At 75.8% G+C, this 922,746-nt stretch carries 824 protein-coding genes, 6 tRNA genes, 1 other RNA gene, 18 pseudogenes and 3 riboswitches (2 of these 852 only partly in view); of the genes and pseudogenes, 379 read left to right on the top strand and 470 right to left on the bottom strand.

Annotated features, from left to right (window positions below; all coding sequences use genetic code 11):
• The 8 genes from P9841_RS17755 to P9841_RS17720 form a co-directional block, all read right to left on the bottom strand.
• A protein-coding gene (locus tag P9841_RS17755) for a serine/threonine-protein kinase (protein ID WP_283319903.1) crosses the window boundary here: on the bottom strand, positions 1-416 show its start. Its footprint begins 1,162 nt before the window's first position; only the first 416 of its 1,578 coding nucleotides appear in the window; it begins with the start codon at positions 414-416; its stop codon lies beyond the left edge, outside the window.
• Positions 413-1,927 (bottom strand): FHA domain-containing protein, encoded by a 1,515-nt coding sequence (locus P9841_RS17750; RefSeq protein WP_283319902.1) that lies wholly within the window; start codon positions 1,925-1,927, stop codon positions 413-415. Before P9841_RS17750 ends, P9841_RS17755 begins: the two co-directional genes overlap by 4 nt.
• Entirely contained in the window at positions 1,924-2,751 is an 828-nt protein-coding gene (locus tag P9841_RS17745; protein WP_283319901.1) for a PP2C family protein-serine/threonine phosphatase, read from the bottom strand. The genes P9841_RS17750 and P9841_RS17745 overlap by 4 nt, the downstream gene beginning before the upstream one ends.
• A 64-nt stretch (positions 2,752-2,815) precedes the next feature.
• The gene (locus P9841_RS17740; RefSeq protein WP_349306910.1) at positions 2,816-4,282 is read right to left on the bottom strand and encodes an alpha/beta hydrolase family protein; all 1,467 of its coding nucleotides are present in this window, start codon (positions 4,280-4,282) and stop codon (positions 2,816-2,818) included.
• A 131-nt stretch (positions 4,283-4,413) separates the two neighbouring features.
• Complete coding sequence (gene era / locus P9841_RS17735; RefSeq protein ID WP_283319900.1) at positions 4,414-5,316, bottom strand: GTPase Era; 903 nt, start codon at positions 5,314-5,316, stop codon at positions 4,414-4,416.
• An 11-nt stretch (positions 5,317-5,327) separates the two neighbouring features.
• Complete coding sequence (locus P9841_RS17730; protein WP_283319899.1) at positions 5,328-6,638, bottom strand: hemolysin family protein; 1,311 nt, start codon at positions 6,636-6,638, stop codon at positions 5,328-5,330.
• Positions 6,635-7,087, bottom strand: a complete 453-nt coding sequence (ybeY, locus tag P9841_RS17725) for an rRNA maturation RNase YbeY (RefSeq protein WP_222169812.1) — start codon at positions 7,085-7,087, stop codon at positions 6,635-6,637. Before ybeY ends, P9841_RS17730 begins: the two co-directional genes overlap by 4 nt.
• Entirely contained in the window at positions 7,084-8,094 is a 1,011-nt protein-coding gene (locus P9841_RS17720) for a PhoH family protein (protein ID WP_222169813.1), read from the bottom strand. The genes ybeY and P9841_RS17720 overlap by 4 nt, the downstream gene beginning before the upstream one ends.
• Positions 8,095-8,311: 217 nt before the next feature.
• Here P9841_RS17720 and ppdK point away from each other — a divergent pair, with 217 nt between their 5' ends.
• Complete coding sequence (gene ppdK / locus P9841_RS17715; RefSeq protein ID WP_283319898.1) at positions 8,312-11,023, top strand: pyruvate, phosphate dikinase; 2,712 nt, start codon at positions 8,312-8,314, stop codon at positions 11,021-11,023.
• Between the two features lie 304 nt (positions 11,024-11,327).
• Here the strand turns inward: ppdK and P9841_RS17710 are convergent, their stop codons facing one another.
• Positions 11,328-12,668 (bottom strand): S1C family serine protease, encoded by a 1,341-nt coding sequence (locus tag P9841_RS17710; protein ID WP_283319897.1) that lies wholly within the window; start codon positions 12,666-12,668, stop codon positions 11,328-11,330.
• A 118-nt stretch (positions 12,669-12,786) separates the two neighbouring features.
• Positions 12,787-14,013, bottom strand: a complete 1,227-nt coding sequence (locus tag P9841_RS17705) for an amidohydrolase (RefSeq protein ID WP_283319896.1) — start codon at positions 14,011-14,013, stop codon at positions 12,787-12,789.
• Here P9841_RS17705 and P9841_RS17700 point away from each other — a divergent pair.
• Both P9841_RS17700 and P9841_RS17695 read left to right on the top strand, forming a co-directional pair.
• A complete protein-coding gene (locus P9841_RS17700; protein ID WP_283319895.1) occupies positions 14,012-15,073 on the top strand; it encodes a ketopantoate reductase family protein in 1,062 nt (353 codons plus the stop codon). The genes P9841_RS17705 and P9841_RS17700 overlap by 2 nt on opposite strands.
• 329 nt (positions 15,074-15,402) lie before the next feature.
• Positions 15,403-15,783: an RNA-binding S4 domain-containing protein gene (locus P9841_RS17695; protein ID WP_283322002.1), complete on the top strand. Its 381-nt coding sequence runs from the start codon at positions 15,403-15,405 to the stop codon at positions 15,781-15,783.
• Between the two features lie 284 nt (positions 15,784-16,067).
• Here the strand turns inward: P9841_RS17695 and P9841_RS17690 are convergent, their stop codons facing one another.
• A complete protein-coding gene (locus tag P9841_RS17690; RefSeq protein ID WP_283319894.1) occupies positions 16,068-16,958 on the bottom strand; it encodes a DUF72 domain-containing protein in 891 nt (296 codons plus the stop codon).
• A gap of 157 nt (positions 16,959-17,115) precedes the next feature.
• Here P9841_RS17690 and P9841_RS17685 point away from each other — a divergent pair, with 157 nt between their 5' ends.
• Both P9841_RS17685 and P9841_RS17680 read left to right on the top strand, forming a co-directional pair.
• The gene (locus P9841_RS17685; protein WP_283319893.1) at positions 17,116-18,591 is read left to right on the top strand and encodes an MFS transporter; all 1,476 of its coding nucleotides are present in this window, start codon (positions 17,116-17,118) and stop codon (positions 18,589-18,591) included.
• The gene (locus P9841_RS17680; protein ID WP_283319892.1) at positions 18,588-19,556 is read left to right on the top strand and encodes an alpha/beta hydrolase; all 969 of its coding nucleotides are present in this window, start codon (positions 18,588-18,590) and stop codon (positions 19,554-19,556) included. The genes P9841_RS17685 and P9841_RS17680 overlap by 4 nt, the downstream gene beginning before the upstream one ends.
• Positions 19,557-19,678: 122 nt before the next feature.
• Here P9841_RS17680 and P9841_RS17675 read toward each other — a convergent pair whose 3' ends face one another.
• Entirely contained in the window at positions 19,679-20,287 is a 609-nt protein-coding gene (locus tag P9841_RS17675; protein WP_283319891.1) for a TetR/AcrR family transcriptional regulator, read from the bottom strand.
• 100 nt (positions 20,288-20,387) lie between these two features.
• Here P9841_RS17675 and P9841_RS17670 point away from each other — a divergent pair, with 100 nt between their 5' ends.
• From P9841_RS17670 to mtnN, 4 genes are all read left to right on the top strand, one after another.
• Entirely contained in the window at positions 20,388-21,221 is an 834-nt protein-coding gene (locus P9841_RS17670) for an alpha/beta fold hydrolase (protein WP_283319890.1), read from the top strand.
• Positions 21,222-21,286: 65 nt separating this feature from the next.
• Positions 21,287-22,297, top strand: a complete 1,011-nt coding sequence (locus P9841_RS17665; RefSeq protein WP_283319889.1) for a DNA-3-methyladenine glycosylase family protein — start codon at positions 21,287-21,289, stop codon at positions 22,295-22,297.
• 110 nt (positions 22,298-22,407) lie between these two features.
• Entirely contained in the window at positions 22,408-22,860 is a 453-nt protein-coding gene (locus P9841_RS17660) for an S-ribosylhomocysteine lyase (RefSeq protein WP_283322001.1), read from the top strand.
• Complete coding sequence (gene mtnN / locus P9841_RS17655; protein WP_283319888.1) at positions 22,857-23,594, top strand: 5'-methylthioadenosine/S-adenosylhomocysteine nucleosidase; 738 nt, start codon at positions 22,857-22,859, stop codon at positions 23,592-23,594. The genes P9841_RS17660 and mtnN overlap by 4 nt, the downstream gene beginning before the upstream one ends.
• Positions 23,595-23,606: 12 nt before the next feature.
• On the opposite strand, the gene P9841_RS17650 is transcribed toward mtnN, so the two are convergent.
• The 5 genes from P9841_RS17650 to P9841_RS17630 all read right to left on the bottom strand — a co-directional run bounded on the left by P9841_RS17650 (position 23,607) and on the right by P9841_RS17630 (position 30,268).
• Complete coding sequence (locus P9841_RS17650) at positions 23,607-25,034, bottom strand: PAS domain S-box protein (RefSeq protein WP_283319887.1); 1,428 nt, start codon at positions 25,032-25,034, stop codon at positions 23,607-23,609.
• Positions 25,035-25,155: 121 nt separating this feature from the next.
• Positions 25,156-26,922 (bottom strand): glycoside hydrolase family 35 protein, encoded by a 1,767-nt coding sequence (locus P9841_RS17645; RefSeq protein WP_283319886.1) that lies wholly within the window; start codon positions 26,920-26,922, stop codon positions 25,156-25,158.
• Positions 26,923-27,009: 87 nt separating this feature from the next.
• On the bottom strand, positions 27,010-28,326 hold the full coding sequence (locus tag P9841_RS17640) for an ABC transporter substrate-binding protein (protein ID WP_283319885.1): 1,317 nt from the start codon (positions 28,324-28,326) through the stop codon (positions 27,010-27,012).
• Positions 28,327-28,394: 68 nt separating this feature from the next.
• Entirely contained in the window at positions 28,395-29,333 is a 939-nt protein-coding gene (locus P9841_RS17635; protein ID WP_283322000.1) for a carbohydrate ABC transporter permease, read from the bottom strand.
• 5 nt (positions 29,334-29,338) lie between these two features.
• On the bottom strand, positions 29,339-30,268 hold the full coding sequence (locus tag P9841_RS17630) for a carbohydrate ABC transporter permease (protein ID WP_502848019.1): 930 nt from the start codon (positions 30,266-30,268) through the stop codon (positions 29,339-29,341).
• Between the two features lie 279 nt (positions 30,269-30,547).
• Between P9841_RS17630 and P9841_RS17625 the strand changes: the two genes are divergently transcribed.
• Positions 30,548-31,591 (top strand): LacI family DNA-binding transcriptional regulator, encoded by a 1,044-nt coding sequence (locus P9841_RS17625; RefSeq protein ID WP_283319884.1) that lies wholly within the window; start codon positions 30,548-30,550, stop codon positions 31,589-31,591.
• A gap of 6 nt (positions 31,592-31,597) precedes the next feature.
• Here P9841_RS17625 and P9841_RS17620 read toward each other — a convergent pair whose 3' ends face one another.
• Positions 31,598-32,536 (bottom strand): universal stress protein, encoded by a 939-nt coding sequence (locus P9841_RS17620; protein WP_283319883.1) that lies wholly within the window; start codon positions 32,534-32,536, stop codon positions 31,598-31,600.
• An 84-nt stretch (positions 32,537-32,620) separates the two neighbouring features.
• Entirely contained in the window at positions 32,621-33,550 is a 930-nt protein-coding gene (locus P9841_RS17615; protein WP_283319882.1) for a M15 family metallopeptidase, read from the bottom strand.
• Positions 33,551-33,798: 248 nt separating this feature from the next.
• Between P9841_RS17615 and P9841_RS17610 the strand changes: the two genes are divergently transcribed.
• Positions 33,799-35,445, top strand: a complete 1,647-nt coding sequence (locus P9841_RS17610) for an endo-1,4-beta-xylanase (RefSeq protein WP_283319881.1) — start codon at positions 33,799-33,801, stop codon at positions 35,443-35,445.
• Here the strand turns inward: P9841_RS17610 and P9841_RS17605 are convergent.
• Genes P9841_RS17605 through P9841_RS17595 form a run of 3 tightly spaced genes read right to left on the bottom strand, consistent with a single transcriptional unit; the run spans position 35,442 to position 38,496 of the window.
• Positions 35,442-35,882, bottom strand: a complete 441-nt coding sequence (locus P9841_RS17605; RefSeq protein WP_283319880.1) for a hypothetical protein — start codon at positions 35,880-35,882, stop codon at positions 35,442-35,444. The two genes, P9841_RS17610 and P9841_RS17605, sit on opposite strands and share 4 nt — an antisense overlap.
• Before the next feature lie 29 nt (positions 35,883-35,911).
• The gene (locus tag P9841_RS17600; RefSeq protein WP_283319879.1) at positions 35,912-37,519 is read right to left on the bottom strand and encodes a SpoIIE family protein phosphatase; all 1,608 of its coding nucleotides are present in this window, start codon (positions 37,517-37,519) and stop codon (positions 35,912-35,914) included.
• Complete coding sequence (locus tag P9841_RS17595) at positions 37,516-38,496, bottom strand: EamA family transporter (RefSeq protein WP_502848015.1); 981 nt, start codon at positions 38,494-38,496, stop codon at positions 37,516-37,518. Before P9841_RS17595 ends, P9841_RS17600 begins: the two co-directional genes overlap by 4 nt.
• A 123-nt stretch (positions 38,497-38,619) precedes the next feature.
• Here P9841_RS17595 and P9841_RS17590 point away from each other — a divergent pair, with 123 nt between their 5' ends.
• Positions 38,620-39,162 (top strand): MarR family winged helix-turn-helix transcriptional regulator, encoded by a 543-nt coding sequence (locus tag P9841_RS17590; protein WP_283319878.1) that lies wholly within the window; start codon positions 38,620-38,622, stop codon positions 39,160-39,162.
• Positions 39,163-39,310: 148 nt separating this feature from the next.
• Here the strand turns inward: P9841_RS17590 and P9841_RS17585 are convergent, their stop codons facing one another.
• Positions 39,311-40,198, bottom strand: a complete 888-nt coding sequence (locus tag P9841_RS17585) for an LLM class F420-dependent oxidoreductase (RefSeq protein WP_283319877.1) — start codon at positions 40,196-40,198, stop codon at positions 39,311-39,313.
• 170 nt (positions 40,199-40,368) lie between these two features.
• On the opposite strand from P9841_RS17585, the gene P9841_RS17580 reads away from it, so the two are divergent.
• Positions 40,369-40,773 (top strand): helix-turn-helix domain-containing protein, encoded by a 405-nt coding sequence (locus P9841_RS17580; protein WP_283319876.1) that lies wholly within the window; start codon positions 40,369-40,371, stop codon positions 40,771-40,773.
• Positions 40,774-40,820: 47 nt separating this feature from the next.
• Here the strand turns inward: P9841_RS17580 and P9841_RS17575 are convergent, their stop codons facing one another.
• The 11 genes from P9841_RS17575 to P9841_RS17525 form a co-directional block, all read right to left on the bottom strand.
• Positions 40,821-41,435 carry a ClpP family protease gene (locus P9841_RS17575; protein WP_283319875.1) on the bottom strand — a complete coding sequence of 205 codons (615 nt, stop codon included), beginning with the start codon at positions 41,433-41,435 and terminating at the stop codon, positions 40,821-40,823.
• On the bottom strand, positions 41,435-42,049 hold the full coding sequence (locus P9841_RS17570) for a ClpP family protease (protein ID WP_283319874.1): 615 nt from the start codon (positions 42,047-42,049) through the stop codon (positions 41,435-41,437). The genes P9841_RS17575 and P9841_RS17570 overlap by 1 nt, the downstream gene beginning before the upstream one ends.
• A gap of 238 nt (positions 42,050-42,287) precedes the next feature.
• A complete protein-coding gene (locus P9841_RS17565) occupies positions 42,288-43,100 on the bottom strand; it encodes a PP2C family protein-serine/threonine phosphatase (RefSeq protein WP_283319873.1) in 813 nt (270 codons plus the stop codon).
• Positions 43,101-43,221: 121 nt separating this feature from the next.
• Positions 43,222-44,424, bottom strand: a complete 1,203-nt coding sequence (locus P9841_RS17560; RefSeq protein ID WP_283319872.1) for an NAD(P)/FAD-dependent oxidoreductase — start codon at positions 44,422-44,424, stop codon at positions 43,222-43,224.
• Between the two features lie 68 nt (positions 44,425-44,492).
• Positions 44,493-45,704 (bottom strand): amidohydrolase family protein, encoded by a 1,212-nt coding sequence (locus P9841_RS17555; protein WP_283319871.1) that lies wholly within the window; start codon positions 45,702-45,704, stop codon positions 44,493-44,495.
• Between the two features lie 24 nt (positions 45,705-45,728).
• Positions 45,729-46,928, bottom strand: a complete 1,200-nt coding sequence (locus P9841_RS17550; protein ID WP_283319870.1) for a type III PLP-dependent enzyme domain-containing protein — start codon at positions 46,926-46,928, stop codon at positions 45,729-45,731.
• A complete protein-coding gene (locus tag P9841_RS17545; protein ID WP_283319869.1) occupies positions 46,925-48,547 on the bottom strand; it encodes an N-acyl-D-amino-acid deacylase family protein in 1,623 nt (540 codons plus the stop codon). Before P9841_RS17545 ends, P9841_RS17550 begins: the two co-directional genes overlap by 4 nt.
• Positions 48,544-49,335 carry an ABC transporter permease gene (locus P9841_RS17540; RefSeq protein WP_283319868.1) on the bottom strand — a complete coding sequence of 264 codons (792 nt, stop codon included), beginning with the start codon at positions 49,333-49,335 and terminating at the stop codon, positions 48,544-48,546. The genes P9841_RS17545 and P9841_RS17540 overlap by 4 nt, the downstream gene beginning before the upstream one ends.
• Complete coding sequence (locus P9841_RS17535) at positions 49,332-50,117, bottom strand: ABC transporter permease (RefSeq protein ID WP_283319867.1); 786 nt, start codon at positions 50,115-50,117, stop codon at positions 49,332-49,334. Before P9841_RS17535 ends, P9841_RS17540 begins: the two co-directional genes overlap by 4 nt.
• On the bottom strand, positions 50,114-50,965 hold the full coding sequence (locus tag P9841_RS17530; RefSeq protein WP_283319866.1) for an ABC transporter ATP-binding protein: 852 nt from the start codon (positions 50,963-50,965) through the stop codon (positions 50,114-50,116). Before P9841_RS17530 ends, P9841_RS17535 begins: the two co-directional genes overlap by 4 nt.
• A complete protein-coding gene (locus P9841_RS17525; RefSeq protein ID WP_283319865.1) occupies positions 50,962-52,035 on the bottom strand; it encodes an ABC transporter substrate-binding protein in 1,074 nt (357 codons plus the stop codon). The genes P9841_RS17530 and P9841_RS17525 overlap by 4 nt, the downstream gene beginning before the upstream one ends.
• Before the next feature lie 374 nt (positions 52,036-52,409).
• Here P9841_RS17525 and add point away from each other — a divergent pair, with 374 nt between their 5' ends.
• Entirely contained in the window at positions 52,410-53,492 is a 1,083-nt protein-coding gene (gene add / locus P9841_RS17520; protein WP_283319864.1) for an adenosine deaminase, read from the top strand.
• Positions 53,493-53,501: 9 nt separating this feature from the next.
• Complete coding sequence (locus P9841_RS17515; protein ID WP_283319863.1) at positions 53,502-53,960, top strand: PPC domain-containing DNA-binding protein; 459 nt, start codon at positions 53,502-53,504, stop codon at positions 53,958-53,960.
• A 15-nt stretch (positions 53,961-53,975) separates the two neighbouring features.
• Here P9841_RS17515 and P9841_RS17510 read toward each other — a convergent pair whose 3' ends face one another.
• Positions 53,976-55,520 (bottom strand): PucR family transcriptional regulator, encoded by a 1,545-nt coding sequence (locus tag P9841_RS17510; protein WP_283319862.1) that lies wholly within the window; start codon positions 55,518-55,520, stop codon positions 53,976-53,978.
• Between the two features lie 89 nt (positions 55,521-55,609).
• Here P9841_RS17510 and P9841_RS17505 point away from each other — a divergent pair, with 89 nt between their 5' ends.
• A complete protein-coding gene (locus P9841_RS17505) occupies positions 55,610-56,941 on the top strand; it encodes an NYN domain-containing protein (protein ID WP_283319861.1) in 1,332 nt (443 codons plus the stop codon).
• A gap of 159 nt (positions 56,942-57,100) precedes the next feature.
• Here the strand turns inward: P9841_RS17505 and P9841_RS17500 are convergent, their stop codons facing one another.
• On the bottom strand, positions 57,101-57,523 hold the full coding sequence (locus tag P9841_RS17500; RefSeq protein ID WP_283319860.1) for a VOC family protein: 423 nt from the start codon (positions 57,521-57,523) through the stop codon (positions 57,101-57,103).
• Between the two features lie 147 nt (positions 57,524-57,670).
• On the opposite strand from P9841_RS17500, the gene P9841_RS17495 reads away from it, so the two are divergent.
• Entirely contained in the window at positions 57,671-58,675 is a 1,005-nt protein-coding gene (locus tag P9841_RS17495; protein WP_283319859.1) for a phosphodiester glycosidase family protein, read from the top strand.
• Between the two features lie 3 nt (positions 58,676-58,678).
• Positions 58,679-59,761 carry a glycosyltransferase gene (locus P9841_RS17490; protein WP_283319858.1) on the top strand — a complete coding sequence of 361 codons (1,083 nt, stop codon included), beginning with the start codon at positions 58,679-58,681 and terminating at the stop codon, positions 59,759-59,761.
• Between the two features lie 18 nt (positions 59,762-59,779).
• Here P9841_RS17490 and P9841_RS17485 read toward each other — a convergent pair whose 3' ends face one another.
• Positions 59,780-61,027, bottom strand: coding sequence for an FAD-dependent oxidoreductase (locus P9841_RS17485; RefSeq protein ID WP_283319857.1), 1,248 nt, complete (start codon positions 61,025-61,027; stop codon positions 59,780-59,782).
• 49 nt (positions 61,028-61,076) lie between these two features.
• Entirely contained in the window at positions 61,077-61,979 is a 903-nt protein-coding gene (locus P9841_RS17480; protein ID WP_283319856.1) for a LysR family transcriptional regulator, read from the bottom strand.
• 154 nt (positions 61,980-62,133) lie between these two features.
• Here P9841_RS17480 and P9841_RS17475 point away from each other — a divergent pair, with 154 nt between their 5' ends.
• The 4 genes from P9841_RS17475 (at position 62,134) to P9841_RS17460 (ending at position 64,084) form a co-directional block, all read left to right on the top strand.
• Positions 62,134-62,487, top strand: a complete 354-nt coding sequence (locus tag P9841_RS17475) for a CBU_0592 family membrane protein (RefSeq protein ID WP_283319855.1) — start codon at positions 62,134-62,136, stop codon at positions 62,485-62,487.
• Positions 62,488-62,551: 64 nt separating this feature from the next.
• Positions 62,552-62,779, top strand: coding sequence for a FitA-like ribbon-helix-helix domain-containing protein (locus P9841_RS17470; RefSeq protein ID WP_283319854.1), 228 nt, complete (start codon positions 62,552-62,554; stop codon positions 62,777-62,779).
• Positions 62,776-63,198: a type II toxin-antitoxin system VapC family toxin gene (locus tag P9841_RS17465; protein ID WP_283319853.1), complete on the top strand. Its 423-nt coding sequence runs from the start codon at positions 62,776-62,778 to the stop codon at positions 63,196-63,198. Before P9841_RS17470 ends, P9841_RS17465 begins: the two co-directional genes overlap by 4 nt.
• Positions 63,199-63,247: 49 nt before the next feature.
• Complete coding sequence (locus P9841_RS17460; RefSeq protein ID WP_283319852.1) at positions 63,248-64,084, top strand: hypothetical protein; 837 nt, start codon at positions 63,248-63,250, stop codon at positions 64,082-64,084.
• A gap of 16 nt (positions 64,085-64,100) precedes the next feature.
• Here P9841_RS17460 and P9841_RS17455 read toward each other — a convergent pair whose 3' ends face one another.
• From P9841_RS17455 to P9841_RS17445, 3 genes are read right to left on the bottom strand one after another with little or no spacing between them, the layout of a single operon-like run.
• Positions 64,101-64,403: a DUF1905 domain-containing protein gene (locus P9841_RS17455; protein ID WP_283319851.1), complete on the bottom strand. Its 303-nt coding sequence runs from the start codon at positions 64,401-64,403 to the stop codon at positions 64,101-64,103.
• 35 nt (positions 64,404-64,438) lie between these two features.
• Positions 64,439-64,675 carry a hypothetical protein gene (locus P9841_RS17450; protein ID WP_283319850.1) on the bottom strand — a complete coding sequence of 79 codons (237 nt, stop codon included), beginning with the start codon at positions 64,673-64,675 and terminating at the stop codon, positions 64,439-64,441.
• Positions 64,676-64,703: 28 nt separating this feature from the next.
• A complete protein-coding gene (locus tag P9841_RS17445) occupies positions 64,704-64,991 on the bottom strand; it encodes a DUF1905 domain-containing protein (protein WP_283319849.1) in 288 nt (95 codons plus the stop codon).
• Positions 64,992-65,095: 104 nt separating this feature from the next.
• Between P9841_RS17445 and P9841_RS17440 the strand changes: the two genes are divergently transcribed.
• A complete protein-coding gene (locus P9841_RS17440) occupies positions 65,096-66,460 on the top strand; it encodes an FAD-binding oxidoreductase (protein ID WP_283319848.1) in 1,365 nt (454 codons plus the stop codon).
• Between the two features lie 25 nt (positions 66,461-66,485).
• Here the strand turns inward: P9841_RS17440 and P9841_RS17435 are convergent, their stop codons facing one another.
• Both P9841_RS17435 and P9841_RS17430 read right to left on the bottom strand, forming a co-directional pair.
• Positions 66,486-67,451, bottom strand: a complete 966-nt coding sequence (locus P9841_RS17435) for a DUF5692 family protein (RefSeq protein ID WP_283319847.1) — start codon at positions 67,449-67,451, stop codon at positions 66,486-66,488.
• Positions 67,452-67,509: 58 nt separating this feature from the next.
• On the bottom strand, positions 67,510-68,124 hold the full coding sequence (locus P9841_RS17430; RefSeq protein ID WP_283319846.1) for a TetR/AcrR family transcriptional regulator: 615 nt from the start codon (positions 68,122-68,124) through the stop codon (positions 67,510-67,512).
• Positions 68,125-68,227: 103 nt separating this feature from the next.
• Here P9841_RS17430 and P9841_RS17425 point away from each other — a divergent pair, with 103 nt between their 5' ends.
• Positions 68,228-68,626 carry a VOC family protein gene (locus P9841_RS17425; RefSeq protein ID WP_283319845.1) on the top strand — a complete coding sequence of 133 codons (399 nt, stop codon included), beginning with the start codon at positions 68,228-68,230 and terminating at the stop codon, positions 68,624-68,626.
• Between the two features lie 16 nt (positions 68,627-68,642).
• Here the strand turns inward: P9841_RS17425 and tehA are convergent, their stop codons facing one another.
• Together tehA and P9841_RS17415 are read right to left on the bottom strand one after the other, a co-directional pair.
• Positions 68,643-69,614, bottom strand: a complete 972-nt coding sequence (gene tehA / locus P9841_RS17420) for a dicarboxylate transporter/tellurite-resistance protein TehA (protein WP_283319844.1) — start codon at positions 69,612-69,614, stop codon at positions 68,643-68,645.
• A 144-nt stretch (positions 69,615-69,758) separates the two neighbouring features.
• The gene (locus P9841_RS17415) at positions 69,759-70,646 is read right to left on the bottom strand and encodes an HNH endonuclease (protein ID WP_283319843.1); all 888 of its coding nucleotides are present in this window, start codon (positions 70,644-70,646) and stop codon (positions 69,759-69,761) included.
• A 129-nt stretch (positions 70,647-70,775) separates the two neighbouring features.
• Between P9841_RS17415 and P9841_RS17410 the strand changes: the two genes are divergently transcribed.
• Positions 70,776-71,204, top strand: a complete 429-nt coding sequence (locus tag P9841_RS17410) for a type II toxin-antitoxin system PemK/MazF family toxin (RefSeq protein WP_283319842.1) — start codon at positions 70,776-70,778, stop codon at positions 71,202-71,204.
• Positions 71,205-71,257: 53 nt separating this feature from the next.
• Here the strand turns inward: P9841_RS17410 and P9841_RS17405 are convergent, their stop codons facing one another.
• Positions 71,258-72,238: a helix-turn-helix transcriptional regulator gene (locus P9841_RS17405; RefSeq protein WP_283319841.1), complete on the bottom strand. Its 981-nt coding sequence runs from the start codon at positions 72,236-72,238 to the stop codon at positions 71,258-71,260.
• An 89-nt stretch (positions 72,239-72,327) separates the two neighbouring features.
• Between P9841_RS17405 and P9841_RS17400 the strand changes: the two genes are divergently transcribed.
• On the top strand, positions 72,328-72,738 hold the full coding sequence (locus tag P9841_RS17400; protein WP_283319840.1) for a VOC family protein: 411 nt from the start codon (positions 72,328-72,330) through the stop codon (positions 72,736-72,738).
• A 103-nt stretch (positions 72,739-72,841) separates the two neighbouring features.
• Here P9841_RS17400 and P9841_RS17395 read toward each other — a convergent pair whose 3' ends face one another.
• The 5 genes from P9841_RS17395 to ssrA all read right to left on the bottom strand — a co-directional run bounded on the left by P9841_RS17395 (position 72,842) and on the right by ssrA (position 77,126).
• On the bottom strand, positions 72,842-74,899 hold the full coding sequence (locus P9841_RS17395) for a fibronectin type III domain-containing protein (RefSeq protein ID WP_283319839.1): 2,058 nt from the start codon (positions 74,897-74,899) through the stop codon (positions 72,842-72,844).
• Positions 74,900-75,075: 176 nt separating this feature from the next.
• The gene (locus P9841_RS17390) at positions 75,076-75,639 is read right to left on the bottom strand and encodes a TetR/AcrR family transcriptional regulator (RefSeq protein WP_283319838.1); all 564 of its coding nucleotides are present in this window, start codon (positions 75,637-75,639) and stop codon (positions 75,076-75,078) included.
• Positions 75,636-76,367, bottom strand: coding sequence for a DUF998 domain-containing protein (locus P9841_RS17385; RefSeq protein ID WP_283319837.1), 732 nt, complete (start codon positions 76,365-76,367; stop codon positions 75,636-75,638). The genes P9841_RS17390 and P9841_RS17385 overlap by 4 nt, the downstream gene beginning before the upstream one ends.
• Before the next feature lie 47 nt (positions 76,368-76,414).
• The gene (locus P9841_RS17380) at positions 76,415-76,537 is read right to left on the bottom strand and encodes a hypothetical protein (RefSeq protein WP_283319836.1); all 123 of its coding nucleotides are present in this window, start codon (positions 76,535-76,537) and stop codon (positions 76,415-76,417) included.
• A 221-nt stretch (positions 76,538-76,758) separates the two neighbouring features.
• Positions 76,759-77,126: a transfer-messenger RNA gene (gene ssrA, locus P9841_RS17375) on the bottom strand.
• A gap of 236 nt (positions 77,127-77,362) precedes the next feature.
• Between ssrA and P9841_RS17370 the strand changes: the two genes are divergently transcribed.
• A complete protein-coding gene (locus P9841_RS17370) occupies positions 77,363-77,968 on the top strand; it encodes a DUF6328 family protein (protein WP_283319835.1) in 606 nt (201 codons plus the stop codon).
• 12 nt (positions 77,969-77,980) lie between these two features.
• Here P9841_RS17370 and P9841_RS17365 read toward each other — a convergent pair whose 3' ends face one another.
• Positions 77,981-78,838: a TetR/AcrR family transcriptional regulator gene (locus tag P9841_RS17365; RefSeq protein ID WP_283319834.1), complete on the bottom strand. Its 858-nt coding sequence runs from the start codon at positions 78,836-78,838 to the stop codon at positions 77,981-77,983.
• Positions 78,839-78,982: 144 nt separating this feature from the next.
• On the opposite strand from P9841_RS17365, the gene P9841_RS17360 reads away from it, so the two are divergent.
• Together P9841_RS17360 and P9841_RS17355 are read left to right on the top strand one after the other, a co-directional pair.
• Complete coding sequence (locus P9841_RS17360) at positions 78,983-79,948, top strand: ABC transporter ATP-binding protein (RefSeq protein ID WP_283319833.1); 966 nt, start codon at positions 78,983-78,985, stop codon at positions 79,946-79,948.
• Entirely contained in the window at positions 79,945-80,679 is a 735-nt protein-coding gene (locus tag P9841_RS17355; RefSeq protein ID WP_283319832.1) for an ABC transporter permease, read from the top strand. The genes P9841_RS17360 and P9841_RS17355 overlap by 4 nt, the downstream gene beginning before the upstream one ends.
• Before the next feature lie 57 nt (positions 80,680-80,736).
• Here the strand turns inward: P9841_RS17355 and P9841_RS17350 are convergent, their stop codons facing one another.
• Complete coding sequence (locus P9841_RS17350) at positions 80,737-82,500, bottom strand: methyl-accepting chemotaxis protein (RefSeq protein WP_283319831.1); 1,764 nt, start codon at positions 82,498-82,500, stop codon at positions 80,737-80,739.
• A gap of 233 nt (positions 82,501-82,733) precedes the next feature.
• Here P9841_RS17350 and P9841_RS17345 point away from each other — a divergent pair, with 233 nt between their 5' ends.
• The 3 genes from P9841_RS17345 (at position 82,734) to P9841_RS17335 (ending at position 87,439) form a co-directional block, all read left to right on the top strand.
• Positions 82,734-83,801, top strand: coding sequence for an ATP-dependent DNA ligase (locus P9841_RS17345; protein WP_283319830.1), 1,068 nt, complete (start codon positions 82,734-82,736; stop codon positions 83,799-83,801).
• Between the two features lie 84 nt (positions 83,802-83,885).
• The gene (locus tag P9841_RS17340; protein ID WP_283319829.1) at positions 83,886-85,271 is read left to right on the top strand and encodes an NAD(P)/FAD-dependent oxidoreductase; all 1,386 of its coding nucleotides are present in this window, start codon (positions 83,886-83,888) and stop codon (positions 85,269-85,271) included.
• A 47-nt stretch (positions 85,272-85,318) separates the two neighbouring features.
• The gene (locus tag P9841_RS17335) at positions 85,319-87,439 is read left to right on the top strand and encodes a thioredoxin domain-containing protein (RefSeq protein ID WP_283319828.1); all 2,121 of its coding nucleotides are present in this window, start codon (positions 85,319-85,321) and stop codon (positions 87,437-87,439) included.
• 36 nt (positions 87,440-87,475) lie between these two features.
• Here P9841_RS17335 and smpB read toward each other — a convergent pair whose 3' ends face one another.
• From smpB to prfB, 5 genes are all read right to left on the bottom strand, one after another.
• Complete coding sequence (gene smpB, locus P9841_RS17330; protein ID WP_283319827.1) at positions 87,476-87,946, bottom strand: SsrA-binding protein SmpB; 471 nt, start codon at positions 87,944-87,946, stop codon at positions 87,476-87,478.
• 97 nt (positions 87,947-88,043) lie between these two features.
• On the bottom strand, positions 88,044-89,387 hold the full coding sequence (locus tag P9841_RS17325) for a peptidoglycan DD-metalloendopeptidase family protein (RefSeq protein ID WP_283319826.1): 1,344 nt from the start codon (positions 89,385-89,387) through the stop codon (positions 88,044-88,046).
• A 1-nt stretch (position 89,388) separates the two neighbouring features.
• Positions 89,389-90,306: a permease-like cell division protein FtsX gene (gene ftsX, locus P9841_RS17320; protein WP_283319825.1), complete on the bottom strand. Its 918-nt coding sequence runs from the start codon at positions 90,304-90,306 to the stop codon at positions 89,389-89,391.
• Between the two features lie 13 nt (positions 90,307-90,319).
• Positions 90,320-91,009 (bottom strand): cell division ATP-binding protein FtsE, encoded by a 690-nt coding sequence (gene ftsE / locus P9841_RS17315; protein WP_283319824.1) that lies wholly within the window; start codon positions 91,007-91,009, stop codon positions 90,320-90,322.
• Between the two features lie 173 nt (positions 91,010-91,182).
• Complete coding sequence (gene prfB / locus P9841_RS17310; RefSeq protein WP_283319823.1) at positions 91,183-92,295, bottom strand: peptide chain release factor 2; 1,113 nt, start codon at positions 92,293-92,295, stop codon at positions 91,183-91,185.
• 101 nt (positions 92,296-92,396) lie between these two features.
• Between prfB and P9841_RS17305 the strand changes: the two genes are divergently transcribed.
• Positions 92,397-93,305, top strand: a complete 909-nt coding sequence (locus P9841_RS17305; protein ID WP_283319822.1) for an aldose 1-epimerase family protein — start codon at positions 92,397-92,399, stop codon at positions 93,303-93,305.
• 75 nt (positions 93,306-93,380) lie between these two features.
• Here P9841_RS17305 and P9841_RS17300 read toward each other — a convergent pair whose 3' ends face one another.
• The 3 genes from P9841_RS17300 to P9841_RS17290 form a co-directional block, all read right to left on the bottom strand.
• Positions 93,381-94,241 (bottom strand): M15 family metallopeptidase, encoded by an 861-nt coding sequence (locus P9841_RS17300; protein ID WP_283319821.1) that lies wholly within the window; start codon positions 94,239-94,241, stop codon positions 93,381-93,383.
• A 235-nt stretch (positions 94,242-94,476) separates the two neighbouring features.
• A complete protein-coding gene (locus tag P9841_RS17295; protein WP_283319820.1) occupies positions 94,477-95,523 on the bottom strand; it encodes a hemolysin family protein in 1,047 nt (348 codons plus the stop codon).
• Positions 95,520-96,848: a hemolysin family protein gene (locus P9841_RS17290; protein WP_283319819.1), complete on the bottom strand. Its 1,329-nt coding sequence runs from the start codon at positions 96,846-96,848 to the stop codon at positions 95,520-95,522. Before P9841_RS17290 ends, P9841_RS17295 begins: the two co-directional genes overlap by 4 nt.
• Positions 96,849-97,035: 187 nt before the next feature.
• Between P9841_RS17290 and P9841_RS17285 the strand changes: the two genes are divergently transcribed.
• The 4 genes from P9841_RS17285 (at position 97,036) to P9841_RS17270 (ending at position 100,789) form a co-directional block, all read left to right on the top strand.
• Positions 97,036-97,815 (top strand): response regulator transcription factor, encoded by a 780-nt coding sequence (locus P9841_RS17285; RefSeq protein WP_283319818.1) that lies wholly within the window; start codon positions 97,036-97,038, stop codon positions 97,813-97,815.
• Positions 97,812-98,897, top strand: coding sequence for a HAMP domain-containing sensor histidine kinase (locus tag P9841_RS17280; RefSeq protein WP_283319817.1), 1,086 nt, complete (start codon positions 97,812-97,814; stop codon positions 98,895-98,897). Before P9841_RS17285 ends, P9841_RS17280 begins: the two co-directional genes overlap by 4 nt.
• Positions 98,898-98,996: 99 nt before the next feature.
• Positions 98,997-99,980, top strand: coding sequence for an ABC transporter ATP-binding protein (locus tag P9841_RS17275; RefSeq protein WP_283319816.1), 984 nt, complete (start codon positions 98,997-98,999; stop codon positions 99,978-99,980).
• A complete protein-coding gene (locus P9841_RS17270) occupies positions 99,977-100,789 on the top strand; it encodes an ABC transporter permease (protein ID WP_283319815.1) in 813 nt (270 codons plus the stop codon). The genes P9841_RS17275 and P9841_RS17270 overlap by 4 nt, the downstream gene beginning before the upstream one ends.
• A 10-nt stretch (positions 100,790-100,799) precedes the next feature.
• Here P9841_RS17270 and P9841_RS17265 read toward each other — a convergent pair whose 3' ends face one another.
• A complete protein-coding gene (locus P9841_RS17265; RefSeq protein WP_283319814.1) occupies positions 100,800-101,255 on the bottom strand; it encodes a MarR family winged helix-turn-helix transcriptional regulator in 456 nt (151 codons plus the stop codon).
• Between the two features lie 108 nt (positions 101,256-101,363).
• Here P9841_RS17265 and P9841_RS17260 point away from each other — a divergent pair, with 108 nt between their 5' ends.
• Positions 101,364-102,650 (top strand): multidrug effflux MFS transporter, encoded by a 1,287-nt coding sequence (locus P9841_RS17260; RefSeq protein WP_283319813.1) that lies wholly within the window; start codon positions 101,364-101,366, stop codon positions 102,648-102,650.
• A gap of 210 nt (positions 102,651-102,860) precedes the next feature.
• Positions 102,861-106,751 (top strand): multifunctional oxoglutarate decarboxylase/oxoglutarate dehydrogenase thiamine pyrophosphate-binding subunit/dihydrolipoyllysine-residue succinyltransferase subunit, encoded by a 3,891-nt coding sequence (locus P9841_RS17255; protein WP_283319812.1) that lies wholly within the window; start codon positions 102,861-102,863, stop codon positions 106,749-106,751.
• A 66-nt stretch (positions 106,752-106,817) separates the two neighbouring features.
• Here P9841_RS17255 and P9841_RS17250 read toward each other — a convergent pair whose 3' ends face one another.
• Both P9841_RS17250 and P9841_RS17245 read right to left on the bottom strand, forming a co-directional pair.
• Positions 106,818-107,963 (bottom strand): GNAT family N-acetyltransferase, encoded by a 1,146-nt coding sequence (locus P9841_RS17250; protein ID WP_283319811.1) that lies wholly within the window; start codon positions 107,961-107,963, stop codon positions 106,818-106,820.
• 103 nt (positions 107,964-108,066) lie between these two features.
• Entirely contained in the window at positions 108,067-109,047 is a 981-nt protein-coding gene (locus P9841_RS17245) for a GlxA family transcriptional regulator (RefSeq protein WP_283319810.1), read from the bottom strand.
• 91 nt (positions 109,048-109,138) lie between these two features.
• On the opposite strand from P9841_RS17245, the gene P9841_RS17240 reads away from it, so the two are divergent.
• A complete protein-coding gene (locus P9841_RS17240; protein ID WP_283319809.1) occupies positions 109,139-109,288 on the top strand; it encodes a hypothetical protein in 150 nt (49 codons plus the stop codon).
• Positions 109,289-109,430: 142 nt separating this feature from the next.
• Positions 109,431-110,030, top strand: a complete 600-nt coding sequence (locus P9841_RS17235) for a GDSL-type esterase/lipase family protein (protein ID WP_283319808.1) — start codon at positions 109,431-109,433, stop codon at positions 110,028-110,030.
• A gap of 7 nt (positions 110,031-110,037) precedes the next feature.
• Here P9841_RS17235 and P9841_RS17230 read toward each other — a convergent pair whose 3' ends face one another.
• From P9841_RS17230 to P9841_RS17220, 3 genes are all read right to left on the bottom strand, one after another.
• Complete coding sequence (locus P9841_RS17230; protein WP_349306909.1) at positions 110,038-110,727, bottom strand: PadR family transcriptional regulator; 690 nt, start codon at positions 110,725-110,727, stop codon at positions 110,038-110,040.
• Entirely contained in the window at positions 110,727-111,596 is an 870-nt protein-coding gene (locus P9841_RS17225; RefSeq protein WP_283319807.1) for a DUF4097 family beta strand repeat-containing protein, read from the bottom strand. Before P9841_RS17225 ends, P9841_RS17230 begins: the two co-directional genes overlap by 1 nt.
• 70 nt (positions 111,597-111,666) lie before the next feature.
• The gene (locus P9841_RS17220; protein ID WP_283319806.1) at positions 111,667-112,755 is read right to left on the bottom strand and encodes a type IV pilus twitching motility protein PilT; all 1,089 of its coding nucleotides are present in this window, start codon (positions 112,753-112,755) and stop codon (positions 111,667-111,669) included.
• A gap of 159 nt (positions 112,756-112,914) precedes the next feature.
• Between P9841_RS17220 and P9841_RS19200 the strand changes: the two genes are divergently transcribed.
• Positions 112,915-112,989 (top strand): 50S ribosomal protein bL37, encoded by a 75-nt coding sequence (locus P9841_RS19200; protein WP_123371254.1) that lies wholly within the window; start codon positions 112,915-112,917, stop codon positions 112,987-112,989.
• Between the two features lie 74 nt (positions 112,990-113,063).
• On the opposite strand, the gene rsrA is transcribed toward P9841_RS19200, so the two are convergent.
• Positions 113,064-113,363, bottom strand: a complete 300-nt coding sequence (gene rsrA / locus P9841_RS17215) for a mycothiol system anti-sigma-R factor (RefSeq protein WP_283319805.1) — start codon at positions 113,361-113,363, stop codon at positions 113,064-113,066.
• On the bottom strand, positions 113,360-114,142 hold the full coding sequence (locus P9841_RS17210; RefSeq protein WP_283319804.1) for a sigma-70 family RNA polymerase sigma factor: 783 nt from the start codon (positions 114,140-114,142) through the stop codon (positions 113,360-113,362). Before P9841_RS17210 ends, rsrA begins: the two co-directional genes overlap by 4 nt.
• Positions 114,143-114,219: 77 nt before the next feature.
• Here P9841_RS17210 and P9841_RS17205 point away from each other — a divergent pair, with 77 nt between their 5' ends.
• The 4 genes from P9841_RS17205 to hisN all read left to right on the top strand — a co-directional run bounded on the left by P9841_RS17205 (position 114,220) and on the right by hisN (position 118,176).
• Positions 114,220-114,834 carry a DoxX family protein gene (locus P9841_RS17205; RefSeq protein ID WP_283319803.1) on the top strand — a complete coding sequence of 205 codons (615 nt, stop codon included), beginning with the start codon at positions 114,220-114,222 and terminating at the stop codon, positions 114,832-114,834.
• A gap of 101 nt (positions 114,835-114,935) precedes the next feature.
• On the top strand, positions 114,936-116,255 hold the full coding sequence (gene aroA, locus P9841_RS17200; protein ID WP_283319802.1) for a 3-phosphoshikimate 1-carboxyvinyltransferase: 1,320 nt from the start codon (positions 114,936-114,938) through the stop codon (positions 116,253-116,255).
• A 52-nt stretch (positions 116,256-116,307) separates the two neighbouring features.
• Positions 116,308-117,354, top strand: a complete 1,047-nt coding sequence (rsgA, locus tag P9841_RS17195; RefSeq protein ID WP_283319801.1) for a ribosome small subunit-dependent GTPase A — start codon at positions 116,308-116,310, stop codon at positions 117,352-117,354.
• A gap of 27 nt (positions 117,355-117,381) precedes the next feature.
• Positions 117,382-118,176: a histidinol-phosphatase gene (gene hisN, locus P9841_RS17190; protein WP_283319800.1), complete on the top strand. Its 795-nt coding sequence runs from the start codon at positions 117,382-117,384 to the stop codon at positions 118,174-118,176.
• 82 nt (positions 118,177-118,258) lie between these two features.
• Here the strand turns inward: hisN and P9841_RS17185 are convergent, their stop codons facing one another.
• Positions 118,259-118,741 (bottom strand): DUF6912 family protein, encoded by a 483-nt coding sequence (locus tag P9841_RS17185; protein WP_283319799.1) that lies wholly within the window; start codon positions 118,739-118,741, stop codon positions 118,259-118,261.
• A 263-nt stretch (positions 118,742-119,004) separates the two neighbouring features.
• Here P9841_RS17185 and P9841_RS17180 point away from each other — a divergent pair, with 263 nt between their 5' ends.
• Positions 119,005-119,748: an Rv3235 family protein gene (locus tag P9841_RS17180; protein ID WP_283319798.1), complete on the top strand. Its 744-nt coding sequence runs from the start codon at positions 119,005-119,007 to the stop codon at positions 119,746-119,748.
• A gap of 51 nt (positions 119,749-119,799) precedes the next feature.
• Here P9841_RS17180 and secA read toward each other — a convergent pair whose 3' ends face one another.
• From secA to mtrA, 7 genes are all read right to left on the bottom strand, one after another.
• On the bottom strand, positions 119,800-122,628 hold the full coding sequence (secA, locus tag P9841_RS17175; protein WP_283319797.1) for a preprotein translocase subunit SecA: 2,829 nt from the start codon (positions 122,626-122,628) through the stop codon (positions 119,800-119,802).
• 139 nt (positions 122,629-122,767) lie between these two features.
• On the bottom strand, positions 122,768-124,096 hold the full coding sequence (locus P9841_RS17170; protein WP_283319796.1) for a winged helix-turn-helix domain-containing protein: 1,329 nt from the start codon (positions 124,094-124,096) through the stop codon (positions 122,768-122,770).
• A 154-nt stretch (positions 124,097-124,250) separates the two neighbouring features.
• Positions 124,251-124,910, bottom strand: a complete 660-nt coding sequence (gene hpf, locus P9841_RS17165) for a ribosome hibernation-promoting factor, HPF/YfiA family (protein ID WP_283319795.1) — start codon at positions 124,908-124,910, stop codon at positions 124,251-124,253.
• Between the two features lie 167 nt (positions 124,911-125,077).
• The gene (locus tag P9841_RS17160; protein WP_283319794.1) at positions 125,078-125,380 is read right to left on the bottom strand and encodes a ComF family protein; all 303 of its coding nucleotides are present in this window, start codon (positions 125,378-125,380) and stop codon (positions 125,078-125,080) included.
• A 668-nt stretch (positions 125,381-126,048) separates the two neighbouring features.
• On the bottom strand, positions 126,049-127,767 hold the full coding sequence (locus P9841_RS17155; protein WP_283319793.1) for an LpqB family beta-propeller domain-containing protein: 1,719 nt from the start codon (positions 127,765-127,767) through the stop codon (positions 126,049-126,051).
• Positions 127,764-129,530 carry an MtrAB system histidine kinase MtrB gene (mtrB, locus tag P9841_RS17150; RefSeq protein ID WP_283319792.1) on the bottom strand — a complete coding sequence of 589 codons (1,767 nt, stop codon included), beginning with the start codon at positions 129,528-129,530 and terminating at the stop codon, positions 127,764-127,766. Before mtrB ends, P9841_RS17155 begins: the two co-directional genes overlap by 4 nt.
• 53 nt (positions 129,531-129,583) lie before the next feature.
• Complete coding sequence (gene mtrA, locus P9841_RS17145) at positions 129,584-130,267, bottom strand: MtrAB system response regulator MtrA (RefSeq protein WP_283319791.1); 684 nt, start codon at positions 130,265-130,267, stop codon at positions 129,584-129,586.
• Positions 130,268-130,463: 196 nt separating this feature from the next.
• On the opposite strand from mtrA, the gene P9841_RS17140 reads away from it, so the two are divergent.
• From P9841_RS17140 to P9841_RS17110, 7 genes are all read left to right on the top strand, one after another.
• Positions 130,464-131,876 carry a DUF7847 domain-containing protein gene (locus tag P9841_RS17140; RefSeq protein WP_283319790.1) on the top strand — a complete coding sequence of 471 codons (1,413 nt, stop codon included), beginning with the start codon at positions 130,464-130,466 and terminating at the stop codon, positions 131,874-131,876.
• Complete coding sequence (locus P9841_RS17135) at positions 131,873-132,565, top strand: DUF4129 domain-containing protein (RefSeq protein WP_283319789.1); 693 nt, start codon at positions 131,873-131,875, stop codon at positions 132,563-132,565. Before P9841_RS17140 ends, P9841_RS17135 begins: the two co-directional genes overlap by 4 nt.
• A complete protein-coding gene (locus P9841_RS17130) occupies positions 132,562-133,857 on the top strand; it encodes a DUF4350 domain-containing protein (protein WP_283319788.1) in 1,296 nt (431 codons plus the stop codon). Before P9841_RS17135 ends, P9841_RS17130 begins: the two co-directional genes overlap by 4 nt.
• Positions 133,854-134,915 carry an AAA family ATPase gene (locus P9841_RS17125; protein WP_283319787.1) on the top strand — a complete coding sequence of 354 codons (1,062 nt, stop codon included), beginning with the start codon at positions 133,854-133,856 and terminating at the stop codon, positions 134,913-134,915. Before P9841_RS17130 ends, P9841_RS17125 begins: the two co-directional genes overlap by 4 nt.
• 7 nt (positions 134,916-134,922) lie before the next feature.
• Positions 134,923-136,215 carry a DUF58 domain-containing protein gene (locus P9841_RS17120; protein WP_283319786.1) on the top strand — a complete coding sequence of 431 codons (1,293 nt, stop codon included), beginning with the start codon at positions 134,923-134,925 and terminating at the stop codon, positions 136,213-136,215.
• A 52-nt stretch (positions 136,216-136,267) separates the two neighbouring features.
• Entirely contained in the window at positions 136,268-137,425 is a 1,158-nt protein-coding gene (locus P9841_RS17115; RefSeq protein ID WP_283319785.1) for a winged helix DNA-binding domain-containing protein, read from the top strand.
• A 167-nt stretch (positions 137,426-137,592) separates the two neighbouring features.
• Positions 137,593-138,114: a CoA-binding protein gene (locus tag P9841_RS17110; protein ID WP_283319784.1), complete on the top strand. Its 522-nt coding sequence runs from the start codon at positions 137,593-137,595 to the stop codon at positions 138,112-138,114.
• Between the two features lie 28 nt (positions 138,115-138,142).
• Here P9841_RS17110 and P9841_RS17105 read toward each other — a convergent pair whose 3' ends face one another.
• The gene (locus P9841_RS17105; protein ID WP_502847974.1) at positions 138,143-140,035 is read right to left on the bottom strand and encodes an ABC transporter ATP-binding protein; all 1,893 of its coding nucleotides are present in this window, start codon (positions 140,033-140,035) and stop codon (positions 138,143-138,145) included.
• Between the two features lie 68 nt (positions 140,036-140,103).
• On the opposite strand from P9841_RS17105, the gene P9841_RS17100 reads away from it, so the two are divergent.
• Positions 140,104-140,544, top strand: a complete 441-nt coding sequence (locus P9841_RS17100) for a MarR family winged helix-turn-helix transcriptional regulator (protein WP_283319783.1) — start codon at positions 140,104-140,106, stop codon at positions 140,542-140,544.
• A 10-nt stretch (positions 140,545-140,554) separates the two neighbouring features.
• Here the strand turns inward: P9841_RS17100 and P9841_RS17095 are convergent, their stop codons facing one another.
• The 6 genes from P9841_RS17095 to P9841_RS17070 form a co-directional block, all read right to left on the bottom strand.
• The gene (locus P9841_RS17095) at positions 140,555-141,475 is read right to left on the bottom strand and encodes an ABC transporter ATP-binding protein (RefSeq protein WP_502847971.1); all 921 of its coding nucleotides are present in this window, start codon (positions 141,473-141,475) and stop codon (positions 140,555-140,557) included.
• Positions 141,472-142,566, bottom strand: coding sequence for a FecCD family ABC transporter permease (locus tag P9841_RS17090; RefSeq protein WP_502847969.1), 1,095 nt, complete (start codon positions 142,564-142,566; stop codon positions 141,472-141,474). The genes P9841_RS17095 and P9841_RS17090 overlap by 4 nt, the downstream gene beginning before the upstream one ends.
• Entirely contained in the window at positions 142,563-143,624 is a 1,062-nt protein-coding gene (locus tag P9841_RS17085) for an iron chelate uptake ABC transporter family permease subunit (protein WP_283319782.1), read from the bottom strand. The genes P9841_RS17090 and P9841_RS17085 overlap by 4 nt, the downstream gene beginning before the upstream one ends.
• Positions 143,625-143,634: 10 nt before the next feature.
• Entirely contained in the window at positions 143,635-144,534 is a 900-nt protein-coding gene (locus tag P9841_RS17080) for a siderophore-interacting protein (protein WP_283319781.1), read from the bottom strand.
• Positions 144,531-145,493: an ABC transporter substrate-binding protein gene (locus tag P9841_RS17075; RefSeq protein ID WP_283319780.1), complete on the bottom strand. Its 963-nt coding sequence runs from the start codon at positions 145,491-145,493 to the stop codon at positions 144,531-144,533. The genes P9841_RS17080 and P9841_RS17075 overlap by 4 nt, the downstream gene beginning before the upstream one ends.
• Positions 145,494-145,652: 159 nt before the next feature.
• A complete protein-coding gene (locus P9841_RS17070) occupies positions 145,653-146,387 on the bottom strand; it encodes a helix-turn-helix domain-containing protein (RefSeq protein ID WP_283319779.1) in 735 nt (244 codons plus the stop codon).
• A gap of 89 nt (positions 146,388-146,476) precedes the next feature.
• Between P9841_RS17070 and P9841_RS17065 the strand changes: the two genes are divergently transcribed.
• Together P9841_RS17065 and P9841_RS17060 are read left to right on the top strand one after the other, a co-directional pair.
• Positions 146,477-148,066: an ABC transporter transmembrane domain-containing protein gene (locus tag P9841_RS17065; RefSeq protein WP_283319778.1), complete on the top strand. Its 1,590-nt coding sequence runs from the start codon at positions 146,477-146,479 to the stop codon at positions 148,064-148,066.
• On the top strand, positions 148,063-149,916 hold the full coding sequence (locus P9841_RS17060) for an ABC transporter ATP-binding protein (RefSeq protein WP_283319777.1): 1,854 nt from the start codon (positions 148,063-148,065) through the stop codon (positions 149,914-149,916). The genes P9841_RS17065 and P9841_RS17060 overlap by 4 nt, the downstream gene beginning before the upstream one ends.
• Here P9841_RS17060 and gdhA read toward each other — a convergent pair.
• Complete coding sequence (gene gdhA, locus P9841_RS17055) at positions 149,876-151,216, bottom strand: NADP-specific glutamate dehydrogenase (RefSeq protein ID WP_283319776.1); 1,341 nt, start codon at positions 151,214-151,216, stop codon at positions 149,876-149,878. The genes P9841_RS17060 and gdhA overlap by 41 nt on opposite strands.
• Positions 151,217-151,356: 140 nt before the next feature.
• Complete coding sequence (locus P9841_RS17050) at positions 151,357-152,178, bottom strand: RDD family protein (RefSeq protein WP_283319775.1); 822 nt, start codon at positions 152,176-152,178, stop codon at positions 151,357-151,359.
• A gap of 68 nt (positions 152,179-152,246) precedes the next feature.
• On the opposite strand from P9841_RS17050, the gene P9841_RS17045 reads away from it, so the two are divergent.
• Positions 152,247-153,236, top strand: coding sequence for a stage II sporulation protein M (locus P9841_RS17045; protein ID WP_283319774.1), 990 nt, complete (start codon positions 152,247-152,249; stop codon positions 153,234-153,236).
• Positions 153,237-153,260: 24 nt separating this feature from the next.
• On the opposite strand, the gene P9841_RS17040 is transcribed toward P9841_RS17045, so the two are convergent.
• On the bottom strand, positions 153,261-154,055 hold the full coding sequence (locus P9841_RS17040; RefSeq protein ID WP_283319773.1) for a hypothetical protein: 795 nt from the start codon (positions 154,053-154,055) through the stop codon (positions 153,261-153,263).
• Positions 154,056-154,400: 345 nt separating this feature from the next.
• Between P9841_RS17040 and P9841_RS17035 the strand changes: the two genes are divergently transcribed.
• The 9 genes from P9841_RS17035 to P9841_RS16995 all read left to right on the top strand — a co-directional run bounded on the left by P9841_RS17035 (position 154,401) and on the right by P9841_RS16995 (position 164,151).
• Positions 154,401-156,035: an ABC transporter substrate-binding protein gene (locus P9841_RS17035; protein ID WP_283319772.1), complete on the top strand. Its 1,635-nt coding sequence runs from the start codon at positions 154,401-154,403 to the stop codon at positions 156,033-156,035.
• Positions 156,036-156,160: 125 nt separating this feature from the next.
• Entirely contained in the window at positions 156,161-157,183 is a 1,023-nt protein-coding gene (locus tag P9841_RS17030) for an ABC transporter permease (RefSeq protein ID WP_283319771.1), read from the top strand.
• Positions 157,180-158,058, top strand: coding sequence for an ABC transporter permease (locus P9841_RS17025; RefSeq protein WP_283319770.1), 879 nt, complete (start codon positions 157,180-157,182; stop codon positions 158,056-158,058). Before P9841_RS17030 ends, P9841_RS17025 begins: the two co-directional genes overlap by 4 nt.
• Positions 158,055-158,852 (top strand): ABC transporter ATP-binding protein, encoded by a 798-nt coding sequence (locus P9841_RS17020; protein ID WP_283319769.1) that lies wholly within the window; start codon positions 158,055-158,057, stop codon positions 158,850-158,852. The genes P9841_RS17025 and P9841_RS17020 overlap by 4 nt, the downstream gene beginning before the upstream one ends.
• Positions 158,839-159,666 (top strand): ABC transporter ATP-binding protein, encoded by an 828-nt coding sequence (locus P9841_RS17015; protein ID WP_283319768.1) that lies wholly within the window; start codon positions 158,839-158,841, stop codon positions 159,664-159,666. The genes P9841_RS17020 and P9841_RS17015 overlap by 14 nt, the downstream gene beginning before the upstream one ends.
• Entirely contained in the window at positions 159,663-160,736 is a 1,074-nt protein-coding gene (locus P9841_RS17010) for a TIGR03619 family F420-dependent LLM class oxidoreductase (protein ID WP_283319767.1), read from the top strand. Before P9841_RS17015 ends, P9841_RS17010 begins: the two co-directional genes overlap by 4 nt.
• Entirely contained in the window at positions 160,733-161,926 is a 1,194-nt protein-coding gene (locus P9841_RS17005) for a M24 family metallopeptidase (RefSeq protein WP_283319766.1), read from the top strand. The genes P9841_RS17010 and P9841_RS17005 overlap by 4 nt, the downstream gene beginning before the upstream one ends.
• A complete protein-coding gene (locus tag P9841_RS17000; protein ID WP_283319765.1) occupies positions 161,923-163,176 on the top strand; it encodes a threonine synthase in 1,254 nt (417 codons plus the stop codon). The genes P9841_RS17005 and P9841_RS17000 overlap by 4 nt, the downstream gene beginning before the upstream one ends.
• Positions 163,177-163,179: 3 nt before the next feature.
• A complete protein-coding gene (locus P9841_RS16995; RefSeq protein ID WP_283319764.1) occupies positions 163,180-164,151 on the top strand; it encodes an LLM class flavin-dependent oxidoreductase in 972 nt (323 codons plus the stop codon).
• Positions 164,152-164,207: 56 nt separating this feature from the next.
• On the opposite strand, the gene P9841_RS16990 is transcribed toward P9841_RS16995, so the two are convergent.
• Both P9841_RS16990 and P9841_RS16985 read right to left on the bottom strand, forming a co-directional pair.
• Positions 164,208-165,494: a PucR family transcriptional regulator gene (locus P9841_RS16990; RefSeq protein WP_283319763.1), complete on the bottom strand. Its 1,287-nt coding sequence runs from the start codon at positions 165,492-165,494 to the stop codon at positions 164,208-164,210.
• A gap of 109 nt (positions 165,495-165,603) precedes the next feature.
• Complete coding sequence (locus P9841_RS16985; protein ID WP_283319762.1) at positions 165,604-166,488, bottom strand: MurR/RpiR family transcriptional regulator; 885 nt, start codon at positions 166,486-166,488, stop codon at positions 165,604-165,606.
• A gap of 126 nt (positions 166,489-166,614) precedes the next feature.
• Between P9841_RS16985 and murQ the strand changes: the two genes are divergently transcribed.
• Genes murQ through P9841_RS16970 form a run of 3 tightly spaced genes read left to right on the top strand, consistent with a single transcriptional unit; the run spans position 166,615 to position 170,238 of the window.
• Positions 166,615-167,529, top strand: a complete 915-nt coding sequence (gene murQ / locus P9841_RS16980; protein WP_283319761.1) for an N-acetylmuramic acid 6-phosphate etherase — start codon at positions 166,615-166,617, stop codon at positions 167,527-167,529.
• Positions 167,530-167,543: 14 nt separating this feature from the next.
• Positions 167,544-169,088: a PTS transporter subunit EIIC gene (locus tag P9841_RS16975; RefSeq protein WP_283319760.1), complete on the top strand. Its 1,545-nt coding sequence runs from the start codon at positions 167,544-167,546 to the stop codon at positions 169,086-169,088.
• Positions 169,089-169,137: 49 nt separating this feature from the next.
• Positions 169,138-170,238 (top strand): MupG family TIM beta-alpha barrel fold protein, encoded by a 1,101-nt coding sequence (locus P9841_RS16970; RefSeq protein ID WP_283319759.1) that lies wholly within the window; start codon positions 169,138-169,140, stop codon positions 170,236-170,238.
• On the opposite strand, the gene P9841_RS16965 is transcribed toward P9841_RS16970, so the two are convergent.
• Complete coding sequence (locus P9841_RS16965; protein ID WP_283319758.1) at positions 170,219-170,941, bottom strand: winged helix-turn-helix transcriptional regulator; 723 nt, start codon at positions 170,939-170,941, stop codon at positions 170,219-170,221. The genes P9841_RS16970 and P9841_RS16965 overlap by 20 nt on opposite strands.
• 75 nt (positions 170,942-171,016) lie before the next feature.
• Between P9841_RS16965 and P9841_RS16960 the strand changes: the two genes are divergently transcribed.
• Together P9841_RS16960 and P9841_RS16955 are read left to right on the top strand one after the other, a co-directional pair.
• Positions 171,017-171,919, top strand: coding sequence for an alpha/beta fold hydrolase (locus tag P9841_RS16960; RefSeq protein ID WP_283319757.1), 903 nt, complete (start codon positions 171,017-171,019; stop codon positions 171,917-171,919).
• Positions 171,916-172,284 carry a hypothetical protein gene (locus P9841_RS16955; RefSeq protein WP_283319756.1) on the top strand — a complete coding sequence of 123 codons (369 nt, stop codon included), beginning with the start codon at positions 171,916-171,918 and terminating at the stop codon, positions 172,282-172,284. The genes P9841_RS16960 and P9841_RS16955 overlap by 4 nt, the downstream gene beginning before the upstream one ends.
• A gap of 42 nt (positions 172,285-172,326) precedes the next feature.
• On the opposite strand, the gene P9841_RS16950 is transcribed toward P9841_RS16955, so the two are convergent.
• From P9841_RS16950 to P9841_RS16935, 4 genes are all read right to left on the bottom strand, one after another.
• The gene (locus tag P9841_RS16950; RefSeq protein ID WP_283319755.1) at positions 172,327-173,610 is read right to left on the bottom strand and encodes an acyltransferase family protein; all 1,284 of its coding nucleotides are present in this window, start codon (positions 173,608-173,610) and stop codon (positions 172,327-172,329) included.
• A gap of 167 nt (positions 173,611-173,777) precedes the next feature.
• The gene (locus P9841_RS16945; protein ID WP_283319754.1) at positions 173,778-174,518 is read right to left on the bottom strand and encodes a hypothetical protein; all 741 of its coding nucleotides are present in this window, start codon (positions 174,516-174,518) and stop codon (positions 173,778-173,780) included.
• A 401-nt stretch (positions 174,519-174,919) separates the two neighbouring features.
• Positions 174,920-175,585: a response regulator transcription factor gene (locus P9841_RS16940; RefSeq protein ID WP_283321993.1), complete on the bottom strand. Its 666-nt coding sequence runs from the start codon at positions 175,583-175,585 to the stop codon at positions 174,920-174,922.
• Between the two features lie 44 nt (positions 175,586-175,629).
• Positions 175,630-176,985: a sensor histidine kinase gene (locus P9841_RS16935; protein WP_283319753.1), complete on the bottom strand. Its 1,356-nt coding sequence runs from the start codon at positions 176,983-176,985 to the stop codon at positions 175,630-175,632.
• Between the two features lie 585 nt (positions 176,986-177,570).
• On the opposite strand from P9841_RS16935, the gene P9841_RS16930 reads away from it, so the two are divergent.
• The 3 genes from P9841_RS16930 (at position 177,571) to P9841_RS16920 (ending at position 180,814) form a co-directional block, all read left to right on the top strand.
• Positions 177,571-178,905, top strand: a complete 1,335-nt coding sequence (locus P9841_RS16930; protein WP_283319752.1) for a quaternary amine ABC transporter ATP-binding protein — start codon at positions 177,571-177,573, stop codon at positions 178,903-178,905.
• A 38-nt stretch (positions 178,906-178,943) separates the two neighbouring features.
• Entirely contained in the window at positions 178,944-179,801 is an 858-nt protein-coding gene (locus P9841_RS16925) for an ABC transporter permease (protein ID WP_283321992.1), read from the top strand.
• 89 nt (positions 179,802-179,890) lie between these two features.
• Positions 179,891-180,814, top strand: a complete 924-nt coding sequence (locus P9841_RS16920; RefSeq protein ID WP_283319751.1) for a glycine betaine ABC transporter substrate-binding protein — start codon at positions 179,891-179,893, stop codon at positions 180,812-180,814.
• 60 nt (positions 180,815-180,874) lie between these two features.
• Here the strand turns inward: P9841_RS16920 and P9841_RS16915 are convergent, their stop codons facing one another.
• Both P9841_RS16915 and P9841_RS16910 read right to left on the bottom strand, forming a co-directional pair.
• On the bottom strand, positions 180,875-181,648 hold the full coding sequence (locus tag P9841_RS16915) for a TetR/AcrR family transcriptional regulator (RefSeq protein WP_283319750.1): 774 nt from the start codon (positions 181,646-181,648) through the stop codon (positions 180,875-180,877).
• Positions 181,641-182,903, bottom strand: a complete 1,263-nt coding sequence (locus P9841_RS16910; protein ID WP_283319749.1) for a metal-dependent hydrolase family protein — start codon at positions 182,901-182,903, stop codon at positions 181,641-181,643. The genes P9841_RS16915 and P9841_RS16910 overlap by 8 nt, the downstream gene beginning before the upstream one ends.
• 229 nt (positions 182,904-183,132) lie before the next feature.
• Here P9841_RS16910 and P9841_RS16905 point away from each other — a divergent pair, with 229 nt between their 5' ends.
• From P9841_RS16905 to P9841_RS16865, 9 genes are all read left to right on the top strand, one after another.
• Entirely contained in the window at positions 183,133-184,731 is a 1,599-nt protein-coding gene (locus P9841_RS16905) for an ABC transporter substrate-binding protein (RefSeq protein ID WP_283319748.1), read from the top strand.
• Between the two features lie 83 nt (positions 184,732-184,814).
• Positions 184,815-186,536 (top strand): ATP-binding cassette domain-containing protein, encoded by a 1,722-nt coding sequence (locus P9841_RS16900; protein ID WP_283319747.1) that lies wholly within the window; start codon positions 184,815-184,817, stop codon positions 186,534-186,536.
• Positions 186,533-187,453 (top strand): ABC transporter permease, encoded by a 921-nt coding sequence (locus P9841_RS16895; RefSeq protein ID WP_283319746.1) that lies wholly within the window; start codon positions 186,533-186,535, stop codon positions 187,451-187,453. Before P9841_RS16900 ends, P9841_RS16895 begins: the two co-directional genes overlap by 4 nt.
• A 55-nt stretch (positions 187,454-187,508) precedes the next feature.
• Positions 187,509-188,507: an ABC transporter permease gene (locus P9841_RS16890; RefSeq protein ID WP_283319745.1), complete on the top strand. Its 999-nt coding sequence runs from the start codon at positions 187,509-187,511 to the stop codon at positions 188,505-188,507.
• A 124-nt stretch (positions 188,508-188,631) separates the two neighbouring features.
• Positions 188,632-189,273, top strand: a complete 642-nt coding sequence (locus tag P9841_RS16885; protein WP_283319744.1) for a cysteine hydrolase family protein — start codon at positions 188,632-188,634, stop codon at positions 189,271-189,273.
• Between the two features lie 11 nt (positions 189,274-189,284).
• Positions 189,285-190,118 carry an urea amidolyase associated protein UAAP1 gene (locus tag P9841_RS16880; RefSeq protein ID WP_283319743.1) on the top strand — a complete coding sequence of 278 codons (834 nt, stop codon included), beginning with the start codon at positions 189,285-189,287 and terminating at the stop codon, positions 190,116-190,118.
• A gap of 2 nt (positions 190,119-190,120) precedes the next feature.
• Positions 190,121-190,816: an urea amidolyase associated protein UAAP2 gene (locus tag P9841_RS16875; RefSeq protein ID WP_283319742.1), complete on the top strand. Its 696-nt coding sequence runs from the start codon at positions 190,121-190,123 to the stop codon at positions 190,814-190,816.
• Positions 190,813-192,579 carry an allophanate hydrolase gene (atzF, locus tag P9841_RS16870; RefSeq protein ID WP_283319741.1) on the top strand — a complete coding sequence of 589 codons (1,767 nt, stop codon included), beginning with the start codon at positions 190,813-190,815 and terminating at the stop codon, positions 192,577-192,579. Before P9841_RS16875 ends, atzF begins: the two co-directional genes overlap by 4 nt.
• Complete coding sequence (locus P9841_RS16865) at positions 192,576-193,919, top strand: MFS transporter (protein ID WP_283319740.1); 1,344 nt, start codon at positions 192,576-192,578, stop codon at positions 193,917-193,919. Before atzF ends, P9841_RS16865 begins: the two co-directional genes overlap by 4 nt.
• 12 nt (positions 193,920-193,931) lie before the next feature.
• On the opposite strand, the gene P9841_RS16860 is transcribed toward P9841_RS16865, so the two are convergent.
• The gene (locus P9841_RS16860; protein ID WP_283319739.1) at positions 193,932-194,585 is read right to left on the bottom strand and encodes a TetR/AcrR family transcriptional regulator; all 654 of its coding nucleotides are present in this window, start codon (positions 194,583-194,585) and stop codon (positions 193,932-193,934) included.
• Between the two features lie 122 nt (positions 194,586-194,707).
• Between P9841_RS16860 and P9841_RS16855 the strand changes: the two genes are divergently transcribed.
• Together P9841_RS16855 and P9841_RS16850 are read left to right on the top strand one after the other, a co-directional pair.
• The gene (locus tag P9841_RS16855) at positions 194,708-196,897 is read left to right on the top strand and encodes a beta-glucosidase family protein (RefSeq protein ID WP_283319738.1); all 2,190 of its coding nucleotides are present in this window, start codon (positions 194,708-194,710) and stop codon (positions 196,895-196,897) included.
• A gap of 137 nt (positions 196,898-197,034) precedes the next feature.
• Positions 197,035-198,297: an MFS transporter gene (locus P9841_RS16850; RefSeq protein WP_283319737.1), complete on the top strand. Its 1,263-nt coding sequence runs from the start codon at positions 197,035-197,037 to the stop codon at positions 198,295-198,297.
• Positions 198,298-198,449: 152 nt separating this feature from the next.
• On the opposite strand, the gene P9841_RS16845 is transcribed toward P9841_RS16850, so the two are convergent.
• From P9841_RS16845 to P9841_RS16825, 5 genes are all read right to left on the bottom strand, one after another.
• Positions 198,450-199,376: a cation diffusion facilitator family transporter gene (locus P9841_RS16845; RefSeq protein ID WP_283319736.1), complete on the bottom strand. Its 927-nt coding sequence runs from the start codon at positions 199,374-199,376 to the stop codon at positions 198,450-198,452.
• A 74-nt stretch (positions 199,377-199,450) separates the two neighbouring features.
• On the bottom strand, positions 199,451-199,645 hold the full coding sequence (locus P9841_RS16840; protein ID WP_222169956.1) for a Trm112 family protein: 195 nt from the start codon (positions 199,643-199,645) through the stop codon (positions 199,451-199,453).
• A 3-nt stretch (positions 199,646-199,648) separates the two neighbouring features.
• Entirely contained in the window at positions 199,649-201,106 is a 1,458-nt protein-coding gene (locus tag P9841_RS16835) for a phosphomannomutase/phosphoglucomutase (protein WP_283319735.1), read from the bottom strand.
• 72 nt (positions 201,107-201,178) lie between these two features.
• Positions 201,179-201,472, bottom strand: coding sequence for a hypothetical protein (locus P9841_RS16830; RefSeq protein ID WP_283319734.1), 294 nt, complete (start codon positions 201,470-201,472; stop codon positions 201,179-201,181).
• A gap of 5 nt (positions 201,473-201,477) precedes the next feature.
• A complete protein-coding gene (locus P9841_RS16825; RefSeq protein ID WP_222169958.1) occupies positions 201,478-201,858 on the bottom strand; it encodes a DUF3499 domain-containing protein in 381 nt (126 codons plus the stop codon).
• Between the two features lie 73 nt (positions 201,859-201,931).
• Here P9841_RS16825 and P9841_RS16820 point away from each other — a divergent pair, with 73 nt between their 5' ends.
• Together P9841_RS16820 and P9841_RS16815 are read left to right on the top strand one after the other, a co-directional pair.
• Positions 201,932-202,411, top strand: coding sequence for a metallopeptidase family protein (locus P9841_RS16820; protein ID WP_283319733.1), 480 nt, complete (start codon positions 201,932-201,934; stop codon positions 202,409-202,411).
• A 12-nt stretch (positions 202,412-202,423) separates the two neighbouring features.
• Entirely contained in the window at positions 202,424-203,329 is a 906-nt protein-coding gene (locus P9841_RS16815; protein ID WP_283319732.1) for a glycosyltransferase, read from the top strand.
• A gap of 36 nt (positions 203,330-203,365) precedes the next feature.
• Here the strand turns inward: P9841_RS16815 and P9841_RS16810 are convergent, their stop codons facing one another.
• From P9841_RS16810 to P9841_RS16800, 3 genes are read right to left on the bottom strand one after another with little or no spacing between them, the layout of a single operon-like run.
• A complete protein-coding gene (locus tag P9841_RS16810) occupies positions 203,366-205,024 on the bottom strand; it encodes a DUF5719 family protein (RefSeq protein WP_283319731.1) in 1,659 nt (552 codons plus the stop codon).
• Positions 205,021-208,791, bottom strand: coding sequence for a glycosyltransferase (locus P9841_RS16805; RefSeq protein ID WP_283319730.1), 3,771 nt, complete (start codon positions 208,789-208,791; stop codon positions 205,021-205,023). The genes P9841_RS16810 and P9841_RS16805 overlap by 4 nt, the downstream gene beginning before the upstream one ends.
• A gap of 27 nt (positions 208,792-208,818) precedes the next feature.
• Positions 208,819-209,157: a WhiB family transcriptional regulator gene (locus tag P9841_RS16800; protein ID WP_283319729.1), complete on the bottom strand. Its 339-nt coding sequence runs from the start codon at positions 209,155-209,157 to the stop codon at positions 208,819-208,821.
• A 175-nt stretch (positions 209,158-209,332) separates the two neighbouring features.
• Between P9841_RS16800 and P9841_RS16795 the strand changes: the two genes are divergently transcribed.
• Positions 209,333-210,097, top strand: coding sequence for a TIGR03089 family protein (locus P9841_RS16795; RefSeq protein WP_283319728.1), 765 nt, complete (start codon positions 209,333-209,335; stop codon positions 210,095-210,097).
• Between the two features lie 6 nt (positions 210,098-210,103).
• Here the strand turns inward: P9841_RS16795 and P9841_RS16790 are convergent, their stop codons facing one another.
• From P9841_RS16790 to P9841_RS16770, 5 genes are all read right to left on the bottom strand, one after another.
• Positions 210,104-212,221 (bottom strand): hypothetical protein, encoded by a 2,118-nt coding sequence (locus P9841_RS16790; RefSeq protein WP_283319727.1) that lies wholly within the window; start codon positions 212,219-212,221, stop codon positions 210,104-210,106.
• Positions 212,222-212,225: 4 nt separating this feature from the next.
• Positions 212,226-213,428, bottom strand: a complete 1,203-nt coding sequence (gene manA / locus P9841_RS16785) for a mannose-6-phosphate isomerase, class I (RefSeq protein ID WP_283319726.1) — start codon at positions 213,426-213,428, stop codon at positions 212,226-212,228.
• A 73-nt stretch (positions 213,429-213,501) separates the two neighbouring features.
• The gene (locus tag P9841_RS16780; protein ID WP_283319725.1) at positions 213,502-214,722 is read right to left on the bottom strand and encodes a polysaccharide pyruvyl transferase family protein; all 1,221 of its coding nucleotides are present in this window, start codon (positions 214,720-214,722) and stop codon (positions 213,502-213,504) included.
• Positions 214,719-215,687 carry a lysylphosphatidylglycerol synthase domain-containing protein gene (locus P9841_RS16775; RefSeq protein ID WP_283319724.1) on the bottom strand — a complete coding sequence of 323 codons (969 nt, stop codon included), beginning with the start codon at positions 215,685-215,687 and terminating at the stop codon, positions 214,719-214,721. Before P9841_RS16775 ends, P9841_RS16780 begins: the two co-directional genes overlap by 4 nt.
• Positions 215,677-216,765: a nitroreductase family protein gene (locus P9841_RS16770; RefSeq protein WP_283319723.1), complete on the bottom strand. Its 1,089-nt coding sequence runs from the start codon at positions 216,763-216,765 to the stop codon at positions 215,677-215,679. The genes P9841_RS16775 and P9841_RS16770 overlap by 11 nt, the downstream gene beginning before the upstream one ends.
• 151 nt (positions 216,766-216,916) lie before the next feature.
• On the opposite strand from P9841_RS16770, the gene P9841_RS16765 reads away from it, so the two are divergent.
• The 5 genes from P9841_RS16765 (at position 216,917) to P9841_RS16745 (ending at position 228,453) form a co-directional block, all read left to right on the top strand.
• A complete protein-coding gene (locus P9841_RS16765) occupies positions 216,917-219,985 on the top strand; it encodes a YfhO family protein (RefSeq protein ID WP_283319722.1) in 3,069 nt (1,022 codons plus the stop codon).
• A 198-nt stretch (positions 219,986-220,183) separates the two neighbouring features.
• Positions 220,184-221,083 (top strand): NAD-dependent epimerase/dehydratase family protein, encoded by a 900-nt coding sequence (locus P9841_RS16760; RefSeq protein ID WP_283319721.1) that lies wholly within the window; start codon positions 220,184-220,186, stop codon positions 221,081-221,083.
• Positions 221,084-221,201: 118 nt separating this feature from the next.
• On the top strand, positions 221,202-225,647 hold the full coding sequence (locus P9841_RS16755; protein WP_283319720.1) for a rhamnan synthesis F family protein: 4,446 nt from the start codon (positions 221,202-221,204) through the stop codon (positions 225,645-225,647).
• A gap of 188 nt (positions 225,648-225,835) precedes the next feature.
• The gene (locus P9841_RS16750; RefSeq protein WP_283319719.1) at positions 225,836-226,873 is read left to right on the top strand and encodes a CAP domain-containing protein; all 1,038 of its coding nucleotides are present in this window, start codon (positions 225,836-225,838) and stop codon (positions 226,871-226,873) included.
• Between the two features lie 230 nt (positions 226,874-227,103).
• Positions 227,104-228,453 (top strand): hypothetical protein, encoded by a 1,350-nt coding sequence (locus P9841_RS16745; RefSeq protein WP_283319718.1) that lies wholly within the window; start codon positions 227,104-227,106, stop codon positions 228,451-228,453.
• A 72-nt stretch (positions 228,454-228,525) separates the two neighbouring features.
• Here the strand turns inward: P9841_RS16745 and rfbD are convergent, their stop codons facing one another.
• A complete protein-coding gene (gene rfbD / locus P9841_RS16740; protein ID WP_283319717.1) occupies positions 228,526-229,374 on the bottom strand; it encodes a dTDP-4-dehydrorhamnose reductase in 849 nt (282 codons plus the stop codon).
• An 87-nt stretch (positions 229,375-229,461) separates the two neighbouring features.
• On the opposite strand from rfbD, the gene P9841_RS16735 reads away from it, so the two are divergent.
• Together P9841_RS16735 and P9841_RS16730 are read left to right on the top strand one after the other, a co-directional pair.
• The gene (locus tag P9841_RS16735; protein ID WP_283319716.1) at positions 229,462-230,079 is read left to right on the top strand and encodes a dTDP-4-dehydrorhamnose 3,5-epimerase family protein; all 618 of its coding nucleotides are present in this window, start codon (positions 229,462-229,464) and stop codon (positions 230,077-230,079) included.
• A 123-nt stretch (positions 230,080-230,202) separates the two neighbouring features.
• Positions 230,203-232,122, top strand: a complete 1,920-nt coding sequence (locus P9841_RS16730; protein WP_283319715.1) for a hypothetical protein — start codon at positions 230,203-230,205, stop codon at positions 232,120-232,122.
• Here the strand turns inward: P9841_RS16730 and P9841_RS16725 are convergent.
• Positions 232,109-233,428 carry a lipopolysaccharide biosynthesis protein gene (locus tag P9841_RS16725; RefSeq protein WP_283319714.1) on the bottom strand — a complete coding sequence of 440 codons (1,320 nt, stop codon included), beginning with the start codon at positions 233,426-233,428 and terminating at the stop codon, positions 232,109-232,111. The genes P9841_RS16730 and P9841_RS16725 overlap by 14 nt on opposite strands.
• A gap of 173 nt (positions 233,429-233,601) precedes the next feature.
• Between P9841_RS16725 and P9841_RS16720 the strand changes: the two genes are divergently transcribed.
• Positions 233,602-235,236, top strand: coding sequence for a DUF2142 domain-containing protein (locus tag P9841_RS16720; RefSeq protein ID WP_283319713.1), 1,635 nt, complete (start codon positions 233,602-233,604; stop codon positions 235,234-235,236).
• A gap of 98 nt (positions 235,237-235,334) precedes the next feature.
• Here P9841_RS16720 and P9841_RS16715 read toward each other — a convergent pair whose 3' ends face one another.
• The 3 genes from P9841_RS16715 to P9841_RS16705 are packed head-to-tail and all read right to left on the bottom strand — an operon-like array spanning position 235,335 to position 237,372.
• Positions 235,335-236,219 (bottom strand): glycosyltransferase family 2 protein, encoded by an 885-nt coding sequence (locus P9841_RS16715; RefSeq protein WP_283319712.1) that lies wholly within the window; start codon positions 236,217-236,219, stop codon positions 235,335-235,337.
• Positions 236,216-236,632, bottom strand: a complete 417-nt coding sequence (locus P9841_RS16710; RefSeq protein ID WP_283319711.1) for a DUF2304 domain-containing protein — start codon at positions 236,630-236,632, stop codon at positions 236,216-236,218. Before P9841_RS16710 ends, P9841_RS16715 begins: the two co-directional genes overlap by 4 nt.
• Complete coding sequence (locus tag P9841_RS16705) at positions 236,629-237,372, bottom strand: glycosyltransferase family 2 protein (RefSeq protein WP_283319710.1); 744 nt, start codon at positions 237,370-237,372, stop codon at positions 236,629-236,631. Before P9841_RS16705 ends, P9841_RS16710 begins: the two co-directional genes overlap by 4 nt.
• A gap of 101 nt (positions 237,373-237,473) precedes the next feature.
• Here P9841_RS16705 and P9841_RS16700 point away from each other — a divergent pair, with 101 nt between their 5' ends.
• The 9 genes from P9841_RS16700 to P9841_RS16660 all read left to right on the top strand — a co-directional run bounded on the left by P9841_RS16700 (position 237,474) and on the right by P9841_RS16660 (position 249,806).
• On the top strand, positions 237,474-238,595 hold the full coding sequence (locus P9841_RS16700) for a glycosyltransferase family 4 protein (protein WP_283319709.1): 1,122 nt from the start codon (positions 237,474-237,476) through the stop codon (positions 238,593-238,595).
• A gap of 107 nt (positions 238,596-238,702) precedes the next feature.
• Positions 238,703-241,540 (top strand): N-acetylmuramoyl-L-alanine amidase, encoded by a 2,838-nt coding sequence (locus tag P9841_RS16695; RefSeq protein WP_283319708.1) that lies wholly within the window; start codon positions 238,703-238,705, stop codon positions 241,538-241,540.
• 145 nt (positions 241,541-241,685) lie between these two features.
• Positions 241,686-242,261, top strand: coding sequence for a hypothetical protein (locus P9841_RS16690; protein WP_283319707.1), 576 nt, complete (start codon positions 241,686-241,688; stop codon positions 242,259-242,261).
• Positions 242,258-244,675 (top strand): hypothetical protein, encoded by a 2,418-nt coding sequence (locus P9841_RS16685; RefSeq protein WP_283319706.1) that lies wholly within the window; start codon positions 242,258-242,260, stop codon positions 244,673-244,675. Before P9841_RS16690 ends, P9841_RS16685 begins: the two co-directional genes overlap by 4 nt.
• A 22-nt stretch (positions 244,676-244,697) precedes the next feature.
• Positions 244,698-245,558 (top strand): glucose-1-phosphate thymidylyltransferase RfbA, encoded by an 861-nt coding sequence (gene rfbA, locus P9841_RS16680; RefSeq protein ID WP_283319705.1) that lies wholly within the window; start codon positions 244,698-244,700, stop codon positions 245,556-245,558.
• Between the two features lie 57 nt (positions 245,559-245,615).
• Entirely contained in the window at positions 245,616-246,599 is a 984-nt protein-coding gene (locus tag P9841_RS16675; protein ID WP_283319704.1) for a GDP-mannose 4,6-dehydratase, read from the top strand.
• Entirely contained in the window at positions 246,596-247,555 is a 960-nt protein-coding gene (locus P9841_RS16670; protein WP_283319703.1) for a GDP-mannose 4,6-dehydratase, read from the top strand. Before P9841_RS16675 ends, P9841_RS16670 begins: the two co-directional genes overlap by 4 nt.
• Positions 247,552-248,655, top strand: coding sequence for a glycosyltransferase family 4 protein (locus P9841_RS16665; protein ID WP_283319702.1), 1,104 nt, complete (start codon positions 247,552-247,554; stop codon positions 248,653-248,655). The genes P9841_RS16670 and P9841_RS16665 overlap by 4 nt, the downstream gene beginning before the upstream one ends.
• A gap of 83 nt (positions 248,656-248,738) precedes the next feature.
• Positions 248,739-249,806, top strand: coding sequence for a glycosyltransferase family 2 protein (locus tag P9841_RS16660; RefSeq protein WP_283319701.1), 1,068 nt, complete (start codon positions 248,739-248,741; stop codon positions 249,804-249,806).
• On the opposite strand, the gene P9841_RS16655 is transcribed toward P9841_RS16660, so the two are convergent.
• Positions 249,766-250,725, bottom strand: coding sequence for a glycosyltransferase family 2 protein (locus tag P9841_RS16655; RefSeq protein WP_283319700.1), 960 nt, complete (start codon positions 250,723-250,725; stop codon positions 249,766-249,768). The two genes, P9841_RS16660 and P9841_RS16655, sit on opposite strands and share 41 nt — an antisense overlap.
• 7 nt (positions 250,726-250,732) lie before the next feature.
• Positions 250,733-253,231, bottom strand: coding sequence for a glycosyltransferase (locus tag P9841_RS16650; protein WP_283319699.1), 2,499 nt, complete (start codon positions 253,229-253,231; stop codon positions 250,733-250,735).
• 190 nt (positions 253,232-253,421) lie between these two features.
• Here P9841_RS16650 and P9841_RS16645 point away from each other — a divergent pair, with 190 nt between their 5' ends.
• The 5 genes from P9841_RS16645 (at position 253,422) to P9841_RS16625 (ending at position 259,583) form a co-directional block, all read left to right on the top strand.
• Positions 253,422-254,324 carry an ABC transporter permease gene (locus P9841_RS16645; RefSeq protein WP_283319698.1) on the top strand — a complete coding sequence of 301 codons (903 nt, stop codon included), beginning with the start codon at positions 253,422-253,424 and terminating at the stop codon, positions 254,322-254,324.
• On the top strand, positions 254,325-255,518 hold the full coding sequence (locus tag P9841_RS16640) for an ABC transporter ATP-binding protein (RefSeq protein WP_283319697.1): 1,194 nt from the start codon (positions 254,325-254,327) through the stop codon (positions 255,516-255,518).
• Positions 255,519-255,574: 56 nt separating this feature from the next.
• The gene (gene rfbB, locus P9841_RS16635) at positions 255,575-256,570 is read left to right on the top strand and encodes a dTDP-glucose 4,6-dehydratase (protein WP_283319696.1); all 996 of its coding nucleotides are present in this window, start codon (positions 255,575-255,577) and stop codon (positions 256,568-256,570) included.
• Positions 256,571-256,737: 167 nt separating this feature from the next.
• Complete coding sequence (locus P9841_RS16630) at positions 256,738-258,048, top strand: LCP family protein (protein WP_283319695.1); 1,311 nt, start codon at positions 256,738-256,740, stop codon at positions 258,046-258,048.
• A gap of 2 nt (positions 258,049-258,050) precedes the next feature.
• The gene (locus P9841_RS16625; RefSeq protein WP_283319694.1) at positions 258,051-259,583 is read left to right on the top strand and encodes an LCP family protein; all 1,533 of its coding nucleotides are present in this window, start codon (positions 258,051-258,053) and stop codon (positions 259,581-259,583) included.
• Here P9841_RS16625 and P9841_RS16620 read toward each other — a convergent pair.
• The 3 genes from P9841_RS16620 to P9841_RS16610 form a co-directional block, all read right to left on the bottom strand.
• On the bottom strand, positions 259,505-260,734 hold the full coding sequence (locus tag P9841_RS16620; protein ID WP_283319693.1) for an acyltransferase family protein: 1,230 nt from the start codon (positions 260,732-260,734) through the stop codon (positions 259,505-259,507). The two genes, P9841_RS16625 and P9841_RS16620, sit on opposite strands and share 79 nt — an antisense overlap.
• 125 nt (positions 260,735-260,859) lie before the next feature.
• Complete coding sequence (gene purE / locus P9841_RS16615; RefSeq protein ID WP_283319692.1) at positions 260,860-261,399, bottom strand: 5-(carboxyamino)imidazole ribonucleotide mutase; 540 nt, start codon at positions 261,397-261,399, stop codon at positions 260,860-260,862.
• A gap of 42 nt (positions 261,400-261,441) precedes the next feature.
• On the bottom strand, positions 261,442-262,605 hold the full coding sequence (locus P9841_RS16610) for a 5-(carboxyamino)imidazole ribonucleotide synthase (RefSeq protein ID WP_283319691.1): 1,164 nt from the start codon (positions 262,603-262,605) through the stop codon (positions 261,442-261,444).
• Positions 262,606-262,743: 138 nt separating this feature from the next.
• On the opposite strand from P9841_RS16610, the gene P9841_RS16605 reads away from it, so the two are divergent.
• On the top strand, positions 262,744-263,346 hold the full coding sequence (locus P9841_RS16605; protein WP_283319690.1) for a GtrA family protein: 603 nt from the start codon (positions 262,744-262,746) through the stop codon (positions 263,344-263,346).
• A gap of 8 nt (positions 263,347-263,354) precedes the next feature.
• Here the strand turns inward: P9841_RS16605 and P9841_RS16600 are convergent, their stop codons facing one another.
• The 3 genes from P9841_RS16600 to P9841_RS16590 form a co-directional block, all read right to left on the bottom strand.
• Complete coding sequence (locus P9841_RS16600) at positions 263,355-264,569, bottom strand: hypothetical protein (RefSeq protein ID WP_283319689.1); 1,215 nt, start codon at positions 264,567-264,569, stop codon at positions 263,355-263,357.
• Positions 264,570-264,771: 202 nt separating this feature from the next.
• Complete coding sequence (locus tag P9841_RS16595) at positions 264,772-266,103, bottom strand: sensor histidine kinase (RefSeq protein ID WP_283319688.1); 1,332 nt, start codon at positions 266,101-266,103, stop codon at positions 264,772-264,774.
• A gap of 3 nt (positions 266,104-266,106) precedes the next feature.
• Entirely contained in the window at positions 266,107-266,799 is a 693-nt protein-coding gene (locus tag P9841_RS16590) for a response regulator transcription factor (RefSeq protein ID WP_283319687.1), read from the bottom strand.
• 157 nt (positions 266,800-266,956) lie between these two features.
• Here P9841_RS16590 and P9841_RS16585 point away from each other — a divergent pair, with 157 nt between their 5' ends.
• The 4 genes from P9841_RS16585 to P9841_RS16570 all read left to right on the top strand — a co-directional run bounded on the left by P9841_RS16585 (position 266,957) and on the right by P9841_RS16570 (position 272,642).
• Positions 266,957-268,246, top strand: coding sequence for a sensor histidine kinase (locus tag P9841_RS16585; RefSeq protein WP_283319686.1), 1,290 nt, complete (start codon positions 266,957-266,959; stop codon positions 268,244-268,246).
• A 10-nt stretch (positions 268,247-268,256) separates the two neighbouring features.
• Positions 268,257-268,970 carry a response regulator gene (locus P9841_RS16580; protein WP_283319685.1) on the top strand — a complete coding sequence of 238 codons (714 nt, stop codon included), beginning with the start codon at positions 268,257-268,259 and terminating at the stop codon, positions 268,968-268,970.
• A gap of 154 nt (positions 268,971-269,124) precedes the next feature.
• Positions 269,125-269,937: an ABC transporter ATP-binding protein gene (locus tag P9841_RS16575; RefSeq protein WP_459349111.1), complete on the top strand. Its 813-nt coding sequence runs from the start codon at positions 269,125-269,127 to the stop codon at positions 269,935-269,937.
• Complete coding sequence (locus tag P9841_RS16570; protein WP_283321990.1) at positions 269,937-272,642, top strand: ABC transporter permease; 2,706 nt, start codon at positions 269,937-269,939, stop codon at positions 272,640-272,642. The genes P9841_RS16575 and P9841_RS16570 overlap by 1 nt, the downstream gene beginning before the upstream one ends.
• Before the next feature lie 155 nt (positions 272,643-272,797).
• Here P9841_RS16570 and P9841_RS16565 read toward each other — a convergent pair whose 3' ends face one another.
• The gene (locus P9841_RS16565; protein WP_283319684.1) at positions 272,798-273,220 is read right to left on the bottom strand and encodes a hypothetical protein; all 423 of its coding nucleotides are present in this window, start codon (positions 273,218-273,220) and stop codon (positions 272,798-272,800) included.
• Positions 273,221-273,881: 661 nt separating this feature from the next.
• On the opposite strand from P9841_RS16565, the gene P9841_RS16560 reads away from it, so the two are divergent.
• Positions 273,882-274,130 (top strand): WhiB family transcriptional regulator, encoded by a 249-nt coding sequence (locus P9841_RS16560; protein WP_122151410.1) that lies wholly within the window; start codon positions 273,882-273,884, stop codon positions 274,128-274,130.
• Between the two features lie 507 nt (positions 274,131-274,637).
• Here the strand turns inward: P9841_RS16560 and P9841_RS16555 are convergent.
• On the bottom strand, positions 274,638-276,122 hold the full coding sequence (locus P9841_RS16555) for a sensor histidine kinase (RefSeq protein ID WP_283319683.1): 1,485 nt from the start codon (positions 276,120-276,122) through the stop codon (positions 274,638-274,640).
• Positions 276,123-276,242: 120 nt separating this feature from the next.
• On the opposite strand from P9841_RS16555, the gene P9841_RS16550 reads away from it, so the two are divergent.
• The 5 genes from P9841_RS16550 to P9841_RS16530 all read left to right on the top strand — a co-directional run bounded on the left by P9841_RS16550 (position 276,243) and on the right by P9841_RS16530 (position 281,571).
• Positions 276,243-276,749: a DUF2505 domain-containing protein gene (locus tag P9841_RS16550; protein ID WP_283319682.1), complete on the top strand. Its 507-nt coding sequence runs from the start codon at positions 276,243-276,245 to the stop codon at positions 276,747-276,749.
• A 240-nt stretch (positions 276,750-276,989) separates the two neighbouring features.
• On the top strand, positions 276,990-278,282 hold the full coding sequence (locus tag P9841_RS16545; protein WP_283319681.1) for an ABC transporter substrate-binding protein: 1,293 nt from the start codon (positions 276,990-276,992) through the stop codon (positions 278,280-278,282).
• A 118-nt stretch (positions 278,283-278,400) separates the two neighbouring features.
• Complete coding sequence (locus P9841_RS16540) at positions 278,401-279,498, top strand: carbohydrate ABC transporter permease (RefSeq protein ID WP_283319680.1); 1,098 nt, start codon at positions 278,401-278,403, stop codon at positions 279,496-279,498.
• Positions 279,495-280,427, top strand: coding sequence for a carbohydrate ABC transporter permease (locus P9841_RS16535; protein ID WP_283319679.1), 933 nt, complete (start codon positions 279,495-279,497; stop codon positions 280,425-280,427). The genes P9841_RS16540 and P9841_RS16535 overlap by 4 nt, the downstream gene beginning before the upstream one ends.
• A gap of 112 nt (positions 280,428-280,539) precedes the next feature.
• Positions 280,540-281,571 carry a LacI family DNA-binding transcriptional regulator gene (locus tag P9841_RS16530; RefSeq protein WP_283319678.1) on the top strand — a complete coding sequence of 344 codons (1,032 nt, stop codon included), beginning with the start codon at positions 280,540-280,542 and terminating at the stop codon, positions 281,569-281,571.
• A gap of 54 nt (positions 281,572-281,625) precedes the next feature.
• On the opposite strand, the gene P9841_RS16525 is transcribed toward P9841_RS16530, so the two are convergent.
• Positions 281,626-284,991 carry a proline dehydrogenase family protein gene (locus P9841_RS16525; protein ID WP_283319677.1) on the bottom strand — a complete coding sequence of 1,122 codons (3,366 nt, stop codon included), beginning with the start codon at positions 284,989-284,991 and terminating at the stop codon, positions 281,626-281,628.
• A gap of 111 nt (positions 284,992-285,102) precedes the next feature.
• Between P9841_RS16525 and P9841_RS16520 the strand changes: the two genes are divergently transcribed.
• The 6 genes from P9841_RS16520 to P9841_RS16495 all read left to right on the top strand — a co-directional run bounded on the left by P9841_RS16520 (position 285,103) and on the right by P9841_RS16495 (position 291,438).
• Positions 285,103-285,975, top strand: coding sequence for an AraC family transcriptional regulator (locus P9841_RS16520; RefSeq protein WP_283319676.1), 873 nt, complete (start codon positions 285,103-285,105; stop codon positions 285,973-285,975).
• Positions 285,972-286,763, top strand: coding sequence for an aldo/keto reductase (locus tag P9841_RS16515; RefSeq protein WP_283319675.1), 792 nt, complete (start codon positions 285,972-285,974; stop codon positions 286,761-286,763). Before P9841_RS16520 ends, P9841_RS16515 begins: the two co-directional genes overlap by 4 nt.
• Before the next feature lie 209 nt (positions 286,764-286,972).
• Positions 286,973-287,896, top strand: a complete 924-nt coding sequence (locus P9841_RS16510; RefSeq protein WP_283319674.1) for a M15 family metallopeptidase — start codon at positions 286,973-286,975, stop codon at positions 287,894-287,896.
• 136 nt (positions 287,897-288,032) lie between these two features.
• Positions 288,033-289,334: a Glu/Leu/Phe/Val family dehydrogenase gene (locus tag P9841_RS16505; protein WP_283319673.1), complete on the top strand. Its 1,302-nt coding sequence runs from the start codon at positions 288,033-288,035 to the stop codon at positions 289,332-289,334.
• Between the two features lie 459 nt (positions 289,335-289,793).
• Positions 289,794-290,825, top strand: coding sequence for an LLM class flavin-dependent oxidoreductase (locus P9841_RS16500; RefSeq protein WP_283319672.1), 1,032 nt, complete (start codon positions 289,794-289,796; stop codon positions 290,823-290,825).
• Between the two features lie 247 nt (positions 290,826-291,072).
• The gene (locus tag P9841_RS16495) at positions 291,073-291,438 is read left to right on the top strand and encodes an META domain-containing protein (RefSeq protein ID WP_283319671.1); all 366 of its coding nucleotides are present in this window, start codon (positions 291,073-291,075) and stop codon (positions 291,436-291,438) included.
• A 21-nt stretch (positions 291,439-291,459) separates the two neighbouring features.
• Here P9841_RS16495 and hemQ read toward each other — a convergent pair whose 3' ends face one another.
• From hemQ to P9841_RS16450, 9 genes are all read right to left on the bottom strand, one after another.
• Entirely contained in the window at positions 291,460-292,197 is a 738-nt protein-coding gene (gene hemQ / locus P9841_RS16490; RefSeq protein ID WP_283319670.1) for a hydrogen peroxide-dependent heme synthase, read from the bottom strand.
• A complete protein-coding gene (locus P9841_RS16485; protein ID WP_283319669.1) occupies positions 292,194-293,417 on the bottom strand; it encodes a ferrochelatase in 1,224 nt (407 codons plus the stop codon). Before P9841_RS16485 ends, hemQ begins: the two co-directional genes overlap by 4 nt.
• An 85-nt stretch (positions 293,418-293,502) precedes the next feature.
• Positions 293,503-294,507: a carbohydrate ABC transporter permease gene (locus P9841_RS16480; protein WP_283319668.1), complete on the bottom strand. Its 1,005-nt coding sequence runs from the start codon at positions 294,505-294,507 to the stop codon at positions 293,503-293,505.
• Positions 294,504-295,445, bottom strand: a complete 942-nt coding sequence (locus tag P9841_RS16475; protein ID WP_283319667.1) for a carbohydrate ABC transporter permease — start codon at positions 295,443-295,445, stop codon at positions 294,504-294,506. Before P9841_RS16475 ends, P9841_RS16480 begins: the two co-directional genes overlap by 4 nt.
• Before the next feature lies 1 nt (position 295,446).
• Positions 295,447-296,838 (bottom strand): ABC transporter substrate-binding protein, encoded by a 1,392-nt coding sequence (locus tag P9841_RS16470; protein ID WP_283319666.1) that lies wholly within the window; start codon positions 296,836-296,838, stop codon positions 295,447-295,449.
• A 125-nt stretch (positions 296,839-296,963) separates the two neighbouring features.
• Positions 296,964-298,643 carry a glycoside hydrolase family 13 protein gene (locus P9841_RS16465; protein WP_283319665.1) on the bottom strand — a complete coding sequence of 560 codons (1,680 nt, stop codon included), beginning with the start codon at positions 298,641-298,643 and terminating at the stop codon, positions 296,964-296,966.
• 388 nt (positions 298,644-299,031) lie between these two features.
• Complete coding sequence (locus P9841_RS16460; protein WP_283319664.1) at positions 299,032-300,042, bottom strand: LacI family DNA-binding transcriptional regulator; 1,011 nt, start codon at positions 300,040-300,042, stop codon at positions 299,032-299,034.
• Between the two features lie 67 nt (positions 300,043-300,109).
• On the bottom strand, positions 300,110-300,619 hold the full coding sequence (locus P9841_RS16455) for a flavodoxin domain-containing protein (RefSeq protein ID WP_283319663.1): 510 nt from the start codon (positions 300,617-300,619) through the stop codon (positions 300,110-300,112).
• A gap of 151 nt (positions 300,620-300,770) precedes the next feature.
• Positions 300,771-301,295: a MarR family winged helix-turn-helix transcriptional regulator gene (locus tag P9841_RS16450; RefSeq protein WP_283319662.1), complete on the bottom strand. Its 525-nt coding sequence runs from the start codon at positions 301,293-301,295 to the stop codon at positions 300,771-300,773.
• A gap of 167 nt (positions 301,296-301,462) precedes the next feature.
• Here P9841_RS16450 and P9841_RS16445 point away from each other — a divergent pair, with 167 nt between their 5' ends.
• The 3 genes from P9841_RS16445 to P9841_RS16435 are packed head-to-tail and all read left to right on the top strand — an operon-like array spanning position 301,463 to position 303,157.
• Positions 301,463-302,026, top strand: coding sequence for an NYN domain-containing protein (locus P9841_RS16445; protein ID WP_283319661.1), 564 nt, complete (start codon positions 301,463-301,465; stop codon positions 302,024-302,026).
• Between the two features lie 57 nt (positions 302,027-302,083).
• On the top strand, positions 302,084-302,674 hold the full coding sequence (locus tag P9841_RS16440) for a DUF1697 domain-containing protein (RefSeq protein ID WP_283319660.1): 591 nt from the start codon (positions 302,084-302,086) through the stop codon (positions 302,672-302,674).
• Between the two features lie 36 nt (positions 302,675-302,710).
• On the top strand, positions 302,711-303,157 hold the full coding sequence (locus P9841_RS16435) for an HIT family protein (protein ID WP_283319659.1): 447 nt from the start codon (positions 302,711-302,713) through the stop codon (positions 303,155-303,157).
• A gap of 40 nt (positions 303,158-303,197) precedes the next feature.
• On the opposite strand, the gene P9841_RS16430 is transcribed toward P9841_RS16435, so the two are convergent.
• The gene (locus P9841_RS16430) at positions 303,198-304,022 is read right to left on the bottom strand and encodes an SDR family NAD(P)-dependent oxidoreductase (RefSeq protein WP_283319658.1); all 825 of its coding nucleotides are present in this window, start codon (positions 304,020-304,022) and stop codon (positions 303,198-303,200) included.
• A gap of 126 nt (positions 304,023-304,148) precedes the next feature.
• Here P9841_RS16430 and nhaA point away from each other — a divergent pair, with 126 nt between their 5' ends.
• Complete coding sequence (gene nhaA / locus P9841_RS16425; RefSeq protein WP_283319657.1) at positions 304,149-305,537, top strand: Na+/H+ antiporter NhaA; 1,389 nt, start codon at positions 304,149-304,151, stop codon at positions 305,535-305,537.
• A gap of 16 nt (positions 305,538-305,553) precedes the next feature.
• On the opposite strand, the gene P9841_RS16420 is transcribed toward nhaA, so the two are convergent.
• The 4 genes from P9841_RS16420 to P9841_RS16405 are packed head-to-tail and all read right to left on the bottom strand — an operon-like array spanning position 305,554 to position 307,833.
• Complete coding sequence (locus P9841_RS16420) at positions 305,554-306,063, bottom strand: DsbA family protein (RefSeq protein ID WP_283319656.1); 510 nt, start codon at positions 306,061-306,063, stop codon at positions 305,554-305,556.
• Positions 306,064-306,080: 17 nt separating this feature from the next.
• On the bottom strand, positions 306,081-307,112 hold the full coding sequence (locus P9841_RS16415; protein WP_283319655.1) for an NAD-dependent epimerase/dehydratase family protein: 1,032 nt from the start codon (positions 307,110-307,112) through the stop codon (positions 306,081-306,083).
• On the bottom strand, positions 307,109-307,645 hold the full coding sequence (locus P9841_RS16410; RefSeq protein WP_283319654.1) for a hypothetical protein: 537 nt from the start codon (positions 307,643-307,645) through the stop codon (positions 307,109-307,111). The genes P9841_RS16415 and P9841_RS16410 overlap by 4 nt, the downstream gene beginning before the upstream one ends.
• Complete coding sequence (locus P9841_RS16405) at positions 307,642-307,833, bottom strand: hypothetical protein (protein WP_283319653.1); 192 nt, start codon at positions 307,831-307,833, stop codon at positions 307,642-307,644. Before P9841_RS16405 ends, P9841_RS16410 begins: the two co-directional genes overlap by 4 nt.
• A gap of 134 nt (positions 307,834-307,967) precedes the next feature.
• Here P9841_RS16405 and mqo point away from each other — a divergent pair, with 134 nt between their 5' ends.
• Positions 307,968-309,629: a malate dehydrogenase (quinone) gene (gene mqo / locus P9841_RS16400; protein ID WP_283319652.1), complete on the top strand. Its 1,662-nt coding sequence runs from the start codon at positions 307,968-307,970 to the stop codon at positions 309,627-309,629.
• 195 nt (positions 309,630-309,824) lie between these two features.
• Here the strand turns inward: mqo and adhP are convergent, their stop codons facing one another.
• Entirely contained in the window at positions 309,825-310,844 is a 1,020-nt protein-coding gene (gene adhP, locus P9841_RS16395; RefSeq protein ID WP_283321989.1) for an alcohol dehydrogenase AdhP, read from the bottom strand.
• Between the two features lie 177 nt (positions 310,845-311,021).
• On the opposite strand from adhP, the gene P9841_RS16390 reads away from it, so the two are divergent.
• Positions 311,022-311,750, top strand: a complete 729-nt coding sequence (locus tag P9841_RS16390) for a histidine phosphatase family protein (RefSeq protein ID WP_283319651.1) — start codon at positions 311,022-311,024, stop codon at positions 311,748-311,750.
• Entirely contained in the window at positions 311,743-312,615 is an 873-nt protein-coding gene (locus P9841_RS16385; protein WP_283319650.1) for an NAD(P)H-hydrate dehydratase, read from the top strand. Before P9841_RS16390 ends, P9841_RS16385 begins: the two co-directional genes overlap by 8 nt.
• 1 nt (position 312,616) lies before the next feature.
• On the opposite strand, the gene P9841_RS16380 is transcribed toward P9841_RS16385, so the two are convergent.
• The 5 genes from P9841_RS16380 to P9841_RS16360 are packed head-to-tail and all read right to left on the bottom strand — an operon-like array spanning position 312,617 to position 316,946.
• Complete coding sequence (locus tag P9841_RS16380; RefSeq protein WP_283319649.1) at positions 312,617-313,831, bottom strand: CU044_5270 family protein; 1,215 nt, start codon at positions 313,829-313,831, stop codon at positions 312,617-312,619.
• Positions 313,828-314,484: an RNA polymerase sigma factor gene (locus tag P9841_RS16375; RefSeq protein WP_283319648.1), complete on the bottom strand. Its 657-nt coding sequence runs from the start codon at positions 314,482-314,484 to the stop codon at positions 313,828-313,830. Before P9841_RS16375 ends, P9841_RS16380 begins: the two co-directional genes overlap by 4 nt.
• Positions 314,485-314,503: 19 nt before the next feature.
• Positions 314,504-314,890, bottom strand: a complete 387-nt coding sequence (locus P9841_RS16370; protein ID WP_283319647.1) for a peptidase inhibitor family I36 protein — start codon at positions 314,888-314,890, stop codon at positions 314,504-314,506.
• 56 nt (positions 314,891-314,946) lie between these two features.
• Positions 314,947-316,296 carry an ATP-binding protein gene (locus P9841_RS16365; RefSeq protein ID WP_283319646.1) on the bottom strand — a complete coding sequence of 450 codons (1,350 nt, stop codon included), beginning with the start codon at positions 316,294-316,296 and terminating at the stop codon, positions 314,947-314,949.
• A complete protein-coding gene (locus P9841_RS16360; RefSeq protein ID WP_283319645.1) occupies positions 316,293-316,946 on the bottom strand; it encodes a response regulator transcription factor in 654 nt (217 codons plus the stop codon). The genes P9841_RS16365 and P9841_RS16360 overlap by 4 nt, the downstream gene beginning before the upstream one ends.
• 94 nt (positions 316,947-317,040) lie before the next feature.
• On the opposite strand from P9841_RS16360, the gene P9841_RS16355 reads away from it, so the two are divergent.
• The 3 genes from P9841_RS16355 to P9841_RS16345 are packed head-to-tail and all read left to right on the top strand — an operon-like array spanning position 317,041 to position 320,139.
• Positions 317,041-318,285: a LolA family protein gene (locus P9841_RS16355; protein ID WP_283319644.1), complete on the top strand. Its 1,245-nt coding sequence runs from the start codon at positions 317,041-317,043 to the stop codon at positions 318,283-318,285.
• Complete coding sequence (locus tag P9841_RS16350) at positions 318,282-319,265, top strand: ABC transporter ATP-binding protein (protein ID WP_283319643.1); 984 nt, start codon at positions 318,282-318,284, stop codon at positions 319,263-319,265. The genes P9841_RS16355 and P9841_RS16350 overlap by 4 nt, the downstream gene beginning before the upstream one ends.
• Entirely contained in the window at positions 319,252-320,139 is an 888-nt protein-coding gene (locus P9841_RS16345; protein ID WP_283319642.1) for an ABC transporter permease, read from the top strand. Before P9841_RS16350 ends, P9841_RS16345 begins: the two co-directional genes overlap by 14 nt.
• A gap of 28 nt (positions 320,140-320,167) precedes the next feature.
• Here P9841_RS16345 and P9841_RS16340 read toward each other — a convergent pair whose 3' ends face one another.
• On the bottom strand, positions 320,168-320,563 hold the full coding sequence (locus P9841_RS16340; protein ID WP_283319641.1) for a DUF1304 domain-containing protein: 396 nt from the start codon (positions 320,561-320,563) through the stop codon (positions 320,168-320,170).
• 72 nt (positions 320,564-320,635) lie between these two features.
• Between P9841_RS16340 and P9841_RS16335 the strand changes: the two genes are divergently transcribed.
• The 5 genes from P9841_RS16335 to P9841_RS16315 all read left to right on the top strand — a co-directional run bounded on the left by P9841_RS16335 (position 320,636) and on the right by P9841_RS16315 (position 324,746).
• A complete protein-coding gene (locus tag P9841_RS16335; RefSeq protein WP_283319640.1) occupies positions 320,636-320,986 on the top strand; it encodes an ArsR/SmtB family transcription factor in 351 nt (116 codons plus the stop codon).
• Entirely contained in the window at positions 320,983-321,471 is a 489-nt protein-coding gene (locus P9841_RS16330; protein ID WP_283319639.1) for an SRPBCC family protein, read from the top strand. Before P9841_RS16335 ends, P9841_RS16330 begins: the two co-directional genes overlap by 4 nt.
• A 130-nt stretch (positions 321,472-321,601) precedes the next feature.
• Entirely contained in the window at positions 321,602-322,354 is a 753-nt protein-coding gene (locus P9841_RS16325; RefSeq protein ID WP_283319638.1) for a YoaK family protein, read from the top strand.
• A gap of 140 nt (positions 322,355-322,494) precedes the next feature.
• Positions 322,495-324,054, top strand: a complete 1,560-nt coding sequence (locus P9841_RS16320; protein WP_283319637.1) for an ATP-dependent DNA ligase — start codon at positions 322,495-322,497, stop codon at positions 324,052-324,054.
• A 518-nt stretch (positions 324,055-324,572) separates the two neighbouring features.
• Positions 324,573-324,746 (top strand): hypothetical protein, encoded by a 174-nt coding sequence (locus P9841_RS16315; protein WP_283319636.1) that lies wholly within the window; start codon positions 324,573-324,575, stop codon positions 324,744-324,746.
• Positions 324,747-324,900: 154 nt separating this feature from the next.
• Here the strand turns inward: P9841_RS16315 and ligD are convergent, their stop codons facing one another.
• The 4 genes from ligD to P9841_RS16295 all read right to left on the bottom strand — a co-directional run bounded on the left by ligD (position 324,901) and on the right by P9841_RS16295 (position 329,196).
• Positions 324,901-326,652 carry a non-homologous end-joining DNA ligase gene (gene ligD, locus P9841_RS16310; protein ID WP_283319635.1) on the bottom strand — a complete coding sequence of 584 codons (1,752 nt, stop codon included), beginning with the start codon at positions 326,650-326,652 and terminating at the stop codon, positions 324,901-324,903.
• A gap of 10 nt (positions 326,653-326,662) precedes the next feature.
• A complete protein-coding gene (locus P9841_RS16305) occupies positions 326,663-327,520 on the bottom strand; it encodes a DUF4118 domain-containing protein (protein ID WP_283319634.1) in 858 nt (285 codons plus the stop codon).
• Positions 327,521-327,700: 180 nt separating this feature from the next.
• Entirely contained in the window at positions 327,701-328,360 is a 660-nt protein-coding gene (locus P9841_RS16300; protein WP_283319633.1) for a YdeI/OmpD-associated family protein, read from the bottom strand.
• Between the two features lie 77 nt (positions 328,361-328,437).
• Positions 328,438-329,196: an SDR family oxidoreductase gene (locus tag P9841_RS16295; RefSeq protein ID WP_283319632.1), complete on the bottom strand. Its 759-nt coding sequence runs from the start codon at positions 329,194-329,196 to the stop codon at positions 328,438-328,440.
• A gap of 101 nt (positions 329,197-329,297) precedes the next feature.
• On the opposite strand from P9841_RS16295, the gene P9841_RS16290 reads away from it, so the two are divergent.
• Complete coding sequence (locus P9841_RS16290) at positions 329,298-330,146, top strand: helix-turn-helix transcriptional regulator (protein ID WP_283319631.1); 849 nt, start codon at positions 329,298-329,300, stop codon at positions 330,144-330,146.
• A gap of 6 nt (positions 330,147-330,152) precedes the next feature.
• Here the strand turns inward: P9841_RS16290 and P9841_RS16285 are convergent, their stop codons facing one another.
• Complete coding sequence (locus P9841_RS16285; protein ID WP_283319630.1) at positions 330,153-331,118, bottom strand: AraC family transcriptional regulator; 966 nt, start codon at positions 331,116-331,118, stop codon at positions 330,153-330,155.
• Between the two features lie 122 nt (positions 331,119-331,240).
• Here P9841_RS16285 and P9841_RS16280 point away from each other — a divergent pair, with 122 nt between their 5' ends.
• Together P9841_RS16280 and P9841_RS16275 are read left to right on the top strand one after the other, a co-directional pair.
• Positions 331,241-332,017 carry an SDR family NAD(P)-dependent oxidoreductase gene (locus P9841_RS16280; protein WP_283319629.1) on the top strand — a complete coding sequence of 259 codons (777 nt, stop codon included), beginning with the start codon at positions 331,241-331,243 and terminating at the stop codon, positions 332,015-332,017.
• Positions 332,014-332,826 carry an SDR family NAD(P)-dependent oxidoreductase gene (locus P9841_RS16275; protein WP_283319628.1) on the top strand — a complete coding sequence of 271 codons (813 nt, stop codon included), beginning with the start codon at positions 332,014-332,016 and terminating at the stop codon, positions 332,824-332,826. The genes P9841_RS16280 and P9841_RS16275 overlap by 4 nt, the downstream gene beginning before the upstream one ends.
• Before the next feature lie 104 nt (positions 332,827-332,930).
• Here P9841_RS16275 and P9841_RS16270 read toward each other — a convergent pair whose 3' ends face one another.
• The gene (locus P9841_RS16270; RefSeq protein ID WP_283319627.1) at positions 332,931-333,956 is read right to left on the bottom strand and encodes an alpha/beta hydrolase; all 1,026 of its coding nucleotides are present in this window, start codon (positions 333,954-333,956) and stop codon (positions 332,931-332,933) included.
• On the bottom strand, positions 333,953-334,285 hold the full coding sequence (locus tag P9841_RS16265) for a putative quinol monooxygenase (protein ID WP_283319626.1): 333 nt from the start codon (positions 334,283-334,285) through the stop codon (positions 333,953-333,955). Before P9841_RS16265 ends, P9841_RS16270 begins: the two co-directional genes overlap by 4 nt.
• 240 nt (positions 334,286-334,525) lie before the next feature.
• On the opposite strand from P9841_RS16265, the gene gad reads away from it, so the two are divergent.
• Both gad and gadC read left to right on the top strand, forming a co-directional pair.
• Positions 334,526-335,932 (top strand): glutamate decarboxylase, encoded by a 1,407-nt coding sequence (gene gad / locus P9841_RS16260; protein ID WP_283319625.1) that lies wholly within the window; start codon positions 334,526-334,528, stop codon positions 335,930-335,932.
• A 39-nt stretch (positions 335,933-335,971) separates the two neighbouring features.
• Positions 335,972-337,627, top strand: a complete 1,656-nt coding sequence (gene gadC, locus P9841_RS16255) for a glutamate/gamma-aminobutyrate antiporter GadC (RefSeq protein WP_283319624.1) — start codon at positions 335,972-335,974, stop codon at positions 337,625-337,627.
• Positions 337,628-337,691: 64 nt separating this feature from the next.
• On the opposite strand, the gene P9841_RS16250 is transcribed toward gadC, so the two are convergent.
• Entirely contained in the window at positions 337,692-338,264 is a 573-nt protein-coding gene (locus P9841_RS16250) for a TetR/AcrR family transcriptional regulator (RefSeq protein WP_283319623.1), read from the bottom strand.
• A 93-nt stretch (positions 338,265-338,357) separates the two neighbouring features.
• Between P9841_RS16250 and P9841_RS16245 the strand changes: the two genes are divergently transcribed.
• Positions 338,358-339,380, top strand: a complete 1,023-nt coding sequence (locus tag P9841_RS16245) for an aldo/keto reductase (protein ID WP_283319622.1) — start codon at positions 338,358-338,360, stop codon at positions 339,378-339,380.
• Positions 339,381-339,513: 133 nt separating this feature from the next.
• Here P9841_RS16245 and P9841_RS16240 read toward each other — a convergent pair.
• Positions 339,514-339,587 (bottom strand) — tRNA-Met (locus P9841_RS16240).
• 159 nt (positions 339,588-339,746) lie between these two features.
• Complete coding sequence (locus tag P9841_RS16235; protein WP_283319621.1) at positions 339,747-342,779, bottom strand: UPF0182 family membrane protein; 3,033 nt, start codon at positions 342,777-342,779, stop codon at positions 339,747-339,749.
• 249 nt (positions 342,780-343,028) lie between these two features.
• On the opposite strand from P9841_RS16235, the gene P9841_RS16230 reads away from it, so the two are divergent.
• Positions 343,029-343,649, top strand: coding sequence for a PPA1309 family protein (locus tag P9841_RS16230; RefSeq protein ID WP_502847895.1), 621 nt, complete (start codon positions 343,029-343,031; stop codon positions 343,647-343,649).
• 15 nt (positions 343,650-343,664) lie between these two features.
• Here the strand turns inward: P9841_RS16230 and P9841_RS16225 are convergent, their stop codons facing one another.
• Positions 343,665-344,837 carry a YlbL family protein gene (locus tag P9841_RS16225; RefSeq protein ID WP_349306908.1) on the bottom strand — a complete coding sequence of 391 codons (1,173 nt, stop codon included), beginning with the start codon at positions 344,835-344,837 and terminating at the stop codon, positions 343,665-343,667.
• Positions 344,838-344,978: 141 nt separating this feature from the next.
• Between P9841_RS16225 and P9841_RS16220 the strand changes: the two genes are divergently transcribed.
• Both P9841_RS16220 and P9841_RS16215 read left to right on the top strand, forming a co-directional pair.
• Positions 344,979-346,490 carry a zinc-dependent metalloprotease gene (locus P9841_RS16220; protein WP_283319619.1) on the top strand — a complete coding sequence of 504 codons (1,512 nt, stop codon included), beginning with the start codon at positions 344,979-344,981 and terminating at the stop codon, positions 346,488-346,490.
• Between the two features lie 280 nt (positions 346,491-346,770).
• Entirely contained in the window at positions 346,771-350,676 is a 3,906-nt protein-coding gene (locus P9841_RS16215; protein WP_283319618.1) for an nSTAND1 domain-containing NTPase, read from the top strand.
• A gap of 7 nt (positions 350,677-350,683) precedes the next feature.
• Here P9841_RS16215 and P9841_RS16210 read toward each other — a convergent pair whose 3' ends face one another.
• Positions 350,684-351,220: a SprT-like domain-containing protein gene (locus tag P9841_RS16210; protein WP_283321987.1), complete on the bottom strand. Its 537-nt coding sequence runs from the start codon at positions 351,218-351,220 to the stop codon at positions 350,684-350,686.
• A 255-nt stretch (positions 351,221-351,475) separates the two neighbouring features.
• On the opposite strand from P9841_RS16210, the gene P9841_RS16205 reads away from it, so the two are divergent.
• Positions 351,476-351,634, top strand: coding sequence for a DUF5679 domain-containing protein (locus tag P9841_RS16205; RefSeq protein WP_283319617.1), 159 nt, complete (start codon positions 351,476-351,478; stop codon positions 351,632-351,634).
• Between the two features lie 83 nt (positions 351,635-351,717).
• A complete protein-coding gene (locus P9841_RS16200) occupies positions 351,718-352,695 on the top strand; it encodes a ThiF family adenylyltransferase (protein WP_283319616.1) in 978 nt (325 codons plus the stop codon).
• 22 nt (positions 352,696-352,717) lie between these two features.
• On the opposite strand, the gene P9841_RS16195 is transcribed toward P9841_RS16200, so the two are convergent.
• The 3 genes from P9841_RS16195 to P9841_RS16185 all read right to left on the bottom strand — a co-directional run bounded on the left by P9841_RS16195 (position 352,718) and on the right by P9841_RS16185 (position 355,626).
• On the bottom strand, positions 352,718-353,065 hold the full coding sequence (locus P9841_RS16195; RefSeq protein WP_222170126.1) for a WhiB family transcriptional regulator: 348 nt from the start codon (positions 353,063-353,065) through the stop codon (positions 352,718-352,720).
• Between the two features lie 134 nt (positions 353,066-353,199).
• Positions 353,200-353,403, bottom strand: a complete 204-nt coding sequence (locus tag P9841_RS16190) for a hypothetical protein (protein ID WP_222170127.1) — start codon at positions 353,401-353,403, stop codon at positions 353,200-353,202.
• A 153-nt stretch (positions 353,404-353,556) separates the two neighbouring features.
• Complete coding sequence (locus P9841_RS16185; RefSeq protein ID WP_283319615.1) at positions 353,557-355,626, bottom strand: ATP-dependent helicase; 2,070 nt, start codon at positions 355,624-355,626, stop codon at positions 353,557-353,559.
• Between the two features lie 119 nt (positions 355,627-355,745).
• Between P9841_RS16185 and P9841_RS16180 the strand changes: the two genes are divergently transcribed.
• The gene (locus tag P9841_RS16180) at positions 355,746-356,012 is read left to right on the top strand and encodes a mycoredoxin (RefSeq protein WP_222170129.1); all 267 of its coding nucleotides are present in this window, start codon (positions 355,746-355,748) and stop codon (positions 356,010-356,012) included.
• A gap of 94 nt (positions 356,013-356,106) precedes the next feature.
• Here P9841_RS16180 and nudC read toward each other — a convergent pair whose 3' ends face one another.
• Positions 356,107-357,252, bottom strand: coding sequence for an NAD(+) diphosphatase (gene nudC / locus P9841_RS16175; protein WP_349306907.1), 1,146 nt, complete (start codon positions 357,250-357,252; stop codon positions 356,107-356,109).
• A gap of 195 nt (positions 357,253-357,447) precedes the next feature.
• Between nudC and P9841_RS16170 the strand changes: the two genes are divergently transcribed.
• On the top strand, positions 357,448-358,383 hold the full coding sequence (locus P9841_RS16170; RefSeq protein ID WP_283319614.1) for a phosphotransferase: 936 nt from the start codon (positions 357,448-357,450) through the stop codon (positions 358,381-358,383).
• A gap of 115 nt (positions 358,384-358,498) precedes the next feature.
• Here the strand turns inward: P9841_RS16170 and P9841_RS16165 are convergent, their stop codons facing one another.
• Together P9841_RS16165 and P9841_RS16160 are read right to left on the bottom strand one after the other, a co-directional pair.
• Positions 358,499-362,062 (bottom strand): ATP-dependent helicase, encoded by a 3,564-nt coding sequence (locus P9841_RS16165; RefSeq protein ID WP_283319613.1) that lies wholly within the window; start codon positions 362,060-362,062, stop codon positions 358,499-358,501.
• Entirely contained in the window at positions 362,059-365,475 is a 3,417-nt protein-coding gene (locus tag P9841_RS16160) for an ATP-dependent helicase (RefSeq protein ID WP_283319612.1), read from the bottom strand. The genes P9841_RS16165 and P9841_RS16160 overlap by 4 nt, the downstream gene beginning before the upstream one ends.
• A 143-nt stretch (positions 365,476-365,618) precedes the next feature.
• On the opposite strand from P9841_RS16160, the gene P9841_RS16155 reads away from it, so the two are divergent.
• Together P9841_RS16155 and P9841_RS16150 are read left to right on the top strand one after the other, a co-directional pair.
• Complete coding sequence (locus P9841_RS16155) at positions 365,619-366,314, top strand: TetR/AcrR family transcriptional regulator (RefSeq protein WP_283319611.1); 696 nt, start codon at positions 365,619-365,621, stop codon at positions 366,312-366,314.
• Between the two features lie 43 nt (positions 366,315-366,357).
• Positions 366,358-366,582, top strand: a complete 225-nt coding sequence (locus P9841_RS16150) for a DUF3107 domain-containing protein (protein WP_222170135.1) — start codon at positions 366,358-366,360, stop codon at positions 366,580-366,582.
• A gap of 111 nt (positions 366,583-366,693) precedes the next feature.
• Here the strand turns inward: P9841_RS16150 and P9841_RS16145 are convergent, their stop codons facing one another.
• Positions 366,694-367,425: a ferritin-like fold-containing protein gene (locus P9841_RS16145; protein WP_283319610.1), complete on the bottom strand. Its 732-nt coding sequence runs from the start codon at positions 367,423-367,425 to the stop codon at positions 366,694-366,696.
• A gap of 102 nt (positions 367,426-367,527) precedes the next feature.
• Between P9841_RS16145 and P9841_RS16140 the strand changes: the two genes are divergently transcribed.
• Together P9841_RS16140 and P9841_RS16135 are read left to right on the top strand one after the other, a co-directional pair.
• Complete coding sequence (locus tag P9841_RS16140) at positions 367,528-368,859, top strand: MFS transporter (RefSeq protein WP_283319609.1); 1,332 nt, start codon at positions 367,528-367,530, stop codon at positions 368,857-368,859.
• 336 nt (positions 368,860-369,195) lie between these two features.
• Positions 369,196-370,881 carry a DEAD/DEAH box helicase gene (locus P9841_RS16135; protein ID WP_502847886.1) on the top strand — a complete coding sequence of 562 codons (1,686 nt, stop codon included), beginning with the start codon at positions 369,196-369,198 and terminating at the stop codon, positions 370,879-370,881.
• An 89-nt stretch (positions 370,882-370,970) separates the two neighbouring features.
• On the opposite strand, the gene P9841_RS16130 is transcribed toward P9841_RS16135, so the two are convergent.
• From P9841_RS16130 to P9841_RS16120, 3 genes are read right to left on the bottom strand one after another with little or no spacing between them, the layout of a single operon-like run.
• Positions 370,971-371,852 carry an oxygenase MpaB family protein gene (locus tag P9841_RS16130; protein WP_283319608.1) on the bottom strand — a complete coding sequence of 294 codons (882 nt, stop codon included), beginning with the start codon at positions 371,850-371,852 and terminating at the stop codon, positions 370,971-370,973.
• A 55-nt stretch (positions 371,853-371,907) separates the two neighbouring features.
• Positions 371,908-372,531 (bottom strand): MarC family protein, encoded by a 624-nt coding sequence (locus P9841_RS16125; protein ID WP_283319607.1) that lies wholly within the window; start codon positions 372,529-372,531, stop codon positions 371,908-371,910.
• Complete coding sequence (locus tag P9841_RS16120) at positions 372,528-373,370, bottom strand: PHP domain-containing protein (protein ID WP_283319606.1); 843 nt, start codon at positions 373,368-373,370, stop codon at positions 372,528-372,530. The genes P9841_RS16125 and P9841_RS16120 overlap by 4 nt, the downstream gene beginning before the upstream one ends.
• Positions 373,371-373,436: 66 nt before the next feature.
• Here P9841_RS16120 and P9841_RS16115 point away from each other — a divergent pair, with 66 nt between their 5' ends.
• Positions 373,437-374,993: an aminopeptidase P family protein gene (locus tag P9841_RS16115; RefSeq protein WP_283319605.1), complete on the top strand. Its 1,557-nt coding sequence runs from the start codon at positions 373,437-373,439 to the stop codon at positions 374,991-374,993.
• Positions 374,994-375,047: 54 nt separating this feature from the next.
• Here the strand turns inward: P9841_RS16115 and P9841_RS16110 are convergent, their stop codons facing one another.
• A complete protein-coding gene (locus tag P9841_RS16110; RefSeq protein ID WP_283319604.1) occupies positions 375,048-375,938 on the bottom strand; it encodes a YflT domain-containing protein in 891 nt (296 codons plus the stop codon).
• A gap of 65 nt (positions 375,939-376,003) precedes the next feature.
• Here P9841_RS16110 and P9841_RS16105 point away from each other — a divergent pair, with 65 nt between their 5' ends.
• The 6 genes from P9841_RS16105 to galK all read left to right on the top strand — a co-directional run bounded on the left by P9841_RS16105 (position 376,004) and on the right by galK (position 382,450).
• Positions 376,004-377,338: a magnesium transporter MgtE N-terminal domain-containing protein gene (locus P9841_RS16105; RefSeq protein WP_283319603.1), complete on the top strand. Its 1,335-nt coding sequence runs from the start codon at positions 376,004-376,006 to the stop codon at positions 377,336-377,338.
• Complete coding sequence (locus tag P9841_RS16100; RefSeq protein WP_283319602.1) at positions 377,331-377,885, top strand: DUF1003 domain-containing protein; 555 nt, start codon at positions 377,331-377,333, stop codon at positions 377,883-377,885. Before P9841_RS16105 ends, P9841_RS16100 begins: the two co-directional genes overlap by 8 nt.
• 35 nt (positions 377,886-377,920) lie before the next feature.
• Complete coding sequence (locus tag P9841_RS16095) at positions 377,921-379,087, top strand: Mrp/NBP35 family ATP-binding protein (protein WP_283319601.1); 1,167 nt, start codon at positions 377,921-377,923, stop codon at positions 379,085-379,087.
• 76 nt (positions 379,088-379,163) lie between these two features.
• Positions 379,164-379,973: a DeoR/GlpR family DNA-binding transcription regulator gene (locus P9841_RS16090; RefSeq protein WP_283319600.1), complete on the top strand. Its 810-nt coding sequence runs from the start codon at positions 379,164-379,166 to the stop codon at positions 379,971-379,973.
• 78 nt (positions 379,974-380,051) lie between these two features.
• Positions 380,052-381,206, top strand: coding sequence for a galactose-1-phosphate uridylyltransferase (gene galT / locus P9841_RS16085; RefSeq protein WP_283321985.1), 1,155 nt, complete (start codon positions 380,052-380,054; stop codon positions 381,204-381,206).
• Positions 381,203-382,450: a galactokinase gene (galK, locus tag P9841_RS16080; protein ID WP_283319599.1), complete on the top strand. Its 1,248-nt coding sequence runs from the start codon at positions 381,203-381,205 to the stop codon at positions 382,448-382,450. Before galT ends, galK begins: the two co-directional genes overlap by 4 nt.
• A gap of 51 nt (positions 382,451-382,501) precedes the next feature.
• Here the strand turns inward: galK and P9841_RS16075 are convergent, their stop codons facing one another.
• Positions 382,502-383,068 carry an ArsR/SmtB family transcription factor gene (locus P9841_RS16075; RefSeq protein ID WP_283319598.1) on the bottom strand — a complete coding sequence of 189 codons (567 nt, stop codon included), beginning with the start codon at positions 383,066-383,068 and terminating at the stop codon, positions 382,502-382,504.
• A 56-nt stretch (positions 383,069-383,124) separates the two neighbouring features.
• Between P9841_RS16075 and P9841_RS16070 the strand changes: the two genes are divergently transcribed.
• Positions 383,125-384,426, top strand: coding sequence for an MFS transporter (locus P9841_RS16070; protein WP_283319597.1), 1,302 nt, complete (start codon positions 383,125-383,127; stop codon positions 384,424-384,426).
• 91 nt (positions 384,427-384,517) lie between these two features.
• Complete coding sequence (locus P9841_RS16065; RefSeq protein ID WP_283319596.1) at positions 384,518-385,720, top strand: hypothetical protein; 1,203 nt, start codon at positions 384,518-384,520, stop codon at positions 385,718-385,720.
• Between the two features lie 61 nt (positions 385,721-385,781).
• On the opposite strand, the gene P9841_RS16060 is transcribed toward P9841_RS16065, so the two are convergent.
• The gene (locus P9841_RS16060) at positions 385,782-386,579 is read right to left on the bottom strand and encodes an exodeoxyribonuclease III (protein ID WP_283319595.1); all 798 of its coding nucleotides are present in this window, start codon (positions 386,577-386,579) and stop codon (positions 385,782-385,784) included.
• Positions 386,580-386,755: 176 nt separating this feature from the next.
• On the opposite strand from P9841_RS16060, the gene P9841_RS16055 reads away from it, so the two are divergent.
• From P9841_RS16055 to P9841_RS16045, 3 genes are read left to right on the top strand one after another with little or no spacing between them, the layout of a single operon-like run.
• On the top strand, positions 386,756-387,937 hold the full coding sequence (locus tag P9841_RS16055) for a MalY/PatB family protein (RefSeq protein WP_283319594.1): 1,182 nt from the start codon (positions 386,756-386,758) through the stop codon (positions 387,935-387,937).
• 35 nt (positions 387,938-387,972) lie between these two features.
• Positions 387,973-389,523, top strand: a complete 1,551-nt coding sequence (locus tag P9841_RS16050) for a purine-cytosine permease family protein (RefSeq protein ID WP_283319593.1) — start codon at positions 387,973-387,975, stop codon at positions 389,521-389,523.
• A complete protein-coding gene (locus tag P9841_RS16045) occupies positions 389,520-390,365 on the top strand; it encodes a cysteine hydrolase family protein (protein WP_349306906.1) in 846 nt (281 codons plus the stop codon). The genes P9841_RS16050 and P9841_RS16045 overlap by 4 nt, the downstream gene beginning before the upstream one ends.
• A 346-nt stretch (positions 390,366-390,711) precedes the next feature.
• Here P9841_RS16045 and P9841_RS16040 read toward each other — a convergent pair whose 3' ends face one another.
• From P9841_RS16040 to P9841_RS16030, 3 genes are all read right to left on the bottom strand, one after another.
• A complete protein-coding gene (locus P9841_RS16040) occupies positions 390,712-391,590 on the bottom strand; it encodes a bifunctional methylenetetrahydrofolate dehydrogenase/methenyltetrahydrofolate cyclohydrolase (protein ID WP_283319592.1) in 879 nt (292 codons plus the stop codon).
• Positions 391,591-391,603: 13 nt separating this feature from the next.
• A complete protein-coding gene (gene glyA, locus P9841_RS16035) occupies positions 391,604-392,893 on the bottom strand; it encodes a serine hydroxymethyltransferase (RefSeq protein WP_283319591.1) in 1,290 nt (429 codons plus the stop codon).
• A 64-nt stretch (positions 392,894-392,957) separates the two neighbouring features.
• A riboswitch (ZMP/ZTP riboswitch) is annotated at positions 392,958-393,046 on the bottom strand.
• Between the two features lie 74 nt (positions 393,047-393,120).
• Entirely contained in the window at positions 393,121-393,627 is a 507-nt protein-coding gene (locus P9841_RS16030) for a GNAT family N-acetyltransferase (protein ID WP_283319590.1), read from the bottom strand.
• A 119-nt stretch (positions 393,628-393,746) separates the two neighbouring features.
• On the opposite strand from P9841_RS16030, the gene purU reads away from it, so the two are divergent.
• Complete coding sequence (gene purU / locus P9841_RS16025) at positions 393,747-394,601, top strand: formyltetrahydrofolate deformylase (protein WP_283319589.1); 855 nt, start codon at positions 393,747-393,749, stop codon at positions 394,599-394,601.
• Positions 394,602-394,643: 42 nt separating this feature from the next.
• Here the strand turns inward: purU and P9841_RS16020 are convergent, their stop codons facing one another.
• From P9841_RS16020 to P9841_RS16010, 3 genes are all read right to left on the bottom strand, one after another.
• A complete protein-coding gene (locus P9841_RS16020; protein ID WP_283319588.1) occupies positions 394,644-395,417 on the bottom strand; it encodes an ATP-binding cassette domain-containing protein in 774 nt (257 codons plus the stop codon).
• A 49-nt stretch (positions 395,418-395,466) separates the two neighbouring features.
• Positions 395,467-396,585, bottom strand: a complete 1,119-nt coding sequence (locus P9841_RS16015) for an ROK family transcriptional regulator (protein WP_283319587.1) — start codon at positions 396,583-396,585, stop codon at positions 395,467-395,469.
• Positions 396,586-396,824: 239 nt separating this feature from the next.
• Entirely contained in the window at positions 396,825-398,042 is a 1,218-nt protein-coding gene (locus P9841_RS16010; protein ID WP_283319586.1) for an NADP-dependent isocitrate dehydrogenase, read from the bottom strand.
• Positions 398,043-398,182: 140 nt separating this feature from the next.
• Between P9841_RS16010 and P9841_RS16005 the strand changes: the two genes are divergently transcribed.
• Positions 398,183-399,259 carry an aquaporin gene (locus tag P9841_RS16005; RefSeq protein WP_283319585.1) on the top strand — a complete coding sequence of 359 codons (1,077 nt, stop codon included), beginning with the start codon at positions 398,183-398,185 and terminating at the stop codon, positions 399,257-399,259.
• Between the two features lie 98 nt (positions 399,260-399,357).
• On the opposite strand, the gene P9841_RS16000 is transcribed toward P9841_RS16005, so the two are convergent.
• A complete protein-coding gene (locus P9841_RS16000) occupies positions 399,358-399,912 on the bottom strand; it encodes a DUF3017 domain-containing protein (protein WP_283319584.1) in 555 nt (184 codons plus the stop codon).
• Positions 399,913-400,010: 98 nt separating this feature from the next.
• Between P9841_RS16000 and P9841_RS15995 the strand changes: the two genes are divergently transcribed.
• Positions 400,011-401,336 carry an FAD-dependent oxidoreductase gene (locus P9841_RS15995; RefSeq protein ID WP_283319583.1) on the top strand — a complete coding sequence of 442 codons (1,326 nt, stop codon included), beginning with the start codon at positions 400,011-400,013 and terminating at the stop codon, positions 401,334-401,336.
• Positions 401,337-401,384: 48 nt separating this feature from the next.
• Here the strand turns inward: P9841_RS15995 and P9841_RS15990 are convergent, their stop codons facing one another.
• The 5 genes from P9841_RS15990 to P9841_RS15970 form a co-directional block, all read right to left on the bottom strand.
• Entirely contained in the window at positions 401,385-402,431 is a 1,047-nt protein-coding gene (locus tag P9841_RS15990) for a DsbA family protein (RefSeq protein ID WP_283319582.1), read from the bottom strand.
• Positions 402,432-402,581: 150 nt separating this feature from the next.
• Entirely contained in the window at positions 402,582-405,701 is a 3,120-nt protein-coding gene (locus tag P9841_RS15985) for an alpha-mannosidase (protein WP_283319581.1), read from the bottom strand.
• A gap of 53 nt (positions 405,702-405,754) precedes the next feature.
• Complete coding sequence (locus P9841_RS15980) at positions 405,755-406,660, bottom strand: carbohydrate ABC transporter permease (protein ID WP_283319580.1); 906 nt, start codon at positions 406,658-406,660, stop codon at positions 405,755-405,757.
• Positions 406,660-407,592: a carbohydrate ABC transporter permease gene (locus P9841_RS15975; protein WP_283319579.1), complete on the bottom strand. Its 933-nt coding sequence runs from the start codon at positions 407,590-407,592 to the stop codon at positions 406,660-406,662. Before P9841_RS15975 ends, P9841_RS15980 begins: the two co-directional genes overlap by 1 nt.
• Positions 407,592-408,950, bottom strand: coding sequence for an extracellular solute-binding protein (locus tag P9841_RS15970; RefSeq protein WP_283319578.1), 1,359 nt, complete (start codon positions 408,948-408,950; stop codon positions 407,592-407,594). The genes P9841_RS15975 and P9841_RS15970 overlap by 1 nt, the downstream gene beginning before the upstream one ends.
• A 208-nt stretch (positions 408,951-409,158) precedes the next feature.
• Here P9841_RS15970 and P9841_RS15965 point away from each other — a divergent pair, with 208 nt between their 5' ends.
• From P9841_RS15965 to P9841_RS15955, 3 genes are read left to right on the top strand one after another with little or no spacing between them, the layout of a single operon-like run.
• Positions 409,159-409,584, top strand: a complete 426-nt coding sequence (locus P9841_RS15965) for a hypothetical protein (RefSeq protein WP_283319577.1) — start codon at positions 409,159-409,161, stop codon at positions 409,582-409,584.
• Positions 409,578-409,805, top strand: coding sequence for a helix-turn-helix transcriptional regulator (locus tag P9841_RS15960; RefSeq protein WP_283319576.1), 228 nt, complete (start codon positions 409,578-409,580; stop codon positions 409,803-409,805). Before P9841_RS15965 ends, P9841_RS15960 begins: the two co-directional genes overlap by 7 nt.
• Entirely contained in the window at positions 409,802-410,800 is a 999-nt protein-coding gene (locus P9841_RS15955) for an NAD(P)-dependent alcohol dehydrogenase (protein ID WP_283319575.1), read from the top strand. The genes P9841_RS15960 and P9841_RS15955 overlap by 4 nt, the downstream gene beginning before the upstream one ends.
• Here the strand turns inward: P9841_RS15955 and P9841_RS15950 are convergent.
• The 3 genes from P9841_RS15950 to purN form a co-directional block, all read right to left on the bottom strand.
• Positions 410,763-411,992, bottom strand: a complete 1,230-nt coding sequence (locus tag P9841_RS15950; RefSeq protein ID WP_283319574.1) for an ROK family transcriptional regulator — start codon at positions 411,990-411,992, stop codon at positions 410,763-410,765. The genes P9841_RS15955 and P9841_RS15950 overlap by 38 nt on opposite strands.
• Positions 411,993-412,125: 133 nt before the next feature.
• A complete protein-coding gene (gene purH / locus P9841_RS15945) occupies positions 412,126-413,760 on the bottom strand; it encodes a bifunctional phosphoribosylaminoimidazolecarboxamide formyltransferase/IMP cyclohydrolase (protein ID WP_283319573.1) in 1,635 nt (544 codons plus the stop codon).
• Positions 413,761-413,810: 50 nt separating this feature from the next.
• Positions 413,811-413,899, bottom strand: a riboswitch (ZMP/ZTP riboswitch).
• Positions 413,900-413,902: 3 nt separating this feature from the next.
• A complete protein-coding gene (gene purN, locus P9841_RS15940; protein ID WP_283321983.1) occupies positions 413,903-414,550 on the bottom strand; it encodes a phosphoribosylglycinamide formyltransferase in 648 nt (215 codons plus the stop codon).
• Positions 414,551-414,828: 278 nt separating this feature from the next.
• Between purN and P9841_RS15935 the strand changes: the two genes are divergently transcribed.
• A complete protein-coding gene (locus tag P9841_RS15935) occupies positions 414,829-415,308 on the top strand; it encodes a hypothetical protein (RefSeq protein WP_283319572.1) in 480 nt (159 codons plus the stop codon).
• 40 nt (positions 415,309-415,348) lie between these two features.
• On the opposite strand, the gene P9841_RS15930 is transcribed toward P9841_RS15935, so the two are convergent.
• The 3 genes from P9841_RS15930 to sucC all read right to left on the bottom strand — a co-directional run bounded on the left by P9841_RS15930 (position 415,349) and on the right by sucC (position 418,996).
• On the bottom strand, positions 415,349-416,770 hold the full coding sequence (locus tag P9841_RS15930) for a cell division protein PerM (RefSeq protein ID WP_283319571.1): 1,422 nt from the start codon (positions 416,768-416,770) through the stop codon (positions 415,349-415,351).
• A 100-nt stretch (positions 416,771-416,870) separates the two neighbouring features.
• Positions 416,871-417,767 (bottom strand): succinate--CoA ligase subunit alpha, encoded by an 897-nt coding sequence (gene sucD, locus P9841_RS15925; protein WP_283319570.1) that lies wholly within the window; start codon positions 417,765-417,767, stop codon positions 416,871-416,873.
• Positions 417,768-417,811: 44 nt separating this feature from the next.
• Positions 417,812-418,996, bottom strand: coding sequence for an ADP-forming succinate--CoA ligase subunit beta (gene sucC, locus P9841_RS15920; RefSeq protein WP_283319569.1), 1,185 nt, complete (start codon positions 418,994-418,996; stop codon positions 417,812-417,814).
• Between the two features lie 182 nt (positions 418,997-419,178).
• Between sucC and P9841_RS15915 the strand changes: the two genes are divergently transcribed.
• The 6 genes from P9841_RS15915 to P9841_RS15890 all read left to right on the top strand — a co-directional run bounded on the left by P9841_RS15915 (position 419,179) and on the right by P9841_RS15890 (position 422,214).
• Positions 419,179-419,403, top strand: a complete 225-nt coding sequence (locus P9841_RS15915; RefSeq protein ID WP_283319568.1) for a helix-turn-helix domain-containing protein — start codon at positions 419,179-419,181, stop codon at positions 419,401-419,403.
• Between the two features lie 23 nt (positions 419,404-419,426).
• The gene (locus P9841_RS15910) at positions 419,427-419,966 is read left to right on the top strand and encodes a Clp protease N-terminal domain-containing protein (RefSeq protein WP_283319567.1); all 540 of its coding nucleotides are present in this window, start codon (positions 419,427-419,429) and stop codon (positions 419,964-419,966) included.
• 90 nt (positions 419,967-420,056) lie between these two features.
• Positions 420,057-420,752 carry a hypothetical protein gene (locus P9841_RS15905; protein ID WP_283319566.1) on the top strand — a complete coding sequence of 232 codons (696 nt, stop codon included), beginning with the start codon at positions 420,057-420,059 and terminating at the stop codon, positions 420,750-420,752.
• Positions 420,749-421,048: a type VII secretion target gene (locus P9841_RS15900; protein ID WP_283319565.1), complete on the top strand. Its 300-nt coding sequence runs from the start codon at positions 420,749-420,751 to the stop codon at positions 421,046-421,048. Before P9841_RS15905 ends, P9841_RS15900 begins: the two co-directional genes overlap by 4 nt.
• Before the next feature lie 12 nt (positions 421,049-421,060).
• Positions 421,061-421,798, top strand: a complete 738-nt coding sequence (locus P9841_RS15895; RefSeq protein WP_283319564.1) for a hypothetical protein — start codon at positions 421,061-421,063, stop codon at positions 421,796-421,798.
• Complete coding sequence (locus P9841_RS15890; protein ID WP_283319563.1) at positions 421,795-422,214, top strand: hypothetical protein; 420 nt, start codon at positions 421,795-421,797, stop codon at positions 422,212-422,214. Before P9841_RS15895 ends, P9841_RS15890 begins: the two co-directional genes overlap by 4 nt.
• Before the next feature lie 40 nt (positions 422,215-422,254).
• Here the strand turns inward: P9841_RS15890 and P9841_RS15885 are convergent, their stop codons facing one another.
• The 6 genes from P9841_RS15885 to P9841_RS15860 all read right to left on the bottom strand — a co-directional run bounded on the left by P9841_RS15885 (position 422,255) and on the right by P9841_RS15860 (position 428,565).
• Positions 422,255-422,920: an AIM24 family protein gene (locus P9841_RS15885; protein WP_283319562.1), complete on the bottom strand. Its 666-nt coding sequence runs from the start codon at positions 422,918-422,920 to the stop codon at positions 422,255-422,257.
• 70 nt (positions 422,921-422,990) lie between these two features.
• Entirely contained in the window at positions 422,991-425,534 is a 2,544-nt protein-coding gene (gene pcrA, locus P9841_RS15880) for a DNA helicase PcrA (protein ID WP_283319561.1), read from the bottom strand.
• A 72-nt stretch (positions 425,535-425,606) separates the two neighbouring features.
• A complete protein-coding gene (locus P9841_RS15875; RefSeq protein ID WP_283319560.1) occupies positions 425,607-426,092 on the bottom strand; it encodes a DUF456 domain-containing protein in 486 nt (161 codons plus the stop codon).
• Between the two features lie 28 nt (positions 426,093-426,120).
• The gene (locus P9841_RS15870; RefSeq protein ID WP_283319559.1) at positions 426,121-426,471 is read right to left on the bottom strand and encodes a hypothetical protein; all 351 of its coding nucleotides are present in this window, start codon (positions 426,469-426,471) and stop codon (positions 426,121-426,123) included.
• 103 nt (positions 426,472-426,574) lie between these two features.
• Complete coding sequence (locus P9841_RS15865; protein ID WP_222170187.1) at positions 426,575-427,234, bottom strand: LuxR C-terminal-related transcriptional regulator; 660 nt, start codon at positions 427,232-427,234, stop codon at positions 426,575-426,577.
• Entirely contained in the window at positions 427,231-428,565 is a 1,335-nt protein-coding gene (locus tag P9841_RS15860; RefSeq protein ID WP_283319558.1) for an ATP-binding protein, read from the bottom strand. Before P9841_RS15860 ends, P9841_RS15865 begins: the two co-directional genes overlap by 4 nt.
• Before the next feature lie 135 nt (positions 428,566-428,700).
• On the opposite strand from P9841_RS15860, the gene P9841_RS15855 reads away from it, so the two are divergent.
• Positions 428,701-430,107, top strand: coding sequence for a PspC domain-containing protein (locus P9841_RS15855; protein ID WP_283319557.1), 1,407 nt, complete (start codon positions 428,701-428,703; stop codon positions 430,105-430,107).
• On the top strand, positions 430,104-430,691 hold the full coding sequence (locus P9841_RS15850; protein ID WP_283319556.1) for a hypothetical protein: 588 nt from the start codon (positions 430,104-430,106) through the stop codon (positions 430,689-430,691). Before P9841_RS15855 ends, P9841_RS15850 begins: the two co-directional genes overlap by 4 nt.
• A gap of 67 nt (positions 430,692-430,758) precedes the next feature.
• Here the strand turns inward: P9841_RS15850 and P9841_RS15845 are convergent, their stop codons facing one another.
• The 3 genes from P9841_RS15845 to P9841_RS15835 all read right to left on the bottom strand — a co-directional run bounded on the left by P9841_RS15845 (position 430,759) and on the right by P9841_RS15835 (position 433,648).
• The gene (locus tag P9841_RS15845; protein WP_283319555.1) at positions 430,759-431,250 is read right to left on the bottom strand and encodes an aromatic ring-opening dioxygenase LigA; all 492 of its coding nucleotides are present in this window, start codon (positions 431,248-431,250) and stop codon (positions 430,759-430,761) included.
• A gap of 319 nt (positions 431,251-431,569) precedes the next feature.
• Entirely contained in the window at positions 431,570-433,186 is a 1,617-nt protein-coding gene (gene guaA / locus P9841_RS15840) for a glutamine-hydrolyzing GMP synthase (RefSeq protein ID WP_502847858.1), read from the bottom strand.
• Between the two features lie 42 nt (positions 433,187-433,228).
• On the bottom strand, positions 433,229-433,648 hold the full coding sequence (locus P9841_RS15835) for a MerR family transcriptional regulator (RefSeq protein WP_502847856.1): 420 nt from the start codon (positions 433,646-433,648) through the stop codon (positions 433,229-433,231).
• A 212-nt stretch (positions 433,649-433,860) separates the two neighbouring features.
• Between P9841_RS15835 and P9841_RS15830 the strand changes: the two genes are divergently transcribed.
• Entirely contained in the window at positions 433,861-434,991 is a 1,131-nt protein-coding gene (locus P9841_RS15830; RefSeq protein ID WP_283319554.1) for an acyltransferase family protein, read from the top strand.
• Here P9841_RS15830 and P9841_RS15825 read toward each other — a convergent pair.
• Entirely contained in the window at positions 434,906-435,319 is a 414-nt protein-coding gene (locus P9841_RS15825) for a DUF3817 domain-containing protein (protein ID WP_283319553.1), read from the bottom strand. The two genes, P9841_RS15830 and P9841_RS15825, sit on opposite strands and share 86 nt — an antisense overlap.
• Before the next feature lie 125 nt (positions 435,320-435,444).
• Between P9841_RS15825 and P9841_RS15820 the strand changes: the two genes are divergently transcribed.
• Positions 435,445-437,331: an ABC transporter transmembrane domain-containing protein gene (locus P9841_RS15820; protein ID WP_283319552.1), complete on the top strand. Its 1,887-nt coding sequence runs from the start codon at positions 435,445-435,447 to the stop codon at positions 437,329-437,331.
• Complete coding sequence (locus tag P9841_RS15815; protein ID WP_283319551.1) at positions 437,312-439,045, top strand: ABC transporter ATP-binding protein; 1,734 nt, start codon at positions 437,312-437,314, stop codon at positions 439,043-439,045. Before P9841_RS15820 ends, P9841_RS15815 begins: the two co-directional genes overlap by 20 nt.
• Positions 439,046-439,067: 22 nt before the next feature.
• On the opposite strand, the gene P9841_RS15810 is transcribed toward P9841_RS15815, so the two are convergent.
• Positions 439,068-439,931 carry an SURF1 family protein gene (locus tag P9841_RS15810; RefSeq protein WP_283319550.1) on the bottom strand — a complete coding sequence of 288 codons (864 nt, stop codon included), beginning with the start codon at positions 439,929-439,931 and terminating at the stop codon, positions 439,068-439,070.
• Between the two features lie 262 nt (positions 439,932-440,193).
• Here P9841_RS15810 and P9841_RS15805 point away from each other — a divergent pair, with 262 nt between their 5' ends.
• From P9841_RS15805 to P9841_RS15790, 4 genes are all read left to right on the top strand, one after another.
• On the top strand, positions 440,194-442,680 hold the full coding sequence (locus P9841_RS15805) for a phosphoketolase family protein (RefSeq protein ID WP_283319549.1): 2,487 nt from the start codon (positions 440,194-440,196) through the stop codon (positions 442,678-442,680).
• Between the two features lie 209 nt (positions 442,681-442,889).
• Positions 442,890-444,971 (top strand): phosphate acetyltransferase, encoded by a 2,082-nt coding sequence (gene pta / locus P9841_RS15800; RefSeq protein ID WP_283319548.1) that lies wholly within the window; start codon positions 442,890-442,892, stop codon positions 444,969-444,971.
• Positions 444,968-446,155 carry an acetate/propionate family kinase gene (locus P9841_RS15795; protein WP_283319547.1) on the top strand — a complete coding sequence of 396 codons (1,188 nt, stop codon included), beginning with the start codon at positions 444,968-444,970 and terminating at the stop codon, positions 446,153-446,155. Before pta ends, P9841_RS15795 begins: the two co-directional genes overlap by 4 nt.
• A gap of 165 nt (positions 446,156-446,320) precedes the next feature.
• Positions 446,321-448,024, top strand: a complete 1,704-nt coding sequence (locus P9841_RS15790) for a diguanylate cyclase (RefSeq protein ID WP_283319546.1) — start codon at positions 446,321-446,323, stop codon at positions 448,022-448,024.
• An 81-nt stretch (positions 448,025-448,105) separates the two neighbouring features.
• Here the strand turns inward: P9841_RS15790 and P9841_RS15785 are convergent, their stop codons facing one another.
• The 6 genes from P9841_RS15785 to P9841_RS15760 all read right to left on the bottom strand — a co-directional run bounded on the left by P9841_RS15785 (position 448,106) and on the right by P9841_RS15760 (position 455,276).
• Complete coding sequence (locus P9841_RS15785) at positions 448,106-449,743, bottom strand: succinic semialdehyde dehydrogenase (protein WP_283319545.1); 1,638 nt, start codon at positions 449,741-449,743, stop codon at positions 448,106-448,108.
• Positions 449,744-449,836: 93 nt separating this feature from the next.
• Positions 449,837-451,570: a phosphoenolpyruvate--protein phosphotransferase gene (gene ptsP / locus P9841_RS15780; RefSeq protein WP_283319544.1), complete on the bottom strand. Its 1,734-nt coding sequence runs from the start codon at positions 451,568-451,570 to the stop codon at positions 449,837-449,839.
• A gap of 64 nt (positions 451,571-451,634) precedes the next feature.
• Complete coding sequence (locus P9841_RS15775; protein WP_283319543.1) at positions 451,635-452,612, bottom strand: 1-phosphofructokinase family hexose kinase; 978 nt, start codon at positions 452,610-452,612, stop codon at positions 451,635-451,637.
• Complete coding sequence (locus P9841_RS15770) at positions 452,609-453,370, bottom strand: DeoR/GlpR family DNA-binding transcription regulator (RefSeq protein WP_283319542.1); 762 nt, start codon at positions 453,368-453,370, stop codon at positions 452,609-452,611. Before P9841_RS15770 ends, P9841_RS15775 begins: the two co-directional genes overlap by 4 nt.
• Before the next feature lie 158 nt (positions 453,371-453,528).
• Positions 453,529-454,653 carry a GuaB3 family IMP dehydrogenase-related protein gene (locus P9841_RS15765; protein WP_283319541.1) on the bottom strand — a complete coding sequence of 375 codons (1,125 nt, stop codon included), beginning with the start codon at positions 454,651-454,653 and terminating at the stop codon, positions 453,529-453,531.
• A 68-nt stretch (positions 454,654-454,721) separates the two neighbouring features.
• Complete coding sequence (locus P9841_RS15760; protein WP_283319540.1) at positions 454,722-455,276, bottom strand: type 1 glutamine amidotransferase domain-containing protein; 555 nt, start codon at positions 455,274-455,276, stop codon at positions 454,722-454,724.
• A 208-nt stretch (positions 455,277-455,484) separates the two neighbouring features.
• Here P9841_RS15760 and P9841_RS15755 point away from each other — a divergent pair, with 208 nt between their 5' ends.
• Positions 455,485-456,270: an exonuclease domain-containing protein gene (locus tag P9841_RS15755; protein WP_283319539.1), complete on the top strand. Its 786-nt coding sequence runs from the start codon at positions 455,485-455,487 to the stop codon at positions 456,268-456,270.
• A gap of 175 nt (positions 456,271-456,445) precedes the next feature.
• Positions 456,446-457,981 (top strand): helix-turn-helix domain-containing protein, encoded by a 1,536-nt coding sequence (locus tag P9841_RS15750; protein ID WP_283321980.1) that lies wholly within the window; start codon positions 456,446-456,448, stop codon positions 457,979-457,981.
• 159 nt (positions 457,982-458,140) lie between these two features.
• Here the strand turns inward: P9841_RS15750 and guaB are convergent, their stop codons facing one another.
• The 3 genes from guaB to P9841_RS15735 form a co-directional block, all read right to left on the bottom strand.
• Positions 458,141-459,670, bottom strand: coding sequence for an IMP dehydrogenase (gene guaB, locus P9841_RS15745; RefSeq protein ID WP_283319538.1), 1,530 nt, complete (start codon positions 459,668-459,670; stop codon positions 458,141-458,143).
• 68 nt (positions 459,671-459,738) lie between these two features.
• Positions 459,739-460,416 (bottom strand): LuxR C-terminal-related transcriptional regulator, encoded by a 678-nt coding sequence (locus P9841_RS15740; protein WP_283319537.1) that lies wholly within the window; start codon positions 460,414-460,416, stop codon positions 459,739-459,741.
• 100 nt (positions 460,417-460,516) lie between these two features.
• Entirely contained in the window at positions 460,517-461,698 is a 1,182-nt protein-coding gene (locus tag P9841_RS15735; RefSeq protein ID WP_283319536.1) for a MerR family transcriptional regulator, read from the bottom strand.
• A gap of 326 nt (positions 461,699-462,024) precedes the next feature.
• Here P9841_RS15735 and P9841_RS15730 point away from each other — a divergent pair, with 326 nt between their 5' ends.
• On the top strand, positions 462,025-462,321 hold the full coding sequence (locus P9841_RS15730; RefSeq protein ID WP_283319535.1) for a WhiB family transcriptional regulator: 297 nt from the start codon (positions 462,025-462,027) through the stop codon (positions 462,319-462,321).
• 240 nt (positions 462,322-462,561) lie between these two features.
• Here P9841_RS15730 and groES read toward each other — a convergent pair whose 3' ends face one another.
• Positions 462,562-462,858, bottom strand: coding sequence for a co-chaperone GroES (gene groES, locus P9841_RS15725; protein ID WP_222170211.1), 297 nt, complete (start codon positions 462,856-462,858; stop codon positions 462,562-462,564).
• A gap of 225 nt (positions 462,859-463,083) precedes the next feature.
• Here groES and P9841_RS15720 point away from each other — a divergent pair, with 225 nt between their 5' ends.
• Both P9841_RS15720 and P9841_RS15715 read left to right on the top strand, forming a co-directional pair.
• Entirely contained in the window at positions 463,084-464,283 is a 1,200-nt protein-coding gene (locus tag P9841_RS15720; RefSeq protein ID WP_283319534.1) for a class I SAM-dependent methyltransferase, read from the top strand.
• Positions 464,280-465,428 (top strand): glutamate--cysteine ligase, encoded by a 1,149-nt coding sequence (locus tag P9841_RS15715; protein ID WP_283319533.1) that lies wholly within the window; start codon positions 464,280-464,282, stop codon positions 465,426-465,428. The genes P9841_RS15720 and P9841_RS15715 overlap by 4 nt, the downstream gene beginning before the upstream one ends.
• A gap of 19 nt (positions 465,429-465,447) precedes the next feature.
• Here the strand turns inward: P9841_RS15715 and tsaD are convergent, their stop codons facing one another.
• Positions 465,448-466,506: a tRNA (adenosine(37)-N6)-threonylcarbamoyltransferase complex transferase subunit TsaD gene (gene tsaD / locus P9841_RS15710; protein WP_283319532.1), complete on the bottom strand. Its 1,059-nt coding sequence runs from the start codon at positions 466,504-466,506 to the stop codon at positions 465,448-465,450.
• A 105-nt stretch (positions 466,507-466,611) separates the two neighbouring features.
• Here tsaD and P9841_RS15705 point away from each other — a divergent pair, with 105 nt between their 5' ends.
• A complete protein-coding gene (locus P9841_RS15705; RefSeq protein WP_283319531.1) occupies positions 466,612-467,247 on the top strand; it encodes a malonic semialdehyde reductase in 636 nt (211 codons plus the stop codon).
• Between the two features lie 33 nt (positions 467,248-467,280).
• On the opposite strand, the gene rimI is transcribed toward P9841_RS15705, so the two are convergent.
• From rimI to P9841_RS15675, 6 genes are all read right to left on the bottom strand, one after another.
• Positions 467,281-467,796 (bottom strand): ribosomal protein S18-alanine N-acetyltransferase, encoded by a 516-nt coding sequence (rimI, locus tag P9841_RS15700; RefSeq protein ID WP_283319530.1) that lies wholly within the window; start codon positions 467,794-467,796, stop codon positions 467,281-467,283.
• On the bottom strand, positions 467,793-468,494 hold the full coding sequence (gene tsaB, locus P9841_RS15695; RefSeq protein ID WP_283319529.1) for a tRNA (adenosine(37)-N6)-threonylcarbamoyltransferase complex dimerization subunit type 1 TsaB: 702 nt from the start codon (positions 468,492-468,494) through the stop codon (positions 467,793-467,795). Before tsaB ends, rimI begins: the two co-directional genes overlap by 4 nt.
• A gap of 93 nt (positions 468,495-468,587) precedes the next feature.
• Entirely contained in the window at positions 468,588-469,121 is a 534-nt protein-coding gene (gene tsaE / locus P9841_RS15690) for a tRNA (adenosine(37)-N6)-threonylcarbamoyltransferase complex ATPase subunit type 1 TsaE (RefSeq protein ID WP_283319528.1), read from the bottom strand.
• Positions 469,118-470,296, bottom strand: coding sequence for an alanine racemase (alr, locus tag P9841_RS15685; protein WP_283319527.1), 1,179 nt, complete (start codon positions 470,294-470,296; stop codon positions 469,118-469,120). Before alr ends, tsaE begins: the two co-directional genes overlap by 4 nt.
• Positions 470,297-470,410: 114 nt before the next feature.
• Positions 470,411-471,043: a nucleoside/nucleotide kinase family protein gene (locus P9841_RS15680; protein ID WP_459349150.1), complete on the bottom strand. Its 633-nt coding sequence runs from the start codon at positions 471,041-471,043 to the stop codon at positions 470,411-470,413.
• Positions 471,044-471,134: 91 nt separating this feature from the next.
• On the bottom strand, positions 471,135-472,712 hold the full coding sequence (locus tag P9841_RS15675) for a bifunctional ADP-dependent NAD(P)H-hydrate dehydratase/NAD(P)H-hydrate epimerase (RefSeq protein ID WP_283319526.1): 1,578 nt from the start codon (positions 472,710-472,712) through the stop codon (positions 471,135-471,137).
• Between the two features lie 63 nt (positions 472,713-472,775).
• Between P9841_RS15675 and P9841_RS15670 the strand changes: the two genes are divergently transcribed.
• Positions 472,776-473,762 (top strand): LLM class F420-dependent oxidoreductase, encoded by a 987-nt coding sequence (locus tag P9841_RS15670; protein ID WP_283319525.1) that lies wholly within the window; start codon positions 472,776-472,778, stop codon positions 473,760-473,762.
• A gap of 217 nt (positions 473,763-473,979) precedes the next feature.
• Positions 473,980-474,918 carry a putative endonuclease domain-containing protein gene (locus P9841_RS15665; protein WP_283319524.1) on the top strand — a complete coding sequence of 313 codons (939 nt, stop codon included), beginning with the start codon at positions 473,980-473,982 and terminating at the stop codon, positions 474,916-474,918.
• 775 nt (positions 474,919-475,693) lie between these two features.
• On the opposite strand, the gene P9841_RS15660 is transcribed toward P9841_RS15665, so the two are convergent.
• Genes P9841_RS15660 through glmS form a run of 3 tightly spaced genes read right to left on the bottom strand, consistent with a single transcriptional unit; the run spans position 475,694 to position 478,220 of the window.
• A complete protein-coding gene (locus P9841_RS15660; protein ID WP_222170221.1) occupies positions 475,694-476,047 on the bottom strand; it encodes a holo-ACP synthase in 354 nt (117 codons plus the stop codon).
• The gene (locus P9841_RS15655; protein WP_283319523.1) at positions 476,044-476,364 is read right to left on the bottom strand and encodes a MazG nucleotide pyrophosphohydrolase domain-containing protein; all 321 of its coding nucleotides are present in this window, start codon (positions 476,362-476,364) and stop codon (positions 476,044-476,046) included. The genes P9841_RS15660 and P9841_RS15655 overlap by 4 nt, the downstream gene beginning before the upstream one ends.
• The gene (gene glmS / locus P9841_RS15650) at positions 476,364-478,220 is read right to left on the bottom strand and encodes a glutamine--fructose-6-phosphate transaminase (isomerizing) (RefSeq protein WP_283319522.1); all 1,857 of its coding nucleotides are present in this window, start codon (positions 478,218-478,220) and stop codon (positions 476,364-476,366) included. Before glmS ends, P9841_RS15655 begins: the two co-directional genes overlap by 1 nt.
• Before the next feature lie 108 nt (positions 478,221-478,328).
• Here glmS and coaA point away from each other — a divergent pair, with 108 nt between their 5' ends.
• A complete protein-coding gene (gene coaA / locus P9841_RS15645) occupies positions 478,329-479,291 on the top strand; it encodes a type I pantothenate kinase (RefSeq protein WP_283319521.1) in 963 nt (320 codons plus the stop codon).
• 8 nt (positions 479,292-479,299) lie between these two features.
• Here coaA and P9841_RS15640 read toward each other — a convergent pair whose 3' ends face one another.
• From P9841_RS15640 to P9841_RS15610, 7 genes are all read right to left on the bottom strand, one after another.
• Positions 479,300-479,998 carry a hypothetical protein gene (locus P9841_RS15640; RefSeq protein ID WP_283319520.1) on the bottom strand — a complete coding sequence of 233 codons (699 nt, stop codon included), beginning with the start codon at positions 479,996-479,998 and terminating at the stop codon, positions 479,300-479,302.
• Positions 479,999-480,141: 143 nt separating this feature from the next.
• Positions 480,142-481,236, bottom strand: a complete 1,095-nt coding sequence (locus P9841_RS15635) for a DedA family protein (RefSeq protein WP_283319519.1) — start codon at positions 481,234-481,236, stop codon at positions 480,142-480,144.
• A 282-nt stretch (positions 481,237-481,518) separates the two neighbouring features.
• Positions 481,519-482,217: a peptide deformylase gene (locus P9841_RS15630; RefSeq protein WP_283319518.1), complete on the bottom strand. Its 699-nt coding sequence runs from the start codon at positions 482,215-482,217 to the stop codon at positions 481,519-481,521.
• A 2-nt stretch (positions 482,218-482,219) separates the two neighbouring features.
• Entirely contained in the window at positions 482,220-483,569 is a 1,350-nt protein-coding gene (gene glmM / locus P9841_RS15625) for a phosphoglucosamine mutase (protein WP_283319517.1), read from the bottom strand.
• Positions 483,570-483,723: 154 nt separating this feature from the next.
• The gene (rpsI, locus tag P9841_RS15620) at positions 483,724-484,212 is read right to left on the bottom strand and encodes a 30S ribosomal protein S9 (RefSeq protein WP_222170227.1); all 489 of its coding nucleotides are present in this window, start codon (positions 484,210-484,212) and stop codon (positions 483,724-483,726) included.
• Between the two features lie 41 nt (positions 484,213-484,253).
• Positions 484,254-484,700 carry a 50S ribosomal protein L13 gene (rplM, locus tag P9841_RS15615; protein WP_222170228.1) on the bottom strand — a complete coding sequence of 149 codons (447 nt, stop codon included), beginning with the start codon at positions 484,698-484,700 and terminating at the stop codon, positions 484,254-484,256.
• 202 nt (positions 484,701-484,902) lie between these two features.
• Complete coding sequence (locus P9841_RS15610) at positions 484,903-486,597, bottom strand: ATP-binding cassette domain-containing protein (protein WP_283319516.1); 1,695 nt, start codon at positions 486,595-486,597, stop codon at positions 484,903-484,905.
• An 87-nt stretch (positions 486,598-486,684) separates the two neighbouring features.
• Between P9841_RS15610 and P9841_RS15605 the strand changes: the two genes are divergently transcribed.
• Positions 486,685-487,104, top strand: a complete 420-nt coding sequence (locus P9841_RS15605; protein WP_283319515.1) for a DUF5709 domain-containing protein — start codon at positions 486,685-486,687, stop codon at positions 487,102-487,104.
• 73 nt (positions 487,105-487,177) lie between these two features.
• Here the strand turns inward: P9841_RS15605 and truA are convergent, their stop codons facing one another.
• Positions 487,178-488,155 carry a tRNA pseudouridine(38-40) synthase TruA gene (gene truA, locus P9841_RS15600; RefSeq protein ID WP_283319514.1) on the bottom strand — a complete coding sequence of 326 codons (978 nt, stop codon included), beginning with the start codon at positions 488,153-488,155 and terminating at the stop codon, positions 487,178-487,180.
• Positions 488,152-489,525, bottom strand: a complete 1,374-nt coding sequence (locus P9841_RS15595) for an ADP-ribosylglycohydrolase family protein (protein ID WP_283319512.1) — start codon at positions 489,523-489,525, stop codon at positions 488,152-488,154. Before P9841_RS15595 ends, truA begins: the two co-directional genes overlap by 4 nt.
• Before the next feature lie 43 nt (positions 489,526-489,568).
• Between P9841_RS15595 and P9841_RS15590 the strand changes: the two genes are divergently transcribed.
• Entirely contained in the window at positions 489,569-490,336 is a 768-nt protein-coding gene (locus P9841_RS15590; RefSeq protein ID WP_283319511.1) for an ROK family protein, read from the top strand.
• 30 nt (positions 490,337-490,366) lie between these two features.
• On the opposite strand, the gene P9841_RS15585 is transcribed toward P9841_RS15590, so the two are convergent.
• The 63 genes and pseudogenes from P9841_RS15585 to P9841_RS15265 form a co-directional block, all read right to left on the bottom strand.
• Positions 490,367-491,404 (bottom strand): zinc-binding dehydrogenase, encoded by a 1,038-nt coding sequence (locus tag P9841_RS15585; protein WP_283319510.1) that lies wholly within the window; start codon positions 491,402-491,404, stop codon positions 490,367-490,369.
• Entirely contained in the window at positions 491,404-492,873 is a 1,470-nt protein-coding gene (locus P9841_RS15580) for an aldehyde dehydrogenase family protein (protein WP_283319509.1), read from the bottom strand. The genes P9841_RS15585 and P9841_RS15580 overlap by 1 nt, the downstream gene beginning before the upstream one ends.
• Entirely contained in the window at positions 492,870-493,724 is an 855-nt protein-coding gene (locus tag P9841_RS15575) for a sugar isomerase domain-containing protein (protein WP_283319508.1), read from the bottom strand. Before P9841_RS15575 ends, P9841_RS15580 begins: the two co-directional genes overlap by 4 nt.
• Before the next feature lie 28 nt (positions 493,725-493,752).
• A complete protein-coding gene (locus P9841_RS15570; RefSeq protein ID WP_283319507.1) occupies positions 493,753-494,487 on the bottom strand; it encodes a nucleoside phosphorylase in 735 nt (244 codons plus the stop codon).
• A 4-nt stretch (positions 494,488-494,491) separates the two neighbouring features.
• A complete protein-coding gene (locus P9841_RS15565) occupies positions 494,492-495,409 on the bottom strand; it encodes a carbohydrate kinase family protein (protein WP_283319506.1) in 918 nt (305 codons plus the stop codon).
• The gene (locus P9841_RS15560) at positions 495,406-496,059 is read right to left on the bottom strand and encodes a cysteine hydrolase family protein (RefSeq protein ID WP_283319505.1); all 654 of its coding nucleotides are present in this window, start codon (positions 496,057-496,059) and stop codon (positions 495,406-495,408) included. Before P9841_RS15560 ends, P9841_RS15565 begins: the two co-directional genes overlap by 4 nt.
• A complete protein-coding gene (locus P9841_RS15555) occupies positions 496,056-496,958 on the bottom strand; it encodes an ABC transporter permease (protein ID WP_283319504.1) in 903 nt (300 codons plus the stop codon). The genes P9841_RS15560 and P9841_RS15555 overlap by 4 nt, the downstream gene beginning before the upstream one ends.
• Complete coding sequence (locus P9841_RS15550) at positions 496,955-498,028, bottom strand: ABC transporter permease (protein WP_283319503.1); 1,074 nt, start codon at positions 498,026-498,028, stop codon at positions 496,955-496,957. Before P9841_RS15550 ends, P9841_RS15555 begins: the two co-directional genes overlap by 4 nt.
• Positions 498,025-499,545: an ABC transporter ATP-binding protein gene (locus tag P9841_RS15545; RefSeq protein ID WP_283319502.1), complete on the bottom strand. Its 1,521-nt coding sequence runs from the start codon at positions 499,543-499,545 to the stop codon at positions 498,025-498,027. Before P9841_RS15545 ends, P9841_RS15550 begins: the two co-directional genes overlap by 4 nt.
• 99 nt (positions 499,546-499,644) lie before the next feature.
• Positions 499,645-500,718 (bottom strand): BMP family lipoprotein, encoded by a 1,074-nt coding sequence (locus tag P9841_RS15540; protein WP_283319501.1) that lies wholly within the window; start codon positions 500,716-500,718, stop codon positions 499,645-499,647.
• Entirely contained in the window at positions 500,651-501,478 is an 828-nt protein-coding gene (locus tag P9841_RS15535; RefSeq protein ID WP_283319500.1) for a GntR family transcriptional regulator, read from the bottom strand. The genes P9841_RS15540 and P9841_RS15535 overlap by 68 nt, the downstream gene beginning before the upstream one ends.
• A 173-nt stretch (positions 501,479-501,651) precedes the next feature.
• Complete coding sequence (locus tag P9841_RS15530; protein WP_283319499.1) at positions 501,652-502,389, bottom strand: alpha/beta fold hydrolase; 738 nt, start codon at positions 502,387-502,389, stop codon at positions 501,652-501,654.
• 136 nt (positions 502,390-502,525) lie between these two features.
• A complete protein-coding gene (rplQ, locus tag P9841_RS15525; RefSeq protein ID WP_283319498.1) occupies positions 502,526-503,056 on the bottom strand; it encodes a 50S ribosomal protein L17 in 531 nt (176 codons plus the stop codon).
• 67 nt (positions 503,057-503,123) lie between these two features.
• Positions 503,124-504,134 carry a DNA-directed RNA polymerase subunit alpha gene (locus tag P9841_RS15520; protein ID WP_222170234.1) on the bottom strand — a complete coding sequence of 337 codons (1,011 nt, stop codon included), beginning with the start codon at positions 504,132-504,134 and terminating at the stop codon, positions 503,124-503,126.
• Positions 504,135-504,275: 141 nt separating this feature from the next.
• Positions 504,276-504,677, bottom strand: a complete 402-nt coding sequence (gene rpsK, locus P9841_RS15515; protein ID WP_222170235.1) for a 30S ribosomal protein S11 — start codon at positions 504,675-504,677, stop codon at positions 504,276-504,278.
• A 93-nt stretch (positions 504,678-504,770) separates the two neighbouring features.
• Complete coding sequence (gene rpsM, locus P9841_RS15510; RefSeq protein WP_122147671.1) at positions 504,771-505,151, bottom strand: 30S ribosomal protein S13; 381 nt, start codon at positions 505,149-505,151, stop codon at positions 504,771-504,773.
• A gap of 192 nt (positions 505,152-505,343) precedes the next feature.
• Positions 505,344-505,457 carry a 50S ribosomal protein L36 gene (gene rpmJ, locus P9841_RS15505; protein ID WP_013117849.1) on the bottom strand — a complete coding sequence of 38 codons (114 nt, stop codon included), beginning with the start codon at positions 505,455-505,457 and terminating at the stop codon, positions 505,344-505,346.
• A gap of 84 nt (positions 505,458-505,541) precedes the next feature.
• A complete protein-coding gene (infA, locus tag P9841_RS15500; protein WP_146838576.1) occupies positions 505,542-505,763 on the bottom strand; it encodes a translation initiation factor IF-1 in 222 nt (73 codons plus the stop codon).
• Positions 505,764-506,391: 628 nt separating this feature from the next.
• Complete coding sequence (locus P9841_RS15495) at positions 506,392-509,265, bottom strand: SdrD B-like domain-containing protein (protein WP_283319497.1); 2,874 nt, start codon at positions 509,263-509,265, stop codon at positions 506,392-506,394.
• Positions 509,184-514,748: an RHS repeat domain-containing protein gene (locus tag P9841_RS15490; protein ID WP_283319496.1), complete on the bottom strand. Its 5,565-nt coding sequence runs from the start codon at positions 514,746-514,748 to the stop codon at positions 509,184-509,186. The genes P9841_RS15495 and P9841_RS15490 overlap by 82 nt, the downstream gene beginning before the upstream one ends.
• A gap of 163 nt (positions 514,749-514,911) precedes the next feature.
• Positions 514,912-515,746 (bottom strand): annotated as a pseudogene (gene map, locus P9841_RS15485) (type I methionyl aminopeptidase).
• 14 nt (positions 515,747-515,760) lie between these two features.
• A complete protein-coding gene (locus tag P9841_RS15480; protein ID WP_283319495.1) occupies positions 515,761-516,339 on the bottom strand; it encodes an adenylate kinase in 579 nt (192 codons plus the stop codon).
• Positions 516,336-517,634: a preprotein translocase subunit SecY gene (secY, locus tag P9841_RS15475; protein WP_283319494.1), complete on the bottom strand. Its 1,299-nt coding sequence runs from the start codon at positions 517,632-517,634 to the stop codon at positions 516,336-516,338. The genes P9841_RS15480 and secY overlap by 4 nt, the downstream gene beginning before the upstream one ends.
• Before the next feature lie 214 nt (positions 517,635-517,848).
• Positions 517,849-518,550: a 50S ribosomal protein L15 gene (gene rplO / locus P9841_RS15470; RefSeq protein WP_283319493.1), complete on the bottom strand. Its 702-nt coding sequence runs from the start codon at positions 518,548-518,550 to the stop codon at positions 517,849-517,851.
• Positions 518,551-518,552: 2 nt separating this feature from the next.
• On the bottom strand, positions 518,553-518,735 hold the full coding sequence (rpmD, locus tag P9841_RS15465) for a 50S ribosomal protein L30 (protein WP_013117860.1): 183 nt from the start codon (positions 518,733-518,735) through the stop codon (positions 518,553-518,555).
• Positions 518,735-519,373: a 30S ribosomal protein S5 gene (gene rpsE / locus P9841_RS15460; protein ID WP_283319492.1), complete on the bottom strand. Its 639-nt coding sequence runs from the start codon at positions 519,371-519,373 to the stop codon at positions 518,735-518,737. Before rpsE ends, rpmD begins: the two co-directional genes overlap by 1 nt.
• A 37-nt stretch (positions 519,374-519,410) precedes the next feature.
• Positions 519,411-519,782, bottom strand: coding sequence for a 50S ribosomal protein L18 (gene rplR, locus P9841_RS15455; RefSeq protein ID WP_222170243.1), 372 nt, complete (start codon positions 519,780-519,782; stop codon positions 519,411-519,413).
• Positions 519,783-519,785: 3 nt separating this feature from the next.
• Positions 519,786-520,325, bottom strand: a complete 540-nt coding sequence (gene rplF, locus P9841_RS15450) for a 50S ribosomal protein L6 (RefSeq protein ID WP_283319491.1) — start codon at positions 520,323-520,325, stop codon at positions 519,786-519,788.
• Between the two features lie 25 nt (positions 520,326-520,350).
• Positions 520,351-520,749, bottom strand: a complete 399-nt coding sequence (rpsH, locus tag P9841_RS15445) for a 30S ribosomal protein S8 (protein WP_222170245.1) — start codon at positions 520,747-520,749, stop codon at positions 520,351-520,353.
• 79 nt (positions 520,750-520,828) lie between these two features.
• The gene (locus tag P9841_RS15440) at positions 520,829-521,014 is read right to left on the bottom strand and encodes a type Z 30S ribosomal protein S14 (protein ID WP_122147680.1); all 186 of its coding nucleotides are present in this window, start codon (positions 521,012-521,014) and stop codon (positions 520,829-520,831) included.
• Between the two features lies 1 nt (position 521,015).
• Entirely contained in the window at positions 521,016-521,594 is a 579-nt protein-coding gene (gene rplE, locus P9841_RS15435; RefSeq protein ID WP_283319490.1) for a 50S ribosomal protein L5, read from the bottom strand.
• A pseudogene (rplX, locus tag P9841_RS15430) lies at positions 521,594-521,942 on the bottom strand (50S ribosomal protein L24). Before rplX ends, rplE begins: the two are co-directional and overlap by 1 nt.
• A 2-nt stretch (positions 521,943-521,944) precedes the next feature.
• Positions 521,945-522,313 carry a 50S ribosomal protein L14 gene (gene rplN / locus P9841_RS15425; protein ID WP_213281382.1) on the bottom strand — a complete coding sequence of 123 codons (369 nt, stop codon included), beginning with the start codon at positions 522,311-522,313 and terminating at the stop codon, positions 521,945-521,947.
• 79 nt (positions 522,314-522,392) lie between these two features.
• A pseudogene (gene rpsQ, locus P9841_RS15420) lies at positions 522,393-522,682 on the bottom strand (30S ribosomal protein S17); the annotation flags it as partial.
• A gap of 7 nt (positions 522,683-522,689) precedes the next feature.
• A complete protein-coding gene (rpmC, locus tag P9841_RS15415) occupies positions 522,690-522,929 on the bottom strand; it encodes a 50S ribosomal protein L29 (protein ID WP_109130752.1) in 240 nt (79 codons plus the stop codon).
• Between the two features lies 1 nt (position 522,930).
• Complete coding sequence (gene rplP, locus P9841_RS15410) at positions 522,931-523,347, bottom strand: 50S ribosomal protein L16 (RefSeq protein ID WP_154728249.1); 417 nt, start codon at positions 523,345-523,347, stop codon at positions 522,931-522,933.
• A 3-nt stretch (positions 523,348-523,350) separates the two neighbouring features.
• Positions 523,351-524,184 (bottom strand): 30S ribosomal protein S3, encoded by an 834-nt coding sequence (gene rpsC, locus P9841_RS15405; RefSeq protein WP_222170247.1) that lies wholly within the window; start codon positions 524,182-524,184, stop codon positions 523,351-523,353.
• A gap of 1 nt (position 524,185) precedes the next feature.
• Entirely contained in the window at positions 524,186-524,551 is a 366-nt protein-coding gene (rplV, locus tag P9841_RS15400) for a 50S ribosomal protein L22 (RefSeq protein ID WP_146838613.1), read from the bottom strand.
• 56 nt (positions 524,552-524,607) lie between these two features.
• On the bottom strand, positions 524,608-524,889 hold the full coding sequence (rpsS, locus tag P9841_RS15395; protein WP_146838615.1) for a 30S ribosomal protein S19: 282 nt from the start codon (positions 524,887-524,889) through the stop codon (positions 524,608-524,610).
• Between the two features lie 15 nt (positions 524,890-524,904).
• Positions 524,905-525,741, bottom strand: a complete 837-nt coding sequence (gene rplB, locus P9841_RS15390; protein ID WP_222170248.1) for a 50S ribosomal protein L2 — start codon at positions 525,739-525,741, stop codon at positions 524,905-524,907.
• Positions 525,742-525,774: 33 nt separating this feature from the next.
• Entirely contained in the window at positions 525,775-526,047 is a 273-nt protein-coding gene (rplW, locus tag P9841_RS15385; RefSeq protein ID WP_502848927.1) for a 50S ribosomal protein L23, read from the bottom strand.
• 25 nt (positions 526,048-526,072) lie between these two features.
• A pseudogene (gene rplD, locus P9841_RS15380) lies at positions 526,073-526,767 on the bottom strand (50S ribosomal protein L4).
• A gap of 5 nt (positions 526,768-526,772) precedes the next feature.
• A pseudogene (gene rplC / locus P9841_RS15375) lies at positions 526,773-527,430 on the bottom strand (50S ribosomal protein L3).
• A gap of 22 nt (positions 527,431-527,452) precedes the next feature.
• On the bottom strand, positions 527,453-527,761 hold the full coding sequence (gene rpsJ, locus P9841_RS15370; protein ID WP_012867945.1) for a 30S ribosomal protein S10: 309 nt from the start codon (positions 527,759-527,761) through the stop codon (positions 527,453-527,455).
• Positions 527,762-528,224: 463 nt separating this feature from the next.
• Positions 528,225-528,392, bottom strand: a complete 168-nt coding sequence (locus tag P9841_RS15365; protein ID WP_283319489.1) for a hypothetical protein — start codon at positions 528,390-528,392, stop codon at positions 528,225-528,227.
• A gap of 17 nt (positions 528,393-528,409) precedes the next feature.
• Positions 528,410-529,180 carry a type IV toxin-antitoxin system AbiEi family antitoxin gene (locus P9841_RS15360; protein WP_283319488.1) on the bottom strand — a complete coding sequence of 257 codons (771 nt, stop codon included), beginning with the start codon at positions 529,178-529,180 and terminating at the stop codon, positions 528,410-528,412.
• A 304-nt stretch (positions 529,181-529,484) separates the two neighbouring features.
• On the bottom strand, positions 529,485-530,675 hold the full coding sequence (tuf, locus tag P9841_RS15355; RefSeq protein ID WP_222170252.1) for an elongation factor Tu: 1,191 nt from the start codon (positions 530,673-530,675) through the stop codon (positions 529,485-529,487).
• 119 nt (positions 530,676-530,794) lie between these two features.
• Positions 530,795-532,912: an elongation factor G gene (gene fusA / locus P9841_RS15350; RefSeq protein ID WP_283319487.1), complete on the bottom strand. Its 2,118-nt coding sequence runs from the start codon at positions 532,910-532,912 to the stop codon at positions 530,795-530,797.
• 42 nt (positions 532,913-532,954) lie between these two features.
• A pseudogene (gene rpsG, locus P9841_RS15345) lies at positions 532,955-533,424 on the bottom strand (30S ribosomal protein S7).
• 4 nt (positions 533,425-533,428) lie between these two features.
• Positions 533,429-533,797: a 30S ribosomal protein S12 gene (rpsL, locus tag P9841_RS15340; protein ID WP_147794366.1), complete on the bottom strand. Its 369-nt coding sequence runs from the start codon at positions 533,795-533,797 to the stop codon at positions 533,429-533,431.
• A gap of 440 nt (positions 533,798-534,237) precedes the next feature.
• A pseudogene (locus tag P9841_RS15335) lies at positions 534,238-538,101 on the bottom strand (DNA-directed RNA polymerase subunit beta').
• Positions 538,102-538,222: 121 nt separating this feature from the next.
• A complete protein-coding gene (rpoB, locus tag P9841_RS15330; protein ID WP_283319486.1) occupies positions 538,223-541,729 on the bottom strand; it encodes a DNA-directed RNA polymerase subunit beta in 3,507 nt (1,168 codons plus the stop codon).
• Between the two features lie 769 nt (positions 541,730-542,498).
• Positions 542,499-542,894, bottom strand: coding sequence for a 50S ribosomal protein L7/L12 (rplL, locus tag P9841_RS15325; protein ID WP_146840772.1), 396 nt, complete (start codon positions 542,892-542,894; stop codon positions 542,499-542,501).
• An 80-nt stretch (positions 542,895-542,974) separates the two neighbouring features.
• Positions 542,975-543,505, bottom strand: a complete 531-nt coding sequence (gene rplJ / locus P9841_RS15320; protein ID WP_283319485.1) for a 50S ribosomal protein L10 — start codon at positions 543,503-543,505, stop codon at positions 542,975-542,977.
• 263 nt (positions 543,506-543,768) lie between these two features.
• Positions 543,769-546,688, bottom strand: a pseudogene (locus P9841_RS19195) (FAD-binding and (Fe-S)-binding domain-containing protein).
• Positions 546,689-546,834: 146 nt separating this feature from the next.
• Positions 546,835-547,062 (bottom strand): hypothetical protein, encoded by a 228-nt coding sequence (locus P9841_RS15300; RefSeq protein WP_283322043.1) that lies wholly within the window; start codon positions 547,060-547,062, stop codon positions 546,835-546,837.
• A complete protein-coding gene (locus P9841_RS15295; RefSeq protein ID WP_283322042.1) occupies positions 547,059-547,205 on the bottom strand; it encodes a hypothetical protein in 147 nt (48 codons plus the stop codon). Before P9841_RS15295 ends, P9841_RS15300 begins: the two co-directional genes overlap by 4 nt.
• A gap of 164 nt (positions 547,206-547,369) precedes the next feature.
• Positions 547,370-547,645, bottom strand: a pseudogene (locus P9841_RS19030) (ferrous iron transporter B); the annotation flags it as partial.
• Positions 547,567-549,078 carry a ferrous iron transport protein B gene (feoB, locus tag P9841_RS15285; RefSeq protein ID WP_283319482.1) on the bottom strand — a complete coding sequence of 504 codons (1,512 nt, stop codon included), beginning with the start codon at positions 549,076-549,078 and terminating at the stop codon, positions 547,567-547,569. The gene feoB and the pseudogene P9841_RS19030, both read right to left, overlap by 79 nt.
• The gene (locus P9841_RS15280; protein ID WP_283319481.1) at positions 549,075-549,314 is read right to left on the bottom strand and encodes a FeoA family protein; all 240 of its coding nucleotides are present in this window, start codon (positions 549,312-549,314) and stop codon (positions 549,075-549,077) included. The genes feoB and P9841_RS15280 overlap by 4 nt, the downstream gene beginning before the upstream one ends.
• A 114-nt stretch (positions 549,315-549,428) precedes the next feature.
• Positions 549,429-549,866 (bottom strand): OsmC family protein, encoded by a 438-nt coding sequence (locus P9841_RS15275; protein WP_283319480.1) that lies wholly within the window; start codon positions 549,864-549,866, stop codon positions 549,429-549,431.
• A gap of 51 nt (positions 549,867-549,917) precedes the next feature.
• Complete coding sequence (locus P9841_RS15270) at positions 549,918-550,646, bottom strand: M15 family metallopeptidase (RefSeq protein ID WP_283319479.1); 729 nt, start codon at positions 550,644-550,646, stop codon at positions 549,918-549,920.
• Between the two features lie 1,022 nt (positions 550,647-551,668).
• Positions 551,669-551,875, bottom strand: a complete 207-nt coding sequence (locus P9841_RS15265) for a hypothetical protein (protein WP_283319478.1) — start codon at positions 551,873-551,875, stop codon at positions 551,669-551,671.
• Between the two features lie 257 nt (positions 551,876-552,132).
• Between P9841_RS15265 and P9841_RS15260 the strand changes: the two genes are divergently transcribed.
• Positions 552,133-554,409 carry a S8 family peptidase gene (locus P9841_RS15260; protein ID WP_283319477.1) on the top strand — a complete coding sequence of 759 codons (2,277 nt, stop codon included), beginning with the start codon at positions 552,133-552,135 and terminating at the stop codon, positions 554,407-554,409.
• Positions 554,410-555,021: 612 nt separating this feature from the next.
• Positions 555,022-556,146 (top strand): Ig-like domain-containing protein, encoded by a 1,125-nt coding sequence (locus tag P9841_RS15255; protein ID WP_283319476.1) that lies wholly within the window; start codon positions 555,022-555,024, stop codon positions 556,144-556,146.
• Positions 556,147-556,374: 228 nt separating this feature from the next.
• Here P9841_RS15255 and P9841_RS15250 read toward each other — a convergent pair.
• The 5 genes and pseudogenes from P9841_RS15250 to P9841_RS15230 all read right to left on the bottom strand — a co-directional run bounded on the left by P9841_RS15250 (position 556,375) and on the right by P9841_RS15230 (position 561,257).
• Positions 556,375-557,371: pseudogene (locus P9841_RS15250) on the bottom strand (5'-3' exonuclease).
• A gap of 137 nt (positions 557,372-557,508) precedes the next feature.
• Entirely contained in the window at positions 557,509-558,087 is a 579-nt protein-coding gene (locus tag P9841_RS15245; protein WP_283319475.1) for a hypothetical protein, read from the bottom strand.
• A 201-nt stretch (positions 558,088-558,288) separates the two neighbouring features.
• Positions 558,289-559,833: a hypothetical protein gene (locus P9841_RS15240; protein WP_283319474.1), complete on the bottom strand. Its 1,545-nt coding sequence runs from the start codon at positions 559,831-559,833 to the stop codon at positions 558,289-558,291.
• 63 nt (positions 559,834-559,896) lie between these two features.
• Entirely contained in the window at positions 559,897-560,529 is a 633-nt protein-coding gene (locus P9841_RS15235) for an RNA polymerase sigma factor (protein WP_349306905.1), read from the bottom strand.
• Between the two features lie 98 nt (positions 560,530-560,627).
• A complete protein-coding gene (locus tag P9841_RS15230) occupies positions 560,628-561,257 on the bottom strand; it encodes a nucleotidyltransferase family protein (RefSeq protein ID WP_283319473.1) in 630 nt (209 codons plus the stop codon).
• A gap of 57 nt (positions 561,258-561,314) precedes the next feature.
• Between P9841_RS15230 and P9841_RS15225 the strand changes: the two genes are divergently transcribed.
• The gene (locus P9841_RS15225) at positions 561,315-562,085 is read left to right on the top strand and encodes an endonuclease/exonuclease/phosphatase family protein (RefSeq protein ID WP_283319472.1); all 771 of its coding nucleotides are present in this window, start codon (positions 561,315-561,317) and stop codon (positions 562,083-562,085) included.
• Positions 562,086-562,110: 25 nt separating this feature from the next.
• Here the strand turns inward: P9841_RS15225 and P9841_RS15220 are convergent, their stop codons facing one another.
• Positions 562,111-562,557 (bottom strand): ATP-binding protein, encoded by a 447-nt coding sequence (locus P9841_RS15220; RefSeq protein ID WP_283319471.1) that lies wholly within the window; start codon positions 562,555-562,557, stop codon positions 562,111-562,113.
• A gap of 149 nt (positions 562,558-562,706) precedes the next feature.
• On the opposite strand from P9841_RS15220, the gene P9841_RS15215 reads away from it, so the two are divergent.
• Positions 562,707-564,158 (top strand): DHA2 family efflux MFS transporter permease subunit, encoded by a 1,452-nt coding sequence (locus tag P9841_RS15215; protein WP_283319470.1) that lies wholly within the window; start codon positions 562,707-562,709, stop codon positions 564,156-564,158.
• Between the two features lie 44 nt (positions 564,159-564,202).
• Positions 564,203-564,448 (top strand): hypothetical protein, encoded by a 246-nt coding sequence (locus P9841_RS15210; RefSeq protein ID WP_283319469.1) that lies wholly within the window; start codon positions 564,203-564,205, stop codon positions 564,446-564,448.
• Between the two features lie 24 nt (positions 564,449-564,472).
• On the opposite strand, the gene P9841_RS15205 is transcribed toward P9841_RS15210, so the two are convergent.
• Together P9841_RS15205 and P9841_RS15200 are read right to left on the bottom strand one after the other, a co-directional pair.
• Positions 564,473-564,868, bottom strand: coding sequence for a PspC domain-containing protein (locus P9841_RS15205; protein ID WP_283319468.1), 396 nt, complete (start codon positions 564,866-564,868; stop codon positions 564,473-564,475).
• Positions 564,869-564,986: 118 nt separating this feature from the next.
• A complete protein-coding gene (locus P9841_RS15200; RefSeq protein ID WP_283319467.1) occupies positions 564,987-565,700 on the bottom strand; it encodes an HAD-IA family hydrolase in 714 nt (237 codons plus the stop codon).
• Positions 565,701-566,105: 405 nt separating this feature from the next.
• Between P9841_RS15200 and P9841_RS15195 the strand changes: the two genes are divergently transcribed.
• From P9841_RS15195 to P9841_RS15180, 4 genes and pseudogenes are all read left to right on the top strand, one after another.
• Complete coding sequence (locus P9841_RS15195) at positions 566,106-569,099, top strand: helix-turn-helix transcriptional regulator (RefSeq protein WP_283319466.1); 2,994 nt, start codon at positions 566,106-566,108, stop codon at positions 569,097-569,099.
• A 117-nt stretch (positions 569,100-569,216) separates the two neighbouring features.
• On the top strand, positions 569,217-569,894 hold the full coding sequence (locus tag P9841_RS15190) for an alpha/beta fold hydrolase (protein WP_283319465.1): 678 nt from the start codon (positions 569,217-569,219) through the stop codon (positions 569,892-569,894).
• A 67-nt stretch (positions 569,895-569,961) separates the two neighbouring features.
• Positions 569,962-571,651: pseudogene (locus tag P9841_RS15185) on the top strand (long-chain-fatty-acid--CoA ligase).
• A gap of 80 nt (positions 571,652-571,731) precedes the next feature.
• Entirely contained in the window at positions 571,732-572,940 is a 1,209-nt protein-coding gene (locus P9841_RS15180) for a cobalamin-independent methionine synthase II family protein (protein WP_283319464.1), read from the top strand.
• 214 nt (positions 572,941-573,154) lie between these two features.
• Here the strand turns inward: P9841_RS15180 and P9841_RS15175 are convergent, their stop codons facing one another.
• A complete protein-coding gene (locus P9841_RS15175; protein WP_283319463.1) occupies positions 573,155-575,833 on the bottom strand; it encodes a phosphoenolpyruvate carboxylase in 2,679 nt (892 codons plus the stop codon).
• Positions 575,834-576,046: 213 nt separating this feature from the next.
• Between P9841_RS15175 and tkt the strand changes: the two are divergent.
• The 6 genes and pseudogenes from tkt to P9841_RS15145 all read left to right on the top strand — a co-directional run bounded on the left by tkt (position 576,047) and on the right by P9841_RS15145 (position 582,586).
• Positions 576,047-578,211 (top strand): annotated as a pseudogene (tkt, locus tag P9841_RS15170) (transketolase).
• A 585-nt stretch (positions 578,212-578,796) separates the two neighbouring features.
• Complete coding sequence (gene nrdI / locus P9841_RS15165) at positions 578,797-579,231, top strand: class Ib ribonucleoside-diphosphate reductase assembly flavoprotein NrdI (RefSeq protein ID WP_283321977.1); 435 nt, start codon at positions 578,797-578,799, stop codon at positions 579,229-579,231.
• Between the two features lie 147 nt (positions 579,232-579,378).
• Positions 579,379-580,520, top strand: a pseudogene (locus P9841_RS15160) (DNA polymerase domain-containing protein).
• Between the two features lie 116 nt (positions 580,521-580,636).
• Positions 580,637-580,969, top strand: a complete 333-nt coding sequence (locus P9841_RS15155) for a hypothetical protein (protein ID WP_283319461.1) — start codon at positions 580,637-580,639, stop codon at positions 580,967-580,969.
• A complete protein-coding gene (locus tag P9841_RS15150) occupies positions 580,966-581,346 on the top strand; it encodes a DUF5701 family protein (RefSeq protein WP_283319460.1) in 381 nt (126 codons plus the stop codon). The genes P9841_RS15155 and P9841_RS15150 overlap by 4 nt, the downstream gene beginning before the upstream one ends.
• 112 nt (positions 581,347-581,458) lie before the next feature.
• A complete protein-coding gene (locus tag P9841_RS15145; RefSeq protein WP_283319459.1) occupies positions 581,459-582,586 on the top strand; it encodes a hypothetical protein in 1,128 nt (375 codons plus the stop codon).
• Between the two features lie 10 nt (positions 582,587-582,596).
• On the opposite strand, the gene P9841_RS15140 is transcribed toward P9841_RS15145, so the two are convergent.
• From P9841_RS15140 to P9841_RS15095, 12 genes and pseudogenes are all read right to left on the bottom strand, one after another.
• A complete protein-coding gene (locus P9841_RS15140) occupies positions 582,597-583,442 on the bottom strand; it encodes a sulfurtransferase (RefSeq protein WP_283319458.1) in 846 nt (281 codons plus the stop codon).
• 93 nt (positions 583,443-583,535) lie between these two features.
• A complete protein-coding gene (locus P9841_RS15135; RefSeq protein WP_283319457.1) occupies positions 583,536-583,979 on the bottom strand; it encodes a DoxX family membrane protein in 444 nt (147 codons plus the stop codon).
• A 158-nt stretch (positions 583,980-584,137) separates the two neighbouring features.
• Positions 584,138-584,554, bottom strand: a complete 417-nt coding sequence (locus P9841_RS15130) for an outer membrane protein assembly factor BamB family protein (protein WP_283319456.1) — start codon at positions 584,552-584,554, stop codon at positions 584,138-584,140.
• A 322-nt stretch (positions 584,555-584,876) separates the two neighbouring features.
• On the bottom strand, positions 584,877-585,569 hold the full coding sequence (locus P9841_RS15125; protein WP_283319455.1) for a hypothetical protein: 693 nt from the start codon (positions 585,567-585,569) through the stop codon (positions 584,877-584,879).
• Between the two features lie 41 nt (positions 585,570-585,610).
• Positions 585,611-585,994 carry a DUF898 family protein gene (locus tag P9841_RS15120; protein WP_283319454.1) on the bottom strand — a complete coding sequence of 128 codons (384 nt, stop codon included), beginning with the start codon at positions 585,992-585,994 and terminating at the stop codon, positions 585,611-585,613.
• 220 nt (positions 585,995-586,214) lie between these two features.
• A tRNA-Thr gene (locus tag P9841_RS15115) sits at positions 586,215-586,287 on the bottom strand.
• 78 nt (positions 586,288-586,365) lie between these two features.
• Positions 586,366-586,559: pseudogene (locus tag P9841_RS19025) on the bottom strand (alpha/beta hydrolase).
• The gene (locus P9841_RS19020; protein ID WP_349306904.1) at positions 586,478-587,428 is read right to left on the bottom strand and encodes an alpha/beta fold hydrolase; all 951 of its coding nucleotides are present in this window, start codon (positions 587,426-587,428) and stop codon (positions 586,478-586,480) included. The pseudogene P9841_RS19025 and the gene P9841_RS19020 overlap by 82 nt, the downstream one beginning before the upstream one ends.
• A gap of 20 nt (positions 587,429-587,448) precedes the next feature.
• Complete coding sequence (locus P9841_RS19015; RefSeq protein WP_349306903.1) at positions 587,449-587,928, bottom strand: hypothetical protein; 480 nt, start codon at positions 587,926-587,928, stop codon at positions 587,449-587,451.
• An 89-nt stretch (positions 587,929-588,017) separates the two neighbouring features.
• Positions 588,018-589,155: pseudogene (locus P9841_RS15105) on the bottom strand (DNA polymerase III subunit delta').
• Positions 589,152-589,802, bottom strand: a complete 651-nt coding sequence (gene tmk / locus P9841_RS15100; protein WP_283321976.1) for a dTMP kinase — start codon at positions 589,800-589,802, stop codon at positions 589,152-589,154. Before tmk ends, P9841_RS15105 begins: the two are co-directional and overlap by 4 nt.
• A gap of 151 nt (positions 589,803-589,953) precedes the next feature.
• Positions 589,954-590,956 (bottom strand): annotated as a pseudogene (locus tag P9841_RS15095) (Gfo/Idh/MocA family protein).
• Positions 590,957-591,100: 144 nt separating this feature from the next.
• Between P9841_RS15095 and P9841_RS15090 the strand changes: the two are divergent.
• The 3 genes from P9841_RS15090 (at position 591,101) to bsh (ending at position 594,789) form a co-directional block, all read left to right on the top strand.
• Positions 591,101-592,258, top strand: coding sequence for a glycerol dehydrogenase (locus P9841_RS15090; RefSeq protein ID WP_502847802.1), 1,158 nt, complete (start codon positions 591,101-591,103; stop codon positions 592,256-592,258).
• A gap of 150 nt (positions 592,259-592,408) precedes the next feature.
• A complete protein-coding gene (locus P9841_RS15085) occupies positions 592,409-593,935 on the top strand; it encodes an alpha-amylase family protein (RefSeq protein WP_283319453.1) in 1,527 nt (508 codons plus the stop codon).
• Positions 593,839-594,789, top strand: a complete 951-nt coding sequence (bsh, locus tag P9841_RS15080) for a choloylglycine hydrolase (protein ID WP_283319452.1) — start codon at positions 593,839-593,841, stop codon at positions 594,787-594,789. Before P9841_RS15085 ends, bsh begins: the two co-directional genes overlap by 97 nt.
• Before the next feature lie 19 nt (positions 594,790-594,808).
• Here bsh and topA read toward each other — a convergent pair.
• From topA to P9841_RS15065, 3 genes and pseudogenes are all read right to left on the bottom strand, one after another.
• Positions 594,809-597,573: pseudogene (gene topA, locus P9841_RS15075) on the bottom strand (type I DNA topoisomerase).
• Between the two features lie 155 nt (positions 597,574-597,728).
• The gene (locus P9841_RS15070; RefSeq protein WP_283319451.1) at positions 597,729-598,013 is read right to left on the bottom strand and encodes a hypothetical protein; all 285 of its coding nucleotides are present in this window, start codon (positions 598,011-598,013) and stop codon (positions 597,729-597,731) included.
• Positions 598,010-598,735 carry a phosphatase PAP2 family protein gene (locus tag P9841_RS15065; protein WP_283319450.1) on the bottom strand — a complete coding sequence of 242 codons (726 nt, stop codon included), beginning with the start codon at positions 598,733-598,735 and terminating at the stop codon, positions 598,010-598,012. The genes P9841_RS15070 and P9841_RS15065 overlap by 4 nt, the downstream gene beginning before the upstream one ends.
• A 177-nt stretch (positions 598,736-598,912) precedes the next feature.
• Between P9841_RS15065 and P9841_RS15060 the strand changes: the two genes are divergently transcribed.
• From P9841_RS15060 to P9841_RS15045, 4 genes are all read left to right on the top strand, one after another.
• Positions 598,913-599,293 (top strand): VOC family protein, encoded by a 381-nt coding sequence (locus P9841_RS15060; RefSeq protein ID WP_283319449.1) that lies wholly within the window; start codon positions 598,913-598,915, stop codon positions 599,291-599,293.
• A 73-nt stretch (positions 599,294-599,366) separates the two neighbouring features.
• On the top strand, positions 599,367-600,101 hold the full coding sequence (locus tag P9841_RS15055) for a response regulator transcription factor (RefSeq protein ID WP_283319448.1): 735 nt from the start codon (positions 599,367-599,369) through the stop codon (positions 600,099-600,101).
• A gap of 330 nt (positions 600,102-600,431) precedes the next feature.
• The gene (locus P9841_RS15050; protein ID WP_283319447.1) at positions 600,432-601,115 is read left to right on the top strand and encodes a histidine kinase dimerization/phospho-acceptor domain-containing protein; all 684 of its coding nucleotides are present in this window, start codon (positions 600,432-600,434) and stop codon (positions 601,113-601,115) included.
• Entirely contained in the window at positions 601,091-601,684 is a 594-nt protein-coding gene (locus tag P9841_RS15045; RefSeq protein WP_283319446.1) for a sensor histidine kinase, read from the top strand. Before P9841_RS15050 ends, P9841_RS15045 begins: the two co-directional genes overlap by 25 nt.
• Before the next feature lie 19 nt (positions 601,685-601,703).
• Here the strand turns inward: P9841_RS15045 and P9841_RS15040 are convergent, their stop codons facing one another.
• Both P9841_RS15040 and radA read right to left on the bottom strand, forming a co-directional pair.
• Positions 601,704-602,330 carry a hypothetical protein gene (locus tag P9841_RS15040; RefSeq protein ID WP_283319445.1) on the bottom strand — a complete coding sequence of 209 codons (627 nt, stop codon included), beginning with the start codon at positions 602,328-602,330 and terminating at the stop codon, positions 601,704-601,706.
• A gap of 491 nt (positions 602,331-602,821) precedes the next feature.
• Positions 602,822-604,264, bottom strand: a complete 1,443-nt coding sequence (gene radA / locus P9841_RS15035; RefSeq protein ID WP_283319444.1) for a DNA repair protein RadA — start codon at positions 604,262-604,264, stop codon at positions 602,822-602,824.
• 115 nt (positions 604,265-604,379) lie between these two features.
• On the opposite strand from radA, the gene disA reads away from it, so the two are divergent.
• Entirely contained in the window at positions 604,380-605,456 is a 1,077-nt protein-coding gene (disA, locus tag P9841_RS15030; RefSeq protein WP_283319443.1) for a DNA integrity scanning diadenylate cyclase DisA, read from the top strand.
• A gap of 9 nt (positions 605,457-605,465) precedes the next feature.
• On the opposite strand, the gene P9841_RS15025 is transcribed toward disA, so the two are convergent.
• Complete coding sequence (locus tag P9841_RS15025) at positions 605,466-606,062, bottom strand: hypothetical protein (protein ID WP_283319442.1); 597 nt, start codon at positions 606,060-606,062, stop codon at positions 605,466-605,468.
• A 117-nt stretch (positions 606,063-606,179) separates the two neighbouring features.
• Here P9841_RS15025 and P9841_RS15020 point away from each other — a divergent pair, with 117 nt between their 5' ends.
• Positions 606,180-607,148: an iron-sulfur binding domain-containing protein gene (locus tag P9841_RS15020; RefSeq protein ID WP_502847795.1), complete on the top strand. Its 969-nt coding sequence runs from the start codon at positions 606,180-606,182 to the stop codon at positions 607,146-607,148.
• Here the strand turns inward: P9841_RS15020 and P9841_RS15015 are convergent.
• Positions 607,130-607,687 (bottom strand): amino-acid N-acetyltransferase, encoded by a 558-nt coding sequence (locus tag P9841_RS15015; protein ID WP_283319441.1) that lies wholly within the window; start codon positions 607,685-607,687, stop codon positions 607,130-607,132. The two genes, P9841_RS15020 and P9841_RS15015, sit on opposite strands and share 19 nt — an antisense overlap.
• Before the next feature lie 88 nt (positions 607,688-607,775).
• Positions 607,776-608,726, bottom strand: a complete 951-nt coding sequence (locus tag P9841_RS15010) for a sugar-binding transcriptional regulator (protein ID WP_283319440.1) — start codon at positions 608,724-608,726, stop codon at positions 607,776-607,778.
• A 169-nt stretch (positions 608,727-608,895) separates the two neighbouring features.
• Here P9841_RS15010 and P9841_RS15005 point away from each other — a divergent pair, with 169 nt between their 5' ends.
• The 3 genes from P9841_RS15005 to glpK all read left to right on the top strand — a co-directional run bounded on the left by P9841_RS15005 (position 608,896) and on the right by glpK (position 613,263).
• On the top strand, positions 608,896-610,713 hold the full coding sequence (locus P9841_RS15005) for a glycerol-3-phosphate dehydrogenase/oxidase (protein WP_283319439.1): 1,818 nt from the start codon (positions 608,896-608,898) through the stop codon (positions 610,711-610,713).
• A 100-nt stretch (positions 610,714-610,813) separates the two neighbouring features.
• Positions 610,814-611,560, top strand: coding sequence for an MIP/aquaporin family protein (locus P9841_RS15000; RefSeq protein WP_459349123.1), 747 nt, complete (start codon positions 610,814-610,816; stop codon positions 611,558-611,560).
• Between the two features lie 182 nt (positions 611,561-611,742).
• Positions 611,743-613,263 (top strand): glycerol kinase GlpK, encoded by a 1,521-nt coding sequence (glpK, locus tag P9841_RS14995; protein WP_283319438.1) that lies wholly within the window; start codon positions 611,743-611,745, stop codon positions 613,261-613,263.
• Positions 613,264-613,339: 76 nt separating this feature from the next.
• Here the strand turns inward: glpK and P9841_RS14990 are convergent, their stop codons facing one another.
• The 3 genes from P9841_RS14990 to P9841_RS14980 all read right to left on the bottom strand — a co-directional run bounded on the left by P9841_RS14990 (position 613,340) and on the right by P9841_RS14980 (position 616,224).
• Positions 613,340-614,440: a sugar kinase gene (locus P9841_RS14990; RefSeq protein ID WP_283319437.1), complete on the bottom strand. Its 1,101-nt coding sequence runs from the start codon at positions 614,438-614,440 to the stop codon at positions 613,340-613,342.
• Positions 614,441-614,539: 99 nt separating this feature from the next.
• The gene (gene eda / locus P9841_RS14985) at positions 614,540-615,175 is read right to left on the bottom strand and encodes a bifunctional 4-hydroxy-2-oxoglutarate aldolase/2-dehydro-3-deoxy-phosphogluconate aldolase (protein ID WP_283319436.1); all 636 of its coding nucleotides are present in this window, start codon (positions 615,173-615,175) and stop codon (positions 614,540-614,542) included.
• Positions 615,176-615,438: 263 nt separating this feature from the next.
• Entirely contained in the window at positions 615,439-616,224 is a 786-nt protein-coding gene (locus tag P9841_RS14980; protein ID WP_283319435.1) for an IclR family transcriptional regulator, read from the bottom strand.
• A 62-nt stretch (positions 616,225-616,286) separates the two neighbouring features.
• Here P9841_RS14980 and recQ point away from each other — a divergent pair, with 62 nt between their 5' ends.
• Entirely contained in the window at positions 616,287-618,425 is a 2,139-nt protein-coding gene (gene recQ, locus P9841_RS14975; protein ID WP_502847789.1) for a DNA helicase RecQ, read from the top strand.
• A 110-nt stretch (positions 618,426-618,535) separates the two neighbouring features.
• Here recQ and P9841_RS14970 read toward each other — a convergent pair whose 3' ends face one another.
• Genes P9841_RS14970 through mgrA form a run of 3 tightly spaced genes read right to left on the bottom strand, consistent with a single transcriptional unit; the run spans position 618,536 to position 621,004 of the window.
• On the bottom strand, positions 618,536-619,012 hold the full coding sequence (locus P9841_RS14970; protein WP_283319434.1) for an acetyltransferase: 477 nt from the start codon (positions 619,010-619,012) through the stop codon (positions 618,536-618,538).
• Between the two features lie 58 nt (positions 619,013-619,070).
• The gene (locus P9841_RS14965; RefSeq protein ID WP_283319433.1) at positions 619,071-619,967 is read right to left on the bottom strand and encodes an alpha/beta fold hydrolase; all 897 of its coding nucleotides are present in this window, start codon (positions 619,965-619,967) and stop codon (positions 619,071-619,073) included.
• Positions 619,964-621,004, bottom strand: a complete 1,041-nt coding sequence (gene mgrA / locus P9841_RS14960) for an L-glyceraldehyde 3-phosphate reductase (protein WP_283319432.1) — start codon at positions 621,002-621,004, stop codon at positions 619,964-619,966. Before mgrA ends, P9841_RS14965 begins: the two co-directional genes overlap by 4 nt.
• 77 nt (positions 621,005-621,081) lie before the next feature.
• Between mgrA and P9841_RS14955 the strand changes: the two genes are divergently transcribed.
• From P9841_RS14955 to P9841_RS14925, 7 genes are all read left to right on the top strand, one after another.
• Positions 621,082-621,546 carry a tRNA (cytidine(34)-2'-O)-methyltransferase gene (locus tag P9841_RS14955; RefSeq protein ID WP_283319431.1) on the top strand — a complete coding sequence of 155 codons (465 nt, stop codon included), beginning with the start codon at positions 621,082-621,084 and terminating at the stop codon, positions 621,544-621,546.
• Between the two features lie 104 nt (positions 621,547-621,650).
• Positions 621,651-623,171, top strand: a complete 1,521-nt coding sequence (locus P9841_RS14950; RefSeq protein WP_283319430.1) for an amino acid permease — start codon at positions 621,651-621,653, stop codon at positions 623,169-623,171.
• Between the two features lie 79 nt (positions 623,172-623,250).
• Complete coding sequence (locus P9841_RS14945) at positions 623,251-623,769, top strand: hypothetical protein (protein WP_283319429.1); 519 nt, start codon at positions 623,251-623,253, stop codon at positions 623,767-623,769.
• 367 nt (positions 623,770-624,136) lie between these two features.
• Positions 624,137-625,972 (top strand): gamma-glutamyltransferase family protein, encoded by a 1,836-nt coding sequence (locus tag P9841_RS14940; protein ID WP_283321971.1) that lies wholly within the window; start codon positions 624,137-624,139, stop codon positions 625,970-625,972.
• Positions 625,973-626,441: 469 nt separating this feature from the next.
• On the top strand, positions 626,442-626,948 hold the full coding sequence (locus P9841_RS14935; RefSeq protein WP_283319428.1) for a MarR family winged helix-turn-helix transcriptional regulator: 507 nt from the start codon (positions 626,442-626,444) through the stop codon (positions 626,946-626,948).
• A 122-nt stretch (positions 626,949-627,070) separates the two neighbouring features.
• A complete protein-coding gene (locus P9841_RS14930; protein WP_283319427.1) occupies positions 627,071-628,807 on the top strand; it encodes an MFS transporter in 1,737 nt (578 codons plus the stop codon).
• Positions 628,808-628,896: 89 nt separating this feature from the next.
• A complete protein-coding gene (locus P9841_RS14925; protein WP_283319426.1) occupies positions 628,897-629,361 on the top strand; it encodes a MarR family winged helix-turn-helix transcriptional regulator in 465 nt (154 codons plus the stop codon).
• Positions 629,362-629,403: 42 nt separating this feature from the next.
• Here P9841_RS14925 and P9841_RS14920 read toward each other — a convergent pair whose 3' ends face one another.
• From P9841_RS14920 to P9841_RS14905, 4 genes are all read right to left on the bottom strand, one after another.
• Positions 629,404-630,357 carry an NERD domain-containing protein gene (locus P9841_RS14920; RefSeq protein ID WP_283319425.1) on the bottom strand — a complete coding sequence of 318 codons (954 nt, stop codon included), beginning with the start codon at positions 630,355-630,357 and terminating at the stop codon, positions 629,404-629,406.
• Between the two features lie 66 nt (positions 630,358-630,423).
• Positions 630,424-630,840, bottom strand: a complete 417-nt coding sequence (gene msrB / locus P9841_RS14915) for a peptide-methionine (R)-S-oxide reductase MsrB (RefSeq protein WP_222170314.1) — start codon at positions 630,838-630,840, stop codon at positions 630,424-630,426.
• Positions 630,841-631,062: 222 nt separating this feature from the next.
• On the bottom strand, positions 631,063-632,724 hold the full coding sequence (locus P9841_RS14910) for a DEAD/DEAH box helicase (protein WP_283319424.1): 1,662 nt from the start codon (positions 632,722-632,724) through the stop codon (positions 631,063-631,065).
• A gap of 76 nt (positions 632,725-632,800) precedes the next feature.
• A complete protein-coding gene (locus P9841_RS14905; RefSeq protein WP_283319423.1) occupies positions 632,801-633,448 on the bottom strand; it encodes a PilZ domain-containing protein in 648 nt (215 codons plus the stop codon).
• Positions 633,449-633,769: 321 nt separating this feature from the next.
• On the opposite strand from P9841_RS14905, the gene P9841_RS14900 reads away from it, so the two are divergent.
• The 5 genes from P9841_RS14900 (at position 633,770) to P9841_RS14880 (ending at position 638,329) form a co-directional block, all read left to right on the top strand.
• Positions 633,770-635,674 (top strand): putative bifunctional diguanylate cyclase/phosphodiesterase, encoded by a 1,905-nt coding sequence (locus P9841_RS14900; protein ID WP_283319422.1) that lies wholly within the window; start codon positions 633,770-633,772, stop codon positions 635,672-635,674.
• Positions 635,675-635,757: 83 nt separating this feature from the next.
• Positions 635,758-636,393, top strand: coding sequence for a hypothetical protein (locus P9841_RS14895; RefSeq protein WP_283319421.1), 636 nt, complete (start codon positions 635,758-635,760; stop codon positions 636,391-636,393).
• A gap of 25 nt (positions 636,394-636,418) precedes the next feature.
• Complete coding sequence (locus tag P9841_RS14890; RefSeq protein ID WP_283319420.1) at positions 636,419-637,153, top strand: S24/S26 family peptidase; 735 nt, start codon at positions 636,419-636,421, stop codon at positions 637,151-637,153.
• Positions 637,134-637,415 (top strand): hypothetical protein, encoded by a 282-nt coding sequence (locus tag P9841_RS14885; RefSeq protein WP_283319419.1) that lies wholly within the window; start codon positions 637,134-637,136, stop codon positions 637,413-637,415. Before P9841_RS14890 ends, P9841_RS14885 begins: the two co-directional genes overlap by 20 nt.
• A 191-nt stretch (positions 637,416-637,606) precedes the next feature.
• Positions 637,607-638,329, top strand: coding sequence for a phosphoribosyltransferase (locus P9841_RS14880; RefSeq protein ID WP_283319418.1), 723 nt, complete (start codon positions 637,607-637,609; stop codon positions 638,327-638,329).
• On the opposite strand, the gene P9841_RS14875 is transcribed toward P9841_RS14880, so the two are convergent.
• From P9841_RS14875 to P9841_RS14850, 6 genes are all read right to left on the bottom strand, one after another.
• Positions 638,322-639,344 (bottom strand): glycosyltransferase family 2 protein, encoded by a 1,023-nt coding sequence (locus P9841_RS14875; protein ID WP_283319417.1) that lies wholly within the window; start codon positions 639,342-639,344, stop codon positions 638,322-638,324. The two genes, P9841_RS14880 and P9841_RS14875, sit on opposite strands and share 8 nt — an antisense overlap.
• Entirely contained in the window at positions 639,341-639,985 is a 645-nt protein-coding gene (locus tag P9841_RS14870; protein ID WP_283319416.1) for a hypothetical protein, read from the bottom strand. The genes P9841_RS14875 and P9841_RS14870 overlap by 4 nt, the downstream gene beginning before the upstream one ends.
• A gap of 37 nt (positions 639,986-640,022) precedes the next feature.
• Complete coding sequence (locus P9841_RS14865) at positions 640,023-642,488, bottom strand: glycoside hydrolase family 3 C-terminal domain-containing protein (protein ID WP_283319415.1); 2,466 nt, start codon at positions 642,486-642,488, stop codon at positions 640,023-640,025.
• Positions 642,489-642,836: 348 nt separating this feature from the next.
• A complete protein-coding gene (locus tag P9841_RS14860) occupies positions 642,837-645,842 on the bottom strand; it encodes a glycoside hydrolase family 3 protein (RefSeq protein WP_283319414.1) in 3,006 nt (1,001 codons plus the stop codon).
• A gap of 164 nt (positions 645,843-646,006) precedes the next feature.
• The gene (locus P9841_RS14855) at positions 646,007-646,426 is read right to left on the bottom strand and encodes a hypothetical protein (RefSeq protein WP_283319413.1); all 420 of its coding nucleotides are present in this window, start codon (positions 646,424-646,426) and stop codon (positions 646,007-646,009) included.
• A gap of 101 nt (positions 646,427-646,527) precedes the next feature.
• Entirely contained in the window at positions 646,528-648,906 is a 2,379-nt protein-coding gene (locus P9841_RS14850) for a glycoside hydrolase family 3 protein (protein ID WP_283319412.1), read from the bottom strand.
• 368 nt (positions 648,907-649,274) lie between these two features.
• Here P9841_RS14850 and glf point away from each other — a divergent pair, with 368 nt between their 5' ends.
• Positions 649,275-650,423: a UDP-galactopyranose mutase gene (glf, locus tag P9841_RS14845; protein ID WP_283319411.1), complete on the top strand. Its 1,149-nt coding sequence runs from the start codon at positions 649,275-649,277 to the stop codon at positions 650,421-650,423.
• A 6-nt stretch (positions 650,424-650,429) separates the two neighbouring features.
• On the opposite strand, the gene P9841_RS14840 is transcribed toward glf, so the two are convergent.
• The 6 genes from P9841_RS14840 to P9841_RS14815 all read right to left on the bottom strand — a co-directional run bounded on the left by P9841_RS14840 (position 650,430) and on the right by P9841_RS14815 (position 656,908).
• Positions 650,430-651,785, bottom strand: a complete 1,356-nt coding sequence (locus tag P9841_RS14840) for an ATP-binding protein (protein WP_283319410.1) — start codon at positions 651,783-651,785, stop codon at positions 650,430-650,432.
• Positions 651,782-652,495, bottom strand: a complete 714-nt coding sequence (locus tag P9841_RS14835; RefSeq protein WP_283319409.1) for a LytR/AlgR family response regulator transcription factor — start codon at positions 652,493-652,495, stop codon at positions 651,782-651,784. The genes P9841_RS14840 and P9841_RS14835 overlap by 4 nt, the downstream gene beginning before the upstream one ends.
• Before the next feature lie 178 nt (positions 652,496-652,673).
• Positions 652,674-654,101, bottom strand: a complete 1,428-nt coding sequence (locus tag P9841_RS14830; RefSeq protein ID WP_283319408.1) for an ATP-binding protein — start codon at positions 654,099-654,101, stop codon at positions 652,674-652,676.
• Positions 654,102-654,171: 70 nt separating this feature from the next.
• Positions 654,172-654,906, bottom strand: a complete 735-nt coding sequence (locus tag P9841_RS14825; RefSeq protein ID WP_283319407.1) for an alpha/beta fold hydrolase — start codon at positions 654,904-654,906, stop codon at positions 654,172-654,174.
• Between the two features lie 102 nt (positions 654,907-655,008).
• Positions 655,009-655,278, bottom strand: a complete 270-nt coding sequence (locus P9841_RS14820) for an acylphosphatase (RefSeq protein WP_283319406.1) — start codon at positions 655,276-655,278, stop codon at positions 655,009-655,011.
• Positions 655,279-655,513: 235 nt separating this feature from the next.
• On the bottom strand, positions 655,514-656,908 hold the full coding sequence (locus P9841_RS14815) for an FAD-binding oxidoreductase (protein ID WP_283319405.1): 1,395 nt from the start codon (positions 656,906-656,908) through the stop codon (positions 655,514-655,516).
• 136 nt (positions 656,909-657,044) lie between these two features.
• Between P9841_RS14815 and P9841_RS14810 the strand changes: the two genes are divergently transcribed.
• Entirely contained in the window at positions 657,045-658,175 is a 1,131-nt protein-coding gene (locus P9841_RS14810) for a helix-turn-helix transcriptional regulator (RefSeq protein ID WP_283319404.1), read from the top strand.
• Positions 658,176-658,201: 26 nt separating this feature from the next.
• On the opposite strand, the gene P9841_RS14805 is transcribed toward P9841_RS14810, so the two are convergent.
• Positions 658,202-658,624 carry a hypothetical protein gene (locus P9841_RS14805; RefSeq protein WP_283319403.1) on the bottom strand — a complete coding sequence of 141 codons (423 nt, stop codon included), beginning with the start codon at positions 658,622-658,624 and terminating at the stop codon, positions 658,202-658,204.
• 41 nt (positions 658,625-658,665) lie between these two features.
• The gene (locus P9841_RS14800; protein WP_283319402.1) at positions 658,666-659,814 is read right to left on the bottom strand and encodes a GNAT family N-acetyltransferase; all 1,149 of its coding nucleotides are present in this window, start codon (positions 659,812-659,814) and stop codon (positions 658,666-658,668) included.
• A gap of 197 nt (positions 659,815-660,011) precedes the next feature.
• On the opposite strand from P9841_RS14800, the gene P9841_RS14795 reads away from it, so the two are divergent.
• On the top strand, positions 660,012-660,848 hold the full coding sequence (locus P9841_RS14795) for an HAD hydrolase family protein (RefSeq protein WP_283319401.1): 837 nt from the start codon (positions 660,012-660,014) through the stop codon (positions 660,846-660,848).
• Between the two features lie 18 nt (positions 660,849-660,866).
• Here P9841_RS14795 and P9841_RS14790 read toward each other — a convergent pair whose 3' ends face one another.
• From P9841_RS14790 to P9841_RS14775, 4 genes are read right to left on the bottom strand one after another with little or no spacing between them, the layout of a single operon-like run.
• Entirely contained in the window at positions 660,867-662,525 is a 1,659-nt protein-coding gene (locus tag P9841_RS14790) for a dipeptide ABC transporter ATP-binding protein (protein ID WP_283319400.1), read from the bottom strand.
• Positions 662,522-663,472, bottom strand: a complete 951-nt coding sequence (locus P9841_RS14785) for an ABC transporter permease (protein WP_283319399.1) — start codon at positions 663,470-663,472, stop codon at positions 662,522-662,524. Before P9841_RS14785 ends, P9841_RS14790 begins: the two co-directional genes overlap by 4 nt.
• Positions 663,469-664,428 carry an ABC transporter permease gene (locus tag P9841_RS14780; RefSeq protein WP_283319398.1) on the bottom strand — a complete coding sequence of 320 codons (960 nt, stop codon included), beginning with the start codon at positions 664,426-664,428 and terminating at the stop codon, positions 663,469-663,471. The genes P9841_RS14785 and P9841_RS14780 overlap by 4 nt, the downstream gene beginning before the upstream one ends.
• A 31-nt stretch (positions 664,429-664,459) precedes the next feature.
• Entirely contained in the window at positions 664,460-666,025 is a 1,566-nt protein-coding gene (locus P9841_RS14775) for an ABC transporter substrate-binding protein (RefSeq protein ID WP_283319397.1), read from the bottom strand.
• 154 nt (positions 666,026-666,179) lie between these two features.
• Between P9841_RS14775 and P9841_RS14770 the strand changes: the two genes are divergently transcribed.
• Positions 666,180-666,902: a DUF1028 domain-containing protein gene (locus P9841_RS14770; protein ID WP_283321970.1), complete on the top strand. Its 723-nt coding sequence runs from the start codon at positions 666,180-666,182 to the stop codon at positions 666,900-666,902.
• A 10-nt stretch (positions 666,903-666,912) separates the two neighbouring features.
• Here P9841_RS14770 and P9841_RS14765 read toward each other — a convergent pair whose 3' ends face one another.
• Positions 666,913-667,488 (bottom strand): helix-turn-helix domain-containing protein, encoded by a 576-nt coding sequence (locus P9841_RS14765; RefSeq protein ID WP_283319396.1) that lies wholly within the window; start codon positions 667,486-667,488, stop codon positions 666,913-666,915.
• A 111-nt stretch (positions 667,489-667,599) separates the two neighbouring features.
• Here P9841_RS14765 and P9841_RS14760 point away from each other — a divergent pair, with 111 nt between their 5' ends.
• From P9841_RS14760 to P9841_RS14740, 5 genes are all read left to right on the top strand, one after another.
• On the top strand, positions 667,600-668,610 hold the full coding sequence (locus P9841_RS14760; protein WP_283319395.1) for an ABC transporter substrate-binding protein: 1,011 nt from the start codon (positions 667,600-667,602) through the stop codon (positions 668,608-668,610).
• Positions 668,607-669,371 carry a class I SAM-dependent methyltransferase gene (locus tag P9841_RS14755; protein WP_283319394.1) on the top strand — a complete coding sequence of 255 codons (765 nt, stop codon included), beginning with the start codon at positions 668,607-668,609 and terminating at the stop codon, positions 669,369-669,371. Before P9841_RS14760 ends, P9841_RS14755 begins: the two co-directional genes overlap by 4 nt.
• Positions 669,343-670,380: a FecCD family ABC transporter permease gene (locus P9841_RS14750; protein ID WP_283319393.1), complete on the top strand. Its 1,038-nt coding sequence runs from the start codon at positions 669,343-669,345 to the stop codon at positions 670,378-670,380. The genes P9841_RS14755 and P9841_RS14750 overlap by 29 nt, the downstream gene beginning before the upstream one ends.
• Positions 670,377-671,177, top strand: a complete 801-nt coding sequence (locus P9841_RS14745; protein ID WP_283319392.1) for an ABC transporter ATP-binding protein — start codon at positions 670,377-670,379, stop codon at positions 671,175-671,177. The genes P9841_RS14750 and P9841_RS14745 overlap by 4 nt, the downstream gene beginning before the upstream one ends.
• A 312-nt stretch (positions 671,178-671,489) precedes the next feature.
• On the top strand, positions 671,490-672,713 hold the full coding sequence (locus P9841_RS14740) for a hypothetical protein (protein ID WP_283319391.1): 1,224 nt from the start codon (positions 671,490-671,492) through the stop codon (positions 672,711-672,713).
• Positions 672,714-672,767: 54 nt separating this feature from the next.
• On the opposite strand, the gene P9841_RS14735 is transcribed toward P9841_RS14740, so the two are convergent.
• Entirely contained in the window at positions 672,768-673,133 is a 366-nt protein-coding gene (locus tag P9841_RS14735) for a nuclear transport factor 2 family protein (RefSeq protein ID WP_283319390.1), read from the bottom strand.
• Positions 673,134-673,211: 78 nt separating this feature from the next.
• Between P9841_RS14735 and P9841_RS14730 the strand changes: the two genes are divergently transcribed.
• Positions 673,212-674,021 (top strand): MerR family transcriptional regulator, encoded by an 810-nt coding sequence (locus tag P9841_RS14730; protein ID WP_283319389.1) that lies wholly within the window; start codon positions 673,212-673,214, stop codon positions 674,019-674,021.
• Positions 674,022-674,054: 33 nt separating this feature from the next.
• Here P9841_RS14730 and P9841_RS14725 read toward each other — a convergent pair whose 3' ends face one another.
• Positions 674,055-674,744: an SDR family oxidoreductase gene (locus P9841_RS14725; RefSeq protein WP_283319388.1), complete on the bottom strand. Its 690-nt coding sequence runs from the start codon at positions 674,742-674,744 to the stop codon at positions 674,055-674,057.
• Positions 674,745-674,812: 68 nt separating this feature from the next.
• Here P9841_RS14725 and P9841_RS14720 point away from each other — a divergent pair, with 68 nt between their 5' ends.
• A complete protein-coding gene (locus tag P9841_RS14720; protein WP_283319387.1) occupies positions 674,813-675,196 on the top strand; it encodes a MerR family transcriptional regulator in 384 nt (127 codons plus the stop codon).
• Positions 675,197-675,213: 17 nt separating this feature from the next.
• Here P9841_RS14720 and P9841_RS14715 read toward each other — a convergent pair whose 3' ends face one another.
• From P9841_RS14715 to P9841_RS14690, 6 genes are read right to left on the bottom strand one after another with little or no spacing between them, the layout of a single operon-like run.
• Complete coding sequence (locus tag P9841_RS14715; protein WP_283319386.1) at positions 675,214-675,690, bottom strand: hypothetical protein; 477 nt, start codon at positions 675,688-675,690, stop codon at positions 675,214-675,216.
• Positions 675,687-676,295, bottom strand: coding sequence for a winged helix-turn-helix domain-containing protein (locus P9841_RS14710; RefSeq protein ID WP_283319385.1), 609 nt, complete (start codon positions 676,293-676,295; stop codon positions 675,687-675,689). The genes P9841_RS14715 and P9841_RS14710 overlap by 4 nt, the downstream gene beginning before the upstream one ends.
• Positions 676,296-676,328: 33 nt before the next feature.
• Positions 676,329-676,826 carry a methyltransferase family protein gene (locus P9841_RS14705; RefSeq protein ID WP_283319384.1) on the bottom strand — a complete coding sequence of 166 codons (498 nt, stop codon included), beginning with the start codon at positions 676,824-676,826 and terminating at the stop codon, positions 676,329-676,331.
• Positions 676,823-677,761 (bottom strand): cation diffusion facilitator family transporter, encoded by a 939-nt coding sequence (locus tag P9841_RS14700; RefSeq protein WP_283319383.1) that lies wholly within the window; start codon positions 677,759-677,761, stop codon positions 676,823-676,825. The genes P9841_RS14705 and P9841_RS14700 overlap by 4 nt, the downstream gene beginning before the upstream one ends.
• The gene (locus P9841_RS14695) at positions 677,758-678,138 is read right to left on the bottom strand and encodes an ArsR/SmtB family transcription factor (protein ID WP_502847767.1); all 381 of its coding nucleotides are present in this window, start codon (positions 678,136-678,138) and stop codon (positions 677,758-677,760) included. Before P9841_RS14695 ends, P9841_RS14700 begins: the two co-directional genes overlap by 4 nt.
• Before the next feature lie 59 nt (positions 678,139-678,197).
• Positions 678,198-679,229: a hypothetical protein gene (locus tag P9841_RS14690; RefSeq protein ID WP_283319382.1), complete on the bottom strand. Its 1,032-nt coding sequence runs from the start codon at positions 679,227-679,229 to the stop codon at positions 678,198-678,200.
• A 167-nt stretch (positions 679,230-679,396) separates the two neighbouring features.
• Between P9841_RS14690 and P9841_RS14685 the strand changes: the two genes are divergently transcribed.
• From P9841_RS14685 to P9841_RS14660, 6 genes are all read left to right on the top strand, one after another.
• Positions 679,397-679,469: transfer RNA gene (locus P9841_RS14685), tRNA-Lys, on the top strand.
• Positions 679,470-679,710: 241 nt separating this feature from the next.
• Complete coding sequence (locus P9841_RS14680) at positions 679,711-681,375, top strand: RHS repeat-associated core domain-containing protein (protein ID WP_283319381.1); 1,665 nt, start codon at positions 679,711-679,713, stop codon at positions 681,373-681,375.
• Between the two features lie 721 nt (positions 681,376-682,096).
• Positions 682,097-685,180, top strand: a complete 3,084-nt coding sequence (locus tag P9841_RS14675) for a hypothetical protein (protein ID WP_283319380.1) — start codon at positions 682,097-682,099, stop codon at positions 685,178-685,180.
• Positions 685,177-687,828 (top strand): FtsX-like permease family protein, encoded by a 2,652-nt coding sequence (locus P9841_RS14670; protein ID WP_283319379.1) that lies wholly within the window; start codon positions 685,177-685,179, stop codon positions 687,826-687,828. Before P9841_RS14675 ends, P9841_RS14670 begins: the two co-directional genes overlap by 4 nt.
• Positions 687,825-688,751, top strand: a complete 927-nt coding sequence (locus tag P9841_RS14665) for an ABC transporter ATP-binding protein (RefSeq protein ID WP_283319378.1) — start codon at positions 687,825-687,827, stop codon at positions 688,749-688,751. The genes P9841_RS14670 and P9841_RS14665 overlap by 4 nt, the downstream gene beginning before the upstream one ends.
• Entirely contained in the window at positions 688,748-689,449 is a 702-nt protein-coding gene (locus P9841_RS14660; protein ID WP_283319377.1) for an ABC transporter ATP-binding protein, read from the top strand. The genes P9841_RS14665 and P9841_RS14660 overlap by 4 nt, the downstream gene beginning before the upstream one ends.
• A gap of 18 nt (positions 689,450-689,467) precedes the next feature.
• Here P9841_RS14660 and P9841_RS14655 read toward each other — a convergent pair whose 3' ends face one another.
• Together P9841_RS14655 and P9841_RS14650 are read right to left on the bottom strand one after the other, a co-directional pair.
• The gene (locus tag P9841_RS14655; RefSeq protein WP_283319376.1) at positions 689,468-690,223 is read right to left on the bottom strand and encodes a hypothetical protein; all 756 of its coding nucleotides are present in this window, start codon (positions 690,221-690,223) and stop codon (positions 689,468-689,470) included.
• Position 690,224: 1 nt separating this feature from the next.
• A complete protein-coding gene (locus P9841_RS14650; RefSeq protein WP_283319375.1) occupies positions 690,225-691,148 on the bottom strand; it encodes an ABC transporter ATP-binding protein in 924 nt (307 codons plus the stop codon).
• A gap of 77 nt (positions 691,149-691,225) precedes the next feature.
• On the opposite strand from P9841_RS14650, the gene P9841_RS14645 reads away from it, so the two are divergent.
• A complete protein-coding gene (locus P9841_RS14645; protein ID WP_283319374.1) occupies positions 691,226-691,885 on the top strand; it encodes a TetR/AcrR family transcriptional regulator in 660 nt (219 codons plus the stop codon).
• A 60-nt stretch (positions 691,886-691,945) separates the two neighbouring features.
• On the opposite strand, the gene P9841_RS14640 is transcribed toward P9841_RS14645, so the two are convergent.
• A complete protein-coding gene (locus P9841_RS14640) occupies positions 691,946-692,824 on the bottom strand; it encodes an NAD-dependent epimerase/dehydratase family protein (protein ID WP_283319373.1) in 879 nt (292 codons plus the stop codon).
• A 61-nt stretch (positions 692,825-692,885) separates the two neighbouring features.
• Here P9841_RS14640 and P9841_RS14635 point away from each other — a divergent pair, with 61 nt between their 5' ends.
• Positions 692,886-693,485, top strand: coding sequence for a TetR/AcrR family transcriptional regulator (locus tag P9841_RS14635; RefSeq protein ID WP_283319372.1), 600 nt, complete (start codon positions 692,886-692,888; stop codon positions 693,483-693,485).
• A gap of 20 nt (positions 693,486-693,505) precedes the next feature.
• Here the strand turns inward: P9841_RS14635 and P9841_RS14630 are convergent, their stop codons facing one another.
• Positions 693,506-694,105 carry a DUF2231 domain-containing protein gene (locus tag P9841_RS14630; protein ID WP_283319371.1) on the bottom strand — a complete coding sequence of 200 codons (600 nt, stop codon included), beginning with the start codon at positions 694,103-694,105 and terminating at the stop codon, positions 693,506-693,508.
• A gap of 224 nt (positions 694,106-694,329) precedes the next feature.
• Here P9841_RS14630 and P9841_RS14625 point away from each other — a divergent pair, with 224 nt between their 5' ends.
• The gene (locus P9841_RS14625) at positions 694,330-694,779 is read left to right on the top strand and encodes a DUF4383 domain-containing protein (protein ID WP_283319370.1); all 450 of its coding nucleotides are present in this window, start codon (positions 694,330-694,332) and stop codon (positions 694,777-694,779) included.
• Between the two features lie 56 nt (positions 694,780-694,835).
• A complete protein-coding gene (locus tag P9841_RS14620) occupies positions 694,836-695,510 on the top strand; it encodes a hypothetical protein (protein WP_283319369.1) in 675 nt (224 codons plus the stop codon).
• On the opposite strand, the gene P9841_RS14615 is transcribed toward P9841_RS14620, so the two are convergent.
• Entirely contained in the window at positions 695,483-696,073 is a 591-nt protein-coding gene (locus tag P9841_RS14615; protein ID WP_283319368.1) for a TetR/AcrR family transcriptional regulator, read from the bottom strand. The two genes, P9841_RS14620 and P9841_RS14615, sit on opposite strands and share 28 nt — an antisense overlap.
• A 188-nt stretch (positions 696,074-696,261) precedes the next feature.
• On the opposite strand from P9841_RS14615, the gene P9841_RS14610 reads away from it, so the two are divergent.
• Together P9841_RS14610 and P9841_RS14605 are read left to right on the top strand one after the other, a co-directional pair.
• Positions 696,262-696,609, top strand: a complete 348-nt coding sequence (locus P9841_RS14610; RefSeq protein ID WP_283319367.1) for a VOC family protein — start codon at positions 696,262-696,264, stop codon at positions 696,607-696,609.
• A gap of 167 nt (positions 696,610-696,776) precedes the next feature.
• Positions 696,777-697,046, top strand: a complete 270-nt coding sequence (locus P9841_RS14605) for a GlsB/YeaQ/YmgE family stress response membrane protein (RefSeq protein ID WP_283319366.1) — start codon at positions 696,777-696,779, stop codon at positions 697,044-697,046.
• Positions 697,047-697,220: 174 nt separating this feature from the next.
• On the opposite strand, the gene P9841_RS14600 is transcribed toward P9841_RS14605, so the two are convergent.
• Positions 697,221-697,505: an adhesin gene (locus P9841_RS14600; protein ID WP_222170375.1), complete on the bottom strand. Its 285-nt coding sequence runs from the start codon at positions 697,503-697,505 to the stop codon at positions 697,221-697,223.
• Between the two features lie 368 nt (positions 697,506-697,873).
• Positions 697,874-699,736, bottom strand: coding sequence for a mechanosensitive ion channel domain-containing protein (locus P9841_RS14595; RefSeq protein ID WP_283319365.1), 1,863 nt, complete (start codon positions 699,734-699,736; stop codon positions 697,874-697,876).
• A gap of 191 nt (positions 699,737-699,927) precedes the next feature.
• On the opposite strand from P9841_RS14595, the gene P9841_RS14590 reads away from it, so the two are divergent.
• A complete protein-coding gene (locus P9841_RS14590; RefSeq protein WP_283319364.1) occupies positions 699,928-700,914 on the top strand; it encodes a PfkB family carbohydrate kinase in 987 nt (328 codons plus the stop codon).
• Positions 700,915-700,927: 13 nt separating this feature from the next.
• Entirely contained in the window at positions 700,928-701,722 is a 795-nt protein-coding gene (gene surE / locus P9841_RS14585; protein WP_283319363.1) for a 5'/3'-nucleotidase SurE, read from the top strand.
• Here the strand turns inward: surE and P9841_RS14580 are convergent.
• The 6 genes from P9841_RS14580 to P9841_RS14555 are packed head-to-tail and all read right to left on the bottom strand — an operon-like array spanning position 701,712 to position 707,133.
• A complete protein-coding gene (locus tag P9841_RS14580) occupies positions 701,712-702,584 on the bottom strand; it encodes a prenyltransferase (protein WP_283319362.1) in 873 nt (290 codons plus the stop codon). The two genes, surE and P9841_RS14580, sit on opposite strands and share 11 nt — an antisense overlap.
• Positions 702,581-702,922 carry a lycopene cyclase domain-containing protein gene (locus P9841_RS14575; protein ID WP_283319361.1) on the bottom strand — a complete coding sequence of 114 codons (342 nt, stop codon included), beginning with the start codon at positions 702,920-702,922 and terminating at the stop codon, positions 702,581-702,583. The genes P9841_RS14580 and P9841_RS14575 overlap by 4 nt, the downstream gene beginning before the upstream one ends.
• Positions 702,919-703,275, bottom strand: coding sequence for a lycopene cyclase domain-containing protein (locus tag P9841_RS14570; protein WP_283319360.1), 357 nt, complete (start codon positions 703,273-703,275; stop codon positions 702,919-702,921). Before P9841_RS14570 ends, P9841_RS14575 begins: the two co-directional genes overlap by 4 nt.
• The gene (crtI, locus tag P9841_RS14565; RefSeq protein WP_283319359.1) at positions 703,272-704,987 is read right to left on the bottom strand and encodes a phytoene desaturase family protein; all 1,716 of its coding nucleotides are present in this window, start codon (positions 704,985-704,987) and stop codon (positions 703,272-703,274) included. Before crtI ends, P9841_RS14570 begins: the two co-directional genes overlap by 4 nt.
• Complete coding sequence (locus P9841_RS14560; RefSeq protein ID WP_283319358.1) at positions 704,984-705,970, bottom strand: phytoene/squalene synthase family protein; 987 nt, start codon at positions 705,968-705,970, stop codon at positions 704,984-704,986. Before P9841_RS14560 ends, crtI begins: the two co-directional genes overlap by 4 nt.
• On the bottom strand, positions 705,967-707,133 hold the full coding sequence (locus P9841_RS14555; RefSeq protein ID WP_283319357.1) for a polyprenyl synthetase family protein: 1,167 nt from the start codon (positions 707,131-707,133) through the stop codon (positions 705,967-705,969). The genes P9841_RS14560 and P9841_RS14555 overlap by 4 nt, the downstream gene beginning before the upstream one ends.
• A gap of 231 nt (positions 707,134-707,364) precedes the next feature.
• Here P9841_RS14555 and galE point away from each other — a divergent pair, with 231 nt between their 5' ends.
• Positions 707,365-708,324 (top strand): UDP-glucose 4-epimerase GalE, encoded by a 960-nt coding sequence (gene galE / locus P9841_RS14550; protein WP_283319356.1) that lies wholly within the window; start codon positions 707,365-707,367, stop codon positions 708,322-708,324.
• 75 nt (positions 708,325-708,399) lie between these two features.
• Here the strand turns inward: galE and P9841_RS14545 are convergent, their stop codons facing one another.
• Both P9841_RS14545 and P9841_RS14540 read right to left on the bottom strand, forming a co-directional pair.
• Positions 708,400-709,317 (bottom strand): LLM class flavin-dependent oxidoreductase, encoded by a 918-nt coding sequence (locus P9841_RS14545; RefSeq protein ID WP_283319355.1) that lies wholly within the window; start codon positions 709,315-709,317, stop codon positions 708,400-708,402.
• Positions 709,318-709,363: 46 nt separating this feature from the next.
• Positions 709,364-709,726, bottom strand: a complete 363-nt coding sequence (locus P9841_RS14540; RefSeq protein WP_283319354.1) for a metallopeptidase family protein — start codon at positions 709,724-709,726, stop codon at positions 709,364-709,366.
• A 79-nt stretch (positions 709,727-709,805) separates the two neighbouring features.
• Here P9841_RS14540 and P9841_RS14535 point away from each other — a divergent pair.
• The 4 genes from P9841_RS14535 to P9841_RS14520 all read left to right on the top strand — a co-directional run bounded on the left by P9841_RS14535 (position 709,806) and on the right by P9841_RS14520 (position 710,543).
• Positions 709,806-709,878, top strand: a tRNA-Glu gene (locus P9841_RS14535).
• Between the two features lie 37 nt (positions 709,879-709,915).
• A tRNA-Asp gene (locus P9841_RS14530) sits at positions 709,916-709,989 on the top strand.
• A 42-nt stretch (positions 709,990-710,031) separates the two neighbouring features.
• A tRNA-Phe gene (locus tag P9841_RS14525) sits at positions 710,032-710,107 on the top strand.
• Between the two features lie 124 nt (positions 710,108-710,231).
• On the top strand, positions 710,232-710,543 hold the full coding sequence (locus P9841_RS14520) for a hypothetical protein (protein WP_283319353.1): 312 nt from the start codon (positions 710,232-710,234) through the stop codon (positions 710,541-710,543).
• A gap of 47 nt (positions 710,544-710,590) precedes the next feature.
• Here P9841_RS14520 and P9841_RS14515 read toward each other — a convergent pair whose 3' ends face one another.
• A complete protein-coding gene (locus P9841_RS14515) occupies positions 710,591-710,929 on the bottom strand; it encodes a DUF2087 domain-containing protein (protein ID WP_283319352.1) in 339 nt (112 codons plus the stop codon).
• A 93-nt stretch (positions 710,930-711,022) separates the two neighbouring features.
• On the opposite strand from P9841_RS14515, the gene P9841_RS14510 reads away from it, so the two are divergent.
• Positions 711,023-713,392 carry a transglycosylase domain-containing protein gene (locus tag P9841_RS14510; protein WP_283319351.1) on the top strand — a complete coding sequence of 790 codons (2,370 nt, stop codon included), beginning with the start codon at positions 711,023-711,025 and terminating at the stop codon, positions 713,390-713,392.
• A 120-nt stretch (positions 713,393-713,512) separates the two neighbouring features.
• Here the strand turns inward: P9841_RS14510 and P9841_RS14505 are convergent, their stop codons facing one another.
• Positions 713,513-713,674, bottom strand: coding sequence for a hypothetical protein (locus P9841_RS14505; RefSeq protein WP_283319350.1), 162 nt, complete (start codon positions 713,672-713,674; stop codon positions 713,513-713,515).
• A 156-nt stretch (positions 713,675-713,830) separates the two neighbouring features.
• Between P9841_RS14505 and P9841_RS14500 the strand changes: the two genes are divergently transcribed.
• Positions 713,831-714,445: a M15 family metallopeptidase gene (locus P9841_RS14500; RefSeq protein ID WP_283319349.1), complete on the top strand. Its 615-nt coding sequence runs from the start codon at positions 713,831-713,833 to the stop codon at positions 714,443-714,445.
• Between the two features lie 10 nt (positions 714,446-714,455).
• On the opposite strand, the gene P9841_RS14495 is transcribed toward P9841_RS14500, so the two are convergent.
• Positions 714,456-714,899: an ArsR/SmtB family transcription factor gene (locus tag P9841_RS14495; RefSeq protein WP_283319348.1), complete on the bottom strand. Its 444-nt coding sequence runs from the start codon at positions 714,897-714,899 to the stop codon at positions 714,456-714,458.
• Positions 714,900-715,094: 195 nt separating this feature from the next.
• Here P9841_RS14495 and P9841_RS14490 point away from each other — a divergent pair, with 195 nt between their 5' ends.
• Positions 715,095-716,294, top strand: coding sequence for an LLM class flavin-dependent oxidoreductase (locus tag P9841_RS14490; protein WP_283319347.1), 1,200 nt, complete (start codon positions 715,095-715,097; stop codon positions 716,292-716,294).
• 133 nt (positions 716,295-716,427) lie between these two features.
• The gene (locus P9841_RS14485; RefSeq protein ID WP_283319346.1) at positions 716,428-717,048 is read left to right on the top strand and encodes an FMN reductase; all 621 of its coding nucleotides are present in this window, start codon (positions 716,428-716,430) and stop codon (positions 717,046-717,048) included.
• Positions 717,049-717,132: 84 nt separating this feature from the next.
• Here P9841_RS14485 and P9841_RS14480 read toward each other — a convergent pair whose 3' ends face one another.
• The 3 genes from P9841_RS14480 to P9841_RS14470 form a co-directional block, all read right to left on the bottom strand.
• On the bottom strand, positions 717,133-719,385 hold the full coding sequence (locus P9841_RS14480) for a SpoIIE family protein phosphatase (protein ID WP_283319345.1): 2,253 nt from the start codon (positions 719,383-719,385) through the stop codon (positions 717,133-717,135).
• A gap of 108 nt (positions 719,386-719,493) precedes the next feature.
• Positions 719,494-719,871 (bottom strand): fluoride efflux transporter CrcB, encoded by a 378-nt coding sequence (gene crcB, locus P9841_RS14475; RefSeq protein WP_283319344.1) that lies wholly within the window; start codon positions 719,869-719,871, stop codon positions 719,494-719,496.
• Positions 719,868-720,431, bottom strand: coding sequence for a fluoride efflux transporter FluC (locus P9841_RS14470; RefSeq protein WP_349306902.1), 564 nt, complete (start codon positions 720,429-720,431; stop codon positions 719,868-719,870). Before P9841_RS14470 ends, crcB begins: the two co-directional genes overlap by 4 nt.
• 121 nt (positions 720,432-720,552) lie before the next feature.
• Here P9841_RS14470 and P9841_RS14465 point away from each other — a divergent pair, with 121 nt between their 5' ends.
• From P9841_RS14465 to P9841_RS14455, 3 genes are all read left to right on the top strand, one after another.
• The gene (locus P9841_RS14465) at positions 720,553-720,990 is read left to right on the top strand and encodes a phage holin family protein (protein WP_283319343.1); all 438 of its coding nucleotides are present in this window, start codon (positions 720,553-720,555) and stop codon (positions 720,988-720,990) included.
• Positions 720,991-721,072: 82 nt separating this feature from the next.
• The gene (locus tag P9841_RS14460) at positions 721,073-721,501 is read left to right on the top strand and encodes a phage holin family protein (protein ID WP_283319342.1); all 429 of its coding nucleotides are present in this window, start codon (positions 721,073-721,075) and stop codon (positions 721,499-721,501) included.
• Entirely contained in the window at positions 721,498-721,773 is a 276-nt protein-coding gene (locus P9841_RS14455; protein WP_283319341.1) for a DUF3618 domain-containing protein, read from the top strand. Before P9841_RS14460 ends, P9841_RS14455 begins: the two co-directional genes overlap by 4 nt.
• A gap of 49 nt (positions 721,774-721,822) precedes the next feature.
• Here P9841_RS14455 and P9841_RS14450 read toward each other — a convergent pair whose 3' ends face one another.
• The 4 genes from P9841_RS14450 to P9841_RS14435 form a co-directional block, all read right to left on the bottom strand.
• The gene (locus P9841_RS14450) at positions 721,823-722,446 is read right to left on the bottom strand and encodes a methylated-DNA--[protein]-cysteine S-methyltransferase (protein ID WP_283319340.1); all 624 of its coding nucleotides are present in this window, start codon (positions 722,444-722,446) and stop codon (positions 721,823-721,825) included.
• Positions 722,447-722,495: 49 nt separating this feature from the next.
• The gene (locus P9841_RS14445) at positions 722,496-723,377 is read right to left on the bottom strand and encodes a DNA-3-methyladenine glycosylase family protein (protein ID WP_283321967.1); all 882 of its coding nucleotides are present in this window, start codon (positions 723,375-723,377) and stop codon (positions 722,496-722,498) included.
• 8 nt (positions 723,378-723,385) lie between these two features.
• Positions 723,386-724,126: a bifunctional transcriptional activator/DNA repair enzyme AdaA gene (locus P9841_RS14440; RefSeq protein ID WP_283319339.1), complete on the bottom strand. Its 741-nt coding sequence runs from the start codon at positions 724,124-724,126 to the stop codon at positions 723,386-723,388.
• A gap of 93 nt (positions 724,127-724,219) precedes the next feature.
• Complete coding sequence (locus P9841_RS14435; RefSeq protein ID WP_222170399.1) at positions 724,220-724,429, bottom strand: BldC family transcriptional regulator; 210 nt, start codon at positions 724,427-724,429, stop codon at positions 724,220-724,222.
• Positions 724,430-725,135: 706 nt separating this feature from the next.
• Between P9841_RS14435 and P9841_RS14430 the strand changes: the two genes are divergently transcribed.
• Positions 725,136-725,324: a DUF3073 domain-containing protein gene (locus P9841_RS14430; protein WP_283319338.1), complete on the top strand. Its 189-nt coding sequence runs from the start codon at positions 725,136-725,138 to the stop codon at positions 725,322-725,324.
• Between the two features lie 228 nt (positions 725,325-725,552).
• On the opposite strand, the gene purM is transcribed toward P9841_RS14430, so the two are convergent.
• The 3 genes from purM to P9841_RS14415 form a co-directional block, all read right to left on the bottom strand.
• The gene (gene purM / locus P9841_RS14425) at positions 725,553-726,674 is read right to left on the bottom strand and encodes a phosphoribosylformylglycinamidine cyclo-ligase (RefSeq protein ID WP_283319337.1); all 1,122 of its coding nucleotides are present in this window, start codon (positions 726,672-726,674) and stop codon (positions 725,553-725,555) included.
• Positions 726,671-728,221 (bottom strand): amidophosphoribosyltransferase, encoded by a 1,551-nt coding sequence (gene purF, locus P9841_RS14420; RefSeq protein WP_283319336.1) that lies wholly within the window; start codon positions 728,219-728,221, stop codon positions 726,671-726,673. Before purF ends, purM begins: the two co-directional genes overlap by 4 nt.
• A gap of 94 nt (positions 728,222-728,315) precedes the next feature.
• Positions 728,316-728,777, bottom strand: coding sequence for a histidine kinase (locus tag P9841_RS14415; protein ID WP_283319335.1), 462 nt, complete (start codon positions 728,775-728,777; stop codon positions 728,316-728,318).
• Between the two features lie 44 nt (positions 728,778-728,821).
• On the opposite strand from P9841_RS14415, the gene P9841_RS14410 reads away from it, so the two are divergent.
• A complete protein-coding gene (locus tag P9841_RS14410) occupies positions 728,822-729,481 on the top strand; it encodes an IMPACT family protein (protein ID WP_283319334.1) in 660 nt (219 codons plus the stop codon).
• Positions 729,482-729,592: 111 nt separating this feature from the next.
• On the opposite strand, the gene P9841_RS14405 is transcribed toward P9841_RS14410, so the two are convergent.
• On the bottom strand, positions 729,593-729,964 hold the full coding sequence (locus tag P9841_RS14405; protein WP_283319333.1) for a sterol carrier family protein: 372 nt from the start codon (positions 729,962-729,964) through the stop codon (positions 729,593-729,595).
• A 55-nt stretch (positions 729,965-730,019) separates the two neighbouring features.
• Between P9841_RS14405 and P9841_RS14400 the strand changes: the two genes are divergently transcribed.
• A complete protein-coding gene (locus tag P9841_RS14400; protein WP_283319332.1) occupies positions 730,020-730,169 on the top strand; it encodes a hypothetical protein in 150 nt (49 codons plus the stop codon).
• A 38-nt stretch (positions 730,170-730,207) separates the two neighbouring features.
• Here P9841_RS14400 and rsgA (P9841_RS14395) read toward each other — a convergent pair whose 3' ends face one another.
• The gene (gene rsgA, locus P9841_RS14395) at positions 730,208-731,323 is read right to left on the bottom strand and encodes a ribosome small subunit-dependent GTPase A (RefSeq protein WP_283319331.1); all 1,116 of its coding nucleotides are present in this window, start codon (positions 731,321-731,323) and stop codon (positions 730,208-730,210) included.
• A 210-nt stretch (positions 731,324-731,533) separates the two neighbouring features.
• Positions 731,534-733,966, bottom strand: coding sequence for a phosphoribosylformylglycinamidine synthase subunit PurL (gene purL, locus P9841_RS14390; protein WP_283319330.1), 2,433 nt, complete (start codon positions 733,964-733,966; stop codon positions 731,534-731,536).
• Between the two features lie 181 nt (positions 733,967-734,147).
• On the opposite strand from purL, the gene P9841_RS14385 reads away from it, so the two are divergent.
• The 6 genes from P9841_RS14385 (at position 734,148) to P9841_RS14360 (ending at position 740,531) form a co-directional block, all read left to right on the top strand.
• Positions 734,148-735,005: a DUF2599 domain-containing protein gene (locus P9841_RS14385; protein WP_283319329.1), complete on the top strand. Its 858-nt coding sequence runs from the start codon at positions 734,148-734,150 to the stop codon at positions 735,003-735,005.
• Between the two features lie 467 nt (positions 735,006-735,472).
• Positions 735,473-736,999 (top strand): ABC transporter substrate-binding protein, encoded by a 1,527-nt coding sequence (locus tag P9841_RS14380; RefSeq protein ID WP_283319328.1) that lies wholly within the window; start codon positions 735,473-735,475, stop codon positions 736,997-736,999.
• A gap of 4 nt (positions 737,000-737,003) precedes the next feature.
• Positions 737,004-737,963, top strand: a complete 960-nt coding sequence (locus P9841_RS14375) for an ABC transporter permease (protein ID WP_283319327.1) — start codon at positions 737,004-737,006, stop codon at positions 737,961-737,963.
• Entirely contained in the window at positions 737,960-738,856 is an 897-nt protein-coding gene (locus tag P9841_RS14370) for an ABC transporter permease (RefSeq protein ID WP_283319326.1), read from the top strand. Before P9841_RS14375 ends, P9841_RS14370 begins: the two co-directional genes overlap by 4 nt.
• Positions 738,853-739,776: an ATP-binding cassette domain-containing protein gene (locus P9841_RS14365; RefSeq protein WP_283319325.1), complete on the top strand. Its 924-nt coding sequence runs from the start codon at positions 738,853-738,855 to the stop codon at positions 739,774-739,776. Before P9841_RS14370 ends, P9841_RS14365 begins: the two co-directional genes overlap by 4 nt.
• On the top strand, positions 739,773-740,531 hold the full coding sequence (locus P9841_RS14360; RefSeq protein ID WP_349306901.1) for an ABC transporter ATP-binding protein: 759 nt from the start codon (positions 739,773-739,775) through the stop codon (positions 740,529-740,531). Before P9841_RS14365 ends, P9841_RS14360 begins: the two co-directional genes overlap by 4 nt.
• A 194-nt stretch (positions 740,532-740,725) precedes the next feature.
• On the opposite strand, the gene P9841_RS14355 is transcribed toward P9841_RS14360, so the two are convergent.
• The 3 genes from P9841_RS14355 to P9841_RS14345 form a co-directional block, all read right to left on the bottom strand.
• Positions 740,726-741,301, bottom strand: coding sequence for an RBBP9/YdeN family alpha/beta hydrolase (locus P9841_RS14355; protein WP_283319324.1), 576 nt, complete (start codon positions 741,299-741,301; stop codon positions 740,726-740,728).
• 174 nt (positions 741,302-741,475) lie between these two features.
• A complete protein-coding gene (locus P9841_RS14350; RefSeq protein WP_283319323.1) occupies positions 741,476-743,599 on the bottom strand; it encodes an acyl-CoA dehydrogenase family protein in 2,124 nt (707 codons plus the stop codon).
• Positions 743,596-744,447 (bottom strand): TetR/AcrR family transcriptional regulator, encoded by an 852-nt coding sequence (locus tag P9841_RS14345; protein ID WP_283319322.1) that lies wholly within the window; start codon positions 744,445-744,447, stop codon positions 743,596-743,598. Before P9841_RS14345 ends, P9841_RS14350 begins: the two co-directional genes overlap by 4 nt.
• A 114-nt stretch (positions 744,448-744,561) precedes the next feature.
• Between P9841_RS14345 and P9841_RS14340 the strand changes: the two genes are divergently transcribed.
• From P9841_RS14340 to P9841_RS14325, 4 genes are all read left to right on the top strand, one after another.
• Positions 744,562-745,905 carry an acetyl-CoA C-acetyltransferase gene (locus P9841_RS14340; RefSeq protein WP_283319321.1) on the top strand — a complete coding sequence of 448 codons (1,344 nt, stop codon included), beginning with the start codon at positions 744,562-744,564 and terminating at the stop codon, positions 745,903-745,905.
• The gene (locus P9841_RS14335) at positions 745,905-747,269 is read left to right on the top strand and encodes a 3-oxoacyl-ACP reductase (RefSeq protein WP_283319320.1); all 1,365 of its coding nucleotides are present in this window, start codon (positions 745,905-745,907) and stop codon (positions 747,267-747,269) included. Before P9841_RS14340 ends, P9841_RS14335 begins: the two co-directional genes overlap by 1 nt.
• The gene (locus P9841_RS14330) at positions 747,266-748,225 is read left to right on the top strand and encodes a MaoC/PaaZ C-terminal domain-containing protein (RefSeq protein WP_283319319.1); all 960 of its coding nucleotides are present in this window, start codon (positions 747,266-747,268) and stop codon (positions 748,223-748,225) included. Before P9841_RS14335 ends, P9841_RS14330 begins: the two co-directional genes overlap by 4 nt.
• A gap of 544 nt (positions 748,226-748,769) precedes the next feature.
• Positions 748,770-749,393: a pentapeptide repeat-containing protein gene (locus P9841_RS14325; protein WP_283319318.1), complete on the top strand. Its 624-nt coding sequence runs from the start codon at positions 748,770-748,772 to the stop codon at positions 749,391-749,393.
• Positions 749,394-749,398: 5 nt separating this feature from the next.
• On the opposite strand, the gene P9841_RS14320 is transcribed toward P9841_RS14325, so the two are convergent.
• A complete protein-coding gene (locus P9841_RS14320; RefSeq protein ID WP_283319317.1) occupies positions 749,399-750,772 on the bottom strand; it encodes an aminotransferase class V-fold PLP-dependent enzyme in 1,374 nt (457 codons plus the stop codon).
• A 49-nt stretch (positions 750,773-750,821) separates the two neighbouring features.
• Positions 750,822-750,937: riboswitch (SAM riboswitch) on the bottom strand.
• A 217-nt stretch (positions 750,938-751,154) separates the two neighbouring features.
• Here P9841_RS14320 and P9841_RS14315 point away from each other — a divergent pair.
• From P9841_RS14315 to P9841_RS14305, 3 genes and pseudogenes are all read left to right on the top strand, one after another.
• A pseudogene (locus P9841_RS14315) lies at positions 751,155-751,331 on the top strand (DUF1737 domain-containing protein); the annotation flags it as partial.
• A gap of 23 nt (positions 751,332-751,354) precedes the next feature.
• The gene (locus P9841_RS14310) at positions 751,355-751,786 is read left to right on the top strand and encodes a rhodanese-like domain-containing protein (protein WP_283319316.1); all 432 of its coding nucleotides are present in this window, start codon (positions 751,355-751,357) and stop codon (positions 751,784-751,786) included.
• Positions 751,783-753,036: an O-succinylhomoserine sulfhydrylase gene (locus tag P9841_RS14305; RefSeq protein ID WP_283319315.1), complete on the top strand. Its 1,254-nt coding sequence runs from the start codon at positions 751,783-751,785 to the stop codon at positions 753,034-753,036. Before P9841_RS14310 ends, P9841_RS14305 begins: the two co-directional genes overlap by 4 nt.
• Positions 753,037-753,214: 178 nt before the next feature.
• Here P9841_RS14305 and P9841_RS14300 read toward each other — a convergent pair whose 3' ends face one another.
• The 4 genes from P9841_RS14300 to P9841_RS14285 form a co-directional block, all read right to left on the bottom strand.
• Positions 753,215-753,886, bottom strand: a complete 672-nt coding sequence (locus tag P9841_RS14300) for a hypothetical protein (RefSeq protein ID WP_283319314.1) — start codon at positions 753,884-753,886, stop codon at positions 753,215-753,217.
• Positions 753,887-754,064: 178 nt separating this feature from the next.
• A complete protein-coding gene (gene purQ, locus P9841_RS14295) occupies positions 754,065-754,760 on the bottom strand; it encodes a phosphoribosylformylglycinamidine synthase subunit PurQ (RefSeq protein WP_283319313.1) in 696 nt (231 codons plus the stop codon).
• Positions 754,760-755,047: a phosphoribosylformylglycinamidine synthase subunit PurS gene (gene purS, locus P9841_RS14290; protein WP_222170431.1), complete on the bottom strand. Its 288-nt coding sequence runs from the start codon at positions 755,045-755,047 to the stop codon at positions 754,760-754,762. Before purS ends, purQ begins: the two co-directional genes overlap by 1 nt.
• Before the next feature lie 125 nt (positions 755,048-755,172).
• Entirely contained in the window at positions 755,173-755,610 is a 438-nt protein-coding gene (locus P9841_RS14285) for a hypothetical protein (protein WP_283319312.1), read from the bottom strand.
• Between the two features lie 135 nt (positions 755,611-755,745).
• Between P9841_RS14285 and P9841_RS14280 the strand changes: the two genes are divergently transcribed.
• Positions 755,746-756,324: a cysteine hydrolase family protein gene (locus P9841_RS14280; RefSeq protein ID WP_283319311.1), complete on the top strand. Its 579-nt coding sequence runs from the start codon at positions 755,746-755,748 to the stop codon at positions 756,322-756,324.
• A gap of 7 nt (positions 756,325-756,331) precedes the next feature.
• Here P9841_RS14280 and P9841_RS14275 read toward each other — a convergent pair whose 3' ends face one another.
• Positions 756,332-757,813 carry an amidohydrolase gene (locus P9841_RS14275; protein ID WP_283319310.1) on the bottom strand — a complete coding sequence of 494 codons (1,482 nt, stop codon included), beginning with the start codon at positions 757,811-757,813 and terminating at the stop codon, positions 756,332-756,334.
• A gap of 40 nt (positions 757,814-757,853) precedes the next feature.
• Positions 757,854-758,612, bottom strand: coding sequence for an FMN-binding negative transcriptional regulator (locus P9841_RS14270; protein ID WP_283319309.1), 759 nt, complete (start codon positions 758,610-758,612; stop codon positions 757,854-757,856).
• Positions 758,613-758,772: 160 nt separating this feature from the next.
• On the opposite strand from P9841_RS14270, the gene P9841_RS14265 reads away from it, so the two are divergent.
• The 11 genes from P9841_RS14265 to P9841_RS14215 all read left to right on the top strand — a co-directional run bounded on the left by P9841_RS14265 (position 758,773) and on the right by P9841_RS14215 (position 770,803).
• A complete protein-coding gene (locus P9841_RS14265) occupies positions 758,773-760,386 on the top strand; it encodes a peptide ABC transporter substrate-binding protein (RefSeq protein ID WP_283319308.1) in 1,614 nt (537 codons plus the stop codon).
• Positions 760,383-761,795, top strand: a complete 1,413-nt coding sequence (locus P9841_RS14260; protein WP_283319307.1) for a M14 family zinc carboxypeptidase — start codon at positions 760,383-760,385, stop codon at positions 761,793-761,795. Before P9841_RS14265 ends, P9841_RS14260 begins: the two co-directional genes overlap by 4 nt.
• On the top strand, positions 761,792-762,718 hold the full coding sequence (locus P9841_RS14255) for an ABC transporter permease (protein WP_283319306.1): 927 nt from the start codon (positions 761,792-761,794) through the stop codon (positions 762,716-762,718). Before P9841_RS14260 ends, P9841_RS14255 begins: the two co-directional genes overlap by 4 nt.
• On the top strand, positions 762,711-763,622 hold the full coding sequence (locus P9841_RS14250) for an ABC transporter permease (RefSeq protein ID WP_283319305.1): 912 nt from the start codon (positions 762,711-762,713) through the stop codon (positions 763,620-763,622). Before P9841_RS14255 ends, P9841_RS14250 begins: the two co-directional genes overlap by 8 nt.
• A gap of 77 nt (positions 763,623-763,699) precedes the next feature.
• The gene (locus tag P9841_RS14245) at positions 763,700-765,148 is read left to right on the top strand and encodes a serine hydrolase (protein WP_283319304.1); all 1,449 of its coding nucleotides are present in this window, start codon (positions 763,700-763,702) and stop codon (positions 765,146-765,148) included.
• A complete protein-coding gene (locus P9841_RS14240; RefSeq protein WP_283319303.1) occupies positions 765,145-765,702 on the top strand; it encodes a GbsR/MarR family transcriptional regulator in 558 nt (185 codons plus the stop codon). The genes P9841_RS14245 and P9841_RS14240 overlap by 4 nt, the downstream gene beginning before the upstream one ends.
• The gene (locus P9841_RS14235; protein ID WP_283319302.1) at positions 765,699-767,351 is read left to right on the top strand and encodes a dipeptide ABC transporter ATP-binding protein; all 1,653 of its coding nucleotides are present in this window, start codon (positions 765,699-765,701) and stop codon (positions 767,349-767,351) included. Before P9841_RS14240 ends, P9841_RS14235 begins: the two co-directional genes overlap by 4 nt.
• Before the next feature lie 256 nt (positions 767,352-767,607).
• Positions 767,608-767,799: a hypothetical protein gene (locus tag P9841_RS14230; protein ID WP_283319301.1), complete on the top strand. Its 192-nt coding sequence runs from the start codon at positions 767,608-767,610 to the stop codon at positions 767,797-767,799.
• Between the two features lie 90 nt (positions 767,800-767,889).
• Positions 767,890-769,200, top strand: a complete 1,311-nt coding sequence (locus tag P9841_RS14225; protein ID WP_283319300.1) for a hypothetical protein — start codon at positions 767,890-767,892, stop codon at positions 769,198-769,200.
• A gap of 104 nt (positions 769,201-769,304) precedes the next feature.
• Complete coding sequence (sigK, locus tag P9841_RS14220; protein ID WP_283319299.1) at positions 769,305-769,880, top strand: ECF RNA polymerase sigma factor SigK; 576 nt, start codon at positions 769,305-769,307, stop codon at positions 769,878-769,880.
• Positions 769,877-770,803, top strand: coding sequence for an anti-sigma factor (locus tag P9841_RS14215; protein WP_283319298.1), 927 nt, complete (start codon positions 769,877-769,879; stop codon positions 770,801-770,803). The genes sigK and P9841_RS14215 overlap by 4 nt, the downstream gene beginning before the upstream one ends.
• Positions 770,804-771,011: 208 nt before the next feature.
• On the opposite strand, the gene P9841_RS14210 is transcribed toward P9841_RS14215, so the two are convergent.
• From P9841_RS14210 to P9841_RS14175, 8 genes are all read right to left on the bottom strand, one after another.
• Entirely contained in the window at positions 771,012-771,854 is an 843-nt protein-coding gene (locus P9841_RS14210) for an ABC transporter ATP-binding protein (protein WP_283319297.1), read from the bottom strand.
• Entirely contained in the window at positions 771,851-772,930 is a 1,080-nt protein-coding gene (locus tag P9841_RS14205) for a FecCD family ABC transporter permease (protein ID WP_283319296.1), read from the bottom strand. The genes P9841_RS14210 and P9841_RS14205 overlap by 4 nt, the downstream gene beginning before the upstream one ends.
• Complete coding sequence (locus P9841_RS14200; RefSeq protein WP_283319295.1) at positions 772,927-773,976, bottom strand: FecCD family ABC transporter permease; 1,050 nt, start codon at positions 773,974-773,976, stop codon at positions 772,927-772,929. The genes P9841_RS14205 and P9841_RS14200 overlap by 4 nt, the downstream gene beginning before the upstream one ends.
• A 43-nt stretch (positions 773,977-774,019) precedes the next feature.
• On the bottom strand, positions 774,020-775,096 hold the full coding sequence (locus tag P9841_RS14195) for an iron-siderophore ABC transporter substrate-binding protein (protein ID WP_283319294.1): 1,077 nt from the start codon (positions 775,094-775,096) through the stop codon (positions 774,020-774,022).
• 107 nt (positions 775,097-775,203) lie between these two features.
• Positions 775,204-776,127 carry a phosphoribosylaminoimidazolesuccinocarboxamide synthase gene (locus P9841_RS14190; RefSeq protein WP_283319293.1) on the bottom strand — a complete coding sequence of 308 codons (924 nt, stop codon included), beginning with the start codon at positions 776,125-776,127 and terminating at the stop codon, positions 775,204-775,206.
• Positions 776,128-776,176: 49 nt separating this feature from the next.
• Positions 776,177-777,439, bottom strand: a complete 1,263-nt coding sequence (gene purD, locus P9841_RS14185) for a phosphoribosylamine--glycine ligase (protein WP_283319292.1) — start codon at positions 777,437-777,439, stop codon at positions 776,177-776,179.
• A 61-nt stretch (positions 777,440-777,500) separates the two neighbouring features.
• On the bottom strand, positions 777,501-778,787 hold the full coding sequence (locus P9841_RS14180; RefSeq protein ID WP_283321966.1) for an adenylosuccinate synthase: 1,287 nt from the start codon (positions 778,785-778,787) through the stop codon (positions 777,501-777,503).
• Between the two features lie 267 nt (positions 778,788-779,054).
• Complete coding sequence (locus P9841_RS14175) at positions 779,055-779,477, bottom strand: DUF3151 domain-containing protein (protein ID WP_283319291.1); 423 nt, start codon at positions 779,475-779,477, stop codon at positions 779,055-779,057.
• Positions 779,478-779,570: 93 nt separating this feature from the next.
• Here P9841_RS14175 and P9841_RS14170 point away from each other — a divergent pair, with 93 nt between their 5' ends.
• Complete coding sequence (locus P9841_RS14170; protein WP_283319290.1) at positions 779,571-779,933, top strand: STAS domain-containing protein; 363 nt, start codon at positions 779,571-779,573, stop codon at positions 779,931-779,933.
• Between the two features lie 135 nt (positions 779,934-780,068).
• Here the strand turns inward: P9841_RS14170 and P9841_RS14165 are convergent, their stop codons facing one another.
• Both P9841_RS14165 and P9841_RS14160 read right to left on the bottom strand, forming a co-directional pair.
• Positions 780,069-780,212, bottom strand: coding sequence for a hypothetical protein (locus tag P9841_RS14165; RefSeq protein ID WP_283319289.1), 144 nt, complete (start codon positions 780,210-780,212; stop codon positions 780,069-780,071).
• Positions 780,209-782,404 (bottom strand): SpoIIE family protein phosphatase, encoded by a 2,196-nt coding sequence (locus P9841_RS14160; protein ID WP_283319288.1) that lies wholly within the window; start codon positions 782,402-782,404, stop codon positions 780,209-780,211. Before P9841_RS14160 ends, P9841_RS14165 begins: the two co-directional genes overlap by 4 nt.
• Positions 782,405-782,511: 107 nt before the next feature.
• On the opposite strand from P9841_RS14160, the gene P9841_RS14155 reads away from it, so the two are divergent.
• On the top strand, positions 782,512-782,931 hold the full coding sequence (locus tag P9841_RS14155) for an STAS domain-containing protein (RefSeq protein WP_502847724.1): 420 nt from the start codon (positions 782,512-782,514) through the stop codon (positions 782,929-782,931).
• Positions 782,932-783,035: 104 nt separating this feature from the next.
• Here the strand turns inward: P9841_RS14155 and fbaA are convergent, their stop codons facing one another.
• A complete protein-coding gene (fbaA, locus tag P9841_RS14150; RefSeq protein WP_283319287.1) occupies positions 783,036-784,058 on the bottom strand; it encodes a class II fructose-bisphosphate aldolase in 1,023 nt (340 codons plus the stop codon).
• Positions 784,059-784,201: 143 nt separating this feature from the next.
• Positions 784,202-784,924: a GntR family transcriptional regulator gene (locus P9841_RS14145; protein ID WP_283319286.1), complete on the bottom strand. Its 723-nt coding sequence runs from the start codon at positions 784,922-784,924 to the stop codon at positions 784,202-784,204.
• Between the two features lie 170 nt (positions 784,925-785,094).
• Between P9841_RS14145 and P9841_RS14140 the strand changes: the two genes are divergently transcribed.
• The 7 genes from P9841_RS14140 to P9841_RS14110 all read left to right on the top strand — a co-directional run bounded on the left by P9841_RS14140 (position 785,095) and on the right by P9841_RS14110 (position 793,924).
• Positions 785,095-786,453, top strand: a complete 1,359-nt coding sequence (locus tag P9841_RS14140) for an ABC transporter substrate-binding protein (protein ID WP_283319285.1) — start codon at positions 785,095-785,097, stop codon at positions 786,451-786,453.
• On the top strand, positions 786,450-787,412 hold the full coding sequence (locus tag P9841_RS14135) for a carbohydrate ABC transporter permease (protein ID WP_283319284.1): 963 nt from the start codon (positions 786,450-786,452) through the stop codon (positions 787,410-787,412). Before P9841_RS14140 ends, P9841_RS14135 begins: the two co-directional genes overlap by 4 nt.
• 10 nt (positions 787,413-787,422) lie before the next feature.
• Positions 787,423-788,232: a carbohydrate ABC transporter permease gene (locus P9841_RS14130; protein WP_283319283.1), complete on the top strand. Its 810-nt coding sequence runs from the start codon at positions 787,423-787,425 to the stop codon at positions 788,230-788,232.
• A gap of 65 nt (positions 788,233-788,297) precedes the next feature.
• A complete protein-coding gene (locus P9841_RS14125; RefSeq protein WP_283319282.1) occupies positions 788,298-789,122 on the top strand; it encodes a 6-phosphogluconolactonase in 825 nt (274 codons plus the stop codon).
• A gap of 74 nt (positions 789,123-789,196) precedes the next feature.
• A complete protein-coding gene (locus tag P9841_RS14120) occupies positions 789,197-790,498 on the top strand; it encodes a family 4 glycosyl hydrolase (RefSeq protein WP_283319281.1) in 1,302 nt (433 codons plus the stop codon).
• On the top strand, positions 790,495-791,529 hold the full coding sequence (locus P9841_RS14115; RefSeq protein ID WP_283319280.1) for a hypothetical protein: 1,035 nt from the start codon (positions 790,495-790,497) through the stop codon (positions 791,527-791,529). Before P9841_RS14120 ends, P9841_RS14115 begins: the two co-directional genes overlap by 4 nt.
• Positions 791,530-791,548: 19 nt before the next feature.
• A complete protein-coding gene (locus P9841_RS14110; protein WP_283319279.1) occupies positions 791,549-793,924 on the top strand; it encodes a glycoside hydrolase family 3 N-terminal domain-containing protein in 2,376 nt (791 codons plus the stop codon).
• Positions 793,925-793,952: 28 nt separating this feature from the next.
• Here the strand turns inward: P9841_RS14110 and P9841_RS14105 are convergent, their stop codons facing one another.
• Positions 793,953-794,675: a TrmH family RNA methyltransferase gene (locus P9841_RS14105; protein ID WP_502847719.1), complete on the bottom strand. Its 723-nt coding sequence runs from the start codon at positions 794,673-794,675 to the stop codon at positions 793,953-793,955.
• 63 nt (positions 794,676-794,738) lie between these two features.
• Here P9841_RS14105 and P9841_RS14100 point away from each other — a divergent pair, with 63 nt between their 5' ends.
• Positions 794,739-795,566: a hypothetical protein gene (locus P9841_RS14100; RefSeq protein WP_283319278.1), complete on the top strand. Its 828-nt coding sequence runs from the start codon at positions 794,739-794,741 to the stop codon at positions 795,564-795,566.
• Here P9841_RS14100 and purT read toward each other — a convergent pair.
• On the bottom strand, positions 795,553-796,782 hold the full coding sequence (gene purT / locus P9841_RS14095) for a formate-dependent phosphoribosylglycinamide formyltransferase (RefSeq protein ID WP_283319277.1): 1,230 nt from the start codon (positions 796,780-796,782) through the stop codon (positions 795,553-795,555). The genes P9841_RS14100 and purT overlap by 14 nt on opposite strands.
• A 104-nt stretch (positions 796,783-796,886) precedes the next feature.
• Here purT and P9841_RS14090 point away from each other — a divergent pair, with 104 nt between their 5' ends.
• Genes P9841_RS14090 through P9841_RS14080 form a run of 3 tightly spaced genes read left to right on the top strand, consistent with a single transcriptional unit; the run spans position 796,887 to position 799,277 of the window.
• A complete protein-coding gene (locus tag P9841_RS14090; protein WP_283319276.1) occupies positions 796,887-797,642 on the top strand; it encodes a VTT domain-containing protein in 756 nt (251 codons plus the stop codon).
• Positions 797,639-798,436, top strand: coding sequence for an HAD-IIA family hydrolase (locus P9841_RS14085; protein ID WP_283319275.1), 798 nt, complete (start codon positions 797,639-797,641; stop codon positions 798,434-798,436). Before P9841_RS14090 ends, P9841_RS14085 begins: the two co-directional genes overlap by 4 nt.
• Before the next feature lie 16 nt (positions 798,437-798,452).
• On the top strand, positions 798,453-799,277 hold the full coding sequence (locus tag P9841_RS14080; RefSeq protein WP_283319274.1) for a YwiC-like family protein: 825 nt from the start codon (positions 798,453-798,455) through the stop codon (positions 799,275-799,277).
• A 19-nt stretch (positions 799,278-799,296) separates the two neighbouring features.
• Here the strand turns inward: P9841_RS14080 and pyrE are convergent, their stop codons facing one another.
• The gene (gene pyrE / locus P9841_RS14075) at positions 799,297-799,860 is read right to left on the bottom strand and encodes an orotate phosphoribosyltransferase (protein ID WP_283321963.1); all 564 of its coding nucleotides are present in this window, start codon (positions 799,858-799,860) and stop codon (positions 799,297-799,299) included.
• Between the two features lie 76 nt (positions 799,861-799,936).
• Positions 799,937-800,704: an SDR family NAD(P)-dependent oxidoreductase gene (locus P9841_RS14070; protein ID WP_283319273.1), complete on the bottom strand. Its 768-nt coding sequence runs from the start codon at positions 800,702-800,704 to the stop codon at positions 799,937-799,939.
• Positions 800,705-800,798: 94 nt separating this feature from the next.
• Between P9841_RS14070 and P9841_RS14065 the strand changes: the two genes are divergently transcribed.
• The 3 genes from P9841_RS14065 (at position 800,799) to P9841_RS14055 (ending at position 803,179) form a co-directional block, all read left to right on the top strand.
• Complete coding sequence (locus tag P9841_RS14065; protein ID WP_283319272.1) at positions 800,799-801,596, top strand: exodeoxyribonuclease III; 798 nt, start codon at positions 800,799-800,801, stop codon at positions 801,594-801,596.
• Between the two features lie 145 nt (positions 801,597-801,741).
• A complete protein-coding gene (locus P9841_RS14060) occupies positions 801,742-802,527 on the top strand; it encodes a DUF4190 domain-containing protein (RefSeq protein WP_283319271.1) in 786 nt (261 codons plus the stop codon).
• Between the two features lies 1 nt (position 802,528).
• Positions 802,529-803,179, top strand: coding sequence for a DUF4190 domain-containing protein (locus tag P9841_RS14055; RefSeq protein ID WP_283319270.1), 651 nt, complete (start codon positions 802,529-802,531; stop codon positions 803,177-803,179).
• Position 803,180: 1 nt separating this feature from the next.
• Here the strand turns inward: P9841_RS14055 and P9841_RS14050 are convergent, their stop codons facing one another.
• Entirely contained in the window at positions 803,181-803,783 is a 603-nt protein-coding gene (locus P9841_RS14050) for a TetR/AcrR family transcriptional regulator (RefSeq protein ID WP_283319269.1), read from the bottom strand.
• Between the two features lie 170 nt (positions 803,784-803,953).
• Here P9841_RS14050 and P9841_RS14045 point away from each other — a divergent pair, with 170 nt between their 5' ends.
• Both P9841_RS14045 and P9841_RS14040 read left to right on the top strand, forming a co-directional pair.
• A complete protein-coding gene (locus P9841_RS14045; RefSeq protein ID WP_283319268.1) occupies positions 803,954-806,236 on the top strand; it encodes an aryl-beta-d-glycosidase in 2,283 nt (760 codons plus the stop codon).
• A 116-nt stretch (positions 806,237-806,352) separates the two neighbouring features.
• Entirely contained in the window at positions 806,353-807,432 is a 1,080-nt protein-coding gene (locus tag P9841_RS14040; RefSeq protein ID WP_283319267.1) for an FAD-dependent oxidoreductase, read from the top strand.
• Between the two features lie 21 nt (positions 807,433-807,453).
• Here the strand turns inward: P9841_RS14040 and P9841_RS14035 are convergent, their stop codons facing one another.
• Positions 807,454-808,128, bottom strand: coding sequence for a DedA family protein (locus tag P9841_RS14035; RefSeq protein WP_283319266.1), 675 nt, complete (start codon positions 808,126-808,128; stop codon positions 807,454-807,456).
• 97 nt (positions 808,129-808,225) lie between these two features.
• Entirely contained in the window at positions 808,226-810,826 is a 2,601-nt protein-coding gene (clpB, locus tag P9841_RS14030) for an ATP-dependent chaperone ClpB (RefSeq protein WP_283319265.1), read from the bottom strand.
• 642 nt (positions 810,827-811,468) lie between these two features.
• Between clpB and P9841_RS14025 the strand changes: the two genes are divergently transcribed.
• The 5 genes from P9841_RS14025 (at position 811,469) to trmB (ending at position 818,119) form a co-directional block, all read left to right on the top strand.
• A complete protein-coding gene (locus P9841_RS14025) occupies positions 811,469-813,118 on the top strand; it encodes a glycosyltransferase family 2 protein (RefSeq protein WP_283319264.1) in 1,650 nt (549 codons plus the stop codon).
• 61 nt (positions 813,119-813,179) lie between these two features.
• Positions 813,180-814,892, top strand: a complete 1,713-nt coding sequence (locus P9841_RS14020) for a glycoside hydrolase family 26 protein (RefSeq protein ID WP_283319263.1) — start codon at positions 813,180-813,182, stop codon at positions 814,890-814,892.
• Positions 814,893-814,945: 53 nt separating this feature from the next.
• Positions 814,946-816,352 (top strand): UDP-glucose dehydrogenase family protein, encoded by a 1,407-nt coding sequence (locus P9841_RS14015; RefSeq protein ID WP_283319262.1) that lies wholly within the window; start codon positions 814,946-814,948, stop codon positions 816,350-816,352.
• 147 nt (positions 816,353-816,499) lie between these two features.
• On the top strand, positions 816,500-817,279 hold the full coding sequence (locus P9841_RS14010) for a VOC family protein (RefSeq protein WP_283319261.1): 780 nt from the start codon (positions 816,500-816,502) through the stop codon (positions 817,277-817,279).
• 54 nt (positions 817,280-817,333) lie between these two features.
• On the top strand, positions 817,334-818,119 hold the full coding sequence (gene trmB, locus P9841_RS14005) for a tRNA (guanosine(46)-N7)-methyltransferase TrmB (RefSeq protein ID WP_283319260.1): 786 nt from the start codon (positions 817,334-817,336) through the stop codon (positions 818,117-818,119).
• A gap of 18 nt (positions 818,120-818,137) precedes the next feature.
• Here the strand turns inward: trmB and cydC are convergent, their stop codons facing one another.
• The 8 genes from cydC to P9841_RS13965 all read right to left on the bottom strand — a co-directional run bounded on the left by cydC (position 818,138) and on the right by P9841_RS13965 (position 829,405).
• Positions 818,138-819,877, bottom strand: a complete 1,740-nt coding sequence (gene cydC / locus P9841_RS14000) for a thiol reductant ABC exporter subunit CydC (RefSeq protein WP_283319259.1) — start codon at positions 819,875-819,877, stop codon at positions 818,138-818,140.
• The gene (locus tag P9841_RS13995) at positions 819,874-821,625 is read right to left on the bottom strand and encodes an ABC transporter ATP-binding protein/permease (protein WP_283319258.1); all 1,752 of its coding nucleotides are present in this window, start codon (positions 821,623-821,625) and stop codon (positions 819,874-819,876) included. Before P9841_RS13995 ends, cydC begins: the two co-directional genes overlap by 4 nt.
• A gap of 399 nt (positions 821,626-822,024) precedes the next feature.
• The gene (locus P9841_RS13990; RefSeq protein ID WP_283319257.1) at positions 822,025-824,760 is read right to left on the bottom strand and encodes an HtaA domain-containing protein; all 2,736 of its coding nucleotides are present in this window, start codon (positions 824,758-824,760) and stop codon (positions 822,025-822,027) included.
• Between the two features lie 105 nt (positions 824,761-824,865).
• Positions 824,866-825,759, bottom strand: a complete 894-nt coding sequence (locus P9841_RS13985) for a hypothetical protein (protein ID WP_283319256.1) — start codon at positions 825,757-825,759, stop codon at positions 824,866-824,868.
• Positions 825,756-826,541, bottom strand: a complete 786-nt coding sequence (locus tag P9841_RS13980) for a heme ABC transporter ATP-binding protein (RefSeq protein ID WP_459349141.1) — start codon at positions 826,539-826,541, stop codon at positions 825,756-825,758. Before P9841_RS13980 ends, P9841_RS13985 begins: the two co-directional genes overlap by 4 nt.
• Positions 826,542-826,639: 98 nt before the next feature.
• Entirely contained in the window at positions 826,640-827,740 is a 1,101-nt protein-coding gene (locus P9841_RS13975) for a FecCD family ABC transporter permease (RefSeq protein WP_502847707.1), read from the bottom strand.
• 5 nt (positions 827,741-827,745) lie between these two features.
• The gene (locus P9841_RS13970; protein ID WP_283319255.1) at positions 827,746-828,882 is read right to left on the bottom strand and encodes a heme/hemin ABC transporter substrate-binding protein; all 1,137 of its coding nucleotides are present in this window, start codon (positions 828,880-828,882) and stop codon (positions 827,746-827,748) included.
• Between the two features lie 145 nt (positions 828,883-829,027).
• Complete coding sequence (locus tag P9841_RS13965) at positions 829,028-829,405, bottom strand: DUF5997 family protein (RefSeq protein ID WP_283321960.1); 378 nt, start codon at positions 829,403-829,405, stop codon at positions 829,028-829,030.
• Positions 829,406-829,610: 205 nt separating this feature from the next.
• On the opposite strand from P9841_RS13965, the gene P9841_RS13960 reads away from it, so the two are divergent.
• The 4 genes from P9841_RS13960 to P9841_RS13945 all read left to right on the top strand — a co-directional run bounded on the left by P9841_RS13960 (position 829,611) and on the right by P9841_RS13945 (position 833,497).
• Positions 829,611-830,435 carry a LysR family substrate-binding domain-containing protein gene (locus P9841_RS13960; RefSeq protein WP_283319254.1) on the top strand — a complete coding sequence of 275 codons (825 nt, stop codon included), beginning with the start codon at positions 829,611-829,613 and terminating at the stop codon, positions 830,433-830,435.
• Between the two features lie 8 nt (positions 830,436-830,443).
• Positions 830,444-831,178 carry an SIR2 family NAD-dependent protein deacylase gene (locus P9841_RS13955; RefSeq protein WP_283319253.1) on the top strand — a complete coding sequence of 245 codons (735 nt, stop codon included), beginning with the start codon at positions 830,444-830,446 and terminating at the stop codon, positions 831,176-831,178.
• Positions 831,179-831,365: 187 nt separating this feature from the next.
• Complete coding sequence (locus P9841_RS13950) at positions 831,366-831,923, top strand: PadR family transcriptional regulator (RefSeq protein WP_283319252.1); 558 nt, start codon at positions 831,366-831,368, stop codon at positions 831,921-831,923.
• Between the two features lie 38 nt (positions 831,924-831,961).
• A complete protein-coding gene (locus tag P9841_RS13945; protein ID WP_283319251.1) occupies positions 831,962-833,497 on the top strand; it encodes a DHA2 family efflux MFS transporter permease subunit in 1,536 nt (511 codons plus the stop codon).
• Here the strand turns inward: P9841_RS13945 and P9841_RS13940 are convergent.
• The 4 genes from P9841_RS13940 to P9841_RS13925 form a co-directional block, all read right to left on the bottom strand.
• Complete coding sequence (locus tag P9841_RS13940; protein WP_283319250.1) at positions 833,481-834,704, bottom strand: family 1 glycosylhydrolase; 1,224 nt, start codon at positions 834,702-834,704, stop codon at positions 833,481-833,483. The genes P9841_RS13945 and P9841_RS13940 overlap by 17 nt on opposite strands.
• Positions 834,705-834,710: 6 nt before the next feature.
• On the bottom strand, positions 834,711-835,601 hold the full coding sequence (locus P9841_RS13935) for a carbohydrate ABC transporter permease (RefSeq protein ID WP_283319249.1): 891 nt from the start codon (positions 835,599-835,601) through the stop codon (positions 834,711-834,713).
• The gene (locus P9841_RS13930; RefSeq protein WP_283319248.1) at positions 835,601-836,404 is read right to left on the bottom strand and encodes a carbohydrate ABC transporter permease; all 804 of its coding nucleotides are present in this window, start codon (positions 836,402-836,404) and stop codon (positions 835,601-835,603) included. Before P9841_RS13930 ends, P9841_RS13935 begins: the two co-directional genes overlap by 1 nt.
• A gap of 130 nt (positions 836,405-836,534) precedes the next feature.
• A complete protein-coding gene (locus P9841_RS13925) occupies positions 836,535-837,848 on the bottom strand; it encodes an ABC transporter substrate-binding protein (RefSeq protein ID WP_283319247.1) in 1,314 nt (437 codons plus the stop codon).
• A gap of 113 nt (positions 837,849-837,961) precedes the next feature.
• Between P9841_RS13925 and P9841_RS13920 the strand changes: the two genes are divergently transcribed.
• The 3 genes from P9841_RS13920 to P9841_RS13910 all read left to right on the top strand — a co-directional run bounded on the left by P9841_RS13920 (position 837,962) and on the right by P9841_RS13910 (position 841,713).
• On the top strand, positions 837,962-838,984 hold the full coding sequence (locus tag P9841_RS13920; RefSeq protein ID WP_283319246.1) for a LacI family DNA-binding transcriptional regulator: 1,023 nt from the start codon (positions 837,962-837,964) through the stop codon (positions 838,982-838,984).
• An 87-nt stretch (positions 838,985-839,071) separates the two neighbouring features.
• Complete coding sequence (locus tag P9841_RS13915; protein WP_283319245.1) at positions 839,072-840,880, top strand: glycoside hydrolase family 2 protein; 1,809 nt, start codon at positions 839,072-839,074, stop codon at positions 840,878-840,880.
• Between the two features lie 266 nt (positions 840,881-841,146).
• Entirely contained in the window at positions 841,147-841,713 is a 567-nt protein-coding gene (locus P9841_RS13910) for a hypothetical protein (protein WP_283319244.1), read from the top strand.
• Here the strand turns inward: P9841_RS13910 and P9841_RS13905 are convergent.
• Positions 841,699-842,319, bottom strand: a complete 621-nt coding sequence (locus P9841_RS13905) for a hypothetical protein (RefSeq protein WP_283319243.1) — start codon at positions 842,317-842,319, stop codon at positions 841,699-841,701. The two genes, P9841_RS13910 and P9841_RS13905, sit on opposite strands and share 15 nt — an antisense overlap.
• A 116-nt stretch (positions 842,320-842,435) precedes the next feature.
• On the opposite strand from P9841_RS13905, the gene P9841_RS13900 reads away from it, so the two are divergent.
• From P9841_RS13900 to P9841_RS13875, 6 genes are all read left to right on the top strand, one after another.
• Entirely contained in the window at positions 842,436-843,734 is a 1,299-nt protein-coding gene (locus P9841_RS13900) for a sensor histidine kinase (protein ID WP_283319242.1), read from the top strand.
• Between the two features lie 56 nt (positions 843,735-843,790).
• A complete protein-coding gene (locus tag P9841_RS13895; protein WP_502848921.1) occupies positions 843,791-844,381 on the top strand; it encodes a response regulator in 591 nt (196 codons plus the stop codon).
• Between the two features lie 69 nt (positions 844,382-844,450).
• Positions 844,451-845,089, top strand: coding sequence for a TetR/AcrR family transcriptional regulator (locus tag P9841_RS13890; protein ID WP_283319240.1), 639 nt, complete (start codon positions 844,451-844,453; stop codon positions 845,087-845,089).
• 51 nt (positions 845,090-845,140) lie between these two features.
• Complete coding sequence (locus tag P9841_RS13885; RefSeq protein ID WP_283319239.1) at positions 845,141-847,678, top strand: MMPL family transporter; 2,538 nt, start codon at positions 845,141-845,143, stop codon at positions 847,676-847,678.
• Positions 847,679-847,764: 86 nt separating this feature from the next.
• The gene (locus P9841_RS13880; RefSeq protein ID WP_283319238.1) at positions 847,765-848,223 is read left to right on the top strand and encodes a ScoMcrA-related endonuclease; all 459 of its coding nucleotides are present in this window, start codon (positions 847,765-847,767) and stop codon (positions 848,221-848,223) included.
• A 62-nt stretch (positions 848,224-848,285) separates the two neighbouring features.
• A complete protein-coding gene (locus tag P9841_RS13875) occupies positions 848,286-848,516 on the top strand; it encodes a DUF6480 family protein (protein WP_283319237.1) in 231 nt (76 codons plus the stop codon).
• Positions 848,517-848,534: 18 nt separating this feature from the next.
• Here the strand turns inward: P9841_RS13875 and P9841_RS13870 are convergent, their stop codons facing one another.
• A complete protein-coding gene (locus P9841_RS13870) occupies positions 848,535-848,933 on the bottom strand; it encodes a phage holin family protein (RefSeq protein ID WP_283319236.1) in 399 nt (132 codons plus the stop codon).
• A 341-nt stretch (positions 848,934-849,274) separates the two neighbouring features.
• On the opposite strand from P9841_RS13870, the gene P9841_RS13865 reads away from it, so the two are divergent.
• On the top strand, positions 849,275-851,821 hold the full coding sequence (locus P9841_RS13865; protein WP_283319235.1) for a LuxR C-terminal-related transcriptional regulator: 2,547 nt from the start codon (positions 849,275-849,277) through the stop codon (positions 851,819-851,821).
• A gap of 303 nt (positions 851,822-852,124) precedes the next feature.
• Here P9841_RS13865 and P9841_RS13860 read toward each other — a convergent pair whose 3' ends face one another.
• From P9841_RS13860 to P9841_RS13850, 3 genes are all read right to left on the bottom strand, one after another.
• Positions 852,125-852,616 (bottom strand): ArsR/SmtB family transcription factor, encoded by a 492-nt coding sequence (locus P9841_RS13860; protein ID WP_283319234.1) that lies wholly within the window; start codon positions 852,614-852,616, stop codon positions 852,125-852,127.
• A complete protein-coding gene (locus P9841_RS13855) occupies positions 852,613-852,936 on the bottom strand; it encodes a helix-turn-helix domain-containing protein (RefSeq protein WP_283319233.1) in 324 nt (107 codons plus the stop codon). The genes P9841_RS13860 and P9841_RS13855 overlap by 4 nt, the downstream gene beginning before the upstream one ends.
• 199 nt (positions 852,937-853,135) lie before the next feature.
• The gene (locus P9841_RS13850) at positions 853,136-855,736 is read right to left on the bottom strand and encodes a LuxR family transcriptional regulator (protein WP_283319232.1); all 2,601 of its coding nucleotides are present in this window, start codon (positions 855,734-855,736) and stop codon (positions 853,136-853,138) included.
• Between the two features lie 289 nt (positions 855,737-856,025).
• Here P9841_RS13850 and P9841_RS13845 point away from each other — a divergent pair, with 289 nt between their 5' ends.
• Positions 856,026-858,509 (top strand): helix-turn-helix transcriptional regulator, encoded by a 2,484-nt coding sequence (locus tag P9841_RS13845; protein ID WP_283319231.1) that lies wholly within the window; start codon positions 856,026-856,028, stop codon positions 858,507-858,509.
• Between the two features lie 55 nt (positions 858,510-858,564).
• On the opposite strand, the gene P9841_RS13840 is transcribed toward P9841_RS13845, so the two are convergent.
• Positions 858,565-859,623, bottom strand: a complete 1,059-nt coding sequence (locus P9841_RS13840) for a GGDEF domain-containing protein (RefSeq protein WP_283319230.1) — start codon at positions 859,621-859,623, stop codon at positions 858,565-858,567.
• Positions 859,624-859,858: 235 nt separating this feature from the next.
• On the opposite strand from P9841_RS13840, the gene P9841_RS13835 reads away from it, so the two are divergent.
• Together P9841_RS13835 and P9841_RS13830 are read left to right on the top strand one after the other, a co-directional pair.
• Positions 859,859-860,665, top strand: a complete 807-nt coding sequence (locus P9841_RS13835) for a GNAT family N-acetyltransferase (RefSeq protein WP_283319229.1) — start codon at positions 859,859-859,861, stop codon at positions 860,663-860,665.
• Positions 860,666-860,715: 50 nt separating this feature from the next.
• A complete protein-coding gene (locus tag P9841_RS13830) occupies positions 860,716-861,210 on the top strand; it encodes a glutathione peroxidase (RefSeq protein ID WP_283319228.1) in 495 nt (164 codons plus the stop codon).
• Between the two features lie 43 nt (positions 861,211-861,253).
• Here the strand turns inward: P9841_RS13830 and P9841_RS13825 are convergent, their stop codons facing one another.
• The gene (locus P9841_RS13825) at positions 861,254-861,556 is read right to left on the bottom strand and encodes a hypothetical protein (protein WP_283319227.1); all 303 of its coding nucleotides are present in this window, start codon (positions 861,554-861,556) and stop codon (positions 861,254-861,256) included.
• A 187-nt stretch (positions 861,557-861,743) separates the two neighbouring features.
• On the opposite strand from P9841_RS13825, the gene P9841_RS13820 reads away from it, so the two are divergent.
• From P9841_RS13820 to P9841_RS13795, 6 genes are all read left to right on the top strand, one after another.
• Positions 861,744-862,919 (top strand): ROK family transcriptional regulator, encoded by a 1,176-nt coding sequence (locus tag P9841_RS13820; RefSeq protein ID WP_283319226.1) that lies wholly within the window; start codon positions 861,744-861,746, stop codon positions 862,917-862,919.
• Positions 862,920-862,972: 53 nt separating this feature from the next.
• Complete coding sequence (locus P9841_RS13815) at positions 862,973-863,758, top strand: ATP-binding cassette domain-containing protein (RefSeq protein ID WP_283321959.1); 786 nt, start codon at positions 862,973-862,975, stop codon at positions 863,756-863,758.
• A 268-nt stretch (positions 863,759-864,026) separates the two neighbouring features.
• Entirely contained in the window at positions 864,027-865,574 is a 1,548-nt protein-coding gene (mmsA, locus tag P9841_RS13810; RefSeq protein WP_283319225.1) for a multiple monosaccharide ABC transporter ATP-binding protein, read from the top strand.
• 25 nt (positions 865,575-865,599) lie between these two features.
• Positions 865,600-866,889 carry a multiple monosaccharide ABC transporter permease gene (gene mmsB / locus P9841_RS13805; RefSeq protein WP_283319224.1) on the top strand — a complete coding sequence of 430 codons (1,290 nt, stop codon included), beginning with the start codon at positions 865,600-865,602 and terminating at the stop codon, positions 866,887-866,889.
• An 84-nt stretch (positions 866,890-866,973) separates the two neighbouring features.
• Positions 866,974-868,083, top strand: coding sequence for a substrate-binding domain-containing protein (locus P9841_RS13800; RefSeq protein ID WP_283319223.1), 1,110 nt, complete (start codon positions 866,974-866,976; stop codon positions 868,081-868,083).
• Between the two features lie 101 nt (positions 868,084-868,184).
• Entirely contained in the window at positions 868,185-868,544 is a 360-nt protein-coding gene (locus P9841_RS13795) for a VOC family protein (protein WP_283319222.1), read from the top strand.
• 10 nt (positions 868,545-868,554) lie between these two features.
• Here P9841_RS13795 and P9841_RS13790 read toward each other — a convergent pair whose 3' ends face one another.
• The 7 genes from P9841_RS13790 to P9841_RS13760 form a co-directional block, all read right to left on the bottom strand.
• The gene (locus P9841_RS13790) at positions 868,555-869,097 is read right to left on the bottom strand and encodes a GNAT family N-acetyltransferase (RefSeq protein WP_283319221.1); all 543 of its coding nucleotides are present in this window, start codon (positions 869,095-869,097) and stop codon (positions 868,555-868,557) included.
• Positions 869,098-869,147: 50 nt separating this feature from the next.
• A complete protein-coding gene (locus P9841_RS13785; protein ID WP_283319220.1) occupies positions 869,148-870,188 on the bottom strand; it encodes a lysylphosphatidylglycerol synthase domain-containing protein in 1,041 nt (346 codons plus the stop codon).
• A 29-nt stretch (positions 870,189-870,217) separates the two neighbouring features.
• Positions 870,218-871,711, bottom strand: coding sequence for a leucyl aminopeptidase family protein (locus P9841_RS13780; RefSeq protein ID WP_283319219.1), 1,494 nt, complete (start codon positions 871,709-871,711; stop codon positions 870,218-870,220).
• 28 nt (positions 871,712-871,739) lie between these two features.
• Positions 871,740-873,548: an SLC13 family permease gene (locus tag P9841_RS13775; protein WP_283319218.1), complete on the bottom strand. Its 1,809-nt coding sequence runs from the start codon at positions 873,546-873,548 to the stop codon at positions 871,740-871,742.
• Between the two features lie 37 nt (positions 873,549-873,585).
• Positions 873,586-875,220, bottom strand: coding sequence for an AbgT family transporter (locus tag P9841_RS13770; protein WP_283319217.1), 1,635 nt, complete (start codon positions 875,218-875,220; stop codon positions 873,586-873,588).
• Positions 875,221-875,308: 88 nt separating this feature from the next.
• Entirely contained in the window at positions 875,309-875,839 is a 531-nt protein-coding gene (locus P9841_RS13765) for a hypothetical protein (RefSeq protein WP_283319216.1), read from the bottom strand.
• Complete coding sequence (locus P9841_RS13760; protein WP_283319215.1) at positions 875,836-876,216, bottom strand: PLDc N-terminal domain-containing protein; 381 nt, start codon at positions 876,214-876,216, stop codon at positions 875,836-875,838. The genes P9841_RS13765 and P9841_RS13760 overlap by 4 nt, the downstream gene beginning before the upstream one ends.
• 465 nt (positions 876,217-876,681) lie before the next feature.
• Between P9841_RS13760 and P9841_RS13755 the strand changes: the two genes are divergently transcribed.
• Positions 876,682-877,698 (top strand): serine hydrolase domain-containing protein, encoded by a 1,017-nt coding sequence (locus P9841_RS13755; RefSeq protein WP_283319214.1) that lies wholly within the window; start codon positions 876,682-876,684, stop codon positions 877,696-877,698.
• Positions 877,699-877,702: 4 nt separating this feature from the next.
• On the opposite strand, the gene P9841_RS13750 is transcribed toward P9841_RS13755, so the two are convergent.
• From P9841_RS13750 to P9841_RS13740, 3 genes are all read right to left on the bottom strand, one after another.
• Positions 877,703-879,040 (bottom strand): APC family permease, encoded by a 1,338-nt coding sequence (locus P9841_RS13750; protein WP_283319213.1) that lies wholly within the window; start codon positions 879,038-879,040, stop codon positions 877,703-877,705.
• Between the two features lie 61 nt (positions 879,041-879,101).
• The gene (locus P9841_RS13745) at positions 879,102-880,628 is read right to left on the bottom strand and encodes an SPFH domain-containing protein (RefSeq protein ID WP_283319212.1); all 1,527 of its coding nucleotides are present in this window, start codon (positions 880,626-880,628) and stop codon (positions 879,102-879,104) included.
• A gap of 159 nt (positions 880,629-880,787) precedes the next feature.
• Positions 880,788-881,828 carry a LacI family DNA-binding transcriptional regulator gene (locus P9841_RS13740; RefSeq protein WP_283319211.1) on the bottom strand — a complete coding sequence of 347 codons (1,041 nt, stop codon included), beginning with the start codon at positions 881,826-881,828 and terminating at the stop codon, positions 880,788-880,790.
• A gap of 221 nt (positions 881,829-882,049) precedes the next feature.
• On the opposite strand from P9841_RS13740, the gene P9841_RS13735 reads away from it, so the two are divergent.
• The 6 genes from P9841_RS13735 to P9841_RS13710 all read left to right on the top strand — a co-directional run bounded on the left by P9841_RS13735 (position 882,050) and on the right by P9841_RS13710 (position 888,615).
• Positions 882,050-883,414, top strand: a complete 1,365-nt coding sequence (locus tag P9841_RS13735; RefSeq protein ID WP_283319210.1) for an ABC transporter substrate-binding protein — start codon at positions 882,050-882,052, stop codon at positions 883,412-883,414.
• A complete protein-coding gene (locus P9841_RS13730; protein ID WP_283319209.1) occupies positions 883,414-884,379 on the top strand; it encodes a carbohydrate ABC transporter permease in 966 nt (321 codons plus the stop codon). Before P9841_RS13735 ends, P9841_RS13730 begins: the two co-directional genes overlap by 1 nt.
• Positions 884,376-885,200: a carbohydrate ABC transporter permease gene (locus tag P9841_RS13725; RefSeq protein WP_283319208.1), complete on the top strand. Its 825-nt coding sequence runs from the start codon at positions 884,376-884,378 to the stop codon at positions 885,198-885,200. Before P9841_RS13730 ends, P9841_RS13725 begins: the two co-directional genes overlap by 4 nt.
• The gene (locus tag P9841_RS13720) at positions 885,197-886,213 is read left to right on the top strand and encodes an alpha/beta hydrolase (protein WP_283319207.1); all 1,017 of its coding nucleotides are present in this window, start codon (positions 885,197-885,199) and stop codon (positions 886,211-886,213) included. The genes P9841_RS13725 and P9841_RS13720 overlap by 4 nt, the downstream gene beginning before the upstream one ends.
• A 113-nt stretch (positions 886,214-886,326) precedes the next feature.
• Positions 886,327-887,868, top strand: coding sequence for a sucrose phosphorylase (gene gtfA / locus P9841_RS13715; protein WP_283319206.1), 1,542 nt, complete (start codon positions 886,327-886,329; stop codon positions 887,866-887,868).
• 81 nt (positions 887,869-887,949) lie between these two features.
• Complete coding sequence (locus P9841_RS13710) at positions 887,950-888,615, top strand: TetR/AcrR family transcriptional regulator (RefSeq protein ID WP_283319205.1); 666 nt, start codon at positions 887,950-887,952, stop codon at positions 888,613-888,615.
• A 36-nt stretch (positions 888,616-888,651) separates the two neighbouring features.
• Here P9841_RS13710 and P9841_RS13705 read toward each other — a convergent pair whose 3' ends face one another.
• The 7 genes from P9841_RS13705 to P9841_RS13675 form a co-directional block, all read right to left on the bottom strand.
• Entirely contained in the window at positions 888,652-890,265 is a 1,614-nt protein-coding gene (locus tag P9841_RS13705; protein ID WP_283319204.1) for a methyl-accepting chemotaxis protein, read from the bottom strand.
• Positions 890,266-890,498: 233 nt separating this feature from the next.
• Positions 890,499-891,443, bottom strand: coding sequence for a glycoside hydrolase family 43 protein (locus P9841_RS13700; RefSeq protein WP_283319203.1), 945 nt, complete (start codon positions 891,441-891,443; stop codon positions 890,499-890,501).
• Between the two features lie 82 nt (positions 891,444-891,525).
• Positions 891,526-892,125: a potassium-transporting ATPase subunit KdpC gene (kdpC, locus tag P9841_RS13695; protein ID WP_283319202.1), complete on the bottom strand. Its 600-nt coding sequence runs from the start codon at positions 892,123-892,125 to the stop codon at positions 891,526-891,528.
• A 43-nt stretch (positions 892,126-892,168) separates the two neighbouring features.
• Entirely contained in the window at positions 892,169-894,337 is a 2,169-nt protein-coding gene (gene kdpB, locus P9841_RS13690) for a potassium-transporting ATPase subunit KdpB (RefSeq protein WP_283319201.1), read from the bottom strand.
• A 5-nt stretch (positions 894,338-894,342) separates the two neighbouring features.
• Entirely contained in the window at positions 894,343-896,013 is a 1,671-nt protein-coding gene (gene kdpA / locus P9841_RS13685) for a potassium-transporting ATPase subunit KdpA (protein ID WP_283319200.1), read from the bottom strand.
• Positions 896,013-896,102, bottom strand: a complete 90-nt coding sequence (locus P9841_RS13680) for a potassium-transporting ATPase subunit F (protein WP_222170594.1) — start codon at positions 896,100-896,102, stop codon at positions 896,013-896,015. The genes kdpA and P9841_RS13680 overlap by 1 nt, the downstream gene beginning before the upstream one ends.
• Positions 896,099-896,260, bottom strand: coding sequence for a hypothetical protein (locus tag P9841_RS13675; protein ID WP_283319199.1), 162 nt, complete (start codon positions 896,258-896,260; stop codon positions 896,099-896,101). Before P9841_RS13675 ends, P9841_RS13680 begins: the two co-directional genes overlap by 4 nt.
• A gap of 108 nt (positions 896,261-896,368) precedes the next feature.
• Between P9841_RS13675 and P9841_RS13670 the strand changes: the two genes are divergently transcribed.
• From P9841_RS13670 to P9841_RS13660, 3 genes are all read left to right on the top strand, one after another.
• On the top strand, positions 896,369-896,815 hold the full coding sequence (locus tag P9841_RS13670; RefSeq protein WP_283319198.1) for an SRPBCC family protein: 447 nt from the start codon (positions 896,369-896,371) through the stop codon (positions 896,813-896,815).
• The gene (locus P9841_RS13665; RefSeq protein ID WP_502848919.1) at positions 896,815-897,396 is read left to right on the top strand and encodes a GNAT family N-acetyltransferase; all 582 of its coding nucleotides are present in this window, start codon (positions 896,815-896,817) and stop codon (positions 897,394-897,396) included. Before P9841_RS13670 ends, P9841_RS13665 begins: the two co-directional genes overlap by 1 nt.
• Positions 897,397-897,573: 177 nt before the next feature.
• On the top strand, positions 897,574-898,890 hold the full coding sequence (locus P9841_RS13660) for a hypothetical protein (RefSeq protein ID WP_283319196.1): 1,317 nt from the start codon (positions 897,574-897,576) through the stop codon (positions 898,888-898,890).
• Between the two features lie 63 nt (positions 898,891-898,953).
• On the opposite strand, the gene gap is transcribed toward P9841_RS13660, so the two are convergent.
• The 4 genes from gap to P9841_RS13640 form a co-directional block, all read right to left on the bottom strand.
• On the bottom strand, positions 898,954-899,958 hold the full coding sequence (gene gap, locus P9841_RS13655) for a type I glyceraldehyde-3-phosphate dehydrogenase (RefSeq protein ID WP_283319195.1): 1,005 nt from the start codon (positions 899,956-899,958) through the stop codon (positions 898,954-898,956).
• 115 nt (positions 899,959-900,073) lie between these two features.
• Positions 900,074-901,030 carry a GlxA family transcriptional regulator gene (locus P9841_RS13650; protein ID WP_283319194.1) on the bottom strand — a complete coding sequence of 319 codons (957 nt, stop codon included), beginning with the start codon at positions 901,028-901,030 and terminating at the stop codon, positions 900,074-900,076.
• A gap of 33 nt (positions 901,031-901,063) precedes the next feature.
• Positions 901,064-902,698 carry a methyl-accepting chemotaxis protein gene (locus P9841_RS13645; protein WP_283319193.1) on the bottom strand — a complete coding sequence of 545 codons (1,635 nt, stop codon included), beginning with the start codon at positions 902,696-902,698 and terminating at the stop codon, positions 901,064-901,066.
• Between the two features lie 182 nt (positions 902,699-902,880).
• Complete coding sequence (locus tag P9841_RS13640; protein ID WP_283319192.1) at positions 902,881-903,867, bottom strand: helix-turn-helix transcriptional regulator; 987 nt, start codon at positions 903,865-903,867, stop codon at positions 902,881-902,883.
• Positions 903,868-903,974: 107 nt separating this feature from the next.
• Between P9841_RS13640 and P9841_RS13635 the strand changes: the two genes are divergently transcribed.
• The gene (locus tag P9841_RS13635; RefSeq protein ID WP_283319191.1) at positions 903,975-904,442 is read left to right on the top strand and encodes a VOC family protein; all 468 of its coding nucleotides are present in this window, start codon (positions 903,975-903,977) and stop codon (positions 904,440-904,442) included.
• A 104-nt stretch (positions 904,443-904,546) separates the two neighbouring features.
• Here the strand turns inward: P9841_RS13635 and P9841_RS13630 are convergent, their stop codons facing one another.
• Both P9841_RS13630 and P9841_RS13625 read right to left on the bottom strand, forming a co-directional pair.
• Positions 904,547-904,744: a hypothetical protein gene (locus tag P9841_RS13630; RefSeq protein ID WP_283319190.1), complete on the bottom strand. Its 198-nt coding sequence runs from the start codon at positions 904,742-904,744 to the stop codon at positions 904,547-904,549.
• Positions 904,745-904,775: 31 nt separating this feature from the next.
• The gene (locus P9841_RS13625; protein ID WP_283319189.1) at positions 904,776-905,138 is read right to left on the bottom strand and encodes a hypothetical protein; all 363 of its coding nucleotides are present in this window, start codon (positions 905,136-905,138) and stop codon (positions 904,776-904,778) included.
• Between the two features lie 219 nt (positions 905,139-905,357).
• Here P9841_RS13625 and P9841_RS13620 point away from each other — a divergent pair, with 219 nt between their 5' ends.
• Complete coding sequence (locus P9841_RS13620; protein ID WP_283319188.1) at positions 905,358-905,897, top strand: type II toxin-antitoxin system prevent-host-death family antitoxin; 540 nt, start codon at positions 905,358-905,360, stop codon at positions 905,895-905,897.
• 40 nt (positions 905,898-905,937) lie between these two features.
• On the opposite strand, the gene P9841_RS13615 is transcribed toward P9841_RS13620, so the two are convergent.
• Positions 905,938-906,570: an FMN-dependent NADH-azoreductase gene (locus tag P9841_RS13615; protein ID WP_283319187.1), complete on the bottom strand. Its 633-nt coding sequence runs from the start codon at positions 906,568-906,570 to the stop codon at positions 905,938-905,940.
• A gap of 94 nt (positions 906,571-906,664) precedes the next feature.
• On the opposite strand from P9841_RS13615, the gene P9841_RS13610 reads away from it, so the two are divergent.
• Together P9841_RS13610 and P9841_RS13605 are read left to right on the top strand one after the other, a co-directional pair.
• Positions 906,665-907,180, top strand: coding sequence for a MarR family winged helix-turn-helix transcriptional regulator (locus tag P9841_RS13610; protein WP_283319186.1), 516 nt, complete (start codon positions 906,665-906,667; stop codon positions 907,178-907,180).
• The gene (locus P9841_RS13605) at positions 907,177-907,665 is read left to right on the top strand and encodes a GNAT family N-acetyltransferase (RefSeq protein WP_283319185.1); all 489 of its coding nucleotides are present in this window, start codon (positions 907,177-907,179) and stop codon (positions 907,663-907,665) included. Before P9841_RS13610 ends, P9841_RS13605 begins: the two co-directional genes overlap by 4 nt.
• Before the next feature lie 13 nt (positions 907,666-907,678).
• Here P9841_RS13605 and P9841_RS13600 read toward each other — a convergent pair whose 3' ends face one another.
• Positions 907,679-908,980 carry a hypothetical protein gene (locus P9841_RS13600; protein ID WP_283319184.1) on the bottom strand — a complete coding sequence of 434 codons (1,302 nt, stop codon included), beginning with the start codon at positions 908,978-908,980 and terminating at the stop codon, positions 907,679-907,681.
• 270 nt (positions 908,981-909,250) lie between these two features.
• On the opposite strand from P9841_RS13600, the gene P9841_RS13595 reads away from it, so the two are divergent.
• The 3 genes from P9841_RS13595 to P9841_RS13585 all read left to right on the top strand — a co-directional run bounded on the left by P9841_RS13595 (position 909,251) and on the right by P9841_RS13585 (position 911,648).
• A complete protein-coding gene (locus tag P9841_RS13595) occupies positions 909,251-909,850 on the top strand; it encodes a TetR/AcrR family transcriptional regulator (RefSeq protein WP_283319183.1) in 600 nt (199 codons plus the stop codon).
• Positions 909,851-909,988: 138 nt separating this feature from the next.
• Positions 909,989-910,843, top strand: coding sequence for an enoyl-CoA hydratase/isomerase family protein (locus P9841_RS13590; RefSeq protein ID WP_283319182.1), 855 nt, complete (start codon positions 909,989-909,991; stop codon positions 910,841-910,843).
• A gap of 4 nt (positions 910,844-910,847) precedes the next feature.
• Positions 910,848-911,648, top strand: a complete 801-nt coding sequence (locus P9841_RS13585) for an alpha/beta fold hydrolase (protein WP_283319181.1) — start codon at positions 910,848-910,850, stop codon at positions 911,646-911,648.
• A 24-nt stretch (positions 911,649-911,672) separates the two neighbouring features.
• On the opposite strand, the gene P9841_RS13580 is transcribed toward P9841_RS13585, so the two are convergent.
• Positions 911,673-913,070: an L-serine ammonia-lyase gene (locus P9841_RS13580; RefSeq protein ID WP_283319180.1), complete on the bottom strand. Its 1,398-nt coding sequence runs from the start codon at positions 913,068-913,070 to the stop codon at positions 911,673-911,675.
• A 57-nt stretch (positions 913,071-913,127) separates the two neighbouring features.
• Entirely contained in the window at positions 913,128-914,177 is a 1,050-nt protein-coding gene (locus P9841_RS13575) for an Lrp/AsnC family transcriptional regulator (protein WP_283319179.1), read from the bottom strand.
• Between the two features lie 79 nt (positions 914,178-914,256).
• On the opposite strand from P9841_RS13575, the gene P9841_RS13570 reads away from it, so the two are divergent.
• Positions 914,257-915,462 (top strand): amidohydrolase, encoded by a 1,206-nt coding sequence (locus P9841_RS13570; protein WP_283319178.1) that lies wholly within the window; start codon positions 914,257-914,259, stop codon positions 915,460-915,462.
• A 14-nt stretch (positions 915,463-915,476) separates the two neighbouring features.
• On the opposite strand, the gene P9841_RS13565 is transcribed toward P9841_RS13570, so the two are convergent.
• Complete coding sequence (locus tag P9841_RS13565; protein WP_283319177.1) at positions 915,477-916,496, bottom strand: SDR family NAD(P)-dependent oxidoreductase; 1,020 nt, start codon at positions 916,494-916,496, stop codon at positions 915,477-915,479.
• An 81-nt stretch (positions 916,497-916,577) separates the two neighbouring features.
• Between P9841_RS13565 and P9841_RS13560 the strand changes: the two genes are divergently transcribed.
• Positions 916,578-917,117, top strand: a complete 540-nt coding sequence (locus tag P9841_RS13560) for a TetR/AcrR family transcriptional regulator (RefSeq protein ID WP_283319176.1) — start codon at positions 916,578-916,580, stop codon at positions 917,115-917,117.
• A gap of 30 nt (positions 917,118-917,147) precedes the next feature.
• Here the strand turns inward: P9841_RS13560 and P9841_RS13555 are convergent, their stop codons facing one another.
• Positions 917,148-917,846 (bottom strand): SDR family oxidoreductase, encoded by a 699-nt coding sequence (locus P9841_RS13555; RefSeq protein ID WP_283319175.1) that lies wholly within the window; start codon positions 917,844-917,846, stop codon positions 917,148-917,150.
• 102 nt (positions 917,847-917,948) lie between these two features.
• Here P9841_RS13555 and P9841_RS13550 point away from each other — a divergent pair, with 102 nt between their 5' ends.
• Both P9841_RS13550 and P9841_RS13545 read left to right on the top strand, forming a co-directional pair.
• The gene (locus P9841_RS13550) at positions 917,949-918,608 is read left to right on the top strand and encodes a TetR/AcrR family transcriptional regulator (protein ID WP_283319174.1); all 660 of its coding nucleotides are present in this window, start codon (positions 917,949-917,951) and stop codon (positions 918,606-918,608) included.
• A 6-nt stretch (positions 918,609-918,614) separates the two neighbouring features.
• Positions 918,615-919,295, top strand: coding sequence for an MBL fold metallo-hydrolase (locus tag P9841_RS13545; protein WP_283319173.1), 681 nt, complete (start codon positions 918,615-918,617; stop codon positions 919,293-919,295).
• A 23-nt stretch (positions 919,296-919,318) separates the two neighbouring features.
• On the opposite strand, the gene P9841_RS13540 is transcribed toward P9841_RS13545, so the two are convergent.
• Positions 919,319-919,759 (bottom strand): universal stress protein, encoded by a 441-nt coding sequence (locus tag P9841_RS13540; RefSeq protein ID WP_283319172.1) that lies wholly within the window; start codon positions 919,757-919,759, stop codon positions 919,319-919,321.
• A gap of 129 nt (positions 919,760-919,888) precedes the next feature.
• On the opposite strand from P9841_RS13540, the gene P9841_RS13535 reads away from it, so the two are divergent.
• The gene (locus tag P9841_RS13535) at positions 919,889-920,704 is read left to right on the top strand and encodes an AraC family transcriptional regulator (protein ID WP_283319171.1); all 816 of its coding nucleotides are present in this window, start codon (positions 919,889-919,891) and stop codon (positions 920,702-920,704) included.
• An 11-nt stretch (positions 920,705-920,715) separates the two neighbouring features.
• Here the strand turns inward: P9841_RS13535 and P9841_RS13530 are convergent, their stop codons facing one another.
• Positions 920,716-921,408, bottom strand: coding sequence for a TetR/AcrR family transcriptional regulator (locus P9841_RS13530; RefSeq protein WP_283319170.1), 693 nt, complete (start codon positions 921,406-921,408; stop codon positions 920,716-920,718).
• Between the two features lie 94 nt (positions 921,409-921,502).
• Between P9841_RS13530 and P9841_RS13525 the strand changes: the two genes are divergently transcribed.
• Complete coding sequence (locus tag P9841_RS13525; protein WP_283319169.1) at positions 921,503-922,339, top strand: SDR family oxidoreductase; 837 nt, start codon at positions 921,503-921,505, stop codon at positions 922,337-922,339.
• Positions 922,340-922,385: 46 nt separating this feature from the next.
• On the opposite strand, the gene P9841_RS13520 is transcribed toward P9841_RS13525, so the two are convergent.
• On the bottom strand, positions 922,386-922,746 hold the 3' portion of the coding sequence (locus P9841_RS13520) for a TetR/AcrR family transcriptional regulator (RefSeq protein WP_283319168.1). The gene runs 278 nt beyond the window's last position; 361 of the gene's 639 nt are visible here — the last part of the coding sequence; its start codon lies beyond the right edge, outside the window; the stop codon is at positions 922,386-922,388.

Raw genomic sequence — 922,746 nt, 5'->3', positions numbered from 1 at the left:
ATGTCGCGGTGCAGGATCCCCGCGCGGTGGGCGGTCTCGACGGCCGACGCGAGCTGCACCCCGAGCTGCAGCACCTCGGCGACCTCGAACCGCTCGGCGCGGTACCGCTGCCCGAGGCCCGGCAGCGGGCAGTACTCCATGACGAGGTACGGCCGGCCGTCGGAGGCGAGGCCCGCCTGGTGCACCGTCACGATCGAGGGGTGGTGCGAGAGCCGCGCCGTCAGGTCCGCCTCGCGCTCGAACGCGTCGCGCGCGGCGTCGTCCACGCCCGCGAGCAGCACTTTGACCGCCACCAGCCGGCGGGGCAGCTCCTGCTGGTACAGGAACACGTCCGCCGATCCCCCCGCGCCCAGCAGCCGCTGCACCGTGTAGCCCGGGAGGCGCGGCGGCTGCGAGGCCTCACGTCCGCGCGTCACGCACCCGGCTCCAGGGTGAACGTCACACCGTCGCCGAGGTCGACCACGTCCCCGTCGCGCACGACGACCGGCTCGCCGGCGGCGATGCGGCGAGGCGGGAGCCCGCCGGAGGACACGGTCACCCCGTTGGTGGAGTACAGGTCGGTCACCAGCACGGTGCCCAGCTCGAGGCGCACCTCGGCGTGGGTGCGCGAGATGTCGTGCTCAGGGCTCGGGACCGTCACGAGGCGGGCCTCGACACCCTCGGGGGCGCGGTCGGCCTGCGGGGCCCGGCCGATGAGCACGACGCCGTCCACCGGGACCCGCACGCCGGTCGACAGCGCCAGCCGCGGCACGGGTGCCGATGTGGCGACCGCACCGGGGGCGGGCGCCGCCGCGGGCTGCCCGCCCGGGACGCCGCGACCGGCGGCCGGCGTCGGCACCACCGCGCCCGACGGCCACTCCCCGGTCTGGGACAGCGCCCACGACGGGAGGTTCTGGCGGATCGACGCGAGCTCGCCGCTGAGGATGGTCAGGCCGTCGTGGTCGTCGGCGGACGCCGGCCCGGGCAGCACCGGGGCGGGCGCCGTCGCCGGCGCGGGCGCCGGGGCGGGCGCGGGCGCCGGGGGCGCGTCGCCGGCCGTCGCGGTGACCGGCGGCCACGCGAACGGCTCGGCGTCGGGCTCGTCGGTGCCGTCCGCGGCGTCCTGCGGCGCGTCGGCGGGGTCGGCGGGCTCGTCCGCCGGCGCGGCCTCGAGCGCGTCGCGCCGTCCGTCCTCGACCGGCTCCGCGGCCGGCACGGGCTCCGCGACGGGCTCCGCCCGCACGACGGGCTCCGGCTCCGCGACGGGCTCCGGCTCCACCACGGGCTCCGGCTCCGCGGCCGGCACCGGCCGGACGGCACCGCCGTCGTCCACGAGCTCGTCCTCGGACGGCTCCCCGGTCGCGGGCGCGTCGCTCTCGACGACCTCGCCCGGCGCGACCACGTGGCGGCGCGGGTACCCGGCCTGCGCCTGCGTCGCGGACGCCGTCGCGACCGGGACGGGCGTCGCGGCGTGGACCACCGGTGCCGCGTCGGATGCCGCGGCCGCGGCGTCCTCGGTCACGCGCACCCGCACCCGCGAGGCGCGCACGACGCCGCTCACGATCGGCAGCGCGGGGCCGCGCCCGGCGCCCGTCGCGCGGACCGTCACCTCGTCGGCGGACCCGACGGCACGCTCCGACCACGACACGACGTCGGGCGCGGAGAGCACCTCGGCGCGCGTGCCGCGCACCACCTCGACCTCGACGTCGCCCCGCAGCGCGGTCTGCACCGCCCCGGAGGTCAGGTCGACGGCGGCGAACGGGTGCAGCCCGCCGATGCCGTGGCGCACGAGCGCGTCGAGCTGGGCGCCGAGCCCGCCGCCGCGCTCGGGTGCGGACGCCCAGACGTCGCGGACGACCTCGGGCGGGGTGCTCGGCGCGAGCAGCAGCACGACGCCGCCCGCGACGACGGCGTACCAGTCGCCGGGGGTGTACTCGGGAACGGTCACCGAGAGTCCTCCTGGTGGCTCCGGGGTCGCGGGATGGTGGCCCCGTCGACCGTCTCGTCCCATGTCCTATCGGCACCCTCGGCCCCGAAGGCAAGCCATCCGGCGGTCCCGTCCTCGGGGACCTCGACGTCGACCACGACCGCGGTGGCGTTGTCGCGGCCGCCGGCCTCCACCGCGCGGCGCACGAGCTCGGCCGCCGCGGCACCGCTGCCGGGGGTCGTGGCCAGCACGTCCGCGATCTGCTCCGGGGAGAGCTCGCCGCTCACGCCGTCGGAGCACACCAGCATGCGGTCGCCCGGCCGCGCGGGCAGCGTCCAGTAGTCCGGCTCCGGGTCGGCGCCCGTGCCGAGGGCGCGGGTCAGGACGTGGCGCTCGGGGTGCCGCTCCGCGGCGGCGCGCGTGAGCGAGCCCGAGTCCACGAGCTCCTGGACGACGGAGTGGTCCACGGTGAGCTGGGCGAGCTCGTCGTCCGCCCAGCGGTACACGCGGGAGTCGCCGACGTTGAAGACCAGCCAGTGCGCGGTGCCCTCGTGGTCGCCGAGCGCGACGCCGGAGACGGTCGTGCCGCCCTCGCGGCGCTCGAACGTCGCGCGGATGCGCTGCGCGGCGCGCCGGAAGCAGGCGTGCAGGTCCGCCGGGTCGACGGCGCTCAGCCCCGCGAGGCGGGCGAACTCCTCGACGGCCAGCCGGCTGGCGACGTCGCCGGCCTCGTGCCCGCCCATGCCGTCGGCGACCAGGAACACCGGAGGGTGCGCGAGCAGCGCGTCCTCGTTCAGCGTCCGCACGCGCCCCCTGTCGGAGGCCGAGCCCCACGTCGTCCGCACCTGCACTCCCCTCGGTTCGGTCGGACACCATCCTGCCGGTACTTCACCACCACCCGGTCACCCCCTAGATGCCGAGCTGGTACACCCCCCAGTACGCGAGCACCACCAGCAGGGCCACGCAGGCCGCGCACGTGCCCCAGAGCACGACGTGACCGACCACCCCGCGCGCCAGCGGCTGCCCCGAGAGCCGGAGCTGCCGCAGCCGCACGGCCACCGCCGACCCCGCCAGCACCGCCGCGAGCCCGAGCACCCGGACGACCACCCAGCCGCCCTGCACCACCCAGCCGTTGCGCTCGTACCCGAGGGCGAGCCGTGCGACCGCCACCAGGTACCAGACCAGCGCCACGACCGTACCGACGGACGCGGCCGACAGCATCGCGAGCCGTCGCGCGAGCACCCGGTCGCGCCCCGGCTCGGCCGGCAGACCCCGCACGCGGCGCACGCCGACGACGGCCCACCGGCCGACCGGCAGGAGCACCACCAGCCCGACCGCCCCGAGCACCAGGAACACGAGGACGTCCCCGTCGCCGAGCCACCGCGGCTGCGGGACGGGCGCCGCCCAGTAGAGCTGCTCGGGCTGCGCGCCGGCGACGCGCGGCCAGGTGCTGCTCGTCCCGGGCAGGCCCTGCACCCAGCCGGTGAGGTCCCGCAGGAACGTCGGCGAGACGTCGCCGTCCACCCGGATGCCGTGGTCCGCCCCGCGGTAGTACCGGACGGTGTACGCGGTGTTCCCGGCGATGGCGACGTCGCGGATGATCTGCTCGGCACCCTGCACCACGGGCATCGACGCGTCCGCGGTCCCGTAGACCACCAGCACCGGCTGCGTCATGCGGCGCTGGTAGGGCGCGACGTCGAAGTCCGCGTAGTCCAGGCCGCCGCCGGGCAGCGACATACCGACGGCCCGCGGGATCGCCCGGAACACCTGCTGCGGCACGCCGGTGTTGCGCAGGTAGGAGTCGACCGCGAACGCCGCCTGCTGCCGGGGTGGCACCACCGGGGCGGAGACGAGCACGACGAAGGAGATCGCGGGCTGCTCCGCCGCCATGACGGGCGCGATCCACGCGCCCTCGCTCTCCGCGTAGACGCCCACCCGGCCGGGGTCGACGCCCTGGACGGTGCGCAGCAGGTCGACGGAGCGCAGGTAGTCCTGGGCCATCGCCACGTAGTCGCGGTGCCGCAGCGTGTACGTGTCCAGGCGCTTGTCCGGCACCAGCGTCGCGACGCCGGCCTCCGCGAGCGCCTGCGCCTGGTCGACGAACGCGTCCGTGAACCGGCCGGTGCCCGCTCCGTGGACGAACACCACGCCGGGCACCTCGTCCCCCGCGCCGACGGGCAGCAGCAGGCGGGCCTCGACGGTCGCCCCGTCCAGCTCGACGTCCACCACCGACGACCGCACCTCGTACGGGCCGGTCCGCGGCGCCCCGGGGATCGCGGTGTCGGTGGCCTGCACCGTGAGCGGGTCGGTCATCGGGACCGGCGTCCACTGCGGGCCCATGAGGGCGCCGAGCACCGCGAGGACGATCGCCCCCACGACGGCTCCGCCCGCGGTCCGGTAACGCACGTCCCGAGTATCCCCGACGCGCCCGGCGCCCCGGGACCCGTCGGAGCCCGCCGCGGGAACCGTCGCGGCGTCCTCCCCGCCGCCCGCCGGGCCGCCGCCGCTCAGAAGCCCAGCCGCCCGAGCTGCTTCGGGTCGCGCTGCCAGTCCTTCGCGACCTTCACGTGCAGGTCCAGGTACACCCGCGAGCCCAGCAGCGCCTCGATGCCGCGCCGCGCCCGCGTGCCGACCTCCCGCAGCCGCGACCCCCCGCGGCCGATGACGATCGCCTTCTGGCTGTCGCGCTCGACGAACAGGTGCACGCGGACGTCGAGCAGCGGCGGCTCCCCCGCGGCGACCTCGCGCGGCACGATCTCCTCGACCACGACAGCCAGCGAGTGCGGCAGCTCGTCGCGCACGCCCTCGAGCGCCGCCTCGCGCACCAGCTCGGCGACCATCACGGACTCGGGCTCGTCGGTCAGCTCGCCCTCCGGATACAGCGCCGGCCCCTCGGGCAGGTGGCCGATCAGCACCTGCTCGACCACGTCGACCTGGTAGCCCGACTCCGCCGACACCGGGACGACGTCGGCCCAGTCGCCCAGCGCCGACACGGCCAGCAGGTGCTCCGCGAGCCGCTGCTTGCCGACCAGGTCCGCCTTCGTGGCGATCGCGACCACCGGCGTGCGACGGCCCAGCGCCGCGAGCTGCTCCGCGATGAACCGGTCGCCCGGGCCGACCTTCTGGTCCGACGGCAGGCAGAACCCGACGACGTCGACCTCGGTCAGCGTGTCGCGCACCAGGTCGTTCAGCCGCTCGCCCAGCAGCGTGCGCGGGCGGTGCAGCCCCGGGGTGTCCACGAGCACGAGCTGCGCGTCCGGGCGGTGCACGATGCCGCGGACGGTGTGCCGGGTGGTCTGCGGCCGCCCGGACGTGATCGCGACCTTCTGGCCGACGAGGGCGTTGGTCAGGGTCGACTTGCCGGCGTTGGGGCGCCCGACGAGGCAGGCGAAGCCGGAGCGGTGGGTCACGGGGGTCTCCGTCACTGGTCCGTGGGGTGGGTCTCGCGCGTGGCGCGCTCGGCGGTGCGCTCGCCGGCGGGCTCGGCGTCGTCGTCCTGCGGCTCGGGCGCCCGCGACACCAGCACGCGGGCGACGCGCTTGCGGCGGCCCTCCGTGCCCTGGGCGACCAGGCGCAGGCCGTGGATCTCGCCCGCCGACCCCGGGATGGGGATCTTGCCGAGCGCCTTCGCGAGCAGCCCGCCCGCGGTGTCGACGTCGTCGTCCTCCACCTCGAGCCCGAACAGCTCGCCCAGGTCGTCCTTCGCCATGCGGGCGGGGACGAGGTACGCGCCGCCGCCGAGGTCCTCGACCTGCGGGGCGGACGGGTCGTGCTCGTCGGTCAGCTCGCCGACGATCTCCTCGATCGCGTCCTCGATGGTCACCAGGCCGGCGATGCCGCCGTACTCGTCGACGACCATCGCGAGGTGCGAGGCCCCCGCCTGGAGCTCGCGCAGCAGCTCGTCGACCGGCTTGGACTCGGGCACGAACACCGCGGGCCGCACGAGGGACACCGCCGGGGCCTCCGCAGCCTCCGGGTCGTCCTGCAGCCGCCGCACCAGGTCCTTGAGGTAGAGCACGCCGCGCAGGTCGTCCACCTGCTCGCCGACGACCGGCACCCGGGAGTACCCCGACCGGAGCAGCAACGACAGGACCTTGCGCAGCGGGGTGGACTCACCGGTCGTGACCATGTCGGTCCGCGGCACCATGACCTCGCGGGTCAGCGTGTCCCCGAGGCCCAGCACGGAGCGCACCATGGCCCGCTCGTCGGTGTCGATGGCCGGCGAGTCCCCGACGCGCTCGACCATCTCCCGCAGGCCGTCCTCGTCCAGGTCGGCGCCCGCGGACGGCGCGACGCGGACCAGCGGCCCGGCGACGGCGCGCACCGCCACCAGCAGCCGCGACGTGAAGGCCAGCACCTGGCGCGGGTGGCGGTGGCCGAGCGAGCGCGGGCTGATCCGCGCGAGCACGACGGTCAGGAACGCGCACGCCAGCACCGCGATGACCAGCTCGAGCGACCACTGCAGGTCCGAGGCCGCGATCGCGAGCGTCAGGCAGACGGCCGCGAGCATCTCGCACAGCAGCCGCACCACGCCCGCGGAGCCGGCGACCGCCACGCGGTCCTCCGCGAGCCTCCGGACGCGCTCCGCCGCGGGGTGGCGGGAGGCGAGCAGGTCCGCGACCGCCGAGCGGCCGATGCGCAGCACCGCGGCCTCGCCGGCGGACAGCACCGCGGCGACGAGGACGGCCGCGACGGTCAGCGTCGCCAGCAGACCGACGGGGACCGTGCTCATCGTCCGGCGAGGAACGTCAGCAGCAGCTGGCGCTGCAGGCCGAACATCTCCTTCTCCTCCTCCGGCTCCGCGTGGTCGTACCCGAGCAGGTGCAGGATCCCGTGCGTCGTCAGCAGCAGCAGCTCCTCGACCGTGGAGTGCCCGGCGGCGCGCGCCTGCTCGACGGCCACCTCGGGGCACAGCACGACGTCACCGAGCAGCCCCGGCGGTGTCGGGTCGTCCGCGCGGCCCGGGCGCAGCTCGTCCATCGGGAACGACAGCACGTCCGTGGGGCCGGGCTCGTCCATCCACTTCACGTGCAGGTCCGTCATCACGTCCGTGCCGACGAACAGGATCGACAGGTCCGTCTGCGGGTGCACGTGCATCTGGTCGAGCACGAACCGCGCGAGCGCGGCGAACTCCGCCTCGTCGACCTCGTGGCCGGACTCGTTGTTGACCTCGATGCTCATGTGCGGTTCGTGTCCCAGCGTGCGTAGGCGTCGATGATGTCGCTGACCAGGCGGTGGCGGACGACGTCGGAGGAGCTCAGCCGGCAGAACGCGACGTCGTCCACGTCCGCCAGGATCGACTCGACCACCCGCAGGCCGGAGGTCGTGCCCGACGGCAGGTCGACCTGCGTCACGTCGCCGGTCACCACGACCTTCGACCCGAAGCCGAGCCGGGTCAGGAACATCTTCATCTGCTCGGCCGAGGTGTTCTGCGCCTCGTCCAGGATGATGAAGGAGTCGTTGAGCGTCCGGCCGCGCATGTACGCCAGCGGCGCCACCTCGATCGTCCCGGCCTCCATCAGCCGCGGGATCGAGTCCGGGTCCACCATGTCGTGCAGCGCGTCGTACAGCGGCCGCAGGTACGGGTCGATCTTCTCGCTGAGGGTGCCCGGCAGGAACCCGAGCCGCTCCCCCGCCTCGACCGCCGGGCGCGTCAGGACGATGCGGTTGACCTGCCGTGCCTGCAGCGCCTGCACGGCCTTCGCCATCGCGAGGTACGTCTTGCCGGTGCCCGCCGGCCCGATGCCGAACGTGATCGTGTTGCGGTCGATCGCGTCGACGTACTCCTTCTGCCCCGACGTCTTCGGCCGGATCGTCCGGCCGCGGGTCGACAGGATGTTGAACGTCAGCACGTCCGCCGGCCGCGTCGTCGTGCCCGCCGTGAGCATCGCGACCGAGCGCGTCACCACGTCCGGGGTCAGCGGCGTGCCGCCGGCGGCCATCTCCACGAGCTCGTCCACGAGGCGCGCCACCAGCGCGACGTCACCCGCCGGGCCCGCGAGCGTGACCTCGTTGCCGCGCACGTGGACGTCGACAGTGCGGAAGCCCTGCTCGACCGCGCGCAGGACCTGGTCGTCCATGCCCAGCAGCTCCACCATGGACACGCTGGACGGGATGGTGATCCGGTGCTCCACCCGGGCGGCGCCGGGGAGCGACCGTTCGGGGCGGTCGGGTGTGGTCTCAGCCATGTGCTCGGCTCGCGCCGGCGCTCCGTTCGGTGAGGGACGTGCTTACCGGTGCCAGTCTACCGACCCCTCGCGGCCCCGGCTCTGCCGGCGCCGCGACGACACGCGGCGTGACCACGTCGAGGGCCGATGGTCCCTTCTCCTGGAGCGACCGGCGGAGGGACACTCGCCGGAGGCGGGGGCAACGGCGCTCCCCCGGACGTCGTACGCGGAGGTACACGTGGCCAGCTATGTCCAGGACTTCTCCGACGGTGACAAGGACCAGAAGGACCTGCTCGGCGGCAAGGGTGCGAACCTGGCCGAGATGACCCGGCTGGGACTGCCGGTGCCACCGGGCTTCACCATCACGACCGACGCCTGCCGGGCGTTCATGCGCACCGGGCACCTGCCGGCCGAGCTGCGTGTCGAGGTCACGATGGCCGTGCGCCGGCTGGAGGACGCGCTGGGCCGCGGGTTCGGCGACTTCCACGACCCGCTGCTGGTGTCCGTGCGCTCCGGGGCGAAGTTCTCCATGCCGGGGATGATGGAGACGGTGCTCAACGTCGGGCTGAACGACGCGTCCGTCGTCGGCCTCGCGGAGTTCTCCGGCGACGAGCGGTTCGCGTGGGACTCCTACCGGCGGCTCATCCAGATGTTCGGCAAGACGGTGCTGGACATCGACGGCGAGCTGTTCGCGGACACGCTCGACAAGGCGAAGGCCGCCAAGGGCGTGCACGACGACGTCGACCTGGACGCGACCGACCTGCGGCACCTCGTCGACTCGTTCAAGGAGATCGTCCGCACCGAGTCCGGCCGCGAGTTCCCGCAGCACCCGCGCGAGCAGCTCGACCTCGCGATCGTCGCCGTGCTGCGGTCCTGGAACACCGACCGCGCCCGCCTGTACCGCCGCCGCGAGCGCATCCCGGACGACCTGGGCACGGCGGTCAACGTGTGCTCGATGGTGTTCGGCAACCTCGGCCCGACGTCCGGGACCGGTGTGGCGTTCACGCGCGACCCCGCGACCGGGCACACCGGCGACTACGGCGACTACCTGGTCAACGCGCAGGGCGAGGACGTCGTCGCGGGCATCCGCAACACGCTGAGCCTCGCGGAGATGGAGGAGGTCGACCCGCAGTCGTACGCCGACCTGCGCCAGGCCATGCGGCGGCTCGAGACCCACTACCGCGACCTGTGCGACGTGGAGTTCACGGTGGAGCGCGGCAAGCTCTGGATGCTGCAGACGCGCGTCGGCAAGCGCACGGCGCCGGCCGCGTTCCGGATCGCCACCCAGCTGGTCGACGAGCACCTCATCACGATGGACGAGGCGCTGGCCCGGGTCAGCGGCGCGCAGCTCTCGCAGCTGATGTTCCCGCAGTTCGACTCGACGGCGGAGCGCACCCTGCTCACCAAGGGCATGGCGGCCTCCCCCGGCGCGGCTGTCGGGCACGCCGTGTTCGACTCGGCCACGGCCCAGGAGCGGGCCGCGCACGGCGAGGACGTCGTGCTGGTGCGGCGCGAGACCAACCCGGACGACCTCGGCGGCATGATCGCGGCGGTCGGCGTGCTGACCGCGCGCGGCGGCAAGACGTCGCACGCGGCCGTCGTCGCGCGCGGCATGGGCCGCACCTGCGTGGTCGGGGCGGACGAGCTGGTGATCGACCCGGTGGCCCGCACGATGACCGTCCGCGGCCACGTGGTCTCCGAGGGCGACACGATCGCGATCGACGGGTCCACGGGCGAGGTCTACCTCGGGGCGGTCCCCGTCGTGCCGTCGCCCGTCAGCACCTACCTGGAGTCCGGCCTGGACGCCGCGCTCGCCCAGGCCGGCGACGACGACCAGACCGCCGACCTGGTGCGGGCGGTCGACCGCGTCCTCACGCACGCCGACACCACGCGCCGGCTGCGGGTGCACGCGAACGCCGACACCGCCGAGGACGCCCGCCGGGCGCGCTCGCTCGGCGCCCAGGGCATCGGGCTGTGCCGCACCGAGCACATGTTCCTCGGCGAGCGCCGCGTCCTGGTGGAGCGGGTCGTGCTCGCGGAGGACGACGACGAGCGGCAGGCCGCCCTCGACGCGCTGCTGCCGCTGCAGCGGGCGGACTTCGCGGCGCTGCTCGAGGAGATGGACGGGCTGCCGACGACGATCCGGCTGATCGACCCGCCGCTGCACGAGTTCCTCCCCGACCTCACCGAGCTGTCCGTCAAGGTCGCCCTGGCCGAGGAGCGCGGCGAGGTCGACCCGGCGGACGTGAAGCTGCTCGCGGCGGTCCGCCGGATGCACGAGGCGAACCCGATGCTCGGCCTGCGCGGCGTCCGCCTCGGGCTCGTCGTGCCGGGGCTGTTCGCGCTGCAGATCCGGGCGGTCTGCGAGGCCACCGCCGACCGGCTCGAGGCCGGCGGCACCCCGCACGCCGAGATCATGGTCCCGCTGGTCGGGTCCGTGATGGAGCTGCACCTGGTCCGCGACGAGGCGCTGCGGATCATGGCGGAGGTCGGCGAGGCCCGCGGCGTCACGCTCGACCTGCCGGTGGGGGCGATGATCGAGCTGCCCCGCGCCGCGCTCACCGCCGACCGGATCGCGGAGGTGGCGCAGTTCTTCTCGTTCGGCACCAACGACCTCACGCAGACCACGTGGGGCTTCTCCCGGGACGACGTGGAGGGGGCGTTCTTCCCCGAGTACCTCGAGAACGGGGTGCTGACCATCTCCCCGTTCGAGACCATCGACACGAAGGGCGTCGGGCGCCTCGTGCGCATCGCGGTGGAGGAGGGCCGGGCCACCCGACCGGACCTCACCGTCGGGGTGTGCGGCGAGCACGGCGGTGACCCGGAGTCGATCCGGTTCTTCGACGCGGCCGGGCTGGACTACGTGTCCTGCTCGCCGTTCCGGGTGCCGGTCGCGCGGCTCGAGGCCGGCAGGGCCGCGATCCAGGGTCCCGACACCGACGTCCGCTGAGGGGACGACCGCGCCGCCGCCGCCCCGGTTGGGACACCGGGACGGCGGCCCCGCGGCGTCCGTGCCCCCGCGCCCGCGCCCGCGCGCTGTCCCGCACCTGCGCGTTCTCCCGCACCCGCGCGCGCTCTCCCGCACCCGCGCGTTCTCTCCCGCACCCGCGCGTTCCCACCCGCGCGTTCTCTCCCGCATGCGCGTGCTCAGCCGCCGAGAGTCCAGGACACGCCCGGGATGCGTTGCGGACCGTGGGCGTGTCCTGGACTCTCGGTAGCGGTGGCCCCGGCGGAGCGGGCGAGTCGGACCGGGGTCAGTCGGCCGGGCCCTCGACGAGGGTCACCGTGGCGGACTGCGTCGTGCCGGTCGCCGTGGTCCAGGTCAGCGTGACCTGGTCGCCGGGGGCGTGCGCCGCGAGCGCCTCGCTGAGCGCGTCGCCGTCCGCGACCGTCACGCCGTCGACGGCTGTGATGGTGTCCCCGGCGGTCAGCCCGGCCTGCGCGGCGGGGGTCCCGTCGATGACGCCGGCGACCGTCGCACCCGCGGCCCCACCGGCGGTCGACCCGGTCGTCGAGCCGGGCAGGCCGTCCAGGGCCGCCGGGTCGCCGCCCGTCGTCGCGAGCTGCACCCCGAGGAACGCCGGGTAGCCGAGCGTGATCGTGTCGGTGTCCTGGCCCGCGACGACCTGCGTCACCACGTCGAGCACGTCCTGGATCGGGATGGCGTAGCCGGTGATGTCCGCCGAGCCGGACGACGCGGCGGTCGTGATGCCCACGACCTCGCCCTCGTCGTCCAGCAGCGGGCCACCGGAGTCGCCCGACACCACGTCGGCGTCGACCTCGATCAGCCCGGTCAGCGACTCCCCCGACGACGCGCCCTCGGCCTGGGTGGTGATGGACTCGTCGAGCCCGGTCACCGTGCCGTCCGCCGCGAGCAGGACGCCGCCACCCTCCGCGTTGCCGACCGCCGTGACGGCGTCCCCGACCGCGACGCCCGCCTCGTCGTCGTCGAGCGTCGCCGTCGCGAGCCCCGACGCGCCCTGGAGCTGGAGCACGGCGACGTCCGCCGTGGCGTCGGTCCCGACGACCTCGGCCGTGTAGGTGTCCCCCGTCGACGCGACGGTGACCGTGATCTGCGTCGCGCCCTCGACCACGTGGTTGTTCGTGACCACGAGCCCGTCGGACGTCAGCACGACACCCGTGCCGGCGGCCTCCGCCGACTGGTACCCGAGCACCGTCGAGATCAGCACGACGCCGCTCTGCTGCGCGTCCGTGGCGGTCGTGGCGTCGAGCGTGCCGGTCGCGGACCCGGCGCCGGAGCCCGCGCCGCCGCCCCCGCCGGGCAGCGTCGTCGACGGCCCGCCCCAGCCGCCGGCGCCGGCCTGCGGGCGGACGGTGCCGGAGCCGTCCCCGGTCGAGGGCGCCGCGGCCAGGCCCGGCTCCGCCGCCGCGTCCGGCAGGCCGAGCGCGTACGCGGTCCCGCCCAGCACCAGCCCGGCCGCGACCGCCCCGGAGGCGAGCAGCGCGACGGCCGTCCTCCGGCGCCGCGAGCGGCCGGGCACCGGCGGCTGGTCGCCGTCGACGCCCGGGCCGGCTGCGGTCGTCGGGTCGTGGGGCTGGGCCGGCGTCGGCCGGGGCGCGGTCTCGTGGTCCACGGGGCACCTCCTGCGGGGCGGGCGCCGGGGCGGCGCCGATACCCCTGAGTGCACCCCGCGGACCAGGACGCGGGCTGGACCTTCCCTGAGCGTCGGCCGTGGATCGTGGGGGCCTGCCTCAGCCGGCGAAGCGCTCCGACCGCTCGACGACCCGTCCCCGCGACGCCTCGGCGTCCCACGTGTAGACCGTCCGGCCCTCGATGAGGACGTGCTCCGCACGCGCGTGCACGTCGAGCGGGTCGCCCGACCACACGACGACGTCGCCGTCGCGCCCCGGCTCCAGCGCCCCGACCCGGCCGTCCAGCCCGAGGAACGCGGCCGGGTTCACCGTCAGCGCCTCGAGCGCGGTCTGCCGCGGCAGCCCCTCCTTCACGGCGAGCGTCGCCTGGTGCACGAGGAAGTTGATCGGCACGACGGGGTGGTCGGTGGTGATCGCGACGCGCACGCCCGCCCGGGCGAGCGCGGCGAGGTTCGCGATGGCGCGGTCCCGCAGCTCGACCTTCGACCGGGACGTGAACATCGGGCCGAAGATCACCGGCACGTCCCGCTCCGCCAGCACGTCCGCGAGCTTGTGCCCCTCGGTGCCGTGGTTGACCACCAGGCGGTAGCCGAACTCGTCGGCCAGCCGGATCGCCGTGGCGATGTCGTCGTGGCGGTGGGTGTGCTGGTCCCAGACCAGCTCGCCGTCGAGCACCCGGGCCAGCGTCTCCAGCCCCAGGTCCGTCTTGAACGGCTCGCCCTTGGCCTCGGCGGCGGCCCGCGCCGCCCGGTAGTGCTGCGCGGCCGTGAACGCCTCGCGGATCACCAGCGCGGTGCCCAGGCGCGTCGACGGGGTCTGGTTCTTGTTGCCGTAGACCCGCTTCGGGTTCTCGCCGAGCGCCGACTTCACGCTCACCGCGGCGGAGATCACCTGCTCGTCGATGGTGCGCCCGCCCCACGACTTCAGCGCCACGCTCTGGCCGCCGATCGGGTTGCCCGAGCCGGGCTTCACCACCACGGACGTCACGCCGCCGGCCAGCGCGTCGCGGAAGCCCTCGTCGTCGATGTTCACCGCGTCGATCGCCCGGACCGCGGCCATGTTCGGTCCGGTCATCTCGTTGGTGTCGTCGCCCGCGACGCCCTCGCCCTCCTCGTGGATGCCGACGTGGCCGTGCGCCTCGACGAAGCCCGGGAGCACCCAGCGCCCGGTCGCGTCGACGACGGTCGCGCCCTCGGGGACCGCCACGTCGGCGCCGACGGCCTCGATGCGGCCGTCGCGGATCAGGACGGTGCCGCCGTTGACGGGCTCGGAGCTGACGGGGACGACGTAGCCGCCGGTGACGGCGACGAGAGAGGAGGAGGTCATGACCTCCACCGTATGCCCGGCCCCCACCGACCCGCGCCGACGGGTGTGGCAGGGTGACCGGGTGCGATACGTGATCATCGGCGCCGGCGCGGTCGGCGGGACCATCGGGGGGCTGCTGGCCGAGGCCGGCGGGGACGTCGTGCTCGTCGCGCGGGGTGCGCACCTCGACGCGCTGCGGTCCGGCGGACTGCACCTGACGACTCCCGCGGGCGCCCGGACCGTGCGCACCGCCGTCGCGTCCCGGCCGGAGGACGTCGAGCTGCGGCGCGGTGACGTGCTGGTGCTCGCCGTGAAGTCGCAGGACACCGACGCCACGCTGGCCGGATGGGCCGGTCGCCCCGTCGACGGCGGCCGCACCGCGGGCGAGGACCTGCTGCTGGTGTGCGCCCAGAACGGCGTGGACAACGAGCGCACCGCGCTGCGGCGGTTCGCCCGCGTGGCCGGCATGTGCGTCTGGCTGCCCGCGACGTTCCTGGAGCCGGGCCGGGTGTCGGCGTCCGGCTCCCCGGTCACCGGGGTGCTGACGCTGGGGTCCGTGCCCGCGGGCGTCCCCGACGCCGACCTGGCGGAGGTCTCCCGGGACCTCGAGGCCGCCGGGTTCCGCGCGCCCGTCGTCGAGGACGTCGCGGCCTGGAAGTACGCGAAGCTGCTGAGCAACCTCGGCAACGCCGTCGAGGCGCTCTGCGGCCCGGTGCGCGGGCCGGCGCGCGAGCTCGCCGACGCCGCGGTCGCCGAGGCGCGCGAGGTGCTGGCCGCCGCCGGCCTCGCACCGGTGGACGCCGCCGAGGAGGCGCGCGCCCGCGAGGGGTTCACCCTGGTCGACCTGCCCGGCGTCGACCGGCGCGGCGGGTCCACGTGGCAGAGCCTCGTGCGCGGCGCGGGCTCGGTGGAGGCGGCGTACCTGAACGGCGAGATCGCGCTGCTCGGACGGCTGCACGGGGTCCCGGTGCCGGTCAACGCCACGCTTCTGCGGCTCGTCGAGGACGCGGCGGCCCGGGGCGAGCAGCCCGGCGGGCACGACGCCGCGGAGGTCCTGGCCTCCGCGCGCGCGGAGGTCTGAGTCCCGTGCCGGCCTCGGGCGCGGGTCCGGTCGGCGGGCACCACCGGCGCGCGCCGTCGGAGGCTCCCACGGGGGCTGGCTCCGTCCGCGAGGCGCCGTCGGAGGCTCCGACGGGAGCGGACACCGGACGCGGGACACCGTCGGACGCTGGAGCCGGCGCGAGCACCGGACGCGGGACGCCGTCGGAGGCTGCGACGGGAACCATGCCCGGACACGGCACACCCTCCGAGGCTCCAGCGGGGTCCAGGACCGGACACGGCGCACCGTCGGAGGCTCCGACGGGAGCGACGCCGGGTGGGTCCGAGGCCGGCGGGGGCGCCCGGCCCACGCTGCCCGCGGGGCCGTCGTCGACGCGGGTCGACCGCTGGGTGTGGGCCGTCCGGCTGACCAAGACCCGCGCGCTCGCCGCGGCCGCGTGCCGGGCCGGGCACGTCCGCGTCAACGGGGACCGCGCGAAGCCGGCCACGACGGTGCGCGTCGGGGACGAGGTGCGGGTGCGCGGCGACGGCCCCGAGCGGATCGTCGAGGTCGCCCACGTGATCGAGCGCCGCGTCGGGCCCGTCCCGGCCGCCGCGTGCTACGTCGACCGCACCCCGCCGCCTCCCCCTCCGGAGCACGTGGCCGCGGCCGGCGTCCGCGAGCGCGGCGCCGGCCGTCCGACCAAGCGCGAGCGCCGCGAGCTCGACCGCCTGCGCGGCCGCGACCGCTGACCCAGCGGGCCGTCCCGCCCGACAGCACCGCCCGCCGGGGCGTCCCGCCCGACAGCACCGCCCGCCGGGCCGTCCCGCCCGACAGCACCGCCCGTCCGCGCCCCCCGACTGCATCCGCGCCTGCCCCCTGCCGCGCGAGCCGCCCCGGCGAGAGGCCAGTCGCCGGGGGTGCCGCGGGCACGCGCACCCCGGGTGGTGGCCTCTCGCGCAGTGGGAGCGCGCACTCGGGGCGCGTCGGGTCGGTCAGGGGCGGGCGGGGCGGGGCGGGGCGGGCCGTCGGGGCGTCAGCTCGGGGCCGGCGGGTCGACGCCCAGGCGGCGGGCCAGTGCCATCGCGTCGACGGGCGCGCGGACCTTCGTGTCGTTGTCGAAGTAGACGAACACGTCGCGGCCTCCGGGCGCCGCGGGGGCCGGTGGCCCGAGCCGGTGCGCGTCCGGCGGCTCTCCCCCGGCGCTCCAGGCTCGTACCCGGTCGGCCCACCGGTCGAGCGCCGGGTCGTCGTAGCCGGACACGTACAGCTCGGAGTCGCCGTGGAGCCGGACGTAGACGAGGTCCGCCGTGACGTCCTCCAGGTACGGCCAGCGTCCCGCGGTGTCCGCGACGACCAGGCCGATGCCGTGCTCGCGCAGCAGGGCGGGGAAGGCGGGGTCCTCGAACGACGCGTGCCGCACCTCGAGGACGTGGCGCAGCGGGCGGTCCTCGTCGGTGGTCGTCCAGGCGCGGTCGTCGAGGCGCTCGTCGTGCCGCGCGGCCAGCTCGGCGGCCGCCGTTGTCGTGCGCGGCAGCAGGTCGAAGAACCGCGCGAGCCGACCGGCGTCGAACCCGAGCGTGGGCGGCAGCTGCCACAGCACCGGTCCGAGCGCCGGACCGAGCGCGAGCACCCCCGAGGCGAAGAAGTTCGCGAGCGGCACCTCGACGTCGGCGAGCTTCTTCATGTGGGTCACGAAGCGGCCGCCCTTGACCGAGAACACGAAGCCCTCGGGCACCTCCGCGCGCCACGCGAGGTACGACTCGGGGCGCTGCAACGCGTAGAACGAGCCGTTGACCTCGATGCTGCGCAGGTGCCGGGAGGCGAACTCCAGCTCACGGCGCTGCGGCAGACCCGGGGGGTAGAACACCCCGCGCCAGGGCGCGTACCGCCAGCCGGAGATGCCGATCCGGGTGTCCGAGGCCATGGCGGACCGTAGGCACCGGCCGCGGGGACGGGCAACCGCGCCACCGCCCCGCACCCGCCGCCCAGCCCCGCAGCCTCCAGCCCCGCCACAGCGTCCCGTCGCGCCGCGTTCCGCCCCTCGACACGCGCCCGACGCCGGACCGCGGTATCCCTGGTGCGTGCACGCCGACGCCGTCCCGCCACCGCCTCCCGTCGCCGCGCCCCCGGACCCGGTGGGCGCGGCGCGACCCGCCCGCCGCCGCACGGTCGCCGCGTGGGCCCTGTGGGACTGGGGGTCGGCCGCGTTCAACGCGGTCATCACGACGTTCGTCTTCACGCGGTGGCTCACGTCGGACGCGTTCGTCGACCCGGAGGTGGCGGCGGCCGGGGGCGCGCCCCTCGACGCCGCGCTGGCGGAGCACTCGACGTGGCTCGGCTGGGGGCTGACCGCGGCCGGTGCGGCGATCGCCCTGCTGGCGCCCGTCGCGGGGACGCGGGCCGACGGCTCGGGCCGGCGGCGGCGCGGGCTGGCCGTGCAGACGTCCGTGACGGTGGTGCTGTGCGCGGCGATGGCGCTCGTCCGCCCGGACCCGGACGCCCTGACGGCGAACCTGGTGCTCGGCATCGCGCTGCTCGCCACGGCGAACCTCACGTTCGAGCTGGCGTCGGTGCACTACAACGCGCTGCTCCCCCGCGTGGCGACGCCGGCGACGCTGGGCCGGGTGAGCGGCATCGGCTGGGGCGCGGGGTACCTCGGCGGGATCGTGCTGCTGCTGGTGCTCTTCGTGGGGTTCATCGACCCGGAGGTCGGCTGGTTCGGCGTGACGCCGGCGGACGGCGCGAACATCCGGGTGGCGGTGCTGCTGTCCGCGGTGTGGTTCGCCGCGTTCGCGGTGCCGGTGCTGGTCGCGGTCCCGGACGACCCCGTGCCCGCGGCCGCGCGGCGGCCGGACGGACCGTCCGGGCTGCGGGGCCGGTGGCGCGCGGTGGCCGGGGCGTACCGGCGGGTGGCCGCGGACGTGCGGGACCTGTGGCGCACGTCGCGCAGCACCGTGCTGTTCCTGCTGGCCAGCGCCGTCTACCGCGACGGCCTCGCGGGCGTCTTCACGTTCGGGGCGGTCATCGCGTCGGGCACGTTCGGGTTCTCCGCGAGCGAGGTCGTCGTGTTCGCGATCGCGGCGAACGTCGTGGCGGGCGTGTCGACCGTGCTCGCGGGCCTGCTGGACGACCGGGTCGGCCCCCGGGCGCTGGTGGTGGCCGCGCTCGCCGGCCTGGTGGTGGCGGGCGTCGCGACGTTCCTGCTGGCCGACGCGGGGCCGGCAGCGTTCTGGGCCTGCGGACTGCTGCTGTGCGTGTTCGTCGGGCCGGCGCAGTCCGCGAGCCGCTCCCTGCTGACACGCCTCGCCCCGCCCGGCCGGGAGTCGCAGCTGTTCGGGCTCTACGCGACGACGGGCCGCGCGGCGAGCTTCCTGGCGCCGCTGGCGTTCGCGACCTTCGTCGCGGTCTCGGGGTCGCAGCGCTGGGGCATCCTGGGTCTCGTGCTCGTCCTCGCGCTCGGGCTCGCGGCCCTGCTCCCCCTGCGGCTGCCCGCTGCCCGCGTCGCCGGCACGCGGGCGCCGGCCGTCGCGCGGCCGGCGGGCGGGGGCACGGCGTGACCGCCTGGGAGCCGGACCTGCTCGGTCCGGGCTGGGAGCGGACGACGCTCGCCCTGTCGGCGTCGGACCCGGACCTGGTGGCGACCGTCGTCCGGCGCACCCCCGCGCCGGGCGCCGAGCCCGGCGGCCCCGCCGTCCTGCACGTGCACGGGTTCAACGACTACTTCTTCCAGACGCACCTCGCGCGGGAGTGGGAGAGCCGGGGTCACACGTTCTACGCGGTCGACCTGCGCCGGTGCGGCCGGTCGTGGCGACCCGGCCAGGTGCCGCACTACGTGACCGACCTCGCGGAGTACCGCGACGACCTCGGGCTCGCCGCCCGCCTGGTCCGCGAGGTGCTGGGGCACGACCGGCTGACGGTGCACGCGCACTCCACCGGCGGCCTGACGGCGGCGCTGTGGGCGAACGGCCCGGCCGGGCGGGCGGCGGTGGACGCCCTGGTGCTCGACAGCCCGTGGTTCGACCTGCACGCCCGCTGGTTCCACCGCGTGGTCTCGACGTGGGTGCTCGACAGCCTCGGCCCGGTCGACCCGATGCGTGTGCTGGCCGACGGGCCGTCGGCGTACTCCTGGCACCTGCACGTCGACAACGGCGGCCGGTGGGAGTACGACCGCCGGCTGAAGCCCGCGGAGGGCTTCCCCGTGCGGGCGGGCTGGCTGCGGGCCGTGCGCCGGGGGCAGGCGCGGCTGGCGCGGGGCCTGCGGATCGAGGCGCCGGTGCTGGTGTGCACCGCGGCGGAGTCGGGGCCCAACTCGCGCACCAACCCGCTGCTCGACGCGCAGGACACGGTGCTGGACGTCGAGCAGATCTGGGCGCGGGCGCCGCGGCTCGGCGAGGACGTCACGCTGGTGACGGTTCCGGGCGGCGTGCACGACCTGTCCCTGTCCGCACCGGAGCCGTTCGCCGCGTACGTCGCCGCGGTGTTCGACTGGCTGGACGCCGTGAGCGGCAGCCGCGCGGCCTGACCGGTCGCGCCGCACGCGGTCCCGACCCTGACGCGGCCCGACCCTGACGCAGGCCCGACCCTGAGGCAGGCCCGACCCCGGCGCGGGTCCGGCCCTCACGCGGGTCCGGCCCTCGCGCGGGCTCAGCCCTCGCGCAGCCCCGCGGCGTCGATGAGCGTCTGCGCCGCCGCCCGCGCCTGCACGGCCGCGTCGGGCGAGCCGGAGATGGCGGCCGTGGTCTGCGCGCCCTCCGCGAGGATCGCGAGCTGCGCGGCGAGCTGCGGCGGACCGCCGGCGACGTCGACCAGCTCGGCCACGTAGGCCTGGAACCCCGCCTTGTGCTCGCGCGCGAGGGCGGCGACCTCCGGGGAGCACCCGCCGAGCTCGCCGAACGAGTTGATGAAGATGCAGCCGTGGAAGTCCCCGTCGGCGAACCAGCCGGCGAGGTAGTCGTAGATCGCGAGCAGGCGGTCACGGGGCCCGGACGCGGCGAGCACCGCGCCGGTCAGCCCCTCCTCCCACATCGCGTGCCGGCGGCGCAGCACCTCCGCCACGATCGCGTCCTTGGAGCCGAACAGGCGGTAGAGCCGCTTGAGCGGCACGCCGGCCTCGGTCCGCAGCTCGTCCATGCCGACGGCCTGGATGCCCCGCCGGTAGTACAGGCGGTCGGCGGCGTCGAGCACCTGCTCGCGCAGGGCGGCCTCGGCGTCGTCGAGGTGCTCGGTGGGCGCCGTCACGAGCTGTCCGGCCATGCGTCATCTCCCGGGGGGTTGCGCGGAAAACGTTCGTTCTCTACTGTAGCCCACATCGCGGAGAACGACCGTTCTCCAACGACCGGGAGAGGCGCACACCATGCCGTACATCACCGTCGGAGCCGAGAACACGACGCCGATCGAGCTCTACTACGAGGACCACGGGTCCGGCCGCCCGGTCGTGCTGATCCACGGGTACCCGCTCGACGGCCACTCGTGGGAGAAGCAGTCCGCGGCGCTCCTCGACGCCGGCTACCGCGTCATCACCTACGACCGCCGCGGCTTCGGGCAGTCCAGCCAGCCCACGACCGGCTACGACTACGACACGTTCGCCGCGGACCTCGCGGCCGTGCTGGAGGCGCTGGACCTGCACGACGTCGTCCTCGTCGGCTTCTCGATGGGCACCGGCGAGGTCGGGCGGTACCTCGGCACGTACGGCTCCGAGCGGGTCGCGAAGGTGGCGTTCCTGGCGTCGCTCGAGCCGTTCCTGCTGCAGACGGACGACAACCCGACGGGTGTGCCGCAGGAGGTCTTCGACGGCATCCTCGCCGCCGTCACCGCCGACCGGTACGCCTACTTCACGTCGTTCTACGCCGACTTCTACAACACCGACGAGAACCTCGGGTCGCGGCTGTCGCAGGAGGCGCTGCGGCACTCCTGGGACGTCGCGTCGGGGGCGTCGTGGTTCGCCTCGAGCGCCGCGGTGCCGACCTGGACCACCGACTTCCGCGGCGACCTGGCCGCGGTCGACGTGCCGGCGCTGATCGTGCACGGCACCGCCGACCGCATCCTGCCGATCGACGCGACGGGCCGCCCGTTCCACGCGGCGGTGCCCCAGGCGGAGTACGTCGAGATCGAGGGCGCCCCGCACGGCCTGCTGTGGACGCACGCCGACGAGGTCAACCGGGTCCTGCTGGACTTCCTCGGCCGCTGACCCGGCCGCGCGCCGCCGCCACCCCGCACGCCGGGGTGTCGGCGGCGTCCGTCATGCTGGACCGCATGCACCCGCCCGGCGACGCCCCCGTCCCGGCGTCCGCCGACCCGGCCTCGCCCGACCCGGCGCCCGCCGACGGGCCCGACGCGGGTCCGTCCACCGCCACGGACGCCACGCTCACGGTCCACCCGGACGGCCCGCTCGACCTGCGGCTCACCCTCATGATGGTGCGCCACGGCCCCGGCGACCCGAGCCTGCGGATCCGGCAGGACGGCACCGTGTGGCACGCGCTGCGCACGCCGGCGGGGCCCGCCACGCTGCTGCTGCGGGCGGGCCCCGGACGCGTCGACGCGTCCGCGTGGGGCCCGGGGGCGCAGCACGCCCTCGCCGGGCTCCCGGACCTGCTGGGCGCCCGCGACGACGTACGGTCGTTCGACCCCGCCGGCCACGCCGGGATCGCGGCGGCCCACCGCAGGATGCGGGGGCTGCGCATCCCGCGCACCGGCGACGTGCTGGGCGCCCTCGTGCCCGCCGTGCTGGAGCAGCGGGTCGTCACCGTGGACGCGCACGACGCCTGGCGCCGGCTGCTGCTGCAGCACGGCGCGACCCCGCCCGGGCCGGCCCCCGCCGGCATGCGCGTCCCGCCGGACGCCCGGGGGTGGCGGCGGGTGCCCTCGTGGGACTGGCGGCGGGCCGGCGTGGACGACCGGCGCGCGTCGGCGGTGCTGCGGGCGGCGGCGGTGGCGCCGCGGCTGCAGGAGGCCGTCGACCTGGAGCCCGCCGAGCTGCGCCGCCGGCTGCTGACCGTGCCCGGCATCGGCGGGTGGACGGTCGCGGAGACCACCCGGCGGGCGCTCGGCGACGCGGACGCGGTGTCCGTCGGCGACCTCCACCTGCCTCGCCTGGTCGGGGACGCCGTGGCGGGGCGCCGCGTCGAGCAGGACGAGGTGCTGGAGGTGCTCGCGCCGTGGGCGCCGCACCGGGCCCGGGTCGTGCGGCTGCTCGAGCTCGTGGAGCGCAGCACGCGCGGCGGGCGCACCCGCCCGCTGCCGCGCCGGGCGGTGCGGCCGGCCTGACCCCGGAATACCGGCAGGCGCCCGTCCGCTGCACAATGGGCCGTGCGGCCCGGGCACGCCCCCGGGCCGACCCCCGAGCGAACCCGAGGACCGCCGTGAACCAGCCCCGCATGAACGTCGAGTCGTTCAACCTCGACCACCGGACCGTCGTCGCGCCGTACATCCGGCTCGCCGACACCAAGGCGCTGCCGGCGGGCGACGTCATCAGCAAGTACGACATCCGCTTCGCGCAGCCGAACAAGGCGCACCTGGAGATGCCGGTGGTCCACTCCCTGGAGCACCTGTTCGCGGAGCACTCCCGCAACCACAGCGACCGGGTGATCGACTTCTCGCCGATGGGCTGCCAGACCGGGTTCTACCTGATCCTGCAGGGCGAGTGGGCGGACGAGGACGTGCAGGAGCTGGTCGCCGAGACGCTCGCCGACATCACGACGGCGCAGGAGGTCCCCGCGGCGAACGAGGTGCAGTGCGGCTGGGGCGCCAACCACACGCTCGAGGGTGCCCAGGGGGCCGCCCGCGAGTTCCTCGCGCACCGCGCCGAGTGGAGCACGGTGACCGCGTGACCGCCTCGCTCGCGACCGTCGGGACGGTCGTCGCCGTCGCCATGCCGGACGAGGCCGCCCCGTTCCTGGAGCGGGCGGACGCGGTCGGGGACCCCACCACCGTCGGGGGCGCGGAGCACCACCTGCTCACCGTCGCCGGTCAGGACGTGCTGCTCGTCCGCGGCGGCATCGGCCTGGCGAACGCGGCGTCCGCGGCGTCCGCGGCGCTCGTGCTCGTGGCCGCCGCCCGCGGCGGGGAGGGCCCCGCGCTCGTCTCGGCCGGGTCGGCCGGCGGCGTGCAGGCGGGCGTGCACGTCGGCGACGTGGTGGTCGGCACCGAGCACGTCTACACCGGCGCCGACGCCCGGGCCTTCGGCTACGCGCTGGGGCAGGTCCCGGGCATGCCGGCGGGCTACCGGGGCGACCCGGCGCTGCGCGGAGCCGCCCTGGGCGCCGACGCGGGCGACCTGACGGTGCGGACCGGGCAGATGCTCTCCGGGGACGCGTTCGTGGACGCGTCCCTGGTCGGCCCGGTGCGCGAGCAGTTCCCCGGCGGGCTGTCGACCGACATGGAGTCGACCGCGCTCGCGCAGGTCGCGCACGTCTACGGCGTGCCGTTCCTCGCGGTGCGCGGGATCTCCGACCTGTGCGGCCCGGCGGGCGCGGACGACTTCCTCACGCACGTGGACGACGCCGCCGAGCGGTCCGCCGCCGTGGTGCTGGGCATGCTGGCCCGGCTCGGCGCCACGGGCTGAGGCGCCCGGGGCTCAGCCGCGCGCCGCCCGGCGGCCGTCGAACCCGGTGTGCCCGTGCCCGTCCGGCCCGTCGCCGGCGAGCTTCGCCTGGTACATCGCCTGGTCCGCGTCGTGCAGGAGCAGCTCGGTGGTGTGCCACCGGTTCGCCACGGCGACGCCGACGCTGGCACCGACCCGCGCGGTCTCCCCCGCGACGTCGACGGTGACGTCCCCGAGGGCGGCGGTCACCCCCGCGGCCGCGGCGCCGGCGTCCGGGACGCCCGCGATCAGCAGCGCGAACTCGTCGCCCCCGAGCCGCGCGACCGTGCTCCCCGCGGGCGCGAGCGCCCGCAGCCGCTCCGCGACGGCCACGAGCACGCGGTCGCCCACCGCGTGGCCGAAGCCGTCGTTCACCGCCTTGAAGTCGTCGAGGTCGACGTACATGACCGCGATCCCGGGGCCGTCCCCGGGGGCCTCCAGCGTCCGGGACCGGCCGTGGGCGAGCGCCTGGTCGACCAGCCGGTGGAAGTGCGCGCGGTTCACCAGGCCGGTCAGCGCGTCGTGGTCGACCATGTGCGCGAGGCGCTCCTCGAGCGTCTTCTCCTGCGTGACGTCCAGCAGCACGCCGTGCAGCACCGGCCGGCCGTCGCGGTCGCGCCGCAGCACGGCGTCGTCGCGCACCCACACGTCGTACCCGTCGCGGTGCCGCAGCCGGTAGGTGCTCGACGGGAACATCTCCCCCTCGCGCACCTGCGGCACCAGGTCCTCGTGGGGGCGAACCGTCTCGCGGTCCTCGGGGTGCATCGCCGCCCACCACAGGCCCGGGTCGGCCAGCCACTCCTGGGGCGAGTAGCCGAGCATCCACTCCAGCCGCGGGCTCACGTACACGAACCGGCCGTGCGGGCCGGGCTCCGCGATGTACACCACGGCGGGCACGTGCTCCACGATCAGCCGGTAGTGCATCTCGGCGGCGCGCAGCTCGTCCGCGAGGCGCTTGCGCTCCGTGATGTCCTGCGTCATGCCGATCGCGTAGTCCGGCCGGCCCTGCGCGTCGCGCACGAGCGAGACCGTGAGCTCGACCCACAGCGTGCTGCCGTCCTTGCGGACGAAGCGCTTCTCCATCGCGAACTGGTCGCCGGCGCCGGCGAGCATCGCCTGGAACAGCCGGTCGTTCTCCTCGACGTCCTCGGGCGCCGTGTACGCCGAGAACGGCGTGCTCGCGAACTCGTCGTCGGAGTACCCGAGCAGCCGCCGGAGCGTCGCGTTGGTCAGCGGCGTGAGCCCGTCGAGCGTGACGAGCCCGACCCCGACGGGGGCCGCCTCGATGAGCGTCTCGAGCAGCGCGACCCGGCCGGCCGGCTGCGTCAGGCGCCAGGCGAGCGGGTCGGGCGGGTCCGGGGCGTCGGCCTGCGCCGGGACGTCGGGGAGCGCCACCACGTCGGCGGGCTCCCTGCCGTCCACTGCGACCCCCCTCGTGCCCGACCCGGCGGGCGGGCCGGGTGCTCGTCCGTGTCATCGGCGGGCGCGGCGCCGTTCTGAGGGGGCGGCCGGGTCGTCCTGGACGTCTCCTGGGTGCTGGCACCTAGGACTCGGTGTGCCCCAGGTCCGGTCCGGCGACGAACGCGACCCGTGCGGCCGCCGCGGCGTGCAGCTCGAGCACCACGACCTCGTTCCGCTCGGCCCGCAGCAGCGGCCCGGGGACGTAGAGCGTGCGGGTCGGCCCGGCGGACCAGTAGCGGCCCAGCAGGTGGCCGTTCACCCACACCAGGCCCTTGGAGCACCCGTCGAGGCGCAGGAAGTGGTCGGCCCCCGCGACGGTGTCGACCGTGCCGGCGAGGAACGCCGGACCGGCCACCGGCAGCTCCGGGTCCACCTCCGGTGCCGCGTCGAGCAGCTCCGCGAGACCGGCGTCGACGGCGTCCAGCCGCAGTCCGACGGTCTCCCAGGCGGTGAGCTCCCGGGCGGCCGTGCGCGCGCCCCCGATCAGCCCCTTCGGCTCCCCGATCCGCGGCCCGTAGCCGACGCGCCCCTGGTCCTCGAGCAGCACGGTCAGCTCGCCCGCACGTGCCGGGAGCGGCAGCGCGCGCGCCCCCTCGCTGCGGCTCAGGACGCCCACCGGCTCCCCGTCGAGCGCGACGACGGCCCGGTCCCGCACCTCGCCGACGACGAGCACCCGGTCCTGCGCCGTGACGGACGTGCGGTACAGCGTGAAGCCCGTCCACTGGCCGAGCTCGTCGGTCGTCGGGAGGTGGTCCCACGCCTTCGCCTCGCCGAGCACCGGCACGGCGGCCGCCAGCGGCAGGCGCCGCCGCAGCTCCACCACGGCCTCGGGCGCCGGGGCGCGCTCCGCGGGCACCTCGTCCGGGACGGGTGCGTGCCGCGCGATGACCTCGCGCATCGCGTGGTACTTCGGCGTCGGGCTGCCGTCCTCCGCGAGCGGCGCGTCGTAGTCGTAGGACGTGGTGATCGGCGCGTAGGTCCCCTTGTCGTTGGCGCCGTTCGTGAAGCCGGCGTTCGTGCCGCCGTGGAACATGTACAGGTTCACCGAGGCACCGGCGGCCAGCAGGTCGTCGAGGTCGCCCGCGTTGGTCTCCGCCGGTGCGACGTGGTGGTGGCCGCCCCAGGAGTCGAACCAGCCGTTCCAGAACTCCATGCACATCAGCGGGCCGGTCGGCTGGTGCCGGCGCAGCAGCTCCAGCCGCTCGACGGCGCGGGAGCCGAACGTGACGGTGCGGTGCAGCTCCGGCAGGCCGCCGCGGGCCTGCATCGCGTCGTCGGCCTGGTCGCACGTGAGCAGCGGCACCTCGATGCCGCGGTCGCGCACCATCGCCACGAGGGCCCGCAGGTACTCCGGGTCGTCGCCGTAGGCGCCGTACTCGTTCTCGACCTGCACGGCGAGCACCGGACCGCCGCGGGTGACCTGCCGCTTCGCCACGAGCGGGAGCAGCTGGTCGTAGTACTGCTCGACCGCTGCGAGGTAGTGGGGCTCGTGGCGCCGGACCCGGACCTCGGGATCGGCCAGCAGCCAGCCGGGCAGCCCGCCGCCGTCCCACTCGGCGCAGATGTACGGGCCGGGCCGCACGATCGCGTGCAGGCCCTCCGCGGCCACGAGGTCGAGGAACCGCCCCAGGTCCCGCGGCCCGTCGAGGTCGAAGCGCCCGCGCTGCGGGGCGTGCACGTTCCAGGCGACGTACGTCTCGACGGTGTTGAGCCCCATGAGCCGCGCCTTGCGGATCCGGTCCGCCCACTGCGCGGGGTGCACCCGGAAGTAGTGCAGCGCGCCGGAAATCACCTGGAGCGGCCGGCCGTCGAGGAGGAAGTCGCGGTCACCGATCTCGAACGTCGGCATGGTGGGTCAGGGCTCCTGGGGCGAGGGGGCGGGTCGGGGCGGGTGGCCGGCGGCGGGAGGAGGAGCTCCCGCCGCCGGCCGCGGGCGTCACTGGACGGTGAAGCCCTGGTCGTTGCCGTAGGTCGTGACCTGCTCCTGCCACGCCGCGAGGCCGTCGGCCAGCGAGGTGTCCGAGACGTAGGCCTGGCCGACCGTGTCGTTGAAGATGCTGTTCGCGTAGACCTGGAACGGCAGGTACTGCCAGCCCTCGACGACGTCGGCCGCGGACTGCGAGAGCACCTCGTTGATCTTCTGGCCGCCGAAGTACTCGGACTCCTTGCCGAGGAACGCGTCCGACTCCAGGTCGGCCGTCGTGGCGGGGAAGCCGCCGGCGTCGATGCGGATCCGCGTGCCCGGGCCGTTCGACAGGTAGGTGAGGAAGTCGTACGCCAGGTCCTTGTTCTGGCTGGCCTCCATCACCGACAGGGCGCTGCCGCCGTTCTCCGCGGACGCGCTCGCGCCGGCCTCCCACTGCGGCATCGGCGCCACGCGCCACTGCCCGGAGGCCTGCTCGACGCCCGCCTCGAGGTTGCCCGGCATCCAGGCCCCGATGGTCAGGGACGCGATGGTGCCGTTGCCCAGGCCCTGGTACCACTCGTCGCTCCAGGACGAGATGGGCGCCAGCAGGTCCTCGTCGATGAGCTGCTGCCACAGGTCGGCGAACTTCTGGCTGCCCGCGTCGGCGAGGTCGATCGTGACGTCCGTGCCGTCCACCTGGAACGGGTGGCCGCCGGCCTGCCAGATCATCGAGGTGGTGAACCCGGCGTCGCCGGTGTCGTTGGCGATGTACACGCTCGGGTCGGCGGCGTGCAGGGCCCGCGCCGCGTCGAGGTACTCGTCCCACGTGGTGGGGACGTCGACGCCGTACTTCTCGAACACCGTCGTGTTGTAGAACAGCGCCATCGGGCCGGAGTCCATCGGCAGGCCGTAGATCGCGTCTCCCTGGTGGACGGCCGACCACGGGCCGGGGCTGTACGTGCCCTCCAGGTCGGAGGCGCCCAGGCCGGAGATGTCGGCGAGCGCCCCGCCGATCGCGAACTGCGGCACGGCGTAGTACTCGACCTGCGCGAGGTCGGGGATGCCGGACCCGGCGGCCACCGCGTTCTGCAGCGCCGTGTACTGGTCGTTGCCGGTGCCGGCGTTGACCACGTCGATCGTCACGTCGGGGTGCTCGTCCATGTAGGACTCGGCGATCGGCTCGACCGTGTTGTCCCAGGCCCACACGAGCAGCGAGCCGCTCTCGGCGGAGCCGGAGGAGTCGTCGGACGAGCCGCCGCCGGAGCCCCCGGAGGAGCAGGCCGTCAGGGCCAGGGTCAGGGCGCCGACGACTGCGGCGCCGCGCCAGAGGGTGCGGGGGGTGGACATAGGGGTCCTCTCACTTCGTTGTCGGAACCGCGGGGGGTGGGGTCGGGTGGATCGGGGGACGCCGGTGGTCACTCCTTGACGGAGCCGGACGCGAGGCCCGACTGCCAGTACCGCTGGAGGAGCAGGAAGGCCACGACCAGGGGCAGGATGGTCAGGACGGACCCGGTGATCACGAGGTTGAAGATCGCCTCGCCGCCGGCCGTCGCGGCCTGGGCGTTCCAGGCGTTGAGCCCCACGGTGAGCGGGTACCAGTCGGGGTCCTTGAGCATGATCAGCGGCAGGAAGTAGTTGTTCCAGGTCGCGACCATCGTGAAGAGCAGCACCGTGACGATGCCGGGGGCGAGCAGGGGCAGGCAGATCTGCGCGAACGTCCGCGCCTCCCCCGCGCCGTCCACCCGGGCCGCCTCGAGCAGCTCGGTGGGGATCGCCTCGGCCGCGAACGTCCACATGAGGTAGAGCCCGAACGGGGAGATCAGCGAGGGGATGATGACCGCCCACGGGGTGTTGGTCAGGCCCATCCGGCTGAACATGAGGAACGTCGGGACCGCCAGCGCCGTGCCGGGCACCGCAACCGCGCCGATGACGACCGCGAACACCGCGCGCTTGCCGGGGAACGTGAACTTGGCCAGGCCGTACCCGCCGAGCACCGCGAGCAGCGTCGCGCCGCCGGCACCCGCCACGACGTACAGCAGGGTGTTGCCGAGCCAGCGCACGAAGATGCCGTCGTCGTAGGTCAGCGTGTCGGTGACGTTCTGGACGAGGTGGAAGTTCCCGGAGAACCACAGGCCGAACGACGTGAACAGGTCGCCCTGGGACTTGGTGGCGTTGATGAGCAGCCAGGCGAGCGGGACCAGGCTGTACAGGCACACCAGGGCGGTGAGCACCGTCAGCAGGCCGCTGCGGCGGGGCCGGTCGACGCTGTGCCGCCGCGGGGTGCGCAGGCGGGGGCCGCGGCCGGGCCGGGCGGGCCGGGCGGCGGGCGTGGTGGCCGGTGCGGTCGTGGTCATCGTCGTCACGCCCCCTTCCGCATGCCGCGGAGCTGGACGACGTAGGCGATGACCATCGTGATGACGCCCATGATGATCGCGACGGTCGCCGAGTAGTTGTACTGCTGGCCGGAGAACGACAGCGAGTAGGCGTACAGGTTCGGGGTGAAGTGCGTCGTGATCGCGTTCGGGGCGAGCTTCTGGAGGATGCTCGGCTCGTTGAAGAGCTGGAACGACCCGATGATCGAGAAGATCGTGGCGATGACGAGCGCGCCGCGGATCGCGGGGAGCTTGATCGCGGTGACGACCCGCCACTGGCCGGCGCCGTCGATCTCCGCCGCCTCGTACAGCGACCGCGGCACGACGCGCAGCGCCGAGTAGAAGATGAGCATGTTGTAGCCCACGAACTCCCAGGTCACGATGTTGCCGATCGACGCCAGCACGAGGTCGGGCGACAGGGGGTTCGGCAGCGAGATCCCGAGCGCGTCGTTGAGGTTGCCGACCAGGCCGAAGCGGGTGCCGTACATGAAGCCCCACATCAGCGTCGCGACGACCGCGGGCACGGCGTACGGCAGGAAGATCGAGATCCGGAAGAACGACGTGCCGTACAGCCGCCCGGAGTCGATGGCGAGGGCGACCAGCAGCGCGATGCCGAGCATGATCGGCACCTGCACCGCGAGGAACAGCGACACCCGGCCGAACGCCGACCAGAACTGCGGGTCGGCGAACGCGCGCTGGTAGTTCTCCAGCCCGACGAACGCGTTGCCGCCGACGAGCTGCTGCCGGAACAGGCTGAGGTAGAGCGAGTACGCGATCGGGGCGAGGAACACGAGGGCGAACACGGCCATGAACGGGCCGACGAAGCCCCACCCGGTCCACCGTCCCCGGCGGACGGGGCGCCGCCGGGCGGCGCGGGCGGGCGCCGCGGCGGCGGTCAGGGGGACGGTCTGCGTCACTGCGAGCCACTCCTTCGGGGTCGTCGCCCGGGCCGGTGTCGTCGGATGTTGACGTCACCATCGGCGGGCGGACGTCACGTTGCCACGGCATCGGGGAGGCTGTCAACGCGATGCGGGCACCCGGCGGGTCACAGAATGGTGACGTCACCATCCTGGTGTTCGTGCGGGACCGCTCCCAGGAGGCCCGACGGGGCCCCGTGACGCCGCGCAGCAGCGCGCACGGCGCGAGCGGGCGTGGGATCGCCCGATGGTGACGTCATCACGCCTATGATCGGCGCCATGACGTCCGACTCCGCCGGAGCCCCGGCCGCCACGCGCGGACGCCCCGGGCCGTCCATCGCCGACGTGGCCCAGCTCGCCGGGGTGTCGTCGCAGACCGTCTCCCGGGTGTCCACCGGCGCCGAGAACGCGCGGCCCGCGACGCGCGACCGGGTGCTCGCCGCGATGGACGAGCTCGGCTACTCCCCCAACCACGCCGCACGCGCCCTGCGCTACGGCTCGTTCGGCACGATCGGCGTGATCGCGCACCGCCTCGCCCGCACCGGCGAGTCCCGCACCGTCGAGGCCGTCGTCGAGGCAGCCCGCGCGGAGGGCTACACCGTGAGCCTGGTGGACGTGCGCACCCCCGGGTCCGACGACGTCACGGACGCCGTCGCGCGCCTGTCGCACCAGTCGATCGACGGGCTCGTCATCATCCGCGCCGAGACCGCCACGCCCGTCGCGCTCGCGCTGCCGCCGCGGCTGCCGGTCGTGGTGTCGGACTCCCGGTTCGTCGGGCACCACCCCGCGGTCGGCGCGGACCAGGTCACCGGCACGCACCTGGCCGTGCAGCACCTGCTGGACCTCGGCCACCGCACCGTGCACCACGTGGCCGGGCCCGACGACTCCGCGCCGGCGGGGGTCCGCGTCGCCGCCTGGCGCCAGCACCTCGTGGGCGCGGGCCGCCCCGTGCCCGACGTGCTGCGCGGCGACTGGTCGGCGCGCTCCGGCTACGAGGCCGGGCGGCGGCTCGCGGCCGACCCGGACGCCACCGCCGTGTTCTGCGCGAACGACGAGATGGCCGCCGGCGTGCTGCGCGCGCTCGCCGAGAGCGGCCGCCGGGTGCCGGACGACGTCTCCGTGGTCGGGTTCGACGACATCCCGCTCGCCGAGTACCTGTGGCCGCCGCTGACCACCGTGCAGCAGGACTTCCACCTCATCGGCGAGCGGCTCATGGAGCTGCTGCTGCGGCAGATCCGCGAGCGCACGCCGCTGGAGGACAGCCGCGTGGTGGTGCCCACCCGCCTCCTCGTGCGCGCGAGCACCGCCCCGCCGCGGGGCTGACGGCGCTCAGCGCCCGGCGTCGCCGCCGACGGCTCCCGCGTGCGCCACGGCCGACTCCTCCACCGCCCGCACCCCGCGGGTCACGAGCACCGGGCAGTGCGCGCGGTGCACCACCGAGCGGCTCGTCGAGCCGAGCACGAGGCTGGTGAACCCGCCCCGGCCGCGCGTCCCCACGACCACCAGGCCCGCGTGCCGCGACCGGCGCACCAGCACGTCCGCCGCGCGACCCTCCGCCAGGTCGCACGTCACCGTGACGTCGTGCCGGGACGCCGCCCACGACCGCGCCCGGTCGAGCACCCGCTCCGCCTCCGCCAGGGCGACCTCGCCCGGGGACTGCCGCGGGTAGGCCAGCGCCCAGTACGACATCGCGGTGGTCTCCGACGTCGGCGTCCACGCGGTCAGCACCACCACCTCGGCGTCGTGGACGCGCGCCGCGTCGCACGCCGCCTCGAGCGCGCCGAACCCGCCGGGCGATGCGTCGAACCCGACGACCACCGGCTCGCCCCCGATCCCGGCGCGCACCTCGTCCGGCACCACGACCACCGCGCACAGCGCGTGGTGCAGCACGCCGGACGTGACCGAACCGATGAGGGCACCGGCCGACCGGCCCGCGCCGTGCCGGCCGAGCACCACGGCCCGGGCACCGGCCGCCCGCTCCACGAGCACCGCGGCCGGCGGTCCGTGCAGCACCGTCCCCCGCGCGTCCAGCCCCGGCGCGGCCTCCCGCGCGAGAGCCACGCCCTCGTCGGCGACCTCCTGGACCTGCGCCAGCACCTGCCGGCCGAGCCACGAGTCGCCCGCCCCGCCGCCCTCCTGGCCGGCGAAGCCCCACACGTGCACGACCTCGAGCGCCCACCCGCGGCGCGCCGCCTCGGACGCGGCCCACCGGACCGCCGCGGCGGACTCACCGGACGTGTCGTACCCGACGACGATCCTGTCCTCCACCTGGCACCTCCCGCTGCCGATGCGTGCCTCCAGCGTCCCCCCGCGCGGCGCTGCGCACCAGGGGCGAGGGTCCCGGGTGGGACGTCAGCGACCGGTGGTCGAGAAGTGCTGGTAGTCCACCGGCGAGGTCCAGTCCCCGCCCCACTGCCAGCCGTGCGCCGCGAACGCCCGCACCACCGCGTCGCCGGCGTGCACGACACCCGGCGCGTCCGGCCGCGACGCGAACGGCTCGCCCTCCGGCGGCAGCACCAGCGCGCCGCGCACGTACGGGTTCTCCACCGGGTTCAGGTCGATCGCCCGGCCGTAGGCGTGCTCGGACCAGCCGGTGCCGCGGCTGATGGGCCGGCAGTTGAACGCCGACGTGTTGTCCGCCGCCATCGACGCGTCGTCGCTGCCTCCGAAGTCGTCCACCAGCCGCATCGTGCGCACCGGGTACCCCAGCGCGAACAGCTCGCCGAACACCGCGACGACGGACTCGGCGACGTCGGCGTGCACCACCAGCTCCCCCGTCGCGGCCCCGCCGTCGAACGTCCGGTGCGTGACCGTGACGTACCGCAGGTCCGCCAGCGGCACCGGGCAGCCGTCGTGCCAGGACGCGGACATCCGCTCGGCGAGGTCCGGGGTGATCGGGGCGACCGTGCCCGCGAAGCCCGCGGCCAGGGCGTCCGGCTCGACGGCGCCGACGTCGGCCCACGGGACGTCGGGGGCGCTCACGGGCGGCGGAGGCGGCGGCGCGTCCGGCGCGCCCGCGGACGCGGCACCCGGCGTGCCCGTCGGGGGCACCGCGGCCCCGGGCGTGGTCGGGTCCGGCGTGGTCGGGTCCGGCGTGGTCGGGTCCGGCGGGGACACCGCCACGGGCGGCCCCGGCGCGGCGGTCACCGCCTCGCGGGCGCCGTCCGCCGGGACGCAGGCCGTCACGGCGAGCACGGTCGCGAGCACGCCCCCGAGCCCGACGGCCGCGGTCCTCGCCCGCCGCCGACCCGGTCCGCCCTGCGCCGCGTCCCCCGACCGCACCCGGTCAGCGTACGCACGGTGCCGGCCGGGAGGGCGGGCGGACCCGCGGGCGGGAGCGGGAGGCGAGGGGGCGGCGGGAGCCGGGCGGCGGGAGCCGGGCGGCGGGAGCCGGGCGGCGGGCGGCGGGCGGTGGGCGGCCGATGGACCCCGCCGCTGCGCGACGGCGCGGATCCGCCCGGCCGCTGGCGTCAGTGCCCGGGCCGTGCCTACCGTGGCCCCTCCCGAACCCCGACCCGGAGGACGACCGCGTGCGACGTCCCGCCCTGCTGCTCGGCACCGGCGCCGTCGTCCTCGCTCTCGTCCTGGTCCTCGCGATCGTGCTGAACCGTGACGAGCCCGCCTCCGACTCCGCCCCCACTCAGGCGCCGTCCTCCGCCTCCGCCCCGCCGGCCGACGCGCTGACCACCGTCCTGAGCAGCGGGTTCGACGAGGGCGACGACGGCTGGGAGCCGCTCGGCGACGGCGTGCAGGTCTCGACCGCCGACGACCCGACCCGGTCGGGTGCGGGCAGCCTGCTCGTCACCGGCCGCCAGGAGCCGTGGCACGGCGCGGCCGTGGACGTCTCGAGGCTGCTCGCCCGCGGCCAGGTGCACACCGTGTCCGCGTGGGTGCGGCTCGGAGCCGACGGGGGCGGCGAGGGCAGCGCGGCCGGCGACGCCGAGGTGCAGCTCACCCTCGAGCGCGACGGCGCCGAGCCCGTCTACGTGCACGCCGCGCGCGGCGTCGTCGGCCCGGACGCGTGGGTGCACCTCACCGGCGCGGCGCAGGTCCCGGAGGGCGACGGCGACTGGCGCCTCTACGCCGAGACGACCGCGTCCCTGGCGGACCTGCGCCTGGACGACGTCGCCGTGCAGCGGCCCGCTCCCCCGGTCCAGGAGGACGTGCCGGCGCTGCGCGACGTCGCGGACGTGCCGATCGGGATGGCGGTCGGCCCGCAGGACCTCACCGGCCGGCCCGCCGAGCTGCTGCTGCGGCACGCCGACCAGATCACCCCGGAGAACGCCCTGAAGCCCGCGGTGGTGCAGCCGCGGGAGGGCGAGTTCGACTTCGGCCGCGCGGACGCCGTGCTGGACGCCGCCGTCGAGCACGGCCTGACCGTCCACGGGCACACCCTCGTGTGGCACCGCTCGACGCCGGACTGGTTCTTCGAGGACGCCGACGGCCGGCCCCTGACCTCCGCCCCGGAGGACCAGGCCCTGCTGCTCGACCGGCTGCGGACCCACACGCAGGCGATCGCCGCCCACCTGGCCGAGCGCTACGGCGCGGACAACCCGGTGACGTCGTGGGACGTCGTCAACGAGGCCCTCGACCCGGAGCAGCCCGACGGCCTGCGCCGCAGCCGGTGGTACGAGATCCTCGGGCCGGACTACGTCGCCGACGCGTTCCGCATCGCCCGCGACGCGTTCGGCCCCGACGTCGCGCTGTACCTCAACGACTACGACACCGACGCCCCCGGCCGGCGCCGCGCGCTCGTCCGCCTGGTCGCCGACCTCCAGACGCAGGGCGTCCCCGTCGACGGCGTCGGCCACCAGATGCACGCGAGCCTCACCACCGACGTCGACCAGGTCGCGGCCACGTTCGACGCCGTCGGCGCTCTCGGCGTGCAGCAGGCGGTCACCGAGCTCGACGTCGCGATCTCCGGGCGCGACGAGCACCTCGACAGCACCCCGTCGGACCGCCTGGAGCGCCAGGGCGAGCAGGTCGAGGCCCTGGTCGCGACCGCCCGGTCCCGCGGCGTCGCGTCGATCACCGTGTGGGGCGTGTACGACACGCGGTCGTGGCTGCGCACCTGGCCGGAGGACCGGCCCTTCGAGGCGCCGCTGCTGTTCGACGACGACCTCCAGGCGAAGCCGGCGTTCTGGGGACTCGTCCGGGGGCTCGGCGGGGAGGGCTAGGAGGCACCGCCGTCCGCCGGGCCGGGCGTCGGGTCGTGCAGCCACCAGTCCACCTCGTACCGGTACGGCATCGCGACCACCTGCACCTCGTCCTCGTACGTGACGTGCCCCGGGTGCGCGGTGCGCAGCTCGACCCAGCCGACGCCGTACCGGTCGAGCACGTCGAGGTACTCCCCGGTGGCGGCGAGCGGCGCGGCGCTGCCGACCTTGAACCACGCGCGCGCCCCGGGGTGGGCCTGCTGGTCGTAGCAGCCGGGGACGACGGTCGACGGGTCGGGGTACGCGGCGGTCATCCGGGCGTTGGCGTCCCGCCACCAGGCGGTGTCCTCCGGGGTGAGGCGGCCCTGCCGTCCGAGGGTGTTGAGGAGCGCGAACACGCCGGGGTGGCGCCCGCTGCGGCTGGGGACGGCGCTCTGGAACCGGATCAGCTCGGGCACCGACGCATCGTCGCACCCCGGCGCCGTCCCTACGCGGAGACCGCCCGGTAGACGACCAGCGCCACGTCGTCGTCGGAGCCGTGGGGCGCGAAGGACCGCAGCAGGTCGTCCGCGACGTCCTCGGGCGACGCGTGCCCGGGCTGCGCGGCGACCACGCCGGCGAGCCGGTCGATGGCGTGCGGCAGCGCCTCGCCCCGCCGCTCGATCAAGCCGTCGGTGTACGCGATCACGAGGTCCCCGGGCGCGAGCGTCTCCGTGGACTGCGTCCGGCGGCGGCCGCTGAGCGCGAGGGCGGCGCCGCGGGCCCCGTCGAGCAGGCGCGTCTCGCCGTCGGCGCGGCGCAGCACGGGCGGCAGGTGACCGGCCGCGGAGTACGTGAGCGTCCCGGCCTGCTCGTCGACGACCGCGCAGAACACCGTCGTGCACTCGGCGCCCGGGAGCGTGCGGGCGAAGCGGTCGAGCCCCTCGAGCACCGTCGCCGGGGTCGCGTCCTGCAGCAGCAGCGACCGGGTGGCCGCGCGGAGCTGGCCCATGCGGGCGGCGGCGTCGAGGCCGTGCCCGACGCAGTCGCCGATGACCAGGGCGTGCCGGCCGGGGGTGATCTGCACGACGTCGTACCAGTCGCCGCCGACCGCGAGGTCGCCCGCCGCGGGCCGGTAGCGGGCGACGATGCCGGGCAGCGCGACGCCCTCGGGGACGATCGCCGCCTGGAAGGTGTCGCTGACGGCACGGAGCTGGTCGACCTCGCGGACGTGCCGCAGCGTGCCGGCCACCGCGACACCGACCGCTGACGCGACGAGCCGCAGGAACGACCGGTAGCCGTCGTCCCACGGCCGGCGCTCGGCCGCGGACAGCACGACCGCGCCGGTCGCGGGAGCCGGCAGGGGGACCACGAGCGTGCGGCCGCGCTCCTCCGCGACGCCCGTCTCAGCCACCCGCGCCACGACGTGCTCGGGAAGGGGCCCCGGGGTCCCCGGGGCGGAGCTGCCCAGCAGCGTCAGGTGACCGTCGGGGTCCACGAGGTGCAGCTCGGCGGCCGCGACGTCCTGCGAGTCCGCCAGCAGCGCGGTGGCCGCCCGGCTGATCGCCGGGAGGTCTCCGTGCGCCGCCGCGAGGCGCACCGACAGGTCTCCCAGCAGCCGCATGCGCCGGCCCTCGACCACCTGCGTCGTGGTCTCCGTCGCGATGTCGAGCAGCCCGCCCACCGTGCCCGCGGCGTCGCGGATCGGTGAGTAGGAGTAGGTGAAGTACGCGTCCTCGTCGTACCCGGACCGGTGCATGACGAGGTGCTGGTCGACCACCCAGGTCGGCTCGCCGTGCACCATGACGCGCTCGACGGACTCCTCGAGGTCCTCCCATATCTCCTTCCACACCTCCGCCACGGGCGAGCCCATGGCGGACGGGTGCTTGTCCGAGCCGAGCATCTCGCGGTAGCCGTCGTTGTAGATCATCGTCAGCTGCGGGCCCCACGCCACCAGCACCGGGAAGCGGGTCGAGAAGCACATCTCCACGGCCACGCGCAGTGCCGTCGGCCAGGTCGCGGGCGACCCGATGGGCGTCGACTCCCAGTCCACGTCGCGCGCCAGCAGGCCGCAGGCGCTGCCTGCGGTGACGCGCCGGAACCAGGGTGACCTCACGCACCGACAGTACGCGTGGCCGCTGCACGCGGCACGGTGTGCGCATCGCCCCCGGCCCCGGCGGGCGGGCCGGCCACCGGGCGCCGCTGCGCGACGAGCACGGACCCCAGCACCAGCGCCGCGCCCGCGACCTGCCAGCCGTTGAGCGCCTGCCCGAGCACCACCCAGCCCAGCACGGCGGCGACGACCGGGCTGAGCAGACCGAGGAACGACACCCGCGCCGCCGGCAGCCGTCCGACACCCCGGAACCAGAGGGCGTACGCGAGCGCCGTCCCCGCGAGCCCGAGGTACACGAACCCGGCGACCGCGCCCGCGTCGACGCGCGGCAGCGGCCCCTCGACGGCCAGCGCGAGCGGCGCGAGCAGCAGGCCGCCGGCCGTGAGCTGCCAACCGGTGAACGCGAGCAGCGGGACGGGCCTGCCCCACCGTGCCGTCAGCACCACGCCGAGCGCCATCACCACCGCGCCGGCGAGCCCCGCGACGACGCCCGTGACGTCGAGCCGGGCGGTCGAGCGCAGCACGAGCAGCGCCACACCGGCGACGCCTGCGAACCCCGCCACGACCGTCCCCGGCCGGACCCTCTGCCCGAGCAACGCGGCACCGAGACCTGCGACGACCAGCGGCTGCACCGCCCCCAACGTCGCCGCGACCCCGCCCGGCAGCCGGTACGCGGCCACGAACAGCAGCGCGAAGAACACCCCGATGTTCAACGCGCCGAGCACTGCCGCGCGCCACCACCAGGCGCCGGACGGCAACCGCCGCGTCACCGCCAGCAGCAGCAGGCCCGCGGGCAGGGCGCGCAGCGCGGCCACGAGCAGCGGCCGGCCCTCCGGCAGCAGCTCCGTCGTCACGAGGTACGTGGTGCCCCACAGCACCGGGGCCGCGGCCGTCGTCACGGTGAGCAGCACGTCCGACCGCACGCGCTGCTGCGCCCCACCCACCGCTTCGCCTCGGTCGACCACGTCCACGCCGTCCACCAGCCCTCCCCTCGTCGGCGGGCCGGGCGGCGGGTTGGATGCCGGCGCTCGCTCGCCATTGCTTAGACAGTAAGTTACTTGCGCCAAAGCGACTGTCAAGAGAGCAAGTGGCAGACTGCGTCCATGGCGACGACCGACCGACCGGCGGCCCCCACCGACGGCACCGACAGCCCCGCCCCGGACGGCGTGGACCGAATCCTCGAGCAGTGGGCGCGCGAACGCCCCGACCTCGACACCGAGGCCATGGGGATCTTCGGCCGGATCTTCCGCCTCGCCCGCGCCGGCGGGGAGGCGACCGCCGCCGCCTACGCCCGATCGCACCTGACACGCGGCGACTTCGACGTGCTCGCCACGCTGCGGCGCGCCGGGAACGGCGGCGACCTATCCCCCTCCGCGCTGTCGGCCACCCTCATGCTGACCACCGGCGGGATGACGCAGCGGCTCGACCGCCTAGAACGCGCCGGGCTCGTCCGGCGCAGCCCGGACCCGGCCGACCGTCGCGGCCTGCGGATCAGCCTGACCGACCGCGGCGCCGACGTGGTCGACCAGGCGGTGGCCGACGGGCTCGCCGCCGAGCAGCGGCTGCTGGCCGGCATCCCGGCGCAGCGTCGGAGGGAGATCGACGCCATGCTGCGGGAGCTGCTCGCGGCGGTCGAGCCGTCCTGATGCGCGATCCTGGAACACGCGGCTCCACGCGACGCCGAGCGTCTGGACGCAGGATCGACCGGTGGTGACCGACGACGAGGTGGTGGCCCCGGGCGTACGCCCCGTCCCGATCGGGTCGCTGCCGGGCTGATCCACACCGCGCCCCGCGTCAGAGCTCCGCGACCCGCGGCACCGCCGGCGCGACGTGGTCCCGCACCCACGTCGCGAGGCTCAGGTCCGCCGGCGGCCGCAGGATGACGGTCTCGACGCCGAGGTCCGCGTACGGCCGCGCCGCCGCGACGAAGCCGTCGACGTCGCCGGTCAGCAGCTCGTCCCCGCCCATGAGCATGGTCACGCGGATGTCGGCGAAGTCCCGGCCGACGGCGTCGCAGTGGCCCCGCAGCACGTCGAGCTTGTGCGCGACCTCCTCCGGCGTGGAGGAGAACAGGTTGCACGCGTCGCCGTACTGCGCGACGAGGCGCAGCGTCTTGCGCTCCCCCGACCCGCCGACCATGATCTCCGGCCCGGTGCCCGGGCGGCTCAGCGGCAGCGGCGAGCACAGCGTCTCGGCGAGCTGGTAGTGCTCGCCCTCGAACGGGCCGTCCGCGCCGGGCGTCCACATCTGGCGGCAGATGCGCAGCGCCTCCTCCAGGCGCTCGAACCGCTCGGCCAGCGGCGGGTACGGCACGCCGAGCGCGAGGTGCTCCCGCTCGTACCAGGCCGCGCCGATGCCGAGCGTGGCACGACCGCCCGCGAGCACGTCGAGCGTCGCGACGATCTTCGCCAGCAGCCCCGGGTGCCGGTACGTGACGCCGGTGACGAGCGCCCCGAGCTGCACCGTCTCGGTCCGCCCGGCGAGGAACCCGAGCGTCGTGTACGCCTCGAGCATCGGGTCGGACGCCGGGAACCCGGCCGGCTCCATCTGGAAGAAGTGGTCCATCACGGACAGCCAGGACAGGCCCGCGTCCTCCGCCGCCTCGCCGGTGTCGGCGAGCTCCTGGCGCAGGCGGGCCGGCTCGACCGCGTCGAACCGCATGAGGTGGGCACCGAGGCGCATGGTGGCTCCCTGGGAGTGAAGTGGGTGACACCGGGGACGATGCCCCTTGGAGTGCGCTCGAAGTCAACCCGGGAGGCGGCCCCGGACGGCGTCTGCTGAGGGCAGAACGACGCGCCCGCGCGACGGCCGACCCGCGGGCTACCGTGGCCGGGACCCGCAGGAGGTGCCCCGTGCCCCAGCTCCCCGCCGCCCCTCGCACGACCCGGCCGCGACCCGAGCCGCCCCTGCGCGTCCTCGTCGGCGCGATCCTGCGACGGCACCGCGAGCGCCAGGGCCGGACGCTGCGCGACGTCGCCGACGCCGCCCGCGTGTCGGTGCCGTACCTGTCGGAGGTCGAGCGCGGCCGCAAGGAGGCGTCGTCCGAGGTGATCGCCGCCGTGTGCCGGGCACTGGGCCTGCGCATCGTCGACCTCGTCGGCGAGGCGTACGCGCAGCTCGCGCGCGCCGAGGGGCACGCGGTGCTCGACCTGACGTCGTCGCCGGCCCGGCCGCTCGGACCGGTCGCCCCCGGGACGTCGGCGCCCGTGGTGCCGCTGCGCACCCCGGCCCGGACGCCCGTGCTGCTGGCCGCCTGAGACCGGCCCGCGGGCAGCCGCGCGGGCCGCCCACGGACCGGTCGTCGTCAGGCCGCCGTCGCCTGCGGTCGCTTGACGGTCGTCACCACCGCGTCCGCGATCCCGTACTCGACCGCCTGCGCGGCGGTCAGCACCAGGTCCCGGTCGGTGTCGACGCGGAGCTGCTCGACGGTGCGGCCGGTGTGCCGGGCGAGGATCTCGTCCACCTGCCCGCGCAGCCGCAGGATCTCCGCGGCCTGCAGCTCCAGGTCCGCAGCCGTGCCCTGCCCGCCGCCCGACGGCTGGTGCAGCAGCACCCGCGCGTGCTCCAGGACGTGCCGCTGCCCCGGCGTCCCCGCCGCGAGCAGCACGGCCGCCGCGGACGCCGCCTGCCCCAGGCAGAACGTCGCGACGTCGGGCCGCACGTACTGCAGCGTGTCGTAGATCGCGAGCAGCGCCGTCACGGACCCGCCCGGCGAGTTCAGGTACAGGTGGATCGGCCGGTCCGGGTCCTCCGACTGCAGGTGCAGCAGCTGCGCGATGACGACGTTCGCGACCCCGTCGTCGATCTCCGTGCCGAGGAAGATGATCCGGTCGGACAGCAGCCGCGAGAACACGTCGGCGTGCCGCTCCCCCGTCGGTCGCTGCTCGACGACCACCGGCACCGTGTACTGGCCGGCCATCACAGACCCGCCCGGTGCAGCGTCGCGTCCGGCCGCACGTCGTCCAGCCGGGTGACCACCCGGTCGACGAACCCGTAGGCCAGCGCCTCCTCGGCGGTGAACCAGCGGTCCCGGTCGGAGTCGCGCTCGATCGTCTCGACGCTCTGGCCGGTGTGCTCGGCGATGAGGGCCTGCATGGTCCGCTTGGTGTGCGCCATGTTCTGCGCCTGGATCGCGATGTCGACCGCCGTGCCGCCGATGCCGCCCGACGGCTGGTGCATGAGCACGCGGGCGTGCGCCATGACGTTCCGCTTGCCGGGCGTGCCGGCGCTCAGCAGGAACTGCCCGGCGCTGGCCGCGAGCCCCATCGCGAGCGTCGCGACGTCGTTCGGGATCAGCCGCATGGTGTCGTACATGGCGAGCGCCGCGCTGATCGACCCGCCCGGCGAGTTGATGTACAGCGCGATGTCGCGCCGCGGGTCCTCGGCGGACAGCAGCAGGAGCTGCGCGCAGACGCGGTTCGCGACGGCGTCGTCGACCTCCTGCCCCAGCACGACGATGCGCTGGTGCAGCAGCCGCGCGGCGAGGTCGTCGTCGAAGGCTCGGGTCGGTGGGGTGGTGGCGGTGCTGGGCACGGGGACCTCCTGGGGTGTCGGGTCCCGCCACGCTCGCACCGCCCGGCCGTCCCGGGCCCGCGGGTCTGCCCGCAGCAGATCCGCCCCGAGCAGATCCCTCGCCCACCCGCGACCCGCAGGGCCGTCGAGAGTGCAGCAGATGCGGGGTTCCGGGCGTCGAACCCCGCATCTGCTGCAACCTCGACGTGGGTCGCGCGAGCGGGCGGGCGGAGCGGGCGGGGCGGGCGGCTGGGGCGGGTCAGCGGGTCAGGTCGAGCACTGCGCCCAGCGCCTCGTCCGCCGCCGAGCCCGCGACGTGCGCGGCCCCCGCCTCCGGCGCGTCGCCGACGACCACGTCCGCCACGGCCACGCTGACGTTGTCCCACGCGTCCGCCTCCAGGGCCGCCGCGACCAGGGACTCCGCGGCGGCCTCGGGGGACGCGGCGTCGCGCAGCAGCGCGAGCACCCGGTCCTCCGGGACGTAGTCCGTGAGACCGTCGGTGGCCATGAGCCAGCGGTCGCCCGGTTCGGCGTCGACCTCGAGCAGCGTGGTGTGGGTCGCGTCGGCGACGTCGCCGGCCAGGCAGTGCAGGATCACGTTGCGCCGGGGGTCCTGGGCGGCGTCGGCCGCGGAGAGGATCCCGCTGTCGACGAGCAGCTGCACGAGGGAGTCGTCGCGGGTGACGCGGCGGCCGACGCCGTCGCGCACCAGGTACGCGCGGGAGTCGCCGATGTGCAGCACCCGCATCGTGTCCTCGCCGCAGAAGATGCCGGTGAACGTCGTCGCCATGCCCGCGAGGCCGGGCTCGCGCCGGACGCGCACCGCCAGGTCGGCGTTCGCGACGGCGAGCGCCTCCCGCAGGTCCTCGTCGCTCCAGCGGCCGGTGTCCGCGGCGCGCAGCACGGCCATGAGCCGGTGCGTCACCGTCCAGGACGCGACGTCGCCGCCCGCGTGGCCGCCGACGCCGTCGGCGACGAAGGCGTAGCCCGTCGCGGAGCCCGCGGCGTCCTGGTTCTGGGCGCGGTGCGCGCCCGTGACGGATCGCAGGGCCGTGACGAGCGACAGCGGCATGCGGCACCTCCGGGAGGGACGGAGTTGTCTCGTGGTCCCACGATGCCACGTCCGGCGGGTCCCGACCGACCGGGCTGGGTGCCAGGACCCGGGCCGGACCAGCCCGGACCCGGCCGGACGGTCAGCGGATCAGCCCCCGCAGCGCCTCCGGCCGGACGTCGGTCTGGTGCGCGATGACCTCGCGCGCCCGGTCGGTCGCGTCCCACACGTTCCACAGCAGCACGCCGGCCACCCGCCCGCCGTCCAGGTAGTAGACGACGCCGGTGTCGTACGGATCGACGTGCCAGTCCTCGACGGTCTCGAGCGAGGAGTCCAGCCGGCCGACGGCCTCGTAGCCCGCGTCGAACAGGTCGGAGTAGAAGAACGGCGTGTGGTCGTAGGGCTCGTCCGCGCCGGCGAGGTTCCGCCCGGCCTGCCGGCCCATCGTCGTGGCGTTGTCGACGTGCTCGACGCGGCGGCGCCCGAGGATGCGGTCCGGGTACTGCGCGACGTCGCCCGCGGCGTACACCGACGGGTCGGACGTCCGCAGCCGGTCGTCGACGACGACGCCGTCGTCCACGTCGAGCCCGGCGGACCGCGCGAGGTCCGTCTCGATCTCCAGCCCGGCCCCGACGACGACCGCATCGGCGGCGAGCTCCCGGCCGTCCTCGAGCACGATCGTCACGCCGTCAGGCCCGGACGTCCCGGACGCGACCCGCGCGCCGCCGAGCACCTCGACGCCGCGCTCGACGTACATCCGCTCCAGGTGCGCGGCGAGCCCCGCCGGGAACGTCCCTCCGGTCAGGGTCGAGGCCGGGTGCACGAGCGTGACGCGGGTGTCGTTCTGCACCAGCGCGGCCGCCAGCTCGGTCCCGATGTAGCCGCCGCCGACCACGACGACGTGCCGCCCGCCGCCCGCGAGGTCGCGCAGCCGCTCGTAGTCCCGGACGGTGCGGAAGTAGATGACCCGGCCCGAGTCCTCCAGGCCGCCGACGCGGCGCGGGTGCCCGCTGGTGGCGAGCAGCAGCCGCCCGTACCCGAACGTGATGCCCGCGTCGGTGGTGACCGTGCGGCCGGCGAGGTCGACCGCGACGACCGACTCCCCCAGCAGCAGCTCGGCCCCGGTGTCCTCCGCGGTGTGCAGCCACACCTGGTCGAACGTGAACTCCGGGTCCGTCCAGAGCTTCTTGGTCAGGGCCGGCCGCGTCACGGGGGCGGTCGGCTCCCGGCCGACCACCGCGATCGTCCCGTCCGGGTCGACCTCGCGGATGCCGCGCGCGGCGGCGTCCCCCGCCATGCCCGCGCCGACGATGACGTAGTCGTAGCTGTCCCGCACCGTGCTCACCCCTGTCCTCGTGGTGACCTGCCTGCTCAGCGTCGCGCGCCGAGGGGCGGTCCGCCACCCCGGGGAGGTCAGCCCGGCAGGGACCCCGCCACGACGCGCCCGCGGGACACGACCGCCACGATGTTCTCGACGCGCAGCGCCGACACGTCCTCCCACGGCCGCCCGCGCAGTACCACGAAGTCGGTCCCGAGCCCGGCCCGCAGCCGCCCCGTCGTGGAGCCCAGGCGGATCGCGTCCGCGGCGTCCGACGTGGCAGACCGCAGGGTGCGCTCGGCGGACCAGCCGAACATGGCCGCCATCTGGCGCACCTCCTCCATCTGGTCCCCGAACTGCACGAACTGCCCGGACGCGTCGGTGCCGAGCACGAACCGCACACCGGCCTCGGCGGCGCGGGCGAACCCGGCGTCCCGCAGCGCGACGACGTCGCGGGCCTTGGCCTGCGCCTCGTCGGAGACCGGCCGGCGCGCCTCGGCGATGATGTCGTTGATGAGCAGCGTCGGGGCGACGGGCAGGTCCCGCTCGAGCAGCGCGGCGAGGTGGTGCTCGGCGATCGCGGTGCCGTGCTCGATGGAGTCCACGCCCTCCGCGAGCGCGATGTCGAGCCCCTCCACCGAGTGCGTGTGCGCGGCCACCAGCATGCCGAGCGCGTGCGCCTCGTCGACGGTGGTGCGGATCTCGTCGCGGGTCTGGTTGCGCCAGCCGACCTTGTCGCCCATGGAGAGCACGCCGCCGGAGGTGTAGATCTTCACGCCGGCCGCCCCGGACCGCGCCCACACCCGCACGAGCTTGCGGCACTCGTCCGGGCTGTCCGCGGTCGGCGGGCGGTGCGGGTAGTGCGGCGGGACGAACAGGTCCCCGTGGCCGGCGGTCATGCCGACCTGGCCGTGCGACAGCAGCCGCGGGCCGGCGAGCACGCCGGCGTCGAAAGCCCGCCCGACCGCGAGCTGCACGGAGTCCGCCGCGAGGTCGCGCAGCGTCGTCACGCCCGCCCGGGCGCAGCGCAGCGCGTTGGCGGCGACGTGCAGCGACCGCTCCTCCGGCGGGGTGAGGATCGGCCACGCCGACGGGTCGGCCGCGGGCGCGCCGGCCGCGTAGCCGAGGTGCACGTGCGTGTCGACGAGCCCGGGGATCACGCTGAGGTCGGTGTGCCGGGCGGGCGCCTCCTCGACGGCCAGGATGCGGTCGCCCGCCCAGGTCAGCCGGGCCGGGCCGACCTCGCGGTCGCCGTCCCACAGCGGGAGGCCGTCGAGGACGTGCTCGGGGGCGGCGTGGTGCGACATGCAGGGGCCTTTCGCAGGGAGTGGTCAGAGGGCGGGCGTGATCTCGCCGACCACGCGGCCGTCGAGGTCGACCAGCGGCAGGTGGCGCCAGCGGTCGAACGCGCCGCAGGGGTGGCTGATGCCGAGGCGCAGCACCGTGCCGGGCGCGAGGTCGGTGCCGGGCGGCACGCGCAGGAACGCGTGGTGGTCGTTGACGCCGGTGACCTCCCAGCCGGTCACGTCGCGGTCCTCGTCGCCGGGCACGCCGAGCACGCGCGGCAGCCGGTCGTCCGTCGGGGCCTCGCGGCGGCCGAAGCCGACGACCGCCAGGCCGGGCTCCGGCTGGGACAGCACGGAGGCGCGCAGCTCGAACGCCGGGACCAGCGTGCCGTCCCCGCGCCCGGAGCCGAGCGGGGACGTCCGCTCGTACACCCCGTGGTCGTGGGTCACGTAGCAGCCGGACCGCAGCACGGTCGTCACAGGGCTGTCCCAGCGGGCGGGGGCGAGCTCGCGCAGCACCAGGTCCGGGTACGACGAGCCGCCGGCGGTGACGACCGGCACGCCCGCGACCAGGCCCTCCGCGGTGATCGCGCCGACCAGGGCGCGCACCCGGCCGAGCAGCTCGACCGCGCCGCGCGGGGCGCCCGGCTCGTCGCCCGCGGGCATGAGCCCCTCGAACGCGGACACCCCGGCGAGCCGGACGTGCGGGCTCGCCGCGACCCGCCGGGCCAGCGCGAGCGCGGCGGCGTCGTCCCGCACGCCCGTCCGGCCGCCGGGGAACCCGAGCTCCACGAGCAGCGGCAGCGCGCGGGCGGGCGGCAGCGACGCGAGCTCGGCGAGCAGCAGGTCCAGCCCCGCCTCGCTGTCGACGTAGCAGAGGTACTCCGTCGCGGCGTCGGCGGTCAGCAGCTCGGAGGCGACCCACCGGATCGCACCGGCGTCGACCAGCACGTTGGCGTGCAGCACGCGCCGCACGCCCCAGGCCGTCAGCGTCCGGACCTGCGCGGGGGTCGCCGCGGTGAACCCCCACGCACCCGCCTCGGTCTGGCGCCGCACGAGGTCGCGCGACATGTGCGTCTTCGCGTGCGGGGCCAGCGCGACGCCGGCGGCCCGGCACCAGTCGGCCATGACGCGGATGTTCCGGTCGATCGCCGCGTCGTGCAGCACCATCGCGGGCAGCTCGAGGTCCGCGACGGTGAGGTCCCCGCGGCCCCCGGGCCCGACCTCCACGCGGCGCCCCGTCACGCCGCCACGCCCTGGCGCGCCGGCCGCTCGGGCCGCCCCGCGCGCAGCACGCGCCCCGCGCGCACGCCGGTGAACTCCCCGTCCTCGACGACGACGCGGCCCGCGAGCACGGTGTACCGCACCCCCGTCGGCCGCTCCCACGGCCGCTGCGGGGTCCCGGCGTGCCCGACGGTGGCCGGGTCGACCACCGCGACGTCCGCGACGAACCCCGGCAGCAGGCGCCCCCGCCCGGGCAGGCCGAGCGCGTCGACGGCGAGCGAGGTCATGGAGCGGATCGCCTCCGGGAGGTCGAGGACGCCGAGGTCGCGGACGTACCGCCCGAGCACCGTCGGGAAGCACCCCCACCCGCGCTGGTGCGCGTTGCCCACCGGCACGGAGTTGTCCGAGCCGATCGCCACCAGCGGGTCCGCGAGGATCTCCCGGACGTCCGCCTCGGCCATCAGCTCGTAGACCATCATGGCCCCCGGGTCCGCCAGCACCAGGTCGCACAGGGCGTCCCACGGGTCGAGCCCGCGCCCGGCGGCGACGTCGGCGACGCTGCGCCCGAGCAGGGCGGTCTCCGCGTGCATGCTCAGCAGCACGCCGCCCGGCGTCGTCTGGGTCCACGACCCCGCGCCCGGTCCACCCGCGAGCGCCCGGTCCCGGAGCGCCGCACGGGTCGCCGGGTCCGACAGCCGGGCCACGAGCGCCCCGCGCCCGCCGACCTGAGCCTCGGCCGGGAGCAGCGCGGTGAGGAAGCTCTCCCCCGTCGTGTACGGGTAGGCGTCGCCGTGCACGTCGACGCCCTCGGCGCGCGCGGCCCGCAGGGCGGCCAGCAGCTCGCCCGCGCGCCCGTGGTTGCGACGACCCGCGGCCTTGCAGTGCGACACCTGCACCCGCACGCCGGTGCGCCGGGCCACGTCGAACGTCTCGGCCAGGGAGTCCGCGAGGCCGTCGCCCTCGTCCCGCATGTGGGTGGCGTACGGGCGGCCCCAGCGGGCGGCGACGGCGGCGAGCGCGGCGACCTCGTCGGTGTCGGCGTACACGCCGGGCGCGTAGATGAGACCGCTCGACAGCCCGAACGCCCCGTCCACGAACGCGTCCTCGGCGAGCGCGACCATCCGGTCCAGCGCGCCCGGTGCCAGCCGCTCGGCCATGCCGTTCGCGCTGATCCGCAGCGTGCTGTGCCCGACCAGCGACGCGACGTGGTTGGTGGGGCCGTACCGCTCCACGGCGTCCAGGTACTCCGCGAACGTGCGGGGCTGGTTCCAGTGCCCGTCGACGCCGGCGGCGACGGTGCTGGAGATCGGCCGGTGCAGCTCGACCGCCCGCTCGTCCACCAGCGGGGCGGCGGAGTTGCCGCAGTTGCCGACCACCTCGGTGGTGACGCCCTGCAGCACCTTGAACGGCTGCGGCTCGGCCATGAACGGGACGACGTCGGAGTGCGTGTGCGCGTCCACGAACCCCGGGGCGACCACGAGCCCGCGCACGTCGAGCACCCGCGCGCCGGCCGGTGCGCCCAGACCCGGCCCGACGGCCGCGACCCGGTCCCCGGTCAGCGCCACGTCCGCGACGACCGGCTCCGCGCCGGTCCCGTCCACGACGGTCCCCCCGCGCAGCACCAGCGTCACGTCGGTCACGTGAGCTGCCCCATCCGCTCGGTGACCACGGCGTCCACGACGCTCAGCACCGCGTACGCGAGCATCGTCACCGCGGCCACCGTGATCGCCGACGCCCACATCGCGTCGTACCCGAACGAGCCGGCCGCCTTCGAGATCGCGCCGCCGAGGCCCTCGCCGGTGGACAGCCACTCGGCGATCATCGCGCCGGTCACGGCCGACGGCACCGCGATCCGGGCGGAGGCCAGCGTCGACGGCACGGCCGCGGGCAGGGCGACCTTGCGCAGCACCGTCCAGGACGAGCCGCCGTACGCGAGCACCAGGTCCCGGTGCTCGCCGGAGACGCTGCGCAGGCCGTACAGGATGTTCGCGAGCGCCGGCAGGAACACCACGAGGATGACGATGGCCGTCACGCCCGCCTGCCCGATGCCGAAGATCAGCGTGATGAGCGGCGTCAGCACCACCAGCGGGATCGAGCGCAGCACCATGGCGGTCGGCATGACGATCCGCTCCAGCACCGGCGACACGCAGAACACGACGGCCAGCAGGAACGCCGCGGCGAGGCCGACCACGTAGCCGATGCCGGCGTCCCGCACCGTGACGGCGAGGTCCGCGGCGATGGTCGCGCGGTGGTCCGCGGCGCCCTCGGCCGTGACGACGTAGGCGAACACGTCCCACGGCCGCTTGCCGATGAGCGGGCTCACGTCGAACGCCGCGAGCACGGCCACCCACACCCCGAGCGCGACGACGACGGCCGCCGCGAGCGTGGCGGCCCGGCGGGCGACGAACCGCCCCGTGCCGCCGGTCACGACCGGCGCTCCGACGCCCAGGGCGTCAGGACCCGCCCGACCAGCCCGACGAGCGCGTACCCGCCGAGCGCGATCAGCCCGGCCAGGATGCTCAGCGCCCACACGCGGTCCGGCTGGATCTGGCGCTGCGCCGCGTTGAGCGCCACGCCGATGCCGGAGTCGATGCCGCCGAGGTACTCCCCGACGACGGCGCCGAGCAGCGCTGCCGGGACCGCCACCTGCAGGGCGGTGACGATCGCCGGCAGCGCCGACATGAGCTGGACCGTGCGGATCTGCGTCCACCGGCCGCCGCCGTACGCGGCGACGAGGTCCAGCGAGCTGCGGCTCGCCGAGCGCATCCCGAGGATCGCGCCGACGAGGGTCGTGAAGAACACCAGCAGCGCGCCCAGGAAGATCGCGGAGGCGCGGCCGCCGAAGATCACCATGACGATCGGGCCGATCGCCGTCACGGGCAGGCACGCCGAGATGACGCCGAGCTGGGTGATGACGTCCTCCAGGCGCGGCACCACCAGCACGACGGCGGCCAGCGCCAGGCCCGCGAGGTTGCCCCACAGGTAGCCCTGCGCGGCGCGGGTCAGCGTCGGGACCACGTTCGCCTCGTAGAACGGCCAGCCGTCCGCGACCGCCGAGCGGGCCACGTCCACCGGCGACGGGAACGAGGTGCTGTTCTCCAGGTTCGCGGTCATCGCCCACCACAGGGCCAGCAGCAGGACGATGCCCACGGTGCCGCCGACCCACGGGCGGGCCAGCGCGCCGCGGAACCGCGCGGCGACGTCGCTCACTCCTCGCCCTTCGTGCCGGCGCCGCCGGGCGCGAACAGCAGGCCGGACAGGTGGTCGACGACCTCGTGGAACTCGGGCGTGCGCATCATCTCCGGCGTGCGGGGGCGCTCGAACGGGATCTCGACGACCTCGACGATGCGGCCCGGGCGGGCCGACATCACGGCCACGACGTCGGACAGCAGCGCCGCCTCCGCGATGCCGTGCGTGACCATCAGCGTCGTCGCCGAGCGCTCGGTCCAGATGCGCTGCAGCTCGAAGTTCAGGCGCTGCCGGGTCATGTCGTCCAGCGCGCCGAACGGCTCGTCCAGCAGCAGGAAGTCCGGGCGGACCGCGAGCGCCCGGGCGATGGACGCGCGCTGCCGCATGCCGCCGGACAGGTGCGCGGGCCGGGCCTTCTCGAAGCCCCGCAGACCCACCAGGTCGATCAGCTCGTCGACGATGCCGTCGTCGCGGCGCTTCTGGATCTCCAGCGGCAGCCGGATGTTCTTCTGCACGGACCGCCACGGCAGCAGCGCCGGGTCCTGGAACGCGATGCCCATGCCGTCCGCCCGCCTGCCGGGCGCGACGGGGGTGCCGTTGACCGCGACGGTGCCGGCGGTCGGCGTCTCCAGGCCCGCGAGGATCCGCAGGATCGTCGACTTGCCGCAACCGGACGGGCCGAGCAGCGACAGGAACGACCCGCGGGGCGTCGACAGGCTCACGTCCTCCAGGGCCGTGACCGTGCGCCGGCCGGAGCGGAACTCCTTGCCCAGACCGGTGATCTCGATGCCGGGCGCGGACGTGGGCGCACCCGCCCCCGCGGCCGAGGAGGCCGCGGGGACGGGTGCGGACAGGGGGGAGGACGTCACGAGAGCAGGTCCGGGTTCTCGGCGTACACCTCGTCGAGCAGCGACAGGTCGAACAGCTCGTCGGCGGCGATGTCGATGCCCGCGTAGGCGAGCGACGCGATGGTGCCCTCCTGCAGCTCGTCGGTGATCGTCAGCAGGCCGTTCGCCGCGGTGTCGTCCGACTCGATGAGGGTCGCCTGCCGCTCGAACGACAGGGTGATCGCGTCGGCGTCGTACTGCTGGTCCTTGCCGTACTCGTTGACCGTGAGGTCGACGGCGCGCTCCGGGTCGTCCAGCGCCGCGCGCCAGCCCTCGGCGGTCGCGAGGAGGAACGCCTTGACCTGCTCCGGCTGCTCGTCGATCGCCTGCTGCGAGGTCACCAGCACCTCGCCGACCATCGGCAGACCCTCGTCGGCGAGCAGGAACTCGGTGGCCGGGAAGCCGGCGGCCTCCAGGGCGGCGGCACCGGTCGTGGTGTAGCCGATGAACCCGTCGACCTGGCCGGTGGTGAGCATCGAGGTGTCCGACAGCGGCACCGTCGTCACGTCGGCCGGGTCGATGTCGTTCGCCGCGAGGAACGCGTTCCACACCAGGGTGTTGGAGTCGGAGACGGCGACGGTCTTGCCCGCGAGGTCGTCCGGCCCGGCGATCGGCGCGTCCGCGCCCGAGACGAGCGCGAACGGGTTGCGCTGGTAGGTCGCGCCGACGATCTTGAGCTCCGCACCGCCCTGGATCGCCGGGGCGGTGATGAGCGGGGAGGACAGGCCGACGAACGCCTGGCCCGTCGCGACCGCGGCCTCCGCGCTGGTGGCCGACGAGCCGCCCGCCGTCAGCGTGACCTCCGGGAAGCCGGCGTCGGTGTACAGGCCGTCCTCGACCGCGAGGTACTCGCCCGCGAACTGCTGGTTCTTCAGCCACGAGAGCTGCACGCTGACCGCGTCGAACGACTCGCCCGCGTCGTCGCCGGAGCCGGCCGCGGCGTCGTCGCCGCCACCCGAGCAGGCGGACAGCAGCAGGCCGGCGACGGCCACGGCAGCGGCGAGGCCGGCGGTGCGGCGCCGGGGGCGCGGGGTCGTGATGGTGCGGGTCACGTCAACCTCGATCACGTCGTGCGGCCACCCGGACACATCGGGTGGCCGCGGTGCCAGGGGGAGGGGTGTCGCGGGGCGGACCCGGCGACGTCCTCCATCAGACAGGCCGGGCCCGCCCGGTCGCCATGTGGGATCCTCCGAACCTGGCGCCCCCGGACGGTGCGGTCCGTTGTGCGACACACCGAGCGCGTCACACGCGCGTCACACGGGAGGACCCGCGCGGGGTCGGTCCGGCGGATCGCCCAGCGCGCGCCCCGGCCGCCCCGCCGCGTCGTTGGTGGATCGCACGAAGCAGCAGCCCACGGCCCTGTGGTTGGCTTCCGGACGAGCGTGGGGCGGACCGCGCGCACCACGACCAGGAGCGGGAGGCGAACGTGTGGCCGACGGCTGAGCTCCACGTGCACATCGAGGGCACGCTCGACGCCGACCTCATCCGCGTGCTCGCCGCGCGTCACGGCCTGCCCGTCCCCGCCGGCGCCGGCCGGGGCGCCCCGTTCCGCGACCTCCAGGAGTTCCTGGACGTCTACTACGCGAACCTCGACGTGCTCCGCACCCGCGAGGACTTCCGCGACCTCGGCGCGCGCTACCTGGACCGCGCCGCCGCCGCCGGGGTGCGGCACGCGGAGGTGTTCGTCGACCCGCAGTCCCACACCGAGCGCGGCGTGCCGGTCGCGGACGTGCTGCTCGGCCTCGCGGACGCCCTGGCCGGCGCGCGGGAGCGGCACGGCATGTCCGGCGGGCTGATCGTCTGCTTCCTGCGGCACCTCGGGCCGGACGCCGCGATGGCGACGCTCGAGGCCGTGCTCCCCCACCGGTCGCTGCTGCTCGGGGTCGGGCTGGACTCCAGCGAGGTCGGGTTCCCGCCGTCGCTGTTCCGCGACGTCTACGAGCGCGCCGCCGCCGAGGGCCTGCACCGCGTCGCGCACGCCGGCGAGGAGGGCGGGCCGGACTACGTCTGGGAGGCCCTGGACGTGCTGGGCGCCGAGCGGATCGACCACGGCAACCGCGCGCTGGAGGACGTCGAGCTGGTCGCGCACCTGCGCGAGACCCGCACCCCCCTGACCGTGTGCCCGCTGTCCAACGTCGCGCTGCGCACCGCCGGCCCGGACCTCGCCGACCACCCGATCGCCGTGATGCTCGACGAGGGCCTGCGCGCGTCGGTGCACTCGGACGACCCGGCGTACTTCGGCGGCTACCTGGACGACAACGTCCGGGCGCTGGTCGCGGCCGGCGCGGTCACCGAGGACCAGGTCGGCGTGCTCGCCGCGAACGCCGTGGTGTCGTCGTTCCTGCCCGAGGCCGGCAAGGCGGCGCTGCTCGCGGAGATCCGCGCCCACGCGCTGGCCGTGGGCGCCGCCGTGCCCGCGCTCGCCGCCGGCACCGACGACGCGGCCGGCTCCGACGACGCGGCCGGCTCTGACGACGCTCCCGGCTCCGACGACGCCGCGGCCGGCTGAGGCGGGCGCGTGCAGAGCAGCGAGGTCACCACCGGGCGCCGGGTCGCGGTCGTGCTGGAGCCGGGCGACGAGGTGCTGTCGTCCCTGGCCGAGGCGTGCCGCGCGCACGGGATCCGGCAGGGGTTCGTGCCCGTGTTCTCCGGGGCCTTCCGGTCGGTGCGGTTCATCGCCGCGGACACCCCCGTCGCCGACCAGGAGCCGCCGCTGCCCCAGGAGGTCACCGTGACCTACTCCGAGGGCATCGGCAGCGGGACGATCCTGTGGGACGCCGAGGCGCAGGCCGCCACGCCGCACGTGCACCTGGCGGTGGGCGTGAAGAACGCCGCCGCCGCGGGGTTCGCCGGGCACCTGCTCGGGGCAGAGGCGCACTACACGGTCGAGGTGCTGGTGGAGGAGGTCGTCTCCCCCGCGCTGCTGCGCGTGCCGGACCCGCGCGCGTACGGCATCCCCACGATGCGGTTCGCCTGACGCGGCGCGGACCCGCTACTCCGTCTCGTCCAGGCAGGCCATCGCGAGGAACAGGTCCACGCGGTCGGCCATCGTGCCCATGTCGCGGTTGGTCAGCTCCTCGATGCGGGCGATCCGGTAGCGCAGCGTGTTGGTGTGCAGGTGCAGCTGGCGCGCGGTCTCCTGCCAGGCCCCGCCGCCGTCGAGGAACGCCCGCAGCGTGCCGACGAGGTCCGCGTTGTGCCGCTCGTCGTACGACACCAGCGGTGCCAGCACCTCCCGGGCGTACCCGGCGCGCGTGCTCTCCCCGAGCATCCGCAGCAGGGCGCGGTGCGACTGGACGTGCAGCGAGGTCGACACGACGACGGGGCCGGTGCCGGACGCGTTCTGCACCCGCTCGACCGCCGTGGCGATGGCCGAGTTCAGGCGGCTCACGCCGCTGACCGGGTCGCTCAGCCCCACGCGGAGCTGCCGCCCGGCGAGCAGCAGGTGGTACTCCTCGGTCAGGTGCTCCGCGAGCGGCCGCTCGTCGTCGCCCGCGCCGTTCACCAGCAGGATCGCGAGGTCGTCCGTGCGGCAGCCCATGACGCGGTGCCCGCGGGCGGACAGGGTGCGCTGGAGCATCTCCAGCGTCGCCGCGCGCGGGAAGCGCGGGTCGTCCACCCGGGCGGCGACGATCGTCGTCTCGTCCTGCGGGGCCATGCCCTCCAGGCGCATCCGCGCGGAGATGGCGCCCGGGGACGCCTCCTGGTCGCGGATGGACGTGATGAGCGCGGCGACCTGCGCGTCGCGGGTCTCCCGCCAGCGGGCGGCGAGCTCCATCTCGACCCGCAGCGCGCCCACCAGGGCGTCGACGGCCAGCGTGACCTCGTCGGAGAACGCGCGGTGGTCGCCCCAGACGCCCAGGAACCCCGACCGGTCGCGCGCGCCGGTGCGCACCACCGTCGCCGGGCCGCCGGGACCCGGGACGATCACCCGGCGCTCGTGCTCCCGGGCGATCACCGCGTTCCACTGCTCCGCCACCTGCGCGCGGCCCGGCGCCGCCCCCGCCGAGGCGAGCAGCGCCCCGGTCTCGTCGATGACCCAGCACCCCACGGAGAACTCGGCGGTGAGCTGACCGAGCAGCTCCGCGACGCCCCCGCCGCGCGCCACGGCGTCGGCGATCCGCCGGCTGAACCGCATCGTCCGGCTCGCCAGCCCCGCCGGGGAGCCCGGCTGCTGCGCGGCGACGGCGTCGGCGATCCGCCGGAACGACACCCCGGGCGACACGGTGAGCAGCGTCAGGCCCCGCTCCCGGCACGTCGCGATCACGTCGTCCGGGATCACGCCGATCTCGATCAGCCCCAGCACCACCGCCGCCACGCCCTGCTGCGCGAGCGCACCGAGGAACGTCGCCGCGCCGCCCGGCCGGTCCAGCCACAGGCCGGACGTGAGCACGACGTCACCGGTCGACAGGAACCGCGACGGGTCCGGCAGGTCCGTGATGTACGCGGACTGCACGGGCCGGTCGAGCGCGTCGGGCTCGGCGGCGACGACGCTCAGCCCCAGCTCCGGGTCCGCCAGGAGGTCACGGACGTCCACTGCTCACCACCCGGTCCCCGCTCGGCACCGGCACAGTCTACGGAGGCCCCCGTGCGCGGGACCGGCACCGTCCACGGCAGGATGGTCCCGTGACCACCCACGCCCCGCTCGACCGCCCGGACCTGCCGCGCCGCCTGCGCACCGCCATGTTCGTCGACTTCGACAACGTGTACATCGGCCTGCGCCGGCTCGACCCCGACGCCGCCGAGGCGTTCGCGACCGACCCGGGCCACTGGCTGGCCGAGCTGGAGCACGGGTCCGACGCGGACGGCGACTTCACCCGGCGGTTCCTCGTGCGCGCCTGCTACCTGAACCCGTCGGTGTTCTCCCGGTTCCGGCCGAACTTCACGCGGGCCGGGTTCCAGGTGGTCGACTGCCCGTCGCTCACCCAGCAGGGCAAGAGCAGCGCCGACATCAACCTGGTGCTCGACGCCGTCGACGCGCTCGACGGGGCGACCCGGTACGACGAGTTCGTCATCGTGTCCGCCGATGCCGACTTCACGCCGCTCGTGCAGCGCTGCCGGGCGGCCGACCGCCGGGTCACGATCATCACCGCGAGCCCCGCGGCCAGCGCCTACCGCGCCGTGGCGGACACCGTCATCACCGCGGACGACCTCGCGGAGCTCGTGACGGGCGGGGACGCCGTCGAGGCTGTCGAGCCGGAGCCCGTGCCGGTGCCCGAGGTGGTGGCCGGGACCGCTCCGGCCGCCGCGTCCGGTGCCCGCGACGGGTCCGCTCCCGCCACCCCCGTGGCGGCCGGCACCGGGTCGCTCGCCGCGCGCCGCGCGGTCCTGCAGCGCGTGCGCTCGGCCGACCGCCCGGTCCCCACGGGCGCCGTCGCGCAGGCCGCGCAGCAGGCGGACCCGACGCTGCCCGCGACGCGCTGGGCGGGCGCGGGCGGGTTCCTGCCGTGGCTCGCGCAGGTCGTGCCCGAGCTCGGCGTCGCCGCGCGGCCGTCCCCCGGCTACGTGTGGGACCCCAAGCGGTTCGGCGAGGCCGACCTGCCCGGCGCCGCGTCCACCGCCCCGGGCACCGACCCGACCGCCCTGCAGCGGCAGGTCATCGCCGTCACCGACACCCCCGGCCTCAGCAAGGAGAACTACCGCGTCCTGCTGACGACGCTCGCCGACGACGTCCGCGCGCACCCGTTCGAGCGCGCCACGACGGCCCGCCGGGTGCGCGACGCGTGCCAGGAGGCCGGCGCCGCGGTCGGCCGGTCGACCGTGAACTTCGTCATCTCGGGCGTCCTGTACGCCGGGCTCGAGCTGACCTCCGACGTCACCGCCGAGGACATCGCGGAGGCGTGGGCGGACAACGTCATCGGGCTGTGCCGCGGGGCGCGGATGGAGCTGACGGAGGCCGACGAGCAGGCCATCGACGACTGGGTCGGCGGCGGCCTCCTGGACGACCCGGAGGACTGACCCGCCGCCAGGCGCACGGCTCGGGGCCCCGCGCGCCCGTCCTCGTCGTCGAGAGGCCACGAACCGGGGGTCCGGGTCACCGAGGGTCCCCGGTTCGTGGCCTCTCGACGCGCGCGCGGGCCGGCGCGCGGGTGGCGCGGAGGGCGGCGTCGGTCGGCGTCAGGCGGCGTCGCCCGAGATGTTGACCAGCCACGTGACGCCGTACCTGTCGGTCGCCATGCCGAACGCGTCGCCCCAGGGGGCCACCGTCAGCGGCTCGATCACCCGTCCGCCCTCGGACAGCTTCTCCCAGTAGCCGCGCAGCTCCGCGTCGGCGTCCGCCCCGCCGCTGAGCGACACCGAGAAGTTGTCGCCCGGCGTGTACGCCATGGCGTTCGGGGTGTCGGAGGCCATGAGCACGAGGCCGCCGGGGGTCTCGAGCTGGCTGTGCATGACCTTGTCCTGCTCGGCGGGGTCCTCGCTGGCGTGGAAGTCCGCGAACGTGCTGATGGTGAGCTCGCCGCCGAACACGGACCGGTAGAACTCCATCGCCTCGCGGGCGGTGTCGCGGAAGCCGAGATAGGGGTTGAGGCGGACGGGCATGGGGCTCTCCTCGGCGTCGACGACCGCGCGGATGTGACGGCGATCACACTGCCGTCGGTCGTCCCGTCCGTCAAGGACCGCCCGCCCCACACGGGCCGCACAGCCGGCGCACCGAGCGGGCACGGAGCGGCTCCGTAGACCTGGCGCATGACCGCAGACCTCGATCCCCGGACCCGCCCCCGCCGTCGTCCCCGCCGCCGGCTGCGCCGCGCCCTGGTCGCCGCCGCGCTGACGCTCGCGCTCACCCTCGGCGGCACGACCGCCTGGGCGCTGAACCGGTACGTGATCGCGCACGTCGAGATCGCCGACGTCGACGCGTACGAGGCGGCGCAGGCCGGCACGGCGGCCGGCGCCTCCGACGACGCCGACGACGCCACGCAGGACGCCGCCGACGACGCGACCGTCACCGCGACGACCTACGAGTCCGACGACGCGAGCATCAGCATCTCCACGGTGGTCACCGGCAGCGGCGACGACCAGGTCACCTACTACGTCGCCGACGTCACGCTCTCCGACGCCACCGTGCTGCGCTCGGCGTTCGCCGACAACCAGTTCGGCACCAACATCACCGAGACCACCTCGGAGATCGCCGAGGACAACGACGCGGTGTTCGCCGTCAACGGCGACTACTACGGCTTCCGCGACACGGGCATCGTCATCCGCAACGGCGTCGTGTACCGCGACGAGGGCGCCCGCGAGGGCCTCGCGTTCTACGCGGACGGCCACGTGGAGGTGTACGACGAGACGGCGACGACGGCGGACGAGCTGGTCGCGGCGGGCGTGTGGAACACGCTGTCCTTCGGCCCGGCGCTCGTCGAGGACGGCGAGGTCGTCGACGGCATCGAGGACGTCGAGGTCGACACCAACCTCGGCAACCACTCCATCCAGGGCGACCAGCCCCGCACGGCCGTCGGGGTGGTCGACGACAACCACCTCGTCTTCGTCGTCGTGGACGGCCGTTCTCCCGGGTACTCCGCGGGCGTCGACATGACCGAGCTCGCCGGGATCATGCAGTCCCTCGGCGCCGAGACCGCCTACAACCTGGACGGCGGCGGCTCGTCGACCATGTACTTCGACGGGTCCCTGGTGAACGACCCCCTCGGCCGCGGGACCGAGCGCGGCACCTCCGACATCCTGTACGTCGAGGGCTGAGCCGTGCTGGTGCTCATCCCGTCCTACCAGCCCGACGAGCGCCTGGTCCGGCTGGTCGCCGACCTGCGGGGCGCCGCCCCCGACGTGCACGTGCTGGTCGTCGACGACGGCAGCGGCCCCGCGGACCGGGCCCTGTTCGACGCCGTGGACGCCCTCGGTGCCACGGTGCTGACGCACCCGGAGAACCGCGGCAAGGGGTGCGCGCTGAAGACCGGCTTCGCCCACGCCGAGCGCCACCACCCCGGGCAGGACGTCGTGTGCGCCGACAGCGACGGTCAGCACTCGGTGGCCGACGTGCTCCGGGTAGCGGCAGCGCTCGCCGCGCAGCCTGCCGGGCGACGCGCCTGCGTGCTCGGCGCCCGGGCGTTCAGCGGTCCGGTCCCCGCGCGGTCGGCGCTCGGCAACCGCGTGACCGCGTGGCTGTTCCTCCTGACGACGGGTGTGCGGCTCCGCGACACGCAGACCGGGCTGCGCGGCTACCCCTCGGACCTGCTGCCGTGGCTGCGCACCGTGCGCGGCGAGCGGTTCGAGTACGAGCTGAACGTGCTGCTGCGGACCGCGGCGGACGGGCTGCCGGTCGAGGAGGTCGAGATCGCGACCATCTACCTCGAGCGGAACGCGTCGTCGCACTTCCGCCCGCTGGCCGACTCCGTGCGGGTGCTGGCGCCGCTGCTGCTGTTCTCGGCGTCGTCGCTCGCGGCGTTCGCGGTCGACACGCTCGCCCTGCTGGCGTTGCACGCGGCCGCCGGCTCGCTCGCGGTGTCCGTGCTCGGTGCGCGGGTGCTCAGCGCGTGGACGAACTTCGAGGTGAACCGCAGGCTCGTCTTCCGGCGCGGGCGGCACCTCCCGGCCCGACGGGCCGCGGTGCGGTACGCGGTGCTCGCCGGGGCGCTGCTCGGTGCCGGCTACCTGATGCTGGCGCTGCTCACCGCGCTCGGCCTCGGGCTGCTCCCGGCGAAGGTGCTGACCGACGCCCTGCTGTACCTGCTGAGCTTCCAGCTCCAGCGCCGGGTGGTCTTCACCCCGGCGCCGGGGCGGGCGACGAGGCGCGAGCCCGCGCGGCGCGCCGGTGCCCGGTCGGGCTGAGCCGCCGCGGGTGTGCGCTCACGCCCCGAGCAGCCTCCGGGCGACCGCCCGCGCGGCCCGGCGGCCCGAGACCAGCGCGCCCTGCTGCGACGGGGTGTCCCGGTGGTCGCCGCACACGTACCGCCCGTCCCCCAGGTCGACGGGCCGGCGCACCCGCAGCGGCGGCGGCACCGCCGGGAGCGCCGCGGCGACCTCGTGCGTCGCGAGCTCGCGCCAGCCCCGCGGGTCGGCCCCGAGCATCTCGCCGGCCTGCCGGCGCACCGCGGCGGGGTCGGGCCGGGCGGCGGGGTCCCGGGGACCGGGCGCCAGCACGCACGTCGCCTGTACGAGCTGCGCGCCCGCCGGCGCGGAGCCCGGCGCGACGGCCGACACCAGCGCGGCGTTCACCACGGGCCCGCGCCGACGCCCGTCGACGACCACCGCGTCGACGCGCGGGACCCCCTCGGCCTCCCACCACGTGGTGACCAGCCCCCGCACCGGTGGCGACTCGACCCCGGTGAGGGCCGCGGCGCCGGCCGCGTCGGTGGCGACGACCACGGCGCGCGCCGCGATGCCGCCGCCGTCCGCCCGCACGGCGTGACCGCCGGGCACCGGCTCGACCGCGTCGACGCGCACCCCGGTCGTCACGTGCGGCAGCGGCGCCGCGAGCAGGGCGGGCAGGGCGCCGGCCCCGCCCGTGGGGATGCCGGGCGTGCCGCGGAGCATCGAGCGCACGACCAGCCGCACGAAGGCTGCGGACGTCGAGCCGGACTCGTCGGCCAGCACGCCCGCGAGGAACGGCTCGAGCACCTCGTGGCGCAGCAGCCCGTCGAGGCCGGCCGCGCGGAACGACTCCGCCAGCGTGGCGTCCGGCCCCTGCTCGAGCGCGCGCACCGGACCGCGCGCGGGGGCGGCCCAGCGCGCGAGCGCCGCCAGCTCGCCGACGCGCAGGTAGCCGCTGCCCAGCGTCGCCGGCAGCGCGCCGGGCGCCCGCCGGGGGTCGGCGAGCAGCGCCAGGCCGTCCGCGCGGCGGACCGCGACACCCGCGAGGAACGGCTGCACCCGCAGCGCGGCGACGTCGACCTCCCGGCGCAGGGCCGGGTAGGCGGGGTTGACCACCTGGAACCCGCGGTCGAGCGTGAACCCGTCGACCCGGTCGCTGCGCATCCGGCCGCCGACCACCGGCGCCGCCTCCAGCACCCGGACGTCGAGCCCGCGGGCGTGCAGCACCCGCGCGCAGGTCAGGCCCGCCAGGCCGGCTCCCACCACCACGACGTCGCAGTCCATGCGGGGAGCCTAGGGGCGCGCCCACCGGCCCGCCCGGGGGCGCGGCGCCTCACACCAGGTCGAGCCCCGAGGCCACCGCGAGCAGCTCCTCGATGACCGCCACGACGGCCGGACCGGGCTCGCGGCGGGTGGCCCGGTGGCGGGCGACGAGCCGCCGCGAGCCGAGCCCGGGCACCGTCGCGACCGTCACCCCGTCCGGGAGCTCGCCCTGCAGCGCCAGCGCCGGCAGCAGCCCGACCCCCTGCCCGGCCGCGACGAGCGCGAGCGCGACGTCGAAGTCGTAGTACACGTGCCGGACGGTGGGCGCCCCCAGGGCGGACGTCACGCGCCCCATCGCCCGCGCGGCGGCGGTGTTCCGCTCGGCCGCGAGCCACGTCACGCCGGCGAGGTCGGAGAGCTGCGTGGGTGTCGCGACGGAGCCCGGGAGCACCAGGCGCCACGGCTCCTCGAGCAGCACCACGTCCCGCTGCCCGCGCGGGACGTGCGTGTCGGCGTCCTCGTCCCGCTCCAGCAGCACCACGTCGGCGTCGCCCTCGCGCAGGCGCCGCATGGACTCGGCCGGGTCGCGCTCCTCGACGACGAGCTCGATGCCCGGGTGGCGCTCGGCCACGACCGCGAACGTCGGGGCGACCACCGCCCGGATCGCCGTCTGGAACCCGGCGACCGTCACCCGCCCGGACACCTCGCCGCCGAGCGCCGCCAGCGACTTGCGGGCCTCGACCAGCTCCGACTCGATGCGCTCGGCGGCCTCCGCGAGGATGCGCCCGGCGGCCGTGAGCGTCGCCCCGCGCGGCCCGCGGTCCAGCACCGGCACGCCCTCCTCCGCCTCCAGGCGGGCGATCTGCTGGGACACCGCGGACGGCGTGACGTGCAGCAGGTCGGCGGCCGCGAGCACGCCGCCGGCGCGGTGAACGGCGAGCAGGACGGCGAGGCGGCGCGGGTCGGTCGGCACGCCACCAGACTAGTTCAGTTCTGCTACATCCCGGTCGCATCATCGTTCGATTGTGCTGAACCCGATCCGGACGCACACTGGTGCCGTCGGGAGGCCGCGGGACGGCACGCCCGGCACCCCCTCACCCACCCCTGGACCTTCCTGGAGCACGCCCGTGTCCGCTCTCGTCACCGCGCTCGGCTGGGTCGGCGCGGTCACGTGCCTCGTCGCCTACGTCCTCGTCACCCGCGGCACGTGGGCCCCCACCTCCGGGCGGTACCAGCTCGCGAACGTCGTCTCCGGGCTGTTCATGGGGCTGGTCGCGGCGAGCAGCGGCGTGTGGCCGTCGGTCGTCACCAACGCGGTGTGGGCCGTCGTCGGCGTGCACGCCGTCGCCGTGGTGCTGCGCGCGCGACGGCAGCGGGCGCGCGAGGCGGAGCGGGCCGCGGGCGACACCCCGCCGGCGACCGTCGCCCCCGACCCGGCGCCCGCGGGCGGGCCGCTGGGCGCCGTCGACCTCGCCGCCTGAGCCCGGGGGCGACCCCGCCTCTCGGCGACTGCTAGCATTGCTAGCAATCATCGAGGGAGGCACCGTGGCGACCGTGACCGTGCGGAACCTGGACGACGAGGTGCAGCGACGCCTCAAGGAGCGCGCAGCGCACCACCACCGGTCCATGGAGGCCGAGGCGCGCGCGATCCTCAGCGCGGCGGTCCTCGACACCGGCCTGACCCGGTCCTGGCTCGACGCCGCGCGCGACCTGCGCGGCGACGACCTGACGCTCCCGACGCGGTCGGCCCCGCGCGAGGTCGATCTCGGGTGATCGTCCTCGACACGAACGTGCTGTCCGAGCCGCTGCGCGCGGAGCCCGACCCTGGTGTGCTCGGGTGGCTCGACGACGTGGACGGGTCCGCCGCGGTGACCGCGGTCAGCGTCGCCGAGCTCCTCACCGGGGCTCAGCACCTGCCCGCCGGGCGACGGCGCGACGGCCTCGTCCGGGCGATCGAGGCCATGGCGGAGTCGTTCCGGGACTCCGTGCTGCCGTTCGACGTCGACGCCGCCCGCCGGTACGCCGGCTTCCAGGCGGCCAGGCGCGCCGCCGGCCGCCCCCTGAGCGTCGAGGACGGCATGATCGCCGCCATCTGCGCGAGCCGGGGCGCGACGCTCGCGACGCGGAACACCCGTGACTTCGCCGGGCTCGGCCTCCCGCTGGTGGACCCGTGGGAGGCTGGCCGCCCCTGAGCCACGCCGTCGGTTGCGGCGCGGGCGACGCGGCGACGACGATCGCGGCATGTGGACCGACCGCGCCGCCGTGCTGGACGACGTCTCCGCCGGCGACTGGGTCCGCCCGCGGCTCGGCCGCTGGACCACGGTCACCGGGCTGCTCCCGGGCGGGTTCGAGGCGTACGCGCGGGTGCTGCACCCGGTCGTCGGGGCGCTCCCCGACGCACCGGATGACGCGCCGTGGGCGCCGCTGCGGTGGGCCGACGTCGCCGCGGTCACCGGGCGCACCCTGCACCCGCTGGTCCAGTGGCACCGCCTCGTGGGGGGCGACGACGCGGATCCGTCGGACCCCGACACCGCGCTCTGGCCGCACGGCCGACCGGCGGAGGGTCACCTCGCCCTCCCCCAGCTCACCGCGCTCTGCCGCGCGCTGGCCCCGCACACCGCGACCGCCGACCGGTGCCTGATGGCGGTGTGGGAGGGCTGGGGCGCCCTCAACGGCGGCTCCGTGCGGATGACCGTCGTCGACGGGCGCGTGGCCCGCACCGAGCCCGTGCCGCGCGCGTTCACCGACGCCGAGTGGGACGCGCCGCGGTTCCGCCTGCCCGCCCGCGACTACCTGCTGGTCGCCGGGCCGCTCGACGCCGTGGTGGACGTGGCCCGCGGGCCCGGCGACGGCGACGGCCAGTCGCCCGCGCTGATCTGGCCGCAGGACCGCGCCTGGTGCGTCGGGACGGAGGTCGACCACGACTCGACCCTCGTCGGCGGCACCCGGGAGGCGGTCGCGGCGGTGCTGGCCGAGCCGGCGCTGGAGGCGTTCCCCGTCGGGCCGGACGACCCGCTCGCGTTCGACGGGGACACCGTGAACGCGCCGTCCGACGCGCCGGGCGCCGGTCGGTCCTGACGCCGGGCGGGCACGGTCAGACGTCGAGCACCCGGAGCCGCACCCGCACCGGCCCGCCGGTGGTCAGGCCCTCCGCGTCACGCACGGCCCGCTTCACCGGCAGCGAGTACGCCCGGTGCTTCCCGTCGGGGAAGATCGACGTCCGCCACGTGGTGCCGCCCACCGTCACCTCGACCCGCAGCGACCCGAACCCGCGCGCGAACGCCCCGGCCCGCTCGAGGATCTCGTCGGACGCGTCCTCGGGCACGCTGACGAACGTCCACCGCTCGGTGCGGCGGGCGTCCCACTCCCACAGCGGCGCCTCGAAGTCGAAGGTCATGCCCCGATGGTGCCCGACGGCGCCGACACGCACCCTCAGCGGCGCCGCAGCGCCAGCCAGCCCGCCCCGGCCAGCACGAGCACGCCCACCACGACGCACGCGATCCCCGCGGCCGACGACCCCGCGCCCGGCCGGTAGACCTGCTCGCTGAGCTGCGCGTACGCGAACCAGCCGCTCGGCCGGCGGGTCAGCAGCCAGGCACCGACCCCCGCGATGACGGCACCGACGACCGCGACGACGAGGGCGGACGCGCGGCGGCGGGGAGCGGGCACGGGACCGAGCATGCCGTGCCGCGGCCCGTCAGGTGGCGACGACGAGCCGGAGCGTCACCGTGTCGCCGACCTCGACGTCCTCGGCCCGGCGCACGGCGGCCTTGATCGGGACCAGGTAGCCGCCGTCGCGCGGGAACAGCGACGTCGTCCACTGCGTCCGCCCGAGCGTCACCGCAACCGGGATCACGCCCCAGCCGTAGGACACGAGCGCCGACGCGGCGTGCAGCGCGGCGGCCTCCTGCTCGCCCACGGGCACGAAGTGGAACGGCGCCGGCCCGCGCCAGTACACGACCTCACCGGTGAACCGCAGGTCCATCCGGCGAGCGTACCCAGGCGGCGGGGAGCCGGCCCGCCCGGGCCCTTGCCCCCGCCGCTCCCCCGGCGCGACCCTGGTTCCGCCGACGTCGCCCAGGAGCCCCCATGTCCGTCAGCACCGCGCTCGCCGACCTCCGCGCCCGCCTCCGCGGCCGGGTGGTCACGCCCGAGGACCCCGACTACGACGCCCTGCGCGCCGTCGTGCCGGGCGGCGTGGACCCGCGCCCGGCGGTCGTCGTGCGACCGCTGGACGACGCCGACGTCGCCGCCGCCGTGACCGTGGCCCGGGAGTCCGGGCTGCCGCTCGCCGTGCGCAGCGGCGGCCACAGCAACGCCGCGCACGGGTCGGTGGACGGCGGGATCGTCGTCGACGTGCGCGACCTCACGGAGCTCGACGTCGACGTCGAGCGGCGGACCGCCTGGGTCGGGGCGGGCCTGACCGCGGGTGCCGTGACGGCGGCCACGGCGGCGCACGGGCTCGCGGTCGGGTTCGGGGACACCGGGTCGGTCGGCGTCTCCGGCATCACGCTGGGCGGCGGCGTCGGCTACCTCTCGCGGGCGCACGGGCTGACGATCGACAACCTGCTGGCCGCGGACGTCGTGCTCGCCGACGGGCGGGTGGTGCGCGCGGACGCCGAGCAGCACCCGGACCTGTTCTGGGCGCTGCGGGGCGGCGGCGGGAACGTCGGCGTCGTGACGCGGCTGCAGCTGCGGCTGCACCCGCTGGACGGCGTGGTCGGCGGGATGCTCGTGCTGCCGGCCACGCCCGCCGCGGTCGCCGGGTTCGTCACCGCGACCCAGGCCGCCCCGGACGAGCTGTCCGCGATCGTCAACGTCATGCCCTGCCCGCCGCTGCCGTTCGTGCCCGCCGAGCACCACGGGTCGCTCGTCCTCATGGCGCTGGTCTGCTGGTCGGGTCCGGCCGAGGCGGCCGACGCGGCGCTGGCGCCGCTGCGCGCGTTCGGCGAGCCGCTGGCGGACCTGGTGCGCCCGGTCCCCTACCCCGAGCTGTTCCCGCCCGCCGACCCGGAGTACCACCCGCGGGCCGTCGCCCTGACGCTGCTGACCGACCACGTCGACCTGCCGCTCGCCGAGCGCCTGGTGGAGCGGCTCTCCGCGGTCGACGGGATGCGGGTGGTGCAGCTCCGCGCGCTCGGCGGGGCGATCGCGCGGGTGGACCCGCAGGCCACGGCGTACGCGCACCGGTCGGCCCGGCTCATGGGCAACGTCGCCGCGTTCGTGGACGGACCGGACGACCGCGAGCGCCGCGCGGCGTGGGTCGCGCAGACCGCCGCCCTGCTCGACCAGGGGAATCCGGGCGCCTACGTGAACTTCCTCGCGGACGAGGGGCCGGAGCGGGTCCGCGCGGCCTACCCGGGTGCCACCTGGGACCGGCTGGCCGCGGTGAAGGCGGTGTACGACCCGGGCAACCTGTTCCGCCGGAACCAGAACGTCCCGCCCGCCGGGTGACGGCGGGCGGGACGTCCCGGTGGGGTCAGGCTGCGGCGAGGACGCGCTGCTCCTGCCGCTCGACGGCGGCCTGCTCCTCGGCGACGACCTTCCGGTACGCCGGCAGCTCCGGGTAGAGCTCGGTGCCGGTCAGCGGGTTGCGGCGCGTGGTCACGATCCGGTGCAGCTGGTAGACGGCGAGCGCCACGTTCGACGCGAGCGAGATCGCGCTGACGGTGAACAGCGCGGCCGGGTCGTGCGAGGACTCCACCGCGAACACCGACGACGACACGAACGTCGGGAACGCCATCGTGAACATCATCCACAGCGCCAGGGTGTGCGCCCGGTGCTGCAGCCACGCCCCGCGCTTGAACACGAACGCCGGGATGGTGCAGGAGATCAGCAGGGCCGCACCCGCGTAGAACGCGTGGTCGCCGACGCAGTTGTAGACGTAGGCGAAGTTCCACAGGTCGTAGGGGATGATCCAGAACCACAGCATGTCCGGCCAGATCATGTCGCGGCTCGGCGAGCGGCTGATCATGATCCCGGCCCAGCCGCAGATCGTCACGAGGTTGAGGATGCCGGCGACGCCGTTCATGACGTTCCACGGGCCGGGGACCATGTAGACGCCGTCGACGACGCCCTCGGACATCCCGGCGACCTGGAAGTCGCGCAGCACGGCCTCGGCGATGTTGATGGCGAGGATCGCCGCCGGGAACGCGAGCGCCCAGCGCTTCGCGGCCAGCTTCGGGTGGTACCGCAGGGCCATGAAGCCGAGGCACCCGGCGAGCGCCGAGTACACCTTGACCCAGTGGAACCACGTGCCGGTGGAGGAGCCCGCCCCGGCGGTGTGGGGCCAGACGAAGATCGTCAGCACCACCGGCAGCGCCACGAAGAACGCCAGGCCGGCGGCGCGCCAGCGGCGGGTGACCTCGTTGAGCCCGATGAGCGCGGCGAGCACGACGCACCACATCAGGGCCGAGTACCAGGGGATCTGGTCGAACAGGAACACGGTGCCTCCTTGCGAGCGGTGCCGTCGCGTCCAGCGGCGGCGCGGGGTGTGCGCCCGGTCAGGGCGCCGGTCGTCGTCCGACCAGGTCGAGCCGCAGGGTCTGCCGGACGAGCGAGGCCAGGACGGCGTCGGGGACGTCCGGCTCGGTGCGGACCAGGCCGACGAGCCCGTGCACCAGCACGACGAACGTCGCGCGGACGTGCTCGATGGCCAGCCCGTGCCGGGCGGAGTACGCCTCGACGGTGGTGACCTGGAGCGTGTCGACGACCGCCGCGACGGCCCGGTCGACGAAGCGCTGGTACAGCGCCGCGTTCTCCGGGCGGTGCAGGTCGGCCCGCACCGGGTCGTCCGAGGCGGTCTGGGCGCGGAACAGCGCCACGACGTCGCGCAGCGCGCCCTCGACGTCCCCGACGGTGCGGTGCGCGTCCCAGGCCCGCACGGACTCCGCGAACGCCTCGACCCGGCGCTCGAGGACGGCGTCCAGCAGGTCCTCGGTGGTCGGGAAGTAGTGGTACACGAGCCCGCGCGTCACGCCGGCGGCCCGGGCGACGTCGCTGACGGTGGTGCGGCTGAGCCCGCGCTCGGCGTACGCACGCTCCGCGGCGTCGAGCAGCGCGGCCCGCCGCTCCTCGGGGTCGAGGACGGTGCGCCGGGTGCTCTCGCCGCTGGTCATGGCACCACGGTAGGACGCATTGACACATCGTCAATGGGACGATCGTCCCGTCGTGCGCACCCCTCCCCTTCCCCGTGCCGGAGGGCGGTGCCACGATGCTGCGATGCGCGTGCACCGGCTCATCCACGTGTTCGACGCCCCCGACCTCGCCGCCGAGAGCGGCTTCTGGGCGGCCCTGCTCGACGGCACCGTCGAGGCCGAGGACGACTGGCACAGCGTCGTCGTCGACGGCGAGTGGCGCATGGGCTTCCAGCTCGCCCCGGACCACGTGCCGCCGGTCTGGCCCGGCGGGCCGCAGCAGCAGCAGATCCACCTCGACGTCTGGGTCGACGACCTCGCCGAGGCGCACGAGCGCGCCATGGGGCTCGGGGCGCGGCTGCTCCAGGCGGCGCCCGACCCCGCCACGACCGGCGAGGTGTTCCAGGTCTACGCCGACCCCGCCGGGCACCCGTTCTGCCTGTGCCGCGGGCCGCTGCCCGCGTCGGAGGCGGCCGGCTCCTGACCGCGCGCGGGCCGCCTCAGGGCAGCGTCGCCGCCGGTGTCGCCGGCGGCACCAACCGGCCCCGCGCCAGCAGCACCACGGTCCCTGCCGCGAGCGCCAGCAGCAGCGCGGTCCCCACAGCCGCCACCACCACGGCCACGACCCGCACGGCGGTGTCCACCTCGGCGTGCGCGATCCGCAGGCCGGTGTTCGCCATGGCCGCGAGCCCGAACGAGAACGCCCACAGCCCCGCCGTGAACCCGCCCGCGAGCAGCCAGCGCCACAGCCGCAGCAGGAGCAGGAGCTGCAGCACCCCGTACCCGAACAGCACCAGCGCCACCGGGTCGACGTCGCCGCCGTCCACCACCAGGTACGCGTAGCAGGCGACGAAGGCCGGGGCGAGCTGCACCCCGATCACGCCGCGCGCCCGCGGCGCCACCTCGGGCCCGGTCCGCAGCCGGTGCGTGATCAGCGGCTCCAGCGTCAGCCACGACACCACCCCCGCGCCCAGGAACAGGTACCCGAGCTGCGCCTGCCCGACGGTCGCGACACCGATCGCGCTGATGAAGTTCGCCGCCACGAGCGGCAGGTAGAACCCCGGCGTCGTCGCCTCGAGCGGCTGCGTCCCCGACCACAGCGGCGCGCACCGCACCGCCGCGAACACCAGCTGCCCCGCCACGCCCAGCCACAGCAGCACCGCCGCGACCACCGGCACGTACGGGTGCAGCCCGACCGACACGAGGATCCCGCCCGCCGGCACCAGGCTCAGGAACGAGAACAGCCCCGGGTCGCGCCACTCCCGCACGACGCCGTCCCACGCCGTCACGCACCGGTACACCAGCACCGCCGCGAGCACGCACCACACCGCGCACCCGATCAGCACGACCGACTCCCCCACCCAGCGCGGCACCAGCCCGATCGTCGCGCCGTATCGCCACGCGCTGCCGAGGCCCACCAGGCCGAGGACCATGCCGAAGAAGCTCGCGGGGACGCGCTGGAGCGTGCGCACGGGCAGGACCCTCCGAGGTGCCGGGGACGGGACACCGCTGACGGTAGACCCGCCGCGACCCCGGACGTCCACTGCGCGGCGGACGTCCGGTCGATGAGGGACCGCATCGTGAGCGCGCCGCCCCGGCACGCACGCAGACCGCACTCAGCGGGCCGCGAAGCGCTCCCACCGCCACGCCAGCAGGTCGCGCGACGGCGCGTCCACCGGCCGTCGCGGCAGGGTGAGGCGCTGGCCGTGCATCGCCTGGAGACCGTGCCGGAGCATCGGTCCGTCGACCTCGTCCAGCAGCTCGCGGTCGAGCTGGACGACGTAGTCGGGCGTGATCCCGAGCAGGTCCTGGTCGTACGCAGCGTGGTGGATCTTGCACAGCGCGAGCCCGTTCGGCGTCGTCGGGAGCCCGTTCTCCTCCCCGTCCGGCACGATGTGCGCGGCGTCCAGCAGCGATCCGTGCGCGAGCCTGCACATCGCGCACCGCGTCTCGTAGGCCAGGAGCACCCGGGTCCGGAACGCCGGCTGGTGCAGGCGCTGCCTCGCGAGCCGCACGGCGTACGCCCGCTGGGCGACAGTGAGCTCCCGCAGGTCGCCCATGAACCGGAACGCCTCGTCGAGCGCGACGAGGAACGTCCGCTCCTCGGGATAGTCGTCGACGACGTACACCGGGGCGATCGGCGTGTAGTAGTTCGCGACCTCCTTGCGGAACAGGATGAGCGACATACCCGTGACCAGCGCGTTGCGCAGCTTGGCGTTGTCCCCGCCGAAGGGGTCGCCCTTCCGGTACGCGTAGTGCAGCAGCCCGTCGCTGCTCTCGACGTCGTCGTACGGCCCGTTCGCCGTCGAGACGATCGACAGCGTCGAGCCGAAGTCCGCGGGGTTCCGGATACCGCGCGAGTAGTCGATGATCGGCAGCCGGCGTCCGCCCGTGCGGTAGCCGAGCAGCTGCTCGCGGTGGAGGAACCCGCCGTTCGCCTCGGCCCGCTCGCGCACCCAGGTGATGATCTGCTCGCGCAGGGCGCTCTCGGCGGCGGTGTCCACGCCCGCAGCTGACCAGATCGTCCGTGACCAGCGCAAGCACCGCGGTCCGTACGCGGCAGGGTCGCGTCAGCGCCCGGCCCGGCACGGCGACCGCGCCCGGCTCCCGACAGCCCTGGCACACTCCGTGCCGTGATCGACTCCGTCGTCCCCGACGCCTTCCGCGACGTCCTCGCCGACCGCCCGTGGCTGCTCGTCCTCGCGGCCGGCGGGGTCGTCCTGCTGCTCCGCCTGATCGGCCGGGCCGGCGCCCCGGTCGCCCGCCCGGGCGAGGTGTGGTTCGCGATGGTGCCCTACCGGGACGGCACGGGCGCGAAGGACCGGCCGGTCGTCGTCCTGGCGCGGCGCGGGCGGTGGGTGACGGTCGCGCGGCTGACCTCCCAGGACCAGTCCGCGCGGCCCACGGACTACGCGCGCGTGCCGCACCCCCTGCCGGGGCTGACCCGGGGCAGCTGGGTGGACCTGCGGCCGATGCGCGTCCGGCGCTCCGCCCTGCGCCGCAGGATCGGGGACGCGGGGGCGGCGTGGCTGGCGTGGTACGAGCGGACAGGGCGGCGCTGACCTCTGGTCGTCGAGGCCGGCAGCGCGCGGGACCCGGGGCACGGCCAGACGGATCACGCTCGATGCCCCTGCGCCGCACCCATCATGCGGGTCGCGGCCGCGCGGACGAGGTCCCGCAGCTCGTCCGGGCTCTCGATCCGGACCTCGCAGCCGAGCGACGCGATCACCGCGGGGATCCAGTCGAGTCGGTCGGCGTGGATCTCCACCCGGTGCCACGGTGCGCCCCCCTCGGGCGCCGTCGGCACGAGCGGCTCCAGCCGCGCCACGGTCGGCGGCAGGTGCGCGCGGACGTGGTCCTCGGTGGCGTGGACGTGCAGCACGACGGTCCAGCGGTAGTCGGCCGCGGCGAAGTGCTCGACCAGCCACGCCGCGGCGTCGTCCCGCTCGGGGGCGGCGAAGGTCTCCAGGAGGGCGCGGGCGGTGACGACCCGGTCGGCGCGGAACGTCCGCTCCTCCCCCGCCGCCGGGTCGGTCGCCACGACGTACCAGCGTCCCGACCGCGTCACCAGCTCGTGCGGGTGGATCGTGCGCCGTGACGGGTCACCGTGGCGGTCGCGGTACCGCACCTCGACGGCCCGCCGCGACTCGACGGCCTCGGCGAGCGTCAGCATCACCGCGGGCTCTGGATCGGTGCGGCCGTGCGGCGTGCCGCGCGCGACCGCCCGGAGCACCGCGTCGCCGCGCCCGGCGTCGGCGGGGCGCATCGCCCGCCGGACCTTGCTCCGCGCGGTACGGACCGCGGTGCCGGCCTCCTCGGCGACGGGGTCCGCGCCCGCGAGCGCGAGGAAGACCGCGGCCGCCTCCTCGCCGCTGAACACGATCGGCAGCACCTGGGACCCCGGCGCGAGGCGGTAGCCGCCGTACCGGCCGCGGACGGACTCCACGCAGACACCGGCGCTCGTGAGCCGCCGCACGTCGCGGCGGACCGTCCGCTCGTCGACGCCGAGCCGGTCCGCCAGGTCGGCCACCGAGCAGAGCGTGGCGGACTGCAGGAGCTCCAAGAGCCTCAGCGCGCGCAGGGTCGGGTCGGCCACACCGCTCATCATCGCCGGAACCAGGACAGATCTCGCCCGGTATCACGCCTAGCGTGCGCAGGACACGACCCGGACGAGAGGACCCCGCCATGCACCTGGCAGCCACCCGCATCTTCACCCACGACGTCGACGCGCTCGTCGCCTTCTACGAGAAGACGACCGGCGTAGCCGCGACCCGGCTGCACCCCCTGTTCGCCGAGCTCCGCACCCCCGGCGGCACACTGGCCGTCGCCAGCACCGCGACGGTCCCCCTGCTCGGCGACGGAGCGGCCGAGGCGCGAGCCAACCGCAGCGTCGCCCTGGACTTCCGGGTCGACGACGTGGATGCCACCTACGAGGCGCTGCGCGGCGAGGTCGACACGATCGTGCAGCGACCCACCGACATGCCGTGGGGCAACCGGTCGCTCCTGGTGCGGGACCCCGACGGGAACCTGGTCAACTTCTTCGCTCCCGTCGAGGCCGCAGGCAGCGCCCGGCCCGCGGACGGCCCGCGGGCGTAGCACCCGCACCGCCCGCCCACCCGCGCCCCGTGCACGCTGGCCGACCCCCGGCGCGCAGCCACGCGCGCGCCGGGGGTCGGCACCGGGGTGTCAGCGCCGGGGGTCAGCGCCGGGCGAGCCTCCGTCGCGCGACCAGGACCATCCCCGCGCCGGCCACGAGCCACAGCACGCTGAGCCCGACCGCGGACCCGACCTCGGACCCCGTCACGGCGAGCGCGGGGAGGGACTGGTCGGCGATCCGCGCGAACGTCCCGTCGGCCGCCAGCGTGAACGGGATGACGAACTCGGCACGGCTGCCGTCGAGGGCGGTGCCCACGGCGATCAGGCGGTGGTCGCCCGCCTCGAGCCCGGCGGGCAGCAGCCCGGTCACGGTCGCGGTGCCGTCCGCACCGACCGTCGCCGTCCCGATCACCTGGGGCGTCGAGTGGACCTCGAGCACCAGCTCCGAGCCCGGCAGCAGCCCGGTGCCGGTGGCGGACACCGGCGTGCCCTGCGCGACGGCGCCGAGGCCCCGCCCGATCTCGGCCTGCACCGTCGCGGGCACGGACGGCGCCGGGGTGGGCACCGTCGGCGCGGTGGGAACGGCCGCGATCGTCCCGGAGACCGTGGCGGTGGCGGGCAGGGTCACCTCGTCGCCCTCCGCGGTCGCGACCAGCTCGCACTCACCGGCCCGGGTGCCGACGACGGCCCCGTCGACCAGGCGGCACGCGCCCGTGGCGGTGACGGTGACGGGCAGGCCGACGTCCGAGACGTCGGCGACCGGGATCGGCGCGAAGCCGACGGTGAGCCCGGTCAGCCCCGGGAGCGTCAGGTGCTGGGCGCGCTTGCCGACCGTGACCTGGATGCTCGCGGAGGCCGGCTCCGTCTCGCTGTCGCCGGCCTGCGTCGCGACGATCTCGCAGCCGCCGACCCCCGTGAGCTGGAGGTACCCGTCGGAGACGGTGCACGCGCCCGAGGCGGCGAAGGTGAGGGGCAGGTCCGCGGACGACCGGCCGACGAGCTGCACCGGGGTGCCGCCGTACGTCAGGTCGGTCCCCGGGGAGTCGATCGTGACCGTCTGCCCGGCCTTGACCACCTCGACCGACGACGAGGCACTCGACCCGGCGACCGACTCGGTCCCGGAGAACGTGGCCGCCAGCGCGGTCGTCCCCGCAGGTCGCTGCACACCGGTGACCGTGGCGACGCCGTCCACGACGGGCAGCCCCGCGTGGACCGTCCCGGCGACCGTCAGGTCCACCGTGCCGCCGTCGACGGGCGAGCCGCCGGCCGTCACGGACGCGGTCACGTCGAACGGCTCACCGCTGGCCGGGCTCGCGACGCTCGTGCCGAGTGCGACCGCCGACACCGCCCGCGGCACGGTGCCGCCGGACGACGGCGCCGCCGCGGGGTCCGACGGGCCGATCACGTTCGAGGCCGTGACGCGGATGCCGTAGGACACGCCGTTGTCCAGACCGCTGACCACCGCCGACGTCATCGGAGGGGTGCCGGACACGCTCATGCACAGCGACTCCGTGCCGCCCTCGGGAGTGCAGAGGATCTCGTACGACGTCACGCCGCCGGCGAGGTCCTCGGGCTCGGTCCACGAGACGGCGACCGACGCGTCGCCCGGCGTCGCCTGCACGTCGCGCGGCGGGCTCGGGACGCGCGTCGCGAAGGTCAGCCGCGCGGTGCCCTTGTACATGGGCTGGAAGGCACCCAGGGCGATCCGGTAGTCCACGCCCGCCGTGAGCGTCACCGTGACGGCGGCGTCCAGGCTGTACGAGTCGTCGTTCTGCGCCACGAGAGTGCCCGCGGCCGTCCACACCTCGAGCGTGTTGTCCCAGCCGCCCGGGGAGAGCGACGTCGCCCGGATGTACACCCGGACCGTCTCCGCCGGGGTGTACGAGAACCAGGTGGTGTTGTTCCAGTACGGCTGGACGCCGGCGTTCCGCGATCCCGTCGAGCTGGACCCGGCGTTGGTGACGTCGACGCTGGAGTCGAGACTCGCGACCGGCAGCGGGACGGCAGCACCGGCCGTCGTCCCGCCTGCGGCCTCACCGGCGGCTAGCGCGGTCGTGGAGGCCGTGACGGCGGCTGTCGGGGCGAGCAGGAGCACGGCGGTGATCATCGCGATCCGCCGCCACCCCCTGGTCGCGCGGGTGCGGGCTCCGGGCCTGAACATGGTGGCTCTTCTCGGTCGGGAACAACGGCTCGCAACGCGCCACGCTCGGTGACACATCATCATCTTGTCGGCACGTCACCCGCAGAGGTGAAGCGTCGCGGTCGGGTTTCTTGCCCCGCGTGGGTGAAACCACCCCCGTCGGCGTGCACGACCCGGCCGCCCGGGTCGGCGCCTGATCACCCCGCTCGCAGCGCGCCCAGGGCCGCCGCGACGATCACCGGCCGCGCCGTCGCGGCGTCGGTGTACTCGCCGTGCGCTAGCCCGAGCACGGCGACCACGCCGACCGCACCGATCGCGTTCAGCAGGCGCCCGGGGTCGTTCCGGCCGGCCGGCACCTCCAGGTCGAACATCCGCAGCAGGATGTCGCCGAGCCCCGCCAGGTCGCGCAGCTCGCCGGGATCGCGCACCGTCATCGACGCGATCGACAGCGCCAGGAACCCGGGCCGACGCAGGCCGGCGTCGAGCAGCGCCACGATCGCGGCCTCCTCCCGGTCGGCGCCCGCCGGGAGGCCCGCGACCGCGAGGGACGCCGCCCGGCCGGCCTCGATGCACTGCCGGACGGCCTCCTGCCGGAGGTTCGCCATGCTCCCGAACCGGCTGAAGACGGACGCCTTCGACATCCCCGCGGCGTCCGCGACCCGCTGGGCCGACGTCGCCTCCGGGCCGTGCCGGGCGATCAGGCCTGCGGTGAGGTCGAGGACCGCCTCGTCCACCTCGCGCCTCGTGGGTCGCACGCTCACCGTCCGGCCACCCCGGCCACCGCCGCCGCTCCCCCGCGCTCGGCGCCGGCGGGCGCCCGCCCGCGGATCGCGTGCACGAGCGTCGTCACCCCGACGACGATCGTCCAGATGAGGATCGGGTAGGCCACGATCCGCTCGAACAGCCCGAACAGCCGGTGCGGTGTGACGACGGTGAGCGCGAGGCCGGCGAGGCCCGTCGCGCCGAGTGCGATCCCGAGCCACCCCACGGCGCGGTTGGTGTCCACCGACGTCAGTGTCGACCCGAGCAGCACGATCGCGGGCAGCCCCAGCCCGATCGCGGCCACCGCCGACGGGACGTGCAGCGGGCTGGCGTCCTCCGGGTGGAGCCCGACGGTCGCGAGCCCGAGGCCCGACCCCAGGAGCAGGGCCGTCCCGACGCGTGCTCGGACGGCGCGCCCGAACACCGGCCGCACCAGCAGCAGCCCCGCGCAGATCGACAGCCCCGCCACCACCCACGAGACGTTCGCGGCGACGTGCCACGGCGAGCAGACCTCGCGCCCCGAGTACGGGCCGCAGGTGACCGCGCCGAGGTCGCTGATCGCGTTACGCACCGGGCTGTACGGCTCGGTCCACGCCGCCTGGACGACGACGAGCAGCACGAAGTACTGGACGATCGCCGCCCACGCCGCGCCGGCCGCAAGACGACGTCGGCGCGGCAGCCCACGGACTCCGTCGGGCGGTGCGGTCCGCACCTCACGCAGGCTCATCGCACCTCGTCCCGTCCCGGCACCGCGGCCGCATCTGACCGATTCGGTCAGATCCTAACCGGATCGGTCACGCGGCCCAGCCGGCACGAGAGCCACCACGTGTGCGCCCCGAGGACGTGCATCACCGCGGTGATGCGCAGCGGGCGCACGACGAACGCGTCGACCAGCACGCCGGACGCGAGACCGAACCCGATGGAGCATCACCGAGCAGGAGAACATCCTCGCGACCGACGCACCGGACCCGAGGCAGTACCACAGCCCGGCGAACGAGCGCGCCCCGAGGGGCCGCTGTCGCTCGAGCGCGGGCCGCCTGGACACACAGATGTGGCCACCCGCGTCGACGGGTGGCCACACTTCTTGACGGCGCGACCTGCGTCGCCGCAGGTCGCAAACGTGGAGGTGGCGGGAATCGAACCCGCGTCCGATGACGTGGAACCAGGGCTTCTCCGGGCGCAGTCTGCAGCTGCTTTTCTCGGCCCCCGCGCTCACGCAGACAAGACGCGGACGGGCCCAGTCGCCTGAAAGTCCCCGCAGCCCCGACGACGAGGACTGCGAGCAGTGGCTCCCTAGATGACGCCAGGAACTGAGTCGGAAGCTAGCTCAGGCTGACGGACTTCGAGGCTCGCTCAGGCGGCGAGGGCGAAGTCGGTGCGCTTGGAATCGGCACCTATGGGTTTACACGGAGCGTTAGCGAGATAACCGTGTGTCCTCGGCCCGCTTCTCCTGGCTCGACGATCACCGTCGAAACCGATCACCCCCAAGTGGGTGCTGCTGTGGAGTTGTCAACCGCCCCGCCCGCTCGCCGGGTGACCCCGGGGACCGTGCGCGACGCGTCCAGCATACGTGTCCAACACCGCCCCCCGCACGGTCATTCCCGCCGGTCGGCGCCCCGGGAGCGGGCGCCTCGGCCTCGACCTGCGCGCGCCGTCCGGTGGCGGGACGATACGCGGTGCGTGGCGCCGGTCCCCCTGCCGGCGCCGCCCAGGGAGGACACCGTGACCGAGCAGACGCACGGGCGGCCGGGCTCGCACCGCCGCCCCGACGACGCGGACCCGCGCGACGAGGCACCCCGCCGGGACGACCGCGCGCACGACCACGCGGAGCACGACCGCGCAGCGCACGACCACGCGGAGCCGGACGGCCGGGACGAGACCCCGGACGAGCGCATGGACCGGAACTGGAACGAGCTGCTGCAGGAGCTGCGCGTGGCCCAGACGGGCGTGCAGATCCTCACGGGGTTCCTGCTGACGGTGCCGTTCCAGCAGCGGTTCGCCGACCTGGACGCCTACCAGAAGGGCGTGTACCTGGTGCTGGTGGTGCTGGCGGTGGCGGCGACGGGCTTCATCGTGGCTCCGGTGTCGCTGCACCGGGTGCTGTTCCGCCGGCACCTGAAGCGGGAGCTGGTCGAGTCGGCGGACCGGCTGGCGCAGGCCGGGCTGGCGCTGCTGGCCCTGGTGCTGGCGGGTTCGGCGCTGCTGCTGTTCGACGTGGTGGTGGACCGGGCCGCGGGCGCGTGGGCGGGCGGTGCCGTGCTGGTGGGCCTGGCGGTCGTGTGGCTGCTGGTCCCGGTCCACCTGGCCCGGGGGACGCCGCGCGAGTAGCGAGCGCCGGGGTCAGCCGTCGGCGACCAGCCGGGCGATGATGCGCGCGCCGGCCTCCGGGGACATGTGCGGCGAGCCGGTGAGCTTGCCCTCCAGGGTGACGACGTTGAGCACGCTGATGATGGCGAGCGTGAGGTCGCGGTCCTGCTGGGTGGGCTCGTCGGGGCCGGGGTCCTCGCCGGCGGCGCGGCGGCGTGCCTGCCGGATGCGGACGGCCTGGGCGGTGGCGGTCTCGAACGACCGCACGTGGAGCTCGACGAGCTCGCCGGCCTCCCCGGGGTTGCGCAGGCCGTAGCTGAGGAACTCCAGGGACAGCAGCAGGTTCGGGTCGTCCTGGGTGGCGCGGATCCAGTCGGCGAGCGCCTCGGTGTCGACACCGTCGTCGGTGAGCCCGGGCATGTCGAGCGCCGGGTCGTCCATGGCGATGCCGAGCCGCTCGCGGGCCAGGGCGAGGAACAGCCCGCTCTTGGACCCGAAGTGCGCGTAGAGGGCGCCCTTGGTGTAGCCGGCCTCGGCGGCGATGTCCCCGACGGAGGCACCCTCGTAGCCCTGGGCGGCGATGACGCGGGAGGCGGCGTCCAGCAGGTCGGCGCGCGTGCGGTCGACCTTCTCGCGGCGGTTCTCGCGGGCGCGGTGGTCCCCGCCGCGGCGGGCGACGTTCTCGGACGCGTCGGCGAGTCCGCGGGACGCCTCGCGCAGGCCCGCCGCGAGCGCCTCGCTGACCTCGGGCACGACCGACTGCGCCTGCTTGCCGAGCAGCCGGGTGAGGGTCGCGGTCGCGTCGGCGAGGGCGCGCGTGGCGGCGCTGATCGAGTCGTCGACGCCCGGCGTGCGGTGGCCGGTCTCGTCGTACGGGTCCTGTCGTGCCATGCCCCCCATCGTACGCCTTCACGTACCGCTCGGTATGTGTGACGCGTCATCGCAGATCAGAGCGACATACCGTCTGGTATCTGCCGACAGGTATCTGCTACCGTCCGGGATGTACCGATCGGTTTCCGAATGAGGAGGACGGGGATGGCGACGCAGGAGGTGCTGCGCGTCCGCGGACTGCGCAAGCGCTACCGGGGACGCAACGGGGTGCAGGCGAACGACGGGATCGACCTCGATGTCGACGCCGGGCAGGTCGTCGGGCTCCTCGGGCACAACGGGGCCGGCAAGACGACGCTCGTCAACCAGGTCGTCGGGCTGGTCCGGCCCGACGCGGGGACGATCCTGCTCGACGGCGTCGACGCGGTGGCCCAGCCCGACGAGGCCCGCCGGCGCACGAGCATCCAGGCGCAGGCGAACGTGCCGATCACCGGCCTGACCCCGCGACGCGCGATCGAGCTGGTCGGGCGGATCCGCGGCGGTGAGCGCGCGGCCGTGCGGGACCGCGTCGCCGGGCTGCTCGACGCCCTCGACCTCGGGCCCTGGGCGGACACCCCCGCCGAGAAGGTGTCGGGCGGCATCGCGCGCCTGACGGCCTTCGCCATGACCGTCGTGACGCCGGGGCGCCTGGTGGTGCTCGACGAGCCGACCAACGACGTCGACCCCGTGCGCCGCCGGCTGCTGTGGCGGCAGATCCGCGCGCTCGCCGACGAGGGCCGCGGCGTGCTGCTGGTGACCCACAACGTCCGCGAGGCGGAGCGCGTCGTCGACCGGCTCGCCGTGCTGGACCGCGGCGTCGTGCTCGCGGACGACACCCCGGCCGGCCTGACCGCCCACCTGCAGGGCACGCTGACCGTCGAGGCGGACGTCTCCCCCGGCGCCGGCCTGACCTGGCACCCCGCGGTCCGGGCGGTGTCGAGCACCCGCGGCCGGGAGACCGGCACGGTGCGCGCCGACGACGCGGCGGAGGTCGTGCGCTGGGCGCAGGCCGAGGTCGCCGCGGGCCGGCTCGAGCGGTACGCGCTCACGCCCGCCTCGCTCGAGGACGTCTACGTCGACCTCGTGGGCCACGAGCGCTCCGAGGCGCTGGCGACGGCGGGTGAGGCCGCGTGACCGCCGTCGGCCAGACCCTCATGCTCGCGCAGTGGCAGTTCCGGCGTCAGTCCGCGTACCTGCCGCTGATGGTCGTCGTCCAGGTGTTCATGGCCGTGGCGACCGTGATCGGCTACGGCCTGCTCGTGGGCGACCCCGACCCGGTCACCGCGCTCTACCTGGCGACCGGCGCGCCGACCGTCACCCTCATCACGATCGGCCTGGTCATCACCCCGCAGATGCTGAGCCAGTCCCGCACCGAGGGCAGCCTCGACTGGATGCGGACGCTGCCCGTCCCGCGGTCGGCGTTCCTGCTGAGCGACCTGCTGGTGTGGACGCTGCTCGCGCTGCCCGGCATGGTGCTCGGCGTCGTGGCGGGCGTGCTGCGGTTCGACGTCGACCTGAGCCTCGCGCCGTGGCTGGTGCCCGGCTCGCTGCTGGTGTCGCTGACCGCCGCCGCCGTCGGGTACGCGATGGCGTCGCTGCTGCCACCCGCCGTCGCGGCGCTCGTGACGCAGGCGCTGGTGTTCATCGTGCTGCTGTTCTCCCCCGTGTCGTACCCGGCGGAGCGGATGCCCGGCTGGCTGCAGGGGGTGCACGAGTGGCTGCCGATCCAGCCGATGGCCGAGCTGGTGCGGGCCGGGCTGGTGAGCGACACGTTCCAGCTGCCGGGGCGGTCGCTCGTGGTGCTGGTCGTGTGGTGCGTGGCGTCCCTCGCGGGGGCGGTCGTCGCGCTGCGCCGGCGCGCCTGACCAGGTGCGACGTCTCGGGGCGCCGGTCGGGATCCCACCCGGCCGGCGCCCCGCCGGTCACGCCGTCGGCAGCGTGACGAACGCGGTGGTGGGCTCGTCACGCCGCGCGGGCTCGCGCTGCTGCGGCAGTGCGGGCGTCGCAGCGCCCGACCCGGCCGGCATCCGGTACCGGAACTGCCCCACGACGCCGCGCAGCCGCCCGGACAGCGCCGCGAGCTCGCCCGCCGCGCGCTCGGACTCCGCCGACCCGTCGCGCGTGACGGCCGCGGCCTGCGCGACGCCGGCGATGTTCTCCGCGATCTGCCCCGAGCCGCCCGCGGCCTCGGTGACGTTGCGCCCGATCTCCGCCGTCGTGGCGGTCTGCTCCTCGACGGCCGCGGCCACCGTGGTCTGCAGCTCGTGCACGGCGCCGACGACCCGGGAGATCTCCGCGACCGCCTCCACGGCCCGGGCCGCGTCGGCCTGGATGGCCTCGACGCGGCGCGCGATGTCCTCCGTCGCGCTGCCCGTCTCCTGCGCGAGGTCCTTGACCTCGCCGGCGACCACGGCGAAGCCCTTGCCCTCGTGCCCGGCCCGCGCGGCCTCGATGGTCGCGTTGAGCGCGAGCAGGTTCGTCTGCTCGGCGATCGCCGCGATCGACTTCACCACGTCGCCGATCTGCCGGCTCGACTCCCCGAGCCGCTCGATGACGTCCGTCGTCTCCGCGGCCGACCGCGCCGCCTGGTCGCTGATGCGGGCGGCCTCGCTCGTGGACCGGCTGATCTCCTGGATCGACGCGTCCATCTGCTGGGTGCCGGCGGCGACGGTCTGCGTGGTGCGGGACACCTGCTCGGCCGCCGCGGAGACCACACCGGCCTGCGCCTCGGTCTGCTCGGCCTGCGCGGCGATCGCCTGCGCGGACCCGGACAGCTGCTCGGCGGCGGCCGCGAGCGTGACCGACGTGGTGTCGATGTCGCCGACGACCTCGCGCAGCGTGCCGATCGCCCGGTCGAGCGACTGCGCCGCGCGCCCCGGCTCGTCCTGCGTGTCGAGCCCGGCCTCGACGGTCAGGTCGCCGTCCGCGAGGGCGTCGCACGCGACCCGGACGCGCTCGACCGCCCGCAGGATGCCGCGCGCGGTGAGGAGACCGAGCGTGAGCGCCAGTGCGAGCCCCGCGGCGAGCAGCACCACCACGAGGGTGCGGTTCGAGGAGTAGGCGGCGTGCGCCTCGGCCACGGACCGCTGGGCGGAGGCCTTCTGGTCGTCGACCATCGCGGCGAGCGCGTCCATCATCGTGGAGATCAGCGGGGCCGCCTGCATGTCGCGCGCCCGCTGCCAGGCCGCGAGGTCGCCCCGCTCGGCGGCGGGCAGCAGCGTCCGGTCGCGGAGCTGCTGGTAGGACGCCAGGGCGTCGGCGAACGTCGCCGCGCCCTCCGCGAGGGACTCGTGCCCCGCCGCGGAGGCGTCCGCCACGACGGCGTCGAGGTCCTCGGCGATCGTCGCGTCCAGCGCCGCGATGTCGCGCACGAACGTCTGCCGGGAGGCGTCGTCGGCCGCGAGCGCGTGGCTCGTGACGTCCAGGCGCATCTCGAGGGTCGAGCGGCGCATCGCGGCGACCCGCTCGAACCCGAGCAGGTCGTCGTCGTACACGGAGGCGGTGGCGGCGTCCGTGCGCGCGAGGGCCGCGAGCGCGGAGCCCCCGACGGCCCCGGCGACGACGACACCGACGAGCACGGACGCGACGACGCGGGTGCGGACGCCGAGGTCCCCGAACCGGCGGCGGCGCGGCCGCGGGCTCGAGGTGGTGCCGTCCGGTCGTGGACGGCGTGCGGGCACGGACATGGGTCCCCCTGGCTGGTCGGCGCGCCCCCCTGCGGCGCGCGGTGCCGCCCCGATCGGCTCGCACGGGCCCCCCGCCATGGGACCTCGGTCCCCCCGGCCTGCACGTTCGTGCAGCGGGACGCGCCGGCGCCACCGCTCGTCCACCGCCCGACGGTGGCCCGGCGCCGCGACGACCAACACCTCCCGACCCCGACCCCTGGCCGGTCCCGCCGACGCCGAGCAGGATGGGCGCCATGGACCTGCCCGTCATGCCCCCGGTCGCGCCGATGCTGGCCAAGGCGGTGCCCGAGATCCCCGACCTCGGGCACACCGAGCCCAAGTGGGACGGGTTCCGCACCATCGTGTTCCGGGACGGCGACGAGGTGGTGCTCGGCAGCCGCAACGAGAAGCCGATGACGCGCTACTTCCCGGAGCTGGTCGAGCAGCTGCGGGCGCACACCCCGCAGCGGTGCGTCCTCGACGGGGAGATCGTCGTGGTCGCGGGCGACCGGCTCGACTTCGACGCGCTGCAGCAGCGCATCCACCCCGCGGAGAGCCGGGTGCGGCTGCTGTCGCAGCAGACGCCGGCCTCGTTCGTGGCGTTCGACGTGCTGGCGCTCGGCGACGACGACCTCATGGGCACGCCGCTGCGCGACCGCCGCGCGCGCCTCGTCGACGCCCTGGCCGGCGCGCCGGCGCCCGTGCACGTCACGCCCGCGACCGCCGACCTCGCCGAGGCGCAGGACTGGTTCCGGCGGTTCGAGGGCGCCGGCCTCGACGGGGTGGTCGCCAAGCCGCTCGACGGGACCTACCAGCCGGACAGGCGCGCGATGTTCAAGGTCAAGCACGCGCGCACGGCCGACTGCGTGGTCGCGGGGTTCCGGTGGCACAAGTCCGGGCCGGTGCTCGGGTCGCTGCTGCTGGGGCTGTGGACCGACGACGGCCGGCTCCAGCACGTCGGCGTCGCCGCCTCGTTCCCGATGGCCCGCCGCCAGGCCCTCGTCGAGGAGCTCGCCCCGCTGCGCGCCGACGACCTGACCGGGCACCCGTGGGGCGACTGGGCGGACCAGTCCGCGCACGAGGGCAGACGGATGCCGGGGGCCGTGAGCCGGTGGAGCGCCGGCAAGGACCTGTCGTTCGTCCCCCTGCGCCCGGAGCTCGTCGTCGAGGTGGCGTACGACCACATGGAGGGCGACCGGTTCCGGCACACCGCCCAGTTCCGGCGCTGGCGCCCGGACCGCGACCCAGCGACCTGCACCTACGCGCAGCTCGAGGAGCCGGTGGGGTTCCGGCTGTCGGAGATCCTCGCGCCGCCGTCCTGAGCCCCGCGGGCCCCGCCGCGCGCGGCGCCGACCGCGCTCGTAGGGTCGACCGGGTCCCGCCTCCTCCCGCGGAAGGACCCTCCGATGAGCCACACCGCACCGGCCCCGGACCGGGCACCCACCCCCGCCCGGCCCCACCACGTGGTCGTGATCGGCTCCGGGTTCGGCGGGCTGTTCGCGACCAAGGCCCTGGCCGACGCCCCCGTGCGCGTCACCGTCATCGACGGCACCGCGACCCACCTGTTCCAGCCGCTGCTCTACCAGGTGGCCACGGGCGTGCTGTCCGTCGGGGAGATCGCGCCGGCCGCGCGGGACGTGCTGCGGCGGCAGCGCAACGCCCGCGTGCTGCTGGGCGTGGTGACCGACATCGACGTGGAGCAGCGCGTCGTGGTGTCGTCCTCGCCGCTCGGGGAGACGCGCACCTCGTACGACAGCCTGGTCGTCGCGGCCGGCGCCGGGCAGTCGTACTTCGGCAACGACCGGTTCGCGGACCACGCGCCGGGCCTCAAGAGCATCGACGACGCCCTCGAGCTGCGCGGGCGCATCTTCGGGGCGTTCGAGCTGGCGGAGCTCGCCACCGACCCGGCGGACCGCGCCCGCCTGACGACCTTCGTGGTGGTCGGCGCCGGCCCGACCGGCGTGGAGATGGCCGGCCAGCTCGCCGAGCTCGCCCACCGCTCGCTGCGCGGCAACTTCCGGCACCTCGACCCCGCGCAGGCACGCATCCTGCTGGTCGACCCGGTGCCGAAGGTGCTGCCCGGCTACCCGGAGAAGCTGCAGGACGCCGCCGCCCGCACGCTCGAGGGCCTGGGCGTCGAGCTGCTCATGAACCACAAGGTGGTCGACGTCGACGCGGACGCGGTCGAGGTGGAGGACCCCGACGGCCGGCGCACCCGCATCGCCGCCCAGACGAAGGTCTGGGCGGCGGGCGTCGCGGCGTCCCCGCTCGGCCGGCTGCTCGGCGAGCGGACGGGCGCCGAGGTCGACCGGGCCGGCCGCGTCGTCGTGGAGCCGAACGGCTCGCTGCCCGGGCACCCCGAGGTGTTCGTGGTCGGCGACATGGCGGCGCGCACGTCCGTGCCCGGGGTCGCCCCCGCGGCGATGCAGACCGGCCGGTACGCCGCGCAGGAGATCGTGCGCCGGCTGCGGGGCGAGCCCTCGGGCGGGCCCTTCGTGTACCGGGACAAGGGCAGCCTGGCGACGGTCTCGCGGTTCGAGGCGGTCGCGAGCATCGGCGCCGTGAAGGTGTCGGGGTTCCTCGCCTGGCTGCTGTGGCTCGGGGTGCACCTCGTGTACCTCGTGGGGTTCAAGAACCGGGTGACGACGCTGCTGCACTGGGCCGTGTCGTTCGTCGGGCGGGGCCGCTCGGAGCGCACCGCCACCTGGCAGCAGGTGGTCGGCCGCACGGTGCTGCGCTCGCGCGGCGCGCAGCACCCCACCCGGCGCGCGGACGACGTCGCGGGGAGCTGACCCCGGCGCGCTCGCGGCGCGGCGCCGCCCGGGTGACAGTGGAGGGCATGGCCGACCGCCTCGCCCGCAGCACCAGCCCGTACCTGCGCCAGCACGCCGGCAACCCCGTCGACTGGTGGGAGTGGGGCCCGGACGCCCTGGCCGAGGCACGCCGCCGGGACGTCCCGCTGCTGGTGTCGATCGGCTACGCCTCCTGCCACTGGTGCCACGTCATGGCCCACGAGTCCTTCGAGGACCCGGAGGTCGCCGCCGTGATGAACCGCGGGTTCGTCAACGTCAAGGTGGACCGCGAGGAGCGTCCCGACCTGGACGCGGCGTACATGGCCGCCACCCAGGCCATGACCGGGCAGGGCGGCTGGCCGATGACGGTGTTCGCCACGCCGGACGGCGACCCGTTCTTCTGCGGCACGTACTTCCCGCCGGTGCCGGTCGCGGGGCGGCCGTCGTTCCGGCAGGTGCTCGACGCCCTGTCCCGGACCTGGCGGGAGCGGCGCGACGAGGTCCGGGCGGGGGCCGCGGAGCTGCTCGCGGCGGTGGGCGGCGCCGCGGGGCCGGCCGACGGCTCCCCGCCCCGCGACCCGGGCGAGGCGGGCCGCCCCGGCGACCCCGCCGCCGACGCCGTCTCCCCCGCGCTCGACCTGGCCGCCGTCGTCCGGGTCGGCGACCTGGCCCTGACGGCGCTCGCCGACGCGTACGACGCGGAGCACGGCGGGTTCGGCGGCGCCCCGAAGTTCCCGCCGTCGCCGCTGCTGGAGTGGCTGCTGCGTCGCGCGGCCCGGACGGGCGACGAGCGCGCCCTGGCGATGGCCGGGGCCACCCTGACCGCGATGGCCCGCGGCGGCATGGCGGACCAGGTGGGCGGGGGCTTCGCGCGCTACTCCGTGGACGCCACGTGGACGGTGCCGCACTTCGAGAAGATGCTCGAGGACAACGCGATGCTGCTGCGGGTGTACACGCACTGGTGGCGGCTGACGGGGTCGGACCTGGCGCGGCGCGTCGTCGAGGGCACCGCGGAGCACCTGCTGCGGGACCTGCGCACCCCGGAGGGCGGCTTCGCGTCGTCGCTCGACGCGGACACGGCCGGCGTCGAGGGCGCCACGTACGTGTGGACCCCGGCGGAGCTGACCGCGGTGCTCGGGCCGGAGGACGGGGCGTGGGCGGCGGACGTGCTCGGGGTGACGCCCGAGGGCACCTTCGAGGCCGGGGCGTCGGTGCTGACGCTGCGCTCCGGGCCGGACCCGCGCGAGGAGGTCCGGTTCGAGCGCGTGCGCCGGGCCCTGCTGCGGGCGCGTGCGGCCCGCCCGCAGCCGCACCGGGACGACAAGGTGGTGGCGGCGTGGAACGGCCTGGCGGTCGCGGCGCTCGCCGAGGCCGGCGCGGTGCTGGGACGCCGGGAGTGGGTGGCCGCCGCGCACGACGCCGCCGAGCTGCTCCACCGCGTGCACACCCTCCGGGGCGGCGACGGGCTGACCCGGCTGGCCCGCACGTCGCGAGACGGCGCGGTGGGGACGGCGCCGGGCGTCCTGGCGGACTACGCGGCGGTCGCCGAGGGCTGGCTCGTGCTGGGCGGGGTCACCGGTGACGGCCGCTGGACCGCCCGCGGGTCGGCGCTGCTCGACACGGTGCTCGCCCGGTTCCGGGCACCCGGGCACGGGTTCCGGGCGACCGCCGACGACCAGACCGACCCGGTGGTCGGCCGCCTCACCGGGGGCCCCGACGTCGCGGACGGCCCGAGCCCGAACGCCGGCGCGGCCGCGGCGGGCGCGCTGCTGACCCGGGCCGCGCTGACCGGCTCGGCCACGGACCGTCAGGTGGCCGAGCTCGCGCTCGCCGACCCGCTGTCGATCGCGCACCGCCACCCGCGGGCCGTCGGGTGGGCGCTCGCCGTCGCGGAGGCCGTCCTGGACGGCCCCCGCGAGGTGGCGGTGGTGGGCCGGGCCGACGACCCGGGGCGGGTCGCGCTCGTCCGCACCGCCGTGCGGGCGACCGCACCGGGGCTGGTGCTCGCGCAGGGCGACCCGGACGAGGTCGCCGGCTCGGCGGACGCGGTGGGGCTGCTGCGGGACCGGCCGCTGGTCGGCGGACGCGCCGCGGCGTACGTGTGCCGCGGCTTCGTGTGCGACCGCCCGACCACCGACCCGGCGGAGCTGCGGGCGTCGCTCGCCTGACGTGCCCCGGCGGGGCGTGCGGGTCCGGGCCGACCGTCAGCGGTCGCGCTTCTCCCGCATCGCCCGCTGCGCCTCGAGGTTGTCCTGCCGCTCGCGCAGGGCCTGCCGCTTGTCCCACTCCTTCTTGCCGCGGGCCAGCGCGATCTCGACCTTCGCGCGCCCGTCCAGGAAGTACAGGGACAGCGGCACGATCGTCTGCCCCTTCTCGCGGGTCTTCGCCTCGAGCCGGTCGATCTCGTCGCGGTGCAGCAGCAGCTTCCGCTTGCGCCGCGGCGCGTGGTTGGTCCACGTGCCCTGGGAGTACTCGGGGATGTGGACGCCCTCGAGCCACGCCTCGCCGCCGTCGATCGAGCACCAGCCGTCCACCAGCGACGCCCGCCCGGCGCGCAGCGCCTTGACCTCGGTCCCGGTCAGCACGACGCCGGCCTCGAACACGTCCTCGATGAGGTAGTCGTGGCGGGCCTTGCGGTTGGACGCGACGAGCGACCGGCCGGTCTGCTTGGCCATGGGGGCGTCCTCCTTCGTGCGGGTGCGGGCGTGCGGCCGTGTGCCGCGGCGACGCAGCAGCCTATCGGCCGGCGCGCCGCACCCCCAGCGGATTCCGCTACAGGCCGAGCAGCGGCCGCGGGTTCACGGTGGCGCCGTTGACGTACACCTCGAAGTGCAGGTGGCACGCCGCCGACGTCCCCGTGTTGCCGGAGTACCCGAGCAGCTGCCCGCGGGACACCGCCTGGCCGGCCCCGACCACGAAGCTCGTCATGTGGTTGTACGAGGTCATGAGCGAGTTCCCGTCGACCAGCCCGTGGTCGACCATCACCTGGTTGCCGAACCCGTTGCGCCACTGGGCCCACTGCACGGTGCCCTCCTTGGCGGCGTAGATCGGCGTGCCGCACCAGGTGCGCAGGTCGATGCCGGCGTGCAGGCGGTAGTACCCGAGGATCGGGTGCAGCCGCATCCCGTACTCGCTGGTGACGTAGATCGGGCTGATCGAGGTGGGGTTGCCGAACAGCGCGCCGCTCACCGTGCCGCTGGGCGCCGGCGGCGGGGCGGCCCCCGCGGCGGCGGCCGCGGCGGCGGCGCGCTCGCGCTGCTGGGCGGCGACCTGCTCCAGCTTCTTGCGGATGGCCGCGGCCTCGGCGTCGATCTGGTCGACCTCGGCCTGCGCGTCCGCCTTCTGCCGCTCGACCTGCCGCTTCTTGGCGGTCTGCTCGGCGACCAGGCGCTCGACGTCGGCCTTGCGGTCGGCGGCCTCCTGCCGCGCCTCCTCGGCCTGGGCGACCTTCGCGTCCGCCTCGTCCTTGAGCTCCGCGATCCGGTCCCCCACCGCGGTGAGGCGGGCCTGGCTGTTCCGGTTGTCGGCGCTGATCGCGGCGAGCTCGTCGAGCACCTCGGACTGCGCGCGCTGCGCGGCGGTCGCCAGGCTGTACTGCTCGGTGAACTCCTCGACGGACTGCGCCTCCATCACGACGCTGAGGCCGGACAGCTCCGGGCCGCCCTGGTAGGCCTGCCGCGCGAGCTGCCCGATCTGGGACCGGATCTCGTCGGCCCGCGCCGAGTCCTGCTCGATGGTGGCCGAGATCGACGCCTGCTGGTCCTGCGCGTCCTGGAGCCGCGCGGCGATCAGCGCCGCCTCGCGCTCGTAGCCCGCGAGGGCCTCCTCGGCGGCGGACAGCGCCGCGCGCGCCGGGCCGAGCTGCTGCTGGACGGCGAGCAGCTCCTGGGCCGTCTTCGCCAGCTCCTCGCTCAGCCCCTCGAGCGCGGCCTCCGCGTCGGCGCGCTGCTGGTCGTTGGCCTGCTGCCGCTGCTCGAGCTGCGACTGCTGGTCGTCCAGGTCGTCGCCCGCGGCCGACCCCGCGGCGGTGACGCCGACGAGGACGGCGAGGACCGCGGCGAGCAGCCCCGCGAGGGGGCGCGGGCCCCGGGGGCGGTGCGGGCGGCTGCGGCGCATGTCAGACCTTCGTGTAGCGGCTGAGGGTGACGAGGGACGAGATGGCGGCGAGCACGACGGCGGCGACGACGAGGAACGGGGCGATCTGCCACACCTCGTTCGTCGTGACGTACGGGATCCAGGCCACCTGCCCGCCCAGCCAGTCGCTCACCAGGTAGCGCACACCGGCCCAGAGCCCGGCGACGGACAGCGCCGCGCCGATGGTCGCCGCGATCGCGCCCTCGAGCATGAACGGGAGCTGGATGAACAGGTTCGAGGCGCCGACCATGCGCATGATCCCGGTCTCCCGCCGGCGGCTCATGGCCGACAGCCGGATGGTCGTCGTGATGAGCAGCACCGCGGCGAGCAGCATCACGCCGGCCAGGCCGAGGGACAGCAGCGTGGCGCTGTTGAGCACCCGGAACAGCGAGTTGTAGAGCTCGCGCTGGTCCTGGACGTTCTCGACGCCCTGGCGTCCCTGGAGCACGTCGGCGACGACCTCGAACTTCTCCGGGTCGGTGAGCTTGATGCGCAGCGACTCGTTCATGTCGTCGACCGTCGTGATCTGGGCCCAGAACTGCCCGTCGAACTGGCGCTCGAACGTCTCGTACGCCTGCTCCTTGGACTCCTCGGAGATCTTCTCGATGTACGGCGCGACGTCGGGGGCCGCCAGGGCGTCGAGGATCGCCTGCTTCTGGTCGTCGGTGACCTCGCCGCCCGCGCACGTCGGCTCCGGGGACTCGCCCGCGGGGCACAGGTACACCGCGACCTCGACCTTGCCGTACCAGTCGTCCTTCATCTTGGTGATCTGCATCTGCAGCAGCGCCGCGGCACCCACGAACGACAGCGACACGAACGTCACGAGGACGACCGACACCGCCATCGACAGGTTGCGGCGCAGGCCGATGCCGATCTCGGAGAGGATGAACTGCAGTCGCACGTCTCCCCCTCCCTCAGCGGTCCGAGCCGTAGACGCCGCGCGACTGGTCGCGCACCATCTCGCCGCCGGACAGCTCGATGACGCGCTTGCGCATCTGGTCGACGATCTCGTCGTCGTGGGTGGCCATGACGACCGTGGTGCCCGTGCGGTTGATCCGGTCGAGCAGGCGCATGATCCCCAGGGAGGTCGTCGGGTCGAGGTTGCCGGTCGGCTCGTCCGCCAGCAGGATCGACGGCCGGTTGACGAACGCCCGCGCGATCGCCACGCGCTGCTGCTCGCCGCCGGACAGCTCGTGCGGGCGGCGCTTCTCCTTGCCGGCCAGCCCGACCATCTCCAGCACGTCCGGCACGGTGGTGAGGATGTGGTGGCGCGGCTTGCCGATGACCTGGAGCGCGAACGCGACGTTCTCGAAGACCGTCTTGTTGTGCAGCAGGCGGAAGTCCTGGAACACCGCGCCGATCTGGCGCCGCAGCTGCGGGACCTTCCACGACGACAGCGTGGTGAGGTCCTTGCCCGCGACGAACACGCGCCCGGCGGACGGCCGCTCCTCGCGCAGCACGAGGCGCAGGAAGGTGGACTTCCCGGAGCCGGACGCCCCGACGAGGAACACGAACTCGCCGCGCTCGACGTCCAGGCTGACCTGGTCCAGCGCGGGGCGTGCGCCGCGCGCGTAGACCTTGGTGACGTTCTCGAATCTGATCACAGCGGTGCGGCCAGTGCTGGGGGACGGGAGGGTGGTGCGGTCCTGGCCGCGACGAGCGTAGGCAGCGCCTCGTCGTGACCGGACCGTGACACGCCGTCGGCTCCCTGTGAGAACGCGCGGCCGCCGCCGTCAGCCGGCGCGACCGCCCGAATCGCCCCGGAACGTCCCGGTTGTCAGTCCTGCGCCGACCGCCGCCAGCGGATGCCCGCCTCGATGAACCCGTCGATGTCCCCGTCGAACACCGCGGAGGTGTTGCCGACCTCGTGCTCGGTGCGCAGGTCCTTGACCATCTGGTACGGGTGCAGCACGTAGGACCGCATCTGGTCGCCCCAGGACGCCTTGATGTCGCCCGCGAGCTCCTTCTTCTTCGCGTCCTCCTCGGCCCTGCGGACCAGGAGCAGGCGCGACTGCAGGACGCGCAGCGCGGCGGCGCGGTTCTGGATCTGCGACTTCTCGTTCTGCATCGACACGACGATGCCGGTCGGGAGGTGCGTCATGCGGACCGCGGAGTCGGTGGTGTTGACCGACTGGCCGCCGGGGCCGGAGGACCGGAAGACGTCGACCTTGATCTCCGACTCGGGGATCTCGATGTTGTCGTCGCTCTGCTCGATCAGCGGGATGACCTCGACGGCCGCGAAGGACGTCTGCCGGCGGCCCTGGTTGTCGAACGGCGAGATGCGCACCAGGCGGTGCGTGCCGGCCTCGACCGAGAGGTGCCCGAACGCGTACGGCGCCTTCACCTCGAACGTCGCGGACTTCAGGCCCGCCTCCTCCGCGTACGAGGTGTCGAGCACGGCGGTCGGGTAGCCGTGCCGCTCCGCCCATCGCAGGTACATCCGCATGAGCATCTCGGCGAAGTCCGCCGCGTCGACGCCGCCCGCGCCGGCGCGGATCGTCACCACGGCCTCGCGCTGGTCGTACTCGCCGTTCAGCAGGGTGCGGACCTCGAGCTCGCCCAGGTCCTTGCGGATGGTCACCAGCTCGGCCTCGGCCTCCGCGAGGGTCTCGGCGTCGCCGCCGTCCTCCGTCGCCATCTCGACCAGGGTCTCCAGGTCGTCGATGCGGCCCCCGAGCCTGTCGACGCGGTCCAGCTCGGACTGCGTCGCGCTCAGCGCGCTCGTGACCTTCTGCGCGGACTCGGGGTCGTCCCACAGGTCCGGCGCCGAGGCCTTCTCGGAGAGCTCGGCGATCTTCGCGCGCAGGGCCGTGGGGTCGGACACCGCCTGGATCGACTGGAGCGTGCTGCGCAGGTCGCGGATCTCGGCGGGGAAGTCGGTGGCTGCCACGACGGTCCAGGCTACCGGCTGCCGGCAGGCCCCACGAGCAGGGCCGCCGCGCCCGGCGCCGGTCCCGTCCCGGGCGCGCGGCGAGCCACTACGGTGTGAGCGTGAACAGCCCAGCCCCGTCCGGACGCCAGCACACCCTCGCGCACGGCGCGCACCGCGCCACGATCGCCGAGGTCGGCGCGAGCGTCCGCACCTACGCCGTCGGGGGGCGCGACGTCGTGCTCCCGTTCGCCGAGGACGCCCTCGCCCCCGCCTACTCCGGGGCGGTGCTCGCCCCGTGGCCGAACCGCCTGCGCGACGGGCAGTACACGTGGGAGGGCACGGAGCACCAGGTCCCGGTCACCGAGCCCGACCGCGGCACCGCGCTGCACGGCCTCGTCGCGCACGTCCGGTTCGAGCGGGTCACGGGCGACGACGCCTCGGTCACCCTGCGCCACGACCTGGTCCCCACGCCCGGCTACCCGTGGTCGCTGCGCCTCGACGTCACGTACACGCTGTCCGACGCGGGGCTGCGCGTGCACGTCGTGACGACGAACCTGTCCGGCACCGCGGCGCCGTACGGCATCGGGTTCCACCCGTGGCTCTCCCCCGGCGACGCCGCCGTCGACGACTGCACGCTGCGCGTCGACGCGACGTCCCAGGTCACGAACGACGAGCGGCTGCTGCCCACGGGCACCCGGCCGCTCGCGGGCGCCGAGGACCGCCGCACGCCGCAGCCCCTCGCCGGCGTCGCGCTGGACGACGCGTTCGTCGACGTCACGCGGGACGCGGACGGCCTGTCGTGGATCGTGCTCGGCGCGCCCGACGGCCACGCCGCCGCGATGTGGATGGACGGGACGATGGACACCTGGCAGGTGTGCACCGGCGACGGCATCCCGCTGATCGACCGCCGCGGGGTCGCCGCCGAGCCGATGAGCTGCATCGCCGACGCGTTCCGGACCGGCGAGCGCCTCGTGCGCCTCGAGCCCGGCGCGAGCCACGAGGTGACCTGGGGCATGACGCTGGTCTGAGCCGCCGTCCCGCACGGACGCACGAAGGCCCCGCCGGTCACCGGCGGGGCCTTCGTGCGTCCAGGGGGTCCGGCGTCAGCCGTAGTACTCGCCGTCGGCCATGACGCCCTTCGTGTACTCCCAGTGCCAGCGCTCGTAGGGCCCGCTGCCGCCAGGGCGAGCCCACGAGGGGTTCTCCCAGCCGAACACCGGGGCGTTGTCGTTCATCCACTCCCACTGGGCGCCCGTCGTCTGCGAGCTGCACAGGTCGACCGCGAGCCCCCAGCCGTGGTTGCTGCGGCCGGCGGGCGCGGCCAGGCCGCCCTTCGCCGCCTTCACCGCGCGCTGCTCGGCGAGGGTGCGGTAGCCGCTCGACAGGCACAGGTCCGTGCCGAACCGCGTGACCCACATCGCGTTGAGCTCGGCGAGCGCCTCGGCGGCGTCCGCACGGAGCTGGGTCGTGCCGTCCCAGAGGTAGCAGAGGTCGGACTGCGGCAGCTGGCCGTTCGCGCTGTCCGTGCCGGCCTCGCCGCTGCACCCCGGCAGGATCTCGCGCTCCTCCGAGCGGCTCACGTCGACCTGCGCCCGCACGGCGGTCGCGTCGGCGGACACGAGGGACGCGGGCGGCAGCACGGCCGACGGGGACGACGTCAGCGCCTCCACCGTGCTCGGCAGCGTCGCGTCGGCCTGCGCGTCGGTGTACCCGTCGTCGCTGCGCGCGGCCTGCTGCGAGAGCGGGACGGCGACGGTGACGGCCGCGAGGGTCACGAGGACGCCGGCGCGGGTGCCCCACCGGGCGAGCGGTCCCGTGCGGTGGTCGCGGGCTGCCGGCGCGGCGGTGACGGCCACCGCGGCGGCCGTCGCGGCGCGGGGCGCGCCCGCGTGCCGGGAGGCCTCACGGAGCTGGCGACGGGTCGGGGAGCCGGTGGCGGCAGGCTGCACGCTGTGCGACGCCACGGGGCCTCCGATGCTCGCGGGTGGACGAGGGATCCCGTCCGGGAGGCGGGTACGGACGCACCGCGGTCACGGCTCCCGGGGGGACGATCACGAAACCATAACGGGCGCGCGGGCCTGCTCCAACCCCCTCGGGGCGAGATCGTTGACGGATCATCGGCGTGTCGCGCCGGATCACCCACCGGGACCACCCGGACGTGTGACGAAGGTCCCACGAACGGGTGCACGGGGACCCCCGTCAGTGCCGCACGGCCCCGCGCTGCATCGCGTCCCGCACCTCGCCGACGAGCTCCTCGAGGATGTCCTCCAGGAACACGACACCGACCGCCCGGCCGTCCTCCTCCACCCGCGCCAGGTGGACGCCGGAGCGCTGCATCGCGGCGAGCGCCTCCTCCACCTCGTCGTCGGGCGAGACGACCGCGAGCGCCCGGACCCGCCACGCCGGCACCGGCAGGCGGCGGGACTCGTCGTCCGCGTACAGGACGTCCTTCACGTGCAGGTACCCGACCGGGCTGCCGTCGCGGCCCAGCACCGGGAACCGGCTGTAGCCCGTGCGGGCGACGAGCCGCTCCACCTCCTCGGGGGTCACGTCGGCGGGCACCGGCACGAGGTCCGCCACCGGCACCATGACCTCGGCCGCGGTGCGGTCGGAGAACTCCAGCGCACCCGACAGCAGGCCCTGCTCGTCGGCCAGCAGGCCCTCGGCCTGCGACTGCTCGACGATCGACTGCACCTCCTGGGCGGTGAACGCGGACGCCACCTCGTCCCGGGGGTCCACGCCGAACAGCCGCAGCACGTGGTTCGCCACCCAGTTCAGCCCCCCGATGACCGGCCGCACGACGCGCGCCAGCCACACCAGCGGCGGGCCGAACACCAGCACGGCGCGGTCCGGGCCGGACACGGCGAGGTTCTTGGGCACCATCTCGCCGAGCACGACGTGCAGGTACACCACGACGAGCAGGGCGACGACGAACGCGATCGGGTGCGCCAGGCTCGTGCTCACCCCGAGGGCGTGCAGCGGGTCCTCGATGAGGTGCCCGATCGCCGGCTCGGCCACCAGGCCCAGGCTGGTGGAGCACACGGTCACGCCGAGCTGCGCGCACGCGAGCATCAGCGAGACGTGCTCCATCGCCCACAGCACGGTCACGGCGCGGCGGTCGCCCGCCTCGGCCTTCGGCTCGATGGCCGAGCGGCGGGCGGAGATGATCGCGAACTCGGCCGCGACGAAGAACGCGTTGCCGGCCAGCAGCGCGACGGCGAGGGCGAGGGCGAGGCCGTTGCTCATCGACCGGCTTCCTCGTCCGCGACCGGCGCCTCGGCGGGGCGCACGACGACGCGCTCGACGCGGCGGCGGCTCATCGACTCCACGCGCAGCACGACGGAGCCGGCCCGGACCTCGTCGCCCACCTCGGGGACGCGCCCGAGCGCGGCCATCACGAGGCCGCCGAGCGTCTCGTACCGGCCGTCCTCCGGGACCACCAGGCCGGTGGTCTCGGTGAGCTCGTCCGGCCGCAGCAGGCCCGAGACCTCCCACGCGCCGTCGGCGCGCCGCGAGGCCGTCGTGCGGCGGCGGTCGTGCTCGTCGGCGACGTCACCCACCAGCTCCTCGACGACGTCCTCCAGGGTCACCACGCCGGACGTGCCGCCGTACTCGTCCACGACCACCGCCATCTGCAGGCCGTGCTCGCGCAGCTCCACCAGCAGCGGGCCGAGGTGCACGGTCTCCGGCACGCGCGGGGCGTCGACCATCAGCGCCGCCGCCGGCACCTCGCCGCGGCGCTCGTACGGCACGGCGATCGCGCGGCGCAGGTGCACCATCCCCACCACGTCGTCCGAGTCGTCCCCGATCACCGGGAACCGGGAGTGCCCGGTCTCGCGGGCCAGGCGCACGACGTCCGCCGCGGTGTCCTCCCGGCGCAGCACGACGACGCGCTGCCGGTCGGTCATGACGTCGACCGCGGTGAGACCGGAGAAGTCGATGGAGTTGGTGATGAGCACCGCCGTCGACGCGTCGAGCGTCCCGACCTGGGCGGACCGGCGGACGAGCGCGGCGAGCTCCTGCGGCGACCGCCCGCCGGACAGCTCCTCGCGGGGCTCCACGCCGACGCGCCGCAGCAGCGCGTTCGCGCTCGAGTTGAACAGGGTGATGAGCGGTCGCAGCGCCGTCGTGAACCCGCGCTGCAGCGGGGCCACCCACCGGGCGGTGCCGAGCGGCCTGCTGATCGCGAAGTTCTTGGGCACGAGCTCGCCGAACAGCATGGAGAACCCGTTGACGAGCACGAGGGTCAGCACCACCGCGACCACGCCGCCGGCCGCCGCGCCGAGGGCGGACTCCCGCAGCGGGCCGCCCAGCAGCCGGCTCACGGCGGGCTGCGTGGTGTAGCCGAGCAGCACGGTGGTGACCGTGATGCCGACCTGGGCGCCGGACAGCTCCGTGGACAGCCGGCGCAGCGCCTTCAGGACGCTCTGGCCGCGGCGGTCGTCCGGGCGGGTCTGGCGGTCGACCACGCCGGGGTCGAGCGTGACCAGGGAGAACTCGCTGGCGACGAACACGGCGGTCCCCGCGGTCAGCACGACGCCGAGCAGCACGAGCAGCCACTCGGTCAGCACGGGTCACCCCGGCGGGCGCGGGTCCCGGCGCGGGCACGGGGCCCCGCGAGGAGGTTCAGGAGGCAGGGAGGGCCGGCATGGTCGCCCCCGGGCTCGTCGGCCCGGGAAGGACGCCGGCAGCGACTTGAGCTGCTCATGGTGGGGTCGATCATACGAAACCTCCACACCCGCGCTCTACGCTGGGTCGATGACGTTCGCTTCCCGTCCCGGCGGTGCCGCCGGCAGCCCCGCGGGCACCCCGGGCTCCGCGTCCACGTCGGTGCTCGTCGTCGAGGACGAGCCCGCCATCGCCACCGCGGTCGCGCGGCGGCTCTCCGCCGAGGGCTGGCAGGTCGAGACCGTCGGCGACGGGCTCCAGGCCGTCGACGCCGCCGCCCGGCTGAACCCCGACGTCGTCGTGCTCGACGTGATGCTGCCGGGGATCGACGGCCTCGAGGTGTGCCGCCGCATCCAGGCCGACCGGCCCGTCCCCGTCCTCATGCTGACCGCGCGCGACGACGAGACGGACATGCTCATCGGGCTCGGGGTCGGCGCCGACGACTACATGACCAAGCCGTTCTCGATGCGCGAGCTCGTCGCGCGGGTCAAGGCCCTCCTGCGGCGCCAGCAGCGGGCGGCGCTCGCCGCGGAGCTCGCGGCGGTGTCGCCCGAGGCCGAGCCGCCCGTCGCGGTCGGCGACGTCGTCATCGACCGCGCGCAGCGCCGCGTGCACCGCGCCGGCGAGGAGGTGCACCTCACCCCGACCGAGTTCGACCTGCTGCTCGCGCTCGCCGCCAGCCCCCGCACCGTGCTCACGCGCGAGCGCCTGCTGGCCGAGGTGTGGGACTGGGTGGACGCCTCGGGGACCCGCACCGTCGACTCGCACGTGAAGGCTCTGCGCAGGAAGCTCGGCGCGGACCTCATCCGCACGGTGCACGGCGTGGGCTACGCGCTGGAGCCGGCCGGCACGGGCACCGGCGGCGCGTGACGGTCCCCCGGCACCAGCGGCCGCGCGTCGGGCGGCTGCCGGACGTGCGGCCGCTCGACCGGCTGCGCTCCATCAAGATCAAGCTGGGCGTGCTCGTCGCGGCGGCGGTGTTCGTCGCCGCCCTGCTGACGTGGATCGGCCTGAACAACGCGCTGGGCCCGACGCGGACGTTCCCGATCGTCATCGTCATCGCCCTCGTCATGACGCAGGTGCTCGCCCGCGGCATGACGTCGCCGCTGCGGGAGATGACCGCGGCCGCGCGGGCCATGGCGGCGGGCGACTACAGCCGCCGCGTGCGCGCGACGAGCCGCGACGAGGTGGGCGAGCTCGCGGCGGCGTTCAACCGCATGGCGGACGACCTCGAGCAGGCCGACTCCCTGCGCCGCGAGATGGTCGCGAACGTGTCGCACGAGCTGCGCACCCCGGTCACCGCCCTGCAGGCCCAGCTCGAGAACATCGTCGACGGGGTGAGCGACCCCGACCCGGAGTCCATGCGCGCCGCCCTGGCCCAGACGCAGCGCCTCAGCCGGCTCGTCGCCACCCTGCTCGACCTGTCGCGCCTCGAGGCGGGGGCGGTCGACCTGCAGGTCACCGAGGTGCCGCTGCAGCAGTTCCTCGAGGAGGCCGCGCAGGAGGGGCGCCTGGTCGGCGCCTCCAAGGACCTCACGTTCCCGGTGCAGGTGGAGCCGCCGGACCTCACGGTGCCCGCCGACCGCGAGCGCCTGCACCAGGTGGTGGCCAACCTCGTGCAGAACGCGGTGCGGCACTCCCCGCGCGGCGCCCCCGTCCGGCTCGAGGCGCACCGCGCCGGCGGCTGGGTGCGGATCGACGTCGTCGACCAGGGCCCCGGCATCGCGGCCGACCAGCGGCAGCGCGTCTTCGAGCGGTTCGCGCGCGGCAACACGCCGGCGATCACCGGGCAGATCTCCACGGGCGGCACCGGGCTCGGGCTGTCGATCGTGCGCTGGGCGGTCACGCTCCACGGCGGCACGGTCGAGGTCGCCGACACGGACACCGGCTGCACCATGCGCGTGATGCTCCCCTCGCGGCGCACGTCCCGGCCCGCGACCGCCGCGTTCTAGCGGCTCCGTCCGGCGGCGGAGGCCCGCCGGCCACGGCGGCGCGCGGTTTCCGCCTCGCGACGGATCCGCCGGGCCGCCGCCGGCTCCTAGGGTCGGGGCATGCCACCCGACGCCACGCACGCCATCGAGGTCAGCCACCTCACGAAGACGTTCGGCCAGGTCCGGGCCGTCGACGACCTGAGCTTCACCGTCCGGCCCGGCCGGGTGACCGGGTTCCTCGGCCCGAACGGCGCCGGCAAGACGACGACGCTGCGGATGCTGCTGGGGCTGGTGACGCCGACCAGCGGCACCGCCACCATCGGGGGCCGCCGCTACACCGAGCTCGACCGCCCCATGCGGACCGTCGGCGCCGCGCTCGAGGCCGCGGACTTCCACCCCGGCCGCACGGCGCTGGACCACCTGCGCGTGTTCGCGCCGCAGGCCGGGGTCCCGGACTCCCGGGCGCCCGAGGTGCTCGACCTCGTGGGGCTGGGGTTCGCCGCGAAGCGCCGGGTCGGCGGCTTCTCCCTCGGCATGCGGCAGCGGCTCGCGCTGGCGACCACGCTGCTGGGCGACCCGCCCGTGCTGCTGCTGGACGAGCCCGCGAACGGCCTGGACCCCGAGGGCATCCGCTGGCTGCGCGACCTGCTGCGGGCGCTCGCCGCCCAGGGCCGGACCGTCCTGGTGTCCTCGCACGTGCTCTCCGAGGTGCAGCAGACGGTCGACGACGTCGTCATCATCGCCGGCGGCCGCCTGGTGCACGCCTCCACGCTCGAGGAGCTGGGGCGCATGACGGAGCCGCGCGTCCGCATCTCCTCGCCGGACGCGCAGCGGCTGGACGCGCTCGTGGCCGCCCACGGCTGGACGGCCGGCCCCGTCGCTCCCGGCGTCGTCGAGGTCACCGGCACCGACGCCGCCGCCGTCGGGCACGCCGCGTTCGCGGCCGGTCTCGAGCTGCACGAGCTCGCCACGCACGCCGCCGGCCTGGAGGAGCTGTTCCTCAGCCTGACGTCGTCGACCGCCGAGCACGCCGCCCCGCCCGGGGCACCGCCGACCGCCACCGGGCCGACCGCCGCCGACGCGTCCACCGGAGGTGCGCGATGAAGGACACCCTGGTCTCCGAGTACCGGAAGATCGTCACGACCCGCACCTGGTGGGTGCTGCTGGTCGTCATGGTCGGCTACATGGCGTTCCTCGGGACGATGATGGCGTTCGCCTTCACGTTCGACGACGGCTCGCAGGTCTCCACGGGCGGCGGCGCCACGCCGGTCGTCGACCCGCGGGACATCGCCGTGGCGGTGTACTCCCTGCCCGCCTCGCTGGGGTACGCCCTGCCGCTGCTGGTCGGGGTCCTGGCCGTGACCGCGGAGTTCCGGCACCGCACGCTCACGCCGACGCTCCTGGCCCAGCCCGACCGCAACCGGTTCGTGGCCGGCAAGCTGATCGCGTCGATCCCGATGGGCCTGCTGTACGGCGTGCTCGGGACGCTCGCGACCGTCGCCGCGGGCGCCACCGTGTTCGCCTTCACCGACGCGGACGCGTTCCTCGGGGACGCGCAGATGTGGGGCGTCATCGCCCGGACGGTCCTCTCGCTCACCATCTGGTGCGTGCTCGGCGTCGGGCTCGGGTTCGCGCTGCCGAACCAGGTCGTGGCGATCATCGTCGTGCTGGCCTTCACGCAGTTCGTGGAGCCGATCGCGCGGCTGGTGCTCAACCTCAACGACGCGACGGCGGGCATCGCGCGGTTCATGCCCGGTGCGGCGGGCGAGGCGATCAGCGGCGGGTCGTTCTACTCCGCGAGCGGCCTGGGGGACCTGCTGTCACCCGCGGCGGGCGCCTTGGTCCTGGTCGGCTACGCGCTGGTGCTCGCCCTGGTCGGGCGCCTCACGACGCTGCGGCGCGACATCACCTGACGGCACCGGGTCACCTGACGGCACCGGCCAGGCGCGCGAGCGGCCCGGCGGCGTCGCGGACCGCCGCGGCGTCGGCCGGGCCCAGGCGGGAGAGCGCGGTCTCCAGCGTCCGCGCCCACGCCTGCTCGACCGTCTCGCGGCGCCGCCGGGCGAGGGGCGTCGGGTGCAGCCGGGCGACCCGCCGGTCGGCGGCGTCCGCGACGCGCTCGACGAGCCCTCGCCCGGCGAGCCCGCGGACGGCGGCGCTCACGTTGCTCTGCCGCAGGCCGAGGGCCTCGGCGGCGCCGCCGACGCTCGTCCCGGGGTGCCGGTCGACGTACCGCATGACCTCGAACTCCGTCGGGGGCAGCCCGGGCAGCCCACCGGCCTCGGAGTCCTGCTCCCGGCGCACCGCGCGCGAGAGGTCGTGCAGCGCGGAGGCGAGCTGCCGCAGGGCGTGCGTGGCGTCGGTGCTGGCGTCGGTCACCGCTCGAGGCTACCGCGGCCCATATGACTCGACATATATGACCTCATAGATAGGATGCTCCCCGGCAGCGGCACCGAGCCGCCCTCCGTCCGCGCTGGAGCACCCCCCATGACCACGTCCCCGGGCCCCGCCGTGCCCTCGACCACGACCGCACCCGCCCGCAGCACCCCGCAGCTCGGCGGGGACCGGCCGCTCACGCCCGCGGTGACCGTCGCCCTCGCCCTCCTCACCGCGATCGCACCGCTGGCCACCGACATGTACCTGCCGGCGTTCCCGCAGCTCGCGCGGGACCTCGGCACCAGCGCCTCGGTCGTGCAGCTGTCCTTGACGACGTTCCTCGTGGGCCTCGCGCTGGGGCAGCTCGTGATCGGGCCGCTCTCCGACCAGCGCGGCCGCCGCGGGCTGCTCGTCGCCGGCAGCGCGGTGTGCGCCGCAGCGGGGCTGGCCTGCGCGCTCGCGCCCTCCGCCGGCTTCCTCGTCGCCGCCAGGTTCGTCCAGGGGTTCAGCGGCGCCGCGGGCGTGGTGCTCAGCCGCGCGGTCGTCAGCGACCGGGCGCGCGGGGACGCCGCCGCCCGCGTGTTCGGCGTCATGATGCTCATCCAGGGCGTCGCGCCGGTCGCGGCCCCGCTGGTCGGCGGCACGCTCGTGACCGCGGTGGGCTGGCGGGGCGTGTTCGCCATCCTCGCCGGGGCGAGCGCGCTCATGCTCGTCGCCGTGCTCGCGCTCGTCCCCGAGACGCTCCCCCGCGAGCACCGCACCGGCGGCGGCCTGGCGAGCACCCTCCGGGACGCCCGCGCCGTGCTCAGCAACAGGCGCTTCGTCGGCTGGACCGGGTCGCTCGTGCTCGGCTTCGCCGCGATGTTCGCGTACATCTCGGCCTCGCCGTTCGTGCTGCAGAACGTGCTCGGCCTCTCGGTCGGGGCGTACTCCCTGGCCTTCGCGGCCAACGCCCTGGGCCTCGGGCTCGTGGCCGGGCTGGGCACGGCCCTGGTCGGCCGGTTCGGGGCCCGGCGCCTGCTGACGGCGGGCGTGACCGCGGTGGCGGTGCTCAGCGTGCTGCTGCTGGTGGACGTCGTGCTGCTCGACCTGCCGCGCCTGCCCACCCTCGTGCTGCTCTTCCTCACCGTGAGCGCGCTCGGCCTGGTGTTCGGCAACGCCACCACCCTCGCCACCGACGAGGCGGCGGGGGCGGCGGGCACCGGGTCGGCCCTGCTCGGGGCGCTCCAGTTCGGCCTCGGCGCGCTCGTCTCGCCGCTCGTCGGCCTGCGCGGGGAGCACGACGCGCTCCCGATGGCCGTGACGATGGTCGTCCTCGCGCTCGGTTCCGCGGTCGCGGCACGGGTCGCGGCGACCGCCCCGCACGACGCGCCCATGACCGAGTTGGCACGCGGCTGACCCGGGGCAGACCCGCGGATGGGGCCCCCGACACCCCTCGCGGACCCGGCGTGTGACGAGCACGTGAACCACCCGCGCGTCACCCTCCCCGACGGGAGACGACACGCAGTCAGGACGTAGGGTTGGCCACGAACCGATCCGGCGAAGACGCGGTCAGTGACCGCGGAGGAAGTGGGCGATCCTCGCGTGTCCCAGCATGCCGAGCCAGACGTGAACCGGGCCGACTTCGGCGCGAACGCGTGGCTGGTGGACGAGCTGTACGAGCAGTACCTCCAGGACAAGACCGCGGTCGACCCGGCGTGGTGGGACTTCTTCGAGGGCTACCGCCCCTCGTCCCCCCAGCCGACGACCTCGGGGGCACCGGACGGCGCGTCGGGGGACGCCGCCACCGCCGACGGCCGTGCCGCGTCCGGCTCCGGGGGCGACGGGGCGACCGCGACGCCGGCCCCGGCCGCGTCGCCCGCGCCCGCAGCGGACGGCGCACCCGGCGGCGAGCGCGACGGCACCGTGGCCGAGGCCGGCGCCACGCGGCCGGCGCACACCGGTGACGGCACCGCGGTCCCGCCTGCCCCCGCCCCGGCGGCCTCCGCCCCCGCGGGCCCGGCGCCGACGCCGCGCGACCCCGAGCCGGTGCCGACGACGTCCCCGGTGGCGACCGCGCAGCCCGCGACCGCCCCCTACGCGCCCGCCGCGAAGGCCGCGCGCGAGGCGGAGCTCGAGCCGCCGGAGGCCGCGGACGAGGTGCAGCGCCTGCGCGGCCCCAGCGCGCGCGTCGTCACCAACATGGAGGCCAGCCTCGAGGTGCCGACCGCGACGTCGGTCCGCGCGATCCCGGCCAAGCTGCTCGTCGACAACCGCATCGTCATCAACAACCACCTGGCGCGCGGCCGCGGCGGGAAGGTCTCGTTCACGCACCTCATCGGCTTCGCGCTGGTCGAGGCGCTCGGCGAGATGCCGGCGATGAACAGCGCGTACACGCTGGTCGACGGCAAGCCCGGCGTCATGACGCCGGCGCACGTGAACCTCGGCCTCGCGATCGACCTGGCGAAGCCGGACGGCACCCGCCAGCTGCTCGTGCCGAGCATCAAGAAGGCGGAGGCGCTCGACTTCGCCCAGTTCTGGACGGCGTACGAGGACGTCGTGCGGCGCGCCCGCGGCGGGAAGCTCGGCGTGGACGACTTCGCCGGCACGACGATCTCGCTGACCAACCCCGGCACCATCGGCACGGTGCACTCGGTGCCGCGCCTCATGCAGGGGCAGGGCACGATCATCGGCGTCGGGGCGATGGACTACCCGGCGGAGTTCCAGGGCACGTCCGACGAGCAGCTCAACAAGATGGGCGTGTCCAAGGTGCTGACGGTGACGTCCACCTACGACCACCGCATCATCCAGGGCGCGCAGTCCGGCGACTTCCTGCGCATCCTGCACCGCAAGCTGCTCGGCGAGGACGGGTTCTACGACCGGGTGTTCGCGTCGCTGCGGGTGCCCTACGAGCCGATCCGCTGGGTCAAGGAGGCGGCCGACCCGGACGCCGAGGCCATCAAGCCGGCCCGCATCGCCGAGCTCATCCACGCCTACCGGTCGCGCGGCCACCTCATGGCCGACACCGACCCGCTGGCGTACCGGCTGCGCAAGCACCCCGACCTGGACGTGCAGACGCACGGCCTGTCGCTGTGGGACCTGGACCGCACGTTCCCGACCGGCGGCTTCACGGGCCGGCCGCGCGCCACGCTGCGCCAGGTGCTCGGCCTGCTGCGCGACTCGTACTGCCGCACCACCGGCTTCGAGTACATGCACCTGCAGGACCCCCGCCAGCGCCGCTGGCTGCAGGAGCGGCTGGAGGCCGGCTACGCCCCCACCCCGCGCGAGGACCAGCTGCGCATCCTGCGCCGCCTGAACGCGGCCGAGGCGTTCGAGACGTTCCTGCAGACCAAGTACGTCGGGCAGAAGCGGTTCTCCCTGGAGGGCGGCGAGTCCGTCATCCCGCTGCTCGACGCGATCCTGTCCCGCGCGGCCGAGGGCGGCCTGGACGAGGTCGCCATCGGCATGGCGCACCGCGGCCGGCTCAACGTGCTCGCGAACATCGCCGGCAAGTCCTACGGGCAGATCTTCAGCGAGTTCGAGGGCAACCAGGACCCGAAGTCCGTGCAGGGCTCGGGCGACGTGAAGTACCACCTCGGGACCGAGGGCGTGTTCCAGTCGGAGTCCGGCGCCTCGACGCGGGTGTACCTCGCGGCGAACCCGTCGCACCTGGAGGCCGTGGACCCCGTGCTCGAGGGCATCGTCCGCGCCAAGCAGGACCGGATCGACCTGGGCGGCGACGGGTTCTCCGTGCTGCCGATCCTCATCCACGGGGACGCGGCGTTCGCGGGCCAGGGCGTGGTCTTCGAGACCCTCAACCTGGCGCAGCTGCGCGGCTACCGCACGGGCGGCACGGTGCACGTCGTCATCAACAACCAGGTCGGCTTCACCACCGGCCCGTCGTCGTCGCGCTCCTCGCAGTACGCCACCGACGTGGCCAAGGGCCTGCAGGTGCCGATCTTCCACGTCAACGGCGACGACCCCGAGGCGTGCGTCCGGGTCGCCGAGCTCGCGTTCGAGTACCGCGAGCAGTTCGACCGCGACGTCATCATCGACATGGTCTGCTACCGCCGGCGCGGCCACAACGAGGGCGACGACCCCTCGATGACCCAGCCCCTCATGTACAACCTCATCGAGGCCAAGCGCTCGGTGCGCAAGCTCTACACCGAGGCGCTGGTGTCCCGCGGCGACATCACGCTCGAGGAGGCCGAGCACGTGCTGCGCGACTACCAGGCGCAGCTCGAGCGGGTGTTCGCGGAGACCCGCGAGGAGGGCTGGACGCCGCCGTCGCCGGACGCCGAGCCGGTGGCCGGCCTGGAGCGCCCCGAGTCCCAGCGCGAGGACGCGGGCGTCATCATCGGCTGGCAGACGGCCGTCCCGGCCAAGGTGCTGGAGCGGATCGGTGCCGCGCACGTCCGGGCGCCCGAGGGCTTCACGGTGCACCCGAAGCTCGCGCAGCTGCTGGCCCGGCGCGAGCAGATGTCGCGCGAGGGCGGCATCGACTGGGGCTTCGGCGAGATCCTCGCGTTCGGGTCGCTGCTCATCGAGGGCACGCCGGTGCGGCTCGCGGGGCAGGACTCCCGCCGCGGGACGTTCGTGCAGCGGCACGCCGTCCTGCACGACCGGGAGACCGGCGCGGAGTGGACCCCGCTGCTGTACCTGTCCGCCGACCAGGCGAAGTTCTGGGTGTACGACTCCTCGCTGTCGGAGTACGCCGCGCTCGGGTTCGAGTACGGCTACTCCGTCGAGCGTCCCGACGCCCTGGTGCTGTGGGAGGCGCAGTTCGGCGACTTCGTCAACGGCGCGCAGACGGTCATCGACGAGTTCATCTCCTCCGCCGAGCAGAAGTGGGGCCAGCACTCGTCCGTCGTGCTGCTGCTCCCCCACGGCTACGAGGGCCAGGGCCCGGACCACTCGTCGGCCCGCATCGAGCGGTTCCTGCAGCTGTGCGCCGAGGGCAACATGACGGTGGCGCAGCCCACGACGCCCGCCTCGTACTTCCACCTGCTGCGGCACCAGGCGTACACGCGCCCGCGCCGCCCGCTCGTGGTGTTCACGCCGAAGTCGATGCTGCGGCTCAAGGCCGGGGCGTCGGCGGTCGAGGACTTCACGTCGGGCACGTTCCGGCCGGTCATCGGCGACGACGTGGCGGCGAGGGACGCGGCGCGGGTCGACCGCGTGCTGCTCTGCTCCGGCAAGGTCTACTGGGACCTCGTGGCGCAGCGCGAGAAGCTCGGCGACGAGCGCACGGCGGTGCTCCGGTTCGAGCAGCTCTACCCGCTCGACCACGAGGGCCTGCGCGCCGCGCTCGCGCCGTTCGACGGCGCCGAGCTGGTGTGGGTGCAGGACGAGCCGCGCAACCAGGGGCCGTGGAGCTTCATGTCGATGGCGCTGCCGCAGGTGGTCGGCGCCCCGGTGCGGGCGGTCTCCCGCCCGGCGTCGGCGTCCACCGCGGCGGGCTCCGCGAAGGTGCACCAGGCGGAGCAGGCGGACCTGCTGCGGGCGGCCTTCGAACGCTGAGCCTCCCGGTACCCGCGCCGCCCCCGCGCCGTCCCCCTCCGGGACCGGCGCGGGGGCGGCGGCGTCTCACCCGGCCAGGCCGAGGCGCCGGGCCAGCGGCACCGCCCGCACGAGCGCGTGCGCGGCGAGCCCCCCGGCGGGCAGCAGCAGGTCCACCTGGGTGCGCGGCGCGGGCCACAGGCGGGCGCCGACGGCGTAGTGCGACCCGAAGCCCGGGTCGACGAACGGGGCGTCCGTGGCGCCCAGCAGGTACGTCATGGCGACGACCCGGCCGACGGACCCCGGGCTGAACTTCCGGAACCGCTCGTCGTACGCGTCGAGCATCCCGAACCAGCCGCCGCCCGAGCGCGCGAGGTACCCGGTCCACAGCGTGTGCGGTCCGGCGGCGAGGCGCAGCACCGCGAGGTCGCCGTCCTCCCGGAACGCCCGGGCGGCGTCGCGGAACCAGTGCTCGCGGCGCGGGTCCAGCCCGACGGCCGCCCCTCCGCGGTCCGTGTCGCCCTTCCACCCGGCGGACTGCAGCTCGACGAACCGGTCGTCCGCGTCGGGCCGGGCGGCCTCGAGGTGCAGCGCGATCGGCTCGCCGGTCTCACGCGTGATGCCGCGCACGACGCGGCGGAGCTTCTGGGCGTCCCCGGGGCGCAGGTGCGCGGTCGACAGCGGCGGGTCGACGATGACGCCGTCCACCGGGTCGGGGACGTCGAGCACCGTGAACGCCTCGCGCGGCGCCCACGCCCCGGTCTCCCGGGAGCGCTCGACGACGGGCAGCCGCCGGCGCCGCACCACCTCGGCGAGCGCGTCGGCGAGCGGGCCCTCGAGGGGGAACCGGCGCAGGAGCGCGAGCCCGGGCAGGCCCACGGTCGGGGCGCCCCGCAGCAGGGCGTCGAGCGCCTCGACGGCCCGCCCGCGGCGCACCAGCGGGTGGTGGCGGTCGGACTCGAGGGTCATGTAGTCCCCGCCCGTGGTGAGCGCCTGGACGGGAAGGCGCGGGATCACCCGCTTCGTGGTCAGCGCCAGCACGGCGAGCCAGCGTGCGCCCTCGGTCACGACGAGCAGCCGGAGGTCGGCGACGCGCTCCCCGAGGTGCCGGGCGGCCAGGAGCTGGCGCGGGTCCAGGCACATGTTGGGGGCCACGGCGTCCGAGGCCAGGTCCTGCCAGGCCCTCCCCTCCTCGGCGGTGACGTCGACGAGCGGGAGAAGCCTGACCTGCATGTCGCCTCCGGGCACGGGGACGCCGGGCCTCCCCCGGCTCCGAGCCACGCTAGGCGTCCCTATGTCCGTTTTGTATGCATCCGGCGGGTGAAGTCGTGCGAGCTCATGCCACGGCTGCCGCCGCCGCGCGCTCCGCGTCGTCCGTGCACGCGAACTGCCGGCGGTAGGCCTGGGGGCTCGTGCCGAGGACGCGCGCGAAGTGGTGCCGCAGGATCGCCGCGCTGCCGAACCCGCTCGCCCTGGCGACGTCCTCGACCCCGGCCGCCGTGCGCTCCAGCATCTCCTGGGCCCGCACGAGCCGCTGCCGGGTGATCCAGGCGGCGGGCGTGGTCCCGGTCTCGGCGCGGAACCGCCGCGCGAAGGTGCGCTCGGACATCAGCGCCCGCGCGGCGAGGTCCGGGACGGTGAGCTCCTCGTCCAGGTGCTCGACGAGCCACGCCAGCAGCGGCGCCAGGGTGTCCGCGTCGCACGGCAGCGGCGTCTCGACGTACTGCGCCTGGCCGCCGTCGCGGTGCGGCGGCACCACCATGCGCCGGGCGATGGCGGCGGCGTCGCGCGCCCCCAGCTCCCGCCGCACGAGGTGGAGGCAGGCGTCGATGCCGGCCGCGGTGCCGGCGCTGCTGATGACGCCCCGGTCCTCCACGTAGAGCACCGCCGGGTCGACGTCCGCGGCGGGGAACCGGCGCGCCAGGTCGTCGGCGTACATCCAGTGCGTGGTGCAGCGCCGACCGTCCAGCAGGCCGGCCTCCCCGAGCGCGAACGTCCCCGAGCAGATGCTCATCACCCAGGCCCCGCGCTCGTGCGCGTGCCGCAGCGCCTGCAGCACCGGCGCGGGCAGCTCGTACGGGGCCCCGTACGGCAGCGCGATCACGAGGTCGGCGTCGGCCGTGGCCTCCAGCCCGGCCGGCACGTCGAGCCGCAGGCCCTGCTTCATCGGCAGGGGGCCCGGCTCCGGGGTGCACACGGTGAAGTCGAACCGCGGACCGCCCGTGTCGGAGCGGTCGATGCCGAAGACCTCGCACACGAGCCCGAGCTCGAAGGCGGCCACCCCGGGGACCGCGATGGCGGCCACGCGTCGCAACATGCGGCCAGGATGCCACGTCTGGCGGGATCTCGACGAGATACGGCCCTCCTGCCACTCGTGGCGGGACATCGATGTCGGCAGGATTCCTGCCATGGCGATCACGATCCTCCTCCTCGGCCTGCTGACCCTCCTCGTCTGGCTCACGGCGCGCCTCGTCGACACGGTCCGCCATGACGGCCTCGGGCACCGGCCCCCGCCCCCGTCGCGGCACGACTGGACCGAGGGCAGCCGCCTGCGCTGAGCGCCGCGCGGTCCCGGCACGGGGACCGCGCGGCCACCCCGCCGTGCGCGCGTCGCACCGGCTCCCGGACCGCACGGCTGCGACACTGGACCCCGCACGTGCGCGGCCACCGCCGCGCGGCACCGAGAGGACGGGGACGGACGTGGGCGAGCAGGCGCTGCGCCTGGTGGTGGTCGGGGACGAGCTGGCCGCCGGGGCGGGCGACCCCCGCGCGCTGGGCTGGGTCGGCCGCGTCGCCGCCCGCACGGCCGCCCCGCTGCCCCCGACGGTGCTCACCCTGGCGGTGCCCGGGGAGACGACCACCGGCCTGTCCGCCCGGTGGGAGGAGGAGGTCGCCCGGCGCACCTCCCCGGAGGTCGAGACCCGGCTGGTCGTCGCGCTCGGCCGGGCCGACGCGCTCGCCGGACTCTCCCTGGCCCGCAGCCGGCTCAACCTCGCCAACGTCCTCGACGCCGCGGAGCAGCGGCGCATGCCGGCGTTCGTCGTCGGGCCGCCGCCCGGCGCGGGGGTCGACGCGACCACGCTCGCGGACCTGTCCGCCGCGTTCGCCGACGTCACCACCCGGCGCCGCGTGCCCTACGTCGACACGTTCACGCCGCTCGCCGGGCACGAGCAGTGGCTCGCGGACCTCGCCGCCGGCGACGGCGCCCTGCCGGGCCAGGCCGGGTACGGCCTCATGGCGTGGCTCGTGCTGCACTCGCACTGGAACGCCTGGCTCGGGCTCCCGGAGGACGTGGTCTAGCCCGGCGTCACCGGGGCAGCGTCGCCTCGATCGCCGCCCGGGCGCTCGCCAGGACGGTCCGGACCGTCTCGGCGGTCAGCGGCGTGATGCCGCCTCGCTGCTCGGCCTCCCGCAGGGCGGCGCGGACCTGCGTCCGGAACGCGGCGAGGTCCGCCTCGGCACGCACCCGGCGCCGGTGCGCGGCCCGCTGCTCCCGCCGCGCGGCGCGGTCCGGCTCGCCCGGCGCGCCGTGCCGCCCGGCGTCGTCCCGCGCGTCCGTCCCGGGTGCCCCCGGCGCCCCGGGCGCACCGTCCGACCCGGCCGGGGCCCCGGCCCGGGCCTGCTGGGCCGCCGCCGCGAGCTCCGCGCGCAGCCCCGCCATCGACCCGACCACGTCGGTCCGCACCTGCGCCGCGAGCTCCCGCACCGACCGGGCCACGTCGTGCTCGAGGGCGACCAGGTCGGCCCGCCGGTCGCGCAGCTCCTGCCGCCCCCGGTCCGTGAGCGCGTACGTGGCCGTGCGGCCCTCCTGCGTCCGCGCGACCAGCCCGTCCTCCTGCAGCCGCGCCAGCCGCGGGTACACCGTGCCCGCACTCGGCCGGTACAGGCCGCCGAACCGGTCGGACAGCGCCGTGATGAGCTCGTACCCGTGGCGCGGGCCGTCCTCCAGCAGCGAGAGCAGGTAGAGCCGGAGCTGCCCGTGCGCGAAGACCGCCATCAGGCTCCCGGGACGGGACCGCCCGCCCCGGGCCCCGCCGGCGGCACCACGGGCTCCGCGAGCGGCGCGCCGTGCAGGACGGTGAGGTGGCCGGACACGGTCTGCGTGGTCACGAAGCACGTCGCCTGGGGGTCGCGCAGATCCACGCTCGTGCGCCCCGGACGGCGCTCGCCGTGCTCGACGCCGTCGACCACCACCCGGCCCGACACGCTGCGCGCCTCGACGCCGACGCCGTGCCCCGCGGGCAGCCGCACGGCCACGTCGCCCGAGACGGTGCGCGCCTGCACCACCGAGCTCGCCGCGAGGCAGTCGAGCGTGACCTCGCCGGACACCGTCGTGACGGTGACGCGCGACAGCGCGCCCGAGGCGGTCACCGCGCCGGACACCGTGCCGGCGGACAGGTCGCCCGCGTGGTCGCGCACGACGACGTCCGAGGAGACGCTCTTGAGCGACAGGGCACCGCGCGTGCCGTCGACCACGACCGCGCCGCCGACCGTGGACACCGAGGCGTCCTGCTGCACGCCGGCGAGCAGCAGGTCGGCGTTCACCGACGCCAGCGAGACGGCCGCGCCGCGCGGGACCGCCACGTGCACCTCGACCCGGTCGCGCTGGTGCGGCCCGCGCATCTTGTCGATCAGCCCGTCGAGCCCGGTGACGGACCGCACCCCGGCCCAGAGCGCGCCGTCGGCGTAGGTGACCTCCAGCGGCATGCCGTCCACGCGGTGCACCTGGATGCGGGCACCCGTCGCGTCGGGGTCGTCGTGCGCCACGACGTCGACCCGCCCCCCGTTCACCTGGACGCGCAGGGACCGCACGTCCTCCACGTCGACGGTCTGGGGGCCGATGACGACCCAGGACTCGGTGGCCACGGCAGGCTCCTCGGTTCGAGATATATCGCGTTCTGCCACCGTAGGACGCCGCCCCGGGCGCCGCAAGGGGTCAGGCGATCACGCCGCTCGCCCGCAGCTCGACGGTCAGGTCCTGCGGGTTGGTCGCCACCGCGACGGCCTCGTCGTACGACACGGACCCGTCCGCGACGAGCTGCGCCAGGTGCTGGTCGAAGGTCTGCATCTTGTAGTAGTCGCCCTGCCGGATCAGGTCCAGCAGCGGCTCCGTGCTGCCCGGGTCCACGATCGCCTCGGCGGTCCGGCCGGTGTTGACCAGCACCTCGATCACCGCGACCCGGCCGTGGCCGTCCGCCCTGCGCACCAGGCGCTGCGAGACGATGCCGCGCAGCGCCTGCGCCAGCGCCACCCGCACCTGCTGCTGCTCGTGCGGCGGGAAGAAGTCGACGATCCGGTTCACGGACTCCGCGGCGTCGATGGTGTGCAGCGTCGACAGCACCAGGTGCCCGGTCTCCGCCGCCGACAGCGCCGCCCGCACCGTCTCCACGTCGCGCATCTCGCCGACGAAGATCACGTCGGGGTCCTGGCGCATCGCCGCCCGCAGCGCGACCGTGAAGTCCGCCGTGTCCTGCCGGATCTCCCGCTGCGAGACGATGCCGCGCTTGTCCTGGTGCAGCACCTCGATCGGGTCCTCGATCGTGACGATGTTGGCCTCGCGCACGGTGTTGATGAGGTCGATCATCGACGCGAGCGTCGTGGTCTTGCCCGAGCCGGTGGGCCCCGTGACCAGCACGAGCCCGCGCGGCTCCAGCGCCAGCTCCCCCACCACGTCCGGGAGCCCGAGCTCCGACATGGACTGCGCCCCCATCGCGACCAGGCGGAACACCAGGCCGTAGGTGCCGCGCGCCTGGTAGGCGTTGACGCGGAACCGGCCGACGCCCGACAGCGAGAACGCGAAGTCGGCCTCGTGCGAGTGCGCGAACTCCTCCGCGAGCTCCGGCGGGAGCACCTCGTCGAGCATGTTCGCGGTGTCCCGCGGCGTCAGCGCGCGCGCCTGGAGGCGGCGCAGCCGGCCGTCGACGCGCACCCGCGGCTCGGACCCGACCTTCACGTGCAGGTCGGAGCCGCCGGCCTGGGCCAGGGCGTGCAGGAGGGGGACGACGGACTGCGGCTGCTCGGTCACCCCCCTGTCATCGGCCGGAACCCCCCGGGGCTTGAACACCCGCGTGCGGCCGGCCCCGGTCCGCGTGCGGCGGCAGCCGCCGGGTGTGGGACGATGGGGGGTCACTGGGCCGTCGAGGCACACCTCGTCCGGCCGGCACGCCAGACCAGGGAGAGATCGATGAGCAAGCGTGGCCGCAAGCGCCGTTCCCGCGCCGGGAGCTCCGCGAACCACGGCAAGCGCCCCAACGCCTGAGGCGCGAGGCGCACGAAGGGCCCGGTGCTCACGCACCGGGCCCTTCGTCGTCCGTCCCGCTCGGCGGCGGCGCCTCAGACGGTCCGCGTGATCCGCAGCTCGGTGAGGCGGGCGTGGATCTTCACCCTCAGGTCCGCCGGGGCCTGCTCCTGGCAGCAGCGCCGCACCAGCTCCTTGAGCATGGTCTCGACCGCCATCTCGTCCAGGCACGGCCGGCACTCCTCGACGTGCGCGCGCACCTGGGCGGCGTCGACCGGCTCGAGCTCGCGGTCCACGTAGGCGAACAGCCGGCCGAGCGCCTGCTCGCACTCCGGACCGCAGCCCCCGGACGACCCCTCGGCCGGCGCCCCCGCCGCCGCGTCCCAGCCCGTCATCGTGCCCTCCCCGTTCCCGTGCCGGTGCCGTCGGGCGCCGGCGCCGCGGCCACGAGCCCCCGGTCGCGGGCGTAGTCGGCCAGCATGTCGCGCAGCTGGCCCCGCCCGCGGTGCAGCCGGGACATCACCGTCCCGATCGGGGTGCCCATGATCTCGGCGATCTCCTTGTAGGCGAAGCCCTCGACGTCCGCGAGGTACACCGCGATCCTGAAGTCCTCCGGGAGCCGCGCGAGCGCGTCCTTCACGTCGGAGTCCGGCAGGTGGTCCAGCGCCTCCGCCTCGGCCGAGCGCAGCCCGGTCGAGGTGTGCGACTCCGCGCGCGCGATCTGCCAGTCCTCGATCTCGTCGGCCTGGGACTGCTGCGGCTCGCGCTGCTTCTTGCGGTACGTGTTGATGAAGGTGTTCGTCAGGATCCGGTACAGCCAGGCCTTGAGGTTCGTGCCCGGCCGGTACTGGTGGAACGCGGCGAACGCCTTCGCGAACGTCTCCTGGACCAGGTCCTCGGCGTCCGACGGGTTGCGCGTCATGCGCAGGGCGGCGCCGTAGAGCTGGTCCAGGTAGACCAGCGCCTCGGCCTCGAACCGCTCGCTGCGCGCCGCGTCGTCCTCGGACTCGGGGGCGCGTGTGGTGTCCTCGCTCATCACCGCCGAGCCTAGTCCGCGCGCGCGGGGCACGCCGGACCGTGCGGGCGCCGACGCGGCGACCGGCACCGGCGCGGTCGCCGGCAGCGTCGCCACCGCGGAGGCGGGCGCAGGGCGTTCCAGGGTCGTACAGCTCATGGCCTGCACAACACGACCGCCCGCCGCGGGCATTCCCGGGCGCGCCGCGCATCGCCGGACACTACGTTGGATGCCAGGTGTCCGTGCGTCGCGGACCGCCGGAGGAGGACGTCATGCTGCTGCGCCGCATCGCCCGACCGCTCTTCGCGTCGTGGTTCCTCAGCGAGGGGGTCGACGCCCTGCGCCGGCCGTCCGCGCACGTCCCCGTGGCCCGGGACGCCGTCGAGCGGCTGAACGCCTCGGTGCCCCGCGGCGCCCTCGGCGGTGCCCTGGACGCGTACCGGCACCCCTCCGACGCGCAGCTCACGACGCTGGTGCGGGCCCACGGCGGCGCCACCGCGCTGGCGGCGCTGCTGCTCGCCACCGGACGCGCGCCGCGCGCCGCCGCGCTGGCGCTCGCCGCCCTCACGCTCCCGCTCGCGGCCGCCGACGCCCCGCCCTCCCGCAAGGAGCGCGCCCACCTCGACGCCGAGCAGAAGAAGGCCCGCAAGGCCCGGTTCCTGCGGGGGCTGTCGCTGACCGGCGGCGCTCTCATCGCCGCCGCCGACACCGCGGGGCGCCCGTCCGTGCGGTGGCGCGTCGAGCACGCGCGCGCCACGCGGGCCGCGGCCGCCTCGGCGGCGGGCGCCGCGTCGGGCGTCGCGGCGGCGGGCAGGGCCGCGCGCCGGACGGTCACGGAGGCCGTGCGCTGACCGTGCGCCCGCGCACCGTCGCGGGCCCGCGCCGCCGCGGGCCCGCGCCGCCGCGTGGACGGGCCCGGCGTCGTCGCGACCCGTCCCGCTAGCCTGCTCGCATGACCCACGCCACCCGCGACGACGTCCCCGCCGGGGTCGGCGCCGCCGCCGACTGGCCCGCCCCCACCGCGGCGCACCCCCTCGACGCGACCGTCGAGGTGCCCGGGTCGAAGTCGCTCACCAACCGGTACCTCGTGCTCGCGGCCCTGGCCGACGGGCCGGGGCGCCTGCGCGCCCCGCTCCGGTCGCGGGACACGCTGCTCATGGCGCAGGCGCTGCGCGACCTCGGCACCACCGTGGAGGACGACCCCGCGTCGCCCGGGGACTGGCTCGTGACGCCCGGGCGGTTCCGGGGCCCGGCCGACGTGCGGTGCGGGCTCGCCGGGACCGTCATGCGGTTCCTGCCCGCCGTGGCCGCTCTCGCGGACGGACCCGTGCGGTTCGACGGCGACGAGGGGGCCCGGGTCCGCCCCATGGGCCCGGTGCTCACGGCCCTGCGCGCCCTCGGGGTCCGGGTCGGCGAGCAGGGCGAGCCCGGGCACCTGCCGTTCACCGTCGACGGCGCCGGGCGGGTGCGGGGCGGCAGCGTGGACGTCGACGCGTCCGGCTCGTCCCAGTTCGTGTCCGGGCTGCTGCTCGCGGCGGCCCGGTTCGACCAGGGGCTGACCGTCCGGCACACCGGCCCGACGCTGCCGAGCCTCCCGCACATCGAGATGACGGTGGCGGTGCTGCGGGCCGCCGGCGTGGTGGTGGACGACTCCCGGCCCGCGATCTGGCGCGTCGAGCCCGGCCCGGTCGCCGCGCGCGACGTCCGCGTGGAGCCGGACCTGTCCAACGCGGCACCGTTCCTGTGCGCGGCGCTGGTCGCCGGCGGGACCGTGCGCGTCCCGGGCTGGCCGGCGTCGACCACCCAGCCGGGAGGCCTGCTGCCGGGCATCCTCGAGCGGATGGGGGCGACGACGCGCCTGGACGGCGACGTGCTGGCCGTCACCGGCACCGGCACGGTCCGCGGGCTCGACCTCGACCTGCACGCCGCGGGCGAGCTCGCGCCGACGATCGCCGCCCTCGCCGCCCTGGCGGACTCCCCCACGCGCCTGCGCGGCATCGCGCACCTGCGCGGCCACGAGACCGACCGGCTCGCGGCGCTCTCCGCCGAGATCACCCGGCTCGGCGGGCAGGCCGAGCAGACCGCCGACGGCCTCGTCATCACGCCGCGGCCCCTGCACGGCGGCACCGTGCGGACGTACGCCGACCACCGCATGGCGACGTTCGGGGCCCTGCTCGGGCTGGCCGTCCCCGGCGTGCTGGTGCAGGACGTGGCGACGACCGCCAAGACGATCCCCGACTTCGTCGGGCTGTGGGACGGGATGCTGGCGTGACCGCCGGCCGCGTCCGGACCCGCGGCACCGCCCGCCCCGCGGGCCGCTGACCGTGGCACGCCGGGCACTCGACGAGTCGGACGTGCGGGTCCGTCCGAGCCGGCGCGGCTCCCGCCCGCGGACGAAGACCCGGCCGGAGCACGCGGACGCCGAGCGGGCGCTCGTCACCGGCGTCGACCGGGGCCGCTACACCGTGCTCGTCGACGCCGACGGCCCCGGCGAGCGGGTCGCGACCGCGATGAAGGCCCGGGAGCTGGGCCGGGAGCGCGTCGTCCCCGGCGACCGCGTCGACCTCGTCGGCGACACGTCCGGCGCGGCGGGCTCGCTCGCGCGCATCGTGCGGATCGCCGACCGGTCGACGGTGCTGCGCCGCACGGCGGACGACACCGACCCCGTCGAGCGCGTCATCGTCGCGAACGCCGACCAGCTCGTCGTCGTCACCGCGCTCGCCGACCCCGAGCCGCGCACCCGGATGATCGACCGCTGCGTGGTCGCCGCCTACGACGCCGGGATGGAGGTCCTGCTGGCGCTCACCAAGGCGGACCTCGCGGACCCGGCGACGCTGCGCGCGCTCTACGAGCCGATCGGCGTACGGGTGGTGGTCACCCGGCGCGACGGCGACGCGATCGAGGGCCTCGACGCGGTGCAGGAGGCGCTGGCCGGCCGCACGTCCGTGCTCGTCGGGCACTCCGGCGTCGGCAAGTCGACCCTCGTCAACGCCCTCGTCCCCGACGCGCTGCGGGCCACGGGCGTCGTCAACGACGTCACCGGCCGCGGGCGGCACACGTCGACGTCCGCGGTCGCGCTCCGCGTCCCGGGGCCCGCCGGCACGTGGGTCATCGACACGCCCGGCGTGCGGTCCTTCGGCCTCGCGCACGTCGACCCGGACCACCTGCTCGGCGCGTTCGCGGACCTCGCGGAGGTCGCCCAGGACTGCCCCCGCGGCTGCACCCACGCGGCGGACGCACCCGACTGCGCGCTCGACGAGTGGGTGGCCGCGGCCCCGGACGACGACGTGCGGGAGGCCCGCGCCGCGCGCGTGGACTCGTTCCGCCGGCTGCTGGTCAGCCGGACCGGCGCGCCCGACCCGGCGGGCTGACCGGCGGGTTCCCGATAGGTTGGGCGCATGACCCGGTACGACGACGACCTGCGCCTCGCCCACGTGATCGCCGACCAGGTGGACGGGCTCACGATGTCGCGCTTCAAGGCGCAGGACCTCCGGGTCGAGACCAAGCCGGACCTCACGCCCGTCTCCGACGCCGACCGGTCGGCCGAGGAGCTCGTGCGGACGCAGCTCTCCCGGACCCGCCCGCGCGACGCGGTGCACGGCGAGGAGATGCCCGACACCGGGCACGGACCGCGGCGCTGGGTCGTCGACCCGATCGACGGGACGAAGAACTTCGTGCGCGGCGTGCCCGTGTGGGCCACCCTCATCGCGCTGCTCGACGGCGACGAGGTGGTGGTCGGGCTGGTCAGCGCACCGGCTCTCGGACGGCGGTGGTGGGCGGCGCAGGGCTCCGGCGCGTGGTCCGGGCGGTCGCTCGCCGCGGCGAGCCGGCTCCAGGTCTCCGAGGTCGGCCGGCTGCAGGACGCGTCGTTCTCCTACTCCAGCCTGAGCGGCTGGGAGGAGCAGGGCCGGCTCGAGCACATGCTGTCGCTCACCCGCCAGGTGTGGCGCACCCGCGCCTACGGGGACTTCTGGTCGCACGTCCTGGTCGCCGAGGGCGCGGTGGACCTGTCGGCGGAGCCCGAGCTGTCGCTGCACGACATGGCGGCGCTCGTGCCGATCGTCACCGAGGCCGGTGGCCGGTTCACCTCGCTGCAGGGCGTCGACGGGCCGTTCGGAGGCTCCGCCCTGGTGTCCAACGGCCGGCTGCACGGCGCGGCGCTGCAGGTGCTGGACCCGCTGCTCGAGCGCTGAGGGGTCCCTCCGGCGGTGCCGGGGTCGGACGGCCGGGCCGGGCGCGGGATCGGCGCGCGGTCGGCGCGGGGTCGGCGCGCGGTCAGCGCGGGATGCGGTCGAGCTCGGTGACGTCGTACCAGAGCAGGTCGCGCTCGGCCAGGGCGTCGAGCGCCGCGTCGTCGCCGTCGAGCGCACGGGCCACCTCGTCGCGGGCCGCGGGCTCGTCCACGTGCGCGCACACCACGTCGTCCAGCGCCACGGGTGACGTCAGCGAGACCAGGCTCGCGGCCTCGTCGCCCGCGTCCTCGTCCCCGGGCGCCGCCTCGCGGACGGCGTCGTCCGGCACCTCCACCGTCACGACCAGGCGCAGCCCGGTCGCCTCGGGGCGCGCGGCCAGCAGCACGAGCGCGTCGTCCGCCGCCATGAGCTGGGCGGCGAACTCCACGCCCTCCTCGTCCTCGTCGGGCAGCAGCGCGGCCAGCGCCGGCGTGACCGCGTGGGCACGCCGGGGGGCGGCGAGAGGGGTGCCGGCACCCAGCAGGGCATCGAGCTCGTCGAGGGTCGCAGGCAGGTAGAGGCGCACGGCACCAGTGTGCCCGCCCGCGCGCCGTGCACGGTGCACATCCGGGACGAACCGGGGCGAGTGTGGTCGAGACGACGCCGTCGTCCCCAGGCTGCGCGGCCGGATTGGTGGGGGCGCCGGGGTGCCGGGTAGACCTGGCGTCCCCTTGCGCCCCAGAGCCCCGACGGAGGACACATGACGAGCAGCCAGCGCCCCACGACCGGCCCCCTGGACGGGTCCGCGCTCCCGTGCGCCACCGCGGGACGACCGCCGGCGGTGCACCCATGAGCACCGCGGTGGAGGTGCGGCTCGTGCCGGCCCCGCCGACGACGACGTCGGCGGACACGACCGCGCCCACCACCGCGTCCGCCCCGCGCCCCCTCCCGTCCGGAGGCGTCGACCGGGGCACCCCGGCGCCGGACGCGCGCGCCACGGCGGGACCGGCCGACAGGACGACGACCCCGCTGCCGGCCCGGCACCGCCCTCCCCGCCGGTCCGCAGGGGGGACCGGCGGGGCCGCCGCGCACCAGCCGGTCGTGCAGCGCCTCGGCGCGGGCGGCGTCGCCGCGTACAGCCACGCCGTCCCCGACGACGCCCCGACCGATCCGGTGCCGGTGCCGGCGCTGCCCCCGGGCTCCCCCGGCGGGGCCGCGGCCACCCTGGACCCACGGCAGGCGTGCTGCATGGTCGCGCTCGCCGCCGTGGAGGTGCTCGCGGGCACGCGGCCGCTCGCCCAGCTCGCCCGCTGGGTCACCCCGGAGGTCTACGACACGCTCGCCCGCCGCGCCGTCCTCACCGCTCCGCGCAGCCGCGTGCTGGACCCGGTGGCGGCGCCGTCCGACCTGGCGGGGCACGCCGGGACCCCGGTGCGCCGGCCGTCGGTGCGGCGGGTCCGCGCGGTCGCGGTCGGCCAGGACGCGCTCGAGGCGTCCGTGGTCGTCGCCCACGCGGGCCGCGTGCGGGCCGTCGCGATCCGGCTCACCCGGGCGACCGGGCGGTGGCGGGCCGCGGCCCTGGTGGTGGGCTGACGACGGAGGGCGGCCGGTGGTCCCGGCCGCCCTCCGTCCGCGACGCCCGGTTCAGCCCCGGCGGCGCTGCTGCTTGGCGGCCTTGCGACGTGCCTCGCGGTTGCCGCCCGCGTCGTCCGCCCCGTCAGGGCGCCCGGACGCCGCCGGGGCCGACGCGGCGGGTGCGCCCGCGGCGGGACCGGCTGCGCGGCGGCCGCTGCGCGTCACCTGCGCGCCGCTGTCGCCGTCGACGCTCGGGGCCGAGTACTGCAGCGGCACACGCTGCTCCGGGCCGTCGATCCCCTTCGCGACCAGCACGGGCTCCGAGCCGTCGCCCGCGCCCTCCGCGGCTGCCGGCGCGTCCCCGGCGGGGGCCCCGGCGGCGGCGGGCTGCGCCGGCTCGGCGACCTTGACCTCGAGGTTGAACAGGAACCCGACGGCCTCGTCCTTGATGGACCCGGTCATCGCCTGGAACAGCTGGAAGCCCTCGCGCTGGTACTCGATGAGCGGGTCGCGCTGCGCCATCGCCCGCAGGCCGATGCCCTCCTTGAGGTAGTCCATCTCGTAGAGGTGCTCACGCCACTTGCGGTCCAGCACGGACAGCACGACGCGGCGCTCGAGCTGGCGCATGTTCGCCTCGCCGAGGCTCTGCTCGCGCTCCTGGTAGGCGATCCGGGCGTCCGACAGCAGCTCGGTGCGCAGCAGCTCCGGCGTCACGCGGCCGAGCCCGCCGGCCTGCTCGACGACCTCGTCGACCTCGATCGAGACCGGGTAGACCGCCTTGAGCGACGCCCAGAGCTGCTCCAGGTCCCAGTCCTCCGGGTGGCCCTCCCCCGTCGCCGCGGCGACGTAGTCGTCCACCACGTCCTCGAGGAAGTGCTGCACCTGGTCCTGCAGGTCCTCGCCCTCGAGCACGCGGCGGCGCTGCTCGTAGATGACCTCGCGCTGCCGCGACAGGACGTCGTCGTACTTCAGCACGTTCTTGCGGATCTCGAAGTTGCGGGCCTCGACCTGCGACTGCGCCGACCGGATGCCCCGCGTCACGATCTTCGACTCGAGCGGCAGGTCGTCCGGGAAGCCGGCGCGGGTCATCATCGACTCGGCGAGCCCGGAGTTGAACAGCCGCATGAGGTCGTCCTGCAGCGACAGGTAGAACCGGGACTCGCCCGGGTCGCCCTGGCGGCCGGAGCGCCCGCGGAGCTGGTTGTCGATGCGCCGCGACTCGTGGCGCTCCGTGCCGAGCACGTACAGGCCACCGAGCTCGACGACCTCGTCGTGCTCCGCCGCCACGGCCGCCTTGGCCTTCTCCAGCGCCTCGGGCCACGCGGCCTCGTACTCCTCCGGGCTCTCCTTCGGGTCGAGCCCGCGGGCGGCCAGGTCGGCGACGGCCATGAACTCGGCGTTGCCGCCGAGCATGATGTCGGTGCCACGGCCCGCCATGTTGGTCGCGACCGTGACGGCGCCCTTGCGGCCGGCCTGCGCGACGATCGACGCCTCGCGCGCGTGCTGCTTGGCGTTGAGGACCTCGTGCGGGACCCCGGCCTTGCGCAGCTTGCGGGACAGCAGCTCGGACTTCTCGACGCTGGTGGTGCCGACGAGGACAGGCTGGCCGTTGGCGTGCCGCTCGACGATGTCGGCGACGACCGCGTCGAACTTGCCCTCCTCGGCCTTGTAGACGAGGTCGGCCTGGTCGATGCGCTGCATCGGGCGGTTCGTCGGGATGGGCACGACGCCCAGCTTGTACGTGCCCTGGAACTCGGCCGCCTCCGTCTCGGCGGTACCGGTCATGCCCGCGAGCTTGTCGTACAGGCGGAAGTAGTTCTGGAGCGTGATGGTGGCGAGCGTCTGGTTCTCCGCCTTGATGGCGACGCCCTCCTTGGCCTCGATGGCCTGGTGCATGCCCTCGTTGTAGCGGCGGCCCGGCAGGACGCGGCCGGTGTGCTCGTCGACGATGAGCACCTCGCCCTTGTCGACGATGTAGTCCTTGTCCCGCTTGAAGAGCTCCTTGGCCTTGATGGCGTTGTTGAGGAACCCGATCAGCGGGGTGTTGAGCGACTCGTACAGGTTGTCGATGCCGAGGTAGTCCTCGACCCGCTCGATCCCGGGCTCCAGCACGCCGATGGTGCGCTTCTTCTCGTCGACCTCGTAGTCGCGCTCGGGCTGCAGCCGGCGCACGACCTTCGCGAACTCCGCGTACCAGCGGTTCGCGTCGCCCGACGCGGGGCCGGAGATGATGAGCGGGGTGCGGGCCTCGTCGATGAGGATCGAGTCCACCTCGTCGACGATCGCGAAGTGGTGGCCGCGCTGCACGAGCTCGTCGGTGCTCCACGCCATGTTGTCGCGCAGGAAGTCGAAGCCGAACTCGTTGTTGGTGCCGTACGTGATGTCGGCGGCGTACTGCACGCGCCGCTCGGCCGGGGTCTGCCCCTGGAGGATGACGCCCGTCGTCAGGCCGAGGAACCGGTAGACCCGGCCCATGAGGTCGGCCTGGTAGCTCGCCAGGTAGTCGTTGACCGTGACGACGTGCACGCCCTTGCCGGTCAGCGCGTTGAGGTAGGCCGGCGCGGTGGCGACCAGCGTCTTGCCCTCACCGGTCTTCATCTCGGCGATGTTGCCCAGGTGCAGCGCGGCCCCGCCCATGAGCTGGACGTCGAAGTGGCGCTGACCGAGCGTGCGGCGCGCGGCCTCGCGCACCGCCGCGAACGCCTCGGCGAGCACGTCGTCGAGCGTCTCGCCGTCGGCGAGCCGGGCCTTGAAGCGGTCGGTCTCCTCGCGCAGCTCCGCGTCCGACAGCGCCGTGAAGCTGTCCTCCAGGGCGTTGACCTGCTGGGCGACGCCCGACAGCTTCTTGAGGATCCGTCCCTCGCCCAGGCGGAGGACCTTCTCGAGGATCGCAGGCACGTGCACTCCCGACTCGCTGCGCCCCCGGCGCGGTTGCGCGGGGCGTCCTGGCGTCCCGACCGCACAGCCGGGCCCCGTCCATCGTAGGTGAGCGACGCCGACCGGCAGCAAACCGCGCGCCCCGGCGTGGACGGCGACGTCAGGCGGCCGCGAGCGCGGCGGCGAGCACTCCCGCGAGCGACCCGCGGGGCGCCCCGTCCTTGCCGCCGACGACCACGTCGTCGAGACCCAGCCAGCCGGCCAGCAGCCGCAGCTCGTCCGCGAGGTCGGCCGCGACCTCGCCGGCGTCGTCCCGGGCGCCGTCGGCCGTCCCCGGGCCCGGCGCCGGCGCCGGCGGCTCGTGCGCGGCGTGGACGCGCAGCACCCCGGCCGCCCGGTCGGCCTTGAGGTCGACGAGGGCCGCGAGCCGCTCGCCCCGCAGGAACGGCAGCACGTAGTACCCGTGCACCCGCTGCGCCTCGGGCACGTAGATCTCGATGCGGTAGCGCAGGCCGAAGAGCTCCTCCAGGCGGCGGCGCTCGAACACCAGCGGGTCGAACGGGCTGAGCAGCGCGCGCCCGGTGGCGCGCCGCGGCAGGTCGGCGTCCGCGTGCAGGTACACGGGACGCTCCCAGCCGGACACCCGGACGGGGGCGAGCGTGCCGTCCTCGACGAGCTCGTCGAGCGCCCGGCGCGCCCGCGGCCCCTTGATGCGGAAGTAGTCGAGCAGGCACCGCGCCGAGGCGACCCCGTGCGCGCGGGCGGCGATCGCGAGCAACTCGCGCACGGCCGCGGCCTCGTCCGGCTCCGGGGCGGCCAGCACCTCGGGGGGCAGCACGCGCGACGTCAGGTCGTAGCAGCGCTCGAACTGGGCGTTCCGCCGCGCGGACGCCACCTCCCCGGTGAAGAACAGGAACTCGAGCACCCGCTTCGCGGCCGTCCAGTTCCACCCCCAGTCCGTGCGCGTGCGCGGGTGGTCCGCCTCGACGTGCGCGTGGACCTCGGAGGCGGTCAGCGGGCCGTCCGCCTCGATCATCGCCAGCACGTCGGCCACCAGGGGCGAGTACCGCAGGGGCACCTCCCGGATCGAGCCCCACGCGTAGTCCAGGTACCGCCGGCGCCGCCAGCCGAGCAGGGCGTACGTCTCCGGCGACACGTACGACGCCTCGTGCGCCCAGGTCTCCACGAGCCGCCGCGGCGCGCGCCCCGACGCGCGGTCGAGCAGCGCCGCGTCGTAGGGGCCCACCCGCGAGAACGTGGGCATGAGGTGGGCCCGGGCCAGCACGTTGACCGAGTCGATCTGGAGCAGGCCCACCCGGTCCACGACCTGCTGGAGGTGGCGCATGGTCGCCGGGCCGGTGCGCGGCGCGCGGGGACGGTCGAGGCCCTGGGCGCGGAGGGCGACGCGGCGGGCCTGCGAGAGCGACAGCGTGCCGCCGGGCCGGTGCGCCGTCCCGCGGGGCGGGGCGGGGGCGGTCGTCGAGCTCATCCGCCCATCCTGCCGCCCGCCACCGACACCGCCCGCGCGGGGGGCTGCGGCGCCGCGGGAACGGGAGCGCCGGCGGCAACGGCAGCGCCCGCCGGCTCCGTGCCGGCGGGCGCTGCCGTGCGGGTCCGGACGGTCGCCGTCCCCGCGTTCCGCCTCAGCGCTGGGCGACCGCCCCGGCGGGCGCGGTGCCGCTGCCCACCGTGGTGACCGCGGCGTCGAGCTTGATCACGCCGTAGCTCCAGCCACGGCGCCGGTACGCGACCGAGGGCTGCGCCGTCTCCGCGTCCACGAACAGGAAGAAGTCGTGCCCGACGAGCTCCATCTCGTACAGCGCGTCGTCGATGGTCATCGGCTGGGCCAGGTGCACCTTCTCGCGGATCACCACCGGCGAGTCCCCGAGGGTGGTCTCGACCACGCCGTCCTCGGACGGCTCGGGCGCGAGGTCCTGCGGCTCGGGCTCGGGCTCGGCGGGGACCGGCACGGCGCCGGACGGCGGCTGCGAGCGGCCGCGGTGGTTCTTGCGCCGGTCGCGCGCCCGGCGCAGCCGCTCCGTCAGCTTGTCGATCGCCAGGTCGAACGCCCCGTAGCGGTCGTCCGCGCACGCCTCGGCCCGGATCACCGGTCCCTTGCCGACCACGGTGAGCTCGACCCGCTCGGCGGCCGCGGCCTGCCGGGGGTTGGACTCGTGGGTCACCTCGACGTCGATGCGCTGCGCACGGGGCGCGAGCTGCTCGAGCTTGGCGAGCTTGTCCGTCACGTGCTGACGGAACCGCTCGGGGACGTCGGTGTGACGGCCTGCGACGACGATCTCCATGGGATACCTCCTGGAGGTCCGGGGGGCGGGGTCGTCCCCGCCCGGCAGCGTGCTCTCGAACGCCCTCGTGGGGCGGGATGCGGGCACCACCTCCTCGTGCGGGCGCGCCCGCCGAGACCCGGGAACCGGGTGACGTCCGTGCCGCCCGGCTGCTCTGGGGCACCACGCTAGCCCGGCGCGGTCGCTGGTTCCAACCAGGACGGCGGCGCGCCGGGCGGAGGGGTGACGGCGAGCACCACGGCGCCGCGCGGGCGGGCGCCCTCCCGCTCCAGCGCGGCCCGGCAGGCGGCCAGCGTCGCCCCCGTCGTCAGGACGTCGTCGACCAGCATCACGTCGGCGCCCGCGAGAGCGGTCCGGGCACCCGTGCGCACCCGCACCCGGCCGGCGAGGTTGGCCGCGCGCCCGCGGACGCCGAGCCCCACCTGGTCCGCTCCCCCGCGCCGGAGCCGCAGCGCGGGGAGCACCGGCACGCCGGGCGCGCCCGGGGGCCACCCCGCCAGGCCCAGGGACCGCCCCGCCGGGCCCGGCCCGCCCGGGAACCGCCCCGCCGAGCCCGGCCCGCTCGTGGCGCCCCCGGCCGCCGCGGCGCGGTGCGTCCCCGGGCCGGGGGCACCGCGTCCGCGAACCCCGCGGCGAGGGCGCCCGCCAGCCCGGCGACGAGGTCCTCCCCGCGCCGCGCCGCACCCGCCCGCGAGGCCGGCGCCGGCACCACGACCCACCGGCCCGGTGGCGACGCCGCCGCCACGGCGGGCGCCGCACGGCGCACCACGGCCGCGAACCAGGGCGACACGTCGGCGCGCCCGCGGTCCTTCCACGCCACGACGGCGCTCCGCACGACGCCCGTGCCCACCGCGAGCGCCCAGACCGGCAGCACGGTCCCGTCGAGGCGGTCGAGCCGGCCGGCGGCGTGCTCGCACCGGCGGGGAGGGCCGGACCAGCGCCGCAGGCACGCCGGGCACAGCGCGCGGCCGGGCGCCCCGCAGCCGGCGCAGGTCACCGGGAGCACCAGGTCCACCAGGTCGTGCAGCAGCCTCGTCATCCCGCCATGCTGCGTGCCCGGGGGCCCGCCACGCCGCCGGCGTCCCCAGGCGCCCGGCTCCCGCACGGGGTGCCGTCCTGGGGAGGGGTCGGCGCCCGCTCAGCCCGCGAACGACGGGTCGCGCACGCCGTCCGCGACCCGCTCCCAGCTGGACCCGGACCGGGCGTACAGCGCCCCGTCGGCGGTGGTGACGTACAGCGCCCCGTCGCCCTTGCCGCCGGCGATGTCCACGGAGTCCACGATCGGCGGGCGCGCCTGCACCTGACCGGACAGCGGCACGAGGTGGTACACGTCGGTCGTGGTGCTGCCGGAGCGCCCGAGCACGCCGAGCGTGCTCTCGTCGACCCACACGACGCGGGACGCGTCCAGCAGCGTCACGCCGGTGCGCCACGCCTCGCCCACCACCTGCGGCGTGCCGGAGTCGTCGCGCACCACGGCGGCGACGTCCACCCGCACGCCGTCCGACCCGGACGACACCACCGCGACCCGGGTGGCGTCCCGGGCCATCCGCACCGAGCGGACCGTGCGGTCCTGCAGCCACTCCGCCTCGACCTCGACCGACGTGCCCTCCGCGTCGACCGCCAGCAGGCGCCCGGGGGCCGACGGCGAGGCCGTCCAGACCCACCCGAGCCGGTCCACGGACGGCGCGACCAGGTCCGGCTCGCGCAGCAGCAGCTGCGACGGGGCGCCCGTCATCGGCACCGTGACCAGCCGGTCCGTGCCGGACAGCATGACGCGCAGGTCGCCGGCGCCGTCCCGCGCCGGCTCCCGGGCGTCGAGCCCCGCCAGGGACGCCACACCCTCGACGTCGACGAGGTCGCCCTGGTCGAGCCGGACCAGCCCGCCGTCGTGCAGCGCCTCGAGCGACCCGCCCCAGTCCTGCCCGCGCTCCAGCTCCGCGGGCTCGGCGCCCAGCGGCACGCCGCCGGCCGTCACGTCCACGGCGCGCACGCGGGCGATGCGCAGCGACGCCTCGAGCTGCGCCTGCAGCAGCGCCCGGTCCTCCGGCTCGGGCGGCAGCGAGCCCGCGGACAGGCTGACCGCCGCGCGGCCCTCGTCGTCGACCGAGACGGCGTCCGGCTGCAGCGCGGCCCCCTCGGGGATGGGGTTGCGCACGGCGTCGCGCAGCCAGTCGGACGGGCCGGCGATGAGCGCGCGCACGATGGAGGTCGCGAGGTTCCGCACGGGGAACCAGCGCGTCTCCGGCACGAGGAACAGGCCGTCGCCCGAGACGAAGTACACGGTCGCCGACCGGTAGATCGCCTCGAAGTTCGGCTGCGACAGCACGACGCCGTCCTCGAGGCCGGAGATGCGCCACTGCCCGTCGTCGTCCTGCACGAGGTCGAAGACCAGCGACTCCTCCGCGTCCGGCCCCGCCTGCGCGTACCGGCCCTCCGCGTCGATCCGGGCCGCGACGCGGATGGTCACCTGGACCTGGTACTGGCCCTCGAGGCGGATGTCGGGGCTCGACGCGGTGGAGTACACGACGACGCGCTCGCGCGGGCTCCAGGAGCGGCGGGCCTCGCCGGACAGGTACTCGCGGGCGTTGCGGAAGTCGTCCCCGGCGTCGGCGGTGGTGGTCGTGTCGCGGCTGAACCCGGCGGCGCTCGCGCCGAGGAACCCCCGCACGATGTCCTCCTGCGAGCCGTCCTGCGGCGGCGGGTCGCCCAGCGGCTCCACGGGGCCCTGGTCGGTGACGCCCTCGACGCCGACGCCCACGGGGCCGGAGGTCGGGATGCCGACGCAGCCCGCCAGAGTGAGGAGCAGGGCGGCCAGCAGGCCCGCGAGGGCTGCGCGGCTCCGGTACCGGGGTGTCATCCGTCCTCCCGGGACGTGGGACGGGCCGCGGCCTTGCGCCGGGCCACCGCCTGCTGCGCCTCGCGCGCCCGCTCGACGACGTCGAACGAGCCGGTGGTCGGCGGCAGGTCGGGCAGGGCCGCCGGGTCGGCGCCGCGCTCCGCCGCGCCCGCGTCGTCGGGACGCGGGTCGGCCTCCGGCTCCGCGGGCGGCTCCAGCGGCAGCGGCGACCCGGACAGCACGATGCCCGCGCGGCGCGGCAGCGTCAGGCGGAACGAGGCGCCCTGCCGCGGCCGGCCCCAGGCCTCCAGCCAGCCGCCGTGCAGGTGGGCGTCCTCCAGCGAGATCGCGAGGCCGAGCCCCGTGCCGCCGGTCGTCCGCGCGCGGGCGGGGTCCGCGCGCCAGAACCTGTCGAACACGTGCTCGGCCTCGTCGCGCGTCATGCCGACGCCGTGGTCGCGCACCGTGACGGCGACCGCGCGGTCGTCGGCGCCCACCGTGACCTCCACGTCGGTGCCGTCGGCGTGCTCGATCGCGTTCACCAGGAGGTTGCGCAGCACCCGCTCGACGCGACGCGGGTCGACGTCGGCGACGCAGGTCTCCTCGGGCTGGGTGACCGAGATCCAGGTGCCCTTGCGCCCGGCGAGGGGCACGGCCTGGTCCACGGCGGCGCCGACGATGTCGCGCACGTCCCGCGCCTCGGCGTCCAGCACCGCGGCGCCCGCGTCGAACCGGCTGATCTCCAGCAGGTCGCCGAGCAGGTCCTCGAACCGGTCGAGCTGCTGCTGCAGCAGCTCCGCCGACCGCCGCACGGCCGGCGGGAAGTCGTCGCGGGACTCGTAGAGCATCTCGCCGGCCATCCGCACCGTCGTCAGCGGGGTGCGCAGCTCGTGCGAGACGTCGGAGACGAAGCGCCGCTGGAGCGCCGAGAGGTTCTCCATCCGCACGATCTGGTCCTGCAGGCTCTCGGTCATCTCGTTGAACGACCGCCCCAGCCGCGCGAGCTCGTCCTCGCCCCGCACCGCCATGCGCTCGTCGAGGTTGCCGTCCGCGATGCGCTCCGCGACGTGCGCCGCGAGCCGCACGGGCCGCACGACCTGCCGCGTGACGAGCCAGGTCATCGTGACGAGCAGGGCCACGAGCGCGACGCCGGCGATGCCCAGGACGCCCAGCAGGAAGTCGAGGCGGTCCTGCTCGGCCTGCAGCGAGTACAGGAAGTACAGCTCGTAGGAGCCGGCGGACGGCACGGTGACGACCTGCCCCACGACGACCCCGGGCTCGACCCGGCCCGTCCCGGAGGACGTCGCCGGCCACGCGACGGACTCCCAGCGCTGGCCGTCGTTGCGGGCGGTCGCGTCGCGCAGCTCGTCCGACACGAGCTGGAGCAGCGTGGAGTCCGACGCCGGACTCGTCACGAGGATCGGCTGCTGCTGCCCGCGCGTGCGCAGGATGAAGACCTCGCGCTCCCCCGAGCCGCCGGAGCGCAGCGCGCTGACCATGTCGTTGAGGAGCTGCTGGATCTCCGGGGCGGTGGCCGCCGTCGAGGCGTCGAACGTCTTCTGGGCCTGAGCCGCCGACCGCGCGGACTCCGCGAGCACCTGGTCGACCCGGGCCGTGAACAGCCCGTCGCGCACGCTGATCGACAGGTACCCGCCGAGCACGACGAGCGCCACCAGCCCCGCGGCCAGCGTCCAGGTGATGACGCGCGCCTGCAGCGAGCCGCGCCAGCCGCGCACGAGCCGGCGCAGCCGCGCGGCGGTCCGCACGGCCAGCAGGCGGCGCACCCGCGTCGACCGTCCCGGCGCCCCCGGCGAGAAGGGTGCCGGCGGGGGCCCGCTCACGACGGCGTCGCGCCCGCCTTGTAGCCGACGCCGCGGACGGTCACGACGATCTCCGGGCGCTCGGGGTCGGCCTCGATCTTCGAGCGCAGCCGCTGCACGTGCACGTTCACCAGGCGGGTGTCGGCGGCGTGGCGGTACCCCCACACCCGCTCCAGCAGCACCTCGCGGGTGAAGACCTGCCAGGGCTTGCGCGCCAGGGCCACGAGCAGGTCGAACTCCAGCGGCGTCAGCGGGATCGGCACGCCGCCGCGGGTGACGCGGTGGCCGGTGACGTCGATCGACAGGTCCCCGATGCGCAGGTGCTCGGGCGCGGGCTCGTCGCTGCGCCGCAGGCGGGCCCGGACGCGCGCGATGAGCTCCTTCGGCTTGAACGGCTTGGCGATGTAGTCGTCCGCGCCGGACTCGAGGCCCAGCACGACGTCCACGGTGTCCGCCTTCGCCGTCAGCATGACGATCGGCACGCCCGACTCCGCGCGGATGAGGCGGCACACCTCGGTGCCGTCCTTGCCGGGCAGCATGAGGTCGAGCAGCACCAGGTCCGGCTGCGAGGTCCGGAACGTCTCCAGAGCCTCGTCCCCGTCCGCGCAGAAGACCGGCTCGAACCCCTCGGAACGCAGGACGATGCCGATCATCTCGGACAGGGCGGTGTCGTCGTCGACCACGAGAACGCGTCCCTTCATCGGACCATGATGGCATCCGCGGGCACCGCGCGGGGCCGACGCCGGGCGGGCGGTCGCGCGCCGGACCGCACGCCCCCGCCCAGGCTGACGTGGCACGATGGCCGCAGCCGCGCCGCGGGACCCCCGGGCCCCGCGCGACGTCGTCCGCCCGGGCACCCGACCCGGCCCGTCCGCCCCGAGCAGCCAGGAGCACGCGATGAGCACGCCGCACGACGAGGGCCGCCCGCAGGACGCGCCCGACGCCGGCGAGGACCCGCGCCCCGCGCCCCGCTACGGGCAGTACGCGCCCCCGGGGTGGCAGCCGCCCGCCCCGGACCGGGGCGCAGCGAGCCCGTGGGGCGACCCGGCCACCCACCCGGGTGCCCCCCGTCCGGGTGGCTGGACGCCGGCGGGCGGCCCTGGCGGGTACGGCGGCGGCGCCCCCGGGCAGCCCGTCCCGCCCGGGTACGGGCAGCCGACGCCTCCCGGGTACGGGCAGCAGCCGGGCCACGGGCAGCAGCCCGGGTACCCGCCGGCGCCCGGCTACCCCCCGGCCCCCGGGTACCCGCAGCAGCCGGGGTACGGCCAGCAGCCCGGGTACGGCCAGCAGCCCGGGTACGGCCAGCCGGGTCCCGGCGCGCCGACGCCGTACGGCTGGGGCCCCGCGCCCTACCAGCCGCCGGTCGCGCAGCCCGGCATCGTCCCGCTGCGCCCGCTGAGCATCTGGGAGATCTTCGACGGCGCGTTCCGCGCGATCCGGCACAACCCGAAGACGATGTTCGGCCTCACGGCGGTCGTCGTCACCGTCGCGACGGCGCTCGGCGCGCTCGTGCAGTGGTACCTCGCGGGCCTCGTCGCCAACGAGGTGAACGGCTGGTTCGCGACCGGCGGCGTGAACGGGGCCGAGCTCGACCTGGTCGGCGAGTCGTTCGGCTCGTCGCTGGCGTCGCTCGCCGGGCTGCCGCTGACCGCGCTGGCGTCGTCGATCCTCACCGGGCTGCTCATCATCTCGGTCAGCCGCTCGGTGATCGGCCAGCGCGCGCAGGTCGGGGACGTCGTGCGCGGCTCCGGCAAGCGGCTGTGGTGGGTGATCGCGTTCGGGATCATGCAGTCGCTCGCGGTGCTGCTGCTGTCGGGCGCGGTGGTCGGTCTGACGATCCTGCTCTGGAACACCACCGAGAGCCCCGGCCTGACGGTGCTGGTCGCGCTCGTCGGCGCCGTCGTGCTCGTCGTGGCCGCGTTCTGGCTGACGGTCCGCACGATGCTCGCGCCGGCGGCGCTCATGCTCGAGGGCGGCCGGTTCTGGGCGTCGGTCGCCCGGGCCTGGCGCCTGACGCGCGGCAGCTTCTGGCGGCTGCTGGGCCTGTACCTGCTGGTGTCGATCCTCGTGGGGATCGTCGCGTCGCTCGTCGCGTTCCCGTTCACGACGATCGCCACGCTGCTGCTCGACGACCCGTTCCTCACCAGCGGCGCGGGGATCGCGCTGTCGGCCGTGGGCCAGGCGCTCGGCAGCACCGTCAGCACCGTGTTCATGGCCGGCGTCATCGCGCTGGCCTACATCGACGTGCGGATGCGCCGCGAGGGCCTGGACGTCGAGCTCGCGCGGGCGGCGGGGGACGCCGGGCGGTGACGTCCGCCGCGACCGCCGCGCTCCGGCCGCTCGCCCTGCGGGGCGAGGTCCCGGTCGTACCCGACGCCGACCAGGCGCGGGGGTGGCTCGAGCGCGAGCTCGCCGACCCGGTGTACCACCAGCAGCCGAGCATCCTCAGCCGGCTGCTGGAGTGGCTGCGCGACCTGTTCGCGCGCGCCGACGGGGCGGCGCTGGGCGACGTCGGCACCCTCCTCGTGGTCGTGGGGGTGCTGGCCGTGGTCGTGGTCGTCACGTTCCTCGTCACCGGCCCGGTGCGACGCAGCCGCCGGCTCGCCCGCGCCGGTTCGGTGCTGGACGCGGACGACCGGCGGTCCGCGGCCGAGCTGCGCGCCGCCGCGGACGCGGCTGCCGCGCGGGGCGACTGGGCCGCGGCGGTCGCGGACCGGTTCCGCGCCCTGGTCCGCTCGCTGGAGGACCGCACCGTCCTGGACGAGCGCCCGGGGCGCACGGCGCACGAGGCCGTCGAGGCCGCCGGCCTGCGCCTGCCCGCCCACGCCCGGGACCTGCGCTCCGCCGGCCGCCTGTTCGACGACGTGGTGTACGGCGACGTCGTGCCCGGTGCCGCGGACGACGCGGCCCTGCGCGAGCTCGACGCGCGGCTCGCCGCGACGCGGCCGACCGTGCCCGCCGTGCCCGCCGGGCCCGCCGGGATCGGGGTTGCCCCGTGAGCGCTCCGCGCGGCCCGGTGACCGCCGCACCGGCCCCTGCCGGCACTGCGGCTCCCGCGGGCTCCCCGGCCCCTGCGGGCTCCCCGGGACCCGCTCGCCCCGACGGCACCGTCCTCGGCGACGGGACGACCGCCCGGAGCCGCGCCGGGTCGCGCTGGCGGCGGTACCGCTGGGTGCTCGTCGTGGCCGGCGTGCTGGCCGTGGCGGTGCTCGCGGCGGTGCTCCCCGCACCGGTCCGCAGCACCACCCCGCTGGCGCCGGACAACCCGCACGAGAACGGCGCGCGGGCGGTGGCGGAGGTGCTGGCCGACCAGGGCGTGACGACGACCTACGTCCGGAGCACGGCGGCTGCGGTCGCCGCGGCCGGCCCGGGCACGACCCTGCTCGTCACGAGCGACTGGCTGCTCACCGACCCCCAGATGGAGGCCGTCGCCGGCTCCGGCGCCGACCTGGTGCTGCTCGACCCGACGTACCTGCTGGCGCTCGCCGCGCCCGGGCTCGACACCGGCTGGAGCGGCAGCGGGACGCCGGCACGACTGAGCGCGACGTGCGCCGACGACGACGCCGGGGCCGCGGGCACGATCACGGGCTCGGGCGCGGGCGTCGTGGTGAGCGGGTCCGGCCCGGCGGCCGGTGCCTCCCTGTGCTTCCCGCTGCCCGGCACCGACCCGCAGGCCTACCTCTACGCCGACGTCGAGTCCGGCGGCCGCCGCGTCACCGTCCTGGGCGACGCGGGGCTGCTGACGAACGCCCGGGTGGCGGACGACGGCAACGCGGCGCTCGTGCTCCGGGCGCTCGGCCGGCACGACGAGCTGGTCTGGTACGTGCCCTCCGCGACCGACACCGGCGGGGGCGAGGCCGCCGGCCCGGGGCTCGCCGACCTGCTGCCGCCCACCGCCCGCCTGGTGCTGCTGCAGGCGCTCGTCGTCGTGCTGGCGCTCGCGCTCTGGCGCGGCCGGCGTCTGGGCCGCGTCGTCGTCGAGCGCCTGCCCGTCGTGGTGCGGTCCGCCGAGACCACGCGCGGCCGCGGACGCCTGTACCGGGTGGCGCGGGCGCACGGCCACGCGGCCGCGTCGCTCCGGGCGGGCACGGCCGCGCGGCTCGCCCGCCGGCTCGGGCTGCCGCGCTCGGCGGACGCCCCTTCCCTGATCACCGCGGTCGCACGTGCTGCGCGCCGTGACGAGACCGAGGTCCGCGACCTGCTGTACGGACCGCCACCCCCGTCGGACGCGGGCCTGGAGACCCTGGCCCGCCTGCTCGACCAGCTCGAGAGCGAGGTTCACCCCACGTGACCCAGGACCACCCCGCCCCGACCCCGTGGCAGCCGGACCCGGCGGCCCCGCCGGCTCCCCCCGCTCCCCCGACGGCGCCGGCCGCCCCCGTCGCACCTCCGGAGCCCTCGGCCGACCTCCGCGAGGCGCTGGGCGCCGTCCGCACCGAGGTGGGCCGCGCGGTCGTCGGCCAGGAGGCCGCCGTCACGGGCCTCGTCATCGCGCTGCTGTGCCGCGGCCACGTGCTGCTCGAGGGCGTGCCCGGCGTGGCGAAGACCCTGCTCGTGCGCAGCCTGTCCGCGGCGCTCGACCTGGACACCAAGCGGGTGCAGTTCACGCCCGACCTGATGCCCGGCGACGTCACCGGCTCGCTGGTGTACGACGCCCGCACGGCCGAGTTCTCGTTCCGCGAGGGCCCCGTGTTCACGAACCTGCTGCTCGCCGACGAGATCAACCGGACGCCCCCGAAGACCCAGGCGTCGCTGCTGGAGGCCATGGAGGAGCGTCAGGTCTCCGTGGACGGCACGCCGCGGCCGCTGCCCGAGCCGTTCGTCGTCGTCGCCACGCAGAACCCCGTCGAGTACGAGGGCACGTACCCGCTGCCCGAGGCGCAGCTCGACCGGTTCCTGCTCAAGCTGACGCTGCCGCTGCCCGAGCGCGCCGACGAGATCGAGGTGCTGGCCCGCCACGCCGCCGGGTTCGACCCGCGCGACCTGGCGCGGGCGGGCGTGCGGCCGGTCGCGGGTGCCGGGGTGCTCGACCGGGCGCGCGCCGAGGTCGCGCGGGTGCAGGTGGCCCCCGAGGTGCTCGGCTACGTCGTGGACCTGGTGCGCGCCACCCGCCGGTCGCCGTCGCTGTCGCTCGGGGTCTCCCCGCGCGGCGCCACGGCGCTGCTGGCGACGTCGCGGGCGTGGGCGTGGCTCTCGGGCCGCCCGTACGTCACCCCGGACGACGTGAAGGCCCTGGCGCACCCGACGCTGCGGCACCGCGTGCAGCTGCGCGCGGAGGCCGAGCTGGAGGGCGTCACCGCCGAGTCCGTCCTGGACACCGTCCTGGCGTCCGTGCCGGTCCCCCGCTGAGGCGCCCGTGACGATCACCTGGCGGGCGGTCGCGCTGACCGCGGTCGGCGTGGTTCCGGTGCTGCTGCTGCCGACCCCGGGGACGGTGCTGCTGTGGGCGGTGCTGTGCCTGGTGGTGTGCGCGGTCGACGCCGCGCTGGCCGCCTCCCCGCGCGCGCTCGCGCTGCGGCGGCAGGTGCCGGGGCCGGTGCGGCTGCACGAGGACGCCCGGTCGCGGCTGACCGTCACGCACACCGGCGCGCGCCGCCTGCGCGGGACGGTGCGGGACGCCTGGCAGCCGTCCGCGGGCACCGGCCGCGACCGGCACCCGGTGGACCTGCCCCCCGGGGAGGCCCGGCACCTGGACACCCCGCTGCGTCCCTCGCGACGCGGCGACCTGCACGCCGACCGGGTCACGGTGCGGACCGTCGGCCCGCTCGGCGTCGCGGGGCGGCAGGCCTCGCTCGACGTCCCCGGGACGCTGCGGGTGCTGCCGGCGTTCGCGTCCCGCCGCCACCTGCCGAGCCGGCTCGCGCGCCTGCGGGAGATGGACGGCCGGGCGGCGGTGCAGGTGCGCGGCGCCGGCACGGAGTTCGACTCGCTGCGCGAGTACGTGATCGGGGACGACGTGCGGTCGATCGACTGGCGCGCGAGCGCCCGGCGGTCCGACGTCGTGGTGCGGACGTGGCGCCCGGAGCGCGACCGGCGCGTGCTGATCGTGGTCGACACGTCGCGCACGAGCGCCGCGCGCACCGGGGAGGAGCCGCGGCTCGACGCGTCCGTGGAGGCGGCGCTGCTGCTCGCGGCGCTCGCGTCCCGCGCCGGGGACCGCGTCGAGCTGCTCGCCCACGACCGGACCGTCCGCGCCCGCGTCGCGGGCGTCTCGGGACCGCGCCTCATGCCCGCCGTGGCGGACGCGCTCGCCGGTGTCGAGCCGTCGCTCGTCGAGGCGGACTGGCCGGGACTGGTCGGCCAGGTGCAGCAGCGCCTCTCGCAGCGCGCCCTCGTGGTGCTGCTGTCCGCGCTGGAGCCCGCGGCCGTCGAGCAGGGCCTGCTGCCCGTCGTCGACCGGCTCGCCTCCCGGCACCAGGTGGTGCTGGCCTCGGTGCGGGACCCCGAGGTGGAGCGCCTGCGCGCGGGACGCGAGGACGTCGCCGCGCTGTTCGACGCCGCGGCGGCCGAGCGCACCGAGCTGGAGCGCTCCGCCCTCGCCCAGCGGCTGCGGGGCCGCGGCGTCGAGGTCGTCGACGCCCTGCCCGACGACCTCGCGCCGCGGCTCGCCGACGCCTACCTCGCGCTGAAGGCCGCCGGCCGGCTCTGAGCGGGCCCGGGGGCGCGGCCGGCCTGTCGGCGCCCCGTCATACGGTGACCGGGTGACCGCCGCCGCCCGCGTGACCACCCGCGGGCTGGGCCGCGCGCTGCTCGCCCGCCAGCACCTGGACGCCCGGGCGAGCGCCGGCGCCGTCGACGAGGTCGCGCACCTGGTCGCGCTGCAGTCGCAGAACCCGTCGTCCGCCTACCTGGCGCTGCACGCGCGGCTGGCCGGCTTCGACCACGCGGACCTGGCGACGGCGATGCTCGGGCGCCGCGTCGGGCGGCTGGCGCTGCTGCGGGACACGGTGCACCTCGTCACCGCGGACGACGCGCTCGCGCTGTGGCCCCTGCTCGCCCCCGTGCTGCGCCGGCACGTCCGGTCCGGGACGTCGTTCGCCGCCGACCTGCGCGACGTCGACCTGGACGACCTCGCGCGCGCGGGGCGGGAGGCGCTCGCCGGCGAGCCGCTCACGGCGGCCGCCCTCGGCGCCCGGCTCGGCCCGCGCTGGCCGGGGGTCGACCCGCGCTCGCTCGCGGCGGGCGTGCGCGGGCTGCTGCCGCTGGTGCAGGTCACGCCCCGGGGCGTCTGGGGCCGGAGCCTGGTGACGACGTGGACGACGGCGGAGCAGTGGTTCGGGCGCCCGGTGGCCGTGGTGGGCGACCCGGAGGCGGCCGCGGCCGCGCTCGTGCGGCGCTACCTCGCGGCGTACGGCCCGGCGACGGTCGCCGACGTGCAGGCGTGGTCGGGGCTCACCCGGCTGGCGGGGGTGGTCGCGGGCATGCGGGACGAGCTCGTCGAGGTCGTGCACACGGACGGGCCGGGCGGCGAGCGGGTGCTCGTCGACCTGCCGGGTGCCCCGCTGCCCGGGGACGTCCCGGTGCCCGCGCGGCTGCTGCCCGACTTCGACGACGTGCTGCTCGGGCACGCGGACCGCACGCGGATCGTGCCGCCCGAGGTGCGGCCGGCCCTCGCGAGCCGCAACGGGATGCCGCCGGGCACGGTGCTGCTCGACGGCACCGTGGCGGGGACCTGGCAGCTGCGCCGGGAGCGCGGGGACGGCGCGTCCGGCGGGCGGCGCACGGCGGTCGTCACCCTGACCCCGCTGCGGCGGTGGACGCGCGCGGAGAGGAGCGCGGCCCTGGCCGAGGCGCGCGCCCTCGCCCGGTTCGCGGCCGACGACGCGGTGGAGCACGACGCCGTGGTCGCCGGGGGCTGACGGCCGCCCGCTCCGGCACGAAGGTCCCTGGTCCGGCCGCCGACCACCCCCTAGCGTGCCCCGCAGAGCCCGGGGCACCGCAGCGCCCGGGCCGGTGCCGCCGCCCGGCACGGCACCGGACGACGACGGGGCCGCGCGTCGACGCGCCGGCCCGCGAGGAGCGGACGATGACCAGGGACCGCAGCGACGCGACCGGCACGGACGACCGACGGACCACCCCCCTGCGCGAGGCGGCGGAGCGGTTCCTCGCGTCGCGGCGGATCGCCGTGACGGGGGTGTCCCGCACGCCGGGCAGCCACGGCGGCAACGTCGTCTACCGGCGGCTGCGCGACACGGGCTACCAGGTGTTCGCGGTGAACCCGAACGCCGCGACGGTCGAGGACGACCCGGCGTACCCGGACCTGCACGCCATCCCGGGCGGCGTCGACGCGGTCGTGGTGGCCACGCGGCCCGAGCACGCCGCCGCCACCGTCCGCGAGGCCGCCGACCTCGGGATCGACCAGGTCTGGATGCACCGGTCCGTCGACGCGGGCAGCGTGGACGACGCCGCGGCCGCGGAGGGACGGGCGCGCGGGCTCACGGTGATCGACGGCGGCTGCCCGCTGATGTTCGGGGCGCCGTCGGACCGGACGCACCGGGCCATGTGCCGCCTCATGACGCTCACGGGCCGGGTGCCGCGCCGCGTCTGAGGGCACCCGTGGGACGCCCGCCCCGGCGTCAGCCCGCGGGCGCGTACTGCGTCTCGTACAGCTCGGCGTACAGCCCGCCGGCCGCGAGCAGCTCGGCGTGCGTGCCCTGCTCCACGACGCGGCCCTCGTCCAGGACGACGATGGAGTCGGCCTCCCGGATGGTCGACAGCCGGTGCGCGATGACCAGCGCGGTGCGCCCCTCCAGCGCCTCGGCGAGCGCGCGCTGCACGGCGGCCTCCGACTCGGAGTCCAGGTGGGCGGTCGCCTCGTCGAGGATCACGACCGGGGGCGCCTTGAGCAGCAGGCGCGCGATCGCGAGCCGCTGGCGCTCGCCGCCGGACAGCCGGTAGCCGCGGTCGCCCACCACGGTGTCCACGCCGTCGGGCAGCCGGGACACCAGGTCCCAGATCTGCGCGCGGCGCAGCGCCTGCTCCAGCTCCGCGTCGCCGGCACCGGGCCGGGCGTACAGCAGGTTCGCGCGGATGGTGTCGTGGAACAGGTGGGCGTCCTGCGTGACGATCCCGACCGCGTCGCGCAGGCTCGCCTGCGTGAGCTCGCGGACGTCCTGGCCCGCGACCCGGACCGCGCCGGCCGTGACGTCGTAGAGCCGGGCGACGAGCTGGCTGATCGTCGACTTGCCCGCGCCGGACGGCCCGACCAGCGCGACCACGTGGCCGTGGGGCACGCGGAAAGAGACGTCGTGCAGCGTCGTGCCGGGCACCTCGGTCTCCAGCCGCGCGACGGACTCCAGCGACGCGAGCGACACCTCGGCCGCGGACGGGTACCGGAACGTCACCCGGTCCAGCTCGATGCTCGCGGTGCGCGGCAGGTCGTCCGGCAGCGGGCGGGCGTCCGGGGCGTCGTCGACGCTGGGCCGCAGGTCCAGCACCTCGAGCACCCGCTCGAACGACACGAGCGTGGTCATGACGTCGACCTGCACGTTGGACAGCGCGGTGATCGGGCCGTAGAGCCGCGTGAGGTACGACGTCAGCGCGACGACGACGCCCACGGTCAGGGAGCCCTGGATGGCGAGCACCCCGCCGAGCCCGTACACGATCGCGACCGCCACGGCCGCCACGAGGGTGAGCCCGATGCGGAACACCGCGCTGTACATCGCGCTGGTGATGCCGATGTCGCGCACGCGCGAGGCCCGGCCCGCGAACACGGCGGTCTCGTCGTCGGCGCGGCCGTACAGCTTGACGAGCTGCGCGCCGGCGACGTTGAAGCGCTCCGTCATCGTCTGGCCCATGTCGGCGTTGAGGCCGTACGCCTCCTGCGTCACCGCGGCGAGCCGGCGGCCCATCGCGCGCACCGGGAGCACGAACACCGGCAGCAGCACGAGCGAGACGAGCGTGATCTGCCAGGACAGCGACAGCATGGCGGCGATCACGAGCACGACGGTCAGGACGTTGGAGACGACGTTGGACAGCGTGGACGTGAACGCCTGCTGCGCCCCGAGCACGTCGCCGTTGAGCCGCTGGACGAGCGCGCCGGTCTGGGTGCGGGAGAAGAACGCGAGCGGCATGCGCTGCACGTGGTCGAACACCTGCGTGCGCAGGTCGACGATCAGGCCCTCCCCGATCCGCGCCGAGAGCCAGCGCGAGGCGAGCGCCAGGCCGGCCGAGACCAGGGCCAGCAGCGCGACCACGCCGGCGAGGGCCAGCACCACGCCGGTGCGCCCCTGCGCGATGCCGTCGTCGATGATCCGCTGGTAGAGCAGCGGGGTCGCCGCGCCGACCGCGGCGTCGAACGCGATGAGCACGAGGAAGACGGTGATGAGCCGGCGGTAGGGCCGGGCGAACGTGAGGATGCGGCGCAGCACGTCTCGGGTGACGCGGCGCCGCGCGACGGACGGGTCGAGGCGGAACGAGCGGTACATGGACCGGGCGTCCACCCCGCCGGCGCGTGCGTGCATGGACATGGGGCCTCCGGGGTGTCGAACTTTAGTGAGGATACCTCTCTATGTGGCGGACTCGCTATCGTGGGGGCATGACGCTGCCCGGCGAGGCCCCGCACCCCGGCGACGAGCTGTTCTGGCTGCTGCGCCGCACCCTGCACACCATGCGGCGGGACGTGCGCGAGCGCGTGGACCTCAGCCCCGCCCGGCACCGGCTGCTCCGCACGGCCGCCCGCACCCCGGAGCCCCAGCGGCAGACCACCCTCGCGGCCGCGCTGGACATCGTCCCGAGGTCCGTGACCTCGCTCGTCGACGACCTCGAGGCGGCCGGGCTCGTCGAGCGCCTGCCCGACCCCACCGACCGCCGCGCCACCCTGGTCGCCGTGACCGCCGAGGGCCGGGCGGTGCTCGCCGAGGCGGACCGGCAGCGCCGGCGGCACGCCGAGGAGCTGCTCGCGCGCCTGGAGCCCGGCGAGCAGGCCGAGCTGCTGCGCCTGCTGCACCGCCTCGTGGACGACGCCGACCCCTGCTGAAGCGCGCCGGTCAGCGCCGGGGTCGCCCGAGCGGCACCACCATCGGGGTCCCCACGGCGGGGTCCGGCACCACCATCGCCTCCAGCCCGAACACCTCCCGCACCATCGCGGGGGTCACGACGTCGGCGGGCGCCCCCTGCGCGACGACGGCGCCGTCCCGCATCGCCACGAGGTGCGTCCCGTAGCGGCACGCCTGGTTGAGGTCGTGCAGGACGGCCACCACCGTGCGGCCCGCGCGGTGCAGGTCGACGAACAGCTCCAGCAGGTCGTACTGGTGGGTGATGTCGAGGAACGTGGTCGGCTCGTCGAGCAGCAGGGTCCCGGTCTCCTGCGCCAGCACCATCGCCACCCAGACCCGCTGCCGCTGCCCGCCCGAGAGCTCCTCGACGGGACGCGCGGCCAGGTCGGCGATGCCGGTCGCCGCCAGAGCCCGCTCGACGGCGTCGGCGTCCTCGCGGGACAGCTGGCGGCCGAGGCGCTGGTGCGGGTAGCGACCGCGGGTCACCAGGTCGGCGACCGTGATCCCCGACGGCGCCGTCGACGTCTGCGGCAGCAGCCCGAGCGTCCGGGCGAGCTCCTTGCTCCCGAGCTCGCGCAGCGACCGGCCGTCGAGCAGCACGGTCCCGGTGGCGGGTCGCAGCAGCCGGGCCAGCGCGCGCAGCACCGTGGACTTGCCGCACGCGTTGGGCCCCACCACCACCGTCAGCTCGCCCTCGGGGACCACCAGGTCGAGACCACGGACGACGGTGCGGTCGCCGTAGGCGAGCGTGAGGTCGGCGGCCCGCAGCCGTGCGGCGACCGCGGTGCCGCCGGGGGCGGCGGTGGCCGCGGGGGCGGGCGCGGCGGTGGCCGCGGGGGCGGCGGTGGCCGCGGGGGCAGGCGCGGCGGCGGCCGGCGTCACGCCGGGGCGGGTCGGGTGGGCGGCGGTCACTGGCGGCGGGCCTCTCGGACGAGCAGCCCGACGAGGTAGGCGCCGCCGATGCTGACGGTCACCACCCCCACCGGGAGCTGGGTGGGTGCGAACGCGCGCTGCGCGATCACATCGGACGTGACGAGCAGCAGCGCGCCCATGGCGGCGGCGGACGCGAGCCCGGCGCCGGTGCCGCGGGTCAGCCGCCGAGCGAGCTGCGGGGCGGCGAGCGCGACGAAGGCGATCGGCCCGGCGACCGCCGTGCACAGGGCGGTGAGCGCGACGCCGACGACGACCAGTGCGAGCCGGGTGCGCTCGGGCGCGACGCCGAGGGCGTGCGCGGTGTCGTCACCCATCTCGAGCAGGTCGGCCCGCCGGGACAGGAGGACGAGCACCGGGACGATGACGGCGAGCGCGAGCACCGTCGGTCCCACGTGCGTCCACCCGGCCGCGTTGAGGCTGCCGGCGCCCCAGACCGCGGCCGTCATCGCGAGCTGGAGGTCGGCCTTGAGGATCAGCCACGTGTTCACCGAGGCGAGCACGGAGCTGACGCCGATGCCGACGACGATCAGCCGGAAGCCCTGCACCCCGCCCCGGTACGCGAGCACGTACACGAGCGCCGCGGTGCCCAGACCCCCGGCGAGCGAGCCCGTCGCCACCGCTCCCCAGCCGCCCCCGCCCAGCAGCATGACGAGCAGCGCGCCGGTGTACGCGCCCGAGCCGAAGCCGATGACGTCGGGCGACCCGAGCGGGTTGCGGGTGAGGGACTGGAAGATCGCCCCGCTCATCCCGAGCGCCGCGCCGAGCAGCAGCGCGAGCAGGACGCGGGGCAGCCGCCAGTCCACGACGACGGTGCGCGCGGGACCGTCGAGCGCGCCGGTCAGGGCGCGCAGGACGTCCGGGACGGGGACGCGGAAGTCGCCCAGGGCGAGGGCCGGCACGGCGACCGCGAGCGCGGCGAGCGCCAGCGCCGCGGTGACGACCACCGGGCGCGCACCGACCCGCACGGACAGCGCGTCGCCGCGGGTCCGCCACACGCGCTGCCCGGGGCCGAGGTCGAGCGCGGGAGCGGGGCCGGGCGGGCCCGGACGGCGCAGCGGTGCGGCGGTCACAGCGTGCTCGCGTTCCGGCGCCGCACGAGCGCGATCAGCACCGGCGCCCCGATCGCGGCCGTGACCAGGGCGACCTGCACCTCCGCGGGCGCGAGCACCAGCCGACCGACGACGTCGCTGACCAGCAGCAGCGCGGGCGCGAGCAGCAGGGTGAGCGGCAGCAGCCACCGCTGGTCCGGTCCGACGAGCCAGCGTGCGACGTGCGGCACCATCAGGCCCACGAAGGCGATCGGCCCGGCCGCCGCGGTCGCCGCTCCGCACAGCAGCGTCACCGCCGCGACGACCGCGACCCGGAGCAGCCCGACCCTGGTGCCGAGCGTGCGGGCCAGGTCGTCGCCGAGCGCGACGGCGTTCAGGGGCCGGGCGCACGCCAGCGCGATGACGGCGCCGGCGACGAGGAACGCCCCGACGGCGCGGAACGTCCCCCACGAGGCCGCCGCCAGCGACCCCGCCTCCCAGTGCCGCATCGAGTCGAAGACGCGGGGCCGCAGCAGCGTGATCCCGGACGCGACGCCCTGGAGCACCGCGCCGAGCGCCATGCCGGCCAGCGTCAGCCGCACCGGGGTGGCCCCGCCGCGGCCGGCCGAGCCGATGAGGTAGACGACCACCGTCGCGAGGACCGCCCCGGCGAACGCGAGCCAGACGTACTGCGTGATGTGGGTGAGGCCGAGCAGCGCGGCCCCCAGCACGACGGCGAACGACGCCCCCGCGTTGACGCCGAGGATCCCCGGGTCCGCGAGCGGGTTCCGGGTCAGGCCCTGGATCAGCGCGCCCGCGAGGCCCAGCGCGGCGCCGACCCCGAGCCCGACGACCGTCCGGGGCAGCCGCAGGTCGTGCACGACCACCTGGTTCTCGACCGCCGGGTCGAACCGCGTCAGCGCGCCGAGCACGTCACCGAGCCCCACAGGTCGCGCGCCGAGCGCCAGGCTCGCCAGCAGCGCGAGCAGCAGCAGGACGACGCCGCCCGCCAGCCAGGCGACCCGGCGGACGGCGTGCGGGGCGGCGACGGCGGGCGGGCCGACGGGCGGTGCCGGCGCGAGCGGGGCTGCGGTCGTCATCGCGCGGCGCTCACAGCCCCACCGACGCGAACAGGGCGTCCACGTCGTCGGCGACCGCCTCGAGGTCCCGGGTCTCGTCCGCCCACAGGGCGTCGAGCCGCGCGCGGACGTCCGGGCCGAGTCCCTCCCAGGTCTCGACCCACTCCTCCTGCCGGTCCGTCCAGTACCCGACGGTCTTGTACGCGGTCCCGGGCAGGCCCAGCCCGTGCCGCAGGTGCTTGCGGACGGCGCGCTGCACCCGGGTCTCGCCGGCGAACCAGACGTACCCCGGCCCCGGGGGCAGCGGGGTGGCGCGGAGCACGTCGAGCAGCCGGCACGGCCCGTGCCCGTTGCCGCCGACGACCCACACCACCTCGGTCCCGTCGGGCACCTCGAGGTCGAACCGGTGGTCCTCCTGCGCGACCTGCACGACGGCCCGGGTGCGCAGGGTCGCGGGCGCCTGCTCCAGCAGCCGCGCGAGCGCGGGGAGACCGGTCGCGTCCGCGAGCAGCAGCTGCCAGGTGGCGTCGGCCGGCGGCTCGTACAGCCCGCGCGGCGGGTTGAGCGCGAGGACGTCCCCGGGGCGGGCCGCGAGCGCCCACGCCGCGGCGACCCCGCCCTCGTGCACCACGAAGTCGATGACCAGCACGCCCGGCTCCGGGAGGTCGCGGATCGTGTACGTCCGCATCGGGCCGGGCTCGACGCCCTCGGGGTACTCCCAGGAGTCGCCCGACACGGACGGCATGACGACGTCCGTCTCCCCCGGGCGCGGGAAGAACAGCCGGACGTACTCGTCCCCGACGCCGGTGCTGACCAGGTCGAGCAGGTCGTCCCCGCCGAAGGTCACCCGGACCATGCCGGGGCTGAGCCGGTGCACGGACGTGACGACGGCCCGGCGGATGCGGGCCGTCGTCACGGGGCCGGCGGTCACGCGTCGTCACCCAGCAGGGCTCCGGCGACGAACTCGAGGTAGGCCATGTGGCCGCTCGGCGAGCCGTAGAGCATCTCCATGTCGCCGGTGTGGATCTGCCCGTCCTGCACGGCGGGCAGCGCCTGCCACAGCGGGTTCGCGGCGACGGGCTCGAACACGTCCGGGAAGGTGCCGTCCCCGGCGGGGGCGGCGGAGGTGAGGAACACGTCGATGCCGGCCAGCTGCGACAGCTGCTCCGGGCTGAGGCTCGTTCCCTCGGCGGTCGCCAACGGGGTGATCTCCACGCCCAGGTCGCGCAGCACGAGGCACGGGACGCCGTAGCAGGACACCGAGACCTGGCCGTCCCAGTAGTCGACCGGGCCGACGACCGGGTGCACGTCGCGCGCGTCGAGCTCGGCCTTCACCTCGGCGACGCGCGCCTCGTAGGCGTCGAACCACGCCTGCGCCTGCTCCTCGCGGCCGAGCTGCGCGGCGGTCGCGCGGAAGATGTCCCGCCAGTCGCTGCCGTCGAACCCGTTGAACGAGTACGTCGGGGCGATCTGGGGCAGCCGCTCGACCACGTCGGCGTCGTACCCGAGGCCGTTGAGGATGAAGTCGGGCTGCGCGGCGAGGATCGCCTCGAAGTTGTACTCGGGGAAGTTCGTGAACGTCTCGACGCCCTCGAGCTCCTCCTGCGGGAAGAACGACGGGAACGTCTGGTAGCCCTCGTCGCGCACCGGCTGCGAGGCGGCCAGCGGGAAGCCGAGGGTGAGGAGGATGTCGACGTCGGTGGTGTACATGCCGAGGGCGGCCTGCGGGTCGGTGGGGATCTCGACCTCGCCGGTCATGTCCTCGACGACCGTCGTCGTGGGCGTCGGGGCGGACTCCGCCACGGCGTCTCCGCCGGAGGAGCAGGCGGCCAGCAGCAGGACGGACGCCAGGGACAGCGCGACGGACGCGCGGGAGGCACGGGTGCTCATGGTCCTCGGATCGCTCGGGCGCTCGGCGGGCAGGGCCGACCGGCGCGGCAGGTAAGGCTTGCCTAGCCTAAGAGCGTCGCGAGCGCCGCCACCGCCCGGACGGCCGGGCGACCGGCCACACCGTGTCGCGGCTCGGCCACCACCCGCGCGCGCGGCCGGTCACGCCGAGCGGGCGCCGCCCTGGTACCACCCCGGGGTGTGCCCCATGACACGGGTGAACGCCTGCACGAACGCACTCGGGCTCGCGTAGCCGACCCGGCGGGCCACCGCGGCGACCGGCACCCCCTGCGCCAGCAGGCCCAGCGCCACCCGCACGCGCGCGTGCAGCCGCCACTGGTCGAACGTCATGCCGGTCTCGTGCGCGAACCGCCGGGAGAAGTGCCGGACGCTCATCGCGAGCCCCCCGGCCCACGCCTGCACGGACCGGCCGTCGTGCGGCTGCCGCAGCAGCGCCCGGGCGACGCCCAGCAGCCGGGGGTCCTCGGGCATGGGCAGCACCATCGGCGCCACCTCGACGGGTCGCAGCAGGTCCAGCACGACGTCCTCGCACCGCCGGCGCACGTCGTCGGCGAGCGGCTCGTCGGCCAGCAGCCGCAGCAGCTCGACGACCGCCGGCGGCACGGTCACCGCGGCGGTCCGGGCGCCGAGGGCGGGCGGGGCGTCGCGCAGGTAGGTGCAGCAGAACGCCGTACCGCCCGAGGACTCCACGGCGTGCGAGACCCCCGCCGGGATCCACAGCCCGGCGGTCGCGGGCACGGCGAACCAGCCGTCGTCGGTCTCGACCGTCAGCAGCCCGCGCGCCCCCCACAGCAGCTCGTGCTCCTCGTGGTGGTGCCGGGCCCAGCGACCCGGCGCCGCGGGCGGGAACACGTTCGTCGTGAGGCGGTAGTCCACGGCTTCCCTCCGGTGCGGTGTCCCGAACGCGACACGGTCGGTCACGCTACCGCGCACCGGCCACCACAGGTAAGGGTTACCTTCCCTGAGTGACCCGATCGAGCACGCGCGACGACCGCACCACCCCCGGCCGCCTGCTGCTGCGGGCGCTGACCGCGCCCGCCCAGCGCCGTCCCGTCGCGGTCGGGACGGTGGGCCTCATGGGCCACCAGGTCGCGGAGATGCTGGTGCCGGTCGCCATCGGCGCCACCGTCGACCGGGCCGTGCTGCCCGGGGACCCGCGGGCGCTGGCCGGCTGGCTGGCGGCGACCGGCGCGCTGTTCGTCGTGCTCACCCTCTCCTGGCGGCTCGGGCTCACCGCCACCACCCGCGCGTACCTGCGCGCGGAGCACGACCTGCGCCAGCGGCTGGTGGGCCGCGTGCTGGACGAGCGCGGCGGCCCCGCGCGCACCCCCGGTGCCACGCTGTCCCTCGCCACCTCGGACGCCGCGCGCGTCGCCGGCACCACGTGGCTGCTCGCCGGTCAGCTCGCCGCCGCCGCGGCGATCGTCACGGCCGTGGTGACGCTCGTGGCGGTCTCGCCGCCGCTGGCCCTCGCGCTCACGGCGGGCGTCCCGCTCGCCGTCTGGGGGATGCACCGGCTCGCCGCGCCGCTCGAGCAGCGCAGCGAGCGGGAGCAGGCACGGGCCGCCGAGACCGCCGGGCTCGCGGCCGACCTCGTCGCCGGCCTGCGCGTGCTCCAGGGGCTCGGCGCCTCCGCCGCCGCCGCACGGCGCTACCGGCGCACCAGCCGCACCCTGCTCGACGCCCGCGTCGGTGCCGCGCGGGCCACCGCGTGGTACTCGGCCGGCAGCGCCGCGGCCTCCGGGGTGCTGGTCGGCGTCGTCGCCCTCGCGGCCGGGTGGCTGGCGCTGCGCGGGTCTCTCACCGTGGGGCAGCTCGTCATCGTCGTCGGCGTGGTGCAGACCGTGCAGACGCCGATCACGGAGACCGGCCACCTCGTGGTCAGCCTGGCGCAGCGACGGGCCAGCGCCGCCCGGCTCTGCGACGCGCTGACCGCCCCGCCGGTGCTGCCGCCGCCCGCGGTGGCGCCGCCCGCCGACCCGCGCACGCTCACGGTCCGCGTCGGGGGCACGCAGGTCACGGTCGGCCGCGGCGAGCTCGTGGGTGTGCACGCCGACGTGCCCGGCGCGGCCGGGCTCGTCGACGTGCTCGGTGCCCGCGTCCCGGCCCCGCGGGGGCAGGCGCAGCTCGACGGGGTGTGCGCGGCCGACCTGGGGCCCCTGCTGCGCGACGCCGTGCACGCGCCGCCGCGGGACGCCCACCTGTTCGCCGGGCCTCTGGACCGCGTCGTCGCGGGCGACGGCGAGCTCGACCCGGCCCTGCTGCGTGCCGCCGTCGTGGACGACGTGCTCGACCTGCTGCCCGACGGGGCCCGGTCACCCGTGCGTGCCGGGGGCAGCGACCTGTCCGGCGGTCAGCGGGACCGGGTGCGGCTCGCCCGCGCCCTGCACCGGCGCGAGCCGTTCCTCGTGCTGCACGAGCCGGCCCCCGCGGTCGACTCGGTGACGGAGGTCGCGCTGGCCGCCGGCCTGCGCGCCCGGCCGGACAAGGGCGTCCTGGTCGTGACGGGCAGCCCGGCGCTGCTGGCCGCGTGCGACCGGGTGGTGACCGCGTGAGCGCGCCCGATCCGGCGCCCGGCCCCGCCGGCCCGTCCGCTGCGGGCACCGTCGCCCTCCCCGTCGCGACCGGCCGGCGCACGTGGCAGGTCGCGCGGCGCCTGCTGCGCCCGCACCGCCGCCGCCTCGCCCTGGCCGGCGCCGTCCTGCTGGTCGCCGCCGCGGCCGGCCTCGCCGTGCCCGCGCTGCTCGGCGTGGTCGTCCAGGTGGCCACCGACCGCGGTCCGCTCGCGGCCGTCGCCTGGGCCGCCGCCGGCATCGCCGTGGCGTCGCTGGCCTCGGCCACCCTCGGTGCGGTCGGCGCGGCCGCCCTGGCCCGGGTGAGCGAGCACGCCCTCGCCGAGCTGCGCGAGCAGGTCGTGGACCGCGCGCTGCACCTGCCCGCCGCGGACGTCGAGACCGCCGGCCAGGGCGACGTCGTCTCCCGGGTGTCCGGGGACGTCGAGGCCGTCGGCGAGGCCGCCACCGGGGTGCTGCCGGCGGTCGCGTCGGCACTGTTCGCCGTGGGCGTCACGCTGGCCGGGCTCGGGGCCCTGGACTGGCGGTTCGCCGCCGGCGCGCTGGCGGCGGTCCCGCTGCAGGTCTGGTCGACGCGCCGGTTCCGCCGCCGCACCCCTGCGGTCTACGCCGCGGCGCGCGCCGCGGAGGCCGTGCGCGCCGAGGCGCTGCTCCAGACCGTCCAGGGCGCGCCGACCGCCCTCGCGCTGCGCGAGGCGGACCGGCACCTCGAGGCGGTCGCGGCGACGTCACGCACCGCGATCGCCACCGAGATGCGCGGCGTCGGGCACGTCGGCCGGTTCGCGAACGGCCTCAACCTCGCGGAGGCGTGCGGCCTGGTGGGCGTGCTGGCCGCGGGCTACCTGCTCGTGGCGTCGGGGGCCGCGGGCGTCGGGGCGGCGACGGCGGCGGCGCTGTTCTTCCACCGGCTGTTCGGGCCGATGGGCGTGCTCCTGTTCCAGGTGGACGAGCTGGCGCGCGCGGGCGCCGGCCTGGCCCGTCTCGCCGGCGTGGCCGACCTGCCCCGGCAGCGGAGCGGCCGCCCCGTCGCGGAGCGGTCCGGGCCGCCGCCGGTCACGGTCGAGGCGGCCGGGTTCGCCTACCACCCGGGGCGCCCCGTCCTCGACGGGGTCTCGCTGCGGGTCGCCCCCGGCGAGCACGTCGCGCTCGTCGGGCCCTCCGGGGCCGGCAAGTCCACGCTGGCGCGGCTGGTCACCGGCACCCTCGACCCGACGTCCGGCCGGGCGCGGGTCGGGGCCGACGACGCCGCGCTGGTCCACCACGAGCGGCCGGGGTGCGTGGTCCTGGTCGACCAGGACGTGCACGTGTTCGCCGGGACGCTCGCCGACGACCTGCGCCTCGCCGCACCCCGCGCCGCGGACGCCGACCTGGTCCGCGCCCTCGAGGCGGTCGGGGCCGCCTGGTGGTCGGAGCTGCCCGACGGGCTGGCGACGGTGCTCGGCCCGGACGGCGCGGACCTGCCCCCGGACAGGGCGCAGCAGGTCGCGCTCGCCCGCGTCCTGCTGGCCGACCCCGCGGTGGTCGTCCTCGACGAGGCCACCGCCGACCTGCCGCGCACGCGCCGCGACGCCCTCGACGCCGCGCTGGACGCGGTCCTCGGCGGTCGCACGGCGGTCGTCGTCGCCCACCGGCTGGACCAGGCCGTGCGGGCCGACCGGGTCGTCGTGCTCGCGGGAGGGCGGGTGGTCCAGCAGGGTCCGCCCGCCGCGCTCCTCGCCACGGCGGGGCCGTTCCGCACGGCGTGGGACGCCTGGTCCGGGCGCACCGTCCCCGGCGCGCCCGGACCGGGGGCTACACCACGCCCAGGGCGATCATCGCGTCCGCGACCTTGAGGAACCCCGCGATGTTCGCCCCGACCACGTAGTCGCCCGGCGCCCCGTACTCCTCGGCGGTCGCCGCGCAGCGGTCGTGGATCGAGCGCATGATCGCCGCCAGGCGGTCCTCGGTGTAGTCGAACGACCACGAGTCGCGGCTCGCGTTCTGCTGCATCTCGAGCGCGGACGTCGCGACGCCGCCGGCGTTGGCGGCCTTGCCCGGGCCGAACAGCACGCCGGCGTCCTGCAGCAGCGCGACGGCGTCGGGCGTCGTGGGCATGTTGGCGCCCTCCGCGACCGCGACCAGCCCCGAGGCGACGAGCGCCCGCGCGTCGGACTCGTCGAGCTCGTTCTGCGTCGCGCACGGCAGCGCGACCGCGGCCCCGACCTCCCAGACGCGCCGGCCCGGGACGAACCGGGCGGACCCGCCGCGGCGCTCCGCGTACGTGGCGAGCGAGCGCCGCTCGACGGTCTTCACCTGCTGCAGCAGCGGCAGGTCGATGCCCCGCTCGTCGACGACGTAGCCGCCGGAGTCCGAGCAGGCCACCACGTGCCCGCCGAGCTGCTGCGCCTTCTGGATCGCGTAGACCGCGACGTTGCCGGAGCCCGACACCACCACGCGCTGCCCGTCCAGCGACCGGCCCGCGGCGCGCAGCATCTCCTGCGCGAACAGCACCGCGCCGTACCCGGTGGCCTCGGTGCGGACCAGCGAGCCGCCCCACGTGACGCCCTTGCCGGTCAGCACACCGGACTCGTGCCGGCCGGTCATGCGCTTGTACTGCCCGAACAGGTAGCCGATCTCCCGACCGCCGACGCCGATGTCGCCCGCCGGCACGTCGACGTACTCGCCGATGTGCCGCGCCAGCTCCGTCATGAACGACTGGCAGAACCGCATGACCTCGCCGTCGGAGCGGCCGCGCGGGTCGAAGTCCGACCCGCCCTTGCCGCCGCCGATCGGCATCCCCGTGAGCGAGTTCTTGAACACCTGCTCGAACCCGAGGAACTTCACGATCCCGAGGTTGACCGACGGGTGGAACCGCAGCCCGCCCTTCGAGGGGCCGAGCGTGGTGCTGAACTGCACGCGGAACCCGCGGTTGATCCGGACCCGGCCCGAGTCGTCCACCCACGGCACGCGGAAGACGATCTGCCGCTCGGGCTCGCACAGCCGCTCCAGCACGGCGGCGTCGACGTACTCGGGGTGCCGGGCGAGCACGGGCCCGAGGCTGGCGAACACCTCCCGGACCGCCTGGTGGAACTCCGGCTCGGCGGGGTTCCGCACGAGCACCTGGTCGAGCACCTGGTCGAGCTGTCCTTGCACCGTCCGCGTCCCCGCTTCCTCCGTGGCTGCCCCCACCGGTGGCTCACGGTACGGCGAGCGCCTTCCGCGCAGCGGCGGTGTCCACGCTGCGGGCGCGGGCCGGGCCCGGGCCGGGCGCCGGGCCGGGCCCGCGGCACGCCTCAGCGGGCGGGGTCGGGCACCCCGTGGGGCAGCCGGTGCAGCGCGGAGGCCTCGTGCTCGGCGCGCGCCGCGGCGCGGACGCCCGCCGCGTGCTCCCGGTCGCGGCGCGTCGCGAGGACCGCGGCGAGGAACGCCTCCGGGTGCGTGCCCGGCGGCGGGCCGGGCGCGACGTAGCGGGCGACCTCCGCGGCGAGCTGGCGCCCGAGCGCAGCGCGCGAGCCCGGGTGGAGTCCCGCCGCCCGCCCGAGGAACTGCCGCGCCGACATCGCGAGCCCGTCGGGCAGGCGCGCGACGTCCGCGCCCTGCGCCCACCCGGCGAGGAAGGGGGGCATCGTCAGCACCGGCCGGGCCTCCACCCTGCCGCGCACCCGCACCACGTACGTCCCCGCGAGCATGTCCCCGAGCCGCTTGCCCTGCGGGTGCACGAGCGACGCGATGAACGCGACGGACCCGAACGTCGCCCACAGCTCGAGGATGCCCGCGAGCGCCCGCACCAGCGCCTGCCGGAACCGGATCGGCCCGCCGTCGTCGCGGACCACGCGGATGCCGACCGCCAGCTTGCCGAGCGACCTGCCGCGCGTGAGCGTGTCCACCGCGGTCGGGATCACGACGAGCACCAGCGCCATCACGGCGACCAGGAGGATCCGCAGCAGCTCCTCGCCCGGTGCGACCCGCACCACGTTGACGGCGAGCAGGACCACGCCGAGCGCGACGACCCCCAGGACGAGCAGGTCGATCACCGCCGCGCCGAGCCGGCTCGCGACCGACGTGGGGCGCGCGTCCAGCAGGACGCCCTCGCCGATGACGATGCCCTCGTCCACCCCGGACCTCCTGCTGCTCGCCCGCGCCGCCCGCTGCCGGCCGGCCGTCCTGTGGCAGGGTATCGGCCGTGGACCTCGACGCCTTCTCCGCGCTGCGGCAGCCGACGTGGGCGCGGCTCGACGAGCTGTCCCGGCGCCGGGTCCGCGACGGCGCGGAGGCGGACGAGCTCGTGCGCCTCTACCAGGCGGTCGCCACCGACCTGTCCACCGTCCGCTCCTCCGCACCCGACCCGGACACGGTCGCGCGGCTGTCGCAGCTCCTGGCGCGCGCCCGGTCGGCGATCGCCGGCAGCCACGAGCCCGCCTGGCGCGACGCCCGTCGGTTCCTCGTGGTGTCGCTGCCGGCCGCGCTGTACCGGATCCGCTGGTGGACCGTCGCCGTGATGACGGGGTTCGTCGCGCTCGCCGTCGTCGCCGGGTGGTGGGTCGCCACCGACCCGGGCGCCCTCGCGGCGATGGGCACCCCGGCGCAGCGCCAGCAGTACGTCGACGAGGCGTTCGCCTCCTACTACGACCCGGGCATCGGCTTCGCGGGCGTCGTCTGGACCAACAACGCCTGGATCGCGGCCGTGTGCATCGGCATCGGCATCTCCGGGGTCGGGCCGCTGTACGTGCTGGTGCAGAACGCCGTCAGCGTGGGCGCGACCGGCGGGATGATGGCGGCGCACGGCAGCCTCGACGTGTTCCTCACGCTCATCGCCCCGCACGGCCTGCTGGAGCTGACGTCGATCTTCGTCGCCGGCGCGGCGGGGCTGCGCCTGTGCTGGACGTGGATCGCGCCCGGCGGCCGGCCCCGGAGCCGCGCGCTCGCCGAGGAGGGTCGCTCGCTCGTCACCGTCGCGATCGGGCTGGTGGGGTCGCTCGCGCTGTCCGGCCTCGTCGAGGGCTTCGTCACCGGGTCGACGCTGGCGTGGTGGCTGAAGATCGTCATCGGCGCGCTCGCCCTGGCGGCGTTCTGGACGTACACGATCGTGCTGGGACGGCGTGCCGCCCGCGAGGGCGAGACCGGCGACCTCGAGGAGGACGCGGCGGGCTACGCGGTGGCGTTCGCGGGCTGACGGGCGCCGCGGGGGCGGCCCGCGCTACGCCGTCGTGGCGACCGGGCCCGTCACCACCGGCTCGAGCAGCCGCGCCGGGCGGTGCGCCCCGAGCCACAGCGACGCCGCGCCGAGCGGGCTGCGCGTGCGCTCCGCGAACCCGAGCGCCGCGAGGTCCGCCACCTGCGCCGGGTCGACCGTCACGGCCAGCGTCTCCCGGCCCGCGTCGCCCTGCGCCCGCAGCACCGGCGCGAGCACGTCCGCCAGCAGCGCGCGGCGGCGCGCGCCGGCGACCCGCCCGGCGTCGGCGAGCAGGATCAGCACCCGCTCCGCGTCCGAGTCCCGCAGGTGCGCGAGCGTGTGGGCCGTGGCGCCGACGAGCGAGCGCAGCGGGGCGTGCGCCGGCTCGGGGTCCCGCACCGGCGTCACGCCGAGCTCCTGCGCGACGACGCGGTGCAGGTCGTGCGCCAGGTGCTCCGCCTCCGGCGGCAGCCACACCGCGACCGCCAGGACGTCCCCCGCCTCGTCGCGCGCGAACCACACCTCGCCGTGCTCCAGGGCGCCGAGGCTCAGCACCATGCGCGTCGCGGGGCCCGCGTGCTCGGGGTCCGGCACCTCGTCGGGCCGGCCGTCCCCGTCCAGGTCGATGAACGGGCGGTGCTCGGCCAGCATGCGGGCGATCCGGTTGACGTCCACGACGCCCGCGCGGACGACCTGCCAGGGGCCGGCGCCGGCGGCGCGGGTCACGCCGGGCGGGTCCGCCGGACGGGGCTGGGCGGGGTCGGGCTCCGCGGGGCCGGGGACGGCGTCGGTCCGGCGACGGTGTCGGTCGTGCAGCACGGCACCAGTCGAGCACCCGACCCTGGGAACGCGCTGGGAAGCCACCTGGAACCCGTCCTGAGCGGGCGCGAGGCGGCGGACCGCGTTTCGCCGAGGTTTCCGACGGGTGCCCGCTCCCGAAACACACGCCTGCCTACCCTCGTGGCCGGGCCCGGCCGGGCGGTGGGGGCGCTCGGGGGCGACGACAACCCGGGGCCGCGCGGTTTGGCCCGGCAGCCGATGCCCCGGTCCCCCGGCCGCGGCGAGGCTGGACGTGGCGCGGGACCGCGCCGCTCCCCGACGGCGCGGACCCAGCCCGGCCGAGCGCCGGCGGGCCGCACCGCCCCGACCGTGCTAGGAGCCCCCGTGAAGCGACACCTCCCCCGGCGGCGGCGCACCTCCGTGGCGGCCGCCGCGGCCGTGGCCGCCGCGCTCGCCCTCACCGCGTGCGGCGGCGGCGACACCCCGTCCGACGACGCCTCCGCCGGCACCGCCGGCAGCGCGTCGGAGCCCCTCGTCATCAGCCTCGACAGCTCCGTCGACCTGCTCGACGCGCAGGCCTGGCGCACGCCGGCCGCGATGGTGGCGACCGGGTCGCTCGTCGAGCAGCTGCTCGAGCAGACCTACGACACCGACGGCCTGGTGCGCACCGGCACCACGGAGCTCGAGGGTGCGCTCGCCGAGTCCTGGGAGGTCTCCGAGGACGGTCTGACGACGACGTTCCACCTGCGCGACGGGCTGGCGTTCGCCGACGGCACGCCGCTGACCGCGCAGGACGTCGTGTGGTCCTACCAGCGCAGCCTGCTCGGTCCCGGCTACGTCAAGGCGCTGCTGCCGTTCGCCGGCGTCGCCTCCCCGGACGACGTGACCGCGCCCGACGACAGCACCGTCGTCGTCACCAGCAGCTTCGCCAGCCCGCTGCTCGCCAAGATGGAGGCGATGCAGCCGCTCGGCATCTTCTCGCAGGCCACCGGCGAGGCGAACGCGACCGACGACGACCCCTGGGCCGGCGAGTGGTTCCGCGAGAACGCGAACTCCTCCGGCCCGTACACGGTCGCGTCGTACGACCCGACGCAGCAGCTCGTGCTGGAGCCCAACGAGCACTACTACGCGCCGGAGAAGATCGCGAACGCCGGCGTGACCGTCCAGTTCGTCTCCGACCCGTCGCAGCGCGCGCTGCTGCTGCGCTCGGGCGAGCTCGACCTGGCGCAGGGCATCCCGCTGGACCAGGTCAAGGCGATGGAGGACGAGGACGGCCTGACGGTCGTCTCGGAGCCGTCCAACCGCCTGGAGTACCTGGGGTTCAACACCGCCGAGGCGCCGTTCGACGACGCCCGCGTCCGGCAGGCCGTCGCCAAGGCGGTGCCCTACGAGGACCTCGTGGACCAGGTGCTGTACGGCTACGCGAACGTCTCCACGGGCGTCGTGCCGGCCTCCATGGAGACCCACTCCGACGACGCGGGGACGTTCGAGGAGGACCTGGACGCCGCCGCGGACCTGCTCGCCGAGGCCGGGCTGCCCGACGGCTTCAGCTCGACGCTGTACTACAAGCAGTCCAACGCGGTCGAGGCCGCGGCGGCGGTGCTGGTGCAGGCGAACCTGAAGGAGATCGGGGTCGACATCGACCTCAAGCCCCTGACGGACGCCGACTTCACGCAGCAGACCAACGCCCGCGCGCTGCCGATGTACCTGAACAACTTCCTCGGCTGGGGCGCCGACCCGTTCTACCAGATGTACTACCTGGCGGGGTCGGCGGCGGGGACGAACTTCACGTCCTACGCGAACCCCGACCTGGACGCCCTGCTCCAGGAGGGCGTCGCGACGACCGACGAGGCCGGCCGTGCGGAGATCTCCGCCGAGGCGCAGCAGGTCATCTACGACGACATGCCCTTCGTCCCCGTCTACAACCCGGCGTGGACGTTCGTGGTCCGGGACGGCGTGACCGGCCTGACCAAGGACAACACCGAGCAGCTGCGGCTGCAGTACCTCACCAAGGGGTGAGCGCGCCGGTGTGAGGACGCGCCGGCGTCCGCCCGCCACGGGGTCCCTGCCCCCGGGCCGCGGGCGCCGGCGCCCTCCACCACCCGCACCCCGCCACGCCCCCGCCGCCCGACAGGAGCCCCGCCGTGACCCGTTACGTCCTGCGCCGCCTCGGCACCTCCGCGCTGACGGTGCTCGGGCTCGTGCTGGTCGTCTTCCTCGTCACCCGGATCCTGCCCGGGGACGCGGCCGCCGCCCGGCTCGGCCCCGAGGCCACGCCCGAGGACGTCGCGGCGCTGCGCGCGTCGTACGGCCTGGACGACCCGCTGCTGGTCCAGCTCCGGGACTACGTGGTGCGGCTCGCGCAAGGCGACCTCGGCCGGGCCGTGTCCACCGGGCGCGACGTCGGCACCGAGCTGGTCGCGCGGCTGCCCGCCACCATCGAGCTCGCTCTCGCCGCGCTGGTGGTCGCCGTCCTGATCGGCGTCCCGGTCGGCGTGCTCGCCGCGGCCCACCGCGGGCGCCCCGCGGACGTCGCCGGCCGGGTGTACGCGGTGCTCGGGTCGTCGATGGCGCCGTTCTGGCTCGGGCTGCTGCTCATCTTCGGGCTGTTCTCCACCTGGCACCTGCTGCCCGGGCCGATCGGCCGGCTCCCCGTGGGGACGCCCCCGCCGCCCGACGTCACCGGCCTGTACGTGCTGGACGCGCTGCTCGCGGGCGACCCGGCGACCGCCGGGCAGGCGCTGCGGTACCTGGTGCTGCCCGCGCTGACCCTCGGCATCGGCGCCTCGGCGGCCGTGGTCAAGATGGTGCGCTCCGCGCTCATCGCCACCGCCGGCACCGGGTACGTGCGGACCGCCCGCGCGTTCGGCGTCGCGCCGCGCGAGGTGCTCTGGCGGGACCAGATGCGCAACGCGATGCTCCAGATCCTCACCTCGCTCGGGCTGGTGCTCAGCTTCCTGCTCGGCGGCAACGTCATCGTCGAGCAGCTGTTCTCCTGGCCCGGCATGGGCCGGCTGGCGTACGACGCGGTGCGCGCCAACGACCTCGAGGTGCTCCAGGGCTACGCGATCGTCATCGGGGTCCTCTACATCGCCCTCAACGTGCTCATCGACCTGGCGTACGGCCTGATCGACCCCCGCATCCGGCTCGGAGGTGCCCGCGCATGACCCAGCCCGCCCCGCCCGCCGCCGGACCCGCGACCGCCGCCCCGGCCCTGCTCTCCACCGCCGACGCCGCCCGCGTCCGCAGCCGCCGGCCCCGGCCGTTCCTGTGGACCGGCGCCGGCATCCTCGCCGTGCTCGTGGTGGTCGGCGTCGTCGGACCGTTCCTGGTCGCCGACCCGCTGGCCGTCGAGCCGTCGGACGCGCTGCAGGCCCCGTCCGCGGCCCACTGGTTCGGGACCGACTTCTACGGCCGCGACGTCTTCGCCCGGGCGGTGCACGCCATCCGGCTGGACCTGGTGCTGGGCGTGAGCATCGCGCTGCTCGCCATGGTCGTGGGGTCCGCGCTCGGGGTGGTGTCCGGCTACGTCGGGGGCCGGGTGGACGACGTCGTCATGCGGTGCGTGGACGTGCTCATGTCGTTCCCCGGCTTCGTGCTCGCGATGATCCTGCTTCTGGCGATCGGCGAGAGCACCCCCCAGCTCGCGCTCGCGCTGGCGGTCGCGGCGGTGCCGCCCTTCGTGCGGCTGGTGCGCGCCGAGGCGCTCGCGCAGCGGGAGCTGGCGTACGTCGACGGCGCGCGGGTGGCCGGCGCGGGCTGGCTGCGGATCGCGTTCGGGCACGTGCTGCCCCACTCGGTCCGGCCGGCGGCCGTGCAGTTCACGCTCGTGTGCGGGTACTCGATCCTCAACGTCGCGGGCCTGGCGTACCTGGGCATCGGCATCCACGCCCCCACGCCCGAGTGGGGCGTCATGGTCGCCGAGGGCGCGCAGAACATGCTGACCGGCCAGTGGTGGACGGCGTTCTTCCCCGGCCTGCTCATCGCGGTGACCGTGACCGGCCTGCACTTCGTCGGCGACGACCTGGGAGGCGACCGGTGACCACCCCCGTGCTCGAGCTCGACCGGCTCTCGGTGGCCGTGACCCGCACCGGCACCCCGCTGCTGCGCGACGTCAGCCTCAGCGTGCGCCCCGGCGAGGTCGTCGGCCTGGTCGGCGAGTCCGGCTCCGGCAAGTCCATGACCTCGCTCGCGGTCATGGGCGTGCTGCCCGACGGCATCGCGGTCACCGGCGGGCGGGTGCTGGTGTCCGGGGCGGACGCCACCGCGACCGCCCGGCGCTCGGTGGCGCACCGGTTCGCGATGATCTTCCAGAACCCGCAGGACTCGCTCAACCCCCTGATGCGCGTCGGCGAGCAGATCGCCCGGATGGTGCGGCTGCACCAGCGCGACGGCGCCGGGGCCGACCGCCGGTCCGCGCGCGCCGAGGCGGAGCGGCTGCTCGGCCGGGTGCACATCGCGGACCCGGCGCGCGTCGGCCGGGCCTACCCGCACCAGCTCTCCGGCGGCATGTGCCAGCGCGTGATGATCGCGATGGCGCTGGCCTGCCGCCCGGCGCTGCTGATCGCCGACGAGCCGACCACCGCCCTGGACGTGACCGTGCAGGCGCAGATCCTCACGCTCCTGACCGAGCTCGCGGACGAGACCGGCTGCGGCGTGCTCCTCATCACGCACGACCTCGGGGTCGTCGCGGAGGTCTGCGACCGCGTCGCCGTGCTGTACCGCGGCGACCTCGTGGAGACCACCGGGGTCGTCGAGCTGTTCGAGTCCCCGCAGCACGAGTACACGCGGTACCTGGTGGCCGCGGGCGAGGAGGCCGGCGATGGCGCTGCTTGAGGTGCGGGGCGTCACCAAGACGTTCGCCGCCCGGGGGCGGACCGTCCACGCGCTGCGGGGCGTGGACCTGGACCTGGACACGGCCCGGACGCTCGCGCTGGTCGGCGAGTCCGGGTCGGGCAAGTCGACGCTCGGCCGGGTCGTCGCCGGGCTGCACGGCGCCACCGCCGGGACCGCGAGCTTCGGCGGGTTCGACCTGCTCGGGCCGTGGGACCGCGAGCGCCGGCGGTCCGTGCAGATGGTGTTCCAGAACCCGTACCAGTCCCTGGACTCCCGGTGGACCGTCGAGGCGATCCTGCGCGAGCCGCTCGCCCGGCTGACCGCCGAGCGCGGGGCCGCCGCCGGGGCCCGGGTCACGGAGCTGCTGGACCTGGTGGGCCTGCCGGACGCGATGCGCGGCCGGCTGCCCGGCGAGCTGTCCGGCGGCCAGCAGCAGCGGGTGGCGATCGCGCGGGCCCTCGCGCCCCGGCCCGACCTCGTGGTGCTCGACGAGCCGACCTCCGGGCTGGACCAGTCGGTGCGCGGGCGGATCGTCCGGCTGCTGCGCGAGCTCCAGCAGACCACGCAGGCCGCGTACCTGTTCATCACGCACGACATCTCGGTGGTGCGGCAGATCGCCCACGAGGTCGCGGTGATGCACGCCGGCCTCGTCGTCGAGCGCGGCACGACCGCCGCCGTGCTCGACACCCCGCAGGACGACTACACCCGCACGCTGCTGGCCGCCGTCCCGGTGGCCGACCCGCGGCGTCGCGCCCGCCGGCTGCCCGGCGCGGCGCCGGCGGCGACCGACCCGAACCCGGAGGAGATCGCATGAAGTTCGGACTGGGAGTCCCGACCGGCACGGAGGGGCTGATGTACCCCGTGCCGTACGCCGACCCGGAGCAGGCGGTGCAGATCGCCGTCGAGGCCGAGCGCCTCGGGTTCGACTCGGTGTGGGGCAACGACCACGTGACCACGCAGCGCTACGTGCGGGCCGAGTTCGACGCGCCGCCGCGGTTCTACGACCCGTACCTCTACCTGTCGTTCGTCGCGGCGCGCACCACCCGGCTGCGGCTCGCGACGGCGATCACCGTCATGGCGTTCCGCCACCCCGTGGTGGCCGCGAAGCAGGCGGCGACGCTCGACCAGCTCTCGGGAGGGCGGTTCGTGCTCGGGGTCGGCATCGGCGCCTACCGCGAGGAGACCGACGCGATGTGGCCCGGGAACACGCTGCACCGCGGCCGGCAGGCCGACGAGTTCCTCGCCTCGCTCGAGACGCTGCTGCGGGACCGCCGGGCGTCGTTCCACGGCGAGTTCCTGCAGTTCGAGGACGTGGAGTCCTACCCGAAGCCCGTGCAGACGCCGCTGCCGATCCTGTCCGGCGGCAACGCCGCGGGCTCCCGGCAGCGCGCGGCGCGGTACGGCACCGGCTGGCTGCCGGCGGTGCTCAGCCCGGCCGAGGTCGCCGCGGGGCTCGCGGACATCCGCCGGGAGGCCGAGGCGATCGGGCGCGAGCTGCCGCCGGACTTCGACGTCGCGCCGCAGCTGTCGGTCGCGATGGGCGCGTCGCAGCCCGACGCGATGGCCCGGTTCGAGACCACGCAGCTGCACCAGCACATGCGCTCGCTCGCCGGCTCGACCCTCAAGGGCCAGCAGGACGGGTTCGCGGCCCGCAACCTCGTCGGGTCGACCGCGCAGATCCAGGACCAGGTGCACGCCTACGCCGAGGCCGGCGTCACGACCCTGTCCGCGCTGCTGTTCGCGTGCAACACCGTGGCCGAGACGCTCGACCAGATGGCCCGGTTCGCGCAGGAGGTCATCGAGCCGGTGAACGCCGGCACGCCGGACGACCGCCGACCCGACCGCCCGTCCGACCCCGCCCCGACGGCAGGAGCCGCCCAGTGACCACCGCCCCGAGCCCCCGCGAGGCGCTCGTCGCCGCCCGCACCGCCCGCCTCCGCGAGCACCTGGCCGGCGCGCCGTTCGACGCCGTGGTGACCCTGTCCACCGCGGGTGTCGACTACGCCACCGGCTACCGCTCGATGTCCGGGTCCGTCCACGGGACCTCCTCGGTGGCGGCGGTCGTCACGGGCGACCGCACGGTGCTGGCCGGGCCGGTCGCGGACTCCGCCCCCGCGTTCGACGCCGGCGTCGCCGAGGACGACTTCGTCGCGTTCGGCCGGTTCTACTTCGAGTCCGCGGGCTCCGCCGCCACCGCCACCCGCCTGGTCGACGAGCACCCGGGCGCCGCGCCGGCGATCGCCGCCGCCGTCCGCCGCGCGGGGGTCGCGTCCGGCACCGTCGGCCTGGACGAGGCCTCGTGCCCGGCCCCGCTGCGGGCTGCGCTCGAGGCCGCCCTGCCCGAGGTGACCTGGGCGGACGCGAGCGCGTGGCTGTCGGGCGTCCGTGCCCGCAAGCTCCCCGGGGAGGTCGCGCTCCTGGCGCGGTCCGCCCGGCTGGCCGAGGCCGGCATCGTGGCGGCGCTCGCCGTCGCCCGCCCCGGGGTCACCGAGGCCGAGCTGGCCCGCGTCGTCGCCCGCACGATGGTGGACGGCGGCGCCGCCCCCCGCTTCACCGTCGTCACCGCGGGCGAGCGGTCCGCCCTGGCCGACGCCGTGGCGACCGACCGGCCGCTGGCCGCCGGCGACCTGCTGCGGTTCGACGTGGGGTGCGTGCTGGACGGGTACTGGTCGGACATCGGCCGCACCGCCGTCGTCGGCCCGGCGAGCGACCTGCAGGCCCGGCGGTACGACGCCCTCCTCGCGGGGCTGGACGCGCAGCTCGCGGCCGCGCGCCCCGGCGTGGGCGCCGCCGCGCTGTTCGACCTCGCCGTCGACGTCACCCAGCGGGGCGGGCTGGCGCCGTACCGGCGGCAGCACTGCGGGCACGGCATCGGGCTGGAGGTCTACGAGCCCCCGATCGTGCGCCCCGGGGACGACGCGCCGCTCGAGGAGGGCATGACGTTCTGCTTCGAGACGCCGTACTACGAGCTGGGCTGGGGCGGGATGATGGTCGAGGACGCGCTGGTGGTCACCGCCGACGGGGTCCGGCCCCTGACGACGCTGGCCCGCGGCCTCACGGAGGTGCCCGCGTGAGCGGCGCGGCGGGCGCGTACACCGGCGTGCTGCGCGACGGCGTGACCGGGGCGGAGGTCCGGGAGCCCGACGCCTACCGGCCGTCCGCGTCGGCGCTCGCCCGGGGCGTGCACGTGCACGCCTCCCCCGTGTACGACCTGACGGGTGTGACCGCGCTGCCCGCCCCCGGCACGGGCCCGGGGGTGTTCCGGTTCGCGCCGCTGCTCCCCGTCGACCCGTCCGGCCCGCTCGTGTCGCTGGGCGAGGGCGGCACCCCCCTGGTGCCGGTCCCCCGCGCCGGGGCCGCCGTCGGGCTGCCGTCGCTGCTGGTCAAGGACGAGTCGCGCAACCCGACGTGGTCGTACAAGGACCGGCTCGCCGCGGTCGCCGTGACGAAGGCGCTGCAGCAGGGGCACGACACCGTGGTCGTCGCGTCCACCGGCAACCACGGCGCCGCGACCGCCGCGTACGCCGCCCGCGCCGGGCTGCGCTGCGTGGTGCTGACGGTGGCCTCCGTGCCGGAGACGATGAAGACGCTCATGCAGTCCTCCGGCGCGGACGTCGTGGCGTTCGACGACCCGCGGGACCGGTGGGTCGTCATGCGCGCGGGCGTCGAGGAGCGCGGCTGGGTGCCCGTGTCCGGCTACCTCAGCCCGCCGTCCGGGTCCAACCCGTTCGGCGTCGACGGCTACAAGACCCTCGCCTACGAGATCTGGGAGCAGCTCGGCGGGCGGGTGCCCGACGCCGTCGTGGCGCCGGTGGCGTACGGCGACGGCGTCGCGGGCACCCTCCGGGGGTTCCGGGACCTGGTCGCGCTCGGGCTCGCGGACCGCGTGCCGCGCATGGTCGCGGCGGAGCCGTTCGGGCCGCACGTCGCGGCGCTGCGCGACGGGTTCACCCCCGGCGCGACGGTCCCCGCCGGGCCGACCGTGGCGTTCTCCATCGGGTCCTCCACGGCCACCTGGCAGGCCTGGGACGCGCTGCGCTCCAGCGGCGGGGCCGCCGCCACCGCCGACGACGAGCAGGTGATGCGCGCGCAGTCCGCCCTGGCCGCCGCCGAGGGGATGTACCTCGAGGCGTCGTCCGTCATCACCTACGCGGTGCTGCCGGACCTCGTGGCGCGCGGCGAGCTCGGCGCGGACGACACGGTGGTGCTGCTCGGCACCTCGACCGGGCTGAAGGACGTCGGGGCGACGGCCGCGCGCCTCGCACCCGTGCCCGTGATCGCGCCGACGCTCGCGGCGTTCGACGCCGCCGCCGGGCGGGGCTGAGGCGTGCGCATCGCGTACGCGCCGGCCGGCCGCCGGGACGCGCGCACGGCGGTCGACCTCGCCCGGCACGCGGAGGACCTCGGCTTCGCGGAGGTCTGGCTCAGCGAGGACTACCTCGAGCGCGGGGCGTTCGCGGTGGCCGGGGCGGTCGCGGCGGCGACGTCCCGCGTGGGCGTCGGGCTGGGCGTCATCAACCCGTGGACCCGGCACGTCGCCCTCGCCGCCATGGAGTGCGCCGCGCTCGACGAGGTCTCCGGCGGGCGGCTGGTCGTCGGGCTCGGCGCGAGCAACCGGGGGTGGATGGAGGGCCGGCTCGGCATCCCGTTCACCCGGCCGATCAGCACGCTCGAGGCGTACACGGCCGCCCTGCGCCGGCTGCTGGCCGGCGAGGTGGTCCGCGAGGACGTCAACGGCCTGCCGCTCGACGCGGCCCTGTCGTTCACCCCCGCGCGCCCGGACGTCCCGGTGCTGCTCGGCGTCAAGGGCGAGCGGGCCCTGGCGGTCGGCGCGCGCACCGCCGACGGGCTCATGCTCTCCGTGCTGTCCACCCCCGCGTACGTCCGGTGGATCCGCGAGCGGCACCCGCGCCCGGACCTGACCCTGACCGCGTACGCGGCGTTCTCCTGCGACGACGACGGGGCGGCGGCGCGCGACCGGGTGCGGTCCCGCACGGCGCGGTTCCTCGGGATGCACGGCGCGTCCCCCATCACGGCGGTGCCCGGGCTGCCCGCCCCGCGCGCCGAGGCGCTGCGCGCGCGGCTGCTCGCCGGGGCCGACGGCGCCGACCTGGTGGACGACGACGTGCTGCGCACCTTCACGCTCGCCGGCACCCGCGACGAGGTCACGGCCGGGATGCACGCGTTCGCCGGGGCGGGGCTCGACACGCTCGTCGTGATGGACGACGGCGTCTCCCCCGCCCACGAGGCGCTCGACCGCGCCGCGGCCTGCGCGCGCGCCGCCGGGCTGCTGGCCTGAGGCGGGCCGGGCCGGGCCGCTCCGGACGCAGCACGCCGGCGGGTCGCGGGACGCCGTCAGCGGCCCGCGGGGTCCTCGTCGAGCGCCGCGCTGCCGTGCGCCTGCGCGCTGATGCCGAGCTCCAGCCCCTGCACCGCGAGCACCGCCCGCGCCACGTCCGCCACCCGGTGCAGGTCGAGGCCGCTCAGCTCGCCGATGCGCCGCAGCCGGTAGGCCACCGTGTTGGGGTGCACCACCAGGCGCCGCGCGGTCTCCGGGACCGACAGGTCCGTGGCCAGGTGCACCCGCAGGGTCTCGAGCAGGTGCTCGTGCGAGGCGACCGGCCGCAGGTAGCGGTCCTGCAGGTTCACGACCATCCGCACGTCGCGCAGCGCGAGGACCTCGAGCAGCACGTCGCGGAACAGCACGACGGCCCGCTCGGCACCGCGCCGCCGCCCGACCTGGAGCGCCCCGGTCGCCTGCCGGCAGGAGCCGCCGACGGCCGCCAGCCCGCGGCGCGGCTCCCCGACGGCGCCGATCGCCGCGACCGCCGTGCGGCGCCGGTCGAGCCCGGCCGCGAGCCGCGCACCGAGCTCGGCCACCGGCCCCTCCCACGGCACCGCGACGACCACGACCGGGCGGCCGTCGTCCTCCCGGACGACCCCGGACAGGGGCGCCGCGCCGGTGACGGACTGCAGGTGCGCCACCGCGTGGTGCCGCAGCTCGGCGACGTGCTCCGGGTCGACGTCGTCCTCGTCCGCGACGCCGAGGGCCAGCCCGACGACGCGGGTGGCGTCCGTGACCTCCAGGCCGAGCGTCCGCACCAGCCCCGCGAGGTCCGCCGCGTCGATCGGCTCGCCGCTGACCAGCCGGTTCATCAGGTCGGGCTCCGTCAGCACCGTGCGGGTCGCGATGCGCTGCTGCATCTGGGCGTACGTGCGCAGCATCGCCCCCTCGAGCTGGTCCAGGATCGCCACGATCTGCTGCTGACCGACGCGCAGCGCCCCGACGGGCACCTGCATGCGGGCGCAGCGCGCCTGGAAGGTGTCCACGAGGCTGCGCTCGGCGTTCCGGTACGACTGGATCACGGCCGCCTGGGCGACGCCCTGCAGCGCCCGGCGCTCCCCGTTCGCCGCGGCCGTGTCGAGCTCCGACGCCGACGGCACCCGGTCCTCCATCAGGCAGACCAGCACGTTGAGGATCGAGTCCCGCACCTGGCCGGACAGGTCCGCACGGTCCACGACGACCTGCGGGTACGCCGGCACGCTGCGCCACACCCGGTCGGTGACCTCGCCGATGATGCCCTCGAAGTCCGCGACCATCGACCGTGCCACCCGGAGCACCGCCTCAGGGGTCCTCGCCATCACGCCTCCCGTCGCTCCGCCCCCGCGCGCGGCGCGCCCGTGCGGCGCCCGGCCCGGGACCATCGTCCCTGCCCGAGATGTCCGGCCGGTTTCGCGGTCGACGGACGGGCTAGGCCCGGGGCGGCAGGTGCTGCGGGTCGACGGCCTCGCGGGTGGCGCGCAGGGCCTGCCCGAGGTCGTCGAACCGCAGCTGCCCGACGCGCATGAACAGGAAGTCGACGACGGCGAGCTGCGCCATGCGGCTCGCGAGCGCCGCGGCCCGCAGCGTCGCCTCCCGCGCCGGCGTCCGCAGCACCTCCTGCGCCGTCGCGGCCAGCGGGGAGCGGGGGTCGTTCGTGATCGCGACGGTGCGGGCGCCGGCCCGGGCGGCGACCTCCAGGGCGCGCACCACGTCGACGGTGCCGCCGCTGAACGAGAACGCGATCGCGGTGGTGCGCTCGTCCGCGAGCGCCGCGTGCGTCATCTGCACGTGCGTGTCGGCGGCCGACAGGCACATCAGGCCGATGCGCTGGAGCTTCTGGGCGAGATCGGCGGCCGCCAGGCCGGAGGCCCCGACGCCGAGGACGACGACGTGGTGGCTCTCGGCGACCGCGTGCGCGACGCGGTCGAGCGCGTCGAGGTCGAGCGAGCGGGCGGTCTCCTCGATGGTCCGGGCCTCGTGGAAGGCGACCTTCGCCACCAGCTCCGGCAGGGGGTCGGAGGCGACGATCGTGCCCTCCGCGATGTCGGAGCGCTCGAGCTCGACGGCCCGCCGCGACAGGTCCTGCGCGAGGCGCACCCGCAGGGCCGGCAGCCCGGAGAACCCGAGGGTCTTCGCGAGCCGGACCACGGACGCCCGGGAGACCTGCGCGCGCTCGCCGAGCGTGGCAGCGGTACCGGCGACCCCGGCCTCCGGGTCGCGCAGCAGCACCTCGGCCACGCGCGTCTCGGCCGGCCCCAGCCGCGGGAGCGCGGCGCGCAGGGCGTCGAGCACCTCGACCGCGCCGTCCGCCACGTGCCCTCCCGCTGCCTGCGCCCGTCGACGCCCGCGCCAGTCTGGCACAGGCGTCGTGAAACGTTGTTTGACTTCTCGCGATCCTGGTGCAACATGGTGCCAGACGTCACCGACGAAGGAGTCCCCGTGCCCGACCTGCGCACCCTCGGCACCGAGAGCCCCCACCCCCGCACCGCGCGGCTCGACGCCATGGACGTCGAGGAGCTGCTCGGCGTGATGAACGCGGAGGACCGGCGCGTGCCCGACGCGGTCGCCGCCCAGCTCGGCCCCGTCGCCGCGGCGGTCGCGCTCGCCGTGGACTCGCTGTCCTCCGGCGGCCGCCTCGTCTACCTCGGTGCCGGCACCAGCGGGCGGCTCGGCGTCCTCGACGCCGCGGAGTGCCCCCCGACCTTCGGCACCGACCCGGGTCAGGTCGTCGGGCTGCTCGCCGGCGGCCCCGGCGCGATGTTCCAGGCCGTCGAGGGCGCCGAGGACGACGCCGCGCTCGGCGCGCAGGACCTGCGCGACCTCGGGCTGACCGCCCAGGACACGGTCGTCGGCCTCGCCGCGTCCGGCCGCACGCCCTACGTGGTCGGCGGCCTCGACCACGCCCGCTCCGTGGGCGCCGGCACCGTCGCCGTCGCCTGCAACCCCGGCTCCGAGGTCGGCCGGCACGCGGACATCGCCATCGAGCTCGACACGGGCCCCGAGGTGCTGACCGGGTCGACACGCCTCAAGGCCGGCACCGCCCAGAAGCTCGTCCTCAACATGATCTCGACCGCCGCGATGGTCGGCACCGGCAAGGTGTACGGCAACCTCATGGTCGACGTCCGGCCGAGCAACGCGAAGCTCCGGCAGCGCGCGGTCCGCATCGTGCGGGACGCCACCGGGTGCGACGACGCCACGGCGCGCGCCGCGCTGGCCGACGCGGGCGACCACGCCAAGACCGCGATCGTCGCCCTGCTCTGCGGCACCGACGCCGCCACCGCCCGGGACCGGCTGACCGCCGCGCACGGCTTCGTGCGCGCCGCGCTGCCGGCCGACCTGCCCGCCCCGCACTGACCGGAGGAACCACCGTGGACTACGCGAAGCTCAGCGACGACCTCGTGCCGCTCGTCGGCGGCCTGGACAACGTCGAGTCGTTCACCAACTGCATGACGCGCCTGCGGCTGAACGTCGCCGACCAGTCCGCCGTCGACGCCGGCGCGATCCGCGCCCTGGACGGCGTCGTCGGCGTCGTCGAGGGCCCGCAGCTGCAGGTCGTCGTCGGGCCGGGCCACGCCCAGCGGCTGCGCGACGCCTTCGCCGAGCGCGCCGCGCGGGGGGACGACGCGTCCGCGGTCCCGGCGACCGTCGCCGCCGCGCAGGCGACCGCGACCGCCGGGGCGCCGGCCGAGGAGCAGCCCGCCGGTCAGGGGGCCGGCGGGCACCCGGGCGCACCGGACGCCGCGGCGGACCTGCGCACGCTCGAGGCCGAGAACAAGTCGAAGGTGAAGGCCCGTCAGACCACGGGCGTCCACGCCCTGTTCCGGCACATCGGCAACATCTTCATCCCGATCATCCCGGGCTTCATCGCCTGCGGGCTGATCGTCGCGCTCACCAACATCTGGAAGGTCGCGGCGCCCGACGTGGTCGGCAACCCGTGGTTCCTGGCGTTCGCCGGCCTCGGGACCATCGTCGTCGGCGCGCTGCACCTGCTGGTCGGGTACAACACCGCGCAGGAGTTCGGCGGCACGCCGGTGCTCGGCCTCATCGCCGGCGCGGTGTCATACATGCCCGCGCTCGCCGGCATCCCCGCGGGGACCACCCCCGACGGCACCGCGACACCCGCGCAGCCCCTCACGATCCCGGTGTTCGGCGAGCTCAGCCCCGCGCTCGGCGGCGTCATCGGCGTGATCGTCACCGCCTGGCTGTTCACCGTCATCGAGCGTCAGGTCCGCCGGCGCGTGCCCGCGGCGGTCGACCTGTTCGTCGTGCCCGTGGTCACGGTCATCGTCGGCGCGGTGCTGTGCGTGCTCGTCGTCATGCCGCTGTCCGCGCTGCTCATGCAGGGCATCAACTGGCTGCTCATCGACTTCGCGCTCGAGCAGGGCGGGATCGTCGGCGGGTACCTGCTGGCGTCGCTGTTCCTGCCGCTCGTCATGCTGGGCGTGCACCAGGGCCTCACGCCGCTGCACGCCCAGCTCATCGCCGACCACGGCTACACCGAGCTGCTCCCCGTCCTCGCGATGGCGGGCGCCGGTGAGGTCGGCATGGCCGTCGCGATCTACGTCAAGACGCGCAGCGCCCGGCTCCGGGGCATCATCCGCGCGGCGCTGCCGATCGGCGTGCTCGGCGTCGGCGAGCCCCTGATCTACGGCGTCTCCCTGCCGCTGTTCTACCCGCTCATCACCGCCTGCCTCGGCGGCGGGTTCGGCGGTGCATTCGTGGCGTTCGGCATGCAGGTGACCGACGGGTTCGGCGCGGGTGCGCTGGGGCTGTCCGGCGTGCTCATGACCGCCGTCATCACGAACGGGCAGTGGCTCTGGTACGTGGGCGGGCTCGTGGTCTCCTACGTGATGGGCTTCGCGCTGACCTACCTGTTCGGCTTCAAGGAGCACATGGTCCAGCGGCTCGGCTGAGCCCGCCCGGGACGGCCCGCCGCACCCCACCACGAGAGAGGACGCCGCCGTGCTCTGGTCGCTCTACCCCACCGACGCGCCCGACGTGCAGCGGCAGGTCGTCGCGCAGGCGGTGCGGCACGCCGCGCGCCCGGGCGGCACCGGGCTGGTGTTCACGTCGCTGCACCTCCCGGAGGACGACCGGCTGGCCGAGCACGGGGAGCTGCTGCGCCGCCTGCACGCCGAGCACGGCCTGACGTTCTGCGGGGACGTGTCGCCGCTGACGCTCGAGCGGCTCGGCGGCGGCGAGGACGCGCTCGACCGGCTGCGGGACTGGGGCGTCACGGTGCTCCGGACCGACTTCGGGTTCGACGTCGAGGAGATCCGGCGGATCGCCGGGCGCACCGGAGCGCGCATCGCCGTCAACGCCAGCACCGTGCAGGCCGCGGAGCTGGACGCGCTCGCCGGGCTGCCGCTCGCCGGCTGGCACAACTACTACCCGCGGCCCGAGACCGGCCTGTCGACAGCGACGTACCGGGCGCAGGACGCCCTGTTCACCGCCCGCGACCTGCCGCTGTACGCGTTCGTCCCCGGCGAGGTCACGTTCCGGGCCCCGCTCGGCCTCGGGCTGCCGACGCTCGAGGAGCAGCGGCACCGCACCGCGTGGCGCAACTACCTGCAGCTGCGCCGGCTCAGCCCCGGCAGCACGGTCGTGTGCGCGGAGGGCGTGGTGCAGGACGAGCACCTCGCCTGGATCGAACGGCACGAGGACACCGGCGAGGTCACCGTGCCGCTCTGCGGGGTGGACCCCGCCGCGCGGTTCCTGCTCGAGCGGCCGTGGCGGCTGCGCGTCGACAGCGGGGAGGCCGCGTTCCGGCTGGAGGGCACCCGCGGCGCGCACACCCCGGCGCTCGTGCGCAACGGCGACTCCCGCGCGCGGGGCAGCCTGCAGATGGACCTCGCGGGCGCCGGCCGCTACCGGGGGGAGGTCCACCTCGCGCGCACCGAGCGGCCGCTGCACCCGTGGCAGGCGCGCGTCGCCGACGTCGCCCCGCCGTACCTGGGGGTGCTCGACGAGCTGCGCCCGGGCGACACCGTGCGGTTCGTGCCGGACACCGCCGCGGCGGCCACGGGGACCGGGGCCGCGGAGGTCAGCGGCCGGGCGGGCTGACCGGCGGCGCCTCGTCCGGCGCCCCGGCGGCCCGGTCGCCGGCGGCCTGGTCCCTGGCGGCCTGATCCCCGGCGGCCCGCTCCGCGCCGACCAGGCGGGCGAGCACCCCGCGGGGGTCCGCGACGCGGGCTCCCCGGGCCTCCGCCGCCGCGAGGGGGACCGCGCCGGACGCGACGCCGAGCAGCAGCGCGACCGGACCCTCGGCGACGGCGGCGGGCTCCGCGGCCGGACCGGGCAGCACACGGGTCCCCTCCGGGCCGGTCGCGAGCACCACCTCGACGCCGTCGCCGCGCAGCACCACCACCTCCGGCCGCGGGGACGTCCGCGAGGCCAGGAGCGCCTCGACCGCGAGGCCGAGCCACGGGGGCCGGACGGCGTCTCCGGGCCGGGGACCGGGCGCCAGCAGCGGGGCACCCCACCGCACGAGCCCGAGCACCGGCTCGCGCAGCTCGCGCCCCCGGTCGGTCAGGCCGTAGGTGACGGCCTTGCGGCCGGGCTCCTGCGAGCGCGCGACGACGCCGGCCGCGACGAGGTCCCGCAGGCGGTCCGCGAGCAGGTTGCTGGGCACCCCGGGCAGCGCCGCGCGCAGCTCGGTGTGCCGGCGGTCGGCGACGAGCAGCTCCCGCACGACCAGGAGGCTCCAGCGGTCGCCGACGACGTCGAGCGCGCGGGCCAGCCCGCAGAACTGGTGGTAGTCGGACACCCTTGCGCTCCTCGGTCGCGGGACTCTACGGTTCAGATTATCAACCGTAGCGCCCGGCGATCCCCAGGAGGCACCGTGTCGCAGCCCGCAGCCCCCACCCCGCCCTGGCTGGACACCGACGGGTACCCGTTCCGGCGGACGGTCCACGACGTCGGCGGGCACCGCGTCCACACGGTCGACCACGGCGACGGCCCCACGCTGCTCCTCCTGCACGGCAACCCCACCTGGTCCTACGCGTGGCGCGGCGTGGTCGCGCGCCTCGGCGACCGGTTCCGGTGCGTCGCGCCGGACCTGCCGGGCCTCGGGCTCTCGCAGGCGCCGCCCGGGTTCGACGGCCGTCCCTCCTCCGTCGCGCAGGTGCTGGAGGAGCTCGTCGAGCGGCTGGACCTGGGGGACGTCGTGCTCGTGGCGCAGGACTGGGGCGGCCCCGTGGGGCTGCGGCTGGTGCAGCGGATGCCGCACCGGTTCAGCGGCCTCGCGCTCGGCAACACCTGGGCGTGGCCCGTGACCGGGGACCGGCACTTCGAACGCTTCTCGGCGCTCGTGGGCGGGCCGGTCGGGCTGGCGCTCGCACGGCGGGCGAACCTCGTCGTGCGCGTCATGGTCCCGCTCGGCCACCGGCTGCGGCGCCCCACCCGCACGGAGGTGCGGCAGTACCGGTCCCCGCTCGGCACGCCGGAGCGCCGCGCCGCCACCTCGACACTCGCCCGGGAGATCACCGGGAGCGCCGCGTTCCTGGCCGAGGTCGAGCAGGGGCTGCCCGCGCTGCGGCACCTGCCCGCCCTGCTGCTGTGGGCGGACCGGGACATCGCGTTCCGCGGCGCCGAGCTCGAGCGCTGGCAACGCGAGCTGCCCGGCGCGGCCGTCGTCCCGCTGCCGGGCGCCGGGCACCTGCTCCAGTCCGACGCGCCGGCCGCGTTCGCCGACGCGCTCGCCGCCTGGCACGGCGCCACCCTTCCCGCCCGGGACCCGCGGTGACGGCGGACGCCGCGGGCGCGGCTGACGTGGCGGGCGCGGCTGACGTGGCGGGCGCGGCGGGCGCCTTCGACGCGCTCGCCGCGACCCTCGCCCCGCTGGGCGTGCGGCGGACCCAGATGATGGGCCGCCCGGTGCTCTCCGTCGGCAGGCGGATGATCGCCTGCCTGGACGACGGCGTGCTCGGGGTGCGCCTCGGGGCCGGGTCGCCGGCGCACACCGCCGCGCTGCGTCGTCCCGGCGCCGCGGTGTTCAGCCCGGGCGGTCGGGGGCGGACGTTCCGGGACTGGGTCGGGCTGCCACTGGCGGCGGCGGACCACTGGGAGGACGCCGCCCGGGACGCGCTCCGGGCGGCGCGGGGGGCGTGACGCCGCGACATGCGTGGCGCGTGACGCCGCCTCGTCCACGGCTCAGGCGGTGACGGCGCGACGCCGGGGCGTGACCAGGCGCTCCGCACCGGCCGCCGCACGCACGAGCAGCAGCAGGACGACCGCGGCGGCCCCCAGGTACGCCGGGCGGGTGAGCCACCAGTCCCAGGTCCACGGCACGGGCAGCGCGCGCCCGACCGCCAGCAGCACCACGCCGGCGACGGCGAACACGGCCGACAGGTGCCACAGGTACAGGCCCATCGAGCGGGGACCGACCCAGCGCACCAGCCGCGACCGGCCCGCCCACCGGGCGACCGGCTCCCGCAGCAGCAGCGCGCCGGCCACCTGCGCGACCGCGAACCCGACGACCGGGGCGGTCGGCGGCGCGAGGTTCGAGACGGCCTCCCCCGGCAGGCCGATCATCGACGCCGGGTAGGGCCCGACGACGATCAGCGCCACCGCGGCCGCGAGGCCACCGGCGGCCAGCAGCGCGAGCGCAGGTCGCTCCCGCGGCGCCGCCGGCGGGACCGGGCGCAGCCGGCGCCCCGCGTGGACGAGACCGGCGACGAACGGGACCGCCCACACCAGGAGCAGGTTCGGCCAGCCGGGTACGGGCAGCTCGTCCGAGAAGCGCAGCAGGTCCACCACCAGCGGCAGCGCGGCCGCCACCGTCAGCACCCGCCAGGCACCCCACCGTCGCAGCGCCGCCACCAGCGCCGGGGCCGCCGCGAGCAGGGCGAGCTGCACCCCCACGAACCACAGGGGCTGCGGGACGATCCGCGCCACGCGGTCCACCGCCGCCTCCGGCACGCCGACCCGCGGCAGGACCGCGACGAGGCCGGCCCACACCGCGACCAGCAGACCCACGGGCGGCACCATGCGCAGCAGCCGCACCCCGGCGAACCGCCAGCCCGGCACCGCAGGCCCGCGCTCGAGGTCGTAGCGGGCGGCCGCACCGGCGGCGAAGAACAGCAGCGGGAGCGGCTGCAGCCACGTCAGCAGCCAGGCCGGGCCGTGCCTCAGGGCGTTGCCCACCTCGAGCGACCCGCCGTCCCACACGGCCTCGAGCATCAGCCAGTGCAGCGCGACCACCACGAGGATGCCGACCGCCCGCACCGCGTCGACGAAGCCGTCACGCTCGCGACGGCGAGGCGTCGCGGACCGGGTGGGCCGCTCGGGCGCGAGGACGTTCGCCTCACCGGGGGGCCCGACGGCGGGGCTGGGCGCGGTGAGGACCCCGGGGGTGACGCCGCGCGGCGACCTCCCCGACGGGGAACCCGCGCGCGGCGGCGCGGTGGTCGGACGGGACGGCAGGACGGTCGACATGGCGGCGCTCCCCGGGCAGCCGCGCGGCGGGCGCGGACGCCCGGCGGTCGGGCGCAGCACCAGCCTGGCGAGCGGAGCCGCAGGTCAGAACGGGTCCGTCCCCCGGGACGGCGCACCCTGTCCCCCGGCCGGAGCGGGGGTTGTCCCCCGCCCCCGATCCCTTCCGGTCAGGCGGGCGGCTGGGACTCCGAGGTGCTCCCGCGGGCGTCCGAGGGGTCGGCGGGGGCGGGCGTGGCCGGCGCGGCTGCGGTCGGCCCGGCCGCCGGCGGGCCGTACGCCGGAGCGCTCCAGCCGGCCGGCGGCGCGCCCGGACCGGGGTGCACGTCGGACGGAGCGGCTCCGGCGGGCGCGGCGGACGGCTGCCCCGGGGGCACCGGAGCCGGCTGGCCGCCGGACGGCTGACCGGGCTGCGTCGGGTACGCCGCGGGCGGGAAGGCGGCACCCGGGCCGGTGTACGCCGGGGCGCCGGCCGGCTGGGCCGGGACGCCGGGCTGGGCCGGGGCACCGGGGTACGCCGGGGCCCCGGGGTACGCCGGTGCGCCGGGGTAGCCGCCGGGACCGGGATAGCCGCCGGCACCAGGATGGACCGGAGCGCCGGCGTAGGCACCGGGGTACGCGCCGGGACCGGGCTGCCCCGCCGGGCCGCCGTACGGCGACGGCGGCGCGGGCCGCGCGGCAGGGCCGGGCACCCGCCCGCGCTCCAGGGCGCCGACGACGAGGCCGCCGGCGGCCATCGCGGCCCCGAGCGCCGTGAGCACCGAGGAGCCCACGACGGCGAACCGGTAGGTCCACCCGATGCCGTAGCCGTAGCCGAACAGGACCGTCTGGGTCACGAGCCCGCCGAGGGCGCCGAGCGCGAGGACGCCGACCCCCGTCCAGAGGAGCTGCGTCGCTGTCATCCGAGGCACGCCCCGACCGTATCCCCTGCCCACACCCCGCGTCCGCCCTTCACCACACCCCGTTCGGAGGCTCCCAACGCGCTCGGAGGTCCCCCCGCGCCATCGTGGTGGTCCGCGGACCACCACGATCACCCGTCGGAGGCTCCCACCGCTGCGCGGGCGCGCCGCGCTCGGGGGCGCGCCGCGCTCGGGGGCGCGCGCCGGTTCGGGGGCGTCGCACTCGGAGAGGTGGCCGGTCCGAGGGGCGGGCCGGTCGGAGGCTCCGAACGGGATCGGAGGGTGCTGCGCGGAATCGTGGTGGTCCGCGGAGCACCACGACCACCCGTCGGAGCCTCCGACGGGTGCGTGGGGCAGGGGGTTGGGGTGGGGGTGGGGGGAGAGGGGGCGGGGGGCCAGTGGGGTGGGGCTGGTCAGGCGTCGAGGTGGAGGTGGCGGAGGACCGCCAGGACGCGGCGGTGGTCGCCGGCGTCGGGGGCCAGGCCGAGCTTGCCGAAGATCGACGTCACGTGCTTCTCGACGGCCCCGTAGGACAGCACGAGGGCGTCCGCGATCGCGCCGTTGGACCGCCCCTGCGCCATGAGGGCGAGCACCTCCTGCTCGCGGGGCGTGAGGCGCGCGATGCCGGGGTCGACCCGGGCGGCGCCCATGAGCTGGCTGACCACCTCGGGGTCCAGGACGGTGCGCCCGGCGGCGATGCGCTCGAGGGCGTCGAGGAACTCCGCGACGTCCGCGACCCGGTCCTTGAGCAGGTAGCCGACGCCCCGGGCGTCCCCGCCGAACAGCTGCGCCGCGTACCGCGTCTCGACGTACTGCGAGAAGAGCAGCACGCCGACGCCGGGGTGCGCGGCCCGCAGCGCGAGGGCCGCGCGCAGCCCCTCGTCGGTGAACCCCGGGGGCATCCGGACGTCCACCACGGCGACGTCGGGCGCGCGGCCGGTCGCGGCGAGCAGGGCGACCTCGCGCACCAGCGCGTCGCCGTCGCCGACGGCCGCGAGGACCTCGTGGTCCCGGCGGGTCAGCAGCGCGGCGAGGCCGTCGCGCAGGATCACGGAGTCCTCGGCGATCACGACCCGCACGGCGCCCCGTCCCCCGCCCCGCGGCGGGGCGATCACGTGGGCCGTCATCGGGTCACGCTCAGCGGCAGGTGCACGGTGACCACCGTAGGCCCGCCCGCCGGGCTGTCGACGTCGAGCGAGCCGTCCACGGTCGCGACCCGGTCGGACAGCCCGGCGAGCCCGGACCCGCCGGACGCACCCGGCAGCGCGAGCCGCGCCCCGCCCCGGCCGTCGTCGCGGACGCGCACCCGCAGCACCCCGTCGACGACGTCGGCGCGGACGGCGGCGGCGGTGGCGCCGGAGTGCCGCACGACGTTCGTCAGCAGCTCCGCGACGGCGAAGTACGCGATGGTCTCGACCTCCGGCGCGGGGCGGCCCGGCAGGTCGACCTCGACCGCGACGGGCACCGGGCACCGGGAGGCGAGCGTCGCCAGCGCCACCGCGAGCCCGTCGTCGAGCGCCGGCGGGTGGATGCCGCGGGCGATGTCGCGCAGCTCGACGAGCGTGTCCTTGAGGGCGCCGTGCGCGTCGTCGAGCAGCTCGAGCGCCTCGGCGCCGGCGGCGTCCGCACCGGCGCCCGCCAGCCGCTCGCGGGCGTCGCCGATCTGCATGGCGACCGCGACGAGCCGCGCCTGGGTGCCGTCGTGCAGGTCCCGCTCGATGCGGCGCAGCCGGGCGTCGGCGTCGGTCACGGCGGTCCCGCGGCTCTGCTCGAGGAACCGCACCCGGAGGCTCGCCGCGCTCGGCCCGAGCAGCGCGGCGCTGAGCAGCCGGAACAGGTGCCCGAACGCCAGCGTCATCCGGTGCCACACCAGCAGCGCCACGAGCCCGATCGCGATGAGGATCCACTGCCGCAGCGGGGTGTCGACGAAGTAGCCGTCGGCCAGCTGGGCTCCGCGGTGCATCCGGCCGTCGGGGCCCTCCTGGGCGGGGAGCCAGCGGTACCAGAACCAGTGCGTGGTGCCGCCGAGAGCGACTGCGAGGAACGCCACGGAGACGGTGAACGAGACGATGGCGAGCGGGAGCGACAGGGCGCCGAAGGCCAGCGCGCGCCAGCCCGCCCCGTCGCCGAGCAGCGCGCCGACGCGGCGCCAGAAGCCCCGCACCCGCCGGCGGGGCAGCGGCGGCGCCACCGCCACGCGCAGCATCCCCCGCGCCATCCCCCGGTAGAGCCCGCCCCACGCCCGGCCTGCGACGACGACCCAGCCGGCGAGGAACAGCCCGAGCACGGTGACCGCGAGCGACGGCGGGAGCACGACGGCGAGCACGGCGTGCGCGAACGCGAACGGCGCGAGCAGCAGCGCCAGGCACAGGTAGCCCATCTCGCGCCACGTCCGGGTCATCACCCCCGGGCGCCAGAGCGCGCCCCGGGCGAGCTCGGCGGTGCGGGAGACCGGGGCGGCCGGCTGGCTGGTGGACATCGGGGCGGGTGCTCCTCGTGTGCGGGACGGGCGGGGCGGGACAGCGACGGGACAGGTGCCGGCGGGGCAGCGCGGGCCGGGTGGCGGGCGCCGTCGACGACGACCCCATCGTCCCGCGCCGACCCTCCGGCGCGGCACCCGGTGCGCCCGCCGGTCCACCCGGGGGCTGTCCCCCGGCCGGGGCGCGGGCGCACCGGGCCACCGCCCGCAGGTCACAAACCGATAACGATCCAAGATTCGGTAAAGTCGCAGGTCAGAGGGCATGGGCAAGACCCAGGTCGTCCCAGGATCCACCGGATCAGCACGTTCTCGCCTCGACTCCGTCGCCGACATGGGGCACGGTGGAGCACGACCAGATCGACGATCGGTCGGTGCGTGACGCCCTCGCCGGGGTCCCCGCAGCGCCCCTCACCGGGCCGCCGCAGCGGGGCCCGTGGAGCGCCCGCCGCCGCGCAGACCCGCATCCGCCGGGGACCCGCGCGGCCACCGGCCGCCGACGTGCCCGCTCCGCCCCCGGAGCGTGCCCGCCCGGGCTCACGAGGCCCGCCGCGGCGGGGAGCGCGTCATGAGAGACGAGGTGGATGTGTGACCGGACTGCGCGTCGAGGGCGTGTACAAGGTGTTCGGGCGACGACCCGGCGAGGCCGTGAAGCGGCTCCGGGACGGCGCGTCCCGCGACGACGTGCGCCCCTGGGGCACGGCGGCGGTGATCGACGCCGACCTGGAGATCCGGGCCGGCGAGACGTTCGTCGTCATGGGCCTGTCGGGCTCCGGCAAGTCGACGCTGATCCGCATGCTGAACGGGCTGCTCACGCCCACGGCGGGCCGCGTGCTGCTGGACGACGACGACCTGGGTGCCGTCAGCCCGGCCCAGCTCCGCAGCATCCGGCAGCGCAAGGTGAGCATGGTGTTCCAGCACTTCGCGCTGCTGCCGCACCGCACCGTGCGCGACAACGCCGCCTACCCGCTCGCGCTGCAGGGCGTGGACCGGGACGAGAGCCGCACCCGCGCCGACGAGGCGCTCGCGATGGTCGGCCTGGACCAGTGGGGCGACGCGCTCCCCCACGAGCTGTCCGGCGGCATGCGGCAGCGGGTCGGCCTGGCCCGCGCGCTGGCCGCCGACACCGACGTGCTGCTGATGGACGAGGCGTTCTCCGCCTTGGACCCGCTGATCCGCCGCGAGATGCAGGACCAGCTCCTGGAGCTGCAGCAGTCGCTCGGCAAGACGATCGTGTTCATCACCCACGACCTCAACGAGGCCATGTACCTGGGCGACCGCATCGCGATGATGCGCGACGGCCGGGTGGTGCAGGTCGGCACGAGCGAGCAGATCCTGTCCGCGCCGGCGGACGACTACGTGGCGCAGTTCATCGCCGACGTGGACCGCACCCGGGTGCTGACCGCCTCCTCCGTGATGCGCCGCCCTGCCGCCGTGGCCTTCGCCGCCGGCGGGCCCCGCCTCGCGCTGCGGACGATGCGCGACGCGCAGGTCGCCGCCGCCTACGTGGTGGACCGCTCGCGGGTGCTGCACGGCATCGTGCGCGACGCCGACGCGGTCGAGGCGACCCGCGCCGGCCGCGAGACCCTGGACGGCCTGGTCGACACCAGCCTCACGTCGGTGTCGGTCGACACGCCGCTGGCCGAGGTGTTCGCGCCCGCGGCCGAGTCGCCGCTGCCGGTGCCGGTCACGGACGACAAGGGCCGCCTGGTCGGCGTGATCCCCCGGGCGACCCTGCTGGAGGCGATGGTCCCGGCGGACACCGGCACCCCGCCCCGGGGCACGCCGACGGCCGACCAGCGCTCGACCCCGGCCAGTACCGGCGCCCCCGCCGGTACCGGCGTCCCCGCCGACCCGACCCCGGCGGACGCCACCACCGCGGCCCCCTCCGCGGGGCGGCACGACGAGGAGGTGACCGCGTGAGCGCCGCGACCCTCGCCCTGGACGCCACGGGCACCGGCATGCCGCGCCTGCCGCTCGGCGAGGCCGTCGAGGGCGCCATCGACTGGGTGACCACGACGTTCGACCCGGTGTTCGACGCGGTCAAGACGGTGTTCGAGGGCGCCTACGACGGCCTCGACACCGCCCTGAGCGGCCCGCCGTTCTGGTTCGTCGCGGTGGCGCTCGCCCTGGTGGCGCTGTTCGCGAAGGGCTGGAAGCTCGCCGTCGGCACCCTGGTCGGCCTCGTCGTCGTGGCGGGCGTCGACCAGTGGGGCAACGCCATGGACACGCTCGCCCTGGTGCTGCTGGCCTCCGCGGTCGCGCTGGTGATCGCCGTGCCGCTCGGCATCTGGGCGGCGCGCGACGACCGGGTCTCGCGCACGGTGCGGCCGGTGCTCGACTTCATGCAGACCATGCCGGCGTTCGTGTACCTGATCCCGACGGTCGTCATCTTCCGCGTCGGGGTCGTCCCGGGCATCGTCGCCACCGTGATCTTCGCGATGGCGCCGGGCGTCCGGTTCACCGAGCTCGGCCTGCGGCAGGTCGACCGCGAGGTCGTCGAGGCCGGGCACGCCTTCGGGTCCACCGAGGGCCGCATCCTCCGGCAGATCCAGCTCCCGCTGGCGATGCCGACCATCATGGCCGGCGTCAACCAGGTGATCATGCTGGCGCTGTCGATGGTCGTCATCTCCGGCATGGCCGGTGCACCCGGCCTCGGCCGCGACGTCGTGCAGGCGCTGCAGCGCGTGAACGTCTCGCTCGGCTTCGAGGCCGGCCTGTCGGTCGTGATCCTCGCGATCTTCCTGGACCGCGTCACCTCGGCGCTCGGCACCCGGTCGCGCACGGCGCGCGCCGTCGCCGCCGCCGCACGCGCCTGACGCACCTTCACCCGCGGGGCCCCCGCCCCGCACCCTTCCCCACCCCGACCGGGTGCCGGTACCGTGCCGCGCACCCACGAAAGGACCCCATGCGCACCCGCACCCGTCGTCCCGTCCTCGCCGCGTCCGCGCTCGCGCTCGGCCTCGCGCTGACCGCCTGCGCCTCCGACGGCTCGGGCTCCTCGGACGACGAGAACCGGCTGGAGAACGGCGACCTGCCCGAGGTCTCGATCGGCGTCCACTCCGGCTGGGACGAGGGCATCGCCGTGTCCGCCCTGTTCCAGACGATGCTCGAGGAGGACGGCTACACCGTCGAGTCCCAGGAGGCCGACGCCGGCGTCGTCTACACCGGCATGGCCGGCGGCGACTTCGACGTCAACTTCGACATGTGGCTGCCGACCACGCACGCCGACTACCTCGAGAAGTACGGCGACGACCTGGAGCAGCTCGGCGTCTGGTACGACGACGCCCGCCTCACCATCGCGGTGAACGAGGACTCCCCGATCACGTCGCTCGACGAGCTGGCGGCGGACGCCGACGTCGTCGGCAACCGGATCGTCGGCATCGAGTCGGGCGCCGGCCTGACCCGCATCACCCAGGACGAGGTCATCCCGACCTACGGCCTGGAGGACATGGAGTTCGTGGTGTCCTCGACGCCGGCGATGCTCGCCGAGCTCAAGGGCGCCACCGAGGCGGGCGACGACATCGCGGTGACGCTGTGGCGGCCGCACTGGGCGTACGACGCCTACCCGATCCGCGACCTGGAGGACCCGGAGGGCGCGCTGGGCGACGCCGAGGAGATCCACACCGTGGGCCGGACCGGCTTCTCGGAGGACTACCCGACGCTGACCAAGCTGATCGAGGCGTTCACGCTGACCGACGAGCAGCTGTTCTCGCTCGAGAACCTCATGTTCAACGAGGACGGCGGCAGCGACCCGGCGGCGTCCGCGGCGCAGTGGCTCGAGGACAACCCGGACTTCGTGACGGACCTCAAGGAGGCGGCCGGCGTCTGAGCCGACCGCTCCCGCGACGGAGCCCCCCGTGCCGGTGCGGCGCGGGGGGCTCCGTCGTGCTCAGGCCTGCGGCACCTCGGCGCGGAACCGGGCGACGAGGGCCTCGCCGGCCCGCACCGCGGCGGCGACGTCCCCCTCGGGGACGTGCGCGAGGCGCAGGCAGCCCCGCACGACGGCGTCGGCGTAGGCGGCGCGGGTGCCGTCGTCGCCCCACTGCCGCTGGGAGATGATCCCCTCGACGAGCCCGAACGCGAGCTCCAGGTCGGCGTCCGCGAGCGCCGCGGTGTCGACGCCCTGCGACGCGAGCACGGCGGCGCACAGCTCGCGGTAGTGCCGCCGCAGGGCGACCTGGCTCTCGCGGGTCTCGGCGAACTCGGTCTCGGCGATGTCGAGCAGCCGGTAGACGACGTGCAGGTTCCACCGGTCGCGCAGCAGGCCGTCGAGGTCGTACCGGGCCAGGGCCGCCAGCGCCGCCGTCGGGTCGGGCGCGCCACCGTCCGGGCCGGCGGTGCGCAGCCACTCGGCGAGCTGCACGGACGGCGCGACCGTGCCCTTGAGCAGCGAGCGCAGGATCTGGCTCTTGTCCGCGAAGTGGTAGTACAGGGACGCCTGCTTGATGCCGACGGCGTCCGCGATCTGCCGGGTCGTCGTCTCCGTGTAGCCCTGGGAGCCGAACAGGGAGGCGGCGGCCGCGAGGATCTCGTCCCGCGTGCTGAGCGCGCTGTCCTTGCGGGGGGCGGAGCGGGGGCGGCCCCGGCGGCGCGGCGGCGCGGGCGGCGCCGGCGCGGACGGGGACCCCGGACCGGTCAGGTCGGTCGACGCCTGGTCAGGCACGGGCGGGCGTCCTCTCGGCGTCGGCGAGCGTGTCCTTCACGACCCGCCCATCCTGCACCACGAGGCGCACCCGCCGCGGGTCCGCGAGCGCCGCGATGCTGGTCAGCGGGTCGACGTCGGTCAGCACGAGGTCGGCGCGCCGGCCGGGGGCGACGGTGCCCACCTGGTCGTCCACGCCGAGCATCCGGGCGGCCCCGGACGTCCCGGCCACGAGCGCCGCGGCGGGCGACAGGCCGTGCTCCACCAGCAGCGCGAGCTCCGCGAGGTTGCTCCCGTGGGCGACGACGCCGGCGTCGGTGCCGAGCGCGACGGGGATGCCCGCGGTGAGCGCGGCGTGCAGCCGCTCGCCGGCCTGCTCGCGCAGCGCGCGGCGCTTGGCCTCGACCCAGGGCGGCGCGCCGGCCGCGACGGGGCGGGTCAGGGTCGCGAGCGTCGGGACCAGCCAGGTGCCGCGCTCCCCCATGAGGTCGATCGTGGCGTCGTCCACCAGGTAGCCGTGCTCGATGCTGCGCACCCCCGCTCGGACGGCCGCGGCGATGCCGGCGGCGCCCTGGGCGTGGGCGGCGACCCCCACGCCCCCGTGCCGCGCGGCCTCCTCGACGACCGCCCGGAGCTCCGCTTCGGACAGCCCGCCGGACTCGGGCGTGCTGCGGGGGCTGCCGGTGCCGCCGGTGGCCGCGACCTTGACCCAGTCGGCGCCCTGCCGGATCACCTCGCGCACGGCCCGCACGAACTCGGCCGGCGAGTCCGCGACGGCTCCGGCACCCGGGCCCGTGTCGAGGGCGACGCCGTCGACCGTGCGCCAGTCCCCGTGGCCGCCGGTGACCGACAGGATGCGGATCGCCACCTGCAGCCGGGGCCCGCGCACGAGGCCCTGCTCGACCGCCTCGCGGAAGCCGGAGTCGGCACCGGCGAGGTCGCGCGCGGTCGTCACGCCGGCGTCGAGCGTCGCCGACAGGTGCGGGACCGCGCGCAGGGTGAGCAGCGACTCGGGCGCGAGGACCGTCGCGAGGGCGTCGGCGCCGGGCAGCGAGCTCACGTGCACGTGGCAGTCGAGGAACCCGGGGAGCAGGGTGCGGCCCGCCGCGTCGACCACCCGGAGCGCGCCGGGGTCGGGGTCGGCCGGTCGGACCACGGTGCCCGTGGGACCGACCGCGGCCACCAGGCCGTCGGAGACGAGCACGTCGGTGCCCGGCGCGGGCGGGGCGCCGGTGCCGTCGAGCAGGCGCACGTCGCGGAGCAGGAGGTCGGTCACCGCGTCAGGCTAACCCATTACCTGTCACCGACAGATTTTACGTGCGCGCAACATGCGGCAACCCGGGCGCAACGCCCCGCGGCTACTTTTCCGATCACCGACAGGAAATCGCGTCGGACGCACCACCCCCGCGGCACCGGCCACGGACCGCACCCCCCTGCACCCCACCCCCTCGGCGTCGCGGCCCCGTCCCCCGCCGCTGCGCACCCCTGACCGAGAGGCACCGAGCATGAGCCCGAGCACCCGTCAGCCCGCGCGGCACCGCCGCGCCCCCCGCACCGCCGCCGCGGCCGGCGCCGCCCTCGCGGGCGTGCTCGCCCTGACCGCCTGCGGCCAGAGCGGCACGGTCGGCGGCAGCACCGCCGCGGGCGACGACACCTTCACCGCCGTCATGCTCACCGGGTACACCACCCCGCCGGACCCCGACGTCAACTACGACGGCCCCGGCCTCAACATCATCGAGAACACGTACGAGGGGCTCGTCGCGTACGCCGACGGCGTCGAGGAGCCGACGATCGTCCCGGAGCTCGCCGAGGAGTGGACCGTCTCCGACGACGGCCTGACCTACACCTTCACGCTGCGCCCGGACGTCACGTTCCACGACGGCACCGCGCTGACGTCCGAGGCGGTGGCGGCCTCGTTCGAGCGGCGCACCACCGTCGACGCCGGCCCGGCGTACATGGTCGGCGACGTGGTCTCGGTCGAGACCCCGGACGACCTCACCGCCGTCGTGACCCTCGCCGCGCCCAACGCCGCGTTCCTCGACTACCTCGCCTCGCCGTTCGGCGTGAAGCTCATCAGCCCCACCGTGCTCGAGGAGCAGGCGGGCGACGACGCGGCGCAGACCTACCTCACGACGCACGACGCCGGCACCGGCCCGTACGAGCTGACGGCGGTCGAGACCGGCGAGCGCTACGAGCTGACGGCGTACGACGGCTACTGGGGCGACGCCCCGGCGATCCCGTCCGTGGAGATCCAGGTCGCCGAGAACGCGTCCGCCGCGCAGCTCCAGCTCGAGCGCGGGGAGATCGACGCGATCCTCGGCAACCTCAACAAGACGTCCTTCGAGTCGTTCGCGGACAGCGACGAGGTCACCACCTCCACGTTCCCGAACTTCACGACGCAGATGGTCTACGTCAACCCGGGCTCCTCCTGGCTGCCGGACGCCGCCGCACGCGAGGCGCTGTTCGCCGGCATCGACAAGGAGTCGGTCGTCGCCGAGGCCATGGGCAGCCTGGAGGTGCCGACCGACCAGCTCTTCCCGCAGGGCATGGTGGACGCCGGCATCGACGACCAGGGCATCGCGTACGACGCGCAGGCCTGGGACTCGCTCGGCACCCCCGCGTCCGGCACCGTGCGGATCGCGTACGCCGGCTCGAGCGCGGACGGCAAGGCCGTCGCCGAGGAGCTCGGCTCGCGGCTGAGCACCGCCGGCATCCCGGCGGAGGCGGTCGCGTACTCCGCCGGCACCATCTACGGCATCGCGGACGAGGGCGCCGACGGACCCGACCTCGCGGTGTTCTCGGTGTTCCCCGACGCCGGCCACCCGGACGCGTGGGCGGGCATCATCTACACCCCGTCCGGCGGCCTGGACCTGTTCGGCGCCGAGGTGCCGGGCCTGGGCGACCTGCTCGACGCGGCGCGCGCCGACACGGACGTCTCCGCCTACGCCCCGGTCGCCGCGGCGATCAACGAGACCCGGTACTGGTACTCGATCGGCTCGCTGAACACCACCCTGCTCACCACGCCGGACGTCACCGGCACGCAGGAGGCGCAGAACGTCCTCGAGTACAACGTGCTGCACTTCGCGGCCCTCGGGCGGTCCTGACCCCCGAGCACCACCCCGGGCGGGGCGGCCACCCGCCCCGCCCGGGCCCCGCACCCGTCCCCCGACCCCGTGGAGGGAACCCCATGACCGCCACCGCCACCGCCCCGGTGCTGCGCGTCACCGGCCTCGACGTCCGCCTCACGCGCGACGGCGAGCAGGTGCACGCCGTGCGCGGCGTCGACCTGACCGTCGAGCGCGGCGAGGTCGTCGGTCTCGTCGGCGGGTCCGGGTCGGGCAAGAGCATCCTGGGCCTGTCGGTGATGGGCCTGCTGCCGGCCTCGGCCCGCCCGGTCCTGGCCGGCGAGGTCCACCTGGCGGGGGTCGACATGGTGCGCGCCCCGCAGGCGGAGCGCCGCGCCGCCCGGCGGGCGCACGTCGGCGCCGTCTTCCAGGACCCGATGACGTCGCTCGACCCGACCATGACCATCGGCCGCCAGCTCGGCGAGGTCACCCGCGACCGCGCCCACGCGCTGTCGCTGCTCGAGGACGTCGGCATCCCGCGCGCGGCGGACCGCCTCAAGGCCTACCCGCACCAGCTCTCGGGCGGCCTGCGGCAGCGGGTCATGATCGCGCTCGCCGTCGCCCGCCGCCCCTCGCTCATCCTCGCCGACGAGCCGACCACCGCGCTGGACGTGACCGTGCAGGCGCAGATCCTCGAGCTGCTGCTGACGCTGCGCGACGACATCGGCTGCTCGATCGTGTTCGTGACGCACGACCTCGGCGTCGCCGCGCAGGTGTGCGACCGGATCGCGGTCATGCAGCAGGGCCGGATCGTCGAGTCGGCGGGCGTGGACGAGGTGTTCGACCGCCCCGCGCACCCGTACACCCGGGAGCTGCTGCGGTCCCGCATCGACCTGCGGACCCCGCGCGACCGCCCGCTCACGGCGGCCCGCGCCGCGACCGCGCCGCGACCGGACGCCCCGGGCGAGGACCCCGCGGTCGGCGCCGACGGCGTGCTGGACCTCGCGCCGGGCGCGCCGGCCCCGGAGCTCCCCGCGGTCTGGCCGCCCGTGGTGCTGCGCGAGACCGCCGCGGTGACCGTCCGGGACGTGCACCGGGTCTTCCGCAGCGGACCGCCGTGGCGCCGCCGCGAGCTGCCCGCCCTGCGCGGCGTCGACCTGGAGGTGCGCGCCGGCGAGGCCGTCGCGCTCGTCGGCGAGTCGGGCTGCGGCAAGTCGACGCTGCTGCGCGTGGTGGCCGGGCTGGAGACCACGACCTCGGGCGAGGTCGCGCTGGCCGACGGCGCCGGGCCGCAGATGGTGTTCCAGGACGCCGGCGCCTCGCTCACCCCGTGGCTGCGCGTCGGGACCATGCTGGACGAGCGCCTGCGGTCCCACGTCACGGGCATGTCGCGCGCCGCCCGCCAGGACCGCGTGCTCGACGCCCTGCGCACCGTCGGCCTGCCGCCCGAGGCGGCCCGCGCCCGCGGCGACCAGCTCTCCGGCGGCCAGCGCCAGCGCGTCGCGCTCGCCCGGGCCGTCATCGTGCCGCCGACCGTGCTGCTGTGCGACGAGCCGACCAGCGCCCTCGACGTCTCGCTCGCCGCGACCGTCCTCGACCTCATCGGGCGGCTGCGCCGCGAGCTCGGGATGTCGGTGCTGTTCGTCACGCACGACCTCGCCGCCGCGCGGATCGTCGCCGACCGGATCGCCGTCATGCGCGAGGGACGCATCGTCGAGGTCGGCCCCACCGACGACGTCTGCGAGCGCCCCCGCGACGGGTACACCCGCACGCTGCTGGGCGCGATCCCCGGCCCGCAGCACCGCCGCGACCGCGTCCCCTCCACCACGGGAGCCAGCCGATGACCACCGCCGACCTCGCCGTCACCCCGACCGGCACCCCGGGCACTGCTGGCCCCACGGGCCCCGCCGGTCCCACGGGCCGTGCCGCCCGCCGCTGGGCCCGGGTCACCGCGGTCCGGCACCGCGCCTTCGGCGTCGACCTGGCCGCGATCGTCGTCCTGCTGCTGATCGTCGCGGCCGCCGCGGCGGCCCCCGTGCTGGCGCCCCACTCCCCCGTGCTGCGCAGCGGCGAGGCGTTCCTGCCGCCGCTGAGCCCCGACCACCTGCTCGGGACCGACGCGCTCGGCTACGACATCCTGTCCCGCCTGCTCTACGGGATGCGGTCCAGCCTGCTGGCCGCCGCGGTCGTCATCGCCTCGGGGGTCCTCGTCGGCGGGCTGGTGGGCCTGCTCGCCGGGGCGCTGCCGGGCTGGGTGGACACCCTGCTCATGCGGACCACCGACCTGTTCCTGGCGCTGCCGGGCCTGGTCATCGCGATGGCGGTCGCCGCGGCGCTGGGGGCCTCGTTCACCTCCGCGCTGATCGGCGTCGCCGTGGTGTGGTGGCCCCTGTACGCGCGGCTCGTCCGCGGCGAGGTCCGCGCGTGGGCCGCCCGCCCGCACCTCGAGGCCGCCCGGCTCGCGGGCACCCCGTGGGGCGCCCGGGTCACGCGCCACCTGCTGCCGGGGGTCCGCTCGACGATCGTCGTGGCCGCGAGCCTCGACGTGGGCGGGCTCGTGGTCGCGCTGTCGGGGCTGTCGTTCATCGGCCTGTCCTCGCCGGCGCCGGCCCCGGAGCTCGGCGCGATGGCCGCCCAGGGCATGGCGTACCTGCTGCAGGCGTGGTGGGTGCCGATCTTCCCCGGCCTGGCGGTGCTGGTGATCGCGCTCGCGGCGAACCTCGCCGGCGACGGGGTCCGCGACCTCATGCGGGGCCGCTGATGCCCGCGCCCGCCCTCCCCCCGTCCCCCACCCCGCCCGCGAAGGAGGCCCCGGCATGGTGATGTTCCTGGTCAAGCGGCTCGCCGCCACGCTCGGCGTGCTGCTGGCGCTCACCATGGCGCTGTTCGGCCTCCAGGAGGTCAGCGGCGTCGACCCCGCCAAGGCGTACGTGGGAGCGAACGCCTCCGCGGACGCGGTCGCCGCCGCCCGGGAGCGCCTCGGCCTCGACGAGCCGCTCGCGCAGCGCTACCTCACGTACCTCGGCGGCGTGCTGCACGGGGACCTCCAGAACTCGCTGCGCAGCCGCACCCCGGTGGCCGAGAACCTCGCGCAGGTGCTCCCCGCCAGCCTGGAGCTCGCCGCGTGGGTGCTGGCGATCGCGCTGGTGCTGGGCGTGGCGTTCGCCGCGCTGACGACCCTCGCGTGGCGCGGCGCCGGCATCGTGCGGGTCGTGCTGCTCAGCGGCGCCGCCGCCCCGACGTTCCTGCTGGGCATGGTCGCGCTGCTGGTGTTCTACGCGCAGCTGGGCTGGGCGCCGTCCGGCGGTCGCACCGGCCTGCGCGACGCCCCCGCCGGCCCCACGGGGTTCCTCGTGCTCGACGGCCTGCTCCACGGGCGGTTCGACGTCGCCGGCGACGCGGTGGCGCACCTCGCGCTGCCGGCCCTGTGCGCCGCGATCTCCCCCGCCGTGGCCATCGGCCGGGTCCTGGTGGACGGGCTCAAGGCGAACATGGCCGCCGACCACGCCCGCACGGCCCGCGCGGCCGGCATGAGCGAGCGGCAGATCCTCGTGCGGCACGCCGTCCGCAACTCCCTCGGACCGACGCTGTCGATGGTCGGCATCCAGGCGGGGATGCTCCTGGCCGGGCTCGTGGTGGTCGAGAAGATCTTCGACTGGCCCGGCGTCGGGTCCTACCTCGACAAGTCCGTCGCCGCCTCCGACTTCCCGGCGATCGCCGGCGTGGCCCTGGTGCTGGGCGTCGTCTACGTCCTGCTCAACACCGTCGTCGACTGCCTGCAGGCCGCCGCCGACCGCCGCATCGCCCTCACCTGACCCCCGCCCACCCCCGCCCACCCCCATCCGCCGAGCTCGGCAGTCCGCTGCCGAGGTCGGCACCTGGACCTGCCGGGCTCGCACTGCCGAGCTCGGCCCCCGTGCACCACCGGAAGGAACCACCATGAACGTCACCGGCAACGCCGTGCTCATCGTCGTCGACATCCAGGGCGGCGACGTCGAGCGCGCCGAGTCCCGCACCGAGATCCCCTACATGCCGGGACGCACCGAGCGGGCGCCGCGCGTGCGGAAGATGATCGCGACCTGCCGCGAGCAGGGCGTCCCGGTGGTGTGGATCCAGGAGGTCCACAAGCCCTCCCTCATCGACATCGGGCGCGAGCTCGACGGCGCCGAGGGGCCGCACTGCGTCGAGGGCTGGCCGGAGACGGAGCTCGCGCAGGGCCTGGACCCCCGGCCCGACGAGTTCCTCATCCGCAAGCGCCGCTACTCCGCGTTCTTCGGCACGGAGCTCGAGATCGTGCTCAAGGCGTACCGGGCGGACACGGTCATCCTCATCGGCGGCCTGACCGACGTCTGCATCCACTACACGGCGGTCGACGCCCACCAGCACGACTACCGCGTCCGCGTCGTCACCGACGCCGTCGGCGGCTCCACGCAGGAGGCGCACGACGCCGCGCTGAACGCGATCCACTACCTGCAGCGCGACGCCCTCGTCACCGCCGAGGAGGTCCAGGAGTGGCTGGCCACCGCCACCCCGAACCCCGAGGTGCAGCGCGCGCTGGCCACCACCGCCCAGGCCGTCTGAGGGAGGACCCGATGACCATCTCCACCGCCTCGCCCACCGGCGCCCGCGACCACGCGCGCGCCCAGGGCGGCACCGTGGTCGAGACCATGCCGACCGTCCCGGCCGCCACCGCGGACCACTGGCCGGCCGACGTGGCCCCGGCGGACCGGCTGCACGCCGAGACCGTCGCCGGGGGGAACTACACGACCGTCGTGCTCGCGCGCGGCTCCGTGCTGGAGCTGACCGACCTCGAGGGCGACGCCTGCGCGCACCTCGTCCTCGTCCACGCCGGGCAGCCCGACGAGCGGCTCAACGTGGCCGACACCGTCAAGATCCAGTGGCAGGCGTACCTGGGCGCCGGGTCGATGCTGCTGTCCGACCGGGGCCGGGTGCTCGCGACCGTCGTCGAGGACACCTCGGGCCGGCACGACACGTTCTGCGGCACGTCCTCGCGGGCCGCGAACGAGGCCCGGTACGGCGACGGGTCCCCCCAGGGCGGCACGCCCGCCGGGCGGGAGCTGCTGCTGCTCGCCGCTCTGAAGAACGGCCTGGACGCCCGCGACGTGCCGCCGAGCCTGTCGTTCTTCCAGGGCGTGCGGATCGCCGGGGACGGCACCACGGCGTTCACCGGGTCGGCCGGCGCCGGCGCCCGGGTGCGGCTGCGCCTGGAGCTGCCCTGCGCGGTGCTGCTGGCGAACGTCCCGCACCCGGTCGACCCGCGGCCCGAGTACGTCTCGACGCCGCTGCGCGTGCGCGCCTGGCGCGGGACCCCCGCGGACCTCGACGCACCCGAGGCCACCGCGACGCCGGAGGCGGCGCGCGCCTACGCCAACACCATCGACCACGCCCGCGCGAGGGGACTGTGACCATGACCGAGACCACCGCCCGGACCGCCACCGCCCCGACGTCCCCGGCCCCGTCGGCCGACGCCCTGCCCGCCCGGCTCGCCGGCGCCACCGTCGTCCTCGACCAGGTCGTGCCCCGGCGCTCCCCCTGGTCCGCGGTCGTCCGCGCCGGCCAGGAGCTGACGATCGTCGACCTCGAGGGCAACCAGGCCGTCGACTGCCTGCTGTACGACGCCCACGACACCTCCGTGCGGTACTCGGCGTCCGACACCGTCGCCGCGCAGCGCAACGTGTACCTGGTCGCCGGGTCGGTGCTGCGCGCCGGCACCGGGGACCCGCTGATGACGCTGGTGCACGACGAGGTCGGGCGCCACGACACCATCGGAGGCGCGTGCTCCAAGGAGTCGAACTCCCTGCGGTACGGCCACCACACCGTGCACCAGCACGCCTGCGTCGAGAACTTCCTCGCCGAGGGCGCGCGCTGGGGCCTGGGCAAGCGCGACCTGGTGTCGAACATCAACTGGTACATGAACGTGCCGGTCGAGGCGGACGGCGCGCTCGGCATCGTCGACGGCATCTCCTCCCCCGGCCTGTCGCTGACGCTGCGCGCCGAGCGCGACGTCCTGGTGCTGGTGTCGAACTGCCCGCAGGTCAACAACCCCTGCAACGGGTTCGACCCCACGCCGGTGCGGATGATCGTCACCGGGGGCGCCGCGTGACCACGCCCGTCGACGGCCTGGCCGCGGTGGGCCGGGCGTACGCCCGGATCGCCGAGGTCGACCGGCCCGAGGTGTGGATCCACCTGCGACCCCGGGCGGACGTGGAGGCCGACGTGCGCGCGCAGGCCGACCGGGCGGCGGCGGGCGAGGACCTGCCGCTGCTCGGCCGCCTCGTGGCGGTGAAGGACAACATCGACGTCGCGGGCCTGCCGACGACCGCGGGCTGCCCGGGCGCCGCGTGGACCCCCGACGCCGACGCCACCGCCGTCGCCCGGCTGCGGGACGCGGGCGCCGTGGTGCTGGGCAAGACCAACCTCGACCAGTTCGCGACCGGTCTGGTCGGCACCCGCAGCCCCTACGGCGCGGTGCGCTCCGCCGACCACCCGGACCGCGTCTCCGGCGGCTCGTCGTCCGGGTCGGCGGTCGCGGTCGCGCTCGGGGTCGTCGACCTGGCGCTGGGCACCGACACCGCCGGGTCGAACCGGGTGCCGGCGGCGCTGCAGGGCGTCGTCGGGGTGAAGCCCACCCCCGGGCTGGTCCCGACGACCGGGGTGCTGCCGGCGTGCCGCTCGCTCGACTGCGTCGGCGTGTTCGCGCGCTCCCTGCCGCTGGCCGCCCGGGCCGTCGCGCTCATGTCCGGCCCCGACGGCGTGGACGCGCTGGCGCGGCCCGTGCCGGCCGACGCCCCGCTGGCCGCGACCGCCCGCCCGGTGCTCGCCGTGCCCCGCGCCGAGGACCTGACCGCGCTCGCACCGCTGTGGCGGGACGCGTTCGCCGCGACCACCGACCGCCTCCGGGACGCCGGGTGGCGGCTGCGCGAGGTCGACCTCACCCCGTTCCTGGCCGCCGCCCGGCTGCTGTACGACGGCGCGTTCGTCGCCGAGCGGTACGCCGCCGTCGGCGCGCTCGTGGACGCCGCACCCGAGGGCCTCGACCCCGTGGTCACCCGCATCATCGGCGCGGCGCGCGACCTGCCTGCGCACCGGTACGCGGCCGACCTCGTCACGCTGGCCGGGCTGCGGAGCGCCGCGGAGACGGCCCTCGGCGACGCCGACGCGATGCTCCTGCCGACCACCACGCACCACCCGACGCTCGCCGAGGTCGCCGCCGACCCGGTCGGCGTGAACTCCCGCCTGGGGACGTTCACCAACTTCTGCAACCTGTTCGGCTACGCGGCCGTCGCCGTCCCCGTCGACGCGGGGGCCCCGGGCGAGCGCGTCGGCGTGACCGTGCTGACGCGCGCGTTCGCGGACGCCGCGGCGCTGGACCTCGCGGGGCGGCTGCTCGCGCTCGCGGGCCCGCGGGCGTGGGAGGTGCTGGACGACCGGCGCGACGACGGTCTCGGGGCCGCCGCCGCGGCCGCGCTGTCCACCGGGGCGGACCGGGCCGTCGACCTGCTGGTCGTCGGCGCCCACCTGTCCGGCCTCCCGCTGCACGACCGGCTCCGCCGGCACGGCGCGCTCCCGCTCGGCGAGGTCCGCACGGCCCCGGGCTACCGGCTGGCGGCGCTCGGCGACCCGCTCGGCCGGCCGGGGATGGTCCGCGCACCGGGAGCGGACGGGCAGGTCACGGGCGAGCTCTGGCGCCTGCCCCGGCCCGCGCTCGCGGACCTGCTCGCGGAGAGCGCACCGCCGCTGGGCCTCGGCTGGGTGGACCTGGCCGACGGGCGCACCGTGCTCGGCTACCTGGCGGAGGACGTGGCCGTGCGCGGGCTCACCCCGGTGGCCTCGGGCTCGTGGCGCGACCACGCGGTGACGGCGTGACCGCCGGGACGGGGCTCGCGCCCGGGTCCGGCACCGCCGGGCACGCCGCCACGGCGCCGCCCGCGCCCGCGGGGCGACCGCCCCGGCTCTGGCCGATGGCCACCGGGACGTTCGCGATCGGCTTCGGCTCGTACGTCATGGCCGGCCTGGTGCCGAGCGTGTCCGCCGACCTCGGCGTCTCCGTGACCCAGGTCGGCACCCTCGTCGGCGTCTACGGCTTCACGTACGCGGTCTCGACCCCGCTGCTCACGCTGGCGGTCGGCCGGGTCCCGCGCCGCCTGCTCATGTGCGTCGCGCTCGGGCTGTTCGCCCTGGCCGCTGCCGGCACCGCCCTGGCGACCACGTACACCCAGGTCGCCGTCCTGCGGGGCCTCTCGGCCGTCGCGGCCGGCGGGTTCACGCCGACCGCCACGGTGCTCGCCGCGCGGCTCGCGCCGCCCGGGGGCCGGGGCCGCGCGGTCGCCACGGTCTTCGGCGGCCTCACGACGGCCACGGTGCTCGGCGCCCCGGCGGGCAACCTGCTGGGCCCGGTGCTCGGCTACCGCGGCGTGTACGCGCTGGTCGGGGTGCTGGCGCTCGTGGCCCTCGGGAGCGTGCTGCTGCTGGTGCGGACCGCGCCCGCCACCGCTCCCGGCCCGGCGGACGACGACGCCGCGGCCGTCCCCGCGCCGCCGCCGGGCGCCGCGCTCCCTCCGGCCGCCGCGGTCCCGCCGGTCCCCGGTGCGGCCCGGCCCGTCGCCGTCCCGGACGCCCAGCGGCCCGGTGCCGGCCCCGCGCTGCCCGGCCTCGTCGCCGTCGTGCTCGGCGTGTCGATGCTCGAGACCGCCGCCGCGCTCATGGTGCAGACCTACGCGTCGCCGCTGCTCACGGACCTGGCGGGGCTCACCGGCGCCCTGCTGAGCGCCGTGCTGCTGGCGTACGGCGTGGCGGGCGTCGCGGGCAACGTCGTCGGCGGGCGCCTGGCGGACCGGTTCGGCGCGGCGCGCAGCATCGTCCTCGCGCTCGGCACCTCCACGCTGGCGCTCCTGCTGCTCACCCCCGCCACCGCGACGGCGTGGACCGCCCTGGCGGTGTTCGCGCTGTGGGGCTTCGCGGCCTGGGCGATGAACTCGCCGCTGCAGAACGTCCTGCTGACGCTCGCGGGCCGGCACGGGCAGCTGGTGGTCGCGCTGAACTCGTCGATCATCTCGCTCGGCACCGGGCTCGGCGCGCTCGCCGGCGGCTGGGTCGTCGCCGGGCCGGGCTACGCGCTGCTGGGCGCGGTGGCGGCGGGCGTCATGCTCCTCGCCGTCGTGCTGGTGGCGCTCGTCTCCCGCCGCCCGGCGGTCGCCCGCGTCTGACGTCCGGCGTCGTCAGCGGCCCGCGGCCCGCGGCTCCCCCATCAGCCGCGACGCCATCCGGTCCCACTCCTGCACCAGGTCGAGCCCCTCGGCGTCGCGGAGCCACCGCAGCTGCACGCCGTCCATCGCCGCGAGCACCTCGCGGGCGAGCACCCGCGGGTCCTCCGGGGTGCCGTCCGCGACGGCCGCGGCGGCGAACAGGTCGAGCGCCCACTGCTCGCGCGCGAGGAAGTAGTCGTGCGCGGGGTGGGCCGGGTCGAGGGACTCCCCGTTCAGCACGGTGTACAGCCGCACGATCTCCGGCTGCTGCGCGTTGCGCTCGACGAGGGCCGCGCAGAGGTCCCGCAGGCCGACCGCGGCGTCCTGGCCGGAGTCGAAGACGTCGGCGTCGACGCCGAGCAGCTCGGCGAGCCGGGCCAGGTCGACGGCGTCGCGGTACTCGAGCACGGCGACCAGCAGCTGCTCCTTCGACCCGACGTGGTGCAGCACGCCGCCCTCGGTGATCCCGCAGGCCAGCGCGACGTCGCGCAGCGTCAGCCCCCAGAACCCCCGCTCGGCGATGAGGCCGGCGGAGACGGTGAGGATCTGCGTCAGCCGGTCCGACGCGCTCATCCGCGAGCGCGTGGTCCGCGGCGAGTACGCGCTGGCGGTGGGGCTGTGCGGCACCTGGTCTCCTCGGTCGTGCTGCCTCGCCCATTGTGGCAGAGACGGCTCCCGCGCTACCGTACTGAATACTGAATGAGCACTCAGTAACAGACTGGGCGCCCCTCGACGACGAGTGGAGACTCATGAGCACCACCCCGTTCCAGCGCGCCACCGCCGCGGTCGCGGCCGGCGCCCCCGCCGAGGCCGAGGCCGCGCACCTCTACGAGGCCCTGACCGACGACGAGCGCCTCGACCTCCTCGACGGCGACACGCCGTTCTGGGAGGGCATGTCCTCGTTCGTCACGGACGGCTACAACGTCGAGCCGTACGTCATGGGCGCGGTCCCCCGGCTCGGCGTCCCCGGCATCCGGTTCGTCGACGGCCCGCGCGGGTGCGTCGTCGGGCACGCCACGGCGTTCCCCGTCTCGATGGCGCGCGGCGCCACCTGGGACGTCGCCCTCGAGGAGCAGGTCGGCGAGGCGATCGGCGCCGAGCTGCGCGCCCTCGGCGGCAACTTCTTCGGCGGCGTCTGCATCAACCTGCCCCGGCACCCCGCGTGGGGGCGGGCGCAGGAGACGTACTCCGACCAGCCCGCGCTGCTCGGCGAGATGGGCGCGGCCCTCACCCGCGGCGTGCAGCGGCACGCCATGGCCTGCGTCAAGCACTACGCGCTCAACTCGATGGAGAACGCCCGGTTCTCGGTCGACGTCACCGCCGACGACGTGACGCTGCACGAGGACTTCCTGCCGCACTTCCGGCGGGTGGTCGACGAGGGCGTCGCCGCCGTGATGAGCTCCTACAACTCGGTCAACGGCACGTGGGCCGGGCAGAACGAGCACCTGCTCACCACCGTGCTGCGGGAGGAGTGGGGCTTCACCGGCACCGTCATCACGGACTTCATCTGGGGCATGCGCGACGGCACCGCCGCCCTGCGCGCCGGGCTCGACGTCGAGGCGCCGTTCCGCCAGCAGCGGGGCGCGCACCTGCGGGCCGCGCTCGACGACGGCACCGCCTCCTGGGCGGACGTCCGCCGCGCCGGCCACCGCATCCTCGCCACGCAGCTGCGGCACTACGCCGGCCGGGTCGAGGCGGAGCCCACGACGGACGTCGTCGCGTCCGCCCCGCACACGGCGCTCGCCCGGGACGCCGCCCGCCGCGCGATGGTGCTGCTGCGCAACGAGGACGTCGCCGGCGCCCCCGCGCTGCCCCTCGACCCCGCGTCGCTGCGGTCGCTGGCCGTCGTCGGCCGGCTCGCCGACCGGGCCAGCACGGGCGACAACGGCTCGTCCGACGTCCGCGCCCCGTACGTCGTCACCCCCCTGGAGGGCCTCACCGCGGCGCTGCCGGGCGTCGACGTCCGGCACACCCCGGGCAGCGACCCCGAGGCGGCCGCCCGGGCCGCCGCCGGCGCGGACGCCGCGGTCGTCGTCGTCGGGTTCACGGCCGAGGACGAGGGCGAGTTCGTCGACGGGTCCCTCGCGACCCGGGGAGAGCTCGTCGCCCTGTACCCGGACCCGGAGGGCCCGCAGGAGACGGCGTGGCAGGACCACGTCATGACGGCGATGGGCAGCGGCCTCAGCGTCGTCGGCGCCGGCGCCGCCGGGGGCGACCGCCGCGACCTGCACCTGCGCCCCGAGGACGTCGCCGTGGTCCGCGCGGTCGCCGCGGCCAACCCGCGCACGGTCGTCGTCGTGGTCACCGCGGGCGCCGTCCTCATGGAGGAGTGGCACGACCAGGTGCCCGGCGTCCTGCTGTCCTGGTACTGCGGCATGGAGGGCGGCCACGCCCTCGCCGACGTGCTCACCGGCGCCCACAACCCGTCGGGCCGGCTGCCGTACGCGATCCCGGCCGACGCCGCGCACCTGCCCGAGCTCGACATCGACGCGACGGCGGTGACGTACGACCGCTGGTTCGGGCAGCGCCTGCTGCAGCACCGCGGCGTCGAGGCGCTGTACCCGCTCGGGTCGGGCCTGTCGTACACGACGTGGGCGACGGACGCGCTCGCCGTCGACGAGGTGGACCCCGTGGGCCGGCGCCTGCGCGGCACCGCGACGGTCACCAACACCGGCGACCGGGACGGCCTCCACGTGGTCCAGGTGTACGGCACGCGGCTCGACGGCGACCGGGCCGGTGAGCGCGAGCTGCTCGGCTTCGCCACCGTCGAGGTCGGAGCGGGCGGCTCCGCGACCGTGCCGCTGGACGTCGACCTGACGCCGCTGGCCCGCTGGGACGCCGGCGCGGCGCGGACCGTGCTGCCGGCCGGCGGCGTCCGCGTCGAGGCCGGCGCGCGCTGGGGCGACCCCGGCGCCGCCACGGCGGTCGTCACCCTCTGACGTCCCCCACCCGGCACCGGACCGGTGCGGCCCCGGCCGCGCCGGTCCGGACCCGGCCGACCCCTGCCACCGCGCGGGCCGGCCCGCACCACCCGACCGGCACCATCCCCCGCTCTTCTCGACGACGAGGACGACCCATGCCCACCACCCTCCCGGCCGCCGACGCGGCCGCCCCCACCGACGAGCAGCAGACCCGCGTGCCCGTGCGCCTCGGCATCGCGCTGGCGCTCGGGTGCTTCCTCTGGCTCGGCCCCTACCTGGGGGTCAACGCCGTCCTGCTCCCCGCGCGCATCGCGGAGATCGCGCCGGACGACAAGACCTCCGTCGTGGCGCTGCTCGCCACCGTCGCGATGATCGTCGCGACGCTCGCCAACATCGTCATCGGCGCGTTCTCCGACCTGACCCGCTCCCGGTGGGGCCGGCGCACGCCGTGGCTGCTCGCCGGCTCGGTCGGCTCCGCCGCGATGCTGCTCGTGGTCGGGCGCGCGTCCTCGGTGGGCGCCCTGCTGGTCGCCTGGGCGGTGTACCAGGTGTTCCTCAACGCCATCGTGGCCCCGCTGATCGCGGTGATCTCCGACCGGATCGCCCCGCGGCACCGCGGCACCATCTCGTCGGTGTACGCCTTCGGCTACTCCGCCGGGCTGTACGGCGGCCAGATCATCGGCGCGCAGTTCCTCGGCGGCATCGGCGCGGGCTTCGCGGTGCTCGCGGGCCTCACGCTGCTGTCCGGCCCCGTCGCCGCGCTCATCATGCGCGAGCCGTCCAGCCGGGACCTCCCCCGCCGCCGCGTGAGCCGGGACATGCTGCTCGACTCGTTCAGCCTGCCGCGGCGCGACTGCCGGGACTACTACCTGGCGCTGTTCGGGAAGTTCGCGATCATCTCCGCGACGTTCGCGGTCTCCGGCTACCAGCTGTACATCCTCACCGACTACATGGCGCTCGGCGAGGGCACCACCGCCGGGTACATCTCCTCCATCGCGACGATCCTCATGGTCACGGCCCTGGTGATGTCCGCGGTCTCGGGCCCGGTCTCCGACCGGCTCGGGCGCCGCAAGCTGCCCGTGGTCGTCGCCGGCGTCCTCGTCGCGATCGGCGTGCTGGTGCCCGCCGTCTCCCCCAGCCCGTGGACGATGCTCGTCTACGCCGTGGTCGCCGGCATCGGCATGGGCGCGTTCAACGCGGTCGACCAGGCGCTCAACGTCGAGGTGCTGCCCGACCAGGAGACCGCCGCCAAGGACCTCGGCGTGCTGAACCTCGCGAACACCGGCGGGCAGATCGTCGGGCCGATCGTCGCCGCGGCCGCCATCTCGGCGGTGGGCTACCAGGCGATGTTCCCGGCCGCGGCCGTCCTGGCCCTCGTCGGCGCGGGCCTCATCCTCGCGATCCGCCGCGTGCGCTGACCTCCGTCCCCCCGCCCCCTGCCCCCTGCCCCCTGCCCCCTGCGATCGGATCCGTTCGCACCGACACGCCGGGCGTGTCCGGTCGGACGGATCCGATCGCCTCCTCCTGGGAGGAGCGGGCGGGCCGTGCCGGTGGCCCGAGGCGGGGGCGGTCAGGGAGCGGGAGCCGTGGCGTGGCGCAGGTCCGGCTCCAGGTAGATGACCCGGGCGATCGGCACCGCCGACCGCACGCGCTGCTCGGCCGCGTCGATCGCCGTCGCGACGTCCGCCGCGGAGTCGGTGGCGTCGACCTCGATCTTCGCCGCGACCAGCAGCTCCTCCGGGCCCAGGTGCAGGGTCCGCAGGTGGATGACCGACGGCACGCCGGCTCCCACCAGGGCGCCCCGGATCGCCTCGACGTCGCGGCGGGACGCGGACTCGCCGAGCAGCAGGCTCTTCGTCTCGACGGCCAGCACCACCGCGATGACGACCAGCAGCACGCCGATCGCCGCCGACCCGACGGCGTCCCAGCGCCCGTCGTCGGTGACCAGCGTCATCGACACGCCGAACAGCGCGAGCACCAGGCCGATCAGCGCGCCGAAGTCCTCCAGCAGCACCACCGGCAGCTCCGGCGCCTTCGCCGTGCGGATGTACGACACCCAGCCCTGCTTCCCGCGGGTGTGGTTCGCCTCGCGGATGGCGGTGCGGAACGAGAAGCCCTCCATGCCGATCGCGGCCAGCAGCACGACGATCGGCACCCACTGCCACGACTCGATCGGGTGCGGCTCCGCGAACTTGTGCCACGCCTCGTACAGCGCGAACAGGCCACCGAGGCTGAACAGCACGATCGCGACGATGAACGCGTACATGTAGCGCTCGCGCCCGTAGCCGAACGGGTGCTCCTCGTCCGCGGCCCGCCGGGCCCGCCGGCCGCCCAGCAGGAGCAGCAGCTGGTTGCCGGAGTCGGCCAGGGAGTGCACCGACTCCGCGAGCATCGAGCTGGACGAGGTGAGCAGGAACGCGACGAACTTCGTCACCGCGATCCCGAGGTTCGCGGACAGCGCCGCGATGATCGCCCTGTTCCCGCCGCCGTGCGCCATGCCGGTCCTCCCGCTGGTGGTCGGGCGACCACCGTCCCCCGGGGCCGACCTGCGCGGGGGCCCGAGCGGAGATGCTAGACCGCGCGGGCCTCGTCGGCGAGGAGGACGGGGATGCCGTCGCGCACCGGGTACGCCAGCGGCCGGTCCGGGTCGGTCGAGACGAGCTCGGGCTCGCCTCCGGGGCCGACGCCGTCGACGAGCGTCGCGCCCGTCACCGGGCAGCGCAGCAGCTCGCGCACCCAGGGCGCCAGGCCGGTCGTGTCCGCCACGTCTCAGCCCTCCTGCCGGACCAGAGCGAGCACGTCGTCGCGCACCTTCTCCATGACGTCCTCGTCCGCCGCCTCGACGTTGAGCCGCAGCAGCGGCTCGGTGTTCGACGCGCGCAGGTTGAACCACCACTGCGGCTGGCCGTCCCAGTGCGAGACCGTCAGGCCGTCGAGCTCGTCGACCGTGACCGGCCCGGCGCCCTGCTGCGTCACGTACGCCTCGACCACGCGGGCGCGGGCGGCGGCGACGTCGGCCACCCGGGAGTTGATCTCCCCGGACGCACTGTAGGGCTGGTACTGCTCGGCGAGCGCCGACAGCGGGTGCGGCTGGCCGCCCAGCGCCGCGAGGACGTGTAGCGCCGCCAGCATGCCGGTGTCCGCGAAGAAGAAGTCACGGAAGTAGTAGTGCGCGGAGTGCTCGCCGCCGAACACCGCCTGCGACTCGGCCATCTGCGCCTTGATGAACGAGTGGCCGACCCGGGTGCGGACGGCCTTCGCGCCGGCGGCCGTCACCAGGTCCGGGACCACCATCGACGTGATGAGGTTGTGGATCACCGTGGGCGTGCGGCCCTCGGCCTTCTCCCGCTCGATCTCGCGCAGGCCCACGAGCGCCGTGATCGCCGACGGGCTGACCGGGTCGCCGTTCTCGTCGACGACGAAGCAGCGGTCGGCGTCGCCGTCGAACGCCAGGCCGATGTCCGCGCCGTGCTCGACGACGGCCTTCTGCAGGTCGCGCAGGTTCTCCGGCTCCAGCGGGTTCGCCTCGTGGTTGGGGAACGTCCCGTCCAGCTCGAAGTACAGCGGCACGACCTCGAGCGGCAGCTCCGGCAGGCCCGCGCCGGTGCCGAGCACCGCGGGGGCCGTGAAGCCGCCCATGCCGTTGCCGGCGTCCACCACGACCTTCAGCGGCCGGATGCCCGACAGGTCGACCAGGCCGCGCAGGAACGCCGCGTAGTCGGCGAGGAGGTCCTGCTCGGTGACCTCGCCGCGCTGCCCGGCGTCGGCCGGGACGCCGTCGCGCAGGTACCGGGCCGCGAGGTCCCGCACGGCCGCGAGGCCCGTGTCCTGGCCGACGGGACGCGCGCCCGCCCGGCAGAGCTTGATGCCGTTGTACTCCGCCGGGTTGTGGCTCGCGGTGAACATGGCACCGGGGACGTCCAGCCGGCCGGAGGCGAAGTACAGGCCGTCCGTCGAGCACAGGCCGATGCGGACCACGTCGACGCCGCGGCCCGCGAGGCCGTCGGCGAACGCGCCGACCAGCTCGGGCCCCGACGGGCGCATGTCGTTGCCGACCACCACGCGGGGCCGGGCGCCCTCGCGCACCTCGGGCAGCACGACGACCTCGGCGAACGCCGCGCCGATGGCGCGCGCCACGTCGGCGTTCAGCTGGTCGGGGACCGTGCCCCGCACGTCGTAGGCCTTGATGAGGCCGGTCAGGTCAGGCAGCGCGGGCGTCTCGGGCACGACGGTCACGCTATCCCATCGCCGCCTGCCGTCCCACGACCCTGAGGCCGTCGTCCACGCCGCGCCGGGCGGTCAGTCGCGCGCCGAGCGGCGCACCACGTCCTCGCGGGACAGGGACGTGCCGTCGCCGTCGAGCGGGAACCACGCGCGGTGCTCGCAGTCGTGGCAGGACACGAACGTGACGTCGGTGCCGTCCGCGAGCGTCAGGTGCAGCCGGGTCAGGCGGGTCGACGCGCAGACCTCGCAGGAGCCGGTGCCCGGGGCGTGCTCCGCGGCGGCGTGGCTCAGCGAGCCGAGCGGCGTGTCCGTCGCCCGGGCGCGCCGGCCCGGACGCCGTCCCGCGCCACCGCCCCCGGCTGCCGGCACGACCGTCAGTCCTCCTCGCCGCGCAGCACCCGCAGGTGCCCCCGGCGGCGGCCCGGCTCCGGCCCGGCCGGGGACGGCAGCCCGTCCGCCGCGGCCACCGCGGGCTGCGGGGCGGGGCGCCCGGCCTCCCGCACGGCGTCCGCGAGCGCCAGCAGGTCGTCGTGGCTCGGGCCCGTCTCGACGAACTCCGGCGTCAGCCGGACGACCTCCCAGCCGCGCGGTGCCGTCAGGCGCGACGCGTGCTCGGCGCACAGGTCGTAGGAGTGCGGCTCCGCCAGCGTGGCGAGAGGTCCGAGCACGGCCGTCGAGTCGGCGTACACGTACGTCAGGGTGGCGACCGCCGGACGACCGCACGCGGTGCGGGTGCACTGGCGGACGGGTCTCACGGGGTAGACCGTACCGCCGCCCGCGCCCGGGACGCAGGCGCGACCCGCGTTCTCACCCGGATACAGTGCCGGGATGGCACCGACACGGTTCGTCCCCGCGGCCCCGGGCGACCCGGCCGGACCGTCGGGCGGCGCCGGCCCGGTGCGCCGGCGCGACCGCCGCGGCCGCGGCCTGCGGGGGCCGCTGCTGCCCTCGACGCTCCCCGCCCACCGCACCCGCGCCGAGCGGTTCGACGACCTCGTGCTCGACTCGGTGGAGCGCCTCGAGGTCCGCTGGGGCAAGGAGCTCGACGGCGTGGAGTTCGCCGTCGAGGACGTGCCGCCGTCGAACCCGGCGCCCTGGGAGTCCGGCGGCGTGCCGCTGGGCCGGTCGTTCCCCGCGCAGCCGGGCCTGCCGCCGCGGATCGTCGTGTACCGGCGGCCGGTCGAGTCGCGCGCCGCCGACGCGGACGAGCTCGGCGAGCTCACGCACGAGGTGGTCGTGGAGCAGGTGGCGCACCTGCTGGGCCGCTCCCCCGACGAGGTGGACCCCGGTCTCGGGGACGGGCGGTAGCCTGAGCCGGCCATGACGACCCCCGCACCGGACCCCCGCCCGCCCCACGACCCCGGTGCCGGCGACGGCCCCGACCGCCCGGCCGTCCGCGTGGTGTCGGTGGTGTTCCACCCCGGCGACGAGCTCACCGCCTTCACGCGCTCGCTGGCCGACGCGACGACCGCGGACGTCGAGCTGGTGCTCGTGGACAACGGCACCGACCCGGAGGTCGCCGACCGGGTCGCCGCGGCGGCGGGCGGGCGCGTCCTGCGCCCCGGGGCGAACCTCGGCTACGGCGGCGGCGCGAACGCCGGCGCGCGCGGCGCCCACCAGCCCTGGCTCGTGGTCGCGAACCCCGACGTCGTGTGGGAGCCCGGGTCGCTCGACCGGCTGCTCGAGGCCGCCGGCCGGCACCCCGGCGCCGGTGCGTTCGGCCCCGCGCTGCTCAACGAGGACGGCAGCGTGTACCCCTCGGCGCGCGAGCTGCCGTCGCTGACCCAGGGCGCCGGTCACGCGGTGCTGGGCAAGGTCTGGCCGGGCAACCCCTGGACGCGCGCGTACCAGCGGCGCCAGGAGACGGTCGGCGCCGAGCGCGTGGCCGGGTGGCTGTCCGGCGCGTGCCTGCTGCTGCGCCGCGAGGCGTTCGAGGCCGTCGGAGGGTTCGACGAGGACTACTTCATGTTCTTCGAGGACGTCGACCTCGGCGAGCGCCTCGCGCTGGCCGGGTGGGCCAACCTCTACGTGCCGTCGGCGCGCGTCACGCACGTGGGCGGCGTGTCGTGGAAGGCCCGGCCGGCGGCGATGATCTCCGCGCACCACCGGTCCGCCGAGCGCTACCTGCACCGGCGCTACTCCCGGTGGTACCACTGGCCGGTGCGGGTCGCCGTCTCGGCCGGGCTGCGCCTGCGCGAGGCGCTGGAGCTGCGCGCGGCCCGCTGAGCAGGCGGCGGTCCCGGGGCGGTCGGGTCCGGCGGTTCAGTCCAGGCCGACGCGGCGGCCCTCGCGCACCTGCGCCTGCGTCACCGACTCGGAGTCGGTGAGCGGGGAGACGACCGACAGCAGGTTCCCGTCGCCGCGCTCCACCATCGCGACCAGGGCCCAGGCGACGTCCGCGGCGGGGTCGTCCGCGGGCAGCACCTCCACGCCGACGACGTCGTCCGCGAGGTCCGCGACCGGGACGGAGACCGTCGAGCCCACCGGCACCTCGACGTCCTGGTCCGCCACCTCCCCGTCGGCGCGGTGCGCGCGCAGCGTCACCGTCGTGACCGGGCCCGCCGGGGCGTCCTCCTCCGCGTCGGGGTCGGGGCGCTGGCCCTGGGTCGGCTCCGGGCTCGGCGCGGCGGAGGCGCTCGGCGCGGGGCCGTCGCCCGAGCCGACGGCGTCCCCCGTCGGCACCGCGCCGAGCGTCAGGTAGCCGTCGGCCCCCGCGGGGACGGCCACCAGACCGCCGCCGGCCGGCGTCGACGCGCTCCAGGCCCGCTCGAGGCGCGGCTGGTCGTCGAGCTCGCCGGCGTCGCCCTCGCGGGCCAGCGCGGCCGACGCCACGACCGGGGCGTCCGCCTCGACCACGGCGGTGTACGTCCCGGCGGGGAGCCCGCCGAGCGACACGTCGGTGACCTCCCCCGCGGTGAGCTCGAGCCGCTCGGCTCCGGGCAGGACGACGTCCCCGTCCGGGCCCAGCAGGCGCACGGCGGCGGTCGCGCCGCCGTCACCCGGCGCGAGCACGCGCAGCGCCCCGGCCTCGGGGTCGTCGACGTCGGCGGCCGGGACCCGGATGCCCGGGACGAGCTGCGTCGTCGCGGGCGGGGCGCCGGGCGTCACGAGGTCGGTGCCCCGGGGCGTGAACCCGTCGAGCAGCGAGTCCTGGAGGTAGGCCGAGACCTGGCCGCCCGCGGCGGACAGGTGCACCGCGATCCGGCGCTGCTCCGCCGCGACGCCCGGCAGCACGACCACGCGCTGCTCGCCAGGAGCCACGAGCGTGGTCGCGCCGGCGCCGAGGTCCACGGGACCCGACGGGCCCCACAGCTCGACGGTGACCTCGGCGGGCGTGGCGCCGGGGTTCACGACGACGAGGTCCGCGGTGCTCTCCAGCGACGTGCTGCCGCCGACCAGCCACAGGTCGGACGCCGGGCGCGCGCACGACCCGGCAGCGAGCCCGCGCAGGTCGCCGTCGGTCACGCGCGACGACGTCACGCCGGCGACGCGGGCCGGCTCCCCGTCCACGGGGTCGGCCCGCAGCACCACGGGGGCGGGCGGGGAGGACAGCGCCGCCGCCCCGGCCTCGAACGCCGTCGCGTCGCCGCCGAGCGGGGTCAGCGACGCGGAGCCGGACAGCTGCGCGTCGAACGCGGTGACCGACTCGACCGGGGCCACCGGCACGCGGTCGAACTCGGAGTCCCCCGCGCCGTCCTCGTCCGGCAGCCGCAGCGGCCCGGGGCACACCAGCGTCGTCCGGCCGGCGTCCACGGCGACGGCCGCCGGCGGCACCGCGGAGGGCCGGGGCGCGGGCGCGGCGGTCGCGACCGCGACGGCGCCACCGGCCAGGCCGAGCACCACCAGGCCGGACAGGATCCGCACCGTGCGCCCGCCCCGCCGCGCCACCGGGGACGTGACGTGCGTCGTGGTCGTGGTCATCGTCGTCCCGCCCGCCTGCGCCGGACCGGCAGCGCGAGCAGCAGCGCCAGCACGCCGACCACCACCTGCGCGACGGTCCACGCCGTCTCACCGGGGGCGTCGTGCACGACGACGAGCCGCCCGCCCGACGCGCCCACCTCGAAGGTCTGACGCCACCCGTCGTCGACGGCCCGCAGCGGCCGGCCGTCGAGCGTCGCCCGCCAGCCGCGGTCGCTGCGCTCGGCCAGCACGAGCAGCCGGCCCTCGTCGCCGGGCCCGATCCGGGTGTCGACGCGCCCGACGACGCCGGGCTGCGCCGGCACGGCCTCGGCGCCGTCACCCGTCAGCCGCTCGGCGTCGCGGACCGCCCCGGCGTCCGGCACCAGCCGCGCCCACGCGGTGACGGCCGTGCCCGAGGACGCGTCCGCGGAGGGCTGCACCCGCCAGATCACGCCGCTGCGGCCGTCGGTGATCCGCTCCAGGCCGGGCGTCGAGTCCAGGCGACCGATCAGCGACGCGCGGGCCTGCTGGGCCGCCACCTCGCCGGAGCGGTCGGCGGGCAGCGGCGGCACGAGCACGTCCGCCACCGCGAGCGCCGCGAGCTGGGCCGCCACGTCGGTGCTCGAGCCCACCGACAGCCGGCCCACGGCGGCCTGCACCTCGGCGGTGGCCTCGTCGGCCTCCGCCGCCGACGGGTCGCCGAGCGGCCCGTCCAGCCCGGCGGTGCGGGTGGCCGCGGCGTCGTCCAGGACGCGCGGTCCGTCGCCCCGCAGCAGCTGCCACTCGGTGACGCGGCCGTCGTCAGACGGGGACAGCGCGAGCACGCGCGGCGCGTCCTCGGACTGCTGCGTCTGCCGCCCGATGGCCGGGACGACTGCCCGGTCCATGGTGCGCAGCTCCGAGGCGGTGCCGTGCCGGACGTCCAGCGCCCACCCGCCCCAGGCGACCAGCGGCAGCACGACCACGACCGCCGCCACCGCGACCGCCGTGAGCTGCCGCCAGCCGAACGTCGCCCGGCCCAGCCGCGCGCTCAGGCCCCGCGTGCCGACGACCGCGGCCGTGAGGAGCCCCGCGGCGGCGACGGACGCCCCCGCGCCGGCCCACCCGGTCACCGCCGTGCCGTCGTCGTCCCCGACCACGACCCGCACCGCGACCAGGGCCGCTCCGACGCCGACGGCCGCCGTGAACCAGCCCAGGCGCACCGCCCGCGCGTGCGGGGCGCCCCGCAGCAGCGCGAGGAGGGCCAGGAGGGCGATCGCGCCGCCCGGCACCGCCGGCCACCACGCGGCGACCGCGTCGGGCAGCGGCAGCCACGACGGCACGAGCGCGCCCGCGTCCGCGGGCACGCCCAGCAGCGCCGCCGTCGCCGAGGGCGCCGACGACGCGGTCGGTGCGCCCGGGTCGGCGAGCAGCAGCCGCACGCCCTCGGTGCCCCGAGAGACGGCGGCGGCGAGGGTCGGGCCGAGCAGGACCAGCGCGGGCACGGCCGCCAGCACGACGCGCCCCCGGCGGCCCGCCGGGGAGCACGCGGCGACGACCAGCAGCACGAGCACGCCGGGCAGCAGCAGGGACGGTGCACCCGCCGCGACGGCGGCGAAGGCGAGCGACGCGGCGGCGGCGGCCGCGATCGAGCCGGACGGCCGGGCGGGGGGCGGGACGGCGTCGCCGTCGGGCACGCGGGAGGCGGCGTCGGGGGTGCCGGCGGCGCGTCCCCCGTCCGCGGCGTCCTCGTCCGCGGCCCCGGCGTCGCGCTCCGCCCCGGGAGCATCCCCGTCCACCGGGGCCGTCACGGACTCGGGGCCGCGGCTGCCGCTCGCCGCCACCGTCGGCGTGCCGCGCACCGGGGTCGGCGCGTCCCCGCCGGCGAGGTCCTCCCGCCCCGGGCGCTCGGCCTGGCCGCGGCCCACCCGGCCCGGACCGTCGTCCTCGTGCCCGTCCGCGTCGTCGCCCGCGTCCGCCGCGCCGTGCCCGCCGGCCCGCGCCCACGCCTCGGGGTCCGGCCACTCGTCCGCCCCGGGGTCGGCGCCCGGGCGCGGTGCCTCGGCGCCCCGGGCGGCCGTGGCGACCCCCGGCAGCACGACGTCGACCTGCTGCACGCCGACCGCCCGGGCCAGCGCGAGCACGAGCCACGGCAGCGCCACGTGCACCAGCACGGCCCCCACGCGCCCCTGACCGGCGGCGAGCAGCAGGCTCGGCAGCGCCGCCCAGACGACGGCGGCCCACGCCCGCACGCCGACGGACCGCGTCGCCGCGCCGGCGGCGAACCACGCGCCGAGCCCGGCGAGCAGCACGGAGCCGAGCAGCAGCACCGTGACGGCGACCGCGAGGCTGCCCCCGGCGAGCGCCGTGCCGGGCAGCAGCGCGGTCAGCAGCGCGTCCGCCGGACCGGGGTTGCCCAGCCCGCCCGCGACCCAGGTGCTCGTCGTCGCGTCCCAGACGTCGCCGAGGCCGGAGGCGGCGCTGACGAGCGCCCCGCCCACCAGCGTCTGGCCCCCGAGCGCCCGGGTGACCAGCGGGCCGAACGCGACGGCGGTGACCGCCACGAGCACCACCGCGAGCGCACCGAGCACGGCACGTCGGCGCACCGCGAGGGCCGCGAGCTCGCGCAGCTCGAGCTCCGAGGGCGCCCGCACGACGCGGCGGGCCTCCGCCCGCGTGAGGCGCCGGTCGCGCCACTGGCGCCACACGGTGCGGGCGTCGGCCTGCAGCGGGCGCAGCGTCCGCCGCGGCAGGCGCCGCGTGCGGCGGGCCTGCCGGCGCGCCCGCACCACGGCGGCGGGGCGGCCGAGGGCGCGCAGCGGGGCGGCGACCTCGGCGGCGGCGAGCACGGGTTCCTTGCCGGCGATGCGCACCAGCACCCGGACCGCGCCGGCGAGGACGGCCATCACGGCGACGAGCGGCAGGAGCGGCAGCGGCGCCCAGACCAGGCGCTGGTGCAGCAGGGCGGTGCGCCGGGCGGCGTACGAGCGGCGCGGGTCGGCGTTGTCGGGCTCCCCGTCCGCGTCGAGGTCCACGACCTGGGCGACGTCGGTGCCCGGGTCGCGCAGCGCGTGGTAGCCGGCCTGGGCGTGCCGGACCACGGCGGCGGGCACGACCACGACCCGGTGGCCCGCGAGCCGCGCACGACGGCACAGGTCCAGCCCGTCGCCGAACGGGCCCAGGGCGGGGTCGGTGCCGCGCAGGTCCTCCCAGACGTCGCGCCGCACGAGCGCGCCGACCAGCCCGACGCCCAGCACGTCCTCGCGCCCGTCGTGCTGGCCCTGGTCGACCTCCCCGGGCTCGACGTCCACCGTCCGGCGACCGGACAGCGACGTGCGCACGCCGACCTCGAGCAGCCGCGCCGGCGCGGTCCAGGTGCGCTGCTTCACGCCGGCGACGGCCACCGAGGGGGCGGCCTCGACGGCCCGGACCAGCTCGGCCAGCGCGGTGGGGTCGGGCGCGGAGTCGTCGTGGAGCAGCCACAGCCAGCGCGGGGCGCCGGCGCGCTCGGCCGCGACCACCGCACGCACCGCGTCGCCGAAGGTCCGCGCGCCGGTGGCGGTCAGGACGGTGGTGCTGCCGGCGGGCAGGCCGGCGTCGCGGACGGTCGCCGCGAGGGCGGGGTCGGGGCGGTCGCCGGCGTCGACGACCAGGACGCGGGCGGGCGCTCGCACCTGCGCGGCCAGCGCGCGCAGCGAGGTCGCCAGGAAGCCGGTGACGCCGTGGGTCACGAGCACCGCCGTCACGGGCGCCGGTGCGGCCAGCGACCCGGTGGCGGGCGCGGGGGCGTCCGGCGCGGTGGTGCTCACGACGTCAGCACCCCCGCGAGGCGGGGGTCAGACCACACGCCGCTTGAGCTTGCGCCGCTCGCGCTCGGAGAGCCCGCCCCAGATGCCGAAGCGCTCGTCGTGCTCCAGCGCGTACTCCAGGCACTCGCCCCGCACCTCGCAGCCGGAGCAGACCTTCTTGGCCTCGCGGGTCGAGCCGCCCTTCTCGGGGAAGAACGCCTCGGGGTCGGTCTGGGCGCACAGCGCGCGCTCCTGCCAGCCCATGATGCCGTCGTCCTCGGGCGCGCCGAACAGCGGCAGGACGCTCGCGAGCGCCGGGTCCTGGCGGGGAGCCTCGGCTCCGGCGTCGGACGGGAAGGGTCCCTCGTCATCGAGCAGACTCCACATGTGTGCCTCCCCCGTCGTGCTCGGTGATCAGTGGTCAGCGGCTGCCGCAGCACGGGCCGTTCCAGGGAATTACACGCGTGTCGTTCGGCGTAGTCAAGCGGAAGAGTGCTATTGGCGGACTCTGCGGGCGATTTGTCCGGTTGAGCGTCGTCGTGCGGCACCTAGGCTGCCGTCCGTGCCCACGACTCCCCCGCCGAGCCCCCGCCGGCCCGCCACCGTCGCCGCCGCGCTGTCCGCGCTGCTCACCGAGCCGGGCCGCCCCCGCGTCACGTGGTACGGGCCCGCCGGGGAGCGCATCGAGCTCTCCGGGGCCGTGCTCGACAACTGGGTGAGCAAGACCACCAACCTCCTCGTCGAGGAGCTGGACGCCGGACCGGGCACGACGGTGCGGGTCGACCTGCCGCCGCACTGGCGCTCGGTGGTGTGGACGCTCGCCGCCTGGCGCGTCGGCGCGACGGTCCTGCCGCCCGGCGCCCCGGACGGCGACGTCGTCGTGACCGACCGCCCGGACGCCGCCGCGCCGCGGGGCGCCGCGGTGGTCGCCGTCGCGCTGCCCGCGCTGGCGCGCCGGTTCGACGGCGGCCTGCCGCCCGGTGCGCTCGACGCGGCGGCCTCGGTCATGACGTACGGCGACGTCGTCGGCTGGGCGCCGGAGGTCGAGCCGCAGCGGGAGGCCCTCGCCGGCGTGCCGGGCGGGGAGGTGCGGCACGCGGACCTGCTCGAGCGGGCGGCGGGCGCGGCCGCGCGGGACGGCGCCGCGGGGGCCCGCGTGCTGCTCGAGGTCGGCGACGACCGGGCGGCCACGCCGTCGGCCGCCCTCGCGGTGCTGGGCGTGCTGGCGGGGGGCGGGTCGGTGGTGCTGCTGCGCCCCGAGGCCGGCGACGACGCCGCGCGGGCGGACCGGGTGGCGGCGACGGAGCGCGTCACCGCCCGGCTCTGACACCCGTCAGCCCGCCGGGGCCACCGTCCCGTCCTCCTGCACGAGCCCGACCCACACCTCGCTCCAGGTGGTGTCCACCTCGCGGGGCGGTCCGGTGAGGGTGCGGCCCAGCGTCTGCGACCACGTGCCGCCGACCGACGCGGACGGGGGCACGGACCACGGGTAGTCCGCGGCGTCGAACGACAGCGCCGCGACCGGTCCCCCGCCCCACGCGTCGCGGATCGCCGCGAGGTCGGCCGCCGACGGCGGTTCGAGCAGCTCGACCACCTCGACGTCGCACAGCACCCGCAGCGTCGCCAGGTACCGGAACGGGCTGGAGTGCGTCCACACGACGCGGTCCACGCCGAGGTCGTCCAGCGCGTCGCAGACCGCGTGCGCCTGCGTGGCACGGCCGGAGAGCTCGACGACGCCCGCCCCGGGACGCCACGTGGTCAGGGGGAACGCCACGACGGCGACGGCCAGGACGCCCGCGACGACGCGGCGGCCCCGCACCACGGCGCGCGACGGCGCCCCGCGGGCGGCCCGCACCGCGGGACCACGCGGCCGGGCCGCCCCCGCGAGCGCCGCGAGCGCGCACGTCGCCGCGACCAGCAGCCCCGGGAACGTCGCCGGGACGAGGCGCCGCACGGCCCACACCTGGTCCGGCGTGATGCTCACGCGCACCAGCGGGAACACCGCCGCGACACCGACCACCGCCACCACCAGCGCGGCTCCCGCGTCCCGGCGCGCCACGGCCCGGCGCGCGAGCAGCGCCAACCCCGCGAACCCCAGCACCACCACCGGGACACCCAGGTACCACGACACCCACGCGAGCGAGCGCTCGTCGTAGGAGCGCGACGGGTCGACCGGCTCCCCCGCCGCCTGCTGCAGGACGCTCACCGCGTAGCCGTACCCGCTCCCCGGGTCCGTGTGGTGCGCCTGCCACCACAGCGGCCGGGACGCCAGCACCACGCCGAGGGCCACCACGGCGACGGCCGCGACCGTCCCCAGCGGCCGGCGGCGGGCGTGCACCGCGCCCCGCACCCGCGCGAGCAGGCGGCCCGGCGCCAGCAGCACGGCGACCGCCACCGCGACGAGGACCGCGGTCGCGACCAGCAGCGCCGTCACGCGCCCCGCCCGCTCCCCGACGTAGTCCGGGCTGAGCACGAGCACGTCCACCAGGCCGAGGGCCACGGCCGCCGACGCCGCGGCCAGGGCGGCGACCCCGCCCCGGGCGGCCGCCCGCCGGTCCCGCGCGCCGAGCGGCGTCGCGCCGACGACGGCCACGCCCACCGCGAGCCCCGCCACGGCGACCGCCCCGTCGATCCGGGCCGTCCCGACGGCCCCCACCAGCAGCCCCGCGAGCGCCCAGCGCGCCCCGGCCCGGCGCCCGCCGGCCTGCCACGTGCCGAGCGCCACCGCGAGGCCGCCGCAGAGCAGCGCCACGGTGAGCGGCTCGGTGTAGGCCGCCCGCGTGAGCACCAGGTAGGGCAGGCTCAGACCCAGGGCGGCCACCGGCAGCAGGGCCCAGCCCGGGCCGACCAGCCGTCGCGCGAGCGCGAACACCGCGACCAGGCCCACGGCCCCGATCGTCACGTTCCCCGCGAGCACCGCGCGCTCGCCGCCGGCCCAGCCCTGGACCGCGAGCAGCGCGGGCAGCATCGAGCTGCCCTGGGCGTGGAGCGCGCCGCCGTGCAGCGCGAACGCCTCCGTCGCCGCGCTCGCGCCGGGCACCGCGGCCGCGGCGGCCTGCGCCGCGCCGACCGGGACCGGCGCGGACGGGTGGTCCGTGAGCCACAGCGCCTTCAGCGTGAGGAAGCCGGGGTCGCGGTTCACCACGACGTACTCCGCCACGGCGCGCAGGCCGAGCACCACCCAGCCGGTCACGAGCACCGCGAGCCCGCCGAGGGCCAGCAGCTGCCCCCGGGTCGCCGGCGGGGGCGGCGGGACGAGGCGCCACGTGGCGGCGGCGAGCAGCGCCGCGAGCGGCAGCACCACCACCGGTGTGGCCCGTCCGGCGAGCACCGCGAGCAGCGCCGCCAGGCCCACGGCCAGCAGCAGCACCGGGAGCCGGTCGGGCAGGCCCAGCAGCACGCGCGCCGCCCGGGCCGCGCCGCGGGGCGCCGGCACGCGCACCTCGCTCACGGCGTCAGGGGACGTCGGCCTGCACCAGCGTGCCGCCGCCCCGCACGGTCAGCTCGCCGTCGGAGGCCGGCACGAACGCCGCCTGCCCGCGCGTGAGCTCGAGCTGCCCGTCGGCCGTGGAGGACACCGTGAGCCGGCCCTCGAGGCAGAGCAGCACGCGCGGCCCGCGCCCCGGGAGCGGGTGCGTCTGGCCGTCGGACACCCGCGTGACCGACAGCTCGAAGTCGTCCACCGGCGCGTAGTACACCCGGGTGGCCCCGTGGAACTTCTCGGGGGCGATGCGGATCGGCGGCGCCGCGACGTAGTCGACGTTGCGCAGCAGCTCGTCGACGTCGACGTGCTTGGGCGTGAGCCCGGCGCGCAGCACGTTGTCGGACGACGCCATGATCTCGATGCCGACGCCCTTGAGGTACGCGTGGACGCCGCCGGCCGGGACGAACAGGGCGTCGCCGGGCTGGAGGGTCACGGGGTTGAGCAGGAGCGAGGTCACCACGCCGGGGTCGCCCGGGTAGGCCTCCTGCAGCCGCACGACCGTCCGGTCCGCCCGCGGCGACGGGGAGCCCTCCGCCAGGCGGGCGGCGCACGCGTCGGCCACCTCGCGCACCTCCTCGGGCGTCGGGCGGGTCTCGGGTCGCAGCAGGCGGGTGAACGCCGCCCGGATCCCCGCCGCCGACGGCTGCGCGGCGAGCACCTCGCGCAGGTCCTTGGCGAGCGGGGCGTCGAGCCCGTGGAGCAGCTCGGCCGCACGGCGCGGCGCGCGGAACCCGCACAGGGCCTCGAACCGTGTCAGCGCGTACACGAGCTCGGGCTTGTGGTTGCGGTCCTTGTAGTTCCGGTGGGGGGCGTCCAGCGGGACGCCCGCCGCCTCCTCGCGGGCGAAGCCCTCGCGGGCGCGCTCGACGCGGGGGTGGACCTGGAGCGACAGGGAGGTCTGCGCCGCGATCACCTTGAGCAGGTACGGCAGCCCCGGCCCGAAACGGGCCTCGACGTCGGGCCCGAGCACGGCAGCGGCGTCGGCGGCGATCACCTCGGGCATCGGAGCACCCGGGGTGCCGTCGTCGCGGGTGCACCGCGACGGCGCGCTCGGGTGGGCGCCGAACCACGCCTCGGCGACCGGCTCACCGGTGGCCGGCAGGCCGAGCAGCGTGGGGATCGCCGTCGGCGACCCCCACGCGTACGTCTGGAGGGAGCTGGTCAGTCGGTACAACGCCCTGTCCTCCTGGCTGGCCGGCCGGACCGGCCGAGAGGACCGGTGGCCGCCGATGCTACCCAGCGGCGGCTCAGCCGCGCGCGACCCGCAGGATGACGTCGACCTGGCGCAGCGCCTTCTCGCGCACCGCCGGCAGCGCGGCCGCGAGCTGCTCGCGCACGGCGGCGCGCCGCTCGACGAGCTCCGCGAGCTTCGCGCGGACGCCCTCCTCGGTGGCGGCGTCGTGCCCGAGCGCCCACTCCGCGAGCCCGAACATGTCCAGCACCTCGCGGTACTTGTGGCTCCACCCGATCACCAGGGTCGGGACGCCCGTCGCGAGCGAGGACACCATCGCGTGGAACCGGGACGCCACGAACAGGTCGCAGCGCCCGATGAGGTACCGCAGGCCCTGGGACCCGAGCTCGGCGTCCACGAACAGCACCTTGCTGGTGTCCCGCAGGCGCGCGTAGATCTCGCGGCACAGCGGCAGGTCGTTGTTGTGCGTCTTGTCGGTGTTGCCGCGGGCGCTGTGGGCGACCAGGAACACCGGGCGGCCCAGCTCGCCGGTGATGTGGTCGACCAGGCGGGCCACCTCGCCGACGTAGTCCTCGCCGCGGGCCTCCGCGCCCTTGCGCAGCACCGCGGACGGCGAGACGCCGACGACGTCGCCGCCGTCGAAGAACGACGTGTCCACGGCCTCGCGGGCGCGGGCCGCGTCCTGCTCCGTGACGTCCAGGGTGAACGCCAGGTCGGCGCCCTCCGTCACGTTCGTCAGGCCCAGCCCCTCGAGGTGCTCGTGGGTGACCGCGCCGCGCGAGACGATGGCCGCCATGCGGGGCAGCAGCGCCTTGGCGGCGAACCGGTTGGCCGGCTCGCGGAACGGCCCCATGGCCTGCGCGCACTTGACCACCGGGGTCCCGACGAACAGCGCCGGCAGGATGCTCGCGACGTTGTAGACGAGGAACTTGCCGCGGCCGTCGACGAACGTGATGCCGCCCTGGTCCAGCAGCACGTCCGCGGTCGCGAGCGCCTTGACCTCCGGCACCGCGTCCTGGATGGCCTTGCGCAGCGGCGGCAGCAGCCGGTGCAGCAGCGCCGCGCCGTTGATGAGGACGCCGAGCCGCAGCGGGGAGGCGTCGAGCACCGTCATGTTCCGGTACTCGTTCTGCTGGGCGTCGGAGCGCGGGTACATGCTCAGCAGCACGAAGCGGGCCTCCGGGTCGCGCTCCGACAGCTGCTGCACCCCGCTCTCGAGCATGGCGGCGGCACCCTTGTTGCCCGACAGCGCGGAACCGATCACGGCGTACTTCATGCGGGACGACCTTCCTTGAGGCGGCGCGCGGTCCGCAGGCTGCGGGCCTTCAGCGCGGCGTAGACGAGGGCGACGACACCGTCGCCGACGGTGCTGAGCAGGCGCGCGACGAGCGAGAGCACGATCGCCTGCTCGACGGGCATGTAGCGGGACGCGAGCAGCACCACGACGCCCTCCCGGACGCCGAGGCCGGACGGGACGAAGACCGCCATGATGCCGACGGCGCCCGCGAGCACGTACGCCGCGGCCAGCGGCAGGTACGCGCTCGCCGGGACGTCGAGGAACGACACGGCGATGAGCACGAAGCCGACGCCGTTGAGCACCCGCGGCAGCAGGAACTCGAGCTGGTAGCGCAGGCTGCGCGCCGGGCTGAGGAAGTACTCGTGCGGGACGTCGCGCTTGATGGCCCGCCTGGCCACGAGGTTCAGGCCCCAGCGGAAGACCCGCCGGTCCATGACGAGCAGGAGCGGCACGAGGGCGAGCAGCGCCGGCAGCAGCGCCTGCACGAGGTCGGCCGAGGGGTCGGTGAACGCGTCCGCGAACGCCAGGACCACGACCGCCGGGACGATCGAGCCGATGAGCAGGAACACGTTCTCGTAGACGAACGTGATGACGACCAGGGTGCGCGAGATGCCGCGCCCCGCGCCCCACACCACCTTGTTCGCGACGGAGCCGACCTGGCCGGGGATGTACTTCAGCAGCCAGGACGCGCACTGGACGCGGACCGCCTCGAGCCGGCCGACGTGCACGTCGCCCAGGTGCTCGAGCACCGCGCCCCACAGCAGGCCGGACAGCACGACCGCCGCCGCGAACAGCACCACGGCCGCGACCGTCCAGCCGTTCACGCGGACGTCGATCTCGCGCACCGCGTCCCAGTTGTCGGCGAGCCCCCGGCCGAAGAAGTAGGCGACGACCGCCAGGACGACGACGGTGACGGCCCCGCGGGCGAGGCGCTTACGAGTCAAGGCTGTTGTACGTCCGCAGGACGTCGAGGTCCTTCTTCTGCGAGAACGCGACGAGGCCCTCCGGGTCGGCGTGGCCCACGGCGATCAGCATGATGACGCGCTCGTGCGGCTGCAGGTGCAGGGTCCGCGCCATCTTGCGCTCGAGCGGCTCGAAGTCCGGCCAGTTGATGACGCTCGAGCTCAGGCCCAGCGTCTCGAGCGCGAACATGAAGGACATCGCGGCCAGCGACGCGTCGACGTACGGGACGTGGCGGTCGCGCGGCGAGAAGTACGAGTCCAGCCGGCCCTTGACGACGACGACCGTCGGGATCTGGTGGCCGTAGCCCGCGGCGCCGAACGGGATGGACGCGACCTTGCGCACCTGGTCCGGGTCGTCGAACACGAGGAACTCGTACGGCAGGCGGTTGCAGGCCGTCGGCGCCTGGCGGCCCACGGCCAGCGCCATGTCGACCAGCTCGCGGTCGACCGGCTTGTCGAGGAACCAGCGCACGGAGCGGCGCTGCTTCGCCAGCGCGAGCATCTGGTCGTACGTCACGCCGCTCGACGGGATGGTGCCCTGCGGGTACGGCTTGGTCACGCCGTCCGTCGGCACGGCCCGCACGGACTCGAACACGGCCCGGGCCCGGTCGACCACCGGGTCGGCGACCGTGATGAGGGCGAAGTACTCGGCCAGCACGTCGTGCGCCCACGACAGCTCGCTCGCGTCCAGGGCGGGGGCGTCGTGCGTGCGCTCGACCGCGTGCTGGTAGAACTCGACCGTCTCGAGGATGTAGTCCTTCGCGAACACGTCCCGCCGGGGACGCATGAGGATCCCCTTCTCGAGCCGGTGCACGTTGCGCCGCAGCTCGACGTGCGTGACGCGGTGCCGCCCGAGGTTGCGGTAGTAGGCGCGGCGCCCGGACAGCACCGCCCACTGCTCCCGGTTGAACGTCGCGAGGCCGAGCACCGAGTACACGGTGCTGCCCGCGCGGCTGGAGCCGCCGACCTCGAGCACGGCGCGGGTGGCGCCCTCGTAGGTCTTGCGGATGGCGGGCACCGCGAGCAGCTGCTTGGCGATGCGCTTGAGCTTGGAGATCACGAACGAGGTCCTCGTGGCAGGGCGGTCCGGTGGCTGGTGACGGGCCGCGGGCGCAGGAAGTCTACGGGATGGCGACCCCGGCGGGACCGGGACCTCCGGGCGTCCCGACTAGGCTGTCACGCGCCGCGACCCCTCACGAACCCGGATCCCGATGCGCTCTCGCACGCCCTCGACCGCCCCCGGCCGCCCGGCCTGGCTGCTCTGGCTGGCACGGAACGTCACCGCGCTCGCCGCGTGGGGCAGCGTCCTCGCCTTCACCGCCCTGACCATCGGGCCCGCGCTGGCGGGCCGTGGCGTGTTCCTGGGCACGGACGTCCTGACGCAGCTCGCGCCGTGGCGCGACGCGGTGGGGCTGCACCCGCCGACGAACACGTGGATCGGCGACACGATCGACTCGCAGGTCCCGAAGAACCAGGCCCTCGCGACCGCATTGCGCACGGGGTCGAACCCGTGGTGGAACCCGTACATCATCGGCGGGACCCCGCTGGGGTCGATCCCCGGCACCGGGCTGATGTCCCCGATGTCGTGGGCGTGGTTCCTGGTGCCGGCGAGCTACGCCACGGGCCTGACGAAGCTCATCGAGATCACCGTCGCCGTCGTCGGCATGACCCTCCTGTGCCGCCGGCTCGGCCTGTCGGCCCGGGCCGGAGCCGTGGGCGGGCTGGTCTACGTCGCGAGCGGGTTCATGATCGCGTGGACCAACTGGCAGCACACGCGCGTGGCGGCGCTCATCCCCCTCGCCTTCTGGGCGACGGACCGTCTGCTGATGAGGCGACGGTGGCGCGACACGATCCCGCTGGCCGTGATCGTCGCCGCGATGCTCATGCTCAGCTTCCCGGCGGTCGTCGGGTACGCCGCCTACGCGATCGTCGTCTTCGCGGTCGTCCGCATGGTCGCCGTCCGCGCGCCGCTGCGCACCTGGCTGCGGGCGCTCCTGCTGGGAGGCGCCGCCGGCGCCCTCGGGATCGCGCTGTGCGCGTGGCAGATGCTGCCGTTCATCAACGAGGCGATGACCACCATCGACTTCGAGGCGCGGCAGGCGACCCCCGGCCACCACCTGTGGTGGTCGAGCGTCGCGAGCACGCTGGTCCCGCAGATGATCGGGGACGTCGCGAACCAGACGGAGAGCACCTGGCTGTCCCCGTTCAACCCGGTCGAGTCCTTCTCGTACCTCGGCGCGGGCGCGCTCGTCCTGATCTGCACCGCGGTGCTGGCACGTCCCCGCCGCGGGTCCGGCTGGGTGCCGGCCTACGCGGTCGGCGGCATGCTCGTCGGGGCGTGGCTCGTGTACCAGGGCGGCGCCGCCCTCGGCCTGGTCCAGAACCTGCCGGTGTTCTCCAACAACTTCATCGGCCGCGTCCGGTCCGTCATCGGGTTCTTCGCCGCGCTCGCCGCCGCCATCGGGTTCCAGGCCCTGGTGCGCCGCGCCGACGCGCGCGACGGCACGCCGGGGTCCGACGTCGACGCGCCACCGACCGCGGATGCCGCGAACGCCGCGGACGGCGAGGACGCCGGCACGCCCGCGCCGGCACGCCGCCGCACCGCCACCGTGCTGCTCGTGGTCCGGTGGGTGCTCGTCGTCGTGCTGATCGGCGGCATCGGCCTGCTGGTGGTGCGGGGCCTGGACCTGGTGCCGCCGCACGTGGAGGCGCGGCTGCGGGTCGACGCGCTCGTGGCGGCGACCGCCCTCGCCGGGTCGGGCCTCCTGGTCCTGCTCGCGTTCGCGACCCGGCGCCGGTTCCTCGCGGTGGTCGCGGGCGTCGCACTCCCCCTCGTCGTGATGGCCCAGGCCGTGCCGGTCGCGCGGACCTGGTGGCCGATCTCCGACAAGGAGACGTTCTACCCGGTCACGCAGACGCACCGGTACCTGCTCGACCACATCGGCCACGACCGCTACGCCGCCGCGGGCTGGACGATGTACCCCGCCACGTCGAGCTTCTACGGCCTGCGCGCCGTGACCGGCCACTCGTTCCACCAGCCCGAGTGGAAGGCGCTGCTGCTCGCCGCCGACGAGGACGCCATGGCGACGCGCACGTTCTCGCTGCTCGACTTCCCCGCGATGTCCTCGCCGGTGCTGGACCGGATGGCGGTCCGCTACGCGGTGACCGACCCCCGGGCCGCCCCGGCCGGCACGCCCGAGCCGGCGGCCACCGTCACCCGCGAGCAGGTCGTCCAGGGCGCCGTGCTCTCCGTGCCGGTCACCGGGCCCCTCAGCGGGGTCCAGGTGATCCTCCCCCAGGGGGCGCAGCCGTCGGGCGAGAGCGAGCTCCACGTCCGGGTGCTCGCCGAGGACGGGTCCGTCGTCACGCAGACCTCGCGCCCGCTCCCCGCGACGACGGACCCGTACGGCACCTGGGTCGCCCTCGCGGCCGAGGACGTCGCCCCCGACGCCACCGTCCGGCTCGAGCTGACGGTCGACGGCGTCTCCGAGCTGACCGTGCAGGCCGACGACTCCGGGACGTGGGCGCCGGTCGTCGTGCGACCCGACCCCGACGACGGGCTGACGCTCGTCGACGCCGGGGACGCCACCGTGTACGAGCGCACCACCGCCGCCCCGCGCATCCGCTGGGCCCCCGACGCGGTCGTCGTCACCGACGAGCAGGAGCGCGTCGACCTCATCGCCTCGGGCGACCTGGACCCGTCGACCGTGGTGCTCGAGCACCCCGAGGACGACCAGGACGTGCCCGGTGACGCGCAGGCGGACGTCACGGTGCTGGAGGACGACGGCGGCGTCGTCAGCGCCCGCGTCGACGCGGACGGCGGCGGCTGGCTCGTGTTCGCCGAGGCGGTCCGCACCAAGGGCTGGGGCGTGACCGTCGACGGCGTCGAGCGGACCCTCGTGGACGCGGACGAGGCGATGGGCGCCGTGTACGTCGAGGCGGGCTCCCACGTCGTGCGGTTCAGCTACGACCCGCCCGGCCTGCGCACCGGGGCCGTGCTCTCCGTCACCGCCGGCGGCGTCGTCCTGGTGTCGCTCGTGGTGATCGCGGTGGGGGCGCTGCGGCGCCGTCGCCGGGGCGCCGACGAGGAGGCCGGCGGCGCGCCGGCCCCGGACGGCGCGGAGCCCACCGACGGCGCGGAGCCCACGGAGCGGGCGGACGAGGCGCCCGCCGACGACGCCGGGGCGGCGGGGACCGGTCGCGTCGACGACGCGGGGGCCGACCGTCCGCACGACGCGGGCACCCGCCGCGCGGACGGGGACGGCGCGCCCCCGGCGTGACGGCCACCCGGGCCGCGCCCGCGGGTCGCCCGACGACCTCGCGCGAGGTCGCCCGGGGCGCCCGCGGGCATGCGGCATGATGTCCCGCATGCGCACGGCAAGCCAGGGGACCCTCGACCGTCCGCGCCACGTCGAGGGGGCCGCGTGATCGTCGCCCCGCCTCGCGGGGCGGCCGGCCCCTCCGGGGGTGGCCGCACGGTGGCCGTCGTGGGCAGCGGCGGCTTCATCGGCCGGCGCGCGTGCGCCGCCCTCGAGGAGAACGGCCACCGCGTGCTCGGGTTCGACCGCAGCCGGCCCGTGTCGGGGCCGCGCGGGCTCTCCCCCGAGGTCGCCGCGGCGGACTGGGTCGTGTGGGCGGCGTCGTCGATCAACCCGATGATCGCCGAGAACGACCCCGACCGCGTCGGGCTCGACCTCGAGGCGTTCGACCTGCTCCTCGCCGGGCTCGCCGGGGCCGGGAGCCCCGCCCGCGTGCTCCTGCTCAGCAGCGGCGGCACCGTCTACGACGAGGCCGCGGACCCGCCGTACGCGGAGACGTCGCCCACCCGCCCGCGCAACGCGTACGGGCGCGCCAAGCTCGCGCTCGAGCACCGCCTGCACGACGCCGCGGCGCCCGGGCTCGTGCTCCGCGTCTCCAACGCGTACGGCCCCGGCCAGCCCGTGGCACCCGGCCAGGGCGTCGTCTCGCACTGGCTCCACGCGGTCGCCGGCGGGCAGGACCTGCACGTGTTCGGCGACATGTCGGTGGCGCGCGACTACGTCCACGTCGACGACGTCGTCCGGGCGCTGGTGCTCGCGGTCGAGGCCGGCGCACCCCCGGACGGGGTCCTCAACGTGGGGGCGGGCGAGCCGACGAGCCTGGAGCACCTCCTCGCCACCGTGCGCGCGACGGTCGGCGGGACGCCCGTGGTCGTGCACCACCACCCCTCCCGGTCGTTCGACGCCCGGTCGACGTGGCTGGACTGCCGCAGGGCCGCCGAGACGCTCGGCTGGCGGCCCCTGACGTCGCTCGCCGACGGCATCGCCGGGACCTGGCGGGCCGTCAGCGCGGGGTCGGTCGCACGGGCTGCCGCGCCGGGCGCCGCCGGGCCGCGCTGAGCGTCACGCCACCCCCGCTCCGGTAACCTGCGGGGGCCGGACGGCTGGTCGAGCGACCGCCGTGCGACCAGCCGACGCCCGCCCACCGGCGGGCACCGACCCACCGGGAGCACCCCTCATGACCCTGGACCTCGCCGCCCTCGGCTACCAGCGGCACGGCACGTCACGCCTGTGGGTCCCGGAGGGCACGGACGCCCCCGAGTTCGGCTACAACGACGGCGACGACTACGAGACCTGGGTCGCCACCTCCGTCCGGGACGCCACCGACGTGTCGTCCCTGTCCCGCGAGGTCGAGCGCCACATCCGGGACTGGCCGTCCCGCTACCACCTGAGCCACCAGCGCGCGAACCTGGTGCGCCCCCTCCTCCCCTCCGTCACGGGTCCGGTGCTCGAGGTCGGGGCCGGCATGGGCGCCGTCACGCGCGGTCTCGGCGAGGCCGGGCTCGAGGTCGTCGCGGTGGAGGGCTCGCCGCGCCGCGCCAGCGTGTGCGCGGACCGCTGCCGCGACCTGCCGAACGTGCAGGTGGTGGCGGACACCATCCAGGGGTTCGGGCACCCCCGCCGGTTCCAGACCGTCGTGATGGTCGGCGTCCTGGAGTACTCCCGCGTGTTCGGGTTCGACGCGGGCGACCGTGACCCGGTCGACGTCATGCTCGAGCACATCGTCGGGCTGCTCGAGCCCGACGGCCAGCTCGTCCTCGCGATCGAGAACCAGCTCGGGCTGAAGTACTTCGCGGGCTTCCCCGAGGACCACGTCGGGCGGCGGATGTTCGGGCTCGAGGACCGGTACGCCCCGGACGGCGTCGTCACGTTCGGCCGGGACGAGCTCGCGCGGCGCCTGCGCGGCGCCGGCCTCACGCACCTGGACTGGTACTACCCGTTCCCCGACTACAAGCTGCCGACCACCGTGGTCGCGCACGACGCGCTGGAGCACGACGGGTTCGACGTGCTCCCGCTGGTCGCGGCGACCGGGCACGCCGACCACCAGGAGCCCGCGACGACGGCGATGGACCTGACGCGCGCCTGGGGGCCGGTCGTCCGCAACGGGCTGGTCGCGGACCTGTCCTCCTCGTTCCTCGTCCGCGCCTCCGCGGCCGAGCTGTCGCCCGTCGGCCCGCTCGCCTGGTACTTCGGGTCCTCGGCCCGGCGTCCGGAGTTCGCCAAGGTCACGACGTTCGAGCGCACGGCGGACGGGGTGGAGGTGCGGCGCCGCCGTCCGCTGCCCGACCTCGCCACGACCGTGGCCGGCATCGGGGTGAGGCTCGAGGACGAGCGGTACCTCGGGGGCGCCCCGTGGTCCGCGACGCTCGCCGACCGCCTCGGCCGCGAGGGCTGGCGCGCCGAGGACGTCGCGGAGTGGCTGGGCACCTGGCTCGCGGCGTTCTGCGAGCGGGCCGGCGTCGACCCGGCCGCAGGACCGGAGGCGACCGTCTCCGGCGACCTCCTCGACGCGCTGCCCCGCAACCTGCTGGTGCTGCCGGACGGCCCCCGGTTCATCGACCTGGAGTGGGTCTCCGCGGAGCCGCTGACGCTGGGCTACGCCGTGTTCCGCGCGCTGTACGACTCGCTCGCCTCGCTGGGGCCGGTGGCGGCGCCCGCCGACGGCACGCCGCTGGTGCTGCGGGACGTGCTGGTGGCCGCGGCGGCGGCGCACGGCGTCGCGCTCACGGACGCGGACCTCGCCGCGCACTGGGAGCGCGAGCGGGCGTTCCAGTCGACGGTGCTCGGGGCTCCGGTGGCGACGGACGCCGTGCAGGCGCTCGGCGCCCACCTGCGCGTCCGCACCGACCTGGACGCCGTCATCGCCTCGCACGAGCGCCTGCCCGCCCTGGAGGCGGGCCTGCGGGAGGACGCGCTGCGGCACGCCACGCTGCTCGAGCAGACGCGCGAGGAGCTCGACCGGACCCGCGAGGGCCTCGAGGGCGAGCTCGCGCAGGCCACGGGCGCGGCCGAGGGCCTGGGCGCCGCCGCGCACGCGCTGCGTGCGCAGGTGGAGGACCTGCACCGCAGCACCTCGTGGCGGGTCACGGCACCCCTGCGCGTGACCTCCCGCCAGGCCGCACGGGCCCGGCGGGTCGCGGGGCGCCTGCTGCGCGGGGGCACCCTGCGCGCCGCGGCACCGACGCCGCCGCCCGCCGGCCCGGACGTGACCGCCGACCTGGACCTGGCCTACTACCGCGCCCGGCACCCCGACCTCGCGGGGCTCGACGACGCGCAGCTCACCGCCCACTTCCGCGACCACGGGCACGCCGAGGGCCGGCTGGGCCGGTCGCTCATGAGCACCGCGGACGTCCACGTGCGCCACCTGGACCCGGCGCGCGAGACCGTCCTGCTGGTCCTGCACGAGGCGAGCCGGACCGGTGCGCCCGTCCTGGGCTGGAACCTCGCCCGCGAGCTCGGGGCCCGCCGGGACGTCGTCGTCGTGCTGCTGCGCGGCGGCGAGCTCGCCGACGACCTGCGGCAGGTCGCGGCGGCCACGGTCCGGCTCGACGTCGACCCGGACACGTGGGTGCCGCACGACGCCGAGGCACTGGCGGCCGACCTCGTCTCGCGGTTCCGGCCGTCCTGGGCGCTCGCCAACTCCGCCGCGACGCACGCCCTCGTCCCCGCCCTCGACCGGGCGGGCGTGCCGGTGGTGGCGCTGGTCCACGAGTTCGGCTCGTCGATGCGGCCCGCCGGCGTCCTCGCGGGCATGTTCGCGACCGCCTCGGAGGTGGTGTTCTCCGCGCCGATCGTCGCCGAGTCCATGCGCCGCGAGTACGCCGACCTGCTGGCGCGCGAGCCGCACGTCGTCCCGCAGGGGCAGTCCGAGCTCCCCCCGGGCGCCGCGGACGCACCCGGTGCCCGGCCCACGCCCATCGGGACCGACGGCGTCGACGCCGACCTGCCGGAGCGGGACGCCGCCGAGTACCTCGCCGGGCTGGAGCCGGACGCCGTGCTGGTGCTCGGTGCCGGGACCGTCTCCCCGCGCAAGGGCGTCGAGTTCTTCCTCCAGGCCGCCGACCACGTGCGGCGCACCCGCCCGGACGCCCCCGTGCGGTTCGCCTGGGTGGGCCACCGGATCGGCCCGCTCCAGTGGTACGTCGAGGAGCTGCACGAGCAGCTGCTGCGCAGCGGCGTCGGGGACCGCGTCACGTTCCTGGCCCCCGTGGCCGACCTCGGACCGCTCTTCGAGCGCGCCGACGTGTTCCTCCTCTCCTCCCGCCTCGACCCGCTGCCGAACGTGACCATCGACGCGGCCCTCGCCGGGGTGCCCGTCGTGGCGTTCGACGGCGCGAGCGGGTTCGCCGAGTGGCTCGCGGCCGACCCCCGGCTGTCGGGCCTCGTGGTGCCGCACCTGGACGCCACGGCCGCGGGTGCGCTCGTCCTGGACCTGGCGGACGACCCCGCCCGGCGCCAGGAGCTCGGCCAGGTGCTGCGGTCGGCCGGTCGGCTGGCCTTCGACATGAGCCTGTACGCGGAGCGCCTCGAGGCGCTCGGCGCCGCAGCGCGCGCCCGGCGTGACCAGGAGGCCCGCGACGTCGAGACCATCCGCGGTGCCGGTGCGTTCGACCCCGCGCTGTACACCGACCCGTCCCGCGAGGGGGCCGACCCGGGCACGCTGCTCGCCGAGTACGTGCACCGCTCCGCGCTGACGACCCCGCGGGCGCGCCCGCGGACCGGGCTGCTGGTGCGCCGCCCCGTGCCGGGCTTCCACCCGCTGGCGTACGCGGAGCAGGCGCCCGGGTACGACGAGGCCCGCGACGGCGACCCGCTCGCGGACTTCCTGCGTCGCGGCAGGCCCGCGGGACCCTGGCTGCGCGAGGTGCTGGGCCCCGACGCCGCCGAGGTGCGCGGCGACACCGGCGCCCGCGTGCTGGTCCACGGGCACTTCCACTACCCCGAGCTGGTCGACGACCTGCTGACCCGGCTCGCGCTCAACACGCACCCGGTCCACCTGCACCTGACCACCGGCACCCGCGCCGGCGCCGACCTGCTCGAGCAGCGGGTCGCGCAGTCCGGTCTCCCGAGCTGGGAGGTGGAGGTGGTGCCCAACCGCGGGCGCGACCTCGCCCCGCTGCTGACGGGCATCGGCCGTCGGGCGCTCGACCACGACCTCGTGCTGCACGTGCACGGCAAGAAGAGCCCGCACGTCGACCCGGAGGTCGGCGACCGGTGGCGGACCTTCCTCTACGAGAACCTCGTCGGGGGACGCGAGCCGATGCTGGACGTGATCTGCGCCGCGTTCGCCGACCGGCCCGCGCTCGGCCTGGTCTCGCCGGAGGACCCGCACCTCAACGACTGGGACCTGAACCGGCCGCAGGGCGAGCGGCTGGCGGCGCGCCTCGGCCTCGCGACCCCGCTCACGACCCACTTCGACTTCCCGCTCGGGACGATGTTCTGGGCGCGGACCGAGGCGCTGCGGCCGCTGCTGGAGGCCGGCTTCGACTGGTCGGAGTACCCGGCCGAGCCGCTGCCGATCGACGGCACGGTGCTGCACGCCCTGGAGCGGCTGGTGCCGTTCGTCGTGGCGGACCGCGGGTTCGGGTACGCGAAGTCGGCGGTGCCCGGCATCGTCCGCTGACCTGCGAGGACGCCCGGCCGCGGCGAACGGGTGAAGTCCGGCGTCGTCCGCACGGCGGCGGGACGAAGCGCCCACCTGGGAGCCGGCTGTGCCTCTAGCGTGACGGCACCGATGTCGACCGGGTGCGGCAGCGGCCGGTGCCCGGACACGCAGCGGCTGCGCGCCGCCCCTGCACCCGAGGGGGTCCCATGCAGCTCCACCACCGCGCCCGGCGCGGGCTCCTGGCCGTCGCCGTGGCGGCGGCGACGGCCTTCGCCGCCGCACCCGCGGCCGTCGCCGACGACGCCGACCCCGGCCTGGGCCGGGCGTTCAGCCAGGTCGAGCCGGGCGTGCCCGGCGGCACCGTCGAGGACGACGGCGCCCAGGCGCTCGCGGCGGCGACCGTGCTCGCGGACGCGGACTGGGCGTACTTCCAGGCCGTGAACGTCGCGCGCATCGACGCGGGGGTGGAGCCCGCCAGCCGGAACCCGCGGCTGAACGCGATCGCCGCGGCGTGGGCCACCAAGCAGGCGGCCTCCGGCGGGCTCTCCACCGACCCCTCGCTCGAGAGCAAGCTGCCGGCCGGCTGGTCGGACGGCTACCAGGCCATCTACGCGGGCCCGGCCACGTCCGCCGCCGAGGCGATCCGCGTGGTCGCCCGGGACTACCTCCCCGCCGACACGACGTACCCGACCACCACGGACGTCGGCGTCGCCGTGGCCGAGGTCCCCGGCCCGGACGGCGTGAACTGGTACACGATCTACCAGGTCAGCGCCCGGTACTCCCACAGCTCGCCGCAGGCCGGCGAGTCCACCCTGTACCGGTTCTACCGCCCGTCGTCGGGCACCCACTTCTACTCGACGTCCAAGCGCGAGCGGAACTCCGTGATCCGCGACACCGGGTTCCGGTACGAGGGGCCCGTGGCGTACGTGCTCAAGCCGACGTCGACCGCGTCCGGCTCGCGCGACCTCAACCGGTTCTACCAGCCGGGCACCGGGACGCACTTCTACACGTCCACCACGCGCGAGTACCGGACCGTCAAGACGCTCCCGCAGTACCGCCTCGACGGCGTGACGGGCAAGGTCTACACGACCGCCGGGACGGGCCGCACCGCGATGTACCGGTTCTACCGGCCGGCGTCGGGCACGCACTTCTACACGGCCAGCGCCTCCGAGCGCGACTCGGTGAAGCAGCTCCCGGGCTACACCTACGAGGGCATCGCGTTCTACCTCCGCAAGGCGTCCTGAACGCCACGGTGACCGCGGGTCGGCGCGATCCGCGGTCACCGTCGCCACCTGACCGGCGCGCTTCACCACTCAACTTCTCGCACGGAGCACTCAACTCGGCGCCCGGCACCCCCTGGGCCCACCCGGTTCGCCACCGGGCCGCCCTAGCGTGGCGCCGATCGCACCCGCGAGAACACCGCCCCCGCCCGCACGTCGGCCGGGGGCGGCGTCACGAGAGGATGAGGCAACCGATGATGCGCAACCGGACGTGGCGGCGGCTGACCGCCGTCGCCCTGGCACTCGCGACCGCCGGGGTGGGCGTACCGCTCGCCGCCGCCGACGAGGCCCCGGCAGCCGACGAGATCCAGCGGGCGTACGCCCGGTTCGGCGACCCGGTCACCGAGCCCGCGGCACCGGAGGCGGACCCGCCGGCCACCGACGGCACGGACGGCACGGAGAGCACGGACGGCACGGACCCGGCGGACCCCGCGGACGCCGGCGGGGCCCCGCTGCCGACCACCGGCTCGTCCCCGGCCGGCGACGACGCCGGGCCGGTGCCGGACGAGGTGCCGGACGACGTCGACGGCGCGACGGTCGCGCCGGAGGACGACCTCGAGACCCCCGAGGCGCCCGCTGCCGGGTCGACGGCTGCCGTCGAGCCGACGGCAACCGTCGAGCACACGGCTGCCGCCCCGGAGGAGTCCGCCGACGGCGCGGCGACGCCCGTGGCCGTGGCCGCCGCGTCCCGCCCGGCGACGCTGCTGGGCGCGGCGGGCTGGGACTACTTCCGGTCGCTGAACCAGACGCGCCTCGGGGCGCGGGTCGAGCCGGTCGTGCGGCACGGGGCGCTCGGCACCCTGGCCGAGGCCTGGGCCACGCGGCAGGCGTCGCAGGGCACGTGGTCGCTCGACCCGGACATCGCGTCGAAGGTGCCGGGCACGCCGCTCGACGGCTACCAGGCGATCTACCGCATCCCGGCGACGTCGGCGGACGCCGCCATCCGCGCCGCCCGCTCCAGCTACCTGGTCCGGGACGCGGTGGACGCGAACCTCACGGACGTCGGCCTCGCGGTCGTGGAGAGCCCCGGGTACGGCAGCACGAGGTACTACACGATCTACCAGATCGTCGCCGAGTACTCGCACAGCGCCCCGCGCTCCGGCGAGACCACGCTGTACCGGTTCTACCGCCCGTCGTCCGGCACGCACTTCTACTCGACGTCGAAGGGCGAGCGGAACACCGTGATCGGCGACGCCGGCTTCCGGTACGAGGGCCCGGTGGCCTACCTGCTCACGTCGGGCTCCGCGACCGCCGGCGCCCGCGCGCTCCACCGGTTCTACCAGCCCGGTACCGGCACGCACTTCTACACGTCGACCACGCGCGAGTACCAGACGGTCCGGACGTTGCCGCAGTACCGGCTCGACGGCTCCGTCGGCAAGGTGCACACGCGGCCGGCCGCCGGTCTCACGGCGATGCACCGGTTCCTCCGGCCCGCCTCCGGGACGCACTTCTACACCGCGAGCCCGTCCGAGCTGGCCGCCGTGAAGAAGCTGCCGGGGTACCGGTACGAGGGCGTCGCGTTCTACCTGCGCAAGGCCTCCTGAGCCGCTGACGGGACGGCCGCGGTCCCCCCCCGTGGGGACCGCGGCCGTCCCGTCGCGTCCGGCGGGGTCCGGTCAGCCCGCGAGCACCGCCGGCGCCGCCACCGCCCACCGCTGCTCCCAGCTGCCGATCGGCTCGACCCCCGCGGCGGTCAGGGCGTCGTGCCCGAGCACGGAGTAGGCCGGGCGCGGGGCCGGGCGGGCGTAGGCCTCCGCCGTCGTCGGCCGGACGATGGCCGGGTCGAGCCCGGCGGCCCCGACCACCGCCTGCGCGAAGCCGTGCCACGACGTCCGGCCGGAGGACGTGCCGTGGTACGTCCCGGCGGGCGCGCCGGCCTCGACCAGCCGCGCCACGAGGTCCGCCAGGTCGACGGTCCACGTCGGCTGGCCGACCTGGTCGGCCACGACCTCGAGCCCGCCGCGCTCCGCGGCGACGCGGGCGATGGTGCGGGGGAAGCAGGCGCCGTGCGCCCCGTACAGCCACGCGGTCCGGACCACGAGGTGGTCCGGGTTCTCCGCGCGGACGGCCCACTCGCCGGCGGCCTTCGTCCGGCCGTACGCCGACCGCGGCGCCATCGGGGCGGTCTCCGCGTACGGCTCGGTGGCATCGCCGGCGAAGACGTAGTCGGTCGAGATCTGCACGCTGCGCGCGCCGGTCCCGCGGGCGGCGCGGGCCAGCAGCTGCGGGCCGACGGCGTTGACCGTGAACGCGTCGTCCTCGTGCTCCTCGGCCGGGTCGACCGCCGTCCAGGCCGCGACGTTCGCGACGACGTCGAACCCCCGCACCGCCCCGGCGACCGCGGCGGGGTCGGTGATGTCGAGGTCCGCGCGGTCGACGCCGGTGACCTCGTGCCCCCGCTCGGTCAGCAGCCCGACCAGGTCCTGGCCGAGCATCCCGTTCGACCCCGTCACCAACCAGCGCACTTCGACTCCCCTCGCCCGGCACGAATGCCCCGAAGCCTACCGGCGCGGCTACGCTGCCAGAGGCCACCGACAGCAGAGAGGACCACCATGACCTACCGCGAGCTCGCCGTCCCGGGTGCCTGGGAGATCACACCCGTCCAGCACGGCGACCCCCGCGGCGTGTTCCTGGAGGCGTTCCAGGGCGGCCCGTTCGCCGAGGCGGTCGGGCACCGGTTCGACCTGCAGCAGGCCAACCTGTCGGTGTCGGCCGCGGGCGTGCTGCGCGGCGTGCACTTCGCGGACGTCCCCCCGGGGCAGGCCAAGTACGTGACGTGCCCGCGGGGCGCCGTGCTCGACGTCGTCGTCGACATCCGGGTCGGGTCGCCGACCTTCGGCACGTGGGACACGGTGCTGCTGGACGACGTCGACCGCCGGGCGATCTACCTGGGCGAGGGCCTCGGGCACGCGTTCTTCTCGCTGGACGACGACTCGACCGTCATGTACCTGTGCTCCACCGGGTACTCCCCGGGCCGGGAGCACGGCATCCACCCGCTCGACCCGGAGATCGGCATCGAGTGGCCGACCACCGACCGGCACGGCAACCCCGTCGCCCCGCAGCTGTCCGCCAAGGACACGGCGGCGCCGACGCTCGCCGAGGCGCGCGAGCAGGGTCTGCTGCCGCGCTACGACGAGGTGCAGGCCTACCTCGACTCCCTGCGGGGCTGAGCCACTCGTGTGAGGTCCCGGTCCGGGGCGCCGGGGGTCCGGTAGCCTCGGGCCGCCCGGCCGTCCGCCCTGGTCGGGCCCCGGTGGTGTGCCGCCGGGCAGCCACCGCAGGAGAACCGACCCGTGGCCGACACCGCGCCGACGCTCGACCACCCCCCCGCACCCGCCGCCGGTGCCCGGCTGCGCCCCGCCGTGCCGCGGCCCCGGCCCCTGCCGGCCCTGGGTGCCGGCGCGCTCGTGGCGGTCGCCGTCGCGCTGCTGCGCACGACCGGCGTCCTCGGCGGGTACCCGGCGCTCGTCGTCGCGTTCCTGCTGGTGCTCGCCGTCCCGAGCTCGCGCCTGGGCTCCAGGCGGCTGCTCCTCGCGGCCGGCTGGGCGGCGGGGCTGCTGCCCGCCCTGTGGTGGTGGGACCTGCCGCTCGGCCAGCTCGGCCGGGTCGGGCTGCTGCTCGCGGTGCTCGCGGGCGGCCTGACCGCCTCGGTGCTGTGGCGCGGGCCGCGCGCCGCGCGGGAGCGGGCCGCCCTGCTGCTGCCCACCTGGCGCGCGGTGGACCTGGCGGTCGCGGCCGCGGCGGCGTTCGGCGCCGTGGCCTGCCGGGGGCTGCTCGCGGTGCGTGACGGCGCGCAGGCGCTCGCCGCCGTGCAGCCGGCGTGGGACAACTCCGCGCACGTCGACATGGTGCTCATGCTGCGGCGGGCGGGCGCCGTCATCCCCTCGCTCGCCGCGCCGGCGGGCGGCGGGACGTGGAAGTTCGCGGACTACCCCGAGGGGCACCACGCCGTCGTCGCCACCGTCATGGAGCTGCTCGGCACCGCGACCCCGGGCTCGGCGGCGGACGAGATGGTGCTGTACGCCCGGGCGCAGGGCTTCGTGCTCGCGGCGGCCGCCGTCGTCCTCGTGGCCGGGTTGTGCGCGCTGCCCACGGCACCGCGCCGGCCGGCTGCGACCGTGCTGGCCGCCGCCGGCGTCTCCGCCGTGTACCTCGTCGGGCCCGGTGCGTCCGCGTACACGTCGGGGTTCCCCAACTTCGTGCTGGGCTGCGCGATGGCCGGCGCCGTCCTGCTCCTCGCGGTGACCGTCCCCCGGCCGCTCACGCCCGTCCCGCTGGCGGCGATCGGCGGCCTGCTCGTGGGCGTCGCGCACTCCTGGGTGCTCCTGCTGGCGCTCGCGCTGCCCGCCGCGGCGCTCGTCGCGCTCCCCCCGCGGCGGGCCGCCTGGCGCGCCCCGCGCCGGGACGTCGTGCTGAGCGCCCTCGTGGTCGTCCTCACGGCCGGCGGCGGCCTCGTCGCGCTGCTCACCCTGCGGCGCCTGGCGGCCGCGGACGTGCTGGTGATCCCGGGCGGGATCGCGGTCCCCGGCGCCGGCCTCATGCTCGCCGTGTGCCTGGCGGCGGTCGCGGCCGCGCTGCTCACCGGAGCGGGCCGGACGCGCCGGACCCCGTGGACGGCGGTCGTGCCGGCGGCCGGCCTCGCCACCGCGGGCGCGGTCGGCGTCCTCCAGCTGCGCAGCACCGGGGAGCTGAGCTACTACTTCTGGAAGCTGTTCCTCGGCGTCGCGCTCGTCGCCGTCGTCGCGCTGGCGGTCGCGCTCCTCGGCCGGTCGCCGCGGCGCGGCGGCCCGCGGGTGCCGCGCTGGCAGTCCGTCGCCGCGGTGGCCGTCGGCTGCCTGGCGCTCACCCAGCTCCACGGGCTGACCGGCCGGTCGACCGGCGAGCTGCACGTCACGCCCGACCAGGTCGCGCGCGCGGACGCCCTGCTCCGCGCGGCCGAGACCGCCGCCGCGACCGGCCGCCCGGACGTGGTCTACGTGCGCGCGGACGACGCGATCCACCCGGTCAACGCCCAGCAGTGGCTGCTCGCGCTGACCGGCACGTGGACGTCGGCCACCGAGGCGGGCGCCACCGAGCTGCTCGCGGCCGCCACCCCCGCCGACGTCGCGGCCATCGCGCTGGCGCGCGGCGCGACCGTGGTCGTCGCCCCGCAGGACGTCGCCGCGCTCGGGCTCGAGGACGCCCCGGCGGACCAGGTGGTCACCTGGGGCTGACGGACCGCCCCACGTCCGCGGACCACGCGCGCAGCGCGAGGACCAGGGCGCCGGTCAGCACCAGCAGCGACACCGCCGAGCCGACCACGAGCGCGACGACAGCCACCATGGTCAGCTCGCCCGGCAGGACCGCCGCCACGACCAGCGCCACCGCGCCGGCGACCCAGCCCACGACGACCGCCCGCTCACCGGCGAGCGCCAGCAGCGCCTGCGCGGCGAGCTGGGCGAGCATGAACAGCGCGCCGGACAGCGCCAGCAGCGTCACGACCGTGCGGCTCACGCCGAACCCGTCGCCGAACAGCAGCGGCACCAGCACCTCGCCCCAGGCCCACACCGCGGCTGTGCCGCCGACGCCGATCGCCGCGGTCGCGGCCGTCACCAGCCCGAGCCGTCGCCGGTAGCCCGCGACGTCCCGCAGCCCGACCATCGCGGCGAGACCGGGCAGCAGCACCGCCTGCACGGCGGAGAACATGAACACCGGGACGCGGGCGATCGTGAGCGCCGCGAGGAACTGCCCGCTCAGCACCTCCTGCTCCGGGGTGGCACGCAGCTGGACCACCAGCGGGCCGGCGTTCGCCAGCAGCTGGGACGCGAGCGACGCGACCACGAGCACCGCGACCGCACGTCGGACCGCGCCGGCGTCCGGCGGCTCCCCGGCGTCGACGAGGCCCGCGCGCCGCGGGGTCGTCCCGAGCACGGCGAGCAGCGGGGCGACCACCAGCACGAGCCCGAACGCCCACACCTCCCGGACGCCGGCGAGCGCGAGGGCGCCGGCCCCGGCCATCCGGAGCAGGCCGTCCACCACGAACTGGGCGCCGTAGCTGCCGTACCTGCCGTTGCCGGCCAGCAGCCCGCGCGCGACGTACGCGACCGCCATCCCGAGCAGGGCCCCGACCAGCAGCGGCACCAGCGTCGCGTCGCCGTGGAACAGGCGCCGCGTCAGCAGCGGCCAGGCCACCAGGCAGACCAGCGCGACGGCGCCGAGCAGCACCGCCGCGACGCGGCCCACGAGCCGCACCACGCCGTCGTTGCCGCGGCCGAGCGCCCGCAGGGACGCGGTCGTGCGGCCGAGCTCCTGCTCGAACGGCAGGAACAGGCCGATGCCGACGGCGTTGAGCAGCGTCCACAGCACCGACAGGGGCGCGAAGGCGGCGGGGCCGAGCGCCTGGCCCGCCACCCCGAGGAACACGTACGCGGCGAGGCCGTAGACCCCGAGACCGGCGGCGACGGACAGGAACCCGAGCCGGCCCGAGAGCAGGGTGCCGAGGCGGGAGCGGGCAGCAGGGGGCTCGGCGGGGCTCGGCACAGCGGACACCCTACCGGCGGGTACGCGGCGCTCCCCGGGCCCTCCGGGAGGACCGGCACGGCCGTGCGCCACGGCGACCGGCGCCCCGGACCAGGCCTGACGCGCCCCCGCCGCCCCTATACTCGGGTCCGCCCACGACCCCAGCGTCGCCTCCGTCCGTGGAAGGTCCCCGCATGCCCGACCGGATGCCGCCGCGCACCGCCAGCACCCCGGCGCCCGGTCGCCGGACCTCCCGGCTCCAGCAGGTGGTGGACCGCGTCCCCGGCGGCTGGCGGTGGACGGGCGTGGGCCTGCTGCTCCTCGCCCTCACCGCCTGCTGGTCCGTGGCGACCCCGCTGATGTCCTCCCCGGACGAGCCGAGCCACGTGGTGCGGGCCGCGGGCGTGGTCCGCGGGCAGGTGTCGCTGGAGCTGCACGAGCCGCAGTCCGGCGCCGCGGCTCCGGGCCTCGCGGGCCTCGTGGAGCTGCCGTCCGACTACGCCGCGTCGGTGAACCTGCCCAACTGCTTCGCGTTCCAGCCCACCCAGTCCGCCGACTGCCAGCAGGACCTGCCGCCGGCGGACGGCACCGTCGTCGTCGAGACGTTCGCGGGCCAGTACCCGCCGCTGTACTACGCGCTCGTCGGCTGGCCCTCGCTGCTGCTGCCCGCGGACGCCGGGATCATGGCGATGCGGCTCGTCAGCGCGCTGCTCACCTCCGTGCTGGTCACCTGGGGCCTGGTCCGCCTGACGCGCATCGAGGGCAACCGGGGCGGCATCTGGGGGGCGTCGGTCGCCCTCACGCCGATGTGCCTGTTCCTCGGGGCCACGGTGAACCCCTCGGGGTTCGAGATCGCCGCCGCCTTCACGTTCTGGACGGCGTGCCTCGCCCTCGTGCTGGACCGCCGCCCCGTGCCGACCTCCGCGCTCGTGCAGGCCGTCGTCGGCGGCGGCCTGCTCGTGACGACCCGCTCGTCCGGCCCCGTGTGGGCGCTGGCGATCGTGGTGGTCGCCCTCGTGGCCGCGCCGGCGGGCCGCTGGCGCGCCGTGCTGCGGCACCCGCGCATCTGGTGGTTCGCCGGCGCGACCGCCGTCGCCTGCGCGCTGGGTGCCGGCTGGCTGCTCACGCACCCGGCGGTCGTCACGACCCACGACGCCTACCCGCACCTCGCGGACCTGCGCGCCGCGGTGCTCGGGGTGCTCGGCTTCGGCTCGCAGTACCTGCTCAACATGATCGGCGACTTCGGCTGGCTCGACGCGCCCTCGCCGCCCGTCACGGTCATCGCCTGGTACGCGGCGACCGGCGCCGTGCTGCTCGTCGCGCTCGGCGCCCGGCGTGCCGCGCGGACGCGGGTCGCGCTCGTCCTGCTCGTGCTCGGCACCGCGGCCGCGCCGCTCGCCCTCCAGGTCCCGACGGCCGCCGACACGGGGCTGATCTGGCAGGGCCGCTACGCGTTGCCGATCGCCGTCGGCGTGCCGCTGCTCGCGGGCCTGCTCGCCTCGGCCGCGCCCGCCGGCGAGGCGGACCTCGTGCGCCGGCTCGCCCGCGCGACGCTCCCCGTCGTGGTCGTGGGCCAGGTGGCGGCGTTCTACTGGGGCTCGCGCCGGTACGCCGAGGGGGCCGACGGGGACCTCATCACCCTGCACCCCGACTGGCAGTCCCCGATCTCCTACCTGCCCGGCGTCGCGCTGTACGGGGCCGTCGCCGTCGCGCTCGGCCTGTGCGCCTGGGCGTACCTGCGCCCGCTGCCGGAGCCGGCGGCCGACGTCGCGCCCGCGCCGCCGGCCGGTCACGGGGCGGCGCAGGCCGCTCCCGCCGTCGGAGGCTGACCCGGCGGCCGGCCCGGGCCGCGCCCGGCTCGCCGGCGTCGTCACCCCCCGCCGTCACCGCACGCCGACCCCGCGCCGCGCGGCCGGCCGGCGCAGCCCTACGGCCGCAGCGCGTGCCGGAGCAGCGTGCGGACCGCCGCGCGGTCCCGGGCGCGCAGGGCCGTCGGCAGCAGCGTGGCGGCGTACAGCCGCGACGTGACGTGCAGCCGCGCCGCCCGCGCCGCCCGGCGCCACCCCTGGCGCGCCATCAGCTCCGCGGCCAGGTCGAAGTACTCCCGCTCCCCCTCGAAACGCGAGCCGTCGAGCAGCTTCACCGACGACGCGCTCGCGCTGTGCCGCCGGTAGGCGAACACCTCGGTCGGCTCGACCACGAGCCGCGACCCGGCGAGCACCATGTCGAGCACGAGCGCCAGGTCGAGGATGATCGGCAGCCCCGGCCGGAACGGGGTGCGCTGCACGGCCTCGCGGCGGAACACCAGCGACGGCCAGTACAGCCAGTCGCCGTGCAGCAGGCTCGTGGCCAGCGGCTCGCCCGCGAGGACGCGCGTGCCGGTGCCGCGGGGGCGGACGAGCCGCTGCTTCACGGTGTCCGCGAGGGGCCGGGACGGCTGCCCGTGCTCGTCCACCACGACCACGCCGGGCTGGATGATGTCGGCGTCCGGGAACCGGCGGTGCGCGGCCGTGACCACCGCGACGAAGTCGGGCAGCAGCACGTCGTCCGAGCCCGGGACGGCCACGAGGTCGGCCTCCGCGAGCGCGACGCACTGGCGGAACACCTCCGCGATGCCGCGGTTCTCCGGGTTGCGCAGGTAGACGATGCGCTCGTCCCCCAGGGACGCGAGCCACTCGCCGGCCCACGGGTCGGGGTTCGCGTCGTCGACGACGGTGAGCCGCCAGCCCGGGTCGGTCTGCGCGAGCACGCTGCGCACGGTCTCGCGCAGGTACTCCGGGTCGCCCCAGTAGGGCACCATCAGGTCGATCACGCGGCAGGACCGTCCGCGCCGCCGGCGCCGTCGACGGGGCCCGCGGGGTCGGCGGGTGCCGCGCGGCGCGCGGTGGCCGCCAGCCGCTCGACGTCGAACCGCACCAGCGCGATCTCCTCCGCGAGCGTCCGGGTCTCCTCCTCGAGCGTGGTGATCTCCGCGCTGAGCTGGATGCACACGAGCAGCAGGACGATCAGGGCGAGCGCGAACAGCAGGTTGCTGGGCGTCTGCACGCCCACCCAGTCCGCGAGCGCGGCGACCGCGCCGGGGAACGCGCCGAACACGCACACGCCCACCCCGACGACGATCCACGTGATCGCGTACTTCTCCCGCAGGCGGCGGGTGCGCAGCAGCAGGACCAGGAACACGACCAGCGCGACGCACGCCGCGAGGGCGAAGGGGTAGCCGCTCACCGGTGCACCCCCGCCGGGACCTGGCCGAGCGGCCGCGACACCGCGATCAGGAGGGCGAGGACGGCGCGGCCCAGGAACAGGGCCGCCTTCGCCGGGTTGTGCGACGGCGTGCCGCCGGCCCGCGGGCGCATCTCGACCCCGATCTGCCGCACGGTCAGCCCGGCGCGGCACGCGATGACGAGCGACTCCACGGTGTCGCCCAGGTACTCCGCCGGGTACTCGTCGGCGAACAGCAGGATGGCGCGGCGGTTCGACGCCCGGAACCCGGACGTCGTGTCGGTCAGCCGGGTCCCGGCGATGCGCGAGAGCACGCCGGACAGGACGGACATCGCCCACCGGCGCGGACCGCGCACGGAGTAGGACCCGACGCCGGCGAACCGCGCGCCGATCACGACGTCGGCGCCGTCGGCGAGGGCGTCGACCACCCGCCGCACGTCGGCCGGGTCGTGCTGGCCGTCGGCGTCCACCTGGACCGCGGCGTCGTAGCCCTCCCGGGCCGCGAAGCGGTAGCCGGCGCGCATCGCGCCGCCGACGCCGAGGTTCAGCGGGAGGTCCAGCACCATCGCGGTGCCGCTGGCGCGCGCCACGTCCGCGGTGCCGTCCGTCGAGCCGTCGTTCACGACGAGCACGTCGGCCTGCGGCAGCGCAGCCGCCAGCTCGGCGAGGACGCCCGGGAGCGCCTCCCGCTCGTTCCAGGCCGGGACGATCACCAGGAGGCGCGGTGTCGGGTCTCCGGTCACGGGCCACTACCTTAGCCGGAGCGGGTCGCCGCCGGGCGCACCCCCGAACCGGGCGCCCACGGGGCGGGCCGGGGTCGGCCGGACGACGAGGAGAGCACGGCATGCGGGTCCTGATCGACGCCACGGCGGTGCCCGCGGACCGCGGGGGCGTGGGGCGGTACGTCGACGAGCTCGTGCCGGAGCTGGACCGCGCCGGCACCGACCTGGTGCTCGTGGTGCAGGCCCGCGACGTGGCGCACTACCGGGCGCTCGCGCCGGGCGCCCGGGTGGTAGCGGCGCCCGCCCCGGTGGCCCGCCGCCCCGTGCGCCTGCTGTGGGAGCAGGTCGTGCTCCCCCGGCTCGCGCGCCGCGTCCGCGCCGACGTGGTGCACAGCCCGCACTACACGATGCCGCTGGCCGCCCGCACACCCGTCGTCGTCACGCTGCACGACGCCACGTTCTTCTCCGACCCCGGGCTGCACCTGCGCACGAAGGCCGTGTTCTTCCGGACGTGGACGCGCCTCGCCGTCCGGCGCGCCGCGGGGCTGGTCGTGCCGTCGCGGGCCACCCGCGCGGAGGTCGTCGCCGCGACCGGCGCACCCGCCGACCGCATGACCGTCGCCTACCACGGCGTCGACACCGCCCGGTTCCACCCGGTCGACACCGCCGAGCGCGCCCGCGTCCGGGCGACGCTGGACGTGGGCGACCGGCCGTACGTGGGGTTCCTCGGCACGCTCGAGCCGCGCAAGAACGTGCCGGCGCTGGTCCGCGGCTGGGTGCGGGCGTGCGAGGGCCTGACCGACCCGCCCGCGCTCGTGCTCGCCGGGGCGCGCGGCTGGGACGACGCGGTGGACGCCGCCCTCGCGGAGGTCCCCGGGCACCTCACCGTGCGCGTGCCGGGGTACCTCCCGCTCGACGACCTGCCGGGCTTCCTCGCGGGGGCGTCCGTGCTGGCGTACCCCAGCCTGGGCGAGGGCTTCGGGCTGCCCGTGCTGGAGGCCATGGCGTGCGGCGCCACCGTGCTGACCACCGAGCGGCTGTCGCTGCCCGAGGTCGGCGGCGACGCCGTCGCGTACTGCGGCACGGGCGCGGACGCGATCGCGGCGGCGTTGCGGGACCTGCTGGACGACCCCGCGCGGCGGTCCGCGCTCGCGGCCGCGGCGGTGGAGCGGGCGGCCGGCTTCACCTGGGCCGAGGCGGCCCGCGTCCACCTCGAGGCCTACCGCCGGGCCGCGCACGCCTGACCTGCGCGCACGCAGGAGCCCGTCCGCCGCCCCGCGCGTCGGGGCGACAGGACGGCCCCGAGATGGTGCGCTGAGGCCCTCGCCGCACTCACAGGGGGTACCTGACCATGGCACGACTGCGCCGTCCCGTGTCCGTCGTGGTGTCCGGCGCGCTCGCCGCCGGGCTGCTCACGACGCTCGCGCCCGCCGCGTCCTCCAGCCCCGCCCCGGCGGCCGGCAGCGCGGCGGACGAGCTGTCCGTCGTCGAGCTCGACCTGTCCGGCGTGAGCGCCGCGGCCCGCCCGGACCTGCCCGCGCCCGAGTCCGTGCCGACCGACGAGGGCGCCGGCGACGCCGCCCCCGACGCCGCGGCCCGCTCGGCGGCGCCCGACGCGCAGGACGCCGCGGGCACGACCGCCCTGCCCGGCGAGCCGGCGCCGGCCGACGGCGGCGAGCCGACCGCGGGCCCGACCACCGAGCCGACCACCGAGCCGACCACCGAGCCGACCGCGGAGCCGACCCCCCGGCCGACCTCCGAGCCGTCCGCGGCGCCCACCCCGGCCCCCACCGCCGAGCCGTCCGACTCCCCCACGGCCGGTCCCGCGCCGACGGCGCCGGGCGACGCGGCCGGCACCGGGCCGGTCGCCGACCCGGACGTCCTCACCGTCGAGATGGACACGGCACCGTTCACCGTCCTCGGCGTCACGTGGGACCGCACGCCCGGGCTGTCGGGCGTCGAGATCCGCTACCGCGTGCGGGTCGACGGCGCGTGGACCGACTGGGCGGGCGCCGAGTCCTCCGACGTCGCGCCGGACCCCGGCACCGACGACGCGGCGGCCGACGCGCGCGACGGTACCGACCCGATCGTGGCCGTCGGGGCCGACGGCGTGCAGATCTGGGCGGAGGCGGAGACCGGCACGGTGACGGGGCTCAAGGCCGTCCTGGTCGACCCGGGCGCCGACCCCGCGGGGACGGGCGAGCTGGCGACGACCGGGGCCGCGGCCACCGGCGGTGCCGCGGTCGGCACGGCGGAGTCGTCCGGCGACGCCGTGGTCCGCACCCTCGCCGCCACCGGTCCGGCCGCCGTCGCGACCGCGGCCGTCTCCGCCCCGGCGATCATCAGCCGCGCGGGCTGGGGCGCCGACGAGTCGATGCGGCCCTGCGACCCGGACTTCTCCACGCAGATCGTCTCCGCCGCGGTCCACCACACCGCGTCCGCCAACGGCTACTCCGCCGCCGAGGTGCCGGGCATCATCCGCGGCTTCTACGCCTACCACACGCGCCCGGAGGCCGCGGGCGGGCGTGGCTGGTGCGACATCGGCTACAACTTCCTCGTCGACCAGTTCGGGCGGGTGTTCGAGGGGCGGGCCGGCGGCATCGAGTCCACGGTGGTCGGCGTCCACACGGGCGGGTTCAACAGCCGGACCATCGGCGTGGCCGCCATCGGCAACTTCCAGACCACCACGCCCTCGGCGGCGCTGCTGGAGAGCCTGAGCCGGCTGATCGCGTGGAAGTTCGCCGTGCACCGCATCCAGGCGAACACGAACGTCACGATGGTGTCCGGCGGCGGGGCCTCGAAGTTCCCCGCCGGGACGAGCGTCTCGTTCCCCACGATCTACGCGCACCGGGACGCGCAGCTGACCTCCTGCCCGGGGCAGACGCTGTACGACCGGCTGCCGGACATCCGCAACCGCGTCGCGGCGCTCGCGAACGCCACGGTGGCGGCCTCGCCGGTCTCGCGGCTCGAGAGCCTGCGGGCGACGTCGTCGGGGATCCAGCTCTCCGGGTGGACGTTCGACCCGGGGTCGTCCGCGTCCCTGCAGGTCGCGGTCTCCGTGGACGGCGCGGTGAAGCGCCTGACCGCCGACCGGAGCCGGCCCGACGTGGCGAGCGCGTACGGCGTCGGCCCGTCGCACGGGTTCTCGGGCACGGTCCCGGCCGGCAACGGCCGGCACCTCGTGTGCGTGTCGTCCGTCAACGTCGGCTCGGGGCACGACGTGGTGCTGGGCTGCGCGTGGCTGACCGTCCGCAACGCGGCCCCGGTGGGCGTGGTCGAGCGGCTGTCGACCACGCCGGAGGGCGTGACGCTCAGCGGCTGGGCGCTCGACCCGGACACCACGGCGCCCGTCCAGGTGCACGTGCACGTGGACGGCAAGGCGGTCCGGTCGGTCAAGGCCGACCTCGACCGCCCGGACGTCGAGCGGGCGTACGGCCTCGGGGCCGCGCACGGGTTCAACGCGTCGGTCGCGGTGACCGGCGGGAAGCACGAGGTGTGCGTCTACGCGATCAACCAGCCGACGGGCCCCGCGACCCGCCTCACGTGCCGCACGGTCGAGGTCGGGAACGTGCCGGTCGGCCGGGTGGACGCGCTGACCGCCGGCGCCGACTCCGTGACGGTGCGCGGCTGGGCGCTCGACGCGGACACGCGCGACCCGATCTCCGTCCACGTGCACGTGGACGGCAAGCCGGTGCGCTCCGTCCGCGCGGAGACGTACCGTGCCGACATCGACCGGGCGTACGGCCTGGGCCCGAACCACGGCTTCAGCGCCGAGGTGCCGGTGGCGCAGGGGAAGCACGAGGTCTGCGTCTACGCCATCAACGTGCCGAGCGGCCCGCACAAGCGGCTGACGTGCCGCACGGTGACGGTCAGCAACGACAAGCCGCTCGGGCGCCTGGACGTGGTCCGCCCGGCGGCGGGTGGCGTGCGGGTCGCGGGCTGGGCGCTCGACCCCGACACCACCGCGTCGATCCGCGTGCACGTGCACGTGGACGGCACCCCGGTGCGCTCGGTGCTGGCGGACCGCTCGCGGCCGGACGTGGGCCGCGCCTACGGCCTCGGCTCGGCGCACGGCTTCGACACGACGGTGCCCGCGGCCCCGGGCTCGCGGCAGGTGTGCGTCTACGCGATCAACCAGCCGGCGGGCCCGAACCCCCGGCTCGGGTGCACGACCGTCACCGTGCCCTGACCCCGGGACGGCGGGCGGCGCCGTTCGGGTACACATACCGGGGCAATTCGGGCAACCGGCCCGCCGACCGGGCGCGGCGGGCCGGTCGGCCGCCCGGTGGTGCGTAGCCTGACCGCGTCTCCGCCCCCGATCCGCGAGGTCCCCGGTGCCCACCTCCCCCCGTCGCAGAGCGGTCGTCGTCGCGTGCGCCGCCGTCGCCGTCCTGGTGGCCGGCGCGCTCGCCTGGTGGCTCACCCGTCCCGGGGCCGAGCCCGCCGCCGCGCCGAGCCCGGTCACGACCACACCGGCCCCCACGCCCGCGACGCCCCGGCCCGGGCCGTCCGGCGAGCCGAGCGCCCCGGCACCGGAGAGCCCGGACCCCGCGGCCCCGACGGAGCCCGCCCCCGCCCCGACGGGCGGCACCCCCGGGCAGCCCGCGGGCCCCGCGGCCGTGGACGTCGTCGCGACCTACGCGGCCTGGAACCCCGGCACCGCCGCGGTCGAGGTCGGCGCCTACGCCGCGACCGTCGAGTCCGGAGGCCGCTGCACCCTCACCCTGACAGGCCCGGGAGGCACGGCCACGATCGGGGTCGACGCCGTCCCCGACGCCTCCACCACCGTGTGCCCCGGCATGAGCCTGTCCGGACCGCCCCTCACGTCCGGGACGTGGGAGGCCGTCGTGACCTACTCGTCCCCCGCCCTCACCGGCGCCTCCGACCCGCTGACCGTGGAGGTGCCGTGAACCGGCCCCGCACCCTCGTGCGCACCGTGCTGCTGCGCGTGCTGCTGCCCGTGCTCGCCGCGGCCGCCGTGCTCGTCACCGGCCTGGCCGGGCTCGGCGGTGACCGGGGCTCCGCCGCCGCCGCGGACCTGACGCAGTTCGACCCCGGCATGATCATCAGCGACGCGGTGTTCTACGACTCCGGCACCATGTCCGCCGCGCAGGTGCAGTCGTTCCTGAACCAGAAGGGCGCCTCGTGCGTGCCCACCGCCGGGAACACCTGCCTCAAGGACTACCGGCAGGCCACGACCAGCCGGCCGGCGGACGCGTACTGCCGCGCGTACTCCGGCTCCTCCAGCGAGACCGCCGCCCAGATCGTCGCGAAGGTCGCGGTCGCCTGCCGCATCAACCCCCAGGTGCTCCTCGTCACGCTCCAGAAGGAGCAGGGTCTCGTCACCGCGACGGCCGGCAAGCCCGAGACCACGTACCGCAAGGCGCTCGGGTTCGGCTGCCCGGACACCCGGGAGTGCGACGCGAAGTACTTCGGGTTCGGGAACCAGGTCTACCTCGCCGCGCGGCAGTTCCAGCGGTACGCGGCGGAACCGGGCAACTACACGCACCGCGCCGGGATCGTGAACCAGGTCCGGTTCCACCCGAACGCCGCCTGCGGCACGAGCCCCGTCCTCATCCAGAACCAGGCGACGGCCTCGCTGTACAACTACACGCCGTACCAGCCCAACGCCGCCGCGCTCCGCGCCGGGTACGGCACGGGCGACTCCTGCTCGTCGTACGGCAACCGCAACTTCTGGAACTACTTCTCCGACTGGTTCGGCTCGCCCACGCAGCGCGCGCCGATCGGCGTCGTCGAGCAGGTCACGTCGCCCTCCTCGGGCCGGATCGCGGTGAGCGGCTGGGCGCTCGACCCGGACACCACCGCCTCCATCCGGGTGCACGTGCACGTGGACGGCAAGCCGGTCCAGTCGGTGGCCGCCGACCGCAACCGGCCCGACGTGGGCTCGGCGTACGGCAAGGGCAGCGCGCACGGCTTCAGCACGACCGTCGACTCGACCAGCGGGAAGCACCGCGTGTGCGTCTACGCCATCGACTCCGCCGGCGGCGCCAACTCCCAGCTCGGCTGCCGCGACGTCACGGTCGTCAACCAGCCCCCGATCGGCCGGCTCGACCAGGTCACGTCGCCCTCCGCGGGGACCGTGCAGGTCAGCGGCTGGGCGCTCGACCCCGACACCGCCGCGTCGATCCGCGTGCACGTGCACCTCGACGGCAAGCCCGTCCGCTCCGCCGCGGCGACCGCGAGCCGCCCCGACGTCGGCCGGGCGTACGGCAAGGGCAGCGCGCACGGGTTCACCACCTCGTTCCCCGCGGCGGCGGGCCGGCACGAGGTCTGCCTGTACGCGATCGACAGCTCGGGCGGCGCCAACACCAAGGTCTCCTGCCGGACCGTCGACGTGCAGAACGCGCGCCCGATCGGGCGGGTGGACACCGCGACCTCGGTGGAGGGCAGGCTGCGGGTCACCGGCTGGGCGCTCGACCCCGACACGTCCGCGTCGATCCGCGTGCACGTGCACGTGGACGGCAAGCCGGCGCGGTCGGTGGCCGCGGACGGCCTGCGCCCCGACGTCGACCGGGCCTACGGGAAGGGCGCGGCGCACGGCTACTCCGTCGACGTGGCGGCCACCCCGGGCACCCACGAGGTCTGCGTGTACGCGATCGACCCCGTGGTGGGACCGAACCCGAAGATCGGGTGCCGCACCGCCACGGTCGTCAACCAGGCGCCGACGGGGGCCGTCGAGGCCGTGACGCCGGGAGCCGGTCAGTTCACCGTCGAGGGCTGGGTGCACGACCCCGACACGACCGGCCCGGTGACGGTGCGCGTCTCCGTCGACGGCAAGGCCGCGACGTCGGTGGTCGCCGACCTCGACCGGCCGGACGTCGCGTCCCGGCTCGGCACGACCGGCTCCCACGGGTTCCGCGTGACGATCCCCGTGACCGCGGGCGACGCGACCGAGCACCGCGTGTGCGTGGACGGCGTCGACACGTGGGGCGGGCCGGACGGGCGCGTCGGCTGCGCGACCGGCGTCGCGAACGTCAAGCCGATCGGCCGGCTGGACTCCGCGACCGTGCTCGACACCGGCGCCGTGCGCGTGAAGGGCTGGGCGCTCGACCCGAACACGACCGCGCCGATCCGGGTGCACGTGTACGTGGACGGCACCGCCGTGAAGGCGCTGACGGCCGACGTCAGCCGGCCCGACGTGGACCGCGCGTACGGCATGGGCGCGCTGCACGGCTACAGCACGACCCTCGATCCGCTGACGTCCGGCACGCACACCGTCTGCACCTACGCGATCGACTCGTTCGGGGCCTCCCAGGGGGGCACCAACCCGCGCATCGGCTGCAAGGACGTCAGCGTGCCGTAGCCGGATGCGCCACAATGGCCGGATGCGCGGCATCATCCTGGCCGGTGGATCCGGCACCCGACTGCACCCGATCACGCAGGGCATCAGCAAGCAGCTCGTGCCCGTGTACGACAAGCCGATGATCTACTACCCGCTGTCGACGCTGATCCTCGCCGGCATCCGGGACGTGCTGGTCATCACCACGCCACACGACGCCGAGCAGTTCCGGCGCCTGCTCGGGGACGGCTCGCAGTTCGGCATCGACCTCACGTTCGCCACCCAGCCGGAGCCCAACGGCCTCGCGCAGGCGTTCGTCATCGGCGCCGACTTCGTGGGCGACGAGGGTGCCGCGCTCGTGCTCGGCGACAACATCTTCTACGGCCCGGGCCTGGGCGCGCGGCTGCAGCGGTTCGAGGACATCGACGGCGGCGCGGTGTTCGCCTACCGGGTGGCCGACCCGACGGCGTACGGCGTCGTGGAGTTCGACGAGGACTTCCGCGCGCTGTCCCTGGAGGAGAAGCCCGCCCGGCCGAAGAGCAGCTACGCGGTGCCCGGCCTGTACTTCTACGACAACGACGTCGTGGCGATCGCGCGGGACCTGAAGCCGTCGGCGCGCGGCGAGTACGAGATCACCGACGTCAACCGCGCGTACCTCGAGCAGGGCCGCCTCCAGGTCGAGGTGCTCCCCCGCGGGACGGCCTGGCTCGACACCGGCACGTTCGACTCGCTGCTGGAGGCCTCCGACTACGTGCGCACCATCGAGTCGCGCCAGGGCCTCAAGATCGGCTCGCCCGAGGAGGTGGCCTGGCGTCGCGGGTTCCTCACGGACGACGAGCTGCGCGTGCGCGCGGAGAAGCTCGTCAAGTCCGGCTACGGCCAGTACCTGCTGGACCTGCTGGCCTGACCGCGCCCCCCGGCCCGGTAGGGTCGGACCGACTCATCCACCACGGTTCGGGACATCATGGCGCGCGCACTCATCACCGGCATCACGGGCCAGGACGGCCTCTACCTCAGCGAGCTGCTGCTCGCCAAGGGATACGAGGTCTACGGCCTCGTGCGCGGTCAGAACAACCCGAAGATCGAGGTCGTCCGCAAGATCGTCCCCGAGGTGCGGCTGCTGACCGGTGACCTCATGGACATGTCGAGCCTCTTGCGGGCGCTCGACGAGTCCCGCCCGGACGAGGTCTACAACCTCGGCGCGATCTCGTTCGTGGCGTACTCGTGGGAGAACGCGCAGCTCACCACCGACGTCACCGGCAAGGGCGTGCTCAACATGCTCGAGGCCGTGCGCCTGCACGCCGGCCCGGACGTGCGGCGCGTGCGGTTCTACCAGGCGTCGTCCTCGGAGATGTTCGGCAAGGTCCAGGACGTCCCGCAGCGCGAGTCGACGCTGCTGTGGCCGCGGTCGCCGTACGGCGTCGCGAAGGTGTTCGGCCACTACATGACGATCAACTACCGCGAGTCGTACGGCATGCACGCCTCGTCGGGGATCCTGTTCAACCACGAGTCGCCGCGCCGCGGGCCGGAGTTCGTGACCCGCAAGGTGTCGCAGGCGGTCGCCCGCATCTCGCTGGGGCTCCAGGAGGACCTGACGCTGGGCAACCTCGAGGCCAGGCGCGACTGGGGCTTCGCCGGCGACTACGTCGACGCCATGTGGCGCATGCTGCAGCAGGACGAGCCGGACGACTACGTGGTCGCGACCGGTGAGACGCACTCGATCCGCGAGCTGCTGGACGTCGCGTTCGCCCACGTCGGCATCGCGGACTGGGCGCCGTACGTCCACCAGGACCCGCGGTTCGTCCGGCCCGCCGAGGTCGACCTGCTCATCGGCGACGCGAGCAAGGCCCGCGAGCGGCTGGGCTGGGCGCCGCGCGTCGGCTTCGCGGACCTGGTGCGGATGATGGTGGACCACGACCTCTCCGAGCAGCGCGCGCAGCCGCGATGACGGTCGCGCTGGTCACCGGGGCGACCGGGCAGGACGGCTCCTACCTGGTGGAGCGGCTGCTCGCCGAGGGCGCCACGGTCCACGCGCTGGTGCGGCCCGGTGCCGCGGACGGCACGCCGCTGCCGGGGCACCCCGCGGCGCACGCCCACGTCGCCGACCTGGCCGACCGTCCCGCGCTGCGCGCGCTGCTGCGGGACGTCGCGCCGGACGAGGTGTACCACCTGGCCGGCGTGTCGTCGGTGGCCGAGTCCTGGCGCGAGCCGGAGCGCACCGCGGAGGTCACGGGGCTCGCCGTCGCCGCGCTGCTGGACGAGGCCGCCGCCGTGCAGGAGCGCACCGGCCGCGCCGTCCGCTTCGTCCAGGCGTCCAGCGCCGAGATCTTCGGGGAGCCCGACCGCGTGCCGCAGGACGAGGGCACGGCCGTCCGGCCGCTCAACCCGTACGGCGCCGCGAAGGCGTTCGCGCACCACCTGGTGGGCGTGTACCGGGCGCGCGGCCTGCACGCGGTGAGCGCGGTGCTGTTCAACCACGAGTCGCCGCGCCGCCCCCCGTCCTTCGTCACCCGCAAGATCACCCAGGGCGCCGCCCGGGTCGCGCGGGACGGGGGCGTCATCACGCTCGGCAACCTGGAGGCGCGGCGCGACTGGGGCTGGGCGCCCGACTACGTCGACGCGCTGGTGCGCGCCGCCCGTCACCGCACCGCGCTCGACGTGGTGGTCGCGACCGGCGAGACCCACTCGGTCCGCGACTTCGCGGTCGCGGCGCTGACGCGCGCCGGCGTGGCGGACCCGGGTCGTCACATCGCCACCGACCCGGCGCTCGTGCGGCCGGCCGACGCGGCCCAGCTGGTCGGCGACGCGACGCGCGCGCGCACGGAGCTCGGCTGGCGCCCGACGCGCACGTTCGCCGAGGTCGTCGCCGCGATGGTCGACCACGACCTGGACCTGCTCCGGTGACGGCGCCCCGCACCGCGCTGGTCGTCGAGCAGCTGTGGCAGCCCGCCCCGGGCGGGTCGGGGACCTACATCCGCGAGCTCGTCGGGGCGCTCCGGGACCGCGTGCCCCTCGTGGGCGTCTCCGCCCGCGGCCACAGGACGGCACCCGACGTCGACCTCGGCATCCCGGTGGTGGCGTCCGCGCTGCCCCGACCGGCGCTGTACGAGGCCTGGAACCGGCTGCGGCGGCCGGCGCTGCCCGGCGCGGCCCGGACGGCGGACGTCGTGCACGCCACCACGTGGGCCGTGCCGCCGGCGCGCGGGCGCGGCCTCGTCGTCACGGTGCACGACCTGGCGTTCCTGCGCAGCCCCGAGCACTTCACGCCGCGCGGTGTGTCGTACTTCCGCCGGGCGCTCGCCGTGACGCGGCGCGAGGCGGACGTCGTCCTCGTCCCGTCGCAGGCCACGGCCGACGACTGCCTGCGCGAGGGGCTGCCCGCCGACCGGCTGCGCGTCGTGCCGCACGGGGTGCGGGTGCCCGACGTCGCGCCCGCCCGCGTCGCGGAGGTCCGCGCGCGGCTCGGCCTGGACGAGCCGTACGTGCTGTGGTGCGGCACGTCCGAGCCCCGCAAGAACCTCCCCACGCTGCTCGACGCGTTCGCGCGCGTGCCGGCGGCGAGCGGGCTGCGCCTCCTGCTCGCCGGCCCGGCGGGCTGGGGCGGGGCGGACGACGCGGTGCGCCGGCTGGTCGCCGGGCCGCTCGCGGGCCGGGTGCGGCTGCTCGGGCGGCTCGCGGACGACGAGCTGCACGTCGCGTACGCCGGGGCGCGCGCCTTCTGCTTCCCCTCGACGTGGGAGGGCTTCGGCATGCCCGTGCTCGAGGCGATGGCGCACGGCGTCCCGGTCGTCACGTCCGCGGGGACGTCCATGGCCGAGTTCGCCGACGGCGCCGGCCTGCTGGTGGACCCCCGCGACGCCGCCGCGCTGGCCGACGCGATCACGGCCGCGGCCGGCGAGGAGCACGACCGGCTGGCGGCGCTGGCCCGCGCGCGCGCCGCGTCGTACACCTGGCGCGAGGCGGCCGACCGCACGCTCGACGCCTACCGGTCCGTCGCCGGCTGACCCGCACCCGGTACCCCCGCCGACCGCCGCCGACCGCCCCGTCCACCGTCCCGCTCACCCCCCGAGAGCCCGAGGAGCCGCCCGTGACCGTCCCGCTGCACGTGCGCGCCGTCGTCGTGACCTGGCAGGCGGCGCACCTGCTGCCCGCGTGCCTGGACTCCCTGCTCCGGCAGGACGTGCCGGGCGCCGAGCTGGAGGTCGTGGTGGTCGACAACGCCTCGACGGACGGCACGCGGGAGCTGCTCGCCCGGGACTACCCCGGCGTGCGGGTGGTCGCCTCCGACACGAACCGCGGGTTCGCCGGCGGGGTGGCGCTCGGGACGGAGGACTTCGACGGCGACGTCGTCCTGCTGCTCAACAACGACGCGGAGCTCGCCGAGGGTGCCGCAGCCGTGCTGGTGGACGCGCTGCGGGCACCGGGCGCCGAGCGGGTGGCCGCCGCCACCGCGCGGATCCTGCTCGCGGGACGGTACCGCCCGACCGCGGGCGTCACCGCCGGCTCGCCGGACGGGCGCTCGCCCTGGGAGCCCGTCCCCGACGGCGAGCCCGGCGGGGTCGTCCTGGTCAACTCGACCGGCAACGTCGTCGGCCCGGACGGCGCCGGCACCGACCGCGACTGGCTCGTGCCGGCCGACCGGGAGCACGCGCCCGCGGACGTGTTCGGGTTCTGCGGCGGTGCGGCCGCGCTGCGCTGGACCGCGGCCGCCGCCGTCGGCGGGTTCGACGCGGAGCTGTTCCTCTACTACGAGGACACGGACCTGTCGTGGCGGCTGCGCGCGCACGGCTGGGACGTGCGGTACGTCCGCGAGGCGGAGGCCCGGCACCGGCACGCGGCGTCCTCGGGCGCGACGAGCCCGCGGTTCCGCTACTACAACACCCGGAACTCCCTGACGGTGGTCACGCGCCACGCGCCGGCGCCGCTCGTGCTGCGCTCGTGGCTGCGGCAGGCAGCCGGGCTGCTCCGCGCGCTGCTCCGCGAGCCGCGTGCCGCCCGGACCCGCGCGCGCGCCACCGGGTTCCGGGACGCCGTCGCCCGCCTCCCGCGCACGCTGCGCGAGCGCCGCTCCCTGTGGCGCGGCGCGGCCCGCACCCGCCCCGCGGCGCTGGCGGTCAGCGCAGCGGGTCGCGGTCCCCGTACTGGATCTGCTTGATCCGCTCGAGCTGGTCCTCCAGCAGGACGCGGTTGGTCCGCTGCAGGTCGGACAGCACGCCGAGCGCGATCGACAGCAGCGAGGCGACCGCCATGATGGCGGCGAAGATCAGCGACTGGATGTTGCCGGGGTTGAAGCCGTGCGCGATCCAGATGACGAGGAACCGCACGATCGGGATGAGGGCGACGACGCCGAACACGATCGCGAGCGTCGTGAAGATCAGGTGCGGCTTGAACATCAGGTAGGACCGCACGATGGCGGACCCGGACTTCGCCATGTGGTGGAAGATGTTCTTGAACAGCCGGGACTCGCGGGTCTTGGCGTTCGTCGTCACGGGGATCGACACGATCCGGAGCCGCTTGTGGCCCGCCTGGATGATCGTCTCCATGCAGTACGAGAACTCGGTGACGATGTTCAGGCGGTACAGCGCCGCGCGCGAGTACGCGCGGAACCCGCTCGCGGCGTCGGGCAGCCGCGTGTCGGCGGCCTTGTTGACCACCGCGCTGCCGACCCGCTGCATGAGCTTCTTGAACGGCGAGAAGTGGGCGATGGTCGCCGTCTGCCGGTCCGCGATGACGATGTCCGCCGACCCCTCGACGAGCGGACGCACCAGGTCCGGGATGCGGTCCTGCGGGTACTGGTTGTCCCCGTCGGTGTTCACCACGATGTCGGCGCCGTGCGCGAGCGCGTAGTCGACGCCGTCGCGGAACGAGCGGGCCAGGCCCATGTTCCGCGAGTGCCGCACGACGTGCTTCACGCCGAGCTCGCGCGCGACCTCGACGGTCCGGTCGGTGGACCCGTCGTCGATCACGAGGATCTCCAGCTCGTCCACGCCCTCGATCGACTCGGGGATGGACGCCAGCACCGACGGCAGCGTCTCCTCCTCGTTGAGGCAGGGGATCTGCACGAACACCTTCATGGTCAGCTCACGCCTTCTGGGAGATGCCGAGGACGCGCGTCACGCGCCCGGAAGCCCGGTTGTACACCTCGCGCACGCCACCCGCGGCGAAGTAGTCGCGCACGAGGCGCAGGTCCGAGCGCACCCCGCGGGGCCGCTCGAAGGGACGCGCCGCGCTGTCGGGCTCGTCCAGGTCGTACTGCAGGTCGGCCGCCCGCCGCGGGAAGCGGCAGAACTCCACGAGCGGCCCCAGGACGCGCGACCAGCGGTAGTCCTCCGCCATGGTGCGCACGGCCGAGCGGGCCGCGGCCACCGCGTCCGCGTCGTAGAGGTAGGTCTCCAGCGCCTGCTCGAGGGCGTCGACGTCCTCCGGCGGGACCGCCGCGCCGAGCCCGCGCTCGGCGACCAGGCCGCCGAACGTGTCCCCGGCGGTCGCGACGATCGGCAGCGACGCCCACAGGTAGTCGAGGATGCGGGTGCGGAAGCTGAACGCCGTCTCGACGTGGTGGAAGTGGGTGGACACCCCGAGGTCCGCGTCGAGCAGGTAGTCGGCGCGCTCCGCGTACGGGACCCAGCCCTCGTTGAAGAAGACGTGGCGCCCGGTCAGCCCGAGCTCGTCGGACAGCCGGCGCAGCTCCCACGCGATCCGCATCTCGGGGACCCCGGGGTTCGGGTGCTTGAGGCCGAGGAAGTACAGCCGGACGTCGGGACGGCGGTCCTTGAGCCGGTCGACCGCCCGCACCAGGGTGAGGGGGTCGAACCAGTTGTAGACGCCGCCGCCCCAGATGATGACCTTGTCGTCGGGGCCGATCCCGGGCACGGTGCCCTTGATGGCGTGCCGGCGCTGCACGGGCGCCTCGTCCGAGATGCCGAACGGCACGACGCCGATGAGCGAGTCGAGGCTCTCGTCCTCGTCGTAGACGACCGGGTTGACGCGGCCCTGGCCGGCGAGCTGCCCGAGCCAGAAGTCCCGCTGCTTGTCGGACGCGCACAGCACGTAGTCGGCGCGCCGCAGCTGCTCGTTGAGCACGCGGGTCGTCTCGCGGACCGAGTGCGCCCGGCCCTCCTCGCCCAGGTCGCGCGCCTGCTCGAGCTGCTCGAGGTGGATCGGGTCGTACACGTCCGCGACCAGGATCTTGGCGCTGTCCTTGAGCCACGGGGCGCCCTCGAGCAGGAAGCCCTGGAACACGATGACGTCCGCCCAGTCCGTCTGCTCCCGCAGCGCCCGGCCGTGCGCGTGCACCACCTGGAACTCGTCCGAGGTCACCTTCGCCCCGGCGGTCGACAGCAGCCGCACCTCGTGCTCGGGGGCGAGCGCCCGGGCGATCTCCCACGCGCGGATCGCGGGCCCGGCCATGCGCTCCAGCAGCGGCTCGCCGGTCACGACGAGCACCCGGTGGCGGGACACGAAGTGCTCGGCGATCCCGAACGCCTCCACCAGCGCGTCGTGCGCCGAGTTGTAGCCCTCGATCGCGTACGCCGGCTCGATGGCGTGCCGGAAGAGCGGGAACAGCTCCCGGTCGCTGCGGCGCCGGGCCGCCTGGAGCTCGCGGCGGCTCTCCGCCAGCCCGGGGAGCTGCTCCACGAGGTAGTCGATCCCGAAGACGCCCGTCAGCGCCATCTTCGGCACCTCGATCGTGCCGACGTCGTCGCCGCCGGGCGACCGCTGCAGGTCCAGGGCCGTCGCGTCGACGCCCGCGCGGGCGATCGACCGCCGCACGGCCAGCGCCATCGCGGCGGGCAGGGCCTTGGCGAGCGACTCGTCGTCGAGGTTCTTGTACATCGACAGCAGCGCGTTGCGCTCCAGCAGGTACGCCTCGCGGAAGTTGCCGAACTTCTTCATCGTGACGTGGTGCTTGTGGTAGGCGACGGAGCCCGGCACGTAGCGCACCCGGTAGCCCAGCAGGTTCAGGCGCCAGCCCAGGTCCACGTCCTCGTAGAACATGAAGAACCGCTCGTCGAACCCCCCGACCTCGCGGTACAGCGCGGCGGGGACGAACATCGCCGCGCCGGTGCCGAACAGCACGTCCTTCGGGACGTCGTACTCCGGGGAGTCCGGCTTCTCGGCCTCGCGCTTGTACCCCGCGCCGTACCAGGTCAGGGAGCCGTCGACGTAGTCGACGAGCCTGCCCTCCCAGTCGAGCACCTTGCTCGCGACCGCGCCGACCGTCCGGTCCGCCTCGAGCGCCTCCACGGCCGCCGCGATCCACCGCGGGCCGGGACGGGCGTCGTTGTTGAGGAACGCCACCCACTGCCCCGTCGCGTGCTCGACGCCCAGGTTGCAGCCCCCCGCGAAACCGAGGTTCGACCCCGACTCCACGACCGTCGCGTGCGGCACCGCCTCGCGGATGCGCTCCGCGCTGCCGTCGCCCGAGTCGTTGTCGACGACCACGAGCTCCAGCCGGTCCTGCGGCCACTCGACGTCCGCGAACGCGCGCAGGCACGTGATCGTGTCCTCGGCCCCGCGGTAGTTGACCAGGACGACCGAGACGACACCCGGTCGAGTTTCGGCCGGCGTACGGCTCACACGTCCTCCAGCAGTCGGCTCCTCGGGGACGCGGGTCGCGGCACCGGTCCGACGGGCCAGCCTACCCTCCGCCACGCCGCGTCGCGCCGGGTCCCGGGCCGCAGGAGGCGCCGGGGCTCCCGGGCAGCGCGAGTACTGTGGACCCGCTCGCAGCCCGCCCCTGGGCCGGACGACCCCCCGAGAGGCCACATTGACGGACACCGCCGAGGCCCGCGCCGCCGCGCTGGCCGCCGAGCCGCTGCGCATCGCGGGGCCCCGCCCGGGGTTCGCCCGCGGGACCCTCTCCTCGGTGCGCGACATCCTCGCCCACCGGGAGCTCCTGGCCTCGCTGGTGCGGCGCGAGCTGAAGGCCCGCTACAAGGACAGCGCCCTCGGCTTCGTGTGGAGCCTGGCCCGCCCGCTGGCGATGCTGCTCATCTACTACGTGGCGCTCGGGCAGTTCCTCGGCGCGGCGCGCGACATCCCCGACTTCGCCATCTTCATCTACACCGGGCTGACCGCCTGGGGCCTGTTCAGCGAGTCGATCTCGGTGGGCACCGGCTCGATCATCGCGAACACCGGGCTCATCAAGAAGGTGTACCTGCCGCGCGAGGTCTTCCCGCTGAGCGTCATCGGCTCGTCGCTGTTCAACTTCGCGATCCAGCTGCTGATCCTCGTCGCGGCGACGGTCGTCGCCGGCGCGTTCCCGACGGGCGCGCGCTGGTGGTACTTCCCGCTCTCGCTCGCCGTCGTGCTCGTGTGGTCGACGGCGCTGGTGCTGCTGCTGTCCGCGGTCAACGTGTACCTGCGCGACGTGCAGTACCTCGTCGAGGTCGTCGTGATGATCCTGTTCTGGGCGTCGCCGATCGTGTACTCCTGGGCGCTCGTCCGCGACCACGTGTCCGGCGCGCTCACCGACCTGTACCTCGCGAACCCCATGACGCTGGCCGTCATCGGGTTCCAGCAGACGTTCTGGGTCGGGGGCAGCGACCAGCCCGTGCCCGGCCACCTCGGCGAGCGCCTCGGCATCGCCCTCGGCGTCGGTCTCGTGCTGCTGTGGGTCTTCCAGCGGGTCTTCGCCCGCCTGCAGAGCAACTTCGCACAGGAGCTGTAAGTGACGACGGTCATCGAGATCCGGGACGTCTCCAAGCGGTTCGTCATCCGCAAGGAGAAGTCCCTCAAGGAGCGCGTCGTCAACTTCGGGCGCTCGAACCTCCACAAGGAGGACTTCTGGGCGCTGCGGGACGTCGACCTGGAGATCGCCTCCGGCAGCACCGTGGGGCTCATCGGCCCCAACGGGTCCGGCAAGAGCACCCTGCTGAAGACCATCGGCGGCATCATCCAGCCGACCACGGGCACCGTGCGGCTGCGGGGGCGCCTCGCGGCGCTGCTGGAGCTCGGCGCCGGGTTCCACCCCGACCTGACGGGACGCGAGAACGTCTACCTCAACGCGTCGATCCTCGGGCTGTCGAAGGCCGAGACGGACCGGCACTTCGACGCGATCGTCGACTTCTCGGGCATCGAGGAGTTCATCGACACGCAGGTGAAGTTCTACTCCTCGGGCATGTACGTCCGCCTCGCGTTCGCGGTCGCGGTGCACGTCGACCCGGACATCCTGCTCGTGGACGAGGTGCTGGCCGTCGGGGACGAGCCGTTCCAGCGCAAGTGCCTGGAGCGGATCCGCAGCTTCCAGCACGACGGCCGCACGATCATCATGGTCACCCACTCGCTGGACCAGGTCGCGGAGTTCTGCGACCGCGCCGTGGTGCTCGAGCACGGCAACGTCGCGGCCGACGGCACGCCCCGCGAGGCGCTGAAGGTGCTGCGCCAGGAGTTCGAGACCACCCGGCAGGAGGAGGTCGAGCGCGCGCAGGCCGCCCAGGGCCTCGTGCTGCCGGCCGTGCGGGTGACCGGCGTGAACCTGCGCACGCCCGAGGGGGTCGCCCCGCTGCCGCCGGTGCCCACGGGCGAGGGCATGGTGGTCGAGGTCGAGGTCACGGCCGACACGCTGCTGCGGAACTGGGACCTCTCGGTCGGCATCACCTCACCGCTCGGGACGGTCCTGTCGACCACGAGCGCCAAGATGATGAAGGCGCCGCTGCCCGACCTCCAGGGCAAGGGCAACTACGCGTTCCGGATGGGCCGCCTGCCGTTCGGCGAGGGCGAGTACATCATCCAGGTGCGCGTGGTCGGACCCGACGGCACCTCGCTCGACCACGTGCCCGACGCGGCGCACTTCTCGGTCGAGGCGGACGGCACCAGCCAGGGTCCCGTGCACGTGCCCGTGAGCTTCGCAGCCGCGGGCTGAGCGCGGTCGACGGTCCGCTACTGTGGATCGTCCCATCCAGCGAGGAGGTCCTTCCCGTGCGCATGCTCGTCACCGGCGGAGCCGGGTTCATCGGCTCCAACTTCGTCCACCAGGTGGTGCGCGAGCACCCGGAGGTCGAGGTCACCGTGCTCGACGCGCTCACCTACGCGGGCGACGAGAAGAGCCTGGCGCCCGTGTGGGACCAGGTGACCTTCGCCAAGGGCAGCATCACGGACCACGACATCGTCGACGACCTCGTGAAGAGCACCGACGTCGTCGTGCACTTCGCCGCCGAGTCGCACAACGACAACTCGCTGCACGACCCGTGGCCCTTCGTGCACACCAACGTCATCGGCACCTACACGCTGCTCGAGGCCGTGCGGCGCTACGACGTGCGCTACCACCACATCTCGACCGACGAGGTCTACGGCGACCTCGAGCTGGACGACCCGGCCAAGTTCACGCCGGACACCCCGTACAACCCGTCGAGCCCGTACTCGTCCACGAAGGCCTCCTCCGACCTGCTGGTGCGGGCGTGGGCGCGGTCGTTCGGCGTGCGCGCGACGATCTCGAACTGCTCGAACAACTACGGGCCGTACCAGCACGTCGAGAAGTTCATCCCGCGGCAGATCACCAACGTCGTCGACGGCATCCGCCCCAAGCTGTACGGCACGGGCGAGAACGTCCGCGACTGGATCCACGTCGAGGACCACAACAGCGCCGTGTGGGACATCATCACCAAGGGCCGCACCGGCGAGACCTACCTCATCGGCGCCGACGGCGAGGAGAACAACAAGGCCGTCGTCGAGCTCATCCTGGAGCTCATGGGCCAGTCCCCCGACGCGTACGACCTCGTCAGCGACCGCCCGGGTCACGACCTGCGCTACGCGATCGACTCGACGAAGCTCCGCACCGAGCTCGGCTGGCAGCCGCGCTACACGACGTTCCGCGACGGCCTCGCCGCGACGATCGACTGGTACCGCGCGAACGAGGCGTGGTGGCGGCCGCAGAAGGACGCCACCGAGGCGAAGTACGCCCAGCTCGGGCGCTGACGCCCGCCGGCACCCGCAGCACCCCGGACGGCCGTCCTCCCCTCGCGGGGCGGGCGGCCGTCGCGCACCCGCGGCGCGCCGGGAGGCCGGTCATCTGCACGAATCCTCCACGCCGTGCGCCCGGAGGGTGCGCCGGGTGCCGGACCTGCGCTCCTATGCTCGTCCCCGTGACCTCCCGCCACGCCGCTCCCGCACGCCCGCGCGCCGTCCGGCACGGCCGCCCCCGGCGCAGCCACGCGGCGCTGCGCGGCGTGGCCCTCGCCACGGTCGCGGCGCTCTGCTTCGGCGCCTCCGGCGCGGCCGCGCTCTACGTGCGGCTCAACAGCAACATCGAGACGATCGACGCGTCCGGCCTCATCTCCGCGATGCCCCGGCCCACGGCCACCGGCCCGGCCGACCCGGACGACCCGAACGCCGGGCGCGACGTCAACATCCTGCTGATGGGCTCCGACGAGCGCGACGGCGAGAACGAGGCGATCGGCGGCTACGTCGGCGGCATGCGCTCGGACACCACGATCGTCGCCCACATCTCCGCCGACCGCAGCCGGGTGGAGCTCATCTCGATCCCCCGCGACTCGCTGGTCGACATCCCGTCCTGCACCATGTCCGACGGCTCGACCACGTACGCGCAGAACAACGCGATGTTCAACTCCGCGTTCTCCATCGGCGCCGACAACGGCGGCGACATCGCCTCGGCCGCGGCCTGCACGGTGAACACCGTCCAGGCCAACACGGGGGTCCGGATCGACCACTTCGTCGTCGTGGACTTCGCCGGCTTCACCAAGATGGTCGACTCGATCGGCGGCGTGCCGATGTGCATCCCGAACGAGATGTCCGCGCCGAAGGCCGGGCTCTACCTCAACGCCGGCAACCAGACGCTCGACGGCACGCAGGCGCTCGCGTTCGCCCGGGCGCGCACCGGCGTCGGCGTCGGCGACGGGTCGGACACCAACCGGCTCGGCCGGCAGCAGGAGCTGCTCGCGTCCGTGGTGCGCGAGGTGCTCGGCAAGAACCTGCTCACCGACATCACGCAGCTCATCCGGTTCCTCGACTCCGCCACGGAGTCGCTGTCGATCGACAGCGGTTTCAGCTCGATCTCCGACATGGCCGGGCTCGCCTACAGCCTGCGGAACACCTCGGCTGCGAACATCTCCTTCATGACGATCCCGTTCGCCGCGGCGCCGAGCGACAAGAACCGGGTGGTGTGGACCTCCGAGGCCGACGCCATCTGGGCGAACGTCGCCGCCGACCAGCCGATGCTCACCGGGACCTCCCAGGACACGGGCACGGGGGCGGGCACGGACACGGGGACCGGCACCGGCACGGACCCCGGCACCGACACGGGCACGGACCCCGGCACCGACACCGGCGCCGAGCAGCCGCAGACGCCCTCCTCCCCCACGCCGGACCCGGTCGAGACCCGTGAGGCCGGCAAGGAGGCGTTCTCCGCCAACGACGTCACCGCCGTCTGCGGCTGACCGTGGCACGCCCCGAGGACCGCAACCCCCGCGACGCCGGTCGCGGCACCCCGCCGAGCTTCTCGCCCGCCGGAGGCGGACGACGGCCGTCCGCCGACGGCGCCGTGCCCGTCGGCCAGCCGCCGGAGCGCCCCGCGGCGCCGTCCCGGACCTCCGGGCAGCGCCCGAGCCGTCCCGCCGCGCCCGGCCGTCCCGCCGCGGGCCGCGCCGAGCGGGGCCCCGGAGGGTCACCGGCGGCAGGCCCGGCGGCGTTCAGCCCGGGCGGTGCCCGGCCCGCCGAGGACGCGCCGCGCCCCGTGCGCGTGTCGGGTCGCAACCCCGACGGGACCCCCGTCGCGGGTGCACGCCCCGACGCCGCGTCCGGGCGCCCCGGCCCGGCCCGCTCCTCGGTCCGCGAGGGCTCGTCCGCCGTCCCGCTGGGCGCCGGCGACCGGCCCGCACGCCGCAGCGCGCCCGCCGGCCCGGGCAGCGCCCGTCCCGCGGGGTCGGCCGGCCGCGTCGGCCCCGTCGGTCCCGGTGCGCCCGGCCCCGGTGCGCCCGGACCCGCCGCCCCGCCGGCACCCCGCCGCCGGCGCCGCGGCCGCGTGATCGCCCTCGTCACGGTCCTCGTCCTGCTGCTGCTCGTCGCCTGGCCGGTCGGGCTCGTCCTGTGGGCCAACGGCAAGGTCCAGCACGTCGACGCGCTGTCCGGCGCGGCCGGCACGCCGGGCACCACCTACCTGCTGTCGGGCTCGGACTCCCGCGAGGACGGCGTGATCGAGGACACCGAGACCGTCGGCGCCCGCACGGACACGATCCTGCTGCTCCAGGTGCCGGAGTCCGGGCCGGCCGCGCTGATCTCGCTCCCCCGCGACACGTACGTCGAGATCCCCGGTCACGGCCCGAGCAAGCTCAACGCGGCGTTCTCCTGGGGCGGTGCGCCGCTGCTGGTGCAGACCGTCGAGCAGCTCACCGGCCTGACGGTCGACCACTACGTCGAGGTCGGGTTCGGCGGGGTCGAGCAGCTCGTCGACGCCGTCGGCGGCGTGGAGCTGTGCCTGGACGGCAGCACCGGCATCACGTTCCCGGTCAACGAGCCCAAGTCCGGCCTCGTCTGGGACGCGCCCGGCTGCAAGACCGTCGACGGCGTGCAGGCCCTCGCGTTCTCCCGGATGCGCTACGCGGACCCGTCCGGCGACATCGGCCGCGGGATGCGCCAGCGGCAGCTCATCTCGGCCGTGGCGTCGAAGGCGGAGGACCCCGCGCTGCTGCTCCAGCCGGGCAAGCAGGTCGCGCTCGTCGACGCCGGGACCGGCGCGCTCACCGCGAGCGAGGGCACCGACGTGGTCGACCTGGGCCGGCTCGCGCTGGCGTTCCGCTCGGCGTCGGGGCCCGACGGGATCACCGGCACGCCGCCCATCGCGAGCATGGACTACCGGCCCGGGGGCATCGGCTCGACCGTGCTGCTCGACCCGGATCAGACCCCGGCGTTCTTCGCCGGCATCCGCGACGGCTCCCTGCCGCCGGGCGTCGTCGGCGGCGTGCCGGGCTCGTAGCGGGCCCGCACCGCCGCGGCGGCGGCCACCGCGCGGTCCCGCAGCCGCTCGCACGCCACGGTGGTGGCCCGGCGCAGGCGCGGGCCGAACGGCTTCTCCACGAACCGGTGCACGAGCCACGCGAGGACGAGCGACAGCGCGGTCGCCGCCGCGAGCACGACCCACACCGGGACCCGCCCGGACAGCAGGTGCACCACCCAGAGACCCCAGTACTCGTGCGTCAGGTACAGCGGGTACGTGAGCGCCCCGGCCGCGGTCAGCCCGGCCCACCGCCACCGGGCGGCGGGCGTCAGCGACACCAGCGCGACCAGCCCGACGCAGCCGAGCAGCGACGCCGTCAGCAGCGCCGGCCGCGGCGCGACCACCGAGTTCTCGCCGAGCGAGGCCATGCGCGCCGGGACCAGCGCCGCGGTGGCCAGGGCGGCGTTGCCCGCGACCAGCAGCCACGGCACCAGCGCGTGGCCCGTGCGGTGGATCACGTACAGCACCATCCCGGCGGCGAAGAGCGGCGCGTACGGCGCGACCAGCCACACGACCGCGTCCGTGAGGCCCGCCACCCGGGCCAGCAGGGCGGCCGCCGGCCACAGCGCCGCGAACCACAGCACCCGGCGGCGGGTGATCCCGAACGCGGCGAGCAGCGCGATCAGCAGGTAGAACCGCAGCTCCACCCAGAGCGTCCAGTAGACGCCGTCGACGTGGTTGACGTCGACCAGGCTCTGCAGCAGCGTGAGGTTCACCAGCACCTGGTCGCCGGTGACCTCCTTGCCGGGCCAGATCAGCAGCAGCAGCGCCCCGGTCGCCAGGACCGCGACCCAGTACGCCGGGTACAGGCGGCCGACCCGGGACCCGACGATGTCCGGCACCGAGCGACCCCACGCCGTCATGAGGATGACGAACCCGCTGATCACGAAGAACAGCTCCGGGCCCAGCGACGCGTAGACCGCCCACGACGACACCGCGGGCGCCACCTCGGCGAGGTCCCGGCCCCAGGCGTCGGTCTGCCGGGTCGTGAAGTGGTACGCCAGCACGCCGACGGCGGCGAGGAACCGCAGGCCGTCGAGCGCGGCGAGGCGCGGCCCGCGCCCGGGGGCGGCGGGCGACGGGTCGGCGGTGGCGGGGAGGTGGCTCCGGGCCGGCGCGGTGGTCGTCACCCGCTCGACGCTAAGCGGGCCCCGCGACGTCCGCCTGTCGAGCGGGCGTGGTCCCGGACGTCTCGACGAGACCTTCACGGGGCCCGACGACGGCCCCCGCGCGGCCCCGCGCGCTCCCGTGCCGGTCAGCCCCCGAAGCCCACGGCCGGCCGGCGCCCGTCGCCGTGCTGTGTGCGCAGCCGCTCCCCCTTGGCGTCGGCCTGCGCCCGCAGGTCGTCCTGGAACGCCCGCATGGCGGCGGCGACCCTGCGGGCGGTGTCGTCCGTGCCGGACCCGATGATGCGCGCCGCGAGCAGGCCGGCGTTGCGCGCACCCCCGATGGAGACGGTCGCGACCGGCACGCCCGCGGGCATCTGGACGATCGACAGCAGCGAGTCCAGCCCGTCCAGCCGGGAGAGCGGCACCGGCACCCCGACCACCGGCAGCGGCGTCACGGCGGCGAGCATGCCCGGCAGGTGGGCGGCGCCGCCCGCACCGGCGACGACGACCCGCAGGCCGCGGTCCGCCGCCCCGCGGCCGTACGCGACCATCTTGTCCGGCTGGCGGTGGGCCGACACGACGTCGACCTCCACCGGCACCTCGAGCTCCGCGAGCGCCTGCGCCGCGGCCTCCATGACGGGCCAGTCCGAGTCCGAGCCCATGACGATGCCGACGAGCGGGTCCATCTCCACCTCCGGGGTGCTGCTGCGGGTCGGGTTCGCGGGACGTCAGGCGGTGTCGCCGCGCAGCACGGCTGCGGCGGCGGCGGCCCGGCGGCGGACGTCGTCCAGGTCGTCGCCGGTCACCGTGACGTGGCCGAGCTTGCGGCCGGGGCGCACGCCCTTGCCGTACAGGTGCACCTTGGCACCCGGGTCGAGCGCGGCGACCGCGGCCAGCCCGTCCGTGAGCGCCTCCCGGCTGCTCCCGAGGACGTTCGCCATGACGGTCCAGGCCGCGCGGGCGTCCGTGGACCCGAGCGGCAGGTCGAGAACCGCGCGCAGGTGCTGCTCGAACTGGCTCGTGACGGCGCCGTCGATCGTCCAGTGCCCGGAGTTGTGCGGGCGCATCGCGAGCTCGTTCACCAGCACCCGCGGGGCGCCGCCGTCGGGGTCCGGCACCTCGAACAGCTCGACGGCGAGCACGCCCGTGACGTCCAGCCCCTCGGCCACCGCGCGGGCGATGCCCTCGGCCCGGGCGGCGGTGCGCGGGTCCAGGCCCGGCGCCGGCGCGACCACCTCGGAGCAGACCCCGTCGACCTGCACCGACTCGACGACCGGCCACGTGCGGACCTCGCCGGACGGCGAGCGGGCGACGAGGGCGGCCAGCTCGCGCGTGAAGGGCACCCGCTCCTCTGCCAGCAGCGGCGCTCCGGTGCCGTCGGCCGCGGCGGACAGCCAGTCGTCCGCCCCGCCGGCGTCGCGCACCACCCGCACGCCCTTGCCGTCGTAGCCGCCGCGCGCGGTCTTCACGACGGCCGTGCCGTCACCCGCCGCGAGGAACGCCGCCAGGTCCTCGCGGGAGCCCACGGCCGCCCAGCGCGGGCACGGCACGCCGAGGGCCGTCAGCCGGGTCCGCATGACGATCTTGTCCTGCGCGTGCACCAGCGCGTCCGGCCCGGGCCGCACCGCGACGCCGCGGTCCACCAGCTCCGTGAGCAGCCCGCCGGGCACGTGCTCGTGCTCGAAGGTCAGGGCGTCCGCCCCCGCGACCAGCGCCTCGACGGCCACCGGGTCCGCGGCCGCGCCCACCGGGGCGTCCACGACCACCTGGGCCGCCGACGACGCGGCGTCCTCGACCAGCACCCGCAGGTGGAGCCCCAACGCGGTCGCCGCCGGCGCCATCATGCGCGCGAGCTGACCGCCACCGACCACTGCCACCACGGGTGCTGCCACGAGCGTGGAGCCTAACCGACCCGCGGCCGGCGGTCCCCCGCGCGACCACCGCCGGGTGGGACCGCCCGGCCCGCCGGGCGGGTCGTTCCGCCCACCCACGCACAGCGAGCCCCCAGCCGCGGGGACTACCGTGTCCCGGTGACCTCCTCCAGCGCGCCGGGCCTCGTGGCGCCCCGGCACGCACCCGGGGGCGGCAGCCGGCGCGACGGCCTGCGGGCGCGGGCGCTGGAGCTCGCGCGGTTCGGGTCGGTGGGCACGGTGGCGTTCGTCGTGGACATGGGCACGTACAACCTGCTGCGCTTCGGCCCGGTCGACCTGCTGCACGGCAAGCCGCTCACCGCGCGCATCGTGGCGGTGCTGCTCGCGACGCTCGTGTCCTGGGTCGGCAGCCGGCACTGGACGTTCGCCGACCAGCGCACCGCCCGGCGCGGCCGGGAGTTCGTGCTGTTCGCGCTCATCAACGTGGTCGGCATCGGGCTGACCGTCGGCTCGCTGGCGTTCTCGCACTACGTGCTGGGGTTCACCGGCCCGTTCGCCGACAACGTGGCGAACGTCGCCGGCATCGTGCTCGGCACCATCGGGCGGTACGTCGGCTACAAGCTCTTCGTGTTCACGGGCACGGCGACCCTCCCGGTCGCGCTCGCCGAGGTGGGGCACGAGGCGCGCGAGCACGAGCACCACGCCGTGCCGCTCGGCACGGTGCCGTACCCGCGCACCGGCCGGGACGCCGAACCCGCGTAGGCGGGGCGTCACGCCCCGGCGACCGGCTCCGCCCCCGCGGCGCGGTCGCCTCCCCCGGCTCCCCCGGCGACCGGACCGGCTGCCGCGGGACGGTCGTCTCCCCCGTCGCCCGGTCGCGCCGGGCTCCGTCCCCGCAGCGCCCGCAGCGCCCGCCCCGCCCTGCCGCCCCGCGCCGCGAGGCCCACGGCGCCCGCGGCGGCGACGACCACCGCGGCGGCGAGCACGCGCAGCAGCGCCGCCCGCAGACCGGACAGCACCTGGTCGTAGACGACGACGGCGACGTCCGGGCGCTGCACCGCGGGCGGCAGCGACCCGGCGTACCAGGACCGCCCGGCCACCAGCGCGACGAGCAGGAGCGCGACCGCGCCCGCGACGGCCAGGCCCACGACGGCCAGCGCCCGCACCCGGCCCCGGGCGAGCGCGACCGCACCCGCGAGCAGGGCCACCGCCGCCCACGGGGACCACGTCGCCGCGGCGTCGAGCGCCCGGTACGCCTCCTGGGCGCGCACCAGGTCCGCGCTGCGCAGCACGGCGAACGTCGCGTCGACCGCCGGGAGCCGGTCGACCACCGCGAACCCCGCGGCGGACAGGCGCTGGCGGACCGCGTCGACGACGCCGCCGAGGTCGACCGTCAGCGTGCCGTCGGCGTCGATGCGTGCGAGGGCCCCCGGGTCGCCGCGCAGCACCGCCGCGAGCTGCCTGTGCACCTCCCGGTTCGCCGTCGTCCACACCGTGGCGAACGCGTCGGAGTCGACGACCCGGCCGACCACCCCGCGGACGTAGCCGGTGGCCGCGTCCACCAGCGGCCCGCGCAGCGACTCCACCGCCTCGGACGCGCGCGGGGGGAGGTCCAGGGCGGCGATCGCGGACGTCGCGTCCGCGGCCAGCCGCTCGAGGCGCAGCCCGTCGACCACGGCGGCCGTCACGCGGTCGGTCACCGCCTCCCGGACCTGCGCGTCCTCGGCGAGCGGGCCGACGGCCGCGAGGTACCGGTCGGTGTCGGCGACGAGTCCGCGCCCCCAGGACGCCGCCACGGCCACGGGCGTGAGCAGGGCGCCCAGCACCACCAGCACCACGGCGGCCGCCGCCCGCGCCCGCGGGGCACGGCGCCGGGCACCGGGGGCGGGCGCGTCGGGAGCGCGCCCGTCGAGGGCGGGCGCGTCGGGAGCGGATGCGTCCGGGCCGCGCCCGTCCTCGTCCCGACCCCGCACGGCAGACGCCACCGGCCACCGCTCCCGTCCGGGCGGCCCGCCGGGACGCCCACCGCGCCCGGCCGCACGCCTCACCGGCGAACCTACGCGCCCCCGGCACCCCGGCGGCACCCCCTCGCGCAGGGACGCGCGCACCCGCGGCGGTCGCGCGGGCCTCCCCGAGCGGCTGCCCTCCCGAGCGGACGCCCCGCGCGGGAGAACCCGGCCCGGGACCTCAGCTCCGGCGACGCCGCCGCGACCCGTCGACGCGCGGCGAGATGACGGACCCGCGCGGCAGCACCACGTCCGGCGCCATCATCGCGGGCAGACCGGTGAGGAAGAGCGCGAACACCGCGGGCCGACGCTGCGCGAGCTCCAGGCGCGCGCCGTCGGCGGACGCCAGGTCGCGGGCCAGCGCGAGCCCGAGCCCGGTGCCCTTGCCGGAGGTCACCTCGCGCTCGAAGATCCGCGGCGCGAGCTCGTCGGGCACGCCCTCGCCCTCGTCGCCGACCTCGACGACCACCGCGCGGGAGGCACCCGGGCGCGACCGGACGGTCGTCGTCCCTCCCCCGTGCCTCAGGGAGTTCTCGATGAGCGTCGCCAGCACCTGCGCCAGCGCCCCCGGCGTCGCCAGCACCTGCGCGGCCGGGTCGACGTCGACGACGAGCCGGCGCCCCTCGGCCTCGAAGGTGGGCCGCCACTCCTCCTCCTGCTGGTGCACCACGTCCACCAGCCGCACCGCCTCGGTGGTCCCCCCCTGCGCGCGCCGCGAGCGGGTCAGCAGGTCGTCGACGACCGTCACGAGCCGCTCGACCTGCTCCAGCGAGATGCGGGCCTCCTCCCGCACGGCGGGGTCGTCCGAGGCGAGCGCGATCTCCTCCAGGCGCATCGACAGCGCGGTGAGCGGCGTGCGGAGCTGGTGCGAGGCGTCGGAGGCGAACTGCCGCTCGGCGGCGAGCCGGCCGGCCATCCGGTCGGCGCTGCGGGCGAGCTCGGCGGCCACCAGGTCGATCTCCTCGACCCCCGACGGCTCGAGCTGCGGGCGCACCTGGCCGGACCCGAGCTGCTCGGCGGACGCCGCGAGGTACACCAGCGGGGCCGCGAGGCGGTTCGCCTGCCAGATCGCCATCGCGATCCCCGCCGCGAACGCGACGACCGCGGCGGCCACCACGAGCCCCATGATCTGCGCGCTCATGAGGAAGATGTCCCACCAGGGGGCGTACATCGTGATCCGCGCGCCCGACGTCGACGTCTCGGTGATGGTGATGGTGCGCTCGGGGACCTCCGGGCCGGCCTGGTACCGCGCGCCGTCCTCCGTGACGACGAAGATGCTGACGGGGATGCCGCCGCCCCGCTCCACGTACGGCCCCAGCATGTCGTCGGACAGCGGCGCGCCCTCCTGGACGCGGTTGTCGATCGACCGCGCGAGGTCGGACGCGCGCGTCTCGAGGGACCCGATCTCGTTGTCGCGGACGTACTGCGCGCCGAGGAACGCGAGCGGGAACCCGAGCAGCACCACCGCCACCGTGACGGCGGCGATCGTGGCCTGCAGGACACGGCGGCGCACGGGTCAGCCCCGGGTGCCCTCGCCGGACTCGAACCGGAAGCCCATCCCCCGCACCGTGCTGATGTACCGCGGGGCGCTCGCGTCGTCCCCGAGCTTGCGGCGCAGCCACGACACGTGCATGTCGAGCGTCTTGGTCGACCCCGTCGGGTCGGACCCCCACACCTCCCGCATGAGCGTCTCGCGGGCGACCACGGTGCCCGCCGCGCCGACCAGCACGCGCAGCAGGTCGAACTCCTTCGCGGTGAGGTGCAGCTCGCGCTCGCCCTGGAACGCCCGGTGCGCGGCGACGTCCACGCGCACGTCCTGCGAGCGCAGCTCGTCCTCGTCGGGCGCGTCGCCGCCGGTGCGCCGCAGCAGGGCGCGCACGCGGGCCAGCAGCTCGGCGAGCCGGAACGGCTTCGTGACGTAGTCGTCGGCGCCGGCGTCCAGCCCCACCACGAGGTCGACCTCGTCCGCGCGGGCCGTCAGCACGAGCACCGGGGTGGTGAGCCCCTGGTTCCGGATCGCCCGGGCGACGTCGAGCCCGTCCATGTCCGGCAGGCCGAGGTCCAGCACGACGAGGTCCGCCTCGCTCGCGCGGTCGATCGCACCCTGCCCGGTGCCCTGCACCCGGACGTCGTAGCCCTCACGCCCGAGGGCCCGCGCCAAAGGCTCGGCAATCGCGGGATCGTCCTCGGCCAGCAGCACCTGGGTCATTCCGCCATGTTAGGTCACGGAACGGTCGAGGGCGTGGTGCACACGGGTCACGATCCGGTCGAGCCTGCTCTGTCCGCCCGCGGGGGGACGCCGACCGGGACCTCGGTCCGCCCCCGGGGGCACGCGGACGCCGCCGGGCCGCCCCTACGCTGGCGCGATGACCTGGTGGGAGCGCCTCACGCGGTGGGAGCACCGCCACCGCCTCGGCATCGACCTGACCCTCACGGTGGCGACCGGCCTGTTCGTCATCCCGCTCTCCGCGGCCGCGTCCGAGAGCGGCGGGACGGGGTTCGCGGCGGGGCTGGTGTGGTCCTGCCTGCTGTGGGCGCCGCTCGCGTGGCGCCGCCGCAGCCCGGTCGCGTCCGTGGTCGCGGTCTACGCCGCCGGACTGGCGCACCTCGTGCTGGGCACGCCGTCGTTCCTCATCGCGGACCTCGCCGTCCTCGTCGCCCTCTACTCGGTCACGGTGCACGGCCCGCGCTGGGCGCACCGCACCGCGATCGTCTCGGCGATCGTGGGGAGCCTGGTCCTGGCCTGCACGATGGCCCTGCAGTACGCCTGGGCGAGCGACCCCGCGCAGCTCGCGGGCAGCGCGCTGCTCATGTGGGTGTTCTGCTCGGCGTGCGCCGTGGCGACGTGGGCGTTCGGGCTCATGCGGCGCTCCCGGCGGGAGACGATCGCCGCGCTGCGGGACCGCGCGGAGCGCCTGGAGCTCGAGCGCGACCAGCAGGCACGCATCGCGACCGCCGCCGAGCGCACCCGCATCGCCCGCGAGATGCACGACATCGTCGCGCACTCGCTGTCGGTCGTGGTCGCGCAGGCGGACGGCGGCCGGTACGCCGCCGCCGGGGACCCGGAGGCCGCCACGCGGGCGCTCGCCACGATCGCGGAGACCGGGCGGGCGGCGCTGGCGGACATGCGCCGGCTGCTCGGGGTGCTGCGGGAGCCGGACGCGGCGGGCGGCGCGGCGGGCACGGCACCGGGCACGACGACGGCGGGCGGCGCGCCGTACACCCCGCAGCCCGCCGCCGAGGACGTCGAGCAGCTCGTCGAGCAGGTGCGCGCCTCGGGGGTGCGCGCCTCGCTCGTCCGGATGGGCACGGCCCGGCCGCTGCCGCCGGGCATCGGCCTGACCGTGTACCGGATCTGCCAGGAGGCGCTGACGAACGTGCTCAAGCACGCCGGGCCGGACCCGGCCGTCACCGTGCTCGTGCAGTGGCAGCCCGCCGCGCTCGTCCTCGAGGTCACCGACGACGGCCGGGGCGCCGCGGCCGACTCCGACGGCGCCGGCCAGGGGCTGCTCGGCATGCGGGAGCGGGCGACGATGGTCGGTGGCCGGCTCAGCGCCGGACCGCGACCGGGCGGCGGGTTCCGGGTGCGCGCCGAGCTGCCGCTGCCCGGCGCCCCGGCGTCCGGGCCGTCCGGGCCGGCCGGCGCCGCGGCCTAGGCTGACCGCCATGACCGAGACGATCCGCGTCGGCGTGGTGGACGACCAGCAGCTCGTGCGGGCGGGGTTCCGGCTCGTCATCGACTCGCAGCCCGACCTGTCCGTGGTGCTGGAGGCCGGCGACGGCGCCCAGGCCGTGCAGGCCCTGACGCCCGGGACGTCGCAGTCCCGCCTCGTCGGGCCTGTCGACGTCGTGCTGATGGACGTCCGCATGCCCACGCTCGACGGGCTCGCCGCCACCGAGCGCATCGTCGCCGCCGGCACGCCCGCCCACCCCGCGCCGCGCATCATCGTGCTCACGACGTTCGACCTCGACGAGTACGTGATGTCCGCCATCCGCGCCGGCGCGAGCGGGTTCCTGCTCAAGGACGCGCCGCCGGAGGACATGCTGACGGCCATCCGCACCGTGCACGCCGGGGACGCCGTCATCGCGCCGTCGTCCACGCGCCGCCTGCTCGAGCACCTCGTCACCGCGCTGCCCGCCGAGCACCCGCGGTCGGAGGCGGCGGACGAGGCGCTGGCGTCGCTGACCGAGCGGGAGCGCGAGGTGCTCGTCCTCATGGCGCGCGGGCGGTCGAACACCGAGATCGGGCAGGACCTCTACGTCGCCGAGGCGACCGTGAAGACCCACGTCGGACGGATCCTCGCCAAGCTCGGGGCGCGCGACCGGGTGCAGGCCGTCGTGCTGGCGTACGAGACCGGGCTGGTCGTCCCCGGGGCCTGACGGGCCGCGCCCGCCGCTCCCGCCCCGGTGGGGCCCGCCGGGCCGGGGTCCGACCCCGGGATGACGCCGGGTCCGGACCGGGGGTGGACGACGGCGGGGTGGTCGGCTCCGTAGCGTCGAGGGCATCAGCCAGTCGACCACCAGGAGCACCACCGTGGACCCGATCCAGCCCGCCCCCGCCGCACCCCCGGCACCGTCCGCCACCTCGGCCGCCGTGCGCGCCCGCGCCCTCACCAAGGTCTACGGCCGCGGCGAGGCGTCCGTCCGCGCCCTCGCCGGCGTCGACGTGGACTTCGCCGCCGGCGAGTTCACCGCGATCATGGGGCCCTCCGGCTCCGGCAAGTCGACGCTGATGCACGTGCTCGCCGGCCTCGACGCCGCGACCTCCGGATCGGCGTTCCTCGGGCCCACCGACGTGACAACCCTCGACGACGACTCCCTCACGCGCCTGCGCCGCGACCGCGTCGGGTTCGTGTTCCAGTCGTTCAACCTGCTGCCGATGTTCACGGCCGAGCAGAACATCCTGCTGCCGCTCGAGCTCGCCGGCGCGGCCGTCGACCGGGCCTGGTTCGACACCCTCGTCGCCACGCTCGGCCTCGGCCAGCGCCTCACGCACCGCCCGTCGGAGCTGTCCGGCGGCCAGCAGCAGCGCGTCGCGATCGCCCGCGCCCTCATCGCCAAGCCCGAGGTCGTCTTCGCGGACGAGCCCACCGGCAACCTCGACTCCCGTGCCGGTGCCGAGGTGCTGAGCTTCCTGCGCCGCTCCGTCCGCGAGCTCGGGCGCACCGTCATCATGGTCACGCACGACCCGACGGCCGCCGCCTACGCCGACCGCGTGGTGATGCTGGCCGACGGGCGCATCGCGGGCGACATCGTCGACCCCACCCCCGAGGCCGTCCTCACCGGGCTGGACGCCCTGCGCCAGCTCGAGGTCTCCGAGGTCGGCGCGGCGAAGGCGGGTGCGTGATGTGGCGGCTGACGCTGGCGCAGATGCGCCGCTCGCTCGGCCGGCTCACGGCCGCCGGGATCGCCGTCGCGATCGGCACCGCGTTCGTCGCCGCGACGCTGCTCGCCGGTGACGTCATGCAGCGCATCTCGTACGACTCGATCACCGCGTCGTACGGGAAGGCCGACCTGATCGCCGTCTCGTCCGGCACCGTCACCGACGCGGACGTCGACGCGGTGCGCGGCCTCCAGGGCGTGTCGGCCGCCGACCCCCGCGTCGTCGTGCCCTCCGTCGAGCTGTCCGCCGGGGACAAGGTCATCACGCAGGCTCTCGTCCCGGTGCCGGGTGACGAGGCGTTCGACACCCAGCACGTCACGCAGGGCGCGCTGCCCGCGGGCGACGGCCAGATCACCCTCCCGGAGCGGGCCGCCGAGCGGCTCGGCGTCGCGGTGGGCGACGAGGTGACCGTCGGGTCGTACGTGTGGGAGTCGGGCGACGCGGGCGGTGACGACGCGGCGGCAGCGGACGACGCGGGGTCCGCGGGCGACGCCGGGGACGGCACGGCCGCGGGCGACGGCACGTCCGCCGACGACACCGGCACCGTCCGGAAGCAGACCGAGCAGGTCACGGTCGTCGGCCTGACCACCGACCCGACGTCCGCCTGGGCGGAGTACGGCGGCGTCGCGATGTCGACCACCACGGACGCCCTGCGCTGGTCCGGCGCGGCGACCGGCCCGGGCGTCCCGACGATCGCGGACCTCGGCGTCGACCAGCTGCTGCTGGCGCTCGACCCGGCAGCGGACACCGAGACGGTGCGGCAGTCCGTCGCCGACGTGCTCGGCACGGGCTCCTCGGACGCCGTCGTGCTGACGCGCGACGAGGCCGCCGAGCGCTCGATCTCCGGGGACTCGACCGGCCCCGTGGTGGTCGTGGTGCTCGCGTTCGCGGCGGTCGCGATGATCGTCGCGGGCCTGGTCATCGCGAACACGTTCCAGGTGCTGGTCGCGCAGCGCACCCGCATGCTGGCGCTGCTGCGCTGCGTCGGGGCCGTCCGGTCGCAGGTGCGGCGGTCGGTGCTGCTCGAGGCCGCGCTGCTGGGCCTGGTCGCCTCCGTGGCGGGCACGCTGCTCGGCACGCTCCTCGTCCAGGTCGCGCTCTGGATCATGCAGGGCGCCGACCTGCCGTTCCCGGTGCCGGCGGCCGTGCACGTCACGCCCGCCGCGGTGCTCGCGCCCCTCGCCGTCGGCGTGCTGGTGACGGTCCTGGCCGCGCTCACGCCGGCCCGGGTCGCGACCCGCGTCGCCCCGATCGCCGCGCTGCGCCCGGCCGACGCCCCGGCGGCGGGGAGCCGCGCCGGCCGCGTCCGGCTCGTGCTGAGCCTGCTGCTGGTCGTGGGCGGCGTGGCGCTGCTCGCGGGCGGCCTGGCCCTGTCCCGGGTGAACGTGGCCGCGGCCGTGGGCGTCGCGATCCTCGGCGGCCTGCTGTCGTTCGTCGGGCTGCTCGTGGGGGCGGTGTTCTGGATGCCGCGCGTGGTCGCGGCCACCGGCCGGCTGGCCGGGCGCGCGGGGATGCCCGCGCGGCTCGCCGCCGCGAACACGGGCCGCAACCCGGCGCGCACCGCCGCCACCAGCACCGCGCTGCTCATCGGCGTGACGCTCGTCGCGATGATGAGCACCGGCGCCGCCACGGCGCGCGCCACCCTCGACGGCGAGCTCGACACCCGGTTCCCGGTGGACCTCCAGGTCTCCGCACCGACGACGGTCGACTCCGAGGGCCGCAGCGTCGACGAGCCGCTTCCCGCGGGGACGGCCGACCGGATCGCCGGCGTCGACGGCGTCGAGGCGGTCGCGGTCGTGCGGCGCGACGACGTCGTGGTGGGCGACGGCACCGGCACGTTCGCGGGCGCCCTCGCCGTCGCGGGCGACCAGGCGTCCACGGTCATGCGCAACCCCGAGGTCGCCGCGGCGCTGTCGGACGACACGGTCGTGATGGGCTCGACCCTCGCGGCGGCGGCCGGCGTGAGCGACGGCGACGAGGTCCCGGTGACCCTCGCGGACGACAGCACCGGCGAGGCCGCCTCGGGGTCGACCCCCGTGACGCTCACCGCACGGGTCGTCGACTTCGACGACTGGTCCGTGATCGTGACCCCGGCGGCGCTCGAGCGGCTCGGGTCGTCGGGATCGCCCAGCACCGCGTGGGTGCGCGTCGCCGACGTCGACGACTCCGGCTACGTCGTCCAGGAGGTCGAGGACCTCACCGAGGACACCGCGCTCGACATCTCGGGAGCCGCCGTCGAGCGCGCGCTCTACCAGCGGGCCATCGACACGGTGCTCGCGGTCGTCGTCGGGCTGCTCGCCGTCGCGGTCGTCATCGCCCTCATCGGCGTCACCAACACCCTGTCGCTCTCGGTGATCGAGCGGCGGCGGGAGTCGGCGACGCTCCGGGCGCTCGGCCTCACGCGCCGGCAGCTGCGGGCCTCCATGGCCGTCGAGGGCGCGCTGATCGCCGGGGTCGGCGCCGTGGTCGGCGTGCTGCTCGGCCTCGCGTACGGCTGGCTCGGGTCCACCGCGGTGCTCGCGGACTTCGCGGACCTCGAGCTGCGCGTCCCGTGGTCCGACCTCGGGATCGTGCTCGGCATCGCCGTGGTGGCCGGGGTGCTCGCCTCGGTGCTGCCGGCGCGCAACGCCGCCCGGACCCCGCCGGTCGCGGCGCTCGGCGTGGAGTGACCACCCCCGGCCGCGACCAGCGGCCGGGGCAGGCGGGCGGGCCCGTCCGGCGCAGGTCGCCGGGCGGGCCCTCCCGCGTCGAGCGACGGGTGGCTGTCCCGTCGCGTGCCGGGCGGGCCTTCCCGCGACGCGCGCCGGGGCGGGCGGTCGCCGTGTCAGGTGCGGTCGCCGGCCGTCCAGGCCACGACCGGGGGCAGCACGAGCAGGACGCCCGTCGCACCCGCGACGGCGAGCACGACGACCGACCAGGCGGCGAGCTCCACGCCGACCCAGCCGACCGCCAGGACGACCAGCAGGATCTGCACCGTCATCACCGGGGCGCGGCCCCAGCGCCGCCCCCGCAGAAGCCCGACGGCCGCCCCCGCGAGCACCGCGGCGATCCCGGCCGCCAGCACCGCCATGAACACGACCGGCCCGGGCATCGACGTGCCGCGCACCAGCGCGACCAGCAGGGCGACGGTCGCGACGGCGAGGGCCAGCGCCTGCAGCAGCACCAGGGCGGTCACGGCACGGACGGCGGCCGGGGCGCGGCCCGGGGACGGTCGCTCGGGGACGGGGGCGGGCCGCGGGGTGGTCACGACGCGACCCTACGACGGCCGCAGGCCCGCCGAGGCGCCGTCGTCGTGACACCGCGCGGGGGCGCGCGACGACGTCGCGCGCCCCCGCGCGGCCGGTCGGGTGTCGGCGCGTGCGGGCGGGCGACGACGTCGCGCGGGCGCACCGCCGGTCGGGTGACGCCGCGCCGGGCCGGCGTGCGACGGCGGGCGCGACCCGGCGTCCGCAGCGCCCCGGCGTCCGCAGCGCCCCGGCGTCCGCAGCGCCCCGGCGGGCTCCCGCCGTCGCCGGTACGAAGGTCCTGGTCACGGCGGCGCCCGGCACCCGGGTGAATCGCCCGTGCATCGGTGCAGGTCCGCACCGCGCGCCCCGCCGGGAAGGGACGTTGGTCCCGGCATCCGGTCCCGGTTGGCGTCGAGCGGCACGGAGGGAGTAGCGTGCCGCCCAAGCGTCCAGGATCCACACAGGTGTGACCGACGCCTCATCTGTTACGCGCCAGAAACCTGCGCGTAACCCCTTGTGCGCTGCCCGTCGCCATGTGAATCTTGTGCGCAGCAGTTCGAATCCGAGCGCCGACGCTCACGCCGCCCCCCGCGAAAGCTCGTGCGTCGACGTGTGCTCTGCGCCCCTTCCGTGCCACCCAGCCCCCTGGTCGTGGCCCGCCCCTGTGCTGAGGAGTGTTCGATGGATTGGCGCCACCGCGCAGCATGTCTGACCGAGGACCCGGAGCTGTTCTTCCCGATCGGCAACACCGGCCCGGCCCTGCTGCAGATCGAGGAGGCCAAGGCCGTGTGCCGCCGCTGCGACGTGGTGGACACCTGCCTGAAGTGGGCGCTGGAGTCCGGCCAGGACGCCGGCGTCTGGGGCGGCCTCTCCGAGGACGAGCGCCGCGCCCTCAAGCGCCGCACCGCGCGCCAGCGCCGCGCAGGCTGACGCGCCAGCGCCGCGCAGGCTGACGCGCCAGCGCCGCGCCGGCTGACGCGCCAGCGCCGCGCAGGCTGACGCGCCAGCGCCGCACCGGCTGACGCGCCAGCGCCGCACCGGCTGACGCGCCAGCGCCGCACCGGCTGATCTCGCGCCCCGCGCGACCGACGCCCGCCACCCCGTCCGGGGCGGCGGGCGTCGTCGCGTCCGGGGACGGGCCGGGCGCCCGCCCCGAACGCACCCCCGCAACCCGACCGGCCTCGGCGAGAGGCCAGCAACCGGGGCTCGCGCCTCGTCCGGACGCCCTCCTCGTGGCCTCTCGCCGACCAGGCCCCCGAACGACGCGAACGCACCCCCGCAACCCGACCGACCTCGGCGAGAGGCCAGCAACCGGGGCTCGCGCCTCGTCCGGACGCCCTTCTCGTGGCCTCTCGCCGATCGGGGTCGGGCGTCGCGGGTCGGGCGTCGCGGGCGCGCGTCGTGGAGAGCGCGGGTCGCGGGTCGCGGGTCGGCGGGTCAGGCGACCGTGTTGGGTTCCCGGCCCGGGGCCCGCAGGTGCGCGCGCAGCACGACCTCCGTGCCGCCGCCCGCGCGCGGCGCCCACGCGATCGACCCGCGCAGCTCGTTGGTCACCAGCGTCGAGACGATCTGCGTCCCCAGCCCGGTGCCCGCGCCGGCGTCGGCGGGGATGCCGGCGCCGTCGTCCGCGACCGTGACGGTCAGGTCGTCCTCGAGCCGCTCGGCCGTGACCTCCACCGACCCGGACTCCCGCCCGGCGAGCCCGTGCTCGACGGCGTTCGTGACCAGCTCGGTGAGCACGAGGGCGAGCGCCGTGGCGTCCTCCGCGGACACCGGCCCGAACGTCCCGCGCACGACCGTGCGGACGGACGCGCCGGCGGACGCCACGTCGGCGGCGAGCCGCAGCGACCGCCCGACGAGCTCGTCGAACACGACGGTCTCGTCCAGGGTCTGCGACAGCGTCTCGTGCACTAGCGCGATGGTCGCCACGCGGCGCATCGCCTCCTCGAGGGCCGCGCGTGCCTCGGGGACGTCCATGCGGCGGGCCTGCAGGCGCAGCAGCGCGGCGACGGTCTGCAGGTTGTTCTTCACGCGGTGGTGGATCTCGCGGATCGTCGCGTCCTTGGTGATGAGCTCGCGCTCCCGCCGGCGCAGCTCGGACACGTCGCGGCAGAGCAGCACCGCGCCGATGCGCTCGCCCTCCTCCGTCAGCGGGACGGCGCGCAGGGACAGCGCGACGCCGTGCGCCTCGATGTCGGTGCGCCACGGCGCGCGGCCCATGAGCACGAGCGGCATGGACTCGTCGACCGTCGACTCCTGCTCGACGAGGTCGGCGACCAGCTCGACGAGCGAGCGACCCACGAGGTCGTCCATGGCGCCGAACCGGTGGAAGCAGGACAGCGCGTTGGGGCTGGCGTACAGCACCTCGCCCTCGGAGTTGAGCCGGACGAGGCCGTCGGCCACGCGGGGTGCGCCCCGGCGCGGACCGGTCGCGGCGTCGAGCATCGGGAACTCGCCGCGCGCGATCATGCCCATGATGTCGTCGGCGGCCTCGACGTAGTTCAGCTCCAGCCGGCTGGGGGTGCGCGCGCCGCCGAGGTTGGTCTGCCGGGCGATCACGGCGATCGCGCGGCCGTCGCGCACGACCGGTACGGCCTCCTCGCGCACGGCGTACGAGCCGAACCACCGGGGCTCGCGGGACCGCTGCGCGCGGACCTCCGTCAGGGAGCGCTCGAGCTGCGGGCGCTGCCCGTCCGGCGGGCGGGAGCCGACGACGTCGTCGTAGTGCACGGTCGCGCCGGTGCTGGGCCGGCACTGGGCGATCGCGACGAAGTCGTCGTCGTCCGTCGGCAGCCACAGCACGAGGTCGGCGAACGCGAGGTCGGAGATGACCTGCCAGTCGCCGACCAGCAGGTGGAGCCACTCGAGGTCCGCGGCGTCGAGGTGGGCGTGGCGCTGCGCGAGCTCGCTCAGGGTGGACACCGGCCCAGCCTAAGTCGACGTCCGCCCGCGCTCCGCGCCGCGTCCGGCCTCCGGCGCGGATAAAGTCGGTGGACCCGCACCCCCGCGCCGCCGCGCCGCCCCCGGAAGGACCCGACGCCCGTGCACCTCCAGGTCACCCTCTCCGTCCCGACGGACCCCCGGACGGCCGGCACGATGCTGGCCGACCCGGACTACGTGCGCGCGAAGGTGCGCGCCAGCGGCGCGGACGACCTGCACGTCGACGTCACCCCGGGCGACGCGGGTGCGTTCACGGTGACGACCCGGCGCGCGCTGCCGACCGACCTCATCCCGCCGAACATCCGGGCGTTCGTCGGCTCGACGCTGGAGGTCCGCCAGGCCGAGGCGTGGGAGGGCCCGCAGGAGGACGGTGCCCGGCGCGGGACCGTGGCGGTGGAGATCGCGGGGGCGCCGGTGCGGCTGACGGGCACCGTGGCGCTGACGGGCGGCCCGGGGGGCTCGACGATCACGTACGAGGGTGAGCTCAAGGCGCACGTGCCGCTGTTCGGGGCGACCGTGGAGCAGGCCGCGGCGGGTGCCGTGCGCGGCGCGCTGGAGGCCGAGGAGGCTGTCGCCCGGGCGTGGGTCGAGGACAGCGCACAGGCGTAACGATTCCGTAACGCGTCGACGCCCTCCAGCGCGCTGACCTGCGCGAACGCGCCCGTGGGACCGCTTCCACGCCCGTTCGGCGGCATCGCGGCTTGACTTCGGCCGAGCGGTGCGGCGAGAGTGCGTGGCAGGTCGTGAGAGCGCTCCCGCAGTGCGGTTTGGGAACGCTTCCACGCCGGACGTCGACGACGGCGTCCACCACGACGGCGAGGCCGCCGTCCGACTGACGAGGGAGTCACAGTGCGCAGGAGCACGCGCAAGACCTGGATGGCCGTGGCCGGAGCGACGGGCATCGCCCTGCTCGCGACGGCGTGCGGCGGCGGTTCGTCCGACGACAACGCCGGCGACGACGGTGGCAAGATCACGCTGACGATCTCCACCTTCAACCAGTTCGGTTACGAGGACCTGCTCGAGCAGTACCAGGACGAGCACCCGAACATCACGATCGAGCACAACAAGTTCGCGAAGTCGGACGACGCCAAGGAGCAGTTCCAGACCGCGCTCGGCGCGGGTTCCGGCCTCGCCGACGTCGTCGCGGCCGAGGTCGACTGGATGCCGCAGATCCTGCAGTACTCCGACCAGTTCTCGGACCTCAACTCCGACTCCGTCGAGGGCCGCTGGAACGCGTGGACCACCGACCAGGCCACCGACTCCGAGGGCCGCCTGCTCGGCTACCCGACGGACATCGGCCCCGAGGCGATCGCCTACCGCGCCGACCTGTTCGAGGCCGCCGGCCTGCCGACGGACCGCGAGGAGGTCGCCGAGCTGTTCGGCGGCGAGAACGCGACCTGGGACGACTTCTTCGAGGTCGGCGACAAGTTCATGGCCGCCGGCACGGGCCCGAAGTTCTTCGACTCCGCCGACGCGCTCGCCCAGGGCATGATCAACCAGATCAAGGCCCCGTTCGAGGACCCGGAGACCGGTGAGATCACCGCGCTCGACAACCCCGAGATCCGCGACATGTACGACACGATCCTGTCGCACGAGGACCAGTCGGCCGGCCTCAAGCAGTGGGAGGAGGACTGGACGAACTCCTTCCAGAACGACGGCTTCGCGGTGGCGCTCGCCCCGGCGTGGTTCCTCGGCAACATCGAGGGCAACGCGTCCGGCGTCGAGGGCTGGGACATCGCCGACGTCTTCCCCGGCGGCGGTGGCAACTGGGGCGGTTCGTTCCTGACGGTCCCGACGATGTCGCAGCACCAGGAGGAGGCCAAGGCGCTCGCCGACTGGCTGACCGCCCCGGAGCAGCAGCTCAAGGCGTTCGCGGTCAACGGCAACTTCCCGAGCCAGATCGAGGCCCAGCAGTCCGACGAGCTCCAGGGCATGACCCGCGAGTTCTTCAACGACGCGCCCACCGGCAAGATCTACACGAACCGTGCCGCGGCCATCTCCACCCAGCCGTTCAAGGGTGAGAACTACTTCACGGTCCGCACCGGCCTGTCCGACGCGTTCAACCGCGTCGACGTCGACAAGTCGATGACCCCCGACGAGTCCTGGAAGGGCTTCGAGGAGGCGGTCGCCGCCATCGGCTGACCCCCACCGGACCGGACCGCCGGGGACTGAGCTCCCCGGCGGTCCGGTCCGCCCGGTGCGGGCAGAGTCCGCCGCACCCGCACCGCCCGACCCGCCTCGTCCCGCACGAAGGAACTCCATGGCCACGCAGACGGCGCCCCCGAAGGGCGCGGCTCCGAGCACCGACGACCGCCCGCACCGCAAGATCGGCTTCCGCCAGACGCTGGGCCGGTGGGACGTGAAGGTCTCGCCCTACCTGTACATCTCGCCGTTCTTCCTGCTGTTCGCGGTCGTCGGCCTGTTCCCGCTGCTGTACACCGCGTGGGTCTCGCTGCACGACTGGAGCCTCATCGGCGGCCAGGGCGACTTCGTCGGGCTCGACAACTTCACGTTCGTGCTCGGGCAGGCGTTCTTCTGGAAGGCCCTGCGCAACACCATCAGCATCTTCCTGCTGTCCACCGTCCCGCAGATCATCGTGGCGCTGGTCATCGCGGCCATGCTCGACGCGAACCTGCGGTCCAAGACGTTCTGGCGCATGGGCGTCCTGCTGCCGTACGTCGTCGCCCCGGTCGCCGTCGGCCTGGTGTTCTCGAAGATGTTCGCCGACGGCTCCGGCATGATCAACACGATGCTCGGCTACATCGGCATCGACCCGATCGGCTGGCACAAGGACGCGTTCCCCGCGCACATCGCGATCGCGTCGATGGTGAACTTCCGCTGGACCGGCTACAACGCGCTCATCCTGCTGGCCGCGATGCAGGCCATCCCGCGCGACCTGTACGAGGCCGCCACCATCGACGGCGCCACCCGGGTGCGGCAGTTCTTCTCGATCACCCTGCCGATGGTCCGCCCGACCATGATCTTCGTGATCCTCACGTCGACCATCGGCGGCCTGCAGATCTTCGACGAGCCGCGCATGTACGACCAGACCGGCCTCGGCGGGTCGAACGGCCAGTGGAAGACCGTGACGCTGTACCTGTACGAGCTGGGCTGGAACAAGCAGCAGCTCGGACGGGCAGCCGCGGTCGCCTGGCTGCTGTTCCTCGTGATCATCGTGTTCGCCCTGGTGAACAACTGGCTGACACGGAAGATCTCGTCCGCCGACGACATGAGCCGGGCGGCGAAGGCCGCCCGCAAGCAGAGCCGCAGGAACGCGCGCACGCTCGAGCGGTCGATGAGGCGGACGTCCGACTCCGCCGTCACCGCCGCCGCCCCGACCGAGGTGAACCCCCGATGAGCACCCCCTCCATCCCCGTCATCGAGCAGACCGCCGGCAGGGCCGCGGCCCGCGCGGCCCGCCGCAACGCCGGCCGCAAGCGCGGCGGAGGCCACGGCGGCGGCGCCGACCGCCGGCCCGGGTGGCTGACGTACACGATCCTGTCCGTCTTCATCCTGGTCTCGGCCTACCCGCTGTACTTCACGTTCCTGCTGGCGTCCTCCACCTCGGCGGACGTCGCGCAGAACCCGGTGCCGTCGCTGATCCCCGGCGGCGAGTTCCTCACGAACCTGCAGCGCGTCTTCGACGCCGACATCGACCTGGTGCGGGCGACCGGCAACTCGCTGATCGTCGCGCTCGTGACCAGCGCCTCCGTGGTGTTCTTCTCGACGCTGGCCGGCTACTCGTTCGCGAAGCTGCGGTTCCGCGGGCGCGGCCCGCTGCTGGTGTTCGTCATCGCCACCATGGCCGTCCCGACGCAGCTCGGCGTCGTGCCGCTGTACATCGTCATGCGGCAGCTCGGCCTGACCGGCAACCTGCTGGCGGTCATCCTGCCGGCGCTGGTCACGGCGTTCGGCGTGTTCTGGATGACCCAGTACCTCGACTCCGCGCTCCCCTACGAGCTGATCGAGGCCGCGCGCGTCGACGGGGCGTCGATGTTCCGCACGTTCTGGTCGATCGCGCTGCCGGCCGCCCGGCCCGCCGCCTCGATGCTCGCGCTGTTCACCTTCATCACGTCGTGGACCAACTTCTTCTGGCCCTCGATCGTGCTGGGCACCCAGAACCCCACGCTGCCGGTGGCGCTGAAGCTGCTGCAGGCCGGGTTCTTCCAGGACATGCCGCTGATCATGGCGGGTGTCGTGCTGTCCATCATCCCGCTGCTGGTGCTGTTCCTCGTGGCGGGCCGCCAGCTCGTCGCCGGCATCATGGCCGGAGCCGTCAAGGGCTGACGCTACGCTTCCGCGCGGGGACCGGAACCGGTCCCCGCGCTGGGGGGCGCGCCCGTCCGCCGGTGCCCCGCGCGCCGGCCACCCCGTCGTCAAGGCAAGGGGGCGATCCACCGTGGTCGACCAGTCAGCCATCCCCGTCGCGACCCACCCGGCGCCCACGCTGGAGCAGGTCGCCGAACGCGCCGGCGTCTCCCGGTCCACCGCCTCGCGGGCGATCAACGGCGGCCTGCGGGTCTCGCCGGAGGCCATGGAGTCCGTGGCCGCCGCCGTCGCCGACCTCGGCTACACGCCGAACCGCGCCGCCCGCTCGCTCGTGACCCGCCGCACCGACTCCGTCGCGCTGGTCGTCCCGGAGCCCGACGAGCGCGTGCTGTCCGACCCGTTCTTCGCGGGCGTGCTCAACGGCGTCTCCTCGGCGCTCGCCGACTCCGACCTGCAGCTGCTGCTGCTCATCGCCCGGCCCGGCGACTCCGAGCGCACCATCCGCTACCTGCGCGCCGGGCACGTCGACGGGGCGATCGTCGTCTCGCACCACCGCGACGACTCGATCGACCGGGCGCTGCAGGACTCGCGGCTGCCCAACGTGTTCATCGGCCGGCCGCTGACCGAGCGGCGCTCGGCGTTCGTCGACACCGACAACGTCCGCGGCGGCAGGATCGCCACGGAGCACCTCATCGCCCTCGGCCGGCGCCGCATCGGGACCATCACGGGCCCCGCCGACATGTCCGCCGGCCTCGACCGCCTCGCGGGCTGGCGGCAGGCGCTCGCCGCCGCGGGGCTCCCGGCCGACGCCGTGGTCAGCGGGGACTTCACGATCGAGGGCGGTGCCGCCGGCGCGCGCGAGCTGCTCGCCCGGTACCCCGACGTCGACGCCGTCTTCGTGGCGTCCGACCTCATGGCCGCGGGCGCGCTGCCCGTGCTCGCCGAGCTCGGGCGCGAGGTCCCGGGGGACGTCGCGATCGTGGGCTACGACAACTCGGGGCTGGCGTCGACCACGAAGCCGAACCTGACGACCGTGGTGCAGCCGATCATCGCGATGGCGCGCGCCGCGGGCGAGGAGCTCGTCGCGCAGCTCCACGGCCGCGCGGCGCGGACGGAGCCGCTGATCTTCGCGCCGGAGCTCGTCGTCCGCGGCTCGGCCTGAGGCACGGGCGCGGCGCCGGGCCGCGTCCCCGCGCCGGCGTCGCGCCCGCCCGGACTACCGCGTCGGGTCGACGTGCCCGAACCGGTGCCGCGTCCGGCTCACCGCCTGCTCGCGCACGACGGTCATGAGCTCCCGGCGCCCGCTGGCGAGCACCGGGCCGTCGAGCACCGTGACCTCCCCGGTGCGGGCCACCGCCGCCGCGCGCAGCCCCGGCGCCGTGCCGACCACCCGCACCCGGCCGCTGACGGCCCCGTCGGCGACCCGCGCGGCGAACGCCTCGTCGGACTCGTCCGCGGCGCGGCTGACCGTCGCCCCGACGCCGGCCGTGCGCGCGGCGGTGAGCACCCGGCGCACGTCGCGCTCGCGCGCGTCCGCCCCGACGCGGACGGTCAGGTGCGGCACGGGGCGGTAGCGCAGCGTGTTCTCCTCGGCGGCCAGGCCGGACGGGTCGTGGGACGCCCCGAACTCGGACGCCCACCAGCGGGCGTCGTCCTGCTGCGCCCAGGCCACCCACGCGTCGTCGTCCAGCGCGGCGACGTCCGGCGCGTCGGACCAGGTGCCCAGCTGCGCCACGTACGACGGGCCACCGGCCTTCGCGCCGGGGCCGACCACCGAGGCCTTCCAGCCGCCGAACGGCTGCCGCTGCACGACGGCGCCGGTGATGTGCCGGTTGACGTACGCGTTGCCGACCTCCACCCGGTCGAGCCAGTGCGCGATCTCGTCCTCGTCGAGCGAGTGCAGCCCGCCGGTGAGCCCGAGCGCGACGGCGTTCTGCACCTCGATCGCCTCGTCGAGGGTGTCGACGCGGATGACGCCGAGCACCGGCCCGAAGCACTCCGTCAGGTGGAACCACGACCCGGGCCGCACGCCGTGCTTCACGCCGGGCGTCCACAGCCGGCCCTCCTCGTCGAGCCGGCGGGGCTGCACGAGCCAGCCCTCGCCCTCGTCCAGCGTCGTCAGGGCGCGCAGCAGCTTGCCCGACGCCGGCTCGACGAGCGGGCCCATCGTGGTGCCGAGGTCGTCGGCCCACCCGACGTGCAGCGACGTCACGGCGTCCGCGAGCTGCCGGCGCAGCCGGTCGGAGGTGCCGGCGGACCCGACGAGGATCGCCAGCGACGCCGCCGAGCACTTCTGGCCGGCGTGGCCGAACGCGGACCGGACCAGGTCGGCCACCGCGAGGTCCACGTCGGCGGACGGCGTGATGACCAGGGCGTTCTTCCCGGACGTCTCGGCCAGCACGTCGAGGTCGGGGCGCCAGCCGGCGAACAGCCGGGCGGTCTCCAGCGACCCCGTCAGCACCACGCGGGCGACGTCGGGGTGGGTGACGAGGTGCCGGCCCACGTCGCCCTCCGGGGACAGCACCACCTGGAGCGCCGGCTCGGTGACCCCGGCGGCGTCGAGCGCGGTCTGCACGGCGGCCATCGCGACCCGCACGCAGCGCGGCGTCTGCGGGGCCGGCTTGACCAGCACGGGCGACCCGGCCGCGAGCGCGGCGAGCGTCGACCCGACGGGGATGGCCACCGGGAAGTTCCACGGCGGGGTGACGACGGTGACGCCGTCCGGGCGGAACACCGCCCCGGGGACGCGGCCGTCGGCGAGGTCCTCGGCCCGGTCGGCGTAGTACCGCGCGAAGTCGACGGCCTCGCTGACCTCGGGGTCGGCCTCCGCGACGGTCTTGCCGCCCTCGTGCACCATCGTGGCGACCAGGTCGCCGCGGGCGGCCTCGAGCGCGTCGGCGGCCCGGCGCAGCACGGCGGCGCGCTCGGCCGGCGGACGCGCCGACCAGGCGGGAGCGGCGGACACCGCCCGCGCGACCACCGCGTCGACCTCCGCCGTGGTCGCGACCTCGACGGCCCCGGCGGGCGGCTCGACGTCGTGCGCGACGAGGCGCCCGGCCCAGGTCCGCGACTCCGCGACGGCCGGGTCGGTGTCCGCGGCGTTGCGGAACTCCCCCGGGCCGGGGGCGGCGGCGTCCGCGGCGCGCGGGAGCCGCCGCGGCGTCACGTCGACCGTCGCCGCGCCCGCCACGGACGCGAGGAACGCGGCCTCCTGCGACGGCATCCCGTGCGCGGCGCCGGCGTCGTCGCCCTCCGCGAACAGCGCGTGCAGGAAGTTCTGGTGCGCGGCGTTCTCCTCGAGCCGCCGCACCAGGTAGGAGATCGCGACGTCGAAGTCCTGCTTCGCCACCACCGGGGTGTAGAGCAGCACCTGGCCGACGTCGCGCTGCACCGCCCGGGACTGCGCCGGCGCCATCCCCTGCAGCATCTCGACGTCGAGCGCCTCGGACACGCCCCGCTCCCCCGCCAGCAGGTGCGCGTACGCGACGTGGAACAGGTTGTGGCTCGCGACACCGACCCGCAGCGCGCCGGTGCGGTCCGCGTCGAGCGCCGTCCGGACCAGCCGCACGTAGTGCGCGTCGACGTCCGGCTTGCCGGCGTACGGGGCCTGCTCCCAGCCGTGCAGCTCGGCCTCGACCTGCTCCATCGCGAGGTTCGCGCCCTTGACGAGGCGCACCTTGAGGCGCGCGCCCCCGGCCTCGACGCGGCGGCGGGCGATGGCGGTGACCTCCTCGAGCGCGGCGGAGGCGTCCGGCAGGTAGGCCTGCAGCACGATCCCGGCCTCGTGGTCCCGCAGCGCCGGGTCCGACACGAGCGCCTCGAACACCCGCACGGTGAGCGCGAGGTCCCGGTACTCCTCCATGTCGAGGTTGAGGAACGTGCCGTGCGCCGCGGCCGTCAGGTACAGCGGGCGCAGGCGCTCGACGACGCGCCGGACGCTGCCCTCGGTGTCCCACGTCGAGAGCTGGCTCGCCACCGCCGAGACCTTCACGGAGACGTAGTCGACGTCGGGCCGCTCCACGAGCGCGGTGACGCGGCGCAGCCGGCGGGTCGCCTCGTCCTCCCCCAGCACGGCCTCCCCGAGCAGGTTGAGGTTGAGGCGGAACCCGTCGCGGCGCGCGCGGGCGATGTGCGCGCCGAGGCCCGGGCCCGCGTCGGCGACGAGGTGCCCGACGAGCTGGCGCAGCCGCACCCGGGCGGCGGGGACGACGGCGGCCGGCAGCAGCGGCGCGAGGCGCGCGCCGACGCCGAGCAGCGCCCGGTCGCCCAGCCCGAGGAACCCGGACGCGTCGGCCGCGCGGTCCCCCAGCGCCGCGAGCTCCGCGGCCGCCACCCGCACGTCCTGCGGGCGGGCCACCCGGTCGACGAACCGCACCGCGAGCTCCAGGCCCACGGGGTCCGCCACCAGCGCCGCGAGCCGCCCGGTCGCGCGGCGCTCGGCGGGGGTCTCGTCGGCCGCGGTCGCGGCCATCCAGCGGTGCGCGAGGTCCACGGCCGCGCGCGTCAGGTCGTCGGGACCGGTCGCGGCCGGGCCCGCGGGCGCGGGGTGCTGCGACGGCGCGGAGGGCTGGGTGGTGGTCATGGCGGCATCGTCCCCGATCGTCCCGGGGACCGTCTTGCACCGATCCTGCGCGCCACGGCCCCGGATGCGTGACACGTGCGCGTCACGCGCAGCACCTACGCTCCCCCTGACATGCCGAGCCGTCCACCCGGGCCCGCGGGAGCTCCGCCGGGCTCTGCCACGACCACCCCGGCGACCGCCGACCCCGCGGCCGCCGCGCTGCTGGCTGCCCTCACCCCGGCGCTCCTGCGGCTGCACGACGACCTGACCGGCACGATGTTCTGCGCCAAGGACGTCACCGGCCGCTACGTCGCGGTCAACGAGGCGTTCGTGCGCCGCACCTCCGAGAGGTCCCGCCGCGCCGTGGTCGGGCGGACCGCCGCGGAGCTGTTCCTGCCGCAGCTCGCCGAGCGGTACGACGCCCAGGACCGCGCGGTGCTGGAGACCGGCCGGTCCCTGCACCGCGAGCTCGAGCTGATCCGCCGGCCCGGCGGCGCGCCCGGCTGGTACCTGACGTCGAAGGTGCCGGTGCACGACGCCGAGGGCGAGGTGGTCGGGCTCGTCAGCGTGTCGCAGGCCCTGCGCACCGGCGACGCCGACGAGGCCACCGTCACGGCGCTGTCGCGCGTCGCCGCGTTCGTGCGGGAGCGCCTCGCCACGCCGCCGACGGTCGCCGAGCTCGCCGCCGCCGCGGGGTGCGCGCCGTCCACGCTGGACCGCCGCGTGCGGCGCGTGTTCGCCCTGTCGCCGCAGCAGTACGTGCTGCGGGCACGCCTCGACCACGCCGCCGCGCTGCTCGGAGGCACCGACCTGCCGCTCGCCGAGGTCGCCGCGGCGTGCGGGTTCTACGACCAGGCGTCGTTCACGCGGACGTTCGGGCGGCTCGCCGGGGAGACGCCTGCGCAGTTCAGGCGCGCGGCGCGGCGCGGACCCGCACCCGCACCGCGGGCGGTGCCCTCCCAGCCGTGGCCCGACGAGCCCGCCTGGGTGACGATGGAGGCATGACCGAAGCGCACACCCCCACCATCCCGACGGTGACCCTGCCCGGCGGCGAGATGCCGCTGCTCGGGCTCGGCACCTGGCAGTCCGAGGGCTCCGAGGCCGAGCGCGCCGTCATCGCCGCGCTCGAGCTCGGCTACACGCACGTCGACACGGCCACCGGCTACGGCAACGAGGCGGAGGTCGGGCGCGCGCTCGCCGCCGTCGACGTGGACCGCGACGCCGTCTTCGTCACGACCAAGCTGCCGCCGGACCACGCCGGGCGCGAGCGCCAGACGCTCATGGAGTCCCTCGCGAAGCTCGGCACCGACCACCTCGACCTGTGGCTGGTGCACTGGCCGCCGAACAAGCAGGCGACCCCCGAGACCTGGGCTGCGTTCATCGCCGCGCGCGACGAGGGCCTGGTGCGGTCCATCGGCGTCTCCAACTACTCGATCGCGCAGATCGAGGAGCTCATCGCCGCCACCGGCGAGGCGCCCGCGGTCAACCAGATCCCGTGGAGCCCCGGCGACTACGACGCGGACCTCGTGGCGGCGCACGCCGAGCGGGGCGTCGTCATCGAGGGCTACAGCCCCTTCAAGCGCACCGACCTGGACGACCCCGTGCTGACCGCCATCGCGGAGGCGCACGGCGTGAGCACCCGGCAGGTCGTGCTGCGCTGGCACCTCGACCACGGCGTCGTCGTCATCCCGAAGTCGACGCACCCCGACCGCATCCGCCAGAACCTCGACGTGCTGACGTTCTCGCTCGACGCGGACGAGCTCGCGCGGATCGACGGCCTGGGCGGGCGGTGACCGCAGCGGCGCCCGGGCCGGGCGCGCCGGGGCCGGGCACGCCGGGGGGCGGCGAGCCCGGGGGCGACGGCGTGCGGGACGGCGGCGCGGGGCGCGACGGTCCGGGGCGCGACGGTCCGGGGCACGACGGCCCGGGGAGCCGCGCGACGCGCCGCGACGGGCGGACGTCCGCTGCCCGACCCGGCGGGCGCGCGCGGGCCGTCGTCGCCGTGGTCACCAGCCTCGCCCTGCTCGCCGCGTCCGTCATCGGCGCCCTCCAGCTCCAGGCGGCGCGGGACCGGGCCGCCGAGCAGCAGCGCGCGGCGGAGTCGCTGGCGCTGACCTCACGCCTCGCGGCGCAGGAGGCCGAGTTCCTGTCCGACCGGCGCGCGACCGCCCGTGCCGACGCCGCGACGCGATCCGAGGAGGCCGCCCGGGCCGCACGCGAGCAGGCCGCCGCCGAGCAGGCCGAGGCCGAGGCACGCGCCTCCGCGGAGGCGCAGGCGGCCGCCGACGCGCAGGCCGAGGCGCAGGCACAGGCGGACGCGGAGGCCCGGGCCGCCGCGGACGCGCGCGCGGCGCAGGAGGCGCAGGCCGGCTCCGCGGCCTCGGGCGCACCGCCGGGCGCCCCGACGCACCCGCGCATCGCCGGCTGGGTGGACGGCCGCCCCGTCGACGCCGACGGCAACGTGCTCTGGGTGACGTCCGTGCCCACCGCGGACGGCGACGGCTCCAACGGCCACATGCCCGCGAGCGCGATGTGCGTCATCCCCTGGGGCACCGACCAGCTCGGGTTCGCCCAGTACCTGCGCTGCGACGCGGCGGACGCGCTGACGGCGCTGAACGACGCGTTCCGGGCGCAGTTCGGGGCGCCGCTCGACCTCGACCTCACGTACCGGTCGTACGACGACCAGGTCGCGATGAAGGCCGCGTTCGGCGGGCTGGCGGCGGCACCCGGTACCTCCTCGCACGGCCTGGGCACCGCGCTGGACGTCCAGGAGTGGCCCGACACGTACGGCTTCGGGACCGCCCGGTACGACTGGCTCGTCGCGAACGGCCCGGCGTACGGCTGGTACGCACCGGAGCGGGTCCGCGAGGGGCAGCCCTACGCCGAGTACTGGCACTTCGAGTACGGGCCGGGCCGCACGTCCTGACCTCGCCGACGCGACCCGGCCGCGGGCGCCCGGGCGTCGCGCGTGTGGCACAGTGTCCGGGACCCGGCGGTCCTCCGCGGGGGCGGCGACGAGGCCGCGCCCGGGCCGCCGGACCGGATGCCCAGGAGGCGCCTGCATGTCCGCACCAGTGTCCGGGTCCGCCCCGTCGCCCACCCCCGCGACGACCGCGACCCCGCGCACGTCCCCGCTCACCACCGCACTCGCGCAGCTGTCGTCGGCCGTCGAGCTGCTCGGCTACGACGACGGCATGCACCAGATGCTCGCGACCCCGCGGCGCGAGCTGCACGTCGCCGTCCCGCTGCGCCGCGACGACGGGCGGATCGATCTCGTGTCCGGCTACCGGGTCCAGCACAACATCTCCCGGGGTCCGGGCAAGGGCGGCCTGCGGTACGCCCCGGGCGTCGACATCGAGGAGGTCCGTGCCCTCGCGATGTGGATGACGTGGAAGTGCGCGGTCGTCGAGCTGCCCTACGGCGGGGCGAAGGGCGGCGTCGCGATCGACCCGCGCGGCTGCTCCACCGCGGAGCTCGAGCGGCTGACGCGGCGCTACACGTCCGAGGTGATGCCGATCATCGGGCCGGAGCGCGACATCATGGCGCCCGACGTCGGCACCACCGAGCAGACGATGTCCTGGGTGATGGACACGTACTCCGTGAACTCCGGGTACACGATCCCGGCCGTCGTCACCGGCAAGCCGCTCGCCGTCGGAGGCTCCCTCGGGCGCGCCACCGCGACCTCGCGGGGCGTCGTCCACGTCACCGCCGCCGCGCTCGCCGACGCCGGCACCGACCTGTCCGAGGTCACCGCCGCGGTGCAGGGCTTCGGCAAGGTCGGGTCCCACGCCGCCCGGTTCCTCACCGAGGGCGGCGCGCGCGTCGTCGCGGTCAGCGACCAGTACGGCGGCGTGCACGCGCCCGGCGGGCTCGACGTCGCGGCGCTCACCGCCCACGTCGCCGAGACCGGCTCGGTCGTCGGGTTCCCCGGCGGCGACCCCGTCGGGAACGCCGAGCTGCTCGGCCTCGACGTCGACGTGCTCATCCCGGCGGCCGTGGAGGACGTGCTCGACGAGGACACCGCGCGCACCGTCAAGGCGCGGTGGGTCGTCGAGGGCGCCAACGGCCCCACCACCAGCGCCGGCGACCGCGTGCTCGCCGAGCGCGGGATCACGGTCGTGCCCGACATCCTCGCGAACGCCGGCGGCGTCGTCGTGTCCTACTTCGAGTGGGTGCAGGCGCAGCAGGCGTACTGGTGGACCGAGCGGGAGATCGAGGACCGCCTCGAGCAGCGCATGCGCGCCTCCTACGCCGCCGTCGCCCAGCGGGCCCGGGCGGACGGCATCACGCTGCGCGACGCCGCGCTCGTCATCGGCGTCCGGCGCGTCGCGGAGGCGCACCGCCTGCGCGGCCTGTACCCGTGACGGCGGCGCCGTCGGGAGCCTGACCGCTCCGGCGACGCGGGCGGCGGCGCGCCCGGGCCCCTCCGGCCCGCCCGCCGAAGCCTCCCCCGGGCGCCCGGAACCCCCACCATGCTCGGAGGCTCCAACGCGGCATCGGAGGGCTCAACGCGGGCTCGGAGGTCCCCGCAGAGACCTCCGAGGCCGCGCGACGACCTCCGACACCCGTCGGAGCCTCCGACGGGAGCTGGAGGCCTCCCCCGGACTCGGGGACCCCCACCTCACTCGGAGGCCTCCCCCGGGCTCGGAGACCCCACCGGATTCGGAGGCATCGACGCGGGCTCGGAGGTCCCCGCAGAGACCTCCGAGCCCGCGCGATGACCTCCGGTTCCCGTCGGAGCCTCCGACGGCTGGGGGGGGTGTGGGGCCGGCGCCGGAGGGAGGCGGGGGAAGCCTCGGCCGCCCGGCCGCGTTGGCCCCGGTGTGAGTACCGACCACGCCGTCCCGCTGTCCGTCCTCGACCTCGCCCCCGTCGGCACCGGCCGCACCAGCGCCGACGCCCTCGCCGACTCCACCACGCTCGCCCGTGCGGCCGACCGGCTCGGCTACCGACGGTTCTGGGTCGCCGAGCACCACAGCATGCCCGCGGTGGCGTCGACGTCCCCCGCGGTGCTGCTGGCACACCTCGCGGCCTCGACGGACCGGATCCGCGTCGGCTCCGGCGGCGTCATGCTGCCGAACCACCCGGCGCTCGTGGTCGCGGAGCAGTTCGCGATGCTCGAGGCCCTGCACCCCGGCCGCGTCGACCTCGGCATCGGGCGGGCGCCGGGCGCCGACCCCGCGACCGCCGCCGCGCTGCGCCGCACGGTGGAGGGGCTCGGCGCCGAGGACTTCCCCGCGGAGCTGCTGGACGTCCTCGCGCTGCTCGGTCAGCTGCCGGAGGGCCGCGCGGCGAGCGCCACCGCCGCGCGGCTGACCGCCACGCCGGCCGCTGCCGGCACCCCCGAGGTGTGGCTGCTCGGGTCGTCGACGTTCAGCGCGCAGCTCGCCGGAGAGCTCGGCCTGCCGTTCTCGTACGCCCACCACTTCGGGACCGGCATCACCACGCAGGCCGCCGAGGTGTACCGGTCGGCGTTCCGCCCCTCCGCCGTGCTCGACGCCCCGCACCTCATGGTGTCCGCCTCCGTCGTCGTCGCCGAGTCGGAGGAGCGCGCCGCCTGGCTCGCCGGACCGAGCAAGGTCATGGCCCTGCGGCTGCGCAGCCGTGGGGCGCTCGCGCCGATCGAGACGCCCGAGGACGCCGCCGCGATGCTCGACGCCCTCGATCCGGAGCAGGCCCGGGACTTCTTCTCCCGCGTGCCCGGCACGCAGCACGCGACGACTGCCGACCGCGCGGTCGCCGCGCTGCGCGAGCTCGTCGACCGCACCGGCGCCGACGAGCTGATCGTCACCGCCACCACGCACGACGTCGCCGACCGCGTCGCCACCCTGGAGGCCCTCGCCGCCTCCTGGTGACCGGCTCGGGCTCGGGCCGCTCCCCCTTCGGAGGCTCCGACGGGCATCGGTGGTCATCGCGCGGGCTCGGAGGCCTCCGCGGGCACCTCCGATCCCGCGCGCACCCCTCCGAGCACCGTCGGAGCCTCCGAGGGGGGTGGGTGGGGGGCTCCGAACGTCGCGCGGGGGGCTCCGGGCGTCGCGGGGCCCTCCGAGGGGGTCGGGGGCCGCGGGGTGCGTGGCGGGTGGGGGTGCCATGATCGGGGGCATGGACGACGTCGTCGGGCGCACGTGGCAGTTCGTGGAGGTCGCCGGGGTGCCGGTGCCGCCGGACGAGCCGCACCGGTCGCGGCCGGCGCTGACGTTCGCCGGGGACGGGCAGGTCTACGGCACGGGCGGCGTGAACCGGCTGCGCGGGACCTGGTCCTGGGAGGACGGCACGCTGACGTTCGGGCCGGTGGTGACGACGCTGATGGCCGGCACGCCGGAGCACACCGCCCGGGAGCGCGCGGTGCTGGAGCTGCTCGGGGTCCGGCTGCACGCGCGGGTCGACGGCGACGCGCTCGTGCTGACGGACCCGGACGGGCGGGTCAGCCGGTTGCTGCCCGCCCCGCCCGGGGAGTCCGAGGTCTGAGCCCCGGGGACGCGGTCCGCGTCAGTCGCGCGGCTGCCGCTCGGCCCACTCGGCGAGCTCGACGCGCGGGCCGGTGTAGAACGGCACCTCCTCGCGGACGTGCCGGCGGGCGCCGGTGTTCCGCAGGTCGCGCATGAGGTCGACGATGCGGTGCAGCTCGTCGGCCTCGAACCCGAGGATCCACTCGTAGTCGCCCAGGGCGAACGACGACAGGGTGTTCGCGCGGACGTCGACGTAGTCGCGCGCGGCGTGGCCGTGCTCGCGCAGCAGCTCGCGGCGCTCGGCGTCGGGCAGCAGGTACCACTCGTAGGACCGCACGAACGGGTACACGCACAGGTAGGCGCGCGGCTCCTCGCCGGCGAGGAACGCCGGGACGTGCCCGCGGTTGAACTCGGCGGGCCGGTGCATCGCGGCGACGGACCACACGGGCAGCAGGTGCTCGCCGAGGCCGCCGGCGCGCAGCCGGTGGAACGCGTCCTGCACGGCCTCGATCGTCGGGGCGTGCCACCACACCATGAGGTCGGCGTCGGCGCGCAGGCCGGCGACGTCGTACCAGCCGCGCACGACGAGGCCCTCGGGCGCGTCCGGCCCGGTGAGGGCGTCGAGGGTCTCGGCGACCAGGCGCGCGCGGACGTCGGCGTCGGCGGGCAGCGCGGACGCCGTCTCGAACACCGCGTACATGGCGTAGTGGATCGAGCTGTTGATCTCGTCCGCGACCTCGGGGGTGTGCCCGCCGACCGGGGGGGTGGTGCTGGTCATCGTGCTGCTGCTCCTTCGCTGCCGTCCTGCTGCTGGGGCCGGGGTCGCGGCTCGTCCGAGCCGGAGACCGCGGGGATGCCCGTGTCGACGCCGGCGCGCTGGAAGCAGCAGCCGACGGCGCACCGGTCGGGCCAGGCGTCCAGGGCGCCGACGGTGACGCGCTCGGGCTGCTCACCGCGCTCGGCGGCGGCGCGCTCGACCATGAGGTCCACGAGCCCGGCGACGAACGGCGCGCGCGTGGACGCCGAGCCGGCGCGCACCGCGGTCACGCCGAGCTCGCGGGCGGTCGCCATGGCCTCGGTGTCGAGGTCGTAGGCCACCTCCATGTGGTCGGAGACGAAGCCGATCGGGGACATGACGACGCCGGTGACGCCGGCCGCGGCGCGCTCGGTCAGCACGTCGTTGACGTCGGGCTCGAGCCACGGCTGCGACGGCGGCCCGGACCGGGAGCAGAACGCGAGGCTCCACGAGGGCTCGACGCCGAGCTCGGCGGCGACGAGCGCGGCGACCTGCGTGCACGCGTCCTCGTGCTGCGCGACGTAGCCGGGGCGGGCGGCGGCGGAGCCGGCCTCCATGGCGAGCGGGATGGAGTGCGTGACGAACAGCAGCGGGGCGTCGGCGACGACGTCCGCGACCGGCCGGCCGGTGCGTTCGGCGAGCTCGCCGAACGCCTCGACGACGGCGTCGGCGTTCGCCCGGACGAAGCCGGGGTGGTTGAAGTAGTGCCGCAGCTTGTCGACGCGGACGCCCGCGACGGCCTCCGCGTCGGCCGGCACGGGGTCGGCGCCGGCGACGCCCGCGAGCGCCGCCGCGACGTGCTCGCGGTACTGCCGGCACCCGGAGTACGACCCGTAGGCCGACGTGACGAGGGCCAGCACCCGGCCGGCGCCGCGCCCGCGCAGGTCCGCCAGGGCGCCCTCGGTGTACGGCTCCCAGTTCCGGTTGCCCCACACCAGCGGCACGTCGAGGCCGCGGGCGTCCATCTCGGCCCGCAGCGCGGCGAGCAGGGCGCGGTTCTGGTCGTTGATGGGGCTCCGCCCGCCGAAGAGGGCGTAGTGGCGGCTGACCTCGACGAGCCGCTCCTCCGGGATGCCCTTGCCGCGCGTCACGTTGCGCATGAACGGCAGGACGTCCTCGGGCTTCTCCGGGCCGCCGAACGAGAGCAGGATCACCGCGTCGTACGGGGCGAGCGACGACGCCGTCAGGGTGGGGGCAGGCACCGATCCATCATCCCATCGCCCCCGCGGCGGCCGCGGCCGGGCGGCGGCGCCCCGGGGCGTGACGTTGTCACGACGCGCCGTCAGATCAGCCCTTCACCGCCCCGCCGAGCCCGGCGCCCCGCAGGAACAGCCGCTGGAACACCAGGAACAGCAGCACGGGGATCAGCGTCGAGATCGCCAGGGCCGCCATGAGCACGCCGAGGTCGGTGGTGGCCTGCAGGGACGGCAGCCGCACGGACAGCGGCTGGATGTCCGGGTCGCGCAGCACGAGCAGCGGCCACAGGAAGTCCTTCCACGACGCGATGACGGCGAACACCGACACCACGCCGAGGATGGGCCGGCTCATCGGCAGCACGATCGACCAGAACAGCCGGAACGGTCCGGCGCCGTCGACGCGCGCCGCCTCGAACACCTCCCGCGGCAGGGAGTCGAAGAAGCGCTGCACCAGCAGCACGTTGAAGGCGCTGGCACCCGCGGGCAGCCACACCGCCCAGTACGAGTTCATCAGCGACCGGCCGAGCACCGGCGGGTCGAGGATCACCAGGTACAGCGGCACGAGCAGCACGACGGCGGGCACGAACAGCGTGGCCAGCACGGCCCCCTGCACGAGCCGGGCGTACCGCGGCCGCAGCACGGACAGCAGGTAGCCGCCGGTGGTGGCGACGAGGATCTGGCTCGCCCACGACCCGGCCGCGATGACGACCGTGTTGAGGAAGTACCGGCTGACCTGCACGTCGTTCCACGCCGCGCCGAGGTTCTCCCACGCGATGCCGTGCGGGAAGACGGCGAGCGGCGTGCGCAGGATGTCCTGCGTCGGGGTGACCGCGAACTTCGCGAGCAGCACCAGCGGGCCGAGGCCGCACAGCACGAGCAGCGCGAGCAGGACGCCGTGCGACAGCCGCATCGAGCGGCGCACCGCCGGGCGGCGCCAGTCCGCGGGCGAGAGCGCGCCGCGGTCCTCCTCGTCGCGGGGGTGGCGGCGCCGGCCCGGGGCGCGGGTGCGGGCCGGCACGGGGTCGCCGGCCGGTGGCACCGCGAGCGCGGATGTCGCGCCGCCGGCCGGGGTCGTCGAGGTCGTCGAGGTCGTCATGACTGGCTCCAGGACCGGGTGAGGCGGAAGTACACGACGGACAGCACGGCCAGCACGACCGCGAGCATGAGGCTCAGCGCGGTCGCCGCCCCGTAGTCCCCGCCGAGGCTCTGCCCGAACGCGTAGCGGTAGACCAGCAGCAGCACGGTGATGGTGGCGTTCGCGGGGCCGCCGTCGGTGAACAGGTACGGCTCGAGGAACACCTGCGCGGTCCCGATGATCTGCAGGATGAACGTGATGAGCAGGACGCCGCGCAGCTGCGGCATCGTCACGTGCCAGATCTTGCGCCACACGGACGCCCCGTCGACCTCGGCGGCGTCGTACAGCTCGCCGGGCACGGACGTCAGCGCGGCCAGGTAGATGATGATCGTGCCGCCCGCACCCGCCCACGTGGCCTCGAGCACGAGCGACGGCATCGCCCAGGACGCGTCCTGCAGCCACGGGACCGGCCCGAGGCCGACCCAGCCGAGCATCGTGTTGAACACGCCCTCGGGCCGCGCGTCGAAGAAGAACTTCCACAGCAGCACGGCGACGACGGGCGGCACGACGACCGGCAGGTACGCGAGGGCGCTGAAGAGGCCCTTGGCGCGCCGGACCTCGCTCATGAGCACCGCCGCGAGCAGCGGCACCGGGTAGCCGAACAGCAGCGCGAGGGCCGCGAACCACAGCGTGTTCCTCACGGCGGTCGCGAGCAGCGGGTCGGCCAGCACCGTGCGGAAGTTCTCGAGCCCGACCCAGGCCGTCGTGACGAGGTTGGTCTCCTGCAGGCTCATCACGACCGCGCGGCCGATCGGCAGCCAGGAGAACAGCCCGAACACCACCAGGACGGGCAGCGCGAAGACGAGCGTGCTCGCGCCGCCGCGGCGGACCCAGGCGGCGGGGGTCCGCCGCGCCTGGGTCCGCCGGGTGGTGCGGGCCCCGTGAGGGAGGGACGTCACGTCAGCCCGCGTTCTTGTCGAGGATCGCCTGGACGGAGGCGTTCGCGTCCGCCAGGAGCTGGTCGATGTCGGCGTCCTCGTCGGTCAGCACCGCCTGCACCACGGTGTCGAGGGCGCCGTACAGCTCCTGGGTGGAGCCGGACGGCTCCGGGATCAGCGGCTGGTCGAAGATGACGTCGGTGAACCCGGTCATCTGGTCGAGCGGCACGTTGATGAGGTCGGCGATCCACTCCTGGGACTGGTCGTACTGCTCCTGGCTGAAGATCGGCAGCACCGGGGTGCCGACCGGCTGGTCGGAGGCGACGAGCGTCTCGGCGTCCTTGACCGCCGCGTCCTGGTCGGTCAGCTTGCGCAGGTAGTAGAAGTCGATCCACTTCACGGCGGCGGACTTCTGCGCGTCGGAGGCCGACGTGCTCACCGCGGCCAGCGTGCCGCCGCCCAGCACGCCCGCGTCGTCGCCCTCGAGCGGGACGGCGGTCAGGCCGTAGTCGTCGGGGTTGATCGCGTTGGTCTGCACCAGGGAGGTGTAGACGTCCGACCCGGACGTGTACATGCCGATCTGGCCGGCCGCGAACGCCTGGTTGATGGACGACCAGTCGAGCAGGAAGTTCGCGCCCATGGAGTTGTCCTCCCAGCGCAGGTCGTGCAGGTACTCCAGGGCGGCCTTCGTGCCGTCGTTGTCGAGCGTGGCCGTGTAGGTGCCGTCGTCGCCCGTCGTCTCGACGCGACCGCCGCGGGCGTACGTCGCGACGGTGAGCTGCCAGCCGCCGGTGTTGTTCTGCGTCATGGTCGCGTAGCCCGCCTGGCCGGTCGCGTCGGCGATCGCCTTCGCGTCGTCGCGGACCTCGTCCCAGGTGGTCGGCGGGTCGTCCGGGTCCAGCCCGGCCTGCTCGAACAGCGCGCGGTTGTAGTGCAGGCCGATGCCGTAGACCGACTTCGCCGGGATCGCGTAGACCTTGCCGTCCGCCCCGGTGCCCGCGTCCAGGACGTTCGGGTTGAAGTCGCCGGCGTACGGCAGCTCGCGGAACTGCGCGTCGATGTCGGCGAGCTGGCCGTTCTCGATCAGCGTCTTGCCGTCGGTGAACGGGATCTCGAACACGTCCGGCAGCGTGCCGCCGGCGAGCTGGGCGGCGAACGTCGTCGCCTTCCACTCGTACTCCTCCGGCTGGATGTCGATGTCCGGGTTCGCGGCCTCGAACTGCGCGACCTGCTCGTCGAAGGCGTCGAACGCCTCCTGCTCCGAGCCGGGCAGCAGGGAGACGACGCGCAGGACGGTCTTCCCGCCCGCGCTCTCGCCGTCGCCGGCGTCGTCGGAGCCGCTGCTGCACGCGGCCAGCAGGGTGAAGGACAGCGCGCCGCTCAGGGCGATCGCGGTGGTGCGTGAGGACCTCATCGTCACTCCTCGTGTCGGGTGGTGCGGGGATGGGCGGTCGTGCGGGTGGTCTCGGGGGTCGGGTCGGGTCGGGGTCGGGGTCGGGTGGGAGGTGGGGTCGGGTGGGAGGTGGGGTCGGGCAGGGGTCAGGACGCGGCGCGGAGCCACACGGCGGTGTCGGGCGGCAGCGCGGCGCCGTCCGCGTGGTCCGCCACGCCCGCCACGCCCGCGCTCCCCGTGCCGTCGGACGCGAGCAGCACGCCCGCGTGCTCGGGCAGCGGGACGGGGCGGTCGGACAGGTTGACGACGCAGAGCACGTCGCCGCGGCTGAAGGCCAGCACGTCCGGGCCGGCGTCCAGCCACCGCAGCTCCCCGTCGCCCAGGCAGGGCTCGGCCCGCCGGAGCGCGAGGGCCGCGCGGTACAGCGCGAGCATCGACGCCGGGTCGGCCTGCTGGGCCTCGACGGTGAGCGCGGCCCACGACGCCGGCTGCGGCAGCCAGGGCTGGCCCGTCCCGGGGCCGAAGCCGAACGGCGGCCGGTCGCCGGACCAGGGCAGCGGGACCCGGCAGCCGTCCCGCCCGGGGTCGACGCCGCCGGAGCGCTCGTGCATGGGGTCCTGCACCACCTCCGGCGGCAGGTCCTCGACCTCGGGCAGCCCGAGCTCGTCGCCCTGGTAGACGTACAGCGACCCGGGCAGCGCGGCGGTGAGCAGCGCGGCGGCGCGTGCCCGCCGGGTGCCGAGCGCGAGGTCGGTCGGGGTGCCGGCCCGCTTGGTGGCGAAGCTGAACGCCGAGTCCGCGCGCCCGTACCGGGTGACGGGGCGCGTGACGTCGTGGTTCGACAGCACCCAGGTGGCCGGCGCGCCGACCTCCCGGTGCGCGGCGAGCGTCCGGTCGACCGACGCCCGCAGCGCCGCGGCGTCCCACGGCTGGGTCATGACGTCGAAGTTGAAGGCGGTGTGCATCTCGTCGGGGCGCAGGTACGCCGCGAACCGGGCCGTGTCCTCCAGCCAGACCTCGCCCACCAGCACGCGGGTGCCGGCGTAGGAGTCGGCGACCTTCCGCCACGCCCGGTAGACGTCGTGCAGCTCGTCGCGGTCGACGTGGGGGTGGGCGCCCGCGGCGGGCACCGACCCCGCCGGCGGCAGCTCCGGCAGCGCGGGGTCCTTCACCAGCAGCGCCGCGGAGTCGATGCGGATGCCGGCGACGCCGCGGTCGAACCAGAACCGCAGCACGTCCTCGTGCTCCGCCCAGACGTCGGGGTGCGTCCAGTTGAGGTCCGGCTGCTGGGGCGCGAACAGGTGCAGGTACCACTCCCCCGGCGTGCCGTCGGGGTCGGTGGTGCGCGTCCACGTCGACCCGCCGAAGCTCGACACCCAGTGCGTCGGGATGCCGTCGCCGTCGGGGCCCGTCCCGGGCCGGAACCAGAACCGCTCCCGCTCGGGCGAACCCGGGCCCGCGGCCAGCGCGGCGCGGAACCACGGGTGCTGGTCCGAGACGTGGTTCGGGACCACGTCGACGATCGTGCGGATGCCGAGCGCGAGCGCGTCCGCGATCAGCGCCTCGGCCTCCTCGAGGGTGCCGAAGGCCGGGTCGATCGCCCGGTAGTCCGCGACGTCGTACCCGCCGTCGGCCAGCGGCGACACGTACCAGGGCGTGAACCACATCGCGTCGACCCCGAGGTCCGCCAGGTACGGCAGCCGGCTGCGGACGCCCGCCAGGTCCCCGGTGCCGTCCCCGTCGCCGTCCGCGAAGGAGCGCGGGTAGACCTCGTAGATCACCGCGTCGCGCCACCAGGTCGGGTCGTCGGTCGGGGGGTGCACCACGTCGTGCCTCGTTCTCGCCGGCCGCGGGGTCGAGCTGCGGCATCTCCGTCCGCGACCGTCGTCGGCCGCGCAGCAGGGACACTAAATCCTGCAACGTGTTGCGCGCAAGAACTCGACAGCGACGTTATCAAAACGCGACCGTCGTCCGGGTGTCGGCGATCCGGGGTGCGACGAGCGCGGCGCGGCCGGCACGGACGGCGCGCGGGAGGCGCGCGGGAGGCGCGACGACGGAACCCGCCCCGCGCAGGGCGGGGCAGGTGCGGGACCGAGCGCGGGCGGGGCGGAGACCCGGGCGGCCCGGCGCGGAGACCCGGGCAGCCCGGCGCGGACGGCGCAGGGGCCGGCGCGGACGGCGCAGGCCCCCCGGGCGCCCCGGCGCCGACTCCGCTCAGGCCCCGGCTGCCGGCCCCGTGCTGCCGCGGACCACCAGCTCCGGCTCGAACAGCAGCTCGTCCGTCGACACGGGGTGCCCGCCGATCTGCCCGACGAGCAGGTCGATCGCGGCGCGCCCCATGGGCTCGATCGGCTGCCGCACGGTGGTGAGCGGCGGCTCGGTGCAGTTCATGAACAGCGAGTCGTCGTACCCCACCACGGACACGTCCTCCGGGACGCGCCGGCCCGCACGGCGGGCGGCGCGGATGGCCCCGAGCGCGAGCGGGTCGGAGGCGCACACCAGCCCGGTCACGCCCTGGCGCAGCAGCCGGGTCGCCGCCGCCTGCCCGGCCTCGAGGGAGTACGCGCTGCGGGCCACGACGTCGTCGTCGAGCGTCAGACCGAGCCGCTCGGCCGCGGCGCGCGCGGCGTGCAGCTTGCGCTCGGACGGCACGTGGTCGACGGGGCCGAGCACCAGGCCGATGCGGGTGTGGCCGAGGGACGCGAGGTGGCCGACGGCCTGCTCGACCGCCACCTCGTCGTCGCAGGACACGCGCGGGAACGGCAGCTCCTCGATGGCCGCGTTGATGAGCACGACGGGGAGCCCGCGGTCGACGAGCAGGCCGTAGTGGTCGTGGTCGGCGCCGCGCTGCGCGAAGTTGCCGCCGGCGAACACGATGCCCGACACCTGCTGCGCGAGCAGCAGGTCGACGTAGTCGGCCTCGGACACCCCACCCGCCGTCTGCGTGCACAGCACGGGCGTGTAGCCCTGCTGCGCGAGCGCGCCGCCGACGACCTCGGCGAACGCGGGGAAGATCGGGTTCTGCAGCTCGGGCAGAACGAGGCCCACCAGCCGGGCGCGCTCGCCGCGGAGCTTCGTCGGCCGCTCGTACCCGAGCACGTCGAGGGCGGTGAGCACCGCCTGGCGCGTCTGCTCGGAGACCCCTGTGCGGCCGTTGAGCACGCGGCTCACCGTCGCCTCGGACACCCCGACCTTCTGCGCGACCTCCGCCAGCCTGCCAGCCATGAGCGCAAGTCTACGACGTGATCACGCAAGCCGCTTGCGCGACGTGCGAGCCCCGGGCGGGGCCGCGTCAGGCCGTCGCCGCCGGGGCGAGCGTGCGCAGGTGCTCGGCGAGCTGCCCGGCCCAGGCGCGCACCGCGTCGAAGTCCCGGTGGTCGCCCTCCTTCGCGCGCGCACCGGCGATGAGGGCGCGCTCGGCGAACGCCAGCTCGCTGCGCAGCAGCCGGCCCGCGAACGCGCGGTGGCCGAGCGCCCCGATGTTCTGCATGAGGGCCAGCAGCTCGTGCGGGCTGTTGGCGGACGCCGCCGGCTGCGTGGCGAGTCCCGACGAGAACACCCACACCACCCGGTGCCGGAGGTCCGGGGCGAACCGGGACCCGAACTCGCGGGCGGCCGGGAGCCAGTGCGCGGTGTAGACGGCCGAGCCGAGCACGACGGCGTCGTACGGCGTCACGTCCGTGACCTCGTCCGGTGCCACCTCGTCGACGGAGTGCCCGTCGGCCCGCAGCACGTCCGCGACCGCCGAGCCGATCTCCGCGGTGGCGCCGTGACGCGAGGCCACCGTCACCAGGATCCTCATCGCTCTGCCCTCCACGGCTGCTCGTCCGGCGAATCGACGCGGGACCCCCGGCCCGTGCCCCTGATCGCCTGATCCATCGTCGGCGGCGCCTGCGCGGAAGTCGTGGGCCGGAGGTCCCCCCGGCCGCACCTCACGGGTGTGACCAGCGTCATCACCGGGCGGCGGGCGCCGGCGGCGTCCCGCGGTCCAGGTCCGCGATGCCCGCCTGAGCGCCCCGCAGCGCCCCGGCGACCCGGGTCAGCTCCGCGAGGTCCTCCGCCGGGAGGGCGCCGCCGACGTAGTGCGCGATGGCCTGCACGTGCCGCCGGCCGACCTCCCGCTGCAGCGCCGCACCGGCGTCGGTCAGGGCCACGACCACGCCGCGGCCGTCCTCGGGGGCGGGCGCGCGACGCACCCACCCGGAGTCCTCCAGACGCTCGACCATGCGGCTGAGGCTCGGCTGGCTGAGCAGGCTCGACTCGCCCAGGTCGCGCAGGCGCAGGCCGTCCGGCGCGGTGCTCAGCGTGAAGAGCACGTCGTACTCGCGCAGCGAGATGCGGTCCCAGATGGGGTCGCGCTGCAGCCGGCGCATGATCGCCACCTGCGCGCGGAACAGCTCCTCCCACGCGGTCGCGGCCGCCCGCACATCAGCCCCGACCCTCGGGTCCGTTCCGGCCCGCTCCGCCTGCTCGATCACGCGCGCTCCCCGCTCGGTCCATGCGTCTGCATACACCTGCCCAACCGTGCGACGCCCGCCCCTGTTCCCGCCCGCGGCCGGGCGCGGGCGTCCGGTCGCGCCCGGCGGCGCTGCACGTCCGGGGACCGGGCGGGCGGGGGGCGGAGGGGCGCGGCTACGCTGACGGGATGCAGAACGACGGGGTGCGCTCGACGTACGTGCTGGTCGACGGCGAGAACATCGACGCGACGCTCGGGTCGTCGATCCTCAACGGGCGCCCGACGCCGGAGCAGCGCCCGCGGTGGGAGCGCGTGCTGGACTTCGCGGAGCGCACCTGGGGACGCCCGACCAAGGGGCTGTTCTTCCTCAACGCCACCAGCGGCACGCTGCCCATGTCGTTCGTGCAGGCGCTGCTGGCCATCGGCTACCAGCCCATCCCGCTGGCCGGCGAGGGCAAGGTCGTCGACATCGGCATCAAGCGGACGCTCGAGGCGCTCGCCGGCCGGGACGGCGACGTGATGCTGGCGTCGCACGACGGCGACTTCGCCCCGGAGGTCGAGGCGCTGCTCGGCACCGACCGGCGCGTCGGGCTGCTGGCGTTCCGGGAGTTCACGAGCACGTCCCTGGCGCACCTGGCCGACCGCGGGCTCGAGGCGTTCGACCTGGAGTCGGACGTCAAGGCGTTCAACGTGACGCTGCCGCGTCTGCGGATCATCCCGCTCGACGAGTTCGACCCGCTGCGCTACCTCTGAGCCGTCGCTGCCCGGACCCCGCGGGGCGACCCGCCGGCCCCGCCCGAGGAGGACCCCGTGGCCCCGACCCGGACCGCCGCGCACGACCGGCCCGTCCCCGAGGGCGAGCGCGTCCTGGTGCTGCTGCGCGCCGTCAACGTCGGCGGGGCGTCGGCGCTGCCCATGGCGGACCTCCGCGACGCGGCGACGTCCCTGGGTCACGCCGACGTCGCCACGCACCTCGCGACCGGCAACCTCCTCCTCGTGCCCGCGCCCGGCTCCCCCGCGACGACGGGCGCGCTGGCGGAGCGGCTCGCGGCGGACCTCGCCGACCGGCTGGGTCGGCCGCTCGCGCTGACCGTGCGCACCCGGGAGCAGGTCGACGCGGTCGTCGCGGGCAACCCGTACGCGGAGGCCGCCGCGACCGACCCGTCGCACCTGGTGGTCGTGTTCCTCGACGGACCGGCCCCCGCGGACGGGCCCGCGGACCTCGCGCGGTACGGCCGCGAGCGCGCGACCTGGAGCGGGACCGAGGGCTACGTGCACTACCCCGACGGGATCGGGCGCTCGAAGGTCACCTCTCCGGTGCTCGACCGGCTCGCGGGCCGCTCGGGGACCGCGCGCAACTGGCGCACGGTGCTGGCGCTGCGGGACCGGCTCGCGGGCTGACCCCGCGGCGGCCCGCCCGTCGGTACCGTGGGCGGCATGACGACGCTGTTCACCCGCATCATCGACGGCGAGCTCCCGGGCCGGTTCGTGTGGGCCGACGACCGCGCGGTGGCGTTCGCGACGATCGCCCCCATCTCCGACGGGCACGTGCTGGTGGTCACCCGTGAGGAGGTCGCCCAGCTCACCGACGCCGACGACGACCTGCTGGCCCACCTGGTGCGCGTCGCGAAGACCGTCGGGCGGGCGCAGCAGGCCGCGTGGGACGCCCCGCGTGCGGCGCTGCTGGTCGCCGGGTTCGAGGTGCCGCACCTGCACCTGCACGTGCTGCCGGCCTGGGGCGAGGCCGAGCTGAGCTTCTCGGCCGCGCGCCACGACGTGCCGGCCGACGAGCTCGACGCGGCCGCCGAGCGCCTGCGGGACGCGCTGCGGGCGGCGGGGCACGGGGCGCACGTGCCGCCGACGCTCACGTCCGCCGCGCTCTGACCCCGGGTTCCGCCCCGCGGCGACCGGGACGCCGGCTGCCCTACGCCACCGGGTCGTCCGGGCCGTAGGGCACGAGCCGCAGCGTCCGGGCGTCGGCCTCCACCACCCGGGCGGCGACCTCCCGGAGCGACTCCTCGGTGTCCGTGCCCGCGCGCACGAACCGCCCGGACAGCGCGTCGAGCCGCCCGGACCCGAACGCGTCCACGAGCGCGACGGTGTCCTCCACCGGCGTCCACTGCGTGCGGTCGTCGTGCAGCGGCATCGCGCGGGTCATGTCGGTGACGACGACGCCCGGCGCGACGTCCAGCACCCGCACGCCGCGGTCCGCGTACTGCCGGTCGATCATCGTGGTGAGCCGGGCCAGCGCGCCCTTGCTGATGCCGTAGCCGGTGTAGACCGGCGACGGGCGGTGCCCCGACCCGGAGTTGATGTTGACGACGTACCCGGCGCCGCGCGCGAGCATCCCCGGCAGCACGGCGTGGCTGAGCAGCAGCGGGCCGCGCACGTTGGTCTCGATCACGCGCCACACGTCGTCCGGGTCGTCGCGGACCAGGTCGACCTCCTGGTGCTCGATCACGCCGGCGTTGTTGACGAGCAGCCCCACCCCGCCCTGCGCCGCGAACGCCGCCTCGACGCGGGCGACGGCCGCCTCCACCGCCGCGCGGTCCACCACGTCGGCGACCTCCGTCACGACGTGGGCGCCGGGCCGGGCGGCAGCCGCCTCCGCCGCAACGGCCGCCAGCGGCCCGGGGCTGCGGCCGAGCAGCGCCACGTCCCAGCCGGCCCCCACCAGCCCGAGGGCGAGGCCGCGGCCGATCCCCCGTCCGGCTCCGGTCACGACAGCAGTGCGCGGAGTGGTCGTCATGCCCTCATCGTCGCGCACCGGCACGTCCCTCGGCATACTGGCGCCACCCGCGACGTTCGGGACGAGAGCGCCGGGCCCGCGGACGGCCCGCGCCCCCGCCCGACCACCGACCGCTGGGAGCCGCCCGTGGCCACCGACGCCATCGACCCCGCCCGCTCCGTCCCGGGACCCCCGCTGCGCCTGCGGCTGCCGTCGGTCAGCCCCTCCGTCCGGGACTTCCTGGCCACCGAGGCGGGCAGCGCGGTGTTCCTGCTCGGGGCGACCGTCGTGGCGCTCGTGTGGGCGAACTCCCCGCTGGCGGGGGCGTACGACGCGCTGTGGTCGACCTCGGCCGGGTTCCACGTCGGCGGGGTCGGCCTCGACCTCGACCTGCACCACTGGGTGAACGACGCGGCGATGGCGGTGTTCTTCTGCGTCGTGGGCCTGGAGATCAACCGCGAGGTCACCAGCGGCGAGCTGCGCGACCGGCGCACGGTGGCGGTCCCGGCGCTCGGGGCGCTCGGCGGCCTGGCGGTCCCCGCGCTGATCTACCTGCTGTTCAACGCCGGGACGGAGGCCGCCCACGGCTGGGGCGTCGTGATGTCGACGGACACCGCGTTCCTGGTCGGCATCCTCGCGCTGTTCGGGCCCGCGTGCCCGGACCGGCTGCGGCTGTTCCTGCTGACGCTGGCCATCGTCGACGACATCGGCGCGATCACCGTGATGGCGGTGTTCTACAACGACGGGGTCGACGTGGCGGCGCTGGGCGTCGCCGGGGCCCTGGTGGTGGCGCTGCTCGCGCTGCGGTGGCTGCGGGTGTGGCGCCTCGCGCCGTACGCGGTGGTCGGCGTCGCCCTGTGGCTCGCGGTCAACGCGTCCGGGGTGCACGCGACGCTCGCCGGGGTGCTGGTCGGGCTGCTGCTGCCGTCGCGGGCGATGCCGCGCGCCCACGTCGAGCAGGTGCCGCAGTGGGCCGACGGGCTGGTGGCGGACACCACCGCGGACCGCGAGCACCTCACGGAGCTCGCCGCGCGCGCGGCGGTGCCGGCGAGCGAGCGGCTGCAGCGCGTGCTCCACCCGTGGTCGGCGTTCGTGGTCGTGCCGGTGTTCGGGCTCGCGAACGCCGGCGTGCGCCTGGATACCGAGGCGCTGCGGGCCGCCGCCACGTCGCCGGTCACGATCGGCGTCGCCGTCGCGCTCGTCGCCGGCAACACGCTCGGCATCACGGGGGCCGCGACGCTCGCGATCCGGACCGGCCTGGGACGGCTGCCGGGGCGGGTGCGCTGGGGCCACCTGGTGGGGGGCGCCGTGCTCGCGGGCATCGGCTTCACCATCTCGCTGTTCATCGCGGAGCTCGCGTTCGAGGGCGAGCTCCGGGAGCAGGCGAAGATCGGCATCCTCGCGGGCTCGCTCGTGGCGGCCGTGCTCGGGACGGTGCTGCTGCGGATCCTCGGGGACCGGCTGCCGCTGTGCTCCCCCGACGACGACCCGCCGCCGGCGCTGCCGCCGCGCCCGTGGGGGCCGGGCACGGCCTGACCGCCCCGCGGGTCGCTCAGCCCCGGCCGGGCGCCGCGGCGGCGACGGCCGCGCGCAGCGCGTCGAGGTCCAGCCGCCCGCGGTACTGCTCGTCCTGCACGAACAGCGTCGGGGTGCCCCGCACGCCGAGCCCGAGCCCGGTCACGTAGTCGGCCTCCACCAGGTCCGCGAACCGCTGCGCGCCCGGCCCGGCGACGGCGACGGGGTCCAGTCCGAGGCGGGCCCCCACGGCGCGCAGGTCCGGCTCCGCGAGCCGGTCCTGCTGCGCGAACAGCGCCCGCTGCATCTCCCAGAACAGGCCGTGCTCCGCGGCGGCCTCGGCGGCGAGCGCCGCGACCAGCGCGTGCGGGTGCACCTGGAACAGCGGGAAGTGCCGCCACACCAGGCGCACACCGCCGTCGGACTCCTCCACGAGGCGGCGCAGGACCGGTTCGGCCTGCCGGCAGTACGGGCACTCGAGGTCGCCGTACTCGGTGATGGTCACCGGGGCGGCGGGGTCGCCGAGGACGAGGCGCGCGTCGGACATGCGACCAGCATCGCCGATCAGCGCGGCCGCATCGGGGGGCTCGCCGTCCCGGCGCCGCGCACGATGCCCGCGACGAGCTGCCGCATCGCCTGCACGCCCGGGTACCGGGGCCGGAAGCCGAGCTCCCGCTCGGCGCGCGAGGTGTCCATCACCGGCGCCGACGCGCCCATGTCGAACCACCCGGGGCCCACCGGGACCACGCGCGCGTGCCAGCCGGCCGACATCGCCGCGCGCACCGGGGCGTGCGGGACCTCCCGCCAGCGTCCGCGGCTCACGACGTCCGCGACGTCGGCCGCGCGGATCACGCCGGGGCCCGCGACGTTGAACGGCCCCGCCGCCTGCCGCACGACCGCCTCGCGGAACGCGTCCGCCAGGTCGTCGGCGTGCACGGCCTGCAGCCGGAACCCGGCGGGCCACGGCAGCACCGGCAGCCGGTTGCCCAGCAGCCACCCCGGCACGAACGGGCCGAGGAAGTACCGCTGGATCTCGTGCCCGGCGGCGTGCTGGAACACCAGCGCCGGACGCAGGCGCGCGATCGTCAGCGCGGGGTGGCGCAGCTCGGCCTCGTCGAGGAGGCGCTCGACGGCGACCTTGTCCACGCTGTAGTCGGACGACCGCACCCCTGCGGTGTCCCAGCTCTCGTCGCGCGGTTCGTCGCCGTACGACGGCGAGTACGCCCCGACGGACGACGCGACGACGAGGTGCGGCACCCGAGCCTCGACGACCGCGGCGACCACCCGGCGCATGCCGTCGACGTTGACGCGGCGCAGGGCGTCGCGGTCGTGGCTGGGCTGGATGAGCCAGGCCAGGTCCACGACGGCGTCCGCGCCCGCGAACAGGGCGGCCAGCCGGCGCACGACGGGCGCGTCCGGCCCGCGGGCGCCGACGTCCGCCGCCGACCACTCCACCGTGTCGTACGGGGCCGGCGGGGGACCCTGCGGGACGCGTCGCACCACGCCGGCGACGGACGTCACCGTCTCGTCGTCGCGCAGGCGCCGCAGCAGCGCCGTGCCGACGTTGCCGCTGGCGCCGACCACGACGACCCTCACCGGTCGCCGCCGTCCCGGCCGCCGCCCGGCTCGGCCTCCCGGGTGAACGCCTGCTCCCGCGCGACCGCCCCGAGCCGCGTGAGCGTCTGCGCCTGCTCGTCGGCCTGCGCGAGCAGCCGCGCGAGCTGCTCGCGCCCCAGCCCCAGCTCGTCGGCCCACGCGTCGAGCGTCTCCCAGAGGCCCCGCTTGCCGACGACGGCGGCCCGCATCAGGTCGAGCTCGATCACGGCCGACAGCGGCGACGGCGTCGTGAGCCGGCCGTTCGGCTTCAGGCGGCCGGCCCGCTCCGCCACCGCCACGCCGAGGCGCTTGAGCGCGCTGGGACGCGCGTCCAGGCGGTACGCCGTCTCGCGCAGCCACTCGCGCTCGTCGACGACCTCGCGGGCGATGCGCGCGAGGTCCGGCCCGAGCGGCGTCCGCGCGTAGGCGTCGGCCATGCGGACGAACCGCGCGCTGCCGCCAGTGGCCCCCGCGAGGTGGTCCCCGAGGTAGGTCTGCAGCAGCGACCGGTCGAGCCGGCGCGCGGGGCTCACGGGGTGTCCGCGTCGCCGTCGACCGCGTCGCCGCGGGGGTTCAGGTTGGCCGGCTCGGCGTCCGTGTCGACGTCGGCGCCGGCGTCACCGGCGGCCTGCGCGCCCTCGCGCGGGTTGAGCATGGCCGGGTCGGAGTCCGGGTCCTCGGCGGGGTCGTAGCCGGTGCCGGTGGTGTCGTCGGTGCTCATCTGCCCACGGTCGCACCGGGGACCCCCGCCCGCACGTCGTGGGGCCGGCCAGCGCCACCCGGGACCTGCGTCCCTGGTGTCCGCGGGCCGGGGATGGTGCGCGCGGCCCGCCGCGCGGCGGATAGCATCGAGCGGTGTCCTCGAGTGCTGAGCCGGTCGACGTCGTCCTGGTCGGTGGCGGCATCATGTCCGCCACCCTCGCCGCGCTGCTCTCGGAGCTCGAGCCCTCGTGGCGCATCGAGGTCGTCGAGCGGCTCGACGGGATCGCGCTGGAGAGCACCGACGCCTGGAACAACGCGGGCACGGGTCACGCCGCGCTCTGCGAGCTGAACTACACGCCCGAGCGGCCCGACGGCAGCATCGACATCGCCAAGGCCGTCACGATCAACGAGCAGTTCCAGCTCTCCACCGAGCTCTGGGACCACCTGCGCGAGGCGGGGATGCTGCCCGACGACGGGTACCGCTCGCCGGTCCCGCACCTGACGTTCGTGCGCGGCGAGGACGACGTCGACTACCTGCGCCGGCGGCACGCCGCCCTCGCCGCCCACCCGCGGTTCGCCCACCTCGAGTACACCGAGGACCCGGAGACGATCGCGCAGTGGGCGCCGCTCGTCATGGAGGGCCGCCACCCGGGGGAGCCCGTCGCGGCCACGCGGGCGTCCGACGGCCTCGACGTGGACTACGGCGCCCTGGCACGGCACCTCGTGGACGCCGTCGTCGCCCGGGGCGCGCACGTCCGCCTGCAGCACGAGGTCCGCCGGATCCGCCGGCGGCGCGACGGCGGCTGGCGCCTGCACCTGGTGGACCGCTCGTGGAACGCCAGCCCGCGGCGCACCACGCTGGACGCCCGGTTCGTGTTCATCGGCGCCGGCGGCGGGGCGCTGCGGCTGCTGCAGTCGTCCGGGATCGACGAGATCCGGGGCTACGGCGGCTTCCCGATCAGCGGGCAGTTCCTGCGCACCACCGACCCCGCGCTCGTCGGGCAGCACCGCGCGAAGGTCTACGGCAAGGCCGCCGTCGGCTCGCCGCCGATGTCGGTGCCGCACCTCGACACGCGGGTGGTCGGCGGCTCCCCCGCCCTGCTGTTCGGGCCGTACGCGGGCTGGAGCATGAAGTTCCTCAAGCAGGGGTCCTGGACCGACCTGCTGCGCACCGTCCGACCGGGGAACCTCGTGCCGCTGGTCGCGGTCGCGCTGCACAACCTCGACCTGCTGAAGTACCTCGTCACGGAGGTCCTCGCCACGCGCGGCGCCCGGATGTGCACCCTGCGGGCCTTCATGCCGACGGCGCGCGACTCGAGCTGGGAGCTCATCACGGCCGGCCAGCGCGTGCAGGTCATCAAGCGGGGCCGCGGCGGCGGCGTCCTGGAGTTCGGGACCGAGCTGGTCACCGCGGCCGACGGCTCCATCGCGGGGCTGCTCGGAGCCTCCCCCGGGGCGTCCACCGCGGCGTCCGCGATGCTCGACCTGCTGCACCGCTGCTTCCCGCAGCGCTACGCCGCCTGGGAGCCCGAGCTGGAGCGCATGATGCCGAGCCTCGCGCAGGACGGCCCGGCCGCCACGGACGCGGGCGCGGCGCACGCGGACTCGGACCTGGAGACCGACGACCCGACGGAGCCCGGCGCGGCCGCCCCGGCGGGCACGGCGGATGCGGCGGGCACGGCGGACGCGAACCCGGCGGGCGCGACCCCGGACGGGCCGGACGAGGCCGCGGACGCAGCCCCCCGGGCCCGCACGACCGGTCGCCGCCCCGCGCGGCCGACGCTCCCGCGCCGCCGGGACACCCCGGTCGCCTGACCGCCCTCGCCGTCGCCCCTGACGGACGGGCGGCGCCGGACAGACAGGTGGCCCGGCCGAGCCGCCCCCTGCGGGCTCGGACGGGCCACCTCACGTCCGGCCGGTGCCCTCCACACCGTCCGGCCGTACACCCGTGAGATCCGCAGGGGGACTCGATCTGTCACACGCAGGACGTGTGACGTGCGTCACATGTCGTCAGAGGCCCATGTCGAGGACGACACGACCGTCGATCGTCCCGGTCTCCATCCGCGAGAAGACGTCGTTGACGGCGTCCAGCGGCCGCAGCTCGTACTTGGTGTGCACGACGCCGCGGGCGAAGAAGTCGATCGCCTCGATCATGTCCAGCCGGGTGCCGACGATCGAGCCGCGCACCGTGAGCCCGCGCAGGACGGTGTCGAAGATCGACAGCGGGAACGTCCCCGGCGGCAGGCCGACCAGCGACACCGTCCCGCCCCGGCGCAGCATCGACAGCGCCTGCGGGAACGTCGACTCGCTCACCGCGGTGACGAGCGCCGCGTGCGCCCCGCCGACCAGGTCGTGCACGGCCTCGCCCGGGTCGCCGTCGCGGTAGTTCACGACCAGCTCGGCGCCGTACTCGAGCGCCGAGGCGCGCTTGCTCTCGGAGCCCGTCACGGCCACGACCCGGTAGCCCATGGCCGCGGCGTACTGGATCGCCATGTGACCCAGCCCGCCGATGCCCGACACGACCACCCAGTCGCCCGGGTGGGCGTCGGCCACCTTGAGGCCCTTGTAGACCGTGACGCCGGCGCACAGCACGGCCGTGAGGCCGGCCGCGTCCACGCCATCCGGGATGCGCGGGGCGTAGCGGGAGTCGACCAGCATGTACTCGGCGAACGACCCGTCCACGGAGTAGCCGGAGTTCTGCTGCCGGGTGCACAGCGCCTCCCAGCCGCGCAGGCAGTCCCGGCAGGTGCCGCACGCGGTGGCGAGCCAGGCGTTGCCCAGCCGGTCGCCGACCTGCACGTCGTGCACCTCCGAGCCGACGGCGACCACGCGGCCGACGCCCTCGTGGCCCGGCACGAACGGCGGCGTCGGCTTCACCGGCCAGTCGCCGTGCGCCGCGTGCAGGTCGGTGTGGCACACGCCGGAGTAGTCGACCTGGACCAGGGCCTCGTGCGGTCCGGGGACCGGGATGGGGCGCTCCTCCACGACGAGGGGGGCTCCGAGTTCGCGGACGACGGCGGCCTTCATCATCTCGGGCACGGCAGATCTCCTTCGACACTGCGCGTCGCGCAGGAGCGCGGACTTTGTGAACGCTGTCACGAGCAACGTAGCCCCGGGGTGTGTCCCACGTCACGGGACCTCCGGCCCACCGGGAGCGCCGTCCGACCTGCGGATGCGCCCCCGCTGCGGGCCTGACACCGTGGGGGCATGACCGCCAGGCTGCTGCTCGTCCGGCACGGGGAGAGCGAGGGGAACGTCGCCGCGACGCGCGCCGAGCGCGCCGGCGACGAGACCGTCGGCGTGACCACCCGCGACGCCGACACCCCGCTGTCCGCGACCGGCGAGGAGCAGGCGCGCGCGCTCGGCGAGCACCTCGCGACGCTCCCCTCGCACCGCGCTCCGCAGGCGCTGTGGTGCTCGCCCTACGTGCGGGCGCGGCGCACCGCGGAGCTGGCGGTCGCCGGGGCGGGGCTCGACCTGCGCCCGGTGGTCGACGAGCGGCTCCGCGACCGGGAGCTCGGCATCCTCGACGGGCTCACCAGCCACGGGGTGGAGGTCCGGTTCCCCGACGAGGCGGCCCGCCGCGACCGCCTCGGCAAGCTCTACTACCGGCCCCCGGGCGGCGAGTCGTGGGCGGACGTCGCGCTCCGGCTCCGGTCGCTGCTGGCGGACCTGGTGCGCGCCGAGTCCGGCACCGACCGCACCGTGCTCGTGGTCTGCCACGACGCCGTGATCTGGCTGCTGCGCTACGTGGCGGAGGGCCTGACCGAGGAGGAGCTCATGGCCGAGGTCGCCGAGCACAGCGTGCGCAACGCCTCGCTGACGGAGCTGACCCGCGCGGACGGCCGGTGGCGCGTCGAGACGTTCGACGACGTGACGCACCTGGCCGCGCAGGGCGAGCCCGTGACCGAGCACCCGGGGCAGGGCGATGACTGACGCGCCCGCCCTCACCCCGAACCTGCTGCGCGGCTGGCCGCTGCCCGCGCGCGACGGGGCGAAGGACGACCGCGGCGGCGTCCTCGTCGTGGGCGGCGCGCGCCGCACCCCCGGCGCGGCGGCGCTGACGGGGCTCACGGCGCTCCGGATCGGCGCGGGCCGGCTGACGCTCGCCGTCGCGGGGTCCGTCGCGACGGCCCTCGCGGTGGCGACGCCGGAGTCCGGCGTGCTCGCGCTGCCCGAGGACGCCGACGGCTCCCCGACCGGCGAGCTGCCGCCGCACCTCGCCGACGAGCTCGGCCGGGCGGACGCCGTCGTCGTCGGCCCGGGGCTGGACGAGCCCCAGGGCAGCGCCCGGCTGGTCCGCGGTGTGCTCGCCGCGCTCGGGGACGCCGACGACGCCCCGGCCGTCCTGCTCGACGCCTTCGCGCTCGGCGTGCTGCCCGGGATGGCGGACGACGTGCGGCTGCCGCCCGGCCGCGTGGTGCTCACACCGAACCTCGCCGAGGCCGCGCGCCTGCTCGACGGCGACGACCCAGCCCCGGAGGAGGCCGCCGCGCGGGTGGCGGCACGCTGGGGCGCCGTCGTCACCTGCGCCGGACGGGTGGCCCACCCCGACGGGCGGGTGTGGGCCTCGGCCACCGGCTACGCCGGGCTGGGCACCTCGGGCAGCGGCGACGTCCTGGCGGGGGCCGTCGCGGGCCTCCTGGCCGGGGGCTGCCCGCCCGAGCAGGCCGCGTGCTGGGGCACGGCGGTGCACGGCGCCGCCGGGGACCGCCTCGCCGCGCGGGTGGGCCCGCTGGGCTACCTGGCCCGCGAGCTCGCCGACGAGGTGCCCGCCGTGCTGGTGGAGCTGCGGCCCTGACTCAGCGCCGCGCCGCCGGGCCGCCGACCTCCCCGACGAAGTCCGACGTCACGACGTAGCGGAACTGCGTGACGGTGGGCTCGGTGAACCCGAGCAGCTGCGAGGACAGCACGACCTCCTCGAGCCCCGAGAGCCGCCCCGTCGCGCGATCCACGAGCAGCACGCGCACGGTCGGGTCCAGGTCGGTCGGAGCGCCCGGCACCGACACCGCCACGGCGCGACGGCCCGTGCGGTCCACGACCTCGCCGGCCAGGGTCACCCCCGGCTCGTCCGCGAGCGCCTCCCACATCGCCGCCTCGACGTCGGACGGCAGCACGTACCGCGCGGAGAGGTCGGTGACGGCGCGGTAGAGGCACCACGCCCCGGCGTCCGCCGGCGCGTCGGTCCCGCAGCCGGTGGCGGCGAGCGGCGCACGCAGCTGCGCGCGGAGCGTGTCCGGGTCGAGCGAGAGCCCCGCGACCAGGTCGGGGTCGACGGAGCCGGCGCGCAACCGGTCCACAGCCGCCTCGGAGGGGCTGGTGTCGACCGCCCCGAGCCGCCCGCCCGCGTCGAGGTGCGTCCCGCGCCACTCCGCCGAGACGAGCGACCCGTCCGGCCCCAGCCACGACTCGACCACCGTCGGGTCGACCGTGGAGTCCGACGTGCCGTCCCACTGCGCGTTCGTGCTCAGCAGCCACGACTGCGACAGCGTGCGCTGCACCTGCCCGCGCGGCGCGGGGTCCACCTGGGCGTCGGCGACCGCCGCGAGCTCCAGCAGGGTGTCCCGCGCGGACCCGCCCGCGCCGTGCGCCAGGTCGTCGGGGTCCAGCGGGTACGCCAGCATCGGCGGCGAGCCGGTGGCGACCGCCGGGGCGGGGTCACGCAGGTCCGACAGGCCGATGCCCGCCGCGACCGCGACGGCCGCCGCCGCACCCGTGGCGGCGAGCCACCACGGCCGCACCCGCCGGCGGCGCAGCGGCACCACGGGGGCGGGCTCGCCGTCGGCACCCGTGCCCGTCGACCTGGGGGCCGGGGCGGCGGCCTCGTCCGCGGCGCCCGCTCCAGCGCCAGCGCCCGCGGCGAGGATCCGGGCGATCGCCGCGTCGTCGTCGGCGGGGTCCCGGCGGTCGGAGGGGTCCGTGCCGTCGACCACGGCGTCCAGGCCCTGCGCGCGCAGGGCGGCGCGCAGGGCGGCCACCTCGGCGAGGGCGGCCTTCCGGTCGTCGTCGGTGCTCATCGGCCTCTCCTCTCCTGGTCGGCGCGGCCCGGTGACACGGTGCCGGCGGTGCGGGTCGTGCGGTCGGTGGTGGTGCGGTCGGCGGTGCCGAGGCCGGCGCCGTCGGGGTCGTCGGCCGCGAGCACCGCGCCCAGCCGGGCGCGCGCCCGGGACAGCCGCGAGGTGAGCGCGGTGACCGAGCAGCCGAGCACCTCGGCGGCCTCGGTCGGCGTCAGCCCCGCCCAGACGGTCAGGGCCATCGCCTCGCCCTCGGCGGGCGGGAGGGCGGCGAGCAGCCGGCGAGCGCGGTCCGCGGCCGCGAGGGCGTCGGCCGGGTCGCCGGGCGCCGGGCGGGTGGGCTCCAGGGCGGCGACCCGGGAGAGCGTCGCGAGCCCGCGGCCGTGCTGCTCCCGCACGTGCAGGATCTTGTGCCGCGCGACGCCGAACACCCACGGACGGAGCTGCTCGGGGTCCCGGGGCGCCTCGCGCCAACGGCGCCAGACCACCAGGAAGGTCTCGGAGACGACGTCCTCGGCCAGACCGTCCGGCACCTGGCGCCGGGCGTACCCGCGGACCTGCGGCGCGAGCACCCGGTAGGCAGCGGCGAAGGCCGCGGCGTCGTCGTCCCCTGCCGCGTCGGCTGGCCCAGCCCCCTCGTCGCCGCCCGTCCCCACGCCACCTTCAGATCGCTCGCTAACACGTCGTGGCTGTCATGGTACGGATCGAGGCGCTGCCCACCGAGACGGAGCCGTTCTGCTGGCCGTTGTTCCAGCAGCGGATGGTGCCGGAGCCGCCGGTGCCCGAGTACATGCGGACGTCGACCCCCATGCGGTTCCAGACGGAGCCGGCGACGGCGACGGTGGTGTCCTGCAGGCCGACGGACGCCGTGGACCAGAAGGTCCCGCTGTAGTTCGTCCCGGACCAGACGCAGAAGCGGCCGCTCGCGCACTGGCTGCTGGACAGCGGCTCGACGGGGCCGTCCTCGTCGGCCTGGGCGACGGGCGCGAGGGCGGTCAGGCCGAGTGCGAGGGCGGCGACCGCGGCGAAGCGGGCGCGACGGTTGCGGCGGGAGGTCTCCATGACCTGCACATCCCGCGCAGACGTCCAGCGGTCACAGAACGTTGGTGTGAGATGCGTCACACGGGCAGGCGCAGCTCGGCGCGGAGCCCCGGGGCGTCGTCGTCCGCCGGGCCGTCGCCGTCCGCCAGCACGACCTCGCCGCCGAGCTCGCGCGCGACCTCCCGCGCGATCGCCAGGCCGAGCCCGCTGCCCCCGGCGGCCCGGGCCCGGGCGTCGTCCAGGCGCACGAACCGCTCGAACACCCGCTCGCGGTCGGCCGCCGGGACGCCGGGCCCGTCGTCGACCACGGCCACGCGGCCGTCCGTCACCTGCACCCGCACGGCGGACCGGGCGTGGCGCAGCGCGTTGTCCGCGAGGTTGCGGACCACCCGCCCGACGGCCGCCGCGTCGCCGCGCGCGCGTCCGGCGCCCACCACCTCGGCCCGCACGCCGGGGCGGCCCGCCGCCGTGACCGCGAGCGCCAGGGCGTCGCGCGCGACGTCGCCGAGGTCCACCTGCTGCGACGCCGGCGGCCGGGAGCCGACCCGCGCGAGCAGCAGCAGGTCGTCGACGAGCGCCTGCATGCGGGCGACCTCGTCGCCGAGCTCCGCCACCAGCTCGTCGCGCTCGTACGCCTCGGGGTGGGTCCGCGCGACGTCGAGCGTCGCGCCGAGCGCCGCCAGCGGGGTGCGCAGCTCGTGCGCGGCGTCGGCCACGAACGAGCGCTGCCGGGCGGCCGCCACCTCGAGCCGGTCGAGCATCTCGTTGAGCGTGCGGGCGAGCGCCCCCACCTCGTCGTCCGTGCCCGGGTCCGGCAGCGCACCGGGGCCGCCCGCCCGGGCCACCTGCGCCGCGGCGGACCGCAGCCGCTCCACCGGCCGCAGCGCGCGTCCGAGCGCCACCCAGATGGCGAGCGCGAGCACGGCCGTGAGCACCGGGACGACGCCCACGAGCGACAGCCGCAGCGCCCGCACGAGGCCCTGGACCTCGGCGAGCGGCACCGTCGCGACCACCACGGAGCCGTCACCGGGGTCGGCGACGGCGACGCGCGCGGCCCGGTCGTACGCCGTGGCGGTGCCCACGACGACGGGCGCCCGCTCGCGCAGCCCGGCCACCTCCGCGGCGGGCAGCACGGGCAGGGTGCGGCTCGCCGTCGGCGACGTCGCCACCACGCGCCCGCGGGCGTCCAGCACCTGCACGATCTCGCCCGGCTCGGCGACCGGCAGCGCGTCGGGCACCTGGTCGCCCGCGACGAGCGCCGCGACCGTCGCCGCCCGCGCCCGCACCGCGTCGTCGAGCGCCGCCACCCGGCTGCGCTGCACCACCGTGCTCAGCAGCACGGCGCCGACCGCGAGCGCCACGCACAGCAGCCCGGCGGTCACCACCGTCAGCCGCGCGCGCAGCGACCAGCGGCGGACGCGGGTCACCCGCCCACCCGGTAGCCCGCGCCCCGGACCGTGCGCACCGCGTCCCGGCCGAGCTTGCGCCGCAGGTAGCCGACGTACACCTCGACCACGTTGCCGTCCTCGCCCGGGCCGTCCCAGACGTGGTCGCGGAGCTCGACCTTGCCCACGACGCGGTCGGCGTTGCGCATGAGGTACTCGAGCAGCGCCAGCTCGCGCGCGGTGAGGTCGACGGGCGCCCCCGCGGCGGTCACCGTGCGGGCCGCGGGGTCCAGCACGAGGTCCCCGGAGGTCAGCACCGCCGGCCGCACCTGCGCGGGCCGGCGGAGCAACGCGCGCAGGCGGGCGACCAGCACCACGAACGAGAACGGCTTGGTCAGGTAGTCGTCGGCGCCGACGTCGAGCCCGTCGGCGACGTCGTGCTCCCCGTCCTTCGCGCTCAGCAGGAGGACGGGGGTGGTCACGCCGGCCTCCCGCAGCGCCGTGACCACGTCGTAGCCGTTGCGCCGCGGCAGCATGACGTCCAGCACCACCACGTCGTAGTCCCGGTCGGTCGCCAGCTCCAGGCCGGTCTGCCCGTCGTACGCCACGTCGACCGCGAAGCCCTCGGCCGTCAGCCCGCGGCGCAGGGCGCTCACCAGCCCGCGCTCGTCGTCCACCACCAGCACCCGCACCCCGGCAGCATGGCACCCGGCGAGCGGGGCCGGCAGCGCGACGGCCGGGCGCCTCTCAGCGTCCCCTCAGCGTCGGCACGGCAGGGTGGGTGCCATGTCCGAGACCCGTGCCCGCCGCACCCTGTCCCCCCGCGCCCGCTGGGCGGTGCCCGGCGTCGTGGTCGCCGCCGTGGCCGCCGCGATCGCGGTGCCCGCCCTGGCGACCGCCGACTCCGCCGGGCTGCCCGACGTGGACGCGCAGGAGCTGCTCTCCCGGGTCGCCGCCGCGGAGCCGACGCCCGTGCAGGGCACCGTCGTCTACACCGCCCGGCTCGGCCTGCCCGAGCTGCCGGTCTCGGAGATGACCGGCGCGGACCCGGTGAACCTGCTCGGCGGGTCGTCGACGCTGCGCGTGTGGTCCGACGGCGGCGACCGCTCCCGGGTGGCGCTGCTCGGCGCGACGTCCGAGTACTCCGTCGTGCGCGACGGCGCGCAGGCGTGGACGTACTCCTCCACCGACGACGCCGTGACGCACTACCGGCTCGACGACGCCGGTCAGGCCCGGTACGACGCGCTGGCGGGGCAGCTCGAGGCCGGCGCGACGCCGCCCGCCGCGGCGGACCTGCCGACCCCCGACGAGGCCGCCTCGCAGGTGCTCGCCCGCGCGGAGCAGGACTCCACGGTGACGGTCGACCGGCCGACGACCGTCGCGGGCCGCGACGCCTACCAGCTCGTCGTCAGCCCCGAGGACGACGCCACGCTCGTGTCCCGCGTCGTCGTGGCGGTGGACGCCGAGACCTCGGCCCCGCTGCGCGTGCAGGTCTGGGCCACCGGGGACGCCGCGGCGCCGTCGCTCGAGGTCGGGTTCACGGACGTCGCGTTCAGCGCCCCGGACGACTCGGTGCTGGCGTTCTCGGCGCCCGCCGGGGCGAGCATCGAGGAGGTCGTCGTGCCGCTGCCCGAGGTCGACCCCGCCGCCGTCCCCGACCCGGAGCACGCCGCCCTGCCGGAGGGCGTGGCCGTCACCGGGTCCGGGTGGTCGAGCGTCGTGGAGCTGACCGACGTCGACGTCGCCGGCCTCGTCGGCGGCGACACCGGCTCGCTCGCGACCGTCCCCGGCGCCGACCGGGTGCTGGGCTCCGAGCACGCGCAGGACCTGGTCCAGGAGTTCGTGCCGACCGACGAGGACGGCAAGGTCACCCGCCCGGGCCTGGACGGCGCCGCGCTGTACGAGCAGCTCACGACCGAGGTCCCCGAGGGCCGGCTGCTGTCCTCGACGCTGCTGAGCGTCCTGGTGACGGACGACGGCCGCGTGCTGGTGGGCTCCGTCCCGGCGGACGTGCTGCGCGCGGCGGCATGACCGTCGCCGCCGACTCCGGGTCGCCCTCCCCCGCGCCCGGTGACCTGGCCGTCCGGACCGCGGGCCTGACCAAGCGGTTCCGGTCCGGTCAGGTCGCCGTCGACGGGATCGACCTCGCCGTGCCGCGGGGCGCGGTCTACGGGTTCCTCGGGCCGAACGGGTCGGGGAAGACCACCACGATCCGCATGCTGCTGGGCCTCGCCCGGCCGACCGCCGGGCGGGCCTGGCTGCTCGGGTCGGCGATCCCCGAGGGCGCAGGCCGCGTGCTGCCGCGCGTCGGCGCCCTCGTGGAGGGACCGGCGTTCCACCCGTACCTGTCGGGCCGCGCGAACCTCGCCCGGCTGGACGCGGGCGACGCCACCGCGGACCCGCGGACGTCCCGGCGCCGGGCCGACGCGGCGCTGGACCGGGTCGGGCTGGCGGCGGCCGCGACGAAGCCCTACCGGCAGTACTCGCTCGGGATGAAGCAGCGCCTGGGGCTGGCGGCCGCCCTGCTGCAGCCCCGGGACCTGCTGGTGCTCGACGAGCCGACCAACGGGCTGGACCCGCAGGGCACGCGCGAGGTCCGCCACCTCGTGCGGGAGCTCGCGGACGGCGGGGCGACCGTGCTCGTGTCCTCCCACCTGCTCGCGGAGATCGAGCAGGTGTGCTCGCACGTCGGCATCATGAGCCGCGGGCGGCTGCTGCTCCAGGGCGAGCGGGCCGAGCTGACGGGCCGAGGTGCCGCCCACCTGGTCGTGCGGACCCGGCCGGCGCAGGTCGGCGCGGCCGCGGACGTACTCACGGCGCTCGGTCTCGACGAGGTCCGGCCGGACGCCGCCGGGACCGTGACGGCGCTGCTGGGCCCGACCCCTCCGGAGAAGGCGTCCGCCGCGCTCGTGCACGCCGGGGTCGACCTCGTGGGGCTCGAGGTGGCCCGCCCGAGCCTGGAGCAGGTGTTCGTGGAGCTGACCGGGGAGGGTTTCGATGTCGCGCGCTGACGCCCCGGCGGCACCGCCGCCCGCGCTCGCCACGCCCGCCCCTGCGCCCGCGCCCGTCGCCTGGGCCCGGCTGCTGCGCTCGGAGCTGCGGCTGGTCTTCGGCCGGCGCCGCAACCTCGTCCTGCTCGCCGGGCTGGCGCTGGTGCCGGTGCTGCTCGGCACGGTCCTGTTCCTCACGCGCGACAGCGCGCTGGCGGGACAGGGGCCGTCGTTCGTCGACCAGGTCACCGGCAACGGGCTGTTCCTGGTGGTCGCGGCGCTGTTCCTCTGCCTGCCGTTCCTGCTGCCGCTGTGCATCGGCATCGCGTCCGGCGACGCCGTGGCCGGCGAGGCGTCCGCCGGCACGCTGCGCTACCTGCTGGTGGTGCCGGTGCCGCGGACCCGCCTGCTCACCGTGAAGGCCGTCGCGGCGCTGGCGTTCGCGGCCGCCGCGGTGCTCGCGGTGGCGGTGACCGGCCTCGTCGTGGGCGCGGTGTACTTCGGCCTGCACGACGTGACCCTGCTGTCCGGCACCACCGTGCCCGTCGGCGACGGCGTGCTGCGGGTGCTGGGCGTCGTGGGCTACGTGGGGCTGTCCCTGACCGGGCTGGTCGCGGTCGGGCTGTTCTTCTCCACGCTCACCGAGGTGCCGGTCGGCGCGATGGCCGCCACGGTCGTCGTCGCGATCGTCTCGACCGTGCTGGACTCGCTGCCCCAGGTGTCCGCGATCCACCCGGGTCTGCTCACGCACCACTGGTTCGACTTCGCGGAGTTCCTGCGGCTGCAGGTCGACTGGGGCGTCGTCGCGGAGGGGCTCGGGGTGCAGGTCGCGTGGGTGGCGGTGTTCGGCTCGCTGGCGTGGGCGCGGTTCACCACCGCGGACGTGACGTCGTAGGGACCTCGACGCCCCGGTGCCTCCGGACCTAGGTGAGCAGGCCGACGGCGGTCGCCACCACGGCGAGCAGCGGCAGCAGGCCCTGCGACGCGGCCGCCCGGGCGCGCCCCGGTGTGCCGCGCGAGCTGAGCAGCAGCACCGCGGCGGCCGCGGCCATCGACCCGCAGCCGGCGATCACGAGGGCGGCCCCGGCGGAGCCGTGCCCGAGCGCCGTCAGCACCACCCCGGTCGCGGTGGCCACCGCGAGGAACAGGTTGTACCAGCCCTGGTTGTAGGCCATCTCGCGGGTGGCCTCGGCCTGCTCGGGGGTGGTGCCGAACGTCCGCCGGGCGCGCGGGGTGGTCCAGAGCACGGACTCCAGCACGAAGATGTACACGTGCAGGAGCGCCGCGAGGGTCGCGAGGACGAGTCCGGTGGCGATCATGCGCACCAGTGTGCTCCCCCGTGCCCGGCACCCCGTTGTGCGGCGCCGGGCACCGGCGTAACGTACAACCACATGGTTGTACGTCAGCTGGACCCGGACGAGGTGGACCGCGTGTTCGCCGCACTGGCCGACGCCACCCGGCGCGACATCGTCACCCGGGTGCTGCGCCGCGAGGCGTCGGTGAGCACGCTCGCCCGGTCCTACGCCATGAGCTTCGCCGCCGTGCAGAAGCACGTCGCCGTGCTCGAGCGCGCGCACCTGGTCGTCAAGCAGCGGCACGGCCGCGAGCAGGTCGTCCACGCCGACGTCACGACCGTCCGGGCCGCCGCACGGCTGCTCGACCGCTACGAGGAGATCTGGCGCGGCCGTCTCGACCGCATCGACGCCCTCCTCGGCGAGGCACCTGGAGAGGACGCACCATGACCGTCGTCGACACCGTCACGGACACCGACGCCCTGACGCTCACCATCGTGTCCGAGCTCGCCGCGCCACCGGAGCGCGTCTGGCAGGTGTGGGCCGACCCGCGGCAGCTCGAGCGCTGGTGGGGCCCGCCCACCTGGCCGGCCACCTTCACCGCGCACGACCTCGTCCCCGGCGGCCGGGCCGCGTACGTGATGACCGGCCCCGACGGCGAGCAGGCCCACGGGTGGTGGCGCGTCCTCGCCGTCGACGCCCCCCGGTCGCTGGAGCTCGACGACGGCTTCGCGGACGGCAGCGGGGCTCCCGACGACTCGATGCCCGTGACCCGGATCCGCGTGGACCTCGCGCCCCTCGGCAGCGGGACGCGCATGACGATCGTGTCCCGGTTCGCGGACGCGGCGCAGATGGCGCAGGTCGTGGCGATGGGCATGGCCGAGGGCATGTCCGAGGCGCTCGGGCAGGTGGACGCCCTGCTGGCCGAGGGCTGAGCGGGGCCGGCTGGGCCGGCGTCGGCTGGGCCGAGGGTCCCGACCAGTCATGGGATGACCGGGTGCACCATGGCCCCGTGGACGTCGACCCGGCCGGCACCCGGCCCTCCCGCCCGACCGGTGGCACCTCGTGGTGAGGGTCCGGTCGCGCGCCGAGCACCCCGCCACGGGCGTCGCGCTCGCCGTCGTCGGCGGGTTCCTCGACGCGTACACGTTCGTCGCGCACGACGGCGTGTTCGCCAACGCCCAGACGGGCAACGTCGTGCTGGTCGCGGTCGCCTGGGCCCGCGGCGACGGCGCCCACGCCGCCCGCTACCTGCCGATCATCGCGACGTTCGTCCTCGGTCTGGTCGCCGCCGAGGTCCTCGCCGCGCACCGGCACCGGCGCTGGCTGCACGACCCCACGCGGCTGGTGCTCGGCACCGAGATCGCGGTCCTGCTGGCGGTCGCCGCGCTCCCGCGCGCCACGCCCCACCTCGTCACCACCTGTGCCGTGTCGTTCGTCGCGGCACTGCAGGTCACGACGTTCCGCCTGGTGCGCGACACCAGCTACAGCACCACCATGACCACCGGCAACCTGCGCACGCTCGTCACGGCGGCCTACGAGTGGCTCACCGGCTACGACCCCGCGCAGCGGGCCGTCGTCGCGCGCCTGTCCGCCGTCGTGCTCGCGTTCGCCGCGGGGGCCGGGGCCGGCGCGCTCGCCAGCGGGCCGGACGCCCTGGGCACCCGCGCCACCGTGCTCGCGGCCGTGGTGCTCGCCGGGGTGCTGACCGCCGTCGAGACGCACACCCGGCGCCACCCGCACACCCTCGTCCTCGCGCCCGTCCCCGGCAGGGCCGCGGCGCGGGTCGGAGCACGCGCGGACGACGGCGCGGACTGAGGCGGCGCGCGCCCGGGACACCCGACGACCGGCCCGGCCCGCGGCCGGGCGGGCTCCCCGCGGACGAACCGGCGTCGGGGGCAGGCGTCAGGGGCGGGCGTCGGGGGGCGGGTGTCGGTGGTCGGCGGCAGGATGGCGCCGTGCTGCTCGCCGACGTCGCCGCGACCTCCGCCGGCCTGGCCGCGACCCGTTCGCGACTGGCCAAGCGCGCCCTGCTCGTCGACATGCTGCGCCGCACCGCCCCCGACGAGGTGCCCGTCGTGGCCCGGTACCTCGCGGGCGAGCTCCGCCAGCGTCGCACCGGCCTCGGGTGGCGCTCCCTGCGCGACCTGCCTGCCCCGGCGGAGGCGGCGTCCCTCGAGGTGCTGGACGTCGACGCCGCCTTCGAGCGCCTGGCGACTCTCTCCGGACCGGGCTCCGGCGGTGCACGCACCGCGATGGCCGCCGACCTGTTCGGTGCCGCGACCGAGCCCGAGCAGCGGTTCCTCGCGGGCCTCGTCACCGGCGAGGTCCGGCAGGGCGCGCTGGACGCCCTGCTGCTCGACGCCGTGGCCGAGGCCGCCGGAGTGCCGGCGCCGGTCGTCCGCCGGGCCGCGATGCTCGCCGGGGCCAGCGAGCCGGTCGCCGTGGCCGCGCTGGCCGCGCCCTCCCCGGAGGCTGCCCGCGCCGCGCTCGAGGGGGTCGGCCTGACGGTCGGACGGCCCGTGCGCCCGATGCTCGCCGCCTCCGCGCCGGACGTGGCGACCGCCGTGGTCGGCTTCGACGGCCGGCCGGTCGTCGTGGACGCCAAGCTCGACGGCATCCGGATCCAGGTGCACCGCGACGGCGACGCGGTCGGGGTGTTCACGCGCAGCCTCGACGACATCACCGCGCGCGTCCCGGAGGTGGTCGCCGCCGTGCGCGCGCTGCCGCTGCGGACCGCGGTGCTCGACGGCGAGGCGCTCGCGCTCGACGCCGCGGGACGTCCGCGCCCGTTCCAGGAGACCGCCGCCCGCAGCGCCACCCGCGACGCCGACCTCGCCGCGACCACCGAGCTGCGCCCGTTCTTCTTCGACCTGCTGCACCTCGACGGTCGCGACCTCCTCGACGCCCCGCTGCGCGAGCGCCTCGCCGCCCTCGACGCGGTCGCCGGCGGGCTCGTGGTCGAGCGGGTCGTCACCGACGACCCCGACGTCGCCGGACGGGCGTTCAGCGGCTGGGTCGCGGCCGGCCAGGAGGGCGTCGTCGTCAAGGACGCCGACGCCCCGTACGAGGCCGGCCGTCGCGGGTCATCCTGGGTCAAGGTCAAGCCGCGCCACACCCTCGACCTGGTGGTGCTCGCCGTCGAGCGCGGGTCCGGCCGGCGGGTGGGCTCGCTGTCGAACATCCACCTCGGCGCCCGCGACCCCGCCGGGGGCTTCGTCATGCTCGGCAAGACGTTCAAGGGCATGACGGACGAGATGCTGGCGTGGCAGACCCAGCGGTTCCGCGAGCTGGAGGTCGCCGACGACGGCTGGACCGTCACCCTGCGCCCGGAGCAGGTCGTCGAGATCGCCTTCGACGGCGTGCAGCGCTCACCCCGCTACCCGGGCGGCCTGGCACTGCGCTTCGCGCGCGTCATCCGCTACCGCGACGACAAGCCCGCCGACGAGGCGGACACGATCGACACCGTCCGCACGATCCTCCCCTCCCCGGACCCCGACCCCACCCACGACCGCTGACCCCCGCGGCGACCTCCCCACCTCTCCCGCCCGCACGCACACCCCTGCACGCCCGCACACCAGCAGTCCGGCACACCCACACACCGCGGCACCCGCACACCCGCACACCGGGGCACCCGCGCGCCCGCACACCCTCTCCCCGTTGGGAGGCTCCGAACGGGATCGGAGGGGTCCGCGCGGGATCGTGGTGGTCCGCGGAGCACCACGATGACCCCTCGGAGCCTCCGACGGCGGACGCAGGGGTGGGGGCGGGCGGCGGGGCGGGCGGCGGGGTGGTGGGGTGGTGGGGTTGGGACTCTGGTCCCTGTACTCCGGGGAGGGAGCGGGGGGCGGGCGGGGTGGAGTGCGGAATCACCCTCGGCGAGCGGGTGGTGCGGGGCCGCGGACGTGCTCGGACGCGGGAGGCTGGGGACGTGGACCACCACCCCCGGTCCACAGGCCGCAAGGACGCGACCCGTCCCTCTGCGGTGACCCGCCGGTGGCGCACCCCGCCACCTCGATCAGTGCAGGAGGACCCCGTGCACCCGGATCTGTACCTCATCGTCTACCGGCAGCAGGAGCGCGAGCTCGAGAGCCGCCTGGAGCACCGCCGCTCCCAGGCCACGCGCGACGCATCCCGCCCGCGGGCCGCGCGCCGCACCGCCGCCGCGTTCACCGCCCTGGCGCCGCGACGGCGCCACGGACTGGCCTGACCCGACCTCCGCCGCGGCGGGCCGGGGTCCCCTCCCCTCGCCCGCCCGGCGACCCGGCCCCGTGCCGGTCCGCGGCTCCGGCCCCCCGAGCACGACCTCCCGCTGGCGCGCCGCCGCCCGTCCGCGCATGCCCGTCCGAGTCGGCCCGTCCGCCTCAACCCAGGCGCGGCAGCGTCTGCCCGCCCTGCAGCAGCCCGCGGAACGGGTCGCCCCGCTCCTGCACCCGGTCGAGCACGGTCCGCACGGTGAACGCGTCCGGCCGCAACCAGGGCTCGTCCAGCTCGTCCCACGTGATCGGCGCGGACACCGGCGCCCCTGGCCGCGCCCGCGGGCTGTACGGAGCCACGAGGGTCTTGTTGACGGCGTTCTGCGTGTAGTCGAGCCGCGTCTGACCGCCGCGGGCCTTCACCTCCCAGCGCCAGGACACGAGCTCGGGCACGACGGCTCCGACCGTCCGGGACACGCGCTCGACCCACGCCCGGGTCTCGTCGAACGTGGGCCCGGGCGTGATCGGCACCCACACCTGGATGCCGCGCTGCCCGGTGACCTTCGGGTAGGCGCGGACGCCGAGGTGCTCGAACGCGTCGCGGTGCAGGCGCGCGAGCAGCAGCACGTCCTCCCACGCGGTCGACGGGCCGGGGTCGATGTCGACCAGCGCGTACGTCGGCCGGTGCGGCGCGTCGGTGCGGGAGGTCCACGCGTGCCACTCGAGCGCGCCGAAGTTGGCCGCCCACACCAGGGCGGCCGGCTCGTCCACCACGAGGTACGTCGCGGTCTCCCCGGGGTCGGCGCCGGGGTTGCGCCAGCGCGGGAGCCAGTCGGGGGCGTGCCCCGGCAGCTCCTTGTGCCAGAACCCGCTGCTGCCGGCGCCCTGCGGGTAGCGGTGCATGTTCAGGGCCCGGCCCCGCAGGTACGGCAGCGCGACCGGCGCGATGCGGGCGGTGTAGCGCAGGAGCTCGCGCTTGGTCACCGGCTCCTGCCCGTCCCGCGCCGGGAACAGCACCTTGTCGAGGTTGGTCACCCGCAGCCGCCGCCCGAACACCGGCCACGTGCCGCCGGCGGGACCGAGGTCGTCCAGCCGGGCGAGCTCGTCCGGCGTCGGCGGCGCGACGTCGGGCGGGCGCAGGTCGACGGACGCCTCGGCAGCGGGCAGGTCGGAGCGCCACAGCCGGTCCGGGTCGGCCTTCACCTCGTCGTTCGTGCGCCCGCTCACCACGGAGCGCGGGTGGTCCTCCGCGTCCCAGCCCCGGACCGCGTGGTCGTCGTGCTTGTGGACGAGCAGCCACTGCTCCTTGCCGTCCTCGCCGGCGGCTGCGCGGCGCACGAGCACCAGCCGCCCGCGCAGCTTCTCGCCGTTGACGTCGGCGTGCAGCTCCCCGGCGGCGACCGCCGCGCCCGGGTCGTCCGTGCCGTGCGGCTCCCACGTCCCGCGGTCCCAGACGACGACGTCGCCGCCGCCGTACTCCCCGGAGGGGATGACGCCCTCGAAGTCCTCGTACTCCAGCGGGTGGTCCTCCACGTGCACGGCCATGCGGCGGACGTCCGGGTCGAGCGTCGGGCCGCGCGGGACCGCCCACGACACGAGGACGCCGTCGATCTCGAACCGCAGGTCGTAGTGCAGCCGCCGGGCACGGTGCCGCTGGACGACGAACCGCCGCGCCCCCGGCCGTCCCGCACCGGCGTCGCCGGGCGCCCCCGCCGGCTCGGGCGTGCGCCCGAAGTCCCGCATCGACCGGTAGGTCTCGAGGCCGCGGGCTCCGCCGTCGCGCGCACCCTCGTCCCGCGCAGCCGCATCCCGCGCACCCTCGTCCCGCGCAGCCCCGTCGGGCGCACCCTCGTCCCGCGCACCCTCGTCCCGGGCGCCGGCGTCGCGCGGGCGCCCACGATCGCGTCGTCGACCGGGCACGTGCCCCGTTCTAGCGGCCCGCGGACGGCGGCGCGACCGCGGGCGGCGCCCCCGGGGCGAAGGCTGCACCCACCTGGTCGGCGAGGAGGGCGGCCACCCGGCGCTGCTCGACCGACGGCCGCACGACCCGGGTCGCCGCGCTCACCAGGAACCGGCCGTGCACCGTGCCGCCCCCGGACACCTCGAGCTGCACCAGGTCGTCGGTGGGAAGCCCCTGCCGGTCGACGTCGATGACGGCACCCCGCCGCGTGACCGACCCGTCGCGCTCCAGGACGGTCGCGGACGACGACGGCCGGCGGCCCGGCACGGTGACGGCGGCCTCGTACCGGCAGTCGTCGGCGCCGAGCAGCTCACGGACCTGGTCGGCCACCTGCACCGCGAGCAGCCCGGGGTCGGCCGGGCGGGCCGCGACGACGTCCGCGGTGCGCAGCACGCCGTCCAGGTAGCCGGAGCGGCGGCTCGCGCGGGCCTGCTGGCGGCGGCCCCAGAGCGCGATCTCGCTGACCGCCAGACCGGTGAGCAGCAGCAGGACGGTGGCCTCGACCTCCTCCGGCTCGGCGATCGTGAAGCTGAGGACCGGCTCCACCAGGAAGAAGTCGAACGACAGCCCGGCGGCGAGCGCGGCCACCACGCCGGCCGCGCGCAGCCCGGAGGCGGATGCCGCGACCACGAGGAGCACGAGCACCAGCACGGCGGTCACCGCGGTGACGTCGAGCAGGTGCATCCCGATCGCCGCGACGGGCGGTGCGAGCACGGCGACCGCGAGCACCGCCGAGCGCCGGGGCACCAGCTCCTGACCGGGCCGTGCCGTCGTGGCGTCCCCCGCCGGCGCGGCCGTCCCCGCCGTCCCCGCTGTCGTCCTCGTCATGGCGGACCTCCCGTTGCCGCAGGCGCCCGGGACGTGAGCGGCCGGCTCGATCCGGCCCGCCCCGGGCTCATGCTCAGCCCACACCCGGGGGGCGCGGCCGGCGGACGTCCTGACGGGATCCGAACGGGGGTGCGCAGGATCCTCACAGGACCCTGACGGCGGTCCCGGCGACCCCGGGCGTCAGGACCGTCCGAGGTCGCCCCCGGGCGCACCCCCGTCCCCGGGCGCGCCCCCGTCCCCGGGCACGTCCCCGCCCCCGGGCGCGCTCAGCGCCCGCACCGCCCGCTCCAGGCGTGCGGCACGCACCGCGTCGCCGGGCGCCGTCATGAGCGGGTGCAGCACCGCGTACCGCTGCTGACGTCCGAGCGCGTCGAACCGGGCGCGGGCGCCCGGCACGGCGTCGAGCGCGGCCAGCAGGTCGGCCGGCACCTCGGCGGACGCCTGGCCGGCGTACGCGCGCTCCCAGCGCCCGTCCGCCCGGGCCCGGTCGACCTCGGCCTGCCCGCGCTCCCGCATGCGCCCCTCCGCGACGAGACGCGCCACGTGCTCCACGTTCCGCTGCGACCACAGCGAGCGCGCACGCCGGGGCACGAACCGCTGCCGGAACGTCGTGGCGTCGCCGCCGCGCCGCTGGCCGTCGATCCACCCGCTGCACAGCGCCTCGTCGAGCGCCTCCGCGTACGTGAGGGACGTCGGGTCGGTGACGCCCTTCTTGGCGAGCACGAGCCACACCCCGTCGGAGTCCGCCTCGTGCGCGTCGAGCCAGGCCCGCCACGCGGCGACGTCGGGCACCGTCAGCGTCGCCGGCGCGCCGGCGGGGGTGGGCGTCGTCGCGGGCACGGGGCGCTCCTCGGGTCGGGGGCACGACCGTACGCGACCCCACCGACACCCCGCCCCGCCCCCGCGGCGGCGGCTCGTCAGCGCGCGTGCCGGTCCCGGCTGTTGAGCGTCGCCACCACCTGCGCGTAGTCGCCGCGGGCCTCGCCGTACCGGAGGAACTTCACGTTCTCGACCTGGATCTCCGTCGCGTCCGGCTGCGCCTCGATCAGCTCCACCACCTCGGTGACGAAGTCCTCGAGCGGCATCGCGAGCTCGTTCTCCCGCTGACCGGGCATGAGGTCCGTCTGCACGGCCGGCGGCTCGAGCTCGAGCACCTGCACGGACGTGCCGGCGAGCTGCAGCCGGATCGACTCGCTGAGCATGTGGATCGCCGCCTTGGTGGCGTTGTAGGTGGGCGTCACCCGCAGCGGGGCGAACGCGAGACCGGACGACACGGTCATGATCGTGGCGGCGGGCCGGGACTGCAGGTGCTCGACGAGGGCCGCGATCAGGCGGATCGGGCCGAGCAGGTTGGTGACGACGGTCTGCTCCGCGTCGGCGAGGAACCCCGGGGTCGTCCAGTCCTCGGCGCGCATGATGCCCGCCATCGTGACGAGCACGTTGAGGTCGGGGTGCTCGCGGACGACCTGCGCGGCGGCGTCGCGGACGCTGCCGGGGTCGGTGGTGTCGACGACGACGGTGCCGAGCCCGTGCTCGGCGGCGACCTGCGCGAGCAGCTCGGCGCGGCGGCCGCCGACGACCACCGTGTTGCCCTTCTCCTGCAGGCGCAGGGCGAGTGCCAGGCCGATGCCGCTCGTGGCACCGGGGATGAAGATCGTGTTGCCGGAGATGTCCATGCCCACCACTGTCCGCGTCGCCCCGGGGCCGCTCCAGAGAGCGCTCGTCGGGGGATCGCCGGTCCCTGGCTGGCCCGCGGGGCCGCGCCCATACTGCACGGGTGGACCGTGACCTCCTCGCCGGGTTCCTCGTGAGCCGCCGCAGCGCCCTGCAGCCCGCGGACGTGGGCCTCGTGGCCGGCGTCCGGCGCCGCACGGCGGGCCTGCGGCGGGAGGAGGTCGCGCAGCTCGCCGCCATGTCGACCGACTACTACACCCGGCTCGAGCAGCGCCGCGGACCGCAGCCGAGCACGCAGATGCTCGCCTCGCTGGCGCGCGCCCTGCGGCTGATGCCCGACGAGCGGGACTACCTGTTCCGGGTGGCCGGCCACAGCGCGCCGGAGCGCCACCCCGCCCCCGACTACATCGCCCCGGGTCTGCTGCGCGTGCTGGACCGCCTCACGGACACGCCGGCGCTCATCATCACCGCGCTCGCCGAGACGCTGGTGCAGAACGAGCCCGCCCGGGCGCTGTTCGGGGACACGAGCTCGCTGACCGGCCTCGAGCGCAGCGACATCTACCGGTGGTTCGCCCACCCCGGGACCGAGCGCCGCCGCTACCCGCGGGACGACCACGACCGGCAGGGCCGCGCGCAGGTCGCGTCGCTCCGCGCGGCCCTCGGCGCCGCCGGGCCGGACTCGCGGGCGGCGGAGATCGTCCGGGAGCTGTCGCGGCGCAGCCCCGAGTTCGTCGCCCTGTGGGCCGAGCAGGAGGTGAGCCGGCGGTTCACCGACCACAAGGTGCTCGTCCACCCCGAGCTGGGTGAGATCGAGGTGGACTGCCAGGCCCTGTTCACCGAGGACGCGTCGCAGGTGCTGCTGGTGCTCACCGCCCCTCCCCGCACCGAGGCCGCGAGCAAGCTCGCGCTGCTGGCGGTGCTGGGGTCGGAGCGCGTCTCGACGCGCTCGTAGCGCCGGTCAGGCGGGCGCCGCCCCCGTCGGGTCCAGCGTCTGCCGCAGCAGCGCCGCGTCCCGGCTCGGTGGGACCCCGAACTGCCGGCGGTACTCCCGGCTGAACTGGGACGGGCTCTCGTACCCCACCGCGTAGGCGGCCCCGGCGACGTCCCCGGGCCGGGCCAGCAGCCGGAGCCGGGCCTCCTGGAGCCGGATGCGCTTCTGGAACTGGATCGGGCTCATCGCCGTCACCGCCTGGAACGTCCGGTGGAACGCGGACGGGCTCATGCTGGCGAGCCGGGCCAGCTCCGCCACCCGCACCGGCTCGCTGTAGCGCTCGCGCATCCACCGCACGACGTGCCGGACGCGGTTCAGGCTGCTGTCCGCCAGCCCGAGCTGCCGCACGGTGGCGCCCTGCTCGTCGGACATGAGCAGCCAGAGGATCTCCCGCTCGACCAGCGGCGCGAGCACCGGGATGTCGCGCGGGTGGTCGAGCAGGCGGAGCAGGCGCACGCACGCATCGAGCAGGCGGTCACCGGCACGGCCGACGGCGACGGCGGGGGCGACCGCACCGGGCGCCGGCCGGGGGAAGGCGGTGGCCGCCGGGCCGAGCATGAGCTCCGCGACGACCTCGGGCCGCAGCGTCAGGCCCATCCCCAGCGCGGGCGTGGCCGGCGTGGCGTCGGTGAACCAGCCGCTCACGGGCAGGTCCACCGACGCCACGACGTACTGCCCCGGGCCGTAGCCGTGCACGGTGCCGCCGACCGACAGCGTCTTGGTGCCCTGCGCCACCACCGCCAGCACGGTGCCGGTGGTCGACTCGTCCGGCGACCCGGAGGTGGTCATCCGGGACACGACGACGCCCGGGACCGCGGTCGGTGTGGTGCCGGTGCGGGCGTGCCGGTCGACCAGCGCCCGCAGCTCGTCGAGCGCCCGCAGCTCGTCGAGCGCCCGCAGCTCGTCGAGCGCCCGCGGCTCCTCCAGCACCATCACCCGAGTCAAGCAGAGGTCGGCGCGAGGGTCGCCGGTTCCGGCCGCCCCCGGCAGGATCAGGCAAGGACGCGCGACGATCGCCCTCACACCCGGCGCACCGGCGGGGGTTCGCTGGACGCATGGACACCCCGAGCACGGACCAGCAGGTCGTGGTGGTCACCGGCGGCACCGCCGGGATCGGCCGCGGCACCGCCGTCGAGGTCGCCGCCCGCGGGCACGCGGTCGTCGTCACGTACCGCACCCGCCCGGACGAGGCCGGCAGGACCGTCGCGCTGCTGCACGAGCGCGGCGCCCGGGCCGCCGCCCTGCCCCTGGACCTCGGCGCCGCCGAGACCTTCCCGGAGTTCCGGGAAGCGCTGGCGCGGGTGCTCGGCGGGTGGGGCACCCCGACGCTCGCCGGCCTGGTGAACAACGCCGGCGCGGGCGGCGGCCGCCCGTTCCAGGACACGACGCCCGAGCACCTCGACGCGTCCTACCGGGTGCTGCTGCGCGGGCCGTACCTCCTCACGCAGACGCTGCTCCCCCTGCTGGCGGACGGAGGGTCGGTGGTCAACGTCTCGAGCAGCTCCGTGCGCCCGGGCGAGACGGAGGCGGGCTACTCCGCGTACGCCGCGATGAAGGCCGGGCTGGTCGTCGCGACGCGCTACCTGGCGCGGGAGCTCAGCCCGCGGGGCATCCGCGTCAACTCGGTCGCCCCCGGGCCGACCCGCACCCGCATCGCGGACGACGCCTTCGAGCGCTTCCCCGAGATCGCCGAGGCGATCGCGGCCCGCACCGCCCTGGGACGCCTCGGCGAGCCGGAGGACATCGGGCGCGTGATCGCGTTCCTGCTGTCCGACGACGCCCGGTGGATCACCGGCCAGGACGTGCAGGTCGCCGGCGGGTACGCGCTGTGAGCCCCTGCGCCGGCCCCCTGGGCACGGTCGTGCTCACCGGGGCGACCAGCGGCATCGGCGAGGCGGCGGCGCGCCGGCTCGCCTCGCGCGCCACCCGGCTCGTCCTGCTCGGCCCGGAGCCCCCGGACGACGTCGCCGACGTGCTGGCGGGCGTCCGACGCGGCGGGCCCGCCGAGGTGCACTACGTGGGGGCCGACTTCACGCGCCTGCGCGAGGTCGTCGCGGCGGCCCGGCGCGTGCGGGCGGTCGCGCCGCGCATCGACCTGCTCGTGCACGACGCCGCGGTGCCGGGGTCGCCGGAGCGGGTCCTGACGGAGGACGGCTCCGAGCGGACGCTGCAGGTGGACGCGCTGGCCCCGGCGCTGCTGACCCGGCTGCTCGTGCCCGCCCTGCACCCGGGCTCGCGCGTGGTGGCCGTCGCGTCCTCCGCGCACCGGGTCGAGCCGCTCGACCTGGACGACCCCGACCTCGTGCGGGGCTACGCCCCGGTGACCGCGTACGCCCGGGCGAAGGGCGCGATGCTCGCCTGGGCGCTGGCGCTGGCCGACGAGCTCCGGCCGTCGGGCGTGGACGTGGTGGCGGTGTGCCCGGGGCTCAACGCGACCGCCCTGAGCGCCGCCCTCGCCGGCCCGGTCGGCGGGTCCCCGGACCGCGGCGCCCGGCGGGTGCTGCACGCCGCCACGGCCGACGTGCCCTCCGGGTCCTACCTCGAGGACGACCGCGTCGTGCCACCGGCCGGCGACGTGACCTCGGCCGCGACCCGCGAGTGCCTCGCCGCGCTGCTGTGGACGCGGTTGCGGCCGTTCTGAGCCCCGAGGAGCACGCGCGTCTCTGGGCCGACGGAGGCGGCGGTCCGGGCGTCGCTCGGCCTCTAGCCCGGCGGTGCCGTGGCCCGCCGGTCGCGACGCCGCCGTCACCCCTCGCGCAGCACCCGCCGCAGCCAGCCGAGCCGGCTCGCCCGCGCCGCACGCGACACCGCCGCGTCCGGGAACAGCGCGTCGAACCCGTGGAACCCGCCCGCCCACACGTGCAGCTCCGCCTGCCCGCCGGCCGCCCAGATCCGGGACGCGTAGTCCACGACCTCGTCGCGGAACACCTCCGCGGAACCCGCGTCGAGGTACGCGGCCGGCAGTCCCGCCAGGTCGGCCGCCACGCTCGGGGACACGCTCGCCGGCACGTCCGCCGGCTGCGCCCCCAGCACCGCGGACCACGCGAACCGGTTGGACTCCAGCGACCACACGCCCGGCCCGGTGAACTGCCGGGCCGACGTGGTCGCGCTGCGGTGGTCGAGCATCGGGCACACCAGCACCTGGGCGGCGACGGCCGGACCGCCGCGGTCGCGCGCCAGCAGGACGACGCCCGCGGCCAGCCCGCCGCCGGCGCTCGTGCCGGCGACGACCACCCGGTCCGGGTCGACGCCGAGCTCCGCGGCGTGGTCCGCGAGCCACACGAGGGCGCGGTACCCGTCCTCGACGATCGTCGTGCCCGTGACCTCCGGCGCCAGCCGGTAGTCGACGGTCACCACCACGGAGCCCAGCGCGTCGAGCCACTCCAGCGGGATGTCGAGCTGGGAGAACCGGTCCCCCATCACCATGCCGCCGCCGTGCAGCCACAGCACCGCCGGCGCTCCCGGGCCGGAGGGCGCGGCATCCTGCGTGGCGTCCTGCTCGGCGGGCGACCGCACGGTGAGGGGCAGTGACGTCCCGTCGGCGGCGGCGACCTCGGTCTCCCGTCGCCGCACCGCGCGGCCCGCCAGCACCGTCGCGGGCCGGCCCACGGCGTACGGGCGGATCAGCAGCAGCGACTCGGCGGACAGCGCCGGGAGGTCCGGCATGCCGTCCAGCAGGGCGGCGAGCTCCGGGTCGACAGCGGGCCGCGCCGGGCGCGTGGTCGCGGGACGCGCGGTCGCGGGCCGCGCCGTCACGGGCCGCGCGGTCACGGGAGCAGCGCCTTCCCGCCGACCGGCGTGAGGTCGGTGTACTCCGGCTCCTTCGCGAGCAGGCCCGCGAACCGGGCGACGATCGCCTGCGCGGCCTCCCCGGCGAACACGCGGTGGTGGTCCACCTCGGTCGTCCAGCCCTCGATGACGTGGGCGACGTCCGGGTCGGCGGCCGAGCGGCTCACGAGGTACACGAGGCAGTGCTCGCTCGTCGCCGGGTTGCCCCGGTCGAGGCCGGACAGCAGCAGGGCGACGAGCTCGTCGCCGCGGCCCGGGTGGGCGGTCATGGTGGAGGTGAAGCCGTAGGTCACGGCGCTCTGCGAGGTCATGCCTCCATCGAGCCACGGCCGGGTCGCGGGGCCCTAGAGGGATCCGCCGCGATCCGTGCCCGATCCTGCTCGGGTCGGCCCCGGCGTCCCGGGACCCCCGGTCGGCGGTCGCCGCCGACGGGAACCAGGTCTAGCGTCGAGGACGTGACATCCGTCACACGGCGCTGTGACAGGTCCGCCCGACGTCTGAGCCCACCCCGAGCAGTGCCTCCGCAATCGGCACTGACAGGGGGAAGTGCTGTGGTCACGACGACGCGCAGAGTGGAGCGGCAGGAGAACGAGCAGGACGCGGTGGGTCTCAACCCGCTGTTCGCCCGGCCCGGGGAGGCGACGGAGCTGCCGAAGTTCCGGCTCCCCGACGGCGAGTCCCTCCCGGAGACCGCCTACCAGATCGTCCACGACGAGGCGATGCTCGACGGCAACGCCCGGCTGAACCTCGCCACGTTCGTCGGCACGTGGATGGACGACCACGCCGGCCGCCTGTACCTGGAGGCCGCCGACAAGAACATGATCGACAAGGACGAGTACCCGCAGACCGCCGCCGTCGAGACGCGGTGCTGGACCATGCTGGCCGACCTGTGGCACGCGCCCGACCCGGACCGCACCATCGGCACCTCGACCATCGGGTCGTCCGAGGCGTGCATGCTCGGCGGCCTGGCGCTCAAGCGTCGCTGGCAGCACGCCCGGCACGCCGCGGGTCTGCCGACGGACCGGCCCAACCTCGTCATGTCCAGCGCGGTGCAGGTGTGCTGGGAGAAGTTCTGCAACTACTTCGACGTCGAGATGCGCACCGTCCCGATCTCGTGGGAGCACAAGGTGCTCGACGGGCACGGCCTCGAGCAGTACGTCGACGAGAACACCATCGGCGTCGTCGCCATCCTCGGCGTGACGTACACCGGCATGTACGAGCCGGTCGCGGACGTCGCGGCGGCGCTGGACCGGATCCAGGAGTCCACCGGGCTGGACGTGCCGATCCACGTCGACGGCGCCTCCGGCGGGATGATCGCGCCGTTCCTGCAGCCCGACCTCGCGTGGGACTTCCGCGTGGACCGGGTCGCGTCCATCAGCACGTCGGGGCACAAGTACGGCCTCGTCTACCCCGGCGTCGGGTGGGTGGTCTGGCGCACCGCCGACGCGCTCCCCGACGACCTGGTGTTCCGCGTGAGCTACCTCGGTGGCGAGATGCCGACGTTCGCGTTGAACTTCTCGCGGCCGGGGGCCCAGGTGCTGCTGCAGTACTACGTGTTCCTGCGGCTGGGCACCGAGGGATACACCCGCGTCCAGGGCGCGTCCCGGGACGTGGCGCTCTACCTCTCCGGCGAGATCGCGCAGATGCCGGCGTTCGAGCTGTGGAACGACGGGTCGGACATCCCGGTGTTCGCCTGGCGGCTGCGCGAGGGCCACACGGAGAACTGGAACCTCTACCACCTGTCGGACCGGCTCCGGATGAAGGGCTGGCTGGTGCCCGCCTACCCGATGCCCGCCGACCTGCCGGACGTCACGGTGCAGCGGGTGGTGGTGCGCAACGGGCTGAGCCGGGACCTCGCCGAGGCCTTCCTGGCGGAGCTGGGTGAGCAGGTCGCCTACCTCGACGGCCTCACCGGGCCCATGCCGGCCGAGGCCCACCACCCCGGCTTCCACCACTGAGGGGGCACGGCCATGGACCAGCCAGACCGCCCTGCCTCCATGCCCGCTCGCGGTCGGGCTCCGGCGACGTCGGCGCCCGTGCGCGCCGACGGCACCGCGGCACCGTCCGCCGAGCACGTCGCGGCGCACCCGTACGGGCCGCCGCACGACCGGACGCCACCGGGCCACACCGGGCCCGCGATCGGCGCCCCGTCCGCGAGCGCCACCGCGTACATGTCGGTGGTCCAGCTCGCGATGCTGACCGTCGTCGTCGTCGCGTCCCTGCGCTCGCTGCCCGCGATGTCCCTGTACGGCCTGGGCTCCGTGACGCTGTTCATCGTCCCGGCGATCCTGTTCCTCGTGCCGACCGCGCTGGTGGCCGCCGAGCTCGCGACCGGCTGGAAGGGCGGCGTCTACACCTGGGTGCGCGAGGCGTTCGGCGGGCGGCTCGGGTTCGTCGCGATCTGGCTCCAGTGGATCCAGAACGTCGTCTGGTACCCGACGCAGATCGCCTTCATCGCCGCGAGCCTGTCGTTCGTGATCGGCGACCAGGGCATCGCGGACAACGGCCTCTACACCGCCGTCGTCATCCTCGTCCTGTACTGGGGCTCGACGCTCATCACCCTCGCGGGCGGCACGCTGTTCGCGAAGGTCGGCTCGTGGAGCGGCATCCTCGGGACGCTGTTCCCCGCGGCGCTGCTCATCGTGCTCGGCGCGGTGTGGCTCGCGACGGGCGAGCGGTCGGAGACGACCCTCGAGGCGTCGGCCGTCGTGCCGCCGTGGACGGGCATCGCGTCGATCGTGCTCGTCGTGTCCAACGTGCTCGCGTTCGCGGGCATGGAGGTCAACGCGGTCCACGCGAACGACCTGCGCGACCCCGGCCGCGGGTTCCCCCGGTCGATCGCCATCGCCACCGGGCTCATCCTGGCGGTGTTCATCCTGCCGACGATCGCGATCGCCGTCGCGGTGCCCCGCGCGTCGCTCGGCCTGACCAACGGCATCAACCTCGCGTTCCAGCACTTCTTCGACCACTGGGCCCTGGGGTGGGCGACCCCCGTGATCTCGCTGCTCATCGCGCTCGGCGCCTTCGCGTCGGTCGTCACATGGATCGCGGGGCCGTCACGCGGCCTGCTCGCCGCAGCCCGCACCGGGCTGCTGCCGCCGGCGCTCCAGCGTCGCAACAAGGCGGGCGTGCAGGTCGGCATCCTCGTCGCGCAGGGGGCGGTCGTCACGCTGCTGGCGCTGCTGTTCGTCGTGATCCCCAACGGGAACACGGCGTTCGTCGCGCTCGTCGACATGGCGGCGGCCCTGTACCTGCTGATGTACATGCTCATGTTCGCGGCCGCGATCCGGCTGCGCCGCACCCACCCGGAGGTCGTGCGCACCTACCGCACGCCGGCCATGACGTTCGTGGCCGGGCTGGGGTTCGTGGCGTGCGCGGCGGCCTTCGTCCTGGCGTTCGTGCGCCCCGACGGGTTCACCGGGCTCGGCGAGGCGACGTACCCGCTGGTCGTCCTGCTCGTCGTCGTCGTGCTGGGCGGACCGCCGCTGCTGTTCTACGCCCGCCGCAAGCCGGGGTGGGACCAGCGCACGGCCGAGGAGCGCCGCACGGCGGACACGGTGCTCGTCAACCCGCCGGCCCCGGGCGGGGCGCCGCGGCGTCGCGCTGCCGACGACGGGGCGGGAGGCACCGGCACCGGCTCCGGCACCGGGTAGCGCCGGTGCGCGCACGAGGGCCCGGGCCGTCCGGTCCGGGCCCTCGTCGCGCGACGGGCTCCGGCTACCGCCGCACCCGCAGCCCGTCGACGAGCAGCCGCACCATCGGGTTGGGCGAGCCGTCCGGGGACGGCGCGCGGTGACTGAGGTCGCCGATGGCCTGGAGCAGGTCCATCGGGTCGACGTCCGGCCGGACCTCGCCGTCGGCCGCGGCGGCCTCGATGAGCGCGCGCAGGGCCGGGCCCAGGGCGTTCTCCAGGTAGGTGGGCAGCGCGTCGAACGCCGGGTCGCCCGAGCGGAGGGCCGCGGCGAGCCCCTGCTTGGTCGCGACGAACTGGGTGAACCGGGCGACCCACTCGTCCAGCGCCTCGCCCGGCGGGAGCCGGCGCAGCAGCTCCTCGGCGGCCGCCGCCGTGGCGTCGATCTCCGTGGTGAAGACCGCGGCCACCAGGTCCGCACGGGTCGGGAAGTGCCGGTAGAGGGTGCCGACGCCCACCCCGGCCTCGGCGGCCACCTCGCGCGCCGGCGCGTCGACGCCCGAGCGCTCGAACACCGTGCGGGCGGCGACGAGCAGGGCGTCGGCGTTCTGCCGGGCGTCGGCGCGCAGGGGCCGGGGGCTGGCGGCGGAGGGCGTCACGGGTCACCTCGCTGGACAAAGCGGAACAGCGTTCCGTATGGTCGGACGATCGAAGCGGAACAACGTTCCGTGACCAGCATACGGGAGGCTCCCATGCAGTACCGCACCCTCGGACGCACCGGCATCAAGGTGACGCCCTACGCGCTCGGCGCCATGATGCTCGGCTCGTTCGGCAACCCCGACCGCCGGGAGGGCATCCGGATCATCCACCGCGCGCTCGACGCCGGCATCAACGTCGTCGACACCGCCGACCGCTACGGCGACTCGGAGGAGGTCGTCGGCGAGGCGCTCCAGGGCCGCCGCGACCAGGTCGTCCTCGCGACGAAGTTCTACGGCCCGGTCGACGACGACGTGAACCACCGCGGCGCCTCGCGACGCTGGATCGTGCAGGCCGTCGAGCGCTCGCTGCGGAACCTGCGCACCGACTACATCGACCTCTACCAGCTCCACCGCCCCGACCCCGACACCGACATCGAGGAGACGCTCTCCGCCCTCACCGACCTCGTGCGGCAGGGCAAGGTCCGCGCGATCGGCTCCTCGTCGATGCGCGGCTCCGAGATCGTCGAGGCGCAGTGGGCGTCGCAGCGCCGCGGGTTCGAGCGGTTCCGCACCGAGCAGCCGAACTACTCGGTCCTCGACCGGGAGATCGAGCGCGAGATCCTGCCCGTGGCGCAGCGCTACGGCATGGGCACCCTCGTGTACAGCCCGCTCGCGGGCGGCACCCTCACCGGCAAGTACCGGGCCGGGCAGGCGAACGACAACTTCCGGGCAGGCACCGGGATGCGCCACTTCCGCGACGAACGGCGGCTCGCCGCGGTGGAGGAGCTCCTCGCCCTCGCGGACGAGATCGGGATCCCGCTGCCGCACCTGGCGATGGCGTTCGTGATCGCCCACCCCGGCGTGACGTCCGCGCTCATCGGCCCGCGCACCATGGAGCAGCTCGAGGACACCCTGGCCGGCGCCGACGTCGCGCTGTCCGACGAGGTCCTCGACCGGATCGACGCGATCGTGCCGCCGGGCGAGAGCATCGGCGCGATGGACATGGTCTACCGCGGGCCGGAGGTCGGTGACGCGGCGCTGCGACGCCGTCCGGGGAGCGAGCGCGCGGCGAGGTAGGACCGTCCACCACCGCCGCGGTGGCGTCGGCACGACCGGCGAGCCCGACGGACGGGACCGTCGGAGCATGACGAAGGCCCCCAGGGAGTTCCTGGGGGCCTTCGTCCAGAGCGGCTCGCGCCGTCCTGGTGAGTAGCGGGGGCAGGATTTGAACCTGCGACCTCTGGGTTATGAGCCCAGCGAGCTACCGAGCTGCTCCACCCCGCGTCGGTGATGTCTACGTTACGCCAGCGTGTCGCCAGGGCCAAATCGGGGCGTGGTGCGCTCGGTCACAGCTCCCCGCCGCCGGCCGTCCCACCACCGGCCGGGACGACGACGGGCCGGCCCCCGCAGGAGCCGGCCCGTCGTCGTGCGCCTGCCGCCGGGTCAGCCCCCGGCGTTCAGGTCGTTGTCGGCGGCCACGGCCGCGTCCAGCGCCTCCTGGAGCCGGTCCTGGGCCTCGCCGTAGGCGGCGAAGTCGCCGTCCGCGAGGGCCCGCTGACCGTCGAGGATCGCCTGGTTGGCGTCCTCGAGCGCCTGGCTGAGCCGGGTCTGCGCGTCCGCGCTGTCGCCGCCGTCCGCGGGCTGGGTCGGCGTCGGCGCCGGGGTGGCGGTGCCGTCACCTGCGTCGCCGCCGGTGTCCCCACCGGTGTCGCCGTCGGTGGGCGGCGGGGCGATGTCGTTGCCGGCGTCGCCCGCCTCGGTGCCGTCGTCCCCGCCGAACACCTGGTCCAGCGCCTCGTCGAGGGTGCTGGCGAACCCGATCTCGTCGCCGAACGCGACGAGCACGCGCTGCAGCAGCGGGAACTGGGTCCCGGTGGCCGCCTGGACGTACACGGGCTGCACGTACAGCAGGCCGCCGCCGACGGGCAGCGTGAGCAGGTTGCCCTGGATGACCTCGGAGTCGCCCTGCCGCAGCAGGTTGAGCTGCTGGGAGACCTCGGGGTTCGACGTGAAGTTGTTGTTCATCTGGTTCGGCCCGGGCACCGTGGAGTCGCGTGGCAGCTCGAGCAGCCGGATCTGGCCGTAGCCGTCCGCGGGCTCACCGGCGGTGGACCCCGCCTCGGCGTCGACCGCCACGTACCCGGTGAGCACGTCGCGGGCGTTCGCACCGGCCGGCACGTACGACGACATGAGGGAGAACGCCGCGGCGTCCTGCCCGGGCATCTCGAGCGTGAGGTAGTACGGCGGCTGCGCGACGTTCTGGTCCCCGGCGGTCGGGTCGTTCGGCGTGCGCCACGCGTCGTTGCCGGAGAAGAACTGGCCCGGGTCCGTCACGTGGTACGTGCCGAGCAGGGTGCGCTGCACCTTGAACAGGTCCTCGGGGTACCGGATGTGGTTCATGAGCTCGGAGCTGATCTCCGACACCGGCGAGAGCGACGTGTCGAACACCTTGCTCCACGACTGGAGCACCGGGTCCTCGGCGTCCCAGGCGTAGAGGGTGACCGAGCCGTCGTAGGCGTCGACCGTGGCCTTCACCGAGTTGCGGATGTAGTTCACCGTCTCGGGCTGCAGGGCCTCGATCGTCGCGGACGCCTGCGTGAGGGAGTCGGTCGTCGCGTCCTCGAGGGACTGCGCGGCGGCGTACGGGTACTGGTCCGAGGTGGTGTACCCGTCGACGATCCACTTGACCCGGCCGTCGACCACCGCGGGGTACACGCGGCCGTCGAGAGTCAGGTACGGGGCGACCTTCTGCACGCGGTCCACCGGGTTGCGGTCGTAGAGGATCTGCGACTCGGGGGTCACGCGCTCGGAGAACAGGATCTGCTCGGAGCCGAACTTGATGGCGTAGAGCAGCTTGTTCCACAGGGAGCCGATGGACGGGCCGGCCGAGACCTCGTCGGTCGGGAACGAGGTGTTCACGGCGCCGCCGGACTCGTCGTCCGGGTAGTCCAGCTCCCACTCCTGGCCGTCGGGCGCGCCGACGATGGAGTACGTCGGGGAGCTCTGGCCGAAGTAGATCCGCGGCTCGTACTCCCCCATCTGGCCGGACGACGGGATGCCGCCCTCCCAGAACGCGGGCGCGCCGGTCGACGTCGTGGTGTTGCCGTACGCGGCGACGACGCCGAAGCCGTGCGTGTACACGGTGGTGTCGTTGGTCCAGTTGCGGCGCTGCGCGTCCAGGCCCTCCAGGTCGAGCTCGCGGACGGCGATGACGGTGTCGCGGCTCTCGTCCTCGATGTCGTACCGGTCGACGGACAGCGTGTCGGGGAACGAGTAGAACCCGCGGATCTGCTCGAGCTGCCGGAACGAGTCGGAGACGACCTGCGGGTCGAGCAGGCGGATCGACGCCGTGGTCTCGGCGTCCTCGCGCAGCGCGCCCGGCTCGGCCGTCACGCTCGCGTCGTAGTCGGTGATCTCCACGTCCTGGAGGTCGTACGCCGCGAGCGTCGCGTCGATGTTGCGCTGGATGTACGGCGCCTCGGCGTCCTGCTGGTTCGGGTTCACCTGGAACCGCTGGACGACCGCCGGGTAGATGCCGCCGATGGCGATGGCGGACACCACCATGACGCCGACGCCGAGCGCCGGGATCCGCCACGTGCCGCGCACCGCGGTCACCACGAACATCACGGCGACGAGCAGGGCGACGACCGCCAGGATGCCCTTGGACGGGATCACGGCGTTCACGTCGGTGTAGGACGCGCCCTCGAACCGGTCGCCCTCGCGCGTGAGGATCGAGTACCGGTCGAGGAAGTAGTTGGCCGCGATGAGCACCATGAGCACCGCCGCGATCGACGACAGGTGCACGCGGGCCGCGCGGGTCATCCGCGGGGCGGCGCTGGAGCCGCCGACCCGGAAGCCGCCGTACAGGTACTGCGTCGCGACCGCGGCGATGCCGGCGAGCACGGTGACGGCCATGAGGAAGCTGACGACGAACCGCATGCCGGGCAGCTCGAACATGTAGAACGAGAGGTCCATGCCCCACTGCGGGTCCTTCGTGCCGACCGTCGTGCTGTGCAGCCAGAGCTGGATGGTGCTCCACTGCTGCGACGCGGCGATGCCGGCGAACAGGCCGAGGATCGCGGGCCCCGCGACGAGCACGACCCGGCGCAGCGGCTCGATCGCCTCGCGGTAGGAGTCGAGGCTGATCTGCTCCTGGTTGGACGGCGCGTACACGGGCCGGGTGCGGTAGCCGACCGCGAGGCTGGCGAAGACCGCCCCGCCCATGACGAGGAACCCGGCGACGAACAGCGCGGCGCGGGTCAGCCACTGGGTCCACAGCACCTGGGAGAACCCGAGCTGGTCGAACCACAGCACCTCGGTCCAGACCTGGGCGAGGACGAGCACCGCGAGCACCACGAGGGCGAGCACGACGACCGTGACGGCGATGGGGCTCGGGCGGCGGCGGCCGGCCCCGCGGGGCGGCCGGGGCGGGCGCGGTCCCCGCGGTGGTCGGGCGGACGGGTTGGCGAAGGTCACGGCCTTGAGGTCCTCGTCGTCGGGTACGGGGTGGAGCGTGCACGCACCGGGCACACCCGGCGCACACGCTGGGCACAACGCGCCAGGTGGCACCCAGGTTCCCACACGCCGGACGGCCCGGGCCGGTGGTCCCCAGCCGCCCTCGGCGCCGGGACCGGCGCGCAGGCACCGGCCACCGCCCCGCGCTGCGCTCCCCGGGCCTCAGTGCCCCCGTGCCCCCGGACCGGTGCGGGACCCGTGGGTGCGAGGATGGCGGGCGTGAGCGACGCACCGCAGACCCCCGACGCCCCGCAGCCCGACCCGACGGCCTCCGCCCCGGCGCCGGCCGGCCCCGAGGGCCCGGCGCAGCGCGCGCTCGCCGAGGCCGTCACCGAGATCGAGCGGCACGTGGCGACCGGCGGCTGGGACGGGCCGGTGCGCGTGTTCGCCCTGGTGCGCACGCAGACCGCGCTCGACGCCGAGCCCGCGCTCGCGTCGCAGCTCCCGCCGGCGGTCCTCGCCGCCGCCGCGTCGGACGCCGACCACCTGACGTCCGTCGAGCAGGAGGGACTGCCGGCGAGCGACGACCTGGAGGGGCTGCTCGGTGCGATCGCGTGGCCCGACGGCGTGGACGGCGCGGCGCTGACGGTCGAGCGGATCGTGCTGCCTCCCGAGGCCGAGCGGGACCTGCCCGCCGACCCCGACCAGGCCCTGTCCGCCCTCCTCGCGCACCCGCAGCGGCAGGACGTGCGCCTCGCGGTCGGCGTGCTGCGCGACGGGCCGACCTGGTGCGCCGTGCGCCAGCGGGCGGCCGACCGGGACGACGCGGTGGGTCAGGGCGCCGACGTGGTGCCGGGGCTGGTCGAGGCGCTGCGGGCGACCTTCGCCTGACGCCGTCCGGGGCGCTCAGCCCTCGGCGCCGCCCGCCGTGCAGGTCGGCAGGTCGCCGGTCTCGCCCGCCCCGATCGCCGCGACGGCCTCCCGGGCCTCGTGCAGCGTGCTGATGCGCACGACGTCCAGGCCGTCCGGCACGTGCCCGACGACCTCGTCGCAGTTGTCCGCCGGCGCCAGGAACCAGCGCGCCCCGTCCCGCAGCGCGCCGGCCATCTTCTGCCGGATCCCGCCGATGGGACCGACGTCGCCGTTGAGGTCCATCGTCCCGGTGCCGGCGATGACCTGCCCCGCCGCCTCGTCCTCGGGCGTCAGGCGGTCGATGATCCCCAGGGCGAACATCGTGCCCGCGCTGGACCCGCCGATCCGGTCGATCTGGATGCGCACGTCCACCGGCGGGTCGAACTCCGGGTCGATGAAGACGCCGAGCTGGCTGCCGTCGCCGTCCTCCCGCTCGCCGGTCACGACGTCGAGCTCGAGGTCCGCGTCGTCGCGCCGGACGCCGAGCGTCACGGTGCTCCCCGGCTCGGTGCCCGCGAGCAGGTCGATGAGCTGGCCGTACGACGCGAGCGGCGTGCCGTCGAAGTCGAGCAGCACGTCACCGGGCTCGACGACGCCCTCGGCGCCGGACCCCGGGACGGCGTCGTGCACGGTCAGGGTGACCGGCACCTCGTACCCGAGCTCCTCCAGCGCGGCGACCGTGGCGTTCTCCTGCGAGGACACCATCTGGGCCTCGTTCTGCTGGTCGAGCTGCTCCTGCGTGGCGTCCTGCGGGAACACCGTCTCGACGGGGACGACGAGCTGCGAGGGGCTGACCCAGCCCGCCAGCACCCCCAGCACGCTCGAGGGGTACCCCGGGCCGCCGGTCGTCGACACCGTGGTCAGCCGCAGCTCCCCGGTCGCGTCGTAGGTCGGCGCGCCCTCGATGGTGATGAGCTCGGTGCCGTCGTGCGAGCCCAGCGTGTCGAGCGTCGGCCCCGGCGAGTTCACCGCGTACGGCACCGGCATGAGCAGCAGGACCACCAGCAGCACCGCCGCGGCGAGCGTCCCGCCGGACAGCAGGACCGCGCGACGGGTCACCGGCGGCGCCGCGGGCACGTCGGGGGCGGCAGGGTCCGTGACGGGGCCGGTGAGGGCGTCGTCCCCCGCGGCGGACGGCTCCGGCGGCAGGTCGGGCTGGGCGTGCACCGGACGATCATGCCCCACCCCGCTGTGCGCGGGACGGCCGGGGCGGGCGCCGTGCGCCCTGAGCGAACCGCGGCGGCTGCCCGGTCACGCTGCCGGAGGCGGTGGTTACGGTGGCACCACCACGAGCCCCGGGAGCACCGCATGACCTCCGACGACCCGCGCCAGCCCGAGCCCACGGGCGGATCCGCCTGGGAGCAGATGCTGCGCCAGATGTTCGGCCCCGACGCGGACGAGGCGCTGCGCCAGATGCGGGAGCAGGGCCTCGACCCGGCCGAGATGGCGCGGGCCTCCGGCCTGCCGGACGACCCGGCGCTGGTGGACCAGGTCGTCGCCCAGGTGCAGCGGATGCTCGCGGGCAGCGGGGACGGCCCCGTGAACTGGGACGTCGCGCACGACCTGGCGCGGCAGGTCGCCGTGCAGGGCGGCGACCCGACCGTCAGCCCCGCCGAGGCCCGCCACGCCGCGGACGCGCTCGGCGTCGCCGAGCTCTGGCTCGACGCCGCGACCGACCTGCCGCCCGCCGGCGGCCGGGTGCGCGCCCTGTCCCGCTCCGAGTGGGTCGAGCAGACGCTGCCGACGTGGCGGACGCTCACCGAGCCGGTCGCGACGTCCATGTCCACCGCCCTGGCCACCACGCTCGCCGACCAGCTCCCGGGCCAGCTGCCCGAGGGCCTCGCGCTGCCGGCGGGGATGGGCGGCGGCGCGCTCGACCCCGCCGCGATGATGCGCCAGCTCGGTGCGCTGGTGTTCGGCATGCAGGTCGGTCAGGCGGCCGGCTCGCTGTCCCGCGAGGTGTTCGGGCTGACCGACGTCGGGCTGCCGCTCGTCGCGGAGCCCGCGACCGCGCTGGTGCCGCGGAACGTCGCCGAGTTCGCCGACGGGCTGGACGTGCCGCTCGAGGAGGTCCGGCTGTTCCTCGCCCTGCGCGAGGCCGCCCACGCCCGCCTCTTCACGCACGTCACCTGGCTCCGCGGGCACCTGCTGGCGGCCGTGGACGCGTACGCGCGCGGGATCAGCATCGACCTCGAGAGCCTCGAGGAGTCGGTGCGCTCCATCGACCCCACCGACCCGGCCGCGCTGCAGGGCGCGCTGTCGTCCGGGGTGTTCGCGCCGCAGACCACGCCCGAGCAGCAGGCGGTCCTCGCCCGGCTGGAGACCGCGCTGGCGCTCGTCGAGGGCTGGGTGGACGAGGTCGTCGCCACCGCCGCGCTCCCCCACCTGCCGCACAGCGTCGCGCTCCGCGAGATGATCCGCCGCCGCCGGGCCGCGGGCGGTCCCGCCGAGCAGACGTTCGCCACCCTCGTCGGCCTGGAGCTCCGTCCGCGCCGCTCCCGGGACGCCGCCGCGCTGTGGGCGCACATCGCCCGCGAGCAGGGTCCCGCCGCGCGCGACGCCGTGTGGGACCACCCGGACCTGCTGCCGACCGCCGAGGACCTGGACGACCCCACCGGCTACGCCACCCGCCGCGCCGCCGCCGAGGACGAGCACGCCGACCTCGACCGCGCGCTCGCGGAGATCCTCGACGAGGACGGGTCGGGCACCGCGGGACCCACCGGCGGGGGCACCTCCGAGGACCGGCCCGGGGCGGACGGCACCACGGACGCCGACGGAGGCTCCGACGGCGACGCCGACGGGGGCGGAGCGGCGCGCTGAGCGTCACGAGGGGCGACGAGCGTCCCCGGCGGAGCCCCGGGCCGGCCCGCGCGCCACGTGCCCGGCGGTCCGCGGGCGGCGCGCTGCCGGCGTCCTGACGGGACCGCGCCCACGCCCCCCTGCGGCGCAGGCGTCCGGCCACGCCGCCCCCAGCGTCACCCGCGCGCACCGGTGCGCGGAACCTCGCGCGGCGTTCGGGACCGTTCGGGCATCCCCGCCACCCGGGCGTGGGCCCAACCTCCCGGGGACCGCGCCGTGACGGGACGTACGGTGTGCCGCGATGGACACCGAGGACGTGCCCGCGGGACCCGCGCCGCAGCCCCGCGCCGCCGCGCAGGAGCAGCCCGCCGCCGCGCAGGAGCAGCCCGCCGCCGCGCAGGAGGACCGGGACGGGCAGGACGCGGCGGGCCGGTCCGGCGCCCTCCCCGGCGGCCCCGGCTCCGTCGACGACCGCGCGGGTCTCGCCCGGGCGCTGACCGGGCTGCGGGAGCGCGCCGGGCTGAGCGTGCGGGACGTGGCCCGGCTGGCCGGCCTGCCCCTGGGGACCGCCGGAGGCTACCTGTCCGGCCGGCACCTGCCGCAGCCGGCGACCGTGGAGCAGTTCGAGCGGATGCTCGCCGCGCTCGGGGTGCCGGAGCCGGAGCGCGCGGGGTGGGTGGCCCTCGTCGGCCGGCTGCGCCGCGCCCCGGGTCCGCGCCCGGCGTCGGCGCAGGCGCCGTACCGCGGCCTGGCGCCGTACGACGTCGCGCACGCGGCGCTGTTCGTCGGCCGGGAGGCCGCGGTGGACGACCTGGCGGCGCGGGTCGCGGACGCCGGGGCCGGTCCGGTCGTGGTGCTCGCCGCCTCCGGGTCGGGCAAGTCGTCGCTGCTGCGCGCCGGGCTGGTGGCGCGGCTGCGGGAGACCGGTGACGTGGCCGTCGTGACCACGCCGGGCGACGACCCGCCGCCGGACGCCCTCGTGGCGGCGACGGGCGCGCGCGTCCTCGTGGTCGACCAGCTCGAGGAGGCGCTGCTCGCCCCGGACGGGGGCGCGGCGCTGCTGGACGGGCTCGGGGCGCTGCACGCGGCCGGGACGACGGTGGTGGTCGGCCTGCGAGCCGACGTGGTGGACCGCGCCCTCGCGCACGACGGCCTGGCGCGCTGGTTGGCGGACCGGCCGGTGCTGGTGGCACCGCTCACGCCCGCCGACCTGCGCCGCGTCGTCGAGGAGCCGGCCCGCCGGGTCGGGCTGGACGTCGAGGAGGCCCTGGTCGACGTGCTGGTCGCCGACGCGACGTCCGGCGCCTCGGCGGCGGGACGCGGGACGCTCGACCCCGGTGTGCTGCCGCTGGTGTCCCACGCGCTGTACGCGACGTGGCGCGCCGCGTCCGGTCGCCGGCTCACGCTCGCGCAGTACCGGGCGGTGGGCGGCCTGGGCGGGGCGATCGCCCAGACGGCGGAGGGCGTCGTCGGGGGCTGGCCACCGGAGCGGCTGGCGGTCGCCCGGCGCGTCCTGCTCGGCCTGGTCCACGTGCGCGACCACCACGTCGCGGGCCGCCCGCTCGCGCTGGACGACCTCGCGGGCACGTCCGCGGCCGGCGACGTTGCGGACGCCCCGGGCCGGGCCGCCACCGTGGAGGTGGTCGACGCGCTCGTCGCCGCGCGCCTGCTCACCGCCGACCGCGGGCACGTCCGCCTGGCGCACGAGGCGCTGCTCACGGCGTGGCCCCGCCTGGCCGGGTGGATCGAGGACGACAGGGAGGCGCTGCGGCTGCACGGCCGGCTGGCGGAGGCCGCGCGGCACTGGGATGACGCGGGCCGCGACCCCGACCTCGAGCTGCGCGGTGTGCAGCTCGAGGCGGCGCTGGCGTGGCGCACGGGGGGCGGGGCGGCGACCGCCGTCGAGAACGCGTACCTCGACGCGAGCCGCGGGTCCCGGGACCGGCAGGCTGCGGCGCAGCGGCGCTCGGCCCGCCGGCTCCGCGTGCTCTCGGCCGGGCTCGCCGTGCTCACGGTGAGCACCGCGGTGCTCGCAGGCGCCGCCGCGGCCCAGTCCCGGACCCGGGAGCGGGAGCGGGACCTGGCGGTCTCCCGGCAGCTCGCGGTCACGGCGCAGTCGCTCGCCGCGACGGACCCCGACCTGTCCGCGCAGGTGGCCGCCGCGGCGCTGGCGACGGCCGGCACCCTCGAGGCACGGTCCGCCCTGCTGTCCACGACGGGCACGGCCGTCCCCGCCCGGCTCGGGTCGGTGGGCGCGCTCGTCAACGGCGTCGCCGTCAGCCCCGACGGCGCGCTGCTCGCGGCGGCCACCGACGGGTCGGCCGTGGCGCTGTGGGCGCTGGGCGACGAGCCGCACCCGGTGGGCGAGCTGCCCGTCGACGACGGCGCGCTCTACGCGGTCGCGTTCACGCCGGACGGACGCGGGCTGCTGGCCGGGGGCGACGCGGGGCTGCTGCGCGCCTGGTCGGTCGAGGACCCGGACGACCCCCGGCCGCTGCCCGTCGAGGGGCCGGCGGCGGGTGCGACGCTGTACGACCTAGCCGTCGACGACGGGGTGGTCGCGGCGGGCGCGTCCGACGGGACCGTCCACCTGTGGACCGTCGGCCCCGGCACCGGCCCGACGGCGCCCGAGCCCGCCGCCGTCCTGCCGGTGTCGCCCGGCGGCGCCACCCAGGCGGTGGCGCTCCGGGACGGCGTGCTCGCCGCGGGCGGGTCCACCGGCGCGCTCACCCTCTGGGACGTCCGCGACCCCGCCGCCCCGGCCGCCGCCGCCCCGGGCCCGCCCCTCGGCGAGGCCCCCGTCGCCGCCCTCGCGTGGTCCCCCGACGGGACGACGCTGGCGGCCGGGACGACCGCCGGCGTGGTGCACGTCGTGGACGCCCGCGACCCGGCGGCACCCGAGGTGGGCACGACGCTCACCGGTCCGGCGTCGTGGGTGAACGACGTGGCGTTCAGCCCGGACGGCGGGCTGCTGGCCGCCGCAGGCTCCGACCAGCGGCTGTGGGTCTGGGACCTGGCGACGGGCGCCGTCGCGGGCGGGGCGGCGAGCCCGACCACGCTGCTCGCCGCCCGCTGGTCGCCCGACGGCGGCGCGGTCTACGCCTCGGGGGCCGACGGCGTGCTGCGCGAGTGGGTGCACCCGGGCCCGGTGCTCGCCGGGTTCGCGTCCATCCCCGGGCAGGGCGCCTTCGGCACGGTGGCCGGCGCACCGCTGGTGGTGACCAGCACGACGGACGGCGTCCACGTCTGGGACGTCACCGACCCGGCCCGCGCCCGCCACCGCGGGTCCGCGGCACCCCCGCGCGGCGCCCGGCTGGACGGGGCCGTGGCCGTCTCGGACGCCCTGGGCATCGCGGTCGTGGGTGACACGACGGGCGGGATCCACGCCTACGACCTGCGCGACCCCGGCGCCCCCGTGCTGCTCGGCTCCGCGCGCGCCCACACCGACTGGGTCGACACGGTGGCGTTCGACGCGACCGGCACGCGGCTCGCGGCGTCCTCCGACGACGGGACCGTCACGACGTGGGACCTCTCCGGCGGCGTCGCGGACGGTCTCCCCGCCACGCCCACCGGGCGGGTGGGCGACCTCGGCGGCGCCGTGTACGTGGTGGCGTTCTCCCCCGACGGCGGCACGCTGGTCGCCGCCGTGCTGTCGGGCTCCGTGCGACTGCTGGACGTCCGCGACCTCGCCGCCCCGCGACCGCTGGGCGACCCCGTGACCGGACCGGCGGGCTACGTGTACTCCGCCGCGTACAGCCCGGACGGCCGCACCGTCGCCGCCACGGGCAACGACGGCACGGTGTGGCTGTGGGACGTGGAGGACCCTGCCGCGCCCGACCCGCTCGGCCCGCCGCTGCGATGGGGTGAGGGCTACGGCACCAACTCCGCCTTCTCCCCGGACGGGCACCGGCTGGCCGTCGGCCGCACCGACGGGACCGTGCGGGTGTGGGACGTGACGGACCCCGCACACCCCACCCGCTGGGCGAGCCTGTCGGGCGCCGACGGGACGGTGTACGGCGTGGAGTTCTCCCCCGACGGCACGCACCTCACCGCGGCGGCCGCGGACCGCACGGTGCGGGTGTGGGACCTCACCGTCGAGGGGGCGCTCGGCCGGGTCTGCGCGACCGCCGCGCGCGGGACGTCCCTGTCCGACGACGAGTGGGAGCGCCTGGCGGGCGAGGTGGACCGCCCGCAGGCCTGCCGGTGAGCGGCGCTCAGTCCGCCTCGGGGTCCGGCTCGGGCTCCGCGTCCGGCCCGTCGACGGGGTCGCCGGGGGCGCGCTCGGCGAACGAGTAGCCCTCGAGGAACCCCCGCGCCCGCTCCGTGCGCGGGTACGTCGTCAGCTCGGCCCAGAACTCCGGCCCGTGCCCCGCGTGCAGCAGGTGCGCGAGCTCGTGCAGCAGCACGTAGTCGGTCACCCACGACGGCATGCCGCGCAGCCGGTCGGACAGCCGGATGCTGCCGTCCGCCACCGTGCAGGACCCCCACCGCCGGCCCTGGTTGCCGGACCACCGCACGCTCGACGGGACCGCGCGCCCGCCCAGGTAGCGCGTGGACAGCTCCGACGCCCGCCGCACGAGCTGGTCGTCGGACGGCCGGCGGCGCTGCTCCTGCGTGGCGAGCCGGTCGAGCATGCGGCGCACCCACTCGCGCTCCTGCGCGCGCGTGAACCGGGCGGGGATGGCGACGATCGTCCGGCCGCCCTCGCGGTAGGCCGTCACCGTCCGCGACCGGCGGCGCGAGCGGCGCACCTCGACGGGGCCGAGGCGGGGGTCCGGGTCGCCGGCCGGCGCGGCTCCGGGCGCGGCCGAGGCAGCCGGGACGCCCGGCACCGGGTGGTGCTCCCTCGACGGCTGCACGACCAGCACGGTAGCCGGTCGGGGTCGGGCGATCGAGCGACGTCCCGGGTCCGGCGGGCCGGAACTCCTGCCGGACCACCCCGGTGGCGTGGATACTGGCCCGGGCGCCGGGCTCCCGGCGTGCCACCACGAGACGAGGAGTGCGACATGGCCGAGACCTACGCCGGCGAGTTCTACTGCGTGAAGTGCAAGGAGAAGCGCCAGGCCGAGGGCGAGGTCGTCGTGTCCGAGTCCGGGCGCCGCATGGCCAAGGCGACGTGCCCGGTGTGCGGCACCAAGCTGAACCGCATCCTCGGCAAGGCCTGACCGACCCGTCCTGTGGACGACGGCTCCACCCCCCGTCCCGCGTGCCACCGTGGTGGTGACCGACGGGACGGGGGTGGGACGCCGTGCAGCTCAGAGCGGGGCTCCGCGTGGTCCGGCGCGCACTGGACGAGGTGCAGCTCGGCACGGACACCCGCTGGGCGGTCCGGGTCAGCGGACTGACGCCGGAGCAGGCGGACCGGCTGGCACGCGCCGGCGACCGCCGGCTCGACCCGTGGCTGCCCGCCGAGCTGCTCGAGGACCTCGCCGCGGCCGGCGCGATCCGGCCCCGGCGCCCGCGTGAGGCCCGCGTGCCCCCGGCATCGGCGCCGGACGCGCACGCCTACGCCCTGACCCGCGCGCACGAGGACGGCGGGGACGTCCTGCGTGCCCGGGCCCGCGCGACGGTGGCCGTCGCCGGACTCGGTCGCACGGGCCTCGCCCTGGCGCAGTCGCTCGCGGCGGCGGGTGTCGGTGCGCTCGTCCTCGACGACGCCGCCCCGGTCCGTCCGTCCGACGTCGGCACGGGCGCGGGCGAGGCGGACGTCGGCCGGCCCCGGGACGAGGTGGCCGCCGGCCTGCTGCGCGCGGCCGCCCCGCACGTGCGGCTGCGGCCGGCCGGTCGCACGGCTCCCGACGTCGCCGTGACCGTGGCCGCGGACGTCGCCGACCCCGGCACCGCGCTGCACCTGCTGACCACCGGCGTCCCGCACCTGGCGGTCGTCCTGCGGGAGGCCGACGCGCTCGTGGGGCCGTTCGTGCGGCCGGGGTCCGGGCTGGCGTGCGTGCGCTGCCTCGACCTGCACCACGCCGACGCCGACCCGGCGTGGCCGCTGGTGCTCGCCCAGCTCGGCCTCCGCGAGCGGGGCGACCGCGCGGGCGTCCCCGCTGCGCTCGCGCACGTCGCCGCCGGGCTCGCGACCGCGGAGGTGCTGACCCACCTGGACGGCGGGACGCCGCGGACGGCGGGCGCCCGGTACGAGATCGCGCTGCCGGCGGTGGAGCCCCGGAGACGACGGTGGGCGGCGCACCCGGACTGCGGGTGCGCCGCCCTCGCGACGTGACACGGCGGACGGCCGCCGGTTCTCAGGCCGCCGGGCTGGCGTCCTTGCGGGGCCGGCCGCGGCCGCGCTTGACGGCGACGACCTGGCCACCGACGAAGACCTCCCCGCCCCAGACGCCCCACGGCTCCTGGCGCTCCACGGCGCCGGCGAGGCAGCCCTCGAGCAGCGGGCAGGTCCGGCACAGCGCCTTGGCCTGCTCGACCTCGGCGGTGCGCTCGGCGAACCAGAGCTCCGGGTCGTTCGACCGGCACGGGATGAGCCCGGCGACGAGGGCGTCGAACTGCACGTCGGCGGCGCTGGCGTTCTCGGCGGGGGGCCAGGGTCCGGAACCGCCCTGGTTGACCGTGTCGAGCAGCGTGGTGAGCCGCACGGTGTCCTCCTGATGACTGACGAGGTGAGACGAGGGAGCGGGTGGATCCCGCGTCTCGCCCCTCCCGCAGCGGGAGAAGGACGAAGGCCGTGGAATCCGGTGGACTCCACGGCCTGGTCGGCTCGGTCATCGACTCAGATGACCGGACCTCCAGGGAGGGAGTCGGGGGCGAGCGACAGATCGCGCTTGCGCAGCCGGGGAGCGCCGCCGAGCGCCGGGCCGAAGCCGGTGCCGCGGACGGCGGCGGACACAGTGGTCCCCTGGTGCGTGCCGGGGGTCGGTGCCAGGTACGGCAGCGCGAACGCGCCCACGCCGATCTCGTTGATCATGATCTTCACCGCACCTCACCTCCTCCGGGTTCGCGGGCCGGCTGCTCGCACAGCGCGGCCTTCCATCAGGACTCGATCACCGTAGAGGGGCCCGCCCGGGGCGCACAACCGAATTACCGGAGAAACTTCCGGCGGGACCCGCAGGTCCCCCGTCCGGCCCCCTCAGCGCGACGTCGTCACACCGTCCGCCGGGGCTCCGGAGGCCCCGGACGCACCCGCTCCGCCGCCGCGCCCGGCGACGAGCGCGAGCAGCTCCGGCCCGTACCGGTCGATCTTCGCCGGCCCGATCCCTTGCACGCGCGCGAGCTCGGGCACGCTCGACGGCCGCAGCTCCGCGATCGCCGCGAGGGTCGCGTCGCCGAGCACCGTGTACGACGGCTTCGACGTGCGGCGCGCGAGGTCGGCGCGCCACGCGTGCAGCGAGGCGAGCAGCTCGGGGTCCGCGTCCCCGGTGAGGCGCGGGGCCGACCGGGCCCGTCCGTCGCCGAACCGCGCGCGGCCCTCCTGCGGCCACAGGCCGTCCAGGAACCGGGAGCGGCGGCGCGTGGCCCGCCCGCCCGGCGTGCGCGACCGCGCGTACGAGAGCTCCAGGTGCGCGCGGGCGCGGGTGATGCCGACGTAGAGCAGCCGCCGCTCCTCCGCGACGTCGCCCGCCGTGTCGGCCGACGCCCACGGGACCAGCCCCTCGGACAGGCCCGTGAGGAACACGGCGTCCCACTCGAGGCCCTTGGCGGCGTGCAGCGAGGCGAGCGTCACGCCCTCGACGGTGGGGGCGTGCTGCGCGGCCGCGCGCTCGTCGAGGTCCGCGACGAGGTCGGCGACGGTCGCCGTTCCGCCGGTGCGCCCGGCGGCCGCCGCGAGGTCGTCCGCGAGCGCCACCAGCGCGTGCAGGGTGTCCCACCGCTCGCGCGACGCACCGCGCGCCGCGGGCGGCTCGTCGGACCAGCCGGCGGACCGCAGCGCGTCGCGGACGGTCTCCGGCATCGGGGTCTCCGGGTCCGCCGCGAGCGCCGCGCCGCGCAGCCTCACGATCGCGTCGCGGACCTCCTGCCGGGCGAAGAACCGCTCGCCGCCACGCAGCACGTACCCGATGCCCACCGCGGCGAGCGCCTGCTCGAACGCCTCGGACTGCGCGTTGGTGCGGTACAGCACCGCGATCTCGCTGGGCCGCGTCCCGGCGGCGACCAGCCGCCCGATGCGGGTCGCGACGCCGGCGGCCTCCGCCTCGTCGTCGTCGTACACGGCGAACCTGACCGGGCCCGCCGACGGCCGCTGAGCGACGAGCTCCAGCGGCTCCCAGCGCGCGGAGCGGTCCTTCGGGGCCCGGCGCAGCACCTCGTTCGCGAGCCCGACCACCTGGGGCGTCGAGCGGTAGTCGCGCACGAGGCGCACGACCTGGGCCTGCGGGTGCTCGGCGGTGAACCGCGTCAGGTAGTGCGGCGTCGCGCCGGCGAACGAGTAGATCGTCTGGCTCGGGTCGCCGACCACGCACAGCTCGTCGCGCCCGCCGAGCCACTGCTCGAGCAGGAACTTCTGCAGCGGGGAGATGTCCTGGTACTCGTCGACGACGAACCGGCGGTACTGGCGCCGCACCTCGTCGGCGACGGCGCCGTTCTCGACCAGCATCCCGGCGAGCAGCCAGAGGATGTCCTCCATGTCCATGACGCCGCGCGCGTCCTTGGCGTCCTCGTACGCCGTGATGAGCCGCGCGACCGCGTGGTGGTCGTGCCCCGCCGGCGCGGGCCGGTCCGCGGCGGCTGCCGCGCGCACGTAGTCCTCGGCGGTGATGCGCGAGACCTTGGCCCACTCGATCTCCGACGCGAGGTCCCGCACCGAGACGCGGTCCACCGCCAGGCCCAGCCGGTGGCAGGCGTCGGCGACCACGGGCGCCTTCTGGGCGAGGACGGACGGCACGGCCCCGCCCACGACCTTCGGCCAGAAGTAGCGGAGCTGGCGCAGCGCGGCGGAGTGGAACGTCCGCGCCTGGACGCCCGCGACGCCGAGGTCCCGCAGCCGGGTGCGCATCTCGCCCGCGGCGCGCGCGGTGAACGTCACCGCGAGCACGCTGGTCGGCGCGTACGCGCCCGTCCGCACGCCGTACGCGATGCGGTGGGTGATGGCGCGCGTCTTGCCCGTCCCCGCGCCCGCGAGCACGCACACCGGCCCGGTCAGCGCACGGGCGACCTCGCGCTGGTCGGGGTCGAGGGCGTCGAGCAGGTCGTCGGCAGGCATCGCCCCGATCCTCGCACCCCGCACCGACAGGTCGCGCCGTCGTCCCCAGGCCCGGGAAGATGACGCGGCCCCCCGGCGTTGCCCCGGTGGCACGACCGACCGACCGACGAAGGCTGACGATGACCACCACGCAGGACCTGCCCGCCGCGGGCACCGTGACGATGTACTCGACGACCTGGTGCGGCTACTGCCGCCGGCTCAAGACGCAGCTCGACTCCGCGGGCATCGCGTACAGCGAGGTCGACATCGAGCAGCAGCCGGACGCCGCGGCGTTCGTCGAGCAGGTCAACGGCGGCAACCAGACGGTGCCCACCGTGCTGTTCCCGGACGGCAGCGCGGCGACGAACCCGTCGCTGGTGCAGGTGAAGGAGCGCCTCGGCGCCTGACGCCGCCGCGCGGCACGGCCGGCGAACCCCGGCGGGCCCGAGGGGCGGGCGCGCCTCGGGCCCGCCGGGGTGGGCGGGCTGCGCCCCGCAGGGTTCAGCGCGCCGTGCCCCGGGGCCGCCGCCCGTCGGCCGGCGCCGGCGGGGCCGGGTCGCGAGGCGCCGCGCTCCCGGGGCTCGCAGCGTCCCCGGCGGTCGCGGGCGGACGGCCCGCCGCCGCGCCCGAGCCCTCGGGCGGCACCGCACCGCGGTTCCACCCGTCCCGCAGCGGGTCGCCCGGGAGGGGGCCGCCGAACCAGTCCTCGATGAGAGCCCGCGCGATCGACGTCCCCGGCGGCAGCACCACTGCGCCGCGCCCGACCTCCGCCCGCAGCAGGTCCCGGTCGAACCAGCGGGCGGCCCGCAGCTCGTCGCCGTCCACCGTGATCTCCGTGGTCAGCGCGCGCGCCCGGAACCCGAGCATCAGCGAGGCGGGGAACGGCCACGGCTGGCTGCCCCGGTACTCGACCTCCCCGACCACCACCGCCGACTCCTCGCGCACCTCGCGCCGGATCGCGTGCTCGACGGACTCGCCCGGTTCCACGAACCCCGCCAGCGTCGAGAACCGGTGCGTGGGCCACGCCGCCGAGTTCGCGAGCAGCAGGCGGTCGTCGTCGTCGACCACCGCCATGATCACGGCGGGGTCCGTCCGCGGGTAGTGGTCGGAGCCGTCCGCGACGCAGCGCCGGACCCACCCGCTCTGCACCGTGTACGTGACCGCGCCGCACCGGGGGCAGCGCGGGTGGCGCACGTGCCACTCGTACAGCGCGACGGCCGCGGTGGCGAGGCCCGCGTCCCGTGCCGACAGCTCGGCGCCGACCTCGCGCAGGGCGGCCCACCCGTCGCCGGCGGGCAGCGCCGCCGCGGCCTCCTCGGGGACGTGGTGCGCGAGGTACGCCGGTCCGGCGGGCCGGCGCTCGCCGGGAGCCACGCCGGGCACCTGGTCCGCGTCGTCGTACCCGAGGAACGCCCAGCGCTCCGCGAGCGACCCGCTCGGCGCGCGCAGGGCCGCCTCCTGCGGCGGGTACAGGGCGAGCGCGCGGCGGCGCCCGGGCCGCGAGCGCGTCACGACGCGGCCTCCGGAGACGAGCAGCACCCGGGTCGACGGGTCGTCGAGCAGGCGGCCCAGCAGGTCCTCGTCGCCGCGGAGGTCGGCCGCGCGGTCCGTGACCGTGCGGGACAGGGGGAGGTCGGAGGCGAACACGCCGCCACCGTACGCGTCGGGCGCGGACGCCGCGCACCGCGCCCGCACGGTGCGGACGCCGTGCCCGCGCCGTGCCCGCGCCGCTCCCCCCGCGGCACCGGCCCGGTCGCCCCGGAGTGCCCGGGCGACGCCGCAGGACACGCCCAGGTTCCCGTGCGGGCGGCCGAGCGCGGGCGCGGGTCCTACCCTGGGACGGTGCGTTCACCCCTCGCCCTCGCCGCCCTCGCGACCGTCGCCGTCCCCGGCTTCGACGCGCGCGAGGTGCGTCCCGGCGGCGGCGCCGGGGACGACGACGTCGCGCTCGTGACCGACACCCAGCGCCGGCACTGGGTCGTCCGCGCGCCCCGCTCGGCGGCAGCCGGCGCGGCGCTCGAGGCCGAGCTGGTGCTGCTGGGTGCGCTCGCCGAGCAGGTCGACGCCGGCCGGCTGCCGTTCGACGTACCGCGCGTGGCCGGCGCGGCTCCCCTCGAGGAGGGCGGCCGGGTGGTCGTGCACCGCGAGCTGCCCGGGCGCGAGATCGCGCTCGAGCGGCTGCAGCCCGGCCCGGGCGTCGCCGCGTCCCTCGGCCGGTCGATCGCCGCGCTCCACGAGCTCCCGGTGTCGGTCGTCGAGGACGCCGGGCTGCCCGTGTACGACGCGGCCGCCTACCGCCAGCGCCGTCAGGCCGAGGTGGACGAGGCCGCCCGCACCGGGCGGGTGCCCGCGACCCTGCTGCGCCGGTGGGAGGAGCGCCTCGAGGACGTCTCCCTGTGGAAGTTCATCCCGACCGTCGTGCACGGTGACCTGTCGGCGGACCACGTGCTGGTGGCGGACGGTGCCGTCACGGGCGTGGTCGCGTGGGGCGAGGCGAAGGTGGCGGACCCCGCGGACGACCTGGCGTGGCTGCTCGTGGCCGCACCCCAGGAGGCGGTGGACTCCGTCATGGAGGCCTACCAGCTGCGGCGCACCGAGCTGAAGGACCCGCACCTCGCGGAGCGGGCGCTGCTCGCCGGGGAGCTGGCGCTCGCGCGGTGGCTGCTGTACGGCGTGCGGTCCGGCGACGACGAGGTGGTCGCGGACGCCGTGCAGATGCTCGACGAGCTCGACGAGCAGACCCGCGACGTGGCGGAGCAGGGCACCGCCTCGAGCTGAACGCACGGGCGGCGTCGGCTCGGGCGGGTCGCGGCCGCAGGACCGACCGGGACCGGGCGGCGCGCGCTCGGAGCGGACCTCGGCCGCAGGACCGACGCGGGTGGGCGGCGCGCGCTCAGGCGGGCGGGGCCGTGGCGGACAGCAGCAGGCCCTCGATCTCGTCGGCCCCGAGCAGCCGCTCCGGGCGGACGGTCCGCCGAGCGCCGACGTAGCAGAACGCCGCGTCCACCCGGTCGAGCGGCGTGCCGGTCCAGCGGGACCACGCGAGCCGGTACACCGCGAGCTGCAGCTCCCGGACGGCGGTGGCGGCGGGGTCGGCCGGCGGCGCGCCGGTCTTCCAGTCCACGACGACGACCGCCCCGGGGACGCCGGGCCGGTCCGGGTCGGGGAACACCGCGTCGATCCGCGAGCGCAGCACGTAGCCGGCGACGGTGGTCTCCACGTCGACCTCCACGGCGACCGGCTCGAGCGCCGCCCACGGGGTGGACAGGAAGGCCGCCCGCAGCGCCGCCTCGTCGGCGTCCACGGCCACCGAGTCGTCGTCGGCGCCGGGCAGGTCGTCCAGGTCGACGAGGGCGGGCGCACCGAAGAACCCCTCCACCCAGGCGTGGAACTGCGTGCCGCGGCGGGCCTGCGGGGACGGGCGCTGCGGCACCGGCCGGCGCAGCGCCCGGGCGAACTCCGCCCGGTCCGCCGCGAGCCGCACCACCGCGGACGCGGACAGGTGCGCGGGGAGCTCCACCTCGGGCCGGGGTCGCGACTCCGCCTCCTGCTCCGCGAGCAGCAGCTCGACCGTGCGGTCCCAGGGGGTCGGGTCCACAGGGCGGTCGCCGGTCCGTGCCGCGCGGACCGCGGCCGCCGCGGCCTCGACCGCCGGGCGGCGCGACGGGGCGCCGTCACCGGGCCCGGAGAACGGGTCCGCGGGCCACGTGGCCGACGCGGCCTCCTCGGTGCGCGGGTTCGCGTGGTCGTCGTCGGGCGCCGTCGCCCACCCCGCGACCCGCGCGAGACCGGCCTCGACCACCTCCGTGAGGAACAGCGACGGCGGGCGCGGGCGGCTGCCGTCGCCCCACCACGCACCGGTGAGCAGCAGGGCCGAGCGCGCGCGCGTGAAGGCCACGTACGCCAGGCGGCGCTCCTCGGCCACCTGGTGCGCGCCGGCGTCCTGCAGGAACCGCCGGCGCCGCTCCTCCAGGTCCTTCGGGTCGGCGGCGCCGGCGTAGGCGAGGTCGGGCAGGTCCGCCCGGTCGCCGCGCAGCGGGTAGGGGAGCTCACCGAGCCCCGTCAGCCACGCGGAGTCGGTCGGCCCGTCCTTGCCCTGCGTGCGCGTCGCCGGCAGGCCGCCGTCCACGAGGCCGGCCACGGCGACGACGTCCCACTCCAGGCCCTTCGCCGCGTGCACGGTGATGAGCTGCACCGCGTCGGGGTCGGGCTCGGCGACGGGCATGTCGAGCCCATGCTCGTGGGCGTCCGCCGACTCCAGCCAGGCGAGGAACCCGCCCAGGCTCGGGTCGTCCGTGGCGTCGGAGTACCGCACGGCCACCTCGCGGAACGCGTCGAGGTGCGCGCGGGCACGGCCCGGGCTCAGGCCCGGGCGCGCCGCGACCTCGATGTCGAGCCCCCAGAGCCGCTCGGCGTGCCCGACGAGCTCCGGCAGGGAGAGGTAGGTGTGCTGGCGCACCGCGCGCAGCACGGCGCCGAGGTCGACGACGCGGGCCAGGCCGGCGGGGGTGAGCCGCCGGCCCGAGGGACCGGTCCAGCCGGGCGGCGGTGGGGAGTCGACCGCGTCGACGATGCTGCGCTCGTCCACCACGTCGGCGACCACGGGGGCCGGCGGGTCGGCGACGGCGCCGGGGCGCGTGCCCGCGGGCGTCGTGGCGCCGGCGGGCGCGACTCCCGCGGCGGGCACGTCCCCGCCCGCCGGCACGTCCCCGCCCGCGAGCACGCCCGCGTCGACGCTGGCCGCTGCGCCTGCCGCCGCCGTGGCGGTGCCCGCCGCGACGGACCGCCGGTCCAGTCCGCGCGCGAGGTGGGCGGACCAGTCGGCGAGCGCGTGCAGGTCGGCCGCGCCGAGCCGCGTGCGGGCGCCCGTGAGCAGGCGCATGAGGGCGTCGCCGCGGGACGGGTCGTGCGCCGCCTGGAGCAGCGCGACGACGTCCACGACCTCCGGGGTGGCGAGCAGGCCGCCCAGCCCGACGACCTCGACGGGCAGCCCGGCCGCGCGCAGCGCCCGGTGCAGGACGGGGAACTGGGCGCGCTTGCGGCACAGCACCGCGGCGGTGACCCGCGAGCCGTCGGGCGACGGCGCGCCGTCGGCGCCCGGCAGCACGCCGCGGCCGCGCTCGGGGCGCCAGCGCGCGGCCACGAAGTCCGCGACGGCCTGGGCCTCCTCCTCCAGGGTCGGGGCGAGGTGCGCGACCACGTCGCCGGGTCCGGCTCCGGGGCGGGGCGCGAGCGTGGGCAGCGTGACGCGGGCGCGGTCCGGCCGGCGCAGCGGCCCGGCGACGTGGTTGGCCGCGTCGAGCACCCGCACGTCGTTGCGCCAGGAGGTGGACAGCGCGTAGACGGCGGACGGCCGGCGGTCGCCGTCGGGCGCCACGTCCGGGAAGTCCGTGGGGAACCGCTCGAGCCCGCCGGCGCTCGCGCCGCGCCAGCCGTAGATCGACTGGTGCGGGTCGCCGACGGCGGTGACCGGGTGGCCGGCACCGAACAGCGCGGACAGCAGGACCAGCTGGGCGTACGAGGTGTCCTGGTACTCGTCGAGCAGCACCACGCGGAACCGCGCCCGCTCCCCCGCCGCGACCTCCGGGACGTCGCGGGCGAGCCGGGCGGCGACGGCCACCTGGTCGCCGAAGTCGAGGGCGTCGGCGGCGCGCTTGCGCTCCCGGTACGCCGCGACGAGGTCGAGCATCCGCTGCCGCTCCCGCAGCGACGCGACGAGGTCGCGGACCTTCGCGTACGGCGCCCGCGGCGGCACGCCGGGCGGCGTCGACTCGATGGCGTCCACGATGCCCTCGATCCGCCGGCGCGCCTCCTCGGGGGTCAGCAGGTGCTCGTCGAGCGCCCCGGACAGGGTGAGCACGGCCTCGACGACCGTGGACACGGCCGCCGCCGAGTCCAGGTCGGCCGTCCAGGACTCGACCACCTCGCTGGCGAGCTGCCACTGCGCGGCCTCCCCGAGCAGGCGCGCGGCCGGCTCGACGCCCAGGCGCAACCCGTGGTCGGAGACGAGCGACGCGGCGTAGGCGTTGTACGTGGAGATGGTCGGCCGCGCGACGGTCAGGAGCCCCGCGCCGCCGTCGGCCGCGTCCTCCGCGACCGACAGCCCCGGCAGGTGCACGCCCTCGGCCGCCGCCGCCCGCGCGAGGTGGCGCAGGCGCCGGCGGACACGCTCCGCGAGCTCACCGGCCGCCTTGCGGGTGAAGGTCAGGCCCAGCACCTCCTCGGGCGCCACCATCCCGTTGGCGAGCAGCCACACGACGCGCGCCGCCATCGTCTCCGTCTTGCCCGACCCCGCGCCCGCGACCACCAGCGCAGGTCGCAGCGGGGACTCGATGACGGCGACCTGCTCGTCGGTCGGCAGGTCGCGCCGCAGGAGCCGGGCGACGTCGTGCGCGGAGAGCGCCGGCCGCACCGTCGTCGTGCCCGTCGTGCCCGTCGTGCTCGTCGTGGTCGTCATCCCACCACCTGCCCGCCCTCGTCCCGCAGCGGGCACGACCGGCGCACGGGGCACCGGTCGCACAGCGCGTTCGCCGTCGCGGCGAAGGACGACGCGGCCATCCGCTCGGCGACCTCCTCGATGTGGCTGCGGGCCCACGAGGGCTCCGCGGGGGTGTCCGGCCCGAGCGCCGGCTGCTGCCGGACGGCCGCCTGCGACTTGTTGACGTCCGACACGTAGACGAGCTGTGCCCCGGCGCTGCGCGACCCCGGGGGCAGCCCCTCGACCGTGCCGGCGTCCACGGCGAGCTGGTACGCCCCGAGCTGGGGGTTGGTCGTCGCCTCCTGCGCGGACGGTGCCGTGCGGCCGGTCTTGAGGTCGACGACCCGGACCGGCGTCCCCCCCGCGCCGCCCGCGTCCTCGGGACCCTCCGCGGCCCGCTCCACGCGGTCGAGCGTGCCCCGCACCACCGCGCGGTCCAGCTGCAGCTCGAACCGCGCCTCGACGGCCAGCGGCTCAGCCGCGGTCGCCAGGTAGCCGGCGAGCCGCGCCACCATCGCCTCCGCCCGTCGCCTCTCGAGCGTCGCGGGCCACCCCGAGCCGAGCCCGAGCTCCGGCCACCGGCGGTCGAGCTCCGCGAGCATCTCCTCCCGGCCGCCGCGCGGGAACGTCTGCGCGAGGGCGTGCACGAGCGTCCCCAGCGACTGCCGGGTGCTGCTCGGCGCGGTGCCCCCGGCGGCCTCGAGCGCCCAGCGCAGCGTGCAGGTGCCCGCCGTCTCGACGCGCGACGGGGAGACGGGGACCCGCTGCCCCTCCGGCCACAGCGGGGCGTCGCTCGACGGCTCGGCGAGCCCGTGCCACTGGTCCGGGTCGGCCCCGGGCACCCCGGCGTCGGCGAGCCGCGCGAGCACGACCGCGGCCCCCTCGTCCGGCTCGCCCCGCCGGACCGCGTCCTCCAGCCGCGCCCGCAGCCCCGCCACGAGCCCGCGCAGGTCGAGCGGGGCGGGCGCGGACGTCCGGCGCGGGTCGTCGTCCTCGTCGCACGGCTCGACGAGGTCGAGGAACGGCGACGGCTGGTCGTCCTCGTCGGACACGGCCGTGACGAGCAGCACCCGGCGCGCCCGGGTGACCGCGACGTGGAAGGAGCGCAGCTCGTCGGCGAGCACGGCGGCGCGCGCCGCGCCCACGTCGGGTCCCCCGGTGCCGGACCCGGGGGCGGCACGGCCCGCCAGCACGTCGACGAGGGCCTGCGACCCGAGCAGCGAGTCGCGCAGCCGCAGGTCCGGCCACACGCCCTCCTGGACGCCGGCGACGGCGACGACGTCCCACTCGCGGCCCGCGGCACCCGCCGGGGTCAGCACGGCGACGGCGTCCCGGCGGGCCCGCGCCGCGATGGTGTCGGACGGCAGCTCCTGCGCCTCCACCCACTCCAGGAACGCCGCGGCCCGGGCCTGCGGCATCCGGTCCACGAACGTCTCGGCGGCCCGGAACAGCGCGAGGACCGCGTCCAGGTCCCGGTCCGCCCGCGCGCCGCCCGGCCCGCCGGCCAGCGCCGCCCGGCGCCACGGGTCCGCGAGCCCGGACGCCTCCCACAGCGCCCACAGGACGGTCTGCGCGTCGGCGCCCGGGTCGGCGGCGGCCGCGCGCCCGGCCGCGAGCACGCCGGCGAGCCGGACCACCGGGCGGCGCACGGCCGGCGGCAGCGTGGCCGCCCGACCGGGGGACGCGAGGGCCTCGACCAGCAGCTCGTCGCTCGGCCGGCCGCCGCCCGCGCCGACCTCCTCCTGGCGCAGCGCTCGCCGCAGCCGCCGCAGGCCCACGGCGTCCATGCCGCCCAGCGGCGAGCAGCACAGGCGCGCCGCGAGCCCGGCGTCGAGCGCGAGGCCGTCACCCGTCCCGTCCGCGCGGTCCGCCAGGTCCGCCCGGCCCGAGCGGTCGGCGCCGAGGACGCAGCGCAGCGCGTCGAGCAGCGGCCGCACCGCGGGCTCGTCACGCAGCGGCACGTCGCTGCCCACCACGGCGACCGGCACGGACGCGGACCCGAGCGCCCGGCGCAGCGCGGTCACCTGCGCACCCGACCGGGCGACCACGGCCATCTCGGCCCAGGGCGTGCCGTCCTCGAGGTGCGCCCGGCGCAGGGCGTGGGCGATCCAGGCGGCCTCCTGCGCGGGGCCGGGGAGCACCGCGGTGCGCACCAGGTCGCGAGGCGCGCCCGGCCTGCTGCCGCCGGCCCGCGGCCCGCCGTCGTCCGCCGCGGCGGCGCCCCCTCCGCCCGGACCGCTCCCGTCCAGGGGCGCGACCGGGACCGCCCGGCGGTGCGCCGCCCCGCCGACGACGGCCACGCGCTGCGACACCCGTCCGGCGACCTCGCGCAGGGCGGGGCCGTGGCGCCGGACGGACTCGAGCACCATGCGGTGCGCGCCGAGCTCGCCCGGCCCGTCCCCGTCGGCGTCGGCGCGACCGACCAGCGCGGGCGTGGCGCCGCGGAACGTCTGCACCGCCTCGTCGGGGTCGGCGAGCAGCAGCAGCCTCGCCCCGTCGTCCTGGAGCACGCGCAGCAGCCGCGCGGTGGCCTCCGTCGCCTCCTGGTAGTCGTCCACGACCACGAGGCGCCAGCGCGGCCGCGGCCGGCCCGGCAGCTCCTCGTCCCACGCCCGCAGCGCCTCGGCGGCCTCCTCCACCACCGTCGCCGGGTCGTGCCGGGCCCCCGCGTCGGGCGTGCCCGCGCGCAGCGTCGTGACGTCCAGGTACTCGGCGTACAGGGTGGCCGCGGCCACCCACTCGGGGCGCCCGTGCCGCTCCCCGAGCGCGGCGAGCCCGTCCGGTCCGACGCCCCGCTCGGCCGCCCGCATGAGGAGGTCGCGCAGCTCGCCGCGGAACGCCCGCAGCGTCAGCGCGTCCTCGGGGACGCCCGCGGGCCACCGCAGCGGCACGCCCTCGCCGGCGGCGTGGCCCGCGAGCAGCTCGGCCAGCGCCAGGTCCTGCTCCGGCCCGGAGATCAGCGTCGGCGCGGGCTCGCCGAGCAGCGCGGCCCGCGAGCGCAGCACGGCGAACGCGGCCGACGCGGCGGTGCGCACCATCGCCTGGCCGGTGGTGCGGCGGACGCGCGCACCGATCCGGTCGCGCAGCTCGGCCGCGGCACGCCGGCCCGCCGCGAGCACGAGCACCTCGTCCGGCGACGGGGTGCCGGGTGACGGCAGCAGGGCGTCGTCGTCGGCCCCGAGCGCCGCGGCCACGGCCTCGACCGCCAGCAGGGTCTTGCCCGTCCCCGCGGCGCCGACGGCGAGCAGCGCGCGGTCGCCTCCGGTGAGCAGCCGCTGCACCACCGCACGCTGGTCCGCACCGAGCCGCACGGGGGGCGGCACGTCCGCCAGCACCGGCCGCACCAGGCGCAGGCCGGCGGGGCCGGGCGGGGCGGCGGGTGTCACGGTCACGGCCCGATCCCATCACACCCCACCGACACCCGCGGGCACCGCTGCGACCCCGGAGCAGGCGCGCGACGGACCCCGGCCCGGGGTCCCCGCGACCGTCGCGAGACGGCCGGTTCCCGCCGGGGGCCGCTGGCTATCATCGCCCGATGGACCAGCCCCCGACCGGCCGCGGCCGACCGGTGCGCATGCCCCGGGCCCTGCGTCGCGCGCAGGTGCTGCGCATCGCGCAGGAGCTGTTCACGTCCGAGGGCTTCCACCACGTGTCGATGGACGACATCGCCGAGCGGGCCGAGGTCAGCAAGCCCGTGCTCTACCGGCACTTCCCCTCCAAGCTCGACCTGTACCTGACGGTCGTCGACGCCCGGGGCGAGGAGCTGCTGTCCGCCGTCGACGCCGCGGTCGCCGAGCACCCAGCCGGCGAGGTCCGGCCGCACGACGCCCGGGCCGTGATCACCGGCGTGGTCCGGGCCTACCTCGACTTCGTGGACCGCGCCGGGGAGTCCTCCGCGCTGCTGTTCGAGTCGGACGTCCGCCACGACGACGGCGTCCGGGCGCGCGTCGAGCGCGCCACGGCGGTCGTCACGAGCCGCGTCGAGGCCGTGCTCTCCGGCGTGGCCGGCGTCCCGCACGCGACCGCCGCGCTGCTGGCCCCCAGCGTCGCGGCGATCGCGCAGGAGGCGGCGACGCGGCGGCTGCGCACGCCGGGGCCGCCGTCGGCGCGCGAGACGGCGTCGCTCGTCGCCCGGCTCGCGTGGGGCGGCGTGGCCGGGTTCGTCCCGGGCCTGTCGGCCGAGGGCGAACGGGAGCCGCAGCAGGGCGGCGACGACGCCCGCCCGGCCTAGGATGACGAGGCAGCACATCCGGACGAGCGAGGAGACGACCAGCGTGGACATCACGATCGGGGTGCAGAACCTGCCGCGCGAGCTGGTGATCGAGTCGGACCAGACCGCCGACGAGGTCACCGCCGCCGTCACCGAGGCCCTCACAGGCAAGCCCGTCCTGGAGCTCGTCGACACCCGCGGGCGGCGCGTCGTCGTGCCGTCGGCGTCGATCGGCTACGTCGAGATCGGCACGGAGTCGAAGGGCCGCGTCGGCTTCGGCGCCCTCTGACCCGGCGGGGCGGACCGGCCCCGCAGCACGACGCCCCCGGCACCTCGCGCGAGGTGCCGGGGGCGTCGTCGTCGGCGGGGGCGGACGGGAGCGCGGCTCCCGGCCGCCCGGTCAGGCCGTCAGGCCCAGGCGCGACATCCGGCGGGTGTGCTCCGCGGTCAGCTCGCCGAACAGCCGGGCGGGTGCGGCGGCGTCCTCCTCGGGCGCCGCGGGCGCGGCCTCGTCCGCCGGCGCCCCGGCGGTCGCCTCGCCCGGTGCACGCCGGGTCACGAGACGCCCGAGGCCCGGGTGCGCGGCCATCGCCTGCTGCACGACGCCCAGCGCCTCGCCGACGAGCCGCCGGCCCCACAGCGCGAGCCGCGACACGAGCACCTCGTCCTGGGCACCCGCCGCCTCGAGCTCGCCGACCGCGAGGTCCTCGTGGGCCGCGTCGTCGAGCACCTCGAGCAGCAGGGCGCGGGACCGCGGGTCGACGGCGGCGGCCGCGATCCGGCAGAAGTCGTCCGACACCCCGTCGGCGACGTAGGACCGCAGCAGCCGCTCCCACCAGGTGCTCGGCTGCGTGCGCGAGTCGAAGTCCTCCATGAGCCGGGCGTACGCCCCGAGGCACCGCTCGGGGTCGCCGCCCAGCTCGACCACCCGCTCCAGGACCGCGTCCCGGCGGGTGACGGCGGCCGCCGCGAGGCGGCTGAGCTCGAGCTGCTGCGCGGTCGAGGGCGCCACGCGGGCGTCCTCCGCGAGCCGGCCGAAAGCCACGTGCTGCAGGTGCGCGACCAGGCCGAGCAGCTCGACGGTGTCGGAAGCGTCGGCGATCGGGTGGGCGTCGTGAACGGCCTCGGTCATCCGCGCATCGTAGCGCCGCGGCTAGACTGGGCGCAGTTGAGGGCTGTGACGCGACCTGGTGGCGGGGAGGCGCGTCGGACCGACGTACCCCGAGAGGCCCTCGTGACCGCACTGTCCTCCTACGCCCGCCTGCTCCGGCTCGCCGGGCCCGCCTACGTGGCCGTCGCCTTCCTGGGCCGCCTGCCGATGGCGATGGCCCAGCTGGGCACCCTCCTGCTCGTCTCGACCACCACCGGCCGGTACGGCCTCGGCGGTCTCGCCGCCGGGTGCCTCGCCGTCGCCAACGCCGCGGGCGCGCCCGTGGCCGGCGGCCTCGCCGACCGCTACGGCCAGCGACCGGTCGTGCTCGTGCAGTCCCTCGCGGGGGCCGCCGCGCTCACGGGGCTGCCGCTGCTCGCCGACGGCGGCGCGAGCGGTCCCGTGCTGGCCACCGTGGCCGCCGTCACCGGGCTCGCCCTGCCCCAGGTCGGGCCCCTGGCGCGCGTGCGGTGGCGGTCCATCACGGCGGACGCGGGCCCGGAGCGGCGCCGGCTGGTCGACGCCGCGTTCTCCTACGAGGGCGCGGCCGACGAGGCCTCCTTCGCGATCGGGCCGGCCCTGGTCGGCCTGGTGGCCGTCGCGCTGTCCCCGGCGGGCGCCCTGCTGACCGCCGCGGCGCTGCTCGCGGTGTTCGGGACGGCGTTCGCCCTCCACCCGACCGCGCGCCGCACGGTCTCCGGACCGCACACGCGGCCGTCCGGCCGCCTGCTCACCGGGGCGTTCGCCGTCCTCGTGGTGGCGCAGTCCGCGGTCGGGGTCCTGTTCGGCGCCACGCAGACCGGCACGACGGTGCTCGCGACGCAGGCCGGGCAGCCCGGGCTCGCGGGGCTCGTGCACGCGGTGCTCGGCATCGGCAGCGCGCTCGCGGGCATCGGCACCGCGTTCATCCCGGCCCGCGTGGGCCAGCAGCGGCGGGTGCTCGCCGCGGCCGCCGCGATGGTCCTGCTGTCCTGGCCGCTGCTGCTCGTGGGCACGCTGCCGGCGCTGACCGCCGCGGTGGCCGTGCTCGGCTGCGCCATCGCGCCGTACATGATCGCGGTGTTCTCCCTGGGTGAGCGCGTCGTCCCGCCCGGGCGGACGGGAGCGGCGATGACGGCGCTCGCGTCGGCCACCGGCATCGGGTACGCCGTGGGCTCGACGGTCGCGGGCCGGCTCGCCGACGTGCACGGGCACCGGGCGGCGTTCGCCGTGACGGTGACCGCGACCGCCCTGGCGCTGGTGCTGGCCGCGACGCAGCAGCGCCGGCTCACCGCGGCGCTCGACGCGGCGGCGGAGGAGACCGACGCCACCGGCCCGGCGGGGGTGCCGGCCGGCGGCGCGGCGGCCGCGCGGCCCGGCGGCGCGGCGGACGGCACCACGGCACCCGCCGCGGCGGCCGCACCCGCGGCCCGCTGACGGCGCGTCCGCGCAGACCCCTGACGGCGCGTCCGGTCGACCGCCGACGGCGCGTCCGCTCGACCCCTGACGGCGCGTCCGCGCGGGGGCCGGACGCGCCGCGACCCGCCCCGCTCCGGCGCGCCGCCGGGGCGGGTGCGTATCATCGGGGTGTACATCGGTTGCCCGGTCGTCTCGACCTCGGTGCTCCGAGCGCGTCGCGACGCCCCCAGGGCGTCCGGACCGCCCTCGACTGACCTGCACGATCGGCTGCCGGACCATCCGTGGCGATGCCCGCCGCTGCCCGGTCCCGGGTGCGGCGCGCGGCACGCCACCTTCACGAGTGAAGAGCAGTCCGTGACCTCGACCGAACCCACCACCGACGCCGGCCTCGCGCCCGAGGACGTCGCGGTGGAGACCATCGACACCCGCACCGCCGCGTCCGTCCAGGCCCAGGACGTGACGTTCGCCGACTTCGACGTCCGCCCCGAGATCGTGGCGGCCCTGGCGGACGCCGGCATCACCGCGCCGTTCCCGATCCAGGCGATGACCCTGCCGGTCGCGCTGTCCGGCCACGACATCATCGGCCAGGCCAAGACCGGCACCGGCAAGACGCTGGGCTTCGGCGTCCCGCTGCTGCACCGCGTCGTCGCCCCCGGCGAGGAGGGCTTCGACACCCTGCCCGCGCCCGGCAAGCCGCAGGCGCTCGTCGTGGTGCCGACCCGCGAGCTCGCCGTGCAGGTGGCGGGCGACCTGGAGACGGCGTCGAAGCGCCGCTCCGTGCGCATCGCGCTGCTCTACGGCGGCCGCGCGTACGAGCCGCAGATCGAGATGCTGCAGCGCGGCGTCGAGGTCGTCGTCGGGACGCCGGGCCGCATGATCGACCTGATGAACCAGGGCCACCTGGACCTGACGCGCGTGCGCTGCGTCGTGCTGGACGAGGCCGACGAGATGCTGGACCTCGGGTTCCTGCCCGACGTCGAGAAGCTGCTGGCCCGCACGCCCGCCTCGCGGCACACGATGCTGTTCTCGGCGACCATGCCCGGCGCCGTCGTCGCGATGGCCCGCCGCTACATGACGCAGCCGACGCACATCCGGGCGAGCGAGCCCGACGACGTCGGCAAGACCGTCAAGAACATCAAGCAGGTCGTCTACCGCGCGCACGCGCTCGACAAGGTCGAGGTGCTGGCGCGGCTGCTCCAGGCCGAGGGCCGCGGGCTGACCATCGTGTTCGCGCGCACCAAGCGCACGGCCGCGAAGGTCGCCGACGAGCTGATCGAGCGCGGGTTCGCCGCCGGGGCGCTGCACGGCGACCTCGGGCAGGGCGCCCGCGAGCAGGCGCTGCGGGCGTTCCGCAACGGCAAGGTCGACGTGCTGGTCGCCACGGACGTCGCGGCGCGCGGCATCGACGTGGACGACGTGACGCACGTCGTCAACTACCAGTGCCCCGAGGACGAGAAGACCTACCTGCACCGCACCGGCCGCACCGGCCGCGCCGGGCACAAGGGCACCGCGGTGACGTTCGTCGACTGGGACGACCTGCCGCGCTGGTCGCTCATCGACAAGGCGCTGGAGCTCGGCTTCCCGGAGCCGCAGGAGACGTACTCCAGCTCGCCGCACCTGTACACCGACCTCGGCATCCCCGAGGGCACGACCGGTCGCCTGCCGCGCTCGAAGCGGACCCGCGAGGGCCTCGACGCCGAGGTGCTCGAGGACCTGGGCGAGACCGGCAAGCGCCACACCTCCGGCCGCGGCGACGCCGGCGGCCGGGGTCGCGACGGCGGCCGTGACGGCGCCCGCGACGGCCGGCGCGAGAGCGGCCGGGACGGCGGGCGGCAGCGCACCCGCCGGCACGGCTCGGACGAGCGGGCCCCGGAGGGCGCCGCCGCCGAGGCGACCGGTGCGGGCGAGCGCCCGGCCGGCGACCGCCCGGAGGGGCACGGCGAGGAGGGCACCGCGCCCCGGCGCCGGCGCAACCGCCGCCGCACCCGCGGTGGCCGCCCGGCGGGCGAGCAGGGGGCCGCGGCCCCGGCCGAGGGCTGACGCCCGCACACGCACGAGGGCCGAGGCCCGCACGCACGAGGGCGCCCCGCCGGCACGGCGGGGCGCCCTCGTGTCGTCGTGGCGCCCGCTCAGCGCGCGGCGTCGGCCGTCGGCGGCGGCGGTGTCGTCGCGAGCGCCCACCGCACGAGCCGGGTGACGAGACGGCCGCCCGCGTCGGCGAGCGTCGCGTCGAGCCACGCGCGGTCGGGCAGGCCGAGCGGTGCGCGCGCGGCGCGGGGCAGCAGCCCGATCGCCGCGGCGGAGAGCACCCGGTACGGCGGGAGCGCGGCGGCGGGGACCGGCGGCCGCGCGAGCAGGAACTCCGCGGCCTCCCGCGCCTCGGGCGTGCCGCGCAGCTCGGGCACGTACGCGTCGAGCGTCGCGCGCAGGCCCGCCACGGTGTCGGGCACGTCGGTGGCCCCGAGCGCCCGCGCGACCCGGGCGCCCTGCGCCACGTACGCGTCGCAGCCGGCGGCGTCGAGCGGCCGGGCGCCGTACCGCTGGTGCGCCGTGAGGAACGCGTGGGCCTCGGTGACGTGCACCCACCGCAGCAGGTGCGGGTCCGAGGCGGCGTACGGCAGGCCGTCGGGCGTCGTGCCGGTGACGCGGTCGTGGATGCCGCGGACGGTGTCGACGGCCTGCTGCGCGTGCTCGGCGGTGCCGAACGTCGTCACGGCCAGGAAGGTGCTGGTGCGCTGCAGCCGCCCCCACGGGTCGGACCGGTACCCGGAGTGCGCGGCGACCGCCGCCATCGCCAGCGGGTGCCAGGACTGCAGGAGCAGGGCCGTCAGCCCGCCGACGAACATCGACGCGTCGGCGTGCACCCGCCGGATCGCGTCGTCGGGACCGAACCACCGCGGCCCGGGCGTCGCGTGGATCCGCTCGCGGACCTGGGCCCCGCGCGGGCCGGCGACGCGGGCGAACAGCTCGTCGCCGAGCCGGCCCCGCAGGGTCGTGGTGGAGGTGGTCACGCGCCGATCCTCGTACGGCGCGCGCCCCGGCGCCACGGCGGCACCGGGCTGCGGGTCAGGCGGCCTGGACGAACGCCACGACCGCGTCGGCGACGAGCTGCACGGCGATGGCGGCCAGCAGCAGTCCCGCGATGCGCGTCACGAGCGTGGTCCCGGAGTCCCCCAGCAGCCGGTGGATGAACCCGGCGAACCGCATGGCCAGCCACAGGCAGACGTGCACCAGCACGATGCCGAGCGCGATCGCGAGCCAGTCGGCGAGCGTCCCGTCGGACTGCTGGACGAACACCATCACCGCGACGATGGCGCCGGGGCCGGCGAGCAGCGGGGTGCCCAGCGGGACCAGCGCGACGTTCACCTTGGAGTTGCCGGAGGGCTGCGGCTCCTCGGCCTTGCCGGTCAGCAGCTCCATCGCGACGAGGAGCAGCAGCAGGCCGCCGGACGCCTGCAGGGCGGGCAGCGAGATGTGCATGTACGACAGCAGGCTCTGCCCGAAGACCGCGAACACCAGGATGACGCCGAACGCCACGAGGATCGCCTGCCGGGCGGCGCGGTTGCGCTGCTGCCGGGTCATCGCCCCGGTCAGGCCGAGGAAGATCGGCACCGTCCCGGGCGGGTCCATGATGACGAACAGGGTGATGAAGACCTCGGAGAGGAGTCGCCAGTCGAGCACGGTGCTCATGGTCGCACCACCGGCGTCGTGCCCTGGCGCTCGATCTCCGCGAGGACCTCCGGGGCGGTGGTGTTCTCGCCCAGGCGGTTGTCCTTGCCGGCCCCGTGGTAGTCGCTCGACCCGGTGACGAGCAGGCCGAGCCGGTCAGCGAGCTCCGTCAGGCGGGCGCGCTGCTCGGGAGCGTGGTCGCGGTGGTGCACCTCGAGCCCCGCCAGCCCGGCCTCGGCGAGCTCGGCGATCACGGCGTCCGCCACGATCCGCCCGCGGCCGTCCGCCCCGGGGTGCGCGAACACCGGGACGCCGCCGGACGCCCGGACCGCCTCGACCGCGTCGACGGCCTCGGGGGCGTAGTACGGCACGTAGTAGCGCCCGCGCGCCGACAGCAGGTCGGCGAACGCCGCGCTCCGGTCGGGCACCAGCCCGAGCGCGACGAGCGCGTCCGCGATGTGCGGGCGGCCGACGACCGTGCCCGGCGCCTGCTGGGCGAGCACGTCCTCCCAGGTGATCGGCAGGTCGCGCGACAGCCGCTCGACGATCGCCCGCCCGCGGTGCAGGCGGGCCTCCCGGGTGCGCGCGACCACGCCGGCGAGCGCCGGGTGCGCGGGGTCCTGGAGGTAGGACAGCAGGTGGATGCTGACGCCTCCCCGCAGCGCCGAGACCTCCGTCCCGGGCACGAGCGCGATCCCGTGCCGCCGCGCGGCACCTGACGCCTCCGCCCAGCCGGCCGTGGTGTCGTGGTCGGTGAGCGCCACGACGTCGAGCCCCGCGGCCGCCGCCGACGCCACCACCCCCGCCGGCGGCTCGGTGCCGTCCGAGGCCGTCGAGTGGGTGTGGAGGTCGATGCGCACCGCGGAAGCCTACCGGCGGCCCGGGGCCGTCCCCGGCGCCGGGCGCCCGGTGCCAGACTGGAGGGCATGGCCACCGAACCCGCTCCCGAGACCTCGCCCGCCGCCGCCCCGTCGGAGCAGACGCTCGCCGACCGCGGCCAGAACCGCAGCCAGCGCCCGTCCTCGGCGGCGTTCCTGGACTGGGTGACCTCCGGCTGGGCGGAGCGCCCCGCGAGCACCGCGGCGCCCGCGGACGTGGCGCCGTTCACCGCCGCGCGCCGCGCCCGGCTGGCCGCGCAGTTCCCCGGCGAGCGCCTCGTGGTGCCGGCCGGCGCGTACAAGGTGCGGTCCAACGACACCGACTACCGGTTCCGCCCCCACTCGGCCTTCGCCCACCTCACGGGCCTGGGCGGGGAGCAGGAGCCGGACGCGGTGCTGGTGCTGCACCCCGCCGCGGACGGCGAGGGCGACGAGCTGCCCGACGGCACCCGGTCGACGCACCGCGCCGTGCTGTACATGCGCCCGCTCGCCGGCCGGGACACCGAGGAGTTCTTCTCCGACTCCCGCTACGGCGAGTTCTGGGTGGGCCCGCGCCCGACCCTCGAGGACATGCAGACGGTCACGGGCATCCGCACCGCGCACAGCGACGAGCTGCGGGACGCCCTCGCGAAGGACGTCGGCACGGACGGCATCCGGCTGCTGGTGGTGCCGGAGGTCGACGAGGCCGTCGAGGCCGTGGTCGAGGAGATCCGGGCCGCCGAGGACGCGGGCGAGCGGGACGCCGCCCTGGTCGAGGCGTTGTCCGAGCTGCGGCTGGTCAAGGACGAGCACGAGGTCGGCGAGCTCCGCGCGGCCGTCGCGGCGACCGTCGCCGGGTTCGAGCAGGTCGTGCGGCGGCTGCCGGAGGCCGTGGCGCACCGGCGCGGCGAGCGCGTCATCGAGGGCACGTTCCTGTCGCAGGCCCGCGTCGAGGGCAACTACGTGGGCTACGAGACGATCGCCGCCGCGGGCGCGCACGCCACGACGCTGCACTGGACCGACAACGACGGCCGGGTGCGCGAGGGCGAGCTCGTCCTCATCGACGCCGGCGTCGAGGTCGACTCGCTCTACACCGCGGACGTGACGCGCACGCTGCCGGTGACGGGCACGTTCACCGAGGCGCAGCGTCGCGTCTACCAGGCGGTGCTCGACGCGGCCGACGCGGCGTTCGCGGTCGCGGTGCCCGGCAACCGGTTCCGGGACGTGCACGCGGCCGCCATGGAGGTGATCGCCGCCCGCCTGGACGAGTGGGGCATGCTGCCCGTCCCCGCCGCGGAGTCGCTCGCCCCCGAGGGTCAGCAGCACCGCCGCTGGATGGTGCACGGCACGAGCCACCACCTCGGTCTCGACGTCCACGACTGCGCGCAGGCGCGCCGGGAGATGTACCTGGACGCGGTGATCGAGCCCGGCATGGTGTTCACGATCGAGCCCGGTCTCTACTTCCAGTCCGACGACCTGCGGGTGCCGGCCGAGCTGCGGGGCATCGGCGTGCGGATCGAGGACGACGTGCTGGTCACCGCCGACGGCAACGAGAACCTGTCGGCCGCGCTGCCCCGGCGCCCGGAGGACGTCGAGGCGTGGATGGCGGGCCTGCTCGGCCGCTGACCCCGCACGCACGACGGCCCGGCTCCCCCGCGGGGGTGCCGGGCCGTCGTCGCGTCAGCCCGACGTGCCGCGCGAGGGCGGGACGTCGGGTGCCGGCGGCTGCTGCTCGCCCTCGGGCTGCGCCGGGGGCTGCGCGGCCGGCGGCTGCGCGGTCGGCGGCTGCGGGGCGTACTGGCCGTAGCGCGGCTCCGCCGGCGGGGCGCCGGCGCCGGGCGCGTACTGCCCGTACCGCGGCTCCGCGGGCGGGGTCGGCGCGCCGGGGGCGGGCGGCACCGGCGGCACCGGGCCGGCGTGGCCGGGGACCGGGTGGCTCGCCGACGGGTCCGACGGGGGTGCACCGAACGGGGCGGCGGGCGGGACCGGCGTCCGGCCCTCGCCGACGCGCACGCCACCGACCTCCCGGAGGAGCTGCCGCGCGTCCGCCGCCTTCTCGGACTGGCAGAGCACCGCGTACTGCGACGCGACGATCTGGCTCTGCGAGGTGAAGTCCCGCTTGCCGCCGGTGAACGAGTAGAAGATCACCGAGAACAGCAGGCCGAAGCCGCCGCCGACCAGCACGGACGTCAGCAGGATGCCCGCGTTGCTGCTGGTGAGCAGGAAGAGCAGGCCGACGAAGACGCCGAACCACGCGCCGGAGCCGAACCCGCCCATCGCCACCCGGGCGTAGGTCAGCCGCCCGGTGACGCGCTCGACCATCTTGAGGTCGGTGCCCACGATCGTGACGAGCTGGACCGGGAACTGCCGGTCGGACAGGTGGTCGACCGCCTTCTGCGCCTCGAGGTAGGTGCCGTAGGACGCGACCGTCTCGCCCTGCGGCAGCGTGGGCGTGCGGGGGACGCGGGTGGCTCCGGAGAACGACATGCGCCCATCCTCGCCCAGCGCGGGCCCGACCCGCCAGGCCTGCGGGGCGATGCGCAGGCACTTCATGGCCGACGTCCAGGTCACGCCCAGCCTCGCCCCGGGTCGCGGTCGTGGCGCGCGCCCGCCGACCCGGCGTCTACTCTGAGCCCGTGAGCGGATCCGCGACCCGGGTGTTCGTCGCGCGGCTCGCCGGGACCTCCGTCTTCGACCCCATCGGCGACCAGGTCGGGCGTGTGCGCGACGTCGTCGTGCTGCTCCGGCCCAAGGGCGCGCCGCGCGCGGTCGGCCTGGTGGTGGAGGTCCCGGGCCGTCGGCGGGTGTTCGTGCCCCTGACCCGGGTGACCGCGGTCGACGCCGGCCAGGTCATCTCGACCGGCCTGGTCAACATGCGCCGGTTCGAGCAGCGGCCGTTCGAGACCCTCGTCGTCGGCGAGCTGTTCGACCGCACGGTGCAGCTGGCCGACGGCTCCGGGGCGGCCACCGTCGAGGACCTCGCCATCGAGCGGCAGCGCAACGGCGACTGGGTGGTCACGAAGGTGTTCGTGCGCCGCCACCGCGCGGGCCGCGCCGGGCTGCTGCGCCGCCGCGGCGAGCCGGAGCTGCTCGACATCGAGGAGATCACCGGGCTGGCCCGCACCAGCGACCAGCAGGGCGCCGCGCTGCTGCTCGCCCAGTACGACGAGCTCAAGCCCGCCGACCTGGCGGACGTGCTGCACGACCTCGGCACGCGCCGGCGGCTCGAGGTCGCGGCGGCCATGGACAACGAGCGCCTGGCCGACGTGCTCGAGGAGCTGCCCGAGGACGACCAGGTCGCGATCCTCTCGGGCCTGGAGCGCGCCCGCGCCGCGGACGTCCTCGAGGCGATGCAGCCCGACGACGCCGCCGACCTGCTCGGCGAGCTGCCGGACGACCAGGCGGCCGAGCTGCTGGAGCTCATGGAGCCCGAGGAGGCGCGCGACGTCCGGCGCCTGCTCGCGTACGAGGACAACACCGCGGGCGGCCTCATGACCACCGAGCCGGTGATCCTCGGGCCGGAGACCCCGATCGCCTCGGCCCTGGCGCACGTGCGGCGGCGCGACCTCACGCCCGCCCTGGCGTCGATGGTCTTCGTCGTGCGCCCGCCGCTGGAGACCCCCACCGGCCGGTTCATCGGCGTCGTGCACCTGCAGCGGCTGCTGCGCGAGCCCCCGCACGAGGCGATCGGCACGGCGGTCGACACCGACATCGAGCCCGTCGGCGCCGACGCCCCGCTGCTGGCCGTCACGCGCCGGCTGGCCACCTACGACCTGCTGGCGATCCCCGTGGTCGACGCCGACCGCCGGCTGCTCGGCGCGGTGAGCGTCGACGACGTGCTCGACCACCTGCTGCCCGAGGACTGGCGCGAGACCGACGAGGAGGTGCAGCCACCGTCCGGTGCGGTGCCCGTCGTCGTCCCCGGGGGCCCGAGTCCGAGCCCGGCACGGAAGGGAGGCCGTCATGCCTGAGCGCCTCGACACGCCCAAGGCCTCCCGCCGCCAGCTCCTGCCCCGCCTGCAGGAGGACGCCTTCGGCAAGGTCTCCGAGGGCATCGCCCGGTTCATGGGCACCCCGCGGTTCCTGCTGTGGCTGAGCCTGTTCTGCGTCGCGTGGCTGGTGTGGAACTCGTGGGGCCCCGAGGACCTGCGGTTCGACTCGGCGCGCAACGGGTTCACCGCCCTGACGCTCATGCTGTCGCTCCAGGCGTCGTACTCCGCGCCGCTCATCCTGCTCGCGCAGAACCGCCAGACCGACCGCGACCGCGTGCAGGCCGAGCAGGACCGGCAGCGCGCCGAGCGGAACCTCGCGGACACCGAGTTCCTCGCCCGGGAGATGGCCGCGCTGCGCATCGCGCTGTCCGAGGTCGCGACCCGCGACTTCGTCCGCTCGGAGCTGCGCAACCTGCTGGAGGACCTGACCGAGGACCGCGCGGCGGCCCCGGACGAGGACGACCCGCCGGCCTCCCGGGAGGGCGCGGCGGCGGACGCCCGGCCCGCCGCCGGCCCGACGCCCTGACGGCGCGCCCGCCCGCCGCACCTACGATGGACGGCATGCCACCCGTCCTGGACACCCGAGACCCCGAGGCCGTCGCCGCCGCCGTGCGCGAGGCGCTGACGCGGGTGGTCGACCCCGAGATCCGCCGCCCCGTCACCGAGCTCGGGATGGTGCGCTCGGTCGACGTCGACACGGCCGCCCCGGGCGGCACCCGCGTCACCGTGGGGATCGACCTGACCACGGCCGGCTGCCCGCTGAAGGACACGATCACGAAGGACGTCACGTCCGCCGTGCTGGCGGTCGAGGGCGTCGCGGACGTCCGCATGGCGCTCGGCGTCATGAGCCCCGAGCAGCGCGCCGCCCTCACCGAGCGGCTGCGCGGCGGGCCGGAGCCGGTGATCCCGTTCAGCAAGCCGACCTCGCTGACGAAGGTGTTCGCGGTGGCCTCCGGCAAGGGCGGGGTCGGCAAGTCCTCGGTCACGGCGAACCTCGCGGTCGCGATGGCCGCCGACGGGCTGCGGGTCGGGGTCGTGGACGCCGACATCTACGGGTTCTCGATCCCCCGGATGCTGGGCGTCACCCAGCCGCCGACCCGGGTGGACGAGATGCTGCTGCCGCCGATCGCCCACGACGTCAAGGTGATCTCCATCGGCATGTTCGTCCCCCCGGGCCAGCCGGTGGTGTGGCGGGGGCCGATGCTGCACCGCGCGCTGCAGCAGTTCCTGGCGGACGTGTTCTGGGGCGACCTGGACGTGCTGCTGCTGGACCTGCCGCCCGGGACCGGCGACATCGCGATCTCCGTGGCGCAGCTCCTGCCGGGCTCGGAGCTCGTCGTGGTCACCACGCCGCAGCCCGCCGCGGCCGAGGTGGCGGAGCGGGCCGGCTCCATCGCGACCCAGACCCGCCAGGGCGTGGTCGGCGTCGTGGAGAACATGGCGTGGCTGGAGCAGCCGGACGGGTCGCGGCTGGAGCTGTTCGGCGCCGGCGGCGGCGCGCGCGTCGCCGAGGGGCTGTCGCGCTCCACGGGTGGGACCGTGCCGGTGCTGGGTCAGGTCCCGCTCGACGTGCGGCTGCGCGAGGCCGGCGACGGCGGCACGCCCGTCGTGCTGACGGCCCCGGACTCCCCCGCCGCCGTGGCGCTGCGGGGCGTCGCGCGCTCGCTCACGGCGCGCTCCCGGGGGCTCGCGGGGCGCTCGCTCGGGCTGACCCCGGTCGGGCGGTAGCACCGACGCGCCCGCCGGACCCGCGCACGTGCGCGGGGCTGTTGGTTCGTGTGCGGATCTGGTGGATACTGTCGCCGTGCTCGCCAGCCAACGCCAGGACCGCATCGTCGCGGAGGTGCGCGCCCACGGCGCCGTCCGTGTGGCGGACCTCGTGGAGAGCCTCGACGTCTCCGAGATGACGGTCCGCCGCGACATCACCGAGCTCGACCGCGCCGGCCTGGTCCGCCGGGTGCACGGCGGCGCCGTCGCCCCGGACGGCGCCGGCCGCCCCACCGACGAGCCGGGCTTCGAGGCGAAGTCCGGCTGGGCCACCGCCGAGAAGGAGGCGATCGCCCGGCTCGCCGCCCGGACGGTCGAGCCCGGCCAGGCCGTCGCGCTCTCGGCGGGGACCACCACGCACCTGCTGGCGGAGCGCCTCGCCGCCGACGCCGCCCTGCGGCCCCTGACGGTCGTGACGAACTCCCTGCCCGTCGCGCAGACGCTCCACCGGGCCGCCCCGGGCGCCGGGCCGCTCGACGTGATCCTCACCGGCGGCAGCCGCACCCCGTCGGACGCGCTCGTCGGCCCCGTCGCCGACGCGGCGCTGTCGACCCTGCGGGTCGACCGCCTGTTCCTCGGCGTGCACGGCCTCGACGAGTCCGGGCTCATGACGCCGAACCTCGCCGAGGCCGCCACCGACCGAGCGCTGCTGCGGTGCGCCGCCGCCGTCACCGTGCTCGCCGACCACACCAAGTGGGGCGTCGTCGGGCTCGCGCGGATCGCCCCGCTCACCGAGGTGGACGTGCTCGTCAGCGACGACGCCCTGCCGGGCCCCGCCCGCGCCGTCCTCGCGGACACCGGCTGCACCCTGCTCGCGGCGACCCCCGCCCCGTCGAAGGAGATTTGACGCGTGACCGTGACCGACCCCGCGCCGACCGTGGACACCGACCTGCTGACGCCGGGCGTCCGCCGCACCCGCACGTCGATGGCGGACGGGCGGGAGCTGCTCTACTTCGACGACTCGGAGCCGTACGTCTCCGGGGCGGCCACGCGCCGGCTCGACGACCCGCGGCCCCTGCCGGACCGGTTCGCGCCCGTCGTCGGCCCCGACGGGGTGGCGCGGCCGGTGACCGGCCCGGAGCTGCGCCGCGACCCCCTCACCGGGGACTGGATCCCGATGGCGGCCCACCGCATGAACCGGACGTTCCTGCCGCCGGCCGACGCGAACCCGCTGGCCCCGGCGCGGCCCGGCGCGGCGTACCAGGACGGCGAGGTGCCGGACACGGACTACGACGTGGTCGTCTTCGAGAACCGGTTCCCGTCGCTGATGGCGGTCCCCGGCGTCCCGGACGTCGTGACCCGGGCGGACGGCGAGGAGCTGTGGCCCACCCGCCCCGCCGCCGGTCGCTGCGAGGTCATCTGCTTCTCCTCGGACCCCACGGCGTCGCTGCGCACGGTGTCGCCGCGGCGGATGCGCACCGTCGTCGAGGCGTGGGCGGACCGCACCCGCGCGCTCGGCGCACTGCCCGGCATCGAGCAGGTGTTCGCGTTCGAGAACCGCGGCAAGGAGATCGGCGTCACGCTGCACCACCCGCACGGGCAGATCTACGCCTTCCCGTACCTCACCCCGCGCACCCGGGCGATGCTCGAGCAGGCGCGCGTGCACGCCGAGCGCACCGGCGGCCTGCTCGGCCGCGACGTGCTGGACGCGGAGCTGCGGCACGGCACCCGCGTCGTGCTGGAGTCCGAGCACTGGGTGGCGTACGTGCCGTTCGCGGCGCGGTGGCCCGTCGAGGTGCACCTGGCCCCGCGCCGGGACGTGCCCGACCTGCCGGCCCTCACGGACGCCGAGCGCGACGACCTGGCGGTGACCTACCTGGAGCTGCTGCGGCGGCTCGACCTGTTCTTCGTCGACCCGGACGACGGGAGCCCGATCGCGCTGCCGTACATCTCCGGCTGGCACCAGGCCCCCGTGCGCGAGGGCCGCGACCTGTCCCGCCTGCACCTGCAGGTGTTCTCGGTGCTGCGCGCGCCGGGCAAGCTCAAGTACCTCGCAGGAGTGGAGTCGGCCATGGCCGCCTGGATCAGCGACACGACGCCCGAGCGGATCGCCGCCCGCCTGCAGGAGGTGGCCCGGTGACCGCCCCGGTGCAGGTGCCCGCCTGGGAGCCCGCGGACGGCGCCGAGCGGGTGCGGGCGCTGTTCACCGAGGCGTTCGGCGACGAGCCGGACGGGACGTGGTCGGCGCCCGGCCGCGTGAACCTCATCGGCGAGCACACGGACTACAACGGCGGCCTGTGCCTGCCGTTCGCGCTCCCCCACCGCACCTACGTGGCGGTGCGCCGCACGGACGCCGGCACGGTGCGGCTGGTGTCCGCGCAGGAGTCGGCCGACGTCCGCGAGGTCACGCTGGACGACGTGGCCCCCGGCACCGTCGACGGATGGCCCGCCTACGTGGCCGGGGTCGCGTGGGCGCTGCGCCAGGCCGGCGAGGACGTCGGTGGGTTCGACATCGCCGTGGACTCCTGCGTGCCGTACGGCGCCGGGCTGTCGTCGTCCGCCGCCCTGGAGTGCTCGGCCGCGGTCGCGCTCGACGCCGTCTTCGCGCTCGGCCTCGCGGGGTCGCTCGCGCGGCCGGACGACGCCGGGCGGACCGCGCTCGCCCGGGCGTGCATCCGCGCCGAGAACGAGATCGCCGGCGCGATGACCGGCGGCATGGACCAGTCCGTGTCGCTGCGGGCGCGCGACGGGCACGCGCTGCTGCTCGACTGCCGGGACGGCGCCGTCCGGCACGTGCCGTTCGACCTCGCCGCGCACGGCCTCGCGCTGCTCGTCATCGACACCAAGGCGGAGCACGCCCTGGTCGACGGGCAGTACGCCGCCCGCCGCGCCGCGTGCGAGCAGGCGGCCGCCGTGCTCGGCGTCCCGACGCTGCGCGAGATCACCCCGGACGGGCTCGGGGACGCGCTGGCGACGCTCGCGCACGGCACCGGCCCCGTCGGCGAGGGCTCGGACGACGCCGAGGTGCTGGTGCGCCGGGTGCGGCACGTGGTCACGGAGATCGCGCGGGTCGAGGAGTTCGTGTCCCTGCTCGACGCCGGCCGCGTCGCCGAGGTCGGCCCGGTCATGGACGCGTCGCACACCTCGCTGCGCGACGACTACGAGGTGTCGTGCCGGGAGCTCGACCTCGCCGTGGAGTCCGCCCGCGACGCGGGGGCCCTCGGGGCCCGCATGACCGGCGGCGGGTTCGGCGGGTCGGCGATCGCGCTCGTGACCGCCGACGCGGTGGACGACGTGGCGGCGGCGGTGGCGGGCGCGTTCGCGGACGCCGGGCTGCACGCTCCCGCGTTCCTCGTCGCGACGGCGAGCGGCCCGGCCGCCTGACGCGCCGCTCCCCCCGCCCGCTCAGCCCCCGCCCGCTCAGCCCCCGGCCGCTCAGCCCCCGGCCGCGGCGGAGGCCGCCGTCCCTGCCGCCGGCGGCTCCTGCGTCGCCCGGCCCGCCGCCCGTGCGGCGTCCTCGTGCAGCGCGAACAGCAGCGAGTAGGGCCGCCCGCCGGGCGTCGGACGCCGGGCGGCCAGCTCCTCGAGGAACCCGTCGACGCGCTCCAGCAGCTCCGCGTGCTCCTCGGCGCTGAGCCGCACCCCGAGCCGCGTCATCCGGACGGTCGCGGGGTCGGCCTCGTGCAGCTCCTCCAGGAACGTGCTGACCATGACCTGCCACATGCCGGGGAACTCCGGGGCGTGCCACGACCGGCCGGTCGCCCGGTAGGGCACCTCCCGCGACCCGCGGGCGCCGCGGCGGACGGGCTCGGCGGCGAGGAAGCCGCGGTCGACGAGGGTCCGGACGTGGTGCAGCACGGTCGCGGGGTTGCGCCCCAGACGCTCCGCGATCTCCCGGTTGGTGAGCGACTCGTCGAGGCACAGGCGCAGGATGCGCAGGCGCACCGTGGAGGCGAGCGCGCGCGCGTCGGCGTCGAGCTCGGCCGTGCGGTCGTCGGGCATGGCTCGATCCTACCCACTGATTGACTTATCCCAATCAGTGGCGCCATGCTGGCGGCATGACCTCCCCCGGACCCGCCGGCGCCCCCGGCCCCGCGCCCGCCGTCGAGGCCCCGCCCCACCGGTCGCTCGTGCGGCACGCGGACTTCCGCCGGCTCTGGGTGGGCGACGCCCTCGGCCAGCTCGGGGCGCAGCTGACGGCCCTCGCGCTGCCCGTCCTCGCCGTGCGCGAGCTCGGCGCCAGCGAGTGGCAGATGGGGCTGCTCACCGCGGCGGAGACCGCCGCGTTCCTCGTCATCGGCCTCCCGACGGGCGCCTGGGTCGACCGGATGCGCAAGCGGCGCGTGCTGATCGTCGCGGACCTGGTGCGGGCCGCCACGCTCGCGGTCGTCGTCGCGCTGGCGCTCACCGGGCACGCCTCGATGGCGACCCTGTACGCGGGCGCGCTCGTCATCAGCGCCGCCACCGTGTTCTTCGACGTCGCGCACCAGTCGTACGTCCCGGGACTGGTCGGTCTGGCGCACGTCGGCGAGGGCAACGCCAAGCTCCAGGCCACCCAGTCGGTGGCGCAGGTCGCCGCCCCGGCGGTCGGCGGCGCCCTGCTGCGGGTCGTCGCCGCACCGCTGCTGATCGCCGTCAACGCCGTGACGTACCTGGTCTCGGCGTTCGCCGTGGGGCGCATCCGGCAGGTCGAGACGCTCCCCTCCCCGGAGCACCGCCGGCCCCTGCGGGCGGAGATCGCCGAGGGGCTGGGCTTCGTCCTGCGGCAGCCGCTGCTGCGCCGCATCGTCGCGTGCACCGCGCTGGGCAACCTGTTCGGCGCGGTCTCCGGGTCGCTGCTCGTGCTGTACGCCCTGCGCGACCTCGGGCTCGACGAGGCCGCGTACGGCACCGTGCTGTCCGCGTCCGCCGTGGGCGGCCTGCTCGGCGCCGTGGCCTCCGACCGCCTGGTCCGGTGGGTCGGCGAGGGCCGGGTCATCCCGCTCGCCGCCCTGGCGTTCGCCCCCGCGACCGCGCTCGCCCCGCTCGCCGCCGCACTGCCCCTGCCGCCCCAGGCGGTGCTCGTCGCCGCCGGCGGGCTGCTGTCGTTCGCGGTGGTCGTCTACAACGTCGCGCAGGTGAGCTTCCGGCAGCGCGTCTGCCCGCCGCTGCTGCTCGGGCGCATGAACGCGTCCGTGCGCTTCATCGTCTGGGGCACGAGCCCGCTCGGCGGCCTGCTGGGAGGCTGGCTCGGGCACACGTGGGGCGTCGTGCCCGCGCTCTGGGTGGGGGCCGCCGGCACCCTCGTCGCCGCCCTCCCGGTCCTGCTGTCGCCCCTGCTGCGGATGCGCGAGCTGCCCGGCGCGCCGGCACCGGACTGACCCGCCGCGAGGGCCCGAGACCACGTTCCTGCACGTCAGCGACACGCCGGACGGCTTGCCGCCCTCCACGGGCCGGTGCACCATGTCGGGCGTGCTCCGCCTGATCCTCGCTGCCGCGTCCGGTGTCCTCGCCTCCTCCGTCGTCCTGATGGCGATCGGCGTGGGGGACGGGGGGATGCCGTGGCTGCTGCCCGTGGCGGCCGTCGTCAGCGCGCTCCTGCTGGCGGTCGTGGGCATCGGGACGTCGATGGCCGGGGTCCACGCCGCGCGCCCGGCCGACGTCGAGGCCGCCGGGCGGGAGAACCGCATCTCCCTCGCCCGGGTGCTCAGCACCCGGGCCACCGGCACCACCGTCAACGACCAGCCGCTGTGCGACATCCGCCTGGTCGTCGCCTCCCGCACCCGCCCCGCCTACACCACGACGACCCGCGCGCTGGTGAACCTCGGCACGCTGCCGTCGCTGCAGAGCGGGGCGGTGGTCGTGGTCGCCCAGCTGCACGCCGACCGGCCGGACGTCGTCCTGCTCGACCCCGCCCCCGCCGAGTGGCAGGAGGCCGCGGAACGGGACACCACCGTCGCCCGGCTGCCCGAGGCGCCGGTGTGGGAGGCCGCGCCGGCCCGCGGCCGCGACGGCCGGGGCCTGCTGCGCATCCCCGCCGTGCTGCTCGTGCTCGCGTTCCTCGCCGGCTTCGTCGGTCGCGCGTGGCCCGAGCGCTCCGTCGTGACCGCGCTCCTGGACGGCTCCTCGCTCAGCGACGCCGTCGCGCAGCGGGAGCGGGAGCGGGCCGAGGCCGCGAGCATCTTCCCGGCGGACCGCACGCAGCAGGTCGTCGACGACCTGCTCGCGGAGGCCGACGGCGCGCAGTTCACCGACCTCGTCCTGTTCCAGACGTACGTGGTGGCCGAGGCGCTCACGTCCCCCGGGGCGCAGACGACCGACCGGTTCGTGTGGCGCGACGGCCGCGCCTCGCGCGACGGTGCCGCGACCATCCAGCCGGACCCCGCGGAGCTCCCCGACGAGCTGTTCGACGTCACGCAGGTCGACTGGTCGGTGGTCGAGTCCCTGACCGGCCGGGCCGCGGAGCTCACCGGCATCGACGACGAGGACGGCCCGACGGTCAGCGTCCGGCGGTCGACCACCGACGAGGGCGCGCCGCTCGAGCTCGTCGTGACCGTCGGCGACGACTACTACGACGCCTTCCTCACGGCCGACGCGTCCGGGACGATCACCGAGATGCGCGGGGGCGTCCCCGGCTCGGCGTCGGCGACCTGGACGCCCGAGCAGGCGGGCTGAGCCCGGGCCGGCCGGTCGCGCGGTGCGCCCGCCGCCGGGACGGGCCGTCCCCGCGGGCCGCTCAGAGGTCGTAGGCGACGACCACCGGCGCGTGGTCGCTGAACCGTGCGTCGTACGTCGCGGCGCGGTCGATCTCCACCGACCGCACGCGGTCCGCCAGCCCCGGCGTCGCGAGCTGGTAGTCGATCCGCCAGCCGGAGTCGTTGTCGAACGCCTGCCCGCGCCACGACCACCACGTGTACGGCCCCGGGCCCTCACCGCCGTGCTCCCGGCCCAGGTCCCGCCAGCCCTGCTCGTCGAACCACACGTCGAGGTACGCCCGCTCCTCCGGGAGGAACCCGGCGGCCTTGCGGTTGCCGCGCCAGTTCTTGATGTCCACCTCGCGGTGGGCGATGTTGAGGTCCCCGGCGACGACCGCGTCGTGCTCCCCGCCCGCGAGCTCCGCGAGGCGCTTGGTCATGACGTCGAGGAAGGCGAACTTCTCGTCCATCTTCGGCGTCCCGGCCTGGCCGGAGTGGACGTAGGCGGACACGACGGTGACCAGGCCGCCCCCGGGCAGCTCGAGGTCGGCCTCCACCCAGCGCCCCGAGTCCGCCGGCACGCCCGTGCCGATGCCGATCCGCACGGCGCTCATCGGGAGCCGGGACGCGATCGCGACGCCCGCCCGGCCCTTCGTCTCGCTGGCCTCGTGCGCCAGGTCCCAGCCGTCCGCGGCCAGGTGGTCGGCGAGGATCTCGTCCGACGCGCGCACCTCCTGCAGCAGCAGCACGTCCGGCCGGCGGGTGGCCAGCCAGTCGCCCATCCCCCGCTTGAAGGCGGCCCGGATCCCGTTCACGTTCGCAGTCGCTACCGTCAGCACGCGGACCATCCAACCCCATGCCACCGACACGCCCGCCGGCCGCGCGGGGTCGCACGGGGTCGCGCGGGGTCGCGCGGGTGTCGCGTTCGTCTCGTCCGGCGCCTCGTCCCTGGTGGGCCCGGCCGCGCGGTGGTGGGATGGCCCGGGACCTCCGCAACCACCCGAGGGGACGGACGATGGACAGCGCACGCACCGGCCTCGACCCCGCCGTGGACCGCCGCACGGTGGCGGACCTGCGCGCGGCCGGCGGCCTGAAGTGGTCGCTGTTCCCGGACAGCATCGGGGCGTTCGTCGCCGAGTCCGACCTGGGGACCGCGCCGGCCGTCCGGGAGGCGCTGCGGGAAGCCGTCGAGCGCGAGCGGTTCGGCTACCTGCCGCCCGCGCTCGCCGACGACCTCGCGGAGGCTTACGCCGGGTGGTCCGCCGACCGGTACGGCTGGCAGCCCGACCCCGCGCGTGTGCGCCCCGTCGGCGACGTCATGGCGGCGTTCCGGGCCACCGTCCGGCACCTCACCGCGCCCGGGTCGACCATCGTCCTGCCGACCCCCGCGTACATGCCGTTCCTCACCGTGCCCGCGACCCTCGGCCGGCGGGTCGTCGAGGTCCCGCTCGTGCCGGACGGCGGCCGGCTCGTGCACGACCTGGACGCGATCGGGCGGGCGCTCGCCGACGGCGGCGGCCTGCTCGTGCTCTGCAACCCGCACAACCCGACCGGCCGGGTGCTGGACCGCGAGGAGCTGCTCGGCCTCGCGCGCGTGGCCGACGCGCACGGCGCCCGGGTGTTCGCGGACGAGATCCACGCGCCGCTCGTCTACGCCGGCCGGCGGCACGTGCCGTACGCCTCGGTCGACCCGGTCGCCGCGGCCCACGCGGTCACCGCGACGTCGGCGTCGAAGGCGTGGAACATCCCCGGCCTGAAGTGCGCCCAGGTGGTGCTCGGGTCCGACGCGGACGCCGCCCGCTGGCGGGAGGTCGGCGAGGAGTACGAGCACGGCGCGTCGACCCCCGGGGTCCTGGCGAGCACCGCCGCGTACACCGACGGCGGCCCGTGGCTCGACGGCCTCCTGGAGTACCTCGACGGCAACAGGCTGCTGCTCGCCGACCTGCTGGCCGAGCAGCTCCCCGCCGTCCGCTACACCCCGCCGGAGGGCACCTACCTGGCCTGGCTCGACTGCCGCGGCCTCGGCATCGGTGACCACCCCGGACGGCACTTCGCCCGCGGCGGCGTGGCGCTGACCGACGGCCCCGCGTGCGGGCGGGCCGGCCGCGGGTTCGCCCGCAGCACGCTCGCCACGCCGCGCCCGGTGCTGCGGGAGACCGTGGCGCTGCTCGCCGCGTCCGTCCCGCCGCCCGCCTGACCCCGCACCGCACCCCCGAGGCCCGAGGAGGCCCGATGTCCGTCCCCCACCCGGCCGGTCCCGCGCACGACGCGGCGCCCGGTGTCCCCTCCGGCCCGGCCCCCGCCGGGAGCGCCCTGACCGTGGAGTCGGCCGGCGTCGACATCATCGCCGACGCGGACCGCAAGGGGACCCCGCGCCAGCTGTTCTGGCCGTGGTTCGCGGCGAACGTCTCCGTGCTCGGCCTGTCCTACGGCGCCTGGGTGCTCGACTTCGGCGTGTCCTTCACGCAGGCGCTCGTCGCGAGCGTCGTCGGCATCGTGTTCTCGTTCCTGCTGTGCGGCGTCGTCGCCCTGGCCGGCAAGCGCGGGTCCGCCCCCACCATGGTGCTGTCGCGGGCGGCGCTCGGCGTCCAGGGCAACCGGGTCGCCGCCGTGCTGTCCTGGCTGCTCACGGTCGGCTGGGAGACGATCCTCACCGCGCTCGCGACGCTGGCCACGGCCACCGTCGTCGAGGCGCTCGGCTGGGGCGGCGGCAGCGGCGTGCAGGTGATGGCCCTCGTCGTCGTGGCGGCGCTCATCATCGCGGGCGGGGTGTTCGGCTTCGACCTCATCATGCGGATGCAGACCGTCATCACGGTCGTCACCGCCGTGCTCACGGTCGGCTACGTCCTGCTGGTGCTGGACCACGTCGACACCGCCGCGGTCACCGCCCTGCCCGCGGGGAGCGCCCAGGCGTTCATCGGCGCGCTCGTGTTCATGATGACCGGGTTCGGGCTGGGCTGGGTCAACATGGCCGCCGACTACTCGCGGTACCTGCCCCGGCACACGTCCGGCCGCGGCGTCGTCGGGTGGACCACGTTCGGGGCCTCGCTCGCCCCGGTGGTCCTGCTGGTGTTCGGCCTGCTGCTCGCGGGCTCCGACCCGGAGCTGCGGACGGCGATCTCCGCCGACCCGATCGGCGCGCTCACCACGATCCTGCCGACCTGGTACCTGGTGCCGTTCGCGGTGGTGGCGGTGCTCGGCCTCGTCGGCGGGGCCGTGCTCGACATCTACTCCTCCGGCCTCGCGCTGGTGTCCACCGGGCTTCCCGTGTCCCGGCCCGTCGCGGCCGGCATCGACGGCGTCATCATGGTGCTCGGCACGGTCTACATCGTGTTCGGCTCGGACACGTTCTTCGGGGTCTTCCAGGGCTTCCTCATCACGCTCGGCGTCCCCGTCGCCGCCTGGGCCGGGATCATGCTCGCCGACGTCCTGCTGCGCCGCCGCGACTACGACGACCTCGACCTGTACGACCCGCGCGGCCGCTACGGCCGGGCCGCCGGCGCGCCGCTGACGCTGCTCGCGGCCGGCACCGTGCTCGGCTGGGGGCTCGTCACCAACGCGTCCGCGGCGTGGCTGTCCTGGCAGGGCTACCTGCTGGGCGCGGTCGGTCTCGGCGGCAAGGACGGCGCGTGGGCGTACGCGAACCTCGGCGTGCTCGTGGCGCTGGTGGTCGGGTTCGCCGGGACGCTGCTGCTGCGCCGCGGTGCGGTGCGCCGGCAGGAGGCGCTGCCGCCGTCGGGGGCGGGAGCGGACGCGGGCTCCAGCGCGGGGGCGGCGCGGTGACGGCCGGGCTCGGGCGGGCCGCCGCGGACGGCACCACGTCACCGGGCGGGCACGACGCCACGTCGCCCGGCGGGCACGACGCCACGTCGCCCGGCAGGCACGACGCCACGTCGCCCGGCAGGCACAGCGCCACGTCGCCCGGCAGGCACAGCGCCACGTCGCCCGGCGGGCAGGACACCACCTCGCCGGGCGGGCAGGACACCACCTCGCCGGGCGGGCAGGACACCACCTCGCCGGGCGCGCCCGCCCCGACGGGCGGGTCCGGCGCGGCGCCGGGGCGGGCGGTGCTGGTCGTGGTCGACATGCAGCCGGTGTTCGCCGACCCGGGCAGCCCCTGGGCCGCGCCGCGGTTCGCCGAGGCGCTGCCCGTCGTGCGGTCGCTCGCCGAGGCGGCCGGCGCGGACAGGACCGTGTTCACGCGGTTCGTCGCGCCCGAGCACCCCACCGGCGCGTGGGTGGCCTACTACGCGGACTGGCCGTTCGCCCTGCAGCCCGAGGACGCCCCGGCGTACGCGGTCGTCCCGGAGCTCGCCGACCTCGCGGCGCGGGCCCCGGTCGTGACGGCCACGACGTTCGGCAAGTGGGGCCCCGACCTCGCGGCCCACGTGGGCCCCGGGGACACGATGCTGCTGACCGGCGTCTCCACCGACTGCTGCGTGCTGTCCACCGCGCTCGCCGCCGCGGACGCGGGGGTGGCGGTGCGCGTCGTCGCCGAGGCGTGCACCGGCGCCGACGACGCGTCCCACGCCCGCGCGCTCGACGCGATCCGGCTGTACGCCCCGCTGGCCGACGTGATCGACGCGACCACGGCCCGCGCGGTCCTCGCGACGACGTCCGCCTGACCGCGCGACCCCGGCCCCCCCCGCTCGCCCTCCGCACACCCCGCACCCACCCGCACGCGCACGCCGAGAGGCCAGGACACGCCGACGCGCAGCCGCGAAACCGGGCGTGTCCTGCACTCTCAGTGAGCCCGGTGCACGCAAGCGTCGCTGCAGGTGTCGGGGAGGACTGGTCGCCCGCGCACGCGCACCCGCACGCGCCGGCGCGCGCCGAGAGTCCAGGACACGCCGGCGCGCGGCCGCGAAACCGGGCGTGTCCTGGACTCTCGGTGAGCGCGGTCCGCGCAAAGCCTCGCGGAGGCGTCCGAGGGGCTGGTCGTGCGTGCCCGCCGGCGTCCGAGTGGTGGCGTCAGGCCTGGCGCTCGGCCGCCTCGACGACGTTCGCGAGGAGCATCGCGCGGGTCATCGGCCCGACGCCGCCCGGGTTCGGGCTCACCCACGCGGCCACCTCGGCCACGCCGGCGTCGACGTCACCGGCGATCCGGCTCCTGCCGGTCTCCGGGTCGGACACCCGGGAGACGCCCACGTCGACCACCACGGCGCCCGGCTTCACCAGGTCGGCCGTGAGGATCCCCGGCACGCCGGCGGCAGCGACGATCACGTCGGCGTTGCGGGTGTGCTCGCCGAGGTCGGCGGTGCCCGTGTGCGTGAGCGTCACCGTCGCGTTCACGGCGCGGCGGGTCAGCAGCAGCCCGATGGACCGCCCGACCGTCGTGCCGCGCCCGATGACCGTGACGTCCGCCCCCGCGAGGGACACCCCGTGCCGCGTCAGCAGCTCGATGATGCCGCGCGGCGTGCAGGGCAGCGGGGAGTCGATCTCCTCGTTGACCCGCAGCACCAGCCGGCCCAGGTTGGTCGGGTGCAGGCCGTCGGCGTCCTTGTCGGGGTCGACGAGCTCGAGCACCCGGTTGGTGTCGATGCCCCGCGGCAGCGGCAGCTGCACGATGAACCCGGTGCACGCCGGGTCCTCGTTGAGCCGCTGCACGGCGGCCTCGATGTCCTCCTGCGAGGCGTCCGCCGGCAGGTCCTCGCGGATGGACGCGATGCCGACCTCCGCGCAGTCCCGGTGCTTGCCGGCGACGTAGGACACCGAGCCCGGGTCCTCCCCCACCAGCAGCGTGCCGAGCCCGGGCGTGATGCCGCGCTCCGCGAGCACCGCCACCCGCGCCTTGAGCTCGTCCTTGATCGCGGCGGCCGTGGCCTTGCCGTCGAGCGTCTTCGCCGTCATGTCGCCGTCCCGGTCAGTACTGCTGGAGGCCGGGGTACAGCGGGAACGCGTCGGCCAGCTTGGCCACGCGCGCGCGCAGCGCCTCGACGTCGGCGGCGGCACCGGCGGTCAGCGCGGTCGCGATGATGTCCGCGACCTCGGTGAACTCGGCGTCACCGAACCCGCGGGTCGCGAGCGCCGGCGTGCCGATCCGCAGGCCGGACGTGACGCGCGGGGGGCGCGGGTCGAACGGCACCGCGTTGCGGTTCACGGTGATACCGACGTCGTGCAGGAGGTCCTCGGCCTGCTGGCCGTCGAGCGACGAGTTCCGCAGGTCCACGAGCACCAGGTGCACGTCGGTGCCGCCGGTCAGCACGGAGACGCCCGCGGCGGCGACCTCGGGCGACACCAGCCGGTCGGCGATGATCCGGGCGCCGTCGATCGTGCGCTGCTGGCGGTCGCGGAAGTCCTCCGAGCCGGCGATCTTGAACGACACGGCCTTGGCGGCGATGACGTGCATGAGCGGGCCGCCCTGCTGGCCCGGGAACACCGCGGAGTCGATCTTCTTGGCGTACTCCTCACGGCTCAGGATGAAGCCCGAGCGGGGGCCGCCGATCGTCTTGTGCACGGTGGACGACACGACGTCGGCGTACGGCACGGGCGACGGGTGCAGGCCCGCGGCGACGAGGCCGGCGAAGTGCGCCATGTCGACCCAGAGCTTCGCGCCGACCTCGTCGGCGATCTCCCGCATCGCGGCGAAGTCGAGGTGCCGCGGGTAGGCGGACCAGCCGCCGATGATGACCTGCGGCCGGTGCCTGAGCGCGGCCTCGCGGATCGCCTCCGGCTCGATGAGGAAGGTGTCCGGGTTCACGCCGTACGCGCCGACGTCGTAGAGCTTGCCGGAGAAGTTGATCTTCATGCCGTGCGTGAGGTGGCCGCCGTGCGCGAGCTCGAGGCCGAGGATGCGGTCGCCGGCGCTGGCGAGGGCGTGCAGCACGGCCGCGTTGGCGGTGGCGCCGGAGTGCGGCTGGACGTTGGCGTGCTCGGCACCGAACAGGTCCTTCGCGCGGGCGATCGCGAGGTTCTCCGCGATGTCGACCTGCTCGCAGCCGCCGTAGTAGCGACGGCCCGGGTAGCCCTCGGCGTACTTGTTCGTGAGCACGGAGCCCTGCGCCTGCAGGACGGCGCGCGGCACGAAGTTCTCGGACGCGATCATCTCGAGCGTGCCCTGCTGGCGGGCGAGCTCCCCGTCCAGGACCGCCGCGATCTCCGGGTCCACCTGGGACAGGTTCTGGTCGAGCAGGGGCGTGGTGTCGGCGCTCATGCGTCTCCTCGGCAGTCGGCGTGCGCGGTCGGTCGTCGGCCGCACACCGGTGGTGTGTGGATGACCGCGGGGCCCAGGCGTCCGACCCGACGTCGTGCTGCTCGCGTCGCTCCCCGGTGGTGCCCCACCTGTGCGCCAGTCGCGACCTGCGTCAGCCTAGCAACGACGCCGTGCCGGCGGGTCGGCGGTCCGCCGCTCGGGACGACGCGGGCGCGCACCGCCCGGCCTCACGCCGTGGCCGGGGCCTCCGCGTCGTCGTCCCCGAGGATGCGCCGCAGGTACGCGTACGTGAGGTCCCCGACGGTCTGGTCGTGCTCGTGGGTGTAGCCGTGCTTCTCGTACAGCGCGAGGTTCTGCACCGAGTCGCGCCCGGTGAACACCCAGATCTCCTCCACGTCCTCCGGCAGGTGCGGGAGGATCGCGAGCAGCAGCCGGGTCCCGATGCCGTGGCCCTGCTGGTCGGGGGCCACCGCGAACCGGCCGAGCGTGGCCTTGCGGCCCTCGATGACGACGCGGATGGACCCGACCAGGCGGTGCCCGGCCCACGCGCCGAGCGTGACGACGCCCTCGGCCGCCAGGTCCGCGCGCAGCTCCGACAGGGTCTGCGTGAGGGGCGGGATGTGCGGGTCGTCGTACTGCTGCGCCTCGGTGACGAACGCGGCGCGGCGCAGGGTCAGCAGCTCGCCCGCCTCGGCGTCGGCGACGGGGCGGATGGTCACCTCGGTCTCGCTCATGCACCCCATCGTCTCAGGCCGCGCGCGGCCCCGACCACCCACAGGTCCCGACGCGCGGGTGAACGGCCGCATCCCGGGCGCCGCCGCCCCGCGCGCCGGGCCGCGGGTACCCTCCCCTCGTGTCCACCACCACGACCTCCTGGGTGCTGTCGCTGTCCTGCCCCGACCAGCCGGGCATCGTCGCCGCGGTCGCGGGGCTGCTCGCGGAGCACGGGGGGAACATCACCGAGTCGCAGCAGTTCGGCGACCCGCTCTCGGGGCTGTTCTTCATGCGGGTGGAGGTCGCCGCGGCCCGTACCCGCGAGGAGCTGGAGTCCGCGCTCGGCGCCCTCGCGCCGCGGTTCTCCATGGACTGGTCGCTCGACGTCGCGGGACGCCGCATCCGCACCCTGCTGCTCGGGTCGACGGCCGCGCACTGCGTGAACGACCTGGCGTTCCGGCAGCGGTCCGAGGGGCTGCCGGTCGACATCGTCGGCCTCGTGTCGAACCACACGGCGCTGGCGGACCTCGCGGCGTTCTACGACATCCCGTTCCACCACGTGCCGGTCACGAAGGACACGAAGGCCGCGGCGGAGGCGGAGCTGCTGCGCCTGGTGGACGAGCTCGACGTCGAGCTGGTGGTGCTCGCCCGCTACATGCAGATCCTGTCCGACGACCTGTGCCGGGCGCTGGCCGGGCGGGTCATCAACATCCACCACTCGTTCCTGCCGTCGTTCAAGGGCGCCCGCCCGTACGCGCAGGCGCACGACCGCGGCGTGAAGCTCATCGGCGCGACCGCGCACTACGTGACGGGCGACCTCGACGAGGGTCCGATCATCGAGCAGGACGTCGAGCGCGTGGACCACACCCGCGCCGTCGCGGACCTGGTCGCGCTCGGCCAGGACGTGGAGCGCCGGGCGCTGGCGCGCGCGGTGCGGTGGCACGCGGAGCACCGGGTGCTGCTGGACGGGCACCGCACGATCGTCTTCCGCTGACGGCCCGCGCCGACGCGGCCGGCCGGGGTCGGACCGCCGCGGTCAGATCGCGGCGGGGCGGTGGGGCCGGGCCGTCCGGCCGGTCGGCGTGATGCCGGTGATCGCCGCGATGAGGTCCTCGTAGGACGCGTGCTGCGCGTCGAAGTCGCCGTTGATCCGCCCGAGCCGCAGCACGACGATCCGGTCCGCGACGGCCTGCACGTCGACCATCGAGTGGCTGATCATGACGACCCCGAGGCCGCTCTCCCGCAGCCGCTCGACCATGTTGAGCACCTCGGCGGTCTGCGAGATGCCGAGCGACGCCAGCGGCTCGTCCAGCACGACGACGCGCGGGTTGCCGACCAGGGCCCGGGCGACCGCGACGGCCTGCCGCTGCCCGCCGGACAGCGCGCGGACGGGAGCCCGCACGGACGGCACCCGGGCCGCGAGCTGGCTCAGCACCTCCCACGCGCGCCGCTCCATCTGCCGCTCGTCGAGCATCCCGCCGCGGCGGAGCTCCTGCCCGAGGAACAGGTTCTGGACGACGTCGAGGTTCTCGCAGAGCGCGAGGTCCTGGAACACGGTCGCGATGCCGAGCTCGCGGGCCTCGCGCGTCGACGGGATCGCGACCGGCGTGCCGTCGACCTCGATGTGGCCGGCGTCCGGGGCCAGGGCGCCCGACATGACGCGCGCGAGGGTGGACTTGCCGGCCCCGATGTCGCCGACGATGGCGACCACCTCGTGCGCGTGGATGTCGAGGTCGACGTCGACGAGCGCGCGCACGGCACCGTAGTTGCGGGACACGCCCCGCACCGACAGGACGGGTGTCGTCGTCATCGGACGTCCTCCTCCGCTGCGTCGCTCCCCTGCGCCGTGCTGCACCGGGTCATCCTGCCACTGCCACCGAGCGGGCAATACCGGCGTGGTCGAGCGCCAGGGCCAGGGCCCCGCGCACCTCCGCCGCGGTGCCGAGCTCGGAGACGACCACCTCGACGGGCCCCGCGGTGCTCGGCAGCGTGCGCTGGGCGAGCACGCTGCGGAACGTGTCGAGCAGGATCGGCCCCGCCTCGGCGAGCCGCCCGCCGACCACGACGAGCTCGGGGTCGAACAGGTTGCAGGTGTTGGCCGCCGCGACGGCGAGCGCCCGGCCCGCGTCCGAGATGACGCGCCGGCAGCCCGGGTCCCCGTCCTGCGCGCGGGAGATCACGTCCGGCAGCGTGAGGTGCCCGTGGCTGGCCTCGAGCATCGAGAGCAGCGCGGGCGCGCCGATGAACGTCTCCAGGCAGCCGCGGTTGCCGCAGCGGCAGATCGGGCCGTTGTCGTCGATCGTGATGTGCCCGAACTCCCCCGCCGCGCCCGACCGGCCGTGGTAGACACGGCCGTCCAGGACGAGGCCGCTGCCGACGCCGTGCGACAGGCGCAGGTACAGCACGTGCCGCTTGCCGCGGGCGGCCCCGAGCCGCAGCTCCGCGAGCGCGCCGAGGTTCGAGTCGTTGTCGACCTGCACGGGCACCCCGAGGCGGCGCTCCAGCACCTCGGTCACCGAGACGCCGTCCCAGCCGCGCAGCACGCCGACGGAGACGATGCGCCCGGAGACGGGGTCGACCGGGGCGGGCACGCCGACGCCGACCGCGAGGACCTCCGACATCGTGGCCTCGACGGAGTCGACGAGCTCGGTCAGCAGCAGCGACGCCCGCTCCAGGCCCGCGTCCGCCCGGTGGTCCGGGGGCAGGGGCATCCGCTGGTCCGCGACGATGCGGTGCGCGACGTCCGCGACCGTGACGCGCAGGGACCGGGCGCCGAAGTGGACGCCGCCGACGAGGCCGAGGTTGCGCGCGAGGGTGACCTGCTGGGCGCGGCGGCCGCTGCGGGAGGTGGGCGTGGTGTGCAGGACGCCCGCGCCGGTGAGCTCCTTGACGATGTTCGACACCGTGGCCGGCGACAGCCCCGTGACACCGGCCAGCTCGACCTGCGTGAGCGAGCCACGCTGCTGGACGGCACTCACGATCCGGGCGCGGTTGGCTTCACGGAGTGAAGACTGCGAGCCCGGGGTCACCCGATCAGTGCCCACGGCGTCGAGGATACAGCCGCCACGACCCGCGCCGTGACGCGCGTCGGGCCCGCCCGGGGTGCCTTCACGACGTGACGCCAGACCCTGCTCGCCGCGGCGCCCGGGCGCTGACGACGACGCCCGCCGCCCGGCCCGTCGTGGCGGGCAGCGGGTCGGCGGGCGTCGGTGCGGGGTCAGCCGAGGCGGGCGGCGAGGTTCTCGTCGAGCGCCGCGAGGAACTCCTCGGTGGTCAGCCACGCCTGCTCGGGACCGACGAGCAGCGCGAGGTCCTTGGTCATCTTGCCGCTCTCGACCGTCTTGACCACGACGTCCTCGAGGGTCTCCGCGAACTGCGTGACCTCGGGGGTGCCGTCCAGCGTCCCGCGGTGCTTGAGGCCGCCGGTCCAGGCGAAGATCGACGCGATCGGGTTGGTCGACGTCGGCTTGCCCGCCTGGTGCTGGCGGTAGTGCCGGGTGACGGTGCCGTGCGCGGCCTCCGCCTCGACGGTCCGGCCGTCGGGGGTCATGAGCACCGACGTCATGAGGCCGAGCGAGCCGAAGCCCTGCGCGACGGTGTCGGACTGCACGTCACCGTCGTAGTTCTTGCACGCCCAGACGTAGCCGCCCTCCCACTTCATGGCGGAGGCGACCATGTCGTCGATGAGGCGGTGCTCGTACGTCAGGCCGGCCTCGGCGAAGGCGGCCGCGAACTCGGCGTCGAACACCTCCTGGAACAGGTCCTTGAACCGGCCGTCGTAGGCCTTGAGGATCGTGTTCTTGGTCGACAGGTACACCGGGTACTGCCGCTGCAGGCCGTACGCGAACGAGGCGCGCGCGAAGTCGCGGATCGACTCGTCGAAGTTGTACATCGCCATCGCGACGCCCCCGCCCTCGGGGTACGTCACGACCTCCTGCTGGATGGGCTCGGAGCCGTCCGCCGGGGTGAACGTGAGGGTCAGCGTGCCGGCGCCCTGCACGCGGAAGTCGGTGGCCTTGTACTGGTCGCCGTGGGCGTGGCGGCCGATGATGATGGGCTTGTTCCAGCCCGGGACCAGGCGCGGGATGTTGCTGATGATGATCGGCTCGCGGAACACCACGCCGCCGAGGATGTTGCGGATCGTGCCGTTCGGGGAGCGCCACATCTTCTTGAGGCCGAACTCCTCGACGCGCGCCTCGTCGGGCGTGATGGTCGCGCACTTCACGCCGACGCCGTGCTCCTTGATCGCGTGCGCCGCGTCGATCGTGACCTGGTCGTCCGTCGCGTCGCGGTTCTCGATCGACAGGTCGTAGTAGCGCAGGTCGACGTCGAGGTACGGATGGATCAGGCGGTCCTTGATGAACTGCCAGATGATCCGCGTCATCTCGTCACCGTCGAGCTCGACGACCGGTCCAACCACCTTGATCTTCGCCATGGGCGCCAGATTACTTGACGTCGAGAGACTTCGCGGCGCAGGGGCCCGGCGCCGCACAGGGAACGCTGGCATGCTGGACGGATGTGCCCGGTGCGCGCCACGCACCGCATCCGCACCCACCCCGCACCCGGACGAAACGGATGACCATGTCGAAGGACAACCCCGCCGAGGTCCCGGACGCCCCCGAGGCAACCGGCCGGCCGCAGGACGGGACCGCAGCGCCGTCGACCGACACCTCCGCCGCCGCGACCCCGGCGACGCCCGCCCCGGCCGCCCCGGCCGCAGGAGAGCCGACCGCCGCCCCCTCCCCCGCCGCGGCGCCCGCCCCGGCCGCCGTGCCCGTGGGCTACGGCGCGGCGAGCGGCTACGGCACGGCCACGTCCGACATCGAGGACGACGTGGAGATCGAGGCCGTGGCCGCGACGCTCACCGGCCCCTCGCTGGCCGCGCGGCTCGGCGCGGAGCTGTTCGGCTCGTTCGTCGTGCTGCTCGCGGTGATCGGCGCCGGGCTGTTCGCGCAGTTCACCGGGCAGACGCTGGCCGTGGCGCTCGCGTACGGCTTCGGCGTGATCGCGGCGTTCGTCGCCGTCGCGCACGTCTCCGGCGGGCACTTCAACCCGGCGGTCACGCTCGGCTCGGCGGTCGCCGGCCGCACGCCGTGGTCGCACGTGCTGCCGTACTGGGTCGCGCAGGTCGTCGGCGGTGCGCTGGCCGCGGCCGTGCTGTTCGTCGTCGCCTCGTCGTTCCCGCTGCTCGACAGCCGTGAGCGCGAGTTCTTCGGCGGCGCCGCGAACGGCTTCGACGCCCACTCCCCGCTCGCGCTGCAGACCAGCAGCACCGAGGGCTTCAGCGTGGTCGCGGCCCTGCTCATCGAGGCCGTGCTCGTCGCGGTCCTCGTGGGTGTGTACCTCGCCGCGACCGGCCGGCGCTCGTCCCGCGGCCAGGCGGGCGTCGCCATCGGCCTCACGGTCGGCTTCGCGACGCTCGTCGCGCTGCCGGTCACCAACGCCGCCCTCAACCCGGCCCGCGCCACCGCGGCGGCGATCTTCGCCGAGTCGTGGGCGTGGGGCCAGGTGTGGGTGTTCTGGGTCGGCCCGCTCGTCGGCGCGCTCGTCGCGGGCGTGCTGTACCGCGCGTTCGCCGCGGCGCCCGAGGACGACGAGCTGCTGGACGAGGAGCTCGAGATCGAGGCCGTCGAGGTCGAGCCGCTGCGCTGACCCGCGGCACGACGCAGGAGGGGCGGCGACCCGGTCGGGTCGCCGCCCCTCCTGCGTCCCGGGCGTCGCGCGCCCCGGGGTTCGTGCGTCCCGGTGCGTCAGGGCGCCGGGACGGGCACCACCTGCGACAGCACGGCGATGGACACGGCGAGGCCGGCCAGCACCGTCACGTCGGTCGCCCGGCTGCGCACGACCAGGGCCGCCGGGCCGCCGCGCACCACGCCGCGCACGACCGCGCAGCACGCCAGGAACGCGGCCAGCACCAGCGCGCCGACCGGGGTGCCGGCCGCGACGGCGAGCGAGACGACCAGCACCACCGCGAGCGAGATGACCCACAGCGACCAGTTGCGGTCGGCGTCCAGCGAGGCCCGGGCGATCGCGCGCGGGTCGAGGGGACGACCGTCGGCGTCGAACCGCTCGGTGCCCGCAAGCGGGGCCGCGGCGCGGGGTGCGGCGCCCGGGACGTCGGCCGGCTCGGACCCCGGCGGCGCCCCGTCGAGGGCGGGCCACGTCGCCGCCGTGCGCTCGGTCGGCTCCCCGCCGGGGGCGTCGGTGCCGGAGCCGTCCGGCCCGCCCACACCCGCGCCGTCGAGCGGCCGCCCCGCCGGCTCATCCGGCCCGGTCCCGCCGTCGCCGCGGGTCTCGCCGCTCACCTGGTGCTCCCTCCGGTGCGCGCTCCGGGGGCGCGCCGGATCCCGAGCGTACCCGGGCGGTACGGCGCACCGGCGCAGCCCCCGGCTACGGTGACGACGTGCCCGCCTCCGACCGTCCCGCCGTCCCGCCGCACGGGGAGCCGGACGCGCCGCCCGGGTCGGTCGTCGTCGTCGGGGCGGGCCTGGCCGGTGCGCGGACCGTGCTGGAGCTGCGGGCGCAGGGCTTCACCGGGCGGGTGACCGTGCTGGGGGCGGAGCCCGTGGCGCCGTACGACCGTCCTCCGCTGTCGAAGCACCTGCTGGACCGGCCGGCGCCCGCGTGGCTCGCGGACGAGCTCGGCGCGGACGCCCTGGAGCTCGCCGACGAGGTGCGGCTCGGCACACCGGCGACCGGCCTGGACCTGACGGGGCCGCAGGTGGTCGTGCGGACCGCGGACGACGACGTGACCGGCGACGCCGTCGTCGTCGCGACCGGCGCGGCGGCGGTGCGGCCGCCCGGCTGGGACGCGGCGCACACCCTGCACACCGCCGCGGACGCCGGACGCCTGCGGGCGGCGCTCGGGGTCGGCGCGCCGGCGTCGTCGTCCGCCGCGCCGACCGGCCCGTACGGCGTCCCCGCCGGGCGCCGGCTCGTCGTGGTCGGCGCCGGGTGGGTCGGCGCGGAGGTGGCGACGGTCGCCGCGGCGGCCGGGGCGGACGTGACCGTCGTCGAGGCCCGCCCGGAGCCGCTCGGCGCCGTGCTCGGTCCGCGGGTCGGCGGGCTGACGGTGCCCTGGTACGCGGCCGCGGGCGTGCGGCTGCTCGCCGGGGTGCCGGTCGCGGCCGTGGCCGCCGACGCCGTGACGCTCGCCGACGGCACCGTGCTCCCCGCGGACGCGGTGCTCGTGGCGGTCGGTGCGCGGCCCGCGACGGCCTGGCTCGCCGGGGTGCTCCCCACCGGCCCGGACGGGGCGGTGCGGGTCGACGAGCTGTACGCCCCGCTCGGGGTCCGGGCGCGCGTCCGGGTGGTCGGCGACGCGGCGACGCGGCGCTCCGCCCGGCACGGCTGGGTGCCGGGCGGGCACTGGGACGCGGCCCTGCGCGGACCGGCGGTCGCGGTGGCCGGGCTGCTCGGCCGGGAGCCCGCCGAGCCGGACGTCGCGCCGTACGTGTTCTCGACGCAGCTCGGGCACGAGCTGGCGCTGCACGGCGTGCCCGGGGCGGCCGACGAGGTGCTGCTGCGCGGCGACCCCGCGGCGGCCGACGGCTGGTCCGCGCTGTGGTTCGAGCCCGGGACGGACCGGCTCACGGCCGTGTTCTGCGTCGACCGGCCGCGCGACGTCGGCGGGGCGCGCCGGCTGTTCTCGGGCGCCGCGCTGCCGGTGCTCGACCGCGCGCGGGCCGCCGACCCCGCCGTGCCGCTCGCCCGGGCGCTCGCGGGCTGACGTCGACCGGCCGGGGTGCGCCCGGCGGGGGCGGGCCCGCACGTCCGGTCAGTCGGCGGGCTCGGCCGACGGCGACGCGCTCGGCGACGCGCTCGGGGTCGGGGTCGGGGACGCGCTCGGCGACGCGCTCGCCTGGGCCGCGGCCGCGGCCGCGAGCTGACCCGCCACCTCCGTGACGAACGTGCTCAGCGCCGCCGGGTCGTCGAGGGCGCCCGTGTAGGCGCGCCCGCCCACCAGCAGCACCGGGCTGGTCGTCACGCTGCCGACGTCGAACGGGACGGAGTCCGCCGCCCGGTCGGTCGCCTCGCGCGCCCAGTCCGTGAAGCCGCCCGAGCGCACGCAGTCCGCCACCGCGTCGTCCCGCGCGCCGGCGTCCTGCACGAGCGCGACGAGCTCGTCGTCGTCCAGCCCGTCCGCGTCGAGCCCCGGCTGGGCGGCCAGCAGCGCCTCGTGCACCGCCAGCACCGCGTCGGGCTGCCCGTCCGCGACGCACGCGAGCGCCCCGGCGGCGCGCAGAGAGTAGTCGCCGGTGGTGACGGTGGCGGGGGTGGTGGTGGCCGACGCGGACGGCTCCGGGGACGCGGTCGTCGAGGCCGACGGCGCGGCCACCGTGGTGCCGTCGAGCAGCGCCAGCGGGTGCACCTCCAGCGTGGCGTTCCCCGCGGTCACCCACTGCGCGATCTCCGACCCGTCCGCCTGCCAGAGCGCCGCGGCCTCCGGCGAGCGGTAGTCGACGTACAGGACGAGGTCGAGCACGCCGGACGTGCGGTCGACCGCGGTGGCCACGGGGGCGCTGCCGGCGGGGATCGCGTCGGTCGGCACGACGGAGACGGTGGAGCCGTCGCCGGACAGCACGACGCCGTCGGACAGCATGCCGAGCGGGCCGACCTGCCCGGCGCGCACCGACGCCTGGACGAGCAGCACGGCGACGACGCCCGCGGCGACCGCCCCGGTCCCCGCCCCCGCCCAGCCGAGCCGCCGGTTCCGGCGCCGGCGCCGGGCCTCCCGCTCCCGCTGGAGCCGGGCGAGCTCGCGGGCGAGCGCCTTGCGCTCCTTCTTGGGCAGCTTCTGCTGGTCGGCGGGGCGCGCGGTCATCGGTGGCTTCCTCCGGCGGGGGCGACGGTCCGGTGACGGGCGCGCCGTCACCGGACCGAGGCTCCCGCGGTCACCTGGCCGCGACCTGGGGCGGGTCTGCGAGCTGCCTGTGGACTCGCAGGTACCCGGGTCCGCGACCTCGCGCCCGCCTCACCCGCGCGCGAACCGCAGCGTCACCAGCTGGAACGGGCGCACCTCGAGGGTCGCGGTCGCGCCGCCCGCCCCGGCCAGGGCACGCGGCTCCACCTCCCGCTCCAGCAGGTCCACCTCGCGCACGCCGGACGCGGCGAACCCCGGCGTCACCACCGCCCGCCCGCGCGCGCCGTGCGCCTCGTACAGCCGCACCACGACGTCGCCGGACCCGTCGTCCGCCAGCTTCACGGCCTCCACGACGACGCCCGCACCCGACACGGCGACCAGGGGGTCGACGGCCGCCGCGCCCCGGACCTCGCGGACCGGCAGGTTCGTCCGGTAGCCGTCCACCACCGCCTCGGGGATGCCCGCGCCGACGTGCAGCACCGTGCGGAACCGGTGCGCGCCCTGGTCGGCCTCCGGGTCGGGGAACAGCGGAGCCCGCAGCAGCGACTGGCGCACCACCGTCGCGGTGCCACCGCCGGGCAGCGGGGACCGCGTGACGTCGTGGCCGTAGGTGGCGTCGTTCGCCACCGAGACGCCGTAGCCGGGCTCGCCGACGTGCACCCAGCGGTGCGCGCAGATCTCGTAGCGCGCCGCGTCCCACGAGGTGTTCGTGTGCGTCGGCCGCACGACGTGGCCGAACTGCGTCTCGGCGGCCGAGCGGTCGGCGTGCACGTCCAGCGGGAACGCCAGCTTGAGGAGCCGCTGCCGCTCGTGCCAGTCGACCTCCGTGTCGATCTCGACGGCACGCGTGCCCGGGCGGAAGGTCAGCTCCTGCACGACCGTGGAGTCGCCGACCCGCCGGGAGGTGCGGACCACCGCGCGGTCGGGCTTCTCGGCCACCACCTCGACCGCGTCGGCGTCGACCAGGTCCTGCACGGTCCGGCGGTACTCGGCGTCGATGTCCCACGCGTCCCACTGCCGGGGCACGTCCCGGTGCAGCTGCAGCAGGTTGGCCACGGTGCCCGGCGCGACGACCTCCCGGTCGGCCACGAGGTCCCGCACCGAGGCGAGCTGGCCGCCCGCGGTCAGCCGGACGTCCAGCACGTCGGTCCGCACCCGCAGCGTGCCGTCGTCGCTGCGCAGCACCTGCACGGTGCCCGGCCCGTCGGCCCCGGGCCCGTCGACCGCGTCCGCCGCACCGCCCGGCCCCGCCGCGCCGCCGGCCCCACCGTCGGCGGCCACCGCGCCGCCGAGCGCGGGCACCCCGTCGCGCGCGTGCGGTGCCGCGTTGAGCCGGACGGTCGCGTCGCCGTCGCCGACGAGCACCGCGAGCGCCGCCCCGATCACGGCTTCCGCCCGCCGCTCGACGTCGGCGTACGCCTCCTCCGCCTGCCGGTACACCCAGCCGATCGACGAGCCGGGCAGGATGTCGTGGAACTGGTGCAGCAGGACCACCCGCCACAGCGCGCGCAGCTCGTCGGCCGGGTAGTGAGCCCCGGTCCGCACGGTGGCCGTCGCCGCCCACAGCTCGGCCTCGCGCAGCAGGTGCTCGCTGCGCCGGTTGCCGCGCTTGGTCCGCGCCTGCGACGTGTAGGTGCCGCGGTGGTACTCCAGGTACATCTCGCCGGACCAGACCGCGGGCGTGCCCGGGCCGGCGGCGGCGAGCTCCGCCTCGGCGCGCTCGAAGAACGTGTTCGGCGAGCCCAGCTCGACCTCGGGCAGTCCTCCGAGGGACCGCGCCCGGTCGGCGGCGGCGAGCATCTCCCGCGTCGGGCCGCCGCCGCCGTCGCCCCAGCCGAACGGGACCAGCGACTCGGACGCCACGTCCTTGTCCGCGAAGTTCCGCTCGGCGTGCACGAGCTCGCGCGGGGACAGGTCGGAGTTGTAGGTGTCGACCGGCGGGAAGTGCGCGAGCACCCGGGAGCCGTCGATGCCCTCCCACGTGAACGTGTGGTGCGGCATCCGGTTCGTGTCGTTCCAGGACAGCTTCTGCGACAGGAACCACCGCGACCCCGCGGCGCGGACGATCTGCGGCAGCGCGCCGGTGTAGCCGAAGGAGTCGGGCAGCCAGACGTCCTGCGTCTCGACGCCGAGCTCCTCGAGGAAGTACCGCTTGCCCTCGACCATCTGCCGGGCGAGCGCCTCGCCGCCGGGCATGTTCGTGTCCGACTCCACCCACATCCCGCCGACGGGGACGAACTGCCCCGCGGCGACCTTCGCGCGGATCCGCTCGAACAGCTCGGGGTGCCGCTCGGCGACCCACGCGTACTGCTGCGCGGACGAGCAGGCGAACACGAAGTCCGGCCGCTCGTCCATGAGCGCCACCACGCTGGCGAACGTCCGGGAGCACTTGCGCACGGTCTCCCGGGCCGGCCACAGCCACGCGGAGTCGATGTGCGCGTGGCCGGTCGCGAGCACGCGGTGCCCGCCGGGCGCCGCGGGCACGTCGAGCACGGGCCGCAGCACCGCCCGGCCGGCGGTCGCCGTCCCCGCGACGTCGTGCGGGTCCACCGCGTCGACGACGAGGTCCAGGGCCCGCAGCGCGCGCGCCCAGCGGGTGGAGCCGCGGTCGCCGGTCTCCACCAGGCCCTGCACCACCAGCAGGTCCTGCCACAGCTCCCACACCTCGACGTCGCGCAGCACGACCTCGGCGGACCGCAGCGCGTACAGCGGGTCGGTGCCGGCGGTGAGCGGGTCGCCGAGCGGGGTGGGGCCGTACCAGGTGCTGCTGCCGACGTCCGGGTTCCCCGCGGCCTCGACGTAGACGTCCACGCGCGGCTCGGCCCACGGCACCGCCTGGTTGCGGGGCGACAGGCCCTTGACCGCGACGCCGTCGGGCCGCAGCACGAGGCCCTCCGCCTGGAACCCGGGCTGCGTCGTCGTGAACCCCAGGTCGATGGCGAGCTCGACGGTGTGCCGCCCCGCCCGCACGGCCTCGGACGCGAGCCAGCCCTCCGGCACCGCGCCGGTCATCCGGAACCACGTCGTGCTCCACGGCGCCCCCCACGCCGTCCCCGGCGGCGCGGCCACGTACTCCTGCGCGACGGCCTCCGCGAACGGCACGGGCTCCCCCGGCGCGGTCCAGGCGGTGACGGTGAGCGGCGCCCGGCCGGCGACCAGGGCCGGGGTGAGGCGCTCGTGCAGGAACCGCTGCACGCGCTGCAGGACGGTGGCGGCGGCGTCGACGGGCATGGCTGGACCTTCCGGTGGGGTGCGGGTGGACGGGGACGACGGGGCGGGGCCGGTCAGCCCTTGACGGCGCCGGACATGGCGAACGAGCCGCCGGAGAACCGCTGCACCAGCAGGTACAGCACGAGCACCGGCACGGAGTAGAGGATCGAGAACGCGGCGAGCCTGCCGTAGGCGACCGTGCCGTACGTGCCGAAGAAGCTGTAGATCGCGACCGCGGCCGGCTGGTTGTCCGGCGAGAACAGCAGCACGAACGGGACGAAGAAGTTCCCCCACGCCTGCGTGAACACGAAGATGAACACCACCGCGATGCCGGGCCGCATGAGCGGGACGACGATGCGCCGCAGGGCGGTCATCGACCCGGCGCCGTCCACCCAGGCGGCCTCCTCCAGGGACACCGGCACGGAGTCCATGAAGTTCTTGGTCATCCAGATGGCCATGGGCAGCGAGGTCGCCGCGAGGAAGAACACCGTGCCGGGCACCGAGTCGAGCAGCCCCAGGTTCACGAACAGCGCGTAGACCGGGACCATCATCGCGGTGATCGGCAGGCAGGTGCCGAACAGGATGGCGTAGAGGAACGGCTTGCGGAACCGCATCTGGTACCGCGACAGCGGGTAGGCCGCGAGCACGGACGCCAGGACGGTGAGCACCGCCGTCCCGCCGGAGATGAGCGTCGAGTTCCACAGCGGCCGGAACGTCGCCTCCCACGTGAGGATCTGCGCGACGTTGTCCGTCGTGAGGGAGTCCGGCACCCGCACCGAGACGGTGGCCGCGGGGTCGAGGGCCGCCAGCAGGATCCACGCGAGCGGCACCAGGAACGCGACGCCGACCAGCACCAGCGCCGCCGCCACGAGCACGCGGCCGCTGCGCCGGCGGGGCGCGGCGACGGACGGCACCGGCCGGGGGCGGCGCGGCCGGCCGGACGGCGCGACGGGGGCGGTCGGGGCGGTGAGCGCGGCCATCAGTCGACCTCCGGCTTGAGCACGCGGATGTACACGATCGAGAAGACGGCCCCGACCAGCAGCGTCACGGTCGCGATGGCCGTGCCGTAGCCGACCTGCGCGAACTTGAACGCCTCCTGGTACGCCAGCACCGGCAGCGTCGAGGAGTCCGTGCCCGGCCCGCCGCCGGTCATCACCCAGATGAGCGTGAAGACCGCGAGCGTCTGGAGCGTGGTGAGCATGAGGTTCGTCGACACCGACCGCCGGATCATCGGCAGCGTGATGCGGAAGAACCGCTGCGGCCCGGTGGCGCCGTCGATCGCGGCGGCCTCCGTGACGTCGGGCGGGACCTCCGACAGCGCGGCGCCGTAGACCATCATCGAGAACGCCGTGCCGCGCCAGATGTTCGCGAGGATCACGGCGAGCATCGGGAACGTGATGAGCCACGTCGGCCCGGTCAGCCCGACCCACCCGAGCACCTGGTTGAGCGTGCCGTCGGTGGAGAAGAACGCGTAGAGCGCGAACGCCGCCACGATCTCCGGCAGCACCCACGCGACCACGACCAGCGCCGACACCACCGCGCGCAGCGGCCGGGACGCCGCCCGCAGCAGCAGCGCCAGCGCCATGCCGAGCACGTTCTGCCCGACCACCGCCGAGGCGCCGACGAACACGACGGTCAGCACGACGGCCTTCCAGAAGTCCCCGTCCGCGAACAGCGACGCGTAGTTGTCGAGCCCCACGAACTCGGGGTTGGCCGCGCGGTACCCCGTCAGCGCCTGGTCGGTGAGCGAGCCGTAGAACGACCACAGCACCGGTCCGGCGAGGAACACCGCCATGAGCGCGACGGCCGGCAGCAGGGGCAGCAGCCGCAGCGCGGTCCGCCCCGGGCGGCGGCGGGGCCGGGAGCCGGGCCCCCGGTCCGCCGCCGCCCGGTCGAGCGTGAGGGCCGTCATCAGCCGGCGGCCTGCGTCGCGTCCTCGCCGACGATGGACACCAGCCCCTCGTCGTACGCGGCGGCGGCCTCCTCCGGCGTCGCCTGCCCGGTCGCCACCGACTCGGCCGCGACCTGGATGTTGGACGAGATCTGCGAGTAGTCGGGCGTCGCGGGCCGGAAGTGCGTGTACTCGACCAGCGAGCTGAAGAACTCGAACGACGGGTTGTAGTCGAGGTACTCCGGGTCCTCCGCCACGTCGGTGCGCACGGCGATCTGGGAGTTCTCGGTGTCGTACTTCAGCGAGTTCTCGCGGTTCAGGGCGGTGGCGATGAAGTCGAACGCGGCCTGCGGGTCGTTAGCGTGCGCGCCGACGGCGAGCGTCCAGCCGCCGGACATCGACGTGAAGCCCGGGTCCTGCCCGTCCTGGGTCGGCATCGCCGCCATGCCCAGCGTGTCCTCCCACTCGGGCCACGCGTTGTCGCCGGTGATCCAGCCGCCGGGCAGCCACGAGCCGTCGACGGCCATGGCGAGCTTGCCCTGCGGCAGCAGCTCGGTGGCGACGCGGGCGCCGACCGACGCGTCGAGCGCGATGTCGAGCGACGGCGCGAGGCCCTCCGAGTAGATGGTCCGGAGGAACCCGAGCGAGTCGACGAAGCCCTGCGAGCCGGTGACCCACTTCTGGGAGTCGGCGTCGTACAGCTCGTCGTCCGTGCCGTACAGCAGCATCTCGAAGCCCTGCATCGTGGTCGCCTCGCCCGCGGCCTTGCCGGCGTAGACGTTCAGCGGCGTCACGTCGGGCAGCTCGGCCTTGACGGTGCGCGCGGCCTCCAGCACGTCGTCCCAGGTCTCGGGCTGCCAGTCGGTCGGCAGGCCGGCCTGCTCGAACAGGTCCTTGTTGTAGAAGATGCCGCGGGTGTCGGTGCCCATCGAGACGCCGTACACCTGGCCGTCGTCGCCGAGCCCGGCCTGGCGGGCGTTCTCCGGGAACTGGTCCCAGTCCTCCCACGCCTCGACGTACTCGTCGATCGGCTGCAGGTACCCGGCCGCGGCGTCCGAGCGGATCTGGAACGTGTCCTCGTAGATGACGTCGGGGGCCGTGCCGGCGGAGCCGTTCATGAGGGCGAGCTTGGTGAAGTACTGGTCCTGCTCGGCCTCGATGGCCACCAGCTCGACGGTCATGCCCTCGTGGGCGGCCTCGTACTCGTCCTTGGCCTTCTTCAGGACGTCGTCGAGCTGCACGAACTGCGCGGTCTTCTGGTAGGCGACGGTGATGGTGGTGTCGTCGCCGGCGCTCTCGCCCCCGCCGCTGCCGCAGGCGGCCACGAGGCCGAGGGCGAGGACGGCTCCGGACGCGAGGACGGGCTTCTGCAGACGCATGGATGCTCCTTTGCTCCACGGGCACGGTCCGTGGCGGCGCTGCCAGGACCCCGATAACTACAACGTCTGGATGAATTGCTGTCAAGGGGTCGCCCCCGCCCGGCACCCCCCGTGCCGCCGGGCGATGTCAAAGATGTTTGACACGGCGCCCACGGTGCCCCTACGGTCGCGATGTCAAACATCTTTGACACACGGAGAGCGAGGGGCCATGTCCTACCAGGAGAAGAACACCTGGGCGTACGGCGTCGTCGCCGTCCTCGGGTACGCCGCCTACCTCGCCGTGGTGCTGACGCGGGCGGACGGCGGCGCCCTGACGGACGTCGCCTACGCCGGCCCGATGCTCGCCACCGTCGGGGCCGCGGTGGCCGCAGGGATCCTCGCGGGGATCGTGCTCGGCGCCCTCTCGCCCGACCGTGCGGTCCGGGACGAGCGGGAGCGGGAGATCGAGCGGCTCGGCGAGCACGTCGGCCAGGCGTTCCTCGTGCTCGGCGGCGTCGGGGCCCTCCTGCTGGCGCTGCGGGAGGCGGACCACTTCTGGATCGCCAACACGCTGTACCTCGGGTTCGTGCTGTCGGCGGTGCTGTCCGCCGCCGCGCGGCTCGTGGCGTTCCGGCGGGGGGTCGGCCCGTGGTGAGGCCCACGTCCGTGACCAACCGGGTCCGCGCGCTGCGCACGGAGCAGGGCCTCACCCAGGCGCAGCTCGCGGCGACCCTCGGCGTCACGCGCCAGACCGTCATCGCCGTGGAGCAGGGGCGGTACTCGCCCTCGCTCGAGCTGGCGTTCCAGATCGCCCGCGCCCTGGGGCGGCCGATCGACCAGGTGTTCGCGTACGAGCCGGAGGGAGACCGGGCATGAGGGCGGTGGTGCGGGAGCGGTACGGGGACTCGTCGGTGCTGCGGGTGGTGCGGCGGGCCGACCCGCCGGCGCCGGTGCGCGACCAGGTGCTCGTCGAGGTGGGGACCGCGGGCGTGAACATGGCGGACTGGCACCTCATGACGGGGCTGCCGTCGGTGGCCCGGCTGGTGTTCGGCGTGCGGGCCCCGCGCGAGCACGGGCTGGGCCGCGACCTCGCCGGCGTCGTCCGGGCGGTCGGGCCCGAGGTCGCGTCGCTGCGGCCCGGCGACGCCGTGCTCGGCACCGCGCCGGCCGCGTTCGCGGAGCTGGCGCTGACCCGTGAGCGCGCCCTGGCCCGGATCCCGGAGGGGGTCCGTCCCGAGCACGCCGCCGCGGTGCCGACCGCGGGGACGACGGCCCTGCACGCCCTGCGGGCGGCGCGGGTGGGTGCGGGCTCGCGGGTCCTCGTGCTCGGGGCCGGCGGCGGCGTGGGGTCCCTCGCGGTGCGGCTGGCGGTCCTCGCGGGGGCCCGGGTCACGGCCGCGACCTCACCGGGCAAGGCCGCGACGGTCCGTGCGCTGGGGCCGGAGTCGGTGGTGGACCGGTCCGACCGGTCCGCGTGGGGCACGGGGTACGACGGCGTGGTCGTCACCGGCGGGCTGGACCCGCTGCGCGACCTGCGCCGGCTGCTCGCACCGCGCGGCGCGCTGGCCCTCGTCGGGGCCGAGGGCGGCGGCGACGTCCTCGGCGGCGGCACCACCCGCCAGCTGCGGGCCGCGCTGCTGTCGCCGTTCGTCCGCCAGCACCTGGTGGGCGTCGTCTCGCGCGACGACCCGGCCGCCCTGGCCCGGCTGCGCGACCTGCTCGCCGACGGCTCGCTGGTGCCGGCCGTGGAGCGCGTGCTGCCGCTCGAGCGCGCGGCCGAGGCCGTCGACCACCTCGCGTCGGGCGCCGCCCGCGGCAAGGTGCTGCTGGCCGTCAGCTCACCAGCAGCAGGTCCGTCGGCCGGGGGGTGAACGCCCGGCCCAGCAGGATGCAGCCGGCCCCGACCGCCCCGACCTGCGGCCCGAACTCCGACGACGCCACGGTGAGCGGGTGCCCGCCCGGGACCGGGTGCGCGGCGACCTCCGCGGCGAGCGCGTCCGCCGCGAACGGGGCGATCCGGTCCCACAGCGGGCCGCCGACCAGGATCGCCGGCAGGTCCAGCAGGTCCGTCAGCACGCCGGCCGCCATGCCGACGCGGCGTCCCGCCAGGCGCAGCACGTCCCGCGCCCCGGCGTGGCCGGCCGCCGCCGCGGCGCACAGCGCGGAGACGGCCTCGTCGACCGCGCGCGGGTCGCTCCCGTCGCCCCAGCCGGGCAGTGCGACGCCCGCCGCGCGCCCCTGCTCCGCCAGCGCCTCCGCCCGCAGCACCGCGCCCAGGCAGCCGCGGCGCCCGCACCAGCAGGGGGCGCCGTCCGGGTCGGCGACCAGGTGCCCGGACTCCCCCGCGTTGCCCGAGACCCCCCGCACCACCTCGTCGTGCAGCACCGTCGACACCGCGACGCCGGTGCCGAGGTAGAAGAACACGAAGTCCGACGACCGCTCCTGCGGGTGCCACAGGTGGGCGCACGCCGCCGCGGTCACGTCCTTGTCGAGCACCGCCAGCAGGCCGGTCCGCTCGGCGACCGCGTCCCGCAGCGGGACGTCGTGCCAGCCGGGCAGGTGCGGCGGGTCCAGCACCACACCGGCGTCGACGTCGATCGGCCCCGGGGCGGCGATGCCCACCCCGAGCACGCGGTCGCGCTCGACCTCCGCGGATGCGAGCAGCCCCTCGATCTCCCCGACCAGGCCGTCCACGACGGCGCCCGGGTCCTCCGGCACCGGCGTGGGGCGCTGCCGCCGCGCGACCACGGCGCCCGACAGGTCCAGCAGCACGAACGTCATCGTCGCCGGGTCCAGGTGGACACCCACCGCGAACCGGCTCACCGGGTTCAGCCGCAGCAGCGTGCCCGGCCGGCCGGGCCCCGAGCGCGCGGTGGCGCCCTCCTCCACGACGAGCCCGAGGTCCAGCAGCCGCCGGGCGACGTTCGTGACGGTCTGCGGCGACAGCCCCGTGCGCCGTGCGACGTCGGCCCGCGCGAGGCCGCCGCCGGCGCGCCGGACGACGTCGAGGACCACCGTCTGGTTGAAGTCCCCCATCCGGGGCAGGTTGGTCCCGCGCCGCATGCCGCCTCCCCTCACGCCGACCCGCGCCGCGGCCCTGCGTCGCCGGTCCGGCTGCATCATGGCAGACGGCGGGGGCCGGGCCGCCGGACGGTGGTCCCGTCGGCCGGCCCGGCCGGTGCCGCCGGCGGCGACCTCAGTGCGCGAAGTGCCGGGTGCCGGTCAGGTAGAGCGTCACGCCCGCGGCCTGCGCCGCCGCGACGACCTCCTCGTCCCGCACCGAGCCGCCGGGCTGCACGACGGCGCGCACCCCCGCGTCGAGCAGCACCTGCAGGCCGTCCGCGAACGGGAAGAACGCGTCCGAGGCCGCGACCGCGCCGCGCGCCCGCTCGGCGCCGCCGGCGTTCGCCCGCTCGACCGCGAGCCGGCAGGAGTCGACCCGGTTGACCTGGCCCATCCCGACGCCGACCGACGCGCCGTCCGCCGCCAGCAGGATGGCGTTCGACTTCACGGCACGCACCGCGCGCCACGCGAACGCGAGGTCGGCCAGGGTGGCCCCGTCGGCCGCGTCGCCGGCCGCGAGCGTCCACGTCGCCGGGTCGTCGCCGGGGGCGTCGACGCGGTCCACCTGCTGCACCAGCAGCCCGCCGCTCACCGGGCGCATCTCGACGACGGCGGACGGGGCGCCCTCGACCACCAGCAGGCGGACGTTCTTCTTGCGCTGCAGCACCTCGAGCGCCTCCGGCTCGTACGCCGGCGCGACGACGACCTCGGTGAACACCTCGGCGATCTGCTGCGCCGCCGCGAGCGTGACCGTGCCGTTGGCGGCGATGACCCCGCCGTACGCGGAGACCGGGTCGCAGGCGTGCGCCTTGGCGTGGGCGTCCGCGATGTCCGTGCCGACGGCGATGCCGCACGGGTTCGCGTGCTTGATGATCGCGACCGCCGGGCCCTCGTGGTCGTGCGCCGCGCGCCACGCGGCGTCGGCGTCCACGTAGTTGTTGTACGACATGGCCTTGCCGTGCAGCTGCGTCGCCTGCGCGAGCCCGGCCGGGCCTTGCGCGGAGGTGTAGACGGCGGCGCGCTGGTGCGGGTTCTCGCCGTACCGCAGCACGTCCGCGCGCTCCCACGTCGCCCCCACCCAGGCGGGGAACCCGGTGCTGACGCCGTCGACCTCGTCCGTCGTCGTCGCGACGTTCCCCATCCAGGACGCCACGGCCACGTCGTAGCTCGCGGTGTGCACGAACGCCTGCGCCGCGAGCCGGGTGCGCTCCGCCAGCGTGAAGCCGCCGGCGCCGACGGCCGCGACGACGTCCGGGTAGGCCGACGGGTCGACGACCACCGCGACGCTCGGGTGGTTCTTCGCCGCCGCGCGCACCATCGACGGGCCGCCGATGTCGATCTGCTCGACGCACTCGTCCGGCGTCGCCCCGGAGGCCACCGTCTGCGTGAACGGGTACAGGTTGACGACCACCAGCTCGAACGGGGCGACGCCGAGCTCGTCGAGCTGCGCCAGGTGCTCCGGCCGGCGGGTGTCCGCCAGGATGCCCGCGTGCACCCGCGGGTGCAGCGTCTTCACGCGCCCGTCGAGGCACTCCGGGAACCCCGTCAGGTCCTCGACGCGCGTCACCGGGACGCCGGCCGCGGCCACGGTCGCCGCCGTCGAGCCGGTGGACACCAGCTCGACGCCGGCCCCGTGCAGGGCGGTCGCGAGCTCGACGAGGCCCGCCTTGTCGTAGACGGACAGCAGCGCGCGGCGGACGGGGCGCCGGGTGGCGTCCGCGGTCGGGTCGGCGACGGGCGCGACGGGGGGCAGGCTGGCGTGGGACATGCGGTCCTCCGGGTCGGGCGGGCACCACGGCGGGTGCCACGGTGGTCGGACCCGAGCACCCAGGCGGACGGTGCGACGGCGGGAACTGCGGCCGCTCCCCGGTGGTCGATTCCACCTCTCGCCAGTCACGGCCGGGACGAGCCTACCCGAGCCCGACGGTGACCGACCGGCCCTCCACCCGCATCCCCTCGGCCACGACCCGGGCCACCCAGGTGACCAGCAGCTCGCGCTCCGCGACCTTGATCCGCTCGTGCAGCGTCGGCTCGTCGTCGCCGTCCAGCACCGGCACCGCGACCTGCGCCACGACCGGTCCGGTGTCGACGCCCGCGTCCACGACGTGCAGCGTGCAGCCCGTGACCTTCGCCCCGAACGCGAGCGCGTCGCGGACGGCGTGCGCCCCCGGGAACGACGGCAGCAGGGCGGGGTGGGTGTTCACGACCCGGTTCTCCCAGCGCTCCAGCACCGGGGCCCCGAGGATGCGCATGAACCCCGCCGACACCACGAGGTCCGGCCGGAACACGCCGATCGCGTCCGCGAGCGCCCGGTCCCAGGCGCCGCGGTCCTCGAAGTCGCCCGGCGCCACCACCGCGGTCGGCACGCCGGCGTCGCGGGCCAGCGCCAGGCCACCGGCCCCCGCACGGTCGGCCACCACCCCGACCACCCGCGCGGGGTACCCGGGGGTGCCGTGCGCGGCGAGCAGGGCCGCGAGGTTGGTGCCGGCCCCGGAGACCAGGACCACGACGCGTCCCGCCGCGCGGGTGCCGGGCCGGTGGGACGCCGCGGGGCCCACGGCGGGGCCGGGGACGGGGCCGGACGGGCTCGCGGGCGCGGGGACGGGGGTCACGGGGCGACACCCTAGCCGGGCCGTGCGGGAGAATGCCGTGGTGAGCAACCCCTACGCGCCGCCGCCGGCCGGTCCGCAGCGCCCGCCCTCCCGGGAGGACGCCCCGGCGCGCACCGGGCAGGGCGGCGAGCCGCCCGAGGCACGGGAGGCGGACGACCGCGGCGCCGCGCGGCCGGACCCCGACCGTCTCGTGGCCGAGGTCTCCCGGCTCGGGGGCGGGAGGCATGCCCGCCGGCCCCGCGACCGGGGCACGGCCGGCGCTGCCGCCGGCCCGCACGGGCACCGGGGCGGCACGTCCGCCGCTGCCGCCACCGGACCCCGAGGCGGTGCTGCGCGTCGGCCGGCTGGTGCGGCACTTCGGCGTCTGGCTGCTCGCGGGCGTCGCGGTCAGCCTGCTGCCGCTGCCCTGGCGCGTCGCGACCGTGGCGTTCCTGGCCGGCGCGGTGGTCACCGGGATCCGGGCGCTGCGGGCGGTCGCGGTGGCGCGGATGCGCGGCGGCCTGCTGCCGCTGCTCGTGGCGGGCCTGGCGCTCACGGGCCTGCTCGGCGCGGGCACGCTCGGCTCGTTCGCCCTGTGGCCGGCGGAGACCGCCCGGCAGGAGTGCCTGTCGGGCGCGCTCACCGTCTCGGCGCAGGCCGCGTGCGACCGCGCGTACGAGGACGCGCTCGACGACCTCACCGGCGGGATCACCGGCGGACCCTGACGGCCGCGTCGCCGGAGCCGCCGGACGGCACACGGGGGCGTCAGGCCCCGCCGGCCCCGTCCTCGCGGGGCGTGCCGCCCGCACCGCGCGCCGTTGAGCCCGCGCCGGGACCCGCCCCGGCTGCACCCGCCGGACCGGCGCCCGTCGCCGCGGCGCCGTCCCGTGCGGCAGTGCCGTCCGTGGCCGGCGGCCGCACGCCCCGCCCGGTGACCGCGTCGCGGGAGCGCCGGAGCGCGGACGCCACCGCCGCCCGCACGTGCCGGTCCCCGGGCAGCAGCACCACCAGCGCGCCCAGCGCGACCCCCGCGGCCACGGCGAGCCCGACCGGCAGCGGGTCCGGGCCGAGGTCGGCCATCCGGCCGGGCCCGATCCCCCCGCGTGCGAGGGCCGCCAGCAGCACCGCGCCGAGCCCCGCCGTCGCGGCGGCCGTCGCACCGGCGACGAACGGGTCCCGGGCGCGCTGCGTGACAAGGCGGCGACGCAGCACGACGGCCGTCACGGCACCGGCCAGCACCGTCACCACGGGCGCGGCGAGCAGCACACCGCCCGTCACGTCGGGGGCGGGCAGGGCACCGAGCAGCGGCACGGCGGGCAGGGCACCGGCGTCCACCTCGGCGATCCCGAAGCTCGTCCCGGTCCCGACGGCGAACCCCGGCCCGACCAGCCAGGACAGGGCCCAGAGCACCAGCGTCGGCACGTAGGCGAGCTCCCCCAGCGCGAGGACGGCCCCGCCGACGGGGTCGAGGTCGAGGCCGCGCACGACCTCGGCCACCGCGGTCCGGCCCGTCACCACCCAGAGCGCGGCGAGCAGCGTCGCGCCCAGCACGAGCGTGGCCAGGGCGGTCGTCCCGGCCGCGACGCCGTGCGCCACGGGCTCGGGCAGCCGGGTGCGGACCGGCTCGAGCACGTCGCGCAGCCGCGGCGCCTCCGGCCGGCGCAGCAGCCCGGTCCCCAGCCCGACGGCGGAGAGCACGATCGCGCCGAGCACCCCGGCGCCGATGTGCAGCAGGGGCACGCCGGTGGCGAGACCGGCGACGAGCACGACGCCCGTGTACGCCGCCACGCCCGCGCCCAGCGCCGACCGCGTGGCGTAGCCGGACCGGCGGGCGGACGCGTAGCAGCCGAACAGGGCGAGCGCGGTCAGGCCGAGCGGCACCAGCGTCACGCCCGGCGCCAGCGTCATCGGCACGCCGTGGGCGAGCAGCCACAGCCCGGTCGCGACCGACACGGCGTGCGTCCACGGCACACCGGACGCGGCCGGCGCCGAGGACGTCGCCACGTACGCCGCGACCGACGGCAGCACCACCACGAGCAGCGACAGCAGCGCCGCCTGCAGCCCGGCGAGCAACCCGCCGACCCAGCGCGGGGCGCCGTCCAGGTCGCTGACGAAGAACCGCGGCGGCGCCGAGTCGTCCAGCACCCGGCGTCGCGGGCGGGGACGGGTTCCGGGCGCGCTGCTCACCGCCCCATGGTCGCCGCCCGCACGGCCCCGGACGCCGAACCGCCCCGGCGCGCCGCGGGATGACCCGGGGCGCGCCGGGGCGGCCGGCGCGGCGTGCGCGTCAGGACAGCAGCGCCCGGGCGAGCTCCGCGGTCTCGGTCGGGGTGGTCCCGACCTTGACGCCCGCGGCCTCGAGGGCCTCCTTCTTGGCCTGCGCCGTGCCGGCCGAGCCCGAGACGATGGCGCCGGCGTGGCCCATCGTCTTGCCCTCCGGCGCGGTGAAGCCGGCGACGTACGCGACGACCGGCTTCGTGACGTGCTCGGCGATGTACGCCGCGGCCCGCTCCTCCGCGTCGCCGCCGATCTCGCCGATGAGCACGACCAGGTCGGTCTCCGGGTCGGCCTCGAACGCCGCGAGGGCGTCGATGTGCGTCGTGCCGATGATCGGGTCGCCGCCGATGCCGACGGCGGTGGAGAACCCGAGGTCCCGCAGCTCGTACATCATCTGGTAGGTCAGCGTGCCGGACTTCGACACCAGGCCGATGCGGCCGGGCCCCGTGATGTCCGCGGGGATGATGCCGACGTTCGACTTCCCGGGGCTGATGAGACCCGGGCAGTTCGGGCCGACCAGCCGCACGCCCTTGTCCTGCGCGTAGGCGAAGAACTCGGCGGTGTCGGCCACCGGGACGCCCTCGGTGATGATCACGACCAGCGGCACGCCCGCGTCGACGGCCTCGATCACGGCCGCCTTGGTGAACGCCGGCGGCACGAAGATCACGGACACGTCGGCCCGGGTCGCCTCGACGGCGTCGCGCACCGTGCCGAACACCGGGATCGCCACGGTGAGGCCGGAGCCGTCGCCGCGCGGGTACTCCACGCTGGTGCCGGCCTTGCGCGGGTTCACGCCGCCGACGATGGTCGTGCCGGCGGCGAGCATGCGGGTGGTGTGCTTGCTGCCTTCGGACCCGGTCATGCCCTGCACGATGACCTTGGAGTCCGCGGTCAGGAAGATCGCCATGGGGTTGCTCTCTCGTCTCTCGCGTCGCTGCGTGCGGTCGGTCGTCAGGCGGTCGCGGCCAGGCGGGCGGCCTCGGCCGCTCCCCCGTCCATGGTCTCGGCCAGCGTGACGAGCGGGTGCGCCGCGTCCCGCAGGATGCGCCGGCCCGCGACCACGTTGTTGCCGTCGAGCCGCACGACCAGCGGCTTGGTGGCCTGGTCGCCCAGGATCCCCAGCGCCGCGACGATGCCGTTGGCGACCGCGTCGCACGCGGTGATGCCGCCGAACACGTTGACGAACACGGCCTTGACCTGCGGGTCGGACAGGATGATGTCGAGCCCGGCCGCCATGACCTCCGCCGACGCGCCGCCGCCGATGTCGAGGAAGTTCGCCGGCTTGACGCCGCCGTGCTCCCGGCCCGCGTACGCGACGACGTCGAGCGTGCTCATGACCAGCCCGGCGCCGTTGCCGATCACGCCGACCTCGCCGTCGAGCTTCACGTAGTTGAGGTCCTTGGCCTTCGCCTTCGCCTCGAGCGGGTCGGCGGCGGCGGCGTCCTCGAGCGCGGCGTGGTCCTCGTGCCGGAACTCCGCGTTGCCGTCGAGCGTGACCTTGCCGTCGAGCGCGACCACGTCACCGGCCTCGGTCAGGACGAGCGGGTTCACCTCGACGAGCGTCGCGTCCTCCTCGCGGTAGACGTCCCAGAGCCTCGTCAGCACCGCGGCGACCTTCGGGGCCACCGCGGCGTCGAAGCCGGCGGCCGCGACGATCTCGTCGGCCTTCGCGGCGTCGATGCCGGTCCGCGGGTCCACCGGGACCCGCGCGAGGGCCTCCGGGCGCTCGACCGCGAGCTGCTCGATCTCCATGCCGCCCTCGACGCTCGCCATGGCGAGGTACCGGCGCTCGGCGCGGTCGAGCAGCAGGGAGAAGTAGTACTCCTCCGCGATGCTCGCGCCCGCGGCGACCATGACGCGGTGCACGGTGTGGCCCTTGATGTCCATGCCGAGGATCTCGGCGGCCCGCGCCTCGGCCTCGTCCGCGGAGCGCGCGATCTTGACGCCGCCGGCCTTCCCGCGGCCACCGGTCTTCACCTGCGCCTTGACGACGACCACGCCCGTGGCGCCCTCGGCGGCCAGCAGCGCCTCGGCCGCGGCCCGCGCCTCGGCGGGCGTCGTCGCGACGATCCCTCCCAGGACGGGTACCCCGTGCCGCTCGAACATGTCACGTGCCTGGTACTCGAACAGGTCCACCTGCTGCGGTCCTTCCGTCGCCCTGCGTCCCGTGGCGGGATCCGGCTGCTCTGCCGCGGACGATGGTAGCCCCGCCCCGGCGGTTTATCTCTACGTCGAGATATGTGACCCGGGTCGCACGACCGGGGACGTCGGCGTCAAGCAGGGTTGACAGCGGGGCGCGCGTCAACCATCGTTGACACATGACCGAGGCACCCGACCCGACCGGCGCGCTCGCCGACGCCACCGCCGCCGACCCGGCCGCCGGCCTGCGCGCCGTCCGCTCCCTGCGCGCGCTCGCCGACCGGCTCGAGACGCTGCAGGTGCTCCGCGCACGCGAGCTCGGCTGGTCGTGGCAGGACATCGCCGACGCCCTGGGCGTGAGCCGCCAGGCCGTGCACCAGAAGCACCACCGCCGCACCACCTGACCCCGCCCGACGAGGAGGACGACATGTTCGAGAGGTTCACCACCGGCGCGCGGCAGGCCGTCGTCGCCGCGCAGGAGGTCGCGCGCGACCTCGGCGACCCGCAGATCTCCCCCGCGCACCTCCTGGTCGCGGTCGCCTCCTCGTCGGACCCGGCCGCGCAGGCGCTCGCCGCGCACGGCGCGGACCGGCAGGCCCTGCTCGACCGGTTCGACACCGACGGCCTCGACGCCTCGGCGCTCGCCGCGCTCGGCATCGACCTCGAGGCCGTCCGGCGCCGGGCCGACGCCGTCTTCGGCGCCGGTGCCCTCGAGCGCGCCGGCGGCCGACGCCGCGCCCCGTCCGGGCACGTGCCGTTCACGCGGGACGCGAAGAAGACGCTCGAGATCGCGCTGCGGGAGGCCGTCCGGCTGGGCCACCGCCGGATCGGGGCCGGGCACGTCCTGCTCGCGGTCGTCCGGCTGGACCGGACCGACGGGCACCTGCTGCTGCGCCGGTGCGGGGTCGACCCGGCCGCGCTCGCCGCCGACGTCACGGCGCGCCTGGCGGACGAGGCCGCCGCCTGACGCGTCCCCCGGGCGGGTGACACGTCACCGCACGTCATCCGCCCGCGTCGGCTAGCGTGCCCTCGGACGTCGAGACACCCCGGGGGCGAGATGAGTTCGATCGACGAGACGCTGGCGCACCTGCGCCGGGCGGCGGCCTCGACCGCCGCGACGCTGGCGGCGGTCCGTGCCGCGGCGCCCGAGGAGACCACCGCGACCGACGACAGCGGTGCCGTCGCCGTCGCCGTCGACCGCCGCGGGCGCCCCGTGGGCGTGCGCGTCGCGGACGACTGGAACCGCCGCACGACACCGGAGGAGCTGGGGCGCGTGGTGCTCGCGGCCGCCGGGGCCGCCACCGCCGACCTGGGTCGCGCGATGTCGGAGGCGCTGCGCGCGGACGCGGGCGCGGCGGCCGACGCGCTGCCGGCCGAGCCGGTCGCCGTGCCCACGTTCGACGGCACCCCGCGGCCGCTCACCGAGCTCGCCGAGCTCGCCGTCGCGCAGCTCAGCGGGGCCGCGGCCGCGGAACCCGCCGCGCCGGCCACCGCGACCGGGTCGGCCGGCGCCCACGTGACCGTGACGCTCGCCGCGACCGGGCTCGTCGGCTGCGACGTCGACCCCCGCTGGGCCGCACCGCAGTCCGGCGTCGCGCTGTCGACGGCGGTCAACCAGGCGCTCGGTGAGGCGGCGCGGGCGCTGGTCGCCCTCGACGGGCGCCGGCAGGAGCAGGACACCGTGCTGGCGGAGGCGTTCGCGCACCTGCGCGCCCTCGCGCCGGCGACCACCGACGGGGAGGCGCGGGCATGAGCGAGATCGACGTCGTCACCAGCGCGCTGCGCTCGGAGGCGCAGACCTGGGACGCGGAGGCGGACGCCATCGGGCAGGTCGCCGCGTCCGTCGACGGGCTGCGGCTGAACTACCTGACCGCCGGCATCTTCGCCCTGGTGGTCGCCGACCACGAGGCCGCGGTGGACCAGGTCGCCGCGCGGTGCCGCGAGGGGGCGACCGCCATGCGCGACATCGCCACCGCGCTGCGAGCCAACGCCCAGGCCTACGACGACCGCGATGCCGACGTCGCCGACCACGTCGACGGCGCGTACTGACGAGGGGGACCGATGAGCGACTTCAGCACGGCCACGTTCCAGGCCACCATCGAGGGGCTCCAGACCGGGCTCTCGGACCTGTCCGGGCAGCTCGCGCGCGTCGGCCCGGCCGTCCGGTCCGCCACGTCGATCCCGCTGATGCCCGACTTCGTCAAGGACGGGCTGGTGTGGTGCGGCGAGAAGCTGCTGGAGATCGGGCAGGCGGTGCTCGACAAGATCGGCGAGCTGCTGCTCGGCGCGGCCGCCCCCGTGGCGTTCTTCTTCCGCGCGTCCGACTGGCACGAGAACGTCGGCGGTCCGGCGTCGGGCGTCGCGGCGTCGGTCAACCCGAACGCGCTGCGCGCCACCCGCGACTGGACCGGTGACGCGGCGACCTCCTACTCCCGCTCGGTCGCCGGGCAGACGACGGCGGCGGCCGCGATCCAGGGCGTCTCCTCCAGCATGGCGACGTCCCTGGTGACCTGCGCGGTCGCCGGCCTCGCGTTCTACGTCGCGATCGGCGTCATCCTGGTCAAGCTCATCGTCGCGACGATCGCGGCCATCGCGGCGCTCGGCTCCGTGGTGTTCTCCTGGGCGGGCGTGGGCATCATCATCGAGGAGGCCGCGGTGAACACCGGGCTCATCGTCGCCGCCGTGACCACCCTCGTCGCCGTGCTCGGCGCGCAGGGCAACGCGATCGTCCAGATCAAGGGTGCGGTGTCGTCCGGGGCCGCGTTCCCGGGCGGTGCGTGGCCGGAGGGTGCCGCGTGACCGGGCCGGCCGGTACGCCCGGCGTCCCGGACCCGCGCGGTCCGCTGTCCCCCGCGGCGCAGGAGCGTCGCCGCCGCACCGCGCTCGGCGTGACCGGCGGCGTCGGCGCCGTGGTGCTGCTCGCGATCGCCTGGGCGCTCGGGCGCAGCGTGGGTGCGGGCGCGGTCGTCGTGCTGCTCGGGCTGGTCGTGGTGATCGGCGTCCTGGCTGCGCTCCTCATCGGGTCGGACCGCCGGCGGCGCGCCGCGACCGCACCCGCCGACCCGGCGCAGCGCGCCACCCCGTCGCTCGACCTCGACCGGGTCCGTGCGCAGCACGCGCAGGGCGGCACGGCCGCGGCGGTCCGCGAGGTCCGGCGCCAGGCGCCCTGGCTGAGCCTCGCGGAGGCCGCCGCGGTGGTGGAGCGGCTCGGCTGACGGCACCCCGGCCGGCGGCCCGGCCGGGGCCGCGCCCGGATCAGGCCGTCGGGACCGGGTAGCCCTCCGACGGCTGCACGACCACGAAGCCCGGGCCGTGGAACGCGTACTGGAACGCCTCACCGGTGCCGCCGCGCAGCATCGACGTCATGTTCATGCTCGACACGACGCCGGGCGTGAGGTTCGCCGACCAGCACACCGCCGCGTTCGGGTCCACGTAGGTCGGCTGCTGCGAGCAGTCGAGCACCATCGGCCGCCCGTGCGACGTGAGCGCGACCGTGCCCTGCCCCTGGATGAGCGTGTTGAACAGGCCGGCGGTCATCATCCCGGCGCCCTTGGTGCGGTGCAGGTCCCACTGCAGCCCGGCGTCGAAGGCGAGCAGCGACGCCCCGCCCACGCTGATCGCGTCGCCCTCGAGCTGCAGCAGGAAGACGTCCTCCGCGGCGCGCGCGAAGAACACCTCCCCGGGGCCGGACACCCGCATCAGCGCCTGGTCGTCCGAGCTGACCGCGCGCTTGACGAACCGGGCGAGCGACCCGGACGACTCGTGGTGGAACTGCACCTGGCCCTGGTGGGCGACCATCGCCCCCTTCGCGGCGAGCACGTCCGGCCCGAGCGTGACCTTGAGCATCTTGGGGCTCTGGAGGGCGAACCGGTCGGCGGACTGGACCTCGGTGTGGGCCTGGTCGAAGAGGGGGCTGCGCATGCCCCCGATCATGCCGGAGCGCCGCGCCGCGCGTGGCCGGTCACGCACGGCGCGTCCGCACCGCCGCAGGTCAGAGCTTCGTGACCGGCGAGTAGCGCAGCAGCAGCCGCTTGGTGCCCTCGGTGCCGAAGTCCACCTTCGCCACCGCGTTCGGCCCGCCGCCCTCGATCGACACGACGGTCCCGAGGCCGTAGGCGTCGTGCGTGACCCGGTCCCCGACGGCGAGCGTGGGGATGTCGGCGTCCTTGCGCGGCGTCGCGGAGCCGAACGTGGCGCCGCCCGAGCCCGGGGCCGGGCGCTCGCCGGCTCGCGAGGCCGCCGAGCTCTTCTTCCAGCTCGTCTGGGCGCCGGACCCGGTCCGCTCGCGGGAGCCGTGGCCGCCGCCCGAAGCATAGCCGGACCGCCCCCCGAGGAACCCGCCCGGGCCGCGCAGCCGGTCGTTCGACGACTCGCGGCGCCGCCAGTCGAGCAGCTCCTCCGGCAGGTCGTCGAGGAACCGGCTCGGCGGGAACTCGTTCGGCACGCCCCAGGCGGTCCGCACGGCGGCGCGGGAGATGTACAGCCGCTGCCGCGCCCGCGTCAGCCCCACGTACGCGAGCCGGCGCTCCTCGGCGAGCTGGTCGGTGTCCGCGAGCGACCGCATGTGCGGGAACGTCCCGTCCTCCATGCCGGTGAGGAACACGACCGGGAACTCCAGGCCCTTCGCGGTGTGCAGCGTCATGAGGGTGACCACGCCCTGGTCGGGCTTCGCCTCGTCGCCGCCGTCGTCGGACGGGATCTGGTCGGAGTCCGCGACGAGCGAGACGCGCTCCAGGAAGTCCGCGAGGTTCCCGTCCGGCTCGGACTGCTCGAACTCGCTCGCCACGGCGTGCAGCTCCGCGAGGTTCTCGACCCGGGTCTGGTCCTGCGGGTCCTCGCTGGCGCGCAGCTCGGCGAGGTAGCCCGACCGGTCGAGCGCCGCGCCCAGCACCTCGGACGGCCCGGCGCCGGACTCGTCGAGCGCCCGGAGGTCCGCCATCATCCCGGCGAACTGCCGCAGGCCGGTGACCGCGCGCGTCCCCAGGCCCGGGACCTCGTCGACGCGGTCGAGCGCCGCCCCGAACGAGATGCGCTCGCGCTCCGCGAAGCCCGCGACCATCGCCTCCGACCGGTCGCCCAGGCCGCGCTTCGGCACGTTGAGGATCCGGCGCAGGTTCACGTCGTCGTCGGGGTTCGCCACGGCCCGCAGGTACGCGACGGCGTCCTTGATCTCCCGCCGCTCGTAGAACCGGGTGCCGCCGACCACCTTGTAGGGCAGGCCGACGCGGATCAGCACCTCCTCCAGCGCCCGGGACTGCGCGTTGGCGCGGTAGAAGATCGCCACGTCGCCGGGCCGCACGCCGTCGGAGTCGCCCAGGCGGTCGATCTCCTCCGCGACGAACCGGGCCTCCTCGTGCTCGTTGTCCGCGACGTAGGCGACGATCTTCGGGCCCGAGCCGGAGTCGGTCCACAGCCGCTTCGGCTTGCGGCCCGGGTTCTTGCTGATGACCGAGTTCGCGGCGGACAGGATGGTCTGCGTCGAGCGGTAGTTCTGCTCCAGCAGGATCGTCGTGGCGTCCGGGTAGTCCGCCTCGAACTCCATGATGTTGCGGATGCTCGCGCCGCGGAACGCGTAGATGGACTGGTCGGCGTCGCCGACGACCGTGAGCTCGCCGCGCGGCAGGTCGTCCCCGTCCGTCCCCGCGCCGGCGAGCTCGCGCACGAGCACGTACTGGGCGTGGTTGGTGTCCTGGTACTCGTCCACGAGCACGTGCCGGAACCGGCGGCGGTAGTGCTCCGCCACGGCCGGGAACGCCTGCAGCAGGTTGACGGTCGTCATGATGAGGTCGTCGAAGTCGAGCGCGTTCGCCTGCCGCAGCCGCTGCTGGTAGCGGGTGTAGACCTGCGCGAGCACCTGGTCGAAGTCGTTCCCCGACGACCCGCCCGAGGTCGAGGCGAACGACTCGGGGTCGACCAGCTCGTCCTTGAGGTTCGAGATCTTCGCGCCGAGGGCCTTGGGCGGGTAGCGCTTCGGGTCCAGGTCGAGCTCGCGCGCCACCAGGGTGAGCAGCCGCTGCGAGTCGGCGGCGTCGTAGATCGAGAACGACGAGCGCAGCCCGAGGGTCTGGGCCTCGCGGCGCAGGATGCGCACGCACGCCGAGTGGAACGTCGACACCCACATCGCCCGCGCCGACGGCCCGACCAGGGCGGCGACCCGCTCGCGCATCTCCGCGGCGGCCTTGTTGGTGAAGGTGATGGCGAGGATCTCCCCCGCGCGCGCCTGCCGGGTGGCCAGCAGGTGCGCGATGCGGTGCGTCAGCACCCGGGTCTTGCCGGAACCGGCCCCCGCGACGATGAGCAGCGGGCCGCCGTGGTGCAGCACCGCGGCGCGCTGCTGCGGGTTGAGCCCGACCAGCAGGGCGTCGGCGTCGACCGACGGGGCGCGGCTCCGGCCGCGGTCGCCGCCGCCGTCCCCGGGGGCGTCGTCCCGGGCGTCGGCGTCGTCCCGGGCGTCGGCGCGCGGCGGCACGGCGGCGGGCAGCCGTCCGAGGTCGGCGAGGCCGGGCAGGGGCAGGTTCTCGAAGAGCGACGTCATGGCGGGACCCAGCCTAGGCGCCCCCACCGACACCCGGGACCGCCCGGCCACCGCCCGCGGCGGTGCCCCGCGTCACGTCGCGAGCAGCCCCGCGACCCACGCCGCGGTGGCCACCAGCGCGCCGGCCAGCTCGACGAGGATCGTGAGCCCGGTCGCCCGCAGCGCCGCCAGCGTGGCGCGCCACGCCTGGTCGTGCGGGTGCCGCTCGAGGACGCGCTCGGCCAGGTAGACGCCGCCCACGAACCCCACGGGCAGCCCGACCACGGGGATGACGAAGAACCCGATCACCCCGAGCACGCCGCCCCACACCAGCACGCGGCTCCGGACGCCGGTGCGGACCAGGTAGCGCCCGGCCAGCAGGTACTTCACGACACCCGCCGCCACCGTCGCCACGGCGGCCACGGCCAGGACCACCCAGGCGGTCGTGCCGCCCGTGACCACGGCCCACACCGCGACCGCGCCGAGCACCAGCAGCGCCCCGGGCAGCACCTGCACCACGACGCCGAACATCCCGACGACGATCGCGAGGCCGACGAGGGCCTCGCCGAGCCCGCTCACGGGCGCGCCGCGCGGAGCCGCGCGGGCGTCACCGCCACAGGACGGCGACGAGCACGTTCAGCAGCGTCAGGCCGAGGGTCGCGCCGACGAGGCCGCGCGAGACGCGGTCGGGGCGCCGGGTCCCGAACCACACCAGGCCGGTCACGACGAGGGCCACCACCAGCTTGACGGCGATCTTCGCGTTGTCCGGCGGCTCGAGGTCGCCGACCTCCGCGGCCCGCAGGCCGGTCATCACCACGCCGGTGACGAGTGCGGTCAGCGCGCCGTGCAGCGCCCCCTTCGGGAAGGCCGGCTGGCGGAGCGTGACGAGGCACCCTCCCAGCACGATCGCCCAGCCGACGAGGTGCAGCACGACCAGCAGGCCGTACACGGTGTCCATGGTTGGCGGTCCCCTGTCCTCGGTGACGTCGGTACGCCCCGAGCATCGCACGCGCGCTCCCCCGTGCCCGGCAGGGCGCGGCGGCGGGCCCGTGCGGGCCTCGTCACAGCAGCCGGCGCGCGGCCGCCCAGCGGGTGAGCTCGTGGCGGGAGGACAGCTGGAGCTTGCGCAGCACGGCGGACACGTGGGTCTCGACGGTCTTGATGGAGATGAACAGCTCGCCGGCGACCTCGCGGTATGAGTACCCGCGGGCGATGAGCCGCATGACCTCCCGCTCGCGCGCGGACAGCCGGTCGAGCTCGTCGTCGCCGGTCGCGACGTCGCCCGCGGCGGCGCCGAACGCGTCCAGCACGAAGCCGGCCAGCCGCGGCGAGAAGACCGCGTCGCCGCCCGCCACGCGCAGCACCGCGTCGCACAGGTCCGGCCCCGAGATCGCCTTCGTCACGTAGCCGCGCGCCCCGGCGCGGATGACCGCCACGACGTCCTCCGCGGCGTCCGAGACCGACAGGGCGAGGAACCGCGTGCCGCCGAGCAGGTCCGTGCACGCGCGGATCACCTCCGCCCCGCCGCCGCCGTCGCCGCCGGGCAGGTGCACGTCGAGGAGCACCACCGGCGGGCGCGTCGCGTGCACCACCTGGACCGCCTCGTCGACCGTCGCGGCCTCGCCGACGACGCGCACGCGCCCGTCCAGCGAGGCGCGCACGCCCGCGCGGAACATCAGGTGGTCGTCGACCAGCACCACGTCGACCGGAGCGTCGTTCATGCCTGCATCGTCCTCTCGTCGTCGCCGTCCGCGGCCCGGTCCGGCCCCGTGGCGTCGGGGACCGTCCCCGGGGCCTCCGGGGCGGCGCGCAGCACCGGCACCCGCAGCCGCACCTCCGTGCCGCCGCCCTCCTTGCACACCACCGACGCCCGCCCGCCGCGGCGCCGCACCCTGCCGAGGATGGACTCCCGGACGCCGAAGCGGTCCGGCGGCACGGCGTCCGGGTCGAACCCGTCGCCGCGGTCCCGGACGAACACCTCGACCTCCTCGGGCCCGGCCTCCAGGTAGAGCGAGACGGGCGGGCGGCCGTGGCGCACGGCGTTCAGCAGCGCCTCGCGGGTGGCCTGCAGCAGGGCGTCGGTGTTCGCGTCGGGCTCGGTGTCGCCCACCACGACGGTCTCGATCGTCACCGCCTCGCCGTCGGGCCCGGTGCGCGTGTCCTCGATCTCGGCGACGATCGCCGCGAGCGCGCCCGCGACCGACGTCCCGGGGGCGGGCCGGTCGTCGTACAACCACGCCCGCAGCTCGCGCTCCTGGGCGCGGGCCATCCGCGCGACCTCGGTGGGGTCGTCGGCCCGGGACCGGATCAGCGCGAGCGTCTGGAGCACGGAGTCGTGCAGGTGCGCGGCGATGTCCGCCCGCTCCGACTCCCGCGCCCGGGCGGCCCGCTCGTCCCCGAGCTCCCGCACCAGCCGCAGCCACCAGGGCGCGAGCACCAGCGCGACGCCGCCGAGCACCGCCACCGCGGCGACGGTCGACTGCACGAGCGCGCCGGGCGGCGCGTCCTGCCCGACGAGCAGCAGCACGCCCACGCCCGCGATCACCAGGCCGCCGGCGAGCCGTAGCCCGCTGACCGGGCGCCGCGAGCCCGAGCGCCGCTCCCGCTGCACCGCGTCGAGCTGGCTCCACGCGAGGGCCGCCCCGGCGACGAGCAGCAGCACCGGGACGACCCACGTGCTGAGCTCCCTGGCGCCCGTGCGGGTCAGGAGCATGGCCGCGGCGCCCGCGAGCAGCGCGACGCCGACCGCGATCTCCGTCCAGGGCAGCCGGCGCAGCCGCTCGACCGGGTCGGCCTGCTGGGGGCGCGCGAGCCGCTGGAGGCTCGCCGGCCGCTCGGCGCCCGCCACCGCCAGGGGGTCGCCCACGGGGACGGTCACCCACCAGAACACGTACAGCAGCACGCCGACGCCGCCGACGGGCGTCAGCAGCACGAACAGCAGCCGCACGAGCCGCACCGGCAGGTCGAGGTGCAGCGCGAGGCCGGCCGCGACGCCGCCGACGACGCGGCCGCGGTCCGGGCGGCGCAGCGGCAGGCGGGGACGGGGCTCCATGCAGAGATCGTCACACGTCCGGACCGCGCCGCGGGGTCCTCAGGGCCCAGGATCAGGGGCCGCGGCGCGTCTTTCAGGGGCGGCTCAGGGGGGTTCCCGATGCCCCGGCACCGCGCCCCCGGCGAGGATCGGGACATGACGAACGACAGCGCCGGCCGCGGGCCCGGCCCCGTGCCCCCGGCACCGCCCGCACCCGGAGGCCCCAACGGGTTCTTCGCCGCGATCCGCCGGACCGGGCTGGTCCGCTCGCAGGACCGCTGGGTCGGCGGCGTCGCCGGCGGGCTCGCGTCCCGGTTCGGCCTCGACCCCCTGCTCGTCCGCGGGCTCGTCGGGGTGACCCTGCTCATGGGCTTCGGCTTCGTGCTCTACGGCATCGCGTGGGCGCTGCTGCCGGAGCAGGCCGACGGCCGCATCCACCTCGAGGAGACCATCCGCGGCAGCTTCGACGTCGCGCTGCTCGGCGCGATCGCCCTGGTGGTCGTCGGCCTGTCGTGGGGCGACCGCTGGTTCAGCTGGGGCCCCTGGGGGACCGGCTGGCTCGGCGCCTTCGCCTGGGCGGCGGCGGTGGTCGTCGGGATCGTGATCGTCGCCAGCGCCGTCCGCCAGCGCAAGGACCGCCACCCGGGACCGCCCGCGTGGCAGCCCCCGTCCCAGGAAGGACACACCCCCATGACCAGCACCAGCCCGGCCGGCACCCCCGCCGGACCCCCGGCGGGCGCGCCCGTCCCGCCGGCCGCCGGTGGCCGCGGCCCGGCACCCGCGTCGGCCCCGGCGTGGTCGGCGCCGCCCGCGTGGGCCGCCGCCCCCGCCCCGGCGCGCGGCTGGAACCCGCCGCCCCCCGCTCCCCCGGTCCCGCCGGTGCCCCCGGTGCCGCCCGCCCCGCCGCGGCCCCCGCGTCGCGGACCGGGCGCCGCCCTGACGGGCGTCGTCGTGGCCGTCATCCTGCTCGGGCTCGCGGGCCTGCTCGCCGCCGACCGCGCGGGCTGGTACACCGGCCCGATCCTCCCCGTCGTCATCGGCGGCGGCGTGGTGCTCGTCGGCGTGGCGATCATCGTGTCCGGCCTGCGCGGCCGCACCGCCGGCGGCCTGACGGCCCTCGCGATCATCGGCATGCTGATCGCCGGCCCGGCGGTCGTCGTCGACGGGCGCGGGGAGTGGCGGGTGGACCGCGACACGTTCCGCAGCGTCGACGTCGCGGTGACCAGCCGCGCGGCGGCCGAGAAGGGCTACGCGTTCGGCATCGGCGACGCCCACGTGGACCTCACCGACGTCCCCCTGACGGACGAGACGCTCGTCGTGCCCGTCAGCGGCGGCATGGGTGACATCACCGTCGTCGTCCCGGAGGGCGCCGCGGTGACCGCCGAGGTCACGTCCGGGGTCGGCGACATCGACTGGCGGGTCGACGGCAACCGGCAGCGGGCCGACGGCGTCGGCAACGACCGGCTCTTCACCAGCGAGGCCATGGCCGACGGCCGCGACGCGGAGATCGCGCTGACCATCGAGCTCGGCGTCGGCACCATCACCATCGAGGAGGACCGATGACCAGCACCGGACCCGGCACCCCCCGGCCCGACGACGCGGACGAGCCCGTGACCGAGCGGATCGACCGCCCCGCGACCGACGGACCGACGGAGCAGATCGCCCACGTCGAGCCCGCCGGCGAGACCGTGGAGCTCGCCGCGGCGCAGCCCGCCGGCGCGCCCGAGCGGATCGCGCCCGTCGACGCCACGCGGGAGATGCCGTCGGCGACCGCCCCCGGCGGCACCGTGCCCGGCGCTCCCCCGGCGCCCGAGTCGGCGCCCCGGTACGGCGCCGCCCCGGCCTCCGGACCGGCGCCCGCGTACCAGGCCCCGCCCGCCGCCCGGGCCGCCTCACCGGCCCCCGCGCCGGCGCCCGCGCAGCCGCCGGTCCCGCCGGAGGACCGCGGCCCACGCTCCGCGACCGTCGTGTGGGGCCTGATCGTCACGGTGGTCGGCGTCGGGATCCTCGCGGCCGCCGCGGGCGCGCGGATCGACGTGCAGCTCGCGCTGATCGTGCTGCTGGCGGGCGCGGGTCTCGCGCTGCTGGTCGGGTCGGTGCTCACCACGGCACGCCGCCGCGGCCGCGAGGCGCGGACCGGCCGCTGACCCCCCGGACGACGACGGAGGCCGGGACCCGATCGGGTCCCGGCCTCCGTCGTGCCGTGCGGGTGGTTCAGGCCTTGAGGCCCGCGTCCGCCGGGGTGGTGCTGCGCGTCTCGGCGACGGTCGCGACCGAGCGGCCGGCGATGGCCCACAGCGCGTAGCCGACGAGGATGAACATCACGCCCAGGCCCATGACCAGCGCCGCGACGCCGAACGCCACGACCGAGGTGAAGAGCGAGGCCCGGAGGAACGACGCGTTCATCGCGGTGTCACGCAGCGGGTCCTCGCGGTCGAGCTCGGCGTAGGTCTTGCCGCCGGTCGCCTCGAGGGCGTGGTGGTTGATGATGTCCGCCTGGGCGAACGCGGTCCACGGCGTCGTGACCGGCTGCCCGGCGAAGTTGGCCGCGTCCTCGGAGACGGTGATGTTCTCGTCGGCGAGGTGGCTGGAGACCGAGCCCCAGGTGACGCCGCCGGCGATGATGAGGACGAGACCGGCGACCGCCGAGATGATGCCGATGACGCGCGCAGCCTTCGAGCCGCCCGTCGCTGCCACGGTAGACATGTGGTGATCCCTTCAGATACCCCCGTTGCGGACCGACCCCTTGCCGGCCCGGTGGAACCTGTGAGCCCCACGGGAAGAGCGTCTCCCACGCGGCGGCCGGAAGGTGGGACGTTGGTCATGCGATCCGCCCGGAGAGGCTTCGTGACGCCACGCACAAAGACCGGATTCGTGCCGATCGGGTCTTTCGTCCCACGCAGAGTCGCCCGTCGAGCCTAGGACAGAGGTCCCGGTCTCCGGGAGGGACGCCGCGGCCGGGAGCGCGACGGCCCGGCACCCCCTCGGGGTCCCGGGCCGTCGGCGTCCGCGCGTGCGCCGCGCGTCACTCCCACTCGATGGTGCCCGGCGGCTTGCTCGTCACGTCCAGCACCACGCGGTTGACCTCGGGCACCTCGTTGGTGATCCGGGTCGAGATGGTCGCGAGCACGTCGTAGGGCAGCCGCGTCCAGTCGGCGGTCATCGCGTCCTCGGAGGACACCGGCCGCAGCACCACCGGGTGCCCGTACGTCCGGCCGTCGCCCTGCACGCCCACGGAGCGCACGTCGGCCAGCAGCACGACCGGGCACTGCCAGATCTCGCGGTCCAGGCCGGCGCGCGTCAGCTCCTCGCGGGCGATGAGGTCGGCGGCGCGCAGCACGTCCAGCCGCTCCTGCGTGACCTCGCCGATGATCCGGATGCCCAGGCCGGGGCCCGGGAACGGCTGGCGCCAGACGATGGCCTCCGGCACGCCGAGCTCCAGGCCGACGGCGCGGACCTCGTCCTTGAACAGCGCCCGCAGCGGCTCGACCAGCTCGAACTGCAGGTCGTCCGGCAGGCCGCCGACGTTGTGGTGGCTCTTGATGTTGGCCGCGCCCTCGCCGCCGCCCGACTCGACGACGTCCGGGTACAGCGTGCCCTGGACGAGGAACTTCACCTCCTCGCCGTGCGCGCCCGCCTCCTCGACGACCTCGCGCGCCGCGTCCTCGAACACGCGGATGAACTCGCGGCCGATGATCTTGCGCTTCGTCTCCGGGTCGGTGTGCCCGGCCAGGGCCGTGAGGAACCGCTCGCGGGCGTCGACGACCTTGAGGTTGACGCCGGTGGAGGCGACGAAGTCCTGCTCGACCTGCTCGGCCTCGCCGGTGCGCAGCAGGCCGTGGTCGACGAACACGCACGTGAGCTGGTCGCCGACGGCCTTCTGCACGAGCGCCGCCGCGACGGAGGAGTCCACGCCGCCCGACAGGCCGCAGATCACGCGGGCGCTGCCGACCTGGGCGCGGATCCGCTCGACCTGGTCGGCGATCACGTTGCCCGGGTTCCAGTCGGCGGCCAGGCCGGCACCCTCGTACAGGAAGTGCTCCAGCGTCCGCTGCCCCAGCGGCGAGTGCTTGACCTCCGGGTGCCACTGCACGCCGAACAGGCGGCGCCCGCGGTCCTCGAACGCGGCGACCGGGGACCCCGCGGAGGTCGCCAGGACCTCGAAGCCCTCGGGGGCGGCGTGGACGGCGTCGCCGTGGCTCATCCAGACGGTCTGCTGCTCGGGGCTGCCCGCCAGGACGGTGCCCGTGCGGACGACGTCCACCGGGGTGCCGCCGTACTCGCGGTTGCCGGTCTGCGCGACCTCGCCGCCGAGGGCCTTGGCCATCGCCTGGAACCCGTAGCAGATGCCCAGCACCGGCACGCCGGCCTCGAACAGCGCGGGGTCGACGAACGGCGCCCCCTCGGCGTACACCGAGGACGGGCCGCCGGACAGGATGATGGCCGCCGGGTCCTTGGCCAGCATGTCCTGCACCGACGCGGTGTGCGGCACGATCTCGGAGTAGACGCTGGCCTCGCGGACGCGGCGCGCGATGAGCTGGGCGTACTGGGCCCCGAAGTCGACCACGAGCACCGGGCGGTGCTGGTCGGCGGGCGAGGAGCCGGAGGGCGGTGGCACGGGCACGGGAGAGGCGTCGGTCACCGGACCAGGGTAGTGCTCCGCGGGAGGGCGACGGCCGCGTGCTCAGGAGCCGGAGCGGTCCCCGATGCGCCGCTGCCGGGAGATCTCCTGGCGCAGGCTCTCGTGGAAGTCCTCGGCGACGGCGAGCTGCTCGCGCAGCGCCCGCGAGCGCTCCTCCGCGGCCAGCCGGTACATCGCGAGGCGCTCCAGCAGCGCGTCGTGGTCCTCCTGGCTGACGCCCGGGGCGTTGATCCGGTCGAGGACGCCCAGCAGGTCGCCCATCTCGTCGAGGGAGAAGTCGAGCGGCTTCATGCGCTTGATCAGCTCCAACCGTGCGATGTCGGGCTCGGTGTACAGGCGGAAGCCGCCGTGCGTGCGGGCCGAGGGCCGGACCAGGCCGACCTCGCCGTAGTAGCGGATGGTGCGCAGGGAGAGCCCGGTGCGCTCCGCGACCTCCCCGATCTGCATCAGGTGCAGGGACACGGGCGACACCTCCTTCCGGGCCGGCGCGGCACAGCATAGCCGCGCCGCGCGCCCCGCTGACCTGCGCGGACGACCGGGGCGAGTGCACCCGCCCAGCCCACTCTCCTGTGACGTCAGCGTCGGACCGGACCTGGGCGCACCCTCCCGGTCGTCGGCGGCATCCCGGCCTGCAGTCTTCCCAAACGGGACAAACAGGACATATCTTCCGTAACGTGAGAGATGCCGACGCGACGCCCCGCCGCCTGCCCGGCCTCGACGCGCTCCGTGGGCTCGCCGTGTCGCTCGTCCTGCTCAACCACGCCTGGCCCGCGACGTTCGGCGCCGCCGGCGTGGTCGGCGTGACCATCTTCTTCGCCCTCTCCGGCTGGCTCATCACGGGCCTGCTGCTCCGCGACGTCGAGCAGCACGGCCGCGTGCGCTACGGCCGCTTCGCCGCCGCGCGTGCCCTGCGCCTCTACCCGCCCATGCTGTTCATGCTCGCGGGCTTCGTCGTCGTCGAGGGCGCCCTGGACCACCTCGGCGACCGCCACCTCGTCCCGGAGTCGCTGCTGGCCGCCGTGACCTACACGATGAACCTGCCGCTGCTCCCCCACGGGAGCGAGTCGCTCTACCACTTCTGGACCCTGGCGACCGAGGAGCAGTTCTACCTGCTGTGGCCGCTCGTCCTGGCATGGGCGTGGCGGCGCGGCCTGCTGCGGGTGGCGGTCGGGCTCGGCGTCCTCGGCACGCTCGCGGCGTGCACCGTCACGATGCTGCTGGTGGCGCCGGACGTCGCACGCGTCTACGCGCTGCCCACGTCCTGGGCCGCCGCGCTGCTCATCGGCTGCGCGGGCAGGCTCGGGCAGGACACGCTGCAGCAGCTGCTGCCGCCGGAACGCGGGCCCCGGCGGCGGCTCCTGGTCGTGCTGGTGGCGCTGCTGCTGGCGACCTCCCTGTCCGGGCCCACCGGGGCGCACCCCTGGTGGTACCTGCTGGGAGTGCCGTCGGTGGCCGCGGCCACCGTCGTGCTCGTGTCGTACGCCGGCCGCTGGCCGGTCCTGCCCAGCCGGCTGCTGCGTCCGGCGGTCGCCCTCGGCACGATCTCCTACGCCGCCTACCTGTGGAACGCGGCGATCGTGCGGTGGCTGCACCACCCGCAGGACGCGCTCGGCGCCCTCGCCACGATCGCGCTCACGCTCGTCGCCGCCACCGCGAGCTGGTGGCTGGTCGAGCGTCCCGCGGGACGGCTGCGCGCGCGACTGCTCGGCGGGCGCCGGGTCAGCGGGCGGGGGCGGACGCCGGCCGGCCCTCGATCCGGGCGACGGCGTCGGCGTGCACCCGCCGCTCCAGCACGAACGACATGACGGGGACCACGCCCGCGAGCGCCATCGTGGCCAGCCGGCCGAGCGACCAGCGCATGGCCGACCAGAGCTGCACGACGGTCGCCAGGTAGACGACGTAGACCCAGCCGTGCGCGATGGCCACCCAGGTCCCGAGGACGGGCTCCGGGTCCCCGGTCGCCGGGTCGACGCCGCCGGCGTGCAGCACGTACTTGAGCACCATCTCGAGGCAGAGCACCAGCAGCATCGTGCCGGTGACCCACGCCATCGCGCGGTAGCGGGCGAGCCTGCCGGGGGCGCTCTCGAGGACCGGCGCGGGGGCGGGCCGTCCGGCGGGGGCGGGCTCGGTCATGGGGGTCCTCTCGGCGGCCGGCGGGGTGCTCCCGGTGATTGTCCCCCAGCGGCCGCGCGGTCGTCGCGCGCGACCGGCCAATTCCCTTGCCGGTGTGTCAGGGCTCACCCGTAGCGTGGTCCGTCGTGCGACCCCTTCCCCTGCCGGACCCCGGCCACCCCCCGCTGACGGGCCCCCGCCGGCTCCTGCTGTGGCAGGCGCGGCGGCAGGCCGGCGTGCTCGCGGGCGCGACCGCGGTCGCGGTCGTCGGGAACGTGGCGGCGGCCCTGCTGCCCTGGCAGCTCGGCCGGATCGTCGACGGCGGGCTCGAGCACGGCCTGGGCCGGGAGCTCTGGCTGGGCTGCCTGCTGCTGGCCGGGCTCGGACTGGTGCAGGTCGGCGCGAACGTCTGGGGGCACCGGCTCGAGGTGGAGAACTGGCTGCGCGCGGCGTTCGCGTCGTCGCAGCAGGTCGGCCACCACGTGACGCGCACCGGCGACGCGATCACCGACGAGCTGCCGACCGGCGAGGTCGTCGCCACCGTCGCCACGGACGCGCTCCGGATGGGCGAGGTGTTCGCGATCCTCCCCCGGCTGGTCGGCGGGATCGCGGCGTACCTCACGCTCGGCGCCCTGCTGCTGGGCACGTCGGTCCCGCTCGGGCTGCTCGTGCTGCTGGGCCTGCCCGTGGTCGTCGCGGTGCTGTCCCTGCTCGTCCCGCCGCTGCAGCGTCGCCAGGCCGCCCAGCGCGAGGCCACCGGCCGGCTGACGACGCTCGGCGCCGACACCGTGTCGGGCCTGCGCATCCTGCGCGGCATCGGCGGCGAGGACGTGTTCGCCGACCGGTACCGCGCGCAGTCCCAGGAGGTGCGGGCGGCCGGCGTGCGGGTGTCGCAGACGCAGTCGCTGCTGGACGCCCTGCAGACGCTGCTGCCCGGCCTGTTCCTCGCGGTCGTCGTGTGGGCGGGCGCCCGGCTCGCGCTGTCCGGCGACATCAGCCCGGGGCAGCTCGTGTCGTTCTACGGGTTCGCCGCGTTCCTCACGCAGCCGCTGTGGACCGCGAGCGAGGCGATCCGCGTGGTCACCCGGGCGGTGGTCGGCGCGCGCAAGATCATCCGCGTCCTGTCCGTCCCGGTCGCCGGGTCGGACGACCCCGCGCACCCGGCGACCGCCCCCGGGCCCGGCGAGGCGCTGGTGGACGAGGCGAGCGGCGTCGTCGTGCGGCCGGGGCGGCTGACCGCGCTCGTGGGCGCCGACCCGGACGAGACGGCGCGGATCGCGCTGCGGCTCGGCCGGCTCGGGCCCGCCCGCCGCGAGTCCGACGAGGGCGGGGCGGACCAGGGCGGGGCGGACGAGCACGCCGCCGTCCGCGAGCCCGCGGACGCCCCGCTGTCCTCGGTGCGCTGGGGCCGCGCGCTGCTGCACGAGCTCGCCCTGGGCGAGGTCCGCGGCCGGGTCGTCGTCGCCGAGTCCACGCCGCACCTGTTCACCGGCACCCTCGCCGACGAGCTGGACGTGCGCGGCGGGGCCGACCGCGACGCCCTGCTGGCGGCGATGACCGTGGCCGACGCCGGCGACGTGCTCGACTCCGTGCCCGGCGGCCTGGACGGCGCCGTGGAGGAGAAGGGCCGCTCGCTGTCCGGCGGGCAGCGGCAGCGGGTCGCCCTGGCCCGCGCCCTGCTCACGGGGGCGGAGGTGCTCGTGCTCGTCGAGCCGACCAGCGCGGTGGACGCCCACACCGAGGCCCGCATCGCCCGGCGACTCGCCGACGCGCGGCGCGGGGCGACGACCGTGGTGGTCACCGCCAGTCCGCTGGTGCTCGACGTGGTTGACGAGGTCGCGCTGGTCGCCGGCGGCCGGGTGGTCGCCACCGGGCGGCACCGCGACCTCGTCGCGGCCCGGGACGCGACCGGCCCCGCCTACCGCGCCGTGGTGTCCCGCACCGACTCCCCCGGCGACGACTCCCCCGTCCCCCGCACCGACCACCAGGACCACGACCGACCGGAGGTGAGCCGTGAAGCTGCCCGTCGCTGACCCGACCACCCTGCGCCGGCACACCGCCGCGCTGCTCCGCCGGCACCGCCGGGGCCTCGTGCTGGTCGTGGTGCTGCACGTCCTCGCGGCCACCGCGGGCCTCACCGGGCCCTGGCTGCTCGGCCGCCTCGTGGACGCCGTCGTCGACGGCACCACGACGGCCGCGGTCGACCGGACGATCCTCGTGCTCGTCGTCGCCGTGCTCGCCCAGACCGTCCTCATCCGCTACGCCCAGCGGTCGGCGATGGTGCTCGGCGAGACGGTGTTCGCGGAGCTCCGCGAGGAGTTCGTCGCGACCGTCACCCGGCTGCCGCTGTCCACCGTGGAGCGGGCCGGCACCGGCGACCTGGTCGCGCGGACCACCACCGACATCGACCGGGTGCAGTACACGGTCCGGTTCGGGGTGCCGCGGATCCTCGTCACGGTCGCGACCATCGCCCTGACGGCTGTCGCGGCCGTGGTGACGAACGCGCTCGTGGCGATCGGCCTGCTCGCCGGGCTGCCGCTGCTGCTCGGCGTCACCCGCTGGTACCTGCGCCGGGCCGCCCCGGCGTACCTGCGCGAGTCCGCGGCCTACGCGACGATCAACGGGACGATCACGGAGTCCGTGGAGGGCGCCCGCACCGTGGACGCGCTCGGGCTCGGCGCACGCCGGCGGGCCCGGCTGGACGCGGACCTGCGGGAGGCGTTCGCCGCCGAGACCCGCACGCTGGGCCTGCGGACCGTGCTGTTCCCCGGCGTGGACACCGCGTTCATCCTGCCGGTGGTCGCCGTGCTGGCCTGGGGCGCGTACCTGATCTCGACCGGGCACGCGACGGTCGGGGCCGTCACGACGATCGCGCTGTACGCGATGCAGATCATCCACCCCATCGGCGAGCTGATCTTCTGGCTCGACGAGATCCAGGTCGGCGCGACGTCGCTGGCCCGGATCATCGGGGTCGCGGACGTCGCCCCGGACCGCACGGCCCGCGACGCCCGTCCCGCGGACGAGGCCGTGGTCGCCAGCGAGGTCCGGTACGCGTACCGGCCCGGCCGCGACGTGCTGCACGGGGTGGACCTCACGCTGCGCACCGGCGAGCGGCTCGCCGTCGTCGGGCCGTCCGGCGCCGGCAAGTCGACGCTCGGGCGGATGCTCGCCGGCATCCACCCGCCCACGGGCGGTGCCGTGACGGTCGGCGAGGTCCCGCTGGTCGACCTGCCGCTGGACGAGCTGCGCGGCCACGTCGCGCTCGTGACGCAGGAGCACCACGTGTTCGTCGGGCCGCTCGCCGACAACCTGAGGCTGGCCGACCCGGACGCCGACGACGCCGCCCTCGAGCGGGCGCTGCGGGCCGTCGACGCCTGGGAGTGGGTGGCGGCGCTGCCCGGCGGGCTCGCCACGGAGGTGGGCTCCGGCGGCGTCGCGCTCACCCCGGCGCAGGCGCAGCAGGTGGCCCTCGCCCGGCTCGTGCTGCTCGACCCGCACACGCTGGTGCTCGACGAGGCGACGTCGCTGCTCGACCCGCGGGCCGCCCGGCACCTGGAGCGCTCCCTGTCGGCGGTGCTCGAGGGCCGCACGGTGGTCGCGATCGCCCACCGGCTGCACACCGCGCACGACGCCGACCGCGTCGCCGTGGTCGACGCCGGGCGCATCACGGAGATCGGGCCGCACGACGAGCTCGTGGCGGCCGGCGGGGAGTACGCCTCGCTCTGGAGCTCCTGGCAGCGGGAGTAGCCGCCGCGCGACGTGCCGCCGCTCAGGCCCCGGGCGGCGGTGCGTCGCCCGGGCCCGCGCCGTGGTCGGTCCCGGCGTCCGCCGGCCCGAGCTCGCCGGACTCGCGCAGCACCTCGTCCTTGAGCAGCCGCACCCAGAGCGCCACCGCGAACGCGCCGAAGACGAACCACTGCGCCGCGTAGCCGAGGTTCTGCAGGTTGAGCCCCGTGCCGGACCGCTTCGGCGGCGGCAGCAGCTCCACGGCGGCCGGCTGCGCGGGGTCGGACGTCGTGAGCACCGCGTAGCCCGTCCAGATGGGGCCGCCCCACACGCCCAGCAGCTCGGCGGACGACACGCTGTCGGTCGTGCCGTCGCCGGTCAGCGGCGCGCCGGAGTCCTCGGACGCCTGCAGGTACCCGGTCACGGTGACGGTGCCCGCGGGCACCGCCAGCTCGGGCGCCGCGGGGTCCTGCACGTCGGCGGGCACCCACCCGCGCACCACCGGCAGCACCGCCCCGTCGGCCTCCGGGTCCGCGGACTCGACGCGCAGCGGCGTCAGGACGAGCGAGCCGGTGCGCCCGTCCAGGCCGCGGTCCGTCACGAGCAGCTGCCCGTCCGCCTCGTACCGCCCGGTCACCTCGATCCGGCGCCCCACGAGCGACCCGTCGAACGTCGACTGCGGGGCCAGCACGTCCTCGAGCGGCACGGGCGGCTGCGCCTCGACCTCCGCGAGCGCCCGCGCCTGGGCGGCCGCCCCGCGGACCTCCGCGCGCTCGAGCTGCCAGGCGCCGAGCCGCCCGCAGACCGCCGCCGCGGCGAGCAGGACCACGAGAAGGCCGATCATGCGCGGCGTGCGCGCGACCCGCCACAGGGTCGCGCGCCGCTCGGCGCGGGAGGTCTCGGGCACCTCAGCACGGTACCCGGCCGGGGCGCCGGGACCCGAGCCGGGACCCCGGCCGCACGGCCCCGTCCCCGCGCCCGTGGGGGCGGGTGCACCCCGTCACCCGATGGGGTTGGATGGGTCGGGGCCGAGGTACGGCCACGGGGCTGCCGGCTAGGTCGGACGTCCCGGCTCGCGGCGTCCGGCGCCGCAAGGCTGGGGGATGCCCGGCGGGGGGCGCTCGTCCGGGCCCACGGCTCATCCGTGGTTCTGCGAAACGGGGAGAGACATGACGACGACGACGGCGCCGCTCGAGACCTGGCGGGCCGGGTCCGGCCAGCCGGTCTCCGAGGAGACGCTCCGGCGCATCGACGCCTGGTGGCGGACGGCCAACTACCTGTCGGTGGGCCAGATCTACCTGCTGGACAACCCGCTGCTGCGACAGCCGCTGACCCGCGACCACGTCAAGCCGCGGCTGCTCGGCCACTGGGGCACGACGCCGGGCCTGAACTTCCTGTACGCGCACCTGAACCGCGTCATCGCGGAGCGCGAGCAGTCGACGCTGTACCTGACGGGCCCCGGCCACGGCGGCCCCGGCCTCGTCGCGAGCGCGTACCTCGACGGCACGTACTCCGAGGTCTACTCCGACATCACCCCCGACGAGGAGGGCGTGCGCCGGCTGTTCCGGCAGTTCTCCTTCCCGGGCGGCATCCCGAGCCACGTGGCGCCGGAGACGCCGGGCTCCATCCACGAGGGCGGCGAGCTGGGCTACGCCCTGTCGCACGCGTACGGCGCGGCGTTCGACAACCCGGACCTGCTGGTCGCGGCGGTCGTCGGCGACGGCGAGGCCGAGACCGGCCCGCTGGCGACGTCCTGGCACTCGAACAAGTTCATCGACCCGGCCAAGGACGGCGTCGTGCTGCCGATCCTGCACCTCAACGGGTACAAGATCGCCAACCCGACCGTCCTGGCGCGCATCCCCGAGGAGGAGCTGCTCGACCTCATGCGCGGGTACGGCCACAAGCCGCACCTGTTCGTCGGCGGCTTCGACGGCGAGGACCACGCCGCGGTGCACGCCCGGTTCGCCGAGCTGCTGGACGTCGTGCTCGACGAGATCTCCGAGATCAAGGCGCGCGCCGCCGCGGGCGACGAGTCCCGCCCGGCGTGGCCGATGATCATCTTCAAGACCCCGAAGGGCTGGACCTGCCCGCCGGTCATCGACGACAAGCAGGTCGAGAACTCCTGGCGCTCGCACCAGGTCCCGCTGGCCAGCGCCCGCGACACCGACGAGCACCTGAAGGTCCTCGAGGGCTGGCTGCAGTCGTACCGCCCGGAGGAGCTGTTCGAGGCGGACGGCTCGGTCAAGGCGGACATCACGGCCCTCGCCCCGGGCGGCACGCTGCGGATGAGCGACAACCCGCACGCCAACGGCGGCCTGCTGCTCAAGGACCTGCGGCTGCCGGACTTCCGCGACTTCGCGGTCGAGGTGCCGGTGCCGGGCGGCTCGATCTCCGAGGCCACCCGCGAGCTCGGCAAGTACCTCACCGAGGTCATCCGCCGGAACCCGGACAACTTCCGGATCTTCGGCCCGGACGAGACGGCGTCCAACCGCCTGCAGGCCGTGTTCGACGTGACGAACAAGCAGTGGAACGCCGAGTACCTGCCGACGGACGTCGACGACCACCTGGCCCGGATGGGCCGCGTCGTCGAGATGCTGTCCGAGCACCAGTGCCAGGGCTGGCTCGAGGGCTACCTGCTGACGGGCCGGCACGGCCTGATCACCAGCTACGAGGCCTTCATCCACATCGTCGACTCGATGTTCAACCAGCACGCCAAGTGGCTGAAGGTCACCAACCACATCCCGTGGCGCCGGCCGATCGCCTCGCTGAACTACCTGCTGTCCAGCCACGTGTGGCGCCAGGACCACAACGGCTTCAGCCACCAGGACCCGGGCTTCATCGACCACGTCGTGAACAAGAAGGCCGAGATCGTCCGGGTGTACCTGCCGCCGGACGCGAACACCCTGCTGTCGACGTACGACCACTGCCTGCGCAGCCGGCAGTACGTCAACGTCGTGGTGTCCGGCAAGCAGCCCGCGCCGAACTTCCTCACGATGGACGAGGCCGTCGCGCACTGCACCCGCGGCCTGGGCATCTGGGAGTGGGCCGGCACCGAGGTCGAGGGCGAGGACCCGGACGTGGTGCTCGGCTGCGCCGGCGACGTGCCGACGCTCGAGGTGCTGGCGGCGGCGCACATCCTGCGCCAGGAGCTGCCCGACCTCAAGGTGCGGGTCGTCAACGTCGTGGACCTCATGCGCCTGCAGGACGAGCGGGAGCACCCGCACGGCCTGTCGGACCGCGACTTCAACACGCTGTTCACGACGGACAAGCCGATCGTGTTCGCGTACCACGGCTACCCGTGGCTGATCCACCGCCTGACGTACCGCCGCAAGGGGCACAAGAACCTGCACGTGCGGGGGTACAAGGAGGAGGGCACCACCACGACGCCGTTCGACATGGTGATGCTGAACGACCTCGACCGGTACCACCTGGTCATCGACGTCATCGACCAGACGCCGTCGCTGGGGTCGAAGTACGCGGGCCTGCGCCAGCGCATGGTGGACGCCCGCCTCCGCGCCCACGACTACACCCGGGCGCACGGCGAGGACCTCCCCGAGGTGCGCGACTGGGTCTGGCCCGACGCGGGCGAGACCGGCACCGAGGTCGGCGGCCCCCAGCAGAACGCCACCGCGGCGACCGGCGGTGACAACGAGTAGCACCCGCCTCGCGGCCGATGGCCCGCACCACCTCGGTGCGGGCCATCGGTCGTCCGGGACCTAGGTCACACGTCGGGGGGTCGCGCGGGCCCCGGAGGGCCCGTCGTGGCGACCGTCACCGGCTCCGTGGGCCGATCCCGCCCCCGACGTCCGGCAGAATTCATCCCACCACCCGGCGACACCGAACCGACCAGGAAGAAGCCCCACCCGTGGCCCGCAGCATCTACGTCACGTCCCCGGAAGGGGACACCGGCAAGTCGACCGTGGCACTCGGCCTCGTCGACCTGCTGACCCGCACCGTGCAGAGGGTCGGCGTGTTCCGCCCCATCGCCCGGTCCACCGAGACCCCCGACTACGTGCTGGAGCTGCTGCTCGCCCACGACGGCGTGGACCTCAGCTACGAGGACTGCATCGGCACCACGTACGAGTCCGTGCACGCCGACCCGGAGGCCGCGCTCGCGACGATCGTGCAGCGGTACCACGCGGTCGCGCGCGCCTGCGACGTCGTCGTGATCGTCGGCACCGACTACACCGACATCGCCGGCCCCGCGGAGCTCGGGTTCAACGCCCGGATCGCCGCGAACCTCGGCGCCCCGGTGCTGCTGTGCGTCAAGGGGCAGGGCCGCACCCCCGAGGAGGTCCGCCAGGTCGCCGAGGTCGCCGCCGCGGAGCTCGAGGCCGGGCACGCCCAGGTGGTCGCGATCGTCGCGAACCGCTGCCGCCCCGAGGACGTCGACGCCGTGCGCGCCGAGCTCGCCACCCGCGCGACCGCGTGGGCGCTGCCGGAGGACCCGTTCCTCGTGGCCCCGACCGTCCGCCAGCTCATGGAGTCCGTCGGCGGCCGGCTGGTCGGCGGCGACGAGCAGCTGCTGTCCCGCGAGGCCACCGAGGTGCTCGTCGGCGCGATGTCCATCGAGCACCTGCTGGAGCGCCTGTCCGACGGCGTCGTCGTCATCGTCCCCGGCGACCGCTCGGACATCCTGCTCGGCCTGCTCATGGCGCACACCGCCGACGGCTTCCCGTCGCTGTCCGGCATCATCCTCAACGGCGGGTTCGAGCCGCCGGCCATCGTCACCCGCCTCGTCGACGGCCTGGGCAGCCGCCTGCCGCTGATCCGCACCGAGCTGGGCACGTTCCGCTCGGCGAGCGAGGCGGCCGGCACCCGCGGCCGCCTCTCGGCCGACTCGCAGCGCAAGGTCGACACCGCGCTCGCCCTGTTCGAGAAGTACACCGACGCCGAGGAGGCGCTCGCGGCCCTCGAGGTCCCGGCGCCCGACGTCGTGACGCCGCTGATGTTCGAGTACGAGCTGCTCGACCGGGCCCGCTCGGACCGCAAGCACATCGTGCTCCCCGAGGGCAACGACGACCGCATCCTGCGGGCCGCCTCCACGCTGCTCCAGCGCGAGGTCGCGGACCTGACGATCCTCGGCGACGAGGCGGCGATCCGGACCCGCGCGACCGAGCTCGGTCTCAACCTGGCCGCCGCCACCGTCGTCGACCCGAAGTCGGGCGACCTGCTGGAGCGGTTCGCCGCCGAGTACACCGAGATGCGCAAGCACAAGGGCATGACGGTGGAGCGAGCCCGGGAGATCGTGTCCTCGGTGTCGTACTTCGGCACGATGATGGTGCAGCTCGGCCTCGCGGACGGCATGGTCTCCGGCGCGGCGCACACCACCGCCCACACCATCAAGCCGTCCTTCGAGATCATCAAGACGGTGCCCGGCACGTCGGTCGTCTCGTCCGTGTTCCTCATGTGCCTCGAGGACCGCGTGCTCGTCTACGGCGACTGCGCGGTGAACCCCGACCCGACGGCCGAGCAGCTCGCGGACATCGCGATCTCGTCGGCCGCCACCGCCGCGCAGTTCGGCATCGAGCCCCGCATCGCGATGCTGTCGTACTCCACCGGCATGTCCGGCTCGGGCGCCGACGTCGACAAGGTCCGCACCGCGACCGAGCTGGTCCGCGAGCGCCGCCCCGACCTCAACGTCGAGGGCCCCATCCAGTACGACGCCGCCGTGGACGCCTCGGTGGCCCGCACGAAGATGCCGGACTCCGACGTGGCCGGCCGGGCGACCGTGTTCGTGTTCCCCGACCTCAACACCGGCAACAACACGTACAAGGCCGTGCAGCGCTCCGCCGGGGCCGTCGCGGTCGGCCCGGTGCTCCAGGGCCTGCGCAAGCCCGTCAACGACCTGTCCCGGGGCGCCCTGGTGCAGGACATCGTCAACACGGTCGCCATCACGGCGATCCAGGCCCAGGCCATGGGCGCGACCTCGGAAGGCACGAAGTGAACACGGTCCTCGTCATCAACTCCGGCTCCTCGTCGATCAAGTACCAGCTGGTCGACGTCACCAGCGGCGAGGCCCTGGCCTCCGGCATCGTGGAGCGCATCGGCCTCGAGGTCGGCAAGGTGAAGCACGAGGGCCCCTCCGGCACCACGGTGCTCGAGCAGCCGGTGCCCGACCACGAGACCGGCATGCGCGTCGTGCTCGACCTGTTCGAGCAGCAGGGGCCGCAGCTCCGCGAGGAGGACCTGACGGCCGTCGGCCACCGCGTCGTCCAGGGCGGCGACGTCTTCGACGGCCCCGCGGTCGTCGACGACGAGGTGCTCGCGCAGATCGACGCCCTGTCCCCCCTCGCGCCGCTGCACAACCCGGCGCACGTGGCGGGCCTCAAGGCGGCGCGGCACGCGTTCCCGAACGTCCCGCACGTCGCCGTGTTCGACACCGCGTTCCACCGCACCATGCCCCCGGCCGCGTACACGTACGCCATCGACCGGGACGTCGCCGAGCGGTACAAGATCCGCCGCTACGGCGCGCACGGCACGTCGCACCTGTACGTGTCCCGCGCCACCGCCGAGTTCCTCGGCAAGGACGTGTCCGAGCTCAACACGATCGTCCTGCACCTCGGCAACGGCGCCTCCGCGTCGGCCGTGCGCGGCGGCGCGTGCATCGACACCTCGATGGGCCTGACCCCGCTCGAGGGCCTCGTCATGGGCACCCGCTCCGGGGACATCGACCCGGCCGTGCTGTTCCACCTGGCCCGCGTCGGCGGCTACACCATCGACGACCTGGACGAGCTGCTGAACCGGAAGTCAGGGATGCTCGGCCTGTCGGGCTACACCGACATGCGCGACGTGCACGACGCGGTCGCGGCCGGCGACGAGCGCGTGAAGACGGCCCTCGACGTGTACTACCACCGCATCAAGGGCTACGTCGGCAAGTACTACGCCGAGCTCGGGCACGTGGACGCGATCACGTTCACCGCCGGCATCGGCGAGAACGACGACATCGTCCGCCTCAACGCCCTGCAGGGCCTGGAGCGCCTCGGCATCCAGGTCGACCCGGAGCGCAACGCCGGGCGCAAGAAGCAGCCGACGGTCATCTCCCCGGACGGCGCGGAGGTCACCGTGCTGGTGATCCCCACCAACGAGGAGCTCGAGATCGCCCGTCAGGCGGTCGCGACGATCGCCTGACGGCGCCCGCCGACGCGCGAGGGCCCGGCACCGGATCCGTCCGGTGCCGGGCCCTCGCGCGTCGGGACACGGAGCCGTCCGCACTCCGGACGTCATCCGTCCGCCGTGCGGACTTCACCCGATCGATGCCTCCAGGCCCCCGGCGGGGTACCCGATACCACCGGTATGACGACTGCCCGAGCGGCGCAGCCGGGTGGCCTTCCCGACTGGCGCTCGGAGCTCGACCGGATCGACCGGCTCTGCGACGCAGCCCCCGCACTCTGCGTCGCCGCCCTGCCCGACCTGCTGGACCGGGCACAGGCGGAGGGCGCCGTGCCGGTGGAGATCGAGCTCGAGTACAACGGCGGCTGGGCGCACCACCTCGTAGGGGACGACGCGCTGGCACTCGCCGCGATGGAGCGCGCCCTCGCGCTGGCGACGTCCCACGGCCTGCGCCCCTGGGAGGGCCGGGTGCTGCAGGGGCTCGCGGCGGTCTACAACGGGTTCGGCGACAACCTCTCGGCCCTGGAGTTCCTCGAGCGGTCGCTCGCGATCCGCCGCGAGCTCGACGACACCGAGGGCCTCGCCGCCGCGCTGAACAACCTCGCGGACACGTACATCTCGATGGGCCGGTTCCCGGAGAAGGCCCGCGAGCTCCTGGACGAGGCCGCGACGCTCTGGCCGCTGCTCGACCGCCCCGACGGCACCTGCGCCACGCTGTCCGGCCTGGCCAAGCTCGACACCGACGAGTCCGAGGCCCTCGCGTCGGCCGACCCGGCGCGCGCCCGGGTGCTGGCCGACCGCGCCGTCTCCCTCGCGACCCGCGGCATGCTCGCCGCGCAGGACGGCAACCCGCGCATGGCCGCCGAGGCGCAGATCCGCCTCGCCCGCGCACACATGGCCCGCGGCGACCTCGCCGCCGCCGACCGGGCGCTCGAGGACGTCGCGGCGGTGCTGCCGGAGGTGGCCGCCCGGTACCTGACCATCCGCTACCACGCCGCGCACGGCCGTCTCCGGCGGCTGCGCGGGGACCACGCCGCGGCCCGCGCCACCCTCTCCGCCGGCCTGCTGCTGACCGAGCAGACGCTGCGCCCGATGGAGCGGGCGGACCTGCTGCTCGAGCTGGTCCAGGTGCACGAGGACACCGGCGACCTGCGGGCGGCGCTGGAGACCCACCGCCGCTACCACGAGGCCGTCATGCTGCAGCGCGACGCCGCCGCCGAGCGCCGCGGCATCGTCGTCAACGCCCAGCTCGAGGTGGAGCGCGTGCGCCAGTCCCGGGACCAGGCGCGCAAGCGGCTCGCGGAGCTCGCGGCCCTCAACGAGACGCTCCAGCACGACGCCGCGCACGACCCGCTGACCGGGCTGCTCAACCGCCGCGGCCTCGACGCGATCCTCGCCGCCAGGCTCGGGCAGGAGGAGTCGCTCGCCTACGTCGTCGCGGACATCGACCTGTTCAAGGCCGTCAACGACCAGCACTCCCACCCGGTCGGCGACGAGGTGCTGCGTCGCGTCGCCCAGATCATGACCGGGGCGGTCCGCGTCGGCGACGTCGTGGCGCGCATCGGCGGCGAGGAGTTCACGCTCGTGCTGCTGGACTCGCCGCTCGAGCAGGCCCGCGCGGTGTGCGAGCGCATCCGCGGCACGATCGCCGGCTACCCGTGGCAGGAGCTGTCGCCGCAGCTCCGGGTCACGCTCAGCCTCGGCGGCGCGATGGCCGCGACCGGCGAGTCCGCCCACGCCCTGGCCGCCCGCGCCGACGCCGCGCTGTACCGGGCGAAGCGCCAGGGCCGCAACCGCGTGCACTTCTCGGAGGACCCGGAGCCGGCCTCGGCGACGGCGCTGCCCTCGCCCCCCGCCCCGCCGTCGGAGACGGTGCGGGCCGGCTGAGGCGGTCGCGCCGGCCGAGGCGGTGCGCGCCGGCCGAGGCGGTGCGCGCCGGCTGAGGCGGTCGCGCCGGCCGAGGCGGCGTCAGCGCAGCCGCAGCCGCCGCGCGAGCCGCAGCGCCGCCGTCACCTGCGCGGTCCACCGCTCCGGCGGCCCGGCGAGCACGCGGCCCGGCCCCGCCGGCGGCAGGACGGCGCGCCCCGCGAGCCGCACCCCGTGCACGCCGCGCTGGACCGCGACCGTGCGCGTCACGGTCAGCGCCAGCAGGCCCTCGCGGCCGTGCCGCCGGCCCCAGCCGGAGTCCCCCCGGCCGCCCTGCGGGGCGGCGACCGAGCCCCACGACGCCTGGTAGCCGTCGTTGACGGCGACGGAGCCCGCCCGCAGCCGCGCGGCGAGCGCCTGCCCCCGGCGCGCGGACCGCGTCCAGATGCTCGCGTGCAGCGCGGATGACGAGTCGTCGGCCGCCGCGACCGCCTCGTCGTCGGACGCGACCCGCTGCACCGCCACGACGGGCCCGAACGTCTCCTCCCGGAACGCCCGCGCATGGGCGCCCACGCCCTCGAGCACGGTCGGCTCGTACACGTACGGGCCGACGTCCGTCCGGTGCCGCCCCCCGGCCAGGACCCGCGCGCCGCCCGACAGGGCGTCCTCCACGTGCTCCACCACCCGGGCGAGCTGCTCCGCGGAGGTCAGGGACCCGACATCCGACCGGTAGTCCAGCCCCACGCCGATCCGCAGCGCGCGCGTGCGCCGCACGAACGCCGCCAGGAACGCGTCCGCGACGGCCTCGTGCACCAGCAGCCGCTCCACCGACACGCACAGCTGGCCCGTGCCGCCGAAGCACGCCCGCACCGCCCCCTCGGCCGCGGCCTCCACGTCCACGTCGTCCGCCACGTACATCGCGTTCTTGCCGCCGAGCTCCAGCGTCGTGGGCACCAGCCGCTCCCCCGCGCGCGCCGCGACCACCCGGCCGGTGGCCGTGGACCCGGTGAACACCAGGTGGTCGACGTGGTCGGCGACGGCCGCGCCCACGACGGGTCCGCCGCCGAGCACCACCTGCACCAGCCCGGGCGGCATGCCGGCGTCCTCGAGCAGCTCCACCGCCCACAGGGCCGTCAGCGGCGTCTGCGGGTCCGGGCGCAGCAGGACGGCGTCCCCGGCCGCGAGCGCCGGCAGCACGTCGCCGAGCGTCAGGCTGAGGGGGTAGTTCCACGGCGCGACGACGCCGACCACCCCGACCGGGTCGTGCCGGACCCGCACCGACGTCAGCCCCGGGACCAGCCCCGGCCGTCGCTCGGGTGCGAGCAGCGCCGGCGCCCGCTGGCCCAGGTGCCGGGCGACGAGCGCGACGTCCGCGACCTCCTCGAACGCCGAGGCGCGCGCCTTGCCGTTCTCCAGCTGCACCAGGTCCAGCACGTCGCTCTGCCGGGACAGCAGCAGGTCGTGCACGCGCAGCAGCAGGCCCGCGCGCCGTCGCGCGGGGACGGCCGCCCACCGGCGCTGCGCGGCCCGGGCGGCGCGCGCGGCGCGGGCGACGTCGTCGGGCGTGGACACGGGCAGCGTCGCCAGGGGCGCCCGGGTCCAGGGCGCGTGGTGCGTCGCGGTGCCCGCACCGGGCGACGTCACCACCCGCCGGGCGAGGTCGCGCAGGTCGTCCGGCTCGAGCACCAGGGTGGCGAGCGGGTCGGTCTCCGGGTCCAGGACGCCGTGGTCGGGCACCATGCGCGCCAGGGTACGCGCGCGCCCCGCGGGAGTCGCCGGGCCGCACCGGGCCACGCCCGCACACCGCCGGGGCCGCTCCCCGCGGCCGGCGCGTCAGAGCCCGAGCGCCGCCCGCGCCTCGGGCGTCACCCGCGCCGTGACCGCCGCCCGCGCCGCCGCGGGGTCCGCCGCCGCGAGCGCCGCGTCCGCCATCTCCCGGCACTGCGCGAGGGTGTGTCGGCGCAGCGCGTACCGCACGGCGGGCAGCGCGGCCGGGGACATCGACAGGCTGGTGACGCCGAGCCCGGTGAGGACGAGCGCCATGAGCGGGTCCGACGCCGACTCCCCGCACACCCCCACGGGCCGGTCGCGCCCGGCGCCCGCCCGCGCGGTGGCGGCGACGAGCTCCAGCACGGCCGGCTGCCACGCGTCGAGCAGGTCGACGAGCTCGCCGCGCAGCCGGTCGGCAGCCATCGTGTACTGCGCCAGGTCGTTGGTGCCGAGCGAGACGAAGTCCACCTCGTCGAGCACGCCGGCGGCGCGCAGCGCGGCGGCCGGGACCTCGACCATGACGCCCGCCGTGCGCAGGCCCGCGTCCCGGGCGGCGGCGGCGAACGCCCGCGCCTCCCCCGCGGTCGCGATCATCGGGGCCATCACCCAGGGGTCCGTGCCGGTCTCGTGGCCCGCCCGCGCGAGCGCCGTGAGCTGGTCGGCCAGCAGCCCGGGCGCGGAGCGCACCAGCCGGTAGCCGCGCACGCCGAGGGCCGGGTTCTCCTCCGGGGTGAGGTTCGCGAAGGCCAGCGGCTTGTCCGCGCCCGCGTCGAGGGTCCGCACGACGACCTTGCGCCCCGGCCCGACGGCCCGGAGCACGCGCGCGTAGACCTCGGCCTGCTCGTCGACCGTCGGCGCCCGCTGCCGGCCCAGGAACAGCACCTCGGTGCGGAACAGCCCGACGCCCTCCGCTGCGGTCGCGGACAGCCGCTCCGCGTCCTCGGCGGTGCCGATGTTGGCGAGCAGCGCGACGCCGTGCCCGTCGGCGGTGGCGCCCGGCGCGGTGTCGTCCTCCAGCGCCCGCTCCGCCGCCGCGCGGGCCGCGAACGCCGCGCGCGCGTCGTCGTCGGGCTGCACGAGCACGGTGCCCGCGGCGGCGTCGACCCCGACCACCACCCCGTCGGGCAGGCCCGCGGCGCCGGCGGTGCGCACCACGCAGGGGATGCCGTTCTGCCCGGCGATGATCGCGGTGTGCCCCGTGGGGCCGCCCTCCTCGGTGACGAGCGCCAGCACCCGCTCGAGGTCGAGCGCGGCGGTGTCGGCCGGCGCCAGGTCCCGGGCGACGACGACGGACGGCTCGCGCAGCTCGGGGACGCCGGGGGCGGGCAGCCCCGCCAGGCGGGCGACCACGCGGTCCCGGACGCTGCGCAGGTCGGTCACGCGCTCGGCGAGGTAGCCGCCGGCCTGCTCGAACATCGCGGCGAACTGGCCGACCACCGCGTCGAGGGCCCCGACGGCCGGGTCGCCGCCGCGCACGCGTGCGAGCACCTGGTCGCGCAGGGCGGGGTCGTCGGCCATCATCGCCGTCGCGCCCAGCACCTCGGCGACGGTCCCGCCCGCCCGGTCGGCCTGCGCGCGCAGCGCCTCGGCGACGTCCGCGAACGCGGCGACGACCGCGTCGGGCACGTCGGCCTCGGGCACGCGGGCGCCGTCCCGCACCACGGGCGCGTCGGCGGGCACCGCCGGGGCGGGCTGCACCCGCACGACCGGGCCCACGGCGACGCGCCGGCCCACCCCCACGCCGTGCAGGAGCGTCCCGGGGGCGGGAGGGGCGGTGGACTCGGTGCGCGTGCTCATGGTCTCTCCGTCGAGGTGGGGGCGAGCGGGTGCGGGTTCGGGGGCTGCGGGCCCGGGCGGGCCCTCAGAGCTCCTTGAGGGCGAGGGCCGGGTCGGGGTCGGCGACGACCACCACCTCGCCGGGGCGGACGTCGGCGGGGCACGGGGCCTCGGTGCCGGGGAGCAGCACGGCGGCGCGTCCCCACGCCACGGCGCGCCGCAGCCGCTCGGCGGGCTCCCCGGGGGCGGCCAGGTACCCGGCGAGCGTGGAGTCGCCGGCGCCGACCGTGGAGACGGGCAGCAGCGGCGGCCCCCCGGCCCACCAGGATCCGCCACCGGTCACGAGCAGCGCGCCGTGCGCCCCGAGGCTGACGAGCACCGCGTCGGTCCCCGCGGCCCGCACGGTCGCGGCGGCGGCCAGCACGTCCCCGACGGTCACGAGGTCCCGGCCGGCGAGCTCGGCGAGCTCCTCGTCGTTGGGCTTCACGAGCGCGAGGCCGCCGTGCCGCACGGCCGCGGCCAGCGGCTCGCCGGACGTGTCGAGCACCACCGGGACGCCGTGCCGCGCACCGAGGTCGGCCACCCGCGTGAAGAACGCGTCGTCGACGCCGGCGGGCAGGCTCCCCGCGGCGACGACCGCCGTGGCTCCCGCGAGCACCTCGGCCTCCACGGCGGCGAGCAGCGCGTCGACCTCCGCGGCGGACAGCGCCGGCCCGGGGGCGTTGATCTTGGTGGTCGCGCCGCTCGACTCGGTGAGCGTGATGTTGGACCGGGTGTCGCCCGACACCGGCACGGGACGGGCGGTCACCCCCTGGGCCGCCAGCAGCGCGACGAGCTGGGCGCCGTCCGCGCCGCCCGACGGCAGCACGGCGCAGGTCGCGACGCCGTGCACCGCGAGCGCCCGGGACACGTTGATCGCCTTGCCGCCGGGGTGCTGGTGCGTGCCGACCGCCCGGTTGACCTCGCCGGGCAGCAGGACGTCGAGGTCGAGCGCCCGGTCCAGGCTCGGGTTGGGCGTCAGGGTGACGACGCGGGGCGTCCCGGCCGCCCGCGACCCGGTCACGCCCGCACCACCCGGGGACCGGCGGCCTCGATCTCGTCGGCGACCTCGGGCTGCACGCCCGCGTCGGTCACCAGCGTGTCGACCTCCGCGAGCGGTGCGACGTGCGCGAAGTCCTCCCGGCCGAGCTTGCTGTGGTCGGCCAGCACCACGATGCGGCGCGCGGCCTGCACCAGCGCCCGCTTGACCGCGGCCTCCGCGAGGTCGGGCGTCGTGAGCCCGTGCTCGACGCTCAGCCCGTTGGTCCCGAGGAACGCCACGTCGGCCCGGATGTCGGCGAGCTCGCGCAGCGCCCAGGTGCCGACCGCGGCGAGGGTGCGACCACGCACCGTCCCGCCGACCAGGTGCAGCGTGATGCCGGGGCGGGTGGCCAGCACGGTGGCGACCGGCAGCGCGTGCGTGACGACGGTGAGCTCGCGGTCGGCCGGCAGGAGCTCCGCCAGGCGCACGGTGGTCGTGCCGGCGTCGAGGATCAGCGAGCCGCCGTCGGGCAGCTCGTCGAGGGCGGCCTTGGCGATGCGGTCCTTCTCCCCCGCGAGCAGGCCCTCGCGCTGGGCGAGACCGGGCTCGAACCCGAGCTGCTCGACGGGGATGGCGCCGCCGTGCACGCGCCGGACCAGGCCGTGGCGCTCCAGCACCGTCAGGTCGCGGCGGACCGTCTCCGGCGTGACGTCGAGCCGGGCGGCCAGCGACGCGACGTCGACCCTCCCGTCGCGCCGCGCGGCGGCGAGGATCTGCTGCTGGCGCTCGGTTGCGTACACGTCCGCTCCGTCAGGGTCCCGTGCCGTCGGGTGTCGCCCGGCGGCGGTGCGGGTCCAGCATGGCGCAGGTCAGGCCCGAAACGCAAGCAAACAAACCGACTCGGGCGCGGATCCACACACATCCGGGCAGGAACGGGCAGCCGCCCCGCCCGCCGGGCTCAGCGGGGCTGGTACGGCGAGACCACGATCTCGACGCGCTGGAACTCCTTGAGGTCCGAGTACCCGGTCGTGGCCATCGCCCGGCGGAGCGCCCCGATGAGGTTGAGCGACCCGTCGGCGGTCGACCCCGGGCCGAACAGCACCTGCTGCAGCGTCCCCGCCTGCCCGACGTGCACCCGCTCCCCGCGCGGCAGGTCCGGGTGGTGCGCCTCCGGGCCCCAGTGCCAGCCGCCGCCCGGCGCGTCCGTCGCCCGGGCGAGCGCGGCCCCGAGCATGACGGCGTCCGCCCCGCACGCGACGGCCTTCACCAGGTCGCCCGACCGACCCACCCCGCCGTCCGCGATGACGTGCACGTACCGGCCGCCGGACTCGTCCAGGTAGTCCCGGCGCGCGGCCGCGACGTCCGCGACCGCCGTGGCCATCGGGGCGTGGATCCCCAGCGAGACGCGCGTGGTGTGCGCGGCGCCGCCGCCGAACCCGACGAGGACGCCCGCCGCGCCGGTGCGCATCAGGTGCAGCGCCGCGGTGTACGTTGACGCGCCGCCCACGACCACCGGCACGTCGAGCTCGTAGATGAAGCGCTTGAGGTTCAGCGGCTCGGCCCGGCCGGAGACGTGCTCGGCCGACACGGTGGTGCCGCGGATGACGAACAGGTCGACGCCGGCGTCGACCACGTCCTTCCAGAACTCCTGCGTGCGCTGCGGGGACAGCGCGCCCGCCACCGTCACACCGGCGTCGCGGATCTCGCCGATGCGGCGGCGGATCAGCTCCGGCTGGATCGGCGCCGCGTAGATCTCCTGCATGCGGGCGGTCGCCTCGTCGGCCGGGAGCTCGGCGATCCGGGCGAGCAGCGGCTCGGGGTCCTCGTAGCGGGTCCACAGCCCCTCGAGGTCGAGCACGCCCAGACCGCCCGCGCGGCCGAGCGCGACGGCCGTGGCCGGGCTCATGACCGAGTCCATCGGCGCCGCCAGCACCGGCAGGTCGAAGTGGTAGGCGTCGATCTGCCAGCCGACCGAGACCTCCTCCGGGTCCCGCGTGCGCCGGGAGGGCACCACGGCGATGTCGTCGAAGGAGTACGCGCGCCGCCCCCGCTTGCCGCGGCCGATCTCGATCTCGTTGCTCACCGGCCCAGGTTACCGGCGTGGGCGCCCCCGGTGCCGGGCACGCCCACGCCGGAGCGGCGGGGCGGAGGTCAGCCCGCGACCGCCTCCACGACCGCCGCGCAGAACGCGGGCAGGTCGTCGGGGTTGCGGGACGTGATGAGGGTGCTGCCGCCCGCCTGCGACACGACGACCTCGCGGTCCACCCAGTCGGCGCCGGCGTTGCGCAGGTCGGTCGCCAGGCTCGGGTACGACGTGAGCGTGACGCCGTCCACGACGCCCGCCTCGATCAGCGTCCACGGGCCGTGGCAGATCGCCGCGACCGGCTTGCCCGCGCCGACCACCGCGCGCACCAGCGCCTGCGCGCCCTCCTGCGTGCGCAGGGTGTCGGCGTTGACGGTGCCGCCCGGGATGACGAGGGCGTCGACGTCGTCCGCCGACACCTGGTCGAGCGTGCGGTCCACCGGGTACTCGCCGCCCGGGTCGAGGTCGTTGTTGACGGCGCTCACCGTGCCCGCCTCCGCGGACACCAGCACGGGCGTGCCGCCCTCGTCGACCACGGCCTGCCAGGGCGCGGTCAGCTCGGGCTCCTCGATGCCCTTGCTGCTGGTCAGGAACGCGACGGTCCGGCCGGTCAGGCGTGCCATGACGTCTCCTCTCGGTGGGTGCTCCCCGCTGTCCGCGGGCTCCTCCCACCCTCACCCCCGCGGGGCCGGGCCGCATCTCGCCGGGCGCGGGCCGTCCGGCACGGCCCGGGCGGTGACAGGACGTGCCAGGCCGCGACAGGCCGGGGCCGGTTCCCCGGCCGCGTGGGTGGCCGGTGCGATGCTGACGGGGCAGGAAGGAGGACGACGCATGACCTGGACGGACGGGCCCCTGCTGGGCTTCGACACGGAGACCACCGGCGTCGACGTGGACCGCGACCGCATCGTCACCGCGGCGCTGGTACGGCGGGACGCGGCCGGCACGCACGTCCGGACGTGGCTGATCGACCCGGGCGTGCCGATCCCCGAGGCCGCGAGCGCGATCCACGGCATCAGCACCGAGCACGCCCGTGCGCACGGCTCGGCGCCACGCCCGGCGCTGGACGAGATCGCGGACGCCATCGCGGGTGCCGTCCGCGACGGGGTGCCCGTGGTCGCCTACAACGCGTCGTTCGACCTGTGCCTGCTGGAGGCCGAGCTGCGCCGCCACCACCTGCCCACCGTGGAGGACCGCCTCGACGGCGAGCTGCGGCCGGTGATCGACCCGCTGGTGCTGGACCGCGCGGAGGACCGGTACCGCAGGGGCAAGCGCAAGCTGGTCGACCTGTGCGGCGTCTACCAGGTGGTCGACACCGGCAGCCTGCACACCGCCGACGTGGACGTGGTCGCCACGCTCGACGTCCTGGAGCGGATCGTCGGCCGGTTCCCGCACCTCGGGGACCTCGACCTCGTGTCCCTGCACGACTACCAGGTGACCGCGCACCGGGCGTGGGCGGAGGCCTTCAACGCCTGGCGCGACGAGCGCGGCCTGCCCGGCCCGGGCGCGGAGCACACCTGGCCCAGCCGCGGTCGCCGGCCCCTGGCCCCGCCCGTGCACGACCCGGCCCGCGACCTGCGGTTCGCCGGCCGCCCGGTGCAGGACACGCTGATCGCCTGACCTGCGCCGTCACCTCACCCGTGACGTCCCGCCGGTGGCAGGGCGGCGTCGAACACAGGATCTCCCCATCCTGCGGCGCGCCGATATCTCATCCATGAGATACGTTCGGTCGGTGACCACGACTTCCGAGACCGCGACCGGCACGATCCCCGCCGTCCCCGCGCCCAACTCCCCCGTGACTCCCACGCTCCCCGAGCAGCTCGCCCACGTGGGCTCGCTCGTCCGGTCCGCCCGCCGCCACCGCGGCCTCACGCAGACCCAGCTCGCCGAGCTCCTCGGCACCAGCCAGTCCGCCGTCCACCGCATCGAGCAGGGCTCCCAGAACCTCAGCCTCGACATGCTCACGCGCATCGGCGCGGCGCTCGACGCCCCCATCGTGACCCTCGGCGGCCCCCAGCACACCCACCTGCGCGTGCAGGGCGGCGTCCGCCTCGAGGGACGGCTCGACGTCAACACCTCCAAGAACGGCGCCGTCGCGCTGCTGTGCGCCTCGCTGCTCAACCGCGGCACCACGCGCCTGCGCAACGTCGCCCGGATCGTCGAGGTGGACCGCATCGTCGACGTGCTGCGGTCCGTCGGCGTCCGCGCCACGTGGTCGAACGACGGCCACGACCTCGAGATCGTCGTGCCGAAGGACCTCGACCTCGAGGCCATCGACGTCGACGCCGCCCGCCGCACCCGCTCGATCATCATGTTCTTCGGCCCGCTGCTCGGGCAGCACGACGAGTTCCGGCTGCCGTACGCCGGCGGGTGCGACCTCGGCTCCCGCACCGTCGAGCCGCACATGATCGCCCTGCGCCCGTTCGGCCTGTCCGTCACCGCCAGCGGCGGCCGCTACCTGGCCCGCGTCACCGACCCGGGCACGGAGAACCTGTCGATCGTGCTGACCGAGCGCGGCGACACCGTCACCGAGAACGCCCTCATGGCCGCCGCCCGGCGCCCCGGCGTCACGACCATCCGCAACGCCAGCCCCAACTACATGGTCCAGGACCTGTGCTTCTTCCTGGAGCTGCTGGGCGTGCGGGTCGACGGCATCGGGACCACCACGCTCACCGTGCACGGCAAGGCGGAGATCGACGCCGACGTGGAGTACGCGGTGTCCGAGGACCCGGTCGAGGCGATGAGCCTGCTCACCGCCGGCATCGTCACCGGCTCGGAGATCACCGTCGGCCGCGTGCCGATCGAGTTCATGGAGATCGAGCTCGCGACGCTCTCCGAGATGGGCCTGCGGTACACGCTGTCGCCGGAGTACACCGCCCACAACGGCCGCACCCGGCTCGTGGACATCACGGTGCACCCGAGCGACCTGCGCGCGCCGCTGGACAAGATCCACCCGATGCCGTTCCCCGGCCTCAACATCGACAACCTGCCGTTCTTCGCGGTCATCGCCGCGTGCGCGACGGGCTCGACGCTGGTGCACGACTGGGTCTACGAGGGCCGGGCGATCCACCTGACGGACCTCACCCGGCTCGGCGCCGACGTGCGCCTGCTCGACGCGCACCGGCTGCAGGTGTCCGGCCCGACGCACTGGTCCGGCGCGGAGGTGTCGTGCCCGCCCGCGCTGCGGCCCGCCGTGGTGATCCTGCTGGCGATGCTCGCCGCCAAGGGCACGAGCGTGCTGCGCAACGTCGACATCATCGCCCGCGGGTACGAGCAGCTGCAGGAGCGGCTGGTCGAGCTGGGCGCGCAGATCGAGACCTTCCGCGACTGACCGCCGACGCGACGGGGCCGGGTGCACGCGCACCCGGCCCCGTCCGCGCGTCCGCCCGAGCACGGCCGCGAGGTCGTCAGTCCCGGCCGAGGTCGTCAGCCCGGCATGACGACCTCGGCCGCTGGTGACGACCTCGCGGCGGGAGGCGCGACGTGCGGGTCAGCGCACCGTGTAGTTCGGGGACTCCGAGATCATCTGGACGTCGTGCGGGTGGCTCTCCTTGAGGCCCGCCGGCGTGATGCGGACGAACTTCCCGCGCTGCTGCAGCTGCGGGATCGTGCGCGCGCCGACGTAGAACATCGACTGGTGCAGGCCGCCGACCAGCTGGTGCGCGACCGCCGCGAGCGGGCCGCGGTACGGGACCTGGCCCTCGATGCCCTCGGTGATGATCTCGTCGTCGGTGAGGTCGCCCTGGAAGTAGCGGTCCTTGGAGTACGACCGGCGGTCCCCGCGGCTCTGCATCGCGCCGAGCGACGCCATGCCGCGGTAGCGCTTGAACTGCTTGCCGTTGACGAACACCAGGTCGCCCGGGGACTCGTCGCAGCCGGCGATGAGCCCGCCGACCATGACGCTGTCCGCGCCGGCCACGAGGGCCTTGGCGATGTCGCCCGAGTACTGCAGGCCGCCGTCCGCGATGACCGGGACGCCCGCCGGCTTGGCCGCCAGCGACGCCTCGTAGACCGCGGTGACCTGCGGCACGCCGACGCCCGCGACCACGCGCGTCGTGCAGATGGAGCCCGGGCCGACGCCGACCTTGACCGCGTCCACGCCCGCGTCGACCAGCGCCTGCGCGCCCTCGCGGGTCGCGATGTTGCCGCCGATGACCTGCACGTGCCGCGTGGCCGGGTCGGACTTGATGCGGCGCACCATGTCGAGCATGAGCCGGGCGTGGCCGTTGGCGGTGTCGACGACGAGCGCATCCACACCGGCCTCGACGAGCGCGGTCACGCGGTCCCAGGCGTCGCCGAAGAACCCGACGGCCGCGGCGACGACCAGGCGGCCGGACGCGTCCTTGGTGGCGAGCGGGTACTGCTCGGACTTCACGAAGTCCTTGACGGTGATGAGCCCCTGCAGGCGGCCGTCGGCGTCCACCAGCGGCAGCTTCTCGACCTTGTGCTTGCCGAGCAGCGCCGCGGCGTCGTCGTTCGAGATGCCGACCGGCCCGGTGACCAGCGGCATCGACGTCATCGTGTCGCGCACCCGCCGGGTGGCGAACTCGGCCGGCGGCACGAAGCGCAGGTCGCGGTTGGTGATGATGCCGAGCAGCCGGCGGTCGTCGTCCACGACCGGCAGGCCGGAGACGCGGTACTTCGCGCACAGGGCGTCGAGCTCGGCGAGCGTGGCGTCGGGACCCACGGTGACGGGGTCGGACACCATGCCGGACTCGGAGCGCTTCACGAGGTCGACCTGGTGGGCCTGCGCCTCGATCGAGAGGTTGCGGTGCAGCACGCCGATGCCGCCCTGGCGGGCGAGCGCGATGGCCATGCGCGACTCGGTGACGGTGTCCATCGCGGCGGACACCAGGGGGATCGACAGGGAGATCTCACGCGTGAGGCGGGTCGTGGTGTCGACCTCGCTCGGGATGACGTCGGTCTCGCCCGGGAGGAGCAGGACGTCGTCGTAGGTGAGACCGATGAAGCCGAACGGGTCGGCAGGCGCGGCGGATCCAGGGGTACCCAGGTCGGTCATCCCCCGATGATACGGCGGTTCCCGACGGCACCCGGACGCCGGGGAGGTGACCTCCGCGACGCCCCGCGTCAGCGGATGAGGCCGCGCCGCAGGCCGATCGCGACGGCCTGCGCCCGGTCCGCCGCGCCGAGCTTGCGGAACAGCCGGCGGGCGTGGGTCTTGATGGTGTCCTCGGACAGGAACAGCTCCTGCCCGATCTGGGCGTTCGACCGGCCGTTGCTCATGCCGACCAGCACCTCGACCTCGCGCTTGGTCAGCGAGACCTCGTCGCGGGACGCGCCGGCCTGCACCGGCAGCTCCGCCCGTGCGACGGCGGGCGTGGGGGCGCTGGCGACGGCACCGTGCGCCGCGACCGCGTCCGGGACACCGGCGGGCAGTGCCGGGCTGGCGAGGATGTGGGCGGCGACCGCGGCGAGCTCCGCGCGGCCGACGTCCGGGGCGAGGTAGCCGCGCGCACCCAGGGCGATCGCCCGGTCCAGCGCGATCTCGTCGCCCGGCACCGCCAGCATGACGACCGTCGACTGGGACGGCACGGCCCGCAGCCTGCGGATCGCCTCGACCGGGCCGGGCGACGGCAGGTGCGCGTCGAGCAGCACGATCGTCGGGGGCACGCGGCGGGCGAGCGTGACCAGCTCCTCCACCGTGGCTGCGGCGCGGACCGGCGCGAGCGAGGGGACCCCCAGTGCCGTCAGGACGATGCGCTCCCGCACCGCCGTCGACCCGTGGCACACCACGACGCCAGCCATCGACCTCCGCCTTCCGCCTCTGCCCGGTCCTGGCGGACCCGGCTTCTAGGTGTATCGGCCGGATCGGGCGGGACGTTAGCGCGAACGGGTCACGGATCGGTCACCGGCAGACCGCGAGCACCTCGTGCACGAGCCCCGGGACCGTGCGGACCCGGTAGACCTCCGGCCCGCGCGGCACGGCCGGGGACGCCTCGTCGGGCACCATCGCGAAGACCGGCAGCTCCGGGTGCTGCTCGACGAGCGCCGCCAGCGTGGCGAGGTCCGGCGCGGGCTGCTCGCTCGTGAGCACGACCGCCGACGGCGACGTCATCGCGGTGATCTCCAGCAACCGGTGCCGACCGGTGGGGCCCGCGACGACGCGCGCGTCCACGCCCGCGTCCGCCAGCGCGCCGGCCAGCACGTGCAGCGACAGCGGCCGCGGCTCCCCGGGCGCGGCCATCAGCAGCGCGATGCGCCGGCGCGACGGGTGCGCCGGCACCCGGCCCGAGCGGTCCCGCAGCACCGTGAGGGCCGCGGCCACCACGAGCGCGTCGGGCTCGTCGCCGGGGCGCGCCAGCACCGTGCGGGAGGCGATCCCAGCCCGGGCGGGTGCGACCAGGTCCGACCACCACCGCGTCAGGTCGGCGCCGGCGGGCAGGGCGAGCAGGCGGGCGACCTCGCCGGCGTCCGCGCGCAGCGCCGCGTCGATCACGGCGGTGGGGGTGGCGGGCCGGTCGGCGCGGGGCGGCGGCCGCAGGGCACCGAGCGACGTCACGCCGGCACCTCGGGCGGCGCCCGGACCCTCCGCACCGCCGACGAGGTCGGGCACGGCGGACAGGTGCCGCACCACCGGCTCCTGCGGGGCGCCCTCCCGGGCGAGGCGCGCGGCGTCCGACGGCGGCACCCCGTCCAGCGTCAGGGCCCGCATCCTCATCAGCCGTGCCAGGTCGGCCGCGCTGTAGCGGCGGTGCGCGCCGGCGGTGTGCTCGGACGGGCCCAGGCCGTAGCGGCGGTCCCACGTGCGCAGCGTCGCGGGCGCCACCCCGAGCCGCCCCGCGACGGCGGCCACGGTCAGCGTCGGCGCGGCGTCGCCGGCGTCCGGGGCCGGCGACCCGTCCGAGCCGGTGGTCTCGTCCGGGCCGGTGGTCTCGTCCGGGTCGGCGGTCTCACCCGGGTCGGCGGTCTCACCCGGGTCGGCGGGGTCGACGGGTCCGGCGGGGTCGGCCCGCTCGGTCGCGTCGGTGGCGTGCGGGTCCACCGAAGGTGCCCGCCCCGCCGTGCCGCCGTCGTCGTCGATCTGCATCTCGCCCGTCTCGTCCGCGCCCGTCGTCCTCGCGCCCCGCCGATTCTGCCGGGGATGTGGCGCGGTTTCCACCGGCGACGGCGCGATCGGCGACCGACCCGGCGCCGGACGGTTCGCGTCGAGAACGCGTCAACGCAGGTGAGGCCCGTCACGAATCGCTTCACGCCAGATCGCGACACGGTCTTGAACAACTCCTGGCGCGGTTGTACTGTCTCCAGCAGTGCAGTTCGACGCCGCACCAGGGACGGAGGTCCCAGAGGCGGACGGACCGCCTCACTCGCACGATCAGCCCGGTGGCTCGCGCCGCCGGAGGTATGGAGGAGCACATGGCCGAGATCTCTCGCCTCCCGGGCCCCGTGATGGAGCTCTGGGAGTGGCAGTACGAGGGCGCCTGCCGGGACGCCGACCAGGACCTGTTCTTCCACCCCGAGGGCGAGCGCGGGGCCGCGCGCCGCCGCCGCGCCGAGGCGGCCAAGGCCATCTGCGCGACCTGCCCGGTCATCAACGAGTGCCGCGAGCAGTCGCTCGCGGTCCGCGAGCCGTACGGCGTGTGGGGCGGGCTGTCCGAGGACGAGCGCGCCGCCGTCCTCGCCGCCGGCCGCACCCAGAGCCAGGTGGTCTGACCCCGGCTCCCCCTGACGTGGCGACCGCCGCGGTGCGATACCGCCCGGTCGCCGATCACGACGACGAGGCCCCCATCCGCGTGCGGAGGGGGCCTCGTCGTGCGTGCGGCGCGGTCCGGGCACGACGGGGCCCCGGACGCGGGGCCTACCCGGCGACGACCCCCGGACGCGCCGAGGCCCCCCTCCGCAGCGCGGAGAGGGGCCCCGGACGCCGGCCGGCCGCTCAGGGCCGGCGCGGTGTCACTTCGTGACGATCGCGAGGATGTCGCGGGCGGAGAGGATCAGGTACTCCTCGCCGTCGTACTTCACCTCGGTGCCGCCGTACTTGCTGTAGATGACCTTGTCGCCGACGGCCACGTCGAGCGGGACGCGGTTGCCGTTGTCGTCGACACGGCCCGGGCCGACCGCCAGGACCTCGCCCTCCTGGGGCTTCTCCTTGGCGCTGTCCGGGATGACCAGACCGGAGGCGGTCGTCTGCTCCGCCTCGAGCGTCTTGACGACGATGCGGTCCTCGAGCGGCTTGATGGAGACCGACACAGCGGACCTCCCCTTCGCGTGTGAGTGCTGCCTGATGTCCGTTGCCGCACCGTGCTCACGGCCGGCCGTCGTCGCGGGTGCCGGCGGCCGTGCGGGGCGGTTGGCACTCCCGGTACGAGAGTGCCGATCAGCACTCTAGGAACCCGTTAGCACTCGGTCAAGGCGAGTGCCAACGACGACCCCGGGCGCCGCGTCCGCGTGGGCGCGTCGTGCGAGGATCGCGGCATGGACGCGTCCGGCCTCGCCAAGCTGCTCAGCCCCGAGGGCTGGGCCCTGCTGTCGGCGCTGCCCCCCTACGACGAGCAGCACGCGATGGCGCTGTCGGAGCGGCTGCGGCGCGACGGGTTCCCCGCGGACCTCGTCGCGGCCGCGCTCACGCAGTCCCGGCTGCGCGCGCGGGCGCACGCGAAGCTCGGCGAGTTCGCCGACGGCATGCTGTTCACGCCCGCCGGGCTGGAGCAGGCCACCCGCCTGGTCGTCGCGGCGCAGCACGCCCGCCGGTACCAGGCCGCGGGCGTGCAGCGCGTGGCGGACCTCACGTCCGGGATCGGTGCGGACGCGATGGCGTTCGCCGGCGTCGGCCTGCGGGTGCTGGCCGTGGACGCGGACGAGACGACCGCCGCGCTCGCGACGGTCAACCTGCGCCACTTCCCGGAGGCCGAGGTGCGCCACGGCGACGGGCTGGGCGTCGACCTGGAGGCCGAGGGCGTCGACGGTGTGTACGCCGACCCCGCGCGGCGCACGGCGGGCGGCAGCCGGGTGTTCGACCCCGCGGCGTACGCCCCGCCGCTGGACGCCGTGCTGGCCCTGCGGGCGCGCGTGCCCGCGCTCGGCCTCAAGCTCGGGCCCGGCGTCCCGCACAGCGCGCTGCCGGACGACGCCGAGGCGCAGTGGGTGTCCGTGGACGGCGACGTCGTCGAGCTCGGGCTGTGGTTCGGCCCGCTCGCCCCGGAGGGACCGGGACGGTCCGCGCTCCTGCTCGGGGGCTCCGGCGGGTCCGTGCTGCTGCGCGGCGGCGACGCGACCGCCGACCCGCACCCTCCCGTCGGCCCGGTCGGCGCGTACCTGTACGAGCCCGACGGCGCGGTGATCCGCGCCGGGCTGGTGGCGGAGGTCGTCGCCGGCGTGCAGGGCCGGCTGCTGGACCGCACCATCGCCTACGTGACCTCGGACGCGCTGCACGCCACGCCGTTCGCGACGGCCTACCGCGTGCTGGACGACCTGCCGTTCGGCCTCAAGCGGCTGCGGGCGTACCTGCGCGAGCGGGACGTCGGCGCGCTGACGATCAAGAAGCGCGGCACCGCGGTCGTGCCCGAGCAGCTCCGGCGCCAGCTCGACCTGCGGGGCTCCGTCCCCGCGACGATCGTGCTGACCCGGGTCGCCGGGCAGCAGCAGGTGCTGCTCGTCGAGCCGGTCGGCGCATGACGGCGCCGGCGCGGCTGCCGTTCGCGCGGTCGGAGCGGTCCACCGTCGGCATCGAGTGGGAGCTCGCGCTCGTCGACGCCGACTCCGGCGACCTCCGGCAGGTCGCCAGCACGGTGCTCGACGCGGTGCGGCCCGCGGACGGCGCCGAGCACCCGGCCATCAAGCAGGAGCTGCTGCTCAACACCGTCGAGGTGGTCTCCGGCGTCTGCCGGACGGTCGGCGAGGCGGGCGCCGACCTGCAGCGCGCGATCGACGAGGTCCGCACCGTCACGGACCCGCTGCGCGTCGAGCTCATGAGCGCGGGCACGCACCCGTTCGCCCGCTGGGCGCAGCAGAAGGTCACCGACAAGGAGCGGTACGCCACGCTCATCGACCGCACGCAGTGGTGGGGCCGCCAGATGCTCATCTACGGCGTGCACGTGCACGTCGGCATCGAGGACCGCGCCAAGGTGCTGCCGATCTCCCGGGCGCTGCTGACCTGCTTCGCGCACCTGCAGTCGCTGTCGGCCTCCAGCCCGTTCTGGGGCGGCAAGGACACCGGGTACGCGTCCAACCGGGCCCTGATGTTCCAGCAGCTGCCCACGGCGGGGCTGCCGTTCCAGTTCGAGCAGTGGGAGCAGCTCGAGGCGTACGTCGGCGACATGCTCCACACCGGCGTGATCGACGCGTTCGACGAGGTGCGCTGGGACGTGCGCCCGTCCCCGCGGTTCGGCACGGTCGAGACCCGCATCTGCGACGGCTCCCCCACCCTGCTGGAGGTCACGGCGCTCGCCGCCCTCACGCACTGCCTGGTGGAGCACTTCTCGACGCTGCTCGACAGCGGGCGGACGCTGCCGACGATCCCGCCGTGGTTCGCCCAGGAGAACAAGTGGCGCTCGGCCCGCTACGGCATGGACGCCATCATCATCACCGACGCCGCCGGCGAGGAGGAGCTCGTCACCGACGCGGTCGCGCGGCTGCTGCGCGACCTGGAGCCCGTGGCCGAGCGCCTGGGCTGCGCGGCCGAGCTGGACGCGGTGCGGGTCATCCTCCGCAAGGGCGCGTCGTACCAGCGGCAGCGGGCCGTGGCGCGCCGGAACGCCGGGGAGCTCGACGCGGTGGTCGCGTCGCTGGTGGCCGAGATGCGGGCCGGCCGGCCGCTGTAGCCCGGCCGGGACGCCGGTCTCAGACCGTCACGGTCTCCAGCGGCATCGTCGAGTCCACGCCGATGCCGAAGTCCGAGGCGGGCAGCCCGCGCCGGACCACCGCGGCCCCGAGCGCGGCGATCATCGCGCCGTTGTCGGTGCAGTACCGGATGGGCGGGATGCGCAGCTCGATGCCGGCCTCCGCGCAGCGCTCGGCCGCGAGGTCGCGCAGCTGGGAGTTGGCGGAGAACCCGCCGCCGACGACGAGCGTGTCCACGCCGTGCCGCCGGCACGCCGCGATGGTCTTGGCGGTGAGCACGTCGGCCACCGCGGCCGCGAACGACGCGGAGACGTCCTCCAGCGGGATCTCCTCGCCGGCGTCCTGCCGCGCCTCGACCCAGCGGGCCACGGCCGTCTTGAGCCCGGAGAACGAGAAGTCGTACGCGTGCTTCTCCTGGTCCTTCGCGGCCGTCAGCCCGCGCGGGAACCGGATCGCCGTCGGGTCGCCCTCGCGCGCCAGGCGGTCGATGTGGGGGCCGCCGGGGTACGGCAGGCCGAGCAGGCGGCCCACCTTGTCGAACGCCTCGCCCGCGGCGTCGTCGAGCGTGGAGCCCAGCTCGTGCACGCCGGTGACGACGTCGTCGACCAGCAGCAGGCTGGAGTGCCCGCCGGAGACGACGAGCGCCATGACCCGGTCGGGGAACAGGCCGTGCACGAGCTCGTCGACGGCGGCGTGGCCGATGACGTGGTTGACGCCGTACAGCGGCTTGCCGAGGCCGTAGGCGAGCGCCTTGGCGGCGGCGGTGCCGACGGTCAGCGACCCGACGAGCCCCGGGCCGGCGGTCACGGCGACCGCGTCGACGTCCGCGAGCGTCACGCCCGCCTCGTGGAGCGCGCGCTCGACGGTCGGCACCATCGCCTCGAGGTGGGCGCGGGAGGCGATCTCGGGGATGATCCCGCCGAATCGCGCGTGCTCGTCCATCGAGGACGCGACGGCGTCGACCAGCAGCTCGCTGCGGTCGGGGTGGGCGCGGACCAGGGCGACCCCGGTCTCGTCGCAGGACGTCTCGATCCCCAGGACGAGCGGCGCTTCGGGCATGGGGACCATCCTAGGTCGGGCTGCGGGAGCGTTCCGCGGGCGCCGTGTGACACGGTTCACTCAGGCAACCGGAATGCCCCGGATTGGTTGCGGATTCAACCAGTCATGAGCATCGACACCGCCCCGAGCGAGCTCCGCGTCCCCGCCGAGATCGCCGACCTCGTGTTCCGGTCCGCCCGCACCGTCAACAGCTTCGCCGACGGCGAGGTCACCGACGAGCAGGTCCGCGCCGTGTGGGACGTCGTCCGCTGGGGCCCCACCGCGATGAACACCCTGCCGCTGCGGCTGCTCCTCGTGCGCACCCCGGAGGCCCGCGAGCGCCTCGTGACGCACATGGCCGACGGCAACAAGGCCAAGACCCAGCTCGCGCCGCTCAGCATCGTCGTGGCCGCCGACCTCGACTTCCACGAGCACCTGCCCCGGCTCGCGCCGCACATGGCCGGCGCGCGCGACAACCTCGCCGGGGCCGAGGCGGTCCGCGAGCGCATGTCCCGTGACAACGCGTTCCTGCAGGCCGGCTACCTCATCGTCGGCCTGCGCGCGGCCGGGCTGCACGTCGGCCCGATGACCGGCTTCGACGCCGCCGGGCTCGACGCCGACCTGTTCGCCGGCACGTCGTGGCGCTCGATCATCGTCATGAACGTCGGCACCGAGCCCGCCGACCGCGAGGGCCTCGGCGTGCCCGCGTCGCACCCCCGCCAGACGCGCCTCGACTTCGAGGACGTCGCCCGTACCGTCTGAGCCGTCCCGCACCGTCACGGGCGGGCAGCCGCGTCACAGCGACGCCGGCTGCCCGCCCGCGTCATCCCTGCCCGCGTCGTCCCCGCCGGCCGGCGCGGCGCCCGCCAGGCGCAGCCGCATCGTCCAGGCGTCCACGTTCTCCGGCTGGTAGTAGCCGCGGCGCCGGCCGAACCGCTCGAACCCCGCGCGCTCGTACAGCCGCAGCGCCGGCTCGTTGTCGACCCGCACTTCCAGCAGGACGTCCCCGGCGCGCAGCTCGCGCGCGCGGCCCAGCAGGGCGTCCAGCAGGGCGCGCCCCACGCCGCGGCCCTGCGCGTCCGGCCGGGTGCCGATGGTCATGACCTGGGCGTCCCAGCCGTCGAACCACAGGCCCGCGTACCCGACGAGTCGACCCGCGGCGTCCTCGGCCCCCACGTACCAGCGCCCCGCCCCGTCCAGCTCCTCCGCGAGCGACGCCCGCGACCACGCGCCCGCGCCGAACAGCGCGTGCTCCATCGCCTCCAGGTCGTCCAGGTCGGCGGGCACCAGCGGCCGCAGCCGCACGGTCACGACCCCAGCACCCGCTTGCCCGGGGCCGGCGGCACCGCGTCCGGCCGGCGCAGGTACAGCGGCTCCGTCGGCAGGACGGTGCCCTCGCCCGCGACCGCGAGCCGCGCCAGGGCGACGCGCGCGAGGTCGGCCGGGTCGACGTCGGCCGGCGTCCCCGGCGTGGCCGGCAGCAGCTCCGGGTACAGCGCGGTGCCGGCGCCCGCCACCACGAGCCCCTCGACCTCCCGGGCCGCGACGTCCGCGGGCGCGTCCACCCCCGGGCCGTCGACCACCTCGACGGTCGCGTCCGTGCCCGCGCCCACGACCGCCCGGTAGCGCGCCCAGTACACCTCGCGGCGCCGCGCGTCGGTGACCACGAGCACCTCCCCCGCCGGCTGCAGCGCGCGGACCGTCGCGAGCGCCAGGGCGTCGAGGGAGGACACGCCGTGCACCGGGACCCCCAGCGCCAGTCCCAGCGTCCGGGCCGTGACGAGCCCGACGCGCAGCCCCGTGAAGGGAGCCGGCCCGGTCCCGGCGACGACCGCCGTGAGCTCCGTGCGCGCCACGCCGGCCTCCGCCAGCACCGCGTCGAGCAGCGGGGTGAGGGCCTCGGCGTGCCGGCGCGTCTCCCCGGACGAACGGGTGGCGAGGGTGCGGCCCGCGTCGTCGACGACGGCGGCGGACGCAGCGGCGGAGGTGTCGAGCGCGAGGACGGGCACCGGTGGGGTTCCTTCCGGGTGGGGTCCGGGCGGGACGGCCCGGGGCGTGGTCGGGGGTTCGGGGTCGGACGGGCGTCCGGGTGGCGCCGGCCGTCAGCCGGGCAGCGGCACGCCGTGCCAGCGGTCGCCATGTGCGCGGACCGTGACGGTCCGGACCCCGGCGGCGGCGTCCTCGGCGTCCGCCACCGCACCGCGGGGGCGCCGCAGCGCGACCTCGAGCCGGTCGGCGGCCAGCGACTCCACGAGGCCCGCCCCCCACTCCACGACGGTCACGGACTCGTCCAGGGAGGCGTCCAGGTCGAGCGCGTCGACCTCGTCGAGCGATCCGAGCCGGTACGCGTCGACGTGCACCAGGGCCGGGCCGGTCGTGCCGTCGTCGCGCGGCAGCGGCGGGTGCACCCGGGCGATGACGAACGTCGGCGACGCGACCGCGCCCCGCACGTGCAGCCCCTGCCCGATCCCCTGCGTGAGGGTCGTCTTGCCGGCGCCGAGGTCGCCGGTCAGCACCACCAGGTCGCCCGGCCGCAGCAGCCCCGCGAGCGCCGCGCCGTACGCGCGCGTCGCGTCCGCGTCCGCCAGCTCCACCGCGACCTCGGCCACCGTCGTCGTCCCGTCCTGCCCGCTCACCGTTCTCCTCCCGTGCCGCCCGGCGCCTCGGGGTCCACGTGCACGCGCGGGACGCGGGCGCCGAGCCGCGTCACGATCTCGTAGGAGATGGTGCCGCACGCCTCCGCCCAGTCCTGCGCGGTGGGGCCGCCGTCGGCGCCCGTGCCGAACAGCTCGACCACGTCGCCCGCGGACTCGGTGGCGTCGGGTCCCAGGTCCACCACGACCTGGTCCATGCAGACCCGGCCGGCGATCGCGAGCCGCCGCCCGTGCACGCCCAGCGGGGCCCCGGGCGCGCCGTCGACGCCGGAGGCGTGCCGCGGCACGCCGTCCGCATACCCGAGCGGCACCACGCCGAGCGTCGTCTCGCGGTCCGTGACGTAGTGGTGGCTGTAGGAGACGCCGTGGCCGGCGGGGACCCGCTTCACGGTCGCCAGCTCGGCCTCGACGGTCATCGCCGGGCGCAGCCCGAACCGCTCCGGGCCGCCGAGCTGCGGCACGGGGGTGAGCCCGTACAGCGCGATGCCGGGCCGCACCAGGTCCAGGTGCAGCTCGGGGTCGGTGAGCGTGGACGCCGACGCCGCGATGTGGCGGACCTCGAGCCGCGCGCCGCGCGCCTCCGCGTCGTCCGCCGCCGCCCGCAGCGCCGCCGCCTGCCGGTGCAGCGTCGGGTGCCCCGGCTCGTCGGCGAACGCGAGGTGCGACCACAGGCCGACCACCCGCAGCACGCCCTCGGCCTCCAGCCGCAGGGCCGCGTCGAGCACCTCGGGCAGGTCCGCCGGGGTCAGACCGTTGCGGCCCAGGCCCGTGTCGACCTTGAGGTGCACGCGCGCCGTCCGGCCCGTGACGCGCGCCGACGCGGCGACCTCCTGGAGCGCCCACGGGGCGGCGACCGACAGGTCCACGTCCGCGGCGACGGCCTCGGTCAGCGGCGCGCCGGGGGCGTACAACCAGGTGAGCACGCGGGCGGTGATCCCCGCCTCCCGCAGGGCGAGGGCCTCGCCGAGCTGCGCCACCCCGAGCCACGTCGCGCCGCCCTGCACCGCGGCGCGCGCGACCGGCACCAGGCCGTGGCCGTACGCGTCCGCCTTGACGACCGCCATCACCTGGGCCGTCGGCGCGAGGTCCCCGAGGGTGCGGGCGTTGTCGCGGATCGCCGAGAGGTCGACCACGGCGCGGGCGGGGAACAGGCTCACCGCCCCAGTCTCCCACCGGCGGGCGCACGGGCCGACGTGAGCCGGCGCGAGCCGGTCCGATCCGGCGCGGGCGGGCGCACCGACAGGGCCCTCCCGGCGCGACGCGCCCGGCCCTCAGTCGACCGTCACCACCACGTCCGCGCGGTCGCGGGTGCCGGCGACGAGGTCGGCGTTGCGCTGGTCCGGGCCGTGGGTCCAGGCGTACGCGGCCTCCGGGGCCTTGCCGAACAGCCGGTGACGCGCCACCAGCCGCTCCGCCCGCACGGACTCCGGCAGCTCGGCGTACCAGCACTCGTCGAGCAGGCCCCGCACCGGGCCGAACCCGTGGTCGTCCAGCAGCAGGTAGTTGCCCTCCGTGATGACGAGCGGCACGTCGGCCGGGACGGCGATCGCCCCGGCGATCCCGTTGCGCAGGTCGCGCCGGTACTCGGGCGCGTACACCGTCTCGCCGGGTACGGCCGCGCGCAGCCGCCGGAGCAGCGCGACGTACCCGGCCGCGTCGAACGTGTCCGGGGCGCCCTTGCGGTCCTGCCGCCCGAGCCGCTCCAGCTCGGTCTGCGCCAGGTGGAACCCGTCCATCGGGGCGACGACGCACGAGCCCGCGAACGCGGCGAGGATCTGGGCCGACAGCGTCGACTTGCCGGCCCCGGGCGGCCCCGCGATCCCGAGCAGCCGGCGCGCCGGCCGGTCCGTGCCCGGCTCCGGGGTGAGCAGCGCGGCGACCCGGCGGTGCAGGTCGTCCCGCAGCGGCGGGAGCACGGGGTCCGCCCCGGCGGCGCGGGCGGTGCCGTTCGAGCCGGTGGTGCCGGTGGTGCCGGTCGGGTCGACGTCGGTGTCCTCAGCCACGGAGCAACCCTGCCACGACGGCGGGCACGGCGTGCGCGACGTCCAGCGCCGCGACGGGGCCGCCGGGGACCGCGGCGGACGCGGCGTGCCCGTGCACGAGCGCGGCGGCCGCCGCGAGCGCGGCCGCGAGCGGGGGGTCGGCGAGCACGTCGCCCGCCCGGCCCGCGAGCAGCGCGGCGAGCAGCCCCGCCAGCACGTCGCCCGACCCGGCGGTCGCGAGCCACCCCGGCGCGTCCGCCTGCGCGAACACCGCCCCGCCCGCACCGGCGACCACCGTGGTGCTGCCCTTCAGCAGGACCGTCGCCCCGGTGCGCTCGTGGGCGCGGCGGGCCCACCGCAGCGGCTCCGCCGTCACCGCCGCGCGGTCCACGTCCTCGCCGAGGCGGGTGAGCAGGGCCGCCAGCTCCCCGGCGTGCGGGGTGAGGACGCACCACGGGGCGAGCGTCTCGGGCGCCAGGGCCAGGGCCCCCGCGTCGAGCACCGCCGGCTGCCCCTCGGTCAGCGCGCGCTCGAGCGCGTCCCCGACCCGGCGGGCCTGCTTCGCGTGCGCGGGGTCGACCCCGGGGCCGAGCAGCCAGGCCTGCACCCGGCCCTCGCCGGCGACGACCTCGGGGCGCGCCGCCAGGACCGCGCGCCGCACCGCCGCCGGCCCGACGTACCGGACCATCCCGACTCCCGCCCGCACAGCGGCGGACACGCAGAGCACCGCCGCCCCGGGGTACGTGGGCGTGCCCGCCACCACGCCCAGCACGCCGCGGCTGTACTTGTGGTCGCCCGGGCCGGGCACCGGCCACAGCGCGGCGACGTCGGCCGGCCCCAGCCGCGCGACGGCCGGGGCGCCCGGCAGCGGCAGCCCCAGGTCCACGACGGCGAGCCGCCCCGCCAGCCGTGACGCCGGGGGCAGCAGCAGCCCGGGCTTCGCCGTCCCGAACGTCACCGTCAGCCCCGCGGGGAGCACGGGGCCGTCCGGCAGCGAGCCGTCGTCCACCCCGATCCCGCTCGGCACGTCGACGGCGACGACCAGCGGCCCGGGTGCGTCCGGGGACCCCTCGTCGGCGAGCAGCTCCGCGAGCAGGGCGGTGAGCAGGCCGGCGACGCCTCGCGGGGCGCCCCGGCCGCCGATGCCGAGCAGCCCGTCGAGGACGACGTCCGCGGCGTACGCCTCGGCGACCGCGTCACCGAGCCAGACGACCGGCAGGTCCGGCCCGTCCCCCGCCCCCGGGCGTCCGTCCCCCGCGTCCCTCGCGTCCCCGACGCGCACCGCACGCCCGCCGGCCCGCCGCAGCGCCGCCAGCCCCTCCGCGTGCGGCGTCCCCGTCGTGCACAGCGCCACCACCCGCACGCCCCGCCGGGCGAGGACCGCACCCGCGTGCAGCGCGTCGCCCCCGTTGTTCCCGGAGCCGACCAGCGTCACCACGGTGGCCCCGCGGACCGCGCCCCGGCGGGACACCAGCTCCGCCAGGACCCGCGTCGCGAGCCCGCCCGCCGCCTGCTGCATGAGCGGCACGCCACGCGCGAGCAGCGGCTCCTCCGCCGCACGCACCTGGGCCGCCGGGTACCCGATGATCATGCGTCCATCCTGGCCGACCTCGTCGCGCGGCGCTCAGGCTCCGGCGGCGATAGGTTCGGCCCCATGCGCTTCGGACTCTTCATCCCCCAGGGCTGGCGGCAGGACCTCACCGGCATCGAGCCGGCCGAGCACTGGTCCGTCATGAACGGGCTCGCCCGGCACGCCGACGACGGCGACACGTTCGACTCCATCTGGGTCTACGACCACTTCCACGCCGTCCCCGAGCCCAACGGCGAGGCGACGCACGAGGCCTGGAGCCTCATGAACGCGTACGCCGCCACGACGAGCCGCGTGAAGCTCGGGCAGATGTGCACCTGCATGGCGTACCGGAACCCCGCCTACCTCGCGAAGGTCGCGACCACGGCGGACGTCATCTCCGGCGGCCGCGTCCAGATGGGCATCGGCGCCGGCTGGTACGAGCACGAGTGGCGCGCCTACGGCTACGGCTTCCCGCGCGCCGGCGAGCGGATCGCGATGCTGGACGAGGGCGTCCAGATCATGAAGCAGCTCTGGACCAACGGGGTCGCGACCCTCGACGGCGCGCACTACCAGGTCGACGGCGCGCAGCTCTCCCCGCTGCCGCTCCAGGTCGACGGCCCGCCGCTGTGGATCGCCGGCGGCGGCGAGCGCAAGACGCTGCGGATCGCGGCCGAGCACGCGCAGTACACGAACTTCGACGGCACGCCCGCCGGATTCGCCCACAAGTCGCAGGTCCTGCAGGAGCACTGCGCGGCGATCGGCCGCAACTACGACGAGATCACGCGCTCGGCCAACTACAACGTCGTGATCGGCGCGACCGAGGCCGAGGTGGACGACCGCATCGCGTGGGTCGAGGAGCACTACGCACGCACCGTGCCGGACAAGGCGCCGGGCGTCGCCGAGGAGTTCCGCAACGGCCCGCTGGTCGGCACGCCGGAGCAGATCGTCGAGAAGCTGCGCGAGCTCGAGGCCCTCGGCATGACGTACGCCATCACGTACTTCGCCGAGGCGGCGTACGACCGCTCGGGCATCGAGCTGTTCGAGCGCGAGGTCGTCCCGGCCCTGCGCTGACCGCGCGCCCGCTCACCGCCTCACCCGCTCACCCGCTCACCCGCTCACCCGCTCACCGAGAGTCCAGGACACGCCCGGGATCCGTCGAGATCGCCGGCGTGTCCTGGACTCTCGGTCGTGCCGGGACGCGGACGGGGCGCTGCGGTCGCGGGAGGTCGTCCACAGGGTGGGGCAGGCGATGTGCGTGGTCGAGCTGCCGTGCGAGAGGGTCCGGCGCATGGTCCGGTCCGCGCCCGCTCTCCCCGACGACCTCGCCGGGCGGTCCTTCACGGTCGCGGAGGGTCGCGCCGCAGGGCTGTCGTCCCGGGACCTGCGCGACCCGGCGCTACGACGACCGGCGCGCGGCCTGCGCGCCACCGGTCCCTCCCCTGCGGACCTGCTCGCCCGCTGCCGGGAGCTCCTGCCCGTGCTGCCGCCCCAGGCCGTCTTCAGCCACACGACGGCCCTCGACCTGCTCGGCGTCGACCGCCCGCGCGGTCTGCGGCGACCGGACGACGTGCACGTCGAGGTCGGGTCCGGCGCCCGTCCGCCGCGTCGCCGGGGCGTCGTGGGCCACCGCCGGTCGGGACCGCGAGCGCCGGTCGTGCTCGTCGGGGGCATCCCCGCCGTCACCGCGCCGCGGCTCTGGGTCCAGCTCGCCGGGGAGCTGGACGTGGACGAGCTCGTCGTCGCCGGAGACGCACTGCTCCGTCGCCGGGACGCCCGCGTCGGGCTGCCCGAGCTGACGAGGGCCGTCGAGGGGCTGGACGCCGGTGCGCGCGGACTGCGACGGCTACGGCGCGCGCTGCCGCTGCTCCGCGCCGGGACCGACTCGTGCCAGGAGACCCGGCTCCGACTGACGCTGGTGCGCGACGGGCTGCCCTGCCCCGAGGTGAACCGGCCGGTGCTCGACGCGGACGGGCGCTTCGTGGCGCTGCCCGACCTCAGCTACCCGGCCCGCCGCCTCGCCGTCGAGTACGACGGCGACGTGCACCGCACCGACGCCCGGACGTGGCGTCGCGACGTCGCGCGCCGGCAGGCCCTCGAGCACGAGGGTTGGCGTGTCATCACGTGCACCGCCGACGACGTCCGTGCGCCGGCCCGCGCCCTCGCCTGGATCCGCGCCGCGCTCGGCCCGCACCGCGCCGGCGACCCCTGGCCGCCCCACGCCCGCTGACGCGCCCGCCCCTCGGTCCGACGCCCCCTCGCCGGTTCCCGTGCCCGACCTGCCGACCCACCGGCTCCCGTGCCCGACCTGCCGACCCACCGGCCCCGTGCCCGCCCCACCGACCCGCCGACCCCCGTGCCCGACCTGCCGACCCGCCGGCTCCCGTTCCGGCCCCACCGATCCGCCGGCTCCCGTTCCGGCCCCACCGATCCGCCGGCTCCCGTGCCGGCCCTCTCGACCCCGCGTGCCCGCGCAGCCCCATGTACCCAACCCGCCATCCACGAAACCGACCTTCCCGCCCACCTACACGACCCGCCTGCCCCCGTACCCGAGCCCTCCGTCCCGCTCGCTTCCCACACCGAGACACCAGGACACGCCGACGCAGCCGCACGAAGCCCGGGCGCGTCCTGGTCTCTCGGCACGGAGGCAGCGAGCCGCGCACAGCGCGAGCACACGCACACGCAGCACACGCACAGCGCGCGGGCACGCACAGCACTCACGCGCGATGCGCAGCGTCGAGAGGCCAGGACACGCCGACGCAGCCGCACGAAACCCGGGCGCGTCCTGGAGTCTCGGCGCGGAGGCAGCGAGCCGCGCACAGCGCGAGCGCACGGTCAGCGCAGACGCACACGCACACGCAGAACACGCGCACACGCGCAGCGCGCGGGCACGCACAGCGCACGCGCGCGCTGCGCGGCGTCGAGAGGCCAGGACATGCCGACGCGACAGCGCGAACTCGGGCGTGTCCTGGCCTCTCGGCGGCGCGCGCAGGGCGCGGGCCGGGTCAGGCGGACTCGGCGACCACCATCGCGGAGGCGATGCCCGCGTCGTGGGAGATCGACAGGTGGAACCGCGCGACGCCGAGCTCGGCCGCCCGCGCCGCGACCGTGCCGACCACCTCGACCTCCGGCGGCCCGCCGGGGACGCGGCGCACGGTCGCGTCCTGCCACGACATGCCGCCCGGCGCTCCGAGGGCCTTCGCGATGGCCTCCTTGGCCGCGAACCGCGCGGCCAGCGACGAGGGGGCGAGGTCGCGCTCCTCCGCCGTGAACAGCCGCTCCCGCAGCGCGGGCACCCGCTCGACCGTCGCCATGAAGCGCGCGACGTCGACGACGTCGATGCCGACCCCGACGATCACGGGCGGTCCTGCTCCTCGACGAGGGGACGCCAGCGGCCCCACTTCTCCTCCAGGGCGGCGTCCAGGTCGACCTCGAGCCGGGTGGCGAGCAGCAGCACGTGCGCGAGGACGTCGGCGAGCTCGGCCCGCACCGCGGCCTCGCCCTCCGCGACGGGCCGCCGGGACCGGCCGGTCGCCGCGAGGTACGCCTGCGTGAGCTCGCCGACCTCCTCGCCGAGCTTGAGCAGCAGCCAGTCGTCGGTCCGCTGGATGCCGTGCAGGCGCGCGTAGGCGCGGGAGACCGCCTCGACGTCGGCCTGCGCGGCCCGCAGCTCCACTACTCGACCGTGACGGACTTCGCGAGGTTGCGGGGCTGGTCGACGTCGAGGCCGCGGGCGGTCGCGAGCTCGCACGCGAACACCTGCAGCGGCACCACGGACAGCAGCGGCGCGAGCAGCGTCGGGCTCTGCGGCACGAAGAACACCTCGTCCGCGTACGCCTTCACCGCGTCGTCGCCGTCCTCCGCGATGACCAGCGTGCGGGCGCCGCGGGCCCGGATCTCCTGGATGTTCGACACGACCTTCGAGTGCAGCGAGTCGCGGCCGCGCGGCGAGGGCACGATGACGAACACCGGCTGGCCGGGCTCGATGAGCGCGATCGGGCCGTGCTTGAGCTCGCCGGCCGCGAAGCCCTCCGCGTGGATGTACGCGAGCTCCTTGAGCTTGAGGGCGCCCTCGAGCGCCACCGGGTAGCCGACGTGCCGGCCGAGGAACAGCACGGAGGAGGTGTCGGCCATCCAGCGGGCGATCTCCCGGACGCGGCCGGCGCGGTCCAGGACCTCCTGGATCTTGGCGGGCATGGCGCGCAGGTCCTCGAGGATCTCGCCGATCTCGTCCGCGAACTTGTTGCCCCGCAGCTGCGCGAGGTACAGGCCCAGCAGGTACGCGGCGGTGATCTGCGCGAGGAACGCCTTGGTCGACGCCACCGCGACCTCGGGGCCGGCGTGCGTGTAGAGCGCCGCGTCGGACTCGCGCGGGATGGTCGACCCGTGGGTGTTGCAGATCGCCAGCACCTTGGCGCCCTGCTCCCGGGCGTGCCGGATGGCCATGAGGGTGTCCATGGTCTCGCCGGACTGGGAGATCGCGACGACCAGCGTGCGCGCGTTGACGATGGGGTCGCGGTAGCGGAACTCGTGCGCGAGCTCGACCTCGACGGGCACGCGGCACCAGTGCTCGATCGCGTACTTGGCGACGTGGCCGGCGTAGGCGGCGGTGCCGCACGCGATGACGATGATCTTGTCGACCGACCGCAGCACGGACTCGTCGATCTTCATGTCGTCGAGGACCAGGCGCCCCCGGGTGTCGGTGCGCCCGAGCAGCGTGTCGTGCACGGCCTGCGGCTGGTCCGCGATCTCCTTCTCCATGAAGGAGCGGAACCCGCCCTTCTCGGCGGCGGCGGCGTCCCAGTCGACGACGTACTCGCGGCCCTCGGCGGCGTTGCCGTCGAAGTCCGTCACGGTCACGCTGCGCGGCGTGATGACGACGACCTGGTCCTGCGCGAGCTCGAGGGCCCGGCGGGTCTGCGCGATGAACGCGGCGACGTCGGAGCCGAGGTAGTTGGCGCCCTCGCCGAGCCCGACGACCAGCGGGGAGTCGTGCCGGGCGCCGACGACGGTGTCCGGGTGGTCGGCGTGCACGGCGAGCAGGGTGAACGTGCCGTGCAGCCGGCGCACGACCAGCCGCATCGCGTCGCCGAGGTCCTTGGTCTCGTCGTACGCGCGGGACAGCAGGTGCGCGACCACCTCGGTGTCGGTCTCGGAGAGCAGCTCGGCGCCGTCCGCCAGCAGCTCATCCTTGAGCAGGGCGTAGTTCTCGACGATCCCGTTGTGGATCAGGGCGATGCGGCCGGCGACGTGGGGGTGCGCGTTGACGTCGGTCGGGCCGCCGTGGGTCGCCCACCGGGTGTGGCCGATCGCGGCCGAGGCGGCGGGCAGCGGCTGCTCCTCGAGGAGCGCGACGAGGTTGCCCAGCTTGCCGGCCTTCTTGGCGGTCGCGAGGGTGCCGTCCCCCGGGACGAGCGCGACGCCCGCGGAGTCGTACCCGCGGTACTCCAGCCGGCGCAGACCCTCCAGCACGACCTCGAGCGGCTGCCCGTCCGGCCGATGGTCACCGACGTACCCGACGATTCCACACATGGCGGCGAGTCTAGCCGGGGCGGCCCCTCGCACCGGCCGCCGCGGGAGGGACGACGGCGGGACACCGCGCCGACGGGCGCACCCGCGCCCATCGTGCAGAATCGTCGGGTGCGAGCCACCGACGTCCCCGTGTCGCCGTCGCCCTACGTGGAGCTGGACCGGGAGGCCTGGGTCCGGCTGTCCGAGTCCACCCCGCTGCCGCTGACCGACGCCGACGTGACGCGGCTGCGCGGCCTGGGCGACCCGATCGACCTGGCCGAGGTGGACGCGATCTACCGCCCCCTGTCGCGCCTGCTCGACCTGTACGTCACCGCGACCCGGCGCCTGCACGCGGCGTCCTCGACGTTCCTGCGGGAGGACACGCCGCGGACCCCCTTCGTGATCGGCGTGGCGGGGTCGGTGGCCGTCGGGAAGTCGACGACCGCCCGGCTGCTGCGCGAGCTGATGGCCCGCTGGCCGGCGACGCCGAACGTGGCGCTCATGACGACGGACGGGTTCCTGCACCCGAACGCGGAGCTCGAGCGTCGCGGGCTCATGGACCGCAAGGGCTTCCCGGAGTCGTACGACCGGCGCGCGCTGCTGCAGTTCGTCTCCCGCGTGAAGGCGGGTGAGGCCGAGGTGCGGGCCCCGGTGTACGACCACGTCACCTACGACATCGTCCCGGGGGCCGAGGTCGTGGTGCGCCGCCCGGACGTGCTGATCGTCGAGGGGCTGAACGTGCTGCAGCCCGCGCCGTCCGCCGCGGGGACGTCGAGCACCTCGAACCTCGCCGTGAGCGACTTCTTCGACTTCTCGATCTACGTGGACGCCCGCACGCAGGACGTCCGCCAGTGGTACGTCGAGCGGTTCCTCTCGCTGCGCTCCACGGCGTTCGCACGCCCGGAGTCGTACTTCCACCGCTACGCGGCCCTGAGCGACGAGGACGCCGTGGCGCGCGCGGAGGGCATCTGGGACGCGATCAACGCCCCGAACCTGGTGCGCAACATCCTCCCGACCCGCAGCCGCGCGACGCTCGTGCTGACCAAGGGCAGCGACCACTCCGTGCGGCGGGTGCGGCTCCGCAAGCTCTGACGCGGGCGTCAGCGGGTGGGCGACGCCGAGGCCGACGGGGCGACCAGCGCCACCGGGTAGCGCTCGACGTCCACGACGTCCAGCGCGGTGATCCCGTCCCGCACCGCCCCGGGGAGCGGGTCGCAGCCCGACCGCGGCAGCGGCACCCGGACCGCGGACCCGAGCGCGTCGACCAGCCACAGGTCGGAGCGCCCGGCGCCGCCGTCGCACCGGGGCGGGCCGGCGTCCGCGGCGGGCGCGGCGACCGGCGCGGTGAGGGCGGCGACCAGCGGCCCGACGTCGCCCTCCAGCCGGGTGGCGGTCACCGCGGCCCACCGCCCCGCGGCGTCCGTGAGGGTCTCGCCCGTGCTGCACAGGACGGCGGAGGCGGCCGCGAACCCGTCGGGGAGGGGCGCGGGGTCCGGCGCGTCGGGGTGGGGCGCGCGGTCGTACTCGTCCGCGGCGAACCCGAGCGAGGCGAGCACCTGCGGCGCGAGGCAGTCGGCGGCGCGCGCCACGTCGGTGTCCGACGGCAGCGGGGCGACCGCGGACGACCCGGCGGCGTCCGCACCGGCGGAGCACGCGGCGAGCACTCCGGCGGCCGTGGCGGCGAGCAGCAGGGCCGCCGGCCGTCGACGGCGCGCGGGCTGCCGCGACGGCACTGCGGCGCGGTGCGGGTCGCCGGGCGACGGGCCGGTCGCGGGCGTGCGGGCATGAGGTGCCGTCATGGTCCCCGCCCTTCGTCGCCCGTGCTGCCCTGGGACGGAGGACCGGGCTCCTGCCCGGCCTCCGTCGCTGGGGGCGACTCCGTCGTGGCCCGGGACGAGCCTAGGTGCGGGTCAGGCGGCGGACCGGCGCAGTGACCGGATCGTTAGCGTGCGGGCCCGGATCGTTGCCGGGACGTGACCCGCGCGCCCGCCTCGGCCGGCGCGACCGCGAGCGCGGCGGGCCGGACGGGGGCGTCGGCGTCCGGCAGCGGCGCCACGGGCACCCGTGACGAGCCGGGCGGGCGCCGCGGGTCGGCCCCCGGGCGGCGGCCGTCCGGCGTGCCGGGGCCGGGAGGACCCCCGCCCGGGGCGCCCGGAGCACCCGGAGCCCCCTGGGCACCCGGGCCACCCGGTGCCCCCGGTCCCGACGCCGCCGGCCCGGCCCCGGCCCCGCTGCCGGCCGTGCCCCCGCCCGGACCGGCGTCCGCGGCGCCCGCCCCGGACGCCGACGTCCCGGGGGCCTGCACCCCCGGACCGGCCGCACCCGGGCCCGGCGTGCCGGCACCGCGCCCGTCCGGTCGGGAGGCGTCGGTCCCGTCGGCCTCGGCCTCCGGCCCGCCCTGCGTCGGCGCGCCCACGGTGACCGCGCGGCCCAGTCCCGTCCAGCGTCGCAGCACCCAGTCGATCGCCACGCCGACCAGGGTGCCGACCACGACGCCCGCCACGACGGCGACGAGCGGGTGCGACTCCAGCCACACCCCGGCCCCGACGCCGACCGCCGTGCCGTAGCCCGCCCAGGTGACCGCGGCGAGCGCCGTGAGACCGACGAACCGCCGGCGCGGGTAGCGCAGCGCGCCCGCCGTCATGTTGACCGCCACGCGTCCCACCGGGATGTACCGCGCCGCGAGGATGAACGACGAGCCGCGGTGCTCCAGGGCGTGCTCGGCCCACGCGAGCGTCCTGCGCCCGCGCTCCGACCGGAAGATGCGCAGCCGGTGCACGTCGACCTGCGAGCCGATCGTGTACGCGATCTGGTCGCCGGCGAACGCCCCGAGCGCACCGGCCAGCGCGATGAGCGCGAGGTTCGGGGCGCCGTGCGAGACCGACAGGGACGCGAGGCCGATGACGACCGACTCGCTCGGGATGGGCGGGAAGAAGCCGTCGACGAGCGCGAACAGCGTCAGCGCCGGGTAGACCCACAGCGAGTCCGCGAGGGCGGGTATCCAGCCCTCGATGGCGCTGATCCAGTCCTGCAGCACGTGTCATCAGCTCCTGGTCGTGGTGGGCGTCGACGGCACCGGCGGGCCGCGAGGACGACGTCCACGCTAGGCAGCCGCCACCCGGTGCGACATGGGGGACACCCCCGAGTCCCCCCTGGTCCTCCCCCCATGGTTCCCCGGGGCGCTACCGGCCGGCATCGCCCCGCGGACCGACTTCCACCGGCCCGGGGTCCCCCTCGCGACGGACCCGGACCACCAGTGCAGCACGCACCACCGACAGCGGTCACGGCGATTGCGTGGCCGCTGCGTGAACGGGCGGGATCAGCCCTCGAGGGGGAAGCCGAGCGTGCGCGCCGCCTCCGCGGGCCGCGGCTCCGAGGCCCAGTGCGCACCGAGCTCGTCGGTGGCCGAGAGCGAGCGCAGGTGGGCGCGGTCGAGGTAGAGCGTGCCGTTCAGGTGGTCGGTCTCGTGCTGGACGATCCGCGCGGGCCACCCCTGGACGACCTCGTCCAGGGGCGTGCCGCGCTCGTCCGCCCCGGTGAGCCGCAACCGCCGCAGCCGGGGCACGACCGCCTGGTAGCCGGTGACGCTGAGGCAGCCCTCGTAGAACGCCACGCGCTCCGGCTGCTCGCCCGGCACGGGTCCGTACGCCGGGTTGACGAGGACGCGGAACGGCAGCTCCGGCCGCTCCCGCACCGTGCCGGACTCGGTGCCCGCCGCGCCCGGGTCGGCGAGCACCGCCAGCGCCAGGGGCAGGCCGACCTGGGGGGCGGCGAGGCCGACGCCGGGAGCCGCGTGCATGGTGCGGCGCATGACCGCCACCAGCGCGTCGAGCGTCGTGGCGTCGAGCTGCCCGTCGTACGGCACCGCCCGCATCCGCAGCGCGGGGTGGCCCGCCTGCACGATCGGCACCGTCCCGCCGGGCGCCGCCTGCGCGGCCTCGAGCAGCAGGTCCACGCGCTCCCGGACCAGCGACGCGGGCCAGCGCGCCGCGGGGACCGCACCCGGCCCGGTGGCCACGGTCAGAGCGCCAGCCGGTCGCGCACCACGTCGGCGAGCTGCGCCGCGACCCGGTCCGCGTGCTCCTGCGTCCCGGCCTCCACCATCACGCGCACCAGCGGCTCGGTCCCGGAGGACCGCAGCAGCACCCGCCCGGTGGACCCGAGCGCGGCCTGCGCGGCGCCCACCGCGGCGGCGACGTGCTCGTCGGAGGCCGCGCGGTCCTTGTCGACGCCGCGCACGTTGACCAGCGTCTGCGGCAGCCGCCGCACGACCGCGGCCAGCTCGCTGAGCTTCTGGCCCGTGGCCGCGACGCGCGACGCGAGCTGCAGCGCGGTGAGGGTGCCGTCGCCCGTCGTCGCGTGGTCCGCGAGGATGACGTGCCCGGACTGCTCGCCGCCGAGGCTGTAGCCGTGCGCGCGCATCGCCTCGAGCACGTAGCGGTCCCCGACCGCCGTCTCGACGGTGCGCACCCCGGCGGCCTGCATGGCCAGGCGCAGGCCGAGGTTGCTCATGACGGTGACGACCAGCGTGTCGTGGGCCAGGGCGCCGCGGTCCCGCAGGTCGAGCGCCAGCACCCCCATGATCTGGTCGCCGTCGACCAGGGCCCCGGTGTGGTCGACCGCGAGGCAGCGGTCCGCGTCGCCGTCGAACGCGACGCCGAGGTCCGCCCCCGAGGCGACGACCGCCGCCTGGAGCTGCTCGGGGTGCGTGGAGCCGCAGGCCTCGTTGATGTTGCGGCCGTCCGGCGAGGCGTTGATGACGACCACGTCGGCGCCCGCGGCCCGCAGCGCCGCGGGACCGACCTCGCTGGCGGCGCCGTTCGCGCAGTCGACCGCGACGCGCAGCCCGGCCAGGTCGTGGCTGAGGGTCGAGACCAGGTGCTCGACGTACTGCTCGCCCGCGCGGCCGGTGTCGGAGCGGATGCGGCCGACGTCGGCGCCGACCGGGCGCTCCCAGTCCTCCCGCAGGCGCTGCTCGATGGCGTCCTCCAGCTCGTCGTCGAGCTTGTGGCCGCCGCGCGCGAGGAACTTGATCCCGTTGTCCGGCATCGGGTTGTGCGACGCGGACAGCACGACGCCCAGGTCGACGTCGAGCGCACCCGTGAGGTGCGCGACGGCCGGCGTCGGCAGCACGCCGACGTTGAGCACGTCGACGCCCGCGCTCGCCAGGCCCGCGGCCACGGCGGCGGACAGGAACTCCCCCGACGCGCGCGGGTCACGGCCCACGACGGCCCGCGGCCGGTGGCCGGCGAACTCCCCGCGCGACGCCAGCACGTGCGCCGCGGCGACGGACAGGTCCAGCGCGACCTCCGCCGTGACGTCCCGGTTGGCCAGTCCTCGCACCCCGTCGGTGCCGAACAGTCGTCCCATCAACGGGCCCCTTCGTCGTCGGCCGCTGCTCGCGGACCCCTGCATCGTGCCAGAGCGTGCCGCACCGACACGCCGCGTGCCCGAGGTGGGCACGCAGAACGGCCGATGGCCCCGGGGGTCGGACCCCCGGGGCCATCGGCCGTGGCTGAACGGATCAGCGCTTCGAGTACTGCGGCGCCTTGCGGGCCTTCTTGAGACCGGCCTTCTTGCGCTCCACCACGCGGGCGTCGCGGGTCAGGAACCCGGCCTTCTTGAGCGCCGGGCGGTTGTGCTCGGCGTCGATGGCGTTGAGCGCGCGGGCGATGCCCAGGCGCAGCGCGCCGGCCTGGCCGGTCACGCCGCCGCCGCTGATGCGGGCGATGACGTCGAAGCGACCCTCGACGTCGACCAGCTTCAGCGGGGAGTTCACGAGCTGCTGGTGCACCTTGTTCGGGAAGTACTCCTCGAGGGTGCGGCCGTTGATCTTCCACTGGCCGGTGCCGGGCACCAGGCGCACGCGGGCGATCGCCTCCTTGCGGCGGCCCAGGGCCTGGCCGGGAGCCGTCAGGCTCTGGCCGCGGCCAGCCGGCGCGCTGGTCTCGGAGGTGTAGCTGCTGGGCGTCTCGCCGCCCTCAAGGTCGATGTCGACCGTGGTCTCGGCCACTGGTGTGTCCTCGCGTCCTGTCTCGGATGTCCTCGCGGGCGTCAGCCCTGCGCGACCTGGGTGATCTCGAAGGGCTTCGGCTGCTGGGCGGCGTGCGGGTGCTCGGCACCCGCGTAGACCTTCAGCTTGGAGAGCTGCTGGCGGGCCAGCGAGGTCTTCGGGAGCATGCCGCGCACGGCCTTCTCGACCGCACGCTCGGGGTGCTTGGCGAGCAGGTCGGAGTACGCGACGGCCCGCAGACCGCCCGGGTAGCCGGAGTGGCGGTACGCGAGCTTGGCCTCGCGCTTGTTGCCGGTCAGCGCGACCTTGTCCGCGTTGATGACGATGACGAAGTCGCCGCCGTCCACGTGGGGGGCGAAGGTCGCCTTGTGCTTGCCACGCAGCAGCGTGGCGACGTGGGTGGCCAGGCGACCCAGGACGACGTCGGTCGCGTCGATGACGTACCAGTTCCGCTGGACGTCGCCGGGCTTCGGGGTGTACGTGCGCACGGTCGTTGCCTTCTCTATGTCTCTGACTGTGTCCACGGCAATCCCGTAGAAGCCGGGGTCAGCCGATGAGTACCGTCCGTGCGCCCTCCGCGGACCGGTGAGTGGGAACGCACCAGGTCGACGCAGACGAACGCACAACGACTCACCAGGGTAGCCGCCGCCGGGAGGCCGGTCAAAGCGGCCTGCGTCACCCGACGGCGGCTCAGCGCACCCGGGCCACCCGGCCCGCGTCCCACACGGGCTCCGGCGTCTCGACGACCGCACCGTCCTCGCCGAACACGAGGAACCGGTCGAACCCGCGGGCGAACCAGCGGTCGTGCGTGACGGCGAGCACCGTGCCCTCGAACGCCGCCAGCCCCGCCTCGAGCGCCTCCGCGGAGTGCAGGTCGAGGTTGTCGGTCGGCTCGTCGAGCAGCAGCAGGGTCGCGCCGCCCAGCTCGAGCAGCAGGATGTGGAACCGGGCCTGCTGCCCGCCGGACAGCGTCTCGTACCGCTGCTCGGCCGAGGCCACCAGCTCGTAGCGGTCCAGCGCCTTGCTCGCGGGCTCCCGGCCCATGCCCGGCCGCCGGCCCTCGCCGCGGTGCAGGATCTCCAGCAGCGTGCGGCCGGCGAACGCCGCGTCCTGCGCGTGCTGCCGGTTCTGCGCGAAGAACCCGGGGACGACCCGCGAGCCCAGCCGGGCGACGCCGGTGTGCGCCACGGGGTCGACCGGCGGCTCGCCGTCGGCCGGGGCCCGCTCGGGCTGGGGGTCCGTCCCGCCGGCCGCCAGCAGCCGCAGGAAGTGCGACTTGCCCGACCCGTTCGACCCGAGCACCGCCACGCGCTCGCCGAACCACACCTCGAGGTCGAACGGCCGCATCAGCCCCGTGAGCTCGAGCTGCTCCGCGACCACCGCCCGCTTGGCCGTCCGCCCGCCGCGCAGCCGGACCCGGACGTGCTGGTCGTGCGCCACCACCTCGGGCGGGCCGGCCTCCTCGAACTTGCGCAGCCGCGTCTGGGCGGCCGAGTAGCGCGACGCCAGGCCGTCGTTGAACGCGGCCTTCGTCTTGAGGGTGTTCACCAGCGTGACGAGCTTGGCGTGCTCCTCGTCCCAGCGCCGGGCCAGCTCGGCCAGCCGCTCGCGCCGGGCCTCGCGGGCCTCGGTGTACGTGGTGAACGTGCCGCCGTGCACCCACACGGTCGCCCCGGTGCGCGCGGGCTCCAGCGTCGCGACGTGCGTGGGGACCCGGGAGAGCAGCTCCCGGTCGTGGCTGACGAGCAGCACCGTCTTCGGGCTCTCCAGCAGCCGCTGCTCCAGCCAGCGCTTGGTCGGCACGTCCAGCGCGTTGTCCGGCTCGTCGAGCAGCAGCACCTCCTGCGGGCCCCGCAGCAGCGCCTCGAGCACCAGCCGCTTCTGCTCCCCGCCGGACAGGGTCCGCACGCTGCGGTGCTGCGCCCGGTCGAACGGGATCGACAGGACGGCGTCCGTGACGCGGTCCCAGTCCGCCTCGACCTCGTAGCCGCCGACGTCCGCCCAGTCCGCCAGCGCCTGCGCGTACCGCATCTGCGCGGGCTCGTCGTCGACCTCCATCATGAGCAGCTCGGCGGCCGTCAGCTCCGCCGCCGCGGCCCCGACCGCGCCGGTGGCCAGCGACGCGAGCAGGTCCCGCACCGAGCGGTCGTCGGCGATGCGGCCCACGTCCTGCCGCATCACGCCCAGCCCGCCGGTGCGCACCACCGCGCCGTCGTGCGGCTGCTCGTCGCCCGCCACGATGCGCAGCAGCGTCGACTTGCCGGCACCGTTCGGCCCGACCAGCGCCGTGCGCTGCCCCTCGCCGACCCGCAGGTCCACGCCGCCCAGCAGCGGCCGGCCGTCGGGGAGCACGTAGCGCACGTCGTGCACCTCGAGATGACCCATGCGGCCGATCGTCCCAGGTGCAGCGGCCCGGTCCCAAGCCGATTCCGTGCGGTGGCAGCGGGCGGGCGGCGGTGCCACGCTCGTTCCATGACCGAGAACACCCCTGCCACGAGCACCGACGCCGCCACCGGCGCCGAGGGCGACGCCGACCAGCTGCCCGAGGAGGACACGCTGCTCGACCGCGGCGTCGACGACCTGCTGGACGAGGGCTACTCCCCGCCGGACCGGCCCCGGCCGGCGTCGGCGCACTGGGGCGAGACGCCCTGGGAGGAGTCCCGCGGCGAGACGCTCGACCAGCGCGTCGCGCAGGAGGAGCCCGACGTGTGGGACGACCCCGACCGGGCGCCGGACCCCTCGCGCGAGCCCGACCGCGCCGGCCGCCTGCTGGAGGACGACGACGCCGTGGAGTCAGGCGGCAACGACCAGTTCGCGATCGACGCGGGCGTGAGCGGCGGCGCGGCGAGCGCCGAGGAGGCCGCGGTCCACGTGGTCGACGAGGAGGACTGACCTCCGCACCGCCCGGCCGGTCGCGCGGCCGGCGGCGCGTGGTGGAGCCCCGGCGTCCAGCCCCCCGGCGGTGTCAGCCCCGGCGCAGCGGGTGCCGGTCGACGTCGTCCGCCGAGCGCGGGGCGCGCGTCCGGAGCTGCCGGGCGGCCAGCTCGTCGTCCGGCGGGTAGACGACCTCCTCCAGCGTGAGGCCGTGCGCCGCGACGACCGCACCGCCCGGGTCGCGGCGGCCGCCGACGAGCAGCTCCGCGGGCCAGCCGACCGGGCGCCGCGCCTCCCCGACGGCCAGGCTCGCGCCGACCAGCGCCCGCACCATCGAGTGGCAGAACGCGTCGGCGCGCACGGTCGCGACCACCAGGCCCGCGTCCGGTCCCTCGAGCGGCCGCTCCCACGTGAGCTCGTCGAGGGTGCGGATGGTCGTCGCACCCGGGCGCGGCTTGCAGTACGCCGCGAAGTCGTGCCGCCCGAGCACCTGCTGCGCGGCGGCGTGCATCGCGTCGACGTCGAGCGGGCGGCGCGTCCACAGCACGTGGTGCCGGCGCAGCGGGTCGCGCAGGGCCGGGTCGTCGCACACCCGGTAGACGTAGCGGCGCGCCACGGCCGAGAACCGGGCGTCGAACCCCTCGGGGGCCTCGCGCACGGCGGTCGCGACGACGTCGTCCGGCAGCACGCCGCCGAGCCGCGTGAGCAGCGACCGCGCCGGCGTGCGGTCCGAGCGGCCCGGGACCGCCGCCCAGGCGTCCGCGGGGACGTCCACGTGCAGCACCTGGCCGCGCGCGTGCACGCCGGCGTCGGTGCGCCCCGCGACCGTCACGCGCGGCGGCGGGTCCCCCCGGTGCTCCGCCCGCAGCACGAGCGCCAGGCCGTCCTCGACCACGCCCTGCACCGTGCGCAGCCCGGGCTGCCGCGCCCAGCCGGCGAAGCCGGTGCCGTCGTACGCGAGGTCGACGCGGACGCGGACCGGGGGCGCGTCCGGGGTCGGGTGCGCGCCGGTCGCCGGTGCCGGCGTGCGTGCCGGCGCCGGCGTCGGTCCCGCTGCCGGCGTCGTCACGGGACCACCACCGCGCCCGGCGCCTCGCCCGCGGGGAGCTGCACCACCGTCCCGCCGAACCGGGCCTCCCCGGCGCGCAGCGGCCGGCCGTCGACCCAGACCGTGCCCGCGAGCACCTCCGCGGACGCCGTCGTCCCGTCCGGGTACTGCGCCGTGAAGCCGCCCGTCAGCGACGCGTTGAACAGCCGCACCGGGCGGCCCGCGGCGTCGGTCGCCCACCGCGCGCACCAGGCGCAGACGTGACCGGCGTACCGCGCGGACCAGGGCTCGCGCGTGCCGCACAGCGGGCAGACCTGCTGCTCCGGCTCCCCCGGCTCCGCGGGTCCGCCCTGGGCGGTCGCCCGGCCGAGCGCCCCGAGGCGCCGCCCCGCGAGCCCGGGCCAGCCGTGCACCGCCCACGCCCACCCGTCCGGGACCGCCCCCGCCCCGTACCGCGCGCCGAGCAGCGCGCCGGCGACCGCCGCGACCGTGTCCGTGTCGCCGCCGATCCGCACCGCCGCGGCGAGCGCCAGCGGCAGGTGCACGTGGCCGGGCACCTCGACCCCCTCGGGCAGCGGCGGGACCGACCGGGTGATCGCGTGCCAGGCCGCCTGGAGCGCCGTCACCGTGAACCCGTTCGCGCGCAGGTCCGCCGCGGGGTGCGGGGACGCCGCGTCGTCCAGCCAGGCCCGCCACGCGTCGCGGCGCCCCGGCGGCAGCAGGTCCAGCCCGGCGTGCACGTCGAGCCGGGCAGCCACCACCGCGAGCCGTACCGCCTCCGACCACAGCACGCACGAGTCGCCCGCCAGCGGGTCCGGGTGCGTCAGCTCCGCGACCGCGCGCGCCGCTGCCGCCGTCGCGGCGCGGTCGTCCAGCGCCACGAGGCCCACGACGCCGGTGCGCATGAGCGCGCCGTTGCCCGCCGTGCGGCCCGTGGCCGCGTGCAGCTGCGCCGCGGCCGCCCGCAGCCGCGCGGCCGGCCCGCCCGCGTCCCGGTGCGCCGCGGAACCCGCACCCGCGAGCACCGCGGCGGTCTGCGTGCCGACGTCGCTCGCGCCGCCCGCGCGCCACGCCTCGAACCCCGCGGCGACCTCGTCCAGCTCCGCCTCCGACCGCAGGCCGCCGCCGCGCGCGGCCACCCGGGCCACCACCACCGACATCTGCGTGTCGTCGCTCCACTCGCCCGGCGCGTACGGGCCGAGCCCGCCGCCGCGCATCACCGGCAGCTCGTCCGCGCCCGGCGGCTCCGCGAACTCGTACGGCACCCCGAGCGCGTCGCCCGCGGCCTGGGCGAGCAGCACGCCGGAGGCGCGCTCGAGCACGCCGCGGTCGAGCGGGCGGGCGGCGGGGTCCGCCCCGGCGGGGTCCGTGCGGAGAGGCTGGTCGGGCACGCACCCGAGGGTACGGGCCGGGCGCCTGCTCTACCGTGGTCGGGTGCCCACGCCCGACCCCGCGCCGTACACGCTCGCCGTCGACTGCGGGGGCGGGGGCATCAAGGCCTCCGTCCTCGACGCCTCGGGCACCCTGCACGCCCCCGCCGTCCGCGTGCCGACGCCCTACCCCCTGCCGCCGTCGCGGCTCGTCGACACCGTCGCCGACATCGCCGGCCGGCTCCCGGCGTTCGGCCGGGCGACCGTCGGCATGCCCGGGATGATCCGGCACGGCGTCGTCGTCGCCACCCCGCACTACGTCACCCGCTCCGGGCCGCACACCCGCGTCGACCCGGAGCTCGTGGAGGCCTGGTCGGGCTACGACATGCGGGCCGCCGTCGAGGCCCGGCTCGGGGTCCCGGCGCTGGTGCTCAACGACGCCGAGGTGCACGGCGCCGGCGTGGTCTCCGGCACCGGGGTCGAGCTGGTCCTCACCCTCGGCACGGGGCTCGGCTCCGCGCTGTTCGACGGCGGACGGCTCGCCCCGCACCTGGAGTGGTCGCACGCCCCGGTGCGCCGGATGACCACCTACGACGAGTACATCGGGCAGATCCAGCGCGCGCGGCTCGGCGACGGCCTCTGGTCCCGGCGGGTGCGGCAGGTCGTCGAGGGGCTGCGGCCCGTCGTGCTCTGGGACCGGCTGTACCTGGGCGGCGGCAACTCCCGGCAGATCACCCCGCAGGTGCTCGCCCGGCTCGGCGACGACGTGGTGGTCGTGCCGAACCAGGCGGGCATCGTCGGCGGCGTGCGCGCCTGGCAGCTCGGGGTCTGACCGCGCGGCTCGGGGTCCGGCCCCGGGGCGTCAGCCCAGCAGGCAGAGGCTCTTGACCGCCTGCCGCCCGTCCATCGCCCGGTACCCGTCCGCGATCTGCTCGAGGCCGACGCGGTGGTCGAAGACGAGGCCCGGCTCGATGGTGCCGGCGAGGACGTCGGCCAGCAGCTCCGGCAGGTACCGCCGCGCCGGCGCGATCCCGCCGCCGACGGTCAGACCCCGGCCGAACAGCGTGCCGACCGGCAGCTCGACGCCGTGCGGCAGGCCGACGTACCCGACGCCGCCGTAGGGCCGGACGGCCGCGAGCGCCGTCCGCATCGACTCGGCGGTGCCGACGCACTCCAGCACGTGGTCCGCGCCGACGCCGCCGGTGAGGTCGAGGACCTCGGCCACGGCGTCGTCACCCCGCCCGGCGACCACGTCGGAGGCTCCGAACCGCCGGGCCAGCGCCTGCCGGTCGGGCCGGCGGGAGCAGGCGACCACCCGCTCGGCGCCGAGGCGGTGCGCGGCGAGGACGGCGCACAGGCCGACGGCGCCGTCGCCGACCACCACCACGGTGGACCCGGGCCGGACCCCGGCGGCGACCGCCGCGTGGTGCCCGGTGCCCATGACGTCGCTCAGCGCCAGCAGCGAGGGCACCAGCGCGGGCGTCGCCGCGCCGTCGGGCACGGCCACCAGCGTGGCGTCCGCGAACGGCACCCGGACGGCCTCGCCCTGGGCGCCGTCCGCCCCGGGCTGCCCCCAGATGCCGCCGCGCAGGCACGCGACCGGGGCGCCCCACCGGCAGTGCGGGCAGTCGCCGTCGTTCCAGCGGAACGGGGCCACGACCGTGGTCCCCGGCCGGAGCGTGCGGACGTCCGCCCCGACCTCCTCGACCACGCCGACCAGCTCGTGCCCGATGGTCTGGCCGTGCGCGCGCGGCGACTGCCCGCGGTAGTACCAGAGGTCGGAGCCGCACACGCAGGTCGCGGTCACCCGCACCACCGCGTCGCCGGGGTCGACGAGCACCGGGTCGGGCCGGTCGACGACCACGATGCTGCCCGGCGCCTCGAAGACGGCCGCCCGCATCAGGCCGAGGTCCCCGGCGAGCGGCGCCGCAGCCGCAGGTGGCGCGGCTGCGTGAAGCCGAGCAGCCCCTCGGTGCCGAGCTCGCGCCCGAACCCCGACATCTTCCAGCCCCCGAACGGCGCCTGGAGCTCGGTGATGTCGTTGATGTTCACGCCGACCCCGCCCGCGTGCAGCCGCTCCGCGACACCCCACGCCCGGTCGAGGTCCCCGCCGAACACGTACGCCGCGAGGCCGTACGGGGTGGCGTTCGCGAGCCGCACCGCCTCGTCGTCGCCACCGGCGACCCGGTGCACCGCGACCGCGGGGCCGAAGGTCTCCTCGGTCATCGCGAGCGCGTCGGCGGGCACCCGGTCCAGCACCGTCGGCGCGAAGAACGCGCCGGGCACCAGCCCGGGCAGGTCCACCGGCCCGCCGCCCGCGACGGTCCGCGCGCCCCGGGCGAGCGCGTCCGCGACGTGCGCGCGCGTCGTGGCGACCACGCCCGCGGTCGTCGCCGGTCCGCTCGTCACGCCGGCCTCCACCCCGTGCCCGAGCGTGATCGCCCGGGCGTGCTCCGCGAGCGCCGCCACGAAGTCGTCGGCCACGGCCTCGGCGACGAGCACCCGGTTGACCGCGATGCAGATCTGGCCGGTGTTCGAGAACGAGCGCCGTGCGGCGGCCGCCGCGGCCTCCGCCACGTCGGCGTCGTCGAGCACGACGAACGGGCACTGCCCGCCGAGCTCCAGGGACAGCCGCTTCATGGTGTCGGCGGCGGTGCGCATGAGCGCCTGGCCGGTGCGGGTCGACGCGGTCGCGGTGATCATCGCGACGCCGGGGTGCGCCGCCAGCGCCTGCCCGGCCTCCACCGCGCCGGGCAGGTCGGCGACGACGCCCGCCGGGAACCCCGCGTCGTGCAGGCACTGCACGAGCAGGGCGACCGCGAGCGGGGTCTCCACGGGCGGCTTCACCACGACGGTGTTCCCCGCCGCGAGCGCCGGGCCGATCTTCCAGGCGTACAGGTCCACCGGGTAGTTCCACGGGACGATCGCGCCGACGACGCCCAGCGGCTCGTGGGTGACGATCGACCGGATGTCCGCCCGGGCGCTCGGCCGCAGCGTGCCGCCCAGGCGCGGGCCCTCCTCGGCGTAGTAGCGCAGCACGGTGGCGCAGTACGCGATCTCCTTGACGCTGTCCGGCAGCGGCTTGCCCTGCTCGCGGGTCAGCGCGTCCGCGATGTCGTCGATGCGCTCGTCCACCAGGCCGGCGGCGCGGCGCAGCAGCGCCCCCCGGTCGTCCGCGCCGGTCCGCGCCCACGCCGGGAACGCCCGCGCCGCCGCGGCCACCGCGTCGTCCACGTCGGCCGCCGTCGCGACCGGCGTGGTGCCGACCACGGCGCCGGTCGCGGGGTCGCGCACGTCGGCCGTCACGCCGCCGCGCGACGCCCGCCAGCCGCCGTCGAGGTACAGCAGCCGCTCGTGCCGGGCGCTCACCGGGCCTCCGGGGCGGTCGCACCCGGCGCGGCACCGGGCACCGTCGTCGCCGCCGTGACCGGCGGGGCGGAGAACTCGCGGGACCGCAGCCGGCGCCACAGCTCCGCGTAGTTGCGGTCGTTCTGCTGGTGCGCCTCGGTGGTGCGGTTCGAGTTGGTGTTCACCATGATCATCGGCTGCACGCCCCGGGCGACGAGGTCGGCGGCGGTCGCGGCGTTGATCGCGTGGGTCATGGCCACGGCCACGGACGTCGAGGTGGGGCCCACCGGGTACTCCAGGCCGTCGATGTGCTGCGAGGCGTCCTCGAGCGGGATCCCGGTGTCGATGACGACGTCCGCGATCTCGTACAGGCGCTTGCCGCAGGAGTGCCGGGAGGCGACCTGGGACGAGTGCGGCACCGACGTCACGGCGACGACCTTGAGCCCGCGCTCCTGGAACTCCACGGCCATGTCGAGGATCACGGCGTTGATCCCCGAGTGCGAGAACAGGATCAGCGCGTCCCCGTCCTTGATCTGGTGCGAGCGCAGGATCGCCCGGCCGTAGCCCTCGCGGGTGTGCAGGAACCGGTACTGCGCAGTCCCCTGGTCGCCGAGCACGTGGTGCATGAGGGCGATCGAGCTCTCGACGATCGGGCGGAAGCCCGTGACGCCGCCGGTGCGCGGGAACGACTCCAGCGCGGCGAACCCGCCGTGCCCGGTGCCGAACGTGAAGACGAGGCCGTCGCCGGCGATGGCGTCGGCGCACACGCGCCCGGCCTCGGCGATGGCGTCGGACTGGGTGTCGCGCACCCACGCGATCTTGGCGATGAGGTCGTCGAGGTAGGTGACCTGGACGGGCTGCTGCTCGGACACGGTGGTTCCTCTCGGTGGGGGTCGGGGTCTAGGCCGCGAGCGCGTCGAACCCGGCGCGCAGCAGGTCGGCCTCGGCGGCGGTGCGGTCGTCGCCCTCCATGCGGCTCTGGTCGGCGCCGTCCACGGACGCGAGGCACAGGGACGCCGCGGCGACGCCCAGCGCCCGGGCCACGACGAGCAGCGCGCTGGTCTCCATGTCGGTGGCGACGACGCCCCGGCGGGCGAGCTCGTCGCGCCCGCGCCGCACGTCCGCGACGCCGGGCTCGGAGTCGGTCATCTGGGTGTAGAAGCCGTCGAACGTGCCGTAGATCCCCGTCCGGACGGGCCGCGCCCCGGCGCGCGCGGCCGCCTCGACGCGGGCGGTCAGCGGCAGGTCGGGCACGGCCGGGTACTCGACGGGCAGGTAGGTGGCCGAGGTGGACTCGCCCCGCACGGCGCCGTGCGCCACGACGAGCTCCCCGAGCCGGGTGGCCCCGACCGTCATCACGGTGCCGAGGCGCAGGAACTCCCGCACCCCCAGGTCGGCCAGCTCGTGCATCACCACGGCGGCGATCGGCGCGCCCATCCCGAACGCGCTCACCGTCAGGCGCGTCCCGCGGTAGGTGCCGGTGGCGGTCGTGAGCCCGCGGTCCTCGCCGAGCACGCGCACGTCCTGCATGAGCTCCGCCGCGAGGGCCACCCGGCCGCGGTCCCCGACGAGCACCGCGCGCTCCGCGACGTCCTCCCGCCCGCATCGCAGGTACCAGGCGTTCGTTGTCGACACAGTGCTACTCCTCGGTGGGTGCGGTGCGCGGGCCGGGCGTCGTCCGCCGGGCGCCGCGCGAGGCGATCAGGTCGGTGGCCGCCGCGGCGGCGGCCACGAGGGCGGGCCGCGCGGTGGCCAGGGTCAGGGGTGCGGGCAGGGTGAGCAGCCCGGCGACGAGGGTGCCGACGAACGTGTCGCCGGCCCCGGTGGTGTCGACCGCGGTCACGGGCGTCACGGGGACGTCGTCCGCCTCGCCGCCGAGGCGGGCGTGCACGCCCGCGGCCCCGCGGGTCTCGACCACGAGCGTCCCGGGGCGCACGCGCTCCTCGAGCGCGCGACCGGGCCGGTCCAGGAACGGCCGCTCCCCCGCGGACAGGCTCACCACGTCCGCGCGGGCCAGCAGCGCCTCGACGAGGTCGGGCGGGTAGGCCTGGGCGTCGTGCTTCACCGCCCACACCAGCCGGGCGCCGTCCGGGAGCAGCGCGAGCGCGTCACGCGTCGCCTGCTGCGGCGCGACCGCCAGCAGGCACCAGCCCGCCGACCGGACGGCGTCCTGCTGGGCGGGCGTCAGCGCCCCGGCGTCGCCGTGGCAGTCCGCGGGGTCGAAGACGCACACCGCGCCGCCGTCGCCCGCGTACATGAGGTACGAGGAGGGGGTGCGGGTGCCGCAGACGCGCACGCCCGCGGTGGCCGCGCCGGCGGCGACCAGCGCGGCCGTCCAGGCGTCGCCGCCCGCGTCGGGGCCGACCCAGCTCACGGGGAGGACCTCGTCCGCCCCGGCGGCGCGCAGCGCACGGACGTGGTGCGCGATGCCGCCCGGCCGCGGCCACTCGTCGCTCAGCCGGCCGGTCACCACGCTCGTGGCGTCCGGGCCGTGGAACGCCGCGAGCTGCATCGCGTGGTCCAGGCTCGCGTAGCCCAGCACGGCCACGCCCGTCACAGCAGCTCCAGCGCGGTGCCCAGGTCGACGACCCGGCCCATGTAGCGGTCGATGTCCTCGAGGCTGGCGGCGGCGAGGTGCTCCCGGTTGGAGCTCGTCGCCTCCCGCGGGACGACGGGCTCGAACCCGCCCGCGAACGCGTCCTGCGCGGTGGCCCGGATGCACACGTTGGTCTTGACGCCCGCGATCACGACGCGGCGGACGCCCTGCTCCCGGAGCAGCAGGTCGAGGTCCGTGGCGTAGAACGCGGAGAACCGGCGCTTGGTGACCTCCACCTCGTAGCCCCCGGGCAGGGGCTCGAAGCCCGGCACGTACTGCGCGTCCGGCTCGCCGGCCTGGTGGTGGCGGGGCAGCTTGCCGAACTCGAAGTCCGCGAGGCCGGGGTGGTGCCGCTCGACGGCGTGCACGACGAGGCTGCCCCGCTCGCGGGCCCGGGCCAGCAGCGCCGCCATCGGGGCGAGCACCTGCTCCACGCCCGGGTAGTGGTTGGGCTGGGCGGGGTCGAAGAACGAGGCGATCACGTCCACCAGGACGAGCGCGGTGACCGGGCGGTCGGCGGGCACGGGGACCTCCGGGGCGGGGACGGGCGGGGCGGGGACGGGCGGGGCGGGCGGGCCGGGCCGGACGGGCCCGGCGGGCGGGACGGTCACGCGGCGGCCCTCGCGCGCCGGCGGCTCGACCGGACGCCGGTCAGCGCGAGCACCACGACGACGGCCACGTACGGCAGCGTCTGGATGAGCGACGCGGAGTACCCGCCGCCGATCTGCAGGCGGGCCTGGATCGCGTCGAACGTGCCGAACAGCAGGCACGCGAGCGCGGTGGGCAGGGGCCGGGCGCGTCCGAAGTAGAACGCCGCCATGGCGACGAAGCCGCGGCCGGCCGTCATGTTCTCGTTGAACAGCCCGACGGCCCCGAGGCTCAGCGACGCTCCCCCGAGCCCGGCGAGCACGCCCGCGACGGTCCCCGCGGAGTCCTGGAGCCCGCGCGTGCGCAGCCCGAGCGAGGCGCTCGCCACCGGGGAGGCCCCGACCGCCCGGACCCGCAGGCCCCAGCGGGTGCCGTCGAGCGTCCAGGCGCAGGCCCCCACGAGCACGACGGCGAGCCAGAACAGCGGGCTCTTGCCCGACACCAGCGCGCCGAGCACCGGCACGTCCGCGACGCCGGGCACCACCCAGGTGGGGAGCCGCTCGAGCCCCTCCACCTGCAGCGTCCCGGAGACGTCCTGCGAGGCCCGCAGCCAGTACCCGATGACGCCGAGCACCACGGTGTTGAAGCCGAGCCCCGCGATGATCTCGTTCGCCCGCAGCCGGGTGATGGTCACGCTCATCAGCCAGCCGACCGCGCCACCCGCGCCGGCCCCGGCGAGCACACCGAGCTCCCAGCTCCGGGTGGCGCCGCTGACCAGGGCGCCGAGCAGCGCCCCGACGAGCATCTGCCCCTCGAGGCCGATGTTCACGACCCCGGCCTGCCGGTGCACGGCGCCGCCCAGCGCGGCGAGGACGAGCGGCACGGACAGCGTCAGCGCCGCGGCGATCACCTGGTCGATCACGCGACCACCGCCTCGGGGACGGCCCGCTGCCGGGACGGCAGCCGGGGCAGCACGAACTGCACGACGGCGAAGATCATCACGGTGCCCTGGAGGATGTCGACGAGCTGGATGGGGAGGTTCACGAAGAGCTGGATCGTCGACCCCGCGGCGTTCAGCGCACCGAACAGCACGGCCCCCACGACCATGCCCACCGGGTTGAACCGGGCGAGCAGCGCGATGGCGATGCCGGTGAAGCCGAAGCTGGCCGAGAAGCCGCCGGTGTAGCGGTGCACGATGCCGAGCGCGTGCGCCCCGCCGCCGAGGCCCGCCGCCAGGCCGGCGCCGAGCAGCGCCACGACGACGACCGTCCGGGTCCGCAGGCCCTGGGCGACCGCGAACCGCGGCGTCGCTCCGACGGCCCGGAACTCGAACCCGAGCGCCGTGCGGCGGAACCAGAACGTGTACCCGGTGACGAGCAGCAGCGCGATCACCAGGCCGGCGTTGGTGAGGTCGGGCGGGAAGAACGGCTCGAGCCGTGCGGAGTCGGCCACGTACGCCGTGGCCGAGTTCGCCTGCCCCCGCTCCTGGAAGAACGCCTGCACCGCCCAGCCCGCGACGCCGGCGACGATGAAGTTGAACATCAGCGTCGTCACGACCTCGTCGACCTGCCAGCGGGCGCGCAGCACCGCCGGGACGACCGCGACGAGGACCCCCGCCGCGCAGGCCGCGAGCAGGCTCACGGTGACGGCGGCGACCGCGGGCAGACCGCCGACGTGGGCGCCGACCACCGCCGCGGCGAGGCCGCCGAGCGTGAACGACCCCTCGGCGCCGATCGTGAACACCCCGGCGCGGTACGCGAACGCCGCCGCGACCGCGGTGAACAGCAGCGGCGTCGTCGCGGCCAGCGTCGCGTCCACCCGGGACGGGCCGCCGAACGCCTCCACCAGCAGCAGCCGGTAGATCTCCAGCGGGTTCTGCCCGGTCACGGCGAGCACGACGCCGCCGACCACGAACGCCAGCAGCACGGGCACGAGGGCGCGCCCGACGCCGGTCGCGACCGGGCGCCACCGGTCGAGGTGGGGTGCGCTCATGCGTCCTGCTCCGTCCCCGCGGGCCGCTGCCCGCGCTCCGCGTCGTGGGCCGCCGGCGGGGCGCCGACCATCAGCGCCCCGATCTCCGCCCGGGTCGCGGTGCCCGGCAGCTCGCCGGCCACGGCCCCGCGGTGCAGCACGAGGATCCGGTCGCTCAGCGCGCGCAGCTCGTCGATCTCCTCGGAGAACAGGACGATGCCCGCGCCGTCGTCACGGGAGCGGCGCAGCAGCTCGTGGATGTGCCCGATGCCCCGGATGTCGACGCCGCGCGTCGGCTGGCTGGCGACGACCGCGCGCGGGCGGTCGAGGGTCTCGCGGCCGACGACGAGGCGCTGCTGGTTGCCGCCGGACAGGCTCGACGCCGGGTCCGCGGTCGACCCGAACCGGACGCTCGCCCGGCTCAGGACGGCGTCGACCCGCTCCCGGGCCGCGGCTCGCCGCAGCACGCCGAGGCGGCTGATCGCCCCGAGCCGCGGCCCGGCCAGCGCGTTGTCCGCCAGCGAGCTGGTCACCGACAGGCCCTCGTGCTTGCGGTCCGCGCTGATGTACGCGATCCCGTGCCGGCGCCGCTCGCGCACCCCGGCCGCGGTGAGGTCCCGCGCCCCGTCGGCGGTGTGCAGCGCGACGGTCCCGCCGGTGGTCGCGCGGACGCCGGCCAGCGCCTCGGCGAGCTCCTCCTGCCCGTTGCCGGCGACCGCCGCGACCCCGAGGATCTCCCCGGAGCGCAGCCGGAACGACACGCCGTCGAGGCGCGGCGCGCCGAGGTCGTCGCACGCGCGGACGCCCTGCACGTCCAGCACCACGTCGCCGGGCGTGCCGGGCTCGGTGCGGTCGGGCGCCACGTCGCCGTCGCCGATGATCGCGCGGGCCAGCCCGTCGCGGTCGATCTCGCCGCGGCGGTGGTGGGCGACCGTGCGCCCCGAGCGCAGCACCGTGATCTCGTCGGCGACGGTCACGACCTCGTCGAGCTTGTGGCTGATGAACAGCACGGTGTGCCCCTGGGCGGCCAGGCCCGTCAGGAGGCGCAGCAGCTCGTCGGCCTGCGCGGGCGCCAGCACCGCGGTCGGCTCGTCGAGGATCAGGGTGCGGGCCCCCCGGTGCAGCAGCCGCAGGATCTCCACCTGCTGCTGGATCGCGATCGAGGTGTGGCCGGCGCGGGCCGACCAGTCCACGTCGACCGTCACCGTCCGCGCGAGCTCGTCGGCCCGGCGCAGGGCCGCCGCCCGGTCGATCACCGGGCCGCGGTGCGGCTCGTCGCCGAGCACGAGGTTCTCCAGGAGCGTCAGCTCCGGGATGATCGCGAGCTCCTGCTGGACGAGGCCGATGCCGCGGCCGATGGCCTCGCGCACGGAGCCCATCACCACCGGCTGGTCGTCGATCACGACCGTGCCGGAGTCGGGCCGGTCCAGGCCGTACAGGATGCGCATGAGCGTGCTCTTGCCGGCGCCGTTCTCGCCGATCAGGGCGTGGACGGTGCCCGGGGCGACGGACAGGTCCACGTCCACGGCGGCGCGCACGGGCCCGAAGGAGCGGCTGACCCCGCGGGCCCCGATCCGGCAGCGGGGCCCGGTGGGGGCCCCGCCGCCGGCGGGAGGTGTGGCGGACGACGTCATCGATCAGTTCCCGTAGAAGTCCGGGTAGCCCTGCGTGACGGCGTTCCACACGGTGATGTCGCCGGAGACGATCTGGTCGGCGAGCGCGTCGACGGCGTCGATCGTGTCCTGGCCGATGTCGTCCTTCGTGTACTCGTAGTCGGTCAGGCCGACGCCGCCGTCCGCGAGGCCGTACGTCACGGTCTCCCCGCCCGGGAACTCCCCGGCCGCGTACCGCGCGACGACGTCCTCCATCGCGACGTCGGTCCGCTTGAGCACGCTGGTCAGCACGTTGCCGGGTGCCACGCCGTCCTGGTCGTCGTCCACCCCGATCGCGTAGCGGTCGTTGTCGACGGCGGCCTGGATCACGCCCGCGCCCGTCCCGCCGGCCACCGCGTAGACGATGTCCGCCCCCTGGTCGTACATCGACTGCGCGAGCTGCTGCCCCTTGGCCGGGTCGGCGAAGTCGTTCGAGTAGGCCGTGAGCACCTGCACGTCCGGGTCGACGTCGTGCGCGCCCTGGATGAACCCGACGATGAACTTGTCGATGCCGACCGACTCCGTGCCGCCGATGACGCCGATGACCTTGTCCGGGTTCACGTGCGGGTTGTCGGGGTCCTGCGTGACCATCGCGGCGAGCGCCCCGGCCAGGTACGAGCCCTCCTGCTCCTGGAACAGCACCGAGGCGACGTTCTCCCCCGCGGCCTCGGCGTTCACCAGCACCCAGCTCGTGTCCGGGAAGTCGGCGGCCACCGCGGGCAGCAGCTCGTTGTGCGAGTACTCCAGGTCGATCACCAGGCCGGCATCGGTCTGCGCGGCACGGCGCAGGATCTGCTCGCCCTGCCCCACGATGTCGGCGGACTCGATGGGCGTGCCCGTCATCCCGGCCGCCTCCACGCCGCGGGTGAACCCGGCGTAGGCGAGGTCGTTGAACGACTCGTCGCCGAGGCCGCCCTGGGCGACGACGAGGGCCGCGGACCCCGCGCCCCCGGACGGGCCGGAGCCCTCGCCGGACGGCTGGTCGCCGCCGCTACAGGCGGTCAGCAGCAGCGCCGAGGCGGCGAGAGGGACGAGCAGCTTCGTGACGCGTGCGGTCATGGTTCTCTCCGTGGGACGTGGGGGCGAAGGAGATGCGGTAGATGTACGTGCTGCCCAGGTAGCGGGCGCGGACGTGCTCGATGAGCCGCCCGGAGGCGTCCCGCGACTCGCGGACCACCTCGATGAGCGCGGTGCCCGGCTCGACGCCCAGCAGCTCGGCGTCGTCGGGACCGGCGTTGACGGCCTGCATGGACTCCTCGGCGCTCGTGAGCTCGATGCCGTGGCGCTGCAGGGCCGAGTACAGGGAGAAGCGCTCGGCGGCGGCCGTCTCCTCGGTGAGGTCGATGGCGTCGGCCACGTCCTCCGGGACGACCACGCGGTGGATGCCGACCGGGGAGCCGTCGACGCTCCGGAGGCGCTCGACGACGACCACGCCGGCGTCCTCGAAGGGCGACGCGGGCCGCCCGGGGGCGCCGACCGCGTGCGTCTCGAAGCTCAGCAGGCTGCTGGACGGCGTCAGCCCGAGGCCGTGCACGTGCTCGGAGAAGCTCGTGAGCTCCGGCAGGTGGCGGGCCATCGGGCGGGGCGTGACGAACGTGCCCTTGCCCTGCCGGCGCACCACCTGGCCGCGCTCGACCAGCAGGTCGTACGCCTTGATGACGGTGGCCCGGGACAGCCGGTTGTCGGCGGCGAGCACGGTCTCGCTCGGGAGCTGGTCGCCGGGGCGCAGGCGCTCCCGGACGATGACGTCCCCCAGCGCGTTCGCGAGCTGGAGGTAGAGCGGGGCACCTCCCCGCGCGTGGTCCAGGTCGAGGTGCATGGCCGTCTCCTCCGCGTCCTCCGGATGACCGGTTGTCCGGTCAAGTGGAGACGCTAGGGAAGGCCGGCCCCCGGGGGAACAGGGGCAACAGACGTTTCACGCACGGTTTACACGCCGGGAACACGGGACGCCCCGGGGGTGCCCCGGTCCGCGGCACCCGTGCCCGGCGCACGTCACAGCGGCGCGGCCGCGCTCCCCGACCCGCGCGCCGCCACGACGTCGACCGCGTCCAGGACCGCGCGCGTGAACGGCACCGGCGCCGTCAGCGACACCAGGTGCGTCGCGCCGGGGATCACCACCAGCCGCCCCTCGCGGCACGCCCGCAGGAACCGCCGCTCCTCCCCGCGGAAGTGGTCGAACCGCCCGTTCACCAGCCACACGGGCGCCTCGACGCGCGCCAGGTCCGCCACCGGCGTCGCCGCGCGCATCTCGCGCAGCACGTCGTCCATGACCTCCAGCGCGAACCCGCCCGCCGCGGCGTCCCGGGCGGCCTCCACCGGCAGCACCCGGCTCACCAGGCCCTGGTTCAGCCCCTCGCCCGCGTCGGGCAGCCGCGCGATGCCCCGGGCGAGCAGCGCCCACGCGCCCACCAGCGCCACCAGCGGCCGGGTCGAGCACGCCGCCGCGACGAGGCCCGCCACCTGGCCGGGGTGCCGCGCCGCGTGCGCGATCGCCGTGTAGCCGCCGAGCGACAGCCCCACCACCAGCGCGCGCCCGCCCAGCCCGTCCACCGCGTCCGCGACGGTCTGCACCGCGCCGTCGAGCGTGAACGCCTCGCCCCGGCGCGTCCCGTGCCCCGGCAGGTCCACCGCGACCACCGGGCAGCCGTACGCCTGCAGCGCCTCGACCTGCACCCGCCACATGGTGCGCGACGTGCGCAGGCCGTGCACCAGCACCACGGGGACCGTCATGGCACCCGACGGTACCGGCGCGCGCCGACCTCCCCGCGCACGGCGGCGCCACGCCGGCGACCCGTGCCCGCACGCGACAGGGCCCGGGTCGCGAGCGGTGCGCTCGCAACCCGGGCCCTGTCGGCGGACCGGACGGTCAGGCCTTGTCGGCCTCGTCCGTCGTCTCCTCGGCGGGAGCCTCGGTGACCTCCTCGGCCGGAGCCTCGGTGGTGTCCTCGACGGTCTCCTCGGCCTTCGGCTCCTCCGCCTTCGGCGCGGCCTTCGCGGCGGCCTTCGTGGCCTCGCGGACGACGGCCTGCTTCGGCGAGACGGGCTCCAGCACGAGCTCGATCACGGCCATGGGGGCGTTGTCGCCCTTGCGGGGGCCGATCTTCGTGATGCGCGTGTAGCCGCCCTGGCGCTCGGCCATCTGCGGGGCGATCTCCACGAACAGCTCGTGCACGACCGACTTGTCCTTGACGACGGTCATGACGCGCCGGCGGGCGTGCAGGTCGCCGCGCTTCGCGAAGGTGACGAGGCGCTCGGCCAGCGGGCGCAGGCGCTTGGCCTTGGCCTCGGTGGTCGTGATGCGCTTGTGCTCGAACAGCGACGTGGCCAGGTTGGCCAGGATCAGCCGCTCGTGCGCCGGGCCGCCACCGAGCCGGGGACCCTTGGTGGGCGTGGGCATGGTCTTTACTCCTTGGTTCTGGTGATGGGCCGGCGGCGCCCGTCAGCGGGACGCCGCCTCCCCGGCGTCAGTACTGCTCGTCCTCGGTGAAGTCGCCCTCGTCGCCGTCGTAGTACGCGGCGGCGCTCGGGTCGAAGTCGAGCGGGCTGTCCTTGAGGGACAGGTTCAGCTCGGCCAGCTTCTCCTTGACCTCGGTGATCGACTTCGCACCGAAGTTGCGGATGTCGAGCAGGTCGGCCTCCGACCGCGCCACGAGCTCGCCCACCGTGTGGATGCCCTCGCGCTTGAGGCAGTTGTACGACCGGATGGTCAGCTGCAGGTCCTCGATCGGCAGCGCCAGGTCCGCGGCCAGCGCCGCGTCCGTCGGCGACGGGCCGATCTCGATGCCCTCGGCCTCGACGTTCAGCTCGCGGGCGAGGCCGAACAGCTCGACCAGGGTCTTGCCGGCCGAGGCCAGCGCGTCCCGCGGCGAGATCGCCGGCTTGGTCTCGACGTCCACGACGAGCTTGTCGAAGTCGGTGCGCTGCTCGACACGCGTGGCCTCGACCTTGTAGGTCACCTTGAGGACCGGCGAGTAGATCGAGTCGACCGGGATCCGGCCGATCTCCGCCTCGTACGACTTGTTCTGGTTCGCCGACACGTAGCCGCGACCGCGCTCGACGGTCAGCTCGATCTCGAGCTTGCCCTTCTCGTTCAGCGTGGCCAGGTGCAGGTCGGGGTTGTGCACCTCGACACCCGCCGGCGGGACGATGTCCGCCGCGGTGACCTCACCGGCACCCTGCTTGCGCAGGTACATCACGACCGGCTCGTCGTTCTCGGAGGACACGACGAGGTTCTTGATGTTGAGGATGATCTCGGTGACATCCTCCTTGACGCCCGGGACGGTGCTGAACTCGTGCAGCACGCCGTCGATCCGGATGCTCGTCACCGCGGCGCCCGGGATGGACGACAGCAGCGTGCGGCGCAGGGAGTTGCCGAGCGTGTAGCCGAAGCCCGGCTCGAGCGGCTCGATGGAGAACCGCGAGCGGTACTCCGAGATGACCTCTTCGGTCAGGGTGGGGCGCTGTGCGATGAGCACTTCTGGGTTCCTCTCAGCGTGCGTCCGCCATATGACGCACCGCAGGTACGCAGGGCCGCGGGGGTCTCGGTCCACCCGCGCGACCGGCCGGCGCCGCCGCGGACGGGGTCTGCACCCCGCCCGCGGCGGACCGGCGACGGATCAGACGCGGCGGCGCTTCGGCGGGCGGCAGCCGTTGTGCGCCTGCGGCGTCACGTCCTGGATCGAGCCGACCTCGAGGCCGGCGGACTGCAGGGACCGGATCGCGGTCTCGCGGCCCGAGCCGGGGCCCTTGACGAAGACGTCGACCTTCTTCATGCCGTGCTCCTGCGCCTTGCGCGCGGCGGCCTCGGCGGCCATGCCCGCGGCGTACGGCGTCGACTTGCGCGAGCCCTTGAAGCCGACGTCGCCGCCGGAGGCCCAGGAGATCACCGCGCCGGACGGGTCGGTGATGGAGACGATGGTGTTGTTGAAGGTGCTCTTGATGTGCGCCTGGCCGTGGGAGACGTTCTTCTTCTCCTTGCGGCGCGGCTTGCGCACGGCACTGCGGGTCTTGGGAGGCATTCGCTCGTTCTCTCTCGCTGCGGGTCGGTGAGTCGGTGCTCCGACGCGGCGCGGGCTGCTGTCGTGCGACAGGCCCGGCGGGCCGCGCGGGCGTTACTTCCGGCCGGCCTTCTTCTTGCCGGCGACGGTGCGCTTCGGGCCCTTGCGGGTACGCGCGTTGGTCTTGGTGCGCTGACCACGCACCGGGAGCCCGCGGCGGTGACGCAGACCCTCGTAGCTGCCGATCTCGACCTTGCGGCGGATGTCCGCGGCGACCTCGCGGCGCAGGTCACCCTCGAGCTTGAAGTTGCCCTCGAGGTAGTCGCGGAGGGTGACGAGCTGGGCGTCGTCGAGGTCCTTGACGCGGACGTCAGGGCTGATACCGGTCGCCGCCAGCGTCTGCTGCGCGCGGGTCCGGCCGACCCCGTAGATGTAGGTGAGCGCGATCTCGAGCCGCTTCTCGCGGGGGAGGTCGACGCCGACAAGACGTGCCATGTGCCTTCCGGCTCCTGTACTTCACTCGGAGGTCTGCCGCACCGTCCTCCCGCGTGGCTGCGGGCCCCGGCCTCCGAGCCAGGGGTTCACCGCCCGGTTCCCCTCGCGGGGGCTGCGGGCGGTGCGGCGGTGCGCTGGTGCCGGACGGGTCCGGCGGGTGGTGCTGCTCGGCGTGCGCCGGGCGTCAGGGCATCAGCCCTGGCGCTGCTTGTGGCGCAGGTTCTCGCAGATCACCTGGACGCGACCGTGCCGGCGGATCACCTTGCACTTGTCGCAGATCTTCTTGACGCTGGGCTTGACCTTCATGGCCTGTTCCTCCGCCGCCGGTGCGCCGGTCCCTCCACGCGGGTGCGTGGCGGGCACGGCCGACGGCGATGCTCGTTCGGTCGGTTACTTGTAGCGGTAGACGATGCGCCCGCGGGACAGGTCGTACGGGCTCAGCTCGACCACCACCCGGTCCTCCGGGAGGATCCGGATGTAGTGCTGGCGCATCTTGCCCGAGATGTGGGCGAGCACCTTGTGACCGTTGGTCAGCTCCACGCGGAACATCGCGTTCGGCAGAGCCTCGATCACGCTGCCCTCGATCTCGATGACACCGTCCTTCTTCGCCATGTCCTCCGCTAACTCTTGTCCTGAACTGCCGTTCCACGCTCTCGCACCGGTGGCGACCGGGCGGTGACGTGGCCGGACGTGCCTGGTGCCCGTCGGCCGCCGACTCCCCGCGCATGCGCGACCACCCACCCCTCACGAGGAGGGACGGCCGGGCTCGGGCGGGACGTGCGGCAGCGCCTGGGCGCACACCCAACGGACAATCATACGCCATCGGTCCGCCTCGGCGAAACGGGGGACGATACCACCACCCCGCTCCGACCACGCCGCGACGACGCGCCGGCCGGACACGCCGGACGAGCGCCCGGTCCGCCCCTCCCGCCGCGCCCGACCCCGCGCCCGACCCCGCGCCCGACCCGCGCGCAGCTCGCGCGGGGCCCGCACCCGACCCCGCATCCCACCCGCCGCCCGCGCGCAGACCGCACCCAGACCGCACCCAACCCGCAGCCAACCCGCACCGAGAGTCCAGGACACGCCCGGGATCACGATGCGCGGCCGGCGTGTCCTGGACTCTCGCCGCGGGAGGGCGGCCGCGCGAGGGGTGCGGTGACGGGTGCGGCGAGGGGTGCGGTGACGGGTGCGGCGACGGGTGCGGTGCGCCGGGGTCGCGCGGACCCCGGCGCGCCGCCCGTCAGGCGGCCGCGTCCCGGTCCCGGCGCCGCAGCCGCACGGCCGACGCCGCCGCCCCGGCCAGGACCAGCAGCACGGCCACGCCGGCCGGGCCGCCGGCGGAGACGCCCGTCCGGGCGAGCAGCCCGCCGACGACGGCGGCCGGAGACCCGCCGCCCTCCGCGAGCACCTCGGACCGCACGTCCACGTCGGCACCGGACTCGGACTCGCCGGTGTGCTCCTCGCCCGTGTCCGGGTCGCCCCACGTCACGTGCGCGACGTTGCGGGTCACGCCGTCCGCGTCGGGGGACACCCGGGTCTCGATGACGACCGGGGGCAGCTCCTGCCCCTGGCCGACCCAGCCGTCGAGGATGCACGTGACGGTGCCGCCGTAGCCGCGGGCGTCCCGGCCGGTGACCCGGCAGTCCGTCCACGTGGGCTCGTCCGGCGAGGTGCGCGGCAGCACGCTCACCGCGACCACCTTCAGCTCGGGCGGCACGACGTCCGTCAGCACGGCGTCGTCCGTCGCGCCGGGGCCTGTGGCGCGCACGGCGAGCGTGTAGTCGACCGCGTCGCCGGGCTGGACCTCGTCGTGGTCGGCGGTCTTGCTCAGCACCAGCTCGGGCGCGCCGCCGACCTCGCAGCCGTCCGTGCTCTGCGGGTAGGCGACCGTGACGGTCCGCTCCGGGTTGACCGCGACCTGCACCAGCGAGGCGCCGCGCAGCGCGTACTCCGGCAGGCCAGGGTCGAGCACCCGGTTCTCCCACTCCGGGGTCTCCCCGGCTCGGACCACGCGCCAGCCGGGCCACTGCGTCCCGCGGCCGTCGGCGTCCACGGCGGCCCCGGGCCACAGCACCGACCCGGTCAGCGGGGAGCCGGCCGGCAGCGTGCGGGTGGCGACCGCCGGGCCGTCGGCGACGCCGTCGCGGTCCAGGTCGGCGTACCAGGTCAGCGTGATCGGCAGCGCCGCGGCGTCCACCTGGTGCGCCTCGACCGTGTAGTCCAGCCACGGCGCGTCGAGCTCGCAGCGCGGGGTCGCGGTCACGGCGATCCACTTCACCGGCGTCGTGGCGGACGCGGTGTCGTCCCCGGTGAGCCCCGGGTCCTCGTTGGAGGCTCCGACGGTGACCGTGTTGACCACGGCGTCCACCGCGACCAGCGGGTCGACCGCGGCCGTGACGACGACGGCGGGGGCCGACGTGCCGGGCAGCAGGTCGTCGCCCAGGGTGCAGTGCACCGTGCCGCCGTAGCCGCGGGCGTCCTGCCCCGTGAGGTCGCAGGTCCACGCCGGGTCGCCGTCCGCCGGGGTCACGGCCGTGACCGCGAGCTCCGCGGGCACCACGTCCGTGAGCTCCACGTCCTCGGCGGCCACGCCCCCGGTCGTCGACGCGGTGAGCGTGTACGTCAGGACGTCGCCGCCCTGGACGGGGCCCGCGGTGTCGACGTCCTTGCGGACGGTGACGTCCGTGACCGGACCGGCGACCGCGAGCGCGAACACGCCCGCGTCGACCGTCGGGTCGATCACGCCGGCGTCGCCCGTGCCGAGCCGGGCGCGCTCGGCGTCCGTGGTGGCACGCACCCGGTCGGCGTCGAACGCCAGGTGGACCACGCCGGTGCGGCCGGTGGCCCGCGCGGCGTCCGAGTCCGCCGCGGCGTCGCCGCCCTGCAGCGGGCGGGAGAACCGGTACCCCGAGGGGAGCCCGAACTCCACGACGTAGTCGCCCTCCGGCAGGTCGCCCACGGCGTACCAGCCGTCGGCGTCCGTCGTGGTCGACGCGACGAGCCGGTCGTCGGAGGCCGCGTGCACCCGCACCGCGACACCCGCGACCCCGGGCTCTGCCGGGCCCTGGACGCCGTCGTGGTCGGAGTCGAGCCACACCCGGTCGCCGAGGGCGAGCGGGGCGTCGACGAGGCCGCCGTCGCGCGTGCGGTCGACGTAGCGGGCCGCGAGCGAGCCGTCGGTGACCTCGGTGACGCCCGGCTCGCCCTCGTCGAGCGTGAACACCGCGGTGCGGGCCACGAACCGCGACCCGTCCACCGGGGCGGCGTCCGAGTCGGACGCGGCGTCCACGGCCAGCGGGGTCGTCCAGCGGTACCGCGCCGCCTCGTCGCCGGTGAGGGCGAAGCCGAGCGCGTAGCTCCCGGCGGGCAGGCCGTCGAACAGGTACCGCCCGTCCTCGTCGGTCTCGGTCGTGCCGAGCACCGTGCCGTCCTGGTCGAGCAGGGACACGGTCACCCCCGGCACGCCGGGCTCGCCGGCACCCTGCCGGCCGTCGGCCACGGTGTCGTGCCAGACGCGGTCGCCGACGGCGAACAGCGTGCTCGGCACGGCGTACCGGACGCCGGCCTTCAGCGGCACCGACGCGAGGGCCGCGCGGCTCTCGGGCTCGACCTGGAACGCGAACGAGCCCCACGCCACCGCGCCGTCGGAGGCGGTGAGCGGAGCGCGCTGGCTCCACTGCAGCCGGACCGCGCTGTTCTTGGTGAACCCGCCGACGCCCGAGTAGTCGAGCACGACCTTCAGACCGGTGACGCGGGCCGCCTCGGCGGCCGTCAGCGCACCGGTGACCTCCGTCCACGCCTCCGCCGGCAGCGGGTCGTAGGACGTCGACGCCGTCGCGGTGGTCGTCGTGTAGTCGGCCGTCGTCACGAAGTACCGGGCGACGCCGTCGGTGCGGGACACCGCCCCGGGCACCCCGGTCACGGGGCGCACGACGGGCAGGGTGCCGTCCCAGATCGGCTGCCACTGGCTGCCGCGGCCGGTCGTCTTCATCGCCTGGTAGTCGTCGGGCCGCGGCAGCATGTCCACCACGGTCACGGTCGGCGACGGCGCGTCCGCCATGCTGCGGACCTGCACCTGCCAGTCGATCTTCCCGCCCGGCTGCGCGTCGACCACGCACGGGTACCGGAACCACGTGCCGTCCGCCCCCGAGCGCGCGCGGCACGCACGTGGTGGCCGAGGTCGTGGACGTCGCGGTGCTGGTGCCCGTGCTCACCCACTTCTCCGACACGAACACCGTGGAGGCGTTCATCGACAGGGCCCCGGCGGTGACCACGCACGCGCCCTCGCGACCGTCGAGCGCCTGGAACGTGCCGGTGACGCAGGCGGCCGAGGCGCCGTTGCCCGCGGGCAGCTGCACGACCGGGCGTCCCGTCGCGGAGACGGCCACGGAGTTGACGATCGTCAGCGTCGACGGCGCCGCCGCGATGGTGAGCGGGAGCTGCACGGTGACCACGCCGCCCGGGGCGAGCCGGGCCGTCGCCGGCCAGGTCGCCGTGATGGTGCCGGCCTCCGCGTCGTGGACCACGCCCGCGGGGGCACCGAGCGCCGTGTCGGACGAGGTGATGACCGGGTCGCCGCCCCACCCCAGCGTCTCGTCGGCCGGCAGGCGGTCGGTGACGACCAGGCCGATCACGTCGGCGGTGCCGCTGTTCGTCACCGTGATCGTGTACGGGACGGTGCTGCCGGGCATCCAGCCGCCCGACGGCGCCGCCGCGGACGTCTTGGCGACGGTCAGCCGCTGCGTGCCGGCCGCGACCTGGAACGACGCGGTGGCCGTCTTCGGCGTCGAGGACGCGCCGTCGCGGGTGGCGACGGCGGCGACGGTGTTGGCGACGGTGGCGTCGGCGGACTCCCCGGGTTGCGGGCGGGCTCGCCCCACGCCGGGTCGGCGCCGGTGGCCGCCGGCAGGCGCCGGACAGCAGCAGGTCGCGCAGGACGCCGGTCACCGTCACGGTGCCGACCTGCGTGCCGGGCGTGGGCAGCCGGCTGCCCTCGGGCGCCGCGAACACGACGCGCACCCCCACGACCTGGCCCCAGCCCGCGGCGGGCGCCGACCAGGCGCCGGTCGACGTGCGCGTGCCGACGGTCGTCCACGCGGCGTCGGTGACCGGGGCGGTGTAGGCGCCGTCCGCCCCGACGTCGACGCCTCCGCGCAGCAGGACGTCGAGCCGCGCGGAGGCCGCGCCGGTCGGCAGGGCCGTCAGCCGCACGCCGGTGAGGCCGACGGCGTCGAAGAACGTCGGGTCGGCGTCGGTCAGCGTGAGGGAGTCGGGCTCGGAGTTGCCGAAGCTCTGCACGTCGAGGACCGCGGTGATGGTGGTGCCCGCGTCACGGGTGACGGTCGAGGGCGACGTGAACCGCTTGCTCGCGAACGCCAGCACGTCCGGCGCCTGCACGCTCACGTGGTCCGTGCGCGTGGTGCTGCTCGGTGCGGTCGTGCAGTCCCCCGCGTCCGGGTAGGTCTCGGGCGAGCCGGAGCAGACGAGCTGGTCGGCGACCGTGACGCGCACGGTGTTGTCGACCCGCAGCGAGTCGGCCTCGTCGACCGCGTCCTGCGGTGTCGTGCCGTCCACGAGGTTCGCGGCGCGCAGGGTGGTGCGCGCCGCGAGGGCGGCGACCGCTCCGGGTGCGATCCGGCCGGTGTACGCCAGGCGAAGGCCGACGACCGCGTCGGCGTCGACGCCCGCCGCGGCGAGGGCCGCGGGCAGGTCGTCCGCGAGGCCCGCGGCGCCCGCGTCCGTGACGGGGACGTCCACCGCGTCCACGACGTCGTCGGACCCCAGGACGTACGCGGTCAGGCCGAGCGAGGTCGCCCCGGGCAGCTGGGCCGGGGCGGTGAGCTCCGTGACCGCGCCGAGCGCGAACCACGCGAACGGCGCGTCCGCGGACAGGCCCCCGGCGTCGCCGGCGGTCGTGCCCTCGAGAGCCTCCACCCCCGCCGGCTCCGTGATCGTCAGCGAGTCGACGGGCACGCCCGAGGCGTTGCCACCGGTGACGCGCAGCGACGCCGCCGCGTCGTCGCCGCCCGGGGCGGGCAGCGGCACCACGTGCACGTGCTCCGCGTCGGACGTGATGTCCTGCGGGTTGTCCGACGACCGGGTCCACCGCTTCGTCGCCGAGGCGGTCACCGTGGTGGGCGTGAGCGTGACGGTGCGGTGCTCGATCCGGTCCGCCGCCGTCAGGCTGAACGGCGAGCCCCCTCCGAGGCCGTCGACGCGGCCGTCGTCCACCACGAGGCGCGGCACCGGGGAGCCGTCGACGTCGGGGTGGTTGTAGAGCGCGGCGTCGTTGACGACGAGGTGGTGGTCCGCACGGGACGTGGTGCGCAGCCGCACCGACACCTTCACCTCGCGCGTCGGGCCGTCCGTGCCGGCGACCGCGTCCGGGACCAGGCCGGCGGTCAGCGTCGGGACCCGCCAGTCGGTGAGCGTCGCGACGACGCCGGCGCGCACCCCGGCGGGCAGCGGGGTGACGACCACCCGCACGCCGCCGATGCGCTCCCGCAGCTCGTCGCTCACGACGGTCATGCCCGGGAACACCCGCGGCTGCGCGACGGTGCCGCGGTACGGGAACGCCGCGACGGTCGCCCCGCCGAAGGTGACGTCGGCGCGGGACGGCCCCACGGGCACCCACGCGTCCGTGGCGTCGTCCCACTGGCTCCCGGCGAGCGACACCCAGGCGTCGTCCTCGACGTCGTAGACCTCGACGTCGGAGACCTGGTCGAGCAGCAGCGACGGGTCGTAGGCGTCGGAGCCGGACCGGGTGGTGCCCGAGGAGATGGCCGGCAGGCCGACGAGGTCGAACGTGTCCCAGAAGCTGTCGCGACGGCCCTCCAGCACGGCCCCGCCGGACGTGGTGCTCGCGTCCGCGACGGTCACGCTGGTGAGGTCGTCCCGGCCGGCGGTGCCCCACGTCAGGGTCGCCTCGCGGGTCGCTCCGGAGCCGGTGGCGCCCTCCACCACGGAGGTGCGCAGCTCCTTGACCAGCGCGGCCGGGCCGGAGCCGTCGCCGCCGAGGTCGTAGCCGCGGACCGCGTCGCAGGACGCCGCGGTGACCCGCTCCGAGGTCTGCGGGCCGCCGTAGTCGAGCACGGCCCGGGCGACGGCGCAGTTCGAGACCGACTGGTAGTCGGTGAAGGTGGAGCCGGCGTCGACGGCGACCGCGAACCGGACCACCGCCTGCACGACCTCGCCGGCGTCGTACGGCACGGGCTTGGCGGCGACGACGCGCACGCCGGTCCACGCCTTCGTGGTCTCCGCCGACCACGGCGCGGCCGGGGCGGCCGACCAGTTCGTCGCGCCCGAGTTGGTCGCGTACTGGACGACGGCGTCCACGTCGCCCTCGGCGGTCACGTCGATGTCGGTGGGCGCGAACCGGGCCCACCAGGCCGAGCCGGACCCGGTCACGCGGGTGTCGTCGATGATGATCGTCGTCGGCAGGTCGGTGCCCTGCGCCGCGGCGGCCCGCAGCACGGCGGTGACGTCGCCGCCCCGCACGTCGACGAACGGCTCGGGGATGGTCTTGGTGATCGTCGCGGCGCCGTACGGCTCGGCGATCGTCACCTGGTCGGCCGCGACCGGCTTGTTGCCGCTGCCGGGGGTGCGCGGCGTCGGCGCGGACGTCAGCCCGCCCACCGTCGCTCGGGTCAGCGCGAGGTTGTCCACGACGGTGCCCGGGGTCGAGCCGGCGCCGGTGGTGACGACGTACGGCACGGTGGCGGAGGCTCCCATCACGACCGCGCCGGTGAACCGGGCCTCGAAGCCGGTGACGGCCGACCAGGCCGGTGCGGTGGTGAAGCCCGTGAACGCGCCGGTCGACGTCGGCAGGGCGCTGCCGACGTCGCCGTGCCAGGTGCCGGTCTCCCCGCCGGCGCGGACGACGAGCTCCAGGCCGGTGGCGCCCTCGGGCCACACCAGCCCCTGGCCGTTCCCGGTGCCGGCCACGACGTCCGACCCGAAGCCGGCCATCACCAGGCCGGAGGCGGCGAACATGTCGGCGTCGAGCCCGCCGGCGCGCACACCCTGCACCGCGGCGGCGACCGCGGCGTCCCCGGTGCCCGGCTGGTCGGCGAGCACGAGGGCGTCGACCGCGCGCCGGGTCCAGCTCGTCCCGGTGAGCAGCACGACCGCGGACGCACCGGGGTACACCTGCGTCAGGTCGGTGGTGGTGCCGGGGCGCACGAAGCGCTTGGTCGTGCCCGCGTACGGGTCCGGGTCCCAGATCCGGAAGTCCGCGGAGCCGGTCGACGTCGACGCCGCGGCCCCGGGCACCGTGGACGACGCCGTGGTGTCGGCCGTGTTCGTGACGCGCACGGTGTGGAAGTCCGACGACGCGGACGCGCTGGGCACGGCGCCCGCGTCCTCGTACGCCACGGAGCCGTGCCGCCCGGTGACAGCCCCCGGCGTCGCCGCGCCGCCCGCGAGCTGCTCGGTCGCGACCTCGAGCGTGCCGGAGGCGCCGGCGGCGAACGTGCCCGTGAACGCGAGACGCACGCCGGTGAGCCGGTCGAGCTCGGTGCCCGGCAGCGCCGCGAGCCACGCCTGCGCGGTCGTGAGGTCGGCGGCGGTGGTGGAGGGGCCGGCCACGCCGTCGTGCCACGTGCTGATCGCCACCTGGGTCGCCCCGGCCGGCCAGGCGGTGAGCGAGAGGCCGGTCGCGCGCAGCAGGTTGAACGCGTCGGCGCCCTGCGGCACCGCCGTCGGGTCGGCGGGCTCGTCGACGACCAGGGAGGTCGCGGTGTCACCGGTGTTCGTGAACGTCACCGTGGCCGTCCGCGCGGTGTCGGCCGCGCCGGACAGGTACGGGTCCTCCGGCGCCCACGTCTTGGTCGTGGTCGTGGCGAGCACCGGCACCACGGTCGTGACCACCGCCACGGTCGACGTGCTCTGCTCGACGCCGCCGACCGCCGGCCGGACCGTCATCGTCCCGACCTGCTCCCCTCCGCCGGTCGGCGGCACGAGCGTCGCGTCGAGCGCGACCTCCAGGATGCTGCCGCCCGCCAGCGGCAGCGGGGCGCTGTCGGGGCCGTAGGACACGAACGACAGCCGCACCGCCCGGACGGCGTCGAGCGACGCGGACGGGTCCCCGAGGTCCGCCCCGGACGCGTCGAGGTACGTCACCGCGTAGCCGACGCCGTTCGCGACCGGGGCCGACGGGGCGATCGGGGCGGCGAGCCGCAGCCGGTCGAGCTCGAGCGTGGCCGTCGCGTCCTGGCAGGCCTCGTCCTCGAGCACGCAGTTCGCCACGAACGAGAACCGCACCGCGTCGCCGGCCTGCGCGGCGGGCAGCGTGTACCGCTCCCCCGCAGCCGCCAGCGGCGTCGTCCCCGCGCCGGCGACGACCGCCGGGCTGCCGTCCGCGAGCGTCAGCGTGAACGCGTCGTCCCCCGCGGCGAGGGCGGCGGTCCCCGCCGCACCCACGGCGAGCCCCGACAGCACCACGACGAGCGCCGCGGCCAGGGCACGACCGACGGCCGAGCGGACCAGGCGCGCGGCGGGACCGGCGGCGCGGTGGCGGGCGCGCGCCGGGCGCGGCCGACGCACCGGCGCGGGCGCGACGGAGCCGTGACGAGGGGCGGGGAGAGGCTGCTGAGCCATGACCATCCGGGGGACGCAGGGGCGCGTCCGGCCGGGGGACCGCACACGCGCTGACGTCCCTGATTCGGCAGGCAACCGTGTCCGGTTGAGCCACCTTTGACCCGGCTTGGGTGCTATCACCCGGGTGATCCGCGTCACCCGGTGGGGTGGCGGGCGGGCGCCGTCAGGCCAGCGGCGCGACCGTGACCCCGCGGGCGGCGAGCTCCGCCGCCCCGCCGTCCACCGCCGTCAGCACCCAGATCCCGCCGTCGAGCAGCGCGACGGTGTGCTCCCAGTGCGCGGCCCGCGACCCGTCGACCGTCACCACGGTCCAGTCGTCCTCGAGCACCTCGGTGCCCGACCCGCCACGCGTGACCATCGGCTCGATCGCCAGGCACATCCCGGGGCGCAGCCGCGGCCCGCGGTCACGGGTGCGGTAGTTCGGCACGTCGGGCGGCTGGTGCATCGCCGACCCGATCCCGTGCCCGACGTAGTCCTGCACGATCCCGAACGTCCCGCCCGTGGCCTCCAGGCAGCGCTCCACGGCGTCGCCGACCACGCCGAGCCGATCGGCCACCGGGTCCCCGGACGCGAGCGCGGCGATGCCGTCCCACATGGCGAGCTCGGTCACCGCCGCGAGCTCGGCGTCCGCCGGGTCCGCCTCGGGGAGCACGAGCGTCAGGGCCGAGTCGCCGTGCCAGCCCTCGACGATCGCGCCGCAGTCGATGGACACCACGTCGCCGGGCTCCAGCACGCGGCCCGACGGGATGCCGTGCACCACCTCGTCGTTCACCGACACGCAGATGGTCGCCGGGTAGTCGTAGTACCCGAGGAACGACGGCTCCGCGCCGGCGTCCGCGATGACCGCCGCCGCCGCGGCGTCCAGGTCCGCGGTCGTCACCCCGGGCGCGCGCCGCGGCCCGCGCCGCCGCCAGGGCGTCCGCGACCACCAGGCCCGCACGCCGCATGAGCAGCACCTGCTCCGGCGTCTTCAGCTCGATCCGCTCACGTCCGAACACGAGGAACCCCGCCGTCAGCCGACGCGGGTCGCCAGGGCCTCGACCAGGCGCCCGGTGACCTCGTCGACCTCGCCGATGCCGTCGACCTGCAGCAGCAGGCCGCGCTCGGCGTACACGCCCGAGATCGGCGCGGTCTGCTCGGCGTACACGTCCAGCCGGTGCCGGATGACCGGCTCCGTGTCGTCCGCGCGGCCCTCGATCTGCGCGCGCTTCAGCAGGCGCTCCACCACGACGTCGGCGTCCGCGGTGATCTCCAGCGCGGCGTCCAGCGTCAGGCCCTGGTCCGCCAGCACGGCGTCGAGCTCCGCGACCTGCGCCACGTTGCGGGGGTAGCCGTCGAGCAGGAAGCCCTGCGCGGCGTCCGGCTGCGCGAGCCGGTCCCGCACCATCGCGTTCGTCACCGAGTCCGGCACCAGGGCGCCGCGCGCGGTGTACTCCTGCGCGGTGCGGCCCAGCTCGGTGCCGCCCTTGATGTTCGCGCGGAAGATGTCGCCGGTCGAGATGGCCGGGACGCCCAGCCGCTCGGCGAGGCGGACGGCCTGCGTGCCCTTGCCGGCCCCGGGCGGACCCAGGAGGACGAGGCGAGCGCTCATCGGAGGAACCCTTCGTAGTGCCGCTGCTGGAGCTGCGACTCGATCTGCTTCACGGTCTCGAGGCCGACGCCCACCACGATGAGGATCGACGAGCCGCCGAACGGGATGTTCGTCCCGACGCCGAGCACGATGAACGCGATCGTGGGGATGAGCGCGACGAGCGCGAGGTAGATCGACCCGGGCGCCGTGATGCGGGTGATGACGTAGTCCAGGTACTCGGCCGTCGGGCGGCCGGCGCGGATGCCGGGGATGAACCCGCCGTACCGCTTCATGTTGTCCGCGACCTCGTCCGGGTTGAACGTGATCGCCGTGTAGAAGTAGCAGAAGAAGATGATCAGCAGGACGTACAGCGCGATGTGCAGCGGGGCGTCCGTGGCCGCGAGGTTGTTCGCCACCCACTGCTTCCAGCCCGCGGTCTGGTCGCCGAACCCGGCCAGCAGCGCCGGCACCTGCAGCAGCGACGACGCGAAGATCACCGGGATGACGCCGGCCATGTTGATCTTGATCGGGATGTACGTGGAGGACCCGCCGTACATGCGGCGGCCGACCATGCGCTTGGCGTACTGCACCGGCACGCGGCGCTGCGACTGCTCGACGAAGACGACCAGCGCGATGACCAGCACGATGATCGCCATCACGACGAGGAACGCGCCGATGCCGCCGGAGCCGCCCGCGATCGACCACATGGCGCCCGGGAAGGACGCGGCGATCGAGGTGAAGATCAGCAGGGACATGCCGTTGCCGACGCCGCGCTCGGTGATGAGCTCGCCCAGCCACATGATGAGGCCGGTACCCGCGGTCATCGTGATGATCATGACGAGCGTCGTGACGATGCCGCCGTCCGGGATCACGTCGACGGTGCAGCCCGGGAAGAGCTGGCCGTTGCGCGCCGTGATGATGACGGTCGTCGACTGCAGGACCGCCAGGCCGATCGTCAGGTAGCGCGTGTACTGCGTGAGCTTCGCGGTGCCGGACTGGCCCTCCTTGTGCAGGGCCTCGAAGTGCGGGATGACCACGCGCAGCAGCTGGATGATGATGCTCGCCGTGATGTACGGCATGATCCCGAGCGCGAACACCGACAGCTGCAGCAGCGCACCGCCGCTGAACAGGTTCACCAGACCGAGCAGCGTGTTGTCCTCGCCGACCTGGTCGATGCAGACCTGCACGTTCGGGTAGGACACGCCCGGCGTCGGCAGGAACGAGCCGAGACGGAAGACGACCATGATCCCGATCGTGAACAGCAGCTTGCGCCGCAGGTCGGGTGTCCTGAACGCCCGCACGAATGCGCTGAGCACGTGTCCTCCTGCTCCGCCGAAGCGGGATGTCGTGGAACCGGCCGGCCTGCGGGTGAGGCGACCACGTCGGGCGAGCGTCGCCGCTCGCCGCCCTGCCGCACCCTAACGGACTTCCGTCGGGGATCCGGCATGCCCGGACGTCACCGCGCCCGGGGCGGGAAGCCGAACGGGGCCGGCAGGGGCATGGTGCCTCCGCCGACCCCGTTCGCTGGGATCAGTCCTGCGCGACGCTGCCGCCGGCAGCCAGGATCTTCTCCTTGGCCGAACCGGAGTACGCGTCGACGGCCACGGACAGCTTGACCGTGAGCTCGCCGGTGCCGAGCACCTTGACCGGGGCGCCCTTGCGGACGGCACCCTTCGCGACCAGGTCGGCGACGGTGACGTCGCCGCCCTGCGGGTACAGCGCCGACAGCTTGTCCAGGTTCACGACCTGGTACTCGACCCGGAACGGGTTCTTGAAGCCGCGGAGCTTGGGCAGCCGCATGTGCAGCGGCATCTGCCCGCCCTCGAAGCGGTCCGGCACCTGGTACCGGGCCTTGGTGCCCTTGGTACCGCGACCGGCGGTCTTGCCCTTGGACGCCTCACCACGACCCACGCGGGTCTTGGCGGTCTTGGCGCCCGGAGCCGGACGCAGGTGGTGCACCTTGAGGGTGCCGCCCGCGCCCACCTCCTCGGCGGGCTTCTCGGCCTTGGCGGCGGCCTTCGGGGCCTTCGCCGGAGCAGCCTTGGCCTTGGCGGCCGGCTTCTCCTCCGCCGCAGCCGCCTCGGCCTTGGCCTTGGTGGTGCGGGCAGCGGGCTTCTTGGCGGCCGGCTTCTCGGCGGCGGCCGACTCGGTCGCCGTCGCCTTCTTGGCGCGCGTGGCCTTGGGAGCCGCGGCAGCGTCCTTCTCGACCTTCTCGGTCTCCTTCTCCGCCATCGTCACTCCACCTCCTCGACCGCGACGAGGTGCGTCACCGTCTTGACCATGCCGCGGATCTCAGGGCGGTCCTCCTTGACGACGACGTCGCCGATCCGCTTCAGGCCCAGGGTGCGCAGCGTGTCGCGCTGGTTCTGCTTGCCGCCGATGGCGGACCTGGTCTGGGTCACCTTGAGGCGGGCCATCACGCACCCACCTTCTCGGTCTTGGCCGCGCGCCCCGCAGCCTGCGCCTTGAGCATCGGCGCCGGGGCGACGTGCTCGAGCGACAGACCACGACGGGCGGCGACGGCAGCCGGCTCCTCGAGACCCTTCAGCGCCGCGACCGTGGCGTGCACGATGTTGATGGCGTTGGAGGAGCCGAGGGACTTCGACAGGATGTCGTGCACGCCGGCGCACTCGAGCACCGCGCGCACCGGACCACCGGCGATCACACCGGTACCCGGCGACGCGGGACGCAGGAAGACGACACCGGCGGCGGCCTCACCCTGGATGGGGTGGGTGATGGTGCCCTGGATGCGCGGGACGCGGAAGAAGTTCTTCTTCGCCTCCTCGACACCCTTGGCGATCGCCGCGGGCACCTCCTTGGCCTTGCCGTAGCCGACGCCGACCGTGCCGTCGCCGTCACCCACGACCACGAGGGCCGTGAAGCTGAAGCGGCGGCCGCCCTTGACGACCTTGGCGACGCGGTTGATGGACACGACGCGCTCGAGGAACGCGCTCTTCTCGGCGGCGTCCCCGCGACGGCCGTCGCGACGACCACCGTCGCGGCGGTCACCGCCGCCCTGGGGAGCGCCCGTGTTGCTGCGCTGAGGAGCAGCCATCAGTGGATCCTCTTCTTCGATGCGGGAATGGTCGTCGTCACAGCGCCAGGCCGCCTTCGCGAGCGGCGTCGGCGACCGCGGCCACCCGACCGTGGTACTTGTTGCCGCCGCGGTCGAAGACCACCGCGTCGATGCCGGCGGCCTTCGCGCGCTCGGCGATCAGCTCGCCGACCTTGCGGGCCTTGGCCGTCTTGTCGCCCTCGGCGCCCCGCAGGTCCGCCTCGAGCGTCGAGGCGGAGACCAGCGTGCGACCCACGGCGTCGTCGACGACCTGCGCGACGAGGTTGCGGTTCGACCGGGTGACGACCAGGCGCGGACGCGCGGCGGTGCCGGCGACCTTCTTGCGCAGCCGGAGGTGGCGGCGCCGACGGGCCTTGAACTTGCCCTTACCGATGATGGTGATCGCCATGGCTCACTTACCAGCCTTTCCGACCTTGCGGCGGACGTTCTCGCCCGCGTAGCGCACACCCTTGCCCTTGTACGGCTCGGGCTTGCGGATCTTGCGGATGTTCGCGGCGACCTCGCCCACCTGCTGCTTGTCGATGCCCGCGACCGAGAACTTGGTCGGGGACTCGACGGCGAAGGTGATGCCGGCGGGCGGCGTCACGGACACCGGGTGGCTGAAGCCGAGCGCGAACTCGAGCGCGTCACCCTTGGCCGTCACGCGGTAACCGGTGCCGACGATCTCCAGCTTCTTCTCGTAGCCGGCGGTGACGCCGGTGACGAGGTTCGCCAGCAGGGTGCGCGTGAGGCCGTGAAGCGACCGCGAGAGGCGCTCGTCGTTCGGACGGGTGACCACGAGGGCCCCCTCGCCGTCGCGCGCGACCTCGATGGGGGACGCCACGGTGTGCGTGAGGGTGCCCTTGGGGCCCTTCACCGTCACCACGGCGCCGTTGATGTCGACATCCACGCCGGCCGGGACCGGGACGGGGATTCTGCCGATACGAGACATTGGCTAGCTCCTTTCCGTCTCGGACTTACCAGACGTAGGCGAGGACTTCCCCACCCACGCCCTTCTTGGCGGCCTGCTTGTCCGTCAGGAGACCCGAGGACGTGGACAGGATCGCCACGCCCAGGCCGCCGAGGACCTTCGGCAGGTTGGTGGACTTCGCGTAGACCCGCAGACCGGGCTTGGACACGCGCTTGATGCCGGCGAGCGCACGCTCGCGGCTCGGGCCGTACTTCAGCTCGACCACGAGGTTCTTGCCCACACGGGCGTCCTCGACGGTCCAGCCGGAGATGTAGCCCTCGGCCTGAAGGATCTCCGCGATGTGCGACTTCAGCTTCGAGTACGGGATGCTCACCGTGTCGTGGTGAGCCGAGTTCGCGTTACGCAGACGCGTGAGGAAGTCTGCGATCGGGTCGGTCATCGTCATGGGGGCGTTCTGCCCTTCCTCGCCGTGGTTTCCGCGGAGCCGCCCGTGGGCGGGCCGCCGCGGACCTACGACGTCGTTGTTACCAGCTGCTCTTGGTCACGCCCGGGAGCTGGCCCGCGTGGGCCATCTCGCGCACGCAGATCCGGCACAGGCCGAACTTGCGGTACACCGAGTGCGGACGGCCGCACCGCTGGCACCGGGTGTAGGCGCGCACGGCGAACTTCTGCTTGCCCGCGGCCTTGTTGATCAGGGCGGTCTTCGCCATGTCAGTCCTCCTTGAAGGGGAAGCCGAGGTGCTTCAGGAGCGCCCGGCCCTCCGCGTCGGTGGTGGCGGTGGTGACCACCGTGATGTCCATGCCGCGGACCCGGTCGATCTTGTCCTGGTCGATCTCGTGGAACATCGACTGCTCGGTCAGGCCGAAGGTGTAGTTGCCGTGGCCGTCGAACTGCTTGGCCGACAGGCCGCGGAAGTCGCGGATGCGCGGCAGCGCGGTCGACAGCAGGCGGTCCAGGAACTCCCAGGCACGGTCGCCGCGCAGCGTGACGTGCGCGCCGATCGGCATGCCCTCACGCAGCTTGAACTGCGCGATGGACTTGCGGGCCTTGGTGACCTGCGGCTTCTGACCCGTGATCTGCTGGAGGTCGCGGATGGCGCCCTCGATCAGCTTCGAGTCCTTCGCCGCGTCGCCGACGCCCATGTTCACGACGACCTTCACCAGGCGCGCGACCTGGTTCACGTTCTCGTGCTGGAACTCCTCGCGGAGCGCGGGACGGATCGCCTCGTTGTACCGCACCTTCAGGCGCGGCACCGGGTACGCCCGGGTGGTCTCGTCGATGGCGGTCATCAGATGTCCTTACCGGAGCGCTTGGACGACGCGGACCCGGACGGTGCGGGTGCGGCCGTCGCGCTCGACCTGCTCGGTGCGGTAGCCGACCCGGGTGCCGCGCTTGGTCTCCGGGTCCACCAGCATCACGTTGCTGATGTGGATCGGGGCCTCGACGGTCTCGATGCCGCCGGTGCGGGAGCCACGCTGGCTCTGGCCGACCTTGGTGTGCTTGGTGACCCGGTGGATGCCCTCGACGACGACGCGGTCGCGGTCGGTGAGCACCTCGAGCACCCGGCCCTGCTTGCCCCGGTCCTTGCGGGAGCCGGAGATGACGACCACCAGGTCGCCCTTCTTGATCTTCGCCATGGTCAGAGCACCTCCGGAGCCAGCGAGATGATCTTCATGAACTTCTTGTCGCGCAGCTCGCGGCCCACGGGACCGAAGATGCGGGTCCCGCGCGGCTCGCCGTCGTTGCGGAGGATCACCGCGGCGTTCTCGTCGAACTTGATGTACGACCCGTCGACGCGCCGGCGCTCCTTGCGGGTGCGCACGACGACCGCCTTGACGACGTCGCCCTTCTTGACGTTGCCGCCCGGGATCGCGTCCTTGACGGTGGCGACGATGACGTCACCGATACCGGCGTAGCGACGGCCGGACCCACCGAGAACGCGGATGCAGAGGATCTCCTTCGCACCCGTGTTGTCGGCGACCCGAAGTCGCGACTCCTGCTGAATCATCTACAGAACTCCTGTCGTCTGCCGGTTCTCGCGCACTGGCGAGCCTGGCCGAACGGATATGTGGTGAGGAGGGCGGGACTTTCGCCTTCTCGAGGATCTCCACCAGGCGCCACCGCTTGGTGGCGGACAGGGGCGGGTCTCCATGATGAGGACCAGGTCGCCGACGCCGGCGGTGCCGGCCTCGTCGTGGACCTTGACCTTGCTGGTCCGCCGGATGACCTTGCCGTAGAGCGGGTGCTTGACCCGGTCCTCGACCTCGACCACGACGGTCTTCTGCATCTTGTCGCTGACCACGTAGCCGCGCCGCGTCTTGCGGTAGGGACGCGCCTCCGCGACAGCGGTGGTGGTCTCGTTGCTGTTCTCGCTCATCGAGTCCTCACTCGCTCGCACTCGGGGCGGTCCGGATGCCGAGCTCGCGCTCGCGCAGGATCGTGTAGATCCGGGCGATGTCACGACGCACGGCCTTGAGGCGGCCGTGGCTCTCGAGCTGACCGGTGGCCGACTGGAAGCGCAGGTTGAACAGCTCCTCCTTGGCCTTCTTCAGCTCGGCCACGAGACGCTCGTCGTCGAAGGCGTCCAGCTCGGTGGGAGCCAGGTCCTTGGTGCCGATAGCCATCTCAGTTACCACCCTCGCGAACCACGAAACGGGTCTTCATCGGGAGCTTGTGCTGCGCGCGGCGCATGGCCTCGCGAGCCAGCGGCTCCGGGACGCCGGCGAGCTCGAACATCACTCGGCCGGGCTTGACGTTGGCGATCCACCACTCGGGCGAGCCCTTGCCGGAACCCATGCGGGTCTCGGCGGGCTTCTTGGTGAGCGGCCGGTCCGGGTAGATGTTGATCCAGACCTTGCCGCCACGCTTGATGTGGCGGGTCATGGCGATACGAGCAGCCTCGATCTGCCGGTTCGTCACGTAGGCGGGCTCCAGGGCCTGGATGCCGTACTCGCCGAACGCGATCGAGGTGCCACCCGTCGCGGCGCCGGAGCGCCCGGGGTGGTGCTGCTTGCGGTGCTTCAGCCGGCGCGGGATCAGCACGGCTCAGGCCTCCGTTCCGGTCTCAGGAGCCGACTCGGCAGCAGCGGCGGCCGGGGCGGCCTCGGCCGCGGGGGCCTCGGTGCGCTCCGGGCGACGGCCACCGCCGCGCGGGCCACGGTCACCGCGGTCGCCACGGTCCCCACGGGGGCCGCGGGACTGACGCGGGGCCTGCGTGGCCTGCTCGCGCGCGAAGTCACGCTCGGTCATGTCGCCCTTGTAGACCCAGACCTTCACGCCGATGCGGCCGAAGGTCGTGCGGGCCTCGAAGAAGCCGTAGTCGATGTTCGCGCGGAGCGTGTGCAGCGGCACCCGGCCCTCGCGGTAGAACTCCGTGCGGCTCATCTCCGCGCCGCCGAGGCGACCGGAGACCTGCACGCGGATGCCCTTGGCGCCGGCGCGCTGCGCGGACTGCATGCCCTTGCGCATCGCACGACGGAACGACACACGCGAGGCGAGCTGCTCCGCGATGCCCTGCGCGACCAGCTGGGCCTCGATCTCGGCGTTCTTGACCTCGAGGATGTTCAGCTGGACCTGCTTGCCGGTGAGCTTCTCGAGCTCGCCGCGGATGCGGTCCGCCTCGGCGCCGCGGCGGCCGATGACGATGCCCGGGCGCGCCGTGTGGATGTCGACGCGGACGCGGTCACGCGTGCGCTCGATCTCCACCTTGGCGATGCCCGCCCGCTCCAGGCCGGTGCCCATCAGCTTGCGGATCTGCACGTCCTCGCGGACGTAGTCGCGGTAGCGCTGACCCGGCTTGGTCGAGTCGGCGAACCAGCGCGACCGGTGGTCGGTGGTGATGCCCAGGCGGTACCCGAGCGGGTTGACCTTCTGTCCCACGTCAGGCCCTTCCCTTCGTCTCACGCTCGGCGACGACCACCGTGATGTGGCTCGTGCGCTTGAGGATCTGGCTCGCGCGGCCCTGCGCCCGGGGGCGGAACCGCTTGAGGGTCGGACCCTCGTCGACGTACGCCTCGGCGACGTACAGGTTGGTCTCGTCGAAGCGCTCACCGGCACGCTTGGCGCCCTCGCGGGCGTTCGCGATCGCGGACTCGACGACCTTGAGGACCGTCTCACCCGCGGCCTGCGGCGCGAACTTCAGCGTCGACACGGCCTCGCCGGCCTGCTTGCCACGGATGAGGTCCACGACGCGCCGGGCCTTCTGGGGCGTGACGCGGACGAACCGCGCCTTCGCCTTGGCTTCCATTGCTGTCCTGCCTTCTTGTCTCTGCCGTCAGGGCAGTCGCTGCGCCGACCCGCGGGTCAGCGGCGACGGCCCTTCCGGTCGTCCTTCTCGTGGCCGCGGAACGTCCGCGTCGGGGCGAACTCGCCGAGCTTGTGCCCGACCATCGACTCCGTCACGAACACCGGCGTGTGCTTGCGGCCGTCGTGCACCGCGAACGTGTGACCCAGGAAGTCGGGCGTGATCATCGAGCGCCGCGACCAGGTCTTGATGACGTTCTTGGTGCCGGCCGCGTTCTGCGCGTCGACCTTCTTCTGCAGGTGCCCGTCGACGAAGGGCCCCTTCTTCAGGCTGCGAGGCATTCTCCCGGCTCCCTATCAGCGCTTCTTGCCGGTGCGGCGGCGACGGACGATGAGCTTGTCGCTCGGCTTGTTCGGACGGCGCGTGCGGCCCTCCGGCTGGCCCCAGGGGCTCACCGGGTGACGACCACCGGACGTCTTGCCCTCACCACCACCGTGCGGGTGGTCGATCGGGTTCATCGCGACACCGCGGACCGAGGGGCGCTTGCCCTTCCAGCGCATGCGGCCGGCCTTGCCCCAGTTGATGTTCGACTGCTCGGCGTTGCCGACCTCGCCGATCGTCGCGCGGCAGCGCAGGTCGACGTTCCGGATCTCGCCGGACGGCATGCGCAGCTGGGCGTACGGGCCGTCCTTCGCGACGAGCTGCACGGACGCACCGGCCGAGCGGGCGATCTTCGCGCCGCCACCGGGCTTCAGCTCGATGGCGTGGATGACCGTACCGGTCGGGATGTTGCGCAGCGGCAGGTTGTTGCCCGGCTTGATGTCGGCACCGGCGCCGTTCTCGACGACGTCGCCCTGACGCAGCTTGTTCGGCGCGATGATGTAGCGCTTCTCGCCGTCCGCGTAGTGCAGCAGCGCGATGCGCGCCGTGCGGTTCGGGTCGTACTCGATGTGCGCGACCTTGGCCGGCACGCCGTCCTTGTCGTGACGACGGAAGTCGATCACGCGGTAGGCGCGCTTGTGCCCGCCGCCCTGGTGCCGCATCGTGACGCGGCCGGTCGAGTTGCGACCACCGGTCTTGTGCAGCGGACGGACCAGCGACTTCTCCGGCTCCGAGCGCGTGATCTCGACGAAGTCGGCGACGCTCGCGCCGCGGCGGCCCGGCGTCGTCGGCTTGTACTTACGGATTCCCATGGGGATCTGTCCTCAATCTGCTCTCAGGCCCGGTCAGCCGACCGGTCCGCCGAAGATGTCGATCGTGCCCTCGCGGAGGGTGACGATCGCGCGCTTCGTGTCCTTGCGCTTGCCCATCCCGAACTTGGTCCGCCGCGACTTGCCCTTGCGGTTGATCGTGTTCACGGACTCGACCTTGACCGAGAAGACCTGCTCGACGGCGATCTTGATCTCGGTCTTGTTGGCACGCGGGTCGACGATGAAGGTGTACTTGCCCTCGTCGAGCAGCCCGTAGCTCTTCTCGGAGACGACCGGCGCGATCAGGATGTCGCGGGGTCCTTGGCGACGGTGGTCACTTGGCGTCCTCCTCGGCCTCGGACGACGTCGCGACGGCGGTCGCGCCGCGGCCCTTGACGGGACCGGCGAGGAACGTGTCGAGCGCGCCCTGGGTGAACACGACGTCGTCGGAGACGAGCACGTCGTAGGTGTTGAGCTGGTCGGCGACGAGCAGGTGGACCCGCTCGACGTTGCGCAGCGACTTCCAGGCCAGCTCGTCCGCGCGCTCCACGACCACGAGGACGTGCTTGCGGCCGGACAGCGTGTCCAGGACCTGCAGCGCGGCCTTGGTCGACGGCGCCTGGTCGACACCGAAGCCGGTGACGACGTGGACGCGGCCGGCGCGGGCACGGTCCGAGAGAGCACCGCGGAGCGCCGCGGCCTTCATCTTCTTCGGGGTCCGCTGGGAGTAGTCGCGCGGGGTCGGGCCGTGGACGGTGCCACCGCCGGCGAACTGCGGCGCACGGGTCGAACCCTGACGGGCGCGGCCGGTGCCCTTCTGCTTGTACGGCTTCTTGCCGCCACCGGAGACCTCACCACGGGTCTTCGTGTCGTGCGTGCCCCCTGCCGCGCGGCGGCGAGCTGGGCGACGACGACCTGGTGGATCAGCGGGATGTTCGTCTGCGCGTCGAACACCTCACCGGGCAGGTCGGCCGTGCCGGCCTTCTTGCCCTGGGCGTCGAGCACGTCGACGGTCAGCGTCTCGGACATGAGGCTCATGCCCCCTTCACGGCGGTACGCACGACGACGACACCGCGCTTCGGGCCCGGAACCGCGCCCTTGAGCAGCAGCAGACCCTTCTCGGCGTCGACCGCGTGGACGGTCAGGTTCTGGGTGGTCTGGCGGGCGTTGCCCATCCGGCCGGCCATCCGCAGGCCCTTGAACACGCGCGACGGGGTCGAGGCCCCGCCGATCGAGCCCGGCTTGCGGTGGTTGCGGTGCGAACCGTGCGAGGCGGAGACACCGGCGAACCCGTGCCGCTTCATGACACCGGCGGTGCCCTTGCCCTTGGTGGTGCCGATCACGTCGACGAGCGCGCCGGCCTCGAAGGCCGCCGCGGTGATCTCCTGACCGAGCGTGAACTCGGAGGCGTCCGACGTGCGGATCTCGGCCACGTGCCGACGGGGGTGACCCCGCCTTCTCGAAGTGGCCCTTCAGCGGCTTCGTGACCTTGCGCGGGTCCACCTGGCCGTAGGCCAGCTGCACCGCGGCGTAGCCGTCGGCCTCAGCGGAGCGCACCTGGGTGACGACGTTCGTGCCGACCTCGACCACGGTGACGGGGACGAGACGGCCATCGGCGTCCCAGACCTGCGTCATTCCGAGCTTCGTGCCGAGCACCGCCGTGACGGGGCGCGCGTTCTGCTGGGTAACCATGAAGATCAGTTCCTTCCCAGCGTCAGAGCTTGATCTCGATGTTCACGTCCGCGGGCAGGTCGAGTCGCATGAGCGAGTCGACGGCCTTCGGCGTGGGGTCGATGATGTCGATGAGCCGCTTGTGCGTGCGCATCTCGAAGTGCTCGCGGCTGTCCTTGTACTTGTGAGGCGACCGGATGACGCAGAAGACGTTCTTCTCCGTCGGCAGCGGCACCGGACCCACGACCGTCGCACCAGCGCGGGTCACCGTGTCGACGATCTTGCGCGCCGAGCTGTCGATGACCTCGTGGTCGTAGGACTTGAGCCGGATGCGGATCTTCTGTCCCGCCATGGCGTCGTCTACTTCTCTCTCTTCGAACTGCCTGGTGTCCGACCCCGCACTCGGGCGTGTCGCTTTCCGCGACGTACCTCTGCGCCGGTCCCATCCGGCACGCGGGGCGCACGCCGGCGGGGACGAGGTCGTTGGTGTGATGGAGTCCCGCGCCGGGTGACCCCGGGCTTCCTTCGGACTCTCAACGCGTCCCTGCCCGCTCGTCCGGGGCGCTCCGCACGCACGCGCGCAGGCACCCCCGTCGTCGGGCAACTTGTCTAGTGTGCCAGCCAGGACCCGAAAGGTCCAACCGGACCTCCGTCACACCCGCACGATCACGCGGCACACCCCACCACCCCCGCCCGCCCCCTGTCCTCCTCGGTCCCCCTCGGAGGCTCCGAACGCGTTCGGAGGGTGCCGCGCGACATCGTGGTGGTCCGCGGAGCACCACGATGTCACGTCGGAGCCTCCGACGGCGCTGCGGTCAGGCGCGGGGGTGCACACCGGACGCCGCGAGGACGGCGCCGAGGGCGTCCGGGGACAGGGCCGTGTCCCAGGTCCAACGCACGACCTGCAGGCCCAGTGCGCGCAGGCGGTCCTCGCGGCGCTTCTCCGCCCAGACCCTGTCCTCGGGCTGCCGCCCGTCCGGCACACCGCCGGCGCGGTACTTCAGGCGCGCCCGTCGAACTCCCCCACGAGCCCGAGCTCCGGCCACCAGAAGTCGACCCGGCCCACGACGCCGGCGTCGTCCTCCACCACGTGCTGCAGCTCCGGCAGCGGCAGCCCGAGCTCGATCATCCGCGCGCGGCTCAGCGACTCCCCGACGGACTCGGAGAGCCCAGAGGCCGCCTCGACGACGCGACGGGCCCGGCGCACGCCCCGCCCGGTGCCCGCCGCCTCGAGCTCGGTCGCGAGTCGTGCCGGTGTCGTCCACCGGCGGTGCAGGGCGTGGTCCGCCGCGGCCACAGCGGCCGCGAGTTCCCAGGTGCGGGCGACGTCGACGACGGTGCGCGCCACCCCGGTCACACGCACGCCCTCGACCGTCGCGACGTGGCCGACCGGTCCGGGCGTCGCGTGGCGGCGGACGCCGGCCGACGACCGGTTGCCGACGCCGTGCGGCAGCGAGACGTGCACCGACTCCGGCCACCGGCCGATGCGCGGGAGACGCCAGAGCGCCGCGGCCGAGTCGTGGGTGAACACCGGCCGGTGCAGGCGGCGCGCTGCGGCGATCACCCGCAGCCGGTGCCGTTCCGCGTCCTCGAGCCCCTGCCACCGGTCTGCCGTCGTGTAGGCGTCGACCCGCACGCGCACGAGGTCACCGCGTGCGCAGGCCGCGCGCAGCTCGTCGCCGGACACCCCGGCCCGCTCGGCGTCCCGGGTCGTGATCACGCGGTCACGGGCGGCGAGGCCGCTCAGCACCTGCACGGTTCGAGGGTCCATCGCCCCACCTTGGCAGCCCCGGAGCCAAGCACGGCGGTCGTCCACAACCGACCTCACACACCTGCGACGCACACCGCCGATCCGGGTCGGAGGCTCTCTACGGATCCTCGGAGGGCTCCGCGGACCACCACGACGACGCGCGGCACCCTCCGAACGCGGTGGGAGCCTCCGAACGGAGGGGGAGGGTGCGTCCGAGGGTGGGGGTGGGGGGTGGGGGCGGGCGCGGGGGTGGGGACGCGAGAGGGCCCGGGCGCCGTAGCGCCCGGGCCCTCCCGAGTGGTGCTGGTCCCGCGAGGGGGTCAGATCACTTGATGATCTTGGTGACGCGGCCCGAGCCGACGGTGCGGCCACCCTCACGGATGGCGAAGCCGAGGCCCTCCTCCATGGCGATGGGCTGGATCAGCTGCACCGAGATCTCGGTGTTGTCGCCGGGCATGACCATCTCGGTGCCCTCGGGCAGCGTGATGACGCCGGTGACGTCCGTGGTCCGGAAGTAGAACTGCGGACGGTAGTTCGAGTAGAACGGGTTGTGCCGCCCGCCCTCGTCCTTGGCGAGGATGTAGACCTGGCCCTCGAACTCGGTGTGCGGGGTGATGGAGCCCGGCTTCACGACGACCTGGCCGCGCTCGACGTCCTCGCGCTTGGTGCCGCGGAGCAGGAGGCCGCAGTTCTCGCCGGCCCACGCCTCGTCCATCTGCTTGTGGAACATCTCGATGCCGGTGACCGTGGTCTTCTGCGCCGGGCGGATGCCGACGATCTCGACCTCGGAGTTGATCGCGAGCTTGCCGCGGTCGACCTTGCCGGTGACGACGGTGCCACGACCGGTGATCGTGAAGACGTCCTCGATCGGCATGAGGAACGGCTTGTCCATGTCACGCACCGGCTCCGGCACGGACTCGTCCACGGCGTCCAGCAGGTCCTCGACGGACTTGACCCACTGCGGGTCGCCCTCGAGGGCCTTCAGGCCGGAGACGCGGATGACGGGCGCGTTGTCGCCGTCGAAGCCCTGCGACGACAGCAGCTCGCGGACCTCCATCTCGACGAGCTCGAGGATCTCCTCGTCGTCGACCATGTCGGACTTGTTGAGCGCCACGAGCAGGTAGGGCACGCCGACCTGACGGGCGAGCAGGACGTGCTCACGCGTCTGGGCCATCGGGCCGTCGGTGGCGGCGACCACGAGGATGGCGCCGTCCATCTGCGCCGCACCCGTGATCATGTTCTTGATGTAGTCGGCGTGACCCGGCGCGTCGACGTGAGCGTAGTGACGCTTCTCCGTCTGGTACTCGACGTGCGCGATGTTGATGGTGATACCGCGCTGCTTCTCCTCCGGCGCCTTGTCGATCTCGTCGAACGGCGTGAAGGGGTTCAGGTCGGGGTACTTGTCGTGCAGCACCTTCGAGATGGCAGCGGTCAGCGTCGTCTTGCCGTGGTCGACGTGACCGATGGTCCCGATGTTGACGTGCGGCTTGGTCCGCTCGAACTTCGCCTTGCCCACTGGGTCCTCCTCAGGACTCTGGTGTAGAGATTGCCGAACGATGCGGGGGCTGGTCACCCTCGCGGACGTGCGGTCCTACGGGTCGGGTTGATTGGTCGTACTCGGTTCGACCTGTGGGACTACTCGCCCCGGGTCTTCTTGATGATCTCGTCGGCAACATTCCGAGGCACCTCGGCGTAGCTGTCGAACTGCATCGAGTACACCGCACGACCCTGGGTCTTCGACCGCAGGTCACCGACGTACCCGAACATCTCGGAGAGAGGAACCAGGGCGCGGATCACCTTCACGCCCGTCGCGTCCTCCATGGACTGGATCATGCCGCGCCGCGAGTTGATGTCGCCGATGACGTCGCCCATGTAGTCCTCGGGCGTGCGCACCTCGACGGCCATGACGGGCTCGAGGAGGACCGGGTCCGCCTTGCGGACGGCCTCCTTGAGGACCATCGACCCCGCGATCTTGAACGCCATCTCGGACGAGTCGACGTCGTGCGCCGCCCCGTCGAGGAGCGTCGCCTTGATGCCGACCAGCGGGAAGCCGGCCAGCACGCCCAGCTGCATCGCGCTCTGGATGCCCTGGTCGACCGACGGGATGTACTCGCGCGGGACGCGACCACCGGTGACGGCGTTGACGAACTCGTACGTCGCGCCGTCCTCGGAGACCAGCGGCTCGAAGGTCATCTGGACCTTGGCGAACTGGCCGGAGCCACCCGTCTGCTTCTTGTGCGTGTAGTCGATCTTCTCCACCGTGCGGCGGATCGTCTCGCGGTACGCCACCTGCGGCTTGCCGACGTTCGCCTCGACCTTGAACTCGCGCCGCATGCGGTCGACGAGGATGTCGAGGTGGAGCTCGCCCATGCCGCCGATGACGGTCTGGCCGGTCTCCTCGTCCAGGCGGACGCGGAAGGTCGGGTCCTCCTCGGCGAGCTTCTGGATCGCCGTGGAGAGCTTCTCCTGGTCGGCCTTCGTCTTGGGCTCGATGGCCACGTCGATGACCGGCTCGGGGAACGTCATCGACTCGAGGATGACCTGCGAGTTCATGTCCGACAGGGTGTCACCGGTGGTGACGTCCTTGAGGCCGATGAACGCGTAGATGTGGCCGGCCGTGGCCTCGTCGACAGGGTTCTCCTTGTTGGCGTGCATCTGGAAGATCTTCCCGATGCGCTCCTTCTTGCCCTTGGTCGAGTTCATGACCTGGGCGCCCTGCACGACCTTCCCCGAGTACACGCGGATGAAGGTGAGCTTGCCGAAGAACGGGTGCGCGGCGATCTTGAACGCCAGGGCCGAGAACGGCTCGTCGGCGTCCGGGTGCCGCTCGATGACGACCTCCGGGTCCTTGACGTCGTGGCCCTGGATGGCCGGGACGTCGAGGGGCGACGGGAGGTAGTCGACGACGGCGTCGAGCATGGGCTGGACGCCCTTGTTCTTGAACGCCGACCCGCACAGGACCGGGAACGCCTCGCCGGCGATGGTGAGCTTGCGGATGCCGGCCTTGATCTCGGCGACCGTCAGCTCCTCACCGCCCAGGAACTTCTCGAGCAGGTCGTCGTCGGTCTCGGCGACGGCCTCGAGCAGCTCGCTGCGGAACTGCTCGGCCCGCTCCTGGAGGTCGGCGGGGATCCCCTCGATCTCGTACTTCGCGCCCATCTCGGTCTCGCCGCGCCACACGAGCGCGCGCATCTCGACCAGGTCCACGACGCCGACGAAGTCGTTCTCGGCGCCGATCGGCAGCTGGATGACCAGCGGCTTGGCCTTGAGGCGGTTCACGATGGTGTCGACCGTGAAGTAGAAGTCCGCGCCCAGCTTGTCCATCTTGTTGACGAAGCAGATGCGGGGGACCTCGTACTTGTCGGCCTGGCGCCACACGGTCTCCGACTGGGGCTCCACGCCCTCCTTGCCGTCGAACACCGCGACCGCGCCGTCGAGCACGCGCAGCGAGCGCTCCACCTCGACGGTGAAGTCGACGTGACCGGGCGTGTCGATGACGTTGATCTGCGTCTCGTTCGGCTTGCCCTTGTTCCAGAAGGCGGTCACAGCAGCGGACGTGATCGTGATGCCACGCTCCTGCTCCTGCTCCATCCAGTCCGTGGTCGACGCGCCGTCGTGGGTCTCGCCGATCTTGTAGTTGACGCCCGTGTAGTACAGGATCCGCTCGGTCGTCGTGGTCTTCCCGGCATCGATGTGCGCCATGATGCCGATGTTCCGGACCTTGTTCAGGTCCGTGAGCACGTCCAGTGCCACAGGTTCAGCCCCTCGGTAGTGGGGTCCGCGCTACAGCTGGGGTCACCAGCGGTAGTGGGCGAACGCCTTGTTGGACTCGGCCATCTTGTGCATGTCCTCGCGGCGCTTGACCGCTGCGCCCAGGCCGTTGCTGGCGTCGAGGATCTCGTTCATGAGGCGCTCGGTCATGGTCTTCTCGCGGCGGGCGCGGAGTAGTCCGTGAGCCAGCGCAGCGCGAGGGTGGTCTGGCGGACGGGGCGGACCTCGACCGGCACCTGGTAGGTGGCGCCACCGACGCGGCGGGAGCGGACCTCGAGCGACGGGCGGACGTTGTCCAGCGCGCGCTTGAGGACGACCACCGGGTCGCTCTGCGTCTTCTCACGGACGCCCTCGAGGGCGCCGTAGACGATGGCCTCCGCGACGGACTTCTTGCCGTCGAGCAGCACCTTGTTGATCAGCTGGGTGACGACCGGCGATCCGTAGACCGGGTCGACGATGAGCGGCCGACGAGGGGCCGGACCCTTGCGAGGCATCGGTTCAGCCCTTCTTCGCGCCGTAGCGGCTGCGCGCCTGCTTACGGTTCTTCACGCCCTGGGTGTCCAGCGCGCCACGGATGATCTTGTAGCGGACGCCGGGGAGGTCCTTCACACGGCCGCCGCGCACGAGCACGATCGAGTGCTCCTGCAGGTTGTGCCCCTCGCCGGGGATGTACGCCGTCACCTCGATGCCCGAGGAGAGCTTGACGCGCGCGACCTTCCGCAGAGCCGAGTTCGGCTTCTTCGGGGTGGTCGTGTACACGCGGGTGCAGACACCGCGCCGCTGCGGGCTGCCCTTGAGGGCAGGCGTCTTCGACTTGTTCGTCTTCGCCTGCCGGCCCTTGCGGACCAGCTGCTGGATCGTAGGCACTACGTCTCCGTCTGTTCGGATGGTCTGGTCTGACCGGCACCCGTCACCCTGGACGGCCGGCATCGTGTGCGGATCGTCGCCCGTCGCGCGACTACCCCGCTGGTCTTGCGTCCCGAACCGACCCCCGCGCCCGGGCGTGTCGTCCCCGTCCTGCTCCGCACGCCGGTCCCGGGACTCCGGGGACGAGGTGCGGTGGGGGCGGCCACCCTGCGCTCACGGACGAGCGCGCGCGAGAGCCCGACGGCGCGGGCACGGTGTCCAACGTTACTCGCCGGTCCACGCACCGTCAAAGCAGGTGGTGGTGGTCCCCAGGCGGGTCACGACGGGTCCAACACCGCTCCCCCGGCCGGTGTTCCCCGGGCCGGCCGGGCCCGTGGCCGGGACGGCCGAGGGGGCCCGCCGCGCGTGCGCGCGACGGACCCCCTCGGACCGCGGTGACGTCAGCGGAAGTCGCCGAAGTCGATGTCCTCGAGCGGGATCGCCTCGCCCGAGCCGAGGCCCAGGGCGGGGAAGTCGATCTCGTCGTAGCCGAAGGACGGGTACAGCTCGGCCTTCGCCTCCTCGGTGGGCTCGACCGTCACCTCGTGGTACCGGGGCAGCCCGGTGCCGGCGGGGATCAGCTTGCCGAGGATGACGTTCTCCTTCAGGCCCAGCAGCGGGTCGGAACGGCCCGACATCGCGGCCTCGGTGAGGACGCGCGTCGTCTCCTGGAAGGACGCCGCCGACAGCCACGAGTCCGTCGCGAGCGACGCCTTCGTGATGCCCATGAGCTCCGGACGACCCGAGGCCGGCTGACCGCCCTCGGCGACCGCCCGGCGGTTCGCGTCCTCGAACCGGCCGCGCTCGGCCAGCTCGCCCGGCAGCAGGTCCGTGTCACCCGAGTCGAGCACGGTCACGCGCCGCAGCATCTGCCGCACGATGACCTCGATGTGCTTGTCGTGGATGTCCACGCCCTGGGAGTTGTAGACCTCCTGCACCTCGTCGACCAGGTGCTTCTGCGTCGCACGCGGGCCGAGGATGCGCAGGACCTTCTTCGGGTCCACGGCGCCCTGGACGAGCTGGGTGCCGACCTCGACGTGGTCGCCGTCCGAGACCAGCAGGCGCGAGCGCTTGGTGATCGGGTAGGCGATCTCCTCGGAGCCGTCGTCCGGGGTGAGGACGATCCGGCGGGTGCGGTCGGCCTCGTCGATGGTGATGCGGCCCGAGAACTCCGCGATGGGGCTCTCACCCTTGGGGGTGCGGGCCTCGAAGAGCTCCTGGACACGCGGCAGACCCTGCGTGATGTCCTCCGCGGAGGCCACACCACCGGTGTGGAACGTCCGCATCGTCAGCTGGGTGCCGGGCTCACCGATCGACTGCGCCGCGATGATGCCGACGGCCTCGCCGATGTCGACGAGCTTGCCGGTGGCCAGCGAACGGCCGTAGCACTTCGCGCAGGTGCCGACGCGGGACTCGCAGGTCAGCACGGAGCGGACCTTCAGCTCGGTGACGCCGGCCGCCACGAGGCGGTCCAGCAGCACGTCGCCGACGTCCTCGCCCGCACGGCCCACGACCTCGCCGTCGATCTCGACGTCGACCGCCAGGGTCCGGGCGTACACGCTGGTCTCCACCTTGTCGTGCCGGCGGAACGAGCCGCCCACCTCGACGGCGATCGGCAGCGTGAGGCCGCGCTCGGTGCCGCAGTCGTCCTCGCGGACGATGACGTCCTGGGAGACGTCCACCAGACGACGGGTCAGGTAGCCCGAGTCGGCGGTCCGCAGCGCGGTGTCCGCCAGACCCTTGCGGGCGCCGTGCGTCGCGATGAAGTACTCCAGGACCGACAGGCCCTCGCGGTAGTTGGACTTGATCGGGCGGGGGATGATCTCGCCCTTCGGGTTCGCCACGAGGCCGCGCATACCGGCGATCTGACGGACCTGCATCCAGTTACCACGCGCACCCGATCCGACCATGCGGAACACGGTGTTCCGGGCGGAGAAGTTCTCCTGCATGGCCTTGGCGACCTTGTCGGTGGCCTGCGTCCAGATCTCGATGAGCTCCTGGCGACGCTCGTCGTCGGTGATGAGGCCCTTGTCGTACTGACCCTGCACCTTCGCCGCGCGCGCCTCGTGCTCCGTGAGGATCTCCGCCTTGGCCGTCGGCGCCGCGACGTCCGAGATCGCGATGGTCACGCCCGAGCGGGTGGCCCAGCGGAAGCCGGCCTCCTTCAGGGCGTCCAGCGACGCGGCGACCTCGACCTTCGGGTACCGCTCCGCCAGGTCGTTGACGATCACGGACAGCCGCTTCTTGTCGACCACGCCGTTCTCGTACGGGTAGTCGACCGGCAGCAGCTCGTTGAACAGCGCCCGGCCCAGCGTGGTCTCGAACAGGAACGGCTGGTCCGCGACGAAGCCCTCGGGCTCGGTGCCCGGCGCGAACACCAGGCCGTCCATGCGGATCTTCACGACCGCGTTGAGGTCCAGCGAACCCTGGTCGAACGCCATGATCGCCTCGGCGACCGAGCTGAACGCCCGGCCGGCGCCCACCGGCTCCTCCTTGTCGGAGGTCAGGTGGAACAGGCCGATGATCATGTCCTGCGAGGGCATGGTCACGGGGCGGCCGTCGGACGGCTTCAGGATGTTGTTGCTCGAGAGCATGAGGATGCGGGCCTCGGCCTGCGCCTCCGCGCTCAGGGGCAGGTGGACGGCCATCTGGTCACCGTCGAAGTCGGCGTTGAACGCGCCGCAGACGAGCGGGTGCAGGTGGATCGCCTTGCCCTCGACGAGCTGCGGCTCGAACGCCTGGATGCCGAGACGGTGCAGCGTGGGCGCACGGTTCAGCAGCACCGGGTGCTCGGTGATGACCTCCTCGAGCACGTCCCACACGACCGGGCGCGCGCGCTCGACCATGCGCTTCGCCGACTTGATGTTCTGCGCGTGGTTCAGGTCGACCAGGCGCTTCATCACGAACGGCTTGAACAGCTCGAGCGCCATCTGCTTGGGCAGACCGCACTGGTGCAGCTTGAGCTGCGGGCCGACGACGATGACCGAACGGCCCGAGTAGTCGACGCGCTTGCCGAGCAGGTTCTGGCGGAACCGGCCCTGCTTGCCCTTGAGCATGTCGGAGATCGACTTCAGCGGACGGTTGCCGGGGCCCGTGACCGGGCGGCCGCGGCGGCCGTTGTCGAACAGCGAGTCCACGGCCTCCTGGAGCATCCGCTTCTCGTTGTTGACGATGATCTCCGGCGCGCCCAGGTCCAGGAGCCGCTTGAGGCGGTTGTTCCGGTTGATGACGCGGCGGTACAGGTCGTTCAGGTCCGACGTGGCGAACCGGCCGCCGTCGAGCTGCACCATCGGGCGCAGGTCCGGCGGGATGACCGGGACGGCGTCCAGCACCATGCCGGTCGGCGAGTTCGTCGTGGTGAGGAACGCGTTGACGACCTTGAGGCGCTTGAGGGCACGGGTCTTGCGCTGGCCCTTGCCGGTGCGGATGATCTCGCGCAGCGACTCGGCCTCGGCGTCCAGGTCGAACGCCTCGAGGCGCTTCTGGATCGCCGCGGCGCCCATCGAGCCCTCGAAGTAGTTGCCGTAGCGGTCCTGGAGCTGGCGGTACAGCAGCTCGTCGCCCTCGAGGTCCGCGACCTTGAGGTTCTTGAACTTGTCCCAGATCGTGTCGAGCCGCTCGATCTCGGCGTCCGCGCGCTTGCGGATCTGCGCCATCTCGCGGTCCGCGGAGTCGCGGACCTTGCGGCGGGCGTCCGCCTTCGCACCTCGGCCTCGAGCTCGGCCAGGTCGGCCTCGAGCTTCTGCGCGCGGGTGTTGATGTCGTTGTCGCGGCGGTCCGCGATCTCCTTCTTCTCCAGGTCGATCTCGTTCTGGAGGTTCGGGAGGTCCTCGTGACGGCCCTCCTCGTCGACCCACGTGATCATGTAGGCCGCGAAGTAGATGACCTTCTCCAGGTCCTTCGGCGCCAGGTCCAGCAGGTAGCCGAGGCGCGAGGGCACGCCCTTGAAGAACCAGATGTGCGTGACGGGCGCGGCCAGCTCGATGTGGCCCATGCGCTCACGGCGGACCTTCGAGCGGGTCACCTCGACGCCGCAGCGCTCGCAGATGATGCCCTTGAAGCGCACGCGCTTGTACTTGCCGCAGTAGCACTCCCAGTCCCGGGTGGGACCGAAGATCTTCTCGCAGAAGAGCCCGTCCTTCTCCGGCTTCAGGGTCCGGTAGTTGATGGTCTCGGGCTTCTTCCTCGCCGTGCGACCAGGCACGGATGTCGTCGGCCGTGGCCAGGCCGATGCGCAGCTCGTCGAAGACGTTGACGTCGAGCAAGGGGTCCTACTTCCTTCGCTTGCCGGCCCCGCGGTGGTCGCGGTCCGGCGGACGGAATGGTGCAAGGGGTGCGGGCGGCCCGCCGACCCCTGGTCACCCAGGGGCCGGCGGACGCTCGGCGTCAGATCTCGTCGATGCTGCTCGCGGCGTTCGGGCGCCGGGACAGGTCGATGCCCAGCTCCTCGGCGGCGCGGTACACCTCGTCGTCGTTCTCGCGCATGTCGATCGAGACGCCGTCGGACGACAGCACCTCGACGTTCAGGCAGAGCGACTGCATCTCCTTGAGGAGCACCTTGAACGACTCCGGGATGCCCGAGTCGGGGATGTTCTCGCCCTTGACGATGGCCTCGTACACCTTCACGCGGCCCGGGATGTCGTCCGACTTGATGGTCAGGAGCTCCTGCAGCGTGTAGGCCGCGCCGTACGCCTCGAGGGCCCACACCTCCATCTCGCCGAAGCGCTGGCCGCCGAACTGCGCCTTACCACCCAGCGGCTGCTGCGTGATCATCGAGTACGGGCCGGTCGACCGGGCGTGGATCTTGTCGTCCACCAGGTGGTGCAGCTTGAGGATGTACATGTAGCCGACGGACACCGGGTCCGGGAACGGCTCGCCGGAGCGGCCGTCGAACAGCCGCGCCTTGCCGTCCACGCCGACCATCCGCTCGCCGTCGCGGTTCGGCAGCGTGGCGCCGAGCAGACCGGTCAGGGTCTCCTCCGGCACGCCGTCGAACACCGGCGTGGCGACCGGGGTGCCCGGCTCCGAGGACTTCGCGATCTCGGGGACCTCGTCGATCCACGACAGGTCGCCCTCGGCCAGCTTCACGTCCCAGCCCTGCTTGGCGATCCACCCGAGGTGGACCTCCAGCACCTGGCCGACGTTCATGCGGCCCGGGACACCCATCGGGTTGAGGACGATGTCCACCGGGGTGCCGTCCGGGAGGAACGGCATGTCCTCGACGGGCAGGATCTTCGAGATGACGCCCTTGTTGCCGTGGCGGCCGGCGAGCTTGTCGCCGTCCGTGATCTTGCGGCGCTGGGCGATGTACACCCGGACCAGCTCGTTCACGCCGGCGGGCAGCTCGTCGCCGTCCTCGCGGTTGAACGTGCGCACCTCGATGACCGTGCCGGACTCGCCGTGCGGGACCTTCAGCGACGTGTCGCGGACCTCACGGGCCTTCTCGCCGAAGATCGCGCGCAGCAGGCGCTCCTCCGGGGTGAGCTCGGTCTCGCCCTTCGGGGTGACCTTGCCGACCAGCACGTCGCCCGCGGAGACCTCGGCGCCGATGCGGATGATGCCGCGCTCGTCGAGGTCCGCCAGCACGTCCTCGGAGACGTTCGGGATGTCCCGCGTGATCTCCTCCGGGCCGAGCTTGGTGTCGCGCGCGTCGACCTCGTGCTCCTCGATGTGGATCGAGGACAGCACGTCGTCCTGGACGAGGCGCTGCGACAGGATGATCGCGTCCTCGTAGTTGTGGCCCTCCCACGACATGAACGCGACCAGCAGGTTCCGGCCGAGGGACAGCTCACCCTCGTCGGACGCCGGGCCGTCGGCCAGCACGGAGCCGACCTCGACCCGCTGGCCGGCGTCGACCAGCACGCGCTGGTTGTAGCTCGTGCCCTGGTTGGCGCGACGGAACTTCGCGACGCGGTAGGTCGTCGTGGTGGCGTCGTCGTTCGCGACCGTGATGAGGTCCGCCGACACCTCGGTGACCACACCGGCCTTGCTCGCGACGATGAGGTCGCCGCCGTCGACCGCCGCACGCCACTCCATGCCGGTGCCGACCAGCGGCGCCTCGGAGCGGACCAGCGGCACGGCCTGGCGCTGCATGTTCGCGCCCATGAGCGCGCGGTTCGCGTCGTCGTGCTCGAGGAACGGGATGAGCGCCGTCGCGACCGACACCATCTGGCGCGGCGAGACGTCCATGTAGTCGACCGTCTCGGCCGGGACGTCCTCGGTGTCGCCGCCCTTGACGCGGACCAGGACGGTCTCGTCGGCGAACTTGCCGTCGGCGTCCACGACCGCGTTGGCCTGGGCGATGACGTAGCGGTCCTCGTCGTCGGCGGTGAGGTAGTGCACCTCGTCCGTCACGCGGCCGAACTCGACCTTGCGGTACGGCGTCTCGACGAAGCCGAACGGGTTGATGCGCCCGAACGTCGCGAGCGAGCCGATGAGACCGATGTTCGGGCCCTCAGGGGTCTCGATCGGGCACATGCGGCCGTAGTGCGACGGGTGGACGTCACGGACCTCCATGCCGGCGCGGTCGCGGGACAGACCACCCGGGCCGAGGGCCGACAGACGCCGCTTGTGCGTCAGGCCCGCGAGCGGGTTGTTCTGGTCCATGAACTGCGACAGCTGCGACGTGCCGAAGAACTCCTTGATCGACGCCACCACCGGGCGGATGTTGATCAGGGTCTGCGGCGTGATCGCCTCGACGTCCTGCGTCGTCATGCGCTCGCGCACGACGCGCTCCATCCGGGACAGGCCCGTGCGGACCTGGTTCTGGATGAGCTCGCCGACCGCGCGGATGCGGCGGTTGCCGAAGTGGTCGATGTCGTCGGTCTCGACGCGGACCTCGATCGCCTCGCCGCCCCGGCGGCCCGGGAGGGTCGCCACGTCGGCGTGCAGCGCGGCCATGTACTTGATCGCCGCGACGATGTCGTCCTTCGACAGCACCGAGTCCGCGAGCGGCACGTCGATGCCGAGCTTCTTGTTCAGCTTGTAGCGGCCGACCTTCGCCAGGTCGTAGCGCTTGGGGTTGAAGTAGAAGTTCTCGATCAGCGCGCGACCGGCCTCGACGGTGGGCGGCTCGCCCGGGCGGATCTTGCGGTACAGGTCGAGCAGCGCCTCGTCCTGGGTCTGGACGTGGTCCTTCTCCAGGGTGTCGATGACGGCCGGGAACTGCGCGAACTCCTCGCGGATCTCCGACTCCGTCATGCCGAGCGCCTTGAGCAGCACCGTGGCGTTCTGCTTGCGCTTGCGGTCGACGCGGACGCCGACGTTGTCGCGCTTGTCGATCTCGAACTCGAGCCACGCACCACGGCTCGGGATGATCTTGACGGTGAAGATGTCCTTGTCGGACGTCTTGTCGGCGGCGCGCTCGAAGTACACGCCCGGCGACCGCACGAGCTGAGACACGACGACGCGCTCGGTGCCGTTGATGATGAACGTGCCGCGCTCGCTCATGAGCGGGAAGTCGCCCATGAAGACGGTCTGGCTCTTGATCTCACCGGTGGTGTAGTTGACGAACTCCGCGGTGACGAACAGCGGGGCCGCGTAGGTGAAGTCCTTCTCCTTGCACTCGTCGGCCGTGTACTTCGGCGGCTCGAAACGGTGCTCGCGGAACGACAGCGACATGGTGCCGCCGAAGTCCTCGATCGGGGAGATCTCCTCGAAGATCTCCTCCAGACCAGCGGTCTCCGGGACGTCGGTGCGGCCGGCCTCGAGAGCGGCGGCGACCCGGGCCTGCCACTTCTCGTTGCCGAGCAGCCAGTCGAAGCTCTCGGTCTGGAGCCCGAGGAGGTCCGGGACCTCCAGCGGCTCGTCGATCCGGGCGAAGGAGAGGCGGCGGGATGCGGTGCGGTTCGCGATGGCTTCGGACGGTGCGGAGGAGGTGCGCGAGGCAGCCAAGAGGGGTCCTTCCCAGCAGATCGAGTTCCCTGCGACGGGCCCGGCGGTTCGCGGTCCCCGGCCTCGGGCCCCCAGGGCATCGCGTACTACGATGCCTGGTGGGCGCGGGTTATACGGGATCGCGGGCACAGGCCAGCGCAAAGCGCTAGCGTAGTACAGACCTGGCGCTCTGTCCACTGTCCGTGGTATGGGCGCGGCACCGCCGCCGTCGCCCGCCGCGCGCCCCACCCCGGCGCGCGCCCCGCTTCCCGCTCCCCTCCTCCGCTTCCCCTCCCCTTCCCCCTTCCGCGCCGTCGGAGGCTCCGACGGGTGATCGTGGTGGTCCGCGGAGCACCACGATCCCGCGCGCCCACCTCCGAGCACGTTCGGAGCCTCCGAAGGGGCACCGCCCGGCGCCCCCTCCCCTGCCCCTTCACGCGCACATCCACCCGTCCGGCTCTGCCGGCGCCCGCCCACATCACCCGTCGGAGGCTCCGACGGGTGATCGAGGTGGTCCGCAGAGCACCACGATCCCGCGCGCCCACCTCCGAACGCGTTGGGAGCCTCCGAACGGAGGGAGGAGGGGCTGGGCGCGGAGGCGGGACTGGGGCGCGGAGGCGGGAGTGGAGTGCGGGGGCGGGGGCGGCCCCGCCGGGGACGGCGAGCCGGCGGGGTGGCGGGGTGGCGCGGGAGGGTCGGGGGGACGGCGAAGGCCCGCACCCCGGGGGTGCGGGCCTTCGCGCGGAGCGTCCGGGCGGTCAGCGCGTGGGCGCCGGCCGGCCGGGGCGGGTCACTTGAGGGTGACGGTGGCGCCGGCGCCCTCGAGGGCGGCCTTGGCCTTGTCCGCGGTCTCCTTGTTGACGTTCTCCAGGACCGGCTTCGGCGCGCCGTCCACGAGGTCCTTGGCCTCCTTCAGACCGAGAGAGGTCAGGCCGCGCACCTCCTTGATGACCTGGATCTTCTTGTCACCGGCGGCCTCGAGGATGACGTCGAACTCGTCCTTCTCCTCCTCGGCGGCGGCGTCGGCACCGGCACCGCCGGCGGCCGGGGCGGCCACGGCGACAGCGGCCGGGGCGGCGGCGGTGACCTCGAAGACGTCCTCGAACGCCTTCACGAACTCGGAGAGCTCGATGAGGGTGAGGCCCTTGAACTGCTCGATGAGCTCGTCGGTGGTGAGCTTCGCCATGATGGCGGTTCCTTCCGTTCGGTCCTCACCGGTCACGTCGACCGGCGAGGAAGGGTGTGAGCGCCGAGAGCCCTGGTGGCTCAGGCAGCGGTGTCGACGGACTCCTGCTTGACGCGGAGGGCCTCGACGGTGCGCACGGCCTGCGCGGCGGGAGCGGTGAAGAGGTAGGCCGCCTGGAACAGCTTGGCCTTCATCGCACCGGCCGCCTTGGCCAGCAGGACCTCGCGGGACTCGAGGTCCGCGAGCTTGGTGACCTCCGCAGCGGTCAGGGCGCGCCCGTCGAGGACACCGCCCTTGATGACCAGTGCGGGGTTCGCCTTGGCGAAGTCACGCAGACCCTTGGCCGCCTCGACCGGGTCACCGGTGACGAAGGCGATCGCGGACGGGCCCTGGAGCGCGTCGTCGATGCCGTCGATGCCGGCTTCCTTGGCCGCGATCGCGGTCAGCGTGTTCTTCACCACGGCGTAGTTCGCGTTGCCGCTGAGCGACCGTCGCAGCGTCTTGAGCTGCTTGACGGTGAGCCCGCGGTACTCGGTCAGCACGGCCGCGTTGGACCCGCGGAACAGCTCCGCGATCTCCGCGACGGCGGCTGCCTTGTCCGGCCTCGCCATGGCAATCCTTCCGGTGGTGGTGCCGCCGGGCGTCGTCCTCGACCCCGCACAGAGGAAGAGCCCCGGCGCAGGCCGGGGCTCGCATCTCGCGCGTTCGCACGCACGACCATCGAATCCTCGCCTGCGCGGGCCTCCGCCGGAGCGGGACTTCGGGCGGCTCCGGGCACGCCCCGCGGAAGCGGGAGGAGCACGGGAGCCGACGACCTGCGGTCTTGGGCAGCGACCAGACTACGGCACCCCGGCGCTGCGCCCAAATCCGCCCGTCAGCCCGGCAGGTGCGACGCCAGCAGCTCCGCGAGGTGCACGCCCTGCACGCCGCCGAGCTGGTCGGCCTGCGTCCGGCACGAGTACCCGTCGGCGAGCAGGACGTCCCCGGGTGCGGCCTCCCGCAGGGCGGGCAGCAGCGCACGCTCCGCGACCTGCACCGACACGTCGTAGTGGCCGGCCTCCATGCCGAAGTTGCCGGCCAGCCCGCAGCACCCCGCGAGCGTGGAGAACGACGCGCCCGCGCGCAGCAGCTCCTGGTCGGCGGTGAACGTCATGACGGCGTGGTGGTGGCAGTGCGGCTGGACGACGGCGGTGACGTCGGACAGGTCGGGCGGGGTCCACCGCTCCCCCGGGCCGACGGGGGCCGGCGCGGTGAGCAGCTCGGCGAGGGTCCGGGTGGCGCGGGCGACGGCCACGGCCCGGGGGTCGTCCGGCAGCAGGTCCAGCAGGTCGGAGCGCAGCACGGCGGTGCAGGACGGCTCGAGCCCCACGATCGGGACGCCGTTGACGGCGTAGGGGCCGAGCACCTCCAGCAGGTGGGTGAGGCGCTTGCGCGCGCCGTCGAGCTGACCGGTGGAGATCCACGTCAGGCCGCAGCAGGCGTCGTGGTCGGGGACGAGCACCTCGTACCCCGCGGCTCGCAGCACCCGGACGGCGGCGACGGGGATCGACGGGGCGAGCGCGTCGCTGAACGAGTCCGTCCACAGCAGGACGGGCGGCCTGCCGGACGTGCCGGTGACCGACAGGTCCGTGCCGCCGGCCGCGCGGGGGCGACGCCGCGGCGCACGTCGACCTCGCCGCGCCGGACCCGCGACCGGAACGGCGCCGGGGAGAAGTCCACCATCGACCGGCGCGTGTCCATGCCGCCGAGCCGGAGCACGGCCTTGGCGACGGGCCGGACGCCGAGCACCGCGTTCGCGAGGCGTGCGAGGCCGGGCACGCCGGTGACGAGCCGGGTCCAGCGGGGCAGCCAGCCGAGGGCGTAGTGGTTCACCGGGCGCAGCCGGCGGCGGTAGGTGCGGTGCAGCACCTCGGCCTTGTACTGCGCCATGTCGACGCCGGCCGGGCAGTCGGACGAGCACGCCTTGCAGGACAGGCACAGGTCGAGGACCTCGTGCACCTCCGGGGAGGTGAAGCCGCGGGAGACGAGCGAGCCGTTCGCCATCTCCTGGAGCACGCGCGCGCGGCCCCGGGTGGAGTCCTTCTCGTCCCGCGTCGCGAGGTACGAGGGGCACATGAACCCGCCGGCCGCCGAGGAGTCCGCGCGGCACTTGCCGACGCCGACGCACCGGTGCACGGCCGTGGTGAAGTCGCCGTGGTCGTGCCCGAACGCGAACCCGCCGTGACCCGCCGGGATCGGGCGGGCGTGCGGGCGCCGCAGGTCGGCGTCGAGCGGGCGCGGGCGCACGAGCACGCCCGGGTTGAGCAGGTCGTCCGGGTCGAGCAGGGCCTTGAACGCCTCGAACGCCCCGATGGCCCGCTCGGAGTACATGACGGGCAGCAGCTCCGAGCGCGCGCGGCCGTCGCCGTGCTCGCCGGACAGCGACCCGCCGTGCGCCGCCACGAGGTGCGCCGCGTCGGTCATGAACGACCGCAGCGGGTCGCCGGACCGCTCCATCGGCACGTCGAGCCGCAGGTGCACGCAGCCGTCGCCGAAGTGCCCGTACGCCAGCCCGTCGACGCCGTGCTGCGCCATGAGGGCCTCGAGCTCGCGCAGGTACGCACCGAGGCGCTCGGGCGGCACCGCGGAGTCCTCGAACCCGGGCCACGCCTGCTCGCCCGAGGGCGTGCGCCCGCCGAGGCCCGCACCGTCCTCGCGGATGCGCCACATCGCGGAGGCCTCCGGCCCGGGCGGGAAGACGCCGACCGCGCGGGTGCCGGCGTCGGCGGCCAGCGCCCGCGCGCGCCCCAGCGCCTCGTCCAGGCTGTCGCCGCCGACCTCGACCATGAGCCAGCCGGCGCCCTCCGGCAGCGGGGGACGGCCGCGGCCCCCTTGACGCGCCGCACGACGTCGACCAGGCGGGCGTCCATGCCCTCGATGGCGAGCGGCCGGTGCGCCAGCAGGGCGGGGACGGCGTCGGCGGCCGTGGCCATGTCGGGGTAGCCGAGCACGACGAGGACGGGGGCGGCGGCGACGGGGACCAGCCGGACGGTCGCGCCGAGCAGGGTGACGACGGTGCCCTCGGTGCCGACGAGCGCCTTCGCGAGGTCCGCGCCGTTCTCCGGCAGCAGGTGCTCCAGGGAGTAGCCGGACACCTGACGCCCGAACCGCCCGAGCTCGGTGCGCAGCACCTCCAGCTCCGAGCGGACCAGGGCGTCCAGACCGGGCACCGGGTCCAGGCCCCGGCCGGCGGTGAACCGGCGGCCGCGGCCGTCGACGACGTCGAGCTCGAGCACGTTGTCGGCGGTCCGGCCGTACGCGACGGCGCGCGGACCGCACGCGTTGTTGCCGATCATGCCGCCGAGCGTCGCGCGCGCCTGCGTGGACGGGTCCGGGCCGAAGCGCAGACCGTGCGGCGCGGCCTCGCGCTGCAGCATCGCCATGACGACGCCCGGCTCGACGCGCGCGGTCGAGGACGCGGGGTCGACCTCGAGCACGCGGTTGACGTGCCGGGACCAGTCGAGCACCACGCCGGTGCCGACCGCGTTGCCGGCGACGGAGGTGCCGCCGCCGCGCGACGTGACCGGGGCGCCGAGCCCGCGGGCGACCTCGAGGGCCGCGAGCGCGTCGTCCACGTCACGCGGGAAGACGACCACGGACGGCACGACGCGGTAGTTGGAGGCGTCGGTGGCGTACTCGGCGCGGCGGCGCGTGGAGTCGTCGACCCCGCCGGCGACGACGGCGCGCAGCGCGCGGACGAGCTCGGCGGCGTCGGCGGCGGCCTGCGGGGCTCCCGGTGACGTGACGGTCGGCACGGGCGCCAGTGTCGCACCGCACCCCCGGCCGGCCCCGGGACGTCCAGCACGCGGGCGGCGGACACCGGTCGACGCGGCCACCGCGCCCGGCGGCGCGGCACGCGGGCGGCACGCGGGCCGCACCCGGCGCCGCCGCGGTCGCCGGTTCAGCGACGCGCGAGCGGGCACCCGCCGCAGGCCGGGGCCGTCCGCTGCACGGTGCCGCACCCGGAGCACCCCAGCTCGAGTGCCGTCGCGGGCGTCACGACCCCGAGCCGCACGGCGTGGTCGAGCGCGGCCTCCGCCACGCCCGGGTCGATGCCGAGGCGGGCCGCGGCGAGGCCGGGCCGCACGCCGGCGCGGACCTGGGCGACGACGTCCTCCAGCACGCTCACAGCAGCCTCCCCACCTGGAACACCGCGACCGCGAGCACCCACGCGACCGCGAGCTGCACGCCGACCGCGCCGGCCGTCCAGCGGGTGCCGAACAGCCGGCGCTGCTCGCCGACCGTCGCGAGGCACGGCGTGTACGCGAGCACGAAGACGAGGAACGCGACCGCGGCGGCGGCACCGTGGCCCCCGACGCCTGCTCGAACGTCGCGCGGATGCGGGCGCCGAGGTCGCCGGCGTGCGCCGGGTCGTCGGGCTCCTCCACGGCGTAGGTCTGCGCGAACGAGCCGACGACGACCTCCTTGGCGACGAAGCCGGTGGCGAGGGCCGCGGACATGTGCCAGTCGTCGAACCCGGCCGGCGCGAACACCGGCGCGACGGCCTCCGCGGTGCGGCCGTACAGGCTGTCCCCCACCGGGACGTCCCCGACGGCGTGGTGCCCGGTGACCGGCACCGCCATGAGCAGCCACACCACCGCGAGGGTCGCGACGATGATCCGCCCCGCCTTCGTCACGAACGAGGCCACGCGCGACCACGCCGACAGCAGCAGCGCGCGGACGCGGGGCCGCTGGTAGGCGGGCAGCGCCAGGACGAGCGGCTCGCGGCGCAGGTCCCGGAACAGCGTGCGGCGCAGCGCGAGTCCCCGAGCACCACCAGGGCGATGCTCGCCACGTACATCGCGAAGATGACGGTGCCGGCGCGGTCCGGGAAGAAGATCCCCGCGATCAGGATGTACACCGTCAGGCGCGCAGGGCACGAGGTGTACGGCACGAGCAGCCCGGTGAGGAGGCGGCTGCGGGCGTCGGGCAGGCCGCGGGTGGCGGACAGCGCGGGCAGGTTGCAGCCGAACCCGACGACGAGCGGCAGCATCGCCCGGCCGTCCAGGCCGATGGCGCGCATCGCCCGGTCCGCCACGAACGCCGCGCGGGCCAGGTAGCCCGAGTCCTCGAGCAGCGCGAGCGCCAGGAACACCAGGGCCATCAGGGGCGCGAACGACAGCACGGTGCCGACGCCCGCGAGCACGCCGTCGACCAGCAGCCCCTCGACCCACGGCGGCCCGGGCAGCCAGCCGCGGACCCAGTCGGCGAGCAGCCCGTTGACGAGGCCGTCGACGCCGTCGATGAGCGGGCCGGCCACCGTGGTCGCGAGCTGGAACATCGCCCACATCACGGCGAGGAACACCGGGATCCCGCACCACGGGTCCAGGAGCAGCCGGTCGACGCGGTCCGACAGAGTCCGCACGACCGGCACGGTGGGGGCGCCGTCCGCGAGCTCGCGCTGCACGGCGTCGGCCCAGTCGAGCAGCGCCGACGCGTCGGCGAGCGGGCCGTCCGTCGCGGCGTCGGCGACCCCGGCGGCGTCGGGCCCGGCGGCGTCGGGCCCGGCGGCGTCGGCGGGCTCGGCCCCCGGCGCCGCGGGATCGATCCCCCGCACGGCCGGCACCCCGCCGGCGAGCGCGTCCCGCACCGACGCGCCCAGGTCGGCCAGCCCGCGCCCGGCGCGCGGGTCCACCGCGACCACGGGGACGCCCAGGACGTCGGCGAGCCGCGCGGTGTCGACCTGCAGGCCGCGGGCGGCGGCCACGTCGGACATGGTGACGACGACGAGCAGCCGGCTGCCCGCGCGCGCCGCCTGGGCCACGAGGTAGAGGGAGCGACCGAGCGCGGTGGCGTCCACGAGCAGGACGGCCAGGTCGGGCGTGCCGACCGACCCGCGTCCCGCGACGGCGTCGGCGGTGACGCGCTCGTCGGGCGACCGGGCCAGCAGGCTGTAGGTGCCCGGCAGGTCGACCAGGCGCACCCGCGCCCGCGCGCCGTCCGCGTCGGCGGGGAGCCGCCAGGCGCCGACCTGCAGCTCGACGGTGGTGCCGGGGGCGTTCGTGACGGTCTGGCGGGCGCCGGTCAGGGCGTTGAACAACGTCGACTTGCCGACGTTCGGGTTGCCGACGAGCACGACCGTGGCGGTGCGGGCGCCCAGCGTGGCGGTGGCCGACGCGCCGGGTGCCGGCTCGTGGCAGCTCACGCGGCGTCACCGCCGGCGAGGTCCGAGACGCGCACGCGGGCGCAGGTGGCCGCGTCCACGGCGAACCGCTGCGCGCCGATCGCCACGACGCGCCCGCCGAACGCGGCGCGGTGGGTCACCCGCACCACCGCGCCCGGCCGCAGGCCGAGCTCCCCGACGCGCAGCCGCGCGGTCGCGTCGACGTCGACGGCGAGCACCCGGGCGTCGGTGCCGGTCGGCCAGTGCGCGAGGTCCATGCCGCCGACGGTAGAGGTGAGGCAAGCCTCTCCTCATGGGACTCAGGTCCCCCGCCGGCGCGGCGACGCCCCCGCCCCGGGCGGACGCGCGGGACGGGGGCGTCGAGCCGGGGCTCAGTCGAGCGCGGCGTCGAGCGTGATCTCCGTGCCGGTGAGCGCCTTGCTGACCGGGCAGGTGGCCTTGGCGTCCTGCGCGGCCCGGAGGAAGCCGGCCTCGTCGAGCCCGGAGACCTCGCCGCGCACGCGCAGGGCGATCCCGCTGATGCGGAAGCCGCCCGCCGGGTCCGGGCCGAGCGTGACGTCCGCCGTGACCTCGAGCGACTCCGGCGTGCCGCCGGCCTCGCCGATGAGGGCGGACAGCTGCATCGCGTAGCAGGAGGAGTGCGCCGCGGCGATGAGCTCCTCGGGGCTCGTGGTGCCTCCGGCCTCGTCGGCCGCGCGCTTCGGGAACGACACGTCGTAGGTGCCGACCTTCGAGCTGCTCAGCTCCACCTGACCGCCGCCCTCGTTGAGGGTGCCGTTCCAGGCGGTGCGTGCGGTGCGCGTGGGCATGTGGGTGCTCCTCACGGGTGGGGTCCGGCAGCCGGGCGGCCGCCGCGCTGCTCACGGTAGGTCCGGCGCGCGGGGCCCGCACCCGCGTGCGTCAGCCGACGTACTCCCAGTGCCACGGCTCGGGCTTGGAGCCGCCGATGCGGGCCCAGTCCGGGAGCGTCCAGCCGTACTCCTCGGCGTGCGCCAGCATCCAGTCGTGCTGGTCGGTGCCGAACGCGTACGCGTCGCCCCGAGGTCCACCGCGGTGCCGGTGCCGTGGTTCGAGGTGCCGGGCGTCGCGCAGAGGCTGCCCTTCTGCTGCCGGCACGCCACCTGCTGGCCGTAGGACCGGTAGGAGTCGGTGATGACCAGGTGGGTGCCGAAGGCGGCCGTGAAGGCGACGTCGAGCTGCTCGAGGGCCTCGGCGGCGTCGCACCGGAGCTGCTGGCCCGGAGCGAAGCCGAGCTCGCACAGTGCGGAGGACGGGATCTGGCCGTTCGCGTAGGAGTCGAGCGACGTCCGCTGGGCCTCCTTGCGGGCGGCCTCCGCGGCGGCCGCCGCGGCCTCCTGCGTGCGCTGGGTGACGACCTGGAGCTCGGCGGTGAGGGTGCTGACGCGCTCGACGGCGGCCGTGATGCGCGCGGTGGCCGGGTCCTCCGGCTGCGCCTCGGTCGTCGCGTCGTCGCCCGTCCCGCCGGTCGCCGTCGGGGACGGGTCGGGTGCGCCGACCGTGCCCGAGGTCGTCGTCGCACCCTCGTCCGCGGCGGCGTCGGCCGCGGAGTCCGCGGCGGCGTCCGCCACCGCGTCGGAGAGCGCCGAGCCGGACAGTACGGGGGCGGGCGCCCGCGCGGGGCGAGCGCGGCGATCGCCGGCTGCTCGGCCTGGGTCGTGGCGATCAGCGTGTCGAGCTCCGCGACCGCGGTGCTGAGCTCCGCCACGGCGTCCGCGGGGACGGCGGCGGCCGCGGCGTCGGCCCGTGCGTTGTCGGCGTCCTGCGCGACGGTGCTCGCGAGCACCACGGCGGCGCCGCGCTCCTGGACCGTCTCCGGGTCCGGCGCTGCCGCGGCGGGCGCGCTCGGCGTGGCGTCCGCCGCGTCGAGCGGGCGGGCCTCGCGGGCGCCGAGCACACCGCGGTCGGCGCCGACCGGCGCGATCGCGAAGCCGCCGACGCCCAGGGCCAGCCCGAGCGCGACGGCGCCCTGCGCCACGCGGGTCGACGACCGGCGCGGGACGCGACGGCGACGCCGCTCCGCGCGGTTCGGGGGCAGGTCGGCGGACGCGAGGGTGGCCGGCACGGCGACGCCGCGGGCGGGCGTGCGCACCGAGGGCCGGCCGTCGGCGCGGTGGGCGCCGCGCGTGCCCTGCTGGGCGGCGGCGCGTCGTCCACCGGGTGCCGCGGCGCGGCGGCCGGCGGGCGCGGCGTCCCGGACCGGGGGCACGGCGGGGTGCTGCCGGCGGCGGAGGGGAGGGAGGAGCGGGAGGGGCTGGAGGGGGCGGACGTCACGGCTGGGGTTGCTGCGCCTTCGATCGGGGTCGTCGGGGTCGACGCGGACGGTTCCGTCGCGGGGGCGACGGGCGCGGCGTCGGACCGGCCGGTGGGCGTGGCGACGCCCACCTCCCGTCCGGGGCGGGTGGGCGTGCGTGCCGCGGGGGCGGCCGGTCCCGCGGCACCGCGCGGGGCGGCATGCCGGCCGCGGGAGGTGCTCCGCGCCGCGGGCATGCTCTGACTCACGGACGACGAGGCTAAGCAGCGGACCTCGGCGCCGTTGGGGCGGGCCGCGCCCAGTTCGCGGAGATGCGGTGACGATCAGGCCCCCGGGGCTTCACACGATCCACACATCGAAGGACGTTCCGCGCGTGTCGTCGCCGGTCACGCCGCGCGCCGCAGCGCCGCGCGCGGCGGGAGTCGCCGCAGGTCGCGTGTGGTGCAGGTCACGCACCCGCATGGCGCCGCGACCCTCGCTCATCGAGCCGATCTGTGAGGAAACCGTGACGAATCGCCCAGAAGTTTGTACGGTGAGCCGAGTCATCCCGGGTCGTGACGGCGAGTCATGACCCGGTGCACGCTGCCTTCCCGCCGAAGAACGGACTCCCATGCCGCGTCGCTCGCTCCGTGCCTCGCTGACCGTCCTGGCGCTCGCCGCCACCACGACCCTGGGCACGGGCGGCGCCGCCTCCGCCGCGGGCCTACCGCTGGACCGGGCCGCAGCGCCACCCGCGCCCGCCTCCCCGGCACCCTCGCCGCGGACGCGGGGGCCCGATCGCCCCCGACGACGTCCTCGGGGCGATGGCGGACAAGGTCGCTCCCGGCCTGGTCGGCGCCGAGGGCACCGTCACCGCGTTCGTGCAGCTCGACACCCCCTCCGGGCTCGACGTGGCCGAGGACGGCGGCGACGCCGCTGCCGTGCAGGAGGCGACGGCGCAGGTCGAGCAGGTGGCCGAGGCCGTCGTGCCGGACGAGCAGGCGCCCGGCGCCCGGGCCGCCACCCCGGAGCCGACGCGGATCGCGACGCTCTCCAACCTGGTGTCCGGCACGCTCGTCACCGGCGACGCCGCCCGCGTCCGCGAGCTCGCGTCCTCCGACGACGTCGTGGCCGTCTACCGCGTGACGACCAAGACCCCGGACAACTCCTCCACCGACGCCTTCACGCGCGCCCTGCAGGTGTGGCAGGACACCGGCGAGACCGGTGAGGGCGTCCGGATCGGCGTCATCGACACCGGCCTCGACTACACCCACGCCGCGTTCGGCGGCCCGGGGACGGCCGAGGCGTACGCCACCGCGTACGGCACCGACGGCACGCAGCCCGTGCCCGACGGCCTGTTCGACCCGGCCAAGTACCTGGGCGGTCACGACTTCGCAGGCCCGCTGTACGACGCCGACCCCGCGTCCGAGCTGCCCGGCGCGACCCTGACGCCGACGCCGGACGAGAATCCGATCGACAGCCCGTACACCTCGGACAACTCGGGGCACGGCACCCACGTGGCGGGCACCGCGGCCGGCTACGGCGTGCAGCCCGACGGCACCACGTTCCGCGGCGACTACGCGTCGCTGACCGACCTGTCCGGCTGGGAGGTCGGGCCGGGGTCCGCGCCCGGCGCCGGCCTGTACGCCCTCAAGGTGTTCGGGGACATCGGCGGCTCGACCGACCTGACGGGGCTCGCCCTCGACTGGGCGGCCGACCCCGACGGCGACGGCGACTACAGCGACCACCTCGACGTCGTGAACCTGTCGCTCGGCGCCTCCGCGACCCCGTCGGACGACCCCGACAACCTGCTCATCGACCGGCTCTCCGACCTCGGCACCCTGGCGGTGCTGTCCGCGGGGAACTCCGGCGACATCACGGACGTCGGCGGCTCCCCCGGCTCGGCGGCCTCCGGCCTGACCGTCGCGAACTCCGTCGGCAGCCCGCAGACCTACGACGGCGTCGAGGTCACCGCGGCGCCCGACGCCTCGCTCGTGCGCACCTGGTCCGCGCAGAACTCGATCTCCTACACGGGGACCGAGGACGTCACCGCACCCGTGGTGTACCTGGGCGACGGCGTCGACGGCTGCACCCCGCTGGACGAGTACGCGGAGCAGGTCGCCGGGAACATCGTCTGGCTGTGGTGGGACGACGACGACGCCACCCGGGCCTGCGGCTCCGGCGCGCGGTGGAACAACGCCGAGGCCGCGGGCGCGGCGGGCGTGCTGATCGGCACCGAGTCGACCGTGTTCTCCGCCGGCATCGCCGGCAACGCGACGATCCCCGGCGCGCAGCTCACGGCCTCGTCGACGGACGCGCTGCTGCCCGCGATCCAGGCCGGCGGCGTCACCGCGCACATCGGCCCGTCCCTGGCGGCGTCCGTCGTGGCCGACGAGGTCGGCGACGCGCTGAACCCCGGGTCGTCGCGCGGCGCCCACGGCTCGCTCGGGATCGTCAAGCCCGACGTCGCGGCCCCGGGCACGCTGATCTTCTCGGCCGCCTCCGGGACCGGGAACGCCTCCCACTCGCTGTCCGGCACCTCCATGGCCTCGCCGCACGTCGCCGGCATCGCGGCGCTCGTCCGGGCGACGCAGCCGGGGTGGACGCCCGCGCAGGTCAAGGCGGCTCATGAACACCGCCACGCACGACGTGTGGACCGGGGCCGGCCAGACCGGCACCGCATACGGGCCGCAGCGCGTCGGGTCCGGCCGGGTGGACGCCCGCGCCGCGGTGGCCGACACCGTGCTGGCGTACGGCTCGGAGGACCCCGACCAGGTGTCCGTGACCTTCGGCGTCGTCGACGTCGGCGCCGAGCCCGTCACGCTCCGCAAGACCGTGACGGTGCAGAACACGGGCGACGCGGCCGTCACGTACGGCACCGCGTTCCAGGCGGCGACCACCACCGGGGGCGCGACCATCACGACCTCGCCGGCGAGCGTCACCGTCCCGGCGGGCCAGCAGCGGCTGGTGACCCTCACGCTGACCGCCGACCCGGCCACGCTCGAGCGGGAGATCGACCCGACGTCCGCGACGTCCCAGGGCGGCGTGCCCCGCGAGTACGTGGCGGCGCTCTCGGGGCGCCTCGTCCTGACGGCGGGTGACACGCAGCTGCGGGTGCCGGTCCAGGCCGCGCCCCGGCTCGTCTCGGAGCTGACCGCCGCGGACGTGTCCTTCCCGGACGCGGGCGCGACCACGGCGCCGCTGACGCTCTCCGGCCGCGGCGTGGACTCGGGCGGCTGGACGTCGCTGGTCGCTCCGCTCACGCTGGGCGCGACGAGCCCGAAGCTCGAGGACGTCCCCGGCTTCATCACCTCGGAGTCGGCGACCGCGTCGGGCGACCTGCGCTGGGTCGGCTGGACCTCCACGGCGCCGCAGCACGCCGCGGCCGGCGGCGACCCGGCCGACGGCTACCTGGGCATCGGCATCGCGGTGGACGGCGACTGGGCCACGCTCGGCCAGGCCGTGCTGCCGGTGGTCGACTGGGACCTCGACGCCGACGGGACCGCGGACGCGCAGACCGTCGTCCGCAAGCTCAGCGCGGCGACGGACGTCACGGTGGCCGCGACGTTCGACCTCGCGAGCGGCGACCTGGTGGACCTCCAGGGCGTCAACGGGGCGTTCGGCGACGTCGACACCACGGTGTTCGACAACTCGGTGCTGGTGGCGCCGGTGAGCATCGCGGCGCTCGGCCTGGAGCCGGGGCGACCCCGTCGGTGACCGTGTGGACGGCCTCCGACTACGCCGCGGACCCCAGCGGCCAGGTCGACGCCGCCGACGCGTTCACCGTCGACCCGTTCGACCCGCCGTACTGGTTCGACTCCGGCGTCCCGGACACCCTGTGGTCGGTCGCCGCGGACGGCACGGAGGTCACGGTGCACCGGTCCACGACGACGGGCGCCCCGGCGGACCGCCTGCTGGTGCTCCACAGCCACAACGCGGACCCGACCACCCGCGCGCAGGTGCTGGACGTCGCGGTCCCGGAGGCCACGGCGACCAGCACGACGCTCGACGTCTCGGGGCCGGCGCGGGTGGGCAAGGACCTCACGCTCACCGCCACGGTCGCCCCGGCGCAGGCCACGGGCACGGTCTCGTTCCGCGACGGGGACACGGAGGTCGCCACCGCCCCGGTCACGGACGGCACGGCCACGGCGACCGCCCGGCTGGGCGGCGGCCGGCACAGCCTCACGGCGGTGTACACGCCCGACAGCGGCGCCTGGGCGGCCTCCACGTCCGACCCCGTGGTGGTGCAGGTCAAGAAGGCCGGCTCGAGCACGAAGCTGGCGCTCTCCGCCTCCTCCGGCCGCTACGGCTCCCCCGTCACGGCGACCGTGACCGTCACGGGCCAGGGCGCCGTCCCGGCCGGCACCGTGGAGGTCCGCGAGCGCGGCACCGTCCTCGGCACCGCCGAGCTCGCGCCGGGCGACGGCACGTCGGCCACCGCGACGGTCGAGCTGCCGCGGGACCTGCGCGCGGGGTCGCACACCCTGACGGCCGTGTACGCCGGCAGCGCGGACGTGCAGGGCTCGCAGGCGCAGAAGTCGTACCGGGTCACCGCCGTCACGCCCCGCATCGCGCTGAGCACGGCGTCCTGGACGGTCTCGCGCGGGGCCACGCCGGACGTCACGGTGACGGTGACCGGCGTGACGGACGGCCCGGTGCCCGGGGGCAAGGTGACCCTGCTCGCCGGCCTGCGGCCCGTGGGCACCGTGTCGCTGACCGACGGCTCGGCGACCTTCACCCTGCCGAAGGTCACGCGGACCACCACCGTGACCGCCCTGTACACCGGGGACGGCGGCTACGGCCCGACGCTGACCGTGGGGGTGCTCCGGGTGCGCTGAGGGGGACGCGCCCGCCGGGCGGTGCGGCACGGAGGGGTGCCGCGCCGCCCGGGACCGGGGGGCGGCCGGACGGTCCGGGGTGATCCAGGGCCGGCCGGCCGCGGCGCGGCGGCTCGGGGGAACCGGCCGCGCGGAGGGGGTCACCGGGGGCGGTGACCCCCTCTCTCACGCCCGACGCGGACCGGCGCGGACCTGTGCGGACCTGCGCGGGCCTGCGGGCGCCGGCCGTCAGCGCTGCGCGAGCGCGGTCAGCACCCGGCGCACGCTCGACTCGAGCCCCCACCGCGCCGTGAGGTCGACGAGCGCCTCGCCGTCGACAGGCCCGCGCGGCAGCGTGAAGCGCTCCGGGTCCGCCGCACCGCCGGCCAGCCGCACCGGGGCGTCGGACGCCACCCGCACGACGCCGGGCGCGACCGCGAGGTACGCGTCGGCGTCGACCAGCCGGCGGCGCTGGGCGGCCGTCAGCCCGGCGTCCGCGGCGTCCCGCGCGGCGAGCACCGACGGCAGGTCGCCGTACCGGGCGAGCAGCGCCGCCGCGGTCTTCTCCCCGATCCCGGGGACACCCGGCAGGCCGTCGCTCGGGTCGCCGCGCAGCACCGCCATGTCCGCGTAGGCCGCGCCGGTGGCGACGGCGTACCGCTCGTGCAGCCGGGCCGCGTCCACCACCTCGACGTCCTTGATGCCGCGGACCGTGTACAGCACGCGGACGCCGGCGTCGTCGTCGACGAGCTGGAACAGGTCCCGGTCCCCCGTCACGACCAGCACGGGCGCGCCGGAGCCCGACGCGACCTCGCGCGCGGTGAGCGTGCCGATCACGTCGTCGGCCTCGTAGCCCTCGGCACCCGCCCGCGCGATGCCCAGGGCCGCCAGCACCTCCGCGATCACCGGCACCTGCGGCGCGAGCGCGTCCGGTACCTCCTCCGCGACCGCGACGACCCCCCTCGGCCGCCTCCGCCGCGGCCTGCGCGCCGCCGACCGCCCGGTGCGCCTTGTACGACGGGATGGCCGCGACGCGGAACGCCGGGCGCCAGTCCTCGTCCCAGCACGCCACCAGGCGCTCCGGCCGGTGGTCCGTCACCAGCCGCGCGATCATGTCGAGCAGCCCCCGCACCGCGTTCACGGGGGTGCCGTCCGGGGCGGTCACCGAGTCGGGGACCCCGTAGAACGCACGGAAGTAGAGCGACGCCGAGTCGAGCAGCATCAGCGAGCCGGGTCGGCTGGTCATCGGTCCTCCGGGGCCTGGGCGGGCGGTGCCGCGGGGAGACGGGCACGGCGGCAGTCTCGCCGGTCGCGGGCCGGGGCACCAGCAGCGTGGCCCGCGCGGGTGAGCCGCCTGCGCTCCCGGACCCGGCCCGTCGGGGCTCAGCGGCGGGCGGCCAGCCGGGCCAGGGTGACGGCGACCGCGTCCTCCGCGAGCGCGCCCCGCCAGTCCGGGCCCCGCTGCGCCGCCCACGTGCGCCACGCCGCTCCGCCCCACGTGCCCGCCGTCGACCACAGCGCCGCGGTCGCCGCCGGGAGCCACACGGACCGGCCGCGCTGCCGGGCGAGGGCCGCGCCGCCGAGCGCCGCCGCGACCGCGCGGCTCTGGGGCCCCGGGGGCAGCAGCCGGCTCGGCGTGCTCGGCAGCTTGTCCCCGACGAGCTCGACGGCCACGCCCGCCCGGGTGAGCAGGCGCGTCACGCCCCGCGAGCCGGGGTCCGCGAGCGCCGGCGCGGCGACGGCGAGCGACGCCCGGCTGCCGGCGGCGACGCCGAGGACCGCCGCGCGCAGCAGCAGGCCCGCCCGGGTGCCCGACGCCGTCCGGCGGGCGTCCCGCGTGCCGCCGCGTCGCGCGCGACCGGCCCCGGGGAGCGCAACCGTCGGGTCGGTCGCGCCGACCCGCCCGTGGCGCGCGTGGTGCCGGTCGTGGTGGTGGTCGCCTGCGCGGTGTCGTCGGCCCATGTCCCGACGGTCGCGCGCCCTGCGCCGGACGGCAACCGCAGGCGCTCCCCGCGAGCCCCGCCACGACCTCCGGGCGCGACCTCCCCGGCGGACGCGACGGGCGGGGCGGGCCCCCTCCGGCCCGCCCCGCCCGTTCCCTCCCGGCCGCCCCTCCGCGGCCGGTCACCGGGTCGTCCTGCGCCGGCTCACCGGCGCCCGACGTCACCCGGCGAAGTCGAGCTGCTCCTCCGCGACGGCCACGACGCTCCACGTGCCGCCGTCCGTGTCCGTGAGCTCGTACGCCGGGACCAGCAGCGCGGCGCCGTCCGGCTGGTACAGCACCGTCACGCCCAGGCGGGCGCCGGTCAGGGTCACGTGCTGCACCGGCCAGGCGATGGCCGCACCCGGCGTCGCGGTGGGCGGCACCGTCGGGTCGGCGGACGGGTCCGCCGTCACCGCCGCGTCGTCCGAGGCCTCGGCGCGGGCGAGCGGCATCACGCCGCCCCAGCCGCCGCCGAACCGCGGGTCCTCGAGCCGTGCCGCGGCCGTCGCCGCGCCGACCACCGGGTACTCCCCGAGGTCCACGAGCGGCGCGAGCCCCCCGTACAGCGACTGCACGCCGCCGTCGACCAGCGTGAGGTTCCAGGCCAGGCCCGTGCGCTGCCCGTCGACGACCTGGTCCGCGAGCACCGTGCTGGCCCGCGGGGTGCCCGCGTCCGCGACCTCGTACACGAACCCGTCCGGGTCCACGCCCAGCTCGGCCAGCAGGTCGCGCGCCGCCGCGACCGCCGCGTCACCCGTCGGCGCGTCGCCGCCCGCGGCGGGGTCGCACGACGCCGACGGGTCGACCGGCACGCCCGGGTCGACGAGGCCGGGCTCGATGGTCGCGACGTCGCCGGGGGCCGGCGCGGTGCCGTCGGTGCCGTCGGTGCCGTCGGTGCCCTCGGCGCCCTCCGTGCCGCCGCCCGCCTCGGGCAGGCCCGGCTCGTCGGCGGCGGACGCCGTGCACGCCCACGGGTCGCGGGTCGGGTCGTAGTAGCTGATGCTCGCGGTGCCGTCCGGCTGGAGGGACACGCTCGGCCCGCTGCCGTCGTCCGGTCCGACCGTCCACGCCCCCCACTGCAGGCGGGGCTCGCCGGTCACGCCCAGCGCCGCCGCGACCCGCGCGACCGTCTCGGCCGAGAACACCGACGCCGCGTCCAGGGCCCAGGCGTGGGCGGTGCCGGCGTCGTCCGGCAGGCCCTGGGCGGTGAACTCCGCGCGCCCGCTGCCGAACCCGGGGGCGATCCGCATGGCGTCCGCGCCCGCGGCCGTCTCCGGGCCGTCGGCCGCGCCGGAGAGCCCGGTCGCCCCGCCCTGCCCGAGCACGATCGGGCCGGCGGTCCCGGCCAGGTCGTCCCCGCCGTCGCCGGCCGCGCCGATCGCGTAGCCGCCGCCACCGGCCAGCAGGGCCGCGCCCACCCCCACCGCCGCGACCTGCAGCCACCGGCTGCGGCGCCGTCCCGCCAGCGTGGTCACCGTCGCGCCGTCCGGGGGCACGTCGGCCCCGTCGCGCGGCGCCGCCCCGTCACCCGCCGTGCGGCGCGCGACCTCGGCGCGCAGCGCGCCGGCGTCGAGCCGCGCGTCCGCCGCGGGGTCCGCGGCACGCAGCCGCGCGAACGCCTCGTCGTCCCCGGCGTCCCCGGGCTGCGGGTGGGGGTGCTGCTGCTCGTCCACGTCGGCCTCCTGGTCGCTGGCGCCCGCGGCGTCCGGCCGGGGCGCGTCCACCCCGTGTGTGTGGCGGGCGCGCCCGCGCTTGCACCCGACGGGTCGGCGACCCGCCGGGCCGGGTCAGTCGGCGGCCCACACCTCGCGCAGCCGGGACCGCGCCCGGGAGAGCGCCGCGTCGGCACCGCCCCGCGAGACGCCGAGCACGAGCGCCAGGTCGTCCCCCGTCACGCCCTCCCACGCCGTGAGCAGCAGCACCTGCCGGTCCCGCGCGCTCAGCCGGCCGAGCGCCTCGCGGACCCGCTCGTCGCGCACGGCGTGCACCGCGGGGTCCGCCGGGTCCGGCTCGTCCGGCACCTCCGCGACCGGGACCGGGCGGCCCTTGCGCCGGTGGTTCGCCAGCACGAACCCGGCCGCGCGGTACAGCCACGCGAGCTCCATGCCCTCCGGCAGCTCGTCGCGGCGCCGCCAGGCCACGGTGAGCACGTCGGCCGCGAGGTCCTCGGCGTCCTCCCCGGCGCCACGGCGCAGCAGGTAGCGGTGCACCGCGCGGGCGTGCGCGCGGAACAGGTCGTCGAACCACGCGTCCCCCCGGGCGGCCCCCGGCGGCACTCCGCGGTCCGCGCCTGCGTCCGCGGGGAGCCCGGGACCGGTGCCGGCGGGCGTCGCGGCACCCCCGGGCGACGGCGCCCCGGGCGGGCGCGCGTCGGAGGCGTCGGCGGTCGGCCCGGCGGCAGGCTGCTGGCGGCTGTGCACGCGATCCCCTCGGGTGGTCGGCCGGCGCCTGGGACGGGCCGGTGACCCTACTGTGTCGCGACGCGCACGCGTCTTGCACCGGCTCGCCGACCGGTTCCTCAGCGCGGCTCCGGGCCGACCGGGGAGATCCCGAGCTCGTGCACCAGCAGCAGGAACGCGCGCCCGTACGGCGTCTCGGCGGTCTCCCGGCGGACGCGGTGCCAGTCGACCTGCTCGCGGAGCGCCCGGACCATCGCGATCATCCGGGTGAAGTCGCAGTAGTGCTCCCCGAGCACCCGCATCTTCGCGGAGATGATGTCCGTCGCGTCCAGCACCGGCATGCGCACGGCGAGCACCTCCATGGTGTCGCTGCGGGCCAGCATCTCCCGGGTGATCGGCTCCCCCACCATGCGGTAGAGCACGTCGACGAGGGCACCGCGGTGGTACGCCTTGAACAGCCAGTTCTCGGCGGGCTCGCGGACGTCCAGCCCGGCGGCCGCGATCGCCTCCTGGGCCCGGGGCACGTCCTCCTGCGTCACCGCGAAGTCGGCGTCGTGGCTCGGCTCCGGCGCGCCGCGCGCCCAGGCTGCGTACCCGCCGACCAGCGCGAACGGGATCCCGGCGTCCTCCAGGGCGACGGCCGTCATGCGCAGCGCGTCCTGCAGGGCCGCCCGCGGGTCGTCCGGCGCGGCGGCGCCCGCCTGGACCTCGGCACCCGGCGCGCCGGCTCCCGGCGTTGCGTCGCTCATGGCGACGTGTGTACACGACGACGGGCGCAGCCGCAGGCCGACGGGGACAATCGGATCGTGCGACTCGCGACCTTCAACATCCTGCACGGGCGCGGCCTCAGCGACGGCAGGGTCGACCTCGACCGGTTCGCCGGAGCGGTGCGCGGCCTGGACGCCGACGTCCTGGCGCTCCAGGAGGTCGACCGGGACCAGCCGCGCTCCCACCAGGCGGACCTCACGGCCGTCGCCGCCGAGGCGATGGGCGCCGGCGAGCACCGGTTCGTCGCGACGCTCCACGGCCACCCCGGCACCTGGACCGCCGCGACCGGCGAGGACCAGCCGGCGATCGCCGCCTACGGCATCGCGCTGCTCAGCCGGCACCCGGTCTCGTCGTGGCGGGTCCTGACGCTGCCGACGCTGCGCCGGCGCGTGCCGATGGTGCACCGGGGGACGCGGCGGCCGTCCCTCGTGCAGGACGAGCAGCGGGCGGCGCTCGCCGCGCGGGTCGAGACGCCCGCGGGCCCGGTGACCGTGGTGGCGACCCACCTCACCTTCATCACGGGGTGGAACGTCGTGCAGCTCCGGCACCTCGTACGGGCCTGCCGAGCGCTGCCGCGTCCGCTCGCCGTCGTCGGCGACCTCAACCTGGAGGGCTCGGTGCCGCAGCGGGTCACGGGCTGGCGCTCCGTGGGCCGCGTCGACACGTTCCCGGTCGAGGTCCCGGACCGGCAGATCGACCACGTGCTGCTCGACGGGCCGGTGGAGCCGTCGAGCGAGCCGGTCGCCGTCGACACGGGGATGTCGGACCACCGGGCCCTCGTGGTGGACCTGGCGCTCGGCCGTCGCTGACGCCCGGACCGGACGCGCGGTCGACTCAGTCGGCCTCGGGGTCGACGACGAACCAGACCGTCTTGCCCTCGCCGTCGTGCAGGTCGACGCCCCACGTCCGTGACAGCGCCTCCACGAGCGCCATGCCGCGCCCGGAGACCGCGGTCGGCGCGGGGTGCTGCACCTGCGGAGGGGCGGGGCTCTCGTCGCTCACCGACACGCGCACCCCGCGGTGGTCGATCCGGACCGCGACACGCACCCGGCCGTGCTCCGGCCCGTGCACGACGGCGTTCGCGACGACCTCGCCCGTCAGCAGCTCGATCACCTGGTTCGCGGAGCCCTGCACGCCCGACGCGGCGACCCGGTGCATGATCCAGTGCCGCGCCGCGCGGGGGGCGGAGCGCCGGGCGTCGAGGACGAGCTCGTCGTGCTCCGCGCGTGCGTCCGCACGCCTCGCTCCCGGCGCCGAACGGAGGTCCCTGACGTCACCCACCCGCCTACTGTGCCCGACGCGGCGCCGCTCCGCTGCGCGAACGCCACACCGTGGACGCACCGGGTGGGTCGCCCGGACCGGCCGGGGCTTCCTCCGGGGGGCGGGCGGACGTACGGTCGCAGGGCGCGGAGCGGCCGGGAGGAGCGCGGATGGCGGGGGGCGCGAGCACGTCCGGGATGACGCTGGGCACGGCCGCGGGGCGCGGGACGCTGCTCGCCACGGTGCTCGGGTCCGCGCTGGTGTTCCTCGACGGGACGATCGTCGGGATCGCGCTGCCCACCATCGCGGACGACCTGGGCGCCACCACCGCGGGCCTGCAGTGGACCGTCAACGGCTACGCGCTGACGCTCGCCGCGCTGCTGCTGCTCGGCGGCTCGCTGGGCGACCGGTTCGGCCGCCGGCGGCTGTTCCTCGTCGGGACGGTGGCGTTCGCCGACGCGTCGGTGCTCTGCGCGCTCGCGCCGACCGTGGGGCTGCTCGTCGCCGCGCGGGCGCTGCAGGGCGTCGGCGGCGCCCTGCTCACCCCCGGGTCGCTGGCGATCCTGCAGGGCTCGTTCGCGGAGCAGGACCGGGCCCGCGCGATCGGGGCGTGGTCGGGCCTGTCGGGCGCGGCCGGCGCGATCGCCCCGTTCCTCGGCGGCTGGATCGTCGAGGAGGCCGGCTGGCGCTGGGTGTTCGGGATCAACATCCCGCTCGCCGCGCTGGTCGTCGTCGTCGCGCTGCGGTGGGTGCCGGAGTCGTCGGACCCCGAGGCGCCGCGCCGCCTCGACTGGCTCGGGACCGTCCTCGCCGGGACGAGCCTCGGGGCGCTGACGTGGTCGCTGACCGCCTGGTCGGAGCGCGGCCGGGCCGACGCCACGGTGGCCGCCGTCGGGGTCGCCGGCGTCCTGGCGCTGGGCGCCTTCGTTGCCGCCGAGGCCCGCTCCGACCACGCCGCGCTCCCGCTGCGGCTGTTCCGCTGGCGACCGTTCGCCGCCGTGAACCTGGCGACGCTGCTCGTGTACGCCGCGCTGACCGGGATCTTCTTCTTCCTGCCGGTGACGCTGCAGGTGGTCGTCGGCTGGTCACCGCTCGCGGCGGGCGTCGCGGCGCTGCCGTCCACGCTGCTGATGCTGCTGCTGTCCGCACGCGGCGGGGCCCTGGGCGCCCGGATCGGTCCCCGCATCCCCATGACCGCCGGGCCGCTGCTCGCGGGGGCGGGTGCGCTGCTGCTCGCCGGGATCGGGCCGGGCACCGGGTACGTCGCGGGCGTGCTGCCCGGGGTCGTCGTGGTCGGCGCGGGTCTGGTGCTCACCGTCGCGCCCCTGACAGCCACCGCCCTGGGCGCGGCGCCCGACCACCTCGCCGGCGTCGCGTCGGCCACGAACAACGCCGTCGCGCGGGTCGCGGGCCTGCTCGCGGTGGCCGTGCTGCCGCTCGTCGCCGGGGTCGGGGCGGGGCTGTCCGACCCGACGGTGCTGGCCGGTGCCCACCCGGTCGCCATGCGGGCGTGCGCGGTACTCATGGCCGCGGGTGCCGCGGTCGCGGCCGTCGGCGTCCCCGGGTCGGCGGCAGCCGTCCGCCCTCCCGACCCGCGCCGGGTCCCCCGGACGGAGGCCTGAGGGCGGTCCCGTCGGCTGTCGGTGGTGTCCGGCACGATGAGGGCATGCCCGACTACGTCGCCCACCTGACCGTCCCCGACGTGCCGGACGACGAGACGCGTGCCGGCATGGCGGACGCCCTCGGTGCGCTGCGCGACGACGCGCCGCCGGCGTTCACCGGCGGCCGCGTCACGTTCGACCTGCGGGGCGAGGCGCCCGACCTCGAGACCGCGGTCCGGGTCGCCCGCGCCCACGCCGCCGAGGTGCTCGACGACCTCGCCTGGGAGGTCGAGGTCGAGGTGCTGGGCTGAGCCCCCCGGCGGCGGACCGGTCGGTCAGCGCGGACCGGCGGCCGGGTCCTGCGGGCCCTGACCCGGGGCGGGCGGGTACGGCTGACCGGCGTCGGGCTGCGCCGCGGAGGGCTGCTGCGCCTGGTACGGCGGGTACGGCGGCTGCTGCACCGGTCGCGAGCCGGGGAAGGCCGCGTCGTAGGCCGAGGGGCCGTGCGTCCGGGCCACCCAGTCCTCGCCCGGCATGAAGATCCACAGCAGCGGGTAGATCAGCAGCGGGCTCCCGGGCAGCACGATCAGCACGATCACGAACAGCCACCGCATGGGCCACGCGTCCATGCCGAACCGTCGCGCGAGCCCGCTGCACACGCCGCCGAGCACGCGGCCGTCGAGCGGGCGCACCAGGCCGTTGCGCCACATCGCCTCGTAGATGCCGGTCATCGTCAGTCACTCCTGTCGTCTCGGGTGTCGCCGTCGCGACACCTCCTACGGTGCCGGGCGGGGGCGTGCGGCACATCCGGGGCGGACCCTGGCCCGACCCTGAACCGCACCCTGACGATCAGCGCAGGTGCACCCGGACGCCGTCCTCCTCGACGGAGAACCGCACCGCCGCGAGGTCGGCCACCACGAGGTCGGCGCCGGCGGGCCCGTCGGGCTCCGTGGTGCGCAGTCCGAGCGTCGCGGCCCCCGCGGCGCGGCCCGCGGCCACGCCGGACGCGGCGTCCTCGACGACGAGGCACCGCCGCGGGTCCGCCCCCAGCAGCGCGGCACCGGCCAGGTACGGCTCCGGGTCGGGCTTGCCGCGCGCGACGTCGTCGGCCGTGACGACCGCGGTCGGCACCGCGAGGCCGACGGCGCCGACCCGCGCGGCCGCGAGCCGCCGCCCGCACGACGTCACGAGGGCGGCCCTGCCCGCCGCCCCGAGCAGCGTCAGGGCGTCGCCGGCGCCCGGCAGCTCCTCGATGCCCTCGGTGTCCGCGACCTCCAGCTCCACCACGCGGTCGAGCGCGGCCGCCCGGACCTCGGCCGGGGCGTCCGGCAGCAGCAGGTCGACGATGTCGCGCGCCGGCACCCCGTGGAACCCGAACGGGCTGAGGTCGTCGGTCGGCATCCCGAACTCCTGCGCGAGGCGTAGCCAGCACCGCTCGACGGACCGCGTGGAGGAGATCAGCGTCCCGTCCATGTCGAGCAGCACGGCGTCGAAGACCTCCGCGAGGACGTCCCGCGGGGTGTCGGACGGGGTCGTGGCGGCGGGGCCGGTGGGCGTCGTCATGGCCCCGAGCCTCGCACGTCCGGGCACCTCAGCACCGCCTCATGACCACCTCAGCACCGCCTCAGGGCGGGGGTCGCGGCGGGAGCCGCCGAGGTCGGGGCGGTCGCCCGATCCGCCGGACCGGCCCTCAGCACCACGGTAGGAGGTGCCGGCAGGACCACCGGGGGACCGGCCGGCACGACGCGGGGAGGGCGAGGACATGGACACGGTGTGGGGACCGGCGCTGGACGCCGAGGTGGCCTACCGGCAGGAGGTGGTGCGCGCCGCCGTGCGGGGCGCGGACCTGGGGTGGCGCTGGCGCCGGCGGCGGCGCTGACCGGCGTGGCGCCGGGGCCGGCGGCGGCCGCGGCGGAGGTCCGCGCGGACCCTCGTCGGCTGTCGGTGGCACCTGCGACCATCGACCGCATGACACGGTCGACGGCCCCGTTCGTCGCGCGCGGCGAGCAGGTCGCGACGCTGCTCGCGGCCGTGCGCCGGGCGGCGTCGGGCGAGCCGGGCCTCGTGCTGCTCGGGGCGGACGCGGGGGTCGGCAAGACGCGGCTTCTCGGCCACACCGCGCAGCTCGCCACGGCGGAGGGCGCCACCGTCGTCGTCGCGCACTGCGTGGACCTGGGCGAGATCGGGCTGCCGTACCTGCCGTTCGCGGACGCCCTGCTGCAGCTCGTCACGGACGGCCCCGCCGAGGTCGCCGCCGCGGTGGCGTCCCGGCCCGCCCTGCGCCGCCTGCTGCCCGCCGGGTCGTCCGACCCCGCGGAGCCGGTCGGCGGCGACGAGCAGGCCGAGCGGCTCCAGCTCTTCGACGGCGTGGCCGCGGTGCTGTCGGCGGCGGGACGTCCCGGCGCGCCGCTGGTGCTCGTGCTGGAGGACCTGCACTGGGCGGACGCGTCGAGCCGCGACCTCCTGCGGTACCTCGTCGCCCGGCTGCGGACCGAGCCGGTGCTGGTCGTCGGGTCGTACCGCGCGGACGACCTGCACCGCCGGCACCCGCTGCGCCCGGTGCTCGCCGAGCTCGGGCGGCACCCCCGCGTCGAGCGCGTCGACCTGCCCCCGTTCACGCCCGACGAGCTGCGCGCGTTCACGACCGCGCTCGCCGGCCGGCCCGTCCCGGAGGAGACGCTGCGGCGCGTGGTGCTGCGCTCGGAGGGCAACGCGTACTTCGCCGAGGAGCTGCTCCGGGCGCCGACGGACCTGCCCGGCACGCTCGCCGACGTGCTGCGCGCGCGGCTCGAGCAGCTCGACCCGCAGGTCCAGCGGCTGGTGCGGGCCGCGTCCGCCGCGGGACGGCGCGTGGCGGAGCCGCTGCTGCGCGCGGTCGTGACCGGCCCCGGCGCCGGGCCGGAGCACCACGCGGCGTTCGACGCGACGCTGCGGGACGCCGTCGCCCACCACGTGCTCGGCAGCGAGGACGGCCGGATCGCGTTCCGGCACGCGCTGCTCGCCGAGGCCGTCTACGCGGACCTGCTGCCCGGCGAGCAGGTCTCCCTGCACCGCGACTACCTGCAGGCGGCCGGGGCCGACCCGGCGCTGGCGACGGCGGCCGAGCGCGCGCACCACGCCCTGCTCTCGCACGACCAGCGGCTCGCGCTCGTCGCGTCCCGGGAGGCCGCGCGCGAGGCCGGTCGCGTCCTGGCCCCCGCCGAGGAGCTGCGCCACCTCGAGACCGTCCTGCGGCTCTGGCCGGGCGTGCCCACCGCCGCGGACGACCTCGGCGAGGAGCGCGTCGACGTGCTGCTCGCGGCGGCCGCGGCGGGAGGCCGGGCCGGTCTGGCGGAGCGCGCCGTGCAGATGGCACGGGAGGCGGTCGCGGAGGTCGACGGCTCCCCCGCCCCGCGGGACCGCGCCACCGCCCGGCGCGTGGCCGCGCTGCGCACCACACTGGCCCGGCACCTGCTGGGTGCCGAGCGCGTGGACGAGGCCCTGCGCGAGACCGACCGCGCCCTGGCCGGCCTGGACCCCGGCGGCACGCCGGACGCCGACCGCGCCTGGGCGCTCGCGACGCACGCCCGCGCCGCGCTGAACTCCGACCTGGACGAGCAGGCCGAGTCCGCCGCGAGCGCCGCGGTCGAGGAGGCGCGCGCGGCGGGGGCGCGCGACGCCGAGGCGGACGCCCTCATCTCGCTGGCGATGCTCGTGGTGGACGACGCCACGCGCGCCGCCGACCTGCTGGGCGAGGCCCTGCGGCGCGCGCGGGACGCCGGGGACGTCACGACCGAGCTGCGGTGCACCTACAACCTCGGGGCGAACAGGTACTACGCGGGGGCGCTCGACGAGGCGGCCGCGATCATCTCGGCGGGGCTCGACCGCGCGGCGTCCGCGGGCCTCACCTGGGGGCCGTACGGCGTCGAGCTGCGCCTGCTGCAGGACATCGTGCGCTACGCCCGGGGCGACCTCACGCCGCCGCCCGCCTCCTCCGACCCGGGACCGCCGCGCGCCGCCGCGGTCGTGGCCGGCGTGCAGACGTACGCCGCGGTCGCGCGGGGCGACGCCGACGCGGCCGGGCGGAGCCTGGAGCTGCTGCGCGGGCCCCACGGCGACACGATGATCACGCTCATCGCGGGCGGCTGCTCGGTCGACGCCCTGACGTGGTCCGGCCGCCTGGACGAGGCGGTGGCACTCGCGCACGAGCTGCTCGACGAGATCGGCCGGGTCTGGTCCGACTACTTCCTCGGCGGCATCTGGCTGTCCGCGCTGGGGATCGCGGCGCTGGCGGACCAGGCGGCGGCCGACCGGCTCGCCGGCCGCGACCCGGCGCCGCGCCTGGAGACGGGCGCCCGGCTGCTGAACCGCGCCGTCGTCACCGCCGACCGCGGCCGGCCCCGCGGGGGGCAGCTCGGCCCGGAGGGCCGGGCGTGGCTCGCCCGGGCGCACGCGGAGCACGCGCGGCTCACCGGCGCCGCCGACCCCGAGACCTGGCGGCGCGCCACGGAGGCGTTCGACTACGGCTACCGGTACGAGCACGCACGCACCCGGTGGCGCTGGGCGGAGGCCCTGGTCGCCTCCGGGGACCGCGACGGAGCCCGGGTCCAGGCCGCCGCGGCGCTGGCGGACGCCCGGGCGATGGGCGCCGCGCCGCTCGCCACCGCGCTGGCCGACCTGGCCCGCCGGGCGCGGCTCGACCTGCCGGGTGTGGCGACCGCGGGCGGCGACGTGCTCACCGCCCGCGAGGCGGAGGTGCTCGCGCTCGTCGCCGAGGGGCTGAGCAACCGCCAGATCGGCGAGCGCCTCTACATCAGCGGCAAGACCGTCTCCGTGCACGTCTCCCGGGTGCTCGCGAAGCTCGGGGCGGGCGGGCGCGCGGAGGCGGTGGCGGTCGCCCACCGGCGCGGCCTGCTCGGCGCGGGACCCGGCGGACGGCCCGCGGGCACGGCGCCGTCCGACGGCCGGGGCTCACCCGGGTGAAGGCGGGGGCGTCCCAGGCGGCGCCCAGGTTCGGCGGTTACCGTGGGTACGCCCCGCGGCGCCGTGCCGCGGCTCTCCCCGCCGGCCACGCCGCGCGCTCCCGCTCGGAAAGGGCGCATGTCCAGCTCACCGCACCCGATCGTCCTCGTGCACGGCACCCGGACGTCCTCCGCGATCTGGGAGGACCAGGTCCGGGCGCTGACGCACGGCGGCCACGCGACCGTCGCCATCGACCTGCCGGGCCACGGCAGCCGGTCCGCCGAGCGGTTCACGTTCGAGGGCGGGCTCGCGGCGATCGACGACGCCGTGCGCTCCTGCGACTCCCCGCCGCTGCTGGTCGGGCTGTCGCTCGGCGGCTACATGGCGCTGGCGTACGCCGGCGAGCACGAGGACCGCCTCGCCGGCGTCCTGCTCGCGGGCTGCTCCACCGACCTCAAGGGCAAGCCGCTGCGGGCCTACCGCCGCGCCTCCCGCCGGCTGGTCCCCGCGCTCGGCCTCGGCGGCGGCACCTGGCACGTCGTCACGGACATGCTCGCCGCGCTGCACGGCTACTCCCCGCTGCGGGACCTGCGCCGCCTGGCGCTGCCGGTCTGGCTCGTCAACGGCTCGCGCGACCCGCTGCGGTTCGGCGCCCGCCGCTACCTCGGGGCGAACCCGGGCGCGCGGCTGTGGGTGGTGCCGGGCGCCGGCCACGACGTCAACAGCCACGCCCCGGTCGCGTTCAACCGGATCCTGCTGCACGTGCTGCGGGACCTCGCGCGCCGCGTGCCCCTGCCCACGCCCCGCCTGGGCTGACCGGCGCCCGCCGCGGCGCCGCGCGTTCCGCCCCCGGGCGGCCCGCCGGGCGGCCACAATGGCGCCCATGACCTCGACCGACGACCGCCCCTGGGTCGCGCACTACCAGCCCGGCGTGCCCGCCGACATCGAGCTGCCGACGGAGTCCCTCGTCGCCATGCTCGAGCGCTCGGTCGCCGAGGGCGGCGACCACCCCGCGCTGGAGTTCTTCGGGCGCCGCACCAGCTACGCCGAGCTCGGTGAGCAGGTCGAGCGCGCCGCGGAGGGCCTGCGACGGCTCGGGGTCCGCGCCCGGGACCGCGTCGCGCTGCTGCTGCCGAACTGCCCGCAGCACGTCGTCGCGTTCTACGCCGTGCTGCGGCTCGGCGCGGTCGTCGTCGAGCACAACCCGCTGTACACCTCGCGGGAGCTGCGCCACCAGTTCGAGGACCACCAGGCCCGGGTCGTCATCGCGTGGGACAAGGCCGTCGAGCAGCTCCGCGCGTTCCCGCCGGACGTCGAGCTCGACCACATCGTCTCCGTGAACCTGCTGCGCGCCTTCCCCGCGGTGAAGCGGGCGGCGCTCGCGCTGCCCGTCCCGAGCCTGCGCGCCACGCGGCGGTCCCTGACCGCGCCGGCCCCCGGGACGATCCCGTGGGAGGACCTGCTGGGTCACGGCCGGCTCGCCGCGGACCACCCGCGTCCCGGTGTGGCCGACCTCGCCGCCATCCAGTACACCTCCGGCACCACGGGCCGCCCCAAGGGGGCGATGCTGACCCACCTCAACCTGTACGCCAACGCGCTGCAGGGCGAGGCGTGGATGCACGGCGCCGAGTACCGCAAGGAGGTGTTCTACGCGATCCTGCCGATGTTCCACGCGTTCGGCATGACGCTGTACCTCACCTACGGCATCCGCAAGCAGGCGCTGATCGTCCTGTTCCCGAAGTTCGACACCGGCCTGGTGCTGGACGCGATGAGGAAGTCGCCCGCGACCGTCTACTGCGCGGTCCCGCCGATCTACGAGCGCACCGCGATGGCCGCCAAGGAGCGCGGCGTCTCTCGCTCGCGTCGTGCCGGTTCTGCATCTCCGGCGCGATGAACCTGCCCGACGCGACCGTCGAGCTCTGGGAGTCGATGTCCGGCGGCCTGCTCGTGGAGGGCTACGGCATGACGGAGTCCTCCCCGTCGCGCTCGGCAACCCGTTCCACCCGTCCCGGCGTGCGGGCACCATCGGCATCCCGTTCCCGTCGACGCGGATGCGGGTCGTCGACCCCGAGCACCCCGACGTCGACGTGCCGCAGGGCGAACCCGGGGAGCTGCTGCTGCACGGGCCGCAGGTGTTCGCGGGCTACTGGAACAACCCCGACGAGACCGCGGCCACGCTGCTGCCGGGCGGGTGGCTGCGGACCGGCGACATCGTCACGGTCGACGCGGACGGCTTCACCACCATCGTCGACCGGGCGAAGGAGCTCATCATCACCGGCGGCTTCAACGTCTCGCCGTCCGAGGTCGAGGCGGTGCTGCGCGGGCACCCGACCGTCGCGGACGCCGCGGTGATCGGCAAGCCGCTGGAACGGGGCGGGGAGATGGTCGTGGCGGCCGTCGAGCTCGAGCCGGGCGCCACCCTGGACGAGGCCGCGCTGCGGGCGTACTGCCGGGAGCACCTCGCGGCCTACAAGGTGCCGGCGCGGGTGGTCGCGATCGAGGACACCCCGCGGTCGATGCTCGGCAAGGTCCTGCGCAAGCAGGTGCGCGAGCTGGTGCTGCCCCGGCTGTGACCGGGGGTGGACCGGCCCCGGGGCGGCGCGCGGCGCTGTGCCACGATGACGACGACCCACCTGCCCAGCCGGGAGACCCGATGATCCGCAGCACCGACCACGTCCTGACCAGCCACGCCGGCAGCCTGCCCCGCACCCCGGAGCTCATCGCCGCCAACGCCGCGCGCGAGGCCGGCGAGGACCCGGCCGGCTACGAGGAGCTGCTCTCCGCGGCGGTCACCGACCTGGTCCGGCGCCAGGTCGAGATCGGGATCGACGTCCCCGGCGACGGCGAGTTCGGCAAGTCGATGAGCAGCCCGATCGACTACGGCGCCTGGTGGTCGTACTCGTTCCAGCGCCTGGGTGGCCTGGAGCTGCGCAGCGGCGCCGAGTGGCTGTTCGCCGACGTGCAGTCCGGCCCGGGCGACGTCCGGGTGACCGGCTTCGCCCGCCGCCGCGACCGCGCCCGGTTCGAGGAGGCCTACGCCGACCCGACCAGCGGCGTGTTCCACGGCGGCTCGCCGAAGCCGTTCCCGACCGCCGTCGCCCCGCTGTCGTACACGGGTCAGGCGGCGGTGGCGCAGGACGTCGCGAACCTGCGCTCGGCGCTCGACGCCACCGGCGCCCGCGAGGGCTTCGTGACCTCGATCGCGCCCGGGTCGGCGGCCCGCATGGCCAACGGCTACTACGCCACCGACGAGGAGTACGTCTGGGCGCTCGCCGACGCGCTGCGCGAGGAGTACGTCGCGATCATCGACGCCGGCCTGGTGCTGCAGATCGACGACCCGTCGATGGCGGAGAACTGGGACCAGATCACCCCCGAGCCGACGGTCGAGGACTACGTGCGCTTCACCGAGCGCAACGTCGAGGCCCTCAACCACGCCCTGCGCGGCCTCCCGCAGGACCGCATCCGCTACCACCTGTGCTGGGGCTCCTGGCACGGGCCGCACACCACGGACCTGCCGATGGCCGACATCGTGTCCACGATGCTCAAGGTCGACGCCGGCGCGTACTCGTTCGAGGCGGGCAACGTCCGGCACGAGCACGAGTGGCGCGTCTGGGAGGACGTGGCGCTGCCCGAGGGCAAGCTCATCCTCCCGGGCGTCGTCTCCCACGCCACCAACGTCGTGGAGCACCCCGAGGTCGTCGCCGACCGCATCGAGCGGTTCGCGCGGCTCGTCGGGCGGGAGAACGTCGTCGCGGCCACCGACTGCGGCCTGGGCGGGCGCATCCACCACCAGATCGCGTGGGCGAAGCTCGAGGCCCTGGTCGAGGGCGCCCGCCTGGCGACCTCCCGCCTCTGGTCCTGACCCCGGCCACCGCCCCTCTGGCACCCGTTCGGATCCGAACGTACCGACACGCCCGACGTGTCCGCGCGGACGGATCCGAACGCCCGGGGGAACCCGCACGCCCACGCGCGAACGGCCCTCGCAGGGGGCCACGGCCACCCGGGCGCACGCGAACGGCCCGGCAGCCCCTCCGCGGGCTGCCGGGCCGTTCGCGTGCCGCCGGGGCCGGCGCCGGTCAGCCGGTGTTCTGCAGGCCGGCGGCGACGCCGTTCACGGTGAGCAGCAGCAGCCGCTTGTTGTCCTCGACGTGGTCCTCCGACTCGCCCGTCCGCAGCGCCCGCAGGGCCCGCAGCTGCAGCAGGGACAGCGCGTCGACGTACGGGCTGCGCAGCTGCACGGCACGGCCGAGGATCCGCCGGCGGGCGAGGATGCTGTCCGACCCGGTGATGGCGAGCACCCAGTGCCGGGTCAGCGCCATCTCCTCGAGCACGAGGCCCGCCAGGTCGTCGCGGTCGCCGAGCGCCAGGTAGCGCTCGGCGAGCCGCTCGTCCGTCTTGGCCAGGGACATCTCGACGTTGTCGATCATCGTGCTGAACAGCGGCCACTCGTCGTACGCCGCCTGCAGCTCCGCGAGGTCACCGACGGACTGCAGCGCCGTCCCGAGGCCGAACCAGCCGGCGAGGTTCGTCCGCGCCTGCGACCAGGAGAACACCCACGGGATGGCCCGGAGGTCGTCCAGCGACTCGACGGACAGGCCGCGGCGGGCCGGGCGCGAGCCGATGGGCAGCAGCCCGATCTCCTCCAGCGGGGTCACCTGCGCGAACCACTGCGGGAACCCGGGGGCGCGCACCAGCTCGTAGAACCGCGTGCGGGACGACGCGTCCAGCGCGGCGGCCAGGTCGGCGAACCGCCCCGTCGCGGCGGCGTTGCGCTTCTCCGTGGACGGCGCACCGGCCAGCAGGGTGGCCGCGGCGACCTGCTCGATGTGCCGCTCGCCGATCACCGGGTTGCCGTAGCGCGCGAAGATGACCTCGCCCTGCTCGGTGAGCTTGAAGCGGCCGTCGACGGAGCCCGGCGGCTGCGCGAGCACCGCGCGGTTCGCGGGGCCGCCACCACGCCCGAGGGCGCCGCCGCGGCCGTGGAACAGCGTGAGCCGCAGCCCGTGGCGCTGGCCCCACTGCGCGATCCGGCTCTGCGCGACGTCGAGGGCGAGGGTCGCCGCCACGGGCCCGACGTCCTTCGAGGAGTCGGAGTAGCCGAGCATGACCTCGACGTGCCGGCCGTTCTGCGCGAGCCGGGCCTGCACGGCCGGCAGCGTCAGCATCTCCTCGAGGATGTCGACGCTGGCCTCGAGATCCGCGAACGTCTCGAACAGGGGGACGGCGTCGATGACCGGCCGGGTCGCCGGGTCCGGGAACACGAGCTCCGCCAGCTCGTACACGGCGGACAGGTGCTCGGGCGCCTGCGTGAACGACACGATGTACCGCCGCGCGGCCGCGACGCCGTAGCGGCGCTGCACCGCCCCGATCGCGCGGTACGTGTCGAGCACCTCGACCGTGCGGGGCTGCAGCTCGCCGTCCAGGCCGTGCTCGGCGATGTCCGCGAGCGCCGCCGCGTGCACCTGCGAGTGCTGCCGCACCTCGAGCTCCGCCAGGTGGAACCCGAAGGTCTGCACCTGCCACACGAGGCGCTGCAGGTCACCGAACGCGGCGCGCTCGGCACCCGCGGCCACGAGCGACTGCTGCACGACGTCGAGGTCGGCGAGCAGCTCCTCCGGCCCGGCGTACGACAGGTCGGCGTCGCGCCGCCGGGTCGCCGCGATGCGCTCGGCGATCATCCGCAGCGCCCGGCGGTGCGGCTGGTCGCGGACCTCGTTCGCGGCCTTCGCGGCGGCCGCCTCGGACAGGTCGCGCTGCCGGTGCCAGAGAGCGGTGAGCTCCGCGGAGGCCGGCGTGCCGGTCGCGTCGAGCGTCAGCTTCCCGGAGATCCGCCGCGCGGACTCCTCCAGCGCGCCGAGCACGTGCTCGTTCGCGAGCGCCGCCGCGGCCCGCGTCACCTCGGCGGTGACGTTCGGGTTGCCGTCACGGTCGCCGCCGATCCACGACCCGAGCCGCACGAACGGCCGCACGGCGGGCTGCCGGCGCCCGGCGCCGTCCCCGCTCAGCCAGTCGTCGAGTCGGCGGTACACGGTGGGGAACGTCTCGAACAGCGTGGTGTCGAAGATGTTCATGACGGTGCGGACCTCGTCGAGCACCGTCGGCTTCTGCGTCCGCAGCGGGGAGGTGCGCCACAGCGTGTCGATCTCCTCGAGCACGCGGCGGTCGTTCTCCGCACGGGAGGTGCCGCCGCCGGCGGCGCGCGCGTCCCGCTCGGCCAGCAGGTCCGAGATGCGGCGGATCGCCCGCGACACGGAGCGGCGCCGGGCCTCCGTCGGGTGCGCGGTGAGCACCGGGCGGAACTCGAGCTCCTGGAGCCGGCGCAGCGCCTCGTCGCGCCCGACCTCCTGGGCCAGGGCGTCGATGGCGGCGGGCAGGGAGTCGTCCTGCATGAGCTCACCGGCGGGCAGCTCGGCCTCGCGGTCGCGCAGCACGCGGACGCGGTGGTGCTCCTCGGCGAGGTTCGCCAGGTGAAAGTAGCAGGTGAACGCGCGGGCCACCTGCTGGGCGCGCTCGATGCTGAACGACGCGACGAGCTCCTCGGCCTCGGCGAGCGCGGACAGGTCCTGCTCGTCGTGGGCCCGGATGGTCAGGGAGCGCACGCGCTCCACGTCGTCGAACAGGTCGTCGCCGCCGGACTCCCGGATGACGCGGCCGAGGAACTCGCCGAGCATCCGGACGTCGTTGCGCAGCGGGTCGGGGACCTCGTGGCGCGCGAGGCCACGGCGGGCCTCGAGCGAGGGCTGGGGGTCGGTCACGGGTCAAGAGTAGGTCAACCGTCCGACGCACGAGACGGCTGTCCGCCAGTCGACCACCCGTCCCGCTCACCGGACGTCACGCGGCCCGTGTCCTGCGCGATGCGCCCAGGAGTCTAGGCTCGGACCCGGTGCCCGTGACCGGCCGCTGCCGGCGGCCGGCGGGCCTGAACCCCCGATGCCCCGGGCCGCCGGTCCGGGCGGAAAAGAGGTGCGGTGAACGCGAAGGCTCCCCTCGCCCAGTCGGTCGGCTGGACCGGCTGGACCACAAGGCTGTGGACACGGTGCGCGTGCTCGCGGCGGACGCGGTCGAGAAGGTCGGCAACGGCCACCCCGGGACGGCCATCAGCCTGGCCCCGGCGGCCTACCTGCTCTACCAGAACGTCATGCGGCACGACCCCGCGGACCCCCAGTGGCTGGGCCGGGACCGGTTCATCCTCTCGGCCGGGCACTCGTCGCTGACGCAGTACATCCAGCTCTACCTCGCCGGGTTCGGCCTGGAGCTCGAGGACATCGAGGCGCTGCGGACGTGGGGCTCCAAGACCCCCGGGCACCCCGAGTACAAGCACACGAAGGGCGTCGAGATCACCACCGGGCCGCTCGGCCAGGGCATCTCGTCCGCCGTCGGCTTCGCGATGGCCGCCCGCCGCGAGCGCGGCCTGCTCGACCCCGAGGCCGCCCCGGGCACCAGCCCGTTCGACCACTTCGTCTACACGATCTGCTCCGACGGCGACCTGCAGGAGGGCGTGTCCTCCGAGGCGTCGTCCATCGCCGGCACGCAGAAGCTCGGCAACCTCATCGCGATCTGGGACGACAACCACATCTCGATCGAGGGCGACACCGAGATCGCGTTCACCGAGGACGTCCTCAAGCGGTACGAGGCGTACGGCTGGCACGTGCAGCTCGTCGACTGGACCGAGGGCGGCGAGTACACGGAGAACGTGGACGCGCTGCACGCCGCGATCGAGGCCGCGAAGGCCGTCACCGACCGCCCGTCGTTCATCGGCCTGCGGACGATCATCGCCTGGCCGTCGCCGACCAAGCAGAACACCCACGGCTCGCACGGCTCCAAGCTGGGCACCGACGAGGTCCGCGGCCTCAAGGAGGTCCTCGGCTTCGACCCCGAGAAGACCTTCGACGTCGCCCCCGAGGTCATCGCGCACACCCGCAAGGCCCTCGAGCGCGGCGCGGCCGCCAAGGCCGAGTGGAGCAAGGGCTTCGACGCCTGGCGCGAGGCGAACCCGGAGCGCGCCGAGCTGCTCGAGCGCCTGCGCGCCGGCAAGCTGCCCGCCGGCTGGGCCGACGCGCTGCCGACGTTCCCCGCCGGCAAGGCCGTCGCCACCCGCGCCGCCTCCGGCGAGGTGCTGTCCGCCCTCGCGCCGGTGCTGCCCGAGCTCTGGGGCGGCTCCGCCGACCTCGCCGGCTCGAACAACACCACCATGAAGGGCGAGCCGTCCTTCATCCCCGCCGAGCGGTCCACGCACGAGTTCGCCGGCAACGAGTACGGCCGCACGCTGCACTTCGGCATCCGCGAGCACGGCATGGGCGCGATCCTGTCGGGCATCGCCCTGCACGGCCTGACGCGCGCGTACGGCGGGACCTTCTTCACGTTCTCCGACTACATGCGCGGCGCGGTGCGCCTCGCGTCGCTCATGGGCGTCCCGGCGATCTACGTGTGGACGCACGACTCGATCGGCCTCGGCGAGGACGGCCCGACCCACCAGCCGGTCGAGCACCTCACCGCCGTCCGGGCCATCCCGGGCCTCGCGGTCGTCCGCCCCGCCGACGCCAACGAGACGGCGCAGGCGTGGAAGGCGATCCTCGAGCGCACCGACGGCCCCGCCGCCCTCATCCTCACCCGGCAGAACGTCCCGACGTTCCCCCGCGGCGAGGAGGGCTTCGCGTCCGCCGAGGGCGTCGCCCGCGGCGCGTACACGCTGCTCGAGGCCTCCACCGGCACGCCGGAGGTCATCCTCATCGGCACCGGCTCCGAGGTGCAGCTGGCGGTCGCGGCCCGCGAGACCCTCGAGGCCGCCGGCGTCCCGACCCGCGTGGTCTCCGCGCCGTCGCTGGAGTGGTTCGCCGAGCAGGACGAGGCCTACCGCGAGTCGGTCCTGCCGTCGTCCGTCCGCGCGCGGGTGTCCGTCGAGGCCGGCATCGCGCTGTCCTGGTGGAAGATCCTCGGCGACGCCGGCCGCGCCGTCTCGCTCGAGCACTACGGCGCCTCCGCGGCCTACGAGACGCTGTACCAGGAGTTCGGCATCACGGCGGACGCCGTGGTCGCGGCGGCGCACGAGTCGATCGCGGCGGCCCGCGGCGACTCCGGACCCGCGTCCGACGCGAGCGCCCCGTCGACCAGCGGCACGGGCGACCAGCTCTGACCCGCACGCGCTGACGCCACGACGGCCGGGTACCCCTGCGGGTACCCGGCCGTCGCCGTCCCGCCCACCCGCACCCCCTCTCCCCGTTGGCGGCACCCCTCTCCCCGTTCGGAGGCTCCGACGGGGCACGGAGAGTCCGGCGCGGGATCGGAGGGCTCCCCGGACACCTCCGATCCCGCGCGCTTCCCTCCGATGACGGTCGGAGCCTCCGAACGAGGGCGGCCATGGGAGGTCGACGCGCGGTGGACCCGGTGCTCCCGCGATGGGCGGAGGGCCGGCGGCGCGCGCGTACCCCCACGTTCGGAGGCTCCGACGGGCCACGGAGAGTCCGGCGCGGGATCGGAGGGCTCCCCGGACACCTCCGATCCCGCGCGCCTCCCTCCGATCACGGTCGGAGCCTCCGGAACGGGGAGAGGTGGGGTGGCGGTGGCGGACGGGGAGGGGCCGCAGCGGGCGGGGAGGGGCCGCAGCGGGGGGGAGGGGCCGCAGCGGGCGGGCTGCGGGTGCCGGGTGCGGGGTGCGGGGTGCGGGACCTTGGTCCTCCGGGCCGGCGGGGGTGGGCGCGGGAGGGTCGGGAGGGTGAGCGTGCGGCAGACCCCGGTGTACTTCTACTCCAGCAAGTCGGGGCTGGTGCGGTCCTTCGCGGAGCGGCTCGGGCGGCCGGTGTTCGACCTGTCGGAGCGCGAGCACCGGCTGGGCGAGGCCGACGGCCCGTGGGTGCTGCTGACTCCGTCGTACAAGACGGGCAACGACCGGAACGACACGATCCCCGAGGCGGTGCGCCGGTTCCTGCGCTCGCCGGTGAACCGGCGGCGGATGGTCGGCGTCATCGGCTCCGGCAACCGGAACTTCGGCCGGCACTACCAGATGGCCGCACGCCAGATCGCCGCGAGGTCCGGGCGGCCGGTGCTGTTCGAGTTCGAGATCGCCGGGACGCCCTGGGACGTCGAGGAGTGCCGGCGGATCCTCGCGGACCTGGACGCGGCGCTCGCCCGCGGCGGCGACGAGCCGGCCGCCTGACGACCTCCCCGCACCCGTCGCGGCCCTGCCCGCCGGGCCGCCCGCCCGCCGACCGCAGGCCCCACCCACGCCCCGCCCCGCACCCGCGCGCTCACGCCGGGTCACGTCAGGGGTGCGCGTGTCGGGGACGGCCCCTACCGTGAGCGGATGAGCCCCTCGAAGGTGCCGGCCGAGGAGATCGAGGTGCGCGGGCGCACCGTGCGGGTCTCGAACCCGGACAAGGTGTACTTCCCCGACCGCGGCCTGACCAAGCTGGACGTCGTGCGGTACTTCGTGTCGGTCGGCGACGGCATCCTCGGTGCGCTGCTCGACCGCCCGACGACGCTCGAGCGCTGGCCGCGCGGGTGGTTCGAGGGCGCCCGGCTGTCGACCCGGGCGGACAACAGGGGCGACGCGTTCTTCCAGAAGCGCGTCCCCCAGGGCGCGCCGGACTACGTCGAGTCGACGACGATCACGTTCCCGTCCGGGCGGACGGCCGACGAGGTGACGCCGACGGAGCTCGCGGTCGTCGCGTGGGCGGCGAACCTCGGCACGCTGACGTTCCACCCGTGGCCGGTGACGCGGGCCGACGTCGAGGCGCCCGACCAGCTGCGCATCGACCTGGACCCCCAGCCCGGCACCTCGTTCGACGACGCGGCCCGCGTCGCGCCGCACGTGCGGGAGGTGCTGGCCGAGCACGGCCTGACCGGCTTCCCGAAGACGTCCGGGGGCGGGGCATCCACATCTTCGTGCCGATCGAGCCCCGCTGGTCGTTCACGCAGTGCCGCCGCGCCGTCATCGCGCTGGGCCGGGAGCTGGAGCGGCGGCTGCCGGGTCAGGTCACCACGCGGTGGTGGAAGGAGGAGCGCGGCGAGGCGATCTTCGTCGACTACAACCAGATGGCCCGGGACCGCACGATCGCCTCGGCGTACTCGGTGCGCCCGAACCGCCGGGCGACGGTCTCGGCGCCGCTGCGCTGGGAGGAGGTGCCGGACGTGCACCCCGACGACTTCGACGTGACGACGATGCCGGCCCGGTTCGCGGAGGTCGGCGACCTGTTCGCACCGCTCGTCGCCCGGACGTCACCGGCGCCCGGCACCGAGGACGTCCCGGCCGGGTCCCTCGACGGGCTGCTGGAGCTGGCGGCGCGCGACGAGCGGGACCACGACCTGGGCGACCTGCCGTACCCGCCGGAGTACCCGAAGATGCCGGGCGAGCCGAAGCGGGTGCAGCCGAGCAGGGACCGCGACCGGCCCCGGGAGGCCACCGGCTCCGACGACGCGCCCGCCACGGACGGCGCGGACGGCTGAACCCGGGCCCGAGCCGAGCCCGAGCACCCGGCACCGGCGCCACCACCGGCGCGAGGGAACTCGCCGACCGCGGCGGACGTTGACCCGCTCCCGACCGCCCGACGAACGGAGCGCCCGTGCCCGTCCCTGTCGTCCCCGCCGATCCCGCCTGGCCGACCGTCGCTGCCGCCGACCGCCGGGCGGACCCGTTCGACCCCGACGCCTCCGCCCGCACCGAGCTGGACCGGCAGGTCCGGGCCGCGGTCGACCTGGGTCTCGCGACGCTGCACGGGTGGACGGCTGCCGACCTCGCCGCGGCGGTCGTGCCGCTGCACCGGGTCGTCGACGACCTGCCGGCGAGCACGGTGCCGCCGCAGGACCACGTCCCGTTCGTCCTGGTGCTGGACGGCGGCACGACGCGGGCGAACGCCGCCGTCGCCGCGACCCGCCGCGGGCCGCGCCCGGGGTGAGCGTCATCGACGACGACGAGCTGGCGACCTACCTGCCGCTGCCGGACGCGGTGGCGCCTGCGGGGCCGTACCTGCTGACGGACGTCGACACGGGGTCGGAGTTCTGCGGTGTGCCGCCGGAGCAGGCGCTCGTGACGGTGCGGCGGCGCGGCCGCGTGCCGCTGACCATCGCGGAGGGCCTGGCCCTCGTGGCGCTGCGCCCCGACATGCTGCGACCGAACCGGTGCTTCTCGCTCCTGGGGTCGCGCGCGCGGAACCAGCGGGTGCCGGCGGTGTGGATCAGCGCCCGCGCGCCGAAGCTGGGCTGGTGCTGGGACCGCAACCCGCACACGTGGCTGGGGGCGGCCTCCGCGGGAGCGCGGGTGCCCGCGGGCTGACGTGCCGCGGCGGCCGCACCGCCCGGGCCCGCCGCTCGCCCGAGACCCGGGCTGCCACGCCCCGGCGCGGCGCCCCTGCCGCCCGGGTGCGTCGCGGCACTAGGTTGCGGGCATGTCGGCCGACTCGCTCACCGACGGCAGCGTGATCGCCGTCGTCCTGGTGCTGCGCCTCGCGGTCCCGCTGCTCATCCCCCGCTTCCCGCTGCCGGCGCTGCTGGCGTCGCTCATTGTCGACGGCGTGGACGGCGGCATCCTGTCCGCGCTGACGGACGTCGGGGTCGACTGGTACCAGTCGTTCGACAAGGCCCTGGACGTCTACTACCTGGCGATCACGTACCTGGCGGTGCGGCGGAACTGGCCGGACCGGTTCTCCGTCGCCCTGGTCGCGGCCCTCTGGTACTACCGGCTCGTGGGGGTGCTGGCGTTCGAGCTCACCGGGGCGCGCTGGCTGCTCCTGGTCTTCCCGAACACGTTCGAGTACGTCGTGATCGCCGTCGAGGCCGTGCGGACCCGCTGGAACCCGCTGCGGATCAGCCGGCGGGCGCTGGTGGTGACCGCGGCGGTGATCTGGGTCGTCGTCAAGCTGCCGCAGGAGTGGTGGATCCACGTCGCGCAGCTGGACGCCACGGACGAGTTCGCGCGGGTGGTCCTCGGGGTCGACCCGGCGGACGGCTGGGCCGCGGGGTTCCGGAACCGGCCGTGGGTCGCGGCGGTCCTGGTCGCCCTGGCCGTGGTCCTCGTCCTGGTGGCGAGGTGGGCGTGGCCCCGCCTGCCGCGCCCGGACTGGCCGTGGCGGTTCGACGCGGACGCCGTGAGCGCGGCGATCGGCTGGGTGCCCGCCGGGAGCCCCGCCCGCGTCCGGACGGACCGGGGGTGGCCGCTGGTCGAGAAGGTCGTGCTGACGGCCCTGCTGACCGTGATCCTCGTGGAGGTCTACCCGGGGCCGGAGCCGCGCCCGACGCAGGTGGTCCTCGTCGTGGCGCTCGTCGTGCTGGCGAACGCCGCCCTCGTGGCCCGCACGGGCGGCCCCGGTCGGGGGCCCGTGACGACGGCGGTGGTCTCGTTCGTCGTGAACGCCGTCGCCCTGGTGCTGCTGACGGCCCTGGTCGGCGGGCGACGCGGCATCCTGTCCGCCGCGGACGTGCTGTTCTTCGCGTACGTCATCACGCTGGTCGTGGTGCTCAGCGACCGGTACGTGGTGCGGCGCGCGGAGCGCGAGGTCGTGACCGCGGGACCGTGACCGCCGGGCGTCAGCCGGCTGCGGGGTCCCCGCCGGTCGCGACGGGGCGCTCCGGGTCCGCGGACCACTGCGACCACGACCCCGGGTACAGCACGGGCGTCCGCCCGGCCATGACGAGGGCCGCCGCCTGGTGCGCGGCCGTCACGCCGGAGCCGCAGTACACCGCCACGTCGCCCTCGGGGACGCCGAGCGCGGCGAACCGTGCCGTCAGGTCGTCCGCGGGCAGGAACCGCCCGTCGGTGCCGAGGTTCTCGGAGGTCGGCGCGCTCACGGCGCCGGGGATGTGCCCCGCGCGCGGGTCGACCGGCTCGACCTCGCCGCGGTACCGCTCGGCGGCACGCGCGTCCAGCAGCACGCCCTCGTCGGCCCACTGCGCCGCGCCGTCGGCGTCGAGCGTCGGCAGGTGCCCCGCGGAGAGCTCGACGTCGCCGGGCTCCACGTCGCGCTCCCCGGTCTCGACCGCCCCGCCCGCCGCGGTCCACGCGGCCAGTCCGCCGTCGAGGATCCGCACGTCCTGCACCCCGGCCCAGCGCAGCAGCCACCAGGCCCGGGCCGCCGACATCGCACCGGAGTCGTCGTAGACGACCACGGGCTCGCCCGCCCGCAGACCCCACCGCCGGGCCGCGGCCTGCAGGTCGGCGACGTCGGGCAGCGGGTGCCGGCCGGCCGTGGCGCTCGGGGCGGCGGCGAGCTCGGTGTCCAGGTCCACGTACGACGCGCCGGGCAGGTGGCCCTCGCGGAACGCCCCGATCCCGGGCGGGCCGCCGAGCGTCCAGCGGACGTCGAGCAGGCGGGGCGGGCGCGGTCCGTCGAGCTCACGGGCGAGGTCGGCGGCGGACACGATCACGTCGGGCATGGAGTCACGGTACGTGCGACGACGGGCATCCCGGCAAGGGGGTCAGCGCAGCGCGAACACCACGTCGCCGCCCGGAGGCGGCGCGCCGCGCCGTCAGCCCCGGCGCACCCGCTGCCTCCGGTGCCCCGACCGCCGGGTCAGCGCGTGCAGCAGGTACGACGCCGACGCGCCGAGCAGGATGACGTCCTTGGCGACGCCGACGCCGTCGGGGCTCGGCCGCGGGTCGCGCGGTCCCCGGCGCAGCGACGGCGTCCGCCAGTACATGCCGACGAGGCCGGCCGAGAACGCCGTGAACCCGGCGGCGAGCAGCTTCCGCGGGGCGACCGGGAGCAGCAGACCGGCACCGAGCGCGATCTCCGTGGCCGCGAGCGCCTTCGTGAACGTCACGGGGTCGACGTCGGCCAGGAACGGGTACGCCCCGGCGGCCATGCCGTGGTACCCCGCGGCGGTCTCCTCGTCGGCCGACAGCTTGTCGACTCCCGAGCTGAGGATGTAGGCGCCGGCGCCGAGGCGCAGCGGCAGGTCGCGCACGTCCATGCGGCCTCCAGGGTGGAGAGCGCCGGGCGCGTGCCCGGCGCGGGTGGGTGGGACGGTGCCCCACGGGCACCACCACCGACGGTAGGACGGGCCGGCGATCCGCGCGCGGGCGACCTGCGCGGACACGGGCCCGCGGGCGGGGGCCGGCGCCGGGACGCTCAGCGCAGCGTGACCACGCTCGCGCCGCGCTGGCCGAGCAGCAGCCCGTGCGTCTGCCACAGCGACCCGACGCCCTCGGGGAGCTCCGTGCGCCACGCCACGTCGCCGTCCCGCAGGCTGTACCCGACCAGCTCGCCACGGCCCGGCGCCTGCTCGGTGCGCAGCAGCACCCGGCCGTCGGTCTGCACCTGCCAGGCGTCGCTCGCCCCGGCATGGGTGGACCACCGGGTCTCCCCGGTCACCGCGTCCACGGCCCAGGCGGACGACGTCCCGCTCCCGTACAGCACGCCGTCGAGCACCATCTGGTTCATGGTGCTCCCGAGGTCGACGTCGCGCTCCCACACGACCTCCCCGGTGGCCGGGTCGAGCGCGCGGACGGTCCGCGCGGGCCCGTCCCCGACGTCCGCCAGCAGCACGAGGCCCGCCGCACTGCCGTCGTCGGGCAGCAGCGAGAGGGGGTGCCGGGTGCGGAGACGCCGGTCGGCCCGCCGTCGGCCTCGAGCAGCCGGCTGACCCCGTCCCGGTCGGTGGCGACGAGCCGCCCGTCGCCCCGGACCTCCACGCCGGCGTCGTGCACCTGGACCCGGCCGTCCGCCGGATCGAGCACCCACACCTCGCGCGAGCCCCACACCATCGCGTGGTCGCCGGACGCCCACACCGCGGGGTCCGTGCCGGTCTGCGTGCGCTCCGGCAGCGTCACGTCCCACCGCGTCACGCCCGACCCCCGGTCGACGGCCGTCACCCGCACGGACTCGGGTCCCCCGACGCGAGGACGACGAGGTCGCCCACCGCGGCGGTCGAGCCGCCGGTGCCCACCTCACGGTCGGCGCGGATCGCACCGTCGGCGACCCCGAGCTCGACCGCCCGCACGCGCGTCCCGACGCTCCCGTCCGGGAGGGTGACCTGCTCGCCGACGGTGCACCACACGGTCGGCGAGCCTGCCGGCTCCGGCTCCTGGCAGGAGAGACTCATCCCGCTCTGCAGCGCCTCCGGCACCGGCACCACCTCGCTGCGCCACCGCTCCGCGCCGGTGGCGCGGTCCACCCCGGCCACCGCCACCGAGCCGTCACCGAGGAACACCGGCCCGACCAGCAGCCCGCCCGCCACGGCCGCGCCGCCGTAGAGCACCTGCACCGTGTCGTCGTCACCCCACGGCGCCGCGTCCAGCGGCGGCACGACCGCCTCCGCCAGGACCCCCTCGACGCCGCGGGCCCGCTCCATGCGGTCGCGTTCGCGCGCGTCCGTCACGAGCTGCCACCCCACGAGCGCGCAGATCGTGACCACCGGCACCGGCCACCAGCGACGCAGCACCCGCGCCAACCCCGCCCGGCGCCGGTCGACCGCGTCCTGCACCCCCGCGTCGGCGGGGCCGGGGGACGCGCCGGGTCCCGGGAGCTCGACCAGCTCCACGTCCTCCATGCCGCCCGCCACGGCGACAACCTACGGGCCCGGACGACGCCGCGCGTCGACTTTCAGCGCGCGACGTTCACCGTGACGTTCTGCCCCGGCGGCACCTGGCCGTACGGGACGAGCGGCTGGACCGGCGTCGCGAAGTCGGTGTGCTCCCACTTCCACGCCTCGATGCGTGGCCCCACCCACAGCAGGTAGATGCCGAGGGTGACGACGCTCAGCAGGAACCAGGCGATCCACAGGCCGAACAGTCCCGTCGCGCTCCCCGTGAAGACGAGCTGCTGACCGTCGATGCGCGCGTGCTTGGCCCGCCACCGCTGCATGAGCACCACCTGGAACGGGTAGCAGATCCCCAGCGTGAGCGTCGTGATGAGCACCCCGAGGATCGCGGTGCCGACGTAGGTCGCGGCACCCCCGTCGAAGGTGAAGCGGCCGGTGCGGGACATGGGTCTCCTCGTCGTCGTGGTGGAACGTCCGACGTCGTATCGGCTCGCACGGCGCGGGACCTGCGCGCGCCGGCCGAGGTTCGCCCGTTCGGCCGAGGTGCCTGCACCCACCGTGGCGGGCCACGCCGCGGCCGGCCCTCGGAGGACGTCCCGAGCGGCCGCCAGGAGCGACGCAGGCCCGGGATCCGCACGGGATCCCGGGCCTGCGTCGTGTGTGCTGAGCCGCCTAAGGGAATCGAACCCTTGACCTTCTCATTACGAGTGAGACGCTCTGCCGACTGAGCTAAGGCGGCGCGCCCGCACTTCCGGCGGACGAGCACCGACACTGTACCCGGCGCACGGCGCGTCCTCCAAAGCGGCGGCGCCCGGGGTCAGCAGCGGGTGCCCTCCGCGGGGACGGTGCCGTCGACCAGGTAGGCGTCGACCGCGTCGGCGATGCAGGAGTTCGAGCGCCCGTACGCCGTGTGCCCCTCCCCTCGTACGTCAGGAGGGTCGCGGAGTCGAGCGTCTGCGCGAGGCTCTCGGCCCAGGCGTACGGTGTCGCGGGGTCGTTCGTGGTGCCGATGACGACGATCGGCGCGGCGCCCGCCGCCGAGTAGTCGTCGAGCCCCCGGCCTCGGGGACGGGCCACTGCGCGCAGACGATGCCGCCGTAGCCGAAGAAGTAGCCGACGGTGGGCGCCGCGGCCTCGATGTCGGCGGCCTGCGCCCGCATCTGCGCCACGTCCGTGGTGCTGCGGTCGTCGGCGCACCCGATGGACCAGAACGCGGCGGTGGAGTTCGTCGCGTAGGTGCCGTCGGGGTTGCGGTCGTAGTACAGGTCGGCGAGCTGCAGCAGCACGGACCCGTCGCCCTCGGTGAGCGCCGCGTCGAGGCCCATCGTGAGGTAGCTCCAGGAACCCTCGTCGTACAGCGGCAGCGCGATCCCGCTGAACGCCAGCGTGCCGGTCAGCGGCCGGTCCGTGCCGGTGGGCAGCGGCGACGTCCGCGCGCGGTCCAGCAGGGCCCGGACCTGCGCGAGGCCGTCGTCGACGGAGCCGGTCAGCGGGCAGTCGGCGCCGGCCTGGCAGTCGGCGACGTAGGCGCGTAGGGCGTTCTCGAACCCGACGGCCTGGCCCTTCGAGATCTCCTCGGCGGGCAGCGTCGGGTCGAGCGCGCCGTCGAGGACGAGGCGGCCGACGTGCTCGGGGAACAGCGCCGCGTACGTGGCGCCGAGCTGCGTGCCGTACGAGTAGCCGACGTACGCGAGGGTCTCGTCGCCGAGGACCGCGCGCAGCACGTCCATGTCCTTCGCGGCGCTGACGGTGTCGACGTGCCCGAGCACGGGCCCGGTGTTCTCCAGGCAGGCCGCCCCGAAGTCGCCGTACGCGGCCTCGGCCTGCGCGACCCCCGCGTCCGTCGCGAGGTCGAAGTCGGTGGAGACGAGCGCGTCCATGGCGGGACCGTCGACGCACGTCACCGGGGTGGAGGACCCGACGCCGCGGGGTCGAAGCCCACGAGGTCGTAGCGCGCGACCACCTCCTCCCCGAACCGCGGCAGCGCGATGCCGGAGAGGGCGTCGAGGCCGGAGGCGCCCGGGCCGCCGGGGTTGATGAGCAGCGAGCCGATCCGGTCGCCGGTCGCCCGGTGCCGGTTCACGGCGACCTCGATGGTGTCGCCGTCGGGCTCGCCGTAGTCGAGCGGCACGACGAGCGTCGCGCACTCCAGGTCCCCGCAGGGCTGCCAGTCGAGGTCCTGGTCGTAGATCGCGTCGAGCCCGCGCACGTCCGCGGCCGTCGGCGTCGGCTGCTCGGTGACCTCGGTCTGCTCCTTGGGCCCGACGCACCCGGCGAGCACCAGGGCGGCGACGGCGGCGAGCGCGGCCACGCGACCGCCGCGGCGGGCGGCCCGGCGAGCGGGCGCGGAGGAGCTGGGGAGCGGCGAGGCGGGTGTCACCGGACAACCGTAACGGCCGCCCGGCGCCCGCAGGCGCGTCGTCCCCAGGCCGGTCACGCGCGGGTTGCGCGCCAGCGCCCCGCCCGGCGTCAGGCCTGCGGACGCAGGGCGATCATCATCGCCTCGACCGCGAGCAGCGGTGCCACGTTCCCCTCGAGCCGGGTGCGCGCCTCCGAGACGGCGTCCATGCGCCGCACCGTCTGCTCCGGCGTCGAGGACGCGGCCAGGGCCCGGGCGGCGTCCTCGTGCTCGGCGTTGACCAGGTGCACGTCCGCGCCGAGCTGGATCACCAGCACGTCGCGGTAGAACGACAGCAGGTCCACCATCGCGCGGTCCAGCACGTCGCGCTGCGCCCGCGTCGCGCGGCGCTTCTGCTCCTCCTCGAGCTGCCGCACCTGCCCCCGCAGCGCCGGGGGATCGTGGTGAGCCCCTCGGCGCCCAGGGACCGCAGCAGCTCCTGGCGCTCGCGGGCGTCGCGCTCCTCCGTGGCGGCCTTCGCGTCGGCCTGCGCCGTCTCGACCAGCTCGCCGGCGGCCAGCACGGCGTCCCCCACGCCCCGGACCCGCGGGGCGATGCGCAGCACCGCCGAGCGCCGCGCCCGGGCCTCCGGGTCACGGGCGAGCCGCCGGGCCACCCCGACGTGCGACTGGGCGGCCCGGGCGGCGACCAGCGCGGTCGCGGGGTCGACGCCGTCGCGCCGGACCAGCAGGTCGGCGACGTCCTCCACCGGGGGCACGCGCAGCGCGACGGACCGGCTGCGGGAGCGCAGCGTCACCAGCACGTCCTGCGGGCTCGGGGCGCACAGCAGCCACACGGTGCGCGGCGGCGGCTCCTCGATGGCCTTGAGCAGCACGTTGCCGGAGGTCTCGTTGAGCCGGTCGGCGTCCTCGACGACGATCACCCGCCAGCGGCCCTGCGACGGGGCCCGCTGGGCGAGCTCGACCAGGGGGCGCACGGTGTCCGCGCGGATGACGACGCCCTCCGTGGCGACGAACGTGACGTCCGGGTGCGTCCCGGCCAGCACCGTCGCGCACCCGGGGCTGCGCGGGTCCCCCGAGGGGTCCTGCAGCGCCGCCGCGAAGGCGCGCGCGCCGCGTTGGAGCGCCCCGACCCCGGCGGCCCGGTGAGCAGCCACGCGTGCGTCATGCGGGTGGGGTCCTCGGCGGCCTCCCGCAGCACGCGGACGGCCGGCTCCTGCCCGACGACGTCGTCCCACACGGTCGTCACGGCGCCACCTCGGCCGCGGGCGCCGGCACGCCGAGCAGCGCCGCGACCCGGGCGCGGACGTCCGCCGCGATCGCCTCGACCGGCCGGTCCGCGTCGAGCACGAGCCAGCGGCCGGGGTCGGCCGCCGCCCGCGCCAGGAACGCCTCACGGGTGCGGCGGTGGAAGTCGTCCCCCGCGCTCTCCAGCCGGTCCGGCCGGTCGGGCCGCGCGTGCAGCCGGCGCAGACCCGCCGCGGGGTCGAGGTCGAGCAGCACGGTCAGCCGGGGCAGCAGGCCGCCCGTCGCCCAGAGCGAGAGCCGCTCCACCTCATCCGCGCCGAGGTCCCGCCCGGTGCCCTGGTACGCCACGGACGAGTCGAGGTAGCGGTCGGTCACCACGACCTGCCCGGCCTCGAGCGCGGGCCGGACCAGCGAGGCGACGTGGTGGGCACGGTCGGCCGCGTACAGCAGCGCCTCGGTGCGCGGGTCGACGTGCCCGCCGTGCAGCACCTCGCGGCGCAGCACCCGACCCAGCTCCGTGCCGCCCGGTTCCCGGGTCAGCACGACGGTGAGCCCCAGGCCCTCGAGCCACTCGCCGAGCAGCCGGGACTGCGTGGACTTGCCGACGCCGTCGCCGCCCTCGAACGACACGAAGAGCCCGCCGGGCACGACGCCGTCGACGGGCCCGGCGGGCGCCTGCCCCGGACCGGGGCTCGACGACGGGGCAGCGGGGGCCGCGGGCGGCTCGGGCAGCGTCACGGGCGCCAGGGTATCCACCCGCGCCCACACCGCCCGACCCGCCCGCGGCGGCCGCGGCGCCTCACTCGCCGGGGTAGGCCACCCCGACCTGCGCGCGCACCTCGTCCATGGTGCGCAGGACGGCCAGCGTGCCCGCCCACGACATGCGCGGGCTCTCCGTGGCGCCCTCCGCGACGCGGCGCGCCACCTCGGCGGCCTCGAACTGCAGCCCGTGCGGCGTCGGCTGGCTGAACTGCCAGGTCCGCCCGTCGCGGCGCTGCACCCGGAACGACGTCGGCGCGTAGAACGAACCCTCGACGACGATGCTGCCCTCCGTGCCGGTGATCGCGGCCGTGGTCGGCGTCTTCGCCCACAGCGTGGTGTGCAGCACCGCCTGCGTGCGCTCCCCGTACTGCAGGACCATGCCGATCTGGCCGTCGACGCCGGTCGCGGTGAGCGTGCCCACCGCCCGCACGGAGTCCGGGACGCCCAGCAGGTCGTGCGCGAACGACACCGGGTAGACGCCGAGGTCCAGCAGCGCCCCGCCCGCGAGCGCCGGGTCGTACAGGCGGCTCGCCGGGTCGAACGCGAAGTACTGGCCGTGGTCGGCCTGCAGCGTGACGACCTCGCCGATCTCGCCGGAGTCGATCACCTGGTGCAGCGCGGCGACGTGCGGCAGGAACCGCGTCCACATCGCCTCCATGACGAACACGCCCGCCGCGCGCGCGCGCCGCCACCTCCTCGGCCTCGGCGGCGTTGCGGGTGAACGCCTTCTCGACCAGCACGTGCTTGCCGGCGGCGATCGCCAGCAGCGCGTGCTCGCGGTGCTCGGAGTGCGGGGTGGCGACGTACACGGCGTCCACCTGCGGGTCCTCGACCAGGTCCCGGTAGTCGACGTGCGTCGTCGGGATGCCGTGCTGCGTGGCGAACCGCTCGGCCTTCACGCGGTCCCGGGAGCCGACGGCCACGACCTGGGCCCGGGTGGCGGAGCGGACGGCGGCGGCGAACGCGCCGGCGATGTTGCCGGCGCCGAGGATCCCCCATCGGATCGGCGGCGCGGTGCGCGGGTCTTCGACGAGTGTCATGCCCGCGACAGTAGCGTCCGGCCTCCCAGGTCGGGACCGACGTCCCCGTGCCGCCGCCGGGCCGCGTCCGTACGGTGGACGTGTCGGTGGAGCCCCGGGCCGGCACGACGGCCCTCCCGCCGGCGCACGACCCGAGGAGGAGCCGTGTCAGCAACCCTGGACCACCTGCCCGTCCGCACGATGATCAGCCCCGGCCGCTACGCGCAGGGGCGCGGCGCGATCGAGCGCCTCGGGGAGCTGGTCGAGCCCATCGGCCGCACGCCGCTCGTCGTCGCCGACGACACCGTGTGGTCGTTCGTCGGCGAGGCCGTCTCGCGGTCGCTCGAGGCGGCGGGGCTGCCGCTGACGCGCGACGGCTTCGGGGTGTACGCGACCGCGGCGGCCGTCGACGGCATCGCGGCCCGCATCCGGGAGACGGGCGCCGACGTGGTGGTGGGCGTCGGCGGCGGCTCGACGCTCGACGCGGTGAAGGCGGCGGGCTTCCTCACCGGCATCCGGTGGGTGTCCGTGCCGACCCTCGCCTCGACGGACGCGCCCTGCTCCGCGCTGTCGGTCATCTACGACGAGGGCGGCGCGTTCGAGGAGTACCGGTTCTTCCCGCGCAACCCCGACCTGGTGCTGGTCGACACGCAGCTCGTGGCCAACGCCCCGGCGCGCTTCCTCGTCGCGGGCGTCGGCGACGCGCTCGCCACGTGGATCGAGGCGCGCGCCGTCGCGCGCACCGACGCCACGACGATGGCCGGCGGGCTGCCGACGGCGACCGGCACGGCGCTGGCCCGCCTGTCGTGGGACATCCTCTGGGAGCACGCGCTGCCGGCGGTCGCCGCCGTGCGGGACCACCTCGTGACGCCGTCGGTCGAGAAGGTCGTCGAGGCGAACACGCTGCTGTCGGGGCTCGGGTTCGAGTCGGGCGGCCTCGCCGCGGCGCACGCGATCCACAACGGCCTCACCGCCGCGCCGCAGACGCACGGCCTCACGCACGGGCAGAAGGTCAACATCGGCTCGGTGACGCAGCTCGTGCTCGAGGGGGCGCCGGTCCAGGAGATCCGGGACTTCGTCGAGTTCACGACGCGCGTCGGCCTGCCAAACACCCTCACCGAGGTGGGGCTGTCCCCCGACGACGTCGACGACCTCACGCGCGTGGCGCAGGCCGCCACCGCCGAGGGCGAGACGATCCACGCCATGCCGTTCACGGTGCGGGTGCCGGACCTGGTGGACGCCCTGCGCTCGATCGAGGGCTTCTCGCGCGGTGTGCGGGCCGACGCCGGGCTGCCCGAGCCGGTGCCGCACCGGGCGCACTGAGGGCCGAGACCGGGCGGGTCCGCGGCGCCCCCGCCGGACCCGCCCGGGGCGACGGAGCCCGGGCGGCCGCCCGCCCCGGCGCCCCGGCCGCCGAGGTGACACCGGGCCGCGGGCCTGCGAGTCTGCACGGGGACGGACGAAGGAGGCACGATGGCGCCCGCGTGGGTGGAGCACGCCCTGTGGTGGCACGTCTACCCGCTGGGCTTCACGGGCGCCGAGCCGGCGGCGGACACCGCCGCGCCGGTCACGCACCGCCTCGCGCACGTCGAGCGCTGGCTGGACTACCTGGTCGACCTGGGGCTGAACGGCCTCGCGCTGGGCCCCGTGTTCGCCTCCGCCACGCACGGCTACGACACCGTCGACCACCTGCGCGTCGACCCCCGGCTCGGCGGCCGGGCCGACCTCGACCACCTGCTCGCGGCGCACGACCGCGGCGTGCGCGTGCTGCTGGACGGCGTCTTCAACCACGTCGGCGACCAGCACCCGCTGTTCCGCGCCGCGCTGGCGGGCGGCCCCGGGTCCCCGGAGGCGGAGCTGTTCCGCATCCGCTGGGCCGACGGCGAGCCGGACTGGGACTGCTTCGAGGGCCACCGCTCCCTCGTCACGCTGAACCACGACTCGCCCCGCGTCGTCGACCTGGTCGCCGACGTCATGACCCACTGGCTGGACGCCGGGGCGGACGGCTGGCGCCTCGACGCGGCCTACGCGGCGCCGACGGCCTTCTGGCGGCAGGTCACCGACCGGGTGCGGGCCGCCCACCCGGACGCGTACCTGATGGGCGAGGTCATCCACGGCGACTACCCCGGGTTCGTCGCGGAGTCCGGGGTCGACTCGGTGACGCAGTACGAGCTGTGGAAGGCGATCTGGTCCTCCGTCGTCGACCGCAACTGGCACGAGCTCGCGTGGACGCTCGGCCGGCACGACGCGTTCCTCGACGCGTTCGTGCCGTACACGTTCGTCGGCAACCACGACGTCACGCGCATCGCCAGCCGGGTCGGCGACGCGACGCTCGCGGGCCACGCGCTCGTGGTGCTCATGACCGTCGGCGGCACCCCGGCGGTCTACTACGGCGACGAGCAGGCGTACCGCGGCGTGAAGGAGGACCGCGCCGGCGGCGACGACGCGGTCCGCCCGCCGTACCCGCCGGCGCCGGAGGACCTCGCGGGGCCCGACGTCGCCCCGGACGGCCGCCCCGCGCACGACCGGCACGCCGCGCTGATCGGCCTGCGGCGCCGGCACCCCTGGCTCCACACCGCCCGCACCCACGTCGTCGAGGTCACCGGCACCCGCCTGGCGTACGAGTCACGCGCCGCCGACGGGTCCGCGGCCCTGCTCGTCGCCCTGAACCTCGACGACGAGGGTGGCCGTTCGCGCCGCCCGCCGATGCGCGGCCCGTCGCGTCCGAGGGCGCACCCGGCGCGAGTGGCGTCGCCGGCCGCGGCTGGGCGGTCTGGGAGGCGTAGCCACCCCCCGCGCGGACCGGTGCCGGGAGGCACATGCTGGGGAGGCGGACCCGGCCGCGCCGCGCCACCGACGACGCGGCACCCGGCGGCCGGGCGCACCGGACAGGGGGCCACGAGATGTGCACAGGGATCAGGTTCACGGACGGCGACGGTCACCTCTACCTCGCCCGCAACCTCGACTGGACCAGCGGCTACGGCGAGGGGGTCGTCCTGACCCCGACGGGGTACGCGCCCCGCTCGCCCTTCGGCGCGGTGCCCGAGATCCGCCACGCGGTCATCGGCACGGGCATCGTGGAGGAGGGCGTGCCGCTCTACTTCGACTGCGGCAACGACGACGCCGGCCTCGCGGTGGCCGGCCTGAACTTCCCGGGGTACGCCTCGTACGCACCGGGCCCGGTGGACGGCGCGACGAACGTCGCCGCGTTCGAGCTCCCGCTCTGGGTGGCCTCGCAGTTCGCCACGGTGGACGAGGTCGCCGCGGCGCTCCAGGACGTCGTGATCGTGGACCGGCCCGTCAGCGAGCGGTTCCCGAGCTCGATGCTGCACTGGATCATCGGCGACGCGGACCGCGCGGTCGTCGTGGAGCAGACGGCGGACGGCCTGCACGTGCACGACGACGACGTCGACGTGCTGACGAACCAGCCCGGCTTCGGCTGGCACCACGAGAACCTGCGGAACTACCTCAACACGTCCCCCGAGTTCCCCGGGGAGACCGTGCTCCGCCGGGCGCACCTCGTGCCGTTCGGCTCCGGGTCCTACATGCGCGGCATCCCCGGCGACTACTCCTCGACGTCCCGGTTCGTTCGGGCGGCGTACGTCCACGCGCACTACCCCGAGCAGGACGGCGAGGAGGCCAACGTCAGCCGCGCGTTCCACACGCTCCAGCAGGTCGCGATGGTGGACGGTGCCGCCGCGATGGACAGCGGGGAGTTCGAGAAGACGATCTACACCGGGCTGTTCTCGGCGCGCACCGGCACCTACTACTGGAACACCTACGACGAGCCGGCCATCCGCAGCGTGCGGATGGCCGACCACGACACGACCGGGACGGAGCTGGTCACCGCGTAGCGCCCACGGGACCGCCCGGCTACTTCTTCGACGCCGCCTTCGCGCGCGGGGCCGCCTTGCGGGCCGGCTTCTTCTTCGGCGCCTGCGCGCGCTTCTCGGCGAGCAGCTCGACCGCCTGCTCGGGCGTGATCGACTCCGGCGTCACGTCCCGCGGCAGCGTGCGGTTCGTCTCGCCGTCGGTGACGTACGCCCCGAACCGGCCGTCCTTCACCACGATCGGCTTGCCCGAGGTCGGGTCGTCGCCCAGCTCCCGCAGCGGCGGGGTGGCCGTCGCGCCGCGCCCGCGCTTGGGCTGCGCGTAGATCGCCAGCGCCTCGTCGAGCGTGGTGGTGAAGATCGCCTCCTCGGACGGCAGCGTGCGGGAGTCGGTGCCGCGCTTGAGGTACGGCCCGTACCGGCCGTTCTGCGCGGTGATCTCCAGCCCGGTCTCCGGGTCGGTGCCCACGACGCGCGGCAGGCTCAGCAGCTGCAGCGCCTCGTCGAGCGTGATCGTCTGCAGCGACTGCGACTTCAGCAGCGAGCCCGTGCGCGGCTTCGGCAGCGCCGCGAGCGCCTTCTTGCGCGCGGCGGCGGACAGCCCGGGGTCGAGCTCCGGCTCGGGCAGCAGCTCCGTCACGTACGGGCCGTAGCGGCCGTTCCTCGCCACGACCGTGTGCCCCGTCGCCGGGTCGGCGCCCAGCACCAGGTCGCCCTCCGGCTGGGTCTCGAGCAGCTCGCGGGCCTTCTCGACGGTCAGCTCGTCCGGCGCCAGGTCGTCCGGCACCGACGCGCGCCGCGGGGTGCCGTCCGGGCCGGGCTCGCCGGCGGAGTCCTCGATGTACGGGCCGTAGCGACCCACGCGCAGCGTGATGCCCTCGCCGATGTCGATCGAGTTCACCTCGCGGGCGTCGATCTCGCCGAGGTTGGCGACGAGCTCGCGCAGGCCGTCCCCGTCCGGGCCCTCGGCCGCGGCCGAGCCGAAGTAGAACCGCGTCAGCCAGTCGACGCGGTCCTTCTGCCCCGCCGCGATGGCGTCGAGGTCCTCCTCCATCGAGGCGGTGAAGTCGTAGTCGACGAGCCGGTCGAAGTTCTCCTCGAGCAGCCGCGTGACGGCGAACGCCAGCCAGCTCGGCACGAGCGCCTGGCCGCGGGACGTCACGTAGCCGCGGTCCTGGATGACGGAGATCGTCGCCGCGTACGTGGAGGGCCGGCCGATGCCGCGCTCCTCCAGTGCCTTGACCAGGCTCGCCTCGGTGTAGCGCGGCGGCGGCGAGGTGCGGTGGCCGTCGGCCGTGAGGTCGGAGGCGGTGACCGGGTCGCCCTCGGCCATCTGCGGCAGCCGGGTCTCCCGGGCGCCGCCCTTCTCGCCGCCCTCGGCGTCCGCCGCGTACCGCTCGACGTCCCGCCCCTCCTCGTACGCCGCGAGGAACCCGCGGAACGTGATGACGGTGCCGGAGGCCGCGAACACGGCGTCGGTCGGCGCGCCCGCGTCGGGCCCCCGGAGGCCGCGGGCGCGGGGACGGTCGCGGCGATCCGCACCGACGCCGTCGAGCCGCGCGCGTCCGCCATCTGCGACGCCACGGTGCGCTTCCAGATGAGCTCGTACAGGCGGAACTGGTCGCCGGACAGCTCCCCGGCCACCTGGGCGGGCGTGCGGAAGTCGTCGCCGGCGGGACGGATCGCCTCGTGCGCCTCCTGCGCGCCCTTCGCCTTCGAGGCGTACACGCGCGGCTTGTCGGGCACGTGGTCGGCGCCGTACAGCTCGGCCGCCTGCCGGCGCGCGGCGTCCACCGCCTGCGTGCTCAGCGTCGGCGAGTCGGTCCGCATGTAGGTGATGTAGCCGTTCTCGTACAGCGACTGCGCGGTGCGCATCGTCTGCCGGGAGGCCATGCGCAGCTTGCGGCTGGCCTCCTGCTGCAGCGTCGACGTCGTGAACGGCGCCGCCGGGCGGCGGGTGTACGGCTTGGTCTCGAGCGACCGCACGCCGAACGCCGCGCCGTCGAGGGCCGTCACCCACGCCCGCGCCGCGGTCTCGTCGAGGTGCACGGGACGGCTCGCACCGCTGCCCCGCAGCACGCCGTCGTCGCCGAAGTCGCGCCCCGTCGCCACACGCCGCTCGCCGAGCTGCACCAGCCGGGCGTCGAACGTCGGCTCCGCGGCGTCCTGCACCGCGAACGTCGCCGTCAGGTCCCAGTAGTCCGCCGCGACGAACGCCATGCGCTCGCGCTCCCGCTCGACCACCAGGCGCGTCGCGACCGACTGCACGCGGCCGGCCGACAGGCCCTGGCGGACCTTGCGCCACAGGACCGGGCTGACCTCGTACCCGTACAGCCGGTCGAGGATGCGCCGGGTCTCCTGGGCGTCCACCAGCCGGTCGTCGAGCTCGCGGGTGTTCTCCAGTGCGCGGGCGATGGCCTCCCGGGTGATCTCGTGGAACACCATGCGCTTGACCGGGACCTTGGGCTTGAGCTCCTGCAGCAGGTGCCACGCGATGGCCTCGCCCTCGCGGTCCTCGTCGGTGGCGAGGTAGAGCTCGTCGGACTCCTTGAGCAGGCGCTTGAGCTCGGCGACCTTCTTCTTCTTGTCGGAGTCGACCACGTAGTAGGGCTCGAAGCCGTTGTCGACGTCGACGGCGAACTTCCCGAAGGGCCCCTTCTTCATGTCCGCGGGCAGCTCGCTCGGCTGCGGCAGGTCACGGATGTGCCCGACGCTCGCCTCGACCTCGTACTCGTCGCCGAGGTACCCGGCGATCGTGCGCGCCTTGGCGGGCGACTCCACGATGACCAGCTTGCGACGTGACGACATGCGCTCCTGCTTCCTCAGAACTGCCCGGTGCCCGGCGCGGTGCCGGGCTCCCGGGGCGACCGTGCCCCACCGTGCCCCCGCTGCGGCGGCCGGCTCCGGTGCTCAGGTCCGGTCCGGTCGGGCGACGACAGGATGCCACCCCCGTGCGGGGAACTCTACGACGTCCGTCCTGCACCGGCCGATCCCGCGGTCGCCGCCCGGCGCAGCACGAGCAGCACGGCCGACGACGCGGCCGCGACCGCGACGATCCCCAGGGCGCCGCCGCCGTAGGACGTCAGCAGCTCCGCGCGGCCGCCCACAGGGTCGGCGGACAGCCACGTGCGGCGCAGCGCCACCACGGCGACGACCCCCGCGACGACGGCGACGGCACCGAGCAGCGCGAGCGCGACCGAGGTGGCCGCGCGGTCCGCCGCGACGGGTCCCCGCGTCCCGGCCGTCACGGTGCGCACGGCCGCGGTCGGCGGGGTCCGCTCCCCGCGGGCTCCCCGCCGAGCGCGAGCAGCGCGCACCCCACCGCGCCCCACGCGAGCACGACGAGCAGCCCGGCGACGACGTCCGACGGCCGGTGCCACTGCCCCACGAGGGTGCTCACCCCGGTCGCACCCGCGTAGCCGGCGTCGAGCACCGCCACCCAGGGCCGGACGCGCGGCGGCACCACCAGCAGCAGGGCGGCGGCCACGGAGGCGGCGGCGGTGGTGTGGCCGCTCGGCAGCGTGTTGAACTCCGGTCCGTGCCCGAGCTCGGGGCGGTCGAGCACCAGGACCTTGAGCACCCGCGTCGTCAGGTTGGCGCCGCCGAGCACGACCGCCGCCACCACGGCGAGGCCCCAGCGCCGCCGCACGACCGCGATCGCGGCGCACCCGAGGACGGCGGCGGCGATGAAGCCCACCGACACGACGTCGAGCACCGGCCCCGCGACCTCCCAGAGCCGGTACTGCCCGATGTGCGCGCCGTCGAGCGACGCCTGGTCCACCGCCTGGCCGTGCTCCGTCCCCACGAAGACGGCCCAGGTGACGCCGATGCCCGCGCTCGCGACCAGCGCCACGAGGAGCGCGACCAGGGCGCGGCCCACGGCCGGGCCCCGGGCGCCGCGGACGGGCGCGAGCGGCTCGGGCTCGGGCTCGGGGCGTGCGGGCGGCACGGCGGTGGCGGGGCGGGACACCCGTCCACGGTAGGGGAGGGCACCCACGCCGCGCCGCGCGGGTCGTGCACGCGCACGATTCCTCCACCAGCCCCGCCGGGGTCGCCGACGGGGCGCCGTCGCAGGGCGCGGGGGCTTCCCGGGGGCGCCCGCAGGGTCCACGCTGGGACCGGGACGCACGACGACGAGGAGGCTGCCGTGCTCGACCTCAGCAAGGGCTTCAGCGGGTACTCGGTGGCGGACGTGCCCGCCGCCCGGGAGTTCTACGCGGACGTGCTCGGCCTCGACGCGCAGGAGCGGGACGGGATGCTGTGGCTGCACCTGGCCGGCGGCCGCGACGTGCTGCTGTACCCGAAGGGTGACGCGCACGCGCCGGCCGGGTACACGGTGCTCAACTTCCCGGTGCCGGACGTGCCGGCGGCGGTCGCCGAGCTGCGAGGGCGTGGCGTGCAGTTCGAGCGCTACGAGGGCACCCCGGTGCAGACCGACGAGGACGGCGTGTTCCGCGGCGGCGGTCCGCTCATCGCCTGGTTCACCGACCCGTCCGGCAACGTGCTGTCGGTGATCGAGGAGGACTGACCCCCACCGATGCTCAGGTAGCTCACAGGCGCGCGGCAGGTGGGGCCCAGGTGGCGGCACCATGCTCGGCCGCATGACGACCTCGACCCTGCAGCGCGACGCCCTCACCCGAGCGGACGGCCAGCCGGTCCGCGCCCTCGTCGTCGACGACGAGCCCACCCTGGCGGAGCTCCTCGCGACGGCGCTGCGCTACGAGGGCTGGTCCGTCGAGCACGCCCTGACCGGCCACGGCGCCGTCAAGCAGGCCAAGACGTTCGACCCCGACGTCATCCTGCTCGACGTCATGCTGCCCGACCTGTCCGGCCTGGAGGTGCTGCGCCGCATCCGCGCGACCCACCCCACGGTCCCCGTGCTGTTCCTCACCGCGAAGGACGCCGTCGAGGACCGCATCGCCGGGCTCACCGCCGGCGGCGACGACTACGTCACGAAGCCGTTCAGCCTCGAGGAGGTCGTCGCCCGGCTGCGCGCGCTGCTGCGCCGGGCCGGGGCCGTGGCCGACCGCGAGGAGGCCGTCCTGGTCGTCGGCGACCTGCGCATGGACGAGGACTCGCACGAGGTGTCCCGCGGCGGCGACGACATCCGGCTCACCGCGACGGAGTTCGAGCTGCTGCGCTACTTCATGCGCAACCCGCGGCGCGTGCTGTCGAAGGCGCAGATCCTCGACCGCGTGTGGCAGTACGACTTCGGCGGCCAGGCCAACATCGTCGAGCTCTACGTGTCCTACCTGCGCCGCAAGATCGACAAGGGGCGCGAGCCGATGCTCCACACGCTCCGGGGCGTCGGGTACGTGCTCAAGCCCGCCCCGTGACGGCCGCGCCGGCGCGGTCCCGGTGGACGCTCCGCCGGCGGCTCGTGGTGGTCGTCGTCGCGCTGCTCGCGGTGGTCGCCGCGGTCATGGGCCTCGTGTCCACCCTCGCGCTGCGCTCGACCCTGGTCCAGCAGATCGACGACCGGCTCTCGAGTCCGCGAGCAGCCGCGCCGCCGCCGCACCGGGCCGGCTCGGCGGCGACCGCGCGGACGACCTCGGGGACGGCGGGACCACGCCGTCGGACGACGCCACGCGCCCCACGCCGCTGCCCGAGGGGGAGGACGACGACGTCCCCCGGCGTTCGGCCTGCCCGGGCAGGACGTCGGCACCGTGGTCCTGTTCCAGCGCGCCGACGCCTCAGCCCTCCAGGCGGGCTACCTGGACGACTCCGGGACGATCCGCCCGCTGACGGACGCCCAGACCGACGCCCTGCTGGACCTCACGCCCGACGGCACCGTGGACACCGTCGTGCTGCCCGACCTCGGGGAGTACCGCGTCGTCGCGGTGGTCACGGAGGGCGGCGACACCTCCGTCACCGCCCTGCCGCTGGAGTCCGTGACCGCCACCGTGGACCGCTACGTGGTCGTCGAGCTGGCCGTCGCCGCCGTCGCGCTGCTGCTCGCCGCCGCGACCGCCACGGTGCTGGTGCGCCGGGAGCTGCGGCCCCTGGACCGGGTGGCCGCGACCGCCGCGCGGGTGTCCGAGATGCCGCTGTCGCGCGGCGAGGTCGACATCCGCGAGCGCGTGCCCGAGCGCGACACCGACCCGGCCACCGAGGTCGGCCAGGTCGGCGCCGCGCTCAACCGGATGCTCGGCCACGTCGAGTCGGCGCTCGCCGCCCGGCACGAGTCCGAGACGCAGGTCCGCCGGTTCGTCGCCGACGCCAGCCACGAGCTGCGCACCCCGCTGGCCTCCATCCGGGGCTACGCCGAGCTCGTGCGGCGCCTGCCGGACGACTGCCGGACGACGCCGTGCGGGCGATGCACCGCGTGGAGTCCGAGGCGCGGCGCATGACCGGCCTGGTCGAGGACATGCTGCTGCTCGCGCGGCTCGACGCCGGCCGCGACCTGGACGTCGGGGAGGTCGACCTCGCGGCGCTCGCCGTGGACGCCGTCGCCGACGCGCACGTCGCGGGCCCCGACCACGTGTGGCGGCTCGACCTGGGCGGCGCCGACGACCCCCGGGACGACGACGCGGACCAGCCCGGCGCCGTGGTGCTCGGCGACGAGCCCCGGCTGCGTCAGGTCCTGGTCAACCTGCTCTCGAACGCCCGGGTGCACACACCCGCCGGCACCACCGTCGTCGTGTCCGTGACGGCGGACGGCGACGACGTCCTGCTGCGCGTGGCAGACGACGGTCCCGGCATCCCCGAGCCGCTGCGCTCCCGGTTGTTCGAGCGGTTCGCCCGCGGGGACGCGTCACGGAACCGTGCCGCCGGCTCCACGGGCCTGGGCCTCGCGATCGTGCACGCCGTCGTCGCGGCGCACGGCGGAGCCATCGAGGTCGACGGCACTCCCGGGCGGACGACCTTCACGGTGCGGCTGCCCGGCCCCGGCGCGCGGAGCGGCCCCGCCACCCGGTGACCCGGGCGGCGGCGCGCGGTCAGAGCGGGTAGGCCGCGTACAGGTTGCTGATGTCGGCGGCAGGTCCGGTGAGCCGGAACACCGCCGTCCCGTTGCTCCACACCGCCACGCCGGTGCCGTCGCCGGCGTCGACGACCGTGACCTCGCCCACCGGCTCCCCGTCGACGACGACGTCGTCCGTCAGGAGCACGGCGGGACCGCCGCCGGTCGCACCGGCCGACGGGGCGTCCGTCGCCGTCGCGTCGTCGCCGGACGCGTCGTCGGCGCCGGCCGGGAGGGCGTCCCGGAGGCCGGCCAGCACGGCGGCGGCCTCCTCGGCCGTCTCCCACTGGCCCGCCCGCACGGTGACCGTCCCGGACCCGCCGTCGGAGTACGTCTCCGACCACGCCTCGAGGGCGTCGGCACCGAGCCACTCGTCGTCCGGGGCGGACTCCGTGAGCGCGTACTGCAGCAGCGTGGTGGGCAGCGCGGCGGCGAACGGGGTGTCGGCCTCGCGGGCGACCGGCGTCTGCGTGGTGGTCGGCGACGGCAGCGTGACGACGGGCGCGGGTCCGGCCGCGGGCTCGTCGTCGCCGCCGCCCAGCAGCAGGGCCGCGGCGATCCCGCCGCCGACGAGCACGACGCCCGCGACGACGGCGCCGATCACCAGGGCCCGACGTCGCCCGGACCGGGCCGGGGCGTCGTCCGCCCCGTCGCCTGCGGGGGCCTCCGGGGTGCCGGACGGCCGGCCCGCGCCGGCCGGGGACGCGGGTCCGGTCCCGGACGCCGGGGGCGTCGCGGCCGGCACCGCGGCGCGCGCCGCTGGCCGGACGCGGGTCGGCGCCCGCCGGGGCCGCCGGGGTCGGGGCGGGGTCGCCGTCGCCGGCGTGCGCCGCCCTGCGGGAGCGCCGCGCCGTCGGGGAGCCACCCTCCTGCGCGGAACCGCCGCCCGACAGGGAGGGCCACCGGACCCCGCCGTCGCCCGCCCGCGACGCGTCGCCCGCGTGCGGCTCCCGGCCGTCGGTGTCGCTCATGCCCGTGCTCCTGCCGCTCCGCTCGTCCCGGACGCCGCCGCGGCGGCCGTCCGGAGGTTCCGCGGCAGCCTACTGTCCGGCGAGGCGACGGTGTCGGACCCCTCGTCCGTGCGTCACCGGGCGGTCAGCCCTCCCCGTCCGGGGCGGCACCCGCGTCCGTCCGGCTCCCGCGTCCCCGCACGGCGTCCGGTCGCGTGAGCCGCACCGCCTCCGCCAGGTCGGCCGCCTGCGCGACGCGCATGCCGTCGGGCACCTGCGCGGGCTCCACCGACCCGGCGGGCACCACCGCGTGCGTGAACCCCAGACGGGCGGCCTCGGCCAGCCGGCGGGCCGTGCCGGTCACCGCGCGGATCTCCCCCGCCAGGCCGACCTCGCCGATCGCGACGAACCGCGGCGGCAGCGCCACGTTCTCCCGGCTGCTGACGGTCGCGAGCGCGAGCGCCAGGTCGGCCGACGGCTCGACGACGCGCGCCCCTCCCACGGTCGACACGTACACGTCCTGGTCGGCGACGCGCAGGCCCGCCCGGCGCTGGAGCACCGCCAGCACCATCGCGAGCCGCGAGCCGTCGACCCCGCTGGTCGTGCGGCGGGGGTTCGCGAGCATGCTCGGCGCGACGAGCGCCTGCACCTCCGTGGCGAGCGGGCGCCGCCCCTCCAGGGTCACGGTGACGCACGTGCCCGGGACGTGGTGCCGCTCGTGGGAGACGAACAGCCCCGACGGGTCCGCGAGCCCGACGATGCCCGTCTCGGTGAGGTCGAAGCACCCGACCTCGTCCGTGGGGCCGAACCGGTTCTTGGTGGCGCGCAGCAGCCGCAGGCGGGAGTGCCGGTCGCCCTCGAACTGGCACACGACGTCGACGAGGTGCTCGAGCGTGCGCGGGCCGGCCACCGCGCCGTCCTTCGTCACGTGCCCCACGAGCACCACCGGCAGGGCGCGCTCCTTGGCGGCGGCGATGAGCGAGGCGGCCACCTCCCGCACCTGCGCCACCCCGCCGGGCGAGCCCTCCACGGCGGCCGACGCGACCGTCTGCACGGAGTCGAGCACCAGCAGGTCCGGCTCGGTCTGCGCGAGGTGGCCCAGGATCGTCCCGAGGTCGGTCTCGGACGTGAGCAGCAGGGTGCTCGCCAGCGCGCCGATCCGCTCCGCGCGCAGCCGCACCTGGCCGGCCGACTCCTCCCCCGTCACGTAGAGCACGGTCCGGCCGCCGGTCGCCACCCGGCTCGCGACGTCGAGCAGCAGCGTCGACTTGCCGACGCCCGGCTCGCCCGCGAGCAGCACCACCGCGCCCGGGACGAGACCCCCGCCCAGCACGCGGTCCAGCTCCCCCACCCCGGTCGGCCGCGACCGGCTCGCCTCGACGTCGATCTCCGCGATGGGCCGCGCCGCGCCGCGCACCGGCACCTGCACCGCCGTCCTCGGCGCCGCGCCGCCGGGCCCGGTGTCCTCGGAGACCGAGCCCCACGTCTGGCACTCCCCGCACCGCCCGACCCACTTGGAGGTGGTCCAGCCGCACTCCGCGCAGCGGAACGCGGGGCGCGCGGCCCGGGCGGAGGTGGTGGTGGTCACGCGCGCCACGCTAGCCGCCGCCACCGACACGCCCGCCCCGGCCGTGACCTCATCGCAACGTCCGCGGGCCGGGCGGGTCCCCGCGCACCGGCCACCCTCCCCGTAGGATCGCGCCGTGCCCACGACCACCCCGCCGGACGACCTCCTGCGGCACACGCTGGCCGCGGTCGCCCCCGGCACGGAGCTGCGCGACGGCCTGGAGCGGATCCTGCGCGGCCGTACGGGCGCGCTCATCGTGCTCGGCCGCGACGCGACGGTCGAGAGCATCTCGTCCGGCGGGTTCGAGCTCGACGTGGAGTTCTCCGCCACCCGGCTGCGCGAGCTCGCCAAGATGGACGGCGCGATCGTCATGGACCCCGGCACGGCGCGCATCGTGCGGGCCGCCGTGCAGCTGCTGCCCGACCCGACCATCTCGACCTCCGAGTCCGGCACGCGCCACCGCACGGCCGAGCGGGTCGCCAAGCAGACGGGCCTGCCCGTCATCTCGGTGTCCGCGTCCATGCGGATCATCGCGCTGTACGTCGGCGAGCAGCGCCACGTCCTGGAGAACGCGGACGCGATCCTGTCGCGCGCCAACCAGGCCCTCGCCACGCTCGAGCGGTACAAGTCCCGGCTCGACGAGGTCAGCGGCACGCTGTCCGCCCTCGAGATCGAGGACCTCGTCACCGTCCGCGACGTGTGCGTGGTCGTGCAGCGCCAGGAGATGGTCCGCCGGATCTCCGAGGAGATCGCCGGCTACGTGGTCGAGCTCGGCACCGACGGGCGCCTGCTGTCGCTCCAGCTCGACGAGCTGACCGGCGGCATCGGCTCGGACAGCGAGCTGGTGATCCGCGACTACCTGGACTCCAGCCGGCGCGACGCCGAGGTCATCCAGACGGCGCTCGCGGCCCTCGACTCCACCGAGCTGCTCGACCTCGCGCTGATCGCCCGGGTGCTGGGCCTGCCGTCGGGCGTCGAGATGCTCGACGCGGCGACCGGTCCGCGCGGCTACCGCCTGATGTCGAAGGTGCCGCGCCTCCCGGCGGCGATCGTCGACCGGCTCGTGGGCCACTTCAGCGGGCTGCAGAAGCTGCTGGCCGCGAACATCGACGACCTCATGGCCGTCGACGGCGTCGGCGAGCAGCGGGCGCGCGCCGTGCGCGAGGGGCTGTCGCGGCTCGCGGAGTCGAGCATCCTCGAGCGGTACGTCTAGCGACGCCGCTCACTCCAGGCCGAACACCACCGGCTCGGTGCTGACGCCCGCGAGCGTGAGCACGGCCTGGTAGGTGCCGGGCTGGGCGGCCGGCTGGTCGCCCGCGCAGCCCTCGGCGGACCGGTTGCGGTCCCACTGGACCTGCCGCTCGTCGGGCTCGCCCGGCGCGAGCAGGAGCTGCAGCGCCTCGTCGGAGGCGCAGTCCGTGCTCGCCCAGATCCGGTCGCTCCCGGACGTGATGAGGATCTGCCGCTGGGCCTCGCCCGCGTCGACGAGGCACGCCGCCTCGCCGTCGTTCACCAGCCGCACCGTGAAGGTGGGCAGCGCGCCGGCGGGGTACGACGTCGCGTCGGCGACCAGCTCCAGGCCCAGGTCGGCCGGCTCGCAGGCGGGCGTGCCCGGGGCGCTCGGCTCCGAGCCCCCGTCCGACGTCCCCGTCGAGGACCCGGGGTCGGGGGCGGCCGCGGGGTCGTCCTCGCCGCCGAGGAGCGCCCGCACGCCGACCACGACGAGCACGACGACGGCCACCAGGGCGAGCAGCACGACGAGCCGGCGCGTCCAGTACACGCGCGCGGGCAGCGAGCCCGACGGCCGCAGCACGCCCATGTCCGCTCCTCCCGCTCGCCCCGCCGAGGCCACGGTAGCCGGAGCGCCGCCGCGGACCGGGGCGGCACGCCCGACGGGTCGGGGCGTGGACCTCCCGCGCCGGGTGAGGATGTCCCCGTGCCGTCCCCCTCCCCCGCCGCTCCCGCGGACGCCGCTCCCGCCGGCGCCGCCGCGCCGTCCCCGGCGCCGCCCGACGCCGGCGCCGTCCGCGACGCCGTCGTCGCGTGGTTCGACGCCCACGCCCGGGACCTGCCCTGGCGCGCGCCGGACCGCACGCCGTGGGGCGTGCTGGTGAGCGAGGTGATGCTCCAGCAGACGCCGGTGGTCCGGGTGGAGCCGGCGTGGCGGGCGTGGCTGGCGCGGTGGCCCGAGCCGGCGGACCTGGCGGCGGCCAGCCCGGCGGACGTGCTGCGCGCCTGGGACCGGCTGGGCTACCCGCGGCGCGCGCTGCGGCTCCAGGACTGCGCGCGGGCGCTGGTCGAGCGGCACGGCGGGCGGGTCCCCTCCGACGAGGCGGCGCTGCTCGCGCTGCCCGGGATCGGCGCGTACACGGCGGCCGCGGTGCGGGCGTTCGCGTTCGGGCTGCGGTCGGTGGTGCTCGACACGAACGTGCGGCGGGTGCTGGCGCGCGTCGCGGAGGGCGTCGCGCTGCCGGCGCCGGCGATCACGGCCGGCGAGCGACTGCTCGCGGAGCGGTTCGTGCCCGAGCGGGACGACGCGGCCGCCCGCTGGGCGGCGGCGTCGATGGAGCTGGGCGCGCTGGTGTGCACCGCCCGGTCGCCGCGGTGCGACGCCTGCCCGGTGCGTAACGCCTGCGCGTGGCGCGCGGAGGGCTACCCGGCGGACCTGCACGCCGCGCGCCGCCGGACGCAGGCGTGGGCGGGGACCGACCGGCAGGTCCGGGGGCGGATCATGGCGCTGCTGCGCGACGCCCTCGAGCCCGTCCCCGAGCACGCCGTGACGGCCGCGTGGCCCGACGCCGCGCAGCTCGGGCGCTGCCTGGCGGGGCTGCTGGACGACGGCCTGGTGGAGCGTGTCCCGGGCGGCGGGCCGGACGACCCCGTGCGCTACCGGCTGCCGGTCTGAGCCCCGGGGCCGTCGCCGGGTGCGTCGAGCTGCACGATCATGCGGGTGTTGCCGAGCGTGTTCGGCTTCACCCGGGCGAGGTCGAGGAACTCGGCGACGCCGTCGTCGTGGGAGCGCAGCAGCTCGGCGAACACCTCGGGCGGCACGGCGGGGCCGGTGACCTCGCCCCAGCCGTGCGCGGCGAAGAAGCCGACCTCGAAGGTCAGGCAGAACAGCCGGCTGAGCCCCAGGTCGCGCGCCCGCTCGGTGAGGGCCTCGAGCAGCGCGTGCCCGACGCCCCGGCCGCGCCACTCCCGCGCCACGGCGAGCGTGCGGACCTCCGCGAGGTCCTGCCACATGACGTGCAGCGCCCCGCAGCCGATGAGCGTGCCGTCGGGGGCCTCGGCGACGTGGAACTCCTGCACGGCCTCGTAGTACCCGACCCACTCCTTCGCGAGCAGGATCCGCTCCTCGGCGTACGGCTGGACGAGCTCGCGGATGCCGCGGACGTCGGCGGGCAGGGCGGGGCGGATCCGGAAGGCGGGCGTCTCGGCGGTCACGGGGGCCAACCTACGTCGCCCGCCGCACGGGCCGCCCGGCCGTCCGGGACGGGGCGCCGCCGGACCCCCGGCCCGCCACCGGGCGGGGTCAGGCGATCGCGAGCAGGCGCGCCGCGGTCCGCTCGTCCACGACCAGGTCCGTCATGGTGCCGGCGCGCAGCGCGGCGAGCAGCGGCACCGCCTTGTTGTCGCCGGCCACCGCGCACAGCCGCCGCGGGATGCGGCGCAGCTGCTCGGGCGAGGGACCGGTCGCCCGGGCGTTGAGCGGCACGTCCTTCCAGGACCCGTCGGCGCGCAGGAACACCGTGCAGACGTCTCCGACGACGGCCTGGTCGTGCAGCAGCGCGACGTCGTCCTCGTCGAGGTAGCCGGCCGAGTACACGTGGCTGGGCACCGAGCCGGCGACCGACCCGACGGAGAACAGCGCGATGTCCGCGCGGCGCTGCTCGTCCAGCACGCGCCGCACGGACCGCTCGCGCCACATCGCCTGCTTGGTCTCGGGGTAGTCGAAGAACGCGGGCACCGGGAAGTGGTGGACGGTCGCCCCGAACGCGGTGCCGAACGAGGCGATGAGGTCGCTGGCGTACTCGATGCCCGACGTGCGGGTGTTCGCCGCCCCGTTCAGCTGCACGACCACGCTGCCGTGGGTCGCCTTGGGCTGGAGCCGGCGCGAGACGGCGGCCAGCGTGGTGCCCCAGGCGACACCGAGGATCATGTCGGAGTCGAACCAGGACGCCAGCAGCCGGGCGGTCGCGCGCGCCACCTGGTCGAGCGTGTCGAGCTGCTCGCCGGAGTCCGGCACGGGCACGACGTAGGTGTCGATGCCGAACGCGGCGGAGATCGACCGGCCGAGGCTGGGCGCGCGCGTGCTGGAGGGCCGCAGCGTGATCTCCACCAGGCCCGTCTCCCGCGCACGCTTGAGCAGCCGGGACACCGTGGACCGCGAGGTGCCGAGGTGCCGCGCGATGACCTCCATCTTCACGTCCTGGAGGTAGTACATCGACGCCGCCCGCAGCACGTCCTGCTCCCGGTCGGGCATCGCCGGACCTCCTCGTCCGAGTGATCCGTGCACGTTCGTGCACAGCGGTTGCGCGTCTGTTCGCGTCATGGTGACGATAGCGGACAGACAGGACCGAAGTCCCAGTCTGCGGGGCGTTCCGCGCCCCGGGACGGGGCCCGGCCGGAGCAAGACCGCGATGGAGTGGGACATGAGGACCGCAGCACTGACCCCCCGCCTGCGTGACGACGCGCTGGCGACCCTGCGAGCGACCACCGAGGGCGGGCCCGAGCTCGACGTCCTCGTCATCGGCGGCGGCGTCACCGGCGCGGGCATCGCGCTCGACGCCGTGACCCGCGGGCTCTCGACCGCCGTCATCGACGCGCAGGACTGGGCGTCCGGCACGTCGAGCCGGTCCAGCAAGCTCGTGCACGGCGGTCTGCGCTACCTGCAGATGCTCGACTTCCACCTGGTGCGCGAGGCGCTCACCGAGCGCGACCTGCTCATCCAGGACATCGCGCCGCACCTGGTCAAGCCGGTGTCCTTCCTCTACCCGCTGGAGAACCGCGTCTGGGAGCGCGCGTACGTCGGGGCCGGCGTCGCCCTGTACGACACCCTCGCCAGCGTCAACGGCCGCCACCGCGCCATGCCGATCCACCGGCACCTGACCCGCAAGGGCATGGAGCGGCTGTTCCCCGACCTGCGCCACGACGCCGCGATCGGCGCCGTGCGCTACTGGGACGCGAGCGTCGACGACGCCCGCCTCGTCTCCACCCTCATCCGCACCGCGGTGTCCTACGGCGCGCACGCCGCGTCCCGGACCCAGGTCGTCGGGCTCACCACGACCTCCGGCGGTGCCGTCACCGGCGCCGAGCTCGTCGACCTCGAGTCGGGGCAGACGTTCACGGTCCGCGCCCGCCACGTCATCAACGCGACCGGCGTCTGGACCGAGCAGACCGAGGCGCTCGCCGGCACCGAGGGCGGCCTGCGGGTGCTCGCGTCCAAGGGCATCCACATCGTCGTGCCCCGCGACCGCATCGCCGGGAACACCGGCCTGATCCTGCAGACCGAGAAGTCGGTGCTGTTCATCATCCCGTGGTCCCGCTACTGGGTGATCGGCACGACCGACACCCCGTGGGAGCAGGAGCTCACGCACCCCGTCGCCACGAGCACCGACATCGACTACGTGATCGAGCACGCCAACACCGTGCTGTCGCGCCCGATCACCCGCGAGGACGTCATCGGCACCTGGGCGGGCCTGCGGCCGCTGCTGCAGCCGGGCACCAAGGAGGGCACGTCGTCCGCCAAGGTCTCGCGCGAGCACACCGTGGCGTCGCCGACCCCCGGCCTCACGGTGATCGCCGGCGGCAAGCTCACCACCTACCGCGTCATGGCGAAGGACGCCGTCGACTTCGCGATCGGCTCCCGCGCCACCACGCTGCCGTCGATCACGCACAAGGTGCCCCTGGTCGGCGCCGAGGGCCTGCAGGTGCTGCAGCGCCAGTCGCGCGAGATCGGCAACCGCTACGGCTGGGACCGCGGCCGCATGGACCACCTGCTGCACCGCTACGGCTCGCTGCTCGGGGAGCTGCTCGAGCTCGTCGACGCCGAGCCCGCCCTCGGCCGGCCGCTGGAGCACGCCCCGGCGTACATCGGCGCGGAGGTCGCGTACGCGGTGAGCCACGAGGGCGCCCTGCACCTGGACGACGTGCTGATGCACCGCACCCGGCTCAACTACGAGCAGGCGGACAAGGGCGTCGGCGCGCTCGACGAGATCGCCGACATCATCGCGCCCCGCCTGGGCTGGGACGCCGCGACCCGCGAGCGCGAGATCGCCGCCTACCGCGCCCGCGCCGAGGCCGAGCACGCCGCCGCGCAGCAGCCCGACGACGCCGCCGCGCAGGCTGCCCGGGACGCCGCCGAGGACCTCGCGCCGCTGGTCCCGCTCGACAGCGCCCCCGTCGGAGCCGGTCACAAGCCCGGTTCGCCCACCGAGACCCCTGCCGCCAACCCCCCGGCAGGGACATGATCGGGTAGCACGGGGGCACCACCCCTGCGGTCCCCCGGCCGCACTCCGGTCCGCCGGAGCCCTACGAGACAACGACGTCCGTCAATGAAAGAGGTCGACTGTGGAGTCCATCTCGATCGGAGAAGCCATCCTCTCCGAGTTCCTCGGCACCGCGACCCTGCTCCTCCTGGGTGCAGGCGTGGTCGCCAACGTGATCCTGCCGAAGACGAAGGGGAACGGCGGCGGCTGGCTGCTGATCAACTTCGGGTGGGGCCTCGCGGTCTTCACCGCGGTCTACGTGGCGTTCAAGTCCGGCGCGCACCTCAACCCGGCCGTGACCCTGGGCATCTGGGCCGCGGGCAAGGACGAGTTCGCGCCGGGCATCGACGTCAACGCCGCCAACGGCTTCCTGTACATCGCGGCGCAGTTCGCCGGAGCCGCGGTCGGCTCCACCCTGGCGTACCTGACCTACAAGAAGCACTTCGACCAGGACGCCGACCCGGCCATCAAGCTCGCGGTGTTCTCCACCGGCCCCGAGCTGCGCTCCTACGGCTGGAACTTCCTCACCGAGGTCGTGGGCACGTTCGTGCTGGTCTTCTGGGTCGTCATCTCCGGCAACACGCCCGCGCAGATCGGCCCGCTCGGTGTCGCCCTCGTCGTGCTGGCCATCGGTGCCAGCCTCGGTGGCCCCACCGGGTACGCCATCAACCCGGCACGTGACCTCGGCCCGCGCATCGCCCACGCGCTGCTGCCCATCAAGGGCAAGGGCAGCTCCGACTGGGGCTACTCCTGGGTGCCGGTGCTCGGCCCCGCGGTCGGCGGCATCCTCGGCGGTCTGCTCGCGCTGGCCGTCGGCTGGGTGTTCTGACCGTCCGCACCCCGCGGGTCCGGGTGCCCGTCCCACGCCCCTGCCGGGGCGGGCACCCGGTCCCGCCGCACCGCTGACCACCTGCGGCCCCCGCCGCACCACACCACCCGAACCCGGCGACGTCGCCCCCGCGGCGCCGCACCCGCCCGCGGGGCGGGCTCACTCGACGCGAAGGAAGTCAGATGTCCGAGCAGTTCGTCATGGCGATCGACCAGGGCACCACCTCGACCCGGGCGATCCTCTTCAACCACAGCGGGCAGATCGTGTCCGTCGGCCAGACCGAGCACCAGCAGATCTTCCCGCGCGCCGGCTGGGTGGAGCACGACCCGAACGAGATCTGGACCAACACCCGTGAGGTCGTCGGCCTGGCGCTGTCGCGGGCCAACAAGACCTACTCCGACGTCGCCGCGATCGGCATCACCAACCAGCGCGAGACCGCGGTGGTCTGGGACCGGACGACCGGCCAGCCGGTGTACAACGCGATCGTCTGGCAGGACACCCGCACCCAGAAGATCTGCGACGACCTGGCGGCCCTGGGCGGCGGCGCCGACCGCTACAAGGACCGCGTCGGCCTGCCGCTGGCGACGTACTTCTCCGGCCCGAAGATCCGCTGGATCCTCGACAACGTCGAGGGCGCGCGCGAGAAGGCGGAGCGCGGCGAGCTCGCGTTCGGCAACACCGACGCGTGGGTGCTGTGGAACATGACGGGCGGCGTCGACGGCGGCGTCCACGTCACCGACGTCACCAACGCCTCGCGCACCATGCTCATGAACGTCGACTCGCTCACCTGGAACGAGGAGATCGCGGCCGAGATGGGCGTGCCGCTGTCCATGCTCCCGGAGATCCGGTCCTCCTCCGAGGTGTACGGCCACGGGCGCCAGGGCGGCCTCGTGCCGGGCGTGCCGATCGCCGGCATCCTCGGCGACCAGCAGGCGGCGACGTTCGGCCAGGCGTGCTTCGAGGTCGGCACCGCCAAGAACACGTACGGCACCGGCAACTTCATGCTGCTGAACACCGGCACCGAGCCCGTCCCGTCCAAGAACGGCCTGCTCACCACCGTCGCCTACAAGATCGGCGACCAGCCGCAGGTCTACGCGCTCGAGGGCTCGATCGCGGTGACCGGCTCGCTCGTGCAGTGGCTGCGCGACAACCTCGGCATGTTCACCGACGCCCCGGACATCGAGTACCTGGCCAGCAAGGTCGAGGACAACGGCGGCGCGTACTTCGTGCCCGCGTTCTCCGGCCTGTTCGCCCCGTACTGGCGCTCCGACGCCCGCGGCGCCCTCGTCGGCCTGACGCGGTACGTCAACCGCAACCACATCGCGCGGGCGGCCCTCGAGGCCACGGCGTTCCAGACCCGCGAGGTGCTGGACGCGATGAACGCGGACTCCGGCGTCGCGCTCACCGAGCTCAAGGTGGACGGCGGCATGACCGCCAACAACCTGCTCATGCAGTTCCAGGCGGACATCCTCGACGTGCCCGTCGTGCGGCCGAAGGTCGCGGAGACCACGGCGCTCGGCGCCGCGTACGCCGCGGGCATCGCCGTCGGGTTCTGGGAGGGCGAGCAGGACGTCATCGACAACTGGGCCGAGGACCGCCGCTGGACCCCGAACCTCGAGGCCGACGAGCGCGACCGGCAGTACCGGCTGTGGAAGAAGGCCGTCACGAAGACCCTCGACTGGGTCGACGACGACGTGCGCTGACGCCACCCTGCACGTCACGACCGGCCCCGTCCCCCGCGCGAGCGGGAGGCGGGGCCGGTCCGTGCGCGCCGCGGCGTCAGCGGTCGACGCGCGCCCCGCCGCCGGCGGCCAGCTTGAGCACCTCCGCCTTCGACGCCATCGTCGTGTCGCCGGGGGTCGTCATGGCCAGCGCGCCGTGCGCCGCGCCGTACTCGACGGCGGTCTGCAGCGACTCGCCCGCCAGCAGGCCGTAGATCAGCCCCGACGCGAACGAGTCGCCGCCGCCCACCCGGTCGAGGATCTCCAGGCCCGGCCGGTGCGTGGCCTCCACCAGGCCCGACTCCGGCGACCACGCGAGCGCGCCCCAGTCGTTGACCGTCGCCGTGCGGACCGTGCGCAGCGTGGTCGCGATGACCTGGAAGTTGCCGAACTCGGCGGCCACCCGCTCGATCATCGCCGCGAACGAGCCGACCTCGATCGCGGAGATGTTCTCGTCGACGCCCTCGACCTCGAACCCGAGCGCCGCGGTGAAGTCCTCCTCGTTGCCGATCATCACGTCGACGTGCCGGGCGATCTCCCGGTTCACCTCCTGGGCGCGGGCCTGCCCGCCGACCGCCCGCCACAGGCTCGGCCGGTAGTTGAGGTCGTACGAGACGACCGTCCCGTGCCGCTTGGCGGCCGTCACCGCCGCCAGCACGGTCTCGGCCGCGGTCCCGGACAGGGCCGCGTAGATGCCGCCGGTGTGCAGCCAGCGGACGCCGAGCTCGCCGAACAGGTGGTCCCAGTCGACGTCGCCCGGGGCGAGCAGGCTCGCGGCGGTGCGGCCGCGGTCGCTCACCCCCACCGCGCCGCGGACGCCGAAGCCCCGCTCGGTGAAGTTCAGGCCGTTGCGCACGTCGCGGCCGATGCCGTCGTACGGCACCCACCGGATGAACGACGTGTCGACACCGCCCTGGAGGATGCAGTCCTCCACCAGGCGCCCGACCTCGTTGTCGGCCAGCGCCGTCACGACCGCGCCGCGCAGGCCGAACGCGCGGCGCAGGCCGCGGGTGACGTTGTACTCCCCGCCGCCCTCCCACACGCGGAACTGCCGGGCCGTGCGGATGCGGCCCTCACCGGGGTCGAGGCGCAGCATCACCTCGCCGAGCGAGACGGCGTCGTAGCGGACGTCGGCGGCGGGGCGGATCTGCAGGGTCATGGTCGGGTCCTCCGGGGCGAACGGGCGTGCGGGGGGTCGGGGTACGAGGGGCGAGGGCTCCGGGGCGTCGGCCGGGCCGCGCGGCGAGCCGCCGGCGCCTCAGGGGCGGAGCCGGGTGGCGAGCGCGACGGCGTCCGCGACGAGGGACCGGACGCCGTCGAGGTCGCCGCCCCGCACGCGGTCGCGGGGCACCATCCAGGAGCCGCCCACCGCCGCGACGCAGGGCAGCGCGAGGTACTCGTCCAGGTTCCCGGGACCCACGCCGCCGGTCGGCACGAACCGGACGCCGCCGAACGGTGCCGCCAGGGCGGCGATCGCCGCGCTGCCCCCCGACGTCCCTGCCGGGAAGAACTTCACGGTGTCCAGCCCGAGCGCGAGCGCGGCCTGCACCTCGGACGCGGTGACGGCGCCCGGCAGCACCGGGACGCCGTGCTCCTGCGCCCGCTCGACGACGGCCCGGGACGTCCCCGGCGACACGAGGTAGCGCGCGCCGGCCGCGACGGCCTGGTCGACCTGGGCCACCGTCACGACCGTCCCCGCGCCGACCAGCACGTCGCCCCGGTCGGCCATCGCCCGGATCGCGTCGGCGGCCGCGGCGGTGCGGAACGTGACCTCGGCGACGGGCAGGCCACCGCCGACGAGCGCGTCGGCGAGCGGGATCGCGTCGCGCGCGTCGTCGAGCACGACGACCGGCACGATCCGGTGCGCGGCGAGCTGGGACAGGATGTCGTTCACACGGGCCTCGTTTCGCTGTGCGCAACGCTGGTTGCGCTCCATGGAACATGAGGATGCCACGTGACGCGCGCCCGGACAACGCCAGGTGCGTGGGGGCCGCGAGGGGGGCCTGCGGCGACGCGGGGGCCGGAGCATCGCCAGCGGCGATCTCGTCGGGCACGGGCGCGCGGGCAGGGCGCGCGGAGGCCGGGAGCGCGCGGACCGGGCGGGATCAGGGGACGCGCGGGCCAGGCGGGGTCAGGGGGCGAGCGGGCCGGGCGGGGTCAGTGCGGGGCGGGGAGCGCCAGGCCGGCCGGCAGCAGCGGGGGGACGACCTCGCGGATGCTCGCGTGGAGCTCCGTCATCCGCTGCGGGGTCATGCGCTCGGCGGGCGCGGTGATGCTGAGCGCGGCCGCCGGCCGGGTCCCGCGCAGGAGCGGCACGGCGAGGCACGCGATGCCGGGCTCGTTCTCCTGCAGCTCGACGGCGTAGCCGCGCTCCCGGGCCCGGTCCAGCTCCTCCGCGACGTGGCCGACGTCCACGCGGCCGGCGGGCTCGACCGCCCGGACGTAGCCGTCGAGCGTGGCCCGCGACGTGTCCCGGAACGCGAGCATCGCCCGCCCGAGCGCCGTCGTGACCGCCCAGTTGCGGCGGCCGACGGCGGACCACACCCGCACCGCGCGCTCCGGCTCGACCTTGTCGAGGTAGACCACCTGCACACCGCTCAGCACGCCCAGGTGCACGAGTTCCTCGGTCGCGGCGCACAGGGCGACCAGCGCGCCGTGCAGGCGCGCGGGCAGGTCGTCCTCGGCGAAGTACCGGTCGGCGAGCCGGACCGCGGCCGGCCCGAGCGCGTACCGCCCGCTGGCGGGGTCCTGCGCGACGTAGTCCCGGTGGCGGAGCGCGGCGAGCGAGCGGTGCACCGTCGTCTTGTGCACCCCCAGGGCCGTGGAGAGGTCGGCGAGGGTCGAGCCCCCGGGGCCCGCGGCGGCGACGGCGTCCAGGGTGCGCAGGGCCCGGTCGACGCTCTCCAGCGGCGCGCTTCCCGCGCCGGCCGTCTCCTCCCGCACGCGCCCACCCTACGGCGACGGGCCTGTGGACGACGCCGGTCGCGTCGGAGCCCGCGGCTAGGGTGGACGGCGTGACGCAGGCATGGGACGACGAGTGGCCGCTCCCCGACGAGCCGCCGCACGACCCGGCCGAGGAGCCTCCGTACGAGCCGCCCGTCGGGCGTGACCGGCGCGCCGGGGAGGGCGAGCACGTGCGGCCGGAGGCGCGGGCCGCGGCGCCCGAGGACCGTCTCGGCGTCCCCGGCGAGCCGCACGAGGTGCCGCACCCGGCGCACGACAGCACCACCGGCCGGACGCCCCTCGAGGTGCTGCAGCAGGTCTGGGGCTACGACGCGTTCCGCGGCGAGCAGGCGGAGATCATCGACACGGTCGTGGCCGGCGGCGACGCGCTCGTGCTCATGCCCACCGGCGGCGGCAAGTCGCTGTGCTACCAGGTCCCCGCGCTGGTGCGGTCCGGCACGGGCGTCGTCGTCTCCCCGCTCATCGCCCTCATGCAGGACCAGGTGGACGCGCTGTCCGCCGTCGGCGTGCGCGCGGGGTTCCTCAACTCCACGCAGGACCCGGCGCAGCGCCGCGCGGTCGAGCGGGCGATGCTCGACGGGGAGCTCGACCTGCTCTACCTCGCCCCCGAGCGGCTGCGCGTCCCCGAGACGCTCGCGCTGCTGGACCGGTGCGCGATCAGCCTCTTCGCCATCGACGAGGCGCACTGCGTGTCCCAGTGGGGCCACGACTTCCGGCCCGACTACCTCGGGCTGTCCGTGCTGCACGAGCGCTGGCCGGCCGTCCCGCGGGTGGCGCTCACCGCGACGGCGACGGCCGCCACCCGGACGGAGATCGCCGAGCGGCTCGACCTGACGGGCGCACGGCAGTTCGTCGCGTCGTTCGACCGGCCCAACATCCAGTACCGGATCGTCCCCAAGGCCAGCCCGCGCCAGCAGCTGCTCGACCTGATCCGGGCCGAGCACGCCGGCGACTCCGGGATCGTGTACTGCCTGTCGCGGTCGTCCGTGGAGCAGACCGCGGAGATGCTCAGCGCCCAGGGGGTCACGGCCCTGCCGTACCACGCGGGTCTCGACCGCCAGGTCCGGGCGCGCAACCAGGCGCGGTTCCTCCGCGAGGACGGCCTCGTGATGGTGGCGACCATCGCGTTCGGGATGGGCATCGACAAGCCGGACGTGCGGTTCGTGGCGCACCTGGACCTCCCGAAGTCCGTCGAGGGCTACTACCAGGAGACCGGCCGCGCCGGCCGCGACGGCCTCCCGTCCACCGCGTGGCTCGCGTACGGCCTGCAGGACGTCGTGCAGCAGAGGCGCATGATCGACACCTCCGAGGGCGACGCCCAGCACCGGCGCCGCCTGTCGGCGCACCTCGACGCGATGCTGGCGCTGTGCGAGACGGTGACGTGCCGGCGGGTGCAGCTCCTCGCCTACTTCGGCCAGGAGACCGAGCCGTGCGGGAACTGCGACACGTGCCTCGCGCCGCCGCAGACCTGGGACGGCACCGTCCCCGCGCAGAAGCTGCTGTCGACCGTCGTCCGCCTGGAGCGCGAGCGCAACCAGCACTACGGCGCGGGCCACCTGGTCGACATCCTGCTCGGCAAGCGCACGCCGCGGGTCGAGCAGCTCGGGCACACCGCGCTGTCCACGTTCGGCGTCGGGACGGACCTGAGCGACGCGCAGTGGCGGGGCGTGGTGCGGCAGCTGCTCGCGCAGGGGCTGCTCGGGGTGGACGCCGACGGGTACGGCACCCTGCGCCTCACGGAGGAGAGCGCCGCCGTGCTGCGCGGCGACCGCACCGTCCCCCTGCGCCACGACGCCCGGCCCGCCGGCCGCTCCGCACGGTCCGGCGGCAGCCGTCGCGCACCCGCCGCCCCCGTGGCGGAGCTCGGCGCCGGCCCGGCCGCCGTGTTCGAGCGGCTCCGGGCGTGGCGCGCCGCCGCCGCGAAGGAGCAGGGCGTCCCCGCGTACGTGGTGTTCCACGACGCGACGCTGCGCGAGATCGCCGTCGTCGCGCCGGACGACCTCACCGCGCTCGGCGGCATCTCGGGCGTCGGGGCCGCGAAGCTCGAGCGGTACGGGCCCGGCGTGCTCGCGACGCTGCGGGGCGAGGACGCGCCGGCCCGCGAGCCCGCGGACGGCGAGGCGACGCCCGCGGACGACGGCGAGGTGCTGCCGCTGGGCGGCGCGGCCCCAGCGGACTAGGCGTCCGCGTCGGCGGGCCGGGCGTCCCGCACGCCGACCACGGGCCGCGGGGCCCGGGACGCGGCCGCGCCACGGTCGGGGCACCCCCGACCCGGGCAGCCCCTCGCGGGTCAGCGGGCTCCGCGTCGCCGCAGGCGCAGCAGGGGGCAGGGCCGGCCCGCCTCGTCGGTCGCGCTGCGGCCGACCACCTCGAACCCGCGCCGGGCGTAGAAGGCCGCGGCGCCGACGTTCTGCTCGTTGACGTCCACCTCGGTCACGCCGTGCTCGCGGACCGCGTGGGCGAGCAGCGCCGACCCGATCCCGAGGCCGTGGGCCTCCGGAGCGACGAACAGCATCTCCAGCCTGCCGTCGCGCACGCCGGCGAATCCCACGGGCCGGCCGCCGAGCTCCGCGACCGCCAGGACGACGGCCGGCAGGTACGCGGTCGGCAGCGCGGCCTCGATCTCGTCGCGGTCGGCGGCGGACAGGAAGTCGTGCGTCGCGTCGACCGCCGCGCGCCAGATCGCCACGAGCTGCGGGTGCTCCGCCGCCCCGCTCGAGGGCCGGACGGTCACGGCGGGGACGGGCGGGTCGGCGCGGGGGGTCACGGGCACCATGATCCCCCGCGGTCGGCCCGGCGACCGCGGCCGCCGGGCCGGGGAGCGCTCAGCCCCGCGCCGCCCGGGCGTCCGCCGCCGCCACGGCGGCGTCGAGCGCCGCGAGGTAGGCCTCCGGGGCCTCCCGGCGGATGCTGTGACCGGCACCGGGGACCGGCACGTGCGTGAGCAGGCCCTCGGGCGCGCGTCCGAGCAGCTCGGCGGCGCGCTCCGCCTGACGCGGGCTGACGACGCCCCGGCCGGGCTCCGCCGTGAGCAGCGTGACCGGCACGCGCACATCCGCGAGCGCCTCCACCCACTCGCGCGCGGCCCAGTCGTGCGGGACGTCCGCGAGGCGGGGGTCGAGGCCCGTCTTGGCCTCCGCCCAGCCGCGGACCTCCTCCGGCGACCACGTGGGGTTCTCGATCCGACCGCGCGCGGCGACCTGCTCCACCGTGCGGCCCGCGAGCGCCGCGATCGACGCGCCGAGCCACGCCGGCTTGCCGCGCGACCCGTCGGCGGCGGTCCCGCGCGCGCCGGCCGTGCCCGCGGCCCCCGACGCGCCGGCCGTGCCCGCGCCGTCGCCGGCGAGCCCCACCACGTCCGCGTCGTCGACAGCCCCGATGACCCAGCCGTCGTGCCACGCCGGGTCCTCGAGGACGAGCGCGGCGACGAGCTCGGGCGCGGTCAGCGCGAGCTCCTCCGCGGTGACACCGCCCATCGAGTGCCCGACGACGAGCGCAGGGCCGGTGCCGAGCGCGCGCAGCGCCCGGGCCGCGTCCTGCGCGAGCGCCGCGATCGTGAACGGCTCGTCGGGCAGCGGCACGCCGCCGTGCCCGCGCGCGTCCAGCGCGACGACCACGCGGCCGTCCCGGTCGTACCGGTGCCGGACCGTCGGCCAGCAGGCGGAGGAGTCGGTGAGCCCGTGCAGCAGCACCACCGGCACCCGGCCGGCACCGGCGGTCACCGGCGAGCCGTCCCGTCCACGGCGTGCGGCTCGATCGCGGCGATCTCCTCGTCGGTGAGCGGCGGCGCGGTGAGCGCGGCCACGTTGTCCTCGAGCTGGGCGACCGAGGACGCGCCGATCAGCGCGGACGTGACGCGCGGGTCCCGCAGCACCCACGTGAGGGCGAGCTGCGCGAGCGACTGGCCCCGCCCGCGGGCGATCTCGTCGAGCGCCCGGGCCCGCTCGAGGTAGGTGCCGGAGATCGAGTCCGCGGACAGGAACCGGCTGGTCGCGGCGCGTGACCCGGCGGGCACCTCGCCGGACAGGTAGCGGCCGGTGAGCAGCCCCTGCTGCAGCGGGGAGAACACGATCATGCCGACACCGAGGTCCCCGACCACGTCGAGCAGGGTCTCGGTCTCGCCCTCGGCGACCCGCTCGACGTGCCGGTTGAACATCGAGTAGCTCGGCTGGTGGATGAGCAGCGGCGTCCCCAGGTCCGCGAGGATCCGCGCGGCCTCGCGGGTGCGCGACGGCGAGTAGTTGGAGATCCCGGCGTACAGCGCCCGCCCGCTGGTCACAGCGGTGTGCAGCGCGCCCATCGTCTCCTCCAGCGGCACGGACGGGTCCGGGCGGTGGGAGTAGAAGATGTCGACGTAGTCCAGCCCCGTGCGCTGCAGCGACTGGTCGAGCGACGCCAGCAGGTACTTGCGCGAGCCCCCGTCGCCGTACGGCCCGGGCCACATGTCGTAGCCGGCCTTCGACGAGATGACCAGCTCGTCGCGGTACGGCCGCAGGTCCTGCGCGAGGTGCCGGCCGAAGTTGGCCTCGGCGGAGCCGTACGGCGGCCCGTAGTTGTTCGCGAGGTCGAAGTGCGTGATGCCGAGGTCGAACGCACGCCGCAGCACCGCTCGCTGCGTCTCGAGCGGGTTGACGTCCCCGAAGTTGTGCCACAGGCCGAGGGACAGCGCGGGCAGGTCGAGCCCGCTGCGGCCGGTCCGCCGGTACGGGATGCTCTCGTACCGGTTGTCGGCGGCACGGTACGGCGGCAGGGTGGGCATCGGCGTCCTCTCGTGGTGGCGTGCGGGTCCGCGGACCCGCACGCCACGCTAGCGCCCGCCGGTGAGAGGATCGGCCGGTGCTGCACGTCGTGTTCTTCGAGCCCCGCATCCCCGGCAACACCGGCAACGCCATCCGGCTCGCCGCCGCCACGGGCGCGACCCTCCACCTGGTGGAGCCGCTGGGCTTCGTGATGGACGAGCCGCGGCTGAAGCGGGCCGGGCTCGACTACCACGACCTCGCGCACGTGGTGGTGCACCCGGACCTCGACGCGGCGCTGGCGGCCGTCGCCCCGGGCCGCGTCTTCGCCTTCACCACGCACACCACCACCCGGTACACCGACGTGGCGTTCCGGGACGGAGACGCCCTGCTGTTCGGCCCGGAGCCGACCGGGCTGCCGCCCGAGGCCCTCGAGCACCCGGCCGTCACCGACCGGCTGCGGATCCCGATGCTGCCCGGGCGCCGCTCGCTCAACCTCACCAACGCGGCGTCCACCGCCCTGTACGAGGCGTGGCGCCAGCTCGGGTTCCCCGGCGGTTTCTGACACCGCGCGCTCTCCGGTCCCACATGCCGGACTTCCGCGTGCGCCCGCGCGTCGGCTCCGCCATGCTCGCGCGGCACAGAGCCGTCGACCGAGGGAGCTCCCCGGTGTCCACCACCCACCGCAGCGTGCTGCGCCGCAAGTCCGTCGAGGACTCGCTCGCCGGGGTCGACGACCCGGAGCGCTCGCTCCGCCGCGACCTCACCGCCTGGGACCTGGCCGTCCTGGGCGTGGCCGTCGCCGTCGGCGCGGGCATCTTCTCCGTCGGCGCGACCGCCGCCGCGAACTACGCCGGCCCGAGCGTCATCGTCTCGTTCCTCATCGCCTCCGTCGTCTGCGCGATGGCGATCATGTGCTACGCCGAGTTCGCCTCGACGCTGCCGGTGGCCGGGTCCGCCTACACGTTCTCCTACGCGACGGCCGGCGAGCTGGTCGCGTGGATCATCGGCTGGGACCTCATCCTCGAGATGCTGCTCGCGGCGGCCGTCATCGCGAAGTTCTGGGGCGTGTACCTGGCGGACGCGTTCGCGCTGTTCGGCGTGGACCTGCCGACGACGCTGCACCTCGGGCCGGTGTCCCTGGAGTGGGGGCCGGTGCTGGTGGTGGGCGTGTTCACGACGCTGCTCGCCGTCGGGACGAAGCTCAGCACCCGGGTCAACAGCGTGTTCACGATCATCAAGGTCGGCATCACGCTGTTCGTCATCGTCGCCGGGTTCTTCTATGTGCGCGCCGACAACTACACGCCGTTCGTGCCGCCGTCGCAGCCCGCCGAGTCGAGCTCCGGCCTGCACCAGTCGCTGTTCGCGTTCCTGTCCGGCCTCGAGCCCTCGACGTACGGCGTCGTCGGCATCCTGTCCGGTGCCGCGCTCGTGTTCTTCGCGTTCATCGGGTTCGACGTCGTCGCGACCACCGCCGAGGAGACGAAGAACCCGCAGCGAGCCGTCCCGCGCGGCGTGCTCGGCGGCCTCGCGATCGTCACCGTGCTGTACGTGCTGGTCACGATCGTCGTCACCGGCATGGTCCCGTACACCGACCTCGCCGCCTCCGACTCCCCCTCGCTGACGACCGCCTTCGTGCTGGTCGGCGCCGACTGGGCGGGCAAGGTCATCTCCATCGGGATCCTCGTCGGGCTGACCTCGGTGATCATGGTGCTGCTGCTCGGCCTCACCCGGATCGTCTTCGCGATGAGCCGAGACGGCCTGCTCCCCCGCGGCATCTCCCGGACGTCGCCCCGCTACCGCACGCCCGTCCGGCTGCAGATCGGCACCGGCATCGTGGTCGCCGCCATCGCCGGGCTGTCCCGCGTGGAGCTGCTGGAGGAGATGATCAACATCGGCACGCTCTCGGCGTTCGTGCTGGTGAGCTTCGGCATCCCGATCCTGCGGCGCACCCGCCCGGACCTGCAGCGCGGGTTCCGGGTGCCGTGGTCGCCGGTGCTGCCGATCGTCTCCGGCGTGGCGTGCCTCTGGCTCATGACGAACCTGACGACGCTGACGTGGCTGCGGTTCGCCGCCTGGCTGGCGCTCGGCATGGTGGTGTACGCGGCGTACTCGTACCGCCACTCCCGCGTCGGGCGCGGCGAGGCCCCGGAGACCGGCGACGTGCCGGCACCCTCCGCAGGGCACTGACCCGGCCCGGTGCCCGCGGCGGTCGACCGGACCTCCGGAACGGCCCCGCCGGACGGTCCCCGGCCGCTACGGTCGGTGGATGCCGCTCAGCACCGCCCCCGCCCGCACCTCCGGCCCGATCCGGGTCTGCGCAGCCGTGGCCGGTGCCGCTGCCTGCCTCGTCCTGACCGCGTGCACCGACGATCCCGTGCCCGGCGCGACCCAGGAGGAGGTCTCGGCGTGGCTGGCGTCGCACGACGGCCCGCCGGCCGACGTCGACCCGGACGCCGTCCTGGGCGCGGGATCCGGCGGCATCAGCCCCCAGGACCCGGCTGAGCAGCCGGCCGACGCCGGCGTCACGGTGAGCTTCGTCCAGCCGGTGCGCGTCGAGCGGGTGCACCTCGCGTGCCTGGGCGACGGCACGCTCGACTTCACGGTCCACGTCATGACGGACGAGGACGGCGCGAGCTCGGAGCGCAGCGTGGAGTTCCCCGACGTCCCGTGCGGCCCGGACGAGACCTCCGCGCCTCTGGCGGTGCCCGACGCCGTCGGCGTCCGGATGACCCCGGGCGTCGCGGACCGCACCGGCGCCTGGTCCGCCACGGTCCTCGGCGGCTGACCCGCGCCCGGGTCCGCGGGCCCACGCTCCGCACGTCCACGCTCCCGTCGGAGCCTCCGCCAGTGCTCGGAGAGGTCCGCGCGCCGTCGTGGTGGTCCCCGGACACCTCCGACGGCGCGTGCAGGTCTCCGATGCCCGTCCGCACCTCCGTGCCCCGTCGGAGGCTCCGACGGGTCACGGAGAGGTCCGCGCGCCGTCGTGGTGGTCCCCGGACTCCTCCGACGGCACGTGGGCACCTCCCTCGCCGTTCGGAGCCTCCGACGGACTCGAGGTGGGATCGGGCGGCGTACGGTGGCGGGGCGTACGACCGATCGCCGAGGAGCCGCCCGTGTTCACCACCCGCCCGGAGCTCGTCGGCACGCACGGCATGGTGGCCTCGACGCACTGGCTGGCCAGCGCGGTCGGGATGGCGGTGCTGGAGGCCGGGGGCAACGCGTTCGACGCGGCCGCGGCGGCGGGCTTCACGCTGCAGGTGGTCGAGCCGCACCTGAACGGCCCCGGCGGCGACGCGCCGATCATCGGGCACCGGGCGTCGGACGGGCACACGTTCGTGGTGTGCGGGCAGGGCACGGCCCCGGCGGCCGCGACGACCGGGGCGTACACGGACCTGGGGCTCGACGTCGTGCCGGGCACGGGGCACCTGGCCGCCGTGGTCCCGGGGGCGTTCGGCGCGTGGCTCGACCTGCTGGCGCGCTACGGGACGCTGCCGCTGGCTGACGTGCTCGGCCCGGCGATCGGGTACGCCCGCGACGGCTACCCGCTGGTGCCCGCGGCCGTCCGGACCATCGGGACCGTGGAGCGGCTGTTCGCGGAGCACTGGCCGACGTCCGCGGCGGTGTACCTGCCGGGCGGGCGCCCGCCGGAGCCGGGGGCCCGGTTCCGCAACCCGGACCTCGCCGCGACGTACACGCGGGTGCTCGCGGAGGCGGAGGCCGCCGGCGCGGACCGGCTCGCGCAGATCGAGGCGGCGCGGCGGGCGTTCTACGAGGGGTTCGTGGCCGAGGCGGTGGCGGCGTTCGTGCGGGAGCCCGTGCTGGACTCGTCCGGCGAGGCGCACGCCGGGCTGCTGACGGCTGACGACCTCGCGGGCTGGCGGGCCACGGAGGAGCCGACGGTCGCCGTGCCGTTCGCGGGCGTCGAGGTGCACAAGACGGCCGCGTGGGGCCAGGGCCCGGTGCTGCTGCAGCAGCTGCGGATGCTCGAGGCGCTCGGCGTCGAGGACGCCGACCTCGGTTCCGCCGACCTGGTGCACACGGCCCTGGAGGTCACGACGCTCGCGTTCGCGGACCGGGAGGCCTGGTTCGGCGATCCGGCGGAGGGTGACGTGCCGCTCGACGCGCTGCTGTCCTCCCGCTACGCGGCGGAGCGTGCCCGGCTGGTCGGCGCCGACGCGGCGGACGGCCTGCGTCCGGGGTCGCCGCAGGGCCGGGAACCGCGGCTGGCCCGCGTGTTCGGCACGCCCGCCGCCGGGGTGTGGCCGGGACGCTACGAGGACGCGACCGGTGGCGCGGCGGCGGGCACCGGGGAGCCGACCCGCGGGCCCGGGCCGGGCGGCGGGGCTGCCGTGGGCCCCGCGCTGGACGTCGGACCCGCACCGGACGTGAGCCCGGCGGGCGTGACGCGCGGCGACACGTGCCACGTCGATGTCGTGGACCGCTGGGGCAACCTCGTGTCCGCGACGCCGTCCGGCGGCTGGTTGCAGAGCAGCCCGGTCGTGCCGGGCCTGGGGTTCGGGCTGCCGACACGGGCGCAGATGTTCTGGCTCGAGCCGGGCCTGCCGTCGTCCCTCGCGCCCGGCCGCCGCCCGCGCACGACGCTGAGCCCCGGGCTGGTGCTGCGGGACGGCGGCGGGTTCGCGTTCGGGACGCCCGGCGGCGACCAGCAGGACCAGTGGACGCTGCCGTTCCTGCTGCACCACCTGCTGGGCGGGCTCGACCTGCAGGCGGCGATCGACGCCCCGGGGTGGCACTCCACGCACGTGCCCTCGTCGTTCCACCCCCGCACGAGCGTCCGGCGCGGGGTCGAGGCGGAGTCGCGGCTCGGCCCGGGCGTGCTGGGGGCGCTCGCCCGCCGGGGCCACGCCGTGCACGACGCAGGACCGTGGTCGCTGGGACGGGTCAGCGCCGCGGGCGTGCGGCCGGACGGGCTGCTGCACGCGGCGGCGAACCCGCGCGGGATGCAGGGGTACGCCGCCGGCCGCTGACGGCGACGCCCCCACCGCCTCCACCTCCGCCCGGGCCGCACGCCCGCCTCCCCCGTCGGCCCCTCCGAGGCGCGCTCCGAGCGCCGTCGGAGCCTCCCAACGGCGAGGGAGGTGTCCGCGCGCCATCGGAGGTGCCCGCGGACCACCACGACAGCACGCGGACCCCTCCAAGCACCGTCGGAGCCTCCGAGGCGCGCTCCGAACGCCGTCGGAGGCTCCCAACGGCGAGGGAGGTGCCCGCGCGCCATCGGAGGTGCCCGCGGACCACCACGATGGCGCGCCGGCCTCTCCGAGCACGTTCGGAGCCTCCGACGGGGAAGGGGGAGGTGGGGGCGGGGGTGAGTGGGAGCGGGGCGGGGCGGCGAGTGGGGCGGGGGTGAGTGAGGGCGCGTCGTGGTGGGAAGAAGTTGCCCGACGCAACCGTTGTGATAGGTTGCCTGCTGCAACCAAGGATCTTGAGGAGCCCCCCGTGCCCGCCACGCCCGCGTACCGCGCGCTGATCGACGCCGTCGCCCGGCTCCAGCGCGTCCAGCGCGAGACGGCGACGGAGCTGGCGCGCGACCTCGACTGCCCGCGCGCGGCGCTCAGCCTGCTGTGGCTGCTCGACAAGCGCGGCGAGATGGGCACCGGCGACGTGGCGCAGCACCTGCACGTCGACATCTCGGTGGCGAGCCGGCAGATCACGACGCTCGTCGACGCGGGCTACGCCGAGCGCAGCACCCCCGACACCCCGGGCACCGACCGCCGGGTGCGCACCGTCCGGCTCACGGCGCTCGGACAGGAGTTCACGGCCCGCACCAAGCGGGAGCTCGACGCCCGCGCCGCGGCGGTGTTCAGCGACTGGGCGCTCGACGACCTGCTGTCCGCCACCGCGCAGATCGAGCGCGTCGCGGACACGATCGCCGGCCTGGGCCCGCTCCCCTCGACCACCGGCGACACCGCCCCCGCGGTCGAGCCGGTCGCCGCGGCCACCTGATCCCGGCCCCGGCGTCCGCGCCGGGCACCCGAACCCGCGTCCCCCCGGACGCTCCGCACCACCACGCACACCGTCCGCCGACGACGCCGGGCACCGCACCACTGGCGAAAGCGAAGGCACCGATGACCAGCACCACCCGGGCCGAGAGCCCGACCCCCGTCGTGAGCAGCGCCGGGTCCGCACCCGCGATGAACCACCGGCAGGTCATGGAGGCGCTCTCCGGCATCCTGCTCGGCATGTTCGTGTCCATCCTGGCCACGAGCGTCGTGTCGAGCAGCCTGCCGAAGATCGTCACGAGCCTGCACGGCTCGCAGTCCTCGTACACGTGGGTCGTCACCGCGACCCTGCTGACCACGACGATCACCACGCCGATCTGGGGCAAGCTCGCCGACCTCGTCAACCGCAAGCTGCTGATCCAGCTCGCGCTCGCCATCTCGGTGCTGTCGTCCGCGGCCGCCGGGTTCTCCCAGAACGTCGGCACCCTCATCGGGATGCGCGCCCTGCAGGGCATCGGCGCCGGCGGCCTCACGGCGCTGGCCACCGTGCTGCTGGCGGACATCCTCAGCCCCCGCGAGCGCGGCCGCTACATGGGCCTGATGGGCGGCATCATGGGCGTCGGCATGGTCGGCGGCCCGCTGCTCGGCGGCGTCATCACCGACGCGATCTCGTGGCGCTGGAACTTCTTCGTCGGCCTGCCGTTCGCGATCGCCGCGATCGTCGTGCTGCAGCGCACGCTGCACCTGCCGCAGCTCGCCCGCAAGGTCGTGCGCATCGACTACTGGGGCGCCGCGCTGATCTCCGTGGGCATCGCCACGCTGCTGCTGTGGGTCACGTTCGCCGGGAACAGCTACGACTGGATGTCCTGGCAGACGGCCGTCATGGTGCTCGGCTCGCTCGCCGTCCTGGCCGTGGCCTGCGTCGTCGAGACGAAGGTCGCCGACCCGATCATCCCGATGCACCTGTTCCGCAACCGGACGCTGGTGCTCTCCGTCATCGCGTCCGTCGCGGTCGGCGTGGCGATGTTCGGCACCTCGGTGTTCCTCAGCCAGTACATGCAGGTCGCGCGCGGCAAGACGCCGACGGAGTCCGGCCTGCTCACCGTCCCGATGATCCTCGGCCTGTTCACGTCCTCGACCATCACCGGGCGGCTCATCACCAAGTACGGGCGCTACAAGGGCTTCATGGTCGCCGGCGCGATCACGCTGACCGTCGGCCTCGCCCTCATGGGCACGATCCGCTACGACACGAGCTTCGTGCTGGTCGGGCTGTACATGTTCGTCATGGGCGCGGGGCTGGGCATGCTGATGCAGAACCTGGTGCTGGCCGTGCAGAACACGCTCGACGTGTCCGAGGTCGGCTCCGGCACCGCGACCGTCGCGTTCTTCCGCAGCCTGGGCGGCGCGATCGGCGTCTCGGCGCTCGGCGCGGTGCTCGGCAGCCGGGTCGTCACGCTCATCACCGACGGGCTCGCGGCCCTCGGGATCGACGTGAGCGCGCTCGGCGGCGGCACCGGCGCGGTGCCGGACGTGTCGACGCTGCCCGGCCCGGTCCGCACGGTCGTCGAGTCCGCGTACGGCGAGGGCATCGCGGACCTGTTCCTCATCGCCGCGCCGCTGGGCCTGGTGGCCCTGGTCGCGGTGCTGTTCCTCAAGGAGGTGCCGCTCGGGCGCCGCTCCGGCGTCGAGCAGCTGCTCGACCAGGACCAGACCGGTGAGGCCGCGGTCGCCGAGGCGGGCACCCCCGGCGCGCAGCAGGCCGTCGGCCGCCAGGCGGAGGCCGAGCAGGAGCTCGAGCGGGAGGACGCGCAGGGCGACACCGTCGAGGCAGGCGCAGGGACGGCGACGGCCCCGCGCGCCTGACCACCGCACCGCACCGCACCGCGAGGCGCCCGGCCGACCCGGCCGGGCGCCTCGCGTCGTCCCGCCCGCCCGTCCGCCACAATGGCGGGGTGGACACCCCGACCGACCCCGTCGTGCGCCTCGAGGCCGAGCTCGGGCTGCTGCTGCGGCGCGCGCGGGCGTCCGCGGAGCGGCTGGCGCGCGAGGTGCACCCCGACCTCGAGCCGTCCGCCTACCCGCTGCTGGCCCGCATCGAGCGGGAGCCGGACGTGCGCGCGAGCGAGCTCGCGGAGCACATCGGCGTCGGCCGCGGCACGATGTCGCGCCAGCTCGGCAGGATCGAGCAGCTCGGTCTGATCGAGCGCCGGCCGGACCCCGAGGACTCCCGTGGTCAGCTGATCCGCGTCACGCCGGAGGGCGCGCGCCGGGTCGACGCGGCGCGGGTCGCGCGCCGCCGCTACCTCGGCCAGGTGCTGGACGGCTGGACCGCCACCGAGCGCGGGCAGCTCGCCGACCAGCTCCACCGGCTCAACGAGGACCTCTCGGCGACCCCGCGCACGCCGCCGGCTCCCTGAGGCCCGCCGTCGACGCGCCGGCGCCACGGGCCGGTCGGGGCGTCACGCCCAGGTGAGCGCCCACGTGCTGCGGCGCCGGGCGACGGCCGCGACCGCGTCCACGCGCCCCCGGGTCCAGCGCACCGGGAGGTCCTCGAGCACGTCGGGCACCTCGTCGCGCCCGACCACCAGGGCGTCGACGGCCGCCGGGCTCCGCACCGTCACCGGTCCGTGCACCACGAGCACGCCGCGCACGCCCACGGGCGACCCCACGGCCGCGCGCAGCAGCGAGCCCGCGCGCGCCGCCGTCAGGCGGATGTCGCGCAGGTCGGGGACCCCGTGCCCGTCGGCCGACAGGTGCCGGCCGTCCAGCACGAGCTGCTCGCCCCCCGGCGCGCCGGCAGGGCGCTCCGCGACGGCGAACGCCCCGGCGGGCCCGACCAGCAGGTACGGGACCACGGAGCCCTGGCGCCCCACGGGGACCGCCGGCAGCACGTGCCACCCGGCGAGGACGAGCCGATCCAGCCGCTCCGCGAGCGGCTCACCGGCGGTCTGCTCGTCACCGGCGGGGTGCGGCCGCACGAGGTCGGCGGCGCGGTGCCGTCCGCCCGCCGGGGCGTCGGACGCGGCAGTCGGCACGGAGCCCGCGGACGCCCCGCGGGACGCCGCGCCCGCCGCGGCGGACGGCTCACCCGCGGCCCGACGTCCGTGGGGACGGGGCGTCACCGGGGGCACGGGCGGCGACGGCAGCACCGCGGAGGCGGGCACCACGAGCTCCGGCAGGTCGGCACGCAGGTACGCCTGCGCGGCCCCGCGCACCACGTCCTCGAGCCCCACGTCCTCCAGGCCGGCGCCGTCCAGGCCGGCGCCGCCGAGGGCGGACCCGGCCGAGCGGGCGGACTCGACCTGCCCGGTGGTGAGGTCGACGCTGCCCAGGGGGGCGCCGGTGTCGGCCGTCACGTACAACCGGTCGGCGCCGTAGCGACGCCACCGTCGGACGATCAGGGCCTGCTCCACGTCACCGGTATCGGCACGCGGGCGCAGGCCCTGAAGCGTCGGTCGACGCACTCCCCCGGACGGCGGTCAGCCGACCGTGGGCTCGAACGTCAGGCTGACCGAGTTCATGCAGTAGCGGTCGCCGGTCGGGGTCTGCGGCGCGTCGTCGAAGACGTGCCCCAGGTGCGACCCGCAGCGGGCGCAGCGCACCTCGGTGCGCACCATGCCGAGGCTGCGGTCCTCGATCAGCTCGACGCGGTCACCCGCGAGCGGCGAGAAGAAGCTCGGCCACCCGCAGTGCGAGTCGAACTTGGTGTCCGACCGGAACAGCTCGTTGCCGCACGCACGACAGCGGTAGACGCCCTGGCGCTCCTCGTCGAGCAGCGCACCCGTCCACGGCCGCTCGGTGCCGGCCAGCCGCAGCACCTGGAACTCCGCCGGGTCGAGCTCGACGCGCCACTGCGCCTCGTCCTTCTGGACCTCGTAGGCCTTCTGCTCCGTCACCTGGACCTCCTCTCGCCCGCGGGCCGCGCTGCCGGGTCGGCCGCTGCGCACCCGCGGCTGCAGAACACGGCCACGAGGTGCCGTGTTCCCCGATGCTCCGCACGAGACTGACGCGTCCGCGGCGTCGCCGCCACCGGGCGGGGACGCCACCCTCGACGCCGTCCGCCACGGGCCGGCGTCACCACCCGGCGGCGCCGCTCGCGCGGACGGCCCCGGGGTCCGCTACGCCCCGGCGCGGGGCCCGCGGCTGCGTCCGCCGCGGCTGCGCCGCCGTCCGCCGCCCGAGCCCTCGCCGGAGCGGGCGGCCCCGCCGGCGGGCTGCCCCGCCGGGGCGTCGCCGCCGGACGACCAGCGGACCGTCGAGCCGCCGACGGGGGCGCCCTGCGGCCGGCCCGCGCGGCGCGACCGTCCGGACCCGCCGCCTGCCGCGGCGGTCCGGCCGTGCCCGGCGCCGGCGGCACCCGCGGCGGTCCCGCGACCGGCGCCGGCCGAGCCGGACGCGGCGCGGGTGTCGGAGGCCGTCCGGCCGGCGGGCCGGTCGCCCGCGGCGCCCCGACCCCGCGTGCCGCGCTCGGCGGCCACGCCGGACGTGGTCCCGGCGCGGGTCGCGTCGCCCTGGCCCGTGCGGCCGGTGCCGCGACCGCCCCGGCCCCCGCGGCGGGAACCGGTGCCGGAGGCGGCGCGCTGCGCCGGAGCGGCGGGGGCGGCGGGCGCGACGCGCTCGGCGACGTCCCCGACGAGGCCGGCGACGACGGCGGAGCCCGGGGCGACCCGCTGCGGGGTCACCGTGATGCGGGCCTTGCGGGTGAGGTCCCGGACGTCACCGGCCTGCTCGGGCAGCATCACGGTGACGACGTCACCGCCGGACCCGGCCCGCGCGGTGCGCCCGGAGCGGTGCAGGTAGGCCTTGTGCTCGGCCGGCGGGTCGACGTGCACGACCAGCTCGATGTCGTCGACGTGGATGCCGCGCGCCGCGATGTCGGTCGCGACGAGCACGCGCACCTCCCCGCTCGTGAACGCCGCGAGGTTCCGCTCGCGGGCGCCCTGGCCGAGGTTGCCCTGCAGGTCCACCGCGGGGATCCCGTCGGCGGTGAGCTGCTTGGCGAGCTTCTTGGCCTGGTGCTTGGTGCGGGTGAACAGCACGCGGCGCCCGGTGCCGGACGCGAGCTCGCGCACGACCTCCTTCTTGGCGTCCGCGTCCGCCACGGAGAGCACGTGGTGGGTCATGGTGGACACGGGCGCGACCGCGGGGTCCACGGAGTGCGTGGTCGGCCGGTCCAGGTACCGCGACACCAGCGCGTCGACGCCGTTGTCCAGCGTGGCCGAGAACAGCAGGCGCTGGCCGCCGCGGGGCGTGCGGTCGAGCAGCCGCTTCACCACGGGCAGGAACCCGAGGTCGGCCATGTGGTCCGCCTCGTCGAGGACGGTGACCTCGACGGCGTCGAGCGAGCACAGCCCCTGGCGGATGAGGTCCTCGAGGCGGCCGGGGCAGGCGACGAGGACGTCGATGCCGGCGTTGAGCGCGGTCACCTGACGGCTCTGCGCGACACCGCCGAACACGGTCGTGGACGTCAGGCCGCTGACGGCGGCGAGGGGTTCGACCGTCGCGTGGATCTGGGTCGCGAGCTCCCGGGTGGGGGCGAGCACGAGGGCCCGCGGCCGGGCCGGGGCCCGCCGGGTGCGCGACGCGGCGAGCCGGGTGACGACCGGCAGCGCGAACGCGATCGTCTTGCCGGAGCCGGTGCGGCCGCGGCCGAGCACGTCGCGGCCGGCGAGCGTGTCGGGCAGCGTCGCGGTCTGGATCGGGAACGGGTCGGTGATGCCGCGCTGGGCGAGGGAGGCCGCGAGGGCGGCCGGGACACCGAGATCGGTGAAGGAAGGCATGGGTGAGGTCTTTCCGGCGTCGGATTCGGGCCGCAGGTCCGTGCGCGCGGGGCGGCGACCGGCGCCGGCGGCTCGGTCAGGCGAGCGTCTGCTGGCGGCGCTGGGCGCCCTGCGTGCGCAGGACGTAGCGGAAGAGCGCGTCCGTCTCCCGCGGGGAGGTCTCCACGAACCGGCAGCCGTAGTGCGTCCCGGAGCGCGAGGGCTGGGCACGGACGACGACCGCCTGCAGCCAGAACGCGTCCGACAGCTCGGGGAAGACGAACCTCACCGTGCTGCCGGGGGGCAGCTCGGTCTGACTCATCATACGCATCCCGTGCGCGGACACGTCGAGCACGGTGAACTGCACGGGCCGTTCCCCGCTCCCGGGCGCCCCGTCCCCGGCGGGTGTCGCGCCCTCGTCGTGCGGGGTGCCGGCCGGGGTCGCGAAGCCCTCGCACTCCACGCTGACGGCCACCCGGGCCACCGCGCGCTTCTGGAGCGTGGACAGCAGCTCGACGCCGGCGAACGCGACGGTGTCGGCGGTGATGCGGGCGACGGCGCCGACGTACACGCACTCGCCGCGCACCTCGTCGAGCACGCGCAGGGTGTAGTGCTCGCCCTCCGCGACGCCGCGCACGATGCCCTCGGTGCCCGCCCAGAGGACGCCGTCGTCGTAGGTCCGCACGTAGCCGGACAGCACGGTGCGGCCGTCGTGCTCGACGGAGCACAGGGCGAGCTCGTGCATCGGGACGCTCCGGGGCCGCAGGAGGGGGGCGGCTGGACCTTACCCCGCCCGCGCGCGGGCGGGCGTGACCCGAACGGGTGCCGGCGCCGTGGCGTCGCGACCGGGGTGCGCCGGGTCGCGCGCCCGGCGGCAGACCGGGCAATTGTGGCGAAACGCCGCAACACGGATCTTCTCGCCAATTCCGGCGCGTCGCACCTAGTCTCGGGACCGGTCGCGCACACCCTCGTGGCCGTCCCTGCGAGCACCCGAGGCCGTCCGCTGGCAACCGCACACCGCCGCTGGCCGCTGACCCGGTACTTCGCCGTCGTCAGCGTCCTCGCCATGCTCGCGCTCGGCGTCGCCCTCGTGCTCGTCACAGGCGACGTCATGCAGAAGCAGGCCCAGCGCGACGGCATCGCGCTCGCCCGGTCCATCGAGTCCTACGCCTCCGCCGGGGTCCCCGAGGAGGCGTTCACCGTCGGCGTGCTCGCGCCCGACGACGCCCAGCGGGTCACCGAGCAGGTCGCCGGCTTCCGCGAGCTGCGGCGCCTGCGCCTCTGGACGGTCGACGGCACCCTGCTGTACGACTCGCACGCGGACTCCACCGGGTTCGCGGACGGCGAGCGGCTGGACACCGCGACCCGCGAGCGGGAGCCGGTCGCCCAGGTCGTCACCGTCGTGCGCGGCGAGCAGGTCGGCGGCACCGAGACCACCCTGCTCGACGTCTACGTCCCGGTGCAGCAGGGCCGCGTCGTCATCGGCGCCGCCGAGGTCATGCTCGACTACCAGGGCACCGCCGACGCGGTGTCGTCGGCCGTGCGCACCGTCACGCTCGTCGTCGCCGGCGGGCTCGCCCTGCTGTGGGTGCTGCTGTTCCGGACCGTGCGCAACGCCTCGCGCCGGCTGCAGGCGTCCGCCCTGGAGAACGCCCGGCTCGCCCTGCTGGACTCCCTGACCGGGCTGCCGAACCGGCGGATGCTCGCGGACCGGCTCGCGCGGGCGATCGACGAGTCCTCGGCGACCGGCGGCACCGTCGGCCTCGCGCTGCTGGACATCGACCGGTTCAAGGACATCAACGACTCGCTCGGCCACGACCGCGGTGACGAGCTGCTCGAGCAGGTCGCCGAGCGCCTGCGGGGCGCCCTGCGCGAGGACGACGTGGTGGCCCGGCTCGGCGGCGACGAGTTCGCGATCCTGCTGCCGGACGTCCGGTCCGTGGCCGACGCGGACGCCGCGGCCCGCCGGGTGCGGCAGCTGTTCGTGCCGCCGTTCATGCTCGGGGACCTGGCCCTGCACGTCGACACCTCCATCGGCGTCGCGTGCCTGCCGGACCACGCCGAGGACGCGTCCTCGCTGATGCGGATGGCGGACGTCGCGATGTACACCGCCAAGACGCACCGCCTGGGCGTGTCCGTCTACTCGCCCGAGGAGGACGACTCCTCGCCGGCCCGCCTCGTGCTGCTCGGGGACCTGCACCGCGCGCTCGGGGTCGCCGACGAGCTCGAGCTGCACTACCAGCCGAAGATCGACCTGCGCACCGGCCGGACCGTCGGCCTCGAGGCGCTCATGCGCTGGCGCCACCCCACCCGGGGGATGCTGCCGCCGGACCTGTTCGTGCCGCTCGCCGAGCAGTCGGGCCTGATCCACGACCTCACGCGGTACGCCCTGCGCGCGTGCGTCGAGCAGCTCGCGGCGTGGCGGGAGCACGGCGAGCCCGTGCCGGTCGCGGTCAACCTCTCGGCGCACGACGTCACGTCCGCCACCGTCGCCGAGGTGATCGAGCACCTGCTGGCCACGCACGACGTGACGCCGGACCTGCTGGAGGTCGAGATCACCGAGACGGCCCTGGTCAGCGACCCGTCGCGGGTCGTCCCCGTGCTGCAGCGCCTGGCCGACGCGGGCGTCCGGGTCGCGATCGACGACTTCGGCATCGGCAACACCTCGATCTCCCAGCTCCGCGACCTGCCCGTGCACGGGCTGAAGATCGACCGGCTGTTCGTCGCGGACCTCTCGGCGACGGGCCGCGAGGGGTCCGAGGTCGTCGTCAAGGCCATGGTCGACCTCGCGCACTCGTTCGGCCTGCAGGTCGTCGCCGAGGGCGTCGAGGACGGCCGGACCGCCGAGGTGCTGCGCCGGCTGACCGTCGACCAGGCCCAGGGCTACCTCTACTCCCCCGCCGTGCCGCCCGACCGGCTGCGCGCCGAGGACCTGCCGCGTGACGTGGACCCGCGACACGCGGTCACATGACTCACCCGAGAACCGGACATCCGGGCTCAAGGTGCGCGACGATCTGACCGATAGCACCCGGTACGACCGTTTCGAACTCACCCGTGAGGATGACCACCCGGATGGACGAGCTGCTCCGCGAGATGATCACGCCGCCGCCGCCGCGCCGCGACCCGGCACGACGCCGGCGCCTGGTGACCACCGTGGCGATCCTCGGCATGGCCGGTCTGGGCATGACGTCGCTGGTGACCTCGGCGATCTTCACCGACAACGACGACGCCGGGCGCACCGGCATCACCACCGGGACCGTCGACATCGCCGCCGGCGAGGACGCCGCGTTCACGCTGCCCCCCGGGCTGCTGGCGCCCGGCGACGACATCTTCAGCGCCGTCACGGTCGAGAACGACGGCTCCCTCGCGCTGGTCTACGGCGTCACGTACACCGCGACCGACCCCGACGGGAAGGCGCTGGCCGGGCAGCTCGGGCTCACGCTGTACGCCGCGCCGACGTGCACCGCCGCCGGCGTGGACGGGCGTGAGGTGCTCGCGCAGGTCGACGCCCTGTCCACCGCGCCGCAGCAGATCGTCCCGGTGGAGCGCCGGATCATCGCGGGCTCCGCCGAGGCGCTGTGCGTCCAGGTGACCGTGCCCGAGTCGCTCGGCGACGACTTCCAGGACGCGACCACCGACCTCGAGCTGACGTTCGACGCCCAGCAGGACCCCGAGAACCCGCACCTGTGACCGCGGGCCCACCACCCGAGGAGCGATGATCAGGAGGCCGCGCCCGGCCGTCGAGCGCCGGGCACCGCACCCGGACCGGCCGCGCCGCGCGACCCCGGTTCCGGCGGGACGACGCGCCCTGCGCGCCGGGCTGTGGACGGTCATCGTGCTCTGCGGCCTCGCCTACGCCACGTCGCTGGCGGTGCCCCTGTGGTTCCAGGCCAACGGCCAGCGCCTGCTGATCGTCACGTCCGGCTCCATGTCCGGGCCCGAGCAGGGCTCGTTCGACGCCGGCGACGCCGTCGTCATGCGGCGCATCACCGACCCGTCGCAGCTCCGGATCGGGCAGGTGGCCACGTTCTGGCCCGCGGGGTCGGACCAGCTCGTGACCCACCGGATCATCGCGCTGAGGAACCTGCCGGTGCTGCGGCAGGACGAGGCGACCGGCCGGATGGTCCAGCAGGACGACCCGGTGACGGGCGAGCCGCTGACCCGGCCGTACATCTTCACCAAGGGCGACGCGAACGCCGAGCCCGACCCCGACGCCACGCCCCTGTCGCAGGTGCGCGGCATCATCCTCGACGTGCACCCCCGCTGGGGCTGGGTGCTGGCCTGGGCCGGCTCGGCGCAGGGCCGGGCCGCGATGCTCGTGCCGCCGCTCGCCGCGCTCGCGTCCCTGGAGCTGCTGTCCCTGCTCGACGACCGGCGCGCCCGCCGCGCCGCGGGCGACCGGCGGGCAGCCGCCCGGCAACACCGTGACGATGCGCTCCTCCTCGGCTGACACCCGCGGCCACGCCGGGCCGCGCGAGCCCGTGCTGGGCAGGCGCACGCGCGCCGTCCTCACCGCGCTGCTGGTCGGCGTCGCCGTCGTGGGGCCGGCCGTGGGGATCGCGTCCGCCCGGTTCGGCGCCGCGGACGCCGTGACGATCTCGATCACGGTGACGCGGACCGACCCGGCTCCCGGCCCGACGACGACGGGCCCGACGGCGGGTCCGACGACGACGGCACCGGAGGCCTCCGGACCGGCCACGACCGCGCCCTGACCGGAGCCCGGGGGCGCCGCACCTCCGCGCCGTCGCCGCACGGCCGCGATGCCGGGCGGGGCCGCACGCCGCCGGCCGACCCCGGTCCGTCGGGTCGCGCCCCTGCGTCGACCCGACCGGCCGGGAGCCGGCCGACGCGTCCCAGGGTCGCGCCGGTCCCGCGCCGTCGCATCCGGAGTAGCGTCGCCGGCATGGCGGGCGCCGGGACCGCCCGGGGCGGGCGGACGAGGCGCGGGGAACCGTTCGCGGACCGCGCGCGGGCCGGTGCCGCGCTCGCGCGGGTGCTGGCGGGCGACCCCCGCCTGACGGATGCCGTCGTGCTCGCGCTGCCGCGCGGCGGGGTACCGGTGGCCGGCCCCGTCGCCGCGTCGCTCGGGGCGCCGCTCGACGTCCTGGTGGTCCGCAAGCTGGGCCTCCCGGGGCACCCCGAGCTCGCCATGGGGGCGCTGGCCGGGATCGCGGGGGACGTCGTGGAGGTCCGCAACGACGCCGTGCTGCGCGCCGCCGGCGTGAGCCCGGACGCGTTCGCCGAGGTCCGGGCCGCGGAGGCGGCGGAGCTCCGCCGGCGCGAGGCGGCCTACCGCGGGGACCGCGCACCGCAGGCCGTCGCCGGCCGCACGGTGCTGGTGGTGGACGACGGGGCCGCGACGGGCGCCAGCGTCCGGGCCGCGGTGGCGGCGCTGCGACGGCAGGGCGCGGCCCGGGTGGTCGTCGCGCTGCCGGTGTGCCCGCCGGACACCGCGCGGCTGCTGGCCGCGGAGGCCGACGGGCTGGTGTGCCTGCGCGAGCCGACGGTGTTCGCGGCGGTCGGTCAGGAGTACCGCGACTTCGCCGCGACGCCCGATGCGGAGGTCTGCCGGGTGCTCGACGCCGCCCAGGTACGCGGGGCCGAGCGGTCCGGCCCGCCTAGCTGAACCCGATGGCGCGCTGCGCGACGCGGTACGCCAGCACCGACACCCGGCGCCCGGCCGCCCCGGGCAGGTTGCAGATCTGTCCGAGGGCGGACCAGCGCACGCGGCGGTAGAGCCAGGGGTCGGCGGCTCGTAGGCGGTCCCAGAGGCGGTCCTTCTCGGTGAGGGACTCGCGGGTGCCGGCGCGGATGAGCAGGATGGAGGAGACCGCGCAGGTGATCTCGAGGTAGTGCAGCAGGTAGCGGCGCAGGCGCCGGTCGCTCACGGGGGTGCGGGAGACGTGCTCGAGCATCAGCCAGTTCACGCGTAGCTGCTGGTCCAGGCGGCGCAGCATGACGGTCTCCTGCACGGACTGGTCGGGCCGGCCGATGAAGTACCGGTAGAGGTCGACGTCGAGGTAGTACAGGGTCCGCACGGCGTGCAGGGGGACCAGGGCGTAGAGGTTGTCGACGTAGAACGTGTGCTCGGGCAGGCGCAGCCCGACCTGGCGCAGCACGGCGGTGCGGTAGGTCAGCGCGTGCATCATCAGGTACTGCCGTTTGGCGAACCGGCCGGTGGCGTCCCAGCCGATGACCCGCCCGCGCGGCAGGGCCCCGGCGTAGCGCACGGCGGTCTTGGTGCGCTTGCCGACCTTCTCGTAGACGAAGTTCGCCACCAGCAGGTCCACGTCCTGCCCCCCGGTCCGGAACCCGCGCAGGGTCGTCAGGACCTGGGCCAGGGCGTCGCGGTCGAGCCAGTCGTCGGCGTCCACGACCTTGAGGTAGTCCCCGCGGGCGTGGTCCAGGCCGGCGTTGATCGCCGACCCGTGCCCGCCGTTGGGCTTGCGCAGCAGCCGCACCAGGCCGGGGAACCGGTCGACGTACTCGTGGGCGAGCACCGCGGTGCCGTCACTGGAGCCGTCGTCGACGACGATGACCTCGAGGTCCGGGCCGAAGTCGACCAGGGAGTCCAGCGCGCGGGCGAGGTAGTCCTGGGCGTTGTAGGCCGGGACGACGACGGTCAGCAGCGGGCTCGTCACGACGTCCGCACCTCCCCGGCGTCGGCGTCGGCTGCTGCGGCCGGCGCCGCGACCTCCGGGACCTGCTTGAAGATGACCTTGAAGATCGGGAAGAACACCCAGAACGAGATCGCGGCGTTGATGATCATCGTGACGAAGTCCGCCAGGGTCTCCCCCGTGCCGCCCAGACCCCACGTCTCGATGAACAGGTCGTAGATCGGCGTCTTGTACAGGCCCTGCGCCGCGGCCGCGAGGATCGTGATCGCCACGTACGCGATGGCGTACCAGGCCGCGGCCTTGCCGACCGAGGTGTTCGACTTGAACGTGATGTTCCGCTGGGCGAAGAAGTTGATCACCTGCGCCACCAGCAGGGTGATCTGCACGGCCAGGAAGTATGCCAGCCCGCCGCCGCCCGCCGGCAGGGCGCCCGCGGCGTAGTCGAACACGAAGTACTGCGAGCCGTCCGGGTTGGACCCGACGGGCCAGACCTGGAACGCGGTGTCGACCAGCGACGTCATCCCGAACAGCCACTTGATCAACGGCATCAGCGCGAGCTGCAGCACCGTGATGCCGTTGCTCAGCAGGAAGAACACGACGAACTGGGCGACGCCGGGGCGCTTCTCGGCGAACCGACGCCAGGCGTCGCGGAGGCGGGTGATCATCGCAGGTCTCTCTCGTTCGGGTGGGACGCAGGCACGGTCAGGCGCTGCGGCCGGGGGCGTCGCCGGCGAGCTGCCGGGCGGTGCGCCGGTTGGCGCGGCGGTTGCGGAGGAAGGCGCGCACCGTGGCGCCCGTCCCCGAGAAGAGGTGGCCGTTGACGATGCGGACGATCCCGTCCACCGTCGCGGCGTCGACCATGCCGTTGGTCATCTTCCCGATCGCGCGGAACGGCATGTTGAGCAGGAACAGGATGTTGAGGTCGGGCTTCCCGCGGCCGTCCGCGACGTCCCGCCGCCACGCCAGCACCCGGTACGCGAGACGGGCGAGCGGCGAACGGGCGCCGGCCATCGCGGACAGCGGGTCGTTCACCGTCAGCGGCCCCGACCACGCCGCCGACGGCAGCGGCCGGCCCAGCAGCGCGGCGAAGTCCGCGTCCGGCACGTCCTGCACGTCGCCGGTGCGGTAGCGCTCGGGCAGGTCCTCCGAACGCGCCGGGACGGTGCCGGCGACCTCGATCTCGGCCGACAGCGGCAGGTCGTCCACGTGCGCACCCGCCAGGACACGCCACGTGCCGGACTCCACCTGCCAGGCCCCGGACGCGACGTCCCAGTGCCGGAACGCCGCCTCCCCGAGCGGGACCGTCACGGTCGCGGACTCCCCCGGCTCCAGCTCGACGCGCGCGAACCCCGCGAGCGTCCGCGCGGGACGGTGCACCCCGGGCGACACCCGGGACACGTACACCTGCACCACGTCCGCGCCCGCCACCGGGCCGGTGTTGGTCACCGTCACCGTCGCGGCGTCCGCCGTCGCCGACAGGCCGGAGTGCGCGAACGTCGTGTACGACAGGCCGAACCCGAACGGGAACGCCACCGGCACGCCGGCCGTCGCGTAGTACCGGTAGCCGACGTACAGCCCCTCCCGGTACTCCGCCGTCCGACCCTGCGCGGGGAACGTCCCGGCGGTCGGGGTGTCGGCCAGCACCACGGGGACGGTCTCCGCCAGGTGGCCCGAGGGGTTGACGACGCCCGTGAGGACGTCGAGCAGCCCGCCCGCGCCCGCCTGCCCGGCGAGGAACCCGTGCACGAGGGCCTGCGCGGACCCGAGCCACGGCACCTCCACGACGCCGCCGCCCGCCAGCACCACGACCGTGCGGGGGTTGACCTCGGCGACCGCGCGCAGCACCTCGACCTGCGCGGCGTGCAGCGCGAGGGTCGAGCGGTCCAGGCCCTCGGACTCCGCGATCTCGTCCAGGCCGAGGAACAGCAGGGCCACGTCGGCGCCGCGCGCCGCCTCGACGGCCTCGGCGCGCAGCGCGGCGTCCGGGGTGCCGTCGCGCCGGAACCCGGCGGCGAACGCCGTCATCTCCAGCCCCGAGTCCCCGATCACGTCGAGCACCGAGTCCAGCCGGGTCGGGTTGACGGCCGAGGACCCGGCGCCCTGGTACCGCGGCGTGCGGGCGAAGTCGCCGACCACGGCCACGCGGGTCCCGGGCGCCAGCGGCAGCAGCGCGTCGTCGTTCTTCAGCAGCACCGCGGAGCGCGCGGCGACCTCCCGGGCCAGGGCGTGCTGCTCGAGCGGGTCCACCTCCGGCGCCGGGCTGCGGCGCGCGTCGGCGACCAGGCGCAGCACCTCGGCCGCACGGGCGTCGACGTCGGCCTGCGTGATCCGGCCGGTGCGCACGGCGTCGACCACCTGACGCGCGGAGTCCAGGCCCGCGGCGGGCATCTCCAGGGTGCCCCCGGCGGCGACCGCGGCGACCACGTCGTTCGAGCCGCCCCAGTCGGAGATCACCGCGCCGTCGAAGCCCCACTCCTCGCGCAGGACCGTGCCCAGCAGGAACGGGTCCTCATGCGCATACACCCCGTTGACCAGGTTGTACGACGACATCACCGACCGGGGACGGGCCTGCGTCACCACGATCCCGAACGCCGACAGGTAGATCTCCCGCAGCGTGCGCTCGTCCACCACGGAGTCCGACACCATGCGCCGCAGCTCCTGGGAGTTCGCCGCGTAGTGCTTCGGGCACGCCGCCACCCCCCGGGACTGGATACCCCGCACGTACCCCGCCGCCATCCGCCCGGCCAGCAGCGGGTCCTCCGAGAAGTACTCGAAGTTCCGCCCGCCCAACGGCGAGCGCTTGATGTTCAGGCCCGGGCCCAGCAGCACGTCCACGCCCTGCGCCGCGGCCTCCGCACCCAACGCAGCACCCACCCGCTCGGCCAGCTCCACGTCCCACGTGTTCGCCACCGCCGCCGCCGTCGGGAAGCACGTCGCCGGCTGCGACGCCGCGATGCCGAGGTGATCAGCCGCACCCAGCTGCTTGCGTACCCCGTGCGGACCGTCCGCCAACCACAACGACCGCACCCCGTGCCGCGGCAGGTCCCGGCTCTCCCAGACCGTCTTGCCCGTCAGCAGCGCAGCCTTCTCCAGCAGCGTCAGGCTCTCGGTCGTCACGTGGGTCCCGCCCCCGGAGGTGGTGGCGGCGTCCTCGCCGTGGAGTCGCACGGTGTCTCCTTGGTTGCTGGAGGGCGACGTCGTCGTCCCTGACTGCTCGCGGGGTGCGACGGAGCGCCCCCGATTGAAGGCTGCCGCCGTCGTGCGGCCGCGCGGGGCGCGGGTGCACGAACCGTCGTCACCCGCGCATGAATGGTCATCGCCCGAGGTCACGGCCCCGTCGGGGCTCGCGTCGGGCAGCACGCACCGCCCCGGCGGCGCGACGGCCGCGGGGTCGTGCGCGGTGGGGCTCCCCCGTCAGGCCGGCGGTGGTGGGCGCCACCGGCCTGACGGGGAGCGTGGTCGGGGTCGTCCCGGGGTGCGGGGCAGCGCACCCCGGGACCCGCCCGGGTCGGCCTGCTACCGGCCGTCGGCCCCGCGGCCGGCACCGGCGACCGCCGGCTCGCCCGCGGCGGCGGGCTCGCCCGCCCCCCGGTGCCGCAGCACGCGCCGCGTCACCAGGAACGCACCGGCCAGCAGCAGCAGGCCCATCACGATCGTCGCGATGATCTGGATGTACACCCAGGTCGGCGGCGTGTAGGACACCGTCGCCCCCGGAGCGAGCCCGTTCATCGCGTTGGAGTTGGCGACCGTGTACAGGATGTGGTGCGTCGCCGTCCGGATGTCCGTGACCGCCTTGGCCGACGAGGTGTCCGCGTAGGACTTCGACGGCTGGAAGGTCAGGGTCAGGTCCGTGCCGGCGCTGATCGCCTGGTTCGGGTTCATGTACGGGTACAGGTTGAAGTCCGTGATGGCGAAGCCCTCGAACCCCCACTCGCCCCGCAGCACGTTCGTCATGAGCGCCTCGGAGCCGCCGGCCCACGTCGCGCCGATCCGGTTGAACGAGCTCATGACCGCGGTCGAGCCGACCGTGGTGGTCGAGCGCGTGCCCTCGTCGTCGGACAGGTACGACACGTCCATCGTGACGCCCTTGACGGCCATCTCGAACGGCTTCAGGTAGAGCTCGCGGATCGTCTGCTCCGTGGCCCAGGTGGCGATGCCGTTGTTGACGCGGTTGGTCTCCTGGTCGTTCAGCGCGAAGTGCTTGAGCGTCGTGTACACGCCCTTCGTCGCCGCGCCGTTGGAGACCGCCGTCATCATCGAGCCGGACAGGTACGGGTCCTCCGAGTAGTACTCGAAGTTGCGGCCCGCGAACGGCGAGCGGTGCAGGTTCGCCGCCGGGGCGTACCAGCCCTGGACGTTCTTCGCGAGCGCCTCGTTGCCGATCATCTGGCCCATGGCGTGGCCCAGGTCGACGTCCCACGTCTGCGCGATGAGGAACTCCGACGGGTACGCCACGCCGTTGACGGACGCGTTGATGAACGAGGAGAACCCGGCCGGGCCGTCGAGCTCGGTGGTCGCCGGCTTGCCGATCGAGCCGATCGCCGGCGTCTGGTAGGCGCCGTTGAGCTGCATGTCGGTCATCTCGCCGACCGTCAGCGAGTCGAGCAGCTCGTCCCACTTCGGGTCGTCGAACGCCAGGCCCCGCAGGTCGATCAGGGACAGGTCGGTGCCCGCGCCGGTCGTGGGCATCTCACCCTCGAACGCCTCGGCGGCCGCCTCGTGGTCCCAGGCAGCGAAGCCGGCGGCCACCGCGTCGTCCGCGACGAGCTGGTCGGCCGTCGGGGCCGTGGGGAACGTGCCGGCGAAGTCCGCGCGGGACATCGACAGGATCTTGCCGTCGGTCGGCTCGGACACGAACTGCGCCGAGACGTCGTCGAACTGGTTCGTGACCTCGGCGGCGTCGCTCGCGCGGTGGTTCTCGCCCGAGTACACGACGTCGGAGTCGACCGTGTAGGTGAACGGCTCGGTGCCCGCGGCGACCGTGTGCGAGTCGGTGCGGACGGTCAGCTCGTAGTCGCCGGCCTCGAGCACGTAGGCGGCGGCGTCGGCGTAGTCGTACGACGCCATGTCCTCCACCGCGATCTCGATGGTGACGGACTCGCTCGCGCCCGGCTCGATGACGCCGGTCTTGTCGAACCCGCCGAGGACGACCTCGGGCTTCTCGATGCCGCCCGGGGTGTAGGGCGCCGAGTAGTAGAGCTCCACGACGTCGCGCCCGGCCACGTCACCGGTGTTGGTGACCTCGACCGTGACCGCGATCGTGCCGTCCACGTCCCCGGCCTGGGTGTCGGTGACCTCCCACGCGAAGTCCGTGTAGGACAGCCCGTACCCGAACGGGTACACCACGGCCTCGTCGTAGTCGATGAACCCCTCGACCGCCGCGGTCTCGTAGTACCGGTAGCCGATGTAGATGCCCTCGGCGTAGTTCACGAACGGCGCCTCGTCGGTCACCGTCGCGTTCGACGTCGCCGTCTCGATCGAGGACACCGGGTACGACACCGACAGGTTGTCGTACAGGTACCCCCCGAAGTTCTGGAACGTCGGGTCGGCCGTGAAGTCCGCCGCCCACACGTCGGCGGTCCGACCGGACGGGTTGACGTCACCGGACAGGATGCCGCCCAGGGCGTTGAAGCCCGTGGCGCCCGGGGAGCCGGCCAGCAGGATCGCGTCGACCCCGGCGTCCTGCTGCAGCGAGCCCATCTCCATCGTGGTGGACGCGTTGACGACCACGACCACCGTGTCGAAGCTCGACGTCGCGAGCGCGATCAGGTCCTTCTCGTCCTTGTTCAGCTCCAGCTGGTGCTGGCCCGGCTCGGCGTTGTCGTCCCAGTCCGTCATGTCGCGGGTCAGGTCACCGCCCTCACCGCCCGGACGGCCCAGGTAGACCACGGCGGCGTCGGAGTAGTCCGCGAACGAGGCCGCCTGGGCCTCGTAGCCGTCCACCGGCATCTCGCCGATCGTGTAGGAGGACGCGGCCGGGTTGTCCATCTCGATGTGACCGCGCGGGTTCTCCGCCGCGAACGCCTCGATGGCCGAGTAGACGGCGTCGTTGACCTCGAAGCCCGCGTTCTCGAGCCCCTGGCGCGCGTCGACGGCCGTCGTGGTGTCGACCGAGCCGGAGCCCGCACCGCCGAAGACCGGGTCCGCGGCGGCGCGGCCCAGCATGGTGACCTTCGCGCCCGCGGCCAGCGGCAGCGCGGCCTGCTCGTTCTTCGCCAGGACGATGCCGGCGCCGGAGATCTCCTCGACGAGCGCCTTCGCGGCCTCGTCGACCTCGTCGATGCCGTCGTAGTCCGAGCTGTAGTACTCCGTGTCCCAGTCCGCCGACTCGGCGGAGTTGGTGAACTCGTACGTCCCGGAGCCGAGCTGGGACGCGACCCAGCCGCCCGCGACGACCAGCGCCACGTTCGCCACGACCGTCACCACGGTGAGCAGGGCGAGCACGGGGACCCAGATCCCCAGGAACTTCTTGTTCGACATCCGCTTCTTCGCGCGGTCGGCGTTCTTCGCCCTGGCGTTCACTGCAGTCCTCCTCGAGTGCGGCCGGCGATCAGGTTAGGTGCGGGTTCCGGGTCGTCCGGACGGGCCGGACGATCGGTCGTTTCTGCGGCACGGACCGTCGCCGTGCGCGTGCGCCGGCCCCCTCGGGCGGGCGCACGCGCGCGACGGTCGGCCGGTACCGTCCGCTACTCGGTGACCTCGGTGATGGTGCCGTCCTGGTCGATCTGCCAGGTCTGGCCGGTCGCGGCGGAGTCGCCGTCGATCGTGTACTTCCCGCCGTCGATGGTGATGGTCCCCTGGATGCGGGACGCGGCGTCGGAGTAGGTGTAGGGCACGACCAGCAGGCCGTACTTCACGGTCGGCGCCTGCACGTCGCTCGCCAGCATGATCTGGGCCCAGGAGTCGTCCTCGGCCAGGGCGTCGGCGACGGCCTTCCGGGCGTTCTCCAGGTCCTCCGCGATGTCGGACTCCGACGCCGCCTGCTGCTCGGACGAGGTCCCGCCGGTGCTGCCGCTGTCGTCGCTGCCGCACGCGGCCAGGCCGAAGACGCCCGTGAGGGCGACCACGAGGGAGAGGCCGGTCGTCAGGGCCTTGTTGCGCTTCACGTCGTTCGCTCCTTGGTGAGTGCTGGCCGCGGGCCCACCCCGCGGCCGGTCCCGCCCGGGGCGGCCGGCGTGTGCCGACCGCCCCGGGGAGGCGGGACGGGTCAGTCCGTGACCGGACCCGCGTAGTTCAGGCCGAAGCCGAACTCGTAGGCGTTGCCCGCCGAGTCGACGTACGGCTCCGTGTCCTCCTGGACGTCCTCGAGCTGCTTCTCGACCGCGTCCATGGACGCCGGGAAGCCGATCGGCAGGCGGCCCTGCGGCTCGTTGAGGCCCATCGCGGTCTCGATGAGCGCCTGGTCGCTGACGCCGAAGCCCACGAGGATCGCGTCGGACTTCGCCTCGAACTCGGCCGGGACGGTCGGGTTCTTCGCCTTCAGGACGGTGATGACCGGGATGTCCTTGCCGGACGCCTCGACGGCGGCCACGGCCCGCTCGAACGCGTCGAGGTCCGACTCGTTCGAGGTCCGCGACGTGTGGCCGAAGTACGACCGGTTCTCCTGCGTGCCGTCCGGGAGGATGTCGCCGGAGATCGAGACCTTCCGGACGTTCTCGCCGTCAGCCGTGTAGGGGCGGTACTGGAGCGACAGCGGGTACCACTCGCCGGTCTCCTCGTCGTGACCCGAGTTCGCGAACACGGCGCCGCTGCTGGGGCTGTCCATGCCGACGAGCACCAGGTCCACGTCGGACAGGTCGGGAGCGGTGTAGCTCGTGACCTTGCCGTCCGCGTCCTCGACGGCCTCGTCCGTGACGACCTCCGCGAAGTACTGCTCGGCGATCTCGACGGTCAGACCGGGACCCTCGCTGTACTCGCCCGGGCCGAACAGGCCGGCCTGCCCGGTGTCGAAGTTCCGCGGGATGTAGACCGTCTTGTCGGACCAGTCGCCCGCCTCGGCGGCCGCGATCGTGTCGGCGTCGTTCTTCAGCATGACCACCGAGTCGAGCTGCGCCTGGTAGCCGGCGTCGAGCTTGTCCTGGCTGGCCACGACCTCCTTCGAGTGCTCGAGGTCGAGGTACGGGTTCTCGTACAGGCCGGGCTGGAACAGCATCGTGAGGATGCGGGTGCCGGACTCCTGGAACCGGGTGTCGGCGTCGACGTCGTTCTCGCCGGCCTCGAAGTCGGCCTGCCACATGTCGTACGCCGCGAGCACCGGCTCGACCGCGTTGTTGCCGCCGAACATGTCGACGCCGTTCTTCAGGATCGCGTAGTGGCGCTCCTCGACGGTCAGGTCGTCGGCGCCCCAGGAGGTGCCGATGAGCGCGTCGGGGTCGGTGTTCCCGCCCGCCGTCACGCCCCAGTCGGTGACGACCACGCCGGTGAAGTTCTCCCGCAGCAGGCCCGTGCGGTACGAGTCGTAGGCGCTGCCCATGCGGTCCCCGCCACCGAGCGGCTGGCCGTCCGCGTCGAGCGCGACGGAGTAGGCCGTCATGACCGCGGCGGAGTCCATCGCACCGAGGAACACCTCGGCGTGCGCGTCGAAGTTGTCACCCGGGTAGACGCCGTACTTGCCGGCCTCGGTGTGCGACTCGCGGCCGCCCTCGCCCGGACCGTCACCGGCCCAGTGCTTGATCATCGCGTTGACCGACTCGGAGCCCCAGCCCTCGGTGCCCGGCGTGGTCTGGAAGCCGTCCACGTAGGCCTTCGCCATCTCGCTCGCGAGCTCGACGTTCTCCCCGAACGTGCCGTCGACGCGCAGCCAGCGCGGCTCGGTCGCCAGGTCGATCTGCGGGCTCAGCGCGGTGCCGATGCCCAGGGCGCGGTACTCCTCCGACACGGTCTGCGCGAACGCGGTCATCGTCTCGGTGTCGAACGTCGCCGCGAGGCCCAGGTTCGACGGCCAGCGCGAGATGTCGCCGGACGCGTTGTAGTTGCCGCCGCTCTCGGCGGTGGAGCGCGGGTCGGAGCTGAAGTTCACGGGGACGTACGGCTCGTCCTCCGTCGCGAGCTCCTCGGCGTACGCCTGGAGCTGGTTGGACCAGGTGACGTTCGCCTCGACGTCGTTCGGGCCCGCGTTGAGCACGTTGCGCAGGCGCGACTGCGACATGTACTCCTTCTGCGCGTCCGTGATCCCGTCCGCGGGCGAGCGCTCGTGCGAGCTGAACAGCATGAGGCCGGCGATCTGCTCGATCGACAGGTCCCCGGCGAGGTCGGCCGCGCGGTCCTGCGCGGACTCCCGCCAGTCCTCCCACGTGTCGAGCTCGCCGTTGCCGTTCATGTCCTTGAACGCGAGCTCCTGGCCGTCGACCTCCTCGGTGAGCAGCTCGATGCCGCTGTCCTTGCCGTACGACAGGACGGGGCCGTCGCCCGGGTTGGTGACGACGACGAAGTCCGTCGTGCCGTCGGAGACCTCGCGGGTGGTGAAGGAGCTGCCTGCGGAGCTGTCCTCGTCGGAGGAGCCGGGCGAGCACGCCGTGAGGGCGAACAGGGCGGCCCCTGCGACGACCGCCGCTCCCTTGACGTATGCCGTTCTCGTTGTCTTCATCGACCTTCCCTTGTCGTCTGTCGGCCCTGTCAGCGCCCGGCCGGGCCGCTCCGTCATCGGGGCGGTCCGGGCGGCACGTGCGCGACACAGCGCAGTGAGCGAACCGATCGCGGCCCCTGGACGTCCTGGTCCTCGGTGCCGCGAGCGTCACGCTAGGAACCGGCCCGCCGACGCAGGGGCCCGGGTGCACGGACGGTCGCTTTGCGTCCACGAACAGTCCGCGAGATCACGAGGAGGTCACGGCCCGGTCACGGCATCCGGGGCCGTCGTGACCTGCCGGGAGGCCGGCGCGGGAGCTGCGCGGGCCGCCCTACACTCGACGCGCGCCCGCGGACGCCGGCGCTCCCCCGCACCGGAAGGCCGCCCGCATGGACCTGCTCGTCGTCGGGGCCGGTCTGTTCGGGCTCACGGTCGCCGAGCGCGCCGCCGAGGCCGGCCTGCGGGTCGCCGTCGTCGAGCGGCGCGACCACCTCGGCGGGAACGCCTGGAGCAGCGTCGACCCGGGCACCGGCATCGAGGTGCACCGCTACGGCTCGCACATCTTCCACACCTCGAACGAGCGCGTGTGGCAGTACGTGCGGCGGTTCACCGGGTTCACCGACTACCGGCACCGCGTGTACTCGACGCACGCCGGCACGGTGTACCCGCTGCCGATCAACCTCGGGACGCTCAACCAGTTCTTCTCCGCCGCCATGGGGCCGTCCGAGGCCCGCGCGCTCGTCGCCCGGCAGGCCGCCGAGGTCGACGCCGCGACCGCCGCGAACCTCGAGGACAAGGCGATCTCGCTGATCGGCCGGCCGCTGTACGAGGCGTTCGTCCGCGACTACACCGCCAAGCAGTGGCAGACCGACCCCCGCGAGCTGCCCGCGTCCGTCATCGCCCGGCTCCCCGTGCGCTACACGTACGACAACCGGTACTTCTCGGACCGCTACGAGGGCCTGCCGACCCACGGCTACGGGGCCTGGTTCGAGGCGATGGCGTCCCACCCGCGCATCGACGTGCACCTCGGGACCGACTTCCTCGACGACACCCAGCCGCTGTCCCGCGCCGCCGCGCGCGGGCAGGTGCCGGTCGTGTACACCGGGCCGGTCGACCGGTACTTCGACCACCACGCCGGGCCGCTGGGCTGGCGGACGCTCGACCTGGAGACCGAGACGCTGCCCGTCCCCGACTTCCAGGGCACGAGCGTCATGAACTACGCCGACCTGGACGTGCCGTGGACCCGGATCCACGAGTTCCGGCACTTCCACCCCGAGCGCGAGGACCGGCACGCCGCGGACCGCACCGTCATCATGCGCGAGCGGTCCCGGTTCGCCGGACCGGACGACGAGCCGTACTACCCCGTCGCCACCGCGCAGGACCGCGAGCGGCTGCGGGTGTACCGGGAGCTCGCCGCCGACGAGCCGGGCGTCCACCTCGGCGGGCGGCTCGGGTCGTACCTGTACCTCGACATGCACATGGCGATCGCGTCGGCGCTCTCGCTGTGGGACTCCGGGGCGGTCACCGCCGGCGTCTGACCGACGTCAGCGGGCGGGCGCGGCCGCCGGAGCCTCCGCCGCCGGGCGGCCCTGCGGCAGCGGCAGCAGCACCCGCAGCACGAACCACTGGTCCTCGACGTTCACCGTCATGGAGCCGCCGTACTTCTCCGCGGTGTAGCGGATGGACTTCAGGCCGTAGCCGTGCCGCGTCCGGTCGGCGCGCCGGGTCACGATGTGGCCGTCCTCGGTGCGGAGCTCGCCCGTGAACCAGTTCTCGACCGTCAGCAGCGCGAACCGGTCCCGGGCGTAGACGGCGACCTTGATGAGCCGCTGCTCCGGGTCCGGCACCGCCCGCGCGCCGTCGATCGCGTTGTCCAGCGCGTTGCCGAACACCGCCGCGACGTCCATCGCGGACATGAAGTCGAGCACCGCCCCGTCCACGACGTACGTCAGGTCGATGCCCCGCTCGGCGCACTCCATGCTCTTGGTGGTGAGGATGACGTCCAGCACGCCGTTGCCGGTGTCCGCCTGGGCGGCGTAGCCGGACACGCTCGCCTCCAGGTCGTCCAGGTACGACGCGCGGCGGCCCGGGTCGCCCTCCGCGCGGATCACGCCGATCTGGTGCTTGAGGTCGTGGTACTTGCGGTTGACGATCTCGATGCTGCGCTTGGACTGCAGGTACTGCTCGTGCTGCCGGCGCAGCATCTCGTCGATCGCCTGCACCTCCGCCCGCGCGCGGTGCTGCAGGCGCTGCCCCTGCTGCGCGTACAGCGCCACGAACCCGCACAGGTCCACCAGCGTCCGGATGTAGAAGATCTCGAGCCCCAGGCGCCCGCTGAACGGCGTGTTGGCGTTGAGGAAGCTGATGTTGCTCATGAAGAACGTCACCAGCGCGATCGCGACCGCGGAGGCCAGCTCGCCCGGCGTGACGTCCAGGGCCTGCGCCGGGCGGAAGTGCCGCGCCTCGACGACGAAGACCCCCACGAACGCGACGGCGTAGACCAGCACGAAGAACGCCGCCTGCCACACCAGTCCCGGCCGGCCGTCCGGCAGGAAGAAGAAGCAGTGCATCTGCCAGTGCAGCGCGGCGACCAGCTCCGCCAGCACCAGCGCGCGCGCCGCGAAGTAGCCGGCGTCCCGGAGGGAGACGCGCGTCGCCGCCAGGATGAACCCGTACATCGCAGCCACGGCGGCGGCCATGCCGACCGTCCACAGCTGGAGCGGGAGCTGGTCCGCGAGCTCCTGCACGCCCACCTGCACCACCAGCGCCACGGCGGCCAGGGCGGCGAACCGCAGGCGGGGCAGCCGCTGCCGGCGCAGCAGGATGTACACCAGGCACGCCAGCCACTCCGCGACGCCCGTCAGCGCCCGCGGGATGTCCGGCAGGGTCTCCATGATCATGCGTGCCGCGCCCCGAGGTAGTCGGTGAGCGCCGCCAGGAACGCCTTCTTGCGGGACCGGCTCACCAGCAGGTCGTGGCCCCCGACCATGAGGCAGCTGCTGCCGTGCACGCCGAGCACGTGCCGCAGGTTCACCACGTAGCCGCTGTTGCTGCGGAAGAAGCTCTTGCCCTCGAGCTGCGCCTCGAGCGCCTTGAGCGGCCCGACCACCGAGTGCCGGCCGTCGACCGTGTGCACGGTCGTGCGGTGCTTGGCCGACTCGAGGAACACGATGTCGTCGGTCGCGACCCGCACCAGGCCGCCGTCGACGGTCAGCAGCAGGTAGTCGGCGGAGCGGCGCCGCAGCCGGGCCACGGAGCGCTTGATCTCCTGCGCGAACGCGAAGTACGGCACCGGCTTGAGGACGTAGCTCAGCGCGTCGACCTCGTACCCCTTGATGGCGTGCTGCGTCATGTTGGTGATGAAGATGATGACGACGTCCGGGTCCACGAGCCGGATCTGCGACGCCGCGCTGAGCCCGTCGAGCCGCGGCATCTCGACGTCCAGTAGCAGGATGTCGAAGTCCGGCCGGTACGCCGCGACGATGTCCGCGCCGTCGGGGAACGCCGAGATGCGGAACTCCTCGTCGTGCTCGCGCTCGTAGCGGCGCAGGTGCTCGACGAGCAGCGCCGCGCTCGCGGGGTCGTCCTCGACGATGCCGATCCTGATCACAGTGCCGTTCCCGGGGGTTCTGCGGCGTGCACCGGTGGGGGCACGCCGGCCGGCCGGAGCCCGGTCGAACCTGCGTGACGCCCCCTCGCGCAGGAGGCTCCGGCGAGTCGCGCCGATGGTAGGCGAGGCGCGCCTGACATGTCATCCACGCAGGCGGGAGGCGCGCAGCACGACGGCGTCAACGCGGCCAGGCTGCGAGGAGGTCCTCCGCGCCCCACGTCGCCGCGAGCGGCAGGCCGGGCTCCGCGCCGGCCGGGCACACCGCCACCAGGGAGGTGCCCGCGGTGACCCCGGGTACCGCGACCGCGTCATCGGCGAGCGCCTGCACCTCGTCCGCCCGCACCCGTGCCCCGGAGCGCCACTTCACCGTGCCGACCAGGTGGACGGGCCCCGGCGCACCGGCCGTCCCCACGAGGTCGACCTCGGGCTGGTTGCTGCGCGGCCACCACCCGCCGACCCGGGTCACCTCGGGGAACCGCTCGTCGGGCAGCAGCCTCTCCAGGGCACCCCGGACGATGGGCTCCACCGCGCGGCCCCGCCAGGCGGCGAAACCCCGCTGCACGCGCGCCAGCGCCAGATCGGGTCGGCCGCGGTCGACCTCCCCGAGCGCGGGCTCGACGAAGGCGAGCCAGAAGCGCAGCGACGGGTCGGCGACCCGGTACCGCCGGTTGCGCGGCGCCGACCTGGTCGAGAGCGGGTCGTCCGTCGCGACCACACGCTTGCGGGTGAGCGTGCCGAGCATGCCGGTCAGCGTCGTCGCGTTGAGCGGCTCGCCCCGCGCGGCACCCTGGATGCCGGAGAACGTGCGCTCACCCCGCCCTCCGATGGCGGTGAGGACCTGCCGCGCGATGGTCCCCTCGCCGAACTCGGCGTCGAGCACCCGGCTCCCGGACACGACCAGGGCGCTGGTGGAGGTCCCGAACGACGACTCGAGGAACTGCTCCAGCGACGCCCCGGACTGCCACTCCTGGGCGACGAGCGGCAGGCCCCCGGTGACGAGGTACGCGTCCACGGCGTCGAAGGCCCCGACCCCGCACATGCCGCCGACCTCCGCCGGGGACAGCGGGTCGAGGACCATCTCGGTCGCGCGCCCGTGGAACGGCTGGTCCGGGCCCGTGAGACGCTCCATCGTCGCGAGGTCGGACCCCAGGAGCAGCAGGAGCACCGGCTTGCGGGAGAGCCTGGCGTCCCACACCCGCTGGAGCTCGCCGGCCGCGCCGGGCGCCTGCTCGAGCAGCCAGGGGACCTCGTCGAGGACGACGACGGACGGCGTGTCGTCCGGGAGCGCGGCCGCGAGCAGCGTCAGCGCGGCGGTCAGCGTCGAGGGGGTCGAGTCCCGTGCCACGTCGGCGGCCGGCAGGTCCGAGTCGGCGACCGCCTGGGCGAGCAGCGCCAGCTCCTGACCGAGCGGCGCGCCTCGGGCGGCCTGGAAGGTCACCGTCGGCACGCCCAGGCGTCGGACGAGCTCGCCCACCAGGCGTGACTTGCCGACCCGCCTGCGTCCGCGCAGCAGCACCGCCACTCCGGCGTCGGCCCTACGGCCCTCACGGACCACGTCCATCTGCCGCTCGAGGGCGGCCAGCTCGCGCGATCGTCCGACGAACACCCCGGTCCACCCCTCCTTACTCCACCGAAGTTCACTATAGTCGAGTAAACTATAGTGGAGTGGAGTTAACTCACGTCGGGACGGCCATGGCCTCCTCCGCGTCGGCCTCGCCGGACACCGCGCGCACCACCGCGACGGCCAGGTCGTCCGGGCGGCTGAGCTGCGGCCAGTGCCCGGTCGGCAGCTCGACGATCGTCACGTCGCGCACCCGGGCGAGCTCCTGCACGTAGGGGTGGCCCTTCGCCATGAGCTCGCGCAGCAGGGCCTCCGGCATCGTCGAGGTGATGACGGTGACCGGGACGTCGAACCGCCGCTCGTCGTGCAGCACCTGCGGGCCGGCCGCGACCAGCGGCGGGACGGTGAGCGCGCGCGCCCGGAAGTCCGCCCGGAGCTGCTCGGACAACTCCTCGAGCTCCTCGTCCTCGAACGCGCCCCAGTCCGGCAGCGGCACGACGCCGTCCACCACGGGCAGCTCGTCGTTGACGACCCCGCCGTCCGCGAGCGGGCCGCTGTCGACGTAGACCACCTGCTCGACGCGGTCCGGCCGCGCGTCCGCGACAGCGTGCGCCACCGCACCGCCGCCGCTGTGGCCGACGACGACCACGGGGCCGCTGAGGCTGTCGACCAGCTCGACGACCGCGGCCGCCTGGTCGGCCAGCGTGATGCCCGCGACCTCGTCCGCCGCACCGCCGGCGCCGAGCGGCGTGACGGGGTGCGGGGTGTGCCCGGCGGCCTCCAGGGCCGCGGAGACCGGCGCCCAGGAGGACGCGTCGAGCCAGAACCCGGGGATGAGGATGACGTCCATGCACCGACGGTAGCCGCGACCCCCGACACGCGCGCCGGGCGGGTGGCCGCTGTGCGCGGACGTCCCGGGCGGCGCCGGCCGGGGCCGCAGGACGTCCCGGTCTCAGCGCTCGACGACGAAGCTCTCGGCCCCGGACGGCACGGCGTCGCGCACGTCGACGTGCGTCACCTCGGAGAACCGGGGCCCGCGGCGAGCCCAGTCCACCAGCGCCGCGACGGCGTCCTGCGGGCCCTCGACGTGCGCCTCGACGGTGCCGTCCGGCCGGTTCCGGACGTGCCCGGTCACGCCCAGCCGCCGGGCCTCCGCCGCCATCGACGCGCGGAACCCCACACCCTGGACGACCCCGTGCACGACGACGGTCCGGGCGATCACCCGGCCAGTCTGCGCGGCCGGCAGGGCTGCCGCCAGGCCGACCCGCTCCCGCGACGGCTGCCCGCCTCCCGCGAGTTCGGCAGTCCCAGGCGAGTTCGGCAGGTGCAGATGCCGAACTCGCACCCGGACTGCCGAACTCGGCGGGTGTGTGGACGGGTGGTGTGGGGTGGGTCTGGGGTGGAGCGGGCGGTTGGGACCCTCCCCCTGCGAGGGTCCGGGCACACCGCCCCCGGGGTCAGGCGTGGATCGGGCGGTTGCTGCGGAACAGGCCCGCCGGGTCGACCGCGGCCTTGATGGCGCGCAGCCGGTCGACCGTCGCCGGCGGGTACGCCCGTCCGACCGTCTCGTCCCGGTCGAGGAAGGTCAGCGGCGCCGTGCCGGTGCTCCACGGGGCCATCGCCGCGAACAGCCCGTCGAGCGCCCCCGCCACCGGGGCGTACGCCTCCGGCACCGGCACCATGGCCAGGCCGGACAGCAGGTACGGCTCGTCGGCCGTCCCGGCGGCGGACGGCACCCGCTCGCGCGCGAGGGCGCCGCCGACGTGCCGGACCTGCACCTGCATGAGCGGCGTGCCGGAACCGGCCCCGGCGACCTCGAGCAGCCGGGCGGCGGCCGCCTCGTCGAACGCGTGCAGCCGCGTCCCCACGAGCACGGCGGGGCTCGGGTCGACGGGCTCCTCGGCGAGCAGCCCCACCTCGCCCGGGGCGAGCACCCGGAACGTGTCCCGCAGCACCGGGCCGGCGGCGCGCGCGGGGGCGAGCAGCCGCTCGGCCTCCGCGGGGTCGCCGAGGTAGGTGGCGAGCAGCAGCGCGAGGGACAGCCCGCGCATGGGCTCCGGCACGACGGGCGCGTCGGGCAGGTGCAGCACGGCGACCCAGGTGGTGAGCGCCTCGGGAGCGTCCCGGGTGATCTCGCGGAACGCGCGGAGCACCGCGGGTGCCGCCTCGGCCGGGAACGCGAGCAGGCCGCCGGTGATCTGCGGCGCCGGGTGGAGGTCGAGCTCCACGGCGGTGACGAGCGCGAAGTCGCCGCCGCCCCCGCGCAGCGCCCACAGCAGGTCGACGTCGGCCGGGTCGTCGCCCCGGACCCAGCGGTGCGTCCCGGTGGCGTCGACCACCTCGACCGCGCGGACCGAGCCGGCCCCCGTGCCGTGCGCGCGGCTGAACCAGGACAGGCCGCCGCCGAGGCAGTACCCGACCACCGTGACGTCGGGGTTTGAGCCGACGAGCCCGGTCAGGCCCGTGCCGTCGAGCGCGACCTGCAGGTCGCCCCACCGCACGCCGGCCCCGACGCGGGCGACGCGCGCGTCGGCGTCCACCCAGATGTCGTCGAGCGCGGTGGTGCGGACGAGGACCGCGCCGTCGAGCCACCGGCTGGCGCCGTGGCCGTTGGGCTGGGCCGTGACGGGGACGCGGTGCGCGGCGGCCCAGCGGACGGTCGCGGCGACGTCGTGCGCGTCGGCCGCCTGGACGACGGCGAGCGGCCGCTGGTCGACCAGCACGTTCCAGGGCAGGCGTGCGGCGTCCCACGCGGGGTCGCCGGGTGCGACGAGCGTGCCGGTCAGCGCGGCGCGCAGCTCGTCGAGGGCAGAGGTGTCGAGCGGCGCTCCGGCCGCCAGGTCAGTGGTCATGCCGCCGAGCGTGCTCGGCGGGGCCGGTCGGGCGGAATCCCAGGAACCTGGGTCGTGCGCGACCGCGACCCGGTGCGCAGAGATCCCCACAAACATGGGGGTACCGGGACGAACCGGACAGCGGGACCATCGGAGCATGGCGACTCTGCGGACCGAGCCCGTGCGGGCCGGGCTGGACGGGCTCGCGCGCGCGGGCCTCGACTGGCGCGCGTTCGCGCGCGGCGCGATCGACCTGCTCGACGCGGCGATCCCCCACGACGCCGCGTGCATCGGGCCCGTCGACCCGGACACCGGCCTGCTCACCGGGTCCGTCAAGCGCAACATCGGCGACGAGCGCGACGCGGAGTTCCTCGAGCACGAGTACGTCACCGACCACGTGAACCTGTTCCGGTCGCTCGCCCGGCAGGCGAACCCCGTGGGCATCCTCGCCGACGACACCGGCGGCGACCCGCGCAGCAGCAGCCGGCACCGGGAGATGTTCGTGCCGCACTGGTCCCTCGACCACGAGATGCGGGCGTCCGCCCGGACGGACGGCACCCCGTGGGCCGCCGTCGCGCTCTACCGTTCCGGCGGGTCGAGCGGCTTCTCCCCGGCGGAGGCCGACTTCCTCGCGCGGGTGGCCGGCACGCTCGCGGTCGGCGTGCGCGCGGGCCTGGTCACGGCGGCGGCCCGGCTCGCGGAGGCGCCCGTCCCCGGGGCGGCCCCCGACGTCGCCGGCCCGGCCGTGCTGGTGGTCGACGCGGACAACACCGTCTGCCAGACGACCCCGGCCGCGGAGGCCCGCGTCGCCGAGCTCGGCGGCACGCGCTGGGACTCGCTCCCGACGCCCGTCGCGGCCATCACGTCCGCCGCGCGGGCCCTGGGCGACGGCCGCCTCGCCACCGTCCCCCGGCTGCGCGTCCGCACGCCGGCCGGGCAGTGGCTGGTGGTGCACGCGGCGCCGCTAGCGGGGCGCGACGGCGGGCGGCGGCAGGTGGTCGTGACGCTCGAGGAGGCCCGGCCGCCGGAGATCGTGCCGCTGGTCGTCGCGGCGTTCGGGCTGACCGGCCGCGAGCGCGACGTCGTCGCCGGCGTGCTGCACGGCGACAGCACGCAGGAGATCGGCCGGGCGCTGCACCTGTCGCCGTGGACGGTGCAGGACCACCTCAAGGCCGTGTTCGACAAGGCCGGGGTCGGCAGCCGGCGGGAGCTCGTCGCGCGGGTCTACTTCGACCACTACGCCCCGCGGTACGCCGCCGAGCTCACGCCGTCCGGCTTCTACGCCTGACCCGGCCCCGCCTGGGGCCGACGGGCTCAGCCCCGCCGGAGCGGGATGCCCAGGACCGCCGGGTCGGGCGCGGCCATCGTGTCCAGGCCGTCCGGGGCGGGGGGCACGCCGTCCTCGGGCTCGGCGCCGGCCCACGCCCGCCACAGCCCGTCCTGCCGGTGCAGCACCCCGGGGGCGACCAGGTGCGCGCGGCGACCGGCGTCGGCGAGCTGGCCGCGCAGCCCTGGCGCGCGGTCGGGCGGCACGAACCCCACCACCCGGTTCCGGCACACGACGACGACGCCGGGACCCGCGCCCGGCTCGAACCGCAGCTCGACCGGCACGGGCCGGCCGGCGGCCCGCTCGACGGCGGTCAGCGCGCCCTCGAGCGCGGTCTGCAGCGCGCGGGCCTCGGCGACGGGGAAGCCGGGGCCGATGTCGGCGGCGACGCTGGGGTGGCGGGTCCTCACGGGGCCAGCCTGCCACCCCGGACACCCCGGCGGCGCGCCGGTCAGGAGGCCAGCAGCCCGAGCCGGCGTGCGGTCGGCGCCGCGCGCAGCACCGCGTGCGCGGTGAGGCCCCGCGTCGAGACCAGCACGTCCACCACCGGCCGCGACGCCGGGAACAGCCGCGCGCCCGCCGTGTAGCGGGAGTCGAACCCGGGGTCGAAGAACGGCGCGTCGGTGGTGGCGAACAGGTACGTGAGGTTGGCGATCCGCCCGATCGCGCCGGGGCTGTACCGCCGGTGCTGCTCGGCGTAGGCGTCGAGGAACCCGAAGTACGCCCCGCCGGACCGCAGCGCGTACCCGTGCCAGAGCGTCTGCCCGCCGGCGGCGAGCCGCAGCACCGTGGCGTCGCCGTCCCGCCGGAACAGCCCGACGACCTCGCGGAACCACCGCTCGGCCCGCGGGTCGAGCCGCAGCGCCGAGCCGCCCTGCGTCACGTCGCCCTTCCACCCGGCGGCCTGCAGCTCGACGAAGTCGTCCTCCGCGCCCGGGTCGGCCGACAGGTCGTGCAGCTCCAGGGGCCCGCCGGTCTCGCGGACCAGGCCCCGGACGCCGCGGCGCATGTTGCGGCGCTCGTCGGTGGCCATGTGGTCGGTGGCGAGCGGCGGGTCCACCAGCACCCCGTCGACGAGCGGCGGCAGCTCCGGGACCGTCATCGCCTCGCGCGGGGCGAACGCGCCGGCGTCGCGCCGCCGCTCCCACGCGCGCATCGGCGTGCGACCCAGCACCTCGGCGAGCGTGTCGGCCAGCGGCCCCTCACCGGGGAAGCGCCGGAGCTGCACGAGGCCCGGCAGACCGACGGAGGTCAGGCCGCGCAGCAGCGCCTCCAGCGCCTCGGCCTCCCGGCCCCGGCGCAGCAGCGGGTGGTGCCGGTCGGAGTGCACGGTGGTGAACTCGCCGCCGGTGGTCGCGGCGAGCACGGGCACCCGCCGCGCGACGGGCTTGGTGCTGACGGCCAGGGCGGCGAGCCACTCCCCGCCCTCCTGGACGACCACGACGCGCACGTCGGAGGCCTCGTCGCCGCGGTGCCGCGCGGGCACGAGGAACCGCGGGTCGAGGTACATGTTCGGCCACACCGCGTGGTCGGCCAGGCGGTGCCAGGCCTCCACGTCGGAGGGGGTCACGTCGGACAGCGGGATGAGCCTCAGGTGCACGGTGCCCCTCCTGGTCGCGCGACGGCCGCAGCGCGGCTCTCCACGCTAGCGTCCGGTTTGGACGGTTTTGATCCACTTTGTGGGTGAACTGTGCGCCCACCCGCGGCGCGACCGCGCGCGACCGGCCCCACACCGCGGGCACCACCCGGACGGCGGTCGCCCGGACGGCCCAGCGCCGCGTGAGGGAGGCTGGGGGCATGCCTCCCCCCGCACGGCCCCGCATCGTGTTCCTCGACATCGACGGCACCTACGCCGACCGCGGCATCGTCCCGCCGGGGCACGCCCGGGCCGTCGCCGCCGCGCGGGCCGCCGGGAACCGCGTCCTGCTGTGCACCGGCCGGCCGCGCTCGATGCTGACCCGGCACATCCTCGCCGCGGGGTTCGACGGGATGGTCGCGTCCGCCGGCGGCTACGTCGAGGTCGGCGGCGCCGTGCTGCGCGACCAGCGGTTCCCCCGGGACCTCGCCGAGCGCGTGATCGCCGTGCTCGACGCCCACGACGCCGCCTACCTGCTGGAGGCCCCCGAGGCGCTGTACGGCCGGCCCGACGTCCGGCGGCGGCTCGGCGAGCTGCTCGGCGGCCACCTGCGCGACCCCGACGCCGCGGCGGACGGGCAGGGCGACGTGCTGGACGCGCTGCGCGTGCCGGAGCGCCTCGAGGAGTGCTCGTTCGCCAAGGTGACGTACTTCGGCGCGGCGTCCCCCTGGCCCGTCGTCGCGGACGCCCTCGGCGACGGCCTGGACCTGCTCCCGTCCTCCATCACCGGGCTCGGCGACACCGCCGGGGAGATCCAGCTCGCCGGCGTCCACAAGGCCCTCGGCATCCAGACGGTGCTCGACCACCTCGGCGCCGGGCGCGAGGACGTCGTCGCGTTCGGCGACGGGCCGAACGACCTCGAGATGCTCGAGTACGCCGGCACGTCCGTCGCGATCGCCGGCGCCGACCCGCGCCTGCTGGCCCTGGCGGACCACGTGGCCGCCGGGCCCGGGGCTGAGGGGCTGGTGCCGGCGTTCGCGGAGCTCGGGCTGGTGTGACCCCCGCCCCGAGCCCGACTACCCCGCCGCGGCCCGCCCCGCCCGCGGCCGCACCGGGGGGACGGCCGCGAGCAGCGCGCGGGTGTAGTCGTCCCGTGGGTCGGCGAACAGCTCCGCCGCCGGGCGGTGCTCCACCGTGCGCCCCTCCTTGAGCACCAGCACGTCGTGGCTGACGCGCTCGACCACCGCGAGGTCGTGCGCGATGAACAGGTACGTCAGCCCGAGCTCCGCCTGCAGGCGGGCGAGAAGCTCGAGCACGCGGGCCTGGATCGAGACGTCGAGCGACGCGGTCGACTCGTCGAGGATCACCAGGTCCGGCTCCAGCGCCAGCGCCCGCGCGATCGACACCCGCTGGCGCTGCCCGCCGGACAGCTCGTGCGGGTAGCGGGACGCCCAGGACGCCGGCAGGTCCACCAGCTCCAGCAGCTCGCCCACCCGGCGGGCCGTCGCCTCCCGGCCGCGCGCCAGCCCGTGCACCCGCAGCGGCTCGGCGATCGACGTCCCGACCGCGGACCGGCCGTTGAGCGACGAGAACGGGTCCTGGAACACCATGGCGATCCGCCGGCGCAGCGCCTTGAGGGCCGCGCCCCGCTGGTGCAGCACGTCGACCCCGTCCAGCTCCGCCGTGCCCGCGCGCGGGACCGTGAGCCCGGTGAGGACGCCGGCGATCGTCGACTTGCCCGACCCGGACTCCCCGACGACGCCGAGCGTGCGCCCGCGCCGGACCTCGAACGACACGTCGTCGACCGCGTGCACCTGCGTGCGCCCGGCGGGGCCGCGGACGTCGAAGCGCACGTCGAGACCCTCGACGGCGAGCAGCACCTCGACGTCCGCCGGCCCGGGCGCCGGGCGGGACTGCCCGAGCAGCGGGCGGGCGGCGAGCAGCTCCCGGGTGTACGGGTCGCGCGGCCGGTCCACCAGGTCGAGCACCGGCTGCGTCTCGAGCTGCAGGCCGTCGCGCAGCACGGTGACGTCGTCGGCGACCTGGCCGATGAGCCCGAGGTCGTGGCTGATCCACACGACCGCCGTGCCGAAGCGGTGCTGGAGCTCGCGCACCAGGTCCACCACCTGCGCCTGCGTGGTCACGTCGAGGGCGGTCGTCGGCTCGTCGGCGATCAGCAGCGCCGGGTCGCACGCCAGCGCGACCGCGATCATCACCCGCTGCCGCTGGCCGCCCGAGAGCTGGTGCGGGTACGACGCGAGCCGGCTCTCCGGGTCGGGGATGCCGACGGCCTCGAGCAGCTCCAGCGCCCGGGCGCGGGCCGCCCGCCCGGTCAGGCCGCGGTGCGCCTCCAGGCTCTCGGTGATCTGCCGCTCGAGCGTGAGGATCGGGTTGAGCGACGTCGACGGGTCCTGGAACACGAACCCGATGCGGTCGCCGTGGACGGACCGCAGCGTGCGGGCCGAGGCACCGACGAGCTGCGTCGTCCCGCCCGCGCCGCCGGCCCCGCCGGCCCCGCCGCCCACCGGCGCGCCGAGCACGCTGCTGCCCGACACCCGCGCGCCGGGTGCGTCCAGCAGCCCGGTCGCCGCGAGCACGGTCATCGACTTGCCGGACCCGGACTCCCCGACGATGCCGAGGGTCTGCCCGGGCTCCACGGCGAACGACACGCCGCGGACGATCGGCGTCGGGCCGATGTCGACCCGCAGGTCCGTCACCTCGAGGACGGGGTTCATCGGCGGCTCCTCCTGACCAGGCGTCGGGTCTGCAGCAGGGTGCGCTGGCGCGGGTCGAGCACGTCCCGCAGCCCGTCGCCGAGCAGGTTGAGCGCGAGCACGGTCACGAAGATCGCCAGGCCGGGGAACAGCGCCATCCACCACGCGGACCCCAGGAACCCCTGGGCGTCGTAGAGCATCCGCCCCCACGACGGCTGCGGCGGCTGCACGCCGAGCCCGAGGAACGACAGCGCGGCCTCCGACAGGATCGCGAACGCGACCGACAGGGACGTCTGCACGATGACGGGGCCGCTCACCCCGGGCAGCACGTGCCGGCGCAGGATCTCGACGTGCCCGGTGCCCATGGTGCGCGACACCTGCACGTACGGCTCGACCCGCACGGACAGCGCGGCCGCGCGGGCGACGCGCGCGAAGATCGGCGTGTAGACGATGCCGATGGCCAGCTGCGTGGTCGTCAGGCCCGGGCCGAGCACGGCCACGATCGCGAGCGCCAGCAGCATGACGGGGAACGCGAACATCACGTCGACGACGCGCATGAGCACCGTGTCGAGCCAGCCGCCCGCGTACCCGGACACGACGCCGAGGCCGACGCCCACGACGAGCGCGAACGCCACGGCCGCGAGCGCCACCTGCAGCGAGACGCCCGTGGCGACCAGCACGCGCGAGAACACGTCGCGCCCCAGGTCGTCGGTGCCGAACAGGTGGTCCCCCGACGGCCCCTGGAGCGCCGCGGGGACGTCGACTGCGTTGACGCCGTACGGCGCGAGGCGCGCGCCGAGCACCGCGACGACGAGCACGACGAGCAGCACCAGGGCGCTGACCAGGTTGACCGGGTTCCCGAGCAGCAGCCGCCAGCGGGCCACGGGGGCGGCGGTCGTGGTCGCTGCCGTCGGCGGGGAGCCGGGCGTCCCGGGCGTCACGGGGTCCTGCCGGGCGTCGGTCGTCATGAGAGCCGGATCCTCGGGTCGACGACGGAGTACAGGACGTCCACCACCAGGTTCACCACCAGGAACAGCACCGCGATCAGCAGCACCGCGCCCTGCACCAGCGCGTAGTCGCGCGCGGCGACCGCGTCGAACACCAGGCGCCCCAGCCCGGGCCAGGCGAACACGACCTCGACGACGATGACGCCGCCGAGGATCGTCGCGAGCTGGATGCCGGTGATCGTGAGGATGGGGATCATCGCGTTGCGCACGACGTGCCGGCCGGTGACGACCCGCGGGGGCAGGCCCTTGGACCGCGCGGTGCGGACGTGGCCCGCGTGCGCGACCTCCAGCACGGCGGTGCGGATGTAGCGGGTCATGATGGCGGCGGCCACCAGGCCCACCGTCAGCCCGGGCAGCAGCACGTGCCGCGCCCACCCGGCGGGGTCCTGCGACAGCGCCACGTACCCGGACGTCGGCAGCAGCCCGAGCGTCATCGCGACCACCAGGATGAGCATCTGGCCGAGCCAGAAGTCCGGGACCGAGACGCCCGCCTGGCTGGTCACCCGCACGACGGCGTCGGACAGCCGCCCCTCGTGCAGCCCCGACCAGATGCCCGCGGGCAGGGAGATCGCCAGGGCGACGAGCAGCCCGACGACGGCGAGGGACACCGTGGCGGGCAGCCGCTGCAGCAGCGTGGTCGTCACGGGCTCGCCCGACCGGAAGCTCACGCCGAGGTCGCCGGTGAGCGCGTGGCCGACGTACGAGACGAACTGCTCGAGCAGCGGCCGGTCGAGACCGCTGGCCGCCCGCAGCGCCTGGTACGACTCCTCGGTGTAGCGCGTGCCGAGCGCGATGCGCACGGGGTCGCCCGGCACCAGGTGCACCAGGGCGAACACCACGACCATCACGCCGAGCAGCACGACGGCCGAGTGCAGCACCCGGCGCGCCAGGAACCGGAGCGCGCCCGACCCCGTCACGGGCGCACCCCCGTCCCCCGCGGGGGGTGCGTCACGAGCCCGCCAGGGTCACGTCCCGGAACCGGATCGCCCGGTCGGACCGCGCCGTGTAGTCCTGCAGGTCCGTGCTCCACGCCTGCACGACCGACGGGTTGTAGAGGTAGATGTAGCTGGCCTCGTCCGCGATGGTCGTCGCCGCCTGCGCGTACAGCTCCTGGCGCGCGTCGTCGTCGGTCTCGACGCGGCCCGCGTCCAGCAGCGCGTCCACCTCGGGGTTGGAGTAGCCCTGGGCGTTGGACCCGCCGTCGCTGTGGTGCTGGGCGTAGTAGAAGTCGTCCGGGTCGATGTTGCCGAGCCAGCCCATCATCAGCAGGTCGAAGCTGCCGGTGTTCTGCTCGTCGAGCCACGTGGCGAAGTCCACCGTGCGGATGTCGACCGTGATGCCGAGCGGCTCGAGGTTGCTCGCGATGATCTGCGCCGCCGTGACGGTCTCCGGGTAGTCGGACGTCGCCAGGAAGTCGAGCGTCAGCGGCGTGGTGACGCCGGCCTCGGCGAGCAGCTCGCGCGCCCGGTCGAGGTCCAGGTCGTACTCGTCGTACTCCGTGTACCAGACCGAGTCCTCGGGGATCGCGAGCTGGTTCTCCTCCGCGGTGCCGTAGGACACGGCCTGGAGGATCGACTCGCGGTCGATCGCGTACGCGACGGCCTGCCGCGCGGCGACGCTGTCCCACGGGGCGTTCGCCTCGTTCAGGGCGAGGTACCAGTAGTCGTTCGACGGCGACGTGCCGACCTCGACGCCCTCGGTGCCCCGGAGCTGCTCGAGCTGCTGCGCCGGGATGGAGTCCGTCCAGTCGATCTCGCCGTTCTGGAGCGCGGCGATCGCGGTGCTGCCCTCGGAGACGAACGTGTAGTGCACGCCGCCGATGCCGGGCGCCCCGCCCCAGTAGTCGGGGTTCGCCACGAGGTCGATCGACTCCCCCGGCGAGTACGACGCGAGCGAGAACGGCCCGGTCCCGATCGGGGCCGTCGTGATGTCGCCCGACTCGACGTTCCCCTGCTCGACGATCGCCATGCCCTTGAACCCGCCCAGGTTGGACAGCAGGTTCGGCGTCGGCTGCGACACCGTGATGTCGACGGTGAGGTCGTCCACGGCCGCGACGTCGGCCACGGCCGCGAACTTCCAGGCGTTCGACAGCTCCTCGTCGACGATCCGGTCGTAGGAGTACACGACGTCCTCGGCGGTGAAGTCGCTGCCGTCGTGGAACGTCACGCCGTCGCGCAGGTGGAACGTCCAGGTGAGCTGGTCGTCGCTGACCTCCCAGGACTCCGCGAGCGCCGGCTGCATCTCGAGGTTCTCGTCCGGCTCGACGAGCGTGTCGAACACGTTCTCGAGCACCTGGAACGCGAAGTAGGAGGACGTCGACTGCGGGTCGAGCTGGTCCGGCTCGCCGGCGATCGCGGCCCGGAGCACCGGCAGGTCGGACGCCCCGGTGGCGTCGCCGTCCGCGCCGTCGAGATCGACGGACTCGCCCGCGGAGCAGGCGGAGAGCAGCAGCATCCCGGCGGCGGCGCCGGCGACGCCGGCGGTGAGGGCCCTGCGGGCGGGAGGTCGTCGCATGAGGTCTCCGGGGGCTCGGGGTGGGCGACCGCGGCGGTGGGGGGCCCGCGGATGCATCACCATGTTGATCGTTGCATCAGCCTGACCCCTCACCCCACAATCGGACAAGTCGCTCGGCCGAGTCGAAACACGACCGCAACACACGGAGCCCGCCCTGACCTACACGATCCTCGTCGCCCAGCCCGGCCTGCTCGGGGCCGCGACCGCGAGCCGCTCGCTGGCCGCGGGCAACGCCGTGCTCGCCGTCGCCCCCCACGCCGGCGTCACGGTCAGCCAGGCGTGGACCAACCGCCGGCTGCGCGGCCTGCTGCTCGGCGCGCTCGCCGACGGGGAGTCCCCCGCCGCCGCCGTCGCCCGGGTGCCGGACTGGGACGAGGAGCCCGAGCTGCGCCAGGTCGCCGCCCTGACCCCCGACGGCCGCGGCGCCCACCGCACCGGCGCGTCCTGCACGGCCTGGGCGGGCGGGCTCGTGGCGCCCGGCGTCGTCGTGGTCGGCAACCTGCTCACCGGGCCCGAGGTGCTCGACGCGATGCTCGCTGCCTGGACCTCCGGCACCGGCGTGCCCGCCCAGGCGCCCGCGCTCGAGCCCGAGCTCGCCGAGGCGCTCACCGAGACGTTCGACGCGCCCGTGGTGTCGCCCGTCGACCCCGCCCTCGCGCTCGCGCACCGCCTGGCCGCCGCGCTGCGGGCCGGGGAGGCCGCGGGCGGCGACCGGCGCGGACGCCAGAGCGCCGCGCTGCAGGTGGCGCGCACCACGTCCGAGCGGATCTGGCCCCCGCAGCTCGCCGTCGACCTGCGGGTGGACGACGGCGAGCGGCCCGTCGACGAGCTGGAGCGGCTGCTCGCGCTGCCCGGGGCGTCGTCGCCGGCCGCGTGACCCGCGGCGCTCAGCTCTCCGTCGGCGAGACCGCGCCGAGCACCACCGTGACGCCGTCGTGCGCGTTCGCCCACCAGTGCGGCGTCGAGCAGCCGTAGGTCATCGCGTCCCCGGGGCCGAGCTCCACCCGCCGCTCCCCGTGCACGACCAGCAGCCGGCCCTCCTCCACGAGCACCGACTCCGTGCCGAGGTGCCGGAACGGCCGGCCCTCGTTGGTGAAGCCGGCCGGCAGAGTCGAGCGGATGAGCTGCAGGTTCGACTGCATGCGGGGCGTCAGCAGCTCCCGCACGGGCGGCGCCGCGACCCCGGGCGTCTCGGGCAGCCGGTGCCGCTCCTGCGCGCGCACCACCATCTCGTCGCCGCCGAGGCCCGACAGCAGCTTGGGCAGCGTGACCTGCAGCGCGGCGGCCAGCCGGTGCAGCGAGACGAAGCTCGGGTTGCCCTTGCCGCGCTCCAGCTCGCTGATGAGGCCGAAGCTCACGCCGGACAGCTCGCTGAGCGTCTTCACGGACAGCCGCTGGCGCTGGCGCTCCACCTTGAGGGCGGCGCCCAGCGCGGCGATCTCGAGCTTCTCGTCGTCCGGCACGCTGGCGACACTAGCGAGCGGCGACGCCCTCCGGGGCGGGCGACTGCCGCGGCAGCTCTCCGCCACCGGCCACCGCGCCGGGTGACGGGACGGTCGCGTACGATCCCGTTCATGCGAACGATTCTCATTCCTGTCACGGCGGCCGTCGTCGCCGTGCTCGCGGGGTGCGCGAGCGCCCCCGCCGCCGCGCCCGCCGCCGGCAGCGGCTCGACCGCCGCCCCCGTCACGCTGACGAGCTGCGGCCTCGACGTCACGGTCCCGGCGCCGCCGGAGCGCGCCGTCACCCTCGAGCAGGGCGCCACCGAGCTGCTGCTCGCGCTCGGGCTCGAGGACCGGATGGCCGGCACGAGCTACCTCACCGACGCCGTCGCGCCCGAGTACGCCGACGCCTACGCCGAGGTGCCGGTGCTGGCCGCCCAGTACCCGACCGCCGAGCAGCTCCGTGCGACGGACCCGGACTTCGTCTACTCGATGCGCGCCTCGGCGTTCGGTGCGGACGCGGTCGGCGCCCGCACCGAGCTCGCCGACCTCGGGGTTCCCGCGTACCTGTCCGCGAACGACTGCGAGGACCCCTCCCTCGTCACCGGGGACACCGGCTTCGACCGGATCTTCGCCGGGGTCACGGACCTGGCCGCCGTCTTCGGCGTCGAGGAGCGCGGCGCGGAGCTGGTCCGCGGGCAGCAGGAGGTGCTCGACGCCGTGACCGCGTTCGCGCCCGACGCCGGCGACCTCGACGTCGCCTGGCTGTACTCGACGATCGACGGCGCGCCGATCGTCGCGGGCGGCACCGGGCTGCCGCAGACGCTCACGGAGCTCGCGGGCGGTCGCAACGCGTTCGCGGACCTCGACGCGCAGTGGGCCGAGACGAGCTGGGACGAGATCGCCCAGCGCGACCCGGACGTCCTGGTGCTCGCCGACCTGTCGCGCGGGCTCGCCGGGGACAGCGCCGCGGACAAGACCGCGATGCTGCGCGACGACACGGTGACCGCCGAGCTGTCCGCGGTGCGGGCCGACCGGCTCGTCGCGATCCCGGCCACGGAGATGGACCCGTCGGTCCGCAGCGTGGACGCGCTCGCGACGCTGTCGGACGCGCTCGTCGGGTTCGCGGGGGCGGACGCGTGAGCGCCCCGACGACCGCCTGGGCCCGCGAGCACCTCGCCGCGTGGGACCGCCAGCAGGCCGCGTACATCAACCGCCGCGAGGACCGGTTCGCCGTCATGCTCGACGTGCTGGCCGAGACCGTGCCGCCCGGCGCGCTCGTCGTCGACCTGGCGTGCGGACCGGGCTCGGTCTCCGCGCGGGTGCTGGACCGGTTCCCCGGCGCGACGTGCGTCGCTGTCGACTACGACCCGATGCTGCTCGAGCTCGGCCGGCTGGCGCTCGCCGGGCACGGCGACCGGGTCGCGTTCCGCGAGGCGGACCTCTGGGACCCGACGTGGACGCGGGTGCTCGACGGGCGGCGCCCGCACGCCGTGCTGTCCTCGACGGCGCTGCACTGGCTGCCGGCGGACGTCCTGACGCGGGTCTACCGGGACGTCGCCGAGGTGCTCGAGCCCGGCGGCGTGCTGCTCAACGCCGACCACCTGCGCCAGCCCGGCGGCCGGCTGCTGTTCGAGGAGCTCGCCCGGCGCGACGACGTGGCCACCCAGGAGCGCGACCGGGCGGCGGGGGCGCTGAGCTGGGACGAGTGGTTCTCCGCCCTCGCCGCGCACCCGCACCTCGCGCCCCTGGCCGCCGAGCGGGAGCGCCGGTTCGCCGGCCGGCCGCCGAACCCGGACCTCGGGCTCGCGTTCCACGTCGCAGCGCTGCGGGCCGGCGGGTTCCGCGAGGCGGGCCCCGTCTGGCAGCACCTCGATGACTACGTCGTCCTCGCGCAGCGCTGAGCCCGCGATGACGGTGGCCGCGACGGCCGGGGCGGCGCTGCTGCTCGCGGCCGTCGCGGTCGCGGCGGTGGCCGTGGGCGGCGGCGAGCTCACGTGGACCGAGACGGCGCGGTCGCTCGGCTCGCACCTCGGCCTGCCCGTCGAGCCGCTGACCCCGCTGGCGGACTCCGTGGTCTGGGACCTGCGCCTGCCGCGGGTCCTGCTCGCGGGCGTCGCGGGCGCGGGCCTCGCCACCTGCGGGGCGGTGCTGCAGGCGGTGACCCGCAACGCACTGGCCGACCCCTACCTGCTCGGGATCTCGTCCGGCGCCTCGACCGGGGCTGTGCTCGTGCTCGTGGCCGGGGTCGGGGGCGGCGTGGTGTCGCTGGCCGGCGGGGCGCTCGTGGGCGGCCTGACCGCGTTCGCGCTCGTCATGCTGCTGCTGGGGCGCAGCGCGTCCAGCACCGGGCGCCTCGTCCTCACGGGCGTGGTGGTCGGCCAGCTCTTCGCCGCCCTCACCACGCTGGTGCTGCTCGGCTGGGGCGACGCGGACGCCGCGCGGGGCATGACCGCCTGGCTCACCGGGTCGCTCGCCGCGGCACGGTGGCCCGCCGTGCTGCTGTGCGCCGTCGTGACCGCCGCGGCGCTGGTCGTGCTGCGCCTGATCGCCTCCGACCTCGACGCGTTCGCCTTCGGTGCCCGGTCCGCCGCGGCGCTCGGCGTCCCGGTCGCCACGGTCCGGACCGTGGCGCTGGTGACGACGGCCGCCGTGACCGCCGTCGTCGTGTCGAGCGTCGGCGCGATCGGGTTCGTCGGCCTGATCGTCCCGCACGCCGTGCGCGCGCTCGCCGGGCCGCTGCACCGCCGGCTCCTGCCGCTGAGCGCCGTCGGGGGCGCGCTGTTCCTCGTGCTCGCCGACACCGTCGCGCGCACGGCCCTCGCGCCGCGGCAGATCCCCGCCGGCGTCGTCACCGCGCTGCTCGGCGTCCCCGCGTTCCTCGTCGTGCTGCGGCGCCGGGAGCGCGGGTGACGCCCGGCCCGGTGGGGATCGCCGGCCACGGCCTCACCGTCCGCGTCCGGGGCCGCTCCGCGCCGGTCCTCGACGCGGTCGACGTCGACGCGCCGCCCGGCGGCGTGACCGGCCTGATCGGCCCCAACGGCTCGGGCAAGACGACCCTGCTGCACACCCTGTCCGGCGCGATCGCGCCCGCGCGCGGGGAGGTGCTGCTCGGCGGGCGCCCGCTCGCGGACATCCCCCGCCGCGAGCGCGCCCGCACCCTGGCCGTCATGGAGCAGTCCGGCGACACCGACACCGACCTGACGGTCGCCGACGTGGTCGCCCTCGCGCGGCTGCCGCACCGCGGGCGGCTCGCGCCACCCACCGCGCAGGACGAGGCCGCGTGCGCCCACGCCCTGGACCTGGTCGGCATGTCCGGCACCGGCCGGCGCCGCTGGCGCACGCTGTCCGGCGGCGAGCGCCAGCGCGTGCACGCCGCCCGGGCGCTCGCCCAGGAGCCCCGGGTCCTGCTGCTCGACGAGCCGACGAACCACCTCGACGTGCAGCACCAGCACGAGCTGCTCGCACTGCTCACCGGCCTGGCCGCGTCCGGGCCGACCGTGGTGGTCGTGCTGCACGACCTCGGGCTGGCCGCGCGGTACTGCGACCGGCTCGTCGTCCTGCACGCCGGGCGGGTGCACGTCGCCGGCCCGACCGCCGACGCGCTCACGGCCGGGACGCTGCGGGACGTGTTCGGGGTCCGGGCGGACGTCCGGCGCGACGACGCGGGGCTGCGGGTGGAGGTGCTCGGCCCGGTCGCGCCCCGGTGACCGGCGTCGCAGCCCGCACGTCCACCGGAACGCGCCGGTAGCACCGCGCCCGGGACGTCGCCCGTCCGTGCGACGTTCCACCGAGCGCCCCTGTGCGCACACGCACGCCCCGGGTGCTGCTCACCGGGGCGCTCCGACCTGCTCACTGTCACCCCTTCCGATGCTCCACCTCCTCGCACACGGGCCGTGCAGCTCCGCCACGGCCGTCGGATGGATTCCGCACGCAGCGCTGCCGCACCGACGCGCAGCGACATCGGCGAGGGCGGGACGCCCCGGCGCCCCGCCCTCAGCGACACGTGAGGAGCAGGAGCCATGTCCCCGATCACCGTCCCGGCGGCCACAGCAGTCGCCCTGCTGCTGGCGCCGGTCGCCGCGCCGCCCGCCCCCGACTCCATGGTGACGGCCGACCCACCGGCGGTCACCGCCACCACCGACGCCGCCACGACGACCGCGGCGGACGGGACGATCCCGGCCGGCCCCACGACGGACGCCACCGCGCCCGCCCAGCCGGCGGCGTCGGTCTCGGCCGACGCCGTCGACCCCGACAGCGTCGGTCCCGATGCCGGGGACCCCGGCGCGGGGACCGAGGGGACCCCCGGCGACGAGTCCCCCGCGACCGGGCAGGAGGAGGCCGGGGAGACGCCCGCGGCGAGCTCCGACGCGGCCACGCCCGCCGAGGATCCCGCTCCTTCGGACGACGCCGTCGCCGGCGGCACCGCCGCGACCGCCCCGGAGGGCCCCGCCACGGACTGCGCGACCTGCGGCGACGCGGGCGCGCCCGCCCCGCTCCGCACCACCGTCACCGACGGCTACCAGGAGGACGGCTACGACCGGCCCTTCTGGTGGGCGCGCGACGGGCTGCACTTCAGCGAGCCGATCCCCGCGAACGGCTACGTCAACGTCAACGTCCCGGGTGCGGACAACCTCAACGTCGACATCCACCGCGAGCTGATCGGCGCGACGTTCGTGCCGTGGTCGTACTTCGGCCTCCAGCCGGGGATGTGCATCACCTGGACCGAGTCGAACGGCTACAGCTACCACTTCGGCGAGGACAACTCCGGCCGGGGCGGGGTCGACGAGAAGGACTGGGAGTACTGCGTGCCGGGCGAGCCCGACCAGCCCGACCAGCCGGACCAGCCGGACCAGCCGGACCAGCCCACCGAGCCCGACCAGCCCGACCAGCCCACCGAGCCCGACCAGCCCACCGAGCCCACCGAGCCCGACCAGCCGGACCAGCCGGACCAGCCGGCCGAGCCGGACCAGCCGGCCGAGCCGGACCAGCCGGAACAGCCCACCGAGCCCGACCAGCCCGACGAGCCCACCGACGAGCCGGACGAGCCGGAGGCCCCGGCCGCTGCCGCGTCGGCGACCCCGGGCGCCACGGCACCGACCGCGTCGCCGTCCGGCACCTCGTCGCAGGTGCTCGCGGCGACCGGCGCGGGCGCGACCGGCGTCGCGTTGGCCGCAGCTGGTGCAGCCGCTGCCGGGACCGGCCTGAAGGCGCTCGCCTGGCGCCGCCGGCGACGGCAGCACTAGCCGCTCTCGGTCCCGGGCCGCTCGCGGGGCCCGGGACCTCCCGGCGACGACCGGTCAGGGCGCGATGACGAGCTCCGCGATCAGCCCGCCCTCCAGGGCGAAGCGGTAGCGCAGGTCCACCACGCCGCCGGGGAAGTCGCCCTCCAGGTGGTGCGTGACGACCCAGTGCGTGTCGTCCACGCGCTCCGCGCCGAGGAGCGTGGTCGTGTAGGTGAACTCCGACCCGGCCTCCGTCACGAAGCGGCGGAGGTCGTCGGGGCCCCGGTAGGTGTGGCCGTCGTCGAGGACGACCACGTCGGGGGTGCAGGCGCGGACGGCCGCCTCGGCGTCGCGGGCGGACTGGGCGGCGAGGTAGGCGCGGACGGCGCCGGGCAGGTCGGCGGGCAGGTCGTCGGGGAAGGAGCTGGATGCAGTGGTCATGCCCGCAGCGTGCGGGCCGCCCCTGCGGGAGGGTCAACGGCTGGACCCTCCCCCCGGGGGAGGGTGCACCATGACGGCGTGCTGGCCATCGGGGAGTTCTCGCGCCTGACCCACCTGAGCGTCCGGACGCTGCGCCGCTACCACGAGGCGGGTCTGCTCGAGCCGGCGCACGTGGACCCGGCGACCGGCTACCGGTCCTACGACGCGGACCAGATCGGCGTCGCGCAGGTCGTGCACCGGCTGCGCGAGCTCGACGTCCCCCTGGCGGACGTGCGGCGGATCCTCGGCACCGACGACCCGGACCACCGGGCCGCGCTGGTGTCCGACCACCTGCGCCGGCTCGAGGCCGAGCTCGACCGCACCCGCACCGCCGTCGCGTCCCTGCGCCGGTTGCTGCGTCCCGACCCGGCGCCGCTCCCGGTCGAGCTGCGCGCGGTCCCGGAGGTCGTGGTCGCCGGCGTCGAGGGGGACGTCGCCGACCACGAGGTGCTCGCCTGGTACTCCGGCGCCATGGCCGAGCTCGACGCCGCGCTCGCCGCCGCCGGGGAGCCCGCGGGCGTGCCGGGCGGCTCGTACGACAACGCCCTGTTCGAGGACGGCCGCGGCCACGTGGTCGTCCACCGGCCCGCCGCGCGGCCGCCGCGGGTCGGCCGGGTGCACCCGGTGACGCTCCCCGCCGTCGAGCTGGCCGTCACGACCCACGCCGGGGAGCACGACGACGTCGACGTCACCTACGGCCAGCTCGGCGCGTGGGTGGTCGCCAACGCGCTCGCCGTGGCCGGGCCTGTGCGGGAGACCTACCTCGTCGGGCCGCGCGACACCCCCGACCCGGCCGCGTGGCGGACCGAGATCGGGTGGCCGGTGTTCCGGCTGGGGGCGCCGGGCTGAGCGGGGCCGGGGCCGCGCCCGCCCGCACCCCCGTCACGCCGGGAGGAACCGCGCGTAGAACGCGCGCGGGTCCTGCGCGAGCGAGGCCTTCACCATCGCGCTCCAGTCGTCGACGACGACCTCGAACGCGCCGGCCTCGACGGCGTCCAGCGTCATCCGGGCGACGTCCGCGGGATCCGTCTTGGGTGCGTCGAGGCCCCGGGCCATGTCGGTGTCCGCGAGGCCGAGGTGCACGGACGTCACCTGCGTCCCTTGCCCCGCGAGCTCCAGGCGCAGGGCGTTGCTCATGTTCCAGTTCGCCGCCTTGGACACCGCGTAAGCGCCGGCGCCCGGCGCGGCGAACCACGACAGCGCGGAGGCCACGTTGACGACCGCCCCGCCGCCGTTGGCCGCGAGGACCGGCGCGAAGGCGCGCACCATCGCGAGCGTGCCCCAGAAGTTGACGTCCATCTCCGCCCGGACGCCGTCGAGGTCGCCCAGCAGCTGCGCCCCCGTCGAGATGCCCGCGTTGTTGACGAGCAGGTCGACATCGCCGGCCAGCTCCGCCGCCGCGGCGACGGCGTCCGGGTCGGTGATGTCGAGGGCGACGGGGCGGGCGCCCGGCAGGTCGAGGGTCTCGGGCCGGCGGGCGGCGGCGTAGACGGTCGCGCCGCGCTCCAGCAGCTGCTTGGCGAGGTGGCGGCCGATGCCGCGGTTGGCTCCGGTGACGAGTGCAGTGGTCATGGCGGCTACGCTAGAACCTCACGTGGACGTCAGGTGCAAGTCGGGGCGTCCGACCACCGGGAGGGTCCGTGCGCATCGGCCAGGTCGCCCAGCGGGCCGGCGTCAGCGTCCGCGCGCTGCGCTACTACGAGGAGCAGGGGCTGCTCGTGGCCGACCGCACCCCGGGCGGCCAGCGCGACTACCCGCCGTCGGCCGTCGACCGGGTGCGCTTCATCCAGAGCCTCTACGCCGCCGGCCTCGCCAGCAGCGCCGTGCTGCGGATCCTGCCCTGCATGGACCACGGCGTGCTCACCGACGCGATGCACGAGCGGCTGCTGGCCGAGCGCGCCCGGGTGCAGGCCCAGCTCGACGAGCTCACGGCCGCGCGGGACCGGCTGGACGAGGTCATCCGGCTCGGGCAGGCGCACCGGCCCGGGCACGGGGACGCCACCGGCGGGCGACGGTCCGCCTGACGGTCCGGCAGTGACGGTCACCCGGTCGCGAGGCGTCCTTCCATCACCGGGACGAGACCCACGAGCAGCTCGTCGAGGATCGTCAACGCGTCGTCCACCGCCGACTCGTCCACGACCTCCGCCCGGTACTCCGCGCCGGAGCGGGCGAACCGGAGGTCGGACGCGTCGTCGACCGCCTGGCCCAGAGTGCCCTGACCCGCGTGGTTGCGGACGATCGCCGCCGCCGCGGCGAACGTGTCGGCGTGGTGCCCCCGCTCACCAGACGGACGCACGCCGAACGACAGCACGAGGGCGAGTGCGACCTTGCGGCAGCCGTCGTACGCGAGCTGGAACGCACCCTCGAGGTCGTCCATGTCCCGGCCGGCAGCCGCGGTCCTCGCGTGCCGCCGCGCCTGCTCGACCATCGTCCGGCACACGGTCGGGTCGACCGGCACCTGCTCGAGCTCGCCGTCGACCACCATCCTGGACAGCTCGGTCCGACGCGCCGGGGTCATGCGCTCTCCTTCTCCTCGGTCCGGTCGACGGCGGTGAGCGCCGGCCGTTCACGCACCGACGTCACGAATCCCGTCCGCGCCTCGCGCCACTCGTCGGGCTTCAGCACGGTGATCTGCACCGGGAGACCGAGCGCCTCCTCGAGCTGGGCGTTGACCCGCCGCAGGAGCCGGGTCGGCGGATGCCCCACGACGACCAGGTCCAGGTCCCGTGGGGCATGGCCGGGATGCCCGAGCGCACGCGCGGCCCAGGAGCCGACGACGAGCACACGGTCCACGTCAGGCACGGTCGCGAACGCCTCGCGCACAGCCAGGACCGGCCCGTGGGTGCGGCGGAGGATCTGCGCGAGCGGCTCGACGAACGGGGACCCGGGGTCGGCGCTGACGAGGCGCGAGCGACCGACCCGGCGGTCACGCAGGACGCCGGCCTGGACGAGCAGGTTGACCTCGCGCAGCGCGTTGGGCGGCGCGACGCCCGCGACGTGTGCGAGCTCGGCGATGTTCGCCTCCCGCCCCGGCTCGAGCAGGAGGGCGGCGAGGATCGCCCCCTGCGCGGGCGTGCGGAAGATCGGCAGCAGCCGCTGCCCACCGACCGGCGAATCGTTCACGAGACGTACGATATCGTACGTTGTACGTAATCGTCAGCGAGCCGTGACCAGCCGGACGACCTCCCGCGCCGAGCGGGCGTCCGCCCAGCGCGGCACCGCCTCGCGGTAGCGGGCGTACGGCTCGCCGAACCGCTCGGCGAGCACCTGCTCCTCCGCCCGGATCTGCCCGGCCGTCATCGCCGCGACGAACCCGGCGACCGGCAGCAGCGCCGCGACCGACCGCCGGGCGGTGGCGTGCGCGACCAGCACGGCGGCGAGCCCCACGTACATCGGGTTGCGGGTGACCCGGTTCGCACCCGCCACCACGAGGGTGCTCGCCTTCGCCGGCGCCACGGGGTCGATCGTCGTCCGCGTCCGGCGGAACCGCAGCAGCGCGTCGCCCGCCAGCGCCAGCCCGGCGGCCGCGACGGGTGCCGCCGCCAGCAGCGACACCGCGGTCGGCCGGGCGCGGCGCGCGAGCACGACCTGCGCGGCGCCGGCCGCGGCCGCGAGCACCGCCGGCGGCACGGCCGTCGAGCCCCGGCCGCTCACGCGTGCCCCAGCCGCTCGTGCGTGCGGTGCGACGCGGGCTCGATCTGGAACGTCGAGTGCTCCACCGAGATCGGGAAGTGCGTGGACAGGCACTCCTGGAGCTGGTCGAGGATGCGGGCCGTGTGGCCGTCGGAGAAGCACTCGTCGTCCACCGTGACGTGCGCCGTGACCACGGGCAGCCCGGTCGCGACGAGGCTCGCGTGCAGGTCGTGCACCGCACGCACGTGCTCCACCCCCAGCAGGTGCTCGCGGACCGCGTCGAGGTCGAGCCCCGCCGGCGTGGACTCCAGCAGCACCGCGCCGGTCTCGCGCAGCAGCCGGATCGCCCGCGGCACGATCAGCGCGCCGATCAGCAGACCCGCCACCGCGTCCGCCTGCTGCCAGCCGGTCGTCGCGATCACCACCGCCGCGACGATCACCCCGACCGACCCGAGCGCGTCGTTCAGCACCTCCAGGAACGCCGCGCGCAGGTTGAAGCTCGCCGACCGGCCACCGGCGAGCACCGCCATGGCGATCACGTTCGCCACCAGGCCGATGACGCCGAACACGACCAGCTCCGTCGACGGCACCTCCGGCGGCTCGGCCAGCCGGCGCACGCCCTCGACCAGCACGTAGCCGCCGACGGCCAGCAGCACCGCGGCCTGCGCGAGGGCGCCCAGCACCTCGGCCCGCCGGTACCCCCACGTCCACCGCGACGTCGCCGGCTTCAGCGACAGGTGCGCGGCGACCAGCGCCATCGCCAGCCCCGCGGCGTCCGTCAGCATGTGCGCGGTGTCGACCAGCAGCGCCAGGCTGCCCGTCACCAGCGCCCCGACGGCCTGCGCGACCAGCACCGTCGTGGTCAGCCCGAACGCGATCGCGAGCCGGCGCCGGTGGTCCGCCGGCTGCCCCGCACCGCCGGCGGACGCGTGGCCGTGGTCGTGCCCGTGGCTCACGACAGGTCCTCCGCGAGGTGCGTGCACTCCTCCGGGTGCGGGCCGCCGCGCAGCAGGTCCTCCGCCGCGCCGACCAGCGTCGCGAGCCGCCCGGGGTCGCCGATCGCGTAGATCGACGACCGGCCACGCTGCCGCACGGTCACCAGGCCGCAGTCCCGCAGGCACGCGAGGTGCGCGCTCACCGTGCTCTGCGCGAGGCCGAGGTGGTCGGTGAGCTCGCGGACGGAGTGCTCGCCGGTGAAGAGGTGGCGCAGGAGGGTGAGGCGGGCGGGCTCGCCGAGGGCGCGGAACAGCGCGGCGGTCGGGGCGGTGAGGGCGGCGTCGTCGGCGGGACGGGAGTCGTTCTCATGATCGATACCGGGCGCTGTCATCGTCATGTGGCGATGATAGCGCCGGACGGTGCCTCCGTGCGAGACCCGCGGCGCGACGCAGCGTCCTACGGGCCAGGCACCGGCCACGGGTGGCCGCCGTAGCTGCCGGGGACGTGGACGAGGTCGCGCGCTGCGAGGTTCTTGCGGTGGCTGCCGAGCCCGACGTCGACCCTCGTGAGCGTCGGGTGCCCGGCCAAGGGTGCGAGATCCCCCGGCCCGAGGTGCTGCATCTCGATCAGGGCGAGCTCCTGGAGCGCGGGGGCCGCGGCGAGCGGCGCCAGGTCGGTGAGGCCACGCATGTGCTCGAGCGTCACGCGTCGCAGGGCGCGCGCCCGTGCCAGCGGTGGCAACGCGGTGACCCGCCGGAGCTGCGCGACGTCCAGCTCCTCGAGCCGCCCGCCGACGACAGGACCGAGGTCGACCACACCTCGCACCTGCCGGGCCGAGAACCGCCGCAGGCCCGGCAGCTCGGCGAGCGGGGTGAGGTCCTGGCAGCCCCCGAGCGCGAGCGTGAGGTCCGTCAGCCGGCCGAGGCCGAGCAGCGGGGCCAGGTCGGCGGAGACGCTGCGGAGCCGCAGGGTGGTGACGTCGGCGAGCGCCGAGATGCCGTCCAGCGTCCTGACACCCGTGAGGTGCAGCTCGGTGACGGGGAGCCCGGCCACGCTCCCGGGCAGGCGCCCGACCTCGCCGAGCCGCAGGGAGCGGAGCTCGCGGAACCGGGACAGCACGCCCAGGCTCCCGCCCGGGAGGCGGACGTCGAGCGTCAGCGACCGCAGCGTCTCGGGCAGGTGCTCCAGGCCGGTCGCGTCGGTGACGTCGCGGGAGGCGGAGTCCAGCGAGAAGGCCCGCAGGCGCGGGTAATGCTCCAGGAAGCACAGCGACTCGGGCAGCCGCCCGTGCACGCGCAGCTCGGCCTCAGGGTGCTCGGCGATCCACCGACCGAGGACCTCGTGGTCGGCCGCCCGCATCGGCTCGCGGAGCTGCACGACGCAGGGACCGCCGGGCAGCACCGCGAGATCCCGCTCCGTGAGAGGCGAGCTCACGTCGGCCCTGGGCGTCCCCTGGCCTCCAGGCAGCGGGACGACGGTGACGGGCACGACCGGAGCCTACGGGCGGGCCACGTGCAGCGGGCGCCGTTCGCGCTGACGCCCTCCGGAGCGGCACGCCGCGCGCGTTCCGGCGGGCGCCGACCGCGTAGCCTCGTCCTCGGCGCAGGACGGTCAGGCCTCTCCCCGGAGAAGCCCGACGGGATCCCGCACCTCCCGGGCCTCTAGCTCAACTGGCAGAGCAGCGGACTTTTAATCCGCGGGTTGTGGGTTCGATCCCCACGGGGCCCACCCCTTCAGGTCTCTGAACAACGGCAAGACCTCGCTGTACACCTACAACGGTGCGGGCAACCAGCTCACGACGACTGACGCCCTGTCTGCGCAGGCTGTCCTGACGTACAACTCCGACGGCACGGTCGCCACGGCCACTGCACCGGGCAACACCGGAAACCCGACGACGTACGGGTACGACGCGAACAAGCAGCTGGCGTCGATCACCCCGCCGACCGGCACGAGCCTCGGTGCCCGGGCGATGACGTACGACCAGTACGGGCGACTGGCGACCGCGACCAACGGCGCCGGCGTCACCGTCACCTACGGGTACGACGACCTCGACCGGCTCACAGGAGTCGACTACTCCGGCACGAGCGCGAACCCGGACATCACGTTCGAGTACGACACAGCTGGCCGTCTCGCCGAGCGGACCGACGTGTCCGGGACCACGACCTACTCCTACGACCGGATGAACCGGCTCCTGGAGCGGGCGCACGACCGCGACGACGACCCGGTGTCGTACGGCTACGACAAGTCCTCGCGGCTGGCGACGACCACGGACGGTCGCGGCACCACGACGTTCGAGTACGACGATGCCGGCGCCCAGGTCGCGCAGGTCACCGTGATCGGAAGTCAGGAGTCGTGGACGCGGTTCGCCGTGGACGACGAGGGCCGCCGCACCGACACGTGGCTGGCCACGAACGGCGACAACACGCAGTTCGCCGCGCACTCGCACACCGACTACGACTCCTCAGGCCGGATCTCGAGGATCCGGGCGGACCAAGCGGTCGCCGGCGGATCCATCACCGACGTCGTCGACACCACGTACTGCTACAGCACCAACGCCGCCCAACCGGGATGCACCGGTGGGACGACCGCGGGCGACCGCTCCACGCTGCAGTGGAAGCGCAACAACCTCACCACCCAGGTCACGACCTACGCCTACGACGACGCCAACCGCCTCATCAGCGCTGACGTGACCGCCAGCAACAGTGGGCAGGCCGCTCAGAGCTACGACTACACCTACGACGCCCGCGGCAACCGGCTCACGTCAGCCGGCCCGGACGGCACCCTCACCCGCACGTACAACGCCGGCAACCAGACCACCACCGCCGGGTTCACGTACGACGGGGCGGGCAACCTCACCGCCGACCCCGAGGTCGGCACCCTGGGCTACACCGCAGGCGACCAGCTCGACTCGGTCACCCGCGGCGGCCAGACGTTCGAGTACCTGTACGCCGGGTTCGGCAACACCGAGCTCGTCGCCCAGACCACCCCGGACGGCGAGTATGAGTACACCCTCGGACGCACCGACCAGCTCGGCCAGCCGCTCATCGAACAGGTCCGCCACGGCGGCGAAACCGCGTACATCGAGCACGACGCGCTCGGCACACCGCTGTCCCTGCGGACCGAGTCGGCCGAGACCGGGCTGTACGTCTACGACAACCTCGGCTCACCGCTGGCACTCATCGCCGACGACAACACCACCGAGACCGTCGTGGAGTTCGACCCCTACGGCGTCCCCGAGGTCCTCGAGGACGGTGCCGGAGTCGGCGTCACCTTCACGCCCTTCCTCTACACGGGTGGCCTCAACGACCGGACGACCACCTGGACCCTCAACGGCGCCCGGTACTACGACGCCCACGAAGGTCGCTGGACCCAGATGGACACCGTTGCCAGCCCGTTCGACCTGTTCAATGCCAACCGGTATGCCTACGCCGCGAACAACCCGGTCAACTTCACCGACCCCAGCGGCTTGCGCATTACCCCGGGGGAGGCGTGCCTCGCCGGAGCTGTCACCGGGGCGATTGTCGGCGCGTTCGCCAGTCCGATGGGCGCTGCAGTTGGATGGACCACCGGGTGCATCGCCGGCTTCGTCGGCAAGATCATCGAAACGGCCCGAACGATCAACGATCCGTACTGATCCGTCAGCCGTTCGAGAGAGAGGCCAGCATGAAGCGTTCCATCCTCGTACCCGCCGTTGGCGGGGCGCTGGCGGCAGGAGTGGTTCTCGCCATCACCACGGGGAAACCGGGTCCATACCTGGCCGGCGGTGTTGTGACTGCTGCGGTGTTCGTCGCCATCTACTGGCTGTACGCGAGGGCCGTTCGTAGGCGCTGACGCGCAGGTGCCTCCACGGGAGTCTGACCCGCTTCTCTGGACACCTGGTCTGAGGCGATGATCGTCTCGGGAAGGGAGTCCTGGATGCCTGCAGCCAAGCCGGGCATCAAGGGCAGTCCGGGGTTTGGTGCTGTCCAGCTGTGACATGTGGATCGGGGCGCTAGGTGCTCAAGACCGCTGTAACACTCGTTGCGATCACCGCAGGCCTGATCGGTCTCGGGCTCGTCGGCTACGCCTTCCTGTCGAGGAACCTGGACCCGAAGTCCCCGAGGGGCAGAGCCGTCCGCGCCGCTGCTGCCACGGGATTGATCATCATGGTGGCGGGCGTCGGTACAGCGGCACTCGCGCCATCCGACTGACAACGCCGTGCGACACCGCGGGTTTGGCTCAGTCCCCAGCGCCGGGATTGGCGGACCGGCGTTCCGGAACTTGGAGACCCATCCGGACCCGTCACCGCCCGCGGCGTCATAGGCTCCCCCGCACAGAGGCGCGCCGCCCGGGCCGCCCACCCCACCGGAGTGCCCGTGACGTTCGCCCGCCTGCTGCGCCGCCGCGCGCGTGCCCAGCTGGGCCTGCTCGCACTGGTGGGTGTGATCGCGGCGCTGGTGAGCGCCACGCTGGTCGCGGTGCTCGGGTACGTCGCGCTGTCGGCGCAGGCGGGGCTGACGACGGCGCTGCACGACGCGGAGCCGACGGGTGCGGCGATGCAGGTCGCGACGCCGCGGTCCCGGCACGACCCGGCCGCGCAGGTCGCCGCCGGCGAGGAGGTCCTGGCCCGCACGCTGGACGGGATGCCGGTGGTGGTGCAGCGCAGCCACCGGTCGACGGAGCTCACGGTCGACGGTGGCGGTGCCGGCGTGGTGGTCGCGGCCGAGCCCGGGCTGGCCGCGCAGGTCGACGTCGTCGAGGGCGTGATGCCCCCGGAGGGCGGCCCCTCCGACGGTGAGGCGCCCGTCCCGGCCACGCTGTCCCGCGCCACCGCGACAACGCTCGGCGTCACGCCCGGCGACCGGCTCACGCTGCTGGGCGCCAGCGAGTCCTCGACCCCGCTCGAGGTGGAGGTCGCGGCCGTGTGGGAGCCGACCGACCCGGGCGACCCGCGCTGGTTCGGCGAGGCCGACGGCGCCGTGTGGGTCGACGAGACCGCCCTGGACGGGGTGCCCGCGACGGTCCGGGTGCGGTGGACCCTCGTGCCGGACGACGGTCTCGCTCCCGGCGGGGTCCCCGAGCTGCGCCGCGCGCTCGCGGCGTCGCTGGCGGGGCTGAAGGACGACGACGCGGTCGACGAGCTCGGCGTGCTGGGCACGGACGGCCTGGACACGACGCTGGCTGACGTCGACCGGACGCTGAGCACGGTGCGGGCCCTGTCGCTGCCCGCCACCCTGCTCGCGGCGCTGGTGGGGGCGGTCGTGCTCGGGCAGCTCGCCGCCCTGCTGACGGAGGTGCGGCGCGGCGAGCTCGTGCTGCTGCGCTCCCGGGGCGCCTCGCGGGGGCGGGTCGTGGGCGCGGCCGTCGTCGAGGGCGTGGCCGTCGGGGTGGTGGGGGCGGCCGTGGGCGGCGCGCTCGCCGTGGCCGGGCTGCGCGGGCTGGGGGTCGTCCCCTCCGAGCTGGCCGTGGGGGCGCCGGCCGGGGTCGCCGCCGGGGTGGCCCTGGTGCTCGCCGGCGCGACGTGGGTGCGCGTGCGCGGGCCGCTGCGCGAGGAGCGGGCGGACCGCCCGCTGCGCGGGTCGGCCCTGCTCGGCGTCCTGGCGCTGGCCCTCGCGGCGGCCGGCCTCGGGCTGTGGCGGCTGCTGTCGATGGGCACGCCGGTGCGGACCGTCGGGGGCCGCGCGGCGCCGGACCCGCTGGCCAGCGCCGCCCTCGCGCTGTCGCTGCTGGCGATCGCGCTGCTCGCCGCCGCCCTGGTCCCGGCCGTCGCGCGGGCGACGGGACGGTGGGCTGCCCGGCGGCCGGGCCTGGGGGTGCTGGCGGTGCACCAGGTGGCGCGGCGGCCGACCGCGCACGCCGCGACCGCCGCCCTGACCGGGCTCGCTGTCGCCACCGCCGTCGCCGTCTCGGGCTTCCTCGGGTCCTGGGCGCTGCTCCAGGCCGAGCGCGCCGCCGTGGAGACCGGCGCCGACCTGCGCGTGACCCCCGACGACCCCGCCGGCGTCCCCGCCGCGCTCGCGGCCGCCACGACCGCCGACCCCGGGGCGACGGTCGTCAGCGCGGCGACCACGCGCGTGACGCTGGGCGCGGTGACCGCGGACCTGGTCGCCGTGCCGCGCGACGCCTGGCCGCAGCTGCACCGCGCGCCGCAGGACGACGCGCCCGGCACCGCGGACACCGCGGCGGACCCCGCGGCGGCCGGGGACACCGGGCTCCCCCTGCCCCCGGGCGCCACGACGCTGACGGCCACCGTGACCGTCACGGACACCTCCGCGACCGGCCAGCGGCTGGGCCGCCCGGACGTCGCCGCCTGGGTCCGCACCGCGCCGGGCACGCTCGTGCCGGTCGACCTCACGCTCCAGCCCGGCCCCACCGATCCGACCGACCCCGCGGGCCCCGACGCCCCCGGCCACGCGGACGCGACGACGTGGTCCGCCCCCCTGCCCGACGGCGCCACGGCGCTCGCCGCGGTCGACGTCCACGTCGACGCCACCGACGACCACCGCGTGGAGGTGACCGGCCTGGCCACCGACGCCGGCCCGCTGGGCGCGGCCACCTGGCGCAGCCTGCTCGTGGGCCGTGAGGCGAACCCGCTCCCCGCAGGCCCCGACGACGTGGGTGCCGTCGCGCACGTCCCTGCCGGGGACGTGGCCCCCGGCACGACGGTGCGGCTCGCCGCCGTGCCCGGCGGGCCGCTGCCGGTGGTCGCCGGCGAGGAGCTGGCGGCGGCGCTGTCCCTCTCGGTGGGCGACACGACGACGCTCGTCGTGCCGGGCCACCGCGTCGAGGTCGAGGTGGCCGAGGTGGTCGCGGCGGTGCCCGGCTCCGCGGACCCGGTCACGCTGCTGGCCGACCTCGACGCCTGGTCGGGCGCCCAGCTCTGGACGGGGTCGACGGTCGACGCACCCGGCGAGCTCTGGGCGTGGCCCGCCGACGGCCCGTCGGACACGGCGCTGCCCGCGGCGCTGGAGCGGGCCGGCGTCGCCGCGGAGGTGGTGCGCGCCGAGCCCCGGGCCACGGAGCTGCTCGAGCCGGCGCTCGCGGCGTTCCGGCTCGCCACCTGGGCGACGGTGGCCCTCGCCGCCGGCGGCGTGCTCGCGGCCGCCCGTGCGTCGGCCCGGGCGCGCCGCCCGGAGATCGGCGCGCTGCGCGGCGTCGGCGTGCCGGGCCGCGCGCAGGCCGCGCTGCGGGTCGCCGAGCAGGTGCGGGTGCTCGTGCCTGCCGCGCTCGCCGGGGCGGTCGGTGGCGCCGGGCTCGCCCTGCTGGTCGCGCAGCCTCTCGTCGACGCCCTGGACGGCGGCACCCTCCCGCTGCCCGTCGAGCCGGGCCTGGACGCCGTGGCGCTCGCGACCTGGCTCGGCGCGACGGCGCTGGCCGTGGTGCTGGTGGTGGCGACGACCGCCCGCGACACCGCCCGGCGTGCGCGCACCGCGTCGCCGCGGGCGGAGGTGGCCTCGTGATCCGGGTGCTGCGCCGCCAGCTCGCGGGTGGCGCGTGGTCGCTGGTCGTGCTCGCGCTGGTGGTCGCCGGGCTCGTCGCGCTGACCGTCGGCTGGCCGCGGGCCCTGGACCGGCTGCTGCGCGACGACCTCGCGGCCCGCGCGCAGGCGCTGCCCACCACGCAGCGCGACCTGGTGCCGACCGTCCCGGACCAGGCGATGGTCGTGCCCCCGCCCACCGGCGAGGAGGCGCTCGCGGGCCTGGCGGACGTCGAGCACCAGGTCACCGCGAAGGTCGCGGACGTGGGCCCGGCCCTGGCCGCGGTGCTGCGGGAGCCGGAGCTCGAGCTCACCCGGCCGTCGTTCGTCGTCGACCTGGGGCCGCACTCGAGCGGGATCTCCGCCATGGACCTCGCGCTCTCGCCGGGGACGCGCGACGACGACCTGCGCCTGGTCGAGGGGAGCTGGCCGGGCCCGCCCGCGGTGCAGCCGTGGGTGGACGCCGTCGGCTCCGACGCGCAGGACTGGGTGGACGCGCCACGCTCGGCGGGCACCGTCCGGCAGCTCGACCTCGACGTGGTGCTCACCCCGGCGACGGCCGAGTGGATGGGGTGGCGGGTCGGCGAGACCCGCACCTCCGTCGACGCGACCAACGCGCCGTTCCGCGTGCGGCTGACCGGGCTGGTCGAGGCCGTCGACCCGGACGCGGGGACCTGGGACCACCTGCCCGGCGTCCTGGAGCCCGCGGTCGACCGCGACGACGCCCGCGGCTGGACGGTCCACGGCATCGGCTACGTCGACCCGAGCGCCGTCGGCGCCCTGATGTACCCCCGCGGCGTCCGCGTCGACTCCTGGTACCCCGTCGACCCGGCGGAGGTGGCCGAGGTGGACCGGGACGCGCTCGCCGCCGAGCTGGACGGGGTGCGCGCCGCGCAGGAGCTGCGCACCGGGCTGTCGGGGGTGCTGGCCGCCGCCGACGGCCGCGAGCACACGGCCACGACGCTGCTCGGGACGCTGGTCGCGGGCCTGGTCGGGGTCGCCGCGAGCGTGCTCTGGCTGGTCGCGACGCTCGCGGTGGAGCGTCGGCGCGCCGCCCTGGTCCTGCTGCGGGCCCGTGGCGCGTCCTCCCTCCGGCTCGGCGCGCTGGTGGGCGCCCAGGCGCTCGTCGCGGCCCTGCCCGGTGCCGCGGCCGGACTCGCGCTGGGCCTCCTGGTGCCCGGCAGGACGGACCCGGCGGACCTCGTGCTGCCGGCGGTGCTGACCGTCGCCGCGGTCGCGCTCATGGTCGGGGCGGCGGCCGGGGTGCACGGCGGCCGGGGCGCGCGGGGCCGGCGCTGGGCCTGGGTGGCGGAGCTGCTCGTGCTCGGCGTGACCGGCGTCGCGCTGGGCGTCACGTCCACCTCCGACCCGCTCGTCGCGGTGCTGCCCGTCCTGGTCGGGCTGTCGGCCGCGCTGCTGGTGCGCCGGGCCTACCGGTGGCCGGCCCGTCTCGCGCTCCGCCTCGTCTCCCGCCGCGGTGACCTCGGCGCGTTCCTCGGGGTGGCGCGCGCCGCCCGGGTGCCCGCGGCCGGCCTGGTCCCGGTGCTCGCCCTGACGCTCGGCGTCGCCACCGCGGGACTCGCGACGACCGCCGTCGCGACCATGACGCAGGCCACGGCGGGCAGCGCGGTGCAGTACGTGGGCGCCGACCTGCGGCTCGACGTCGCGTGGTCCGCCGACGGGCTGGGACTGGGCGAGGAACGCGTCGAGGCGGCCCGCGACGTGCCCGGGGTCGCGGCGCTCGCCACCGTCGCCGAGGTCGGGACCGTGACCGTGCGGCACGACCGCACGCGCACCACCGTGGACCTGGCCGTGGTCGACGCCGACGCCCTCGCCACCGTGCAGGACGGCCTGCCCGGCGACCGGGTCGACCTGGCGCCCGGCTCGGACCGGCTGCTGGTCTCCCCCGGTGTCCCGGCCGGCGGCGTGTCGCTCGACGCGCCCGCGGGCCGGCTCGACCTCGCGGCGGTGGCGTCCGAGCAGGTCCCCGGCGTGACCTCCGGCACCGGGTGGGCGGTCGTCGACGCCGGGACCTGGGCGGACGCGGGCGGGACACCGACGGCCGACCGGCTGCTGGTGCGCCTCGAACCCGGGGCCGACGCCGACGAGGTCGCCGCGGCCGTCGGGGAGGCGACCGGCGCCCGGCTCACGGCGACCAGCCGCGCCCAGGCGGTCGCCGAGATCGCCGACGGCGTGCTGGTCACCGGTGTGCGCTCCGCGATGCTGCTGGTCGCGGCCGCGAGCCTGGCGCTGGTCGCGCTCGGCCTCGTCCTGCTGCTCGTGGCGGACGCCCCGGCGCGGGGCCGCACGGCCGCGCTGCTCGCGACGCTGGGAGCCCCGGCCCGCGTGCACCGGCGCCTCGTGGTCGCGGAGGTGCTCGGCCCGGTGGTGGTCGCGGGCATCGCCGGGGTCGTCGCCGGCCTGGTGCTGCCGTCGTCGGTGCTGCGCGTGGCGGACCTGCGGCCGTTCACCGGGGCGGTCGAGCGGCCGCCGGTCGCGCTCGACGCGGGCCTTCTGCTCGCGACCGGCGCGGGCCTGGCGGTCGTGGTGGGGATCGGTGTCGTCGTGGCGGCCGCGACCGCGCGGCGGGTGTCGCCTGTCGGTGTGCTGCGGGAAGGAGCGGGAGGATGACGACCATGACGGCGCCGGAGATCCTGTGCGAGGACGTCGTGCGGATCTTCACGGCCGAGGGCGTCGAGGTGCAGGCGCTCCAGGGCCTCAACCTCTCCGTCGAGCGCGGTGACCTGGTGGCACTGGTCGGCGCGTCCGGCTCGGGCAAGTCCACCCTGCTGACCATCCTGTCCGGGCTGGACCGGCCCACCGCGGGAAGCGCCGCCGTCGCGGGGCACGACCTGGCCGCGATGTCCGCCCGCGAGCGCCAGGTGTACCGCCGCGACACCGTCGGCTTCGTCTGGCAGCAGACCGCGCGCAACCTGCTGCCGTACCTCACGGCCGCGGAGAACGTCGCCCTGCCGATGGAGCTCGCCCGCCGCCGCGGCTCGCGGGCCGGTCGTCACGCGCGGACCGCCGAGCTGCTGGAGGTGCTCGGGGTCGCGCACGTGGCCGACCACCGCCCCGCGGAGCTGTCCGGCGGCGAGCAGCAGCGGGTCGCGATCGCCACGGCCGTCGCCAACGCCCCGCGGGTGCTGCTCGCGGACGAGCCGACCGGTGAGCTCGACGAGGCGACCAGCGCCGACGTCCTCGAGGCGATCCGGCACGTGACCGCCGAGCTCGACATGACCACGCTGATCGTCACGCACGACCCCGCGGTCGCCTCCCACGTGCGCCGCACCGTCCGCATCCGCGACGGCCGCACCGCGACGGAGACGCTGCGCCGGACGGCCGTCGACGAGCACGGCCGCGAGCACCACCTGCACGAGGAGTTCGCCGTGATCGACAAGGTCGGCCGCCTCCAGCTGCCGCGGGAGTTCGTCGAGGCGCTCGACCTGCGCGAGCGGGTGCGCCTGGGCCTGGAGCCCGACCACGTGCGCGTCTCGCCGCACGACCGCCCGGCCCCGCAGGGCGGTCGTGGGCGCGACGAGGAGGACCGGTGAGCGCCCCCGCCCCCACCGCGCGCGTCGCGGCGGACGAGCTGCACGCCTCCGGGCTGGTCCGGACGTACGGCAGCGGCCCGCGCGCCGTCCACGCGCTGCGCGGCGTGGACCTGGTGGCGCGACCCGGCGAGCTCGTCGTGATCCGCGGCCGGTCCGGATCGGGCAAGACGACCCTGCTGCACGCGCTCGGCGGCCTCGAGCGCCTCGACGCCGGCACGGTGCGCCTGGGGACCACCGAGGTCAGCGCCCTGCCCGAGCGCGAGCTGCTGCGCCTGCGCCGGGAGCGCGCGGCGTTCGTGTTCCAGTCGTTCGGGCTGCTGCCCGTGCTCTCGGCGGCCGAGAACGTCGAGGTCCCCCTGCGCCTGGCGGACGTGCCGGGCCCCGAGCGCGCCGAGCGGGTGGCGGCGGCCCTGGACGCCGTCGGCCTGACGGCGCACGCCCGCCAGCGCCCGGACGAGCTGTCCGGCGGCCAGCAGCAGCGCGTCGCGGTGGCCCGGGCCCTCGTCGCCCGGCCGGCCCTGCTGCTCGCCGACGAGCCCACCGCGCAGCTCGACTCGGAGACCGCGCTGACCGTCATGGACGTGCTGCTCGCGCACGTCCGCGAGCGCCGGACCGTCGCCGTGCTCACCACGCACGACCCCCTGATCGCGGAGCGCGCGGACCGCGTCCTGGAGCTGCGCTCCGGCGTGCTGGCGTGAGCCGCTGGATGCGCCGCGTCACGCGTCCCGCGTCCGCAGCGTCAGGTGCGCCGCGACGGTGGTCCACACCGTGAAGACCGCCATGACGCCGATCCCGACGAGCGGTGTGACCGACCCGACCCCGTCGAGCGTGTACGACGCCTGACCGGCGGTGGTCGGCCAGTACGTCCCCGCGAACTCGCCGAGCACGCCCGGCAGCCCGGGGGCGAGCGCCGGGACGAGCAGCGCGACGGCGACGACGATCGAGAGGGCGCCCGAGGAGCTGCGCGTGATGGTGCCGAACCCGAGTCCGAGCACGGCGGTGAGCACCAGGTAGGCGACGGCGCAGGCGAGCGCCCGCAGCGACGCGGGGTCGGTGAGGTCGGCGGTCGGCAGGCCGGCGGCGGCGAGCGCGCCCTGGCTCGCCCCGACGCTCGCGGCGACCGTGACGACGGCAGTGGCGAGCGCGACCAGCACGGTGACGGCCGCCTTGGACACCAGCAGCAGGCCGCGTCGCGGGGCGATCGTGAGGCTGGCGGTGATCTGCCCGGTGGCGTACTCGCTGGTCACGGTCTGGGCGCCGAGCGTGGCGACGAGGACCTGCCCGACGAGGATGCCCTTGAGGCTGACGGCGACGGGGTCGAAGTCGGCGGGCAGGTCGGCCTGCCAGTCCGCGAGCAGCCCGCTGATGCCCAGAAGGCTGACGACCATCGTGGTCACGACGGTGGCGGCGGCGAGCACCCAGGTGCTGCGGACGGTGCGGGTCTTGATCCACTCGGAGGCGAGCAGGTTCATGTCAGGCGGCCTCGTTCCCGGGGGCGGTCATGGTGAGGAAGACGTCCTCGAGGGAGTCGCGGACGTCGGTGAGCTCGGACAGCCCGATGCCCGCGGCGGCGGCGACCTGGCCGACGCGGTCGGTGGTCGTGCCGGGGACGTCCAGGCGGTCCGGGGCGTCGGGGTTGGCGGCGGCGTCCAGCCCGGCGCGGGCGAGCGCCGCCCGCAGCGCGTCCCGCTGCGGGGTGCGGACGCGGACGCGCTCGGTGGTGTGGTCGGCGATGAACGCCGCGAGCGGCTGGTCCGCGAGCAGGCGTCCGTGGTGGATCACGACGAGGTGGTCCGCGGTCAGCTCCATCTCCCCCATGAGGTGGCTGGAGAACAGGACCGTGCGACCCTCGGCGGCGAGGTCGCGCATGAGGGAGCGCGCCCAGCGGATGCCCTCGGGGTCGAGGCCGTTGAGCGGCTCGTCGAAGATGACGACGCCGGGGTCGCCGATCAGGGCGGCCGCGATGCCGAGGCGCTGCTTCATCCCGAGCGAGAAGTCGCCGGCGGCGCGGTGCGCGGCCCCGGTGAGCCCGACGAGCTCGAGGGTCTCGGCGACGCGCCGGCGGGGCACGTCGCCGGCGCGGGCGACGGAGGCGAGGTGGTCGGCGGCCGTGCGGCGCGGGTGGACGGCGCGGGCGTCGAGCATGGCGCCGACCACGCGCATCGGGTGGGGCGTCTCCGCCAGCCGGAGCCCGCCGACGGTCGCGGCGCCGCTGGTGGGACGGTCCAGGCCGAGGAACATCCGGAGCGTCGTGGACTTGCCGGCCCCGTTGGGCCCGAGGAACCCGGTGACGACGCCGGGCCTGACCTCGAAGGACAGCCCGTCGACGGCGGTGACGGGCCCGTAGCGCTTGACGAGCGCATGGGCCTGGAGCAGGGGCGGGGTCGCGGCTGGCATGTCGCCACACTACACCGTGTGGTGTAGCAACTACACGACGCGGTGTAGCATCGCGGGGCAGAGAACGAGGAGGAACGGTGACGGAGCTGCAGGAGCGCAAGCCGCTGCGCGAGGGGCAGGCGCACAAGCGGGCAGCGATCCTCACCGCCGCCCGGACGCTGTTCGTCGAGTCCGGCGTCGAGCGCACGAGCATGGACGCCGTCGCCGCGCGCGCCGGGGTCTCCAAGCGGACGGTCTACGACTACTACGGCGACAAGCACCGGCTGCTGCTCGGCGTCATCGAGGACGCCGGCGAGTCCGCGCTCACGACGCTGCGCGAGCTGGTGGACCGGCACCTCGCCGACGACGCCGTCACGACGCCCGCCGACCTGGGCGCGGCGACGGAGGCGTTCGCGGTCGCGCTCGGGCGCGTGCTGCTGCGGGCCACCGACTACCGTGCGGCTGCGCGGCTCATCGCCGAGAACGAGCCACTGCTGCCCGAGCTCGTGGACCACCCGCTCGAGCAGGCGCACGACCAGGTGCTCGCCGAGGCGCTCGGCCGGCTCGCGGCCCGCGGCCTGCTCGACGCGGACGACCCCCTGCTCGCCGCGGCCCACTTCCAGGCACTGACGATCCTGCGGGTGCTGAACGAGCCCCCGCGCCGGCGCGCGGACGCCGCCCACGTGGAGCGGATCATGACGGACGGGGCGCGCGCGTTCCTGCGGGCCTACGCGGCGCGGGGCGGCTCCTCCCGCTGACCGGCGGGCCGGGCGGTCGTCCGCGGCGCCCCACCCGCGGCGACCGCCCGGCCGGCGACGTCAGGCGCGCGCGAGACCCGCGAGCGACTCCAGCAGCCCCCGGCCGCCCGGCTCCCAGCCGTACCGCTCCCGCGTGAGAGCTGCCGAGGCCGGCTGGTCGATGCCGGCGAGCGACCCGAGGAACCCGAGCTGCTCCGGCTCGACGGGCCGCACCGGGACGTCGAGCGCACGGCCGATGGCAGTGGCGGTGTCGAGCAGGGTGACGCCCTCCTCCCCCACGGCGTGCAGCACGCTGCCGCCGGGCGCGCGCTCCAGGGCGACCACGAAGGCCGCCGCCGCGTCGTCCACGTGCACGGCGGGCCAGCGCGCGGTGCCGTCACCGACGTAGCCGGACACACCGGACCGCCGGGCCATCGCGGCAAGACCGGCGGCGAACCCGCCGTTCCCGTGGTCGTCGTGGACGGTGCGCGGCAGCCCGACCAGCGAGCTGCGCACACCCTGGTCGGCGAGCGCCAGCAGCGCGCGGCCGGTCTCGGCGCGGGCCCCGAGCGAGCCGCCGACGGCCGGGAGGTCCTCCTCGGTGGCGACCCTGCCGGGGATGACGGGTGTGCCCGACGCGCAGACGAACGGGCGCCCGGTGCCGACCAGCGCCGAGGACATGGCCTCGACGGCGGCCCGGTCGGTGGCCGCGGCGCCGTCGAAGTCGGTGAAGTCGTGGACGAAGGCGAGGTGCACCACGCCGTCCGACCCGGCCGCGGCACCCCGCAGGGCGTCGAGGTCGGCGAGGTCGGCGCGCAGCACGTCGACACCGCGCCCCTCGAGCGCGGCGGCCGAGGCGTCGGAGCGGGCGAGGCCGAGCACGTCGTGCCCGGCCGCCTGGAGCAGCGGGACGACGGCGGAGCCGATGTGTCCCGAGGCACCGGTGACGAAGATCTTCATGGGGTCCTCCTGAGCGGGAGCCGCCGAGTGATGTCAGCGACTGCCGTCACCGTACTCCTCGATGTCAGCGACTGTCATCACGTATGCTGCACCGGTGGGACGCTGGGAGCCGGACTCGCGCGGGAGGCTGTTGCGCGCCGCCCTGGATCTGTTCGACACCCAGGGCTACGAGCAGACGACGACCGCCCAGATCGCGGAGGCCGCCGGGCTCACCGAGCGGACGTTCTTCCGGCACTTCACCGACAAGCGCGAGGTGCTGTTCGCCGGCGGCCCGGCGTACGAGGAGCTGCTCACGGCCGCCGTCGCCGGGGCGCCACCCGGCGCGACGCCGTGGGACGCCGCCACCGCGGCCGCCCACGCCGCCGCCGCCCGGATCCAGGAGCACCCCGACGGCGTCGTCCGGCGGCAGCGCGTGATCGCGTCCCACCCGGAGCTCCAGGAGCGGGACCTCGCCAAGAACGCCGGGCTCGCCGCCGCGGTCGTCCGGGCGCTCCGCGAGCGCGGGACGCCCGACGCGACCGCCGAGCTCGCCGCCGCGCTGGCGCTCACCGGGCTCACGGTCGCGCTGCGCGAGTGGGCGCAGGCCGGGGCCCGGGGCACGCTCACGAGCGTGCTGACGCGGACGCTGGCAGGCGCCGAGGCGATCTCCCGGCCCGCCTGACGCCGGCCGCGCGCCTCCCCTCAGGCGCCGGCCGCGCGCAACCCTCCCAGCGGGCGGTCGGTCGCCGGCTCCGCGGGACCCGACGCGCTGCGCGGCGGGGCGCCGAGCCGGGACGCCATGTGCCCGCCCAGGTAGCCGGAGGCACCCAGCACCCCGCCCGCCCCGAGCGCGACCGCGACGCCCAGCCCGCGGTGCCCGCGCCGCCGCAGCAGCCACGAGCCGCCGTACAGGCCGAGGGCGACGGTGTTCAGCGCGGCGTGCACGGCCCCCACGCGCTGGGTGCGCCGGCCCGAGACCGCCCAGTCCGCGAGCCCGGTGACCGACGCCGGCACGGCCGACAGGATCCCGAGACCCAGCAGCGTGTCCGCCGCGCGGTGCGAGTCGTCCCCGCCGGCCAGGTCGAGCACGCTCGCGCTGACCCAGAACCCGATCGGCGCGTCCGTCGCGATCGGGTGGGCCGCGTGGCCGAGGGGCTTGCCGTGCAGCAGCCGCGCGACCCCCGGGGCGGCGCGCAGCGCGGACTGCACGGCCGGGCGCACCCGGTCGACCGCGGCGTCCAGGCCGGCGGCACGCTCGAGGCGGCGCACCGCGCGCAGGGCGGGGCTCTCGTCGGAGGACATCGGGGCTCCCGGGTGGTCGGCGGCAGGGGCGTCGCCGTCGAGCATCACCCGCCCCGGCCGCCCCCGCACGGCGAGCGGCGCCCGACCGGGCCGGGATGCGCCCGGCGGGGTGCCGGGTGATGCTGGCCGGGCTGAACCAGCGTCGAGACCAGGCGCGCCGCCACTGCACGCGGCCCCGACGACGCCGGCCCGGTGTCGAGCCGGGCCGCGCGAAGGAGTCCGCCATGACCGCACCCACCCCTGCCGGCACCGCGGTGACGTCCGAGCGCCAGCCGCACCAGTGGCTCGCCCTGGTGATCGGGATCGTCTACCTGGTCGTGGGCCTCGCCGGGTTCCTCGTCACCGGGTTCGACGGCTTCACCGAGCACGACCACTCGCAGACGCTCGTCGGGTTCGCCATCAACCCGCTGCACAACGTCGTGCACATCGTCATCGGCCTGGCCGGCATCGCCCTGTGGTCCACCGCGTCCCGCGCCCGGACGTACGGCTGGCTGCTGTTCGTCGGCTACGGCGCGACGTTCGTCTACGGGCTGGTCGTGGCGAACAACCCCGACGCCAACATCCTCAACATCAACGGCGCCGACAACGGGCTGCACGTCGTCTCGGCGCTCGCCGGCCTGGCGATCGCCCTGTGGCCGCGTCGCGACCGCACCGCCCGGTCGGCCCGCGCCTGACCGCGGACCGCACGACCCCCGGGGCCGGCCGGCACCGGACCACGGGGACCGCGCCGGTGGCCGACGCCGCCGGCGCGGTCCTCGCCGTCGCGGTCCGGGCCGTGGGGGTGCTGCGCCGGTCGCCCCGGCCGCTGCACCCGCGGGGCGTGGTGCACCGCGGCGTCCTGCTGCTCGACGACGCGGGCGCGCCGGGCGCCCGGGAGCTCGGTGCGCCGGCCGTGGTCCCGGCGCTCGTGCGGGTGTCCCGCTCGGCCGGCCTGCCGGCACCGCTGCCCGACGTCGGGGGCCTCGCGGTGCGGTGGTGGCGGGACGGCCGCGAGCAGGACCTGCTGCTGTCCTCGACGGGCCTGGGGCGCCTCGGCCGGTTCGCGCTGGTGCCGCGCCTGCGCCCGTCCCGCGGTCCGTTCTCGACGATCATGCCGTTCGTCGACGAGGACGGGCGCGGCGTGGTGCTCGCCGCGGTCCCGGTGCCGGGCGCGCCGCGCGACGGGGTCGACCTGCTGCTGCTGTCCGCGCGGCCCGGCGGGGCCTGGCGACGGTGCGGGCGGCTGACCTGCCCGCCGGCGGCGGACGACGGCGACGACGACGCGCTGCGATTCGACCCGGTGCGCCATGCGCCGATGACGGTGCCGGGCTGGGCCGCCCGGGTGCGCCGGCGGTCGTACCGGGTCGCGCGGGAGCGGGGCACCGCCGCCCCGCCGCCTCAGCGCGCGGCGTCCCCCGCGCCGTAGCGCAGGCCGTCGACCACGAGGTCCAGCAGGCCCCGCACACGGTCGGCCCACCGGTCGGAGTCGGGGACGTTCCACACGCAGCCCATGGCGAGCATCACCTGCTCGCCGTCGACGTCCCCGCGGACGGAGCCGTCCGCCCGTCCCGCGTCGAGCAGCACGTCGATGGCCGCGATGATGCGGGTCCTGGTCTCGGCGAACAGCGACGAGTCCGACCCGACGGCGGTGCGCAGCGCGGCGCCCATCCCCCGCTTGGTCGCGGCGTAGCGCACGAACCGCGCCATCCACTCCCGCAGGGCGTCGGCGGCGGGGCGGACCTGCCCGAGCAGCGCGGGTGCGGCGTCGCACAGCGCCGTGACCTCCTGGCGGTACGCGGCTTCGACCAGCGCGCCGCGCTCCGGGAAGTGGCGGTACAGGGTGCCGATCCCGACGCCCGCGCGCTGGGCGATCGCCTCGAGCGGCGTGTCCGGGTCCTCCGCGAGGGCCTCGGCCGCCACCGCGAGCAGCCGGGCGCGGTTGCGTGCGGCGTCGGCGCGCAGCGGCTTGGCGGCGGGTGCGGTGGTCACGACGATTCCCTTCTTGCGATCCGGAGGGCCCTCCGGTTAGAGTTCTGGACGAAACGAGAGTCTCCTCCGTTTCGTTCCCAGGGTACGCCGCCCCCGCCGATCCGTCGACGCCGCGCGACCCCCTCCCGGCCCCGCGGCAGCTGCCGCCCCGGACCCCACACGACCGCCCCGCTCGATGGAGGCACCCCATGGCCAGCACCTTCCGCGGACTCACCTTCGACGCCTACGACGCGCACGCCGTCGCCCTGTTCTGGGCCGCCGCGCTCGGCCGGGACGTCGCACCCGGCGCCAGCCCCGAGCGCGCCGAGGTGCTCCCCGACGCCGGCGCCCCCCGGCTCGCCTTCGAGCGCGTGCAGCCCGGCGGCGTCGTCCGCAACACCCTGCACCTCGACCTGGTCACCACCGACCTCGAGCGCGAGTCGGAGCGCCTCGTGCGCCTCGGCGCCCGCCGGGTCGGAGCGGTCGGCGGGACCGCGCGGTGGGTCAGCCTGACGGACCCGGAGGGCAACGCGTTCGACCTCGTGCCGGCCGCCTGACCCCGGGCGCCGGACCCGGCGCGGAGCGCGGACGGGACGGGCACGGAACCCGGACGGCACCGGCCGGGCACCGGCTCACCTGCCGCTGGGCAGCGCTTCCGGATGCGGGACCGGGCCGGGCGTGCGACGGTCATCCCCGACCGCACCACGTCACCTGGAGGTGTCCGATGGGATTCTTCGCATTCCTGCTGCTCGGCCTGATCGCCGGTGCGATCGCCAAGGCGATCCTCCCGGGCCGCCAGGCCGGAGGGTGGTTCGTGACGCTGCTGCTCGGTGTCGTCGGGGCCCTGCTGGGCGGCTGGCTCGGCAGCGTGCTGTTCGACGCACCGCTCGAGGACTTCTGGTCCCTGCAGACGTGGCTCCTCGCGATCGGCGGCTCGATCGTCGTGCTGCTGATCTACGGCGCCCTGACCGGACGCCGCGGCGCCCGCGTCTGAGCGTCCGCCCCCACGGGGGCACCGACCCGGTCCGGCGGTGGTGGGAGACCACCGTCGGACCGTGCCGGGCCCGGGCCGGACGGTGGGACACCGCACGGCACCACGCCCGGCACGACGAGGGCTCGCACATCCGCACCAGCGGCTGCGCGAGCCCTCGTCGCCGTCACGGGAGGCTCAGGCCTGCGGCGCGAGCGTGAAGCCGGGGCTGCCGGCCGCGGACGGGTCCGCGTCGAGCGTGAGGTCCGCCAGAGCGGTCGCCGTCTCCGGCGGGACGAAGACGGTGGCACCGTCGGACGCGATGACCTCGTCCCCGGGCACGGCCTCCGGGACGAGGGCCAGCTCGAACGAACCGAGCTGCTGCTGCGACTCGGCGATCCGCAGACCACCCGAGTCGGGAAGCCCGGCACGCGTGGTCAGGTCACGGACGGCGGTGCTGGCGTTGTCGGTCAAGGTGAGCACGGGGGCTCCTCTCGTTGCCGGTGGCGGCCGGGACACCAGGGGCGGACCGGCCATCGGACCCTTCCACCGTCGGCAGGATCCCGGGAGGCTGCAACCCGGCGTCCGCTGGGCAAGACCGCGGGTGTCCGCTGCGCGGAGCCCGGTGGACAGCACCGCGGTTCGCAGGGACGCTACGCGCCCGCGCACCCGACCCCGCGTGCGCGCCCACCGCCCTGCATGCCCGCTCACACCCCCGCCCGCGCGGCCAGTCCGCATGCGCGCTCACCCGACCCGCATGCGCGCCGAGAGTCCAGGACTCGCCCGGCTTCCCGGCCGCGCGCCGGCGTGTCCTGGACTCTCGGCGACGGCTCGCGAGGCCGCGGAGGGCGTCAGCGCGGGTCGCGCGGGGCGCTACGGACCGACCGCCGGGTCGGAGGCTGGGCGACGCCCTCACCGGCCGACCGGTCCTGGTCGGCCGATCCGGGTGCGTCCTCCCCGACCGCCGGCAGCACCATCGTGCCCGGCCCCGCCGGGTCGATGAGCTGGGTCTCGTCCGTCCGCGGCACGCGGACCTCCGTGCCCGACTCCCGGGCGTCCGCCTGGGCCGCCGCATCCCTGCCCGCCTCCGAACGGGGGGCCGACGCGGGCAGGGGCTCAGGCCGGGCGGAGCCGTCCACGGCCGCGCCGGTCAGCGCGCCCGACCCCGTCGGAGCCTCCGAACGGAGGGGCGTCTCGTCGCGCGCGACCGCACCGGTCGGAGCGCCCTGCCCCGTCGGAGCCTCCGAACGGACAGACTCCACGGCCTCCGGGACCGCGCCCGCCGGCGCCTGCGGCGCGCGGTCGTCCGACTCGTCCGACTCGTCCGACCCGTCCGGCACGTCCCCGGCCGGCGGGGCCGCGGCGGGCACCGCCGCCGTCCCGGGCGCCGCGACGACGCCCACGGTCCTGCCGCCGGACGTCCGCCCCGCGGGCGCCTCCTCCTGCGCGCGCGCCTCGGCCGCGTGCTCCTCGCGCTCGGCGATGACGTCCTCGCCCGGGCCGGCGAACGACCGCGAGCGCTCCAGCGCCTCGACGCTCCCGGTGAACAGGCGGGCGTCCTGCTGACCGCCCTCGACGGCCGGGGCGACCGGCCGCGGGGGTTCCGGGCGTGCCGACCCGCCGACGGCCGGCTCGGCGCCGCGGGTCGTCTCGATGCGCGTGCGCGGCAGCCCCTGCGGCGCGGCCTGCTGCAGGTACGCGACCAGCCCCTCGCGCAGGTAGCAGCGCAGGTCGAACAGCGTCGGCGCGTCGACGGCGCTCGCGAGCGCGCGCAGCCGCACCACCCCGTTGACGGCGTCCGTGACCTGCAGGATGCCGACGCGGTGGTCCCACAGGTCGGTCGCCGCGAGCAGGCGGTTGAGCTCGCCGCGCAGGTCGTCGACGGGGACCTGCCAGTCGACGTCCATCTCGACCGTCCCGAGCAGCTCCGCGGCGCGACGGGTCCAGTTCTGGAAGGGGGTCTGCGTGAAGTAGGTCGAGGGCAGGATCAGCCGGCGGTCGTCCCAGACGTGCACGACGACGTAGGTCAGCGTGATCTCCTCGATGCGGCCCCACTCGTCCTCGACGATGACGACGTCGTCCACCCGGATCGCGTCGGTGAACGCGAGCTGCAGGCCGGCGAACACGTTCGCGAGGCTGCTCTGGGCCGCGAGGCCAGCGACGATCGACAGCACGCCGGCGGACGCCAGCAGGCTCGCCCCGAACGCGGACACCCCCGGGAACGTCAGCAGCACGGCCGCGGTGGCGACGACGACGAGCACGGCGACCGTGATGCGGCGCAGCACCTGGATCTGCGTGCGGACGCGGCGGGCGTGCCGGTTGTCCTTCACGTCGACCCGGTAGCGGGACAGGGCGGCGTCCTCGACGACGAACGCGAGCGTGCCCACCAGCCAGGTGACGGCGACGATCAGCGCGATGAGCAGGACGTGGCCCGCGGCCCGCATCCAGCCGGAGGACTGCCACGTGTCCGCCGGCACCGAGATGCGCAGGGCGATCCAGACGGCGATCACGACGAGCACGGCCCGCAGGGCGTGCTTCGACCGCCGGGACAGGTCGGCGGCGATGACGGACTTCTTGGCGACCGACCGCACCAGGGCGCCGATGACGACGGCCACCAGCAGGGCGGCGACGACGGCACCGGCGACGGACAGCACCGGGACGAGGACGTCCCGGGCGGTCTCGGCGGTCTCGGACTCGACGGCTGCAGGGATCACGGCGCCCATCCGACCACGCGGCGCCCGGACCCCTCCACCGCAGCGGGCGGCCCTCGCGGACCCTGCGCACGACCTGCACACGCCCGGCGGCCCCGCGGCGGGCGCACCGGTGCGGCCGGCCTGGACGTGCGGACCGCGTCGCCGCACGTCAGCATGGGATCCCCGCCCGGTGGACGCCCCGGAGGCCGCCCGTGCCGACCAGCCGCAACCCGCGCGTGTGCGTGCTCGCACCCACGCCGATCCTCACCGTCACGCTCGAGAACGGCTCGGACGACGTGACGCCGGAGATCCACGTCCACCCGGGCGGCCAGGGCCTCTGGGTGGCGCGGATGGCGTACTCGCTGGGCGCGGACGTGGTCGTCTGCGGACCCTTCGGCGGGGAGGCCGGCACCGTGCTCGGCCACCTGGCGGAGGTCGAGAACCTGCGGGTGCGGCGCGTGTCGTACGCCGGCGGCAACGGCGCGTACCTGCACGACCGCCGCGGCGGTGAGCGCACCGAGCTGGCGTTCATGCCACCGGCCCGCCTGGACCGCCACGAGCTCGACGACCTGTACGGCACCGTCCTGGTGGAGGCGCTGGACGCGGACGTGTGCGTCGTCACCGGCGCGTACCCGACGCCGCTGCTGCCGCCGTCGTTCTTCGGCCGCCTGGTCGGGGACTTGCGGGCCGCCGGGGTGCGGACCGTCGCGGACCTGTCCGGCAAGGCCGCCGTCGCCGCCGCGGAGGCCGGTGCCGACGTGCTGAAGATGTCGCACGAGGAGCTCGTGGACGCGGGGCTGGCCGCGGACGACTCCGTGGCGTCGCTGCGCGCGGGCGCCCGGCGGCTGCTGCGCGACGTGCCGGCGCCCCCGGGCGGGCAGGGCGCGGACGCGGTGCCGGCCGGGCAGGTCGGCGCGATGCTGGTGTCGCGCGCCGCGGAGCCGGCGCTGCTGGTGACGGCGGAGGGCGTCGCGGAGATCGTGCCCCCGTCGGTCACGACCGTGGACCACCGCGGCGCCGGCGACTCGATGACGGCCGGCACGGCCGTCGGGGTCGGGCGCGGGCTGCGGCTCACCGAGGCCGCCCGGCTCGGCGCGGCGGCGGGGGCCCTGAACGTGACGCGGCGCGGGCTGGGGACGGGCCACCGGGAGCAGATCGAGCGGTTCGCGGAGCAGATCACGGTCCGCGAGATCGACTGAGGAGGGAGCGGCGATGCGGGTGCTGGTGACGAACGACGACGGGATCGAGTCCCCGGGCCTGGCGGTGCTCGCCCGGGTCGCGCTGGACGCCGGGGCGGACGAGGTCGTGGTCGCCGCGCCCGCGCGGGACTCCAGCGGGGCGAGCGCCGCCCTGCTGGGCGCCGAGCGGGACGGCCGCCTGGTGGTGGACCGGCTGGACGCGCCCGGGCTGCCGGGCGGGGTCGCGTCCTTCGCGGTGCGCGCGGCCCCGGGGATGATCGCGTTCGTCGCGGCGCACGGCGGCTTCGGCCCGAAGCCCGACCTGGTGCTGTCCGGCGTCAACCGCGGCGCGAACACCGGGCACGCCGTGCTGCACTCCGGGACGGTGGGGGCGGCCCTGTCCGCCGCGACGCACGGCATCCGCGGGATGGCCGTCTCCCTCGCGGACGCCCGCCCGCAGCACTGGGGCACCGCGGGGCTCTACGCCCGCCACGTGCTGGAGTGGATGCGGGACCGCCCGCACCTGCCGGACCGCGTGGTGAACCTCAACGTCCCGGACCGGCCCGCGGGCGAGGTCCGCGGCCTGCGCCGCGCCCCGCTGGCGGCCTTCGGCGCCGTCCAGGCGCGCGTGCACGAGGTGGAGCACGGCAACCTCATGCTGACGTTCTCCGAGCACCAGGCCTCGCGGGAGCAGGACACCGACGCCGGGCTGCTGCTGCGCGGCTGGGCCACCGTGACGCTGCTGCACGCCCCGGCGTTCGACGCGGAGGCGGACCTGCCCGAGTCCCCCGTCCCGCTGCCGGGCGACGCCGACGCCGTCAGCCCGTGAGCGCCACCGCGATCAGCAGCATCGTCACGAGGAACCCGACCACCAGGTTGAGCCACAGGAACACCCGCCACCCGGCGTTCGCCCGCTCGCAGTCCTCGTCCCGCACGGACCAGAACCGCGCGGCGTTCGCGGCGTAGGGCAGGGGCAGCAGGGCGGCGAGCCAGCCCGGCCACGGCAGCGCGACCAGCACGACCGCCGCCAGGAGGTACGCCGCCGTCGCCCCGACGACCGTCGCGTGCGCCCCGAGCACGGTGGCGACGGACCCGATGCCGCCCTCCCGGTCCGCCCGCACGTCCTGCACCGCGCCGAACGCGTGCGACGCCATGCCCCACAGCACGAACGCGACCAGGACGGGCCACACCGAGCGCGACCCGAGGTCGGCGCCCACCAGCACCAGCGCGTACAGCAGCGGCCCGACGAAGTGCATCGCGGAGGTCGCCGAGTCCAGCACCGGGCGCTCCTTGAACCGCAGCACGGGAGCGGAGTAGGCGACGACCAGGAACACGACGACCAGCAGGGTCACGGCGGCCGCCGCGGACCCGACGGCCAGCAGCCAGACCAGGAACGGCAGCACCGACAGCCCGGACGCCCACAGGATCCGGCGGTGCACGGCCCGGGCCGCCGCCGGGTCGACCAGCGCGCCCTCGATGCCGCCCTTGCGCGGGTTGCGCAGGTCGGAGGCGTAGTCGAACACGTCGTTCACGCCGTACATCAGCAGGTTGTACGGCACGAGGAAGAACAGCGTGCCGACGACGAACGTCGCGTCGACGCGACCCCCCGTCGCCAGCAGGTAGCCGGTGGCGAACGGGTAGGCGGTGTTGACCCACGAGAACGGCCGCGAGGCCGCGAGAACCTGCCTCACACGCCCTCCCCCGGCGTCGCGGCCGGCCCGGCACCGGCGGCCGACCGCCGCGCCTCCCGGCCCGCGAGCACGGTCCACAGCACCGGCATCGCGAGCGCCGCCGCGATCGCGTACGCGAAGTCCTCCAGCGGCGCGCCCCACAGGTAGACGCCGAGGATCTTGTCCTCGTCGAAGACGTACAGGTCGGCCGCGATCATCACGGTGTCGAACACCATGGTCAGCAGGCACAGGTGCAGGGCCGTCCAGACCAGCGGGCCCGGGCGCACCCGCCGCAGCACCCGCCAGGACGCCACCACGAGCGCCAGCAGCACGAGGACGTTGAGCACGATGTTGGTCACCGCCCCGCCTCCTCGCCCCGGAACCGCTCCCGCAGCGCGGACTGCCGGTCGAACCACCGCCACCCCAGGAGGGCGACGTAGCAGAGCAGCGTGAGGAACACGGCCTCCTCGACGGGCAGGTCCGGGGCGAGCAGCAGCCCGGTCATGTGCGGGCTCTCACCCCGGGAGAAGATGCCGAGCAGCAGCCCGGCCACGTCCCACAGCAGGAACCCCGCCACGCCGATCGCGAGGCACAGCGCGGTGCGGCGCGGGTGCGACCAGAACGCGAGTCGGAACCTGCGGTCGATCATCGCGAGCCCGCCGAGCGAGAGCAGCAGCGCGCCGAGGTAGGCGAACCCGGTGAGGGCGGTCACCACGCCCCCGCCGGCTCGCAGCCGTCGGGCTCCGTCGCCGGACCGGCCGCGAGCACCGGCGCCCACGCCCCGCGCGGGCGCGCAGCGGCGAGGAAGCCCCGGCGCAGCGGCGCGGGCAGCGGGCGCGGCGAGGTCTCGCCGAGCAGGCGCTTGGCGACCAGCTCGGCGCTGATCAGGCACATCGGCAGCCCCACGCCGGGCACGGTACCGCCCCCGACGTGCAGCAGGTTGGGGACCCGCGGGGAGCGGTCCCCGGGGCGGAACATCGCGCTCTGACCCAGGGTGTGCTCCATGCCGAGGGCGGTCCCGCGCCAGGCCGAGAAGTCGCGCGCGAAGTCCGCGGGCCCGACGACCCGACGCGTCACGACCCGCTCGCGCAGGCCGGGGATGCCGGCCCAGCGCGCGACCTGGTCGAGGAACCGGTCCGCGTGGGCGTCGAGCTCCGCCTGCCCGTCCGGGCCCGCGCCGATCGACGGGTCCGCCGGGAACGGCACCAGCACGAAGAGGTTCTCGTGCCCGGGCGGGGCGGCACCGGGGTCGGTCGCCGTGGTCCGCGACACGTACAGCGACGCCGTGTCCGGGACGTGGAGCCGGCCCACCGGCACCGGCCGCACCGTCGGCCCGAGGATGGCGTCGAAGTTCCCGGGCCAGTCGCGCGTGAAGAACAGCGAGTGGTGCGCGAGCTCCGGGAGCTCGCCCCGGACGCCGGCCATCACCAGCAGGGCGGAGATCCCCGGCGCGCGGTCCTGCCACCAGGACTCCGGCAGCGTGCGGTGCTCGGGCGGCAGCAGCGCCGTCTCGGTGTGGAACAGGTCCGCCCCGGACACGACGACGTCGGCGGGCACGAGCTCCCCGTCCGCGAGCCGGACGCCGCGCGCCGTGCCCGTGCGGCGGGGGTGCCGGACGCTGCGCGCCGCCGGGTCGACCTCGACCCCGACGACCTCGGCGCCGGTGCGGATGGTGACGCCCTGCGCGACAGCGAGCCGCTCGATGGCCTCGATCACGGTGTACATGCCGCCGCGCGGGTACTGCACGCCGTCCACGAGGTCGAGGTGGCTCATGAGGGAGTACAGCGCCGGCACGCGGTAGGGCGACGAGCCGAGGAACACCGCGTGGTAGCCGAGCACCTGCCGCAGCACCGGGTGGTCCGTGGTGCGCGCGACCTTCTGCGCCAGCGACTGGGTCAGCAGCGACGCGAGCGTCCCGGCCCGGCGCGCGACGTCCGCGGTCACGGCACGGTCCGGCCGCTCGAACGTCGTGTAGAGGAAGTGGTCCAGCGCGGTGCGGTACGCCTCGGTCGACTGCTCGGTGTACCGGCGCAGGGCCTCGCCGGCCCCGGGCTCGAGCCGCTCGAACGTGGCCCAGTTCCGCTCGGGGTCCGCGGTGACCTCGAACGGCTCGGACGGCGCGTCCGGGCCGAGCGCCGGGTCGGGCTCGGGGAACAGCCGGTACGCCGGGTCCAGCCGGACCAGGTCGACGTGGTCCTCGACGCGCTCGCCGAGCAGGGCGAAGAAGTGCGCGAACACCTCGGGCATGAAGTACCACGACGGGCCGGTGTCGAACCGGAAGCCGTCGAGCTCCCGCGTGCCCGTGCGCCCGCCGACCCGGTCGTGCCGCTCGAGCAGCGTCACCTGCGCGCCGCCCCGGGCGAGCAGGGCCGCGGTGGCCAGGCCGCCGATCCCGCCGCCGACCACGACCACCCGACCCGTCACGCCGCACCTCCGTCGTCCGTCGCGGCGGGCGCGGGTGCGCCGGCCGCCGTCCTGCTGGCCGCGGCGCCGCCGGCCGCGCCGCCCCGGCGGGGCACCGCGTCCGCCGCCTGCTCCGCGAGCGTCCGCACCAGCACCGCGACCTTGCGCGGCGTGCTCACGCGCACCCGCGACGCCAGCACCTGCTCCGGCGGGGTCGCGGCGAGCTCCGCCAGCAGCCGGTCGTACAGCGCGAGCGTCGCGGCGACCGCCGCACGGGCCCGGCGGGGCAGCCGCGGCAGCGCCGCGCGGGCGCGCGCCAGGTCGTCGCCGATCTCCGCGAGGATCTCCGCGAGCTGCGCGTCGGTGGGGCCCGTCGCCGGCACACCCGGGAAGTAGCACCGGCCGAGCTCCCCCGCGTCGGCGCCGAGGTCGCGCAGGAAGTTGATCTTCTGGAACGCCGCGCCCAGCGCCCGGGCGCCGTCCACGGTCGCGGCGTCGGGGCGGCGGACGGGCTCGCCGGGACGACGGTCGGCGTTGAGGAACACCTGCAGGCACATGAGCCCGACCACCTCGGCGGAGCCGTACACGTACCGCTCGTAGGAGGCGCGGTCGTGCACCCGCACGGTCAGGTCGGCGCGCATCGACGCGAAGAACGGGTCGACCTCGGCGTGCCCGATGCCGACGCGGCGCGCGGTGCGGGCGAAGGCGTGCACGACGAGGTTCGTCGACCACCCGGACCCCAGCGCCCGGCCGGTCTGCGCCTCCAGCTCGTCCAGCAGGGCCGCGGCGTCCGCGCCGCCGCGGGTGTCGACGACCTCGTCGGCGATCCGCACCAGCGCGTAGACCGCCTCGATGTCGTGCCGGGCGCGCGGGCCGAGCAGCCGCGTGCCCAGGCCGAACGACGTCGAGTACCCGGCGAGCACCGCGCGGCTGGCCCGGGCGGCGGTGCGGTCGTACAGCGCGGCCGACGCCGCCCGGACCCCGGTGCCCGGCGTCGCGGTCACGGGGTCGTCCCCGCCACGACCGCCACGAGCGAGCCGAGGTACGCGGCGAGCCCGGCCGGCAGCCCCTCGTCGGCGGTCGTGCGGGCCGTCCGCAGGGCGTCGGCGCGGACGAGGCGCGACTCGTCCAGCGCGCCCGAGCGCACCATGACCTCGCGGACGCGGTCGGCCTCGGCCTCGGTGAGGTCGTGCCGCCCGACGGCCGCGTCGAGCACCGCCCGCCCGGGGGCGTCCGCCCGGAGGTAGGCCAGGCGCAGCAGCTCCGTGCGCTTGCCCTCGCGCAGGTCGGAGAGCGTCGACTTGCCCGTGACCGCCGGGTCGCCGAAGACGCCGAGCTCGTCGTCGAGGAGCTGGAACGCGATCCCGAAGGCGGTGCCGAACCGGTCGAGCACGCCGAGCACGCCGTCGTCCGCGCCCGCGAGCAGCGCCCCGGCCGCGAGCGGCGTGCAGCAGGAGTACACAGCGGTCTTCAGCTCGGCGACCCGCAGCGCGTCCACCGCGGTCGGGCCGTGCAGGCTGCCGGTGACGTCGAGGAGCTCCCCGGCCACGGTGGTGTCGACCGCGCGCGCGAGGTCCTGCACGACGCGCAGGCGCACCTCGGCGGGCACGGGGGCGCCGGCGACCAGCTCGAACGCGGCGGCCAGCGCGAGGTCGCCGCCGAGCAGGCCGGCGGCGAGCACCGGCGCCTCCGCGGCCGGACCAGTCACGCCGTTCGCGGCGAGCCGCCGCCGCGCGCTGCCGGTCACGTTGGGCCGGCCGCGACGGGTGTCGTCGTGGTCCAGCACGTCGTCGTGCACGAGCATCGCGGTGTGCAGCATCTCCTGCGCCGCCGCGACCGGCGCCGCGCCGGCCAGGTCGGTGCCGCCGAGGCCCAGGTACGCGGCGAGCGTGAGCCGGGGGCGCATGAGCCGCCCGCCGATCTGGTCGCCCACGGCGCGCCAGAGGGCGGCGTGCTCGGGCGCCAGCTCGCGGGCGCGGGCCCGGCGCCGCGCGACCTCGTCGACCAGCAGCAGCCGCACCTCGGCCAGGCCCTGCTCGACGCGGGCGGCGAGGTCGTCCGTTCCCGCCTCCACGGGCAGGACCAGGTGCGCCGCCGGGGCGTCCGGGGCCAGGCCGACGCGCGCGGGCGCGTGCGTGCCGTCGGCCGTGCTGCGTGTCCTGCGCACGCGTCCTCCCCTGGGCTCGAGCGAGGTGCTCAGCATACTGAGCATCTCCCTCCGCACCACCGGTGGTGAGCGCCTTCACGAGCACTCTGCCGCATCGGCGGGCTCTCCACGAGCCACTCCGGCCGCCCGGTCGCCGGGGAGGGCGTCGGCAGCCGCCGGCAACGCCCGGCAAACGCACAGGAACCACCGGATCCGAGCAGAAAGCACCACCGGCGCGCTAGGCTGCGGTCCATGTGGATGGTCACCGGAGGCGCGGGGTACATCGGGTCGCACGTGGTGCGGGCGTTCGGTCAGGTGGGCATCCCCGCCGTGGTGCTGGACGACCTCTCGTCCGGGCACCGCCGGTTCGTCCCCGGGGACGTGCCGTTCGTCGAGGGGTCCGTGCTCGACACCGCCCTCGTGACCGACGCGCTGCGCACGCACGGGGTCACCGGCGTCGTGCACCTCGCGGGCTTCAAGTACGCCGGGGTGTCCGTCCAGCGGCCGCTGCACACCTACGAGCAGAACGTCACGGGCACGGCGCACCTGCTCGAGGCGATGGCCGCCGCGGACGTCCGGCGCATCGTGTTCTCCTCCAGCGCGGCCGTCTACGGCACCCCGGACGTCGACCTCGTCACCGAGGAGACCCCGACCGCCCCCGAGTCCCCGTACGGCGAGTCGAAGCTCATCGGCGAGTGGCTGCTGCGCGACCAGGCGCGCGCCACGGGGCTCCGCCACACGTCTCTGCGGTACTTCAACGTCGTGGGCTCCGGCAGCCCGGAGCTCTCCGACACGAGCCCGCACAACCTGTTCCCGCTGGTGCTCGACGCCCTCGCGGCCGGCCGCACGCCCCGCATCAACGGCGACGACTACCCGACGCCGGACGGGACGTGCGTGCGCGACTACGTCCACGTCGCGGACCTCGCCGTCTCGCACGTGGCGGCCGCCCGCGCCCTGGCGGAGGACCGGCCGCTCCAGGCGGTCTACAACCTCGGTTCCGGGGACGGCGTCTCCGTGCGCGAGATCATGACCGCCATGGCCCAGGGCACGGGCATCGCGTTCGAGCCCGAGGTCGCGCCGCGCCGGCCGGGCGACCCCGCCCGGATCGTGGCGTCCGGCGAGGCCGCGGCGCGCGACCTCGACTGGGTCATGCGGCACACGCTCACGGAGATGGTCGCCAGCGCGTGGGAGGCCCGCCAGGCCCAGCCCTGACACCGCCGGGCACGGACCGCGCGGGCCGGGACCTGCACGCGGGCCGGGGCCGGGGACCGGCACGCAGGGCCCCGGTCAGCGCCCGAGCCGGGACAGCGCCTCGGCCATGACGTCCTCCGAGCCGGCGTAGATCCCCCGCTCGCGCGGCCAGTGCACGACGACGTCGGAGAACCCCAGCGCCGTCGCGCGCTCGACGCCCTCCACCAGCACCTCCGGCGACTCCAGCGAGTACACCGGTGCCCCGTCGAGGCTGAGGTACAGGTCGGGCACCCGCCCGCCCGGGGCCTCCCGCGCGGCGACCTCCCGGACCTGGTCCACCATCCCGGCCAGCCCGGACCACCACGCCTCCTGCGCGGCGGACACCGGGCCCGTCACGTCCTCCGGCGCGAACGACGGGCCGTAGGTCGCCCAGCCCTGGCCGAACCGCGCCGCGAGCGCCATCGTGCGCGGGCCGTTCGCGGCGACGACGAACGGCGTGCGCGGCCGCGCGATCGTGCCCGGGTGCATCCGGGCCCCGTGGGCGGCGTAGAACGTGCCCTCGTGCTCCGTCTCCGGGTGGGTCAGCAGCCGGTCCAGCAGCTCGACGAACTCCTCGAACCGGCGGGTGCGCTCGCCGCGCGTCGGCGCCGGCCCGAGCACGCCCGCGTCGAACCCCTCGCCTCCGGCCCCGAGCCCGAGCAGGAACCGCCCGCCCGCGACGTCGTCGAGGCCCATGACGTCCTTCGCGAACGGCACGGGGTGCCGGAAGTTCGGCGACGCGACCCACGTGCCGAGCCGGATCCGCTCGGTGACGGCGGCCGCCGCCGCGAGCAGGGGCACCGTCGCGAACCACGGCTCGTCCGCGAGCGACCGCCACGCCAGGTGGTCGTAGGTCCAGGCGTGGTCGAACCCGTACTCCTCGGCGCGGCGCCAGGTGTGCCGGGCCTGCGCCCAGCGCTGCTGCGGGAGGATCACGACGCCGAGGCGCGTGCGGGCGGGGCTGGCTCCGGTCATCCCGGCAGCGTAGCCAGGGCCCCCGACACCCCCCGGGGGCACCTCGTCAGCCCCAGCCGAGCTCGTGCAGCCGCCGGTCGTCGATCCCGAAGTGGTGCGCCACCTCGTGCACCACGGTGACGGCGACCTCCTCGACGACCTCGTCCCGGTCCGCGCACAGCGCGAGCGTCGGGTTCCGGTAGATCGTGATGCGGTCCGGCAGCGACCCCGCCGCCCAGAACTCCCCGCGCTCCGTCAGCGGCACGCCCTCGTACAGCCCGAGCAGCTCGGGGTCGTCCGCCGGCGGGTCGTCCTCGACCAGCACGACGACGTTGTCCATCCGGGCCGCCAGCTCCGGCGGGATCAGGTCCAGGCCGTCCCGGACGGCGTCCTCGAAGTCCTCCCGCGACATGTCCACCACGGGGCCCATCCTGGCCGACTTTGGCGTTCGGCGTTCCTACCCGTATGATCGTCACCGGTCTGAAGACGCCTCGACGTCAGGGGCGCAAGCCCCCATCGTCTAGCGGCCCAGGACCCCGCCCTTTCACGGCGGTAGCACGGGTTCGAATCCCGTTGGGGGTACGAGCCGGTGCATGTGGAAGAATAGGTCTCACTACGAGGCCCCGTAGCGCAGTTGGTTAGCGCGCCGCCCTGTCACGGCGGAGGTCGCGGGTTCAAGTCCCGTCGGGGTCGCTCGACAGCGCCGGTCCACCAGGGCCGGCGTCGTCGTCCCGAGGCTCTGTAGCTCAGTTGGTAGAGCGTTCGACTGAAAATCGAAAGGTCACCGGATCGACGCCGGTCGGAGCCACCACCCTCGAAGCCCCGTTCGCCGCACAGCGGACGGGGCTTCGTCGTGCCGCCGCCCTGCTTCACCCGCCGCGGGGCGAGACGACGCCCGGTCCGGACGAGCATCATGCTGCTCGGACGGAGGGGCGATGGCGCACCACGAGGACCTGCCGCGGCTGGCGGCGCTCGACGAGGGGACGCTCTCCCGCGCCCGCACCGTGGCCGTGCACTCCCCCGGGGCGGCGGGCGACGGCGACCTGGTGTGGACCCTCACGGTGCACGACGACGCGGGCCGTCCGCTGGCCCGGGAACGGCTCACGGCGCCCGACTGGCCCACCCCGCTGGACCACGTCGTCGCACCGCACCTCGACGTCGCCGGGCTCCGCGTGGTCGGCGTGTGGCGCACGGACCTCGGCGACGACGACCTGCCGCGGCACACCGCGGGCGTGGCGCCGGGCTGACACCCGCCCGCGCCGCCCGCGCCGTCATCGCCGGCCGGAGCCGCGCGCTACAGCGCGTCGAACTCCGTCACGCGGGTGCGCCAGTACTCCGCGCCGTCCCGGGTGCGCGTCACGAGGCCGGCCTCCACGAGCTCGCGGCGCAGCCCGACGGGGTCGCGCCCCACCTCGGCGAGCCGGGCGGTGAGCTCGCGCTCGGCGACCGGCTCGTCGATCTCGGGCAGGACGCCGTGCGCCAGGCGGCGCAGCACCAGGTCCCGGTCGGCACGGCGCCGCGGGAGCTGCTCGAGCCGGCCGCGCACCAGGAACCGGTCCGCCCGCGCGACGGGGTCGGGCTCCGCGCGGGGCACCGCCGCGGGCCCCGGGGGCTGCACCGAGGGGACGTCCACCCCCGCAGGATAGGCACCGGCGGCCGGGTGGACCTGAGACGGATCGTGCCGTTCCCCGGGCACGCCGGGCCCGACCTGGCCTAGCGTGGCGGCATGGCAGGGGGGCCGCGACGCATGTCCATCGTCCGGGTCGTCGCGCTGCTGGTCGCGTACGTGCTCGTGGCCGGGGCGGGCGGCCTGCTGACCGCCGCCCTCGTGCTGCCCACCGTCGCGGTCGCGGACGGGACGACCGACCTCGCGGTCGAGGCGTTCGAGGACCTGCCGACGGAGCTCGAGCGCCCGCCGCTCTCGCAGCGCTCCACGCTGCACGCCGCGGACGGCACGCAGCTCGCCGTCTTCTGGGCGGAGAACCGCGAGGTCGTCCCGCTCGACGCGATCTCCGAGCCGATGGGCGACGCCGTCGTCGCGACGGAGGACAAGCGGTTCTACCGCCACGGCGGCATCGACCCCGAGGGCATGATGCGCGCGTTCGTGCGGAACCTCCAGCACCCGCAGCGCACCGAGGGCGCGTCCACGCTCACGCAGCAGTACATCAAGAACGTCCTCGTCGAGCGGGCGGTGCGCCAGGGCGACCTCGCCGCCGCCGACGCCGCCCGGGAGGCGAGCGGCGCCGAGGGGTACGCCCGCAAGCTCCGGGAGGCGAAGCTCGCGATCGCGCTCGAGAAGGAGCTGACCAAGGACCAGATCCTCGAGGCGTACCTCAACATCGCCCAGTTCGGGGTCAACACCTACGGGGTGCAGGCCGCCGCGGAGCGGTACTTCTCCAAGCCGGCCTCGGAGCTCACGTACCTGGAGGCGGCCACCATCGCGGGCATCACGCAGAGCCCCACGGCGACCGACCCGCTCCGCAACCCGCGCGCCGCCCGGGACCGCCGGGACGTCGTGCTGCGGCTGATGCGGCAGCAGGGGTACATCAGCCGGGCGGAGTACACCGAGGGCGCCGCCACCACCCTGCGGAGCACCCTGCGCGTCACCGACCCCGTCGTCGGCTGCATGGCGGCCGGCGCCGCGGTGCCCGGCTCCGGGTTCTTCTGCGACTACGTCACCAAGCTCATCCGCGACGACCCGGCGTTCGGCGAGACCGAGGCCGAGCGCATCGACCTGCTGTACCGCGGCGGGCTCACCATCACCACGACGCTCGACCCGCGTGAGCAGGCGATCGCGGACGAGCAGGTGCGTGCCGGCGTGCCCGTCGACGACCCGTCGGGGGTCGCCACGGCCCTCGTGACGGTCGAGCCCGGCACCGGGCGGATCACGTCGATGGCGCAGAACCGCGTCTACAACAACACCGAGGAGCACGGCGACCGCGAGACCGCCGTCAACTACTCCACGGACTTCCGCTACGGCGGCGGCAGCGGGTTCCCGCCGGGCTCGACGTTCAAGCCCTTCACCCTCGCGCAGTGGCTGAAGCAGGGGCACAGCCTGTCCGAGACGGTGAACGCGACCCGGTTCTCCTACCGGTTCAGCGAGTTCTCCGCGCCGTGCACCGTGCTGGAGCCCAGCACCGAGTACCGGTTCGGCAACGCCGAGGGCTCCGGCGGCGTGATGTCGGTGCTCGACGCCACCCGGAACTCGGTGAACTCCGGGTACATCGCGATGGCCTCGCAGCTGGACCTCTGCGGGATCATGGACACGGCGACCTCGCTCGGCATCCACAAGGCCGGCGGGCGATCGGGCGACGGACCGTTCGACCCGCTGCCGGCGAACGTGCTCGGCAGCCAGTCCGTCGCCCCGCTCTCGATGGCCACCGCCTTCGCCGGCTTCGCCACCGGCGGCACGACCTGCACGCCCGTCGCGATCACCTCGGTGGTCGACTCCCGCGGCGAGGAGCTGCCGGTGCCGGAGTCCACCTGCACGCCCGCGCTCGAGCCGCGGATCGCGAACGCCGTCAACCACGCGCTGCAGAACGTCTGGAGCGGCACGGCGAACACCCCCGCGCCCCCCTTCCCGGCCGCGGGCAAGACGGGCACGACGTCCCACAACGAGCACACCTGGTTCGTCGGCTACACGCCCCTGCGGGCCACGGCCGTCTGGGTGGGGCACGCCGAGGGGACCGTCCCGATGCAGGACGTCGTCATCAACGGCCGCTACATCCGCAACGTGTACGGGTCGTCCGTCGCGGTGCCGATCTGGATGGGGTTCATGACCCGGACGCTCGAGGGCGTGGCGGTGCCGGGCTTCGCGCCCGCGGGGCAGGACGAGGTGCTGGGCCGGCAGGTGCCGGTCCCCTGGGTGGTCGGCCGGGACGAGGCGGGCGCGCGCGAGGCGCTGACGGCCGCCGGGTTCGGGGTCGTCACGGGCCCGCCGGTGCCGTCCGACGTGCCGGCGGGGCGCGTGGCGCAGCAGAGCCGGTCGGGGACGGCGACGGCCGGGTCGACCGTGACGCTGTCGCTCTCCGCGGGTCCGGCGGCGGGACCGCCGGCCACGCCGGGAACCGGGCAGCCGGCACCCCCGGGGCCCTGACGCCGCCGGTCGGGTCACCGGCAGCGCGGTCGGCGCCCGCTCGGGATGCCTCTCGGGGCGCAGACGCCCGCGCGGGGCGCCGCCGATCGGGCCGCGCCCGCCCGGGACGCGCGCCGGGGCTCAGGCCGTGGCGGCCAGGACCGCGGGCTCGTCGGCGAGCACGACCAGCAGGTCGTCGCCGGTCTCGTCGTCCACGACGACCACCGCCCGGCCGCCGCAGACGCACAGGAGCTCGACGCCGTCCGCGTCGTCGAACCAGGTGCACACGTGCCGTCCGCTCATGCACACGACGGTACGCACGACCACCGACACGGCCGGGCTGCGACCCCCGCGTGTCGCGATCTGCCGCACGGTTGCGCGGATCCGCCGGCTCCGCTCAGGACGCGGGGCCTGCGGCCGATGGGACCAGGAGCACCCCGGGGGAAGGAGCACGACCGCATGGGCGTGGACGGCATCGCGGCGATCGGCCAGCGCATCGCGGCCATCCAGGCGACCCTCGGCTCGTTCGCCCCGGCGACGACCGGCACCACCACGGCGTCGAGCACGGGGACCGACTTCGCGCGCGCCCTCGAGCTCGCCGTGGCGGGCACCGGCGGCACGGTCGCCGGCACGGTCGCCGGCGCGGGCGCGGCGTCCGGGACGTCCGGCACGCTCACGGCCGACGGCGTGCCCGCGGAGCTCGCGGCGTACGGCAACGGCCGCATCCCGGAGGCCGCGCTCGCCCCGGTCGACGGCACCGGGCACCGGCTGTGGGCCCCCGCGGCGGACTCCCTCGAGCGGCTGCGCGCCGACGCCGCGCGCGCGGGCGTGAGCATCGGCATCACCGACTCCTACCGGTCGTACGAGGCGCAGGTGGACGTCGCGGCGCGCAAGGGCCTGTACTCGCAGGGCGGCCTGGCGGCGGTCCCGGGCACGAGCGACCACGGCTGGGGCATGGCGGTCGACCTGGACCTGGACGACGCGGCCCAGTCGTGGATGCGGGCGAACGCGGGCCGCTACGGGTTCGTCGAGGACACCCCGCGCGAGCCCTGGCACTGGGCGTACCAGGCCTGACCCGGACGCGTCAGCGGTCGTCCCGCCGGACGGCGCGGGCGCCGAGGTCCCACGGCTGGAACTCCCGCTCGCGCTCGGGTCGCACCCGCGGGGCGGGCTCGGTGCGGACGCGCGGCGCGTCCTCGGCGGGCGTGCCCTCGCCGAGCAGCACGTCCTCGAGCGGCCGGTAGCGGAACTCCGCCTGGCGCCGGTACCGCTCGATCCACAGCGTCATGAGGTCGAACACCTCGGTCTCCAGGTGCACCCAGCGGCGCTGCGCCTCGCGGCGCCGGCTGACGAGCCCGGCGTCCTCGAGCACGCGCAGGTGCTTCGACACCGCCTGGGTGGTGACGTCGTACGGGGCGGCGAGCTCGCCCACGGTCGCGTCGCCGGACGCCAGCCGGGCGACGACGTCGCGGCGCAGCGGGTCGGCGAGCGCCGCGAACACCTGGGACAGCCGGTCGTCGCCGGGCACGGGGTCCTCCTCCGACGGCCGGTGCGGGTCGTCCGTGAGGCTGCCACGCGCGCCGACCGGTGGTCAACCACGCGGTTGAGGACGAGCCGCCTGCGTGCATCGCGGGACCTTCGTCCCGATCGGCGGAATAGATCCGCCACCCACCCGGTTGCAGCGCCATGTACATGCAAACGCATCGAGTTTGAGGAGCGCGAGATGCAGTTCGGAGTCTTCACGGTCAGCGACATCACGCCTGACCCCACGACCGGGCGGACGCCCGACGACACCGAGCGTGTCCGCTCGATCCTCGCGATCGCGGAGCACGCGGAGGAGGTCGGCCTCGACGTCTTCGCGACCGGCGAGCACCACAACCCGCCGTTCGTCGCGTCGTCCCCCACCACCATGCTCGGCTACCTGGCCGCCCGGACGAAGCGCATCGTGCTGTCCACCGCGACCACGCTGATCACCACGAACGACCCGGTCCGCCTGGCCGAGGAGTACGCGATGCTCCAGGTCATCTCCGACGGCCGGATGGACCTCATGATGGGCCGCGGCAACACCGGCCCCGTCTACCCGTGGTTCGGCCAGGACATCCGCCAGGGCATCCCGCTGGCCATCGAGAACTACGCCCTGCTGCGCCGCCTCTGGGAGGAGGACGTCGTGGACTGGGAGGGCAAGTTCCGCACCCCGCTGCAGGGCTTCACCTCGACCCCCCGCCCGCTGGACGGCGTCCCGCCGTTCGTGTGGCACGGCTCGATCCGCAGCCCCGAGATCGCCGAGCAGGCCGCCTACTACGGCGACGGGTTCTTCCACAACAACATCTTCTGGCCGATGAGCCACACCAAGCAGATGGTCCAGTTCTACCGGCAGCGGTTCGAGCACTACGGCCACGGCCGGGCGGACCAGGCGATCGTGGGCCTCGGCGGCCAGGTGTTCATGCGGAAGAACTCGCAGGACGCCGTGGACGAGTTCCGGCCGTACTTCGACAACGCGCCGGTGTACGGGCACGGGCCGTCCCTCGAGGACTTCTCCGCCCAGACCCCGCTCACCGTGGGCTCGCCGCAGCAGGTCATCGACCGCTACGCCGCCATGCGGCACGAGGTCGGCGCCTACCAGCGCCAGCTGTTCCTCATCGACCACGCGGGCCTGCCGCTCAAGACGGTGTTCGAGCAGCTCGACATCCTGGGCGGCGAGGTCGTGCCGGTGCTCCGCAAGGAGATGGAGTCCGACCGGCCCGCGCACGTGCCGTCCGACCCGCCGAGCCACGCCGAGCGCGTCGCCGCCGCCCGCGCGGCCGGCGAGGTGCACGCCCAGCCCGTCGCGGCCGCCGACCACTGGACCGGGAAGACCGCCGAGGACGACACCGCCGCCGCGGACGCGGTGACGGCTCGCCCCGGCGCCGCCTTCGGCCTCTGATCCCGCATCCCGGACAGCCGGGAACACCCCCGCCGGGCGGGAGGTTCGGACCGGTGGACGCGCCCCGCGCGTCCCCGCACCGCCCTCCTGCCCGGCACCCGCACCGCCGTCACGGCACCAAGGAGCCACCCCCATGACCCAGCGCACGATCGTCGCGCTGTCGGCCGGTCTCGGCCGGCCGTCGTCCACCCGCCTGCTCGCCGACCGGCTCGCCGAGGCGACCGCGACCGAGCTCGCCGACCGCGGCGACCTCGCGGAGGTCCGCGTCGTCGAGCTGCGCGACCACGCCCACGAGATCGTCGACGCGATGCTCACCGGCTTCCCGCCGCCCGCGCTCGCGGAGGTCATCGAGGCCGTCACCGGCGCGGACGCGGTCATCGCCGTCACGCCGCTGTTCACCACCACGTACTCCGGCCTGTTCAAGTCGTTCGTCGACGTGCTCGACAAGGACGCGCTGGTCGGGATGCCGGTGCTGCTCGGCGCGACCGGCGGCACCGCCCGGCACTCGCTGGCGCTCGAGTACTCGGTACGCCCGCTGTTCACCTACCTGCGGGCCGACGTCGCGACCACGTCGGTGTTCGCCGCGACCGACGACTGGGCGTCGGGCGCCACCGCCGGCGAGCCCAACCCGCTGCCGGCGCGCATCCGCCGCGCGGGCGCCGAGCTCGCCGCCACGGTCGCCGCCCGCGGGACGCGCGGGCCGCAGGACCCGTTCGCCGGCGCGCCGAGCTTCGCGGACCTGCTCGGAGGCTGACCCGGGCGGCGCCGCACGGCCCCCGGCCCGGCCGGGCGGTCGTGCCGGCCCCCGCCGTCAGGGCCGCCGGGGGGCGGCCGTACGTCAGCCCCGCGTGAGCAGCAGCAGCGTCGCGTCGTCGTCCGACCCGGGGCTGCGCAGCCGGGCCGCGAGGTCCGCGAGGCCTCCGGCCCGGGGCGTGCCGACGTGCTCGACCGTGCGCTCCATCGCGACCCGGAGCGACTCGCCGCGCCGCTCGATGAGCCCGTCCGTGAGCAGCAGCAGGGCGTCGCCCGGCTCGAGCACCAGCGACTCGGAGCGCGGGTCGCCCTCCAGCAGGCCGACCAGCGGCGAACCCAGCGGACGCCGCCACGCCGCGGTGCCGTCCGCGCGGACCACGAGCGGCGGCAGGTGCCCGGCGGAGGCGTGCTCGACGACGCCGGTCGCCGGGTCGAGCACCGCGAGCGCCAGGGTGGCCATCTGCCCCGGCAGCGTCCAGCGCGCCAGCCGCCCGACCCGCCCCAGCACGACCGACGGCGGGGCGGCGTCCAGCAGGTACGCGCGCACCGCGTTGCGGAGCTGGCCCATCGCCGCGGCCGCGGGCAGCCCGTGCCCCGTGACGTCGCCGACGGCCAGCGCCAGCCGGCCGTCGCCGAGCACCAGGACGTCGTACCAGTCGCCGCCCACCTGGCCGGAGCCGGACGGTTCGTACCGGGCGTCCACCGCCCACCCGGGCACGACGGGCAGGGTCGTCGGCAGCAGCGTGCGCTGCAGGGCGCGCGCGGCACCCACCTCGGCCCGGCCCCGGCGGAACAGCGCCTCGACGAGGTGGTTGCGCAGGTCCGCGGCGTTCCCGGCGTGCCGGCCGTCCCAGGGCAGCGAGCGACCCCGGACGTGCTCCCGCCACAGCGCGAACGACGTCCGCGGGCCGAGCCGGACGCCGCCCTCCTCCTGCACGGTGACCTTGCCCTGCGGGTCGCCGCCCCAGTCGACCGTCCGCACGACCTCGTCGCGGACCCAGACGACGGTGCCGCCGTCCGGGAGGGCGAACGCCACCACGCCGGCGACGCCCGGCGGCTCCGGCGCACCGGGCTCCCCGGCGAGCCGGTCGGTCGCCACGACGCCGTCGCCGAGCGCGCTCCCCCACGCCGCGAGCCTGTGGCACGCCTCGTCGTCCGGCACCCGGCCGCGGGTCGCGAGGTCGCCGCCGGCGCACACGACGACGCCGTCCGCCGGCACCAGCTCCAGGAGGTCCCCGGTGCGGGTGAGCGCCTGGGCGAGGCGCACGTCCTCGTCGCGGCTCGCGCCGACCAGGCGGGCGAGCACCCCGGACGCGCGCCGCGACTCCGCCAGCAGGTCCTCCTCGACCTGGGCCACGAGCCGCGCCGACAGCGCCACGCCGAGGAACTCGGAGGCGGCCCGCACGCCGTACGACGGCGCGTGGGGGCCGGCGTAGTGGTGGCAGGCGACCATGCCCCACAGCCGCCCGTCGCGCAGCAGCGAGATCGACATCGACGCGCGCACGCCCATGTTGCGCAGGTACTCGCAGTGGATCGGCGAGACGCTGCGCAGCGTGGCGTACGTGAGGTCCAGCGGGCGCCCGCTCAGCGGCTCGTCGACGGGCACCACCGGGACGGGCACGTAGTCGACGTCGGAGATCAGCCGGACCCAGCTCTTCTCGTACATCGCCCGCGCCTGCGGCGGGATGTCGGAGGCCGGGTAGTGCAGCCCGAGGAACGGCTCGAGGTCGTCCCGGCGCGCCTCCGCCACCACCTCGCCGTTGTACTCGGCGTCGAACCGGTAGATCATCACGCGGTCGAACCCGGTGAGGCTGCGCACGTGCCGGGCCGCCCGGTCGTACAGCCCCTCGAGCGTCCCGGCCCCGTTCAGGTCGGCGATCGCGTCGCGGACCAGCTCGTACGTGCTGCCGTACGTCAGGGGGCGCGGGCCGTCCGCGGGCTCGAGCTCGACGACGAACACCGGCCCCGGGTCGGACGCCGTGGCGGGCGGCGGGCGGTGCACCACCACGTCCATGACCACCGCGCCGTCGCCGGCGCCGACCTGCACGAGTCCGGGGTTGCGGGTGCGGTGGTCCGCGAGCGCGGCGACCTGCTCGAGCACCACGCGCGCGGCGGGCTCCCCCAGCACCTCCGGGAGCGGGCGGCCGAGCACCCCGTCGACGCCCGGGCCGAGCAGCTCCGTCGCGTTCGCGGAGCACTGCAGCACGACGGCGCCGGCCTCGCGCACCACGAGCAGGTAGCCGCGCGGCTGCACCGAGCCGGGGATGTGGATGGGCTCGCGCGCGCAGTTGTCGAGGTCGACCGGCTCCCCGGGAGGGACGAGGACGTGCTCCGTCACCGACGGCCCCCTCTCGCGGACCCGGCGCGGCCGGCCGTCATGCCGACCCCCGACGACGAGGCCACCGCCGACCTTCGCAAACGGGTCGTCCGCTGGCAAGTGCGGCGGTCAGCGGCCCGCGAGCGCCATCACGACGGTGCCGGCGGCGGCCGCCGCGACCGTCAGCACGGCCGTGCCGAGCAGGTTGGCCACCGCCCGGCCCCGCTCACCCGCCTGCACGAGCCGCACCGTCTCGACCGCGGCCGCGGAGAACGTCGTGTACCCCCCGCAGAAGCCGGTCGCCAGCAGGAGCTGCCACGTCGCGGGCAGGCCCAGGTAGACGTGCGCCCCCGCCACCAGCCCGATGAGGAACGAGCCGGTGACGTTCACGGTCACGGTCGCGACGGGCAGCACGGTCCGGCCGCGTGCGCGGATGGTGCCGTCCACCCAGAACCGCGCCGCGGCGCCCGCCCCGCCGGCCAGCGCGACGAGCAGGGCGCCCGTCACGCGCGTCCTCCGCGGACCCGGGCGACCAGGCCCACCACGGCGACCCCCGCCGCCGCGCACGCGACACCGGCCACCAGGGTCGCGCCCGCGTAGGCGAGCGCCGTGCCCGCCGCACCCTCCGCGAGCAGCCGCTCCGTCTCGAGCGCCAGGGACGAGAACGTCGTGAAGCCGCCCAGCACCCCCGTGCCGAGCGCGAGCCGCGCCCGCAGCACCCCCGGCGTCTCCGGGCCGCGCCGGCCGAGCGCCTCGAGCAGCACCCCGAGCAGGAACGCGCCCACGAGGTTCGCCGTCAGCGTGGCCACCGGCCAGCCGTGCTGCACCGGCAGCGCCTGCGCGAGGCCGTAGCGCCCGAGCGAGCCGGCCGCGCCGCCCGCCGCGACCAGGAGCGCGAGCCCCGCACGACGGTGCGCCGGGCGGACGGACGCTGCCGGCGGGGAGGACGCGGGGGGACCGCCCGCCGAGGCGGGGACGGCGGACGGACGGGACGTGGCGGGCTCCTGCGGGAGGGAGGACGGCGGGCCGGGAGCGGGACCGCCCGGGACGGGGCCATCCTGACGCACCCGGGCGACCGCCCGCACCGCGACGCACCGCGACGCAGCGGCGACGCACCGCGCCCCGCAGTGCGTCGCCGCCCCCGCGGTGGCTAGGGTTGGACGAAGACGCTGGCCGAGGGAGGACACCGTGGGCAAGGCCGAGGACGAGACCCGTCGGCCCGGGCTGTTCAGCAGGCTCGCCGAGCCGCTCGCGGAGCGGACCCGCGAGCGCATCGAGCACGTCGAGGACCGCGTGCGGCGCTCGATCCAGTCGGAGATCGACGCCGTCAGTCGCTCCGTGCGGGCACGGGCCGTGCAGGTGCGCCCCAGCGCCATCGCGTTCGCCGTCGCGCTGCTGCTGACCGTGTTCGGCCTCGCCCTGCTCGTCACCGCCGGCGTGGTCGCGCTGGCCCTGGTGCTGCCGCTGTGGCTGTCCGCGCTGCTGGCCGGCGTGCTGCTCGTCCTCGTCGCCGCCGGGTGCGCCGCGTGGGGCCGCAGCAAGCTGCCGCAGCCCGTCCGCGTGGCGCCGGCCGGCACCACCCCGGCGCCCGACGCCGAGGAGCTCGTGCACCCCTGGACGGACTGAGGGCGCATCCCGGGCGCCGCCCACCTGCGCCGATCCGCAGGACGCGCCAGACTAGGCAGAACGCCTCACGAAGGAGCACCGGATGACGACGACATCGGGCAGCGGGTCCGGCCCGGACCAGCAGTCTGTCGGCCAGCTCATCAGCCGCCTCGCCGAGCAGTCCGCCCGGCTCGTGCGTGCCGAGATCGACCTCGCGAAGGCCGAGCTGGCCCAGAAGGCGAAGGCCGCCGGCATCGGCGCGGGGCTGCTGGCCGGGGCCGCGTTCCTGGGCTTCTTCACGTTCGTCGTGCTGCTGACCACCGTGATCCTCGCGCTGAGCGAGGCGGTGCCCCCGTGGCTCGCCGCGCTGATCGTGCTGGTGGTGCTCGCCGCCGGCACGGCCGTGCTGGGGCTGCTGGGCGTCAAGAGCCTGCAGAAGAGCACGCCGCCCGCCCCGGAGAAGGCCGTGGCCGGCATCAAGGAGGACGCCGAGACGGTGTCCCGGTCCGTCAAGGAGGGCCTGCGCCGATGAGCGACTCCACGCCCAAGCCGTCCATCGCGGACCTGGAGAGCGAGATCGTGCTGACCCGCGCGGAGCTCGCCGGCACGGCGGACGCGCTCGCCGCGCGGCTGAGCCCGAAGCGCCAGGTGGCCGACGCCCGCGCGGGTGCGGAGAAGCTGCTGCGCGACGCGGTCGGCACGGACCCGGCCGCCGACCCCGCGAACCGGGGGCGTGCCCGCGCCGTGCTGGCCGCGGGCGTGGGCGGGCTGGCGCTGCTGGTGGTGCTGGCGGTCCGGCGCTGACGGGCGCGGCGACCCCGCCGACCCGGGCGCCCGCGGTGGGCGCCCGGCCTCAGCCCCGCGCCTCGAGCGCGAGGAGCGCGCGCTTGACCTCGAGCCCGTAGTAGTAGCCGCCGAGCGTCCCGCCCGTCCGGAGCACCCGGTGGCACGGCACGAACGGCGCGACGAGGTTCCGGGCGCACGCCGAGCCCGCCGCCCGGACGGCCGTCGGGCTGCCCGCGGCCAGCGCGAGCTCCGCGTAGGTGACGGTGCGGCCCGGGGGGATGGCCCGCATCGCCTGCCACGCCCGCTGCTGGAACGGTCCGCCGGCCTGCTCCACGGGCACCGCGTCGAGCGCGGTCGGCTCCCCCGCCGCGTAGCGGGCGACCGCGTCCGCCACCCGCGCCGGGCCGTCTCCCTCCCGGGACAGGTCCTGCGCGGCCACGACGCGGTGGCCCCGCACCGCGGTGGCGGCCGGCAGCCGGGCCGCCATCGCCGCCACGGGCGCGAACCCGGCCGCGCGCACCACGCCCTCGGGGGTGAGCAGCACCGCGAGCTCTCCCGCGGGGGTCGCGAAGGTCGTGGCGAGCAGCGGTCCGGCACCGGCCGGCGCGGACCCGGCGGGGTGCTGCGGGACGGGCGGCGCCGAGGGAGCGGTCGTGAGGGGCCCGGCCGTCGCGGGCTCGGTGGTCGTCATGGCTCCATCCTGCGGGGTCGGCGGGGCGCGTTCTGGCGGTCCTCGGACATCACGGCCCGTCGTCCGCCGCGGTGGCGGTCCACAGGTGCTGCGCGGCGTAGCCCCGCCACGGCCGCCAGCGGGCGGCGCGGTCGCGCAGCCCGCGTGCCGGGAGCGCGTCGGACCCACCGCCCAGGTACCGGCCGGCCGCGCGGCGGAGCACCAGGTCGCCGTCGGGGAACGCGTCCGGGTCGGCCAGCGCCCGCAGCGCGACGTACTCCGCCGTCCACGGCCCGACGCCGGGCAGCGCCAGCAGAGCGTGCCGCGCCGCGACCCTGTCGGCCGACGGGTCCAGCCGCAGGCCGGCCGCCACCGCACCCGCCACCGCCAGCACGGTCGCCGCGCGCGACCCCGTCAGGCCGAGGGCGCGGAGCTCCGCCACGGGGACCGCGGCGAGGCGCTCCGCCGCCGGGAACGCGCGCAGGCCGCCGGGCCCCGGGGAGCCGTACGCCGCGACGACCCGGCCCGTGAGCGTCCGGGCGGCCCCCACCGACACCTGCTGCCCCAGCACCGCGCGGACGGCGAGCTCGTACCCGTCGACCGTCCCGGGCACCCGCAGACCCGGGCGTGCCGCCACGAGGGGGGCGAGGGCGGCGTCCTCCGCCAGCACCGCCGCGACCAGCGCGGGGTCGGCGTCCAGGTCCAGCCACCGCCGCACGCGCCCGACGACCGCAGCCAGGTCGCCGAGCGAGGCGAGCCCGAGGTCCAGGTCGACGCGCGAGCCGTCGTCCGCGAGCCGCACCGTCGCCGCGGCCGGACCGTGCGCGGCCGGCACGAGCCGCCGAACGGTGAACGCACCCCCCGACGCGTCCGCGACCTCCAGGCCGGGCACGGCCCGCCGCTCGACGTGAGCGAACCACGCGCGGGCGTCGTACGGCGGCCGGTGGCGCAGGTGCAGCGTCAGGTGCGCCGCGTCGACGGGCGACCGGGCCGGGGGACGTCCGACGCGCCGCCGGGCCGCCCGCCGGTCGCCGCGGGCCGCGTCCCGCCGCCGCGACGAGCGGCCGGGGCGTCCCGCCCCGCGGGTCCGGGCTGCGCGGCGGCGGCCCGGCGCCGGGTGCGCAGCGCGCGGGGCGCGGCGCCGAACGTCGCGCGCATGACGTCGTTGAACTGGCGGACGCTCGCGAACCCGGCCGCGAACGCGACGTCCGCCATCGGCAGGGTGGTCTCGTCCAGCAGGTGCCGCGCGAGCTGTGCCCGTCGGCTCCGGGCGATCTGCGCGGGCCCTGCCCCCATCTCCGCGACGACCACCCGCTGCAGGTGCCGGGCGCTGACGTGCAGGCGCTCCGCGAGGCCCTCGACGCCGACCTCGTCGACGACCCCCGACGCGATCGCGCGGACCGCCTGCGCGGCGAGGTCGGCGCGGGCGTCCCACTCCCTGCTGCCGGGGAGCGCGTCGGGCCGGCAGCGGCGGCAGGCCCGGAAGCCCGCGGCGACGGCCGCGGCCGCGGAGCGGTAGTAGCGGCAGTTGTCCGGACGCGGCGTCCGCGCCGGGCAGGACGGGCGGCAGTAGACGCCGGTGGAGGTCACGCCGAGGTACAGCCGGCCGTCGTAGCGCGGGTCCCGGCCGCTGACGGCCCGGTACGCGACGTCACGGTCGATCCAGGCAGGCAGGTCGTCCTGCGGGAGTGTCGTGGTCACCGCCCCACCCTCGTCCGTCGCGGACCACCATTCTGGCGGTCCTCGGACGCGGCGGTGCCGTGGTGCCCGCCCCGGCCGAGGGGCGGTGCGTCGTCAGGAGTCGCTGTCGCGCTGGCCCGGGATGCCCCCGAGCAGCTCGCGCACCTCGGTCTCGCGGTACCGGCGGTGCCCGCCGAGCGTGCGGATCGAGGACAGCTTGCCGGACTTGGCCCAGCGGGTGACCGTCTTGGGGTCGACGCGGAACAGCGTGGCGACCTCGGACGGGGTCAGCAGGATCTCGTTCTCGGTGTGGGGGGCGGACACGTCAGACCTCCTCGTGGTGACGACCGGTTGTCACACCCGTCGTCCGTGCTGTCAGGTTCCTGGCCGGAGCCGGCTCCGCTGCCGGACCCACGGTCAGGAAGCGTGTCGTCGACGACCTCATGTGCGTACCCCCCTAGCGCCCCCGCCGCGACCACTCTGTCACGTCGAACTCCACACAACTAGTACCAACGTCCCATCTCCGGACAAGCGGTAACTATTGGGACACTGTAGGTCGTTCCGGACATGACTGCGCGTCGACACGGTGGTCCGAACGGGCGGTCCTGCCGCACGCGCGTTCACCCGGACGGCCCTGTCCGCGCGCCGCCCGGCAGTCACAGCGACGTGACCACCGGCTTCGTCCGGACCGGCCGGCGACTCCCCTCCCGAGGGTCCGGCCACCCGCGACCAAGGTCCCGCACCGGCCCGTGGTGGAGGTCACATCGCGGACGGTCCGCCCAGCCCTCGGGACGGGCCCGCGTACGCCTCCCCGCCCGGCGGGCCCGCCGCGGCCGCCACGAGGCCGCTGACCGGGCCCCGGACGCCGGCGCCGGACACGCGCCGGTGCGACCCGCATCACCCCGGGGGCGAGTGGTCGGAATGCCGGGCGACCATGTACCGTTGCGACACGAACAGACGATTCAGCACCCCGGGGCCGCACGTGTGAGCACGGAGCCGCCCCGCTTCCACGTTAGAGGGGGTCGATGCCATGGGGCGCGGCCGTCAGAAGGCTAAGCAGACGAAGGTGGCCCGGGAGCTGAAGTACTTCAGCCCTGACACCAACTACCGGGCCCTCGAGCAGGAGCTCAACGGGCGCCGCAGCGACCTCGTCACCGACAGCCGACAGGACTCCGACGACGAGGGTGACGACTACTCTCGCTGGCCCGACGAGCGCTGAATCACGGGCCGGACGCCACGCCCCGCGTGACGCCGGCCCCGCCGCGGACCACTGCGGCCCGCACCGCTGACCGCTGCGTCCCACGCCGTCGGGCGTGACCACGTCGCCCGGCGCCACGGCCGCACCGCCCGGCACGCCGAGGCCCCGTGCCCGGCGGACCGGCGGCCGTCCGGACGGGGCGCCCTGACGGCGCTGCGCGGCGACGGCGGGACCGGACCGGGCCCGGCCTCAGACCGTGCGGTAGCTGCCGCTCAGCCGGACTGCGCCGCCCTGCACGCCCTTGGTGCCGGCCACGAGGTCCGCACCCAGCGCCGCCGTGTCCCGCTCCGGGTCCAGCGCGCGCACCTCGCCCAGGTGCCAGGCGGTCAGCCCGAGCTCGGCCGCGTGCTCCCGCACGGCGTCGGCCTCTGCGGCGTCGACCACCGCGACCATGCCGACGCCGAGGTTCAGCGTGCGCTCGAGGTCCGTCCACGGCACCCCGCCGGCGGCCTGCACCAGCGAGAACACGGGCGGCAGCGTCCACGACCCGCGCGGCACGTCGGCCACCAGCCCGGCCGGCAGCACGCGCGCGACGTTGGCCGCCAGCCCCCCGCCGGTCACGTGGCTGAACGCGTGCACCCCGCCCGCGGCCCGCTCCACGAGCGCCAGGCAGTCGGCCGCGTACACCCGGGTCGGCTCGAGCAGCTCCGCGCCCAGCGTGCGCCCGAGCTCCGGGACGTCGCGGTCCAGCGACCAGCCGGCGACCTCGACGACGCGGCGCACCAGGGAGTACCCGTTCGAGTGCAAGCCGGAGGACCCGAGGGCGACCAGCACGTCCCCCGCGCGCACCCGCTCCGGGCCGAGCAGGCCGTCGGCCTCCACCACACCGGTCGCCGCACCCGCGACGTCGTACTCGTCCGGGCCGAGCAGACCGGGGTGCTCCGCGGTCTCGCCGCCGACCAGCGCCGTCCCGGCCACGGAGCAGGCCGCGGCGATGCCGCGCACGACGTCGGCGATCCGCTCCGGGACGACCCGCCCGCACGCGATGTAGTCGGTCATGAACAGCGGCTTCGCGCCCACGACCACGATGTCGTCGACCACCATGCCGACCAGGTCGAACCCGATGGTGTCGTGCACGTCCATCGCCTGCGCGATCGCGACCTTGGTGCCGACCCCGTCCGTCGAGGTCGCCAGCAGCGGCCGGCGGTACCCCACCAGCGCGGACGCGTCGAACAGCCCGGCGAAGCCGCCGACGCCGCCCAGCACCTGCGGGCCGTGCGTCGCGCGCACGGCGTCCTTCATCAGCTCGACGGCCTTGTCGCCCGCCTCGGTGTCCACGCCGGCGGCGGCGTAGGTGATGCTCTCGGTCACGGGTGCTCCAGCGCGTTCGAGCCACCGGTCCCCTGGACCAGGGTGGCGAGTCCGTCCTCGGGCGGGCCGAGCGGCAGCTCGTTCTGCTCCAGCAGGTGCTTGCCGAGCCGGTCCTGCGACGGCAGCTCGATGGGGTACGTCCCGGTGAAGCAGGCGGTGCACAGCTGCGAGGCAGGCTGCTCCGTCGCGGCGATCATGCCGTCCATCGAGATGTAGCCGAGCGAGTCGGCCCCGAGCGACGCGCCGATCTCCTCCACGGCCAGGCCGTTGGCGATCAGCTCGGCGCGGGACGCGAAGTCGATGCCGTAGAAGCAGGGCCACTTCACCGGCGGGCTGCTGATCCGCACGTGCACCTCGGCGGCGCCGGCCTCGCGCAGCATCCGGATCAGCGCACGCTGGGTGTTGCCGCGCACGATCGAGTCGTCCACGACCACGAGGCGCTTGCCGCGGATGACCTCCCGCAGCGGGTTGAGCTTGAGCCGGATGCCGAGCTGGCGCAGCGTCTGCGAGGGCTGGATGAACGTCCGACCCACGTAGGCGTTCTTGGTCAGCCCCTGCCCGAACGGGATGCCGGACGCCTGCGCGTAGCCGACCGCCGCAGGGGTGCCGGACTCCGGGACCGGGATGACGAGGTCGGCCTCGACCGGGTGCTCCTGCGCCAGCCGGCGACCCATCTCGACGCGCGCCGCGTGCACGGACCGGCCGGAGATCGTGGTGTCGGGCCGGGCCAGGTAGACGTACTCGAAGACGCAGCCCGCGCGCTGCTGGCGCTCGGTGAACCGCTGCGTGCGCAGGCCGTCGGCGTCGATCGCGACCAGCTCGCCGGGCTCGATCTCCCGGACGAACGACGCGCCGACGATGTCGAGCGCGGGGGTCTCCGACGCCACGACCCAGCCGCGCTCCAGCCGGCCGAGCACCAGCGGCCGCACACCCTGCGGGTCGCGCGCGGCGTACAGCGTGTGCTCGTCCATCCACACGAGGCTGAACGCGCCGCGCAGCCGCGGGAGCACCTCCAGGGCGGTGGCCTCGAGCGTGTGGTCCTGGTCGCCCGCGAACAGCGCCGTCACCAGCGCGGTGTCGGTGGTGTTGCCCCGCGCGAGCTCGCCGCGCCGCTGCGCGCCGTACCGCTCCGCGACCAGGTCGACGAGCTCGGCGGTGTTGGTCAGGTTGCCGTTGTGCGCCAGCGCGACGGTGCCGCCGGCGGTCGCGCCGAGCGTGGGCTGCGCGTTCTCCCACGTGCTGCCGCCGGTCGTGGAGTACCGCGCGTGCCCGACGGCGATGTGGCCGTGCAGGGCGTTCAGCGCTGTCTCGTCGAAGACCTGCGAGACCAGGCCCATGTCCTTGTAGACGAGCAGCTGCTCGCCGTTGGACGTCGCGATGCCCGCGGACTCCTGCCCGCGGTGCTGCAGGGCGTACAGCCCGAAGTAGGTGAGCTTCGCGACCTCCTCACCGGGAGCCCAGACCCCGAAGACGCCGCACGCGTCCTGGGGTCCCTTCTCGTTCGGCAGGAGGTCGTGGTTCAGCAGTCCGTCTCCGCGGGGGGCCACACGACCATGGTGTCACACCGCCGGGCGGGCGCCCGACCCGGGCCGGGTGCCGGGCAGGACGGCGGGCGGGGCGGACGGCGGGGCCCGCGGGCGGTCAGCGGGGCCGGGCGCCGCCGGCGTCGTCGCCGGCCGCGCGCCGCACGCTGCGCCGCTCGGCCAGCACCGCGAGACCCGCGCCGGCGAACGCCCCGACGAAGGCGCCGATCACCGCCGACACCAGCCGGGCACCGCCCTGACCCTCGAACAGGCTGATGAACGCCGTCCCGTCGGCGACCACCTCGCTCGACGGGCCGGCGACCAGTGCCGCGACCAGGCCGACCAGCGCGCCGACGAGGACCCCGGCCGTGATGAACGCACCGACCTTCGGCGCGCGGCGCACGCGCGCCGGCTCGGCCACGCGGGCGAGGGCGGCCTCGTCGAGCGGCCCGGCGGGCTCCGGCTCGGCCGCGGGCCCGTCGGCGGTTCCCGGCGCGACCGGGGCCTCCGGCTCGGGCGCGGGCGCGCCGGCGGGGCGCGGGTCGTCGGGCCGTCGGTCCGGGCTGCTCGCTGCGGTCACCCCGGAATCCTAGGTCGGGGCGCGGCGGCCCTAGGCTCGACGGCATGGGAGCCGCCGACGCCGCCGCGCCGCGGTACCCGTCGACGATCGCCGCGCCGGTCGAGCACGAGCTCGTCGTGAAGAAGTCGCGGTTCCTCGCGCTCGTGCACCCCGTGGCGAGCGTGGCCGAGGCCGACGAGGTCGTCGCCGCCGTCCGCAAGCGGTCGTGGGACGCGCGTCACCACTGCGTCGCCCTGGTCGTCGGCCCGCACGCGGAGCAGCAGCGGTCGACCGACGACGGCGAGCCCTCCGGGACGGCCGGCGTGCCGATGCTCGAGGTGCTGCGCCGCCGCGAGCTCACCGACGTGGTGGCGGTCGTGACGCGGTACTTCGGGGGTGTCCTGCTCGGCGCGGGCGGCCTGGTCCGCGCCTACTCGACGGCGACGTCGGAGGCCCTCGACATCGCCCGGCTGGTCCGCCGCAGCGCCGCGGTGCGGGTCACCGTCGACGCACCGCACGCCGACGCCGGCCGGCTCCACGGTGTGCTCCGGGAGTGGGCGGCCGGGCACGACGCCGGGCTGGAGGACGTCGCGTACGGCGCGGCGGCGCGGTTCACGCTGCTGGTACCGCCCCCCGAGCTCGATGCGCTCGACGCGGCCGTCGCGGCGGCGACCGCCGGCACCGTCCACGCGGTGCGCGGGGGCACCGAGGTCCTGTCGCGCTGAGGCGGCCCGGCGGCGGCGCCGGCGCGGGGAGCGGTCCGCCCCGGCCGTGCCCGCACCGCTCGCGCGCCGCGCGTCAGCACCACTCCCGGCCGGTGCCGGCGGGCGGTCGCGTCACCGCGCGCGGGTCGCCTGCAGGGGCAGCCAGGCGGACAGGTCCGCGCGCTCCCCCGAGGCGTGCACCCGCCCGGCCCCGACCGCGTCGTCCCACGTGAGCGCGCCCGTCACCAGCTCCAGCCACGTCTGCGGGTCCGTCTCCACGACGTTCGGGGGCGTGCCGCGCGTGTGGCGCGGACCCTCGACGGCCTGCACGGCGCCGTCCGGTGGCACCCGGACCTCGACGGTGTGGCCCGGCGCGACATCGGCCAGCTCCTCGAGCGTGAACCGCACGGCGGTGCGACGCGCCCGGGTGTCGGCGGGGTCGGCGCGCCACGCGGCGACGGCGGCACGGCCCGCGGCGGGCTCGGTTCGGCGGCGGGGAGGCATGCTGCCATTGTCCCGGCCATCGGGCGGTCGGCGCCGCCCGTGCGAGCATGCCGTCATGAGCGACGCCCCGCAGCCCACGCCCCCGACGTCCGAGCAGACGCGCCCCCGTGCCGGCCGGGCGGCGCTGTGGGGGAGCCTCGGCGCCGCGGTCGCCGGGCTCGCCGCGGTCGGCACGGTGATCGCCCTGGCGGTGCGCGCGGGCTGACCTCGACCCCGGCGACGGGCGGGTGCCGCGGGCCCTTCTCAGCGCGGCGGCCGCGCCCGCTGGAACCGGTGGTACGCCGCCGTGGCCCGGCGGGTGCGGTGGCGCTCGGCGGCGGCGAGCCCGGCGTCCACGCGGCGCTCCTGGTAGGCGGCCTCCCGGGCCAGCCGGCGCCACGAGTCCAACCGCCGAGCGCTGAGCGAGCCGTCCTCGACCGCCGCCAGCACCGCGCACCCCGGTTCGCTCCGGTGCGCGCAGTCGGCGAACCGGCAGTCCTCCGCGAGCTCGGCGACGTCGGCGAACGCCGTCTCCAGCGCCGCGGCGTCCGCCACCAGCCCCACGCCCCGCAGCCCCGGCGTGTCGATCAGGCTCGCTCCGCCCGGCAGCGGCACGAGCTCGCGGTGCACCGTGGTGTGGCGCCCGCGGCCGTCGGCGCGCCGGTCGCCGGTCGCCATGACCTCCGCCCCGGCGAGGGCGTTCACCAGGGTCGACTTCCCCGCCCCGGACGGCCCCACGACGACGAGGGTGCGCCCCGGGCCGAGCAGCGCCCGCAGCGGCTCCAGCCCGGTGCCGGCCGTGACGCTCACCGCGTGCACGTCCGCGCCGATCGCCACCGCCCGGACCTCGTCGGCCATCCCCTCGGGGTCGGGCACCAGGTCCGCCTTGGTCAGCACGACCACCGGCACGGCGCCCGAGCGCCAGGCCAGCGTCAGCAGACGCTCCACGCGGCCCGGGCTCGGGTCCGGGTCGAGGTGCTCGACCACCAGCACCACGTCGACGTTCGCGGCCAGCACCTGCTCCCGGGACGTGCGGTCGGCGCCGTCGCGCACCACCGCCGTGCGCCGCGGGAGGACGGCGACCAGCCGCGGGCCACCGTCCGCGCCGTCGGCGCCCAGCAGCACCTCGTCGCCGACCGCCGGCGGCACGCGCTCACCGGGCGCACCGGCCGCGTCGAGCACCGGCACCAGGCCGTCGCCGGGCAGCGCGACCCGGAGGACGTCGCCTGCACCCGCGCCCGGGACTGCACCCGCAGCCCCGTCGGCGTCCGCGGACACGTCGGCGTCCGCCCCGCCGGAGCCACCGGGCAGCACGAGCACCGCCCCGCGGTCGACGCGCACGACGCGCCACGAGGCGACCTCACCGGGATCGACGGACATGCCCCGACCGTAGGAACCGCCCCGCGGCGGACGCGAGCCATTTCCGCGGCTCCGTCCGACCTGCGCCCGCGGTTCCGTCCGCCGAGAGTCCAGGACACGCCGCGAGTCCGCGCCGAACCCGGGCGTGTCCTGGCATCTCGGCGCAGATCGCACGCAGGCGGGCGCGAGCGGGCGCGCGCGGCACGCGGGCGGGTCCCGCGGCCGTGCAGGTCAGCCGAAGTAGCGCGGGAGCGTCGCCTCGGCGACCTCGCGGGCCTCGGGCAGCGGGAGCGTGAACAGCCCCTTCACCTCGACGGCCGGGGTGTGGACGTGGTCCTCGGGCAGGTCGGCGGTCGGCGCGCCCGCACCGGGGCTGCACGTCTCCGCCGTGACGCCGAGCCGCAGCGCGGGGACGCCCTGCGCGGTGCACAGGTCCTCGAACCGCACGGCCTCCGAGCGCGGCACGGCCACGAGGGCGCGCGCGGTGGACTCGCTGAACAGCGCCTCGAACGGGGTCACGCCGTCGCGCTCGCACAGCCCGACGAGGTCCACCTGCACGCCCACGCCGTACCGCAGCGACGACTCGACGAGCGCCTGCGCCAGACCGCCCTCGGACAGGTCGTGCGCGGCGTCGGCCAGGCCGTCCCGCGACGCCCGGACCAGCACGGTCGCGAGCCGGCGCTCCGCGTCCAGGTCGACCCGCGGCGGCACCCCGCCGAGGTGCCCGTGCGCGACGTCGGCCCACGCGGAGCCGTCGAGCTCGGGCCGCGTGGTGCCCAGCAGGTAGACGGTCTCCCCCGCCGTGGTCCAGCCGGACGGCGTGGCCTCGGCGACGTCGTCGATGACGCCCAGCACGCCGACGACGGGAGTCGGGTGGATGGCGGAGTCGATCTTCCCGGGCTCGCCGGTGCCGTTGTACAGCGACACGTTGCCGCCCGTCACCGGGGTGCCGAGCACCGCGCACGCGTCGGCGAGGCCCTCGATCGCCTGGACGAGCTGCCACATCGACGCCGGGTCCTCGGGGCTGCCGAAGTTGAGGCAGTCCGTGACGGCCATGGGGCGGGCGCCGGACGCGGCGACGTTGCGGTACGCCTCGGCGAGCGCGAGCTGCGCGCCGGTGTACGGGTCGAGCTTGGCGTAGCGGCCGTTGGCGTCGGTCGCGAGCGCGACCCCGAGGCCGGTCGTCTCGTCGACGCGGACCACGCCGGCGTCGTCGGGCTGCGCGAGCGCGGTGTTGCCCTGCACGAACCGGTCGTACTGGTCGGTCACCCAGGACTTCGACGCGAGGTTCGGCGAGCCGAGCAGGTCGAGCACGGTGGCCCGCAGCTCCGCCGGGGTCGACGGCCGCGCGTACCGCTGGGCGCCCTCGGCGGTGCTGACCGAGTCGGCGACGAGGCCGTCCTGCCACTCCGGGCGGGAGTACGGCCGGTCGTAGACGGGGCCCTCGTGCGCGACGGTCTTCGGGTCGACGTCGACGATCCGCTGCCCGTGGTGGTCGATGGTGAGGCGGCCGGTGCCGGTGACCTCGCCGATGACGGCGGTCTCGACGTCCCACTTCCCGGTGATCGCCAGGAACTCGTCGAGCTTCTCGGGCGTGACGACCGCCATCATCCGCTCCTGCGACTCCGACATGAGGATCTCGCCGGCCGTCAGGGTGGGGTCGCGCAGCAGCACGTTCTCGAGGTCGACGTGCATGCCGCCGTCGCCGTTGGACGCGAGCTCGGACGTCGCGCAGGAGATGCCGGCCGCGCCGAGGTCCTGGATGCCCTCGACCACGCGGGCCGCGTACAGCTCCAGGCAGCACTCGATGAGCACCTTCTCCATGAACGGGTCGCCGACCTGGACGCTCGGGCGCTTCGACGGCTTGGTGTCGTCGAAGGTCTCCGAGGCCAGGATCGAGGCGCCGCCGATGCCGTCGCCGCCGGTGCGCGCACCGAACAGGACGACCTTGTTGCCGACGCCGGAGGCGTTGGCCAGGTGGATGTCCTCGTGGCGCAGCACGCCGAGGCACAGCGCGTTGACCAGCGGGTTGCCCTGGTACGAGGCGTCGAACACGAGCTCGCCGCCGATGTTCGGCAGGCCGAGCGAGTTGCCGTAGCCGCCGACGCCGGACACGACGCCGTGCACCACGCGCGCGGTGTCCGGGTGGTCGACCGCGCCGAACCGCAGCTGGTCCATCACGGCGACCGGGCGGGCGCCCATCGAGATGATGTCGCGGACGATGCCGCCGACGCCGGTCGCGGCGCCCTGGTACGGCTCGACGTACGACGGGTGGTTGTGGGACTCGACCTTGAACGTCACGGCCCAGCCGTCGCCGATGTCGACGACGCCCGCGTTCTCGCCGATGCCGACCAGCAGGTGCTCGGTCATCTCGGGCGTGACGCGCTCGCCGAACTTCCGCAGGTGCGTCTTGCTCGACTTGTAGGAGCAGTGCTCGGACCACATGACGGAGTACATGGCGAGCTCGGCGGCCGTGGGGCGGCGCCCGAGGATGTCGCGGATCCGCTGGTACTCGTCCGGCTTGAGGCCGAGCTCCGCGTACGGCTGCTCGAGGTCCGGGGTGGCCGCGGCGTGCTCCACGGTGTCGGACACGTGGCCCGGCGTGGGGCCGGCGGGCTGCTCCGCGGGCTCGGTGGGCTGCTGCGAGGTGGGCGCGCTGGTCATCGAATCCCTCGGGCTGGTGGGCCGGCGGAGCGCAGCGGCGTCCGGGGTGGACGGCCGTGAAGCGCCCGGCCGGGCGGGCGTCGGCAGACACCGCACAGGCTACCGGCGCCCGCGGCGGCCCCGGACACTCCGCCGGCACCCGGCACGCCGCGCCACGCGGACGCCCTGACAGACTGGGGCCGTGATCTCCTCGCGTGGCGCCGCCCGGTCGGCGGTGGCGCTCCTCGCGGTCGCCGTCCTGGCCGGGTGCACCGGCACCGGGACCGGCACCGGGACGCCCGACGGGACTGCGTCCCCGACGTCCTCGACGGTGGCCACGCCCACCGACCCGGACTCCCTGCGCGCAGCGGGAACCGCCGTGACCTCGGGCGACGTGACGCTGACGGCGTGGCCGCCGGTCGCCGTCGTCGGCCCGGCGGACGAGGACGGCGCCGTGACGCTGACCGTGCCGCTGCCGCAGGTCGAGGACGCCTCCGCGTCGGTGCTGCCCGTCGCGACGCTCGTGCCGCCGCCCGGCGCGACGCTGGACCTGCTCGGGGACGACTCGGCCCTGGTCCGCGGCGCCGACGGCGGCGTCCTCGCGGCGCTCGGGACCCCGGTGCTCGGCGGGGAGGCCGCGGGTGCCGGGCTGCACCTGCAGGTCGACGCCCGGGACGACGGCACCCTCGACTGGTCGGTGGTCCGGCCCGTGCTGACCGACGGCACGATCGACGCGGACCCGTCGCCCGCCGGCACGGTGACCGCCGTGGTGGCGGCGTCCGCGCTGCGCAGCGCCACCTGGGCGGACCGCGACGACGAGGGGGGCCTGAGCCTCGCCGTCGTCCCCGCGGCGTGGGCGCGCACCGGCGGGCTCGCGGCGGAGGAGGCGCTGTGGGCGCAGCTCGTCGCGCAGGCGCCCGAGGCGGACACCACCGGCGTGCGGGACCAGCTCACCTGCCACACGATCGGCGCGCCGGACAAGGAGTCGTGGAACCTCGAGCCGTGGCGTCCGGACGTCGGCCTGCTCGCCACCCTCGCGGCGCGGTGCAACCCGGAGTGAGCACGTCGCACGGTCCTGCGTGACGGACGCCTCGTCGCCGCACGACACCGTTGTTGCTACAGTCTTCAACATCATGCGCCAGACGACCTCCCCCGCACGCACCCGCGCCTGTCGAGCCTCCTCGGCCGCCGCGTGCTGCTGTCGTCGCTGAGCCGCTCCCGCTGAGCTCCCCGGGTCCGCGCACCGCCGCCGACCCCGCGAGCCGCACCTGAGCCGGACGCCGCCCCGGCCCTCGACCGGCGCGACCGGACCACGCGCCGCCCCGTCCCGGCTCCCCCGGCGCCCGTCGTCACGCGCCGGCCGGGCGGCACAGGCCCCCGGTCGCCGCACCCGGCACCTCGGATCCCCTCGTCCGGACACGCCCCGCACGCCCGTGAGCAGGGCTCCGACGGGCGCCGGCAACGCACCACCCCGCACCACCCCCGTGCCCGGCACCCCGCCGCGCCCCTCCCGGAAGGACCACCACCGTGAGCACCCGCCGATCCCGCCGCGCCCCGCTCGGCGCCGCCCTGGCCGTCGTCGCCGCCCTGGCGCTGGCCGCCTGCGGCTCCGGCTCCGGCTCGGGCGGCTCGACCGCCGACGCCGGCACCCCGGACGCGTCCGCCGAGATCGTCATCGGATCGACCAACGAGCCCACCGGCCTGGTCCGCAACGTCGGCGGCTCGTCGGGCGTCTCCCAGACCATGACCCGCAACGTCTTCGAGGGCCTCACCTCGGTGGACGTCGACGGCCAGGTCGTCCCGACGCTCGCCGAGTCCTGGGACGTGTCCGACGACGGCCTGACGTACACGTTCCACCTGCAGCCGGACGTCACGTTCCACGACGGCACCCCGCTGACCGCGGACGACGTGGTGTGGAGCATCTCCGAGGCGATCGGCCCGGAGTCGAAGTCCGCCCGCAAGAGCGACCTGCTCGTCATCCAGCAGGCCACCGCGGTCGACGACTCCACCGTCGAGCTCGACCTGTCCCGCCCGTCGCAGGGGCTGACGTTCTACCTGGCCTCCGTCACGATCGTGAAGGACGGCGACACCGAGCTGACCAGCGACAACGGCACCGGCCCCTACCGGTTCGTCGAGTGGGTGCAGGGCGACCACCTCACCATCGAGAGGTACGACGGCTACTGGGGCGAGCCCGCGAAGAACGCCGGCGTGACGTTCCGGTTCTTCCAGGACACCACCGCGCTGAACAACGCGCTGCTCACCGGCGACCTCGACCTCGTCATCGCGGAGGACTCCCCGGACCAGCTCGTGCAGTTCCAGGACAACCCGGACTTCACGATCACCGAGGGCACCTCGACCACCAAGCAGCTGTGGGCGTTCAACGACCGCGAGGCGCCGTTCAGCGACGTCCGCGTCCGCCAGGCGCTCTACAAGGCCATCGACCGTGAGGCGATCCTGTCGGCGGTGTGGGACGGCTACGGCCAGGTCATCGGGTCGATGGTCCCGCCGACCGACCCGTGGTTCGTCGACCAGGCCGACGTGCACGCGTACGACCCGGACGCCGCCGAGGCGCTGCTGGCCGAGGCGGGCGTGAGCGACCTGGAGATCTCCGTGGACTACATCCCGGACGACACCACCGAGGCGATCCTCGCGCTGCTCACCAAGAACCTCGCCGCCGTGGGCGTCACCCTGACGCCGAACCCCATCGACGACGCCACCTGGTACCAGAAGGTCTACACGGACCACGACTTCCAGACGACCCTCATGGGCCACGTGAACCCGCGCGACGTGCTCTGGTACGCGAACCCCGACTTCTACTGGGGCTACGACAACCCGCAGGTGCAGGAGTGGGTCACCCAGGCCGACGAGGCGGCCACCGAGGCCGAGCAGGTCGACCTGCTGACGCAGGTCAACGAGACCATCGGCGAGGAGGCGGCGTCCGCCTGGCTGTACCTGGACCCGCAGATCCGCGTCGCCCGGGCCGACGTCACGGGCTTCCCCGTCGACCAGGTGACCGAGTCGTTCTACGTCGCCGACATCGTCCGGGAGTCCTGAGACCGTGCGCCTCGCACTGCTGCGGATCGGCTCGCTGCTGATCTCCCTCGCCGGAGCGAGCGTCGTCGTGTTCGTCGTCCTCCGGCTGCTGCCGGGCGACGCCGCGGGCGCCACCCTGGGCGTGGGCACCACCACGGACCAGCTCGACCAGCTCCGCTCGGAGCTCGGGACGGACCAGCCGGTGGTGACGCAGTACGTGCAGTGGCTCGGACAGGTGGTCCGCGGGGACCTCGGCACGTCCTTCGTGTCGAGGCTCCCCGTGGCCGACCTGATCACGCAGAAGCTGCCCATCACCGTGCCGCTCAGCGTCGCGGCGTTCGTCCTCGCGGTGCTCGTGTCGGTGCCCCTCGGCGTGATCGCCGCGGTGCACCGGCACGGGCCCGTCGGGGTCGCGGTGTCGGCGGTGTCCCAGCTCGGCGTGGCCGTCCCGGTGTTCTGGGTCGGCGTGCTGCTGGTGCTGGTGTTCGCCCTGCGGCTCGGCGTGCTGCCGGCCGGGGGCTTCCCGCGGACCGGCTGGGAGGACCCGGCGGCCGCGGTGCGGGCGCTCGTGCTGCCCGTCGTGACCGTGGCGATCGCGATGTCGGCCGTCATGGTCCGGTACGTCCGGTCCGCCACGCTCGACGTCCTCGACCAGGACTACCTCCGCACCGCCCGCGCGCTCGGGTACGGGCGGTGGCACGCGCTCGCCCGGCACGGCCTGCGGAACGCCGCGGTGCCCGTCGTGGCGATCCTCGGCATCGAGCTCGCGACGTCCCTGCTCGGGGCGGTCGTCATCGAGAACGTGTTCGCGCTGCCCGGGCTCGGCACGCTGCTGCTCGACTCCGTGACGTCGCGCGACCTGCCGGTGGTGCAGGCACTGGTGCTGCTGCTGACCGCGGTGGTGCTGGTGACGAACACCCTGGTCGACCTGGGGCAGCGGGCGATCGACCCGCGGCTGCGCCTGGCGAAGGAGGTGGCAGCGTGACCGAGCTCGCGACCCCGACGACGGCGGCCGGCGCGGCCCTTCCCGGCGTCGCCGCCGATCCGGCCGCCCGCCGCGCCCGCCGGCTCCCGCCGTCCCTCGTCGCCGGCGCCGTCCTGGTCGGGGTCGTCGCCCTCGTCGGCCTCGTCTCGCTGGTCTGGACCCCGTACGCGCTGGACGACACCGGCAGCGGCGCGCGACTCGCCGGCCCGAGCGCCGCGCACTGGGGCGGCACCGACCGCCTGGGCCGCGACCTGCTGAGCCAGCTCATGACCGGCGCCGGCAACGCCCTGGTCGTCGCCGCCGCGTCGATGCTGGTCGCCGGGGTGCTCGGCGTGACCGTCGGCGTCCTCGCCGGCGCGACCCGGCGCTGGGTCGACGTCACCCTGCTGGCCGGCGTCGACCTGCTCATCGCCTTCCCGACCCTGCTGCTCGCGATGCTCATCGTCACCGTGCGGGGCGCGTCCCTGTCGTCGGCGATCTGGGCGATCGGCATCTCCGGGTCCGCCGTCATCGCCCGGGTCACGCGGGTCAACGTCGCGCGCGTGCTGCGCGAGGACTACGTCACCGCCGCGCACGCCGCCGGCACCGGCTGGTGGGGCACCGTGGGCCGGCACGTCGTGCCGAACGTCTGGCCGACGCTGCTCGTCCAGCTCATGCTGCTCGGCGGCGGCGCGGTGCTCGCGGAGGCGTCCCTGTCCTACCTCGGGCTCGGCGCCCCGCCGCCCAACGCGTCCTGGGGCCGGCTGCTGCACGAGGCGCAGTCCACGATGCTGGTGCAGCCGTGGGGCGCGATCCTGCCCGGCGTCGCGATCGTCATCACCGTGCTCGGCCTGAACCTGCTGGGCGACGGCATCCGGGAACGCACCGACCCGAGCCTGCGAGGTGACCGGTGACCGCGCCCCACGCCGCGCCCGCGCCCCTGCTCTCCGTCGAGGACCTCACCGTCACCACGTCGACGGGCCGCCGCCTGCTCGACGGCGTGACCTGGTCGCTGCCCGCCGGCGGCCGGCTCGGCGTCGTCGGCGAGTCCGGCTCCGGCAAGTCGCTGACCGCCCTGGCGGTGCTCGGCCTGCTGCCCGACGGCATGCGCGCCACGGGCCGCGTGCTGCTGGACGGCGAGGACCTGCTCGCGCTGCCGCCGCGGCGGCTCGCGCGGGTGCGGGGCGCCCAGGTGGCGATGGTGTTCCAGGAGCCGCTGACCGCGCTCGACCCCCTGATGACCGTCGGGCGGCAGATCACCGGGCCGCTGCGGCTGCACCGCGGGCTGCGTGGGGCGGCGGCGCGCGAGGAGGCCGCCCGGCTGGCCCGCCTCGTGCACCTCGACGACACCGAGCGCATCCTCGGCTCCTACCCGTGGCAGCTGTCCGGCGGGCAGCGGCAGCGCGTCGCGCTGGCGACGGCCCTGGCCTGCGAGCCGCGCGTGCTGCTGGCCGACGAGCCGACCACCGCGCTCGACGTCACCGTGCAGGCCGAGGTGCTCGACCTGCTGGACGACCTCGTGGACCGCACCGGCGTGGCGCTGGTGCTCGTCTCGCACGACCTGCCCGTGGTCGCCCGCGTCGCCCGGGACCTCGTCGTCATGCGCGACGGCCGGGTGGTCGAGCACACGTCGGTCGCCGCGGCGCTCGCCGGCGGGGAGGCCGCGTACACGCGGGAGCTGGTGGCCGCCGCCCGGGCGGTGACGGGGCTGCCGGGGTCGGGCGCGGCCGCGCGCGCCGGGGCCGCCGGGCCCGCCGGGCCCACCGAGTCCGCCGACGACACCGTCACCGCCGGCCCTGCCGGCACCGCCGGCCCCGACAGGAGCACCCCGTGACCGCCCCGCTGCTCGAGGCCGCCGACGTCACCCGCGTGTTCGGCGGGACCACCCGCGCGCTGGACGGCGTGTCCGTGCGCGTCGAGGCGGGCCGCAGCATCGGCATCGTCGGCGAGTCCGGCTCCGGCAAGTCGACGCTGCTGCGCCTGCTGCTCGGGCTGGACTCCCCGACGTCCGGGGTCGTGCGCTACCGGGGCGAGACCCTCGACCGCCGCGACCGGGCGCTGCTGCGCCGGCTGCGCGCCGATGTCCAGCCGGTGTTCCAGGACCCGCGCTCCTCGCTCGACCCACGGATGCGGATCGGGGCGGTCGTCGCCGAGCCGCTGCGCTCGCTGCGCGTCCCCGGCGACCACCGGGCGCGCGTCGCGGAGGTCCTGGCGGCGGTGGGCCTCGACCCCGACGTCGTGTCGCGGTACCCGGCGCAGTTCTCCGGCGGGCAGCGGCAGCGGATCGCGATCGCCCGTGCGCTCGCCCCGTCGCCGTCGGTGCTGGTCGCGGACGAGCCGGTGTCGGCGCTCGACGTGTCGGTGCGCGGGCAGGTCGTCGAGCTGCTGCAGCGGCTCGCCGCCGAGCAGGGGCTGACGCTGGTGCTGGTGTCGCACGACATCGCGGTCGTCGGGCGGCTGTGCGAGCAGACCGTCGTGCTGCACCACGGCCGGGTCGTGGAGGAAGGCGCGACCGCGTCCGTGCTCGCGGAGCCGCGGGAGGCGTACACGCGGCGGCTGCTCGCCGCGGTGCCGCAGCTCCCCGCCTGACACGAGCGCGCGAGCGCACGTCCGCGACCCCGCGAGCGCGCGTCCGCGACCCCACCCGCACATCCGGGACCCCGCGAGCGCAGGCCGAGCGGCCAGAAGACGGTCGTCCCCGGGCGCCCGGACCCCCGGTTGCCGACCTCTCGCGGCGGAGCGAGCGCAGGCGGCGTGCGCGTCGGGACCGAGCGCGACCCGGGTCAGCGCGCGGGCAGACCCAGCGCGGCCCGGACCCGGTCGCGCACCACCGGCAGGGTCGTGAACCCCTCGCGCGCCAGCAGGTGCCCGCCACCCGGGACGACGTCGTACGTGGCGTCCAGCCGCTCCGCGAGCGCCCGGGTGAGCGCCGGGTCGACGATCGCGTCGTCGTCGGACCCGACCACGTGCCGCGCGGCCGTCGACGCCAAGACCCGGGCGTGGTCCGGGACCGTCGCCGTGAACGCCGCGACCTCCGGCACGGCGGGCGGCGGCGCGTCGAACCCCGAGGCGAGCACCAGCCCGCCCAGCCGCCACGCGCCCGGTGTCGCGGACAGCGCGTGCAGGGCCGTGACACACCCGAGGCTGTGCCCGACCACCACCGTCCGCTCGTCCGGCCTGCCGATCGCGGCGCGCGCGGCGGCGACCCAGGCGTCCGGGTCGGGGGCGTGCGGGTCGGGGAGCGCGGGCACGCCCACCTCGACGCCGTCCGGGGCGAGGTCCGCGGCGAGCCAGCCGAACCAGTGGGCGCCCGGGTCGGCCTGGTAGCCGTGCAGCACGACGACACGCGGTGAGGTCACCCGGCGATGCTGGACCCGGGGCCCGGACCGCCGCACCCCTGACCCACATGGCGGACAGCCGTGTCACCGGCACGCCCCGGGCGTGCTGCTCGGATCCGTTCGAGCAGACACGCCCGGCGTGCCCGGACGAACGGATCCGAACGCCCCGGGCAGGGCCGGGTACCCCGCCGCGCCTCAGCGCGCCGGCTTGGGCTCCGGGACGGGCTCCGTGCCGGCCGCCCGCGCCGCGCGCTGGGCCTCGCGGGCCTCGGCCTGCCGCGCCGCCTCGGCGCCGGACGCGATCTCGGCCCGGACGTGCTCGGGGCCGTACCCGAACGCGTCGACCAGGTCCTGCGCGTGGGGTCGCAGCCGGAGCAGCAGCCGCTCGATGTAGGACGTGACCGTGCGGGCGCGTCCGGCGGACAGCCGGCCGTTCACGAGGTACCAGGCGAGGTTCCGCTCGATCACCGTCAGGCCGAACAGGTCGCGCAGCCACGTGAGCACCTGGCGGGTGCCGGCGTCCGGCACGGTGTCGAGCGCGCGGGTGAACGCCTCCCACTGGAGCAGCTCCGCGTGGGCGCGCGCCGCCTCGACGAGCTCGTGCTGGTGGGCGTCGAACAGCTGCGCGGCGACCTCGGGGGCGGCCCGCCGGGCGGGGCGCAGCGCCTGCGCGAGCTCGGCGACCATCGTGGCGACCCGGTCGGCGAGCAGGGACCGCTGGGTGTGCGGGTCCCGCAGCTGCCCCGCGGAGCGGCGCGCGTCGCCGGCGTCGACGAGGGTCTGCGCGGCGCGCGCCAGGGGCATCCGGTGCAGCGCCGCGTCGGCCGCCCTGCCGGCGACGAGGCGGGCGAGCACGGCCGGGTCGCCGCCGACCTGCTGGCCGTACCGGGCGAGCAGCCGCTTGCCGACGAGCTGGTAGAGCACGGTGTTGTCGCCCTCGAACGTCACGTACACGTCGAGGTCGGCGCGCAGCGACGTGAGCCGGTTCGCCGTGAGGAACCCCGCGCCGCCGCACGCCTCGCGGCAGGTCTGGAGGGTCCGCAGCGCGTGCCACGTCGACGTCGGCTTGAGGGCGGCCGCCAGCGTCTCGAGCTCCTCGCGGGAGTCCGGGGTGTCGTCGCGGCCGGAGAACACGTCGTCGAACGCGGCGAGCAGGTGCTCGTGCGCGAAGGTCGCCGCGTACGTCTCGGCGAGCAGCGGGAGCAGCCGGCGGCGGTGCTCGGCGTAGTCGAGCAGCACCACCTCGTCGGTCGGCGACGCCCCGGCGAACTGCCGGCGCTGGTTGCCGTAGGTGACCGCGACGACCAGCCCGAGCTTCGCGGCGTTGACGGCCGCGCCGTCCAGGGACACCCGGCCCTGCACCAACGTCCCGAGCATCGTGAAGAACCGCCGGCCCGGGCTGGCGATCGGGGAGGTGTAGGTGCCGTCCTCCGCCACCGCGCCGTACCGGTCGAGCAGGTCCTCGCGCGGCACGCGGACGTGGTCGAACCAGAGCCGGCCGTTGTCGATGCCGTTGAGGCCGCCCTTCAACCCGTCGTCCTCCCCGCCGACGCCCGGGAGGAACTCCCCGGTCGCTTCGTCGCGGATGGGGACGTGGAACGCGTGCACGCCGTGGTCGACCGGGCGCGGGTCCGCCGGCCCCTGGGAGACGAGGTGCGCGAACACGACGGCCGCGGTGCCGTGCTGCCCCGCGTTGCCGAGGTAGTCCTTCCACGCCGCGCGGTACGGGGTGTGCAGGACGAACTCCTGGGTCGCCGGGTCGTACGTGGCGGTGGTGGCGATGCTCGCGACGTCCGAGCCGTGACCGGTCTCCGTCATCGCGAACGCCCCGGGCACGTCGACGGACATCGCCCCCGGCAGCAGCCGCTCGTGGTGGCGCTGCGTGCCGAGGTGCAGGATCGCCGAGGCGTACAGCCCCCACTGCACGCCGGCCTTGATCTGGAGCGACGGGTCGGCCGCGACCAGCTCCTCGAACCGGGCCAGCGAGCCGCCGTGGTCGTCCGCTCCCCCGAGCGCCGTCGGGAACGCCCGCAGCACGTCCCCCTCCGACGCCAGCAGGCGGAGCTGCTCGAGCACGCGGGTGCGGTGCTCCGCGACGGGCAGACCCTCGACGCGCTGGAACCGCGGGTCGGCGACGACCGCCCGGGCGCCGCGGCGCAGGTCGGCGTAGCGGCCGAGCAGCACGTCGGTGAGCGCGGCGACGTCCACGTGCGCGTCGCTGCCGTCCGGGGACGGCGCGTGGCCGGCGCCGGACGGGCGCACGGTGGCGGTGGGGCGGGTCGCGGGTCCGGCGGAGGGCCGGGGCGCGGTGGTGGTCATCGGTGCTCCCCTGGTGTCGGTGCGTCGTCGTCGACGCGGGACGGGTCGGCGGTGCCAGGTACGGCACCGGCGGCGCGGGCGGTGCGGGTCAGGACGCCGACCGGGCCGGCCCACAGCCACGCGGCGACGCGGGCGGCGACCTCCTGGCGGTCGTCGGGCGCGGCGTCGGCGGGCGCGGGCGCGGCGTCGTCGTGCGCGGCGTCGTCGGGCGCGGCGTCGGCCGAGCCCGCGGCCCCGCGGGACGCGAGCCAGCTCTCCCCCGCTCCCCGCACGAACCCGACGGCCCCGGATGCCCACAGCCGGGCCCACGCGGCGTCGGGCGCGGCAGGTCCGTCGTCGCCGCCGAGGGCCCGCACGAACGGGGCCGCCACGAGCTCGGTCACCGAGTCGAGGAACGCCCCGACCGACCCGCCGCGGGTGACGAACGCGTACACGTGCGGCGAGCCCTCGATCATCGCGAGGTAGGTGTCGACCATGCCCCGCAGGGCGTCACGGGGCGTGGACGCGTCGGCGGCCACGGCGTCGAGGGCGGCGCGGATGTCGGCGACCACGGCCGCGGCGACGGCGAGCTGCAGGCCGTCCTTGTCGGTGAAGTACCGGTACACGATCGACTTGGACGTCCCGGCAGCCGACGCGATGTCCTCCATCGAGACGTCCGGCCCGGTGTGGTGGACGACCCGGCGGGCGACCCGCACGAGCTCGGCACGCCGGGCCTCGCGGTGGTCCTCCCAGCGGGTGGAGCGGCCGTCGTCGGTGCGCGCGGGGGCGGGCCCGGCGTCGGTGCCGGACCGGTCGGCGGCGGGCCGCGTGCCCGTCGGCGTCGACGGGTCCCGTGTGATGGGGCTCACAGAACCGACGGTATCAGGTACTGTGGGTTTCGGGCACGACGCAAGGGACGGAAGTCCCGATCCGACGGCGTTTCCGGCAGCACGACATCGACGACGATGCGGGAGGACCCCCACATGGCAGCCACGCCCAGCACGACCCCGACGCCGGCCACGCGCCGCGCCGTGGTGGTCGGCGGCAACCGGATCCCGTTCGCCCGCTCCGGCGGGCGGTACGCGCGGGTCGGCAACCTCGACATGCTCACCGCGGCGCTCGACGGGCTCGTCGCGCGCTACGGCCTCCAGGACGAGGTGCTCGGGGAGGTGGTGGCCGGCGCCGTCCTCAAGCACAGCCGCGACTTCAACCTCACCCGCGAGGCCGTGCTCGGGTCGCCGCTGTCGGCCCGCACGCCCGCCTACGACCTGCAGCAGGCCTGCGCGACCGGCCTCGAGGCCGTCGTGTCGGTGGCCAACAAGATCCGGCTCGGGCAGGTCGAGTCGGGCATCGCGGGCGGCGTCGACACCGCGTCCGACGTCCCGATCACCGTCAGCGAGGGGCTGCGCCGCACGCTGCTGACGCTCGCCCGGGCGCGGTCCGTCCCCCAGCGGCTCAAGGCCGCCGCCGCGCTGCGCCCCGGGGACCTCAAGCCCGTCACCCCGCGCACCGACGAGCCGCGCACCGGCCTGTCGATGGGCGAGCACCAGGCGCTCACGACGGCGCAGTGGGGCATCACCCGCGCCGCCCAGGACGAGCTCGCGCTCGCCAGCCACCAGCGGCTCGCGGCGGCCTACGACACCGGGTTCTTCGACGACCTCGTGACGCCGTACCGCGGGCTGGTCCGCGACCAGAACCTGCGGCCCGACACCTCGCTCGAGAAGCTCGGTTCGCTCAAGCCGGTGTTCGGCACCCGGCTCGACACCCCGGCGACGATGACCGCCGGCAACTCCACGCCGCTGACCGACGGCGCGTCCACCGTGCTGCTGGCCTCCGAGGACTGGGCCCGCGAGCGCGGGCTGACCCCGCTCGCCGCCGTCGTCGACGCCGAGACCGCGGCCGTCGACTTCGTGCACGGCGAGGACGGGCTGCTCATGGCGCCTGTGTTCGCGGTGCCGCGCCTGCTCGCCCGGCAGGGGCTGACGCTCGCCGACCTCGACTACGTGGAGATCCACGAGGCCTTCGCCGCCACGGTGCTCAGCACCCTCGCCGCGTGGGAGGACAAGGAGTTCTGCCTCACGCGCCTCGGGCTGGACGACGCGCTGGGCTCCGTCGACCGCGACCGGCTCAACGTGCACGGGTCCTCGCTCGCGGCCGGGCACCCGTTCGCCGCCACCGGAGGGCGGATCGTCGCGACGACCGCCCAGCAGCTCCACCGCCGTCGCGCCGAGCTGCTGGCCGCCGGCGAGGACCGGCCGGTGCGGGCCCTGGTGTCCGTGTGCGCCGCCGGCGGCCTCGGCGTCGCCGCGATCCTGGAGGCCGTGTGATGACGACCGACCGCTACCTCGACCTCGTCAACGACGGGCTCACCTCGAAGATCGCGAAGCAGCTCGGCCTGCCGCGTCCCGCGCGCCTGCACCGGTACCGCGCCGGGGCCCCGCTCGTCGACGGACCGGTGCTCGTGCTCGGCGAGGGGCCGGACGCCGACGCGCTCGCCCGCCTGCTCGCCGGGACGTCGGCCGACCACAAGGGCTGGGACCTCGACGTCCGGCGGCACGCCACCGAGGGCACCCGGTTCGCGGCGGTCGTGCTGGCGCTCAGCGAGGTCACGCACCCGGAGGCGCTCGCCGGCCCGCTGCTCGCCCTCGCGCCCGTGCTGCGGACGCTCACCCCGCACGGCCGCGTCGTGACGGTCTCCCGGCCCGCCACCCCCGACCAGGCACCGGCGGTCGCCGCCGCCCGGCAGGGCGTGGACGGTGCGCTGCGCTCCGTGGCCAAGGAGCTGCGCGCCGGCGCGACCGCCAACGGCGTGGTCGTCGCGGACGGTGTGCCCGTCACCGCCCCGGCCGCCCTCGGCGCGCTGCGGTTCCTGCTGTCCGCGCGGTCGGCGTACGTCGACGGCCAGCTCCTCGCGGTCGACTCCGACGCCGGGACGCTGCCCGCCGACTGGGACCAGCCGCTCGCCGGGCGCGTCGCCGTCGTCACCGGCGCCGCCCGCGGCATCGGCGAGGCCATCACCACGACGCTCGCCCGGGACGGCGCGACCGTCGTGGCGGTGGACGTCCCCGCCGCCGGCGAGGCGCTGGCGGCCGTCGCCAACCGCGTGCGCGGGACCGCGCTGCAGCTCGACGTCACCGCCGAGGACTCCGGGGCGCGGATCCTCGAGCACGCGCTGGCCCGGCACGGCCGGCTCGACGTCGTCGTGCACAACGCCGGGATCACGCGGGACAAGCTGCTCGCCAACATGACGCCCGACCGCTGGGAGTCCGTCATCGCCGTGAACGTCGCGGCCCAGCTCCGCATCAACGAGGCGCTGCTGACCTCCGGCGACTTCGCCGACGCCCCCCGGATCGTGTCGCTCGCGTCCACCTCCGGCATCGCCGGCAACCGCGGCCAGACCAACTACGCCGCGTCCAAGGGCGGCGTGATCGGCATGGTCCAGGCCACCGCGCCCCTGCTGGCGGCGTTCGGCGGCACGGCGAACGCGGTCGCGCCCGGGTTCATCGAGACCGACATGACCGCCCGGATGCCCGCCCTCACCCGGCAGGTCGCGCGGCGGCTGTCCTCGCTGCAGCAGGGCGGGCTGCCGGTCGACGTCGCCGAGGCGGTCGCGTTCCTCGCGTCCCCGCCGGCCGGCGGCGTCGTCGGGCAGGTGCTGCGGGTGTGCGGGCAGAGCATGGTGGGCCGGTGACGGCGGCCACCACCGCCGGCGCGCGACGCCCGGTCGAGCTCGGCGCCGTGCCCCGGCTGGGGGCGCTGTACGCCCGGGCCGGGGCGTCGGCGGTGCGGGGGCGGCTCGGCGGGGGCGCGTCCGGGGGCGGGCGCCCGTCGGGGGGCGGAGGCGCGTCGGGGGGCGCCGCCGCGCTGCCCGCCGTCGAGCACCTGCTGCGCGGTGTGCGGCCGGACGTCGACCACCTGACGGCGTACCAGCACCACGTCGGCGAGGCCGCGACGGACGAGCTGCCCGCCGGGTACGCGCACGTGCTGGCGTTCCCCGTGGCCATCGCCCTCGTCGTGCGGCCGGAGTTCCCGCTGCCCGCGCTCGGCATGGTCCACCTGGCGAACCGCGTCGTGCAGCGCGCGCCGCTGCACGTCGGGGACGCGCTCGACATCCGGGCGTGGGCGCAGGACCTGCGGCCGCACCGCCGCGGCGCGCAGGTCGACCTGGTGACCGAGGTCCGGCCGGCGGGCGGGCCGGACGCCGACCCGCCCGCGTGGCGCGGCGTGTCCACCTACCTCGCCGTCGGGTCCCGGGCCGCCGGCGAGGCCCCGGAGGAGGAGCCGCGACCGCCGTTCGAGCCCCCGGTCCCCACGGGCCGGTGGGCGCTCGCCGCGGACACCGGCCGCCGCTACGCCGCCGTGTCCGGCGACGCGAACCCCATCCACCTGTCCCCGCTCACCGCGCGGGCGCTCGGGTTCCCCCGGGCGATCGCCCACGGCATGGACACCGCCGCCCGGGCGCTCGCCGCGGTCGGGGCGCGGCGGGGGCCGGCGTACGCGTGGGACGTCGAGTTCACCGCGCCGGTGCTGCTGCCGTCGTCCCCGGCGGTGCGGACCGCCCCGACCGATGAGGGCTGGACGGTCACCGCCTGGGACGCGAAGCGAGGCAAGCTGCACCTCGTCTCGGACGTCCGCCCCCTGCGCTGACGGGACCGCACGGGGGGCCAGGCCGCGCGCGTGCGCGCTGCCTCCCGTGCGCGTGCCCCGCGCCGACCCCCGCGCGCGCGAGCACCGCGCCGAGAGTCCAGGACACGCGGACGCCGCGTCTGGAACCCCGGGCGTGTCCTGGCGTCTCGGCATGAGGGCCAGAGGGTGAGGGTTGATCGCAGGCCTGAGCGTGAGCGCGCGGGCCCGGGCGCGGGCGCTCCCTCCCGTGCGCGGGCGCCGCGCCGAGAGTCCAGGACACGCGGGCGCCGGCGCCCGAATCCCGGGCGCGTCCTGGCATCTCGGCGTGAGGGCCAGAGCAAGAGCGGCTGAGCGCGGGCCTGAACGTGAGCGCGCGGGCGCTCCCTCCCCGTGCGCGAGTGCTGCGTCGAGAGTCCAGGACACGCGGGCGCTGCGGCCCGGATCCCGGGCGTGTCCTGGCTTCTCGGCGCGAGGGGGTGCGCGGGAGGGGGCGGGCGGGCGGGTGCGCGGGCGGGCGGGCGCGTGGGCGCGCGGGGCTGTGGGTGGCGGGTGGGAGGGTGGGCGCATGACCACCCCCCGCGAGGACGTGCTGGAGCCCTGGACCGGGACCTGGCAGCCGGAGGGCGACTACGACCGCCTGCTGCTCGACGGCCTCGACCTCTCCGGTGCCGACGGCGAGGGCGCCCGGCTCGTCGAGTGCCTGCTGCGGGGCTGCGACCTGGAGGGCGCGACCCTCGACCACGCGCGCCTCGTCGACACCACGCTCGCGGACTGCCGGGCGGGCGCCGTGCGTGCGCGCGGGGGCTCGTGGCGGGACGTCGCGCTGCGGGGGTGCCGGTTCGGCGCCGTCGAGGCGTTCGGCGGCACCTGGGACCGGGTGACCGTCGAGGGCGGCAAGATCGACTACCTCAACCTGCGCGACTCCCGGGTGCAGGACCTGCGGTTCACCGGCTGCACGATCGGGGACCTGGACCTCGCGGGCGTGCGCGCCGCCCGCGTGACGTTCGCGGACTGCCGCGTCGGCCGGCTCGACGTCACGCGCGCCCAGCTCCGCGACACCGACCTGCGGGGCGCCGAGCTCGCCGGCGTCGACGGGATCGCGGGCCTGCGGGGCACGACGATCAGCCGCGAGCAGCTCCTGGACCTGTCCGAGGTGCTCGCCGCGCACCTCGGCGTGACGGTGGACTGACGGGCTCAGACCTCCACGGCCGGGCCGCACGCGGCCGCCGCCGTCGCCGCGATGGACTCGATGCCCGTGACCGCCGGCCGCGGACGCGGGTCGTCGGCCACCGCCCAGCAGCCGTCGACGACCTCGTAGCGGGCGCGCGGGCCGTGCTCGACGAAGGCGCGCAGGCCGTCGAGCAGCCGGTCCACGACCTCGGCCGTCGTCCCGACCCCGACCGACGCCCGGACCGCACCGCCCGTCACGCCGACGCGCGCCAGCAGCGGGTGCGCGCAGAACCGGCCGTCGCGGACGCCCACCCCGTGCTCGGCCGAGAGGTACGCGGCGACGAGGCCCGGGTCGTGCTCCCCCACGGTGAACGACACGACGCCGACCGGGTCGGCGGAGTCCGGCCACAGCCGCAGCACCCGCACGCCGGGGACCGCCGCGAGGCCGTCGAGCAGCCGGTCGCGCAGCGCCGACTCGTGCGCCGCCAGCGCGCCCTCGGGCAGGGCGGACAGGGCGTCGCACGCCTCCGCGAGCGCCACCGCGCCCAGCACGTTCGGGGAGCCGCCCTCGTGCCGGGCGGGCGCCGGCTGCCACAGCGTGCGGTCGGTGCGCACGTCCCGGACGGCGCCGCCGCCCGCGAGGTACGGCGTGCCGGCGTCCAGCCAGTCGCGCCGGCCGACGAGCGCGCCGGCGCCGAACGGCGCGTACGTCTTGTGCCCGGAGAACGCCACGTAGTCGACCCCCGACTCCGCGAGCGAGAACGCCCGGTGCGGCAGCAGCTGCGCCCCGTCGACCGCGACCCGCGCCCCACCCTCCTGCGCGAGCGCGACCACGGACGCCAGCGGCAGCGACTCCCCGGTCACGTTGGAGGCCCCGGTCACCGTGACGAGCGCGTACGGCTGCCGGGCGAGCTCCGCGCGGAGCGACGCGAGCGTCTCCGCGACGGTCGCCGCCACCGGCAGGATCGTCGCGACCCGGCCCGACCCGCGCACAGACCGCACCCAGGGCAGCAGGTTCGCGTGGTGCTCGACGTCCAGCACGAGCACGCGCCCGCCCTCCGGGACGCAGCCGGCCAGCAGGTTCAGCGCGTCGGTGGTGTTCCGGGTGATGACGGCGACGTCGTCGGGCCGGGCGCCGGCGAACCGGGCGACCGCCGCGCGGGACGCCTCGTACAGGGCGGTCGACACCTGGGACAGGTACCCGGCGCCGCGGTGCACCGACGCGTACAGCGGCAGCACCTCGACGACGCGGGTGGCCACCGCCTCCAGGGCGGGTGCGGACGCGGCGTAGTCGAGGTTGGCGTACGGCACCGACCGGCCGTCGACCAGCGGGACGGGCGTGTCACCCCCGACCACGGGCAGCAGGGCGGTGGCGCAGGACAGGGTGCTGACGGACATGGGAGGACCCCCGGTGGATCTCGGTGGGGGCCCGGTCACCGACCGGGCGACCCCGCGCTTGCCGGCCACCGGTCGGTGGACGGCCAGGTCGTCACCCGGGGCACCCCGCCGCGGTGGGAGGGTTGCCGGCCAGCGAGCCGGGGCTTCGCGCTGGCGCTCATGACCTACGCCCGTAGGATGCGGCGCGGTCCGCGCGGGTGTCAACCGTCGTCCACAGTGCGGCCTCACCCGCCCCGGGGGCCCGGGGCATGGCGTAGCATCGCCGCACCATCCAGAGCGGCCGAGAGATCTGGCTCGTCGACGCCGCAGCAACCCGCGGCCCGGGGCTCCCACGAGCACGGGCCGGCCGAGGGTGCTTCCGCCAGGTCCGATGGAGGAGAGCATGACGACGACCGACGACCGCCTGCGCTACCGGCTGCTGACCGGGCCGGACGACCGCACGTTCTGCGAGCGGGTGAGCGCCGCCCTCGACGAGGGCTACGTGCTGCACGGCAGCCCCGCCGCGACCTTCGACGGCGAGCGGGTGGTCGTCGCCCAGGCGCTCGTCCTGCCCGAGGCCGCGCGTGCCCGGGTGGTGCCGGCGTGAGCGCCCCGTACGCGGGTGACCTCACCCCGCGGGAGGCCTGGGACCTGCTGGCGTCCGACCCGCGCGCCGTCCTCGTGGACGTCCGCACGGAGGGCGAGTGGCAGACGATCGGCGTCCCGGACACCGCGGAGCTCGCCGACGGCGACGAGCGGACCGCGTTCGTCGAGTGGACCGACGGGACCGGCCGCCCCAACCCCGCGTTCCTCGACGGGCTCGCGGCCGCGGGGATCGTCGCGGGCGAGCCGCGCCCGGTGGTGTTCCTGTGCCGTTCGGGCGTCCGGTCGGTGGCCGCCGCGACGACGGCGACCGCCGCGGGCCTCGGCCCGGCGTACAACGTGCTGACCGGCTTCGAGGGCGACGTCGGCCCCGACGGGCGCCGCGGGCACACCGGCTGGCGCGCCGCCGGCCTGCCGTGGCGGGACGCGTGAGGCCCGCCCCCGGACCCGGCGACTGGCGCGACGAGCGGCTCCCCCGGGCGTCGCTGCGCCCCGACTCGCTCGCCGTGCGCGGCGGCACGGTCCGGTCCGGGTTCCAGGAGACGTCCGAGGCGCTGTTCCTCACGCAGGGCTACGTCTACGAGCGCGCCGCCGACGCCGAGGCGGCGTTCGCGGGTGAGGCCGATCGGTTCCTGTACTCCCGCTACGGCAACCCGACGGTGTCGACGTTCGAGGAGCGGCTGCGGCTGCTGGAGGGTGCCGAGGCCTGCTACGCCACCGCGTCCGGCATGTCCGCGGTGTTCACGGCGCTCGCCGCCCTGGTCCGCTCCGGGTCGCGCGTCGTCGCCGCCCGGGCGCTGTTCGGGTCCTCCGTGGTGATCTTCGACGAGGTCCTCGCGGGCTGGGGCGTGCGCACCGACTACGTGGACGGGCACGTCCCGGAGCAGTGGGAGGCGGCGCTCGCGACCCCCGCCGACGTGGTGTTCTTCGAGACCCCGTCGAACCCGATGCAGGACCTCGTCGACATCGCGGCCGTCAGCCGGCTCGCGCACGCCGCCGGGGCGGTCGTCGTCGTCGACAACGTGTTCGCCACCCCGGTGCTGTCGCGGCCCCTGGAGCTCGGCGCGGACGTGGTCGTCTACTCGGCGACCAAGCACATCGACGGGCAGGGGCGGGTGCTCGGCGGGGCGATCCTCGGCACCGACGCGTACGTGCACGGACCGGTGCAGACGCTGATCCGCAACACCGGGCCGTCGCTGTCGGCGTTCAACGCGTGGGTGCTGCTCAAGGGCCTGGAGACGCTGTCGCTGCGGGTCCGCCACCAGACCGCGTCCGCCCTCGCGCTGGCCGGCTGGCTGGAGGAGCACCCCGCCGTGTCCGGCGTGCGCTACCCGTACCTGCCGTCCCACCCGCAGCACGCCCTCGCGCTGGCGCAGCAGGACGGCGGCGGGACGGTCGTGACGTTCGGGCTGCGGGTGCCGGAGGACGCGGGGCCGGACGAGGCGAAGCGCGCGACGTTCGCCGTGCTCGACGCGCTGCGGGTCATCGACATCTCGAACAACCTGGGCGACGCGAAGTCCCTGGTCACGCACCCGGCGACGACCACGCACCGCAAGCTCGGCCCGGCCGGGCGCGCGGCGGTCGGCATCGCGGAGTCCACGGTGCGGCTGTCCGTGGGCCTCGAGGACGTGGCGGACCTGCACGACGACCTCGCCCAGGCCCTCGACACGCTCCCGGCCTGACACCCGGGGCCACGCACCGACCCGCCCGCCCGCCCCACGGAGCCATCCCCGCATCCCGCGGTTCGGATCCGTTCGCACCGACGCGCCCGGCGAGTCCGCACGAACGGATCCGAACGGCGGAAGAGGGAGGGGGCGAGGGGGCGGGGAGGCGCGGGTGCCGGGGCGGGTGAGGGCAGGGTCAGGCGACGAGGGCGCGGAGCTCGTCCTCGGCCGCCGGGCCGCCCGCGAGCGGGAGCAGGACCACGCCGTCGACACCGGCGCGGCGCGCGAGCTCGCGCACCTCGGCGGCCAGCAGGGCCGGCGTGGTGACGACCCGGGTCGCGGCGGGCGACCAGCCCAGGCCGGAGAGGGCGTCGAGGTACTCGAGGTGCGAGCGCTTGCGGCGGGCGGTGCGCTCGTCCGACGCGAGCACGACCTCGAGGTCCAGCACCACCCGCACCTCGGCGCGGTCGCGGCCGGCGTCGGCCACGGCCTCCTCGACGAGCGCGACCACCCGGGCGAGCGCCCCCACCGTCGGCACGGCCACGGAGAACTCGAGCCGGATGACGTCGGCGCGGGCGGCGGCGAGCGCGATCGCGGTCTCGGAGCCGGGGCGGAACTCGACGGTGCGGACGCCGTAGTCGGGGCTGCCGACGTGGATGTCGGGGCCGGCGGCGGCCGGAGCCGCGGACCGGACGGGCGCGGCGGGCACGGACGGCACGGCGGCGACCGGCTCGGCCCCGTCGACGCGACGGGGCTCCAGGGCCGGGAACCCGGCGGGAAGGGCGACGTGGTGGCGGCCGGGAGCGGTGGCGGCGCCGGGAAGACGGGTGGCGACCGCGGGCGCGCGGTGCAGCACGGGCTGAGCCATGGGGGTGTCCTCGAGGGGTGAGGCGGGGTGCGCGACGAGGGCCGTCCGGCCGCGGGCGCGCGGGGTCGTCAGCTCAGCGACAACACACCCGGCTCAGGAACACGCACGCACCGTAGCCCGGCCCCGCGGGGCGGGACCACGGCGCGTCCACATGGCGGGCGCCGGTGAACGGCGGCCGTCAGGAGACGAGCGCCCGCATCACCGAGGTGAAGAACCGCAGCCCGTCCGTGCCGCTGCGGGGGCCGCGCGCGCCGTCCGGCCCGAAGCCCGCCTCGACCGCGTGCTCGGGGTGCGGCATGAGACCGACGACGTTGCCGCGGGCGTTGCTGATGCCGGCGATGCCGCGGCGCGACCCGTTGGGGTTGTGGTCCTCGTAGCGGAAGACCACGCGTCCCTCGCCCTCGAGCTCGTCGAGCGTGCGCTCGTCGGCGACGTACTGGCCGTCCTGGTTCTTCAGCGGGATCGTGATGCGCTCGCCCTGGCGGTACTCGCGCGTCCAGGCCGTGTCCGTGGACTGCACCGACAGCACCTGCTCGCGGCAGACGAAGTGCAGGTGGTCGTTCTTGATCATCGAGCCGGGCAGCAGGTGCGCCTCGGTGAGGACCTGGAACCCGTTGCAGATGCCGAGCACGGGCATGCCCTTGCCGGCGGCCTCGACGACCTCGCCCATGACGGGCGCGAAGCGGCTGATGGCTCCGGCGCGCAGGTAGTCGCCGTAGGAGAACCCGCCGGGCAGCACGACGGCGTCGACGCCGTGCAGGTCGGCGTCCGCGTGCCAGAGCGCGACCGGCTCGGCGCCCGCGAGCCGCACGGCCCGCGCGGCGTCCCGGTCGTCGAGCGTCCCCGGGAAGGTGACGACGCCGATGCGGGTCATCAGGCCAGACCCTCCGAGGCGACGGTCGCGGCGGCGTCGGCCTCGGAGTCGGCGACCCGCACGACGTCCTCGATCACCGGGTTGGACAGCACCTGCTCGGCGGCGGCGGCCGCAGCCGCGAGCACCTCGGGGGTGACGGGGCCGTCGACCTCGAGCTCGAAGCGCTTGCCCTGCCGGACGGAGGTGAACTGGCCGAACCCGAGCCGCGGCAGCGCCCCGGCGACGGCCTTGCCCTGCGGGTCGAGGATCTCCGGCTTGGGCATCACATCGACGACGACTCGTCCCACGGGTGAGCTCCCTGGTTCGCGGCGGTGGGGGTGGAGCCCAGCCTACCGACCGCCGGGGGCGCTCCGATCCGCGCGGTCGGCAGGCGGGCGCGGTCCGTCCCGCACGCGGCGGCGGCGCCCGGCGGTCAGGCCGCCCGCACCACGCCCACGTGCGCCTCGGCCCCGCCGGTGAGGTACTCCCAGACGGTGCTGGTGCGACCGTCGCCCAGCTCCGGCGAGTAGCCGACCACCACGACGGCCCAGCCCCGGTCGAGCAGCGCGTCGCGCCAGTCGTCGTCGTGCTCGGCCACCAGCTCGTCGCCGTCCCCGACCCACAGGGTGGCCCAGCCGCCGGCCGCGGTGAGCGACGCCCGGTGCCCGTCGACCTGCGCCAGGCGCGGGTCGTCGGGGGTGCCGAGGCCGAGCGCCGCGACGAGCCGCGTCACCGGGGCGCGCGCGGCGGGGTCGTCGTCGGCGGGGTGCACCACCCAGCACGCGACCGGCCGGCCGTCGCGCGGGTGGAGCCCGAGGGCGGTGCGCGCGGCGACGCCGCGGGCCTGGCAGACGGGGTGGCGGGGAGGCATCGCCCTCGACGCTACGTCGGGGTCCCGGACGGCGCACCGGGCCGCCTGGGTGCTGCCACCCGTCGGCAGGAGATCGACGCAGGACGGCGGAGGAGGCCCTCCCGGGGGCCCGGGTCGACGCGCCACGATGACGGCATGGACATCGCCACGGACGCCGCCCTCCTCGTCATCGACGTGCAGCAGGGCTTCGACGACGCCGGGTTCTGGGGCCGCCGCGACAACCCGGACGCCGAGGGGAACATCGGCGCGCTGCTCGCCGCCTGGCGGCGCACGGGTCGCCCGGTCGTGGTCGTGCAGCACGTGTCGGCGCCGGGCAGGCCGCTGGCGGCGGACGCGCCCGGGCACGCGCTGAAGCCGGTGGTCGCGGGGGTGGAGCCGGCGCTGCTGGTGCGCAAGACGGTGAACTCCGCGTTCTACGGCACGCCCGACCTGCACGCCTGGCTGGGTGCCGCGGGCGTGCGGCAGCTCGTGCTCTGCGGGATCCAGACCAACATGTGCGTCGAGACGACCGCGCGGATGGCCGGCAACCTCGGGTACGACGTCGTGCTGCCGGTCGACGCCACGCACACCTTCGACCTGGCGGGGCCGGACGGGACGGTGGTCCGCGCCGAGGACCTCGCCCGCGCGACCGCCACGAACCTGCACGGCGGCGGGTTCGCGCGCGTGGTCGCGACGGCGGACGTGCTCGCGGCGGCGGAGCGCCCGGCGGCCTGACCCGCCCTCACAGCTCCCGGTGCGTCCAGCGCCCCGCGAGCAGCGTCCCGGCGACCGGCAGCTCCCGCAGCGCGGTCGACGCCGACAGCGGGTCGGCGTCGAGCACCGCCAGGTCGGCGGGCGCCCCGACGGCGAGCGTCAGCGGCTGCCCGTCGGTGGAGGCGCGCAGGGCCGTCAGCAGGTCGAGCCGCTGCTCCGGGTGCCAGGGCTCGCGTCCGTCGCGGGTGCGCTCCACCGCGGCCGCCACGGCGATCCACGGGTCGAGCGGCGCGACGGGCGCGTCCGAGCCGAGCGCGAGCCGCACCCCCGCGGCGGCCAGGGTGGCGAACGGGAACGCGCGGTGCGTGCGGCCCGCCCAGTGGCGGTCGGCGACGTCCCGGTCGTCCACGGCGTGCTCGGGCTGCACGGAGGCGACGACGTCGAGCGCCGCGAACCGGGCGACGTCCGCGTCGACGAGCAGCTGGGCGTGCTCCACCGAGCCGCGCGCGCCGGACGCCTCGAACGCGTCGAGGGCGAGCGTGTTGGCGTGGTCCCCGATCGCGTGGATCGCGCACGTGAGGCCCTTGCGGTGGGCGTGCGTCATGAGCGGCACGAGGTGCTCGGGCGGCACGGACAGCACCCCGTGGGCGTCCGGGCCGCTCAGGCCGGGGTACGGGTCGTGGCAGTAGGCGGTGCGGGTGTTGAGCGAGCCGTCGGTGACGACCTTGAGCGGCCCCTGCTGCAGCAGGCCGCCGGTGCCGACGACGACGTCGCCCGTGCGCAGCTCCTCGGCGAGCACCCGGTCGAGGAACGGCTCCCAGACGCCGGCGCGGACGCGCAGGGAGTCGAACCCCGCCGCCGTGCGCCGCCGCCACGGGCCGAGGTTCTCGGTGATCTCGTAGTCGACCACCCCGACCACGCCCCGCCGGGCGGCCGCGCGCGCCGCGTCCGCGACCCAGGCGTCCGCCACCTCGTCGGGCACCTGGTCGACGACGGCGGTCAGCGGCAGCCACTCCGTCTCGCGCAGCAGGCCCGTGGGGTGCGCCGGCACGCCCGCGTACCGCAGCCCGGCCGTGCTGAACCACGCGCAGTGCAGGTCGGCCGACACCAGGACGACGGGCGTCTCCCCCACGGCGGCGTCGAGCAGCGCGGACGTCGGCTCGTCCGGCCACAGCCCGTCGCGGAACCCGTAGCCCACCAGCGCGGTGCCGGGCAGCATGACGGTCGCGGCGAGGCGCTCGGTGACCAGGCGGACCGCGTGCGCCGCCGACGTGGCGCCCGAGACGTCGAGCCGCTGGCGCGCGAGCGCCCACTGCGTCAGGTGGGTGTGCTGGTCCCAGAGCCCCGGGACGACGGTGCGCCCGTCCAGGTCGACCTGCTCGACGCCGGCTCCGGCCGTGCGGGCGAGGTCCGGCCCCACGGCGTGCACCCGCCCGTCGCGCAGCAGCACGTCGACGGTGCGGGCGGCGCCCAGCAGGCGCGCGCGGGTGAGGACGAGCGGTCGGGACATGGGACTCCGTTCGGTGCGGCGGGCGGGCGCCCGCGGGGCGTCAACCCTGGTCGGGTCGGCGGGCGAGCTCGGCACGCATCGCCGCGGCGAGCCCCGGGTTGGCGTAGTGCGGGTCGTCCTCGAGGGCGGTGGCGACGCGCTCGGCGACCTCGCGGGGCTTGTCCTGGCTGAGTTTGGCCTTGCCCTGCCAGCGCGTGACGCGCATCCGGAACCCCACGGCGCCGGGCGCGATGCGGCGGGCGTAGCCCTCGACGTCGGGCATCCGGACCGGGTCGGGCATCGGGGCCTCGTACCGGTCGACGGTCGCGCCCATGACGGCGTACGACTCCTCGGGGCCGAGCAGCTCGAGCGTCCCGTACAGGTGCACGGCCACGTAGTTCCAGGTCGGCACGGCGGGCGCGTAGCCGTACCAGCCCGGCGAGACGTAGCCGTACGGCCCCTCGACCACGAGCAGGTGCTCCCGGGTGCCGTCGACGTCGTGCAGCAGCTCGTCCGGCCGGCCGAGGTGGCTCAGCACGCTCAGGGGAGCCGCGGGGACGGTGAACCGGTCCGGCAGGGCGCGCGCGTGCCGCCCGGGCCGGCGCGGGTCGGCGGGGCCGTCCGGTCCGGCCGCGGCGCCCGGCCGCGCGGCCGGGTCTTCCCCCGGAGCCCCCTCCTCCAGCAGGATCGGCACGTGCGACGCGACCGGCCCGTCGGCGGTCGCCGACACGAGCGTCGCCCAGCCGTGCTCCCGCACGAGGTCCCGCACGCGCGCCTCGTCGGTGAGCACGTAGTCCTCGGTGTGGATCACGTGCCCCATGCAACCACCGCGACGGGCCGGGGCGGCAGCACCCCCGCGTGTCGGACGTGTTAAAGATTCATTTCCTACTGAACTTTCAGCACTCACCCTATTGACGGGTCGTCGCTGCCCACGGTCGACTGAGCCACCCCCGAGGCACCCCCGGATGTGGAGGCTCCCCATGAACTCGACGCGACCCCGGCTGCTGGCCGGAGCCCTCGCGCTCTCCCTGACCCTCGCCGCGTGCAGCGGCGGCGGCGGGTCCGACGACGACGCCTCCACCGCGACCGGCGGCGGCGGCGCGATCAGCGTGGGCGTCACCGACCCGGCCCAGATCATCCCCGGCCGCCAGACCGTCGCCTACGACTTCAGCATGGCCGTGTGGTCGTCGCTGACCTGGGCGGACGACGCCGGCGACCTCACGATGCTGGCCGCCGAGTCGGTCGAGTCCGACGACGCGACGACCTGGACCATCACGCTCAAGGACGGCTGGACGTTCCACGACGGCACCCCGGTGACCGCCCAGGACTACGTCGACTCCTGGAACGCGGTGGCGTACGGCCCGAACGCGTTCGAGAACACCGGCCAGCTCGCGAACGTCGTGGGCTACGCCGACCTCAACCCCGCCGAGGGCGAGCCCACCACCACCGAGATGTCCGGCCTGACGGTGGTGGACGACCTGACGTTCACCGTCGAGCTGACCGGCCCCGACGGGCAGTTCCCCCTCCAGCTCAGCCAGGGCCAGACGGCGATGTACCCGATGCCCGCCACCGCCGCCGACGACTTCGACGCGTACAACCGGCACCCGGTCGGCAACGGCCCGTTCGCGCTCACGGACGACTACGTCGAGAACGAGCCGCTGGTGGTCGAGCGCTACGCGGACTACCAGGGCCCGGCGCCGTCGGTGGACCGGATCAGCTTCGTGCCGTACGCGGACACCACGACCGCCTACACCGACGTGCAGGCCGGCAACCTCGACGTCGTCGGCGTCCCGGCCTCCCGCCTCCAGCAGGCGCCCGCGGACTTCGGCGACCGGCTGTACTCCTTCGAGGCGCCCGGCATCTCCTACCTGGGCCTGCCGCTGTGGGACGAGCGCTACTCCGACGTCCGGGTGCGCCAGGCGATCTCCATGGCGATCGACCGGGAGACCATCGACGAGGTCATCTACGGCGGCACCTTCACGCCCGCCACCGCGCTGACCCCGGCGGTCGAGGCCGGCACGCCCGAGGGCATCTGCGGCGAGCTGTGCGAGTACGACCCCGACGCCGCCAAGGCCCTGCTCGACGAGGCCGGCGGGTTCGACGGCACCATCGACATCTACTACCCCGGCGGCATCGGCCTGGACGAGCTCTACACCGCCATCGCCAACCAGCTCCGGCAGAACCTCGGCGTGGAGTCGGTCGCCACCCCCAGCACGGACTGGGCCGAGTTCTACGAGACCCGGCTGAACGGGGACGTCGACGGGCCGTTCTTCTCCCGCTGGGGCGCGCTGTACCCCAGCCAGCAGAACACCCTGCGGGCGTTCTACGTGGACGGCGGCGGCTGCGCCAACTGCATCCCGTACTACGAGCCGGAGGTCGCCGAGCTCATCGCCACCGCCGACGCCCAGGTGGACGCCGCGGACGCGGCCGACGCCTACGCCGCGGTGCAGGAGCGGATCATGGAGGACTTCCCGGCGCCGCCGCTGTTCTTCGAGACCTACTCCTACGTGACGTCGGAGCGCGTCGCGGACCTGCCGACCTCGGCGGTCGGCAACCCGACGTACGCCGCCGTGACGCTGGCCGAGGGCGCATGAGCCGGCGCACCACCGGCGCGGCGGGCTCGCTCGAGGACGTCCTCGAGCGGGTCCGCCGCGTGCCTCCCCTGCACGACTTCCCGGGCGTCGACGCGCTGCTCGCGTGGTTCGACGCCCTGGCCGACGACCACCCCGGGCTGGTGCGGCGCCGGCGCATCGGGACCTCCCGGCTCGGCGAGCCGCTGTGGTCGTACGCCGTCGGCCACGGGCCGCGCCCCCAGCTGCTGTTCGCCGGGGTGCACCCCAACGAGCCGATCGGGTTCCGCACGCTGCAGCACCTGGCCGCCGAGCTGGTCGCCGACGAGGAGCTGCGGGAGGCGAGCGCGTCGACCTGGCACCTCGTGCCGTGCATCGACCCCGACGGCACCCGCCTCAACGAGGGCTGGTTCGCGGACCCGACCGACCGCACCGCGTACGCGCGCCGGTTCTACCGCCCGGCCCCGGACGAGCAGGTGGAGTGGTCGTTCCCGTTCGCGCACCGGGACGCCTGGTTCGACGCGGTGATCCCCGAGACGCAGGCGCTGATGCGGCTCATCGACGACGTGCGGCCCGAGCTGATGATGTCGCTGCACAACGCCGAGATGGGCGGCGTCTACTACTACGTGAGCGAGGACGTGCCCGGCGTCGTGCCCGCCCTGCACGCGGTGCCGCGGGCGCTGGGCCTGCCGCTCGACACCGGCGAGCCCGAGTCGCCCTCGCTGCGGCGCATGGCCCCGGCCGTGTACTGGGCGATGTCGACCCGCGACGAGTACGAGTACCTCGACTCCCTCGGCCTGGACGCCGCGTCGATGGTCGGGGGCGAGTCCTCCGCGGCCTACGCCGCCCGGTACGGCACGGTCAGCCTGGTCGCGGAGCTGCCCTACTGGTCGCACCCGCTGGCCGAGGACGACACGCCGACCTCGGCGGACTACGCGGACGTCGTGCGGGCGAAGGGCGAGGCGCTGCTCGAGCTGGGCGGCGCGCTCGCCGGCCTGCTCGACGAGGCCCGGCCGGACCTGTCCGTGCGCACGCCGTTCCTGCGGGCCAGCGAGGCGTTCGTCCCGATGATGTCGGTGTCCGGCCGCACGGAGATCGCGCGGGCCGCCCGGCCCGGGACGTCCCGCCCGGCCACCGCCGCCGAGGTGTTCAGCACCGAGGACGTGGTGCGGTGCTTCCGGCTGCGGTTCGGCGGGATGCTGCTGCGCGCGCTCGACGCCGAGGTGGCCGCGGGCATCGCCACCGCGCGCGTCCGCCGGGTGCTGGACCGCGGGCGCGCGCTGTACGGGGAGTGGGTCGCGGAGGCCGAGGGCGTGACCGGCGTGCAGGTGCTGCCGGTCGAGAAGCTCGTCGGCGTGCAGTACGGCGCGGCGCTGGCGACCGTGCGGTGCCTCGCGGACCGGGCCGGCGCCGGCGCGGGCGGTGGCCGGTGAGCCGCTACCTCGTCCGCCGCGTCGCCGAGCTCGTCCTGGTGTTCCTCGGCGTCACGCTCATCATCTACCTCATGGTCTTCGCCCTGCCGGGCGACCCGATCCAGGCGCTCGGCGGCGACCGGCCGCTGCCCCCGAACGTCGTGGCGGAGCTGCGCGAGCGCTACCACCTGGACGAGCCCGTGCTGCAGCAGTACGCCCGCTACCTCGGCGGCCTGGTGCAGGGCGACCTGGGGACCAACTTCACGGGCCAGTCGGTCGGCGAGCGCATGTCGCTGCGCTGGCCGGTCACCATCACGCTCGCGCTCACGGCGTGGGGCATCGAGGTGGTGCTCGGCGTGCTCCTCGGCCTGTTCGCGGGCCTGCGGCGCGGGCGCACCGCGGACCGGCTGGTGCTGGCCGGGACGATCCTCGCGACCAGCATCCCGGTGTTCGTGGTCGCGGTGTCCGCCCAGCTGCTGTTCGGCGTGCGGCTCGGCTGGTTCCCGGTCGCCGGCACCACGGCGGGCTGGCCGACCTCGTACCTGCTGCCCGCCCTCGTCATCGCGGTGTTCGGGCTCGCGTCCGTCACGCGCCTCATGCGCGGCAGCGTGGTCGACACCCTGCAGTCCGACTTCGTGCGGACGCTGTGGGCCAAGGGCCTGCGGCGCCGCGAGGTCGTCGGCGTCCACGTGATGCGCAACTCCGCCATCCCGGTGCTGACGTTCCTGGCCATCGACCTCGGCTACCTGCTCGGCGGCACCGTCGTCGTCGAGGGCGTGTTCAACCTGCCGGGCGTCGGGAACCTGCTGTTCCAGGCGATCCGCACCCACGAGGGCCCGACGGTGGTGGGCGTCTCCACGGCGCTGATCATCGTGTTCCTGCTGACCAACCTCGTCGTGGACCTGCTGTCGTCCGTGCTCGACCCGAGGATCCGCCATGAGTGAGACGATCGCCGCGACCGCGCTCGACCCGGCGCAGGGCGCCCCCGCCGCCGGTCCGGCCACGCCCCGCGGGGTGTGGCGCACGCTGCGGCGCCGGCCCCTGTTCTGGGTCTGCGCCGTCGTCCTCGCGCTGCTCGCCCTCGTCGCCGTCGTCCCGCAGGCGTTCGCCGGGCTGTTCGGCCAGCCGGACCCGCGCGTGTGCGACCTGTCCGCGAGCGCCCGCCCGCCCGGCGGCGACCACGTGTTCGGCACGGACGTGCAGGGCTGCGACGTGTTCGCGAACGTCGTGTACGGCACCCGCGCCTCCCTCACGGTCGGGGTGCTGTGCACCGTCATCGCGCTGCTCGTCGCGCTCGTCCTGGGGACGGCCGCCGGGTTCTACGGCGGGTTCGCGGACCGGCTGATCGCCCGGCTCACCGACGTGTTCCTCGGGTTCCCGTTCCTGCTCGGGGCCGTCGTGGTGCTGACGTCCATCGGCACCCGCTCCGCCGTCACGGTCGCCCTGGTGCTCGCGCTGTTCTCCTGGCCGACGATGGCGCGCCTCGTGCGGTCGTCCGTGCGCGCGGTGCGGGACGCCCCCTACGTGGAGGCGGCACGGGCGATGGGCCTGCGGGACCGGCGGATCATCGCGCGGTACGTGCTGCCGAACTCCATCGGGCCGGTGCTGGCCGTCGCGACCACGATGGTCGGCGGCGTCATCGTCTCGGAGTCCACGCTGACGTTCCTCGGGCTCGGGCTGCGCGCGCCGTCGATCTCCTGGGGCCTGCAGCTCTCCAGCGCGCAGGCGTACTTCCAGACCTCCCCGCACATGCTCGTGTTCCCGAGCCTGTTCCTGACCGTGACCGTCCTCGCGATGATCACCCTGGGTGACGTGCTGCGCGACACCCTGGACCCGAGGTCGCGCTGACCGCGCGACCGGGGCCCACCCGACCCGACCGACCCGGCCCGCCGACCGCGGGCCCGCCGACCGAGAGGCACCACCCGATGTCCGACCGCACCGCCCAGACCGTCCGATCCGCCGCCCCCTACCTGTGGTCGTGGGTGGAGCAGCAGGCCGCGTACCGCCGCGCGACCGGCGTCCAGGTGGCCGTGCGGGTGGACGGCGAGCTGCTGCTGGACGCGGCGTGGGGCGTGGCCGACGTGACGACCGGGGAGCCGCTCACCACCGGGCACCTGTTCCGGATCGCGTCGCACTCCAAGACGTTCACCGCGACGGCCGTGCTGCAGCTCGTGGAGCAGGGCCGGCTGCGGCTGGACGACACGCTCGGCACGTACGTCCCGGAGCTCGCCACCTCGCCGCTGGCGTCGCGGACGCTCCGCGAGGTGCTCGGGCACCAGGCGGGGGTGGTCCGCGACGGCGACCGCGCGGACTTCTGGCAGCTCGACGGGCCGTTCCCCGACCGGGAGGCGCTGCTGGCCGACGTCCTCGCGCACGGCGAGGTGTACGGCCCGAACGAGCACTTCAAGTACTCGAACGTCGGCTACTCGCTGCTCGGCCTCGTCATCGAGGAGGTCACGGGGCTGCCCTACGCGCAGCACCTGCACCGCGCCGTCGTCGAGCCGCTCGGGCTCACGCGCACCGGCGCCGAGTACGACCCCGCGCGCGCGTCCGAGTACGCCGCCGGGCACACCGGGCTGCTGGACGCCGACGACCGCCGCGAGCGCATCGAGCACGTCGACACCCGCGCGATGGCGGCGGCGACCGGCTTCTACTCGACCGCGGCCGAGCTGTCCGCCTACGGCTCCGCGCACGTGCTCGGCGACGAGCGGCTGCTCACCGACGCGTCCAAGCGCCTCATGCAGCGGCTCGAGTCGGTCGTCACCGCCTACGGCACCGAGGTCGGCCGGTACGGCGTCGGCATGGACCGGCACACCATCGGCGACCGGGAGGTGGTCGGGCACTCCGGCGGCTACCCCGGGCACATCACGCGCACCTACGTCGACCCGGAGGACGGCCTCGTCGTCAGCGTGCTCACCAACGCGGTGGACGGCCCCGCCGACCCGATCGCCGTCGGGCTGATCAAGCTGGTCGACCTGGCCCTGAAGGCGCCCGAGGCGCCCGGGCCGGGCGTGGAGGCCGCGGCGGGCGCACGCCCGCTCGCCGACTACACCGGCCGGTTCGCGAACCTGTGGGGCGTCATGGACGTCGCCGAGCTCGGGGACCGGCTGGTGCTGCTGCGGCCCTCCGCCCCGGACCCGGTCGCCGCCTACGAGGAGCTCACCGTCGCCGGGCCGGACGCGCTGCAGATCCACCGCGGCCCCGGGTTCGGCACCGTCGGCGAGCGGCTCACCTACGAGCGCGACGCCGACGGCACCGTGACCAGCGTCCGCGCGGCGATGACCTCGTGGCCGCTGGCCGAGTTCCGGGCACGCCGGACCGCGATGACGGTCCGGCGTGCCGGCGCCCTGCCCGCCCCTACGGTGAGCGCATGACGACCGCCCCGGACCCCGCCGAGCCCACCCTCGACGACGACGCCCTCGAGTGGATCGAGCAGTTCGCCTCCACGTGGGACAACGCGAACAGCTCGCGCATGGAGGGCCGCGTCGTCGGCCTGCTCATGATCATCGACCGGCCCTACCTGTCGTCCCAGCAGATCGCCACGCTGCTGCAGGCGTCGGCCGGCGCCGTGTCGACCGCCACGCGGCACCTCGTCGAGATCGGCTTCATCCTGCGGCACTCCATCCCCGGCGACCGGAACCACTACTTCCGCGCCGAGGACGACATCTGGGGCTCGTGGCTCGCGAGCGAGCGCACGTACCTGCCGCGGCTCCAGCGGGTCATCGACTCCGGGCTGATGGCCGTCTCGGAGACCGACCCCGGCCCGCGACGGCGCCTGCTCAACGCCCGCAACTACTTCGAGTGGCTCGCCGGCTACCACCGCCAGATGCTCGCGGACTGGGAGGCCCACCGCGACGCCCTGGCCGCCGCCGACACCGCCGCCGCCCCTCCCGCCCCCACCCCTCCCGAGACCCCAGGAGCACCGTGAGCGCCACCACCGAGCCCGTGCTGCGGGTGCGCGACCTGACCGTGACGTTCCGCGTCGACGGCGGGCGCTCCCCGGACGTCCACGCGGTGCGCGGCGTGTCGTACGACCTGCTGCCGGGCGAGGTCCTCGCGGTGGTCGGCGAGTCCGGCTCCGGCAAGTCCGTGTCGTCCCTCGCGCTGCTCGGCCTGCTGCCCGGCACCGCCCGCGTCAGCGGCAGCGCCCGCCTGGGCGACCAGGAGCTCGTGGGCCTCGACCGCCGCGCGCTGTCCGAGGTGCGTGGCCGGCGGATCGCGATGATCTTCCAGGACCCGGGCAACGCGCTGGACCCGGTGTTCACGGTCGGCTACCAGCTCCGCGAGATGCTGCGCCGGCACGTCCCCGGCCTGACGCGCGCGCAGCGCACCGCCCGCGCGGTCGAGCTGCTGCGCATGGTCGAGCTGCCCGACCCCGAGGAGCGGCTGCGGTTCTACCCGCACCAGCTCTCGGGCGGGCAGGCGCAGCGCGTGATGATCGCGATGGCCCTGGCCTGCGACCCGGAGATCCTCGTCGCCGACGAGCCGACCACCGCGCTGGACGTCACCGTGCAGCAGGAGGTGCTGGACGTGCTGCGCCGGCTGCGGGAGCGCACGTCCGCCGCGATCGTCCTCATCACGCACGACATGGGCGTGGTGGCCGACCTGGCCGACCGGGTCGTCGTCATGCGCGACGGCGAGGTGGTCGAGACGGCCGAGGTCGCCGCGCTGTTCGCCGCGCCCGCCGCCGCGTACACCCGCACGCTGCTGGCCGCGGTGCCGCGCATCGGCGCGCCCGCCCGGGACAGCGCCGCCGACGACCGCGAGCGCCCGGCCCTCAACGTCGAGCGGCTCGTCGTGGAGTACCGCAACCGCCGCGGGCGCGTCGTGCGGGCCGTCGACGACGTGACGCTGCGGGTGCAGCCCGGGGAGATGGTGGCGCTGGTCGGGGAGTCCGGCTCCGGCAAGTCCACGCTCGGCCGGTGCGCGCTCGGCCTGGCGCCGCTCACCTCCGGGACGGTCGAGGTGGTCGGCACCCGCCTCGGGACGGACACCCCGCGCGCCGTGCGGGCCGCGCGCACCCGCATCGGCGTCGTGTTCCAGAACCCGGCCGCGTCGCTCAACCCCCGGTACACCGTCGGGGAGTCCGTCGCGGAGCCGCTGCGCGTGCACGCGGGGCTGCGGGGGCCGGCCCTCGACGCACGCGTCGCCGAGCTGCTCGAGAGCGTCGAGCTGCCCGCCGCCTGGGCGTCCCGGTACCCGCACGAGCTGTCCGGCGGCCAGCGGCAGCGGGTGTCCATCGCGCGCGCCGTCTCGCTCGACCCGGAGCTGCTCATCGCCGACGAGCCGACCTCGGCCCTGGACGTCTCCGTGCAGGCCACGGTGCTGGAGCTGTTCCGGTCGATCCAGCAGCGGCTGCGGTTCGCGTGCCTGTTCATCAGCCACGACCTGGCCGTCGTGGACGAGCTCGCCGACCGCGTCGCCGTCATGCACCGCGGCCGGCTCGTGGAGGTCGGCGAGCGCAGCACGGTGCTCGGCGCGCCGCAGGACGACTACACGCGCCGGCTGCTCGCGGCGGCCCCGGTGCCCGACCCGGCCGCGCAGGCGGAGCGGCGGGCGGCACGGCTCGCGGGCTGACGCGCGCGGGCCGCCCGGGCCCCGCTCCCGGGACCGAGGGCCCGCGTCCGCGCCCGGGCGACGTGATCCCGACCACCTGGGAACGGTTTCACCCGTCCGTGGGCGCACCGGGGTGCCTGACTTCGCAGGAACCTGTGCGACTGTCCGATGGACACATCACCACCGGGACGCCCCAGGCGGCCCGGCGACCACGGCGCGGATCTCCCCCGCGCCGTCACGGACCGCCCGCGGTCCACCGCACGGAGGTAGTACCCGCATGACCCTCGTCCTCGAGAACCCCGGGGCGCTCGACCCCGCCGGCCGGCCCGCGCCCTGCGTCGCGCGCCCGCACGCCAACCTCGTGCACCGCGACGGCGCCTGCCGCTGCTTCACCGGCGGCCCCGCCCCCGAGCACGCCACCCGCCCCGAGGACGCCCTGCTGGCCCTCGCGCACCACGGCGCCGCCTGACCCGCCGCGCGGCCCGGCGAGCGGGCGACCCATCCGCGGGCCGCTCGGCTCCGAACCCTCCTCGACAGCACCCGCGACCGAGGAGTCACCATGCGACGCACCCGCAGCACCTACGCCGTCTCCGTCCTGTCCGCCGGACTCGCGCTGAGCCTCACGCTCGCCGCGTGCAGCGACGGGGGCGAGAGCGACACCGGGTCGATGCCCGCCGCCTCGTCCAGCACCGACGGGATGGACCACGACGGCATGTCCGGGACGGACGGCATGGACGAGGTGATGCCCGTCAGCACGGGTGACCCGTTCGCCGACGCCCGCACCGCCGCGGCGCACATGCCCGAGACGGGCCTCACCCTCGCGACCGGCCTCGCCGCCGCGACCGGCACCGCCGGCGAGGTCGACTCCGAGGCCGCCGCCCTGCGCGCGGGCCTCACGGCGATGCTCCAGGAGCACGTCTACCTGACCGGCATCGGCGTCGCGACCGCCTACACCGCCGGCGCCGACTCCGACGAGTTCGCCGCCGCGAAGACCGCGCTCGACGGCAACACCCAGGACCTGGCGGACGCGATCGGCTCGCTCGCCGGCGAGGAGCAGGGCGACGCGTTCCAGCAGCTCTGGGAGACCCACATCGGGTACTTCGTCGACTACGCGGTGGCCGTGCAGGGCGGCGACCAGGCCGCTGCCGACGCCGCGCGCGCGGAGCTCGACGGGTACACCACCGAGGCCGGCGCGTTCTTCGAGCAGATCAGCGCCGGCAACCTGCCGGCCGACGCGGTCGCGGAGTCGCTCGCGATGCACGTCACGACGCTGACCGCCGCGATCGACGCGATGGCCGCCGGTGACCCGGGCGCGTCCGACGCGCTGCGCGCGGCCGCCCAGCACGTCGGCGAGGGTGCCGCGACCATCGCGACCGGCCTCGCCGCCGGCGCCGGCCTGCCCGGGGACGCCATGGACGACGCCTCGACGCTGCGCTCGACCCTGACGGCGCTGCTGCAGGAGCACGTCTACCTCGCGTCGTTCGCGGTCTTCACCGCGTACACCGCCGAGGGCGGCGTGGAGTCCGACGCGTTCACCAGCGCGGCGGCGACCCTCGACGCCAACTCGGTCGCGCTGTCGGACGCCGTCGCGTCCCTCGCGGGCGACGAGAAGGGCGCGGAGTTCCTGGACCTGTGGCGCGAGCACATCGGGTTCTTCGTCGACTACGCGGTCGCCGACGCGACCGGTGACGAGGACGGCCGCCAGCAGGCCCTCGCCGACCTCGACGGCTACCGCCCGCAGGCCGGGGCGTTCTTCGAGGAGGTCAGCGGCGGCGAGCTGCCCGCCGACGACGTGGCGGCCGGTCTCGGCATGCACGTGTCGACGCTCGCCGGGGCGATCGACTCCCTCGCCGCGGCCCTCGTCGCCTGACGCGCCCGGGCGTCCCGAGAACCGTGCCGCCGGTCCCGATCCCCGCCGGGGCCGGCGGCACGCCCACCGGGCCGCACCCACGCGCGTACGGCACACTGGCGCGCGTGCCCAGCCCCGACTCCCGCGCCACCGCGCGCGCAGCCGCCGACCAGGCGCTCGCGCGCGTGGCCGAGGGCGACCTCGACGCGTTCGCGTCGCTCTACGACATGCTGTCCCCCGCCGTGCACGGCACGGCGCTCGCCGTGCTCCGGGACCCGGACCACGCGGCCGAGGTCACCCAGGAGGTCATGGTGGAGATCTGGCGCACCGCCGCCCGGTGGGACGCCCGCCGAGGGTCGGCGCGCGCCTGGGCGACCACGATGGCGCACCGACGGTCGGTGGACCGCGTGCGGTCCGTCCAGGCGCAGCGCGACCGCGACCAGGCCGCCCTCGACGCCGACCGGCCCACCGCGTTCGACGTCGTCGCCGAGCAGGCCGAGGAGCGCCTCGAGGCGCAGCGCGTCCGGCACTGCCTCGGCGGCCTGACCGACACGCAGCGCGAGGCCGTCGTCCTGGCGTACTACGACGGCCGCACGTACCGCGAGGTCGCCGAGCACCTGGACGCCCCGCTGCCCACGGTGAAGTCCCGGATCCGCGACGGACTCGTGCGGCTGCGCGACTGCCTGGGGGTGGCCGCATGAGCACGCCTCCGCCGCGGCCCGGCGACCGCCGCCCCGACGACGCCGCCTCCCGCGAGCTGCTCGGCGCCTGGGCGCTGGACGCCGTCACCGACGCGGAGCGGGCCGCCGTCGAGGACCTCATGGCCCGCGACCCCGACGCCGCCCGCGAGGGCCGCTCGCTCCGGGAGACCGCGGCCCGCCTCGGCGGCGCGGTCGCCACGCCGCCGCCCGACGCGGTCCGGGCCGCGACCCTCGCGCGCGCGGCGGCGACCCCGCAGGACGACGCCGCGGACGGGGCCGACGGGGCGCCGGCGGACGGGACCGCCGCCGGGGACGCCGACCGCCCGGGGCGCGGGCACCCCGGCTCCGCGCACCGCGTCACCCCGCCGGCCGGTCCCGGCCCGCACGCCGCTGCCGCACCGCCCGCCCACCCCGGCGGCTCCACCCGGCCCCCGGCCCGGACCGGACGCCCCGGCTCCCCGGCACGACCCGCCACCCGGCGCCGCTGGCGCACCCTCGTGACGGCGCTCGCCGTCCTGGCGCTCGTCGCCGTCCCGAGCACGATCGCCTGGCGCGAGTCGCAGCGGGCGGCGGAGGCGCAGGCCCGCGCCGACAGGATCGCGGCGGCCCTCGCCGTCCCCGGGGCCCAGGTGGCCGGCGCCGAGCTGACCACGGGCGGCACGGCGGTGGCGGTCCTCACCGCGGACGGCGCGCTGCTCACCGCGACGGGTGTCGACCAGCCGGGCGACGGGCGCGTCTACCAGCTGTGGGTGATGCGCGACGGCGAGCCGCTGCCCGACGCCACGTCCGCCGCACCCGGCGGCACGTTCCAGGTCAGCACGGACGCGTGGCGACCGGGCGACGCCCTCGCGCTGACGGTCGAGCCGTCCGGCGGTTCGCAGGCCCCGACGTCGGAACCGGTCGTGGTCCTCGCCGCCACCTGACCCGACCAGCCCGCCCGGACCGCTCGCACCTGACCTGCTCACGCCCGCCCGCCCGACCGCGCCCACGCTCGACCCGACCGACCGCGTCGACGTTGCAGTAGGTGCGGGGTTCCCGCCTGCGAACCCCGCACCTACGGCAATGTCGATGAGCAGCGGACGCGGGACGGGCGCAGGCGCGGGGCGCGGGCGGGTGCGGGTGGGGCGGGCGTCAGGGGCGGTCGGTGCTGTGCCGCACGTGGGCGTCCCGGCGGCGCGGGACGACCATCGGCGTGCCGGTCTCCGGGTCGGGCACCACGCGCGCGGCCAGCCCGAACACGTCCCGCACCAGCCCGGCCGTGATGACCTCGCCGGGAGCGCCCTGCGCCACCACGCGACCGTCCTGCATCGCGATCACGTGCGTGCCGTACCGGGCCGCCTGGTTGAGGTCGTGCAGCACGGCGACGAGCGTGCGCCCCTCCTCGTGCAGCCGGGCGCAGAGGTCCATGACCTCGTACTGGTGGGCGATGTCGAGGAACGTCGTCGGCTCGTCGAGCAGCAGCAGGTCCGTCTCCTGCGCGAGGGCCATCGCCAGCCAGGCGCGCTGGCGCTGCCCGCCGGACAGGTCCGCGACGTCGCGGTCCCGCAGCTCCGTGACCTCCGTGGCGGCCATCGCGGCCTCGACCGCGCGGGCGTCGTCGGCGGACCACTGGCGCAGCAGACCCTGGTGCGGGTAGCGGCCGCGGGCGACGAGGTCGCCGACGGTGATGCCCTCGGGCGCGATGGGTCCCTGCGGCAGCAGCGCGAGCCGGCGGGCGATCGCGCGGCTGCGCAGCGAGCCCATCGGCGCGCCGTCCAGCAGCACCCGGCCCGCGCGGGGTCGCAGCGTGCGGGCGAGCGCCCGCAGCAGGGTGGACTTGCCGCAGCCGTTCGGCCCGATGATCACGGTGAACGACCCGGCGGGCACGGCGACGGTGAGGTCGCGCGCGACCACCAGCCGGTCGTAGGCGAGCGTCACGGCGTCCGTCGCGAGCGGCGGCGCCGGCGTCGACGCCGGTGCGGGTGTGCCGGTCATGCGGTTCCCTTCCTCCACTCGCGCACCAGCAGGTACGCCAGGTACGAGCCGCCGAGCAGCGCGGTGAGCACGCCGACCGGGTACTGCACGCCCCACGGCGCGTGCTGCGCGAGCAGGTCGGCGGCGACGAGCAGCGCGGCGCCCGTGCACGCGGCCGCGACCATGCCGGGCCCGGTGGAGCGGGTGAGCCGCCGGGCGATCTGCGGGGCGGTGAGCGCGATGAACGACACGGGTCCGCAGACGCTGACGGCGGCGGCGGTCAGCGCGACGCCCACCGCGATCGCGAGGCCACGGGTCCGGCCGGGGTCGACGCCGAGGGCGGTGGCGGCGTCGTCCCCCATCTCGACGAGCTGCAGCCGGCGGGTCAGCGCGAGCGCGCACGGCAGCAGCACCGCGAGCGCGATGCCGATGGTCGCGACGTGCTCGGCCCGCCGGGACAGCAGGCTGCCGTTCAGCCACGCCGCGACGGTCTGCGCCTCCTCGGCCGTGGCCCGGGCCAGGGCGAGCTGCACGAACGCCAGGCTCATCGCGCCGACGGCGATGCCCACGACGACCATCCGCAGCGGCGCCCGCACCCCGCGCCCGGCGCCGAGCAGCACCGCCCCGACGGCCAGCCCGGCGCCCAGCAGGGCACCCACCGGGCCCGGCAGCACCCCGGGCCAGACGAGCGTCGCCGCGGCCGCGCCGGCCGCCGCACCGGAGCCGAGGCCGATCACGTCGGGGCTGCCGAGCGGGTTGCGCGTGACGCTCTGGAACACGGAGCCCGCCACGCCGAACGCGGCCCCGGCGCCCACGGCGACCCCGAGCCGCGGCGCGCGGTTGGACCACAGCACCCACTCCTGCGCGCGCGACCCCTGACCGGCGAGCACGGCGGGGAGCTCGGCGGGGCTGATCCCGAGCTCGCCCAGCCAGACCGTGACCACCGCGAGCACGAGGACGGCGAGCAGCGCGACCGCGCACACGAGGACCGCGCGACGGTTCACCCGCACGACCGGTCCGCGCCGGCCCGCGGCCGCCCCGGCGCGGGCCGGGGCGGTGGGCGCCGCCGGCGCTCCCGCGGTCCCGGGCCCGGTCACAGCCCGACCCTCCCCCGCCGCACGGCCGCCACGAGGAACGGCGCCCCCAGGAACGCGGTCACCACCCCGACCATCAGCTCCCCCGGCCGCGCCACGACCCGGCCCACGACGTCCGCCCCGAGCAGCAGCACCGGGCCGAGCAGGGCCGCGTACGGCAGCAGCCACCGGTGGTCGGCGCCGGTGAACGTCCGCACGGTCAACGGCACCGCGAGCCCGACGAACGCCACCGGCCCGACCGCGGCCACCGACGCGGCCGCGAGCACCGTGGCGGCGGCTCCCGCGAGCAGGCGCGTCCGCCCGGCGCTGAGCCCGAGCGCCGTCGCCGTCTCGTCCCCCAGCGCCAGGGCGTTGAGCGGCCGCGCGAGCAGCAGCGCCAGCACCAGCCCGGCGACGACGTACGGCAGCACCAGCCCGACCGTGCCGTCGGGCCGCCCGGCCAGCGAGCCGATGACCCAGAACCGGTAGGTCGTGAACACGTCGGTGTCGGCCAGCGTGATCGCCTGCACCAGCGCGAGCAGCACGGCACCGACGGCCGACCCGGCGAGCACGAGCCGCACCGGCGTCGCCCGGCCGCCCGGCCCTCCGGACCCGATGACGTACACCGCGACCGTGGCCAGCACGGCGCCGGGCAGCGCCGCCCACACCGAGCGCCCGGCGGTCCCGCCTGCGAGCGCCGTCACGACGACCACGGAGGCGGACGCCCCGGCGTTCACGCCGAGCAGGCCCGGGTCGCCGAGCGGGTTGCGGGTCAGGCCCTGGATCACGGCGCCGGACACCGCGAGCGCCGCGCCGGCGAGCAGCCCGAGCGCCGTGCGGGACAGCCGCGACTGCACGACCGCCGAGGTGTACCCGTCGTCCGGGTGGAGCCACGCCGACCACACGTCGCCGAGCGGCACCTGCTTGGACCCGACGGCGACGCTCAGCCCGCACGCGAGCACCAGCAGGCCGGCGGCGACGAGCAGCCCGGCGGCGAGCGCCCACGTACGCGACCGCGAGCCCCGCGCGGTGCTGCGCGGGGCTCGCGGGGCGGTGACGTCGGCGGTCACGCGCGGGCGCCGGGGTGCTCGTCCGGGCCGGGTCGGCGGCTGGTCAGCTCCCGGTCACCTTCGCGACGACCTCCTCGATCTGCGGGACGTACGCGTCGAGGGCGTACGGCACGCTCAGCGGGTCGGCGACGGTGACCGCCATGCCGAGCTGCCGGTCGATCATCGGCAGGTACGCACCGGACGCGAACGCCGGCATCTGCTGCCACAGCGGCTGCGCCTCGGTGGCGGCCTGCTCGTCCTCGTCGTTGAACCAGGTGAACAGCACGTCCACGTCGTCGAGCCGGTCCGCGTTCTCCAGGCCGAGCGTCGCGTAGAACGAGCCGGGGTCCGGCTCCAGCGAGGCGGCGGACGGCGCGAGCTGCAGGCCGAGGCTCGACAGCAGCGCGACGCGGGTGTCGCCGGGCATGTACACCCCGAGCGAGCCGGCCTGGTCGCCGCCGTAGACGTACGCGTAGGTGACGTCGGCCCACTCGGGGTGCGCCTGCGCGACCTCGTCGTAGGCGGCCTGGATGCCGTCCACCAGCTCGTCGCCCCGCTCCGGGACGCCCAGCGCCTGCGCCGCGATCGTGATCTGGTCCTCGACGGAGGTCGCCCACGCGTCGCCCGGGTAGGCCACCACGGGCGCGAAGTCGGAGAGCTGGTCGAACGTGGCCTGGTCGATGCCGGACTGCGTCGCGAGGATCAGGTCGGGCTCGAGCGCGATGACGGCCTCGACGTCGAGCTCCGGGTACATCGTGATGGTCTCGGGCAGCTCCTCGCCGGCGTCCTCGACCGCCTCGCGGAACCACGGCTGGTACCCGTCCTCGTCGCCGGCCCAGTCGTCGGACTCGATGCCGACGGGGGTGGTGCCGAGCGAGAACGCGATGTCGGCGGCGCCCCAGCCGAGGGCGACGACGCGCTCGGGGCGCTCGGGGATCGTGGCCTCGCCGAGCGACGACTCGATGGTGACCGGGAACGCGCCCTCGGCCGCGGCGGTGTCGCCGGGCGTGCCGGAGTCGTCGGCGGACCCGCCGTCGTCGCCGGAGCAGGCGGTCAGGGCGAGCGCGGCGGCACCGAGCACGGCGACGGCGGTCAGGCCGCGGCGGGCGGCCGGGCGCGGGCGGGACGTGCGAGCGTGCACGAGGGGCTCCGATCGGGGAGGGGCGCCCGCGCCGCCGCTGCGGCGTCGTCGGCGCCGCGACGATGAGGCGAGCCTAACCTACCTTCGGGCGCCGTCCGGACGGGGGCTCAGAGCGCGAGGGCCCGACCGGTGAGACGCTCGTACGCCTCCAGGTACCGGTCCCGGGTGCGTGCCACCACGTCCGCCGGCAGCGGGGGCGGCGGGGCGTCCGACGCGCGGTCCCACCCCGACCCCGGCGACGTCAGCCAGTCGCGCACGTACTGCTTGTCGAAGCTCGGCTGCGCGCGCCCCGGCTCCCACGCGTCCGCCGGCCAGAACCGCGACGAGTCGGGCGTCAGCACCTCGTCGCCGAGCGTGAGCTCCCCCGTCACGAGGTCCCGGCCGAACTCCAGCTTGGTGTCCGCCAGGATGACGCCGCGCTCGCGCGCGATCCCCTCCGCCCGCGCGTAGACCGCGAGCGTGAGGTCGCGCAGCCGCTCGGCGAGCTCCCGCCCGACGGTCGCGGCCACCTGGTCCAGCGTGACGTTCTCGTCGTGCTCCCCGAGCTCGGCCTTCGTCGCGGGCGTGAACACCGGCGCCGCGAGCCGCGAGCCGTCCACCAGCCCCGCCGGCAGCGCGATGCCCGTCACCGACCCCGACACGCGGTACTCCGCGAGGCCCGAGCCCGTGAGGTAGCCGCGCGCCACGCACTCGACCGGCACCATGTCGAGCCGGCGGCACAGCATCGCCCGCCCGAGCACCGGCTCCGGCACGTCGGGGGCGTCGGCCGTGACCACGTGGTTCGGCACCAGGTCGGCGAGCTGCTCGAACCACCACAGGCTGAGCTGCGTGAGCACGACGCCCTTGCCGGGGATGCCCGGCTCGAGCACGTGGTCGTAGGCGCTCACCCGGTCGCTCGCGACGACCAGCACGACGTCGCCGTGCCGCTCCGCGACGTCCGCCCCGGCGCCCTGCGTGGTGTCGGGGACGTACAGGTCGCGGACCTTGCCGGAGTACGTGTGCGTCCAGCCGGGGAGCGTGGGAGCGGTCATGCGTCCATCCTGCCGCAGCCCGTCGGGGTCGCGCGGCGGGCGTCCGGGCTCAGGCCCCGGCGGCCGCCCGCGCGATGTCGGTGCGGTGGTGGGAGCCGTCCAGGCGGATGCGGCCGACGCCCGCGTAGGCCGCCTCCCGGGCCGCCGCGAGGTCCGGCCCCGTGCCGACGACGGAGAGCACCCGGCCCCCGGCGGACAGCACCGCGCCGTCCGCGCCGGCCGCGGTGCCGGCGTGCAGCACGTCCACACCCGGCAGCGCGGCGGCGTCGGCGAGCCCCTCGACGACGTCGCCCGTGCGCGGGGCCTCCGGGTAGCCGGACGAGGCGACGACCACCGTCACCGCGGCGTCGTCGCGCCACTCCAGCGGCGGCAGCTCCGCGAGCCGGCCCGTCGCGGCCGCGAGCAGCACGCCCGCGAGCGGGGTCGCGAGGCGCGCGAGGACGACCTGCGTCTCCGGGTCGCCGAAGCGCGCGTTGAACTCGACCACCCGGGTGCCGCGGCTCGTCAGCGCGAGCCCGCAGTACAGGACCCCCGCGAACGGGGTGCCGCGCCGGGCCATCTCGTCGACCGTCGGCTGGGCGACCTGCGCCACGACCTCCTCGACCAGGCCCGCGGGCGCCCACGGCAGCGGCGAGTACGCGCCCATGCCGCCGGTGTTCGGGCCGGTGTCCGCGTCGCCGACGCGCTTGAAGTCCTGCGCCGGCACCAGCGGCACCACGTGCGCGCCGTCGGACAGCACGAACAGCGACACCTCGGGGCCGTCCAGGTAGTCCTCGACGACGACGCGTCCGCCGGGCTTCGCGAGGCACGCGAGCGCGTGCGCCAGCGCCGCCGCGCGGTCCTCGGTGACGACGACGCCCTTGCCGGCCGCGAGCCCGTCGTCCTTCACGACGTACGGGGCGCCGAACGTGTCGAGCGCCGCCGCCGCGCGCTCCGGGTCCGTGACGACCACCGGGTCCGCGGTCGGCACGCCGGCGGCGGCCATGACCTCCTTGGCGAAGGCCTTCGACCCCTCCAGGCGCGCCGCCTCGGCGCTCGGGCCGAAGACCGGCACCCCGGCGGCGCGCACGGCGTCGGCCACCCCCGCCACCAGCGGCGCCTCCGGCCCCACGACGACGAGGTCCGCGCCGAGCGACGTCGCGAGCGCCGCCACGGCGTCCCCGTCCAGCGGGTCGACGGCGTGCAGCGCGGCGAGGGCGCCGATGCCCGGGTTGCCCGGGGCGGCGTGCAGCTCGGTGACGGCCGGGTCCTGGGACAGGGCGAGGGCGAGGGCGTGCTCGCGGGCGCCGGTCCCGACGACGAGGATCTTCACGGGCCGACCCTACCGAGCCCCCGCGCGCGGCCGGGTGGACGGACCGCGCGCTGGGACGAGGTCAGCCCAGCAGGTCGTGGATGCTGACGGTCGCCTCGCGGCCCGGGCCGACGCCCACCGCGGAGATCCGGCAGCCCGAGATCTCCTCGAGGCGCGCCAGGTAGCGCTGCGCGGCCTTCGGCAGGTCGTCGAGCTCGCGGGCGCCCGTGATGTCCTCGGTCCAGCCGTCCAGGTACTCGTAGACCGGCGTCGCGTGGTGGTAGTCGCTCTGGTCGTCCGGCATCTCGTCGAACCGGCGGCCGTCCACGTCGTACGCCACCGCCACCGGGATCGTGTCCCGGCCGGTGAGCACGTCGAGCTTCGTCACCACGAGATCCGTCAGGCCGTTGATGCGCGAGGAGTACCGCGCGACGACCGCGTCGTACCAGCCGGTGCGGCGCGGGCGGCCCGTCGTGGTGCCGTACTCCCCGCCGGTGCGGCGCAGCCACTCGCCGTCCTCGTCGAACAGCTCCGTGGGGTACGGGCCCTCGCCGACGCGGGTGGTGTACGCCTTCGCGACGCCGACGACCCGGTCGATGCGCGTCGGGCCGATGCCCGAGCCGGTGCACGCGCCGCCGGCCGTCGCGGACGACGACGTGACGAACGGGTACGTGCCGTGGTCGACGTCGAGCATGGTGGCCTGGCCGGCCTCGAACACGAGGGTCTTCCCCGCGTCCAGCGCCTGGTTCAGCACCAGCGGGGTGTCCGCGACGTACGGGTGGAGCCGCTCGGCGAAGCGCAGCAGGTCCTCGACGGTCTCGTCGACCGTGATGGCCCGGCGGTTGTAGACCTTCACGAGCAGGTGGTTCTTCTGGTCGAGCGCGCCCTCGACCTTCTGCCGCAGGATCTTCTCGTCGAACAGGTCCTGGATGCGGATGCCGACGCGGTTGATCTTGTCGGCGTACGCCGGGCCGATGCCGCGGCCGGTGGTGCCGATCTTCCGCTTGCCGAGGAACCGCTCGGTGACCTTGTCGATGGTGCGGTGGTACGGGGCGATGACGTGCGCGGCGGACGACACGAGCAGCCGCTCCGCGGACACGCCCCGGGCCTCGAGCGCGTCGATCTCCGAGAACAGCACCTCGAGGTCGATGACGACGCCGTTGCCGATGACCGGGACGACGCCGGGCGACAGGATGCCGGACGGCAGCAGGTGCAGGGCGTACTTCTCGCCGCCGACGACGACCGTGTGCCCGGCGTTGTTGCCGCCGTTGAACTTCACGACGTAGTCGATCCGCGAGCCGAGCTGGTCGGTCGCCTTGCCCTTGCCCTCGTCGCCCCACTGGGTCCCGAGCACCACGACGGCCGGCATGTCGATCACACTCCCACCCTGCCCGGCGGCGGCGTCTCCCGGCGGTCTCGACGTCCGGGGAGCTCCAGGCACCGGGCGGCAGGCGACCCAGTACCTCCAAAAGGCTACCGGAGCCGCCCTTCTCCCGCGGGAGCCCACCCCCCTGGCCCGTCGGAGCCTCCCACGCGTGATCGTGGTGCTCCGCGGACCACCACGATCCCGCGTGCCACCCTCCGAGCGCGTTGGGAGCCTCCGAGGGGAGGGAGGGAGAGGAGAGGGAGGGAGGGGTCAGCGGAGGGCGCTGATCTCCTCCGGGGAGGTGCCGGAGTCGACGAGGAACTGGGCGCAGCGGTCGGCCTCGTCCTCCTCGTCGATGGCGTCGGCGGCCTCCGCGAGCGCGAGGAGCGCGCGCAGGAACCCCTGGTTCGGCTCGTGGTCGGCGGGGACGGGCCCGCGCCCGCGCCAGCCGGCCCGGCGCAGGGCGTCGAGCCCGCGGTGGTAGCCGGTGCGCGCGTAGGCGTACGCCGCGACCGGGTCGCCCTCGTCGGCGAGCGCGCGCTCGGCGAGCAGCGCCCAGGCGAGCGACGACGTCGGCACCTCGCGGGCGGCGTCGCGGGGGTCGCCGCCCCGGTCGAGCACCGCGCGCGCGTCGGCGTCGGCTCCCTCGGGCAGGCGGGTGGGCTCGGGCTCGAGGAGATTCGGACCGGTCATGGGCCCAGTGTCGCAGCCACCCGCTCCGCATGCGGTGCCGCGGCGCGGGTGGTTACAGTCGTCCCGCCCCTGCAGGCCCCACGGAGGTCCCCCATGATCGAGATCGCCACCTCGGCGGCGACGACCACGCTCGTCATCGCCGGCGACCTCGACCTCGCCGAGCGCGACCAGTTCCCGGAGATCGCGGCCCGCGTGGTGGGGCTGCGGCGCCAGCTGCTGGTCATCGACATGTGCGGCGTGACGTTCATGGACTCGACGGGCGCGGCGTTCCTCATCTCGTTGGCCGACGCCAGCCGCAAGCGGGGCGGGGCCACGGTGCTGCGCGGCGCGGACCCGCGGGACCTGTTCGTGCTGGAGATCTGCGGGGCGCTCGAGCTGTTCCGCATCGACGCGGACCACCGCTGCGCGGGCGACGAGACGTCCCCCGCGACCGAGGACGCCTCCTCGCCCGCCTGACCGCGCCTCAGGCCGCCGGCACGGTCCGGACACCCGGGCGGTCGACTCCGTCCGCCTGCACGACGACGGCAGGGCTCCGCGTCCCGGGCGCGCCGCCCCGCAGCTCGCCGACCCAGCAGACGTCGCCGCGCTCGATCACCAGTCCGCCTCGGTGACGACGTCGGCAGCCGCCCGACGGAAGTCCTCCGTGCCGGCCCCGGGCTGTCCCGCGTCCGCGATCGCGTCGTCGATGCGTGCCGTCAGGTCGCCGTCGTCAGCCGGGAGCACGACCGCGGTCATGTCCCCGGTCCCGCGGGGCCGTCGGCGCCGGCGGGCCCGGACGGCCGGACCCGCGCCCACACCACCTTGCCGCTGCCGGACGGCCGCCAGCCCCAGTCGGCCAGCCGCTCGACGATCCGCATGCCGAACCCGCCGATCCGCCCCGGGTGGCCCTCGGTGGCGACCGGCGGCGTGGGGTTGGAGTCCTCGACCTCGATGCGCAGACCCTCGCCGGTGTCGTGCAGCCGGAGCGTGACGCGACCCCACCCGTGCAGCACGGCGTTGGCGACCAGCTCCGACACCACGAGCTCGGCGTTCGCCGCGTCGCCGAGCTCCCACGCGTGGCTGGTGCGCAGCACGGCGTGACGTGCCCGGGCGATCGACGCGGGCTCGCTGGGGAGCTGCCAGCGCCGGCTGCGGACGTTGCCGCCGTGACCGGACGTGTCGGTGAGGTCGGGGATCCGCACGACGACGACCGCGACGTCGTCCTCGGGGCTGTCCGCGAGCCGCGCGAGCAGCTCCTCGCCGATGCCGGCCGCGTCGACCGCGGTGGCGCCCGCGGCGACCGCGCGCAGCGCCGCGAGACCGTCGAGCAGGGCGCGGTCCCGGCGCTCGATGAGGCCGTCGGTGTAGAAGACCAGGACGTCGCCGGGCAGCAGGTCGGCCCGCGCGGTGCTGCGGGGGCCGTGGCCGAACCCGATCAGCGGGCCGCCCGCGCCGTCGAGCAGGACCACCTCGCGGTCCCGCACCAGCAGCGCCGGCAGGTGCCCGGCGCGCGAGTACGCCAGGGACCACGTGGGGCAGCCGCCGTCCGCTCCGCCGCTGCGCGTCAGCGTGGTGAGCACCAGGCCGGCCGACCGCGGGATCCGCATGCCGCCGACCAGGGTGTCGACGCGCTCCAGCACGGGGCCCGGCTCCGTCACCTCGAACGCGTACGCGCGGACCACGGAGCGGAGCTGGCCCATCGCGGCGGCCGCCTCGACGTCGTGGCCCACGACGTCCCCGATGACGACGCCCACCACGTCCGGGGCGATCTGCACGACGTCGTACCAGTCGCCGCCGACCTGCGCGTAGACGACGTTCGGCGCGTAGTACGACCACACGTCGAGCCCGTCGACCTCCGCCTGCTCGGGGAGCATCGCGCGCTGGAGGGTCTCGGCGACCCGGTGCTCGCGCGCGTACAGCCGGACGTTCTCCATCGCGAGGCCGACCCGCCGGCCGGTCAGCGACAGGATGGTGCGCGTCCGCTCGTCCAGGGCGGACCCGGGCACGCGGTCCTGGCCCGGCGCCGCCTCGCGCGGGACGGCCACCAGCAGGCCGAGCACCCGGTTGCGGCCCGGCAGCGCCAGCACCGCGACGTGCGCGAGCTCCGCGCCGCCGGGGACGCGCGCCCGCAGGTCGGCCGCGAGCCACGCCGACGCCGTGCGCGGGGGGTGGTCGGCCGCGACGTCGAAGTCGATCGCGACGGCGCCCTCGCCCTCGCCGTCCAGCAGCCGCTGCACCGCGTCCGGCACGTCCGACCGGTCCCCGCGGCGCGGCACGAACGGTCCGGGCGCACCGGCGGGCTGGCGGCGCTGCCCCCACGGGACCCGCGTCGTGTCGACGCCGTCCGCCGCGTGCAGGCCGTCGTCGTCCACGTAGAAGCCCGCCCACGCGACCACCCGGGAGGACAGCAGCTCGGCGATGGCCCGCAGGCCGTACGGGTCGTCGAGGTCCATGACCAGGTCCGACACCGTGCCGATGAGCGCGAGGTCCTCGCTCTCCTGCCGGACCACCTCGACCTGGGCGGCGACGGCGGCGTCCCGGTCGACCTCGGCGGTGACGTCGACGAACGCGGCCACCCAGTGCGTCGGCTCCCCGTCGGCGCCGAGCACCGGGGTGACGACGGTCCGCGCCCAGAACCAGTCGCCGCCGGCGCGCCGGAGCCGCAGCAAGGCGGACGTCGACCGCGAGGCCTGCACCGCCTCCCGGAGCCGGCGCAGGCCGGCGGCGTCCTCGGCCGCGAGCGACACGAGCTGCGCCGCGGGGCCGGCGACGTCAGCCGCCGTCAGGCCGGTCAGCTCCGTGAACGCCGGGTTCACCCACACGACGGGCCAGAGCGGCGGCTCCGCGGCCGCGACCAGGACGGGCATCCCCACGGCCTGGCCGATGGCCCTGCCGAGCGCCTCCTGGGTCTCCTCGGCGCGGTCCCCGGGCGCGGAGTTGACCACCACCGCCTCCGATCGTCTAGCGTTCCGGACAGGTTCCGGCGAAGCCACCCACCGGGACGAGCCGACACCGGCACGGTCCGACGACCGCCATCCGGAAGGAAGGGAGCATCGTGCGCGACGGTAACAGCACACCGCCGGGCGGGCTCGCCGGGGACGGGAGCTCGCAGGACGCCGCGGCACCGACGGTACCCGCCGCCCGGGACGCCGCCGGGGAGCCGGGGTCCGTGCACGTCATCCTGTCGCCCGACAGGACCACGATCGTGCTGTCCGGCGAGGTCGACGCCGACCTCGGGGCCGACCTGGCGCAGGCGGGCACGGACGCGGAGCAGGCCGGCCTGCCGATCGAGGTCGACGCGCACCACGTGACGTTCATGGACTCCTCGGGCGTCGCGTTCCTGGCGCGGCTCGCGATGCGCACGCCGCACCGTGTCCGGCTGCTGCACGTGCCGCCGACGGTGGAGTTCCTGCTCGAGGTGACGCGCATCGGCGAGCTGCTGGACGTCGTCGACGACGCTCCCCCGGCGGGCTGACCGCCGCGACTCCCGCACGGCGCGCCCCACGACGCACGAGGGCCCGGTCACCGTCACGGTGACCGGGCCCTCGTCGTCGCGCCGGGGCGCGGGAGGTGTCGGCCTCAGCGCATGCGCTGGCCCGCCGAGCGCAGCTGCTGCGCGGCCTCGACGATGCGGGCGGCCATGCCGGCCTCGGCCAGCTTGCCCCAGGCGCGCGGGTCGTAGGCCTTCTTGTTGCCCACCTCGCCGTCGACCTTCAGGACGCCGTCGTAGTTGGTGAACATGTGGCCGACCACGGGGCGCGTGAACGCGTACTGGGTGTCGGTGTCGATGTTCATCTTGATGACGCCGTTGTCGACCGCCTCGGCGATCTCCGCGGCCGTGGAGCCCGAGCCGCCGTGGAACACGAGGTCGAACGGGTTCTCCTTGCCGATCTCCGCGCCGACGGCCTTCTGGATGTCCGCGAGGATCGACGGGCGCAGCTTGACGGCACCCGGCTTGTACACGCCGTGCACGTTGCCGAAGGTCAGCGCCGTCAGGTAGCGGCCCTTCTCGCCGGCGCCGAGCGCGCGGACCGTCGCCAGGCCGTCCTCGGCCGTCGTGTAGAGCTTCTCGTTGATCTCGGCCTCGTGGCCGTCCTCCTCGCCGCCCACGACGCCGACCTCGATCTCGAGGATGGTGCGCGCGGCCTGCGACAGCTCGAGCAGCTCGGCCGCGATGACGAGGTTCTCGTCCAGCGGGATGTCGGAGCCGTCGAACATGTGCGACTGGAAGGTCGGGTTCTTGCCGGCCTTGACCTCCTCGGCCTCGAGGGCCAGGAGCGGGCGGACCCAGGAGTCCAGGTTCTTCTTGACGCAGTGGTCGGTGTGCAGGGCGACCGTGATGCCGTAGCCCTTGGCGACCTCGGTGGCGTACGCGGCGAGCGCGCGGGTGCCGGAGACGCGGTCCTTCACCGTGGAGCCCGACGCGTACTCGGCGCCGCCGACCGACACCTGGAGGATGCCGTCCGACTCCGCCTCGGCGAAGCCCTGCAGCGCGGCGGTGACGGTCTGGGAGGAGGTGACGTTGACGGCCGGGTAGGCGAACTTGCCCGCCTTCGCCCGGTCGATCATCTCGGCGTACACCTCGGGGGTGGCGATGGCCATCGCAGCAGCTCCAAAGAAAGTGGGGTTCGCTATCGCACCAAGTCTGGCACGTCCCCGGACTGACCCGTCCGGGACGTCCTGCCCACGGGACGCCCGCCCCACCCCCGGCCGGGTCGGGGGCGGGCGCGTCAGGGGCCGGTGCGTCAGGGGCCGGGGCGGTAGAGGTCGGCCTCGAACCGGTAGGCGTCCCCGCGGTAGTGGTTGACGCCGACGAGCACGGGCGCGCCGTCGGCGGTGTACGCGACCTCGCGCCCGACGAGCACGGGTGCCCCGACGGTCGTGCCGAGGAGCGCGGCGAGGCGGTCGTCGGCGGCGTCCGCCTGCACGGAGTACGCGGACCGGTGGATGGCGATCCCGCACCGGGTGCGCAGCTCCTCGTAGAGCGAGCGGTCGGTCAGGTCGGCGTCGACCAGGGCGGCCGCGCGGTCGCGCGGGACGACGACGACGTCGTAGCAGACGGGGACGCCGTCCATGCCGCGCAGCCGGTCGAGCTGCAGCACCGGGGAGGCGGGCGCGACGGCGAGCCGGTCGGCCTCCTCGAACGTGGCGGGGCGCACCTCCTGGCGCAGCACGCGCGAGCTCGGCCGCAGCCCGCGGGAGCGCGCCATCTCGGTGAACGACTGCAGCGTGCTGGGCGGCTCCCCGATGACCTGGCGCGGCACGAACCAGCCGCGCTGCGCGGACCGCTCGACGGCGCCGTCCTCCTCGAGCGCCGCGAGCGCCTGGCGCAGCGTGGTCCGGCTGACGCCGAGCCGGGTGGACAGCTCGCGCTCGCCGGGGAGCCGCGAGCCCGGGGCGTAGCGCCCCAGGCGCAGGTCCTCCGTGAGCCGCTCGTGCACCGCCTGGACGGCCCCCTGGGTGATCATGCGGGCACGCTACCAGTCGCACCGACTTTCATACCAGTACCGACTTTTGGTCTATTGCTGGACCAACTGGTCCGCCCGCTGCTAGCGTCGTCGGCACGGGCCTCCGGCGACGACGCCACCCGGGAACCCACCCCGGTCCACGGCCCCCGCAGCGCACATCGGAGTGACACATGAAGGAGCACCGTGCCCGGTTGGTCCTCGGCACGACCGCTGTCCTGAGCCTGCTCGCCGTCGCGGGCTGCACCCCCGGCGGCAGCAGCACGACCGACGACTCCTCCACCGCCGCCGTCTCGGACGACGTCGCCGCCGCCGGCGACGTGACCCTGCGGCTCAGCGACTTCTGGGGCTCGGCCGAGGGCGAGTGGATCGACGCGATGATCGAGCAGTTCGAGGCCGAGTACCCGAACGTGACGATCGACCGCACCACCGAGGACTGGGGCCAGCTGACCTCGACCCTGAACCTGCAGCTCCAGGACCCGGACGGGCCCGACATCGCGTCGGCGAACAACGGCTGGCAGTCCCTCGGGACGCTGGCGCGCGGCAACCTCGTGCGCAACCTCGACGACTACGCCGAGCTGTACGGCTGGGACGACGAGGTGCCGACGACCATCGCCCGGCAGAACCAGTTCACGACCGACTTCACGACCATCGGCAGCGGGTCCTGGTTCGCCACGCCGCTGGCCCGCGGGTCGCTCATCGGCCTGTACTACAACGTCGAGAAGCTCGACGCGCTCGGGCTCGAGCCGCCGCAGACGCTCGACGACCTGGAGGCGGCCGCCGCTGCCGCCGCGGACGCCGGCGAGATCCCGTTCGCCTACGGCAGCGTGGACGGCGGCACCGCGGTGCTGCTCGGCGTGCAGGCGATGCTGGCCGACAAGGACGCCCTGAACGACTTCATCTACGACGACCCCGGCGTCACCGCCGCGGACACCTCGCTGACCGAGGCGGCGACCACGATCAAGTCCTGGGCCGACTCCGGCTGGTTCACGCCGTCGTACGAGGGCATCGACTACCAGACGGCCGTCGCGAACTTCCTCGACGGGCAGGGCGTCTTCCGGTTCGAGTACACCGGCTCGCTCGGGCTGTCCGGAGACCAGCTGAACCAGTTCGGGTACGTCCAGCTCGCGCAGGACTCCGGGGAGACGGTCGGCGTCGGCGCCGCTCCCGGCGCGATGGTGATCTCCAGCTCCTGCGAGCACCCGGACGTCGCCGCCGCGTTCCTCGACCACCTGATGTCTGCCGAGGGCAGCCAGACGGCCGTCGACATGGGCCTGGTGCCGATGCTCAACACCGACGTGACGCTGCCCGACGACGCGCTGAGCCTGCAGGGCGAGGCCACGGCCACCCAGACGCTCGACGCCGACGACGGCTACGTGCCCTACATCGACTGGGCCAGCCCGACGCTGCTCGACACCATCACGCAGAACATGCAGCTGCTCTACGCGGGCAAGGTGACGCCTCAGCAGCTCACCGACGCGGTCGAGGCGGACCGGACGGCCTTCCTCGAGGAGCTCGGGCAGGACTCGTGACCGCCACCGGGACGCGCCCGCCCGCGGGCCTGCCCGGCACCCCGTCCCGGCCGGCACGCGCCGGCCGGGCGGGGGCCCCGCGCCGGCCCTCCGCCCGCCGCCGGCGGAGCCGCTGGATCGGGCTCGGGTTCGCCGCACCCGGGCTGCTGCTCTACGGGTACGTGGTGCTGGTGCCGCTGCTGCAGTCCGTCCAGTACTCGTTCTTCCGCTGGGACGGCGTGACGCAGGCGGTCTGGGTCGGGTTCGACAACTACACCCGGTTCCTCACCGACCCGGAGCTGCGCTCGACGTTCGGGCACGTGCTCGTGCTCGTCGCGTTCTTCTCGGTGCTGCCCATCGCGCTCGGGCTGCTGTCCGCCGCGCTGCTCACGCGGACCCGGCTGCCCGGCATGGCGGCGTTCCGGTGGATCTACTTCCTGCCGCAGGTGATGACCAGCATCGTCATCGCCCTGGTGTTCAAGCGGATCTACGCCCCCGAGGGGCCGCTGAACGAGGCGCTGCGGGCGGTCGGGCTCGGGTCGCTGGCCCGCAGCTGGCTCGGGGACTTCACGTGGGCGCTGCCCGCGCTCGGCCTCATCGGCACCTGGGCCGGCTTCGGGTTCTGCATGGTGCTGTTCATCTCCGGCGCGTCCTCCATCCCGCCCGAGCTGTACGAGGCCGCCCGCATGGACGGCGCCGGGCCGGTCCGGGAGTTCTTCGCCGTCACGCTGCCCGGGCTGCGCGGCCAGCTCGCGGTCGCGCTGACGCTCACCATCACCGGCGCCCTGCGCACGTTCGACCTGGTCTGGATCACCACCCGCGGCGGTCCCGGGACGTCGACGCTGACGCCCGCGGTCGCGCTGTACCGGGCCGCGTTCCAGAACCCCCAGGTCGGGCAGGCCGCCGCGATCGGCGTCGTCATGGCGCTGCTGTGCCTGCTCATCGCGCTGACCATCACCCGGCTGTCGGAGAAGGACTGAGGTGCCCGCCGTGATCTCCCGCACCGAACGCGTGGTCAACTACACCGTCCTGGTCGCGCTCGCCGCGGCCGTGCTGGTGCCCGTCGGCTACTTCGTCCTCGCGGCCGTCAGCCCCGACCGGGCCGGCCGCCCCGCCCTCGGCGACCTGCGCTGGGAGAACTTCGCGACCGCCTGGCGCAGCGCGGACTTCTCGCGCTCCATGACCGTGTCGCTGACCATCACCGTGGTCGTCGTCGTGGTCGGCGTGCTGCTCGCGCTGCTCGGCGGCTACGGGTTCGGGGTGCTCGGCGTCGTCGGCGAGAAGGCCCTGTTCCCCGTCGTGCTGCTCGGCATGATGATCTCGCTCGAGGCGATCATCGTGCCGCTGTACTACCAGTTCCGGCCCCTCGGCCTGACGAACTCGGTCCCCGGCATCATCCTCATCCACCTGGGCACCGGCGTGCCGTTCGGCGTGTTCTGGATGCGCGCCGCGTTCCGGGCGCTGCCGCGGTCGCTGTTCGAGTCGGCCGAGCTCGACGGCGCCGGCCCGCTGCGGATGCTGTCGCGCGTGGCCCTGCCGCTCATCCGGCCGGCCGTCTACACGCTGGTGCTGCTGAGCTTCATGTGGACGTGGAACGACTACTTCCTGTCGCTGGTGTTCCTGCACGGCGACAACCAGACCGCGACGGTCGCGCTGGGCGTGTTCCAGGGCAAGCACGTCACCGAGATCAACCTCATGGCCGCCGGCGGCCTGCTGGTCGCCGCCCCGGTGCTCGTGCTCTACGTCTTCTTCCAGCGCAAGTTCATCGCCGGGATGCTCGCCGGCGCGCTCAAGGAGTGAGCGCGCCGCCCGGGTCCGCCCGCCACCCAGCCGCACCCCCATCCGCACGACCCCACGGAGCCGAAGTGTCGACCACCCCCCTCGTCCTGCCGGACGCCGCCGCCGTCGGGCGGCACGTCGCCGAGCTCGTCCTGGACCGCCTCGCCGCGGCGCCCGACGACGACCGCCCGTTCCTGCTGGGCTGCCCGAGCGGGCGCTCCGCGGAGCCGGCCTACCGCACCCTGCCCGAGCTCGTCCGCGAGCGCGGCGACGTCGACCTGTCGCGGCTGGTCGTCGTCATGATGGACGACTACGTGGTCGAGACGGCCGACGGCCGTCTGGAGCGCGTCGACCCCGCGCTGTCCTACAGCTGCCTCGGGTACGCGCGCCGGGAGATCCACGAGCCACTCGTCGCGGCGGCCCGCGCCGCCGGCACGCCCGGGCCGCGCGAGCTGTGGATCCCCGACCCGGCGGACCCCGACGCCTACGACACGCGCATCGCGGAGGCCGGCGGGATCGACCTGTTCCTGCTGGCGTCCGGGGCGAGCGACGGCCACATCGCGCTGAACCAGCCCGGGACCCCCCGCCACGCCCGCACGCACGTCGCGCGGCTCGGCGAGGCGACCCGGCAGGACAACATGGGGACGTTCCCCGAGCTCGTGTCCCTCGACCTGGTCCCCCGCCTCGGCATCACCGTGGGCGTCGGGACCATCGCCGACCTGTCCCGCGAGGTGGTGATGATCGTGACGGGCGAGCACAAGCAGGACACGTTCCGCCGCCTGGTCGCCGCCGACGCCTACGACCCGCAGTGGCCCGCGACCGTGCTGACCGAGTGCCCGCGGGCGTCGATGGTCGCGGACGCCGCGGCCGCCTCGCTCCCCGCGGAGGCCGCGCTGCCCGGCGCGGTCTGACGCCGCGCGACCCCCACCCCCTCCCGACCCCCGTCCGGCCGCCCGGCCGGGCACCCCTCCCGACAAGGACGGACATGGCTGCGATCAAGCTCGTGTACATCGGCGGAGGGTCCTCGCGCGCCGCGGGGACCATGGCCTCGTTCCTCTGGCACGGCAAGGAGTTCGCCGGCTCCCACGTGGTGCTGCAGGACCTCGACGCGGACCGGCTGGCCGTCGTCGAGCGCATCGCCCGCCGCATCGCCGAGGCGCAGGACCTGGACATCACGATCTCCTCCACCACGGACCGCCGCGCCGCGCTCACCGACGCCGACGCCGTGCTGTCGAGCTTCCGCCCCGGCGACTTCGCCGCGCGGGCGCTCGACGAGCGGATCCCCCTCAAGCACGGCGTGATCGGCCAGGAGACGCAGGGGCCGGGCGGGTTCTTCATGGCGCTGCGCTCGATCACCGAGTTCCAGGGGATCGTCGAGGACATCCGCGCGGTCGCGCCGCGGGCGGTGCTGTTCAACTACACCAACCCGGTCAACATCGTGTCGCAGGCCGTGTCGCGGTTCACCGACGTGCCGATCTGGTCCATGTGCGAGGGTCCGATCACGTTCCCCGGCACCGTGCTGCGGGCCGCGGGCCTCGACCCCGCCCGCGCCGAGGTCACGATGGCCGGCGTGAACCACAACTGCTGGTCGACCGAGCACCTGTACGACGGCCAGGACGTGATGCCCCTGCTCGACGCCGCGTGGGCGGAGCGCCGGGACGACCCGGCGCTCGGGACGTTCGAGAAGCGGATGCTGCGCCTGGCGGTCGCGATGCGGTCCCTGCCGGCCGACTACTTCCAGTACTACTACTACAAGGAGGAGGTGCTGCGGGAGCTGCAGGGCGCCCGCACCACCCGCGCCGAGGACCTGCTCGCGGCGCTGCCCGGGTACTGGGAGCACTACGCCGAGCAGGCGCAGGCCGAGGTGCCGGACCTCGACCCGTCGCGCTCGCGCGGCGGCATCCACGAGCTGGAGCTGGCCATCGACGTCATGAGCGCCTTCTACAACGACACGGGCGCGCGGCTGCCGGTGAACCTGCCGAACACCGGCGGGGCGCTGCCGGGCTTCGACGACGACGTGGTGGTCGAGATGTGGTGCACGGTCGACGCGGCGGGGGTCCACCCCGAGAAGCAGCGCCCGCTCCCCCACGCCGTGCGCGGCCTGGTGCAGCAGCTCGCGGAGTACCAGTACCTGGCGGCGGAGGCCGCGTGGCACGGCACCCGCGCCGACGGCGTGCGGGCGCTGACGGCCAACCCGCTGGTGCCGACGCTCGCGGTCGCGGAGGAGCTGTACGACGAGATGGCGTGGGCGCACCGGGCGTACCTGCCGGAGCGGCTGCTGCGGTGACCGGCGCCGTCCCCGCCGGTGCCGCCGCGGGGCCCGCGGGGCCCGCGTTCCTCGCGGTGGACGGCGGCAACTCCAAGACGCTGGCCGTGGTCGTGGACGCCGGCGGGCGCGTCCTCGGCCGCGGCCGGGGCGGGCGCGGCGACATCTACGGGGCGCCGACGGTGCCGGAGGCGGTCGACGCCGTGCTAGGCGCCGTGCGGGCCGCGCTCGCGGAGGCGGGCGTCGCGCCGGCGGACCTGCGCGCCTCGGCGTTCCGGCTCGCCGGCGTGGACTGGCCGGAGGACGCGGCGCTGTGGGACGAGCGGCTCACCGCCGGGCTGCCGGGCCTCGGCCCGCGGTCGATCAAGAACGACGGGTTCGCCTCGCTCCGGCTGGTCGACGGCACCGGCGTCGGGCTCAGCATCACCGTGGGGACCGGCCCGGCCCTGGCCGCCCGTGCGCCCGACGGCACCGAGGAGTGCTCGGGCATGTTCGTGTTCCACGACCTCGGCGGCGCCGGGCTGGGCAACAGCGGGCTGACGGCCGTCCACCTCGCGTGGATGGGGCTCGGACCGCCGACGGCCCTCACCCCGGCGCTGCTCGAGCTGTACGGGGCGGCGGACGGGCACGACCTGCGGCACCGCTTCACCCGGCGGTTCGGCGCGCTGCCCGAGACCGAGCGGTGGCGGGCGGCGCGCGTCGTGCTCGCGGCCGCGTCCGACGGCGACCCGGTGGCCGCGGGCATCGTCGAGCAGCAGGCGCGGGCGTTCGTCGGCTACGCGCAGTGGACCGCGCGGCGCGTCGGGGTGGACCTCGCCTCCGGGGAGCTGCCGGTGCTGCTCAACGGGTCCGTCGTCACCTCCGAGCACCCCGCGATGCGGGACGCGCTGCTCGCCGGGCTCGCCGAGGCGGCACCGGCGGCGACGGTGGCCGTCGCCACCGCTCCCCCGCTCACGGGCGTGGTGCTCGACGCGCTGGCGGAGGGCGGCGTCGCCGCGGGCCCCGCGCTGCTCGGCCGGGTCGCGCACCCGCCCGAGTTCCTGCACACCTGACCCTCCGGGAGGAGACCGCATGACCACCGACGCCACGGGGGCGCCCGAGGGGTCCGCCCCGCCGACCCCCGCGCAGCGCGCCGGGCTGCTCGTCGGCGACGGGGACTTCTGGACCCGCGCCGTGCCGGAGGCCGGCGTGCCGTCGGTCGAGCTCGGCGACGGCCCGCACGGGGTGCGGCGCGAGACCGGCCGCCCCATGGTGTGGGAGCCCGCCACCTGCTTCCCCACCGGCTCGGCCCTGGCCGCCACCTGGGACACCGACCTGGTGCAGCGGGTCGGGGCGGCGCTCGGGCGCGAGGCCGCGGCGCTCGGCGTCGGCGTGCTGCTCGGCCCGGGCGTGAACATCAAGCGCACCCCGCTGTGCGGGCGGAACTTCGAGTACTTCTCGGAGGACCCGCGGCTGGCCGGCGAGCTCGGCGTCGCGTACGTGCGCGGGGTGCAGTCCGAGGGCGTCGGCGCGTGCGTGAAGCACTTCGCGGCGAACAACCAGGAGACCGCCCGCACCCGGATCTCGGTGGAGGTGGACGAGCGGACGCTGCGGGAGATCTACCTGCCGGCGTTCGAGCGCGTCGTCACGCAGGCGGCGCCGTGGACGGTCATGGCCGCGTACAACCGGCTCGGCGGGGTGCCGCTGACCGAGCACCGCCGGCTGCTCACCACCGTGCTGCGCGACGAGTGGGGCTTCGACGGCGTCGTCGTGTCGGACTGGGACGCCGTGCGCGACCCCGTCGCCGTGGTGCGCGCCGGGCTGGACCTGCAGATGCCGGGCGCGGACCGCGCGGCGACCGTGCGCCGGCTCCTGGAGGCCGTGGCGTCCGGCGCGCTCGACCAGGAGGCGGTCGACACCGCCGCCGGCCGGGTGGCGGCGCTCGCCCGGCGCGCCCGGCCCGCGGCACGCCCCGCCTGGGCGGACGGCGGGCCGCCCGACGACGTGCCGCCGGGCGGACGGCTGGACGCCGCGCTGGTGGACCGGCACCACGCCCTCGCCCGGGAGGCCGCAGCCGGCGCGCTCACCCTGCTGCGCAACGACGGCGTGCTGCCGCTGGACCCGGCGCGCGGCACCGTCGCCGTCGTCGGCGCGTACGCGCGCTCCCCGCGGCTGCAGGGCGGCGGCTCCGCCGGCGTGGACCCGACGCGCGTGGACGCCCCGCTCGACCTGCTGCGCACCGCGTACGGGGACCGCCTGCGCTACGCGGACGGCTACCGGCACGCGCCGCTGAACGCGTACCAGGACGTGCCGGGCGAGTTCCAGGGGGTCGGCGGGCCGGACGCGGAGCGGCCGCGGGCGGAGCGGGCGGCGCGGGAACGGGCCGCCCGCGACGGGGTCGCCGCCGGGACGGCCGGCGGCGCGGCGGAGGCCGGCGGCGCGGCGGAGGCGGGCGGGTCGGCTGCCGCCCGCGCGGCGGCCACCGGGACCGACCCCGCGGACCCGTCGACGTCCGCGGGCGTCGACGCCGACGCCGAGCGCCTCGTGGACGAGGCCGTGGCGACCGCCCGCGGCGCCGACGTGGTGCTCGCGTTCGTCGGCCTGCCGCTGTCCCACGAGGTGGAGGCCGCCGACCGCCGCACCCTGGCCCTCCCGCCGGAGCAGGTGCTGCTGCTGGAGCGGCTCGCCGACCTCGGGGCGCCCGTGGTCGTCGTGCTGTCTGCAGGCTCCGCGGTGACCACCGACCCGTGGGACGACCGGGTCGCGGCCGTGCTGGACACCTGGCTCGCCGGGCAGGCGGGCGCGGGCGCGCTCGTCGACGTGCTGCTCGGGCGCGCGGACCCGGGCGGCCGCACCGCGGAGACGTTCCCGCTGGCGCTGGCCGACACCCCGGGGTTCGTCACGTTCCCCGGCGAGCGCGGGCGCGTCGTCTACGGCGAGGGCGTCTTCGTCGGCTACCGCTGGTACGACGCGCTGGGGCGGGACGTCCGCTACCCGTTCGGCCACGGCCTGTCGTACACGACGTTCGCGTACCACGACCTCGACGTCGAGGTGCTCGACGCCGCGGCGGGCCGGGTCGCCGTCTCGGTCACCGTGACCAACACCGGCCGGCGCGCGGGGCACGAGGTGGTGCAGCTCTACGTCGGGGACCCGGAGGCCGCCGTGCACCGGCCGCCGCGGGAGCTGCGCGGGTTCGCCAAGGTCACCCTCGACCCCGGCGCGTCGCAGCGCGTGCGCCTGGAGCTGGAGAGCCGCGACTTCGCGTGGTTCGACCAGGTCGCCGGGGCGTGGCGGCGCGAGGGCGGCCGGTTCGTCGTCGAGGTCGGCGCGTCGTCCCGGGACATCCGGGTCCGCACCGAGCTGGACCTGCCCGACGACGCGGACCTGCCGCCGCTGGTCCCGGACTCCGCGCTCGACGGGCCTCCGTCGAGCCGGTTCACGGCGGGGCACGCCGGCCCCGCCGCCTGACCGCCGGGGCGGGGGCGACGCAGCGCCCTCACCCCGGCGGCGGTCCCGCGTGCCGCACCGCCCACGCGTGCATCGCGATGGCGGCGGCGGCCCCGGCGTTCATCGACCGCGTGGACCCGTACTGGTCGATGTGCAGCACCGCCTCCGCGCCCTCGCGCGCCTGCGGCGACAGCCCCGCGGACTCCTGCCCGAACAGCAGCACGCACGCGCGCGGCAGCGGGTACCCGTCCAGCGGCACCGAGCCCGGCACGTTGTCCACCCCGAGCACCGGCAGCGCCGCCCCGTCGGGCCTGGCCGTCCGCGCCCAGGCGAGCAGGTGCTCGACGTCCGGGTGGTGGTGCACGTGCAGGTACCGGTCCGTCACCATCGCGCCGCGCCGGTTCCACCGCCGCCGGCCGACCACGTGCACCCCCGCGACGTTGAACGCGTTGGCCGTGCGCACCACCGACCCGATGTTGAGGTCGTGCGCCCAGTTCTCGATCGCCACGTGCAGCGGGTGCCGCCGGGTGTCGAGATCGGCGACGACCGCCTCGACGGTCCAGTAGCGGTAGCGGTCGACGACGTTGCGGCGGTCGCCGTGCGCGAGCAGCTCCGGGTCGTAGCGCGGGTCGGCGGGCCAGGCCGCGGGGCCGCCGGGCCACGGACCCACGCCGGGCAGGTCCGCGTCGTCGCGCCCCGGGTCGGCGCCGGGGCCGAGGTCGGCGGGGTCGGGGCCGGCGGGGTCCGGGTCGGCGGGCGGCTGCGCGGTCACCCGCCCATCCTGCCGCGGACGGCGTTTGACCAGGCCACCGGACCGCGAGGACGATCGGGCGCCGTGCACCTGGACACCGCCGTGACCGACGCCTGGCTGCGCACGGGCAGGCTGCCGGACCCGGACGCCGCCGGCGCGTGGCCGCTGCGCGTGGCGGCGGGCGACGACGAGCCCCCCGCGCCCGCCGAGGAGCCCGACGCGGGGCTGGCGCCGCAGGTCCGTGCGGCGCTCGAGGCCGTCCGCAGGGCGCTGCACCCGTTCCGCCCGGCGCGACCCACGCTGTGGGACACCGCGCTCCCCGGCTGGCGGGACGCGCTCGGGGCGGCCCGCCTCGCGCTGGTGGTCGGCTGGCCGGCGCCGTACGACGCCGGGGTCCGGCACGACCCGCGGGGGCGGCCGGTGATCGTGCTCGACCTCGTCCGGCTGCTCGCGGCCGCCGGGGAGCCCGGGGCCGTCCCCGACGCCGCGCAGGGGCTGCTCGACCACGAGCTCGCGCACGTCGTCCTCGCCGCGCGCGACCCGCTGCCTGCCGGTGCCCCATACGCCGACCGCCTGGACCGGGTGGTGTGGGACGAGGGGCTCGCGCACCACCTGGGCACGGGCACGCACCCGCTGGTCGCGCCCGGTGCCGACGGGCGGGACGCGCGGCAGCGGCAGGCGCTCGCGGAGCTGGCGGAGGCGCGGCGCGCCACCGATGACGTCGCCCGGGCGGCGTGGCTGCGCCGGGCCGACGCCGCCGACGGGTTCTGGGAGAAGTACGCGTGCGTCGCCGGGATGCTGGCGTTCGGCGACGCGGAGGACGCGGGCGGCGCCGAGGGCGTGCGCGACCTGGTGGACGCCGGCTGGCGGGGCTTCGCCGACCGGGTGCTGGCGGGCCTCAGCCCAGCGTGACGGTCAGGGCCGCCGCGGCCGTACGCGCCCGGTCGCGGGCCTCGGCCACGTCCGCGCCGCGGGCCACCGTGACCGCGACGCGCCGGCGCCCCGCGACCGACGGCTTGCCGAACAGCCGCACCTGCGCGGTGGGCACCGCGAGCGCCGCGTCGACGCCGGTGAACTCGGGGACCCCCGTGCCCTCGGCGAGCACCGCGCACGACGCCGACGGCCCGAGCGCCAGCACGTCGCCGGCCGGCAGCCCCAGCACCGCCCGGGCGTGCAGCGCGAACTCCGACAGGTCCTGGGACGCGAGCGTGACCAGCCCGGTGTCGTGCGGGCGGGGCGAGACCTCGGAGAACAGCACCCGGTCGCCGACCACGAACAGCTCGACGCCGAACAGCCCCCAGCCGCCGAGCGCCTCCGTGACCGCGGCGGCGACCCGCTGCGCCTCCGCGAGCGTGCCGGGCGGCAGCGGCGCCGGCTGCCAGGACTCGCGGTAGTCGCCGTCCACCTGCACGTGCCCGACGGGCTCGCAGAACGTCGTGCCCCCGGCGTGCCGCACGGTCAGCAGCGTGATCTCGGAGTCGAACGCGACGAACCCCTCGACGATCACCCGCACCGCGGCGCCGTCGGCGGCGGTCGCCCGGCCCCCGGTCTGCGCGGCGCGCCACGCGGCCACCACGTCCTCGGCCGTGCGCACCACGGACTGGCCCTTGCCGGAGGACGACATGACCGGCTTCACGACGCACGGCAGGCCGACCTCGTCGACCGCCGCGCGCAGGGCGTCGAGGTCGTCGACGAACCGGTAGGGCGACGTCGGCAGCCCCAGCTCCTCGGCGGCGAGCCGCCGGATCCCCTCGCGGTCCATCGTCAGCCGCGTCGCGCGCGCCGTGGGCACCACCCGGACGCCCGTCGCCTCCACGTCGGCGAGCACCTGCGTCGCGATCGCCTCGATCTCCGGCACCACGACGTGCGGGCGCTCGGCGTCCAGCACCGCCCGCAGCGCGTCCGGGTCGAGCATGTCGACCACGTGCGACCGGTGCGCGACCTGCATCGCCGGCGCGTGCGGGTAGCGGTCGACGGCCACCACCTCGACGCCGAGGCGCTGCAGCTCGATCGCGACCTCCTTGCCGAGCTCGCCGGCGCCCAGCAGCAGCGCGCGCGTCGCGCCGGGCGTCAGGGGCGTGCCGAGGGTCACGGGGGCGGCGGGCGCGGGCGCGTCGGGGGTCGTCACGGCCGCCATCCTCCCGCAGCCGCGCGGTCGCGCGCCGGGACCCGCACAGGAACTGCACACCGCACGCCCGCGGGTCCCGCACCGGCGGCCGTACGCTGGGGGCCATGCCTGTGTCGACCGCGCTCGCGGCCATGCTGCCCGCCCTCGGACCCCAGCCCGCCCTGCTGCCGGACTGGCTGGACGCCGAGAACCTGATCTCCTCGTTCGGGTCGTACGCGCTGGTCGGCATCGTCATCGTCGTGTTCATCGAGACGGGGCTGCTGTTCCCGTTCCTGCCGGGCGACTCCCTGCTGTTCACGGCGGGCATGCTCGTCGCGCACCAGGAGCTCGACTTCCCGCTGTGGCTGCTGTGCCTGCTGCTGTTCGGGGCGGCGTTCCTCGGCGACCAGCTCGCGTACTTCATCGGGCACAAGGCCGGCCCGCGGCTGTTCAGCCGGCCGGACTCGAAGATCTTCAAGCAGCAGTACATCGACCAGACGTACAAGTACTTCGACAAGTACGGCGGCCGGACCATCATCGTCGCCCGCTTCGTCCCGATCGTGCGCACGTACGCCCCGGTCGCCGCGGGCGTCGGGAAGATGAGCTACCGCCACTTCGTGTCGTTCAACGTCATCGGCGCGCTGCTGTGGGGCGTGGGCGTCACGCTGCTCGGCTACGTGCTCGGCAACGTCACGTTCGTCAAGGACAACATCGAGGTGCTGCTGGTCCTCATCGTGCTCGTGTCGGTGGTCCCCATCGGCATCGAGGTGCTGCGGGGCCGCCGGGAGGCCCGCCGCAACGCCGCCACCGGCGGCCGCGACCCCCGCTACGACGAGCCGGAGGAGCGCGCCGCCGTCGAGCGCAAGGTGTTCGAGCAGTGACCCGGCCCATCGTGTCCTGGCTGTCCGACATGGACGGCGTGCTGGTGCACGAGGGCGTGGCGCTGCCGGGCGCCGCGGACTTCGTGCGGGCGCTGCGCGACGGCGACCACCGGTTCCTGGTGCTGACGAACAACTCCATCTTCACGCCGCGGGACCTGCGGGCCCGGCTCGCCGCGTCCGGCATCGACCTGGCCGAGGAGTCGCTGTGGACGTCCGCGCTGGCGACGGCGCAGTTCCTCACCGACCAGGTGCCGGGCGGCTCGGCGTACGTCATCGGCGAGGCCGGCCTGACGACCGCCCTGTACGAGGCCGGCTACACGCTGACCTCCGCGGAGCCGGACTTCGTGGTGCTCGGCGAGACCCGCACCTACTCGTTCGAGGCGATCACGCGGGCGATCCGCCTGGTGCAGGGCGGCGCGCGGTTCATCGCGACGAACCCCGACGTCACGGGCCCGAGCGCGGAGGGCGACCTGCCCGCCACCGGCGCGGTCGCCGCCATGATCACCGCGGCCACGGGCCGGCAGCCGTACTTCGTGGGCAAGCCGAACCCGATGATGATCCGCTCCGCGCTCAACCGCATCGACGCCCACTCCGAGACCACCGCGATGATCGGCGACCGCATGGACACCGACGTCGTCGCGGGCATCGAGGCCGGGCTGCGGACGTTCCTGGTGCTCACCGGCTCCACCCGCGCGGAGGACGTCGGCCGCTACCCGTTCCGGCCGACGCGGGTGCTGGACTCGGTGGCGGACCTGGTCCCCCGGGTGCCCGAGTGGGCCGTCGCCGGCGTCTGAGCGCGCCCCCGGCCCGGTGACCGCGACCGACCGGCCCCGTGCCCCGCGCCGCCGGGTGCCGCGGGCCCGGGTGCCGCGGGCCTGGGTGCCGAACCAGCACGGCGCCTGGGCGATGGTCGTCGCCCCGCCCGTGGTCGGCGCCCTGCTCGCCGGTCCGCGCGGGCTGCACGCGCTGCTGCTGGCCGCGTGGCTCGCGGCGTACTGCGCGTACTTCGCGCTCACGCAGTGGCTGCGGTCGGGCCGCCGGCGCCGCTACCGGGACCCCGTGCTCGGGTACGGCGTCGCGACCGCGGTGCTGGGCCTCCCGCTCGTCGCCGCCCAGCCCGCGCTGCTGCGCTGGGCGCCCGCGTTCGCGCTGCTGCTGGGCGCGAGCCTGCGGTACGCGGCGCGACGGGCCGACCGGTCGTACGGGAACGACCTCGTGACGATCGCGGCGGCCGCGCTCATGACGGTGGTCGCGGCCGGCCTCCTGGACCGGCCGGAGGGCTGGTGGCCGCCCGGGGCGGACGACCCGCGCGCGTGGACGGCGGCCGGCCTGCTCGCGGCGTACCTGGTCGGCACCGTGCCGTACGTGAAGTCGATGATCCGGGAGCGCGGTCGGCCGGCGACCGCCCGCCTGTCCGCCGGGTACCACGCGGCCCTGCTCGCGGGCGCGGTCGTGCTGGCGGCGGCCGGCCGCCCGGCCGGCGTCGCCGGGGTCGCGCTCGTGGTCGTCGCCGCCGGGCTGCTCGCCCGCGCGGTGCTGCTGCCCCGGCGCGGGCGCGTGCGGCCCGCGGTGGTCGGTGCCGGCGAGGTGGTCGCGACGCTCGCGGTGACGGCCGTGACGCTCGCCGCGGTCTGACCGCCCGGGCGCCGGGCGCTCAGGCCAGGCCGAGGTCCGCCAGGTCGAACAGGTAGTGGTACGGCACCCCGAGCGCCTCGATCTTCTCGCGCGCGCCGGTCGCGCGGTCGACGATCACCGCGACCCCGCGGACGTCCGCGCCGGCCTCCCGGGCGGCCTCCACCGCGGCGATCGGCGAGGCACCCGTCGTCGAGGTGTCCTCGAGCACGACCACCGGGCGGCCCGCGATGTCCGGCCCCTCGATGCGGCGCTGCATGCCGTGCGCCTTGGCCTCCTTGCGGACCACGAACGCGTCGAGGTCCTGCCCCCGCGACGCCGCCGCGTGCAGCAGGGCCGTCGCGACGGGGTCGGCACCGAGCGTCAGGCCGCCGACCGCCTCGACGTCCGCCGTGCCCAGCCCGACCTCCTCCAGCCGGTCGAGCAGCACGTGGCCGACCAGCGGGGCCGCCCGGTGGTGCAGCGTCACGCGCCGCAGGTCGACGTAGTAGTCGGCCTGTCGCCCGGAGGACAGCGTGACCGTGCCGCGCACGACCGCGAGCTCGACGATCAGGTCGCGCAGCTGCTCGCGCGGGGTCGGGGACATCGGGGAGTTCGTCACGCCCGCCAGGGTACCGAGGCGGGCGGGGCGGACCGGCAGGCCGTCCGCGGGTCGTCCCGGCTCAGTCGCGGTCCGGCCGGACGTCGCCCAGGCGGCGCACCACCGAGCGCGGCATGGCCCGCAGCAGGCCCGACGCCACCTGGTAGCGCAGGCTCGGCGTCGAGATGACCGCGCCGCGCCGCACGTCCGCGAGCGCGGTGGCGACCACCCGGTCGGCGGACAGCCACGCGATCTCCGGGTACGACTCCGCCGCGCGCAGCCCGGCGCGGTCGTGGAACTCGGTGTGCGTCAGGCCCGGGCACAGCGCCGTGGCCGTGACGCCCGTGCCCTCGAGCTCGACGGCCAGGCCCTCCGTGAAGGTGCGCACCCAGGCCTTCGCCGCCGCGTAGGTGCCGCCGGCGGTGAGCGCCGCCACCGACGCGACGTTGAGGATCGCGCCGCGGCCGCGCTCCGTCATCGCCCCCGCGGCGGCGTGGGACAGGACGAGCACGGCGCGCACCATGAGGTCGAGCGCCGCCTCCTCGCGCGCCAGGTCGCCGCCGACGAACCGCTGCCCGATCCCCAGGCCCGCGTTGTTCACGAGCAGCCCGACCCGCCGCTCGGTCGCCCGCAGCCGCTCCGCCACGCGCTCGACGTCCGCGCGGTCCGTGAGGTCGGCCGTCAGCACCTCGGCGTGGACCCCCGCGGCCGCGCGCAGCTGCGACGCGAGCCGCTCCAGCCGCCCGGTGTCCCGGGCCACCAGGACCACGTCGTGCCGGGCGGTGGCGAGCTGCCACGCGAACTCGAGTCCCAGTCCGGCGCTCGCGCCGGTGATGAGTGCGGTTCCCATGCCGCCACCCTACGGAGCGCGCCGCGCGGTTGTCTCCGGCTGCCGCGGCCGGCCGGGTGACGGGCTGTCGGCGGCGGCCGGTAGCGTGCGGGACATGCGCCTCGCCACCTGGAACGTCAACTCCGTCCGGACCCGCGTCGACCGCGTCGTCGCGTTCCTGGAGCGCACCGGCACCGACGTGCTGGCGATGCAGGAGACGAAGTGCAAGGACGAGCAGTTCCCCCGCGAGGCGTTCGAGGCCGCCGGGTACGAGGTCGTGACGAGCGGGTTCAGCCAGTGGAACGGGGTCGCGATCGCGTCGCGCGTCGGCATCACGGACGTCGAGCACGCCTTCGCCGGCCAGCCCGGCTGGGGCGAGGACCCGGTCACGGAGGCCCGCGCCCTCGGGGCGAGCTGCGGCGGCGTGCGCGTGTGGAGCCTCTACGTGCCGAACGGGCGCGAGGTGGGCGACCCGCACTTCGACTACAAGCTGCGCTGGCTCGCCGCCCTGCAGCAGGAGGCCGGCCGCTGGATCGAGGAGGACCCCGCGCTGCCGCTGGCGCTGGTCGGCGACTGGAACGTCGCCCCGCTCGACACCGACGTGTGGGACATCTCGCTGTTCGCCGGGCGGACGCACGTCACGCCCGCCGAGCGGGACGCCTTCGCCGCGTTCGCCGCCGCCGGCTACACCGAGGTCTCCCGCGAGCACCTGCCCGCGGAGCACACCTACACCTACTGGGACTACCAGCAGCTCCGGTTCCCGCGGAACGAGGGCATGCGCATCGACTTCACCTGGGCGTCCCCCGCGCTCGCGGTGCGCGTGACCGGCGCGAGCATCGAGCGCGTGGAGCGCAAGGGCAAGGCCCCGTCCGACCACGTCCCCGTGGTGCTGGACATCGCCGACGCGGCGTGACGGCGACCCCGGCGCCCGCCGGCCGGGGACGAGCGGCCGACCCGGCGCCGGTGCGACAGGGGCGCCTGGGGCGATCCGGCGACCGTGCGGGTGGAGGTGCCCGGAGCGGACCCGGCACGGCGCGCGTCTCCGCTAGGTTCTGCGCATGACGACGCCCGACCCCGGCACCCCCGCGCCCGGCTCCGAGCCTCCCGCCACACCCTCGACGCCCCCGACGCCCGAGGCGACGGGGTGGACGCCCGCCTCGCCGTACGGCGCACCCGAGGCGCCGCCGGTCGCGGGCGGCTGGACGCCCGGGCCGCAGGACGCCGGCCCCGCAGCCGGGGACCCGTACGCGGTCGGGGGCTCCGGCGCCGACCCGTACGCCACCGCCCCGCCGTCCACGGGCGACCCGTACCCGGGAGGCTCGTACCCGGGAGGCTCGTACCCCGGCGGCTCGTACCCGGGAGCGCCGCAGACGGGTGACCCGTACGCGGGTGACCCGTACGCGGGCTCCCAGTACGCGGGCGCCCCGTACGGCGGCTCGCCGTCCCCGGCCGCGAGCGCCCCCTACCCCGCCACCCCCTACGCCGCCGCTCCGTACGCCCAGGGCCCGTACGCCCAGGCCCCGTACCCCGCGGGGCCGTACGCCGCCGGGCCGTACGGCCAGCCGTCCTGGGTCACCCCCGCCCCCGCGACGGACGGGCTGGCGATCGCCGCGCTCATCCTCAGCTGCGCGGGGTTCCTCGTCGGGCTGACGGCCCCGGTGGGCCTCGGCATGGGCATCGCCGCGCTGCGCCGCACCCGCCGCACGGGCGCGCAGGGCCGCGGGCTGGCGATCGCCGCGATCGTCGTGGGAGCGGTCATCACGGCGTGCCTGCTCGCGTGGGTGGTGCTCATGGTGTTCGCGTTCTCGCAGTTCGCCGTCGACCCGTACGGCTCCGGCTACTGACGTGGCGGATCCGTACGCCTACCCCGAGCCGTACTACGCGCCCGGCTGGGGTCCGCCGCCGGCGGCCACGGACGGGGTCTCGGTGGCGGCGCTCGTCACCGGGGTGCTGGGGGTGGGACCGGCGGCGCTGGTGCTCGGGGTGCTCGGGCTGCGGCGCACGCGCGGCGGGACGCGCCGCGGGCGGGGGCTCGCGGTCGCGGGCACCGCGCTCGGGGCCGTCGGCACGCTCGCGTGGGCGGCGCTCCTGGCGCTCGGCGTCGGCACCGCCCTGGCCACGCGGCCGCTGCCCGCGGACGTCGCGGAGCCGGTGGACGCGCGGGCCGTGCAGCTCGTGACCGGCAGCTGCCTCGCGGAGCTGCCGGCGGACGGCCCGGTGGACCGCGTCCGCGTGGTGCCGTGCGCGGACGTGCACGCGGCGCAGGTCGTCACGGAGTACGACTTCGGCCGGGACGCGTCGTGGCCCGGCCGGGACGCGGCCGCGGCGCGGGTGTCGGCGGCGTGCGAGCTGACGGCGGCGGAGGAGTCGGCGGGCTACCGGATGGTCGCCTGGTCCCCGAGCGCGTCGTCGTGGGCGCGCGGCGACCGCACGGGGCTGTGCGTGCTCGTCCCGCCCTCCCCGGAGGCGGGCTCGGCGCTGGACGCCTCCCGGTAGGTCAGAGCGGCCGGACGAGCTGGGCGCTCACGTGGGCGCGGACGACGGCCACCATGTCCGTGGCGCCGTCGTCCAGCAGCCACTGCACCTGCAGCCCGTCCATGAGCGCCACGAGGTGCCGCGCCGCCGTGCCGGGTTCCACGCCGTCCCGGAGCGCGCCGGCCTCGCGCGCCCGCTCGTAGGCCGACCGGACCGCGGCCAGCGCGCGGCGGTACCGGTCCTGGAAGTAGTCGTGCGCGGGGTGGTCCGCCGACGTCGCCTCCGCGGAGAGCACCGCGTACAGCTCGACGATCGGGCGGCGCCCGGTGTTGCGCTCCACGAGCTCGACCAGGCGCCGCAGGCCGGAGACCGGGTCGTCGTCGTCCCCGCCGGCCACCCAGACGCTGTCGACCTCGTCGCGGTGCTCGAGCACGGCGAGGAGGAGCGCCTCCTTCGTCGGGAAGTGGTGCAGCAGCCCGGGGTGGGAGATGCCGCAGCGCCCGGCGATCTCGCGCAGGGAGGCGCCGCGGTAGCCGACCTCCCCGAACAGGGTCACCGCCCGGTCGATGATCTCCCGCCGCTTGGCGCGGCCCTTGGCGTAGCCGCGCTCCACGTCGACCGCCATCTGCCGCTCCCCCGCGTCCCGCTGGGTCCCGCCGCTGGGCCCGTCCTGGGGTCAGGGTCTCACAGGCGGCCGCGGCCCGGCCCCCCTCGACCGCAGCAATACCTACCGCACGGTCGGGATAGCCGTTAGGCTCGGCCGGGTCCGACCGACCCCGCACGAGGAGGTGCCGCGTGTCCGACGCGCCCGCGCTGTTCGACATCGACCGCGTCCTGTCCGAGCTCACCCTCGAGGAGAAGGCCGCCCTGACATCGGGCTCCGACTTCTGGCACACCGAGGGCGTCCCGCGCCTGGGCGTCCCGCCGGTGATGGTCACCGACGGGCCGCACGGCCTGCGCAAGCAGGCGGAGAGCGCCGACCACCTCGGGCTGGGCAGCTCCGTGCCCGCGACGTGCTTCCCGCCGGCCACCGCCCTGGCCTCGACGTGGGACGTGGACCTGATCGGGCGCGTCGGCCGGGCGCTGGGCGTCGAGACCCGCGCGAACGCCGTCGGCGTGCTGCTGGGCCCCGGGGTCAACATCAAGCGGTCGCCGCTGTGCGGGCGGAACTTCGAGTACTTCTCGGAGGACCCGGTGCTCGCCGGCGACCTGGCGGCGGCGCTCGTCGAGGGCGTCCAGTCGCAGGGCGTCGGCACGTCGCTCAAGCACTTCGCGGCGAACAACCAGGAGACCGACCGCATGCGCGTCTCGGCCGACGTGGACGAGCGCACGCTGCGCGAGATCTACCTGCCGGCGTTCGAGCGCGTGGTCACGCGCACGCAGCCGTGGACCGTCATGTGCTCGTACAACCGGGTCAACGGCACGTACGCCTCGCAGAACCCGTGGCTGCTGACCGACCTGCTGCGCGGCGAGTGGGGCTTCGAGGGCCTCGTGGTGTCGGACTGGGGCGCCGTCGTCGACCGGGTCGCGGCGGTCGCCGCCGGGCTCGACCTGGAGATGCCGGCGACCGGCGGCCGGACCGACGCGCTGGTCGTGGAGGCCGTGCGCGACGGCCGGCTGGACGAGGCGGTGCTCGACGTCGCGGTCCGCCGGGTGCTCACGATGGTCGCCCGCGCGCAGGCCGCGCTGGCCGACCCCGGGACCGTCGACGTCGACGCGCACCACGCGCTGGCCCGCGAGGCGGCGGCCGACGGCTCCGTGCTGCTGAAGAACGACCCCGTCGACGGCACCCCCGTGCTGCCGCTGTCCCGCGAGGACGCCGCGGCGGCCGTCGTCATCGGGGAGTTCGCCCGCACGCCGCGCTACCAGGGCGCCGGCTCGTCGCAGGTGAACCCGACGCGGCTCGACGACGCTCTGACCGCGCTGCGCGCCGCCGTCGGCACCCAGCTGCCGTTCGCGCCCGGGTTCGCGGTGGCCGGCGCGCCGGGCTCGCAGGACGCGGACGACGCGGCGCTGCTGGCGGAGGCCGTCGAGGCGGCGCGGGGCGCCGGGACGGTGCTGCTGTTCCTCGGGCTGCCCGCCCCGGACGAGTCGGAGGGCTACGACCGCACGCACCTGGGGCTCCCCGCCAACCAGCTCGCCGTGCTGCGCGCCGTCGCCGCGGTCAACCCCCGCGTCGTCGTGGTGCTCGCGAACGGCTCCGCGGTGACCGTGGAGTGGCAGGACGACGCCGCCGCCGTGCTGGAGACGTGGCTCGGCGGCCAGGCCGGCGGCTCGGCCGTCGCGGACCTGCTGCTGGGCGTCCGGAACCCGTCCGGGCGGCTCGCGGAGACCGTCCCGCACCGCCTCGAGGACACCCCGGCCTTCGGCAGCTTCCCGGGCGAGGCCGGCCACGTCCGCTACGGCGAGGGCGTCCTGGTGGGGTACCGCTGGTACGACACCCGCCTGCTGGACGTCGCGTACCCGTTCGGCCACGGTCTGTCGTACACGACGTTCGCGTACTCCGGCGTCCGCGCCGAGGTCAGCGGCGAGGGCGCGGCCTCGTCCGTCGAGGTGACCGTGACGGTGACGAACACCGGCGCGGTCGCGGGCGCGGAGACCGTCCAGGTGTACGTGGGCGACCCCGACGCCGCGGTCGTCCGGCCGACCCGGGAGCTCAAGGCGTTCGCCAAGGTCGCGCTGGAGCCCGGCGAGTCCCGCACGGTCGCCGTGACGCTCGGCGCGCGCGACCTGTCGTACTGGCACCCCGGCCTGCGGCGCTGGGTGGTCGGCGGCGGCCGCACGGTCGTCGAGGTCGGCGCCTCCTCGCGGGACGTCCGCGGTACGGCGGAGGTGACCGTGACCGGTGAGCCGCTGTGGAGCGAGGTCACCGCGGACTCCACGGTGAACGAGTGGCTCGCCCACCCGGTCGGCGCACGCCTGCTGGGGCCGGAGCTCACGTCCGCGACCGCCGACCTCGACCCGGGGATGCTCGCGATGATCGGCGACATGCCGGTGCGCGTGGTCGTCGGGTTCGGCATGGCGGGCTTCGACCTGGCGCGGCTCGACGCCCTGGTCGCGGAGGCGCGCGCGGCCTGACGCCGGCCGTGGCAGGCAGGGCCGTGGGTCCCGGTCGGCACACCGGGGCGGGTGGCACGCTGGTGCCCGGCGGCGCGGCGCGCGCCGCCACGAACGGGCGAGACGGAGGCAGGGACATGGCAGCACCACGGGTCGTCGTGGTCGGGGGCGGGTACGGCGGGGCGCGGGTCGCCTCGCTCCTGGACGACGTGGCGGACGTCGTGCTGGTGGAGCCCAAGGACGCGTTCGTGCACGCCTCCGCGGCGCTGCGGGCGGCGGTCGACCCGGTCTGGGAGTCGCGGGTGTTCTTCGGCTACGACCGGCTGCTCGAGCGCGGGCACGTCGTGCAGCAGCGCGTCGAGCGCGCCACGTCCAGCGGGGTGCAGCTCGGCGACGGCACGAGCCTCGACGCCGACTACCTGGTGCTCGCCACGGGCACCTCGTACCCGTTCCCCGCGAAGTTCATCGAGTCGGACACCGGCGTCGCGCGGGCGCGCCTCGCCCGGATGCGCGACGGCCTCGCGCGGGCCGAGCGCGTGCTCGTGGTGGGCGCCGGCGCGGTCGGGCTCGAGCTGGTGGGCGAGCTGCTCGACGCCTACCCGCACCTGGCGGTCACGGTCGTGGACCAGGCCGACGACGCGCTGACCTCCGAGGACTACCTGCCGGAGCTGCGCGCCGCCGTCCGGGACCAGCTCGACGGCCGGGTGCAGTTCCTGTTCGGGTCCCGCCTCGGGTACCTGCCGCCGGTGGACGTCGGGGTGCACGAGCCGTTCGTCGTCGACACCGAGGCCGGCGAGCGCGTCGAGGCGCAGATGTGGTTCCGGTGCTACGGCAACCTGCCCGCGAGCGACTACCTGGCCGGCGTCCGCAACGGGCTCGGCGAGGTGCGGGTGGACGACACCCTCGCGCTGACGGGGTTCCCGACGGTGTTCGCGGTCGGCGACATCACCGACGTGCGCGAGTCGAAGCGGGCCTCCGCGGCGCGCGACCACGCCGCGGTGGTCGCGGCGAACATCCGGGCGCTCGTCGAGGGCGGCACGCCCTCGGCGGCCTACACCCCGGCGCCCGAGCGGATCGTGCTCCCGCTGGGCCGCACCGGGGGCGCCTCGCAGGTCGTCGACGAGGCCGGCGCGCACCGCATCCTCGGGGCGGAGGAGACGAGCCGCATCAAGGGCGCCGACCTGTACTCGTCCGCCATGGCGGAGCTGTTCGGCTGACGGCGGGGACGCCGCGCGGGGTCAGCCCCGCGCGGCGAGCCGGCGGCGGCGCAGCCGCGTCCACACGAACCGCACGACGATGACCACGATCGCCGCGTACACGGCGTAGTTGATGTAGTCGGAGTAGTGGCCGACGTCCTCCCACTGCTCGCCGAGCACGTAGCCCGAGACCACCAGGGCCGAGTTCCACACGGCGCTGCCGAGCGCGGTGTAGACGAGGAACCGGACCTGCGGCATCCGCTCCAGGCCGGCCGGGACGGACACCAGCGACCGGACGACCGGGACGCAGCGCCCGACGAGCACCGCCGCGCCGCCGTGCCGGACGAACCACGACTCGGCGCGGTCGAGGTCCTCGACCTCCATGAGCGGGATCCGCTCCAGCCACCGGCGCAGCCGCTCCCGGCCGAGCCAGACGCCGAGGCCGTACAGCACCCAGGCGCCGGCGACCGCGCCGACCGTGGCGCCCACCACCGCCCAGCCGACGTGCATGTCGCCCTGGCTGGCCACGTAGCCGGCCACCGGCAGCACGACCTCGGACGGGATCGGCGGGAACAGGTTCTCCAGCGCCACCAGCAGGCCGACGCCGGCGGGTCCGAGCGCCTCGACGACGCTCACCACCCAGCCGGCCAGCCCGGTCAGCTCGGGCGAGGACGCGGGCGCGGCGGCGCGGGCGGCCAGGGCGAGGGCGGTGTCCATGGCCCCCGATGGTCGCACGGCCCGACGTCACGGGCCCGCCGGGGCGCGGCGGCGCGGGCGGCGTGCACAGGTCGTGCACACCACCCGCACACCGCCGTCAGGCCCGCGTGAGGACCAGCCCGGTGCCGCCGTCCGGCGCGCGCGTCACGCGCACCGTGTCGCCGTCGTGCACCTCGCCCGCGAGCAGCAGCCGCGCGAGCTTGTCGCCGATCTCGCGCTGCACCAGCCGGCGCAGCGGCCGGGCGCCGTACGCGGGGTCGAAGCCCTCGATCGCCAGCCACTCGCGCGCCGCCGGGTCGACGTCGAGCGTGAGCCGCCGGTCCCGCAGCCGCGCCGCGAGCGACGCGACCTGCAGGTCGACGATCCGCCCGATCTCCTCGAGCGACAGCGGGTCGAACAGGACGATGTCGTCGAGCCGGTTGAGGAACTCCGGCTTGAACGCGGCGCGCACGGCCTCCATCACGCCCGCCCGCCGCTGCTCGGGGTCGAGCAGCGGGTCGACGAGGTGCTGCGAGCCGAGGTTCGACGTCAGCACCAGGATGACGTTCCGGAAGTCGACCGTGCGGCCCTGGCCGTCCGTCAGGCGGCCGTCGTCGAGCACCTGCAGCAGGATGTCGAAGACCTCGGGGTGCGCCTTCTCGACCTCGTCCAGCAGCAGCACCGAGTACGGGCGCCGGCGGACGGCCTCCGTGAGCTGACCGCCCTCCTCGTAGCCGACGTACCCCGGGGGCGCCCCGATGAGGCGCGCGACGGAGTGCCGCTCGGCGTACTCGGACATGTCGATCCGGACCATGGCGCGCTCGTCGTCGAACAGGAAGTCCGCGAGCGCCTTGGCGAGCTCGGTCTTCCCGACGCCCGTCGGGCCGAGGAACAGGAACGACCCGGTGGGCCGGTCGGGGTCGGCGATGCCCGCGCGCGACCGGCGGACGGCGTCGGAGACGGCCGCGACCGCGGCGCGCTGCCCGATGAGGCGCTCGCCGATGACCTCCTCCATGCGCAGGAGCTTGGCGGTCTCGCCCTCCAGCAGGCGGCCGGCGGGGATGCCGGTCCACGCGGCGACGACCTCGGCGATCTCGTCCGGGCCGACCTTGTCCGCGATCATCGGCGCCTCGACGCTGCCGGTCTCCTCGGCGCGCTCCCGCTCCTCGGCGGCGGCGATCTCCTGCTCCACGGCCGGGATCTCGCCGTACTGGAGCCGGGCCGCGCCCGCGAGGTCGCCCTCGCGCAGCAGGCGGTCCGCGGTGGAGCGCAGCTCGTCGAGGCGGGCCTTGAGGTCGCCGACCAGGTTGTGCCCGGCCTTCTCCTTCTCCCAGCGAGCGGTCAGCCCCGCGAGCTCCTCGCGGCGGTCCGCCAGGTCGGCGCGCAGCTTCTCGAGCCGCTCGCGCGAGGCCGGGTCGTCCGCCTCGGACAGCACGACCTCCTCCATCTCCAGCCGGGTCACGGCGCGCTGGAGCTCGTCGATCTCGACCGGGGAGGAGTCGAGCTCCATCCGCAGGCGGGACGCGGCCTCGTCCACCAGGTCGATCGCCTTGTCGGGGAGCTGCCGGCCGGTGATGTAGCGGTCGGACAGCGCGGCGGCGGCCACCAGGGCGGCGTCCGAGATCGTCACCTTGTGGTGCGCCTCGTAGCGCTCCTTGAGGCCGCGCAGGATCGCGACGGTGTCCTCCACGGACGGCTCGCCGACGAAGACCTGCTGGAACCGGCGCTCCAGGGCGGGGTCCTTCTCGATGCGCTCGCGGTACTCGTCCAGCGTCGTGGCGCCGACGAGGCGGAGCTCCCCGCGGGCCAGCATCGGCTTGAGCATGTTGCCCGCGTCCATCGCGCCCTCGCCCCCGGCGCCCGCGCCGACGACGGTGTGCAGCTCGTCGATGAACGTGACGACCTCGCCCTCGGACGAGGTGATCTCCTCCAGGACGGCCTTGAGGCGCTCCTCGAACTCGCCGCGGTACTTGGCACCGGCGACCATCGCGGCGAGGTCCAGCGACACGAGGCGCTTGCCGCGCAGGGACTCCGGCACGTCGCCCGCGACGATGCGCTGGGCGAGGCCCTCCACCACGGCGGTCTTGCCGACGCCCGGCTCGCCGATGAGGACGGGGTTGTTCTTGGTGCGGCGGGACAGCACCTGGATGACGCGGCGGATCTCGGCGTCGCGGCCGATGACCGGGTCGAGCCTCCCGTCGCGGGCGCGCTGCGTGAGGTCGACGCCGTACTGCTCGAGCGCCTTGTAGGTGCCCTCGGGGTTCGGGCTCGTGACGCGCGCGGACCCGCGGACGGACGGCAGCGCGGCGGCCAGCGCGTCGCGGGAGGCGCCCTGCGCGCGCAGGGCGTCGGCCACGCCGGACTGCCCGGCGGCCAGGCCGAGCAGCAGGTGCTCGGTGGAGACGTAGTCGTCCCCGAGCGTGCGCGCCTCCGCCGAGGCGGCCTCGATCGCGGTGGCCGTGGCGCGGGAGGCCGTCGGCTGCGCGACGGACGAGCCGCTCGCGGCGGGCAGGCCGACGAGGATGGCGCGCACGGCGCGGCCGAGCGCCTGGCGGTCGGCACCGACCGCGTCGAGCAGGCCGTTCGCTACGCCGCCCTCCTGGGCGAGCAGCGCGTTCAGCAGGTGGGCCGGCTCGAGCTGCGGGTTCCCCGCGGCGGCCGCCTGCTGGATGGCGTCGCCGATGGCCTCCTGCGACTTGGTGGTGAGCTTCGCGTCCATCGTTCCCCTCCGTGCGTGGCGTCCGGACGTCCCGGTCGGGCCGCCGCGTGCCTCCGGTGCAACCCGGTCGAAGTTGAGCCTATTCCGCTCAACTCTGCGCGTCGAGCAGTCGGGGCGCCGGTGCGGGGCGGTACGACACCGCGCGCCCGGGCACCGCCCGCTCGTGACTGCCGTCACGCCGTGTCATGACACTGACAGCCGTCATCACGTGTTGTGACGATGTTCACGTCCCGGTGGGCCGCGGGTCGCGGCCGGGCGGCGCGCGCCCCTCGTGCGTGACCAGCGCCTCCGCGAGCCGTCCGGAACATCCTCGATGTCGGAACTGCCGGACCTCTGATCTGCGCATATCCGGACATACCGGTCGGGCAGCGCGTGATCCACGTCACATCACGGGTCCCAATCGGCCCGGGCGAGTTGCGCTCGGGCGCTGCCGCGCAACAGGCTGAGTGCACTCCCACGAGGGGCACCACCGACTCACAGGAACGACCCCGACGCCACGTCGCCACCCGTCCGAACGGGTGACACCCGTCACGCCCGACCGCCGTCCCCAGTCACAGCGGAGGCCCTCCCCGCCCCGCTGCCCCCGTCCTCCGCCGCGTCACCGTCGCCGCTGGCTCCACCCCTCCAGCGCCGAGGTGAGCGATGTTCATCTTCATCCTGCAGATCCGGCACATGCTCGACGACCAGGCCGAGCTGTACCTCTTCACCGTCTTCTCCGGCCTCGTGTGGGCGCTCTGGCTGCTCAAGGTCGGCCTGTCCCGCCGGTACCGCCCGTGGTTCGCCGAGCACCACGAGACCACCAGCGTCGTCGTCCCCGTCGTCGACGAGCCGCTCGACCTGTTCCGGGACGTGCTGAGCCGGGTCACCGAGCAGCACCCCGACGAGGTCATCGTCGTCATCAACGGCAAGCGCAACCCGGGCCTCGAGCAGGTCTGCGAGGAGTTCGCGCCGCTCGTGCGGTGGGTCCACACCCCGATCCCGGGCAAGCGGAACGCCGTGAAGATCGGCACCGAGATGTCCCGGTACGACGTCACCGTGCTGCTCGACTCGGACACCGTCTGGACGGCCGGCACGCTGTCGGAGCTGGTCAAGCCGTTCGCCGACCCCAACGTCGGCGGCGTCACCACCCGGCAGCGCATCCTCGAGCCGACACGCTCCTGGATCACCCGCTGGGCCGACTGGCTCGAGAACTCGCGCTCGCTCTACTCGATGCCCGCGCAGTCCGTCCTCGGCCAGGTCGGCTGCCTGCCCGGACGCACCATCGCGTTCCGCCGGCACATCCTCATGGAGGTCATGCACGACTTCATGACCCAGCGGTTCATGGGCGTGTTCCTCGAGGTGTCCGACGACCGCACGCTGACCAACCTCACGCTCAAGCAGGGCTACCGGACGGTCTACCAGCACACCAGCCTCGTCTACACCGACGCCCCGCTGCAGGTGAAGAAGCTGTTCAAGCAGCAGCTGCGCTGGGCGCGCGGCAGCCAGTACAACACCCTGCGGATGCTGCCGTGGATGCTCGGCCACGCGCCCGTGCTCGCGGTGTTCTTCCTGGCCGACATCGTGCTGCCGTTCCTGCTCGTCGGGACGATCGCCGGCTGGGTGTACCGCTCGGTCAGCGGCACCGGCGTCAACCTCTACGAGGCGATGCTGGCGACCTACGGCGCGCAGGCCGGCTGGTTCTGGGTCATCGCCCTGATGGTCGTGTCGTCGGTGCTGTCCATGGCGATCCGGCAGATCCGGCACCTGCAGGAGGTCCCGAGCGACTTCTTCCGGCTCCCGGTCTTCATCATCGTCTCGACGTTCTTCCTCATGCCGGTGCGGCTGCTCGGGTTCCTGCGCATGGCGCACGCCTCCGGGTGGGGCACCCGCGCCGGTGCCTACGCCGGCGGCGACCCCGGCACGGCCGAGGACGACGGCGACCACCGCCCGTCCCTCGAGGCGGAGCTCGGCCTGATGTCGCAGCCGGCGCCCGTCGACGTGGTGGACCGGGGCGGGCTTCCCACGCAGCGCGACCACGGCTCCGGCCCGGGCGCGCCGGTGCACGCCGTCGCCGGGCACGGCGGCCTGCTGGCCCAGGCCGACGCGACCGCCCCGCTGCCCGCCGTCTCCGCGGCACCCGCACGGCACGCCGCGCCCGCGGCGGCACCCGCGGCGGCACCCGTCGCGGCCGGCCGCCGCGAGGCGCGCACCACCCCGACCGCACCCGCCCGCCGACGGCTCAACCCGCTCGCGGCGATCCCGTACGGCATCGCCGTGATCCTGTTCGCCCTGGAGGCGCTGCTCTATGTCTGACGCACCGACCACCCCCGCCGCGCCGACGGGCGCCGCCTGGTGGGCACCGACCATGGGCCGGATGACCGTCCGCGCCCGCATCGCCACCGCGGCCGTCGTCGCCGGCCTGCTCGCCGTGACGCTCGTGGTGTGGAACACGCCCGCGGTCTCCTCGCTCGTGGGCGCCGACGAGTCCGACGCCGCCGAGCCCACCGCCGCCGAGCTCGCCCTCCAGCGGCGCAACGCCGAGCTCGAGGCGCAGCTCGAGACCAGCCGCTCCCAGTCCGACGCCCTGCGCGACGTGCTGTCCGACGAGCAGGCCGCCCGCAAGAAGGGCGAGCAGGACCGCGCCGCCGCGCAGGCCGAGCGGGACGCCCGGGGCGACTCCGCCGGCAGCGGCTCCGGCTCGGGGGGCTCGTCGCGCTCCGGGTCCTCGGGGTCGTCCGGGTCGGGGTCGTCGGGTCGCTCCGGCGGCACCGCGGCGGCCGGGGGGACCGCCGCCGCACCGGCCTCCGGGTCCGCGGGCGACCAGCCCGCCAACCCCGCGCCGCCCCGGCCGGAGAACCCCGCCGCCCCGCCGGAGAAGCCCACCAAGCCCTCCGCCCCCAGCCGCGCCGCGCTGCTCGACCCGGACCAGCGCTACTTCGGGATGTACACCGAGCAGGCGCCGTTCAACTGGGCGACGTTCGACGACGCCGCGCAGGACGTCGGGCGCACGCAGGACATGGTCGGGTACTTCGGCGGCTGGGACGAGGACTTCCGCGCGAACGCCGTGACGCGCGCCTGGGAGCGCGGCATGCTGCCGATGCTCACCTGGGAGTCCCGGCCGATCGGGTCGAAGAACGACGTCGTCGAGGAGCCGGAGTACAGCCTGCCGAAGATCATCGCGGGCGACTTCGACGCCTACCTCACGCAGTACGCCCGCGACATCGCGGCCACGGGGCTGCCGCTGGCGATCCGCCTGGACCACGAGATGAACGGCGTCTGGTACCCGTGGTCCGAGCAGACCGGGTCCGGCGCGCCGATCAACGGCAACGGCGTCGGCGACTACGTGCGGATGTGGCAGCACGTGCACGACGTCTTCGAGGCCAACGGCGCGAACGACTACGTGATCTGGGTGTGGGCGCCGAACATCGTCAACAACCTGCCCGCCGCCCACCAGTCCCCCGCGTTCCTCGAGGCCCTGTACCCCGGTGACGCGTACGTCGACTGGGTCGGCGTCTCCGGCTACCAGCGGCCGCCCTACAAGGCGGAGAACGACTCGACGTTCTCCTACACGTTCGACCGGACGCTCGACCAGCTCCGCTCGATCACCGACAAGAAGATCCTGCTCGCCGAGGTCGGCGCCTCCGAGATCGGCGGCACCAAGCCGGCCTGGGTGCGGTCGTTCTTCCAGGGGTTCGACCCCGGGCGCAACGACGACGTGATCGGCTTCGCGTGGTTCAACCTCGCCGTCACCACGTACGTGGACGGCCAGCTCGCGACGAACGACTGGCGCGTGGACTCCCGGGCGAACAGCCTCGAGGCGTTCCGCACCGGGCTCGACGACCCGGCGCGCCGGTTCGGGGGCGAGCCCACCGGCGCGGCGGCGACCGCCACGGCGTCACCCGACGCCCAGGCCCGGGCCGCGACCGCGGCACCGTCCGCGACGCCCTCGCCGACCGCCGAGCCGGAGCCCGGCCCGGACCCCACCCCCGAGCCGACGACCGCGCCGACCACCGCGCCGACCACCGAGCCCGAGCCGACGCCCGAGCCCACGCCGAGCACCACGCCCACCCCGGCGGCGACCCCGTGACCCGCCGCACCGCCCGCACCCGCCCGCCGCGCCCCACCGTGAGGAGCACCGCCATGCACGACTCCGCCCTCTCCGCCGCCGCCCTCTCCGCCACCGCCGACACCGAGGCGCTCCCCGAGCCCTCCGCCGGTGACGCCCCGCTGCGCATCAGCGTCTTCGGCACCGGGTACCTCGGCGCCACCCACGCAGTCGCCATGGCCGAGCTCGGGTTCGAGGTGCTGGGCGCCGACACCGACGCCGGCAAGGTCGAGGCGCTGGCCGCCGGCAAGGTGCCGTTCTACGAGCCCGGGCTCGACCCGCTCCTGGAGAAGCACCTCGCGACCGGGCGCCTGCGGTTCACCACCGACCTGGCGGCCGCCGCGGCGTGGGGCGACGTGCACTTCATCTGCGTCGGCACCCCGCAGATGCGCACCAGCCACGCGGCGAACCTGTCCTACGTGGAGTCCGCCGCCACGACGATCGCCCGCAACCTCACGCGCCCGGCCCTGATCGTCGGCAAGTCGACCGTCCCGGTCGGCACCGCCGCCCGGCTGCGCACGCTCGTGGCCGAGGAGGCCCCCGCCGGCATGCCGGCCGAGCTGGTGTGGAACCCGGAGTTCCTGCGCGAGGGCAAGGCCGTGGAGGACACGCTGCACCCGGACCGCATCGTGCTCGGCGGGCCGTCCGCCCGGGCCGAGGCCACGCTGCGGCAGGTCTACGCCGGGCCGATCGCCGAGGGCACGCCCGTCGTCGTCACGGACCTGCCGACCGCGGAGCTCGTGAAGGTCAGCGCGAACGCGTTCCTCGCCACCAAGATCTCGTTCATCAACGCGATCTCCTCGGTGTGCGAGGCGGCCGGGGCCGACGTCACCGTGCTGGCGGACGCGCTCGGCCACGACGTGCGCATCGGCCGCCAGTTCCTCGACGCCGGGCTCGGGTTCGGCGGCGGCTGCCTGCCGAAGGACATCCGCGCCCTCATGCACCGGGCGAACGAGCTCGGGGCGTACCGGGCGTCCGCCCTGCTGCAGCAGGTCGACGAGATCAACATGGGCCAGCGCGAGCGGGTGCTCGACATGACCGTGCAGGCCTGCGGCGGCTCCGTTCTCAACCGCCGGATCGGCGTGCTGGGCGCGGCGTTCAAGCCGCACACCGACGACGTGCGGGACTCCCCCGCCCTCAACGTCGCCGCGGCGCTGCACCTGCGCGGCGCCCAGGTCACGGTGTACGACCCGGAGGCCGGGGACACCGCGCGACGGTCGTTCCCGACGCTGTCCTACGCCACGTCGGTGGACGAGGCCGTCGAGGGCACGGACGTCGTGCTGGTGCTCACCGAGTGGGACCAGTTCGTGCAGGCCGACGCCGAGCACCTCGCCGGGCTCACCGCGACGCCGCGCGTCATCGACGCCCGCGGCAAGCTCGACCCCGCGCGGTGGCGCGGCGCCGGCTGGGAGTTCGCCGGCCTCGGGCGGACCGCCGCCTGACGGGGGTCCGGCGGGGGCGCCCCGGCGGCCGCGGCGCGGGAGGGCGCGCCGCGCTGCCGGGGCGCCCTTCGCGCGTGTGGGTGCCGGCTGCTTCGATGGGCCCGTCGGGGCGACGCGGCGCCGCCCCCGAGCCTCGCGGAGGACGACATGAGCGTGCACGAGCGGCCCTGGGCGGACGGCACTCCCTGCTGGGCGCAGCTGAGGGTCCCCGACCTCGAGGCGGGGCGCCGGTTCTACGGCGACCTGCTCGGCTGGACGTTCGACGTCGGCCCGGCCGAGACGGGCTTCTACAGCCAGGGCCTCGTGGCCGGACGGCCCGCGGCGGCGCTGGGCGGCGTCATGCCGGGCGGCGAGGACGAACCCGTCGCGTGGCTGACCTTCCTCGCGACGGCGGACGCCGCCGCCACCCAGGAGCGGGCCGTGGCGTCGGGCGCCCGGGTGCAGGTGCCGGTGGCGCCGGTCATGGACTTCGGCTCGATGGCGGTGCTGACGGACCCCGCGGGGGCGACCGTCGCGCTCTGGCAGGCCGGCCGGACCCTCGGGGCGACCGTCGTGAACGAGCCCGGCGCGATGATCTGGAACGAGCACCTGTCGGCGCACCCCGCCGAGGCCCGCGCGTTCTACCGGGCGGTGTTCGGCTACGGGGTCACCGACATGAGCGCGCCCGGGTTCGAGTACGCGACCGTCGAGGTCGACGGCCGGCCGGTCGGCGGCATCGGGGGCGGCGCCGACGCCGCGTCCTGGGAGGTGTACTTCGCCGTGACGGACACGGACGCGGCGACCGAGCGGGCCGTGCGGCTCGGCGGCGCCGTCGTGTCCCCGGCCTCGGACACGACGTACGGGCGGCTCGCCGGGGTCACGGGACCGTTCGGGGAGCGGTTCTGGCTCATGTCGACCGACGAGGAGCCCAGCGCGCCCGCCGCGTGAGGGCCGCCGACGCGCGGGACGCCACGTCCGGCGGGCGCGGCTACCCTCGACGCCGTGCCGACCGATCCGACCCCGTCCTCCGCAGGGCCGCCCGACACCGGCCGGGCGGGCGACGCGTTCCGGCAGGCGAAGAAGGTCGCCGGGCAGCCCGTGCGCACGTTCCACCCCCGCCGGGCGACGCTCGGGGAGCGGCGCGCGGACGCGCTCGAGCGGCTCTGGCCCCGGTACGGCGTCTCCGTGCACGACCCGGCGCTCGGGCTGCCGCCCACGACGGACGCGGGGGCGCTCGACGCCCCCGCGCTGTTCGGCCGCACCGCGCCGCTGGTCCTGGAGATCGGCTCCGGCATGGGCGACGCGACCGCCGCGATGGCGGCCGCCGACCCCGACCGCGACTACCTCGCCGTCGAGGTGCACCTGCCCGGGGTCGCGAACCTGCTCGTGCTGCTGGAGGAGCAGGGCCTCACCAACGTCCGGGTGGCGCACGGCGACGCGCTCGACCTGGTGCGCCGGGTCGTCGCGCCCGGGTCGCTCGCCGCGGTGCACGTGTTCTTCCCCGACCCGTGGCCGAAGGCCCGGCACCACAAGCGCCGGATCGTCGCGCCCGAGCACGTCGCGCTGCTGCGGAGCCGGCTGGCGATCGGCGGCGTGCTGCACTGCGCGACCGACTGGGAGCCGTACGCGGAGCAGATGCTCGAGGTCGTCGCCGCCGACCCGGGCCTGACCAACGAGCACGGCGGCTACGCCCCGCGGCCGGAGCACCGCCCGGTCACGCGGTTCGAGCGACGGGCCCTCGCGGCCGGGCGGACCCCGCGGGACGTGGTCGCGACGCGCACGTCCTGAGCACCGCCCCGGCCGGCCTCAGGTGCCGGGCCGCCCCAGGTGGACGACGCGGTCCGCGGTGCGGACGGCCCCCGGGCGGTGCGCGATCACGAGCACGGTGCGGCCCCGGGCCGCCTCGGCGAGCGCGTCCTGGATCTCCGCCTCCGTGGCGACGTCGAGCTGGCTGGTCGCCTCGTCCAGCACCAGCACGGGAGCGTCGAGCAGCAACGCGCGGGCGATCGCCACGCGCTGGCGCTGCCCGCCGGACAGCCGCTCGCCCATCTCGCCGACCCGGGTGGCGTAGCCGTCGGGCATCGCGACGACCGCGTCGTGCAGCGCCGCGCGGCGGCACGCGTCCTCGAGCTGCGCGTCCGTGGCGTCGGGTGCCGCGAGCCGGAGGTTGGCCGCCAGCGTGTCGTTGAACAGGTAGGTGCTCTGCCCGACGACGGCGACGTGCCGGCGCAGGTCCTCCAGCGCGACGTCCCGCACGTCGACCCCGCCCAGCAGCACCCGGCCCTCGTCCGGGTCCCACGCCCGGGTCAGCAGGTTCACCAGCGTCGACTTGCCGGAGCCCGACGACCCGACGACTGCCGTCGTGGCGCCGGCGGGCACGTGCAGGTCCAGGCCGTCGAGCACCCGGCGCCGCGGCCCCTGGGGGGCACCGCCGGCGTCGTCGTCCTCGGGCGCGGGGTAGGTGAACGTCACGCCCTCGAACCGCACGTCGAGCGGCCCGTCCGGCAGCGGCACGGGGTGCTCGGGCGAGGTGGTGGCCGGCGGCGCGTCGGTGACCCGCCAGATGCGGCGCGCGGCGGCGAACGCCTGCTCGAGGTCCGGCGCGACGTCCTCGACGGCGAGCACCGGGGTGAAGACCGCGAGCGCCAGCACGACCGCGACGGCGTAGTCCGCCCAGCCCAGCGCGCCGGAGGACACGCGCGCCGCGCCGACGAGCGCCACGGTCGCGACGGCCGCGACCAGCAGCACCGCGTTCGCCGCGCGCCGGCGCGCCGTCCAGGCCGCCAGCCCGTCGAGGCCCAGCCCGACGTCGTCCGCGAGCGCGCGCGCCTGGGCCCGGCGCCGCGTCTCCGCCCCGAACGCCAGCACCTCGCGGACGCCCTGGAGCGACTCGGTGACGAGCTGGGCGATCCGCCCCCGCGCGGCCCGCACCCGGGTCGCCGCGACCGCGCTGGGCTCGCGCCCCCACGCCGGGACGACCGCGCCGACGAGCACGAGGAACGGCAGCAGCACGAGCGCGAGCACCGGGTCGTACCGGACGGCCAGCACCACCAGGACGACCACCGGCACGACGACCGCGCTCACCGCGGGCACGAGCGTGTGCGCGAAGAACACCTCGACGCGGTCGACGTCCTTGGTCGCGCGGTTGACCAGGTCGCCGGTGCGGCGCGACAGGACGCCTGCGGGAGCCTGCGGCGCGAGCCGGTCGTAGAAGTCGACACGCAGCATCGCGAGCGCGCGGAACGCCACGGCGTGGCCGGTCAGCTGCTCCAGGTAGCGGAGCACGCCCTTGAGCAGCGACAGCGCGACGAGCGTCCACACCGTCGGGGCGAGCGGCGCTGCGGGGTCGTCCGCCACGCGGGCGGCCCCGGCCGCCGCGACGGCGAGCAGGGCGATGCCGAGCAGCTGGCCGACCACCCGGCAGACCAGCGACGCCGCGAGCGGCGGCAGCACCGGGCGGCCGAATCGGACCAGCCGGCGGGAGATCGCCGCCCGGGACAGCGGGGCGGACGCGGGGGCCGGGGCGGGGTCGAGCACGGCGCTCACCGGGTCACCTCCGTGGCGGCGGCACCGGGGGTGCCGGGCGTGCCGGCGAGGCCGGACAGGTCCATCGCGCGGGCGTAGTACGAGTCGATGCCGCCGAGCCGGTCCGGCGGTCCCTGCTCGACCACCCGCCCCTCGGCGAGCACCAGCACCTCGTCCGCGCCGCGGACCGTGCTCAGCCGGTGCGCGACGACCAGCACGGTGCGCCCCTCGCCGGCGCGGTCGAGCGCCTCCACCAGGGCGGACTCCGAGGCGGCGTCCACCTGGCTGGTCGGCTCGTCGAGCAGCAGCACGGGGGCGTCCTTGAGCAGGGCGCGCGCCACCGCGAGCCGCTGCGCCTGGCCGCCGGACAGCGACAGCCCCCGCTCCCCGACCCGGGTCGCGAGCCCGTCCGGGAACCGCCGCACCTCGTCGGCGAGGTTCGCCTGCTCGAGCGCGTGCCAGAGCGCGGCGTCGTCGGCGTCCGCGTCGGCGAGCCGCAGGTTGTCGGCGAGCGTCCCGGTGAACAGGTACGTCGACTGCGCGACCACGGCGGTCTGGGCGCGCACCCAGGCGAGCGGCACGGCGGTCGCGTCGTACCCGCCCACCCGGACCACCCCGCCGCCGGGGCGCAGGTGCCCCTGCAGCAGGGCCGCCACCGTGCTCTTGCCCGACCCGGACGGGCCGATGAGCGCGACGCGCGCGCCCCGCGGGACGGTGAACGACACGTCGTCCAGGACCGGCGCCCCGCCCGGGTACGCGAACGAGACGTGCTCGAGAGCGAGGGCCTCCGCGACGGGCGGGGCCGCCGCGGACCCCGCGGCGGCGGGCGTCGCCCACCCGGTCGGCTCCTGCACCCCCGGCGCGTCGAGCGCCGACGGCACCTGGTCCAGCACGGACTCGATCTCGCGCACCGCGGCGCGCCCGCCGAGCCCGACGTAGAAGAACTGGCCGACGCGGTCGAGCGGCTCCAGCAGCACCGTGGACACGAGCACCACGGCGACGGCCTGCCCGGGCGTGATCGCGCCGTCCCGCAGCCGCAGCACCGCCAGCGCCGCGGCGGCCGTCACCATCACCAGCGAGAACGACGAGTCGATGACCAGCAGCACCAGCTGGTTGCGCGTCAGCAGGCGCATCACCATCCGGCGGAGCTGCTCGGCGGAGCGCGCGAGCTCCGCGCCCTTCGCCGCGGCGCGGTTGAAGGCGGTCGACGTCGGCAGCCCCTGGATCGCGTCGAGGAACTGCCCCGCGAACCGGCGCGCGGTCATCCGGTACTGCACGGAGACCCCGCGGAACGCGCGCTGGAAGCCGCCCACCACCAGCGGGATCGCCGGCAGCGCGAGCGCGAGCCACCCCGCGACCACCCAGTCGACGGCCGCCCCGAGCAGCAGCAGCGCGACCACCGGGACCGTCATCGACGCGATGATCGGGTAGCGGAACGTCACCTCGTAGGAGGCGGCCCGCTCGACGCCGTCGGTGGCGGTGGACACGAACCGGCCGGAGCGCTCCTGCGTGCGGAACGCCACCCCGAGCCGCAGCGCCTGGTCGAGCAGCACGTCCCGCCGCACCGACTCCCGCGGGCCCACCGCGGCGAGGCTGGTCCGCGGGCCGGCGAAGGCGGCCACCGCGAGGACGACGACCGCGGCCACGAGCACCGCCACGGCGGAGCCGGGCACGCCGTCGCCCGTGCGCGCCGCGTCCAGCACGGCGCCGAGCGCGAGGTAGGCCGCGGTCGTGGCGGCGGCGGCCACCCAGGTCAGCAGGGCCGGCACGAGCACCACCGCGCGCGGGGCGTCGGGGGTGGCCGGGGCGCCGACGGGCCGCTCGACAGGCGGACCGGAGGGACGCGAGCCCGGGTGTCCGCCGGGGTGGCCGCCTGCGCGGCCGGCGGGAGGCCCACCGGCGTCGCGACCGGGGCGGGGGTGCCCGCCCGCGGGGCCGCCGGAGGGTCCGGGGCGGCCGGCGGGACGGTGACCGGGCCGGTCGGTGGCGGGGCCCGGGTGCGGGGAGGTCATGCGGTGGTCCTCGGGGACGGCACGGACAGGGGGTGCGCCGCACACGGTGCCACGCGGCGGCGCCGTGCGCGACACCGTCCGGCGCGGCGTCGGCGGCGGGGTGCGGGGTGGGACGCGGAGGTGGGGCGGCGCGCGCCGCCCCACCTCCGCGAGCCGTCAGGCCGTCAGGCCGTGGGCCCGGCGACGACCGCGGTGGACCGCCGCCGTCAGCAGGCCGCCGAACAGCAGCAGCGCCACGGCGTAGCCGACCGCGTCACCGGGCTCGGCGCCCGTGGTGGCGAGGCTGCCGGAGGTCGCGTCGCACTCGACCTCCGCCCCGAGCGGCAGCGTGAAGGCCACCGGGTCGAGCGCCTCGCCCGCCTGGTAGAACCCCTCGAACACACCGGCGCCGGCCGCGCTCAGCGTGGCGGGCACGCCGGACCAGGCCACCTGCGTGGCCCCGCGGGACGCGGTGCCGGCCCCGAGGTCGAGCGTGGCGACCGCGACGCGGGACGACCCCGACGGCCCCGCGACGGTGAGCGTCAGCGTGGCCGACGTGGCACCGGTGAGGCGCACCTGCGGGTCGGAGAACGTCAGGTCGAGCTGCCCGCCGTGCCCCGTGAAGTGCACGCCCCCGGACCACGAGGCGGCGCCCAGACCGGCGTCCGCGTTGTAGCGGCCGGTCCCGCCGGACCACGTCCACGGACCGGTGCCGGAGACGCCGTCCGCGGTGACCGAGCCCTGGGCGATCGGTCCGGTGACGTAGCTGCGGAACGACTCCCGCACGCCCCACGTCAGCGTGGCGCCGGAGACGGCCCGCGCGACGCACACCGGCGCCGCGGCCTCGACCGTGATCGGGAACTCCAGCGTCTGCCCGGCCCCGACGAGGACGAGCGTGTGCGGCCCGGCCGGCGTCGAGGCGGGGATGGTCGCCGTGACCGTGACCGACCCGGCGGCGTCCGCCACCAGGTCGCCCGCGAGGAGCACCGGGTCGGAGTGCAGCTCGAGGCGGATGCCCGCCTCGCCCGCGCCGAAGCCGTTCGCGGTCACCGTGACGGACCCGCCGGCGACGACCGAGCCGGCGGCGGACAGGCCCTGGACCTCGCGCACCGGCGTGGCGGGGACCGTCGGGGTCACCGGCGTGACGGGGACCGTCGGCGTGGTCGGCACGCCCGGGGTGCCGCAGGACGTCGCGGCGCCCAGCGGGAGCGTGAAGGACACCGGGTCGAGCGCGGCGCCGGCCGGGTAGAACCCGGCGAACGCCTCGCTGCCCGCGGCGGTCAGCGTGGCGGGCACGCCCGTCCACGCGAGGCGGGAGGCGTCGGAGCCCGCCGTGCCCGCGGCCAGGTCGAGCGTCGCCAGCCGGACCCGCTGCGAGCCCTCCGGGGTGGTGACGGTCACCCGCAGCTCCGCCGCGTCGGCGCCGGTGACGCGGACCTCCGGGCTGGCGAACGTCAGGTCGAGCTCGCCGCCGTGCCCCACGAACCGCACGCCGCCGGACCAGGCGGCCGTCGCCAGCCCGTGCTCGTCGACCTGCCCGGTGCCGCCGGACCAGGTCCACGGGCCGGTGCCGGTCACCCCGGTGGCCGACACGCTGCCGCCGGCGACCGGGCCGGTGATGTAGGTGCGGAAGGACTCGCGGACGCCCCAGTCGAGGGTGGCGTCGCTGACGGCCACGCAGGAGGGCGCCGGCGTCCCGCCACCGGTGTCACCGCCGCCCGTGTCGCCACCACCGGTGTCGCCACCACCGGTGTCGCCGCCACCGGTGTCGCCGCCGCCCGTGTCACCGCCGCCGGTCCCGGCGAAGGCGATCGCCACGGACTGCTCGTTCGCGGCCTGCGTGACGGAGGCCCCGACGGTGAACACCGCGAGTGTGCCGCCCTCGAGGCGCTTGTCCTCGAGCGTCGCCCGGTCCACCTCGACCGTCCACGTGAAGTCCGCCGTGCCGTCGGGCTGCACGGTCCACCGCAGGTACGGCGGGGTGTCGTTCACGCCCTGCACCCACCGGGTGTAGGCGTTGCTCCGCGCGGAGGACGGCGCGCCCTCCGACGGCCGCCACGACTCGGCGAGCCAGCCGATCTGCGCGTACACCCCGGCGGGCTGGTTCAGCACGGGCGGGTGGGTGCCCAGGGCGCTGGTGCCGTAGCCCTCGCCGGTGACGGTGATCGTCGCGCCGTCGGGGTCGAGCCCCTCGGTCTGCGACACCCGCAGCGTCGGCGTGGCGGGCTCGGGCTCGGGCTCCGGCTCGGGCTCCGGCTCGGGCTCCGGCTCGGGCTCCGGGTCGACCGGGGGCGTCCCGCACCCGTCGAGCGCGGCGCCGGCGGGCAGCGTGAAAGCCACCGGGTCGAGCGCCGTCCCCGCGCCGTAGAACCCGGCGAACGCGACCGCGCCGGCCTCCGTCAGCGTGGCGGGCACCCCGGACCAGGCGACCTGCGTCGGGTCCGTCGAGGACGTGCCCCCCGCGAGGTCGAGCGTCGCGAGCTCCACCCGCGACGGCTCGGCCGTCCCGGGGTCGACGGTCGTGGTCAGGGTCGCCGTCGTGGCGCCCGTGACCGTGACCTCCGGCGCCGAGAACGTCAGGTCGAGCGCGCCGTCGTGCCCCTCGAAGCGCACCGAGCCGCTCCCCCACGACGCGTCCGCGAGGCCGTCCTCGCCGATCTCGCCCGTGCCGCCGGACCACGTCCACGGCCCCGTCCCGGTGACGTCGGCCGGGGTGACCGTCCCCTGCGCGATCGGGCCGGTGATGTACGTCCGGAAGGACTCCTTCACCCCCCAGGTGAACGTCGCGCCGGCGACGCCGACGCAGCTGGGCGCACCGGCCCCGGCGTCGTCGGGCTCCGCGGCCCCTGCCGCTCCGGCGGCGAGCGTCGTGCCCGCCCCCACGACCAGCGCGACGACCGCGCTGGTGACCACGCGCCACGCGCGGGTCCTCGTTCCTCGGTGCATCGTCTCCCTCTCCGGCCCGGTCGCCCGGGCTCTCGTCGGGCCGCGTCCCGGGTGGGTCGCGGTCCTCCCCTGTCAGTGCTGGTCGGGTGCGGCGCCGTCGCCGTCGTCATCGGTGGCCGTCCCCCCGGGCGCGCGCCGCCGCCGCAGGACCACGAGCGCGACCGCGGCCAGGGCGGCGAGCCCCCCGGCGACGGCCGGCCACGCCACCACCCCGGGGTCGCGCTGCTCGGGTGCCGCGACGGCGCCGGAGCTCGGGGCGGGGCTCGGGGCGGGGCTCGGGTCGGGGCTCGGGGCGGCGCTCGCGTCGGTGGTCGGGTCGGTCGTCGCCTCCGGGCCGGGCGTCGGGGCCGCGGTCGGCGTCGCCGCCGGGTCGGCCACCGCACCGGGCCCGGCGAACGGCACCGGCGTGAACGTCTCGTTCGTCGCGTTCGCGACGCCGTGCGCCCCGATCGTGATCACGCCGCACGTCACCTCGCGGCAGTCCACCTCGACGGTCCCGCCGTCCGCGTCGAGCGTCTCGAGCACCGCCCCGGGGACGGTCAGCTCGGTCGCCCAGGTGCCGTCCTCGGCGAGCTCGCCGCCGTTGGCCTCGGCCGACGTCTGCGACCCGGGGAACGCGACGAAGCGCTGGTGCCCGGCGTTCTCCTGGCTCTGCGCGTCGACGGCGTAGCGGTACTGGACGCCCGACGCCCCGCCCGCGCTGGGACGCCAGCCGTCACCGGCGGCAAGGTCGACCCAGCCGAACAGCACGTACAGGCCGCCGAACCCGCCGGCGACCGACTGGAACCCGGTGCCCGAGACCCGCAGGGTCGTCGCGGCGGCGGGGTCGAGCACGGCCGGCCCGCCGTCCTGGCCCGCGACGTCGACCTGCGACGCCGCGAGCGCGGGGCCGGCGGTGCCGAGCGCGGTCACGCACGCGAGCGCCGCGGCGACGGTCAGGCGCCGGAGCGCCGGGGGCGGGGTCATCGGGAGTCCTCCGGGGCGGTGCGGTCGGGCAGCACGACGAGGTCGCCGGTGCGGGGGTGGACGAGCACCTCGACGGGGTGCCGGTAGACGTCGCCGAGCAGGTCGGGCCGCAGCACGTCGGCGGGCGTGCCGAGCGCCCGCGGGCGGCCGTCGCCGAGCAGCAGCACGCGGTCGGCGTACGCGGCGGCGAGGCTGAGGTCGTGCAGCACCGCCACGACGGCGTGCCCGCGGCGCGCGAGGTCCCGCGCCTGGGCCAGCACCATCTCCTGGTGCCGGATGTCGAGGGCGGCGGTCGGCTCGTCGAGCAGCAGCAGCGGCGTGGCCTGGGCCCGGGCGCGCGCGTAGGCGGTGCGGGCCCTCTCGCCGCCGGAGAGCGTCGGGAACCGCCGGTCGCCCAGGTGCGCGACCTCGCCGGCGGCGGCGGCCTCCGCGACCACCCGGTCGTCGTCGTCCTCGGCGGCCGTCCCGCGCCAGGGCGCACGCCCCATGCGCACGACGTCCGCGACCGTGAACGGGAAGCTGAGCCGGTGCTCCTGGAGCAGCACGGCGCGGCGCCGCGCGAGCTCGGCCGGGCGGAGGGACGCGACGGGCGCGCCGTCGTCCGTGACGCTGCCGCGCGTGGGCCGCAGGTCGCCCGCGAGCAGGCCGAGCAGGGTGGACTTGCCCGCGCCGTTGGGCCCGACGACGGCGAGCAGCTCGTGCCGGCGCACCTCCAGGTCCACCGCGTCGAGCAGCGTGACCCCGTCGACGTCGTAGCCCGCCGCGTCGAGCCGCACCGCCACCGCGGCCCCGCCCGCCGGCGCAGGGTCGACGGGGGCGAGCGGGGCCACCGGGGCGGCGGGCGCGGCCGGGGCGGCGGGCCCGGCTCCCGCGCGGGCGGTCACGCCCAGCCCCCGGCCTGCCGCCGGGTCCGGCGGATGAGCCAGAAGAAGAACGGCCCGCCGACCAGCGCGGTCAGCATGCCGATCGGCAGGTCCGCCGAGGCGACGGCCGTCCGTGCGACGAGGTCGGCCGCGAGCAGCAGCACCGCCCCGCCGAGCGCGCTGAGCGGCACGAGCGCGCGGTGCCCCGGCCCGACGGCCATCCGCACCAGGTGCGGGACGACCAGGCCGACGAACGCGATGATCCCGCAGAACGCGACGGCTGCGGCCGTCAGGAGCGCGACGGCGACGATGCTGACGACCCGCAGCCGCTCGACGTCCACCCCGACGTGCCGCGCCGCGCGCTCCCCGAGGGCGAGCAGGTCCAGGCGGCGCGCCACGAGCAGGGCGACCGCGAGCCCCGCGGCCACGAACGGCGCGACCACGGCGACGTACTGCCAGCGCGTGCCGTTGAGGCTGCCGAGCTGCCAGAACACGATCTGCTCGCGCGCCTGGGTGTCGGCCAGGAACGTGAGGAACGCGATGCCCGCGCCGCACACGGCGTTCACCGCCACGCCGGTGAGCACGAGCGTCACGACCTCCGTGCGCCCGCCGGACCGCGCGAGCAGGTACACGACCAGCGTCGCGACGAGCCCGCCGGCGAAGGCCAGCGCGGCGGATGTGAACGGTCCGAGGAACCCGAGCCCGAGGACGATGCCGGTGCACGCCGCGAGCGCCGCCCCGGAGGACACCCCGACGACGCCGGGGTCGGCCAGCGGGTTGCCGAACACGCCCTGCATCACGGCGCCGGCGGTGGCGAGCGCGGCCCCGGCCAGCACGGCCATCGCGACCCGCGGGAACCGGATGGTCCACAGGGCGGCGTCGCCGTTCGGGTGCGTCGGGAGCGGGCCGGCGTCGACGCCGAGCCGGTGCAGCACCGAGCCGAGCACCTCACCGGGCGGGATGCGCAGCTGCCCGGTCCCCGCGGCGACGACCACCAGCACCACCAGCGCGACCGCGAGCCCCGCCGCCAGGAGCGCGACCCGGCCGCGGCGGGCGGGTGGAGCCGGCGGGGTCGACGGGCCGGTCGCGCGCGCGGTGGCCGTGGGCCGCGTGCCCACCGCCGTCACGACGCGTCGGGCGCGTAGAACGCGCGGGCCAGGGCGTCGAGCGTCTGCGCGGACGTCGGGCCGAACGAGAGCACCTGCGAGTCCGCCATGTCGACGACGCGCCGGTGCTCCCCCGCGGGGGTCTGGGCGACGGCGGGGAGCTGCTCGAGCAGCCCGTCGACGCCCCCGACCGACTCGAGCCCGGCGGTCATCACCAGCAGGAGGTCGGGCGCGGCGGCGACCAGGGCCTCGTCCGTGACGGGGCGCATGCCCTGCCACCCGATCTCCGCGGCGACGTCCACCGCCCCCAGGGCGGTGACGAGCGCGTCCGCGCCGGAGCCCTCGCCGAACAGGTAGTACACGCCGGCCTGCCCGCGCAGGTAGAGGAACGCGACGCGCAGCCGGTCCGCGGGGTCGTCGGGCGCGAGCCGCTGGATGTCGGCGACCACCGCGTCGACCTCCGCCCGGGTGCGCGCGGCGAGGGCCTCCCCCTCCTGCGGCAGCCCGACGGCCGCGGCGACGGACGTGATGAGGTCGTCCACCGTCTCCAGGTCGCGCCGGGGGTCGACGACGACCACCGGGATCCCGGCGTCCCGCATCTGGAGCACCGTGTCCCACGGGCCGAGCGTCGTGTCGGTGATGATGAGCGTCGGCGCGAGGTCCAGGATCGCCTCGCCGTTGAGGTCGTGGCCGTCCCGCGTCACGAGGGGCAGGCCCGCGGCCTCCGGGAAGTCCGAGGACGCGTCCCGCCCGACGACGCTGCCCCCGAGCCCCAGCTCGAACAGGATCCGCGACGTCGAGCCGTACAGGTCGAGGGCGAGCACCCGGCTGGTGTCGGTCACCGTGACCTCGGTGCCCTGCGCGTCCGTGACCGTGACGGGGAGCGCCGGCTGCGGGTCCTGCGCGACGGGGTCGACCGGGGTCGCGGCGCTCACCGCCGTCTGCTCGCCGACCCAGGACCGCGGGTCCTCCAGGGCCGTGAGCTCGCCCAGCGCCGGACGGTCACCGGCGGCGGCCGGGGCGTGCGGGGCTGTGCCCGCCGGCGCCGCGCACCCCGCGAGGAGCGCGCCGACCAGGGCCGTGACCAGCGCGAGCGCGGTGCGTGCGCGTCCTGCGGCGCGGCGGGCACGGCCGGGCGTGCGGGGCTGGGGCATGGTCGGGCGTCTCCTGTGGTGAAGGTGAGCCAAACCTAAGTTAGGTGCACCTCAGAAGACAAGGTCCGCCGTCGGCGGGCATGCCGGAGCGCCCGGCGCACGCGTCGTGCGTCGGGGTCGGGTGCGCCCCCGTGCCGGGCTCAGCTCAGGAGCGCTCGGTGCCGGGGGTCGCGGCGCGCGCGGCGTCCCGCTCCCGCAGGCGCTGCTCCTCGCGCTTGACCTCCTGCTGCGTGGCGCGCTCGCGGTGCAGCCACTCCGGGCTCTCCTCGATGATCGCGTCGATCTGCTCGGTGGTCAGCGGGTCCGTCAGGCCGGCGCGCGCCAGGCCGGAGGTCGAGATGCGCAGGCGGGCCGCCACGACGGCGCGCGGGTGCGGGCCGGTGCGCCGCAGTTCCTGCAGCCACGGCGGGGGCGTGCGCTGCAGCTCGTCGAGCTGCTGGCGGGACACGGGCCCGGAGCGGAACTCCTCGGGGGTGGCCGGCAGGTACACGCCGAGCTTCGCCGCCGCGGTGGCGGGCTTCATGGTCTGCGGCGTGCGCGTGCGGCGGGCCGGAGCGGCCGGGCGGTCCTCGGAGGTCACCGGTCCAGGATACGGACCCCGGCCCCCGGCCGGCACCGGGCGTCCCCGGGCGACCCCGGCCGGCACGGACCCGCACCGGGCCGGGCACCGGGCCGGCACCCCGCGGCACCCCGCGGCCCTGCCCCGCCGCGCGACTACGCTGACCGCGATGCCCGTCCCCCCGGCCGCCGACGCCGACCCCACCGCCGACCCCGCCGCCGCAGGGCGCTTCCGCCTGCTGCTGGTGCCGGGCGTCGTGCCCGCGTCGTGGGTGCGGACGTGGCGCGAGCGCCTGCCCGACGTGCGGCTCGAGCTCGTGCACGGCCCGGCCGCCGACGCGGGGCCGACCCTCGTCGCCGGCGGGGCGGACGCCGCGCTGCTGCGCCTCCCCGTCGACCGGGACGTGCTGTCGGCGATCCCGCTGTACGTCGAGACCACCGTGGTCGTGCTGCCGAGGGACCACCTGCTCACGGCGCTGGACGAGCTGACGCCCGAGGACCTGGCGGAGGAGACCCTGCTCACCCCGGCGGACGACGTGCTCGGCTGGGACGACCCGCCCGGCGAGGCGTCCGCGCTGCCGACGCCGGCGACGACGGAGGAGGCCGTGGCGCTCGTCGCGTCGGGGGTGGGCGTGCTCGTCGTCCCGCAGTCCCTCGCGCGGCTGCACCACCGCAAGGACCTCACGTACCGGCCCCTGTCCGGGGCGCCCGCGTCGCAGGCGGCGCTGGCCTGGCTCGGCGCGCGCGACGGCGACCCGCTCGTCGAGGAGCTCATCGGCATCGTGCGGGGCCGCACGGCCAACTCCTCCCGCGGGCGCGGCGCCGCCGGCGCGGGCGAGGCCGCCGGCGGGAAGGCCTCCCGGGCCGCCGACCAGCAGGCCCGGGGTCGCGGCGAGCGCCCGGCGCGCACCGGGCGCACCGGCGGCCGCCCCGCCGGTCAGCGCGGCGGCGGCCGCTCCGGCGCGGCGGGCCGCCGTCCCCGGCGGGGGCGGTAGCCGTGCACATGCCCGCCCCCGGCCTGCGGGTCACCGTGCTCAGCGGCGCCGGTCTGTCCACCGCCGCCGGCATCCCCGACTTCCGGGGGCCGCAGGGCACGTGGACCCGGCACCCGGACCAGGTGGAGCTGCTCGACATCGGCCGGTACGCCGCCGACCCGGACGTGCGGCGGCGGGGCTGGCGGATGTGGCGGGACCACCCCGCCTGGCACGCCCGGCCCGCGGCCGGTCACCGCGCGGTCGCCGAGCTCGGGCGGGCGGGACGCCTCCAGGCGGTGCTGACCCAGAACTTCGACGGCCTGCACCAGGCGGGCGGCAGCGACCCGGCCGACGTCGTCGAGCTGCACGGGACGCTCCGGACCACGTCGTGCCTCGCGTGCGGCGCGCGGGAGGACACCCGGGCCGTCCTCGCGCGCCTCGCCGCCGAGCCCGACCCGCCGTGCGCGGTCTGCGGCGGCGTGCTCAAGCCCGACGTCGTCTACTTCGGCGAGCGCCTGCCCGAGCGCGCACTGGACCGCGCGATCGCCGCGGCGCAGGACGGCGACGTGCTCGTCGCGGTCGGCAGCACGCTCACCGTGCAGCCCGTCGCGAGCCTCGTGGGGCTGGCGGCGGAGGTCGGCGCGGAGGTCGTCATCGTCAACGCGGAGCCAACCCCGTACGACCGGGTGGCCGACCGCGTGGTGCGCGACCCCATCGAGCAGGCGCTCCCCGCCCTGGTCAGCGAGCTGCTCGCCCGCGACTGACCCTCGGGTCGCGCGCCGGCCGCGCCGATGACCCGCGGGCGAGCTGGTACTGCGCGGGGCCTCCTTCGTGCACCTGCTCGCGGGCCTCGGCGGCGACTGAGGCCGCTCGCGCGGGGGGTGCCGGTGTTGCGCGATCGCGGCGGTGCAGGCATATAGTCCACGTGGACTGATCCGGAAGGAGCAACACGTGGCCGCCACCCTGACGCCGCTCGCCGTCGCCGCCCTGGCGCTGCTCGACGAGACCCCGCGGCACCCGTACGAGCTGCACCAGGTCATGCGGCAGCGCGCGACCGACCGCGTCGTCAAGGTCCGTCCGGGCTCGCTTTACCACACCGTCGACCGGCTCCACCGCGACGGCCTGATCGTCCCGACGGGCACCGACCGCGCCGGCAACCGGCCCGAGCGCACCACGTACGCCATCACGCCGGAGGGCCGCACGGCACTGTCCGGTGCCCTCGCCGCGATGATCTCCGCCCCGGTCAACGAGTTCCCGACGCTCCCCCTGGCCCTCTCCGAGGCGCACCACCTCCCCCGCGGGACCGTGCTCGACCTGCTCCGCGACCGCCTCGGCCGCCTGGGGGCCGAGCTCGACACCCTGCGCAGCGCCGTCACCCACGTGACCGCCAAGCAGCTCCCGGCCCGCTACTGGGCCGACATGACCTACCAGATCGCCGTCTACGAGGCCGAGTCCCGCTGGATCTCCGCGTTCGTCGACCGCATCGAGTCGGGCGAGGTCACCTGGTGACCGGCGCCGGCACCCCCACGCACCCCCGAGGAGCCACCGTGCACCCCACCGTCCGACCCTGGCCCGCCCTCTGGGCGCTGGTCGTGGGCTTCTTCATGATCCTGGTCGACACCACGATCGTCTCCGTCGCCAACCCGGCCATCATGGCGGGGCTGCACACCGACATCGACGCGGTCATCTGGGTGACCAGCGCCTACCTGCTGACGTACGCGGTGCCGCTGCTGGTCACCGGCAGGCTCGGCGACCGGTTCGGACCCCGCTCGGTCTACCTCGTGGGCCTGGCCGTGTTCACCCTGGCCTCGGCGGCGTGCGGCCTCGCGGGCTCGATCGGCGCCCTCATCGCCGCGCGGGCGTTCCAGGGACTCGGCGCCGCGCTCATGACCCCGCAGACGATGGCGGTGATCACGCGCCTGTTCCCGCCGGACCAGCGCGGCAAGGCGATGAGCCTGTGGGGCGCGACCGCCGGCGTCGCGACGCTGGTGGGACCGCTGCTCGGCGGCGTGCTCGTCGACGGCCTCGGCTGGGAGTGGATCTTCTTCGTCAACGTGCCCGTGGGCGTCGTGGCGTTCGTGCTGGCGTGGCGCCTGGTCCCCCGGCTCGAGACGCACGCGCACTCGTTCGACGTCGTCGGCGTGCTGCTCAGCGCGGTCGGCATGTTCCTGCTGGTGTTCGGCATCCAGGAGGGCCAGACCTACGACTGGGGCCTGATCGGCGGCTGGCTGCCGGTGTGGGGCCTGGTCGCGGGCGGCCTCGTCGTGCTCGTCGTGTTCGTGCGGCACCAGGCGCGGATGCGCGGCGAGCCGCTCCTGCCCCTGGGCCTGTTCCGGGACCGGAACTTCGCGCTCGCGAACGGCGCCATCAGCACGCTGGGGTTCGCCGTCACCGCCATGTCCCTGCCGCTGGTCTTCTACTACCAGCTCGTCCTCGGGTTCTCCCCGACCCGCTCGGCGCTGATGCTCGCGCCGATGGCGGTCATGACCCTCGTCCTGTCGCCCGTGGTGGGGCGCCTGGTGGACACCGCGAACCCCCGCACGATCGCGCTGGTCGGCATGCTGCTGCAGGCGGCGGCCCTGGTCTGGTTCACGCTGTGGCTGACGCCCGACCCCGACCTGTGGCCGCGGCTGCTGCTGCCGTCGGCCCTGCTCGGCGTCGCGAACGCCTGCCTGTGGTCGCCCATCTCGTCGACCGCCACCCGCAACCTCCCGCGGCAGCTCGCGGGGGCCGGGTCCGGCGTGTTCAACACGACCCGGCAGGTCGGCTCGGTGCTCGGCTCGGCGGCGATCGCGGCGCTGATCCAGGCGCGCCTGGTGGCCGAGCTCGGCCCGGGGGCGGCGGGCTCCACGGGCGCGGCCGAGGCGGCGGGCGCCCTGCCCGAGGCGCTGCGCGCCGGGTTCGCCGACGCGATGGGCCAGTCGCTGCTGCTGCCGGCCGCGCTCGCGGTGGTGGGCGCCGTGGTGGTGGCGTGCTTCGCCCCGCCGCAGCGCACCGCCGGCCCGGCGGCGGCCTCCCCGGCGGGGGCACCGGCCGCCGCCGGGGACGCGGCGGCGGCCGGGACGGTCAGCGAGCGGCCGTGACCCGCGCCCGCCAGCGGTCGTAGGCGGCGTTCGGCACCCGCGCGAGGACGTCGTCCGCGCCGCGCACCAGGTCGACCAGCCCGAACGGCAGCAGGTAGTCGTCCGCCGGCGCGGTGCCGTCCCGGTACGACCAGTCCGCCAGGTCGAGCAGCGGGAACCAGAACACCGCGGTGACCGGCACGCCGTCGGCGCGGACCTTCTCGACCGTGTCGAGCAGGTCGTCCACCCACTGCGCCTTGGCGGCGACGTCGGGGGTGGCCCGCGAGGTTTCGGTGACGGCCAGCGGCAGGCCGTAGCGCTCGTGGTACGCCCCGAGCAGCTCGACCAGCCCGGCGGTCCCGGCCTCGACGGGCTGCTCCGCGCCGTCCGCGCCGACCGCCTGCCGCGTGAACGCCGGGTAGTAGTTGACGCCGACGACGTCGGGCACCACCGCGTCCCGGCGCAGCGCCGCGAGGTCCTCCTCGCGCGCGCCGTGCCGCAGCAGGTGGTCGTGCAGCGGGTGGTCCTCGCCCACGCGCCCGGTGACGAGGTCCAGGGCGAGGAACCGCCACTGCTCGCCGTGCGCCACCGACGTGCCGCCCGGTCCGTGCCCCTCCCAGAGGAACCCGGCGTCCACGTGCACGAACCGCACGTCGGGCCGCACGGCCGCGACCGCGCGCTGGGTGGCGACCATGCCGCGCGCCAGGGGCAGCAGCACGGCGACGAGCCCGTCCTCCCCCGTGAGGTACGGGGGCCACCGCCCGTCGCGCCCGCACCAGATCGCGTTGACCATCGGCTCGTTGAGCGGCGTCAGGTCGTCGACGACGCCCGGGTAGCGCTCGGCGACCGCGGCGGCGTACCGGGCGACGAGCTCCGGGTAGCGGGGGTCGAGGAACGCGTTCGGCATCCACAGCGGCGTCCCGTAGTGCATGACGTCGAGCACGCAGCGCAGCCCGAGCCGCTGCATCTCGGCCATCACCTCGTCGAGCCACCGGAAGTCGAACCGCCCCTCCTCCGGCTCCACCCGGTACCACGGCGAGCCCCAGCGGATCAGCGTCGCGCCGGACCCCGCGGCCAGGCGCAGGTCCTCGCGCCAGTGGTGGTAGTGCTGCGTCAGCTCGTACTCGTCGAGCTTGCGCTGCCCGACGCGCTCCGACGGGATGAACGTGTCCTCGATGCCGACGCCGTGGTGCAGGCGCCCGTCGGTGTGCCAGGACGTGTCAGTCACGAGACCTCACTTCATGCCGGTCGTCGCGATGCCCGCGACGAAGGATCGCTGGATGAGCAGGAAGAACACGACGACGGGCAGCAGCGCCAGCACGGAGCCGGCCATGAGCAGGCCGTACTCGACGACGTGCTGGCCCATGAACATCGCCAGCCCGGCGGGCAGGGTGGCGGACTCCAGGTCGTTCGCCATGATCAGCGGCCACAGCAGGTCGTTCCAGTTGTACTGGAAGTGGAACAGCCCGAGCGTCAGCAGGGCAGGCTTGGCGAGCGGGACGATCACCTGCGCGAAGATCCGCAGCTCCGACGCGCCGTCGATGCGCGCGGCCTCCTCCAGGTCCCGCGGCAGCGACAGGAAGAACTGCCGCAGGAAGAAGATGCCGAACGCGTTGGTCAGCCGCGGCACGATCATGCCGGGCAGCGTCCCCGCCAGCCCGACGGCCGCCAGGGTGTCGTACAGCGGGATGAGCGTGACCTGGTACGGCAGCATCAGCAGCACGAGGACCAGCACGAACACGACGTTCTTGCCGCGGAAGTCCAGCCGGGCCAGCGCGTAGGCCGCCATCGCGTCGAACAGCAGCGAGAACACCGTGACGGCCCCGGCGAACACGATCGTGTTGCCGTACAGCCGCGCGAACGGGATCTGCGACCAGATGTCCCCGACGTGCTCGAGCGTCAGCGCGCGCGGCCACAGCGTCGGGGGGAACGCCACGATGTCGGACTCCGGCTTGAACGCCGTGAGCACCATCCAGATGATCGGCAGCAGCATGGCCGCCGCGATGACGAGCCCGCAGACGCCGGTCAGCACCCGCCACAGCCGGTCGAGCCGGCGCACGTCGTGCCGGACGGGCGACGGGGCCTCGTCGTCGACCGCGGCGGGGCGCAGCAGGGTGTCGGCCATCAGTACGTCACCGCCCGCTTGCGGAAGTAGCCCCACTGGAGCATCGACAGCACGAACACCCCGAGCAGCAGCACCCAGGAGATCGCGGAGCCGTAGCCGAGGCGCAGGTCCTCGAAGCCGACGCGGTACACGAGCATGACGAGCGTCTCCGTGCGGAAGTAGGGGCCGCCGTGCGTCATCACGTAGATCTGGTCGAACGCCTGGAGCGTGGCGATCGCGGCCATGATCGAGATGAGCATCGTCTGGTTGGACAGCAGCGGCCAGGTGACGTTGCGGAACCGCGTCCACGGCCCGGCGCCGTCGAGCGACGCCGCCTCGTAGAGCTCGGTCGGGATGGACTGGAGCCCGGCGAGGTACATGACCATGTAGAAGCCGACGGTCTTCCAGATCCCGACGACCATGACCGCGGGCATCGCGAGCTGCGGGTCCGACAGCCAGCCCTGCGTCGAGACGATGCCGAGCCCGTCGAGCCAGTGCGAGATGAGGCCGATGTTCGGGTCGAGCAGGAACGCCCACGCGATCGCGACGATGCCCAGCGACACGATGAACGGCAGGAACACGGCGGTCCGCACCAGCCCGCGCGCGAAGATCGCCCGGTTGAGCAGCAGCGCGAGCGCGAGCGCGAGCCCGACGGTCACCGGCGTGACGACCACCGCGTACACGAGGGTGTTGCGCAGCGCGTTGCCGACGGCCGGGTCGGTGAGCAGCTCGCGGTAGTTGTCGAGCCCCACCCACTGCGCGGGCTGGATGCGGTTGTAGTCCATGAAGGACAGGTACGCGGACTGCACCATCGGCCAGAGCATGAACACCGCGATGGTCAGCAGGCTCGGCGTCAGGAACAGCCAGGCGGTGCGTTCGCGACGCCGGGCCCCCCCGCCCGCGCCGGACGGCGACGCGGGCGGGGGCGGGGGCGGTGGTGGCTGCGGTCATGCCTCAGCCCTTGTCGATCGCGGCCTGCACGTCCGCGTTCGCCTGGGTGAACACCTCGGTCAGGTCGCCGTCGCCGTTGAGCACGCGCTGCAGCGCCGGGTAGAAGATCGAGTCCGTGATGGTGCCGGAGCTCGGCACGCCCGCCAGGTAGACCTTGGCGCTGCCGAGCAGCTCCGGGTCGCCGAACACCGCGGAGTACGGGTTCTCCAGCTCGTCCGCCGGGATGTCCGTGCGCGTGGGAGGGAAGCCCGAGCCGTCGGCCCACGTCTTCTGCGACTCGACCGAGTTCCAGTACGCGAAGAACGTCTTGGCGGCGTCCTGCTGCGCGTCGGACGCCTTCGCGTTGACGGTGAACGCCACCACGTCGGCGAGCGTGACGTCCGCGTCGGGCCCGGCGGGCGGGGCGGCGAGGCCGTAGTCCAGGCCCGCCTCGTCGAAGCCGGTGGTCATCCACGGGCCGACGATCTCCATCGCGGCCTTGCCGGTCTGGAACAGCTTGTCGGCGTCCGCGCCCGACAGGCCGATCGGGGAGACCTTCTTCTCGCGCACCTGGTCGACCCAGAACTCGAGGGCCTCGAGCGTCTCCGGGGTGTCGAGCGTCGCGGTCGCGGCGTCGTCCGCCACCACCCCGCCGCCCGTGCCCCAGAGCAGCATCTGGTAGATCGGCACCGTCGTGTGGTCCGCCAGCGCGGCCGCGTACTGCTCGGGCTTGCCGTCGCCGTTCTCGTCGACCGTGAGCTTCTCGGCCATGGACGCGAACTCGTCCCACGTCGTCGGCGGCTGCTCCGGGTCGAGGCCGGCGGCCTCGAACATGTCCTTGTTCCAGTAGAGCGTCATCGGCGCGATGTTCAGCGGGACGCCGTACGCGGTGCCGTCGAAGTCGGCGGCGTGCTTGGCGGCGTCGGGCAGCGCCGACGTGTCCATCCAGGTGTCGTCGGCGTAGAAGTCGTCCACCGGCGCGAGCGCGCCCTTCGACGCGTACTGCGGCACGTTCGAGGCGCTCATCGCGACCACCTGCGGCCCGTCGTCCGACGACAGCGACGTGAGCACCTTCTGGTAGAGCACGTCCCACGGCATGACGTTGGGCTTCACCACCACGTCGTCCTGCGAGGCGTTGAAGTCGTCGATGATCTGCTGCACGGCCGGGCCGTCAGGGCCGGTCATGCCGTGCCAGAGCACGAGCTCCGTGGGCCCGTCGCCCGTCGCGCCGTCGTCGTCCTGGGCCGAGCCCTGGCCGGCGCAGGCCGCCAGCGCCAGGGTCAGTCCCGCGGCCAGCGCGATCCCGCGCCTGGTCCGTCGTCCGTGCATGTCCGGCATGTCCGCCTCCTCGCGGTCACGTGTCGCCGCGGCGGGGGCCTGCCGCGGCGTTGCAACGTGGCAAACGGTAGCCCCACTGATTGCAGCGTGGCAAACCCGCTAGGGTGCGGGCCATGACGCGCAGGGGTGCGGTGACGCTGCAGGAGGTGGCGCGGGTCGCCGGGGTGTCCCCGCGGACCGTGTCGAACGTGGTCAACGGCTACGCGCACGTCGCGCCGCGCACCCGGGAGCAGGTGCAGGCGGTGGTCGACGCCCTCGGCTACCGCGCGAACACCGCGGCCCGGGCGATGCGCACCGGCCGGACCGGGCTGCTCGGCCTCGTGGTCCCCGCGCTCGACCAGCCCTACTTCGCCGAGCTCGCCCGCGCGGTGGTGCGCGAGGCCACCGGCGCGGGGTTCACCGTCGTGGTGGACCAGACCGACGGCGACCCCGACCGCGAGCGCGAGCTGCTGCGCCAGGGCCCCCGCGGCGCGATGTTCGACGGGCTCGTCCTCAGCCCGCTCGCCCTCACCCGGCGCGACCTGCTCGACGCGGACCCCGGCCGGCCGGTCGTGCTGCTGGGCGAGCGGACCGTGGACACCGCCTTCGACCACGTGCACATCGACAACGTCGCGGCCGCGCGCGAGGCGACGGAGCACCTGGTGGGGCTGGGGCGCCGACGGGTCGCCGCCATCGGGCTGCAGACCGAGGCGCAGACGGGGCGGCAGCGCGCGGAGGGCCTCATGATCGCGCTCGCCGAGGCCGGCCTGCCCGCGCACCCGCGGCTGCTGCGGTACGTCGAGGCGTACGACCGCGCGTCCGGGTTCGCGGCGATGACCGCCCTGCTCGACGAGGACCAGCGCCCCGACGCGGTGTTCTGCTTCAACGACATGCTCGCGGTCGGCGCCCTGCGGGCCTGCCTGCTCCGCGGCGTGCGGGTGCCCCAGGACGTCGCGCTCATGGGGTTCGACGACGTCGAGGAGGTCCGCTACCTCACGCCCGCGCTGAGCACCGTGCGCCCGGACCGGGACGAGATCGCCCGCGTCGCGGTGGCCCGGCTGGTCGCGCAGCTCGAGCGGCGGTCGGCCGGGCCGCCCGCCGGCCAGGACGTGACGGTGCCGCACGCGCTCGTCCTGCGGGAGTCGACGGGCGGCTGAGCCCGGCCCGGCCGCGACGGTGTGACACGCGGCTTTGCAACGTGGCAACATGGGTCGACGACGTACTCCCGCGACCGAAGGACCGCCATGACGACGACGTCAGCACCCGCGACGGGTCTGCACCCCCGGCCCCAGCTCGTCCGGCCCGACCGCTGGTGGTCGCTGGACGGTCCCTGGCGGTTCGCGTTCGACGACGCGGACGCGGGCCTGCGCGAGCGCTGGCACGACCGCGACGCGGAGGCGCGGTTCGACCGCGAGGTCCTCGTGCCGTTCCCGCCCGAGTCCGAGGCCTCCGGCGTCGCCGACCACGGCGACCACGCCGCCCTGTGGTACCGGCGCCGGTTCACCGTCCCGGCCGCCCTCGGCACCGACCGCCTGCTGCTGCACCTGGGCGCCGTGGACCACGAGGCCGACGTCTGGGTCGACGGCCGGCACGCCGTCCGGCACGAGGGCGGGCAGACCCCGTTCAGCGCGGACGTCACCGACCTGCTCGACCCCGACCTGCCCCCCGACGCGCACGTCGTCGTCGTGCGCGCGACCGACGACCGCACCGACGTCGAGCAGCCGCGCGGCAAGCAGGACTGGCAGCGCGAGCAGCACGCGATCTGGTACCACCGCACGTCCGGGATCTGGCGCACCGTGTGGCTCGAGCAGGTGCCCGCCGTCGCCGTCGGCTCGCTGACCTGGCGGCCCGACGTGCCCGCCGCCCGCATGGCCGTGCAGGTGCGGCTGCGCGCCTCCGCCCCGGCGGGGACGCGGGTGCGGGTGCGGCTCCGCCACGGGGACGCCGAGGTCGGCGCGGCCGAGGTGCCGGTGACCGGGTCCGTGGCGGACGTCGTGGTCCCGCTGCCCGCGCAGCACAACGGCCAGGCGTACGAGCAGCTGCTGTGGTCGCCCGGCCACCCGGTGCTGCTCGACGCCGACGTGGCGCTCGTCGACGCGTCGGGCGCCGAGCTCGACCGGCTCGCCTCGTACTGCGGCCTGCGGTCCGTCGCCGTCGAGGGCGACCACCTGCTGCTCAACGACCGGCCGTTCACCGTCCGCGCCGTCCTGGAGCAGGGCTACTGGCCGCAGTCGCACCTCACCGCGCCGAGCCCCGAGGCGCTCCGCGAGGAGGTCGAGCTGGCGCTGGCGCTCGGGTTCAACACGGTGCGCGTCCACCAGAAGGTCGCCGACCCGCGCTACCTGTACTGGTGCGACGTGCTGGGGCTCGCCGTGTGGGGCGAGACCGCCGGCGCCTACCGGTTCTCCGACGAGGCCGTCGCCCAGCTGACCCGCGACTGGCTGGACGTCGTCCGCCGCGACGTCTCCCACCCGTGCGTCATCGCCTGGGTGCCGTTCAACGAGTCCTGGGGCGTCCAGCACATCGCCCACGACCCGGCGCAGCAGGCCTACAGCCGCGCCCTCACCGAGCTCACGCGCGCGCTCGACCCGACGCGGCCCGTCATCTCCAACGACGGCTGGGAGCACACGGCGTCCGACCTGCTGACCGTCCACGACTACGCCGCCACGGGCGACGAGCTGCGCGAGCGCTACGGCGACGCCGCCGCGGTCGCCCGCACGGTCGCCGGGATCGGCCCCGCGGGCCGCCGGATGTGGGTCGGCGGCCCGGCGCCCGAGCCCGGCACCATCCCGGTGCTGCTGTCGGAGTTCGGCGGCGTCTCGTTCGCCCCCGGGGCGCCGGAGGGCTCGTGGGGGTACTCCGAGGCGCGCAGCCCCGAGGACCTCGAGGCCCGCCTCACCGACCTGCTCGGCGCCGTCCGGTCGTCCACCGCGCTGCGGGGGTACTGCTACACCCAGCTCACCGACACGGGGCTCGAGACGAACGGCCTGTGCACCGCCGACCGTCGGCCCAAGCTCCCGGTCGGGACGCTGCGCCGCCTCTTCGGGGCCTGACGCCCGTCCCCTCTGCCTGTCCCCCCGGCTCCCGTCCCCCACTCCGCCCCCGTGGGTGGGGACGTTCGGATCCGTTGGTACCGACACGCCCGGCGCGCCGGTGCGAACGGATCCGAACGGGGCCTCGTGGGGCGGGAGGGTGGGGCGGGAGGGCGGGCCGGGTCGCGTCGCACCGGGGTGGACGGGGCCGGGACCGCCGTGGCCCCGGACGCGCTGCCGCGCTGGACCCGCCCCGCGGCGGGGAGCCCGTCGGTACCGTGGCGCGCATGCGACGCACGACCGGCGGGACGCTGCTCGGGCTCGTCGCCGCAGCGTTCGCGGCGACCGGGCTGGCCTCTGCGCTGAACGGCCTCACCCGGCACGACGCGCAGCCGCTGGTCACGCTGGCCGACGCCGCGTACCCGCCGCTGCCGGACACCCACGTCGAGCGGCTCGCCGGGCCGCTCGCCCGGGTCTGGGTGGCGGACCTCTCGCGACCCGAGGCGTCGCTCGCCCGGGTCGGCCTGTGGGGCCCGCTGCTGCTCACCGCGCTGCTCGTCGGCCTGCTCGCGCTGCACGTCGGGCGCACCGACCGGCGGGGATCCTGGCGCCTCGTCGTGCCCGGGCCGTACCTGACCGCGGCCGCCGTCACGAGCGTCGTCCTGGCGGTCGCGCAGCCGCTGCTGCAGCGGTCCGGCGCCGAGGTCGCGCTCGCGAGCATCGGGTCGCCGCCCGGGTACGTGCCGCACACCTCCGTGCCCTGGGGGTGGCCGGCGCTGGCCGCGGCGCTGCTGCTGGGGACGCAGGTCGCGCGGCGGCGGATCCGTCGGCCCGCCGCGTCACCGCGCGTCTGACCGCGCCGGACCGGCCGCCGCGTCGCCCGCCGCCCGGCGTGGCGTGAACGTCTCCCACACCGGCCCGAACACGAACCACGCCACGAGCACCAGGGTCGCCCGGCCGCCCCAGCCCAGCAGCACCTCCCGCTGCTCCGCCGCCGCCTCGCCCGGCCCCTGCGCGACGAGCAGCAGCACGCCGAGCACCGCGCAGGCCACCGCCCAGGCGAGCAGCACCCGCAGCCACAGCGCCCACTCGTACCGCACGCGCGCCGGCCCGCGCCGCGGCGGCCGCACGGGCTCCGGCCCCCCGAAGAACCGGTGCGCGACCCAGGCGTCGACGGCGTGCACGGTCCGCTTGCCGAACGCCACGGTGAACCCGAGGTAGAGCGCCGCGAGGCCGTGCGTCCAGGTCGCCTCCGAGCCCCGCAGCAGGTCCCCGACGGTGGCGACCAGCAGCACCACCTCGAGCAGCGGCTCGCACAGCAGCAGCACCGTCGACAGGCGCCGCCGGCGCAGCACGTACCGGGCGACGACCGCGGCGCCGAGGAACACCCAGAACGCCACCTCGCAGGCGACGACGAGCGCGGCGACCGGGTTCTCGCGGAGGGTCTCGATCACGTCCATGCCGGCAGCGTCGCGCCGGCGCCGGGCGGGGGCGTCGGCCGACCGCACGATCCTGCGGGGCGGCGTCGTCCCTTCGGAGGACCCGGCCGCGCCGGGGCCGTGCTGGGATGGACGCCATGCCGTCCCTGCCCCGCCTCGACGACCGTGGCGTCGCGCTGCTGTACCTGGCCGCCGGGCTGCTGCTGCACGGGGCGGGGATCTCGGTGACGGGGTCCGCGGGGGCGGGGCCGGCGGGCTGGTGGCTGCACACCGCGCTGCTGCTCGTCGCGTGCGGCGCGCTCACCGCGAAGCGCCGGCACCCGGTGGTGGTGCTGCTGCTGGCCGCCGCCTGCCTGGCCGGCACGGTCCCCGCGGGCGGCAGCCTCGGGCTGCTGCTCGTGCTGGTCGACGCGCTGTACAGCGCCGAGGTGCACGCCCCCGCCCGGACGCGGCGGGCGCTGCACGGGGTGGTCGGCGTGCTCACCGTCGCGGCGCCCGCGGCCGTGTGGGCGACGGGCGGGGGTCTGCGCGACGCCCTGGCGGCGGCGCTCCAGGCGGTCGCCGTCCTGGTGACACCGCTGTGGTGGGGGTCGGACGTGCGCAGCCGGAGCGAGCTCGCCGCGTCGGAGGCCGAGCGCGCGACGCTGGAGCGGTCGCGGGCGGACCTGGCGCGCGCCCACGCCGCGGACGTGCAGCGGATCGCCGATCTCGACCGGGACGCCGCGGTGCGCGAGGAGCGCGCGGGCATGGCGCGGGACCTGCACGACGTGGTGGCGAGCCGCCTGTCGGCCGTCGCGATCCACGCGGAGGCGGCGCTGTCCGGCCCGCCCGACGCCGGCCGCGACCGGGCGGCGCTGGCGGCGGTGCGCGCGGAGTCCGTGGCGTCGCTCGCCGAGATGCGCTCGATGATCCTCGTGCTGCGCGGCGCCGGCCCCCGGGACGGCGCCACGGCCGCGGCGGGCCTCGACCGGCTGGACGACCTGGTCGCGACGGCGCGGGATCGCGGGCTGGACGTGCGGGTCGAAGCCGCGGCGCCCGGGCTCCCGGCGGTGGTCGACCACGCGGCGTACCGCATCGCCCGCGAGGCCCTGACGAACGCCGCCGCGCACGGTGCCGCGGGCGGCCGGGTGGACCTGCGGGTGGCGTCCGACGGGTCGGCCCTGGAGGTCGAGGTGCTCAACCGGCTGCCCGCCGCGGGGACGCCCGCCCCGGCCGGCGCCCCCGCGCTGGGCTCCGGCACGGGCCTGGTGTCGATGGCGGAGCGCGCCCGCTCGCTGGGCGGCCGGTTCGCGGCGGGGCCCCACGCCGGCGGGCGCTGGCGGGTGCACGCGGTCCTCCCGCTGGCTCCGGGCGCGCCCGCCGCGCCCGCCGCGCAGGCAGCGCCGGCGGCGCCGATGGGACGGACGACCCTCGGCGCGGCAGGGGGTGCGACGTGAGCGTGCGCGTGCTGCTGGCCGACGACCATGGGGCGATCCGCGCCGGGCTGCGGCTGATGCTGGAGCAGGCCGACGGGGTCACGGTGGTGGGCGAGGCGGCCGACGGCGACGCCGCGGTGGCGAACGCCCGGGCGCTGCGGCCGGACGTCGTGCTCATGGACATCCGGATGCCCGGCACGGACGGCATCGAGGCGACGCGGCGCATCGTGGCCGACGGGCTGGCGCAGGTGGTCGCGCTGACCACGTTCGACCTCGACGAGTACCTGTTCGGCGTGCTCCGGGCCGGGGCGGTCGGGTTCCTGCTGAAGTCCGTCGGCGCCGCGGAGCTGGTCGCGGCGGTGCGGCAGGTGGCGGCGGGCGACGGGGTGCTGGCCCCGGAGGTCACCCGGCGGGTGCTCGCGAGCGTCCCGGTGCCCGCCCCCGGGCCGGCCGCCCCCGACGCCCCGGGCCTCGACCGGCTGACGGCCCGCGAGCGCGAGGTGCTCGTGCTGCTCGGCGAGGGACGGTCGAACCAGCAGGTGGCGCAGGCGCTGACGGTGTCGGAGACCACCGCGAAGACGCACGTCAGCCGGGTGCTGGCCAAGCTGGGCTGCCGGACGCGCCTCGAGGCGGCGGCCGTCGCGCACCGGGCCGGGCTGGTGATCTGAGCCACATCAGGCGCTTTGCACCCGGTGCACGCTTGCACTGAGTGCACCCACGTGCCTACGGTCCTCCGCGTGACCGAGACCCCCGACCGGCGCTCCGCCGTCAAGGCGCGGTCCCGGCACGCCATCCTCGAGGCCGCGGACGCCCTGCTCGTCGAGCGCGGCGCCCCCGCGTTCAGCGTCGACGAGCTCGCGGAGCGCGCGGACGTCTCGCGGCGCACCGTGTTCAACCACTTCGGCTCGCTCGACGACGTCATCCTGACCGTCTGCGCGCAGCGGCTCGGGCAGGTGATCGCCGAGGTCGAGCTGGCGGCCACCCGGACGCCCGTGGGCGACGGCTCGCGCGCGTCGATGTTCGACGAGCTCGCCGAGACGCTGCGCGGCGCCGACCTGCCCGCCCCGATCACCTACCTCGCGAACGCCCTCGGCCCGCTCGCCCAGGGCGACGACCCGCGCGCCGCGGCGCTCGCCCAGCAGGCGTTCGCCCGCGTCGCGGACCACCTCGTCGAGGAGCTGCTGCGCCGCTACCCGCACGCCGACCCGCTCGACGTCCGGCTGCTCGTGACCTCCCTCGTGCACGGTGTCGGCGTCATCGCCATGCACTGGTGCACCACCACCGACCCCGCCGCGCCCGACGCGCGCGCGGCGTGGGACGGCCTCGTCGACCGGCTCATCGAGAACGTCCGAGCCGGGTACATGCCGGAGCACTGACGCCCCGCACTCCCACCCACCACAGCGCAGAGACAGGGACGGACACCGGACATGGCAGGACTCCTCTACAGACTCGGGCGGTTCTCCGCCCGCCGGGCCTGGGTCGTCGTCACGGCCTGGGCCGCGGTGCTGGCGCTGTCGGTCGGCGCGTACCTCGCGTTCGGCGGCACGCTCACCTCCGCCATCACCATCCCGGGCACCGCCACCGAGAAGGTGACCGAGCACCTCCAGGAGGAGTTCCCCTCCGCGAGCGGCGGCACCGGCACGGTCGTGTTCCACACCGGCGGCGACGACGCGTTCACGTCGGAGCAGCAGGCCGCCATCAGCGCCGCACTGGCCGACGTGGCGGACCTCGACGGCGTCAAGGGCGTCACCGACCCGTTCGCCACCACCGAGCAGCTCGCCGAGCAGGCCGCCCAGCTCGAGGACGGCCGCGCGCAGATCGCCGACGGCCGGACCCAGCTCGACGACGGCCAGGCGCAGCTCGAGGCGGGCCAGGCGCAGCTCGACGCCGCGCAGGACCAGCTCGACGCCCAGCGGGCGCAGGCCGAGGCCGCGGGGATGCTCGCGCAGGTGCAGCCGCAGCTCGACGCCGGCCAGGCGCAGCTCGACGCCCAGCAGGACCAGCTCGACGCCCAGCAGCAGACGCTCGACGAGGGCCGCGAGCAGCTCGAGGCGCAGACCACCCAGCTCGAGGACGGCGCGGCGCTGCTGGACCTCGCCCGGGAGATCCGCCTCGTGTCCGAGGACGGCTCCGCCGCGGTCGCCACCGTGGCGTTCGACGCGGGGCAGTTCGAGGTGGACGCCGACCTGAAGACGCAGGTGGCGGACACCCTCGCCGACGCGGACCTCGCCGGTGCCCAGGTCGAGTTCTCGAGCGACCTCACGCAGGAGGTGCCGAGCGTGCTCGGTCCGGGCGAGGTCGTCGGCGTCGTCGTCGCGGCCGTCGTGCTGCTGGTGATGCTCGGCTCGGCGGTCGCCGCCGGTCTGCCCATCCTGTCGGCCCTGGTCGGCGTGGCCATCGGCGCCACGGTCACCCTGTCCCTGTCCGGCGTGGTCGACATGCTGTCCGTCACCCCGGTGCTCGGCATCATGCTCGGCCTCGCGGTCGGCATCGACTACTCGCTGTTCATCCTCAACCGGCACCGCCGCCAGCTCCGCGACGGCGTCGAGCTGCACGAGTCGATCGCCCTGGCCAACGGCACCGCGGGCAACGCCGTGGTCTTCGCCGGCACGACCGTCCTCGTGGCCCTGCTGGCGCTCAACGTCACCGGCATCCCGTTCCTGGGTCTGATGGGGACGACGGCCGCGGTGTGCATCGCCATCGCGATCCTCATGGCGATCACGTTCACGCCCGCGCTGCTGTCGCGCATCGGCCTGCGGGTGCTGCCGAAGAAGCAGCGCGCGCGCGTCGGGCACGAGGAGCCCGAGCCGGTGCCCTCCACCCCGATGCGCACCTCGCGCGCCGTGCTCACCCTCGTCGTCGGCCTCGCCGCGCTGCTGGTCGTCGCGATCCCCGCGCTGTCCATGCGCCTCGGCCTGCCGGGCGGGGCGTCGGAGGCCGAGGACTCCACGCAGTACCAGGCGTACACGATCACGGCCGAGAAGTTCGGGGCCGGCGTGAACGGCCCCCTGCTGGTCGTCGCGGACCTGCCCGACGCGGTGGCGGAGGACGGGCTCGTCGCGGAGCAGGTGCGGATCGGCCAGGAGCTCGCGGCGTTCGACGACGTCGTGGCGGTCGCGCCGATCGGCGCCAACGACGGCCGCACGGTGCTCGCGTTCCAGGTCGTGCCCCGCGAGGGACCGGACAGCGAGAGCACCGAGCACCTGGTGCAGGACCTGCGGGCGGCGTCCCCGCTGGACGGCGACGTGCAGCTCGGCGTCGCGGGCACCACGAGCGCGCAGATCGACGTCTCCGAGAAGCTCGCCGACGTGCTGCCGCTCTACCTGGCGATCGTCGTCGGCCTGTCGCTCATCATCCTCATCATCGTGTTCCGCTCGATCCTGGTGCCGGTCACCGCGACGCTCGGGTTCGTCCTGTCGCTGTTCGCGGCGTTCGGCGGCGTCGTCGCGATCTACCAGTGGGGCTGGCTCGGGTCGCTCTTCGGGGTCCACGACCCCGCGCCCGTGCTGAGCTTCCTGCCGATCATCGTCACCGGCATCCTGTTCGGGCTCGCGATGGACTACCAGTTGTTCCTGGTCTCCGGCATGCGGGAGGCGTACGCCCACGGCGTCGACGCCCGCGTGGCGGTCAGGCGCGGGCTGCACGCCGGGCGGGTCGTGGTCGCCGCGGCGGCGATCATCATGGCGTCGGTGTTCGCGGGCTTCATCTTCGCGGAGTCCTCGATCATCCGGCCGCTCGGGTTCGGCCTCGCGTTCGGCGTGCTGGTCGACGCGTTCGTCGTCCGGATGCTGCTGATCCCGGCGCTCATGCACCTGGCCGGCAAGGCGGCGTGGTGGATCCCCCGCTGGCTGGACCGCATCCTGCCGGACGTCGACGTGGAGGGCGCGTCCCTGGAGCGCACCCACCCGCACCCGATGCACCAGGTCGTCGAGGCCCCGGAGCGGCACCGGCACGACCGCGTCTGAGGCACCGCACCGAGAGCCCCGTCACACCCGCCCCCGCGGCGGGCGGCGGCGGGGCTCTCGGGCGCCCGGGCGGACTACCCTGAGGTGTGGCCACGTTCTCCTCCGTCAGCCGGCAGCACGTCCTCCAGGCGATCGCGGAGCACGACGACCGGGGCGCGGAGGCGTTCCTCGGCGTCTACGGCTTCGAGGCCACCCCGGGCGAGACGTTCGCGCACGAGGGCCGGACGTACGACTCCCGCGCGGTCCTCGCGGTCGCCCACCGGTACGCGACCGGCCGCGCCGCGACGCCCGAGGAGCTGCGCTCCGCCCCGACGGGGACCCTGCTGACGCGCCGCGGGTTCGACGTCGCGGGCCCCGTCGCCGCGCCGCGGACGACCTCCGCGACCCGCTCGTCCGCCCGGTCCACCGCGGGCACCGCCCCCCGCCGCGCCGCGAAGCCGGCCACGACGCCCCGCCGGCCCGCGCCGGAGGACCGCCCGCTGGCGATCTGCCCGACGTGCTTCACGGCGCTGCCCGCGACCGGGATCTGCGACACCTGCGGCTGACGCCCCCGGTCCACGACGGGCCACCGGTCGCCGCGCGGGCAGGACGTGCCTAGCGTGTCCGGATGAGCACCAGCCCTGACCCGGACCCCGCGAACACCCCCGGCCTCGAGCCGGGTGGAGGCGTCGCGCCCGGGGACACCCCGCCCGGCGAGTCGAGCACCTCGGGGGCGGCGTTCCGCGAGCCCGATCTGCCCGGGCGCCGCACCAGCTGGGTCGTCTACGGCGTCGTCGGCGCGGTCGTCGCCGTCGCGCTGCTGCTGTTCGTCGGCTACGTCGTCGGCCTGCTGTCCTGACGGCACCTCCCGGGGGGCTCAGGCCCGCTGCTGGCCCCGCGCCTGCAGCCGCTTGCGCAGCAGCACCATCGGCAGCAGCCAGGTCGCGAGCGCCGTCACCAGCCAGACGATGACGACGGCGGCGATCCAGGTCACCACCCCGCCGGAGATCCGCAGCCCGTCCGTGAAGGCGCTCGCCACCAGCAGGGCCACCCACGTGGAGACCAGCCCGACCCCGCCGAGGAACGCGTTGGCGTACCGGCGCGCCATCGTGGCGATGAACGGTGTCAGCACCGCCTGGACCGCGGTGAAGACGACGACGGCGGTCACGAACCCGCTCACGCCGAGGTGCACGTCGTCCACGAGCAGCGCCGCCGCCCCCAGCCCCAGGGCCGCGGAGCCGAGGAAGATCGCCACCCGGATCAGGAAGATCACCATGTCCGGACGCTAGTGCCCGCACGCCCCCGGGAGAAGAGCCGCTCGGCCCGCCCGGCGGGGGCCGCACGTCCCGGCACCTCTCCCGCTCCCCCGCCTGCTCCCCCGCCGGCCCGCAGTCGGTACCCGGTCGGCGCCCCGGCGACCCCTGGTCGGCGCCCACCCGCCCCCCGGGACGGGCGTCCCCCCCACCCGGCAGGCGCCCCTGCGGTACCGGTCCGGGCCGAGGCGACCCCCGGCCCCGGGACCTCGTGCCTAGTCTCCGGAGCGACTGCCCAGGCACACGGCCTGCCTGCGGCTGAGCGACGCCGCTGCCGGGGCGGCAGCGCGACCCAGGGGGCCACATGAGTGACGCGACTCTCGACACCGCCACGCGTGCCGTCCACCGGTGGCTCACGCTGGGGCGGGACGTCGTCGTGCGCGGCGACCACGGGTCCGGGCGCACCTCCCTGCTCGACCTGATGCGCCGCCTCCCGCACCGCCGCGCGGACACCGTGCTGCTGCGGGCGTCCGGCCCCGCGCCCTTCGCGACGCTGCGCGCGCACGAGTCCCTGCCCACCCGGCGGGGCCACCCGTGGTCGGAGTCCGAGCTCGTCGAGTGGCTGACGGGTGAGCTCGGCTCCGAGGGGTCGCTGCTGCTGGTCGACGACGTCGAGCACGTCGACGAGGGCACGCTCGCCGTGATCCGGCGGTCGCTCGCGCAGAGCCGTGCCGACCTCGTGGTGACCACCGCGGTGGACCTGGCCCGTGACGCGGACGCCGCCCTCGCGCGGCTGGTCGGCGAGCGCGCGCCGGCCGAGGTGCTGCTGCCGCCCTTCGCCGACACCGAGCTGCACGCCCTGGCCCGCACCGTGCTCGGCGGCGCCGTGGACGCGACGCTCGTGGCGGAGCTCGCCGCCGCGTCGGCCGGCAACCCCCGGGTGGCGACCCTCGTGCTGCAGTCGGCGCGCTGGGCCGGCGCGGTGGGGAGGTCCGACGACCGCTGGACGGTGACCCGCCCGCTGCGCGAGGCGCCCGGCGACCCGGTCGTGCACCTCCTGACGGCCCGCCTGCCGCCGCACCACCTGGACGCGCTCGAGCTCGTCGCGTGGCTCGGCACACCTGACCACGACACCGTCGAGCGCCTCGTCGCGCCGGCCACCGTCGACGCCCTCACCGCGCGCCGCCGGCTGCTCGGCTTCACCGGCACCGACGGCACCTCGCGGTACTCCGTGTCGCCGCCCGCGCTCGCCGACGCCCTGCGCGCCCGCCTGCTGCCGGAGCGCCGGCGCCGGCTCGCCCACCTCTCCGGCCGGGCTCCCGCCGCCGACGCTGTCGTGCCCGTGACGCCCCTCGACCTCGGGGAGGAGGTGCCGGTCCCCCTCGCGCGCCGGGGCGCCGAGCTCCCCCGCCGCTCGCCCGAGGTGGCGGGCGTCCTGCGCGAGCACGAGCGGTCCCGCGAGGAGGCCCTGCTCGACGCGTGGCGCCGCGACCCCCGCACCGGCCCGGCCAACGCCCTGCTCGACCAGCTCGCTCGGCGGCCGGCGCACGACCTGGCCCGCGAGGTGCTCGCCGGCACCCGGCTGCAGGACGACGACCCCGCCGGGCGCGCCCTGTTCCGCGCCGCCGGGCTGCGCTGGCTCGTCCCGTCCGGCGGCGGCCCCGCAGCCCGGGCGGCGTTCCTCGCCGAGCACCGAAGCGAGCTCGGCCCGCTCGCCGCCGCGTTCCGGGTCCACGACGAGGTGACGGCCGCGGCCCGCGCCGGTGCCGACGACGCCACGCTGCTCGGCACGGCGGAGGACGCCGGGGGCGACGTCGCGGCCCGCGTCGCGGTCGCCCGCGCCGCCGCGCTGGTCGAGGTGGGACGGCTCGACCTCGCGCTGCGCCTCTGCCGGGGGCCCGTGCTCGCGGACCCCCCGACCGACGAGGTCCGTCACCACCGGGACGCCGTCGACGCGGTCGCGACCATCCTCCTGGGACGGCTCGACGAGGCCGAGGCCCGGGTGCGCCGCGAGCTCGCCGCCGCCTACGCCCGCGCGGACGTGCTCGGCGTGCGCGTGCACGCGTGCCTGCTCGCCGAGGTGCTCATCTGGAGCGGGCGCAGCACGGCCGCGTGGCGCGCGCTCGGCGGGGCGCTGCGGCTCGGGCCGGCCGGGCCCGTCGGCGCGGCGTTCCACCGGCGGGCGCTGAGCCTCGCCGCGATCCTGCGCGTCTCCAGCGGCGACGTCGACATGGCGGAGTCCCTGGTCGCGTCGCTGGACGCCCTGCCCCGCGCCGACCGCCCGATCGTCGGCTCCCTGTCCGCGCTGGCCCGCGCGGCCGTCGACGAGGTGACGCGCCCGACGCCCGACGACCTGCTGTGGGAGCGGGGACGACGCTACGCGCAGGAGGGCCGGCGGCAGCCCGCGCTGGTGTGCTGGCTGTTCAGCACCGCGACGTACGCCCCCGAGCAGCTCGCCGTGGTGCGCGAGACCTACGAGGCCGCGCCGCTCCCGCTGCTCGAGCCCTACCTGCGGCTGCACGAGGCCCTCACCGCCAAGGACGTGGCCGGGGTGGTCGCCCGGCTCCACGCCCTGCCGGCGGATCCCGGCGACCGCTTCCGCCAGGCGATGGGCCACCTCGACGGCGTCGCGCTGCCCGACGAGCGGCCCCCCGTGCGGGTCGTGCTCCGCGCGGAGGACCACCTGACGCTCTCGCCCCGCGAGCGGGAGGTCGCCACCCTGGCCCGGGAAGGCCGGTCGAACCGGGACATCGCCTCCGCGCTCGGGCTCAGCGTGCGGACCGTGGAGAACCACATGAGCGCCGTGCTGCGCAAGCTCGGCTTCACCCGCCGGTCGGACCTGAGCTGGTGGAACGCCACCGGCACCGTCGCCGCCGCGACGCACCGCCCGGACGCGGCGCGGACGGGGTGACGCGCGCGGGGACGTCGGAGCCGCCCGCACCACGGCGGGCGCGGAACGCGGCGGGTCCCCGGCTCCACCGGGCCCCGGCGAGGTCCCCGGCTCGCCACGAGACCCGGCGAAGCCCCCGGCGCGCCGCCACGTCCCGGCGAAGCCCCCGGCGCGCCGCCACGTCCCGGCGAAGCCCCCGGCTCGCCACGCGACCTGCCGAGGTCCCGGCTCGCCACGAGACCCCGGCGAAGCCCCCGGCTCGCCACACGACCTGGCGAGGTCCCCGGCTCGCGGCGAGACCCCGCCTGCCGCTGCTGCGGCGGGTCAGGCCTGCGCGTGCGCCAGTGCGGCGCCCGTGCCCCGGGCGGCCCGCTCGGCGGGGGCTCGGCGCGCGCGGGCGTCCGCCGGGCGCGCGCGGTGGGGCTGCCGGGTGTCGCGCCGCGCGCCCACCAGCACCTCGAGCCCGCGCGGGACGATCGCGTCGGCGATCTCCCCGACGACCTGCAGCACCGCGCCGTCGCGCACCGCGTAGCGCACCTGGCGGCCGCGCCGCTCGCCGAGGAGCGCGTCCCCGACGACGAGCCCGGCGCGCTCGAGCTCGCCGAGGTACTTGAGCACGCCGGACCGGGACATCCCGAGGGCGTCCGCGATCTCCCGGCAGATCATCCCCGGGCGGGCCGAGAGCAGCTGCAGCACCGCGAACCTCGGGGAGACGACCGCCGCGAGCGCGGTCGAGAGCTCACCGGCTGCCGGGTCGTGCTCGTCGGGCGGGGCGAGGACGCGGACCGCCGGGGCGGCGGCTGTCGCCGTCCTCACCGGGCGGGGTGGACCGCCCCGGGCACGGCGGCCCGGGCGTCCCTGTCGGCGGACCGGTGGACGGCCGGGACGTGCCCCGCGGGCGCCACGCCGAGCACCGCGGTGAGCAGGCGGTCGAGGAACCGGTCGCGCGTCGCGGAGGCGAGACGGACCGAGCCGTCCCGCCCGACCTCGACGTGACCGCGCTCGCTCAGCTCCCGGAGCGCGCGGGCGTCGGCGGCCGGCAGCTGCCCGGCCTGCTCCGCCCCGAGGGGGCCGCCGAGGAGCCGTGCGACCAGGCGTCCGCGCGACGGGTCTGCCAGGTCGGACGTGGCGGTCATGCGGGCTCCTCGGGGTCGGTGCGCTGCGCGGCGGTGGTGGCGGGCGGCTGCGTGGGCCCGCGGCCGCGAGCGGTGCCCCCATCGTGGGGACGGGAGCGGGCCGTCGTGCCGGGATGCCGGCAGGACGCGGGTCGGACGGGGGCGGATTGAGTACCGGGGAGCCCTCGGGCGGGGGTGATCGGCGGGCGGGCGGGGTACCTCATCCGCCCGTCCGCAGCCGGGGCCCGAGCCACGTCGCGGCCACGCGCAGCAGGTCCGCCCGGCCCTCGACGCCGATCTTGCGGTACGTGCTGAAGACGTGGTTCTCGACCGTGCGCACGCTCAGGCTCAGCTCGGCCGCGATCTCGGACGTCCCCAGCCCGACGACGACCTGCCGCAGCACGTCGAGCTCGCGCGGCGACAGCTCCAGGGCGTCCAGGTACGGCGAGAAGACGCCCGGGGCGTGCCGCGCGACGTCGAGCGACGCGGCCCACGCGGCCTCCACCTGCGCGACGGCCTCCGTGGCGAGCCCCCGCTGCTTGAGCACCCGCGCCCGGGCGACGCCCGCCCGGACCTCGTACAGGACCGCGCCGCAGCGCCCGAACCGCGTGGCGGCCTCCGCGAGCGCCGCCTCGTCCTCGTGACCGAGCGCCACGGCGTACTCCACGAGCGCCTCGAGCAGGCCGCCGTCCACGCGGGTACCGAGCTCGGCGACGACCCGGGCCCGCGCGCCGTCGGGCCGGCGCTCGAGGGCCTCGACGGCGAGGAACAGCGCCGCGGTCAGGTACCCGCCCGCGAGGTGCGCGTCCACCGCCGCCCACAGGCCGTCGGCGTCGCCCTCGGTGAGCGCGACGAGCGCCTCCCCGGACGCCATCAGGGGCAGCGGCCCCGCGGGCTGCCGGGTCGCCGCCGCCTGGCGGGCGATGCCCGCCGCGTACGCGTCCTCCCCGCGCCAGAGCGCCGCGAGCACGGCGACCGACAGCAGGCCGACGTGGTAGTGCCGCTGCAGCGTCCCCACGGAGGTCACGGTGAGCGCGGAGGACAGCCAGTCGTCGAGGGCGGCGACGTGCCCCCCGACGGCCATGCCCAGCGCCGTCACGTACGCCAGCGGCCGGAACGAGGCCGGGTCCGACGCGAGCTGCCCGAGGTCGGCCGGCGGGGTCGTCCACGTCGCGGGGTCGGGCTGCTCGGCGGCCAGCACCCGGGCCAGGCCCTCGCACGCCTGGTGGTGCCGGTGGAAGAGCGGCAGCTCCGGCACGGCCGCGGCCAGGAGCGACCGCGCCGCCGCCGTGCGCCCCCGGGCCAGCTCCGTCTCCACCGCGACCCCCCGGCTGGCCTCCGCGTTGAGCGGGCTCCGGTCCTCCGCGGCGGTGGTGCGGGGCGGCTTCGGGACGCGGTCGAGCAGCAGGCCGAGGTGGGCGGCGGTGGCGCGCAGGTAGGCGCCGTGGGACGGCACCGCGAGCTCGGCGTCCGCGAGCACCCGGCGGGCGTCCGCCAGCCGCCGGCGGCCCACGGCCAGGTACACCGCGTACCAGGCCTCCAGCTGCGCCCGGTCCGCGTCGCCCCCGATCTCCCGCGCGGTGCCGCGGTAGACCTCGACCACCTGCTCGTCGACGCCGGGCCCGGTGCGCACCGGCGAGGCGAGCGTCGCCTCGAGCAGCCGGGCGCCCGCCGCCGGGGCCCGGTCCTCGGCCCAGGCCTGCTGCAGCCGGTCGCGGACCTCCTCCCAGTGGTCGGCGAGCCGCGTGCTGACGACCGCCTCCGGGCTGTGCACCCGCGCGCCGCCCGCCGCCCGGAGGGGGTGCGGGACGGCCGGCACCTCGTCGGCGAGCCGCGCCTCGATGTCGAGCCGCAGCGTCGCCGGGCAGTGGGCGACGAGGTGCTCGCCCAGCAGCGGCGGGTACAGGCCCATCGCGCCGCTGCCCGAGCCGTCGAGCGCCCCGACGAGCCCCGCCCGCTGCAGGTCCAGCAGCCGGGCGTCGTCGACGAGCGCCCGCACGCGCCGGACGTCGAGCGGGCCGGCGACGGCCAGCAGCGTCAGCTCCTCGACCGTCCGCGCGTCGAGGCCGGTCAGGTAGCCGTCGAGCGTGTGCGCCAGCTCCGGCGACCACAGCGGGGCGGTCGCGCGCCACACGGCGCCGTCGTACGTGAGCGTGCCCGCGCGCCGGCCGACGGTGACGAGCGCGCGCACCAGCCCGGGCAGGCCGCCCGACTTGGTCGCGAGGCGGGCGACGGTCGACGAGTCGACGGGGCCGCCCAGCAGCTCCTGCGCGCAGGCGTGGACCTCGCCGAAGCGGAGCGGGGCGAGCGGGAGCCGGATCCCCGGCTGCATCCCGGGGAGCACGGCGACCACCGCCTCGTCCCGCTCGGTGCCGAGCCGCCGGGTCACGAGGGTGGGCGCCGGCACGGTGGTGCGCAGCGCGGCGACGACTCCGGCGCTGGCGGCGTCGAGGCCGTCGAGGTCGTCCACCACGACGACCGCCCCCCGCCCGCGGACGCGGGGCCGCAGCGCGGCCAGCACCTCGCCGACGCTCGACGCCCCGCCGCGCGGCAGCTCGAAGCCCGCCGCGGAGATCCCCCCGAGCGGGCGGTCCCGCAGCGCGGGGACCCCCGTCAGACGCAGGACGGGCACGCCCTCGTCGTGGAGCGTCTGCTCGACCAGGTCCGCGACGTGCGAGCGCCCGGAGCCCCGGTGGCCGACGACGTCGACGCTCACGCCCTCGTTCAGGTACCCGACGACGTCCGCGACGACGCCCATCCGCCACCCCCTCTCCCGTCGCGCCGCCCGGAGGGTCGCGGCGCGCTCGCGCGTCTGCGTCATGGTGAGGCGTCCTTCCGTGCGGTGAGTACCCGGGCGCGCACACCGGGGGCGGCGTCACGCAGGGTCGAGGGGCGGTGCGCGCCGTGCCGTCCACGACGGCACCTCCACCGGGGGGCCGGGGGCGCGAACCGGGGGTCGGCGGCGCGCACCCGGTCGGACCCAGGGTGCGGCACCCCGGGACCACGCAACGGCGCCCGCGACGGCTCCGTAGGTGGCGCGCCGGGCATTGGCACGGGCTCCCGCTCAGGACAGGATGGGCTGCGCGACGGTGCTGCTCAGGAGGTGGGCGATGGACCAGACCCTGGACGTGGCGGGCGACGCGCTGCGGTGGCTCGACCTGGGCCGCGACGTGCTGATCCGCGGCGAGGAGGGCTCGGGCCGCACCACCGCGCTCGACGACCTCGTGCGGCGGGCGACCGCCGCGGGCACCCACGTGCTGGTGCTGCGCGCCTCGCACGTGCCCGAGGCGCCACCCCTGACGCCCGTGCTGCTGCACGAGCTCGCGCGGACGCCGCGGTCCGCCGGGCGCACGCCGCTCCCGGAGCTGGTGGACGTCCTCGCCGAGGAGCTCGCCGGGCGCCGCAACGTGCTCGCGGTGGACGACCTGGACCACCTGGACCCCGCGACGCTCGTCGTCGTCGAGGAGCTGCTGCGCCGCACGTCCTGCCTGCTGGCGGCGACCGTGGACTCCGCCGTCCTCGAGGGCCCGGCCCGGCGGACGCTCGCCGGCCGCGCCCCCGCGGAGGTCGCCGTCGCGCCGCTGGGCGAGCCGGGGACCGCCGGACTCCTCGCGGACCGGCTGCAGGGCCCGCCGGCGCTCGCCCTGACCGCCGCGCTGCTCAACCAGTCCGGCGGGCACCCGGCCGTCGCGCTCGCGCTGCTGGACGCCGCCCGGTGGTCCGGCGCGGCGGAGCGCGTCGACGGTGTGTGGGACCTGGTCGGGCCGCTGGAGGACGCCCCGCTCGACGCGGCCGTCCACGCGCTGACCCGTCGCCTGGACCCCGGGCTGGTCGACGCGCTCACGCTGCTGTCGTGGACGGGACCGGTGCCCGCCGCCGACGCCGCGGAGCTGGCCGGGGCGGGCCGGTTCGACGAGCTGCTCGCCCGCGGGCGGCTCACCGCGTCGACCGCCGACCCCGACGGCCTCGTGCTCGTCACCCCGCCGGCGCTCGCCCACGGGCTCGTGCGGCGGCGGACGCCGGCGCAGGCGCGGCACGACGACGCCGTCGTGCGCGCGCACTTCGGCACGGACTACTCGCCGCGACCGCACACGGCGGTCGACCCGGCGGTGCCGGACACGCTCACCTGGCAGCTCGCCGCCGAGAACCCGTCGGCCGCGTGGACGTCCGCGACCGCGGGCCTGCTGCTCGACCGCGTGTCCGTCCAGCGGGCCGCCCGGCGGGCGGCGTGGCGCGAGGCGCCGACCGTGCGGCACGCGGTGGCGCTGCTCGACGCGTTCTCCGGCTCCCCGGACCGCGCCCTGGTCCGGGACGTCCTCGCCCACGTCGAGCGGGGTCCGGACGACGACCCCGCCGACGTCGCGCGGCTGCTCGAGCAGCAGGCGCAGTGGTCGGCCTGGGCGGAGGAGGACGCGGGCGCGCTGGGACGGACCGCCACGCGCCTCGGGCTGCCCGCGGACGCGCGCACGCCGCTCGCGGAGGCGCGGGAGCTGGTGGCCGCCGCGCGGGCGGCGGTCCACGACGGCCGGCCGGAGGAGGCGCTCACGCTGCTCGGGTCGGCGGAGGCGCCCCCGCCGGAGCCCGTGCGCGCCGCCCTCGAGGCGCTGCGGACGGACGCCCTGCTGTTCGACGGCCGCGTCGAGGAGGCGTCGACGTGGGCGCGGACGCACCTGGCGCACGCCGCCGCCGAGCTGGACGCCGTCTCGGTGCGCGCCCACACGTCGACCCTCGCGGGCCTGCAGATCGTGTCGGGCCGCGGGCAGGACGCGTGGCCCTGGCTGAGCGTCGCGCTGCGGCTGGGGCTGCCCGGCCCGTTCGACGACCCGATGCCGCTGCGGGTGGTGCCGCTCGGCGCGGTCGTGCACGCACGCGCGGGCAACCTCCGGTTCGCCCAGCTGCTGCTGCGGGAGCTCGACCACCGCGACGTCGCCGGCGACCCGCTGCTGCGCGCGCTGACGGCCTGGGCGGAGGCCGAGGCGCACTACGCCCGCGGGGAGGTCGAGGCGGGGAACCGGCTGCTGTGGGAGCACGGCCTCGGCGCCGCGGAGGCGGGGCACCTGACCGCCGCGATGGTGTGCTGGTCCTGGATCGCGTGGGTGTACCCGCCGGACCGGCTGCGGGTCGTCCTCGACCGGTTCCCCGCGGACCGGCTCTCCCTCTTCGCGCCGGTCGTGGAGCTGCACCGGGCGCTCAGCGAGGGCCCGGGCGCCGCCGTCGTGGCGGCCGTGGGCGGGCTGCGCTCCACCCTCGGGCCGGCGCAGTCCCGCGTCGTGCTGGACCGGCTCACGGAGCTCCGCGCGCAGGAGGGGCTCCCGCCCCTGACGGCCTCGCAGGTCTCCGAGGCCGCCGGGCGTCCCGCGGGCCACGGCCTCGACCCGTCCGTCGAGCGGACGGCCGCGGGCGCCGACCCGCTGAGCGACCGGGAGCGGGAGGTGGCCCTGCTCGCGCGCGCGGGCCTGAGCAACCGCGAGATCGCCGCGCGGCTGTTCCTCAGCGTCCGGACGGTCGAGAGCCACATGTACCGGGCGCTGCGCAAGCTCGGGCTCGCCGCCCGCACCGACCTCGCCGCGGACTGGGACCCCGACGCGGGCTGACCCGCGTCGGGCACCGGCCGGCGCGGACGGCGCGAACCGCCACGGGCCGGCGTCGTCAGAGGGCCGGTTCGTCCGCCTCCCACGAGGGGCGCTGCGACGGCGGACCGGGCGTGCCCGGCGGGGCCGGCTCGACCGCGGTGCGGTCCCGGCCGCCGCGCTTGGCCGCGTACAGCGCGATGTCCGCGGACGCGAGGGCCGTGGCCGGCGGCGTCCCCGCGTGGATGACGGCGACGCCCGCCGAGAACGTCGTCTCCGCCCCCGACGCGCGCCACTGCTCGCGCACCCGCTCGACCAGGCGGACGGCGTCGCTCGGGTGCGTCTGCGGCAGCACCAGCACGAACTCCTCGCCGCCGAACCGGACCACCATGCCGCGCCGGCCGACGTGCTCGTCCAGCAGCCGGGCGAACGCCACCAGCACCTGGTCGCCGACGACGTGGCCGTGACGGTCGTTCACGAGCTTGAAGTGGTCGAGGTCGCAGATCACCAGGCAGTCCCCGGGCGTCTGGCCGGCGAGCTGCGCGTCGAGCGCCCGGCGGTTGCCGACGTGGGTGAGGGCGTCGGTCTCCGCAGCGGCGCGCAGCGCCAGCTCGTGCCGCAGCGCGATCCTGCTGGCGAACCGGAGCGCGGACGCCGTCGCCAGCCACACGGCCGTGTACGTCAGCAGCCGCATCACGCCCGGGCCGTCGAGGACGGGCAGCAGCGCCAGGTAGGTGCTCCAGCCGAGCGGGACGAGACCCAGCGACCAGCCGAACGGCAGGAACAGGCCGGTGTACACGAACGTGAGACCGACGAGCCCGAGCAGCGCGGTGGACACGGCGTCGCTCGTGAGGCCGACGCTCGTCAGACCGCCCAGGGCGCCGACGGGGAAGCCCGCCACCAGCCACGGGTGCGGGCGGGCCCGGAACGACAGCGCGACGAACGCGAGCTGCGGGAGCGCGACGGCCACCAGGGTCCGCAGCGTCGTGGCGTCGCGGTCGAACAGCACGTAGGCGAGCAGGACGATCGTGCCCGTGACGGCGGTCAGCACCCGGCCGTAGACCATGGCGAGGTAGCGCGGACGGTCGTCCGCGCCCATCCCGGGGTCGCCCTCCAGCTGGAGCGTCACGAGGCGCACACCCGGAGTATCGACACGCGCGGTACGGCGGATGAGCGGATCCGCCGCACCGGCCGACGCGCCGTCACCGCCCGCGACGGGCGCCGCGCCTCCCGGCAGGCCCGGCCGACCCGACGGGAACGGCTCCGCCCCGGGGAGCGCACGCCGAGGCAACTTCGCCGCGAGTGGCCATGGACCCCCCACGTCCGCCCCTGGGAGCGTGCTGCCCGCAGCCGCCCACCACCCGAGGAGAACCGTGCCCCCGCTGCTCGACCACGCCCGCCGCGCACTCGGTGCGGTGCCCCTCAACGTCGGGTTCGCCCGCGCCGCGATGGACGTCGCCGGCGCGGTGCCCTGGGCCGACCGGGAGCACGACCCCCGCGCCTTCCACGTGGTGCACCCGTACGGGATGTCGCTCGTCTGGGGCCCGGCGGTCGGGGAGGCCCGGGACGCGGTCGTCGCGCACCTCGCCGCCCGCCGCGCCGCGGGGCACGAGGAGTGGCTGCAGGTCGACCCGCGGTGGACGGCGCCGGACTGGGACGACGCGCTCGGCGCCGTGCCGCTGGCGGAGGCGGGCGCCCACCCGGCGCGCGGCGCGGTCGTCCGTCACACCCGCCTCAACTTCACGTCCGACCCGGACGCGCACCGCGCGCGGCTCGGCGCGCTGCGCCCCCCGGACGGCTGGCGGGCGCGGCGGGCCACGGCCGAGGACTTCGCGTGGGCCGGGGCGGTGGTGCCGTCGGGGTTCTGGCCCGACGCGGCGAGCTTCCTGGCGCACGGGGGCGGCACGGTGGTGGAGCGGGACGGGCTCACCGGGGCGATCGCCTTCACGTCGTACCGCACGCGCGACGACCTGGAGCTCGGCATCGCGACCGACCCGGCGTACCGGCGGCAGGGGCTGGCCTCGGCCGCGGCGGCGGCGATGCTGGCGGACGTGCTGGACGCCGGGCTCACGCCGGTGTGGTCGTGCCGGGAGGACAACGTCGGCTCGGCGCGGCTCGCGCTGCGCCTGGGGTTCACCCCGTCCACCCGGACGCCCTACTACCACCTCCTGCCGTGGTAGACCGGGAGCCCGGAGGGACGCGCGGGACGACGACGGGCGAGGAGCGGCACGTGGAGCTGGACGGGATCGCGGTGCGCACGCTGCGCGGCGAGGACACGACGTTCGGGGAGCTGACCGGCGGGCGCGTCGCGCTGGTGGTGAACGTGGCGTCGCGGTGCGGCCTGGCGCCGCAGTACGAGCAGCTCGAGGAGCTGCACCGCCGGTACGGCCCGCGCGGGTTCACCGTGGTGGGGGTGCCGAGCAACCAGTTCCTGCAGGAGCTGTCGTCGTCGGACGCCATCGCCGAGTACTGCTCGACGACGTGGGGCGCGACGTTCCCGATGCTCGAGAAGACCCCGGTGAACGGCCGGCACGCGCACCCGCTGTACCGGGCGCTCACGCGGTACCCCGACGACGCGGGCCGCGCCGGGCGGATCACCTGGAACTTCGAGAAGTTCGTCGTCGCGCCGGACGGCCGGGTGCGGCGGTTCCGGCCCCGGGTGCGCCCGGACGCCCCGGAGGTCGTCGCCGCCGTCGAGGAGCTGGTCGGTCCCGGACCGGCCTGACCGCCGCCACGGTCCCCGCCCCGGGTCCCCGCGCGTCCCGACGTCAGCGCGGCGGCCGGGGCAGCGACCGCGGGGCCGGCTCCGTGAACTCCAGGGTGATCCGCAGGTACCGCAGCTCGCGGGAGTCCAGCACCCGGCCCGCACCCGAGTAGTGGATCGTCTCGCCGTCGATGAGCTCGAGCACCGCCATCGGGGCGTCCACGAGCAGCGTGCCCGTGGTGACGTCCTCGATGCGCAGGCTGGCGGCCGTGCCCTCGATCCGCACGGTGTGCCCGCGCACGTCGACGGCGCGCAGCAGGGCCCGGGTCTCGCCGTCGCGGAGCAGGATGCGGGTCGGTCGGAGCACGGGTGTCCCTTCGGCGGTCGGCGGGGCGGTGCGCACCACCCCGTCTCCCGATCGGCAAGCGCTCACCACCGGACCAGGACTTTCGTCCGCGACCTCGGTCACGCCCCGGCGGCGCGACGCGCACCGAGTACCCTGCGTCCAGCGCGTGCGTGGACGACGTGCGGCAGGAGACGGGAGGCTGTCGGCGATGGCTGGCTCGCAGACCGCCCTCCGTGAGGCGAACCGCGCCACCGTCATCGAGACGGTGCGCCGCTACGGCGGCCTGACGCAGGTCGAGCTCGCGGCGGCCACCGGCCTGTCGGCGGCCACCGTGTCGAACATCGTGCGCGAGCTGCAGGGCGCCGGCGCGGTGGACGTCCGCACCACCATCCACAACGGCCGCCGGGCGCAGCTCGTCACGATGGTGCACCGCACGGGCATCGCGGCGGGCGTGCGGATCGGCACCCGGCACATGTCGATCGCGCTGGCCGACTCCGCGCAGCAGGTGCTGGTGGAGCAGACGCTGCCGCTGCCGCACGAGCACCGCGCGGACACGAGCCTGGACCGCGCGGCGCTGCTCGTCGTCGAGCTGCTGGAGCGCGTCGGGTCGTCGCTGGGCGAGCTGCTCGGCATCGGCATCGCGGTGCCCGCGCCGGTGGACGCGGCGACCGGCACCATCTCGGTGCCCGGCATCCTGCGCGGCTGGGACGACGCGCCGGTGGCGCAGGTGATGTCGAAGCGGCTCGGCGTGCCCGTGTTCGTCGACAACGACGCGAACCTCGGCGCGCTCGCGGAGAGCCGGGTCGGCGCCGCGCGGCTCTACCAGGACTCGGTGTACGTGCGGGTCTCGCACGGCACGGGCGCCGGCGTGGTGCTGTCCGGCCGCCTGCACCGCGGGTTCGCCGGGACGGCCGGGGAGATCGGGCACGTGCAGGTGGACGCCGGCGGGGTGGTGTGCCTGTGCGGCAGCCGCGGGTGCCTCAACACGGTGGTCGGGGCGCCAGCGCTGATCGAGGTGCTCCGGGCGAGCCGCGGGCCGCTGACGCTGCGGGACATCGTGACGCTGGCCCTCGACGGCGACCCGGGCTGCCGGCAGGTCGTCGAGGACGCGGGCTCCGCGGTGGGCGCGGTGGTGGCCGGCCTGGCGATCGCGGTCAACCCGCAGTGCGTGGTGGTGGGCGGCGAGCTGGCCGAGACCGGCGAGGTGCTGCTGGGCCCGATGCGCGAGGCGATCCGGCGGCGGGTGCCGCTCAACCACATCGCGCCGCTGGAGGTGGTGGGCGCGGAGCTCGGGCCGCAGGCGGAGGTGATCGGTGCGCTGCTGCTCGTCCTCGAGAACACCCACGAGCTGACGCACTGGTTCGAGCACCAGGACGGAGACTGATCGAGGTGGACGACGCACCGGCGACGGGGCCGGCGGTGATCGAGGAGGTGACGATGGCAGGCACGCAGGCGGCACCGCGCCCCCCTGTGCTCTCGCTGCGGCAGGTCACCAAGCGGTTCGGCGCCGTGGAGGCGCTGACCGGCGTGAACCTGGAGCTGCACGCGCACGAGGTCGTGGCGCTGGTGGGCGACAACGGGGCCGGCAAGTCGACCCTCGCAAAGATCGTGTCCGGGGTGCTGCAACCGGATGCCGGGCTGGTGGAGGTCGCCGGCGAGCCGGTGAGCATCCCGAACCCGGCCGCGGCGCACGCGCTGGGCATCTCGACGGTGTTCCAGGACCTCGCGCTGTGCGAGAACCTCAGCGTGACGGCGAACATCTTCCTGGGCCGGGAGCTGCGCACGTCGCGGGTGGGGCCGATGGACACCGACAGCATGGAGCTCGAGGCGGCGCGGCTGCTGCGGGACCTCACGGTCTCGGTGCCGTCCGTGCGGGTGCCGGTGCGCGAGCTCTCGGCGGGGCAGCGGCAGGCGGTCGCGATCGCGCGGACCCTGACGACCCGGCCGCGGATCCTCGTGCTCGACGAGCCGACCGCCGCGCTGTCGGTGGTGCAGACGGCCGAGGTCCTCATGCTGGTGGAGCGGCTGCGGGCGATGGGGCTCGGCGTGATCCTCATCAGCCACAACCTGGCGGACCTGCGGGCGGTCGCGGACCGCATCGAGGTGCTGCGCCACGGGCGGAACAACGGGTCGTTCGACGCCGGGACGTCGGCGCCGGAGGAGATCATCGGCGCCATCGCGGGGGCGACCCGCGTCATCCGGCCGATGTGGGCCACGCGGTAGGTATTGCCTTCAGAGGTTGTGGGCAATACCGCTGACCTGCGCGTCAGCGGCGCGCCGCGTACCCGCGAGAGGCCCGCTCCCACCCGCCGGGACGCCACACGGGCGGCGATCGTGCGCCGAGACGGCCCCGGCGCGTTGCGATCCGATAACGAAGCGCGCTCCTTGCCTTCAGAGGTTGACGGCTAGGACGCCACCTCCCTAGTGTCCGACGCGGACCACGACCGGCGACGACGCCGGCCCGTGCAGCGAGGCACAGGGAGCAGGAACGATGACGGACACCCCCGTCGTCCTCGAGATGAGGTCGATCACGAAGGTCTTCCCGGGCGTGCGCGCCCTGGACGACGTCTCGATGACGGTGCGCGCGGGCGAGATCCACGCGATCTGCGGCGAGAACGGCGCCGGCAAGTCCACGCTCATGAAGGTCCTGTCCGGCGTCTACCCCTACGGCACCTACGACGGCCAGATCGTCTACCAGGGCGAGGAGGTGCGCTTCAAGGACATCAAGTCCAGCGAGCGCGCGGGCATCGTCATCATCCACCAGGAGCTCGCGCTCATCCCCGAGCTGTCGATCGCGGAGAACATCTTCCTCGGCAACGAGACCACCGGCCGGTTCGGCATCGACTGGGAGACGGCCCGCGAGCGCGCCGCCGAGCTCATGGCCCGCGTCGGCCTGGACGCCTCCCCCGACGAGCAGATCAAGAACCTCGGCGTCGGCAAGCAGCAGCTCGTCGAGATCGCCCGGGCGCTGTCCAAGGACGTGCGGCTGCTGATCCTCGACGAGCCGACCTCCGCCCTCAACGAGGAGGACTCGGCGCACCTGCTGGACCTGCTGCGGGGCCTGCGCTCCAAGGGCATGACCAGCATCATGATCAGCCACAAGCTCAACGAGATCGCGGCCATCGCCGACTCCATCACGATCATCCGCGACGGCCGCACGGTCGAGACGCTCGACGCCGCGGCCGGCGAGGTCGACGAGGACCGCATCATCCGCGGCATGGTCGGGCGGGCCCTGGACCACCGGTTCCCCGAGCACACCCCGCACATCGGGGAGACGTTCTTCGAGGTGAGGGACTGGACCGTCGAGCACCCGCAGGTGCCCGGACGCCTGGTCTGCAAGGGCTCGTCGTTCCACGTCCGGCACGGGGAGATCGTGGGCTTCGCCGGCATCATGGGCGCCGGCCGCACCGAGCTCGCCCGGTCGCTGTTCGGCCGGTCCTACGGGCGCTGGCTCGGCGGGCAGATCACGATCGACGGCGAGCCGGTCGAGCTCCACACCGTGCAGCAGGCCATCGCGCACAAGATCGCCTACGTCCCGGAGGACCGCAAGGTCCAGGGGCTCAACCTGCTCGACACCATCGCCGACACGATCGTGTCCTCCGACCTGCGGCGGGTCACGCGGCGGGGCGTGCTGGACCCGGACGCCGCGTACCTCGCCGCGGAGGAGTACCGGCGCTCGCTCAACGTCAAGGCGCCGTCCGTGCGGGTCGGCGTCGTGAAGCTCTCCGGCGGCAACCAGCAGAAGGTGCTGCTCGGCAAGTGGATGTTCCCCGAGCCCGACCTGCTGATCCTCGACGAGCCGACCCGCGGCGTCGACGTCGGGGCGAAGTACGAGATCTACGGCCTGGTGAACCGGCTGGCGGACGCCGGCAAGGGCGTGGTGGTGATCTCGTCCGAGCTGCCCGAGCTGCTCGGCCTGTGCGACCGCATCTACACGATCTTCGAGGGGCGCATCACCGGCGTCCTCGACCGGTCGGAGGCCACGCAGGAGAACCTCATGCGCCTCATGACGGGCAGCAGCCCGGCTCTCACCTACTGATCACGGCAGAAGGACGGCCCTGACGATGACGTCACTCAAGCAGCTGTTCGGCGGCGGAGCCCGCCAGTTCGGCATGGTGTTCGCGCTGATCGCGCTGATCGCGGTGTTCCAGATCGCGACCGGCGGCAAGGTGCTGACGGCGACGAACGCGCAGAACATCATCAACGGCAACTCGTACGTGCTGATCCTCGCGATCGGCATGGTGCTCGTCATCATCGCCGGGCACATCGACCTGTCCGTCGGCTCGGTGGCCGCCGTGGTCGGCATCATCGTGGCGCTCGCGATCCGGGACTGGGGCATCCCCTGGTGGGCGGGCATCCTGCTCGGCCTCGCCGTCGGGGCGGTGATCGGCGCGTGGCAGGGGTTCTGGGTGGCGTACGTCGGCATCCCCGGGTTCATCACCACCCTCGCCGGGATGATGTTCTTCCGCGGCGCGAACCAGTACATCGGCAAGTCCAACACCGTGCCGGTGCCGAAGGAGATCCAGACGCTCGGCGCGGGCTACCTGCCGGAGTGGGGGCCGAACACCGGCCTCAACAACTGGACCCTGGTCCTGGGGGTCGTCGCGATCGCGGCCCTCGTCTACGGCGAGTCCCGGCGGCGCCGGTCCGCCCGGCGCCTCGGCGGCTCCCCCGTCCCGACGTGGGTGTCCGTGGTCCGCGCGGGCGGCCTGTCGGTCGTCGTCGCCGGCGTCACCTGGCTGTTCGGGTCGGGCCGCGTCGGGACGTCGTTCCCGGTGTCCGGCGTCATCCTCGTCGCGCTCGTGCTGATCTACGCGTTCGTGTCCAACCGGACCATCACCGGCCGGCACGTGTACGCCGTGGGCGGCAACAAGGTCGCCGCGTCGCTGTCCGGCGTGAACATCCGCCGCACCAACTTCTTCGTGATGATGAACATGTCGGTGCTCGCCGCGCTGGCCGGCATCGTGTTCATCGGCCGGTCCACCGCGTCCGGCCCGTTCGACGGCACGAACTGGGAGCTCGACGCGATCGCCGCCGTGTTCATCGGCGGGGCCGCGGTCTCCGGCGGTGTCGGCACCGTCGTCGGCTCGCTCATCGGCGGCCTGGTCATGGCGGTGCTCAACAACGGCCTGCAGCTCATGGGCGTCGGCTCCGACAGCACCCAGATGATCAAGGGCCTGGTGCTGCTCGCCGCGGTCGCGTTCGACGTCTACAACAAGATCCAGGGCCGGCCGTCGATCGTCGGCCTGCTGATGCGCTCGCGCCGGCAGACGCAGATCCCCGGGGGACCGGAGGGGCCGGAGTCCGCCGCGCCCGTGTCCGGGTCGGCCCCGGAGACCCTCGCCCAGCGCTGAACCTCCCGCCCGGCCGGGTCCCGGCCGGGGCACGCCACCGCACCCGATGAGGGGTGCCCAACCGAGGGAAGAGTGACACCACCCATGAAGAAGCTGACTGCGGCGCTCGTCGCCGCCGGAGCCGCCGGAGCGCTGATGCTCACGGGGTGCTCGTCCGAGCGCGGCGGGTCCACCGAGGGGTCGTCCGACGGGTCCTCCGAGGCGGCGGCCGGGTTCGCGGCCGACGCCACCATCGGCGTGGCGCTGCCGCAGAAGACGTCGGAGAACTGGGTGCTCGCCGAGCAGCTGTTCAACGACGGCCTCACCGACGCCGGCTTCAAGCCGATCGTGCAGTTCGCGAACAGCGGCGTCACCGAGCAGCAGAACCAGATCCAGGCGATGGTCGAGCAGGGCGCGAGCGTCATCGTGGTCGGCGCGATCGACGGCTCGCAGCTCGGCACGCAGCTGGAGGCGGCCAAGGACTCCGGCGCCTCCGTCATCGCGTACGACCGCCTGGTGAAGAACACCGACGCCGTCGACATGTACGTCGCGTTCGACAACTTCCAGGTCGGCGTCCTGCAGGGCCAGGCGCTGCTGCAGGGCCTCGAGGAGCGCAAGGGCGACGGCCCCTACAACATCGAGCTGATCGCCGGCTCGCCGGACGACGCCAACTCGACGCCGTTCTTCGAGGGCGCCATGAGCATCCTGCAGCCGAAGATCGACGACGGCACCCTCGTCGTCGTGTCGGGCCAGACCTCGTTCGAGCAGGTCGCGACCCAGGGCTGGAAGGCCGAGAACGCGCAGAAGCGCATGGACACCATCCTCGCCGGCTCCTACACGGACACCGAGCTGGACGGCGTGCTGTCGCCGAACGACACCCTCGGCCGCGCGGCCCTGACGTCCGTCTCCCAGGCGGGCAAGGACACCCCGGTGGTCACCGGCCAGGACTCCGAGGTGGAGTCCGTGAAGTCGATCATGGCCGGCGAGCAGTACTCGACCATCTACAAGGACACCCGCGAGCTGGTCGCCCAGACCATCAAGGAGATCCAGCTCCTGCAGAAGGGTGAGGACCCGGAGATCAACGACACCGAGTCGTACGACAACGGGGTGAAGGTCGTCCCGTCGTTCCTCCTGACGCCGGTCATCGTCACGAAGGAGAACGCTGCGGACGTCTACAAGGACGACGACACGCTCTTCCCGCTGACCCAGGGCTGAGCGTCACCCGGAGGGGCGGGCCCGGTGCGGGTCCGCCCCTCCGCCGCGTCCGTGGGATTTCCGCCGGACACCGGGTCGCCCCCGGTCCTAGCGTGAGACCCATGCGGATCTCCCCCGCCCAGGTCGCCGTCGACTGCACCGACCCGTTCGCCCTCGCCGACTGGTGGCGCGACCGGCTCGGCTGGCGGGACGTGTACCGGACCGAGCACCGCGCGCACGCGATCATCGAGGCCGTCGACGGCTCGGGCTGGCGGCTGTGCTTCATCCGCGTGCCGGACCCGACGCCGGGCAAGAACAAGCTGCACCTCGACGTGCACTGCGAGGACCGCGACGTCGCCGCGCGCGAGCTCGTGGCGGCCGGCGCGACGGAGGTGCGGCGCGACGGCATGGACGACTACGGCTGGGTCGTCATGGCCGACCCGGAGGGGAACCTGTTCTGCGTCTCCAGCCCGGGGCGCTGAGCACGCCGGGTCACCCCGCGGTGACCCACTCCTGGGCGAGCACGGCGTACCGGTAGGCGTCGTGCCAGACGGGCCGGCCGTCGGCGTCGTCCTCGAACGACGCGCACCGCCGCTCGTGCCCCTCGCGCCGCATCCCGAGCCGCTCGAGCAGCCGCCAGGACCGCTCGTTGCGCGGGTCGCACCCCGCGACCACCCGGTGGGCGCCCTCGGCGCGGAAGCAGTGGTCGACGACCGCCCGGGCCGCCTCGGTGGCGTAGCCCACGCCGCCGTACCGGGGGTCGAAGACGTAGCCGACCGCCCAGGTGCGCCAGGCAGGCGGCCCCTCGGGCGCGCAGTACACGTGGCCCACGAGCACGTCGTCCTCGCGCCGGACGGCCGCGACGAAGCGCGGGTCACCGGCGCGCCGGGCCGCCTCCCGCTCGGCCCCGTCCCGGGTGACCGGGCCGTAGGGCTCGAACCGCACGACCTCCGCCAGGCCGAGGTACGCGTGCAGCGCGGCCCCGTCGGCCGCGGTGAAGGGCCGCAGGACCAGGCGCGGCGTCGTGGCGTGCACGGCCCGACCGTACGACCGCCGAGCCCCCGCTGTCGCCGGGTTTGCGGCCGTCACCGCCCCGCCGGCCCCGGCGCCCGCGCACCGCGGCGGTCCCCCGCCCGCCACAGCCCGAGCGCCACCGCCCCCAGCGCGAGCGTGCCGAGCAGGGTCACCACCCGCCACACCGCGGTCGCCGCGAGCACCCCCGCCTCGACCTGCTGGCCCCCGGAGGCCGTGAACCAGCCGAGCAGCAGCGCGTCCAGCACGCCGAAGCCGAACAGCGGCAGGATCGTCAGCGGGTAGCAGAGCAGGAACACCCCGAGCACGAGCGTCAGCGGCAGGTCGTCGCCGCGGACGCCCACCGCGCGCAGGGCGAGCAGCAGGATCGCGGCGTCGGCGAGCACCATGCCGGTCAGCGCCGCGAGCGACGGCACCAGCCCCGTGCGCAGCCCGGTCGAGGTCTCCGCCCGCAGCCGCACGGTGCGGGCCGACCACTCCCCCGGGTCGGTGCCGCGGCGGACCACCCGGGCGGCTCGCCCGGCGGTGGTCCCCACCCACGCCGCGAGCCGCTCGTCCCGCAGCAGCAGCGCGAGCCCGGCGAGGACCACCGCGGCCGCCAGCGCGCACAGCCCGCCGACCAGCCAGTGCCGCCGCTCCAGGCCGTGCCCGGCGAGCAGCCCGAGGCCGAGCACCGGCACCGCGAACCGCACGACGTAGAACTGCACCGAGTTGAGCGTGACGCCGGCCATCCCGAGCACCGGGTCCAGCCCCCACGACCGGAACATGGCGACGCGGACCGCGATGTCGGCCGGCGGCGGCGCCACCGTCGCGACCAGGTTGGCGGTGAGGTCGTTCTGCGTCGAGCGGGCGATCCCCAGGCCCGGCAGGAACCGCGTGAGGGGCACCGCGTTCAGCACCTGCCGCAGCAGCAGCGCCCCGGCGAGCGGGAGGACGACCCACGCCTCCAGGCTGCCGAGCGCCGCGCCGACCGCCGCCCAGTCCACCGTCCCGACCAGCCGCGTGACCAGCCGGTACAGCAGCGCCGCCGCGGCGAGCGTCACCGCGACGCGCAGCCACGGCCGCCGGCGCCGCGGCTCACCGGCGGGCGGCACCGCCCCACCACCGGCCGGGACGGCGGCGCTCACCGCTCGCCGTACGCGGAGATCGCCTCCACCAGCAGCCGCGCCCCGAACCCGGTCGCGCCCTTGGTGCGCCACGCGTCGTCGGTCTCGGAGCGCATCGGGCCGGCGATGTCGACGTGCGCCCAGGGCGTCGTCCCGACCCACTCGGCGAGGAACAGCGCGGCGACCGTCGCGCCCGCGGACTCCCCGCCCAGGTTCTTGAGGTCCGCGACCTCCGAGTCGAGCCACGGCCGGTAGCGCGCGTCGAGCGGCAGCCGCCACACCCGCTCGTCGGTCAGCTCCGCGGCGTGCTCGACCAGGTGCACCATCGCGTCGTCGTTGCCGATCACCGCCGCCGTGAGCGGCCCGAGAGCCATGAGCGCGGCGCCGGTGAGCGTCGCGACGTCGAGGATCGCGTCCACGCCGGCCTCCCGGACCAGGTCGACCGCGTCCGCCATCACCAGCCGGCCCTCGGCGTCCGTGTTGACCACCTCGATGGTCCGTCCCGACCGGGTCGTCAGCACGTCCCCCAGCTTGGTCGCCGACCCGGACGGCATGTTGTCCGTGCAGGCCAGGTAGGCGGTGACGTGCACGGGGACGTCGAGCTCGGCGAGCACGGTCATGGCCGCGAGGATCGACCCGGCCCCGGTCATGTCCATCTTCATCGCCGCGTGCATGGCGTTGGACGGCTTGAGGCTGATGCCTCCGGAGTCGTACGTGATGCCCTTGCCGACGAGCCCGAGGTGGCCGCCCCGGGCCGGGCCGGCGGGCACGTGCTCCAGCCGGATCATCCGCGGCTCCACCGCCGACCCCGCGTTGACGCCGAGCAGGCCGCCGCACCCCAGGTCGACCAGCGCCGCCCGGTCGAGCACCTCGACGCGCAGCCCGGCGGCCCCGCCGAGCCGCACCGCGACGTCCGCCAGGCCGGGGGCGGTGAGGTGCCCCGCCGGCGCGCTGGCGAGGTCCCGGGACAGCGCCGCCGCGCGGGCGAGCACCAGGCCGCGCTCGGCCCCGGCGCGCGCCGCGTCGACGCGGTCGGCGGGCACCACCAGCACGATCTCCGTGAGCGGCACGCCGGCGGGCTCGGTGCGCAGCGGGTCGTAGCGGTAGCGGCCGAGGACAGCGCCCTCGACGACGGCCTGCGCCGCGAGCGCCGCGTCCCCGGCCGGCGCCGCCCCCGCCAGCGACGTCACGAGCGTCGCGCGGTGCCCGAGCGCGCGCGCCAGCACCGCCGCGGCGTCCCGGAGCGCGGCCGGCGTGGCCTCGGCGCCGTAGCCGACGAGCACGCGGGGCGACGCGGCGGCCACGTCGAGCACCAGGGTCTGCCCCGGCCGGCCGGCGAACCCCCAGTCCCCGAGCGCCTCCCGGTCGGGCACGCCGTCGGGCAGCGGGCCGCCGACGCCGACGCCGAGGCCGTGCGGGCCGGCGGGCAGCGCGGGGTCGTCCGGCGCGACCACCCGCAGCCGGGTCGCCGGGACGGACGTGGCGGAGGGGACGGGGTCGACGTCGCGCATGGCGGGTCCTCTTCTCTCGTGGTGGGTGTCAGGGGCTGAAGGGCCACACCAGCGGCACCAGGAGGACGGCGACGGCCAGCCAGGCGAGCATCGTGACCAGCCCGAGCCGCCAGTAGTCGCCGAACCGGTAGCCGCCCGGCGCCATCACCATCATGTTGGCGGGGGTGGCGATGGGGGTGAGGAAGGACGCCGCACCGGCGACGGCGACGAGCATGAGCACCGGCGCGGGGTGGACGCCGGACGCCTCGGCGGCGGCGAGCGCGACCGGCACGACGATGAGCACGGTCGCCGTGTTCGACACGATCTGCCCGAGCACCGCGGTCAGCACGAAGAGCGCGACCAGCAGCAGCCGGCCGTCGTCGCCGTCCGGCACCAGCCCGACGATCCCGCCCGCGAGCAGGTCGGCCGCACCGGACGTGCGGATGGCGACGGACAGCGGGATGAGGCCGCCCACCAGCACGACGGTCTGCCAGGAGATCGCCCGGTACGCCTGCTGCGGGGTGACCACGCCGGTGACGACCATGGCGACCGCGCCGAGCAGGCCCGCGACCGCCGGCGCCACGACGCCCGTGGCCAGCAGCACGACCGTGACCGCGAGCACCGCCAGCGCCGCGCCCGCCCTCGGTCCCAGCGCGACCGTCTGCCGGCGCACCGAGTCCGGGCTGTCGACCACGAGCACCTGCTCCGAGGCGGCGAGCGCCTCGATGCGGTCCCAGCTCCCGTGCACCAGCAGCGCGTCGCCCTCCGCGAGCGCCACGGGTCGCGGGCCGACGTCGCGGCCGCGGCGGCTCACGGCCAGCACCGTCGTGCCCGCCCGCACCATGCCCGGGAACACGGCCGTGCCGACGAGCTCCGAGCGGGGGGCGACGAGGACCTCGGCCAGGCCGCGCTGCGCGTCGAGCAGCGCCTCGCGGGTGCGGCGCGTGAGCGGCGTCCGGGCCACCGTGAGGGCCTGGTCGGCCGCGAACGCGGTGACGCCCTCCGCGGGCCCGCTGACCACCAGCACGTCGCCCGGCGTCACCGGGCGCCCGTCGGGGCACGGCCCGCCCGCCGCGTCCTGCGCACCGACGAGCACGACCTCGGGCGGCACCGCCACGTCCCGCAGCGCCGTGCCGGCCAGGGGCGAGGCCGCCGGCACCGCCAGCCGGAAGAACCCGTGGTCCAGCCGGTAGTGCTCGACCAGGGTGTCCACGTGGGCCGAGAAGTCGCGGGGCAGCGTCGCGGGCGTGCGCTCCGGGAGCAGCCGGTCGCCCAGCAGCACCGTGACGGCGATCGTCACGAGCACCAGCGGGGCACCGACCACCGCGAACTCGAGGTACCCGAACCGCTCGCCCGTCGCCCCGGCCAGCGCGTCCGAGGCGATGACGTTGACCGTGCTGCCGCTGAGGGTCAGCAGCGCGCCCGCGCTGGCGGCGTACGCGAGCGGCAGCGCCGCCCGGGACGTCGCCATGCCGGACCGGCGCGCGGCGAGCACCATCACCGGGATCAGCGCCGCCGTGGCCCCGTTGGGGGTGACCACCGCCGCGAGCACCGCCGACAGCAGCATGAGCGCGACGACCACCCGCGTGCGCCCCTGCCCCGTGCGGGCGAGGAGCTGCTGCCCCGCCCAGGCCGTCACCCCGGAGGACTCCAGCCCCTCGCTCAGCACGAACAGCGCCGCGATGAAGACCACCACCGGGTCGCCGAAGCCGGCCAGCGCCTGCTCCGAGGTGAGGACGCCGGTGGCCGCGAGCGCCAGGGCGGTCAGCACCGCCACCACCCCGACGGGCAGCCGGTTCCACACGAACAGCACGACGGCGGCCGCCAGGACCAGCAGGCTCAGGGTGGCGTCGGACATGGTCGCGGGCCTCGGGTGCGGGTTCCGGTGCGCGGGCTCAGAGGTAGATGGTGCCGCCGGGCCCGAGCGGGATCCCGAGCAGGTACCAGACCACCAGCAGCACGGTCCACACCAGCAGCAGCGCCACGGTGTACGGCAGCATCAGCGAGATCACCGACCCCACGCCGACCTTGCGCCGGTACCGCTCCGCGAAGATGACGATGAGCGCGAAGTACGGCATGAGCGGCGTGACGACGTTCACCGGGGAGTCGCCGACCCGGTAGGCGGCCAGGGCGACGTCCGGGGAGATGCCGAGCTGGATGAACAGCGGCACGAAGATCGGCGCGAAAATCGCCCACTTCGGCACGACGCCGCCGATGAAGATGTCGACGATCGCCGTCATGACGATCAGGCCGACGATGAGCCAGACCGTCGGCAGCCCCGCGCGCTCCAGCACGTCCGCCATCTGCACCGCGGCGATGGTCCCCAGCTGGGAGTACGTGAAGTACGCGATGAACTGGCTGATGACGAGCAGCAGGAAGAACAGCCCCGCGAGGCCCGAGATCGTCTTCGTCATCGGGTTGATGACGTCCATGCTGGTGCGGATGGTCCCGGCGCCCCTGCCGTAGCAGTACCCCATCACGAAGAAGTACAGCAGGATCAGGAAGATGATCGACCCCATCAGCGGGGAGTCCTCGATCAGGCTGCCCGTCTCGGGGTTCCGCAGCGGCCCCCAGGACGGCACGGTGAGCAGCAGCACCAGCGCGGTGACGCCGACGAACCCCCAGAACGCGAAGCGCAGCCCGCGCAGCTGCTCCGGCCCGAGCTCGTGCGACGGCGGGGCCGCGGCGTCGCCGTCGGCCGGCTCCGGCGCCTCGTCCTCCCGGTAGGTGCCGAGCCGCGGCTCGACGACCTTCTCCGTCAGCAGCGTCGCCACCAGCGTGATGACGAGCGTCGAGACGATCCCGAAGTACAGGTTCCCGGTGATGGAGACGTGCCGCGCGGGGTCCGCGATCGACTCGTTGGTGATCTCCGCGAGCATCCCGTCGACCGGCGTGACGAGCATGTTGACGCCGAACCCGCCGCCGACGCCCGCGAACGCCGCCGCCAGGCCTGCCAGCGGGTGCCGTCCGAGCGAGTGGAACACCGCCGCCGCGAGCGGGATCAGCACCAGGTACCCGGCGTCGGTGGCGATCGACGACAGCACGCCGAGCAGCACGATGCTGGCGGTCACGAGGCGCCGCGGCGTCACCCTGACCAGGCGCGTGATGAACGCCCCGATCAGCCCGACCTCCTCGGCCAGCCCGACGCCGAGCATCGCGACCATGATGACGCCGACCACGCCGAACCCGTTGAAGTTGGCGACCGGCGACGTGAAGATGAACCGGATCCCGTCGGCCGACAGCAGGCTCTGCGCCTCGACCGTGACCTCCTCGACCTCCGGCTCGGCCGACTGGTACGGCTCGTCGCCGACCAGCGCCTCGCCGCTCGGCTCGACCTGCTCGGAGACGGCGGCCTGCTCGAACGTCACGGACGTCCCCGCCAGGGCGAACGCGTGCGACGCGACGATCAGCAGCCCGATGAGCACCAGGAAGATGATCACCGGGTGCGGGACCCGGTTGCCGGCCCGCTCGACGGCGTCCAGCACGCGCTGCAGACCGGACGGCCGGCCCTCCTGCACCACCTCGGACATGGCGATCCCCTCTCTGGAACCAGCGGCTGGGGTGGGTGGCCGACGCCGGCGCCCGACGGGGCTGCGGCGTCGTGGACGGGTGGGCCGGTCAGCCCTCCGCGGTGGCCCAGGCCGGGTCCTGCGACCCGGCGGGCAGCGTCACGTCGCCCCAGGTGCCGACCGTGACCGTGAGGTCGGCGTCCGGGTCGACGCCGTCCGGCAGCGCGACGACGGAGGTCGCCGGGACGTAGTCGGCGGTGCACGGGTCGTCGGTCGGCTCCGGGAACGTCACCTCGACCGCGGCGTCACCGGCCGCCGTCGCCTCGGGGTCCGCCACCACGGGGCACGTGCTGGACCCGAAGGTCACGACGTACAGCAGGCCGGCGTCCGCGGTCCGGGCCGCCCCGGCCGCGGCGTCCGCCGGCGGGCTGCCCAGCCCGGCGGGGACCCCGAGGGCGGAGGACCCCGCGACCAGGTCGACGTCCGCGGTGCCGTCGTCCGCCGGCGGCTCGCTCGTGCCCGAGCCCGAGCCCGCGTCCCCGGAGGCGCACCCCGCGAGCAGGAGCACCGCCGCGGTGGCCGGCGCGGCGAGCGCGAGCGCCGCCCGCCGCCGCCGGTCCGTCCGGGTCACGACGGTCACGCCGTCCCCAGCGCGCGGGCCTTGAGCTGCTCGAACTGCTCGGCGGTGATCACCCCGTCGCGCAGCAGCCCCTGGGCCGTGGCGATCTCCTGGGCGGGTGCCGTCCCGGCGACCTCGCGGATGTAGGTGTCGGTGCGCTCGCGCTGCTCACGGATGCCGGCGACGCTGCGCTCGGCCATCCCCTTGCCCCGCGCGATCAGGTACACCAGCGCGGCGATCAGCGGGAAGAAGACGAGGAACAGCACCCAGACCGCCTTGGCCACGCCGGACAGGCTGTGGTCGCGGAACAGGTCGCCGATGATCTGGAACATCACCAGCAGGTAGGCGACGAAGAAGAAGATCTCGAGGACGAGGACGAACGACTCCCAGAGGGACATGAGGTGCTCCGATCTCCGACGCTTCCTGCCGGATCAACACGCAGTTGTCATGCCGCGGCACCATTGCCGCATTTCTCGGTCCCGCGCCTCCGGTGGAGGTGAGGCCGACAGTACATCCGCCGAGGTCGGGCGCCTAGAGGCATCTGCCACCGCTCCGGTCACCCCTCGCCGCTGGCCCGTCGCGAGGGGTGCGCCGCGGTGACGGTCCGCGTGGTTGCCGAAGGCACCGGAAATCGCAGCGCACCGCGGTACGTGACCTGTCAGAGAAATACCTACGCAACGCCACGTGCCCGCTCGCACGGCGTCATTCCGCGGATGTCACGGCAGCCTGTCGACGTCCGCGCCGCCACCGTTGGGTGGATCCGGCCCCGCACGTGAGTGGTGGCGGCTGGGGGTGGGGACGGGACCCGCACGCGGCGGGTAATCCGCTCGCGAGGGCGCGCGGCGGCTCCGTAGGGTCGGTGGATGCCTCCCCTCGACCCCACCGCCGTCGGTCCCGTCCTGCACGAGAGCGCCCTGGCCTCCGGCCTGAGCGGCGTCGTCCGGGTGGACCGCGGCGACGAGACCCTGTTCTCCCACGCGTACGGGCTGGCCGACCGCGCCCACGGCGTCGCCGCCACCACGGACCACCGGTTCGGCGTCGCGAGCGTCGCGAAGGGGTTCACGGCGCTGGCGGTCGGGGCGCTGCTCGACGAGGGCCGGCTGCGGCTCGACGACCCGGTGCGGCCGCTGCTCGGCGACGACCTGCCGCTGGTGGACCACCGCGTGACGTGGGACCACCTGGTCAGCCACACGTCCGGCATCGGGGACTACCTCGACGAGTCGGACGACGGCGACATCACGGACCACGTGCTGCCCGTGCCGGTGCACCTGCTGGACGACGCCGAGGCGTTCCTCCCGGTGCTGGACGGCCGCGAGCAGGTGTCGGAGCCCGGCGCCGAGTTCGCGTACAACAACTCGGGGTTCGTGGTGCTGGCGCTGCTGCTCCAGCGGCTCACGGGCACCGAGTTCACGGAGCTCGTCCGGCAGCGGGTGCTCGAGCCCGCCGGCATGACGGCGACCGGCTACCCGCGCGGCGACGAGCTGCCCGGCGACGTCGCCCGCGGCTACCTGCACGAGACCGGCCTGCGCACCAACGTGCTGCACCTGCCGGTGCGCGGCAGCGGCGACGGCGGCCTGGTCACCACGGCCGGCGACCTCGCGCGGTTCTGGCGGGCGCTGTTCGCGCACCGGGTGGTCTCCGCGGGGACGCTCGCGACGCTGGTCGAGCCGCTGCACGAGGCGGAGGAGGACCGGCGGTACGGCCGGGGCTTCTGGCTCGGCGGGGACTCGGACGACGTCGAGCTCGAGGGCTACGACGCGGGCGTCTCGGCGCTGACCCGGCACAGCCCGGGCACCGGCGTGACCGTCACGGTCGTCGCGAACACCTCGGACGGCGCGTGGCCCGTGCTGCGGGCGCTGCGCGACGCCGGGGACGCCTGACCGCTCAGCGCCCCGCGGGCCGCGGGGCGGGCCGGGACAGCCGGCGCGTGACCGCGTGGACGACCACGCCGACCGCGAGCAGCACCCCCGCGAGCGCCCAGTGCCGGGCCTCCTGCTGCGTGAGCAGCACCAGGCACGAGACGACCGCCAGGACGGGCACGGCCGTGGGCGACCGGAAGTGGTCGTGCTCCACCCGCTCCCGCCGCAGCACCAGCACCGCGACGTTCGTCGACAGGAACACGAACAGCAGGAGCAGCACGACGGTCGACGCGAGGTCCACCAGCTCGCCGGTCGCCGCGAGCACCACGGCGACGGCCGTCGTCACCGCGATGGCCACGCCCGGGGTGCGGCGCCCGGGGAGCACCCGGCCGAGCACCGGGGGCAGCAGCCCCTGCCGTGCCATCCCGTACGCCAGGCGGCTGGCCATGATCATCGTGAGCAGCGCGCCGTTCGCGACGGCGACCAGCGCGACCACCGCGAACAGCCCGGGCGGCACCGCGCCGGCGGCCCGCACCACCTCGAGCAGCGGGCCCGAGGACTCCGCGAGCTCCGCCGGGGGCACCACCGCCGGAGCGACGAAGCCCAGCAGCAGGTACATGCCGCCCGCGGTGGCGAGGGCGCCGAAGAGGGCCCGCGGGTAGACGCGCGACACGTCGCGGACCTCCTCCGCGAGGTTCGCCGACGTCTCGAAGCCGACGAACGAGTAGAACGCGAGCAGCGCGCTGCCGAGCACCGCCAGCCACACCGACGAGCCGTCCGGCGCCGACACCGCCCCGTCGAGGTCCGCGTCGCCGCGCCCGATGACCCACGCACCGAGGACCACGACGAGCACCAGCCCGGCGGACTCGACGACCGTCATGCCGACGTTGGCCCACAGGGACTCCTTGATGCCCCACGCGTTGACCAGGGCCACGACCACGAGGAACACGATCGCCGCCGGCACCTGCGGGACGTCGAGGAACGCGGAGAGGTACTCGCCGGTGAACGCGAGCGCCAGGCCCGCGGCGCTGACCATGCCGGCCGCGAGCATGCAGAACCCGACCAGGAACGCGACGAGCGGGCTGCGGTAGGCCCGCTCGGCGAACACCGCCGACCCGCCCGCCTGCGGGTACTTGGTGACGAGCTCGGCGTACGAGAACGCCGTGAGCAGCGCCATCGCGAGCGCGATCCCGAAGGACAGCCACACCAGCCCGCCGGCCTGGCCGGCCATCTCCCCGATCAGGGCGTAGATGCCGGCGCCGAGGACGTCGCCGAGGATGAACAGGTACAGCAGCGGCCCGGTCACGGCCCGGCGCAGGCCGGTGCCGGAGGTCCCGCTCGCCGTGGGCGCGGTGGAGGTCACCCGCCCGAGTCTCCGGTGCCCGCCGCCGGAGCGCGCGTCGAGCGGCGGCGGGACGGTCGCCTCAGGCCGCGGGCGTGCCGCCGGACCCGCTGCCGCCGCGCCCGCCCAGGCCCTGGACGAGCTCGACCAGGTCCAGCCCCGTCTGGGCCTTGAGCAGCGTCGCGAGCTCCTGGACGCCGGTCGACACCTGCCCGGGCAGGCGGGACGCGCCGTCCTTGTCGATGACCGTGATGCCGTCGATCGACCCGAGCGCGTCGGCGTAGGGCTGCGCGACCTTCGGCAGGGCGTCGAGCACCATCTGGAGCCGCGCCGACTCGGGGAACGCCTGGTAGGCGTCCGACTCCGCCTTGATCGCGGCGGCGCGGGCCTCGCCGCGGGCCTGCTCGGCGGCGGCCTCGGCCTCGCCGCGGGCCTGGATGCCGTCCGCCTCGGCCTTCGCGAGCGCGAGCGCGCCCTCGGCGCGGCGCTGCTGCTCGACGAGCGCGGCCTCCGCGCGGGCGCGGGCGGCGGACGCCTCGGCCTCCGCCTGCGCGGTGGTGCGCTGCGCCTCGGCCTCGTACCGGCGGATCGCGGTGGTCTTCGCGGCCTCAGCCTCCTGCTCCGCGGCGTACTTGCGGGCGTCGGCCTCCTGCTTGGCCTCGTACGTGCGGGCCTCGGCGGGCTTGCGGACCTCCGTCTGGAGCTCCTGCTCACGCAGCGCGGCCCGGCGCTGGGCGACCTGCTCCTGCTGCTCGAGCACGCCCTGCTGCGCCTCGGCCTCCGCGCGCTCCTGGGCGGCCTCCGCGTCGGCGCGGGCCTTGGCGGTCTGCTGGGCGATCTCGGCGTTGCGCAGCGCGAGGGCCTTGTTGGACTCCGCGATCTGCACCGCCGCCTCGTTGGAGCGCTCGGTGCTCTCCTGGCGGGCCTGCGCCTCGGCGATCTCCGCGTCCCGGGCCACGGCGGCGGCGCGCGGGCGACCGAGGTTGCGGATGTAGTCGCCCGTGTCCTCCACGGTCTGGATCTCGAAGTTCTCCAGGACGAGGCCGCGCTCGGCGAGCATCGGCACGGCGATGTCCTTGACCTCCTTCGAGAACTCCTGCCGCTCGTAGAGGATCGACTCGACGGTGAGCGTGCCGGCGATGGTGCGGAGCACGCCGACGAGGACCTCGCTGGTCTGCTGCTCGATGACCTGCTCCTGGCTGCGGCCCGCGAACCGCTGCGCGGCCGCCCGCACCATGCGCTCCGTGCCGCCGACCTTCACCACGGCGATCGACCGCAGCGTGACGCCGACGCCGCTCTTGGTGGTGGCGTCCTCCGCGGTCACCGGGAAGCTCTGCGACGCCAGCGACAGGCGCGCGACCTGCTCGAAGATCGGCTTGACGAACGTGCCGCCGCCGATGACGACGCGCTGGCCCGACAGGTCCGTCGTCTCGTCGCCCGTCTCGGGGTTGATGACCGGCGTCCCGCTCTTGCGGCCCGTGATGATGAGCGCCTCGTCGGGGGTCGCGATCTTGAACCGCACCTTGGCGTAGATCGCCCCGACGATCGCGAGCACGACCAGCAGCACGACGGCACCGGCGACGACCAGGACGGTTCCTGCGATCTCCATGGGACTCCCTCGGGCGTGGCCGGGCGGCCGGGCGGGCGGGTGTGCTCCGACTCTAGAGGGCCACGGCCGGGCGCGGACGTCGTCCACAGGCCCCGTCCGGCGCGGGCAACGTCCGGCGCAGCTCAGCTCCCACGGGCGGCACCGCGCGGCACCGCCCGGTCAGACCGTGCGCACCGACGCCCGTGCGTGCAGCGGCAGCGGCAGCCGGTGCACGACGCCGTCCTCGCCGGCCGGGCCGCCCTGCACCTGCTCCAGCAGCAGCTCGACGGCGCGCCGGCCGAGGGCCTCGTGGGGGATCGCGAACGAGGTCAGTCCGGGTCGCAGCCACTCGGCCAGGGGGTAGTCGTCGAACGACACCACGGAGACGTCGTCCGGCACCTCGAGGCCCGCCTCGCGCAGCGCCTGGTACGCGCCGAACGCGATGCGGTCGTTGAAGCACAGGAGCGCGCCGGGCCGCGGGTGCGCCGCGAGCAGCTCCCGCGTCGCGGTGTAGCCGTAGGGCGGCAGCCAGTCGTCGCACACGTGGCCGGAGGCCGGGGCGAGCCCGTGCGCGGCGAGCTCGGTGAGGATCCCGGCCAGGCGCTCGGTGCCCGCGACCGTGCCGGGGGCGACGTCCCCGGGGTGCGGGCCGCCGCCGACCAGGTGGATGTCCCGGTGCCCGGCCTCGACGAGCAGCCGCGCCGCCTGCCGGCCGGCCTGCTCCTCGTCGGGGATGACCGCCGGCATCGGCGTCGGGTCGGACGGGACGGTGTTGAGCAGCACCGTGGGGACCCGGCCGGTCTGGGGGGCGGGCCGGGTGCGGGTGAACATCGAGGCGAGCACGATGCCGTCCACCTGCCGGTCGAGCATGGCGTCGAGCAGCTGCTGCTCGGCCTCGTCGTCGCCCTCGGTCTCACCGATGAACAGCAGGAACCCGTGCTCGCGCGCCGCCTCGATGGCGCCGCGGATCATGTCACCCGCGAGCTGCGACGTCGCGACGGTGTCGGAGATGAAGCCGAGGGTGCGGGTGGTGCCCTTGCGCAGCCCGATGGACACGATGTTGGGGCGGTAGCCCAGCTCGCCGGCGGCGGCGCGGACGCGCTCCTGGACGGCGCGCGAGATGCGCAGCTCGTCGCCGCGCCCCGACAGCGCCAGCGACGCGGTCGTCGAGGACACGCCGGCGGCGCGCGCGACGTCCGCGAGCGTCACCCTGCGACCCACGTGCGTGTCCCTCCGTCGGCGCGATCCTAGCGGCGGCCCGCGGGCGCGGTGCCACGTCCGGGAGCCGGGCGCGAGCAGGGCGCGGGCCGCGAACCGTGACGAATCCGTGACCGGCGTCGGCTTGACGTGCGCGCCGTCCCGGGACGACAGTATGCGTGCTAAGTCGATTTAGCACCGGCCTCCGGGCCGCTCCTCGATGAAGGGAGACACCGGTGTCTCGAATGAGCACGAAGGGCCGGCGGGCCGCCGCAGCGACGTCGCTGTGCCTCGCGGGCCTGCTGGCCGTGACGGCGTGCAGCGCACCCGGCGGCGGCACCAGCGACACGGACGACTCGGCGACCGGCGGGTCGGCCACAGGCGACGCCACGGCGACCTGCGGCACCGACCCGGTGACGCTCAGCGCGTACATCGAGACGGGCTTCCCCATGCCCAAGGACCTGTTCGCCGAGTTCACCAAGCAGTACCCGAACGTGACGTTCGACGTCCGCGAGGACCAGTTCGCGGTCATCACGCAGAACGCCCCCCGGGTGCTGGCCGACGACCCGCCGGACCTCATGCGCCTGCCGCAGATGTCCGAGCTCGCGAAGGACGGCCTGCTGCTCGACCTCGACGGCTACGCCAGCTCGATGGGCTGGGACCAGTGGCCCGCCTCGCAGCTCGTCCAGCTGCGCGTCGACGACGACGGCGCCCGCGGCGAGGGCCCGCTGTACGGCATGGGCCTCGGGTTCTCCATGACCGGCGTGTTCTACAACAAGGACCTCGCGGCGCAGATCGGCGTCACGGAGCCCCCGGCCACGCTCGCCGAGCTCGACGACATGATGCAGAAGGCCAAGGACGCCGGCATCACGCCCGCCGCGCAGTTCAACGGCGGCGCCACCGGCGGCCTCGCGTTCCCGCTGCAGGCGCTCATGGCGTCCTACGGCGACACCACCGAGATCAACGACTGGATCTTCCAGCGGTCCGGCGCGACCATCGACACGCCGACCAACCTCGAGGCCGCCGAGCACCTGAAGTCGTGGATCGACGCCGGCTACTTCGCCGACGACATCAACTCCCTCGACTACTCGATGATGATGAGCCGGTTCATGGAGGGCGAGAGCCTCCTGATGTTCAACGGCGACTGGGAGTCGGGCAACCTCGACGCGCAGATGCCGGGCGAGGTCGGGTTCTTCCTCATGCCGCCGCTCGAGGAGGGCGGCGACCTGGGCGCCATGTCCGCGCCGCTGACCTTCGGGATCGGCGCGCAGGCGGAGCACCCGGACTGCGCGGCGTTCTTCTTCGACTGGGCGGCGACCAACGAGGAGGCCCGCACCATCCAGGTCGAGGTCGGCGGCTCGCACCCGCTGGGCCTGGCGGACGCGTTCATGCCGGACGTCGACGCGGACTCCGTGACCGCGCAGACGCTCGCGGCCGGCGCGACCATCGGCGAGAAGGACGGCGCGATGGACTTCATCGCCAACGCCACCGGCGCGATCTACGCCAAGGGCTGGACGCCGAACCTGCAGAAGCTCGTCGCGGGTCAGCAGGACCCGGCCGGGATGCTCGCCGACGTGCAGAAGCAGTACGAGAGCGAGATCGGCGGCTGATGATGCGGATGCGGACGACCGGTCGTCCCGGTCTCCGCGAGGCGGCCGAGCAGCCGCACGGCCTGGACGACAGGCGCCGCGCCCTCCGGGCGCGGCGCCTGCGCCGGGGCTGGGTCGCGCTCGCCCTCGTGGTGCCGGCGGCCGTGGTGTACGTGGTGTTCGTGCTGCGGCCCCTGGCGCTGACCGTGCAGTACTCGTTCTACGACTGGAACGGCATCTCGGCCGCGACGTGGGTCGGGATCGACAACTACACGCGGCTGCTCGGGGACTCGGAGATGTTCGGGTCCATCCTCAACGCGCTGCAGCTCATCATCTACTTCAGCTTCGTCCCGGTGCTGCTGGGCCTGCTGACGGCGGCGATCATCCGGAAGTTCGCCACCAGCCGCCTGGCGCTGGTGTCCCGGACCGTGCTGTTCCTGCCGCAGGTCATCCCGCTGGTGGCCGCCGGCATCATGTGGACCTGGCTGATGTCGTCCGACGGGCTCGTCAACCAGGTGCTGCGGGCGGTCGGCCTCGACTCGCTCACCCGGGCGTGGCTCGGCGACTTCCAGACCGCGCTGCCCGCGGTCGGCGTCATCGGCGCCTGGGTCGCGCTCGGCCTGTGCATGCTGCTGCTGCTCGCCGGCATGACCAAGATCGACCCCGCCCTGTACGAGGCCGCGCGCCTCGACGGCGCCGGCGCGGTCCGCGAGTTCTTCGCGATCACGCTGCCGAGCCTGCGCCAGGAGCTGGGCGTGTGCATCACCGTGACGGTGATCGCCGCGCTCGCCAGCTTCGACATCGTCTACATCTCCACGCAGGGCGGGCCCGGCAACGCCACGCTCGTCCCCGGCCTGGAGATCTACTACCTGGCGTTCTTCAGCCGGGAGGTCGGCCAGGCGTCCGCGCTCGCGGTGGCGTTCATGGTGCTCGTCCTCGCCATCGTGCTGCCGATCCAGCGCCTGACCCGGGAAGGTGACCGGTGATCGTCTCCCGCCGCGAGGCGTGGCTGAGCCGCGTCCTGCTGATCCTGCTGATGGTCATCACCATCGCCCCGTTCGTCAGCCTGTTCCTCACGGCGCTGCACCCGTCGGGCTCCTACCCCGCCGGCCTGTCGCTGCCCGAGCAGCCGCAGTGGCACAACTTCGTCGACGCGTTCCAGGCGGCGAACATGCGCGCGCTGCTGTGGTCGAGCGTGCTCATCGAGATCGGCACGGTCCCGCTGTCGCTGCTCATCGCGACGCTCGCCGGGTTCTCGCTCGGGCACCTGCGCCCGCCGGGGCACCGGTGGATCTTCCTGGCGTTCGTGCTCGGGCTGACCCTGCCGTTCCAGGGCGTGATCGTGCCGCTGTACTACCAGATGCGCGACCTCGGCCTGCTCAACACCCGGTGGGCGATCATCCTGCCGCTGCTCGGCCTGTACATGCCGTTCGCGGTGATGTGGATGCGCGCGCACTTCGTCAACATGCCGGAGGACCTGTCGGAGGCCGCCCGCATCGACGGCGCCGGCACGTGGCAGCTGTTCAGCCGCATCCACCTGCCGCTGTCCGCGCCCGCCCTGTCGTCGCTCGGGATCCTGCTGTTCCTGTGGACGTGGAACCAGTTCCTGCTGGCGGTCGTGCTCGTCGACGACCCGACGAAGCGCACGATGGCCGGCGCCCTCGGGGCGTTCCAGGGCCAGTGGGGCACGGACATCCCGCTGCTGTGCGCCGGGTCGCTGCTGATCCTCACGCCGACCCTGATCGTGTTCCTGGCGTTCCAGCGGCAGTTCGTCTCCGCGCTCATGCAGGGGGCGGTCAAGGGATGACGACCGTCTCCGAGCTGCGGCGGCCCCCGTTCGACCCCGAGATCGCCGCGGCGCTCACCGAGCACGCCTCCGACGTGGTCGTCGGGGTGCCGCAGGACGGGATCGCGTCGCTGCACGACCGTCACGTCGAGCCGGACCTCGGCCCGCTCGAGGCGCGGTACCGCATCGAGGAGCGGACGGTGCCCGCCCCCCGGCCCGGCGGGAGCGACGTGCCCGTGCTCGTGCTCCGGCCGCACGGCGCCACGGCCCCGACGCCCGTGATCGTGCACCTGCACGGCGGCGGGCTGGTCACGGGGTCGGTCCGCGACAACGTGGCCGACGCCTGCGAGCTCGCCGACGAGGTCGGCGCGACCGTGGTGTCGGTGGACTACCGGCTGGCCCCGGCGCACCCGTACCCGGCGGCGCTCGAGGACGCCTACGCCGCGCTGGTGTGGGTGGTGGCGCAGGCCGCCGAGCTCGGGGTCGACCCCGACCGGGTGCTGCTCGGCGGGATCAGCGCGGGCGGGGGGCTGGCCGCCGCCGTGGTCCTCGCCGCCCGGGAGCGCGGCGGCCCCGCCCTGGCCGGGCAGCTGCTCGTGTGCCCGATGCTCGACGACCGCGACGGCGACGGCTCCCCCGCGCAGATGCGCGGCCACGGCTCCTGGGACGCCGACGTGAACCGGGAGGCCTGGCGCGCCTACCTGGGCGACGCGCAGGGCGGGGACGACGTCCCGGCCACGGCGGCGCCCGCGCGGGCCACCGACCTGTCGTGCCTGCCGCCGACGTTCGTCGACGTCGGGTCGGCCGAGACGTTCCGGGACGAGTGCGTGGCGTACGCGGCGCGCATCTGGGCGGCCGGCGGCGACGCCGAGCTGCACGTCTGGCCCGGCGGCTGCCACGCGTTCGACGTGTTCGTGCCCGGCGCCGCGCTGTCGCAGGCGTCCCGCGCCGCGCGCCGCGCGTGGGTGCGACGGCTGCTCGGACCCCGCGCGCCCGAGGGGCATGCGCCGCCCGCGGCGTTCCCCGCCCTGTGACAGCGGCGGCCCCGCGGCCGCCGACCCCGAACCCACCGGCACCGACCCGCCACCGACCTGCCGCCACCGACCCGCCCGCGACCCGGGCGGACCGACCGGAGAAGAGACCCGCCGTGACCGACCAGCCCGCCGCCACCCCGGCCGTGCCCGACGTCCCCCCCGCCCCCGCCGTGCGGACCGGGCCGCAGCTCATCGCCTACGCGGACCGGCTCGGCGGGGACGTGGCCCGGCTCGCCGGGCTGCTCGACGGCCCGCTGGCCGGCGCGTTCGACGGCGTGCACGTGCTGCCGTTCTTCACGCCGTTCGACGGGACCGACGCGGGGTTCGACCCGCGGGACCACACCGTGGTCGACCCGCGCCTCGGCACGTGGGACGACGTGCGGCGCCTCGCGGACGGCCGGACGGTGATGGCCGACGTCATCGTCAACCACGTCTCGGCGGAGTCCGCGCAGTTCCAGGACGTGCGCGAGCGCGGGGACGCCTCCCCCTGGGCGCCGATGTTCCTCACGCTCGGGTCGGTGTTCCCGGACGGCGCCACCGAGCAGGACCTCGCGCGCATCTACCGCCCCCGGCCGGGCCTGCCGTTCACGGCGATGACGCTCGGCGGCGAGCGGCGCCTGGTGTGGACGACGTTCACCCCGGACCAGGTCGACATCGACCTGCGGACGACGCAGGCGTGGGACTACCTCACGTCCGTGGTCGACGCCCTGACCGCCGGCGGGGTGACGGTGCTGCGCCTGGACGCCGTCGGGTACACGGGCAAGGAGGCGGGCACCGACTGCTTCATGACGCCCGCGACCGCCGCGTACACGCGCCGCATCGTGGAGCACGCGCACGCCCGCGGCGCCCAGGTGCTGGTGGAGGTGCACGGCCACTACCTCCAGCAGGTCGAGATCGCGCAGACCGTCGACCTCGTCTACGACTTCGCGCTGCCGCCGCTGGTGCTGCACGCGCTGACCACCGGGGACCTCGCGCCGCTCGACCGCTGGCTCGGCATCCGGCCGGCGAACGCCGTGACGGTGCTCGACACGCACGACGGGATCGGCATCGTCGACGTCGGCCCCAGCGACCTGCGTCCCGGCGAGCCCGGGCTGCTGCCGCCCGCGGACATCGACGCCCTGGTCGAGCGCATCCACGACAACAGCGGCGGCACCAGCCGGCAGGCCACCGGTGCGGCCGCGTCCAACCTCGACCTCTACCAGGTCAACTGCACGTTCTACGACGCGCTGGGCCGCGACGACCGCCGCTACGTGCTGGCGCGCCTGGTCCAGCTGTTCGTGCCCGGCATCCCGCAGGTGTACTACGTGGGCCTGCTCGCCGGGGAGAACGACATGGACCTGCTCGCGGCGACCGGCGTCGGGCGGGACGTCAACCGGCACCGGTACACCGACGACGAGGTGGCCGCGGCGCTCGACCGGCCGGCGGTCCGCGCCCAGCTGACCGCGCTGCGCCTGCGCACCACGCACCCGGCGTTCGGCGGCACGTTCCACCCCGAGGTGACCGGCACCACCGCCCGGCTCCGGTGGACGTCCGGGGCCGAGACGGCGGAGCTCGAGCTCGACGCGGCCACGGGCGCGTTCGCCGTGCACGCCACCACGCACGGGGTCTCCCGCACCGTCCTGACGGACTCCGACGTGGCGTCGTCGCCGGCCTGACGGGCGCCCCCGCAGGCGGGAGCCCTCGCCGGGGCGACCCGCCCGCCGCGCCACTACGGTGGCGCGCGAGGAGGTCCCGCCATGGCCACGATGCGGCACCAGGAGCACCGACCGGTCGAGGAGAGACGCGAGCAGCTGCTCGAGGCCGCCTCGGCCGTCGCCCGCGACGGCGGGCTCGCCGCCGTCACCACGCGGACCGTCACCCAGCGGGCGGGTCTCGCCCACGGGGCCTTCCACTACTGCTTCGCCTCGCGCGGCGAGCTCGTGGAGGCGCTGCTCGAGCGCGAGGCGCTGGCGGTGCTGCACCCCGCCGGGGACGCCGCGTTCGAGCACCCCGACCCGCGCACCGCGTTCCGCGACGCCCTCGAGGGCCTCCTGCTGGCGGTGCGGTCCGACCCGGAGCGCCACCTGCTGCTCCACGAGCTCACGGTGACGGTCGCCCGGCACTCCCCGGACCGGGCGGCCCGGAGCCGCACGGAGGCGGACCGCACCGTGGGTGACCTCGTCGCCCGCTGGAGCCACCGGATGCGGCTGTCCTGGACGGTCCCCATCGACGCCCTGGCCGGCGCCTTCACCTCGGCCGGCTCGGGCCTGGGGATGCTGTGGCTCACCACCCGGGACGACGTGCTGGTGGGCGCCGCGGCGGACGCGGCGGCGCTGGCCCTCGCGGGGCTGTGCGTGCCCGCCCCTCCGGACGGCGCGACGGGCGGCGAGGCGGGCGGCGCGGTGGACGGGGCGGCCGCGTGAGCCGCCCCGCCCGCCGGCCGGGCCGGGGGCCCGCGGTCAGACCCGGAACACCGCGGCGTCGCCGCGCAGCGTCTCGGCCATCCGCGCGAGCTCGCCGACCGCCTGGTCGACCTGGTTGAGCGCCTGGTTCGCGGCGTCCGCCTGCTGCGCGACGCCGCTGATCGTCTGCGCGATCTCCCCCGACCCGGTCGCGGCCTCCGCCACCGAGCGCGAGATCTCCGCGGTGGTGGCGGTCTGCTCCTCGACGGCGCTCGCGATGGTCGTCTGGTAGTCGTTGATCGCCCCGACCGTCTCGGAGATCTCGTCGATCGCGGCGACCGCACCCGTGGTGTCCGTCTGGATGCGGTCGATGCGGCGGGCGATGTCCTCGGTGGCCCTCGCGGTCTCCTGCGCGAGCTCCTTGACCTCGCCGGCGACCACCGCGAAGCCCTTGCCCGCCTCGCCCGCACGGGCCGACTCGATCGTCGCGTTCAGCGCGAGCAGGTTGGTCTGCTCCGCGATGCTGGTGATGACCTTGATGATGCTGCCGATCTCCTGGCTGGACTCGCCGAGCCGCCTCACCTGCTCGGTGGTGGACTGCGCGACCTGCGTCGCCGACGCCGCGACCTTCGCCGCCTCGGACGCGTTCTGGGCGATCTCGCGGATGCTCGCGCCCATCTGCTCCGCGCCGGCGGCGACCGTCTGCACGCTGCGCGACACCTGCTCGGCGGAGGCCGCGACCGAGCCGGCCTGGGTCGCCGTCTCCTGCGAGGACGCCGACACCTGCGTCGAGGACGCCGAGAGCTGCTCGGTCGCCGCGGCCACCGTCTGCGCGGCCTCGACCACCCGGGAGATCGTGCCGCGGAGCTGCGTCTGCGCGGTGGCGAGCGCCGCGGCCATCTGCCCGACCTCGTCGCCGGACACCACCCGCGGCGCGACGGTGAGGTCGCCGTCGGCGATCGCGACGAGCGAGGTCTGGACCGACCGCAGGCCGGTCAGCACCTGGCGCAGCACCAGGACCGCGACGACGCCGACGACGGCGAGGGCGCCGGCGAGCACGACCCACACGACCAGCACCGACTGCCGGACGAGCTGCTCGCCGTCCGCGGCGATGTCGTGGGCCCGCGTCCCGGCGGCGTCCGAGACCTGGTCGATGAGCTGGTCGGCGTCCTGCCCGGCCGTGCGCAGGGTGCCGTTCACCACGTCGACCGCGGCCGGGTCGCCGGCGCGGAGCAGGGGGACGTAGTTCTCGGAGGCCGTCTGCTCGTAGGCCGCGACGGCCTCCTGGATCTCGCCCGCGACGCCGTCCGACCCCAGCTCCGCCACCAGCGTCCCGGTCAGGTCGGCGATCCGGTCGTCCCGCTCGCCGATCTCCCCGAGCTCCGCCTCCACGTCCTGCTCGTCGAGCAGCGCGAGCCGGACGTACGCCAGCCGCTGCGCGGTGAACTCCCGCTGCAGGTCGGCGACCGCGACCAGCGGCACGACGCCGTCGGAGTCCATCTCGTCCTGGCTGGCCGCCATCGCGAGCAGCCGCGTCGTCGAGACCGCGGCGAGCACGACGGCCACGAGGGCCAGCAGGGCGAGGCTGCCGCCCAGCTTCACGGCGAGCGGCCAGCTCGAGGGCCCTCGGCGCCGCACCACGAGCGGGGGATCGACGGGCTGCACGGGCATGACTGCTCCTTCGGTGGCACGAGTTGGACACCCGGCCCATTCGGCACATCCCGACCGATCCGCAGGTTTTCGCGGTGTTCCGCGACCGCTGCACCCGATCGGCCCAGCGCCCCACCCACGCGCGGCCCACGCCGGACCACCCGTTCGTGGCGGCGCCGGGGGGCGGAGGGGCGACGGGTCCACCCCGGGGGTGGCACCGCGACGGCGCGCCGGACCGGCCGGCGCCGGTCACCTCAGAGGGCGTCGAGGGCCGCGTGCTCGTGGCGCAGCAGCGGCAGGACCACCCCGTGCTTGGTGTTCGGCTCGAGCTCCAGGTCGGGCACCGGCCGCCAGTCCCCCGACCGCAGGTCGGTGGTCGTCAGCGCGCGGTAGCCCTGCGGCAGCTCCGGGTACCGGTCCACCCACAGGTACCACCGGTGCTCGTGGTGCGCCCGGAACACGAGCGGCCCCTCGACGTGGGAGCCGAGGTCGGCGCCGATGTTCCGGGCCACCGTCACGAAGTCGTCCGCGAAGAACGACGGGCCGACCTGGTGGAACACGCCCCAGGACCCGGGCGCGTCGTCGTCCTGCTTGGCGAACCGGTGCACGGCGTCGCCGGTGACGTGCACCGTCATGTCGATCACGCCGACGGGCAGCTCCAGGTACGTCCGCGGCTCGGTGAACGTCCGGAAGTCGCGGGTGCGGGCCACCATGATCCGGGCGGGCCCCGTGTCCCGGCCCGCGTCGCCGTCGGGACCGCAGTCGTCCAGCCCGGACGACCAGTGCACCAGGTAGTCGCCCGACACGGGGTCGTAGACGGCCTCCGGCGCCCACGCCATGCCCGCACCCGGCGGCGCGACGGTGACGTACCGCGGCGCGGACCAGGTGACCAGGTCCGGCGAGTCCCACACGACGAGGTCCCGGCTGCCGCGGTGCCGGTACGCCCACCAGTCCGGGCCCTCCGGCCGCCAGACGCGCAGGTCCGTCACGAGCAGGTGGAAGCCGTCCGGCCCGCGCACCAGGTGGGGGTCGCGGACGCCGCCGGTCCCGCCGGTGGACTCGAGCACCGCCTCGCCGCCGCGGAGCCGCCGCCAGCGCAGCGGGTCGTCGCCGACCGACAGGGAGAAGTAGATCTTCTCGGCGTGGCCCACCTGGTCCTCCACGAAGTGGACCAGCAGGTAGCCGTACGGCTCGGTCATGCGGGGCGCTCCTGTGCGTGCGGTCGCCCGCGCGGCGTCGCGGGGGTCCCCGCCGTTCTACACCACCGCCGGCGCCCGCCCGTCACGCCAGCCGGTCGAGCGCCACGTTGACCTGCAGCACGTCCACCGCCGCCTGCCCGAGGAACCCGAGGTCCGGCCCGGTGGTGGCGTCCGCGATGACGCGGCGCACCTCGTCGGGCGTCAGGCCGCGCTCCCGCGCCAGCCTCGGCACCTGCAGCTCGGCGTACTCCGGGCTGATGTGCGGGTCGAGGCCCGACGCGGACGCGGTGACGGCGTCCGGCGGCACCGCCGCGGGGTCGACGCCCTCGAACGCCGCGACCGCCTCGCGCCGCTCCTCGACGGCGGCGACGAGGTCCGGGTTCTCCGGGCCGAGGTTCGACCCCGCGGAGGCCGCCGCGTCGTACCCGGTCGCGGACGGCCGGGGCTGCAGGTACTGCGGCAGCGGCGCCCCGTCCGCGTCGGTGAACGCCTGGCCGATCAGCGCCGAGCCGACGACGTCGCCGTCCGGCCCGGCGACGAGCGAGCCGTCGGCACGCGCCGGCACGAGGCGCCCGAGGCCGGTGACGAGCAGCGGGTAGCCGACGCCGAGCAGCAGGGTGAGGACGAGCATCGCGCGCAGGGCGACGCGCACGTGCGGCCAGGTGGTGCGGGGGGAGCTCATGGGTCCTTCTCGGGGTTCGGGGGGTCGGGGTCCGGCGCGCCGGTCAGAAGCCGGGCAGCAGGCTGACGACCAGGTCGATCAGCTTGATGCCGAGGAACGGGGCGACCACGCCGCCCAGCCCGTAGACGAGCAGGTTGCGGCCGAGCAGCGCGGACGCGGCGGCGGGCCGGTACCGCACCCCGCGCAGCGCCAGCGGGATCAGCGCGACGATGACGAGCGCGTTGAAGACGATCGCCGAGAGGATGGCCGAGGCCGGCGAGCCCAGGTGCATGACGTTGAGCGCCGCGAGCCCCGGGAACGCGCCGGCGAACAGCGCCGGGATGATCGCGAAGTACTTCGCGACGTCGTTGGCGAGCGAGAACGTGGTGAGCGCGCCGCGCGTGATGAGCAGCTGCTTGCCGATCCGCACGATGTCGATGAGCTTGGTCGGGTCGGAGTCGAGGTCGACCATGTTGCCGGCCTCCTTGGCGGCCGACGTGCCGGTGTTCATCGCGACGCCGACGTCCGCCTGGGCGAGCGCGGGGGCGTCGTTGGTGCCGTCGCCGGTCATCGCGACCAGGTGCCCGCCCTCCTGCTCGCGCCGGATCAGCGCCAGCTTGTCCTCCGGCGTCGCCTCCGCGAGGAAGTCGTCCACGCCGGCCTCCGCCGCGATGGCCCGGGCGGTCAGCGGGTTGTCGCCCGTGATCATCACGGTGCGGATGCCCATGGCGCGCAGCTCGGCGAACCGGTCGGACAGGCCCTCCTTGACGACGTCCTTGAGGTGGACGACGCCGAGGACCCGACCCTCCCCGTCGCGGTCCTGCACCGCGACCACCAGCGGGGTGCCGCCGTCGGCGGAGATGCGCTCGACGACCTCCGTCAGCCCGGCCGGCGCCTCCGCCGCCGCGAGCCAGGCCAGCACCGCGCTGCCGGCGCCCTTGCGGACCACCGTGCCGTCCGGCAGGTCGACGCCGCTCATGCGGGTCTGCGCGGTGAACGGCACGACGTCCGTCCCGGGCGGCAGGTCGGCGACGTCGGCCGCCCCGCCGGCGACCCCGCCGGCGACCGCGAGGTCCACGATCGACCGGCCCTCCGGGGTCGGGTCGACGGCGGACGCCTGCGCCGCGCGCCGCACCAGCTCCGCCTCCGGGACGCCGGCGAGCGGCAGGAACGCCACCGCCCGGCGGTTGCCGTACGTGATGGTGCCGGTCTTGTCGAGCAGCAGCGTGGTGACGTCGCCGGCGGCCTCGACCGCGCGGCCGGACATCGCCAGGACGTTGCGCTGCACCAGCCGGTCCATGCCCGCGATGCCGATGGCGGACAGCAGCGCGCCGATGGTCGTCGGGATGAGGCACACCAGCAGCGCCACGAGCACCGGCACGCTCACCGCCGCACCGGCGTACGACGCGACCGGCCCGAGGGTCAGCGCGACCACCACGAACACCACGGACAGCGACGCCAGCAGGATGTTCAGCGCGATCTCGTTCGGCGTCCGCTGCCGCGCGGCCCCCTCGACGAGCGCGATCATCCGGTCCACGAACGTCTCCCCCGGCGTCGAGGTGATCCGCACGACGATCCGGTCGGACAGCACGCGCGTCCCGCCGGTCACCGCGCTGCGGTCGCCGCCGGACTCCCGGACCACCGGCGCGGACTCGCCGGTGATCGCGGACTCGTCCACCGAGGCGATGCCCCACACCACGTCGCCGTCGCCCGGCACCAGCTCGCCGGCGGTCACGACGACCACGTCCCCGAGCGCGAGGTCGGGCGAGGCGACCGTCCGGGTGCGGGCGCGCTCCGCCGCGGGGTCGGCCGCCGCGTCGTAGCCGACCACCACGGTGGCCGTCGTGCTCGACCGGGTCTGCCGCAGACTGTCCGCCTGCGCCTTGCCACGGCCCTCCGCCACGGCCTCGGCGAGGTTCGCGAACAGCACCGTCGCCCACAGCCAGGCGGCGATCGCCGCCGTGAACGTCACGGGCGTGGGCGTGCCGCCCGACTCCCCCGGACCGCCGGTGAACGGCTCCGCGACGGCGAGGAGCGTCGTCAGGACGGCGCCGGCCTCCACCACGAACATCACGGGGTTGTGCCACATCACGCGCGGGTCGAGCTTGCGCAGCGCGCCGGGCAGGGCCTCGCGGAGCTGCGCCGCGCTCAGCCCGCGCCGGGGACGTGGGGCCGGCGCCGCCGGGCCGCCGGGGGCCTGCTGCGCGGGGTCCTGCTGCAGGAGCGTCGTCATGGGAGTCACAGCCCTTCCGCCAGGGGACCCAGCGCGAGAACGGGGAAGTACGTCAGGGCGGTCACGATCACCGCGACGCCCGTGAGGAGGCCGACGAACTGCGGCCGGTGGGTGGGGAGCGTCCCGGCGGTGGCGGGGACCACGTCCTGCGCGGCGAGCGAGCCCGCGAGCGCCAGCACCAGCACGACGGGCACGAACCGGCCGAGCAGCATCGCGACGCCCAGCGCCGAGTCGAACCACGGCGTGCTCGCCGTCAGCCCCGCGAACGCCGAGCCGTTGTTGTTCGCGGCGGACGTGAACGCGTACAGCACCTCGGAGAAGCCGTGCACGCCGGGGTTGGCCATGGAGCCCTCCACGCCGGCGCGCACCCCCGGGACCGCGAACGACAGCGCGGTGCCCGCGAGCACCAGCGTGGGCGTCACGAGGATGTACAGGGACGCGAGCTTGATCTCGCGCGGCCCGATCCGCTTGCCCAGGTACTCCGGCGTCCGCCCGACCATGAGGCCGCCGACGAACACGGCGACGACCGCGAGCACGAGCATCCCGTACAGGCCGGAGCCGACACCGCCCGGAGCGACCTCGCCGAGCATCATGTTGAGCATCGGGAACAGGCCGCCGAGCGCCGTGAACGAGTCGTGCATCGCGTTCACCGACCCCGTCGACGTCAGCGTGGTGGCGCCCGCGTACAGCGCGGAGGCCGCGACGCCGAACCGCTGCTCCTTGCCCTCCATCGCGGCGCCCGCGAACTGCGGCGCGGTGCCGGCGCCGTGCATCTCGACGACCGTCAGCGCCACGGTGCTGACCAGGAAGATCGACGCCATCGCGGCGAGCAGCGCGTAGCCCTGCCGGTCGCTGCCGACCATCCGCCCGAACGTCCGGGGCAGGCTGAACGGGATCGCGAGGAGCAGCACCACCTCGAACGTCGACGTCCACGCGGTGGGGTTCTCGTACGGGTGCGCCGCGTTCGCGTTGAAGAACCCGCCGCCGTTGGTGCCGAGCAGCTTGATGGCCTCCTGCGAGGCGACCGGGCCGCCCGGGAGCGTCTGCGTGCCGCCGGCGAGCGTCGTCACGTCGGTGAACCCGGACCAGCTCTGGACCACGCCGCCGGCGACCAGGACGACCGCCGCGACCACCGAGAGCGGCAGCAGGATCCGCAGCGTCCCCCGCACCAGGTCGACCCAGAAGTTGCCGATCGTCCCGCTGCGGCGCCGGGCGAACCCGCGCACCAGCGCGACGGCCACTGCGAGCCCGACTGCCGCGGACACGAAGTTCTGCACCGCGAGGGCACCGGCCTGCACCGCGTAGCCGAGCGTCGCCTCCGGGGAGTACGCCTGCCAGTTCGTGTTCGTCACGAACGACACGGCCGTGTTGAACGCGAGGTGCTGCCCCACGCCCGGCAGGCCCAGGTCCCACGGCAGCCACGCCTGCAGCCGCTGCAGCGCGTAGACGAGCAGCACGCCGACCAGGGAGAACGCCAGGACGCTGCGCGTGTACGCCCGCGGCGACTGCTCCGACCCCGGGTCCACCCCCAGCACCCGGTACAGGACGCGCTCCACCCGCAGGTCCCGACCGGAGGTGTACACCCGCGCCATGGCGTCGCCCAGCGGCCGGTACAGCGCGGCGAGCACGAGCACGACGGCCGCCAGCTGCGCGGCGGCCGCCCAGCCCGCCCCCATCAGAACCGCTCCGGCTTCACGAGCGCCCACACCAGGTAGACCACCGCCGCGACGCCCAGGACGACGGCCAGCAGGTCGAGCACGATCACAGCCGCTCCACCCCCGAGGCCACCGCGCCCACGAGGGCGAACAGGACGACCACGGCCGCCACGACAACCAGGTCCAGCACGAGGGGGCTCCCTTCGGACGGGGCCGCACCGGCGCTCGGCCGGGCGGCGACCCCGGCGAGAGCGGGGCCGTCGCCCATCACACGCCCGCCCCCGGGGTGCCGGCGGCGATCCTCACGGATCCCATACGGCCCGCGACGCGGTGCTCACGGATCCCGTGCGGCGGGCGTCCGCGCTACCGTCCGGTCGTGCCCCCGTCGTCCCCGCCCGGATCGGTGTCCGTCTCGCAGACCGTCGCCGCCGCGCCCGACGCGGTCTGGTGGGCGCTGACCGCCGGGCGCGCCGCGTGGTGGCCCGAGCTCGTCTTCGACCCCGTCGCCGGGTCCCCGCTCGTGGAGACGTGGACCGAGGACGGCGAGGTGCGGTCCGCGACCGGCGAGGTGGTCCGGTGCGACGCCCCGGGCCTGCTGGCGTTCCGGTGGCGCGAGCCGTCGTGGGCGCACCCCCTGGACGTGACGATCCGCCTCGCCGCCGCCGGGGCGGGGACGGAGGTGATGCTCACCGAGTCCGGGTTCGCGACCGCCGGGACCCCGCCCACGCTGCCCGCCGAGCACGCCGAGGGCTGGCGGTACCACCTGCAGCGCCTCCGCCGGGTGTCCGAGACCGGCTCCGCGGGGCCGTCGCCGCGCGCATGATGGGGACCGTGCCCCCCGCCCTGCAGGACCTCGCCTGGCCCGTCACCACCGAGCGCCTGACGCTGCGCCCCGCCACCGCCTCCGACGCCGAGGCGGTGTGGCGGTACCGGCGCCTGCCGGCCGTGGCGGAGTGGATGACCGCCGTGCCGGGCGCGCTCGACGCGTGGGCCCCTCAGTTCGCGGAGCCGGACCGCCTGCGGGTGACGCTGGTCGCCGAGCACGAGGGCGTCGTCGTGGGCGACCTCATGGTCCGCGTCGAGGACGCCTGGGCGCAGACGGAGGTGGCCGGCGACGCCGTGGCGACGCAGGCGGAGCTCGGCTGGGCGTTCGACCCGGCGCACCACGGCCGGGGACTCGCGACGGAGGCCGCGGCCCGCGTGCTCGGGCTGTGCTTCACCGACCTCGGTCTGCGCCGCGTCACCGCCCTCTGCTTCGCGGACAACACGCCGTCGTGGCGGCTCATGGAGCGGATCGGCATGCGGCGCGAGGCGACGTTCCGCGCCGAGTCGCTGCACCGGTCGGGGCGGTGGCTGGACTCGTTCGCGTACGCCCTGCTGCGCGAGGAGCAGGCCGCCCGGTGAGCACCCCCGGGACGGACGCGGCCGCGTTCACCTGATCGGGTCCCGAGCCGGACGGACGGACGGTTGCCTCGGGCATCAGGGTGAACGGACGCGACCCGGGCCCGAGGTCCCCTCCAGCCGCGGCAGCAGCTGCCGATGCTCCGGGCGTTCCCTCCACGACCCGAATCGGAGCGCCGCGTGCACCACGTCCCCCTCACCCGTCCGCTGCTCCGGCGAGCCGGAGCCACCGCCCTCACGGCCGTCCTCGGTGCCGGCCTGCTGACGGCGGGCACCGCCGGCGGAGCGCAGGCCGCGACCGCGGACGACGAGCTCACCCTGGCGGTCACCGCGGCCCCTGCCACCAGCTACGCGGCCGGGGTGCCCGTCACCTGGACGTACACCGCGACCAACGAGCACGCGACACCCCTCGTGCCGGACCCGGAGTCGGCGCTCGTGGCGTACCTGGACACGGACGCCCTGCCGGAGGTCACGGGCGGTGACTGCGCCTTCTGGGGCTGGGACGGGGACGTCTGGGCCGCAGGCATCGCACTCGACGCGCCCGTCGAGCCCGGCGCGTCCCTGACCTGCGTCGTCACGTACACCCCGACCGCCGCAGACGTGGCGCGCGCCGGGGCGTGGGCCGCGCTCACGTACCAGCCGTTCGCCGACGGCACCTGGACCGCCGCGCACTGGGCGGTCCTGACCCCCGCAGGCACTCCGGCGGCACCGACGGTGACGGGCACCCCGGTCGTCGGCGGCACCCTCACCGTGGCGCCCTGGTTCTGGGACCCCTGGCAGGTGCCCCTCACCTACCAGTGGCTGAGGGACGGCACCCCCATCCAGGGGGCGACGGGGACGACCTACCGGCCCACGTCCGCCGACCTCGGCCGGGCGATCAGCATCCGGGTCGGCGCCTCGGACCTCGGCGTGACCTGGCCGTCCGCAGCGACCGCCGCGGTGGCCCCGGGCACGCTCACCCCCTCGACACCGGTCGTCTCCGGCACGGCGGCCGTGGGCCGCACCCTCACCGCGAAGCCCGGCACCTGGGCGCCGTCCGGCGTCGCACTGACGTACCAGTGGCTGCGGTCCGGGACCGCGATCCGCGGCGCGACCGCGTCCACGTACACGCTGACCGCTGCCGACCGCGGGGCGACGCTCAGCGTCCGGGTCTCCGGAGCGAGGGCCGGGTACACCACGGCGACCCGCACGTCCGGGGCCACGGCCACCGTGAAGCCCGGCACCATCACCGTGACGACCGCGACCAAGGTCAGCGGCACCGCACGCGTCGGCGCACGGCTCACGGCGGTCGCCCCCCGGCTGTCGGTCACGGGCACCCGGACCACGTACCAGTGGCTCCGCGAGGGCCGGGCGATCTCCGGCGCCACGAAGCCCACGTACACGCTGACGAAGTCCGACAAGGGCAAGCGGGTGTCGGTGCGGGCGACCGTGACGCGATCCGGGTTCACGACCGTCACGTCCACCTCGGCGCGGACGTCCGCGGTCAAGGCCGGCTGAGCGGGCCCGCGGGCGGAGGTCCGCGGCCGCCGGGCGGGGCTTCCCGCCCGGCGGCCCGGGACGTCAGGCCAGCGAGCGCGCGAGCAGCTCGAGCGTGTCGACGACGCGGTTCGAGAAGCCCCACTCGTTGTCGTACCAGGCGACGACCTTGACGTGCCGGCCGTCGACGCGGGTCAGGAGCGAGTCGAACACCGACGACGCCGGGTCGCCGGTGATGTCGGACGACACCAGCGGGTCCTCCGAGTACTCCAGGACCCCCGCGAGCGGCCCCGCCGCCGCGGCCCGGTACGCCGCCAGCACGTCGTCGCGGCTGACGTCGCGGGACACGGTGGCGTTCAGCTCGACCAGCGAGCCGACGGGCACGGGGACGCGGATCGAGTCGCCGGACAGCCGGCCGTCGAGCTGCGGCAGGACCAGGCCGATGGCCTTCGCGGCGCCCGTCGTGGTCGGGACGATGTTGACCGCTGCCGCCCGCGCCCGGCGGGCGTCCCGGTGGGGGCCGTCCTGCAGGTTCTGCTCCTGCGTGTAGGCGTGCACGGTGGTCATGAACCCGTGCTCGATGCCCGCGAGCTGGTCGAGGACGAGGGCGAGCGGGGCCAGGGCGTTGGTGGTGCACGAGGCGTTCGACACCACGGTGTGGACGGCCGGGTCGTACGCGTCGGTGTTGACGCCGTAGGCGATCGTCACGTCCGCGCCGTCGGACGGTGCGCCGACCAGCACGACGCGCGCGCCGGCGTCGAGGTGCCCGCGGGCCGCGGCGGCGGACGTGAACCGCCCGGTCGCCTCGAGGACGACCTCGACGCCGAGCTCGGCCCAGGGCAGCGCGGACGGCTCGCGCTCGGCGAGCACCCGGATGCGGTGCCCGTCGACGACGATCGCGTCGCCGTCGACGGTGACGGGCCGGCCGAGCCGGCCGGCGGTGGAGTCGAACGCCAGCAGCCGGGCCAGCGCGGCCGGCTCGGCGAGGTCGTTGACGGCGACGACCTCGAGGTCGCTGCCGCGCTCGAGCAGCGCGCGCAGCACGTTCCGGCCGATGCGGCCGAAGCCGTTCACGGCGATGCGGGTCATGGTGTCCTCCTGGTGGTGCCTGATCGGTCGCGACCAGCCTGTCGGGGCGGGGGCGCGCCCGACAGCGGCCGGGGCGCCACGGTCCGCACGGATCTCGCCAGCCGGGCCGCGGCCCCTACTCGCCGCGCGTGAACGTGCGGCGGTACTCGCTCGGGGTCGTCCCCAGCACCCGCTGGAAGTGCCGCCGCAGGTTCGCGCCGGTGCCCAGCCCCACGTCGGCGGCGACCTGCTCGACGGAGCGCTGCGAGCGCTCGAGCAGCTCCCGCGCCGCGTCCACGCGCACCCGCAGCACCCACTGCATCGGCGTGTAGCCGGTCTCGTCGACGAAGCGCCGGGAGAAGGTGCGCGGCGACACCGCCGCGTGCCGCGCCATGACCTCGAGGGTCAGCGGGGCGTCGAGCCGGCGCAGCACCCACTCCCGGGTCGCGGCGAACCGCTCGCCCAGGGGCTCGGGCACGCTGCGCGGCACGTACTGCGCCTGGCCGCCGCTGCGGTACGGCGCCGCGACCAGCCGCCGGGCCGCGTGGTTCGACGCCGCGACGCCGAGGTCCCGCCGGATGATGTGCAGGCACAGGTCGAGGCCGGACGCCGCACCCGCGGACGTGAGCAGGCTGCCCTCGTCGACGAACAGCACGTTCTCGTCCACGGTCACGCGGGGGTACCGGGCCGCGAACGCGCGCGTGTAGTGCCAGTGCGTCGTCGCACGCCGGCCGTCCAGCAGCCCGGTCGCCGCCAGCGCGAACGCCCCGGTCGAGATCGCCGCCAGGTCCGCGCCGCGCTCGTGCGCCGCGACGAGGGCCGCCACGACGGCGGGCGGCGGGTCCTCCCGGTCCGGGAACCGGTACCCGGGGATGAACACGACGTCCGCCCACGCCAGCGCGTCGAGGCCGTCGGCCACGTGGTACGACAGGCCGTCGCCGCCGCGCACCAGGCCGGGCGCGGGACCGCACACCCGGACCTCGTACGGCATCGACGGCCGGGTGGTGAACACCTGCGCGGGCATCCCGACGTCCAGCGGCTTGGCGCCCTCGAGCACCAGGACGGCGACGCGGCGCAGGCGGGTGTCCGGCACGGCGCCAGCGTAGGCGCCGTGCCGGACCGCCGGTCAGCCCGCCCGGAAGCTGCCGACGAGCGTGCGGAGGTCGGCCGACATGGCGGCGAGCGACTGCACGGCGTCCCGCGACTGCACGACCCCCTGCGTGGTGTCCGACGCGCCGTCGGCGACCCCGGAGATGTTCGCGGCGATCTCGCTGGATCCGGTGGCCGCCTCGGCGACGCTCCGGTTGATCTCCGCCGTCGTGGAGGTCTGCTCCTCCACGGCGCTCGCGATCGTGCCCTGGAACGCGCTGATCTGCCCGATGATCCCGCTGATCTCGTCGATCGCCGCCTCCGCGCCGCCCGCCTCGGACTGGATGGCCTCCACCTGCTGGGCGATGTCCCCCGTGGCCTTGGCGGTCTCCTGCGCGAGCTCCTTGACCTCTCCCGCGACGACCGCGAAGCCCTTGCCGGCCTCGCCCGCGCGAGCCGCCTCGATGGTGGCGTTGAGCGCGAGCAGGTTGGTCTGCTCCGCGATGCTGGTGATGAGCTTGACCACGTTGCCGATCTGCCGGCTCGCGTCGCCGAGCCGTGCCATGGTCGTCGCCGTCGAGCCGACGGTGGCGACCGCGCGGTCGGCGACCTCCGCGGCGCGCGCCGCGTTCTGCGCGATCTCCTGGATGGAGGCGCCCATCTGCTCGGAGCCCGCGGCCACGGTCTGGACGTTGCGGGACACCTGCTCGGCCGCCGCCGCGACCACGCCGGCCTGGGCGGACGTCTGCTCCGCCGCCGCGGCGATCTCCCCGCTGGTCGCCGACATCTCCTCGGCCGCCGCCGACAGCGCGCCCGACGACGCGTCGATCGTGGCCACGACCTGCCCAAGGTCGTCCATCGCAGTGTCGAGCGCCTCGCCCATCAGCCCGAGCTCGTCGCGGGAGCCGAGCGCGGCCCGGACGGTCAGGTCCCGGCGCGCGATGCCCTCGGCGACGGCCCGCACCCGCGTGATCCCGCCGCGGATGGACCGCGCGACGACCATGCCGAGGGCGACCGCCAGCGCCGTGCCGACGGCGAGCAGCACGATCACCTGCAGGCGGTTGCTGCGGTACTGCCGGGAGGCGGCGTCGGCTGCCGCGGCGGCCGACTCCCTCTCGTGGTCCACCAGCGAGGTGACGCTCGCGTTCATCGAGTCGATCAGGCCCTGCGCCTTGCTGTCGCGCAGCTTGACGAACCGGGCCAGGTCGCGGTCCCGGCTGGCCGGCAGCAGGTCGTTGTCCCGGACGGCCGCGTAGGCGTCCAGGCCCGTCACGAACTCGTCGAGCGACGCGCGCTGCTCCGCGCCGAGCCTCAGCTCGCCGTACGTGGCGGCGGCGTCGCGGATCTCGGCCTCCGACGCGTCGATCTTCTGCTCGGCGGCGTCCTTCGCGGCGTCGTCGGTCACGAGCATGTGGTTCGCGATCTGGAACCGCATCTCCGCCGTCGCGCGGCGCATGACGGCGGCGTACTCGAGGCCCTTGAAGCTCTGCTCGTACATCGAGGTGGTCGCCTGGTCCGTGCGCCCGAGCGCGGCGATGCCCATGACGCCCACGGCCGCGCCGACCGCGGCGGCCACCAGGACGGCGGCGAGGATCTTGGTGCTGACGCCCCGGTCCCGGAACCAGGCGACGAGCGTGCGGCGGTGCGGTGCTGTCGGTGCTGTCGTGCCCATGGCACGGCCCCCTTGTGTCCAGTGGTCGTCCGGTGTCGTGCCGGCCGTGGACTGCTGATCGCCGTCGCGGGCGCGCTCAGGAGGGGACCATCGTCCCTCGCGGGCGGCGGGGTTCCCGTGTCCACCCCGCGACCTGGGACTTTGAGCGGACCTGATCCGCAGATTCGGCGATCCGAACTGCTTCACGCACCGCCCGCCGCTGCCCCCACCCGCCGTGCGAGCGCCGCGGTCGCCTCGGCGAAGGCGTCCGGCCCGAGCACCGTGAACGGCGCGTCGAACCGCAGCACCCACGCGAGCAGCCCGGCCCACGACCACGACCCCGCCGTCACCCGGCACGCCGTCGCCGAGACGGGCACGAGGACGCCGTCGCCCAGCCAGGGGGCGACCGCGGCCGCCGGGAGCTCGAGCAGGACCTCCCCCGTGCAGGGCCAGGCTCCGGCGGCGTCGGGGTCCGGTGCGAGGGTCGGCGCGGGGTCGACGCCGGAGTCGAGGCCCCGCGCGCGGGCCGCGAGGAACGTGCCGGCGTCGCCGGTGGGCACCGGCCGCGGGTCGAACCGCGCGCCCGCCGGGTGCCGCGGCGCCATCCGGTCCAGCCGGTAGGTGCGCCAGCCCGCTGCCCCCGGGTGCCAGGCGAGCAGGTACCAGCGGCCCCCGCGGGCGACGACGGCGTGCGGCTCCACCCGCACCGGGTCGGCGCGGCCGGCGTAGTCGAACCGCAGCGTCCGCCGCTCCCGCGTCGCGGTGCTGACGGCCTCGAGCACCGCCGGGTCGACCCGCTCCGCGGGCGGTGAGCCGGAGAACCGGATGCCGTCGACGCGGTGCCGCAGCCGCGACGGCATCACCTGCCGGACGGTCGCCAGGGCGCGCGCGGCCGCCTCGTCGACGTCCACGCCGCTGGACGGCACGTGCCGCAGCGCGACGGCCACCGCCACCGCCTGCTCGTCGTCGAACAGCATCGGCGGCAGCTCCGAGCCCGCGGCCAGGCGGTAGCCGCCGTCGGGGCCCGACGTCGCGGCGATGGTGTAGCCGAGCTCGCGCAGCCGGTCGACGTCGCGCCGGACGGTCCGGGTGGTCACGTCGAGGCGGTCGGCGAGCACCTGCCCGGGCCAGTCGCGACGGGACTGGAGCAGCGAGAGCAGGGCGAGCAGGCGCGTGGCGGTCCCGGGCACGCCCCCAGTGTGCGCGCGATCGAGGACACGACCTGTCCGCGACATGAGCCACCGTGGCGCCACGGCACCGCCCCGGTGACCGCCGACCCACGCGAAGGACGGACCCGATGACCCTGACGACCACCACCCACCTGAACTTCCGCGGCACCGCCCGCGAGGCGCTCGAGCACTACCGCGCGGTGTTCGGCGGCACCCTCACCACCGCGACGTACGCCGACCTCGGCGCACCCCAGGACGCCCCCGGTGCGGACCGGCTCGTGTTCGGGCAGCTCGACACCCCGGGCGGCCTGCGGCTCATGGCGTACGACGTCCCCGGCGAGCCGGCCCCGGGCCTGGCCGGGCCGGCCGGCAGCACCCGGCGCGAGAACGGCCTGACCCTCACCGACCGCCCGTTCTTCCAGTCGCTGCGCGGTCGGTCGCTCGACGAGGTCACCCCGCTGTGGGACGGCCTCGCGGCGGGCGGCCAGGTCGTCGAGCCCCTCGCGGCGTCCCCGTGGAGCCCCGGCTTCGGCATGCTCACCGACCGGTTCGGGGTGACGTGGGTGGTCGACGTGGAGGCGCCGCGCGCGGGATGAGCCCCGGCACCGGCCGGTGCAGCACGTCACGGCCCGCCCAGGTCCGGGCGAGCCGTGACGTGCATCCGCGGAGTCCCGTCCTCGGCGCTCGCTCCGCGTCGCCGCTAGCCCGCCCGTCTCGCTGCCGCCCCCTCGCGCCGACGCCGGCGCCGCGCGCGGTCGAGGACCGACACGGCAAGCGCCCCCACAGCCAGGACGAGCGCGACTCCGAGGTCGAACCGCCCGCCGAGGACCGCGAACACGACGTACATGACCCAGAACGCCACCAGCGCGACCAGCGCCGTCGCCACTCTGCTCGACATGATTCCTCCCGCCTCCGGTCCGCTGCCGGGACTAGATGAGCCCCGACACGATGACGACACCGGCTGCCGTGACGACACCGCACGTCAGGCTGTTGTTCTTGCACCAGTTCTGGGCGGCCGTGTACCCCTGCTTGATTGCCGTCCAGACGGGCGACGTCCGGTTCGCCTGCGTCACCTTCATCAGGGGCTTCCCTGCACCGTCGTACAACCAGTACGTGCCGGACGGCGTGCAGTCCTTGGGGTTCTTCCCGGTCCAGTCCCGGGTCGTGATTCCGTTGGTGCAACGGGCGTAGTTCCCGGCAGCCTCCGCGGGCGAGTCCGTGGCGACGAGGCCTCCGAACCCCACCAGCGTGGCCACCATCGCACCTGCCACCCAGCCGAACACGCTTCTCATCGTTCCTCCCCTGACTCGCAGCGAGCCGGGAGCGCCAGACGGTCGTCACTGTGCGCGACCGCGCGGCTGATGACGTCTCCGGCAAGGACGGTGTCAGCCTCCCGGCTCCCGTGAGCACGGGACAAGGCTTCGGCCATCACGCCGGTGACCACCGCACCTCGCACGATGTACAGAGATGTACGTTGACAGCCTCGCCGCGCGCCGCCCAGCATGCGCACCATGCAGTCGACCTGGGGTGTCGCCGAGGCCCGGGCGCAGCTCGGGACCGTGCTGGACAGAGCCAGGTCCGGTCAGGACCAGATCATCACGAGCCGAGGCTCCGCGCCCGTGAGGGTCACGTCGAACCACACGCCCACGCCGAGCGCGGACTACGTGCACTACCTCCTCGTCGCTCTCGCGGAGCGCGACGCCGGCGCCGTGTTCCTCGCGACGAAGGACGACGCGCGGGCCGTCGGGAGCGCGCGGTTCCTCACCGAGACCTCGTCGGACGTCCTGGTCTGGGTGTTCGAGGAGTTCGGCCCCGAGTGGTGCGCCGACTACGCCCGGACCGTGCTCCTGACGCTCCGGGCGCTGCAGTCCGCGTTCGGCCTCACGCAGCTCGCCACGCTGCCCGAGGTCGTGGACGGTCTGCGGCGGAGCACGTACAGCTCACGGCTGGCCGCGATCGTCTCCAGCTCGTCCTTCGCGCGGGCACTGCGGTCGAGCGTCGCGACGACGTTCCCCGAGCAGCAGCGACGAGCGGTGATGGGCGACTACTGACCGCGGTCGCCGCGGAACCGCGCGGGTCCGCCTCCCCCGGTCAGCGCGCCGCGAGCGCCCGCCCCGCGGCCGCTGCCGCCGCCTCGGCCTCCTTCTTCTGCAGCGCGGCCGGCTCGGCGAGCGCGTCGAGGGCCGGGTTGACGCCCACCAGGGTCAGCTCGCGCTGGACGACCGTGAGGTCGGCGCCCCAGACCTCCGCGAGGATCCGGCGCAGGTAGCCGGTGGCGTGGTCCCAGCCCTCCTTGGGGGTGCCGGGGCCGTAGCCGCCGCCCCGCGTGGTCACGAGCACGACGGGCGTCCCGTCGAGCAGCCGGTCGCCGGGGGCACCGCCCGCGATGGCGAGGTCGATCCACGTCTTGACGTGCTGGGAGACACCCCAGTTGTAGAGCGGCAGGGCGAGCACCGCGGCGTCGGCCTCGCGCAGCTCGGTGGCGAGCTGCTGGGCGAGCGCGACGGCGCCCGCCTGCTCCGGGGAGCGCTGCTCGGGAGCCGTCCAGCCCGCGCCGACGGCGGTCGCCCAGGCGTCGGCGGGCAGCGGGTCCCGGCCGAGGTGGCGGTGCACGACCGCCTCGGCCGGGCGGGAGGCGGTGAGCTCGGCGAGCACGAGGTCGGCGAGCGCGGCGCTCGCGGAACGGTCGCCCTGGATGGTCGAGTCGACGCGCAGCACGGTCATGGGTGGCTCCTGCCAACGAGGTGTTGAAAGTTCAAGACGTCGCGCACTCTAGACACGCTCGCATTGAAAGTTCAACACCCGTAGACTGCACGGCATGTCACAGCCGGAGCCGGACGTCACGCCGTGGCTGTCGGGTGCGCAGCTGGACGACTGGCGCGCGGTCATGGCGCTGGTCATGACGCTGCCCGTCGTGCTCGACGCCCAGCTCAAGCGCGACTCCGGCATGACGCTGTTCGAGTACCACGTGCTCGCCGCGCTCTCGGAGAGCCCCCACGACGAGGCGGCGATGAGCGACCTGGCCCGCCTCTCCCAGAGCTCCCCCTCGCGCCTGTCGCACGCCGTCGGGCGGCTCGAGGACGCCGGCCTGGTCGTCCGCGGGTCGTGCGTCGCGGCCGGGAAGCGGACCAGCGCCCGCCTCACCCCGGAGGGGCGGGCGCGCGTCGAGTCCGCGGCACCCGGGCACGTCCGCGAGGTGCGCCGCGTCGTCGTCGACCTGCTCGGCCCCGAGCGGTTCGCGGCGCTCGGCGACGCCGGACGCGCTGTCGTGCAGGCCGCCGTGCCCGAGCTCGCGGCGGTCGTCGCCCCGATCACCGACCGGGGCGACGCGTGACCGGCACGGCCCACCCGCCGTACACGCTCGAGCCGGTGGCCTGGGACGACCCGCGGGCCGCGGCCCTGCGTGCCGCGATGGACGCCGAGATGGGCGAGCGGTACGGCGACCTCGGCCCGATGTCCGACGCGGCGCGCGAGGCGCTCGCCGTCGACCCCGCCACGATCCGGCACGTCGTGCTCGCGGTGGACCACGACGGCACGCCCCTCGGGCACGCCGCCCTGCGGGAGCACCACGGGGAGTGGGAGGTCAAGCGCGTCGTCGTCGCCGCCGGCCACCGCGGCCGCGGGATCGGCCGCGCGGTCATGACGGAGGCCGAGCGGGTGGCCCGCGCCGCCGGCGCCCGGCGTCTCGTGCTGCAGACCGGGGACCGGCAGCCGGAGGCCGAGGGGCTGTACGTCGCGCTCGGCTGGTCCCGGATCCCGACCTACCCGCCGTACGAGGTGCTCGCCCAGTCCCGGTGCTACGGCAAGGAGCTGGACTGACCCCGCGACCCGGTCAGCCGCAGAGGACCTCCGGCCACCCGTCCATCACGACGACCCACGTGCCGCCGTTGGTGCTCTGCACGTGGCAGCCGACGTCCGCCGTCCAGTCGACCCCGGTCAGCCCGGAGCCCTTCCCGCCGAACCGCGCGTAGACCGACACGGGGGCGTTGAGCTCCGCGAGCGCCGGTCCGGTCTCGTCGTACGGCCCGAGGCTCTGGCTGCTCTCCGCGGCGTCCCACGACTGCGTCCCGTCCGGGGTGAGCTGCGCCCCGGGGACGGAGCCGAGGCCGAGCACGCAGTACGCCGAGTCCTGCCAGTCCGCGCCCTCGGCCGAGATGCCGTTGTAGCCGCTGCACGCCGCCGACTCCAGCGGGTACAGCGCGACGACGCTCACGGCCGGCGCGGTCATGTTGCGCTCCGCCGTCGTGTTGGTCACCGACCCGCCGACACCCGACGCGCCCACGGCCTCGAGCTGACCGGGAGGGGCGTCGGTGACGTCCGACGTGAAGGGCTGCATCCGGCCCGACAGCTCGTACGTCGCGGTGTAGCCCTCGCCGTCGACGACGCTGTAGGAGGTGGAGAACGTCGCGGAGAGTCCCTGGGCGAGGGCCGTCGTCGGGTCGATGCCGGCACCCGCCGACGCCCCCGGGGCGGCGGCCGCGGCCTGGATCGCCTCGACCCGCTCGGCCTCGAGGTACAGGCCGACCTCCGCGTTCGCGCCCTGCGTGAACGCGGGGATGACGTCGTTCTCGGGGTCGAACCGCCACGACGTCTCGCCGTCCACCCAGCTCACCACGGCGTTGGTGAAGCCGGTGAAGTCGTCGGGCAGGCGCAGGGACGTGTCGCTGTACTCCCCGGTGGGGTTGCCGTCCAGGTCGGTCACCTCCGTCGGCACCCCGCCGGCGGCCTCGCCCCACGCCCGCACGTCCGCCTGCGTCGGCCGGCCCGGGGTGTCGAGGTTGAAGTACTCGACGACGAGCCGCCGGTAGCGCGTCCCGGAGTCCGTGGTGCCCTCGTCCCCGACGACGTACCCGCAGCCGCCGGGGAGCAGCGGCGTCGACAGCTCCCCGTCCAGACTGGCGGCGTCGAGCGGCTCGGCCCAGTCGTCCTCCCCGACGGAGACCAGGCTGAGCTCCTGACCCGTCGGGCAGCCCTCCGGCACGGGGTACGACACCGGCGAGACCTCCGGCTCCGGCGACTGCGCGCCCGCGCCGTCGGTGCCGGTGCCGCCGCCGCCGCACGCGGTCAGCAGGGCCACCGCCGCCGCCAGCGCCGGGGCGGTCGTCGTCCGGCGGCGGGGTGCAGGGGGTCGCATCGGGTCTCCTCACGGTGGGGGCGCGGGTCCGCGCCGCGCCGCGTCCGGGCGGTGCGGGGACCCGTCGGTCCGGACGGTAGGCGCGGCACCGGGGGCCGCGGCACCCCCGGGGCGTGCGGGAGCGTGCGGACTTCTCGCTCCGGTGGTGCGGAAGGTCCCCGCCGAGCCCGGGCGCGGAGGCGGGGGCCGCGCCGAGGGGCCCGGGCTGATGGGCAGGCCGGTCGGCTCACCCCGCTAAGGTCGGTGCCGTCGAACGGGAGGACCAGCGCGATGCCGGCTGACGGAGCCCCGACCCGCCGCCCCGGCGGCCGCACCCGCCGGGTCACCGAGCGCCTGTACGCGGCGGCCGTGGAGCTGCTGGCCGAGCGGGGGCTCGACGGCCTGCAGTACGACGAGCTGGCCGCCCGGGCGCAGGTGGGGCGCGCGACGGTCTACCGGCGGTGGCCGGACCGGGACGGGCTGCTCGCCGACGTGCTGGAGCACTTCGCCGTGACGTCGGTGCCGATCACCGACACCGGCGACGTGGTGGAGGACCTGACGGCGTTCGTGCACGCGTTCGCCGCGGCTGCGGCGTCCCCCGCCGGGCGGGTGGTGCTGCAGATCCTGCTGCGGCGGGTGGACGAGGACGACGACCTGCGCCGGGCGGGCGTCCGGCTGCTCGACCAGCGGACCGCGGACCTGCAGCGGCGCCTCGACCTGGCCACGGCGGCCGGGCAGCTGCCGCCGGTGGGGGCGCCGTTCGTCAACATGATGCTCGCCGGGCCGGTGCAGTGGTCGACGCTGCGCCGGGCCCGGCCCCTGTCGGTCGCCGAGGCGCGCGACGTCGTCGAGCTCGTGGTGGCCGGGTTGCGGCAGACCGGGCGGCTCTAGGTCCCGGAACCTGCGCGCGCGGCGCCACGTCGCCCGTTCCCGGCGCACGACCCGCGGCCCGGCCGGCCGGCGGCGTTAACGAGATACTTTGTCTCGTCAACGGGCGGGAACGGCTCGCCCCGAGCGAGGGACCTCACCATGGTGGACACGTCGAGCTTCGGGTGGGACGGCCACGTGCCGCCGACGCCCCTGGAGGAGTACGCGCCGAAGTACGCCGACTTCTTCGAGATGCGGCGCGAGGACGGCATCCTCGAGCTGCGCCTGCACACCGACGGCGGGCCGTACGTGCACAACTGGGCCGCGCACAACGCGTGGAACCGCGTCTGGCAGGACGTCGGCAACGACCCCGAGAACCACGTCCTCATCATCACCGGCACGGGCGACACCTGGTTCCGGGGCGACCCGCGCCAGACGTGGCCCAAGCCGCTCGTCGAGGAGACGCCCGACTACATCTTCCAGCAGACGATCGACGCCTGGAAGCTCATCGAGAACTTCGTCAACTGCATCGACATCCCCACGATCGCGGCGGTGAACGGGCCCGGCATCCACACCGAGTTCGCCCTCATGTGCGACGTCACGCTCGCCGCCGAGGACGCCGACTTCATGGACCCGCACTTCATGGTCGGCACCGCCCCCGGCGACGGCCTGTCCCTGGCGCTCCAGCACCTGCTGGGGACCAAGCGGGCCGCGTACGCCATCTACGGCGGCACCTCCATCCCCGCGCCGAAGGCCCTCGAGTGGGGCCTGGTCAGCGACGTGCTGCCGCGCGACGAGCTGCTCCCGCGCGCCTGGGACCTGGCGCGCGACATCATGAAGCGGCCGCGGTTCGCCCGCTGGGCGACGCACAACATCCTCAACCGCCCGTGGCGCAAGCTCGTCACCGAGGACTTCGGGTTCCACTTCTCGCAGCAGTCGCTCGCGACCGTCGCGGCGAAGACCCTCATCCCGGACCCCGAGCTCGTCGCGGACGCCCGCGGGCGCAAGGTCTGGTGACCCGGTGACCGGAGGCGAGGTGCACGGCGTGGAGCTGCGGGGCGGGCGCACCGCGTTCCGCGTGGCCGGGCCCGCGGACGCGCCGGCGCTCGTGCTCGTCCACGGCCTGCAGATCGGGCAGACCCTGTTCGACCCCCTGCGCCGGCACCTCGCCCCGGCCTTCCAGGTCATCACGTACGACCAGCGCGACTGCGGCGGCAGCGCGTACCCGCCCGCCGGCTACGGCACCGACGACCTCGCCGACGACCTCGCGGCGCTCGTCACCGCGCTCGGGCACCCCCGCGTCCACGTGCTCGGCACGTCGTTCGGCGGGATGGTGGCGCAGGCCTTCGCGCTGCGGCACCCGGCGCTGCTCGACCGGCTGGTGCTCGGGGCCACCTCCCAGGCGCCGTTCCGACCCGGGCGGGTCACCGGACCCGTCGCCGACCTGCTCGCCGCGCTCGGCACGGGTGACGCCGGGCGCGCCGCGGCGCTGCTGGCGCGCATGGCCCCGGCCACCAAGGCGGCGACCGCGGGCGCTGGTGACGACGGCGCCGCGGCGGCCCGCAGCGCCGCCCTCGTGCGGCGGTTCGCGGCGACGCGCGGCTTCGACACCCGCGGCGCCCTCGGCGGCGTCGCCGCGCCGGTGCTGGTGGTGCACGGGCGCGACGACGCGACCGTCCCCGTCGAGGACGTGCTGGCGATGACCGCCGAGCTGCCCGACGCGGACCTGCTGCTGCTGGCGGGCGCCGGGCACGCGTGGGAGAACGAGGTGCCCGCCCGGGCCGCCGCGCACCTCACGGCGTTCCTCCGCGCCGAGGGGTGACGCGCCCGGGCCGGGGACGCCGGCTCAGCACTCCACGACGTTGACGGCGAGACCGCCCAGCGCGGTCTCCTTGTACTTGTGGCTCATGTCCGCCCCGGTCTCGCGCATGGTCGCGATCACCTGGTCGAGCGAGACCCGGTGGTCGCCGTCGCCCCAGAGCGCCATCCGCGCCGCGTTGACCGCCTTGGCCGCCGCGATCGCGTTCCGCTCGATGCACGGGATCTGGACCAGCCCGCCGATCGGGTCGCACGTCAGGCCCAGGTTGTGCTCCATGGCGATCTCGGCGGCGTTCTCCACCTGCCGCGGCGTGCCGCCGAGGACCTCCGCGAGCCCCGCGGCCGCCATCGACGACGCGGACCCCACCTCGCCCTGGCACCCGACCTCGGCGCCCGAGATCGACGCGTTCGCCTTGTACAGCGTGCCGACCGCCGCCGCGGCGAGCAGGAAGCGCTCGACCACGTCGTCCCGGTCGGCGCGACCCGCCGGGGTGTAGTCCAGCGCGTACGACAGCACCGCGGGCACGACCCCGGCGGCGCCGTTGGTCGGTGCGGTCACGACGCGGCCGCCGCTGGCGTTCTCCTCGTTGACCGCGAGCGCCACCAGGTTCACGCGCTGCTGCCAGTGCGCCTCGTCGTGGTGCGGGTCCTCCCGCTCGAGCCGCGCGGCCCACTCCCCCGCCCGTCGGCGCACGCCCAGGCCGCCCGGCAGCACGCCCTCGCGGGCGACCGCCGAGCGCACGCACGCCTCCATGACCTCCCAGATGTGCCGCAGGCCCCGCGAGATCTCGTCGTCGGAGCGGCGCGCGCGCTCGTTGGTGCGCATCACCTCGCTCACGGCGAGCCCCGTCGACCCGCACACCGCGAGCAGCTCGGCGCCCGTGCGGAACGGCAGCGGGAGGGGCGCGGCGTCGGTGCCGTCCGCCGCGTCGCCGGCGGCGTCCTCCCCCTCGCGCACGACGAAGCCGCCGCCCACCGAGAAGTACGTCCCGGCGGCGAGCTCGCGGCCCTGCGCGTCGGACGCGGCGAACGACAGCGCGTTGGGGTGCCGGGGGTGCACCGTGAGCGGGCGGAGCACGAAGTCCTCGACCCGGCACGGCACCGGGTGCCGCCCGTCGAGGTCGACCGTGCCGGTGCGCGTGATCCGGTCGAGCAGGGCCTCGGCCTCGTCGGGGAGGACCCGGTCCGGCAGGGCGCCGGCGAGCCCCAGGAGGATCGCGGTGAACGTCCCGTGCCCCGCGCCGGTGGCGGCGAGGGAGCCCAAGACGTCGACCCGCAGCGTGTGCACCTGTTCCAGGGCCCCCGCGTCCGCCAGGCGCCGCGCGAAGTCGGCGGCCGCCTTCATGGGACCGACCGTGTGCGAGCTGGACGGGCCGATGCCGATCGTGAACAGGTCGAAGACCCCGACGGTCTGCTGCGTCTCCATGGCACGCGACGATAGGCAGCGCGTCAGCGGCTCTCCGCGCGGTGCAGGATCCGTACCTCAGTCGGCGTCGTCGCGCGCGAAGTCGGTCGGCAGGGGGACGAAGGTGCCGGTCGCGTGCCCGTGCCCGTCGAGCACCCGGCCCTCCTTCTTCAGGCTGCGCAGGACGACGGAGCGGTCGGCGATCGACACGTCCGGCACCCGCTTGCCGATGGCCACCTCGAGCCGCTGGACGTCGGCGAGCGTCCGCATCCACACGGAGAGCACCAGGTTGTACGGGCCGATCGTCGACACGGCCAGGCGCACCTCCCCGAGCCGGGTGAGCGCCGCGCCGACCCGCTCCGTCAGCGACGCCGGCACCCGCAGGAAGTACCACGCGTGCACCGGCCACCCCGAGTACGCCCGCGCGATCTCGGTGCGCACCTCCAGGCGCCGGCGCGCGGTCAGCGCCGCCAGCGACTCGCGGACCCGGCGCTGCCCCACGTCGAGCGTCCGGGCGATCGTCGCCACCGTCGCGCGGCCGTCCCGGCCGAGCACCGTGAGCAGCGCCTCCTCCAGCTGCGGGTCGACGCGCAGCCGGGCCGCACCCGGCGCCGGCACCGTGCGGCCCACCGCCGCCGCCTCCTCCGGGGACAGCGCTCCCAGGCGCCACTGCCCCGCGTCGGTGAACGGCGAGGAGAGCAGGTGCGTGCGGGTGGCCCGCACCCCGTCCAGCCCCCGCATCCGCCCGATGACGTAGTCGCCCAGCGCGGTCAGGTCGGGGGCGCCGACCAGGACGAGGAGGTCCCGGCCGCCGGCGGTGTGGTCGACGGTGAACGACTCGGCGTCCGCGGCGAGCGCGTCCGCGATCTGCGGCGTGGCACCGGGCTGCGCCTCCACCTCGAGGATCGCCGCCGGGCCGCGGGCCGCCGAGCCCGGGAGCCCCGCCACCCACGCCACCCCCTCGCCCGCGAGCCGCTCCCAGCGCCGCGCGAGCGTGACCGCGTCCACGCCGACGACGGGCGCCAGCGCGGCCCAGCGCGCACGCGGGCTGATCTGCAGAGCGTGGATCATGCGCCGGTCGACCTCGTCGAGGCTGCGTCCCTGCACCGGGCTGCGGGTGGCCGTCATGATCCTTCACCCTACCGAGGCCGCCGGCACGGGCGGGACATCCTGCACGCGACCCGTCCGCCGCGTCGATCGAGGAGCGATGTCCGTCACCCAGCCCCCGCCCGTCCACCGCGCCCCCGACGACGTGCGCGCCGCCGTCCTCGCCTCACGCGCCGACTGGGAGCACGCCGTGCTCGGGCTGAGCGCCCGGATCCACGCCACCCCCGAGCCGGCGTTCGAGGAGCACGGCGCCGCCGCGGCGGTCGCCGGCGTCCTGCGCGACGCCGGCTTCGCGACCACCGTCGGCGCCTACGGGCTCGGGACGGCCGTGGAGGCGACCTGCGGGACGGGCGACGTCACGGTCGCCGTGTGCGCCGAGTACGACGCGCTGCCCGGCATGGGGCACGCGTGCGGGCACAACCTCATCGCGGCGGCCGGGGTCGGCGCCGCGCTCGCCCTGGCCCACGTCGCGGACCGCACCGGCCTGCGGGTGAAGCTGCTCGGCACCCCGGCGGAGGAGCACGGCGGCGGCAAGGTCCTGCTGCTCGACGCCGGCGCCTGGGAGGACGTCGACTTCAGCCTGATGGTCCACCCCGGCCCGGGGCACGACGTGCGCTGCGCCGACGTGCGCACCCAGGCCGCCGCGCGCTTCGACGTGACGTTCCGGGGACGCGGCGGGCACGCCGGCGCGGCGAACCCCGGCGGGGCCAACGCCGCCGGCGCCGCCACGATCGGCCTCGTCGCCCTGGGCCTCCTGCGCCAGCACCTGCCCGACGGCACCCGCGCGAACGCGTACGTGGCCGACGGCGGCGAGGCGACCAACATCATCCCGGCGGCCGCGACCGTGCGCGCCGAGGTGCGCGGCGACACGCTCGCGGCCGTCGAGGACGCCCGACGTCGAGTCCTCGCGTGCTTCGAGGGCGGCGCCGTCGCCTCCGGGTGCACCTGGTCCTGGACCGACGCCGAGCCCACCTACGCGGACGTCGTGCAGGACCCCCTGCTCGCCCGGGCGTGGGACCGCAACCTCGCCGCCCTGGGCCGCTCCCCGCAGGCGTACGCCGGGCCCGCGGGCGGGTCCACCGACATGGGCACGGTGTCCCACGCCGTGCCCGCCATCCACCCGCTCGTCGCGATCGAGGGCTGCGACTCGGCGCCGCACACCCCCGAGTTCGCGGAGGACACGATCGGCCCGGCCGCCGAGCGCGCCGCCGTCGACGGTGCCCTGGCGATGGCGCTGACCGCGGTGGACACGGTGGCGGCGCTGCGGGCCGGGGAGCGGCTGGGGACGCCGCCGCCCGGGAGGTAGCCCGCCGGGCCGGCTCACACGCGCAGCTCGACCCCCGCGAGCGACTCGACCTCCGCCCACACGCGCCGCGCCGCGTCGTCCCCCGGCTCGGCGGTCCGCACGGGGACGGGGAGCAGCGCCGGCACGCCGCGCGTCCCCTCGGCCGGCGCGTAGTACTCCCCGCCGCGGACGCCGGGGTCGGTCAGCGCGCGCACGCCGGGCCAGGCCGCGGCGTCCTTGCCCTGCGCCCAGGGCGTGTACGGGTTGCGCCGGTACGGGGTGGACCGGTCGCGGATCCCCGGGCGCTCGGGGGTGCGGGCGTCGACGCCGACGCCGGGGTGCGTGACCACCGACGCGACGGGCCGTCCGGCGGCGCGCAGCCGGCGGTCCAGCTCGAACGCGAGCACCTCCGTGACGGCCTTGGCCTTCGCGTACGCCACGATGCCGAGCCGCGGCACCCGGGCGACGTCGTCGAACCCGGGGCGGAACCGGCGGACGAAGCCGGTGGACGCGTGGACGACCCGGCTCTCGCCGCCGTGGGCCGCGGCGGTGGCGGCGAGCAACGGCAGGATCCCGGCGAGCAGCCGCGCGTGCCCGACCACGTGGGTGCCGAGCAGCAGCGGCAGGCCGTCCGCCGTACGGGCGCCCGACCGCATCGACATGGCGCCGCCGTTGAGGAACACGCCGTCCAGGCGGGGCAGCGCCGCCAGCTCCGCGGCCGCGTCGTCGACGGCGTCCAGCGAGCCGAGCTCCAGGACGACCGTCCGCACGTGGGCGTCCGGGGTGCGGGCGAGGATCGTGTCGCGCGCGTGGGCCAGCCTGGCGGCCGACCGGGAGGCGAGCACGACGTCGGCGCCCGCCGCCGCGAGCTGCTCGGCGGCGAAGTACCCGATCCCGGCGGTCGCGCCGGTGACCACCAGCGTCCGGCCGTCCTGGCGAGGCAGGCGGAGCGGGTCCCAGGCGGTGCGCCCGGTCGTCCCCGGGGTGGCGGTGCGGTCGGTGCGGTCCGTGCGGTCCGTGCGGTCGGCGTCGTCGGTGCGGGTCTGCGTGGTCATGGCGTCCTCGTCTCGAAGTGGATAGTCCATCCGCTACGGGACCATACCGGATGATCCATCCGGTTCGGTTACGCTGGGCGCATGACGCCCCTCCGGTCCGACGCCGCCCGCAGCCGCGAGCGCATCCTCGCCGCGGCCGCGGGCTGCCACCGGGCCGACCTGCGTCTCAACGAGGTGGCCCGCGCCGCCGGGGTCGGCGTCGGCACCGTGTACCGGCACTTCCCCACCGTGGACGCGCTCGTCGAGGCGCTGACCGCCGGCACCGTCGAGCAGGCCCTCGACGCCGCCCGCACCGCGCTGCGCACCGAGGACGCCGGGGCCGCGTTCCACGGCTTCCTGTCCGCGATGCTCGACCTGCTGCTCGCCGACGACGGCCTGCAGCCCGTGCTGCTCGCCGCGGACGGCTCCTCCTCCGAGGTCGGCCGCGCCAAGGCCGAGCTCACGGAGACGGCCGCGACCCTGCTCGACCGCGCCCAGCGCGCCGGGGCGGCCCGGGCGGAGCTGACCCTGGGGCAGCTCATGCACCTGGTGTGCGGCATCGAGCACGTCGTCCGCCTCGGCACGCCCGAGGACCGGGCGACGGTCACGGCGGTGCTCCGCGCGGGGCTGCGGCCGGACTGACCACACCCGCGGAGCACGCCTCCGGCGACGTCAGGCGCGCTGCTCCGCGACGTGCACGTGCACCTCGGTGCGCTCGGCGGCCATCGCCCAGAGCCGGTCCGCGATGTCCGCGGGGTCGATCGCCGTCGGGCCCGCGTACGGGGAGCCCGCGACCGAGCCGTTGATGACGACCTCGCCCACGTACACGCCGTCGGCGCGCAGCCGGGCCGCGAGCAGCCCGACCAGCTTGGTCTTCGCGGCGCACTCGAGCGCCACCCCGTCGCCGCCGACGGTGGTCAAGAACGCGTCGACCGCGTCGTCGTGCTGCCCGAGGGCGCCGTTGACGACCAGGACCGATCCGGTGCCGGCCGCCCGCAGGTCGCCCAGCGCCGCCTGCACCGTGGCGAGGAGGCCGGTCACGCCGATGTCGAACACGTGCGCGACGACCTCGGGCTCGGCCACCAGGACGTCGGGGACGGGGACGCTGCGGAAGGCGGTGAGCGCGACGGACGTGACCGGGCCGAGCTGCTCCCGGACGCGCCGGACGACGTCCCGGACGGCCGCGGGGTCGCTCGCGTCGGCGACGAACGCGTGGGCGGAGGTCCCCGACGCGGCGAGGCGCGCCACGCCGTCCTCCAGGCGCGAGGCCGTACGGCCGACGAGGGCGACCGACCACCCCTCGCGCCCGAAGCGCTCCGCGAGGGCGTGGCCGTTACCGGGTCCGTACCCGACGATGACGATGACAGGCATGAGCGGTGCTCCCTCGGGTGTGCCGTGCAGGGGATGGAGGGCCGACGCTAGCACTAAACGGATCTGGAGCCTCCACATCCACTTCTGGCGTATGCTGCGGGCATGACCACCGACGCCCCTCCCGTCCGCCGGCCCCGGGCCGACGCCGAGCGCAACCGCAGGCGGGTGCTCGACGCGGCGTCCCGGGTGTTCGCGGAGCACGGTCCGGCGGCGACGCTCGGCGACGTCGCCCAGGCGGCCGGCGTTGGCATCGCCACGGTGTACCGCAACTACCCCGACCGCGAGGCCCTGCTGGACGCCCTGTTCGCGGACAAGATCGACACGGTGCTGCGGGTCGCCGTCGAGGCGGCCGAGCTGCCGGACCCGGGCGAGGCGTTCCGGACGTACCTCATGGGCATCATCGAGGTGCACGCGCAGGACCGCAGCCTCGCGACCGTCCTGTTCGGGCCTGGCCGCTTCGACCGCTTCCCGCCCGACCTCAGCGACCTCCTCGCCACCACCGCCGACGGCCTGATCGACGCCGCCGTGGCCGCCGGCGAGCTCCGCGCCGGGTTCACCCGGCAGGACACCGTCGCCCTGGCCGTCATGGTCAGCGGCATCGCCCCCGCGATCCGCGACGTCGACCCCGCGCTGTGGCGCCGCTACGCCGCGCTCGTCGTCGACGGCACCCGCCCCAGCGCCTCACCCGAGCCGCTCGCCCCCGAGCCGCCGGCGTTCCGCGCGGTCGCCGAGGCCATGGGCCGCACCCTCGAGAGGCCGTGACGCCACGTGACGACACCCTCCCCGACCGGGGCCGGGCTCGAGCAGCTCGGCGCACGGCTCTACGCCACCGCACCACCGACCCCGCTGCCGTTCATGGCCGGCGTCGACCTGCGCGCCTTCGTCCTCGACGCCGCGGACGGCCCCGTCATCGTCTACAACAACCCCGGCATCGACGTCGCCGCCGAGCAGATCCTGTCGCTCGGCACACCGAGGCGCCTGCTCGTCAACCACTGGCACGAGGGCATGCACGGGTCCCCCGCGCTCGACGTGCCGACGTTCGTCCACGAGCGCGACCGGGCGCACACCGAGCGGTCCATGCGCGTCGACGGCGTGTTCGGCGGACGGCAGCGGCTCGGCGACGACCTGGAGGTCGTCCCGAGCCTCGGGCACACCGCCGGCACCGCGTTCTACCTCTGGGACGACGGCGAGCACCGCTACCTGTTCCCCGGCGACTCGCTGTGGGTGGAGGACGGCGTGTGGCGGGCCGTCATCCTGGGCGAGAGCGACCGGTCCGCGTTCCTGGAGACGCTCGCGCTCATGCGGGACCTCGACTTCGACGTCCTCGTGCCGTGGCCCGCGCAGCGTGGCCGGCCCGTGCTCGAGCCCGTCACCCCCGAGCGCGCGCGGGAGCAGATCGACGGGCTCGTCGCGCGGATCACGGCGGGCACGCCGGGGCCGAACGTCTAGCGCCGACCCCTCCGAGCGGGGCGCTACGACGCGATGAGCAGCCCGCGCCGGAACCCGTCGGTGAGCCGCCGGGCGGCGGAGGACCGGCCCGCCCCGAGGCGCCGGGACCGCCCGACGACGACCAGGTCGGCCTGCTGCGCCCGCGCGAGCTCCGCGAGCTCGCCCACGATGTCGCCGGCCGGGAGGAACAGCCGGCCGCGGACGCCCGTGCGGCGGAACGCGTCGGACACCTCGGCGGCCACCTCGTCGGCGACCTCCTCGCCGGAGACGCGGAGCAGGCCGCCGACGTCCCAGCAGAACATCGACATCGACGTCAGAGCGAACGACGACCAGTGCACGAAGGGGCGCACGTAGCAGACGTGGAGCGTCGCGGACTCCCGCTCGGCGAGCCCGAGGCTGAAGGCCAGCGCCCGGGACGACCGCTCGCGCCCGTCGACCCCGACGACGATGGAGCGCAGGCTCATCGGGCACCCCCGGCGCGGGAGACGCGGGCAGCGGACGGGGTCGTGGGGAGCGCGGTCGCGGGGAACGTGGTCATGCCGACGAGTAGACAGGCCGCACGTCCCGGCGCGGAACACGTAAAGTCCCCCGTGATGTCTGTTTCTCGCCAACCCACCCCGGGGTGGGCGGAGCTGCTGGAGTCCGAGGCGCGCGGCGCGGCCGGGGCATCGGCCGGCGCGCGGGTCGGCGGGGCGTTCCTCATCGAGCACGCGGCCGTGTCGCCGGACCACGCCCACCGCCACGGCCACCTCGTGCACGCCGCCTCCGGCGTGCTGTCCCTGACGACCGGCGAGGGGACGTGGATCGCGCCGGCGACCCGGTTCGCGTGGGTGCCCGCGGGCTCCGTGCACCGCCACCGTGCGCACGGGCGCACCGACATGCGCATCGTGTACCTCGACGACGCCCTGGCCGCCGAGCTCCCCGCCGGTCCCGCGGTGCTCGTGGCGTCCCCGCTCGCCCGGGAGGCCGTGCTCGCGGCGACGTCCGCGCAGCCCCGGTCCGCCGCCGCGGTGGCGCACCTCCTGCGGGTCGTCGTCGACGAGGCCACCGCCGCCCCCGAGCAGCCCCTGCACCTCCCGGAGCCCAGCGACCCGCGCCTGCGGACGGTCGCGCGGCTCGTCGAGCGCGACCTCGCCACCCCGCTGTCGCTGCAGGAGGTCGCCGAGGCGACCGGCGTCGGGGCGCGGACCCTCAGCCGGCTGTTCCGCGCGGAGACCGGGATGGGCTACCGGCAGTGGCGGCTGCAGCTCCGCGTCCACCGCGCCCTCGTGCTCCTCGCCGGCGGCGCGGGCGTCACCGACACCGCGGCGGCGTGCGGCTGGGCGACGACGAGCCAGTTCATCGAGCAGTTCACGCCCCTCGTCGGCACGACGCCGGGGCGCTACCGGGCGGGCGGCGGCGCGCGCTGACAGCCGCGCCCTCAGGCGCGCGTCGTCGCCTCGAGGCCCGCGATGATCACACCGATGGAGAAGTCGCGGCGGCGGCGCTCGTCCGGCCCGGTGAGCGCCGGCACCAGCCGCCTGACCCGCGGGAACCGGTCCGCGTCGGCGTGCTCACCGAGCGCGGCCGCGTCCGCACCGGGGGCGTCGGCGCCGGACCCGCTGCGGCGGCGCACCGTGCGCTCGACGGCGGTGACGGCCGCGAACTGGGCGATGAGGTCGATCGCGAGCGCGGCGTCCGCGTCGGGGACGCCGCCGGCCTCCAGCAGCGCCAGCTCGTGCTCGGCCAGCCGCAGCGCGCCCGGGTGCGTGGGGGTGGTCCCCAGCGCCACGACGCCGATGCCCGGGTACGACTCCAGGGCGTCGATCGTGCGGACGATCGTGGCCGCGAGCGCGGCACGCCAGTCCCCGTCGGCGACATCGCCCACGCCGACCAGCCGGACGCTCCCGTAGACCTCGTCGAGCGCGTGCTCCAGCAGCTCGTCCCGGTGGGCGAAGTACGCGTACAGCGACGCCGGCCCGGTCTGCACGGCCGCCGCGACGTCCCGGAGGGTCACCGCCTCGACGCCGCGCTCGCGGATGAGGGCCAGGGCCGCGTCGAGGATCGAGCGGCGCGACAGCGGCGGCTTGGCGGGGCGGTCCCGGCGCGACACGGGTTCGGCGGACGGTGGCACGGCCCCAGCATAGCCGCTTGACACGATCACCGTTCGAGGCGAACAGTGTTCGCGAACGCCGTTCGTCCGAGCGGCCGTCGCGGAGGAGGGCGTCATGTCGGTCCTGGTGGTCGGAGCCAGCGGAGCGGTCGGGGGCCTCGTGGTCGCCGGCCTCCTGGAGCGGGGCGAGCAGGTGCGGGCGACCAGCCGCGACCCGCGCCGGCTCGCGCTGCCGCCGCACGTCGGGACGTTCACCGCTGACCTCGACGACCCCGCCTCGTTCGGCCCCGCCCTGGAGGGGGTCGAGCGCGTGTTCCTCTACGCCGACCTGCACGACCCCGAGGCGCTGGTCGCGCAGCTCGCGCGGGCGGGCGTGCGCCACGTCGTGCTGCTCTCGTCCTCCGCGGTCACCGAGCCCGGCGCCGAGGAGGACTACAACGGGTCCCGGTTCCTGCGCGTCGAGCGCGCGATCGACGCGGCCGGCCTCGACCGCACGTTCCTGCGCCCCGGCGGGTTCGCCGGCAACGCCGCCCGGTGGAGCTGGGGCGTGCGGGCCGACAGCGCGGTGCCGCTCCCCTACCCCGAGGCGGTGCAGGCCCCGGTCCACGAGGCCGACATCGCCGACGTCGCGGTGCTGGCGCTGACCGGCGACACGCTGGTCGGCGCGGCACCCGTCCTCACCGGCCCCGAGCGGCTCACCCTGCGCGAGCAGGTCGCGACCATCGGCGACGTCATCGGCCGCCCCGTGACGGTGGTCGAGCAGACCGAGGCCGAGTCCGCCGCGCTGCTCGGCCGGCACGTGCCGCAGGTGTGGGTCCGCCAGATCATCACGGGCTGGCGCGAGGCCGTCGGCACCACGCCCACGATCTCGGACGCGTACCCGCGCCTCACCGGCCGGCCGGCCCGCACGTTCCGGACCTGGGTGGAGGACCACGCGGCGCTGTTCCGCTGACCTCGCGGCCCGCCGACGGCCAGGCAGGCGCCGACCTGCGGAGCCGTCAGCGACCTCCGGTGTCGGCGTCGCCCGCGCCCTGCCCCTGCGAGTAGCTCCGCGCGAGCGGCAGGAACACGTCGTCGACGATCGCGCGCAGCCGCTCCGGCCCGACCGGCCCGAGGTCCATGAAGATGTCGTGGCGCACCAGGTCCGACGGGAGCGTGAGGACGGCCAGCGGGATGCGACGCAGGTCGATCTCGCCGCGGTCGTGCGCGCGCTGGTACACGGTGCGGGCGTGGTCGGACAGCGCCTGGTCGCCCAGGATCGACGCGCGCATCTGCCGTGGCGTCATGTCGCTGCCGGCCAGCAGACCCGAGGTCGCGATGGCGGCACCGACGGGGAAGATCGAGGACCGGGCCCGGCCC

This window comes from Cellulomonas sp. ES6, from assembly GCF_030053835.1.
GTDB lineage: Bacteria > Actinomycetota > Actinomycetes > Actinomycetales > Cellulomonadaceae > Cellulomonas.
Note: the sequence above shows the minus strand (reverse complement) of the source record. Positions and strands in the feature narration are given on the sequence as shown.

Excerpts from the sequence above, each read along its gene's own strand:
- P9841_RS17730 (WP_283319899.1), bottom strand. The coding sequence starts at position 6,638 with ATGAGCACGGTCCCCGTCGGTCTGCTGGCGACGCTGACCGTCGCGGCC.
- ybeY (WP_222169812.1), bottom strand. The coding sequence starts at position 7,087 with ATGAGCATCGAGGTCAACAACGAGTCCGGCCACGAGGTCGACGAGGCG.
- P9841_RS17720 (WP_222169813.1), bottom strand. The coding sequence starts at position 8,094 with ATGGCTGAGACCACACCCGACCGCCCCGAACGGTCGCTCCCCGGCGCC.
- P9841_RS17700 (WP_283319895.1), top strand. The coding sequence starts at position 14,012 with ATGACCTCCACCGTATGCCCGGCCCCCACCGACCCGCGCCGACGGGTG.
- P9841_RS17705 (WP_283319896.1), bottom strand. The coding sequence starts at position 14,013 with ATGACCTCCTCCTCTCTCGTCGCCGTCACCGGCGGCTACGTCGTCCCC.
- P9841_RS17690 (WP_283319894.1), bottom strand. The coding sequence starts at position 16,958 with ATGGCCTCGGACACCCGGATCGGCATCTCCGGCTGGCGGTACGCGCCC.
- P9841_RS17675 (WP_283319891.1), bottom strand. The coding sequence starts at position 20,287 with ATGGCCGGACAGCTCGTGACGGCGCCCACCGAGCACCTCGACGACGCC.
- P9841_RS17670 (WP_283319890.1), top strand. The coding sequence starts at position 20,388 with ATGCCGTACATCACCGTCGGAGCCGAGAACACGACGCCGATCGAGCTC.
- P9841_RS17665 (WP_283319889.1), top strand. The coding sequence starts at position 21,287 with ATGCACCCGCCCGGCGACGCCCCCGTCCCGGCGTCCGCCGACCCGGCC.
- P9841_RS17660 (WP_283322001.1), top strand. The coding sequence starts at position 22,408 with ATGAACGTCGAGTCGTTCAACCTCGACCACCGGACCGTCGTCGCGCCG.
- P9841_RS17645 (WP_283319886.1), bottom strand. The coding sequence starts at position 26,922 with ATGCCGACGTTCGAGATCGGTGACCGCGACTTCCTCCTCGACGGCCGG.
- P9841_RS17640 (WP_283319885.1), bottom strand. The coding sequence starts at position 28,326 with ATGTCCACCCCCCGCACCCTCTGGCGCGGCGCCGCAGTCGTCGGCGCC.
- P9841_RS17635 (WP_283322000.1), bottom strand. The coding sequence starts at position 29,333 with ATGACCACGACCGCACCGGCCACCACGCCCGCCGCCCGGCCCGCCCGG.
- P9841_RS17625 (WP_283319884.1), top strand. The coding sequence starts at position 30,548 with ATGACGTCCGACTCCGCCGGAGCCCCGGCCGCCACGCGCGGACGCCCC.
- P9841_RS17590 (WP_283319878.1), top strand. The coding sequence starts at position 38,620 with ATGGCGACGACCGACCGACCGGCGGCCCCCACCGACGGCACCGACAGC.
- P9841_RS17585 (WP_283319877.1), bottom strand. The coding sequence starts at position 40,198 with ATGCGCCTCGGTGCCCACCTCATGCGGTTCGACGCGGTCGAGCCGGCC.
- P9841_RS17575 (WP_283319875.1), bottom strand. The coding sequence starts at position 41,435 with ATGGCCGGCCAGTACACGGTGCCGGTGGTCGTCGAGCAGCGACCGACG.
- P9841_RS17565 (WP_283319873.1), bottom strand. The coding sequence starts at position 43,100 with ATGCCGCTGTCGCTCGTCACGGCCCTGCGATCCGTCACGGGCGCGCAC.
- P9841_RS17555 (WP_283319871.1), bottom strand. The coding sequence starts at position 45,704 with ATGTCGCACCACGCCGCCCCCGAGCACGTCCTCGACGGCCTCCCGCTG.
- P9841_RS17500 (WP_283319860.1), bottom strand. The coding sequence starts at position 57,523 with ATGCCCGTCCGCCTCAACCCCTATCTCGGCTTCCGCGACACCGCCCGC.
- P9841_RS17495 (WP_283319859.1), top strand. The coding sequence starts at position 57,671 with ATGACCGCAGACCTCGATCCCCGGACCCGCCCCCGCCGTCGTCCCCGC.
- P9841_RS17485 (WP_283319857.1), bottom strand. The coding sequence starts at position 61,027 with ATGGACTGCGACGTCGTGGTGGTGGGAGCCGGCCTGGCGGGCCTGACC.
- P9841_RS17460 (WP_283319852.1), top strand. The coding sequence starts at position 63,248 with ATGTGGACCGACCGCGCCGCCGTGCTGGACGACGTCTCCGCCGGCGAC.
- P9841_RS17455 (WP_283319851.1), bottom strand. The coding sequence starts at position 64,403 with ATGACCTTCGACTTCGAGGCGCCGCTGTGGGAGTGGGACGCCCGCCGC.
- P9841_RS17445 (WP_283319849.1), bottom strand. The coding sequence starts at position 64,991 with ATGGACCTGCGGTTCACCGGTGAGGTCGTGTACTGGCGCGGGCCGGCG.
- P9841_RS17440 (WP_283319848.1), top strand. The coding sequence starts at position 65,096 with ATGTCCGTCAGCACCGCGCTCGCCGACCTCCGCGCCCGCCTCCGCGGC.
- P9841_RS17430 (WP_283319846.1), bottom strand. The coding sequence starts at position 68,124 with ATGACCAGCGGCGAGAGCACCCGGCGCACCGTCCTCGACCCCGAGGAG.
- P9841_RS17425 (WP_283319845.1), top strand. The coding sequence starts at position 68,228 with ATGCGCGTGCACCGGCTCATCCACGTGTTCGACGCCCCCGACCTCGCC.
- P9841_RS17400 (WP_283319840.1), top strand. The coding sequence starts at position 72,328 with ATGCACCTGGCAGCCACCCGCATCTTCACCCACGACGTCGACGCGCTC.
- P9841_RS17395 (WP_283319839.1), bottom strand. The coding sequence starts at position 74,899 with ATGTTCAGGCCCGGAGCCCGCACCCGCGCGACCAGGGGGTGGCGGCGG.
- P9841_RS17385 (WP_283319837.1), bottom strand. The coding sequence starts at position 76,367 with ATGAGCCTGCGTGAGGTGCGGACCGCACCGCCCGACGGAGTCCGTGGG.
- P9841_RS17365 (WP_283319834.1), bottom strand. The coding sequence starts at position 78,838 with ATGGCACGACAGGACCCGTACGACGAGACCGGCCACCGCACGCCGGGC.
- P9841_RS17360 (WP_283319833.1), top strand. The coding sequence starts at position 78,983 with ATGGCGACGCAGGAGGTGCTGCGCGTCCGCGGACTGCGCAAGCGCTAC.
- P9841_RS17350 (WP_283319831.1), bottom strand. The coding sequence starts at position 82,500 with ATGTCCGTGCCCGCACGCCGTCCACGACCGGACGGCACCACCTCGAGC.
- P9841_RS17345 (WP_283319830.1), top strand. The coding sequence starts at position 82,734 with ATGGACCTGCCCGTCATGCCCCCGGTCGCGCCGATGCTGGCCAAGGCG.
- P9841_RS17340 (WP_283319829.1), top strand. The coding sequence starts at position 83,886 with ATGAGCCACACCGCACCGGCCCCGGACCGGGCACCCACCCCCGCCCGG.
- P9841_RS17335 (WP_283319828.1), top strand. The coding sequence starts at position 85,319 with ATGGCCGACCGCCTCGCCCGCAGCACCAGCCCGTACCTGCGCCAGCAC.
- smpB (WP_283319827.1), bottom strand. The coding sequence starts at position 87,946 with ATGGCCAAGCAGACCGGCCGGTCGCTCGTCGCGTCCAACCGCAAGGCC.
- P9841_RS17325 (WP_283319826.1), bottom strand. The coding sequence starts at position 89,387 with ATGCGCCGCAGCCGCCCGCACCGCCCCCGGGGCCCGCGCCCCCTCGCG.
- P9841_RS17295 (WP_283319820.1), bottom strand. The coding sequence starts at position 95,523 with ATGAGCAACGGCCTCGCCCTCGCCCTCGCCGTCGCGCTGCTGGCCGGC.
- P9841_RS17285 (WP_283319818.1), top strand. The coding sequence starts at position 97,036 with ATGACGTTCGCTTCCCGTCCCGGCGGTGCCGCCGGCAGCCCCGCGGGC.
- P9841_RS17275 (WP_283319816.1), top strand. The coding sequence starts at position 98,997 with ATGCCACCCGACGCCACGCACGCCATCGAGGTCAGCCACCTCACGAAG.
- P9841_RS17270 (WP_283319815.1), top strand. The coding sequence starts at position 99,977 with ATGAAGGACACCCTGGTCTCCGAGTACCGGAAGATCGTCACGACCCGC.
- P9841_RS17260 (WP_283319813.1), top strand. The coding sequence starts at position 101,364 with ATGACCACGTCCCCGGGCCCCGCCGTGCCCTCGACCACGACCGCACCC.
- P9841_RS17250 (WP_283319811.1), bottom strand. The coding sequence starts at position 107,963 with ATGCAGGTCAGGCTTCTCCCGCTCGTCGACGTCACCGCCGAGGAGGGG.
- P9841_RS17245 (WP_283319810.1), bottom strand. The coding sequence starts at position 109,047 with ATGTTGCGACGCGTGGCCGCCATCGCGGTCCCCGGGGTGGCCGCCTTC.
- P9841_RS17240 (WP_283319809.1), top strand. The coding sequence starts at position 109,139 with ATGGCGATCACGATCCTCCTCCTCGGCCTGCTGACCCTCCTCGTCTGG.
- P9841_RS17230 (WP_349306909.1), bottom strand. The coding sequence starts at position 110,727 with ATGGCGGTCTTCGCGCACGGGCAGCTCCGGCTCTACCTGCTCTCGCTG.
- rsrA (WP_283319805.1), bottom strand. The coding sequence starts at position 113,363 with ATGACGGGCTGGGACGCGGCGGCGGGGGCGCCGGCCGAGGGGTCGTCC.
- P9841_RS17210 (WP_283319804.1), bottom strand. The coding sequence starts at position 114,142 with ATGAGCTGTACGACCCTGGAACGCCCTGCGCCCGCCTCCGCGGTGGCG.
- aroA (WP_283319802.1), top strand. The coding sequence starts at position 114,936 with ATGACCCACGCCACCCGCGACGACGTCCCCGCCGGGGTCGGCGCCGCC.
- hisN (WP_283319800.1), top strand. The coding sequence starts at position 117,382 with ATGACCCGGTACGACGACGACCTGCGCCTCGCCCACGTGATCGCCGAC.
- P9841_RS17180 (WP_283319798.1), top strand. The coding sequence starts at position 119,005 with ATGAGCACCGCGGTGGAGGTGCGGCTCGTGCCGGCCCCGCCGACGACG.
- P9841_RS17170 (WP_283319796.1), bottom strand. The coding sequence starts at position 124,096 with ATGAGCTCGACGACCGCCCCCGCCCCGCCCCGCGGGACGGCGCACCGG.
- hpf (WP_283319795.1), bottom strand. The coding sequence starts at position 124,910 with ATGGAGATCGTCGTCGCAGGCCGTCACACCGACGTCCCCGAGCGGTTC.
- P9841_RS17155 (WP_283319793.1), bottom strand. The coding sequence starts at position 127,767 with ATGACACCCCGGTACCGGAGCCGCGCAGCCCTCGCGGGCCTGCTGGCC.
- mtrA (WP_283319791.1), bottom strand. The coding sequence starts at position 130,267 with ATGAAGGGACGCGTTCTCGTGGTCGACGACGACACCGCCCTGTCCGAG.
- P9841_RS17140 (WP_283319790.1), top strand. The coding sequence starts at position 130,464 with ATGAGCACGCCGCACGACGAGGGCCGCCCGCAGGACGCGCCCGACGCC.
- P9841_RS17110 (WP_283319784.1), top strand. The coding sequence starts at position 137,593 with ATGACCAGGGACCGCAGCGACGCGACCGGCACGGACGACCGACGGACC.
- P9841_RS17105 (WP_502847974.1), bottom strand. The coding sequence starts at position 140,035 with ATGTCCATGCACGCACGCGCCGGCGGGGTGGACGCCCGGTCCATGTAC.
- P9841_RS17100 (WP_283319783.1), top strand. The coding sequence starts at position 140,104 with ATGACGCTGCCCGGCGAGGCCCCGCACCCCGGCGACGAGCTGTTCTGG.
- P9841_RS17085 (WP_283319782.1), bottom strand. The coding sequence starts at position 143,624 with ATGACGACCGCAGCCCCGCTCGCGCCGGCACCGCCCGTCGGCCCGCCC.
- P9841_RS17075 (WP_283319780.1), bottom strand. The coding sequence starts at position 145,493 with ATGAGCACCCGTGCCTCCCGCGCGTCCGTCGCGCTGTCCCTGGCGTCC.
- P9841_RS17025 (WP_283319770.1), top strand. The coding sequence starts at position 157,180 with ATGACCCAGCCCGCCCCGCCCGCCGCCGGACCCGCGACCGCCGCCCCG.
- P9841_RS17015 (WP_283319768.1), top strand. The coding sequence starts at position 158,839 with ATGGCGCTGCTTGAGGTGCGGGGCGTCACCAAGACGTTCGCCGCCCGG.
- P9841_RS17010 (WP_283319767.1), top strand. The coding sequence starts at position 159,663 with ATGAAGTTCGGACTGGGAGTCCCGACCGGCACGGAGGGGCTGATGTAC.
- P9841_RS16990 (WP_283319763.1), bottom strand. The coding sequence starts at position 165,494 with ATGGCGAGGACCCCTGAGGCGGTGCTCCGGGTGGCACGGTCGATGGTC.
- P9841_RS16950 (WP_283319755.1), bottom strand. The coding sequence starts at position 173,610 with ATGTCGACCGTCCTGCCGTCCCGTCCGACCACCGCGCCGCCGCGCGCG.
- P9841_RS16935 (WP_283319753.1), bottom strand. The coding sequence starts at position 176,985 with ATGTCCACCAGCCAGCCGGCCGCCCCGGTCTCCCGCACCGCCGAGCTC.
- P9841_RS16925 (WP_283321992.1), top strand. The coding sequence starts at position 178,944 with ATGCCGCGCCTGCCGCTCGGCGAGGCCGTCGAGGGCGCCATCGACTGG.
- P9841_RS16920 (WP_283319751.1), top strand. The coding sequence starts at position 179,891 with ATGCGCACCCGCACCCGTCGTCCCGTCCTCGCCGCGTCCGCGCTCGCG.
- P9841_RS16905 (WP_283319748.1), top strand. The coding sequence starts at position 183,133 with ATGAGCCCGAGCACCCGTCAGCCCGCGCGGCACCGCCGCGCCCCCCGC.
- P9841_RS16900 (WP_283319747.1), top strand. The coding sequence starts at position 184,815 with ATGACCGCCACCGCCACCGCCCCGGTGCTGCGCGTCACCGGCCTCGAC.
- P9841_RS16895 (WP_283319746.1), top strand. The coding sequence starts at position 186,533 with ATGACCACCGCCGACCTCGCCGTCACCCCGACCGGCACCCCGGGCACT.
- P9841_RS16890 (WP_283319745.1), top strand. The coding sequence starts at position 187,509 with ATGGTGATGTTCCTGGTCAAGCGGCTCGCCGCCACGCTCGGCGTGCTG.
- P9841_RS16885 (WP_283319744.1), top strand. The coding sequence starts at position 188,632 with ATGAACGTCACCGGCAACGCCGTGCTCATCGTCGTCGACATCCAGGGC.
- P9841_RS16880 (WP_283319743.1), top strand. The coding sequence starts at position 189,285 with ATGACCATCTCCACCGCCTCGCCCACCGGCGCCCGCGACCACGCGCGC.
- P9841_RS16875 (WP_283319742.1), top strand. The coding sequence starts at position 190,121 with ATGACCGAGACCACCGCCCGGACCGCCACCGCCCCGACGTCCCCGGCC.
- P9841_RS16855 (WP_283319738.1), top strand. The coding sequence starts at position 194,708 with ATGAGCACCACCCCGTTCCAGCGCGCCACCGCCGCGGTCGCGGCCGGC.
- P9841_RS16850 (WP_283319737.1), top strand. The coding sequence starts at position 197,035 with ATGCCCACCACCCTCCCGGCCGCCGACGCGGCCGCCCCCACCGACGAG.
- P9841_RS16845 (WP_283319736.1), bottom strand. The coding sequence starts at position 199,376 with ATGGCGCACGGCGGCGGGAACAGGGCGATCATCGCGGCGCTGTCCGCG.
- P9841_RS16820 (WP_283319733.1), top strand. The coding sequence starts at position 201,932 with ATGGCACCGACACGGTTCGTCCCCGCGGCCCCGGGCGACCCGGCCGGA.
- P9841_RS16815 (WP_283319732.1), top strand. The coding sequence starts at position 202,424 with ATGACGACCCCCGCACCGGACCCCCGCCCGCCCCACGACCCCGGTGCC.
- P9841_RS16810 (WP_283319731.1), bottom strand. The coding sequence starts at position 205,024 with ATGACCACGACCACGACGCACGTCACGTCCCCGGTGGCGCGGCGGGGC.
- P9841_RS16800 (WP_283319729.1), bottom strand. The coding sequence starts at position 209,157 with ATGTGGAGTCTGCTCGATGACGAGGGACCCTTCCCGTCCGACGCCGGA.
- P9841_RS16780 (WP_283319725.1), bottom strand. The coding sequence starts at position 214,722 with ATGAAGTACGCCGTGATCGGTTCCGCGCTGTCGGGCAACAAGGGTGCC.
- P9841_RS16765 (WP_283319722.1), top strand. The coding sequence starts at position 216,917 with ATGCGCTCTCGCACGCCCTCGACCGCCCCCGGCCGCCCGGCCTGGCTG.
- P9841_RS16755 (WP_283319720.1), top strand. The coding sequence starts at position 221,202 with ATGACCCTGGACCTCGCCGCCCTCGGCTACCAGCGGCACGGCACGTCA.
- P9841_RS16750 (WP_283319719.1), top strand. The coding sequence starts at position 225,836 with ATGCAGCTCCACCACCGCGCCCGGCGCGGGCTCCTGGCCGTCGCCGTG.
- P9841_RS16745 (WP_283319718.1), top strand. The coding sequence starts at position 227,104 with ATGATGCGCAACCGGACGTGGCGGCGGCTGACCGCCGTCGCCCTGGCA.
- P9841_RS16735 (WP_283319716.1), top strand. The coding sequence starts at position 229,462 with ATGACCTACCGCGAGCTCGCCGTCCCGGGTGCCTGGGAGATCACACCC.
- P9841_RS16720 (WP_283319713.1), top strand. The coding sequence starts at position 233,602 with ATGCCCGACCGGATGCCGCCGCGCACCGCCAGCACCCCGGCGCCCGGT.
- P9841_RS16700 (WP_283319709.1), top strand. The coding sequence starts at position 237,474 with ATGCGGGTCCTGATCGACGCCACGGCGGTGCCCGCGGACCGCGGGGGC.
- P9841_RS16695 (WP_283319708.1), top strand. The coding sequence starts at position 238,703 with ATGGCACGACTGCGCCGTCCCGTGTCCGTCGTGGTGTCCGGCGCGCTC.
- rfbA (WP_283319705.1), top strand. The coding sequence starts at position 244,698 with ATGCGCGGCATCATCCTGGCCGGTGGATCCGGCACCCGACTGCACCCG.
- P9841_RS16675 (WP_283319704.1), top strand. The coding sequence starts at position 245,616 with ATGGCGCGCGCACTCATCACCGGCATCACGGGCCAGGACGGCCTCTAC.
- P9841_RS16670 (WP_283319703.1), top strand. The coding sequence starts at position 246,596 with ATGACGGTCGCGCTGGTCACCGGGGCGACCGGGCAGGACGGCTCCTAC.
- P9841_RS16655 (WP_283319700.1), bottom strand. The coding sequence starts at position 250,725 with ATGAAGGTGTTCGTGCAGATCCCCTGCCTCAACGAGGAGGAGACGCTG.
- purE (WP_283319692.1), bottom strand. The coding sequence starts at position 261,399 with ATGGACCCGCTCGTCGGCATCGTCATGGGCTCGGACTCGGACTGGCCC.
- P9841_RS16590 (WP_283319687.1), bottom strand. The coding sequence starts at position 266,799 with ATGACCCAGGTGCTGCTGGCCGAGGACGATCCCGCGATTGCCGAGCCT.
- P9841_RS16585 (WP_283319686.1), top strand. The coding sequence starts at position 266,957 with ATGACCTGGTGGGAGCGCCTCACGCGGTGGGAGCACCGCCACCGCCTC.
- P9841_RS16580 (WP_283319685.1), top strand. The coding sequence starts at position 268,257 with ATGACCGAGACGATCCGCGTCGGCGTGGTGGACGACCAGCAGCTCGTG.
- P9841_RS16570 (WP_283321990.1), top strand. The coding sequence starts at position 269,937 with ATGTGGCGGCTGACGCTGGCGCAGATGCGCCGCTCGCTCGGCCGGCTC.
- P9841_RS16560 (WP_122151410.1), top strand. The coding sequence starts at position 273,882 with ATGGATTGGCGCCACCGCGCAGCATGTCTGACCGAGGACCCGGAGCTG.
- P9841_RS16540 (WP_283319680.1), top strand. The coding sequence starts at position 278,401 with ATGGCCACGCAGACGGCGCCCCCGAAGGGCGCGGCTCCGAGCACCGAC.
- P9841_RS16535 (WP_283319679.1), top strand. The coding sequence starts at position 279,495 with ATGAGCACCCCCTCCATCCCCGTCATCGAGCAGACCGCCGGCAGGGCC.
- P9841_RS16525 (WP_283319677.1), bottom strand. The coding sequence starts at position 284,991 with ATGACCACCACCCAGCCCTCCGCGCCGTCGCAGCACCCCGCGCCCGCG.
- P9841_RS16520 (WP_283319676.1), top strand. The coding sequence starts at position 285,103 with ATGCCGAGCCGTCCACCCGGGCCCGCGGGAGCTCCGCCGGGCTCTGCC.
- P9841_RS16515 (WP_283319675.1), top strand. The coding sequence starts at position 285,972 with ATGACCGAAGCGCACACCCCCACCATCCCGACGGTGACCCTGCCCGGC.
- P9841_RS16505 (WP_283319673.1), top strand. The coding sequence starts at position 288,033 with ATGTCCGCACCAGTGTCCGGGTCCGCCCCGTCGCCCACCCCCGCGACG.
- P9841_RS16495 (WP_283319671.1), top strand. The coding sequence starts at position 291,073 with ATGGACGACGTCGTCGGGCGCACGTGGCAGTTCGTGGAGGTCGCCGGG.
- hemQ (WP_283319670.1), bottom strand. The coding sequence starts at position 292,197 with ATGACCAGCACCACCCCCCCGGTCGGCGGGCACACCCCCGAGGTCGCG.
- P9841_RS16480 (WP_283319668.1), bottom strand. The coding sequence starts at position 294,507 with ATGACGACCTCGACGACCTCGACGACCCCGGCCGGCGGCGCGACATCC.
- P9841_RS16470 (WP_283319666.1), bottom strand. The coding sequence starts at position 296,838 with ATGAGGTCCTCACGCACCACCGCGATCGCCCTGAGCGGCGCGCTGTCC.
- P9841_RS16460 (WP_283319664.1), bottom strand. The coding sequence starts at position 300,042 with ATGGCTGGCAGGCTGGCGGAGGTCGCGCAGAAGGTCGGGGTGTCCGAG.
- P9841_RS16455 (WP_283319663.1), bottom strand. The coding sequence starts at position 300,619 with ATGAGGATCCTGGTGACGGTGGCCTCGCGTCACGGCGCCACCGCGGAG.
- P9841_RS16445 (WP_283319661.1), top strand. The coding sequence starts at position 301,463 with ATGCAGAACGACGGGGTGCGCTCGACGTACGTGCTGGTCGACGGCGAG.
- P9841_RS16435 (WP_283319659.1), top strand. The coding sequence starts at position 302,711 with ATGACGACGCTGTTCACCCGCATCATCGACGGCGAGCTCCCGGGCCGG.
- P9841_RS16430 (WP_283319658.1), bottom strand. The coding sequence starts at position 304,022 with ATGACGACCACTCCGCGCACTGCTGTCGTGACCGGAGCCGGACGGGGG.
- P9841_RS16420 (WP_283319656.1), bottom strand. The coding sequence starts at position 306,063 with ATGTCCGACGCGCGCCTCGTCCTCGGCGACCCCGCCGCCCCGGTGACC.
- P9841_RS16405 (WP_283319653.1), bottom strand. The coding sequence starts at position 307,833 with ATGAGCACCGACGACACCACCGGCACCGGCTACGACCCCGCCGAGGAC.
- adhP (WP_283321989.1), bottom strand. The coding sequence starts at position 310,844 with ATGATGAAGGCCGCCGTCGTCCGCGAACTCGGAGCCCCCCTCGTCGTG.
- P9841_RS16390 (WP_283319651.1), top strand. The coding sequence starts at position 311,022 with ATGACCGCCAGGCTGCTGCTCGTCCGGCACGGGGAGAGCGAGGGGAAC.
- P9841_RS16385 (WP_283319650.1), top strand. The coding sequence starts at position 311,743 with ATGACTGACGCGCCCGCCCTCACCCCGAACCTGCTGCGCGGCTGGCCG.
- P9841_RS16380 (WP_283319649.1), bottom strand. The coding sequence starts at position 313,831 with ATGAGCACCGACGACGACCGGAAGGCCGCCCTCGCCGAGGTGGCCGCC.
- P9841_RS16370 (WP_283319647.1), bottom strand. The coding sequence starts at position 314,890 with ATGGAGACCTCCCGCCGCAACCGTCGCGCCCGCTTCGCCGCGGTCGCC.
- P9841_RS16355 (WP_283319644.1), top strand. The coding sequence starts at position 317,041 with ATGTCCGAGACCCGTGCCCGCCGCACCCTGTCCCCCCGCGCCCGCTGG.
- P9841_RS16350 (WP_283319643.1), top strand. The coding sequence starts at position 318,282 with ATGACCGTCGCCGCCGACTCCGGGTCGCCCTCCCCCGCGCCCGGTGAC.
- P9841_RS16345 (WP_283319642.1), top strand. The coding sequence starts at position 319,252 with ATGTCGCGCGCTGACGCCCCGGCGGCACCGCCGCCCGCGCTCGCCACG.
- P9841_RS16340 (WP_283319641.1), bottom strand. The coding sequence starts at position 320,563 with ATGATCGCCACCGGACTCGTCCTCGCGACCCTCGCGGCGCTCCTGCAC.
- P9841_RS16335 (WP_283319640.1), top strand. The coding sequence starts at position 320,636 with ATGGTTGTACGTCAGCTGGACCCGGACGAGGTGGACCGCGTGTTCGCC.
- P9841_RS16330 (WP_283319639.1), top strand. The coding sequence starts at position 320,983 with ATGACCGTCGTCGACACCGTCACGGACACCGACGCCCTGACGCTCACC.
- P9841_RS16305 (WP_283319634.1), bottom strand. The coding sequence starts at position 327,520 with ATGACGAGGACGACAGCGGGGACGGCGGGGACGGCCGCGCCGGCGGGG.
- P9841_RS16295 (WP_283319632.1), bottom strand. The coding sequence starts at position 329,196 with ATGGACATCTCCGGCAACACGATCTTCATCCCCGGTGCCACGAGCGGC.
- P9841_RS16285 (WP_283319630.1), bottom strand. The coding sequence starts at position 331,118 with ATGGTGCTGGAGGAGCCGCGGGCGCTCGACGAGCTGCGGGCGCTCGAC.
- P9841_RS16280 (WP_283319629.1), top strand. The coding sequence starts at position 331,241 with ATGGACACCCCGAGCACGGACCAGCAGGTCGTGGTGGTCACCGGCGGC.
- P9841_RS16265 (WP_283319626.1), bottom strand. The coding sequence starts at position 334,285 with ATGACCTCGCAGAGCGCCGTGACCTACGGCTTCACCTCCACCATGACC.
- gadC (WP_283319624.1), top strand. The coding sequence starts at position 335,972 with ATGCCCGCTCGCGGTCGGGCTCCGGCGACGTCGGCGCCCGTGCGCGCC.
- P9841_RS16245 (WP_283319622.1), top strand. The coding sequence starts at position 338,358 with ATGCAGTACCGCACCCTCGGACGCACCGGCATCAAGGTGACGCCCTAC.
- P9841_RS16230 (WP_502847895.1), top strand. The coding sequence starts at position 343,029 with ATGGCGGGCGTGAGCGACGCACCGCAGACCCCCGACGCCCCGCAGCCC.
- P9841_RS16220 (WP_283319619.1), top strand. The coding sequence starts at position 344,979 with ATGACCTCCGACGACCCGCGCCAGCCCGAGCCCACGGGCGGATCCGCC.
- P9841_RS16215 (WP_283319618.1), top strand. The coding sequence starts at position 346,771 with ATGGACACCGAGGACGTGCCCGCGGGACCCGCGCCGCAGCCCCGCGCC.
- P9841_RS16205 (WP_283319617.1), top strand. The coding sequence starts at position 351,476 with ATGGCCGAGACCTACGCCGGCGAGTTCTACTGCGTGAAGTGCAAGGAG.
- P9841_RS16185 (WP_283319615.1), bottom strand. The coding sequence starts at position 355,626 with ATGCCTGCCGACGACCTGCTCGACGCCCTCGACCCCGACCAGCGCGAG.
- P9841_RS16180 (WP_222170129.1), top strand. The coding sequence starts at position 355,746 with ATGACCACCACGCAGGACCTGCCCGCCGCGGGCACCGTGACGATGTAC.
- P9841_RS16165 (WP_283319613.1), bottom strand. The coding sequence starts at position 362,062 with ATGACGACCACGACGAGCACGACGGGCACGACGGGCACGACGACGGTG.
- P9841_RS16155 (WP_283319611.1), top strand. The coding sequence starts at position 365,619 with ATGGACCAGCCCCCGACCGGCCGCGGCCGACCGGTGCGCATGCCCCGG.
- P9841_RS16145 (WP_283319610.1), bottom strand. The coding sequence starts at position 367,425 with ATGACCGAGGCCGTTCACGACGCCCACCCGATCGCCGACGCTTCCGAC.
- P9841_RS16125 (WP_283319607.1), bottom strand. The coding sequence starts at position 372,531 with ATGAGCACCGTGCTCGACTGGCGACTCCTCTCCGAGGTCTTCATCACC.
- P9841_RS16115 (WP_283319605.1), top strand. The coding sequence starts at position 373,437 with ATGGCCACCGAACCCGCTCCCGAGACCTCGCCCGCCGCCGCCCCGTCG.
- P9841_RS16100 (WP_283319602.1), top strand. The coding sequence starts at position 377,331 with ATGCCTGAGCGCCTCGACACGCCCAAGGCCTCCCGCCGCCAGCTCCTG.
- P9841_RS16095 (WP_283319601.1), top strand. The coding sequence starts at position 377,921 with ATGCCACCCGTCCTGGACACCCGAGACCCCGAGGCCGTCGCCGCCGCC.
- galT (WP_283321985.1), top strand. The coding sequence starts at position 380,052 with ATGGCGGACGGGCGGGAGCTGCTCTACTTCGACGACTCGGAGCCGTAC.
- P9841_RS16075 (WP_283319598.1), bottom strand. The coding sequence starts at position 383,068 with ATGCCCGACGACCGCACGGCCGAGCTCGACGCCGACGCGCGCGCGCTC.
- P9841_RS16070 (WP_283319597.1), top strand. The coding sequence starts at position 383,125 with ATGACCTCCCCCGGACCCGCCGGCGCCCCCGGCCCCGCGCCCGCCGTC.
- P9841_RS16055 (WP_283319594.1), top strand. The coding sequence starts at position 386,756 with ATGGACAGCGCACGCACCGGCCTCGACCCCGCCGTGGACCGCCGCACG.
- P9841_RS16050 (WP_283319593.1), top strand. The coding sequence starts at position 387,973 with ATGTCCGTCCCCCACCCGGCCGGTCCCGCGCACGACGCGGCGCCCGGT.
- P9841_RS16040 (WP_283319592.1), bottom strand. The coding sequence starts at position 391,590 with ATGACGGCGAAGACGCTCGACGGCAAGGCCACGGCCGCCGCGATCAAG.
- glyA (WP_283319591.1), bottom strand. The coding sequence starts at position 392,893 with ATGAGCGCCGACACCACGCCCCTGCTCGACCAGAACCTGTCCCAGGTG.
- P9841_RS16030 (WP_283319590.1), bottom strand. The coding sequence starts at position 393,627 with ATGAGCGAGACCGAGGTGACCATCCGCCCCGTCGCCGACGCCGAGGCG.
- P9841_RS16020 (WP_283319588.1), bottom strand. The coding sequence starts at position 395,417 with ATGACGACGACACCCGTCCTGTCGGTGCGGGGCGTGTCCCGCAACTAC.
- P9841_RS16010 (WP_283319586.1), bottom strand. The coding sequence starts at position 398,042 with ATGGCGAAGATCAAGGTGGTTGGACCGGTCGTCGAGCTCGACGGTGAC.
- P9841_RS16005 (WP_283319585.1), top strand. The coding sequence starts at position 398,183 with ATGACCATGTCGAAGGACAACCCCGCCGAGGTCCCGGACGCCCCCGAG.
- P9841_RS15990 (WP_283319582.1), bottom strand. The coding sequence starts at position 402,431 with ATGACCGCGCGCCCCGCCGACCAGCAGAAGCTGCCCAAGAAGGAGCGC.
- P9841_RS15985 (WP_283319581.1), bottom strand. The coding sequence starts at position 405,701 with ATGCCCGTCGACGCCGCCGCCACCGTCCTGCAGCGCGTGCAGCGGTTC.
- P9841_RS15980 (WP_283319580.1), bottom strand. The coding sequence starts at position 406,660 with ATGGCCGCGCTCACCGCCCCGACCGCCCCCGTCGCGCCGTCCGGCCGG.
- P9841_RS15975 (WP_283319579.1), bottom strand. The coding sequence starts at position 407,592 with ATGACGGCCCTCACGCTCGACCGGGCGGCGGCGGACCGGGGGCCCGGC.
- P9841_RS15970 (WP_283319578.1), bottom strand. The coding sequence starts at position 408,950 with ATGCGTCTGCAGAAGCCCGTCCTCGCGTCCGGAGCCGTCCTCGCCCTC.
- P9841_RS15965 (WP_283319577.1), top strand. The coding sequence starts at position 409,159 with ATGTCCTACCAGGAGAAGAACACCTGGGCGTACGGCGTCGTCGCCGTC.
- P9841_RS15955 (WP_283319575.1), top strand. The coding sequence starts at position 409,802 with ATGAGGGCGGTGGTGCGGGAGCGGTACGGGGACTCGTCGGTGCTGCGG.
- P9841_RS15950 (WP_283319574.1), bottom strand. The coding sequence starts at position 411,992 with ATGCGGCGCGGGACCAACCTGCCCCGGATGGGGGACTTCAACCAGACG.
- purH (WP_283319573.1), bottom strand. The coding sequence starts at position 413,760 with ATGTCCCACGCCAGCCTGCCCCCCGTCGCGCCCGTCGCCGACCCGACC.
- P9841_RS15935 (WP_283319572.1), top strand. The coding sequence starts at position 414,829 with ATGCCCGCCGGCCCCGCGACCGGGGCACGGCCGGCGCTGCCGCCGGCC.
- sucD (WP_283319570.1), bottom strand. The coding sequence starts at position 417,767 with ATGGCGATCTTCCTGACCGCGGACTCCAAGGTCATCGTGCAGGGCATG.
- P9841_RS15915 (WP_283319568.1), top strand. The coding sequence starts at position 419,179 with ATGACCGAGGCACCCGACCCGACCGGCGCGCTCGCCGACGCCACCGCC.
- P9841_RS15910 (WP_283319567.1), top strand. The coding sequence starts at position 419,427 with ATGTTCGAGAGGTTCACCACCGGCGCGCGGCAGGCCGTCGTCGCCGCG.
- P9841_RS15905 (WP_283319566.1), top strand. The coding sequence starts at position 420,057 with ATGAGTTCGATCGACGAGACGCTGGCGCACCTGCGCCGGGCGGCGGCC.
- P9841_RS15900 (WP_283319565.1), top strand. The coding sequence starts at position 420,749 with ATGAGCGAGATCGACGTCGTCACCAGCGCGCTGCGCTCGGAGGCGCAG.
- P9841_RS15895 (WP_283319564.1), top strand. The coding sequence starts at position 421,061 with ATGAGCGACTTCAGCACGGCCACGTTCCAGGCCACCATCGAGGGGCTC.
- P9841_RS15885 (WP_283319562.1), bottom strand. The coding sequence starts at position 422,920 with ATGCGCAGCCCCCTCTTCGACCAGGCCCACACCGAGGTCCAGTCCGCC.
- pcrA (WP_283319561.1), bottom strand. The coding sequence starts at position 425,534 with ATGACGTCGCTCTTCGAGAACCTGCCCCTGCCCGGCCTCGCCGACCTC.
- P9841_RS15870 (WP_283319559.1), bottom strand. The coding sequence starts at position 426,471 with ATGGACACCGTGTACGGCCTGCTGGTCGTGCTGCACCTCGTCGGCTGG.
- P9841_RS15865 (WP_222170187.1), bottom strand. The coding sequence starts at position 427,234 with ATGAACGACGCTCCGGTCGACGTGGTGCTGGTCGACGACCACCTGATG.
- P9841_RS15860 (WP_283319558.1), bottom strand. The coding sequence starts at position 428,565 with ATGGAGCCCCGTCCCCGCCTGCCGCTGCGCCGCCCGGACCGCGGCCGC.
- P9841_RS15855 (WP_283319557.1), top strand. The coding sequence starts at position 428,701 with ATGACGAACGACAGCGCCGGCCGCGGGCCCGGCCCCGTGCCCCCGGCA.
- P9841_RS15850 (WP_283319556.1), top strand. The coding sequence starts at position 430,104 with ATGACCAGCACCGGACCCGGCACCCCCCGGCCCGACGACGCGGACGAG.
- P9841_RS15845 (WP_283319555.1), bottom strand. The coding sequence starts at position 431,250 with ATGTCTACCGTGGCAGCGACGGGCGGCTCGAAGGCTGCGCGCGTCATC.
- P9841_RS15825 (WP_283319553.1), bottom strand. The coding sequence starts at position 435,319 with ATGACCGAGCCCGCCCCCGCCGGACGGCCCGCCCCCGCGCCGGTCCTC.
- P9841_RS15805 (WP_283319549.1), top strand. The coding sequence starts at position 440,194 with ATGACGACGACGACGGCGCCGCTCGAGACCTGGCGGGCCGGGTCCGGC.
- P9841_RS15790 (WP_283319546.1), top strand. The coding sequence starts at position 446,321 with ATGACGACTGCCCGAGCGGCGCAGCCGGGTGGCCTTCCCGACTGGCGC.
- P9841_RS15785 (WP_283319545.1), bottom strand. The coding sequence starts at position 449,743 with ATGGTGCCCGACCACGGCGTCCTGGACCCGGAGACCGACCCGCTCGCC.
- ptsP (WP_283319544.1), bottom strand. The coding sequence starts at position 451,570 with ATGAGCACGCGCACCGAGTCCACCGCCCCTCCCGCCCCCGGGACGCTC.
- P9841_RS15760 (WP_283319540.1), bottom strand. The coding sequence starts at position 455,276 with ATGGCACGCCTGACCGGCCGGACCGTCGCGTTCCTGACCAGCAGCAAG.
- P9841_RS15755 (WP_283319539.1), top strand. The coding sequence starts at position 455,485 with ATGACCTGGACGGACGGGCCCCTGCTGGGCTTCGACACGGAGACCACC.
- guaB (WP_283319538.1), bottom strand. The coding sequence starts at position 459,670 with ATGACCGACCTGGGTACCCCTGGATCCGCCGCGCCTGCCGACCCGTTC.
- P9841_RS15740 (WP_283319537.1), bottom strand. The coding sequence starts at position 460,416 with ATGGCTGGCGTCGTGGTGTGCCACGGGTCGACGGCGGTGCGGGAGCGC.
- P9841_RS15735 (WP_283319536.1), bottom strand. The coding sequence starts at position 461,698 with ATGCAGATCGACGACGACGGCGGCACGGCGGGGCGGGCACCTTCGGTG.
- P9841_RS15730 (WP_283319535.1), top strand. The coding sequence starts at position 462,025 with ATGGCCGAGATCTCTCGCCTCCCGGGCCCCGTGATGGAGCTCTGGGAG.
- P9841_RS15720 (WP_283319534.1), top strand. The coding sequence starts at position 463,084 with ATGGACGCGTCCGGCCTCGCCAAGCTGCTCAGCCCCGAGGGCTGGGCC.
- P9841_RS15715 (WP_283319533.1), top strand. The coding sequence starts at position 464,280 with ATGACGGCGCCGGCGCGGCTGCCGTTCGCGCGGTCGGAGCGGTCCACC.
- tsaD (WP_283319532.1), bottom strand. The coding sequence starts at position 466,506 with ATGCCCGAAGCGCCGCTCGTCCTGGGGATCGAGACGTCCTGCGACGAG.
- P9841_RS15705 (WP_283319531.1), top strand. The coding sequence starts at position 466,612 with ATGAGCATCGACACCGCCCCGAGCGAGCTCCGCGTCCCCGCCGAGATC.
- P9841_RS15675 (WP_283319526.1), bottom strand. The coding sequence starts at position 472,712 with ATGATCATCGGGTACCCGGCGGCCCAGGTGCGTGCGGCGGAGGAGCCG.
- P9841_RS15670 (WP_283319525.1), top strand. The coding sequence starts at position 472,776 with ATGCGCTTCGGACTCTTCATCCCCCAGGGCTGGCGGCAGGACCTCACC.
- P9841_RS15665 (WP_283319524.1), top strand. The coding sequence starts at position 473,980 with ATGGTCCGGTCCGCGCCCGCTCTCCCCGACGACCTCGCCGGGCGGTCC.
- glmS (WP_283319522.1), bottom strand. The coding sequence starts at position 478,220 with ATGTGTGGAATCGTCGGGTACGTCGGTGACCATCGGCCGGACGGGCAG.
- P9841_RS15640 (WP_283319520.1), bottom strand. The coding sequence starts at position 479,998 with ATGACGGCACCTCATGCCCGCACGCCCGCGACCGGCCCGTCGCCCGGC.
- glmM (WP_283319517.1), bottom strand. The coding sequence starts at position 483,569 with ATGGGACGACTGTTCGGCACCGACGGGGTGCGAGGACTGGCCAACCGG.
- P9841_RS15610 (WP_283319516.1), bottom strand. The coding sequence starts at position 486,597 with ATGGGTCATCTCGAGGTGCACGACGTGCGCTACGTGCTCCCCGACGGC.
- P9841_RS15605 (WP_283319515.1), top strand. The coding sequence starts at position 486,685 with ATGACCGAGAACACCCCTGCCACGAGCACCGACGCCGCCACCGGCGCC.
- P9841_RS15585 (WP_283319510.1), bottom strand. The coding sequence starts at position 491,404 with ATGCGGGCGGCCGTCTTCGAGGCGCCGGGCAGCATCGTGGTCGTCGAC.
- P9841_RS15550 (WP_283319503.1), bottom strand. The coding sequence starts at position 498,028 with ATGAGCGCACCCCACCTCGACCGGTGGCGCCCGGTCGCGACCGGCGTC.
- P9841_RS15540 (WP_283319501.1), bottom strand. The coding sequence starts at position 500,718 with ATGACCGCACGCGTCACGAAGCTGCTCGTCCCTCTCGCCGCCTCGGCG.
- P9841_RS15535 (WP_283319500.1), bottom strand. The coding sequence starts at position 501,478 with ATGCACCTCGACCTGGACCACGCGCGGGGAGGTGCCCCGCTCTACCTC.
- P9841_RS15530 (WP_283319499.1), bottom strand. The coding sequence starts at position 502,389 with ATGACGGTCCCCGTGGTGCTGGTGCACGGCCTGCGCACGTCGCGCACC.
- rplQ (WP_283319498.1), bottom strand. The coding sequence starts at position 503,056 with ATGCCCACGCCCACCAAGGGTCCCCGGCTCGGTGGCGGCCCGGCGCAC.
- rpsK (WP_222170235.1), bottom strand. The coding sequence starts at position 504,677 with ATGCCTCCCAAGACCCGCAGTGCCGTGCGCAAGCCGCGCCGCAAGGAG.
- rpsM (WP_122147671.1), bottom strand. The coding sequence starts at position 505,151 with ATGGCACGTCTTGTCGGCGTCGACCTCCCCCGCGAGAAGCGGCTCGAG.
- rpmJ (WP_013117849.1), bottom strand. The coding sequence starts at position 505,457 with ATGAAGGTCAAGCCCAGCGTCAAGAAGATCTGCGACAAGTGCAAGGTG.
- infA (WP_146838576.1), bottom strand. The coding sequence starts at position 505,763 with ATGGCGAAGAAGGACGGTGTCATCGAGATCGAGGGCAGCGTGATCGAG.
- P9841_RS15490 (WP_283319496.1), bottom strand. The coding sequence starts at position 514,748 with ATGGCTCAGCAGCCTCTCCCCGCCCCTCGTCACGGCTCCGTCGCGCCC.
- P9841_RS15480 (WP_283319495.1), bottom strand. The coding sequence starts at position 516,339 with ATGAGCGCTCGCCTCGTCCTCCTGGGTCCGCCCGGGGCCGGCAAGGGC.
- rplO (WP_283319493.1), bottom strand. The coding sequence starts at position 518,550 with ATGGCGGAGAAGGAGACCGAGAAGGTCGAGAAGGACGCTGCCGCGGCT.
- rpmD (WP_013117860.1), bottom strand. The coding sequence starts at position 518,735 with ATGGCCCGCCTCAAGGTGACCCAGACCAGGTCCGCCATCGGCGGCAAG.
- rpsE (WP_283319492.1), bottom strand. The coding sequence starts at position 519,373 with ATGGCTGCTCCTCAGCGCAGCAACACGGGCGCTCCCCAGGGCGGCGGT.
- rplR (WP_222170243.1), bottom strand. The coding sequence starts at position 519,782 with ATGGCGATCACCATCATCGGTAAGGGCAAGTTCAAGGCCCGTCGGCGC.
- rplF (WP_283319491.1), bottom strand. The coding sequence starts at position 520,325 with ATGTCTCGTATCGGCAGAATCCCCGTCCCGGTCCCGGCCGGCGTGGAT.
- rpsH (WP_222170245.1), bottom strand. The coding sequence starts at position 520,749 with ATGACGATGACCGACCCGATCGCAGACTTCCTCACGCGTCTGCGTAAC.
- P9841_RS15440 (WP_122147680.1), bottom strand. The coding sequence starts at position 521,014 with ATGGCGAAGACCGCCCTGATCAACAAGGCCGCGGGCAAGCAGAAGTTC.
- rplE (WP_283319490.1), bottom strand. The coding sequence starts at position 521,594 with ATGACCGCCATCGACGAGACCACCCGGGCGTACCCGGTGCCGCGCCTG.
- rplN (WP_213281382.1), bottom strand. The coding sequence starts at position 522,313 with ATGATTCAGCAGGAGTCGCGACTTCGGGTCGCCGACAACACGGGTGCG.
- rpmC (WP_109130752.1), bottom strand. The coding sequence starts at position 522,929 with ATGGCTATCGGCACCAAGGACCTGGCTCCCACCGAGCTGGACGCCTTC.
- rplV (WP_146838613.1), bottom strand. The coding sequence starts at position 524,551 with ATGGAAGCCAAGGCGAAGGCGCGGTTCGTCCGCGTCACGCCCCAGAAG.
- rpsS (WP_146838615.1), bottom strand. The coding sequence starts at position 524,889 with ATGCCTCGCAGCCTGAAGAAGGGGCCCTTCGTCGACGGGCACCTGCAG.
- rplB (WP_222170248.1), bottom strand. The coding sequence starts at position 525,741 with ATGGGAATCCGTAAGTACAAGCCGACGACGCCGGGCCGCCGCGGCGCG.
- rpsJ (WP_012867945.1), bottom strand. The coding sequence starts at position 527,761 with ATGGCGGGACAGAAGATCCGCATCCGGCTCAAGTCCTACGACCACGAG.
- P9841_RS15360 (WP_283319488.1), bottom strand. The coding sequence starts at position 529,180 with ATGGACCCTCGAACCGTGCAGGTGCTGAGCGGCCTCGCCGCCCGTGAC.
- rplL (WP_146840772.1), bottom strand. The coding sequence starts at position 542,894 with ATGGCGAAGCTCACCACCGACGAGCTCATCGAGCAGTTCAAGGGCCTC.
- rplJ (WP_283319485.1), bottom strand. The coding sequence starts at position 543,505 with ATGGCGAGGCCGGACAAGGCAGCCGCCGTCGCGGAGATCGCGGAGCTG.
- P9841_RS15280 (WP_283319481.1), bottom strand. The coding sequence starts at position 549,314 with ATGGACCTCGCGCACTGGCCGACCGGCACCGACGCCCGGGTGCTCGCC.
- P9841_RS15275 (WP_283319480.1), bottom strand. The coding sequence starts at position 549,866 with ATGCCCACGCGCACCGCACGCACCGCCTGGAACGGCACCCTCAACGAG.
- P9841_RS15265 (WP_283319478.1), bottom strand. The coding sequence starts at position 551,875 with ATGACTCGGCTCACCGTACAAACTTCTGGGCGATTCGTCACGGTTTCC.
- P9841_RS15260 (WP_283319477.1), top strand. The coding sequence starts at position 552,133 with ATGGCGGACAAGGTCGCTCCCGGCCTGGTCGGCGCCGAGGGCACCGTC.
- P9841_RS15245 (WP_283319475.1), bottom strand. The coding sequence starts at position 558,087 with ATGGGCCGACGACACCGCGCAGGCGACCACCACCACGACCGGCACCAC.
- P9841_RS15230 (WP_283319473.1), bottom strand. The coding sequence starts at position 561,257 with ATGAGCGACGCAACGCCGGGAGCCGGCGCGCCGGGTGCCGAGGTCCAG.
- P9841_RS15215 (WP_283319470.1), top strand. The coding sequence starts at position 562,707 with ATGGCGGGGGGCGCGAGCACGTCCGGGATGACGCTGGGCACGGCCGCG.
- P9841_RS15210 (WP_283319469.1), top strand. The coding sequence starts at position 564,203 with ATGCCCGACTACGTCGCCCACCTGACCGTCCCCGACGTGCCGGACGAC.
- P9841_RS15205 (WP_283319468.1), bottom strand. The coding sequence starts at position 564,868 with ATGACCGGCATCTACGAGGCGATGTGGCGCAACGGCCTGGTGCGCCCG.
- P9841_RS15200 (WP_283319467.1), bottom strand. The coding sequence starts at position 565,700 with ATGACGACGCCCACCGGCCCCGCCGCCACGACCCCGTCCGACACCCCG.
- P9841_RS15195 (WP_283319466.1), top strand. The coding sequence starts at position 566,106 with ATGACACGGTCGACGGCCCCGTTCGTCGCGCGCGGCGAGCAGGTCGCG.
- P9841_RS15190 (WP_283319465.1), top strand. The coding sequence starts at position 569,217 with ATGTCCAGCTCACCGCACCCGATCGTCCTCGTGCACGGCACCCGGACG.
- P9841_RS15180 (WP_283319464.1), top strand. The coding sequence starts at position 571,732 with ATGATCCGCAGCACCGACCACGTCCTGACCAGCCACGCCGGCAGCCTG.
- P9841_RS15145 (WP_283319459.1), top strand. The coding sequence starts at position 581,459 with ATGTCGGCCGACTCGCTCACCGACGGCAGCGTGATCGCCGTCGTCCTG.
- P9841_RS15140 (WP_283319458.1), bottom strand. The coding sequence starts at position 583,442 with ATGCCCGACGTGATCGTGTCCGCCGCCGACCTCGCCCGTGAGCTCGAC.
- P9841_RS15135 (WP_283319457.1), bottom strand. The coding sequence starts at position 583,979 with ATGGACGTGCGCGACCTGCCGCTGCGCCTCGGCGCCGGCGCCTACATC.
- P9841_RS15120 (WP_283319454.1), bottom strand. The coding sequence starts at position 585,994 with ATGTCCCGCACCGGCCGCTTCACCTTCGACGGGGGTGCCGCGACCTAC.
- P9841_RS19020 (WP_349306904.1), bottom strand. The coding sequence starts at position 587,428 with ATGGACGCGCTCGTCTCCACCGACTTCGACCTCGCGACGGACGCGGGG.
- P9841_RS15085 (WP_283319453.1), top strand. The coding sequence starts at position 592,409 with ATGGCGCCCGCGTGGGTGGAGCACGCCCTGTGGTGGCACGTCTACCCG.
- bsh (WP_283319452.1), top strand. The coding sequence starts at position 593,839 with ATGTGCACAGGGATCAGGTTCACGGACGGCGACGGTCACCTCTACCTC.
- P9841_RS15055 (WP_283319448.1), top strand. The coding sequence starts at position 599,367 with ATGACGACCTCGACCCTGCAGCGCGACGCCCTCACCCGAGCGGACGGC.
- P9841_RS15025 (WP_283319442.1), bottom strand. The coding sequence starts at position 606,062 with ATGGGCGTGCTGCGGCCGTCGGGCTCGCTGCCCGCGCGCGTGTACTGG.
- P9841_RS15010 (WP_283319440.1), bottom strand. The coding sequence starts at position 608,726 with ATGCCCGACCGGGAGCAGGACGTGCTGCGGGCGGCGTCGATGTACTAC.
- P9841_RS15005 (WP_283319439.1), top strand. The coding sequence starts at position 608,896 with ATGAGGACCGCAGCACTGACCCCCCGCCTGCGTGACGACGCGCTGGCG.
- glpK (WP_283319438.1), top strand. The coding sequence starts at position 611,743 with ATGTCCGAGCAGTTCGTCATGGCGATCGACCAGGGCACCACCTCGACC.
- P9841_RS14990 (WP_283319437.1), bottom strand. The coding sequence starts at position 614,440 with ATGACCCTGCAGATCCGCCCCGCCGCCGACGTCCGCTACGACGCCGTC.
- mgrA (WP_283319432.1), bottom strand. The coding sequence starts at position 621,004 with ATGCCCACCCTGCCGCCGTACCGTGCCGCCGACAACCGGTACGAGAGC.
- P9841_RS14945 (WP_283319429.1), top strand. The coding sequence starts at position 623,251 with ATGCCGCTCAGCACCGCCCCCGCCCGCACCTCCGGCCCGATCCGGGTC.
- P9841_RS14940 (WP_283321971.1), top strand. The coding sequence starts at position 624,137 with ATGGTGGCCTCGACGCACTGGCTGGCCAGCGCGGTCGGGATGGCGGTG.
- P9841_RS14930 (WP_283319427.1), top strand. The coding sequence starts at position 627,071 with ATGACCAGCACCACCCGGGCCGAGAGCCCGACCCCCGTCGTGAGCAGC.
- P9841_RS14910 (WP_283319424.1), bottom strand. The coding sequence starts at position 632,724 with ATGCCTTCCTTCACCGATCTCGGTGTCCCGGCCGCCCTCGCGGCCTCC.
- P9841_RS14905 (WP_283319423.1), bottom strand. The coding sequence starts at position 633,448 with ATGCACGAGCTCGCCCTGTGCTCCGTCGAGCACGACGGCCGCACCGTG.
- P9841_RS14900 (WP_283319422.1), top strand. The coding sequence starts at position 633,770 with ATGCTCGCGCTCGGCGTCGCCCTCGTGCTCGTCACAGGCGACGTCATG.
- P9841_RS14890 (WP_283319420.1), top strand. The coding sequence starts at position 636,419 with ATGATCAGGAGGCCGCGCCCGGCCGTCGAGCGCCGGGCACCGCACCCG.
- P9841_RS14885 (WP_283319419.1), top strand. The coding sequence starts at position 637,134 with ATGCGCTCCTCCTCGGCTGACACCCGCGGCCACGCCGGGCCGCGCGAG.
- P9841_RS14880 (WP_283319418.1), top strand. The coding sequence starts at position 637,607 with ATGGCGGGCGCCGGGACCGCCCGGGGCGGGCGGACGAGGCGCGGGGAA.
- P9841_RS14870 (WP_283319416.1), bottom strand. The coding sequence starts at position 639,985 with ATGATCACCCGCCTCCGCGACGCCTGGCGTCGGTTCGCCGAGAAGCGC.
- P9841_RS14850 (WP_283319412.1), bottom strand. The coding sequence starts at position 648,906 with ATGAAGACAACGAGAACGGCATACGTCAAGGGAGCGGCGGTCGTCGCA.
- glf (WP_283319411.1), top strand. The coding sequence starts at position 649,275 with ATGGACCTGCTCGTCGTCGGGGCCGGTCTGTTCGGGCTCACGGTCGCC.
- P9841_RS14840 (WP_283319410.1), bottom strand. The coding sequence starts at position 651,785 with ATGATCATGGAGACCCTGCCGGACATCCCGCGGGCGCTGACGGGCGTC.
- P9841_RS14825 (WP_283319407.1), bottom strand. The coding sequence starts at position 654,906 with ATGGACGTCATCCTCATCCCCGGGTTCTGGCTCGACGCGTCCTCCTGG.
- P9841_RS14815 (WP_283319405.1), bottom strand. The coding sequence starts at position 656,908 with ATGACCACTGACCTGGCGGCCGGAGCGCCGCTCGACACCTCTGCCCTC.
- P9841_RS14810 (WP_283319404.1), top strand. The coding sequence starts at position 657,045 with ATGGCGACTCTGCGGACCGAGCCCGTGCGGGCCGGGCTGGACGGGCTC.
- P9841_RS14795 (WP_283319401.1), top strand. The coding sequence starts at position 660,012 with ATGCCTCCCCCCGCACGGCCCCGCATCGTGTTCCTCGACATCGACGGC.
- P9841_RS14790 (WP_283319400.1), bottom strand. The coding sequence starts at position 662,525 with ATGAACCCCGTCCTCGAGGTGACGGACCTGCGGGTCGACATCGGCCCG.
- P9841_RS14785 (WP_283319399.1), bottom strand. The coding sequence starts at position 663,472 with ATGACGACCGACGCCCGGCAGGACCCCGTGACGCCCGGGACGCCCGGC.
- P9841_RS14775 (WP_283319397.1), bottom strand. The coding sequence starts at position 666,025 with ATGCGACGACCTCCCGCCCGCAGGGCCCTCACCGCCGGCGTCGCCGGC.
- P9841_RS14760 (WP_283319395.1), top strand. The coding sequence starts at position 667,600 with ATGCGAACGATTCTCATTCCTGTCACGGCGGCCGTCGTCGCCGTGCTC.
- P9841_RS14750 (WP_283319393.1), top strand. The coding sequence starts at position 669,343 with ATGACTACGTCGTCCTCGCGCAGCGCTGAGCCCGCGATGACGGTGGCC.
- P9841_RS14740 (WP_283319391.1), top strand. The coding sequence starts at position 671,490 with ATGTCCCCGATCACCGTCCCGGCGGCCACAGCAGTCGCCCTGCTGCTG.
- P9841_RS14735 (WP_283319390.1), bottom strand. The coding sequence starts at position 673,133 with ATGACCACTGCATCCAGCTCCTTCCCCGACGACCTGCCCGCCGACCTG.
- P9841_RS14725 (WP_283319388.1), bottom strand. The coding sequence starts at position 674,744 with ATGACCACTGCACTCGTCACCGGAGCCAACCGCGGCATCGGCCGCCAC.
- P9841_RS14715 (WP_283319386.1), bottom strand. The coding sequence starts at position 675,690 with ATGACCCCGGCGCGTCGGACCGAGCTGTCCAGGATGGTGGTCGACGGC.
- P9841_RS14695 (WP_502847767.1), bottom strand. The coding sequence starts at position 678,138 with ATGACGATGACAGCGCCCGGTATCGATCATGAGAACGACTCCCGTCCC.
- P9841_RS14680 (WP_283319381.1), top strand. The coding sequence starts at position 679,711 with ATGACGTACGACCAGTACGGGCGACTGGCGACCGCGACCAACGGCGCC.
- P9841_RS14665 (WP_283319378.1), top strand. The coding sequence starts at position 687,825 with ATGACGACCATGACGGCGCCGGAGATCCTGTGCGAGGACGTCGTGCGG.
- P9841_RS14655 (WP_283319376.1), bottom strand. The coding sequence starts at position 690,223 with ATGAACCTGCTCGCCTCCGAGTGGATCAAGACCCGCACCGTCCGCAGC.
- P9841_RS14650 (WP_283319375.1), bottom strand. The coding sequence starts at position 691,148 with ATGCCAGCCGCGACCCCGCCCCTGCTCCAGGCCCATGCGCTCGTCAAG.
- P9841_RS14640 (WP_283319373.1), bottom strand. The coding sequence starts at position 692,824 with ATGAAGATCTTCGTCACCGGTGCCTCGGGACACATCGGCTCCGCCGTC.
- P9841_RS14635 (WP_283319372.1), top strand. The coding sequence starts at position 692,886 with ATGTCAGCGACTGTCATCACGTATGCTGCACCGGTGGGACGCTGGGAG.
- P9841_RS14630 (WP_283319371.1), bottom strand. The coding sequence starts at position 694,105 with ATGTCCTCCGACGAGAGCCCCGCCCTGCGCGCGGTGCGCCGCCTCGAG.
- P9841_RS14625 (WP_283319370.1), top strand. The coding sequence starts at position 694,330 with ATGACCGCACCCACCCCTGCCGGCACCGCGGTGACGTCCGAGCGCCAG.
- P9841_RS14610 (WP_283319367.1), top strand. The coding sequence starts at position 696,262 with ATGGCCAGCACCTTCCGCGGACTCACCTTCGACGCCTACGACGCGCAC.
- P9841_RS14605 (WP_283319366.1), top strand. The coding sequence starts at position 696,777 with ATGGGATTCTTCGCATTCCTGCTGCTCGGCCTGATCGCCGGTGCGATC.
- surE (WP_283319363.1), top strand. The coding sequence starts at position 700,928 with ATGCGGGTGCTGGTGACGAACGACGACGGGATCGAGTCCCCGGGCCTG.
- galE (WP_283319356.1), top strand. The coding sequence starts at position 707,365 with ATGTGGATGGTCACCGGAGGCGCGGGGTACATCGGGTCGCACGTGGTG.
- P9841_RS14545 (WP_283319355.1), bottom strand. The coding sequence starts at position 709,317 with ATGACCGGAGCCAGCCCCGCCCGCACGCGCCTCGGCGTCGTGATCCTC.
- P9841_RS14540 (WP_283319354.1), bottom strand. The coding sequence starts at position 709,726 with ATGGGCCCCGTGGTGGACATGTCGCGGGAGGACTTCGAGGACGCCGTC.
- P9841_RS14520 (WP_283319353.1), top strand. The coding sequence starts at position 710,232 with ATGGCGCACCACGAGGACCTGCCGCGGCTGGCGGCGCTCGACGAGGGG.
- P9841_RS14510 (WP_283319351.1), top strand. The coding sequence starts at position 711,023 with ATGGCAGGGGGGCCGCGACGCATGTCCATCGTCCGGGTCGTCGCGCTG.
- P9841_RS14505 (WP_283319350.1), bottom strand. The coding sequence starts at position 713,674 with ATGAGCGGACGGCACGTGTGCACCTGGTTCGACGACGCGGACGGCGTC.
- P9841_RS14500 (WP_283319349.1), top strand. The coding sequence starts at position 713,831 with ATGGGCGTGGACGGCATCGCGGCGATCGGCCAGCGCATCGCGGCCATC.
- P9841_RS14490 (WP_283319347.1), top strand. The coding sequence starts at position 715,095 with ATGCAGTTCGGAGTCTTCACGGTCAGCGACATCACGCCTGACCCCACG.
- P9841_RS14485 (WP_283319346.1), top strand. The coding sequence starts at position 716,428 with ATGACCCAGCGCACGATCGTCGCGCTGTCGGCCGGTCTCGGCCGGCCG.
- P9841_RS14460 (WP_283319342.1), top strand. The coding sequence starts at position 721,073 with ATGACGACGACATCGGGCAGCGGGTCCGGCCCGGACCAGCAGTCTGTC.
- P9841_RS14455 (WP_283319341.1), top strand. The coding sequence starts at position 721,498 with ATGAGCGACTCCACGCCCAAGCCGTCCATCGCGGACCTGGAGAGCGAG.
- P9841_RS14450 (WP_283319340.1), bottom strand. The coding sequence starts at position 722,446 with ATGACGACCACCGAGCCCGCGACGGCCGGGCCCCTCACGACCGCTCCC.
- P9841_RS14430 (WP_283319338.1), top strand. The coding sequence starts at position 725,136 with ATGGGGCGCGGCCGTCAGAAGGCTAAGCAGACGAAGGTGGCCCGGGAG.
- P9841_RS14410 (WP_283319334.1), top strand. The coding sequence starts at position 728,822 with ATGGGAGCCGCCGACGCCGCCGCGCCGCGGTACCCGTCGACGATCGCC.
- P9841_RS14405 (WP_283319333.1), bottom strand. The coding sequence starts at position 729,964 with ATGCCTCCCCGCCGCCGAACCGAGCCCGCCGCGGGCCGTGCCGCCGTC.
- P9841_RS14400 (WP_283319332.1), top strand. The coding sequence starts at position 730,020 with ATGAGCGACGCCCCGCAGCCCACGCCCCCGACGTCCGAGCAGACGCGC.
- rsgA (WP_283319331.1), bottom strand. The coding sequence starts at position 731,323 with ATGTCCGTCGATCCCGGTGAGGTCGCCTCGTGGCGCGTCGTGCGCGTC.
- purL (WP_283319330.1), bottom strand. The coding sequence starts at position 733,966 with ATGACCAGCGCGCCCACCTCGCAGCAGCCCACCGAGCCCGCGGAGCAG.
- P9841_RS14350 (WP_283319323.1), bottom strand. The coding sequence starts at position 743,599 with ATGACCACCACCGCGCCCCGGCCCTCCGCCGGACCCGCGACCCGCCCC.
- P9841_RS14340 (WP_283319321.1), top strand. The coding sequence starts at position 744,562 with ATGGCAGCCACGCCCAGCACGACCCCGACGCCGGCCACGCGCCGCGCC.
- P9841_RS14335 (WP_283319320.1), top strand. The coding sequence starts at position 745,905 with ATGACGACCGACCGCTACCTCGACCTCGTCAACGACGGGCTCACCTCG.
- P9841_RS14325 (WP_283319318.1), top strand. The coding sequence starts at position 748,770 with ATGACCACCCCCCGCGAGGACGTGCTGGAGCCCTGGACCGGGACCTGG.
- P9841_RS14320 (WP_283319317.1), bottom strand. The coding sequence starts at position 750,772 with ATGTCCGTCAGCACCCTGTCCTGCGCCACCGCCCTGCTGCCCGTGGTC.
- P9841_RS14300 (WP_283319314.1), bottom strand. The coding sequence starts at position 753,886 with ATGGCTCAGCCCGTGCTGCACCGCGCGCCCGCGGTCGCCACCCGTCTT.
- purQ (WP_283319313.1), bottom strand. The coding sequence starts at position 754,760 with ATGACCCGCATCGGCGTCGTCACCTTCCCGGGGACGCTCGACGACCGG.
- P9841_RS14285 (WP_283319312.1), bottom strand. The coding sequence starts at position 755,610 with ATGCCTCCCCGCCACCCCGTCTGCCAGGCCCGCGGCGTCGCCGCGCGC.
- P9841_RS14280 (WP_283319311.1), top strand. The coding sequence starts at position 755,746 with ATGGACATCGCCACGGACGCCGCCCTCCTCGTCATCGACGTGCAGCAG.
- P9841_RS14275 (WP_283319310.1), bottom strand. The coding sequence starts at position 757,813 with ATGTCCCGACCGCTCGTCCTCACCCGCGCGCGCCTGCTGGGCGCCGCC.
- P9841_RS14270 (WP_283319309.1), bottom strand. The coding sequence starts at position 758,612 with ATGGGGCACGTGATCCACACCGAGGACTACGTGCTCACCGACGAGGCG.
- P9841_RS14265 (WP_283319308.1), top strand. The coding sequence starts at position 758,773 with ATGAACTCGACGCGACCCCGGCTGCTGGCCGGAGCCCTCGCGCTCTCC.
- P9841_RS14260 (WP_283319307.1), top strand. The coding sequence starts at position 760,383 with ATGAGCCGGCGCACCACCGGCGCGGCGGGCTCGCTCGAGGACGTCCTC.
- P9841_RS14250 (WP_283319305.1), top strand. The coding sequence starts at position 762,711 with ATGAGTGAGACGATCGCCGCGACCGCGCTCGACCCGGCGCAGGGCGCC.
- P9841_RS14245 (WP_283319304.1), top strand. The coding sequence starts at position 763,700 with ATGTCCGACCGCACCGCCCAGACCGTCCGATCCGCCGCCCCCTACCTG.
- P9841_RS14240 (WP_283319303.1), top strand. The coding sequence starts at position 765,145 with ATGACGACCGCCCCGGACCCCGCCGAGCCCACCCTCGACGACGACGCC.
- P9841_RS14230 (WP_283319301.1), top strand. The coding sequence starts at position 767,608 with ATGACCCTCGTCCTCGAGAACCCCGGGGCGCTCGACCCCGCCGGCCGG.
- P9841_RS14225 (WP_283319300.1), top strand. The coding sequence starts at position 767,890 with ATGCGACGCACCCGCAGCACCTACGCCGTCTCCGTCCTGTCCGCCGGA.
- P9841_RS14215 (WP_283319298.1), top strand. The coding sequence starts at position 769,877 with ATGAGCACGCCTCCGCCGCGGCCCGGCGACCGCCGCCCCGACGACGCC.
- P9841_RS14210 (WP_283319297.1), bottom strand. The coding sequence starts at position 771,854 with ATGACCGGCACACCCGCACCGGCGTCGACGCCGGCGCCGCCGCTCGCG.
- P9841_RS14190 (WP_283319293.1), bottom strand. The coding sequence starts at position 776,127 with ATGACCGCTCCCACGCTCCCCGGCTGGACGCACACGTACTCCGGCAAG.
- P9841_RS14180 (WP_283321966.1), bottom strand. The coding sequence starts at position 778,787 with ATGCCGGCCGTCGTGGTGCTCGGGACCCAGTGGGGCGACGAGGGCAAG.
- P9841_RS14175 (WP_283319291.1), bottom strand. The coding sequence starts at position 779,477 with ATGACCGGTCCGAATCTCCTCGAGCCCGAGCCCACCCGCCTGCCCGAG.
- P9841_RS14170 (WP_283319290.1), top strand. The coding sequence starts at position 779,571 with ATGATCGAGATCGCCACCTCGGCGGCGACGACCACGCTCGTCATCGCC.
- P9841_RS14165 (WP_283319289.1), bottom strand. The coding sequence starts at position 780,212 with ATGACCGCGGTCGTGCTCCCGGCTGACGACGGCGACCTGACGGCACGC.
- fbaA (WP_283319287.1), bottom strand. The coding sequence starts at position 784,058 with ATGGCCATCGCCACCCCCGAGGTGTACGCCGAGATGATCGACCGGGCG.
- P9841_RS14145 (WP_283319286.1), bottom strand. The coding sequence starts at position 784,924 with ATGATCACCCAGGGGGCCGTCCAGGCGGTGCACGAGCGGCTCACGGAG.
- P9841_RS14140 (WP_283319285.1), top strand. The coding sequence starts at position 785,095 with ATGAAGGAGCACCGTGCCCGGTTGGTCCTCGGCACGACCGCTGTCCTG.
- P9841_RS14120 (WP_283319281.1), top strand. The coding sequence starts at position 789,197 with ATGGCTGCGATCAAGCTCGTGTACATCGGCGGAGGGTCCTCGCGCGCC.
- P9841_RS14110 (WP_283319279.1), top strand. The coding sequence starts at position 791,549 with ATGACCACCGACGCCACGGGGGCGCCCGAGGGGTCCGCCCCGCCGACC.
- P9841_RS14090 (WP_283319276.1), top strand. The coding sequence starts at position 796,887 with ATGCCTGTGTCGACCGCGCTCGCGGCCATGCTGCCCGCCCTCGGACCC.
- pyrE (WP_283321963.1), bottom strand. The coding sequence starts at position 799,860 with ATGTCCCCGACCCCGCGCGAGCAGCTGCGCGACCTGATCGTCGAGCTC.
- P9841_RS14070 (WP_283319273.1), bottom strand. The coding sequence starts at position 800,704 with ATGGGAACCGCACTCATCACCGGCGCGAGCGCCGGACTGGGACTCGAG.
- P9841_RS14065 (WP_283319272.1), top strand. The coding sequence starts at position 800,799 with ATGCGCCTCGCCACCTGGAACGTCAACTCCGTCCGGACCCGCGTCGAC.
- P9841_RS14060 (WP_283319271.1), top strand. The coding sequence starts at position 801,742 with ATGACGACGCCCGACCCCGGCACCCCCGCGCCCGGCTCCGAGCCTCCC.
- P9841_RS14050 (WP_283319269.1), bottom strand. The coding sequence starts at position 803,783 with ATGGCGGTCGACGTGGAGCGCGGCTACGCCAAGGGCCGCGCCAAGCGG.
- P9841_RS14040 (WP_283319267.1), top strand. The coding sequence starts at position 806,353 with ATGGCAGCACCACGGGTCGTCGTGGTCGGGGGCGGGTACGGCGGGGCG.
- P9841_RS14035 (WP_283319266.1), bottom strand. The coding sequence starts at position 808,128 with ATGGACACCGCCCTCGCCCTGGCCGCCCGCGCCGCCGCGCCCGCGTCC.
- clpB (WP_283319265.1), bottom strand. The coding sequence starts at position 810,826 with ATGGACGCGAAGCTCACCACCAAGTCGCAGGAGGCCATCGGCGACGCC.
- P9841_RS14025 (WP_283319264.1), top strand. The coding sequence starts at position 811,469 with ATGTTCATCTTCATCCTGCAGATCCGGCACATGCTCGACGACCAGGCC.
- P9841_RS14020 (WP_283319263.1), top strand. The coding sequence starts at position 813,180 with ATGACCGTCCGCGCCCGCATCGCCACCGCGGCCGTCGTCGCCGGCCTG.
- P9841_RS14015 (WP_283319262.1), top strand. The coding sequence starts at position 814,946 with ATGCACGACTCCGCCCTCTCCGCCGCCGCCCTCTCCGCCACCGCCGAC.
- P9841_RS14010 (WP_283319261.1), top strand. The coding sequence starts at position 816,500 with ATGAGCGTGCACGAGCGGCCCTGGGCGGACGGCACTCCCTGCTGGGCG.
- P9841_RS13985 (WP_283319256.1), bottom strand. The coding sequence starts at position 825,759 with ATGACCCCGCCCCCGGCGCTCCGGCGCCTGACCGTCGCCGCGGCGCTC.
- P9841_RS13970 (WP_283319255.1), bottom strand. The coding sequence starts at position 828,882 with ATGCCCCAGCCCCGCACGCCCGGCCGTGCCCGCCGCGCCGCAGGACGC.
- P9841_RS13965 (WP_283321960.1), bottom strand. The coding sequence starts at position 829,405 with ATGAAGCCCGCCACCGCGGCGGCGAAGCTCGGCGTGTACCTGCCGGCC.
- P9841_RS13960 (WP_283319254.1), top strand. The coding sequence starts at position 829,611 with ATGCCCGTCCCCCCGGCCGCCGACGCCGACCCCACCGCCGACCCCGCC.
- P9841_RS13955 (WP_283319253.1), top strand. The coding sequence starts at position 830,444 with ATGCCCGCCCCCGGCCTGCGGGTCACCGTGCTCAGCGGCGCCGGTCTG.
- P9841_RS13935 (WP_283319249.1), bottom strand. The coding sequence starts at position 835,601 with ATGGCCGACACCCTGCTGCGCCCCGCCGCGGTCGACGACGAGGCCCCG.
- P9841_RS13930 (WP_283319248.1), bottom strand. The coding sequence starts at position 836,404 with ATGCTCTGGCCGATGGTGCAGTCCGCGTACCTGTCCTTCATGGACTAC.
- P9841_RS13925 (WP_283319247.1), bottom strand. The coding sequence starts at position 837,848 with ATGCCGGACATGCACGGACGACGGACCAGGCGCGGGATCGCGCTGGCC.
- P9841_RS13920 (WP_283319246.1), top strand. The coding sequence starts at position 837,962 with ATGACGCGCAGGGGTGCGGTGACGCTGCAGGAGGTGGCGCGGGTCGCC.
- P9841_RS13915 (WP_283319245.1), top strand. The coding sequence starts at position 839,072 with ATGACGACGACGTCAGCACCCGCGACGGGTCTGCACCCCCGGCCCCAG.
- P9841_RS13910 (WP_283319244.1), top strand. The coding sequence starts at position 841,147 with ATGCGACGCACGACCGGCGGGACGCTGCTCGGGCTCGTCGCCGCAGCG.
- P9841_RS13905 (WP_283319243.1), bottom strand. The coding sequence starts at position 842,319 with ATGGACGTGATCGAGACCCTCCGCGAGAACCCGGTCGCCGCGCTCGTC.
- P9841_RS13900 (WP_283319242.1), top strand. The coding sequence starts at position 842,436 with ATGCCGTCCCTGCCCCGCCTCGACGACCGTGGCGTCGCGCTGCTGTAC.
- P9841_RS13895 (WP_502848921.1), top strand. The coding sequence starts at position 843,791 with ATGCTGGAGCAGGCCGACGGGGTCACGGTGGTGGGCGAGGCGGCCGAC.
- P9841_RS13885 (WP_283319239.1), top strand. The coding sequence starts at position 845,141 with ATGGCAGGACTCCTCTACAGACTCGGGCGGTTCTCCGCCCGCCGGGCC.
- P9841_RS13875 (WP_283319237.1), top strand. The coding sequence starts at position 848,286 with ATGAGCACCAGCCCTGACCCGGACCCCGCGAACACCCCCGGCCTCGAG.
- P9841_RS13870 (WP_283319236.1), bottom strand. The coding sequence starts at position 848,933 with ATGGTGATCTTCCTGATCCGGGTGGCGATCTTCCTCGGCTCCGCGGCC.
- P9841_RS13865 (WP_283319235.1), top strand. The coding sequence starts at position 849,275 with ATGAGTGACGCGACTCTCGACACCGCCACGCGTGCCGTCCACCGGTGG.
- P9841_RS13855 (WP_283319233.1), bottom strand. The coding sequence starts at position 852,936 with ATGACCGCCACGTCCGACCTGGCAGACCCGTCGCGCGGACGCCTGGTC.
- P9841_RS13850 (WP_283319232.1), bottom strand. The coding sequence starts at position 855,736 with ATGACGCAGACGCGCGAGCGCGCCGCGACCCTCCGGGCGGCGCGACGG.
- P9841_RS13845 (WP_283319231.1), top strand. The coding sequence starts at position 856,026 with ATGGACCAGACCCTGGACGTGGCGGGCGACGCGCTGCGGTGGCTCGAC.
- P9841_RS13820 (WP_283319226.1), top strand. The coding sequence starts at position 861,744 with ATGGCTGGCTCGCAGACCGCCCTCCGTGAGGCGAACCGCGCCACCGTC.
- P9841_RS13815 (WP_283321959.1), top strand. The coding sequence starts at position 862,973 with ATGGCAGGCACGCAGGCGGCACCGCGCCCCCCTGTGCTCTCGCTGCGG.
- mmsA (WP_283319225.1), top strand. The coding sequence starts at position 864,027 with ATGACGGACACCCCCGTCGTCCTCGAGATGAGGTCGATCACGAAGGTC.
- mmsB (WP_283319224.1), top strand. The coding sequence starts at position 865,600 with ATGACGTCACTCAAGCAGCTGTTCGGCGGCGGAGCCCGCCAGTTCGGC.
- P9841_RS13800 (WP_283319223.1), top strand. The coding sequence starts at position 866,974 with ATGAAGAAGCTGACTGCGGCGCTCGTCGCCGCCGGAGCCGCCGGAGCG.
- P9841_RS13795 (WP_283319222.1), top strand. The coding sequence starts at position 868,185 with ATGCGGATCTCCCCCGCCCAGGTCGCCGTCGACTGCACCGACCCGTTC.
- P9841_RS13780 (WP_283319219.1), bottom strand. The coding sequence starts at position 871,711 with ATGCGCGACGTCGACCCCGTCCCCTCCGCCACGTCCGTCCCGGCGACC.
- P9841_RS13775 (WP_283319218.1), bottom strand. The coding sequence starts at position 873,548 with ATGTCCGACGCCACCCTGAGCCTGCTGGTCCTGGCGGCCGCCGTCGTG.
- P9841_RS13770 (WP_283319217.1), bottom strand. The coding sequence starts at position 875,220 with ATGTCCGAGGTGGTGCAGGAGGGCCGGCCGTCCGGTCTGCAGCGCGTG.
- P9841_RS13760 (WP_283319215.1), bottom strand. The coding sequence starts at position 876,216 with ATGTCCCTCTGGGAGTCGTTCGTCCTCGTCCTCGAGATCTTCTTCTTC.
- P9841_RS13755 (WP_283319214.1), top strand. The coding sequence starts at position 876,682 with ATGCCTCCCCTCGACCCCACCGCCGTCGGTCCCGTCCTGCACGAGAGC.
- P9841_RS13745 (WP_283319212.1), bottom strand. The coding sequence starts at position 880,628 with ATGGAGATCGCAGGAACCGTCCTGGTCGTCGCCGGTGCCGTCGTGCTG.
- P9841_RS13735 (WP_283319210.1), top strand. The coding sequence starts at position 882,050 with ATGAGCACGAAGGGCCGGCGGGCCGCCGCAGCGACGTCGCTGTGCCTC.
- P9841_RS13730 (WP_283319209.1), top strand. The coding sequence starts at position 883,414 with ATGATGCGGATGCGGACGACCGGTCGTCCCGGTCTCCGCGAGGCGGCC.
- P9841_RS13720 (WP_283319207.1), top strand. The coding sequence starts at position 885,197 with ATGACGACCGTCTCCGAGCTGCGGCGGCCCCCGTTCGACCCCGAGATC.
- P9841_RS13710 (WP_283319205.1), top strand. The coding sequence starts at position 887,950 with ATGGCCACGATGCGGCACCAGGAGCACCGACCGGTCGAGGAGAGACGC.
- P9841_RS13705 (WP_283319204.1), bottom strand. The coding sequence starts at position 890,265 with ATGCCCGTGCAGCCCGTCGATCCCCCGCTCGTGGTGCGGCGCCGAGGG.
- P9841_RS13700 (WP_283319203.1), bottom strand. The coding sequence starts at position 891,443 with ATGACCGAGCCGTACGGCTACCTGCTGGTCCACTTCGTGGAGGACCAG.
- kdpC (WP_283319202.1), bottom strand. The coding sequence starts at position 892,125 with ATGAGCTCCCCCCGCACCACCTGGCCGCACGTGCGCGTCGCCCTGCGC.
- kdpB (WP_283319201.1), bottom strand. The coding sequence starts at position 894,337 with ATGACGACGCTCCTGCAGCAGGACCCCGCGCAGCAGGCCCCCGGCGGC.
- kdpA (WP_283319200.1), bottom strand. The coding sequence starts at position 896,013 with ATGGGGGCGGGCTGGGCGGCCGCCGCGCAGCTGGCGGCCGTCGTGCTC.
- P9841_RS13675 (WP_283319199.1), bottom strand. The coding sequence starts at position 896,260 with ATGGGCGACGGCCCCGCTCTCGCCGGGGTCGCCGCCCGGCCGAGCGCC.
- P9841_RS13665 (WP_502848919.1), top strand. The coding sequence starts at position 896,815 with ATGGGGACCGTGCCCCCCGCCCTGCAGGACCTCGCCTGGCCCGTCACC.
- gap (WP_283319195.1), bottom strand. The coding sequence starts at position 899,958 with ATGACCCGCATCGCCGTGAACGGCTTCGGCCGCATCGGCCGGAACGTG.
- P9841_RS13645 (WP_283319193.1), bottom strand. The coding sequence starts at position 902,698 with ATGGGCACGACAGCACCGACAGCACCGCACCGCCGCACGCTCGTCGCC.
- P9841_RS13635 (WP_283319191.1), top strand. The coding sequence starts at position 903,975 with ATGACCCTGACGACCACCACCCACCTGAACTTCCGCGGCACCGCCCGC.
- P9841_RS13630 (WP_283319190.1), bottom strand. The coding sequence starts at position 904,744 with ATGTCGAGCAGAGTGGCGACGGCGCTGGTCGCGCTGGTGGCGTTCTGG.
- P9841_RS13625 (WP_283319189.1), bottom strand. The coding sequence starts at position 905,138 with ATGAGAAGCGTGTTCGGCTGGGTGGCAGGTGCGATGGTGGCCACGCTG.
- P9841_RS13620 (WP_283319188.1), top strand. The coding sequence starts at position 905,358 with ATGCAGTCGACCTGGGGTGTCGCCGAGGCCCGGGCGCAGCTCGGGACC.
- P9841_RS13615 (WP_283319187.1), bottom strand. The coding sequence starts at position 906,570 with ATGACCGTGCTGCGCGTCGACTCGACCATCCAGGGCGACCGTTCCGCG.
- P9841_RS13610 (WP_283319186.1), top strand. The coding sequence starts at position 906,665 with ATGTCACAGCCGGAGCCGGACGTCACGCCGTGGCTGTCGGGTGCGCAG.
- P9841_RS13600 (WP_283319184.1), bottom strand. The coding sequence starts at position 908,980 with ATGCGACCCCCTGCACCCCGCCGCCGGACGACGACCGCCCCGGCGCTG.
- P9841_RS13595 (WP_283319183.1), top strand. The coding sequence starts at position 909,251 with ATGCCGGCTGACGGAGCCCCGACCCGCCGCCCCGGCGGCCGCACCCGC.
- P9841_RS13590 (WP_283319182.1), top strand. The coding sequence starts at position 909,989 with ATGGTGGACACGTCGAGCTTCGGGTGGGACGGCCACGTGCCGCCGACG.
- P9841_RS13580 (WP_283319180.1), bottom strand. The coding sequence starts at position 913,070 with ATGGAGACGCAGCAGACCGTCGGGGTCTTCGACCTGTTCACGATCGGC.
- P9841_RS13575 (WP_283319179.1), bottom strand. The coding sequence starts at position 914,177 with ATGACGGCCACCCGCAGCCCGGTGCAGGGACGCAGCCTCGACGAGGTC.
- P9841_RS13570 (WP_283319178.1), top strand. The coding sequence starts at position 914,257 with ATGTCCGTCACCCAGCCCCCGCCCGTCCACCGCGCCCCCGACGACGTG.
- P9841_RS13565 (WP_283319177.1), bottom strand. The coding sequence starts at position 916,496 with ATGACCACGCAGACCCGCACCGACGACGCCGACCGCACGGACCGCACG.
- P9841_RS13560 (WP_283319176.1), top strand. The coding sequence starts at position 916,578 with ATGACGCCCCTCCGGTCCGACGCCGCCCGCAGCCGCGAGCGCATCCTC.
- P9841_RS13555 (WP_283319175.1), bottom strand. The coding sequence starts at position 917,846 with ATGCCTGTCATCGTCATCGTCGGGTACGGACCCGGTAACGGCCACGCC.
- P9841_RS13550 (WP_283319174.1), top strand. The coding sequence starts at position 917,949 with ATGACCACCGACGCCCCTCCCGTCCGCCGGCCCCGGGCCGACGCCGAG.
- P9841_RS13540 (WP_283319172.1), bottom strand. The coding sequence starts at position 919,759 with ATGAGCCTGCGCTCCATCGTCGTCGGGGTCGACGGGCGCGAGCGGTCG.
- P9841_RS13535 (WP_283319171.1), top strand. The coding sequence starts at position 919,889 with ATGTCTGTTTCTCGCCAACCCACCCCGGGGTGGGCGGAGCTGCTGGAG.
- P9841_RS13525 (WP_283319169.1), top strand. The coding sequence starts at position 921,503 with ATGTCGGTCCTGGTGGTCGGAGCCAGCGGAGCGGTCGGGGGCCTCGTG.